The following is a 922,746-nucleotide window of genomic DNA, read 5'->3' on the forward strand; positions in this document are numbered from 1 at the left end:
GATGGGACGATTAACCCTTAATCCTATCCATCATATTGATCCTGTTGGCACTCTATTAATTCCTGGAATTTCGTTATTACTTGGAGGTGTTATTTTTGGCTGGGCAAAACCAGTCCCTGTATCTTGGGGAAGACTCCGTCGCCCAAAAAGGGATATGGCGATTGTAGCTTTAGCAGGACCTATTGCTAATTTAATGATGGCTATTCTCTGGGGGTTTATATCCCGGTTAGGGATTATTTTAGCACCGGATCTTACTGTAATTGGTATCCCTTTATTTTATATGGGAATTGCTGGGATATTTATTAATGTTATTTTAATGATGCTAAATCTAATTCCATTACCTCCGCTTGATGGAGGTAGAGTATTAGTGGGGCTGCTTCCTGAATCTATTGCTTCTAAAGTAAGCTACATTGAGCCTTTTGGTTTGATTATACTGTTATTATTACTCTTCTCTGGTGCCTTGTGGTATCTCCTATGGCCTTTAGTCAACTTACTCTTAGCCGGATTAGTGCATTTTGCTGGGATACCGAAGCAGGATTTTATTAGGGCATTATTAGCGTTGATGGGAGCTCAATAACAATGTATAACCAAGGAGAGTATTATTGAGTCCCCTTCAATCTCAGCGGGTACTTTCCGGAATGCGCCCAACTGGACAGCTGCATCTTGGCCACTATCATGGTGTGCTAAAAAATTGGGCTCAGCTGCAGCATGAATATCAATGTTTTTTCTTCGTGGCTGACTGGCATGCTTTAACAACAGAGTATGAAAACCCTCAGGGGATTGTCGCCAGTGTTTGGGATATGGTGATTGATTGGCTTTCCGTAGGGGTTAACCCTTCAATAGCGACTTTATTTATTCAATCTAAAATTCCAGAGCATGCGGAGCTACACCTGCTACTCTCGATGCTTACTCCTTTAAGCTGGTTAGAGCGGGTGCCCACTTATAAAGATCAGCAGGAAAAACTAAAGGAAAAAGATCTTGCTACTTACGGTTTTCTAGGATATCCGCTGCTACAAAGCGCTGATATTCTCATTTATAAGGCAGCTGGAGTTCCAGTAGGTGAAGATCAGGTTCCTCATGTTGAAATTACTCGGGAAGTTGCCCGTCGTTTTAATCATCTTTATGGTTATGAAACGGATTATCAGGCATTGGTAGAAGCCGCTATTAAAAAAATGGGTAAAAAGAATGCCCGGGTGTATCTGGATTTACGCCGATGTTTCCAAGAACAGGGGGATACCGAATCTATAAAAAAAGGTCACTCTTTTTTAGATAGCCAAGAAAATCTTACCCTTGGCGATCGAGAGCGTCTATTTAGCTACTTAGAAGGGGTTGGTAAAGTAATCTTACCGGAACCACAAGCCTTACTGACCTCAGCTGCGCGCATGCCTGGGCTAGATGGGCAAAAGATGTCTAAATCCTATGGTAATACCATCGCCTTGCGTGAATCTCCTGAGCAGGTAGAACATAAGATCCGGACAATGCCTACAGATCCAGCTCGTGTTCGACGCTCAGATCCAGGAGATCCGGATAAGTGCCCTGTTTGGCAATTCCATTTAATTTACTCCGACAATGAGATCAAACAATGGGTTCAAGAGGGGTGTAGGGGAGCGGGAATTGGTTGTTTAGATTGTAAACGGCCAATTATTGATCGGGTTCAAGCCGAGCTAAAAATTATTCGAGAGCGAGCACAAGCATATATTGAGGATCCTAATTTAGTGCAGCAGATTATCAATGAAGGTAATGAGGCTGCCCGTAAGGTTGCCCGGAAAACTTTAGAAGAAGTACGGGAAGTAATGGGATTATCCTATGGATAGATGGTTGCTAGAATTAAGTGGTGAATGATTTACCCGAATCATCTTTAGCTGAGCGGACGCTGGCAGTAGTGCAAGGGCGACCTATTACTGAGCTACCTAAAGATCTTTATATTCCTCCAGATGCCTTAGAAGTTTTTCTTGAAAGCTTTGAAGGACCATTGGATCTATTGCTTTATCTAATTCACAAACAAAATCTAGATATTTTAGATATCCCTATCGCTACGGTGACCCGCCAATATATGGAATATATAGAGATTTTGCGTGATCTACGTTTAGAGCTAGCCGCAGAATATTTAGTCATGTCGGCTTGGCTAGCTGAAATCAAATCGCGAATGTTATTGCCCCGCCCTCAAGAGATTACTGAAGAGGAAGACGATCCTAGAGCCGAATTAGTTCGGCGTCTCCAAGAGTATGAACGTTATAAGCAAGCTGCTGAAGATTTGAGTTCTCTACCTAGAATAGGTCGAGATATCTTCGAAACAAGTGTGTATCTTGCTTCTGAGTATAGGGTTAAACTTGAGCCTAAACTTGAGCTAGCTGATCTCCTGTCTGCTCTTAAGCAGATTATAGCTCGAACAGAGTTATTAACTCATCATCATGTTGTTCAAGAAGCTCTATCAGTACGGGAGCGGATGGTAGAAGTGCTGAGTAAGGTGAATGCTGATACTTTTCGTGAGTTTACGACTTTGATTCATCCTAAAGAAGGGCGTTTAGGGATAGTGGTCACTTTTTTAGCTATATTAGAGCTAGCTAGAAAATCTTTACTAGAGGTAGCCCAAGCTGAGATTTATGGTTCTCTTCATATAAGAGCGATGGTAGAGTGAATGACCTGTGTTCTCTAAAAAATATTATTGAAGCTGCTTTACTTGCAGCGGATCGACCCCTATCTATTGATGAGATTTGGGCTTTATTCGATGAAGAAGCACGACCCTCTCATAATCAAATACAAAATATAATCAAGGAATTGATTGATGATTGGGGGATTAGAGCAATCGAGCTTAAAGAGGTTCATAGTGGTTACCGTTTTCAAGTACGCCAAGAGATAGCTCCTTGGATTTCGAGACTTTGGGAGGAGAAGCCCTCTCGCTATTCTCGGGCATTCTTAGAAACGTTAGCTCTTATTGCGTATCGTCAACCCATTACCCGGGCGGAAGTTGAGGAGATTCGCGGCGTCTCTGTAAGTAGCGGGATCATAAGAACACTACAAGAGCGAGAATGGGTAAGAACTGTAGGGCATAGAGAGACTCCTGGACGGCCAGCCTTGTATGGTACAACCCGAAAATTTCTGGATCAATTTAATCTTAAGAGTTTAAATGAACTACCTTCCTTAGCAGAGTTAAAAATTTTAACCGATCCCAAAATAGGGTTTAAAACTAGTATGGGATTTATAGTTGACGCTACTGAAGAGGCCTATCAAAAAGAGATAACTTCTTCGTAATTAGGATAAGTAAGGCTAGGAAAAGAATTCATTGAGAATGGAGCGCTTGCAAAAAGTATTAGCGCGAGGAGGATTAGGTTCTCGCCGGGAAATTGAGACATGGATTAAGGCAGGTCGAATTCGGATTAATGGTACCTCAGCTCAGCTAGGTGATAAAGTTTCGATGACGGATCGAATTACTATTGATGGTCGGCCTATATCTCCTAAGCGATTACAATTTTCTCCTTCTTCTCAAGTCATTTTATACCATAAACCTACGGGTGAGATTTGTAGCCGTAAAGATCCTCAAGGTCGTCCTACTGTTTTTCAGTCACTACCGCGCCCCCAGCAGGGTCGGTGGATAAGTATTGGTCGCTTGGATATCAATACTTCGGGTCTGTTATTGTTTACTACCGAAGGTGAGATTGCCCACTGTTTAATGCATCCCTCTGCTCAAATAGAGCGAGAATATGCGGTTCGGGTTTTAGGAACGGTACAAGAATCTGCCCTTCAGCGTTTACAAGCAGGTGTACAGTTAGAAGATGGTTTAGCACGCTTTGAGCATATTTTGGATGCAGGTGGCGAAGGGGCTAATCACTGGTATCATGTTAAGCTCCGAGAGGGGAGAAAACGGGAAATTCGCCGACTTTGGGAATCTCAGGGTGCCCAAGTGAGTCGGCTAATACGTATTCGTTTTGGGCCGATTAGGTTACCGCCAAGATTACGGGCTGGCCGCTGGCATTTTTTGGAGTCATCCGAATTAAAAGCATTATTAGAAGTAGCTGGGATAGCACACCAACCTGTTACTAAACTGCAACCAATAGTAGGTAGACGAGTAAGGAGCTGAAATTGAGATTATTAGTTTTTGAAGATTAATGCTTTGGAATAAGACCCCGTTGGGATCGCCGTGAAGTACGCCATGCGATCCAAAGCTTACGTAGCGGGGTTAAGGTAGTTTGTCGCTGTAGTAATAAATAGCCATCTTCTTCAATAGCATCTAAAACACTTAGGCAAAGGGCAGCCTGAATCAGGCCGGCACGTTGTGAGTAGTAATTGTGTTTGTTAAGTAGGGTTAAGGCGTTGTGAAGGTAATGGCGGATTTGGCTTGCATAATGAGCGAATAAGGCGGAGAGGTTTTGGATATTATTGTTTCCGGCCAGAAGATCTTCTATAGAAATGCTGAGGGAATCTAATGTATCTTGAGATAAATAAACACGACCTCTATCAGCATCTTGGCGTACATTACGCAGGATATGAGTTAATTGTAGGGCAATACCTAACTGCTCGGCGTATTTTCGCGTCTTTTGATCTTGGTAGCCATAAATTTTAGCCGCCATTGCGCTGATAGTCCCAGCGATTTGATAACAATAAAGAACAAGATTTTCAAAAGTTGGATAGGTAAATTGCTCTAGATTACGGGTCACTCCTTCAATAACCTTAAGAAACAACTCTTGGGGTAGATTATAGATGCTGATAGGATAAGCTAAAGATTGAGTTATAGGATGTTTAGGATGGCCCGCAAATAACCGGGAGATTTCCTCTTGCCACCATTGAAGCTTAGTTTCAGCAATAATAATCTCTGGGCATTCAATTACAATATCACTAATTTCTTTTTGATATGCATAAAGGGCAGTGACCGCTTGTTTTTGGTGCTCAGGCAGAAATAAAAGACTGTAGTAAAGACTAGTTCCAGGCTGAGCTACTTTGCTTTGGCAATACTCTACTGGATTCATTGTAGTAGTAGTACTTAAATCCGTAAGCGAACAACCGGACGGCCATTGATTAGGTGCTCGCTGATAATTTCATCAATGTCTTTATGGTTGGTATAGCTATACCAAATTCCTTCTGGGTAGACGACTATGGCGGGTCCTTGAGCGCATCGATTAAGGCATCCTGCAATATTAATGCGTACTTGATGGTTTTTTGCTAATCCCAGTGCTTTAATTTTTTCCTTAGCATAACTTCGAAATGCTGAGGAGTTATGATCTTGACAACAGGGGCGGCCGTTATCTCGCTGATTGGTGCAAAAAAATACATGATAACGATAGTAAGACTCGTTCATAGATAATGATCTTGAAATAGACATGTAGAGATAGAGAGCGTTTAAGCAGAGAAGGATGATCCACAGCCACAAGTGGTTGTAGCGTTAGGGTTTCTAATCACAAACTCAGATCCTTCTACACTTTCAGTATAATCAATTTCTGCTCCTATTAGATACTGATAGCTCGTGGGATCGATGAGCAAGGTAACCCCCTGTTTTTCTACCTGAGTATCATCTTCATTAAGAGTGTCGTCAAAGGTAAAACCATATTGAAAGCCTGAGCATCCACCCCCGCTAATAAATACACGTAGCATCAAATTTTTATTACCTTCTTCTTCAATAAGTTCTTTAACTTTAGTAGCGGCGGCATCAGTGAATGTTAATAAAACTGGTGTAGTATCAATTGTGTTCATAGTCGTATTATCCTTAAAATTTAAGCGATTGATTTAAATCTGAAATTTATTAAAAAATTTGTTTTCTTTAACAATTTACTTAAAAGAAGTAGTTTCGACCCCTAATTTATTAGTTAATGCTAACTTAGGAACGGGCTTATCCTCTATAGTGATAAAATTTCCATTAACTTTAGCCCCTACCGCCATTTCGATCAGGTGATAATAAACATCCCCGTGGACTTGCGCCTGATTTGCAAGTTCAAGGCGCTTAGTAGCATGGACATCACCCGTTACAGAGCCACTAAGAATAATATAGGGGACTTTAACTTGTCCTTCAATGATTCCACTTTCACTCACAGTAAGTAATGAATTCTCTTCCTCTGCTACAATATTCCCTTTTACGTATCCTTCTACTCGCAGTCCTCCACTAAAAGTAATACCTCCTTCAATGCGAGTATCTTGCCCAATGAGGGTATTAAGCTTAATACTGTGTTCATATTTTTTGGGACGCCAAAACATTTTAAACCCTCCTCATTAAGAATAATTCATTTTTAACTGTAATTAAGACAATTATTAATTTTTTATCGAGGCCCAATTAAAAGTTTTTTCTGCTAATTTAGAAGAACTTTCGTTAGGATATAAGGTAATTTTAACTTGAGTTGGTTTGAAATTATTTGGTAGCAATAACTCACCTTCAAGAATTTGAAAGTATTTAAATTTAAAGTTAATGGCGTTAGCTTTAGAAAGGCTGTCAAGATTAAATTGTGCAGATCTTCCATTTAACACGCCGTAAATTACGAGCTGTGCTTGGCCTTGGGTGAGCTGGGCTGTTTTACGGCCTTGAGTAAGTACGAGATGGTAATGAAATAATCTCGCTGTTACTGTCTTACTGATGCTGAAATCCTGAATATGGAACCCTTGATCCTCAAGGGACTTAATTAATCCTTTATAAGCGGAAAGCTGACGATTAAGCTCATAAATTTTGTTCTGTAAAGCTTCTAAATCAGTACTTAGATCCATACGGGCGTGCTGCTCTATCTTTAGCTCCCGCTGGGTTTGAGCCAAGGATTTTCGTAGACGAGCATTTTCCTGATCTAAATAAGAAATCTTTTCTTGAGCGCTAAGATGAGCTGGTGAGGAAGAGGTATCGGCTATTAAGTCTAGCGATGCGGAAATTAAATGAGGAAGAAACCAGCCTATGGTTCCACTGGCCACTATTAAGAGGGCACTCAAGATCCATATACGCCAAGGGCGATGTTCTGTGATAATAAAGCGAGGGTCTGCGCGTTTTGCCATTTTTACTTATAGGCGTTTATTTAGGAAATAAGTAAACTGAGATTATGGAATAATAGCAATATCATTGAGGCCAGATGTTTCTTTTAAGTTAAACATAAGATTCATGTTCTGTATTGCTTGGCCAGAGGCTCCCCTGACTAAATTGTCAGTAACCGAAAGTATTACAATAGTATTATCCTCGACTGAGGGGCGATGGATAGCAAGGCGGCACATATTAGTGCCTCGGACACTGCGAGTTTCTGGGTGGCTTTTAGGGGGAAGTACATCAACAAACGGACTCTTTGCATAGCGCTGCTCATAAAGGGATTGAAGATCGATCTCTTTCTGGAGCTGGGCGTATAAGGTGGCATGGATTCCGCGAATCATAGGGGTGAGGTGAGGCACAAAGGTTAAATGTATGGCAGATTTACTAATTCGACTAAGCCCTTGGACAATTTCTGGATGATGTCGATGACCACTCACGCTATAGGCTTTAAAGTTTTCACTGGCCTCGCATAGTAGAGTGGCTATAGCCGCTTTACGACCGGCTCCGCTTACCCCTGATTTAGCATCGGCAATAAGGTGATTTGGATCGACTAATCCTTGCTCTAGCAGTGGTAAAAACCCTAATTGGACAGTGGTAGGATAACACCCTGGGCAGGCTATTAGCTGAGCTTGGCGAATGGCTTCTCGGTTAATTTCAGGTAAACCATAAACTGCTTCAGTTAATAGATTAGGAGCAGTGTGAGGATGGCCGTACCAGCGTTCCCATACCGTTGGATCAGAGAGGCGAAAATCAGCAGATAAATCAATGACTCGGGTATTTCGTGCAATTAACTCTGGCACCATTTCCATGGCTACGCCGTGAGGGGTAGCGAAAAGAACAACATCACATTCTTGGGCTAACTGAGCTAGATTAGGTTTAATAAATTGTAGATTGACATGACCTCGAAGATTTGGAAAGAGATCACTCACTGCAGTGCCGGCTTTAGTACGTGAGGTAATAGCTACAATTTCAACATTGGGATGATTGGAAAGTAAGCGGAGTAATTCAATCCCTGTATATCCTGTTCCGCCAATAACTCCCACTTTAATCATGATTTTATCCTTAATCCTAAGAAATTACAGTTAATAATAGAGAGCTTATAGGCAGAGTAAAAGCATTGTTAAAGATAAATTAATAAGCCGTATAATTTAACTTGGTCGTATAGCATGATACGTAAAATAATACCCCATGCCCGCCTAAAAAATAAGAAGGATTGCGTTAGAGAAGAGTGTCTACTATTTCGTCGGCTAGGGTTGAAAGATTATTCAGATTAACCTAATGCTAGAATTAAGCTAAGTAAAATTTTTTAAAAATAAATTAATGGCGAAAATGCCGTACTCCAGTGAAAATCATAGCAATGTTATGTTCATTAGCTGCTGCAATTACCTCATGGTCTCGCCTAGATCCACCAGGCTGAATAATAGCACTGACACCCATTTCTGCTGCTGTATCTAAACCATCTCGAAAAGGAAAAAAAGCATCTGAGGCTAACACTGCACCTGAGACTAAAAATCCTGCCTCTTTAGCTTTAAGTCCTGCAATTTGGCTACTCATGACCCGGCTTGTTTGTCCAGCACCAATACCTATTGTTTGCTCATTTTTAGCATAGACAATAGCGTTGGATTTGACAAATTTCACTACTCGCCAAGCAAATAAGAGATCTTTAGCTTCTTGAGAAGTCGGTGATCGCGTTGTAACTGCCTGCGGTAGTTCTGAAGGTGCTAATCTTTGATCCTGTTCTTGAATTAATAAACCCCCGGCAACTCGTTTATAGTCCAAATTAGGTATTGGCTGGGATGGCCATTCACCACAAGTTAGCACCCGTATATTGGGCTTAGCCGCTAATACGGCTTGAGCGGTTATGTCTATTGTTGGGGTAATAATAACTTCAGCAAATTGGCGTTCAATGATAATTTTTGCTGTCAATGCATCTAATGGGCAGTTAAAGGCAATAATACCGCCAAAAGCTGAAATAGGATCAGCACTATACGCCCGTTCGTAAGCTTCTTCGAGGGATTTTCCGATGGCTACCCCGCAAGGATTGGCGTGCTTGACTATAACGCAGGTAGGCGTGTTGGGAAATGATTTAACACACTCTAAAGCGGCATCGGTATCAGCTATGTTATTAAAAGAAAGATCCTTGCCTTGTAATTGCTGAGCCGCAGCAACAGTTCCCTTCTGAGGGGTATGATCTACATAGAATGCAGCTTGTTGATGAGGGTTTTCGCCATATCGTAATTCCTGTTTTTTAATACATTGAATACTATAGTCGTGCGGAAAATTTATTTTTTTATCTTTTAAAGAGAGTTTTTCTAGATAATTAGCAATAACTGTGTCATAAGCTGCAGTATGCTTAAAGCTTTTAACTGCAAGCTCAAAGCGAGTAGCAGGTGAAATAAATCCATTGTTTATTTTTATCTCAGCGAGGATAAGTTCGTAATCAGTTGGATCAGTTACCACCACGACAGATTCATAATTTTTAGCGGCTGCTCGTAGTAGCGCTGGCCCACCAATATCAATATTCTCAATGATAGTGGGCAGGCTAGACTTTGGGTTTGCTATTGTTTGTTCAAACGGATAGAGATTAACAACAACTAGATCAATAGGTTTGATACCATATTCAGCCATAATAGGGGCATCAGCCTCTCTCCGCCCTAGAATACCTCCGTGAATCTTAGGGTGAAGACTTTTGATACGCCCTCCCATCATTTCTGGGAATTGGGTATAGTCTGATACCTCTATCACCTTAATATGATGTTCTTGAAGTAATGCAGCAGTACCTCCGGTAGATAGTATTTCAACGCCATAGGTCGTTTGCAGCTGACGTGCAAATTCTGTCACTTTGCTCTTATCGGAAACGCTAATAAGCGCACGTTTTATAGATTCCATAAATTTCCTTAGCGGTACCTTAAGTTTCAGGTAAATTAGCGACGACGAGGTTAACTTCTAGATAATGTTTTAAGATTATATTAATTAATTGAGCTAATATTATACTGCTTTAGCTTTTTACGAAGAGTACTACGGTTCATACCAAGAAACTTAGCAGCTTTTGTTTGATTACCGCCAGCGTATTTTAATGTGATCTCTAGTAATGGAGGTTCTATCTCCCTAATTACAATCCCGTAGAGGTCATTGGGATTATGTCCATCAAGGTGTTCAAAATACTCATTTAACATCTGTCTAAGGCATTCTTTAATGGATGAGTGTTGCTGTTCTTCATTGAAGCTAGTTTTATAGGATTCAATCTGGGTAAGTTTGTTACTCATGAAACTATTATCACTCTTAGCTTGTAACAAGGATTATTAATTCGTATTTTAATAGAAAATTGGGAAATTCGATTTCACATTGAAAGGAGTTATTTGAGGGCTAGCCATAATACTCCCAACAATAAATTAGAAAAAGATTTTAACCATAGATTAACAATATTTATTAATGACGATGGCCGATAAGTAATCCCCAATTTTCCTTGATCATTGGGGTCTCAAAGATAAACCAATTGCTATAAACTTCAATAAGTTGTGGGATTTGATCCTGAGTAATACCTGACAAAGCGAGATAACCACTAGAGCAAACTAATTTAGCGAAATGAGGGGCTAGCTCTAATAAGGGGTTTGCCAGAATATTAGATATCAAAAAATCAATTTTTATTGCTGTTAACTCAGAGGGTAATAAGGTTTGAAGGCGAGAAGTTATAGCATTGCGAGCAGCATTTTCTTGAGTAGCTACTAAAGCTTGAGGATCATGATCAATAGCAATCACACTGCTGGCTCCAAGTTTAAGCGCGGCAATTGCTAGAATGCCAGAACCGCAACCATAATCAATGAGTCGCGCTTGATCGAGGCGGGCGTTTGCTAGCCATTCTAGGCATAAGGCAGTAGTAGGGTGGGTGCCTGTGCCGAAAGCAAGCCCAGGATCGAGTAAAATATTAATTGCATTAGGATCAGGAACAGGAAGCCAACTTGGACAAACCCAAAGTCGTGAGCCAAAATATAAAGGTTTAAAATGCTCCATCCCTATTCGTTCCCAGTTTTGATCCGCTAAAATCCTATATTGATGAGTCAGAGGATCTGTAGGAGACCAAGTGCTACTGAGCTTGCTTAGAAGAGCATTTAAATCGATCTCAACTGGAAACAGTGCGCTAACACATGTTTTAGGCCATAGAGGGGTATCTCCTAGCGGTGGTTCATAGAGAGGTTGGTCAGCAGCATCTAGCAAAGTAACTGCTGCTGCTCCTAGCTCACTTAAATGATTTGACAGCTGATCAACTTCATTAGCGTTTATTTCAAATTGAATCTCGATCCATGCCATAAAAAGGCTAACAAAAATTTATAGCCCTAGCATGCGTTCTAGATAGTGGATGTTAGTGCCGCCCGCTTGGAAGTTAGTATCTTTAAGAATGCTTTGATGTAATGAGGCGTTGCTTTTGATACCTTCTATGACGAGTTCTGTGAGCGCAGTTTGCATGCGAGTGAATGCTGATTCTCGTGTTTCTCCATAGGCAATAAGTTTACCAATTAGAGAATCATAATAAGGAGGTACTTTGTAGCCAGTGTATAAATGAGAGTCTACTCTGATACCAGGCCCACCGGGGGCATGATACATAGTGACAACGCCAGGGCTAGGTATAAAGTTTTTTGGATCTTCGGCATTAATTCGGCATTCTATAGCGTGACCATGAATTTTAATATCTTCTTGGCAATAACTAAGTTTCTCTCCAGCTGAAATACGGAATTGTTCTTTAACAATATCTACTCCGGTGATCATTTCAGTAACTGGATGCTCTACTTGGACTCGGGTATTCATTTCAATAAAGTAGAACTGACCTTCTTGGTAGAGGAATTCAAAGGTACCCGCTCCTCGATAATTAATTTTACGGCAGGCTTCAACGCAGATTTCACCCATTCCTTTCCGTTGCGCTTCAGTAATTCCAGGGGCGGGGGCTTCTTCAATGACTTTTTGATGGCGGCGTTGCATGGAACAGTCCCGCTCACCCAGATAAATAGCATGTCCATGGCTATCAGCTAGGACTTGAAATTCTACATGGCGAGGGTTTTCTAGGTATTTTTCCATATACACCATGTCATTGTTGAAAGCAGCACCTGCCTCAGCACGTGTTAAGGAAATTGCATTTAGTAAATGCGCTTCTGCATGAACAACCCGCATTCCTCGGCCACCGCCGCCGCCTGAAGCTTTAATAATGACAGGGTAACCAATTTCTTGGGCAAGCGCTAGGTTTTCCTTGCCATCTTCTTTAAGTGGACTCTCCGATCCCGGTACGCAAGGTACGCCAGAGGACTTCATAGCTTTAATGGCAGAGACTTTATCTCCCATGAGGCGGATAGTTTCCGGGCGAGGGCCGATAAATATAAAACCACTTTGCTCAACCCGTTCGGCAAAATCAGCATTTTCGGATAAAAATCCATATCCAGGATGAATAGCAGTAGCGTCAGTGATTTCAGCAGCACTGATGACAGCTGGGATATTTAAGTAGCTTTGAGTTGAGGGTGCAGGACCGATACATACCGTCTCATCTGCAAGCAAAACATGGGTAAGCTCTCGATCTACATCAGAATGAACAGCTACTGTTCTAATCCCTAGCTCTCGACATGCACGTAGAATACGTAAAGCAATCTCACCCCGATTAGCAATAACAACTTTATCCAACATAAAATTATTTTATGACAAATAAAGACTGGCCGTATTCTACCGGCTGTCCGCTTTCGGTGAGGATAGCGGCAACAGTTCCGGCTTTATCGGTTTCAATCTGATTAAACATTTTCATAGCCTCGATGATACATAACACATCACCTATTGCAACTTGATGCCCTATTTCTACGAATGGTTTTGCTCCTGGGGTTGGGGATCGATATAGAGTACCTACCATAGGCGATTTTACTATATGACCAGGAGGTATTTCTTCCTCTTTTTTGGTGGTTATCTCTTTTAGTAGAGGGGAAGGTATAGTTGGTGCTGCTATAGGCGTAGAGGGGATGGCTATAGGTAAGTTGTAACGATTAATGCGAACAGACTCTTCTCCTTCGTGGATCTCTAGCTCAGTAATATCGGAGGACTCTAGTAATTCAATCAGTTTCTTGATCTTTCGTATATCCATAATGTTTTGTCTGATCAGCAGAAATGTGGACTGTAGGGTTTGAGAATCGGGCTATTGCCGTTTGTAAAGCAAGTTCATAACCTATTGACCCTAAACCACTGATAACTCCTTCAGCAATATCGGAAAAATAGGAATGATGGCGAAATGTTTCTCGTTTATAGATATTTGATAAATGTACTTCAATAAAAGGTATAGCTATAGCGGCTAGGGCATCTCGTAGAGCAATGCTAGTATGTGTAAAAGCCGCTGGATTAATAATAATAAAATCTATATTTTCCTTTACTGCCGTATGAATACAGTCTACAAGTAGGTGTTCTGCATTGGATTGAAAAAACTTTATATCATGCCCTGCTTTGGCCGCTTGATGCTCTAATCGGGAGTTAATCCTCTCTAGAGTAGTAGAGCCATAATATTTTGGCTCTCGAGTACCCAGTAGATTAAGATTAGGCCCATGAATAATTAATAAGCTTGCCATAATGTTGAGGCGATAAACCACATGGCTTCTTTTGAAATTAATTTATCATAGATTGTGCGCTTCTTACTGAAAAATGTCTAGATACTAATAAGTATGGCGTATTAAGAGGTTAACTAAAAACTTCTAAGGAAAAATCCGAAAAATCCTACTAGATAGCGCACACTATTATAGTAGTGGTGAGATAATACTCTCTGTAGTTTTTTTATCCAATTCTCCAGCATGGGTATAGACAATTCGACCTTCGCGGTTAACGATAGCGGTATAGGGTACTACATCTAAAGTGTTACCATAATCAGCTGCTATTAGGGTAGCTTTTTCTTCATCTACTAAAATAGGATAGTTAATACCATGTTCTTGAATAAATGCTTTGACGGCATCTGTTTTATCGATAGCCACTCCAATGAACTGAAGACCTTTTGCTCCTAATGAATTTTGTAATGTGATAAATTCAGGTATCTCCCGTAGGCAAGGTGGGCACCAAGTAGCCCAAAAATTTATCACTAATACCTTCCCATCCCATTCGTTAATATTATGTTCGACTCCATTAACATCTGGAAGCTGGAAATTAGGTCGAGTTAACCCAACCGTGGGCGATTGATTATTTTGTCGCATTTGTTGTAGTGTGTAGCCTCCGATACCAGCAAGTAGAGCAATAATAAAGATTAGAGGCCAGCGGATAATGTCATTCAAGAGGGTATTCCTTTTAGCGCTTGCTTAGTTAGTAGGGTATTTACTCGTTGTAAGTGTGCCAAAAATTCCTGTGGTGAAGTAATGCCAATAAGCCGTGTTCCTTTAAGCTCAGTGCCATCTAAGCCGAAGAAGAGTATTGAAGGGGGGCCATATAGAGAAAATTGATTAAGCAGTGCTTTATCTTTATCATCGTAAGCAGTAACATCGGTTTGTAGCAATACAATATTACTAAGCTCACTTATCACGTTAGGATCACGAAAGGTGGTGGCCTCCATCCGTTTACAATCTACGCACCAATCAGCGTAAAAGTCTAACATAATTAATCGATCTTTATTCTGCTCTAGCGCGTTCTGTAAACCTTCAAGCCCTTTCACAGATCGAAAGCTCAGCGTTTCCGTAATTGGATTATTCGCTGATCTTGTGGCTACTAACCCTTGGAGAGGCTGCCACTCAGTACCACTGCCGCTTGCTGCACCTATGATAAGCAAAATGCCATAGACTAAGGAAATTAATCCAACGCCTTTCCATAATTTACCCCAGCCCGTAGTATTGGGTCTTATTACCTCTAATGCTCCAAGATAGACAGCGCTGATAAGAAATAGGGCACCCCAAAGAAGCATAATTACCGGATGGGGTAGAATACGCGAGAGTAACCAAATAGCAACGGCAAGTAATAAAACGCCAAAGAAATATTTTACAGGCTGCATCCAGCTTCCTGTACGAGGGAGCCATTTACCTGCTGAGGTGCCAATAAGTAATAAAGGTGCCCCCATTCCCATACTTAATGCAAATAGCGCTGCTCCTCCTAAAAAAGCATTCCCAGTTTCTCCAATATAGATTAAAGCTCCAGCTAATGGTGGAGCAACGCAGGGGCCTACAATAAGGGCTGAGAATAAACCCATAAGTCCTGTGCCTAGGAGAGTACCGCCTTTTTGTTTCTGATTAAGGTTAAAAAGCCGATTTTGTAAATAAGCAGGTAACTGCAGTTGATATAGGTCAAACATAGAAAGGGCTAGTAATACAAAAATTATGCTAGCCCCAATTAAAATAGCTGGGTGTTGAAAAGTAGCTTGTAGGTTACTTCCCACTAAGCCTGCAATAATGCCCGCTACAGTATAAGTAAGCGCCATTGCTAGAACATATACTAAAGAGAGTATAAAGCTGCGCTGTGTAGTTATCTCGCCTTGACCAATAATAATCCCAGATAAGATAGGGATCATTGGAAAGACGCAAGGGGTAAAAGCTAATAATAGCCCAAAACCGAAGAAGGCCACAAGGGTAAGCCAGCTTTGATCCTGAAAGAGGATTTGCGCTATATAATCTTGGGCTGGAAGAGCTATATCCGCTCTTTCCTCTGTAGTTGAAATAGGGTTTATCGCAGTTGATGAATCTCCTCCAGCGTTTACAGAAGATGCCGGTAATTCTAGGCTAATTTCTTGGGTAGCAGGTGGGTAACAGATTCCGTGAATTGCGGAGCAACCCTGAAAAGATGCTTTTAAAGTAACCGTTTCAGGGTCTGTATCTTGGCGGTTTAGTGTAATTGGAATGTTAACTGTAGTTTTACCTGGGTAAATTTCTGTAGCCCCCATAAATGGATCGTCTGTAGTTTTACCAGGAGGTAACTGTACTGCTAAAATGCTTGTTTTTGACGCATTGATTATTTGAAAGGTAAATTTATCCCGATAGAGATAATAGCCATCGACAATATCTACCTGAGCCATAAGGGTATGGCTATCTGTGACAACAGTCTTATATATAAAGGCTTCATCAACCTTTAATAAAGGAGGTTTTTCAGCGTCCTTTAGACCAAGCCGCTCCAGTAGCCCCGCTGTAGCTGAGAGGGAGACTAATAAAATTGAAATAAAAGCAAGAAAACGCATTTTCATTAGCGGGATAACCTTTTGTCTATCCAACGTAAATAATCACTTAGGCCATTGCTGATAGTGACAGCGATAACCTCAGGAAGTTCATAAGGGTGTTGCTCCCGTATCGTTTGCTCTATTACTGAGTAAGTATCAACTCGTGATTTAATTAATAGCAAGCTCTCACTATCAGTCTGAATTTTTTCTTTCCAGTAGTATACCGAAGCTAATCTTGGAATAATGTTAACACAAGCTGCATACTGCTTCTCTACCAATAAAGTAGCAAGTTTTCTTGCTACTTCTTCATCAGGGCAAGTACAGAAAATAAGCAGGTAATCATTATTATTAGGATTAAGCACGATAACTTTTAGCTAGTACGCCTTAGCTTTCGTTATGGCTGGAAGGATTTGACGTTGATTGTCCTAATCCTGTGGGCATTTTCTCTGGCTTTGGCCAGTCAGAGTAAGGGAAAGGTCGATCATCTGTATTGTAAGTTAAATACAGTAATATGTGATAAATATAGGCTGATGTTTGTCTAGCAAATGTAGCCGCCCGCTCATTGCTGCCGCCAGTAAATAGGTTGTAAAAGATAAGAAATATTATCATCACCCAAACTGTAGCTTCAGTAAGAATATAGACAAAAGTAAATAATATGATAAGCAGAAAGCGCTTCCAAAAGACGGGATTCTTTAGGTGCTGAACAATATCTTGGCCAATGTTATTCATCTTATTATCTTCGTTAGTCATAAAAAACTCCCTAATTTAGTCATTTTTTAGATCCTTTACAGTTACTATTATAGCAATAGCTTTTCTTTAACGGATAAGAAATAATTTAATTATAGTTAACCTTGATTAACCCTTATGAGTTAGGTAAACATCAAATCGAGTGTTTTTACCCTCAAGCATAAAATCGGGTTTAGGTCCTTCTATTGCCGGCGCTAGTCGAGGACGTTTAACGACTACTCGTTGCTGCGCACAGTCTAGTGCAATCTTCAGCAATAAAGGCGTATTCTTATCATTGCCTATTAACGTGCGCAATAGGCGCATTTCTTTTTTAACTAAGGCGCTTTTAGTGCGCTCAGGATACATAGGGTCAAGATAAACCACCTCAGGGAGATCTTGAGCACTAAGTTTCATCATAACATCTATGGAGTTGGCTTGAATCAAAGTTATTCGATCAGCTGCAAGAGCTGTTTTAGATGCTTGACTAGCTCGTGCTAGGCCATCTTCAAGTAATGCGCTTATGATAGGGGACTGTTCTATCAGCAATACTCGGCAGCCCAATGAGGCTAAAACAAAGCCATCTCGTCCTAAACCAGCAGTCGCATCTAATACGTTTAGATGTAAGTTATTCTTCAGGCCAATAGCTCTAGCCAGTAACTCTTTATGTCCGCTATGCTGGCAACGATAGCCCATGGCTCCATTGACAAAATCTATATAAATAGAAGATTTGAGGTTAGGATAACGCAGCTCTAGGCGCTGAGCAACGAATACTAGCTCTGTAACAGGTTGTTGGCTAGCAGCTATTTGTTCACAGATACGGATAGCCTCTACAGGGAGGATAGTAGCCAATTTTTTCATTACTCATTTTCAATTAAACCTTGAATGCTATCAAGCGTAGCATTACTAAGATTAGCTCCACGGAAATTAGTTTGATGAAGATTAGTATCGGATAAATCGCTCCACTCCAAATTGGCACCCGAGAAGTTAGCGCCTTGGAGGTTTGCCGTCTGTAATTTAGCGCTATTAAGGTTAGCCCCTTGAAGTTTAGCATTGAGAAGACTAGCTTCTTTAAGACTAGCTAGAATTAAGGTACATTCTTGAAGATTAGCATTTTCTAAATTAGCCCCCTCTAAGCAGGCAAGGGTGAGATTAGCTCGTCGTAGATCTACCCCTACTAAATGAGCACCACGCAGAATAATGCCCTCTAAATTAGCTTGCTGTCCTTCTTTTCCTTCCGATTGTAACCATCTTTGATGAGCTATAAGAATATTCTCAAGCTTATTTTCATCAATAGAAAGCGATTCTTGGCTAGGTGATGTGATCATAATCTAGTGTCTATTAGTTCATTTGAAATACTTAGCTTAACGCTTTAGGTTAAGTAGGCAATATTTAGAATCAGTGTATCTTTGCTCAGGGATTAAAAAATATAGTATTATCTTAAAATAACAGAAGAAAGCTTAAAGAAAACGCGCCAAGCTATGGTTAGTATCTCAGTGTCTATTACTGGTTTTTATTTCAGTAGCTGAAAGAGATTAGACTACAATAATAGCTAAAGAAAGGACGATAATCAGCAACGTTCGGGTCATCATTACCACGAATCAGGGGCAGAGTAATTTGGTGGCAGTAATCAAGACTAGGAATGATTGTATTTAGTTTTATCGATTAAGGAATAAATGGGCGTATCAAATAGTCTCTAATTTTCCAAAGCAATAATAGGTTCGCGTATCGCTCTTGCCAGTCAAAGGTCATCCGAAAATCTATTCTATTAATATTGCTTATTCTAGGCATTCATGAGTAGAAAGAGAGGGGTGGCTTGCTGCTAGGGTTGATATTCTCATCCTTGTAAGACTCGTAGATTAATAAGACCACACTTTTTTACCTAGTGCTGTAATAAAAATATGCAGTTTATTTTAAAGCGGATACATCAAAGACAGGTATTTTTCGCCTCGATCACATAATAATGTCAGAACAGTTTTAATTGAGGGATTATCTCGTTTAATTTTATGAGCCGCCCAGAAATTAGCGCCGCTGCTGGGACCGACGAATAGGCCGCGTTCGTATGCTATCTTACGAGCTTCTTCAATGGCTACATCACTATCGACGGAAATGATCTCATCAATTTCATTACGGTGGCGTTGATAAATTGTGGGTACGAAACCGTCGGAAATCCCTTCTATTTTGTGGTCGGCAACAATACAACACTCAAGGGTTTGCGATTCTGTCGGCTCCATGGCAAAGACCTTTATATTAGGATTATGCCATTCCCTCAATGCTTGTGAAACGCCGATGAGTGTACCGCCAGTGCCAACGCCTTGAACAATGGCATCGAACTTAAAGCCTTCAGGAATTTGGCTGATGATTTCTCGGCCCAGCTCTTCACGGTTTTCCTCAACATTCCATTCATTATCGAATTGGGCTGGACAATAAAATCCGTTCTGTTGGCCAAGCGCTATAGCAGCGGCTCTTGCGTCATTAACTTGAAAATGACCGACAAAACGAATTTCTGCGCCGTATCCCTTGGAAATCTGCACCCGTTCACTACTATAGCCTTCAGGGATCATAACGATAATCTTGTAGCCCTTGATTGCTGCAATCATGCTTAGTGCATTACCAGTATTACCGCTGGTCGCTTCGACGATGGTATCGCTGGGCTTAAGGAGCCTTTTCTCTTCAGCACGTTCAATCATATAATTTGCCATGCGAGCTTTGATCGATCCTGATGGATTCATAAACTCTGCTTTGGCAAAAATACCGTCGCCAAGATTAAGAAGGGGTGTATTCCCGATTGCAGACAGAAGTGTGGTATTGAATCCACAGGCTGGTTTTTCTACCTTTTTAAGGGTTTCTCTATTTCTATTCATGTTGTATTTAGGATTAATCAGAAATTTCTTCAATTTAAATAGCCTAGAAAGGATTATATAGAATTTAGATCTAAAAAGCCCCTTGGTCTCATATCAAGAGGCTTTATAATCCTTAGAGATTTAAATATATAGATGATACTCAGCTCAGCGCTTGCGCCTAAAACAGATATTGCTCATGGTATTACACAACGAGGGCAATTTTTTGGCGGCTGCGGTGGTTGAATTGGATTGACTCTATTTGCTATTTCAGTATTTGTAGCCCATACAGCTTTAGGAGCATAGATAACCAAATTCCCATCATTTTGCATTATAAGAAAGGCCCCAGGGTCTCCTGCCATATTTGAGTCCTAAGCAGATTGTCCGTCTGAACGATATAACACTAAATTTCCATCACCTTGCATGACACAAAATTCAACGTCTTGACCGTTGGTGCCTGTAGACCAGAGAACCTGATTATCCCCACAACCAAAAACGTTAGCATTGCAATATAGGACGAAATTCCCATCGTTCTGCATTACCAATCTAAATTGCCCATTATTGGAGGATAAGGAGTCGCTGCGATAGAGAATATAAGCGTTCGCTGTTTTCTAAGGTATTATTAGCCAAAGCTGTTATTGCCGAACAAATCATGGTTATAATTGCTAGGGTGAAAAACTCTTGTTTTAGTAGCTTGTACATGTTCTTGTCCTGTCTACGCTAGTTATAGCTGTAGTCCTGCTCAATCAAATCATTGATAAAAATACTAACAAAGAACGAGAACGGTTTGTGCTGTACCCTCTAGATCTATACAGCTCCAATGTACTTCTGGGCCTGAAGTAGTTATCGGCCCTCCCACATTTTTGTACACACCAATGGTGTTGAACTTCACGCTTTTATCTAAAGGTACACAGATATCTGGAAGGAACACGGAAAAGGTTCTTCCCCAATCATCCCAATCCGATTGTTCTGCTACATTAGCAGCTTTTTCTGCTAAGGGTTCTATCGTTGAGATAAGTACGGTGATCATGCTCCCTAGCGGGGTTTTGACCTTCTCAATCTGGGTAGGTCTAAAGACTTCTCGAGTATTGGGTGTCTTATAGATGAGGGAGATAAAACTAGGATTGCCTCCTATTCTATAGGTAATGTCTAAATCTTTTCCTTTGAGAGAGAAAAAATTCGCCATTGTCTACTCTCCTAAAAATAGCTATAGCTGCTTAAGAATAGATATTAAAATCCTAAAGTCAAGGTGGCTTAGGGGAACTTCGAGCGTTATTATGGAAAAGATAAAATAGCGTCTAAAGCCTTATATCTAAATAAGCTTTCAGCGCCCTAACGCTTTGCCTAATCGCACCAAAGAGAGTACAGCAGATTTAGAAAAAATAGCCTTTAGGATACGGGCAACAGCTCTTAAGTACGCTGTTGCTCTTCGCATTTTAAGAAGAATACAGCAGAAATATCTAAATAAATACGGTCTTTGCGTCAAATACAGGGCCATCTACACAGACCCGCTTCATCGCGGGTCCTTGCGCAGTTTGAATCTTTACTACGCAGCCAGCACAGCCGCCAACAGCACAGGCCATAAATTCTTCCAGAGAGATTTGACAAGGAAGATCAAATTCTCGCGCCAATTTTGTGGTGGCCTGTAGCATTGGGTGAGGGCCACAAGCATAGAGGGCGATTTCCTGCCGTTGAGCTGGAGATAAAGTGAGTAGCCAATGTCGGGCTAGATCGGTGATAAAGCCTTCAAAACAGCCAGGGTAGCCTTGAAGACTGGCTAATCGGCTTGGGATTTTCCAATTCTCCAGTAAGGGCATAGCCCCAATCACCCCATCAGGTAAACCTGGTATCAGAAATTGAGAAGGCTTTTGTTGGAAAGGGAAAGGAACTTCCGATCCCATGAGGACTAAGGGTTTGAAATGGCTATCCTGGCGTAGGGTATCTGCTAAAAATATCATGGGAGGAATCCCTACGCCGCCACCGATGAGTAGGGGTCGAGGATAGGCAGGATCTAATTTAAAGGGCTGGCCGATAGGGCCGATAATACTGATGATTTCCCCAGCTGTTTTTTGGCTTAATAACTGCAGGCCATGGCCTGTGGCTTTATAGAGGAACTCTATCCACCCTTGTTTAGCATTAGCTCGCATGATAGAAAGAGGTCGACGCATGGGGAGGTTGGGATCGCATTGAAGATGAGCAAAGCTTCCGGGGGTAGCGCGGGCGGCAATATTTGGAGCTGCGAGCCATAATATATACTGATTGCCAAGATAAGAATCATGGGTTAAGACTTTACCGTCTTCCACTAGAATAGTATCTCGATGAGATTTTGGTTTCATGGCGTTTCAGCTTTAAAAATCACTTGACCTGCCAGCAATGTATGAGTCACTCGCCCTTGAAATTCCCAGCCGCTAAAGGGGGTATTTTTTCCATAGCTGATCATCTCTTCAGGCTTAAGAGTCCAGCAGCAATTCGGATCAAAAATACAAATATCAGCGGGTTGCCCAGGGGCTAAATGGCCACTATCAATACCCAGTACTTGAGCGGGACGATAAGTTAAATAAGCAATAGCCTCAGTAAGTGTGAGAATATCATCCTGTACTAGCCGCAGACAGAGGGGTAGCAAGGATTCTAATCCAGAAATCCCCGGTTCAGTAATAGCAAACGGGCCTAGCTTGGCATTGATATCATGAGGTTGGTGATCAGAGCAAATAGCACTGAAGATACCCTCTCGTAAACCTTCATGGAGAGCCTCTCGATCTTGTCGGGATCGTAGGGGAGGAATAACGTGGCATTGGCTATCAAACTCCCCAATATCATTCTCAGTAAGATGGAGATGGTAGGCAGTGACATCCGCTGTAACCAACAGTCCCCCAGCTTGGGCTTCTTTCACCATTTGTACGGCTCGGCCACTTGAAAGATGACAAAAATGAGCACGAACCCCCGTTTGTTCGATAAGGAGTAAATCCCGGGCTAGTGGAATTGTTTCAGCGGTTTCTGGAATTCCTGCTAATCCTAGTCGGGCGCTGATAACTCCTTCATGGCAGCAACCATCAATACCCAGCCAAGGGTCGCGGGGGTGGAGAAAAACGGTGATCCCAAGGGTTGCCGCATACTCCATGGCGTGGCGCATAACACGGCTGTCAGCAATAGGGACTGAAGAGTTACTCACTCCTACATAGCCTGATTTTTTTAGGGTAGCCATCTCTGCAAGTTGTAGCCCTTTGAGATCTTGCGTGAGGGCACCCAAGGGTAGAATTTTGCTCCGCTGACGCGGTGTTGTCTGGTGAGGAGTCAGATCGGTGGTAACTGAGCTATTAACTGAAATACTATCTGGCGGGCAGCATAGGGTCGTAATTCCGCCCTTAGCTGCTGCTAGTATTTCAGTAGTGATATCCCCTCTCCACTTCCGTCCTGATTCTTGTAACCTTGCTCGTAAGTCAATTAATCCAGGGCATATGATTTGATTTTGAGCATTAATTTCTTGTTCAGCTAGGAAACCTTCAGGAGCTTTATCGATGGAGACTATCCGGCCATTAGCGAGATAGAGATCATGAAGTGCATCTACTTGGTTATAGGGATCAATGAGATGCCCCCCTCGAATCACGATATGCATTAGCGGGTCTCTTTAGCTTCGGGAACGGGTATCTGCATGGTCATGGCCATGATTGCCATGCGGGTAGCAATTCCATGACTGACTTGTTCTAAAATTACAGAGTGAGGTCCATCGGCAACGTCTGACGCAATCTCTATTCCTCGATTGATGGGGCCTGGGTGCATCACAATGGCATCTGGTTGAGCGAGATTAAGTTTTTCCTCAGTTAAACCGTAGAGCTGAAAATATTCTCGCTGACTAGGTAGGAGTGCGCCTTGCATGCGCTCCCGCTGAAGTCGTAGCATGATGATCACGTCTATATCTTTTAGGCCCTCTTTTATATCATGGAAGACGCGAACACCTAGAGAATTTATACTATGAGGGAGTAGGGTCCGTGGCGCAATGGCACGAATCTCTCCGGCTCCCAGGAGCGTTAGGGCGTGAATTTCTGATCGGGCCACTCGAGAGTGAAGAATATCACCGATAATTGCTACTCGAAGATCAGGGAATGAGGGTTTATGGCGGCGGATAGTAAACATATCCAATATGGCTTGAGAAGGATGGGCATGACAGCCATCTCCTGCATTGATAACGCTGACGTGACGAGAGGCATGGTGGGCGATAAAATGAGCAGCTCCACTGTCAGGGTGGCGTACGATGAACATATCGCAGTGCATGGCCTCTAGACTGCGAAGGGTATCTAATAAACTCTCACCTTTTTGCGTTGAGGAAGTACGAACATTGAGATTCATAACATCTGCTGAAAGACGTTTGGCGGCTAATTCAAAAGTACTTAAAGTTCGGGTGCTGTTTTCAAAGAAAAGATTGACAATAGTTTTTCCCCTAAGTAGCGGGACTTTTTTAACTTGCTGACCGCTAATACTAGAAAAATTCTCAGCGGTATCTAAGATAAGCGTGAGGAGATCCTTATTTAATCCCTGAATACTGAGAAGATGGCGTAACCGGCCTTGGTTATCTAGCTGAATATTACTCATTTAATGTTATTCATCTTATAAGATCAGTACGCTGGAGGTTAAATTGCAATGGTTCTGGCCCGATTAATTTAATTTGCTCATTAGGTGTTAATTCTAAATGATGGCCAACTACATTGGCTTGTATTGGGAGTTCACGGCCAGCGCGCTCTACTAAGACCGCTAAGGTGACACTGGCTGGGCGACCATAGTCAAAAATTTCATTGAGCGCCCCCCTTATGGTTCGCCCAGTATAGAGTACATCGTCTACCAAAATAACATGCCGATCAGCAGTAGAAAAAGGAAGTTGGGATGGCTGAACTTGGGGATGTACTCCAGTACGGGTAAAGTCATCCCGATAGTAGGCAATATTAAGTACCCCTAGAGGATCATGAATAATAGTGTTTAGTTGTGCTAATAAATGTTCTGCAACCCATACTCCGCCTGTGCGGATACCAATCATGACTGGATTTTCCCGTTGCTGCTGGGTAATAAGCTGGCTTAAATCCATTGCTAGCTTACGGAGTAGGGCATCTATATTTAAAAGGCTTTGCGGGATATTCATTGCTCTCTCAGCCATGTTTGCAGAATACACTGGGCGGCTAGCTGATCAATGTCTCGACGACTAAGAAAATTAGGTTTAAGCATTAATTGCTCCCAAGCCTCAACAGTAGATAAGCGCTCATCTACCCATTCTACGGGTAATCCATAACGGCCATGTAAACGATTACCAAAGCGACGAGCTGCGTGCGTTAAAGGTTGTTCAGATTGATCCATATTAAGTGGTAGTCCCACGATTAATAGGTCAGGATGCCATTGCTCAATCAGCTGAGTCACCTGATCCCAATTGGGTTTTCCATCATGGGCTTTGAGGGTGATTAAAGGATTAGCGGTGTAGGTGATTTCTTGGCCTACAGCAACACCAATGTAGCTCAGTCCAAAATCAAAACCTAGCACGACTCGAGGCTTAGCTGGCGCTTTGTTGTCAGCAGTTTCGTTCACGTATTGCTAATCCCTGTTCTAGTATTGATTATAAGAAGCATCAATTATAATTTGTCTGCTATTTTCCAGCCCTGGTTGCGTAAGGATTACCTTGTTAACTTGAGCTAAAATCTGTATTGCTATGAAATTGCCATGTGCGCACAATGGAAAGCATGTCATATCCTTGTAGCACGGTCTCAGGCACTTTGGCAAAAGGGGCGGCTAAACGTACGATGTGGATAGCTGCTTTATCTAGGACTTTATAGCCAGAAGATCGGCGAACTATAATATCGGCAACCGTACCGTCGGGATTAAGATCAACGGCTAAAACTAAGCTTCCTGATAACTCCTGTTGTTTAGCTTTTTCTGGATAGCTCATTTTTCCTATCCGTTCTATTTTTTTACACCAAGCATTTAAGTAAGCCACAGCAGCATATCTCTTAGTATGAGAATCAATATATTGCTTTCGAGGTTGATGGCTATGGCCTTGAATTTCTCGAATAAGTTGCTGATCTAAGCCTGCAATAAGCTCTCGAGCTGAGGGCTGAGGGCTAGGAGAATTTAGCTTTGGCGTAGTCTTTGCTATTGGTATGGGTTTTTTATCTTGCTGCTGATAATGAGCAGCGTGAAGTAATAATTGCTGACCTAAAATCTTGGAAGCCTCTATGCGTGTAGAAATTGTCTCTTGAATTTTAGCTGGAGTATTAATTTTCGCTGGGACTGAAGATATTGTTTCTTCCTTGGCTATAGTTTTATTTTGCGTAGGAAAATCGGGTGGCTGAGCAACTAAATTAACCTCTAACATGGGGAGAGGCGTTTTAACTGGAGGAAGTAAGCGAGTATTAGATCGGCTGATATTAAAAATAATCGTCCCATGAATCAAAACTGAAAGGAGTAGTGCTAAATTTAAGCGATAGTTATGTATCGCTTGAGAAATGAAAGCAGAAAGATACATCATCTCAACCCTATATTGACCTATTTTTTACAAAATAAGATTTCCGAGCGCTATAGAGAATACTGTTACATAGCTTCGTAAAGCGCTATTACTAAGGCTAAGGTATAAAATAAGCTAAGTTATCTTTAAGGCTCGGTAAATTTTGAAGAGATTGGATCAACGATGATCAAGGTAAATGGGCATCTTAAAGATAGCGGTATCATTAGCGTTATTAATAACATAGCGGCTTCGTCAAGTTTTCTCTCGCACCAACGGTATAGGAATATAGTCGATTTCCCCATCTCTTCTTAAATACTCAGGAAGATAAACGTATTATCCTTAATATATCAGGTAACTATCAATAATATTTTATATTGAGTATGGCATTTAAAATAGGATTCTTAGTAAATTTATTTGGAGGATCAAACTGTGAATACCTATAAAACTGATTATAAAGCTTACGTACTTGCCGTATTACAAGCGGCGCGAGAAATCAATTTAGCCAAAAGTATTTTTCTTCCTACCTTTGACCAAACAGGCTGGGGTTTAGGACAAGTGCTAGATGAGGAGCTTTATCCAGATTAGATCCCCACCTTTAACGGGGCAGTAGAAGACTGGCTCCTTCAAGAGATTGGAGCAATCGTCAACCATCAGACTGAGTTGCCGCACATTGCAAAAGATACAGCTCTTATTGCCAAAATTGAGCGAACATTGCCTCTCATTCCAACGCGGCATAACCTCTATAACACCGATGCCAGAGATCTTGATTTTCTTGATCTGGGGAGTGTCCATCTTGTTCTAACCTCCCCGCCCTACTGGACTTTAAAAAAATACCACGATCATCCTTCTCAATTGGGTGCTGTAGTAGATTACACAGAGTTTCTGGATCAGCTTGATAAAGTCTGGCATGGATGCTATCGAGTGCTTGTGCCCGGTGGCCGCCTAGTGTGTGTAGTAGGCGATGTTTGCCTATCACGGCGTAAGAATGATGGTGAGCACACGGTTGTACCTTTGCATGCCTCTATTCAGGACCGTTGTCGAAAGCTTGGTTATTCTAATTTGACTCCGATTATCTGGCATAAGATTACCAATGCTAAATACGAGGCTATAGGAAGCGGAGGGGGTTTTTTAGGAAAGCCTTATGAACCGAACGCCATTATCAAAAACGATATCGAATTCATTCTAATGGAGCGTAAACCAGGTGGATATCGTAGTCCATCTGTTGCCGCACGTGTGCTGAGCGTGATTCTAGCGGATCAACACAAAAGCAGACCTTATTGAGTACAGGGAGAATCTCGTTGCTATCGGTGAGGCTATTGTAAAATTGTTAGAAGAGCATTTGGAAAATATCAAAGCGCTTTGAAGATTAGGATATGTTCTTGAGGAAAAACTAGGGTGGCTCAGCACACTAACACTAGGTAAATATCTCTTATCGTGCCTTTATATTGGTTATAGTATTCAGGTGCTTGAATGGTTTAATGTCTTCTATTCGCTATAAGCTAAATCAACACTAGGCTCTACAGGCTGAGATTAGCCTCGAATCTGAGGCTGATCTATTTTATGATCTAGAGAGATAATCTAAGTAAATTATATTTTGGCCTATCTATAATAGATAATAAAAATGACTATCAATGGATTAAAGCAGGGATTAGTAGCAACAATGCCTGCAACTTTTCAGGATCTTATCCTACGGCTACAGCAATACTGGGCTGAGCAAGGCTGTGTACTTCTCCAACCCTATGATTTGGAGGTGGGGGCTGGAACTTTCCATCCTAGCACTTTTCTGCGTGCTATTGGGCCTGAGCCTTGGCGTGCTGCCTATGTGCAGCCTTCACGCCGCCCCACGGATGGGCGTTATGGAGATAACCCCAACCGACTCCAGCATTATTACCAGTATCAGGTGATGCTTAAGCCTTCACCTTTAGAGATTCAAGATCTTTATTTAGGTTCATTGCGCATGTTAGGGATATCTCCATTAATCCATGATATTCGCTTTGTAGAAGATAACTGGGAATCCCCTACCCTTGGCGCTTGGGGATTAGGCTGGGAAGTGTGGCTCAATGGTATGGAGATCACCCAATTTACCTACTTCCAACAGGTGGGAGGATTAGAGTGCCGACCCGTCACGGGTGAGATTACCTATGGTTTGGAGCGAATAGCGATGTACTTACAAGGGGTCAATAGTGTCTTTGATTTAGTTTGGGCGGAAGGTCCCCGAGAGTGTATTACCTATAAAGATGTTTTCCATCAAAATGAGGTGGAGATGTCTAAGTATAATTTTGAGCAGGCTCATATAGATCATTTATTTGCTTGGTTTAATAGCTATGAGAGTGAAAGCCAACGCCTGATTGAAGCCGAGTTACCTTTACCGGCCTATGAGATGGTATTAAAAGCTTCTCATGTTTTTAATTTACTGGATGCGCGTCATGCTATTTCTGTCACTGAGCGGCAGCGCTATATTTTGCGCGTCCGTACCCTTGCCCGTGCGGTCGCTGAATCCTATTTAGCCCGTCGAGAGTCTTTGGGATTTCCGATGCTAGCTACCCGTAGTCAGGGGGCAGCCAATGGATAAAACCCGAGATCTTTTGGTTGAGATTGGCACTGAAGAGTTACCTCCCAAAGCATTGAATGCGCTATCTAAAAATTTTGCTCAGGAATTGAGTCAAAGAATAGAATCATCAGGGCTTACCTATACCGATCTAAAAAGCTATGGATCGCCACGACGTTTAGGCGTATGGGTTCAGGATCTGGCAATTTCTCAACTAGATCGAGTAGTGGAGCGCCGAGGCCCCGCTTTAGCAGTCGCTTTTACCAAAGAGGGGCAACCTACTGCTGCTGCTCAGGGCTTTGCCCATAGTTGTGGTGTGCTGGTGGATGCCTTAGATCGCATTGAAAATGATAAAGGGATTTGGTTAGTCTATCGACAGCGTCAAGAGGGCGTACTCACCCAAGAGCTATTGCCAGCAATACTGGCTCAGGCAATACAAGCCCTTCTTATTCCGAAACGTATGCGCTGGAGTAATCTTCAAGCAGAGTTTATACGGCCAGTCCACTGGCTGATTCTGCTGTTTGGGGATGAGATCATTCCTGCAACCCTGCTAGGGGTTCAAGCCGATCGTAAGACTTGGGGGCATCGTTTTCATTGTCTAGCCCCGCTTTATTTGTCTAAACCTGCTGACTATGTATCTTTATTAGAAACCCAAGGTAAGGTATTAGTTGATTTTTCTGTTCGCCGTGAGACTATTAATACGCAGGTCATGGCGGCTGCCCAATCTTTAGGTGGAAAAGCCCTGATTGATGAAGCCCTACTAGATGAGGTGACGGGTTTAGTTGAGTGGCCGGTGACGTTAGCCGGCGAATTTGACAAAGCTTTTTTAACGCTGCCAACAGAAGCGCTCATTGCCACGATGCAAAGTCACCAGAAATATTTTCCGGTGCAGGATGAGCAAGGGCGTTTAATGCCTTATTTCATTACGGTGTGTAATATTGAAAGTGAGAATCCGGCTACTGTAGTAGCTGGTAATGAGCGGGTGATTCGGCCTCGTCTTACGGATGCTGCCTTTTTCTACGCCACGGATTGTAAAACGCCATTAATAGGCTATAACGATAGACTTAAAAGAATTACTTTTCAGGAAAAATTAGGCAGTATATTTGATAAAACGACGCGAATTGCGCAACTTGCCCGCTATATTGCGAGAGATATTGGGGGTAATGAAAATTGGGCAGAGCGTGCTGGGTTTTTATCTAAATGTGATTTAGCTACTGCGATGGTGGCGGAATTTCCTGAATTACAAGGCGTAATGGGTCGTTATTATGCACTTCATAGTCATGAACCTGCAGAGGTAGCAGAAGCCCTTAGAGAGCAATATTTACCCCGCTTTGCAGGGGATATCCTACCCCGTACAGCTACAGGCCAAGCGCTAAGCTTAGCTGATCGCCTTGATACTTTAATTGGGTTATTTGGTATTGGCCAAGCGCCTAGTGGTGATAAGGATCCTTATGGTTTACGGCGCGCGGCTTTAGGCGTGTTACGTATTATGATTGAATCTAAGCTAGCTTTAGATTTACTTCATTTACTTACGTTAAGCTGTGAAAACTATGGTCATCATTTACTTGAGAAAAATATCGTAGCCCAACACGTATATGATTACTTGCTGGAGCGTCTTCGCAGCTATTATTTAGAAGCCGGTTTTCGGGTCGATGAAATTGAAGCGGTTTTAGTTTTAAGACCTAGACAACCTTGGGATTTTGATCGGCGATTAAAAGCGGTTTCTGCTTTCCTTACCCTTCCAGAGGCCACATCTTTAGCAGCGGCTAATAAGCGGATTCAAAATATTCTACGTAAACATGAAGAAGCGATTCCAGCGCAAATTCAGCCTGAATTATTGCAAGCGCCCGCTGAGCAAAGTTTAGCCGATAAAGTATACACTTTAGAGCAAGAAATAGCCCTATTATTGGAGACAGGAGATTATGGGGCTGCTTTAAAGATTCTAGCAGGGTTACGTGATCCGATTGATCGGTTTTTTGATGAGGTGATGGTGAGAGTAGAGGATCTTGCTTTACGGGCTAATCGTTTAGCTTTGCTCACGCGAGTACAAACATTATTTCTGCAAGTAGCAGATATTTCTCGGCTACAGATCTAAAACAATAATAATGCGCTTAGTTATTTTGGATCGAGATGGGGTAATCAACGAAGATTCTGATGACTATATTAAATCCCCGGATGAATGGGTGCCTATTACTGGAAGTTTAGAAGCTATAGTACGGCTTAATCAAGGGGGGTATCGGGTGATAGTGATTACGAATCAATCTGGGATAGCGCGAGGGTTTTTGGATGTACCTATGTTGAGTCGAATTCATCATAAAATGCATCAGCAATTAGCCCAAATGGGAGGGAACATAGAAGCCATTTTATTTTGCCCTCACTTGCCAGAAGATAATTGTAGCTGCCGTAAGCCTTGCCCAGGCTTGTTTCAAGAGCTCAGCAAGCGCTTGCATATTCCATTAAGTGATATACCCGCAGTGGGGGATTCCTTACGTGATCTTCAAGCCGCTGAGGCTGCAGGAGCGATACCCCTACTGGTACGTACTGGCAAAGGTAAAATAACGGAGAAAGCTGCTAATTTACCTGTCGGAATTAAAATTTATGATGATTTAGCGTCAGTTGTAACCACTTTGCTAAGACGTTGCTAGCCAAATGAATCGAGAAAAAACCACTTATGGATAAGCCTAGCCCATCCTTAGCTCGAAATTTATTTATAGTTAACGGGTTATTTTGGCGGTCTTTGGCGTTTAGTCTAGGACAAGTATTGTCTACTTTTATTTTTGCCTTAGGGGCCTTGTCCTTATTTTTTCTACCATTCCCTCAGCGTTATCGCTTTATTACGCAATGGAGCTATTTCAATTTTTGGTGGCTTGAAAAAACCTGTAAGCTAAGCTTTCAGGCACAGGGAATAGAATATATTAGCTCGGGTCCCGCCATTATACTGTGCAAGCACCAATCTGCTTGGGAGACGATAGCGTTACAGCATATCTTTCCATTCCAGAGCTGGGTACTGAAGCGAGATTTGCTATGGATTCCTTTTTTTGGCTGGGGATTAGCGTTACTTGAGCCTATTGCGATTGATCGCAAAGCTGGACGTCAGGCGCTTAATCAAATCTTATTACAAGGCCGGCAGCGCCTTGAGGCGGGTCGTTGGGTGGTGATATTTCCAGAGGGTACTCGAATACCTATCGGCAGGATGGGTCGTTTTGCCATTGGGGGGGCTGTCTTAGCTCAAGCGACTGGATATCCGGTCGTACCCGTTGCCCATAATGCTGGGCGTTATTGGCCAAAAGGTGGATTTATCAAATATCCAGGGGTGATTAAGGTTGTGATTGGCCCACCGATTGAAACTAAATCAAAGACTGTAATGGAGATAAACGAAGCGGCATATACTTGGATAGCAGAAGTCATGAAGCGTATTGATCCCCCTAGAGCTTAGTATGATTGGATCTAAAGCGTATGGAAGAAGAGCAGCAGGCTTGGGTTAATCATTTTTTTACTCATCTTCAGTATGAGCGGGGTCTATCAGCGCGGACAATTGCAAGTTATTGTTATGATTTAGCAAAAGTAGTTGCATTTTGCTGCAAAAATAAAATTTGTAGCTGGAAGGAATTAGATGCTCAAAAAGTACGGGCAATAGTAGTTGCCTGCCACCAGATAGGATTATCTGGGCGTAGTATTCAACGTCTATTATCCGCCTTGCGTAGCTTTTATACCTACCTACAACGAGAAGGGTTAGTGGAAGATAACCCAGCACAAAGGCTTTACGCCCCCAAGGGAAAATATGAGCTGCCTCATGTTCTTGATGTAGATCAAGTCGCTCAACTATTGGATAAAACAAATTTAAGTAGTGATTTACTCCTTCGGGATCAGGCCATATTAGAGCTGTTTTATTCTTCTGGACTTCGGCTATCTGAGCTGGTGAGCTTAAATATGCGAGCCTTAGATTTAAATGCTGCTTTGGTACGTGTTGTTGGCAAAGGAGCCAAAATTCGTGAAGTTCCCATTGGGCGGCGAGCTAAAGAGGCCCTAGCCCGTTGGTTTTTAATACGATTAACATGGGTTGAACCGCAAGAAGAAGCGGTTTTTATTAGCCAACAAGGTCGCCGTTTATCTTCTCGGGCAATTCAAAAGCGGCTGCATCTTTGGGGTTTACGTCAAGGTCTTGATGTGGCCCTACATCCCCATCGTTTACGGCATGCGTTTGCTACTCATTTACTGGAATCTAGTGGTGATCTGCGAGCTGTGCAAGAGTTGTTAGGTCACGCGGATATTAGTACCACACAAGTGTATACTCATTTGGATTTTCAGCACTTGGCTAAAATATATGATCAAGCCCACCCAAGGGCTAGGAAAAAATACTAGCTATAAAATTGTGCTTTTAGCTTTAAGGATAAGATTGGGTTTTGATGTTTTTTATTTACCGGTCTAAGATTATAGAGAGTTGTTTTAAAGCTAGATTAAGGATAGGCTTATTTTATTAGATTTTTGTTGAACTTAGGGTGGGGAGCATCCGAAGTTAAAGCGCGAAGAGTGGTAATCAATACTAGCTCATAAGGAATCGCAGCTTTATTGGCTGATGGAATATGACTGATATAGCATTGAAGTCAGCCATGAGAAAACTCCAAAAATATGCCAATAGTAACAGGAGAAAAAAAATGGAGAAGAAAATGCTAAAACATACCCTATTAATTATGGCCAGCGCTGCAATGGCTTCCGCTTCAATCTCTGCTTTAGCAGAGGGTGATGCTGCAGCAGGCAAGGCGGATTTTACGAAAAATGGATGTGTCGCTTGCCATGGAGCTGAAGGTCAGAGCGTTAACCCAGCTATGTTCCCAGTACTTAAAGGCAAAGATGCCGATTATATTAGTAAGCAGCTTCATGCCTTTAAAAGCGGTGAACGCAAAGGACAAGGCCCTGGGATGATCATGAATCAAAATACTAAAAAACTGAGCGATAATGATATTGCCAATATTGCAGCCTTTATAGAAAGCTTGAAATAAATAGCTATTTAACGGAAGCTTAAGGAGGAAAGCGCCAGTATCCTGCTGGCGTTTTCTTATCCTTTAAAGCTTTGAAAAAAATCAATCAGCGCTTCAAGAGGCGCTTGCTGATTAAAAAGTCGCCCGCAACGGGCTGAAATATAATTCCGCAGTCGTTGATTTTCCAATTTATCCCCACCATAGTAGAGTGCTTTAGCAACATAATCCTGAGTATTATGGGCAATAAGCTCAGGTAGTTCCAGCAAAGTAAGCATAGCAGCTGTTTGTCGTCCCCGCATATACCCGCTGGGTAATGAGATAATGGGTAGCCCGGAGCTAAGCGCGTCCAAAGCCGTATTTCCCCCTGACCAATGGGGTGGATCAAGCATAAGATTACAGCAGCGGTTAATTTGTAAGTAACGAGTACGAGATGTGACTGGAAGTAGCAGCATTTGCATTTTAGGGTTTGCGCCAGTGTTAGCTAGGGCAGCTTCTAAGCGTTTCCATAACCGGTCAGTTACACGGCGATCTTGACCCATAAATAATACCAGTGTACCCATACTGTCTTCAGCCAATATCTGAGCGAGTAAAGTATCCATATCGGGGTGAATCTTAAACGGCGACTGAGGTAATAGATATAAGGTGCGGTTTTCAGGTAGACCGAGATCTTGACGGTTCGCAGCGGGAGGGGTTAAGGGCGCAGGGTAGCTAGTGCCAATTCCGGGGAGCAATATCAGTTGCTCCCGGTAATGATCTTGAGCGATATTAGGCTCCATAGTCCCACAGGAAAAATAAATATCTATAGTAGGTAGACCGCTGGTAATTGGGTGACCCCAAGCGCAACACTGAAGCGGGGCTAGTCTAAGGGCAGCAAGCACCAATACTTGAGCGTCCATACCCAGCTCTGGGTAGATAAGCCCATCAAGTTTATCTTCTAAGATTTTGGCAGCACATTGAGAAAGATTGCCAGTCAAATAATAAAATTTACTGGTTGAACTTGCGATAGTGTGAGTGTAATGATCTCCTTTGGTACTTAGTTGGTAAACTATCACTTCAAATCCCGCTTTACGCAGGGTCTCAGGCCAATGACCGAAGTAATGACCCACAGTACAATCGCGGAAAAAGCTTGAAACAAATCCGATACGACGCAGTGTTGCAGCGCAGGTATGCTGAACTTGATAAGGCGTATCTTGTGCGTGGCTTGCCCACTGATGTAGCCAGTTACCGTACTCAGTTTGCAGCTGAAGATCATTAAATCCTTGGTAAGCTAGAAAAAAATTAGACCAAACTAAGTCTGCTAGCTGGGGTAAATATTTTGGTTGCCAGGTCTTAAGTGCGTTAAGTCCATCGGTAAAGCGGTTCCGCGCCACGGTAAGCTGTTGATGGTTATCATAGATAATAGGTAGGGTAAGCATTGAACCTAGCTTTGCTTGCCAAGAGTTTGGGTTGACGGCTAGGGCTTGTTGATAAAGGCTCATTGCCTGATGGGATTCCCCGGCGTGGGCAAATGCTTGCGCCAGATCTAAATACTGTTTTTCACTCACATTCGGCTCTTGTCTAAGCCTTTGTTGTAGCCATTGAGCCGCTTGCCAGTTTTCTCCGTAGCGGCGAGCTAAGGTCATAATGTGAGGGGTTAAAGTATTTAAATGGGTACATTGTTGCTGTAGCAAAGCCCATGCCTGATGGGATTGATGACAGCGTAGCCATTGTTCAGCAACAGCTATAAGGGTTTCATTAGATAAAGGGATATTTGATAAACTATGCAATAAGTCAATGGCCGCCAAAGGTTGATTATCGGTAATCAATGACCGTGCTAACAATAATTGAGCTTCCTGATTATGGGGATCTAAAGCAGCGGTTTGACGAGCGCTGATGACGGCAGCTTGGCTTAGTCCAAGTTGAAGCTGGCTTAGCGTTAAATTGCGCCAAGCCAGTTTATTATTAGGATTAAGGGCAACTGCCCGTTGAAAATGGGTGATGGCGGGTGATAGATCAGCTACTTCAAATAACCGTGAGCCCTGGTTATTGTGAGCCATGCTTAGGGCATTTAAGAGAGGTGCTTGAGGCGTTATTACCGTGAGTAGACGCTCTAAATGAGCAATAGCAGCGGTAAAGTCTTTGTTCTGGATAGCGATATTGCCCAGCCCAAGTAACGCTTCTGGATGATTTGGGTAGTTATCAAGAATTTGCTGATAAAGTTGAGCGCTTTGATAAAGATGACGATGCATCTGTAGTTTACGCGCCTGTAAGATAATCTCCTCTATATTCATATTAAATTATGCTACCAATATGGTTCTTATCTTGTTTTAGCTTTAACAGCCGATAATAACAACTATATGATTAATTTAAGGTTGAAAATAATACCTTGACAGTTAATTTATCACGGTATGGCTTAAAAAAAATAAAACGCTCACATGGCGGATTTACCTTGGTAGAACTGCTCATTGCCATTACCTTAGTAGGGATAATTTTGGTGATCTTATTTAGTAGTTTACGGCTATCAACCCGCAGTTGGGAGGCGGCTGAGCAAAAGACTCAGTCGATTGAAAAATTCAGAGTCATCGATAGTCTATTTCGTCGTCAACTTAGAGAGCTTAAGCTGTTGTTTTACCATGATCCTGAGCAAGGATCTGTAATTACTTTTTGGGGTAGCTCTAATAGCATGAGGTTTGTGGCCCCCTTACTCACTCATTTAGGCTTAGGTGGACTGTATTGGATCACCTATAAGGTGGTGAAAAAAGGGAAGACATCACAATTAATCATGAATTGGCAGCCTTACCGACCTAATGAGCCACTGACAGATCAACCTGAGCAGGAAGTGTTATTAGATGCCATCGATAGTGTAAGATTTTCTTACTTCGGTGGAAATATGGCGATGGGCGAAGGATTTCAGTGGCGTGAAGGTTGGGAAAATTTACAGCAGGCACCACAACTTGTACGTTTAAAAATCAGCACTGAGGGTATTCAATGGCCCCAGTTGGTCGCTCGTATTCAGGTTGATCCCCGAGATAGCAGTCAAGCGCCAGGGGGAGGAGGTATTGGCTTTGGCCCTTAAGCACCAAACTCTGGGCAGTCAGGCTACCCATCGAGGTATTGCTCTGGTATTAGTATTATGGGCAATTACTTTAGTAGCTGTTATTGCGGCCAGCTTTGCTTACACTGTGGGTATTGAGGCTACGCTTGCTGCAAACTTGGTAGGGCAGGCGAAAGCGCGAGCTTTGGCAGAAGCCGGTATTCATTATGCTATTTTTGATCTTCTCGGCTCCGTGCAATTACATCGTTTTACTGCTGATGGTACCCCTTACCCTATAGAGATTGGCTCGGAAACCGTGACTATTTCAGTTCGGGATGTTACGGGGCTAATTGATTTAAACACGGCCAGCCGAGAGCTTTTAGGGGGATTATTCATGGCGGCTGGTGTACCACAAGATCAGCTAGATTCTTTACTTGATGTGATTGAAGATTGGCGAGATCCCGATGATATACCTCACCCACAGGGCGCAGAAGATCAAGACTATATTGCTGCTGGATTACCTTATGGCGCTAAGGATGCCCCTTTTGAAGAGGTCACAGAGCTGCAGCAAGTTTTTGGCGTATCGTTAGAGTTATATCGACGGGTTGAGAAATCATTGACCGTATTTTCTGGGCAGGCGGGTATTAATCCTGCAGCCGCATCTAGAGAGACTTTATTAGCCATCCCAGGAATTGATCCCGGATCGGTTGAAGCTTATGTTCAAGCGCGTGCAGAAAGCCAAGCCGCGGGAGGGACACCGCCTCCCCCGCCTGCTATGGGTGCTGGATATTTGGCTCAGACGGGGGGGGTAGCGTATAGTTTGCACGCTGAGGCCAAGATAACAGGAGGGGGAGTTGCCATTATAGAAGCTACAGTATCCCCAGGGGCTTTGAATACGGGAGGCATCATCCCCAATTCATCGGTATTTGAGTGGAGGAGTTTATAGCGACTATAGTGTATTGCTATATTTATACTGATAAATGTCATGAAATATCAATCAAAACGAAAACAGCAAAAAAGTAGTGCTAAGGTTGCTTCTTCCCATTCTCTGAATATTGATGTCAATATAGATCTAAGCCGTTTTTTAGCTTGGTGGGGGCAAGGGCTTATGTATTATCTTCCTCCGTCGGTACGGCAGTTATTTTGGCATCAGGCGGCAACGGTAGTCTTGGAGCCACAGGGCGATGGAGTGCGGATACAGCGACTGCGGAGAGAAAGTAATGAGGTGCTTGGCTTTTATGATGGAGTGAGGCGTTGGGATACCAGTTTGCTTCATGAAGGTGAGGTCTTGATATTTCGCCTGCCAGCAGCGCAAGTACTCTCAAAATCCATTGAACTGCCCTTTGCAGCGGAAGAGAATTTACGTCAAGTCCTTGCTTTTGAGATGGAGCGACACACCCCCTTTACGGTCAATCAGGTGTATTACGATTTTGAGGTAATCAGCCGTAATGCAACTACACGTCAAATAACAATCCGCTTAGTAGTAGCACCGCAGCGGATTTTGAATGAATGGCTGGAGCGGCTGTCTGATTGGGGACTGCAGCCGGCTGTAGTCAGTGTAGTGGGTCTTGAAAAGATGCGGATCAATCTACTGCCCCAGGAATCTCGTCCTGTTAAATCTAGTATTCTGCCCCGGATTAATATTGGGCTAGGGGTATTGCTGCTGGTTTTGGTTGCAACGGCTACTTTACTCCCGTTGTGGCAAGAACGGAATGTGGTTATTCAGTTAATGCCAAAAGTGGCGGCGGCTCAGCAGCAAGCTGAGGCGGTTGTGGCTATTCGCCAGCAACTGGAGAAAGCGGTTAAGGCTTCAGAGTTTTTAATTAAAGAAAAACGACAATATCCTTCAGCGGTAGAGTTTCTCTATGAGCTTACTCATATTCTGCCCGATAGTATTTGGCTGCAGCAGCTTGATTTTACCCGAGGTGAGCTTAATATTCGGGGAGAGGCCGTTGAGGCATCCGCACTAATAGCCCTTTTACAGTCCTCTACGTATATGAAAAACGCCCAATTTCGCTCACCGATTACCACTGATTCTCAGACGGGTCGAGATCGTTTCCATATCACGGCTCAGATCCCTAAGGTGGAGATACCTCTTTCATGAATTTTCATCTACCAGAAAAGTGGCACGGTGCTGCCGCTATAGGTTTATTGTTATTGATTTTACTAATGATTTATATTGTGGCTATCCAGCCGATTATCGCAAAGCATAGATTTTATCAAGAGAATATTGCCTCAATGCAGCAACGGTTGGAGAAATATCAGCAAATTATTGCTAGTCGACCGACGCTGGAGATTCAGTTAAAGCAGTTATATCGAGAGCAGGCCACTAATGCTTATTATCTAGCCCAGCAATCTGCGCCACTAGCGGCCACCGAACTGCAAAGATGGGTTAAAGCTGCATTGGAGGCCAGCGGCGGTGGCGGCACTTTAATGAGTATGCAAAATTTACCCGTCGTTGAAACTGAACTTTTCCCCCGGGTAGGAATCAATGTTCGGATGAACGGTAGTACCGAAGTCTTAGAGAAAGTGCTCTATGATTTAGAATCTAGGCATCCTTTGTTATTTATTGATCACCTTCAAGTCATGAGCCGCCAAATCCGGCAGCGTAGCTTGCAAGATCGAAAAAAAATCATTGAAAAAACCCTACTGACGATTAGCTTTGAGCTTTACGGGTATATGCGAGATCCTAATGCACCACCCGTTGGCGCTTAATCATCGGATGCTGGCTAATTTGCTGGCAGGTTTATGTTTATTGGCGCTGATAATCATTGTTTTAAAGGCGCTATATCCCGTAAGGCTTTCACCGGATGCAGGTAAAACGCAGGCCAAAACAGACTCGGTAAACACTCATCCCCCTGCGCGGAAACCACCAGAGCAAATTGCGTTAATTCCTTTCACTCGCTATGGGGAGATTGCTACTCGTCCACTTTTTCGACCCAATCGCCAGCCCCCTGATCCTGATGAAATGGAGACAGGTGAGACTAATGAGACTAAAGAACAAAGAGCTATCCGGGAAAGGGAGGAGCAACAGCTCAATAGTCATGTGGAGGATTTATTTGTCATTAGCGGGATTGTGGTTACTGACCATAAAGCTATAGCTCTTTTGCACGATATTAAAAATGACAAACTGCTACGAGCGATTGAGGGAGAGGAGCTAGAGGGTTGGAAAATCAAGCAGATTTTTCCTGATAATGTATTATTTAGGAATACGGAACGAGTAGAGACCTTGAATTTAATTCGGCGCTTTGAGCCGGTTAAAGCAAGTACATCGCCGAAAAACTCACCCTCAGCTCGATAAGCAACGATCCAATCTCTTAGATAGATAAAGTAATCTTCAACCTCAGATATCCATCATGGTCATGTTTTTGCCTCTAGGGGAATTTTGATTGCAAGAGAAGCATAAAAATATACGCTATATGAACTGGCTCGTAGCTGTTTGTTTTCTTACCTTAAGCGCTTGTATAAATCAGACTCCCCGTACTGAAGATCAGCAGCAATCAGAACCCCTTGAGACTTCCTCTTCTGATTCGGATCAGCAATCTTTGGCACCGCAGCAAGAGCAAGAGCAAGAGCAAGATAAGGATAAAGCCATAGCCACTGAAGTAAAGCTTAAAGATAAAGAGAAGAAAAAAGCCAAACCGCCAGAGCTTTACCCCGGAAGTAATCACTTCATTGATCTTAAGGCCGCCGGCAAATCGCCTGCTTTTGAGGTAGTAAAAGGCGCTATTTTATTGAACTTTGAAAATACTAATCTTCGCGAGGTAGTTAAAACTATTCTTGGGGATATCTTAGGGGAGAATTATCTCATTGATCCGGCGGTTCAAGGAACAGTGACGGTACAAACGGGTCGACCACTGCCCAAGGAGGTGTTAGTCCCCACCCTTGAAAACTTGCTGCGGATGAATAACGCGGCTTTAGTACAGTCCAAAGGGCTATATAAGGTTGTTCTGACGAGCCAGGCGCTCCAAGGAAATCTATCCCCCCATTTAAAGGCGGCTCAGGCGACCCCGGGGTATGGCGTGCGGATTATCCCGTTACACTACATTGGGGCAGCTGAGATGGAGAAAATCCTCACTCCCTTTGTCCCCAAGGAAGCTTTTATTCTAGTGGATCCTAATCGAAACTTGATCATGCTAGCGGGTATCGCCCAAGAACTGGATCAATGGCAGGAGACCGTAGATGTTTTTGATGTGAACTGGCTTAAAGGCATGTCGGTGGGATTATATCGGTTGCAAAACACCGAGGCTGGAACGGTGGCTACTGAATTGGATGGGATTTTTGGCGCTGAATCGGATACCCCGTTAGCGGGAATGTTTCGCTTTGTGCCGGTTGAGCGGCTTAACGGTATTTTGGTGATTACTTCTCAGTCCAAATATCTGGATGAGGTGAAAACGTGGATAGATCGCCTGGATCTAGATGAAGATATCGAATCAGAGCATTTTTACGTCTACCAAGTGCAAAATGGCAAGGCCGAGTATCTGGCTGATCTATTACAAAGCGCTTTTGGTCAAGAAAGTAGCGCTTCCTCATCGGGTAAGGTTGCGCCAGGGCAACGATCCAGTCAGCTGTTCTCATCTCCTGGGGGGAGAGGAGGCATGGGTTCTATGTCCGGATCAGGCGGGTTCGGTTCTTCTTCGTTTGGTTCCGGCGGTTTTGGTTCCTCCTCTGGTGGTATGGGGGGAAGCATGGGCGGAAGTATGGGTGGACGTACGGGAGGTGGGTTTTTAGCCTCTCAGGAGGTAGATCCTAATGCAGCTACTCAAGAATCGGCTACAGCACCTGATAAATCTACCCAGAAAACAGATCCCAATCAGCCTGCGCAAGCCTTAAATCTGCAAATTTCTCAAGCAGAAAGTAAAGGCAATAAAGGGAAAGAAAAATCTGGCGTAGGTAAAAAGATAAAATCTCTATTGGGTGGCACTAAAAGCAGTGATAGCGAAGAACCCGAGGTACGTATTATTCCCGATGAAGCTAATAACTCATTGCTGATTGCCACCACGCCTCCGACTTACGATAAGATCAGAGCCATTCTTCGCCATCTGGATATAGCCCCTCGCCAAGTGCTGATAGAGGCTACTATTGCTGAAGTGACCTTAACCGGTGCGCTTCAATATGGGGTGCAATGGTTTTTCAAAAATGGGATCGGAAAAGCCGGTAATAATAATTTTAGCGGTACCGGTACGATCAATACGGGCGGGGCATCGCCCTTGACCGCTGCTGCAGCTTCTGCGGCTAAAGCCCTGGGAAGCAGTAATTTCTCCTATGCGCTGACGAGTGGAGGAGCCATTAACGCGCTCCTTACTGCGGCGGCCTCTGAGAGCAAGCTTAACGTGCTTTCCTCTCCCCAGCTGATGGTGCTGGATAACCAGATGGCCGAGATTCAAGTGGGAGATCAGGTACCTATTCTATCTGGCCAGACAGCAGGCGTAGGGGGGATTGGGACGGGCGTACTCACCTCGCAAGTTCAGTATAAAAATACCGGTGTTATGTTAACCGTTATTCCCCGCGTTAATGCGGGAGGGCGGGTGACGTTAGAGCTTAAGCAAGAGGTGACTGATCAAGGCAGTGCAGTGACGGTAGGGAATATTTCAAATTTTACTTTTCTACAGCGCGCTTTCCAGAGCGTGGTGACGGTGCAAAGCGGCAATACAATTATCTTAGGGGGCTTAATTCGCACTAATGATACGTTTAACAGTAACGGGGTTCCTTTTTTATATAAATTGCCCCTCGTAGGCTCTCTGTTTGGTTCTCGGAACACCACTAAGAACCGCACTGAGTTGATTGTACTGATGACTCCGCGCGTAGTGCGGGATCAAACTGAAGCCAGGTTGGTGACCGAAGAATTTCGTCAAAAGCTGAATAACGCTTCTAATATTGCTAACCAAGAGGCGACAATGGAAGATGAAGGGGGAGATCCTTATTATTCTAATATAGAAAGTCAACCCCTAAAATGAGACCTAATTCTCAATTTGGAGATCAACAAGTATTTGACCTAATAAGGCCTATGTTATAATTTAGGCAACAATAAGTATTTCTGGGTTTTTGTCTTAATTTTATTCATGAATAGGTATTGAAGTTATTGGCTAATGGGGTTATTCTCCGGCCTGTTAATTAAGTTTTTAGGATAGAAATCTAATATAACTTTTTGTATCTAAAAAACAACATTGAGCGGGACAATCAAAATCAATCAAAGGAGGCGCTTATTCTTCCGAAGACTACTGTTGTTAACAAAGAGCTGTTTTCATCCTACCTAACCTCCACTCTTACCCTAATTATTATCACTCTCATGATTAAGCTGAGCGGCTGTACTACCGCCCCGACCACCGAGGAGATCGTAAAGCAACGGGCACTTGAACGGTGGCAGGCTTTAGTTCATGGGGATTTTGATAAGGCGTATGATTATTTAAGCCCGGGTTATCGGGCGGTAAACCCGTTAAATTTGTATCGGGGTCGCTTTGGTCATGCCGTAGTGTGGGAACAGGCGGGGATCAAACAGATTGCTTGCACGGCTAAGGCTTGTGAAGTAACCGTGAGTATCCACTATCGCTACCCAGCAAGAAATTACCAAGGGGAAAGCACAGTGGAAGAGCGATGGATAGGGGAGGATAACCACTGGTGGCTATTGCCAAAAGATTAATTTTATCTCTGTTTATGTTAAGGCGTGTTGTTTAGGTACTATTTAAATTTAGTTTAACTCTCTAGCGGAAAGGAGACATTTTAATGAGAAAAACAAAACTGGCTATGGCAGTTTCCCTAGCCCTTGCTGGCACCAGCGGAACGTTTGTAGCGAATGCCCAGGTTCCCAATGCGGGCATCAACGTCAACCCGGATGGATTAGGACAAGTACTGTTGTTTCCCTACTACACGGTGAGAAATAACAACAACACCTTAATTGCCATTGGCAACAGTCATCCTAACGAAGTCAAAGCGGTGAAAATCCGTTTCCATGAAGGTAAGAACAGTAAAGATACCCTAGATTTTCACATCTACCTGTCCCCCAACGACATGTGGACGGGGTCGTTAGTCCAAAGTCAAAACGGTGTGATGCTCACCACGGCGGATAAATCCTGTACCGTGCCGCCTATTCCAGCCAATGGGGTTGAATTTCGGAACACCGTCTACGCCATTCAGCAGCCCGACGGGGAAGACATGACCTTAGATCGGACGCGGGAAGGGTATATCGAAATCATCGAAATGGGGGTGGTGACTTCTGCTGCTGGCCCAATTACCAGTACTAACACCAATGTCACTAACTTGGCACAAGCCGCTACCCACGTCAATGGTGTGCCCCAAGATTGTGCGGCGCTGAACAATGCGTGGGGCTCGGGTGGTCTGTGGGCTAACACGAACCCTCAGGGAAGCACCGGAGTGACCTCCCCTACAGGTGGCTTATTTGGGGATTTAGCTATTGTTAATGTGCCGCGGGGGACGGATTACACCGTCGCCGCCACCGCGTTGCAGAACTTTGCCCTTGGCACGCCTGGTCAATTGGTTGGAACCTTGGGTAATGAGGATCTCCACGCGGCCCCTGGGTCTGATTTCCCCAACCTAGGCTTTGATGCGGGCGCTACCAGTGGTGCGCCGGTACCAATCCTCCCAGCCGATGTGATGACCTTCAGCAATGTCTTTGTGGATGGAGGAATGGTGAGTTCCCAATGGGGTAATCGAATTGATGCCGTCAGTGCGGTGTTAATGCACGCCTCGGTGATCAACGAATACACCACTGAGCCAGGCTTAAACGCCAACACCGACTGGGTGTTGACCTTCCCCACCAAAAACTTCTATGTCTGTGCGGTGAATCCCGCTCCCACTGCCAACAGTCCCACCCCTAACACAGGCAATAGCGACTGCGCCCCTGGGGTAGTCGGTTCTGGCGTGCTCGCTGGTGCAACCTTTGGCCCGCCCTTTAGCCTACCGCAAGGCACAGGCTTTTGGACCGGAGGAGCGCCACAAAATGTAAATATGAACATCTTTGATCGGGAAGAAACCACCACCGTTCAGCCTATTGACTTCTCTCCCCCTTCTCCTACGGGTGCCAATACCCTACCGTGGGAAGTCAATACCATTACCTTCAACCAGCCTTCAGGCATGACCACCAGCACCGTACTGGGATCAGCGCTGGTGTCCAATGTATCCACGGGCAGTGTTGGGGTGAATGGTTGGATGAATTTAGATCTGACCCCCGGTCATAGTATGTCTACTAATGGTTTGGTTGTTAACAACGCTGGTGGTGGAGCTGCAACGACTACCTATATCGGTTTACCGGTCATTGGTTTTGGGGTGGAGGAGTATGTCAATGGAAGCATCAATGGTGTGCTAGCCAACTTCGCTTCTGTCTTCTCCCATAGACTCTGCGCAGCCACCACATCAGGCGGTGAGGGTAACACCGATTGCGGCGGTAATATCACGCTTCCTCCGCCAGCGACAGGTACTGGCACTAGCACTAGCACAAGTACCAGCACTGACACAGGTACAGGCACAGGTACAGGCACAGGTACAGGTACAGGCACAGGTACAGGCACAGGTACAGGCACAGGTACAGGTACAGGTACTGACACAGGTACAGGTACTGACACAGGTACAGGTACTGACACAGGTACAGGTACTGACACAGGTACAGGTACTGACACAGGTACAGGTACTGACACAGGTACAGGTACTGACACAGGTACAGGTACTGGTCCATAATAACCCAGTCGCTAAATCAACTAGCTTTAGCCGACAGGCAACCAGAGCAGATCGCTTCGGCGGTCTGCTCTTTTCTTTCTCACTCACCTAGTTTTAAAGCAAATCGTTTAATTTGAATATGATGATGAAATATTTTGGCATAGGGGTATTCGTAGGATTTTATGCCAGCTTAGCTTTAGCTGCAGATAATCCGCCTAATACCCCGTTAATTGAATACCAAGACGTTACCGTAACCCAGCAAGACTATGCGGCAGAGCTGGCCACCTTGCCCCCCCAGTTTCAAGCTGAAGTTGGCACCAGTGGTAAGCAGGTGCATAAACTGTTAGACAAGGTTTTTGTGTATCGGGTACTGGCTAAGGAGGCACGTACTGAAGGCTTAGATCAAGATCCTCAGTTACAAGCCCAGGTGCAGTTGGCGCAGGAGCGAACCTTGGGGTTAGCCCGCTTAGATCAACTCCGAGCGCAAGCGTTAGCCACTCATCCGGATTTTGCGGCGCTGGCTAAGGAGAAATACCAAGCGAATCCGCAAGAATACACCACGCCTGAGCAGGTGAAAGTAGCCCATATTCTCATTAAGCCGGAAGAGAGTTCCCCAGCGGCGGAAGAGAAAGCGCAACAATTGGCAGAACAGATACGCCAGCAAGCCTCAGCGGGGGAGAAATCCTTTTCCGATCTCGCCCTTGAGTATTCCCAAGATCCTTCCGTGAAGCGAAATCATGGCGATCTGGGGTTTATCACGGCTGGGAAAACCGTAAAGCCCTTTGAAGAGGCCGCCTTTGCTTTACAAAAGCCAGGGGAGATTAGTCCGGTCGTTAAAACTCAGTACGGTTTTTATATTATTCAACTAGAAGCCCGTCAACCAGCGCAGCTTCAGCCGTTTACTGAGATACAAGCCCAGCTAGTGAAGGGGATTAAGGAGAAATATTTACAGGATATAGTGAGTCACCACCTACACCAGATTCGCAACGCGGAAGGGATTAATATGAATGGAGAGGCGTTGAAAAACCTGATTAAACCCAATCCGTATAAAGCGGCGGGAGCAACGAAGGGGGTTATTATTAGCCCAGCCCCAGCTGATTCAGCTCAATAAACATTGATAACCTCATCCCTCAACTGCTTCTGCTATGCTTAAGGAGCGTATTTCTTGAGCAGACAGAAAGGTGATGGTAAAAATAATGGAGGTGATCCTCGTAGCTTGGGTATTAGTAAGTACCCACGGGATCTTCACTCTGGCTGGCGCGGTTAATTTAGCGCCTGATGGTTTAGGGGAAGTATTGCTGTTTCCGTATTATACGGTGAGAAATGGGAATATGACCTTACTGTCTATTATCAATACTCGCCAGCGGGTAAAAGCCGTAAAGCTACGGTTTTTGGAAGGGAAAAATGGCCAGCCGGTGCTGGACTTTAATCTTTATTTATCGCCGCAAGATGTCTGGACGGGATCTTTAGCCCAAAGCGCAACCGGTACAGTATTAACCACTACTGATAAATCCTGCACCGTACCGGCTATTCCCCCTGCGGGCGTTGAGTTTTCTAATACGGCCTACGCCATGACTTCCCCTGATGGGGAAGATACGAGCTTAGATCGAACACGAGAAGGTTATTTTGCAGCCTTTGACATGGGCGTTGTCACCGACTCTGCTTTAGCAGCCGCCGCCACTCATATCGATGGCTTACCGCAAAATTGCGCTGCCCTACAACAAGCCTGGACTACGGGAGTGTGGGCGTTAACGCCCAGCATGGGTATGGGTTTTGATCCGGGTGGGCTATGGGGTAGCCTGCAGTTAGTCAATGTTAATCAAGGCACGGATTATGGAGCTTCAGCCATCGCCCTTGGGGGTTTTTTTAGTACTGCTATTCATACCGCAGCGAGTGCCCCGTTGCCGAATTTATCCTCAGCGAATCCTGAAACCGATATTCTGACTCAGGCCAATCCTGCTGGAGGTGTGCCGAGCGTAGTGCATTCCACTTGGCCACAGAATAGTCAAGGAGGTGTGGATGCGGTAAGTGCGGTTTTAATGCGCCGCGCAGTGATCAATGAATATACCATTGATCCCGCCTTAGCGGCGCGTACTGATTGGGTGGTTAATTTTCCAACGAAACGATTCTATGTGCCGATACACAATAGCACCAATGGGGGCATACCAATTGTCGCTACCCCACCGTTTACCCAGAGCTTCTGGACGGGAGGCGCGCCCGAGGCGGTAGCGTTAAGCCTGCGGGATCGGGAAGAGCAGGTAAACAAAGGGAGCGCTGCAATGTTACCTTGGGCAGTGAATGTGATGACCTTTAGGGATATTTCTGTCTTAGGGTCGGCGCTGACGCTTGCTATAGATACGGCCAATATGGGGAACAATGGCTGGATGAAGCTGAAATTTCCAGTCACTCCAAATCCCATCAGCAGCAGGCAGAACATCCATGAGCTGATAGATAATGAGGGCAGTGCTTACTTGGGTTTGCCGGTGATGGGTTTTGCGGTGGAAGCCTATGGAAATAAAGATGCCCATTATAGAGAGCTATTGCCCCATAAATTTAGTCGGGATATAGCTATGAGTCTAGATGAGGTGATCGCTAAAACAATACCCCCTAAGGTGGCGATGCCTAAAACATCAGCATCTAAGTTGTCAATGGAGAAAGCTGCTTGCCAGACGGCTATTGAGATGGAGATTGAATTGCAAACGGCTAGGGGATCGGCAACCGTTAATGGGGCACTGGCCATGATAGCTTGTCAGGCAGCAGCTGCAATCATCGCCGCATCACCGCAGGTGCCCATTGGGGCGGCGGCAATAGAGGCGGCGGTTAAGGCAGCAGCCATAGCGGCGATTACCCATCAGTGATTATTGTAGGATTAAGCCACTGATGCTAAAGGAGCTATGAGGCAGTATCGAGCACTTTTTCAGCAATTACTGCTACGGGAAATTAACAGTCGTTATCTGGGGAGCCTCAGTGGTTATTTTTGGGTTTTGGTGCAACCCCTTGCCCAACTCGCCCTCTATGCTCTAGTGTTTACTACTATTTTTCGGGTGCGTTTTCCAGAGCTGGCTCAGCATAACTTTATCACTTTTGTAGCCATTGCGCTGTGGCCTTGGTTGGCCTTTCAGGAAGCTATTCAGCGGGCGCTAGGGGCTATTACCAGCAACGCGGGGCTGATTAAAAAAATTGCCTTGCCCCATGAAATACTTATCTATGCCGCCGTGGGGAGTAGCTATGTCGTCCACGGGGCGGGATTTTTGTTGGTGCTAGCGGTATTAACCATTTTAGGATCGGATCTTTATCTGAGTACCTTACCTTGGGTGCTGATATTACTGGGCATGTTATTTTTATTGACCTTAGGGTTGGCGTTGGTATTGGCCACCTTACAGGTATTTTTACGGGATATTGAGCATGGACTGGTGTCAGTGCTGATGCTCTGGTTTTACGCTTCCCCTATCTTATATCCGGTGTCTTTAGTGCCAGCGCCTTTCCATACTTTGATTCTAGCCAATCCCTTAAGTTATTTTTTTGATCGGTTGCGGGCGTTATTGATGTTTGGTCAAGGAGAGTTTACTGGAGTAGATCTAATAGCAGCAGGGAGCAGCGTACTGGTGTTTATGTTTGGGCTGGCTTTTTTCCGCCGCTGTGCCGGTCGGTTTGAGGAGTTTTTGTAAGGATGGTGCCTAAATTACTGGTGAAGTTAGATCAAGTGAGTAAAGTGTACCCAAAGCTGAGTACCTCTAGGGATCGGTTACAGGCGTTTTGGGCCATACTCAAGAATCGGCAAGATTATTCAGGTTATTCGGTGCTACAGGAGATTTCTTTACATCTATATCAAGGGGAATCCTTAGGGATTATCGGCGAAAATGGAGCTGGCAAATCCACTTTACTTAAGCATATTGCCGGTGTGGTGAAACCCTCTAGGGGAACCGTAGAGGTCTTTGGCCGCATAGGCGCGTTGTTAGAGTTAGGGGCTGGTTTTCATCCTGAGTACAGTGGTAGAGAGAATCTTCGGCTCTCAGCGGCACTGATGGGAATGAGCGATTCAGAGCTTATTGAAAAACTAGACGCGATTATTGAATTTGCGGATATTGGTGCTTATATTGATGAGCCAATTAAGCATTACTCTTCGGGGATGGTGGTACGGCTTGGGTTTGCCTTGGTAAGCGCTTTGCGGCCAGAGTTATTGATTACCGATGAAGTATTAGCGGTAGGCGATGAATCTTTTCAAAAAAAATGTATTCGCTGGATAGAAAATTACTTGAACCAAGGCGGTACTTTGCTTCTGTGCTCCCATAGCATGTTCCATGTTCAGAAATTGTGCCAAAAAGCGGCTTGGATTAAAGGTGGGCGGTTGGTGTCTTGTGGGGAAGTTTTTCAAGTTACCCAAGATTATTTGGCCTATCATGAGGGTAAATCTCAGCAGGAAGCTGTTGATAGCCTTAAAAAAGAGCAGATATCGACAGCCCTCTATCGAGTATCGGCGTTAAGGATTTCTGGAGCAGCAGGCGAAGAGCTTGCTCTAATTGCCATGGGGGAAGATTTAATTGTTAACGGGGAACTATACTCTCCAGATGATCGGCCTCCCGTGGTTGCCATTGGAGTTGTGCGTACCGATGGAGCGGCGATTTATGGGTTAATCTCTGATGTAGATGGTTTTACCTTAAATAAGTTAGCCCCCCATCAGTTTGGATTTCGGTTGACATTTTTTCAATTGCCTTTACTTCCTGGAAAATATACCCTTCGCGCTCATGCCATGGACCCAGAAGGCTTAAGGTTGTTTGATACCATAGAACAAGCCTTTCAGGTGACAGGGCAGACCCGAGAGCTTGGGTTATGTTGTTTAGCTCACGCGTGGGCATCTCCCTAGGATAAACAGGTAGAGGACAGTAGATTAATGGCATTTGATAGTTACAGTCATTTTTGGGATCAGCAGGCTAGCACTACCGACGGAGCGATTGCTGCGGTGGATGGTAGTGCTAATGAAAGTATTGTTCAGCTGACCGGCCAATGGAGCGCAAATTTAGTTCGAGCAGCACTTACTCTTAAAGGGAGTGAACGGGTGCTAGAGTTGGGCTGTGGTGTGGGTCGCATTGGTCGAGAGTTAGCCCCTTATTGTGGTTATTGGCAAGGAGTTGATATCTCTCACAATATGCTTAAGGTCGCCCAAGCGCGATTAGCTGGCCAGACAAATACGGGATTTTGTCAATTACACCGTACCAGTTTAGAGATGCTAGAGAATGAGAGTTTTGATCGGGCCTATTCTATCGCGGTATTTTGTCATTTAGATAAGGAGGATTTATTCCTTTATTTAAAAGAACTTTATCGGGTTTTAAATCCCCATGGCCTGATTTATGTAGAAACATGGAATTTAGCCCATCCTGTAGGCTGGAAACGCTGGGAGCTGGAGGTAAATCACTGGGCGAGATCGGATCATCGTCAGCGTAAAGATGTAGCACGTAATCAATTTTGTACTCCGGATGAATTTAATCTCTATCTCCAAGGAGCGGGTTTTAAAACTCTAGCGTGTTATACCGATTCGCCTTGGATTCAAGCCATTGCTACTAAGAGCGCCCTAGAATCTGAACAGGAATCTATTAAAATAGTACTCAGGGCTAAGGAGCATAAAATTGCTTATTCACCATTATTTTCTACACTTTTTGATAGGCTGCTGGATGTTGTCAGCGGTTTAACTCACCCTAAAGAGTATTTAGCGTTTTTAGATGCTCAAGAAGCGTCCGAGGAGAACAGTATGTATCGGCGTTACTTATTGGCGCTATGGTCATCTAAGGAAGATCTTTGGGGGGCTACTGTTATAAATGGTGTTTGATCTGGGTTTTCCCGATCCAGTCACCAGTTTCCTAGGCATTGATCGGTTGGGCAAAGACTGTCGAATTAGCCCGAGCGTCAGCGTGATGAGGCGGGGAGTCGCTCACTCTGGGCAAGGGATATTTCTTGGGGACCAGGTCATCTTATTTGATAATACCCGGCTCGTATTAGGAGATGTGAGCCTATCATCAGTAGCACGACTGGATCTGGGTAATCAGGTGATTATTAATGTGGGGAGCTATATTTCGGGAGAAGGCGGATTGATCATTGAAGAGGAAGTGCTCATTGGGGCTCATGTGCGTATTTTATCTGCAGGCCATGAGATTCATCGGGGTGAGTCTTCCGTTGCTCGTAACCCCATTACTTATGGGGCTATCCATATTGGTCAAGGGGCTTGGGTTGGCGCAGGCAGTACCCTATTGCAAGGCGTTACCTTAGGCGCAGGGAGTGTAGTAGGGGCCGGTAGTGTGGTCACTAAAGAGATACCGCCCTATGCCGTAGCTGTAGGCAATCCTGCTAGGATCTCCCATTATCGACGGGGATATGGGCCTAAAAAGCAATGGGCTTTTTGGTATAAGAGCCCAGATCGCTAAAATGAGCAAGGATACCTCGTCGGAGAAGCTTGGAGTCATTCCAGCAGCAGAAGCCTATATTTATCAACGAAACTTTGATCCTCAAGGAGAGGACTCCTTAGCCAAGATTGCACGCTTAATACGCCCTCATAGCCGAGTACTTGATCTAGGTACAGGTCCTGGGATTTTAGGTCAATATTTATCTACTATCCTAGGGTGTACTGTGGATGGGGTGGAATTAAGCCTAGAACAAGTTCAGATTGCGGCTCCCTTTTATCGCAATCTTCTGCAGGCTGATTTAGAACAGGTAGATTTAGCGGCCCTTTTTCCTGAGTCCTATGATTATGTTGTTGCTGCCGATATCTTTGAGCACTTAAGAAATCCAGAAGCTATTGTTTCTCAGTTGCCAGCGTTGTTGGGCACTGAAGGTCGAGCTATGCTCTCTGTTCCCAATATTGCCCATGCCGGTGTAATTGCTGAACTGTTAGCAGGGGAATTTCGCTATCGCCCAGAAGGGTTATTGGATACTACCCACGTACGCTTTTTTACCCGTCAATCGTTATTAACACTGTTAACAGCATCAGGTCTAGCCGTGCTTTCAATAGATACGGTGCGTTACGATTTACGAGAAAGTGAGTTTAAGCACTATTATTTAGATACCTTACCCCCCGCTATTTATCGTCTACTAGCAGCTTATCCAGATAGTTTAACCTATCAGTTTATTGTGGAAGTGACCCCAGAGCAGCAGGCGGCAAATTTAAATGCTATTCATCAGGGCGTGAATAAATTTTATTTTTCCACGCAGATGTATTGGCGTTTTGAGGGGGAAGAATATCAAGAGGAAAACAGTATTCAAGCTTTGGGTGTTATTGGCGATAAGCGGCAGGTTATCCAATTTTCTTTTCCGCTCACCAAGCAATTACTTAGCGGAATACGGATAGATTTAGCTGATCGCCCCGGTTTTTTGCGGTTATATGAAATAGCGCTTTATGATAGTGATAAAAATTGTCTTTGGAGATGGGAAGAAAATATTACTACGTTATTAACCAAAGAAACTCATCAGGTTGAGTTTGCAAGTGGGTTAGTGACCTCTTTTGGAACCAATATGCTCTTAACAGGGGAGGATCCTTATATTGAATTACCCCTGAGTGAATCTGATTTAAAACCGTTAAAGGGTGGAGGTACGTTAGCATTAATACTCTCATGGCCAATATCGGCAGATTTTATGGCACTCACTCAATGTTTAGGACAAAGAGATAGAGCGCTTATCCAGCAGCAGCAGCTCATCGCGCTCCAAAACCAGCAAGCCCATGAAAAAGATAAATTACTAGCGCTTAAAGATAGACAGCAACAGGAGAATGAGCAACTACTGGCACACATCACTGAGCAGCTAAACGAGAAAGAGCGATTAATTGTGCACCATCATTTTCAACTGCGGGAAATCAGCCGGACGGTGGAGCGGCAAAATAACCAGATGTCATACTATGAAACGTTGATTAAGTCGCTAGAGTTTCAGTTGAGATACCGAGATAGCTGGCGGAGTTGGATCCGTAGGCCACTGAGACCGTTAAAGCGCTGGTGGTTAAAGATCATTGAGATTGTAGGTCGATGAACGCCCAAACTATCGATATTATTATTCCTATCTATAATGCCTATGAGCATCTTATCGCTTGTTTAGCGAGCGTTGATCAGCACACCGAGAGGAAATATCAGCTTATTTTAATAGATGATGCCTCAACCGATTTAAGAATCGAATCGTTATTTGAAACGCTTAAGGAAAAAAATAATCCCAATATTCTCTTGCTGAAAAATAAACTTAATCAAGGGTTTGTTGCGACGGCTAATCGTGGGATGAAGGTTAGCAAAAATGATGTGGTGCTTTTAAATTCTGATACGTTAGTCACTCAAAACTGGTTAGGTAAACTTAAACGCTGCGCTGATTCTGATCCAAAGATAGGCACTATAACCCCTTTTTCTAATAATGCTGAAATTTGCTCCTTTCCTGAGTTTTGCCGTGAAAATCCAATGCCTGAAGACCTAGCATTGATCAATCGCGCCATAGAAGCAGCATCAGTGCCTATTGATTTGGATATTCCAACAGGCGTGGGATTTTGCCTATATATACGTCGTAGTTTAATTAACAAAATTGGGGTATTTGATGTAGAAACCTTTGGTAAAGGTTATGGGGAAGAAAACGATTTTTGCCTACGGGCGAGGCAAGTTGGTTATCGTAATGTACTCTGTAGCAACGCTTATGTGGCTCATGTGGGAAGCGGCTCTTTTGGTCAAGAAAAAAAAGAGTTGGCAGAAAAGCAAATGGCTGCATTGTTAAAGAAACACCCCAGTTATTTAACTCAGGTCGCGCGATTTATAGCACAGGATCCTATCAGGCCCATTCGGCATATGATTCAAACCCATTTGCAGATAGTATCCAATCCTCAGAAACTTGGGATTTTGCATATACTCCATGGTCATGGGGGCGGCACGGAGAAGTATGCTCGAAATATCGCCGAGTTAATGGCAGGACAATTTCGACATTACTTATTGATTGCTTTAGAAAGAGAATGGATAGTCAAGGTGATTGATCCAAGCTGCTATCAGGAGCAAAGCTATCATTTTCCCTATCGCGCAGATGAGCTGTGGGTAGTGTTTTTGGAATCTATTTGCGCTTGGCTAGATATTCGCTTATGCCATATTCATCAGCTTTCAGGCTGTCGAGATGGATTGCTGTCAGCATTTAGTCAAACCCATATTCCTTATGGGTTTAGTATCCATGATTTTTTTCTAGCGTGCCCGAGCGTTAATTTTTTAGATGGCAACGGTCATTATTGTGGAGGGGTGACGGAGGTAACTCAGTGTCAAAAGTGCCTTGATGAACAGGTCTCTTTTGCCGGTATGCGTATTAAACAGTGGCGGCTCCAGCATAAAGTATTTCTTGCTAAAGCCGCATTTATCTTTGCTCCCTCTCTATGGGCTAAAAATACTTTTAGCCAGTATTTCCCTGAGATTAAAGTTGAAGAAATGCCTAATGTTCATAGCTTAGAATCCAAAAAATCTTTAACGGGGGGGATTCAGTGTTTCTTACTTCCTCAGGATGGGGTGAAACATATTGGCGTGATGGGTGCCATTGGGCCAGTTAAAGGAGCAAGAAATCTGGAGCAGCTGGTTACTAAAACGCGGGATAGAAAGTTGCCTATTCGCTGGGTGGTGATTGGTTATACGGATCGCCAATATAAACCGTATCAGAGTAAGGACTACGTCTTAACAGTACACGGCCCTTATGCACAAGAAAATCTTGCCAGCTTACTGGATCATTATCATATTTGTCTTGTGGTTTTCCCTTCCATAGGGCCTGAAACGTTCAGCTATACCCTTTCAGAGGCATGGGCAGCGGGTAAACCAGTTTTAGTGCCTCCGATAGGGGCTTTAAAAGAGAGGGTTGAGCAAACGGGCGTAGGCTGGCTCATGGAAGATTGGACAAATGTAGATAAAATCTTGGATCAGATTGTGGATTTGACCTACCAGATGGATCAAAAATCCCCTATCACTGAAATGAAAAAGCATAAATATAACAATAATGAGCAGGTCGCGCTTAATAAGATAGAAAGCTTATATAGTCAGTTCTTGGCCTTAGCTCCAATTCCCTTACAAAAAAGAATATCTCCACTGCGGGTATATGAGGGGGCTTGTTATGGGACAGGGGTGGATAATATTAAAAATAAATTACCTCGTATAAAGAAGGTGATAGGCGCAATGATAAGGTATGGTCTACGGTTCCGTTATACGGTTTTTGGCACGTGGATAGAGCGTAAGTTACCTGCAAGTTGGCACTATCGGTTAAGACGCTTATTGCTTCAGGGTTAGTGATTATTTAGCCATCACCCTACAGTTAGAACTACTCATTAGGCATGGCTATATGCGATGATCTTTTTTAGAATTTTACCTAAAGTATGGATGAATAATAGCGCAAAGGTAATCGCTAGCTTAGTATCACTCGCTTATTTTTTAGCGTTGATGACGATAGTTTTTATCGTTGGGTATTATTTTTTTCTTGTTTATCAAAATAGTGTCAATATCCCATATTGGGATGATTATACTCACTTAAAAGTAATTACTCATATTATTGATGCCGATTCTCTAGTTGAGAAAATTAAATTACTATTTTCCTTCCATAATGAGCATCGTGTTGTCTTCGCCCGTTTAATTACTTTGGCCAGCGTACTATTAACGGGGGAGGTTAATTTTTTTACCCTGATTATACTGGGTAATCTTAGCTTAGTAGGTATCGCGATAATTTTATTTTTAAGTTTTTTTACAGATCAATGCCAAGATTTTAGATGGCGGATACTCTATTTTTTACCTGCCATATGTTTAATATTTAATTTATCCTATTTTGAAGCCTCGCTTTGGGCGTTGGCAGCATTGTCTAGCTTGCCCGTCATTTTACTGTCCTTTTTATCTATTTTTATTTTAACTCGCTCCTCAGACCCTGACTCTTGGTGGGCTTTAGTTGCATTTTTTGTTGGGGTTTTAGCCGTTTTTACCCAAGGTAATGGGCTATTAGTGCTCTATGTAGGGGCTTTTCTTCTTATCCTTCAAAATAGATTGACCACCGGGATGTATTGGGGGATCGGAACCGCAATTATCAGTATTCTATATTTTTATCATTATGTAAGTTTAGATTTCAGCCCCCATGAATCTGGCGTGCTTTCCACTATTGATCCAATTTTAAATTACTTAGTTTTATTTTTTGGATCATGGTCAAGCACACCATTTACTGTGGGTTTATTTTGCTTAGGGTTATTTAGTTGGCTAATATCTTCGGGGTTATATCGAAAAAATATTACCTTTTTTGGGCTTCTAGTTTTTATTTTTTTGAGTGCGGCAGCAGTAGCCAATGGTCGTTACCAGCTAGGGATGGAGCAGGCGCTATCTTCTCGTTATAAAATCTATTCATTATTGTTTTGTGCCATCATTTATTTATCTATCTTTGAATTTTTAAGAAAACCATGGGTAATTAAATGTTTTTTCTTTCTTTTTTTTGCTGCGATGCTGAAGATTAATATAAATATAACGGCTGAGGTTTATGATGCCATCGAGGCTAGAAAATTAATGTTAATAAATGGGCTAGTGTCATGGCAGCAGCAAGGTAAAGGGCTGACTCATTGGGATAACGAGGTTGCCAATGACCTGATCATTGAGGCTATTGACCATCATATTTATTATCCTCCTAAATTTCCCTAATTATAGTAAATCTAGTTTAATTATAATAAGTTAAAGAAAATGATATGAGCAAATCTACTTATGAAAACTGTAGGTGAGGTATATGGACTAGATGCTAATGAGGCTAAAGATCATCCTTTAGTCTCAGTGGTTATTGTAAATTTTAATGGAGGATGGTTACTAAGCGAGGCAGTATCCTCAGTACTAAAAACGAATATTCCTATAGAGGTGATCATTGTAGATAACGGCTCCCAAGATGACAGTATTGCCTGTTTACGTGGGGTCGTGGGTAAAAATCCTCAAGTTCGATTTATTGAGAATGGCTATAACTTAGGTTTTGCGCGAGCTAATAATATCGCTTTAAGGCAGGCAAGGGGGGATTATGTATTGCTCCTTAATCCAGATTGTATTATTCGTCCTAATACCCTTTCAAGTCTTATCGAGTCTATGATGACCTATCCCAAAGTAGGTATGGTGGGATGTTTAATTAGAAATCCTGATGGAACTGAGCAAGCTGGGTGTCGTCGCCGAGTGCCGACGCCATGGCGATCTTTGATTCGCGTGTTGCATTTAAATAAAATTTTGCCTCATCATCCAAAATTTCGTGGGTTTGTTTTGGCCCATGAACCTTTACCGACTCATCCAATATTAATAGAAGCCATCTCTGGTGCTTTTATGCTAGTTCGAAAAGAAGGATTACAGCAAGTCGGATTATTGGATGAGAATTATTTTCTCCATTGCGAGGATTTGGACTGGTGTATGCGATTTCAGCAAGCAGGCTGGGGAATTTTATTTGTTCCTAGTGTAGAAATTGTTCATTATAAGGGTACTTGTAGTAAGTATCAGCCTATTCGGGTATTGTGGCATAAACATAAGGGGATGGTGTATTTTTACCAGAAATTTTTTCGCCAGCAATACTCCCTGCTGTTTATGAGTTTAGTAATTAGTACGGTTTGGGGTCGTTTTTGTGTATTAGCTGGATTAACCCTACTAGAGCAATTAGTAGTTGAATGTAAGAAGAAGCCAGCGGTTGCTAGATCTTCCGGTATCTCATCACATAGAGTTCCCTTGGAAAGAGTCGATCCCCCATCGGATATCGTAACAAAACAGGCGCATAGCCGCTAATTAATAGGGTATCTAACCTGAATGAAGCTACTTATTACTGGGGCAACGGGTTTTATTGGCCAACGCCTGGTGGCTACATTACTTTCAAGATCGGTATCAATTCGTGTATTGGTAAGAAGTACCGATAAAGCTAAAGCGATATGGAGTGATTCTTCGTTAGAAATGTTTCAAGGGGATTTAGCGATACCCCAGCTACCTGAGGATGTATGCGAGGGAGTAGATACTATTTTTCATTTAGCGAGTGGCAGCTTTGCTGAGGATGATAAAACAGGTGAGGCGGAACGGCTACACCAAAAATTAATAGTAGAAGGTACCAGAGAATTACTTCGACTAGCCATAAAAACAGGTGTTAAGCGATTTATTTTTATAAGTAGTGTAAAAGCTATGGGTGAGGGGACAGAGAGCTGTCTGAATGAGTTAAGTTTAGCTGCCCCTAAGACAGCTTACGGTCGGGCGAAATTAAGCGCTGAGCAGATTGTATTAGAATCTGGCCGTGCCTATAACATGCATGTTTGTAATTTACGACTCCCTATGGTGTATGGGGGTGATAGTAAAGGAAATCTTCCTCGGATGGCGATGGCTGTTGCTCGGGGCTGGTTCCCGCCGCTGTCTGAAGCGGGGAATCGACGCTCAATGGTTCATGTAGAGGACGTAGTGCAGGCCATGTTACTTGCCGTTGAAAACCATCAGGCTCATGGCCAAACTTATATTGTTACTGATGATTATATTTACTCTTCTCGTCAGATGTACCTATTGATTTGCCAAGCTTTGGATCGATCCATTCCTCCATGGGTTTTTCCTATTTGGATCCTGCGGGTAAGTGCCAAAATAGGTGATCTTGCTGGGTCGATATTGAAAAGGAAGATGCCTTTAGACTCTAAGGTTTTATACAAAATAACCGGATCTGCATGGTATAGCTGCGCCAAAATAAAAAAAGAGCTCGGTTATAATCCTCAGTATTCGTTAGTAACAGCTCTACCTGAGATTTTAGAAATTTTAGGATTACCGAACTCCTCTAGAAAATCGCAAACATCTTCTTAAAGTAATATGCGGGAGCAAAGCAGACATAAAAATCTATAAATTATTATAAGTAACAATGATTTTCTACTAGATTAATCTTATGCCCTCAAGTATGTGGTTTTCTGGTAAAGCGTACAAACCTGCCGCTATTTCTATAGAGATCCTCTAATCAATCATTGATTGAGTAAAAAGATCTCAGCTCAATAAAGCCGTAATACCACAAGATTGACAGTCATCTATTACCTGCATTTTAGCAGTGCTTTCTGTGATGCTATAGATAATATGCCAAATATTTGGCGGGTTAGGTGCTATAAAGTCAAAATCCCGTCATATTATTTATATACTAGCTTAGATTAATAATAAAATATTTATTTATTATCAATGGGTTAATAAATAATTAATATTATTTTGGTGATTTGGAACAGTTATTGCTTATTCTTTATTTAAACGTGAATGAGTGGCTGTAAAAGCAGGCTATTGGGGATATAGGAATATTAATAGTGATTTTTTATATGTTTAGTTTGGATCTACTTCGAGTAGAGATATATAAATATAAAAAAATAGAACTAAGGTAATTTTTAGTAGAGAGATAACTGATGAAAATTAAAAATAACTTACAATCTTGGTTAAAGGTGTATTTCCTAGAAGGATTAATGAACAGCTATGTTAGGGCAAGTGATAAGGAAGGATTAGTATGAATGCTGTTATTGCCCATTATACTGCTGCGTGCACCCAAAAAGATATCGATAATGTCATTATTGAGTATACATCGTTAGTTAAGCGTATTGCCTATCATGTATCGATTAAGCTACCGCCTAGCGTGCGCTTAGATGATCTTATTCAAGCTGGGATGATTGGTTTATTGGAAGCAGCTCGAAATTATGATGTTTCCCAGGGTGCAAGCTTTGAAACCTATGCTGGAATCCGTATCCGTGGTGCCATATTAGATGAAATCCGCCGCAATGATTGGGCTCCACGCTCTGTCCACCGTAAAGCAAGACAAGTTACTGAGGCAATACGAAAGGTTGAGAATCGGGAGGGACGGGAGGCGAGGGATCATGAAGTGGCAAAAGAGCTAGGATTATCTCTTGATAAATATCATCGACTCTTGCAGGATGCTGGGAGCTATCAAGTACTTAGCCTTGATGAGTTCAGAGAAAATGAAGATGTTAACCTGCCTACTACCTCTTTAAAAGATCCTAGCGGAATATTACAGAACGAAAACTTTCAATCTGCATTAGTGGAAACTATTGAAAATCTACCAGAACGGGAGCGACTGATCATGTCGCTTTACTATGTCGAAGATTTAAATCTTTTAGAGATAGGTAAAGTATTGGGGGTTAGTGAGTCGCGAGTGAGCCAGATTCATGGCCAAGCCGTACTACGCCTTCGTGCGCGCCTGCGCCAGTGGTTAAGCTAAAGTATTTAGCCGGTCTTACTTCCTATGAAGTACCGCCTTATAATTTAATTAAATCAAGAAAAATAATCTAGATTTGGCTTTAAAAAGCTATGAGATGGAGGTAGCTAAAGTTTAATGGCATAAAATTTGCTTAACTTATGCGCTTCTTTGCCGCTGAAATATTGGTATGATATATCTTGCATAGAAAAAATACAGGCATTCCGAAAAATAAAAGGCCCTCACAATAGAGCCAAACCACCGGTGTATGCTCTGAGTGTGGTGTAATAGGTGAGAAACTGCCGCTAAATATACGAGAATGGGAGTGTAAAGATTGCAATTAAAGTAATCTTACAGATGCGGTTGTGACACGCTAGCCGTTAGCTCCGATCACCGGGTAATACCTAGTGTTGTCTAGTAATAGATCTAGTCTATAGATTTAAATTATTATAATTCTAAGAGTTTTTGTTTATGCTAAGTACTGAAAGCTTACAGTTAAGTTTTATGCTATCTAAGTATAGTAAAGAAGCTGTAAAATCTTCCATCCTAGCTTACTATGAATCTAAGTATCTTTGGCGGGATCGTCGCTCAGGGTTCGATCGTCGCAAACCTAAGAAGCTAGGTCTGTCATTTGAGCGACGTATTATTAGAGATCGGCGTAATATTGAATCTCCTAAGGTGATTCAGCATCGTCGAGCTAGAACTCAGCTTAGGAGACGATTAAGAGAATATCAAGTTAGCCACTCTCTTAATCGTCTTTTCATTGGAGCTGCTGCGTTATTAATGGTTATAGTATTAGTGTGCATAATGATTTTCTTAAAATTAACAAAATGCAAAGAAATTTTTATATGCGCTTTATCAATATAAATAAAGCTTAATTGTTTTTATAGGCAAGCACTGGGCTATTAATGTTAATTTTAATAAAAATCAAAAATCAAGTGGAGGTTAGCGGCAATCTTTAGGTGTAGATTTAGGGATAATTAAGTAATGGAGTCCTTAGTTTGGATTGGATCTATTGGGATCATTATTGGGTTATCCATTTTAGATTTTTTTCTTCCTAGCCTTAGACGGACGCGCACAATACCTGCTAAAGAATCCTTGTCTTGGGTAATTATTTGGGGAGTACCCGCCCTTTGTTTTAATATTTTTATATATTTTTTGTATGAAAATAACTGGTTTGGGTGGGCTGATCTACCATCCCATACGGCTAATGGACAACAGGCTGTTATTCAATTCTTTACTGGATTTCTCTTAGAGAAATCCCTATCTGTAGATAATATCTTTGCGGTTACTACGATCTTTTTATACTTAAAAGTGCCCTTGGTGGAGCAAGATCGTATGTTGCAATGGAGTACCCTAAGTGTACTAGGATTACGGGCGGGTATGATTGCACTAGGTGTTGTATTGATATACCGCTTCCATTGGATGAATTATCTATTTGGATGGGTACTCATCATGATAGCTATAAAAACGCTTATCATCCACCAAGATAAAGTCATCATAGGGCATAATCCATTAATCTTATTGGCAATGAGATTTTATCCAATTACAGATAATTTTAAAGGGGAAAATTTCTTTAGCCCTATATGGGGGAATCAGACTATAACTCCCTTTATACTTGCGTGGGGATTAATTGCGAGCAGTCATTTAATCTTTGCTTTTAGTTCTACCCTAGCGGCTTTTGTAGTGAGTCAAGATCCTTTTTTGGTATTTACCAGTAACGCGTTCTCCCTACTCGGTTTTAGAGCACTTTACCTTACCCTTAAAGACTATATAGATCGGTTGCGTTATATTAAGCTGGGTTTGGTTTTTATTTTTGCTTATCTAGCAATCAAAATAATATTCATTCAATCTTATCCTATTCCAAATATTACTTCTTTAGCTGTTATCAGCACTATTCTTACGTTTAGTATCCTTGCCTCAATAGCTGTATTACCTACAGATTCTCATAATAAGAAGCCTCTTTTTAATGATGTAGCTATCTTAGCCGTTCTTAGCTATCGGCAAGCACGGAAAATTGTGGTATTGGTTTCAGGCACTTTGGTACTTTTAGTTGGGATTGCAATGATTGTATTACCTGGCCCGGCTGTTGTTGTCATCCCAATTGGATTGGGTATTTTAGCTATTGAGTTTGCTTGGGCGAGACGGTGGCTACAAAAAATACGTCAAACAGCTGGGAAAATTAAGCAACGGATACAGGGCTAGTTTTGCTGAGTATTAGCAATAATTAACTCATCGGTTGTTATGAAGCAAACGATAAGTTTAAGTAATATCAGCATATGGCTATTAAAATTATTTTTTATGCTTATTTTATGGCAAGAAGCTATTGGAGTTTCTTTAGCAACGCCGGCGATTGAGATTACCCATCTAGATTCTGGTGCGGTACTAGCGCAAGTTCAAGGTAAAATTAAGGAGATAGAAGAGGATCAAGGATTAGATAGTGTACAGAAGAAAAAATTATTAGATCTATACCGATTAGCAAAGGAACGTTTACAGGCGGTTAAGACTTATAAAGATAATGTTAGTGCTTATAGGCAGGCTATTGAGCTGATACCGGCTCAGATAGAGAAAATAAACAAAGATCTTGCGTCCACAAGTACAGATAGGGTTATTACTCCTTTAAATCAATCGGGCGATAGTACTTCTCTTCTTGATCTAGAGCAATACCTAACGCAAAGAGAGGCAAAATTAACCGCCTTAGAGGGGGTCTTAGCGGGGTTAGATAAACAGCTACAGGAGCAGCAACCTCGGATTAGACAGGCACGGGATCAGTTAGCAGAAGCAAAGCAGCGGCAAGAGCAGATAGAAATTGAGCTTAAAGTACCCCCTCGGGAAGGGGAAATTTCTTTTATTTCTGAAGCCAGTCAACTAGCATCTCAAGCCAAATTAGAAGCTTGTCTTAGTGAAATTGAGATGCTTGAACAGGAGTTATTAAGCTACAATCCACGGCTCCAGTTATTGAAAGCGCAACGCGACCTTACTGCCCAACAGATTGCGCAAGCTCAAGTACAGGTTAAATTTCTACGACAATTAATTAATCAGCGGCGGCAGACCGAGGTAGGGCAGGTTCAGAGAGTGACCGCCCTAGCTGAACAAGAATCAGCGGGTAAAGATCCAGCTATCCAAAGATTGGCCGAGCAAAATGCACGGCTGGGGGAAGAACTTGCTTCCATGGTTGCCAAGTTAAGTCAAATTCCTGCTAAGGGTGAGATTGCTGAAACCCAACTAAAACTGATAGAACAAGAATCTAAAAGTGCACGGCAAAGATTAGAGATTGCAGGATTGAATGAAGCGTTACAGCAGATTTTACAAAAACAACGCCGTAGCTTACCTGAGCTAAGCTATTATCGGATTGAAATTAGGAAGAATCGTCAAGAAATGGCTGAAGTCGGCCTCAGTCAGCTGCGCATTGACGATCAACGTCAACAGCTTAGCAAGATTAATGATGCTGTAAACCAAGAACTAGCTGGACCAGTTAGCTTACAGCTACCTCTATCTAAGCAGGGGGAGATAAAAATAGAGGTACGTAAGCTGTTAGAAAGCCAGCGCTCTTTGCTCGATAAACTCAGCGCAACCCAAACCCAGTATCTCTTATCGATAGGAGATTTGGACTTTACCCAACAGCAGCTGATCAGTAAGGTTGAGCAATATACAAAGTTTCTAGATGAGCATTTACTCTGGATTCCAAGTACCTCCCCTTTAGATGTTAGGACTTGGCATGGCTTGCTGATTAGCATCACTTGGTTATTCTCTCCAAGTAATTGGCTAGAAACTACCCATGTGTTGAGAGTAGCTGTGATGGATGAGATTCTATTAATTACTACCGTAATACTCGTTTTTATCGGGCTAACCCTGATGCGCCATCGCTTACCTAAGATTCTGGAATCGATTGCAGAGCGAGTAGCGATGATTTATGTGGATCGTTTTAATTTTACCCTTCGAGCTTTAACCGTAACGTTACTGGCGGCATTACCATGGCCATTATTATCTGGGTTTACTGGTTGGCTGTTACAGATTTCCCCTGAAGCCTCTGAATTTAGTAAAGCGGTAGGGGCTGGATTAACTGCTATTACGCTGCCCTTATTTTCAATGCACGGGCTTCAGCTCTTATGTTACAAAGATAATGGGGTAGCCCAAGCTCATTTTCGCTGGGGATCCCAAGCGGTAGAGGTTTGGCGGCGAAATATTACTTGGGCTATCCCAGTTGGTTTGTCCGCTTTATTTATCACAGCGATGGCAAATGCTCAAACCAGAGAAGTATATGCTGAAAGTCTAGGACGAATAAGTTTTATCATCGGCATGGGAGTATTTGCGATCTTTTTTCAACGAGTGTTAAAACCTAAAGGAGGTATTGTTGAGTGGTATTTAACTGATCAGCCTTCAGGCTGGCTATCCCGTTTTCGCTATCTTTGGTATTCGGGAATAGTTATCTTTCCTACGGCTTTGATGGGGCTAGCGATAATGGGTTATTTTTATACAGCATTGCATCTTAATTATGAAATTGTTGCTACATTTCGGTTGATTATTGCAATCGTGTTGGTTCGTGATTTGGTGATACGCTGGTTAGTCGTCGCTCAACGTAAGCTGGCTTTAGTTAAAATGCGGGAAAGACGTGAAGCTGAACGAGTAACCCTTTCTACTAGAGAGGCCGCAAGCCAATCTGGAGAAGGAATGCCGCCTAAGCTCGATATTGATCAAGTAGATATTCAGACAATTAATGCTCAGACGCGTCAGCTACTACACACTATTATAGGGTTGTCACTGGTCATTGGACTTTGGCTAATTTGGTCATCTACGGTTCCAGCCCTTGGGATTCTGAATGATGTCACTCTTTGGTATCACGCTGTCGTTATTGAAGGGCAAGAGGTTCAAAAGCCTTTTACGCTGGCCAATCTTGCTGTGGCTCTAGCCTTAGCTTTAGTAGCCTTTGGGGCAACGAGAAATCTTCCTGGCGTTTTAGAAATAATGATACTACGGCGGCTGCCGCTGGAGCCAGGCAGTCGTTATGCAATTACTGCCCTATGCCGTTATGCCCTTGGAATTATTGGGATCGTCGTGGTATTTGAAGCTATTGGGGGCAGCTGGTTTCAAATTCAATGGCTGGTAGCTGCCCTTACGGTGGGATTAGGTGTTGGCCTGCAGGAAATATTTGCTAATTTTGTTTCAGGATTAATTATTTTATTTGAGCGACCGATTCGAGTAGGGGATGTGATCACCATTGGAGATGTTTCGGGAACAGTTTCCAGAATTAGAATTCGGGCAACTACGGTGACAGATTTTGATCGTAAAGAACTCATTGTTCCCAATAAAACGTTTATTACTGATAAACTGGTGAATTGGACTCTCTCTGATTCAACGACTCGGATAACGATTAAAGTGGGTATTGCTTATGGATCGGATACTATACTTGCTCACCAAGTCATTTTAGGAGTAGTCAAAGCAAATCCCTTAGTGTTAGAGGATCCAAAGCCTAGTGTTTATTTTATGGGTTTTAGGGAGGGCTTATTGGATTTTGTGGTGTGGGCTTTTGTAAGAGAGTTAGGTAATCGCAATCCTTTAATACATGAGCTAAATATTGCCATTAATCAAGTGCTGGGTGAGCAGGGGATTAAGATCCCTTCTCCTCAGTTAGACATTCATGTGCGGTCTGTTACGCCAACCCCCACGGAAATTCAGCTCTTAAAAGATATAAAAGCAGGCTAAAGACTGGCTACTTATTTTCCTAAGAGTTTTTTAACGCGCTTATATCCGCTTTCTATTTCTTCAGCAGCTAAGGTTAAAGAGGTAAAAATATTTTTAGAGCTGGCAATGGATTCATCTCGAATTGCGTTTAATGTGGGCTTCAATTTTTCCCATTTCTCTTCTATTTGTTCCCATTCTTCTTGAGCTTCAAGCTTTCCTAGATGTATTTGTACCCGTAGCTCATCACGCTGCTGTTCTAAATAATCTAAAAACTCTTGAAGGGAATCTCTATCATGGCTCATAGCGTTTTTCCTTATATAGATATTAAAAATTTAGGATCTCAGCATAATTCATTTAGCTATTTTTGCCAATCTTTATAAGTAGATCCTATTTTAGTGGGTTATCAGTCTTTTGCCTTTTGCCCTTTAGACTACGCGCTTTGTAGATTCTATTGGATTACATTGCACTAACGTAGAGGAATTTATTTATGGCCTTAAAGAGTTTCTCGAATCGATCCAAAGCCTCGGCTACTGCCAGATCGTCCTGTTGTAGGCACTCCGGATTACGTAGAAGCCAATTGGCAGGAATAAAATGGTTAAAGCTGGGAGCATCTGGGGGAAGGCAACGCTCAACCTGCTTTACGATCCTTTGTGTATTCGGGTCGGCCTTGGCTGCCTTGTCAGGTGTGATCTGCTGTATACCCTTTAAGCCAAGTGCTTGGTTGACCAGATCGCAGTATAGTTTCGCCCCGAATAGATCTTCCACGTCCGACTTGTCTTTTCCAGAGAAATTGGTCGCAATAAGGATGCGGGATGACTCCAGAATCTGGCTTTGTCGCAGGCGTTCGATCTTGGATCTGTCGCCCTTTCCGAAGTCGCAGAACACTACGATGTTTAGTCGGTTTCCAGCAAACAGCGACGCAAAAGATGCGACTTTATCTAGTCCTCCCATGGGGCAGATAGTCCAGCGAGTCATATCTAGATATTCCCGCTGCCTAGATTGAAGTGCATTGGACATCATTTGCAGATAGATAATATCAGATGGACCTTCTACTAGTAAGCAATTTGGGCCGATAAAGAGAGATTGAGTAATTTCATAACCGAGGCAGGCTTGCAAAGGGAAGATGGTATCGCGATCTACTGAAAGCACATTGGCCGACACTTTGGTTCCTTTGATCACTGGACGATTAGCATTAGATCGATCTACAAGATCTTCAACTACGCGTACGTCAGTTAAATGCTGCACAGGCACCATAAAGGGTGAATGGGTTGAGTAGATCACTTGATGTTCTGGCAAGATCCGATCATTAATATATCGCAGCAAGTCAGACTGTGCTTTGCCATGGAGCGTTAGCCCCGGCTCATCGAGAAGAATGATAGACTCCCCGGAGTGTTTCTTCAACTGCTTGAATTGGGCAATGAACGAGAAGAACCAAATAAAACCAGCGCTTCGTTCTGAAAGGGGTAGGCTTACTCGGTGATTTTTGTTCTTAATCCGAATCTTGGCTACTCGGCCAGTGTTAAATGGTGGAGGGTCGTCTTTTAACCCATCGCCGATATCGATCTCCACCTCCAGTGCATCGTTTTGACTCCAGAATTCAAAGATTTCATCTGTAATATTGTTGGAGGCTGCCTCGCACTTGGCCTTGAGTTCTTCGAGCTTAGTTGCATTTTGAAGTTCCTCAATGGATGTTCCAGCGTACTCCAAGAAGTCTAGGAAGATCTGATCCCTAGGTTCAACTTTTCCTTGCTGCCTGTCTCGCAAAAGCTTGTCTAGTGATATTTCACCCGCCATACGCTGAAAAAAAGAAGTATAAAAGAAGCGGGGTAGTCGCTTCGAGAGAATGTTAGCTGCGGCCTCGGTCGCAGACTTACTGTTCAGTGTAATCAGGGTATCTAATAAGGCTTTCTGTCCATTAGATGGTTCGGATAACCCCTGCAGTGCAACCCGTGCCTCGTGAATGGTAGTGCTCTCTTTTATTGCGGTTTTCTCATCGGCGGTTAGTGAACATCGACCGATCAAATTTTGAAGGCATTTTTTTTCATCGACAGGTACAACCCATGCCAAGGTATCACGCCCAATATAACTGGTGATCATCACGATATCGCCAGAAAGTGCGCCGTCACCTAGTTTATCTTCTATCGCCCGCACATCTTCGGTATCCAAAGACCACTCTGTGATGGTAACTTTCGACTGTCCATCGGGGTGGCGCTCATCATAATGATTAAGGTAGCGACGTGGGTAGTCTCGTGTCCGATCATAAGTGAAACTGGGGGTTGATTTTATCCCGTGAAGTGCTTCAAGAATGGCAGTCTTGCCAGATTCATTTTTCCCAACGAGGCATGTAAGGTCACCGATTTCAAATTCGGTGCTATCTTCCACTGACCGAAAATTGAGCACTTGGGTTTTGATTAGTTTCATAAGATCTTCCTCATCACGCTACAATACTAGCCTGGTCTATATCGGGATGGCTTCCATAGTTAAGATGGAAGCCCAATGCAGCTCATAGCGCCTGTGATTGTATTGCATGTGTTTTTGAATCTCCTTTTTCTTTACCCAATGTTTCTTATTGGCGTACTTTGTAGTTCGATAGCAGTACCTCGGCAGTGCTAGGCTTGTAATCGGCCTCTTGCTTGGTGATCTCTAACAGATTCTTTGTGATGAGATATATCCGCTACGCATGATGCCAATGATATATAGGTTATATAATAATAATATTATTGCATAACAGAGCCGATATATCTTAATAACCCCTCCTATTACATAGAGAGGGTGATAGGGTGATAAAGAGCGTTTTAGTATTTTAACTTCATAGTATTTTATTTTTCTAATCCTTTAATTATGGCGAATTTTAATATCCATATGCTGGGTGCAGCGGCAGTAAGCGGCATTGGAGTTACGACTCTACTGATAACCCGTGCTTTTCCGCCCTCTATGCTGATGGCTTATTTTATCCTAGGGATACTTGGTGGAATGCTGCCTGATATTGACTCTAAAAGTTCTATTGCTATTCGTTGGGTATTTAGTGTTTTGGGTGTAGGGATTGGGTTTTTTTTAGTTTTATATTTTGGGACTCATTATTCACTTATTGAGCTGGTTATTTTGTGGGGCACCTGCTTTATCATAGTTCGTTATGGAGTGTCTTCTTTGCTCACTAAGTTAACTGTCCATCGGGGTCTTATTCACTCCATTCCGGCTGGACTCTCTTTTTCCTTGGGTGCTGTTATCTTAGCGGTACAGATATTTGGTATCTCCCTATTGAATGCTTGGCTTTGTGGATTATTTTTATTCTCAGGGTTTATTACCCACTTAGTCTTGGATGAGCTTTATAGCGTCGATCTAAGGGGGATACGGGTAAAAAAATCTTTTGGTAGCGCCCTAAGCTTGGGGAGTTTCCGCACCCCATTCGGAACCCTGTTACTTTATCTATTGACCGGCATTTTAGTATACCTAGCCCCACCTATAGATAAATTTCTAGCCTTTATCTACAGTTCTAAATTACATCAATTATTACTTAAACGGCTGCTACCCGCAGAAGATTGGTTTCATCATCTAGTTACTGCAATTCATCGGTTTTTGCTGCCATAATAAAATCATTTTTATGGAGTCCTTTGATTTTATGGGACCACCAAGTAATAGTGACCTGTCCATAGGCGGTGAGAATATCTGGGTGGTGCCCGTTCTCCTCTGCCAATGCTCCGGCTTTATTAGTAAAGGTTAGCGCTTCAGCAAAATTATTAAACTTAAATACACGCTGTAAGCGATTGATATTATTTTCTTGGATGATGTTCCAATGAGGAATTTGGGCGTGTAGCACTTTGATTTCTGCCTCAGTGACTAAGGGTGCACCTACCCGGCAGGCTTCGCAGTGCATTGTGGTTAATTTCTCCATTAGAATATCCTCATATGTAGAAAAATACTAAGCAGATAATCGATCTAAAATACCTGTCATTGCTGTTTTTATGGTGAGGAAATTATCTTCTGTAACAACAAGCATCTCTTCCGGAGTTTGGATATATTTACCCGCTTTAAGTTCATTTCTACCATGATGAATTAATTGCTGTACATTTTCTAACAGCACTTCCAAATGAAACTGGAATGCAATCACATGCTCGTGATATATGAATCCTTGATGGGCGCAGGCTTTGCTTTGAGCTAGTGGGATAGCACCAGCAGGCAGATCAAAGGTATCTCCATGCCAATGAAAAACATTGAGAGTCTGAGGTAGAAAATTAAATAGGGGAGATTCCTGAGCTTGTGCTGTAAACTCAATGGGAAACCAACCAATTTCTCGATACTGATTCGGGAATACTTTTGTGCCTAATACATCGGCAATTAACTGAGCGCCTAAACAAATACCTATGACAGGTTTTTTTGCTTTAATCGCTTGTTCAATAAATTTTTTCTCTTGTGCTAGCCAAGGATATCGATCTTCCTCGTAAATATTCATAGGCCCACCCATGACAACGAGCCAATCAATGGTGGCTAGCTCAGGTAATGGATCGCCCTGATAAAATTTAGTCGCGAATAGGGGATGACTATGGGATCTTGCCCATGATTCAATACTCCCTAGCTTTTCAAAAGCCACATGCTGAAGATAATGGATTTTCATAGGGTATTAGGGTGAGGTAAGTTTAAGCCCAACGATACCAGTTATGATCAAAGCGATACAAGATAAACGCGAAAGGGCAGCGGATTCTGAGAACAGAATGATTCCTAAAATAGCTGTACCCGAGACACCAATTCCCGTCCAAATAGCGTACCCAGTGCCGATAGGGATCGTTTTGAGTGCCTGAGATAGGAAATATAAACTAATGCTCATGGTTGAAATAGTGAAAATACTAGGCCATAGTTTGGTAAACCCTTCGGTGTATTTTAAACCGATTGCCCAGCTGATCTCGAACAATCCTGCGATTACAAGATTAACCCATGCCATATTTGGTTTCCTTCAAGTTGTATAGTTTAGTTGTTAGGCTAATCATAGGCTATTTATCTGCCTAAGTTAGCTTTAGATAGCGGTCTAAGATCATTTAAATTTAGCGCGAAATAGATGACTGATGTGGGTTGGAGTACCTTAATTGATAATTTAATATACTGCTTTATATAGTTAGCGCCAAATGCATCAAAGACGGTAGCGTAAGATGCTGGCGGTTAGATTCTTTATTTTTAAACACTGATAATAGAAGGAATATACGATGGATTTTGGAAATCTTGTGGGACAACTGCTACAGGGAGTTACCGATCAGAGTAGCTCCAGATTAGAACATGTGACTAGCTCTAATGTGCTTGGTAACCTAATGGACGTTGCTCAAGACTTTCTCAGTAAAAAACAAGCAGGAGAGATGACAGGCGGGCAGCTTGGCAGTCTTGGTGCTCTTGCTGGTGCGTTACTGGGTGGAGGTGGTGAAGCTGCAAAAGGGGCGATTGGGGGCAGCGCCATGGCAATTCTGGGAGCATTAGCCGCTAGTGCATTGCAAAAAAGAGAAAGCATGCAATCTACACAGCCACCTTCTTTACCTCAAGATCACGTTGAGGCCTTAACTGCCCCAGAAACTGAGCAGTTGATTATTCGCGCCATGATAGGGGCTGCTAAAGCAGATGGGCAGATTGATCAGAAAGAACTAGATAAGATCTTTGGCCGAATAAATGCCGATCATCTTACGGATAAGGAGCGTCAATTTTTGATGGAAGAGCTTAGCCGTCCAACGGATTTACAGGCTTTAGTTGCTGCGGTACCCAATCAAGCTGTAGCAGCGCAAGTTTATGCAGCTTCTTTGTTTGCGATTGATATTGATACAGAGGCTGAGCGAATCTATCTACAGCAGTTAGCTGAGGTGTTAAAGCTTGATTTAGAAACCGTAAACCATCTTCATGAGCTGACTGGGTTAAATAAACCCGCATAATTGCTCAATAGGGCGGCGGCTCTATGGAGTCAGTCGCCCTTCTAAAGCAGCAATACGATTTTCAATACTGGGATGGGTGGCAAAAAAAGAATCCCCTTTATGATAAATATAAGCTGCGCTGCGATAGGCTTGCCCGGTATCGGTGTGATCGTATTGATAGGTTTCGTGTTCGCTGGAGATTTTACGCAAGGCGCTAATCATGGCCTGATTATCTTGTGTTAACTCAACTGATGCAGCATCCGCCATATATTCTCGGGTACGGGATAAATAAAAATAGAGCACTTGGGTGATTAGGGGCAGCACCATATTTAGTATGATGAGCAATAACCGCGCTTTATTGGCCGCTTCATTACGCCGATTATCTTGTGCGCTGGAAAGATAAAATAATTGGCTAAAAATATTGGTGATGGTCAAAATGACGTTGGCTAAAATACCGACGTATAAAGTCAGTTTTGAATCCCCATGAACAATATGCCCCACTTCATGGGCAAGTACGGCTTGTATTTCTTGCCGATTAAGTCGATCTAATAATCCTTGAGTAACCCCTACCAGAGCGTTTTCTGCTGACCATCCGGCAGCAAAGGCGTTAGGCTCTGGGGTATTTAAAATATACAGCTTGGGAATATAGCCTAAGGTAGCGCCAAGGCTAAGTTCTTCAATAATATTCAGTAATTGGCGCTCAATATTGGAATTTTCTCCCTCTGGGGTGATTTCTCGGGCTTCCATGCCAGTGAGCATCATTTTAGGGCCAAAATGATGAATGACTCCTAACCCAAGCACGGTTAAAGCTAAAATCCCCAATGTAGCGTAAGGGGTGCGCTGAAATTGGATAAATAATAATAGGTTTTGAGTGAAATCAAGCTGAGGATCGGCGTTGAACAGGATATCTACCAATAACCCCACAAGGCACATAATGGCGATATAAGTGAGCACGACCCACCGCGTGCGAGAATTATTTCTACGGATAATTTCTCTAAAATCCATGATGAACTCCCCAAGAGGCTATATTTTGACCATTTAATCAAAGCTAATCCGACGCTGTTCCTCTGCCTTGATAGTTGCTTCATCTAAGCGCCAATAATCTTTATTCAAATTTAATTGCGGGAAAAATTTCACAATAAATAAAGCAGGCATAGAACCAATATAGGCTTGAAATTTTTCTAAGGTATTGTTATAGCCCCGCTTGGCAAAAGAGAGTTTATTTTCCGTAGAGACAATCTCCTCTTGTAAATTAGCCATGATCTGATCAGATTTTAGATCGGGATAATTTTCCACCGCCATTTGAATAGCGCCGCTGGAAACTACCCGAGAAAGTTCTTCTTCTGCGGCTTTCGATTCCACTGGATGAGCCTGTTGCGCTTGCGTTCGTAATGCCGTGATTTTAGTAAAGACCTCTGACTCATGGGCTAAGTATTTTTTAACGGTGGCTAACAAGCTATCAAAGACCTTCCCACGCCGATCCAGCTGTATGGAAATTTCGGCCTCACTGGAAATAACGGCTTGGCGTAAAGAAACCACTTGATTATAAAAATAAAACACCAGCACCACTAAACCCAGCACAATCAGCAATAATTCCATCATCCTATCCTTCAATAAAGAGTAATTGAGATTTCAATCATATCTTAAATCTTGGGGCTTGCGGCTAAATAATACCCTAATAGATTTTCTGGCCATTCGCCCATGCTTGATAGATGTTCTTAAAATTCCTCGGACGTGATAATGCCTGTGCTAACGCTTACGCTTGTTGGATTAGCTGAGGTGTCATGGGTTTGACAAGTAGATCCCGTAAATTGCGCGCATCATTTTCTGACTGCGGGATATCTTTACTGATTATGCAAATAGCGCTGAGCTTGGCTTAGCTGGGGGAATATCCTTGTTCAGTAGCCTTGTGATACCAATTGCAGCTTGCTTATAATCCAGCGAAATGCCTTGGCTATGCTTGCACAGGGCAGCAAGGCATGATTGGCCTCTAACATCGTTTGTGCTGGCAAGTTGCGAGCAGAGATTATTAAAGGCTTCTTGGTAGTTTTGCTTTTGGAGAGCGGCTTGTGCACGTTCCCAGATAGGTTTCTCAGCAGGAATAGGCTCCTCAGTAGCCGAAGATAATGTTTGACTGCTCTCCTTTAAGAGGGATTTCGCTGATATCAGGTGTTAGCTTTTCTATAGCCTGTTCTTCAAAATACTGTTTATCAGGATCTCGATTCCGTTCACATAGTGATACTGCCCGAGTAATAGCGTCTCCTGATCCAGATAATGAGTAATTAAGGTAGATATCATTTTTCTTCTGTATTTTTGGGAAATTGAGCTTTATTCGTAGTGTATTGCCAATTTTTAGGTCGTTAACAAATTGATTTAGTTCTGGCGTGTCTAGTGCAATAAATCCTGATAAATTGCTATTATTATTGATGACTGCTATCCAATGTCCTTTAATCATTTTTTTACATCTACCCGCGCATAAAATACTCCTCGCTTAATTATTCCATTATAATTTAATTCTTTTGACGTAAAAAAGAATATATGTGGATAGATTTCGCTACAATTATTCAGTAGGTTTATTATAAATTGAGTATTTTTTCTTTTTGTCTCTAAAGCGCTCATCGCCCTATAAGCCTGAGCTCCATCATCAGTATGGGTAATCCCGCTGTACCAAGCCCCATGGGATTGTTGCTGTTCTAATTCTATTGCTTCTGCTGAAGCACTAAGACCTATGATAATACAAATACTTAAAGTTTTAAGTAAAATCATCCGTTTATTCCTTAAACGTTACTCAGCTTGTAATGTACATAAAGATCGAACTTTAGAGACTATTAGTCATTCATTTTATTAGTATTAATAATTTTTGCTACTTTACTTAAGGTGTTGCTATTTTATCAATTAGAGTTTTGTTGTTACTAATTTAACTTCAATAATTGAGTAGTATGTTTACTACTAAGTTTAGTACCTTTTTATCAGAATATAACCCTAATGCAGAGCCAATCTTACCTCCAGCTGCAATTGATAATACAGCAACGCCAACCGCAATATTCCGTGCTGACTTAATTATTCTTGGCGCGTCATTAAAGCCATAGTTAGCTAACTTCTGTATGATTCTACTTATGGCCGGGTTAATAGCTGATAATTCTGGTCGCTTCTTTATTTCTAATTGAGCATTTTTTATCATAGCGGTAATCTCAATTCCATTACTAATTCCTAAATCCTTATTCAAAGACTGGCCTGTTGGATCTTTTTTCAGTAACGCATAAATTTTCTGAATACCTTTATCTTTACTGACCACTTCAGGTAACTGAATACCGGCTTGTAATCCAGCTGCAAGGCTTATGCTATTTTGAGAGTTCAGCAACAATATTCTCTTAGTATCATTTTCTTCAAATATATGGGGGGCAATATTAGGATCTAGTTTAGGTAGTTCAGGTTTAATAGGTGCTGATTGATTTAAAGCAGGATTATCTGATTGAGAAGTGCTAAAAGCGTAATTTTGTCTCTGATCTTCTCGTTTTTGAGCAGGAAGCATAGTTGCCATTTCTTGAGTACTTTCTGTAGTAATGGCTTGCTGTGCCTCACTTTTAATTGGAGAGTTACTAGTAGACAACGCGTATTGTTCCTGTTCCATCTCTATAGCTTCAATGAGCTGGCTAATACTAGCAATAATACAAATACTCGAAATTTTAAGTAAATTCATGCTCTGATTCCTAAGATATAGCAAGATCTGATGCGCTCGTTTATGAGTTTATCGGTAGATCTAGGCCATATCTAAATGGAAAAAAAGAGTATTACCTTGATTTATTAGATCTTCAGGCTTTTTTAATGATTTCCTTATAATTAACTGCTCTCGTGTGAGGAGAAATACCCCATGGCCGCCGTGCTCAAATGCCAGCCAAGTAAAGGGGATTTCAGGTAATGCTTGGATGAGGGCATCTATCGTTGCCTGATGATGCTATGCTGAAGAGTAAGTAGGCTATCACATTTTTATGATTTTTCTTATCTATTTTATTCTTGATAATAAACTAATATATATGAAAGGATTACACTGCAATTATCATCCTTTTTATCAGTACTAATTAAACAAATTCAAGCGAAAAGGAGATTACCGTGAAAAAGATTTTTGCGTTATCGAGAAAGCAGTTGTTGTTTTTTATTGTAGTGTTAGGTTTATTCATTGCAATTTTATCCACCCGTACACTAATTCCAGGAACCGATGCCGATACCGATCGCGGTGCGGCTACAGTTAAGCAAGATTCTGTTTGGTGATAGCTATAAAACGGTTAAATATCTCGATCAAGGTTGGAACGTTTCCGATAGCCTGTGGTTTTACACGATTACGCAGGGTTCTGACCTAATGCCCTACGATTTCTTTATGGTGCTGGAAAAGACGGGAGAAACTAAGCTTTTCCGCTCAAACGAGAACATGAATTTTTATCGCTACCTACCCCAGAAAGCGACTTCCACCAATCCGGATGCATTGCCAGTTGGCTGGGTTAAGGATGATTATAGAGGCAAGGAATACATCGGCCTGACTTGCGCTGCCTGCCATACTGGACAAATCAATTATAATGGTGTTGGTATCCGCATCGATGGCGGTCCGGCCAGCGCGGATATGGAAAAGATCATGGAAGGACTCTCGGCAGCATTGAAATACGTGCGTAAGCATGAAGAAGCCAGAGTCCGGTTTGTCAAGGATGTGTTGGCGCGTGGCAATTACAAATCAGAGGGTGAAGTATTATCTAGAGAAATATGAACTGCGTCTTACCAGCTATACAATCATTAACCACAGTCCAACACCCTACGGTTATGCGCGACTAGATGCTTTTGGACGCATTTATAATCGCGTGCTCGAATATCTCATTAACGAAAGAGAGTTAGACAATTTATTGCGCGACCGCCGCATCGTGGGTGACGACGGTATACCGGATAAAAAACTTAACAAGATTCTGACAGATATGGGGAAGATTGTGACTGGCGATCAGCGTGACCGCGTGATGGAACGTCTGGCGCAGAATTTGACCATGCAGCAATTAGAGCAGTTGCGCAAAGCGTTATTCAATCCAGCGGATGCGCCTGTTAGCTATCCTTTTCTATGGGATATCCCGCAACATGATTATGTGCAATGGAACGGTCTGGCTGCCAACGCTGGGCTAGGGCCGGTCGGACGCAATACCGGTGAAGTGATTGGCGTATTCGGTACACTGGATTGGCATGAGGCGAAAAAGGCAAACCTTTCCACGCTGATTGGCGGACAAAATACCCGTACGAAAATCAGCTTTGATTCTTCGGTAAATGTGCACAATCTGCGCGAAACTGAATTTCATCTGCAAAAATTGCAGTCTCCACAATGGCCGGAAGATATTTTAGGCGCTATTGACAGGGGACGCGCATCGCGAGGTCTATCTTTGTTTAATGAGTACTGCGCTGGCTGTCATGCAAATATTGTTCGCGATGATCTAGGCCGCCGTATTATTGCGAATATGTCTAGGGTCAGCGATGTTGGCACCGATCCGGTGATGGCCGAGAACGGTTTCAGCTATACTGGATACTCTGGAATACTGCGTGACCAATATGTCAATCTCGGTGTTGGTAGCATCTTACTGGATCAGAAAGTACCGGTAGCTGCTTTGTTGACCAAGGCGACTTTGAACGTGGTCGCAACGCCGGATCCTGATAAGCTGTTTTTTCAGCGCTGGTTTGATTGGGTTATCGATATTGTTAAGGCGTATTCCAGCAATGAAATTAAACCATCGATCAAACATGGCAATTATGATCCGGATACGACCGCAAAACCGCTGGCTTCGTTGAATGCCTACAAAGCGCGATCACTGAACGGTATTTGGGCGACGGCTCCGTATTTGCATAACGGCTCAGTACCGACACTGTACGATTTATTATTACCTAAGAAACGTGCAGGCGATCCGGAAGACGGTGAGTACCGTCCGGATCAATTTAAGGTTGGGTCGCGTGAATTTGATTCGGTAAAGGTGGGTTTGAAGAGCAGCGGGTATCAGGGCTATAAATTCGATACTCAGTTAAAAGGTAATAGCAATGCGGGGCATGAATATGCAGCTGGTAAAACGAAGCAGTTGAATGGAGAAACTCTAAAACCGCTGACTAAGGAAGAGCGGCTGGATTTGCTGGAATATCTTAAGACTCTGTAATTTATTATGAGCAATTAGCCATCATTAATGATTAATGAATGAGAGGGGAGTAATGAAATGAGTGCAAGTTATCTTGAACGGTATGATGCGGCCCCCGATGCAGAAAAATTTCCGCTGGTACGGCGCTAGATAGATACGGAACCGTTGCCATTTTTTAAGGAACTGCGTGCCAACCGCCCGATCTTAGTAACGCCGGACTGCACGCTGGTCACCCGCTTTGACGATGTCAGAGAAATCTTAACGATGTATAAGGTATTCACTGTTAAACCGTATTATGAGCCGCCTAATCCTAAGATGGATCCTAGCTATCTGATAGCGAATGATGATAATGCGTTGCATACTCGTGAGAAATCGCTAATGCAATTTATGCTGAATCGCGATGATTTACCAAGGGTACGCAATTTAGTTGCGGAAATTGCCAGTGGAATTCTCGATGATGCTAAAGGCAAGATTGAAATTGTGAACAGTTTTTGCCGGATGGTACCGGCGACGTTAGTTCAAAAATATTTTGGACTGACAGGCGCGAAGCGAGAAGATTTAATTGAATGGTCATACTGGAATCAATATGATACCTTTCATAATCAGCCATTCGACCTAGTCCCGACGGACATTTCGCAGCAGATTATCAATCGCCATAATGAGACTTCCAAGAAACTCGGTGACTATATCGTGATGCTGATTGCAAAGCGCTTGCCGGCGGTAAAACTCGAAAAATTGACGTTCTCGACGATTGTCCGGCTGGATGATGATATTGTCACTCGGATGCTGCGCACCAGTTTTGCTAAAACATTGGATTTTGACATCAAACAGTTAGGTATAAACGCCGGCGGCCTTCTGATCGGTGCAATCGAGACAACGTCGCAAGCTGTCGCTCAAGTGCTACAATATTTATTTCAGCATTCACAATGGTTGGCTATGGCCAAAGCCGCTGCACAAAAGGAGGATACTACCGAGTTCGATGGCATTGTGTGGGAAGCGCTGCGATTTGTACCAATCACGTCGTATTTATTCCGTACCACCGCTAGCGACTATATGGTGGGAGAGGGAACAGAATATAAGACGGTTTTACGCGCCAATACTTATGTATTGTTGGTGACGTTGTCTGCAATGTTCGATGAACGAGCATTCGAATCTCCAGATGAATTTATTCCGCAACGCAACTGGTATAACTACTTCCATTTTGGTTTTGGTGCTCATCAATGCCTAGGTCGTTATGTCGGTATGGTGATGATTCCGGAAATGGTGCGGCAGGTTTTGCTGAAGAAAGATATTGATCCTAAAGGCAATATAAAATATGACAAGAGTCCGTTCCCAGAAGTATATAATTTATCATGGATTGCAGCATAAATCTTAGGCTTTATGCGGTTCGAACAGTAACAAATAGGAAGTGAAATTTAATCTGTTGTATCGATTAATTTATTTTCTTTGTTGCCTGTAGAGTAGGGATGTTAAAGACAGTGTTCTATAGTTCAAGCTGTTTGTGATTACTGACTATAGAACACTGCCTACCTTCTAAAATTTTAGTAATTTGATTTCTCAGTAGCCGATCTGGCTTTATCGCTGCTTTCCTAGTCACCCGCTGATATTTGATGAAATGAAAAAAGAGGGTGCTACTTTGATTTATTAGGTCTTAGGTCTTCAAGGCTTTTTTAATGATTTCCTTATAATGAATTAACTGCTCCCGTGTGAGGAGAAATACCCCATGGCCACCGTGCTCAAATGCCAGCCAAGTAAAAGGGATTTCAGGTAATGTTTGGATAAGGATATCCTCGCTATTGCCTACCTCTACAATGAGGATACCTTGATCATGAAGATATTCAGAGGCTTGATGGAGGATCTGTAGCACGATATCTAGCCCGTTCTTATCAGCTTCTAAAGCTTGTCGAGGTTCATGATGGTATTCTTGAGGTAAGGTTGCCAGCTCTTCTGCACTCACATACGGCGGATTGCTAAGGATAAGATCATAGAATCGATTGTTTAGCCTCTCAAAAAGATTAGAAGGCATGGCTTGAACTCGGGATTCCAAACCATGATGTTGGATATTGATTTGGGCTACGGCGAGTGCGGATTCATGAATATCTACCGCATCTACTTGGGATTCGGGGAAGGCGTAAGCGGCTGCAATAGCAATACAGCCGCTACCGGTACCTAGATCTAGGAGCGTGCGAACTTGTTCAGGATCTATAAGGGAGTCAAAGCGATTTTTAATCAGCTCGGCAATGGGGGAGCGGGGGATTAGCACCCGCTCATCCACATAAAAGCTTAAATCCGCAAACCAAGCTTCATGGGTGAGATAAGGCGCTGGAATTCGTTCCTTAATTCGATGTTCTATTAGCGTTAGTACTTGCCGTTTTTCTACTTCAGTCAGTTGAGATGAGAAAAGTTCAGTCGGTAGATTGTGCTGGGGCAGATGAAGAGTGTGCAAGACTAGAGTCATGGCTTCATCCACAGCGTTATTCGTCCCATGGCCGAAAAAAAGCCCTGCTTCATTAAAGCGGCTAGCTCCCCAGCGAATGAAGTCGCTGAGCGTATGGAGCTGTTGAGTGAGAGTAGCTATATTCAAGGGATTTTAGTGTAAAGTGATTAAGGTTGAAACATCGGTAAAGTGGCCGGCAATTGCCGCTGCTGCTGCCATGGCTGGACTTACCAGATGGGTGCGGCCTCCTTGGCCTTGGCGGCCTTCAAAGTTGCGATTGGAGGTGGAAGCGCAACGCTCTCCGGATTCAAGGCGATCGGCGTTCATAGCTAAGCACATGGAGCAACCAGGTTCCCGCCATTCAAATCCGGCGGCTTTAAAAATTTCATCCAACCCTTCGGCTTCCGCTTGGCGTTTGACTAACCCAGATCCAGGTACAATAAGGGCTTGTTTGATATTTTTAGCGACTTTATGGCCAACGATCACCTTGGCAGCTTCTCGCAGATCTTCTATCCGGGCATTAGTGCAGGAGCCAATAAAAACCACATCGGGATAGATAGCACTGATGGGCGTATTGGCTTTAAGTCCCATGTATTCCAAGGCTCTTTCCATGCTATTTCGCTTGATAGGATCAGTTTCTTGCTGAGGGTCGGGCACTCGCCCATCTACAGCAGCGACCATTTCAGGAGAGGTGCCCCAGCTAACTTGAGGTTTTAGGTGGGCTACGTTGAGGGTAACAGTTTGATCAAAATGAGCGTCTGGATCACTTTTTAAGTTTCGCCAAACATTCACTGCCTGCTTCCAGTATTGAGGAGAAGGGGCAAAAGGTCGACCTTTGAGGTAATTAATGGTCACGTCATCTACTGCTACTAAACCCGATCGAGCTCCCGCTTCAATGGCCATATTACATAAAGTCATTCGTCCCTCCATGGATAAGAATCGGATTGTTTCCCCAGCAAATTCAATAGTATAGCCAGTACCCCCTGCAGTGCCGATCTGAGCAATAATGGCAAGAATTAGATCCTTGCTATAGACCCCAGAAGCTAATTTACCGTCCACCTGAATTAGCATATTCTTTGATTTTTTCTGGAGGAGGCACTGGGTGGCCAGTACATGCTCAACATCTGAAGTGCCGATACCAAAGGCTAGGGCACCAAAAGCCCCATGGGTAGCTGTGTGAGAGTCGCCACAAACCACCGTCATTCCTGGTAAAGTGGCACCTTGTTCTGGGCCGATAATATGGACGATACCTTGGCGAGGATCATTCATTTTAAACTGAGTCAGATCAAATTCTTGGCAATTTTGATCAAGCGTTTCTACTTGAGTACGGGAAATAGGATCTGCAATCCCTTGATCGCGATGGGTAGTAGGTACGTTGTGATCCGACACCGCAAGATTAGCGTCTTTTCGCCAAGGTTTACGGTCCGCAAGCCGTAGCCCTTCAAAAGCTTGGGGTGAGGTGACTTCATGGAGTAGATGCCGATCGATATAGAGTAAAGTGGTACCACTGGAATCGGTATGGATGACATGGGAATTCCAGAGTTTGTCGTATAGAGTATTTCCAGCCATGCTGACCTCTTAGGGGTTAGAGTTATAAGGATATTTTACCTGTTTTTTCTGAATCTAGGAGCGTATGTTTTTAAACTGGTACGATTTATTGATGTTATCGAATCTAACTGTCATTGATAGAATACGCTCCCAATCTATTTGTTGTACCGATCCCGTTACTTGAAATCCAAGCTTGCGATAGACTGCAATGGCGCTAGCATTAGCGAGATAAGGATCAACGGCAATGACAGGAACAGCAATGGCGAAAAGTTCTATATGGAAACAACTGGTTATTCTCAATCTACTCTAGGCGGTTTAAATCGTACCCTCTCCGTAGCACCGATGATGGACTGGACGGATCGTCATTGCCGTTATCTGCTGCGTTTAATTTCCCAGCAGGTATTACTTTATACTGAGATGGTTACTACAGGGGCGCTGATCCATGGAGATCGGGATCGGCTTCTAGCTTACGATAATGCTGAGCATCCTCTAGCTTTACAGCTAGGAGGTAGCGATCCAAAGGAGCTAGATCAATGTGCGCAAATGGCCGTAGACTATGGATTTGATGAGGTCAATCTTAATGTGGGCTGCCCTAGCGATCGAGTGCAGTTTGGCCGTTTTGGCGTTTGCTTGATGAAAACTCCTGGGTTAGTCGCTGAGTGTGTTGCGGCAATGAGTCGAGCTGCTTCAATTCCAGTAACAGTTAAGAGCCGAATTGGGGTTGATGAGCAGGACTCTTATGAGTTGTTATGCCAGTTCATCGATAAGGTAAGGCAGGCAGGCTGTAAGACTTTTATTATCCATGCTCGTAAGGCTTGGCTTCAAGGGTTAAGCCCTAAAGAAAATCGGGAAATCCCGCCTTTACGTTATGAGTTGGTGCGGGCGATTAAACAGGATTTTCCCAACTTAGAGGTGGTGATTAATGGCGGTATTACGACCTTGGAAGAGGTTCAGGGGCATTTAAAATGGGTGGATGGGGTGATGATTGGTCGAGAAGTTTATCATAACCCTTATTTGCTAGCTAACGTAGATCAGTGGTTTTATGGAGATTTTCATCCGCTACCAACCCGCTATGAGATTGTGATGGCTTTTTTATCTTATATAGAACGGCAGCTAATGAGTAATACCCCTTTAAGTGTGATGATTCGTCCTATGCTAGGGTTATTTCAGAGGCAGCCTGGTGCGAAAATTTGGCGTCGTTATTTAAGTGAAAATGCGCATCATTCTGGATCTGGGGTCAAGGTTATTCGCGAGGCTTTGCGGCTAGTATCAGGGGTTTTGTAAGCTAATGCTAACGTTTTAATATGATCTGTATATCAGGTATATTTATTGAATAACACTGTTTAAATATCACTGGGGCTTACCCTAAATGGAGTGCTGTAGTGCTTAGAAGTGAATTAGGATACCAGTCTGAGCTGGTGAATACGATGGTATTAGGTAGTCTGCCGTTATTTCACATAGGGATAGCAATAACGGTCTTGATTACGTTGGCTTTTTTGATTGCACATATAAAAGGATTCATTCTTTTATTAGATGTAGATAATCAGTCGATATTATTTATGTCAGTAATAATAATGGTGCTTGTTGCTTTAGTTTGCCTACCACTGTCTTGGTGGACTGTATTTGTTACCGCATTTTTGCCATTTTTCTTGATAAAATCGATAAAAAAATAACCCATATACAGTGGTATCGAGGGAGGCACGGAAGCCCATGCCCATAAGGTTGCAAAGCAAAATAATGGCGCAACGGGTATAGAATATAAGAGAAAATGACCATATCATCAGAGTAATTAGGCTAGATTTTATTAGCCACAAACTTTCATCTACTCTTTTGATGAAGATTGAGCAAGCTGTAGCCGCTGGCCTTCATAAATTTGATGTTTATCGGTAATTTTATTGGTTTTTAATAAAGCCTGTAAAGCAACGCCAAAGCGATGGGCGATACTAGAAAGGGTATCTCCTCGTTGCACGATATAATCTTTGGCTATAGGCTGAGGTATGGATAGGGGTAGCCGCAGGCGCTGACCTGCCCGGATATTCTGAAGGTTGGATAGCCCATTAAATTCGGCAAGTTCTTGGATTTTAATGCTATAGTGATTAGCAATACCCGATAGTGTTTCTCCTCGTTGGACTTGATGAAACTGATCAGGTACTTGTTTATCAAATTGCTCCCAAGGTGCTAGATAGGCTATGGTTTTGGTGCCACGACAGGTAGGTGTACAGGGGATTCTTAATTTGTAGCCTTGGGGTACATATTTTTTACCCTCCCAGATGGCTGAAAGTAGCGCTGGATTATGCTTTTTTAGCGTAGCATGATCGATCTTTAGCGCTCGCTGTAAAGAATTTATAGAAACAAAACTTTTAAGCTCTATAACCTCATTTTTTTGGGGCGGATTGAGGGGTAAAGATCCAAAATAGTGTTTTGCCTTAGCATCTACTTCTAAGGCAGCAAGAAAAGCTACATAGTAATTACGCGAGGCAAAGCCGAAAATGGGGCTTTTATAACGTTTCCGAATGGCCACAATATCTGAGGTGCCTACTCGTCCTTTAGCTTGGATCATTCCGGATATACCATGATTGTAAGCGGTAATAGCCAAAGGCCAAGTACCTACAATCTCATAATTATGCTTGAGTAGTTGTGCCGCTCCTATTGTGGCTTGGAAGGGGTCTAACCGTTCATCTACTAGGTGATCAACCCGTAGAAATTTCTGCCCAGTGGGGCGGGTAAATTGCCATAATCCTGCCGCTCCAGCATGGGAATAAGCCGCTGGGTTAAATGAAGACTCAACATGGGGTATAGCCACCAGCTCTCGGGGTAGATTGAGAGAATCTAAAGTTTTAAAAATAAAAGGTTTATAGGCACTAGCGCGAATGAGTCCTTCGCGAAATCGGTTGGATTGCCCTCGCTGAAAACGAATCTCGTCAGCTGCAGCCTGCAAATCTTTATTACTGATACCTCGGGGCCAAAGGGCTAATACTCGCTGTTCTTCTTTAGTGAGATTTTTCCTTTTACCATCAGCCAACTGCAGCAATATTTCTTGATAGTGCTGCTTTCGATTCTTAATAGCTTGCTGATCCGATTTGCTGGGCAAATTGAGAGTCTCATAAATTACGTTTAGGTGCTCTTTATCATGGATAAATCCATGGCTATCATCAATCTCAGTATATACTCGGATCCAGAAATGGACATCTTGCTCAATCTCTGGTGGCCGGGGAAATAAATTTTGTGACTGGGATAACACTGGGGTGGCTAAAGAGAACAAGAGGCTAGTGAGGATTACGGTAAAATAGTAGGGCATAATCTCTGCTCAGGTGCTTGTTGATATTCTTGGTTATTATTCGGCTGCACTCGCGATAAATTGAGAGGCAATAGTAAAGAGGGTAAAAAATGGATGAGAAATCAACTCTCTACAGCAAAACATTTTTAGGAAAATATGGATTAATATCATTAATCATGTTTTTGTGATTAAACCCGGCTGAATCCTCGTGGCTAGAGTAAATCTAGTTAACATTTTTATTCTATAAGAGATGCCTTCAAAATAATAGCTATTGCATAAATGGATGGGTAGTGGTGATGGGTACAATCTGTTTTGGTAATAGACACAATGCTGGTAAAAGAAATTTATGCACGTTTCAAGCGTAGATGAAAAATTATCCGTGTTAGATCCTTCCTCAGCTAGTCTACAAAAGCTTCTAGATGAAGTAGGTCAGCGATTAGCTTTGTTTGTAGATACTATAGATTATAGATCAACAGCCAGTTCAAGCCACTGAGATTTTTGATTCTGAAGCTGCTTGGCTGCAAGAGTCAGTGCCAGAGGAGCCAAGTTCGTCTGATGAGTTATTGGATTTTCTCTTCAAAAAAGTGATTCCAGCAGCTTTTAACCCCGCCAGCCCTAGCTATCTGGCTTATATTCCTGGAGGAGGATTATTTTCTTCTGCCCTTGGAGAGCTGATTGCAGCTACTGTTAATCGTTACACGGGTATGTGGGCAGCGGCACCTGCTGCCGTTGAGCTTGAAACCCAAGTTTTACGATGGCTAGCGGAGTTAATGGGGTTACCCCAAGGATCATTAGGGCTTTTAACCTCTGGAGCTTCTATGTCAACCTTGATTGCCTTAGTGGCTGCAAGGGAGAAGTACTTAGGAGATGAGATCCTGAAAGGCACAGTTTATTACTCCAGTGAAGTGCACTATGCGGTGGCTAAGGCTGCTCGGGTAGCGGGTATTCCTGAGCGGAATTTACGCCCAATTCCGGTTGATTCCCAGTTTCGTCTACGGATAGATCTTTTAGCACAAGCTGTGCATCAGGATCGAGACTGTGATCTAGTACCATTTTTTGTTTGCGGTACAGCGGGGACGGTAAGCACGGGCGCTATTGATCCCCTAATTGAAATTGCTGAGGTGGCGATAAATCATGATCTTTGGTTTCATGTCGATGGCGCTTATGGCGCTGCATTTCGATTAGTACCTGAACTGCAGCCTTTATTTACGGGGATGGAGCTAGCAGATTCTTTAGCAATTGATCCCTATAAAGGTTTTTTCTTGGCTTATGGTACTGGAGCTTTGCTGGTACGGGATATGTCAAATTTACGTCGAGCTTTTGGAACTTCCCCAGCTGCTTATTTACCTGAGCTACAAGCTAATGAGGATCAGTTAGATTTTCGGGAATTTTCCCCAGAACTTTCCCGAGAATGGCGTGGTTTACGTCTATGGTTACCCTTTAAGCTTCATGGGGTAACAGCTTTTCGGCAAGCATTAGCCGACTGGAACTGAAATCGATGGCTACTATTTTTTAAGAATTTGTATCCTGCATTTATGCACCCATGAATCCTTGGTAAATGAAGGTCTTGATCTTATTGTGCATGCACTGGCAGAGGCAAGAAGTAGACCTTAAGTTTGCTAGGTTGAGGCTAGGGAATAAGCAGTATATCTCCTTGATTAATACGATCATCTTTAATTCCATTCGCTAACCGTAACTCATTTAAGCTTACGTTATATTGCTGAGCTAGCCCTGATAGGGTGTCTCCAAGGGTAATAATGTGACGACGTTGAGCCAATAGGGTATTGGGTAAGGGATTGCTATAGAAGTAACGGCGAATACCTTCCATCATAGCGGTAGCTAATGCTAGTTGCTGCGCCTGATTGTTGAGTTTTTTCTCTTCATGGGGGTTGGAGATAAAAGCAGTTTCTACTAATACCGAAGGAATATCAGGGGATTTTAGGACGGCGAAGCCGGCGTATTGCACGTTTTGATTGTGAATTTCACCTATTTCTTGCAAATGAGTCAGGATGTTATCGGCAACTTCTAAGCTGGATCTTCGGGTTGAAGTTTGAGATAAATCTAATAAAACTTGGGCTACTTGGTTATCTTTACTACTTAAGCGTACACCACCGATAAGATCTGATTTATTTTCCTTTTCTGCTAGATAGCGTGCTGCCGTACTACTGGCTCCTTTTTCCGAAAGAATATAAACGGAAGCGCCTCGAGCCTTGGGATGAGTGACGGCATCCGCGTGTATAGAGATAAACAAATCTGCTTTATGCTGCCGAGCTTTTTTAATGCGATCCCCTAAGCTGACATAGTAATCACCGCTACGAATCATGACCGGGCGCATCCCCGGCTCCAGTGCTACCAACTGGGCTAATTTTTGTGCGATCGCTAACACTACGTCTTTTTCCCGTGTTTTTTTGGGACCAATAGCCCCTGGATCTTGGCCACCATGACCTGGGTCGATGGCAATAATGACATCTCGTGGCGTATTTTTTACTGCTGTAGCAACAACTATTTTAGCTGGTTTTTTCTGAGGCTCTTTATGATGGGCTTGAGTTAAATTAACGGCTGTTTTAGTCGATTTTTTATGGGTAACTTGGGCTAAGTCAACAGCAGATCTATCCGGTTTTTTTGGGGGCTCTTTACGATTAGCTTGAGCTAGATTAGCAATGGGTTTAGCTGGTTTTTTTTGATTGACCTGGGTTAAATCAACGACTAAACGGTAGCCATAGGTTTTATAGGGGCTAAGCAAAAAACTTTTTGAGTGAGCTGCAGTAGCTAAATCAAGAACTATTCTTAGGATTCCATTATTTTTAGGGGTGCTACGAAGTCCTAAAAGTAGCTCACTATTAAAGCCATTACTAGATAGTGGTTGTTTAAGATGAGTATTTGCTAGATCAATGACCACCCGATCAGGTTGAGTTAGCGTAAAGATCCGGTATTGGGCAGACGTGTTTAAGTCAAAAACTAGTCGTGTTTTCTCTGTAGCAGACCAAACGCGTACGCCCTGTACCCGTGCCGCTGCAAAAGCCAACGTAGGGAGTAGCAGCTGGATTAATAGTAGGTACGCTATTTTGTTCACAGTCGCTTAGAAATCGGTATCTTACGCCAGCCCTTTAGCTAAATTTGATTAGAGCAGGTAATTTATCTGTATTTATTATTTATTAAATAGAGAGTTATTTTTTCCTATTAAAGTTTATTCAGAATCATCTTGATTCTAGAATGCTCTGCAACAGGGTTTCCCCTTTCTTGGTATTAGCTTGGAGGCAAGCGGATCGGCTGTTGTTTACTGCATACTCTAGGCTAATGTAAAGATCAGGGGGCGGCAATAGGCTTTCACCGTGTTCTGGCCATTCCACTAGGCAGATAGAATCTGAGGTAAAGTAATCTTGAAGGCCAATAAATTCTAATTCTTGGGGGGCGGCTAAGCGATAAAAATCAAAATGATATAATTGTTTCTGGTTGAATATGTAGGTTTCCACTAAGGTGTAGGTGGGGCTTTTTACTACTCCTTGATGCCCAAAAGCCCGCAGAAATCCGCGCACTAAGGTCGTTTTCCCCGCTCCCAAGGTGCCTGTAAGGAAAATGATGGTGTTTTCTTGGCTAGCTTGGGCCAAGTGGGTGCCTAGATTAAGGGTGGCACCCTCATTGGCTAAAATGATTTTGTGCATCAGTTCATCTGTAGATTTGCTAAACGTCGAAGATAGGGCATTAAATCTCCAGCTAATAATCCACGCTCTCCATGTTCACGGGCGGCGCGATCACCCGCCATGGCGTGAATCGTAACACCAATATTAGCTGCTTCGCTAAGTGTAAGCCCTTGGGCTAGAAGACCAGCAATCGCTCCAGAAAGAACATCTCCCATACCCCCACTGGCCATTCCTGGGTTACCCGCTGTGCATAAACCTAAAGGCTGATCGCCTGAGCACACCACAGTCCCATTTCCTTTGAGTATAGCTACTCCACCATAGCGCCGTTGCAGGTTATATACGGCAGCAAAGCGATTTAATTGTATTTCGTTAATACTAAGATCCAGCAACCGCGAGGCTTCACCTGGATGGGGGGTGATAATCCAGCGTTCATGTTGTTGAGGGTATTTGGCTAACAGATTAAGCGCATCGGCATCAACCACGAGAGGATGGGGACTATTTAGGGCTTCATTAAACATCATTTGACCCCAATAACCTTGCCCTAACCCTGGGCCAATAACGATAACAGTCGCCCGTTCTAGTAATGGTTTTAGATCCTCAGCATTTTCTACGCCATAACACATAAGTTCAGGACGAACCATATTTAATAGGGAAGCATGAATGCCACGGGTTGCAATACTCACTAGCCCCGTTCCTACTCGATAAGCGGCCTCGCCTGCCATCCGCGCTGCCCCTGGCATTCCTTGCTCGCCTCCTATGATAAGCACATGGCCATAATCCCCTTTATGTCCAGCTCGGGCACGGAGAGGTAATTTGGCAATTCCTTCTTTAAGGATAATCCGATATGCGGAGGGAGTAATATTTTCATAAGCTTCAGAGGGAATTTGCAGCGAGTCAAAGGTAATTTGCCCGCAGTAATCTGGGCCTAAATAAGTAAACATTCCCTGCTTAAGACCTACAAAGGTAGTAGTAACCTGAGCCTTAACGGCAACGCCTGAAACATTTCCCGTGTCAGCATGGAGGCCAGAGGGAATATCTATGGAGAGTACTGGGTGCCCAGAGGCATTAATGGCTTGAATGGCCTCAGCCCAAGGACCAGTAACTTCTCGATTAATCCCAGTGCCAAAAATAGCATCTACCACAACGTCTGTAGACTGAAGTGCCTGCGGTTGAAAGGGGAGAATGGCCACTCCATTGTTTAAAAGACTTTGCTGAGCTGCACGAGAATCAGCGCTCAATTGATCGCCATTGCCTATTTGATAAACGGTTACGTACATTTCCGCTTTACGAGCTAGGCGGGCGAGAACGTAACCGTCACCCCCGTTATTACCAACACCACAAACTACGGCCAGACGTTGCGTTTGAGGCCAGTGTTTGCGTAGTTTCTCTAGCGTGACAGCGCCTGCTCGCTCCATGAGCGTAGCGCTAGAGATCTTAAACTCTTCGATAGTACGTCGATCTAATTCACGTACCTGATCAGCAGTGTATAAAGCAAGGGGTAGAATGGCCATCTAAAGATACCTCTATGATTAGCAATAATTTTCCGGTCAGCAACTGACTGTAACTATAAGGGCTAATATCATTATTCTGTTCTATATTATTGATTTGCCATAGGATTTAATTTAGTAGGTAACAGGTACAGATTATCGTATCTGTGGCGCTAAAAAAATGCTACTAGGCTTAGATATATTTATACTATTACTAAGCGATAGGGCTACTAATATTAGCCTTTAAAGAGAGACAAGGTATTTTTTAATTAGGCTTTGCGAAATGCCTAACAATTATTGATGTTCCCTGAATCAGGTAGGCGAAAGAAATGACTTCGATAATAAATTAGCTCTTGGATGGATTCGCGAATATCAGCTAAAGCGAGGTGGGAATTTTCTTTCTTGAAACCTTTGGCAATATCGGGTGCCCAATGTTTAGCAAGCTCTTTAATCGTGCTGACATCAAGATTTCGGTAATGAAAATAAGCTTCTAACTCCCTCATATGACGAGCTAGGAAACGCCGATCTTGGCAAATACTATTGCCACATATGGGTGAGGTCTGAGGCAGGGTGTGTTTGCATAAAAATTCTAATGTGCGTTGTTCAGCAGTGGCTTCATCAATAGGGCTATTACGTACTCGCTCAATAAGGCCCGATTTTGCGTGCTGACGAGTATTCCACTCGTCCATATTTTCCAAAATTATGTTTTCTTGGTGGATAGCAAATACGGGTCCTTCTTCGATAATGTTAAGGTTGTTATCGGTCACGATAGTAGCAATCTCGAGAATAGCATCTTGAGTTGTATCAAGACCGCTCATTTCCAGATCTAACCAGATTAAATTATTAGGATTTTGAGCCATATTTATTAGAGATTGTCCTATAGAATGATTAGTTCTACTGTATTCTATCAGAGACTATTCTTTTGCATAGGTTTAGATTATGACAATTTATAGCGCTTTGTTTTTAATTCTTTTAAGTATTATGTTGGGGTTAGAAGTGTGGTTAGCTCGCCGTCAATTTCATCACGTATTACTGCACCGGGATCAGGTACCTCAACCTTTTCAAGAGCATATACTACTTGTTGAACACCAGAAAGCAGCTGATTATACAATGGCCAAACTTAAGCTTGGTGTTGTGAGCGGGATTTTAGATATCTTTATTTTATTACTCTGGACTCTGGGAGGTGGTTTAGTATTACTTGATAATTTCTGGCGTGGATTAGGTTGGAGTGATCTCCAAACAGGAGTAGGGGTTATTATCAGCTTTATATTCATTGGAGCTTTGATTGATTTACCCATGAAAGGATACCGAGTCTTTGTTTTGGAGCAAGCATTTGGCTTTAATCGCACTACCGTCCGGTTGTTTTTACAAGATGCGATTAAGCAATGGGGACTGCTATTAATTTTAGGCATCCCCATAGGGGCTGGTGCTCTTTGGCTTATGGAACATGCGGGGATCCATTGGTGGTTATCATTGTGGCTAGCATGGCTGAGTTTTTCCATGTTGATGATGTGGGCTTATCCGGCTTTTATAGCGCCTCTTTTTAATAGATTTACCCCATTGGCAGATGAAGATCTTAGGCAGCGTGTTGAGAATTTATTGGTTCGCTGTGGCTTTAAAAGCCAAGGCATTTTTGTAATGGATGGCTCACGCCGTTCTGGACATGGAAATGCTTATTTTACTGGATTAGGGAGTAATAAGCGGATCGTTTTTTTTGATACACTGCTTGAATCCCTAAATTTTGATCAAATTGAAGCTGTGCTAGCCCATGAGTTGGGGCATTTTAAGCGTCATCATATTTTTAAAAACCTAGCGACTATGGCCTTACTTAGCTTAGGAGGATTGGCTTTGCTTGGATGGCTCAGCGCTCAACCCGTGTTTTATCAAAGTTTGGGGGTAGAGCAACCTTCTAATTATATGGCTTTAGTATTATTTATGCTTATTTCTCCGATATTGACCTTTTTTCTCCATCCAGTACTAGCTTATATTTCACGTCGTTATGAATTTGAAGCCGATGAATTTGCCGCTAAGATGGTGAGTAGCCAAGCTTTAGCCCAAGCATTGGTAAAGCTCTATAAGGAAAATGCCAGTACGCTAACGCCAGATCCCATTCATTCAGCTGTTTATGACTCCCATCCTCCAGCACCAGTACGCATTGCCTATCTTCGCGCTTATGATGAGGCCACTTAAATGCGATCTTACGCTTGTGTGTTCAAAGTATCTTTGACATTTAAATATAGCTAGGGTCTAAGCATGGACTACGACGAGGAGCAAATACGCGATGTTTATGCCCATTACGGCCTCGTAATGTATCTATCGCAGATTCTTGAATACGCTATCGTTACTGTTTTAGTCGCGCTGCGTTCGTCCCAGAAAAATGCTTTGACCCGCCAAGATATTGACGAATTCATGGAAGGGCGGTTTCATGAAACGTTCGGTATCTTGTGTAATCAGCTTCGTTTGGAGGCGCAGGGGCAGATCACTACTGAATTTGATCAACCCTCGCGACAGCGTTAAAACATAGGAATAATTTGCCCCACGGTTACTTTCGTGAGAAAGCCATTTCTTTCCTTACACGGAGCGGCAGAGAACAGATGATTAAAGAACTCCAAGTCGATCAGCGCCTTTTCGATGAAGCGGAGGCGCTGCTAACCGTCTTATTCAAGTAGCTAAGTATTGCGAGCGGGATTACGGATGCTATGATCAAAGCAGAATATAAGCGGATGTGCGATGAGATTGGCATTGTGCCCTAACAAATTGCTGCGGCTGACCGCCATCCCGCTTGTCGAAGGCGGTATCAACTAGGAATCTGCTTGCTGGTAGCACTTCGCCCGAGGATATCGCGGGGGTTGATTCCCGCGCTGTACCGCTAGCTGTATTGTTCTGGGCAATCAGGATTATTATGAGTTAGCTCAAAGGGTGAGCGCGATCCTGTGTATATGGGGTATTCTATAGGAGTATTTTCAATCAATGACGTTTGGTCGGAGGTACCATGCGCACTATTAAATTCAGGCGCTGGAGTTTTCTCCTAATAAACCTTCTAGATATTTTTCTGCATCTAGTGCAGCCATACAGCCAGTACCAGCAGAAGTTACGGCTTGTCGATAGGTAGGATCAATAACATCCCCTGCTGCAAAGATCCCGGGGATGTTGGTCTGAGTAGCAAACCCTTTGATGCCGCCTCGTACCTGAATATAGCCTTGTTCCATTTTTATTTGTCCAGTAAATATATCGGTATTTGGCTTATGGCCGATAGCAATAAATAATCCATGTACAGGAATTTCTAGAGGCTGATGAGTATGGGTTTCTTTGATACGAATACCCGTTACCCCTGCATCGTCTCCAATCACTTCATCTAGAATATAATTCCATTTGATAGTAATCTTACCCTCGTTAGCTTTTTGGAGTAACCGATTAATAAGAATCTTTTCTGCTCGAAATTTATTTCGACGATGAATGACGGTAACATGATCAGTAATATTAGAGAGATAGAGTGCTTCTTCAACTGCGGTATTTCCACCACCAATGACGGCAACGGGTTTACCCCGATAGAAAAAACCATCACAGGTAGCGCACGCGGAAACGCCGCGTCCCATGTAGGCTTCTTCTGAAGGTATACCCAGATATTTGGCTGAGGCACCCGTAGCAATGATTAAACTATCTGTAGTGTAAGATCCATTATCCCCTTTTAAGCGAAAGGGGCGTTGAGAGAAATCGACTTCGGTAATTTGATCAAGGATAATTTCAGCTCCAAAGCGCTCTGCGTGCTTGCGCATCCGCTCCATTAAGTCAGGCCCTTGGACACCTTGATCATCTCCAGGCCAATTATCCACATCGGTAGTAGTTGTTAATTGGCCCCCTTGTTCTAGCCCTGTGATAAGTACTGGATCAAGGGCAGCGCGGGCAGCATAGACTGCAGCAGTATAACCTGCAGGGCCTGAGCCTAGGATAAGAAGGCGACAGTGTTTATTTTTAAGCATAGAGCATCACTCCCATAAGGCTCAGTAAAAATTTATTTAATAAAATGTTACGTGTAGTAGTTAAGAACGTAAAGAAGATGGCGTAGGGGTATTCCCCTAGGAAATGTTTTAAGCATCTAAAGTGATTTAAAACCAATATAGCATAGGGTAGTGAGAAAAATTTTATAATGCCAATAGAGCAGGTGGTTGAGGTTAAGAGATTGTGGATTATTTAAGATTAAAATCTTGGCACTTTGAACATTTACTATTTTCTTTTCCCTATCTAGAATTTGAGCCAAAATTAACGTAGCTTAGAGTTGGAATATATTTAAGAAGAGCTTTTAATTAAGTAAAATTTATTGTTTCAAATGCTATAAAAATAAAATATCTATGATACTGATTTGCTAAAATCTTCAACACTATTGGCATTGGCAAGGATGCAAAAGTGCTCCGTAGAGCTAATAAATCCTTAGTTGTTTAGAAGTGAATATTATGGCCCAAGCTTCAATTATTACTAAACGCTTAAAGCGCACTCCTGTTAGTATTCATATTAGTCATCGGCTTAGAGAGGGAGCATTTATTGTATGCTTAGCCCTAACAGCTTACCTGCTACTGTCTTTATTGAGCTATACGCCTATTGATCCCGGTTGGTCCCATACGAGTAATACTGAAATTATACATAATAAAGGAGGAAGAGTTGGGGCTTGGCTTGCCGATCTTATGCTTTATTTATTAGGTCGATCGGCTTATCTACTACCAATTATGGTGGCTTATAGTGGATTTTTAGCTCGCAGCAGTATTAGACTTGGACCTCAGAGTAATTATCTTATCCAGTTACCTTGGGTATTTAAAATCGTCGGGTTTGTTTTAGCTTTAGGAGCAGCTTGCGGACTTGCTGCTTTTTACTTCCCAGTACCTGCTGGAACCCTGCCGGTAGCAGAGGGAGGCGTTTTCGGTGAAATCATCAAGAACGGCTTGTGGAGTATATTTGGTCCTTTAGGAGCAACTTTACTGTTATTAGCTTTTTTCATTACGGGTATAACCTTATTTACTAGGATGTCTTGGCTAAGGTTAATGGATGTAATTGGCTATTACACTTTAGATTTGTTCCAAACTATTATGAGTTTTGGAAAACCAGTTCGCAATTCACCTACCCATCATAGTTTCTATTCTCGCGCAGCAAAGCTTCTAAAAATAAATAAAAGCACGGCTGATATCGAAAAACGGGAGCATAAGGTACGTATTGATCCTATCTTGGTGGATGAAGGGATGACTGGGGGAATGGAGTCAAATGCTGCTTCTATAGAAGACTCCAATTCAATAGAAGTGAAAGAAAGCTTAGAAGCCATAGAAGCAAAATCGCAAATATCGATAGATAAGGAATCAATAATAGAAAAAAAACTAGAGATGGAATTAAGTGCCCTTGAGAGGGAAAGCCCAGTGGCGGAAAAAAACTTGGAGACAAGGATAAATGCGACAGCGAAAATACATATAGTAGGGGAAGAAATCCACGCAGTAAGAGCTAGACCATCATCACCAATACACTTGCAAGAAAGCCAGAGGTCAGTTGTATTTTTGTCCCCAGAAAGAAATATGCTCCCGCCGTTATCGCTTTTAGATAAACCTTGTCCTTCTCAAGGTGGATATTCAGAAGAATTTCTTGAAGCGTTGTCTCGCCAAGTAGAGGAGAAATTAAAGGACTTTGGTGTTGAGGTACAAGTGGTAGCGGTTCATCCAGGGCCGGTGATTACTCGTTTTGAACTGCAACTAGCCCCTGGCGTTAAGGTAAGCCGTATTTCTGGGTTAGCAAAAGATTTAGCGCGAGCATTATCAGTTTTGAGCGTCAGGGTGGTTGAGGTTATTCCAGGGAAACCGGTGATTGGGCTGGAAATTCCGAATGAAAACAGAGATATTGTTCGTCTCTCTGAAGTTTTATCTTGCCCGGATTATACGGGAGATAAACTATCTTTGGCGCTGGCTTTAGGTAAGGATATCAGTGGTTATCCCGTGATGGTTGATCTTGCTAAGATGCCTCACTTACTGGTAGCTGGCACTACCGGCTCAGGTAAATCGGTGGCAATTCATGCCATGGTTTTGAGCCTTTTATATAAGACGACTCCTCAAATGGTGCGCTTAATCCTTATTGACCCTAAAATGCTAGAGTTATCAGTTTATGAGGGTATACCCCATCTGCTAGCACCTGTAGTTATTGATATGAATGAAGCAGGGCATGCTTTGCGCTGGTGTGTTGCTGAGATGGAGCGCCGTTATCGACTCATGGCGGCATTGGGGGTTCGTAATCTAGTTGGGTTTAATCATAAGGTAAAGGAGGCTATTAGAGCTAATCAACCCTTAACTGATCCATTATATTCCGTTCACGCAGATGGAAAGCCTTCATTGCTTGATCCCCTACCTCTTATTGTTGTGGTGATAGATGAGCTAGCCGATATGATGATGGTTGTGGGTAAGAAAGTAGAGGAGCTGATTGCTCGATTAGCGCAAAAAGCACGAGCTTCTGGTATTCATTTAATTTTGGCTACTCAGCGGCCATCGGTTGATGTTATTACAGGGCTTATTAAAGCTAATATTCCAGCGCGAATAGCCTTTCAAGTTTCATCACGAATTGATTCTAGAACCATTTTAGATCAAATGGGTGCAGAGCAGCTTTTAGGCCAAGGAGATATGCTTTACTTAGCTCCTGGCACATCGATGCCAGAGCGAGTGCATGGTGCATTTGTAGATGATCATGAAGTCCATAATGTAGTGGGGTTCCTAAAGCGGCAAGGTGTACCTGTGTATTTGGAAGAAATTACCCGAGGAGCAGGCGATCTTGGAGATGGAGTTAATCTAGCTACTACTCATAGTGGCGAGGCTGAGGATGATCCTCTCTATGATCAGGCGGTACGGATAGTTACTGAAACCCAGCGAGCTTCAGTTTCTGGAGTTCAGAGACGACTACGAATTGGCTATAATCGAGCTGCTCGAATAGTCGAAGCTATGGAGAGTACTGGGGTAGTAGGTCCGATGCAGGCTAACGGGAGTCGTGAAGTTTTAGCTTCTCCTCCACCAGAGTAATTAAAATGCGAATAAAAAAAAATACTAATTGGATACTGCTACAATGGCTTCAGAAGGCGGTTTGGATTATTGCCTTAAGCGGTATAATGCTTATTTCTGAGGCAAGTGAATCTGGAGCAGCTTTAGAATCTTTCTTGAAAAGAGCCAGTAGTTTTCAAGCCGAGTTTCATCAAGTTTTGCTAAATGAAAGCGGTAATTCTTTAGAGGAAAGTAAAGGGGTTTTTTCTCTTCAGCGTCCAGGGAAATTTCGCTGGGATTACCAAGAACCTTTCTCACAGACGATTGTGGCTGATGGTAGTCGTATCTGGTTTTATGACCCAGATTTAGAGCAGGTAACAGTTAAAAAACAAAGTTTAGCGCTAGGAAGCACACCTGCTTTATTACTCTCTGGTGAACGGTTACCTAAGGAGGATTTTAAAATTAATGATCTTCCTCCTCGCGATAATCTAGTGTGGGTAGAGTTATTACCTCTTGATAAAGATGCTTCTTTTGATCGACTATTGTTAGGCTTTGGTAATGGTAATTTAAGCCAAATGGAATTACATGATAGCTTTGGACAAACTACTCGGCTTTCTTTTTCTAAGATTAAAGTTGATTTATCCTTCGATCCCTCCTTGTTTATTTTTACCCCACCAGAAGGGGCAGATGTTGTTGGAGATACTACTCCCTGAATCTCTACCTGTTCAAAGATAATTTTTCTCTTTATTTGGATTTTCTAGTAACAAGTTAAGCAGTACAGTCTGTGAAGTATGAATCTATTTACTCCTTATAATACGTTGTAAATCAATTAAGCAACTACAATTTAGAGGCTAAGGCTAATGTAAGTTGTGGTTTTCATCGAGTACTTGGTCTGTGGCAGCTTACGGCTATTAATGCTGGGCCGGCGGTAGTACTTAGCTTTGTCATTGCTGGTATTGGTAGCGCCTGTGCAGCCACTGGCTTATGCTGAATTTTCTGGCATGATTTCCGGTAGCCGGAAGTGCTTATACCTATAGCTACGCGACGCTTGGTGAGCTAGCAGCGTGGATTATTGGCTGGGATCTAATACTAGAGTATGCGCTGATGGTAGCTATTGGTTGGTCTGGATATGTACAGGCGCTGATGACACAGCTCACTGGTTTACAATTACCAATATGGCTTCAAAGGGCATGGGATTCGACGCAGCCTGATAGTGGTAAGCGGTTTAATTTAGCAGCTTCACTGATCACTTTAGTAATGACTTGGATATTGACGATGAAAACAGTATGGGGTGCTTGGGTTAATACTAGGATTGTAGTAATCAAGATAGTAGGCATTGTGCTAGTGATTATTGTGGGTGCGTTTCATATTAACCCTGACGGCAGCTATTTATCCCCTTAACAGAAAAAGATGCGGAAGGTATCATCCACTTTGGTTGAGTGGGGGTATTGACCGCATCAAGCATCGTTTTTTTGTCTGTTTTGGCTATGATGCGTTGACCACAGCGGCAGAGGAGTCAAAATATCCTCAGTGGGATCTTCCTCGGGCCGTATTATTGTTACTAGTGATATCAATAGTGCTTTATCTTGTAGTTTCACTGATATTAACGGGTATAGTGCCTTATTTACAGTTGGAGAGCGATGCGCCAGTAGATGCGGCATTCAAAGCATTAGATCTTGATTGGGTACGAAGTGTTATTAATATTACTGCGATTGCTGGTATTACGAGTGTATTGTATGCATTCTTGCTAGGGGCTGCTCGTATCTGGCTTGCACTCTCACGGGATGGTTTACTGCCAAAATGGTTTTCCTATGTGCATCCTCGTTATAATACACCTTATCGACCGACCTTAATGCTTGGCGGATTTATCGCAATTATTACGGGTTTACTATCTCTTGAGGAGATAGCAGAGCTGGTTAATATTGGTACTTTAAGTGCTTTTATCATTATTTGTATAGCGGTAATGTTTCTGCGACTACGCCAGCCAAATCTATCCCGTAGCTTCCGTTTACCGCTACTATGGTTTGTAGCTCCTACGGGTGTATTGTTTTCGTTGTTTTTTAATCATTGGCTGGCCATGGATTGCAGATAACCGATTTATATTGTTGGGGGGCTTACCTATAGTGAGTATTTGGCGTTTTCTAATCTGGATGGGAATTGGGTTATTAGTTTATTTTAGCTACGGTATTCCCCACAGCGTATTGGCGAAAATAGCTAATAACGCTGTGGCTGATATTAAAAGTCCCTAATCCATATCGGTGGTAGATGAGTTAAGTGCATCTGCATTTGCGCTAGCCTGAGTACAAAAACTGACTAACTCTTCAATGACTTGTCCTAAAGCTTGGTTTAAGGCAATTACTCCGCTATAAGGATTATCTTCAGTCATAGGTTGATGAGCTTCAAATGTCTGGCTAGCAATTTCCTGACTCTTAGTAAGCTCAATAAGTCGGGCGTGCAAAACAACTCGACTTTGATTCGGTTTTACTGAATAGTCCTGTAGTAAAGTAACAATCTCCGTATCTAACCTTAGATCAGCGGGTATTAGTGCGTAACTAGGAATAACGTTTTGAAAGCCTTTACTTGCTTCTAAAGCACTGACAAGAATAGATTCTAGCATCCGTCCTGGAGTATCCACCCATTCATTATGGCTAAAATAGCTTAGCTCATAAGGTTTGCGGGTATAGGCTATCTGCTGAGTGTTATAGCCAGCTCCTACTTGAGGTCTTGAAACCAATAAAGCTAATTTGGTATAAGGCGAATCTGCCTGAGTAGGTATCTGGGGAACTGAAAAACGATAAGTATGGGCAGGAGTAGGCTGTGATGACAAGAATCCGCAGCTGGAAAGCATAAGGATTGAAAATGTTACTGCTAAGAGTGTAGGCTGATAAGATACACTGTTAAAGTATGTGGTTTTTAGTTTTGATAGAAAATACATAGGTTATTCTCCCGGTCCATGTTCAGCTGGGGTAGCTCCAAATAATAGAACGCGGGGGTTGTTATCCACCTGTTTGCTAAAATGTTCTAGATTTTGGGTGACTTGGTTAAAGCTACTAAGTAATTGATTAACACGAGGTAAAGTGACTTGGCTAAAGAGCCGGAACTCTTTCTGTGCCTCTTGTAATAGGGCATCCGCTCCTTCGGTTGTTTTGTTTACGCGGCTGACTATAGTAGGGATCTGTTTAGCTCCAGCCTCTAACTGATTTGTGAATCTTTGAGTGTTACGAAGCGCCTCGTTTATCGCATTTTGATTTTCTATATTAGTTAAGTTATTGATAGATTTACTAAATTTTTTTGTGTTTTCTAAAGTTTCAGTAATTGCTTGTTGATTTTTTTCGAGGAGACCCACGTCTACGCTTTGGGCAATATGATCAAGATTTTTAGCGACGCCTGTTAATTCGGTCAATAACTCAGTAAGCGCAGAATCTAGGCGTACTAGAAGAGAAGGCCCCGTGTTAATGACAGGGTAGGGTTGATCTTTTGTCGCCTTAAGATCAGGGGAATCATTGGTTCCTCCGGTGAGCTCAACATAGGTAATGCCTGTTAACCCATTGGAGGCCAGAATAGCAATAGTATCCTCTTTAATAGGGGTATCACTGTCAATACCTAAGGTCAGGCGAACCCTTTCAGGATTTTCTTTATCTAATTCTATAACTTGAACCTTACCTATATTGACTCCTCGATATTTGACATCTGCATTTTTCGCAAGACCAGCTACTGATTCCTTCATATAAGCTAGGTAAATCTTATGAGATTGAGTGGATGGATAAGCGCTGAGCCAAAAAATTATGGCGATCAGAACGGCAGTTAGCAGAACTACAAAAAGGCCAACTACTGCGTAATTTACTTTTGCGCCCATATACTCTCCTCAGCTAGATGACCACGAGGTCCTCCAAAATAAGCTTTAATTAAAGGATTATCCGAATGCGCTAATGCTGCTACGGTGTCTAGGCCAAGAAGTGTTTTCTCTCCTAAAAAGGCTACTCGGTCAGCAACTCGCCATAGAGAGTCTAGATCGTGAGTAACAAGAATTACCGTAAGATTAAGCGATCCTCTAAGATCGAGGATAAGTTTATCTAGGGCAGCAGCGCTTATGGGATCTAAACCTGAGCTGGGCTCATCCAGAAGTAATAGATCCGGATCTAATGCTAACGCTCTGGCTACGGCTGCCCGTTTAATCATTCCTCCAGAGAGTTCACGGGGGTACTTGAAGGCTGCCTCTAAAGGTAAGCCCACTAGCTCAATTTTTTGGAGCGCTAACTCAGTAATAAATTGTGGTGATAATTGAGTATGTTCTTGCAGGGGAAATGTCACGTTTTGTAATACGGTAAAGGAGCTAAAAAGAGCGCCTTGTTGGAACATCATGGCAAAGCGGGTTCGAAGGCGTGATGTTTGAGCTTCATTTATCTCTTGTAAAGATTCACCAAAGATACGGATAGAGCCTGCTGCAGGGAATATTAACATAGCTATCTCCCTTAATAAGGTAGACTTACCGGAGCCACTCCCTCCCACAATAGCAAAAATCTCACTTTTATAGACCTTTAAGTTAATATTTTTGTGGATTAAGGTACTACCAAAACGAGTATCAAGATTTTGGATTTCGACAATTGGTTCTAATGTCTTAAGCATTTTTAGATCCCTATCCAGCTGAAGAAGATAGAAAGCGTGGCATCAACGATGATCACAAAAAAAATAGCTTGTACTACACTTGCGGTAGTTTTTTTACCTACACTCTCTGCGCCTCCGCTAACGTGAAAACCTTGATAGCACCCTACGGTAGCGATGATAGCCGCAAAAATAGGGGCTTTACCGACCCCTATTAAGAAGGAAGTCAGGGTAACTACCTCTGGAATACGTCCTATAAATTCGCGAAACTCAACTTTTAGTAGAGCTTGAGCCATTACCATAGAGCCAAGTACCCCTAGGATATCAGCAAATACAGTAAGCAACGGTAACGTTAATACAAGCGCAAAAATTTTGGGCAAGACTAATTGATCTATAGGAGGTATACCCAGTGTTCTCAAAGCGTCTATCTCTTCAGTAACTTGCATTGTTCCAATCTGTGCGGTGAAGGCAGAGCCAGTTCTTCCAGCTATAATGATAGCGGCCATTAGCGGTGCTAGCTCTCGCACTATACTTAGAGTTGTAAGCTCAACAATTAAGATATTAGCGCCGTAAGCCTGAAGCTGAATTCCTCCTTGATAAGCAACTACAACGCCTACTAGAAAAATCAAAAGGCCAATAATTGGAAGCGCGTTAATACCCGCTGATTGTAGATCACTTAGAAAGGTTTTCCAGCGAATTCGGGATGGGGCAGCTATGGAGCGTAGAAAATAAATAAAAATTTCCCCGATAAAAGCGGATAAAGATAGGGTTTCTGTCATATGATCCCAAGTTAAGCGGCCTATTTTTTCGAGCGCTTTAGGAGATGGTACGCTTGCTATAGGTTGTTTCTGGCCAGTACGAGTACTTTGAAGGAGCTGTAATAGTTGCTGCTGCTCTTTTTTGAGTCCCTCATAGGAAATATCTTGGTTTTTTCGTTGTAAGTCTGTGATTAACCGATTAAATAACCAAGCTCCACCCGTATCCATTCTACTAATACCGCTAGCATCTACTATGCGTACAGGATGATATGACCGTAGCTGGGATAACAAAGTTTGCTCTAACTTGCTAATCTCATATAAGGTCCAAGTACCTAGACAGGATAAGGTAGAGGTGGCTCGATGATATTTAATATGGGCAGGATTGGCGGATATTTTAGGTTTCATAATAAAGTTGCCAATCAAAAAATAATGAAGACCCTTAATAGTACAAGGGGGAGCTATAAAATCGTCTTCAATTAAAATATGAAAAAACTCTCCAACTAGACACTCATCTTATAGCCTAGATATGTTTTTCTGGTCTTAATTGCAATCTTAGGCAGCGCTAAAATACTCACTGCCTCACTAAAATTAGCTTTATTAGATAATATTAATATAGCTTATAGTCTAATATTCAAACAAGTTTTTTCAACGCTTTACCCGTAAAAGCTTCATTATTAGGTTAAGTATTAGAATAGAAACATCGGTAGTAGCTATTTTGATAGGAGATTATGCTTTTAAAGGCAGCATTTTTTGAGGATTAAGGATTCCATTAGGATCAAATTGATCTTTAATGCGCCTCATGAGATCTAGGGTAGTAGGATCAATTTCTTTGTTTATAAAATCTCGTTTTTCTAGTCCTACGCCATGCTCTCCAGAAAGAGTGCCATTGAGACTTAAAACTAAATCAAATACCCGTTCTAGACATTGTTTAGTACGTTTCATTTCCGCGAGGTTATCAGGGTTAGCCAGTAAATTTACATGGATATTCCCGTTACCTGCGTGGCCAAAGTTGACAATAGTAATTGCAAACTCTTGAGCTAAGCGCTCTAATCCTCTAATAAGCGTTGCTAGATGGGAAACAGGAACCACCACATCTTCATTGATTTTTTTAGGCGCTAGGGTACGTAAGGCGGGTGAAAGCGCTTTTCGGACTGACCATAGTTTTTCAGTTTCTTGAATGGTACCTGCCACAGTGATTTCTAATAATCCGGTATTTGTCGCTGCTTTTTTAATTTTAGTAATAGCGTCCTCCATTGCGACCGTTGGGCCATCTACTTCAATCATGAGCAGTGCCCCCACTCCTGAAGGTAAATCTACTCCACCTTGTGCTTGAGCTAGGCTAACGGCTTGATGATCCATAAATTCTAGTGCACAGGGGATAATCGGCTGACTCATGAGAGCTGCCACCGCCTGTCCAGCGCTCTCTGCATCTTTGTAGGCAGCACGAAGAGTACGCTTAGTTTCAGGTAAGGGTGTCAGTTTAAGCGTTGCCTCAGTGATAACCGCTAACGTGCCTTCAGAGCCTATAAGAAGACGAGTAAAATCATAACCCACGACTCCTTTAGTGGTATAAACGCCACAACGGATCTCTTCTCCAGCACCGGTAATGGCTCGAAGGCCCAGTACATTTTCCCGAGGGGTACCATATTTTACTGCCCGTGGACCCGCAGAATTATAAGCTAGATTACCACCGACAGTACAGAAAGCAGCGCTCGTTGGATCAGGGGGCCAAAAAAAGCCCTGTTGACCAGCAGCAATTTGTACTTCTTGGTTAGTGACTCCAGGTTCTACTATCATTGCTCGGTTAGCCGGATCAATAAGGTGGATAGAATTCATTCGTTCTAAAGAAAGGATAAGACCGCCATTGACTGGAACAGTAGCCCCCGTAGTACCAGTGCCTCGCCCCCGAGGAATAACAGGCACCCGCTTCTGATTACACAATTGAATAATATCATGTACTTCCTCATGCTTTAGTGCGAAAACTACGCCACCAGGTAATTCGTGACGGCGGCTATTGTCATAACCATAAGCCCAGCAATCAGCTGGATCGGAATAGACTCGTTGTTTACCTACAATTTGACTAAGTGCGGTGAGAAATCCTGAAGTGATGATAGGCGAGTTATTCAAAGTCAATGTTATTCAGAGATAGGTATATAAATTAGTCATTAATTAGAGCATAAATGATGATCGATTAAATCGCATAAGCAATGAATAATTAATAAATGGATCTCTTGAATGCGTGCAGTATTATGAGCGGGTACCCGTATTTCTACGTCCTGTTTAGTCAATAAAGGTGCTATCTTACCGCCATCATACCCGGTTAGCGCAATAATGCTCATATTACGGCTATAGGCTGTCTTAATCGCTTGGACAATATTAGCTGAATTACCCGTGGTACTAATAGCGAGCAGGATATCACCTGCATTACCAAGGGCTTCAATTTGGCGGGAAAAAATAGCTTCAAAACGATAGTCGTTAGCAATGGAAGTTAAGGCAGAGGTATCAGTAGTTAAGGCAATTGCAGGCAAACTGCGGCGCTCTTGCTCAAAGCGGTTAACAAGCTCTGAGGAAAAATGTTGAGCATCAGCGGCGCTACCTCCATTACCACAGCTTAACACTTTATTAGATCGCTGAAAGCTTTCTAGTAGATGCTGGCTTGCAAGTTCGATACAAGGAGCTAGCGTACTCATGGCGGATAATTTCAGTTGAGCGCTGTTAAAGAAGTTTTGCTCAATGCGTTCCTTGGGATTCATAGGCTAATATTTACAGATACAAGATGGCTTTAGGTAAATTCATTATATTTTATATTAATTAGTTTAACTTTATGTTGTTAATCGGCACGAAACGCATCTTGTAGCCAGATAATATTATAAGTTCCTGCTGGCTCAAGCGTAACCCCCACCACATCAAAGCGGCAAGGCTTATTCTGGCCTACTTTCGCTTGTTGTAGGTAGTGTTGGGCCGTTGTAATTAGGCGAGACCGCTTAGTCGCGGTTATGCTTTCTATCGCATGGCCAAAACGTCCGTTACGGCGATAACGTACCTCTACAAAAATTAGATTTTTGGAATCCTCCATGATCAAATCAATTTCACCAAAGTAACAGCGGTAATTACACTGAGTTAAACGTAAGCCTTGGGTCTGAAGATAGTCCCGTGCTAAATGCTCTGCTTGCCGGCCTTTATTATAGCTAGTTTCTCGTTTCATGGTTTAAGAGTTGAAATCGCCCTCCTTTAAAGCGAGCCCAAATCAGATTACGTTGCAGACGCTGCTCAGCATCCATACGTAACTTACCTGTGGCCCCCTCAAAAGTCATGCCCTGAATCTGATGAAGTGCATTTAGATAAGGAATAACCCGATAAGAATCGTAGCCTAAAGCGTAGAGTCGTTTTAAATGTTTAAAATCTTCTGGATAGCTAGCAGCTAGGCTTTGATAGCCAGGATCACGTTGTGAATTTTGATTTAAAACCCAAGGCATATCACTGAATATTACCCCATCTAGGTCTAAATTCTGATTTGGATCAAGATACCCGTCATAGATATGGGAAGAGCTATAGACCGGCAGATTTTCTGCTCGGTAGAAACGAAGCTGAGGGATTAAGAGCTGTGCCTGTTTAGGAAATGCAGCAAGGAAAATAACATCAGCCCCTAGATGTTGAGGAGGTTCAAGCGTTGCAAGCCGCTGATGGAATTCCTTTGAATCTTGAAATTTACGTTTATCTAGGTTAAGTAGGCGCTGAATTAGAAGAGAATAGTCTTTTTCCTCTGGATCATAGGTTTGAAGCGCTAGCGTTTTACCTCCTAGCTGCTTCCATCGCTGGGTTAACGCATTTTTCATCCGTTGACCCCATAGATTATTGGGGACGAGCGTTAAGGCGTTACTATGACCATCGTACCATGCTCGCTCGGCCATTCCTTTAGCTTCATCTTCTGGCGAAAGGGTAAACTGGTAGAGTTTCTCTACTGGCTGATACGCATTTTCTAGGTAGTTAAGTGCTAAGGTGGGTATTGGTAAATCCTTGGCTTCAACCAGATCTGTGAGTGATTCCTTAGTAAGTGGTCCGACGATAAACTCAGCGCCTTCTTCTTGTGCTCGTTGGTAAATACTACGGATATTGCTTTTATTGGTTGTGGGATCTACCTTAATACTATAGTAACGAATGGTGGGCCTCCAATGACTATTATCCCCGTAATAGGCCGCAAAAAAACCATTTCTGATTGCTTTTACTGCAGCTGTAAATTTTTTCTCTGCAGGTAGCAATAAAGCAATAGTTGCGGGTTGGAAGGGATCTGTTAGCAGGGTAAAGATGCCTGTACGGAGCAATAATAAAAAGGCAGGATGACTAGGGTAACGTACCTGCCATTCATGAATAGCTTGCTGTAAGTCTGATGGCTGTAGCTGATAGCGTTGGAACAGCTGAGCAAGGTCTAACCAGCCACGGAAAGAATTAGACAGGGCTCGCTGATTCTGCCAAGCCTTAAGGGTATCAGGAGATACACTCATGAGGTTATACCAAAGATTCCGCTGGTTTTCTTCTAAAGCTTGGGTATTTTCTAAGAGAGATTCTAGTTGAATCCGATTGCGGATTGCGGCTAATAAATCTCCTTCAAGCTCGTAGGCTTCTACCCGTATACTGTAGAGGGTAGTTTGTTGTCCTAGGTTTAAATCTAGGTTTTTGATATCTTTCACTAAGATGAGCGCTTGCTTCCCATTTCGTTCTGCTAATGCGAGCTGAGCCGCTAGCAGTCGATAGCGCAAGGTTAATGCTGGACTTAGGTTTTCAGGCGCAATACTTTCAAGGATTTCTTGAGTTTTTTGTAATTGCTTATCTTGTAAAAAGGTAGCAGCGGCTTGTAATTGGTAGTCATAATTCTGAGATCCGTTCGCTAGCGAGGTGTTTTTTATAGTATTAAGGCGGCTTTCTCGCTCTATCCATATTTCTGGCTGCTCTGTAGTTAGGCTTCTAGTCGTTCCTTTAGCGAATGGGATATAGGTAAACCCAAGCATAATGGAAAATCCGACTAGTGAGAGAAGATGGGCTGTTCTTTGAGGGAAGGTAGTCATAGGAGTTGTGGAATAAAATTAAAAGTACAATAAATAATATTACCTGCTACCTGCTTGGTAGCCTAGATGGAGCATGATGATGGTAGCCGATAAAACAGGTACTTTGTATATAGTGGCCACTCCCATTGGAAATTTAGGGGATCTCAGCCCTCGTGCCCAAGAAATTCTACACCAAGTAAATTTGATTGCTGCTGAAGATACTCGTCATAGTGCGGGTTTATTGCGTCATTTTGGAATTACTACGGCAATGATTTCATTACATGAGTATAATGAAAAACAACAAGTTGAGGCACTGATTACTCGCTGCAAGGCAGGGGTTTCTATAGCACTTATTAGTGATGCGGGAACCCCATTAATTAGTGATCCAGGCTACCGAATGGTTCGGCAGGGGCGGCAAGCTGGGATACCCATAGTACCGATACCAGGTCCTTGCGCTGCAGTAACTGCTTTATCAGTGGCTGGATTGCCTTCTGATCGATTTGTATTTGAGGGGTTTTTGCCGGTAAAAGCTAATGCAAGATACGCTAGATTACATCAGCTAGCTGATGAGAATCGTACGCTTATTTTCTATGAGGCTCCTCGTCGGTTACTTGAATCTATGCAAGCTATGGTAGAAATATTTGGACCAGAAAGAGAAGGCGTAATAGCAAGGGAGCTGACCAAGTTCTATGAGGCAGTTCATACAGGAGGACTTGCTACCCTTCTCACTTGGGTTGAGCAGTCCCCCGAATCAGATCGTGGGGAGCTTGTTTTGCTTATCCATGGAGCAGATAAAAAGCAGGACTTTATAAAGCAGGAGGCGTTAAAAGTATTAGCGCCTTTATTAAAAATTTTACCTTTAAAACAAGCAGTAGCTGTAGCAGTTGAAATTACTGGGTTTAAGAGGAATGACCTTTATCAGTTAGCTCTAAGATTATAGTTTAGCTATAGTCTTCTAAAGGCTAAGAGCTGGGATATATGATATTTTTAAATACACTAATAAGCTTAAAGGGTAGGTTGTTCTAGGATTATGTATTAATTGTAATTTAAGCTAAATTTTTCTGTGTTTAGAGAGTGTGGTAAATTGTTTGTTCAAAGATAAAATTATAGCTAAAGGTTTGAGACGGCTAGACAGTCGCGTTATCTTTAAAATAGGGTAATGAGGAAAGTCCGGGCTCCATAGGGTAAGGTGCCAGGTAATTCCTGGGGGGCGCGAGCCTATGGAAAGTGCCACAGAAAATAAACCGCCAACGCGCTTAGAAGAGCGCTGGTAAGGGTGAAAAGGTGCGGTAAGAGCGCACCGCGCGAGTGGTAACACTCTGCGGCATGGTAAACCCCACCTGGAGCAAGGCCAAATAAGGGAATTAAGATGCGACCCGCATCATTCCTGGGTAGGCTGCTTGAGGTGCATAGTGATGTGCATCCTAGATGAATGGCTGTCCACGACAGAACCCGGCTTATCGGCCGTCTCATTTTTTTCGCATTATATTGTTTTAACTCCTCTCCTATCTATCTTCATCTTATTTCTCATTACATTTCCATAATCTATTGAACGATATATTTACTCTAATTTACGTAAAAAACTTAAAGAAAATTATTAAGTCTTTATTGACACATTATCAGTACATACCTACCATGTAGTTTTTGATAGAGCAAGGATAGCTTGTTTAGCAGGTGTAATATTTAGGAATGCTTTTTAAGAGTCGGTTGCTTATTCCTACTAGACGTTATCGCTATTCATTCTAAATCCTATAGATGTTTGTTATAAGTGTTCTATAGCAGTATAGGGTAATTTCCGTGAATGAAGAGTCGATATCTACCATCTATCATAAGCCTGTATTACTAAATGAAGCTCTTCAAGCCCTAGCTATTCAGAGAGATGGTTTATATGTGGATGGTACTTTTGGCCGTGGTGGGCATGCTCAAGCAATTTTGGCCGAGTTATCCGATGAAGGCCGGTTATTAGGGGTGGATAAAGATCCAGAAGCGATTGTTGCAGGCCAGATTTTAGCCCAGAGAGATAGACGATTTTCTATTGTGCAAGCCTCAATTAAAGATTTAGCCCGGATAATAGAGCAAAAAGGCTGGCTTGAAAGGGTAAATGGAGTGTTGCTTGATTTGGGTGTTTCATCTCCACAACTTGAGGATACTCAGCGTGGTTTTAGCTTTTTACGAGATGGCCCTTTGGATATGCGAATGAATCCAGATGTAGGAATGAGTGCTGCTAGATGGCTAGCTCATGCAAGGGAGAATGAAATTATAGATGTGCTTAAAAATTATGGGGAGGAACGTTATTATCGACGTATTGCTAGGGCAATAGTGCAGGCTCGCAAAATTAAACCATTAACCCGAACTAAGCAATTGGCTGAGGTGGTAGCTAAAGCTAATCCAAATTGGGAGCCTGGTAAGCATCCTGCTACTCGCTCTTTTCAGGCGATACGTATTTTTATTAATAATGAGCTAGAGGAGTTAGGTGCCGCACTTGAGCAAGCGGTGACAATACTAGCCGTGAAAGGGCGTTTAGCCGTCATCAGCTTTCATTCCTTAGAGGATCGTATCGTAAAGCGGTTTTTTAAGCATAAATCTTATGATAATAATTTTCCATTAGATTTACCAATTATGAGTAATAATCTTCGGCCTAAGTTGGAAGTATTAAGTAAACCGATCAAGCCAAATTCAGATGAGATTATCCATAACCCACGTGCACGTAGTAGTAAATTGCGAGTTGCAAAGAAAATTGCTCATATAGAGTAGCTAATCATGATGATTCGCTGGCTATTATTAGGTGTGTTAGTAGCGTTAGCATTAATTTCGGGCGTAGGAGTTGTGTATACTAAACATGAAAATCGTAAATTATTTATAGAATTACAAAAATTTTATAAGATACGAGATCAATTAGATGATGAATGGGGGCGCTTACTTTTGGAGCAAAGCACGCTTTCTAGACAAGGAAGGGTAGAGCATTTAGCCCGAGAAAAGCTTGGACTGTTAATGCCAGACTCAACTGAAATAGTTATTCTTAAGCTTAAATAAACTATATGAGTCAAAGGCGAGATAAAGGTTATCCAACTCGTTTATGGGTTGTAAGCTTTATTTTCGCTATAACCGTATTAGGCCTTGTGATACGGTTAGTTGAATTACAAGTGTTAGATTGTGGTTTCCTACAAGGAAAAGGCGAAGCACGCCATTTACGCGCTATAACAGTACCTGCTCATCGAGGCATGATCACTGATCGTTATGGCGAGCCTTTAGCCATCAGTACTCCTGTCGCCTCGGTGTGGTTTAACCCTCAGCTATTGCGTAAAGCCCCTGATCGATGGCCTGAGCTAGCACGCGCCATTGGGGTTTCAACTACTTATTTGGAACATCGAATTGAGCAAGGCGATAAACAGGAATTTGTTTATTTAAAGCGCTGGGTAGAACCTGAGGTCGCCTTACAAGTACAAGCCTTAGATATACTAGGTGTTAATCTTCAATCAGAATATCGGCGCTATTATCCTACAGGTTCCATAGCAGCCCATATCATCGGTTTTACCAATATTGATGATTTAGGCCAAGAGGGTTTGGAATTGGCTTTTGGTGAAGTATTACAAGGAATCCCAGGTAAAAAACGAGTAGTTCAAGATAGCCACGGGCGGATAGTAAGAGATGTGGAAAATATCAGAATGCCGAGGCCGGGGCAAGATTTACGTTTAAGTATTGATTTACGGCTTCAGTATTTAGCTTACCGAGAGCTTAGAGCAGCCGTCCAGGGGCATAATGCTCGCGCTGGCTCACTGGTGGTTTTAGATGTGAATACTGGTGAAGTATTAGCTATGGTTAATCACCCAGCTTATAACCCGAATGATCGTTCTCAGCTGCAAGGCCGTTTATATCGCAATCGTGCTGTCACTGATTTATTTGAGCCTGGATCAACGATTAAACCTTTCACTATAGGGATAGCGTTGGAATCAGGTAAGTTTCAACCCCATACCTTAATTGATACGGCGCCAGGATATTTCCGCGTAGGACGTTATACCATTCATGATATCCATAACTATGGCCGTATTGATGTGAGCACGGTGATTAAAAAATCAAGTAATGTAGGAGCTAGTAAAATTGCCCTAGCGCTTGATCCTCAGCGTTTTTGGCAGGGTTTTTCACAACTAGGGTTGGGATCTTCAACTGTAAGCGGCTTCCCTGGGGAAGCAGAAGGGCATTTACCTGATCCAGCCATTTTTGAGCGGAGCGAGGTCGCGCGAGCTACATTGTCCTTTGGCTATGGTTTATCAGTTACCCCGCTGCAACTAGCCCGTGCTTATGCAGCCATTGGATCTGGAGGTGAACTGAAGCCGGTAAGTTTTCTTTACCAGCAGCAAGCTGTAAGTGGATATCGGGTATGGCCTGAGAGTACTGCATCTGCGGTGTTATCTATGTTAGAGCAAGTAATAAGCGATGGAGGTACGGGAGAGCGGGCCCGTGTTCCCAGTTATCGAGTAGCGGGTAAAACAGGCACAGTTAAAAAAGCGATATCAGGAGGTTATGCTAAGAGTCGATATATCTCACTTTTTGCAGGTCTTATCCCTGCAAGCCACCCCCGTTTAGCAATGGTTGTGTTTATTGATGAACCCCAGGGCGGGGACTATTATGGAGGATTAGTAGCTGCACCGGTTTTCTCTCGAGTAATGACAGGGGCGATGCGGCTATTAAATATTGCCCCCGATAGTCCCCCTCCTCTGCATTTAGCTGAGCGGGTAGGCACTCTTAGGTGAAAGCAGGAATGGAGGTAGGAAAAATGTTAGAGCAGCAAGCGATAGCGATTGATTCTGATGATCGTGTATGTTGTTTAAACGATTTACTGATAGGTTTAGGAGCCCTTACCGAGCAAACTCATAATTGCCAGATTACGGGTTTATCTTTGAATAGTAATTGGATAAACCGTGGATCTGTATTTCTTGCTTGCCGAGGTAGGCGACAGTTAGGCCATAATTACATTGGTGCTGCTATAGATAAAGGTGCTGCAGCTATAATTTATGATCCGGTAGCGCCAGTCCCACCAGAATTTATAGATCGGCTACAAACCCTAAATATACCGTACATTGCTTTACCTGAGTTAAGCACTAAAGTGAGTACTATTGCTAATCGATTTTATCTTCAACCGTCGCAGCGAGTGTATGTAATTGGTGTCACGGGAACTAATGGTAAGACATCAGTAAGCCATTTTTTAGCTCAAGCCTTACACCAAGGGGAAAACTCTTGTGGGCTGATGGGTACGCTGGGGGTAGGATTAGTAGAGGCTATTATCCCCAGCGATCTAACCACGCCAGATGCAGTGACAGTGCAGGAACAGCTAGCGGCCATGTATGATGCAGGCGCTTCTTATGCAGTCATGGAGGTTTCTTCCCATGCCTTGGATCAGGGGCGAGTCAATAGCGTTGTTTTTAATACTGCTATTTTTACTAACCTAAGCCATGAACATCTTGATTATCACGGTGATATGGTTAGTTATCAAACGGCTAAATCTCTATTATTTGCCCAACCCGGATTATGCAATGCAGTGATAAACTGTGATGATGCTGTGGGTCGAGCGTTGATAGTAAAACTTCCTCCTGAAATAACTGTTATTAGCTATGGATTGGAAAACCCCCAAGCCAACCTTCGAGCTAGTAAACTTCACTATGATCGCAGTTGGGTATCCATGAATATCGAAGGATCTTGGGGGAAAGGCGAATTAAGCTGTCCTTTATTAGGTCGATTTAATGCTTATAATCTTCTTGCTACCCTTGGGGGACTAATCGCCTGTGGAATGCCTTTTACTGAGGCTTTAGAACGTCTTTGTCAAATTCAAGCGGTTCCGGGGCGTATGGAATCTATGGGAGGATGGGGAGAACCTCTGTTAGTTGTAGATTATGCTCATACCCCAGATGCTTTGGAGCAGGCGCTACATTCTCTGCGAGACCATCTAGATCCAGGGGGGCGGTTATGGTGTGTATTTGGATGCGGTGGAGAGCGTGATCCAAGTAAACGCCCTTTAATGGGTGCAGTAGCAGAGCGTTTAGCTGATTTTATGATGCTAACAGATGATAACCCTCGAAGTGAGGATCCCATTAAGATTATTATTGATATCCTCTCTGGTATGAAAAACCCTGATAGCGTTTATAAATTTAGAAACCGATCTGAAGCGATTGCGCGTGCTGTGCAGCTTGCTGGGTCTAAAGATATTGTGCTAATTGCAGGAAAAGGTCATGAAAATTATCAACAAATAGGTATTGAGCGGCGCCCTTTTTGCGATCGAGAGCAAGCGCAGCAGGCTTTAAAGCAACGAAGAGGATTGCTTTACTGATGGCATTGGGATTTAAGATGCGTATAGGAGAGTTTGCCCAAGCTGTACAGGGGCGATTGCAAGGACAGGATGCGATAGTGCATGGAATAACTACCGATACCCGTTCTGCTATAGAAATAGCGGGGACTTTATTTATTGCCCTAAAAGGTAAACGGTTTGATGGCCATGCTTTTATTACTCAAGCGCGGGAGCAAGGGGCTGCTGCTGTTTTACTGGAGCAAACAATTAATGATCCCTTACCCCAGATTGAGGTAAGAAATACCCGAATAGCGCTAGGTCAGCTGGGGTCTTATTGGCGTCAACGCTTTGAGTGCCCTGTAGTTGCAGTAACGGGTAGTAATGGCAAGACTACAGTCAAGGAAATGATAGCTGCCATGCTAAATAGGGCAGGGCCTACATTAGTTACCCAAGGGAATCTAAATAATGATATAGGCGTTCCACTGACTTTATTAAAACTGGATACGGCTCATCATTTTGCGGTTATTGAGATGGGGGCTAATCGGCTAGGCGAAATTGGCTATTTAAGCCGGCTAGCTTGCCCACAAGTAGCCGTGATTACTAATGCAGGGCCTGCGCACCTAGATGGGTTTAGGGATCTTAGTGGTGTTGCTCAAGCTAAAGGCGAGATTTTTCAAGGTATTTATCCAGAAGGAGTGGCGGTGCTGAATAGGGATGATCCTAATTTTGCTTATTGGCGTAGCTTAGTCAGTAAATCATCGGTAATGGATTTTGGATTAACCCCATCAGGAGAGATTACTGCGGATAATGTAGTGATTGGTACCGAAGGTAGTCATTTTAGCCTAATTACACCAATAGGTAGGACTGATGTTCAATTACCCTTACTAGGGCGGCATAATATTTTAAATGCTCTTGCTGCAACCGCTGCTGCCATTACACTGGGGTTAAATTTAGATCAAATCAGTATGGCACTAGCTTCTTTAGTTCCAGTCTCAGGTCGATTACAGTTTCGGCGTGGGATTAATGGGATGCGGATACTTGATGATACCTATAATGCTAACCCAGCCTCACTTAAAGCTGCACTAGAGTTATTGAATCAGTTTTCTGGGGAGCGATTTTTAGTACTTGGGGATTTTGCCGAATTAGGAGCAGAGTCTGCCACACTGCATAGAACAATGGGTAGGCAAGCACGGGCGGCGGGTGTAAGTCGACTTTATACTTTAGGACATCTGAGTATCTGTGCGGCAGAGGCTTTTGGTAATCGGGCGCTACATTTTACAGAACAGCAGCAATTATTAGCAGCGCTTCAAAAGGAGCAGCCTGCTGATGTTACTTTGCTTATAAAAGGATCTCGCTGTATGCATATGGAGCAAATTGTAGCGGCTCTTTGCGGCCAAACCTGTAGTTTTGAAAACTGATGCTGCTGTATTTAGCTGATTATTTGGTTCATTTTAATAGCGGATTTAAGGTATTTCAGTACCTTACCTTGCGAGCTATCTTAGGGGTATTAACCGCCTTAGTGATTTCCTTGGCCGTTGGCCCAGTTATGATCCGTCGCCTAAGATCCATTGGCCAACCTATACGTATAGATGGGCCAGTCAGTCACTTTAGTAAAACGGGAACCCCCACCATGGGCGGAGGGCTTATCCTCATAGCCATCTCTGCAGCGACATTACTATGGGCGGATCTGAGTAATCGTTATATATGGGTAGTGTTAATCGTGACTCTTCTATTTGGAGGGGTAGGTTTTGTAGATGATTATAAAAAATTGATTCACCAAAACTCACGTGGACTGCTAAGTAGACATAAATATTTTTGGCAATCGGTCATTGCCCTCAGTGCTGCCCTATTTTTATATTCCACTGCTACGGTTTCAGCTGAGACTACATTGATTGTGCCATTCTTTAAAAATGTTGCAGTGAATCTAGGGTGTTATTATGTTCTGCTAACTTATTTTGTAGTGGTGGGTAGTAGCAATGCCGTTAATCTTACAGATGGTCTGGATGGGTTAGCTGTGTTGCCTACCGTATTGGTCGGCGGGGCTTTAGGAATCTTTGCTTATGTTGCGGGTCACGCTGGCTTTGCTCATTATTTGGGGATTCCCTATATCCCCGGAGTAGGAGAGTTAGTGATATTTTGCGGTGCGCTGGTGGGGTCAGGGCTAGGATTTCTTTGGTTTAATACCTATCCTGCCCAGATATTTATGGGTGATGTGGGTGCACTGGCCTTAGGGGCCGCTTTAGGCATACTAGCGGTATTAGTGCGGCAGGAATTAGTGCTATTTATCATGGGAGGAGTATTTGTAATAGAAACGGTATCCGTGATTTTACAGGTGCTTTCTTATAAACTGACCGGCCGACGTATCTTCCGTATGGCACCTTTGCACCATCATTTTGAGATCAAAGGCTGGCCAGAACCTCGAGTGATTGTTCGATTCTGGATTATTACTGTCATTTTGGTTTTGATTGGATTAGCTACTTTAAAGATTCGTTAGCTATGTACATCAAGGCAGAGCACTTAAAAATAAAATAATAAAATATCGAGTCTCAAAATTCTTTTTGGGTAGTCATAAAATGCTCTATAAATCAGTACGGCCTAGCCCAGTAGCAGATACTGTGGTAGTCGGTCTTGGTAAAACAGGGCTATCTTGTACCAAATTTCTGATAAATCATGGTTTTTCAGTAGCTGTGATAGATAGTCGTGAGAATCCGCCAGCACTTACTGCGCTACAGAATGAGATTCCTGGGGTGTTTATTCGGCTTGGCAGTTTTGATACTGAATTAATTCAGCAGGCTAAACAATTAGTGATAAGCCCAGGGGTGCCCATAAGTGATCCGATAATTCAGGCAGCGCAAGGGATGGGAATACCCATATTAGGTGATATTGAGTTATTTGCTCGCTATGCTAAGGCGCCTATAGTAGCGATTACAGGCTCTAATGGTAAAAGTACAGTGACTTTGCTAGTTGAAGCGATGGCGCGCCAAGCGGGTAAGCAGGTTCTGGCTGGAGGCAACTTAGGGTTACCTGCCTTAGAGTTATTGGAAAAACCAGCCCCAGATCTTTATGTTTTGGAGTTATCCAGCTTTCAGCTGGAGACCACCTATACATTAAATGCGGCTGCGGCCTGCGTGCTTAACATTAGCCCTGATCATATGGATCGCTATTCTACTGTTGAAGCCTATGCCCAATCTAAGTTTCGAATCTATAACGGTACTGGGACTATGATTATCAATGCCGATGACCCTCGTGTCAGCACTCTAGCCCAGTCAGAACGGCGCTGTCTTCAATTTACACTAAATACACCCGCAACAAACGATGAATATGGATTGCAGGAGCAGAATAATGAAATATGGCTGGCTAGAGGCCATGAGTTGTTATTAGCTACTAATAAACTACGCTTTGTAGGACGTCATAATTGGGCGAATGCTTTAGCTGCTTTAGCTGTAGGTGAGGCTATCGGGCTATCTCGTACTGGGATGTTGTCGGCTTTACAGGAGTTTCAAGGCCTACCTCATCGCTGCCAGTTAGTTGTAGAGATAGCTGGGGTACGTTGGTATAACGATTCTAAGGGGACTAACGTAGGTGCTACGTTGGCTGCTATTGAAGGGTTCCCTTGCTTGGGTAAGTTAATATTAATAGCGGGAGGAATGGGTAAGAATGCAGATTTTTCCCCTTTATACAAACCTTTAACCCGGCGAGCAAGAGCTGTGATTTTGATGGGTCAGGATGCCTCTCAGTTAGAGGCGGCGCTTATTAATAGTGCACCGCTTTATCGGGTTAATAATATGGATGAGGCGGTTAATAAAGCCAGTACACTTGCTCAGCCGGGTGACTGTGTCCTGTTATCACCCGCTTGCGCCAGCTTTGATATGTACTCTGGATTTGAGGATCGGGGTCAGGTATTTATGCAGGCTGTTAAAAAAATTTTGATATGAATGACCCTTCTGGTAATACGCCTTCCTTACCTGATCTCTATTTACTAGGAGCCGCGATGACATTGATGGGCCTTGGTTGGGTTATGGTGGGATCGGCCTCTGTAGCAATTGCTGAGAGTCGCTTTGGCGATCCTACTTACTACCTTTGGCGTCAAGGGCTTTTTTTATTAATTGGGCTAATATCAGCATTCGGTGTTTGGCGAGTGCGGCTACTGTTTTGGGAGCGGATATCCCCAATTCTACTACTGCTAGGAATAGGATTGTTGATATTAGTGCTGATTCCAGAGGTTGGCTTAGAAGTTAATGGGGGTCGTCGATGGCTGGCTATAGGTCCGATTAGACTACAGCCCTCTGAGTTAGGAAAGCTATTTATGGTGATTTATCTCTCTGGATATTTAGTTCGCCGTAGCCATGAAGTGCGTACTACGATGAGGGGCTTTCTATTCCCTCTAGGGATATTTATGGTGGTTGGAGTATTGCTACTACTAGAGCCGGATTTCGGATCTATGGTAGTTCTGTTTGCCACTATATTAGGGATGTTATTTTTGGGCGGGACTCGCCTTTGGTATTTTTTGCTGCTTGTTATTTCAGGGGTAATGGGGCTTATGAGCTTAGCTTGGTATTCCCCTTATAGAATGGAGCGGCTAACTTCTTTTCTCGATCCTTGGGCTGACCCTTTAAACAGTGGTTATCAACTCACTCAAGCTTTGATCGCCTTTGGTCGAGGTGAATGGCTAGGTGTAGGATTAGGGGATAGTATTCAGAAGTTATTTTATCTACCGGAAGCACACACAGATTTTCTCTACGCGGTTGTGGCTGAAGAGTTGGGTCTGGTAGGAAGCTTAGCTGTGATTGTCCTGTTTGTTGTGCTAGTTTATCGTTCCCTTATGATTGGCCGCGCGGCAGAGCAGGCGGGTCACGCTTTTGGTGGTTATCTTGCCTATGGCCTTGGGATTTGGATAGGTCTTCAAGCTTTTATTAACTTAGGGGTTAATATGGGGGTATTGCCTACCAAGGGATTGACTTTACCGTTAATGAGTGCTGGTGGTAGCAGTAGTGTCGTCGTCTGTATTGCAGTGGCGCTTATCTTACGGGTCGATTTTGAAACGCGTTTTCCTAAATCTAAATCTAGCCGTAGGCGAAGTTAAGAGATGGCAGTTCGAGTACTTATTATGGCAGGGGGTACTGGAGGGCATATTTTTCCAGCCCTAGCTGTCGCTGAGGTACTTCGAGCTAGAGGGGTGGAAGTTATATGGATGGGAACACGCCATGGGTTAGAAGTTGAATTAGTGCCAAAGGCTGGTTACCCAGTTGAATGGATCTCAGTTAATGGTTTACGGGGTAAGGGATTAGGAGCTTGGTTAGCTGCCCCATTAAGATTATTAACCGCCTTGCTTCAAGCTCTCAATGCGCTGCGTCGTCAGCAACCAGCCGTAATACTCGGCTGGGGGGGATTTGTTTCAGGACCCGGGGGTCTAGGGGCATGGTTATTGCGACGGCCTTTGCTTCTCCATGAACAGAACGCGATAGCAGGCACTACTAATCGGCTATTAGCACGTTTAGCTCATCAAGTTATGGAAGGATTTCCTGGAACTTTTCCCGCTGCTATAGGTGCTGAATGGGTGGGTAATCCGATTCGTGAGGAGATTGAAAAACTTCCCGATCCGGATGATCGCTTCCGGGGACGAAGTGGTTATTTGCGGTTACTTGTGCTTGGCGGATCCCGAGGGGCACAAATATTAAACGAAATTCTTCCCCAAGCCTTAGCTCTACTTATACCGGAGATTCGCCTTGAGATTTGGCATCAATGTGGCGGCGATAGCCAGCGAGAGCAATCTATTGTTGCCGCCTATTGTTCAGTTGGAGTGGTGGACGTTAGGGTTATACCTTTTATTAAAGAGATGGCGGAGGCTTACGCTTGGGCTGATTTAGTACTATGTCGTGCCGGAGCCTTAACAATAGCAGAGCTGATGGCAGCAGGAGTAGGTTCTATATTAGTACCATTTCCTTTTGCTATTGATGATCATCAGCAGGCAAATGCTCGTTATTTGGTGGATAAAAGGGCTGCTTTGTTATTGCCTGAAGGCGAACTTACACCTCATCGACTAGCTGGAGAACTTAAGCGATTAAGAGCAGATCGTGATTCTCTGGTGACTATGGCACGATTAGCTCGAGGACTTCATCAAACAGGGGCCGCCCAACGAGTTGCTGATTGTTGTCTAGCTGCTAGAAGAAGTTGATTTTCAGATGATCCCTATGTTTCCCATGTTTCCCATGATGCGCCGAATTCAGCGCATCCACTTTGTAGGTATTGGTGGGGTAGGTATGGGGGGCATTGCTGAGGTTCTGCTTAATTTGGGTTATCAGATTTCAGGCTCAGATTTACAAAAAAATCAACTCATTGAACGATTAATAAACTTGGGTGCTCGAATCATCATTGGTCATGATCCTAAACATATTGAAGATTGCGACGTAGTGGTAGTTTCAAGCGCTATCAGTAAAAATAACCCCGAATTAATGGCCGCCAGAGAACGATTTATTCCTGTGATACCTAGAGCGCAGATGCTGGCAGAGTTAATGCGCTTCCGTTACGGCATTGCTGTAGCAGGCACTCATGGTAAAACCACAACTACGAGCTTAATTGCAAGTATTCTGGGAGAGGGAAAATTAGATCCTACCTTTGTGATTGGAGGTAGAGTCAATAGTATTGGTGCTAATAGCCGTCTAGGAAGCGGTGAGTATTTAGTCGCTGAAGCAGATGAGAGCGATGCTTCCTTTTTGCATCTACAGCCTATGCTAGCAGTTGTCACTAATATAGACGCTGATCATATGGGCAGTTATGGAGGGAGCTTTACCGCACTTAAAAATACCTTCTTAGCGTTTTTACATCATCTGCCTTTCTACGGTTTAGCCGTAGTATGTTTGGATGATCCAGTGCTGCGAGAATTATTGCTTGATATAGGACGTCCGGTATTGACCTATGGTATTTGTGAAGATGCGGATTATCGGTTATATGGGTTAAAGCAGATCCAAGGCTATATCCAATTTGAAGTTGCTTGCCCTGATAATAGTTGCTTGAAGTTAGGATTGAGTCTGCCTGGGACTCATAATGCTTTGAATGCATTAGCTGCGATAGCTGTTGCCCGTGAGATTGGGGTAAAAGATGATGATATTCAAAGCGCTTTAGGGAAGTTTTCTGGAATTGGGCGTCGGTTTCAGCACTATGGGGAAATGAGTACGCTAGTGGGAAAAGTGCTTCTAGTAGACGATTATGGGCATCACCCTCAGGAAATTGCAGCCACATTAGAGGCAATCCGCGCCGGATGGCCTAACCGACGCTTAGTAGTAATATTTCAGCCTCACCGTTATACCCGAACCCGAGATTTATTTGAAGATTTTGTTCGAGTGTTGTCTCAGGTAAATATGCTGATTTTGCTTGAAGTTTATCCAGCAGGAGAGGAGTCAATTTCGGAAGCTAATGGTTATGCTTTGTGGCGAGCGATTCAAGTGTATAGCCAAAATAACTCTATATTTGTGGAGGATACACACACTATTGAGAAAGTGTTATTAGCGCTTTTGCAAGAAGGTGATGTGCTATTAACGCTAGGAGCTGGTGATATTGGTGCTTTGGCGAAGCGCCTATCAGTTTCCCTAAGAGGAGATCCTTAATGGTAGGGGTAAGGAAGGCTGTTTCACTGCGAGGGCAACTACAGCGGGATGTATCCATGGCAAACTATACTTCTTGGCGTGTAGGCGGATTAGCACAATACTTATATCGACCTGCAGATGCAGAAGACTTACTAACGTTCCTTCATTCATTGCCTGAGAATGAGCCTCTGTTTTGGTTAGGGCTGGGTAGTAACTTGCTGATTCGGGAAGGCGGGCTATTAGGCACCGTGATTGTAACAGCTAAAGCTTTATCTAGAATTAAGCGACGTAGTAAAACTGTAATATGGGTTGAAGCTGGGGTACCTTGTGCTAAATTAGCTAAATTTTGTGCCCGTGAAGGACTAAAGGGAGCAGAGTTTTTAGCTGGAATTCCGGGGACGGTGGGCGGAGCTCTAGCGATGAATGCAGGGGCTTTTGGTAGTGAAATCTGGGATCTGGTCACTGCAGTAGAGGTCGCTACTATAAGAGGTGATCGGCATCAGCGGGTACCTCAGGAATATCAAGTTGGTTATCGGGAAGTGCATAGCCCCCGCCAAGAATGGTTTCTAGCTGCTGAGTTGTGTTTTATGACCGGAGATAGAGAAGTTGCGCAAAGCCAGATTCGAGAATTATTACGATATCGTAGCAATTCTCAACCAATCCAGCAGCCCTGCGCTGGATCTGTTTTTCGTAACCCCTTGAATAATAAAGCTGGGCGGTTAATTGAATCCTGTGGACTAAAAGGAGCCACGATAGGGGGGGCTCAGGTTTCAGAAAAGCACGCTAATTTTATCATTAATAAAGGGAGTGCTTCGGCGACTGATATTGAGTGTTTGATTCAATGGGTAGCTGAAACTGTGAGGCAGGAGAAAGGAGTTACTTTGGTGCCCGAAGTGCACATTGCGGGGCTTCCAGCATGATGCCTGTAGCTGCTGATGGCGACTGGGGCAAAGTTGCAGTGCTTATGGGAGGGAGATCCGCGGAGCGTGAAATTTCCCTTAAAAGTGGGAAGGCAGTAATTCAAGCGCTTCTTAATAAAGATATTGATGTTCATGGAATTGATGTAGCGGAGCAGGTGATAGAGCAGCTATTAACCGGGAAGTTTCATCGGGTTTTTATAGCGCTTCACGGCTGTGGTGGAGAGGATGGGATTATTCAAGGGGCCTTGGAAACTTTAGGCTTACCTTATACGGGTAGTGGAGTGATGGGATCAGCTTTAGCTATGGATAAGCTACGAAGTAAACAGCTTTGGCGAGGAATACAGCTACCCACTGCGGACTTTTATATATTAAATAATGAGACAGATTTTTCTCAGGTCGTATCTCACCTGACACTCCCCCTTATCGTTAAACCATCACGACAGGGATCAAGCCTAGGTATTATTAAGGTGGAAGGTATCAAGGAATTGAAAGCCGCTTATCAGGAGGCTGCAGCTTTTGATACAACAGTATTTGCTGAGCGCTGGCTTCCAGGAGCAGAGTATACAGCAGGTATTCTTGCTGGACAGGCCTTACCGCTTATTCGCTTAGAAACACCCCATCAATTTTATGACTTTGAAGCCAAATATCTTGCTGATACTACCCGTTACCTGTGCCCGTGTGGGCTATCTAAAGAGCGAGAACAGGCTTTACAGACGTTAGCGTTGGAGTCCTTTCATGCATTAGGAGCTAGCGGTTGGGGGCGAGTGGATTTCAGGTGCGATGAACAGGAGCGTCCATATCTATTAGAAGTTAATACCGTTCCAGGTATGACGACTCACAGTTTAGTACCTATGGCAGCTAAGGCTGCGGGTATCAAGTTTGATGATTTGATTTTGCAGATATTAGAGAGCAGTCGAAAATAATAAGGGATAGGGGTACATGAATAGGTTAGGTAATAGGAAACCTCGAAAGATACAACGAGGGCGAGGGGCAAGCCGCTCTCAGCCTTCGCGTCCTATACCGTTACGTGCAATTGAGCAGGGTGTACTCATATTGCTCCTAATTAGTATAGCCACTTGGGGTACAGAATGGTTGACTGATCCACAGAATCTACCTCTGCGTGAAGTGAGTATTGAAGGGCAATTTCAGCATACTACCAAACAAAAAATACGCGAGACGGTAACAAGCCATATAACGGGTGGTTTTTTCAGCGTAGACCTAGAGAAAATACAAATAGCAGTCGGGGAATTACCTTGGATATCTCAGGTAAAGGTGCGCCGTATTTGGCCGGATGGATTGCAGGTTCAGGCTAAGGAACAGGTGCCATTAGCCCGTTGGGGTGAAAATGCTTTAGTAAGTGTAGAAGGTAAGATTTTTACTCCTCCACAGGAGAGTTTTCCTAAGGGTTTACCCAAACTAGAAGGCCCTTTAGGTGGTGAACACCTCTTAGTGAAGCGTTTTAGAGAAATACAGAAGCAAGTTAACCCCTTTAAGCTGCGAGCAGTTCAGCTGATTATTGGTGAACGACGAGATTGCCGCATCGTTTTTGATAATAGTATAGAACTCATTTTAGGACGAACATACAACAAGCAGCGTTTAGCCCAGTTTCTACGGGTTTATATGCATTTACTACAGTTACATCAAGAGGATATAAAGCAGATAGATATGCGCTATACGAATGGTTTTGCAGTGACTTGGCGTGGGGGTGCCACGCCAGCATGGATTCGTGAGGCAGTATTAGATGCCTAGGCGTACAGATAAGAATTTAATTGTTGGCTTGGATATTGGCACTTCCAAAGTAGCGGCTATTGTTGCTGAAGCACATTCTCAGGGTGAGGTTGAGGTCATTGGGATGGGTTTTCATGCTTCCCATGGGCTGAAAAAGGGGGTTGTAGTTAATATTGACTCTACAGTTCAATCGATTCAGATCGCAGTGGAAGAAGCTGAATTAATGGCAGGTTGCAGGATTCATTCGGTATTTACGGGTATTTCTGGTAATCATATCCGTAGCCTAAATTCTCATGGGATTGTCGCTATTCGGGATAAAGAGGTAAGTTCTGAAGATATAGCGCGAGTCGTTGATGCTGCTCGAGCAGTGGCCATCCCCGCTGATCGGAAGATTTTACACGTGCTGCCTCAGGAGTTCATTATTGATAACCAAGAAGGTATCCGAGATCCCGTAGGAATGTCAGGTGTTAGGCTAGAGGCTAAGGTACATATTGTATCTGGGGCTATGAGTGCAGTTCAAAATATTATTAAGTGTGTGCGCCACTGCGGCCTTGAGGTGGATGATATTGTTTTACAACAGCTCGCTTCCAGTTACTCAGTGCTGATGGATGACGAGAAGGAATTGGGTGTATGTTTAGTGGATATTGGTGGAGGAACTACGGATATTGCGGTCTTTACTGATGGTGCTATTCGTCATACTGCGGTCATTCCTATTGCAGGTGACCAGATTACCAATGATATCGCTGTAGCTTTGCGTACACCAACGCAGCATGCTGAGGATATTAAACTCAGGTACGCCTGTGCCTTGACTCAGTTAACCAGCTCTGATGAGGGTATTGAGGTTCCTAGCGTAGGTGAACGGCCTTCAAGGCGATTGTCACGCCAGACGCTAGCTGGAGTAGTTGAACCCCGTTATGATGAATTACTTAAATTAGTTTTACAAGAGTTACAACGTAGTGGATATGAAGAATTGCTAGGAGCGGGTGTAGTATTGACAGGGGGTAGCGCTAAAATGGAGGGGGCTATTGATTTAGCGGAAGAGATCTTTAATATGCCGGTACGACTCGGTATACCTCAGCATATAACAGGATTAGCTGATGTGGCTAGAAACCCTGTTCATGCTACTGGTGTAGGACTTTTGCTTTTTGGTCATCATCGCTATATCCCAGGTTTAGAAATTCGACCACTACAGAGTGCTCGAAGTATATGGGATCGGATGCGAGGATGGTTTCAGGGGAATTTTTAAGCCGCAATAAGATTAGCGTAATGAGGAGAGTATTACTATGTTTGAGCTAATGGATTCATATACCCAAAGTGCAGTAATTAAAGTTATTGGTGTCGGTGGAGGAGGAGGTAATGCTATCCGGCATATGGTTGAGGCTAAAATAGAAGGGGTTGACTTCATTGTTGCTAATACGGATGCACAGGCTCTGAAAGATTGCGCCGCTCATACGGTGCTGCAACTGGGTAGTAATATTACTAAAGGGTTAGGAGCTGGAGCCGATCCCGAAATTGGTCGCCAAGCTGCCTTGGAAGATCGAGATCGAATTATGGAGGTTGTGAGCGGTGCCGATATGGTTTTTATCACTGCTGGTATGGGAGGAGGAACTGGAACTGGGGGTGTTCCTGTAGTTGCTCAAGTCACTAAAGAATTAGGAGTTTTAACTGTCGCTGTTGTCACGCGGCCTTTTGCCTTTGAGGGTCGTAAGCGCGCTGCTATTGCCGATCAAGGAATAAAGGAATTAACTCAATACGTTGATTCATTAATTACCATACCTAATGAGAAATTGATGCCAGTGCTAGGTAAAAGTATTAGCCTGTTAAATGCTTTTAAAGCAGCGAATGATGTTTTGCTAGGCGCAGTTCAAGGGATTGCAGAATTAATTACCCGCCCTGGCCTTATTAATGTGGATTTTGCGGATGTGCGTACGGTAATGTCTGAGATGGGAATGGCCATGATGGGGTCTGGCAGTGCAAAAGGAGAAGAGCGCGCCCGCCTAGCGGCTGAAGCCGCTGTAGCAAGTCCTCTCTTAGAGGATATTAGTTTGAAAGGCGCTCGCGGTGTTTTGGTTAATATTACCGGTGGATCCAATATGTCTATTGGTGAGTTTGAGGAGGTGGGAAATACTGTAAAAGAATATGCTGCTGATAATGCTACTGTGGTAGTAGGTACTGTTATTGATCCAGATCTAGAAGATGAGCTACGAGTCACTGTAGTCGCTACAGGGTTAGGGCAATCGGAGGCAAAGGCGCCGGTTAGCCTTGTTCACCACACTTTCTCTCAGGCGACTGATATGGATGAATCTATAGATTATGATAAGCCTACCGTGATTCGCCATGGCAATACGCCAAGGGATCGAAAAGTAACAAATAGTGATAACAATATGGATTATTTAGATATTCCGGCATTTTTACGTCGCCAAGCTGATTAATTTGATTAATTAAAGCTATCTGAGGCAGATTCCCGCTACCTCAAAAATAAAAATATTTATAATTAGCTAGTTATTACGAGAAGGAAATGTTTTGTAATGATAAAACAGCGCACGCTTAAAAATGTTATACGTGCTACCGGGGTAGGGCTGCATACAGGTGATATTGTATATCTTACTTTGCGGCCTGCAGCAGTGGATACGGGTATCATATTTCGTCGAATCGACTTAGATCCTCCTGTTGAGATTAAGGCATGTGAGGGGAATGTAGGTGATACAACGTTGTCTTCCACTCTTGTTAAGGGGAATGTGCGAATTGCAACTGTTGAGCACTTATTATCTGCTTTTGCTGGTCTTGGTATTGATAATGCCTACGTGGATCTTAGTGCATCGGAGATTCCTATCATGGATGGTAGCGCAGGCCCATTTGTTTTTCTAATTCAATCCGCCGGTATTGCTTATCAAGAGGCACCTAAGCGTTTCATTCGGATTAAAAAATCATTAATTATGCAGGAAGAAGATAAGTGGGCTCGTTTTGATCCTTTTGATGGTTTTAAGATCTCATTTGTCATTGATTTTAATCATCCAGCCTTTAAGAGTCGTCCTCAGGGGGTTGAACTAGATTTCTCTTCTACCTCCTTTGTAAAAGAGGTAAGCCGAGCGCGAACCTTTGGTTTTATGAAAGATATTGAGCGTCTGCGAGAGGCTAATTTAGCTTTAGGAGGTAGTTTAAATAATGCAGTAGTTATTGACGATTACCGAGTTATTAATGAGGATGGTTTGCGTTATGAAGATGAATTTGCGCGTCATAAGGTTTTAGATGCTATCGGCGATCTTTATCTTCTTGGCTATGCTTTAATTGGTGCGTTTAGTGGTTATAAATCGGGTCATGCACTAAATAATAAATTACTTTGTGCATTAATGGCTGATAAATCTGCTTGGGAAGTGGTTACTTTTGAAGATGAGGCGGTGGTGCCTATTCTTTTTTCCTATCCTTTAGCTGCAGTATAACATGAACTATAGTCGTTAAATTTAGGAATAGGGATTAGCACGGCGAGCTAAGCGTAAGAAAGCTGACTGTAGAGATGCATCCTTAAATCCACTTGCTACATTTCGGAGTAGGGCTGCATTTTTCTGAGAGATGAGCGTGCGCTGTTGTTGCGGAAGATCTGATAGGAAAGGCAAGGATCGTACGTGTATTGTTGCTTTATGAAGGTTAGATAATTCTGGGTGTTTTTGTAAATGTTTAATAATATTTGGCCCGTGATAGCGTAGAAGACTAGCGCGAGCCGTAGTGTTAGTATGCAGAATAAGTAATTGATTATTTCTAATATTTGCAACTAGGCAATAAGGGGCTAGGATATCAGGAAGTTGGTGGCAAACTTCAATGGTTAATTGCTGCAAAAACTTGGCTCTAGTAATTAAGCAGCGAAAGTTATTTTTAGTATTATTAAGTAGGATAAGTTGAATAGCTTGCATAATTATATATTTTATTCTTAGGTTGACAGTCAAAATTAAGATAATGAACATTATCATTCTTCCTAAAGTATCAGAAGGCCAAAATTGTATCCACCTCAATACCTATACGCTATCTGTATATCTATTTTTAGTGTTGATACTAATTTTATTAATAGCTTGTGGAGCTTATTATTTAGGTTTAACAGCGCAATCTACAACACAACGGCAGTATCTAGATCAAATTAAGATCTCAGCTAAAGATTGGCAAACAACGTTAGGTCGGCAGCAATCAATGTTGGTAGAAGGATTAAATGGCCTTGCTAAACGCGTTGGACATCTGCAGGCAGAGATGGATCGTGTTAATGTGCTTGGACAGCGCCTAATTACTCATGCAGGGTTAGAGAAAGGGGAGTTTAATTTTCGTAATCCCCCTGCTATAGGGGGACCGGCGTTATCTCAATCAGGATCTGTAGTGCCGAAGGTAAATAGTTTTTTAGCAACTATAGGCCGGTTAGAGCAGACAGTCTTTGATCGCCAGCAACAATTAAGTTTACTAGAGGTTGTGCTGGCAGAACGAAATAGGCAACAAACAACACTACCGGAAGGACGCCCACTGCGCCGTGGTTGGCTCTCTTCTAAATATGGTTATCGTACTGATCCTTTTAGTGGTTTAGTAGCGTTCCACCATGGGGTTGATTTTGCCGCTAAAGCGGGTACAAAAATTTTAGCTACTGCAGCGGGTATTGTGACTTGGTCAGGAGGGCGTGCGGGTTATGGAAATATGGTAGAAATCGATCATGGTAATGGCTATGTAACTCGCTACGCTCATAACCAAAAAAATCTAGTACGGGTAGGTGATAATGTGGCTAAAGGCCGGCCTATTGCTTTAGTAGGATCTACTGGCCGTTCAACGGGTCCTCATGTTCATCTTGAAATTCTACATAATGGACGTACCATTGATCCGCTACTTCTATTTGCTGGAGCAGAAAAAAAGGGTTAAAAAGCAGTAGCAGTACGCTTATCCTCTTCATCTTATCTGTTATAATTGCAAACTATTCTCAAAAATAAGGCCAGCTCTCTTGAATCTTCCTCCCTAGTGATTATTGTTTAGCCTTACCGTTAAGTGATATTGGATTTAACTATTATATTTTCAATCTTAAGATTAACCCAGCAGTTATGGTAACTAATTTACTCAGTAAGGTGTTTGGTTCTCGAAATGACCGCTTATTGCGAGGTATGAATAAGACCGTAGCGCAGATTAATGCTTTAGAGCAAGATATTGCTACGCTTAGCGATGAGCAGCTACAGGCTAAAACTAATGAATTCCGAAATCGGCTTACTGCAGGTGAAGATTTAGATGATCTTCTTCCTGAAGCTTTTGCCGTAGTACGGGAGGCAGGTAAACGTGTTTTGGGTATGCGCCACTTTAATGCGCAGCTTGTAGGTGCCGTGGTGCTCCATGATAGTAAGATTGCAGAGATGCGTACGGGTGAGGGTAAAACTTTGGTGGCTACGCTAGCTGCCTATCTTAACGCGCTTCCGGGTAAAGGAGTTCACGTAGTCACCGTCAATGATTATTTAGCTCAGCGTGATGCCCATTGGATGGGTTCTTTATATCAGTTTCTAGGGTTATCTACCGGAGTTATTATTTCTAATATGGACTCTGCTACTAGGAGAGCCGCTTATGCAGCAGATATTACTTACGGTACAAATAATGAATTTGGCTTTGATTATCTGCGGGATAATATGGCGTTTAGTTTGGAGGACAAAGTACAGCGCGAACTTCATTACGCTATCATAGATGAAGTTGATTCAATTCTTATTGATGAAGCGCGTACCCCATTAATTATCTCCGGAGCCGCAGAGCAGAGCTCTGATCTTTATCAGCAAGTTAATATGCTTATCCCTCAACTAAGTAAACAGGAAAATGAAGAAGGGGCAGGGGATTACACAGTAGATGAAAAAGCAAGGCAAGTATATTTAACTGAATTAGGGCATGAGAAGGTTGAGCAAATCATGCTTGATCTCGGTTTAATGAAAGAAGGAGAGAGTCTTTATGACGCAGCTAATATTAGCTTGATGTATCATTTAAATGCCGCTTTGCGGGCGCATGTACTCTTTCATAAAAACGTAGATTATATGGTTAAGGATGATCAGGTAGTCATTGTAGATGAATTTACGGGCCGTACTATGCCTGGCCGGAGATGGTCAGAAGGCCTACATCAAGCAATAGAAGCTAAAGAAAGTGTATCTATTCAAAGCGAGAATCAAACGCTAGCCTCTATTACTTTTCAAAATTATTTTCGCCTCTATGACAAGCTATCAGGGATGACCGGCACAGCAGATACTGAGGCTTATGAATTTCAACAAATTTATGGCCTAGAAGTTGTAGTTATTCCTACTCACGTTCCGATGATTCGTGTAGATCATGGAGATAAAGTGTATTTAACTGCAGAAGAGAAATTTCAGGCGATTACTAAAGATATTAAAGATTGCCGTTCCCGTAATCAGCCGATATTAGTAGGGACAGCCTCTATTGAAAGTTCTGAATATCTTTCGAAATTGCTTGCAAAAGAGAATATTGAGCATCAAGTGCTTAATGCTAAGTTTCATGAAAAAGAAGCCCATATTATTGCGCAAGCGGGTAAGCCGGGTACAGTTACCATTGCAACGAATATGGCAGGTCGCGGTACTGATATTGTACTTGGCGGTAGTTTAGAGGCAGAGCTAGCTACTCTGAGCGAAGAAGCTGATGAGGGCAAAAAAAAGGAAATACGCCGTGCTTGGCAAGAGCGCCATGATCAAGTCATAGCCATTGGAGGTCTGCATATTATTGGTACTGAGCGCCATGAATCTCGTCGTATTGATAATCAGCTTCGAGGGCGTTCTGGCCGCCAAGGAGATCCGGGATCAAGCCGCTTCTATTTATCACTAGAAGATAATCTAATGCGTATTTTTGCTTCAGAACGAATCTCCGGTCTGATGCACAAGCTTGGTATGGAGCGTGGGGAAGCTATTGAGCATCCGTGGGTAACTCGCGCTATAGAAAATGCGCAGCGTAAAGTAGAAGGGCATAACTTTGATATTCGTAAACAGCTGCTAGAGTTTGATGATGTAGCTAATGATCAGCGTAAGATTATCTATGATCAACGTAATGAGCTGATGCTAGCGAGCGATATTTCAGAGATGATACAAAGTATTCGCCAGAGCGTAATAAGTGCTGTAGTGAGTCAATACATCCCTCCTAGAAGTATTGATGAGCAATGGGATGTTCCTGGGTTACAGGAAGCATTAGCAAGTGAGTTTAATCTTTACCCTGATATTACTGGCTGGCTAGAAGCCGATGATTCGCTTCATGAAGAGACTCTACGAGAACGCGTTATTGAGGCTGCAGAGGCTACCTATAAGGAAAAAGAAGGATTAGTGAATGTAGAGGTAATACGTCACTTTGAGAAGGCAGCAATGCTCCAAGTTTTTGACTTTCAATGGAAAGAACATTTAGCAACAATGGATCATCTACGTCAAGGTATCCATTTACGAGGTTACGCTCAGCAAAACCCAAAACAAGAATTTAAACGTGAAGCGTTTGAGCTGTTTCAGGAGATGCTAGGGCGGATTAGACAGAATGTTATTGCTCTTCTGTCCAAGGTACAAGTACATGCTGAATCTGATGTAGAGGCTGTGGAACATCAACGCCGTACTACTGGCGCAGTGCAGTATCAGCATGCAGATTCAAGCGCAATGGTAGTTGAAGAGCCGGATAATTCGAATTCGACAGATTTACCTGATACCACTGAATCGACGAAGGTTCCCTATGTTAGGGGTAGTCGAAAGGTTGGTCGAAATGAACCTTGCCCTTGTGGATCAGAGAAGAAGTATAAACACTGCCATGGTAAACTAAATTAAGTATAAAAAAGCTAAAGAGGAGATCAAAAGTTTGAAGTAATCCCTATGATTTTAGAGGTAATAGTCGATGGGTAAAACTGCCACTGATATTCGTGAGATAACGCTACTTATTATCCAATATCCCATTATAGTGGCTTTAACTGCTGGGATTACCGGGATTTTTGCGCTTTTTTTCCCACTATTAGCCTATGTAAGCGGGGCTATCATCGGGTTAGTTGCATTGGAGCGAAGGATCGCTGAGTCTTTTATCATTACTATAGGTGCTATTTTACCTGGGGTTATTATTACATTTTTTGGTACTGATTTCCTTGGAATTAACAGGGCAGATATCGTTTTACCGCTACTGTTAGTGCTTGGGTTGCCAAATTGTATTTGTGCTACATTGCTACGCGTAAGCCGATCGCAAAGTGTTGCTTTATTAGCTGTTGGTTTTTTCGCATCTCTTTTTGTAATAGGTACTCACCTATTTATAGATGATGTAACTCTTTGGTGGAAGCAGTGGCTAGAGCAGCATGTTACTCTAGTGCCAGGGGCTACAGTTCAAGAATTTATAGATGAAGGATCTCTAGCTTTTATGAACGGGATAGTGTCCCTATTCTTCAGCGCAAGCTTGATGTTTACATTGCTCTTAGCAAGAAAATGGCAGTCATTTTTACATCATTCAACAGAGTTTCAAGCCGAATTTCGTGCTTTGAGATTACCACGATCCCTGGCCTTGTTGGTAATAGGCTTAGCTATTATGGTAACCCTGAAAGTTATTCCAGGCGCTGGTAGTCTTTGGGTTGATTTATTAATAGTGGCGATAATGATGTATTTATTTCAAGGAATAGCTGTTTTATACGCGTTGGTTACTGGAAAAGGATTGTCGGCATGGTGGTTAACTCCCCTTTATATCGGGTTGTTATTTCTCCCCTCTCTAATCATTGGGGGATTAGCGTTAGCGGGAATGGCAGATAGTTTAGTAAGCTTTAAAAGCTCTAACTCTTCTCGATCCTAATTGCCAACAATTTAGGTTCTCTCCTGATTAAAAAGCTCTATGACAACTGATCTTAAGCCTTTACCAAAGTTATTACCTGTAAAAGGGATTAACATAGGCACTGTCGCGGCAGGTATTCGTTACCGAAATCGTCCTGATTTAGTAGTGATTGAAGCAGCTAAAGGGAGTAACTGTGCGGCTGTTTTTACCCGTAATGCTTTTTGTGCGGCGCCTATTGTAGTGGCTCGTCGTCATTTATCCGAAGGTTCTCCTTATTTGCTATTAATTAATGCAGGTAATGCCAATGCGGGTACTGGGGATCAAGGACTAATGGATGCTCAGGCATGCTGTACTACGTTAGCCGATCTGAGTGGCGTAGATTCTAACGCAGTGCTTCCTTTCTCTACCGGAGTTATTGGCGAGCGATTACCGGTATCAATTATTCAGGCTGCTCTACCGCTAGCATGGGAAGCTCGCTCATCTACTGGATGGCTTACTGCAGCTCAAGCTATTATGACGACCGATACGGTACTTAAAGGACTCTCTAGAGAGCTTATCTTTCAAGGTCGTCTAGTAACAATTACTGGAATTGCTAAAGGATCGGGCATGATTTGGCCAGATATGGCAACAATGCTTGCTTTTCTGGCTACAGATGCCCAGATACCTAAAGCGCTATTACAGCGCTGCCTCACCAAAGCAGTGGAAGAAAGCTTTAATTGTATTACGGTTGACGGTGATACCTCAACTAATGATGCTTGCGTGCTGCTGGCTACTGGGAAAAGTGGCATCTCTATTGAAAATACTGATAGTGTAGATTTCATAACTTTTCAGCAGACTGTCACTGAAATTTGCCAATATTTAGCGCAAGCCATTATTCGAGATGGGGAAGGAGCAACCAAGTTTATTACGGTTAGAGTGACGGGCGGCGCAAATATCCAAGAATGCAAGCAGGTAGCTTATAATATTGCCCATTCTCCTTTAGTGAAAACTGCATTTTTTGCCAGCGATCCTAATTGGGGTCGGATTTTAGCAGCTGTAGGCCGGAGTAATATCTTGGGTCTCACTTTAGATCGTATTTCTCTTTATTTAAGTGAGGTTTGTGTCGTTTCTAATGGGGTTATTCATCCAGATTACTCCGAAGATCGTGGCCATGCGGTAATGCAGCGAGGGGAAATTACCGTAGAAGTAAACCTAGGCCGTGGTGAGGCGGAGATTCAAATTTGGACCTGTGATTTTTCTTATGATTACGTGAAAATTAATGCGGAATATCGCAGCTAATTATCTAATTTTAGGATCTAAATTAGTGATGAGCTTTGATTTTAATAGAGCGTAGTATGGCTAGCGGCAAACGAAAGCAAATTGAGGCTAAGAGCCTCTATTATATTACGCATAAGGACAATATCCCTTCTATACTCCGTTATGGAGTGCTTTCACACGCTAAGATCGAAGAGAGAGGAATCAAACACCAGTCTATTTACGATACTGAGATCGTCAGTAATAGACGAGGCAAAGAAACACCTGATGGCCGAAGTTTATGGGGGTTTGCGAACGTCTATTTCCAGCCTCGCAATCCCATGATGTATCGAGTAATCCATGAGAGAGGGCGAGATCACTTAGCTGTGGTAGCGCTAAAAAAAGATATACTTGACTGTGCTGGATTGTTCATTACGGACGGGAATGCAGCGAACGATGCGACAACTTTCTACGATGGGCAGCGGGGTGTCGAGGTTCTCGTGGAAACTTGGGGTATCATTACAGGTGAGTGGTGGAATTCCACCGATGGCTCAAAGCGGAAGATCATGGCGGAATGTCTAGTTCCAGATACTATCCCACCTGAATATATCCATTCTGTCTACGTTGCGAATCATAAGATCGCTGACGAGTTACGTGAAAAAACTATTGGCCTAACTATACTGATTGTTCCTGAACCTAACTTATTTTTCTGCCCTACTAGTCATTATAAGATGACTGAAAAGCTTTCTTTGGTAGCAGGAGATATGTTTTTTTCTACTGCGCAAACACTAACTATAAGTGTTAATACGGTAGGTGTGATGGGCAAAGGGTTAGCCTCTAGAACTAAATACCAGTTCCCGGATGTTTATGTTGTCTATCAGGATACATGTCGGCAAAAATTGCTTCGCATGGGGAAACCATACCTATATAAACGTGAGGCTTCGTTTGACGAAGAGCTTATGGATGAGCCTAGCCTGATCTCTACCCCCAATAACGTTAAGTGGTTTTTACTCTTTGCTACAAAAAATCATTGGCGTCGAAATTCTGATCTTCTGGGAATTATACAAGGCCTTGAATGGATACAGGAAAATGCTAATTCTTTGGGTATTCAGTCACTAGCAATACCAGCGCTTGGATGTGGCCTTGGTAACCTTAATTGGAAAGATGTTGGCCCCATTATGTGTCAACATCTACACAAACTAAACATGCGAATAATAATCTACTTACCGCGGGAAGGCACTATCCCAGAGGAGTATCTTAAGCCGGATTATCTATTGGCAAAATGATATCAATTTTATTATCGATTAACTTATATGATATAGGTTTTAGATATTGTCCAATACAAGGACCGGCGATACAGAGGCCGTCTTCAAACCTGAATAAAGCCCCATGATTAGCACATTGAATATATTGGCCTGACGTATCAAGGAACTGATCTACAACCCAGTTAAGGGTGATACCCATATGGGGACAATAATTTAGGTAAGCCCAGATTTGATCGTTTTGGCGAAGCATGAATAGATCTTGGCGATTTAAAGTAAACTCACGGGTGCCATGTTTGGGGAGATCATCTAAGTCGCATAAGAACATAAAGATTATCTTTAGCTTATTAAACCTTCAAATCCGTACTGACCACATTTACGTCCGGCGAGCTGGCAAGCAAAGGTAAGAGATTTGGCAAATGGGTAATGGTGGAGGTGAGCGTGGATAAATCCGGCATTAAAAGTATCACCAGCCCCTAGTGTATCTATTACTTGCAAAGGGGAAAAGGCGGGGACATGATGGCTTTTTCCTTTCTGATCTAAGCCATAAGCCCCTTCTTCACCCCAGGGGCAGATTTTTTCAATATTGGGTAGGCTTGGATGTAGCTGCTGTAAGAACCCTTCCGCATTCGAGTAGCCCAGATGAGTTACATAATGGCGGGAGAAAAACAAAACCGCTGCCCCCTTAAAAAGATTTTCAATCCCCGACCTTAGCTTTTCAATTTCCACTGAGTAAGGTAAGGGGGGAAATCGTTCATGAATAAAACTTAGCATAGAGGTCGTCTCGATAACATTACGGCCTTCAGCATGAATCCAGTCGAAAGTAGAAAGGTCGATTTTTTCAAAATCAGCTAGGCTAAACTCGGGTAGATCTCGATAATGGACGATGGTTCGAGTACCCGTATCGTGGCTTAAGAGAATGTAAGAGGTAGGAGATTCCCCGCTTACTCTATGACAATAATCTATATTGATCCCCTGTTGTTGTAGCCCTAAAGCAATTTCATCCCCATCGGTATCGGTGGCTAAAGTGCCAGCAAAGACACAATCATGGCCAAGTTGCTGCAAGACCGTCAACGTATTAGCACAGTTGCCACCGATACAGCGCCGCTGAGATAAAGCTCTAACTTCATCATCTTCTACAGGATAACATTCAACGGTATTAATAATATCGAGGGTTGCATTTCCAATACCCAATATTCTTGCCATAGAGAATGACTATAAAGTAACTTCTAGGATCTGGCTGAGGTTATTAGCTATATCTACTACGTTATCGGTGCCATTGACCTTATATAGCTTGCCCTGAGCAGCATAATAATCAATAAGAGGCGCTGTTTGGGTTTCATAAGTTTGTAGGCGGTTGTGGATGGTTTGCTCATTATCATCTGATCGCTGGATGAGTTGATGGCTACCACATTGATCGCAACGCGATGAATCTTTAGGGGGTGAAAAATAAAGATTATAGATGGTACCGCAAGCTTGACAGGTACGACGTCCTGTCAGTCGCTTCATTAGCACTTCAAAATCTACATCCAGCAGAATGACGGCTTGTAGCGGCTGATTCTGAGAGCTAAGCATTGTATCGAGAGATCTAGCTTGAGTTAGGTTTCGAGGAAATCCATCAAGAATGTAACCTTGGGTCGCATCGGCTTGAACGAGTCGCTCACCTACAATGCGAGTTACGATATCATCGGAGACTAATTCTCCCGCTTCCATGGCGGCTTTAGCTTGTTTTCCTAGCGGGCTACCTGCGGCAACAGCGTCACGTAATAAGTCTCCAGTGGAGATTTGAGGAATATTATATTTTTGGGATAGTAATTTACCTTGAGTTCCTTTTCCAGATCCTGGGGCGCCAAGTAACGCTATTCTCATCATGAATTTTCCTTAAAAAATAACTAATATTGAACTATATCAAATATTAAAGTGTTTTTTCCTAATTTTATAGGATTGCTACGCTCGAAATAAGTATGAAAGGCTACAGTGCTATCTGAGTAGCTTATAGAAGTGTTAATTTTTATTATTAAAAACGTAATATTTGGATTAGGAAATTAGTTCAATTGTAATAGAGCTATTTTTAGTATCTAGATCTAATTAGCTCATCCTAATTTTAGAGATATTCTTGTTAGCTTGATTAAGGAGAACAATATGGTTAAAAAAAATGCATTTTACGCTCAGTCAGGGGGTGTTTCCGCCGTTATTAATGCTTCTGCTTGCGGGCTTATTGAGACTGCTCGGCAATACTCGTCTAGCATCGGTAAGGTTTATGCGGGGCGTAATGGCATTATTGGTGCTTTAATGGAAAATCTGATTGATACTAGCCAAGAAAGCGATGACGCTATTAGGGCTTTACGGCACACTCCAGGGGGAGCATTCGGATCTTGCCGCTATAAACTCAAGAGACTTGAAGGGAACAAAGACGAATATGAGCGTTTAATTAGAGTGTTTAAAGCCCATGATATAGGGTATTTTTTTTATAATGGGGGCGGTGACTCCCAAGATACTGCTTATAAGGTATCTCAAATTGGAGATCGGCTAGGATACCCTGTGGTTTGTATTGGCATTCCTAAAACCATAGATAATGATTTGGCGGTGACGGATAACAGTCCAGGATTTGGATCGGTTGCAAAATATGTGGCCGTCTCAGTGCGAGAGGCTGCTTTAGATGTGCTCTCTATGGCCTTAACTTCAACAAAAGTTTTCATTTTAGAGGTTATGGGTCGCCATGCAGGTTGGATTGCTGCTGCAAGCGGTTTAGCTGCAATGCAAGCGGGGGATGCGCCTCATATTATCTTGTTTCCTGAAATTCCTTTTAATGAAGATCAATTTCTCCGTAAAGTGAATAGCAGCGTTAAGGATTATGGGTATTGCGTGATTGTGGCCTCAGAAGGCGTACGTAATGAGGTAGGCCAGTTTTTATCTGCTATGAGCGCTCAGCAAGATGCCTTTGGTCATGCCCAGCTTGGCGGCTTAGCGCCTTTTTTAGCTCAGATAGTAAAGGAGAAGCTAGGTTATAAATACCATTGGGCGGTATCAGATTATCTACAGCGATCGGCTCGGCATATTGCCTCCCAAGTAGATGTTGAACAAGCCTATCAAGTTGGTAAAGCTGCTGTGGAGTTGGCGGTTAAGGGTGAGAATGCGGTGATGCCTATCATTATACGTACATCCCAGGATCCCTATCGCTGGGAGATTGGATCAACTGCGCTGAAAAATGTAGCTAATGTGGAAAAGAAATTGCCTCAAAATTTTATTACCCAAGAAGGCTTTGGGATTACGCAAGCAGCTCATTCTTATTTAGCGCCCTTAATTGATGGGGAAGACTACCCTCCTTATAAGCATGGATTACCTGTCTATGTACAACTTAAAAATATTCCAGTTGAGAAGAAGCTTAAGGAAACATTTATCTTAACTTAAGCTAGAGTAATTAGAAGTAGCGCGAATAAATTAGGCTACCGTAGGATGCTTTAGCCCATAGCTTCAGGGTAGCCTAAATATGAAAGTTTACAGTATTAAGTAAGCGTCGAAGAAGAAGCTAGGATTCCTAATGTTATTAACATTATCTAATCTGACTAGAGATAAAGCTGGATAACGCACTGCTTAATGTGGCTCCAAGCTGATTGGCAAACCGTTCTAACAATCTAGGCTTAGAAGTGTAGTCAACGATTTTTTCTGTCTTTAAGATCTCGTGGGCCACATAGTCGCTACTTCCTAAACCGTCTATTAGCCCGAGGGTAAGAGCTTCTTCTCCTGTCCATACTAGGCCGCTGAAAAGAGAGGGATCATCTTTAAGTCGATCTCCTCGGCCTTCTTTTACTTTCTGAATGAATTGCTCATGGATATTAGTTAACATTTTCTGGATATGCTGGCGGTCAGATTCTGCTGTTGGTGAGAATGGGTCAAGAAAACCTTTGTGATCTCCTGCCGTGAATAAACGCCGCTCTATCCCTAATTTTTCCATAGCCTCGACAAATCCGAAGCTGTTAAGCAATACGCCAATAGAGCCTACGAGGCTTGCTTTATCCGCATAAATTTTATCTGCTGCCACTGCAATATAGTATCCGCCAGAGGCACAGATGTCGGTGATAACCGCATAGATGGGGATTTTGGAGTGCTTTTGATGTAGACGGTGAATTTCATCGTTAATATAGCCTGCTTGAACTGGGCTGCCACCAGGGCTGTTAATACGCAGGATAACTCCAGTAGTGTGCTCATTTTCAAAGGCCGCTTGTAGCCCTTTTTTAATATTCTCTGCGCTAGCAGGTAGGTCAGCAGTAATTACCCCATCTATATCTATCAATGCAGTATGAGGTGTTGAGATTCCTGGGGCGCTAGCTCTATCAAGAGAATATAACCATAAGACCGTGATCAGGTAAGCGAAAAATAATATTTTAAAAAAAATGCTCCAACGACGCGCTCGCTGTTGTTCTTTGAGGGCACTGAAAGCTAGGCGTTGTAAAGTCTCTTGTTCCCAAGATAACTGTTCTTTTGCTTTTTTTGGGGAGAGCGGGATAGAAGGATTTTGTTCAGACATGAAGCCTCCATACATAGGGATCTGGTTAAGTTTTGCTCTTAGTAGAACGTTGAATAGGATATATTTTTAGGATAGTCTCTAATTCTGTAGGCAACGGCGCTGTTATTTCTATTGGCTTTACCTCTTTAGGGAAGGTGAAGGCCAATTGATGGGCGTGAAGAAATAACCGGTGTAGTCCTAGGCTTCGTAATTTCTTATTAAAATCAGGATCGCCATATTTTTTATCACCGCCTACTGGGTGGCCGAGATAAGCAGCATGTACCCGAATTTGATGGGTACGACCGGTTTCAAGAGTAACTGCCATCAGAGTCGCTTCGCTATAAAATTGCTTTGAGCGAAAATAACTGGAAGCAGATTTTCCTGCGGCACTTACTTTAACGGTTCGTTCACCGGATTGGGGCACATTTTTTAATAAAGGTAAGTCTACTTTTTGAGTATTTCTTTGCCAATGCCCTTTTACAAAGGCAAGGTAGTGCTTATGAATAAGCTGGTTTTTTTGCATCGCCTGTAGTGTCAGTAAAATATTTCTATTTTTTGCAATCATAAGGCAACCTGAAGTTTCTCGATCTAAACGATGTACTAGCTCTAGAAAAGCGGCTGTTGGGCGTAAGATCCGCAGCGCTTCAATAATTCCATAATCTATGCCACTACCACTATGAACTGGGATACCTGCCGGCTTATTAATAACGAGTAGCTTATCATTCTCATACAGTAAGCTGGCTTCAATTTGGCTGAGAAGATCTTGTCTTATTGGTTTTTTGGTAGAAGGATTGGGTATTCGTAGGGGTGGAATCCTAACCTGATCCCCTTGTTGTAAGCGGTAGCTACTGGTGATACGGGATTTATTAACTCGAACTTCCCCTTTACGTAAGCAGCGATAGATTCGGCTTTTTGGAACCCCTTTAAGGTGAGAGAGTAAAAAATTATCGATCCGTTGACCTGTTTGTTCTGGTTGTATTTCTAAGATACGAACTAGAGTAGGGGATTTTTCCTCGGTGCTCATGAATCTAATTATTATGTTAAATAGCGAGCTTGTTTGATGCTAGAGAGAGAGCCTGATATATTGCAGGAAGTGAATCTATTATTCCAGTATTGTAAGCTGGTTTCGTGGACACTAACTTAGGGGTACTGTTTTTAGAAAAATATGCCTGAAGCATAGAACAAGGGTAGACATTACTTGTCTATAATTAAGAGGTTATTTCCATAGTGGTACAATTGGCTGAGGTAAAATTAAATCTTTGAGCTTAATAACACTGGGTAGACTTCAGATAATTAACTTGTTTAATAGAACATACTAAGAAATTTTTAAAGATTGTGACGATAAATAAGGTTTTGTGAAGAGTAACGAGTAACCCTGAGGTTTTATGATTATAAAGAATTTTAGCAATTTTGGTTACAATAGAGTTTAAAAATAATAGATCAATTGCGTGAGTGACAAAGGCTATCGCCTGTTGTATATGAAATATCGTGCCCAAGCATTTATCAACTTCAGTGATATAAAAAACTCTCTGGAGCGCCTTTAGCTGTATGGCTATTTTTCTTCAGCTGAAGGAGGTTTATGCGGGTGAGAAGTGTTTATGTATTTTATTGACAGGCTATCCTGCGCTTTTTCTTTATTCTATTGTTGAGGTTTTCACGTTTGAAATCATATACCTCATCCTAAACGGTTTATACATATATTCTCGTTATTCTCGCAAATACTTACAGTTTATAGCCATTACCGCTAGAGATTTGGTATATGTAGCTAGCTGTAGGTGTGGACATGTGTAGGAATTAAGGAACGAGATTCATGAAAAGAATGCTTATTAATGCAACTCATCCGGAAGAGTTAAGAGTGGCCATGGTTGATGGTCAGCGTTTGCAAGATCTAGATATTGAGAATCCGGCACGAGAACAGAAAAAAGCCAACATTTATAAAGGAAAAATTACACGGATTGAACCAAGCTTAGAGGCTGCTTTTATTGATTATGGCGCTGATCGTCAAGGGTTTTTACCCTTAAAAGACATAGCTGGTAGCTATTTTCAGCCTTATCAGAGAGGGCCTGATGATCAACGGCCTAAAATTCAAGAAGTACTTAAAGAAGGCCAAGAGCTGGTAGTTCAAGTAGAGAAAGAAGAACGAGGAAATAAGGGAGCAGCCCTTTCTACCTTTATTAGCTTAGCTGGCCGATATTTGGTATTAATGCCTAATAACCCTAGAGCAGGTGGGGTTTCACGCCGCATTGAAGGGGAGGAGCGAACTGCGCTTGTAGAGGCAATACGTGCTTTAGAAGTACCAGAGGGGATGGGATTAATTGCTCGAACCGCTGCAGTCAGCAAAAATACAGAAGAGCTGCAGTGGGATTTTAATTACTTACTCCATCTTTGGCAGGCCATTAGATTGGCTGCTGAATCACGTTCTGGCGCTTTCCTGATTTATCAGGAAAGTGACGTTATTATTCGAGCACTACGGGATTATCTGCGTTTAGATGTGGGTGAAATTCTTATTGATACCCCCGATACATATCAGCGGGCATATGATTTTATGTGCCAAGTGATGCCTCATGAGCTGCACAAGCTTAAACTCTATCAAGATAAAGTTTCTCTTTTTACCCGATTTCAAATTGAGAGAAAAATTGAGACGGCATTTCAGCATGAGGTGAAATTGCCTTCTGGCGGAGCAATTGTCATTGATTATACGGAAGCTTTAACCACGATTGATATTAATTCGGCGCGGGCAAATAAGGGTGAGGATATTGAAGAGACCGCGCTGTCAACTAATCTTGAGGCTGCTGAGGAGATAGCGCGTCAGCTAAGACTACGTGATTTGGGGGGATTAATAGCTATTGATTTTATTGATATGTCGCCATTACGTAATCAGCGAGCAGTAGAGAGCCGGTTGCGTGAGTGTTTGCGCGAAGATCGAGCACGGGTACAAGTGGGTCGCATTTCTCGTTTTGGTATTTTGGAGATGTCACGGCAGCGGTTACGGCCCTCCTTAGGGGATGCCCATCAAGTGGTGTGCCCGCGTTGTGTTGGCCGAGGCTATGTCCGAGGAGTGGAGTCTTTAGGACTATCGGTTTTACGGCTTATTGAAGAAGGCGCAGCGAAGGAAAAGATCGCCCAAGTGGTGGTTCAGCTTCCTGTCTCAGTAGCCTCCTTTTTACTCAATGAGAAGCGGGCCAGCTTAGCGACTCTTGAAAAGCGATATGGCACCCAGCTATCCTTGATCCCTAATGCTCAACTGGAAACCCCCGCTTTTGAAATTGAATATATTAAAAATAAAGAAGAAGATGAGTCAGCTAATCCCCCTGAGATACGAAGCTACCAAGCGGCTCATGAGGCTATCCCTAGAAATGTAGCTTCTAATATTGCTGTGGATAAATCCCGAGTTAAGGCGGAGATATCTAGGGCAGCAAAATATCCAGAGCCAAAGAATCAAGCAGGTTTTCTGACCCGTTTTTGGGAAGTACTCATGGATAAAGAAGATCAAACCGGGAAGGGATTAGATAAAAAAATAGAATCAGTTAACGAAGAGGTAAATAGCTCTACTCAAGGGGGGATACGTCGGGATAGATCCCAGTCTCAAAATCGGGGGCGATATAACTCCAGTCGCCAGCAAAACTTCAGAAAAACTGAGAATCATGATGATCTTTCCGCAGAAATAAAAGTAGAGCCTACTAAAGCGATAGTAGAAACTTTAGAGAGTCAAGATAGGCCAGTAACCGTTGAAGGTACTGCTGTAATACCATTAAGGACTATCCGTAGTCGGCGTGGTGGCCGTCGTCGCCGTTCCAATGGAGCGAACAATAGATATAGAGTCAGTAATAATGGCCGAAACGAGCTTTCGGAGCAATCAGAGGGAAGTAAAGTTACTGAGGGCGACATTGAATCTTCATTAACAGTGACTAGGAATTCCCCAGAATCATCTACAGAAATAAATGGATCCAATGGAAAAATCTCGCTACCCATAGAGGAAAGGGAATTAGTCTCTAAAGAGACTGCTCCTGTTAGCTCAGCTATGATTGCTCCTACGAATGAGTAAGCTATAAGCGTGGTAGGCAGTAAAATTTCTTATTTAAAAGGCCGTTAAATATTTTATAGCGGGTAACCGTCTCTCTTTGAGGAGGCTTATTTTGATAGCCTCCTCAATAAAATTTACCTTATTCTTCTAAGCTATCGTCTTCCTAAGCTTTTCTGTTTTGCACCAAGATATTTCTAACCCGCTCTAAATCAGTCGGAGTATCAATCCCTGGGATAGGAATCTCCTGAGCAATAGCCACATGAATATACCCCCCATGATACAGAATCCGTAGCTGTTCTAACTGTTCAGTTTGTTCTAGTTTACAAATAGAAAGGGTGGAGTAGTGGCGTAAAAACTGGGCACGATAGGCATAAAGGCCAATATGACGATAGCAAGGCCATAGTATAGATTTAGTAGGGCTATCATTTTCAGAGGTAAAATTCTCCCTATCCCAAGGAATGGGGGCCCGGCTAAAGTAGAGGGCATAACCTGCAGCATTACAGACCACTTTAACGATATTCGGATTAAATAATTCTTCTTGATTAGAGATAGGGACTCTTAGAGTGGCAGCATCCGCTTTAGGATGGGCTGCTAAATCGGCAGCTACCTGAGCAATAAGCTGAGCAGGTAATAATGGCTCATCCCCCTGAACATTAACGATAATAGTTTGATCCGGATAACCTCGTTGAGATATCACTTCAGCGATTCGATCTGTTCCTGATGTATGCTCAATGGAGGTCATACAGGCTTCAATGCCAAAATTTTTAGCAGCGGCTTGTATACGACTATCATCCGTTGCCACTAAAATCTCTTCAGCGCCGCTTACTTGAGCTTTTGCTATCACGTGGGCTAACATGGGTTTACCTGCTAGATCTAATAGAGGCTTCCCCGGCAGACGGCTAGAGTTATAGCGGGCGGGAATAATCACTTTATAAGCCATTAGGCAATTGCGCTCCATTTCCTCGCGGGAGGTCGGCTTAGATAACCAGAATATTCAGATAATATAAGCTAATTGATATTGAGTCATTTTTTGTTAATGATTAAAGAATGTTAAGAGTTTTTACAAATTTTATGAGGTTTGTTTTTAGCTGAAACCCTGTGGTCATTGGTTTTGGACGGATAGGTTTGCTGAGTGAAATCGAGGATATCAAAATGTCTATTTTTTACATTTGTATTGCCTATGAAAATGGTATTAATAAGCCCATGCCCTCATCCTTGAGCGGCCAGATGTTAAAACCTTTTACACCTTAAAGTGAATACTATGAAAAAAGAAAAATTGTTGACAATAGCGATATGGACAGTTAGTGCGTTCTTTATGTCTAATACTGTAAACGCTACGCTGATAACAGGTATTAGCTCAGCCTACGGCCTGCAAGCTCACTTCAGTGCAGCAGGAAATACTATTGGCATTAATATAGATCCAGAACCCATAGCTTCAGGAAGTAGCCCAAATCCTTATATCGTCAATAAACAATTACTCAATGTCCAAGCGGACATTCCTCAGGTGCTCTCATTAGATACAGGTACTCTAGCCAGTAAGTGCAATATTTAATATTGCTGGGCAAACGTATTCGGCTCAAGCTACTTCAATGGTCTCCGGCTTTAATTTTAAAATGCTGGGGCAATCATTAGCAGATGTACTTGATTTCAGTACTATGACTTTGAATGCATCCGCTATTAATATCAATGGCCATCTAGCACTTAACGGAAACACGGCTATAGAGAATGTGAATGTACTGGGTCATGCACTCATCAATTCCATGGCTCCTATAGCGCCCAATACAATAATAGATCTAAGTACCTTCGGTATCACAAACGCTAGTTTAATCCTTAATGAACAATTTCAAACTGCAGACAGCATTACTGTCAATGCACTGGATTTAAAGCTCAATGGATCAAGTATTATGGGGCTTCCAACGTTGATTAGCGGCGACCTTATTCTAGGACACAGTATGGCTCAGCTTGTTAACAGTCTGGCCTCTACTACTATCGATAACCCTTCAGTACTCTTACTATTCTCTACGGGTCTCATTATTCTCGGTATCGTTACCAATAGCAATAGACGAAACCAAAAATAGGATTTTTTACTAGGATAAAAATCTTCCCACACTACTATCTGTAGTAACCAAGCATAAACAAACGCTCAATAATAGAGGATTATTGAGCATTTATTTTAGAATGCTCTAGTAGGCCATAAATTGAACAATAAGCGTGCTTTCATGACTGTAAAGAAAGGCCCAGGCTTTGTAAGCTAAATTTTATGTAAATATTTATTTAAGGGTACGCTTAATGTAAAGCTATTGCACTTGCAGTAGCATCTATCTTAATTCTTAAACCCAAAGCTGCTGTATTAAAATACTGCTGGAGTATGAGTGTAACGCTCCATTTTTTACTTACGCTGAGTTTGGTGCCTTAAATCTAAACATGACCTTTTAATCGCTAAAATTTGCTGTGCTTCACAAAAAAGCATTACCTTAATATGTTATGATATAACATATACTATAAAAATAAGGGAAAGCTATACGAGTCATGCATAACGTACTTATTTTTTTTTTGCGCTTGCTACCAGCATTATTTTTCTGCCGGCGTACGCAGAACAGCAGCCAGCGAAGGAATTAGAACCCGTAACAGTAACGGCTCCTATACAAGAAGAAAGTTTAAAAATTAGAGTGCCAACGACTGTACTAAAAGGTGATGATTTGCGCCTGAAGATAGGAGATACCATCGGTAAGACTTTAGAGCAGGAGCTAGGTGTTGCTAATCAATCTTTTGGTCCTGGTGTGGGTAGACCCATGATCCGAGGCCAGAGCGGGCCGCGGGTGAGGGTGCTAGATGATGATATTGGTAGTAACGATGCCTCTTCGATCAGCCCTGATCATGCTGTAAGTACTGAGCCTTTATTGGCTGATCGGATCGAAGTATTACGAGGGCCAGAAGCTACTTTACTTTATGGTAGCGGTGCCATGGGTGGCGCAGTGAACGTTATCAGTAACCGTATTCCAGAGGATATGCTGAAACACCGATTGGGAGGGGCTATAGAGCAGCGCTATGATAGTACCACTAATGAGACTGCAACCGTGGCGAAAATAGAGGGTGGGCAGGGGCCAATAGCGATTCACTTGGATGGATTTTATCGAGATCATGGCAATATGGTGATTGGAGGCCAAGCGATTGATGAGGCTGCTGCTCGTTTTAGCGATCCTACACTGCCGGCACAGTTAGAAAATTCTAAAGGCGTACTGCCTAATTCGCGAGGAACCGCTATCAGCGGATCGGCTGGATTTTCTTGGATAGGCGATATAGGTTTTGCTGGGGCTTCTGTGAATCATTTGTTTAATGATTACGGTATTCCGATCAATGGCACAGGTGATGATATTACCCGTATTCATTTACAGCAAAATAGATATGATTTTAAAAGTAAGCTAGACAATCCTGTTAGCTTTGCCCAATCTCTAGTCATGCGTTTAGGTTATACCGATTACCAGCATGCCGAAATTACTAATAACATTGTCAGCGATTTTTTTGCTAATAAAACTTATGAAGGTCGGGTAGAGCTGACCCATCAGCCTATTGGACTGCTGCATGGAGTAGTGGGTTTTCACGGTATTGCCAGTGATTTTAGCGCTATTGATAAATCAGATGGCGATATTCTTATTCCCCATTCTCAAATTAACAACTTTGGCTTATTTGTGGTAGAGAATTTTGATCTAGGAGCGCTGAGCTATCAGCTAGGTCTGCGAGTGGAAAATGATAGGATTGCCCCTGATGCTAAAGGCTCATCTAGCTTTAATTATACGCCAGTGAGTTTTTCGGCCTCTGGGCTATGGGAAATTAATGATCAGCACAACTTGAGTTTAGCATTCACGCGTTCACAACGATCACCTCAAGTACAAGAATTATTATTTAATGGCTTTCATGATGCTACCCGTAGTTTTGAGTTAGGGAATCCTAACCTTACGACTGAGACCTTTCACAATTTAGATCTGGGCTATCATTTTCAATCGGATTGGATGCAAGCTGAGATTGATCTCTTTCAGAATTGGGCTAGTGATTATATTACCCAGCAGCGTAATGGCCAGTTTGTAACTGAAGAAGGAGATCCCTGTCCTATGGACACCCTTTGTCCTCCCGTGGTGGTTACTAGCCAAGCCAATGCCGTATTTAAAGGCTTTGAAGGTAAGCTGATTTTCCCAGTGATGGAAAATCATCAGGGGGCAATTAAGCTGACTTTATTTAGCGACTATACCCGAGGCCAATTTACCCATGGTGCTGATATACCCCGAATGCCGCCGCTGCGTTATGGATTACAATTAGATTATGCTAAGGCTAAATTTTCTAGTAATGTGCGATTAACTCGTGCCGAAACGCAGAAACATGCCGGCCAGTTTGAAGCGCCAACCCCCGGTTATATACTGTTAAATCTTGGCGCGCAGTATCAAGTGAAAGCTGGCCAGGATATCCAGCTATTAGCGTTCGCTAGAGGAACCAACCTGCTTAATCAAAATATCCGTAATTCTACTTCCTATCTACGTAACTTTGCACCCGAAGCAGGACGAGGAGCAGAAATTGGGATTCGTGTCAATTATTAGTGCTCGTGCTTGTTAACGAGATTTTCTTATCACCAGTTGATCTTGGCCTATTATTTTTTGGTAATAGATTTTTTTTATGCCTAATATAAAATTGTCAAGATTATTGACAATATTTAATAGCTTCTTGGCCGATTGTAGCTGGAGGTAGGGAGGTTTACTATGAAGTGTAAAGAATATGGATATGATTATCTTTGTTTTTTGTTAATTTTTTTTACAGCAACTGCTTGGTATAGAATCATAATATATTGATTTTTATAAAATAAAATATAAGGGCATAAAAATTGCATATCTATCTGTATTAGATAAGTAAAATTATAAATAGGAGTATACAGATGCGTTTAGCAATGATGTACGCTGTGATGCCCTTAGCCGTAGTTTCTATCGGTACTGCTCAGGCAACACCAGCAAATTTACTAGTAAATGGTGATTTTTCGCAAGTCACTCAGAATATTACCGGCTCTGCTCAATATGGTACTCAGACCAATGCTTATGGAGATTTCATTAAGGGATGGCAGGGGGGCTGGGGAGATGGCATCTGGTATCCAAATGCCGCTCAAGCTACAAGTGAAACTCCGGCGGGTCGAGTAGGTTTAGATCCACTGTCTGCAGTTACGGCGCCGCCAAATACAGATAGTGGCGCTTTTGTGGGTCTTAGCGGCGGTTCTTCAGTATATACCGACACCCTAATGGGTGGAGCGACTATTTACCAGCACTTTACGAATTTAACCCCTGGTGCCACTTATCAAGTAAGTTTTGACTGGGGGCTTACGCAGACTCAGAAGAGCAGCGCACCTACTCAGAGTAGTACACCTACTCAGAGTAGTATACCCGCTCAGAGTAGTACACCCACTCAGAGTAGTACACCCACTCAGAGTAGTACACCCACTCAGAGTAGCGGATCATCAGCTGATGCCTCAAGTTTTCTGAAAGTCTCGTTAGGTAAGAACACTCAAAATACTCAAACGCTAACGACTTCTAATGGAGAGTTTACCGGTTGGCAGCATACGACAGTCCAGATTACAGCTGGATCAAACCAAGCCTATCTGAATTTACAAGCCATGAGTGATACCTATAAAGCGCACCCAATGGCTGTATTGGCAAACGTATCAATGAGTCGGCTTACCTCGATTCCAGAGCCTTCTGCGTTTGCGCTTTTTGGGGTTGGTTTAATTGGATTAATGATTCCAAGCTTTTTTATGCCTAGCCGATGCAGGGTAGGCAATGAGATGTGAATATATTTTGAGTCGCTGTAACAGCATAGCGCAGCGGGAATAAGGCACGAGATCTAGAATGTTGACTCGTGCCTTTTATGCTTGGATTATTTAAAATTTAACAATTTACCCATAATTTAGCGTTTCTCAACTAAAGGCCCATAGGTTTTAGGAATACGATTAGCGAACATATGTACATTACTCATTAGGTTTTTTTGCCTTGTAGCCGCCAGCTCAACCACATCAAACACTACCTTATGCATTTCGGTAAAGAACTCAGTAACAGCTTCAACATCCCATGTTGGGAATTGTGAAGGGGGAACTACCAGACTTCCAGCGCTATAAGGGGCATCAATACGATTAGCAAGAATGAGTGCACATCGGTTATCTACCGCTAGCGTTAGGGCAAGATATCGGCGCTCATTGCGATTTTGTAATCGTGCCGGCCATAAGATGACATCAGCGCCATTGACCCCTAAGCAGCGGGCGGCTTCTGAGAACATAGAATCATATCCCATGATTATCCCAATTCGACCAAATGGAGTATTAGCCACGGGATATTCACTACCAGCTGTGGCCCATTTTCGCTCATCGGCGAATAGATGCACCTTGCGATAGGATAGGATGGTTTTACCCTCGGGGCCAATTAAAAAGGAAGTTGGATAGAGCTTTCCATCTATCTTTTCCACATTGGGCACCAATACGGCACACTTATTTTCTTTGCATAGGATAGAAAATGTCCTGACTAACTCAGCATTGAGATCCGCAAGCCTTTGAGCTTCTGCAGCATCAATACGCCAATTAGGTGAGGCAACATATTCAGGTAATACGATGAGCCGAATTCCAAATTGGGCGGCGTACATGGTTTGGGTTGCCACCTGATCTAAGGTAGTTGGCTGTGTTTCGCAGACATGGCTTTGTACGGCGGCCATATTAAACACGGCCTTACTGGGAATGATGGCTTCTTCATTAATGTTAGCGACTGCCGTTTCCTTATAGGGCTTAGTTAAGACGGTATAAGTATCGGGGCGGCGATCGGCAAATCTATCCGCCCCAAGACCTAAGTGTTTATTATCCGCTAGCGTAGGATCAATCTCGCTCACTGCTAACCCATGAGTATCCCATGGAATCTGAGCATGTAAATTTCCCTTAGGGTCAATGATCATGCTACCCCCAGGGTAGTGGATAGAGCGTTCTTGGCCAGATTTTGAGGCTGCACAAATCCAGACACCGTTCTCATAAGCCCGCGCGGGTCGCCATGTCTCAGCTTGGTCAATGAGGAAGAAATTTGCCATATCAACAATAACCTGTGCTCCATTAAGGGCTGTACAACGGGGGATTTCCGGTATGCGGCCATCAAAACAGATCATCATGCCTAATTTACCCAGTTCCGTGGCCACTACTGGAAATCCCCGTTCCCCAAAGGTAAACCAATTCTGATCATGCGTAGTTAAAAATTGCTTATGGTAGTGAAGGATTAAATCCCCTTTTTTGTCTAATAATATGCCCGTATTGAATATTTTTTGCCGCTCAGGATCCCATTCAATCATGCCACTGGCGATAAACATATCGTTATCCCGCGCCATTTTGGCTAATCCTTTAACGAATCGGCTATCCATCTGCCCGGCAACCTTGCGAGCGTGCTCTGGAGAATTATAGAGATAACCCGCATTCATGCATTCGGGAAATACCAACAACTTTACTCCTTGCATAGTGGCTTGCTTAACGTAATAATTACAGATCTCTAAATTAGCTTCTTCATCACCTAGCTTTGCAAGGGTTTGAACCACCCCAGCGCGGTATTCATACGATTTCATAGCGGTTCCTCATCTAGTTTTTAGGAATTGAGTTTACAGAAACCCTGATAGAGTTTAAGGGATTAATCTGTTTAAAAATAAACTAGATAATCCATAAATTTAGTTTAGATGAGGAGAAAGCCATTAGAAAGATTAAAAGAAGTAAATTATGGTTATCTATGAACTAGAAGCAGGCGCTTAAAGCGATGGTATTATTTGATGATAAAAAATCTAAATATGGAGTACTGAGCTATGATAGTAACTTGCTATGTTTGCGTAATAGCTCTGTTTGTACAGCAATTATGGAAAGCGGGGGAAAATAATGCCTGGATTAACACTGCGTGATGGGCTCCGGGGTAAATGCCTCAAAGGGACAGCTATTGAACTTTCCAATGATTCAAGCACGGGGGCAACACAGATCCTAGCTGAGAAATTCTTTCAGATTACCTATCCTATCCACAATCTACTGAAGGGTATCGAAGCCATTGGGCCCAACCGAGGCGGGCCAGTAGCTGTAATTGGCGAACGTGGTTTGGGTAAGTCCCACTTGAGCCGCACTCTACCTCTATCACGCTGTCAATGATGCCGCATCTGTTCGCTGCTGGAAGTGCTGTCGCCGTTTGTTGAAATTTCAAAAAATTGAGACTGAGTAATGAATAAAATTCCCACCCGCTTAAATAAAGAACCTTTAATCGAAGCAATATGGCAAGCGCAATTTGAATCCAAGGAAGGTTTACGTGTTATTGATCTGCTACCCGGTATCTTGTACACAGCCTTTAAGACTGAGCACCAGGATTTGCAGTTACATCGGCTACCGACAGCAGATATTCCAGCACCAGTTGCACAAATTGATCCTAATCTACGCTTTTCTGCCAAGTACCGTATGGAAGAGCCAGATAGCCCATTCTTGTTTCAAGTAGGTGATCGCGTTGTTACCGTAAATTGTAGGAAGCCTTATGCCGGCTGGGCTGCCTTCAAGAAGAAAATACAGAAGCTTGTGGAGGTAATCGAACGCAGTGGTTTAGTGCCATTACCTATACGCCATTCGTTGCGCTATATTGATTTATTAAGCCTTGATCCAGCAGCCCCAAATCTCGATGCATTACAGGTCAATTTCAAGATTGGGCAGTGGTGTCTGAATAACCATCCAATACAAATGCGTGTTGAGATTCCTGATGGTGATTGCAATCACATTATACAAATTGCCACACCTGTAGAAGCCAGTTTACCTGAAGGCAAATTTCAAGGCTCTGTAATCGATTTGGAAACTTTTTCCAACACACCGCTTCGTGGTTGGTCGGACATATGCAGCCAAATAGATCAGATACATGACCGTTCAAAGGTAGTATTTTACCAACAACTGCTAACACCAGAAGCTATCCATCTCATGGAACCGGAGTACTGATATGCTAGCAACCACGATAGATACACCGAACATCCCACCGCTGCAGTATCCGGTTGTTCAACAAATTCAAGCAACAGCTGAGTCGCCAATACCAACCTACATAGAACGGCCAAACAAAGGGTTTCATTACATATCGAGCAACTCCAGCACTGTCACTACACGTATAACTAATCTTCTCAAAATTGAGCAATTGGGCTGGAGCGAGCTAGAAGCTCTGGAAACCTATCTGCGCTTACGCAACTTTGCAGATGATTGGGATGCCCCCGGTATGGAGGCATACGATGACTTGTAAGCGCGGCGATGTAATTTTGGTGAGGTTTCCACACTCTGATTTAAAAACCTATAAAAAACGGCCAGCTTTGGTCGTGCAAGCAGATGGGTTAGCTACTGACTTACCACAAAAAATTATTGCTTTGATCACCTCTAACATAAAGCGTGTAGGCGCTACTCGTGTGCATTTCCAGCAACAAAGCCAAGAAGTCCAAACCATGGGCTTGTGCAAGTATTCCGTTGTTGTGACCGACAATCTTGCCACCGTTCTGGATCGTGAAATTGATAAAATCATCGGTTATTGCCCTGTCATGCCTGTGGTGGATGAAGCGTTGAAACAAACGCTAGGGTTGATGTAATGTCCACCGAAAAACAACTGCTCGCTCAGAAAGTCGCCACGGTCGTCGACATAGGCAAGGCTGTTGCGCTAGAAACGATGGACTTTAACGACCCTAACTGCCCCAAGACCTGTTTGGAGGTGGATTTCCTCATCCTGCCAGTCAATCAGATGGCGATCATCGAGAGCAACGCAGGCAAGCCGATCTACCAGATGTCGAAATGATGGGCATGGAGACATTCCATCGTGTTCTGCTCGATCCTGATCACAGCGGCCACCAAAGCTCCAGACAATCCGTCTCACGCGGCTAAACTAGTGTAGGGCAACTACTAAACCACCACGCGGCGCGTTCAAACACCTGAAGATAGCCAGTATCTTCATGGGTGGGACACCACGCTGGTGGAAGGCTCGTGCCTCGGTATGTAGATGGTCGGCAACGACCTCAACCCGGCGGCGTAGTTTGTGGTCAAGCAGGAACTGGCTAAGGTCGATTTGGAAGATGTGGTCGCGGCTACGCGTTGGGATCAGCTCGCGCTGAGAAGATTTGCTTCGGGTGCTATGGTCAGCGTGATACGGCGCAAGTCTATGGGCATGGTGCAGCTGATTGCAGTCAAGCAGGATGGGACACGGGCACCGACGATTGAGCAGCAATGTGAGTGGTATCTATGAGCAACAGTGACATCACCGAGCTTTACACCAGAGCGACGGTTAGAGCTATTTACCCACCCAGACTGTGGAACCCACCTTACAGAGGGAGCTGAAACACAAAGGCGCAGCGAATGGCGATGGCAGCTATTCATCGGAGTTGATTGGGTATGTAGAGATATCAGCTAAATATCCTTGAAAGCTCTGATAGATGTTGAATATGGAAATTATCACCCACCGTGGCTACTTGTCTGCTCTCACTTAAGCCATCGAGGCTTATTTCGATTATTTGACAGCCAATAGTAGTGTAAATCTAGTATCTACTTAAGGGCTAAGTGGCGGAGAGGGCGGGATTCGAACCCGCGTGGACTGCAATAGCCCCAACCGATTTCGAGTCGGTGCCGTTGTGGCCGCTTCGGTACCTCTCCTAGAAAAATAGGGTCAGAAATATTTTCTGGCCCTAGATATATTACATGGAAAGCTATGTGAACTCTCCGGAAATCACTAAGCTAAGCTTAGGCTTTCTATTTTTTTGAGGTTTGGGCTACTAAATAATCAACGACCTCAAGCATACGTTGAAAGCTGCCTGCTAAATCAGCATCAGTGCGATATTTGCCATTCACGATCATGGCGGGAACCCCAGTAATACCAGAGGATCGGGTTGTCGCTACGGCCTGTTGAGCCTTACCTTGCACTGCAAAAGAATCAAACGTGGATAAGAACTCCTCTTTTGCAATGCCTTGAGTGGCAAAAAAATCAGCCAACGCTGCTTTAGTGTTAAGGTTAAGTTTTTTAAGATGTATGGCATCAAATAGAGGTCGATGAATTTTATCTGCTACTCCCAATGCTTGAGCTGTGTAAAAAGCTTGGGCACCGGGCAGCCAAGAATCACGAAATACTGCTGGGATTCGTATAAAAGTGATTTGATTCGATTTATTTTTTATCCACTTTTCTAGTAAAGGCTCAAAATGGTAGCAGTGAGGACACCCATACCAAAACATCTCAATAACTTCGGCTTGATTAGTCTTTGGAGCGGGGAGCGGTGGATCAATGAGCTTGTAATGTACTCCCTCGGTAAAAGCAGGTGGCCCTGCTGTTACTGGCAGCGAGAGAGTAAGCAGCAAAGAAAATAAAAGCAGTGGCCATGAAGTAGATCGCAGCATGTTTTATGCCTCTAGCAGTAGAATAGAAAGCTAAATTAAATGGATGTCAATGCGCTATCTGTAAGCCTGAGAGATAGTGAGAAATTGCTGTAATGTCCTTATCACTCATTTTTCTAGTGACTCCCTGCATCATCATATTAGGATCATTAGCTCGTTCGTTATTGCGGTAGGCTTGTAGCTGGCTTGTCATATATTCGGCATTTTGACCAGATAGGCGAGGCCAAGCTGCTGCCGGATTACCACTGCCGGATGGGCCATGACAAGACATACAAGCGGGTGTACCGCTTTCCTTATCACCTTGTTGGAACAGTTTTTTTCCTAGTTCAACGTATTCTTCGGGTGTTTTTCCAGTGTTCATTTTTTGGCTTGCGTAGTAGACAGCAATGTTATTGATATCTTGGTCGCTAAGCCCTACTGCCATAGGAGACATAATGGGGCTGTTACGGGCTCCAGATCTAAAATCCTGTAGCTGCTTTTTTAAATAGGTTGCATTTTGACCAGCGAGGTTAGGCCATTCTGGGTTAGGGCTATTGCCATTAGGGCCATGGCAGTTTTGGCAAGGAACGGTTATAGCTTCACCTGCTTTTGCATTGCCCTCTACGAGAGCAGCATTAGAAGCGGTGGTAAATAAGACACAAGCAGTAATCGTGGCGAAATGTTTTAGCATCATTAAAACCCTCAGTATCTAGAAGTATTTTTATGAAAAACGCCTATGCTAAGGCATCCCAAGGTTTGTATGCATGCTACACTGCTTGGGAGTATTTTTCTAGCCTGCTATGGGGTCTAAAAATAGTTTCTGTATCAATATTACGAAGCAAGGACGGTTTAAGAATGAGATGGTAAATTCTTTTTATCATAAAGCCTCTTATCAAGGCAGTGCTTATACTTTATCCCAGCTACCTCCAGATAAGGGGATAGAAGTTGCTTTCGCCGGTCGCTCTAACGTAGGCAAATCAAGTGCTATTAATGCGATTACTAACATTAAGGGGCTAGCTCGAATTAGTAAAACGCCGGGGCGCACCCAGATGATTAATTTTTTCCAACTGGATGCCAGCCGTTATCTAGTGGATTTGCCAGGCTATGGGTATGCCAAGGTACCGGAATCAGTAAAACAGCAGTGGCGGTTGCTCTTAAGCAGCTATTTAGAACAGCGTTATTCTTTACGTGGTATTGTGCTGGTGATGGATATCCGTCATTTATTACAACCCTTTGATGTTCAAATGTTAGAATGGTGTCAAAGTAGAGGTTTACCGGTCAGGGTGTTGTTAACTAAGAGTGATAAACTAAAACAAGGGGCCGCAAAACAGGCTTGCCAAAAAGTAACTACGTACCTGCAAGAGTTTTTTCCTTTTGCTCAGACGCAGTTATTCTCTGCCCATACTCGGGTGGGTATTGAGGAAATTCAAGCTCAGTTGGATATCTGGTTCAATCTTACGTAGCTAAAAGTGCCCATAAAAAAAGCCTCGGTTTAAGGGGAAAAACCGAGGCAACAATTAGTCCAGATTAGGGGAACCTGGACTATAAATTCGTTTTACTCAAAAAGAAGGCGAGAACATAAAATTAGACTACGATAAATTCCCTTAGTTTCAGCTTTATATCAATACCTATTGATTCATATTATATGAATCTTATTAAAAATATAGCCTAATTTTAGTATTAAAACAATATTTTCTTATTATTTCTCTACCCTCAATGGGTCTGATCCCAATTAGTACCACTACCCATAGTAACAATTAAAGGTACCTTTAATTGAGCGGCCTCCATCATGCTTTTTTGGATAGCTGCGGCAGCAGCCTCTAATTCATGCTCAGCAACCTCTAATACCAGTTCATCATGAACCTGCATAATCATGCGAGCACTGGTTTTTTTCTGCTGTAACCAGTTATCAACCTGAATCATGGCTCGTTTAATAATATCTGCGGCGCTGCCTTGCATGGGTGCATTAATAGCAATACGTTCTGCTTGGCTACGGACTTGAGGCTGTCGGGAATTAATATCAGGTAGATAGAGACGTCGGCCAAATAGGGTTTCTACGTAGCCTGCTTGGCGTGCTTGTTGGCGTGTATCGTCCATATAAGCTTTAACACCAGGGTAACGGTGAAAGTAACGTTCAATATAATGCTGGGCATCAGGGCGGCTGATACCCAGTTGTCGAGCGAGACCATGGGCAGACATGCCATAAATAAGGCCAAAGTTAATGGCTTTAGCGCTACGTCGCTGATCTGATGTGACCTTTGCTAGTGAAGTATTGAAAATTTCGGCGGCGGTGCGTTGATGAATATCTTCTCCAGCACTGAAAGCAGCGAGCAGCCCTTTGTCATCGGAAAGGTGGGCCATAATGCGTAATTCTATCTGGGAGTAATCAGCTGCGAGCAGACAATAGCCTGGTGGAGCAATAAAGGCTTGACGAATTCGCCGGCCTTCAGCGCTACGAATGGGGATGTTTTGCAGATTAGGGTTTGAAGAGGAAAGCCGTCCAGTGGTAGTCATGGTTTGATGGTAAAAAGTATGGATTTTTCCTGTGCGCGGGTTGACTTGTAAGGGTAAGCGATCAGTATAAGTGGATTTAAGCTTGCTTAAGGTACGATGTTTAAGAATTAATCGTGGCAGTGGATAGTTGAGGGCTAATTCTTGTAATACAGTTTCTGCTGTTGAGGGTTGGCCGGTGGAGGTTTTGCGAGTGATTGGTAATTTTAGTTTCTCGTAGAGAAGCGTTTGAATTTGCTTAGGGGAGGCAAGATTAAAGGTTTCTCCAGCAATATCAAAGGCTGCTTGCTCAAGCGCCTTAAGTTGTGTTGCTAGCTCATCGCTCTGGATTTTTAACTGGACGGTATCTACCTGAACGCCATGGCGCTCCATGCGTGATAGTACCGGAATCAGGGGAATTTCTATTTCTTGATAGAGGCGACAAAGGCGATCATGTTGTTGTAAACGGGGCCAGAGGCAATGGTGAAGCTGGAGGTTGATATCGACTGCTTCCGCTGCATAGGGTGCTGCCTTTTCAATAGCTACCTGATTGAAGGGTACTTTTGAAGTACTTTTACTGGCATTATCTTCATAGCGGGCAGGAGTATGTTGAAGGTACTTAAGTGCTAGGGAATCCCTGTCATGATGAGCAGCTGTGCTATCAAGGATATAGGATTCCAGCATCGAATCATGGCAAATACCCGTTAAATCGATGCCGTAATTGGCAAGTACATTACAATCAAATTTGAGGTTTTGCCCTATTTTTCTCAAACGGGCATTTTGTAATAGGGGTTTAATTCGGGTCAAAACTTGTGTGCGAGATAGCTGAGGGGGAACGTCTGCGTAATCATGGCCTATAGGGATATAGGCAGCCTCATTAGGCTTAATAGCAAAAGAGAGACCTACAATCTCAGCTTCTATGTAATCTGGGCAATTAGTTTCTAAGTTAAAGGCAAATAATTCGCTAGCTTCTAGATGTTTTATCCAGCGCTCAAGGGCTTCAAAGGACAGTATAGTTTCATAAGTAGATGAGGAGGGTGTGGATGCTATAGGTGTTAAGTCATGGGCTGGAAGCTCATGTAACCATGTTTTGAATTCCAGCAGACCATACAGCCTATGTAAAGCAGGTATATCCAATGGCTGGCGTTGTAGATCTTTAGGGTTTAGATCTAGCGGTATATTTCGACGAATAGTGGCTAATTGCTTAGTTAAAGGAAATTGATCTTGATGGAAGCGTAGATTCTCTCCTATTCGGCCTTTAATTTCATGGGCGTGGGCGATTATTTGATCTAGCGTTTGGTATTGCTGGAGTAATTTAACGGCTGTTTTGGGGCCTATCCCCAGTACTCCCGGAATATTATCCACCGTATCGCCCACTAGGGCTAAATAATCCACGATTTGCTCAGGAGAAACGCCAAATTTAGCTTTTACTCCTGCTGAATTTAACTTTGCTTGATTCATGGTATTAATCAAGCTGACTTGATTATTGACTAACTGGGCCAAATCTTTATCACTACTGGAGATGATCGTTGTTATGCCTTGAGCAGTCGCTTGTTGGGCTAAAGTGCCAATCACATCATCGGCTTCAACCCCTTCAATGCAAATAAGCGGTAGGCCAAGAGCGCGGATAAGATCGTGTAAAGGTTGAATTTGGCAAGCCAGATCATCGGGTATTGAAGGGCGATGGGCTTTATATGGGCTAAATAATTCATGACGGAATGTTTTCCCTTTAGCGTCAAAAATTACGCCAATATATTGGGGTTGGTGCTCATCGAGTAGTTTGCGCAGCATATTAATCACCCCGTAGATGGCCCCCGTAGGCTGTCCAGTAGCAGTGGTTAAGGGAGGTAGAGCGTGAAAGGCGCGGAAGAGATAAGAAGAGCCATCAACTAGGGTAAGTATTGAGTTTTTTGCTATATTCACATTTAGATACGCGTATTTGAGTAATAATTATCAAACCAATATTAATAAAGATATTCTCTGGGTTAGATTTTTAAGCATTTGAAATAGTGCACAGATCTTATTGAGTCTATGGGCTACACTATAATAAAAACCCTTTTGGAGAACAGCTATGACTATATTTCGTGATCTGCGCTCCCTTTATCTCTGCTGTGGATTATTGTTTCTGCTATCTAAGCCCATTTTTGCAGCAGATCCTGAAGATCGTATTCCTGATCCCGCTCCTCCTCCTTTGTCTGAAGAGCCTGATACCCTTGGGCCAGAAATTAGGATTATTCAAGAAGGAAAGGTCAGGATTGAAGAATATCGTCTTAATGGAAAGCTCTATAAAATCAAGGTGACTCCTGAAGTTGGCCCTGATTATTACCTTGTAGATATTAATGGAAGTGGCAGCTTTGATAGGCGTTTTGATGGACCGGGGATCGTTGATACAGATGCGCTATTTCCCAGCTGGGTCTTATTTCGTTTTTAAAATCTACTCAGGGTATAAAATAAAAACCCTATTACTAGAGACAATTCTAATCTTCTAGATAAGTATAGCCATTCAATCCTGCTTCAAGTTCCTGAAGATAAAGTTGGTGGTGGTTATCGCTCAGGGTTGTTTGGTTTAGCTTAGTCAGTAGGCTGTTCCTTATCTCATCAGCTTCAAAGCGCACTTGGCGCAAGACCGATGCTACGGTATCCCCTTTAAGGGCATGAAGTAGGCGAAAGCCTTTTTGTGTATCAGCCTCTATATGAACCGAATCTGGGGTACCAAATAAGTTATGAATATCTCCAAGAATTTCTTGGTAAGCGCCCACTAGGAAAAACCCCAGTAAATAAGGTTTATCAGAAGTAAGGGAGTGGAGCGGCAAGTGAGTTTCAATACCTTCTCCATTTACATACAAATCAACGCGCCCATCAGAATCACAGGTGAGATCTTCTATCCATGCTTGCTCGGTTGGAATCTGTTCTAATCGATGCAAAGGCACGATAGGGAAGATCTGATTAATGGCCCAAGAGTCGGGTAAAGATTGAAATAAGGAGAAATTACAAAATACCTTTGTGGTAAGCTTACCTTCTAATTCATCCAGAATCTCCCGATGGGCTCGGATTTTGGGGTCTAAATGAGTATGGACTTGGCGACACAGGGCAAAATAGAGCTGTTCGGCTTGCGCCCGTTGCTGCAAGCTAATCATTCCATAGCTAAACATTTTTAAGGCATCAGCGATGCTTTGGCTAGCATTATAATAGGATTCAATGGCTGATCGGCGGGTAATATTTTGATAACTATGCCATAGTTGTTGAATAATAAGAGGGTCGTCAGGAGCTGGAGTAGAAGGTGTTTTTATACCGGGAGCAGATTCGGTATCAATCACGTTGCTAATAAGGACTGCATGATGAGCGGTCATCATTCGTCCTGCTTCGGTAATAATCTCAGGGTGAGGTAGTTGATGTGATTCGCAGATTTCCCATAGCGCTTGTACTACTTTATGGGCGTATTCCAGCAGAGTGTAATTAGTAGAGCAAAAGCTGCGGGTATGGGTGCCATCATAATTAACCCCTAATCCCCCGCCTATATCAACGCTGCTTAAGGGGACTCCAAGTTTATGTAGCGCCGCATAATAGCGGCCTGCTTCCTGAATACCTTGCTGAATATCGCTAATATGGGGAAGCTGCGATCCCATGTGAAAATGGAGTAGAGTGAGGCAATCTAGCATTCCAGCTTCACGTAGTTGATGAACTACAGTTAGTACCTGATCAGAGGATAAGCCGAATTTTCCTTTCTCACCGCCCGTATTTTGCCATTTACCTTTTCCAATAGAGGCTAGACGAACCCGTACTCCTAGTAGTGGTCTGACCCCTAACGATTGCGCTTCATTAATAACGTGATGCAGCTCTGAAGGTTTTTCTATGATTAAGTAGATGCGTAAGCCAAGCTGACGAGCTATTAAAGCGAGGCGAATATATTCACGATCTTTATAGCCATTGCAAATCACTAGAGATCCGGCTTGGGATAGGGCGATTACCGCTAGTAGCTCAGGTTTACTTCCAGCTTCTAACCCTATGCGTTGAGGGTCTGAGGCTAAAATCTCTTTAATGACTTGTCGTTGCTGATTTACTTTAATCGGGTAGACGGGGGTAAAGCTACCTTGATAGTGAGTAGCCGCCATGGCCTGAGTAAAAGCAGCGCGTAAACTCTTAGCCCGATGATGTAGTATTCCCGAAAAACGTACTAAAACGGGCAAAGAAAGCCCCGCTTCTGGTAGTGCTTGACTGACGTGATACAGATCAATGGCGGTTTGACTTTCTGGTCCTTCAGGGCGAGCAATTAAATGACCTTGATCATTGATATCGAAGTATCCTTCGCTCCATTGGGCGGTATTATATAGCTCTTGAGAATGCTGGATGGTCCAAGCCATCGGTGTAGTCGTATGGATGTTTTTAGAATGGAGTTTGGTCATTGACTTGTCAGGGTAATGTAGGGTAGCTATTATTTTCTGATTTTAGTTATTTAATACAACTATATTTGAGAGGTCATCATGGGGTTAGCGCCAAAGAGTTGGTTTACTGAAGTGCAGGCAGAGGAGGGCTTGGCTTTTTCTCTTGCAATTCAGGAAAAGCTTCACGCAGAGACAACTCCTTATCAGCATATTGAAATTTATCAGACGAAGACTTTTGGTCGGTTAATGGTCATTGATGGTTGTATTATGCTTTCAGAGCGAGATAATTTTCTTTATCATGAAATGATGTCTCACATCGCCTTATTTACTCACCCTCATCCTGAGCGTGTACTCATTATTGGAGGAGGAGATTGCGGTACTTTGCGAGAAGTCCTTAAGCATAACACGGTTAGAGAAGTTCAGCAGGTGGAAATTGATGAGCGAGTGACTCGATTGGCAGAAAAATATTTCCCCCAGTTATGTGAAAATAACCATGATTCACGTGCTCGTTTTCATTTTGATGATGGTATTCATTTTGTAGCTGAAGCGCCAGCAAATAGCGTTGATATTATTATTATTGATAGTACAGATCCCGTAGGTCCTGCAGAGGGCTTATTTCAAGCATCATTTTATACGAATTGTCGCCGATTATTAGGGGAATCAGGTATTCTTGTTCAGCAAAGCGAATCTCCATTACTTCATTTTCATTTACTTAAAAAAATCCATACTGAGATGAAAAATGGAGGATTCCCAGAAATTCGGACACTGACCTATCCCCAATGTGTCTACCCTTCTGGTTGGTGGAGCGCGACTTTGGCTGGGCGTTCTTTGTCTCAGTTTCGAGAGCAAGATGCAGCTGCTAAAACTTTTCCTACCATTTATTATAATGCGGATATACATCGCTCCTCTCTAGCTATCCCAGAGTTTTTACGCCAGCTTGAGAGGTAAGCTGACATAAGCACTCGGTATCCATCTTAGATAGCGCTTGTCTGCGTAATGAGAATAGCTCAACGACCATTGACAGTATTACAAGTGCTGCCCGCGTTAGAATCTGGCGGAGTAGAGCGCGGGACTTTGGAAGTCGCGGCAGAATTAGTGAAACAAGGGCATCGCTCTATGGTGATCTCTGGGGGTGGGCGTTTGGTGGAAGATCTCAGGCAGCAAGGAAGTGAACATCAGCAATGGTCTATTGGGGTTAAATCTCCTTGGACTTTAGCTCTAGTTCTAAAGTTACGACGCTTACTTCTTCAGCAGCAAGTAGATATTCTTCATGTTCGATCACGACTACCCGCTTGGATAGCATGGTTAGCTTGGCGAAGTATATCTGAGAGAGCTAGACCTCATTTCGTAACGACTGTACATGGCCTCTATTCAGTGAATCGCTATAGTCAAATCATGACTCAAGGAGAGCGGATTATTGCCGTCTCTGAGACGGTGCGCCGTTATGTGCTTAAATATTACCCTCAGGTATCTGCTAAGAAGATAGCGGTTATCCCTCGCGGGGTGAGTCCAGAAATTTATTCCTATGGTTATCGACCTGATAGACATTGGCTGACGGACTGGAATACTACCTATCCGCAGCTTCAAGGGAAAATAATCTTGACTTTACCCGGCCGCTTAACCCGTCTTAAAGGGCATGGGGACTTTATTGTACTAATTGAGCGGTTAATCATGGAAGGGTATGAGGTACATGGCCTGATTGTAGGCGAAGAAGATCCTAAACGTCGACGCTATATTGATGAGATAAAACGGGAAGTTATCCACAAGACATTACAGGAAGTAGTCACCTTTATCGGACATCGTAGTGATATGCGGGAAATATATGCGATGTCTGATTTAGTGATGTCGCTTTCAAAAAAACCTGAATCTTTTGGCCGCACGGTACTTGAAGCATTAAGCTTAGGTGTTCCTGTGATAGGGTATGATCATGGAGGAGTGGGGGAGATTTTAGCGAATTTATTTCCACAGGGGCGAGTTCCTTTAGGAGATCAACGAGCTTTATCCAATCGCGTGATTGAATTTATTAAGGAAAAACCGATAGTACCGAAAAAGCAGTACTACACGCTGGAATGTATGTTAGAGAAAACGCTGCAATGTTATAGCGAGCTGCGTTATTCCCCCTCGTAAATTTACTTTATTATGAGTAGAAGACTGTGGCTGTGAATCCCTCACTCTCATCTTTGGGGGGTATTTTGATTATTCAGCCTTTACCGGGTATTGGTGATATGGTTTGGCATCTGCCAATTATTCATGCTATTGCGGCTCATTCCCCAGAAGGTTGTGTGACCGTGCTGACTAAACCGCGCAGCCAGGCCGATCGCTTACTAAAGGCAGATCCCGCTATAGGTCAGGTACTTTGGTTAGAGCGTAACCCCGGTCAGCATGATGGTTTATTGGGGATCATGCGCTTGGTAAAGCTTTTACGCCAGCAGCATTTTCGCCAAGTATGGGTACTACATGGAAGTTCACGCTATGGGTTTATCTGTTGGCTAGCAGGGATTCCTGAACGAGTGGGTTATGGGCGGGGGTTGCAGAAATATTTTTTAAACCACCCAATAAGGTTGCCGCCAAATGAAACCCATGGTCACCCGTTAGATCTCATGAATCGTTTATTAGCATTAAGTCCTATTTCTCCAGTGGAAAAAGAGCCGAAACTAGTCATTGATCCAGCAGCCCAGCGAGCCGTCATGACTCGTTACCAAAGATTGCCCCAACCATGGATTGCGATAGGCATTGGCAGTAGTGAGGTTTACAAGCAATGGGGCGAGCTGAATTTTATCCAATTGGCTCATTACTTACGTAAGGATGCAGGGACTATATTGATCATAGGCGGATCGGGAGAGCAGGCAATGGGGCAACGTATCAGTACTGAGCTAAACAAAGCGGGGATAGTAACGGGAGAGGCGCTAGGGTTATCTTTAGAGCAGGTAGCGGCATTGCTTGCCCTATGTGCTGCTTATATAGGCAATGATACGGGGGTATTAAATATGGCAGCTGCCGTAGAGACCCCTGCTTGGGGGCTATTTGGAGCATCGCCTCCATTACGCCATTCTCAATATATTCACTGTCTTATCCCGCCGTCAGGTAGTTCCAATATGGAAGGGATTACACCTGAGTATGTAATAACTGAATTACATAACAGCAAGATATGGCGTGGCTGTATGATGTAATACGTTATGAGCTGTTTTTTCTCTAAAAATTTATCAATGACTAGTTGTGCAATTAGCGCTATTAATTATAAGGGTACTAAATGGCAATCTCTAATCTAAGGATATGGTTAACCGCTAATTATGGGTGGTTGTTAATTTTTGCGTTTATATTGCTCTTGCCGACCAATGCGGCATCAATGGTGCCGATGACAGCAATGGCGATTATTGGCTTGTATCAGTTAGTACAAAAGCCGCAGGAAGTGTGGGATGACCCAATTCAGCGCCTATTTGTGCTGTTATTTCTCTGTATTTGGCTACCCATGATCTTGTCTTTAATTGGGGCCGTCTATTTTCCCCGTAGCTTATATACTGTTTTTTCTTTTTTGTTATATTTTCCTGCCGCTATTTTTATAATCAGGGAAGGACGAAAAAAATATGTTCAGAACAAACTACTAGTGGCCACTACTATCATCGTGGCTATTTGGTGCATAGATGCAATAATTCAGCTGTTTTTCAGCTATGATTTGTTAGGCTATCCGTTGATTGAAGGGCATATTACTGGCCTTTTTTATTCTAAATTTCGCCTTGGGCATGTGCTAGCGGTGTTATCTCCCCTGTTTTTTGAAGGACTACGGCGCTATGTTATCCATTATGGCTGGATTTGGCTGTTAGTAGTTTTGCTGGTATTTGCGGTACTGTTTACCGGTCGTAGGATAGCCTGGATGATGTTTGCTATTGCAGCCGTTACCTATGCTATTTATTTGTATAAAATGGGATTTTGGCAGTATTGGAAGAAATCGATTCTAGTTGTAGGGATAAGTATGATCCTGCTTATTCCTACAACGTTATCCTATGCGCCTTTTTTACATCGGGTAGAGCAAGCGTTAGGGTTATTTTCTGGTAATTATCAGATAGCTAACACAGCGACCTCTTATCGGTTAGCTCTATGGGAAACCGCATTAGCTATAACAACAGATCATTGGTTAAATGGTGTGGGCGTGCGGGGTTTTCGTTATATATGCCAAGATTATGCTGTTCAGGAAGAGAGTACTGCAGATTTTGAGCCTAACAACGGGTGCTCAACCCATCCTCATTTGATGTTGCTGGAGATAGGGGCAGAGACAGGTCTTCTAGGCATAATGGGCTATATTTTATTTGGATGGTTTTTCTGGTGCTATATTCGTAGACTGTTAGCTGAAAAAATCTATTATGCAGTACCCTACAGCCTTTGTGTATTAGTGGCTGTGTTCCCATTTAATGCTCACTTAGCTTTTTATGGTAGCTATTGGTCTTCTATTTCTTGGTGGTTAATTGCTTTAACTTTGGCCATAGGCGATAAGTATTCACCCAGTAGATGAGCTAATACGGGTAGGATACAGCTATGACTACAGTAAAGTAATAAAGCGAGCGCCCCATAGCTAATGGTTCGAAAATCAAATAATTTAGATATCCAGTTATCGTATAAACGCTGCTTATGGCGCTGAATATTGAAGTATTTAGTAATACCAAGGGAGGCCAGAGTTTATTTAAAGCCCTTGGCCATCCATTGATAGTCACTAAGGCTCATGCTCTTTTAGATCGGCTTGCGGATCGAGGCCCAGTAGCAATTTATGATCCATTAAATCAGATCGAAAGTTTTGCAGCTTTATACAATTTATCCAGATTGAATGTGGTCGCTGTGTTTGTTCAGGAAGCTAATACCATTGGTGAGATTGTTTTAGGGCAAGAGGCTAAACCTGTTACTGAGCTTCAGAATTATAAGGTAGCCGCTGTATTTTTAGTTGCGTTTGATGCTGGACAATATCATCAGCAAATTAAGCACTTGATTCCTGCCGGCGCTGAAGTATTTACTTTGGATGCCTTACGTCTACCTGATGACATGCTCACTAACCGTAGCCGTTATCTTGATCCCTTAAATTTTGCGACTAATTTTGCTTTATTCCGTGATATGGCAGGACAGCATACTCGGTTGGTAACGGCTAATTATTGGGCCGGTTATGGCGCTCGGGATAGCGCTTTATGGCTCTGTTTATATAATGAGGTGGGTGAAATCTTAGCTCAGTGGCAAATACCCTTATCACCTGCCGTTCACAGTATTGTTATTGATAGCCGCCAAATTAGGGAACGCTTTGGTCTAGATGATTTCGTAGGCACACTTTTTTTACATGGTCTTCGAATTGCTGGGCATGATGTAGTGAAATATGCGTTAGATATATATGGTGAGAATGAACAGGTACTCTCCTGTACCCATGATGCTAATGCTTGGCCCGCAGAGCTATATGCTGGACTCCCAGCCCCTGCTGTTGGTGAGAAAGTAATACTTTGGGTACAAAATAGCCATCCTTGTCCTATTCCTGCCGGTAAAATTGGGCTAAATCTTTTAGGATCGTCTCAAACTGCTTGGCTTAATCATGAGATTCCTCCTTTTGGAACCTATGCTTTGAATGTTGCTGAATTGATACCAGAGGCTATTTGGCCTCAGCAGTTAGAGGTACAAGCAGGAAAGTATTTTGTTCGTCCACGTTATGAAGTAATTACGGCTAATAACCACCAACGCATCGCTCATGCGAATGTAGAGCGGGTCGATCTTAAGCCCGATGTCCAAATTTCTAAATTAAAAACTTGGCTCGGAAAAGGGTATTTATTGCCTGCGCCTGTTTTACCTCAAGGGCGTTGGCAAAGTCTGATTCTCCCTACCCCTATGGCCACCAGTCAGCAAGAATTGCCTGTTAAGCTCTTAATTTATGATGCCTCTGGCCAAGAGATAACGAGTCATACTTTCGGTATTATTGCTCGCAGCCATAGTGTGTGCCTAGATATTGATGCTGTGCTGGAGAGAAAAAAACTCCCAGGGGGTTATGGCCATATGGAGCTAATGTATGATTTTAAAGTTGCCACAGAGGTGGATGGCTGGCTTCATGGGCTATTTCGTTATCGAGATCGGGTAAATAACTATAGCGCAGAAACAAGTTTTGGTAGTCATATCTTTAATACGATACTTACCTATAAAGACGAACCCCAGTCCTACACAGGACGGCCACCGGGGCTTTCTACCCGACTATTCTTACGCCTTGGGTCGACATCAGTAGATACTTTCTGCCATCTTATTTACCCAGTTTCTTCTCCTTGGCATCCAAGATCGGATACTCAGCTTGTTCTCTGTAGTAGCAAAGGTGCCGAAGTAGCTCATCGACGCGTAGCCATCCCCTGTAGCGGCTCATTACTTTGGTATTATCAAGATCTATTCAATAAGTATGAGCGAGCGCGAGCCGGGCAAAACGCCTATATATTGATCCGAGATCTTAGTTGTCGTCTGTTTGGCTATCACGGGTTGATCTATGGGGATGAGACTTTTAGCTTAGATCATATGTTTGGATTTTAAGTGAGCATTTTACTAACTATGAGCTGAAATAAGTTAAGTTAACAAGTAAATAGGCTATACGGTTAGCTGTCTTTTAAGATCTAAAATCCATTATAAAAGCCAGTGGTATAATAATTTTTACCAAAACTTCGCCCAAAGCCGCTTTCTTTAGGTAGGGGATGTAGGGCGGTTTTGTTGTTCAATGTCGCGCTTAATCAAATCCTTGATGTACTCGGCAAGCGGAATGCCTTTTTTCTTGGCTTCCCGTTCTGCTGCATCTTTCAGCCATTGTGGGATGACCATTTGATACCTGACTTGTGGCATAAATAACCTTATTGTAACACACAATATATTGTGTAATATTATCAATTATGAGTACAACAATCAAAACTCTAAAGGTTAGAGTTAAGGATAAGCATAAACCAGTCCTTGAGCGTATGGTGTTTGAAGCCAATCAAGTTTGGAACGCAGCTAACGAAATCACAGCGGAATATTCTTATATGCCTATTCCTGGGGTAGGCTATATCCGTAACAACTTCACGGCCTACGACCTGCAAAAGCTATTAAAGGGCATTAAGTCAGAACAAGGATTTATTGTTCACTCTACCACTGTTCAGGAAGTAATTGCGGTTCACGCCAAATCCAGAAAGCAGTTTAAAACTGATAAATTGCGCTGGAGAGTATCTGATGGCTCGCGTCGCTCTCTAGGATGGGTGCCCTTTAAAAAAGGTGCAGCCGAATGGGAAAGCGGGCAAGTTTATTTTGCTGGTCACTATTTCAAGGTCTGGGATAGCTATGGTCTATCTCAATACGATCTCCGCTCCGGTTCTTTCTCACAAGATACTAGAGGGCGCTGATATTTCAATATTGTCGTTAGCGTCCCCGTGGAGAAAACAACGGCGACTAAAGCAATGGGTATCGACCTAGGCTTAAAGGATGTAGCCACTTGCAGTAAGGGTTTAAAACTGGAAGCGCATTGTTTCTACCGTAATGAGGAAGGACAGCTGGCAAAAGCACAACGCGCTAACAATAAGAATCGGGTGAAAGCTATTCACGCCAAGATTAAAAATAGGCGTTTAGACACCATACATAAATTCACCACCCAAATAGCTAAAAATAACGCATTAATAGTCGTTGGTTGTTGGTAATGTCAGCAGTTCTGCTCTTGCTAAAACCAAAATGGTAAAGTCTGTTTTGGATGCAGGCTGGTTCATGCTGAAAACTCAGCTTGATTATAAATCGAAAGCGATGCAAGCTGAGTTCTTGGAAGTCAACGAAGCCTACACTACCCAGTCCTGTTCGTGCTGTGGCTGTATCAGCGACAGCAGTCCGAGAGGACAGGACTTGGAATAAGAGAATGGTCATGCGCTAAGTGTGGAGCGCATCACAAGAGAGACATGAATGCAGCCATGAATATTCTTGCGTTGGGGCATCAGCGTCTCGCAGAAGGAATCTCCGTCCTTTAGGGCGGGGAGGATGTCAATCATTGCTTGAGCTTAAAGTGATGCTATACACTCGTGTTAATTAAGTGTGATACCAAGAATAAACATATGGAGGTAAATGTAATGAGAAAATTACCAATTCTAGTATTGAGCATATTATCGGCCTTTGCGCTAGCAGCTGAGGATAGCGCCCATCATGGCCATCATGATATAGAAGATCATCATCACCATGGTATGGAGGATATGCATGAACACGCACATTCTTCAACAGCAGGAAAGCCCGGCAATCCTGATAAAGTGAGCCAAACTATTGAAATTACTATGAATGATCAGATGCGATTTATCCCGGATCAAATCAGCGTTAAATCTGGTGAGATCGTTAAATTCAGCATGAAAAATGCGGGAAAAATTCCTCATGAGATGGTGATTGGTACTATGGATGAACTAAAGGAGCATGCAGAGATGATGCACCGAATGCCTGATATGAAGCATGATGAGCCCAATGCGATTTCATTGGCTGGAGGAGAAAGTGGTTCATTGGTGTGGCAGTTTGGTAAACCGGGTACTGTTGATTTTGCTTGCCTTATTCCTGGGCATATGGAAGCAGGTATGGTAGGTAAAATTGAAGTGAAATAACCTCGTTGAGCTAGGATGTGATCTCTCATTATAAGATATTAAGATAAGTGATGAGGCAGCAATTAATTCCTTTAGCGGCTGATGAGAAGGGGAAACTAAAAGTTTCTGAAGACTCTAGGTTAGCGCTTAGGCATCAACAGTATCTTGAAGCGGCTACTGCTGAGAATACCCGACGTGCCTATCAATCCGCTATTCGTCATTTTGAACAATGGGGAGGATATCTGCCGGCTTCAGCAAATATGGTACAGGCTTATCTATTGGCCCATGCCCAGACTCTTAATCCTCGGACATTGTCATTACGTTTAACAGCATTACGCCACTGGCACCAGCTCCAAGGATTTCCTGATCCTACCGCGTCGCCTCAGATACGAAAAACCCTTCAGGGAATTATCCGGGTACATGGAAGGCCAAAGCGTCAAGCCAAGGTCTTTCAATTAGAGCACTTAGAGATGATGATTAATCAATTATCAGAATCGTCTACTTTGAAGGATTTGCGGGATAAGGCTTTGCTCCTCATAGGTTTTTTTGGCGCTTTTCGGCGTAATGAGTTGGTAGCCATAAAAGTAGAGGAAATACATTGGGAGCCTGAGGGGATGGTTATTGTGCTCCCTCGATCAAAAACGGATCCAAATGGTGAAGGGAAATTTAAGGCTTTACCTGTAGGAGAGGGCGTATTGTGCCCGATAACCGCACTTAAGCAGTGGTTACAAGCAGCAAAGATTAATTCTGGCTCGATATTTCGCCGAATAAACCGATGGGAAGCCCTTCTTGATACTCCCTTGCACCCCGCCAGTGTCACTTTTATTCTAAAGCGAGTGGCTGAGCAAGTAGGGTTTGGATTTGTACCCGAACTTAGCAGCCATAGCCTACGTCGTAGCTTAGCCACTTCTGCTTATCGCGCGGGGGCTTCCTTCGAATCTATTAAGCGCCAAGGAGGATGGTCTCATGATAGAACGGTGTGGAGCTATATTGAGGCCGCTCAGTATTTTGAGGACAATGCGGCCAGTGCCCTACTAACTAAGTCTCGATGAATCAACACGGTTTAGTAACCTAAGATTAACAATAGCCGATTTTAATAAGTTCTGTATTATCTATTTTCTATACCTAGCTCAAAGCCTATTCTCTGTCTATATTAAGGATAAGGCTTGTGTCTATCAGGCGCTTTGTAAGCCTAAACTACCGCTAGAATCACTCCTAAAGGAGGACCGGAAATGTATGATGATTTTGATCCAGAAGGGAAACGGTTGCCTATAAAAATAGATGGATCCTCTAATGGGGAATTTACTCCTCGGCAAATTACAGAGACTGAAAGACAGATTAACTTAGAAGCAAGTAAAAAAGCTTCAGATCTATCAAAATATCTAAATCAGACGAGACGGGAGTTTTTAAAGTCGGCCTGCGGGGCTGCGGCAACCTTACTTGTGATGAATAATATCTATACTCGTTTAGGGGTAACAGGCGGATTCTTCAATATTGCCCAAGCAGCAGAGGTTGAGCCGGAATTGGCAGAAAAAGCGGTAGTGGGAGCGGATTTAATCGTTGATATGCAAACTCACTGTGTACAACCTTATGGTAGCTGGGTGGCTGGTAAAGATGGAGAGCTTTGGGTTGAAAACCTCACTAAAGTGTTTGAACAAGCCCCTAAATGCTCGGGGGAATCAGCAAATAAGGATCGGTTTGATTGCTACTCCGCCCAGCAGCTAATTAAAGAAGTTTTTCTCGATAGTAACACTGATATTGCAGTGGTCTCTGCCCTATGGGGTGCTAAAGGGCATAATCCAACGCCTACTTCTTATGCCGCAGAAGTAAGAAATCTGGTTGAAGTTCTCGGTGATCGTAATCGAGCGCTCATTCATGGTGGCGTTCTTCCAAATGAGGAAGGCGCGATTGATTTTATGGATGAGCAAGTAGAAAAATATCAGATTGATGCTTGGAAACTCTATCCGCAATGGGGGCCTCAAGGCGTTGGTTTTTTTCTTGATGATCCAAAGTTTGGAATCCCGGTAATTGAAAAGGCGCGTAAATTAGGGAAAAAAGTTATTTGTATTCACAAAGGCTTACCGTTACCTGGGCTTGAATATAAATATTCCTCTCCTGAGGATATGGGGAGGATCGCAAAAATGTTCCCCGATGTAACTTTTATTGTTTTTCATTCTGGTTTTGAGAATGAAATAGTAGAAGGGCCTTATAACCCAAATAATCCAAAAGGGGTAGATCGGTTAATAAAATCCCATCAAGAAAATGGGTTTAAGGCGAATCAGGGAAATCTCTATGCTGAACTGGGAAGTGTATGGCGTCAAAAGATGCGCTATCCCGATCAGGCAGCACATTTGATGGGTAAATTACTTAAATATTTTGGGGAGGAGCGGATTTGTTGGGGTACTGATAGTCTTTGGTATGGTAGTCCGCAGGATCAAATTCAAGCGTTTTCTAGTTTTGAGATCTCAGAAAAATTCCAAGAAGCCTACAGATATCCCGCGCTAAGCAAAGAGGCAAAAGCAAAAATCTTCGCGGGTAACGCGATACGTATCCATGATATTAAGCTTAATCGGCTGAGGCACCTTCAGCATGATAAAATCAAAAAATTTCGAGAAACCTACGCTTTATCACCTAACCCTAGTTTTGAAACATTTGGCCCTAAAACTGCTGCCCAATATGAGTCTCTATGGAAACATCGAGGAGGATATCCAATTTAGAATGCCAAATATCTTAATAGGTAAGGTAGTGACTATTCTGTAGTCTATTGTTTTATTAACATCAGTTAAAGGGTAAGCAAGCTGCTATATCAATGTTGTTAATGAATATTACTAACAGTTATTTTACGCTTTAAAGGTGAAATTTTATTTCACAGGCTATACTTTAAGGGTTGAGATAAAATTAGCGAAAATATATAAGTTTTTTAATATAATACAATCTTTATTTAATTTTATTCTTGTACTTACTTATAGAAGTATTTTTAATATTGTATTTTAGCCTTTTGGGTGAGTTACTGATTTCTTAATAATAAGAATTAATGTCGTAGAGATTATTTATGGTAAAGAGCAATCATTGCACGGGGCATAAAAATAAACTGGAGAAAGATCATGGCTAATATATATGGGCAGTTGCAAGCTTGTCATTTAGGATCAGGAACAGCCAATCCCAGTGTCTATATTTGCCCTATGCACCCTGATGTTCAGCAGGAAGGCTCGGGGAATTGCCCAAAATGTGGTATGAATTTGGAGCAGAAAATCGATACAAGCGCGAGAGAAAAAACTCAATATACTTGCCCAATGCATCCTGGGGTGATGAAAGATAAACCGGGAGATTGTCCTATCTGCGGTATGGCGCTGGAGCCGCGTACAGTTGTTACTTTAGAGGAAGAAAAAAACCCAGAGCTAGTAGATATGCTGAAGCGTTTTTGGATAAGCGTTGCTTTAGTTATACCTCTAGTGCTTATTGCAATGAGAGATATGTTCTTTTGGGAATTTCCAGAGAATATAGCCTCACCGCAAATGCTTAATTTTGTTGAGTTTGGACTAGCTACGCCTATTGTGCTTTGGGGCGGCCGGCCTTTTTTGATTCGGGGTTGGCGTTCTGTGATTAGCGATGAAATTGGTGTACTTGCATTATTACGACGCTTTATTTCTTGGGCTAGTATATTATTTATTACCCCACTTATTATCATTTTCGTGGGAGATGTGATTCCTGGCTCCTTTTCAAAACACTTAATCTCCAACTCTTATCTTGTAACCATTGAATTATGGTTAGGTAGTATTTTTATACTCTGGAGCAGTTGGCCTTATCTGGTTCATAGTTGGCGACCTGTTTTTAACTTAAATCTCAATATGTTTACCCTAATTAGCTTAGGGGTAGTTTTTGCCTATGCTTATAGTATCGTAGCCACTTTGTTTCCAAATTTATTTCCGCCTTCATTTCGGCAAGAAAGTGGGGAAGTGGATGTATATTTTGAGGCAGCCGGGGTCATTATTACCTTAGTGTTATTGGGGCAGGTGTTAGAGATCAAAGCGCGTGCTCAAACTCGAAGTGCGATTAAATCTTTACTAGGGTTAGCCCCTAGAACTGCCCGCCGAGTCCGGGCTAGGGGTATTGAGGAGGATATTCCTTTACATTTCATCCGCCCTGGCGATCGTCTTCGCGTTCGGCCAGGAGAAAAAATCCCTGTAGACGGGATTGTTATAGAAGGAGTAAGTTCAGTAGATGAGTCCATGATCACGGGTGAGTCTATCCCAGTGCAGAAAACCGTAGATGATCAGGTGATTGGAGCGACTATTAATAATACGGGTGGGCTAGAAATTAAAGTTACCCGAGTGGGTGCTGAAACTGTATTGGCGCAAATTGTACGCATGGTGAGCGAAGCTCAACATAGCCGAGCACCTATCCAAAGACTTGCCGATCAGGTAGCTGCCTATCTGGTTCCGGCTGTGGTGTTGATTGCTATCATTACTTTTATTATTTGGGCTATGTTTGGCCCAGAGCCAAGAATGGTTCATGCCTTAATCAACTGCGTTGCTGTTCTTATTATTGCTTGCCCTTGTGCGCTAGGATTAGCAACGCCTATGTCTATTATGGTCGCTACTGGAAAAGGAGCTAACGCAGGGGTATTGTTCAAGAACGCAGAGGTTATTGAGGTGATGCGTAAAATTGATACTTTAGTAATCGATAAAACCGGCACTTTAACTGAAGGTAAGCCTGTAGTCAGCCAAATTATTGTAATTAACGGATTTAATGGAAATGATATACTACGTCTAGGCGGTAGCCTTGAGTTAGTGAGTGAACATCCGCTAGCTGCGGCTGTTGTGAGTAAGGCTAAGGAGAAAAAAATTAAATTAACACCTGTTCGTGATTTTCAATCTTTAACGGGTAAAGGCGTGATTGGTCAAGTTAAGGGTCGGCAGGTAGCTATTGGAAATGAGAAATTATTGGAAGAGCTGGGTTTAAGTCCAGGCCCTTTATCTCATCATGCTGAAGCTTTGCGGGTTGAAGGTCAGACAGCTATGTTTGTAATTATTGATGGTAGGTTAGCGGGTATTATTGGTATTACTGATCCTATTAAAGCCACAACACCAAAAGCGATTGCCATGCTACACCAAGAAGGTGTTCGAATAATAATGCTGACGGGTGATAATCAAGCAACTGCAGAATCAGTTGCGAGGGAATTGGGAATTACACAAGTTGAGGCTGGAGTTTTGCCTGAGAGGAAAGTCGAGGTTATTAAGCAGCTACAAAAAGAAGGCCATTTGGTGGCCATGGCTGGGGATGGGATTAATGATGCTCCAGCGCTTGCTCAAGCTCAGGTTGGCATTGCCATGGGTAATGGGACTGATATTGCTATTGAAAGTGCCAGCATCACCTTAGTAAGGGGGGATCTTAGCGGGATTGTTCGAGCACGGCGTCTAAGCCATAGTACCATGCAAAATATCAAACAAAATCTATTTTTCGCCTTTATCTATAATCTTTTGGGGATTCCGGTAGCTGCAGGATTACTATATCCATTCTTTGGAATATTATTATCACCTATGGTTGCAGCAGCTGCCATGAGCTTTAGCTCAATTTCAATAATTATTAACGCCTTGCGCTTACGCCTTATTCGGCTGTAGATGCTGAGATAATCTAGGTTATTGCTGATATCTAAATTCTAAATTTGAGAAAAAAATATTTATGTTACCTTGCTAGGTAAAGGTAAGGATATCTGTACTCTTAGGCCGCCTTCCGGCTTATCATCTAATAATAATTCACCTTCGTAAACCTCTACCATATCGCTGACTATATCTAGACCTAATCCTTGGCCAGGTACCCGCTGATCTAGACGCTGACCTCGTACTAGCATGGCTTGTCGGTGATCCGGTGCGATTCCTGGACCATCATCCGTCACAATAATAATTAATGCTGTTGTTTGACGTTGTAGGGATAGAACAACTGTTTTATGGGCCCATTTACAGGCGTTATCTAGTAGATTGCCAAGAATCTCTAGCATATCTTCCCGATCAAAGGGGGCTATCGACGGTAAATCACCTTCAACCTTTAAATTTAGATCGCGATTATGAGCTTGCTGTAATGTACGTAGTAATAGAGGTATATCCTCAGCAGGAGCAAAGCAACTTGTAGCTGTTGCTCCAATAGCAGCGATGCGAGCACGTCCCAGTGCCCGTTTAATGCTATTTTCCATCTGCAAGAGTTGATCATTAATATTATGGGCTAGTTCTGGAGAAATTGAAAATAACTGCATACGGCATTGATTTTTTATGACTGCCAGCGGAGTTTTGAGTCCATGGCCGAGATCCCCGACCGCATGCCGAGAGCGGCGCAATTGTCGCTCAGTATAATCTTGTAGCCGATTGACTTCATCAACTAGAGGCTTAAGCTCGCGAGCTACATTGGTATCCAGCATAGTACGTTGGCCATCACGGAGTTGTTTTAGTTGCTGGCGTACCTGATGAAGCGGGCGAAGCCCCCGCCGAATTAGCCATTGCTGTATCGCTGCCAGTATTGCGAGTACTAGAATCCAAATTAATAGGCCGCCTGTTTTAGCATGAGTAAAATTATTAAGCTGTGGTGCGTAATTTAAAGCAACAATTATTATTACGGGTTGATCAGCTATTTGATAATGCGCTCGGTAGCGGAGTAACTTTTGTCCTTGAGGTCCATCAATTAGATGAGAATTAAGTCCTTCTTGTGTAGGTGCTTGCAGCTGAAAATCCCATAAGGATCGGGAACGTAAATGAGCATTGGGGAGGATGATTAAAAAATAGCGACCAGATAAGGGTCGTCGATAAACTGGGTCAAGTGCCCGTTTACTCAAGCGTATTCCATTTGTACTATGATTTAATGCGGCTAAAATACTAATTGTTTCATCATGTAGGCTGACAGCTAATGTAACCCGCTGGCGTTGATCTAGCCACCAAATGGCTATCTGCCCTATTAATAAACCAGGTAGCAGCAGGCTAATAAATAAGCTAATACCTAGCTGACGCCCGATAGATCTCATCCTAGGAAGAGATAGCCTTGACCTCGACGAGTTTCGATAACTTGTTCTCCTAGTTTGCGGCGTATACGGCTAATATGTACTTCAAGTACATTACTGTCTCGCTCACTTTCACCGTCATAGAGGTGTTCACTTAGCTGCATACGGCTCAGTAGTTTACCTGGATTGAGCATAAAACAGCGTAGTAAGCGAAATTCGCCACGGGTAAGTTCGTATTCTTGATTATTTCGCCAGATGCTTTGGCGATTTTCATCTAGGGCTAAATTTCCAACTTCTAGCCGTGGTGTGTTAACCGCACCGTGGCTGCGTCGTAATACTGCTTGTACTCGTAATAGTAGCTCATCTGGATGGAATGGTTTGCATAGATAATCGTCAGCGCCAGCGCGTAAACCTTCTAGTCGCTCTGCCCAGCTATCTCGGGCTGTAAGAATTAATACGGGTAGTGTGCACCCTTCAGCACGCCATTGCTGTAGTACTTGGAGACCGCTTAATCCTGGTAGACCTAAGTCAAGGATCGCCAGATCATAGGGGTTGTCATGAACAGCTGGTAGTGCATCCCGGCCATCAACTAGCCAATCGACTGCATAACCATAGTTTTTAAATAAGGGCAGTAGCTGATCGGCGAGGGCTATACTATCTTCTATGAGTAATAAGCGCATTAGTCATCCAATTCATCTTTAATCAGCTCACTATTACCGGCATTAATCTTAAGCTCCCGTACTATGCCAGAAGAAGTGAGTAGTTCTAACTTGTAGACATAGATACCTTTTTTTCGCTCTAGTTCCGACTCTAGTAGCAATGCTCCTGGATAGCGATTAAGCGCAAATGTCAATATATGCTCAAATGGGAGCACTGTGCCTGCTTGTCGCAAATGTAATGCTTCTTCATGGCTTAATTCCGCTTTTAAAATCCATGATGCTAATAAAAGGAAGGCGGCTAAAGCCGCCCTCCATGAGGGATTAACTGTCTTGTTTATCACTGATGATTTGGCCGGTGACTGCGTCTATCTTAACTTCCCATTTTATGCCTTTAGTATCCTTTAGTTTTATTTTGTAATAGTTATTATTAGCTTTATTTTTCCGTTTAACTTCTTCTACATCAGCACCCGGATGCTTAGCGAGGGTGGCTACGTTATCAAAGAGTTTATTAAGGGATTGAATTTCATTTGACTTTGTAGTTTGAGTTGAGCTAGTTGCATCATTAGCATTGACTACTCCTACCCCAATTAATCCTAAAATACTCATAGTTAAGAGGAATTTTTTTACCTTCATGAATAACTCCTTAGTGTTGGTTGTTTGATATTAAGTCGTTATTTTATTGTTTATCTCTTAATTATTTATGAATATCCCCGTCATGATAAATGGGGCAGTTAGCTGAGTGTAAGGATTATTTCATTACTTGTAGATATCTTGAAAGGTAAAAATGTACTGTTTCTTTTACAATAACGGCAGAATTTTTAGTATGGGTAGTTTCATCTAGTTTATTTTTATTTTCTTTTTTCAGTTTTGTAGTTTGATCTGAGATAGCATCATTGGCATGGATTGTTCCTGTGCTCATTAATCCTAAAATACCCATAATTAGTATCCATTTTTTTACGTTCATTAGCAGCTCCTTAAATTAATAAAATTATTAACAATTATCATTTATATTATAATTTACCAAATATCATTCTTTAACCTAGATGAGTCATCTCTAATACTTGTCTCTTAATTATTTATGAATACCCTCGTAGTGGTGTGGTAGGGCAGTTGTCTAAACCGAATGCTAAAAGTGGTTTAAAAGGTAAAGACAAACCGCATAGCTGAGTAGCCAAAATTATGATTCATGGTCCGTTGCACACCTGCTCCAAGCTGTAAAGTGATGTGTTCTGTTAATCCTAAATGTACTTGAGGTACAATTAAAATATTATCAGGAAGATTGGGTCTATATACCCAATTAGTTTCTATTCCAAGAACTACGCGATGCGATAGGTTATAAAAAATGGCACTATTGAATATCCCTTTAAAACGACTCTTTGAATCGTTAAATGCAGTGCGGCGTACACCTGCCATATTAAACGTGCTCCAGCGCTTATTAAAGCGATATCCAACTAAATATAGAGCGGTATTTGAATAGCCTGCTCCTCTATTAAATATTTGATCAGTATAATATTCTCCTGTAAATTGCCATCCATGAATAAAGTGTTGACCATAGCCAAATGTTCCCTGTAGCGAAGGCTTATAATCCGCAATGATTGGAGTAGCCTGAGATGAATCAGTAGTGGAAACAAGAGTATCTACTTCAAGTTCTACCGCATACCCATCCCAAAAAGAGTACTCAATTTCAGGATTAGGCTCTATTTCACCACGTTGAGCGCTGTACTCGAGTAGGGTATTTATTTCAAGCTCCCCTCTGGGAGCTCCAAGTGAGCGAACTAAATCGTATACCATGGGTTCGGGGATATGAGGTGGAATGTCCGCTGATGAGTAACTGATATTGGGGAGCAACGATAAAAAACCGGCAATAATAATAACACATTTAAAAATTTTAGCAACTTTATATTTTTTATTAGATACAGGCTTTATCGGCAGCACTACGCAATTCTCCAGCCTTGGTAATCATATTAATTAAAAACCAATTGCAGCCTGTATTAGCGTATTAGTTTAAGCTGAAGATAAGATGAATATTTGCTGAATATTAGATGAATATCAAAGGCACGCCCTAGGCTTTTTTAGAATTATAAAAATAGCCTGTTATCAAATAAATCATGATAGCTAATTGTTGATTAATCAGCTGGTTTTTGGGGGGTATATGGACAAATTCCTACCTGCTTACCGGTATAATCAATATCTATTGTGATTGCGCGACCTGTGGTGTTAAATGTAGTGTGGGTTGTTCCGGTGAAATCAGCTCCTCCAGTAAGATGGAACACGCCGCGGCTGGTGGCAGCCTCAGGCTTGGTGCAGGCTATATCGAAGGTTACGACTTTGCCCTCCTTTTGGTAATGCTCAATCTTGCAACTATTACGAGATTCAGCTTTAGCGAACGCTTGTGGATCAAAGTTTCCGGGTTGCATGCAGATCTTCTTCTGCAAGGTACGAGCAGGGAGGGCTGATGCTCCAGCTATGGTCTGTTTTATATGGATAGTCAAATCCATTAAATTCCCATTACTAGATATTGCCCAGGTCGGGAGCATTGTCGTCGCTAAGATACCTAACATCCCTAATGTGGCAGTGATTGCCTTCATATTCATTAAAAATTTACCTTAGCTTATATTTTTTGGGTAGATTGAGTATCTGCGAAAGCGCTAGATGTAGGATAAAACACGCTATTATTTCTTATATTACGTTTACCACGGAATTTCTTTACCGTCATAGTTATAAAATTTCCCACTATCAGCAAGTGTTAATCCCTCGATTACCTGACGCATTCCGGTTACGCTTTGTTGAACTGTAATGAGGGCATTAGGGCCGCCCATATCAGTTTGCACCCAGCCTGGGTGGAGAACTGCTGTAGTAATTTTTCGTGACATTAGATCAATAGATAGATTTTTTACTATCATATTTAGTGCTGTCTTACTTGATCGATAAAGATAAGAACCGCCACTGGTATTATCTGCAATACTGCCCATTTTACTGGTAATATTAATCACTTTCTTTTGCTGGCTATTAGCCACTTGATTAATAAATGCTTCGGTTATTTTAAGCGGTGCCATACTGTTAACCATAAAGGCTTTTATCCATGCTTCATAATCAATAGTGCCAAAACCAATATTTCCAGTATCTGAGTAGATACCTGCATTGTTCAATAGCAAATCAATTTTTTGATTAGCAAGCTTTATAGCTAATTTTTCAATCTGATCAAATTTAGTAATATCTAATGCGTATATATTAAATAAGCCGGTATGCTGTGATGCTAATTTATTAAGTGTCTCAGCTTTATCTGGATGACGACAGCAAGCAAGTACTTGCCAGCCTGTTTCAGCATACTGTTTTGCAAATTCTAAACCAATCCCTCGATTAGCGCCGGTAATGAGTAAAGTTGGCATGTATAGATACCTCATGGATTAAGGTTAAGATCCTAATTCAATTAAGAGTAATTACCTCTTTATATATTAACGTTGATACTGCTTATACTGTTCTTCAAGATAAACCTTTTCTTGGATTAGCATTTGATTTTCAGCTTGTAACTGCACGTTATGATCTTTAATTTTTTCTAGCATCGTATTTAGAGTTTTAAGCCTATCTTGAGCTATGGCTAAAGCTCTTTCCTGTTTAATCAGATCTTGCTCTCGTTCTCGTAATACGATAGTAGCTTGCTGGTGAGCTTGGGTTAATATTTCGTATCGACCTTCTCCTATGTTTAATTGTTGGTAGAGTTGCTTAATTTGTTGATTTAAATTCTTGATTTCTTCAGCCAGCGCTGTTTTTTCAGTATTTTGCTGTTCGTATTGGCTTTGCCATTGAATAGCTGCTTTTTCTAATTGAATATTAGCTGCTTGCAATATTTGATTTTCTTCTTGCATTTTTTTCAAGCTATACGCTTTATAGCTTAATTGTTGCTCAAAATCGGAGCGTTCTTGGCTTCGTTGTTGGCGTACTGATTCTTGATAGTGTTCCAGATTTTTCTGAGTCTGAGAAAGATGATGTTTAAGATCTTGCACTCTATGGCTTTGTGCTTCTAAGCGCTGAGTAAGCACTTCTGTTTGTAGCAATAATTTCCCTTGAATCTGCTGAGATTCTTCCCAAGTTTTTTTTAATGCAGTGTAATCTGCTTCTAATTGACCATTAATCTGTTGTTGCTGCGCTGAAATTATTTCTATTTCTCGTTGGCGCTCTTCAGCGGCTTTCTGGGCTTGATAAGCCGTGTTTACCTTTTGATAGTTTTCCTCTTGAGCCGATTCAATAAGGGTTTGCGCTTGCTGTTGCATTCCCTCGTAGAGTCCTTTAACGACGGCTATTAACCCTTGGGGTAAACCTGTTTCGGCCTCCGAAATCGTTTCTTCTTGCTGCATTTTCCACTGCTTAAGTAGTGGAGCAAGGGTACTTTTACTACCAGTACCCAGAATATTTCGCACCTTATCAATGGTAGGAATTTGCCCAACTTCAGCCAGCTGTGCAGCCGCTTTAGCGACTTGGTGGTAAGTTACACCATTGCGTGCCATGGGTTTTTCATAAGGGGTATAGATATTATATGCTGAGTAGACGCTCTTTAAATTATCTCTATTGTTACCATCAAGCTGCCTCGAATTAAAAGCCTAAGATTTTTCTTCTTCTACCTGTTCTGTATCAGGTATGGAGGTATCAGCGTTACAACGAGGGGGAGGCAGGGTATAGGTACTGGTAACATCAATCAGCCCTAAATGCTTAATAGTGCGTCGGCCAAGCAACATAGGGTAGAGGAGTTTACTGCGATCGTTTAAACTAAACTGCTCTTCATAAGTTTCACCCCCTAAGCATAACTTTATAAGCACTATAGGGCGGCGACGACTAATACCATTTGAGCTTCTGACTTCTTCAAAACGGTAGACGGGCAGTTTGAAGATTTTGCCAGCTTCTTCTTTTTTGTTGTTTTGATCTTGAATCTCTACTTTGAAGCGCACCCATTGGGTACCTTTTCGTTGAAAATATTTAATATCAGTTGCGTGTAAAGATGAAGTGAGTGCACCCGTATCCATCTTGGCTTTTATAACGGCATCCCAGTCTACAATTTGAGCAAGCTCAATCCAGCCAAGTATAGTTTTATTCTTTTCTTGGGCTAGCCCATTGATACTGAATAAAGTCAGGGAAAGAGCGAATACGGTCCAGATAAGTTGACGAAAATTCACCAATGCCTCCTGATGTTTTACTGTATTTAAATGACAATAAAGGATAACAAGGATACTATTAGCCCTCAAATTTAACTGCTGAGAATCCAGATTTAAGGGTTTTTATTTAAACCCATACTCAAGATAAATTAAATAATTTGGAGCTTAGCATAGGTTAAAGATAGCCATTTAGGGCCTATTTGATTAAAATTTACTTGTATTTTTATCGCATCTCCCTCTCCTTCAAGGTCTAATATTGTTCCCTCGCCAAATTTATGATGCCTAACTCGTTGGCCAAATTGGAAATCAGTGTTATTAGCAACAAGATTCCATTCAGGTTTATGCGTGATAGGGCTATTAATGGGGGTATATGTTTGTGGTCTAAGTTCACAGATTAGTTTGGCTGGAATCTCACGGATAAATCGAGAGGGTTTAGGGCAGCTGTTTGATCCATAAAGTCGACGCTGATCGGCGTGTATGAGATACAGATGATTACGGGCACGGGTCATACCGACGTAACAGAGGCGGCGTTCTTCCTCAAGTCCTGTGGGTTCATCAAGAGATTTAGGGCTTGGAAATAAGCCTTCTTCCATGCCGGTTATAAATACTAATGGAAACTCTAGCCCCTTTGCTGCATGCAAAGTCATGAGCTGTACGCAATCCTCCCAGCCCTCTGATGAGGTATTATCGTCCGACTCCAATGTAGTATGGGCTAGGAATGCAGATAATAGATTAAGGTGAGGTTCTTCAGGTTTAAATTGAGCTGCTGCGTTCATAAGCTCCTTTAGGTTCTCAAGACGGGATTGGCCCCGTTCGCTGGAATCTTTTTGATAGTGGCTCAGTAAGCCACTGCGATTAAGTGTAAGCTCAATTTTCTGAGGAAGAGAGAACTCCTCGATGGCTATCGTAATGTTCTCGATCAGCTGTTGAAATTCATAAAGGGCATGCATAGCCCGTTGGGGAAGGTATCGTGTGATAATAAGCTGAGTTGTCGCTTGCCATAAAGAAATTTGCGCCTGCTGGGCTTTTTCTCTAATTTGGGCTAAGGTTCGATCCCCAATTCCGCGAGGAGGCGTATTTACGATGCGGGCGAAAGCGGGATCATTATCTCGATGGATCATTAAGCGTAGATAAGCAAAGGTATCTTTAATTTCAGCCCGCTCAAAAAATCTCAGCCCTCCATGGATTCGATAAGGGATACGGGCTTGGAGAAGCATTTCTTCAAGTACACGAGATTGGGCGTTTGATCGATAGAGTACAGCAATATCAGCTCGTGCTCTACCTTGCGCTTGCCAAGCTAGGCTACGCTCAACGATAAAGCGAGCTTCATCCCGTTCATCAAAGGCGCGATAAATTTGGATAAGCTCACCACCTTGATCTTGAGTCCAGAGATTTTTCCCTAGCCTTTCCGCGTTATGCGCAATAACCGCATTGGCTGCTGCAAGGATAATCTGAGTTGAGCGATAATTTTGCTCTAAGCGGGTGATGCCTATGGTCGGAAAATCCTGCGTCAGTTGTTGAATGTTTTCAACCCTAGCGCCACGCCAGCCATAGATAGCTTGATCATCATCACCGACAATAAAAAGCGCGCCTTTATCTCCTGCAAGCAACTGTAGCCAAGCATATTGAATGGCATTCGTATCTTGAAATTCATCTATCAAAATATGGGTAAAGCGATTTTGATAGTGGGACAACAGGGGGGCGTGGTTTCGCCATAGCTCATAAGCGCGTAATAAAAGCTCGGCAAAATCTACCAAGCCATTGCGATTACAGTAATCTTGATAGTTATGATAGATCCGGATCATTTGCCAAGTGTTAGCGTTATCCCCATCTTCAATATGTTGAGGCCGTAGCCCTTTGTCTTTATGACTGTTGATAAACCACTGAATTTTACGAGGTGACCATCGATCTTCATCTAAATTGAGATTTTGTAACACTTGACGAATCAAGCGATATTGATCTTCAGAATCCAAAACTTGGAAGGCTTGAGGCAATTGGGCTTCTTGCCAGTGGATTCGTAGCAGGCGGTGGGTAAGCCCATGAAAAGTACCTACCCACATAGCATTTATAGGAGTTGCTAGTAGATTTTCGATTCTCTCTTTCATTTCTCCAGCGCCTTTATTAGTAAAGGTCACTGCTAGCAGGTTAGAAGGAGAGATCCCTTGGCTTTGAATAAGCCAAGCAATTCGATGAGTCAATACCCGGGTTTTACCGCTGCCGGCACCGGCAAGCACTAAATGGTGCCCTAATGGGGCAGCGACTGCCTTACGCTGGGCTTGATTCAGCGGGGCAAGTAGAGAAGAAATATCCATTGATATAGTATTAATACGGGTTAATAAGATTGAGCTGGCCTAATGATTCCGATTTGATCATAGCTCAGCCAATACCCGTTTTGCCGCTTGTAGGGTTGCTTCTATATGCTGATCTTCATGGGCGCTGGAAACAAAACCTGCTTCAAAGGCTGAGGGGGCTAGATAAATCCCTTGTTTTAGCATTTCATGGAAAAAGCGCCTAAAGCGATCTAGGTGGCAAGTTGTCGCTTGATGATAGTGAGTAATTTCTTTCTCTTCAGTAAAGAACAGGCCAAACATTCCCCCAATCTGGTTTGCCGCCATGGGGATTCCGGTTGTTTGTGCTAGAGCAAGTAAGCCATTGACCAATTTTTGAGTTTGCTTTTCTAGGCGCTGATGAAATCCGGGGGCTTGAATGAGCTTAAGAGTCGCCAGTCCAGCGGCCATAGCGACGGGATTACCAGAAAGGGTACCCGCTTGATACACAGGGCCTAGAGGGGCAATCATCTCCATAATTTCCCGACGACCTCCAAAAGCGGCTACGGGCAACCCTCCGCCCACGATCTTACCTAACGTGGTGAGATCCGGCTTAATGCCATACAATGCCTGCGCTCCTCCTAAAGCCACTCGAAAGCCCGTCATGACCTCATCAAAAATCAGTACGCTTTCATATTGATCGCAAATATTACGCAATCCTTGTAAAAAACCAGGCACCGGAAGAATACAGTTCATATTCCCCGCTACAGGTTCAACAATAATGGCAGCAATTTCTTGACCAAAGTGGGTAAACGCTTCTTCAACGGCCCCTAAATTATTGTAGCTGACCACCAAGGTTTGCTCTGCTAAGGCTAGAGGGATGCCCCCTGAAGTAGGGACTCCTAGCGTTAAAGCCCCCGATCCAGCCTTCACCAACAAAGAATCCCCATGGCCATGATAACAGCCTTCAAATTTCAAAATCTTATCTCGACCGGTAAACCCCCGAGCTAGCCGAATAGCGCTCATGGTAGCTTCGGTGCCAGAGCTGACCATCCGCACCAGATTCATGCTGGGCACTAAACGGCAGAGGGTTTCCGCCATTTCTACCTCAATGGCGGTGGGTGCCCCAAAACCTAGCCCTTGGGCGGCTTTTTCTTGTACTGCGGCTACCACGTCAGGATGGGCGTGACCCACGATCATCGGCCCCCAAGAACCCACATAATCAATATAAGCATTACCTTCAGTATCATATAAATAAGGCCCTTTCCCGTGGGAGAAAAATACCGGCTCACCTCCCACCCCTTTAAAGGCCCGTACGGGAGAATTCACTCCACCGGGAATATGGACTTGTGCGCGTTGAAATAAGGTATGTGAATGAGCCATATTAAAACCTCAATGATTTAGGTGGTATTAAGTGAAGCAAGCAGTAAGCTTAACTTGTTGTATCATTATTTTAACCAAAATACCCTAGGAGGCTAGTTTCTTTAGCAGTTTATGAGTGACATCAATAGATAATAGGGTTTAATGGATAACTATATCATCGAGGAAATAGGCCATGAGTACCTATAAAGCTGATTTTTATGCGTGGACGCAAGAGACAGCAGCCCTTCTTAAGCAGGGTCGATTTAGTGAGGTAGATATGGAGGCATTGATTGAAGAGGTGGAGGATATGGGAGCAAGCAAGGAGCGCGAGCTTGAAAGTCGTCTGATGGCATTACTGATTCACCTACTTAAATGGCAGTATCAGCCGACTCATCAAGGCTTTAGCTGGCGACAAACCATTGAGAACCAGCGCGGAAGAATAAAGCGTAGACTTAATAAAACCCCTAGTCTTAAACCGAAGTTAATTGAGATCATGGAAGAGGCTTATTTGGATGCAATTGGGGAGGCGGCGCTTGAAACCGGCCTTGCTAAGAAGACTTTTCCCGCTAACTTTGAGCAAACCGGCTGGAGTATAGCGCAGGTGCTGAATGAGGCGTTTTATCCAGAATCATGACTAATCCGCACAACCCAAAGAGGGCCTTAACACCCCGCCTACGTTTTCCAGAGTTTCGGGAGGCGGGGGCGTGGGAAATAAAACCGCTAAATCAAGTATCACCATCTATCTTTGATGGAACTCATCAAACCCCGAAATATACGGAAAGGGGAGTCCCGTTTTTTAGTGTGGAAAACATCGTTAGCGGAAACAAGAACAAGTTTATTTCGGAGCAGGACCATATTGCTGCGACCCGAAAAAATAAACCGAAATTAGGAGATATCCTTATCACCCGTATTGGAATAATTGGATATTCGACTATTGTTGACTGGGATTATGAATTTAGTATTTACGTAACCTTAGCAGTAATTAAAAAATCACTAATTGCCGATTCATACTTTCTACATTGTTATTTCCAGTCAGAGCGATATCAAAAAGAAATTCTTAGCAAGTCTCTATTGAATGCGGCTCCATGTAAAATCAATATGGATGAGCTTCGTAAAACTGAGGTATTGTTTCCAAAACTTCCAGAGCAACAAAAAATTGCCGCCTGCCTTTCCTCTCTCGACGAACTCATCACGGCAGAAACCCAAAAACTAGAAGCCCTCAAAATTCATAAAAAAGGCTTAATGCAACAACTGTTCCCCCGTGAAGGGGAAACTGTGCCCCGCCTACGCTTTCCTGAATTTCGGGAGGCGGGGGAGTGGGAAGAAAAGCAGCTAGGGCAGTTTGGTGATGTATTGATGTGCAAAAGGATTTTTGCACACGAAACAAGTGATGCTGGCGGTGTTCCATTTTTCAAAATCGGTACGTTAGACGGCAAACCAGATGCTTTTATAAGTAAAGAGCTTTTTGAGATCTATAAGGCCAAGTACAACTTTCCTCGAACAGGCGAGGTATTGATTACATGCAGTGGAACGGTTGGTAAATGTCTTCCATACGATGGGAAAGATGCATACTACCAAGATTCAAACATTGTTTGGATTGACAACCCAACGCTTAAGGTGAGTAATGAATTTTTGTATGCCATTCTCTTAAGTGTTGATTGGGGAAGTTTGAACTCCACAACGATTACACGAATATATGGGGCAGATTTACGAGGATTGCTTATTAAATTCCCCTCTGAAAAGAAAGAACAACACCGCATTGCCGCCTGCCTCTCTTCCCTCGATGATCTCATCACCGCCCAACGCCAAAAAATCGACACCCTTAAACGCCATAAAAAAGGCTTGATGCAGCAGTTGTTTCCTAAGCCTGAATAATTAACAAGGTACTAGGAGCTTTTTTGTTGAAAGCTTAACCCGTTCATATCCTAAGCGGTGGTTTATTTCTGTGCGTTAGACTCTTACGGTCACGCGCTGATTCCGCTGGTAAGTCGGGGGCTAAAGTTGATTGTCCGGGGGTAAATTAAAGTTCTCTTATATACAGATACAGGATCAGGACTTAAAAACAGTTAAAATTACAATAACTTACAAAGATAAAGGTTATCTTATAAGATACTATTCCAGTAATATATATTCGTGCTGGAATTAGGATAATGACTGAAAAACACATTGAAGGAATACGGGGATGTTATGACCCCTAGCTAGAGTGCGAAGCGTGGCGGCGCACAGAGCGCGAGGGCAGCTTAAGGTGATTTGAGGCGGCTAGAATTCGCGGTATAATCGAGTGCGCAGGTAGCTGATGTTAGCGCACCAACTACCCACTTGCCACAGACCTAATAGCCTTAAATATTGAGGCCATGACTGAATCTAATTCTACTAAAATCCAACGAAGCTACAAGTTTCGCTGCTATCCCAATAGCATTCAACGCCAGCAATTATCCATTGAATTTGGTCATGCTCGTTGGGTATGGAATAGTTGTTTAGCTTGGCGTACGAATATCTATAAAGTCTATGGTGAGAAAGTCACAGCGATAGATTTTAGTCGTGAACTCACTTTTCTTAAGCAACTAGATACTTATAGTTGGTTAAAAGAAGCAAGTGCTACAGTTCTTAACCAAAAACTCAGAGACCAAGATATAGCCTTTAGGAATTTCTTTGCTGGTCGTGCAAAGTATCCTAAGTTTAAAAAGAAGTTACATGCCCAAAGCATCCGCTATCAGCTAGACCAACGAATAATCACTAACCTGTATCGAGCTGGTGAATTTATCAAGCTTCCTAAATTAGGCGTACTTAAACTTAAGTGGTCTCGTAAGCCCATAGATATTCCTAAAGTGGTTACAGTTATTAAAGACTGTACAGATCACTACTTTGTCTCCTTTATGTGTGAAGAAAGTATTCAACCTCTACCGCGAAAGCCAAACGGTATTGGTATAGATTTAGGTGTTAGGGATGTTGTAGTTACTTCTGAGGGTTGGAAATCAGGCAATCCAAAACATCTACGCTTACATGCTCGCACATTAAAGAAAGCTCAGAGACGATTTTCTAGGAAGATAAAGGGTAGTAAACGATGGCATAAACAACGAGTTATCGTTGCTAACGTGCATGCCAAAGTAAGAAATACCCGCCAAGACTGGATACACAAGCTCAGCACTACCCTTATTTACCAAGCAGGTTTTATTGCTATGGAAGATTTAAACGTTAAGGGTATGATGGCTAATCGACGATTGTCTAAAGCTATTGGGGATGTAGGCATGCACGATCTTAACCGACAATTGGAATATAAGGCCAAGTGGGCTGGTACTGAGTTTGTGCAGGTAAACCGCTGGGCACCTACTAGTAAGACGTGTTCTGAGTGCAGCAGCGTACAAGAGACCATGCCGTTATCGGTGCGCAATTGGACATGTCCAGACTGTAATATATCTCATGATAGAGATGTTAATGCAGCTAAGAATATTTTAGCGTTAGCTACGGTTGGGAGAATCGAAAGTTATGCGCGTGGAGGGGTACACAAACTGGAGGTAGTTGTATGACTGCTAAAAGACTCCTGCGAAACGCGAATTGTAGCCAATCGAATGAGGCTGCCGGGAACAGCCAAATGAAATTTAGCCGCAAACTCCAAATACAAATAGATGCTAATACGGGGGAATTCTTGAAAAGGGTTTTGTGGCCTATATTGTTCCTAAGCGACAAAATGGATTTGAAAAGGAGTGGCTAGCGATGTCTCAAGAAGCACTTAAAGCCCTTGCAACCAGCGGGTTGAATGGGGAAGATTTTAGGGTGCTGATGGCCTTATTAGCGCGGCTTGATTTTGAAAACCTGCTCATCGTCAATCAAGCGGAAATCGCCCGTGAAATTAATATAAAGCGCCCTAATATAAATAGAGCTATTAAGAATCTCATTGCTATCGATGCGCTTTTAGAAGGGCCTAAAGTGGGTACAAACCGCTCTTATCGGCTTAATCCTTACTTTGGCTGGAAGGGGAGCGCTAAAAATCACCGTAAAGCTTTAGATAAGAGGATGCAGGCGACAGGGCTAAAGGTATTTGAGGGGAATAAAGATCTTAAGTCTTGAGAGGTATATTCGCTATATATTTTATTTACTATATATTTATGTATATATAAGAAAGGAAGAGGAGGGCGAGCGGTAAAACTGTATTTTACGTACAAAGGAGAGGGAAAGATGAAAAAGCAGACTTTATATAGGTATCAACAAATACGGAATACGCTATTCGTACTTATCTCAAAACACGCTGAAACATTAGCGATGATTGTCCTTTATTTACTAGCGTTAGCCGTAACAATCCAGGCAGAAAGCTAACTCACTGTACAAGCCATTAGTGGCCTGATTAAAACGAAATTAATTCGCATATGCTATTTAATACCATAGCCGATTAACCGCCCACAGCCTACGGTATACAGTAGTAGGGCTGATGGGCGGCTCTAGTCTGCAAGCGGCGAGGCAACTTGCCCGCCATTCCAAAATGACTACCATTAAGATTTATACTCACAGCCTAGAAGCCTTTAATAACTCACGCCCTTTCATCATTAACAGCGTCATTTTTCGACATAGGAGATCAACGGGCATGGGTGAGGAGCGTAAAATAATGAACGCCATGGGCTTAAAAATAAATTAGCTGTGCTGTTACTTCATTTACTCAAAAAGAATGTATTAACATTTTGGTTATGCTTGCCTGAATTTTAGGAAGCGGGGGTGTGGGAGATAAAAAAGCTGGGTTTGTTAGGTGCCTGACTTATAGGATTGTTAGGCTAGCTGTAGTGTAGCTGTAAGCCATAGGAGGGAGTGTAAAAATAATTGACAGAAGCGAGCATGAGGGTTAGAAGGCATAGAGAACAGCCTAGTAAAGCAAAGACTAGGCTGTTCTGTTCCATCAATAAGTTATCAGTTAAATAATATTAAACAGCAAGATGGGGGTTCAGTGAGATCAGTTGACTACGATGTAGTCTAGGTATTAAGCCCATCATCAGCAGCCCAAGGCCAAAAATACTTAACATACTAGGTTCGGGCGTTGGGTGAACGGATTCTATTAAATAGACCCCCCCCGTTGTATAGTTGGAGTTGGGAGTGTTCCCCGGACCTTGGGTATTCCACCCTAAAATGAATTCACCTGATGAGAACTTCGCATAAGGATTATTACCTATCTTAAGATAGGTCTTATTATTTCCTTGAAGGGTAACCATTTGGAGATCACCACCATTTAATGTGGGATCAGAGTAAAAAGTACCATTGGAGCCGGAAATGTAATAACCAAATTGATCCGTCGGATCATTAGTAAAAGGTACTGGAACTCCATTATTTACAGAGAACTCATTACCGTTCTCAGTCAATGAGACCGCCGAATTTTCGCTTGTCGCATCGGCACTAAATATTTGTAATGTAGTATTTATATTATTAGGGTCATAGATACCAAAGGAGTAACCATTATTACTTGTGGCTTGGAAGACGACTCTATTTTCGCTACCCCCACTTGAGTCCATAACCCAGTGACTGCTTGGAAATACCTGATCGGTAGTGGTATTAATCGGCGTCGGCGGAGTTGTAGGCTTAGTAATGTTGTTTAGGTCATCCTGTAGGGCATCGTTCATCATAATGGTAGCCGTGGCAGGCATTGTAAAAAAGGTTGTGACTAATCCAGCAAGACCTAAATACGTATATTTATTCATAAATATTGCCTCTACTTTAGTTGTTATTGAGTAATTATACTTATAATAAATAAAGCAATTATAAGATTAGCAATAACCATGCCTAAAGGTTAATAATTGAATGTTTATAAGTAGATAGGATTTTTCTTGGGCATCTAGCGCTGTGGGGATTGTAAAAAATAATGACAGTAGCCATATAAAAATCCTGAGGGTATCAAGGCTTAAGGGTGTCTTTCTTAGGGGAGTTTAGTACTAATATTTCTATTAGTTTCAAATATTTATGAGTTGTGGAGCCATAACATATTTAATATCTATTTTCAAGATCCAAAAATGTTAAAAATATTGACAGATTAGATGTCATTTTATTTTACAGATTGTTTTAGCGGTGGATGATGAAGCAGGCTACTTAAGTTTTATGACATTTCAATTCAGGAAGGCAATGTTATTCTAGATAGAGGCTTAGTTTTTATTGATAAGAGCTGTCCTGCTAATCTTTTTTAGCAAAGATCAAAAAACTAATTAAGCTATATTAGAGCTGAAACGATGACCAGAAAATGAATTATACAAATGGATGCTGATACGGGGAGAAATTCTGGAAGGGAGCTGTATGGTTTATAAGGAAAAGATTTTAGATTTGGCTATCAAGCAAATCAACAAGCATACAGACATCGAAGTCAGCTACTAGTAACAGAAACAGGGTCGTAAGGTATCAGGGTTCTTCTTTAGCTTTAAGCAAGAGGGGTCTGAAGCTGAAAAGAACCATTTTATACCTTTTCAGCAGCAATTCATCCCTCATACAACAGGATAACTTTATGAGCACCTATGAGACAGATTTTTATGCTTGGACACAGGAGACGGCGGCAAAGCTACGACAAGGGAAACTGGCCGAGGTGGATTTAGAACAGATTGCTGAGGAACTGGAGGAAATGGGCAGAAGTGAGTTGAGGGAGCTGGATAGTCGGCTAGGTAAACTTTTGGCACACTTACTCAAATGGCAGTATCAGCCAACACACCGAGGCAAAAGCTGGCTGTTTACGATTACCGACCAGCGCGCTCGAATTCAAAAACTTATACGGAAAAATCTTGGACTGCAACCTAAGATAGCTGAGGCTTTGGCGGATGCTTACCCCGATGCGGTCCGCTTGGCTGCTTTTGAGACAAATTCTGAGTTATCAGATTTTCCCTTAACATGCCCATGGACTTGGGGGCAGGTGATTGATGAGGCTTTTTATCCTGAGTAAATAAGGCTCCACTCTTAGTTTCCAAAACTCTAAATTTCGTGGGTCGCCATCGCCAGCAGGCTTGTGGAGGGTCAGGAGTAGAGTAGAGCAGGCATGGAGGATCTCTAGGATGTTCTAAGTAGGGATCTACTGGTGAACCCAGTCATCTCCGCCGCTTGCGTAAAGGTAATAAGCTGTAGGTTATTCGTATTGAGCGCATTTGTTGCGGCTGTAATTCTTGAAAACCGGTGGATCGTTATTGAAAGCTCAGTTCTGCAATTTCATCCGCCCAAGCCTTCTTTCCATCACCACGTAGGTATTCAATAGCTGCCTTTTTGGATGGAGAGATATAGTCAACCGTATTTTGCCCAAAAGTGCTATATTTCTATAGAAGAAGTGAATAGAGTCAACCTCTACCATTATGTTTACTCAGTAAAGCTATAGCAGTATTTCTGATTTCATCAAGCAGCATAGAAAAATGCTGAATTTCGATTAAATGATTCATAAACACCACACGTAAAGCGGCTACTCCATCTATATCCACCTTTGAAATAAAAAATTTCCCCTCTTCGCAGATGCGATTTCTGATGGCTACCTGAAATTCTGACAGTGTTAAATCTTTCGGTATGATGGCTGGACAGTAGCGGAAACAGAGGATGTTTAATTCAGGCTCATGAATTATTTCAAACTCTTTCTGCTCGCTCAGTATTTGAAAGGCCTCTCTGGCTAGGCTGCATAGATATTCTATTTTTTCAACAAATAATTTTTCGCCATATAGACTCCATGTAGTCCATAAATTCATAATTAACGGCCTTTTTGTACACTCGAAATTCTGCTTAGCGCTATCGAATTGAGTATAAATGCTCGGCTGTTTTTCAAATACATAACTTGCATCTTGGCTTTCAGTCTGCTGAAAAGCACTGAAGCTTTTATGTTTATCCTTATAAAAAAGGAGTGTACACACTGCTGGCATGAACATCGTTTTATGTGCATCCCAACAGAAAGAATCACATTTTTCGATCCCTTTTAATTTATGACGAAGTAGACTGGAAACTAACAAGCCGCCACCATGCGCGGCATCGACGTGTAACCAGCAATCTCGTTCCTGTGCAATATCGGCCAGTTCGTCGAGTGGATCGAAGGCACCAACTGACGTTGTGCCTGACGACGCGACAATACAGAATACTTTGCATCCGCGCTGCTCAGCGTCATCAAGTATAGGGCGTACTTTGTCAATATGAATTCGATATTTTTTGTCAAGTGGCAAACGCACAACCTGCTGTTCACCAATGCCGAGTATTCCCGCGGCTCGCAATACGCTGTAATGCACATCTTCACTAACTGCGAGTACGGGTCGAGTTTGCTGGCCGACTCCAGTTATGCCTGCACGCCAGAACTGTGGAAATTTATCATTGCGCGCAGCAAGAATTGCGGTCAGATTGGCTAAAGAGCCTCCAGAGGTGGTTATCATCGCAAATTTTTCTGGCGAGTACCCGATAAAACGATTTAACACATCAGCCATGATCTGTTCAGCGACATTAGGTAATTGTCCCGCTTCATAAAAGGATGATGGCTGGCTTACGATCGAGCTAACTAAATCGATTACTCCAGCCAAGAAAGGGGCACCTGAAAATTGTCGCCCCATATAGCCAGGGGAATGTACCTGAATTCCAGTGCTTATATACAAATCAATAATTTTTGCTAGATTTTCTTCGATTGCTACCGGTGAAGTTTGCACAAGAGGGGCCATAAATAATTCCTTCGCCAACCGTAACAAATCGTTCGGATCGCGCAAAGAAAGCCCCCTGATGGATGAGTCTGAAAGGTAATGCTCCAATTTGGACACAGCAATTTCAACACCTTTTCGTAATGAGGCAGGGTCGAAAGCCGCCATCTGCAAGCCCTTTTTTACAGCAATTTTTTGGGTCATTTCCATTCTAGCCTAGGTTATTTATTCTGCGTTTTATCGAACAGAGATGTCACAAAATATCTTGAAGGGTCACTAAGGATACGCGCGTTGATAAGGCAAACAACGCAATATTATGTAATATTTCACTAACGGTACTGCAGCAATCAGTCAAAACCGATATTTCATATTTTTCTGCCGATTTAGAGATTGCAGTATGCGTCACGCAGTTCTGGGTCATCATGCCGCAGATAAACAGCTTCCTCACTTGGAACTTGCTTAATAAATCTGCAAGCGTGGTTTTTTCAAAGCCATCTGTAAATTCTTTTACTACAACTAGGGCATTTGGAGCTGCAGCTAGGATGTGTGGGTGAATTTCAGCACCCCATGTATTTTTATTAAAAAAAGGCGAAATCCCGAGTTCGCTGTTGGCGACGTGTTGAATAAGAATGACCGGAATACTTTGCTCCCTAGCCCGAGTGATCGCCTGTACAATGTTTGCGAGCACAACATTCGCATTCCAAATTGGAAATAATCCACCTGGAAAATAATCATTTTGTAAATCGATGACTAATAGTGCTTTATTCATTAGATCGGCCTGCCTTGATTAATTGTCGGAAGCGCCCCCTCTATAGGGGGCTACACATGATCGACCTGCTTTTCAAAAAAATAGATTCAATAAAGATTGATTAACTCTTCTTCAGGATATTGGTAACACCTTCAAGGAAGGTTTTTCCACTGTGTTTAGATAAACTTTCTCTTTTTTTTCTTCCTGCTCGAGTTCAAGTATGAATCGATAAGGGTATACCCCAGGAGGCAAATCACTTAATACGATTCCAGCCCAATAATAATAGACTGGGGTATAGGGCGAGCGTATGAGATCAACTCCACCGTAATATTTAAGCTCAATCATGATCTTGCGCTCGGCATAACAATCTTCGTCGCCTCGCTCGGTATCAAGAAATACGATATTGTTGATTTTTGGCATTGGCGGCCAGTTTCCGTCGGGTCGTTTTTCCATTTCCATAGGGTAAATGATCCAATTGATCACTTGGCCTTGCTTACAATGGGTTTGTAGATGAGCTGTTCCTTGGCCATCCCCGCCGACACTATTATCCACCATATATAAGCAGTCTTTCAGGCTCTTGCTTTGGACAGCTCGGTGTAGATCGATCACAGTGACCACATTAAGTTGTACGGAGTTTAGTTGTCCTGGATTGCGTTTCTTTATTTCTGGTTGGTTTAGCATAGTATTCTCCTCTGATTAATCCTAATCGGAGTAGTCATTAATTGATCGGAATAAAGATAATTAGGTTAAAAAGCTGACTTATCGCCGAACTTCAATTGGCTTGGATTGGGTTCAAATCTTCTTACCTACTAGTGCAAGATTCGATGTTGTTGTTATCGGCTCATGGCGTGTACCCGCTTTAAATTTGATACTGTAAGGTACCTCTACGTCTACAATGGGCTTTTTAACCGTCCCAACCCAATAACTGATGTCTGTTCCTGGATATATCTTCTTTTCTGGCTCGCAGAATTCCTTATTGATGTCGACACTATCAATTGCGCTATAGGCCTCACATTCCAAACATATGACAGTCCAAACCAAACGATCGCCTTGCTCGACGACAGTGCGTAAATTTTCAGTTCCTTGCCCGATCGAACCACCAGCTTTATTGTTATCCATAAAATAGACAGAGCCGCTTATATCATCGTTCGCAAGACTACCCACCACATCAATTACAGAGGATATAGTTATTGTTTTCATAATCTAATCTTCCAAAAGGTCGAAATTATTTATAACATTGGTAGAAACCCGATGCCGGCTCCAGTAAATCCATTGATTTTCGGTTCGTCGGAGACCCGGATATAGGCATCGTGAGTTAAGTTAATCGGAGTCCAAGTATGCTGCTCTTTATCAAAATCATGCAATTGAATATGCATCGTATAGGCGTATATTCCCTGTTTAGACGAATCAACTGAAGCCGCCCAATACCAACCGTCCGTAACCGTGTCTGGAGAGCCGTAGGCCGCCGGATAGATAACGTTTTTTTCCACTGCCTCCCCCGTAATATCCGTGATAATTGGGGTCATTGAGCTGATCTTAGCCGTTTGATCCGATAAGTCAGTAATCAGCTCACCGGTTATATCCATTAGCTTGATTTTGCCAAACCGGCTGTTAGTCTTGTGCCCCTTGGTCGATATGCCGAATATTTTTTTTGCTTTTTCTAGTTTTTCGCTTGTACTCTCTGTACCGTTGACTTTTCCATTATTAATGATCAAGTTCTGTAATTTTTCGATTCCTTGGGCATCAGTATGTTTGGCTCGATCTGATAAATAAGATTTCGGGACACTTGGGGGAAGTGAGTCTAGGCCGTAGGCCAACCAATTCAATATTTGCTCGTCGGCTTGAGAGCCATCGCAAAAATGAGTGCCATTAATTGCTGAAACCAATTTTCCGGTACCTTGGCCTTCAGAACCCTGTAATTTCATGTTGTCGAAAAAATAGATATTGCCCTGCAGAGACTTCTCTTTTATGGCGCATTCGATATCAACCATTGCAATAATGCCAAGCTGCTGACTCATAACTTTTCCTCTTTAATAGTTATTAATCTAATTGAAAACCATGGACCAAACATGACGAGTACTGATTCGGTTGGGCTTACATGAGGATTAAACGCATCGCAAGGCCGGGGTATCGATATGTAGCAGAGAGTTTTTTCCCTCATACATCTGAAGCTCTAATCGATATTTGTATTCAACTCCGTAATCTATGCAATACGGTACAATTCCTTCCCATACATTCAAATATAATTTGGTACTACTCGGATTGGTTTGATTAATTGGCGCATTATCATCCGGATTAGGTTTCAAAAAAGTGATACTGCGGATTTCCACTGGAGTTTGTAAATCCACAGCCACGATGTGCCAGTGAATCGTTTGTCCAGGTTGGCACAAGGTAATCAAATTAAGGGTGCCCTGATTCAGGCTTCCGAAAGGGCTATTATCCATCATGCATATCATGCCTTTGTCGGCATCGCTACTGCTAGGTGCGCCGATTGAAAGCAGTTCAATCACATCCACCATACAAAATATGTTGATTTTCGATTTCATACTCCGCTCCTGTTCGTTTTAAAGGCCATTTCAACAAGCACTATAAATAGATGCGCTCCCGATAGGCTTATTCTCGTGCCGAGAAAATAGGTAGAATCACGTCGCGTAATTAGGCTGCCGATCTTTGTCTAGTTTTATCCAAAAACCCTTGAATACGCGCTAACGCAATTTGCAGATTCTTATAATGATTGGTGTAAGAAACACGAATGTGCTTGCTGTCCCATGGCACTACTGCGACGCGTGTGTGCTCCAACAATTCCTCTGCCAATTGATAGGCGCTTTCAGAAATATTCGAGACATCGACATACACATACAGGGCACCCTGCGGGTAAATAAAGGAAATTTCGGGAATTTCTTGCAGGAGATTAACCACTAATCTGCGACGTTGATCAAATTCCGAGACCATGCATGCGACGTTGGTCTGTGGGCCATCCAATGCTGCAACAGCGCCCCATTGTGCAACTGAGTTTGCGCAAACTACTGAATACTGATGGACCCTAACTATTGCCTGAATCAGTTCGGCAGGGGCAGCGACATAACCCAAGCGCCATCCAGTCATCGCATAGCTTTTTGAAAATCCGTTTAGGATCACAGTTCGATCACGCATGCCGGGCAAGCTCGCGATGCTGATGTGTGAGTAATCTTCGTAGACTAGTTTTTCGTAAATTTCATCAGACATCACGATCAAATCGTGTTTGATTGAGAAACTGGCCAATTCTTGCAATTGAGTTTTACTTAGAATCGCTCCGGTTGGATTAGTCGGTGTTGTAATTACTAACATACGCGTTTTCGCATTTAACAGCGGCTCTAAATCAGATTGAAGCGGCTGATAAGCGTTTTCAAGGAGAGTGGGTACCGTAACTGGGATTGCGCCAGCCATACGAGCCGCCATCACATAGCTTGGAAACAATGGCTCTGAAATCAATACTTCATCTCCTGGATTGAGTAAAGCCATCATAGTGGTCATGATACCGCTGGAAACACCAGCAGTTACAATTATTTCATTTACAGGATCGAAGGTTAGCCGATTTTCGCGCTCAAGCTTTTGTGCAATCGCTTGGCGCAGCGGAATAATGCCGTAATTCGACGTGTAATGATTTTTTCCATCATACATGGCGTTACGCGCTGCTTCCTTGATATGGTTGGGCGTATCAAAATCCGGTTGTCCAACATCAAGATGAATCACTGATTCACCTTGCCGCTCCAAACTATTGGCTCGTTCGAAAATCCGTCTAACACTAGAAAACGGAATTTCATTCATGCGCTGAGCAATTTTATGTGTTGCTATCATAATGTGTCTCTCTAAAAAGTATCCCGCAATAAAGGGGTTTTTCCGAGTGAGGTGCGATAAATCTCTGGTGACAGATGGTTAACAAGGCGAATTTCGAATTGATAGCCAGTTTTTTCTAAGTAATGAACGTTAGCTTCGCCACGGTTAAACATTGATAATGAACTGATTAACGCCTCCATAAACAAACGTTTGACTCCTTCGGTGCCAAGCCGGTATTCGATTTGGGTGCGTAAATCTGAAATCTCATCAACCACAGCGATAAATGTTAGACGTTGAGCGCGACGATCATTGAAGAATTGGATTTCATGGGCAGCAGCCTCTAAATCGAAAATCCCGAATTTATTCAGCTCTCGGCATAGCGACTCATAGGCTCGTATCGCCATATATTGTGTGTCGCCTAGATGGATTATGTCGCCGGAGCGGCCAGAAAATTCGAACTGCTGAGTCTTCAATCTAGGCTCATCTAAATTTGGCCGGCGAATCATCCGATCGCCAAGCTTAAATCGCAGAACAGGTGCTTCGTGCGCATGCAATCGAGTAACTACAAGCTCGCCTTCTTGGCCTTCGTCAACCCATTTACCATTATCGTCAACGATTTCAATGAAATGTAACCCAGGAACGGCAGCCAAATACGAAACTGGGCTTAATTGCACCCCAATAGTTTCAGCCTCTGTTGCGGCGAAATAACTCATAATGGCTAAGTTTGGGTAAAGAGACTTGAGCTCTTCGCGTTTACGTTGCGGTAATACTCCACTGCCGTACAGCGCAACACGGAAAGTGTTTCTGGCTTCATCGCTCATATCAAAACCCAAATCGGTCAATATCGCAATTCCACGCGATATCCCCATGAAAGCCTTTGGCCCGCGATAAGACATCACATGCTGAAAGACTTCCTTCATGATCGGGCCGGCAGCGATGTAGTTAATACCCGGAATATGCTGCAATACGCCTCCAACCATGGTTCCGCTACTCCACATCTGGTAATCAGCCAAACTCGTGATCATCCATTTTGGCTCAATTCCTTTCAGGTAATCGGTCAGTACATAGCGACCCATGAAATCACCAGCGATTTTGTAGGTATCCCATAACTCCCGGAGCGAATAAACCGTTTCAGCAGGTGTACCGCTGCTGGTTCCACCGCTCGCAATGATTTCAAAACCACCGTGACTCAAAGGTACAATCATCCCCGGCCGCTGACCTGTGAAATAATTGCTGACCAAGGTTTTATCGGAAAGCGGCAATTGTTGCCATTCCTCGAAATTACGCGGGGCTTTATCAAGCCCCGATTGACCGATTCGGTCCTTCCAAGACGAATTCAGTGTTAAAGTATTAACTATTTGCTGTAAACGACGCATGATCAGCGTGTCTCTAGATTCTTGGGCGATCTCTCCGAATGGAGTTTCAAGAATCTTTTCGAATGCCAATATTTTTTCATAAAAAGAGGGCAGATTTATAACCTCTGTGACAGAGGTGGGTCGCAACTCCGACTCAGGAATTAATTGGGTCGCAATATTTTCAGCATTTTTTTTATTTATTTTATCTATGTCCATTTTCCTACAGTAACCTTTTTGTAAGACACAATAAGCGCTAAAGGTGATTTTGTTTTATTTTATAAAGAAATAGGGCTCACGTTACTATGGAAAGGAAAAAAGATCCGTGATCCGCTTCACATAATTATGTAATAGAATCAACTGTTAGCTGGTAACTTCTATTTTCACCTTCACTACTGAGCATTAGGCGTAGTTGTCATTGCAACTAAATATCTAAAGCAATTATAAAAATAATATATTTATATACTAAATACAATAAGTATTTACTTATAATTACAAATAGATATGATTTTCCTTGAGTATTCAGTGCGGTGGGAATTGTAAAAAATAATGACAGTAGCAATATAAAAACCCTGAGGATATCAGGGCTTAAGGGTGTCTTTCTTAAGGGAGTTTAGTACTAATATTTCTATTAGTTTCAAATATTTATGAGTTGTGGAGCCATAACAGATTTAATATCTATTTTCAAGATCCAGAAATGTTAAAAATATTGACAGATTAGATGTCATTTTATTTTACAGATTGTTTTAGCGGTGGGTGATGAAGCAGGCTACTTAAGTTTTATGACATTTCAATATTCAGTTCTTCGAAACGATTTTTCACTCGCCGTCGATATTCCCGCGCTACTATCCATTGCTTATGGGAAGCGGTTTTAAAGCGACAGCGGATAATAATTTCTGATTTTTTAAGGCTCTCTACCCCAAGTATTTCAAAGCTCTTAATGAATCGCTCATATTTGGGTACTTGCCGCATTTCTTTCATGATTTCTTCCATCACTTCCATGACCTGATCGATGTTCTCTTTGAAGGGTACCCCAATATCCACCATAGCGCGTCCATACCCTTTAGTGAAATTAATGACGGTTTTAATTTCCCCATTAGGGATATAGATAGCTCGGCCTTGAACATCACGTAATTGAGTACGGCGTAAATTGATGCTTTCTACGAATCCGGAAAAATCGCCAATCTGAATGACATCATTAATGTTGTATTGCCCTTCTATGAGAATAAAAACGCCATTGATGATATCTCGAATGAGATACTGACCGCCAAAACTTAGGGCAAGACCTGCAATTCCTAAGCTGGCAAAAACAGGGGCCATATTAATGCCAAACTCAGCAAGCATAAGATAAAAAGCGGTCATCACAATTAAAATAGTGCCCAGCCAATTGAGCAATAGCACTAAGGTTCTGAGCCGAGAACTTCCTTCTTCTACTTCATCCTTTTCCGCTGTGGTGCGCTCAAATTTCTTGACTGCCATCCGTTTCAGAAACCAAACAATGAAGCCAGCTAAAATAATCCAAGTGATATCAGTAAGCTTTTCAATAAGCGTGCGTTTCTCAGCCCTTCGTTTTTTTAGCTCAGACAGCTCTTTTCGAAGTGCTTCAATTTCAGCTTTATTAGTAACAGATCTTTTTTGTGCTTCTTGCTCCCTTTTTTCAGCAGCTTCTAGGTTTTTTCTTTCTGTAGCCACGGATTCTTCAAGCTGTTTGGCTTTATTGGCTAATTTTTGGGCCTTTTCTTCAGCAGATTTATCGCCCGTGGTTTGAGCCACGGCTTTGGCAACTTCTACCTGTATTTTAGCGGCCTTGGCTTCTTGCTCTTTCTTTTCTATTTCTTTTTGGGCTGTTGTTTTTTCATTAGCGGCTTTTTCTGCTTCTAGTTTTGATTCTTCGGCGATTTTTTGAGCTTGGGTTATTTTTTCATTGGTCTCCTCTGCTTTTTTATCTAGGATCGCTGCTTCAGTTTTTCGTTCTTGCTCCTTTAGTTTTTCCTGTTGTTCTTTTTTTTCCGTCTCTCGTTTTGATCCTTCAGCAGTGGCTTGGGTTATGTGTTCATTAACCTCCGCCACTTTTTTATCTAAGATTACTACTTCAGTTTTGCGATCCTGTTCTTGTGGTTTTTCTTGGTTTTGTTGAATGTTTGCCTCTAAATCTGGAGAGATCACCTTAAAGCTAAATTTTTTGGAAGCCTGTTCTCTGTGGTTAATGACCTGTGCTGTCCATGTAGAAGACCTCACAGAGACATTAGCGTAGATGCTAAGCTCTTTATTGCTTATAAATTGAGTACGTTCGGTAGGTATTGGAAAAGTACGCGATTTAAGATAAAGAATAACGCTAGAATCAGGCGCAAAGTTTGACCCTAGGATTGCTATCCACTGCCGTTCACGTGCACCTATAATGGGATGAGGTTTAATCTCGGTAATTTCTGGGGTAGTAGACTCTTTAGCTGTAGTTTCTTGTAGATCTGCGCTCTCTTTTGCCTGGCCATTTCCAGCCATTAAAGTAGTGGTCAGCAATAATAGGATGTACGATTTTTTCATAGGCCGTAGCTGATTAAAAAAATGCTAACTTGACTCAGTGCAGATAGCGAAACATTTGCCGGCGGTAGCGAGTAACTAGCTCGTGTTCAGCGCCGAGCAGGTTGAAAATGGCTAGCAATGCTTTACGGGCGCTATCATCTTTATATTTTCGGTCGCGCTTAAGTAGCTCGATAAACTGATCTAACGCATTTGGGTAGTCTTCAGACAGAACTTGTAAGGCGCCAAGCAGGTAACGGGTCTCTGAGTCTTCAGGATTTATCTCAATACGCTGTGTTAACTGAGGGATGCTTGGAGCGTTTTCGGTAATGGTAATAAATTTAATTTTTGCCAACATACCATTAGCAAGTGCTGTTTCTCGCACTTCTAAGGGCAATGCCTTTAGAATTTGTTCAGCTTCAAGGGTTTTTTCTTGTTTAATGAAAGTTTCGGCTAATGCTAACGAGGCGCGATAATTCCCTGATTCTATTTTTATGGCTTGATGCAATAAATCGAGGCTTTGCTCTTGTTGCCCAGATTCCCAAGCGACTTGGGCTTGCGCTATGAGTAGATCGGATTTGTGAATGATATATCGATCGATAACCGCGCGAAGTACGGACTGTGGCTGTAAACCTACAAGTTCTTCAGCAATTTTGCCTTTATGAAATAATTTTAAGGTGGGTAAGCTACGTACTTTATATTGTAGGGCTAAGGTCTGCTCCTTATCGGTATTAACTTTAGCGAGCCAAAATTTTCCTTGGTATATCTCAGCTAATTGTTGTAGGAGTGGCATCAGCATTTGGCAAGGCTGGCACCAAGCTGCCCAGAAATCCACTAAAACAGGGATTTGATGGGATTTTTCTAAAACTTTATCAATGAAATTGGGTTCAGTAACCTCAATAATATAACTATTCTCGTTCATGGTATGGCTAAAGATGAAGCTGTTATCTAGGTAAGTATTGGCTTGAGAATAATCGCTTGTAGGCTGTAGCTGCCGCCCGAATATTTGGACTTCTAAAGAGGCCACCAATAACAGCAATAGCATCGGCTCCAGCCTCAATAATAGGAAGGGCGTTCTGCGGTGTAATGCCGCCAATAGCTACAATAGGTGTATGTAAAATTTTACGCGCTTGTTGTAGTAAATCAATGGAAGCGTAAATGGGCTCTGGCTTGGTTTTAGAAGGAAAAAATCGACCAAAAGCGATATAGTCAGCGCCTTTTTGCTCAGCTATAATTGCCCGTGATAGCTCATTATAACAAGATACGCCAATAATAGCCTTGTCCCCTAATATCTGTCGAGCTAAAACAAGCGAAGGGTCGTCTGCTCCCAGATGGATACCATCGGCACCAATCTTGGCTGCTAGAGTGATATCATCATTAATAATTAAGGGGACACCGTGTTGACGGCAGATCTGTTGTAAGGAGGTAGCCTCTTGGTAGCGTCGATGAGTTTCTTGGCTTTTATCTCGATATTGAATTAGATTAGCACCGCCGAGTAGAGCCAAGGAAACGGCACTGCCTAAATCCTTAGAAGATAAGAGGGTAGTGTCAGCAATAGCATAAAGACCAGATATTGAATACTTCATAATCTTTGGCAGATTATATAATAGGTTAGTTTCAAAATTAACCAATACCTTTGGCTAGGATCTGATTTTCAAATATTAAAAACCGTACAATAAGTTTATATTTTTCAAGAATTACAGAGAATAATCTATGAAACGTTATATGTGTATTATTTGTGGCTTTATTTATGATGAAGCTGAGGGTTGGCCTGAAGATGGTATTGCTCCAGGTACTAAATGGGAAGATGTTCCTGAAACTTGGATTTGCCCCGAGTGTGGTACTAGAAAGGATGATTTTGAGATGATTGAGATGTAAAGTGCAGGCGAGCGTTTGAATAGTAGGGGTACGTATGGGTTTTATTAGAAAAGATGAAAGTCTAAGGCGAAAATGAGGGAGTTATTCTGTTTACTGGTGAAAAAAGTTATTTAAATAGCTTTAATACGAGGTTTATCATTTATTTACTGGATAAGGCTTAAGGCGGCTTTAATCCTTATCTACTCTTCTGCCTAGATTTACGACTTCTTTTAAATGGATTTTAAATTTTGAGATAAGGAGTCACAATAAAATTATACTAGGATTATTAGGTTTTATTTTTTCTATTAATAACGCTGCTTATGGCTTAACATCGGAAAATGGTTAGTAGTGAGATCCTCAAAACTCAGGTAATGTATTAAGTATTGAAACTTAAAATGGCACGGTATTCATGGGTACGTTTACCCATGATGAGCAAGGCAAACCCATTTGGTACTTTGGTTCGTGCCAACTTGAGAAGTTTACGGGCTATGGAGTAAGCAGCTAGATCTCTCTACCTTACTAACTGCTTTAGGTAGAGAGTAGGCCATATAGCTAAGTTTTTTGTATAAAGTTAATAGGGACTAACATAGTGATTGCGAATTATTAATATTTACATTAGACTGATAAGAATGTTGATTACTAAGCCATACTTATCCCATCTATATATTTTATTTTAGTAATGGCAACGATAATGTTAGCTTCCATCTTTTAGATAGGGTAGAGAAAATGCATTTTAAGTTGAGAGGTTAAAAAAGAAGGCTTATGCCTCATGAGATAGTGAAGATAAGCTTTTATGTATTGTTAGCCTTCAGCGCTGGGGTTGCTGTTAGGGTCGTGGGGGCACCCTTAGATGAAGCTATCAATATTCAGATTAAAACCGATCAGGCCGCAACCAAATCGCAGCATAAGATTGATATCCTATCTGGAGAGACCACTAAGCTTTTGGGAGAATACCGCCAGGTCACGGCTCAGCTTGATAGTCTCCAAACCTATAACCGGCAGCTTGAGAAGTTAATTCGCTCTCAAAAAGAAGAGTTTACTTCCCTTCAGCAACAGCTTACCGATGTTGAAATCACTCAGCGAGAGATTGTGCCGTTAATGCTGCGCATGGTTTCCTCTTTGGACCAGTTTGTGGCATTAGATATCCCTTTCCTCCCAAAAGAGCGACAAGATCGCATTGAGCAGCTTAAATTGCTCATGGATCGCGCTGATGTACCTCTCTCGGAGAAATATCGACGTCTTATAGAAGCCTATCAAGTGGAAGTAGAATATGGACAGACTATTGAAGCGTACCCAGGTACGTTAACAATGAATGAAGAGCCTAGAACAGTGGATTTTCTTCGAATTGGGCGAGCCGCTCTGTTCTTTCATACTCTTGATGATAAGGCTTGTGGTAGCTGGGATGCCCATACTCGGGGTTGGATAGTTTTACCAGATCGCTATCGAGCAACCATAGCCAAGGGGCTTCTGATTGCACGTAAGCAGACCCCGCCAGATCTGCTGCTATTGCCTATACAGGGACCGACTGTGAGAGAGCAATGACAAAGAAGAACAGGAATATGTTTTGGTGGGTCTTATCAACCTTCGGAGTTACCCTATTCCTATTAGGGACTCCAGTAAGCTCTTGGGGAATTGGATCGCCAGAAACTTTAGATCAGCTTTTAGAGCAGGTTCGTCAGGATAGTGTTCAAGAGCAGCGTTTGAATGCTGATCGAGAAGCTAATTTTCTTGCGGCTAGAGATAAGCAGAAGGAGCTATTGAGAAAGGCAAATGCAGATCTCCAAGCAGAAGAGCAGCGCTCAAAGGTACTAAAAGGAACCTTTGAGAAAAATGAAAAGGTGTTAGCAGAAAAGCAAACAGAGCTTAAAGATCTATCTGGATCCTTAGGAGAGCTTTTTAGCGTAGCTCGGCAAACAGCTCACGATTTACTGCCTACGGTGAGTAACTCTTTGGTATTGGCAGAGTTCCCAGATCGGGTTGCTGTACTTTCTACCATTGCAGAAAGTAATAAACTACCTAATATCGAAGATCTACAGCGCTTATGGTTAAGTTTACAGGAGCAAATGACAGAATCGGGAAAAATAGAGACTTTTTCAGCCTCTGTAATTACGGTAGGAGGGGAAGTTAAAAAACAGCAGGTTTCCCGAGTCGGTACTTTTACGGCCATTTCTGAAGGAAAGTATTTACGTTATCTTTCTGAGCCTGTTGCTGGGCTAGTGGAGCTTAATCGACAGCCTGCTTCTCGGTTTCTAAAAGCAGCAGCTGAATTCGAAAAAGCGGGGAGTGGGGCAATTGTCTCCATGGCAATAGATCCAAGCCGTGGCGCTATTCTTTCTTTACTGGTACAAAGTCCTAGTTTACGAGAGCGAATTGACCAGGGAGGATGGATAGGCTATTTCACTATAGCCTTGGGGGTGGTTGCGCTACTGATTGCATTGCAGCGGTTTATCTATCTCTTTACTATAGGTCGACGTATTGATGCCCAGCGCCATGAGGAGATTCCAAACGAAGATAACCCACTAGGTCGAGTATTAAGCGTCTATACAGGTAATAAGGAAGAGGACATAGAGGCTTTAAATCTTAAGCTAGATGAGGCGATTTTAAAGGAAATGCCTCAGCTTGAGCGAGGATTACCCACTTTGGCAATCTTAGCGGATGTTGCACCATTACTCGGTCTTTTGGGAACAGTAACTGGTATGATCAAGACTTTCCAAGCGATCACAATGTTTGGAACGAGTGATCCTAAGCTGATGTCTGCAGGTATTTCTGAGGCTTTAGTCACCACAGTAATAGGATTAATGGTCGCTATTCCTATCCTGCTAATTCATAGCGCCCTTTCTGGTAAGAGTAATCGTTTAATTCAAATACTGGATGAGGAGAGCGCGGCTATCGTAGCTTGGTTAGCGGAAAAGAAACAAGGACTGTTAGAGAAGCGAGAAGCGGATGTTTTCTGATGGGTTATTTCGCATTGAATGGTTATTAGAGCAAGGGGGAGAAATTCTCTGGTTTATTCTCATTGCCTCTTTTTTCATGTGGATGCTAATTATTGAACGGTATTATTTTTTATTTGTACTTCATCCTATTCGTATGCAGCAATTGATAGCGATGTGGCAGCAACGAACAGAGCATCGATCTTGGTATGCTCATCGTATTCGAGAAGGGATGATAGCAGAGATTTCTAGCCATTTGCGCCAATTTTTATTACTAATCAAAGCCTTAACCGCCACACTTCCTATGCTGGGTTTACTCGGTACGGTTATTGGAATGATTCAAGTATTTGATTCAATGTCAGTATCTGGTGCTGGTAATACTCGTGGTTTTGCTGGAGGTATTTCTGTTGCGTTAATTACCACTATGGCTGGGTTAGTAACGGCTCTATCTGGACTTTATTTTAGCGCTAACTTGGATCATCAGGTGAAGCGAGCTATTGAGCAAGCCATGGATTTATTACGGTAAGTGAGTAGAGCTAATGAGACGGCGACGACATAGTCAGCATCAAAGTGGAGTAAGTATTAATCTTACTCCTATGATTGATATGGTGTTTATTCTATTAATTTTTTTTATTGCTACAACTTCCTTTACTAAGGAATCTGGGGTTGAAGTTAATCGCCCCTCGGCAAAAACAGCCGTAAGCAAGGAGCGAAGCAATACTTTTATTGTTGTCCGCGCCAATAACGAAATTTGGATAGATAAACGTCAGGTTGATATTCGTACGATACGAGCTAATGTGGAACGTATAGAAGCTGAGAACCCGGAAGGATCAGTTGTTATTGTGGCTGATAAGGATTCGAAAACGGGGTTAGTCATTGAAATTATGGATCAAGTGCGATTAGCAGGAGTGAGTGATGTCTCTATTGCTGCAACTCCACAGCAGTAGGTATGCAGTTGCTTTTATTGCGGCTGGGCTGGTTAATCTAGGGCTATTTTTGCTGATGGCGTTTATGGTAGCTGGACAGCAAGGTGGAGCAAAGAAAATTAGGCCTATTACAGTAGTGGATTTTGTACGCTTAAAACATGAACAGGATCCACCCCGCTTGAAAGAGCGTCAGCTACCTAAAAAAATTATTCCACCGAAGCAGCCCCCCTCTATGGTAGCAAATCAGATCCAGCCTTCTCCGCCTAAATCATTAAATCCATCTCCTAAGATGATGCCTAACATTGATCTTCCTCTCGATTTTAAGAGCACGGGGCCTTATTTAGGGAATTATGGGGAGATGGCCGGAGTTAATTCAGGATCTAATATAATCTCAGTAGGAGAAGGAGATTTGATACCTTTGATGCGCGTTCCTCCCCAATACCCAAGCCAAGCTGCGCACCGTGGTCTTGAAGGAGTAGTGACAGTAGCGTTTATTGTTACTAAAGAGGGTTCAGTTCGCGATCCAGAGATAATTGATTCCCGTCCTCTAGGAGTTTTTGATGCAGCTGCATTGCAAGCTGTTAGGCGCTGGAAGTTTAAATCTAAACAGGTGGATGGGCAAATGGTAGAGCAGCGAGCAACGCAGAAGATTGAATTTAAGCTAGAGAGGTGAGGAAGTTGCAAATGGTATATTATATGATAACCCATCAGCTAGGGCGGTTTAAAAATTCTTCGGTAGCACAGGACAATTTCTTTTTTACCGCTGTATTGAGAAGTGCGTTTCTCTTAATTTTAGGAGGAGCACTAGCGGTAAATGCTAAAGCTAGCGATCAATATCTGTTAACTCCCTCTACGTATAAAACTTTAAGCGCAGTCCATGAGCTTTTAGATAAGCAACAGTATGTTTCTGCTATTGTACAGCTTAAAGCGCTACAAGAGCGAGTTAAAGGAACGAGTAAAACTAAAATTTATGAGCAGGCGGTAGTCCTACAGAATTCGGGATACGTTTATGCTTCTATGGAAGATTATCCAAAAGCAATTCAGGCTTTTGAGGCTAGTCTTAATTTGAACTCTTTACCTGCACAGGTTATCCGTGATGTACGCTATAGTTTAGCGCAGCTTTACATGGCTACAGAGCAGTATGCTAAAGCTGCTCGACTTTTAGAAGTCTGGCTTAAGGAAGTAGAAACTCCTCGGGCGGAGGCTCATGTATTGGCAGCCAGTGCTTATTACTATTTAGAGCAATATAATCAAACTGTACCTCACATTATAGCTGCTATTGATCTTGCTAAGGATCCTCAAGAATCTTGGTACCAACTGCATTTGGCTGCCCGTTTAGAGCTAAAGCAATATAATGATGCAGCTCAAGTGCTTGGGACTCTAATTGGTCTGTTTCCAGAAAAGGAGCAATACTGGCAGCAGCTAGCAACGATTTATATGGAAATGAGTAAAGAACAGCAAGCTTTAGCAGTGCAGGCATTAACAGCGCATGTGAAGCAACTTAAAGATAAAGAGTTAATTCGTTTAGCTGATTTTTACCGCTATCTTGATGTTCCCTATAAAGCAGCACAAATTTTGGATCAAGGTTTAAAGGCTCATACTATTGAAGTTAGCGCTAAAAACTGGGAGAACTTGGCTAATGCGTGGCTTTCTGCTCGCGAATGGAAGAAAGCAGCCGATGCTTTTAGTGAATCGGGGAAATTACGCAAGGATGGGACAATGGATATAAGGCGTGGGCAACTTTTCATTCAATTGCAGCAATGGGATAAAGCGGGTGCAGCTTTTGAGCAAGCTTTAAGCAAAGGAGGATTAGATGATCTGGCACAGGCGCGCCTTCTTTTAGGGCAAATAAGATATGAGCAAGGGCGGTTTACTGATGCGGTTAAGGCGCTAGAGTTGGCTAAAGAATCACCGAACTATAGTAAACAAGCCGCACAATGGTTAAAGCACTTGCAAATGGTACAAAAACAGAAAGCTATCGATAAAGGTTAATTTAGCAGCAAGCTCCAATATAAGGCTGGTTCGCTTGACATTTTTGGTTTTCTAGCAAAATTTTCTCTTTATTTTACCAATTGCCTAAAGCCTCTTTCTTTAGGTGGGAGATGTAGGGTAGTTTTGTAGTTCAATATCGTGCTTGATTAAGTCTTTGATGTACTCGGAAGCGAAATATCTTTTTTCTTGGCTTCTTGCTCTGTAGCATCTTTCAGCCATTGCAGGATAACCATTTGGTATCTGACTTGCATTAATATAATAAATAGCCTTGTTGTCAATACACGTTATATTGTGTAGTTATATCAGTCATGACATTGAAAGTCAGAGTCAAGGATAAACACCAACCAATCCTTGAGCCTATAGCTTTTGAAGTCAATCAGGTTTGGAACGCGGAATGATTATCCATGTCTGCCACTGCTCAAGAAGTGATTACCATTTTATTTTACCGGATACTACTTTCAGGTGTGGGATTCCTACGACTTATCAAACTACAAGTTCAGATCTGGATCTTTCTCTCAAAATATCCGTGATTGATAGTATTTCAATATGGTGGTTGAGGCCTCTATAAACTCTTCGCTTGCTACTGGACAAATTGGTATTGATTTAGGATATTGCAGTAATGGCGATAAATAAGCGCAAGGATGCTATTCACAAATTCGCCACCAAAATAGTTAAAAATAATACTTTAATTGTTATCGGCAATGTCAGCAGTTCTCACCTTATGAAAACTAAAATAGCGTAGTCTGTTTTGGATTCAGGTTGGTTATGCAGCTTGATTATAAATTGAAAGTGATGCAAGCCGCGTTTGTAGAGGTCAACGAAGCCTATACTACTCAGTCCTGTCCGCGCTGTGGTTGTATTAACGACGGTAATAGGGCTCGGAATACTCGGAATAAGAGAATGCGCATGCGCTGAGTGTGGCGCGCATCACGACAGAGACCTTGCCGCTATGAACATTCTTACGGTGGGAAGGATGTCAACTTAGCTTGAGTCTAGTAACCTGTATAATGACCTCGCTCTGACCAAGCTAATTTCCTAGCTGTAAATATAAATTAGTATTACTCGGCTAATACTAACTTAGAGTTTATAATTTTTTTTGCTAATCTTTATTAGATAGCTAGATTAGTGTTTACTTTAAGGGGTTTTGTAGGTTTTTGCTAATTAATAATTAATAAATTAAGAGGCAATATTTATAGTAATTATTAAGTTAAACTATGAAACTTCAGGGGAGTGCATTAGAATGTTCTCCTGCTTTTGTTGACAAAGAATTATTTAAAATATATGTTTTAAGTTCTATACTTTTAGTAAGTCTATGAGAAAAGGATAAATACAATGCAGTCAGCCGCGTGGTATATAACACTCATTAGCGTAATATCACTCATTGGGGTGTTTTATTTTGTTATCAGCAACTCTAAGGTAAAGGAGGAATATTCATCTTTTAGTAAAGCATGGTATGGGGTTCGTGGTAAGTGGTTTATTTTCCTAATAATTTTATGGGTTACATTACTCATAATAACGTTAAAGCCATTTCCTCTTCCTTCCCAGACTGAAAATTATAGCGATAAGGGCGATCAGATAATCGATGTTAGTGGCCATCAGTGGTACTGGGTCATGAGTTCTGATACCGTTGTTATAGATAAGCCTGTAGTGTTTCAAGTAACTACCGGCGATGTCAACCATGGCTTTGGTGTCTATAATGAGAAGCTGGAGCTAGTTGCTCAAGTTCAAGCGATGCCAGGTTACACTAATAAATTGGTTTATACATTTACTCAACCGGGTAAATACCGCATTCTCTGCTTGGAGTATTGCGGAGTAGCACACCATGGCATGATAGGCGAGTTGAACGTAAAAGAGAGCTAAGCTTATGGAGTATAAGGAGAGAACAGTGAGGCAGTTATGAGTAAAGCAACAGTGGACAAAATTCATTATAGTGACGCAGAGAATCGGGGTGCTTTGATCGCAGTAAAAGCTCATTTAATTACTGGTTTTCTGGTTTTTTTATTAATGATGTTAGGGGGTGCCGTGATGCGCGCCGCTCAGGGTGCCCTAATGCCATCGGTAGGAGCAGATTTGTTCTACCAGATTATGACAGTACATGGAGTTGGTGTAGTTGGTACATCAGCGATTGCTTCAACAGGCATACTATGGTATTTCCTACGTCAATATGTACAATTAAGCACTAAGATATTTTGGCTTAATTTTTTTATTTTCCTGACTGGCGTAGTCATAATTTTAGGATCTATTTTCCTTGGAGGATATGCGGGCGCTTGGACTTTTCTATATCCCTTACCAGGTATTTCTCTTGGTGTTTGGTCTACAGGGGCTGCTGCGGGATTTCTAATTGGCTTGCTCCTTATTGGTACTGGATTTCTAATTCTCTATTTGGACTGGGGTCGTGCTATTCTTTCTCGTTATGGAAGTTTTGGGCAAGCATTAGGATTACCACAGTTATTTGGTAAGGAGCCTTTAAACCCTTATCATCCAACAACCGTAGTCGTTGGGACTATGGTACTTATCGTTGATTTCCTTGGCATTGCCGCTGGGGCTGTAGCGTTGGTGATAATGCTAATAAATCTTTACAACCCAGAATTCAAGCCTGATGCGTTACTAGTCAAAAATCTAATTTATTTCTTTGGCCACGTAATTATCAATGCAGCTATGTACGCTTCGGTATCAGCAGTTTATGAGCTATTACCCCAGTACACGGGTCGACCCTATAAAACTTCAAAGGTCTTCTATGCTGCTTGGTTTGCTATCGTTTTTATGGTGATGGCAGTTTACCCGCATCATCTATATATGGATTTCCCCTTGCCTAAATGGATAATGATCGTTGGTCAAGTACTTTCCTATGGTAGTGGTATTCCGTTGATGGTAGTTACGGGTTATGGTGCTTTAATGCTTGTGTACCGTTCTGGGATTCAATGGAATACTTCTGCTAAATTATTGATACTTTCTATGTTTGGCTGGGCAGCAGGGGGTATCCCAGCAGTTCTTGATTCCATGATAACGTTCAACAAGGTTTTACATAATACCTTATGGGTACCTGGCCATTTCCATTTTTATCTACTGCTAGGTTTATTACCCATGATTTTAGGATTTACTCTCTATCTCTTTAACATCCCGCAGGAAAAAGAGCCTCCTTTAGTTGAAAAACTTGGTTTTTATAGCTATGCAGGAGGTGCTTTACTGTTATCCCTAGTTTTCTTGAATAGTGGATCTAATGGTATTCCTCGTCGTTGGGCTGTTCATTTGGATGAGTGGATTCCCTATGCTCAGCTGGGTGCTGTAGCTGCAGTATTAGTAGTATTTGGATTTTTACTATTTACTGTACGCGTTCTTATCGTACTACCAAAAGCAGCAGAACCTGTACCTGCAGCTGTTCATTAATTAAGGTTAGGAAAATCCAAGCCTCGTTCTTAATTAGTTAAGAGCGAGTGCTTGGAGAATCTTCAAGTATTAAAATGATTTTCTTCCTATGTAGCATAGGTTATTTTGAGGTAGATTAGAGATAAATATTATTTAGAATTGCGAAATAGACTCAATAGGCTCAATTAAGAGGGTTAAGCGATGAAGACCTTGTTTTTGAGTACTTTCTTAGGAATATCAGGTTTAATGATATTGTGGGTAGGCACGGATGGTGGCCGTGCCTTCACTGCAGAGACGGCACGCCGTTTAGAAGTGCAGGAACGTCCAAAGCTAGTTCCAATTTGGCACCTAGAGGATCAAAATTCTAAAATATTGACATTAAGCGATTGGGCCAATCATTATACAGTAGTAGACTTTATTTATACTAGCTGCACCAGTGCCTGCTTAGTGTTAGGTAGTGAATTGCAAAGCCTTCAGAAAAAATTTGAATTGGCGCTTAATGATAACAAACTGCGTCTATTAAGTATTAGCTTTGATCCAGAGCATGATACTCCAGAGCGGCTTCGTACCCATCTCTCCCATTTCTCAGGTGATGGTGAACATTGGGTTGCTGCACGCCCAACTAGTCTCGCTGAAAGGAAAGAAATTCTAGATTTTTTTAAGGTGACAGTAATACCGGATAAAATGGGGGGTTATACACACTCTGCAGGCTATCATGTTATTAATCCCCATGGCCAGCTAGTGGCCATTTTTGGAGTAGAGGAGTACTCCATGCTACAAGATTACTTATCTCTAGCGCTTTCAAAGGAGGGGATTGATGAAAGTTAAATACCAGCGGTATTTTCCTTCTTTTGCTTGGGGACTATTAGCTCTACCACCTTTAAGGCACATTTTAGAGTCCAGTATGGTAACCCATATGCTAATACAGCTACCGGCCTTAGCGTTTGTGGGATGGTGGTTTGGTCAAGGTTTTTCCAAAGATCTTACGCGTAAAATCGCACTTTGGAATCAGTGGGGTATTACCGGCATGGTTTTAGTAGTTATAACTATGTTTTATTGGATGTTACCTCGAGCATTGGATGCTGCTATTTCAGAGCCAGTTTTTGAAGCTGCTAAGTTTTTTGTTATCCCGTTATTTATTGGTACTGCATTTAATCTAAGCTGGTCTTCGCTTCCTCCTATAGCCCAAGGCGTATTGAAATTAGAGTTCTGGGCTACATTTATGCGTCTGGGCTGGCTTTATATAGTACTTCCAGATCGTTTGTGCGCAAACTATTTATTAGGGGATCAAAGGATCCTCGGTTATATCTTATTAATTTTAGGTAGTGTTTGGGCAGTTAGTTGGGCTCTCAAGATTTTATTTGGAATAAGATGGCGTTGGGCATAATGCCTCTTATTATTAGATTAATATTTGTTAGGCCATATACATTTTATAGCTAGCTGTTCGCAGCTCGTGATGGAAACCACGCAATCCGCAGGGAAGAATAGAGATCATCTTTATTTTTAGTGATGTCAGCTAGCGTATAACGATCTAATACTGCAATAAATGCACGTTGGGCTTCCCAGAAAACGTTTTTTAATTGACAACAAGACGCAGTAGGACAGGTATTATGGCTATTATTAAAACACTCAGCAAGTTCAAACCGTCCTTCTGTATTGCGTACTACCTCTCCTAGGTTAATTTTCTCTGGCGGCAACGCTAAGCATATACCCCCTCCTTTACCACGAGTGGTGCTAATATACTTTAGATTTGCTAGATTATGCACTATCTTTCCAAGATGGTTTCGAGAGATACCATAACTATTTGCTATCTCATTAATTGTAGTGAGTTGTTTATCATGAAGGCTAACGTAAATTAAAACTCGGAGTGAATAGTCTGTATATTGTGTAAGCTGCATTGTATCCCCCTAAAAATAATGGATTTCAGTTGTTCTAATTAAATAATAGATAAAAATATAGTTTTGTGCTTGTATATTTTAAACCGCAATCGATCCATGATTTACCTAAGTAATATTATTGATATTCTATAATTTTACGGTGCACTTTCGTAGAGGTATATTTCAAAGGAGGTGGATAAGTATTATTGTCAGTAGATTAAAATTAGAGTCTATTATATCGCTAACATAGCTAGACTTCTTATTTATTGCCTATGTAGATGATATTTGAGGTACTCTGTTAAAAACGGAAGATATTATTTTAAAAGCAGCTCAGGGTTGGAGAAGGTTAGCTTTACCCTTAAAAATAATATATAAGCAAATTTATTTTAGCGTTGACCGATCTCGTATTCACAATTTTCTGGAAAATAAGCACTATTAAATCGCTAGGAGCGCATCCTTTATGAATAAGACAGAGCTAGTTAATTTTGTTGTTTCAGGGGCTAATCTCACCCAAGCTGATGCTCAGCACGCTGTAAACGCATTACTTCAAACAATTACAGAGACCTTAAAGAAAAAAGGAACAGTTAATCTAATAGGATTCGGTTCTTTTTCTGTACAAAAGCGGGCATCTCGTTCAGGCCGGCACCCTCGAACTGGAGAAGCAATTACTATACCAGCAACGAATATGCCTGTCTTCAAACCGGGTAAGACTCTTAAAGAGGCCGTACAGCAGCAAAAGCGATAATAATAATTACTTGGGTGTGGTTTAAAAAGTGCTTTTATTTTTTTATGCCCTCAGTTTAGAACCACACCCTTAGTTTTACGATTGCTTGATTTATCATTATGTATTCAGTATCTGATAAGAACATCAATTACTTAATGCGAAATTGGTCGGATTCTCAGTCGGGCAGGATTCAACTGGGATCTGATGCTCATAAGCAAATGTTCTGCCGTTTCCTTTTGGAAACCCATCATCCCTATAAACCGGAAGAGATCAAGTGGCCTAAGCTGTCTCCTGAGGTTATGGAGCAGGTAGCTAAAATTCCAATTTGGGATATTGCTATACAGACTGAAGGACGTGCCTCAATTCGAGTAGCCACTTATGCTAAGACTATAACTGATAAGCTGTTACGGGCGGCGCTAGATATGGACGCTAGCGAGGAGGCTCGGCATAAGATAGCGTTAGGGCAGCTGGTTGTAGCTTATAATATTCTTATAGCGCCTGAGCCTGATTATCTTGCGCCAAAGGATGCTGAATGGGCTTGGTTGGTTACGGGTTATAGTGAGTGCATTGATAGCTTCTTTGCCTTTGGTTTATTCGAATCTGCTAAGCGTTTTGGCTTTTTCCCAGCCGAGCTAGTGGAGATTTTTGAGCCAGTGGTGCAAGAAGAAGCGCGTCATATTCTATTCTTCGTTAACTGGGTTGCTTGGCATCGGCATAACTTGCGGTGGTGGAAACGCCCTTTATTTTTTATCCGAACTTTCGCGGTATGGGTATTTTTAATTTGGGAGCGAATTAGTATTGTCCGTGGCCTAGATGATCAAGGTGAGATGCAAGATGCTAATTTTGCTGTCACTGGCAGCAAACAGATGGGTATCAATATCCAACCAAAGGAGCTATTTGAGCTGTGCCTAATAGAGAATAAGCGGCGCATGGAAGGTTATGATTATCGGCTGCTGAGACCAGCAATAGTGCCATTTATTGTGCAGCTAGCCTGTAAATTTATGAAGGGCACATAAAAGCCATAATAAATGCTGAATTAACCGCTAGAAAGTATTTGATTATAAAATTTTATTTATCTATATTTTTTAAATAAAGCCTATCAAAGAGGATAGATTTATTAACTGCTCGCATGTCGCAATTACCGGCTTATATGCATTCACCAACTTGGCTTCTGTCAAGTATGCTTATTGCGCTTTTCCTGCTTCATCAGAGCCTCTATTGATTGCTTGGACTTATCAAGCTATCGTTGAGTAGCAAGGCTGTCTTGTTGTGGCTACATCCTAGCTTGATAGAAACGATACCCAATGTTAACAATCTATCTTCTCCGCCCTCATGCTCCGTGCACCATTACATTGCGCATCGTCGGGAGTGTCGCGTGGGCCTTTGTATTTCTTCAATGCTGATTGTTTCTAGGGTTAACTTGCTTTAATTACTCGTTAAGATGGTATGCAAGTACTAATTTAGGCTAATTATAGATATTTTCGTGGGACTTATTCTTAAAAGGCGGGCAATAAGTCAGTGATATTGTTTTGTTGCACCAGAATCTATTCTTGGTTAAGATAATTTTTGGTGCCGAGGGGAAGCCCTAAACTATTCTTTCAATCCTTCCCATATCCTTCCAAGACCCCTTAATATTCCGAGCTTCTCCAGCTTCACAGTTCCCAAGCGTTCCCATATACTTCCATTATTGCCCTTAATTTTGGGGTATAGAGGTATTTAAACGGGAGGCATTTACTAACGTAAAGCCCAGGAGAAAGCGCAATGGCTCACCTTTAAAACAGTAGCTGAACGCTGGTATCGAGGCCGTGCAGAATTAGCTAAAAAGCCTTGGGCAGTATCCACCGCTAAAAATGAATGCAAACAATATAACCATATTCAGTAAACAGTATAGCAATGGATACATCTAACACAACTAAAAAATGATGTGTTTCGGCATGATGCTCGATGAATATTGGCTTGTACACCTGAAACACCTGAAACACCAAAGAATAAACAGAAAATAAAAGAGTAGATAACAAGCAAAGTGAGAATTGAAACGAATGAGGAAGATGAAGAAGCCGAAAACTATTAACTGGGCAATACCTATAGAAATGCTGATGGATGATAGGAAATTGCAGCGAGCAAAGGAAAGCAAAGATGCTATCGATACAGCGTTATTAGAACTTGGACTACCGAGGGTTGGAACTGGAGCATTAGAGAATAATAGATCGATATTCAAGGGTATCGAACATCTTCTAGATGAACCCCCCATGAATTTCGGTACTGGCTTCCCCGATCGAGCAAGGAGAAAAAAATATAAAGATGCTGATTAAAAGGATTAACACCATAATTAGCCGTGAGCTAATGGCCTTAACATCTCAACTGGAAGAAACAGGCGATGAGGAGCCTAGGCAGGTGCTCAATAGCTTAGTTGATTTTATTGATAAGCATGAAGTTAGCCGGTTAGTAGCCATAGGTAATTCAGCCTCACAAATCCCTGTAAAGAACTTAGCAGGTTACACCAGAATAGATCCTGAAGGTGCCAAGCAGTATCTATTTAGCTCCCCTGGACTAAGAGAGGCATTAAAGGGCTTGGATTTTAAGCGGGCTATTGAGGTGCTGATTGAGAAGGGGATATTACCACCTGCTAGAGCTGATGGGAAAACATCCAGACTAGAACGAATAAACGGCAAGATGACTAGAGTTTATATCATCAACTATGATGCCTTGATAGAAAATATTTAATTTTTATCTGGAGTATATTAAAAACAGGTGTATCAGGTGTGTTAAGTGCACAAGTCAATATTCATCGAGCATCATGCCGAAGCACATCATTTTTTTAAGGTGCTTCAGGTATTTAAGTAGGAAATAACCATGAATATACAAACAAAAGAGGTATTAACCCATGAGTACCTATGAAACTGATTTTTATGGCTGGACACAGGAAACCGCTGAGTTGCTTAAGCAAGGCCGATTTAGTGAGGTAGATATGGAGGCACTGATTGAAGAAGTTGAAGATATGGGAACCAATAAAATTGGACAGCTAGAAAATAGATTGATCGTGCTGATAGCTCACCTACTTAAATGGCAATATCAGCCTGAACATCGTAGTAATAGCTGGAGGGCAACTATTGAAGACCAGCGGATTAGAATACATCGGTTAATTATGAAAAACCCAAGCCTTAAGCCTCGTTTTATAGAATCAATTTTAGAGGCTTATCCGATTGCCGTATTGCGAGCGGTACAAGAAACCAACTTAGCCAAGAGTACGTTCCCCGCTAGCTTTGAACGAACCGGTTGGCGTATAGAGCAAGTATTGGATGAGGGGTTTTACCCTGGTTAAGATCGGGCTTATTTTTCTTTTGGTTTAAATAAAGAGGCTTTACCTATTACCGAAAAGATAAAGGGCTTAACGCGTAGTTACAATGTTATTTAAACAACGTATACTGCTGGACATTGGTTATTGAATACAATTAGGGAACAAAAAATAATTTAGGGGTATATCTGGGGGTATTTTTTTACATTAAGTATGAAAAACCTAGTTAATATCAAATATTTAATGATAATTTTTGGTGCCGAGGAGAGGACTTGAACCTCCACAGGGTTTCCCCTACATGGACCTGAACCATGCGCGTCTACCAATTCCGCCACCTCGGCATGTATTTATAGATGTCAATATTTAAAATATAGATATCCTTGAGAGAGCAGAAACTTTACCGGCCTGAAAATTACTTGTCAATGCATAATTGGAAAAAAAAGGATCCCTACTTTACTCGTGAAGCCCAGAAGTATGGGCAGGCTATCCCAAGCCGAGAGTACATTATGCAATGCCTAGAGCAGTGGGGCAAGCCAATGACTCGTAAAGAGTTATTAAAGGAGTTGGAGCTTAGTGATGAGCTGCGAGTGGCTTTCTATCGACGCTTACGGGCTATGGAGCGTGAGGGGCAATTAATGTGTAATCGCCGCCACGCATATGGGTTAATTCATAAAATGGATTTAGTGCGCGGCCGGGTAATAGGTCATCGAGAAGGGTATGGTTTCCTCGTCCCTGACTCAGGAGGAGAAGATCTTTACCTTTCTGCTCGAGAAATGCGCCCTGTGTTACATGGCGATCGGGTTGTAGCTCGAATTATTGGTGTTGATCGGCGTGGACGTCGGGAAGGTGCTATTGTTGAGATTTTAGAGCGTAATAATCATCGGGTTGTCGGTCGTTTTATTGTTGAGGATAATTTAGGGTTTCTAGTACCAAGCAATCGGCGTCTTAACCAAGATATCCTCATTTCACTGGAGCATCAGCAGGGCGCTAAAGATAATCAAATCATTATAGCTGAGATTATAGAACAGCCTACTTCTAGGCACCAGCCGGTGGGTAGGGTTGTAGAGTTACTAGGTGATAATATGGCTCCAGGGATGGAGGTAGATATTGCTATCCAGACCTATGAGCTACCTTATATCTGGCCTGAGGAAGTGTTGGCTGAAGCTAAAACTTTCAATCAGAAAGTGACTAAAGAAGCTAGGGTAGGGCGATTAGATTTGCGGGAGTTACCTTTAGTCACGATTGATGGTGAAGATGCGCAGGATTTTGATGATGCTGTATATGCGGAGCGCAATGGCCAAGGTTGGCGTTTGTGGGTAGCTATTGCGGATGTTTCTTGGTATGTACGGCCTTACTCTGCTTTAGATGTTGAGGCGCAAAAGCGAGGTAACTCAGTGTATTTTCCTAACCGAGTGATACCTATGCTGCCGGAGGTGCTTTCTAATGAACTATGTTCGCTTAACCCTAAAGTAGATCGCTTGTGTTTGGTCTGTGAGATGGAGATCGGCTCACGAGGTGGATTGAATAGTTTTCGCTTTTATCCTGGGGTGATGCGATCAGCTGCTCGATTAACTTATAATCAGGTTGCAGCTATGCTCTTAGATAGGGATCAAAAGCTACAAAAGTGTTATCAAGCAGTACTTCCAGGGCTTGAGAGCATGTATAGCCTATATCAGTTGCTGCGCAAAGGACGATCTCGGCGAGGCGCTATTGATTTTGAGGTCGCTGAGACCAAAATTATTTTTGATAAACTTCAAAAAATTAAAGATATTCAGCTTGCGGTACGTAATGATATTCATCGGCTGATTGAAGAGTTTATGATTTTAGCTAATGTTGCTGCTGCTCGCTTCTTGGCCAAACGCAAGATTCTAAGTCTTTTTCGTGTTCATGAGCAGCCAGCAGAAGATAAGCTGGTTGATTTACGGAGCTTTTTGGCGGAGCTAGGATTAGAATTACGAGGGGGAGATTCCCCTAAATCTAAGGATTTTTCACACCTTCTGCAGCAGATTCAAGGGCGATCAGATGCTCACCTTATTCAGACCATTATGCTGCGTAGTCTTAAACAAGCCATCTATAGCCCAGAAAACAATGGACATTTTGGGTTGGCATTAACTGCCTATACCCATTTTACTTCCCCTATACGGCGCTATCCTGATTTATTGGTTCATCGGGCTATTTATCACATACTAGCGCAGCAGCCCGCAAAAATCTTAAATTACACTCAAGATGAAATGGTAAGTTTAGGAGAGCATTGCTCTATGACGGAACGTCGCGCTGATGAGTCCACTAGAGATGCTGTAGATTGGCTTAAATGCGAGTACATGATGGATAAGATAGGAGAGTGTTTTGATGGCCTAATTACCGGAGTGACTGCCTTTGGGTTATTTGTAGAGCTATGCAATGTTTATGTTGAAGGGTTAATTCATGTTACTGCCTTAGGTAGTGATTATTTTCATTTTGATCCAGTGAAGCATCGTCTTACAGGGGAGCGTACCCATAAAACTTACCGTTTAGCTGATAAGATTCGGGTCGCGGTTGTCCGCGTAGATCTGGATGAGAAAAAGATTGATTTAGAGCTAAGCAAGTAACGGTTAGATAACCAAAAATAGCGAGAAGCTATTATAAAGCGCGTTACTAACTCAGCTGTCGCCTAATGAAGATTAGGCGAAAAAACACTACAATTAACCCCATGTTATTTACCCTTGTGTTCTGTGCTTTCCACTACGCCGCGCAACATCGCTGGGGGGCCGTTATGCGTCCTTGTGCTCTTTCAATGTAATCATTATGGTTTTTTAGCCGCCCTAAATGCTTATTACTTTACTTAAGATATTTTTGATTCTTATTGAGTTGTATTTATCCACTGACCTATAGTTTGCCCCATAATGACCCGAGATCTAGGCTGCAAACTAGGCTGCCAGCTAATTGTGTTGGAGGGAAAAATTAAAATTACGGTAGAACCCATATTAAAACGCCCCATTTCTTGGCCTTTATCTAGCTTAGGTATTTTATCTCCTTTGTATGACCAACGGCGTGGGTGGCGCTGATAAGGAGGAGTAATCTGGCCAGCCCATGCCATTTCAATACTACCTACAAAGATAGCCCCCACTAATACCACGGCTAGAGGGCCTATTTCAGTTTCAAACAAATTAACGACTCGTTCATTACGCGCAAAGAGATTGGGAACTCCATTAACAGTTTTAGGACTCACTGAAAATAATCGGCCAGGTAAATAGATCATCTCCTGTAAGTAGCCTGTTAATGGCATATGAACACGATGATAATCTTGTGGGGAAAGATAAATGGTTGCAAATTGGCCCTGATAAAGCGCGGTTACATAGGTTTCGGAGCCACCTAGTAAGCTAGCCAGATCATAACTCCAACCCTTAGCTTGTATTAGCCGCCCATGGGTAAACGATCCTATTTGACTGACATATCCGTCCACTGGGCAGGCCAATTCATGGGCTATTTTTGTGACCGGCCTTGCACTTTTACGCAGCGCTCGGGCAAAGAAGGTATTAAAATTAGGATAATCTTTAACACTAGTACTTTCTGCCTCCTCCATGTTTACCTTAAAGATTGAGATAAACAAGCGAATTTGTAGCCGTGTTAGCCAAGAAATCCGATGTCGAGTTAAGCGATACATCAACCGAGATAGAAGATGTTGAGGTAGTAGATATTGATATAAACTAAAAAACCAGTCTCTGAGTCGGTGTTGATGAGCATTACTCGCCATGATTAATCCTTATAAATGAGGCTATTTATTTGTTAAATCTTAATATTTCGGTGCTTTGAGGGAAAAAGTTAGCTAATTGTAAAAGGGATAAGTATAGTATTTTATGATTATTTACTAAAGTAATAGAGAAGTATTAATTATTATTAAGTATCATTATCAATAGAGAATAAATTGTATTTTGATGACTCAATTAGCAGTTGATCGTGTTTTTGCTATGATTCCACATCCAGAAGAAGTTACTCCTCAAAGCTTAGATAAGCGGTTTGGTCAGTATTTAGTTGAGCACGGTAAGTTACGGGCAGCGGAATTCCAGCACGCACAACGCTTAGCAACAGAAGAAGGTATACGGCTTTCAATTATGCTAATAAGATTGGGGTTAGTCTCTGAGCGGGATATTGCCGATTCTTTCTCCGCTCTACTTAGTGTACCCCTATGGGTAGGGAGTGAGTATGATGAGATAGCAAATAATCAAGTCTCCCTGCGTTTTCTTAAAGAATCGCGGGCAATACCCATATTAGAAGAAGAAGATTCGGTAGTGCTTGCTGTAGCTGATCCAGGTGATAGCTATGTGCAAGATGCCATTGCGCTAGCTTATGGTAAATCTGTACGCCTTAAAATTGCTTTACCTTCAGAGATTGAAGCAGCCCTTGAACGCTTGGCTGGGGGTAACAAGTCCGCCATGGGGCAGATCGTAGAGCATCTGGGGTCAGAAGAAGATACTGAAGCGGATGTTCAGCATCTGAAAGATATGGCCAGTGAGGCACCGGTAGTCCGCTTAGTGAATCTATTGATTCAGCGGGCGGTGGAATCTCGGGCTTCAGATATTCATATCGAGCCTTTTGAGAGCCGTCTTCGGGTTCGTTATCGAATTGATGGAGTACTACAAGACGTGGAAGCTCCTCCAGCCCGATCCACAGCAGCTGTAATTTCTCGCTTTAAGATTATGGCAAAGCTTAATATTGCTGAACGGCGGCTACCTCAGGATGGGCGAATTCAGCTACGTATTCAAGGCCGAGAGCTTGATTTGCGAGTTTCGACAGTGCCCACCCTGTATGGCGAAAGTGTGGTGCTTCGACTGTTGGATAAAGGGAATGTAGTTTTAAATTTTGAAGCGCTAGGCTTCCAAGATAGCACTTTAGAGCGATTTCTGCGCATACTAGAGCTACCCCATGGCATCATTGTAGTAACAGGTCCTACGGGTAGTGGTAAGAGTACTACTCTTTATACGGCATTAAATAAGCTCAATACTCCAGACCGGAAGATTGTAACGGTGGAAGATCCGGTAGAATATCAGCTTGAGGGGATTAACCAGATTCAAGTGAAAGCTCAGATTGGGCTAACGTTTGCCAGTGCATTGCGATCTATTGTTCGCCAAGATCCAGACGTGATTATGATTGGTGAGATGCGAGATCGGGAAACTGCAGGTATTGCAGTTCAATCAGCGTTAACGGGTCATTTAGTGCTTTCTACCCTCCATACGAATGATGCTGCTGGTGGTGTAACTCGGCTATTAGATATGGGTGTTGAGGATTATTTGCTCACCTCTACAGTCAGCGGTATTTTAGCGCAGCGTTTAGTACGTACCCTCTGTAAACACTGCGCTGAGTCTTATGAGGCGATGCCCGAGCTAGTGGAAGAAATGGGATTACATCGGTTTAGCCAAGATAAACCCATTACTCTCTATCGCCCTGTGGGTTGCGAGCAATGTAATGGCATTGGCTATTATGGTCGAGCTGCTATTATGGAATTTTTGGTAATGAGTGAACCTATTCGTCGCCTTGTGCTCCAACATGCTGATTCTGGCAATATCCAAGCACAAGCCCAGAAAGAAGGTATGCGTATTATGTACGAAGATGGCCTGATTAAAGCCTTATCTGGATTTACTACCCTAGAGGAAGTAATCCGCGTGAGTCAGGAAAGTTAAGGAGCTAAGCGAGCTATTAGCTATGGGGGCTTTTCATTACAAGGCGGCTAATTCAGCTGGAGAGATTATAGAGGGAGAGCATAGAGCAGATCACGAAGCTGGAGTGGTTGAGTGGCTGCATTCTCAGAACTATATTCCAATTCGGATTGAAGAGGCTAAACTTGGAGCGAGAGGCCGATCAAGGCAGCCTCTTAGCAAAAGTTTATTTAGAGATAAAAAAAGAGTTCGCCAGAACGAAGTGGCAATATTGACCGGAGAATTGGCTGCTTTACTGCGAGCAGGGTTACCTTTAGATAGAGCTTTTAGCATTTTAATGGAGATTGCAGACGAAGGACCTGTGAGCCAGCTTTTATCCCGTATCCAAGAGCAAGTGCGAGGAGGATCTTCGTTAGCAGAGGCAATGGAGTCCCAAGGAGAAACCTTTTCTCCACTTTATATCAGCATGATTAGAGCAGGTGAAGCGGGGGGTGCTGTAGATGTCATTCTCGGTCGACTGGCTGAGTTTATGGAACGATCCAAGGCTTTAAAAGATTTAGTTACCTCTGCCTTAATCTATCCTACTATTTTAGTAGGCGTTGCTGGGCTTTCAGTGATTATTCTATTAGCGTTTGTCGTTCCTCAATTTGAGCAACTATTTGAAAGTGCAGGTAAGGCGTTACCCGTAGCAACGCAAATCGTAATTGCTGCTGGTGAGCTTCTGCAAAATTATTGGTGGGCGTTATTACTAGGTTTTTTAGGAATTGTATCACTGGCACGCCATCAGCTACAGATTCCAGAGCGTCGGTACTGGTGGGATGGTTGGCTCTTACAACTCCCCCTAGCAGGGGATTTAATCGCTAAATTAGAGACGGCAAGATTTTCTCGAACTCTAAGTACTTTATTGCTTAATGGAGTGCCTTTGCTTTCGGCGTTGGAGATTGTAAAAGATACCTTGAGCAATATGGTCATGGCGGAATCTCTTGCTGAGGTTGCTGATGATTTACGCCATGGTCATGGAATGTCTGGCCCTTTGCTAGAAACTGGGCTATTTCCAAAAATGGCGGTACAAATGATTAAAGTGGGTGAGGAGACAGGCCAATTGGAGGAGATGTTAGCTCAGGTGGCTACGACTTATGATGTAGAAGTAGAGTCCGCTATTAAGCGTTTATTGGCTTTGTTAGAGCCTGTACTGATACTTAGCTTAGGCGTAGTGATTGCTGGGATTATTATGTCTATATTGGTCGCTATTTTAAGTGTTAATGAATTAGCATTTTAGAAGAGGAAATATAATGCAGCTAATCAGATTAAAGAAATTAAGATATACAAGCAGCTTTGGTTTTACTTTAATTGAGCTGCTAGTAGTATTAGTTATTCTAGGTTTACTTGCTGGATTAGTAGGTCCTCAGGTGATGAAATATTTAGGAGGGGCGAAGACGGATTCAGCTCGGCTTCAGATTGAAAATATAGCCTCTAGCCTTGAGCTTTATCGCCTAGATGTGGGACATTACCCTAACAGTAGTGAAGGACTACAGGCGTTAATCGAAGCACCTCCCGGAGCCTCTAGCTGGAATGGTCCCTATTTCAAGAAAAAACAAGTGCCTAAAGATCCTTGGGGAAATGACTACCATTACCGTTCACCAGGGGAGTATGGCCCTTTTGATATCTATACCTTGGGTGCGGATAATGCTGATGGGGGCGAAAGTGAAAACCGAGATGTTGTAAGCTGGCAATAGCTATAAATACTTCAATTGCTAGAAATGAGAGGAAGCAGTTTAACAGTGGTATGAGTTGGCCATGTTGGAGATTCTGCTTTCTCCTGCTCTTTTAGTAAGAAAAAGAGCTTCTTTGAGGATCGCTCTAGGTAAATCTCAAACAGGGTTTACGTTAGTGGAGCTACTTGTTGTTTTAGCCCTAGCTGGGCTGCTAATGTCATTAATCCCTCCACTGTTAGAAAGGGGTGCCTCTAGCGCTGAGATGAAAGGAGCGGCTCGGCGAGTAGTGGCGGGGCTAAAATATGCCCGCAGCCAAGCTATTACCGGGCACAAAGAAGCTGTTTTAACCCTAGATTTAGAACGTCATCAATTTATGGTGACCGGAAAAAAACACCAGTATCCACTGCCAAGTAATATGGAAATCGGGCTTATGACTGCAAGCTCTCAGGTTGATTCAAAGACTATAGGTAAAATCCGGTTTTTTCCTGATGGTACATCCACCGGAGGGCAGATTACCTTGAGTCGAGGAGATCGTAAATACCTGATTGATATTAATTGGTTAACCGGCCGAGTAGCTATTCTTGACGAGGAATGAGCAAGGTTTTTCCTTGCTAGAGGTATTAGTTGCGTTTGCTATCCTTAGTATTTCCCTCGGGGTTTTGCTGAGAATTTTCTCAACGGGAATGGAAGCCAGTATTTTATCGGAAGAATACACCTATGCCACTTCATTAGCTGAATCCAAGCTTGCAGTGGTAGGGGTGGAAACACCTTATGTAACAGGAACTGAAGAAGGAAAGTTCGGAAAATATAATTGGCGTACGAGTGTTTCCCCTGACCAAGCCTTTAATAATGAGGGCTTAGGCCAAGGGCTTGATAATCCCGCCAGTCGAGCTGTCATGCTTTATAACGTTAAGGTTGAAGTGTTTTGGCGATCGGCAGGTAAGCTACGAACTGTTACCCTTGAAACATTACGTTTAGCTCCGCAATGAAAAACTCATGCATAAATTGCGTAAATCAATATTTTCCCCTTTTCTCAGTTTAAGCGGGAGAAGGTTTGCACCACTTCAACCTCATTACCCATGATTTTATCCACGTATAGTATTATAGGGCGCAGGGCGAAGGCAGTACGTAAATCAGCGTTTGGCAAGCCTTCATACATGTTAGCTCTAGTAAATTCCCACGCTTCATCTATATTAAACACCTTGCCACTGGAATACTGCCATCCTCTTCATGGCGGATTTACTGGCTGGTGAGTTTTCCTGAAAAAGCCATCAATACCCGATAATCACTGTATTCTGGGTTATCATCTTTAACGTATTGTTCCAACGCCAGTTTATAGCGGGCTGCTGCGGGGCACGAGCTAGTCACGATCATAGCCTTAGTCCGTCCATTAAGCAGCTTGGCCTTTATCATCACAATTAATAATCGCGATTAATCCCTGTTGATGGTCAAGCTGTTGCACCGCTTCCTAGAGTTGTGTACCCAGTTGGAGATCAGCCAAATATAAGTGCTAATTCCGGTACGGAAATATCGATGGAGAGTGATAATAGCTTCCAGTAAACCGGGTTCTAAAATAAAGCACTTAATTTCAGACTTACCCCAACTGGTCGGTATCACTATTAAATAAAAGGGATCTGGATAACATAATGACTCCCCATTCGCTGCCTTACTCAAGGCGTTCTAAAATTCAGTCTGATATTTGCGCTATCGACTATTGAAGCAACGCCTTTAGCTATACAGTTATTATTAGTTTTTCTCTTAGTAGCCTAGGATTAGAGTTTTAGGGTAATAAATACTGTATTATCTCTTCGTCATTATTGGAAGCTGAATTATGTGGACCTGGTTAATTATTGCTGGGGTACTGATAGTACTGGAAATGTTGACCGGTACTTTTGCGATGTTGTTTGCTGGCGGTGGAGCATTACTAGCGGCCTTATTGGTTTTTTTAGGAATTGATAGCCTTACCCTTGAAGTGGGAGTATTTGCCATGGGTAGCTTGCTGGGGATGGCAGTAGCGGCAAAGCATCTTGGAAAGAAAAATAAATTACCTCCTGCTTTAGCACCAGAAAGCCAAGGACAAACAGTGGTGGTCGTAGGGTTGCCTAATATTCATGGAGATCTACGAGTGAGATATCGAGGCTCTGAATGGTCGGGGCGGCTGTTACATCGAGATATACCGGTAAAGGAGGGCGATCTATTGGTGATCGTAGGACAGGAAGGATCAATCTTAATACTAGATCAAGTAGACTGATTTATTTTAAAAAAGAGAGGAATAATTAATGATCATAACTGGCGGGCTTATATTTTCTGCTGTATTGGCGGTGTTTGTGATTATCCTGTTAGTCCTTTCTATACGGGTGGTGCCCCAACAGGCCGTATTTGTAGTGGAACGTTTAGGACGTTATCGTGATAGCTTGTTGGCCGGCTTGCATATTTTGATTCCGTTTGTTGATCGGATTGCTTATCGACATACGTTAAAAGAAATCCCCTATGACGTGAGGCCGCAGACGTGTATTACCCAGGACAATACTCAGGTAAAGATTGACGGCATTTTATATTTTCAGGTAACAGATCCTAGGCAAGCCTCTTATGGCACTTCTAATTTAGAGCAAGCTATTGAGCAGCTAGCAAAAACTACTTTACGCTCTGAGGTAGGAAAACGAGCATTGGATCGGTTACTAGAAGATCGAGAGACGATCAATCGATCTGTAGTAGCGGTGTTGGATGAGGCGTGCGTGACTTGGGGGGTCAAGGTACTTCGTTATGAAATTAAAGATATTCTGCCTCCTGAATCGGTGTTACGTTCTATGCAATTGCAGATTACAGCTGAACGAGAGAAACGGGCGAAAATCGCTGAGTCGGAAGGAGAGCGCCAGAAGGAAATTAATCTAGCAGAAGGCGGAAAACAGGCCGCTATCGCAGCCTCTGAAGGATCTATGACCGCAGCGATTAATCAGGCAAAAGGACAAGCTGAGTCTATGCGAATGGTGGCTCAGGCGACTGCTCAAGCTATTGAGATGGTGGCTAAGGCAATTTCGGCTCCTGGCGGGATAGAAGCGGTCAATCTAAAAGTTGCTGAGCAGTATGTAGCCGCTTTTGCTAATATGGCTAAACAAGGGAATACCCTAATCGTACCGGGAAATATGGCCGATATATCTTCTTTAGTAGCCTCTGCCTTAAAAGTAGTACAGGCGACTAACCCTAAAAATTAGTAATATAGGTAACGAATTTTAGGCTCTATTCATAGATTGTATCCCAAAGTATAATCCTCGCACTTTAATTTATTCATTTTAAAACCAGAAATGAAAACTTTTATCCGTATTTTAGCTGTAATGGGTGTTATTGCGGGTTTAGCCGGTTGCCCTCAAATTGATAGCTATAAATATATGGCTTTTGATGAGAAAGGCGAGGCAGCACCTCGGACAATAGAAGCTGCAAAAGCTCGATTTAAAGATAAAACACTGGTAGTTGGACAAACTACAAAGGATGATTTGCGCAAATTACTAGGTACTCCAGAGACGCTAAGAGCAGACGAAAAAGGCCGCCAAATATACGTCTACGTTAAAAATGTTAGGACTAAGGGATTTAGTGAACAGATGGGGACAACTTACATCGCCCGCTATACCCTTGATGCAGAAGGTATACTTTTTGATAAGCAATACTGGGCACAACCTATGGCTGTTGACGATTAATAAAAACCTAGATTAGTTATGGCTGGGATCACTAAGATTCCCATTAGTGGGTTGAGCAATTGATTGCGTTATATTTTGTTTCTATAGTTTAGAAAGAGGCTAGATGAACGCTAGGGAGTAAAAAATAGAGGTCTTCATGCAGAAAACGCCATTAATGCACAACCAAACGATCATTGATCAGTTTTCACAGCAAGCTATCCCTTTTGCTGAATTACCTGGGCATTCTCAGGCTATGCAAATACTGATTGAAATGTCGGATGTATCAGGTGCGGATACTGTTCTTGACGTTGCCTGTGGTCCTGGGCTTGTTGCCTGCGAATTTGCCCTCTATGCAGATCATGTTACGGGTATTGACATTACCTCGCAAATGATCGAGCAGGCTAAAAAACGCCAGCAAGAAAAAAGTCTAACCAATCTTACATGGCAGATTGGGGATGTTTTACCGTTGCCGTTTCCAGATTCGCAATTCTCTATTGTGTTAACGCGCTATACGTTCCATCATTTTCTTAACCCAAGAGCCGTTCTAAATGAAATGATTCGGGTATGCCAGCCGGGTGGTAGGGTTATTATTGTTGATGTGGTGCAGCGCCCGGAAAATGTTGAGGCTTTTGATCAACTAGAGAAACTTCGAGATCCTTCCCATGTCCATGCCCTCACATTCCATGAGATAAATGCTATTATCGCCGATTCTGGGCTTGTAAATATTAAAACTACTCGATATAAATTTGAAGAAGGGCTTGAACAGCTATTAAAAGCTTCGTTTCCAAATCTAGGCGACGAGGAAAAAATTCGTGAAATATTCAGGTTAGATCTTGAGCTTAATCGCAGGGGAATTAATGCGCATCTGCGAGGTAGTGAAATCCATTTTGCTTTTCCTATTTTAGCCATAGCCGGTAGCAAAACTGTAAGAGATGGCTAAGGTTTTCAGGGCGTAGTGTTTTTAGTAACGGTTGATCCATTGGGTAACGGTATCAACCGTAAAAGGCCAATCTAGCACTGATCCTAAATCTGGTTGCATGAGCACTGGAATGCGAGTCCCGTAATGCTTGATAAGTTCAGAATCGTCCCCAATTTCCACCTCTTCAACAGTAATTTTAGGAACTTGGGCTATAATTTCCCGCGCCTCATCACATAAATGACAACCGGCAGTGTGGTAGAGAATAAGCTGCAGATTAGTATCCATATAATAAAATAATTTATTTGTGAATTTTTTATTCTATCGGTATTGAGCAGCTGGCGCTATTCTGATTCTGGATGAGTAGTCATAAATTATTGATAAATTTATGATTTATTTTTAAAAAACTGGATGTAGCGATCAACAGAGAGAGTAATGAGTAAACAATTAAACTATTGCAATTCTCACCCTTGGAATCTTTCTCCCAGTGAGGCTATAGCTTTGCAGCGGAAACTGTCAGCTCAAGTCATTACAGAAGATCGTTTGGATCCCGTACAAACTGTTGCTGGGGTTGATGTTGGTTTTGAGGATCGAGATAGTATCACCCGAGCTGCGGTAGTAGTGTTACGTTTTGATGATCTAAGCTTCATTGAACAGACGGTTGCCAGACAGCCTACGTGTTCTCGTTATATTCCCGGTTTGTTATCTTTTCGTGAGTGCCCAGCGATATTAGCAGCTTTGGCGCAATTAACGGTGACTCCAGATCTCATATTCTGCGATGGGCAGGGAATAGCCCATCCTCGTCGCTTTGGTATTGCTTGCCATCTGGGAGTATTGACTAATTTACCCAGTATTGGCGTAGGTAAGTCTCGTTTGGTGGGTCGACATGAGCCAGTGCCAGAGATGAGGGGAAGTTGGGTACCGTTAATCGATAAGGAGGAAACTATTGGTGCAGTATTACGGACTCGATCTGGAGTAAGTCCAATTTTTGTCTCACCAGGTCATAGGATTAGTTTGACTACCGCCATTGATTATGTGATGGCTTGTACCACCCGCTATCGGTTGCCGGAAACTACCCGTAACGCTGATAAATTAGCCAGTAGTAAATAAAAATATCTTACTCTCCAACGCTGACGTAACATATTCTCGCCTAGTAGATGGATATCGCCATGGCTGGGCAATAATAATCCTAGCATCATAGCCAGCGTTGTAGTTTTCCCTGCACCATTACCGCCTAACAAAGCCGCTATAGATCCAGCGCGGATCGGGAAACTGAGATCCTTAACTGCCTCTATTTTGCCAAAATATTTGCTAAGATGGGTCACCTGAATAGAAAAGGAGTCTATATGAAATAAATTGATACTGGGATATAAGTAGACAGTAATATGAATTATTATAAGGGTTTAATAAATGGATATTCACTCTCGGGTAGTTAGCGGTGCGCAGGAAACGTAAATTTGAAAATCCTCAGCAATTTTCTCCTCATGTAGATGAAGATCAGTTTGATGGTGAACTACGATATGGGCTACATGTAGTTCGTGCTGTTTTGGAACAACCCGCAACCCAGATTATAGCCCTTTGGCTAGATAAAAGCCGAATAAATAAGGGGCTACAAGAGATTGCTGATCTTGCCCATAAACGGGATCTTGCTCCGCTGCTAGTAAATCGAGAGGATTTAGATATTTTAGCCCCTGGTGCTTGCCATCAAGGTGTGATTATCCGCTGCTTAATGCAGCCAGCGTTTACCGAAAGAGGATTATTTACCCTTTTAGCTAACCTGAAAGCGCCTCCTTTTTTACTTATCTTAGATGGGGTTGAAGATCCTCACAACTTGGGGGCTTGTTTACGTACGGCAGAAGCAGCCGGGGTCCATGCAGTAATTGCACCTAAAGATCGAGCAGTAGGTTTAACCCCTGTAGTGCGTAAAGTGTCCAGCGGCGCTGCAGAGCGAATCCCTTTTATAGAGGTTACTAATTTAGCTCGATTAATAGATCAGTTACGTACTCAGGGATTATGGCTAGTAGGGGCAGTGATTGATGAAGGAGAAAGCCTCTATAAGATAGATCTTCATGGCCCGTTAGGTTTGGTGTTAGGTGCTGAAGATCGGGGTCTGCGACGACTAACACGAGAATATTGCGATCATTTAGCCCATATCCCCATGTATGGAACAGTAGGTAGCTTAAATGTTTCCGTTGCCGCTGGTGTATGCCTTTTTGAAGCACAGCGTCAACGCATTTTTAGCCTTAGCTAGAGATTTAATTTTTGTGATTTATAGATAGGTAGCATATAATTTCATACCCTTAATTAAGTTATTGATTTTAGTTAGGGATATTGATTATATATTTTATTAACCTCCTTGTCGCCTTTAATTAGGGTGACTGCCCAAACCATGAGGAGTTATGATTAGTGCGACATTATGAAGTTGTATTTTTAGTTCACCCAGATCAAAGCGAGCAGCTCCCTGCAATGATAGAGCGCTACCGGCAAATGATTGAGGGTGATGGCGGCCATATTCACCGATTGGAAGACTGGGGGCGGCGCCAACTGGCTTACCCAATACAAAAGATTCACAAAGCCCATTATGTCTTGATGAATATCGAGTGTACATCAGCCGCACTTGAGGAGCTTACTAGCGCTTTCCGCTTCAATGACGCGGTACTGCGAGATATGGTCATTCGACGAGAGGAGGCTATTACTGAACTTTCTCTAATCAAAAAAGATGAGTCAGGGGGGCGTCCTTATGATAGCTCACGATCCGATCGTCATAGGTATAGAGATGAGACAGATTCAGCGGCTGAGGAAGAAGGTGATAATCAGGATAGAGGTACTCATGTAGCGTAAATGTTCCCTAGTTCTCTAATTAAAGAGATTTAGAATAAATTTTATGATCATCTATTGTTGGTAGACTAGCGTATCAGAATGGCTATACCTTGGCTGCTAGTTAAATCCTAATTATTAATTATTAATTATTGAAGGTGAATTATGGCGCAATATTTTCGGCGTAAAAAGTTTTGTCGCTTTACTGCCGATGGAGTTAAAGAAATTGATTATAAAGATCTTGTCACTCTTAGAGAGTATATTACTGAGACAGGTAGGATTGTTCCAAGCCGAATTATTGGTACTAAAGCTAAATATCAGCGGCAGTTATCTCGGGCGATCAAGCGAGCTCGCTATTTAGCATTACTCCCTTATTGTGATCGTCATTAATAAATGGCTTTAGAGATTATTGATTGAAAGTGATTATCTTAATAGGAAAGCTACTATATTTAAATTAAGCGACTGATCCTGTCTGATAATAAATGTGGGAATATAGAAAATGGAAGTAATATTATTAGAGCAAATGCCAAATCTGGGAAAATTAGGGGAGAAGGTAGCAGTAAAAGCTGGCTACGCTCGGAATTACCTTATACCGCGTAGGAAAGCAGTGATCGCCACTAAGGATAATGATCTTTATTTTGAGTCCCGTAGGGCGGAGCTGGAAAAAGCAGCAGCAGAATCAGTCATGGCAGCAGAAAAACGCAAGCAGGCGCTGATAGCCCTAGGTAGTGTGACGATTACGGCAAAGGTTGGTGTTGAAGGAAAACTGTTTGGATCAGTTGGGGCAGCAGATATTACAAACGCTTTAACTAGGGCTGGATTTGAAATAGATAAAAAGGAAATACGATTGCCCTATGGATCTTTACGGCAAATTGGTGAGTATGAGCTAGAGGTTCATTTGTACTCGGGTATAATAGCCCCTATTAAAGTGGTAGTGGCAGGCGAAGAATAATTCCTGCTCTTAGCGTTTTACCGGGTATAAAACTTGGAAATTAAGCTATCGGGAGAGGAGAGATGCCAGAGTTCTCCTATCGGGAGAAGGAAGCTGAGTTTAGCGAGCTGAAGGTTCCTCCTCACTCAGTAGAAGCCGAGCAGTCAGTATTAGGTGGGTTATTATTAGATAATAAGGCGTGGGATCAGATTGGTGATCTTCTCAGGCCCGATGATTTTTACCGCCAAGATCACCGCCTTTTATTTCAATCCATTAGTGAGCTGATTGAACAATCGCAGCCCTGTGATGTCATCACTCTCTCAGAGCAGCTTAAGAATAAGCAATTATTGGAAGGGGCGGGTAACTTAGCTTATATCACAAGCTTAGCTCGCAATACTCCTACAGCAGCCAATATCAAAGCCTATGCAGATGTGGTACGCGAGCGTTCTATATTACGTCAATTGATTCGTGTAGGTACTGATATTGCTAATAGTGCTTACCAGCCAGAAGGGCGAAATAGCCGCGAACTGCTAGATGAGGCTGAGAAACGGGTATTTGAAATTGCTGATCAAGGGACTCGCAGTCAACGGAATTTCGTTGATATGAAAAATCTGCTAAGCAAAGTAGTGGATCGGATTGACCAGCTATTTGAAAAAGACAGCCCAATTACCGGGCTTTCATCTGGGTTTGCTGATTTTGATGAGCTTACTTCAGGTTTACAACAAGCCGATTTGGTGATAGCCGCAGGTAGACCATCAATGGGTAAAACCGCCTTTGCAATGAATATCGCTGAGCACGTGGCTATTAAGCGTCGGATACCGGTGGCTGTATTTAGTATGGAAATGCCTGGGGAACAATTGGCGATGCGTATGATGTCCTCTCTGGGGCATATTGATCAGCATCGGGTAAGAACGGGACGCTTAGAGGAAGATGATTGGCCACGGCTAACGTCGGCAGTAAGCTTGTTAAGCGAAGCGCCTATTTTTATCGACGATACTCCGGCCCTTTCACCCACTGAGCTTCGAGCGCGGGCACGGAGATTGATGCGAGAGCAAGGGGGGTTAGGTTTGATCCTAATTGATTATCTACAGCTAATGCAGGTTCCTGGTCATCGAGAAAATCGGGTTACTGAGATTTCTGAAATCTCACGTAATCTTAAAACGCTTGCTAAAGAACTTAATATACCGGTACTAGCCCTATCTCAATTAAACCGCAGTCTAGAGCAGCGACCTAACAAGCGTCCAGTAATGTCGGATTTACGGGAATCAGGGGCTATTGAGCAGGATGCAGATGTTATCGTATTTATTTATCGAGACGAAGTATACCATGAAGATAGCCCTGATAAAGGGACGGCTGAGATTATCGTTAGTAAGCAGCGTAATGGTCCTATTGGGACTGTGCGTTTAACTTTCCGAGGTCAATACACCCGCTTTGAAAATTATGCCCGAGATATTTATGAAACGAGATAATTATTGGTAAATTGAATAATCAACCCACAGCCTTCTTGAACTATCCTCAAGCTATTATTGATATTGGTGGGCTACGGCATAATTTGCAGCAAGTTCGTAAATTAGCACCCTATAGTCAGATAATGGCGGTTGTTAAAGCAGATGGCTATGCCCATGGATTAGAAGGCGTAGTGAGATCACTGTCAACAGAGGCGGATGCTTTCGCTGTATCCAGATTAGAGGAAGCGTTGATGCTACGCCAAGCTGGGCATCGATACCCCATTGTATTGCTTACAGGCGTTGGTAATAAAGAAGAATTACAGCTTGCGGCCGCGTATCATCTTACGCCCGTTATCCATGACGTTATCCAATTAGATTTACTGAGACAATCCCTCGTTACAACACCACTTGCAGTCTGGATTAAAGTAGATACGGGCATGCATCGCTTAGGTTTTCCGCCAGAAAGAGTGACTGAGGTAATCGCTAGTTTGCGTTGTTGCCAACCGGTAGCTTCTATTATGGGTCTAATGAGTCATTTAGCCAATGCCGATCAAGTTGAAGATTCTTATACTAGGCAACAATTAGAAGTTTTTAATAATATATCCGCACCGGGGCTAGCCCGTAGTATCGCCAACTCTGCGGCTATTATGACTTACCCTCAAGCTCATCTTAACTGGGTACGACCCGGTATTATGCTCTATGGTGTTTCACCTTTTACTCATTGCACGGGTATGGATATGGGACTTAAGCCTGTAATGACTCTAAAAAGCTGCCTGATTGCTATTCACCGCTTGTGCGCAGGAGATAAAGTCGGTTATGGCATAACTTGGACTTGTTCCAAGCCAACGATTGTTGGTGTAGCTGCAATTGGTTATGGTGATGGTTATCCTCGTCATGCTGTTTCAGGAACCCCGGTTTTAGTTAATGGTTATCCTGTACCTCTAATAGGGCGGGTTTCTATGGATATGATTACCTTGGATTTGGATCATCAGCCAACGGCTAAAGTAGGGGATCCAGTGGTTGTTTGGGGAGAGAGACTACCAGTAGAGGAAATTGCCCATCATGCAGCGACTATCCCTTATGAGCTGCTATGTCAGGTAACTGCACGGGTTCCTAGGATATGGAACAAATAAATCACTCATGGGAAAAACTATCACTGCCTTTCAGTGTAACCAATGCGGTACTGAGGCTGCTCGTTGGGTGGGACAATGTCCAGGCTGTGGTGCTTGGAATACCTTAGAAGAGTTAGTTAAACGCTCATTAGATAAAAAGGCGGATAGATATGCTAACTATGCGGGTGTATTAAGCCTAGTACAATCTTTAGCGGCAGTTAAGATCGGAGGAGAAGTACGTCTATCCTCAGGATTATCTGAGCTGGATCGAGTCTTAGGCGGTGGTTTAGTGGCTGGTTCTGTGGTACTGATTGGAGGTAATCCGGGGATTGGCAAATCTACCTTGCTTTTGCAAGCTTTGGCGGCTATGGGAGCAGCGCAGCAAGGACGGGTATTATATGTTACAGGTGAGGAGTCCTTAGAACAGATTAGCTTAAGGGCACAGCGTTTAGATTTAAAGGCCGCCCAAGTGCGCTTACTAGCCGACACTTTAGTAGAAAGAGCCTTAGCTGTTGCGCAGCAAGAGCGGCCTCAAGTGATGGTTGTTGACTCCATTCAAACGCTTTACTCAGAACAATTACAATCTGCACCGGGAACGGTCACTCAAGTGCGAGAAAGTGCTGCACAATTACTACGCTATGCTAAACAAAGCGGTGTTGCAGTTATTCTAGTGGGTCACGTAACCAAGGAAGGAGCTTTAGCGGGACCTAGAGTTCTTGAGCATATGGTAGATACAGTGCTGTATTTTGAAGGAGATGGCGGAGAGCGGTTACGGGTGTTACGGGCAGTCAAAAATCGTTTTGGGGCGGTCAATGAGCTGGGTGTATTTGCCATGACAGAGCGAGGGTTACGAGAAGTCAGCAACCCTTCAGCCATCTTCCTTTCCCGAGGTAAAGAAGCCGTTCCAGGCAGTGCTGTGACTGTGATTCGGGAAGGTAGCCGTCCCTTATTAGTAGAAGTTCAGGCGCTTGTGGATGATAGTCATTTGACTAACCCTCGTCGTGTTACCGTAGGCTTAGAGCCAAACCGGCTTGCCATGCTCTTAGCTATTCTCCATCGCCATGGAGCGGTAATGCCAGGGGCGCAAGATGTTTTTGTCAACGTGGTAGGAGGGGTGCGAGTCAATGAAACGGGGGCTGATCTAGCCATCTTAGCCGCCATAGTTTCCAGTTTACGGGATCGCCCTTTAGACCAAGATTTAGTGTTATTTGGTGAGGTAGGTTTAACAGGGGAGATTCGTCCAGTGCCTAGTGGCGAAGAACGTCTTGCTGCTGCGGTAAAACATGGGTTTAAAAAAGCGATTCTGCCTGAAGCCAATAGACCTAGGCGTTCGTTGAAAGAGCTTAATATTATTCCGGTAAACCGCTTAACTGAGGTATTAGCAGCGCTTAAGGGATGAGGCTTTTCTAACTAGTAAAAACTTTTACCATAAAATTAATTTAGGTATTCATAAAATTTAAAAATATCTCAACTCAGAATGATCCGATTTTCCCCATTAATTTCAGCTATCAGCGAGATTTAAGGGTTGTTAAAATTTATAAATCTCAAGGAAGAACTCTTTACCATCCATTCTATTATTTTTTCTGTAAATACTAGGGATCTAAAGAGTATTATTACTAATAATGAATAAGATTATTCTAGGAGGGGATGATTGTTAGTTGCTAAGTTCAGTTATTATTGAATAATCATAGTTTTACTTGGAGTTATTGATAAAATGCTTTGGATTAAAGCTTTTCATATTATTTCGGCAGTAGCTTGGTTTGCTGGACTGTTTTATTTACCTCGCTTATTTGTTTATCATGCTCAATGTGAAGACACCTTAGGGCGAGAGCGCTTTAAAGTCATGGAGCGTAAATTATACCGGGGTATCATGCATCCAAGCGCTACTTTAACCGTGATCTTAGGGCTGATTCTAGTGTATTTAACCCCAATATGGCTCAGCGCCGGGTGGTTTCATACTAAGATTTTCTTAGTTTTATTGTTGATTGGCTATCATCTTTATTGTGGACGGTTACTTGTCGCTTTTCGTGAGGATCGAAATCGTTACAGTCATGTGTTTTATCGCTGGTTTAATGAGCTTCCAGTTTTAATCTTGGTTGGCGTAGTTATTTTGGTGGTGGTAAAGCCGTTTTAAGTTTGAGCTAAGCAAGCAAAAGCGCATCGTTATAGCTAGATTTGGAAATAAGTAGATAGCAGGGAAACATGGTAGAAATTCGCCTTTTGGAAATTGCTCAGTTTTTAGGTTGCACGGTTGAGGGTAATAAGGAGGCGTTAATCCGGGGAGTTGCTCCGTTAGATCAAGCCCAAGTAGATGATTTAAGTTTTTATACAAATTCTAAATACGCTACTAGAGCTAAATTATCAAAGGCTGCCGCCCTTGTAGTAGGGCTTCATGATCGGGAACGATTTGCTGGACGTTCTCTTCTGATCTCGGATAATCCATACCGTGATTTTGCTAGAGTAGTAGCCAAGTGGTTTAATTGTGCTTTTCTCCCCAAAGCAGGTGTTCATCCAACCGCTATCATAGGAGAAAATGTACAAATTGCCGAAGGTTGTAGTGTGGGAGCTTACTGTGTGATTGAAAGAGGGGCTGAAATTCGTGCCCATACTACTTTATTCCCCTTTTGCTATATTGGCTCTAAAGTGACTCTGGGGGAGCATTGCCTACTTTATCCGCAGGTTACGTTATTAGATCGGGTGATTATAGGTAATCGAGTAATACTTCATTCTGGCGTGGTTATAGGGGGAGATGGCTTTGGTTTTGCGCCTGATCCCAATCGAGGCCATATTGATAAAGTACCTCAGGTGGGATGGGTAGAAATTGCTGATGATGTAGAAATACAGTGTAATACTACTATTGATCGAGGAGCATTGGGGGCTACTAAAATTGGCCGAGGGACTAAAATCGATAATTTAGTGCAAGTCGGCCATAATGTAGAGATTGGAGAGCACAGTATTATTGTTAGCCAAGCGGGTATTTCCGGAAGCACTAAAATTGGCAATTGGGTGACTTTAGCAGGTCAAGTAGGGCTAGTGGGTCACATTCAAGTAGGTAATGGTGCCATTGTAACAGCTCAGTCGGGAGTGGCAAAAGATGTACCTCCTAAGTCTGTTGTAACGGGTAGCCCTGCTCAACCAATGATTGAAAATCGACGAGCACTAGCGGGGATGAGTCGACTCTCAGAGCTACGGAAAAAGGTTCGCGATCTAGAGTATCGTCTTCGGGAATTAGAGCAAGGTAAGATTGATAGTGGATGAAATTTAGCGGCAATCCCTAAATATTGAAAGGAAGGGGCTAAAAAAATGGAAATTGAAGCAAAAAATTTTTTTTACTTATTACCATTATTGGTTATTAATATTTGGGCAATCTTAGATATTGCTAAAAGTACTATGTCTACCGGTGGAAAAATAGCGTGGGTTGTGCTGATATGTATACTACCATTATTTGGTTTTATATTATGGTTTACTTTAGGCTCACGCTCATCTTCTGCTAACTCAAGATCGTAAACTGGGATAGGAGTTGGTTGAAGAGATATCGGAGTATCGCAATTTGAATTATAAATTCTGTATTAAGAATTTTTCTTACCAGTGGCTTCTGTTTGTAGCTGACGCAAACGGGCTTCAATTTTGGATCGTTCATAAAAGTTGCTGCCTACTGCCTTATTTGCCAACTGTAATTGTTTAATTGCCATACCGATTTGTCCGATGTAATAGTAGTATTCAGCTAGCCAACGATGGGATTCTGCTCGGTTACCCATCTCTTCCTCCGCTTTCGCGAGTAAATGATAAATTCGTACTGTTCCTCTTCCAGGCTGAGCTTGTTTTTTTAGCAAATCACGGGCTTTATGAGGCTGATGGCCTTGCAGCAAAGCACTAGCGTAGTTGATAATCACAGTATAATTGTTTGGATATAGCGCTAGCGTTTTTTGATAAATTTCAAATGCGGTTTCAAAATATCCAGCCGCTGTTTCTATTTGAGCAAGTACTAATAGATAGGCAAGGTTATCGGTATCTTTTTTAAGCAATTGTAAAATTTGCTGCCGTGCCTCATTTTGATTACCTGCTCTCGTAAGTGCCAAAGCATAACCGTAGCGAGCGGATTCTTCATTTAAATAACGCCCCGTTTTTAGTGCTTGGCTGAACTGTTCGACTGTTTGTTTTTTATCATCGCTAGTCAGCACTTGGAGTTTAGACCGCATTAGATAGAATTGAAGTTGATTTCTAGCGGTCAGTTGTGGAGTAGTCACCAAGGCTTCAGCGCGACCTGTGGCATCAGCAATACGATTCCTAGTGACTGGATGCGTACTTAGAAACTCTGGTGGTTCAGGTCCATAATAGCGGCTTACTTGTTCGAGCCGCTCGAAAAAAGCAGGCATGGCAAAAGGATCAAAACCGGCTCGGATTAGAGTTTGCATACCAATCCGATCTGCTTCTTCTTCGTTAGATCGGGTAAAATTGATTTGAAGTTGTGCAGCGCCAGCTTGAGCGGCCATCATTCCGGCAAATCCTGCATCAGGGTTTTGAGTGCCCATTCCTAAGAGAATGGCAGCTACTATAGCAGCTGCCATGGGTAAACTTAAGCGGCTACCTTGTTCAAAAGCGCGTGCTAGGTGATGCTGTGTTACATGCGCAATTTCATGGGCCATGACTGCCGCTAGCTCACTCTCAGTACGGGTATTTTTTATAAGCTCTGAATGGACTCCAACATATCCTCCTGGGGCGGCAAAAGCGTTGATGGTGGAATCTTGAACAATAAAAAAAGTAAACTCTTGGCCTCGATTATCGCTATTTGCTACTAATTGATATCCTAGCGATTGGAGGTAGGTTGCTATTTCTGGATCATCGATAATAGTTACCGAATTATGTAACTGGCGCATAAACTCCCGCCCAATATCACGTTCCTGTTCTGGTGATATGGTAGCTCCTGAGCGATCTCCGATCTCAGGGAGCTCAATTTCATTTGCCTTTATGAGTGAAATTGCGAATAGGGCGATGCCTCCAGCTAGGATACTGATTAATTGTGCTCGCAAGTTCCGCATATTTAGATGCCGTTATTAAGTATTAAGCTTGCTTAATAATAATTAACTAAATTTAACTGTCCTTAGTTCAATTAAAGTGCTAATTTTTTAAACGTAATCTTATTGCATTAATTTAGAATTTAAGAGTAAATTACTTTAAATATTAGCTTATAATTTAAACTAATAGTTGATTTGGATTTCTGTTTTCTTTATGCTGCTGGCGACTAGAGGTATAGCTAACTTAATAGTGTTCGTTGGTATTACTTTAGAGGCAAGCTATTATGCCTAGTAATTATGATGCCGAGCTTGATGCAATGGGTCTTGCTTGTCCTCTGCCTGTGTTACGTATCCGTAAGGCGCTAGCGGTTTTGAGCGAGAATCAGATTTTATATGTAATAGCAACAGATCCTGGATCTTTAAAGGATATTCAAGCTTTTTCTAGGATAACTAAAAATGAGCTTTTAGAAGCTTATGAAACAGAAGGTAAATACCATTTTATTATCCGTAAACGAGTTAGTACTAACTGAATTAGTTAATGTTTATTAATTATAATAGCAAAAATTTTTATTTTAACTAATTTTATGTTAGCCGATATAATAGGACACAATTGGGATAATTGTCGGTGTGGGTGCGATGTTGAAAGGTACAAGCGGTAAGTTTGTATAGGTTGCAAAGACTCCATTACTTAGGTTAGTGGTGGGTGTCAATTCTTTTATAGTTAGAAATTGAGGCACTAATGAGTCTAGAACAAGCACGTTCTAATATGATAAAACGGCAAATTCGGCCTTGGGAGGTATTCGATCAGCGTGTATTAGATCGGCTTACTGAAATCTCTAGGGAAGATTTTACTCCGCCAGAGTTTAGAAATTTAGCTTATGCTGATATTCAGATACCTATTGGACATGGGCAAGTTATGTTATCGCCTGGCATTGAAGGCCGTTTATTGCAAGCATTAGCCCTTAGAGGGGAAGAATCTGTTTTGGAAATAGGTACGGGAACAGGTTACTTAACCACGGTGCTAGCGGGTTTGGCTAATCGTATCGTTAGTGTTGATATTTTTCCTGATTTGCAGCGATTTAACGAGCATCGGCCAGAGAATATATTTTTACAAGTAGGTGATGCCGCTTATGGTTGGTCTAAAGATAGCTGCTTTGATGCGATTGTAATATCGGGTTCTCTTCCAAGTCTACCCAAGATATTTTTAGAGACACTTAACTTAAATGGACGTTTATTTGCAGTGCTGGGGCAGGCCCCAGTGATGAAAGCGGTGCTTATTACACGGATAACAGAACAAGAATGGTCTCGTGAAAAATTATTTGAGACTGTAATCCCGCCTCTTCTAAATAGTGAACTAAAACCTAAATTTATCTTCTAACGAATTTAAACAACGTAAGAAATTAAATTTCTTCACTTATAGCTTTTTTTTGTAATGGCGATATCAAATGGCTGGACAGGTTAGTTTTTTTTATGTAACATACATTCACGTATGTATATTTATATAGATATACTGTACATTACGTATTTAGGTAAAAATTTCGGCTCTAATCAAAGCGCAATTTTTTTATTAGCTCTTAACCTGATTATTTTCCTTCCTGCTCAGGGAGCAGATTTATTAGAGGTCTATCAATTAGCTAGAGATAGTAATCCTCAGGTACAAGGGCAAATAGCTGCACTGCAAGCAGCCTATGAAGCCAAGCCCCAAGCTAGAGCTTTATTTCTTCCTACTATTGGGATATCTTCTAACTTCAACTGGAATCGGCAAACTATTAGCTTATTTGAGCACTCAGTTGTTCCGGGTTTTAGTGGATCATTTGAAACCTATGGTTATACGCTGAATTTAACTCAGCCAATATATCATCGAGATAGTTTTATTCAGCTCAAACAAGCGGATGCGACTATCGCTCAGGCTCAGGCGAATTTAGTCGTTCAAGAGCAAGCACTACTAGTGCAGGTGGCGCAGGTGTATTTCACAGTTCTGGCGGCTCAGAATGACCTAAAGTTCGCACGGGCAGAGAAAAAATCTATCGGTGAGCAGCTTGAACAGGCAAAGGAGCGTTTTAAAGTAGGATTAGCCACCATTGTGGACGCGAATGAAGCTCAAGCCGCTTATGATTTAGCAGTTTCAAGGGAAATTGTTGCTGAGACTGCCCTTGCCAGCGCTCATGAAGGGCTACGGGAGGTTATTGGGGAGTATGTGGATAGCTTAGCCGCTTTAGAGAAAGACCCCCCTTTGCTTCAACCTGAGCCGGTAGATATTAATAAATGGACTGAAACCGCACTCCTACAAAACCCACAAATTGATGCTTCAGAGGCGGCAGTGGATAACGCTCGGCAAGAGATAAAATTACAGAAATCTGGGCATTATCCTACCTTAGATATTGTAGGTTCTAACTCGCAGGCGATAACCGGAGGAGGCCGTTTTGGTGGTTTTGACACCTCTCAAGATATTATCGGATTGCAGCTTAACGTGCCAATCTTCCAGGGAGGTGCTGTAGTTTCTCGAACTCGCCAAGCTCGCCACCAGCTAGATCAGGCTTTACAGCAACTAGAACAGGTGCGAAGGGCGGTTTCCCGTCAAACCCGCGAAGCTTACCTAGGTGTTATGTCCCAGCTAAATCAAATCAAAGCCTTAGAGCAGGCTATAGTTTCTAATAAAACCTCTTTAGAATCAGCTCAGGCTGGGAGTCAAGTGGGAACTCGTATCACAGTGGACGTACTAAACTCACGGAGCCTCTTGTTTAGTGCCTTTCGTACTCATGCTAGGGCCCAATATGATTATATTCTTAGTACCCTACAGCTCAAGCAAGGCGCGGGGATTATTACCCCAGAGGATTTAGTCCAAGTCAACAAATGGCTACACTAACAGCGGGGTAATGAGCTGCATTAATTTTTTAGAGGCTCCTTGGTTTTGGGCTATGACCTGCTGCCCAGCTTCACCTGATTTGGTAAGGAGAGAGGGATTATTTAAGTAATGTAGGATAGCTTGGGTTAGATCTCGGTGAGTCTGGATTTGGATAGCTGCCCCTGCTTGTAACAGTTGCTTGATAATCTCAGTAAAATTGAACATATGAGGCCCTAGGATAATAGCACGGCCTAGGGCTGCTGGCTCTAGGGGATTATGCCCGCCGACTGGAATTAGGCTACCACCGATAAAAGCCACATCCGATGCAGCAAAAAATAGCGGAAGTTCGCCCATACTATCTCCAATAAAAACCTCAGCTGCTGAGTTAAAAGCTTTCAATTCACTACGACGATGGATAATAAAACCTCGTTGTTGACATAAATGATAGACTGAGTTGAAGCGTTCTGGATGCCGTGGTACTAGAACGAGTAGGGCATTAGGATAGGATTGTTGTAGCTGTTTAAAGCTGAAGAGTATGTATTTTTCTTCCCCTTCATGGGTACTAGCCGCAATCCAAGTCGGACGTTGTTTTCCCCATTGATCTCTTAAGGTAGCCCCTTGAGTTTTTAAATCAGCTGGAAGTTTAATTTCAAACTTGAGATTACCGGTGATATGAACTCGTTCAGGTAAAGCTCCGAGGGCAATAAACCGTTCAGCATCAGCGGCTCCTTGGGCAGCAATAAGTGTGAAGCTAGAGATCATATTACGAGAGAGCGTTCCTAAATATGAATAGCCTCGAGCTGATCGTGCTGAAAGACGAGCATTGGCGAGTATCACTGGGATTCCCCGGTATTGACATTGATATAGGAGGTTAGGCCAAAGCTCTGTTTCTAGAATAATGCCAAGCTGGGGCTGAGTTTGTTGTAAAAAGTGGTAAATAGCGTGAGGTAAATCGTAGGGTAAATAGCAGTGAATCACCTGATTTCCTAGGTTCTTCTGTGCTTGCGTTGATCCTGTCGGAGTCATAGTGGTCAGTAATATCGTATGATCTGGGTAGTAAGCAGATAGCTCTTTTATCAGTGGTAGGCTGGCCTGCACCTCACCTACAGAAACAGCATGAACCCAGATGATTGCTTTTTCAGCTAAAAAAGGGGTAAAACCAAACCGCTCTGACCAGCGATGAAGATAAGCTGGATTATGGTAGCCTCGCCATAGTAGGCGGATCACTATTAGGGGGATAAATAGATAAAATAAGAAGCTATAAAATTTCCGCAAGATTAAAAGCCAGATGAATATTAAAAATGGGTATAATCAGTTGCTAATCTGCAGATTTATGTTTACTTAACCAGTGCATATAAGCCGTTACTCCTTCTTTAACCGAAATAAAAGGCTTAATGTACCCCTTTTCCCGAAGAGCGGTGATGTCAGCTTGAGTAAAACTCTGATAATGCCCTCGTAGGTGATCGGGAAAGGGGATGTACTCAATTTCTCCACTCCCGTGATGAGTAATCACTGCTTTGGCTATAGCATTAAAAGTTTGAGTTTTACCGGTGCCTACATTAAAAATCCCTGAGCAATGCGGGCGTTCTAAAAACCAAAGATTAACAGCGACGACATCATCAATATAGATAAAATCACGTTGCTGTTCTCCATGAAGGTAGCCATCGCAGCCTTCAAACAGTTTGATTTTCCCTGTTTTTTGAAGCTGGTGGCAGGCATGATAAGCAACACTGGCCATAGCGCCCTTATGAGTTTCCCGAGGGCCATACACATTGAAATAGCGAAAGCCTGCAATTTGACTAGATGCTGTGGGTAAGTAACGCCGAACATATTGATCGAATAAAAACTTAGAGTAACCGTATATATTACATGGTCTTTCAAACTCACGGCGTTCGTTAAATTTAACTCCATTGCCATAGACCGCAGCGCTTGAGGCATAAAGAAAAGGGATGCAGTGTTTCAGGCAATTGTGCAGAAGAGATTTAGAATACTGGAAATTATTCTCCATCATATAACGTCCATTCCATTCCGTAGTCGAACTACAAGCGCCTTGATGTATAACTGATTCGGTAGATCTCGGAAATCCTTTTCCAGTTTGTAACGCTTGCAAGAATTGATGCTTATCCCAATAGTCTAGAATCTCGCAATCAACTAAGTTATTAAATTTTTCTCCCCGTGTTAAATTATCAACCACCAGAATATCTTCTCGTCCACGCTGATTAAGCCCTTTGACAATATTACTGCCAATAAAACCAGCGCCACCAGTGACGATAATCACGAAAAAATCTCCTTGCTGTTGCGAATAGTGTCAATAATTCGGGTGGTGGAATGCCCCTCTAGGTAATTTAGTACTACCACTTCTCCGCCGTTAGCCATGACCGTTTCAGCACCTGCGATTTGCGCTAATGTGTAGTCTCCACCCTTGACTAAAATATCAGGTAAAATTTTCTCAATTAATCGTGTTGGAGTATCTTCTGAGAAAGGAATCACCCAGTCAACATCATAGAGAGAGGCAAGTACAGCCATACGTTGAATGAGGTTATTAATGGGTCGATCTTTACCTTTGAGATGTTTGACTGAGTTGTCATCATTCACGGCAACAATTAAACGATCCCCTAATTTGCGTGCCTCAGCTAGATAGCGTACATGGCCAGCATGAAGAATATCAAAACAACCATTAGTCATTACGATGCGCTCACCACGATCCCGGGCTAGAGTCATCAGGTGCCGTAGATCTTCTTCTTTAACTATCCCTCGGTGATCGGTAGCCGGAGGGTGCAGAGTCATTTGCAGCTCATCGATAGTTACATGCGTTGTGCCTAGTTTGCCGACCACGATCCCTGCCGCCAGATTAGCAAGAATTGTTGCCTCTTTAATGGTATTACCTGCGGCTAAAGCAGTAGCTAGTACTGAGATAACAGTATCTCCAGCTCCGGTCACATCAAATACTTCTCGTGCTTTTGCAGGTAGATGTAAGGATGGAGATTCCTTTTGTAATAAAGTCATGCCTTGCTCGCCACGCGTAATGAGTAGAGATTCAAGAGCTAGTGTCTGTCTTAGTTTTTCTCCTTTTCTAATTAAAATATCCTCATCAGAGCAACGTCCTACTACGGCTTCAAACTCTGCTAAATTAGGTGTAAGGATACTAGCTCCATAATAGCGAGAAAAATCGCTACCTTTAGGATCAATAAGAATAGGTATATTAGCTTTACGACCAAGGGCTATTAAAGATCTAGGATCGGATACTGTGCCTTTACCATAATCAGAGATGATCACCACTGGCTTATTTTTTAGAATTGATTTATACGTAGACAGTAATTCTTCGCTATGAGAGGAGGTAAAATCGTCTTCAGAGTCTAAACGAATTAATTGTTGGTGTTGGCTGATGATTCGTAATTTAGTAATGGTAGCAGTGTTAGCGACAGGTATTAAATGGCAGTTAATCTTATAGTTAGTCAGGAGAGACTCCAATATAGTAGCTGCTTCATCATTGCCGGTTAACCCTAATAGAGTTACCGTTGCTCCTAATGATGCTGCATTTATCGCTACATTACCTGCCCCACCAGGCCGATCATCTCGATGAGTCACATGCACTATAGGTACGGGTGCTTCTGGTGAAATACGTGAGGTGCGGCCGTACCAATACCGATCTAGCATTACATCTCCGACTACCATTATTTGAGCAGCGGTAAAGTCAGGTAAACTATAAGTCATATTATAGGGTTTTTTTAAAATCTATCCATAATATCATAGCGCTAGGAGTGTAGGCTTTAAATTTCCTAGGTTCATATTTGCAGTATCTTTATATATTTGGTAAATTTAATACGAACTGTTTGCATTATTATAATAATAAAGGAAATAAAATGTTATTTATAACAAGGGGATTAAAACAAGTCTTTTCGATTATTCTATTATTAGGCGCATCATCTGCTAGTAGTAACAATAATGATGCGCAATTTAGCGGATCGACTGCCTCTACCGCCCCTATAACTGGGGTTATCCGGTACTATTATATTGCAGCAGAAGATACTACTTGGGATTTTGCGCCTAGTGGCCAGAGTCTTGTCCATTGCATGGATCATCAGCCAGCTCCCTGTGCTATACCAGAACCATATGGCCATATCTTCTCTGCTGTACGCTACGTAGAATATACGGATGAAACTTTTACCAAACCTAAGCCACAGCTTAAATGGTTGGGTGTTCTGGGGCCTATTATTCGCGCTGAAGTGGGGGATACAGTTAAGGTTCATTTTTGTAATCATACGATGACAGGTAGTGCTTATAGCATGCATCCTCATGGTTTGCGATATACTAAAGATAATGAGGGCGCTTTCTACTATGGGGTAAATTCATCCTCCCCCCCAGGTGCTGGCGCTGAGGTTCACCCAGGCCAGTGCTTTGATTATACTTGGCTTGCGGATAAAGTGAGCGGGCCTGCAAGAGGCGATCCTTCTTCCAAGGTGTGGTGGTATCATTCCCACGTGGATTCAGCTAATGATATAAATTCAGGTCTTTTAGGGCCTATTATTATTACGCGCAAAGGTATGGCTAATGCAGATGGTAGTCCTAAAGACGTAGACCGTGAATTTGTTACCGCTTTCTTCATTTTCAATAGGTTATCAGATGCGGAAGCGGGGCTAATGCATAGCATCAATGGCTATATTTTTGGCAATTTAAAGGGATTAGTCGCAAAAAGGGGTGAACGGGTACGTTGGCATGTGCTTGGCATGGGTAATGAAAATGATCTCCATACACCGCATTGGCATGGTAAGACGGTACTGGTAGGGGCACCTCCAGCGCGCCGGCGGACGGATGTGCTGGAATTATTACCTGCTTCTATGGTTACGGCTGATATGAACGCCGATAATATAGGAGAATGGCAATATCATTGCCATGTTGCAGATCATATGAATGCTGGAATGGTTACGACTTATCAAATATTACCTTAATTAGTTATATTGCCGCGGACTTAATGCGGTCGAGTCTGCGGCACTACTATCCTTAGATTCTGAATATACTCTCTTTATCTTAAATACTAGGAACGGAGAGATGATTGTTCTTGCCCTTATTGAGAGAGAGCGTATGATAGTTTTTCTGTTTTTTCATTGTTTTCTGGTATGGTTTTTTTTGTTTGATTTCTTCCCTTTTCACAGATTTTAATGGTGCTAATTTTTTACGCTTTGTAGGCGGCGAGCTACGAGTTACCTCATTATGGATAGCTGGCCGAGTTACCTGATGTTCTGGCAATAGACGTTCACCTTGCATAGAATAAGTTAATGCTACTGCTATATCTAGAGCGGAGATATTATCTTCTTGAATCCATTGCTGAATTAAATTTCGGAGAGCTACAAGATTCTCCTTTTCTAAGGTAGCCATAATTTGCTGTTTAAACTGTTTAGTACGCCGATCTCTAACCTGTTGAAGGCTAGGTAACTGCGTTTCATGAATAGGATACCCAGTTACTTTTTTAATAGCATTTAATATGCGTCGCTCCTGTGGAGAGACAAAGAGCGTTGCGGTACCGGGGCGGCCTGCGCGGCCAGTACGGCCAATACGATGAATGTAAGTTTCAATATCATAGGGGATATCGTAATTTACTACGTGGCTAATACGTTTTACATCCAATCCACGGGCGGCTACATCAGTCGCTACAATGATATCCAACAAATTTTTCTTTAATTGATCTACTACTTTTTCTCGAAATGACTGAGACATATCACCGTTAAGCGCCGCTGCAGCATACCCTCGTGTTTCCAGTTTTCTCGCTAATTCTTCTGTTGCTATTTTGGTACGAACGAAAATGATAGTAGCATCAAAATCCTCAACCTCTAATATTCGGGTGAGAGCATCCAATTTGTGTAATCCGGATACAAGCCAATAGCGTTGGTTAATAGGAGGGAGAGTGGCGGTCTTCTCTTTGATTTTGATATCGTGAGGAGTATTTAGATGACGGCTCGCAATGCTACGTACAGAATCCGGCATAGTCGCGGAAAAGAGGGCAGTTTGGCGTTGAGCAGGTGCTTGTTTTAAAATCCACTCTACGTCTTCGATGAACCCCATTTTTAACATCTCGTCGGCCTCATCTAAAACTATAGTTGTGAGCTTATCTATTTGTAGACTTTTACGCCGTAGATGATCCATTATTCTGCCTGGAGTACCTACGATGACATGGGCGCCGTGTTTAAGTTGACGTAGCTGATTCCCCATAGGTTGGCCGCCATAGAGAGGTAGGGAATAAAAACCTTCTAAATACTGCGCATAGTTTTGGAATGCCTCTGAAACTTGGATCGCAAGCTCACGTGTTGGAACGAGTACTAGCGCCTGCGGCTCTCTCCGCGATAAATTTAGGTGGTGTAGGATTGGGACTGCAAAGGCTGCGGTTTTACCTGTTCCAGTTTGTGCCTGCCCAATTAAGTCATATCCTTTTAAAAAATAGGGGATTGTCTTAGCTTGAATCAGCGTAGGGGTCTGATAGCCGAGCTGCTTAATTGCTTGCAGAATAGGAGTATTAATAGCAAAATTATCAAAGGATAGAGCTTCTGTAGAGGACAGCATATAATAATAAAATCCTAGCAGTTTAAATATTCAATAGAAAAAACACCACCTAGATTGCCGATGGTTTTGCTAAAATCCATTTAGGCTTTATAGCTATTACTTTAATGGCGTCGTTTGCCGCCGCGAAAACGTCGTTTTTCCTCTTTAGCTTGGCTTACGTAGAGGATATGGCCTTGGAATTGAGAGCCATCTAGGCCAGTAATAGCGGCGCGTGCCTCATGGCCTTCCATGTTGATTAAAGCAGTGCCACGTGCTTGGCTAGTGAATAAATCTTTGTGTAAGGTTAAAGAGCGCACAGTACCGTAATCAGAAAATAAAGCGGTAAGGCTCTCCTCGGTTGTGCTTGCTGGCAAACCGCGTACAAAAAGTGTGATCATTGAGCCTCTCTGGGAAAAAGGAAAAGCAAAAACCAGAGGGGATACAAGCTTTTAAGGGCTCTCCCCTCCTCGTAGGGGTTATTTAATTACTACAAAATGATAACATTATCGGCCTGTGGCCCTTTCTGGCCCTGAACCTCAATAAAGCTGACCTGCTGGCCTTCTTTAAGGGTTTTATGGCCGTTACCGGTAATAGATCGGTAGTGCACAAAGAGATCGCTGCCATTTTCGCGCTGTATAAATCCATAACCCTTTGAATCGTTGAACCATTTTACGGTTCCTGTCTGTTGTTCTGACATAAAAAACTCTCAAAAAAAAATAATATAACCACCTGGCACCTTATATTAAGTGTAACCGAGTATTGGGGAGCGAACGAGTTGAAGCAGAAATAAATTTAGAAGGAGAAGCAGACATTACCACGCTAACGCGAAAACGCAATCCTTAATACTCTAGCGTTCTATATCATAGGAGATTCGATATATAATTGCAAGCTTTAGAGGAGTTTAGATTTCAGGATAAACTAGTTACGTATTGTAATCATTGGCTTATTTGCATTCACCGCCTCAGCACTTGATAAATTACTTATTGCATTTTTTCTGCTTCAACGGAGCTTCTCTGTTGCTGCTTGGATTCACCAAGCTATCCTATCGTTAAGCGGTTTTACTTTTCTACAGCCTACAGGTCTTATTTTACGCACTCTTTGCGGTAGCTAAAATGAAGGTGCCAGTCGAGTTTTACCTCATAGCCGGTTTTCTGATCACAACCCCAAGACTACCTTATTGTGGCCATATCTTAGCCTGACGAGAGCTAGAAAATATTATCATTAACAATATATTACTAGCCCCTATATTTAATGAGCTACCATGTTTTGTGCTCTTGCTAGGGGATGTCGTATATCCTTTAATATAAAAACCTCTTGACAGGCATGCTACGATTTTTTTTCGTGGTAAGATTTTAATAAATTCAGTCGTTTATTTTAGGAAGATATAAGCTTGATTAGATTTATCTTATGATAGCACATTGAATTTTTCTGGATATCAAGAGATAAAATAACTAATTTTTATAGGAGTTTTCCAGTAGCTTGCCCTAAAACCGTAATGTAGTAGGCGGATCTTGGTAAATTAAACATGCTTAGATCCCAGATCTAGCTCAGGGGTAATATTTCCTTACTACCTATCTGGAAGGATCAGATGTGGCCGCCAGTATTTTTGTTTCCAGTATTGCTACCTTTCTACAAAATCATAGCTTATAGCTGTGCGATTATATTTCTTGGCTGGGGGACTAGGATTCGAACCTAGGTTAGCGGAGTCAGAGTCCGCTGTCCTACCGCTAGACGATCCCCCAAAAAGAGCCGTTAGCGCTTCGAGTATTGTGGCGCTTTACGGGCTTTGTGAAGGCCAACTTTTTTACGTTCTACAGACCTTGCGTCTCGAGTAATGAAACCCGCTTTGCGTAGGATAGGCTTAAGTGTTTCATCATAAGCAACGAGAGCCCGAGCGATACCGTGGCGGATAGCCCCTGCTTGGCCACTACTGCCGCCACCTCTAACAAAGATTTGTGCGTTGAGCTGATGGTTTAGATCCACAAGCTCTAGAGGTTGACGGACAATCATTCGTGCAGTTTCCCTACCGAAGTATTCCTCTACGCTGCGATTATTAATAACAATATTGCCATTACCACTATTTAAGTAAACTCTAGCCGCGGCAGTTTTACGGCGGCCAGTAGCGTAATATTTATCTGACATAATTAGTAATTAAATTAATGTAATCAATTTAAAATTTCTAGAGGATGAGGTTGCTGCGCAGTATGAGGATGATCAACTCCCGCGTATATCTTAAGTTTTCGAAACATCGCTCGACCTAGAGGATTTTTGGGTAGCATTCCTTTAACCGCAATCTCAAGCACTCGTTCCGGTGTTTTTGCAAGAAGTTGTTCTAGGGTAAGAGATCTTATTCCCCCTGGATAGCCTGTATGCCGGTAGTAGCGTTTCTGAACTAATTTTCTGCCTGTAGTACGGACTTTTTCTGCATTTACTACAATAATATAATCCCCGGTATCAATATGGGGCGTATAGATAGCTTTATGTTTACCGCGTAGACGGCGGGCAATTTCGCTAGCTAAGCGCCCTAAGGTTTTGCCATCAGCATCTATAAGATACCAGTCGCGCCGTACTTCTTTAGGCTTGGCACTGAAGGTTTTCATCCGTTATTGCTCCCGCAATTAGCTGGGTATCTAAAAAACCGTTAATATTATGGGTTATTGTATAAACTGTCAATATGACAGGTGAAATCCTGAGGATTTAGGGCATTTTATAAAAACCAGAGAAATAAAAAACTGCCTAATACTAATCGATATATCACAAAGGGAAGCATGCCGATATACTGAAGAAACTTAAGAAGATAATGAATACATATATAGGCGCAAAGCGCAGAAACTAAAACGCCTAAAATCAATGCTTTCCAATCTACAGGATCAATTCTACCAAAAAGATTAAAGGTCTCTAGTCCGCCAGCAAGAATAATAACTGGGATAGCCAATAAAAAGGAAAACCTAGCAGCACTTTCACGGGTTAATCCTATCATTAAACCCGCTGTCATCGTAATACCAGAGCGAGAAGTTCCAGGAATCAGTGCTATAGCTTGAGCAAGGCCAATGAAAAGCACATCTCGCCAAGTTAAAGTATGCTCATCTCGGTGTTGTTTCCCCCTTATATCTGCATAACCTAGAAGTAGACCAAAAACAATAGTACTCCAAGCGATAATTAAGGGTGAGCGTAGTGCCTCTTCTGCCATCTCTTTTAGCGCTAGTCCAGCTAATCCTACCGGTATAGTACCAAAAAGAACTGCCCAAGCTAGGCGGCTTTCTCCTACAAGTTGCCGTGATATAATTGATTGTAGCCAATCCCGTATCATTTTTACTAGTGTTATTCGAAAATAGGCTATAACTGCTATTAGGGTGCCTAGATGTAACGCTACATCAAAGGCAATTCCTTGATCAGGCCAACCTGCAAGGGTAGGCAGCAAAATAAGATGGGCAGAGCTAGAAATAGGGAGAAATTCAGTAAGCCCTTGGAGAATAGCGAGCGCTAGAATATGAATAGATTCCACTAGAGAGGCCTTTTATCTATAATTTAAGATTTAATGAGTATTAGGTAGGGGTAGAAGAAAAAAATTATTCAGGCTTAGACTCCCCAACGGGGCTTATGAGCTAAGCCTAATGACTGATAATATCATAGAAAGGGATTATAAACCGTAAGTTATGTCACGTTGGGTCGACTTATGAATATAGCTCTAGGCCCTGATCCCAACTCCTTTATTTAGTAGATAAAGGGCGATTCCAGTCATTCCTATTAAAAATATCAAGATAATTGCGAAAGCCATTCGGATGTCAATATCCGATATCCCTAGAGTGCCATAGCGAAAGGCATTAACCATATAGAAAATCGGATTAAAAAGAGAAGCCGTTTGAGCAACTTCTGGTATTAAGTTGATGGAGTAGAAAACGCCTCCTAAGTAAGTGAGAGGAGTGAGTATGAAATTGGGAACAATAGAAATATCATCAAAGTCATTGGCAAAAATAGCATTAATAAACCCTCCTAGTGCAAATACGCAGGCGGTGAGTATTGCTACCATACAAGTCATTAAAGGGTGTTCTATTTTTAAATGGGTAAAAAAAATCGATATTATCAAAACGATTAATCCGGCCATTAGCCCCCGAATGACTCCTCCAGCTACGTAGCCCGCTAAGATAATGCCATTAGGAGTGGGGGAAACTAATAGCTCTTCTATATAGTGCTGGAATTTTGCACTAAAAAATGAGGCTACTACATTAGAGTAGGCGTGGGTAATAATAGCCATCATAATCAGCCCTGGGGCAATATAATCCATATAGCTAAACCCTTCCATAGGACCGATACGGGTACCAATAAGACTGCCGAAGATAACAAAATACAAAGTCATCGTAACTGCTGGGGGTAGTAAAGTCTGTATCCAGATACGAATGAAGCGCCGGATTTCTTTATGGGCTAGGGTTTTAAAAGCGATGTAGTAGCATTGTAAGTGACTCATACAGTAGTTGCGCTATCAGCGGTGGTAAGCGTTATAAAAAGTTCCTCCAGTCGATTAGCCTTATTTTTCATACTCAGTACTTGAATCCCTTCTTTAGAAAGGGCAATAAATAGCGCATTAAGGTCATCCTCTTTACGTATTTCCGCCTCTAGAGTCATATCGTCTATTCGATAAAGGGAATAACCCGGAATGGTTGGGGCAAAACTAAGGGGTTCTTTAAGATAGAGAATGAAGGTTTCCCGGTTAAGTTTGGCGAGCAAGCTTTTCATAGAGCTATGCTCAACAATAGCGCCTCGATCAATAATGGCAATATTTCGACAGAGCTGCTCAGCCTCTTCAAGGTAATGGGTCGTTAAAATTATAGTAGTCCCTAAAATATTAGTTTCTCGAAGAAATTGCCACATTGATCGGCGCAGCTCAATATCAACACCTGCAGTAGGTTCATCTAGAATCAGCAGCTGAGGATCATGGATTAAAGCCCGTGCAATCATCAGTCGACGTTTCATGCCTCCAGAAAGTCTGTATGCACACTCGTTACGTTTCTCCCATAAGCCTAATTGTTTTAATCGTCGCTCGGCATTAACACGAGCAACCTTAGCTTTGATGCCATAATATCCAGCTTGAATCACTAGGATATTAAATACCTTTTCAAAGCTGTTACAGTTAAACTCTTGAGGAACTAAGCCAATAGCGCTTTTAGCGTTTCTAGGATCTTGATCTAGATCAATACCAAACACCAAGACTCTTCCTGAGCTTTTAGTTATCAAGGAGCAAATAATTCCAATAGTAGTGGATTTTCCCGCGCCATTAGGGCCCAGTAAGGCAAAGAAATCTCCCTGTTCTACCTCCAGATTGATTCCTTTCAGAGCAGTAAAATGATTATTATAAGTTTTTTGTAGATTTTCTATAATCAGCGCTTTCATTGATTATTTAGGGGCAGATTTTTATATAGATATAGTAAATATCCTATCATGCATGGAGAATTAATACCGCTCATTTCTGTTCTATGTATACTTTATCACTTTTTATTTCGCCCCCTATCAGTGAGGATGAAATTTTAACCCGCGCTCAGAAGTTGGCAGGATTAACTTTAGGGCAGATCGCAGCTCGCTTTGATCAGTCAATCCCTCGGGATCTACACCATGCGAAAGGCTGGGTGGGTAAATTATTAGAGCTGGCACTTGGGGCTACTGCAGGTACGCAAGCAGTCCATGATTTTCCGGATTTAGGGGTAGAGATGAAAACGATTCCGCTACGGAAAGATGGTCGACCTAAAGAGGCTACCTATGTATGTACTGTGCCGTTAACAGATTTTGAATCTTACTGGGAAATAAGCTGGGTTCGCCGTAAACTAAGCCGGGTATTATGGCTACCAGTAGAGGCTGAAAACTGTGTGCCGTTGCCAAAACGTCGGCTAGGAATGGCATTGCTTTGGAGTCCGAATCTTAAACAAGAGGCTATCTTAAGAGCTGACTGGGAGGAATTAATGGATATGGTTTGTTTAGGAAAGCTAGAGAGCATTACCGCTTACCAAGGTGTTTATTTACAAATACGCCCTAAAGCGGCTAATAGTCGCTCTCTATGTGAGGGTATTGGAGAAAGCGGCGAGCGGATTTTGACCTCTCCTCGCGGCTTTTATTTACGTCCTACCTTTACTGCTACTATTTTAGCTCATTGTTATATGTTGTAGGGCTAAGGTAAAGTATAGTTGTTAATCAGACTATATTAATTAGTCTTCCTTGTTGTTATTTACCCAGTTAGGGGGCGTTGATAACCCCTAGGCATAAATCTAGATGTCAGCACCGCCCCCTAGTAAAAAATTATCTAAATTGGATAACAACTAACTTTATTTTTAAAAATTTATGGCGTGGAGAAAGCGGCCAAGAAATGATCATCAAAGATGACGCTTGGCGATTCAATTAGGAACGGCAATAAGTCATCATTTGCTTTCACTTGGGTGCCCCAAATCGCATCACCCCAATTCCATCCTTTATTGGCATCGAAAGATACAGAACGCTTATTTACACCGGTAAAGTCAATTAAGCCACCAGGACTATAAGATTTATAAACCACCGTTCCAGTCATAACATTATTGGTAGCAAACATCACCAGCACTTTTTCAACTGGCGCCATAACGTTTATACGTTCTCCATATTTATCAATTCACGTCCCTCCTTTTTTGCTACTAAAAAATAGTTATTAAATCGCAGCTTATCGGCAATTTTTCTCTTTTAAGATCTTTTAAATACTTTTAAGCGGCTTAGAGGTTCGATGAATAAAGTAATATAAATCTTACCTTATATATATAGGATTTTTTACCATAATAGTAATATGTATAGCATAAAAAAATCAAAAACCCAGATTTTCCTACTATTATGTTGATAAAATATAGGAATATAGAATGAAAAATTAGTGGTTACCTTAATTAAGGCTGGCTACCATCTGGATTTAATAGAACACAGGCTTGTTCTCTTGGCGTTTGTAAGCTTGTTGAAACCTAAGATAAATAATGAAACCTTTATTACGATTTTTAAAGTTTTGGCGCTTATTGGGGTGGCTAGCAGTTGGTGGCGTAATTTATCTAAGTCTTACACCTGCTCTTCCTGACTTTAAATTAGATGCTCTGTCGCTAGATAAGCTTGAGCATTTTATGGCTTACGCTTTGCTAAGTGGGTGGTTTAGCCAAATTTATCCTTTACGATTTCATGGATTTTTAGGGCTTTTTTTAGCTGCTCTGGGGGCGGTTTTAGAAATCATGCAAGGTCTAACTGGATATCGGGATTTTGAGTATATGGATATGGTTGCCAACACGTTAGGGGTAGCGGGAGGATACTTATTAGCACATATTACCTCTGCTGGGATCGCCTTAAGTCGTCTAGAGTATTATTGGGAAAGCTATAATAGGTTACAGAATAGGAGATAGATGCTGTGCTTCGGTTGGGTATCGATCTTGGGGGCACTAAAATTGAGCTAATTGCCTTAGATAGTATAGGACGAGAGTTGCTAAGAAAGAGAAAGCCTACCCCCCAAGGGAAGTACCAAGGGATACTACAAACTATCAAAATGTTGATTGTAGAGGCGGAGCAAGCACTCGGACAACAAGGCGCTGTAGGTGTTGGTACTCCGGGGGCTTTATCCTTGGCGACAGGAAAAATAAAAAATGCTAACTCAACATGCCTAAATGGGCAGCCACTACAACAGGATTTAGAAAACTTACTTCATAGACCTATTCGACTTGAAAATGATGCTAATTGTCTTGCCCTTTCTGAAGCCACTGACGGCGCTGCTGTTAGTGTGCCTATTGTCTTTGGGGTGATTATTGGTACGGGTACTGGGGGCGGGATCGTTGTTGACGGCAAGATATTAACTGGAGCCAATGCGATTGCAGGAGAATGGGGGCATAATCCACTCCCATGGCCTCAAATAGCAGAGTGGAATCATCCTCCTAATTGTTATTGTGGTAAGCAAGGGTGTATTGAGACTTGGCTCTCTGGCCCCGGTTTAATGAGAGATTATCAAAAAACCAGCGGAAGTATTTTAGAGCCTAAAGAAATCGCCTTAAAGGCGAGCCAGGGGGATCAAATGTGTGAAGCAGTATTACAACACTATGAAGATCGACTAGCTCGCGCTTTAGCCCATATTATAAATATTTTAGATCCAAATATTATTGTGCTCGGAGGCGGCTTGTCTAACCTTCAACGGTTCTATCATAATGTCCCTAAGCGGTGGGGGGCTTATGTATTTTCTGATCAAATCAACACTCAACTCGTATCTCCTCGTTATGGGGATTCTAGTGGGGTACGGGGTGCGGCTTGGTTGTGGGATGTTAAGTAGATACGAGTAATATGTATATCCGTTATAATAAAAATTTAGATTAATTTATACGGATGTTTGATTTTATTGAAAGCCTATTAAAGGATTTTGGTCTAGAGCGTGGGTTGTTTGTAGTATTTTTCTTCGGAGCCCATTGGTATATATATATAGGCTTTATCAAGGAAGATTAGAAGATAGACAAAAAGAAATTAATCGCCTAATACAAGAGAATAAGGAATATAGAGATCGATTCTTTGCGCTTATGGATAAAAGCTTTAATAGGAAAGAGGAATAAGATGAGGTCATATCATTATGTTTTACTTAGTAATGGTACCTATATGTATTTTTCTCTTATTTTAGATTTATGAAATGAGAAAAATGAAAAAACACGATAAATATCTTTATATATTTTACGGACTGCAAAGAAACGCTATTCGCTATTTAGTTAATAAGCATACAGAATTACCTAAATCAGATTATAAAATCTTGAGGGAATTAATAAATTCCCTTGATTTAATTATTCGGCAATATGAACAAGATAAAGCACCCTTTAATATAAGAAAACTCAAAAAACACATATCTTGCCTTAAGAAAGCTTCAGATATTCAGGTTCTTCCTAACACTGAAAATGATGATATAAGAAAATTAGCTACAAGAATTAGTATTGGCGTTATTGATGCGTTTATTGCATATGCGCCGCTCTTTAAGTATGAATTTATACTAAAGGCGTGCCTGTTTATTCTAAAGGCTACTGCTATTATGGGCTTGAAGAGAGCGGGTATTTTTCTTGAAGAAATGAAAGAGGTTAAAAATATTATAGCGCGGAGAGAGGCGCTGCTTTGTAGTAATAGGTAACTAGCTAACCACTGAAAATACAGAGGATCTTAAGAGATCCTCTGTTTATACGTTTTATATATTTCTAGGCTTCGTGATAAATTTTTGCTCCTTGCTGACGAAATTCCTCTGCTTTTTCTGCCATTCCTTGCGTTAAAGCAGTACTGTTTTCTATTCCTTTTTCCCTAGCATATTCACGTACATCTTGAGAAATCTTCATGGAACAAAACTGAGGACCACACATAGAGCAGAAATGGGCTGTTTTTGCTGATTCTTTAGGCAAGGTTTCGTCGTGGTATTCTCGGGCTCGATCAGGATCTAGACCGATATTGAACTGATCTTCCCAGCGAAATTCAAACCGGGCTTTGGACATGGCATTGTCCCGAATCTGTGCCCCTGGATATCCTTTAGCTAGATCAGCAGCATGAGCTGCAATCTTATAAGTAATGATACCTTCCTTAACATCTTTTTTATTAGGCAGTCCTAGGTGTTCCTTTGGAGTGACGTAACAAAGCATGGCGGTGCCATACCAGCCTATAAGCGCTGCACCGATTCCAGAGGTAATATGATCATAGCCAGGCGCAATATCGGTCGTTAAAGGGCCGAGGGTATAGAAAGGAGCTTCACCACAACAAGCGAGCTGTTTATCCATATTCTCTTTAATAAGATGCATAGGCACATGCCCAGGCCCTTCAATCATAGTCTGAACATCATGTTTCCAAGCAATTTGAGTTAACTCTCCCAAGGTTTCAAGCTCAGCAAATTGAGCTGCATCGTTGGCATCAGCAAGGGAACCAGGTCGTAAGCCATCGCCTAATGAAAAAGAAATATCGTAAGCTTTCATAATCTCGCAAATTTCCTCAAAATGGGTATAGAGGAAACTTTCTTTATGGTGAGCAAGGCACCATTTAGCCATGATAGAGCCGCCACGGGAAACAATGCCTGTGAGTCGGTTAGCTGTTAGTGGAACATAGGCAAGGCGTACTCCCGCGTGAATAGTGAAGTAATCTACGCCTTGTTCTGCTTGCTCAATCAGCGTATCGCAGAATATCTCCCAATTAAGCTCCTCAGCTTTACCTCCTACCTTTTCTAAAGCTTGATAGATAGGTACAGTACCGATGGGTACTGGTGAATTACGAATAATCCACTCTCGAGTCTCATGAATATTTTTGCCAGTGGAAAGATCCATAACCGTATCAGCCCCCCAGCGAATAGCCCACGTCATCTTATCGATTTCTTCGGCAATATTTGAGGTGATAGCTGAATTACCAATATTTGCATTGATTTTCACTAAAAAATTACGCCCAATAATCATGGGTTCTAGTTCAGTGTGATTGATATTTGCTGGAATAATAGCTCGGCCTCGGGCTACTTCGGAGCGCACAAACTCAGGAGTAATTTGTAGGGGTAAGCTCGCTCCAAATGATTGTCCAGGATGCTGTTGAGTCAGCTGATCACGATATTGTTCTAAGCGTTGGTTTTCGCGGATTGCAATAAACTCCATTTCTGGAGTGATAACACCTTGCCGAGCATAATGCATCTGAGTAACATTACGCCCGCGCTGAGCTTGATGAGGTAAACGAAGATTGGGAAAACGTAGTCGATCCAGTTGGGTATCAGCTAGCCGTTGACGGCCATATTCTGAGGAAAAACCAGATAATTGCTCAGTATCTGCTCGTTCTTCAATCCAGATTCGACGAATCTCTGGTAAACCTTTACGAATATTAATCTGGACTTCTGGATCTGTATAAGGACCAGAAGTATCATAAACAGTTAGGGAGAGATTTTTCTCTTGTCGGTTGTAATGCTGAGTATCTGATAGCTTTATCTCTCGCATAGGTACCTGAATATCAGGACGGCTTCCGATAACATAAATTTTATGTGAGTTAGGAAAGGGCTGAATAGCTTGCTCATCTACATGGGCTTGAGCGGATAGAAATTCTTCCGGAATAGCGCTCATATATATCATCTCCTTAAAGACTGCATAGGTAAAACGCTGTCAGTATAAAAGCGTAGATGCTAACGGCTTTTAGCCTCCCTACGCCGGTGCTATCTTGATCATGCCTGAGAGGATTTTTCTGCTAAGTGATCATGAAGCATCCCTAGATACGCTAACTTAATGGTAAAACGATAAAGGATCGCGCCACTCCTTGCAACGATTAGCGGGTAACTTTATGGGTATTAGTAGAAAATCGTTATTTATATTTATAAGAGACTGACAATAGCTTATAGTGATTTTTAAAGCCATTTTGAAGGCCATAACTATTTAGATATAACTATAATGAAAGCTTTGGTAGTTGGAGGAGGGGGACGCGAGCACGCACTTGCTTGGAAGCTTGCAAAATCACCTCAAGTCGATTTGATCTATGTAGCACCGGGTAATGCGGGAACCGCAGCAGAGCCTAAGTTAAAAAATATTGCTATTAAACCTGATGATATATCAGCGCTCTTGGCCTTTGCGCTAGCAGAGGGTATCGGATTAACTATAGTTGGGCCGGAAATTTCTTTAATTTTAGGTATTGTGGATGTTTTTGAAAAGGCAGGCTTGCGTTGTTTAGGCCCTCATCGTGCTGCTGCTCGTTTAGAGGGATCTAAATCTTTTGCTAAAGATTTTTTAACCCGTCAAAATATTCCGACGGCTCGCTATCAGGTTTTTGATGATCCAGATGAAGCCATTACCTATATTAAAACCCAGGTTACCCCGATTGTAGTAAAAGCTGATGGCTTAGCTGCAGGTAAAGGTGTTGTTATAGCCCAGACTGAATGGGAAGCTATTGAGGCTATCCATGAAATACAAGTTAGTGGCGTATTTGGTGAGGCCGGGAACCGCGTGGTGATTGAGGAGTTTCTAGCGGGAGAGGAAGCTAGCTTTATTGTGATAACTGATGGCGAGCATATTTTGCCTTTAGTAAGCACGCAAGATCATAAGGCTCGTGATAACGGAGATAGGGGCCCCAATACAGGGGGTATGGGAGCCTACTCTCCAGCACCAGTGATAACAGAGCGTGTTTATAACCGCATTATGGAAGAGGTGATTGTCCCCACTGTGCGGGGTATGGCTGAAGAAGGGTATCCTTATAGAGGATTTTTATACGCTGGGCTGATGATTGATAAAAATGGATCGCCTAAGGTACTGGAATATAATTGCCGTTTTGGAGATCCAGAAGCTCAGCCTATTATGATGCGTCTACGCTCAGATTTGATGACGTTATTCTTAGCAACTGTTGAGAGACGGTTACATGAAATAAGTGTGGAGTGGGACCCTCGTGCAGCCGTAGGCGTAGTAATGGTAGCAAAGGGCTACCCTGGATCTTATGCTATAAATGATCCTATTTATGGACTACCTGTCCCTGAACGCGAAGATTGTAAAGTGTTTCATGCGGGCACGATTGAAAAAGGAGGACAAATCCTAACTGCAGGAGGACGTGTCCTTTGTGCTTGCGGCCTTGGGAGTTCTGTAACTCAGGCGCAAGCTATAGCTTATAGCTTGGTGCAGCAGATTACTTGGAAAGAAGCCTATTATCGTACTGATATTGGCTATCGTGCTATCACTAGAGAGGCAGATCGGGATAATAATTAGAAATTTAGCTATATATTAAATAGCTACTGGTTGAGTCTCTACAGGTATAGATTTTCGGTTATTTCCACTAAATAAAACTATTTTCAGTAAATAATTAAGGAGAGATAGATGTCTATAGCGCATCCTATTATTGCTGTGACTGGCTCATCTGGGGCGGGCACATCTACAATAAAACACGCCTTTAATGATATGTTTCGGCGTGAAGGTATTAAACCGGTAGTGATAGAAGGGGATAGTTTTCACCGCTACGATCGTAAGGCTATGAAAGAAAAAGTAGCGGAATATGAGGTGAAAGGAAAAATTTTGACTCATTTTGGCCCAGAAGCTAACGAGCTAGAGAAATTAGAGGCTTTATTTCGAGAGTATTCGCAGCAGGGTAGCGGGAAAAAGCGGTTTTATATCCATAGTGAAGAAGAGGGAAAGCCTTACGGTTTAGCCTCAGGGACGTTTACTCCGTGGGAGCCTATTGAATCAGATAATCATTTGCTTTTTTATGAAGGTCTTCATGGAGGCGTGGTCACCAATCAGGTGAATGTAGCCCGGTATGTGGATTTACTTGTGGGTGTAGTGCCTGTAGTAAATTTAGAGTGGATTCAAAAAATTCACCGGGATTGCCTTAATCGCGGCTACTCTTCGGAGGCTGTAGTTCAAATCATTCTAAAACGCATGCCAGATTATGTGCACTATATCTGCCCGCAATTTTCTCATACCCATATTAACTTTCAGCGAGTACCTTTAGTAGATACCTCTAATCCTTTTATTGCCCGAGATATTCCAGCACCGGATGAGAGTAGTGTGGTAATTCGTTTCCGTGATCTTCATATGGCCAATTTTCCTTACTATTTAGGTATGCTCAAGGGATCTTTCATGTCCCGGGCAAATACTCTAGTAGTGCCTGGAGGTAAAATGGGACTTGCGATGGAGATTGTGCTAACACCCATTATTCATGATTTAATGGAGAAAAAACGTGCTCGCGGTTAAGGTTTACAGTGATATACGCTAGCTGGCAGGTACGATTAGCAGCTCGTATTATTCATGAGGGTGGCGTTATCGCTTATCCCACAGAAGGAGTTTTTGGATTAGGCTGTAATCCGCTAGAAAAGGCGGCTATTGAACGTATTCTTAAGTTTAAGAGACGCTCTATGGCCAAAGGTCTTATTTTGATTGCTGCTGATTTTACTCAATTACAGCCTTATTTATTACCGTTAACAACTCAGATGCGATCTAATATCGAATCAACTTGGCCAGGTCCGGTGACGTGGTTGCTGCCTGCTCGATCTAATACGCCGCATTGGCTAAGAGGATCTCATGATACGCTTGCAGTTCGCATTACTGCCCATTCTATGGCGGCCTCTCTCTGTAAAAGAGTAGGCTATGCTATTGTATCTACGAGCGCTAATCGGACTGGACATTCTCCTGCGTGTACGGTTTTGCAGGCACGAAGATCAGTAGGGCCTTGGGTTGATTATATTCTTCCGGGTAAAACTGACGGGTGTCTTGGTCCTAGTAAGATTTTTGATGGCAGGTCTGGCCAACAGATTCGATAGGCAATGGTAGATTCCTTATGAGCAATTTGAATTTAAATGATGATCTTAATGTTGCGGTAGTTAAAGATTATCTACTTCGCCTGCAAGATCGAATTTGTTTGGCGCTGGAGCGGGAAGATGGTGCCGTAAGTTTTATGGAAGATAGCTGGCAGCGTACAGGAGGAGGTGGTGGGCGAACACGGGTGTGTTCTAATGGAATAGTTTTAGAGCAGGGAGGGGTAAATTTTTCTCACGTTTTTGGCGAGAATCTTCCAGCCTCAGCAACGGTTCAGCGGCCAGAATTAGCTGGGCGACGATTTGAAGCTTTAGGTCTTTCCTTAGTTATTCATCCCCGTAATCCTTATGTTCCTACCTCCCATGCTAATATTCGTTTTTTTTTAGCAACCAAAGAACACGCATCGCCTATTTGGTGGTTTGGTGGCGGCTTTGATCTAACTCCTTACTACCCTTTTGCAGAAGATGCTGTGCATTGGCATCGTACAGCCCATAGTGCTTGTGCTCCATTTGGAGATCATGTTTATCCACGTTATAAAAAGTGGTGTGATGAGTATTTTTACCTTAAACATCGGGGTGAAGCCCGTGGGGTTGGCGGGCTATTTTTTGATGATTTAAATGAGTGGGGTTTTAATCGCTGCTTTGATTTTATGCAAAGTGTGGGAGATCATTATTTATTAGCCTATTTACCATTGATACAGCGGCGTAAAGATCTTGTATACAGTGAGCGTGAGCGGAGCTTTCAGCTCTACCGGCGAGGGCGCTATGTGGAATTTAACCTTCTCTATGATCGAGGGACTCTATTTGGTCTGCAATCTGGAGGGCGGACTGAATCAATTTTAATGTCGCTGCCCCCTTTAGTTGAATGGCGCTATAATTGGCAGCCAGAGATTGGAACACCAGAAGCATTACTCTATGAGAAATTTTTGCAGCCCCATGACTGGTTAAGAGAGGGCGGGGAATAAATTATGATTAAGATCTAATCTTAGATTTTGATCAGCTCATAAGGCGCTGATTTCCTCTTAATTAGGATTATCCACCGTTATGAAAGTCCTGTTGTCGCCAAGCTTCATAGAGTACTATGGCAACAGCATTGGATAAATTAAGGCTACGGCTAAAAGGTAGCATAGGGATTCGTAAAACCTGCGCTACAGGAAGGGTACTGAGGATTTTTTGTGGGAGACCTCGGGTTTCCGGGCCAAATAATAGCGCATCATCGGGATGAAATTTAACTTCATGATAGTATTGCTGACCACGAGTGGAGCAGGCCCATAATTGTGTAGGGTGAACCATGGCTGAGAAATGCTCTATACTTGAATACACTTTGATGTTTGCCCATTCGTGGTAATCTAAGCCTGCGCGGCGTAGCTGTTTATCTTCAAGATGAAATCCTAGTGGTTCTATCAAATGGAGGGTAGCCCCTGTATTAGCGCAAAGGCGGATAATGTTCCCTGTATTGGGCGGGATCTCTGGTTCAAATAAAACAATGTGGAACATAGCAATTTAGCTTGCAGCAAATGGTTGAAGTGTTAAATACAAGTATAAGCGATCTTGATCGAGCAAAGCTGGAGGTTGATTTTTGTGGGCTTAAATTACAAAGTCCCTTAGTATTACTCTCAGGCTGTGTTGGTTTTGGAGAAGAATATACTCGTATAGCTGGATTTTCCAACCGAGAGATTGGTGCAGTATGCTTGAAAGGGACAACAAAATCCCCTCGTCTGGGTAATTTACCTCATAGAGTTTATGAGACCCCAATGGGAATGTTAAATTCCATTGGCTTGCAAAATCCTGGTGTAGATCATGTGGTTGACCATATTTTACCAGGGCTGGATTTTAACGAAACTCGATATATCGCGAATGTCTCTGGATCTACTATTGAAGAGTATATAGAAGTAAGTCGTCGCTTTGAAGATTCTCCTATTGATGCCATTGAAATTAATATTTCTTGCCCTAATGTAAAAGAAGGAGGCGTTGCTTTTGGTAATGATCCAGACATGTCAGCACGAGTGGTAGCGGCTTGCCGTAAAGTGACTTCTAAGCCTTTGATCACTAAACTTTCTCCGAATCAAACTTCGATTGAAGAAAATGCTCGCCGTTGTATTGAGGCTGGAACAGATGCATTTGCAGTGATTAATACACTCATGGGGATGGCTATTGATATAGAACAGCGATCTCCAATTTTAGGGAATATTCAAGGAGGGCTATCTGGGCCAGCGATAAAGCCTATTGCTTTACTTAAAGTATATCAGGTTTATCAGATATGCCGAGAATACAACATACCTATTATTGGCCAAGGGGGGATAAGTTCAAGCGAAGATGCTTTAGAGTTTTTAATTGCGGGCGCTACTACTGTGGGGGTAGGGACAGCTTTGTTTTACGATCCATTACTTTGTTCTAAAATTAACTCTGGAATCATTGATTATCTAAATCGACATAATTTGGCAGAAATAAGGGGATTAACGGGTAGTTTATGCCTCAGTGAGAAAATTATGAGCTGTGGTGATTATAATTAAAAGATTAGACTCTAAGAGATGAAATATTAGGTTAAAGCATGGATCTTGAAGTAATTACGCTAAATTTAAACTTAGAACTACTATTAGTGTAGTAAATAATATTATGTATAGCTTAGGATCAATACAACTGTAATCTGCTCTTTTATTTATTTTTTGATAATCATGTAGTAATTACATGAAGAGAGAGGGGGAGTTTCATGGGATGAAATTAAAGCGACGTTTTTTTGAATTAGATCTAGCGTAATGAATACATCCTACCTACTCCGTCGAGATTTTTGTACATGGCTAGAGAAACCATTAGGGCAGCGCTTACTCAAGATTGAGCAGGCAGAATTAGAAGGTATTTTACCCAATTTATTTGGTTATCATTTAATTCAATTAGGGGCAGTATCTAAAGAAGTAGATTTATTATCTTCCAGCTGTATTTGGCATCAAGTGGTTTTAGAAGTAGATATTTGGTCAGAAGCTCAGTCTCCTGGATTACTATCTCGTGTTGATGCTTTACCATTTGCTAGTGCAACAGTAGATGTCATAGTGTTACCCCATGTGTTGGAATATGAACCTAATCCATATCAGATACTACGGGAGGTTCAGCGGGTACTAGTTCCTGAGGGTACATTAATTATTTTAGGGCTAAATCCTTGGAGTTTTTGGGGACTCTGGCGGTTTTTTTTATATCGACACAAACAAATGCCTTGGTACGGGCGCTTCTATAGCCTTGCTTGTATTCGGAGCTGGTTAACGCTATTGGGTCTTGAAGCAGTGAAATCAAGCCGCTTTTTATTCTGCCCGCCCTTAGGGCAGTCTATTAGACTAGAGCAAAAGCCGCATTTTCTGGAAGATATTGGCCGTCGTTGGTGTCCTTTTTTTGCGGGAGGTTATTTGATAGTAGCTAAAAAGCAAGTGGTGCGCCTAAGCCCTGTGGATGCTAGGTGGTGTGACAATAGTAGTTTAGAAATATCTAGTCTTGCGGAGCCTGTAGCTTGAGAATATTTCTATGAATGATATCGTACAAATTTTCACTGATGGAGCTTGTAGTGGGAATCCAGGGGCCGGTGGTTGGGGGGTTTTATTACGCTATCGAGGGAAGGAAAAGACCTTATCAGGTAGCGAGCTAAGAACAACTAATAATCGTATGGAGCTTATGGCAGCTATTCAGGCCTTAGAGTCGCTTAAAAAACCATGCCAAGTGCAGTTAGTTACAGACTCTCAATATTTGTGCCAGGGGATTACCAGCTGGGTATCTAACTGGGAGCGATGTGGTTGGAGAACAGCGGGTCGCCATCCAGTTAAAAATATGGATTTATGGCAGCGCTTAACTCAAGCGGCAGCCAAACATCAGGTGGAATGGTTATGGGTTCGTGGGCATGATGGACATCTAGAGAATGAGCAGGTTGATTTCTTAGCCCGGAAAGCTATTACTAGATTGGGAAATAATTGATGCAACAAATTATATTGGATACTGAAACTACAGGACTGGAAGTTAAAGAAGGACATCGAGTAATTGAAATTGGTTGTGTTGAGTTAGTCAATCGACGTCTTACGGGTAGAGTCTTTCATAAGAAATTAAACCCTGAACGGGCGATTGATGAAAGCGCTCTAAAGATTCACGGCTTAAGTAATGAGGATTTATCTAATCAGCCTCGCTTTGTTGATATTGCAAATGAATTTAAGGCTTTTATTGAAGGCGCAGAGTTGATAATCCATAATGCGCCTTTCGATGTTGGTTTTTTAGATTACGAGTTCTGTTTACTGGATACTAGCTGGGGCGGAATACGCGCCTGCTGTCTTGGGATTGTGGATACCTTAGTATTAGCGCGGCGACACCACCCTGGCCAGAGAAATAGCTTAGATGCCCTGTGTAAGCGCTATGGTATTGATAATTCTCAACGAGATTTACATGGCGCTCTTCTTGATGCTGAGCTTCTCTGTGAAGTGTATTTAGCGATGACAAGGGAACAGACTAGTATTTTTAGAAATACTGACAGTAACACCCAGACTCAATTAGGAATAGAAAAATATCGACCAGTGGCTGCTGGGCGATCAGCACTGAAGGTAATACAAGCAAGTAATGAAGAAAAATCAGCCCATGAAGAATGCCTTACTGCTAGTGAGAAGGTTAGCGGTAGTATTTGTTTATGGCGTAGCCAGTAGCTAATTGTTTAATAGAAAATGGATGGTAATAAAGGTATTTTTCAATCTAGAGTGCGATCTAGCAATTCATTATTATTAAATGAGCGTTCTCAGCATCTGCTCAAGACCATGGTGGAATGTTATATCCGTGATGGGGAACCCATTGGATCGAGAACTCTTTCTCGGGAAAGCTCATTAGAACTTAGCCCGGCTACTATTCGCAATGTGATGGCTGATCTGGAAGATTTGGGGTTAGTGTTTTCCCCTCACACCTCTGCGGGGCGAGTGCCTACGGTTAAGGGGTATCGTTTTTTTATTGATTCATTATTAGAGCCTAGGGAATTAAGTATAGATGCCATACATGAGCTGGAATCCCAGCTTGGCGCTGAAGTAGAACCCCAGGCATTGTTAACCATGGCCTCTCAGCTATTATCTGAAATTAGCCGTTTTGCTGGGGTAGTGATGATGCCTCGGCGAGAATGCCGTGCTTTACGGCAGGTGGAGTTTTTGCAGCTATCTGAGAATCGAATACTTGCTATCTTAGTGATTAATGAACAGGAAGTGCAAAATCGTATTATTTACTCTTCCTGTCAATACTCATCTTCAGAGTTACAGCAAGCAGCTAACTATCTAAATGCTATTTTTAAAGGTAAAGATCTTTACGCAGTACGTTGGTATCTCCTTGCTGAAATGAGTGAGGTACGAGAGGATATGGATAGAATTATGCGTGCTGCGGTAGAGGTGGCTAAGCAAGCCTTTTTTCCTGAAGAAGGTAAAGTTGAAGATTGTGTAGTGGCCGGGCAGACAAACCTGCTGGATTATATTGATTTGTCAGATAAAGAGCGCTTGCGCTTGCTGTTTAATGCTTTTAATGAGAAGCAAGATATTTTGCATCTACTAGATCAGTGCTTAAATGCTGGAGGAATCCAAGTTTTTATTGGTGAGGAAGCCGGTTACCAAGTATTTAACGGCTGTAGTGTAGTGACTGCCTGTTATGGTTTTTCTGAAGGAGCATTAGGGGTGCTTGGTGTCATTGGCCCCACTCGAATGGACTATGAGCGAGTTGTTCCTTTAGTTGATATGACTGCACGATTGTTAGGGGCTGCCCTGAATTCAAAATGAACCATTTTTTTCCAGCGTAGTTTTAATTAAAAACCCCGAATAGTTTAGAGAGTAGAGTATTGGTATGACCCACGAAGAGAAAATTACTTCAGAATCTGATATTGCGGCTGAACAATCTCAGATTGCCATCGATCCTCAGATACAAACGGAAGATGGAGAGACTCAGGATAAAGAGTCCAAAGTTGCTGAAATAGAGAATATGCAACAGCTCTTGGAGGAGGCGCGCAGTAAAATAGATGAACACTGGAATGAGCTGCTTCGATCAAGGGCTGAGCTGGAGAATCAGCGCCGACGCTATGATCGAGAATTAGAAAAAGCCCGAAAATATGCTTTGGAGAAATTTGCTCAAGAATTATTGCCAGTTAAAGATAGCCTTGAGATGGGATTAATAGAGGCTCAGGTTGAAAATGTTAGTGTAGCTACGTTACGTGAGGGAACTGAGCTAATTTTGAAGGAGTTCAATAAAGTCACAGATCAATTTGGTATTAGAGCTATAGATCCTCAAGAAGAGCTTTTTAATCCCGAACTTCATCAAGCGATATCTGCTCAAGAGAATGATGAAATTGCCCCTAATACAATACTCACTGTTATTCGTAAAGGTTATGTATTAAATGATCGGTTATTACGACCCGCTATGGTAATTGTTTCTAAACCAAGCACGCGATCCTTATCTGAAGAGGATGCCTAAGCTTGAAATTAGTTAACATACCCCAATAATTAGAATAATTTCAAACATAGAAGAAGATATTGGCTTGATCTATCAATATCAGTAAGTACTCAATTTTATGGAGTAGATGAATAATGGGAAAGATAATCGGCATTGATTTAGGAACTACTAACTCTTGTGTGGCGCTTATGGAAGGGGGCAAACCCCGAGTGATTGAAAACTCTGAAGGTGACCGTACAACCCCTTCTGTAGTGGCTTTTACCAAAGAAGGGGAAACATTGGTAGGGCAGTCTGCTAAGCGCCAAGCAATTACTAACCCCCAGAATACCCTTTATGCGATTAAACGCTTGATTGGGCGCCGATTTGATGAGGATGTAGTGCAGCAAGATGTCAAAATGGTGCCCTATAAGATTGTTAAAGCGGACAATGGCGATGCTTGGGTAGATGTTATAAATAAAAAAATGGCACCGCCAGAGATCTCCGCTAATATACTCCGTAAGATGAAAAAAACAGCGGAGGATTATCTGGGAGAGGAGGTAAAAGAGGCTGTTATTACGGTACCAGCTTATTTTAATGATTCTCAGCGCCAGGCAACAAAAGACGCAGGCCGGATTGCTGGATTAGAAGTCAAACGGATTATAAATGAACCTACAGCAGCAGCTTTGGCTTATGGTTTAGATAAAAAGCGTGGTGATCAAAAGATTGTTGTCTATGATCTTGGCGGTGGAACTTTTGATGTCTCGATCATTGAAATTGCTGAGATAGATGGAGAGCATCAATTTGAGGTGTTATCAACTAACGGTGATACTTTCCTCGGCGGGGAAGACTTCGATAAGCGTATTATTGATTATATTGCTGATGAGTTTAAAAAAGATCAAGGTGTGGATTTACGAGGTGATCCGTTAGCAATGCAGCGTTTTAAGGATGCGGCAGAAAAGGCTAAGATTGAGCTTTCCTCTAGCCAGCAAACAGATGTCAATTTACCCTATATTACAGCTGATGCTACCGGACCTAAACACCTTAATATTCGAGTTACCCGAGCTAAGTTAGAATCTTTAGTAGAAGATTTAGTTGCTCGTACCCTAGAGCCTTGTAAAATTGCTCTTCGAGATGCTGGGCTGAGTGCCTCTGAAATTGATGAGGTTATCTTGGTAGGGGGACAGACCCGTATGCCTAAGGTTCAGGAAGTAGCTAAGGAGTTCTTTGGCAAAGAACCGCGTAAAGATGTGAATCCAGATGAAGCGGTTGCTGTTGGAGCTGCGATCCAGGCTGGAGTATTGGCAGGTGATGTTAAAGAAGTGCTATTGCTAGATGTAACTCCCCTATCTCTGGGTATTGAGACTTTAGGCGGTGTTATGACTAAGCTGATAGAGAAAAATACCACTATTCCCACCCGAAAAGCGCAGGTATTTTCCACCGCCGATGATAATCAAACGGCTGTTACTGTTCATGTGCTTCAAGGTGAGCGAGAGCGGGCTATAGATAATAAATCCTTAGGCCGTTTCGATTTAGTAGGTATTCCACCTGCCCCTCGTGGTATGCCCCAAGTAGAAGTAACATTTGATATCGATGCTAATGGTATTCTAAATGTTTCTGCTAAAGATAAAGCAACAGGTAAGGAGCAATCCATTATTATTAAAGCCTCTAGCGGATTAGCAGAAGATGAAATTGATCGTATGGTTAATGACGGTAAAGCCCATGTAGAGGAAGATCGTAAGTTTCGGGAATTAGTTGACGTTCGCAACCAAGGTGATAATTTAATTCATGGGGCAGAAAAATCCATGAATGAGCTAGGTGATAAGCTTCAGGGGGATGAAAAAAATAGGGTTGAGGGTGCTATTAGAGATCTAAAAACTGCTATGAAGAGTGATGATAAAGCAGCTATTGAAGCCAAAATTAAGGATTTAACTGAAGCTTCTGCTAAAATGGCTGAGCATCTTTACGCACAGGCACAGCATACTGAGACACCTAGTGGCCAAAGCACAGCAAGATCAAACGAAGAGAGCGTTGTGGATGCTGAATTTGAGGAAATAAAAGAAGATAAGAAATAAAGTAAAGTAGTGTGAAAAAACATAGTATAAGGTCGTAGTTAAGGTAAGATTTTGTATTTAACTGAATTATAAAAACAATGAAACCAGTGGCTTTAGCCATCGCTTAGATGGTAGCCATTGGTAATTTATAAAATATTGATATCTAAAAGACAAATAGCTGATAGTTTGAAGAATGGCAAAGCGAGATTACTATGAGATTCTAGGAGTTGCTCGGAATGCTTCTGGCTCGGAGATTAAAAAAGCATACCGGCAATTAGCGATGAAGTATCACCCAGATCGTAATCCTGATAACAAATCAGCTGAGGAGAAATTTAAAGATGTCCAAGAGGCGTATGATGTACTCTCTGATGCTAAGAAACGTACAGCCTATGATCAGTTTGGGCACGCTGGGGTAAGCGGCGATCCTAGATCTGGAGGATTTGGAGCTGAGGGTGGGCCAAACTTTAGTGATATTTTTGGCGATGTCTTTAGTGATATTTTTGGTGCTGCTACGGGCCGTAGTGGCAGTCAAAAAACCTATCGAGGCGCTGATCTTCGTTATAACCTAGATCTCACTTTAGAAGAGGCAGTAGCTGGGACTACTGCGAAGATTCGTATTCCTACCTATATAGTATGCAAGATCTGCAATGGTAGTGGTGCTGAAAAGGGAACCTCTCCAATTACCTGCCCTACTTGTGGTGGGCATGGGCAGGTGCGAATGCAGCAAGGATTTTTTTCTTTACAGCAAACTTGCCCACGCTGCCATGGTAGTGGCCAAATCATTAATACACCGTGTTTAACCTGCCATGGTGAGGGTCGAGTACGAGATCATAAGACGCTTTCGGTTAAAATACCTCCAGGTGTGAATACGGGCGATCGGATACGCTTATCTGGAGAAGGGGAAGCAGGAGAGAGTGGTGGATCACCGGGTGATTTATACGTTCAGGTACAGATTAAAGAACATCCAATTTTCTCTCGAGAGGGAGATACTTTACATTGTGAAGTGCCAGTGGGTATCGTGACTGCCGCTTTAGGCGGGGAATTAGATGTTCCAACTTTAACCGGTCGAGCGCGGTTAAAGATTCCCGCAGGGGCTCAATCTGGACAGGTTTTTCGTTTAAAAGGTAAAGGCGTAGCTCCTGTTCGTGGTGGAGCAACTGGAGATCTCCTTTGTCGGATTTTTGTAGAAACACCTGTGAATTTAAATGCAGAACAAAGAGAGTTACTAGAAAAATTCGAATCCTCTATGAATCAGAATAAAAAGCATAGTCCTAAACATCATTCTTGGCTAGAAGGAGTCAAGAATTTTTTTGAAGAAATGAAATTTTAGTACCCCTTAGATTTATAGCATAAGTCTTATTTATAGAAAGATTTAAATTACTCTCAGATTGTTACTGTCCGACTAACTAATTTAGGAGCTAGGATCATGATCAGAGTAGCTATCAGCGGCGCCGCTGGACGTATGGGGCGTTGTCTAATTCAAGCTATCTGCCAGCAGGAAGGAGTTATGCTAGGAGCTGTCAGTGAGGATCCTAATAGCGTTTCTATTGGTATTGATGCAGGAGAGTTAGTAGGTGTCGGCTCATTACAGATTCCAATAGTGAGTAATTTAAATGAGAGCAAAGAAAATTTTGACTTACTTATTGATTTTACCCAACCTGAGGCATCATTAGCTAATTTAGCTCTCTGCAGAGAGTATGGTAAGGCAATGGTGATTGGTACTACTGGGTTCACGCCAACTCAGTATCAGCAGATTGTCACGGCAGCTAATAATATCCCGATTGTATTGGCACCCAATATGAGTATAGGGGTTAATCTTTGTTTGAATCTTTTAGAGATAGCTGCTCGGGTTTTAGGAGATACAGCTGATGTTGAGATTATTGAAGCGCATCATCGCCATAAGCTTGATGCTCCTTCAGGGACAGCTTTGCGTATGGGAGAGGTAGTAGCTCAAACCTTGGGATGGGAGTTTAAGCAGTCTTCAGTTTGTGAGCAACAGAAATTAAATGGCGAGCGGTCTAAGAAAAGTATTGGTTTTTCTTCTCTTCGAGCAGGCGATATTATAGGTGAGCATACGGTGATGTTTGTAGTAGAAGGAGAGCGGGTAGAGATTAGCCATAAAGCATCAAATCGTATGATTTTTGCGTTAGGCGCTCTGCGGGCATCTCAGTGGGTGATTCGTAAATCCCCTGGACTGTATGATATGCAGGACGTACTCGGCCTTTCTTAAGAGGTGAATACAGGGTTCTTTATCTTTTTAGCGTTTCCTACTAAGGTATCGGGATATTATTATTAGTAAGCATCTTATGCTATCTCTGCAAATTTCCTTGGGGTTATTTTTAACGAGATAAGTATAGATTAGGTAGGCTATACGCCAAGGCAAGGTTTAAGGCAAAATAAATTAATTAACATAATTTAGGAGATAAATAATGCCTTCTCGCAGAGAATTGGCTAATGCCATCCGCGCGCTTAGTATGGATGCAGTACAAAAAGCAAAATCGGGACACCCTGGGGCACCTATGGGTATGGCAGATATTGCTGAGGTATTGTGGAATGATTTTCTTCAGCATAATCCAAGTAACCCTCATTGGGCGAATAGAGATCGCTTTATACTCTCTAATGGCCATGCTTCTATGTTGCTCTACTCCTTACTCCATCTAAGTGGTTACGATTTGAGTATGGAAGATATTAAACAATTTCGCCAGCTTCATTCAAAGACGGCTGGGCACCCGGAGTATGGTTATGCTCCTGGTATAGAGACTACAACTGGACCTTTAGGTATGGGTATTAGTAATGCTGTGGGTATGGCCTTGGCTGAAAAAATACTAGCAGCTCAATTTAACCGTGATGGCCATGAAATTGTTGATCATTATACCTATGTTTTCCTTGGAGATGGCTGCTTAATGGAAGGAATCTCTCATGAATCCTGCTCTCTAGCAGGGACTTGGGGATTAGGAAAATTGATTGCATTTTATGATGATAACAGCATCTCAATTGATGGGAATGTAAAAGGATGGTTTACTGATAATACTCCAAAGCGCTTTGAATCTTACGGTTGGCATGTAATCCGTAATGTAGATGGGCATAATTCAGAGGAGATACGTCAGGCTACGATTGAAGCGCGATCAGTAAATGATAAACCTTCTTTAATTTGCTGCAAGACCATTATTGGTTATGGTGCGCCTCAGGCTGGAAGTCATGACTGTCATGGATCGCCCCTTGGCGAAGCTGGGATAACAGCTGCTCGTGCAAAACTAGGCTGGGGCTATCCTCCTTTTGAGATACCAAATGAAATTTATAGTGGCTGGAATGCTGTTAAAAAAGGTGCAGCGGCAGAGACTGCCTGGGAGCAAAAGTTTGCTGCTTATAAAGCAGCATACCCAGAATTAGCAGTAGAGTTTGAACGTCGACTTCAAAAAAAGCTTCCTCAGGGTTGGAAGGCTAAAGTTGCAGCTGCTATTCAGGATGCCGATATTAAGGCAGAAAAGATTGCTACTCGCAAAGCCTCTCAAAATGCTATTGAAGCTTATGCATCGATCTTACCGGAGTTACTAGGTGGATCGGCAGATTTAACCGGATCTAATCTCACCAATTGGTCAAGTTCAAAAGATATCACTAAAAGCTTTCTAGAGGGTAATTACATCCACTATGGAGTGCGGGAGTTTGGTATGTCCGCTATTATCAACGGAATTACCCTGCATGGTGGATTTATCCCTTACGGCGGTACTTTTTTTATGTTCTCTGACTATGCGCGCAATGCGGTGCGAATGGCAGCACTGATGGGTGTGCAAAGTATTTTTGTCTACACGCATGACTCCATTGGGTTAGGTGAAGACGGCCCTACTCACCAGGCAGTGGAGCAGGCGGCTACTATGCGCTATATTCCGCGTATGTCAGTGTGGCGCCCCTGTGATACGGTGGAAAGTTTAGTGGCTTGGAAAGCAGCTATTGAACGTACTCATGGACCAACCTCTTTAGTATTTAGTCGCCAAGGGGTGCCTCATCAGAAGCGAACTGCTGAGCAAATTGAAAATATTAGCCGCGGTGGTTATGTGCTTCACGACACTGCTGATAATAAGATTGATCTTATTATTATCTCTACTGGTACTGAGATAGATTTAGCAATAAAGGCTGCTGAGATTTTAACAGATAAAAATGTCAAGGTAAGAGTAGTCTCCATGCCTTCTACTGATGTTTTTGATGCCCAAGATGAAGCCTATCGTAAATCTGTTTTACCTCCGGAAGTAAAAGCTAGAGTGGCTGTAGAAGCGGCGGTAACGGATTATTGGCGGAAATATGTTGGGCTTGAAGGTACAGTGTTAGGTATTGATACTTTTGGGGAATCGGGTCCAGCTGAGGATGTGTATAGGCACTTTGGCCTTACTGTAGAGAATTTAGTTAAAGTTGCTGAAAATTTAATTTTTTGAGCAAGTAAATTTTTCAGACTTATAGGAAACGTTAAGCTATTTTATTCGGCATTTAAATAATTTTGCAAAAACGGAGAAAACTATGACAATTAAGGTCGCAATCAACGGTTACGGTCGCATTGGCCGCAATGTTTTGCGTGCTGTGTACGAGCACAATCGTACTAATGAGATTCAGATCGTAGCTATTAATGATCTAGGAGATGCCAATACTAATGCTTATTTAACTCAGTACGATACTGTACATGGCAAGTTTCCTGGTAAAATTTCTGTTGATGGCGACTACCTAATTGTCGATGGGGATAAAATTCACGTCCTAGCTGAAAGAGATCCTACTAAATTGCCTTGGGGATCACTAGGAGTGGATGTAGTACATGAGTGTACAGGGTTATTCACCAGCAAGAAAAAGGCCTCTGCTCATATCCAAGCAGGAGCAAAGAAGGTGATTATTTCAGCTCCAGGAGGTGGAGATGTAGATGCTACCATTGTTTATGGAGTTAATCATCATGATTTAAAATCCTCTGATACAGTCATTTCTAATGCATCTTGTACCACTAACTGTTTAGCACCTTTAGTGAAAGTACTGCAGGATAATATAGGCGTTGAGCATGGTTTAATGACAACTATTCACTCCTATACAAACGATCAAGTGCTTACTGATGTGTATCATCAAGATCTCCGCCGGGCGCGATCAGCTACCCATTCTATGATTCCTACTAAAACTGGTGCGGCAGCAGCAGTTGGTTTTGTCTTGCCAGCCCTTGATGGGAAGTTAGATGGTTTTGCGGTACGTGTGCCAACGATTAATGTTTCGTTAGTTGATCTTACTTTTGTGGCTTCTCGTAATACGAGTAAAAATCAAATTGATGAAATGATGCGAAAGGCTGCAGAAGGAAGCCTAAAAGGAGTATTGACATATAATGATAAGCCGCTTGTGTCTATTGATTTTAATCATGACCCTTCTTCCTCGGTTTATGAAGCCACTTTGACTAAGGTAATGCAAGGTAGTTTAGTCAAAGTGCTAGCATGGTATGACAATGAATGGGGTTTCTCGAATCGTATGCTGGATACTACGATTGCCTTAATGGGCGCTAAATAAATTAGTGTTTAGTGAAGAGGTTAAAATTCGGCTTTAAATCATTAAATTGAGTAGTATTATTTATTGGTTTAAGCCTGAGAAATATCCAATAAATTAATCTAATTTGAGGAAGGTTATCCTTCCCTTTAGATAAATGCCCTATTTAAGGAGAGTAGGCTCCATGTCAGTTTTAAAAATGAGCGATCTGGATCTCGCTAGGAAGCGAGTTTTAATCCGTGAAGACTTTAATGTACCTCTAAAAAATGGTGAGGTTGCTGATGATACTCGTATCATGGCTTCACTACCTACAATTCGGCAGGCAATACAGGCAGGTAGTAAGATAATGTTAATGTCCCATTTAGGGCGGCCTGTGGAAGGAGAATTTAATCCTGATTTTTCCTTAGCTCCAGTTGCTACTCGTTTATCTTTTTTATTGGGTAAAGAAGTTCGTTTAGTACGAGATTGGCTGGAGGGTATAGCGCTTGATGACGATCAAATAGTTCTTTGTGAAAATGTTCGGTTTAACCGAGGAGAGAAGAAGAACGATGAGGTTTTAGCAAAAAAGATGGCAAACCTCTGCGATATCTATGTGATGGACGCTTTTGGTAGTGCTCATCGAGCACAGGCTTCTACTCATGGAGTTGCTAAGTACGCACCCATTGCTTGCGCAGGACCTTTATTGTCAGGGGAATTAGAAGCCTTAGGTAAGGCATTAAATAATCCTGCTGGACCTATGATTGCTATTGTAGGGGGCTCTAAAGTTTCTACTAAGTTAACAGTATTAGAGTCCTTATCGAAAATAGTAGATCAGCTCATTGTAGGGGGCGGTATTGCAAATACTTTTATCGCCGCTGCAGGCTACAATGTAGGAAAATCCCTATATGAACCAGATCTAGTCAAAACTGCTGCAAAGCTAAAAGCTGCAGCTCAAGATCGAGGCGGGGATATCCCAATACCTATTGATGTGGTTTGTGGTAAGAAATTTTCAGAGGATGAAAAAGCCACCCTTAAGCCTGTCGCTGAGGTTACAGATGATGATATGATTTTTGATATTGGCCCGGAGACTTCAAAGCACTTTGCGGAAATACTAAAGAAGGCTGGGACTATTGTCTGGAATGGCCCTGTTGGCGTGTTTGAGTTTGATCAATTTGGTGGGGGAACTAAGTCTTTAGCGCTATCGGTTGCTGAAAGCTCTGCTTTTTCTATTGCGGGTGGCGGTGATACGCTAGCAGCTGTAGCAAAGTATGGTGTGGGTGATCGAGTATCTTATATTTCTACTGGTGGGGGTGCCTTTTTAGAGTTTTTAGAAGGGAAAAAGCTACCAACAGTTGCCATTCTCGAAGAACGGGCTGCTCGCTAATCTGAGTAACACTTTAATATAGGTTTCTAGCTATTATTTGGCTGCAAATAGTACAGGAGCAGGCTTTGGAAAAATCATGCTAAGGCGGACTAAAATCGTCGCAACTTTGGGTCCAGCTACTGATGATCCTAAAGTTTTAGATCAGATTATTGAAGCTGGAGTAGATGTAGTGCGCTTAAATTTTTCTCATGGCCATCATGAATTACATCGTGAGAGGGCAGAAACTATAAGAAGACGCGCACAAGCCTATGGACGGCAGATTGGGGTGTTAGCTGATTTACAAGGGCCGAAGATTCGCATCGCTAAATTTAAGAAGGGTAAAGCAAATTTAGAAGATAAAGCTTATTTTACTTTAGATACTAGTTTAGCGGAAGATGAAGGTGATGAAACCCAAGTAGGTGTTGACTATAAAGCTCTAGCCGATGATGTTGTTCGGGGTGATACCTTACTTTTAGATGATGGTCGTATAGTTTTACAAGTAGAGGAAGTCGTAGGATCACGAATCGACTGTCAGGTGGTGATTGGCGGTATTTTATTAAATAACAAAGGTATCAATCGACAAGGTGGTGGTTTATCTGCTAAAGCGCTAACAATGAAAGACCGTGAGGATATTCAATATGCGGCTGAAATTCAGGCTGATTATTTAGCGGTATCCTTTCCCCGTAGTGCTGCTGATCTTAATGAGGCTCGAGAGCTATTTCGGGTAGCCGGAGGTAAGGGTGGGATTGTAGCAAAGATAGAACGTGCGGAAGCGTTGGAGATGCTTGAGGAGATGATTGCTGTTTCCGAGGCAGTGATGGTAGCCCGAGGAGATCTTGGGGTGGAGATTGGAGATGCTGCATTACCGCCAGTACAAAAAGAGATTATCAATTTAGCCCGAAAGTTAAACCGAGTGGTAATCACGGCAACTCAGATGATGGAAACCATGATAAAAAACCCCATTCCAACTCGGGCTGAAGTTTTTGATGTGGCTAATGCGGTTTTTGACGGTACTGATGCAGTCATGCTATCTGCTGAAACGGCATCAGGTGATTTTCCAGGCAAAGCAGTTGCAGCGATGGATCGCATTTGCCGTGAAGCTGAAAAGCAGTACCAAGTGACTGTTTCTACCCATCGTATTAGTACTCGATTTAGCCGGGTGGATGAAGGTATTGCGATGTCTGCTATGTATTTAGCTAATCATTTTAATATTAAAGCGATCATAGCACTCACCGAGTCCGGAACCACGCCGCTATGGATGTCTAGAATAAGTTCCGCTATACCCATTTATGCGTTGACTCAACATGTAGAGACGCGTAGAAAAGTAACCCTATATCGTGGTGTTTGCCCGGTAAGCTTTAATGTGAATTCTTCTGATCATGCCCTTATTAATCGTGAGGCAGTCAGTGAGTTACAACGCCGAGGGGCTATTCATGGTGGAGATTGGGTGATTATTACTCAGGGTGATTTTACAGGTGTGCCAGGGGGTACTAATGCATTAAAGGTTGTTCGCGTTGGCGATATGGCTGAACCCTCTGAGCTATAATCGAAAAGCTATTATCTAAAAAATGTATGGCTAATAACTTAATTGTATGAGGATAAAAAAATGGCTTTAATAACGTTGCGTCAATTGCTTGATTATGCTGCAGAACATAGTTTTGGTATTCCTGCATTTAATGTCAATAATATGGAACAAGTTCACGCTATCATGCAGGCTGCTGAAGCTGTTGATAGCCCAGTAATCATGCAGGCGTCTGCTGGGGCTCGTTCATATGCTGGTGAGCCATTTCTGCGCCACTTAATTGAGGCAGCGGTAGAACAATATCCTTATATTCCAATCTGCATGCATCAAGATCATGGGGCAGAGCCTGCAGTTTGCTTGAGATCTATCCAGTCTGATTTTACCTCGGTGATGATGGATGGTTCTTTAATGCCAGATATGAAAACCCCATCTAGCTATGAATATAATGTGGATGTCACTAAACAAGTTGTCCAAATGGCTCATAGCGGTGGTGTTTCTGTAGAAGGAGAATTAGGCTGTTTAGGTTCCTTAGAAACAGGAATGGCGGGTGAAGAAGATGGTTCTGGGGCAGAAGGTAAACTTGATCATAGCCAGCTGCTTACCGATCCTGAGGAAGCAGCAGATTTTGTTAAAAAAACCAAAGTAGACGCATTAGCTATAGCGATTGGTACTAGTCACGGAGCTTATAAATTTACTCGCCCTCCTACTGGGGATACCTTATCTATTAAGCGAGTGAAGGAAATTCACGCCCGTATTCCTGATACCCACTTAGTGATGCATGGCTCTAGCTCGGTACCTCAAGAGTGGCTGAAAATTATCCATGAATTTGGTGGTGATATTGGTGAGACTTACGGCGTGCCAGTAAAGGAAATTCAAGAAGGGATTCGGCACGGCGTGCGTAAAGTGAATATAGATACCGATCTACGCCTTGCCGTAACGGGTGCTATTCGTAAAAACTTAGCTGAGAATCCGAAAAATTTTGATCCTCGTAAATACCTTAAAGTAACAACAAAGGCAATGAAGGATATTTGCCAAGCTAGGTATGAAGCTTTTGGATCAGCAGGCCATGCTTCAAAGATCAAGCCTGTTTCTCTTGAAGAAATGACTAAGCGTTATGCGAGTGGCAAGCTAGATCCACGGGTTAATTAACTCGTTCTTAAGCTAAAAACCATAATAAAAACTCCTAGTAAATTATTTATTGCCAGCTAGATTTGGGTGACGAGAGGCAAGTTAGCCTCTTGTTTCCTAATTGTTTAATTGTCTATCTTATTTCTAAAAAGATTTCTCATATTATTACCATTAATCCAGCGTTGCTATAGCTTTTTATAGGGTAATAAAATGATTTTCTCAACAGTAATTTTAGCGATTATTGTTGTGAGCCTGTTATGGTTTTTAATCCTTCAGAAATTGAACCATCCCGGGTTTAGTTATTTTATTGTAATTGCTGTAGGGGTTGCCTTGCTCTACCATGGCTCGGTTCATTCCATTTACATTGGCATTGAAGTAATGGGTTTGGGCTGTTTAGTAGTTTGGGCTAAACATCAATCGTAGCTTTCCCAAGTATATTCGTTTTGCATTAATCGCTAAAGATATTTTGCTTCTATGAGAATTACTACCCCGCCCTTAGATATTCAGGAATCCCATGGTTTTAAAAATGATTTACTTCAAAGAAAGCAGCTGGGTGAATCCCTAACCAATTTGGTTATTAATTCTACAGAAGCACTTGTTATTTCCCTCAACAGCCAGTGGGGTGAGGGAAAAACAACTTTTGTTAAGATGTGGCAAGGATTACTAAAAGAACAGAATATTCACAGTATCTATATTGATGCATTCCAGAATGATCATACAGATGATGCATTTATTTTGATTGTCAGTGCGATTAGCTCATATGCGGATCGGCATGCTGGAAAAAATAAAATTAAAAAATTTAAAAAAATCGCAATAGAAACAGGAAAACATTTAATTCCGTGGGCAGCTAAAACTGTTACTAAAGCGTTCACCTTTAACCTGATTGATAATGAGGGCATGGAGCGTTTGTTGGCGCAAAAAAATATTGTACAAGATACTTCTGAAGCAGTTGGAGGGTATGTTAAAGAACGGTTAGAAACCCACACCAAGAAAGTTGAATTAATAGAGGCTTTTAAAAAATCTTTATCCGAGCTACCCAGTAAATTAGAAAATAATACAAGCGCTAAGCTGGTTATCATTATTGATGAACTAGATAGGTGTAGGCTCTCATTTGCTATTGAAATTATCGAAAAGATAAAGCATTTCTTTTCAATTGAACATATTATCTTTGTGCTTGCGATGCATAGAAATCAGCTAGAAGGATCTATTAAACATATATACGGAAAAGATATTGATGCCTATACGTATCTGCAAAAATTTATTAGTGTTGAAGCCACTCTTCCGCCGAAATTTTACTCCAACTACGATCATGGTAGCTACATTCAGCGATTAATAAAGTTACATGAGATTCCAAATTATAATAATACTCATGAGGGTATTGTTTCTTATTTGATCCCGTTAGTTAGGCATTTTGAATTTTCTCTAAGGCAGATTGAAAAAGTATTTACTAATTTAGCTATTATTTATGGTATTTCTAATGCTAAACAGGATAAATCTCTATTAGATTCCCCTGCGCTTATAGTCTTTATTTCAGCGGTTAGGGTGAAAAATTCAAATTTATTTGAAAGGCTTCAAAAGCAAAACATTACATTTAAGGATTTATGGGAAGGGCTTAAAATAGCCCAAGTAGATTTCTCCTTAGAGAATTTGCGTAATTGGGTGCGCTTTGGGGTACTATCGGAAGAAGAATTTTGTACCCTTAGTGTAGATGATCCTGCTAGAAAAGTAATCAATCACTATAACATTAGAGAGAAGATAATTCCACTGCTTTGCCAGAGGCTTAGCATGTTTCAGTAGAGTGGTAGTTTTTATTTTTCTTCAATATTGAATCCCCCCCGAGCAAGGGAAGGCAAATCCCCTGTTAATCCTGAAGCTTGGCGCATGATTAGATGTTTAATAGGCGTAATTTTATCCGTTGCGGTAAGGCCGAGGTTACGAATCACTTGGATGGGTAGTAAGGTGCTGCTAAAAAGACGCTTAAGAGCATCAATAGCAAGCTGAGTAGTAAAGTTATCTCCCTTCCTCCAGCGCTCAAAACGTCGTAAAGTAAGAAAATCCCCAGGATCTTTAATCTTTTTAGCGGTGGTTAATACTTCTGCTAAAACGGCGGCATCCAGTAACCCTAAATTTACCCCTTGACCCGCAAGGGGGTGAATGATATGAGCCGCATCTCCAACTAATGCTAGACGAGGCTGAACATAGGTTTTTACGTGGTGTGTACTGAGGGGAAAAGCAGCTCTAGGACTCATCACTTGGGTAGCCCCTAGGCGGTACTCAAAGGCAGTACTCAGGGCGGTGGAAAATGCAGGGTTATCTAATGCGCATAACCGCTCAGCCTCTTCTGAGCGTGTACTCCAGACAATAGAGCATTGATGGGGATCTTGTAGCGGTAAAAAAGCAAGCACACCCTCAAGGAGAAAACGTTGCCAAGCGGTTTCTTCGTGGGATTTTTCAGTGTGAATGGTAGCAACCAAACCTTTTTGTTGATAATCTTGGCAATAATTACTAATACCAACTAATTCTCTAACTTTAGACTGTGCTCCATCAGCACCTACTAATAAACTACTATTTAAGCAAGAACCTTCCTCTAATCGTATGCTTATATTCTGATCTTTTTGAATAATTCCATTGAGGTGCCCCGGTAAATAGAGATCAATATTATTCTGTTTTTTACAGGCTTCAAGGAGAACGCTTTGAATAATTTTGTTTTCAATGATATGCCCTAGGTGAGATTCTCCGATGGTAGCGCTATCAAAGTGAATTTCCCCAATTCTCGCTGTATCCCATACGTGCATTTTTCGAAAGATGCTGACTCGTTTTGCTTCTATATCCTGCCAAATACCTATATTTTTAAAAATATTTTCAGAAGCACGAGTAATAGCACTGACTCGTAGATCATAAGCATTTTCAGATATATCGTTTGCATTTGGTACAGGTAAGTTTGCTTCTACGAGCGCAATTTGAAATTTGGATGACTGACTTAGCGTTAGTGCTAAACAGGAACCCACCATGCCAGCGCCAACAATAATGATGTCATAAGAAGAGGGGCTTAGAGTCACAATGCCAGTCCTCGAGTTAGGCGGGGTTGTTGTCCTAGAAGTCCAGTGGCTTGACGAATAAGCAATTGCTTAAGTGGAGGAATTAAATCTAAAGCAGTTAAGCCTAATCCTCGACTTTGACTAAGTACTGGATAATCATTTGAAAAGAGATAGATTAAAGAATCTGTAAATTTTGTCACTAAGCATTGATCTCGATAACGCCATTTTGTATAAGTTGATAGGGCATCGAGGCTTCCATAATCTTGGCCAACTTTATGGGCATCAGCAATCATTTCAGCTAAAGCAGCAACATCTCGTAATCCTAAATTAAACCCTTGGCCAGCAACGGGATGGAGGTTATGGGCAGCGTTGCCTATTAGTACAGCTCGGTGCGTAATCTGCTGCTGCGCCCAAAGTAGCTGAAGTGGATAAGCATAGCGTTTACTGGTGCGAATGAGCCGGCCTAAGCGTCTTCCAAAACGCTGCTGTAATAGAGAGAGAAAAATTTTATCATTTACTGCGGTAAGATAAGGCGCTTGGGCATTTTTTACGGTCCAAACTACATTGGAGTATCCCTCGTTTAAAGGTAGTAATGCCAATGGTCCAGTATCAGTAAATCGTTCAAAAGCCGTATATTGATGAGACCGTTCTGTAGCTACATTAGTAGTAATAACTGTTTGACCATAGTCTTTTTGATAAACGGGGATCTGTAATAACTGTCGTGTTAGGGAATGCCCCCCCTCGGCCACTACTAACAATTGAGTAGAAAGCGTTTGGATATGGGTTTGAGAGGTGATTTGTACCTGTATTTTTTCAGCATTATTAATAATATTAATAATTTTAGCTGGGCGAATAAATTCAATTTGGGCAAATTTTTTAAGCTGTTGATAGATCGCCTGAGTAAGTACCTCCATTCTTACCACATAACCTAATGCAGGTAGAGAAGCTTGAGTGGTATCTAAGCGTGTTACTCCAAAATGGCCACGATTAGAAATGTGAATATGATGAATAGGTATTGCTTTAGGCGCGATGGTGGACCAGCAACCTATACTTTCAAGGATACGACGAGAGCTAAAAGCCAGTGCAATTGCGCGAGAGTCAGTATCTGCATTTGGTGGTTCGCTGGTACCCGTAGGAGGGGTGGCCTCTATAATGCCAATACGTAAGGATCGAGGCGCTAAAGCTAAAGCAAGACTGCCGCCAACAAGGCCGCCGCCAGCAATGAGGAGATCATAATCAAGAGAAGAAGACATTATTGCTGTTTAGGTATTTGCGTTTATGAAGAAGCCATTAAGCTTTGAATTTCATCTACGGTCTTGGGAGCTGCTGCACTTAAAATTTCATAGCCATTTTTAGTTACTAAGATATCATCTTCAATTCTAACTCCAATGTTCCACCATTTTTTAGCGATATCGGGGCTGGCGGGGATATATAATCCTGGTTCTATCGTTAGCACCATGCCAGCCTCAAAAACTCGCCATTCGTCATTGATCTTGTAATCTCCCACATCATGGACATCCATACCTAACCAATGTCCGGTACGGTGCATAAAAAACTGACGATAATACCCTTTTTTAATTAAGGTATTTACCTGCCCTTTAAGCAAACCAAGAGATACTAAGCCTTCTGTTAATATGTGTACTGCGGCCTCATGGGGATCATTCCAATGGTTTCCTAGTTTTACTTTATTGATTGCAGCCACCTGTGCTTCTAGGACAAGCTCATAAATAGCTTTTTGCGCTGGGGAGAAGCAACCATTTACTGGAAACGTACGGGTAATATCCCCAGCATAATAATCGTACTCAGCACCTGCATCAATAAGTAGTAGTTCATTTTTTTTTAGGCGAGTATTGTTATCAGTATAGTGAAGAATACAAGCATTACTACCCCCTCCTATAATAGGAGGGTAGGCGTGGGATCGAGCACCTTGATTACAGAAATGATGAGAGATTTCTGCTTCTATTTGGTACTCCATTATGTCAGGACGACAGAATTGCATTGCTCGGATGTGAGCTTCGGCTGAAATCCGTGCCGCCTCACGCATAGCTTTAATTTCTTGTGCGCTTTTAATCAGGCGCATTTCATGGAGTAAGTGATCAAGGGCTACAAGCTCCCCTGGGGCGCGCTTACCTGCGCGGGAGGCTCGTCGGATCTGGTTAATCCAATTTACCAGCCGCCGATCAAACTCTAAATAATAACCGATAGCGTAGTAAATACGATCTTTTCCCTCTAAAAGACCGGGAAGAATGCTATCAATATCCGTAATAGGAAAAGCATCATCTGCCCCATAATTTTCACAAGCTCCTTTAATTCCAGCGCGTTGGCCTTCCCATCTCTCTTTTTCTGGATCTTCTTCTCGGCAAAATAAAAGGTATTCTCCATGATCACGGCTAGGGATGAATACAGCGACTGCTTCATGTTCAGGAAAGCCTGTTAAATAATAGAAATTACTATCGGCACGAAATGGGAATGCAACATCGCGGTTGCGATAATAAGTGCTTGCTGTAGGTAATATAGCAATGCTATCTTCTCCCATCGTTTCCATTAAATATTTACGGCGGAGCTGAAATTCTTTAGATTCCATAATAATAAATAACTATATTTTAAAGCTGATTTATGGTGATTATCTATTGATAATGAAATATTTTATTACTGATCTGAGAACTTTACTGTTAGCAAATTTTATTCTTAAGTTAGGAGTATGCTGTTTTTAATTTTGTGACATTTATCACAAAATTAAAGATTAGTTATGCTGAATATAATGGTAGTGTTTTAGTGCAGGGATAAGTTTACGCACAGGATTAGTAATTTATAATTCTTTTATATAAATTACAGCTTAATATAGATTTTTAATTATTAATCCATGTTATATTTTACAGCATAAATCATAAGTAATTAATTATAATAATTCTAAAATATTCTTGGCGTTAAAGTTAGTTAAATTACCGTTGTGGTTCGGATTTGCTCTCGAGCTACATTGGGTAAGAATAAGAGCCTATAAAACATGACAATTGAGCAATTAGAGCAGCGTATTAATGAGTTAATTAAGCTTTGTGATCATCTAAAGGCAGAAAACCAAGCCTTACGCAATCAGATTACGGAACTCGATTCTGAGCAAACTAGGCTGATTAGATTAACCGAGCTTGCACGAAACCGGATCGAAGATATGATCATGCGCCTAAAATCTATGGAGCAGGCCTGATGAATAATGAGGCTCCGCCAATGGTATTGCATATATTAGGTAAAGAATATCGGGTAGGTTGCCCACTTGGTAATGAAGAGTCATTGCTAACAGCCGCTCGATATGTAAATAAAAAAATGGAAGAGGTTAAAGGCTGCGGTAAAGTTATTGGTGTAGAACGAGTAGCTATAATGACAGCCCTAAATATCGCTCATGAATTATTGGAGGAGTATAGCAGAAAAAAGGAAGAACATGAGCTAAATGAGCGTATTCAAGCCCTTCGGTATAAAGTTGAAATGGTATTAGAGGAATACCGTCAGATTGAGGCTTCATAAAAGGATCGGAGTTAACTGTTTACGTATTGCAATTATCGGCTTATGTGCGCCGATCCTGTTGGGCTACTCACTGCGTTTTTCTTGATCCATCGGAACCTCTCCTCTATACAGCACATGTTATTAGCCCTTGCGCCCTGTGCTTCACTACGCTGCGCAACATCGCTGGAGGTCGTCTTGTATTCTGCATTTTTCTATGCTGGACTTTCTTATAGATTCGAGGGAAAATAAGGCCTCCTGTAGTGTACGCCAGTGGGCTAGATATTACTTGAGGCTATATCTAAGGCGCTAGGGGGCAGGATTTGTAATACTAATGCGCATGTCTGCCTAGACTGTAGCAGAAAGCCTCCGGTATTACACGGAGCTCCCACTTGGACTTTTTGGTCTCAAGAGCGATGCCCACAGCGGCACTACGGGATCTTTATTCCCCTATAGTAAGTAAGCGATCTCTTTGTTTTAATCTTAGTTGTGTAATGATGGGTGCAGTGTTAGGTCTTATCTTACGCCAAATGAAGAATGATTCTGCTGCCTGTTCTACTAGCATTCCTAGGCCATCTAAACAGTGCTCTGCCCCTTGTATTTGCCCCCATTTAATAAAAGCTGTAGATTCGTTTCCATACATCATATCGTAAACCCAGCTATTAGGATTTAATATTCTTGGGGGGAGTTGAGGAACTTCTCCGTGAAGGCTGCTTGCTGTAGCATTAATAATAAGATCGAAGGAGTTATTTTCAAGCAGCTCGTGCCCACCCCCTATAATCGTACCAAAAGGGCTAAATCGTGCTGCTAGCTCAATGGCTTTAGCGGAGGTGCGGTTAATTACAGCTAGATGTGATGGTTTTTCTGATAATAATGCCTCTATGACCCCAGAGGCTGCACCGCCAGCCCCCAGTAGCAGAAGCCGCTGACCACTGATCCGTTTTCCATGATTCTGGGTTAGATCTCGTACTAATCCTATGCCGTCAGTATTATAGCCAAACAATGATCCATCTTCTTTAATAGCAATAGTATTAACTGCTTTTGCTCTTTGAGCTTCAGAGCTGCATTTATCCATTAAACTCCAAGCTTGGTTTTTAAATGGGATAGTAATGTTTAACCCTTTACCTCCTTGGTTATGAAAAACAGTTATTGCTTCTTCAAATTTTCCTACCTCCACCAATATGGGTGTATAGATTAGATTTTGGTTCGTCTGATAAGCAAACATAGTATGAATCTGGGGAGATTTACTATGGGCAATAGGATTACCCATAACAGCGTAATGATCAGGTATTACCATTAGGTTATTATCGATTTTTCAACCAATAAGCGACTTCTTTTGCAAAATAGCTCAAAATTGCATCGGCTCCTGCTCTTTTTATGGAGACTAAAGATTCCATAATTACAGCTTGCCGATCTAGCCACCCGTTCTGGAAGGCAGCAGTTAACATAGTATATTCACCGCTTACTTGGTAAACAAAGGTTGGAACACCGAAAGTTGTTTTAACTCGATGCACGATATCAAGATAAGGTATCCCTGGCTTAACCATGATCATATCTGCGCCTTCTTTCAAATCTAAGGCGGCTTCCTGTAATGCTTCATCACTGTTGGCAGGATCCATTTGATAGCTGTATTTATCTCCACTACCTAGATTGTTCGCTGATCCTACTGCGTCTCGGAAGGGGCCATAAAAACTAGAGGCATATTTAGCTGAGTAGGCTAAAATCCGAGTATTGACGTGTCCAGCCGCTTCTAGAGCGTTGCGAATAGCGCCGATACGGCCATCCATCATGTCAGATGGTGCAACAATATCAGCTCCAGCCTCTGCATGAGAAAGGGCCTGTTTTACTAGAATCTCTACAGTTTTATCATTTGTAACATAACCATGGGTATCTACAATGCCATCTTGGCCATGGTGAGTAAACGGGTCTAAGGCAATATCAGTAATTATGCCTAGCGTGGGGAAATTTTTCTTTAAAGCTCGAACTGATCGCTGAGTTAAGCCATTGGGGTTATAGGCTTCACGGGCATCATCTGATTTTCGATCTGATGATGTGACTGGAAACAGAGCGATAGCTGGAATTCCAAGCGCTAATAATTCTTCAGACTCGCTTAATAAGATATCAATAGTAATTCTCTCAATACCCGGCATAGAGGGAATTGCTTCTCGTCGATTATCACCCTCAACAATAAATATGGGATAAATAAGATCATCACAACTTAGTCGATGTTCCCGCATCAGCCTTCGAGAAAATTCATCTCTTCGCATCCGGCGAGTACGGGTTAAGGGAAAACGTCTACCGCTCCAAAAGGGTGTAGGCAAATCTTAGATCCTCCTAGCTGTTTTAAATTAAAAATAAACCATGCCATATTAAGCTACAAAAGACATAATACTGCACTCACCCATGGATAAGGTCAATGAATGCAGGAATACGTGAAGCTAGGCTAATACTTGTTTCAGTATAGAATTCTCGCTATTATTCTTTCATAATTAGAAGTGAAACCTGCAGAGAGACACCACCATTTTTTAAGCATAGCTTGACAAGTTTGAGCAACGGTGTAGAGGGTTCGATGAAGCAGGAAAAATGCAGTAAGCAGCTTGGCAGAAGCCAAGTTGGCAAATGCGGATAAGCCGATAATCGTAACATGTAAGCAGTTGATTCCGATGCTAGGTTAAATCACCTTATAGATTTAGAGTTAGCTGCGATAAAAGCCTTAAACTAAAACAAATTGAGTAAATTAAATTTTAATTAAGTTAATGGCTCAATGAGTAAAATCAGGGCTACTTACAATGTTCTGCTTTTTTTCATATAGCGGAGGTTTTTTTGCGCCTTAATGCCTTATTTGCGCTTGAGGATGGTACTGTATTTAGAGGTACTAGTATTGGTTACGAGGGGCAAACAGTTGGTGAAGTAGTATTTAACACTGCTATGACTGGATATCAAGAGATTCTAACTGATCCCTCTTATTATCAGCAGATTGTTACGCTAACCTATCCACATATTGGAAATGTGGGCATCAACAAAGAAGATTGGGAATCAAATCAAGTTTATGCTCGTGGTTTAATCATTCGTGATTATCCTTCTATATATAGTAACTGGCGAGGAAAAGAATCGCTTGCTTCCTTTTTAGCCCAAAATAAAGTCGTTGCTATTACAGATATTGATACTCGAAAATTAACACGATATCTACGTGAACACGGCGCGCTTAATGGTTGTATCATGACGGGTAAAGCCATTGATGAGGTGGAGGCAATAACAAGAGCACAGGCTTTCTCTGGTATTAAAGGTGTAGATCTTGCTCAGATCGTAACTACTAGCGCCTCGTATGATTGGGCTGAAGGAACTTGGGGTCTAAGGAAAGCTTTCAGATCTAATAGAAAGGGATTAGAAAATCATTTTCATGTAGTTGCCTATGATTTTGGTGTGAAACGTAATATTTTGCGTATGCTCGTTGACCGAGGCTGTCGAGTAACGGTTATCCCCGCTAAAACTTCAGCTAAAGAAGTATTGGCTTTATCTCCTGACGGAGTATTACTTTCTAATGGACCTGGGGATCCAGAGCCGTGTAATTATGCAATTGAAGCGATTCAAGAATTTTTAACTCACCCTATCCCCTTATTTGGCATTTGTTTAGGCTATCAGCTGCTTGCTCTTGCTAGTGGGGCAGCTACAGTGAAGATGAAGTTTGGTCATCACGGAGCTAATCATCCAGTACGGAATTTAGCCACTGGGGAGGTAATGATTACTAGTCAAAATCATAATTTTGCAGTGGATGAGAGTACGCTGCCAAGATGTTTACGGGCAACTCATCGCTCTTTATTTGATAATACCTTACAGGGTATTAAACATATGGATAAACCAGCTTTTGGTTTTCAGGGGCACCCAGAGGCTAGCCCCGGCCCCCACGATATAGCCCCCTTGTTTGATTATTTTATCAGCTTGATGCAAGGGGCTAATTCTCGTTATTAATTTAATTAGTTATTTGTTGGTGTAAAGGCCAATATCAGTCCTGGAAATATTACTAATGCCAAAACGAAATGACATTAACAGCGTACTTATTCTGGGTGCTGGACCGATTATTATTGGCCAAGCTTGTGAATTTGATTACTCCGGTGCTCAAGCCTGTAAGGCTCTTAGAGAGGAAGGCTACAAGGTCATCTTGGTGAACTCTAATCCAGCCACTATTATGACTGATCCGGATATGGCTGATAGCACTTATATTGAGCCAATTACTTGGGAGACGATTACTAAAATCATTGAGAAAGAGCGTCCCGATGCTTTATTACCCACTATGGGGGGGCAAACAGCTTTAAATTGTGCTCTGGATCTTGCTCGCCAAGGGGTTCTAGATCGCTATGAAGTAGAACTGATTGGGGCTAGTCGGGAAGCAATTAATAAAGCTGAAGATCGGGATTTATTCCGACAGGCAATGAAGAAGATTGGTTTAGACATGCCCCGTTCAGCTATTGCCCATAACCTCCAAGAAGCACAACAGGTTCAGTTAGATTTTGGCTTTCCAATTATTATTCGGCCTTCGTTTACATTAGGTGGATCTGGGGGGGGCATTGCTTATAACCGGAAAGAATTTATTGAAATCTGTGAACATGGTTTAGATCTTAGTCCAAATTCGGAAATTCTTATCGAAGCATCAGTGCTTGGTTGGAAAGAATTTGAGATGGAAGTGGTTCGAGATCATAAGGATAATTGTATTATCGTCTGCGCTATTGAAAACTTTGATCCCATGGGTGTACATACAGGAGACTCTATTACCGTAGCACCCGCTCAAACGCTTACAGATAAAGAATATCAGCTTATGCGCAATGCATCTATTGCAGTATTGCGTGAAATTGGGGTGGATACTGGGGGCTCTAATGTACAGTTTGCGATTAATCCAGAAGATGGGCAGTTAATTATTATCGAGATGAATCCTCGAGTATCACGTTCTTCAGCCTTAGCATCTAAAGCCACTGGATTCCCAATTGCTAAGGTCGCCGCAAAATTAGCGATTGGTTACACTTTGGATGAGCTTCAAAATGAAATTACTAGCGGTCATATCCCCATTTCTTTTGAACCTAGTCTTGATTATGTAGTAACAAAAATACCTCGCTTTGCCTTTGAGAAATTTCCTCAAGCAGATGCCCGTTTGACTACTCAGATGAAATCAGTAGGGGAGGTTATGGCAATTGGTCGTAACTTCCAAGAATCTTTACAGAAAGCGCTTCGTAGCTTAGAGACAGGAGCTGATGGTTTCAGTGAAAAATTATCTCTAGGAGCAGAAGATTCAGCAGAGGAGATCTTGCGATATCAATTGCGAGTCCCATCGGCAGATCGAATATATTATATTGGAGATGCTTTCCGTGCTGGGTTTTCTGTGGCGGAAGTCTATGGATTAAGTCGTATTGATCCTTGGTTTTTAACTCAAATTCAAGAATTAATTCAAATTGAACACCAGCTACTAGGCATATCCTTGGATCAGATCGATAAGGATCAGTTCTATTGGTTAAAGCGTAAAGGTTTTTCAGACAGCCGGCTAGCAACTCTTCTAAAGATTAAAGAGGAGGATGTACGTCGACAGCGACATATCCTTGGGGTGCGGCCAGTTTACAAACGAGTGGATACCTGTAGCGCTGAGTTTGTAACTACTACTGCCTATCTTTATTCTACTTATGATGAGGAATGCGAAGCAGCACCTTCAAAGCGCGATAAGATTGTCGTATTAGGTGGAGGGCCTAATCGCATTGGCCAGGGAATTGAGTTTGATTATTGTTGCGTACATGCCGCATTGGCTCTACGAGAAGATGGCTATGAAACAATTATGGTCAACTGCAATCCTGAAACTGTCTCCACTGATTATGATATTTCTGATAGGTTATATTTTGAGCCGTTAACCCTTGAAGATGTTTTAGAAATTATTGCACTAGAACAGCCTAAGGGCGTGATTATTCAATATGGGGGGCAGACTCCACTTAAATTAGCTCGTCCCTTGGAAGCAGCTGGGGTGTCTATTATTGGTACTACACCAGATTCTATTGATTTAGCCGAGGATAGGGAGCGTTTTCAGCAGTTTATTATAAAGCTTGGTCTTAGACAGCCCCCTAATCGTATTGCCAGAACTCAGCAGGGGGCAATCCAGCTAGCTAATGAAATTGGCTACCCTTTAGTAGTAAGACCTTCTTATGTGCTTGGAGGCCGAGCCATGGAGATTGTTTATAATGAGGACGAGCTAGATCGATATATGGAAAAGGCGGTTAGCGCCTCTAATGATTCTCCGGTGCTCTTAGATCGATTTTTGGATGATGCTATTGAAGTAGACGTAGATACCCTCAGTGATGGAGAGCGGGTGTTGGTTGGTGGTATTATGGAGCATATTGAACAAGCGGGTGTTCACTCTGGCGACTCTGCTTGTGCCTTACCGCCTTTTAGCCTAAGTACCGAAATTCAAGATAAGTTGCGATATCAAGTATATAAAATAGCCCAAGGACTTAAGGTGATTGGCCTTATGAATACACAGTTTGCAATTAAAGGGGATGAAATCTATCTGCTTGAGGTAAATCCTCGAGCTTCTCGTACGATCCCTTTTGTTTCTAAAGTAACCGGTATACCCTTAGCGAAAGTAGCGGCTCGTTGCATGATAGGGCTGAGTTTAGTAAATCAAGGTATTACTAAGGAACTAATACCTACCTATTATTCGGTAAAAGAAGCTGTTTTTCCTTTTATTAAGTTCTCTGGTGCTGATCCTATTTTAGGTCCAGAGATGAAGTCAACAGGCGAAGTAATGGGTACAGGGTATTCTTTTGGCGAGGCCTTTTATAAAGCGCTTCTTGGGGCAGGGGTAATGTTGCCCAAAAGAGGTAAAATTTTTATTAGCGTACGAGATGCAGATAAACAGAGGATTGTTCCGATTGCCCGAGAATTTATTAAACTGGGATTTGAGTTGCTAGCTACCTTAGGAACAAGTATTGCGTTAAATCAGGCGGGGGTAGCTTGTGCTCGGGTAAACAAGGTGTTTGAAGGTCAGCCACATATTGTAGATATGATAAAAAACGATGAGATTGATCTTATTATCAACACCACGGAGGGGCGAAAGGCAGTTTCCGATTCTTACGCTATCCGTCGTTCAGCTTTACAGTATAAGGTAGCATATACTACTACCCTCACAGGCGCTTGGGCTACCTGTGAGGCTATGCGTGTAGATACAGATAGTTCTGTCTATCGATTGCAGGATTTACAGCGGGAGGTACGAGGTGAATAAGATACCTTTAACAGAAAAAGGAGCACAGCAATTGCGAGGAGAGTTACAGGAGCTAAAGAGTGTAGTTAGACCGAAGATAGTAGCAGCTATTGCTGAAGCTCGGGCGCATGGTGATCTTAAGGAGAATGCAGAATATCATGCTGCGCGAGAAGAACAAGGATTCATAGAAGCTCGTATTAGAGATCTAGAACAACAGCTTGCTTATGCCCAGATAATTGATATAAGTAAGCTCAAACAGGATGGCAGAGTTGTATTTGGTGTAGCTGTTGATCTAATCAATATAGATACTGATGATGCGGTCAGATATCAAATTGTAGGTGATTTAGAGGCAAATATTAAAAAAAATAAGATTTCTATTAATTCTCCAATTGCTCGCGCACTCATTGGTAAAAAAAAAGGAGATGAAGCTCAGGTACAAGCCCCAAATGGAATAACTACCTACGAAATTACTGCTATATATTATGAATCAGCTGATAAATAACAGATTAAAGATGCCTCAGAGAAGCATAGGCTATAGCTATTACTTTTAATAAATAGTAGGGTTAACTCTTCGCTCGAGGCTAACGGTTTGCACATTGCAATTACAAGAGCTGGCTCACCCTGCTAACAATATCTCTATCGTTTTGCTCGCTGCGTTTTTTCTCTTTTATTCCAGCACTTAAGTCTGGTTTGATTAAGTCAAGCAGATTTCATGTGTCTGCGTCAGCCCTGTAGGATAAGAGAGTAACCTCTCGGTTATTCTCTCCCCTAAGAACTATACATATGTGATGTGAGTTTCCCCGCATATGGCTCAAGCCTCAATAAGCCTTCTCTTGTGCGAGAGGCCGATAGTACTCTTAGGCTGCTTATACGGTGTTATCTATGGCAATTTGAGTGTAGCAGAACTAAGTTATCTAGCGTATCTTTTTGGCAACCCACCTCAATCATTTTGTTAGATATCCCTAATATCCCATCTCCATATAGCTTTCCATATTTAGTTATCTACTTTCTAGCCAGAAACTACTTTACATTTAATAATTTTTATTTTGCTTTAGCGTATTATGCTCCGCTAGGCTGGAGAGTGTTGCATATCCTTGTACTCTTTCAAGGTAGCTGACTCTATGATCTCTTTCTTAATTTTTTCCTTAATTTTATTTTTTATGCCAATTTAACCATATATAAATGGTTTTTTAATGTTTAGTTTTTTGCTATCTACATCTAAACTAATGGTATAGTAGCTATTACATTAATAGTTAGTTACTAAGAATTAGGTGAGGAATAAAGCTAGTAGCGATCGCTGGTTACGGGAACGCTCACGAGATCCTTATGTCGCAAGAGCTAAAAGACAAGGGTACCGATCCCGGGCTGTTTTTAAGCTACAGGAGATTAATTCTCGAGAGCATCTACTACGTCCAGGGATGATAGTGGTTGATCTTGGATCAGCCCCTGGAGGCTGGTCACAATGGGCTGCAGAGCAAAGTGGGCAGAAAGGGCAAGTGATTGCTCTAGATATTCTTCCTATGGTTCCATCACCAAGGGTTCAGTTTATACAAGGAGATTTTTGCGAGGATGATATTTTGATAGAACTAAAAAATATACTTGCAGATCGAAAAATAGATCTTGTAATGTCAGATATGGCCCCCAATATGAGTGGTATACTGGCGATAGATCAGCCTCGGGCTATTTATCTTGGAGAGCTAGCAGTTGCTTTCGCCCAAGAAAATCTAAGTCCTAGAGGCTCATTTCTCCTTAAGAGTTTTTATGGTGAAGGGTTTGAAGGGCTTTATAAATTAATATCTCAAAGCTTTTCTCAAGTTCGGCTTAATAAACCACCTGCTTCCCGGGATCGTAGCCGTGAGGTTTATATTGTCGCTAGGCAGCTACGGAAGATCCGTGGGGCAGCAGGCTGATAAGGGTAGATGTGCAAATACTATCAGTAGTTGAAAACTAACTTGCGAGGCATAATAGATTGAACGATATGGCAAAAAATATTATTTTATGGGTTGTTATCGCCCTAGTGCTGATGTCAGTTTTTAATAGCTTCGGTCCTCGTCAGGTGAGTGGCCATCAGCTTGACTATTCAAGATTTATTGCTGATGTTAAAAGCGGTCAAGTAAATAAGGTGATAATTGACGGGCGTAGTATTAGTGGCGAGACTAAAGAAGGAAAACGTTTTGTAACCTATAGTCCGGGTAATGATCCAGGTTTAATTGGCGATCTTCTTGATAATGGAGTAATTATTGAGGCAAGAGCAGAGGAGGGCAATGGACTTTTAATGCAAGTATTTATCTCTTGGTTTCCTATGTTACTGCTTATTGCAGTTTGGATCTTTTTTATGCGCCAAATGCAAGGTGGTGCAGGAGGACGAGGGGCCTTATCATTTGGTAAAAGTAGAGCTAGAATGCTGAGCGAAGAGCAGGTAAAGATTACCTTTGGAGATGTAGCGGGATGTGATGAAGCAAAGGAAGAAGTTAAGGAGTTAGTTGAATTTTTACGCGATCCTGGTCGTTTTCAAAAGCTAGGAGGAAAGATCCCTCGTGGGGTACTTATGGTAGGCTCTCCAGGGACTGGTAAAACACTACTAGCTAAGGCTATTGCTGGAGAAGCTAAAGTACCTTTCTTCACCATCTCTGGCTCTGATTTCGTTGAAATGTTCGTAGGTGTAGGGGCTTCGCGCGTGCGAGATATGTTTGAGAACGCGAAAAAACATGCCCCCTGTATCATATTTATTGATGAGATTGATGCTGTTGGGCGTCAACGAGGTGCTGGGCTTGGGGGTGGGCATGATGAGCGAGAGCAGACTCTTAATCAATTATTAGTAGAAATGGATGGGTTCGAAGGTAATGAGGGTGTTATTGTTATTGCTGCAACGAACCGCCCTGATGTACTAGATCCAGCCTTGTTACGGCCTGGCCGTTTTGATCGGCAGGTTGTTGTCTCTCTTCCTGATATTAGAGGAAGGGAACAAATCCTCAAGGTTCATCTTCGAAAGGTGCCTGTTGCAAAAGATGTAGAGCCTGCGCTTATTGCTCGTGGTACTCCAGGTTTTTCAGGTGCTGATCTTGCTAACTTAGTTAATGAAGCTGCTTTATTTGCTGCCCGTGCTAATCAACGTCTCGTTCATATGCATGATATGGAAAAGGCTAAAGATAAGATTCTAATGGGTGTTGAGCGGCGATCAGCGGTGATGAGTGAAAATGATAAAAAGCTCACTGCTTACCATGAAGCAGGACATGCTATTGTAGGCCGTCTTGTGCCGAGTCATGATCCAGTTTACAAAGTGAGCATCATTCCTAGGGGTAGAGCATTAGGGGTCACTATGTTTCTTCCGGAGGAGGATCGTTATAGCTACAGTAAATTGCAAATAGAGAGCCAGATCTCTAGTCTTTTTGGTGGCCGATTAGCTGAAGAGCTGATTTTCGGCTTTGAGTCGGTAACCACAGGGGCTTCTAACGATATTAAGCGAGCAACAGAGCTTGCCCGAAATATGGTAACTAAATGGGGTTTATCGGAAATGGGACCCTTGGCTTATGGTGAGGAACAAGGAGAAGTCTTCTTAGGGCACTCTGTAACGCAGCACAAAAATATTGCTGATACCACAGCTTCAGAGATAGATGCTGAAATTCGGGCTATTGTCGATCGTAATTATCAGCGAGCAAGGAAGCTTTTAGAAGAAAATATGGATAAGTTGCACATAATGTCTGAAGCCCTTATAAAGTATGAGACTATTGATAAGGAACAAATTGATGACATTATGGCAGGCAAGGAGCCAAGACCACCTAAAGCGAGCGGATCAGATATGGATCCTCCTAGTGGTGGTACTGAATCTCCCAAGGATCATCCATCTGTTGGTGGCTCTATCCCAGCTAGCTTGCATTAGTTAAAACCTTCTCTTCTAGTTATTATTTATTAAGAGAAGCGGTAAATCAGCAGCGCTTAGTGTGAGATTATTATTCTTGCGCTAAGCGTTGTTGCCTTAACTAGATTTATATTCAACCATATAATAACAGCGAGTCGCCCTTTGTCTCTGTCACAATATCTTGATTGTGGGGGGAGGATTATTAGCTTAAATCATCCTCAGATTATGGGAGTGCTCAATGTTACCCCTGATTCTTTCTCTGATGGTGGTAAATACCTAATTTTAGAGCAAGCTATTCAACATGCGCGCCGGATGGCAGAAGAAGGGGCTACTATTATAGATATTGGTGGTGAATCAACCCGTCCTGGCTCAGTTCCTATTTCTGTCGAGGAAGAGATACGGCGAGTAGTTCCAGTTATTAAAGTGCTTAATCAAGAGCTTTCCGTCCCGATTTCTATCGATACGAGCAAACCTGAAGTTATGCAGGCAGCAGTTATGGCAGGTGCTGGTTTGATTAATGATGTTAATGCTCTGCGAGGAGATGGAGCACTAAAAGTGGCGAGCGAACTGGACGTGCCCATTTGCTTAGCGCACATGCAGGGTGATCCTCAGACTATGCAACAAAATCCTCTTTATATTAATGTAGTGAACGAAGTACAAGATTTCTTATTAGACCGGGTAAATGCTTGTGAACAGCATGGTATCTCTCGAGATCGTCTTATTCTTGATCCAGGCTTTGGTTTTGGTAAACAGGTTATACATAATTTGTTATTATTGAAGCATTTAAGTTGTATTTGTAAAATTGGGCTTCCTGTGCTTGTAGGATTTTCACGTAAGTCTTTTATAGGGACCTTATTGAAAACGTCGATAGAGGATCGGCTTTATGGTAGCGTGGCTTTGGCTGCAATCGCTGTTTGGGAAGGGGCAGTAATAGTGAGAACCCATGATGTTCGGGCTACAATGCAAGCATTAATTCTCTGTAATAGCGCTAAGAGAGTTAAGAATGAGGAAGAGTATTAGTATGGGAAAGAAGTATTTTGGTACAGATGGGATACGGGGTAAGGTAGGGGAATATCCTATTGCGGCTGATCTTATGCTTCATTTAGGGTGGGCGGTTGGAAAGGTATTGGCTCGGAGGCGCCATAGCAAAGTTTTAATTGGTAAAGATACCCGGATTTCAGGCTATATGTTTGAATCAGCGCTTCAAGCAGGTCTCTCAGCAGCGGGTGTAGATATTAAATTATTAGGTCCTATGCCAACACCAGCAATCGCTTATCTTACTCGTACACTTCATGCTGAAGCCGGAATCGTCATCAGTGCCTCTCATAATCCATATTATGATAATGGGGTTAAATTTTTTTCAAGCACTGGTACTAAACTAGCTGATGAGGTGGAGCTAGCTATTGAAAGAAAACTTGAATCGCCCATGCAGACTGTTGATTCTTCTCTACTTGGTAAAGTAGAACGCGTAGTAGATGCCTCTGGTCGTTATATTGAGTTTTGTAAGAGCACTGGACCAGCAAGCGTTGATCTCTCAGGGCTAAAATTAGTTGTAGATTGCGCTCATGGGGCAACCTACCATGTAGCCCCAGACGTATTCTCTGAAATGGGGGCTGATGTTACTGCTATCGGTATCTCTCCTAATGGTTTAAATATTAATGATAATTGCGGATCCACTGCTCCTGAGTCTCTTCAACGAAAAGTCCTTGAATGCCAAGCGGATGTAGGTATCGCTTTAGATGGAGATGGAGATCGCGTCATAATGGTTGATCATAGAGGGGAGATTGTAGATGGAGATGAGATACTCTATATTATTGCTCGGGCACGCCAACGATCTGGTATGCTAGCCGGTGCTGGGGTAGTGGGCACTTTAATGAGTAACTTAGGGCTAGAAAGGGCGTTATCAGCTTTAGGTATTGTCTTGATGCGTGCTCAAGTTGGAGATCGCTATGTCTTAGAAATGCTGCAGCATAACAACTATTCTATTGGTGGAGAGTCGTCAGGGCATATTATTTGCCTAGATCGTACTACTACAGGAGATGGTATTATATCGGCACTCCAGGTTTTAGTGGAGATGGTAAATGTAGGCAAATCCTTGTATGAGCTTAAGTCTACAATGGAGAAATATCCTCAGCGAGTTGTTAATGTTCCTGTAGGGCAATGTTTGGATCTTAACGATAATAGAATAATTACTAATGCTGTGCAGGAAGTAGAGAGTCAGCTTGGAGAGGAAGGGCGGGTATTATTACGATCTTCTGGAACTGAGCCAGTGGTAAGGATTATGGTTGAAGGACGAGATGAATCTCAAGTTAACGTATTAGCACAGCAGCTTGCTCAAGCTGTGGCTTCTAATATAAGTAGTGTCTAGAATTGCTTTTCATTGCTGGCTGAAGTAGACTATCTAGCCAATTCTAAGAAAATTATATATATGAGGTGTTAGGTGCGTAAACCTCTGGTTGTTGGCAATTGGAAGATGAATGGTTCACAGGCCACCAACTGCTCCCTGATAGAAGCACTGTGCAAGGAGGGGGCGAAGATGGAAGCTGATGTAGACATAGTAGTTTGTCCACCTTTTGTTTATCTTGCTGATATTAAATCTTGGCTACAAGGATCGGCTATTAGTTGGGGAGCTCAGAACTTATCTCAACATAAAGACGGTGCTTATACAGGCGAAGTAGCTTCATCTATGCTATCGGATTTTGGTTGCCGCTATGTCATCGTTGGCCATTCCGAGCGACGCTTATTATATGGAGAAACGAATAATATTATAGCTGAAAAATTTGCTGCTGCCCAACAAGAAAATTTAATCCCTATTGTTTGTATTGGCGAGACCTTAGAAGAGCGTAAACAAGGTGTTACCGAACAGGTACTAAAGCACCAGCTAGATGCTGTTGTACAGCGCACCGGAATTGATACTTGGGCTAAAGCCGTTATTGCTTATGAGCCGGTGTGGGCTATTGGTACTGGTCATACTGCTACTCCAGATCAAGCTCAAGATGTTCACGCTCTTATTCGTGCTTATTTTACTACTCAAAATCCTAGTATAGCGAAACGATTGCTTATCCTTTATGGCGGTAGTGTTAAAGGTAATAATGCTGCGCAACTATTGGCAATGCCAGATATTGATGGTGGTTTGATTGGCGGAGCGTCATTGAATGCTGAAGAGTTCCTAATAATCTGCCGAGCAGCAGTAAATTAAGAGAAATTATCTATGCATAGTGTATTATTAGTTTTGCATATTACAGTTGCCATAGGGCTAGCTGGCTTAGTGCTTATTCAACATGGTAAAGGAGCTGATGCAGGCGCTGCTTTTGGTAGTGGTGCTTCTGCAACTGTATTTGGTGCAAGCGGTTCAGCTAATTTTCTTACTCGAGCTAGCGCTATACTAGCAACTCTATTTTTTATTACAAGTTTATCTTTAGCCTATTTCTCCGAACGAGGGCCACAAAAAAATAGCGTTACTCAGGCTGTAAAGCCGAGGATTATAGCCGATGAGAATATGGTCATTCCTCCTTTAGCATCGCCGCCAAACGATGATCTATCAAAGGATAAAGATCTATCGAATAGAAATACTGAACAGATTCAGTCCGATCCTAGTGCTGAGGCTAAAACTTCTAAAACTTCTAAGACTCTAATGGATGAACCAGTACCGCCTAAGTAATAAAGAAGATCATGCATGGCCGATGTGGTGGAATTGGTAGACACGCTGTCTTGAGGGGGCAGTGAGGAAACTCGTGCCGGTTCGACTCCGGCCATCGGCACCAGCCTTAAGGGCTTTAAAGCAATAGTAGTTTTAATAGCGGGTAACATTCTATACTAATATGCTTGAGAATTATATTCCTATTTTGGTATTTATTATTGTTAGCCTACTGATAGGCGGCGTTATGATAGTACTTGGATTTAGCTTAGCGCCATATCGTCCTAATCGTGAGAAAATTTCTCCCTATGAGTGCGGGTTTGAGGCATTTGAAGATGCTCGTATGAAATTTGATGTTCGCTATTATTTAATAGCTATCTTATTTATCATTTTTGATCTTGAAATTGCTTTCCTTTTCCCGTGGGCCATTGTTTTAGATGATATTGGTATATTTGGCTTTTTCTCAATGGTTATTTTTCTAGGTATTTTGGTAGTTGGGTTTATCTATGAATGGAAAAGAGGGGCCTTAGAATGGGAATAGAGGGATTACTAGAACAAGGAGTTGTGACTACCACTGCTGATAAGCTTATCAACTGGGCTCGAACCGGATCTCTTTGGCCGATGACCTTCGGTCTTGCTTGTTGTGCAGTGGAAATGATGCATGCTGGGGCTTCCCGTTATGACCTAGATCGTTTCGGTGTTGTCTTTCGCCCTAGTCCACGCCAATCAGATGTAATGATTGTTGCAGGTACATTAGTTAATAAAATGGCTCCTGCGCTGAGGAAAGTATATGATCAAATGTCGGAGCCTCGTTGGGTAATTTCAATGGGTTCGTGCGCCAATGGTGGTGGTTATTACCATTACTCTTATTCTGTTGTCCGCGGGTGCGATCGCATTGTGCCGGTTGATATTTATGTTCCAGGCTGTCCTCCTACTGCTGAGGCACTACTCTATGGCATCATTCAGCTACAGGAAAAAATAAAACGTAGCTATACTATTGCTCGATAAATACAGGATTTAGTACTTATGGATACAAGCGTAACAGAGTTACGGGATCTTATTGAGCGCTACTTAAGCAATCAAGTAAGTTCTTATCATCTTGACAGAGGTGAACTTACGATCCAAGTTTCCTGTGAACACTATTTTGCCGCTTGTGAAGTGTTACGCGACGAAAAGACTCTTTTTTTTGAGCAATTGACTGATTTATGCGGTGTGGATTATTTAGATTACGGTGTTGCTGATTGGTCAACAAAGAGTGCTACCTCGCGGGGATTTGGCCGGGCTGTGGAGAAAAGCCAATATAAGGATCATATTTGGGCTGAAGCCCGCTTTGCCGTGGTTGCTCACCTTCTTTCAGTTCGGCATAATTCGCGTTTACGGATACGCACCTTTGTTAGTGAGAAAATGCCGGTAGTTCCCTCGGTGACTGCTCTTTGGGCTTCTGCCAACTGGTTTGAGCGTGAAGCGTTTGATCTTTTTGGTATTCTTTTTGATGGCCATCCAGATCTACGCCGTATTTTAACGGACTACGGTTTTATTGGCCATCCTTTTCGCAAAGATTTTCCGCTGAGTGGCAATATAGAAATGCGCTATGACCCAGTGCAAGGTCGAGTTATCTATGAGCCTGTAAGCATTGAACCTCGAACGCTGGTACCTCGAGTTATTCGAGATGATCACCGCTACCAAGTTAAGATTTATAGCGATAAGGATAGACATGGCTGAAATTCGAAACTTTACCCTTAACTTTGGCCCACAGCATCCAGCAGCTCACGGAGTATTAAGGCTGGTATTGGAGATGGACGGGGAGGTTATTCGACGTGCCGATCCTCATGTGGGGTTACTGCATCGAGCTACTGAAAAACTAGCTGAAAGTAAACCATATAACCACAATATTGGTTATATGGATCGGCTAGATTATGTATCTATGATGTGTAATGAGCATGGGTATGTTCGAGCTATTGAAAAGCTTCTTAATATTGAGTTGCCGTTACGCGCTCAATATATTCGAGTAATGTTTGATGAGATTACCCGTATTCTTAATCACCTCATGTGGCTGGGATCCCATGGGCTGGATATTGGGGCTATGACAGTATTTTTGTACTGCTTTCGTGAGCGCGAGGATCTTATGGACTGCTATGAGGCTGTTTCTGGAACCCGTATGCATGCAACTTATTATCGCCCAGGTGGTGTTTACCGCGATTTACCAGAGGCGATGCCTCAATATCAGCCTTCTAAATGGCATAATAAAAAGGAAGTAGCGGTACTTAATCAAAACCGTGCAGGATCGCTGCTTGATTTCATAGAAGATTTTACTACTCGCTTCCCTAGGTGTGTTGACGAGTATGAAACACTACTAACAGATAATCGGATTTGGAAACAGCGTACTGTTGGGATTGGGGTTGTAGAGCCAGATCGCGCATTACAACTTGGCTTTACTGGCCCTATGTTACGCGGCTCGGGGGTAGAGTGGGATTTAAGAAAAAAACAACCTTATGCTGTATATGATCGGTTAGATTTTGATATTCCAGTGGGGGTTAACGGGGATTGTTATGATCGTTACCTAGTACGAATAGAAGAGATGCGCCAATCCAATCATATTATTAAACAATGTGTAGATTGGCTGCAAAAAAACCATGGGCCGGTGATGGTGGACAACAATAAAGTTGCCCCCCCTAAGCGAGCAGTAATGAAAGAGGGCATGGAATCACTGATTCACCACTTTAAGTTGTTTACTGAAGGGTACTGTGTTCCAGAAGGGGAGGTTTATGTAGCGGTAGAGGCACCTAAAGGTGAATTTGGCGTTTATCTCATTTCAGATGGAGCTAATAAGCCTTACCGTCTTAAGATTAGGGCGCCTGGTTTTGCTCATCTAGCAGCTATGGATGAAATGGTAAATGGTCATATGCTGGCCGATGTGGTTGCTATTATCGGGACTATGGATATTGTTTTTGGAGAGATTGACCGATGAAAATACTTCAATGTTATATCGTAAGTATTAAGGAAAGAGAGATTTAGTAAAGATGGAAGAGGAGAAAAATATTCTCTCCGCTGAAACGCGTAGCCAAATTGATCATTGGGTTAGTAAATATCCGCAGGATCATAAGCAATCAGCAGTTATCCCAGCGCTGCATATTGTACAAGCTGCTAATGGGGGTCACTTAACTGATGAATTGATGGATGCGGTAGCTGGATATTTAGGGATGCCTTCTATCACTGTCTATGAGGTAGCAACGTTCTATTCTATGTTTGAATTAAAGCCAATAGGACAGCATAAAATTAGTGTTTGTACCAATATTTCTTGCCAACTATGCGGCTCTGATCAGATTGTAACTCATTTGCAAAAGCGATTGGGAATTAGTTTTGGTGAGACAACAGAAGATTATCGATTCACACTTAAAGAAGTTGAATGTTTAGCTGCCTGCGGCGGTGCTCCCGTAATGATAGTAGGAAATACATGCCATGAGAGCCTAACCACAGAGAAAATAGATCAAATTCTTGAGGCTTTGAAATGATTGCTCAAAATCAAGTTTGCTTTCGCACCCTAGATCTTGACCCTCCATGGAGCTTGGATAGCTATTTGAAAGTAGGAGGATATACATCTTGGAAGCGGATATTGAATGAGAAAACAGAGCCTTCTAGTATTGTTGATGAAATTAAAGCCTCTGGGCTTCGAGGTCGAGGGGGGGCAGGCTTTCCAACGGGATTAAAGTGGAGCTTCATGCCTAAAAATGTGCCTGGTGCTAAATATATCGTATGTAACTCAGATGAGGGAGAGCCGGGGACGTTTAAGGATCGCGATATTCTTCGCTATAACCCTCATCAATTAATTGAAGGAATGGCTATTGCTGGCTATACTATTGGTGCAGCAGTAGGCTATAACTATATTCGAGGTGAATTTTTTGAGCCTATTGAACGTTTTGAATTGGCTTTGAAAGAAGCTTATGAAGCTGGGTTGTTAGGTAAAAATATCTTTGAATCAGGAGTTGATTTTGATCTCTACTCTCATCCGGGCGCAGGTGCTTATATTTGCGGTGAAGAAACCGCCTTACTCGAATCTCTTGAAGGGAAGAAAGGATTACCTCGCTATAAACCTCCTTTTCCCGCAGGTTATGGTCTTTATGGTAAACCTACTACCATTAATAATACTGAGAGCTTAGCTTCAGTTCCCGTTATTCTAGAGAAAGGAAGCCAGTGGTTTTTGGAATTAGGAACTCCTACTAGCGGCGGTACTAAGATTTTTAGCATTTCTGGTCATGTTAATCGTCCTGGTAATTATGAGATTTCCATGGGAACGCCTTTTAAGGATTTACTTGAGCTAGCAGGAGGTATGCGTAATGGTTATACCTTAAAAGCAGTTATTCCTGGAGGGAGTTCTGTACCGGTTATGCCAGCAGAGGTTATTATGTCGGTTAATATGGACTATGAATCTCTATCTAAAGCAGGATCTATGCTAGGTGCGGGTTCAGTTATTGTTATGGATGAAACTACCTGTATGGTACGGGCGTTAGAGAGGATTTCGGCTTTTTATTATGAAGAGTCTTGCGGTCAATGTACTCCTTGCCGGGAAGGGACTGGCTGGATGTATCGAGTTGTTCGTCGTATTGAGCATGGCCAAGGGACGCAGGAAGATTTAGATAAATTAATTAGTATAGCTAACAATATCGATGGCCATACAATTTGTGCGCTAGGAGATGCTGCTGCCGCACCCGTAATTAGCTTTATAAAATATTTTCGAGATGAGTTTCAATATCATATCGAACATAAGCAGTGTCTGGTTAGAAGCGGCTTATAGAGGATAGACCAGCGATGATTAATATTGAGATCGATAACATTAAGCTGTGTGTAGAACCGGGAAAGATGGTTATCCAAGCTGCCGATGAGGCTGATATTTATATTCCTAGGTTCTGTTATCATAAAAAATTATCGGTCGCTGCTAATTGCCGAATGTGCTTAGTGGAGGTTGAGAAGGCTAGGAAGCCTCTGCCTGCCTGCGCTACTCCTGTGATAGAAGGAATGAAGGTGTTCACAAATTCACCTCGTGCTATCTTAGCCCAGAAAGGGGTGATGGAATTTTTACTTATTAATCATCCTTTAGATTGTCCTATTTGCGATCAAGGAGGGGAGTGTGAGCTACAGGATCTCGCTATGGGCTATGGCAATGATATTTCCCGATTTACCGAGCGTAAGCGGGTTATAAAGCACAAAAATATTGGCCCGCTAATTCAAACCGATTTAACACGGTGTATTCATTGTACTCGTTGTATTCGTTTTGGCGAAGAAATTGCTGGTATTAAAGAGTTAGGTGCAACAGGCCGTGGCGAGCACATGGAGATTGGTACCTATATTGAGCACAGCTTAATATCAGAGGTATCAGGTAATGTGATTGACCTTTGTCCAGTAGGAGCGCTTACAGATAAACCTTTCCGTTATCGTGCTCGTGCTTGGGAAATGATTGGGCATCCTACGATTTCTCCCCATGATTGTGTTGGCACTAATATTGAGTTGCATGTTCTATATAATGAGGTAATGCGTGTTGTCCCGCGAGACAATGAATCTATTAATGAGACTTGGATTGCTGATCGGGATCGTTATAGCTGTCTAGGGTTAGCCCATGAGGATCGGTTACATCGACCTATGGTTAAGCGAGATGGTACGTGGCATGAAGTAAATTGGGAAGAGGCATTAGAGGCAGCTACTAATGGTCTTAGAGCAGTAGCTGAAGAGGCAGGTAGTACTAAATTAGGCGGACTTGCTTCTCCCTATGCAACTGTTGAAGAGCTTTATTTATTTCAAAAGCTTCTGCGAGGCTTGCACTGCAATAATATTGATCATCGTTTACGTCGGCAAGATTTTCGTAATCAGGAGATTTGGCCACAGGAACTAGCTTTAAGCTGTGCTATTGAAGAGATAGAACAATCAGATTGTATTTTATTGATTGGAGCTAATGTTCATAAAGAACAACCTTTGTTAGGCATACGATTCCGCAAAGCGGCTCTTCGAGGTGCAGCGCTTATGTTTATTAATCCAGTAGATTATTTAGTTCGGTTTCCCGTGGCCGAGAAAATAATTACTGGGCATGGGATGATTCATGCACTTGCAGGTATATCTAAGGGTTTAGCTGAGTATAGCGGAAGGGAGCTGGAAGGTAATTGGATTCACCTTTTAGCTGATATTCAGCCTAGTGAAATAGAGTACGCTATAGCTAATCGACTGATTAATGCCTCGCACGGGAGATTATTTTTAGGAGGAATAGCTGATGGGCATCCGGATTTTTCTATATTACGTACTTTAGCAGATTTAATTTGCCAGTTAAGTGGGTGCCAGCTAGGATTCCTCCCATCTGGAGGTAATGCTATAGGGGCAGCTACAGCTGGTGCTCTCCCTCACTATGGACCTGGGGGATCTTTTATTCCGGTACGAGGGCTTCATGTACAGGCAATGCTTGAAGAACAGATTCGGGGTTATCTATTGTTAGCAGTTGAGCCTGAGCTTGACTGTGCAAACCCTGCTCTTGCACATAAAGCATTACAAAATGCGGATTTCGTTGTTTCTTTAACGGCATTTCGTAGCCAAATTATGCTCGAATACGCTAATGTATTATTACCTATTGGGGTTTTCGCTGAGACATCGGGGACTTTTATTAATGCTGAAGGCTGCTGGCAGAGTTTTGCTGCAGCTATCCGTCCCCCAGCAGATACACGCCCCGCTTGGAAAGTACTACGTGTACTAGGGAATTTATTGCAAATCCCTGGGTTCGAATATCTCTCTTCTGAAGAGGTACGTGATGAGCTGCACCATAAAGCAGAAACTGTTTCTAGACCTCAAAAAGTAAATAAATGGTACCCAGATTCCTTGAACAGCCATCAAGATAATAGCTTCTTAGTACGGGTTGCTGAGGCATTTGTTTATGGTACAGATGGATTAGTACGACGTAGTAAGGCATTACAAGAAAGTGCTGATAGTCAGTTAGCTCGACAAGTCTATATGAATAGTATTGATGTTAATCGACTAGGATTAAGTAGCGCTAAATTTGTTGAGGTTAACCAAGGGGGCGAAAAGATTATTTTACCTCTTGTGGTTGATAATACTGTAGCGGAAGGATGTTTACGATTAGCTTCAGGGCTTGAAGAGACGGCAGTTTTAGGTGCTTCATTTACGCCTGTCCAAGTTGCTGCTGTAGGGAGGTAAAGAGAATATGTTTAGCTCCTTGCTTTCCATTCTAATCAAGATCATTGCTATTGTTTTACCGCTAATCTTAACAGTAGCGTGGCTGACTTTTGCTGAACGGAAGATCATCGGCTATATGCAAGGTCGGATAGGCCCAAATCGGGTTGGGCCTCGTGGTTGGCTGCAACCTATTGCGGACGTAGTTAAGCTTCTGCTTAAAGAGATTATTATCCCTTCGAGCGCTAATCGGTTCTTATTTTTATTGGCTCCTATACTTGCTATTGCTCCGGCTCTTGCTACTTGGGCGGTTATCCCGTTTGATGCTCACTTAGTACTAGCAGATATTGATGCTGGACTACTTTATATTCTAGCTATTGGTTCTATGAGCGTATATGGTGTAATTTTAGCAGGCTGGGCCTCTAATTCTAAGTATGCTTTTTTAGGGGCAATGCGCTCTGCTGCTCAAGTGGTATCTTATGAAATTGCAATGGGATTTGCATTGGTAGGAGTGTTAATTGCAGCCGGAAGCCTTAATCTTGGAAAAATAGTAGGTGCCCAAGAAGGTGGTATTTGGCATTGGTTTTGGCTGCCGTTATTCCCGCTGTTTATAATTTATTTTATTTCTGGGGTAGCAGAAACTAATCGTTTACCTTTTGATGTAGCAGAAGGAGAATCGGAAATTGTTGCTGGGTTTCATGTAGAGTATTCTGGCATGGCTTTTGCTCTTTTCTTCCTTGCTGAGTATATTGAGATGATTATGGTATCGGCTTTAGCTTCTCTGATGTTTTTGGGGGGATGGTTATCTCCATTTCAGGGAACAGCGTTAGAAGCCATGTTTAAAGGTATACCAGGAATAGCATGGCTTCTAATTAAAATAGCTGTATTTTTGTTTTTGTATCTTTGGTTTCGAGCTACTTTTCCTCGGTATCGGTATGATCAAATTATGCGCCTTGGTTGGAAAATATTTATCCCTATTACTATTATTTGGCTATTATTAGTAGGGGGGGCTAGAATTGCTCACATAGGCCCTTGGTTTGTATAAAGGATAATATAGATAGCCATGAATACTTTGCGCGCTTATATTAAAAGTTTTTTACTTTGGGAATTGCTGCTCGGTCTTAAGCTGACTGGACGCTATTTATTTACAAAAAAGATTACAGTTCAATTTCCGGAGGAACGGACACCTCAATCACCTCGCTTTCGAGGTCTTCATGCTTTACGACGTTATCCTAATGGTGAGGAGCGTTGTATTGCCTGTAAACTGTGCGAAGCTGTTTGCCCAGCTTTAGCTATTACTATTGATTCTGAGCAACGGGATGATGGGACTCGGCGTACGACTCGTTATGACATTGATCTTTTTAAGTGTATTTATTGCGGCTTTTGTGAGGAGTCGTGCCCAGTTGACTCAATTGTACTTACTCGGGTTATGGATTATCACTTTGAAGAGCGAGGTGAACATATCCTTCATAAAGAGCAGTTATTAGCGCTTGGTGATAAATACGAATCTCAGGTTGCTGCTGATAGGATTGCTGATGCCTCCTATCGTTAATCAGTAGAGTCTAACTGTTTATGGAAAAAGCTTTATTTTATATTTTCTCTATTATTTTACTATCTGCAGCAATTATGGTTATTACTGTACGTAATCCTGTGCGTGCGGTGCTATTTCTAATCTTGGCTTTTTTTACCAGTGCCGCTATTTGGCTTTTATTAGAAGCTGAATTTTTAGCTATTGTGTTAATATTAGTTTATATTGGCGCGGTAATGGTTCTATTTCTATTTGTAGTAATGATGCTGGATATTAATTTTACCTCATTACGGGAGGGATTTACCCAATACTTACCAGTAGGAATTTTAGTATCGGCATTGATTATTTTCGAAATGATCGCAGTACTTAGACCAAAGAACCTTGATCTCAAACAATTTGTTGCGCCAATTCCTCATCAAGCTGATTACAGCAATACAAAAGAATTGGGAAGGCTGCTTTATACTGTTTATGTTTACCCTTTTGAGCTAGCTTCTGTAATTCTTCTTGTGGCTATCGTAGCAGCTATTGCCTTAACTTTGCGACGCCGTGCTAATAAATCCCAAGATCCAGCGCAACAGGTGCGAGTGCAGCGCCGAGATCGGGTTAAATTGATAAAGATGACTGCTGAGAAAATCCAAAAATAAGTTAAACTATTAATAATGATCACATTATCGGATTGCCTGATTCTAGGAGCATTATTGTTTTGCCTTTCTGTTGCAGGAATTTTTCTCAACCGAAAGAATATTATCATTATCCTGATGTCTATTGAGCTTATGCTATTGGCTGTTAATATGAACTTTATAGCCTTTTCTCATTTTCTTGGAGATATTGAAGGTCAGGTTTTTGTTTTCTTTATACTCACAGTAGCTGCAGCGGAAAGTGCGATAGGGCTGGCGATTCTTGTAACTTTATTCCGTAATCGACAGGTGATTAATGTGAGTGATTGGGATAAGTTGAAGGGCTAGACTAAGATGGAAGCCCAAACTCTTGGAATTGTGCTTGCACCTCTAATCGGTAGCATTATGGCTGGCCTATTTGGGCAGCGTATTGGCCGCATATGGTCTCATCGTATTACTATTGCCGGTGTAGCGGCTGCGTTTTTACTATCTCTTATTATTTTTACTCAAGTGATAATGGAGGGGGCTACTTATAATGAGGCTGTTTATACTTGGGCGGCTGTTGGTAATTTACGCTTAGAGATTGGATTTCTTGTTGATCCATTAAGCGCGTTAATGGTGGTAATTGTGACTTTCGTCTCCTTAATGGTTCATATTTATACTATTGGCTATATGGCAGAGGATCCGGGATATCAGCGGTTTTTTAGCTATATTGCGCTTTTTACTTTTTCTATGCTGATGCTAGTGCTGGCCAATAATTTTCTTCAGATATTCTTTGGCTGGGAGGCTGTAGGTTTAGTATCTTACTTGTTGATAGGTTTTTGGTATAAGAGAGAATCAGCCGTTTATGCTAATTTAAAAGCTTTTCTTGTAAATCGGGTAGGGGATATTGGGTTCTTACTTGGGATCGCTTGTGTGTTGATGTATACGGGTAGCTTGGATTATGTAGAGGTGTTCGCAGCTGCACCCGAATTGCAGGAAAAAACGATTTCTATTTGGCCGAATACCGCTTGGTCAGTACCTACAGTAATAGGTATTTTACTATTTATTGGGGCGATGGGTAAATCAGCTCAGATGCCATTGCATGTTTGGTTACCTGATTCGATGGAAGGTCCAACGCCTATATCAGCTCTTATCCATGCAGCTACTATGGTGACCGCAGGTATCTTTATGGTAGCTCGTATGTCACCTATCTACGAGATGTCAGAAACTGCTTTAAGCGTTGTTTTAATTATCGGATCGGCTACCGCCTTTTTTATGGGGGCTGTAGGCGTTGTACAGAATGATATTAAGCGAGTGATAGCCTACTCCACCTTATCCCAGCTAGGGTATATGACTGTTGCGCTTGGTATTTCTGCTTATGCAGCAAGTATTTTTCATCTTATGACTCATGCTTTTTTTAAAGCACTTCTTTTCTTAGGAGCAGGCTCGGTTATCATTGCTATGCACCACGAGCAAGATATGCGCAAAATGGGCGGATTAAAGAAATACATGCCATTTACTTACTGGACTATGATGATTGGTGCTTTAGCTTTAATAGGGTTTCCAGGATTTTCTGGCTACTTCTCTAAAGATTCTATTATCGAGGCTGTTCATCTTTCTAATCTTCCTGGTGCGGGTTTTGCTTACGTAATGGTTATTTCTGGAGTATTTATTACAGCCTTTTATACTTTTCGGATGCTATTTCTTACTTTCCATGGTGAAGAGCGAGCGGATGAGCATACTCGAGAGCATCTTAAAGAATCCCCTGCAGTAGTTATTATTCCACTAATTTTATTAGCTATACCCTCTATGGTAGCTGGTATCTATATTGAGGAGATTTTGTTTAATAATTTTTTCGGAAAAGCAATTCTAGTCTTACCAAATCATAATGTACTAGAAAGGCTGAGCCCCGAACTTCACAGTGGGACTATGGCATTTATTTTGGATGGTTTTAAAGGTATTCCTTTTATTTTAGCGATATCTGGGGTTGTTACAGCGTGGTATTTATATCTTATTCGCCCCAAGTTGCCTGATCGGATTCGCGCGCACTTTAGTTTTATCTACTGGGCTTTAAGTAATAAATATGGCTTTGATCGTTTTAATGAAATTGTTTTTGCTAGCGGGTCTCGCCGTATTGGCCAGCTGCTTTCGCACTTTGGAGATCAAATATTGATTGATGGCTTAATTGTTAATGGAGTGGCAAGAATAATAAATATTGTTGCTCAATCGATGCGCTATTTACAATCAGGTTATCTATTTCATTATGCCTTTGCTATGATTTTGGGGTTACTTCTCCTGATCGGTGGTTTCGTGATTTATGGGGAATAGGTGAATGGTTACTGGATTGCCGCTTCTATCTTTAGTTATCTGGGTGCCCATTATAGGAGGCATCCTAGTATTAACTGTTAGCAATCGTAAAGATTATATTCGTTGGCTTTCTTTATTGTTTTCAGTGCTGACTTTTATAGTAAGCTGGCTGCTTTATATTGATTTTGATACCAGCACCGCTGCAATGCAATTTCAAGAAAAAGCTACGTGGATAACAGCTTTTAAAGTTTATTACCATCTAGGAATTGATGGCATCTCCATGCCTTTAATTATTCTTACTACGTTTTCTACGGTGCTTGTTGTTATAGCTGGCTGGAAGTTTACTAAGTACAAATTAGCTCAATATATGGCGAGCTTTCTAATCATGGAAGGATTAATGAATGGTACTTTTGCAGCACTAGATGCAGTTTTATTCTATGTTTTTTTTGAGAGTACGCTCATTCCTCTATTCCTAATTATTGGTATCTGGGGAGGACCAAACAGAATTTACGCTACACTTAAATTCTTCCTGTATACCTTTTTAGGTTCGGTTTTTTTACTGATCTCAATTCTTTATTTACGTAGTGTTACTGGCAGTTTCTCTATATTAGAATTTCACCTAGTACCCTTAGATATGCAGGCGCAAATAGCAATATTCTTAGCTTTTTTACTTGCTTTTGGTATTAAGATTCCTATGTGGCCAGTACATACTTGGCTACCAGATGCCCATGTTGAAGCGCCGACCGGGGGGTCAGTTATCTTAGCCGCAATTGCTTTAAAGCTAGGTGCCTATGGTTTAGTACGGTTTAGTTTGCCTATTGCTCCTGACGCTAGCTTAGCTTTGAATTGGTTTATTATTACGTTATCGCTGATTGCCATAATATATATTGGCTTAGTAGCTATAGTACAGCCAGATCTTAAAAAATTAATTGCTTACTCTAGTGTTGCTCATATGGGGTTTGTAACTTTAGGATTGTTTATTGCATTTGCTTTGGCTAGAGATGGCGCTGTAGGAGAGGGATCGGCTTTAGGTTTAGCAGGTGCATTAGTACAAATGATTTCCCATGGATTAATTTCAGCTGCTCTATTTTTATGTGTTGGAGTTTTATATGACCGAATGCATACTCGGATAATTGGAGATTATGGCGGTGTAGTTAATACAATGCCAATATTTGCTTCCTTTTGGGTTTTATTTGCTATGGCAAACACGGGTCTACCAGGTACTTCAGGGTTTGTTGGGGAGTTTTTGGTAATCTTAGCGAGTTTTCAAGCAAGTTTTTGGTATGCTTTCTTTGCGTCGATCACCTTAATTTTGAGCGCTGCATATTCTCTTTGGATGATCAAACGAGTGATTTTTGGTGAGGTCGCTAATGATAATGTAGCTGCTTTGAAAGATCTGAATTCACGGGAATTTCTAGTTTTAGGGTTTTTAGCTATAGCAGTATTATTACTTGGTATATGGCCTCAACCCCTATTGGAAGTGATGCATGCTTCTATAGAGCATTTATTATCCCAGATGGTATTATCAAAATTAACATAAATTATAAACTGCAGAATTCTGTATTTTTTGCGTTTTGAAAAAAATAACACAATGAGCTTCGATATACCCAATTTCCTACCCGCGTTGCCAGAGATTTTAATTCTAGGGATGGGATGTATACTCTTACTAGCAGTTGCATATAGTCGTACGCAAGACGGCAAAGTCGCATATGGAATTACTCAAATCACATTAGTTCTTGCAGCATTGGTGACTTGTTATTATTTTGACTTTGATTCTCAAAACACTACTTTTAATAATAGTTACATTAGAGATTCCCTAAGTGATACTTTGAAATTGTTTATTTATTTAATTGTCTTCATGGTATTTTTGTATTCTCGGGAATATTTACAAGTTCGAAACCTAAGTAGAGGTGAATATTATGTTCTTGGCCTTTTTGGGATGCTAGGGATGATAGTGATGGCATCAGCTCATCATTTTCTAATTCTTTACTTAGGACTAGAACTACTTTCTCTTAGCCAATACGCTATGGTTGCCCTGCACCGGAATGATAGCCAAGCCACTGAGGCGGGGATGAAGTTTTTTGTACTTGGATCTCTAGCTTCAGGGATGCTGTTATATGGCATGTCGATGATTTATGGAGTAACAGGTAGCCTTCAAATTTCAGATATAGCAGCATCGATACAGGAAAGTACTAGTACTAGCCAAGTTTTGGTGTTTGGGGTTGTTTTTATTGTAGTAGCGCTGGCATTTAAATTTGGTGCTGTGCCTTTTCATATGTGGTTACCTGATGTTTATCATGGCGCCCCTACTGCGGTTACTCTCTATATTGGTACAGCCTCCAAAATTGCTGCGTTTGCTATGCTTATGCGTCTATTGATAGATGCGCTAGGAGGAGTACAGGCACAATGGCAGGGTATGTTGGTAATCCTTGCCGTACTTTCTATGGGGCTTGGGAATATTGTTGCTATTGCCCAGAGTAATCTTAAGCGGATGCTAGCTTATTCTGCTATAACTCACATGGGATTTCTTTTCTTAGGAGTTTTATCTGGCACTGGTGCAGGTTATGCTTCTGCTATGTTTTATATTATTGTGTACGCTTTGATGAGTCTTGGGAGCTTTGGTATGATTATCCTTCTTTCTCGAGCTGGTTTTGAGGCCGATCGCTTGGAAGATTTTAAAGGGCTGAATGAGCGTAGCCCTTGGTTTGCGTTCATGATGTTAATTCTTATGTTCGCTATGGCGGGCGTTCCTCCTACTGTAGGCTTTTATGCAAAATGGGCGGTGATTATGGCGGTTGTAGATAAAGGATTAGTTTGGTTAGCTATAATTGCAGTCATATCCTCTGTTATAGGTGCCTTTTATTACCTTCGTGTTATTAAGTTCATGTATTTTGATAAGCCTGCAGAAATAGTGTCTCTTCCTATTAGTGCTAGAGCTGATTTCCGTTGGTGTATAAGCGCTAATGGTCTCGTTATGCTAGGATTAGGTATTTTTCCAGATAGTTTAATGGAATTATGTATGACTGTGCTAAATTAATACCCTATAGATTAATTAAGGTAATCTAAGCGTGTGATTTTTGCTGTTGATCTTCTTCAAGCAAAATAAGTAAATCCGCTATATCTCTGGGAAGAGGTACCTCCCAGCTAATCTTCTGATTCGTGATTGGGTGAGTAAGTGTTAGGTGAATGGCATGTAACGCTTGACGCTTAAAATTACGCAAGGCAGTAATGACTTTTTCACTGCTTCCTATAGGGGTATGTAAACGTTTTCCATATAGTGGATCTCCTAATAAAGGGTAATTAATATGGGCTAAATGAACCCGAATCTGATGAGTTCGCCCTGTTTCAAGAATGCAAGCCACATAAGTATGAGCGCAAAAGCGAGTTAATATCCGATAGTGAGTAACTGCAGGTTTTCCTAGGGAAGCTATTGCCATTTTCTTACGATTAATTGAATGACGGGCGATAGGTGCGTTTATAGATCCTCCTCCTGTCATGACACCTGCAGTAATAGCGCGATATTCGCGATTGATCTGCTGTGTTTGTAATTGTCGTACTAAAATATGATGAGCTGAAAGAGTTCTGGCCACCACTAAAAGACCTGTTGTGTCTTTATCTAGGCGATGAATAATGCCAGCACGCGGAATAACCTCTAGCTCAGGGGCATGATTTAGTAGTGCATTTACTAGGGTACCATCATGATTACCTGCCCCCGGGTGCACCACAAGACCAGCGGGTTTATTAACCACAATAATGGCTTCATCCTCATAAACAATATTTAAGGGTAGTGGCTGGGCCCGCCAAATTACTTCAGCCTCAGTTTCAGCAATTAATACTATATGTTCTCCACCTAAGACAGGATATCGAGGGTACGCTAGAGTGTTATTGACTCTTATTTTCCCTTGTTTAATCCATTGCTGAAGTCGTGTACGGGAATAGGTAGGAAATACGCAAGCTAGTGCTTGATCTAATCGTTTTCCAGCTAGCCCAGAAGGGAGAATTGCGCTTAATTCTATTGTTTCTTGCATATAGTTTTAAGCACTATTGATTGGTTCATTTATTATGTATTAATGTGCAGAATTAGATTTTACCCGTGTAGGTAAAATAAGTCTTTGCTTGATTTTACCAGTGATCCTACAGTGAAAGAAGAATAGCTTGTGGTGCCTTACTAATAGATATTAAAGCTATCTATGTTTGGTAACTTCTTGCTTCTATAAAGTCATTGGTTCTTTAATACCTAGTTAAGATGCCTCTTTATATTTAGCTAAAAAATTATTATGCCCGCCTTATTAGTGAAAAACCATCTACAAAAAGAAACCAGTCCGTATTTACTACAACATATGGATAATCCAGTGGAGTGGTACCCTTGGGGTGAGAAAGCGTTAGCACGCGCCCGTAGAGAAGATAAACCTATTTTGCTCTCTATTGGCTATTCTGCTTGCCATTGGTGTCATGTGATGGCTCATGAGTCATTTGAGAATGCGGATACCGCAGCTATGATGAATGATTATTTTATCAATATCAAGGTAGATCGAGAGGAGCGACCTGATCTTGATCAAATCTATCAGCTAGCTCAGCAAATGCTAACAGCTCGCCCAGGGGGATGGCCCCTGACTATGTTTCTAGAGCCAACGAATCAAGCTCCATTTTTTGGTGGTACTTATTTTCCCCCGGAAGGGCGCTATGGTTTACCTGGGTTTAAGGATTTATTGCAGCGGATAGCTGAGTATTTCCGTACCCATAGGACTGAAATTCATTCACAAAATAGCCAACTATTAGCTGCTTTTAGAGACAGCCATAGACAAGATTCAGCAAAGGTACTGAACATTACCCCATTAAAGCTGGCTCAGCAGCAATTGACCCAGTCCTTCGATTCCGATTATGGGGGTCTTAAGGGTGCACCGAAATTTCCCAACCCAACTATCATTGAACGGTATTTACGTGATGTAAAAGGAGAGTATCTAGGAGATGAATCCCAACAGCAAGCGCTAGCTAAGATGAAATTAACTCTAGATCATATAGCTCAAGGGGGAATTTATGATCAGCTTGGTGGTGGATTTTATCGCTACTCAGTGGATACAAAGTGGCAAATCCCTCATTTTGAGAAAATGCTATACGATAATGGACAGTTATTAACCCTGTATGCCGATGCTTATCGCCTTTGTAAGGATAAACTTTATCATCAAGTGTTGATAGAAATGGGACACTGGATTAAGCGAGAGATGCAATCTTCTAAAGGAGGGTATTATTCTTCACTGGATGCCGACTCTGAAGGTCATGAGGGTAAATTCTATGTCTGGACGCAAGATCAGGTGCGATTAATCCTAGATAAGGATGAATATTTTTTAGCAGCTCGCTATTTTGGTTTTGATCAGTCGGCAAATTTCGAAGGTCAATGGCATTTATGCCTTAATACTACTATAAAAATTTTGGCCCAAGAGCAGGATTTACCTATTGATAAGGTACAAGAAAAACTGGAAGTAGTGAGGCAAAAGCTATTTATAGCTCGAGAAAGCCGCGTACGCCCCAGTAGAGATGATAAAATTTTAACGGCATGGAATGCCTTAGTGATTAAGGGGATGGCAACGGCAGGCCAGGTATTAAATCAGGGGAATTTTATTACTTCAGCTGAGCAGGCGCTAAATTTTATCCGTAACCATTTGTGGCAAGATGGCCGTTTATTGGTAAGCTATAAGGACGGTCGAGCGCAGCATCGAGGCTATTTAGATGATTATGCGTTTCTGATTGATGCTTTATTAACACTGTTACAAACGCGCTGGCAGGATGAGGATTTAATTTTTGCAGTACAACTTACTGATGTAGTACTGAATCACTTTGAAGATAAAAGCCAAGGTGCTTTTTACTTTACCGCCGATGATCATGAAACTTTAATCCATCGTCCTATCCCTTTGATGGATAACGCTACCCCAGCTGGGAATGGGGTGATGGCTTTAAATTTGATCCGACTGGGGCATTTACTAGGTGAGATGCGTTATTTAGAAGCGGCTGAGCGATCTTTAAAGGCAAGTTGGTCTAGTATTCAACGTACCCCTCATGCTCATTGTAGTTTGCTTAAGGCTTTAGAAGAGTGGTGTTATCCTCCTCAGATTATTATTCTGAGGGGATCTCAGGAGGCTTTGAAATCATGGCAGGATATAGCTACAGCTAGTTATGACCCAAAGCGAATAACTTTAGCAATTCCTATTGAGGCACAAGGTTTATTGGGGCAACTGAAAAAATATAATCCCATAGGAAAATCAGTAACTGCTTATATCTGTAGTGGACAAACCTGCTCAGCCCCCATAACCCATATTGAATCTTTTAAGAAGCAGTTGGTTTACTAAGGCCGGTAATTGAAATTTTCCTCAAATCGATCCCAAAATGCGGTGAGTTCAAAATAGTGGTTCTGGGTTCCATGATGTTCTATTTTAATGGCGCCTAGAAGAGAGGCAATCCGACCCGTAGTCTCCCAGTCCATTTTATGAGAAAGCCCATAGAGTAGGCCGGCTCGGTAAGCATCTCCGCAACCTGTTGGATCAGCAAGGGTAGTTGCTTTAGCTGCTGGGATTTTAAGGCATTTTCCTTGGGTGTAAATGTCAGATCCTTCTGCTCCGCGGGTAATAATTAAAGCTTCCACTTGTTTAGTAAGCTGCTGGATGGATAAATCTGTGCGCTCTTGGAATAGCTGCGCTTCATAATCATTAAGGGCAACCCAAGTAGCCTGTTTGCTGAATTCTAATAACTCATCTTTATTAAACATAGGCAATCCTTGCCCTGGATCAAAAATAAACGGAATCTTAGCTTCATGGAATTGCTGGGCGTGTTCAATCATACCTGCTCGCCCATCAGGAGCTACAATGCCAATATTGACTCCTTCAGCTGTGGCTATTTGGTTTTCATGGGCATAGTTCATAGCTCCAGGATGAAAAACCGTGATCTGATTATTATCTCTATCCGTGGTGATAAAAGCCTGAGCTGTATAGGTATTTTCAATTAAGCGTATATGTTGGCAAGGAATTTTCCATCGATCTAACCATTCTTGATAAGGGTCAAAATCATTGCCTACAGTGCCCATTGGCAAAGGGTTGCCTTTGAGTAAATTTAGATTATAGGCAATATTACCTGCACAGCCTCCGAATTCTCGTCGTAATTCAGGGACTAGAAAGGAAATATTAAGGATATGCACCTTGTTAGGGAGAATATGGTTTTTAAACTGATCATGGAATACCATAATCGTGTCATAGGCAAAAGATCCGCAAATTAAAGCAGTCATGGTTTTTCCTGAGTGATTTTATTGATCTGGGTACGCTTTAATTATGGCGCCGGTTTCCAAGCCAGATCTAACTCTCGTGCTGCCCTAACTTCATCAAGACGGCGCACAGGTAAAGTATAGGGGGCTAGCTTAAGTTGCTCTGGGCTTTCTTGGGCTTCTTTTGTAATTTGCTTCATAGCCTCTACAAAAAAATCAAGCGTTTGCTTACTTTCTGTTTCTGCAGGCTCAATGAGTAGGCATTCTGGTACTAACAAGGGGAAATAAATTGTAGGGGCATGAAAACCTAGATCTAATAAGCGTTTAGCAAAATCAGTGGCAGTAACACCTAGCTCTTTTGCTTGGCGTTTAAGTGTGATTACAAATTCATGGCTAGCGCGGCGGCTTGGGTAGGCTAGATCAAAACCGGCTTTGGTAAGACATTTAGATAAATAATTAGCATTAAGCGCAGAGAAATCAGCAACCCGTTTCATCCCCTCACGGCCAAGCAAGCGTATATAAATATAAGCGCGAAGGAGCACTCCGGCGTTACCCATCCAAGCAGAGAGGCGACCGATGCTCTGGGGGCAGTCCTCTTCAGTGAACCAGCGATAGGTTCCATCCTCGGTTTTTCCGACCCGAGGTATAGGAAGAAAGGGCAGTAATTTTTTACCTACCCCTACGGGGCCTGCGCCAGGGCCACCGCTACCATGGGGCGTGGCAAAGGTTTTATGGAGATTGAGGTGTATCACATCAAAGCCCATATCTCCTGGTTTTACCTTACCTAAAATCGCATTTAAGTTCGCTCCATCATAATAGAGTAGCCCACCCACGTTATGAACACTTTCAGCGACCGCTTTAATATTACGGTCAAATATCCCTAGCGTTGAAGGATTGGTCAGCATAATGCCCGCTGTCTTAGGGCCTAGGGTTTTGCGTAGCGCCTCTAGATCTATATCACCTTGCTGGTTAGTAGGGATTTCTCGTACTTGAAAACCGCACATTGTAGCAGTGGCTGGGTTGGTTCCATGGGCAGCATCTGGGACTAACATCTCAGTTCTTTCCTTATCACCACGAGCTTCGTGATAGGCGCGAATCATGGCTACACCACTAAACTCTCCTTGAGCCCCTGCCATAGGCGCAAGACTCATCTCCTGCATTCCTGTCGCTGCTGCTAGAATTTCCTGTAATTCATAAAGACACGCTAGAAATCCTTGGCTGAAAAGCTCAGGGGTAGCGGGGTGTCGTTCCGAGAAACCCGGTAAGCTAGCTAATGTATGGCAGGCTCGCGGATTGTATTTCATGGTGCAGGAGCCTAATGGGTAAAAGTGAGTGTCAATAGAAAAGTTTTTTTGAGATAGCTGGGTGTAGTGGCGTACTACGTCCAGCTCGGAGACCTCAGGTAATGCGGGTGGTTTTGTGCGTAGAAATTGTGCCGGTAAATCGTCTATAGGGGCAATTTCTTTAGGGGCCTGAGTACGAGGATAGCGGCCTGGGCGGGAGGATTCAAAAATTAACATGGTGAATTAAAATCCAAAGGTTAGAGTTAAAAATGGGTTTTCTATATTCTAAATTATGCCAGCCTTGATGAAGATACTCTACTAGTAGGAAGGACTTAATAGGAGGTAAAGTAAAATTACCTTTTAATTAAATCGAAACTGCTAAAGTAGTAGATTATAGGATAGGTCAGCGATATTTTAATTATCCCTACTTAATAATTAGGCGTGCGCCTCTAAACTATTAGGAAAGGATTATTTCTAGAAAATAAGAAAGGGGGGCATAAGTCTTGCTATAGATAGCTGATAGTTATCCATTCATTTAACATAGCTGAATTTACCCTTGAAGGCTTTATAAATGGATAGATAATAGAGCAACACCTTTTGAATATAATCAATTGACTAGAATTTTTTATCAGTCTTACAAGAGGTTTTCTCATTTAGAGAGACTAAGATAAGAAATAAGAAAAGCTAGATTAGTTGTTAAATCTAGATCTAGCTTTTCTTATAGATAATTTAAGGAGTCTTATAGTATTGTTTTTACCATATTAAGCCACAAGGGGTAAGTTAAGAGTAACCAAAGAGCTCTCACGTTGGAATTGGCCATTTGTGTAGGGCACGAACACGCCAAGATTTGGTTCGTACTTAAGGGTAATATTATTAACTCCATTACCAAAGCGAGCTATAGTATATTTTCCTATAATTCTGCTAATAATAGTTTCACTAGAAAATACAGCTTGTAACCAAACGTAGATGTTAGTAAAGGGGGTCATCTCTATAGACTGATTTGCCAGTACCGATGCTGCAGAAAGCGGTTTCCTGTTTATAGGCTTTTGATTAACTAATGCGCTCTGACTCAATCCAAATGTCAAAGATTGGTACTGGCTGTATGGCACGCTATTCTGTGCTGCCCAAGTGCCCGCGGGAACACTTTCGTTAAAGTATGGGCCAGTAAACACCGCACTTGCACTTAAAGTATAGTAAGCACCGTCTTGGGCTGGAATGCCAGTTTCTGATAACTTTGTGATAGTGGCGCCTTGCTGAACTGCAGTTGTAGAGGCATATATGCCATATTGTTCTTGCCAAGAAACTTCAGTACTAGAGAATGGATCAACAGAGAGCCAGATAACATTAGGGGAATTACTGTTTACTGGTTTGGCCAATGTGATGTATTGCCCCGCTCCTTTAATAACAGGCAGATCTTTTTCATCAATCAGCAATTGCAAACTATAATCAGGCATGGTAATTACTTACTCCTTAAATTGGATAAGTTAATTTAGTCTCTACAGCCAGGACCTTTGAGACATGGGCTAGTGGCGTGGATGTAAGGGCCGCAGGATGGGTATTGAGCTAGTAAATTAGCTTTTGCTTTATTTTTGGCAGTAGTACAGACACTATGACCACAACCCTGTTCCCGAGCTGTTGCGGAAGCACCAACTGGGCAGTTTTTTTGATCCTTATTATTGCCTATAGTAGCAGTACCCTCCTCCCATTTATCTTTGGCGTAAGAAGATTGACTGAAAATGAGAGAAAAAGAGGCTGTTGCTACCAGAATAATTGAGAGAGAACCGCTTATTTTCCTTATACTCATTTTATCGCTATCCTTTAAAGTTAGAATGCATCTGTAGTTTAGAATTAATTAACTTTTAATTAATAGTCCCTGCTGCTAGAAATGTGACCTATATCACTTTTTAAGTCTATAAAAGAGTTATGGGGAGTGTTTCTTATTTGTCTTTAAATAGCTCAAATCCTACTAGAGCGTTACAGCGCTATATTTAAATTACCTTAAAAGTTTAGATTTGTAATAACCTTAAATGGATATAGCTATAAAATCGTAAGAGGGAACGAATAGAATCAAGAATATATACGGATTTTTATGAAAGGTAATGAGGTTAGCAGGACAGTATGTATTTATAATTTTATAAAAAAATCAGTATCTTATATGATAAAATTATTGATAGAGCGCTTATCGACTCTTAATTACCTTCCTCTGGGTCTGTTTCCCCTAGGAGAAATACCAGCGTTTAATGCTGAAGGAGGGGTCGCCTTGGATTCTGCGATAGGTAAGACTCTAATCTCTGATACTTTGGGTATGGCATCTTGCCCGTATTCCTCGTAGGCGAGAATATAGTTTTCTCCTCTTAAGATTGACTTTAGGCCCTGTACTAAAGGGAAATCGTTAAAGGAGATAGATATTTTTTCGTTAGCAGCAGACTCAGAGACATAAACTTTAATTTTAGCTTGTCGTCCTAATTCTTTTAACACTTCACCTAAAAGGGCATCATATCCTTTAAAGCTTAATGAATTATCCTTTATAGATAGGATGAAAGGGGGATTGTCGGGGCTTGCGATTACCATCGCTGGATCTAAAAATAAGATTAAAAATCCGATAAAAGAAATGAAAGCGTATTTTTTCTTCATAAAACTTCTATTAATAGCCTTTATTTTAAAAGCTGTTTTTTGCGCTCACATAAATTGGATATGGGTCTATGCCCATCAATTCTGGAGGATAGGGTAAGTATATTATCGGCATAATACGCTAGCGGTTTATGGGGATTCTTTAAACCGTGATTCATGTTAAGAAAAATATGAAATAATAGACATTCCATTAAGATCGGTACCGTAACGCGGCTAGACTCAGGATCGTTAAGCTTGTAAGGATAAGCAACATGCCTACCATTTCTCCGAGTGTGGGTATTTCGTCTAAGATGAGCCAAGCAAGCGCCATACTGATAACAGGCACCGCTAACGAGCTTAAGCCCGTTACGCTAGCGGATAGTTTCTGCAATACATAAAGCCAAAGTAACCAACCAAGGGCGCTAGTTAGAATAGCGGCATAAGCTAATGCCCAGAGAAAAGGTGCGTTCCAGGTGATAGGTTTGCTGGGTATAAAATAGGCGAGTACTTCAAGTAAGATACCCCCCAATAGCATTTGCCAAGCAGTAACATTAAGTAGCTCTAGGGTATTATTAAGTTTTAGCCGCTTAGAGACCACTACGCTGATACCCCACCATAGCCCCGCTGCTAGCGCAAATAAAGTGCTCGCTAGGGTGAAATTAGCTTCCCAAGGGTTGATAATACCTATCAAACCTAAGCTTGCTAGCCCAAGGGCAAGCCATTGTAAATGGTATAAGCGTTCGCCTAAAAACCAAGCGGCAAAAATGACGGCCCATAGCGGCATGGTATAAGCCAGTACTATACTTCTACCCACCGCCCCTTCAGCTAAAGCGAGTGCAGAGCAGCCTAAAAAGCCAACAGTCTGCAATAGAGCAAGCCAGAGCATAGATTTGATATAGAGGGGTTGCAATGATCCACCTTGCCAGATAATCACGGGTAACAGGCATAAACCCCCGAATATTGAGCGTAGTGCAGCAAAATCCAGTGGCGCACTCCAGAACAGTGCCTGTTTTGTGACTATCCAGCTATAACCCCAGATCAACACCAATACAACCAATGCTAGGACAGGTTTATTATTTGTCATGGATGGATAATCCATTATATCACCTATGGTTATCTAAATAATCGTTATTGGTTTAGCTAGGCGCTTTTTTTGCTCATCCTAGTGGATAAAAAGCACGCGCGAGTAGCCCCACCAGTAGCCCCAAGACTGTGGGGGCTTTGATGTATCGCTTATTTAACTCTAAGGCCGGTCATATCTACATGATTTCTTAATGCATCCTGTATCATTTTTTTAAGCGCGTCAGCATTTGTTGGATCAGAGGTAGCAGTTATGTTCCCTCCTATCCCCTGTACGGTATCTTGACCGGTGAGATTAAAAGCAGCGACTGTGGCGGGCGATATAATGGCAACGTAGTTATATCCTTCAGTAAAGTCAGAAGCTATCACTATCACCGCTTGCCCGGTATCTAGTATAGTTCCATTAATCGCACCGTTGAGAGGTCTAGAGAGGCTGAGGGTGCTAGATGTTTGTATTTTAAGTGATGGTCCTGTAGGAACAAAAATATACCATTGACCTGCTAGGCTATCTAACCCTTGCCCATAGGCAAAATTAAACCGCTCGATGTTAAATGTCTCAGACTTCCAAGTCACCTGAGCATGGCTTCTATCTATCCTTAAAGGTGATATGTAGGTTTTCTATGGTGTTGCCGCCTTGCTCTGCCATGGCTATATCTTGTGCTTTGTTGTATGCACCAAATGTGGTTGAGCTTGAATACCAGCCTTCTGTATCAAATCTAGCAATAAATAAAGTGCCTTGTTGATTTTCTATATTAAAACCGGTGAGGGTTCCACCACCATCCACTTTCTGGATCTGCATAGGCGACCGTGGTGATAAGGGCTAAAATTAGTGCTATGATCTTTTTCATTTTTCTCCTGTTTTTTAACGATGGAAAATGATTTGTCGGTTAGGAGAAAAAAAATTAAGTGGAAGAAAATCCTCTTAACTAAATTTAATTTAAGTTAAATATAAAAACGGGTTATATAACTATTTAACGTGGGTAAGCGGCACCTAGTTACAGGATTATTTACCCGAAAAAATATTGAAAAGCTTCATGAATGGCCGCACCGCCAGTAGCGATAAGCGCCGTAAAATAGATGATGGTGGCCAAATTAGCCAAGTGCCCAAAAAGAATGCTGATACCATCCTGCTGCAACAAACCAATGGCGAGGAAAAGTAAAGCTAAGGCTGGAAAAGTGTTACTAAAGGGAATAAATCCAAAGGGAGCTATGAGCAGGATAGCGCCTAAGATTAAAGCACCGTTATTAACGATCTCCATTAAGCCTTGAGAGGTTAGCCAGCGAAGGCGATGAGGACGGCTAATGCGCTCTAAGCGGTCAATCCATATTAGGCTACGGTTTAGGGTAGCACGAAGCGCTTGGGTGGATATTACTCGTTTTTCAATGGCGCTAGGCAACCATAACTTGCGATCAAAGAGACGACTAATTCCAATCAGCAGGATGGCGGTGCCAAACACAGTGCTCACCCCAGGGATGGATACCGGCACCATGAAAATTAAGGTCAGAAAAGCGGTAAAGAGCATCAGGCCATCTTGCCCAATCAGATCTCTAATTTCAGCCAGCGTTACGCTCTCTGGGGGTAAGCTGTCTATTATCATTTTGAACCTTTTCCCTAGAGAGTCTTGCGATAAAGGTATTTTTTTTTCAGTTACCAAAGGATCAGTATTCATGTTAATTAATTTTTATTAATCTGACTTCTTATACCGCTAGACTTTAGGCTCGATTGGAGAACCTTTGTCAGGATATAGGGATGGAATAAGGCAGTGGGTGATTTAAGAAAGTGTATCACCTCGTAGAAAGTAGTGGCAACTTTTGGGTCATAGGCCGATAGTTGAAAGATCTGAGTGTTGTACCAACCTATTAGGAGATGTCCCCATGGCCGTTTACCTTCTGTTTTAGGGTAGAAAAAATCCGCAATGGTGGCCATTTCCCAAGCATGATCAATGATATAAGCGGCTTTTTTAAAATATTTTTGGGATAATTGACTGAGATCTTCGTTAGCCTGCTGTAAGCAGGTGTTTAGCGCATTTGCTTCAAGGGCGCAAACAGTTATCCCTTGGCCGTAAAGGGGGTTAAAGTTACATATAGCATCCCCTATCACTAGGAAGTTCTCAGGAAATTCTCTTAGCTGTTCGTAATAGCGACGAGTATAGGTAGGGAGTCGGTATTTCGCTACGGGAGTTAAAGGGGTGGCATTTTGAATAGCCTGATAAATACTCGGATGATCTAAAGCTTGAGCAAATTGGAGAAATCCTTGCTCATCTTCTGGTGGATAATCTCGTAATACGCCTCCTAAGGTTACTAGCCAGCGATCTTTCTCAACAGGAAAGATAACACCAAACTTAGTACTTAGCGGGGCTTGAGGATAAATGGCTAGGAGTTTCCAGTTAGGCTTAAAGTTTAGCGGGGGCTGATAGAGGCGACTGCCATAACCTAAATAAATCCCTACCTTAGCTTCTTTCAGCCTAGGGTAGCCTAATTTTTCTAGCCAGAAGGGGCTTTTGCTCCCGTGGCCGCTAGCATCAATAACCAGATCGGCTGCAATGTTTTTTATACCTCCATCATCTTTCGATCGAACTTGAACCCCAATGATGCGCTGTTTGTCAGGGGTAGTCTGTAGGTTGATGACAGAGCTAGTGCTGAGGAATTGAATAGCATACTGAGATGCTAGAGAATGTTTTAGGCACCATTCAAGCAGCGGTCTGGTCTGTGAATATACTTCGATTTTACGGCCGGAAGATAATTTCCAGCAACCATGCTGAAACCACTGCACTTGAGTAGAAGCATCTACTAAAACACTACCGTGGTTTTTTAAATCGGTTAATAAATCAGGAAATAGTTGAACCAACGCAGAAATACCTCCGGCTAATAGCAGATGGCTGTGTTGACCCTGAGGAACCCCTTTTCTTGGGGTGGGGGTATGGGTTTCAATGTCCTTATCAACAATAGTGACGCGTTTGAAATAGTCTGCCAAGACTCGCGCCGCCAGCAGGCCGGCGATACCAGCTCCAATCACAATGGCGTGACTGCGAGAGTCTGTGCTATCTACTGTCGGCATGTTCTCCTCCTATAAGTCATTTTGATTTATTAAAGAGAGCAGTAAACTTTTTATATTTGCCAAAGTAGCACTATCTAGGAAAGGATCGATTTTAGATGCAAGATCGGCTAACGATATATTAAGAGGGCCTAGTATCAATTTACTTATAACATTACTACTTCGAAATGCCGTTGATATAAGTACCTGACTAGGGTCAGGGGAAGTAAAACTCTCCTTAGCGATAAGGGTAAGCTGATTTGCAATCCCTTGAGGGTTATCGGCAGCATTAGCTAGGGTATATACACCGATAAGGGCATTTAGTCCTGTTAAAATATAAATACCTACACGGCATTGATTTGATGAGAACCCTGGCTGAGTGGTAATTAAATACATATCCGGATCAGCAGTTTGATGGATCAAGTAGATACTAGAAGACACTTCACCGATTACAGTGTCTGATCCACCGATTAAATTGCCACTACTATCAAAGCTAATAGGAGAGAAATTAGTGCCAATTTTATTGAATCCCTCTATTAACGTTGAGGCAAGCTGGTAGTTAATCTCCCAAGCACTCTCTAACCTAGCAATGCCTTGGCCATAATTAAAATTAAATAGTTCTATGGGGGCTTGCTTGTCGTCTGTAGTGAGCTGCCCATGGCTTGGATCAGAGAAGCTTAATATAATCTGTTTTCCACTATTACGGGTTTGCGGTGCCTTATGAGAGCAACCTGAACAAGAACCTCCAGTTGATTCCATCAGATCAATTGTCAATGGATTACTCCCATCCGATTCTGATGAGAAAACCGGAATCTGAACAGATCCCGTAAACCAAGTAGGATTACCGTTTTCATCATAGGTATTTTCAACCATAAACAACAGACTGTTTTGTATGGTAATACTGTAGCTAGTACCTGAATCTTGTCGACTCCACCATAAGCCATTTTCAGGGATAGTACTGGGGAAGGTAGGAGGTGGAGGGGTGGTGGTTTGTGCTTGGAGTAAGAGGGTGAATAAAAGTACTACCAAAGTAAGCACTTTAGGGGTTATTGTTTTCATCTTTTTACCCTCTCAGGTGATATATTTTCTTAGAACTCTGAAATAGGCTATTAGGAATCTATCCAATTCACACCAGAGAAATTGGCTCTACCTTAAGCCAAGGTACTTTAGGTAGAGCCGTTTATCTTAATCTGTATATTTGTAATTAAATTGAAACTCTAACTCCCGTTACAGCAGCAATAATAATGGCTGCAATAGCTAAGCTTACAACGGTAGAGATTATCCACAAACGGTTTGCAAAGCTTGGCTCAGTACCCTGATGGAGCAGAACTACCCGTGTTCCTGAAGCAAGGTGAGTGAGGGCAAAGAATACACTAAGCAGATAATAGGGGAGCAGTCGAATATTCCAAGGATCATGAATGATTCCTGCCTTACCTCCAGTGGCCCAAATCCAATCAGGGGTAATATCTAGATAGGTTCTGGCAAGAATAAATACAGCAGTCATATGACTCATCAAGAAAACAAATAGAAAAGCGCCAGCGGCTAACTGGAAGGTGCGATAAAAATCCTGCCTTGCGGCGCTCCAGTGCCAAATGAGCCGCAACCCGGAGCCGGCCATAAACAGAAACAGCGCAACAAGAATCGGTTCACCGAAAGTCGACTGATAGACGATCTCTCCTGCTTTTCGGATCTGATCATGTAAGTGAGCGCCAAAAAGGCCAAAAAAATGATTCGTTAAATGAAAAAAGATAAAAATTACAGCTATAGTCGCCCCGATACCATGTATCGTCCGCCAGCGAGTGATACGGGGGCGATGTGGGACATTTTCGATCTCGCTCGTTTCAAGATTAGCTTTGGTAAGTGCTAACCAAGAAAACCCAATCCATAGGAGAGTCCAGATCCACTCATCGGGTATTGGGCTATGGAGCATATAAGCGGTTGTGCCAAGAAGGGTATAGAGGGCGGGTGAAAGGACACTGGCATAGGCTAGTCTACGGGTGCTTGCAGTGCTAGAGAATTTCCAAGCAAAGATAATGCCGGTTACCGGAACCATAATTGTGGCCAGTAGCGATAATATCGCCAGTGGAAACATGATTGGTGTACTAGAATCGGCTGCCCCTACAGCGTGGTGAAAAACGTGTAGGAAATGAGGATATATGATTACCGTAAATGCTGGCGTAAGCTCAAGTAAGCCGCTGGGTATGCTCAGTTCTTTTTTGGATAGAGAGGCTAATACTCGCTCATTCATTAATTTTTCCATCCTTCTGTAAAAATAAAACTTAACCTGATGCTTATAGAATCAGGCTAGAATCTTGATGTGCTACTTGCTATTCTGCTACGGTAATTCCCGATCCCCCCATCTCTTTTGGCATATCCTTGATCTTGGGCAATCCATCTTTAATTTTTAATTTTGCCTCCTGATAATGAACATGGAGGCTAGGTTGATAGGGGAGTTCTGGAATAGCGGCTGCATATATATCGACAAGCTCCATCTCAGGATGTTCGGTAAACACATGACCGCCACATACCTTACACCACTTACGGTAGCTCTTTGGGGTCTTATGATAAGTGCCAATATGCTCTATTCCTTGAGTAATTTGCACGGCCTCGGGGTTCCATAAAGTAAAGGCATTTACAGGACCTGCTGACCATTTTCGGCAAGATTCGCAATGACAATATCCCATTGCCTCGGGTTCACCAGTGGCAGTGAATTGAATTGCGCCACAAAAACAGCTACCGTTATAAACTTTTTTATTGCTCACTATGCACCTCCTTGGGTGATTTGCATAATGATAAGATAGTACAGATTAAGGTAAAGATCTGAGAGAAAAACTAGAGGATCAGATATCGATCCTTTTACGATAAGTACAGCATATACCGAAGGAACGGGAAAGATTCCCAGATCCTTTGGTTAGATTACCCGCTACTTAGAAGATGCTTGCATAGACAATCTATAGGCAACGGCATAATAGGGCAGTGCCTATTAAAATAAATATAGGATTGTTACTGACTGCTTACTGCCCTAATTGCTAAGATTAAATGTATCAGCCCTTTCACCACTGTATTGTTGCGGCTTTTTGGCCATTAACGAAAACAGTGCACCGTACATAGTCACTATAGGTGCCTCCTCTACGGCGGCAGTGGGCAGAGGCTTCTTCGCCTTGATACTCACCATTCATAATCGCTGTATCGCCAAAAAACGATAACCTGCCAGAGATAGCTTTGTAGCCATTAATGTATATCTTTAAGCTATTGCTGCCTTCGTTAAAATCCCCATCAACATTCCATACTGAACCTTTATGATTACCCTTAGCGTAAGTGCGTGCTGGTCCAGATGAACAGGCCGCTATAAGTAGGCTGGCTATAGTCAATAAAAAATATAAACGCTTAAGCATAAAAGTATCTTCCTTCCTTTCTAAACCATTCTCTATTATTTGTACTGTTATATCCTGCTATATCAAGCTATTCATCTATATATAGGATTGATAAATCGCAGTGGTTTCCTTTATATCTTCAAAAATGCGACCCATTATAAGGTGTTTACAAAATTTTTTTCTGTATTTTTATGGGATCAGGCCGTGTGATTATCGTCGTTTTCTTAACTTTAAGGATTCCATTACTGCTATATTTTGAGTGGAATAACTTTAAATTTTCATGTTCTAACGTATTCAGAGTAGAAAATTATATTCGAAGGCGCTTGATAAAGCAGGAGGGAGATTTGGGAGGCTTATTTAATAAGAGGAATTAAATGGTGTCATTTAATTCCTCTCAACTCTGTTAGTGTATTGCGTGATTTTTACTACGGTATAACAAAATAGCACGAAATGTAAGAACAATTATTGCTCCACATCCACTTCCCGAACACCTTGGGTTTTAGCCCGACAAGCCTCAACTGCTTCTCGAATTTTCCCTTGTAACTCCTCGCCATTTTTAACGGCTCGAATAATAACTACTGGGTCTGTTCTATCAGATGTCTGTAATATAATATTTTCAAGGCCAAACCACCGCAATAAAAGCGGCTGCTCTAGGCTATAGTCCCGAACCCGGTAAAGCTCTAGATCATCCATTTTTTTATTGATAACGCCTTGGCGGATCTTTAGCCGATGAGTGGTCAATTCATATTGTGTGTTTTTAACCACAAGCCATTGCCACAAGATGATGAAAAGTGGAATGATCAGCCAAAAAAATAAACCGCAGATAATGAATGTGGAAAGATTAACGATTTGTGATGGGGTACCGCTCCAAATTTCTTTTTCTTCAGTTATTTCGGTCATCTTTGCTTCCTTTGGGTTATCCCCGTAACGCTTAAGTTTGGATTCCCATATTAGCATGCTCATTATAAGGAGTTGTTAGGTTTTTTTGAGTTATTTTTTTAGCGCTAGCGGAAAGTATATTTTAAGAAAAAAGATAAATAGGGCGATAAATAAAATAATATGATGATTCCCTTTCTTATAGCTGATTGAGATAAAAAAAGCCTAAATTATGAGCGCTTACAATTTCTATTAAGTTCCTTGGATTCAGCTATGGGTAGCTCACTATCGCTGGAAAGCAGATACTCATGGATCTGTTTAATTTTAATTAGGATGTTTATTTAGGTGTGTTGTTATGTGGAGGGCTACTAACATTAACTCTGCTGTTCGATCTGCTGTTCGTATAACTCTACTTCTTCTCGTTGGATAATTGGTTTTGACTTACTAAGCTCATCTTTATCAATAATTTTGGGGGTATCATCCATGATTTTTTTCAACTCATCATTTTGAATCCAGCAATCTTCCCATAAACTAGCGGGTTTCCCATCGACAATTTGACAGATAGGCTCATTACTTTCAAATTCAAGCTCATTTGGCTTTGCAATTCGTTGTAGCCAAATTTCCATATACCCATTATGGGGTATACGTTTAATTTTCTTTTGTATCTTTTCCCAAATGGGTTGTTTTTGATCATCGGGTACTAGAGGTAGCCACCGATTTAAGATTCGGGCAACCCTTGGAAAAGTACTCGGTGAGGTAAATGCTATATCGGTAGTGATTGCAATGAGCACTTCTACTGCTGGGCGGTGTAAATTTTCTGTGAATAGATTGTTTTGATCATTATCAAATTCACTATCAAACGCACTGACTAGGCGCTGTAATGCTCCGCTATTGGTAAACTGCTGCCCAAAGGCATGGATCTGTAATAACTGCATTTGAACATTAGCTGTTTTCTCTCTTTTTTCTCTGAAATATTGAGATGTAATGGCAGCTAGTTTATCTGGTTTAATTGAACTTTCGACTATATTGCTAGAGGCTACTGTTTTTGCAGTATTAAGGGTCATGCCCACTTCTCGCAAGCAATCACTAATCGTTTTGAGAATTTTCTCCGCCTGTCCACGGCTATTGGTAAAGATGCGATAATCATCTCTATATCGAAGTATTCGAGCATTCTCTTTTTCTTTTTCTTCTAATTTTTCATCGATTTTTTCATCCACATAGCCAAGCATCAGTTCCGCAATAAAATCCATTAATATTGAACCTTGGCTGATCCCGTTAGTTTGCCCATAGCGGCCTGCTCGAATATGCTTATCAATTTTATTTCCAAGCAGATCATCATTCTTATTTTTAGGTTTTTTATGTTCTTTTGCTTCATCTCTACCATGAATAGCCCAAGCAATGCTATGGGTATAAAGAGAGCCATAGCAATTTGCGACATCAGTATGCAATAAATAGCTAAATTCTAAGGAATAGATAAGGGATTGTTGCTCAATTTTTTCCCACCAATTTGTAATCAGCACTGCCCTACCAGTTTTGCGATCCGTAGAGATGACGGGCAGGCTATGGCATTCAATAAAGCTCTCTTTAAGTTTATTAAAACGTTTTTTTAAGCGATCCCAATTGTCTTTTGCACAAATAGTATTGACTAGAGAGACGTACAGTACCGGGTGAATCAGCTCAATGGGTCGCCAAGAAAGCCGCCCATATTTACTCATTAACAACGTATAATTTACGTTTGGAATAGAAGGTGCTGGTTTATCTTTGAATTGGAATTTACAGTAGTCCTGGCCGTTTAATATAGAATCAACCTCGTTCAAGATGGGTTCAAAGGTTAGATGAGGGGGTAAGTCGCAGGTGAGATAGCTAGTGTTCTTTAAAAAATGAGTTTTTGCTTCCTCATTTGACAGATCAAGTAATTGCTTCATTAGATAAAAAATAGATCGCCTTACTTTTTAAGCGGACTTTGCCAGTGAATCGTCACTTGGCGCTTACCCCATTTACGGGTAGCGGCCACATCATTACCCATAAAAATATCAATTTTTTTCTTCCAGCGTTTATTCATTTTATCCCGCACAATATAAACGCTGGGTAGCCCTTCAATCCTTACCTGAGTGCCGTGATCTAAGCCAAGGCGAATTAAATCCCGAGAGACGGAGAGGGATTTCATCCCAGGTTTGAGTTGATCTCCCCAAGCAGTAAGACCCACATGGCCTTTTTTTGTCTCTTCGACTCTCATGGTGTAAGCCGTTGAGGTCACTACCAAGGTGTGCTGTTTGTATTTACGTTTGTGCTTATGCTTGTTTTTTTGGCTTTGGCTTTGGCTTTGATTTGTAGCGGCTGAGCTATTATTAGCGACTAGTAAAACAGCCAGAAGTAAAATACCTAGAATAGCGCTATGTTTTTTTGTCATTATTAAAACGGTTTCCTTTTTGAATAGCCCCTACTGAGGCCAGCTCTAGCTATTGGGTATAGTCTGAAAGTTAGTCTTAATTGGGTTGCTCGTCATAGAGTCCATTTTCTATTCTGTATTTTTCTCGTAAATCACCAAGGCTGATTAAGTTATCATTTTTCTGCAAAAACCAATGTTCCCAGCCATTACAGGGGGCACCTTTCATATAGTGGCTTCCTGCCTGATGGATACTGCCTTCAAAACCATCTGCGGTTCGAAGTCTGGCATCAGGTTTGATGGTGGCAGAACGAGACTGATCTTTTGAGAAAAATAAAGTTTGCCCAGCCTGTAATAATCCATTTTCAACTAGTGCCGAAAACGCTACTTTTGGCGCGGATTTATTTTTGCTTTTTACGTTAAAGGTTTGGGAGTCAAACTTTTCTGGCTGAATTGCGTCTATTCGTGTTTGCGCTACTTTTATATATTTTTCTTCTCTTTCTAAGCCAATCCAATGCCTGTGAAGACGTTTTGCCACTGCGCCCGTGGTACCACTGCCAAAGAATGGATCAAGTACTACATCCCCGGGGTTGCTTGAGGCAAGAATAATACGATAAAGCAAAGATTCAGGCTTTTGTGTGGAATGGGCTTTATTGCCATCCTTATCTTTGATTCTCTCAGATCCAGTTGCCAACGATAATAGCCACCAATCAGAGCGCATTTGTTTCTCTTCATTTAATCCTTTCATGGCTTGGTGATGAAACGTGTATTTTGCGCCTTGCCCGGTGCTTGCCCAAATGAGGGTCTCATGGGCATTGGTAAATCGAACCCCACGAAAATTAGGCATAGGATTGGTTTTGATCCAAATTACGTCATTTAATAACCAAAACCCTAAATTTTGCATGAGGGTGCCCACCCGAAAAATATTATGATAAGCGCCAATCACCCAAATTGATCCGGTTGGCTTTAGAACACGTTTGCAGGCAGTCAGCCATTTTTTAGTAAACTGGTCATAAGTTTGAAACGAATCGAATTTATCCCAATCATCATTAACAGCGTCGACCCTGCTCATATTAGGACGATGCAATTCATGCTGTAGCTGTAAATTGTACGGAGGATCGGCAAAAATCAAGTCAATGGATTGTTCAGGCAAAGCATTTAAGCTTTCAACACAATTACCGTGAAGGATTTGATTCAGGGGTAATTTCATTTTTATATTTGCAGTTAAGGCGTTAACTTTCATCGTAGGGCAGATCTTTTGGGTTAACGCCAATGTAATCTGGATTGGGTAGCTTAGGCAGGCGGTAAGCCCATATCACGTTGTGCCCCTCCAAGAGCGCTTTCACCACTCGGTGCATGCCATCCATGATCCTGCCTTCTGGGTAGAGGATGATTGGATAAGCAAGATTTGACACTTGAACTAAGCGCATGTGATCTGCTATGGATCTACAAGTAGATATATCCCCCTCAGAATCGTACCAGTAGGGAGCATCAAGCTCATGGATAGCACTGAGCTGGATTTCATCAGCTTGTAGATCTTTCGTAAGCTGGATAAGCTTATGAACATCCCAAGCTAGCAGGCCGTTACTGCTATTACGGAAATAGTATTGTTTTCTCATGAGCGATATATATACCGTTTCATATATAGCACTTAGCACGCCCCTGAAGACAGGGCAGAGAGCACTGAGCGGGTTACTTTTATTTTCTGAGGGGATAGGGTGAAATTAGTGATGAGCGCTTCAATCATTGGGTTTCTGTTCTCTTCTTTTCCGCCAACATGATAAAAGTGCTCTTTAGTAAATATGGAGAAATTTGCCCATAGGGATTTTATGTATTCATTTTCTCGATAGTCATTATGGTGCCAAGTGGATAAGATGAATTTGCCGTGAAAAGCGCTTAGGAATTTAAACAGGGAGTTTTCATGATCCCCATCCCAGCCGTTGTAGTAGTCAACATGTCTATCGATGTACGGAGGATCGCAGTAAATAATGTCGTCTTTGGTGGTTTGCGATATTGTTTCCTCAAAGCTCTGGCATTTAAACGAAAAATCCTTAGCTTTAATTATGTTTGTAACCCATGTAACTTGGTTGGTGATTTTTGTCACATAGGCCCGAGCAAACCGGTTAGGTTTTCTGCAAAAGGGGATATTAAACTCCCCTTTACGGTTAAAACGAATCATGCCATTAAAACCGGCTCGATTCACAAACAAAAAATCTAACGGAGAGTGATGAGCATTAAACCGGTCACGGATGAAATAATAGTGATCTTCCCCTTTCTCCAACAGGGTCGCGCCCTCCTTAGTAAGATAGGCGTTAATAATCTCCGGTGTAATCTCGCCCTTTGCAATTGCAGTGTAGAAATTTACTAGGTGTAGATTAGTGTCGCAAAGTACTGCGTGATAGGGCGCAACGTTGAAAGCAACGGCACCTGTCCCCATGAATGGCTCAACCCAAGCGCCCTTGAAATCTGAGGGGATAAGGCTGTTTATCCAAGGGATGAGCTTGGTTTTTATCCCTTGGGATTTGATGGGAGGCACGCCGACTTTGAAACTCATTCTTCACCGTTCCTTTTTTGGACGATGAGCGAACCATCTCCGTGCTTATATTCCACAAACTCCCGTAGCGTAGCAATTTTCTTCGTGCCTCCTTTCCCGTCTTGTACTATTATTTTTTTATAACTCATCCAATATTTGTCAAACCAATCCTCGCCTAATTTGGAAAATATGCCTCGACCCGCCATAATATCGGCGATGTTGTTGATGCTACCAATGTTCGCGGTATTTCCACTACCGCTTTTATCGCTTGCGATCTTCCATTTTTCTGTAACAAAAAATTTTCAATTTTTTGCCACCGAGGCAATGGCTTGTAGCTCATCAATGCTGTGTGATTTTGTTTCGTCAATAGTTGCACCATTGGCTCTGTCATAGATGATGCCAAGGCAAAAATGACCTAAGTATGAGCCATAAGGGAATTGAATATTTTTTGTGCTTGTTCTATTTTCGAAGTATTCGCCATGTGAACCCAGCGTGAAGCCATTGCATAAATGAGGTTTTTTGGGGTTACGATATGTTGTTTTGAAATCAATGGCAAAACGTACAGTCTCATCAATAGCTTTGACAAATGAAATATCAGGATAGTAATTTTGATGTTCTGCAAGCACGACTTTATAGCCATAGCCATTCTCTTGGGCAAACTTTAGGATTTTTGGAAAGAGGTGTAGTTCAAGAATTTTTGACACAATTTTTGTATCTGAAGATAGCGTGTAGATATTTTTGAAGATATCAATGAAGCCCTTAACCGTCCATTGGCCGTCTTCCGTGCTGATGTGATCTTTAAGGATTTTAACAAAACTTTCTAATTTGGTAGCAAAAATGGTTTTTTCAGAGGTCATTGAGTTGATTTTGAGCAGGCTGAGCTTGTATTTCGCTAGGTAAATTCCGATGAGTGTACGGCAGCGCAGCGCTGTTCAGCCGCCGCTCGATACGTAGCCGGATGTAGTCGGCTGAATTATCAGTTATTAATTAAAGATATCGGACAATACTAAAGCCATTGCCAACTTATCTTATTATTTAGGTTGAATAAAAGTTGTCCATTCATCCATGGTAGTGACTGGATGAATAGCCCCTTTTTGGGTAGGGATAAGGGGTTCAAAAAACTCAAGCATGCTCTGATAATCTTTAGCTTGTACGATAATATAGTAGATATGCTCCGTTGCGGCGACATAAGCTCCAAGGATTTTGATTCCTTTCTTTTCAGCCGTCTTGCGATTCGCCCAAAAGTCGATGAGCATTTGCGCACCTTCTTGACTTCTCCCTGGGCAATTGTCCGGGTTATGAGTCCAGTGGGCCACGAAAAGCATCCCATCATTTATTTTTTTATCCATGTGCTTCTCCTTTTGATACTGTAGTCTTATTTCATAACCTTCTAATGCTTAAGTTTTTAAGCTAGGCAGCGGGCGCTTGAAAACTTATTATGTATAATTTGGCTTATTTATAGAAAACTGCTAGCCAAATAGTGATTTTATTTGGATCTGTCCATGCAACCTTGTGTTTGACGCGTGCCGGTATGTTGATGTAATCACCTGTTGACAGCACACAGCTTGGAGCGTCCTCAAATTCTAAGGATGCTTTGCCTTTAACAACCATCACCCATTCATTTTCATCTTGATCATACCACCCGATTTTAGGCGAGATATGACCTTTGGAAACGATCCGTTCAATTCGTACGTTCTGAGAATGAATGATATCTTCAAAGAGCTCTATTTCAAGGTTTTGGGGTAGGGAAGCAAATATGTTGGATGGATTCATATTGAGAAATTTATATAGAGTTGAAATTAAGGTGGCGCTGAAGATGTTCGTTTGAATGAGCAGTTAGAGCTAATTGACAATGATCTTTCCTTATTGTCATGGTTAAGCTAAATAGCTAAAAAATAAGTTTTCACTGTTGACTGTTACCTATAGATCAGGACATGATACATAGATTTTATTGCAATTTTTTAACTATACTGCAATATAAGCTAGATTATTAAATTTAAGAAAATCAAAAAATTAGAGAGTATAATTTTGGACGTTGAAACGAGAATTTTGCGCATTTTCAAGGAAGTAGTGCAGCGCAATCCAGGTGAATCTGATTTTCATCAGGCGGTTAAGGAAGTGGTTGAGACCCTCGGCCCAGTGTTACATAAGCATCCAGAATATGCTGAGCATAAGATTATAGAGCGTATCTGTGAGCCAGAGCGGCAAATCATCTTTCGGGTTCCATGGCAGGATGATAATGGGGAAGTGCATATTAATCGTGGTTTTCGAGTAGGTTTCAACAGTGCGCTTGGGCCTTATAAAGGTGGATTACGCTTCCATCCATCAGTATACCTAGGAACTATTAAGTTTCTTGGTTTTGAGCAAGTATTCAAAAATGCTATTACAGGTATGCCGCTTGGTGGGGCTAAAGGAGGAGCGGACTTCGATCCTAAAGGCCGAAGTGATAGTGAAGTGATGCGATTCTGTCAGAGCTTTATGACAGAGCTTTATCGCCATTTAGGTGAATATACCGATGTCCCAGCAGGTGATATTGGTGTAGGTGGGCGCGAGATTGGCTACCTATTTGGCCAATATAAACGTATTACTAATCGCTATGAGTCTGGAGTAATTACGGGTAAGAATCCGCATTGGAGCGGTTCTTTAGTACGGCGTGAGGCTACTGGTTATGGTTGTGCATTTTTTGTTGATGAAATGCTAAAGGTGCGTCATGACACAATTGAGGGTAAGATTTGTATAGTTTCTGGCTCTGGTAATGTAGCCATCTATGCGATGGAAAAACTATTAGCGTTGGGGGCAAAGGTGGTTGCTTGTTCTGATTCTGATGGCGTTATTCATCATCCAAAGGGTATTCATCTGGATACAGTAAAACGGCTTAAAGAGATCGAGCGACATCGAATCTGTGACTATGCTAGTGAGCATAAAGATGCCCAATATATTGCGGGTGGTAATATTTGGGATATCCCATGCCAGATAGCAATGCCTTGCGCTACACAAAATGAGCTTGATGAACGCTCAGCACGCCAATTGATAGCAAATGGCTGTATTGCTGTGGGTGAGGGAGCTAATATGCCAACTACCCCTGGGGGAGTAAAGGCATTTCATGAAGCAAAGATAGCCTACGGTCCTGGTAAAGCAGCGAATGCGGGCGGGGTAGCTACTTCAGCACTAGAGATGCAACAAAATGCTAGCCGTGATGCTTGGAGCTTTGAATTTACAGAAAAACGTTTACAGGAGATTATGCGTAATATTCATCATGAATGTTATGAGACTGCTGCGGAATATGGTGATTCTAGTAATTATGTGATTGGTTCTAATATTTCTGGATTTCATCGAGTGGCAGAGGCAATGTTAGCGTTTGGCGTAATTTAGTTGAGCATAAGAATAAAGGTATAATAGTCGTTTTCTGTTATCTCCCGTTTATACTTAGCCTATCTCATTGATGTACTGAGTAAAGTATGCATCATTCCATTTATCAGCGATAGTGAGGCCATGCCATGAGTTTGAATAACTGGGGTGGTTATACCTAATACCTAAGAATAAGGATGGGGCAGGAATACGCCGGTTAGCGCCAATCCATGGCTATTTACCGGTATTGAGCTTTCTTGCAGTGATTTCGGGGTTTCCTTAGTGATTATTTTAGCTGGATTTAACCAACTGTTATTCTGAGACAACCATGTTTTGATCTACAATCTCCTTAGCGATAGCTTTTGCATCAGTGATTTCATTGGCGTAAACGTTCGTTGCATATTCATGGCTAGAATTAGTTACCAGTGAGCTGCTGACTGGATGCCCTGGGTTACCCACATTAATATGGGTGATAGTTGATAATCCTGGGCGTATAGGATGTTTTAAGAGCTCTTCTTTCGGTAAACCAATACGTACGGGTACACGTTGAACAATATGAATAAAGTTACCTACGGCGTTATCTGGGGGGAGCAGAGCAAATACACTTCCGGTCCCAGGCACTATTCCTTCTACTGTTCCATGAAATGTGTAAGTATCCCCAAAGACATCGACATATACTAATGCGGGTTGGCCAGGCCGTACTTGGCGTAGTTCAGTTTCTCGTACATTCACTTCTACCCACAAGTGATCTAAGGGCACAATTGTCATGAGCAGATTACCCGGCATGACCCGATCCCCTACTTGCGCTTTGCGTTTAGCTACATAACCCGTGGCGGGTGATGGAATATTTTGCCGTACATATTCTATATAGGCACTAATAAGCTCGTTTGTAGCAGCTATAATAGCAGGGTGCTCTCGTACAGTAGTTCCTCCTACCTGTGATTGGACGGCCTCGAGCGCCTGGTCGGTTTCTTGGACATCGGCCTCAAGTGAATTCATACGATCAATAGCATTCTGCAGGGTCTGTTTAGATACTGCACCGCTCGGTAGGGCTTTTTTGTAGCGAGCTACGTCATGGCGGACTACATCGAGTAAAGCTAAACGAGATTTAAGGGTTCGTTCTACCTGTCGTCTGTTAGCATATAGGGCACCGATTCTACGTACTTCTAACCCTAGCTGACCTTCAGTTCGGCCTAAATTAGCTTGTGCAACGTGGGCATCAAGGCGAACTAGGATATCTCCTTTATTAACTTGCTGCGTTTCTTCAGCCAAAACATCAGTAATAATTCCTGTTGCCTGAGCTTCTAATGGAACAAGATTGCCTGTTACAAAGGCATTGTCTGTCCATATCCAAAAACGAGCATTACTCCACCAATAGCTAGCATAAGCTAATGCGGCTATTACCAAAATTAGCGTAAAGAGCCAAAGGCGGCGATTGCGACGTGCGCGGATTGCTTTAGGGTGAATTTTAGTAGGTGTATTCATGGTTTAAACTTTTAACCAGCTGCCTGTTGAGCGCGTTGATCTTCTTGTTGAGTATGTTGAGTGTCTTTGGTTTTTTCTTGAGTTTGTTGCTCTGTCGGGCTAGGGTTTGCCGCGGCCTCTATGGCTCCGCCCCCTAGCGCTTCAATTAACTCTATCATTGCTGCCAATTCATCTGCTTCAATAGCCCTTAATGCAAATTTTTGATCTAATACTGCAAACTGCCGTGTTAGCATCTCTCGACGATCATCTAACCCAGTTCGAACCCGTACTTTAGTCAGGCGCCACTCTCCTCTGGCTGAACCTAACAAACGATGATGGGCTTCAAGTATTTTTCGGGTTTGGTGCCAGGCACTTAGACTTTCTGCTACCTCTTTCATCGCCTCCAGCAAGGTCCCATTGTAGAGATTAACCGCATTATCATAAGCCGCCCGCTCTGCTTGCAGCTCACCCCGCAAACGACCCCCTTCAAAATAAGGCACACTAAAACTCGGCCCACCCCCATAAGCAAGGCTAGCGTGGGAGAAGAGCAAAGCCGGTAGGTTGATACTATCTCCTCTGAGGGTTAACGCATTAAAGCCGGCGAAGGCATTTAAATTGATAGTGGGATAAAATTGAGCTTTAGCCGCCTTAATCAGCTTAGCAGCTGCCTGAGCACGATACATCGCCGCCGTGAGATCAGGTCGATGAGCTAGAAGCCCAATAGGTAAATTCTCAGGTAATGGAATCCCCCGAGGGATAGTCACCGAGTCTTTAAATAACTCTTCTCCTACATCAGGCCCATGGCCGCTTAATCGAGCCAGCGTATATTGATAAAATTCCAATAGATCTTTAGTGCCAGCAATTCGCTTGTTAGTGGTCTCTAATGATTCGGTAGCCTCCATGACTCTTCTCGCATCATCTAGTCCAGATTGGACTCGAACCTGAGATAGGTTTAATAGATCTTCACGAATGGCTAGCATTGTTTCTAGCAAACTAAGTTGCTGATAAGTGGCTAATCCGTGAAAATAAGATTTAGCAATACTGGTAGTCAGTTGCAGCCATACCTCAGCTCTTTCGGCTTTTTCAGCCATAGATCGGCCTAGGGCCGCTTCCATCAAGGAACGATTCCTTCCCCAGAAGTCTAAGTTGTAGCGAAAACTCAGGGGGTTGATTTGTGCAATACTAAGGTTTAATCCAGCTACCTGAGGGTTTAAGGCGGCAAATACACCATTTTCTGAAAGACGCTCTACGCTAAGCTCGCCTTCTGCCTCTAGGAAGGGAAGGAGTCCGGCACCTTGGATTTTGATGATAGAGTCTGCTTCTTTTAATCGGGCGCCGGCGGCTTTAAGGCCTGGATTATCGGCAAGGGCTACCTCGATTAAATGGTTAAGTTCAGCGCTTTCGAACTGCTCCCACCAACGATCCTTGGGCCAGTCAGGGAGAGTGAATTCGTGCTCATGAGCTTCCCCAAGAGTGTGTTCCATTTCCATGGAGGCGGGGTCTAAGTACTCAGCCCGTTTTCCGCCATGAGGGAGCCAAGCGCATCCGCTAATAAAAAGAATACACCCTATAACGATGAACCTTAAACTATATTGGCTTCTTGAAGTAGATTGAACTGTCATGTTAATTACTCATGGGTATTTCTAGCCTATACTTCTCGTATTTTTTCTGTTTTTTAAAGAGAAGAACTGGTAAATTACAATGGGTGTAGATTGCTTTAGGGTGAATTTTAGTAGGTGTATTCATGGTTTAAACTTTTAACCAGCTGCCTGTTGAGCGCGTTGATCTTCTTGTTGAGTATGTTGAGTGTCTTTGGTTTTTTCTTGAGTTTGTTGCTCTGTCGGGCTAGGGTTTGCCGCGGCCTCTATGGCTCCGCCCCCTAGCGCTTCAATTAACTCTATCATTGCTGCCAATTCATCTGCTTCAATAGCCCTTAATGCAAATTTTTGATCTAATACTGCAAACTGCCGTGTTAGCATCTCTCGACGATCATCTAACCCAGTTCGAACCCGTACTTTAGTCAGGCGCCACTCTCCTCTGGCTGAACCTAACAAACGATGATGGGCTTCAAGTATTTTTCGGGTTTGGTGCCAGGCACTTAGACTTTCTGCTACCTCTTTCATCGCCTCCAGCAAGGTCCCATTGTAGAGATTAACCGCATTATCATAAGCCGCCCGCTCTGCTTGCAGCTCACCCCGCAAACGACCCCCTTCAAAATAAGGCACACTAAAACTCGGCCCACCCCCATAAGCAACACTACCATGAGAGAATAAAATATCAGAAAAAGCCCCAGCACTTAATATACTCATAGCATTAAAGCCGGCGAAGGCATTTAAATTGATAGTGGGATAAAATTGAGCTTTAGCCGCCTTAATCAGCTTAGCAGCTGCCTGAGCACGATACATCGCCGCCGTGAGATCAGGTCGATGAGCTAGAAGCCCAATAGGTAAATTCTCAGGTAATGGAATCCCCCGAGGGATAGTCACCGAGTCTTTAAATAACTCTTCTCCTACATCAGGCCCATGGCCGCTTAATCGAGCCAGCGTATATTGATAAAATTCCAATAGATCTTTAGTGCCAGCAATTCGCTTGTTAGTGGTCTCTAATGATTCGGTAGCCTCCATGACTCTTCTCGCATCATCTAGTCCAGATTGGACTCGAACCTGAGATAGGTTTAATAGATCTTCACGAATGGCTAGCATTGTTTCTAGCAAACTAAGTTGCTGATAAGTGGCTAATCCGTGAAAATAAGATTTAGCAATACTGGTAGTCAGTTGCAGCCATACCTCAGCTCTTTCGGCTTTTTCAGCCATAGATCGGCCTAGGGCCGCTTCCATCAAGGAACGATTCCTTCCCCAGAAGTCTAAGTTGTAGCGAAAACTCAGGGGGTTGATAATCCCTAGACTGATAGTTTTTCCAGATATTCCTAGACTAAAATCAGCTAGGCCATGCCCAGGTAGCCCTGCTCCAAGGTCAGGAAATGGGTTTTCCGCATCTATGCTTAGGGCACCTATTCCATGGGATGAAATACGTTCCGTACTAAAGCTGCCTTCTGCCTCTAGGAAGGGAAGGAGTCCGGCACCTTGGATTTTGATGATAGAGTCTGCTTCTTTTAATCGGGCGCCGGCGGCTTTAAGGCCTGGATTATCGGCAAGGGCTACCTCGATTAAATGGTTAAGTTCAGCGCTTTCGAACTGCTCCCACCAACGATCCTTGGGCCAGTCAGGGAGAGTGAATTCGTGCTCATGAGCTTCCCCAAGAGTGTGTTCCATTTCCATGGAGGCGGGGTCTAAGTACTCAGCCCGTTTTCCGCCATGAGGGAGCCAAGCACATGCAGCAATAAGCGGCAGACACCCTACTACAAACCCTAAGCGATACTGATCCTTTAAAGTAAACTGAGCTATCATGGTTAATCTAGGGTGCTTTAACTTCCTTAGCTTCCCTTATTCCTAACTTTTTAGGGCTTGGGGGTATAGGTGAATGGGTTGGATAAGCAAACCAGACAAGTATGGCAAGCCCTAGAAATATACAAGCACCTAATATAAAAGCATCAGCCACAGCTAAAATATTGGAGGCTCGGTGAATAAGTCTTCCAAGATAAGCTTTTATCATGCCATCATTGTAACCAATACCCGTTAGCTTGGAGGAGAGTTGGCCAAGGGAATCAAAGGATGGGAAGAATCGGCCGCCAAAATAATTTGATAAATGAAGTTGATGGTAGGGGGCGCGTCGGTAGATGACGATATTTTGAAAGGAAATTCCAAGGCCACCTGCAGTCACCCGTAGCATATTGACTATTTCAGCCGCTCGTAATACTTGGGCACCTGATAATCCATGCAAGGTAACTGCGGTAAGTGGGGCAACAAATGATCCTAAGAAAAATCCTTCAAATAGTAGTGGCCAGCGAATCTGATCAAATGAAGCTGGATCGTCATATAATCCTATCCAGTAAGAAGCTGTAGCGAGTCCAAGCAGGCTGAGACAAGCAAGTAGGCGGGCATCCATACGCTTACTGAGTATATGCATGATGGCAACTGCGGGGGCGCTTAATAAAAGGATAGGTACAAATTCTAGACCTGCAAGGGTAGATGAATAGCCTAGTAGTACCTGAATTTGAACAGTAAGCAGTGAGATTAACCCTTGGAGTGAGAAAAATCCGACAACTAGGCAAATTATACCAATAGCAAAATTACGGTGCGCAAACAGTTTCAAATCTACTAATGGCCGGCGTTTGTCTATTTCCCAAATAATAAAACAAGGAAAAGCCACGAGCGTGAAGAGCAGCACTTTACGGAGAAAAGGTGAATTTAGCCAATCAAAATCATTGCCCATATTTAGAAGTGTCTGAATGCCGTACATGGTACAAGCAAAGAGGAGAAAGCCAATAAAATCAAATTGGCGATATCGATATTTGAATCCACGAGCATATAGCAGCGATCCAACAATGCCGGCGATAATCAAAGAAAGAATAATACTCAGGTAGAAAAAGTAGCGCCAATTAAGCTCATCAGCAAACCATCCGCCTATTGATCCAGCAAGCGTAAAGGGAGTAATAGTGAGTACCCCCCATATGGATACTCCTAATACCTTAAGACGTGCTGGGTACTCATTGAGTAGTATTTCTTGGCCTAGAAGGAGTGTAAGACCACCAGAGAAACCAAGTAGAATACGAGCCCATAAAAATCGTAGATAACTGTCGCTGATAGCACATAAGTATGAGGCGGCAGCAAATAGGATAAATGCGGTTACATATACTCGATAATTACCATATCGCTCTGCTAGCGTACGACCAATAGGGAAACCTAGCGCCATCGCAAGCATGAGATTTGTCTGTGACCAGCCCATAAAACTGACAAAGGTTCCTTCTAGGTCTCCAGCAGCATGGGGCTCAAGGGCCAAATAACTTCCTCCATTGAACATGACTAGTATGTGTCCAAGGCCAAGGGTAATGTTAAGGAGACCGAAGTGCCATCCGCGTAGACGCTTGGAGAAAATAACTGGTTTTTTCATTGCTATACTTTAAATAAATTGAATGTAGGTTTTTTTAAGGTAGAAAGATTTAACGATCTTCCTCTATATTCAATTGTCTTTAATGCTTTGGTAACTTTTACGACTCTTCTATCGTCATCTAACCTTGATTGGACTCGAGTCTCAAATAAGTTTAATAAACTATTCATGAATAGCCAGCATTGCCTCTAGCAGACTAAGTTATTTTTAATCGAGCGCAAGTAGCTTTCCTTCTTAAGGCTTGGGTTATCGACAAACGCTACTTCAATTAAATGGTTAAATTCAGCTTGGTTTCCACCGTGGGGGAGCCAAGCGCATGCAGCAATAAGCGATATACACTCTACAGCAAGTTCCAAACGACACAGATTTCTTAAAGTAACTTGGGTAATCATGATTAATTTATGATACTTCTGCTTCTTCTATTTCTAGTTCTTTAGGGCTTGGAGGTATAGGTAAATGGGTTGGATAAGCAAACCAGACAAGTATGGCAAGCCCTAGAAATGTGTAGGCACCCAATATAAAAGCATCATCCACCGCTAAAATACCTGAAAGTTGGCGAATGAGCCTTCCCCCTTGGCTTACTATCGCGTTAGCATTGAATTCAATACCCATTAGCTTAGAGGAAAATTGATCAAAGACATCAACGGATGGAAAGAATCGGCCCCCAAAATAATCTGCTAAATGGAGTTGGTGGTAGGGAGCGCGTCGGTAGACGACGATGGTTTGGGAGGCGATGCCGAATCCACCGCCAGCAAAGCGTAGTACATTGATTATTTCTGCTGCACTTGCTACCCGAGTGGCTGCTAGCCCGTGAAGAGCAATTGCAGTGGGCGGAGCAAAAAATGCTCCAATGAAGATACCTTCAAATAATAGGGGCCAGCGAATCTGATCGAATGAGGCTGGATCGTCATAGAATCCTATCCAGTAAAAAGCTATGGCAAGCCCAAGAAAGCTGAAACAAGCGAGTATACGGGCATCCATGCGCTTAGTAAGTATATGCATTATCGCGATTGTTGGCGCGCTTAGTGTAAATAGGGTTGCGAGTTCTTGCGCTGCAAGAGTAGACGAGTAGTCTAGCAGTACCTGAAGCTGGACGGTGAGCAACGCGGCTAATCCTTGGATTGCAAAGAATCCAAGAAATAAACAGAGTACACCAATAGTAAAGTTACGGTGCATAAATAGCTTTAAATCTATTAATGGATGGCGTCTCTCTATTTCCCAAATGATAAAGCATACTAAGGATATAAAAGTGAGAATTACCACCTTACGAAGAAAAGGTGATTCAAGCCAATCAAAATCACTACCCAGCGTGAGGAGAATTGCGATACCTCCCATAAAGAGGGCATAGAGAATAAACCCGATGAAATCAAATCGACGATATTTATACTTAAATCCACGCTGGTATAGCAATGAGCCGACGGTACCGGCAACGATTAGGGAGACGACGGTATTTAGGTAAAATAAATAGCGCCAATTCATCTCATCAGCAAACCATCCCCCGATTGGGCCAGCGACTGAAAGAGGAGCAACCGTTAATATTCCCCATATTGCTAGCCCTAATACTTTAAGACGGTTGGGATACTCGTTTATTAATAGTTCTTGACCCAGAAAAAACGCAAGGCCGCCAAAGAAGCCAAGCAAAAGACGCGCCCATAAAAATCGTATAAAGCTATCGCTGATAGCACAGAGACAAGAAGCAATGGCAAATAGGATAAACGCGGCTACATATACCCGATAGTTTCCGTATCGTTCTGCTAGGGTGCGACCGATGGGGAAGCTGAGTGCTAATGAGACTATAAAATCTGTCTGTGACCAAGTTGCAAAACTTACCAGTACCCCTTCCAGATCTCCAGCCACATGGGGCTGGATAGTGACATAACTGCCTATGCTAAACAGGATTGATATATTTCCAAGGCAAAGGGCAATATTGAGAAGAAAAAAACGCCAACCCCGTAGACGCCTAGAGAAAATGACTGATGCTTTCTTTGCCATACTTTTAGTAAACCAAATGTAGGTTTTTTAGAATTAGTATTTTATTTTTTCGTTAACAAGGGAAGTTGAGTGAATGCTTAGATTTTTGATAATCAAAGATATTCCCATTAAAGATAAAAACTATAGCTAAATTATAAAGATAGAAATAATAAGTACTCTTCCTAATAACTATATATTGATGAGATATAAGCTTATCAATTATAGAAATTAATGTTTAAGTATTAGCGATCCCCTTCTGCTTTTACATTAATCTGCTCTTTCTGGTTCAGGGGTTTTTTTGCTGCATTAGGTGAAATCAAATAGTGCCAATGTTATTTTAAGGAAATTAGCCTAGGTTCTTGAGTATGTAAGATTTACTATCAGCAAATAAACCGTATTAGTAATCTGCAAAATTTGTTCCATTAGCCTGCGCTGGTGAATAAAAATATATAACTTATTGATTTAAAATTGAAATAAAATTAATTAATAGTAACTAAGTCAATAAAAAACATTTAATCATAGCCACTCATATGGGTGATTTCAACTAGTATTTTAACTACTATAGAAGCTTGTTGAGCTAATAACCCTAACTATAGTGTAAAGTTTGTCAGGATGAATAATATATTTAGAAAAGCTATAACAAAAATATTTCTTTAAATCTATTGAATTTTAATATTGGCATGGCACTTAAATTTTATATCAATATCCAACTACTAAAGCAGCGTCTGATTTTAAATGAGGGACAGAAAGTAATATTTGAAACTTCTGTATCGCTAGCAAAAAATGGATTTGGTGAACAAATGGGCAGCCAATGTACTCCACGTGGTTGGCATCAGATTCGGGCTAAGATTGGTGCAGACTATCCTATAAATACGGTATTTAAGGGTCGTCGGCCAACAGGGGAGGTTTATACGCCCGATTTGGGAAAAATTTACCCGAATCGGGATTGGATATTAACCCGAATTCTATGGCTAAGTGGGTTAGAACCGGGGAAGAATCGTTTTGGTAATGTAGATACTATGCGTCGTTATATTTATATTCACGGATCGCCAGATGAAGTTCCTATGGGGGTTTATGGATCTCGGGGTTGTATCCGTGTGCATAATGAGCCATTGCTTGAGTTATTTAAGCGTGTTAATCCGGGAACTTCAGTGCTATTAGCTGAGGAGTAACACTTTAAGTCCTTTAGTAGGGTGGATGAATGCCCTATTTAGATTGGCTATAGGATCAGCTAAATGTTAATAAGTAGCAAGAAGAAGTTAGTGGGACAGAAAATAACTGTTGGCCCACTCATGGTAGGTTTAAAGGGAAAGGTACTCGACTCAAAGGAGCGGAAACTGTTAAAGCACCCTCTTGTGGGTGGAGTGATTCTTTTTACCCGTAATTATGAATCTCTTAACCAAATTAAGGTACTTATCAGTAGCATCCATACCCTTAAGAAGCCAAGACTATTAATAGCTGTAGACCATGAAGGAGGGCGTGTACAGCGTTTTCGGGAGGGTTTTACTGCACTACCTCCAGTGAGAACCTTGGGCAAGATTTACGATCGTGATCCTCGCTTTGCCTGCCATCTAGCAACCATAACTGGCTGGCTTATGGCAGCAGAATTACAAGCAATCGGTGTTGACTTTAGCTTTGCACCAGTACTAGATTTAGATCAAGGTATCAGCGTAGTGATAGGTGATCGAGCTTTTCATTCGGAGCCTAACGCGGTAATAGCTTTAGCTGAGGCTTATATTCTGGGTATGGCAAAGGCTGGAATGGCGGCTATAGGTAAGCATTTCCCTGGCCATGGATCAGTATCAGCTGATTCTCACATTGTACTTCCAGTAGATGATCGATCTTGGCCTCAGATTCAAGCTAAAGATCTCTTACCTTTTAAAAATATGATTGCCATCGGTTTGTCTGGAGTGATGCCATCCCATGTTCTTTATTCTGCTGTAGATTCTCTTCCTGCCGGATTTTCTCGTTTCTGGCTACAAGAAGTATTACGCAAGCAGCTAGGTTTTCAGGGGGCTATTATTAGTGATGACTTAAGTATGGCTGGAGCCGCCACAGTAGGGGAAGTTAGCGAGCGGGTACTCGTAGCCTTGGAGGCTGGGTGCGATATGGTATTAGTTTGTAATGATTTTGAAAGTTATGTTTCTGTGCTAGATAGACTCCATAGTATTTATAGTAGCAATGATGATTCCTCTACACGCCTACTTCATCTTTACGGGCGTTATTCCTTAAGATTTCCCAAACTGCATCAGCATTTAGTTTGGAAAAGATCAGCCCAAATGGTTGCTACCTATGCTAATGCCTAAGATTTAGCAGAAAGACTACCGCGAAGATTAATCAGACTGTCAACAATGCCAATGGTAGCTAGGCCAATAATAAAATTGGGCGTAAAGAAGAAAAGCCCTAGGTAAACAGGTAGGAGCCATAGCTGGGGTAATTTACGAGCTGTAACTATTTCATGGATAGCGGCTAAGCCTTGGAATAAGTACATCATAATTGAAATAATGAGTATATCAATTAAGATATGAGCCTTATTATCAAAAACCCCAATAAACACAATTATAGCAAGAAGAAGAATGAAAAAAGTAAGGTTGCGAGGTAAGCGTAAGGCATAGAATTCTTTTACAAACCCACCTGGGTTATAGAGAAGTCCTTGCCACCAGCGGGCTAATAATATAGTTACCATAAGATTAAGACCAAAGAGCATAGAAACTAGCCCGTTCATCAAGATTAGCGCGTTCACTTGGGTAAGCTGCTCTGCGGTGATGCCTTCAATATTCGCTTGATGAATAACTTGTTCTATTAATTGTTGCCACCATGCAGTAACATCGCCAGTTATCAGATACATACTTGCAGCAAATAAAGCCGCGAATCCTCCGATAGCTAGTAGAGTTAAAGCCTGAGACTGAGTAATTCGTAATATCCAACAGCCTAATACATTGGGTAGCCATAATCCTACTAGAAGAGGAAAGGTTAAATCTGCTCTTCCGGTTACGACTAGGAAAGTTGTTGCTACAATTAATGCAGCACCGGCAGTAACTATGAGGCCCTCTTTGATTCCATGCCGTAGGGTTACGAGACCTACCGTAGCGCCACTAAATAAAGAGAACGGCGGCAGGGCAACAGCAAGTGTACCTAATAACCCAGCTATAGCTATTGCGTAGTGGCGACCTTTCATAATAAATTGGGCAAACTCACGCATCTTTTATTACCTTTATTGCTAATTTTAAGAAACTTATACTACTTTGGATGGTTATTTTGCCCTAATTATTAAGCTAATTTAATAATATAATTGAAGAATCAATTTATTTTATGGTTTTTACCATTAACTAATGAGAGATTAAACCAGTATTGATGATACCTAGCTAGGCCAAATTATCTCTAAGCTGGGTATAGCTAAATAGTTATGGCTATTACTTATATTATTAAAATTTTAGATTAAGAGACTTGTTTTTAAAATAAGAATAGTTGATTTTGTTAAGCGTGCCTTTAAAAATTATGAAACTTTAAGCTAAAAATAGGGAATATTATTTTTATGTATTTTAATACGCTATATTAATTAATGGTTTATTAAGCACTAATTTAAATAGTATAAATTTTTATCGTGGTAGAAAAATTAGCAATATTAATTAGTTTTAATAATTTCTCAGCAAGAAAGGGGTATTGATGGGAGATATTTTACAGGAAATTGAATCTGTCTATAAAAAAGCAGACTGTCTTTATACGCGCCCCCAAGTAGAGGCAGCGTTAGATCGATTGGCTCAGGAGATTACCATAAAACTAAGTACTTATAACCCGTTGCTGTTGTGCTGTATGATAGGCGGTATTATTCCTTGCGGGGGCCTTTTACCGCGCCTTAATTTTCCACTACAGCTTGATTATATCCATGCTACTCGCTATCAAGGAGAGATTGAGGGTGGGGTATTACGCTGGCTATATAAACCATTAACTCCACTTCGAGGTCGAACTGTACTTGTGATTGATGATATCTTTGATGAAGGGCATACCCTAGCTGCTATCTTAGAATATTGCCGAGAGGAAGGGGCAACTGCTTACAGTGCCGTATTAGTAGATAAACTACATGATCGTAAGCGTGATGGTTTATCTGCAGATTTTATAGGGCTTAGGGCAGAGGATTATTATCTATTTGGTTATGGCTTAGATTATAAAGGATATCTTCGTAATGCGCCTGGAGTTTACGCCTTAAGGAGATCGTAAAGTAACTAATGGCAAATCTAGCAATTATTGGCGGCACGGGGTTAACCGCGTTAAAGCATCTGGAGATTACTCAGCAAGAGACAATAGGCACTCCTTTTGGAGAGCCTTCCTCTTCACTAGTATATGGCCGGTTTTATGGTAAAGAAATTGTATTTTTACCTCGGCATGGTTTTCATCATAGTATTCCGCCCCATAAGATTAATTATCGAGCTAACCTGTGGGCTTTAAAAGAAATTGGAATTACTCAGGTGGTAGCTATAGCAGCGGTAGGGGGTATTAATTCTGAGTATGCTATAGCTGATCTTATTATTCCTGATCAGATTATTGATTATACATGGGGTCGCGCCCATACTTTTTACGAGCAAGATCAAGATCCAGTGGTTCATATTGATTTTACTCATCCTTATTCTGAGGGTCTGCGCAACCTGCTCCTTAAAGCCGCCTTAATTGCGGGTTTAAATATCAAGGATAGAGGGATTTACGGTGCCGTTCAGGGACCTCGTTTAGAAGCAGCAGCAGAGATTAACCGTCTTGAGCGGGATGGCTGCCATATGGTAGGAATGACGGGTATGCCTGAAGCTGCGCTGGCGAGAGAATTAGGGCTAAACTATGCTGCGGTTGCAGTGATTGCTAATCCAGCAGCAGGCCGTGGTGAAGGGATTATTGAGATGAGTAGTATTGAACAAAATCTTAAACTGGGTATGGGAAAAGTTCTTCTGTTGCTAGAGCAGCTTATTTCTTTAATCTGATTTTAAAAAATAGCTATCTATGCCGGTACGCACAGTATTACGGATGGGACATCCCTTTTTAAATAAAATTGCCGATCCAGTTATTACATTTGATATTCCTGAGCTTAATGAGCTTGTTATTGATATGTTTGATACGATGGCTGCCTATAATGGTGCTGGCCTCGCTGCCCCTCAGATTGGGGTAGGATTACGAGTGGTAATCTTTGGTGCTAAAACTAATCCACGCTATCCTCAGATGGAACCAGTCCCAGTGACTATCTTAATTAACCCCGTTATTGATCCTGTAGAAGAAGTTATGGAGGAAGGTTGGGAGGGCTGCTTGAGTGTTCCCGGTTTACGAGGGCTAGTGCCGCGTTATAGTCATATCCGTTATTGCGGGTACGATCAAACAGGTAACCCTATCGCCCGAGAGGTTGAAGGATTTCATGCTAGGGTCGTACAGCATGAGTGTGATCATTTAGACGGCATTCTTTTCCCTCGCCGGATTAAAGATTTTTCCCATTTTGGGTTTGAGGAAGAGCTTTTTATGGATCTAGATAAAGAGGATAGGTCTGTAGATTAGAATTTATACATAAATGGGTACTTTATAAGGATCCGGAAACGTCTTCTAGGGATTTTCCCTCGGCATCAAAGCCAAAAAATAGCCCGATGATACCCGCTATTATCATAACGCAAGCAGCTAATAAATAACCAAGCGTTAATGAACCGCGATAAATTCCTTGACTAATGAGTATTCCAAAAACTGCTGGGGCAATAGCCCCGGTAATCTGGGCAATAGCAAAAAAGTAGGAAATGGCCTGATTTCGTAATGCCAAAGGAAATATTTCACTGATGGTGAGATAAGCTGAAGAGGCACCAGCAGAGGCAAAGAAAAATGAGATGCTCCAGAGAAGGGTTTGGGTTGTGGGAGACAAAATTCCTTGATAAAAGAGTACTGCCGAGCTAGCAAGTACTACGCCAGCGGTGCTGTAAGTTGCAAAAATCATTTTTCGTCGGCCAATGGTGTCAAAAAGAGGCCCGAGAATAAGTGGCCCAGCAAGATTGCCAATAGCAAAGGGGAGAAAAAAATCTTGGGTTGAATCTAAAGGAATATAGTAAAAATTTTTTAACACGAGCACGTAAGCAAAGAAAATCGCGTTATAAAAAAATGACTGCGCAACCATCAGGGAAAAACTGAGCAATGTTTGCCGAGGGTATTTCGTTAAGAGAATCTTAATGAGTTCAGTGGGGTGAAGATTTTTATAGGGCACGATGGGTATACGCTTGCTTTTAGGTACTTCACTTAGATTATAGCCCTGACCTTGGATTTGAACTTCAATATCGTTAACGACTTGTTCCGCTTCGTTTACATGGCCATGGCTTAGCAGCCATCGCGGACTCTCAGGTAGATGGCGGCGTAGAAAAATAATGATAAAACCCAAAGCGGGTCCCAAGAAAAAGCCAATTCGCCAACCTATTTCTGTTGGAATAATACTGGGATCTAGCAGAAATGAGTTGATAGTAGCGCCTAATGCAGCACCTCCCCAATAAGTCCCGTATATTGCGATACTAGCATGTCCTCGATACTTTGGCGGGATAATTTCATCGATTGCAGCATTAATAGCCGCATGTTCTCCACCTATGCCAAGGCCAGAAATGAATCGAAATATTAATAGAAACCATAAAGAGAAAGAAAATCCGGCCATGCCGCCACTAAAGAGATAGATCCCTAGGGTAGCGATGAAGATTTTTTTACGCCCTAGCTGATCTGATAGTCGAGCAAAAATTAAGGCACCAATTACTTGACCCGCAAGATATATACTTGCAGTAAACCCTACCTCTGTTGCTGTCATTTGTAAGGTTTCTTGGAATCCGGCTGAGGCGGCAATCTGCGCTTCCAAGCCATCTAAAATCCAAGCAGCCCCTAGGCCAATGACGACCATCCAATGGAATTTTGTCCATGGTAGTCGATCCATGCGGGCTGGCACTAAGCTCATTTTAGTGGATGACATTTTAGTAGTGATTATCCTGTTATCCGGTATAGACCCCATAGTAAGGGGTGTTATCCCAGTAAAGGTAGTAAAACTCTTGTGAATTTAGATTTTTTGGATAATAAGGTAGGGGTGATGCAAGGGATTGTTGGTTAGAATATTTAATTACGGATCATCAATTTTATCTCATGGTTTTTGCCCTATTTCAATACTGCTTTTTAATTAATTAGTCTTACTTAGAATATAAAGTATAAGAAATTAAGCTGAAGATATTCTGAACAGGCATTAATAGATTAATTACTATGCGTTTGATCTCTGTCATACTTTAATTGGGTAGCTGCGTAGCCGCTACCTATTTTTTACGGTGTCGTTTGAGCGAGTGAGGAATTATCATGAACAATATGAAAGAAACTACTGAGATAACAGTAACTCCATTGAGCAACGGTTGGCAGATTGCATGGGGTGTTCTATTGATTATCTCTGGTTTTCTAGCGATGCTAGTGCCAGAAATTGCTGCATTGGCTACCACTCTATTTTTTGCTTGGTTGCTAGTTTTTTGTGGTGTATTTGAAATTGCTTATGCTATTCAAACGCGTACCAATGGCGGTTTTGGCTGGAAGCTAGCCTCTGGTATTTTAACTTTGCTGCTTGGAGTGGCGATCATAGTGGCTCCAGATGTTGGGATTAAGTCGCTGGCATTATTGGTAGGTGCCTTTTTGCTTATAAGCGGCATCACGCGAATGATGCTAGCTTTCCAATTAAAGCCATATCGGGGTTGGAGCTGGCTATTGTTTGATGGGTTATTATCGACGGTGCTGGCGATTCTGATTGTAATCGGTTGGCCGCAAAGCTCATTTGAAATTATTGGTTTACTAACCGGATTTACGTTGGTATCAGCCGGTATATGGCGAATCGTGTTAGGTCAACTGCTGCCAGAGCACCGATTCCGCATTAAAGTATTTATAAAAAGATAAACAATAGGTTGTTTGGGCCATCTGTGTTTTCTCCATTGTAAGGGGTTTATTAAAATCTATTTTTATAGCAATCAATTTTAGTTGTTACTTGGCTTGTTACCCTCGTGATTTTCGCTAGGATTAGTGCTGATTTGGGCGGTGTGCTGTGGTAACTGAGGTGAAGCCGGCTCTAGCTGATCTCCAAGTAAACGACGTACAACCACATAGAACACTGGAATGAGTAATACCCCAAAAAAGGTGGCAAATAGCATACCGCCAGTAACCCCTGTTCCAATGGCCTGGCGGGCACTAGCCCCAGCGCCCGTGGAGATAACGAGCGGGAATACACCACCAATAAACGCAATTGAGGTCATGATAATAGGTCGCAAGCGTAGCCTAGCGGCCGTAATAACTGCCTCGCCTAGGCTACGCCCAGCCTTCTGCTCGTCCACTGCAAATTCAATAATTAGGATTGCATTTTTTGCCGCTAAACCCACGACGGCGACTACCCCAATATTAAAGTAGATATCATTGGGCAGATTGCGCAGGAATGAGAATAACACTATGCCCAGTAAGCCTAAAGGGACTACCAATATCACTGCAACCGGAATTGACCAGCTTTCATAGAGCGCTGCAAGGGCTAAGAACACAATGACAATGGATAAACCTATCAAAAACATACCGGCATCACCCGCAAGTACTTCTTGGTAGGATAAACCTGTCCAGTCGAAACCAAAACCTTTGGGTAAGTCATTACGGACGATTTTTTCTATTTCTTTCATGGCTTCACCAGAGGCATGCCCAGGGGCAGCTGCGCCAACAATTTCAATGGCTGGATAGCCATTATAGCGGGATAAGGTTGGAGGGATGACCTCCCAGGTGGCATCGATCACATTGCTTATAGAGATCATCTGAGGCAGACCATTACTCTCCATCTGAGTACTGGGAGTGTAAAAATGATGTAGCGCATCTAGTCCCATTCGGTAGGGGATATCCGCCTGAGTAAAGACGCGTTTTACCCGTCCCCCATAGTAAAAATCATTAATATAGACGGGGGCTAGCATCATACTGAGGGCATTATAGATATCACTGACTGATAAACCCATGGACTCCGCCTGTACCCGATCCACTTTGAACTGTAGCTGTGGTGAAGGTGCTAGGGTATTAGGGCGTACTGCAGTCATCACTGGGTTTCGATTGGCTGTGGCAGTCACTATGTTTTGGGCTTCGAGTAATTCGCTAGTAGCTTGACCAAGCTGGGCTTGTAGATACATATCAATGCCACCGAACTGACTTAGGCCGCGAATAGTGGGAAGATTAATGACAAAAATCTGCGCTTCAGGAATGGCGGCATATAGCTTAGGATTGACTCTGTTGATGAATTCTGCGGCTGTGACCTTGCGTGTGGACCAGTCCGTCAGATGGACAAAATCCATGCCCACATTCTCGCCAGAACCCACGAAGCTAAATCCGGATATCTGAAATACGCCCTCATATCCTTCTTCTTGTTCGAGAATTTTGAGGATCCTTTCATTGACTTTCTTGGTACGCTGTATGGAAGCCCCCGGAGGTAGGGAGACCACGGCTAGGACAAAGCCTTGATCTTCATCAGGTACAAAACTCGTGGGCAGGCGGGGGTACAAAAACCCAACTAGCAGAACGAGTATTGTAAAAGCTATCATCCACCGCGGTGTATGCCTAATAGCGCTATTGACGCGGTTAATGTAGATTTTAGTAATTTTATCAAAACCCGTGTTAAACCCGCGAAAGATAAAATTTTTCTTTTCCTCATGTACGGGCTCGAGAAAACTGGCGCATAGGGCTGGAGTGAATGACAAGGCTAAGACAGCAGACAGACCCATTGATACAGCGATGGTCAGCGCGAATTGCTTATAGATGATACCAGAGGCGCCAGGCTGAAAAGTTGAAGGAACAAAAACCGCTATTAATACGACTGTGATCGCAATAATGGCTCCAGTGATCTGCCCCATAGCCTTACGGCTGGCATCTTTTGGGGATAAACCTTCCTCGGTCATGATACGTTCAACATTCTCGATCACCACAATAGCATCATCCACTACGATACCAATAGCCAGCACCATGCCAAATAAGCTTAATTGATTAATACTGAAGCCTAGTGCCAGCAGACCGATGAAAGTACCTAATAAGGCTACCGGGATGATTAAAGTGGGGATAATCGTGGCTCGTATATTTTGCAGAAAGATGAATACTACAATAAAGACCAGAGCGGTTGCCTCAACTAGGGTATGGAGAACTTCTTTGATTGAACGCTTGACGAAAGGAGTCGTATTGTAAGGGATAACCCAAGTGACGCCCTCAGGGAAATTTTTCTCCAGTTCCTGCATTTTAGCAAGCACTACTTTTTCCACGTCCAAAGCGTTAGCCCCAGGGAGCAGTTGTATTCCAAACGCGCCAGTAGGGATACCGCTCCAACGGGTGGAGGTACCATAGGTTTGAGGGCCAAATGACATTTTGGCTACATCCTTGAGCTTGACCGTAGTGCCATTAGGATCAGCGCGCAAAATGATGTTTTCAAACTGATCTGGGGTATTAAATCGGCCCTCAGCAGAGGCGATAATACTTAACCCTTGACCATTAATTGCTGGATCAGAGCCTATTGCACCGGCTGCAAACTGTACATTTTGTGTGGCTATGGCATTTCGTACTTGGGTTGCTGATAGGCCGTAGCCTCGAAGCTTATCCGGATTAAGCCAGATACGCATCGCGTATTCTGAGCCAAGATGACGGATATGACCTACGCCAGAAATACGGCCCATAGGCTCAAGCAGCTGGGAGGCGATAATATCGTCAAGACGATGGGCGTCAATTTCTGGATTACTCGAAAGTAGCGCAATGAATAACAGAAAATCAGGGTTGTTTTTAACTACTTCTACCCCTTGTTTATTGACCTCGTCAGGTAGTCGTGGGGTAGCTAGGGGGAGCTTGTTTTGTACTTGTACTTGGGCAATATCTGGATCTGTGCCGACTTCAAAGGTTAAGGTAATTTGGGCGGTGCCATTAGCGCTTGATTGAGAAGTGAAATAGAGCAAGTGATCGATACCGGTGAGCTGTGGCTCAATGACCTGCGTCACTGTTTTTTCAACAGTATCGGCACTAGCGCCAGGATAGGTCGCGCTTATTACTACTTGGGGAGGGGCAATGGTGGGATATGCAGCTATACCCATTCTAAATATGGACAGCACACCCAGCATACTAATTAGGATGGCGATTACCCAAGCGAAAATCGGACGGTCGATAAAGAAACTTGCCATAATTTAGTAGTCGCTATTTACTTTTTTCAGGGAGAAATGGGGTTATCTATCACTCATCATCTGGCAATTCCTGTGGAATGGCGTTAACTGGCATTCCTTCTCTAACTCTCTGTAATCCTGACACAATAACTTGTTCTCCAGCTTTAAGACCACCAGTGATTATCCAATTACCCTCACGCATATCTTGGGTGATTACGTTACGATGAATAGCTTTGCTATCTTGACTCACAATCATGACATAGGTACCACCAGTGTCTCGCTGCACAGCCTCTTGGGAGATAAGGAACACATTATGGGATCTACCTAACTTGGCTTTTATGGCTACGAATGTACCTGGCAATAGATAATATTCTGGGTTAGGGACTACAGCCCGTAGATCTACTGATCCAGTCTCTGGATGAACTATACTGGCGGAGAAGTCTACTACCCCCAATTCAGGATAAGGACTACCATCGGGAAGGGTAAGCTGTACCGTAGTTTGATTTCGTTTAGCTAAGGTGACATTACCCTTACGCTGCGCATGGCGCATTTGCTCCATTTCCCTGATGCTCATCGTGAAGTTGACATAGAGGGGATCGATTTGATCGACAGTGGTCAGTAAGGTAGATTCATCTACTCCTTGATCGCCTTTACCAACTAAGGCTCCTTCTGTCACTTGCTGTTTATCAGCTCGACCACTGATGGGTGAAATAACGTCAGTGTAGCTTAAATTAATACGGGCTGTTTGTACGTTAGCCTGAGCTTGCTGTACTGCAGCAGCGGCAGTACGTTCAGCAGCTTCAGCATTATTTAGGTCAGTTTGAGTAATGAAACCTTTAACGATTAACTTGCGGGCACGATCTGCATTAATTTTATTATTAGTATAAGTTGCTTGGGTCTGTGCCAGTATCGCTAAGTTGGCGTCCAATACAGCTTTAAAGGGTAATGGATCAATTTGGAACAGTAGCTGGCCTTTTTTAACCTCAGTGCCTTCATCATAAGCACGTTTGAGTAATATTCCTGCTACCCTGGCGCGTACATCAGCACTACGGTAGGGGGATAACCGGCCAACTTGCTCTTTAGTGAGAGGTAAATCCTGTGGCTGAGCTTGAATTATTCCAACTTTAGGGGCGGGCGGTGCTAATGTTCCTTGCGGTCCATTTTTATCACTGCAACCAGCAATTGCCAGTAAACTGATGCATAATATCAAGACGTTCAGTACTAGAGGTTGCATGAGGACTCCAAAATTTATACACACAAAAAGCTGTAGCTAATATAGAGCAGCTGTGAAGCACATTTATCAGAGCTACCCGATTATTGCGAACAAATAACACACTGAAGTTATCATCAGTGAGGGGTAGGAAATATGCTTAATAATTAATAATCAGTGAAGATTGTAATTCATTTAGGGATAACCTTCAGGAATTAGGAAGATAGTACATCAATTTAATGAAGGATAAAAACGCTACTATTGAGCCTAATATTATTATATTGCCTAATAAGTGCAGTTCTGTAATGAAAAACGACTATGTTTTGCAAAATTATTTCAGCATTTACTTAAGGATTTAATTGGTATAGACAATTATTATTAAGAGGAATTAGAGGCTATAAATAAAATAGCGTAATTTTAGTAGATTTTAGACTGATATTTAGAGACTCAATAATGGATTTTAAAGGTCATTTAGATTATCGCCATGATAGATCATCATTTTCTAGCAGCACTGGCATTTTAGTAACGAGCTTGGGGACGCCTGAAGCACCAACGGCATTTGCAGTGCGACGCTTTCTAGCAGAGTTTTTATCCGATCCTCGGGTTGTGGAAATGTCACGGCCGTTATGGTGGTTTATTCTTCATAGTATTGTGCTACCTATCCGTCCATTTCCTGTAGCGCGCCTTTATCAGAGTATTTGGCAACCAGAGGGTTCTCCCCTATTAATTTTTGCGCGGCGAGTAGGGCAAAGTTTACAGAATGAGCTTAATCATCGGGGTCAACCTATGAAGGTGAGTTTAGGAATGCGCTATGGATCGCCTTCAATTACACAAGCACTGGAGGAATTGCGCCAAGCTGGAGTTGAGCGTTTACTAGTGTTCCCTCTGTATCCTCAGTACTCTGGAAGTACCACTGGCTCTACTTTTGATGCGATAGCAAAGGTGCTTTCTACTTGGCGCTGGATACCGGAGCTACGAATGATAACCCACTACCATGATCACCCTGGTTACCTGCAAGCGCTTGCTGAAAGCATTAGGCGTAGTTGGCAAGATATAGGACGCGGGGAACGCTTGCTTTTCTCTTTTCATGGTCTGCCAAAGCGTTATTTATTAGCGGGTGATCCCTATCATTGTTTTTGCCATAAAACTGCCCGCCTTGTAGCTGATCAATTAGGGTTAGAGGAGGGGAGCTGGCAAGTGGCTTTCCAATCTCGTTTTGGCCGTGAAGAGTGGCTTAAGCCTTATGCTGATCATCTTTTACGTGAGTGGGCTAAGACGGGAGTAAAGCGAGTAGATGTAGTGTGCCCTGGTTTTGCCGTTGATTGTTTGGAGACTTTAGAGGAGATGGCGCAACGGAATAGAGAATTATTTTTGCGAGCAGGTGGAGAAGAATACCGCTATATTTCTGCGCTTAATGATAACCCCTCCCATATCTGTGCTTTAGCTGATTTAATTGAGCAGCATACTCAAGGATGGGCTAATGCAGATTCGAAGGAATCAATAATGGAAGCTGCTAAAATGAGCTATCAGCGAGCCATAGCTTTTGGCGCTAACAATTAATAGAAACCTAAATCCTTATTGACACTATGGTTGAATAAAGCGCTACAAAAGTAAAGCGTCTAGCAACAGCATTTAAGGAATTTTATCTATATGGCAGGTGAGTTACGGCGTATCTCCTCTCTGCTTCTTGGCATCAGTATTGTGTTATTGGGTGCTGGACTGCTGGGCACATTAATCGGTGTACGGGCTAGTCAGGAGCAGTTTGGCCCAGCTATGATTGGAGCTATTCAGGCGCTTTATTTTCTAGGTTATGTACTTGGAACTTATTTTTGTCTATTCCTAATTAAACGGGTGGGCTATATTCGGGTTTTTGCAACCATGACAGCGCTGGGAGCTGCTGCTGCTATAGGCTATGGAATGTGGGTTCAGCCATGGTTTTGGGCGATATTAAGATTGATTTCAGGTATATCAATGGTGGGTCTTTATATAGTTATCGAAAGCTGGCTAAATACTCAATCTCCTCATCATAGTCGAGGTAAAATCTTTGCTATCTATATGAGTATTACCCTTATCGCTTTAGGGTTAAGCCAGTTTTTGCTTTTAATTGAGAGTAAGGAAGGTATTCGTTTTGCCCTTGCCGCTATGTTATTTTCACTGGCTTTGATTCCTGTTGCATTGACTCAGGTAGTGGAACCTGAATTAGTGGCTACACCTCAAATAAGACTTAAAGATCTTTATTTTATCTCGCCACTAGGTATTACAGCAGCCTTGGTTGCTGGCCTTATCAGTAGTGCTTTTTGGGGTATGGGCGCTGTATTTGCGCATGATATTGGTCTTTCAGTAACAGAAATACCCGCCTTTATGAGTGCCGTTATTTTTGGTGGTGCCCTGTTGTTGTGGCCGGTAGGGCAATTATCAGATCGTTGGGATCGTCGTAAGATACTGGTCTTAGTTAGCTTTACAAGTGCTTTTGCTGCTTTTGGGGTTTTTATGTCTGTAGATGGCTCATTGGGTGTCTTGTTATTGCTATCCTTTTTTTATGGAGGGGTGTCTTTTTCTATTTATGCTTTAGCCGTAGCTTATCTAAATGATCATCTTAAAGCTGGAGAAGTACTTGAGGCTACCCGGGGGATTTTGCTCGTTTATGGTATAGGATCTATTTTAGGGCCAATTATCGTAGGTTTCTGTATGGCCCTATGGGGCCCTGTCGCTTTACCGGGTTATCTAGCTATAGTTCTAGCTTTACTTGGATTGTTTGGTATTTATCGCGCTCTATATAGCGATCCGGTTCCGGCTGAAGAGCAAGGGGAATTTATTCCAATGGTACGTACCTCCGAAGCCGCTTTTGAAATGTATCCAGAGGCGGATTTAGAGCTAGAATTGCCTTTAGCCCCCCCTGTTAATTCTAGAGAAGAAAAAACTAGAGATGCTTGAAATGGAAAAAGGAGATATTCATTTTATTGTGTTTTTAGATAACTAAATCAATTTAATATGATAATCGTAAATTGAATGGTGTTTAAGCTGCTAAGCTATATTTAGCTGCATATTGGATTGAAGAGCAATGAACCAAGATCATGGGAAAGATAAAGATAAAAATATAATTTACCCTAGGCTAGCAGCCTTAGCAGCTACACCTATAAGTCTCTATACCTTAGATTCCCTTAGCCGTATTGTTCAGAAAGTAAGCCTTGCTGCTAATCTTGAGGAAGCATTGCAGGTTATTGTAGTGCAGACATGTAAAATTATGGCAGTGGATGTGTGTTCTGTTTATCTTACAGAAAGTGATGGTAGTCATGTTTTAATGGCAACTCAAGGGTTACACCTTGATTCAGTAGGGCAGGTTAGATTGGCTCAAGGAGAAGGGTTAGTAGGTTTAGTAGCAGAGCGTGTCGAACCAATCAATCTGGAGAATGCGTCTGCTCATCGCTGCTTCAAATTTATTCCTCGTTCTGGGGAAGAATCATTTCGGGCATTTTTAGGGGTGCCAGTGCTCCATCAACGGAAATTATTAGGTGTACTGGTAATACAGCACAGTGCGGAGCGTCAATTTAACGAAAACGATGTATCTTTTTTATTTACATTAGCTGCACAGCTTGCTGGTGTTATTGCCCATGCGAGGGTTAGCGGGGCCTTACAAAGACCTAAAAATAATCTAAGCACTAGATCGGTATCACAATCGATTATTGGTATTGCTGGGGCTCCAGGAGTGGCTCTTGGCAAAGGAGTAGTTATTTATTCTGCGGCTGATTTAGATACAGTGCCTGAGCGTCAGAGCTCAGATCCTGATGAGGAAGAGAGGGTATTTCGATCAGCAGTAGAACATATTTCCCAAGAAATGCAGTCATTAGCAAATCACTTAGAACGACCATTAGCTGATGAATACCAAGCTTTGCTTAAAGCTTATGCTATGCTCGCAGAGAGCCAGAGTTTGGTAGAGGCTACGGTGGAACGTATTCAGGCGGGTGAGTGGGCGCCAAGCGCATTTAGGGCTGTTATCAAAGAGCAAGCTAAGCGCTTTGAAGCTATAGAAGATCCTTATTTACGTGAACGTGCTAATGATCTTCAGGAAATTGGTCGGCATATCCTAAGTTATTTGCAAAATACTGCTGCTGTGAATGTGGAATATCCAGAAAATACGATACTAATAGGGGAAAATTTAAGCGCTATGGATCTTGCTGAAGTTCCAGCTGGACGCCTTGTGGGCGTGATTTCAGCGCATGGATCAGGTTTTTCTCATGCCGCTATTCTTGCTCGTGCTATGGGAATTCCGGCAGTAATGGGAATTAATAAGGGAAGTATTGGTCAGCTCGATCAGCGAAAATTAATACTTGATGGGTATCAAGGCCGAGTACATTTGGAACCGAGCGCACCTATGCGCCGGGAATTTGCCCGCCTTGCTCGGGAAGAGCGGCAGCTTACAGAAGAACTTAGATGTTTGCGGGATTTACCCGCCAATACCTTGGATGGTTTTCAGGTTAATTTATATACCAATGTGGGTTTATTAGCAGATATTGAACCCTCTCTTGCTGTTGGCGCTGAAGGAGTAGGTCTTTATCGAACTGAGCTACCGTTTATGGTGAGAGATCGTTTTCCCACTGAGGAAGAACAATATAGTATGTATCGTAAGCTTCTTCAGTCTTTTGCTCCATGCCCAGTGGTTTTAAGGATGCTTGATGTGGGAGGAGATAAACCTTTACCTTATTTTTCCATTCAAGAGGCCAATCCGTTTCTCGGCTGGCGCGGGATTCGAGTTATTTTAGATCATCCTGAGATATTTTTAACTCAGGTGAAGGCAGCGCTGCGAGCTGCTGAAGGTTTGAATAATCTTAACCTATTATTGCCTATGATTAGTAGAGTGTCTGAGATAGAGGAGGCCGCCTGCTTAGTACAGCAAGCTTATCATGAGCTGAAGATCGAGGGTATTCAAGTGGCGTGGCCTCGTATGGGGGCTATGATTGAGGTTCCTGCAGCTGTTTATCAGATTGATTCTTTAGCTCGGCGAGTGGATTTTTTCTCTGTTGGCACGAATGATTTGACTCAATATCTATTGGCGGTGGATCGTAACAATGAGCGAGTAGTGAGATTATATAATTCTTTGCATCCTGCTGTTTTGGCTGCGATACAGAGTGTTATTAAGATAGGTTATCAATACCATAAGCCGGTGAGCATTTGTGGTGAGATGGCTAGCGAACCGACGGCGGTGGTACTATTGCTTGGTATGGGAGTGAATAGCCTGAGTGTTAGTATTGGTGCTCTGCCAAGGGTTAAATGGGTTATTAGAAACTTTAGCCAGCAACAGGCAAAAGAGTTGCTTACTCGTTCGTTACAGGAAGAAAAACCTGAGCCAATTTATGAGCTATTATGTCAGGCGCTTGATAATTCTGGGTTGGGAGGGCTGATACGTACAGGAAAGTAAGGTTGTTTATGGGCAATAAGCGCTTAAATTGGCGCTCCCAAGGGGAATTGAACCCCTGTTACCGCCTTGAGAGGGCGGTGTCCTAACCCCTAGACGATGGGAGCAATAAATAAATGTTACCCATAGAAAGCTGATATTATACATACTTTTTATTGACTTAGAAAACTCAATATTTACTTTATTAAGGCTATTAACGAGCTAATATTATTTACTTACCTATTATTATCCCTCGTTCTGGGCACATAATTTCACGAGCAAATATCAGCGAATCTGCGCTTAAGGTTTTATATCGTTTAAAGAAAGCAGGTTTTAGCGCGTATTTGGTAGGAGGTTGCGTGCGAGATTTGCTGCTTGGTCGTGAGCCAAAAGATTTTGACGTGACCACGGATGCTAAACCGGAGCAGATTCGAGATATGTTTCGTAACTGTCGGCTCATTGGGCGTAGATTTCGCTTAGCTCATGTACGTTTTGGGGAAAATCTTATAGAGGTCTCTACTTTTCGTAGCCATCCAGGAAAAGGATTAGATGAGAATGGACGTATTGTAAATGATAATGTGTATGGAACCTTGGAGCAGGATGTTTGGAGGCGAGACTTCTCCATTAATGCTTTGTACTACAATATTAGAGATTTTTCGGTAGTTGACTATACAGGAGGTATAGAAGATCTTAAAACTGGCCAGCTTCGCTTAATTGGCGATCCAGTTACCCGTTACCGAGAGGATCCGGTACGAATGTTACGAGCAGTGAGATTTGCGGCTAAGCTAGGATTTAGGCTTCACCCCGATAGTGAAGCCCCTATTTGGGAGTTAGCACCCTCTTTACAAGAGATACCACCAGCAAGGTTATTTGAAGAGGTACTTAAATTATTCTTAGGAGGCTATGCAATACAGAGTTTTGAGTTGCTTCGTCATTTTAGGTTATTTGAATGGTTGTTTCCCCAAACTGAGGCCTGTTTAGCTGTAGAGGAGAATCATTTCCCTCAAACTTTCTTAATTCGAGCATTAAGTAATACAGATGCCCGAATTGTAGAGGGTAAGCCAGTAACGGTAGCATTTCTATTTGCAGCTTTATTATGGGAGCCTATAAGACGACAACTAGCTGAACACTATCAACAAGAGAATGTGCTGGAAATACAAGCTATGCAAGAGGCAGTAGAGACTGTATTAGCCAAACAAACTACCTATATTATTTTACCTCGACGATTCTTATTACCTATGCGTGAGATCTGGTATTTACAGCCGCGCTTTGCCTATCGATACGGTAGGCACCCTTTACACTTACTTCAGCACCCACGTTTTCGGGCTGCTTATGATTTTCTTCTATTACGAATGCAGTCCGGCGAGCAGCCAAAGGAATATGAGTTGGAAGAGCTTTGTCAGTGGTGGACTGGGATCCAAGAAATGGAAGAAAAAGAACGTTTACGCTATGTTAAAACTTTAGCAAGTTCACGCTATCGCTATAAGTCAAGAAAGCGTAAGAATAAACTAAGAGTTTCAGCAGAAATTTAGAGCAAAATTATGGCTCGAGTCTATATTGGATTAGGGAGTAATCTTCATCAACCCTGTTGGCAAGTAGGCCAAGCCCTATCTGAATTAGGTGCTTTACCCCAAACCCGACAGGTAGCACGCTCTAAGCTTTATCGGAGTGCACCCATGGGACCGCCCGATCAACCTGATTATATTAACGCTGTTGCGGCTTTAGATACAGAATTAAATCCCTATGATCTACTGACTAATTTACAACGCGTGGAGCAGTATCATCACCGAATTAGAAACCGTCGTTGGGGTGAGCGTACCTTAGATCTTGATCTGCTTTTGTATGACGATCTAGAGCTCTCTACTGAAGAGTTGATAATACCGCATCCTGGTGCGCATGAGCGCGCATTTGTACTTTATCCGTTAGCAGAGATTACCCCTAGTATGATTATACCCGGGAGGGGGCGGGTTACCGATCTTATTCTTTGTTTACCTTACTCAAGTATACAGCCGCTGAAAGATGATGATATTTACTATAAATGTTGAATATCAGCAGAGGCTAAGTTTAATAATGTAATAATTTAATGAGCCGTTTGACTTTAACTAAATTGCGAAGCGCAAAGCAGCGGGGCGAAAAGGTTGCCATGCTAACGGTTTATGATGCGACCTTTGCTGGGTTATTAGAAGCAGCAAATGTAGATGTACTACTTGTAGGGGATTCCTTAGGTATGGTAATTCAAGGGCAAGAAAGTACCTTGCCCGTTACTATGGATGATATGGTATATCATTGTCGAAATGTCCTTAGAGGCAGCCGTCATGCGTTTATCCTAGTGGATATGCCATTTATGAGCTATGCTGTGCCCGCTCAAGCTATTGATAATGCTGCTCGGCTTATGCGTGAAGGGGGAGCGCAGATGGTCAAGCTTGAAGGAGGGCAAATGCTAAGCGAGACTATACTACAGCTCACTATGCGAGGTATTCCTGTATGCGCTCATTTAGGGCTATTACCCCAATCAGTGCATCGAGTTGGTGGTTATCGGGTACAGGGACGAGAAGAAAGGGTGGCGGATCAAATTTATGAGGATGCTGTAGTTTTGCAGCAAGCAGGGGCGGATATGCTAATTCTAGAGTGTATTCCTGCGCATCTTGGTCGAAAAATTACCAAAGCATTAGAAATTCCAGTAATCAGCTGCGGAGCGGGTCCTTATTGCGATGGTCAAGTTTTGGTACTTTATGACATGTTAGGTATTAGTCTGAGTAGGTTGCCGAGATTTAGTCATAATTTTTTGGAAAAAACGGATAGTATCCTCAATGCGGTTCAATCTTACGTTAGTGCAGTAAAAAGAGGAGAATTCCCTACACTTGAGCAGAGTTACTAGTTAGTGGAAACCTTACAAACTATTACTGCAATGCGTAGTGCGGTGGAGTACTGGCGTACATCCTATGGGCGAATAGCATTGGTACCTACTATGGGCAATCTTCATGAAGGCCATCTGGCTTTAGTTGATCGGGCTGCTCAATTATCAGACTATGTAGTAGTAAGTATTTTTGTTAACCCTCTTCAATTTAATGATCAGCATGATTATGCTAATTATCCTCGGACTTTTAAGAAAGACCAGCAATATTTAGCAGCTCATCGTAAAGCTGCCGCTATTTTCGCTCCGGTACTAGAAGATATATATCCGCAGCCATTGAAGAACATAACTCGGGTTGAGGTTCCTAGTCTTTCAAATATTCTTGAAGGAGCCTACCGATTAGGGCATTTTAGTGGTGTTGGTACTATTGTTATGACACTATTTAATGTAGTGCAGCCTCATGTAGCGGTGTTTGGGGAAAAAGACTATCAGCAGTTACTTATTATTCGGTATATGGTTGCAGATCTTGCTGTATCTATAGATATTGAGAGCGTTGCAACGGTAAGGGACGAAAGTGGTTTAGCACTAAGCTCGCGTAATTGTTATCTCTCAGAGGAGGAACGGGCGCAAGCTCCAGTATTGTTTAATACGCTTAGCATTGCTGCTGAGGCTATTGAGGGTGGACGACGAGACTTCTCTTCTTTAGAGGAAGAGGGGTATCGAATATTAAAGAATAAAGGTTTTTACCCTGATTATTTTTGTATTCGAAACCCTGAAGATTTAGCTAAACCGAAGGGAGGCGAGGAGAAATTAATAATTTTAACAGCTGCTTATTTAGGGAAAGCCCGTCTTATTGATAATATATTAGTTAAATTAACCTGAAATGGCATGGCCAAAGGATAAATAAGGTAGCTAGGTATTTACCGTTGGGAGATTATTAGTTTTATGTATTTGACCCTATTGAAATCTAAGTTACATCGCGCTCGTGTTACCCATGCAGAGCTAGAGTATGAGGGTTCTTGTGCTATTGATGGTTCTTTACTGGATGTGGCTAGAATTCAGGAGTATGAGCAGATTCATATCTATAATTTAAATAATGGTGAGCGTTTTGTGACCTATGCAATACGGGCTGAATGCGGATCTAGCATTGTTTCCGTAAATGGTGCTGCAGCTCGCAAAGCTTGCCCTAATGATCGGCTTATTATATGCGTCTACGCAATGTTTGATCATTCTAAAGTGGGTTCATTTAAGCCATATTTAGTCTACTTGAATAGCCAAAATAGCATTACCCATACTCAGAATATCCCCTCTTAAGAGAATATTTCTACTTAATTTAATTTAGTAGATAATGCTTCAGGTAGCTAGAAAAAGGGGATAAAGGTTACCTATCCCCTCTTTTTAGCTTAGCAGGTCTTTAGCTATTAGCTATATTGATAGCTACTTAGCAGACGAAGTCGATTGCTGTGGCTTTGTAGTGCGGAGATTTGGATAGTATTGAGTAAACACCCAGTCATCCTTAGCGTTTTTTTCATGACAAGAATTACACTCACTAGTGGGTTTAGCAGCAACTTTATCAAGCAAAGGATATTTCATTCCATACATGAAATAGGCCCAATTCCCAGGTTCCTTAGGGAAACGTTTTGAATCTTTAACAGCCGCTTCTAAGCCAGTAAACTCGCCCATAAAATAACCATTGCCTGTTAATGCTTTTTTATCGCCTACGCTCATAAGTTCTTTAACTATCATGGTTCCATCTCGAAACTCGCCGGTTTTTTTCCAATGGTTAAAACTTTTGTGATCAATGTAGACGTTGTGAAATTCAGGAACAATAGCTTTGCCATTATTCATATCGTTAGGCGTTACCTGTGTACCTATATGAACCCATCCTCTATAGCCTTCTGGCTGGAGAAGTTCGTTATTATCGTTAAAATGAGCGGGAGATGAATGGGTGACATATCCTATAGTGTTATCAAATGTTGATCGGATTTTTGATGTAATTGATGACTCTTCTGCTAATGCAGCCATACTGCTAATTGTAGCGTATGCAATAAAAACGAAGGTAATAATTTTTTCTGAGTTTTTTGTTTTACGAAATATGGATCTAAATTGTTTCATAGAACACCTTTATGTATATAAAAATTACTTATCGGAGTTAACTACTTACGTGTTGCAATTATCGGCTTATGTGCTTTTCTTCTGATCACATCCTCAAGGCCACCTTATTGTGACCACATCCTAGCCTGATGAAACGATACCGAAGAACGCCGCCGTTAACAACCTATTATCTGCCCTCGTACCTTTACGCTATTACATTGCGCATCGTTGCTAGGGGGCGCGTGTTCTGCACTTCTTCAAAGTTACTTAGATATATTGTTTCAGGTTATTTTTTTAAATTACCTATCCATTGCTTTTGCCACCCGAGCAATTGCTTCGCATATCTGAATCTCAGGAACAGATGAATAGCCAAGGATAAGGGTACGCTCGCTATGTTCTGTATATCCATAGTCATAAGCCCCTCCTCTTTCTAAAGTATAAATTCCAACCCCTACTTCTTGGGCAAGAGTTTGCATTTCAATAGCTGTAGGAAAATTAGATGGAAGATGCCAAACAATATGCATACCTCCATCCAAACCTGATAGCTGAACATCTCCGAAATGTAGTTTTAATGCTGCTATTAGGCAATCACGACGATGAAGATAGATGCGACGAATTTGCCGCAAATGCTTGGCGTAATTACCACTGGAGATAAAATCCGCTAGAACTGCTTGATCCAGCCAAGGGTTTCCGCTATCTAGCAAAGCTTTAACTGTTCTAGCGGGTTCTACTAATTCTGTTGGGACTACCACGTAGCCTAGGCGAAGCCCGGCACCAATTGATTTTGATACTGTTCCCATATAAATTACACAGCCATAAGGATCTAAACCTGCTAGAGCCGTTAATGGTGATCCATTATGACGAAAATCGCTATCGTAGTCATCCTCAATTAGATAAGCGCCTACTCGTCCCGCCCAATCTAGGAGCTGAACTCGACGCTTTAGAGATAAAGTCGATCCCATTGGATATTGGTGAGATGGAGTAACATAGGCCAAGCTTGCAGGAGTAGAAGGGAGCTTTAAGACTTGAAGTCCATATTGATCTACGGGTACAGGATGAAGCTGAGCACCATAGCTTTCAAATACATAAGCTGCTCCTTGATAGCAAGGGCATTCGGTAACTACTCGTGTTCCTTGGTTTATTAGTAAGCGAGAAACAATATTTAAAGCCTGTTGACTGCCGCTAACTACAATGACCTGATCTGGTGTGACGGCAATACCTCGTGCGGGTCCTAAATGATTAACTATTGCCTTTCGTAGTGCCTCCATACCAGAAGGATTGCGATATTCTGTTAAATTAGCTCCGCCGGAACTTAAATGGCGTAAAAGCAAGCGTCGCCAAATTTTAACCGGAAAAGAGTGCGGATCTAAGCGCCCGACGCGAAAGTCTACTGTAAATTGATTTTGCTGGGGGTTTATTAATTTTTGAGCGCGACCTTGAAATAATACTGGATGCCGTTTAATAGGGGGTTTTTTAGAAAATACGGGTGATTGTATTGAAGTCTTTAGAACTAACGAATCTGTAGGAAGATGAAAATTAACATAGGTTCCTATTGCTTCTTGAGTTTGTAGATAATCTTCAGCAATCAAGCGTTCATAGGCTAGGAGCACTGTATTACGAGATACGCCAAGCTGCTCACTTAAAGAGCGGGTAGCAGGTATGGGCATGCCAGGTCTTAATTTCCCGCTCAGGATTAAGCTACGAATTTGCTCGAAAATCTGGCTTTGTAAAGTTTGGCTACTCTGGCGTTCTAATTTTAGAGGTAATTGCATAAATCTCAGACAAAAACTCCGAGCCTCTTTTGAGTAAATGAATTGTAAAATGATACTATAACAGAGAATTTTTTTATTATGGCACTATTTCCAATAGATATAGGTATTGTAATAACTGCGATGTGCCATGGGTCATGAATACATTATTTTTTTGGCTGTAGTTTTGTTGCAATGCGTTTTTTTATTGTTATACTCACGGCAGTTGTGGGTATGGTACTAGTGTTTTATGATTCTAAGAATTATCTATAGGATTAAAATTGTTCGGATTTATTTTGCGCTTAATTGCTTAGGTTATGATTTCAGTAATATTGGTACCATACAATAATGCTAATTTGGCTCTAATGGACTTCTTATTTTTTTGCTAGGCGGTACTTTTCATTGAAGCCAGTAAGCCATATAACCACAAAATAAGAGAGCGTTTTATGCCTCAAAGCCAAGGTGTAAGGGAGATTGATATGAGTGACAGTGTAATTAGAGGTCAATTATGAGTGACAGTACAATAATTAAAAGGCTTTTACGTACTACTGCCGCAATAGCTAGCATAGCTTTGTTATTTGCGGGTAGTGCAAATGCTGATATTCCAAAAGAGCTTTATGACGCTCTAGGGGTGAGCAAAGGAGCTTCACCTAAGGAGTTATATGAAGCTATAACAAAGCGTTATTATGATCCAGCTCAAGGTCACGGGGAAGGCAAATACGCCGAATATTGGTCCCCTGTCCCGTTCAGCCAATATTTAGATCCTGATACATACTACACACCTCCAAGTGCACCGGCTAAGGTTGCTACTCGAGAGGAATGTATAAAGTGCCATAAAGATGAGACTAAAGGCTGGGTGCATTCATGGGAGCAAAGCGTACATGCGAACTTAGATGAGATTCGCAAATTAACCAAGGATGATCCGCGCTTCTATAAGAAGGAGCTTATACAGGAAGTTGAGAATAATCTTCGCTCTATGGGTAAGCTTAAAGAAGGTCAGAATCTCAAAGAAGTCTCCTGTATCGATTGTCATGTGGGTATTGGTGCTGAAAAAGGTAGCCATAAAGAAGATCTTCGTCTCCCTGACGCTGCCGCTTGTGGAGTTTGCCATCTACAGCAGTTTGCGGAGCGAGAATCAGAACGCGATACGCTTACTTGGCCGAGTACAGATGTTCATGGCAAAAAAATAGATCCCGTTTGGCCTCCAGGCCGCCCCTCTCATGCTCTTGATTATCAAGCTAATGTAGAGCTTGCAACTTGGGCTGCAATGGAGGATCGGTCAATCGCAGATGGCTGTACCATGTGTCATATCAACCAAAATCGCTGTGATACTTGCCATACCCGCCATCAGTTCTCGGCTACAGAAGCACGCAAGCCGGAGGCGTGTGGCTACTGTCATAATGGTGCCGATCATAATGAATATGAAAACTATATGATGTCAAAACATGGCACTGTTTATGAGACCCATAGTGATGAGTGGGACTGGAATTTACCGCTTAAAGATGCGGTTTCTAAAGGAAAGCAAACTGCGCCTACCTGTGCTTTCTGTCATATGGAGTATGAGGGTGAATTTAGTCATAACGTAGTGCGTAAGGTGCGTTGGGCTTTTAATCCTCAAGAAAAAATTGCAGATAACCTTGAACAAGGATGGTATACAGATCGCAGTAAGTCTTGGGTAAAGACCTGTAGAAATTGCCATTCAGGAAAATTTGCTAAGAGCTATCTAGAGTTTTCAGATAGTGGAACTATTTCTGGCCTTAAGAAGCAGATTGAAGTGAAAGGGATTATGGAGGCACTTTATAAGGATAAATTGCTACCTGGCCAAACCACCAATCGCCCTCTTCCAGCTAAGCCAGAGCAGGATGGTCCAGGAGAATTCTTCCAGCTATTTATGGCTAAGGATAATAATCCCACTACGGTTGAGCTAGCGTACTCTAAGCTGTGGGAGCAGGATTTACTCCAGAACTATAAGGGTCTTTTCCACGTATTCCCAGGTGGTTTTACCTATACATGGGGTTGGGCGCCTCTGATTCAACACTATGTTGAGATTCAAACTGAAAATACTAAGCTTCGAGATTTTGCTAAGTTGAAATCTCAAGTTGCTACGCTTGAATCTACGGTAGGGAGGCTAAAAACTGCGAGCGTGCTAGATCTGGATAGTAAAATGAAGCAAGCTGTTATTGGAAGTCTTGGAAGTGGTATGGTACTTGTTGGTGTAGGCTTAGTAGCTTGGCGCCGTAAGCAGCAGACAAAAGGCTAACAATTCGTGTCTGTAGCTAAAGAAGAAGCTGTGCTACCCTCCTCAACTGGAGTAGGTAAAGCTCCCCTGCTTATCGGTTTAGTTTTGATAGCGGGGGGGCTTCTCCTCTTAAGCTGGCTTGGTTGGGCGTTATTTAACTCAACTGATGGCCAGAAAGCTCCATACCATTATAAGAAAATAGCAGAGGGTGGATTAGGAGAATTCTCAGACCTAGTAGATCTTAAGGTTTACGAGGACGAGGGGATTACTATCCGTAAGTATGAATTAATCGATGAGAAAGTACAGAAAGGTCCTCTAGTAGAGCTTTATGCTGGATCTAAGGATGGCCGAACTCCTGTATTACTGGAGTGGAAGAATAATCTAAGAGAGCCGCTGTTAGCTATTAGTGGTGATGTTAAAGATTTAGCTAACCTAGCTCAGGCAGTTAGTCAGCACGTGTCCTCTAAGGCAGTGCTGCTAGGCTGGTGGGATATATCTCGTCGTCTTGAGTTGCTTACAGGGGTAAATACCTTATTTCATGAGAATTTAGTTCAACCTTTGCTAATACCTGCTCCATGGGTTAGTCAACAAAAGGCAATTGAAGAGCTAGAAAGTAAATTTTGGCAGGCTACTAAATCAACTGAGGAAAAAGATCGCTTAAAGCGTGTTGTAGACGCGCTGCTAGCCGATGAAGTAACCGGAACCTCGATGCTAAGGGAACTTGCTGAAGGCCGTGAAGCATATGTTGTTATTCATTCCTCTGATGCTTATAAATTAGGTGTAATGGAGCCTGATCGCTTTGGTATTGGTTATAGAGATTTTCCTAACCAAGGTGATAGTCATGCGCTGATACCTCATGTTAAAGAGTGGGTAAAGGGGCAGGGCTATAAAGCTTATCTAGTTGAACGAGTAGATAAAGATGTGGTTCGCGCTTATTTTTTGAGCGATGATGCTTCTAAAAGCTCTTTAATAGCTAAAATGTTGCCATTTAACTCTTCAAACCCAATGAAGCTTAAAGCACTTCGTCTTCTTGCTCAATATGGAGGTTATTGGGTCTATTCCCTATCACCCACTGATAATAGTACTGGTTAATTTTATTTTTAATAGAAAAATAACGCTATGTGCCGGATAGTAAAACATTCAGTTTTCTATAGTCTATTTTCAGCTGTTATGAAGGCAGTAACTTTCTTTCGAGCGCAAAGTAGATCACCCTATAATAGATTTAAGGGTAGAAGTTTGCTGTATAAATTGTGGTTTAAGGTAACTTATGGACAAGCTATAAAAGTCTTGGTCGGTAAAGAGACAGGGGCAAAAGGAAAAATAAGATTAAGCCCTAATAATGCCAACAAAGCTGCAACTAAGGAGCTTAATAATTCTTGGGGCTTTATTCTTTGGGGAATTTTGCAGAGCTGGAGCAGGTGTTAATGGATAGAAAGCATGTGGAGTATTGCAGCGCGTACTATTTAAACCAGCTGACTTTCCTACAGTTTCATGTTGAAGAGCTTTACGTATCTTTTATTACTACCCTTAAAGTAGATTGGAAATTCCAGTTTAAATTTAAAGAATCAGCGCGTAATGAAGGGGCAATGCATGAGGCATTATAAGCTAAGTAAGGTCTACTTTTTCTTGCAGCCCTGTATTCTAAAAGCACGCTACACCGCCTGAGGAGTAAAAAGTATTATGTTGTTGTCTAAGTTAAAACAATGGTGTCAAACCATTTGTGAGTATTTTAAGGTTAACTGGCGCCCTATATCGATTGGAGCAGGAGGGTTTTTTGCTTTAATTGTTATCGTTTTTGGTGGCGAAGCTGCATTGTCAACAACCACGTTTTGTACCAGCTGCCATTCTATGTCCTATCCCTACAAGGAATTAAAGACATCTGCACATTATGGATCCTATGGAATAGAGCCTCAATGTAAAGATTGTCATATCCCTCAAGGGTTAGCCAATTTTCATTTAGCAGTAGCAACCCACGTGGTAGATGGCGCTCGAGAACTTTATCTTGAAACGATGCATGATTACTCAACACTTGAGAAATTTAATGAGCGTCGACAAGAGATGGCTCATCACGCTCGCTTAAATTTAAAAGGCTGGGATAGCATGACTTGTCGGCGTTGTCATGAGAATCCGCAGCCTGTCGCTAAATCTGGCCAGAAGGCGCATAAAAAGCTTGCCCAAGGATGGACATGCATTGATTGTCATCAAAATCTTGTGCATGCAAAAGTGGAGTTTACTGATCTCAATGCCAGCCTTAAGAAAGGTAAGATGGTGATTACTAAGGAAATAGATTGGACGGATAAGTATCCACTGGCAAACCGTTGATAGAAGAAAGAGATACTTAAAAATAAGTAAATTTATTATTAAGAACCCCGACAGCTTGCCGGGGTTCTTAGTTTCTAACTTTAAACTTCCATCTGAGATTTAAGTTGAAGTATTAGGTTATCATCTAATTTGATCTGAATGGTTTTAGCATCTCGACGCCGTTTATACTCCACAGTATTCGTTTCTAACCCTCGATCGCTAATAATTAAACGATGGGGAATACCAATCAGATCCATGTCAGCGAAGATAACTCCAGAGCGAAGCTGACGGTCATCTAATAAAATTTCATATCCAGCTACTTGTAGTTTAGTGTAGAGCATCTCTGTTATTTCTTTAACTTGTGCTGATTTATGTGAATTAATAGGGATAAGTGCTAGTTGGAAAGGAGCGATAGAATCAGGCCAGATAATGCCGTGCTCATCATAATTTTGTTCAATAGCAGCAGCTACTATCCTAGATACACCAATACCATAACAGCCCATAGTTAAAATAGTGCTGCGCCCTGTTTTGTCTAATACAGTGGTATTCATGGCTCGACTATATTTTTCGCCTAACTGAAAAATATGGCCAACTTCAATGCCTCGGGCGATAGATAAAATACCTTCCCCATGAGGATTTGGATCTTTATTGATTACATTACGAATATCAGCGGTTATTGGTTCCGGTAAATCGCGCCCCCAGTTGGCTCCTATAAAGTGTTTACCCTCTATATTGGCGCCACAAACGAAATCCACTGATTGAGCCGCACTATAATCTGCAATGATCGGAATTTGAAGACCCATAGGACCTAGGAAACCAATACTAGCACCACAAATTTTTTCTATTTGCTCAGGGGTAGCAAATTGAAGAGGATTGGCTACTTGAGGAAGTTTTTGTGCTTTTATCGCATTGAGATCGTGATCCCCTCGAAGTACAAGGGCAATTAACCCTTCCTCACCGCCTTGTACTAACAAGGTTTTAAGACAACGTTGAGGGGAAATATTAAGAAATTGGCTAATTTCTGTAATAGTACGCTGTTCTGGCGTCGCTATTAAAGATAAATTTTCTTTTGGAGATTCAGGTTTATCTAGAGAGGGGAGGGCTGGCGCTAGCTCTACATTAGCTGCGTAATGGCCCTTGTCTGAGACCGCAATAGCATCCTCACCCGAGGCGGCAAGTACATGAAATTCATGGGAAACTTTACCGCCAATTGCGCCCGTATCGGCTTGCACCGCCCTAAAATCTAGGCCAATTCGCTCAAAAATATGACAATAAGCTGCATACATTTGTTCATAGGTTTGTTCTAATGATTCTTGATCCAGATGAAAAGAGTAAGCATCCTTCATTAAGAATTCTCTGGCTCTCATAATTCCAAATCGAGGCCGAATTTCATCCCGGAATTTAGTTTGAATTTGGTAAAAGGTAGCCGGTAGCTGTTTATAACTTTGTATCTCATGGCGAATCAAATCGGTAATAATTTCCTCATGGGTAGGGCCAAAGCAGAATGAGCGCTGGTGGCGATCAGTAAATCGCAGTAACTCTGGCCCGAACTGTTCCCACCTTCCTGTTTCCTGCCAAAGTTCAGCAGGTTGTATGGCTGGCATTAATATCTCCTGCGCTCCCGTTTTATCCATTTCTTCACGGATAATATTTTCGACCTTACGAAGAACCCGTAAACCAAGGGGCAGCCACGTATAAAGTCCCCCAGCAAGGCGGCGAATGAATCCACCTCTAAGCATAAGCTGATGGCTAATGATTTCAGTATCAGCCGGAATTTCGCGGGTAGTTGCAAGCAAGTATTGAGAAGTACGCATAATTTGTATTGTGAGTGGCTGTATTAGCTAAAAATTAGCTATTTTACATTGGTTTAGGCAACAAGTCGCCTGCTAGCATCAGGGCGCTTTACCTTTAAGTCTATAATCTATTTTTCGTTTTGATCATACTATCCAGTTTTAGGTGGTATATGGTTTTTTGAAACGATATGCTCAGTCCGCACACCGTGAAAACAAACGATGTCCTCAAAGGTTTTTTTGAATAAATTGTTAGGGTTTATGCCGTCTATATTGATTTCCTGTCTTGCTACTAGTGAGCAGCACCTAGGCTTGTTTTTTGATGAGAGCTTCCAGAACGGCTGCGGGCATCCACATGAGCAGACGGCATAAGTGCCGTAATAAAGATACTATATATGATTCTAGCGATATGTTTATATTTCTATTCTATATTCTTTAACATCTGAGTTTAGTAGCGCGCGTAGCGTATCCGCTGGGATAAGTAGTTAGATTATTGGTTCCGCTTTCTCCCATAGTTCCTCATAAATCTTCAATGTTTTAGGAACTATGTCAGCAGAAATGGGGTCAAGATATGTTGGATTCTTTACTGCGGCATCTTTAATCGAAGTGCCAAATACCCAGCATTGTTTTGAGTCTATAAAGATAACTCTATCGTGTATTGTTTTGCTCTGTCGAATGCTGATTTTAACGTTGTGCTGTGTGCTGAAGGCAGCTGCTGCCTCCTTTACCTTTGCATGCTCGGAAACTAGGAGTTGCACAGCTATGGATGAGCTAATATTGCCGGAAAGATATCGATCAAAGATAGCATCATCCATGTACGGGTCTACAATGAATACCGTTCTTGTCGCCTTACCCAAGATCTTGTTGAGATCTTTGAAGAAGTCGTATACAGCGCCAGGGCCAAAAACTTGGCCAGCATCTTGCGGGAGCGTACTTTCAAGCGATGCAATTGCTTCACGGATCGTTGTGAGAACGATGCCATAGCACATCTGGCGCTGAAGATTACCTATCATTGCCTTGGTAACTGTTTGAAATTTATTAGCCCGTGTTTGATCCCACTTACTGATAAGAGACAATGCCTCTCCAAGCCATTTATATTGTGCATCTCCATACTTTACATCACCTTCCAATGGAGGTTGTTCCCGGAGTAGGCATTGAAGAAATTCTAATAAGATTTGTGGAATCATAGACAAAAAATTTAATTTACAATTAGATAGCACCGATCATACCATGGAAGGATTACGCCTACAGGTGATAGATATTGAATTTACAGGTTGTAGAATTATTGCGCGGGTAGGCAAGAGAGATGAGGATCGGGTGACGAATACTTTAGGGTATAAGACTATCGTTAAACTCAAGTTGAGGGACTGTCTGAACCGCATTACCGGCAATGCCCCGAATAGCGCCGTACATATGAGTAGTACTTTGCAGTACGCGTTCGATCTCCTTTTCCCGTTTCTTCCACAGAGTTTCCATTTGCCGCTTCTCGTTTGCTAAACCTGATTGCAGTTGGCTAAATCCTTCTACAATGGCTTCAATCTGTAGGCGAAATTCAGTGCTGGTAATGTAATCATAAATCATACTCATTTTATCGCCCTTATTTTCTTGGAAGGCGAACGCAGTATGTAATTGGATGACTGATTCTCGAAGGACGCGGGACAGTCCTTTAAATTCCTCATAGGTGCAAATCCAAATCCCTTCTTTTTGCCCTAATCTTTCCATATCTTTGGGCATGGTTTCAGTGACAATAACGCCAAATGTAGCCCCGTTAGCCCGTAAATCATCTTTAAACTTGGCGATCCAGCTGGGTTGAAACTCTTTAGTCCGTTTACTTTCATAATAAATAGCGCCTACGTTTTGGCATCGCTGAGTATTGACTCTGTGAATGCAGTCAGCCCCTCGGGCACCTTTTTTGACTTCTTCAACCGTATCAAAAGGAAATTCTTCACTCAGCCACTTTTCAATGGCAATTTCTTGAGCTTCTCCTTGAGCTTGTACTGATCCTTGTTCGGCTTTTCTATGGGCCTCTTTGAGCTGATCGGTGAGTTGGGTGATGAGTTTTTCTTTCTCTAGGAGCTTTAACTCTATGTTTGATTCTAGGGCTTTCTGGATCTTCTCTCGTTCATTTTGGAGCGCTTCGGTAAGTTTTCTCTCAGCCTCAGATTCAATCTCGCTTCTTAATTCGTCTTTTTCTCGCATCAGTTTGGAAATATCCGCCTTTGCTTTATTAAGTTCCTTTACCTGCTCGGTCTTTTTAGTCAGCTCTTCTTGAAGGCTTCTAGTTGAATCTGCGGTTTCATCAGCCATTGTCTTTCTTAGTTCAGTTTCAATCTTTTGTTTTTCTAGCTGGAGCTGTTTACTGACATTTGCCTGAATAGTGGTGTCTAGCTGCTGTTTTTGCGCTTCAAGCTCAGTTCGGGTTTGATTTAGATCAGCTACTTTTTTTTCATACGCTTGGCGTTCTTGATCCCATTGCGCTTTATAAGTGTTGGAAATCTCCCTTTCCAATTGATGGCGGAGCATGGTATCCACATTAATCTCAGTGCTGCACTTAGGGCAGTTGATAGTTCCTTTTTCAAGACTCATGATGTTTCTAAAAGTGTTAACTAAGATTGATACTAATTGCAAACGCTACCCACATGGCCGTGAGTAATAAGAATCCCAGCATAAAGAGCAGAAAGCGATGCATGACGTTATTATAAGTACAGTGAATAAGGCTATGAACTACCCGCAAAATAACAAAGAGCCATGCCAGTGATGGGAGCCAATTTGGAATGTGACTAGTTGCAAGGGCTATGGCACAAAGCGCATAAAAGAGCACCGGTACCTCAAACAAGTTGGAAAAATTATCCAATGCTCGGGTATCTTTTAGATGTTCTGAGGCTTGATGCCGATGGGCAAGATTTTGCAGCGGTACGCCCGTTCTAGCCATTTCTGACATACGTAACTGTAATAGGCGCATCCCTACGGCAAAGGTGAGTATGACCATAGCCGTACAGGCAAAAATAAGATATTCACTTGGATTCATTTTAGGATCTATCCAATATCATTAGGTTAAATATTCTTAATTTAACAGATCTCATAAAATCCTCCACCTATAGCCTTTAAGCTTAGGTGGAGTAAGTTGTCTCATGTCGTGAAAGTACCGAGGTGGAAAGTCAGGCGTAAGCCTTATCAATTGCTAAGTTTTGCTTCTCAGGAGATTCTATAGCGCTGGTTTATTGCGTGAGCAAATAAACACTTAGAATACATGGCTTAAAATTTCAGTAGCTGAGCAATATTTGAGTAAGCATATTGACTTCGAACTGGGTAGTGGACACCGGTGGTGGTAGTGATGTTCACATTGGATTGGCGCTGAAATACCATCACGATATCGGAGCCACCGAAAAGGAACGCTGAGATCATCTCACCCTTAGAAACTGTTTTTCCTACCACTTCTTTACGCGCTTTCTGGTTGATTAGCGCTACCTGTTCGTCGTAGGATTTTCCTTTCCGTTCTTCTTCGGTCAGGCGAATAAGCTCTTGAGTACCCGGTTTTACAAACACAACAGACGATACCTGCGCCATGCCTATAGGAAGGATAGCAATTTTTCCGATGGCCGTTTCCAGAACGAACAGCCCACGGCATTGTACGAACTGATAGCCCGTAGCATCTTGGGCATCTAAGTACCGGCACGGGTTTACTACGCTAGCTAGATTTGAATTTACGTTAGCCCGTTCCTCAGCAGTATCGAGTACTTCAAGTTTAACATCCAGATAGACTTGTCCCGGAATGAACTTAGCTTCCAGTATTTTGCCTGAGGCAGGTGCATGTTGCCGATGATAATCGTAGACATTGAGAAAACTATGGACAAAAATCCCACCCTCAAAATCGCGCGCATAGGCTGAATCTTTCAGTAACTCCGGAATAGGCCATTCGATGTGTTTTACTACGATGGATGACTCCGCCGGCATGGGTTCACCGGCTGGCGTGGTGATGGCCCATTGACCGACAAAGGTCGACTCAGCGGGGAAAGCAATTATTCGAGGATCGTCTGGCTGAGCGACTGGTCGTTGCCGGTCGATATCCTTGAACGTTCGTGAAAACCACTCGTTAAAAGTCTTATAGTTTTTGATTCCATTTTCACCGCCGTTATAGTCTTGATAGGCATACTCTGGGCCAAATTTGTAGCTTTCAAGGTATTTAGCCGACTCTGGGGTATCGAGGAACTGGCCCCATTCGACGGCAAATTCCCTAAGCCAGAGGGATAGGGGGGTTAAATTCGCGCCTGTAGCGGGATCAACCGGGCTTTGCAGCGCAACGAGTTCGGGCTGATTAAAATAGTAGTAAAACTGTGTAAGGCGAAGGTAATCGGTACGCTCATGGTAGATATTATCTTGCCACTCCCAGACTCGAAGCCCAGGCATCCATGTCGCTAACGTGTCGATGTAGTAATAAAATTGATAGAGGTTGTGTATTCGATCAAGTTCGGGTATCCGTTGTTGGCATACCGTCGAGATTGTACTTTGAAAAGCTCCTCCGTAAGCGTAATTGTTGATAAGATCCTTGAGTTTTTTCGTGATCGGCTGTTTAGGATCGTACACTGTACTTGGTAGGGGTAGATTCTGAAGAAACTTCGACTCTTGCAATGCCGGTGATGAAGCGCCTTGCTTGTCTAAATGCTGGGCTTCCCGTGCTGATACTGGATTCCATCTTAAGCGGCCATAACTTTTATGTGTCTCCATAGTATGCTCCTTGTATTTTTATGCGTATGGTTTCGTAGTAGAGGTGGAGAGTAAAGTAGATATCCCAAAATTGCTTTGGACTTTAAAATAGATAAGCCTTGTTATAGTACTTTAGATAGTAGATCACAAGGAAAAGGGGAGATTATTAGGTTGAATTTGTGATTGAATTGGCAGTTTTTACTGCAATCTGCTTAGCTTGTTAAGCGCTTTATCTAGCGGTAGTTTTCTATTCAATAATTTCTTTTAGGATTTTACACGGATTGCCTACAGCGATTACATTGTTAGGAATATCTTTAGTGACAACACTTCCAGCGCCTATTACCGTATTGTCTCCAATAGTCACCCCCGGCAGAACGGTCACATTTCCGCCCAACCAAACATTATTACCGATGGTAATGGGTTGTGCGTATTCAAGCCCTGCGTTTCTCTGTTTTATATTGATGGGATGATTTGCTGTATAAAAACTACAATTAGGTCCTATAAATACGTTATCGCCAAATTTCACCTCGGCGCAGTCTAAAATGACTAAATTATGGTTTGAGTAAAAATTTTCCCCTATCTCTATGTTATAACCGTAATCACACCAAAAAGACTGTTCAATCAGAAAGTTATTTTTCGTTTTGTTTAATATTTTCTTAATGAGCTGAACTCTTTCCTCTGATTCCGAGTATTGAGTTTGATTAAACTGCTGGCATAAACTTTTGCAAGTTTTACGTTCATTGATTAATTCTTCGTCATGGCTGGCGTTATATAAAAGTCCTTGTTTGCACTTTTCTTTTGCTGTCATGCTCTTTAATTTAGGTAAATTTAAAAAATACCGTTGAAATTTCTTAATTAACATCCCCCCGAATTGGGTGTGCAACAGCCTGCGGGTTTTTCAGCATAAACCGTTATACTTCTGATGACTGTTTCGTTTGATGTATAGGCGGCTATTTCTTCATTACTTAGGTAATTTTTCAAAATATCGTCTGGAATAATGATGGGCTTATCTTTCTGAATAGCCATATTGGTAAAGCCTGATTTTGTAATGTAGCTTAAATATTTATCCTTATCTATCGCACTGGTAACACAACCAACATACATTTCAGCAGCGTTTTTAATTTTTTCGGGTAATTCACCGGTTAATACAATATCTGAAATACTAAAATGCCCGCCCGGTTTTAATACTCTAAAAATTTCTGCAAAAACCGCTGGTTTGTTGGGAACAAGATTTAACACACAGTTGCTTACAATGACATCAGCCGTATTAGCTGTTATCGGCATGTTTTCAATATCACCCTGACGAAATTCAACATTGTTGAAGCCTAATTTCTCCACATTAGCACGCGCCTTAGCAATCATGGCTTCTGTAAAGTCGATCCCAATGATCTTTCCCGTTTCACCTGCTTCGGCTCTGGCTACAAAACAATCGTTGCCAGCCCCGCTTCCCAAATCAATGACAGTATCGCCTTTCTTAATTTTTGCAAATTGAGTGGGCAAACCACAGCCTAAACCCAAATCTGCATCGGGATTGTAGCCATTTAAATTATTATAGTCTTCGCTCATAATGGTATAGACTTCGGTACTGCAACTACCCGCCCCGCAGCAAGAGACAGCGTTAGTTTCTTTGTCTTGTAAGGCGATTTCACTGTATTTTTGCCTGACCATTGCTTTGGTTTCTTGTTCTGATTTCATTTTTTATCCTTTATCAAAGTGTTTAAACATTAACAGCACTGTTTTTGCTGAGTAACGGCTGTGATGATGTTAGAAAAATAGTTTTTGAGGATTTTGAAAGTTGTTTCATCAATACAATAGCAAATTGCATTTCCTTCGATATTCCCTTTAATCAAACCTGCGTTTTTCAACTCTTTCAGATGTTGTGAAATGGTAGGCTGGGCCAGTGGGAGTTCATCTACAATATCACTACAAATACAAGCATTTACTTTCAATAAATATTCAATAATGGCAACTCTTGCTGGATGTCCTAAAGCTTTTGCAATGGTCGCAATTTGATTTTGTCGGTCTGTATAGTGATCTGTTTTTGTTGCTCCCATTTTCAATCTCTATTATCTAATATTGCAATATTACTATATAATTTTAAATAGGGAAGATATTTTTTGATATTTGGTTAGCTCAAGTTTTTTGGAGAAATCTTTTTTTATTGAGTGATTTCGGATTAGGTAGGGCGATATAATGATTAGTATATTAGTAAATAAAATTAGTTTTAAAAAGTCAAAATTAATATTGGGTTGAATAAAAACCATGTGCATTTTCATCTGTAATGTGAGTTAAACCGCAATTATTTTTTTGTTTTATAGCTGTCATCAATGTGGTAGCTGTTTGGCGCAGACAGGGATTTATTGCACTAACACTGAACCGGAGAACCAGCCTTCAGGTTTACGGAAAATTCAACCGATTCCGTTTACTGATGCTCTTACAAAAATACTTGTTATCTGCCATTCGTTCATTTATTTTGCCACTTCAAAAGTTTGTGCTAAATTTGTAACCCTTGTATAAGGTTGTATAGCCTAGTTATGGATAAATATTTAACATTGTCAGAAACGGCTGAACTGCTTGGCAAGAACAAAGAAACGCTAAGACGTTGGGACAGGGACGGAAAATTGTCTGCCGTTCGTGAACCGATAAGTAACTATCGTGTTTACCGTAAATCAGAAGTGTTAGAGTTGTTTTCTGATTTTGTTCAGGTTGATACAAAAGAGCCTATTTCAAATGCTGTCGAGCCAAATTATGAATACAAAGTTTTAGAATTATTTGCAGGTGCGGGTGGTTTGGCTATTGGTATGGAAAAAGCAGGTTTGAAGTGTGTTGCTTTGAACGAAATTGACAAATTCGCTTGTCAAACTTTGCGTAAAAACCGACCACATTGGAATATTTTGGAAGGTGATATTAAGAATTTTAACTTTTCAAAATACAAAGGAAAAGCCGATGTTGTTACAGGTGGTTTTCCTTGCCAAGCGTTCAGTTATGCCGGTAAAAAATTAGGGTTGGCAGATACAAGAGGAACATTTTTTTACGAATTTGCAAGAGTTGTAAAGGAAGTCAATCCGCCTATTTGTATTGGCGAAAATGTGCGTGGTTTGTTAAGCCATGACAATGGAAAAACTTTACAAGGAATGATTTCAGTTTTGGATGAAATCGGTTATGGCGTAGTGCCTATTCAAGTTCTGAAAGCCATAAATTATAAGGTTCCTCAAAAAAGAGAACGATTGATTTTGGTTGGCATTGGAAAAGATGTTACTGCAAAATTCGAATACCCGAAACCTTACAAGAAAATTTATAATCTGAAAGATGCTTTAAAAAAAGGCGAATTGTTTGATTGTAATGTACCCAAATCAAACGGAGCAAAATATCCTCAAAGCAAAAAAGAAGTGTTGGATTTAGTACCACCAAAAGGATATTGGCGAGATTTACCTTTGGAAATTCAAAAAGAATTTATGGGCGGAAGTTTTCATTTGGGTGGTGGAAAAACGGGAATTGCCCGAAGAATTGGTTGGGACGAGCCTTGCCTGACTTTAACTTGCAGTCCTGCTCAAAAACAAACTGAAAGATGTCATCCTGATGAAACCAGACCCTTTACCGTTAGAGAATATGCAAGAATACAAACCTTTCCCGATGAATGGGAGTTTGCAGGTTCGTTGGCTCAACAATATAAGCAGATTGGCAATGCTGTTCCAGTAAATTTAGCACGAGAAGTTGGCTATTCGATTGTGAAATTTTTGAATGATTATTACAATTTATCAAATCCTAAATAATAGCTGTAATTTTCGAAAGTTATTTGGTCGAGGATAGAACGATTAGTTTTTTCGGTTTCGGAAATGATTTCTTCCAAAGCCGAATTTTCTTTTACACTATCGTCTTTCTCAACTGATTTCAAATAGTCGTTAATGGCTTTTGGTAATGCTTTATATAATTGAAAAAGTGCATTATCCTGCCCAGAAAGCAAAGCATAAAATTGGTCACCTGAAATTTTATAAACTCTTGAATGACTGTATTCTTTTCCATTAATTTCACCTTTCCATAGCTTGTTAAAACTTCCTTTTGCTAAAATCTGAACCCAATAACATTTAGCTTTTTTATAGTCATCTGCATAACGGGCTAATTTTTGAAACAGAGCTTCAGCCGAACTGCTGTTCATCGTGTTATGCTTGTTTTTGATGTCAGCAAAAAGCGTGTTGTCTTTTGCTTTTATATCAAAACCACTCAAATTCCCAGCTTCGTAATCTTTAATTCCGCCTAAAATTTGTTCGTGAAACGTTCCAATAGAGTTATTAATAGATTTGTCAATTTGTCGAAGAATTTCAGATTGAATTAAATCATCTTCGTTGAGGCCATTGAATTTAGCGTCAAAAGTTAGCTTGATCGTATCAACCTTATTGGTGTAGAAACTCTTTTTTGAGATGTTGTTTTTGGCTCGTAAATAGGCTTTGTGTAAATTTTCAATACAGTTTAATAGATGTTCGTCTGAAATAAAGTTTACATATTTGTTTGTCATTACAATTAGTTGTTAGATTTTGGTTGTTAAACTACAAAATTTTTAGCTCAATTTCTTATACGAACGTTCAAAAAGAATGATAGGTAATGGTTCGGGGCTTTGCGTCTAGGCGGGTTTTGGAGTACAAAACTTCAATTTATTACTAAAGCTCAATAGTAACATTTAGATCCAAGCTTGCATGTCAGCTCGCTTGACGCAAAACTGTTTGTTATGCACTAGCTATTTCATCAGTATATTTTATGGTTAATTTATCTTTTAATCCAAAAATTGTTAAGGCTTCTTTCAATAAAATAGGACTTATTTTCTTACCAGCCTTTAATTAGAGATGCGTTAGCTTTAGGTTGTAGGATATTAGCATCTTATAGATTACCCTCAAATATAAATTGCTCAATTTTACGCCATAGAGCAATGGAATAATGAGGCGATGTAAAGTGAGATGAAAGGCGGGCGCATTGGATAGCAATAGGCTCTGAGGTGCAAAGGGTATGCAGTTCTTGGGCTAGGTTTTGGGGTCGTAGCTTTTTGACGGGAATCACTCTACCGGCACCGAGTGAAGTAACGCGAGTGCCATTGTCGAATTGATCCCAAGCGAATGGAGTAATCAATTGAGGGGTTCCAGAGCGTAGCGCTTCAGCGGTGGTGCCAACGCCCCCATGATGAACCAGTGCTGCGGTATGTTTCAGAAGAGCTGATAGGGGTACGTAGGGTTGCCAGAGCACCGACTGTGGAAGGGGCGAAGGAATCTGGGCTTGGTTTTTAGTGAGAAAAATAGCACGTCGCCCAATTTTATTGATAGCGGCAAGGGCGCAGGCGAAAAATTTGGCTGCGTGGAAATTTCCGGTACCTGGGGTGAACACAATAGGTTTTTCGCCTGCTTCAAGGAAGTCAGAGAGTTCCTTAGAGAAGCTTTGTTGCCCAGTGGTGTCAAATAGCTGAAAATCCCCTTCAATTAAAGAGCGTGGCCAGTCCGGTGCCGTAGGTGCAAACCACGAGGGAAAGAGAGTCACCGTAAGGTCTGGGGCTTGGGCGATATGGGTAAGAAAGGAATGAATCTTAGGAAGCCCTAGAGGTATTCTCGCTGCATTAACTTGAGTGACGGCAAAGGGATCAATACGTTGTTTTTCTATAAACCACCAAAGACCACGTCGCCAACTCATGGGTACCCAGCGAGGTACGGACAATGAGCTCATACCAATGGTTAGGGGATCATAGCAGGTTTTAAGATTCGAGGGCGCCAGATAAGCGCTTACCACTGATTTTACAAGGTTAAGCTCACGGGCGATGATTGCGCCTGATATAACGAGCGGATGGGCAATGATAACTTGTGGCGTGGGTATAGAGGCGGACTCAATGGCATCGAGATATTGCTTTAGCTGATTACTATAGTGGGCAAAAAGCGTGGAGAGTCCTTTCTTGGGGTCCCATATATTTGGATTATTAAGGGTATGGAAAAATTCTTCCTCTGTCCCTGCACCGGCAAAAGGAATTCCAGCATCGCGAATAAGATTTTCATAGTGGAAATTAGTGATGAATGTGACCTTGCGTCCGAGAGTTTGTAGTGTTTTTGCAATACGCAAAAATGGATACATATCGCCAGTAGTACCGATAGTAACAATGAAATAGTGGGGAGAAGTATTAGACATAGCGGCTAAGTTTCAGTTGAAGAAAACTATATTTTTCTGCCCTTAGCAAGAAGAATTTTATCTTCTGCCAAAACCCCTTTTTATTCATAGATTACAGTGTAGGAATGAAATAGGTTCTTTTCTAGTGCCTTTAAAGATATCTATCTTTACCCCATGCTAAAATTAAAATTAAACTTTATTTTATGAAAGCATAGAGAGAAGATGACTGATTTGTTGCCCCGGGATTTCTATGCTCGGGACTCCCTTGAAGTGGCAGCCGATTTATTAGGGGCTTTGCTATACCAAGATCAAATCCTACTGAAGATCACGGAAACAGAAGCCTATCGCTGGCCAGAGGATACAGCTAATCACGGTTGTGTTCATGGCCGCACCCAAAGAAATGAGGCCCTCTGGGGGCCACCGGGTTTAGCGTATGTCTATTTATGCTATGGGATTCATTATTTGTTTAATGTGGCTACGGGAGAAGCAGGGCAATCAGCCGCCGTATTAATTCGAGCCTGTGAGCCAGTTGCCGGTTTTGAATTGATTCAAAGCCGCCGAAGAGGCCAGTTACTTAAGCCCAACCTTTTAGCGGGCCCTGGCAAGATAGGGGCGGCTTTAGGGTTGAATTTAAGCTGGAATCATCATCCGGTTTATGAAGCAGGAGGGCTTGAGATTCGAGCGGGAGATCAAATCACGGATTATCTTATCGGCCCTCGGGTAGGGATTGATTCGGCTAAGCCTGAACATCGAGATGCCCCGTGGCGATTTGCGATTGCCGATAACCCTTGGGTCAGCTGCCGATCTAAATTGCGTTCTAGGGCTAAAAATTAGGTAAATAGCTCATGGTTCGTTTTTATATTTTAAATTAAGTTTAAAAAACAATCTAAAAATAAAGGAGAGTTATGGGAAGGTGCAGGTATGCGTGCTGATTTTTATCCATAGGAATCTCCATGTTGGAATGATGGCTAGGAAGTAGATTTATGCGGAAGTAAATGATTTGCATAGCAACCATCTTAATCTAAGTAAAACTTTAATTTTTGCGATAAATAATTTAAATAACCGAAAACCCAATCCTTGCGGAAAATTGTACTAGATACTTGCTTACGCTTATGCTCTATTGAGGATCACTTCTTGCCTCTGGAAGCAGTTTTATCGAATTATGGCTTAGAGATTCTGAGAAACTATGGGTTCGCTTTATTCGATATGAAGCTATATTGCCTAGCTTCACAGACTCCCTGAAATGAAAGTCCATACATTTCGCTGAAAGGGAAAACTATCAGCAGCTTGCTGCCTGTATTACTGAAATGCTAAGCGATCTGGACAAACTTAAGGCATTTTACCCCTATCTTAAGAAATAGCTTTTATTGATTAGTGAAGTCATTAGTGTGATCTAAATCACAATTCTGTTAATTATAGCTATTTTTCTATAGTGAAGTGGTTTAAAAATATAGCTGCGAGACCATACTTTTAGGAGAATTTACATATGGCAGCTTCAACTTTCTAGTGGGCACTAAGAGCTTTTCAACAACATGGTAATCTTTGGATTGAATGGAGCACAACCGCTCCATTTAGAGCACAACAAGGGCAAATTTCTGTCTATAAAGGCACTACTTTTCCGCCCAATCCACAAAATGATAGGGTAGCATGGTCGTGGGATAATGAGCATAAACCATTATGGGATACAGGTCAGCGTTGGGGATCAGACTGGTGTATTGCATGGATAGCACAAGCAAGCCCCAATGGCCCATATGTGTACGTTACCTCACTAATAACAGCCGGTATGTCTAATCCGAGCCTTAACGTTTGCGAATAAGGCAAATTCTTCTACGGGGTAAGCCCGTATAGCTAAAAGTGCAGCCAGTAGGTTGGGGCTAGTAAGCTCACCAAAACTTACTGGCTGCGTCCTATCTAGCAATAGGGTACCTAAACCGTATTGGATTGTAAGGTAAGAGGAAAAACACTTTCTTAATAATCTCTATAATAAAAAAGCGAGCTTTTAGAATATAACATGAAGATATCAACGCTTATTTTCACCATATTCATATTTACAGTGGTTGCTATTGTCGCGCAGGCTTATACTACTCCAGACCCTAGCACCGTAATCGTCTCTGTTCCAGCACGGGCAGGAACTGTCGATGGTACTACCAAGAATTCCGATGAGTTTATCTGGAATCTATTCACTCAGTTCACAGCACCAGTACCCAAATTATCCTTGCCTCGGGTGGTATTCGAGACTTGGGCTTCCGACGCAGATGTTTTTTCTACCTCACCCCTTTGGCCTAAACCGGATGCGCCCAGAAAATTCCATGGAAGCCTTCTTGCTTCTATAACGACCTCTTTTCATAGCTCAATCGATGTTCCTTGTGCGACTCCTGGAAATGCTGCAGTAGGTGGATTCCCCATCGAGGGTACACCAACGCCCTGCATCTCCGAAGAGACAAAGCGTAATCGCCCGCAATTCGACTATATTATTAATAATAACCTGAATACCAAGGTTGGATTAACAGCCGCCTTCAAGAAAGATTTTAAAGTGACTATGCCTACGTCAGCCATCTCTGTGAAGGGTGACTGGATTCCAGTGCAGACTATCCTTCAATGGATCCCTGAGCTGAATAGTATTAAAAACATTAGGAAACTCTACTACACTACCATTTCTAATTCTGTGGAGTATGGTCTCGTAGCGCTTCACGTGAGCAGTCGACAGACCCCTAACTGGGTTTGGGGAACCTTTGAACACCAGATGAATCCGGGTCGCTGCGACTATATTGGATGTTTCGATACCTTTGGCAGCACGGTTCCCACAGTCTATCCCAACAAGGTTACGCCTAATACCCAATATGGCACCTGCCTGAAGACGGAACAATTGAAAGCCTTGATGGCTAAGATGAACCTATCACCAGTATGGGAGAATTACTGCCTAAAATCCACCCAAGTAGATTATAGCGCCCCTGATGGTACACCCTATGTACTTGGCAACTCAGTTATTGAGGGGATTACCGGCAACGGAACTGTTGCTGCTTCGTCCTGTATTGCCTGTCACGTTTACGCCTCATTTGGGCCTAGCGGCGTACCAAAATCTACTGTAAAGGCTATGCTTCCCTTTAACCCCATAGGAGCTCCTACCCCTGGCGTGCTCGATGGGTCATTGCAATTTGATTTCATGTGGGGAGTCTTGCTAGCACCATAACCTCCTGCTCCTGTGAAATCGATTACCAAGAAGGTTGGAAGCTCCGCTATTCTAGGCATTGCAAGAAGATAGCTTACGTTAAAGTTTTAACTGGATGACAGTTTACCCTTTATAAATAATAAAGATAAAGACAAAAAGCCCCTTATCTTAGGGGCTTTTTATTAACCTTCATAAATCTAGGGGTGATAGCAGCCAAAAAGAGAGATTTGGTCGAATTCCTTAAGTCCTTGTAGACGAAATGTCTATTGTAATGGGTGTATTATTCAGCTCAGATAAAGAAAGGTAAGGTAGATATGAAAGAGTCTGTAAAGTTAGTATAGGCTCTTTCTATTAAGGGGATGCTACATTTGGGTTATAGAGGAGCTTCTATGGTGGATAGATATATTTTAATTGAAGGGGCTCGCCAGAATAATCTAAAAAATCTTAACCTACAGCTACCCCTTAATGAGCTGATTGTAATTACTGGGGTGAGCGGTTCTGGGAAGTCTTCCTTAGCTTTTGACACCATTTATGCCGAAGGTCAGCGGCGCTATGTAGAGACCTTTTCCCCTTACGCTCGGCAGTTTCTAGATCGTATGGATAAGCCCCAAGTAGATCGCATCGAAGGGATTCCGCCAGCTATTGCTATTGATCAAGTCAACCCCGTGCGTACTTCTCGCTCCACCGTGGGCACTATGACGGAGCTTAATGATCATCTAAAATTGCTTTTTGCTCGGGCCGCTCAGCTTTATTGTCGTAACTGTGGTCAACCGGTTCAGAAAGATACGCCTAATAGTATTTACCAACAGTTATTAGCGCAATATCAGGATCGCCCTAATAAAACTCGGGTTTTAATTACCTTTGAGGTAGTTATTCCCGATAATTTTTCTGCACAAGAAATCAAAGGCTTATTGTTTAAGCAAGGCTATACCCGTATCCATTATCAGACGGATCAAATTTTAGAAATTATTCAAGATCGAGTACCCATCGTTGTTGATCAACAGGCTCGCATTATCGAAGCTCTGGAAATTGCTTTAAAGCATGGTCGAGATCGCCTTACAGTGTATCCTTTGGATGAAGAGCGTAAACCTCACTCGCCTCAGCGTTTTTCTGCTAACTTTCATTGTCCCCATTGCGATATTCCTTACCAAGAACCTGTTCCCCATCAGTTTTCCTTTAACTCTCCCCTAGGCGCTTGTGAGACTTGCCGAGGGTTTGGCCGAATTATCGGCATTGATGAGGGCTTAGTTATTCCTGATACCCAGAAAACCTTAGCGGAGGGGGCGATTAAACCTTGGCAGACTGCCAGCTATCAGGAATGTCAGGAAGATTTAATCCGCTTTGCTAATGGGTGTGGCATGCCCATTGATCGGCCTTGGCAGGATTTAACCCCCGATCAGCAGCGTTGGGTGTTGGAGGGAGAGGGCGCGTGGGAAGATAACCAATGGTACGGAGTGAAGCGGTTCTTTAGCTGGTTGGAAAGTAAAAGCTATAAGATGCATATTCGGGTGCTGTTGTCTAAATATCGAGCTTACCATCCTTGTCCGGTTTGCCAAGGAGCGCGGCTTAAACCTGAAGCTTTGCTGTGGCGGTTAGGCACAAAAGCTGATGCAGATTGGGTATTACCAGAGACAAAGCACTTCAAACCTGAATGGGAAGCTCTGCCGGGGCTGACCCTTCAGGATGTGGTGTTGTTACCTATTGCCCGTTGCCAGCAATTTTTCCAGCAGCTTAAATTACCTGCTCCTTTAGATGAGGCGACTGAGCTGTTATTAAGTGAAATTCGGACGCGCTTGGATTATCTCGTAGAAGTGGGGCTAGGTTATCTCACCTTAGATCGGCAATCCCGTACTTTAAGTGGTGGTGAGGTGCAGCGGATTAATTTAACGACTGCGCTGGGGACTTCCCTCGTCAATACCCTATTTGTCTTGGATGAGCCAAGTATTGGCCTTCACCCTCGAGATATGGCACGAATTATTCGGATTTTACAGCGACTGCGGGATGCGGGGAATTCTTTGCTGGTGGTTGAGCATGATCCTCAAGTCATGCTGGCTGCTGATCGGATCTTAGATTTAGGCCTAGGCCCAGGGGAACACGGTGGAAATTTGGTGTTTTTTGGCTCCCCTCATGAATTACCGACCCATCATTCCCTGACAGCCCAGTATTTAACAGGGAAAAAACAGATTATCAATTCATCTGTTATGGTGGCAAAGTCGGTAGCCAGTGCTTACTTTGAGATTCTTGGCGCCAGTGCCCATAATCTTAAGCAGATTAATGTTCGTTTTCCTTTAAATCGCTTGGTGTGTGTTACGGGCGTGAGCGGCTCTGGTAAATCTACCTTAGTGCAAGAAGTGCTTTATAAAGGTTGGTGCAAATTAAAAGGCAAGCCCACAGAAACCCCTGGTGCTTATCAGGCGTTGAAGGGTCACGAGCTTATTCAAGATGTGGTGCTGGTGGATCAATCTCCTATTGGGAAAACCACCCGTTCTAATCCGGCGAGCTATGTCGGTGCCCTTGAGTCATTCCGTAAGGCGTTTGCCAATGAGCCGTTAGCCCGAGAAAGGGGTTATACAGCAGGGACTTTTAGCTTTAATAATGGTGCGGGGCGTTGCCCTACTTGCAATGGTAATGGCTTTGAGCAGGTGGAGATGCAGTTTTTAAGTGATGTGTATCTTCGTTGCCCGGACTGTAATGGCCAGCGTTATCGACTAGAGATACTGGAGGTTAAGCTGCGCCCTTCTGGGGATAATCTCGGTAAATCCATCGCTGAAGTATTAGATTTGACTGTGACTGAAGCAGCGACTTTTTTTACTGATTACCCTGAAATATTACGGAAAATCGAGCCGCTTCAGGCAGTAGGGCTAGGTTACATGAAATTGGGGCAGCCAGTGCCTACTTTAAGTGGTGGCGAGGCCCAGCGGCTTAAATTGGCGGGGTATTTAAGGAAAGCGCAAGCCTATAAAAAAGAAAAGACCGGGATTTTATTTTTATTTGATGAGCCGACTACCGGCCTGCATTTTGAGGATATTACCGTTTTACTTCAGGCTTTCCGTCAATTGTTGGCCGCGGGTCATTCTTTGGTAGTGATTGAACATCATTTGGATTTGATCCAGGGGGCAGATTGGATTATTGATTTAGGGTCTGAAGGGGGTGAGGCTGGGGGGGAGGTAATTTGTAGCGGCTCTCCTGATGAGGTGATGCAATGTGAGCGCAGTCATACGGGTTTGGCACTACGAAATCATCAACAGTCTACCTTTGCTGGGGTGGCTGAACCGGTTTTAGCCTATAGGGAGGAGGTAAAGGGAGAAAACTTAGTGATTAGTATCCATAATGCCAGGGAGCATAATTTAAAAGGCATTGATCTGGAGATTCCCCGCGAGAAAATGACCGTAATTACCGGAGTTTCCGGTTCCGGTAAAAGCACGGTGGCGTTTGATATTCTCTTTGCAGAAGGTCAGCGGCGCTATTTAGAATCGCTAAATGCCTATGCTCGGCAGTTTGTGCAGCCAGCAGCTCGCCCTGACATCGACGCTGTTTTTGGGATTCCTCCCACGGTGGCTATTGAGCAGCGTATCAGCCGTGGAGGTCTGAAAAGTACCGTAGCTACGCTGACTGAGATTTACCATTTCCTACGATTGTTATTTGTAAAGCTGGGCCAGCAGTATTGCCCCGATTGCCAAATTCCCATTGAAGCGCAAACCTTGGAAATGATCCAAGCGCAACTGTTGCGAGATCATCGAGGTCGTCGCTTGCGGGTATTGGCTCCTTTAGTGGTAGCTCGTAAAGGTTATTATACTGATCTTGTTCAATGGGCTAGCAGGAAAGGATTTACCCATTTGCGAGTGGATGGTGATCTGGTAGCTACTAATAATTGGCCGCGTCTTGATCGGTTTAAGGAGCATTCTATTGAGTTGCCAGTAGGGGAGATCGTCGTGTCCTCTAAAGCAGAAAAAGCAATATATACTTTGTTGGCGCAAGCTTTAGATTTAGGCCAAGGTAGGGTTGAGCTACTACCAGTAAACCCAAGATCTTTACCCGATCAAGAAAAAATGATCTATTCTACCAAACGCGTTTGCCTAAATTGCCATCGTAACTTTATCGATCTTGATCCCCGTTTGTTTTCTTTTAATTCTAAGCATGGTTGGTGTCTTCATTGTTATGGTACGGGTCAGCAATTGCCTAATGCTGATGATATTTCTGATGAGGAGGGGCAAGCGCAGGTCAGACAGCTAGAAAATACTGATCCCTGCCCCGTTTGCCATGGCCAACGATTACGCCCTGAAGCTTTAGCGGTACGGTTCCAAAATCGAGGTATTACTGAATTTACCCGGATGTCGGTCATGGAAGCAGAGATGGTATTTCATTCATTAAAGCTACTGGGACGTGAGGCTGAAATTGCCCGAGATATCTTGCCTGAGTTGCGGTCACGGCTGAAATTCTTAAAAGAAGTAGGCTTATCTTACCTAGCTCTAGATCGGGCTGCCTCTACCCTAAGTGGGGGTGAATCCCAGCGTATTCGTTTAGCCGCCCAGCTCGGATCTAACCTGCGAGGGGTGTGCTATATCTTGGATGAGCCGACCATTGGCCTTCATCCTCGGGATAATCAAATGCTGCTGAAGACATTAACACAGCTAGGACACAAGGGAAATACCATTATTGTGGTCGAGCACGATGAGGAAACTATTCGCCGTGCTGACTATGTCATTGATCTAGGGCCAGGGGCGGGGATAAATGGGGGGCAGGTGGTCGCGGTAGGAGATGTAGCTACATTACTCAACCATCCAGAGTCAGTCACAGGTCATTGCCTAGCTCATCCTCTAGTCCATCCAGTTAGAAAAAGACGACGATCCCATTTTTCTGAACATCTGCTTGAGATTCAGGGAGCTTTTCTTCATAACTTAAAGCATTTTAATGTGAGTTTCCCGTTAGGATGCTTAATTGGGGTCACGGGCGTAAGCGGTAGTGGTAAGAGTACTTTAGTACGGCAGATACTATATAGAAATTTACGGCAATTATTGGCAGCAAGACCCAACGAGCAAGGTAAGCCTGATTTCAAGCTTGAAGGCTGTAAAAATCTTCGAGGCTGGGAAGTGATTAAGCGGGTGCTTGAGGTCGATCAAACTCCTATTGGTAAAACCCCCCGTTCTTGTCCTGCCACTTATGTTGGCTTTTGGGACGAGATCCGGCATCTTTTTTCCGAGACACCATCAGCTAAGATACGGGGTTATAAGCCTAGCCGGTTTTCCTTTAATGTTAAGGAAGGCCGCTGTCCAGCCTGTGAAGGGCAAGGGGTAAAGAAAATTGAAATGAGTTTTCTGCCCAATGTGATTATTCCCTGCGAGCTTTGTCATGGGAGTCGTTTTACGCCTGAGACATTAATGATTCACTATAAGGAGAAAAACATTGGTGAAGTCTTGGCGATGAGCGTTGAGCAAGCCGCTGAATTTTTCTCTGCCCATAAAAAGATTTATCGGCCCTTGCAGCTACTCCAGGCCGTAGGTTTGAATTATCTAAGCTTAGGTCAACCTAGCCCCACTTTAAGTGGCGGAGAGGCGCAAAGGATTCGGCTAGTTGCCGAGCTGGCTAAAATAGGGACTACTGCCCATTATCATACCTTGTATATTTTAGATGAACCCACGATTGGGCTACATATGGCCGATGTGGCCAAGCTTATCCACGTGATCCAGCAGTTGGTGGAGGGCGGTAATACCGTCATTGTGATTGAGCACAACCTAGATGTGATTGCCGAGGTGGATTGGTTAATTGATCTAGGCTCAGAAGGGGGCGAAGGGGGCGGGGAGATTGTAGCGCAAGGCTCCCCTGAAGCCGTGGCTAAAACCCGATCCGGTTCCCATACCGCCAGATTTTTGGCACGATTTTTGAGGCGATCGGGTAAGCTATCTATCTATAGCCTCTAGTGAAATATAGCGTTGTAGGGGTTAAATTTTGATACTTACAATAAGCTTATGGCTAGAATCTTTGAGCCTTTGTAATCAATATAAATGGATCAATTACTGTAACTATCTAAAACAGTAAGCTACCGCAGTATCATACCAATTGCATTTATCTACATGGAATGGATTAAGCCTCAATACAGCAAAGGAGCTATTCGCAAAGCAGGAAAAGTTCTTGCTAGCGACCATCCCGACGATAAAAAAAGTATCGAATCGTTTGATGCGCTGTCTAATTGGCGATCCGCTCATGCCTACCCTATGCAAGCGATCCTTATCCTGCTAAGAAAGACAGCGGAAAAGATACTTGGTAACGAAGCGGAAAAAATAAACAAAAATGTACTTGTTGCTCAACGATTAAAACGTGCGCCATCAATCGTACAAAAATTAAAGCGCGAATGTGGTATGCAATTAGACCGAATGGAAGATATTGGTGGCTGCCGGGCAATCGTATCAACTCTAAGCCAAGTAAAGCAGTTATCAAGTGCATTAAGGCTGAGCAAAACTGTATATATTCTACATAGAGAACGAAATTATATTGAAGAACCAAAACCATCTGGCTATCGCGGCATACATCTCATATACAAGTACGATGGTACAAAGACAGAATACAAAAATATTCCTATTGAAATACAAATACGTAGCAAAATCCAACATGCATGGGCTACAGCAGTTGAAGTAGCTGGAGTATTCACCAAGTCGGCACTAAAGGCCAGTCAAGGCTCCGATGAGTGGCTTAAGTACTTCCAATACGCAAGTGCAGAGCTCGCTAGACTTGAAGGATGCTCACCAGATCCATGTTTCAACAGCATCGACATACGCAGTGAGCTTGAGTTGCTATCCACTACACTCAATGTGTATCATCAATTCGCTGCTTTCACCATAACCACAGAACGGATAACAAAAGAGACCAAAACCAAAAATAAAAACAGCTTTTACCTGCTCACCCTAGATGTGCAAGCCAGCTAGGTAGCTATTAGAGAATTCAAAGAACCCCAAGAGGCATCGGACGAATATGCAAAGTTAGAAAAAAAATTCCACGAGGATAGCCTACATAATGTTGTGTTAGTCTCCACGTCGTCAATTAAGGCTCTAAAAAAGAGTTATCCCAACTATTTTGCAGACACCGCGCGATTCATCGCATATCTAAATCAGGCGAAAAACACCCTCACAAAATAGACAAAAGTGGTAATAAACAGCGTCTTGTTTTGAATTTCCAGATTAAACCCAGTACCTGATGCTTGTGGATTCCACCACTAGCCGCTCTCCGGAGTCAGGGCGTAAGCGGGTTGAAGGAATAAGGGGGCGATAAAAATAAATATTTTGCATGTAGTTTTCATTGCTTTTTCTCGTATTATTGGCTATAAACAATTTATTTATCGGCTATGAAAAAACGTACTTAATTAAATATGGCCTCAAAAATAACCTCTGTCCTGTGAGCCCCTCCAAGTTTTAATGAGTACCCAATAAGCCATGGGGCTTGATAGGCATCCCCAGCTCTCCCTTACGGATCTTTATTTAAGCTGCAATACGCTGCATTCTGCGCTAGATCTTATCTTTACCATCGAAATTTTTTCACTAGATAAAGACTTAGGGACGGTTCCCTGTGGATTTTTAGTTACAGTTGTATGGGGTGTATACACAATACCTCCCTCCCTACCCTTGATGTAGTTTATCTTCCTGCCTGTTTCATAGATGAATTGGGCGTTAGCGGCTAGAAAGTAAAGTACCTTTTAGCTTTGATATTGGGTTAAGAGATTGGATCTTAAATTAAATGAAAATATATAGTAATGTTAATAATTTAGATTATTTTAATCATTAAATTTATAGATAATTATGAGTTAGATTTGGAACGCTTGATGGAGTTACTAAAAATGATCAAAAAGAATAACTGGGGTATTGGGTTATTGTTAGGGGTTTTATTGGCATTAAGTATCTCGACTCCGTCTAGAGGGGCAGGGTCAGCGATCGTTATAGACAATGTAATGAGTCAATTTTCAGGGAGTCAAACGAATGTTCCAGTAACTTTTGGCCAGATCTTCAAAGCCGGTGATGTGCCCAAAGGTACTACTGTAGCGGCAATGATTAACAATCAAGCGGTTCCATTACAAGTAGATGTAAAAGCGAGCTATCCGGATGGAAGTCTCAGGCATGCCGTATTGACTGCTCAAATTCCATCTCTAGCGGGTAATAGTCAACAATCTTTACAGCTGTCGACGACAGCCTCATCATCAGGGGCGCCGCTCCCCACGCCACCTCAGAGTACGCCACCACTAACGGGCAATGATCAAGAATCCTTGCAGCAGCTGACAGCAGATCTATCAGCCCTTGGTACACCCCCCGCTACAATAGCGAAAATCACTGCATTACTAGCGAATAATCCTCAAGAAGTTTCAGTGCTGTTGGCGCAAAATTTATCAGCCCCTGGGATGTCACCTACCACGATATCACAACTGGTTGCATCCCTATCAAGTAATACCCAAGGAGCTTCACAATCCTCGACGGCAACTTCGCCAGCACCCTCGACGACAGCTTCATCCGCGGGGGCTACGTCCATCACCTTATCACAACTGTTGGCGACCTCTTACGATGCCATTGCGTCAGTGACGCTCAACGGCGCTGTCTATACAGTGGCTGCCCGTACATTACTAGAAGCAGCAGAATCTGCGGGTCAGTGTGCAGCATGGGGAACCTCCTGCAATATCTGGCTTGAGGGGTCGCTGGTGAGCGAATGGGTAGTCAACGGATCAGTGCAATCATCAGATGGGACGAGTAACCCAAATCTTAGAGTATATTTTGCGATACGGGCCTATGGCGGAGCCAATCCAGGTGAAATTGCCTATGTCAGTACTGATATTATCTTTGAGAATACTTGGGCCTATACCCTCCCGGCTTTGCTAGAATACAGCGCTACTGTGACTTCGGGCAGCGCCAGCTTTAGCAGCGAAACCCTTAGTCAATACCCTTATACCCGTTGGCATAAGGTTTTATGGTGGAATGAGCAGCAACCACAGGTCTACGTGCAGCAGAACACCCAGTATATTCAAGAGACGGGGGCTATCTCGCGCTATATGGCGCTAAGCCCAGCTGAGAGTTATCTGGCAAATCTACCCCAATCATGCCCACCACTGCAGATCTGCGATCAGGAGAAGGCGATGGGTGAAGAGGGCGCGCAAGACGGTATTGGGCCTTTACCCCTTTGGACTACGGTGTACATCGAAAACCCTGATATACGGGCCTATAACAATATGCTCGCTAATACCGATGGTATTGGGCCCTATAGCGTCCATTATCGCGATCAAGCCACGGGCTGGCCTGTGAGTATCCAGCGACATCCCTATATTACGATTACCAACTGGGGTTATGCTAATCACGCTGGGTATAACGGAAGTAGCGCTATAGATAAGAGCTATCTTGCCGATCTACTACCGCCAAATTGTACTAATTGCAATAACCCAGATAGTTATGATACGGCCCATCAGCCATCAGTAGCGTACGTGCCGTATATGGTGACTGGATCCTACTATTACATGTCCGAGCTGGCCCTTGATGCGTCGTATAATGAAATTTGGTCTGATCCGCCGGCGAGAAAGTACGCGACAGGATTGATAGGTAATTATGCTCAACCTCAGCCCCGAGGGATTGCGTGGACTATTCGCAATGTGGCCGATGCGGCCTATCTTTTACCCGATAACTACCCCCTGAAAGCAGAGTTTAATGAAGATATCAATAATAATCTTACCTTCTTCAATACCACCTACAGCAATAATCCAAGTGCCAATATCTTCGGTGTTCCGCAACCCTTTCGTGACGATGGCAGTCAACCGTGGCAGATGTCGCCATTTATGCATGCCTTTCTTGTCTGGTCATTTCAGCATCTAGCAGATCTTGGGTTTTCAGAAGCAGCGGCTTTCGTCAAGTGGTTAGGTCAGTATGAGATCCATGTCATGACCGCTTGGCAGCAAGAGCCCACGGGATTTTGTTGGACCTTAGCGGAGACCTATAATTTACCTGTCCAAACCCCGAGCGGTGATTGGTTAACCTACGATGAAGCCTACGCGCAAAAGTGGCCTACCCTTAAAGGTCTGACGTGTAACTCGCCGCAAATGGCGCAAGCACTGACCGCTGTAGGACTTCCAGATAAAGGCTATGGCCCGTATCAAGTCGGGCAGATGTTTGATCACGCCTACGCTAATGATGGTTTTCCCGCTAACTTACAAATTGCACTGGCGGCCTTAGTCGATGCGGGGGTGGCGAATGCTCAGAGTGCATGGAATATTTTTCAGTCCCGTAGTGTGCAGCCCTCTGGTGAGGATACCTATAATGATTATCCAAACTTTGCGCTGCTGCCGCGTTCAGCTACGAACGAACCGATTGTCAATATCTTTGCGAAGCCAAACCCCATGGTTTCGGGTAAAGCGTCGATTATTTACTGGGATGCGAGCGCGGCAACGAGTTGCTCAGCGCCTTGGATGTCAAATACTGAGACGGATGGGTCATTACAGGTGGTCACATCAGGGGGAAATAAAACTTACTCAGTTGGCTGTACCGGTTCTAACGGTAGTAGTGAAGCGTCATTTACCCTGTATGCAGTTGGAAATGAGCCTCCCTCTTCAAGCGCTTTATCCTCATCGTCGGGAAGTGGTAGTAAGGGTAACGAAGGGGGTAGTTCCTCTTCCTCAAGCGGCAGTGGCAGTGGAGATCCGCCATCGGTACCCCCAAATAATGGCGATCCATCCTCATCAAATGATCCTCCACCCCTTGGCGTATTACCACCACCCAGTGGTGCGCTCGGCTCAATTGCTGCCGATTGTGCCAACCTTCAAACTTGTACATTAACAGTAGAAACCAAGGGGCCATTTCCCGATCTGGATGCCGATGGTATGGGTTGGAGTAGCGGCGAATACGCACAGTTAAGCGATGGGCGTAGCTGTATCTTATTTTTGCTAGGCCATACGACTGATGGCAATCAAAACAACTCCGTACGCTGTTTTAACGCTGCAACCGATCAGTTTTCCTACCTATTGCCTAACACTGAGAATGATCAGTTTGCCATTAGCGGCAATGGTATCGCGGTACGAGATAACATGACGATGCTTAATGTGCCTAATGTAGGTTTGCTGGTTTTTGGAGGCGCTTATGGCAACATCATGCCGTCGGGCACTCCTTGGGATGGTTTTCTCGATTATAATCTTGGTCAGTGGACCTTTATTAATAATATTTATAAGTTATTTATCCCGCCGAGTAACTTCTTTACGTTAGATGGCAGTGTAGAGGTTGCTAGCTGGAGCTCAATGAATCCCGCCACGGCTTGGAGTCAGGCACGGAACGTTGGATTTGTTTATGGCGGTGATAATCATGCTGGCGATCCAAGCAATGCGCTGACTTTGGTGCAGCCAAATTCAAACGGAGACGGTCTATTTAGCCTTGAGTCGATAACACCTCCGCCGTTGGGAACCATGCCTTGTACGTTCGTTCGCAACAATGCGGTGGCAGTGGGTAATTGGGCCTATGTAGTGGGGGGTCGCTGTGACCATGCTACGGGCGGCGTCTATGATGAGAATGCCTTTAGGCGGTTTAATTTGCAAAACCAGACTTGGCAGACGCTGGCCCCTTTACCCCATCCACGGCGGATGCCCGTAGTCACCTATGACTCCCATTCAGGTTATATCGTAGTGTATGGCGGGAATGGTCTAGATCAACCGACCCCTAACGATCAAAATCAACCAGGGTATTGGCCGGCGCATAATTCAGTGTATCTCTGGAATGTGGCTACTCAAGGGCCGTGGCTTGATATCACCGAGCAAGCCAATATGCCCTATATTCGTAACGGGGCGGGGGCTTATGATCCAACAACGGGGTGGCATTGTTATCGCCCAGGTAATGTATACGATGCCAATGGAAATGTCATTAGCCCTACCTCAGCGACTCGGTCAGTCTCCTGTATGCAGCTGGAGTTTACGTCAAGTAAGTGATGAGATGGCTGTAATATTTTGTAGAGGAGAGTAGAAGGGAAGAATTGCTCTCCTTTACATTACATTGAGCAAAAAATTATAGAATAGCGCAAGAATCCACGTGATGATTTTCTGTCTGCTTTTTTATTGCCTATGAAAAAATATTCTTGAATATAGCTTTAAGAATAACTTGTATTTTATTAGCCCTTCCAAGTTTTAATTAATAAATACCTAATAAACCATGGGGCATGATCGTAATGCCTCAACCGTCCTTAGTAATCTTTATTTTAGCTGTGATGTACCGCATTTTGTGCGCTACGTCATAATTTTGTTATCAAAATATTTTCAGCAAACTAGAGTTAAGCGATAGTTGTTGCTGTTTTTTTAGCTGCAGCTACGTAGTTATATTTATGAATTTAAAATCTTATCTTTATACTGGGACAAATACTTTTATTAACATAAATTTAAAAAATATCTTTAATCTTAATAATTTATATTCAAAAAATGTCTTTGCTAAAAGCTAGATTAGATCATTAGATGAGGCTATGAATGAGATGATCAAAAAGAATAACTGGGGTATTGGGTTATTGTTAGGGGTTTTATTGGCATTAAGTATCTCGACTCCGTCTAGAGGGGCAGGGTCAGCGATCGTTATAGATAATGTAATGAGTCAATTTTCAGGGAGTCAAACGAATGTTCCAGTAACTTTTGGTCAGATCTTCAAAGTCGGTGATGTGCCCAAAGGTACTACTGTAGCGGCAATGATTAACAATCAAGCGATTCCATTACAAGTAGATGTAAAAGCGAGCTATCCGGATGGAAGTCTCAGGCATGCCGTATTGACTGCTCAAATTCCATCTCTAGCGGGTAATAGTCAACAATCTTTACAGCTGTCGACGACAGCTTCATCCGCGGGGGCTACGTCCATCACCTTATCACAACTGTTGGCGACCTCTTACGATGCCATTGCGTCAGTGACGCTCAACGGCGCTGTCTATACAGTGGCTGCCCGTACATTACTAGAAGCAGCAGAATCTGCGGGTCAGTGTGCAGCATGGGGAACCTCCTGCAATATCTGGCTTGAGGGGTCGCTGGTGAGCGAATGGGTAGTCAACGGATCAGTGCAATCATCAGATGGGACGAGTAACCCAAATCTTAGAGTATATTTTGCGATACGGGCCTATGGCGGAGCCAATCCAGGTGAAATTGCCTATGTCAGTACTGATATTATCTTTGAGAATACTTGGGCCTATACCCTCCCGGCTTTGCTAGAATACAGCGCTACTGTGACTTCGGGCAGCGCCAGCTTTAGCAGCGAAACCCTTAGTCAATACCCTTATACCCGTTGGCATAAGGTTTTATGGTGGAATGAGCAGCAACCACAGGTCTACGTGCAGCAGAACACCCAGTATATTCAAGAGACGGGGGCTATCTCGCGCTATATGGCGCTAAGCCCAGCTGAGAGTTATCTGGCAAATCTACCCCAATCATGCCCACCACTGCAGATCTGCGATCAGGAGAAGGCGATGGGTGAAGAGGGCGCGCAAGACGGTATTGGGCCTTTACCCCTTTGGACTACGGTGTACATCGAAAACCCTGATATACGGGCCTATAACAATATGCTCGCTAATACCGATGGTATTGGGCCCTATAGCGTCCATTATCGCGATCAAGCCACGGGCTGGCCTGTGAGTATCCAGCGACATCCCTATATTACGATTACCAACTGGGGTTATGCTAATCACGCTGGGTATAACGGAAGTAGCGCTATAGATAAGAGCTATCTTGCCGATCTACTACCGCCAAATTGTACTAATTGCAATAACCCAGATAGTTATGATACGGCCCATCAGCCATCAGTAGCGTACGTGCCGTATATGGTGACTGGATCCTACTATTACATGTCCGAGCTGGCCCTTGATGCGTCGTATAATGAAATTTGGTCTGATCCGCCGGCGAGAAAGTACGCGACAGGATTGATAGGTAATTATGCTCAACCTCAGCCCCGAGGGATTGCGTGGACTATTCGCAATGTGGCCGATGCGGCCTATCTTTTACCCGATAACTACCCCCTGAAAGCAGAGTTTAATGAAGATATCAATAATAATCTTACCTTCTTCAATACCACCTACAGCAATAATCCAAGTGCCAATATCTTCGGTGTTCCGCAACCCTTTCGTGACGATGGCAGTCAACCGTGGCAGATGTCGCCATTTATGCATGCCTTTCTTGTCTGGTCATTTCAGCATCTAGCAGATCTTGGGTTTTCAGAAGCAGCGGCTTTCGTCAAGTGGTTAGGTCAGTATGAGATCCATGTCATGACCGCTTGGCAGCAAGAGCCCACGGGATTTTGTTGGACCTTAGCGGAGACCTATAATTTACCTGTCCAAACCCCGAGCGGTGATTGGTTAACCTACGATGAAGCCTACGCGCAAAAGTGGCCTACCCTTAAAGGTCTGACGTGTAACTCGCCGCAAATGGCGCAAGCACTGACCGCTGTAGGACTTCCAGATAAAGGCTATGGCCCGTATCAAGTCGGGCAGATGTTTGATCACGCCTACGCTAATGATGGTTTTCCCGCTAACTTACAAATTGCACTGGCGGCCTTAGTCGATGCGGGGGTGGCGAATGCTCAGAGTGCATGGAATATTTTTCAGTCCCGTAGTGTGCAGCCCTCTGGTGAGGATACCTATAATGATTATCCAAACTTTGCGCTGCTGCCGCGTTCAGCTACGAACGAACCGATTGTCAATATCTTTGCGAAGCCAAACCCCATGGTTTCGGGTAAAGCGTCGATTATTTACTGGGATGCGAGCGCGGCAACGAGTTGCTCAGCGCCTTGGATGTCAAATACTGAGACGGATGGGTCATTACAGGTGGTCACATCAGGGGGAAATAAAACTTACTCAGTTGGCTGTACCGGTTCTAACGGTAGTAGTGAAGCGTCATTTACCCTGTATGCAGTTGGAAATGAGCCTCCCTCTTCAAGCGCTTTATCCTCATCGTCGGGAAGTGGTAGTAAGGGTAACGAAGGGGGTAGTTCCTCTTCCTCAAGCGGCAGTGGCAGTGGAGATCCGCCATCGGTACCCCCAAATAATGGCGATCCATCCTCATCAAATGATCCTCCACCCCTTGGCGTATTACCACCACCCAGTGGTGCGCTCGGCTCAATTGCTGCCGATTGTGCCAACCTTCAAACTTGTACATTAACAGTAGAAACCAAGGGGCCATTTCCCGATCTGGATGCCGATGGTATGGGTTGGAGTAGCGGCGAATACGCACAGTTAAGCGATGGGCGTAGCTGTATCTTATTTTTGCTAGGCCATACGACTGATGGCAATCAAAACAACTCCGTACGCTGTTTTAACGCTGCAACCGATCAGTTTTCCTACCTATTGCCTAACACTGAGAATGATCAGTTTGCCATTAGCGGCAATGGTATCGCGGTACGAGATAACATGACGATGCTTAATGTGCCTAATGTAGGTTTGCTGGTTTTTGGAGGCGCTTATGGCAACATCATGCCGTCGGGCACTCCTTGGGATGGTTTTCTCGATTATAATCTTGGTCAGTGGACCTTTATTAATAATATTTATAAGTTATTTATCCCGCCGAGTAACTTCTTTACGTTAGATGGCAGTGTAGAGGTTGCTAGCTGGAGCTCAATGAATCCCGCCACGGCTTGGAGTCAGGCACGGAACGTTGGATTTGTTTATGGCGGTGATAATCATGCTGGCGATCCAAGCAATGCGCTGACTTTGGTGCAGCCAAATTCAAACGGAGACGGTCTATTTAGCCTTGAGTCGATAACACCTCCGCCGTTGGGAACCATGCCTTGTACGCTCGTTCGCAACAATGCGGTGGCAGTGGGTAATTGGGCCTATGTAGTGGGGGGTCGCTGTGACCATGCTACGGGCGGCGTCTATGATGAGAATGCCTTTAGGCGGTTTAATTTGCAAAACCAGACTTGGCAGACGCTGGCCCCTTTACCCCATCCACGGCGGATGCCCGTAGTCACCTATGACTCCCATTCAGGTTATATCGTAGTGTATGGCGGGAATGGTCTAGATCAACCGACCCCTAACGATCAAAATCAACCAGGGTATTGGCCGGCGCATAATTCAGTGTATCTCTGGAATGTGGCTACTCAAGGGCCGTGGCTTGATATCACCGAGCAAGCCAATATGCCCTATATTCGTAACGGGGCGGGGGCTTATGATCCAACAACGGGGTGGCATTGTTATCGCCCAGGTAATGTATACGATGCTAATGGAAATGTCATTAGCTTTACCTCAGCGACTCGGTCAGTCTCCTGTATGCAGCTGGAGTTTACGTCAAGTAAGTAATGAGATGGCTGTAATATTTCGTAGAGAGGCGAGGGCTACCAGCCTCTCTTGCGAATTATGCCTGCTTAGCTAAACTAAAGAGTACGTGATTAGTAGATCGGAGAAATAAAGAATATGATAGGCGTTTGAGGATGGATTTTGAGGATAGCTCCAAATTTTCCATACAATTACTATCAACACTACCGAGTACTTCAGCCATGGATATCCCAACCCTAAGTGTAAAAGACATGGAAGAGATGAAGACAGATCCTCATAGTGTGTATCGGAAATACCGAAATATGTACCCCGTTGTTTTTAATGAGAAAGGAAGCTATGCTGTGCTGCGTCACGCTGATGTCCAATGTTTGAGCAAAGATCCAAGATTGTGCGCTATTGAGACCATTTACCCAGAGATGTTCGGGGTCACTTCCGGGGCTTTATTCAGCTTTTTTGAACAAGGTATGCTGACTACTAATGGCGAATCCCATCGCCGCCGCCGATCTCCTTTTACAAAATTATCTTTACGCCAGACGGTGGAGGATATGCGCCCAGTTGTGCGTCAGACTGCCAATGATCTCATTGATTCTTGGTATGAAAACGGGCAGGTGGAATTTATTGAAGGATTTTCGGCTCAGCTCCCATCATGCATCATCGGCGATTTTCTTGGTTTACCCAGAGCGGATACTTCCTATTTTTCTAAGCTGACCCATGAGATGGGGAAATTTCTTAATATTGGTGTCAGCTCGGATGAGGTTTCCAATGCCAAGTCGGCAGCCTCAGATTTAAAGGACTATATTGAGCAGAAAATTATAGAGCGGCGTAAGAATCCGCGCGATGATTATCTTTCTGTTTTTTTGAAAGCTAACGATGAATCAAGCCAGCTCTCCCAGCTTGAATTCGTATTTCAGATAATGGTGCTTATTATTGGGGGTACGGATACAACTCGCACTACTATTGCTATAACAATTGCCTTATTACTACAGTATCCAGAGCAATGGAAGGCAGTCTGTCAAGATCCAAGATTAATTCCTAACGCAGTAGCAGAATCAATGCGCTATGAGCCAGTTGTTTCTGCTATTGCTCGCAAGACCTTAGAGGTTATCAATATTGATGGTGCGATTATCCCGGCTAATGCGCTGGTGAGTCTTTCAACTATGTCAGCGATGCGAGATAAACAGGTATATGATCGTCCAGATATTTTTGATATTTACCGAGAAAAGCGGGATCGGGTGCATCCGATTTTTGGAGCAGGTGTTCACCGATGTCTTGGAGAGGCTCTTGCACGTATCGAGCTAGAAGAGGCGTTGGCAGTATTTTCGGTACGGATACCCCATGTTCAGCTAAATTATCAGCCAATGATTAGTGGTAATACAGGGGCTCTTCGTCGAATTGATAGCATGGAACTTTCTTGGTCTAACCAGAATAGCCTTTAGAGATCGCTGCTTATAATATATGTATGATAGGAGTTTAAGAATGAATTTTGAAGATAGCTCTAAACTTTCCATACAATCACCGCCGAGTACCTCAGCCATAGGTATCCCAACCGTAAGTATAGAAGACAAGGAAGAGATGAAGACAGATCCCCATGGCGTGCTGCGGAAATACCGAAATATGTACCCCGTTGTGTTTGATGAGAAAGGAGGATATATCGTATTGCGTCACGCTGATGTCCAATATTTGGGCAAAGATCCAAGGCTGTGCTCTACTGAGACCGATTTCCCAGAGGCGCGCGGGGTTACCTCTGGAGCTTTATTTCAGGGCTATGAACAAGGTATGCTGACTGCCAACGGTGAAACCCACCGCCGTCGCCGATCTCCTTTTACAAAATTATCTTTACGCCAGACGGTGGAGGATATGCGCCCAGTTGTGCGTCAGACTGCCAATGATCTCATTGATTCTTGGTATGAAAACGGGCAGGTGGAATTTATTGAAGGATTTTCGGCCCAGCTCCCGCCGCGAATCATCGGTGATTTTATTGGGTTGCCCAGATCTGATGTTCCTTATTTTTCTAAGCTAGCCCATGAGATAGGGAAATTTCTTAATTTTGATGTCAGTTCAGATGAAATTTCCAATGCCAAGTCGGCAGCTTCAGATTTAAAGGACTATATTGAGCAGAAAATCATAGAGCGGCGTAAGAATCCGCGTGATGACTTTCTGTCTACTTTTTTAGCAGCTAATGACGAATCAGGTCAGCTCTCTGAGCTTGAGCTTGAGAATCAGATAAGACAGCTTATTATCGGTGGCACGGATACAACTCGGGCTGCCATTGCCATAGAAATTGCTTTATTACTCCAACACCCAGAGCAGTGGAAGGCAGTCTGTCAAGATCCGGAGCTTATTCCTAATGCAGTAGCAGAGTCGATGCGCTATGAGCCGATGGCTGCTGGTATTCTTCGTAGAACTTTAGAAGATATTAACGTTGACGGTGCAATCATCCCAGCTAATGTGCCAGTTATTCTTTCGATTATGTCAGCGATGCGGGATGAGCGAGTATATGATCACCCAGATATATTTGATATTTATCGAGAGAAGCAGGATCGGGTTCACCCTGGTTTTGGTGCGGGCGTTCACCGATGTCTTGGAGAAGCCCTTGCGCGACTTGAGTTAGAAGAGGCGCTTGCAGCACTTTCAGCACGGATACCCCATGTTCAGCTAAACTGTCAGCCAATGATTATTAATCATGCCGGTATTCGTCGAATTGATAGTATGGAACTTTCTTGGGCAAACTAATCTTTTGGTATTTTGGATAAATTATTTAAAAAACATGAAGCTTAACTGAAAGTAAACAATCTAAAGAACGCACCATTATACAGTTGCATGAGACTTAGCTGCTTGGCGATTGATTTAGCTTGTTTATTTATTAGTTTTCTCGATCAGGAAGGCGCTGCAAACTAACAGCAATACGATTCCACATATTCATCATTGAGATTATTAAGGTGAGGTCTACTATTTGTTGCTCTGAATAGTGCTGTTGTAGTGTTTTGTAGACGTTATCAGGCGCTCGGGTAGCAGAGATATGGCTGAGTGACTCTGCCCACGCAAGGGCAGCGCATTCGGCTTCATTGAAAAATGATGATTCCCGCCATACGGTTAAACAATCCAGGCGTTGTTGATCTTCTCCCGCTTCACGTGCTTGCCGTGAATGTATATTAACACAGTAGGCACAGCCGTTGATTTGAGAGATCCGAAGCTCAATGAGTGCCCACAATTTTTTATCAATCGAAGTGATGTATTGATTGGCAGAGGACAGCGCTTTGATAGCATCAGGGTTAAGCTGGTGATAATTGATTCTTTTAATCACCATAGATTATTTTATTTTTCCATAATGGTGAGCTGTTTTTCATCTTTTTTAGTAAAGAGCATGGCGAGGAATTTGACGGGTTTATCAGTACTCCCATTTCCAGAAACTAAATGGATGCCGCCTGCAGGTTCAAAAAAACTTTCTCCTTGATGATAGATCTTGAGGGGTTGGCCTGTAACTTCAGATTTGAGTGCACCTTCAAGCACATAGACAAAAACAGCGCCTGTATGGTGATGAGGCGGGGTGCTATTACCGGGTGGGTAGGTAAGTTCGAGCACGGTTATCTGGGATTCTCTGCCTTCAATTTTCGCGGCTAATGCTTGGGTGAGTAAAGTTTTTTTTATGATTTCATGGTGGGTATTGGCATCAATGGTCTTTTCTTCTCCGTAAGCTATAGAGGCAATCCCAAAGGTCGCGTAAATAATTCCTAGGATAAATATTTTCATATATTTCTCTGTTGTTTAAATTTGGTGACTATTTTTAGACCTTAGCGTAAAAATTGAAGGTTAGTCAAATCTGCCTATATCAGCATAGATTAAATCTATATAGGCTAAGTTTAATGGTAATACTATAGGCTATACTAATGGATAATTATGAACGATTATTTCATTACTAAAGCTTATTTTTAATTGATCCTTAGAGATAAACATGGAGGGTAATAATAGGTATATCTACAGGGTTAAAATAAGTTTATTGAGTATCTCACTGTAATTGATGGACTCTTAACAGAGAGGCTATAGCGATGAAAATACTTATTTCAATTACGTTAATGATTTTTTCCTCTGCCCTTATAGCTGAAACGGCTATTCCAAGCGGTAAACCTATAAAAAATTTTAGCGGTAGCGGCTTTGATCCTAGCTCCAGCATGAACGCTTATAAGCGTTACGGGACTCCTTATAGTGATGATTTACCAAAAGATCCCTATGGGCGGTTTGGTACTCCTTATAGCCAGGATTTGATTAATAAGCCCTATGGGCGATATGGCAGTCCTTATAACTCTGGCTCGAGTAGTCCTTATCAAAGATACAGTCCCGAAAGGTAGCAGTAGGCAATATTATAAACCGAGGATCTTAATCACCCGTATGATTGAGGAAATTTATACAGCATTTAAAGAAGCAGGGATCAGTGATGAGAGGGCTAAAAGTGTTGCTAAGGCGCTTACAAACTCTGGAGATGAGTTTGATGACCCAGATTTAGAGTGGGAAATAGCCTATCGTCGTTTTAATGAAATCAATAAATGGGTGAAAAAAATTAAAGATACCCAAACGTTACTACAGTGGCTGGTGGGATTTAATTTGGTATTAACTATGGTTACGCTATTCTTGTTATTACGAGGCGGTTAGTACATTGAGCAAAAATACTCCAGTATAAAACGGTGAATCTTAGAGCAGCTTAATCTTAATTTTAATAATTAATAACTAAATGATTAGGCTGGAGGTTTATGGACAGGGGCTAGGGTGTGCTCTTTGCTGGCTGCTTCTGTTATTTTTGCTCTCAGGTTGCTCGACAGTACCTTTTTTTTCGCCTCCCTACCCGCAACAAGCACAGGTATGGAGAGAGGCGCTATATCAAAGCCAGGATAAACGGGTGCTAGAGAAGATTAGCCGGCAAACTAGGAAGAAGGATCGGCTCCTCTACACGTTAGAGGCTGGGCGTGTAGCCCAAATTATGGGTTATTATGGCGATAGCGAGAAGTGGTTCCAGCAGGCCGCTGACCTTTATGAAAAAAATGATGAAGCTGCGCGTATCCGTGTTTCTAGCTTGAGCCAATCAGTAACTGCAATAGCGATAAATGATAATTTTATCCATTATCAAGCTCAGCCTTATGAGCGAATCTTAAGCTATACTTTTCAGGCATTAAATTATCTTGCCCAAGGTGATATTGTAGGTGCCGCTGTAGAGTTTCGCCGCGTAGACTATACTCAACGCCAGCAAGAATTAGATCACCAAAAACAAATTACTAAAGCAGAAGAAAAAAACAAAGGTAAGGATAGTGTTGGTATTAATGAATATGAGGGTTATTTCTCTGGTCTCAACAGCGCTGCCGCTTTAGTACGTTCCGGCATTCAGAATGCGTATAGTTATTATCTGGCTGCTGCTTTTTGGGAAGGACAGGGGCTATATAATGATGCACTGGTGGATTATAAACAGGCACTACAGATTTTGCCTGATTCCGATTTTATTAAAGCCGATGTTCAGCGAGCATCGCATAAACTAAATGGCCAAGTTAATAAAAATGGCCTGCTGATTATAGCGCTGGAGCAAGGTTTTGTCCCCACCAAAGAACCGGTAAGGATTCCAATACCTACCGATCAAGGGATTGTGATCATTAATTTCCCTGTCTACCAAATAAACCGTTTATCTGATCCGCTGCCTATGCAGGTAAAAGTCAATAAGGATGAGATCACTACTCAACCATTGATAAATGTGGGTGCTATTGCTGCCCATGCACTGAAAGAACAACTATCAAGTATCATAGCCCGCCAGATTGCTAGGACAGCAGCTAAATATACTATTCAGAGAGAAGTTAATGAGAGTCTAGGGTTACTGGGTAGCTATGCAATACAATTATACAATTTTGTCTCTGAGCAGGCTGATCTACGCAGTTGGATGACATTACCGGCTAATAGCCAAGTAGCCCGCCTTGAGCTGGCTGCCGGTACCTATGAGGTTGGATTGTCGTTATCGGGTAGCCATGCCAATTTGGTAGTGCCGATATCAGTACAAGGGGTTACTTTGTTGAGAGTGATTGACCTAGGGGGACGTCTGATCACCCAGACTATGCCCATTAATGGAGGAAGCTAAGATGAAACAGATATGGGCGGTATTATTAGCGCTAGTATTATTGGCAGGTTGTTCAGCCAGCAATATGGCGCGGCTGGAATCGCAGAATGGTGAGATAAAGACAGTGGTACACTCTAACAATCTCTTACTATCATCCCGGTTAGCTATTAAAAACATTATTATCAGCCAAGTGGGCGATTTGATGAAAGCCCAAGCTACGCTGGAAAATCGTTGGAAATTTCGGCTAGATTTTCAATACCAATTTAAATGGTTTGATAAGAACGGTTTTGAGATAGCCCCTGAGAGGTCGCCTTGGCAGCAACTGGTCATGCCTGGACGTACCCAAGCAAACGTACAGGCATTAGCGCCGAACTCCAGCGCTATGCGCTTTGAAATCTGGGCTCAGGAATAATAAGGGGAGGAAATAGATGATACGCCTGATAAGTGTTGCCCTTCTGATAGCTAATATGGTGTTGACAAGCTGTACTCACGTAGATTACGGCAATGCTCAGGAGCGGGAAACGGTCAATACAGATTTTGGCTCTAGTGATTTACAGATGATTTCCACCAAAATGGTTGATGATCTATTGAGCTTCCCCCCGATTGTGAAAATTACTAGTGATCGCCGCCCGGTAGTATTTGTGGACAATATAAAAAATAAGACAATGCAGCATATTGATACTGAGTCCATTACCGATACTATCCAGAGCAAGTTGATCAATTCGGGTAAATTCCGTTTTGTGGATATGACGGTAGTAGATAATGTACGTAAGCAATTTGATTATCAAATGAGTAGCAGTATAGTAAATCCAGCGACTGCGGTACAAATGGGTCATCAAATTGGAGCTGAGTTTATGCTTTATGGAAACCTGTCTGAGATTGCTAAATCTTCAGGTTCTACCAAGGATGTATACTATAAATTCACGTTAAAATTCATGAATTTGCAGAGCGGTATTATTGAGTGGAGTAATGAGAAAGAGATCCGTAAGACGAAAACACGCTCTCTATTTGGTCTGTAAGTAGATAGAAAAATCAGCGCTAACAATAATATTAGTTATTATAAAATGTCCATAAAGCAAGGGGTAGGGTTATTGGTGTTATTGCTGGGTATCTGGATAGATTATGCACCGGCTGTCTCTAATAGCGTAACGGAAATAGCCCAAGGTTTTGGCGCTACGCCTCAAGAGGCTACTAGTGATGGACTGGTGAATGCTGCCCGTCAAGCTATAGGGGTAGCATTAGAGGTGAACCCTGATTTCCGCCAGCAGACTATGGATTGGGTGATCCAGCAGAATTATAACGGTAATGTGATTACTCAGCGTTGGAATAACCTGCCGCAGCCTCGTTTGCCTACTTTGGCGGGTATCGAAAGCTATCGTGTACTGAGTCTAAAACAAACCAATAAGCTTTGGCAGGTAGAAATAGAGGCTAGGATCGCTAAGAATCGCGCTCTACGTCCTCAGCAGAGTGCCCTTTTTAGCTTGGTAGTGTTGCCATTTACCACTCGGACGACCAGTTACGAGCTGCACCAGCCAGTGAGCGCTATAGAGATAAGCGAGCGGCTACGCAATGCCCTTGTGCAAAGTTTTACTTTGAGTGGCCAAGTACGGGTACTGGATCGCATTGAGCAGCAGGCGCGTATTGCAGAGCAAATGCAGTCCATGGGGTCGCTTGATGCCACTGAGCGGGCTAAACTTGGGCATCAACTAGGGGCAGATCTACTACTTGCGGGTCAGATTGATCGTTTCCAGCTAGGGTATAGCGGCGCTAGTTATTATGGTAGTGAGAACACTTCGCTAATGCTCAATATTTACCTTCATTATCGGCTTATTGACGCAACTACAGGTGATATCCTATTGGCTGATATCTTAAATTATAATCCTCCCGCTAATCGGCTAGTTTTTGCTTTGCGGCAACAGATGGGCGTTGGAATCAGTATGTTAGGTGATCCAGAGCGGTTAAGTGAGATCATCTATCCCGATGTGGCGCGAGCTATAGCTAATCCGGTGCTTAATCAGATTTTTCCCTTGCAGGTGCTGAAGATAGATGGCGCTGATAGTATCTTTGTAAGCCAAGGTAAGGGGCGTCTTACTATAGGTGATACCTTAATGGCTGTGAACACCAGCCAGATTAAGGATCCGCAGACCAATGCTAATATTAATGCTCAACAAGTTACTGGTTTGCGCCTGAATGTAACTCAAGTGGCCCCAGGCTATGCTATTACTCAGCTTAGCCAAGGAGAAGTAAACGCTATTAAACTAGGCATGGAGCTCGTTGTTATCCAACCTACAATGATGGGAGTTTTTAGTTTTCCTATCCGTCCAATGACTCCTGGATCCTCTGAAACTCCTATTAACTGGGATTAAAATAACAAAATCTAGCTTTGTTTGCGCTCATGATTTCAAAGGAAAAACTGATTTTTAAGAGATGAAACAGCTAAAAATTACTACCTGGAATATTAATTCTTTACGTGTGCGGTTACCTCAAGTATTAGACTGGCTTAAGGTTCATCAGCCAGATGTTTTAGCGCTTCAGGAAACAAAGGTAGTTAATGATAAATTTCCTCAAGAAGCGTTTGCAAAGATAGGTTATCATGCATGGTATTCGGGTCAAAAGACTTATAATGGAGTGGCTATCCTTAGTCGAGAAGAGCTTCAGAATATCATTACTGATCTTCCTAATTTGGAAGATCCTCAGCGACGTATTTTAGGCGCTACTTTAGGGGATATCAGGCTACTTAATCTATATGTTCCTAATGGGGGAGATCTGGAATCAGAGAAATATAGTTATAAATTAAATTGGCTAGAAAGGGTAAAGGATTATCTACAGAAATCCTTAGTTAAGTATCCTCGGTTTATCGTTCTAGGGGATTTTAATATCGCTCCGGAAGATCAAGACGTCTATGATCCAGAAATATGGTACGAAAATATACTTTGTAGTACCCGAGAGCGAAAGGCATTAAAAAATATTCTTAATTTAGGATTTTATGATAGTTTTCGCTTATTTGATCAAGAACAAATGTCTTTTAGTTGGTGGAATTATCGACAGGGTGCTTTTCGCCGTAATCATGGGTTACGTATTGATCTTATTCTAATTAGTAAGGATTTGATATCTAATTGCAAGAAAGCTGTTATTGACAAAGAACCGCGCCGCTTAAAGCAGCCTTCTGATCACGCTCCTATGACGAGCTTTTTTACCTAAATTTAAAGCTTTATATATATCTATCTTTAAGGTGGGAAATGAATTAACTAACGGATCTAGATTACTGTGGACTTAATAAAGTTAGAACCATGTAAATAGGAAACGGCGGGTGAAAAACAGCCCACCGTTTTTTAATTAACTAGTATAATAATCTTATCGGGCTGCGTTTAAGTGTTTTAAAGCTTCTAGGGCAGATCCTTTTGCTACTTCAGCATGCCCCTCTTGACCATGCTTAATAGCATCTTCTAAGTTCTTAATAGCAGCTTCAATATGCGCTCTAGCTTCTTCTGCATACACCTTTGCCGTTTGCGCCTTAGCAACAGTTTCTATTGCGCTTTTAGCTTTGGCTGCAGCTTGGGCATTTTGTATGGCTGTTCCTAGCTGTTGATTTGAAGCAGCGAATGTATAAAAAGAGGTAAAGGTTAGGATGATACCCGCCACTAAGCTCGTTAGTTTTATATTCATTATTTAATATCCTCTATTGTTATTTTACTACCTTAAAACTTGCAGCTAAAACTGGTTGAAGTTTTAACTTTAGCTGATTTACTATAACTATAATACTTTATGCAATATCTATATCATTAAGAATTCCTAACTATATATTAAAATTATTTCTTTATGTCAATAAAAACTTAGATTATATATTTTTTCATTGATTTAGCATTATATTTTATTTCTAAGTCTTTGGATAAATTAAATAATGACTCTATTATAATTTATTTAGTGCTCCTTTTTTGCGAACAAGAGTATCCTTACTACCAAATTATATTTGGTGTTTCTGATCCATTAGACCTCTCTGTACCCATTATACAGCGCTTCTTATTATACTGTAGTTGGAGCAAGGTATTTTGCTGTAATTGAAGCAAGGCGCGGTACTCAATGGATATGAATAAGGGCGATCACAGCGAGATAGGAGAGTTTATACCTATTGAAACTAGCCGCTATCAGCAAAACTTTGAGGCAACGGGGGATCTCCTCAATGAAGCTGCTGATGAAAAAGCAAAAAAACTTGATAAGATACGCAAGGATGTGGAGAAACTTACAGAGGAAACTATCAACAGTTTTCGGCTTGCAGGTGATGTTTATAGTAATAATTGTTTTTTTGATCGCGCTTTAGCTGCTTATAAACGCGCCTTAGAGTATACCTCGGAAAAGTTAGATCCTCATTTGTGGGCAGCGATAATCACCCAAATTGGAAAAGCATACTATGAGCTAGGTATCCGTAGTGAAGAACCTGAATTGAGCTATTATTTATCAGCAGCCGTAGACTCGTATCAGCAGGCATTAAAGATACAGGAACGCGAAGAATTGCTTCAAGACTGGGCGCGAACATGGTCTCAGTTAGGGGGGATTTTACGCGAGCAGGGAATTCGATTAGGCGGGGAAGAAGGACGGCAACTGCTAACTAAGGCTGTTGCTGCTTGTCAGCAAGTATTGGAAGTACAAACACTTAAGGCTTTCCCTTGGATCTGGACTCAAGCGCAACAAAATTTGGCCTATGCTTATTTAGCGCTTGGAGAATGGCTTAAGGCGGCTACCTATCTTTCCCAATTACTTCAAATATATCCTGATAATGAAGAAGCCTATTATACGGCTATCCTTCTCTACCATGAGCGGTTATTTGCGTTTGAAGAAGCGTTTCTCCTGAGCCAGAAATGGCTAGATTTACATCCTGATGATTTAGAATCTCAAAGTCAGTTTGTCGAACAAAACTTTACTACAAGCCGTTTTGCCGAGAGTATTGAATATCTTACCGTGCTGTTGATGAATCCAGTGCTTGAAATTCAGGTGAGAGTTCCTTTACAAGCTTTTGAGGTGGCCGCTTTGTTAATTCTGGATTTAAATAAAAGTGCTACAGAGAAATTCAGATCTTTATATAGAACTATTGCTAGTCAGTCAGAAAATTTTTCGCTTGAATGGACATTTATAGGTACCAAGCATTTTATTGCTCAGAGTAAACAGTTGTTATCCTATCGTTCTTGGCTGTTAAATTTATTTACGGCTTTAGAAGAAAAAAATCGGGAAGCTATCCTAATACACCTTAAGGAAGATATACCTGCTCATTTTTGAGCTTAAAGTTAAAGAAAGATCCTCACCCTCATGAGTGTTTGATGCCTATTAATTGTAATTATACATGGATGCGTAATTTACTATGAAATATAAAGATTTACGTGATTTTATCAGCCAACTAGAAGTAGAGGGAGAGCTAAAACGAATTACTATAGAGGTAGATCCCCACCTAGAGATGACTGAGATCTGTGATCGGGTACTCCGCTCTGAAGGACCGGCTTTATTATTTGAACACCCTAAGGGATCCTCAATGCCAGTGCTGGGTAACTTATTTGGTACTCCACGGCGAGTAGCTCTAGGTATGGGAGAGGAGTCGGTATCAGCCTTACGGGAGGTGGGTAAATTATTAGCTTTTCTTAAAGAACCTAATCCGCCTAAAGGTATAAAAGATGCATGGAAAACCCTGCCTATTTTTAGAAAAGTGCTGGATATGGCACCTAAAATAGTACATTCCGCGCCTTGCCAGGAAATAGTGCTTGAAAACTTTCAGGTGGATCTTGGCCAGTTTCCTATTCAGACTTGTTGGCCTGAGGATGTCGCCCCTTTAATTACTTGGGGCTTAGTGGTGACTAAGGGCCCCTATAAGGATCGGCAAAATATGGGCATCTATCGACAGCAAGTATTAGGTTCTAATCAAGTGATTATGCGTTGGTTAGCTCATCGAGGGGGGGCACTCGATTTCCAATCTTGGCAGCAAGCCTACCCAGGTAAGCCATTTCCAATAGCGGTGGTTTTAGGTGCCGATCCAGCGACTATTCTTGGCGCAGTAACGCCCATCCCTGATACGCTATCTGAGTATGCCTTTGCTGGGCTACTACGGGGATCAAAAACTGAGCTAGTTCGTTGCCTTGGTAGTGAGTTGCAAGTTCCAGCGAGCGCTGAGATTGTATTGGAGGGTTACTTAAAATCAGGGGAGGAGGCTGCTGAAGGTCCTTTTGGGGATCATACGGGATATTATAATGAGATAGAGCGTTTTCCTGTATTTACCATTGAACGTCTGACTCATCGGCGTAATCCTATTTATCATAGCACTTATACAGGGCGACCACCGGATGAGCCCGCTATTCTAGGGGTAGCGCTTAATGAGGTTTTTGTTCCTATTCTACAGAAGCAATTCCCAGAGGTAAGCGATTTTTATTTACCTCCCGAAGGGTGTTCTTACCGTATGGCGGTAGTGACGATAAAAAAGCAATACCCAGGGCATGCTAAACGAGTAATGCTGGGAGTATGGTCATTTCTGCGTCAGTTTATGTATACCAAATTTGTGATTGTCACTGATGATGACATAAATGCTAGGGATTGGAAGGATGTCATTTGGGCTATGACTACCCGCATGGATCCGGCCCGAGACTGCGTAATAATCGAGAATACGCCCATTGACTACTTGGATTTTGCTTCTCCAATACCGGGTTTAGGATCTAAGATCGGTTTTGACGCCACTCATAAATGGAAAGGTGAAACCCAACGTGAATGGGGGCGACCGATTACTATGGATAAGGCAATTAAGCAAAAGGTTGATGAGATATGGGATCATTTAGGATTGTAAATAGTATTCTTTCGGCTATGTTATAGCTGTTTCTGTAGCTTAATTAATAGCACAATCTATCGGTATTACTTTTGACAGAGTATTTTTTAGCCGCTTTCGTAGCTACCGAACTAGAAGTTAGCCGCTCTAGATGAGGTTATTTTCTATTAAATATGTAAAAATTTTTTACAAAACTGTTAAGATAATTTACAGATGCAGGTTATAATTGGGGGTTATTTATAAAGTAACTATTTGAAAAATATATAAATAATTATAGTGGCCTATTATTTGCTTAATATTTTTATAGAGTAGTAGATGTTTTATAATTATTTAAGCAATTAATTATTTTGGGGGTAACCTAACAATGTCATGCCTTCTTAATAGAAAAATAGAACGCCGCCGCAACCCACGGAGGCAAGCGGAAGGGGCTACAGTGTATTTATCTTGGCTAGGGCAAAAACGATGCCACTGTCAAGTTATAGATCTAAGTGTAACTGGGGTGCTGGTTAAAGTAGGATCGCTAGGTATTCCTGATGGCGAGCTTATAAAATTAGTGTTTGCACTGCCGTTTAATTCCTTAATTAAAGTTCATTATTTATCAGCTGTTGTAGTGCATCGGTCCGAAATGGGAATCGGATTGAAATTTCAATAAGAATTAGCGCTCTCCTAGAAAGATAAATTATAGTAATTTAGAGCTAAAGAACAGGTTGTGTACTTATTCTTGGTAAGGTTGCCCGTCAACTTTAATCAGCATATCTAAGCGGGTACTTTTACCTGAATCTAGTAACACAAACTCTTCTTTATTTTTAGTATAAATATCTACGATAGTGTCTAAAATTTCGACAACCTCGCTATGGGTTGTTCGATAAGCGATTTGACATGGTTTACGAAATGTGGCTAGTATTTCGAGATGATCATGAAGATCGCAGCTTATGGGTATATAATCAGTCATGGCTATAGATCCTTGATTAAGAAATTTGAAGTAGCTATTTGGTTATTTCTCTAAGAATTTTATGACTTACGTAAGTTCGTGCATTATTGAAATTGGTGCCCCGAACACGATTTGAACGTGTGACCTTCCCCTTAGGAGGGGGATGCTCTATCCAGCTGAGCTACCGGGGCTGATATTTCTTAAAGAAAAGTTTTTATAATAGTTATTTTTAAGCCTTGCTTCGTTTGCTTAGGTAAAATCTTCTGCCTCTGCAGTAGTTGTTTATCCTTAGATACCTTGCTAAGGATAGCATTGCCCTCTATTTATAGAAATAAATAATAATTGATGCAAGATTAAGGCTGATTTAAGAGTTCCTCAGCCAATCTAAAATATTTACTGATGAGTTGAACTAAGCGTTATTTTTAGCCAACTTCATTTATTCAGGCTGGTGGAGCCGAGGAGGATCGAACTCCTGACCTTCGCATTGCGAACGCGACGCTCTCCCAACTGAGCTACGACCCCATTTATTTTAAACTTCAGATTCTACTCTGAAAAATATGAAGAGTCACGTATGCTAGGCTAAAACGAGTAGCTTATGAAAGTTAACGCAGTCTTTCCTAGAATGCCCTTTCGATTATCTTAGATAGCTATTTAGTCAGATCAAGTTCTAGGGCAATAAATTTATCAGCAATACGCTTAGAATCAATTTCATATTTGCCTTCTAGGAGTAGCTGTTTAATGTATTCAATTTTTTGGTTATTTATCGCAAGCGCATCCATTGAGGATAAACCTTCCGTTTTTTTAATCTGTATAGTTCCCTTAACTAGGTTCATAGCTTTCTCGGCTGAGCTAGTGGGGTTATTAGGATTAATTCTTTCTAATTGTTCTCCAGTAGTGATATTAACATAGTTAGATGAATTAGCGACTTTTGTAAGCATTATAGAGCTCTCCGGTTGATATAGTTATGATCATCTATAATCCTTAGAATTAATTATTACCTATAATAGTAGCAGTAATTATTTTTTTGGCTATAAATTACTTGAATAAGTATTTTTAATATGAATGTATTTTGTCGGTGATATTTTTATTATAAGCTGATAGAACGTAGACTAAGCTAAGGATCTTTTTAGGTTATCGGCAAAAGGCTAGATTTTTTGAATAAATATTATCAAGAGCGTGGTAGATATACGTTATTGACATCCTTCCGACTCTATAAGGATGAGAATTCCCGCTTCATGGGACCCAGCCTGTAGCTCAAAGAGTTACTATGCCGTAGTTTTGCTAGTACTTCTAACCTTGGCAGCTTTAGGAATTTGCCTAGACCAACGTATATTATAAGAACGCCGACGTTTCATAGATGAAATATTTGTAACACCTGCACCTTATATTATCGCCTAATTTACTTAATACTAATTAACGAATTGGGCTAGGTTTTATAGCGGGTTGGATAATTTTAACTATAGTCTAAAAACTATTTCTAGTTATCTTCGTTCAATAAGCTCAATTTTATAGCCATCCGGATCCTCTACAAATGCAATTACCGTAGTGCCGTGTTTCATAGGTCCAGCCTCCCGTACTATCTTGCCTCCGTATTTTTTTATTTCAGCACAGGCAATTGCAGCATTCTCTACAGCAATTGCAATATGGCCAAATCCGTTCCCTAGATCATAGCTGTTTATATCCCAATTATGAGTTAGCTCTAAAACGGTGTGATTTTCTTCATTACCGTAACCCACGAAGGCGAGCGTAAACCGACCTTCGGGATAATCATGCTGCCGTAGCAGCCGCATACCTAATATCTCAGTATAAAATTTAATTGAATGTTCTAGATTCCCAACTCGCAGCATAGTATGTAAGATTCTCATAATATATCTACCTTGTAGTCACAGTGGATAAATAAGAGTATTTGGCTTCTAAGCCAAGATTATCCCAGATAGCTAAAGTAGGACTGGCTCGGTTTAAAGTATAGAAATGTAGTCCTGGGGCCTCAGCTTCCAGTAATCGGCGACAAAGATCGCTGACTACGTCAGTTGTAAAAGCACTCATAGCAACTGGATCATCGCTAAATTCATCTAGGCGTTTACGTAGCCAGCGCGGGATTTCAGCGCCACTGATATCGGAGAATCTAGCTAATTGTACATAGTTATGGATTGGCATGATTCCAGGAATAATAGGTATATCAATGGCAGTACTTCGGCAACGATCCACGAATCGATAATAAGCATCGCTATTGTAGAAATATTGAGTAATTGCACTATTAGCCCCAGATTCCACTTTACGCTTGAAATTCATTAGATCAGCTCGCGCTGATTTAGCTTGAGGATGGACTTCAGGATAAGCCGCCACTTCAATATGAAAATGATTGCCAGTTTGAGTGCGAATAAACTCCACTAGTTGATTAGCATGGCTAAAATCTCCAGGATCAACAACTCCTGAAGGTAGATCGCCTCGTAGCGCTACTAAACGTTTAATTCCGCGCTGCTGATACTGGTAAAGAATATCTCGAATATTCCCCTGAGTAGAGCCAATACAAGACAGGTGAGGGGCAGCTTCAATGTTACTGCTTTTTGCTTCTGCTTGAATATCAATAATAGTCTCAAAAGTTCGATCCTGAGTAGAACCACCGGCCCCAAACGTTACCGAATAATAACGAGGAGAAATTAAGGCTAATTTTCTTCGGGTATTACGTAGCTTGGATGCCCCTTGTTCACCTTTTGGCGGGAAAAACTCACAGCTAAAAATTAAAGAAGATTTCTGCTGAGATTGCATAATATATTTATATGAAATAAGGAGATGGTTATCTAGTGGATAGCTATAAAATTTAGAAATAGAGTAGCTTTTTAGCTACTCTTTATTTCTGTATTCTACTCTGATTATTTCAGCTACCCATAACATCTGATGCCTTGGCTAAAAATAATTTTTAGTAGCGATAATGATCCGGTTTATAGGGGCCATTTACGGGAATGCCAATATATTTAGCTTGCTCTTCTGTAAGTGAAGTAAGTTTGATTCCGATCTTCTGTAGATGCAAGCGAGCGACTTGTTCGTCCAGTTTTTTGGGTAGCACATAAACCTGCTTTTTGTATTTTCCTAGATTGCTCCATAACTCGATCTGAGCTAAAATTTGGTTGGTAAATGAATTTGACATCACAAAACTTGGGTGCCCTGTTGCGCAGCCCAGATTAACGAGTCGGCCTTCAGCTAGAAGAATGATGCGTTTCCCGTTGGGAAAGATAATATGATCAACTTGAGGTTTGATATTTTCCCAAGGATATTGCTGCAAGCTTGCAACATCAATTTCATTATCAAAATGGCCAATGTTGCAGACAATAGCCTGATTTTTCATCACCTGCATATGATCATGGGTGATAACATGATAATTACCGGTTGCTGCGACAAAAATATCTCCTTTACTAGCGGCTTTTTCCATCGTTACAACTCGATACCCTTCCATAGCCGCTTGAAGAGCGCAAATGGGATCAATTTCAGTCACCCATACGGTTGCTCCTTGTCCACGTAGTGATTGGGCACATCCTTTACCTACATCACCATAGCCCAATATCACTGCAATTTTGCCTGCAATCATAACATCAGTGGCTCGCTTAATACCATCTAAGAGCGATTCACGACAGCCATAGAGATTATCAAATTTAGATTTAGTCACTGAATCATTGACATTAAAGGCTGGCACCTTAAGAGATCCCTGTTTCATCATCTCATATAGACGATGTACCCCCGTAGTAGTTTCTTCCGAAAGGCCGCGAACATTATTTAATAGCTCAGGATATTTGCTGTGCATAATATTGGTTAAATCTCCGCCATCATCCAGTAGCATATTAGGTCGCCAGCCGTTTGATCCATAGATGGTTTGATCAATGCACCACCAATATTCCTCTTCAGTTTCCCCCTTCCATGCAAATACAGGAATTCCCTTAGCAGCAACGGCAGCAGCAGCGTGATCCTGAGTAGAGAAAATATTGCAGGAGGACCAGCGCACCTCAGCCCCAAGGGCTACAAGAGTGTCAATAAGCACAGCAGTTTGAATAGTCATATGAAGGCAGCCCGCAATACGGGCGCCAGCTAAGGGCTTTTGTTGCCGATATTCCTCTCTTAAGGCCATTAAGCCCGGCATTTCGGTTTCAGCAATTGCAATTTCTTTATGGCCCCAGTCGGCTAAATTAATATCAGCAACCTTGTAGTCGTTGGATAAGGCGTTTACGGCCTGTATAGTCATAAAGATCTCCTAAATAAGGTTCTTAAGCTTAGAATAAAGGCGTTCAGCATATTAAAGCCTATAATATTTAAGTCAAATGTCTTTGAGAACAAGCGTTAATTACTTCAATATTTTAGCTTAAACCGGCTGCATCCCGGAGTATCTCAGCTTTATCAGTTTGCTCCCAAGTGAATTCAGGTTCTTTTCGACCAAAATGGCCATAGGATGCGCTTTTTTGGTAAATGGGTCGAATGAGATCCAACATACGCAGAAGACCTACTGGTCTTAAATCAAAGTGCGATCGGACTAACTCAACTAAGCGGGCTTCAGAAATCTTCCCAGTGCCAAAGGTATTCACATTAACTGAGGTAGGTTCAGCCACGCCAATCGCATAAGAAACCTGTACCTCACAGCGTTTAGCTAGGCCAGCAGCAACAAGATTTTTAGCCACATATCGACCGGCATAAGCAGCAGATCGATCCACTTTAGAGGGGTCTTTTCCTGAAAAAGCACCTCCGCCATGGCGCGCCATTCCGCCATAGGTATCTACAATAATTTTACGCCCTGTAAGGCCGCAGTCTCCCATGGGGCCACCAATGATGAAGTTGCCTGTGGGATTAACATGGATATTTTCTGATTTACAATGGTTAAGCCATTCTGGGGGTAAGACTGGCTTAATAATAGTCTCAATTACTGCTTCGCGTAAGGTTGCCTGATTGATCTCAGGACTGTGTTGAGTAGATAACACAATAGCGCTAATTCCTACCGGGATGTCATCCTCATATAATAGAGTCACTTGGCTCTTAGCATCCGGGCGTAGCCAAGGTAACTCACCACTATGGCGCATCTTAGCTTGGCGCTGCACTAAGCGATGGGCATAAGTAATAGGGGCGGGCATTAAAACATCCGTTTCGTCGCTAGCATAGCCAAACATCATCCCTTGATCGCCTGCGCCTTGTTCTTCTTCTAGATCCCGATCTACGCCCTGAGCAATATCGGGTGATTGCTTCCCAATAGCATTTAAAATTGCGCAACTTGCCCCGTCAAACCCCATTTCTGAGCTATTGTAGCCAATAGTGTTAATAGTCTTACGGATAATGTGCTCGTAATCTATATTAGCCTGAGTTGTAATTTCCCCAGCTATGATGACCATGCCGGTTTTAACCAGCGTTTCACAAGCTACCCGTGCTTTTTTATCCTGAGCTAGAATTGCATCTAAAATAGCATCAGAAATCTGATCGGCAATTTTATCTGGATGACCTTCAGAGACTGATTCTGAGGTAAATTGTCTCGTTTCCTTCATGATATGTGTTTATCCCCTTTTTGGATTTTGGCAAAATTTATTGATATTACGGTGAGTACGTAAGGGAAATTAGGTAGAACCGTACGGTTTAAGATTAAATTATAAGTCAAAAATAGTGGCAGGTTTTAACAATATTTATCCTTGATAAAGGATAGAGAAAAATAATATTTGTTGTCTTTAGGTTATAGAATTAGAGATGAACTTTCAAAGTGAGTACCAAGTCCAAAAACTTTAAGTATAAGTATTTGAGAAGAGTGGATTTAGCTAATTCATACCAGATGGAATATAGAAAATAATATTAAAATCTTGAAGAAAATCCAAGATATTTAACTTGGTTATCTTGGTGGTATACGTAGGTCTAAGTATCGCTAATTGGTTCTTTAATCTTAAAAGATGGAGAAAATGAAAGCGCTACTACCCGATGGCAGTAAACTCTTAGGGGCGAGAATAAAACTAGCCACGATAATATTCAAGGGTTTATTCGCCTTAGTCTTAGTACCTGTCATCTCGGTGGCTGAAGAAATCTCAGTACTGTTTACTGCTGCCGGTGATGTTCAAGGCTATGTTGTGCCAATCAGCGGAGTTTATGCGATCCGAGTTGCAGGAGCCCAAGGCGGTGGGGGCTTTGAAAGTAGCGGTGGTTTTGGGGCTGAAGTAGGCGGCGAGGTGATGCTGCGCGCTGGAACAACGCTAATTATCACGGTGGGTGAGCTAGGGGGCATCTTCTTATTCGACTTTGAAGGCGGTGGCGGAGGGGGGGGCAGTTTTTTATTTGATGCTAGTGACAATATACTGCTAGCGGCTGCCGGCGGAGGAGGCGGTGGTGGCAATTATAGCAATGGAGGTGGTGGCAGTGATTTAAGCGGTGACGGTTATGGGGGTAGTAGCGGTACTAATGGTAACGGCGCTGGCGGCGGTGGTGGCTTTTTTAGTAGCGGTGATGCAGCTCTTATGAGCGGCAGTGGTGGGGGTGGTTTTCATGGTCTTGGAGGCATTGGTGGCGGTGATGGTGGCGGCTTTGGTGGCTTTGGTGGCGGAGGTGGGGGTGGCAACGGTGGCGGCGGCGGTGGCGGCGGTTATAGCGGTGGAAACGGTGGAAACGGATTTGGAGGGATTGGCGATGGGGGTAGTGGCGGCGGCTCATTTTTAGCAGATGTTGTGGCCAATCCATATCTTAATAGCAGTGTTAACCGCGGTAATGGTTTTGTTATTCTTAAGCTGATTTTACCCGCATCTCAAATGTGATTTTTCAAAGCTTTAAGGGTGGAATATAAGAGAAAATAAATAATTAATTATTGAATATCAGAATGTTATCGTAAGTAAGAGTATAAATCTTCAGCGGGAGTAATGAAATCTTTTATTTTTGCCAAATTAGTACTATCTAGCAAAGGTGAGATTTTAGAGGAAAAATTGCTTAATGATTCAGCAATAGGGCCTAGGGTTACAGATAAATAACCATCTACACTGCTTATTCGAGCCCCTGTTGATATGGATATTGGGGCTATTTGGCCATCCACAACATCCTGTGGGTTATCAAAAAGATTCGCTAGAGCATATACCCCAATAAGGTGATTTAATTTCTTCAGAACATAAACGCCTACGAGAATTTGATTTGATTGGAAACCTTGTTGTTGATTAATGATTAAATACATATCTGGATCAGAGGTTTGATGGATCAAGCTAATATTATTATTAAGGAAAGGGAGGAGGATATTACTAATAAGTATTGTTGAGCCGGCTAAGCTGCCATTGCTACTATCTATAGCTAGTACCTGAATCTTGCGGGCTCTAGGGCTCCACCACAGGCTACTTTCAGGGATAGTACTAGGGAAGGTGGGAGGCGGGGTGTGAGTTGATGGAGATGAAGCCGGAGGGGGGCTAGGTGATGGATTAGGTTGGGGAGTGGTGGTAGTAAGGGAGTAAATAAAAGCGCCGCAGCAAAAAGTACTTTAGGAATTAGTTCTTTTACTTCTTTCATCACTATACGTCTATAAGTTTCATAGAACATTTAGTTATAAGACAAGCATTAGGGATTATGCTTATATTTTATTACTCGTGATAATACAGGGGATAAAAAATTAAGCTTTTTCATTTTTGGTATTTAATTTATAGGAGAAGAACGAAGGCACTCCTAGCGCAAGATCTTTAGGATGGCTTATGAGTAGAGTAGTTTTAGCGAAAAACATTAGCCTAAGATTTAGAATTGAATTAGGTATTTCTATAGCGATCTGCCCATAGCCGCTATCAGCGAAGCCTAATATAAGCTATTTTTCACTATAAAAGTTTATGAGCTCCTTCTTTTCATCTGGAGAAAGAAGGAGCTCAGATACTTTACCCATGTAATTAAGCAGGAACCCTTTGTTGATGCCAGCAAATCAGTAACTAAAACGCTGCTACCATCCGATTCTCCTGATTTAATCGGAAGCTTGATTGATCTGGTACACTAAGCATACGTAAGTAAGATTGTTATTTTCGTCATAAATACTTGTAATCATTACTTCATCACCACAGGCTATTCTCAGGAAATGATGCTTTAAGGCTTAGGTAAAGATGGAGGAGCAGGTAAAGGTCCACCACTAGGTGAAGGTATAGGTGGAGGCGCGACTGCAACTTCAGGTGTAAAAGTCGTACTGGATTGTGCATGAAGTAAGGGGGCGAATAAAAGCACTGTTAAAACAAGCGCTTTAGCAGGTAATTTTTTCATCACTATAGCCCTCATAAAAGAGTTATTAGATTTAATTAAATTATTTAATACTGGCTATTTAAGCACATCTTCTTTATTTGACCTCTTGTCTGTTTTCAATAGATTAAATTATTTTTATTACCCTAACCCCAAGACTTTAACGGCTAACAAGGTTCTACCGTTATTAGTTAGATTAGACTATATATGGGAAAGATCAAGCACTAGGGGTTGCGCTTATGTTATCCATAGCAATGAGATAAGAGAAAAGCATTAAGATAAAAAATCAAACTTTTTCATCTGGGGAAAGAAGTCTTGCTTTTTCCTCTAGCATCACTGGAATATCATCTCGAATAGGATAAGCAAGACGGCAAGCTTTGCAAATCAATTCCTGAGCTGTTTTTTTATAGACCAATCCGCTTTTACATATGGGGCAGGCCAGTATTTCAAGTAATTTTTTGTCCATAGGTTATCCTATTATTTCTGTATGTTGTTTAGAAGCCCGCTGTAATAAGCTTAATACTTGCTCGCCAAAGGATATAGGCAGAGAAGTGTTAATAGGTACATACCAATAGTTATCGCGAGCAAAACGTTCACATTTTACTGCATCTTTCTCCGTCATGAGAATTGGCTGATTATCGCCAAAGACAAGATCCTTAGGTTCAAAGCAGTGATGATCAGGAAAAAAATGTTGGCAAACGCTGATACCTAGTTTTTGTAGCTGAGTAAAAAATCGCTGTGGATTTCCAATTCCTGCCACACCATGTATTTCAGTACGCTTAAATTTTTTTAGAGCGCGTACCGTACGGCTTTTAAGGCAATGGGCTTTTTGAATATGTAACTCCATAGCAAATTCATTTTTTTGAGCATCACCGCTGTTAATTACGACTAAATCTACAGTTTGGATGCGACTTAAAGGCTCTCTTAAAGGCCCAGCGGGTAAGCAGTATCCGTTGCCGAAACGTCGCACTCCATCCACAACTAAGATTTCTATATCTCGACCTAGAGCGTAATGTTGTAGCCCATCATCTGAGAGCAAGACATTACAATCTGAGTGGGCTAAAAGCGCTCTGGCAGCAGCCACTCGATCGGGCCCTACCACGATGGGGCATGTAGTGCGTCGAGACAAGATAACGGCTTCATCACCAACAAGATTAGGATCGCTACTAGGATAGACACGCTGAGGATAATTTTGAGCTTTACCTCCATAGCCGCGGCTAATAATTCCTGGGTAATAGCCATGGTGTTGGAGAAATTGAGCTAACCAAATAACTAGCGGCGTTTTTCCTGTGCCTCCTAGAGTAAGGTTACCAACTACTAAAACCGGTATGGGGAGTCTCTGGACAGACAATAATTCTCGAACATAAGCCCATCGGCGTAAGATGACTACGAGTCGAAATAGAGTACTGAGAGGTGTGAGTAACCAACGACTAAAATGATAACTGTACCAATAGTTAAGGATAATTTTTTTATAATCAAACATTGACAACAGGAGCTAGGGGATATGGATTACTATTACGAAACTGTAAGCGGTAGAGTTCAGCATAGTGGCTATTTTGGGCAAGAAGCTGACTATGGGGGCCCATTTCTATAATTTGGCCTCGATGAAGAACCACAATGTTATCAGCCCTTTCTACGGTAGAAAGGCGATGGGCAATGACTAGGGTGGTTCGTTGCTCCATTAAGGTCTCTAACGCTGCTTGGATATGTCGCTCAGCTTCAGTATCCAACGAGGCGGTGGCTTCATCTAAGATGAGAACGGGTGCATCTTTAAGTAAGGCGCGGGCAATGGCTAGTCGTTGCCGTTGTCCTCCAGAAAGCAATACCCCGTTTTCTCCAATAATAGTATCCAGCCCTTTAGGTAGACGTTCAATAAACTCCATGGCATGAGCGGCTTTAGCGGCATGGATAATGTCCGTTCTGCTAATTTGCGTATCATCGCCTCCGTAAGCGATGTTATGGGCAATAGTATCATTGAATAAAACGATTTGCTGATTCACTAAGGCAATCTGTCTACGCAGCTCAGTAAGACGAAAATCTCGAATATCAGCACCATCCAAAGTGATTCGCCCGGAGCCAGTTTCATAAAAGCGCGCTAATAAGCTAACTAAAGTGGATTTACCACTACCGGAGTGCCCTACTAACGCTACAGTTTGGCCAGCGGCTATATTGAGATTAATATTAGTAAGCACCCAACTACTGTTAGGCGTATAGCGAAAAGATAATTGTTCAATATTGATTGCCCCTTGAGCTCTATCGATACTTTTCTGGCCTCGATCTAATTCTGGTGCTTCTTCCAGTAAACTAAAGATACTCTGGGCAGCCGCAATCCCTCTCTGCAAAGTACCATTAATCTTAGTGAGGCGCTTAATGGGGGCGAGCAGCATCATCATCGCTGTAATAAAAGAGATAAAAGTGCCAATACTAATCTGGGTAAGTACCGATTCGCGGGTGGCTAAATAAATTACGCCGGCTAGCCCTAAAACAGCAACAAGCTGAATAGTAGGCTGGCTGATAGAGTCAATAGCAACCATTTTCATGGCTTGCTGGCGATTTCGAGCATTAGCTCGGCTAAAACGCTGGGTTTCGTAAGTTTGTCCTCCAAATATTTTGATTTCTCGATAACCTTCAATACCCTCTTGGGCAACGTGGCTAACTTCTCCTATGGAGGTTTGAATTTTTTGGCTAATACGGCGAAAACGATAGCTGACAAATCTAACGATAAGGCCAATTATCGGGGTTGTCACTAAAACCACAAGAGTGAATAGCCCATTGAGGTACACCATCCAAATAAGTAGCCCGATAATGGTGAGGAAGTCGCGAATTATAGTTAGTACGGCATCAGTGGCCGCATTAGAGACCTGTTCTACATCATAGATAAGCTTAGCAAGGAGCTGTCCAGAAGGATTTTGATCATAAAAGCGTGCTGGTAAGTTTAGAAGATGAGAAAACATGCCTTCTCGTAAATCCTCTACTACCCGACGGGCTATCCAGCGTAAGCCGTAATTGGTGATAAAACTGGCTACCCCGCGGACTAAGAATAAACCGATCAATAGAAGCGGAATAGATTGAATAGTGGTCTGATCCCGTTCAACAAAGCTTCCATCCATGAGCGGTTTCATCAGCGCGGCTAGCCCGGTTTCGGTACTGGCATAGACCACCATCATGACCACTGAGAGCATAAAAATCCATCGGTACGGGTGGGCGTGACTGAGGAGGCGACGATAGATGGTAAATCCAGATTCTGAATGAGGGGCGGGCATGATGGTGTATGGTTAGATGAATAGGTAGATTAAAAATTTTTCTGTGTCAAATAACTACAGTAAAGATTTTAAATTTTAAGCACTAAAAAACTACTTAAGTAGCTCTGTTAATTTTTCAGTCAATAATATTTTTCTTTTAGTATAAAATTCATCAAAATTATGAATTGAAAAATCTGTCATATCTGTGGGTAATAGGTGAGCCTCTAGGAAAGCCGTTCTATCTCTGGATGCGGGTTCCTGATCAATCCATTCAGCGAGGGAGATCTCCTGCTTTGCGCTGTTTTCATTAGCATTTAACATTTGTAAATTAACAATAGAGTGATAGTCTTTCTCGTTGTATTGACCTTGAGTGGCTTGAGATATTGCTTCAAATTGTTTTACTGGATGCAAATGATCTTTATGGAATGCATTGTTCTCATAATCTAAATGAGGAAATAACAGGGATAATAGGGAGAATGAGCGTTCATGTTTATGTTTATATTGAGTGATCAGTAGTTCAGCTATAAATTCTTCACCCACACTAGCCTCTTTCCTGATATGTGAAAAAATCTTTTCGGAGGGAAAAAAATCAATACCTGAAGTAATTTTCGTATCTCTAATATTCCCAGTGAAAGCTTGTCTAATTTGAGATAAGGTATTATTTGATACCCCTCCAAAAACTTGTTTTAACAAGCTGATATGCAACCATGTTTTTATATGAACCCGATCTTCTTTATATTTTATTTTAGTGCTGTAATCCTCATAAATATCTTTATGATATAAATAATAAGCGATGGGCAGAATAGAGTTTTTTGAGATTAATGTGGAATCATTAAACCCAAATACTTTCATCAAATCAAAGGTAGACAGTAAGCAATCTCTAATTTTATCCCACTCTTTTTCAAAGGATTGACTATTTTCTTTGGAAAAATTCTTAGCTGTAAACGTAATATCTGCACTATACAAATAAAGATATGCTCTTAATATTAAATCTTTACTTATGGTAAATCCTTTGTCTTGAATATTATCTACTAATTGATGAATTTCCTTCCGTGCATCTCTAGTTACCCAGTTTGCAATGACCATAGACATGACTAAATCAGAAAAATCTAAGGGTTTACCACCACTATTGATGCGTATAAAAATATTTAAAGCGGTATCTATCTCTTGATCCGATTTTAATAAAAAGAAATTAATGGGGGTATCTCGGGTAATTACCCGTCTTAATTGGCGTATCGTATTTTTTGAAAACGCGCTAAATGATTCTATAAAGCTATCAAGATCCTCATCGCTAGGGAAATTTAATATTTCCCCTACTTTAAACCATGAGATATTACGAGAATCCTTATATATTCTTTGGCTATGCGTGTTGGAGTCTATTAAAAACTTGAATTCATAAACCCGCCCATCTTCTTGATCAGAGAGCTTTTCATCTATATTTAAATACAATCGTCTTGTAGGAATATTCCGCTCAGTATCTTCCCATCTCTTCCCAGTAACTTTATAAGCATAATTTCCCTTTAAGCCGATATATAAAGCGGTTAAGCGCTGCTGGCCGTCTAAAATAGCAATGAAAGACGATAGGCCATTTGTTGAAATCTCTTCATTATGTGTTTTATATCTTTCTCTGAATTCAGAAATAAATTTATAAAATTTATATTTTTTTGCATTTTCTTTTACCTCCCAAAATAAAAACGAACTAATGGGGTAGCTTTTCATAATGGAGTCAAAGAGCCATTCAATTTTATCGTGAGACCACACAAATTCTCGTTGAATCGCCGGTAATAGGTAGCTATTTTCCGTAATTTTATGAACCGCTTCTGCAATGGTGATTGGGGTTTGAAAGGACATTTTTTCTTCTTTCTTTTTAAATTGATAATGCTTGATCTAAATTCCTCAGTTTATTAATTCGTCTATTGGCTGCTATCCTTTAGCGTTGTTATTTTATTTTGGTGATGTTGCCACGGGCTTTTAAAAGGTAAAAGTATTTATTGCTATCTATTACTCAATCATGCTAATCCCCGGTCCAATAGTGGCGATTACGCTGCCTGAAAGTCTCTGGATCATTGAGGGTATTTTGATCTAAATGGAATGTAATCGCTCCATGGCGGGCGGTATCCCATGTTTTTGCTCCATGCTGAAGATAGCGCTGAACAATCGAAGGTTGAGGAAAGTGCCATTGATTCCGATAGCCTACAGCAAAAAGGACGTGCTTAGGATTAACAGCAGTGATAAAGGCAGGGCTTGAAGAGGTCAAGCTACCATGATGAGGGGCTACTAAAATAGTCGCTGAGAGATTAGAGGAATTAGCGGTCACTAGTGCATGCTCTGCTTGGCGCTGAATATCCGCGGCAATAAGAATGTGCTGCTCTCCTCTAGTGATACGCAGTACACAGGAATGATTGTTACCTTGGCCAGAATCTGATGAAGGGTGAAGTATTTGAAAATCGATTCCATCCCAATGCCAGCGTTGGCCGCGAATACATTGCTGTGCTTCAATCTTATTGAGTTGATTAGGCGTGCTGGTAAGTATTTGGGTGGCGGGTATTTGATGTAGGAGTCCTGTTGCCCCCCCAGCATGGTCATTATCACTATGGCTGATAATTAAAGTATCCATATGATGGATGCCTTGACTACGGAGAAAGGGAGCGATTACGGCTTCACCTGCATTAAATTGGGAACTGTAGCGAGGGCCCGTATCAAACACTAAGGTATGGTGGCGAGTACGAGCAACTGCCGCTAGACCTTGTCCCACATCAAGCAGGGTAAACCATAGAGATCCATCAGCTGGGCGTGCTTGTGGTAGCAAAAACAAAGGGAGTAGCGCAATCGATCCTAGCCAGCGTCCGGGTAATCCTCGTGGAGCGAGGATAAGCAAGCTTCCAAGCGTGGCTGAAATGAGCACCCATAAGGGAGGGGCTTGGTGATCCCACTGAGCTAGAGGAAGGGTCGCACACCAAGTAAGGAATTTCCAGAGTATAGCGAGCAGGTGATCGGCAAAACGAATAATAGGGATTCCTACAGTAGGAAAAGGTATAAGCAATAATGTTCCCAGAAGTAATATTGGAACGATAAGCAGTTCTACCCAAGGAATAGCGATTATATTTGTAAGAGGAGCCACTAAGGAAAGGCGCTGGAATTGGTACAGGAGTATTGGAGCTAACCCAATAGCCACTACCCATTGAGCTTTACCCCACTGCCGCCAAAGACGCTCAAAATGATAAAAAATAGCACTAGGGTAAGCAGTTTCAGTGGAAGAAGATGGCCGAAATCCTGCCATTCCAATTATCAGTATTGCAACTGATCCAAAGGAAAGCCAAAATCCTGCGGTAAGAACGGAAAGCGGGTCCCAAATAAGCACTAATAATAGGGCCAGCGCAAGGGTACGGGAGACGTGAATGGGGCGTTTTAGTAATATCGCAAGCATGACGAGACCTACCATAATCAGCGCCCGTTGAGTGGGAACGGAGAAGCCAGCCAAACCTGCGTAACACAAAGCACTCATGAGAGCACCAATAGCAGCCGCTTGATGAGCGGGTAAGATTAAAATATTAGCCGCCCGCAAAGACCAGAGCCGTCGTCCTAGAAAATAAACCCATCCAGCTAATAAACTAATATGTAGCCCTGAGATTGAGACTAGATGAATGGTTCCTGTACGTTCCAGAACTTGCCATTGTTGAGGGAGAATATTATGCTCTTTACCTAAGGTAAGTGCCTCTACTAGCCCTCGTTGGGGGCTACCAGAAAGTACGACATTAATCTGCTCAAGTAGATACTGACGAATTCGATCAATAGGGTAGTAATACCGATGGGATTCGATAAGATGATTGGCGGCTGATTCCCGAACGTAGCCGGTAGCTCGAAAACCTTGTTGGAAGAGCCAACCTTCATAATCAAATCCTCCTAGATTCATAAACCCTCGTGGTCGCTTAAGTCGGGCTATTAATTGCCAATGATCCCCTACTTTGAGCTTAGAAGGTGGTTTTTGATACCAGTTTAAACGTATCCATTGGGGTGTATCCCAAACTTGATCTTTAAATAGTAAGCGTTTAGAGGCAAATGTAAAATGTAGGCTATGATTTTGATCATCAGGAATAGAGGCTATAATACCATCTAGGAGCACATCCTGCCCTTCTAATGTTAGAGGTAATTCTTGGGAAAGTAATAGATCTGCGCGGAAAAGCGCCCAAAGAAACCCAGCAATGATCAGTAATAGTGGTCTTAGGTGTTTATAAAGAAGGATGAATGGAATACACCCCAATAGGAGCCAAGACCATTTAGGGTCTGGTAACTGGGGTAATTGTTGCAGAAGCGTCACTCCTGCAAGAAAAGCAAGGGAGTTTAATACCATACTTTGCGATAAATCAGATTCCGGTGATAAAATTTAATGTATTGTTATACCCATAAGAGCGTAACTTAGAGATAATAAACAATGTGAATTTATAGGGTATCGTTATGTCACGGAGAATTCTTAAACGCTATCTACCAAAACCTCAATATATTAAGGAACATAAACATCTACGTCACTTTGGGGAGTGGTTATCCACCCCTAATCTGTGGTATCTCAACCGTCGATCGGTAGCTTGGGCAGTAAGTATCAGCTTATTTATTGCTTTTATCCCGGTACCCGGTCATACGCTGCTGGCAGTGATTGCTGCCATATGGGCGCGAGTTAATCTGCCAGTGTGTATCTCAGTCGTTTGGTTTAATAACCCTTTTACGATGGGGCCAATATATTTTTTTAACTATAAGGTTGGGGCTTGGTTACTAGGAAGCCCGATTGAAATGATAGAATTTGAAGCTACTTGGCAATGGCTAAAAACAGGGTTTCTTACTATTTGGCAGCCGTTTCTACTGGGATCTGTAGTGGTAGGTTTAGTAGCGAGTATTCTCGGTGGTTTAGGTATGAATTATTCATGGCGATTAGGGGTATATCGACATTGGAAAGAACGAGTGCGTAAAAGGATAGTACCGCAGACGTAGGTAAGAGGTGAGTTATTTTAGGGTAATAATCCTTGCACTAACTGGCCGTCTACTAAAGTAAGAACCCGATTCATTTGCATGGCTAAATGAGGATCATGAGTAACTACTATCAGTGCTGTATTTAAATCTCGATTAAGATCCAGCATTAAGTTAAAAATTTGTTCAGCATTTGCCCGATCTAAGTTACCGGTGGGTTCATCTGCTAGTACACAATTAGGATCGGTAACAAGTGCTCGTGCTACTGCAGCCCGCTGACGCTCACCCCCTGATAATTTTCCTGGTTTGTGATGAAGGCGCGCCTCTAATCCAACCCGCTCTAGGAGTGTTTTTGCTTTTTTTCGTGCTTTTGCTGCTTTAGCGCCTGCAATAAGTAAAGGTAGAGCAACATTCTCTAGGGCAGTGAATTCTGGTAGTAAGTGGTGAAATTGGTAGACAAATCCTAGGGTACGGTTACGTAGCTGTCCGCGCTTTACATCGCTAAGCTGAGCCATATTCTGGTTAGCAACCCAGACTTCGCCTCGAGTTGGGTGATCTAGCCCTCCCAATAAGTGGAGTAAGGTACTTTTGCCAGATCCAGAGGTTCCTACAATAGCTATTCGTTCTCCTTGGGTTACAGACAAATTTATCTCTCGCAGCACTTCTATCAAGAGATAACCATCAGCGAAGCTTCGGCCTAATTTGTGGCAACTTAAGATTATCTCTGTAGGTGAACTAGAACTCACGGGAGAGCAATTACTTCCTGATTATCTAGTATGAATATAAATAAGACACATTTCCCTTTTTTGCCTAGAAGCAAGAAGGATAATTTTTTATGGAAAATCGTAAAAATTATATTTGATTATATATACAATGCTTCTTTATTAAATCTTTTAATAAGCAAGGCATAGAATAAGGTTCTGTATTTTTTTCGATTGGCGCTGCCTAATTTTTCTATTACTTCTTTTATGGCTTGGTCTAATTCAGGATCCTCTTTAAGCCCCAACTTACCAATTAAAAAATTTTTCCTGACAGTTCCTAACTCATCTTGGCTAGTAGAAGAAACAAGCTCCGAATTGGCATTATAAATAGAGGGTCCTAGGCTTTTGGCGACTGAAACTAGAAAGTCATGAGAGATATCTAAATTTAATCTTTTAACTTCTGCGGAATATTTATCGATAGCTTCATCAAATTTGCTCATAGGGGAAAATTAAAATTTAATATAGGTAGAAATTTATAATTAAACGCTATTAGTTCAGCACTCTACCCCTATAAAACTGTAAAATCAATCAATTAATGTAGTCATTTCATTTACAGATATCATACATAGCGTAGCGCTTCTGCGGGTTGAGTTCGGGCTGCTCGCCAAGCAGGATATAGGGTAACTAGAACACAGAGTACAAAAGAGGCACCGCAAATAGTAGTGACATCGTTCCAGCTTAGCTCTGAAGGTAACTCGCTAATATAATAAATTTCTGGAGGTAGGAATTGCACACCAAAAAGGGATTCGATATGGGGCACTACGGTTTCTACGTTAGAGGCAAGCGCAACTCCGCCTATCATGCCTAAGAATGTGCCAATAAGACCAATAATTGTCCCCTGAACCATAAAGACTCCCATGATGCTTGCCGGAGTCGCTCCCAAAGTGCGTAGGATAGCGATATCTGCTTGTTTATCAGTGACGACCATGACTAAGGTAGAGACGATGTTAAAAGCGGCCACAGCAACAATGAGAAACAGGATGACAAACATAACTGTTTTCTCAGTTTTTAAGGCGCGGAAAAAATTGGCGTGTTGGTAAGCCCAGTCTGCTGTTTGGTAGTTATCGGGAAGTGTTTCCCGTAATTCGTAAGCAATTTCAGGGGCTCTAAATAGATCGTGGAGCTTAAGGCGAAGCCCGCTGATTTTTCCTTGGAGGCGAAACAGTGTTGCCGCATCTTCTATATTCATGATTGCAAGGGCACTATCATATTCATACATCCCTACTTGGAAAATTCCGCTTACTGTTACCTGCTTAATTCGTGGGATAATTCCCGCTGGGGTAGCTGTTGCTTGAGGGGTTACCACGATAATTTTATCGCCAACAAAAACACCTAAGGAGCGAGCTAAGTCTATACCTAATACTATCTGGAAGCTTTTTGGGCGTAAGCTATCTAAGTTACCTATCTTTATTTTGCTACGGATATCATCGACTTGATCTTCTTGATCTAACTGAATTCCTCGAATTAACGTGCCTTGTACCCGACTACTGTGAGTAACCATGGCTTGCCCCTCTACAAAGGGAGCAATACCGGCTATTCTGGGATCCGCTTTTACTTTAGCTTTTAGCTCCTGCCAGTTTTTCAGTGTTCCATCATGACCTGTGATAGTGACATGAGCAATCGTACCTAAAATACGAGTACGTAGCTCTTTCTCAAAACCGTTCATCACTGAGAGCACGGTAATTAAAGCTGCTACACCTAAGGCTACTCCCAGCATAGAAGTAAGAGAGATAAAAGAAATAAAATAATTATTCTGCTTAGCTCGAGTGTAGCGTAGACCTATATAAAGGGATAAAGGTTTAAACATGATAGGCTAAAGATCGTAGCGTTTATTAAGTACCTTTAGGATAAACTGTCTTTGCCCCTGATGCAGTACCAAGAATGAGCATATCTGCTGGACTGATAGCAAAAAGGCCGTTAGTCACTACTCCCGTGATATTATTTAATTGCGTTTCCAATTTAGCAGGCTCCATAATTGACAATCCATGAATATCAAGAATCTGATTGCCATTATCAGTAGTAAAACCCTCACGATAGACGGGCTGGCCACCAAGTTTAATAACTTGTCGGGCAACATAGCTACGAGCCATTGGAATCACTTCAACAGGAAGTGGAAATTTGCCTAGTATATCAACCAGTTTTGACTGCTCAGCAATACAGATAAATTTTTTGCTGGCAGCAGCAATAACTTTCTCACGGGTGAGTGCGCCACCACCACCTTTAATCAGTTGTAGATAGTGATTAGATTCATCGGCACCATCAATATAAATTGGAATTTCACCCACGGAGTTCAGATCATAAACTGGGATATTCAAGGCTTTAAGCTGCGTTGTAGAGGATTCAGAGCTAGATACGGCGCCCTCAATTTTGCCTTTAACTGTCTTTAGCAGATCAATGAAATGGTTAACCGTAGAGCCAGTACCAACACCGATAATAGTACCTACCTCTATATACTCAAGGGCGGCTTTAGCCACTAGCTTTTTCATTTCATCAGGACTCATCACTCTACTCCAAAAGTTATATTATCTGTTACTTTAATAAATTATATGTAAAACAAGAAGCTGCTAACACTATTATTTATTATTGTTAATGTATGGCCATACTATACTCTTATGTTGAGCGTATTCTTAAGTCCCGAGTTTATGAGCTTGCCAGAGAGACTCCACTGGATTCAATGCGGCGTCTTTCACTGCGGTTACAAAATAGTATCTTGCTAAAACGAGAAGATCTGCAATCAACTTTCTGTTTTAAGCTTCGAGGCGCTCATAACAAACTTACCTATCTATCAGAAGAGGCGTGTCGTCGTGGGGTGATTGCCGCCTCAGCAGGCAATCATGCCCAAGGGGTTGCGCTTTCCGCGCGTAAATTAGGCATTCATGCACGGATTGTGATGCCAAGAACTACCCCGTCCATTAAAGTTGAATCGGTTCAGGATCTAGGTGCTGAGATTGTACTGATCGGAGATACCTATGATGAAGCTTATCAGCACGCCTTAACTTTGGCTAAAAACGAGGGACGTACTTTCATTCACGCTTATGATGATCCGGATGTGATTGCTGGCCAAGGGACTATTGGGATGGAAATCTTACGTCAGCACTCAAGGCCGCTACGGGCCATATTTGTACCTGTTGGTGGGGGTGGTCTTATTGCAGGAATTTCTGCTTATGTGAAAGCTTTATTTCCTGAGATTCGAATTATCGGCGTAGAGCCTGAGGATGCTCCAACCCTTTATCGTTCTTTGGAAATGGGAAAGCCGATTCGATTAGATCATGTGGGTATTTTTGCCGATGGTGTTGCTGTACGTCAAATGGGGGAGGAGTCTTTTCGTATCGCTCAAGAAACTGTTGATGAGGTCATTTTGGTGGATAGTGATGCAATTTGCGCAGCGGTTATGGATATTTTTGAGGATACTCGCTCTATTGCCGAACCCGCAGGCGCTTTGGCTATTGCTGGGTTAAAGCGCTATGTAGCCCGTGAAGGGCTTCGGGGTCAACATCTGGTGGCTATTAATAGCGGTGCTAATACCAATTTTGATCGGTTGCGTTATATCACTGAGCAGGCCGAGTTAGGGGGGCAGCGCGAAGCTTTATTTTGTGTCACGATACCGGAAAAACAAGGTAGTTTTTTGAAGTTTTGTGAAGCAATTGGTGATTATGGGATTACAGAGTTTAATTACCGCTATGCAGATCCAAGTGATGCCCATATATTTGTAGGAGTTCAGATGCGTAATGGCAGCCAGATTAAAAATCAATTGCTCCAGCAACTCCAAGCTCAAGGCTATCCGGTAGTAGATATGACTGCTAATGAAATGGCTAAACTCCATATACGTTATATGGTAGGTGGACATGCTCCAGAGCTGAAGAATGAGGTGCTCTATCGGTTTGAGTTTCCTGAGCGCCCTGGCGCTTTATTAAGTTTTTTAGCCCATATGGGGAATCGCTGGAATATTAGTTTATTCCATTATCGTAATCATGGAGCTGCGTATGGTCGAGTTTTGATAGGGATTCAGGTGCCTAGTGCTGAAAGAAAAGAGTTTCAGACTTTCTTGGATGAGCTCACTTATGTTTATCAAGAAGAGAGTGACAATCCAGCTTATCAGTTATTTTTAGGTTCACCTCCATTTCATACCTAAGTAGTTAGCATAAGTATTAGGGTATTTTAATTTTTTAATTATTTGAGCTTATAAATTTTAATGGACGAGCATTACCAGCCAGAGCAGATTGAAGCTGAGGCTCAAGCGTACTGGGAGCAACAGCAAAGTTTTTGCGTTACTGAAGATCCAAGCAAGGAAAAATTTTATTGTTTATCCATGTTTCCCTACCCCAGTGGACGGCTACATATGGGACATGTACGCAATTATACCATTGGTGATGTGATTGCCCGCTATCAGCATATGAAAGGTAAAAATGTACTCCAACCTATGGGCTGGGATGCTTTCGGCCTGCCTGCAGAAAATGCAGCTATTCAAAACCGAGTACCCCCAGATGAGTGGACGTATAAAAATATTGATTATATGCGCAGGCAGCTAAAGCGACTAGGTTTTGCGTATGATTGGTCTCGTGAATTAGCCACTTGTCGCGCTGACTATTATCGCTGGGAACAATGGTTATTTACTAAACTATTGGCTAAGGGGTTGGTATATAAAAAAACGGCTTCAGTAAATTGGGATCCGGTCGATCAAACTGTGTTAGCCAATGAACAGGTTGTGGACGGGCGGGGTTGGCGTTCAGGTGCAATTGTAGAGCGGCGTGAAATACCTCAATGGTTCTTGAAAATTACGGCTTATGGGGAGGAGTTACTTAACGGTTTGGATCAGCTTACAGGCTGGCCAGAGCAAGTGCGTACGATGCAACGTAATTGGATTGGTCGCTCTGAGGGGGTTGAAATTCAGTTTCAGGTAGATGGAAATCAACCCTTATCCGTATTTACTACCCGCCCGGATACTTTAATGGGGGTAACCTTTATTTCAGTAGCTGCTGAGCACCCCCTGTCTTTGGAGGCAGTAAAAACTAAGCCTGAGTTGGCACTATTTATTGAAGAATGCCAACGTACTACGACTTCGGAGGCGGTCGTAGAGACTCTAGTCAAAAAAGGTATGGATACTGGCCGTAAAGCTATTCATCCGCTGACTGGAGAAGCAGTGCCTATTTGGATCGCTAATTTTGTGTTGATGGGTTATGGTACTGGGGCGGTGATGGCTGTTCCAGCCCATGATCAGCGAGATTATGAGTTTGCTAAAACCTACGGGCTACCAATTAAACAAGTCATTACCCCTCAAGATGATGATAAGGTTTGGGATTTAAGCCAATCTGCTTTTGTTGAGAAAGGGGTACTCATCAATTCTGGTCAATTTACTGGTCTTAATTTTGATCAAGCATTTGTAGCTATTGCCCAGCATTTGGAGCAGATAGGCAGAGGGCAGCGTATGATTAATTACCGGCTGCGAGATTGGGGAGTATCACGCCAGCGTTACTGGGGTACCCCTATTCCTATTATTAATTGTACTCAATGTGGTGCAGTACCGGTATCAGAGAAAGAATTACCTGTAGTGCTCCCTGAAGGGGTGCAATTTGATGGGGTTTGTTCGCCACTTAAGCAGATGCCTGAGTTTTATCAGACGATTTGTCCTCAATGTGGTAATCAGGCTGAACGAGAAACAGATACCTTTGATACTTTCTTTGAGTCCTCTTGGTATTATGTTCGCTACTGTTGCCCAGATAATAATACAGCCATGACTGATAAACGAGGACATTATTGGCTCTCTGTAGATCAATATATTGGCGGCATTGAGCACGCGGTATTACATTTACTCTACGCTCGTTTTTTTTATAAAGTGCTACGAGATATGGGTTTGGTCAATGGACATGAGCCTTTTACCAACCTACTTACTCAAGGAATGGTACTTAAAGATGGGGCAAAGATGTCTAAATCTAAAGGAAATACGGTAGATCCTCAAGCGCTCATTGATCGGTATGGAGCTGATACGGCTCGTTTATTTATCATGTTTGCTGCTCCTCCGGAGCAATCATTAGAGTGGTCCGAAAGTGGTGTGGAAGGATCGTATCGGTTTCTTAAGCGACTTTGGCGTACAGTTGCTGCCCATGTAGCTCAAGGCAAAGTGGCTAAGTTAGATTTTGATCTTAAAACCTTAACCACTGAGCAGAAAAATCTTCATCGGAAGGTTCATGAAACTATTGCTAAAGTCGGTGATGACATTGGGCGACGTTATACGTTTAATACTGCAATTGCGGCAGTTATGGAGCTGATGAATACGTTAGCAAAGTTTGATGATAATTCTCCTCAGGGATACTCTGGGCGTCAGGAAGCCTTAGAAGCTGTTGTATTATTACTTTCACCTATTACCCCTCATATTTGCCATCGATTATGGCTGGCGTTGGGTCATAAAGAAGCTATCATTGATGTTTCTTGGCCAGAGGCTAACCCAGAGGCTTTAATCAAAGCAGAAATTGAGCTTATTATTCAGGTGAATGGTAAACGGCGAGGGCAGATTGTAGTAGGGGTGGATGCAACAAGAGAGATGATTGAAGCTCAAGCGCAGAATATGCTTAATGTACAGCGATTTATTCAGGGTAAGGAAATAGCTGAGGTGGTTATTGTTCCTAATCGCCTTGTCAATCTAGTGGTAAGGTAATGTACTGAGAACAACTATGATAATCAATCGGTGGCGAGTGAGTTCTTTTCTGTTGTCCCTATTGTTACTGGGGGGGTGTGGTTTCCAGCTACACGGTAATGTCAAATATTCTCCTTTACTTAGCAGAACTTATCTACAAGGCGTTCCGTCTTATAGTGAGCTAGCAGTACAAATTAAACGTGGTCTTGAGGCGGGTGGTGCCACTGTAGTATCAGAAGCAAAGGATTCTAGCGCAATATTAAATATTACCTATAATCAAGTAGGGCGAGAAATACTCTCTGTAGGGGGAGCTGCTACTAAAGTGCAAGAGTATGCGCTTAGGTATGTGCTCCAGTTTGAGGTCACGGATTCTAAGGGTAATAAGATATTGTTACCCTTGCACCGCTTGGAAGCGGTGCGAGAATATCGATATGATCCCCTTAATCTGCTTTCAACGGGAGATCAAGAAAACCTGTTACGCGAAGCAATGCAGAAGGATATAGTAGAACAAATTCTTTGGCGTTTGGAGGCGCTGCAATCTGCCCCAGATAAGCCTCAAGCAAATGAAGATTAAGTTAGGGCAGTTAGATACTTATCTAAGGCGAGGATTATCTCCAGTTTACCTATTATTTGGAGATGAATTACTACTTATAGAAGAGACGGCGGAGCTTATCCGTGCTCAAGCTTCGGCGCAAGGCTTTAATGAGCGGGAAGTGATGTATGCTGATAAGGGATTTAACTGGGAGCAGTTACAGCAAGCCATTGAGGGGTTTTCTTTATTTTCCTCTCGTCGCCTTATTGAGTTACGGATATCAGGAGGATCTCTTGGTGAGTCGGGGGCTAAAATCCTACAGGATTATGCAAAAAATATAAGGCAGGATACGCTCTTGCTGATCATTGGTAATAGGTTTGATCGTCGACTTCAAGAGAGCAAATGGTTCTCTGCGCTTGAGCAAGCAGGGGTTATGATTTCGATACCTAAGCTTGATTATGAGGTATTGCCACAGTGGATCGAGAACCGTATGCGCACTAAGGGGTTACGTCCAACGCCTGAGGCTATATTGGCATTAGCTAGGCGTTTAGAAGGTAATTTGCTTGCTTGTGCTCAAGAGATTGATAATTTAGTGTTGCTACACCCTAAGGGTGTTATAGATATCAACATAATTGAAGAGGCTATTGCTAATAATGCCCGTTATGATGCGTTTCGCCTTGTAGAGTGCGCGTTAGCAGGTAAGATAGTTCAGGTATTGCAGGTTTTGCGTGGATTACGTAGTGAAGGAGTAGAGCCTACAATTATTTTAGGTGCTTTAGCTTGGGAGTTGAGACGATTAGTACGCATTACTAGTGCTCATGCTCAAGGTCTATCTTTAGATCAAGCTTTAAGAGAGCAGCGCGTTTGGGAGCAGCATAAATCATTGATTAAGCAAGCTTTACGCCGCCATTGTGCACGTCATTGGCTGATATTTCTGCGACAGCTCAGTGAAATTGATTATATGATTAAGGGAGTAACGCTGGGATATCCTTGGGAGGAGCTACTGCAGTTATGCCTTATGATTGCAGGAGCCGCCGTGCCTTTAGATCGAAGCAAGGTTTAATTTAAAGATAGTGAGCAGCTTTAAAATTAAGAAACTACAAGTTGATGAATATTAAAGATTATATACAGAATTTAGGCCGCCAAGCCCGGGGAGCAAGCCGTATATTAGCCCAGAGTAACACCAAAGCCAGAAATCGTGCGCTAGAGATAGCGGCTTCTATCATAGAATCAGATGAGAAAATTCTGGTAAATGCTAATCAAAAAGACTTAGTCGCAGGTCAAGCTAAAGGGCTAGATAGGGCTTTATTAGATCGATTGGAGTTAACAAAAGCACGGATTGCTACAATGGCAGAGGGGTTGCGGCAGATTGTATCTTTACCTGATCCAATAGGCGTAATAGATGACCTTAGTTATCAGCCTTCGGGTATTCAGGTAGGGAAGATGCGAGTGCCTATTGGTGTCATTGGAATGATTTATGAATCCCGCCCCAATGTAACTGCTGATGCCGCCGGTTTATGTATAAAATCAGGTAACGCTGTTATCCTCCGTGGAGGCTCTGAAGCTATCCATTCTAACCAAGCGATCGCTTATTGTATTCATCAAGGATTAGAACAGGCTGGATTACCACAGGTAGCCGTACAAATAGTTGAGACTACAGATCGGGCAGCAGTCAGTGAACTGATTACCCAAGAGAAATATATAGATGTTATTATCCCTCGGGGGGGGAAAGGCTTAATTGAGCGTATTAGCCATGAATCAAAGTTGCCAGTGATTAAGCACTTGGATGGGGTTTGTCATGTCTATATTGATGATCGGGCTGATGTAAATAAGGCAGTGGCAGTAGCGGTGAACGCTAAATGCCAGCGCTATGGGGTTTGTAATGCGATGGAGACTTTGTTAGTTGCTCGTGGAATTGCCCCTGAAATACTTCCGATATTAGGAAAACACTATCAAGCAGATGGGGTAGAATTACGAGGCTGCTTGGAGACACAAAATTTGCTGCTTGGCGTTAAATCTGCAATTGAAGAGGATTGGTACACTGAATATTTAGCGCCCATTTTAGCTATCCGAATAGTGTCTGGTCTTGATGAGGCAATTGCCCATATTACCCATTATGGCTCCCATCATACTGATACTATTGTAACTGAGGATTTAACACGGGCTAAGCGTTTTCTGATCGAGGTAGACTCCAGTTCCGTTATGGTAAACGCATCAACCCGCTTTGCGGATGGTTTTGAATATGGCCTAGGGGCTGAAATTGGTATTTCTACTGATAAACTTCATGCTCGAGGACCTGTTGGCCTTGAAGGATTGACCTCACAGAAGTGGATTGTGCTTGGGGATGGCCATATCAGGCAATAAGATTTTCTGGTTTTGAGTTTAAAAAGGCTGGCCTCTAAATCTAGTAATTCTACGGTGCCTATTGGTATCTTTGGAGGTACTTTTGATCCTGTCCATTTTGGCCATTTACGTCCTGCTTTAGAGTTACTTGAACGGCTATTTTTAGCTGAAATACGGTTTATTCCTTGTCGGTGTCCTCCTCACCGCCCGCTGCCAGTTGCCGACCCTGAGCAGCGTTTAGCTATGTTACAGCTAGGGATCGCTGGAGAGTCTAGGTTTAAGGTTGATGATCGTGAGTTTTATCGTTCAGGCCCATCCTATATGGTGGATACCTTAATTTCTCTAAGAGCAGAAAAAGGACAGGCACCTCTATGCTTAATATTAGGTACAGATGCTTTTTTAGGACTTCCTAAATGGTATCGGTGGCTGGAATTGATTGAGTTAGCACATTTATTAGTGATAAAGCGCCCCGGTGAGATCCTTCCTCAACAAGGGGTGTTAAAAGATCTTTTAGATGAAAGGAAAATTTCTAACCCAAAACAGCTAAAAGCGCAATCTATAGGTTGTATTTTACCGATGGAAACTACTCAGCTTGGCATATCAGCTACTCAGATTCGAGTTTTATTAAAGGCAGGACAAAGCGTGCGCTATCTCCTGCCCGATGCAGTTTGGAATTATATTCAAACAAGCGGGTTGTATTCTTCCTCTGTTATATTGGAGAAATAATGTCTGCAGTAAATCATGTTAAAGAAATAATTATTTCAGCTTTAGAATCTATAAAAGGCCAAGATATTCAGATCTTAGATGTGGGTAATTTAACGGATATGACGGATTATATGGTAATTACCAGCGGCACTTCTAATCGTCAAGTTAAGGCTTTAGCTAATGAGGTTATTGAACAATGTAAGGCAGCGGGATATCGCCCTTTAGGGGTAGAAGGCGAGTTGCATGGAGAGTGGATATTGGTGGATATGGGGGATGTAGTGACCCATATTATGCTGCCCCAAGTACGCGCTTTTTATAATTTGGAAAAACTCTGGAATGCGCCCCATCTTCAGATAGCTAAAAATAATAACTAGCATGCGTATTTATATGATAGCAGTAGGCCACCGTATGCCACATTGGGTTGCTGAAGGCTATCATCATTATGCCCGCCGCTTGCCTCAGCACTGCTCTCTTCATCTAGTAGAAACTGCTACTGCTAGACGTGGCAAGAGCGGGAATTTAATCAAATGGCAGCAAGAAGAGAGCGATCGCTTGCTAGAGGCTATTCCTGCTAATAGTAAAATAATTGCGTGCGATCAGCGAGGAGAGGCTTGGACGACAGATACGGTGGCTAAATACTTTCAAGTATGGATGGGTGAAGGGCAGAATATAGCGTTATTAATCGGCGGTCCTGATGGATTAGCGCCAGCTTGTTTGGAGCGGGCTACACGTAAATGGTCATTATCTGCCCTTACTTTACCCCATAATTTAGTACGCGTAATATTAGCAGAACAGATTTATCGTGCTTTTAGCCTGCTTAGCTATCATCCATATCATCGGGGAAGCTAATTTCATATTTCCTGATGGCAGCTATAAATTTTTTACTCATAAACAGATTACTAATGCCCATTTAGTAATCTAAAAGTATTTAAGTTTTAAATATTGAAGAATAATAAACCCTTTTGTTGTATTTTTCCTTTTATTGCCCTTGCTTCTTCTTCGCTACAGCGGCAGGTTTTGTTGGCTCAGATCGGGGTTAAATTTAGAGTCCTCAATATTAAGGTCAATGAATGCCCTATACTAAACGAGGGCCCTGCCCATTATGTTTGCCAGCTAGCTTTGGCTAAAGCTAGGGCAGGTTGGACGCAGCAGCTGCCTATAGATCGCTTACCTGTTTTGGGGGCTGATACTACTGTTGTGGTAGAAGGTGAAATTCTAGGTAAACCTGAAGATTCAGCCCATGCTGATCTTATCTTGGCACGGCTTTCTGGCCGTAGTTATCAGGTGATGACCGCTGTCGCTTTAGTTGATGATAGAGAGCAATATCGATTAAGTATGAGTACTGTAACTTTTAAGCAGCTGACTGAAACTGAACGCCAGCAATATCTTGCCTCTGGTGAAGGGATTGATAAGGCAGGGGCTTATGAGATCCAAGACCGAGCTGCTTTATTTATTTCTGATCTTAAGGGCAGCTATTCCGGGGTAATGGGGCTACCTTTATATGAAACAGGAGAATTACTTCAAAGTCTGCTAAAAAAAAATGGAATGACTGGTGAGTGAGGAAATCCTCATCAATGTCATGCCCAATGAGACTCGGGTTGCTGTAGTTGAAAATGGAATAATGCAGGAATTATATATTGAACGCGGTAGTCGTCGAGGTTTGGTGGGCAATATTTATAAAGGGCGAGTAAGCCGGGTGTTACCTGGTATGCAAGCCGCTTTTGTAGATATAGGTTTGGATCGAGCTGCTTTTCTCCATGCTTCTGATATTCGATTGCCTACTGGCCAGCTAGGAAATTTAGAGAGCAAAATGGGAGCGGAAGTACCTCCTACTATTACCTCTCTGCTCACAGAAGGGCAGGAAGTATTAGTGCAAGTGATCAAGGATCCAATTGGGGCTAAGGGGGCGCGATTAACTACCCAGATTTCTATAGCTTCCCGTTATTTAGTTTATATGCCAGAAATGTCTGGTGTTGGAGTTTCATTAAAAATTGATAATGAGGCGGATCGCCAACGGCTCAAAGATTTATTAGCTTCTATATGGCCTGAAGATGATCAAGGAGGTTATATCATTCGCACGGTAGCGGAAGGGGCAGTTGAAGCCGATCTTCGTGCGGATATAGAGTTTCTGCGTAAGCTTTGGCATCTTATTAAAGAGCGCGCTCGAATGACTAAAGCAGGCAGTATTATTCATGAAGATCTTTCTTTAGTAATACGAACCATGCGTGATCTTGTGCGTGAAAAGGTAGAGCGAGTTCGCGTTGATTCTCGTGAGACTTATTTCAAGTTAGTTGATTTCTCTAATCGTTTTATCTCAGATCTTTTTACCACTATTGAGCACTATCAAGGGGAGCGGCCTATTTTTGATCTCTATGGTATTGAGGATGAAATTCAAAAATCTTTAAGCCGGAAGGTACAGCTTAAATCCGGTGGCTATTTGATTATCGATCAAACAGAGGCGATGGCCACAATTGATGTTAATACAGGGGCTTTTGTAGGTCATCGTAATCTGGAGGAGACTATTTTTAAAACTAATTTGGAGGCAGTACAGGCTATCTGTAGGCAGCTGAGGTTACGTAATCTTGGGGGTATTATCATTATTGACTTTATTGATATGGAGGAAGAGGATCATAAGCGGCAGGTATTACGCGCGTTGGAACATGGATTAGAAAAGGATCATGCTAAAACGTATATTAGTGAGGTCTCCTCTTTGGGGTTAGTGGAAATGACCCGCAAACGTACTCGCGAAAGCCTAGAGCAGATACTTTGTGAGCCTTGCCCTACTTGCAGTGGCAGAGGTACGGTGAAGACTGTAGAAACCGTATGTTATGAAATCCTGCGGGAGGTTTTACGTGAAGCCAAGCAGTTTGAAGCTAGCCGGTATTTAGTGATTGCTGCTCAAGAAATAGTGGATCGGTTAATGGATGAGGAATCGACCCATGTTGCTGAGCTAGAAGCCTTTATAGGTAAGCCTATAAAATTTCAGCCTGAATTACTCTATATGCGAGAGCAATTTGATGTTGTAATGATGTAACCATTTAATCATTATTGTCAGGCATCATGTCTATGGTCTCTATTTGCCGCCGCTATTTTTTTATAATTTTAGGGATATTAACCGGTTGTATCCTACTTGCGGGAGGCGCACTATGGGCAGTCATAGACAATAACCCAGTGATGGCATCCCGCTGGTTGAGCACTTTTCTAAACCAAGAAGCCCATATTGATGCTATTGATCTACGATGGGAGGGATTTAGACCTCAATTAAAATTAACAAATATACGTATAACAGATTTAAAAACAAGACGGCAGCTACTAGCGTTTAAAGAAATTTCCTTTGCTGCCGGATCTGCTGCTAAGGATAAATCACAGCACGTTATTATCACCGGAGGGCAGCTTATAATAGAACAAAAACCAGAAGGATGTTTTCGTATCCTTGGTTTGCAGAACTTGAACACCCCTTGCTCCCATCATTCTTATCCCCCTTGGTGGTTATCTAAATTTGATCAATTAGCTTTAGTAGATATTATTATTCTCTGGAACGCTCTAGGCTTAGAGGGAAAGCCTATGGGTCTAAAGATAGAGAGCCTGCGTTTGGTTAATAACGAAGATATTTATCGAATTGAAGGATCAGCAATCTTATCTAAGGGGCTTGGTAAGAGAATTAAGATCAAAGCAAAATTCGATGGTAAAGAGATCCAAGATCCTAAAAGTGGCCTCCTATATGTTAAAGGGGAAGGCTTACAATTGGAACCATGGCAAGCCTATAGCTTCTTTAATGGACTACATTTTACTCGAGGTACGGGTGATTTGGAGTTAACACTACGTTGGGATAAAGCTGCTTTGCGTCAATCGTTAGTTAAGTTTGACTGGAAGGAGCTAGGTATTTCTGGAAATAGTCAAGCTGTTGGTATTGCTAATAAAATCTCTTTTCAGCAGTTGACAGGCGTTGCTCATTACCAGCAGCTCACAAAAGGATGGTCGATTACAGTCCCTCGCCTTTCAGTAATCCGAGGTAATCAAGCTTGGCCACCGACCTCATTGCAAATTAAGGTAGAAAAAGATCCAATCCTGAAGTTACAGGGTCAGTTTAAATTTCTACGTCTCCAAGATATTATTCCTATATACCAACTGGGTGCCCAGACAGATTCTCGATTAAGCTTATTACTAGCAAAAATTCAACCAGCAGGAGATCTACGGGATATCAAAATAATTCTACCGTTTGGAGAGACACAAGCAAAAGATTGGGAGATTTTTGCTACGGCAGAGAATTTTGGGACTCAGCCTTGGCAGCATTGGTTAGGTTGTCAAGGCTTATCGTTTAAGCTGCAGCTGGCAGGTGGTTCAGGACAGTTGCATATGGATAGTCATAATGCTCGATTGTTCAGTAATTATTTAGAGCAACCCGTAGCGTTGAATACTTTTCAAGGGAAAGTGATTTGGCGGCTAAAGAACGGGGGTTGGCAGATCTTAGGAGATAATATTCAGCTGCAAAATCAAGATTTAGCCTTAGCTGGATCGTTACAGCTTAATAAAGGTTCAGGGGAAAATACCCCTTATTTAGATCTATCTTTGATACTACAAGAGATGAATCTAACTACTTTATCTAAGTATCTTCCGGCAAGTATCATGAAGCCTCACTTAGTGCAGTGGCTGGATCAGGCATTTCTTAGTGGCCAGATAAAAACAGGCAGTCTTCTATTTCAAGGGCCTGTAGATTATTTTTCTTCCGATAGAACTCAGGGGCAATTTACAGCAGATTTAGATTTATCTGGGGTGACGTTACATTATAGTGATCAGTGGCCGGTGTTTAAGCAGATAGATGGCCATTTTCATAGTGATGGTCAAAAGATTATCGTTAATGTAGCTAGAGGTAAGTTATTTAATGCCAACATAATGGGCATTACTGCGGAGATTACTGATCTAAGTGGGAACGTTGTCCCTTTAAAGGCGGTAGGCCAAGCTCTAGGAGATTCAAGGGATGTCCGTGATTTTATCCAGCAAAGTCCTTTAAAGGAAGAATATGGTGGGTTTATTGAACGCGTAGAAGTGCATGGGAATACCCATATAAATTTAAGCCTAGGATTAGCTATAAGAGGGGATGCAAGACATCCTAAGGTAGATGGAGAATTGGTTTTTACTGATGCTTATTTACGTCAGCTAGAAAATCTTCGCTTAGAATTTACAGCAATTCGGGGTGGATTACACTTTACTGAGAAAAAACTAGTCTCAAAAAACTTGACTGGTCAGCTTCTTGGCCGGCCAGTTAAAGCAGATCTTTCCAGTTTGCCTGGAAAATCTGGGAGCGATGGTAGGGTTGAGCTAAGTCTTAGTGGCCGTATGGAAGCGCAAGCGCTAGCAAAAAAATGGTTTTCATCTTGGTCACCTTGGTTACAAGGCAGCGCTAATTTTACTACAAAAATGATATTACAGAATGGTAAAAAATTTGCGGTTACGATGGCGCAGGTGAGCTCTGATTTAAAGGGGATTAAAGTAACGTTACCCCCACCGCTGGAAAAGCCGGCTGATCAGGTACAAAAGCTATTTTTAGAGATTTATGAGCCTATTGAAGATAAAAGAAGATTTGAAATAGCCTATGGAGAAAAGCTGCAGGGGATATTTGAAGCTGAAGATGGAGAGCTGCTTGATCCCATAAGAGGGGAGATACGGGTTGGCGGAGATCCCCCTCTACTGCCTGATCAAGGCGTTCAGCTTGTAGGCGTATTGCCTAATCTTTTGGTAGATGCTTGGCAGCAAGTGCTAATAAAAGTTGCTCAGGCAGGTTCTATGGGAAATAAGCTCAAGGCTATTATTCTACAGGCAGATCAGGCTGAGCTATTTGGGTGGCATTTTAAGAAGATCATCATAAAGGCAAATAGATCCTTGGCTCACCACTGGCAGGCTCAGGTTACTGCTCCTAATTTGAGGGGAGTTATAACTATACCTGATACTGGATCAAATCAGCCTTTAGCAATAAATTTGGATTATTTACGCTTACGTCCAAAATCATCATCTAATGAGCGCCTAGGTACGGACTCTAATTTGCAACCTGCTCTTAATCAGGATAGCGATCCTAATCAATGGCCTTCTATTGATCTGGTATGCCGCCAATGCTGGTATGATGACTATAATTTAGGTTTAGTACAGGCCCATACCAGTACCTATGAAGGAGGGTTATATTTAAGGCAATTGGAAATTATATCGGCAGCTGCACAGATTAAAGCTAGTGGAGATTGGATACTTAATGGAAGAACTCAGCGCTCTTCTTTAGAGTTTAAAGTATATAGCCCAGAGCTTGGGCAATTATTGACGAGTTTTGGCTACCGAGCCAATATTATTGGCGGGGAAACGGAAATTGATGTTGCGGCTGATTGGCCGGGTTCGCCTACATCACTAACCTCTGAGCTATCCTCTGAACGGTTAAATGGTACTGTGCAGCTGAAAGTAGGTAAAGGGCGTCTGCTAAGTGTAGAGTCTGGGCCAGGCCAATCGCCTAATATATTGAACGTTTCGGCTTTTCACCGGCGATTACCACTAGATTTTAGCGATGTTTTTGGTGAAGGTCTTCCTTTCGATCAGATTGAAGGCGGTTTATCTTTTAACCAAGGGGATCTTTATTTTAACAAATTTATTATAGAAGGCCCGATGGCTCAGGTTCGAGCAAATGGAAAGATCGGTTTTGGATCTCAAAATTATAATTCTAAGCAAACTATAAGGGTAGCTCCGAGCCTACCTTTAGTTGGTTCGATGGTTGGTGGGCCTATAGGTCTAGGTGTGGGTACTATTCTAATGCTAACTGATAAATTAATCGATAAGATATTTGGAGCTCAGTTTGGACAGTTGATGGCTTATTATTATCAGGTCTCAGGTTCTTTACCTAAACCGGCAAAGCAGTGAATTTAAAAAGATTGGGATATAAAGCAAAAATTATGTCTTTATATACACATAAAATTAAGAGAATAGGGGAGGCTGCGTGAGTATTGTTGCCGCTATTCAAATGGCATCTGGCCCTAATGTAGGGGCTAATTTATTAGAGGCAGAACGGCTTATCACTCAAGCGGCTGCTGAAGGAGCGAATTTAGTTGTACTTCCAGAAAATTTTGCTTTAATGGGAGAAAAAGATGGATCTTTGCTAAGTATTGTAGAAGAGGAAGGTACTGGCCCTCTTCAGAGTTTTTTAGCGCAGCAAGCAGCAAGAAATAAACTTTGGTTGGTAGGTGGTACTATTCCATTACGGGCTATTGCAACGAGTAAGGTTCGTGCTGCATGTTTGCTTTTTGATGCCAATGGCAAGTGTGTAGCCCGTTATGATAAATTTCATTTATTTGATGTTGTTCTTCCTGGGGGAGAGGAAAGATACTGCGAATCTTTAACTATAGAGCCTGGGCAAAATATAGTAGTTGCTGATACTCCTTTTGGGCAGATAGGGCTTGCAATCTGCTATGATTTACGTTTTCCGGAGCTGTTTCGCGCTTTAGTGGAGCAAGGAATGGAAGTTCTAGTTTTACCGTCAGCGTTTACTGCAATTACAGGTAAGGCGCATTGGGAGCCTTTAGTACGAGCACGTGCTATTGAAAATCTCTGCTATGTTGTGGCTGCGGGTCAAGGTGGCTTTCATATTAGTGGGCGTACAACTTATGGAGATAGCATGATTGTTGATCCTTGGGGTGTGGTATTAGCCCGACTTCCTCGAGGCTCTGGGGTGATCACCGCTGAATTGGATTCTGATCGATTGCATAATACTCGCCGTAATTTTCCTGCCATCGAACATCGACGTTTTACTTGTAAATTAGTCGGATAGACTGAGGCTAAAGTAATTTATAAATCATTATGTAAATCAGGCAGATCTAATTATTCTTTAGTAGATGATGCAGAAAAATTATGAAGAAACAGCGTAAAGCCGTAGCCCTGATTTCAGGAGGATTGGATTCCATGCTTGCTGCTAAGGTTATGCTGGCGCAAGGTATCCATATAGAAGGAATCAATTTTTTCACTGGGTTTTGTGTGGAAGGGCATACACACGCTATTCGTAATAAAGATAAAAGCCGAACTAAGCGTAATAATGCATTATGGGTGGCCGAGCAACTAGGTATTAAGCTGCATATAGTTGATGTGATTACTGAATATAAAAAAGTAGTTCTCAATCCAAAACATGGCTACGGGGCTAACCTTAATCCTTGTTTGGATTGTAAATCTTTCATGGTAGCTAAAGCGCTGACGTGGATGAGAGAGCAAAATTTTGATTTTATCGTAACGGGTGAGGTTGTAGGTCAGCGGCCTAAATCACAGCGATCAGATACCATGAAAATTGTAACCCAAGAGTCTGGTGCAGGTGATTTATTATTACGGCCGCTTTGTGCTAGAAATTTATCTCCTACTGTTCCAGAACGTGAAGGATGGGTTAACCGGGATAAACTTTATGATTTTAGCGGTCGTTCGCGTAAACCACAAATGGCGCTTGCTGCGTATTTTGGAATTGAAAACTACGCGCAACCTGCGGGAGGCTGTTGTTTTCTAACAGATGCTAGTTATACAGCTAAGCTGAATGATTTATGGCGAGCACGTCATACTCGGGACTACGATTTGGATGATATTATGTTGCTTAAGGTGGGGCGGCACCTTCGACCACAGCCTCATTTTAAACTTATTATCGCTCGTGATGAGGGGGAGAGTAATTATCTGGAGGGATACGCTAAAGAGTTTATTCATTTGCGAACTCTCAGTCATAGCGGCCCACTAGCATTAATTGATGGAGATCCAAAAGAGGAGGATCTTATCTTAGCCAGTCAATTAGTAGCACGCTTTAGTCAAGGACGGGAAGCATTACAAGTGCAGATAACTGTAGCCCATCCAAATAAAGCAGTGCGGATGCTGGAAGTCACCCCTCTTGCTAGTGAATCTATACCCCAAGAGTGGTACGTTTAAATTTTCCCTATTATGCATACTTTAGATGCACGGAATTTACTATGCCCGCTACCTGTCATCCGAACTCAGCAGAAAGTGAGCGAGCTAATGCCAGGGGATATACTGGAAGTCATCTGTACCGATCCTGGAGTGTTAAACGATATCCCTGCTTGGTGTCGGATTAATGGCCATCATGTGCTTGAAGCTACTGAATGGGGTCGAGAAGTACGGATACGTTTAGAGGTGAATAAACTAACTACATAAGTTTTGATCATAGAATATTTCGAATAAATTGCTCTAGAAGCTGGAGAGATCTTGATGGCCATTGATGATATTTTAAAAATGATTAAAGAAGAGGAGGTAAAATTTGTTGATTTCCGCTTTACGGATACTAGAGGGAAAGAACAGCATCTCTCTACGCCTGCTTATAGATTAGATAAGGAAATATTTAGGGACGGTAAGATGTTTGATGGTTCCTCTATTGCGGGGTGGAGGGTAGTTCATGATTCAGATATGATTTTAATGCCAGATCCTGAGACAGCGGTTATTGATCCTTTTATGGAAGATAAAACCTTAGTGTTACGCTGCGATATTATGGAGCCCGCTACTCTCCAAGGCTATAGCCGTGATCCTCGCTCTATTGCAAAGCGAGCTGAAATTTATTTGAAATCTACCGGTATTGCAGATACTGCTTACTTTGGCCCAGAGCCTGAGTTTTTTGTATTAGATGATGTCCGTTGGGGCGTTGATATGTCTGGGGCTTTTTATAAGATTGACGCTGAAGAATCCCACTGGAATTCTCAACGGGTTTATGAGAGGGGAAATATTGGGCATCGGCCTAGCATTAAAGGGGGTTATTTTCCAGTACCTCCGGTAGATTCCTTACAGGATCTTCGCTCTACTATGTGCCTTATTATGGAGCAAATGGGTTTACCTGTAGAAGTACATCATCACGAATCAGCTACAGCGGGACAATGTGAGATTGGAACTCAGTTTAATACGCTTGTACGCCGAGCGGATGAATTACAGATTCTAAAATACGTTGTGTTAAATGTAGCCCACTCTTTTGGTAAAACGGCTACTTTTATGCCTAAGCCTTTAGTAGGAGATAATGGTAGTGGTATGCATGTCCATCAATCTTTAGAGAAAAATGGGGAAAATCTTTTCTCTGGGAGTAAGTATGGTGGTTTATCTGAAATTGCTTTGTACTACATAGGGGGTATTATTAAGCATGCCCGAGCGTTAAATGCTTTTACCAATGCTTCAACTAACTCGTATAAACGCTTAGTACCTGGTTTTGAAGCACCAGTATTATTAGCTTATTCGGCCCGCAATCGATCCGCCTCAATTCGGATACCCTATGTTACCAGCCCCAAAGCGCGACGTATTGAGGTTCGATTTCCTGACGCAACTGCTAATCCTTATTTTGCCTTTGCTGCTATGCTTATGGCCGGACTTGATGGTATTCAAAATCAAATCCATCCTGGGGATCCTATGGACAAAAATCTTTATGACTTACCCCCAGAAGAGATGAAGGATATTCCTACGGTTTGTTTATCTCTTGAGCACGCTTTGGAAGCGCTAGATCGAGATCGGGGATTCCTCAAGGAAGGAGAAGTATTTACGAATGATGCTATTGATGCTTATATCTCACTCAAGATGGAAGATGTGACTCGCCTGCGAATGACGACGCACCCTATTGAATTTGATATGTATTATAGTAGTTAACGGTTAAGGTTTTACTATTAAGCTATTAATATGGTTTTTATGTAACGTCTTTAGCTTGAATAGCTCTAGTTTTTAGTAGACAATACTTACTTAAAAAAGGAGGAAATAATAATGAAATTACCGTATTTATCAATAGCATTAGCTGCGTTAGTATCATTTTCTTTGGCATCATTTTCTGTATCTGCAGAAGAAACCGTTGCTGAAAAAGCTGAAGCGAAAATAAAGGATACAAAAAGAGCGGCTGAACAAGCAGCTGACCGTGCAGAAGAGGCAAAATGCACAGATGGTACTATTAAATGTTTAGGTGAAAAAATTAAGCACCGGACAGGCGAAGCCTATGACTCGGTTAAGGATAAGAGCGTTGAGCTCAAGCATAAGATGGATTAACTAGGTAATCATAAAAATTTTTATAAAATTGATCGCGCGTAGATTTCTTTTTAATCTTTTTATCCTATAGATATTAGGTGAGTTAGTTTTTTTCGGCTACACATAGGGGCTTATGTTCGGCCCCTTTTTTATGAGTATTGCCATAAAAAACTTGTTCTTAACATATTTTATGTTGCAACACAGATATTAGGGTAAGCCATAAGTAAAGAAAGGTTTTATGCCTATAATTTTTCTTTTACTTAGTTTGATATCGCTTGTTACAACAGGGGATATCTATAAGTATACCCATCCAGATGGAACAGTTGAATATTCCGATCAACCAAAAAGAGGTGCTATAGAAACGGAGTTAAGATTACCTCGGGTCTATGCCCCATTACAACCTAAAGATAAAGACAAAGCTGCTCATGAAGAAACGCCGCCCTTACCACCTCAAGCCGTACCTTCTTATCGGGTTAGTATTGTGACTCCTCATAACGAAGTTACTATAAGAGAGAATAGGGGTAATGTAGAGGTAGTACTTCAGGTGCAACCGCCCCCTGAAGCTGATTCTGGCTATACGCTCCAGCTTTTATTAGATGGGAGAGCGGTAAGTAAGCCGCAGAATCGTCTTAGATATCCATTAACAGATATAGATCGCGGGGTTCATACGTTACAAGCTGGGTTATTTGATCCATCAAGAATACTAGTAGCAAAATCTGATTTAATTACCTTTTATATGCAGCGTATGTCCATATTATTTCATAATACTGGCACTAACAATCCTGGAGGTGTACAGATGGCACCCAGAGCACCTCAAATGCCAAAAATGCCGGGGCCTCCTAACTCTGGCGGCGCTGTTCCTCCATAGATTACCTTTAGTTAGCAGGTTATTTTATTATCCACTAAAGGGTTGGTATTTTTTTTTAATTAAGTATAAGGCTGAGCAGATAAGAGGGAGCCATAGTATTTTTGAGTAGATTTATAGTGATCAGGCTTAGTTAGCCAACCAATAAAATTAATCAATATAATTAAAAGGACAATAATAATAAAACTTTTAGGTAATTTCATAAGTTTGTATTTTTAAAATAATGCTGGACTTATTGATTAAGTATCAGTGTGTACTTTTTACGCTTACTTGAATTTTGCAGTTGCTAAAAAACGAGTTCCTATAGGTTAATAATATAGTACGATTAAAGAGAATAGGCTTATATAAAATATCTTACTATATCATAAAAGGAATACCCTATTTAGGCGACTGTTGCGAGAAGATGGCTATTGAATCGATGCTGAATATTTCCCAGTAGTTAGGCTAAGAGCCTATTTTAGAGTTCTTTATAGCCTCTCGTATATAGTGGTTAAATTTTCTTGCCGGATACGGATCTATTGGTGTTGGCCGTAGCATCTTGCTTATTCTGGGAGCCTTTACAATCATGGTGCTCTAATATTGACATTGGCTACAATAGTAGCTTGATCGTTGACCAATACGGTCTAAGCGGATAGGGCTACCACAAATAAAGCACGGATGGGTTGCACGACCGTAGACTTTCAGTTGGTGGGAAAAATAACCCGGATTACCATCGCTATTTAAAAAATCTCGTAAGGTTGTTCCACCAGCTTGAATGGCTTTAGATAATATTGTTTTAATAGCTTCAGCCAAAATCTGGTAACGGGCCAAGCTAATTTGGCTTACTATTCGCTGAGGATGGATATTAGCTTGAAATAATGCTTCATTAGCATAAATGTTTCCAACTCCTACCACTATTTGATTATTCATAATAAAGGTTTTGATTGTACTACGCTTGCCATTAGATTTCTGGGATAGATAATAGCCATTAAATGAAGGATCCATAGGTTCTAATCCTAAGGATTTTAGTAATGGGTGGTATAAAGGATTTTCTTCGGTCCAGAGTATTGCCCCAAAACGGCGAGGATCATGAAAGCGTAAGCAATTATCATTATTTAAGATGATATCGACGTGATCATGTCTTTTCGGTGGTGTATTAGTCGGTACAATACGTAAATTACCAGACATACCTAAGTGGAGAATAATAGTGCCTTGAGAGCAATTTAATAGGAGATATTTACCTCGTCGCTGTACAGATAGGATATATTGACCCACTAAACGTTGAGGTAAAAACGCAGGAACTGTCCAGCGTAAGCGTGGCTCTCGAATTAGAATGGTGCGTATTTGGTATTTTACTATATGCGGTTCGATGCCACTACGGGTGGTTTCAACCTCTGGTAGTTCGGGCACTTTAGCTGCTTATTTAATAATAGCTTATTTTTTATTATCACTAGATAATTTATTGTTACCACTATCGCCTTGCGGCAGCTCGAATAGCGTTTTCCATGCAGGGGCGGGGAGATTATATTGAACACCGAAATCTGATCGCACTAGTACTAATTGCGGCAAATCTGAAAGAAGATCAAGATGAATTGGAGAGGCCCCTTTTTGTTCTATTTCGATAGTAGCCAATACTGTTTTATCTCCTTTAAGGCCTATTTGTTGTACTGTATACTGCTGCCATGCGTTTATTAAGGTAGCAATTGTTTCACTAGAGGGTGGATTATCTATACCTATACCCTCAGCAACCCATTGACCTTCTTTTTGGTATAGAGTAATAACGTTTTTAGGGTTGACATTTGGATTACCATTACTGATGGTAACCTGAGGGATCTGCAGTCTGCTAATAGGGTGATGATCTGGTAGTAATGCTGGATCGAGAAATTTAGGAGCTGCTGAAGTAATGGTATGAAAAGCAGTATTATCAATGAGGTGGACGGTATCTGCTAGTAAAACATAGCGATTTTGGTTTAGAGGTGCAGTTACGCCAAAATCAATAGCCAAATCATTTAGGTATAAACGGTTTTTAGGAGAACTTAAACCCAATTTAGTTAGATCTAGGTTTTGCACAGGATAATGGCTATAGCTTTTAGTTTTAGCCACGTCTAACAGGGTTTTAACCACTAACATATTAGCTGGACCGTGGATAGGGGCAGTAAGGAGCCATTTTCCTTCTTTGCGCTCTAAGTGAATTTCCTCATGTGATTCATTATGGATAACCCGAATAGCTTCAATCTTATCGGAGCTTATTGAAGTAAGCGGGGGCGAATCTGCCTTAGAGCCAGGCTCATAGAAAAATACCAGCCCTAAGACGATAACAATAGCTGTCAGAGCCAGATTAAGTAAGGTACGCGTATGCATAATAAAATAATACTTAACTTAACGTTGACGTCGTCGCCACCAGATCAATATTCCAGCCCCTAATAGCGCTGCGGGGAGGATAAAAAGAAATATGATGCCTATCGCTGATGAGGCGGCAGGCGAAAGCTGGAGTGTTGTATCTGGGCGTATTCGTGCTGGAACAGTAATAAGACGATCTTCATGAGTTAGCCAGTTGATAAGGCTAAGACCCAAATCTAGATTGGAGCCATTGCCAAGATGGCTGTTAGAAATGAAATCTCCGTCACCAATGATAACTACCCGCTGCTGATCATTATTTTTAGACCGATTGTTACCTTGATGGTTGGATTTGTCTTTATCAGCGACTTCTTTTTCCAAGAGAGATCGTTCTCGGTTTAAGGCTAACCCAATAGTAAGTGGCCCTAATATATCCTGCTCCTTATCATACTCAATTTTCTTTCCCAGCTCGGAGGTCTCTACCCAAGATCGAGATAGTGTGGTTAATATAGGTACCGACTGCCATTGACTACCTTTAATGACCTCTAATGCAGCTGACTGAGGAAATAAGGTGATAGATGTTAGAGAATCAGTAATAGGATGGTTCCCGTATTTTGGAACTAAAGCGAAGGTAGCATTACCGCGACCAAGCAAAATTTGAGCGCTAGGGTCAATAATTACTCCAGGTAGAACCTTGATGCTAAGATCTTCTGCTAGGGTCTCAAGATTATGCAGAGAGCCGGGATCAATAAGCCAAAGTAAATGACCCCCATTTTTAATATAGTCACGAATTAGATCTACCTCCCCAGGCAGAAAATTGGTCTGCGGGCTGGCTATAATTAAAACTTGATTATGATTATTTGGAATCTGAGATTGAGCTGATAGATTTAGAGTTTGAATATGAAACCCCTTGGTTTCTAGCTGCTTGGTAAAATTCTCTAAAGCAAAGTTAGCATTCCCGCGAGGATCTCGTTCACCATGCCCCTCAAGGAAAATAACCCAAGCATTCTCACTACGAGCAACCCGATTGAAGGCATTGGTTAGATCTTTTTCAGATAAATCTTGCAGTTTTTCCTGCCGCCCATCTTTTTTAATAACAAGCTCTGTTTGGAACCTAACTCCTAGCTCACGAACTTTATCGGGATCTGTTTCTGGGTTGATAAATTCAAGCTTTAGATCAGGCTTATAATGCTGATAGCGATTAATAAGCTTTGTGATTTTCTCCTTAGTGTTAGGATCTTGAGCAAAGCTTATAACGGTAATTTGGCCTTCAAGTTGTTTCAAAAGTACTTGGCTCGCCTTGGAAAGGGTATTACGGCCGCTAGCTGTCCAGTCAGCTTGGTAATTGTAACGCATGCTGAGTACAGCAATGAGACCAATAGCTGTTAAAAACAACAGAATAAAAAGAAGATTTTGTAATCGTATATACCAATGGGTTTTTCGAGTAACACGCATATGCTGCCCCGCCTCACTTTTTAATGCTTATATATCAATGGGGTAGCCGGTCAGCATCGAGCCGACGGATACTAAATGCTAGAAAAGCGACCACAATAAGTAGATAATAAACAATATCACTACTATTGAATTGGCCTTCTAGCAAAGCTTGGTAGTGCCGAAGCAGGGAGAGATAAGTAAACAGCTCACTTCCTTGATTTAAAACACCACTGCTACCTACCCAATCAATAATCCAAAGTAGCAATAATATACCAAAGGTGCTTATAGCAGCTACTGTAGCCTGCTGAGTTAGGGAAGAGAAAAACAATCCAATTGCAGTAAAGCTCGCAAGTAGTAAGCATAATCCAAGCAATCCTGCTGCTAAGAGTCCTAAATCAAGAGATCCTCCAGCTAGCAGGGAAAGAGGCATTAAGGCAATCAGGATCGTCATAATTACAAAGAATATTAATGTTCCTAAATATTTACCTAGGACAATCTCAGTCATGGAGAGAGGAGCCGAAAATAATAAGGTTAAGGTGCGGCTGCGCCTTTCGTCAGCTATTAGGCGCATTGTCATGAGCGGAACTATAAGTAGCATAACTACAGCAGCATTTTGAAATAATGGGATAGCGACAATCTCTGTGACCCCAGGTGCTTCAGGAAGACCCATTAATTGGGATTGAATCTGTGCAAAATAGGCAACTTGAGTTAAGAACATATAGCCAAGTAAGAGCTGGGTAACTGCTAGAGTGGCCCAAGCTAAGGGGGAGAGAAATAAGCGACGTAGCTCATGTAGCGCTAAGGTGAGAATCATTAGCTCACAATCTCCTGCGAATCTTGAGTCTGAGTAATAGCAACGAATATCTCTTCTAACGTATGCCGTTCCGGGGTAAGTTCCCGTAAACGCCAGCCTTCATTAACCGACCTATAGACTAGTTCATCTACTGGATCTTGTTCAGGCCCGTAACAAAGACGAATCCGCCCATCCCTTTCAATATCTATACTATCTATACCTTTTAGAGACATTAGCATCTCTTTCGTGGGAGGATTATCCAGCTTTATTAGAATACTTGTGGTTTGCATGCGCTGACTTAAACCTACAATAGTATCCGTGAGCACTAGCTTGCCTTGGTTGATAATCTGCACTCGATCACAAATGGCTTGTACTTCGGGCAGAATATGAGTAGAAAGAATGACACTATGCTCTTGGGCTAGCTGGCGAATGAGATCCCGAATCTCCCGAATTTGTATGGGATCTAAGCCTACTGTAGGTTCATCTAGAATAATGACAGCAGGTGAATGAATGATTGCTTGGGCGATGCCCACCCGTTGCTGATATCCTTTAGAGAGATTACCAATTAAACGGTAGGTTACATCCTTTAAACCGCAGCGTTCTATCACCATTTCAACTGCACTAGCCTGTTGGTTTTGCGGTATACGATTAAGGCGAGCGCAGAGAGAAAGATACTCTTTAACCGCAAGCTCTCGATAAAGCGGAGGATCTTCAGGCAAATAGCCTAATCCATGTTTGGCTTGCTTTGGTTTATCAAGTAAATCAATGCCATTAATCCAAACTTGACCGGAGCTTGGTGCTAAATTACCCGTTAATATTTGCATTGTTGTTGATTTACCAGCGCCATTAGGGCCAAGTAAACCAAGAACCTCACCTCGCCGAACGTCAAAACTTACGTCCTTAACAGCACAATGCTCGCCGTAATATCGGTAAAGTTGTTCTGCACGTACTAATACATCCTGATTCATAGGGGCAGTATTATATTCATTATGGGTTATCTTGCTACTAATGTTAGCTGGTAAAATTATAATTTTGACGGGTTGTGCTTGTAGCTTAATTTAGAATAGGCGTAATTCATCGGAACTCTATATATAAATATAAGGAGAAAACACAACCTAATAAAATACGGTAAGCATTGGGCTAATGCAACCTTTGGGTAAATAGGTATTAGTAATACAAACTAGATTAAATAATAGCGCTGCAGTAATTTAGACTAGATATTCCCCTGCCACCCTCATTTTCGTCCCCCTATAGGGAGAGCGCGGTGTAATTGCTATGATAGATTGATTTTTATTAAAATCAAGCGACTAATAGTTATTTAATTTTAGCCTCTTTATAGATTACATGCTGGCGCACTACGGGATCGTATTTTTTCTTCTCTAATTTCTCTGGTGTGGTACGTTTATTTTTTGTTGTTGTGTAATAATGGCCTGTGCCTGCGCTAGATACCAGCTTAATTTTATCACGCATAAATTTTTCTCCTTACCTTATATTTTTTCCCCACGAGCTCGGATATCCACCAGAACCTGATCGATACCAAGTTTATCTATCACTCGGAGTCCTTTACTGCTTATTCTAAGTTTTATCCAGCGTTTTTCACTTTCCACCCAAAGTCGATGAGTATGGAGGTTGGGTAAGAACCGTCGTCGGGTTTTATTGTTAGCATGAGAGACGTTGTTGCCGCTCATCGGGCGTTTACCCGTTACTTGGCATATTTTAGACACGAATGACTACTCCTAAGACAATGATCCTAAAGACACACCTATTTTATGCTAAATATATAGGTTAGATCCAGAGCTGTTTTTATAGCTGTGGTTTAAAAAATTTTGAATCGGAAATCGGGGTGTTTGTGATACCTAGGTTAGAGGGTTGATTATCCCATAATCCTATTTCTACCGGGATCATAATTTCTGCAGCAACTGGCAGATGATCAGAGATAGCATATTCTAAAGTATAGGTTTGCGTGACTTCTAGGGAAGGGCTTACCAAAATATGATCAATATGTCGTTTTGGTCGCCAGCTAGGATAGGTTGCAGTTTTAACAGCGGATAGCTTTAGCCCTGTTTCTCGTAATAAAGCACTGAGTTCTGGGCTATTAGGCTGGCAGTTCAAATCACCCATCACTACGACATAGGGATACCTGTAGATCAATTTACTGATAAGGGCTAATTGTTGAATTCTTGAGCGACGACCTAAAGCAAGATGCATTATAATCACGATTAATGGATTATTGGGGTTGCCAAAGTGGGCTAAAATAGCGCCTCGGCCAGGAATTAAACCTGGTAGTCTGTAGGTACGGATATAATTTGGTTGCACTCTACTTAGCAGAGCGTTGCTTTGTTGAGCAATATTACCAAAGCGGCGAGTCACTTGCTGATGCCAATGAGGAAAATTGCAGAGCTTAGCTAATAACCCTGCTTGATTAATAAAACCAGTTCGCAAGCTCCCAATATCAGCTTCTTGTAGCCCAACGATATCAAAATCAAATATCATTTGAGCAATATTTTTCATAGTTTCATAGCAATTTAAATCTGGAATCACGTGTTTCCAGCTACGGGTGAGATAGTGATGATAGCTGGTAGTCACAACGCCCGCCTGAATGTTATAGCTTAACAGGCGTAAGCGATGACTCCTTTGCGCCAATGGGAGTAGAGGCCCACATGGAGCTAAAGCTGGCATATTGCCTTTATGCTTAATAGCTAACTGGTTACCTTATAATAATCTTTATACCAAATAACGAATCGAATAATTCCCTCTTCAATGGGAGTATTAGGACGAAACCCAGTATCTTTCATTAAATCATCTACATCGGCATAGGTTGCTGGTACATCACCTGCTTGCATAGGTAGAAAATTCTTTTTTGCTTCGCAGCCAAGGCATCCCTCTAGTGCTTTAATAAATTGAAGAAGCTGTATAGGTTGGTGATTGCCAATATTGTAGATTCGATAGGGTGCAGTGCTTGTGCTCGGATCAGGGCTTATTCCATCCCAATTAGGATTAGGCATAGGCAGCCGATCTAGTGTACGAATAACCCCTTCGACGATATCATCAATATAAGTGAAATCTCGTTGATGGTGACCGTGATTATAGACATCGATAGGTTTGCCTGCGAGGATATTACGGGTAAATTTAAATAACGCCATATCTGGCCGTCCCCAAGGGCCATAGACGGTAAAAAAGCGTAATCCAGTTGTGGAGAGTTGATAAAGATGGCTATAGGTATGAGCCATAAGCTCATTGGCTTTTTTCGAAGCAGCATAGAGGCTTAAAGGGTGATCTACGTTATCATGGGTTGTGTAGGGCATTTTAGTGTTAGCCCCGTAAACAGAGCTACTTGAAGCAAATACCAGATGTTCTATCTGATGGTGGCGGCAGTTTTCTAAAATATTTATAAATCCGTAGAGATTACTATCTACATAAGCGTAGGGATTTTCTAATGAATAACGGACTCCAGCTTGGGCAGCTAAATTCACTACTCGTTGGGGTCGGTGCTGAGCAAATAGATTATCGAGTGATTTCCTATCCTCCAAACCAATCCGCGCCTCAGTAAAAGCTGGGTGTTTTTGAAATTGGGCAAGGCGAGCAATCTTAAGATTAACGTCATAATAGTCATTAAGATTATCTACCCCGATGACTTCATCACCTCGGTTTAATAATTTCTTAGTTAGGGCAGCACCAATGAAACCAGCGCTTCCAGTTACCATAATTTTCATTATAACGTTTCCTAGAATTTGCTTTGCTTAATGAGTATTATTATTCTCTTTGAGTATTTAGAGGCGACCGTCCACCGCATTCCTAGGTAGAAGATGCTTAACATCGTAAAGAATGCTCTCTGGCTTCCCTAAAGCGCGTATATTTTCAATTCCTAATTTTGTAAACTGCTGATGGGCAACAGCGATAATAATAGCATCGTAATAGCCATTATTTAAGTTAGTGATTAGTGGAAACCCGTATTCCTCTAGAGCCTCTTTAGTCTCTACCCAAGGATCATAAACATCGATTTGAGCATGGTAGTTTTTTAGTTCAGTAACGATATCGATTACCCGGGTATTGCGAAGATCAGGGCAATTTTCTTTAAAGGTGAGTCCTAGAATCAGTATTCGGCTATCTACTACATGGATTCGACGCTGAGTCATAAGCTTTACTACTTGATTAGCGACGTAGCTACCCATACCATCATTAACTCGGCGCCCAGCAAGGATCATCTCTGGTAGATAGCCAATGGCTTGAGCTTTATGGGTAAGATAATAAGGATCAACCCCTATGCAATGACCGCCTACAAGGCCGGGTCGAAAAGGTAGAAAATTCCATTTGGTAGCCGCTGCTTCTAAGACTTCTTGAGTATCAATACCTAGGCGATTAAACAGCATGGCTAACTCGTTAATCAGGGCAATATTGACATCTCTCTGCGTATTTTCGATAACTTTTGCTGCTTCTGCCACTCGGATACTACTAGCTTTATAGGTTCCTGCGGTGATAATACTGGCATAGAGTTGGTCAACTAACGCCGCCGCTTCAGCTGTGGAGGCTGAGGTAACTTTACGGATAGAGGTAACCCGATGTTGTTTATCCCCTGGGTTGATTCGCTCAGGGCTATAACCGACAAAAAAATCTTGATTGTATTTTAGGCCTGACTTGTGTTCTAGAATGGGAACACAAACCTCTTCGGTAGCTCCTGGATAGACGGTAGATTCAAAAATAATAATATCATCTGGTTTAAGTACACTGCCTACGGTAAGGCTTGCGGATTCCAACGGGCGAAAATCAGGACGTTTATGTTCATCAATGGGCGTGGGGACAGTGACTATATAAACATTACAATTAGTCATATCTTGCACGTGGTGAGTATATTGCAGCTGATTGGCTTGGGCAAGTAACTCGGGTTCTACTTCCAATGTACGGTCATGCCCCTTTTTTAACTCGGCAATGCGGGTTGAATTAATATCAAATCCTAGGGTGGGGAGTTTTTTTCCAAATTCTACTGCTAGGGGTAGCCCTACATAACCTAGACCAACAATACCGATTTTTACTTGTTCAAACGTTAGCATTGCAAGTTCCTCATTTGATTTTTAGTGGGCTGCTTTACAGGTTAAATGTATTTAATTTTCCAAAGATTTAGAGTAGCCAGCTAAATTGTTTAGCTTTTTCTGTTCTTTTTCTATAGCTATATATCTGCTAATTGAGCTAAAACTTAATACCCTACAGGTGTCTTATTGTGCCAGTCTGTGATTTGTTGATAGCGGTGCGCCATATTAAGCAGCTTTGCTTCACAGAAATAATTACCAATAATTTGTAAGCCTATAGGCAATTTATCGGTAAATCCTGTAGGTATTGAAATCGCAGGCAGTCCAGCCAGATTAACACCAATGGTGTAAATATCGGCTAAGTACATAGAAACAGGATCATTGGCTTTTTCTCCAATCCGAAAAGCAGGCGTTGGTGAAGTGGGACTCATAATTACATCCACTTCTGTAAAGGCTTGCTTAAAATCATTGCTGATAAGACGGCGTAATTTTTGGGCTTTGAGATAATAAGCATCATAGTAGCCTGCTGAGAGCACATAAGTGCCTATTAGAATCCGGCGCTTAACCTCAGATCCAAAGCCTTCACCACGAGAGCGACAATAGAGATCTAGGATATCTTTAGGATTTTTACAGCGATAACCAAAGCGGGCACCATCATAACGGGAAAGATTGGAAGAGCACTCTGCAGGGGCAACTACGTAATAAGTGGGAACGGCCAGCGCAGTATTGGGTAGACTAATTTCCCTGATCTGAGCGCCAAGGTGTTCAAATTCTTTAATGGCATTTTCAATGACAGCAGCAATATTAGGGGACAGCGTTTCGTTGAAATACTCTTTGGGTAGCCCGATCTTAATCCCCGTTATATCCTTCTCAAGCAAGGCTGTATAATCAGGAACTGTTTGTTCTACAGAAGTGGAATCTTGTTTGTCAAAGCCTGCCATGGTGTTAAGTAGTAAGGCTACATCTGCGGCAGTGTGGGCCATTGGCCCTGCTTGATCGAGACTGGAAGCAAAAGCGATCATCCCATAACGAGAAACTCGGCCATAAGTAGGCTTTAACCCAGTAATCCCACATAAGGCTGCTGGTTGGCGAATAGATCCGCCAGTATCGGTACCGGTAGCAACTGGAGCAAGTTTTGCGGCGACTGCTGCTGCCGATCCTCCTGAGGATCCACCCGGCACTCGATCATGATCCCAAGGGTTTTTTACTGGACCATAGAAACTCGTTTCATTACTGGATCCCATAGCAAATTCATCCATATTTGTTTTTCCAAGGATCACTGCCCCAGCAGTCTTGAAGCGAGTTACCACCGTAGCATCATAGGGTGCCGTAAAATTATCAAGCATTTTTGAGCCACAGCTGGTTTTAATGCCTGCAGTGCAGAAAATATCCTTATGAGCTATAGGGATACCGGTTATAGGCCCGCCTTTACCGGATTGCAGCATAGCATCGGCGGCTTTTGCTTGTTTCAGGGCTTCTTCAGAGGATACGGTAATAAAGCTATTGAGGTGCTTATCATATTGTTTGATGCGTTGTAGATAATGCTGCGTGAGTTCCTCACTTGAAAACTCACCAGATCTAAGGGCATTGGCTAATTCGGTTAAAGATTTATGATGCATATATTGTATTTTCCACAGCGCTATATTGGCCTATTTAATCAATAACTTTAGGGACTAGATAAATGCCTGCTTCAACTTCAGGAGCACCAGATTGAAAAATCTCTCGCTGATTAACTTCGGTAATTTCATCGGGACGTAATCGTTGGCTAGTCTCTAAGGGATGAGCCATTGGCTCAATTCCGATGGTATCAACTCTATTCATTTGTATTACGAGATCTAGGATGTCGCTTAAATCCTGTACGTAGTTAGGTATGGTTTCCGGATTAATAGCGAGACGAGATAGATAGGTGATATGTTTAACATCAGCTGTTGTTAACGTCATGGTTTTTTTCCTGTATCTCCTAATGTTATGGTATTTGAAATTTTAATGTAACTCTTTGTTAGGTTAAAAAACTAGGTTATGGGGACTCTATTTTTTAGAGTTATAATCTATAAGTTATTATGTTTTATATCCTATTGTATTAATTAACATCTAGGGAGATGTTAGCTTCTTGTTTTTTAGAAACTAAAGGCAATAAGCCTATCATTTCTCCGTCTTTCAAGGGAGCAGTGGTGAGACTTAATAATAATCTTACTTCCTTCACCACTTTCGGTATGTTTAATCCTCAAGTAGCTAATATTGTGGAATAAATAATGAGAAGAATATTTGTTTTTTTGATATCGCTCGCCTGTGTACCAGTAATCACTATTGCTAATGCTGATTTACCTGGCGTTGATAATTTTATTAATGAGATGACTACCCGATATGGTTTTGATAAAACTGAGCTTTATCAGTTATTTGCAGAAGTTGAAGTAAAGCCAGACATATTACGAGTAATTTCACGGCCAGCAGAGAAGGGTAAACCTTGGCATGAGTACCGTCGTATCTTTTTGACTCCTCAGCATATTCAAGGGGGAGTTGCTTTTTGGAAGGCTAATCAAGCTAGCCTTACTAAGGCGAAAAAGGTATTTGGAGTAGCTCCCGAGATAATTGTGGCTATTATTGGTGTAGAATCCCGTTATGGCGGCCATACTGGCGGTTATCGCGTGATGGATTCTTTGTCTACCTTGGCTTTTCGGTATCCTCCGCGCGGTCGTTTTTTTCGCCAGCAATTAATGGAGCTTTTACTGTTGGCTAGAGAAGAGAAACAAGATCCCCTTTATTTTACGGGATCTTATGCTGGGGCAATGGGATTGATTCAATTTATGCCCGATAGCTTTCGAAGTTATGCTATAGATTTTGATAAAGATGGTCGACGAGATATTTGGCAAGATCCCACAGATGCAATTGGTAGTGTGGCTAATTTCTTAAAGCGAAAAGGGGACTGGCAAGCCGATGCTCCGGTAGCTACCTTTGTTAAGGTTGAGGGTACGGATTACCAACGTTGGCTTAATAAAGGATCTAAGCCTTCAATCCCTTTGCAACAGTTAGCCCAAGCGGGAATTCAGATTCCTGCTTCAGTTTCTAAAAATATGTTAGCGTCTGTATTTACATTAGAGCAGGTAGAAGGTCCACAAGTTCTGATAGGGTTTCGCAACTTTTACGCCCTTATGCGCTATAATCCCAGTCCTCTTTATGCAATGGCGGTCTATGAGCTAGCTGAAGCAATCAAATTACAATTGAAGGGCCGTAGCTCATGAAGCCAATAATTTCAGTTCCGATTCTCTCTTTTCTGGCACTGTTTAATACTTCCTGTACACCTAATTCAAAAGACTCTATTTCCTTAACAGAGCCGCCTAGTAAGTACGGAAATCCACCTTCCTATGAAGTAAATGGTAAGCGCTACTATACTCTTCGCAATTGCCAAGGGTATAAGGAAACAGGCATTGCCTCTTGGTATGGGTCTGAGTTCCAAGGCCGCCGTACATCTAGCGGTGAGATTTATGATATGCACGCTATGACGGCAGCGCATCGTAGTTTACCCTTGCCTTGTTATGTTATGGTGACTAATTTAAATAATGGGCGTCAGGTCATTGTACGTATTAACGATCGAGGGCCATTTAAGTCTAATCGGATTATTGATCTCTCCTATGCCGCTGCTGAGAAGCTGTATTTAGTTAAAGCGGGTACGGGGTTAGTGGAAGTACGGGCTGTTGAGCCAAAAGATATTTCCAATCAGAAAAATATTTCTTTGAAAAAAGATCTCTATATCCAAGTGGCTTCTTTCCAGAATCGTAGCAATGCTGAACAACTACAAAAACAATTACAATCCATGGTTGATACAGCGGTGAAAATAAATCCGGTGTCACGGCAGCTAGTATCTTTTTATCAGGTGCGTATAGGCCCATTATCAAATGCTGAGAATCTTGATAGTCTTACAAAGCATCTTGCAGGTATAGGTTTTTCGGATTATATGATTATTCACTAAACTAATAATTATCGCTATGCTATTGCAGTGAATTATTTATCTTCTATCTCTATGTTTTCCGTATATTCTAAAAGAATCAGATGAAGTCATATCGTTATTTTTCTATTGGGTGTTGGATCCTATTGCTGTTTGTAGGTAATCCTGCTTTAGGGCAGGTATCCCTTCTTACGCCATCCGCGCCTACACTTAGCGCTAAAACCTATATTCTTGAGGATTTCACAACAGGTCAGGTACTTGTTGAGTCCCAGTCTAACAGTCGGATTGAGCCGGCTAGTATCACTAAACTCATGACTTCCTATGTAGTGTTTAGTGAGCTTAAACGGGGTAATATCCACCTTGAGGATGAAGTTTTAATTAGTGAAAATGCTTGGCGCACGGGAGGATCACGGACCTTTATTGAAGTAAATACTCGGGTTCCGGTAGAAATCCTAGTAAAGGGAATGATTATTCAATCGGGTAATGATGCTAGTGTAGCCTTAGCGGAGCAGATAGGGGGTACTGAAGAAGTATTTGTTGCTTTAATGAATCAGCAAGCTCAGCGATTAGGTATGTTAGATTCTCATTTTGAGAATAGCACTGGTCTGCCCAGTCAAAATCATTATATGACGGCTCGAGATATTGCTGTTTTAGCTAGGGCTATTATTCAAGACTTTCCAGAGTATTACCCTTGGTATTCTGAGCAGAAATTTACTTATAACAATATTAATCAATATAATCGCGATACTTTGTTAAAACGCGACCCAAGCGTTGATGGCCTTAAGACAGGTTATACAAAAGCTGCGGGTTATTGTTTAGTTTCTTCGGCTAAGCGAAATGGAATGCGGCTAATTTCTGTAGTCATGGGTGCGGCAAGCCCTAATATTCGAGAGAATGAGGCGTTGACTTTACTTAATTATGGCTTCCGTTTTTATGATACACGTGGCCTTTATACGGCTAAAGCGCCTGTAATCGATGTACGGGTTTGGCAGGGAGTAGAGAAGAAATTATCACTGGGATTAGCAAATGATCTTTCGATGACACTGCCACGAGGGCAATGGAAGGAATTGTCATCAACAATTCAAGTAGAAGATCCTATTACAGCGCCTATTGCTAAAGGGGCGAAATTAGGGGCTGTAGTCATTAAGCTTGGGGAAAAAGCCGTGCTTAAAGAACCTTTAATAGCTTTAACTACAATTCCAGAAGGATCGTGGTGGCAGCGGATGAATGACTGGGTTTTGTCTTTTTTTAATAAAGAATCGCCTTGAGTATAGTTTATCTTAATGGCAAGTTTTTGCCGCTAGTGGAAGCAAAGATTTCAGTATTAGATCGGGGTTTTTTATTTGGCGATGGCGTTTATGAAGTCATTCCGGTTTATGGAAAGTATTTTTTTCGTTTAATTCCCCATTTGCAACGGCTTGAATATAGTCTGCAGGCTATTAAGCTAAAAAATCCATTATCACTAAGTCAATGGCAAAGCACTCTTCAGCAGCTAATTAGGTTTAATAATGGGCTAGATCAAGCGGTTTATTTACAGATAACCCGAGGATCTGCCCCTCGAGATCATGCTTTCCCACAGAAAATTGAACCAACCATTTTTGCTATGAGTAACCCTATTAAGCCGGTGCCAGAGAAATGGCGTATAGAAGGGGTAACTGCTGTCCTCCGTGAGGATATCCGCTGGAAATACTGTCATATTAAATCTGTTGCTTTGCTATCTAATGTGCTATTACGGCAAGAAGCTGTTGAATCTGGGGCGCAAGAGGCCATCTTGCTACGAGATGGGCAGCTTACTGAGGGGGCAGCAAGTAATATATTTATTGTTCAAAAGGGCGTGCTTGTTACCCCGGTTGAAGACTCTTCTTTGTTATCTGGAATTACCCGTGATTTAGTACTGGAGTTGGCAACAGAGGCTGGTATTCTTTGTGAAGAAAGGATTATCTCTACTAAGGATTTACTCCAAGCTGATGAGATTTGGCTCACTAGCTCTACTCGGGAAATCCTACCTGTTACTCGCCTTGATGATGTTCAAGTAGGGAGCGGATTTCCTGGTGTTATATGGCAGCAGGTAGATAAACTTTATCAAGAATACAAAGAGCAAGTGCGATCAGGTCTTTACGGAAACTAAAGCTCGAAATAAAAGCGCTATAATGCCAACCGATACGCTGCAGATAAGGCAGCTTAATCTTCAGGATTATAATGTTGTATGGCGAGCAATGCAGGATTTTACGACCCATCGTAATCAGGATACGACCGATGAATTATGGGTAGTGGAGCATCCGCCAGTATTTACTTTGGGGCTAAATGGTAAGGAGAGCCATTTACGGGATGTTAGAGATATTCCGGTTATACATAGTGATCGTGGTGGGCAAGTTACTTATCACGGGTTAGGACAGCTGATTGTTTATGTGCTTATCGATTTACGGCGCCGAAATTTAGGTATACGACAATTAGTAGATATTCTAGAGCTATCTGTTATTGATTTATTGCAATCATTTCATATTTATGGTAAGCGTCAGGCTCATGCTCCTGGGGTGTATGTTTTGAGTAGAAAAATTGCTTCAATTGGATTGCGAGTCCGAAGAGGTTGCTCTTATCATGGATTAAGTTTGAATGTCGCTATGGATTTGTCCCCTTTTTATCGTATTAATCCATGCGGTTATCCAGGGATGGAGGTGATTGATTTAAGAAGCTTGGGGGTTACCGTTTCCTTAGCGGCTATTTGGCCGCTTTTTTTTCGGTATCTGAAGCAGCGATTAGAGTGTTTAGTATAGTAATGTCCGTTTCTCTGACAGCAAGCAGGGTAGCTCAATGAAGCAAAAAATGCCGCCTTCAGGTGAATTAAAGCAGAATATTCGAGATTTAAAAGGTGCTTCTAAAGTGGCTCGGATTCCGATTAAAGTTGAACCGACCACGGAACGCCAGCGTAAACCTCATTGGATTCGCGCTAAAGCCCCTATAAGCCCTGAGGTATCTCGGCTTAAAGCTTTATTGCGGGAACATCGTTTACACACCGTATGTGAGGAGGCCTCATGCCCTAATCTTGGAGAGTGTTTTGGGCATGGTACCGCTACTTTTTTAATTATGGGTGATATCTGTACCCGTCGTTGTCCTTTTTGTGATGTAGCTCATGGTCGCCCAAACCCTCTTGATACTGAAGAACCAGAGCATTTAGCTCAGGCTGTTCGATCAATGGGGTTACGCCATGTAGTAGTAACTTCTGTTGATCGGGATGACCTACGGGATGGTGGTGCTGCTCATTTTGCAGCTTGTATTCAAGCATTACGTATCCAAACCCCCCGTACTCGGATTGAAGTCTTGGTGCCGGATTTTAGGGGACGTATGGATCGGGCTTTGCAGGCATTTATTACCACGCCTCCTGATATTTTTAACCATAATTTAGAAACAGTACCCCGTCTCTATAAGGCGGTTCGCCCGGGAGCGGATTATCTATGGTCACTGCGTTTATTAGAGCAATTTAAAGGAGGACACCCAACTGTACCCACTAAATCAGGGTTAATGCTGGGATTAGGGGAAGAGCTGGAGGAAGTTGAACAGGTTATGAAAGATTTACGTGAACATGGGTGCAATATGCTGACTTTAGGGCAGTATTTACAACCTAGCCTTTATCATTTACCGGTGCAACGTTTTGTGACTCCAATTGAATTTAATGTACTGGGAGATAAAGCGCGAGCGATGGGATTTTCTCATGTAGCAAGTGGCCCTATGGTGCGATCTTCATACCATGCTGATCGCCAAGCCGCTGGTGAAACGGTAGCATAAGATAATAGCGCTTGCTTTAGAAACGACCTGTTTTACCTAGCGGTATCGAGGACAGATTATAATATAGGGATTGATAATGAGTGATTATTTACCGGGTCTTGAGGGTGTTCCCGCAACCCGTTCCAATATTTCGGATATAGATGGTGAACGAGGCATACTTTCCTATCGCGGTTATTCCATTGAAGACCTAGCTGAACATAGCACTTTTGAAGAGACAGCCCTGCTACTACTGGATGGGGAATTACCCACAGCCGAGCGTTTGGAGGAGTTTACGCAGGAGCTACGACAGAATTATCGAGTAAAATATAATATTCGAACGCTAATGGCGGCGCTACCTAGTAACGGATCTCCCATGGAAATGTTACAAGCAGGGGTGGCTGCCCTTGGTATGTTTTATCCTGGCAATGAGTGCTTAACGGGCTCTGCAGCCTGCACCGATCTTAATTATATTGATAATATGACCGTTAAGATTATTGCTCGTATGCCAGCTTTAGTGGCTATGTGGGAACATATCCGTAATGGCTATGATCCTATTCCTCCTCGATCCGATCTATCTATTGCCCAGAATTTACTATACATGCTCCATGGTAAAGATCCTGATCCGTTAATGGTGAAGATCATGGACACTTGTTTGATATTACATGCTGAGCACACAATTAATGCCTCTACGTTTGCCACTTTAGTGGCCGGTTCTACCTTAGCGAGTCCTTATGCGGTCATTGCCGCTGCTATTGGTACTTTATCAGGCCCTTTACATGGCGGAGCTAATGAGCGCGTGATAGAGATGTTACGCCAGATTGGCCGGCCTGAGAACGTAAAACTATGGCTTGATGAAATCTTGGCTAGCAAGCAAAAAGTTTGGGGATTTGGTCATCGAGTCTATAAAGTTAAAGATCCTCGGGCTAGGATTTTACAAAAACTGATGACTCAACTATCAGCTAAAAGAGAAGGTAAGCCTAGCCAGCTGTTAGGGACAGCCTTAGCTTTGGAAGAGGCAGTGATGGAGCGGCTAGGCCATAAGGGTATTTATCCAAATGTAGATTTTTACTCAGGTATTCTTTATATGGAATTGGGAATCCCAGCGGATCAATTCACTCCTCTATTTGCGATTTCCCGTTCAGCAGGTTGGTTAGCCCATTGGCGGGAGCAGCTTTCTGACAATCGTATTTTTCGCCCCACCCAAGTTTATGTAGGTAAATCTTTACGGCAATATATTCTATTAGCAGCCCGGGATTAGCTTTGCTTATACAGGCAGCTTACTGAGAGCACCTGCTTGCTCCTGTACTAATAAGGGGACTAAATAACCAGGTAAACGTGTACGCAGTGCTTGATATAGATTCCGGGCAGTGGCTATATCTACTTCAAAGTGAGCAGCGCCTTGGACTTTATCTAATACGTGGAGATAATAGGGGATTACGCCTAGATCAAATAGACGTTCACTTAAATCACATAAGGTATCTATATTGTCATTGATTCCTCGTAATAGCACCGCCTGATTAAAGAGCTTACATCCTGCTTGAGTCAACGCATTAAGCGCTACCTCTACTGTATTATCAAGCTCATTGGCGTGATTAGTGTGAATAACCACTACTTTTTGTAGTGGCGTATCTTTAAGCCATTGGAGCAGATGAATATCTATTCGCTCTGGGAGCACAATAGGTAGGCGCGTGTGAATCCGTAGACGTTTAAGGTGAGGGATGCAAGCTAAAGCTTGAGCGAGCGAGGCTAAGCGGTTATCAGTGAGGGTTAAGGGGTCGCCACCGCTGAGAATTACCTCTCGAATACTAGGGTTCTGAGCAATATAGCTGAGTGTCTGTTCCCAATGATCTTTAGTCGGATTATGATCGACATAAGGAAAATGGCGACGAAAACAATAACGACAATGAATAGCGCAGGCACCAGTGATAACTAGCAGTACCCTACCAGTATATTTTTGGATAACTCCAGAAGAGCGCACAGCGGCTAAATCACCTACAGGATCTAGGCTAAAATTAGGCGATATCTGATCCTCGGCAATTAAAGGAAATACTTGCCGGAAAAGGGGATCATTCGGATCACCTTTTTGCATCCGGGCAATATAGCTATGAGGTACTCGAAGAGGAAATTGCTTGCGGGTAGTTTCGCTAGCAATTTCAGGATGATCGTTTAATTCTATTAAAGTTAATAATTCTTGTAGGCTACGTACTGCGCGAGCAAGCTCCCTTTGCCAGATGGGTCTCTGCCGAGCAGCTAGAAGTTGCGTTATCATAATGGCTTTTTGTGTCCAAAAATCTAATTAATTTTAACCGAAATTTTTTGAGGAAAGATATTATGGCAGTCTATAGTACGAATGAGTTTAAATCTGGCCTTAAGGTAATGATGGAAGGAGATCCTTATAGTATTCTAGAGAATGAATTTGTTAAGCCAGGCAAGGGGCAAGCCTTTAATCGGGTGAAGCTACGTAATTTGAAAACAGGTCGAGTGATTGATCGTACTTTCAAATCTGGAGATACCCTTGAAGGTGCAGATGTCATGGAAACTCAGCTTCAATATCTGTATTCCGATGGAGAGTTTTGGTATTTCATGTCACCAGAAACCTATGAGCAGTACTCAGTGGATGCGGCAGCTGTTGAGAGTGCAGTTAAGTGGTTTAAAGAGCAAGATAGTTGTACTGTTACTTTGTGGAATGGGGTACCGCTTTCAGTATCACCGCCTAATTTTGTGACGCTTAAAGTGATTGAAACCGATCCAGGTGTTCGTGGAGATACCTCTGGGGGTGGAAGTAAACCAGCTACAGTGGAAACAGGAGCGGTGATTCGGGTTCCTTTGTTTATTAACGTTGATGATATGCTCAAGATTGATACCCGTACAGGCGAGTATGTGGAGCGGGCTAAAGGCTAATTAGAGCTAGATTTTATTTAAGATAGCCTAGTGGATGGCTAACATAGGTGAGTTTCAGTGGCAGCCTACGGCCAGTAGGGAGACTTTAGTAGCTCGGGCACAAATTCTCGCTGATATTCGTCTTTTTTTTGCAGAACGTGGGGTTCTGGAAGTAGAAACGCCGATACTCTCAACAGCTGCAGCAACTGCGCCCCACCTACATAGCTTAACTGCTTTTTACCAGGGGCCTTGTTTTCCCAAAGGCCAACAGCTCTTTTTACACACTTCTCCTGAGCATGGGATGAAACGTCTTTTGGCTGCAGGCAGTGGCTCAATTTATCAAATTGCGCGGGTTTTTCGTAACGGGGAAGCTGGGCAGCGGCATAATCCAGAGTTTAGCCTGCTAGAGTGGTATCGACTTGGTTTTGATCACCTTGCTCTTATGGAAGAAGTTGATGCCCTTCTTACCTTACTATTAGCCACCTCCGAAGGGGAATATCTAACCTATCAGGAGGTTTTCTTCCACTATCTGGCACTAGATGTTTTTACTGTAACCACCTGCTTACTAGGCCAAATTGCACAATCCTATGGGCTTCAGATCTATACAGCTGCTGGCGAATCTCAACGGCAAATGTACTTGGATTTTTTAATGACCACTATTGTTGAGCCTCAGCTTGGGCATGAGCGTCCTTGTTTTATTTATGATTATCCTATTGCTGAGGCGCAATTAGCTCAGATTCGCCCGGCTACAAAATCATCCCCAGTGCCGGTAGCAGAGCGCTTTGAGGTGTACGTTAAAGGTATGGAATTAGCAAATGGCTATCATGAGCTTAGAGACTTTAGTGAGCAGTGCCAGCGTTTTAAGGCTGATTTAGCTTGCCGTAAACAATTAGGGCTAGCAGAAGTACCCATAGATGAGTATTTACTTGCAGCTTTGGATCAAGGGTTACCTGATTGTGCTGGGGTAGCTCTTGGGATAGATCGGTTGCTTATGTTGCGCCTAGGAAGCACACATATTGAAGAAGTTCTAGCTTTCCCTATTGATCGAATTTAAGCAATCAGCGCGCCCATAATCTTAGTTTATTTTTCTCTTCAAATCATGAAAGTTACAGAAAAGTTTGCTTGGTAAGTTGGCTATAGTTTCTATTATTGAGTGCTTAAGCAATAACGCGTATTTATTTAAGGAGTGATAATCTTCTTATTGGGTGGGACTCGTAAGGTAAAGGTGACGGGGCCATCATTAGTAAGGCTGACTTGCATGTGAGCACCAAACTGACCCACAGCTACTTTAGGATAGAGAGCGGTAGCTTGAGTAAATAAATAATTGAATAGTGACTCACTAAGTTCTAGGGGTGCTGCTGAGGTAAAACTAGGGCGAGCGCCTTTCTGGGTATCAGCGGCTAAGGTAAATTGAGGCACCAGTAGTAAACCGCCTTGAGTGTCAATTAAGCTAAGATTCATCCGCCCGTTAGTATCAGCAAAGAGACGATAATTAAGTAGACGTTCTAATAATCGGTTGGCTTGATTGTTCCCATCCTCCCGTTCTATCCCTACTAAGACCAATAACCCTGGGCCAATTTTAGCAATAACTTTTTCAGCAACCATAACTTGAGCATGAGTGACTCGTTGTAGTAATCCAATCATCAGTGGAATATTTATTGAAGTTCTCTGGCCATAATCTGAGTGGCGCGAACTAAAGCGTCGGCATTGGCGAGATCGCTAGATCGATGGCCGGCAGCAGGTACAATGTGTAGTTGAGCTACTGGCCAAGCTTGATATAATTCCCAAGCGTTGCGCAAAGGGCAGATCATATCGTAGCGACCATGGGTAATTACCCCAGGAATAGTGGCTAATTGATGAGCATTGGCGAGTATTTGGTTAGGTGCGATAAAATAATGGTGCTTAGCGTAGTGGGTTTGAATATGGGCCTGAGCCAATATGGCCGTCTGGTTATCGTAGGGGACTACCTTCTCATAGGTAAACCCGGCGCAACTAGATTTCCAGGTACCTAAAGCCTTAGCTGCAGCCATTTGGGCAAGTTCATCAGTGCCACTCAGCAGATCAGCAAAAGCAGTGAGTAGGTCGTTTTGTTTTTCAGGCGGAATATTTTTTACTAAACAGGCCCAGGCGTCAGGGAAGATTTGAGGAGCACCTTCTTGCAGAAACCAGCGGGTATCTTGTGCTCGGGCCAGAAAAATACCATGTAAGATAAGGCCAAGGATCTGATCGGGATAAGTTTCCGCGTAAAGCAGCGCTAACGCCGATCCCCAAGAGGTACCAAAAATCAACCAGCGCTTAATGCCTAGGTGATCTTGGATTTGGGCTATATCCGCCAGCAGGGCTGAGGTAGTGTTTTCTTGTAGCTCGCCTCGGGGAGTAGAACGACCGCAACCTCGCTGATCAAAAAGGATGATCCGATAAATATCCGGATCAAAAAAGCAGCGGTGGTGGGGATGACAACCCGCCCCAGGTCCTCCATGAAGAAAAAGTGCTGGTAACCCGTTAGGGTTACCACATTCCTCAACATAGAGTTGATGGATTGAGTCAACAGCTAAGGTATGACATATATACGGTTTAATATCAGGATAAAGGGTAAGCATGAAATTGTTTTGCCTATTATTTATTTTATGGACACAATATTAGTATCCTATTTAAGTAGATTCAAAATATGATTTTGCATGAATTTCAAGCTAAGCAGCTGTTTACCAATTATGGCATACCTGTACCTCAAGGGGGGCCAGCCACCTCTGCTCAAGAGGCTTGCGCCTTGGGGCAGAAATTTGAAGGAAATTCTTGGGTAGCTAAGGCACAAATTCACGCTGGTGGGCGTGGTAAGGCTGGAGGTGTGTGTATTGGCACTACCTTAGAGGCGTTATCCGATTTTTCTACTCATTTACTGGGCACATGCTTAGTCACTGCGCAAACGACGGCGAAAGGATTACCAGTTCATACTATCTTGGTAGAAAGATCAGCAGACGTGGTTCAGGAATTTTATCTAGCAATGACTATAGATCGCCAGCTAAAGCAGATTGTTATTATGGCCTCAAATCAAGGGGGGGTAGAGATTGAGCAGGTTGCAAAGGAACATCCAAAGAGGATCCAGCAGCTAGCCATTCACCCAATAGGGGGTCTGCAGCCCTATCAATGCCGGCAAGTGGGTTTTGCTTTTGGCTTAGGTGGAGAGCAGCGGCAGCAATTAGCTCAGATGATGAAATCAATGTATCGGCTATTTATAGAGCAAGATGCCGCGTTGGTAGAGATAAACCCTTTGGTTGTGACTGCCCAAGGGGGGGTGTTGGCTTTGGATGCCAAGGTGATACTGGATGATAATGCTGCTTTTCGCCATCCCCATTGGGAAGAGCTGCGAGATACTACACAAGAGGATCGAAAAGAAGTTCAAGCCCGTACTCACGGATTAAATTATATTTCTTTGGAAGGCGATATTGCTTGTATGGTCAATGGTGCTGGGCTGGCCATGGCTACTATGGATTTAATTAAGCTTCATGGAGGAGCACCGGCAAATTTCCTTGATGTGGGAGGTACGGCTACAGCCGATCGGGTAGCAGAAGCGTTTAAATTGATTGTCGCTGATGGCAAAGTTCAATCGATTTTAGTGAACATTTTTGGAGGAATTGTGCGCTGCGATCTGATTGCAACAGGCATTATGCAAGCGGTACAAGAGGTAGGGATTAAGCTGCCCGTGATTGCCCGTTTGGAAGGTACCCATGCTGAACAAGGTCGTACGCTTTTACGAGATAGCAAGATGAATATTACCCCAGCAACGGATCTTACGGATGCTGCGCAAAAAGCGGTGGCTGCTGCTAGGAGATCGAGATGAGTATTTTAGTGGATGCTCAGACTCGCGTGATTTGCCAGGGATTTACGGGTAAGCAGGGCACTTTTCACTCCCAGCAGGCCTTGGCTTATGGTACCCAATTGGTAGGCGGAGTAACGCCAGGTAAAGGAGGACAGACTCATCTGGAGCAGCCAATATTTAATAGTGTAGCAGAAGCAGTAGCCGCTACTGGAGCTGATGCCACAATGATTTATGTTCCGGCTACTCTGGCAACAGATGCTATTTTTGAAGCGATGGATGCGGGAATAAAGCTTATTGTCTGTATCACTGAAGGAATCCCAGCGCTAGAAATGCTTAAAGTTAAAGCAGCTTTAGCGGATACTCAATCCAATCTGATAGGGCCTAACTGCCCAGGTATTATTACGCCTGGTGCCTGTAAAATTGGCATTATGCCGGGGAATATTCACCAACCGGGGCGGGTAGGGATTATCTCCCGTTCAGGTACTTTAACTTATGAAGCAGTTTACCAAACAAGCCAGCAGGGGCTGGGTCAGAGTACTTGCGTGGGTATTGGTGGGGATCCTATCCAGGGAATGAGTTTTATTGATTGTTTACTGCTCTTTGAGCAAGATCCCCAAACGGAAGGGATTGTTTTAGTAGGTGAAATAGGCGGTAGCGCTGAAGAGGAGGCCGCTGAATATATTCAGCAATATGTTACTAAGCCAGTGGTGGCTTATATTGCCGGGGTGACCGCTCCTAAAGGTAGACGGATGGGTCATGCGGGGGCTATTATCAGCGGCGGCAAGGGAAGCGCTGAAGGTAAAATAAAAGCATTATTAGCGGCGGGGGTTTCTGTAGTACACTCACCAGCACAGATAGGGGAATATATGGCTAAAGCGCTCAATGGAAGTAAGGGCGAGTAATCAGGTGAGGTTAGGAGTTGACGATATTCATCATAGAGGATAATAAATGAAAAAAATTGAGGCGATTATCAAACCATTTAAGCTTGATGATGTGCGTGAAGCTTTATCAGAGGCAGGAGTCTCGGGGATGACAGCTATTGAGGTGAAAGGATTTGGTCGCCAGAAAGGTCATACGGAATTGTACCGAGGCGCTGAGTATGTGGTGGATTTTCTACCTAAAATTATGCTGCAGATTGTGGTCGGTGATGAGCTAGTGGATGCTTGTATTGAAGCGATTACTAAGTCAGCTCGATCAGGTCGGATTGGAGATGGTAAGATATTTGTCACCAATGTTGAGCGTACTATCCGTATTCGTACCGGTGAGGAAGGGGTAGATGCTATTTAGTTATAGGGTTTAAGAAACCTAACTCAAACTATCTTTATTTAGTAATTTTTAATTTCTTTAATTTTTTAATGTCGGGGTAAGTTGGGAAATTAGATTCCAACACCCGCAAATTTTCCTGCGCTAATTCCTGTAGGCCCAAGATTTTATACCCTCGTACAATAATGCTTAAAGCTTCAGGAATTGCGAGCGTACGCTGATAGTTCTCAATAACGTATTTGGCTCGATTAATAGCCCCAATATAAACGCCTCGGCGCATGTAGTATTGAGCTATATTAACTTCATGCTGAGCTAGGCGATTGCGTAGATAGACAATGCGTTGAGCGCTATCCTGGGCATATTGGCTCTTTGGGAAGCGTTTAACAAGGGTTTTGAAATCTTTTAACGCTTCCTCAGCAGAGGCTGGATCTCGCTGGGTTTCATCTTGAGGAACATATTTTTGGATAACCCCAACCCCTCGCTCAAAGTTAACTAACCCTTTAAGATACAGGGCGTAGTCCATATGATCATTTAAGGGATAGAGGTGAATAAACCGATCCAATGCCGCTAGAGCCGATTCTGGCTCATTAGACTTATAATAAGCATAAGCAGATTCTAGTAATGCTTGTTGAGCGTAAGCCCCAAAGGGATAGCGAGATTCTAGCTGCTCATAGAGCTTAGCTGCTTTTTGATAATCCCCTACATCTAACGCCGATTTAGCTTCGGCATAGTATCGTTCTACTGTCCAATCATTTTCTTTTTTCTCTTTTGAAGCCTGTTTTTTATCTGATGTATGCTTTTTATCTCCACCAAATAACGAAGAGCAGCCAGCTAAAGAGAGTATTAACAATAAAAGAAGAAAACTAAGCGTTCGCATATAATTAGACTATCTCAACTGAATAAGCAGAGGAAGTTTATACTTAAATTAGGAATGAAGCCTATTGTTATCATACCTCGCTGTCATAACGGTTAATGTTTCTCCCGTATTAGCAGTATGTTTTACGTTGACACTGGCAGGGGAGTCGGTGGTGGGGCAGAATTTATCTGTGCCGGCAAAAGCCTCTGAAACGCTGCTAGATATTGCCCATCGCTATGATATTGGCTATAGCGAAATTAAAGCGGCTAACCCAAATATTGGCCTATGGTTACCAATTCCCTCCCGATATGTATTGCTTTAAGCGCCATGGAAAGGGATTGTGATTAGTCTAGCTGAGATGCGATTATATTATTTTCTCCAACCCTCATCGGAGCAGCCAAGGATAGTGATTACCCATCCGATTGGGATTGGGCAAGAAGGCTAGTCTACGCCACTGGGGGTGACTTCTGTGGTAGGTAAAAAAAGGATCCGGTATGGACTCGCCAGAATCGATACGATTAGCTCGTGAGGCTGACGGAGCTTCCCTGCCTAGGCGAGTTCTGCCCAGCCCGGGTAATAACCCGCTTAGGAAATTTGCCTTGCGCCTAGGAATGCCCGGTTATTTGATTCATGGGACTAATCGTCCTTGGGGTGTAGGGATGCGGGTAAGTCATGGTTGCGTTCGATTTTATCCAGAGGATATAGAAAAGAGTTGGAACCCCAGTCAATATCGTTTATCAGCCATTTAAAGCTGGAATCAAGAACAATAGCCTGTATCTTGAGGCCCATGCCCCTATCCCTGCTTTAAAGCGAGGAAACCTAATGGATAGGGTTGTGGCTATCATTGCTATAACTGAAAAACCTATTTCCAAGCTTAATTGGAAGTTAGTCCATCAGATCGCTAGCCAGCATACTGGGATGGCGACTCCAAATAATTACTTTGGATGATTAGAAATTTTCGGGGTTAGCTGCTTACGTGTCGCAATTATCGGTTTATTTACATTCACCGGCTTAGCTCCTGCCAGGTGGCTCACTGCGTTTTTCCTGCTTCATCGGAGCCTTCATGGTCACTTGGGCTTGCCAAAAAGCTATCGTCGAGTTGTTGTGCTCCTCCATAGGCCTTACTTCCCGCGCTCCTCGCGGTAACCCTAGATGGAAAAGCATCCTATAACAGAAAAACACCACAATCAATACGCTTTATTGTGCCCTCACGCCCGGTGCTCCAATACATTGCTGGGGGGCGTTGCGCACCTTTGCGCTTCTTCAAAATCTTTATTTTTTCATCGCTTTTTCAAACATGCGATCTGCTTTAGCGCAGCACTGGGTGACGGCGTTAAGTGCCTTATCGGCAGTTTGTTGAGCAGTATCGGTCTTGGAGGAGATCTCCTCAATAGAGTCTGAGGCAAATTTAGCCGATCTTTGCGCCTCTTGGGCGGTCTCTTGCGCTTGATCAGCGCTCTTTTGTGCTGCCTGAACAAGGGTTTCTAGCCGTTTTATTTCGCTGGTTTTACCCGTAAACCAGCTAGTACAAGCGCCAAGCGGTAGTAAAAGAATGGTGATAGTGCTGAGTTTTAGAGTGCTATAAAAATTTTTTCTTATCATATATCTCTTTAGGTTAAGAAGATAAGCTTTAAAAATTTTTCTAGCTTGCCTTAACAGCGTATTTTAAAAGCTAGCAGGAAAAATGAAAAAAATCCAATTTTTAGTCATTGCCTTGGATAGAGACTTTAACCAGCGTATCATATAGCAATATTTACTAAGGTTACCTACCCGGTAATAGCCTCGGCTATTTTATTTTATCTGATGAAAGGCTCTATTTTATGCATCCCCTCCTTAATATTGCAGTGCGCGCAGCACGAAGTGCTGGTAATTTAATTGTTCGTTCCCTAGATCGAGTCGATCACCTAGAAGTTACGGTAAAGGGGCGTAATGATTTTGTCAGCGATGTTGATCGCCGTGCTGAGCAAGAAATTATAAATATTATCCATAAAGCTTACCCAGATCATCAGATTCTAGCTGAGGAGGGAACTGGGCAAGCGGGGAAAAAAGAAGAGGATATTGTCTGGATTATTGACCCGCTAGATGGCACCACTAACTTTCTCCATAGTTTTCCTCAGTTTTCTATCTCCATTGGCATCAAGCATAGAGACTGGCTGCAGCATGCAGTGGTCTATGATCCTTTACGGCAAGAGCTATTTACTGCTTCTCGGGGAAATGGTGCTCACCTGAATGATCGGCGGATAAGAGTCAGCCGGCAAAAAGGATTGGAGGGCGCTTTACTAGGAACGGGCTTTCCCTTTAAAAAACATCAATATCTGGACTGTTATCTTACGACCTTTAGAGCCTTATTTCAGTACGCGAGCGATATCCGACGACCCGGATCTGCTGCTTTAGATCTGGCCTATGTAGCTGCAGGTCGTTTAGATGGTTTTTGGGAGCTTGATCTGGCCCAGTGGGATATTGCCGCTGGAGTACTACTCATCCAAGAATCGGGGGGAATTGTTACTGATTTTGCGGGAGGCCATGATTTTTTAACTACGGGTCATGTGATCGCAGGAAACCCAGCAGTTCATAAGGCTATCCTCCAGACTATCCAGCCGTTGATAATCGATGATCTACGTTAGTTAACACACACTTATTCTTAAATTACCTAGGGATTTAATTACATTGGTTGCCTTATATGCTCAATAAACTTCGTAATATTGCCATTATTGCCCATGTAGATCATGGTAAAACCACTTTAGTGGATCAGCTCCTGAAACAGTCCGGTACTTTTGGGGAGTGGGAAACAGTAGCAGAGCGAGTGCTTGATTCTAATGATATTGAGCGGGAACGCGGTATTACCATTTTGGCTAAAAATACGGCCATTGAGTGGAATGATTACCGGATTAATATTGTGGATACTCCCGGTCATGCAGATTTTGGCGGCGAGGTAGAACGGGTACTTTCCATGGTGGATTCAGTGCTGTTGTTGGTGGATGCGGTGGATGGTCCTATGCCTCAAACCCGTTTTGTCACCCAGAAAGCGTTTGCCATGGGTCTACATCCTATTGTGGTCATCAATAAAATTGATCGACCCGGTAGTCGCCCAAGCTGGGTATTGGATCAAACCTTTGATCTGTTTGACCGTTTAGGCGCTACCGAGAAGCAACTGGATTTTCCCGTAATTTATACCTCAGCCCTACATGGCTATGCGGGGCTTGATCCCCAGGTACGATCTGGGGATATGACTCCGTTGTTTCAGGCCATTATCCACTATGTTTCCCCGCCTGATGTGGATCTAGAAGGTCCGTTTCAGATGCAGATTAGTAGCTTGGATTATAGTAGCTACGTAGGCGCCATTGGCATTGGCCGTATCCAGCGAGGGGTGATAAAAACTAATCTTCCGGTGGAAATTATCGATCGGGAGGGAATCCGGCGTAAAGGGCGGGTATTGCAAGTGATGGGATTTATTGGTCTTAAGCGCACGGAGATCCCAGAAGCGAGGGCTGGCGATATTATTGCAATTTCAGGGATCGATAATTTACGTATTTCTGATACTCTTTGCGATCCTAGTCAAGTGCAAGGGCTACCCCCCCTAACGGTAGATGAACCGACGGTCAGTATGACCTTTCAGGTCAATAATTCCCCGTTTGCAGGCCGAGAAGGTAAATATATTACCAGTCGCCAGCTACGGGATCGTTTATTCCGAGAGCTTATTCATAATGTCGCTTTACGGGTTGAAGAGGGCGAAGATCCAGATAAATTCAAAGTGTCAGGCCGAGGTGAGCTGCATTTATCTATCTTGATTGAGAATATGCGGCGGGAGGGTTACGAGCTGGGGGTATCGCGACCCGAGGTGATTGTTAAAGAAATTGATGGAGAATTGTGTGAACCTTATGAATTATTTGTTGCCGATGTAGAAGAGGAGACTCAAGGGGCAGTGATGGAAAAGCTGGGAGAGCGTAAAGGCGATCTCAGTAATATGGTGCCTGATGGTAAAGGGCGGGTGCGTTTGGAGTATATGATCCCTTCCCGAGGCTTAATTGGGTTTCAGACGGAGTTTATGACTGCGACCTCCGGTACTGGGCTGATGTACCACGTGTTTGATCATTACGGCCCCATTAAAAAAGGCGCGATGGTGTATCGTAACAATGGGGTTTTGATAGCAACGGGGGTGGGTAAAGCCTTGGGCTATGCGTTGTTTAAGCTGCAAGAACGGGGGCGGCTTTTTATCAGCCCAGGGGCTGAAGTCTATGAGGGCATGATTATTGGTATTCACTGTCGGGAAAATGATCTAGTCGTTAATCCTTTAAAGGCTAAGCAGCTGACCAATATCCGCGCGGCGGGGAGTGATGAAAATATTTTGCTCACCCCACCGATACAACTGAGTTTAGAGCAAGCGCTAGAGTTTATTAGCGAAGATGAGTTGGTTGAGGTCACGCCTAAGCATATCCGGTTACGTAAGAAGTTTTTGTTAGAGAATGATAGAAAACGGGCAGCGCGGAGCAAGCTAGCAGCGGGGGAGTGAGTGGATGCAGTTTTTGTTATTGGGGCTGATGCTGTTTTTAGTTTACACGTTGTTAAAAAAACAGCTAAAGAATTACCAAATTGGCCGAAAAAATAAGGAGGAAAAGATCGCCCAATCCATGGTGCGTTGTGCCTATTGTGATGTTTTTTTACCTGAGAATGAGGCACTAACAGCGGGCAAACATTATTTTTGTTGCCGCGAGCACTGGGAATTGGGGTCAAAGCATAAAAAAACATAAATCTAAGGGAGTTTATGGTAAAGGTAAGCAACAATGTAGCAATAGATGCGGATATCGCTTGGCGGCTGTTAATTATTTTCTGCGCTTATCGCTTGCTAATGGTTTCTGCATTTTGGTGTGCTATCGTTATTGAGGTAGCGCCCCCCCTGCTGGGTCAGCTTTATCCTAGTCTATTCTTTGTGACCAGTTTGATCTATGGCGCGGTGGCGATTGTTTTTATGCTGCTGGCCGCTACGCGCGTCAGTGGCTTTTATTTTCAGGTACTACTCCAGCTAGGGATCGATATTGGCGTGATTACCCTACTAATGCACGCTAGTGATGGGGTATCCAGTGGCTTAGGGATGCTGTTAATCATGGTGATTGCGGCTGGAGGAATTTTAATCTCTGGTTATATTGCCACCGCGCTAGCAGCTATAGCCGCCTTAGCCGTGCTGTTTGAGCATTCTTATCTGGTTTTTTTCCAAGGGATTGATACCGATAGCCATTATACCCAAGCGGGTTTATTAGGCATGGCTTTTTTCGCTACCGCATTACTCTCCCAAGTATTGATGGCTAGAGCGCGTAAAAGCGAAAAGCTAGTGGTGCAACGAGAGCGGGATCTAGCCAATTTAGATCAGCTCAATGAATATATTGTGCAGCAGTTGAAAGTAGGGGTTTTAGTGGTGGCTCATAATGGCGCTATCCGGCTTATCAACCAGATGGGACGAGAATTATTAGCCTTACCAGCGAAAGAATCTCTTAAGCATTTATCCATAAAATTAATCCCCTCCTTGGCGGATCGGTTCACCGAATGGCAACAAAATCCTACGTGGTATCAACCTAAAACGATTTATGTCGATTTAAACCAACCTGAGATCCAAGTTAAATTCATTAGCTTAGGTGCTTCTTATGGAACTTTGATCTTTTTAGAGGATACCTCAGTCATTGCTCGCCAAGCCCAGCAGCTTAAGCTGGCTTCTTTAGGCCGGTTAACCGCCAGTATTGCCCATGAAATCCGTAATCCTTTAGGCGCTATTAGCCACGCCGCTCAACTGCTGGATGAATCTGCTGCTTTGCACCATACCGATGAACGTCAGCTGTTAAAGATTATCTTAAGTCATTGTGATCGGGTTAACAGTATTATTAAAAACGTGTTACAACTTGGCTATCAAGGCCCAAGTTTATTGGATTCCATCGCCTTAAAGCCATGGTTAACGAGTTTTCTGGAAGAATTTTGTGCCACTAAGGAAATTCACCTAGAGCAAGTGGCTCTGCAGGTAGATCCAGAGCACGCGCAAGCCTATGCCAATCCCTCTCAGCTTTATCAGATTGTCTGGAACCTTTGCGATAATGCGTGGCGGCATGCCCAAGGTTCTGGCTATCCGCCTTATTTCCAAATTATAGCCGGCATAGAAGAGCATAGCCGTCAGGTGTTTTTAGAGGTGATTGATACCGGTTCGGGGGTTCCCAATGAGATTGCTGAGAAAATATTCGAGCCTTTTTTCTCCACTCAAGGTACCGGATTAGGGCTGTATCTAGTACAAGAGTTGTGCGAGCGCAATGGTGCTACCATCCAGTATTTCCCCGGACCCAAGGGCGGAAGCTGTTTTCGGATTTGCTTTATTTCCGGGGCTGAAATTAATGCCCCATGAGGACTTCACCCCTAGCCCTCATTGTTGATGATGAGCCAGATATCCTAGCTCTGCTGGAGCTAACCCTCGCCCCCATGGGGATCCGCTGCCAAAAAGCCGCCAATCTTGAACAGGCGCAGCAATGCCTCCAGCAGCAAGGGTTTAATTTGTGCCTGACGGATATGCGCTTACCCGATGGAGATGGGATTACGCTGGTGAAACACATTAATCAGGCGTATCCCCAACTGCCTGTTGCCGTCATCACCGCCCACGGCAATGTGGAAGCGGCGGTCACGGCGTTAAAATCTGGGGCGTTTGATTTTATTTCCAAACCAGTGGATCTGGGCACTCTCCGTAATTTGGTCAACACCGCCCTGAAATTGCCCTCCACCTATCCGCAAAAAGAGCGCCGGACTCGCCACCAACTACTAGGGGAATCCCCTCCCATGCGGGTCGTGCGCGCCCAGATTGCTAAATTAGCCCGCAGCCAAGCGCCAGTTTATATTAGTGGTGAATCTGGCACCGGCAAAGAGCTAGTGGCGCGGCTCATCCACGCCCAAAGCCCACGTTCGGCAGGGCCGTTTGTACCTGTCAACTGTGGCGCTATCCCGGATTCTTTGCTGGAAAGTGAATTTTTTGGCTATGAAAAAGGCAGTTTTACCGGCGCTCATCGAGACAAGGCGGGATTATTTCAGAGTTCTGAAGGGGGTACGCTGTTTTTAGATGAAGTGGGGGATTTATCCTTAGCTATGCAGGTGAAACTATTGCGCGCCATTCAAGAGCGAGCGGTACGGCCTTTGGGAAGTGCGAGTGAAATCTCAGTAGATGTTCGCATTCTCTCCGCCACTCATCAAGATCTGGCGTTATTAGTTAAGCGGGGAGAATTTCGTCAAGATCTGTTCTATCGGCTGAATATTATTGAGCTGCCTCTGCCGCCCTTAAGAGCGCGATCAACGGATATCCCCGCCTTGGCAGATCATATCCTTACGCGGCTAGCGGCCACGAATCAAATGATCTGTCCCCAACTCACCCCCGAAGCGCTGGCAAAACTCCAAGCCTATCATTTTCCTGGGAATGTGCGGGAGCTAGAAAATATCTTGGAACGGGCGCTGATTTTGCGGGAAGAGGAATTGATTCAGGTGGAGGATCTCCAGTTACCGGTAACTAGCCATGGCCTTAGTTCAACTCTTACGGTTGATTCCTTAGAAAACCGGCTTGAATCTGTGGAAAAACAAGCCATCCTCCACGCTTTAGCCCAGACCGGCTATAACAAAACCGCGGCGGCTAAATTGTTGGGGATCACGTTTCGCGCCCTGCGCTATCGGCTGAAAAAATTGGATCTGGAATAATTGGGGCGGCAACCGCTGCTTTGTTTAAAACCCTCAAATCGGCTTTCCTCAGTCCCGCCTAGGGTGGGGGCTTGCCCTGATTATTGCTTGATTTCCGGTGGGTAAGCGTTATTGGTCTCTAGCTATGGATTCCGCTGTTTTTCTTTATTTATACCCATCCCTATCAATTTCAGTGACGTACTACGTCACTATGGCCCTTGAAGGTCACTGCAAACAAATTTTAGTTCGCTGTTAACGTCTCCCCTTTGTTTCATCGTTGTTAATTGCTTGACGTTTTGCCCTCAATACTGTGATCAAATTCACAAAATAACCCCATTTCTGCTCGTTCATCTCAATGATGGCATTGGGATTGCTTTATATAAAAGCATAGGCAGTTGAGCAAAAACATTCACTGTCTGTTGAAAATTAAATTTTTATCCACGTTATATTTATGATGTAAACGGAGTGAACAATAATGATGAAACAACAAGGTTTTACTTTAATTGAATTAATGATTGCCGTGGCCATTGTGGGCGTGTTAGCGGCGGTGGCTATTCCCCAATACCAGACTTATGTTGCCAAAACTCAGGTGACTCGCGCTATTTCCGAGTCTAGCGCCCTGAAAACTGTGGTTGAGGATTGTCTTAACAATGGTATTCCTGACGGGCAATGCGATCCAGCTGGAAGCCCTTCTGATATTCTTAAAGGCTCTACCCAAGGATCTGAGGTCGCGGTTCAGGGTTCTGGATTTCCACAAGTTACAATAGGAGCTAAAGGAGCTGATAGCACTATTATAGCCACGCTCAGTGCCCAGGACGGTGGCCATGCAGCAACGGCTATCGACGGGGATACAGTGACTTTAACTCGTGATGGTACTACTGGTGCTTGGAAATGTATTTATAGTGGAGCTGCTAAATACAGCCCAGCTAGCTGCCCTGGCACTGCTGCTGGTGGTTAATACCTAAAGGGTATCTTTCATTCAAAGCCATGCTCTATTTACTGGAGCGTGGCTTTTTAGGTTTTACCGTCTTCAGTACGCTGGAGTTTACATACAACATGAACCATATCCAACAGGGTTTTACCTTAATTGAACTGCTGGTAGGGGTCGCTATTTTAGGGGTGATTACCGCCACGGCTGTCCCTTGGTATCGTACTTATCTTCCCCGAACCCAAGTGGCAAGGGCGATTGTGGAGCTGAGCGAGCAGAAGGGGGTAGTAGAACAGTGTTTAGGGGCGGGTTTGCTGAATGTGGGCGCTGGTCTAGGCGCTTGTGATCCCACGGCCATGATTTCCGATATCTTGGCTGGTAATCCTCCTCAAGGATCAACCGTGGCCCCACAAGGAGCGGTGGGCGGGTTTCCCATTATTTCCAGCCCTTTGCAAGAAAATGGCACCACTATTCAAGCTGAATTTGGCAACCAAGCTTCCCCATTTATTCAAGGTAAAACCCTCACTTTCACTCGATCTCAAGGGGGTACATGGCGCTGTCGCTTTAGCGGAGATTCTACATACGCGCCGACTAATTGCCCAGCGGAGCCGTAATCTAGGGTGGCTATAGCGCTAGCTCTCAGGATAAAATTCCTCATCTAGGATTTGTTCTAAACTCCAACCGGTGTGCTCAAAGGCAGGAGGGAAAGCGCTTTTAGCTAAATGCGTCGTCTCCCATGCCGCTTGAGGTACAGCAGCTAAATAAGCCTCTAGTATCGTCTCACCTAATTTTGGCTTAAGGCTTGGATTAGCTTTGAGAACTTGGCTAGCCCTAATCCGCTGCTCATCAATGGTTAACCGCCAACTATTGCTCCGCCGTTTGGGTTGGTATTGCCATTTGAGTAGGTGAGATAGAGTAATAATCAAACGGTTTTTTAGCTCATGGCGTTCACTTCTGCCCATCTCTTCCAATTCCTCGGCAATTTGATTCATATCCACCTCGTGAAATTTTCCTTGCCGTAGTTTTTCTGCGGTTTCGTGAGTCCAAGCGTAGTAATCGGTGTCATGGGTGCTCATGGTGTCATCTCCCAATGTCAGATTTGGGTAGGCGGGGTTAGTCTTGAGGATAAAACGCCTTATCTAATACTTGTTCCACTGTCCAGCCGGTGTGTTCAAAGGCGGCTAGGAATCTGTTTAGATCTAAATTTGTTTCAGCATAAGATTCCAATATAGTCGCTTCTAATTCTGGCTTAAGGCTTGGATTTTTCTTTATCAGCTTTCGGATTCGTGATCTCTGCTCAACGATGGTTCCACGCCAACTATTGCTACGGAAATCAGGCCGATATTGCCACTTAAGCAAGTGAGCGATGAGTACAATTAATCGTAATCGGTTCTCCAATTGCTCTAATTGGTTTTTCCCCATATCTTCAATTTCTTCAATAATCACCCCCATATCTACCTCAGTAAATCGACCTTGTCTTAGAAGCTTAGCAGTTTCTTGAGTCCAACCGTAAAAATCAGTCTTATAGGTGCTCATGATTTCTTCTCTCAAGGGTTTAGGGGTCGGCGGGGGTTAATCTTCAGGGTAAAAGATCTCATCTAACACCTGTTCTATCATCCAGTTTGTTTGCTCAAAGGCAGCAGGAAAGGTTTCTTCAGTGAGATTAGTTTCTCGGGCAGCCTGCATCAAGGCTGGGATATAGGCTTCTAAAACAGCCTCGCTTAGTTTAGGTTTAAGACTTGGATTTTTTCTAAGTACCCGTTTAACCCGAAATCGCTGCTCTTTAATGGTTAATCGCCAGCTATTGCCTCTGCGATCAGGTTGATATTGCCATTTGAGTAGGTGGGCTAAAATAATAATCAAACGGTTTTCAAGCTCACCTAGTTCACTTCTGCCCATCTCTTCCAGCTCCTCAGCAATTTGATTCATATCCACCTCGTTAAATTTCTCTTGGCGTAGTTTGGCTGCGGTTTCATAGGTCCAGGCGTAGTAGTCCGTGTTATAAGTGCTCATGGGTTAACCTCTCAGGGGCTGAAGAATAAAAATCCAATGTAATGGGGCGTTAGCTTTCAGGATAAAACTCATCATCTAGCACTTGTTCTACCATCCAGTTTGTTTGTTCAAAAGTAGGGGGGAAAGTATTTTTAGCTAAATGAGTTTCTCTAGCAGCTTGTGGTATGGCAATAAGGTAAGCTTCTGATGCTGACTCAGCCAATTTAGGCTTAAGACTTGGGTTTTGTTTAAGTACCCGCCTAATTCTAACTCTCTGTTCGTCAATAGTCAGTCTCCAGCTATTGCCTCTGCGATCAGGTTGGTATTGCCATTTGAGCAGATGAGCCAATAATACGGCGAGGCGGTTTTCAAGTTCATGGCGTTCACTTCTGCCCATCTCTTCCAGCTCCTCAGCAATTTGATTCATATCCACCTCGTTAAATTTCCCTTGCCGTAGTTTAGCTGCGGTTTCATAGGTCCAGGCGTAGTAATCCGTGTCGTGAGTGCTCATTAATCTATTCTCCTTAGAATTAAAATCTGCGCTTGATAACCCCACTAATTATTATGGCATGCTTAATATTTTTAGATGATTATCTTAAAGTGCGGGGTAAAACTTAAGCTTAATCGGCTAAAGCAATCTATGAGTACCTATAAAACTGATTGTTATGCGTAGCCCTAAGAGATGGCCATGAAGCCCCGCCAAGGTCGATTTGAGGAAGTGGAGAATATAGGAAAAAGCGAGCTGAGGGTCGATTAATAAAGCATTAAAATCAACCCCAGCCTAAAACCTAAACTAAGGAGGTCTATAAGGTTATCCTTGAGACTGATTTAGATGAATCGGTATTTCCTGCTGCTTTTGATCACACAGGTAGGTTGGACGTGAGATCAGGTACTGGATATAGCATGGCTACCAGACTAGGGTTGGCCAGTTGATTAATAACTACATTGCACTGGAGTGATTAAAAATTCTCCAATCAGCTGGTGATCACTGCCGTAAAAAACATAGTGAGCGTTAATCCCATTTTCAAAATATAGCGCCATATCTGGGCTATTGCAGGCTAAATCCACCGCTCTGGGTTTCATCTTATTCACAAATTCACGGCTATTAAAGCTGCTGGCGACTCGGTTTATTTTGTCGTAGTTATATTTTAACTCTCCTTCAAGGGCTTCAACTTTGCTCAGTTTAGTCTCATGATCCACCATTCTTGGGAGATTTTTATTAATTTGATCTGCGATAATGGCTAAAACGGCTTGGGTATGTAATTCTTCTGCCGTGACTTTTTTGCCGGTAGGCAACACAATACCCCCTGCATCTAGCCAGTAGGTTTTCACTGCAAATAGTCCTACCAAGATAAGAGGAAAGAAAAGCAGCGCATATTTTTTAATTTTGTTCATAATTTAACCTCTAATAAACAAGTGATAGTCTTAATTTCTAAGCGTAAAATTAGACTGGAATCAGTATATCAGAATCATTTATTCATATCGCAAGGCTTCAATGGGATCTAGTCTTGCCGCTTTCTTAGCCGGGAAATAGCCAAAAACAACCCCCACAGCGGCTGAAAACAAAAAAGCTAAGATCACAATGCTGGGCTTGAGTATAAAGGGAACTTGTAAGACACTGCTTAACCCTAGAGAGGCGATAAGCGCTAGTAAAATACCCATTAAGCCTCCGAAAGAAGACAAAACCACCGCCTCAATTAAAAACTGAAGCAAAACCTCCCGCTCAAGGGCACCAATGGCCAGACGAATACCGATCTCTCGGGTACGTTCAGTCACTGATACCAGCATAATATTCATGATCCCAATCCCACCTACTAACAGACTCACAGCGGCTACCGCCCCCAATAAGGTGGTCATCACTTGCGTGGTACCGGTGAGCATTTTGGTGATCTCCTTCATGTCTCGAACGGAAAAATTATTCTCTTTTGAAGGAGTAATATGACGGCGTTTGCGCAGCAATTGTTCAATATCCCGTTGGGCTTTTAAAGTTGAAACCTTCTCTTGAACTGATACTTGGATTAAAGGAATATCTTGATTGCCGGCAATACGGCGCTGGAGAGTACGTAAAGGAATCAAAATAATATCATCCTGATCTGAGCCCATCATGGACTGACCTTTGGCTTCTAAAAGCCCCATGACTTGGCAGGAGATCTTTTGCAGGCGGATATGACTACCAATTGGATTTTGATCCCCAAATAGCTTTTCTTTCACCGTGGCACCTAGAATGCAGAGCGCTTTCCCCGCCCGCAGTTCACTGTCAAGAAAAGCTCTTCCTATCTCAATGGTTTGATTGCGAACCGTAAAATAATGGCTATCAATACCGGTGACGGTGGTGGACCAGTTGGTGTTACCGAAAATGGCTGTTAAGGGATAGGAGGCAGAGGGCGCCACTGCGGCGATAGTGTCAATCTCCCGGGCAATAGCCTCAGAATCTCGGAGACTAAAAGGCGGGGCTACGGAAGACAGTCCCGGTCCCATTCTCTGGCCCGGGCGAATGATTAATAAATTACTCCCGAGACTGGCAATTTGTTCAGTAATGCGGGCGGTGGCACCGCTGCCTAGGGTGACCATGGTAATCACCGCTGCTACGCCGATGACAATACCTAAAATAGTCAGAAAGGAACGCATCAGATTACGGCGAATTTCGCGCCAAGCTAGTAGAAAGGCATTCCACCACATGGAGCTATTTTAGCTGAAGTTGATCGGATTCGATGCGGCCATCCATAAAATAAATAATACGCTTAGCATAGGCGGCGATATCGGCTTCATGGGTTACCATCACAATGGTGATGCCTTGATCATGATTCAAAGATACCAGTAATTCCATAATTTCATGGCTGCGGGCTGTATCCAGATTACCCGTCGGCTCATCAGCAAATAACACTTGCGGTTGGGTCACAATGGCCCTAGCAATGGCAACGCGCTGCTGCTGGCCGCCGGAAAGCTCACTGGGGGTATGGTGCTCCCAACCGCTTAAACCCACGGTAGCTAAAGCGGCTTTGGCTTGCTCGTGACGTTCTGTGGTGGAGATACCGCGATAGATCAGGGGTAGTTCTACGTTCTCAAGGGCTGAAGTGCGGGCTAAGAGATTAAAGCCTTGGAATACAAATCCTAAATAATGGCGGCGTAATCGGGCGAGCTGATCACGGGATAATCGGTTCAGCTCAACTCCTTTAAAGAGATAGGTTCCGGAAGTGGGCGTATCTAGGCAGCCTAGAATATTTAAGCAGGTGGATTTTCCCGATCCACTATGGCCCATGACGGCGATAAAATCCCCAGTCTCTATCTGCAGATCGACTTTCCGCAAAGCTTGCATGGCTACTCGGCCTGTACCATACGTTTTGGTGACTTTTTGTAGGGCAATAAGCGGTTGGGGCATCTGCTTGTCCGTGAGATTATGAAGGGTGACTCATGGCTTCAACAATGATATCCATACTGGGTTTAATTTCACCGTCTAATACCTGCGTTAAAGTGCCATCTGTAGCCCCTAGAGTCACGGGAATTGGGAGTGGTTGCCCATCTTCCATAATCCAGACTGGTTGCTGTTTTGGATTATTGTTATGGTCCTCCAGCTGATGTTTACGGACGGTAGCCCGGGAAGAGAAGGGAAATAGATAGCTAATTAACCCTTGGCGCGCACGAGTAGGCTGATTTTGTATCGGCGGGGTAAAACGTAACGCTTTATTGGGAATGAGGAGCGCATTTTCTATTTTTTTTACCACAATATCTGCGGTGGCCGTCATTCCCGGTCGTAGCAATAAACCTGAGTTATCCACGCTCAACAAAGTCTCATAGGTAATTACGCCTTCAATCTCCAGTGCGCCATAGCGAACTTGGGTAATTTGAGCGGGAAAAATTCGATCTGGATAGGCATCAACGGTGAAAGTAGCCTGTTGTCCTTGATTAACTTGACCTATATCAGCTTCATCTACATTGACGTACAGTACCATCTGGGTCAGGCTTTCAGCTAAAGTGAAGAGTACGGGAGTTTGAAAAGAGGCGGCTACTGTTTGCCCTGGCTCCACCCCGCGCGTTAAGACGATACCGTCGATAGGAGAGCGGATAATCATTTTTTTCAGATCGGTTTCTTGGGTACTGAGGGTAGCGCGAGCCATAGCGATTTGCGCCCGCATGCTAGTTTCTATTGCCTGTCCACGGGCGTAAGCGGCTTGATAGGTGTCTAGATCTTCTAGGGAGCATAATTGTCGTTTTGCCAATTTTTGGCAGCGCTCAAAACGTAACCGCGTTTCTAAAACGGTAGCTTGGGCTTCTTGCAGGCTTGCTTTTGCGGCATCGAGGGAAGCCTGAGCTTGAATAACTTGAGTCTGTAGGCGATCCGTATTAAGCCGTGCCAATATCTGTCCTTGTTTAATGTGATCATTGTAATCTACCACTACAGTTTCAATAGTGCCGGAAAGCTCGCTGCCCACATCTACCTGATTGACGGGCTTTAAGGTTCCTGTGGCAGTGACCGTCACAATTAAGTTCCCTTGCTGTACTGAGCTGGTATTAAACTGAGTCCCGGTATTATTATGGGCCGTTTGGCGGGCAATAATCGTTCCAGCTAATGTTAGGGCGAGGGCAATGATAACCCATATTCTCCAGCGTTTTCGGTGACTGGTTTGTTGTGTTAAGCCTAAAACTTGGTTGATCTCATCAATGTTAGGGCTATGGGTTGCTATAGACGAAAGCGTAGAGGAGCGAGGTGGGGAGGGTAGCGCGTTTTCCATTGGGTTTTTGATCGCTATTTTCAAATGAAAACAAGTTTAACACTAGATTAAAATGGCCTTGACGGAAATAATTTTAGGATAATTTAGAAGTTTAATAATTAGAGGTTAAGAAGAAGGCATTATCCTTTGTTATTGGATAAAATGATGGCCTAATTAAGCCGACAGTATGGGGTAAAATGAGTTTCCCTAAGAGCGCAGTAGTAAGGATAAATTTGAAAAATGTTTAATGGATAGCAATCAATGAAAAAATTTAAACAATGGCTAGCAAAAATAGTCTTTACCCAAGGAAGAATTGAGGCAAGTAAAATAAAAAAAGCGGAGCCGGCTAAAATAGATGATTTATTTAGAGCAGCCTATAAGAAATTTTCCTCAGCCGCCTCATTTGATGCCGATAACGCCGAAGTTCTTCACTACTGGGGATCGGTGCTTTATGAACAATCCCAATATAAAGAGGGCAAAGAAGTTAAAGAACTTTGCCAAGGTGCCTGTGAGAAATTTGGAGCAGCCCTTAAACTTGATCCCAATAATGCTGAAATCATGAATGATTGGGGAGCAGCCTTAATTAGCCGAGCGAGAAATCGACCTGATAAGCACGCAGTTCCTTTTTATAGGGAGGCATGGGAGAAGATTAATGCTGCCGAGGCTTTGAAGCCTGGAGTAGGGGCTTATAATTTAGCCTGTATTTATAGTTTGCAGGGGGATCTACGTCAATCCAAGATGTATATAGAACAAGCCAGAGCTGCTGATAATCTCCCTCCTGTAGCGTACCTTAAAATGGACAGAGATTTGGATAATATAAGGGATGAGGAATGGTTTAAGCATATTATCCAAAGCTTAATTAAGGAGGAAGAAATCCAATCTCAGGTCCGGGAAGCTGAAAAAAAACAGCAAAATAAACCTTGGTGGCGCCGCTTGAAGCGACAAAAGTCGTTATCATAAAGTAGGTAAATAAGTAGAGCCATATGTCTCCTAGCAGAGAAGGCTTTTTGCTGATGATATTTTCTTATTAACTTTAGGCGATGATTGGAGATAGTTCATGGTTTACAGCATGACGGCATTTACCCGTCAAGAAGCACAGGGGGATTTTGGAACTTTTACTTGGGAGCTACGTTCGGTTAATCATCGTTATCTGGAAATAGGGGCACGACTACCCGAGGATCTGCGTTTTATTGAGATACAGGTACGGGAACAAATCAGCCGTCATCTTAGACGAGGGAAGATAGAATGCTCCCTGCGCTATAAAGCTCCCATAGAGGAGGCCGCTAGGTTTTCCCTAGATGAATCCATAGCTCGATCATTGATTCGACTTTGTGAGGAGGTCAATAATTTAACTCATGGTTCTGCGCCTTTAAACAGCTTAGAGTTATTACGTTGGCCTGGGATATTAAAGACCTCAGCCCCTGATACGGAAAAATTGAAAACTGAGGCCTTGGCTACCTTGGAAAAAGCTATCAATGAGATATTGATCACCCGGGCTAGGGAAGGAGAACGTTTAGGTGCTTTTATTCTTCAACGCTGTGAAGAAATTGAATCTATCTTGAGGCGGATACAAACCCATTTACCACAGATAATGAATCGCTTTCAAGAACGGTTACGTACCCGTTTGGAGACAATTCAAGCCCCTTTAGATCCGGGGCGACTGGAGCAAGAGTTGGTATTTTTTGCCCAAAAAAGCGATGTTGCAGAGGAGTTAGATCGTCTACAAACCCATATTGTTGAAATTCGGCAAGTATTTAAGCGAAAGGAGCCTGTGGGTCGACGGTTAGATTTTTTAATGCAGGAGCTTAATCGAGAGGCGAATACTTTAGGAGCTAAATCGGCTGATGTAGGCATTAATCAGGATGCAGTTGAGCTTAAAGTGCTGATTGAGCAAATGCGGGAGCAAATCCAGAATATTGAATAATTTAACGAGAGTAGGGTTTTTTAAGATTAGCTATATTTTTTTATCTTCACGTAAATCATGTTTGGCAATTTATTTATCATTGCAGCACCCTCTGGGGCTGGAAAAACTAGTTTGGTTAAAGCGTTGGTCAGTTCTGTAACTGGGGTTTATTTTTCGGTTTCTCATACCACTCGGTTACCTCGACTCGGGGAGCAGGATGGGGTGGATTATCATTTCGTTGATGAAGAAGTCTTTAAAGTAATGGCGCAAGCGGGCGCTTTTCTGGAGCACGCTCGAGTTTTTGACCATTACTATGGTACGGCTTACCAAAGCGTGAGTGAGCTTTTGGAGCAAGGACTAGATGTTATCCTTGAAATTGATTGGCAGGGGGGCCGTCAGGTGCGGACACGGTTTCCAAATTCAACCAGTATTTTTATTTTGCCACCTTCTCAGCAGGCTTTGGAAGGTAGGCTTAATCTTCGGGGGCAAGATAAAGGAACCGTCATTGCTCGGAGGATGCGGGATGCTCGTGCTGAAATCTCTCACTATAGTGAGTTTGATTATTTGATAGTCAATGAGGAGTTTAGAACGGCATTAGAGGATTTAAGCGCTATTATTCGGAGTCAGCGCTTATTGCGCCAGAGGCAGGAAGAAAAACTAAAGAGTCTGCTGTATGAGTTATTAGCGTAGGCATTTATAGCCTATGGTGCTGACTTTAGCGTATGATATTCTGAAAGTAGGCGAATTCTGTGCTAAGTCTTAGTTCTATCCATTCAAGGTATGAAAAGGAGGTATTATGGCGCGTTTGACCGTCGAAGATTGTATTAAACATATTGATAACCGGTTTTTGTTAATATTGGCCGCAGCTAAAAGAGCGCGACAGCTGGCTCTTGGAGCGGAACCCTCTGTGCCTTGGGATAAGGATAAACCTACTGTGGTAGCCTTACGTGAGATTGCCGAGGGTCATATCAGTCCTGATATTATGAATGAGATCAACGTGCCTAGATATCTCTAAAAAGGGCATATCGCAAATGAAAATGTCCCCCCGGAGGAAGCCTGAATATCCCGTCACAAGCAACCATTAAAACCTATCCAGTAGCATCTCAATCCTTCCATAAACAAGAGATACCGGCTGGGAGTATTGATATTTTATGTGCTACCGTTAGTTATCTTGAACCTAAATTACAGGACGAGATTCAGCGAGCCTATCATTTTGCAGTAGCGGCTCATGGCCAACAAAAACGTCGCTCTGGCGAACCCTATATTACTCATCCTTTAGCAGTAGCGCAGATCGTAGCGGAAATGCACATAGATCATCAGTGCATTATGGCTGCTTTACTACACGATGTCTTAGAGGATACTGGGGTCTCAAAAGCAGATCTATTATGCGCCTTTGGGGAAGATGTTGCTGAGTTAGTAGATGGGGTTAGCAAGCTTGCTCAGATTAATGCTATCTCCCGTGAGCATGCTCAGGCTGATAATCTACGAAAAATGCTTTTAGCTATGACTCGAGATATTCGAGTTATTTTGCTGAAGTTAGCCGATCGACTACACAATATGCGTACCCTGCATCACATTGCGCGGGAAAAACAGCGTCGCATAGCCCGAGAAACCTTAGAAATCTACGCACCTATTGCTAACCGTTTAGGGATGAGTAATGTCCGTAGGGAGCTACAAAATTTAGGGTTTCAGGCGCTTTATCCTTTGCGATATCGGGTTTTGGATGCGGCCATCAAGCAGGCTCGGGGTAATCGTAAAGAGGTTATTTCCACTATTCAGAACGCTATCATTCAGCGATTAACGCAAGAAGGATTAGAGGGGCGCATTGAAGGTCGGGAGAAGATTCTCTATAGCCTTTATACTAAGATGTGCGGTAAACATTGCTCCCTTTCTGAGGTAATGGATATTTATGCCTTTCGAATTATTGTTAATTCTGTAGATTCCTGCTATCGGGTACTGGGAGCCGTGCATAGTCTTTATAAACCCGTTCCCGGAAAATTTAAGGATTATATTGCTATCCCTAAAGCAAATGGCTATCAGTCATTACATACGGTTTTATTTGGTCCATATGAGGTGCCTATTGAGGTACAGATTAGAACCCATGATATGGATCAGGTAGCAGAATCTGGAATTGCTGCCCATTGGCTGTATAAGGTAGGAGATGAACGGGGGAGTGGACGTGCTCAACGACGGGCAAGAAAATGGCTTAAAGGTTTACTGGAGATCCAACAAGGTGCTGGAGATTCTTTAGAATTTCTTGAAAACATTAAAATTGATTTATTCCCAGATGAAGTGTATGTTTTCACGCCCCAAGGTAAGATCATGATATTGGCTAGGGGCGCTACAGCGGTGGATTTTGCCTATGCTGTTCATACGGATGTGGGAAACCACTGTGTGGCTGCTAAAATTGATCGACACTTGGCCCCCTTATCCACGCCCTTGGAGAATGGGCAAAAAATAGAGATTATTACTTCGCCTACCGTGCGGCCTAATCCTTCTTGGCTTAATTTTGTAGTTACGGGTAAAGCTCGAGCGAATATTCGCCATTATCTTAAAAACTTAAAGCAAGAGGAGTCAGTGCAGTTAGGGGAGCGCTTGTTAAACCAGCATCTTCAGAGTTATTCCTTAACTTTGAAGGATATTCCCCTAGAACGCATACAATCTCTTCTTCGAGAATTTGAACTAGAAAAGGTAGAGCAGCTTTTAGAGGCTATTGGGCTAGGTAATCGTCCAGGATTACTTGTTGCCCGACGTTTAGCGCCAGATGGTATGGAGGAGAAAGAAGAAAATCAAGGCTCTGAAAATAATTCTCGCCAACCATTGAAGATTAAAGGTACTGAAGGGATGGTGGTGACCTTTGCCAAATGCTGCCGACCTATTCCTGGTGATGCTATTCGTGGTTTTATAACAGCAGGCCGTGGTGTTGTTATTCATACTGAGCGATGTAAAAACTTAGCAGAATTCCGAGAGCGACCTGATCGATGGACGGAAGTAGATTGGGCCGATGATACCCAGGCTGATTTTCCAGTTGAAGTACGAGTGGATGTGAAGAATCGCCGGGGGGTTCTGGCGACAGTGGCTGCTGCTATTGCGGATACGGATACCAATATTGATAATGTGAGTATTCATGATCGGGACGGTATGATCTGTAGCATTACATTTACCCTTGAAGTTCGCAATCGCTACCAGTTGGCGCGGGTTATGCGACGGATTAAAAGGCTTGATATGGTGTTACGCATTAGCCGTGATAAGTAGTGAGCATGATTTTAAAATTAATTGAACTAAAGCTAGCATAAAGGAGCAGGTTGCTATGTCTCACCAAGTAATTCAAACAGATCGAGCCCCCCTTGCCATTGGGACTTATTCTCAAGCAATTAAAGCGGGGAATATGGTCTATCTTTCTGGACAAATACCTCTGGTACCTGAGACGATGAAGCTAGCAGAGGGAGGTATGGAGGTACAAATTCGACAAGTGCTGGAGAATCTCAAAGCAGTCGCTGAGGCAGCTGGGGGGAATTTGTCCCAGATAGTAAAATTAAATGTCTACTTAACTGATCTAACTCATTTTTCCCTAATAAATACTGCTATGACGAAGTATTTCCACCCGCCTTACCCAGCGCGAGCGGTCATTGGGGTTGCATCCCTCCCTAAGGATTCTGCAGTAGAAATGGATGCTATTATCCACCTTAATCACTAAAGATCGTTAAGAAAGCAGATAAACCTCTAACCTTAGATACCCTCATTGCTGAGATCAAGGGGGTAGGGTCTAATTTAGTTAAACGATTAGAGAAATTGGGTCTCTATAGCGTTCAAGATCTACTGTTCCACTTACCGCAGCGCTATCAAGATCGAACTCAGATAACGCCTATTGGCGCCTTACAAGCAGGCGATAAGGTGCTAATTGAAGGAAGAATTAAATTAAGCGAGATTCAGGTGGGACGTCGTCGATCTTTATTATGCTATGTAACTGATGGGACCGGGGGTATTTTTCTACGATTTTTTCATTTTTCTGCTTGGCAGAAAAATTTATTGGCATCGGATGTTCAGTTACGCTGTTTTGGTGAAGTACGGCGAGGATTTAGAAGCTTGGAGATGGTTCACCCTGAATATTCTTGTCTTTCAGGAAATGATCTAGAAGCAGGAGAAACTTGCTTAACCCCTATTTATCCTACAACCAGTGGGTTACAGCAATCTCGCTTGAGATCTCTTATTTTAAGAGTCCTGAGGGAGCTTGACGATAATGAAATAATCGATTATTTACCACAAACGTTCTTAGAATCGCTGCATCTACCGGTATTAAATGAGGCAATTACCTATATTCATCAACCCCCACCAGAAGCTCCGTTAGAGTTACTGGCAGCAGGTAGGCACCCTACTCAACAGCGCTTAGCTTTTGAAGAACTGTTGGCTTATTATCTTGGGTTGCGACAGCTACGTTTACGAGCGGCTCAGCTACAATCACCATCGCTGTGCAGTGAGGGTATATGGGTACAACATTTCTTGGAGAGGCTGCCGTTCCCGTTAACGACGGCTCAGCAGCAGGTTAGCCAAGAAATTTTAAATGATATGACCCGAAGCTCTCCTATGCAGCGCTTACTTCAAGGAGACGTGGGCTCAGGTAAAACAGTCGTTGCTGCTTTAGCTATTTTACAGGCAGTTGAGGCAGGCTACCAAGCCGCATTGATGGTGCCTACTGAGTTGTTGGCAGAACAGCATTTATATTCCTTGCAGCAATGGTTTTCTCCCTTTGAAATTAAGGTAGAGCGGCTAGTTGCTAAAGAAAATGCAAAAACAAAGCAGGAGATCTTAACCCAGCTTAATGAAGGCTGCTTGCAGGTTGTGGTAGGCACGCACGCTCTATTTCAGGAAGGTGTGGCCTTTCATCGGCTAGGATTAATAGTGGTGGATGAGCAGCATCGCTTTGGGGTTGAGCAGCGCTTAGCTTTGCTAGAGAAAGGTCGCCACGGTGACTATTATCCTCATCAGTTGATTATGACTGCAACGCCTATTCCCCGGACGTTAGCTATGACCGCTTATGCTGATCTTGATATCTCAGTGATTGATCAGCTACCTCCAGGGCGTATTCCCGTGGCAACGGTGGCAATTTCAGATTACCGCCGATCTGAGGTAGCGGCTAGAGTGCGCCAAGCTTGTCATCAAGGGAGACAGGTTTATTGGGTCTGTACTCTCATTGAGGAATCGGAGAGTTTACAGGCACAAGCGGCAGAAAAGGCTGCTGTAGAACTTGCCCAAGCGTTACCAGAGGTGCGAATAGGGCTTATTCACGGTCGGTTGAAATCTGAAGAAAAAGAGACGGTAATGACTGCTTTTAAAGCTGGGGTTATTCAAGCGCTAGTCGCCACCACCGTGATTGAGGTAGGGGTTGATGTTCCTAATGCCAGTTTAATGATTATTGAAAATGCTGAACGTTTAGGCTTATCTCAATTGCATCAGTTGCGGGGACGAGTAGGTCGTGGGGCGACGGATAGTTATTGCATATTACTGTATCATGGACCGTTGTCTGAACTGGGTCGGGCACGGCTGGATTGCTTACGAGTCACGAACGATGGTTTTGAGATTGCTCGCCGCGATCTTGAACTTCGAGGCCCTGGTGAGATATTGGGTACTCGTCAGACAGGGCTTCCTCAATATCGATTAGCTGATCTGGTGCGAGATCAAAATCTGCTAGGGTGGGTAGCACAGGTAGCAGAGAAATTACAACAACAGTACCCAGCTAAAGCTGCCGCCATAGTTCACCGCTGGTTAGGAAGAGGAAATCGTTATGGGGAAGTATAAAAATTGGGTTTAATACTGGATTTTTTTAAATAATATTGTGATAACACAACGATTAATCATATATGCTAGATTAATGCGGTTGGATCGGCCTATAGGTATTTTTCTACTTTTATGGCCAACACTATGGGCATTATGGATTGCAGGCGAAGGACAACCTGACCTTAAAATACTATTGATATTTCTAATGGGCGTGGTCATTATGCGCTCTGCAGGTTGTGCTATTAATGATTTTGCTGATCGTGATTTTGATCCTCATGTTCAACGCACCCGTCACCGTCCCCTTGCTATGAAGGAAATATATCCTAGAGAGGCCATAGCTTTATTTGTTGGATTAAGTTTATTGGCTTTTGGGTTGGTGTTATTGCTAAATCCGTTGACTATTGCCCTTTCCGTTATCGGGGCTTTTCTTGCAGGTACTTATCCTTTTATGAAGCGTTATACACGTTGGCCTCAAATGTATCTTGGCGCTGCTTTTAGCTGGGGCGTACCCATGGCTTTTGCAGCTCAGATAGGGTCGGTACCTACTACCGGATGGCTATTGTTTGCGGCTGCTGTGCTTTGGACGACAGTATATGATACTTTCTATGCCATGGTGGATCGGGAAGATGATTTACGCATCGGTATTAAATCTACGGCTGTTTTATTTGATGATCAGGATCGACTGATCACCGGTTTGATGCAGGGACTGGTATTATTATTACTATTGTGGGCGGGGTATAGAGAAGAACTGGGGCTATATTATTACTTAGGGCTTGGTATGGCAACTGGGTTTGCTAGTTATCAGCAATATTTAATTCGGAGTCGAGAACCGGCTAACTGTTTCAAAGCTTTTTTGAATAATAATGCCTTTGGGGCGGTTATTTTTAGCGGGATCGTGCTCCACTACCTAGCAATGTAAGTTGTGGCTCTAGGCTAAGGTTCTAAATAAAAAGAAAAGATGAAGACTGCTATCAGTAATCTAGCCATTAAAGGATTAATAGGGTTAGTATTATTAGGATTGCCGCTGGCTGGAATCTCGTTAGAGTCCGCTATTTTTCGCTGGATAGATTCTGAGGGCACCCCGCACTATAGCGATCGCCCTCATCCTAATGCTCAAGTAATCCAGCTCAAGCCTGAAGTTACTTATTACGATATCCAGCGTGTGTATGATGGTGATACTATTCGACTCAAGGGAGGGGATCGGGTTCGCTTATTGGGAATTAATGCGCCTGAGATCGAGGGTCGTTATAAATCTGCAGAACCAGGCGGAGAAGCGGCTCGGGATTGGCTACGGAAGGAGCTTGAAGGGAAGCGAGTACGATTAGAGTTTGATAAGGAACGCTCTGATCACTATAGTCGACTATTAGCCCATATTTTTACGGCAAATGGGGAGCACCTTAACCTTCGTTTGGTGGAGGAAGGGCTAGCTATAGTTAGCTTTATTCCCCCTAACTTTAAGTACAGCGATCAATTGGCTCAAGCCCAGACACAGGCTGAGGTAGCTAAACGGGGACTATGGAGCTTACCCCATTATGCTCCGAGGTCAATTATAGATTTAGAAAAAGGGGCAAATCATCAGGGTTGGCAGCGTTATCGGGGGACTCCTATAGAAATTCGAGCTGGGCGTAAATATACCCGCTTACTGTTTAGTCCACATGTTGATGTCCGTATTGCAAAAGATCAGCTACCGTTTTTTGGAAAACTGGAGCGCTATTTAGGAAATCAGGTAGAGGTTCGAGGCTGGGTTTTCCGCCGCCAGAACGATTATTCAATTCCAGTTTATCATCCTAGCGGGCTTAAACAATTACCTATAAAGATAGGGTTCGGGCACAGACCCATACTTCAATTGTATGTGCTCCAGCGTGGCGTAGAATCTTAGCAATCTCGGCTACGGTATGACCTGTAGTCAGTACATCATCCATAATAGCCACATGTCGGGCCGTCAAAGGTTTATGAAGAGCAAAAGCATCGCGGATATTACGCTTACGCTCCTGTTGAGATAGCCCTGATTGAGGGGCGGTATTGTGTTTTCGGTATATTATTTGATGGTTAATGGGGATTTTTAACTGGGTAGCTATAGGTTTTGCAATCTCCGATGCTTGGTTAAAGCCTCGTTCCCGTAATCGGCTGGGGTGCAATGGGACTGGGATGATACACTCGGGTAGTGGATGGCTGTGCTGGATTAAATATTGAGCAGTTAGTTGACTGAGTAGCAGCGCAAGATGGAGCTTACCATGAAATTTTAGCTGCAAGATTAAGTGATCCAGAGGCGGCTCATAACGATAAGCACTCAGGGTTCTATCTTGGGGAGGCGCTTGTTGCTGGCAGGTGCCACAAATTTTTGGATCTACAGCGGATAGGGGCTGAGCACAGCGCAGACAGGTGACTCCAAGCAGTGGTAAATCAGCTTGGCAAGCAGTACAAAGATCTAATCCGGTATCAGTTGATGCTCCACATAGAGCACACACAAAAGGATAGAGTCTTTGTGGTAAAGTCTTTAGCCGCATTAAGATTTGATTAATAATAGTAGTTTCCCTGCTAAGTATTTGGCAGCTATTTAATAAGTATAATGAATCATTATGACCTATTATTCACCTGTTAATATAGTTAATAACCTACGTCATGATTGGTCGGTAGAAGAGGTACTTGCTCTATTTTCGTTACCGTTTATAGAGCTTATTTATCAAGCCCAAGCAATACACCGGCAGCATTTTAATTCTAATCAAGTTCAGGCGAGTACTTTACTCAGTATTAAGACGGGGGGATGCCCAGAGGACTGTAGCTATTGTCCCCAAAGTGTAAGGTATAGCACTTCTGTAAACTCTGAACCTTTACTCCCTTTAACTGAGGTAATAGCTGCTGCTCAAAAGGCGAAAGCGCGGGGGGCAAGCCGTTTCTGTATGGGAGCGGCTTGGCGCGGTCTTAAGGATCGAGATCTGGAGAAGATTGCGGAAATGATATCCGAGGTTAAAGCCCTTGGTTTAGAGACCTGCGTAACTCTAGGTATGCTTGCCCCTGGCCAAGCAATACGGCTTAAGGCTGCAGGGCTAGATTACTATAATCATAACTTGGATACTTCCCCAGAATTTTATAGCGAGATCATTACTACCCGTACTTATCAGGATCGGCTAGATACCTTAGCGCAAGTCCGGGAAGCGGGTATTCATGTCTGCTGTGGCGGTATTGTAGGTATGGGGGAGGATCAGCTTCATCGAGCTGGATTGTTAGCAACCTTGGCGAATTTACCCTCCCATCCTGAGAGTGTCCCCATTAATCGGCTGGTTAAAGTGGAGGGAACGCCCTTATCTCAAGTCCCCGATCTTGATCCGTTTGAATTTGTACGTACTATCGCTTGCGCCAGAATTATAATGCCTCGCTCTTTTGTGCGCCTGTCTGCAGGTCGAGAAGCTATGAGTGATGAGCTGCAAGCCCTGTGTTTTTTAGCGGGGGCAAATTCTATTTTTTACGGTGATAAGCTCCTGACAACTAGCAACCCAACCATTGATCGGGATCAGCAGCTATTCGCACGATTAGGGCTCGATTTATTACCTGTTGAAGATCGAATCCAAAATACTATGGCTAGTGTTGACGATAGGCATTCTATTTCTAGCTGAAACTAAGCCGTGTCGGATTTAAAGACAACCCTGAAACCAGCGCTTGATCGACGTAAGCGCCAATCTCTTTATCGGTATCGACGGATCTTAGAAAGCCCACAAGGGCCAGAGATACAAATAGACGGTCGTCAAGTTTTAACTTTTTGTAGTAATGATTATTTAGGGTTGGCTAATCATCCCCAAGTACGGGTGGCTTTTGAGCAAGGCGTTCAAGCGTATGGAGTAGGTAGTGGTGCTGCTCACTTAGTAAGCGGTCATAGTCGCGCCCATCATGCGCTAGAAGAGGCTTTAGCGGAATTTGTAAAGCGACCTTGTGCCTTATTATTTTCCACGGGCTACATGGCTAATCTTGGTCTGATAAGTACTTTGTTAAACCGCCAAGATATGATTTTTGAAGATCGACTAAATCATGCCTCTTTGCTCGATGGAGGTAAATTCGCTGGGGCTGGTTTTATACGGTATCGGCATCGGAACTATAGCGATTTGGCAGCGGCTTTGGTCACTAGCCGTGCTCGGCGTAAGCTCATAGCCACAGATGGTGTATTTAGTATGGACGGCGATTTGGCTCCTCTTACTGATCTAAGTATCATAGCCCACCGCTTTAATGCTTGGCTGATGGTAGATGATGCCCATGGTTTAGGTGTTTTGGGAGAAATGGGGCGAGGCAGCTTAGAGCACTTTGGGTTGGGTATAGATCAAGTGCCCATTTTAGTAGGTACTTTGGGTAAGGCTCTAGGAACTTTTGGGGCTTTTGTGGCGGGTGAGGAAGCCTTAATTGAAACCTTGATTCAGCAGGCTCGGACGTATATTTACACTACTGCCCCTCCCGCTGCAGTGGCGGCAGCTACCTTGGCGAGCTTAAGGTTAGCTCAAACTGAGTCTTGGCGCAGAGACAAACTAGCCCAATTAATTGCTCAATTTCGCCAAGGTGCTGCCGATTTGGGTCTTCAGTTATTGGATTCCCATACTCCGATTCAGCCCCTTGTAATAGGAGATTCAGAGAAAACCCTTAAGATTAGCGAAGCGCTGTTAACTAAAGGGATTTTGATAACGCCCATTCGCCCCCCTACAGTACCTACGGGATCTGCTCGTTTACGCATTACCCTAACCGCTGCTCATGCTCCAGCTCAGGTGGAACGACTGCTTGAAGCGTTAGCTGATATCGTATGAGGCTACATATAACGCACCTAGGCTTAGGCCCTGATCTGGTCTTGCTACATGGGTGGGGGAGTCATAGCGGAGTTTGGGGTTCGCTTATGGTTCATCTATCAGCTCACTTTCGGTTAATACTCATAGATCTGCCCGGCCATGGCCGAAGTATGCCACTATATCAAGGGGAACAACTAAAAGGGCTAGCAGAGAGAGTGGCAGCGCTAGCACCCTCTCCGGCTTTCTGGCTAGGTTGGTCGCTGGGAGGATTAATTGCCCTGCAAATAGCGATGGATTATCCAGCTCAGGTGCGTAAACTGGTATTGGTAGCCAGTACGCCACGTTTTACTACAGCACCTGATTGGCCGCAGGCAGTTGTGCCTGAACTATTGTCTAGTTTTTCTCAGGCATTAAAAATTGATATACCCGGAACTTTAAAGCGATTTACCCTGTTGCAAACTCAAGGTAGTGAGTGGGCTAAAGAAGTAGCCAGAACCTTGTTTGCCCAAATGAATATTTGTTACCCAAGCGCTACAGGTTTACAGGAGAGTCTGTCTATACTTCAAAATAGCGATTTGCGATCAGCTTTAGCAGCAGTATATTGCCCTACTTTGATGATTATGGGACAGCAGGATATTCTAATCCCAGCTAGTGTAGGTGAGTGGATGGCTAACCAACTATTCCAAGGTCAAATATGCGCCGTTGCCGGTGCTGGACATGCCCCGTTTCTTTCCCATCCTCAAGTATTTTTGGATGCATTAAAGGCTTTTTTGGAAGTATAGCTCAGGTGGGTCACTCTGGTTACGATAGCGATAAACAGCGAATAGCTCGGGCGTTTAATCGAGCGGCTAAGCATTATGATGAGGCAGCAGTACTGCAGCAAAGAGTAGGCGATCAATTACTAGAACGCTTAGATTTGGTGAAATTATCCCCAACTGTAGTGCTAGAGGTAGGCGCGGGTACAGGTCTGCAAACCAAAGGTCTTCTACGCCGTTATGGAAAAGCGCAGATAATTGCCTTAGATTTAGCCCCAGAGATGCTAAACCAAGCACGGCAGCGGGTTAAAGGAAAACTGCCCTCGATGTTTACCCGTATCTTAAAAGGCCATATGAGCCGCTTTATATGTGGTGATGCAGAATATTTACCTTTTGCCGATCAGAGTGTAGATCTGATTTTTTCTAACTTGACCTTACAATGGTGCTGGAGTCTGGATGCTATTTTTACTGAGTTTCAACGGGTGTTGAAGTTAGGCGGACTATTAACCTTTACCACTTTTGGCCCCGATACATTAAAGGAGCTACGAGCCGCTTGGTCTGGGGTGGATAACTATCAGCATGTTAATCCTTTTATGGATATGCATGATATTGGGGATGGATTACTTCGCGCTGGTTTAGTGCAGCCAGTTATGGATGTGGAACATTATACTTTAACTTATCCAGACGTTTATAAATTAATGCGTGATTTAAAAACCCTTGGCGCGCAGACGGTAGGATCGGGGCGGCAAGGAGGGCTCATGGGAAAAGGTCGGCAGCAAAAAATGCAGCAAGCCTATGAGCGCTTTCGAGGTGGGGCGGGTTTGCCGGCGAGCTTTGAGGTGGTCTATGGTCATGCGTGGGGGAGATCTTGGATTCCAATACAGCGCCGTTAAATCTTCATGGGTAAGGGTATTTTTGTAACCGGCACGGATACAGAAATCGGTAAAACCTGCTGTAGTTTAGGGCTAATGGTTTGCTTGCAACAGGCGGGCTATCAAGTTGCAGCTATGAAGCCTGTGGCCAGTGGATGTACACAAACCTATTATGGATTGTGTAATGAGGATGCTTTATTACTAGGGCAATATGCCAGCTTTCTATTGACTTACCCCCAAATCAACCCTTATGGATTGGCTTTACCGATTGCTCCCCATATCGCTGCTGAAATCCAAGGAATTGAGATTCAACCAACCGTAATTAAAGACCACTTTGATGCGTTGGCTAGGGAATTTGATGCAGTAGTGGTGGAGGGCATCGGGGGGTGGGCCGTGCCGATTAATACTAATCAAACTATGGCCGATGTGGCGGTTTTATTGAGGCTGCCTGTGGTATTAGTGGTGGGCATACGCTTAGGTTGTCTTAATCATGCTTTATTGACAGCAGCAGCTATTCAACACACCAATCTGCCTTTGCTCGGCTGGATCGCTAACCAGATTAGCCCTAATTTAGATTGGGCGCAGGAGAATATACAAGCCCTTTGTGAGCGCCTGCCCGCACCCCTATTAGGCACAATACCTTATCTTTCACCACCCACACCCGAGGTGATTGCTGGGTTTCTTGATATTAACCCTTATGTGAGGTTGTAATTACCTATAAAACCATGGCGGCGATAGAACATAAACAATATAGAAAAGAGTTAGATGGATTAAGGGCATTAGCTGTCATCTCCGTCATCATTTATCATGCCGAATTGTCTTGGAAAGGCTTCTCATTACTTCCGGGGGGATTTTTAGGGGTAGATATATTTTTTGTGCTATCGGGTTTTCTAATTACGGGAATATTAATAGAGAGACAGCCCTCGTTATTTAAGTTTTACCAGAACAGGATAGATAGAATTTATCCTGCACTCCTCCTTTTGTTACTGGTTACGTGCTTTGCTGCCTATAGGATTTTACAGCCCAGTGATCTCTTATCCTTTGCTAAGACTCTTAAGGGCGCATTAGGGTTTTACTCAAATTATGTGTTTATGAATGAAGAGGCGTATGTTGCTGATGCCAGTAAATATAAAGCCCTTTTACATACGTGGAGTCTAGGGGTTGAATGGCAATATTACCTGCTATTTCCATTCGTAATCTACGGGATAAAACACTTTTTATCATCTCAGTTTGAGCAAATAATCATATTTTTATCCGCAGCGTCATTTTTTTACTGCTTATATCTGTTACAGATGGATAGTGCTCAAGCGTTTTACTCAACCCCAGCAAGAATCTGGCAGCTTTTCATGGGAGGTCTTACTTTTTTAATCTATGGAAAAATAAAGAACAACCCCTATAGTAGTTATTTGTCTGCTTTTGGATTGGTGATAATTTTTTATTCCCTATTCTTTTTTAAGGATACCGATAATCATCCAGGGTTTATTAGTTTTCCGGTAGTATTAGGTACCGCACTATTTATACTTTATACAAAATCTGGGGATTTTGTATATAAAATGGCTACCCTGAGAGTTTCTAGTTTCATAGGGATTCTCTCTTATTCTCTATATTTATATCATCAGCCAATACTTGTTTTTTATAGATTGAATTTTTCTGAGGTAGAAACAACAGATTTTCTTATTTTGCTGCCGATGATGATAGGGGTAGCCTATCTATCCTATCGGTTCTTTGAACAGCCTATGCGGCGCAGCAAGAATAACCAGAAGTATATTTTAATTTTTATTTTAATCACTCTGATTTTTAGTTTTGTAACCGGTGCAAAAAATACGGGCGGATATCCTGAAAGACAGCCTGAGAAAGTCAAAAATGCGCTGGCTCATTTTGAAAAAGTCGAGTTTAAAAGACTGGCATTAGCGCCTGCAGGTCTGGATTTTGCCGGCAATGAATGGCTTGAGTGCAATATGAGAATGCCTAGCACCGCTTGTAGAATAGATAATCGAAAGCTTGATTTAATGATAGTGGGGGATTCTTTTGCTAGCGTGTTTTTATATAGCTTCTATGAGTTAAGAGATAAAATTAATTTTGCTGCTTATGATTATGAGGAATGCCCGCTATTATCAGATCCTATCTGGTTTGGTGGTCATCCTGAGTGTTGGGAAATTAACAAAGAGCGCTGGAAGGTCCTTGAAGGCTCTGAGCCAACAAATGTGTTGATAGGCACTAAGTTCCAGTTTTTTTATAGGGGTAAAAAGTCTCTAGATGTTTTTTCCAAAGGGGTAGCAAATTTACAAGACCGTGTATCGAGTGAATTTATTTATAGTAGCTTTAGAAAATCAATTTCAAAACTGATAGATCTTGGTTATAACGTTATTATTTTGCTTCATACGCCGTGGCCTAATATTGATGTTAATCAAGAAATGAAGAGAAGAATTTCATCTGGAATGTGGCATTTTGAGGATGAATATCTAGGAACTTCTACTTATAGAATGGATATGGATGTTAAAAAAGCGCTAGAGGGCATTGAAGGGATTAAGTTTATTGATATGAATAAAAGGATGTGTAATGGTATCGGGAAATGTCTTGTGTTTAATAGAGATGGAGGACTTTATAATAATTTTGATCATCTATCCTATTATGGTGCTCAGCTTTTTATAGGCGATATTTTAGCTTTAATGAAATAGTTATAGTGATTTACACGTAATACCAGTCTAGTCGTTATTTTTTGCCAAACGAAGAGTCTTCCTCAGACTCAGGAATGTGCTCTAATTGGGTGAGCCAGGCCATGGCTTCGCTATCGCTAGGAGCGCGGTAATCCCCTCTGGGTGATAAGCCAATGGCTACTTTAGGTCCATTGGGCATGGCGCTGCGCTTAAACTGACTGAGTTTAAAGAATCGGAAAAGAAAAACCCGTAGCCAGCTTTTGATTTCTTGTAAGCTGTATTGGTGGCGTTCCTCCTTAATCCCTTTAGGCCAAGATCCTTGGTTTTTATCATGCCAAGCAGACCAGGCAAGAAAAGCAATTTTAGTGGGTAAGTAGCCAAAGCGCAGGGTGTAATAAAGATGGAAATCCTGAAGTTCATAGGGGCCAACCACATCCTCAGAGTTTTGATCTTCATCGGGGATAAGCTCTGGGCTGATTTTATTTTGTAGTATTTCATTTAAGACTGCTTCCATCTTTGGCCCTAGCTGCTGAGTATCGGCGATCCATTTTATAAGATGCTGAACCAGTGTCTTGGGGATGCCAGCATTGACATGGTAATGAGCCATGTGATCGCCTACCCCATAGGTAGACCAACCTAGGGCAATTTCGCTTAAATCCCCTGTTCCTATAACCAGCGCTTGGTGAAAATTGGCCAACCGGAATAGATGATTAGCGCGCTCACCCGCCTGTACATTTTCAAAGGTAAGATCGTAAACGGGTTTGCCTTGACTATAGGGATGAGCAAGATCCTGTAATACTTGGAGACAGCTTGGGCGGATATCAATTTCATGGGCTTGACAGCCACTTGCAGCCATAAGCTGGTGAGCTTGTTTTAGGGTTTGGGTGCTGGTAGCAAATCCAGGGAGGGTATAGGCCAAGATATGGCTGGAAGGTAGATTCATGATGGCCATCGCTCGGAGGCAAACCATCAGCGCTAGGGTGGAATCTAGCCCGCCTGAGATACCAATCACTACTTTAGTGAGACCCGTAGTCTGGAGGCGTTTCACCAATCCCTGTACTTGGATTTCATAAGCGTCTTGGCAGTGCTGATCTCGGGTGATTGGGTGGCTAGAGACATAGGGGAAACGTTCATAAATACGTTTAAGAGGTATGGATCCTTGACGGGGGAGCGGGGCTGAAAAATGGATAGTACGAAAAGGGATGAGTTTATCTTGATGATGATGGCGGGCTTGGCCAAAACTATGCTGACGCATCCGATCCTGTTGCAAGCACTCTAAATCAATATCGCCGATAGCAAGTTGGGGTTGATAAGCAAAGCGTCTTGTCTCAGCAATACAGCGACCGCTTTCATAGATCATTCCGTGCCCATCCCAGGCTAAATCTGTAGTCGACTCACCAAACCCAGCCCCAGCATAGAGATATGCTGCTAAACAACGGTTTGATTGACTCTCCGCAAGTAAGCGCCGGTCATCAGCTTTTCCAGTAGCGCTACTGGAGGCGGAAAGATTAATCAGTACCGTAGCGCCAGCTAAAGCACCATAGGAAGAAGGCGGAATAGGCGCGCCTAGATCTTCACCTAGCTCAATATGGAAAGTTAAAAGGGGCTGTTCTTTGACTTGAAATAAAAAATGATGGCCAAAGGGCACCTGATTTTGCCCGCAAAGGTAGATATTTTCGCTTAAGGCGTAGCTGGCAGGGCTAAATTGGCGCAGCTCATAGGATTCCCAGCTATTCGGTAGATAGGTTTTAGGGACTACGCCTAAGATTTGGCCGCGGTAAAATACCACAGCGCAGTTAAAAAGCAGACTGTCTATCTGTAGGGGTAAGCCCACAATGCCAATAATGGGTTGGTTTTGGGCACTTCTGAGGATCTGATGCAGGGCTTGCTGGCATTCTGCAAGTAGCGCCTGTTGCTGAAAAAGATCGTCGCAGCTATACCCAGAAAGTCCTAATTCTGGAAAAGCAACCAGTAAACTTTGTTCCTCCGCGGCTTGATTTAGGAGCGCTATTGATTCTTCAGCATTAAAAATCGGATCAGCAACTTTTAGGCTAGGTACAGCTACTGCTGCCCGGATAAAATGATGCCGGTATAGGTTAAAGAAGGAAGATTTGTTGTCCGTTATCATGTTAGGAAAAATAGCTAGCGTTTAAAAATATTATGTTCAAGAATTAAAAAATAGTGCCTAACTGATTGAATGAATTGACTGAGAGGATAAAAAGCAAGTAGATCATATTAGTTTTTGGAGCTTAAGATCTTTAATAACAACCAGACTTAATCTTTTGATACTCCCTGATCTTTAAGCCGTTCGATACCCATGAGGTTAATGCTGGTCATAGCCTGCTTGATGTGGTTAATGTCGTTACCAATGCCAACACTAGTAATCTTTACCATGAAGCGGTTCCCCAGCATAACGCTGTATTCACCGTACTTATCTAGGTTGTCCCACTCCTCGTGGATCAGCCGGTTACCTTGGCGATAGGTCTTCTCATAGCTGTTCTCGGTTAGGCGTTCTTGACCTAAGCTTGCTAGCCAAGTGATAGCAAGGGGTCCTTTAGCATCCCCCGTATCAATGATTTCAAGAATCAGCTCGGGCCCGTTGCCATAGCAGAAAGAGCCTTTATTGGCGAGCACTGAGAGGGTTAGCCCTCCCATGGGGATATTGTCGGTGCAATAAACTCCTTGGGCAGTAGAGATTTGAGTGCCCAAGGAGTTATTCCGCTCGGCAAGAAAATCAGTGCGAGGGATTCCGGCCAGATTCTTTGGTACAAAGGGCTTTAATACGCTTGGCGCTAGCGTTTCAACCTTAATTCTTTTAGGTAGTACAATGCCGATAACCGGATTGGGTATTTCGCCTTGTGGATGAATGACCGCTAGCTGTTCGTTAAGCTCAGCGCTATTGACTGTGGTGGTGATCAGAATCCACCCTAATGCTGTAAGAGTGGCTGAAATAGCAGTTTGTCTAATCTCTTTGGTGAATTTGTGGTTTATCATCAGCAGCACACCGATATGGGCAGTTAAAGAAAATATAGCGTTAATGCGACTCTAAAACTATATGCCATCTGAGCGTTGGCTTTTTTAAGTTCTATCCGATGTTTGTTGGTGTGTCTATTTGTAACTGGCAATCAATAACTAGCTTAATAACATTGTATCAGCCTGTCCACCATGAAAAATTATCCGATATTATGATTTCGTTTTTCTGCAAATGATGCGTGGTTTTCATTGGAATTGTTCTGAAGTCAAGTCCGTATTTATCTGCAAGTATCCGTATTTCTTTTGTATCATCGTAAGTCAGCATGAACTTACCCTTTAATTGTGCGGCTAATAAAAAAAGTCGTTCATGGTCTATGTCGAAGTGAGTATAAAGTCGTTTCCCCGCTACTGTGTATGGTGGGTCAATAAAAAAATACGCCTTATGATTATTAAGGTTTTGTTCCAGGACTTCAAATGCATCTCCCCTAATGAAGCCAATTCTGTCTTTAACGTAATTAATGGCAATTATCCTGTCATGTAAAGTTTTAGGATACCAACGCGAAGCGATACCTTTTCCGTTTTCTCCGTTTTTAATCATGCCTGACCCCTTGGCAAGGATGCCACCATGAAAAATTCTATTTTTTAGAATTGTACAAAAAGCGAGGTCATTAAGTTTTTTATCAGGTTTTTCCAATTCTGATTTCACATTGGCAATTGTCAGGTCGTAAAAGAAAATTTTGTCGGCAAGCCATTTGTTTTCCCCACTAAGAATCACTTCCCACACGGCTGCAATTTCTTCATCCATTTCTACCATGGTGATGTGGTCGGCTAACCGCTCGAATGCAGCAGTCAAACTCACGATTCCACCACCTGCAAACGGCTCAATTAATTCTGAAACAGATTTTTGCCCTTGTTTCAGCCATTGCCTGACTGTGGGTATCAGCCATGTTTTTCCACCCGGATAGCGGAATGGGCTACGTTGTGGAACTGATGCAACGTTTATAGCTGCTGTTCCGGTATTTTTTTCACCCAAGTCAAACATGGTTAGCTGATTATTCATTCCACTACAACATTTTCAAGGTTATCAATATCTGATGCTCCTGAATGTTTGGCATCAAGTTTCTTTTGCAGCAGTTGAGTGAAATAGGCTATTGAACCGGCTTCAAACTTGGCAACCCGTTCTAATGCAATGGCAAACCTGGTATAAATCACTTTGGAAAGTTTAAGTTCCAAACGTTTTTCTTTCTTAACAGGAACTAAATCATAAAGGAAAAAAGCAAAATCTGATTCCGCTTTGTCAACTTCGGGTAAAGGTGGCAACGTGTTATAAAAGGCTGTTTGTAAAGCAACCGCCTGTTTTTTGCCCCATTGATTAAGTATGGAGCCTTTGGCAATGATTTGCGGAACAAGCCGTTTCCTTGAAGACGAAAGATAATCGGGTTTTGGGTATTTGAGAGCGTGTGTCCAATTAAATTCGGGGATGGGGTTTTCTAAAAAGGCTGAAAACGGTCCAGTTAAATTTCCGGAAATATAAACCGATTGAACTTCAAGCGAACCAAAGTCAAGCACCTGTCCCTTGTCGTCATAGGCAACTAAAACATAATCAATATTTCCTGCTGATTTTCCAAATTTGTCTTTTAATCTTACTTCACCAACATGTGTCCATGTCGTTTTCGCATCAAATATAAATGCTGCCACATCGCTAATAATTCTCCAATCTTCCCTAAAGCGAATAGGGCAGATAATTATTGGTTTGCCTTTGTGGTTAAGGCTGCAAACGCCTAAGGGAAATTCAATGCTGTTTTTGGTGCAGTTTGAAACAATGTTATTGAACGGACAAAGCTTGTTTTCACGATAACGAACGGCTCTTTTCGATTGATTGTCAATTGGAAAACCGAAAACTTCTGCTAAAGGTTGATTGTTATTTTTATCTATACTCATTACTTGTCAAAAATAGCTAAAGTTTTTCGTAACTAGCCCTTTTATGTTCTATATCGAGATGCTGAGTAATAGATTTCTAGCATTAATTAGATACTTTGTGGATAGAATATAAAGAGAAATAATGCGCTGTTGTTTCTGCTATAGAAGCTAAAATAAAGTAAAGCGTATACTACAATGGGTTAATGAAAAAATTTTTATTATGTTTAATCGGTTTTTACCGCTATATAGTGAGTCCGGTATTAGGTAATCATTGTCGTTATTATCCTTCCTGTTCAGCCTATACGCAGGAAGCTATTCAGCGTTATGGTGGGATTCGGGGCGGATGGCTAGGACTAAAGCGTATTTTACGCTGTCATCCTTTTCATCCCGGAGGATTGGATCCTGTACCGGATATCTCTAAGTGGCACTCTAAATAGTTTCATTCACTAACTTATGAACAAGATAAATATCTCTACGTTAATATTAAAGAGCCATAGGCGTTATTGGTTTGGATTGCTCCTGATCTGGGGGGTATCCTGTAATACAGCATGGGGGAGGGATATAGCTTTAAAATTAGAAGGACCCTTAACACAAGGGGGGTTGGTGAAAGGAAAAACCGATCCTAGATCCAAGGTGTTTTTTGATGACCAGTCGGTACGGGTTTCTAAGCAAGGTGTATTTCTAATTGGGTTTGGTCGTGATGCAAAGCCTCAAGCTAGGCTTAAAGTCATGCTTCCCAATGGCGCTGAGCAAACTAGAGAACTTAAAATTACCCAGCGTCAATATCATATTCAGCATATTAAAGGATTACCTGCTCGCCAAGTAAGCCCTTCAGGCGCGGATCTAGCCCGTATCCATCAAGAGGCAGCTATGGTAAAGGAGACCCGATCGCTGGATGATGTGCGTACTGATTTTCTAAAGGGATTTATCTGGCCGGTACACGGGCCGATTACGGGTATTTATGGCAGCCAGAGAATTTTAAACGGCCAACCCCGCACTCCCCATTATGGGGTTGATATTGCAGCGCCCGTAGGAACATTAGTCCACGCTCCTGCGGATGGGGTGGTAACTTTAGCCCATTCCAATATGCTGTTATCGGGAGGAACCCTTATTATTGATCATGGCCATGGGTTATCCTCTACGTTTATACATTTGAGTCGAATCTTGGTTAAAAAAGGGGATCGGGTGCTACAAGGAAAACCCATCGCTAAGGTAGGGGCTACCGGAAGAGTCACGGGTGCTCATCTAGATTGGCGAATTAACCTATTTCAAACGCGCCTTGATCCTCAGCTATTGGTTCCACCCATGCCTACCGCTAGCAAATAAAGGGATAAGTTAAGCGGTTAATCTATTATTTTGTAATTAGATAGCGTGATGAATCAAAAACGTATTAAGCCGGAAATTATAGCCACTGAGATGATCGTCAAGACGCGGTTATTTCAGGTAGAAAATGTCAATCTACGTTTTTCTAATGGCGTTGAAACTCAGTATGAGCGAATTAAAACTAGAGAATATGGGGCAGTTTTAGTAGTACCTCTTCTTGATCGAGATACGGTACTACTGATTCGAGAGTACACTGTAGGAACTGAACGCTATGAACTTGCGCTGCCTAAAGGAAAAATAGAATCAGGAGAAGATATGCTAGTAGCCGCTAACCGGGAGTTGATGGAAGAGGTAGGCTATGGCGCCAAGCATCTGACTTATTTGACTTCTCTGACCATAGCACCCGGTCATATCAGCCATTATACCCATGTGATCATTGCTCAAGATCTTTATGAACAGCGCCTTTTAGGGGATGAGCCAGAGGAAATTGAGGTGGTGCCGTGGCCTTTGGAGAAGCTTTCAGCCTTGTTTGCTCGAGAAGACTGCACTGAAGCCCGCAGTATTGCTGCTTTATTGATGGTGAAAGAAAAATTAAACCAAGGAGTGACATAATTAATGCTGGTAACAGCTTCTCTAGAGGCGTTACTGAATCCAGTAATCGCTATCGCATTAGCAGCGGGGAAAAGAATCTTAGCGTTTTATCGTACAGATTTTCCTGTGACCCATAAGGAGGATTATTCCCCCTTAACAGAGGCTGATCTGGCGGCTCATAATACTATCCAACAAGGGTTGGAGTCTTTGAATCCTGAAATCCCGATATTATCGGAGGAATCGAAAGCGCTTCCCTTTGAAAAACGCTATGCTTGGCAGCGATATTGGCTCGTGGATCCGTTAGATGGTACTAAAGAATTTATCAAAGGCAATCAAGAATTTACGGTTAATATCGCCCTTATTAAAGAGTATAAACCTGTTTTAGGCGTAGTTTATGCTCCCGCGATGGGTTTGTTATATTTTGCGGTTAAAGCTCAGGGAGCCTATCGGCAAGCGATCGATCAAGCCCCTGTAAGAATTAAGGGTAAGCCTTGGGCTGGAGGTGTTGCCCGGGTGGTCGGCAGCCGTTCCCATGGCGATGGGTATCTAGGGGTTTTTCTCGATAAGGTAAAAAGCTATGAATTAGCTACTGTAGGAAGCTCTTTAAAGTTTTGCTGGGTTGCTGAAGGTAAGGCAGATATTTATCCACGTTTTGGTTTGACCTCTGAATGGGATACAGCCGCCGCCCAGTGCATCGTGGAAGAAGCAGGAGGTAGGGTCGTTGATCTTAAGGGCGTACCACTGGACTATAATACTAGAGAGACCCTGATTAACCCCTATTTTCTCACGATGGCTGACTCTACAGGTAATTGGGAGCGGTTTATTCCTGAAGGGTTAAAGTGAGATTAACCAAGATACAAGACTTGTAACATAGTATAATGGGTTGCTGCTGTTACCAATCGGCCTGCATTCGGAACTCTAGGATACTTGGGTTAAGCCCGTTAAATCTGGCAATAACCGGATTAGTTTTCCGGGCGCTTTCATGGATGACAACCCCGTAGTCAGCCATGAGGCGAAGATGACGATTTAAATACCAATTGAATGCTATTACGGCGGTCTGGGTGTTACCACCATTGACATCTTGGGTGTTCATGGCTAATTGATCCCAACGTATCGCGATTTCCCACGCGCCCCAACCCCCGTTAAGATCGAAATTATGTTTAGGTTTTACCCGGGTAAATGCCCCACTTTTGTTATCATAGGCGCGGGATTCTCCGGTTAAGAAATAGCTGATAAGGGCATAAGAACCCTCTAGTACATCTTTGCCTGAATAACCCACTCCTGCTAAGGCAGTTTGCATGTATTCAGTTTGGAATGAAAAAGGTCCCTCTACTAAGGCTAATTCAGCTCCAAACCGGGTATAACTTTCTAGGGCTTTATGGCCAGGCCCTAAGTTAGTCGTTAAAAGGCCGGTGTTTGCAAAAGGGGTACGATCCACGTTAGCGAATGGCTGAGAAGAAAAGAATAAAGGGGCGGATTCTAGCTTACCCGTAGTCGGATTAAATACATTCCTCATCCAGGTTCTACCCCCTGATACCCCAATATGAAGAAACTGGGTTAGGCCGTTATAGTAGGGAAGAAAAGTGCCACGACCTACTGCTTGATAGGCCGTATTATCAAGAATAGCCGTACCGAGCGCAGTATTTTGCGTTTGCAGCGCAGCGCGTACACTCCACCGGGTACCATAGGATTCGGCACTCACGCCTAGTTTGTAGGGGTTAGGATTCTCTACAAATGCATTCAGGAAAAGCGAACGTTCAATAAAAGCTAGATAACGATCACTGGTAGAGCTTGCTAAGGTAAGGGGTTCTTTTATTTGCCCGATTTTAATCGTCAGTGGTTTAAGAGGAAAATTAGCGTAGCCAAGCCAAGCCTCAGTGATGCCCCCAACAGCAATAGGGCTGCCCACCACACGGGCAAAATCATATTCAATTTTGTAGTTGATATTCTTAAATACAAAACCATCTAAACGAATACGGGTACGACGAGGAATTATTCCGTCTTGAAGCCCGGTATTATCTGCGTTAAAGTTGACTTGGGAATCTCCTTGTTCAAACCCCCCAATTCCCAGCTTAAAGTTGCCGTTGTCGGATTTTATTTCCAGCCCAGTTTCACCTAGCCTAATATTTTTAGTTAGCTCAATGTTTTCCATGTTTCCTAGCGTAAAGCCGGGGCTATCTTTTTTATTGGCTTCATTTTTAAGATTAGCATTTGTTATCGTTAATAATTTAGCCTCTCTTTCTTGTCGTTCTTTTTTTGAGATTTCCTGTTCCTTCCGTGGTTTAGATTTGGAAGATTCTGATAGGGCTTTAGCGCTTGCGTATATCGGGAAGCCAAGTAAATTTATGCTCCCTAAAATAATACTATAAGTGATTAAGGTTTTAGTTTTATGGGGTTTCATATCGCTATGTCCTCTTAATTTCAAAATTTATTTAAATTAGAAGAAAAAAATAACAGGACTGAATGATGGAGCTGTGCAAGTAAAGCAATTAAAGAGGCTGTTGTTAAAGCCTTGGACGTTTGGAGGTTTATCTGATGGTGTTGAATAAATACCTTGAGTAAGGTATTTCTAAGAAATATCCCGTTGGCTAGAGTTAAGGGATATTGATTTTGTATGCAGAAGAGGCTTTCCTCCTAAAAATTAAAATCGCTGCAAAAGCATAATTCAAAAGACGAGCTGAAGTCGAGTCATAAAGATATTAGTGTTTTTATTTTCACCTCCAAGCTGTGCGCGACTAGTATCGGAATCGACCATAGCATGGACATAATTAGCCCTAATCATAAAATTCTGCGTTGCCCACCAATTGATGCCGAGGGTAATATTTTTTTCTACCCCTCCGAGAATGTTTTTATTTTCCAGATCGAGGACGCTGTAACGAGCAGCAATTTCCCAAGCTCCCCAACCTCCTTTGCCTACCATTCTACGAGGGGTAATTCGGCTGTAGCGACCCGTGCTTGCTTGGTAGTTGCGCGATTCCCCAGTTAGGAAATATCCTGTTTGAGCATACCAGCCATCAAAATTTAAATTAGGTATTCCTTTTTTACGTGCTATTTCAGAGTGGATATATTCGCTCTGAGCGTGAAATGGGCCCCAGACAGTAGAAATTTCTCCTCCAAGTAGTAAGTTTTGTTTAACATCTGGAATTACGCCTGTACCGATAAGACTGGGCGCAAGCTGAGATTCAGGGCGAGTGGATAACACCAGCCCAGAGTTGTCATTAAAATTTCGATAGTCAATAGATCCTCCTAGGTGAAATACGCGGGTGGCTTCAGCGATGGGGGCAATTGTAGCTCGGCTAACGGCTTCCCAATTGCCGTTGCTAAATGCCCCTGGGTTTACAATCCCTTCACTATAAAAACCCGCCGCAACTGTCCAATCTGGCCAGCCTTTTCCATAAGTATCCATACTTAAACCTAAGCTGCGGCGACCAATTTCATCGTTGTTAAGAAAATTATCCACAAAATTGCTAATAAAATTCTCACTTGGATGATTATTGCTAATACCCGCATTGTTAATCAGGGTATTTACCATGGCGCGTTCCTGAAAAACTGTCCAGTTGTTGCTGGTCACCGACTCAAGGCTAAAAGGTACTTTCTGGTAGCCTAAAGTTAAGTTAATGGGGTCAAATCCTCTAAATCTAAAATAAGCGTTGGTGATTCTTGGATTATATCCACCAAAAGCACCCTCAACCCGATACATCCAGTTTTTATACAGCGTCCCAATAAAATTAATACGGGCACGACGAAGCTCCAGATCAATTTTGCTGCTATCCAACAATGCACTATCACCCTGAATTCTGCCTCCGAGGTTAAATGTATAGTTACCGCTAGCTGATTTTATGGTTAATCCTGTATAGTCCGCTTTAACCGTAATTGATTTTTGTTTTGTTGACTCTTTATGATTTTGCTCGGTAACTTTATTTTCTGTTTTTACTTGAGCGTTATGGGTGAGATCTTTAGGCTTTTCTTGATTTAATATCTCGGTATTTGCGTAAGCGGAGGAATTTAGTAGACTCCCATGACTTAAAATAATAGATACAAGTATTTTTTTAACGTTAGATCCCAAAACTCTATCCTTTAAGCTGGCGGAGTGTAGATGTTAAAAATGGTTACAGCTGTAATAAGATCATGAAGAGGTTTTAGCTTAGATATGATGTTGGTAATCTAAATCTCACCTTACGCCACTATAGTGAATATATAAGAGGGTTTTTAACTTAGAATAAAATTGGATTTATAGTTGTTGTTAAATAGTAATATCGGTTAAAAATACGATTATTTAAAATGGATTATTGTTATGGCAAGGTTCTGTAAGAGTTACAATATTTATTGTATGTTAAGGCTTAAGAAAAATATGCGCAGATTAACGATGACTGCTTTAGTATTAGAGCTAGTCTCATGTATGTTATTTGTTAGTAGTAGAGCAGTGGCTGATCAAATTGACCCTGCTCTTAAGGAGTATGTGAAAGTCAGTGGGGTTGCGGGTAATTTATCCAGTGTGGGTTCTGATACTTTAGCCAGCCTTATGGTGCTTTGGGCAGAGAAATTTAAAAATCTCTATCCTAATGTGAATATTCAAGTTCAAGCCCCTGGATCTTCAGCAGCCCCTACTGCACTTACTGAAAATACGGCCAATCTTGGCCCTATGAGTCGAAAAATGAAGGATAATGAGGTAGAAGCCTTTGAGGGTAAATATGGCTATAAACCCCTCGCTATCCGCGTCGCCGTGGATGTAGTGGCGATTTATGTGAACAAGGACAATCCCATTAAAGGAATGACTCTCCCTCAAGTAGATGCAGTTTTCTCAGTGACTCGTAAGTGTGATTATCTTAAAAATATTATTCTTTGGGGAGAATTAGGCTTAAAGGGAGGATGGGTTAATCGAAAGATTCAGCTTTTTGGGCGTAACGCAGTTTCCGGTACTTACGGTTATTTTAAGGAAAAGGTTCTTTGTGAAGGGGACTTTAAGAATACGGTGAATGAACAGCCAGGATCAGCTTCTGTCGTTCAAGGGATTGCTAAATCGCTGAATGGTATGGGTTATTCGAGTATGGGTTATCGAGCTTCCGGCGTGCGTGCAGTTCCTCTAGCAGCAAAAGCAGGATCTCCTTATGTAGAAGCCACTTCGGTCAATGCAATCACTGGTAAATACCCCCTAGCGCGCTTTCTTTACCTCTATATTAATAAACATCCTAATAAGCCTTTGCCACCATTAGAGCGAGAGTTTATCAAAATGATACTCTCTAAACTTGGCCAAAAAATGGTCATTAAAGACGGTTATATTCCCTTGTCCGCTCAAGCTGTGGAAAAAGAGTTAGCTAAAATTAATGGAGATGGACTCGCCAGTACTCACTAAGATACTTAAATTCTTTTATCAAGAACGCTTTTGCTAATAAAAGTGTTTTTTTCTTATTCCTTATTATTTTATATAAGCCAAGATGGTTGCTAGTGCCCCAGAGCCTGAAAATCGTATTATCCCTCCTATCACTAAACGCTATCGCCGCTGGCGTAAGATTAAGGATTATGCGGCACGCTATTATATCATTTTTGGGGGTGTGAGTGTCATTATTACTATTACTTTGGTTTTTTTCTACCTCTTATATGTAGTTATTCCTCTATTTCATTCAGCGCAGATAACGCCTACTGCTCAGTATGTAACCCCTGGCGGTAGTATGGATGCGACTGTGTATCTAGCCTTAAATGAATATAATGATACCGGTTTTCGTCTCACTGATCAGGGGCGAGCAATCTTCTTCTCTACCCAAGATGGCAAAGTGGTTTTGAATTCAAAGCTGCCTATACCTGAGGGGGTGGCTATTACTAGTTTTACGGCCAGTCATTCCTCTAGAGAGGTAATTGCTTATGGTCTTTCTAATGGTCGCGGAGTGTTTTTGCGCCCTATTTATCAAACTGCCTACACTAGTGATAATGTCCGTACTGTTACTCCAAGGTTAGAATATCCTTTAGGTAATCAACCTCTAGTTATAGACTCCAAAGGACAGCCGCTACATTTGATTAGCGCTCAATCTAATAAAGAACAAACAACTATTGCAGCAGTGACTGCAGATAACCGTTTGATTTTAGTTAATTTTATCAAACTGCGTTCTTTTGCCGATGAAAAAACTATTATTACGCAAACAGATGCCTCCTTAGATTTATCCCCGCTTAAAATTACCCATATAATAATCGGTGGGCAGCAAGAAGAATTATATCTGATTGATACGGAAGGCTATATTAATTACTATCGGCTGATAGGTGACGAGAAAACCCCCAACTTAATACAGCGGGTGAGGGTAGTCCCACTAGGCACTCAGGTTACTGCTTTATCCTCTCTAACCGGAGGAATTTCTCTTTTAGTAGGAGATTCCTCCGGTCAGATTGCCCAATGGTTTCCAGTACGAGATGAAAATAACCACTATAGCTTAGTACAAATTCGCACCTTTAATGCCCAAAAAGGGCCTATTAAGGCTATTGCTCCTGAACATGCTCGTAAAGGTTTCTTAGCAGCTGACTCCTTAGGCTATATTGGCCTTTACCATGCTACTGCACATCGAATATTACGGATAAAGCGCTTAAGTAAAGCACCTTTATCAGTTATTGGTATTGCACCTAGAGCTAATGGTATGTTAGCTGGTGATCTTCGAGGAAAAATACGCTTTTTAAGAATAGACAATAAGCACCCAGAGGTTTCTTGGCAGGCGTTATGGGGGAAGGTTTGGTATGAAAGTTCACAGAGGCCGAAGTTTGTCTGGCAGTCTTCAGCCTCTAGCAATAAGCTTGAGCCTAAATTTAGCCTCACGCCCTTGATCTTTGGGACGTTCAAGGGAGCCTTTTATGCGATGCTGTTCGCCATTCCTATAGCGATTATGGGTGCAGTTTATACAGCTTACTTTATGGGACCAAAAATGCGGGGCATAATCAAGCCCATTATTGAGATTATGGCCGCACTTCCTACGGTTATTCTTGGTTTTTTAGCCGGACTCTGGCTAGCCCCCTTAGTAGAAAAAAATCTTCTAGGAATCTTAATCTTACTGTTATTATTACCTTTGAGTATTTTTATACTATCTTATTTTTGGTACCGGCTACCTAGTAAGGTGCGCCACTGGGTTTCAGATGGCTATGAGGTGATACTCCTTACTTTTGTAGTGATAGGGGTAAGCGCTCTGATATTGACCCTCAGTAAGTCGCTAGGTACAACATTTTTTAATAATGATATCTCTCTGTGGATCACTACCCACTTAGACATAATCTACGATCAGCGTAACGCCCTTGTAGTGGGGTTTGCCATGGGATTTGCTGCAATTCCCCTTATCTTTTCTATTTCTGAGGATGCCATATTTAGTGTTCCCAAGCACTTAACCGTTGGTTCCTTAGCTTTAGGGGCAACTCCTTGGCAAACATTAGTACGCGTAGTGCTTTTAACAGCTAGCTCAGGTATTTTCTCTGCGATAGCGATCGGTTTTGGGCGAGCAGTTGGTGAGACCATGATTATATTGATGGCCACTGGCAATACCCCAGTGATGGATTTTAGCCCTTTTCAAGGGCTTCGATCTCTTTCTGCAAATATTGCGGTAGAGATGCCGGAAGCTGAGGTGAATGGTACTCATTACCGTATTTTATTTCTTACCGCTCTTGTATTATTTATAGTGACTTTTATCATTAATACCTTTGCTGAAATTGTACGCCAGCGGCTACGCGCAAAATATAATAGTTTATAGGGTTTAAAAATAGCAAATTAGCTCATAACAATAAAATTTAAGTGTAAATGAGAGCGTGGCTTAAATCGGGTACTCCTTGGATTTGGTTGACTGCTAGCGCAGTGAGTATCTGTCTTATTATGGTAGCTGGCTTATTGATACTAATTGCTGCTAATGGATTAGGACATTTTTGGCCAAAGTCGGCTGTGGAGATGGGCTATACCCAGCAGGATGGAAAAGTAGTACGTTTAATTGGCGAGATAGTAGGCCAAGAGCAAGTTAATCGTCAGCGGCTTCTTGATGTAGGCTATAGGTTACTAACTGACTCTAAACTGATTACTCGAAGCTTACTTAAAATAGGCAATCGGGATTTAGTTGATTCTGATTTCCTTTGGATTGTAGAGCCATTGATTAGCTATCAGCACTACCCGAAGGATTTGCTAGTGATTGAGCGTCGAGAATGGGGACAAGCTTATGGCTATCTGAAGTCCATTAAAGATCAGGGTAAAATAATTGCTGAGGGCAGGAAGGCTTGGGAGATTCTTCGGAAGAAGGTGCGTAAAGCCAATAGGGTGTATGCTCAAATTAAGACTATTCAGAGGCACGATATTGGTGCTATCAATTACCAGCTAGAGAAATTGCGTTTGCATCATCGAAGATTAGAGCTTGAAGCTGTATCTGATCTTCAAGCTTATGCTGAGATTAAGGCTGAAGAGGAGAAGCTGCGAGCGGATTATACTCGTATTAAGAAAAAGCTTCCTAAACTTTACCAGCAACTTGAGCAAAGTAGTTTGGCTATTGAGATTGCTGATGGTCGGATAGTTGAAATCCCGTTAGCAACAGTAGTGCGAGCTTATCATCCTAATGAGATGGGGGTAGGGGAGAAAATAGGATTTTATGGGCAAAAACTCGCTGAATTTATAGCCTCAGATCCTCGTGAAGCTAATACGGAAGGAGGGGTTTTTCCTGCTATTTTTGGCACTGTCATGATGGTTCTGATTATGTCAGTGATAGTGACCCCCTTTGGAGTGGTAGCTGCTATCTATTTACGGGAGTACGCAAAGCAAGGCTGGTTAGTGCGGATTGTTCGGATTGCAGTCAATAACTTAGCGGGTGTACCTTCTATTGTTTACGGGGTATTTGGCCTTGGGTTTTTTGTATATTTCTTGGGAGGTAATATCGATCATTTGTTCTTCCCAGAGGCATTACCAGCACCAACCTTTGGTACCCCAGGCTTACTGTGGGCTTCTTTGACCTTAGCTATTCTTACCGTGCCCGTGGTGATTATTTCTACAGAAGAGGGGCTTTCTCGTATTCCCCGCTCTATCCGAGAGGGGAGCTTGGCATTAGGTGCAACTCAGGCTGAAACCCTATGGCGTACTGTATTACCTATGGCTGCTCCAGCTATGATAACTGGACTTATTTTAGCAGTGGCAAGAGCAGCTGGAGAAGTGGCTCCGCTAATGATGGTTGGGGTGGTAAAGCTTGCGCCTGCGCTACCTTTAGATGAAAATTTCCCCTTTTTACACCTAGATCGCAAGTTTATGCATTTAGGTTTTCATATCTATGATGTAGGCTTTCAAAGTCCTAATGTGGAGGCAGCTCGCCCTTTAGTATACGCAACAGCTTTACTTCTCATTTTAGTGATTGTAGTGCTTAATTTAGTAGCAATTATGATTCGTAATCGACTTCGAGAAAAGTACCGTGCAGTAGAAAATTAATATGAGTCGAGAGATTAAAAATAGAGGATTTCAGACCTATGGTATTGCTTGATCGCAGTGTTCAAAAACTTAGGCTGAAAGATGAAACTCCCTGCCTATATACCAAAAATTTTAATCTATATTACAACCAAAATACCCAAGCACTTACAGATATTAATCTAACTATCCCGGAACGGCGAGTAACTGCGTTTATTGGTCCTAGTGGTTGTGGGAAATCTACCTTATTACGTTGCTTTAACCGGATGAATGATCTAATTGATAATCTCCGAATTGAGGGAGAAATTTTTCTACGGAAGCAGAATATTTATGATAAAGACATTAATGTTGCCGATTTACGGCGCCGGATAGGGATGGTATTCCAAAAGCCTAATCCTTTTCCAAAATCTATTTATGAGAATGTGGCTTATGGGTTACGTCTACAGGGGATTAAAGACCGTCGTATTTTGGATCAGGCGATAGAGAAATCCCTTAAAAGTGCAGCTTTATGGGATGAGGTTAAAGATCGCTTGAATGATAACGCAATAGGTCTTTCTGGTGGCCAACAGCAGCGGCTAGTGATTGCTAGAGCGATTGCTATCGAACCAGAAGTATTGCTTTTGGATGAACCTGCATCAGCTTTAGATCCTATCTCTACACTCAAGATTGAAGAGCTGATATATAAATTAAAGAGTGAGTATACTATTATAATAGTTACCCATAACATGCAGCAGGCAGCTCGGGTATCGGACTATACAGCGTTTATGTATTTGGGAAAATTAATTGAATTTGGTGATACCAGTACTTTATTTACTAATCCGAAGAAAAAGCAGACTGAGGATTACATTACTGGGCGTTATGGTTAATGATTCCTTATTATTTCAAGGAGCGGATTATGTCTCATAGTATTACCCCCCATACCTCGCGGCAGTACGATTGGGAGCTAGAAGATATCCGAACTCGAGTTCTTGTCATGGGAAGGTTAGTAGAGCAGCAGATTGTTGAGGCTGTGGATGCCTTGGTAAACAAGGATGTAGAGAAGGCTAAAAGCGTGATTAATGAAGATTACGAAGTTGATGCTATGGATGTTTCCATTGATGAAGAATGTACCCAGATTTTAGCGTGTCGTCAGCCTGCTGCCGGAGATTTACGGTTAGTCATAGCTGTAATTAAAATTGTGGCTGACTTAGAGCGTATTGGTGATGGAGCTGAGCGTATCGCTCGGGCTGCCATCAGTTTGTCAGATCGGGAAAAGCCAGCAAATGTTTTTGAGTCGATAAAATCCATGGCTAATTGTGCTGCAGGGATGCTAAGGGACTCTTTAGATGCTTTTGCGCATATGGATACCGAAGCTGCATTTAGCGTAGTAATGCAAGATACTCAAGTAGATGCTCAGCATGAAAATATATTGCGCCAACTTATCACTTATATGATGGAGGATCCTCGAAATATCTCTTGGGCAGTAGAGCTTACGCTAGTAGTTAGAATTTTGGAGCGGATTGGAGATCACGCTTGTAATATCTGTGAACATGTCATTTATTTAGTGAAGGGGCGGGATGTACGCCATATTGGCTTAGAAGGTATGGAACAGATTGTGCGTGAGAAGTAATTGCCTCCCTGCCAATTCAAAGGTTATTTTAGCATTATGGATATTCGCGAGGGGTATAAGCTTTGATATTAAGAGCATGAATTTCTTTACCAATCGCTTCATTAACTGCTTGATACACCATTCGATGACGCTCTAATAGAGATTTTCCAGAAAAGGCCTCAGATACAATAGTTACACAATAGTGTCCGCCTCCCCCATGGCCGCTATGGTTTTTATGACGTTCGCTGTCATCTTGAATTATGATAGATTTTGGAGAAAGGGCAGCTTCTAAGCGTTTCTGGATAAAAACAAGTCGCTCTTCTGGCCTCATGGTAGTACCTGCTTAAAAGGTTTAACAGTAACTTGAGTATACACCCCAGCTACAAGATAAGGATCTGTTTCAGCCCATTGCTGGGCTGCCTCTAGGGAGGAAAATTGAGCCACTATCAAGCTGCCTGTAAACCCCATTTCTCCAGGGTCTTCGGTGTCAATAGCCGGAAAAGGCCCGGCCAATATCAAATGCCCGTTTTCTTGTAGTGTTTGAATTCGAGCCAAGTGGGCAGTGCGAGTTTGGCGACGGCGCTCTAGACTATGTTCGCTATCTTGACCAATAATGGCATAGAGCATAATTAATCCTCAGATGGATTGAGATATCGGGTAAGATAAAAAGCTTGGCCAATAACAAATAATAGAGTTAGACCTAGCATACCGAAGAGTTTGAAATTGACCCAAGCTGCCTCTGTGAATTGGTAGGCTACATAGAGATTGGCTGTGCCTGAGATAAAGAAAAATACCACCCAAGCCAGATTAAGACGATTCCATATAGGCGTGGGTAGGGTAATTGCAGTACTCATCATCCGTTGTACTAAAGGTTTATTAGTAAATAGCTGGCTAGCAAGAAAAGCAATACCAAAGAGCCAATTCACTACTGTTGGCTTCCATTTAATAAAGGTAGGATCACGAAAAACTAGAGTAGCTCCCCCTAGTATAACTACTAATCCTAGGGTGACTAGATGCATCGGTTCGAAACGATGGTATTTAAGAAAGTAGAGGCTAACTTGCAATACTGAAGCAACAATCATAACTGCTGTTGCTAGTAACAGGGCGTTTCCAGAATCACCGGAAGATAGAGGTAAGCCGAGGATATAATTAAGTTTATCTATGATTTCTGGAGGTAGTTTATCGTAAAGTTTATAGGCACCAAAAAACAAGAGAATAGGGAAAAAATCAAAAAATAGCTTCATAGCCTAATCCTATCATTTAAAAATATCTTACTGTATTTGTCCCATGAGGTACACTGTAACAGATGTCAACAACAATTTACGACTTGCATACCCACTCGACAGCCTCCGATGGCACACTTCATCCTGCGGTTCTCGTACAACAGGCAGCCGATCAAGGTGTAGATGTTCTCGCCTTAACCGATCATGATTGTACAGCAGGTTTAGCTGAGGCCAGTGTTGCCTCTGCAAACCTTGCTTTAAGACTGATTCATGGAGTGGAGATATCAGTGACTTGGAATCAGGGTACCATTCATATTCTAGGGTTAAAGATTGATCAAGGGAATTTAGCTCTACAATTAGGGCTTCAAATGTTACAGGCCTATCGAAATGAACGCGCTCTTGAGATAGCCCATCAGCTGCAAAAAATAGGTATTGAAGGCGCTTTTGAAGGTGCGCTATGTTACGCACAAGGCAATATTCTTAGCCGTACTCACTTTGCTCGTTTTTTAGTTGAAAAAGGCTACGCTAAGGATATTCAGAGTGTTTTTAAACATTATCTAGTGCCGAGTAAACCAGGCTATGTTGCTAGTTGCTGGGCTACATTAGAACAAGCGTTGGCTTGGATTCATAATGCTGGAGGGATATCTGTAATAGCTCATCCAGCGCGTTATAAATTAACCCGCAAGAGATTAATCCAATTATTTGGAGAATTTAAAGAATGCGGCGGAATTGCTTTGGAGGTGATCTCGGGTCATCAGCAGCCGGAGGAAACTGCCCAATTAGTGGGCTTGGCTAGGGAGCTAGATCTTTTTGGATCTTGCGGCTCTGACTATCATGGAACTCAAAATGATCGGGCTCACTTAGGCCAGATTTCTTCTTTTCCTGTTGACTGTAAGCCTGTATGGAATCTATGGCAGTAATCATGGGGGATATTTATGGGTCAGTATTTCCAAATTCATCCAGTTAACCCGCAACAGCGTCTTCTGAATCAAGCGGTTTCGATTCTTCAACAAGGAGGATTAATTGTCTATCCGACTGATTCTGGCTATGCGCTAGGCTGTCGGGTTGGAGATAAGGCGGCGGCAGATCGCATTCGTTATCTTAGAGGGTTAAATGATCATCACGAATTTAGCCTAGTACTTTGCGATCTTTCAGCTTTTTCCCTGTATGCCAAGGTAGATAATAGGATTTTTCGATTACTAAAAACCTTAACGCCAGGAGCTTATACATTTATTCTCAAGGCTACTCGAGAGGTTCCTCGGCGCTTGCAAAACCCCAAACGGCGTACTATCGGCATTCGAGTTCCAGATAATACAATTAGCAAGGCATTATTAGCGACTTTGAGTGAGCCGCTAATAAGCTCTACTTTAATTTTACCTGGTGGAGAAATGCCCCTTACTGATCCAGAGGAGATCTACAATCGTATTGGCAATCAAGTAGAGCTCGTCATTAATGGAGGTTACTGTGGTTTTGAGCCTACTACTGTTGTTGATCTGGTTGAGGATATGCCAAAAATTATCCGTGCGGGGAGAGGTGATCTAACCCCTTTTAAGGCACGTGATCAAAGCTCATACCAAGAAACCTAAGTTAGTGGCTTATGAAAAAGGAAACTATTAAACATCTTAGGTGATTTTAGTGATATTAACTGGAATGGGAGGGTGGTTTTTTCTTGCCCTAGTGGTAGCTATTGCTGGCTGGAGATGGATTCAATGGCTTGAGGCTTGTAAAGCAGCTAATAAAGCGGACTGGGGAAGAAGTTATCTTAATTATTTAGACGGTTTAAATCGTCTCTACTGTCATCGGTTTCATCGACTTGATTCTAAGCTGCTGCCTTTGCCTGTTCAGGGTGGGGCATTAGTAGTTGCTAACCATATCTCAGGGTTAGATCCTCAGCTTTTAGTTGCTATAAGCCCCCGCCCATTACGGTTTTTAATTGCTCGCGAACAATATCAGCGAATAGGATTTAGATGGTTATTCCGTGCTATGGGCTGTATTCCGGTTGATCGGGATAAGCGACCAGAAAAAGCTCTTCGAGCGGCTTTATTAGCTTTACGTGCTGGAGAAGTGATTGCCCTCTTTCCTCAAGGGGGGATCCATTTGGATACGGATCCTCCTCGTCCGCTTAAACGAGGAGTTGCTTGGCTCGCATTGCAATCTGGGGTGCCTATTTATGCTCTACATATTGAAGGTGTTAAGGGGCAGGGGCAGATATTGGGCGCTTTGCTACAACGAAGCCGGATTTCCCTTCACTATCACCCGCCAATTTCCTGCGTGTCTCTTTCAAAAGAGGAGTGTTTATTCCAAGTCGCTCAAATCGTAAGAGGAGGGTAAGAGTAAAAGATAAAGACCTTTAAGATATTGCCTAGGGTTTAATTTTAATGGTGATGCCTCCATCTTTTATTTAAGAATAAGATTTTAAATACTGGGGAGCTGCTAATGCGACAGGATAGATTCACGACTAAATTTCAGGAGGCTTTGGCCGATGCCCAAAGCTTGGCTTTAAGACATGATCATCAGTTCCTAGAACCGTTGCACGTGATGCTTACTTTGCTAGATCAGCAAGGTGGAACTGTACTACCGTTGCTGATGCGAGCTGGCGTTGATGGAAACTATCTTCACGCTCAGCTCAATAACGCCCTTAAACAGCTTCCCCAAATTCAAGGTACTCCGGGAGAAATTCATCTCTCTCAAGAGTTAGCAAGATTACTAAATATCACGGATAAACTAGCGCATCAGCGGCAGGATCAATATATTTCTAGCGAGCTATTTTTACTGGCTGCAGTGGAGGATAAGGGTCAGCTTGGTGAGTTACTACGAAAAAATAAGGTCAGTAAGGCGAATATAGAAGCGGCTATCAATGCTATGCGTGGTGGGCAACAAATAAACGATCCGGGCGCTGAAGATCAGCGTCAAGCCTTAGAGCGTTATACAGTTGACCTAACACAACGGGCCGAGCAAGGTAAATTAGATCCTGTCATTGGCCGAGACGATGAGATTCGTCGTACTATTCAGGTATTGCAGCGTCGTACTAAAAATAACCCGGTGCTTATTGGGGAGCCTGGCGTGGGGAAGACCGCCATTGCCGAAGGATTAGCTCAGCGAATTATTAATGGTGAAGTACCCGAGGGACTAAAACATAGGCGTTTATTGGCACTGGATATGGGGGCACTGATTGCTGGCGCTAAATTCCGGGGTGAGTTTGAGGAGCGTCTTAAGGCTGTACTTAAGGATGTAAGTAAAGCAGAAGGAAATATTATTTTATTTATTGATGAACTTCACACTATGGTAGGGGCTGGTAAGGCTGAGGGAGCTATGGATGCGGGTAATATGCTTAAGCCCGCCTTAGCTCGGGGTGAGCTCCATTGTATTGGCGCAACGACCTTGGATGAGTATCGCCAGTATATAGAAAAAGATGCTGCCCTTGAGCGGCGATTCCAGAAAGTATTGGTAGATGAGCCTAACGTAGAAGATACTATTGCTATCCTTCGAGGGTTAAATGAGCGCTATGAAGTTCATCACGGAGTAGAGATCACTGATCCGGCCATTGTGGCAGCAGTAAGCCTATCTCACCGCTATATTACGGATCGTAAGTTACCCGATAAAGCCATTGATCTGATTGATGAGGCAGCTAGTCATATTCGTATGGAAATTGACTCTAAACCGGAGCCTATGGATCGACTAGAGCGGCGTATTATTCAGCTAAAAATTGAGCGTGAAGCGCTGCGAAAAGAAACAGATGAAGCTTCTAAAAAGCGGCTGGAGATTTTAGAAACTGAGCTAAATACCTTGGAGAAAGAATACGCGGATTTAGAGGAGATCTGGAAAGCGGAAAAAGCAACGCTGAGTGGTGCCCAAGGGATTAAAGAGAAATTGGAACAGGCTCGGCTAGATCTTGACTCTGCGCGCCGTGCGGGGGATTTAGCACGCATGTCAGAATTGCAGTATGGCCGTATTCCAGAGCTACAAAAGCAGCTTGATGCTGCAGCTGCCATTGAATCCCATGATTTTAAATTGTTACGTAATAAAGTGACTGAGGAGGAGATTGCTGGGGTTGTTTCCAAATGGACGGGTATTCCAGTCTCTAAGATGTTGGAAGGAGAGCGGGATAAATTATTGAAGATGGAAGAAGCATTGCAACAGCGAGTGGTGGGGCAAATGGAAGCCATTACCACCGTAAGCAATGCCATTCGTCGCTCTCGCGCTGGACTTTCTGATCCTTATCGACCAAATGGTTCTTTTTTATTTCTGGGGCCAACCGGTGTAGGTAAAACCGAACTTTGTAAGGCATTAGCTGTTTTTTTGTTTGATACCCAAGAGGCGATGATTCGGATTGATATGTCCGAGTTTATGGAAAAACATGCCGTAGCTCGACTTATTGGTGCACCGCCTGGTTATGTGGGTTTTGAGGAAGGAGGTTATCTGACCGAAGCTGTACGACGTAAACCTTATTCGGTAATTTTACTAGATGAAGTAGAAAAAGCTCATCCAGATGTTTTTAATCTTCTTCTCCAAGTGTTAGATGATGGGCGGCTTACAGATAGCCACGGGCGTACGGTGGATTTTCGCAATACCATTGTCGTGATGACCTCCAATTTAGGCTCTCAAATTATTCAAGAGATGATCGGAGAAGATGATTATCCGAGGATGAAAAAAGCAGTGATGGAGATTGTGAGTCAACATTTTCGTCCAGAATTTATTAACCGGGTGGATGATGTAGTAGTTTTCCATCCATTGTTAAAAGAGCAGCTTCATGCGATTGCTAAAATCCAGATAGCTTACCTCCAGCGACGATTAGCAGCGCAGGATATGCAGCTATCCGTTACTGATATAGCCTTAGATAAGATAACAGAGGTAGGATTTGATCCCGTTTATGGCGCTAGACCCTTAAAGCGAGCTATTCAGCAGCAGCTTGAAAACCCTATTGCACAGGAAATTTTAAAAGGAACCTTTAAGTCTGGGCATTTAATTAAAGTTGGGTTTAAAGAGGATCGCTTTGTTTTCGAGCGTTAGCCTAGGTTAGATTGGTTTGTGGCAGCTTGTGAGCGCCCTGTCAAGGAAAATGACAGGGCGCTCTTTCTAAATCAAGATAATTAATCATTATCCTTATCCTTGTCAGGAGATAGCAATTTCTGCTTTACCCACTGCTGGGCGCTTGTATAGTCAATTTTGCCACTAGCAAGTAGCGGGATTTTCTCTACAATTAAGATTCGGCGAGGAACATGGATCTCACTTAACCCCTCAGTTTTTGCTTGAGCTAATAAGGGGCGACGTTCTGCATCTGTCTGCTCGGTGAGCAGTACTGGCTCTTCCCCTCTTTTGGGGTCGGGTAAGATAATTACGGCGTGACTAGCGTTAGGCCAAGTTTTACTAGCTAATTCTTCAATAACAGCTAAGGAGATCATCTCGCCGGCGATTTTAGCAAAGCGTTTAGCGCGCCCATAAATAATAAGATAGCCATCCTTATCGATATCAACGATATCCCCAGTATCATACCAACCTTCTCCGCGGGATGTTCGCGGAGGTTGAAGTTGCCTTTGTGTTTGAGCCAATAAGTAACCGAGCATGATATTAGGCCCACGGACTATCAAGCGGCCTCCAGATTTAATACCCGGAACGGGTTCAATATAATACGCAATCTGAGGTAGTAAGCGCCCTACGGTACCAGGACGATTTTCCAGTGGGGTATTATAAGCTAGTACAGGACCGGTTTCAGTAACGCCATAGCCTTCAAAAATACGGATACCGAATTTTTCAGCCCAGATTGAGCGGGTGGATTCTTGTAGTTTTTCTGCGCCAGCAATTACATAACGCATACGATAGAAATCATAACAGTGAGCTTGCTGAGCGTAGCCTGTTAGGAAGGTGTTAGTGCCAAATAAAATGGTTGCATTGGTACGATAGATAAGCTCAGGGATGACGCGATAGTGAAGAGGAGAGGGGTATAAAAATAACCGAATACCAGAGAGCAAGGGAAGTATCATTCCCATAGTCAGCCCAAAAGCATGAAAGAGCGGTAGGGCATTAAAGAGTAGATCTTCTTGAGTAAACTCTATTCGGCTAGTTACCTGTTGAATGTTAGCTAGCAGATTAGCGTGAGAGAGCACTACCCCCTTTGGAGTTCCTTCTGAGCCGGAAGTAAATAATACTACTGCTGGATCATCCGCTGTGACTTTGGGGGCAAGGCGCTGATAAGTCACTCGGGCAAAATAAGATTGCACCATTGCCCGTAGCAGTTGTAAGGGTTTTATGCGCTGGCGTAAATCTTCTAAGTAAATTAATTGAACTTTGTCGACCAAGGCTTCTGCTACAGCCTGTAACTCAGCGGCTTTAATAAAGCGCTGGGAAGTATAGACAATGCGAATACTACTGGTTTCAATAGCCGCAAAGAGTCCTGCAGTGCCCATAGTAAAATTTAACATGGCGGGCACTCGATTATGGCTATGTAAAGCGAAAAATAACACGGTAGTGCTTAAGGCGGTGGGCAATAAAACCCCGATAAACTCCCTTGGCTGAGTATCTTTGGCAATCAACGCACCTAATAAAAAAGCCCGTTGTATGAGCTGATCATAAGTGATGGGTTGGCGATCTACATCTTCCATAATTTGGAAACGGCGGCCATAAATGCTACGAGCATCCAATAAGGATTGGAAGAGTGGGCGACGATAGCGATCGTTTGTAAAACTTATTTCTGTCATGGCTTCAAGCAGCAAGGATTCTGTTTGCTCATGCAGTTCACGGCTGGAAAGGGAGGTCGGTAGAATAAATTGCCGGGGAGGTAATAAGGTCATTGTGATGATAGGAAACCATCTACGATGTTTTTTCTGTACGGAGAAAAATAGAGTATCTTCAGCTCCTTCAATTCGCACCGGTAATACCATAGCCCCAGATTTGTAGGCAGCCCATCCTATCCTTGGGTAAATTTTCATCATGATACGGGTAGTACGTATCCGGCCCTCAGGAAAAATGACTACTCTATGGTATTGATTAAGATATTCAAGTAGGGTTTCCGCGGCATCAGGTGCTGTAGGATCTAGGGGAAAAATATGCAGATGCTGAAGCCAAGGATTTTTGGCCGTCTGAGGAGGAATGATATAAACCGTATCCCTAGGTAAAAATTCAGCTAACAATAGAGGATCAAGTGAAGAGATGTGATTAGCAATGATTAATATGCGCTCGCCCGCTTGTTGATAATATTCAAAATCTTTAATTTGAATTCGATAGCAGATTTTAAACAGAAACCGTAGTAATGCAGCGATTATCTTGGCGTATTTGTCCATTTTATTCATAGGAATTAGGCTGGTTTAGGTAATTTTGCTACAGTTTGAAATATTCGGTGAAAAGGGGTAGCTAATATAATGAATTTATACCTAGTTCTAAAATATGTACATATTACAACTGTAGTAGTGACGTTAGTATTATTCGTTGGTAGAGGCTTATGGATGGTATTTTCTTCGCAACGCTTAGCACAACGCTGGGTAAGGATTATCCCTCCTATTGTTGATACTGTGCTCCTAGCAAGCGCTATCGGTATGACCTTAATTCTGCATCAATATCCTTTTGTAAACAGTTGGTTGACTGCTAAGGTTGTGGCACTCATTGGTTATATCTTGATAGGGAGTCTTGCACTTACCTATGGCCGTACCCGTGGCTTGCGGATTAGCGCCCTATGGGTAGCTTTAGTTTTATTTGGTTATATCGTGGCTGTGGCTATTACTAAAACCCCTGTGCCGTGGGCGACTTAATAATTTATAGCGCGGAGTTTCTTGATTATTGGGTCGGTGTGTTTAATTTTTCTAATTTTATTGTAAATAAAGATGACAAGATTTAAGGTAGATATACATTATATTCTAATGTGATACCTAAAAAGAGGGCTTACTTTGTCTGCCGATGTGGTGCTAATTTTAGAGAGTAATCAGGAGCGCGGTCGCTCTCTTCAAACTATCATTGAGTTTGCAGGCTATCATTCTGCCCTTGTAGGGCAAAGCGGGCAATGGCAAGAAATTATAACTAATCCTCAAAGTATTGCCGCCGTTTTGCTCAGTAGTTATGAGCGAGATCTAGATAAAGCGGCAGCTATGATAAAAGAGTTAAATAATGAGGAAATCCAGCTACCGGTGTTTATTTTGGTACCTAAAGAGGATATTCATGCTAAAGAAACTTGGTTCTTACCTGGAAGTTTGGGGATAATTCGCTACCCTTTTTTTCACGCAGAATTAACCAGTATTTTGCAGAATGCAGAAATTTTTCGAGAAAGCCAGCGGCAAAAAGAAGGTGTTGGGCATCGACCAGTAGATCTGTTTCGAAGCTTAGTAGGCAGTAGCCGTGCTATCCGAACTATTCGTCATTTAATAGATCAGGTTGCCGATTCTAATGCCACTGTGCTGATTTTAGGAGAATCGGGTACAGGTAAGGAAGTCGTAGCTCGTAATCTCCACTACTACTCCTCACGTCGAGGTAAGCCTTTTATTCCAGTAAACTGCGGGGCTATTCCGGGTGAGTTATTGGAAAGTGAGCTTTTTGGCCATGAAAGAGGGGCATTTACTGGGGCGATTACTGCACGCCAGGGCAGATTTGAGCTTGCTCAGGAAGGGACTTTATTTTTAGATGAAATTGGCGATATGCCTATGGCGATGCAGGTGAAGCTGCTACGGGTGTTACAAGAGCGGACCTTTGAGCGCGTGGGGAGTAATAAATTAGTGAATGTAGATGTCCGGATTATTGCAGCAACCCATCGAGATTTGGAAGAGCAGATTCGAGAAGGAAATTTCCGCGAAGATTTGTATTATCGCCTTAATGTTTTCCCGATTGAAATGCCACCTCTAAGGGATCGTGCTGAAGATATCTCGCCGCTCATTAACGAAATTATTACCCGAATTAAGCACGAAAAACGAGGATTTATTCGCTTAACTCCAGCTGCAGTGATAGCTATTTGCCAGTATCCATGGCCTGGCAATGTACGGGAGTTAGCTAATTTAATTGAGCGTCTAACTATTTTATACCCTTACAGTGTCGTGGATTATTGCGATCTACCAGAAAAATATAAGACAGGTATCGTGGAGAGGCCCCTGTCCTCTTTAGAGAGAAGATCTTTAGCGTTAGAGCAGACGGTGGATATTTTAGAAATTCCTCGACTACCACAAGAAGGCTTAGATCTTAAGAAACACCTTAATCGTGTTGAGTATTCACTTATTAAGCAGGCATTAGACGAAGCTAATGGGGTGGTTTCTCAGGCAGCTAATCGGTTACGGATGCGACGTACTACTTTAGTCGATAAGCTTCGTCGATATGGTATTCAACGGGAAGAAGATATGCTGTCGTCGGAGGTTTGATTATATTTTATGGTAACCCGTAAGTAGTAGTTAGGAAGCTAGCTTAATTTCTGTTTCAATAGCTTCTAACGCTGCCACCGGATCGGCAGCCGCTGTGATAGGTCGACCAATGACAAGATAATCAATACCTAGAGAAATGGCTTTACTTGGTGTTAATACTCGTTGTTGGTCTTCTATTAAAGTACCCATTGGCCGGATTCCAGGCGTAACTAATAAAAACTCTCCTCCCCAAGTTTGGCGAAGCATTGAAGCTTCTAAGCCTGAGCAGACAACGCCGTTAAATCCAGCTCGACGAGTAAGTTGTGCTAGTTGCAGTACATTGTCTTCTAAGGTTCCAGATAATCCTATTTGCTTTAATTGGTCAGAGTTAATACTGGTTAAAATCGTGACTGCAATCAGTAATGGGGGAGAAGTCATTTTAGCTAAGGCTTCTTGTGCTGCTACCATCATGGGTAGTCCACCTAAAGCATGAACATTCATCATCCATACACCAAGATCAGCTGCTGCAAGGCAGGCTCGTGCTACCGTGTTAGGAATATCATGGAATTTCAAATCTAGAAAGACCTTAAAGCCTTGAGTAGTCAGGTGTTCCACTAATTGTGGACCCGAGCGAGTAAATAACTCCTTACCTACTTTAACTTGGCATTGGGCTGGGTTGAGTTTGCTGGTAAACGCTAAAGCTTGATTGGCATCTGGGTAATCCAAGGCAATGATAATGCGGGATGTCTCTTGGCTGCGCTTAGTCATAATAAAACGTTCGAGTTATCTTTTTATTACCTATTATTTTTCTGCTATCGTTTTTTCACTTTCTAAATTTTAATAATTTGCTGATATTATCATAATATTTACAATTTTTATGGCAACTAAACGATGAAATTTGAATTGCTGGCTAAATCAAGGGCAGCTCGACGGGGACGGCTTAGTTTTCCTCGAGGGACTATAGAAACGCCAGCCTTTATGCCTGTTGGAACTTGTGGAACAGTTAAAGCTATGACTCCCGAAGAGCTGATTGCGGGAGGCGCTGAAATTGTGCTTGGAAATACTTTCCATCTTATGCTTCGCCCTGGCGTAGATGTGATTATGGAACATGGTGGGCTGCATGGTTTTATGCATTGGGATCGCCCCATCCTGACAGACTCAGGAGGGTTTCAGGTCTGGAGTTTAGGTAAGATGCGGAATATCACTGAGCACGGGGTTAGCTTTCGCTCACCTATTGATGGTCGTTTAGTATTCCTTGGGCCTGAGGAATCAATGGCTATACAACGAGGCTTAGGGGCGGATATTGTCATGATATTTGATGATTGCACTGCCTATCCTGTCGATGAGAAAGTAGCACGTTATTCTATGGATCTTTCTCTTCGTTGGGCAGCCCGATCTCAAGAAGCTCATGGAGATTGCCAAGCGGCATTATTTGGCATTATTCAAGGCGGTATGTATGAACACCTCAGAGATCAGTCATTACAGGGGCTAATTACCTTTGGGTTTGATGGCTATGCTATTGGTGGTTTATCCGTAGGGGAACCTAAAGAGGATATGCTAAGAATTTTAACCCATATTACGCCGCAGATGCCGGTAGATAAGCCCCGTTATTTAATGGGAGTAGGGAGACCTGAAGATATTGTTGAGGCGGTATGGCGAGGAATTGATATGTTTGACTGCGTTATGCCAACGCGTAACGCTCGTAATGGGCATCTATTTGTTCAAGAAGGGATAGTTCGCATTCGTAATAGTCGCTACCGTAATGATGTTCGTCCATTAGATGATTCGTGTACTTGTTATACTTGTCGTCACTATAGCCGGGCTTATCTGCATCATTTAGATAAAAGCCGTGAGATTCTTGGCGCACGTCTTAATACGATACATAATTTATATTATTATCAGCAGTTAATGAATCAGCTAGGTAAAGCAATTGAAGAAAACAGATTAGAAGAATTTGTCACTGAATTTTATGCTATGCGTGTACCTAGCTTGCTTCCTGTGACATAATTATTAAAAATTTAATTCGACTTAGGAGGCCGTAACATGTCTAGCATGCTAGATTTTTTTGTTTCATCAGCTTGGGCGCAAGGACAACCAGGGCCTCAGCCTCCAGGAGTGCTATTTAATGTCATTTTTTTCGCATCTCTGCTCCTTATATTTTATTTCTTATTAATTAGACCGCAGCAGAAGCGAGTTAAAGAACATCGTAAGTTAGTAGATGGATTACAAGCGGGTGATGAGGTAATGATTGAAGGGGGCATTATGGGGCGGCTTATGGAGCTGTCAGATACCACAGCGGTAGTGGAAATTAGTGAGGATGTGAATATTAAAGTACGACGCCAATCTGTGGCTTCAGTTTTACCCAAGGGCACTCTTGAAAGACTTTAAAAATATTAAGCTATCCTCGATGAATCATTATCCTCTATGGAAAAACCTACTGGTATTAATAATAGTACTTGTAGGTACACTCTATGCCGTACCTAACTTATTTGGTGATATCCCAGCCCTACAAATCTCAGCAACTCGAGGTGCTAGCCTTGATGCAGGGATTGAGAGTCACGTGAAACAGATATTTAAAGATCGAAATTTAGATTATCAATCCATACGCTTAGAAGATCAGCGTTTATTGATACTACTGCGTAATGCTGATACTCAGCTTAAGGCTCAAGATATCCTTCGCGAAGGGTTAGGTTCAGATTACTCAGTAGCACTGTATTTAGCCTCCGCTACTCCTAGTTGGTTAAAGGCTATTGGGGCTTTGCCTATGAGCTTGGGACTAGATCTACGAGGTGGGGTTCATTTTCTCATGGAAGTAGATATGAATGCAGCTGTTCAGCAGGCTGAGGAGCGTTATGTAGAGGATCTACGAGCTTTACTAAGAGAGAAGAAAGTACGTTATCTTGGTATTGGCCGGCTTGGTGCAGAGGGGATAGAAATTAAGTTCCGCGATACAGATCAGCGAGATCAGGCTGAAAAGCTTATCCGTGATGAATATTTTAAATTGCAATTACAGTCTGTAAATGGAGAAAAATCCTTTCGTTTAAAAATTATCTTAGATGAAAAAGAAAAACGCGAGATTGGGCGCTTAGCTGTGCAACAAAACATTACTACATTACGTAATCGCATTAATGAACTAGGGGTTACAGAGCCTACAATCCAACAGCAAGGCCAAAATCACATCGTAGTAGAACTACCAGGAGTACAGGATCCAGCACGAGCTAAAGAGATTTTAGGAGCTACAGCAACGCTAGAGTTTCGTCTAGTTGATACGACTCATGCAGCAGTCAAAGGAAGAGTGCCTGCAGGATCCCGATTGTATTATGAGCGCGGTGGTACACCTGTATTGCTCAAGAAACGGGTAATTTTAACGGGTAGCCATATTACTGATGCGGCTTCGGGTATTGATTCACAAAGTGGCACCCCAGCGGTATATGTCACCCTAGATGGCTCAGGGGCTCGTTCTTTTAGCCGAGTAACGGGTGAGAATATTGGCAAGCCTATGGCCGTAGTTTTTATAGAAACTAAAGCTGAGACCCAATCAGATAGCGAGGGTAATCTTACTAAAACTCATAGACAAATATCAGAAGTTATCAATGTAGCGACCATTCGGGATCAGCTGAGTAAGCGTTTCCAGATTACGGGGCTTGATTCTACTGAGGAAGCGCGTAATTTAGCTCTTTTATTGCGGGCAGGCGCTTTGGCGGCACCTACTGATATTGTTGAGGAGCGGACAATAGGTCCAAGTTTGGGTCAGGATAATATTGAGAAAGGTTTCCGGTCAGTATTAGTAGCCTTTCTTGTTGTTTTTGTTTTTATGGCAGTCTACTATCGGGTTTTTGGGCTTATTGCCGATCTAGCGCTAGCAACTAATGTTGTTTTGTTAGTTTCACTGCTCTCATTGTTACAGGCTACACTTACTATGCCAGGCATTGCTGGTATTGTGCTTACCGTAGGTATGGCAGTCGATGCTAATGTTTTGATATTTGAACGCATTCGCGAGGAGATTCGTAATGGCAATAATCCTCAAGGTAGCATTGATGCTGGCTATCGAAATGCTTTAGCTTCTATCGCTGACTCTAACCTTACTACATTGATCGCTGCTATTGTATTATTCGGGGTTGGGAGCGGGCCTATTAAAGGATTCGCGGTAACCTTATCACTAGGTATTTTGACATCTATGTTTACTGCTATTATCGGGACTCGATCTGTTGTTAATCTTATTTATGGCGGCCGACGTAAAGTAAAGCTACTTATATAATATAAAACTAAGGTAGATGTTCTGTTCACTTGAAATAATAATTATTCCATCTGTTTTGATATCCTTTCTTATTTATAGCTACATGGTTTTGCTTTAAACTTTGAGTAACCTGCTGGTGGCATGAAAAATGCTATACGTAGCATAATTTCCTAGATGCTGAAATTCTTTATATTTTTATGCCTATTACATTCCGGGCCTGCGGGTGCCCCACCTTCATCGGGTTTATTAGCCCAGACCTTATTAGCTTATCTAAGTGTAGAGTGGTTAGTATCTATGCTCCATATGGAGCTTGCTGAAGGATTATTATTAACTTTGATAGATACTAAATAGGTATGACGGAAATTTTACTGATAGTATGAGGTTTCAGGTCTCGCTTACAGCAGACTTTAATATCATTAATGGGTGCTGGAATGTTGATTGAAATCTTAGCTTTCTCTATATTATTCGGGCTAAAAATAGTAGCAGAACAAAAAGGATTTTTGCTTGGATTGGGATCTTTGTTATTAATTGGGCTTATGATTTGGAATACAGTCATAACAGCGCATATTATGTGTGAGGCATTATCATTCTCCTTCACAATAGGGGCGCTTGTAGCAGTGATTTATGCTTTGATTTCTATTCAAGTAATGGATTTTATTTTTCCTACAGCTTAGGCAGAGATGCCAATACATCACATTCATATTTTAGGGATTTGCGGTACGTTTATGGCTGGATTAGCGTTATTAGCGCGAGAATCTGGCTTTCATGTAAGTGGTTCTGATATCAAAGCTTATCCTCCTATGAGTGAACAGTTGGAAGCTGCAGGTATTTATGTTTATGAGGGATATGATCCAGCTGTTTTAAAGCCAGCCCCGGATCTAGTGATAATAGGTAACGCTATCTCTCGCGGTAATCCCGCAGTGGAATATATATTAGCTCAGAGACTACCTTATACCTCAGGGCCTCAATGGCTAGCTGATCATATTCTACGGGGGCGATGGGTATTAGCAGTAGCCGGCACTCATGGTAAGACTACGACAAGTAGCCTTTTGACATGGATATTAGAATATACGGGTCGTATGCCTGGATATCTTATTGGTGGAATTGCTAAAGATCTGGGTGTTTCAGCGCGACTTGGTCAAAATCCTTATTTTGTTGTTGAAGCGGATGAATATGATACTGCGTTTTTTGATAAACGATCTAAGTTCATTCATTATCATCCTCAAACTTTAGTGCTTAATAATCTAGAATATGATCACGCTGATATTTTTCCTAATTTAGAAGCAATCCAACAACAATTTCACTATTTAATCCGCACGGTAGCGAATAATGGACTTATTCTTGCGCCTCAAGGAGATAGGGCTTTAGAGGTAGTGATTGCGATGGGTTGTTGGACTCCTATTATTTATTTTGGAATAGATTCGAAAAATAGAGTATTGGCAGCTAATACTATAGCTGAGGATGGTAGTTATTTTGAGGTATGGTATGAGGGTAGTTATCAAAGTAAGGTAGAGTGGTCACTCCTTGGGCATCATAATGTTAGCAATGCTTTAGCAGCTATTGGTGCGGCGCGGCATATTGGAGTACCAATAGATCAAGCTTGTCAGGCATTAATGCAATTTCAAGGTGTACGGCGACGCCTAGAAATATGTGGTAAAGTAAATGGAATAACTGTTTATGATGATTTTGCTCACCACCCAACCGCTATTATTAAGACTCTAGCTGGATTGCGAGCACGAGTGGGTAAGGATCGTATTATTGTCGTATTAGAGCTTGGTTCTAATACTATGAAGCTTGGAATCCATCAACATATTTTGGCTCCAGCGCTAAATTTAGCGGATTGGATACTTATTTATCAGCCTATAAATCTTACTTGGTTAAATTCAGTCACCGATCATCTTAGGGATAAAGCTTTAGTATTGGCTGATATTCAGGCTATAGTAGATAGCCTATGTACTTATACTCGAATAGGCGATCATGTAGTCATTATGAGTAATAGCGGGTTTGGTAGTATTCATCAGCGGTTAGTAAAAGCCTTACAGGTAAGTAGTGAGTGAATCCTTGCGAAATAGCTGTGGCTATGACGGGCGCTTCCGGCATTGTTTATGGGCTAAGATTATTAGAATGCCTACTTAAAGCAGATATCTCTGTACACTTGATGGTATCGAGCGCGGCTCAAACAGTTGTAGCGATGGAAACTGATTTACGGTTTCCTACTCGCTCTCGGGATTTACAGAAATACTTAGCCGCTTATTTTTCAGTAGCGCCTGAATTACTCTATTGTTATAGTGGGATTCAGTGGACTGCGCCACTGGCAAGTGGCTCGCATCGCATCCAGACTATGGTAGTTTGCCCCTGTACAGTAGGAGCAATTTCAGCTATTGCTCGGGGTGCTAATGATAATCTTATTGAGCGAGCTGCTGATGTAATGCTTAAGGAACAGCGAAAGCTAATTTTAGTGCCTAGAGAAGCCCCATTTTCAGTTATTCATTTAGAAAATATGCTCACTTTAGCTCGGCTTGGCGCAGTTATTCTTCCAGCTAACCCAGGGTTTTATCACCGGCCGCGTCGAGTTGAGGATTTAGTAGATTTTATAGTAGCCAGAATCCTTGATCATGCGGGAGTGAAACATCATATAGTGGCTCGCTGGGGTGAGGTTATTTTATAGCCTATAAGATTTAAAAGATTATTTGCTACATACATATGTTCTGTTGCTCTGCTAGGAAAAATAAAAAATTTATTATAAAAGTGAGGCCTGAACCGTAATAGTGGTACCTCCTTTAGTGGGCAATTGAATAAGTTGTTTTTGATGGTTATCTAATGCTGCTTTAGCAATCTTCTTCTATGTAAGGAATCATAATAATGTAACTGATATCCTTAGTTAGAAAGATTACCAGCAGCTATAACAGTGAGTAAAATTGGAATCGTAGCTAGATGAATATATGAGTGCATTGTGCCACATCTTTTTATTACATAGGTAATAATCTTGATTCTTTAGGTTTATGGTTGCTCTATAAAATGCCTCTTGTCTATTTGCGCTGTAATTTCTATCGCAACTTGTGTTATAGATATTGCCTGCTGCTTGCTTTGAGGCAGCGCAGAGTCGAACTGCAGTTTAAATAAAATTTTGCAGAAATATTGTTTAAGTTATCGTCCCATGAGCAAAGCATATCTTTCCTGAAAAAGCAGTTGTCTAGCTAATTTTTCCTAAACGCCAAGCTACCATGATAAGCCCAAATCCTAGGCCAGCTAATGACCAGCTGAGTAGAGGAATTCCAGCCCATATAATTGGAGTGTAGCCAATCCCGCTATAAATAGTAGCTGAGCCTACTAGAAGCGCAGCTCCTGCTATAGCTGCAGCGGTACGCAAGCTAGCTCGGCGTATTTCTTGGTTTAGTTTTTTGAGATCATCAGCAGCAATGCGTATTTGTAAATGACCTTTACTGGCTTGTTTTGTAACCTCGTGAATGAGTAATGGAATCTCTGGCAGAGTAGTGGCCCATCGGGGAACATTGGATTTTAAGGTATTATAAGCTCCATAAGGCCCTGCTTGTTCGCTCATCCAGCGTTCTAAGATCGGCTTGGCCGTCTGCCATAAATCCAAATCTGGATAAAGATTACGACCTAGGCTCTCAATGTTAAGTAGGGTTTTTTGCAGTAATACAAGCTGAGGTTGAACTTCCATATGGAAGCGGCGAGCGGTTTGAAATAGCCGTATTAATAATAGGCCGAAGGAAATCTCTTTTAGCGGCCGATCAAAAATAGGCTCGCAGACACTGCGAATAGCGGATTCAAATTCATCAACCCGAGTATTGGCAGGTACCCAGCCTGCATCCACATGTAATTCTGCAACACGCCGATAATCGTGATTAAAGAAAGCAAGAAAATTTTCTGCTAGGTAACGCTGATCTTCAGGCCCTAGTGTTCCCATGATGCCAAAGTCGATAGCGATATAAGCTGGGTTTTCTGGATTTTTAGTTGAGACTAGGATATTACCTGGATGCATATCAGCGTGAAAAAAACTGTGCCGAAAAACTTGAGTGAAGAAAATTTCAACGCCAACTTCAGCTAGCCGTTTAAAATTGATGTGATGCCGTCGAAGTTCGCTGATAAGGCCGATAGGAATACCGTGAACTTGCTCCATAACCAGTACATTGGGGCGAGTGTAATCCCAATAAATGCTGGGAACATAGAGATTAGCATAACCGGTAAAATTACGCCGTAATTGAGAAGCTGAGGATCCCTCTCGAAGCATATCAAGCTCATCATATAAGCTTTTTTCCAGCTCTGCCACGATTTCGCGAGGATGTAGCCGCGGTCCTTCTGACCAATATCGCTCAGCAAGACCTGCTAGTAGATAAAGGAGGGCTACATCTCCTTGAATAACTCGTTTAATCCCTGGGCGTACGACTTTAACGACTACTTTAGAACCATCATATAATTGAGCTGTATAAACTTGGGCGATAGAAGCTGATGCTAGTGGTTTCTCATTAAAAGCCGCAAATATTTTTGACAGTGGCTGATTATAGGCTGATTCAATAATTTCTCTTGCTTGTTCGCATGGGAAAGGAGCAACACGATCTTGTAAGAAAGCAAGCTCTTTTGTAATATCAGTAGGTAGTAAGTCATAGCGAGTGGAGAGTAATTGACCGAATTTAACAAAGATAGGTCCAAGATCCTCTAAAGCACGGCGAATTCGAACGCCTCGTGGGGCAGTAGAGGTTGTTTTGCGCCAGTGCCCAGGGGCTATATATATTAAAAACCGCAGAGGACGAAATAGACGGGTTGCAAGAATAATTTCATCTAGCCCGTGACGCAGTAGGGTCCAGTTAATATATATTAGGCGTAAAAATTGGCGTAAAGTCATGATTGTTGGCGTAATCGTTGGATTCGTACCTCTATTCGATCTAAGTCGGCTCGAAGATAGTCAACTGTGTTAAGAAAGCCAGTTACTTCACCATGATCAGGTAGTAGTTTAATCTCTTCATGTAGATATTCGGTCAGACTTTGCCCGAGGGCTTTTATCGTATGTTGGCTCCAAGCCTTAAAGCTACGTACGCTATTTCCGAGCTGATGAGCTGGAATATCGCTAATATAGCGAGATAATAATTCTTCCCAATCCAAATTAAGCTCTTGTATAAGCACTTTAATTTGTTGGCTAAGCTCTATATCGCCGTGGATCTGGATACCGCTTGTAGGAAAAATGTTAGGCGAGTCGGATCTAGCAGTGGCAATCTTTAAAAGATCTAAAGGTGTACCTGATAAGGTAACAACTGGTGGTACATGGGAAGTAGTGCTTAATGTAATAGCATTAGGGTTAAGTTTAATAAAAATTTTAAGCTCTAAGCCCTGTAATTCAATAGCAATACACTTTCCGGACATAGCTATCAGTCTTTTAAAGCTATTAGGATCAGCCCGTAAAATAGTGTTAATTGATGCTGCAATAAAGATTAATAGGATAGGGGGTACGTACACGGTATTGTGTTCTATTGATTGTAGCTAATTAGGTTTATGAAAAACCTTTAGTTATTAATTTTATATCAATATTTATAACCTTTATGTAAAGCAACGATACCATGGCTTAGATTGTAAAAATCACAATGGTCAAATCCAGTAGATTGTATTAACCTTTGCAAGGATTCTTGATCTGGGTGTCGGCGAATAGACTCTACCAAGTAGCGATAACTATCGGCATCCCCTGTGACTAATTTCCCAAGCCGAGGTAAGAGCTGAAAAGAGTATACATCATAGAGAGGTGTTAACCATGATGCAGGTTTGGAAAATTCTAGTATAAGCAACTGACCGCCCGGTTTTAAAACTTGATACATAGAACGTAAGGCTACTTCCTTTCGGGTTACGTTACGTAGACCAAAAGCGATAGTGACTCGATCAAAGTAGTTAGCTGGAAAAGGTAGACACTCTGCATTAGCTTGCACATAGCTTGGATTTTCAACTTTGCCAAGATTGATAAGCCGTTCTCGGCCTTGTGTCAACATGCTTGAATTAATATCTGCTAGGATAATATGGCCATTATTACCAATAAGATCAGAAAATGATCTGGCAAGATCTCCGGTACCACTAGCCACATCTAGGATCTTCATCCCTGGACGAATGCCGCCTAGCTCAATAAGAAAGCGTTTCCAAAGACGATGCATCCCAAATGACATTAGATCATTCATAAGATCATAGCGACTAGCTACTGAGTGGAAAACCTCAGCGACTTTATGAGCTTTTTCTTCTATAGGGATTTCTTGAAAGCCAAAATGGGTTGTTTCTTTTCGGTTCATTATCTATTTCTGCTAAAAACGCTAGTCTTTGGTTTTAAGATCTTTGCGAACGTAACCCACTTGTTGTAAACGATCTAAGTACTTTTTCCATAGGTGAGCCTGTTCTTTGCCTAGCTTATAAAGATATTTCCAAGAGTAAAGGCCAGTATTATGCCCGTCATCAAAGTATAGCTTGATAGCATAGTTACCTATAGGTTCAATATTAGTTACATTAACTGCGTCTTTATCAACAAGTAAAATTTCTTGACCGGGGCCATGCCCTTGTACCTCTGCTGAAGGAGAGAATATCCTTAAAAATTCGCAAGAAAATGCGAATTTAGCACCATTATCGAAGCTCAGTTCAAGCATACGAGATTGGCGGTGAAGTTTAATTTCAGTAGGCTGAGGGGATTGCGTCATTTGAGGCTTTAGGATTAAAAAACAGCTAATTTTTATAGAATATAGCGCGATAAATCTTCATCCTGAGCTAAATCAGCCAACTGCACGTCTACATAGCCTGAATCAATAACAACCTCTTTGCTAGCATGATCTTCAGCTTCAAAAGAAAGGCCCTCTAGTAAGCGCTCCATAACAGTGTGTAGGCGTCGAGCGCCAATATTTTCAGTGCGCTCATTGACTTGCCAAGCAACTTCGGCGATACGGGCGATACCATCTTCAGTAAAACGTAAAAATATTCCTTCGGTTTTTAAGAGAGCAATATATTGTTCGGTAAGGGAAGCTCTTGGTTCAGTGAGAATACGTACAAAGTCATTAACATCCAGTGCGTTTAGTTCGACTCGAATAGGTAAACGCCCTTGCATTTCTGGAATAAGATCTGAAGGTTTAGCAAGATGGAAAGCCCCTGATGCAATAAACAGGATATGGTCAGTTTTTACCATGCCGTACTTAGTAGAAACCGTATTTCCTTCTACTAGAGGAAGTAGATCCCTCTGTACGCCCTCACGGGAGACATCAGTGCCAGAGAACTCAGAGCGTTTGGCAATCTTATCTATTTCATCGAGAAATATAATACCATTTTGTTCTACGTTATTGAGAGCTCTAGCTTTTAAATCCTCATCATTAATGAGCTTCCCCGCTTCCTCTTCAGTGAGTAATTTAAATGCTTCACGTATTCGCAGTCGACGAATCCGTGTGCGCGTACTCCCTAAATTTTGAAATAAACTTTGAAGCTGATTTGTCAACTCTTCCATACCGGGAGGAGCCATAATTTCAACGCCCATAGATGTAATAGGTAGTTCAATCTCAATTTCGCGGTCGCCCAATTTTCCTTCTCGCAACATTTTGCGAAATTTTTGTCGGGCGCTTGATTCTTCCTCTACTATCTCATTAGTTGCAGTTCTAGCGGAAGGCAATAGGGTATTAAGAATTCTCTCTTCAGCTATATCTTGGGCTTGATTACGGACTTTAGACATCTCTTGCTCACGGGTCATTTTGATGGCTATATCCATTAAATCTCGGATAATAGATTCTACATCTCGACCTACATAACCTACTTCAGTAAATTTAGTTGCTTCGATTTTAATGAAAGGGGCATTGGCTAATTTAGCAAGACGTCGTGCAATTTCAGTTTTGCCTACTCCGGTTGGCCCGATCATAAGAATATTTTTAGGAGTAATTTCATTGCGTAGCTCCTCACTTACTTGGCACCGGCGCCAGCGGTTACGAAGAGCAACAGCTACGGCTCGCTTAGCAGCCGATTGACCGATGATATGCTTATCTAGTTCCTGAACGATTTGTCGAGGGGTAAGTTCGGGCATGGTCGATTTAGCCTGAGAGTTCTTCAATAGTTAGGTAAGTGTTAGTATATATACAAATATCCGCAGCAATAGTCAGCGCTTTTTCAACGATAGCATGAGCATTAAGATCGGTATTTTCTAATAGAGCGCGGGCCGCTGCTTGAGCATAGGAGCCCCCTGAACCAATAGCCATTATGCCATGCTCTGGCTCGATAACATCGCCATTGCCTGAGATAATATAGGATACTTTACGATCTGCAACTGCTAGGAGCGCTTCAAGCCGCCTAAGAGAGCGATCAGATCGCCAATCTTTAGCTAATTCCACAGCAGCGCGTACTAAATTACCTTGATGTTTTTCCAATTTAGCTTCAAAGCGCTCAAAGAGTGTAAAGGCGTCGGCAGTACCGCCAGCAAAGCCAGCAACTACTTGATCGTGAAATAGTCGCCGTACTTTACGTGCGTTACCTTTCATAACAATATTATTCATACTAACTTGGCCATCGCCTCCAATAACCACCTGTTCTTGGCGTCGTACTGAAAGAATGGTTGTGCCGTGAAAATACTCCAAAAGCCCCTGCTCCTTTTAGTTAAATTATGACTGAAGTGCTAATTTTACACCAATTCTAGCTTTATAAACTTAATATTTAAATGTTTTTTAAAGAGCTTCTGCCTAGTAATTAGCAGGTCTCATATTTATTTGGCATAGAATAGATTATAATGTTAGTATCTTGTGTATATTAGGTAATGATTTACAATAGCTTCTTTTAATTTGAACACTAATTAATTTAAGTAAAAATCCTTACTAAACCCTTCGTTGTATTTAGCAGCTATATATTTCCATGGTCAATTTTAATATTAATAACTGTCAAGGTAATTTGGATAAGCATTAAAATACTTATTCATAAGAAGATTATTTAGAAATAGCAGCTATATATGTAACTAGCTAATTTAGCTGAGAGCTTAGAGGTTATTTGCTTAATTACTAGATAGTAGTGCGTTAGCTTGTATAATTTAAGCTTTAAACCATTAATATGGTATAAGGCTATCCCTTTGCTCATTGTTAAATTTTATAGATATTGACAATTTATTGTAAACAGGTAATAATATTGGGATTCGATTTTGGAGGGGTTCCCGAGTGGCTAAAGGGATCAGACTGTAAATCTGACGGCACTGCCTTCGGAGGTTCGAATCCTCCCCCCTCCACCAGCTAGTTGTTACTATATAAACTATAGCTAGGAAGTTATTTTTTTCAAAGATGTGTCGGCGGGCGTAGTTCAATGGTAGAACCTCAGCCTTCCAAGCTGATGACGTGGGTTCGATTCCCATCGCCCGCTCCATATTATTAATTATAAGTTTATCAAGAGTACTTGAGTTAATTTATTGTGATACTGCGCCCATATAGCTCAGCTGGTAGAGCACTTCCTTGGTAAGGAAGAGGTCACCGGTTCAAGTCCGGTTATGGGCTCCAAAGTTATTAGCAGTCTAAATTTTATTAGTGATGTTTGTTTTTTTAATGAATGATAGCTGTACCCATAATATAGTCGTTGCATCGTCAAATAGTTTACGTGATCTAAAGATAAGGAGATTTTATTATGTCCAAGGCGAAATTTGAGAGAAAGAAGCCACATATTAATGTAGGGACGATTGGCCATGTAGATCATGGTAAGACGACGCTAACGGCGGCATTAACGAAGGTATTATCGGCACAATATGGTGGGGAGTTTAGAGCCTATGATCAGATTGATAATGCGCCGGAGGAGCGAGAGCGAGGGATTACGATAGCTACATCCCATGTAGAATACGAGACCAAAGATAGACACTACGCGCATGTGGATTGCCCGGGTCATGCGGATTATGTAAAGAACATGATTACGGGTGCGGCACAGATGGATGGAGCGATACTAGTAGTATCGGCGGCGGATGGGCCGATGCCACAGACTCGGGAGCACATACTGCTAGCGAGACAAGTAGGAGTGCCATATATTCTAGTATATTTAAATAAAGCGGACATGGTAGATGATCCAGAGCTGCTAGAATTGGTGGAGATGGAAGTACGGGAGTTACTAGATAGTTATCAATTTCCTGGGGATGAGACGCCGATTGTAGTAGGGAGCGCTTTAAAGGCTTTAGAAGGGGATGAGACCGAGATAGGGGTAGCGTCGATTATGAAGCTAGTGGAAGCGATGGATGCTTATGTTCCAGAGCCGCAGCGGGCGATAGATCAACCGTTTTTGATGCCGATAGAGGATGTATTTTCTATATCTGGTCGTGGTACGGTAGTTACGGGGAGAGCGGAACGAGGGATTATCAAGGTAGGTGATGAGATAGAGATTGTAGGGATACAGGAGACGCAGAAGACCATCTGCACGGGTGTTGAGATGTTTCGTAAGCTGTTGGATGAAGGTCGTGCGGGAGATAACATAGGGGTATTGCTGCGAGGAACCAAGCGAGAGGATGTAGAGCGTGGTCAAGTGTTGGCTAAGCCGGGGTCGATTACACCGCATACGAAATTTCAAGCAGAAATTTATGTGCTTTCTAAGGAGGAGGGTGGGCGTCATACTCCGTTTTTCAAAGGTTATCGGCCACAGTTTTATTTTCGGACTACGGATGTGACGGGCGCTGTTGATTTACCTGAGGGAGTAGAGATGGTGATGCCTGGTGATAATGTTCAGGTGACGGTGAGTTTAATAGCTCCTATTGCGATGGAAGAGGGTTTACGTTTTGCAGTTCGGGAAGGGGGACGTACTGTAGGCGCTGGTGTCGTTAGCAAAATTATTGAATAACAGTAATAATATGGTTAAACAACAGGTAATTAGAATCAGTAAGAATAATAAATTAAATATAGCTAACTATGCCTCCCTTGTTGTTTACTATTGTGCTATTAATTAGGCCAGTAGCTCAATTGGCAGAGCGGCGGTCTCCAAAACCGCAGGTTGGGGGTTCGATTCCCTCCTGGCCTGCCATTTTATTACGCTTAATTAAGCTATTTTTAGCCCTAGGAATACTATGGCAGATATTATCAAATTTACAGTAGCCTTACTGTTGCTGGGTACGGCGACTGGTTTATTCTATTATTTTGGAGATCACTCTACACCTTTGCGTGTATTTGGATTACTTATAGCACTGGGTATTTCGCTAGCAATTTTAGCAAAAACAGTACGTGGCCAAGCAATATTAAATTTTACAAGCGAAACCCAAGCAGAGTTTCGTAAAATAGCTTGGCCAGCGCAACAAGAGACAACTCGAACTACATTAATAGTACTACTTATGGTCGTGGCTGTAGCAAGTATATTATGGCTATTTGATATGTTATTGATGTGGGTTGTCCGTCTATTGACTGGGCAAGGAGTTTAAAATGGCTAAGCGCTGGTATGTAATACAAGCGTTTTCAGGGTTTGAGCAGCGGGTAAAACGATCTCTTGAGGAAAGGATTAGCCAGTATAATTTACAGGGGAAATTCGGAGATATCTTAGTACCTACTGAGGAGGTTATTGAGATGCGCGAAGGCCAGAAACGTAAGAGCGAGCGTAAGTTTTTTCCTGGCTATGTTTTAATCCAAATGGAAATGGATGATGAGACTTGGCACTTGGTTAAGGATATACCTCGGGTGCTTGGTTTTATCGGTGGCGCTAGTGATAAACCAGCCCCAGTTGCAGATAGTGAAGCCGAAAAAATATTGGAGCGGATTCGGGAAGGAGCGACGCAGCCAAAGCCTAAAATCCCATTTGAGCCCGGTGAAATGGTACGTGTCACTGAAGGGCCTTTTACTGACTTTAATGGTGTAATTGAGGAAGTTAGCTATGAGAAAAATAAACTCCGAGTAGCAGTATTAATTTTCGGGCGATCAACTCCAGTTGAGCTTGATTTTGGACAAGTTGAAAAAAAATAAAAGAAATATTGTAGCCTTTATGCTCTAGGCTTAATTGGATATGAGTTCTCTGGGAAGTAATAGTCCTTTTTTATACGCAAGGAGTGATTGTGGCAAAGAAAATAGAAGCTTACATTAAGTTACAAGTGCCCGCAGGGCAAGCTAATCCAAGTCCTCCGGTGGGGCCAGCGTTAGGGCAGCGTGGTGTTAATATTATGGAGTTTTGCAAGGCATTTAATGCTCAAACTCAGGGGTTAGAGCAAGGGGTGCCTACGCCTGTAGTAATCACTGTATATTCTGACCGTAGTTTTACTTTTGTAACCAAAACTCCACCAGTTTCAGTCTTACTTAAAAAAGCAGCAGGAATAAGTTCTGGGAGTAAGCGACCAAATAGCGATAAGGTCGGTAAGGTAGATCACGCCCAGTTAGAAGAGATTGTAAAAATAAAGATGCCTGATTTAACAGCGGCGGATAAGGAAGCGGCTATTCGTACTATTGTTGGTAGCGCACGTAGTATGGGATTAGAAACGGAGGGTATCTAAATTATGGCTAAGCTTAGTAATCGTTTAATAAAGATTCGAGAAAAATTAAAGCCAGGGAAACTTTATTCGGTAGAAGAAGCATTAAACTTACTTCTTAAGGAGATTCCTAGTGCCAAGTTTGAGGAGTCAGTAGATGTAGCTGTTAATCTTGGAGTGGATCCTCGTAAATCTGATCAGGTAGTGCGAGGTTCAACGGTATTACCTAATGGTACTGGTAAACCAGTAAAGATAGGAGTGTTTACGCAAGGAGTTAATGCCGAAGCTGCAAAAGAAGCTGGAGCTGATGCAGTCGGTTTAGAAGATCTAGCTGAAATAGTGAAAGCTGGGCAGGTTGCTTTTAATGTAATTATTGCTTCGCCAGATGCTATGCGGGTAGTAGGGCAGTTAGGGCCTATTTTAGGGCCTCGTGGGTTAATGCCTAATCCTAAAGTGGGCACTGTTACTACTGATGTTGCAGGAGCTGTAGCAAAGGCTAAGGCAGGCCAAATTCGTTATCGAACTGATAAAGCCGGTATCATTCATTGCTCAATTGGTAAGGCATCATTTAGTGTAGATGCTCTTAAGCGTAATCTTTTAGCTTTGGTTGAGGATTTAATAAGGCTTAAGCCTGCTTCGGCAAAAGGTATATATTTAAAAAAATTAACTTTATCTACTACGATGGGTCCCGGTATAGCTGTAGATCAGGCTAATTTTTCAGCCTAAACGTGTAGATAATGGATTAGGCTTTAAATCTAAATATATTATAATTATATATTTATTTAAATTTGAGATCGCTTACCAATTATGGTGAGTTGTCTAAGACCGCAGGTGTACCAATTTAATTGATTAATACAATAAATAATCGGCCTGCGCAGACGGTAGATTTCTTGCTACTGCTACAAAAAATGCAAAATGTTGTTGTGGCAACAACTGCCGTAATCATGGAGAGGTTGGATGTTTATCAACCTTTAACTGGCACTTGCTGGATATAAGGTGAATTATAGGAGGCGGTTAAGATTGAGTCTTAGTTTAGAAATGAAAAAAGCCGTCGTTGCTGATGTGGCAGCGGTTGCTTCTCGGGCTTGTTCTGCTGTTGCTGCTGAATATTGTGGTTTGACGGTTGCTGAGATGACAAAGATCAGAATAGCCGCACGCCAAGAAAACGTTTATCTACGAGTAGTACCTAATACGCTAGCATCTCGTGCCCTAGAAGGTACTGATTTTGAATGCATGAAATCTGGGCTAGTAGGCCCTTTGATATTAGCATTTTCTTGTGATGAACCCAGCGCTGCAGCACGGATAATTCAGGGTTTTAGCAAAGAGTATAGCAAGCTTGTGGTTAAGATGGGCTGTGTTGGGGGTAAGCTGATTCCACCGGAATCTCTAGATTCCCTAGCAAAAATGCCTACAAAAGAACAGGCAATTAGTATGTTTATGGGAGTGTTACAAGCACCAATTAGTAAACTTATTCGTGTTTTAACTGGGCCAACGACGAAATTAATACGTGTTATTGCTGCTGTGCGCGATCAAAAACAAGCAGCTTAACTTGATTGCTAAAAATAGATACTTAAATTAAAAATATTTTGCAGAAAGATTTACGAGGTTAACAATGGCTGTAGCAAAAGAAGAAATTTTAGATGCAATTGCAAATATGACCGTCATGGATGTGGTTGAATTGATTGAGGCTATGGAAGAAAAATTTGGTGTTAGTGCTGCAGTGCCGGTTGCTGCAGTAGCAGCGCCTACGGTTGGATCAGAAACTGTAGCTGAAGAGAAAACTGAATTTGATATAATATTAACAGGTTTTGGATCTAACAAAGTGCAAGTTATTAAAGTCGTACGTGCTATTACTGGTCTTGGCCTTAAGGAGGCTAAGGATCTAGTAGAAGCTGTACCTTCATCTATTAAGGAAGGTGTAGCTAAAGGTGAAGTAGAGGGGATTAAAAAGCAGCTAGAAGAAGCAGGCGCTAGCGTTGAGATTAAGTAATTATATTGTTCTATATATTCATATATAAAAGGCTGGTGATAGTAGCCACCAGCCTTTTTCCATTTTTTACATGCAAGAAGCGATAACTTATAAGAGTACTAGCAATAGAGTAGTCCCTATTGCTTAGTGTTTACTAGCAAGCGCTCAATGAGGTGATAAGATGTCTTACTCGTTGACCGAGAAGAAGCGTATTCGTAAGGATTTTGGTAAGCTTCATAGTATATTAAAAATCCCTTTCTTATTAGCTATACAAATTGATTCTTTCTTAGATTTTTTACAAACAGATGTACCACCTGACAAGAGAACGAATAAGGGGTTACATGCAGCATTTAAGAGTGTATTTCCTATTAAGAGCTATACAGAGTATGCTGAGCTGCAATATGTTAGTTATTATCTAGGCGATCCCTTATTTGATGTAAAGGAATGCCAAATTCGAGGTTTGACTTATGCCGCTCCGTTGAGAGTTAAGTTACGTCTTATCATCTATGATAGAGAGTCCCCAGCTAGTGAGCAAATAATCAAAGATGTGAAAGAGCAAGAAGTATATATGGGTGAAATTCCCTTGATGACGCCAAAAGGCAATTTTGTTATCAATGGAACAGAACGAGTTATTGTTTCCCAACTGCACCGCTCTCCAGGGGTAATCTTTGAGCATGACAAGGGAAAAGCTCATTCTTCAGGAAAAGTCCTTTTTTCTGCAAAAATAATTCCTTATCGGGGATCTTGGTTAGATTTCGAATTCGATCCTAAGGATTGCGTATATGCCCGTATCGATCGTCGACGTAAGCTACTCGCAACTGTTTTATTACGTGCCCTTGGTTATAGTACTGAGGAAATTTTGACGATATTCTTTGAGACTAATGCTGTTTGTCGCCAAGACTCAGGGTATTTATTTAGTTTCACCCCGCAACAGCTTCGTGGCGAGTCTTTACCTTTTGATATTAAGAATCCTAATGGCGGTGAGTTAATTGTTGAAGCTGAGCGGCGAGTAACAGCACGGCATATTAAGCAAATGGAAAAAGCGGGGATTAAGAATTTATTTGTACCTAATGAGTTTTTAATAGGAAAAATCTTAGCCCAAGATCTAGTTGATGCTGATACAGGAGAAATATTAGCTAAAGCTAATGATGAGATTACAGCAGGATTGATAGCAACCATAGAAAGCACCGGGATTCAAAATTTTGATCTTATTTATATTAATGATCTAGACCGTGGATCTTTTATCTCAGATACCTTACGGCTGGATCATACTACCACATCCTTAGAAGCTCAAATAGAAATCTATCGTGTCATGCGCCCTGGGGAACCACCAACTAAAGAGGCTGCGCAGAATTTATTTCAGAATTTATTCTTTAGCCCGGATCGCTACGATCTCTCTGCAGTAGGACGAATGAAATTTAATCGTCGGCTTAGGAGAAATGAAATTGATGGCTCAGGCACGTTATCTAAAGAAGATATAGTTGATGTTATAAAGACTTTAGTGAATATCCGTAATGGATACGGTAGCGTAGATGATGTTGATCATTTAGGTAACCGTCGGGTACGCAGTGTTGGTGAGATGGCGGAAAATCAGTTTCATGTAGGATTGATTCGAGTTGAGCGAGCAGTGAGAGAGCGTTTGGGTTTAGCTGAGTCAGAGGGGTTAATGCCTCAAGAGTTGATTAATGCGAAGCCTATATCGGCGGCGATTAAGGAGTTCTTTGGCTCCAGCCAATTATCACAATTTATGGATCAAAATAACCCTTTGTCAGAAGTGACTCATAAACGCCGAGTATCAGCGCTAGGGCCAGGAGGATTAACTCGAGAAAGAGCTGGGTTTGAGGTGCGAGATGTACACCCTACCCATTATGGGCGTGTTTGCCCTATTGAGACACCCGAAGGCCCAAATATTGGACTCATCAATTCTTTAGCAATCTACGCTAGGACTAATCAATATGGTTTTATTGAAACACCGTATCGAAAGGTTGTCGAAGGTAAAGTTACCGATCAGGTTGAATATCTATCAGCCATTGAGGAAGGGCAGTACGTAATTTCTCAGGCAAATGCAGCTATTGATGAAAAAAGCTATTTAGCTGATATGCTGGTTTCATGCCGTTATAAGAATGAATTTACACTTTTACCGCCAGAGAAAGTGCAGTATATAGATGTGTCTCCTAAACAAATCGTATCAGTAGCTGCATCTTTGATCCCTTTTTTAGAACATGACGATGCCAATCGGGCATTAATGGGGTCGAATATGCAGCGTCAAGCAGTTCCTACCTTAAGGGCTGAAGCTCCTCTAGTGGGTACTGGTATAGAACAGGCTGTAGCCCGTGATTCAGGAGTAATGGTTGTTGCTCGTCGAGGCGGAGTTGTACACTCTGTAGATGCAGCTAGAATTGTAGTACGTGTTAATGATGAGGAAACTGTCCCTGATAAGCAGGGTGTTGATATTTATAATCTTACTAAATATGCTCGGTCAAATCAAAATACATGTATTAATCAACGACCTTTAGTAAAGTTGGGGGATGTGGTAGTAGCAGGAGATGTGTTAGCTGATGGCCCCTCTACAGATATGGGTGAATTAGCTTTAGGCCAAAATCTCCTCGTAGCTTTCATGCCTTGGAATGGTTATAACTTCGAGGATTCGATCCTGATTTCTGAGCGAGTGGTGGAAAAGGATCGCTTCACGTCAATCCATATTGAAGAACTTATTTGCTTGGCTCGAGATACTAAGCTGGGATCAGAAGAAATTAGCAGCGATATCCCAAATGTAAGCGAGGCAGCTTTATCTAAACTAGATGAATCAGGCGTTGTATATATTGGAGCTGAGGTAAAGCCTGGAGATATTTTAGTAGGTAAGGTAACTCCTAAAGGTGAAACCCAGTTAACTCCAGAGGAGAAGCTACTACGGGCAATCTTTGGGGAGAAAGCTTCTGATGTAAAAGATACCTCTCTACGTGTACCTTCAGGAATGCATGGTACAGTTATAGATGTTCAGGTTTTTACCCGGGATGGTATAGAGAAAGGATTGCGAGCTTTACAGATAGAGGAGATGGAGTTAGCTAAGATTAAAAAAGACCTATGGGATGAGTTTCGCATTGTAGAGGCTGATATTTATCAGCGCCTAGAGAAAATGCTATTAGGTGAAATTGTTGAGGGAGGTCCAGCAGAATTAAGAACAGGGAATCAGATTACAAAAAACTATCTTATGAGTTTATCTAGAGAGCGTTGGTTTGATATTCGGCTACGTAGTGAGGGAGCTAATAAGCAGCTAGAGCTTGCTGCAGGGCAGCTTAAAGAGCAACGAGTCTTAATGGATGAGAAATTTGAGCAGCAGAAAATTAAATTTACTTCTGGGCATGATTTAGCCCCTGGTGTTCAAAAAATGATTAAAGTCTACCTAGCTGTAAAGCGCCGTACTCAACCGGGGGATAAGATGGCAGGTCGACATGGAAATAAGGGTGTGATTTCTGCTATTGTCCCTATTGAAGATATGCCCTATATGGAGGATGGAACCCCTATTGATATGGTGCTGAATCCTTTAGGTGTACCTTCTAGAATGAATATTGGGCAGATTTTAGAAGCTCATTTAGGGTGGGCTGCAAAAGAAATTGGTCATAAAATTGGCTCTCTTCTTGATTCAGGAGAAGCGTATGTATCTAAGCTACGTGTTTTTCTGGAGCAAATCTACAATACAAGTGGTAAAAAAGAAAACTTAGATTCTTTAAGCGATGAAGAGATACGAGAGCTTGCGCACAATCTACGTGATGGTGTTCCTATGGCAACACCGGTATTTGATGGTGCTTCTGAAGAGGAAATAAAAGCTATGCTGAGATTAGCTGATTTACCAACCAATGGCCAAACAACCCTCTATGACGGTAGAACAGGGCAGGCTTTTTCTCGTCCGATAACAGTAGGATATATGCATATGCTTAAGTTAAATCATTTGGTTGATGATAAGATGCACGCTCGATCAACTGGCCCTTATAGCTTAGTTACCCAGCAGCCTCTAGGTGGAAAAGCTCAATTTGGTGGGCAGCGTTTTGGTGAGATGGAGGTATGGGCATTGGAATCTTATGGCGCTGCATATACTTTACAGGAAATGCTTACGGTGAAATCTGATGATGTAAGCGGGCGGGCTAAGATGTACAAGAGTATTGTAGATGATGATTATCGAATGGAAGCAAATATGCCTGAATCCTTTAATGTGTTAACCAAAGAAATCCGCGCCTTAGGAATCGATATTGAATTAGAATGTGATTAATACAGGTATGAAAAAACGGGTGAGTGGTCATAATAGACAAATTTGCTAGCATAGCTGTGGAGGATCACACAATGAAAGATTTGCTGAATTTACTTAACCAGCAAAACCAGGTAGATGAGTTTGACTCCATACGTATTGGTCTAGCATCTCCAGATATGATTCGATCTTGGTCATATGGAGAGGTTAAGAAGGCTGAAACTATTAATTACCGAACTTTTAAGGCTGAGAGGGATGGGCTCTTTTGTGCCAAAATTTTTGGCCCTGTGAAAGATTATGAGTGTTTATGCGGAAAATATAAACGTCTTAAACATCGAGGTGTTGTTTGCGAGAAGTGTGGAGTTGAGGTTACTTTAGCTAAAGTTCGCAGAGAACGTATGGGGCATATTGAGTTAGCAAGCCCTATTGCTCATATTTGGTTTTTAAAATCTTTGCCTTCGAGGATCAGCTTACTGTTAGATATGACTCTCCGTGATATTGAGCGAGTCCTCTACTTGGAGTCTTCCGTAGTTATCGATCCAGGTATGACCCCTTTAGAGAGAGGACAGATTTTATCTGACGAATCTTATCTTCAAGCGATTGAAGAGTATGGTGACGAATTTGATGCTCGTATGGGCGCTGAAGCAGTCCAAAAAATGCTAAAGACCCTCGATCTCAAGAAAGAAGCTAATAAATTACATGAGGAGATCGCGGGAACTAACTCCGACAATAAAATTAAGAAGCTTAGTAAGCGGCTGAAGCTTATTGAAGCTTTTATTGATTCAGGTAATAAACCAGAGTGGATGATTTTGGAAATTCTCCCAGTATTACCACCAGATTTACGGCCTTTAGTACCTTTAGAAGGAGGGCGGTTTGCTACCTCTGATCTTAATGATTTATACCGGCGAGTAATTAATCGAAATAATCGGCTTAAACGATTACTAGATTTAAATGCACCAGATATTATCGTACGCAACGAGAAGCGTATGTTACAAGAATCTGTAGATGCTCTTTTGGATAATGGTCGCCGTGGTCGGGCTATTACTGGCACCAATAAACTGCCTTTAAAATCATTAGCAGATATGATTAAAGGTAAACAAGGGCGATTTCGCCAGAATCTTTTAGGTAAACGAGTAGATTACTCCGGCCGATCTGTGATTGTAGTTGGCCCGACTCTTAAGCTACATCAATGCGGTTTGCCTAAGAAAATGGCGTTAGAGTTATTTAAGCCTTTTATCTTCGGTAAGCTAGAACGATCTGGGCTTGCCACTACAATCAAGGCAGCAAAAAAATTGGTGGAGCGAGAAGTTCCCGAGGTTTGGGATATATTAGAGGAAGTTATCCGTGAACATCCCGTGATGCTTAATCGTGCCCCAACTTTGCATCGGCTTGGTATCCAAGCGTTTGAACCAGTGCTAGTTGAGGGTAAGGCGATCCAGCTACATCCTTTAGTGTGTGTAGCTTTTAATGCTGATTTTGATGGTGATCAGATGGCGGTTCACGTGCCACTCTCTTTAGAGGCTCAGCTAGAGGCTCGTGCGCTTATGATGTCTACAAATAACATTCTATCCCCCGCTAATGGGGAGCCTATTATCGTACCTACTCAGGATGTAGTTTTAGGGCTTTATTATATGACCTGTGAGCGGGTGAACGCTAAAGGTGAAGGGATGATTTTTGCTGATATTAGTGAGGTACAGCGAGCCTATGAAACAGGGGTAGTCGATCTACATGCAAAAATTTCAGTGCGTATTACTGAGACAGACCTTTCTAAATGCAATGCTGAGCGTAAAACTATCCGTCTTGTTAACACTACAGTAGGGCGAGCATTACTTTCAGAGTTATTGCCGCCGGGGTTACCTTTTGAGTTAGTCAATAAAAGTATGACTAAGAAGGAAATTTCTAAGCTGGTAAATACCTGTTATCGTCGTCTCGATCTTAAAACTTCAGTAGTGTTCGCTGATCGTTTAATGTATCTTGGTTTTCGCCAATCTACCCTTAGCGGTATTTCTATTGGTATTGATGATATGGTAGTGCCAGCAGAGAAGCAAGGTATCCTTGCTAAGGCAGAAAAGGAAGTTAAGGAAATTGAGGAGCAGTATGCCTCAGGTTTAGTAACTAATGGCGAGCGATACAATAAAGTAGTAGATATTTGGTCTCATACTAATGATCAAGTCGCTAAAGCAATGATGGAGCGATTGGGGAGCGAGAATGTACAGGATGCAGAGGGTAATATAGTTAAGCAGCAAACATTCAATTCTATTTATATGATGGCTGACTCTGGGGCACGAGGATCAGCTGCTCAGATTCGTCAGCTTGCTGGTATGCGTGGCTTAATGGCAAAGCCAGATGGTTCCATTATTGAAACCCCAATTACTGCTAACTTTCGTGAGGGGCTTGATGTTCTACAGTATTTTATTTCTACCCATGGAGCTCGTAAGGGTCTAGCTGATACAGCATTAAAAACAGCTAATTCAGGATATCTGACTCGGCGTTTAGTGGATGTAGCCCAAGATTTAGTGGTTACAGAGCGTGATTGTGGTACTACAAAAGGAATTAATATGTCCCCTCTTGTAGAGGGCGGCGACATTGTAGAGCCGTTACAAGAGCGAGTCCTTGGGCGAGTGTTATCACAAGATGTTTGTATACCTGGGGGTAATGAAGTAGCTATACCGGCCGGTACGTTATTGGACGAGTCGTGGATTGATCGCTTTGAGGATTTGGGTATAGATACCGTGAAGGTACGCTCGCCTATTACCTGTGAAACACGCTATGGGGTTTGTGCTGCTTGCTATGGTCGGGATTTAGGCCGTGGACATCTTGTGAATATTGGTGAAGCGGTTGGTGTAATTGCAGCTCAATCTATTGGTGAGCCAGGCACGCAGCTTACAATGCGTACTTTTCATATCGGAGGGGCGGCATCCCGAGCAGTTACAACTAGCAGCATTGCAATTAAGTATAAAGGTAATATTCGGCTACACAATGTTAAGGTTATTCAACATATAAGTGGCAAATATGTCGCCGTCTCTCGCTCTGGTGAAGTCCACGTAGTAGATGAACAGGGACGAGAACGAGAGCGTTATAAAATTCCTTATGGTGCCGAACTGTCTGTAGGGGATGGTGATTCGGTAGAGGCAGGTCAAAGCGTCGCTACTTGGGATCCACATACTCATCCTGTTATTACAGAAGTAGAAGGTAAAGTTCAACTTCATGGTTTTATAGAAGGCACCACAGTAGAGAGGCAGGCTGATGAAGTGACCGGTTTATCAAGTCTTACTGTGCTTGATCCTAAACAACGAGGTGCGGCTGCTAAAGAACTACGCCCGATGGTCAAGCTGATCGATGATTTAGGAAATGATCTATGCCTTGCTGGAACAGATATTCCTGCTCATTATTATTTGCCAGCAGGAGCTATTGTTTCAGTAGAAGATGGAGCTATAGTTGGGGTTGGAGATGTATTGGCAAGATTACCTCAAGAGTCAAGTAAAACTCGCGATATTACTGGTGGTCTACCAAGAGTAGCGGATTTATTTGAGGCCCGTAAGCCAAAAGATACAGCTGTGCTTGCTGAGATTTCAGGGATAGTGAGTTTTGGTAAGGAAACTAAGGGTAAGCAGCGATTGATTATTACTAGCAGCGATGGAGATCGCCGTCATGAAGAGTTAATTCCAAAATGGCGACAAGTTAACGTATTTGAGGGTGAGCATGTTGAAAAGGGTGAAATAATTGTGGATGGATCACCAACACCTCATGATATTTTACGTTTAAGAGGGGTAGAGGAATTAGCTCATTATATTGTTACTGAAGTTCAGGATGTTTATCGTCTTCAGGGGGTGAAAATTAATGATAAACATATTGAGGTTATTATTTGCCAGATGCTTCGTAAAGTGGAAATAGTAGATTCTGGGGATACTAATTTTCTTAGAGGAGAGCAGGTTGATAGATCAAGGCTGTTGGAAGAAAATGAAAGAGTAGAGAAAGAAAATAAAATTCCAGCGAGATTTGAACCTATACTCCTTGGTATTACTAAGGCTTCTTTAGCAACCGAATCTTTTATTTCGGCAGCCTCTTTCCAAGAAACTACACGTGTACTTACAGAAGCGGCAATAACGGGTAAACGTGATGAGCTACGTGGGTTGAAAGAAAACGTTATTGTAGGGCGTTTAATTCCTGCTGGAACAGGACTAGCTTATCACACTAGGCGATGTCATAAGCGGCAGGTATTAGCTTCATCAGAAGCTTTAATTACTGCTGCAGATCCATTTCCCCAAAATCATGAAAATGAAACTTCTGATTCGGGAGCAGCTACTACTTGACATCAGTTTTAATTACGAATACAATTTATCTTTTATAAATATTCTCCTTTTAAGGCTATAATAAGAAAATAAGGAGAACAATTTAAACTCGTAAACAATATTTTAGCGTAACCATACTATAGTGTTACGCTAGACTGTGAATATTATTCGTTCTGGAGCATCGAGATCCATGGCTACTATTAACCAGCTGGTTCGTAAACCACGGGTACAGCAGAAGAATAAAAATAATGTGCCTGCACTACAAGCTTGCCCTCAAAAGCGAGGAGTATGTACCCGAGTTTATACCACTACTCCAAAGAAACCCAACTCTGCCCTACGTAAGGTAGCGCGTGTACGGTTAACTAACAGTATGGAAGTGACCTCCTATATTGGGGGTGAGGGGCATAATCTACAAGAGCACTCTGTAGTTTTGATTCGTGGAGGCAGGGTAAAGGATTTACCGGGTGTACGTTATCATATTGTGAGAGGCGCTCTAGATACAGCGGGTGTTGGAGACAGGCGGCGAGGTCGATCCAAGTACGGAGCAAAGCGGCCAAAGAGCTAAAGATTTAGACTCGGGTATACGAATAAAGTGGAACCTAAAAATGCCAAGAAAACGGGTTATTGCTAAACGAGAAATCCTGCCAGATCCTAAATACGGGAAGGTGCAGCTAGCAAAGTTTATTACTATCCTTATGTTGAGCGGAAAAAAATCTCTAGCAGAGAGGATAATCTATAGGGCTTTGGATTTTGTAGCGGAAAAAATAAAACATAATCCGACTGATATCTTAGAAAAAGCATTAGAGAATGTTCGACCCTTAGTTGAAGTTAAGTCACGTCGAGTAGGTGGGGCGACTTACCAAGTTCCAGTGGAGGTTCGGCCTGATCGACGATCTACACTCGCTATGCGTTGGGTAGTAGAAGCAGCTCGTAAGCGTAATGAAAAATCTATGGATTTAAGGCTGGCTGGGGAGCTTCTTGATGCGTATGAAGGTAAAGGGTCTGCAGTTAAAAAACGGGAAGACACTCATCGTATGGCAGAGGCTAATAAAGCTTTTGCGCATTATCGATGGTAGAAGTTATTTTATTATTATAATATGATTTTTAGATTAAAGGTTTATTGCTGTGCCTCGTAAGACTTCTATTGAGCGATATCGTAATATTGGCATCATGGCTCATATTGATGCTGGTAAAACTACTACCACTGAACGTATTTTATACTACACTGGGGTTTCTCATAAGATTGGTGAGGTTCATGAAGGTGCTGCTACCATGGATTGGATGGAGCAGGAGCAGGAACGAGGAATTACGATTAGTTCTGCGGCAACAACCTGTTTTTGGAGAGGGATGGGAAAGCAACTTCCTGAGCATCGAATTAATATTATTGATACCCCGGGGCATGTAGATTTTACGATTGAGGTAGAACGCTCTTTGAGAGTGCTAGACGGCGCTGTTGCCGTGTTTTGTGCTGTAGGTGGGGTAGAGCCTCAATCTGAAACAGTATGGCGACAGGCAAATAGATATAAGGTACCTCGTTTAGTATTTGTTAATAAAATGGATCGGCAGGGGGCTAATTTTTTTCGTGTGATTAGGCAGATCCATGCTAGGTTAGGCGCTAATCCAATTCCTATTCAGATTCCGATCGGTTCCGAAGAGAATTTTAAAGGGGTAGTAGATCTCATTAAAATGAGGGCTATATACTGGGATGATGCCACTAAAGGCATGACGTTTGAGGAAAGGGATATTCCTGAAGAACTAGAGGTTGTTTGCACTGAGTATCGAGATAAGATGTTAGAAGTTGCTGCTGAGGCTTCTGAGGCGCTTATGGATAAATATCTAGAAGAGGGTAATTTATTACCAGATGATATTATTGAAGGGCTTCGTAGTCGAGTATTAAATGGTGAAATTGTTCCAGCTTTATGTGGATCTGCCTTTAAAAATAAGGGAGTTCAAGCGGTTTTGGATGCAGTGCTTTATTATATGCCATCTCCGGCTGATATTCCCCCCGTTAAAGGTATGAGGTTGAATAATGAGGCTGAAGATCAGCGGCATGCCTCCGATGAAGAACCGTTTGCAGCTTTAGCTTTTAAGGTTGCCTCTGATCCTTATGTTGGGAATCTTACTTTTTTCCGTGTTTATTCGGGGGTTTTGAATTCAGGAGATGTCGTCTATAATGCCGCTCTAGAGAGTCGGGAGCGTGTTGGTCGATTACTTCAGATGCATGCTAATAGCCGGGAAGAAATTAAAGAGGTAAGGGCTGGTGATATCGCTGCAGCTGTTGGGTTAAAAAATGTTACAACCGGCGATACTTTGTGCGATACGAATCATGTGATTTTGTTAGAGCGTATGGAGTTTCCTGAACCAGTGATTTCCGTTGCTATCGAGCCTAAAACTAAGGCAGATCAAGAAAAGATGTCTCTAGCGCTTGGAAAGCTAGCCAAGGAAGATCCTTCTTTTAGAGTTCATACTGATGAAGAATCTGGGCAGACTATCATTGCAGGAATGGGTGAGCTACATCTCGATATTATTGTTGATAGAATGCGAAGAGAATTTAAAGTCGAGGCTAATGTGGGCGCACCTCAAGTGGCCTATCGCGAAACGATTCGAAAAAAGGTGGAGCAAGAAGGAAAGTTCGTGCGACAGAGTGGTGGCCGGGGTCAATATGGTCATGTATGGCTGCGAGTTGAGCCTCATGAACGCGGAAAAGGGTATGAATTTGTTAACCAAATTGTTGGTGGTACTGTACCAAAGGAATTTATCCCAGCTGTTGGTAAGGGAGTAAAAGAGCAGGTAGAAAACGGAGTAATTGCAGGATATCCTGTAGTTGATATTAAAGTAAGCTTATATGATGGCTCATATCATGATGTAGATTCTAGTGAAATGGCTTTCAAAATTGCTGGATCTATAGCATTTAAGGAAGCAGTACAAAAAGCAGATCCTGTGTTATTGGAGCCTATTATGAAGGTTGAAGTTGTAACACCTGAAGAATATATGGGGGATGTAATGGGCGATCTTAATCGTCGCCGCGGTATAGTACAAGGGATGGATGAATCTAATAGTGGAAAGATTGTTCGAGCAGAAGTACCGCTAGCAGAAATGTTTGGATATGCTACTGATCTTCGTTCAGCTACTCAGGGGCGAGCTACTTATACAATGGAATTCGGAAAGTATAGCGAGGCGCCATCTAATATTTCTGGGGCAATTATTAAAAAATCTCAATAATCTAGAGTCTATCTGAGCGGGGTGAATATCTGTGTCCAAGGCGAAATTTGAGAGAAAGAAGCCACATATTAATGTAGGGACGATTGGCCATGTAGATCATGGTAAGACGACGCTAACGGCGGCATTAACGAAGGTATTATCGGCACAATATGGTGGGGAGTTTAGAGCCTATGATCAGATTGATAATGCGCCGGAGGAGCGAGAGCGAGGGATTACGATAGCTACATCCCATGTAGAATACGAGACCAAAGATAGACACTACGCGCATGTGGATTGCCCGGGTCATGCGGATTATGTAAAGAACATGATTACGGGTGCGGCACAGATGGATGGAGCGATACTAGTAGTATCGGCGGCGGATGGGCCGATGCCACAGACTCGGGAGCACATACTGCTAGCGAGACAAGTAGGAGTGCCATATATTCTAGTATATTTAAATAAAGCGGACATGGTAGATGATCCAGAGCTGCTAGAATTGGTGGAGATGGAAGTACGGGAGTTACTAGATAGTTATCAATTTCCTGGGGATGAGACGCCGATTGTAGTAGGGAGCGCTTTAAAGGCTTTAGAAGGGGATGAGACCGAGATAGGGGTAGCGTCGATTATGAAGCTAGTGGAAGCGATGGATGCTTATGTTCCAGAGCCGCAGCGGGCGATAGATCAACCGTTTTTGATGCCGATAGAGGATGTATTTTCTATATCTGGTCGTGGTACGGTAGTTACGGGGAGAGCGGAACGAGGGATTATCAAGGTAGGTGATGAGATAGAGATTGTAGGGATACAGGAGACGCAGAAGACCATCTGCACGGGTGTTGAGATGTTTCGTAAGCTGTTGGATGAAGGTCGTGCGGGAGATAACATAGGGGTATTGCTGCGAGGAACCAAGCGAGAGGATGTAGAGCGTGGTCAAGTGTTGGCTAAGCCGGGGTCGATTACACCGCATACGAAATTTCAAGCAGAAATTTATGTGCTTTCTAAGGAGGAGGGTGGGCGTCATACTCCGTTTTTCAAAGGTTATCGGCCACAGTTTTATTTTCGGACTACGGATGTGACGGGCGCTGTTGATTTACCTGAGGGAGTAGAGATGGTGATGCCTGGTGATAATGTTCAGGTGACGGTGAGTTTAATAGCTCCTATTGCGATGGAAGAGGGTTTACGTTTTGCAGTTCGGGAAGGGGGACGTACTGTAGGCGCTGGTGTCGTTAGCAAAATTATTGAATAACAGTAATAATATGGTTAAACAACAGGTAATTAGAATCAGATTGAAAGCATTTGATCATCGATTGATAGATCAATCAGCGCGAGAAATCGTAGATACTGCTAAACGTACAGGTGCATATATACGAGGACCAATTCCGCTACCTACTCATAAAGAACGGTTTACAATACTGATATCGCCCCATGTAAACAAAGACGCACGAGATCAATATGAGATTAGGACACATAAGCGGTTAATGGATATTATTGACCCAACAGAAAAAACTGTTGATGCCTTGATGAAGCTCGATTTAGCCGCTGGTGTTGATGTCCAGATTAAGCTAAATTAATAAAGTATTCGATCGTAGATACGAGGGTAAATAAATGGCAATGGGGCTAGTTGGCAGAAAGGTTGGGATGACGAGGATATTTACTGATGATGGGGAATCAATATCGGTAACTGTCATTGAGGTCATTAGAAGCCAAGTCTCGCAGATAAAAACTATGGAACGAGATGGGTATCGAGCAGCACAAGTAGCAGTAACCATAGATGAGAGGTATTACTCTCGTGTTACAAAACCTCTTAGAGGGCATTTTGCTAAAGGCGGAGTCGAACCTGGGAAAAAACTATATGAGTTCCGGCTCAGAGATGGAGAAGGAGAGGATATTAGAGTTTCTGAGAGTTTAAATGTAGGGTTTGAAGCTGGCCAGAAGGTCGATGTTACTGGTACTACAAAAGGGCGCGGTTTTGCTGGTGTAATTAAACGACATCATTTTGGTGGTGGTAGTGCTAGCCATGGTAACTCGCTATCCCATCGAGCTCCTGGATCTATTGGGCAATGTCAGACTCCAGGGCGAGTGTTTAAAGGAAAAAAAATGGCTGGACATATGGGTAATGTTAGAAGGACTGTTCAAAATCTTGAGCTAGTACGAATGGATCAAGATCGTCAATTCCTTTTGATAAAAGGAGCTGTGCCAGGTTCTATGGGGAGTGATGTGATAGTTAAGCTAGCAAATAAAGCTAAGCTTAAGGCGGCAGCAAAATAAAGGAGAACAAGAATGGCAGATATCGTTATGCAACAGTTTGTAGAAAACACTAAAGCAGGTGTTATACAAGCATCAGATGCCATATTTTCTCAACGCTTTAATGATCCTCTTGTTCACCAGGTAGTGGTTGCTTATCTAGCTAGATCTCGTGCAGGTACGCAGGCCCAAAAGACGAGATCAGAAGTGCGAGGCGGTGGTATTAAGCCTTTTCGCCAGAAAGGAACGGGGCGAGCTAGAGCAGGCTCAATCCGTAGCCCGCTATGGAAAGGCGGTGGCAAGGTATTTGCGGCTAAACCGAGAGATTATTCACAGAAAGTAAATAAAAAAATGTACCGGGCTGCTATGTGCTCTATTTTTTCAGAGCTTGTACGCCAGGATCGGTTACGAGTGATAGATAGTAATGTCATCTTTTTCTCTGAGCCTAAGACGAGAGAATTAATAAGATTATTGAAGCCTATTAATTGGCGTACGGTGATGATAATTACTAATGAAAGTAATAGGAATTTTGAGCTATCAGCTCGGAATATCCCAACAGTTACAGTATGTACAATAAGAACTATTAACCCGGTCGATTTAGTTAAATTTGATGGGATTTTAGTGGTGGATAGTGTAATTCGTAGTATTGAGGAGAGCTTTATATGAGTGAGGAGCGCTTAGCTAAAATTATCTTAGCACCTCTACTTTCTGAAAAGAGTTCTTTAGTAGGGGAAAAATATAAGCAAGCAGTATTTAAAGTTCTCTCCAGTGCAAATAAAAAAGAAATAAAGCAGGCGGTTGAATTTTTATTTAACGTCAAAGTTGATAAAGTAAATACAGTATCTACTAAAGGTAAGCATAAACGTTTTGGCCGCTATATAGGTCGCCGTAGTGACTGGAAAAAAGCTTATGTAGTACTACATTCGGGTTACGATATTAATTTTATGAATATTGAATGAGCATGGATTGTCTGCTTTGGATAATAAACTAGAGACTTAGTTATGCCAATTATAAAAACTAAACCTACATCTGCTGGTCGCCGGTTTTTAGTAAAAATAATAAGCTCTCCTAGTTTATATAGAGATAGGCCATATGCGGCATTAACTAGGAAATTGAGCAAGACTGGGGGTCGAAATAACCAAGGTAGAATAACAGTTCGCCATCGCGGTGGTGGACATAAGCGACTGTATAGAGTTATTGATTTTAATCGTGATAAAATAGACATTTCTGGATATGTAGAAAGATTAGAATACGATCCTAATCGTAGTGCTCATATTGCACTAATTAGTTATTCTGATGGAGAGAAGCGCTATATCATCGCACCGAAAACTATTAAAATGGGAGATATTGTAGTTTCAGGGCAAGAGGTTCCAATACGTGATGGAAACTGTCTTCCTCTGAGAAATATCCCTATAGGCGCGCTTATTCATTGTATTGAGCTAAAACCAGGTAAAGGCGCCCAACTAGCGAGAAGCGCAGGAGCTTCATGCCAACTGGTAGCGCGCGAGGATAGGTATGTAACATTACGTTTACGATCAGGGGAGATGCGAAAAGTATTACCTGAATGCCGAGCCACAATTGGAGAGGTTGGAAATGATGAGCATGGATTATGCTCTTTAGGTAAAGCTGGGGTTAAGCGTTGGCAAGGAAAACGACCTACAGTGCGTGGCGTTGCAATGAATCCTGTTGATCATCCCCATGGTGGTGGTGAAGGTCGGACATCTGGTGGTCGTCACCCAGTTAGTCCTTGGGGGATTCCAACTAAGGGATATAAAACCCGTAATAATAAGCGTACTGAGAATCTCATTGCTCGTCGACGTAAGAATAAATAAGTGACAGGATAGTAGACTATGCCGCGTTCGATTAAAAAAGGCCCATTTGTTGATCCCCATTTACAAAAAAAAATAGGGAGTGCAGTTGAATCTCAGAGTCGTAGGCCAATCAAGACTTGGTCTCGTCGATCAATGATAGTTCCAGAAATGATTGGATTAACGATCGCTATTCATAACGGGCGACAACACATTCCTGTTCTAGTTACAGAAAATATGGTTGGCCATAAATTGGGTGAGTTTGCTCCAACACGGACTTTTAAAGGCCATGCGGCCGACCGAAAGACAAAGTAGTGGAGCGGAGTAGAAAATGACAACAGCTACAGCAATATTAAAATATGTACGATTATCAGCGCAAAAAGGGCGGTTAGTGGCTGATCAAATTCGAGGGCTTCCCGTAGATAAGGCTTTAGATATTTTGAATTTTAGCCATAAGAAATCGGCTGAAATTATTAAAAAGGTGCTAGAGTCAGCAATTGCTAATGCTGAGTCTAATGATGGAGCCGATATTGATGACTTAAAGATTGATACGATTATAATTGATGAGGGATCTACTATAAAGCGAACCTATGCAAGAGCTAGAGGCCGTGCAAATAGAGTTTTTAAGCGTTCTTGTCATATCAAGATAGTGGTTGCAGAGAATTAGGAGGGTATAGTAATGGGGCAAAAAGTACATCCTATTGGTATCCGTCTTGGTATTGTTAAAGACTGGAACTCTAAGTGGTACGCAAATAGTAGTCAATTTAGCGAATTACTAAATAATGATTTAGCAGTGCGTAGCTATTTGACTAAGAGATTGTCTCAGGCATTGGTGAGTAATATCCAAATTGATAGACCTGCGCGTAATGCGAGAATTACTATCTATACAGCGCGGCCGGGTATTGTAATTGGAAAGAAAGGTGAGGATATTAATAATTTACGGCAAACGATTGCTGATATGATGGGTATACCCGTTCATATCAATATTCAGGAGATACGGAAACCTGAGTTAGATGCTACCCTTGTTGCAGTAAGTGTAGCGCAACAGCTTGAACGTCGAATTATGTTCCGCCGAGCGATGAAGCGTGCCGTTACTAATGCTATGCGTGTAGGTGCTCAAGGTATCAGAATAAAAATTTCTGGACGCTTAAATGGAGCGGAAATTGCCCGTAGCGAATGGTACCGAGAAGGGAGAGTGCCTTTGCATACCTTACGTGCTAATATCGATTATAGCTTTGCTGAAGCGAAAACTACTTATGGGGTTCTTGGTGTTAAGGTGTGGATATTTAAAGGGGAAGTGTTTGAGCAGCTAGATCAGCAAGTTAATATAGGGGAATCGGCGATAGGTAATTTAAGGTGATATAAAATGTTGCAGCCGAAAAGAACTAAATTCCGTAAACAGCAAAAAGGTAGGAATCGCGGGCAGGCGCTTAGAGGTAGTTATGTAGATTTTGGTGAGTATGGATTGAAGGCTATTGGTAGAGGGCAGATTACAGCGCGGCAAATTGAATCTGCTAGACGCGCTATGACAAGATATATTAAACGAGGTGGAAAAATCTGGATTAGAATTTTTCCAGACAAACCAATTACCCAGAAACCACTCGAAGTACGCCAAGGAAAAGGCAAAGGTAATGTAGAATACTGGGCTATTAATATACAGCCAGGCTGCATTCTTTATGAAATGGAAGGTGTGGCAGAGGAAGTAGCAAGAAGGGCTTTTGAGCTAGCTGCAGCTAAGCTACCTATTAAAACAGTATTTGTTACACGGACGGTCATGTAATGAAAGGTCAAGAGCTAAGGATGAAGACAACCGAGGATCTACAAAGAGAGCTCTTAGATCTTTCTAGAGAGCAATTTAAATTGCGGATGCAGAGAAGCGGGGATCAGTTAGCTAAAAATAGCGAACTAAACCGAGTTCGGCGGGATATTGCACGGATCAAAACTATACTGACTGAAAAACAGGGAGGGTAATAAAAGTATGAATGACCAAGATAAACCTCTACGTAGAATTATTGGGCGTGTAATAAGTAATAAAATGAATAAAACTATTACAGTGCTTGTGGAGCGTAGAGTAGCCCATCCTATTTATAAGAAATATATAAAACGTTCTACGAAATTACATGCTCATGATGAAAATAATGAGTGCCAAGCAGGAGATGTTGTTGCGGTTACATCGACGCGCCCTTTATCAAAAACTAAAGCTTGGAAGTTAGTTAGTATCGTTGAGCATGCTCGCTGATTACCACACTTTTTATTTTTTATAGAATATAGTAAGTATTTAATTGGAGAGTAGCAAATGATTCAAATGCAGACTAGCCTAGATGCAGCAGATAATAGTGGTGCCCGGCGACTTGTTTGCATCAAAGTATTGGGTGGATCGAAACGCCGTTACGCAGAAATTGGCGATATTATTAAAGTTGCAGTAAAAGAAGCTACTCCTAGAAGCAGAGTTAGAAAAGGCGAAGTATATAATGCGGTAATTGTACGGACTAGAAAAGGTGTTCGCCGTGCTGATGGATCGTTAATTCGGTTTGATAATAACGCAGCAGTATTATTGAATAATCAATTACAACCTATAGGTACTAGAATATTTGGGCCTGTAACTCGAGAGCTGCGCAGTGAGAGTTTTATGCGGATTGTGTCTTTGGCGCCGGAAGTATTGTAGGAGTATTCAGTAATGCGTAGAGTACGAGCAGGAGATCAGGTTATTGTTATTACTGGAAGAGATAAGGGAAAACAGGGAAAAATTTTACGCGTACTGTCGAATAATCGTGTAATTATAGAAAATATTAATATGCTGAAACATCATGATCGTCCTAATCCAGCTGCGGGAAAACCAGGAGGGATCATTGAAAAAGAAGGGTCGATTCATATTTCTAATATTATGCTCTATAATTCCGCTAAAGATAAAGGTGATAGAATAGGGTTTAAGAGACTAGAAGATACCCGTAAGGTGCGTTATTTTAAGTCAGATGGCGAAATTATCGATATTTAGTTAGTAATCTAGTAGAGAATTATTTAATTTAAAGGTTAGATTATGCTTGTTTTTAAGCATGAGCGGTAAATTTAATATGGCAAGATTACAAAAATATTATCAGGATGTTGTTATTAATCGGCTACGGGATCGATCAAGTTATTGCTCTATTATGGCAGTGCCCCGCATTGAAAAGCTTACTCTAAATATGGGGGTAGGAGAGGCAACTGGGGATAAGAAAATTTTAGAGCGGGCGGTAGATGACATGGCTAAAATTTCTGGGCAGAAACCAATGATTACACGGGCAAGGAAATCGATAGCTGGATTTAAGATTCGCGAAGATTGGCCTATTGGCTGTAAAGTTACTCTGCGCCGTAAGCGAATGTACGAGTTTTTGGATCGGTTAATTAATGTTGCTATTCCTAGGATTAGAGATTTCCGAGGATTTAGCCCTAACTCTTTTGATGGAAGAGGTAATTATAATATGGGGATTCGTGAGCAAATTATATTCCCAGAGATTGATTACGATCAAATCGATGCTATACGAGGAATGAATATTACTATAACAACTACGGCAAAAACGGATGATGAAGGTCGAGCGTTACTAAAAGAATTTAATTTTCCGTTTAGGTCTTAAAGATTAAAGGGCTGTAATGTCAAAAAAATGCATGATTAATCGTGAGCTAAAACGAGTTCAAGTAGCTCGTAAGTATGCGATGAAACGTACAGAGCTAAAATCACGGATCTTTGACCCTAGCCTTAGTTTAGCTGAGCAACAGAAAGCCATATATGAGTTTCGTAGCTTACCGAGAGATTCTTCAGTTATACGTCAGCGAAGACGCTGCTGTATAACTGGTAGGCCTCGTGGATATATGCGTAAGTTTGGCTTATCTCGTAATAAATTACGCGAGGCAGCGATGCAAGGGGATGTCCCTGGGATAACTAAAGCTAGCTGGTAAGTATATGTTAAAAGATATTTAATTGTAAATGTAAAGAGGCTGAAAATAATACTGTGAGTATGACAGATCCCATCTCAGATATGCTGACACGGATACGTAATAGCCAAAGCGCGAGTAAGCGGGAAGTTAGTATGCCTTCATCAAAGCTAAAACAGGGTATTGCCTGCGTTTTAAAAGAGGAGGGTTATATCGAAGATTATAGGGTGGTGAATGGTACAAAACCCATATTAGTAATATGCTTGAAATACTATAATGGTAAGGCGGTGATTGAAGAGATACAGAGAGTAAGCCGCCCAGGGTTACGCGTGTATAGAGGTAAAGATAAATTACCTAGAATTCGCAACGGACTAGGTATTACTGTCGTTTCTACATCTCGTGGTGTTATGACTGATAAGACTGCAAGATCTATCAGGGAAGGCGGTGAGGTACTATGTTATGTTGCTTAGAGGAGCAAAATAGTATGTCGAGGGTTGCTAATAATCCTGTACTGATCCCAGAAGGTGTTGAGGTCTCAGTATCTGAAAACGATATTAAGGTGAAAGGGGTAAAAGGATCTCTTTCTCTCCCCATCCATAAATTAGTGCAAATTACCCAAAAAGAACGTACATTAAATTTCTTGCCTAAGAAGTTGGGAAAGCATGCCGAAGCGTTAAGTGGAACATTTCGATCTTTAGTAAATAATATGGTTCGAGGAGTAAATCAAGGGTTTGAGGAGCGTTTACAGTTAGTTGGCGTTGGATATCGAGCACAAATTCAAGGAAAAAAGCTCTTACTTAACCTAGGCTATTCTCATCCTATTGAATTTATTGTACCTATAGGTCTTACCGTTGAGACACCAAGCCCGACTGATGTAATAGTTAAGGGAGCAGATAAGCGGCAGGTTGGCCAAGCTGCAGCGAATATTCGTAATTTTAGGGTACCTGAGCCTTATAAGGGAAAAGGTATTCGTTATACAAGCGAAATAATTGTACGCAAAGAAGCTAAGAAGAAGTAATGGCGATTAAAGGCAATAAATGGCATGGATAAAAAAATAGCAAGGTTGCGGCGAGCAATTAAAACAAGATGCAGACTCCACAGTCTGGGAGTAGTAAGATTAGCGGTTCATCGTACTTCTAAACATATTTATGCGCAGATCATTAAACCAATAAGCGGGGACATTATTGTTAGTGCATCAACAGTAGAGTTGAGCTTAAGGCAGGAGCTAAAGAATAATACTGGTAATAAGGAGGCAGCGATGGTCATTGGCAAAAGAATTGCTGAACGAGCTAAAGCAAAAGGTATTCATAGTATCGCTTTTGATCGTTCTGGTTATAGATATCATGGTCGAGTAAAAGCGTTAGCAGACGCGGCTCGTGAAGGCGGATTACAGTTTTAAAGGTTAGTTTGATGGCACAACAAATAGATCGCCGGGCAATGGGAGATGGGTTACTAGAAAAGTTAGTTGGTGTAAGGCGTGTTGCAAAAGTTGTGAAAGGCGGGCGTCAGTTTGGCTTTTCAGCTTTAACAGTAGTAGGTGATGGTAAAGGGCGTATTGGGTTTGGGCGAGGGAAGGCTCGAGAAGTTCCTTCTGCTATTCAAAAAGCTATGGAAAACGCAAGAAAGAACATGATTTCTATCCCTCTAAAAGGGGATACGTTACAGTATCCAATTATTGCTCGTTATGGCGCAGCTAAAATCTATATGCAGCCTGCTTCTGAAGGGACGGGGATTATTGCTGGGGGCGCAATGAGATCTGTTTTTGAAGTTATAGGTATACATAATGTTTTAGCGAAATGTGTTGGTTCAGCAAACGCTGTGAACGTTGTGAGAGCTACTGTTAGAGGGCTCGCACAAATGTCGGACCCAGATAGCATTGCTGCTAAGCGTGGCAAGAGCCTCAAGGAAATTGCTGGTGAATAATAGAGATGCAAAAGGTAATTAAGGTAACATTATTGAAGAGCCCGATAGGGCGATTGGTAAAGCATAAAGCATGTATTATCGGGCTGGGTCTTCGGCGAATTGGTCAAACAGTTGAAGTTATTGATACCCCAGAGAATCGAGGGATGATTAGGAAAACCTCTTATCTTCTTAGAGTGGGGGAAAGTTAAAATGCGGTTAAATACGATTTCCCCAAATGAAGGCAGTAGGCAGATAAAAAAGCGCGTAGGGCGAGGTATAGGCAGCGGTCTTGGAAAAACTTGTGGCCGTGGCCATAAAGGTCAAAAAGCTCGATCGGGGGGCTTTCATAAAATTGGATTTGAGGGTGGTCAGCTACCTTTACAAAGGCGAGTTCCTAAAATTGGCTTTAATTCTCGTAAATCGCGTTTCTCAGCTCAAGTGCACCTTAGCCAGCTTAGCAATATTGAAAGCGATACTATAAATATACTTACCCTTGTTAAGGAGGGTTTAATTCCTTTCAGAGTTAAACAAGTTAAAGTAATTGTATCGGGTGGAGTTATTAATCGAGCGATAAATCTGCAAGGTATTAAAGTATCTGCGAATGCACGCCGAGCTATTGAAGCAGCAGGTGGTCGAATCGAGGAGTAAATTGTGGCTAATAAGGGCACCTATAAAAAATCGTTTGATCGAGATAATTTTAATAACCTAATAGAGTTACGGCACAGGCTATATTTTGTCATAGGTGCGCTGCTAGTCTATAGAATTGGTACATTTATTCCTGTTCCCGGAATTGATCCTATTGCATTAGCTGCCTTATTTGAACAGCAACGGGGCACTATTCTGGATATGTTTAATATGTTTTCTGGGGGTGCCCTACAGCGTTTATCTGTTTTTGCATTAGGTATTATGCCTTATATCTCGGCATCTATTATTATACAATTGCTAACGACAGTTCATCCAAAACTGGAACAATTACGAAAGGAAGGGGCGTCAGGGCGGCGAAAAATTACTCAATATACACGTTATAGCACGCTAATCTTAGCTGCTGTGCAATCAGTTGGGGTAGCTATTGCATTAGAATCACAACAAGTAGGAGGAGCTTCTGTTGTTATTGAAATAGGGTTAGTTTTTAGGATAACAGCAGTAGTGACACTCGTAAGCGGAACTCTATTCTTAATGTGGTTAGGAGAGCAGATCACTGAGCGTGGCATAGGGAATGGGATTTCACTAATTATTTTTGCAGGTATAGTTGCAGGGTTACCATCAGCATTAGGCGGAACGTTAGAACTAGCTAGGACTGGAGAACTACATATTTTTACAGTATTGACACTTTTAGTATTAATCGTATTAGTAACCGCATTTGTAGTGTTTATGGAGCGAGCTCAACGACGTATACCGGTACATTATGCTAAGCAGCAACATGGAAGAAGAACATATGGGGGGCAGATTAGCCATTTGCCACTAAAAATAAATATGTCTGGAGTTATTCCTCCCATTTTTGCGTCAAGTATTATCCTTTTCCCAGCAACTGTAGCGAATTGGTTTGGCGCTGGTGAAGGGATGGGCTGGCTTAGGAACTTATCAGCCATCCTTTCTCCTGGGCAGCCTATCTATGTATTTTTATATGCTATAGCTATTGTTTTCTTCTGTTTTTTTTATACGGCACTTGTTTTTAATCCAAAAGAGACAGCGGATAATTTAAAAAAATCAGGAGCATTCATTCCGGGTATACGGCCAGGGATGCAAACAGCTAGATATATCGATAATGTTATGGGTCACCTTACCTTAGGTGGTGCAATTTATATTACCGGTGTATGCCTTTTACCAGAATTTTTAATATTATATTGGAATGTGCCTTTTTATTTTGGAGGTACTTCTTTATTGATTATTGTAGTTGTTGTTATGGATTTTGTAGCTCAAATACAAGCGCATTTGATGTCTCATCAATATGAGAGCTTATTAAAAAAATCTCAGCTAAAAGGAGGCGCTGGGGCTGCTGGAGGAGGGAGAGGGAGTAGCTTGCTATATTAATTAAATTAAATTAGGCTAGGCGGCTAGGAAAATTAGGAGTATAAGATAATAATGAAGGTTCGCGCCTCGGTAAAGAAGGTTTGCCGTTATTGTAAAATTGTACGGCGGAAAAATGTGGTTCGTATTATATGTAAGGATGCCCGTCATAAGCAACGCCAAGGATAGATTATCCGCAGCATGCAGCATATATATATAGGTAATTGATGAGCTAGTGGCAAAAATATACACGACCTACGATAATAATAAGCTTACCCCTGCGTAAGGGTTTATGGAGATAAAGTAATGGCACGTATTGCTGGAGTTAATATCCCTGTACATAAGCACACAGTAATTGCGCTTACATCTATTTATGGAATAGGCTTAGCGCGTGCTAGGAAAATATGTGAAGCAGCTGGGGTAGCTTTTGATAAAAAAGTTAGGGATCTCTCCGATACCGATCTAGATGAATTGAGGGCTAGGATTGCTAAGTTTTCAGTAGAAGGGGATTTACGGCGTGAGGTAAGCATGGATATTAAACGATTAATGGATATAAGTTGTTATCGGGGGATTCGTCATAGAAGAGGTCTTCCAGTGCGAGGTCAACGTACTCAAACCAATGCAAGGACGCGCAAGGGACCGAGAAGATTAGCAAAATAGATAGTTGGATAAGCACCATGGTAAAGGTAAAAACAAGTGTAAAAAAACGAATTAAAAAAATTGTAATTGATGGCGTTGCACATATTCACGCTTCTTTTAATAATACAATTATTACGATTAGCGATCGCCAAGGAAATACATTGGCATGGGCAACATCGGGCGGCAGTGGATTCCGCGGCTCTCGCAAGAGTACGCCATTTGCTGCACAGGTGGCTGCAGAGAAAGCTGGAAGAGTAGCACAAGAAATGGGAATGAAAAATTTAGAAGTACGGGTTAAAGGACCAGGTCCGGGGCGTGAATCTGCTGCTCGTGCTCTAAATAATGTAGGATTTAAAATCACAAATATTATAGATATAACCCCTATTCCTCATAATGGGTGCCGTCCTCCCAAGAAGCGAAGAGTTTAAAAAGGAGATCTTATATTGGCTAAGTATACAGGCCCCAAGCTTAAGCAGGCGCGACGCGAAGGTACGGATCTATTTCTAAAAAGCGGTATTCGGCCTATTGATTCTAAATGTAAAATCGATCAAGTACCTGGCCAACATGGAACAGGGTCTAAGCGCGCCCGCATATCAGATTATGCATTGCAGCTACGCGAGAAGCAGAAACTGCGCCGCATGTATGGTATATTGGAAAATCAGTTTCGATGCTACTATAAGAAGGCTGTTCGACATAAAGGATCTACGGGTGAGAATCTACTTAAATTACTTGAATCGCGTCTTGATAATGTAGTTTATAGGATGGGTTTTAGTAGTACTCGCGCAGAGGCTAGACAGCTTGTCAACCATAGAGGGGTTCTTGTTAATGGTAGGGGTATAAATATTCCTTCTTATCAAGTGCAAACTGAAGATCTGATATCTATTAGAGAGAGATCTAAGAAGCAGGATCGGATAAAGTTTGCACTTGAGTTAGCCCAAGGGCGTGCAGAGCTTAGCTGGATAGAAGTTGATATTAATAAGCTGGAAGGTGTATTTAAAAGGATTCCAGATCGTAGTGAGCTTGCTTCTGATATCCAAGAAAACCTAGTTGTTGAACTTTACTCAAAGTAAGAGAATATTAGTCCCAATAAGAAAAGCCCTGCTTTCTAATATACTCCAACGTAATATTAACCCTCCCTAAAGGGGAAATACAGTATCTATGTCAGTATCTGAGTTTCTTAAACCTAGGATAGTAAATGTTGAGCAAATCAATAGCTATATAGCTAAAGTTACGCTAGAACCGCTAGAGCGTGGATTTGGGCATACACTTGGGAATGCTCTACGCCGAATTTTGCTGTCATCAATGCCAGGTTGTGCTATTATCGAAGCACAAATTAATCAAGTACTGCATGAATATACTGCTAAGGATGGAGTACAGGAAGATATAACAGAAATTTTGCTTAACCTGAAAGGGGTTGCAGTTAAGCTACATGGGCGTAATGAGGTTACTTTAATATTAAATAGTAAAGGTCCCGGAAAGATAACAGCGGGAGATATAGAACTTGAGCATGATGTAGAGATTGTTAATCCAGATCACGTGGTGGCTCATCTTACACATTCTGGTGAGATTAATATTATTATGAAAGCTGCCCGTGGCCGAGGTTATCAGCCGGCTTCAACGCGGCTTACAGAAGAAGATCAGTCTATTGGGCGATTAGTTCTTGATGCCTCCTTTAGTCCTATTCGTAGAGTAGCCTATGAAGTGGATAGCGCTCGTGTTGAGCAACGAACTGATTTAGATAAGTTAATTATAGAGATTGAAACAAACGGTACAATATCCCCGGATGAAGCAATACGAAAAGCGGCAACAATCCTACAAGATCAATTGACGGCTTTTGTTGAACTAGAAAATAAAGTAAAAGGATCTAAAGAGGAAAAAATGCTCCAGGTTGATCCTATACTGTTACAACCAATAGATGATTTAGAGCTGACAGTGCGATCAGTAAATTGTCTAAAAGCAGAAAATATTTATTATGTTGGAGATCTTATTCAACGAACAGAAGTTGGATTGTTAAAGACGCCAAATTTAGGAAAGAAGTCGCTGACAGAGATTAAAGATGTGCTAGCTTCGCGAGGACTCTCTTTAGGGACACGTCTAGATAACTGGCCACCTACAGAGATACAAAGTGATACTAGGGCATCTTCTGTTTAATAAATAAGGAAAGGAGAAAAATTATGCGCCACCGCTGTAGCGGAAGGAAGCTCAACCGAACTGGTGCTCATCGTAGATTAATGTTCCGCAATATGGCTGTTTCTTTGATTAACCATGAGATAATTAATACAACTCTACCTAAAGCAAAAGAATTTAGACGTATTGTTGAACCATTAATTACTTTGGCTAAGGAAGATTCGGTACCTAATCGACGATTAGCATTTTCGCGATTAAGAGATAGGAAAGCAGTAATTAAGCTGTTTAATGAATTAGGCCCTCATTATCAAGGGCGTCCCGGTGGCTATCTACGAATCTTAAAAAATGGGTTTCGGGCAGGAGATAAGGCACCAATGGCATTTGTAGAGCTAGTTGAACGTTCACGCCCTAATGCATAAACTTTAACTTTTTACTCTATAAATCTAAGATTTTGTTTTGTAGCGAGATCTTCTTTATGGCAGGCAGTAGTGAGGCTGAATATAGGCTTTATAGGTTTAGAGAGAATCAGATTATTTTTGTTCCATAGCTAAGATAATTAACGTTAATATCATTGCCGAGCCAGTAGCGTCTAGTTATAGGATTGTAATGAAGACCTGTCAGATTGTTAATTGTTAGATTCGATGCTCGACACCAACTTTCTAGCTCAGAAGGACGGATAAATCGCCGATAGTCATGAGTACCCTTAGGTAATAATCTTAGGGTGTACTCAGCGCCAATAATGCCGAATAAATAAGCTTTTGGAGTCCGATTAATCGTAGAAAAAAATGCTTTCCCATCAGGCTTAAGTAGCTGCGAACAGGAGGCGATAACACTGCTAGGCTTTGGCACATGTTCTAGCATTTCTAGACTGATAACTATATCAAAGAATTCAGCTTTTTTTTCTGCAAACTGCTCCACGCTGATTTGCTGATAATCAATTTCTAGGCCATTTTCTAAAGCATGTAAGCGTGCTACAGATAAAGGGGTGCTACCCAAATCGATTCCTGTTACTTTAGCACCGAGTCTAGCTAGCGCTTCTGTTAAGATACCACCACCACAGCCTACATCTAATACTTGCTTACCGTCTAAAGCGCAATAGCTACGAATGTATTCTAAGCGAAGCGGATTAATATCATGGAGGGGTTTAAATTCGCTTTCATAATCCCACCACTTGTGGGCTAGTTGCTCGAATTTAGTTATCTCCCTAGGGTCAACATTAGCTAATTTTTCTTTCATATGGATTTTTTGCTTCCTTTATCTTTTTTTCCCAGGTCTTAGTATTAGATAAAATGAATGATTCATCTAAGGTTATAAATTGATATTTTTTTATGACTTGTTGACCCGCTATCCACACATCACTAACTTTATCTCGACTTGCTGCATAAACTATTTGAGAAGCTGGGTTATAGATAGGTTGAGTTTCTAGCTTGCCAAGATCAATTGCGATTATATCAGCAGCTTTACCTATCTCTAAAGAACCAATCTCTTGTTCTAATCCTAAAGCTTTTGCCCCATTCAAAGTAGCCATACGGAGCGCTTGATTAACGGTAATAACTTTGGCATCGTGAGCTACTGTTTTCGCTAATAAGGTTGCAAGCCGCATTTCTGTAAACATATCTAAATCATTATTACTCGCTGCACTATCAGTGCCCAATGCGATATTTACTCCTGCTTGATATAGCTTTGCTATCGGGCAGAAACCATTAGCAAGCTTCAGGTTAGACTCGGGGCAGTGGACAATATGAGCACCCTTAGCTGCAATTATTTGAATTTCTTCATTAGTAAGTTGTGTCATATGAACCGCGAGGAGCTGGGGCGAAAGTAATTCTAATCGTTGCAGTCGTTCTAAGGGCCTAATACCATACTGGGTTAAACTTTGGTTTATTTCATCTTCTGTTTCATGGATGTGCATATGCACTGGAAGATGGAGTTCTTTAGCCAGAATAGCGATTTGCATTAAGGATTTATCGCTAACAGTATAAGGGGCATGAGGGGCAAGAGCAGTTTTGATAAGAGGATGATTCTGGTATTTATTATTTAACTCTAACCCTTTACGAATATAGTCTTGGGGGTTTTTAGCCCAAACGCTAGGGAAATCGATAGTAATCATACCAATAACTGCGCGTATACCAGTTTCAGCTGCTACTTGAGCTACTACCTCAGGAAAAAAGTACATATCATTAAAGCAGGTTATTCCTCCACGAAGCATTTCAGCAATTGCTAAAAGAGCCCCATCACGAATAAAAGTCTCGCTTATCCATTTCGCTTCAGCCGGCCAAATATGATCATTAAGCCACTCCATGAGAGGTAGATCATCTGCGAGCCCACGTAGAAGAGACATAGGACTGTGGGTATGGGCATTAATAAAGCCGGGCATTAGGGCATGTTGTGAGAATTCGATTTGATTCTGTCCTTGGTAGTAGGTTTTAATTTTTTCTGTTGGAGCACAGTCTATAATCCGTCCTTGATGGATAGCGAGGCTATAGCCCTCTAATACTTGATCGTCTGGGGTAATGGGAATAATCCAAGGAGCCTGAATTATAGTATCAATATTTTGCATAATAGAGGGTTGAGGGTTATAGATGAATAAAATAACTGCAGAAGTATAACCTTATTATATTTGATATTATAACAATAGGTGTATTAGCAAGAGGATAGTTAGGGTTTTTAATAATTAATATTAAGTGATATTTTTTATTTTGCTTGCTAGCTATTTGGCAGTAAAGAAATGGATATAGATTATAGGGTTATTTGAGTATAAAAAAGCGGTAAGCACTATTGCCTTGATGAGCGTAGTGAGAGAATAAGTAACTCAACACTATATTTTGGGCTTTTTAATCTTTTAAACTGGATATAACATAAAGTGTTAAGCACTAAATATGACGCAATTCGCGCTGTGATTTGGGCTGAAATGGGTGTGCAATTTTTGGATCAGCGTCGTCTTCCAGAGGAAGAAACTTATCAGGTTGCAACCCGCGCCTCTGAGGTGGCTGAGGCTATTACTAAAATGGTAGTACGAGGCGCGCCTGCAATTGGGATTGCTGCGGCCTATGGGGTAGTGCTTGCAGCAAGAGCTCGTTTTTCTGAATCCAGTTTAAGCTGGAGACAGCTTATTGAAGCCGATTTATGCGCATTAGCAGCGGCTCGACCTACTGCAGTTAATCTTTTTTGGGCTTTAGCTAGAATGCGTTCTCGCATCAAGGATCTTCCGGATAATGTTGATCCGGAGGCTGTTTTGCTTGCTGAGGCTCAGTCTATTCACTTAGAAGATATCGAAGCTAATTATCAAATGAGTAAGCTAGGAGCCGCTCTGATTGAAGGGTCAGCAAATGTATTGACTCATTGTAATACAGGCTCTTTAGCAACCGGTGGTTTTGGTACTGCGCTTGGAGTTATTCGTCATGCTTATAGTAAGGGGCAAATTAAAAAAGTGTTTGCGGATGAAACTCGCCCTTGGCTGCAAGGAGCGCGGCTTACTGCATGGGAGTTGATGCGTGATCAAATACCAACCGTACTTATTGCCGATAGTGTTGCTCCTTATTTGCTAGGGCAAGGTCAGATTCAATGGGTAATTATTGGTGCAGATCGGATTGCAGCTAATGGGGATACCGCTAATAAAATAGGATCTTATAGCTTAGCTTTGGCTGCCCGTCACCATGGAGTGCGTTTTATGGTAGTAGCTCCAACTTCAACAATCGATTGGAGCTTATCTAGTGGTAGTGAGATTCCTATAGAGCAACGTCCCCAGGAAGAAATTCTGACTTTGGCTGGCAAGGCTGTCGCCATGCCAGGTACTGAAGTCTATAATCCTGCTTTTGATGTCACGCCTGCTGATCTGATTGATGCTCTTGTTACTGAGAAGGGAGTAATTCTTCAGCCTAATAGTAATCGTATGAAAACCCTTTTAGCTTAACTATGAATAGCTGCATCTATCACTTCTCGAGTAAGCTGTGGTGTGAATAACTTGATAAAGGCATAAATATACCCCCGTAGATAAACACCGCGACGAATCCCGATATGGGTTGTGCTAGGTTCAAATAGGTGACTGGCATCGATAGCTTTAAGCGGGGCATCTTGAATTGGATCAAACGCCATGCTGGCTATAATTCCAATACCTAGCCCTAAGTGGAGATAAGTCTTAATAACATCGGCATCCGTAGCAGTTAGAACGACATTTGGTATTAATCCTTTACTCGTAAAAGCCTTATCAAGCTTAGATCGGCCCGTAAAACCAAATACATAGGTCACAATAGGGTATTGTGCTACCGCTTCTAAAGTTAGAGGCTGGCATGTAAGTAGAGGGTGCTCTGGTGGAACGATTACACTTCGATTCCAATTATAGCAAGGCAACAGAATTAGCTCTTCAAATGATTCAATAGCTTCGGTAGCAATTGCTAAATCTACAACACCGGTAGCCGCCATTTCAGCGATTTGAGGAGGAGTGCCTTGGAACATCTTTAAACGAACATTAGGGTAACAATCTCTGAATGTTTTGATTACTAATGGGAGGATATAACGGGCTTGAGTGTGAGTGGTAGCAATAGAAAGTATTCCTTGACGATCATCAGTAGCTTCTGCGCTTACTTCTTTAATATTATTTACTTCCTGTAAGATACGTTCAATCATCCTTAAGATTACAACCCCAATTGGGGTTATCCCTGTAAGTCTTTTTCCGTGACGCTCAAATATAAGTATACCCAGTTCTTGTTCTAAGAGATGGATTTGATTGCTCACCCCTGGCTGAGTGGTGTGAAGTGCTTGTGCAGCAGCAGATATATTATATTTTCGTCGTGCTACTTCGCGTACAAGCTGTAATTGTCGTAGTTTCATAGTTATTTAGTATAATTAAAAATTATATCTATAAAGAATAATATATTTTGATATGATATTTGTTAAGCATTACAATTTCCATGAGCTTCCTGTTTTTTAAAAAGGAAATAATAATAGGATTAAGATAAATGGGATTGGGATATGTTATTGCTGGGTTAGTTGTTGGTTTTATGGTTGGGTTAACGGGCGTTGGTGGTGGATCGTTAATGACTCCGTTACTAATTTTTGGTTTTGGGCTTCCACCGCTAACGGCGGTAGGAACGGACTTATTATTTGCAGCACTCACTAAAATTGGGGGTATTGGGGCTCATTGGCGGCACCATACCATTCAGTGGCGAGTAGTCGGATTTCTAGCTCTAGGGAGTATTCCGGCAACGCTGATAACGTTACAAATACTAAAGTTATTTCAGAATCACGATCAGAAATTAGAAAACTTGATCAATACAGCTTTAGGGGTGGCTTTAGTTTTAACGGCTCTATCATTGCCTCTGAAGAGTTGGTTACAAAGCATAAGCATAAAAGGTAGGTTGCCTAGATTGTTGCAGATATTTATCTTGCTGCGATGGAATCCGCGTTTCACTGCGATAAGTACTGTTGTGATGGGAGGAGTATTAGGTTTTTTGGTTACCTTATCCTCTGTTGGAGCTGGGGCGTTAGGTGCAGTAATATTATTATATCTTTACCCTAGATTGCGAATGGCTCAGATTGTAGCTACAGATATTGCCCATGCTGTACCTTTAACCGCTATCGCAGGTATTGGGCACTGGTATTTAGGATCAGTGGATATAATGCTTTTGGGTAATTTACTTTTGGGTTCTTTACCTGGAGTTTATTTAGGTAGCCAAGCAGGCGTATATGTTTCGGAAAAGATTACGCGAGTAGCTTTATCTGCTTTACTCATGTTTATAGGTATTAAATTTATTTTTTAAAAAGGAAGAATACAATAGTGGATAGCCTAACAAGAGAGGATTTATTAGCAAGTAAAGTTGAGATGGTATCTTCGCTATTGATCTCAATTGAAGGCAATTATATTCCTACTTGTTTTGCCTGTAGTTTTGGAGTTGAGGATATAGTGCTTGCAGATCTTATTTGTAAGCATGCACCGAGGATAGAGATATTTACTTTGGATACGGGTCGTTTGCCCCAAGAGACTTACGATGTAATGCAAAAAATTAAAGATCGCTATGATCGGGAAATAATTCTCTATTTTCCAGAACCCCAAGCCGTAGAGGCTTATGCGAGAGAATACGGGCCAAACGGCTTTTACAAATCGACTATGTTGCGTAAAGAGTGTTGTTATATTCGTAAGGTAGAGCCTTTAAGGCGAGCGTTATCTGGAAAAAAAGCTTGGATTAGCGGGGTACGGCGAGAGCAATCAATAACTCGTAAAGAGCTATCACTCTCTGAGTGGGATAAAGAATATGGGTTACAGAAATTTAACCCCTTGATTGATTGGAGTGAAGATGATGTTTGGAGCTATATACGCCAATTTGGGCTACCTTATAATGCTTTGCACGATAAAGGTTATGCCAGTATCGGCTGTGCGCCGTGTACCCGTGCTATTACTGTAGGTGAAGATATTCGTGCCGGAAGATGGTGGTGGGAAGATGCTATCACGAAAGAATGTGGCCTACATACAAAGAATTATTCTCAAGGTAGATTAAAGGCTAAATCGGCAGTATAGCTTGTAGTAAATATTTATCGGCAAATGGGAAGTTATGAAATCGTATCATCTGACTCATCTAAAACAGCTTGAAGCAGAATCAATATTTATTATGCGTGAGGTAGCAGCCACGTTTGAACAGCCAGCGCTGCTGTTCTCCGGAGGTAAGGATTCTATAGTTATGGTGTGGCTGGCCAAAAAAGCTTTTTGGCCTGCTAAGCTACCATTTCCTTTGTTGCATATTGATACTGGGCATAATTTCCCGGAAACTTTAGCGTTTAGGGACGATTTTGTAGCGAAAATGGAGGCGAAACTGATTATTAGGTTAGTGCAGGATTCTATTGATAAAGGGCGCGCTGTCGAGGAGAAGGGATTAAATGCTAGCCGTAATAAACTGCAGACGGTCACTTTATTAGATGCTATTGAAGAGCTTAAGATTGACGCCGCTTTTGGAGGTGGACGCCGTGATGAAGAAAAAGCACGGGCTAAAGAAAGAATTTTTTCTCACCGAGATGAGTTTGGCCAATGGGATCCTAAGAATCAGAGACCTGAATTATGGGGGCTTTTCAATGACCGCAAACATATAGGTGAACATTTCCGGGTATTTCCACTTAGTAATTGGACTGAAATGGATATTTGGCAATATATTGCTCAAGAGCATATAACTATTCCTAGCATCTACTTTAGCCATGAAAGAGAAATTACTAAGCGAGATGGAATGTTGCTATCTAATTCTCCTTATATTGTTTTAGCTAGGGGAGAGATTCTAGAGCGACGGCGTGTTCGCTGCCGAACAGTAGGGGATATGACTTGTACTGGGGTGGTAGAATCTGAGGCGACTACCATTGAGGATATTATTCAGGAAGTAGCAGCAGCTAGAGTAACTGAGCGCGGAGGGAGAGCTGACGATAAGCGTTCAGAAGCTGCAATGGAAGATCGTAAAAGGCAGGGTTATTTTTAAAGTTATGAATGGATCCTTACAATCACAATATCTATCCATGGATTTATTAAGGCTTACTACTGCCGGTAGTGTGGATGATGGTAAAAGTACTTTAATTGGTCGTCTACTTTATGATTCAAAATCTATTTTTGAAGATCAGTTAGAGGCGATTCAAAAAAGTAGCCAGCAGCAGAGTAATGGTCAGATTAATTTAGCATTATTAACAGACGGTTTACGGGCAGAGCGTGAGCAAGGTATTACGATTGATGTCGCCTATCGTTATTTTGCTACCCCTAAACGTAAGTTTATTATTGCTGATACCCCAGGTCATATACAATATACCCGAAATATGGTCACTGGAGCTTCAACTGCTAATTTAGCTATTGTATTAGTAGATGCGCGTCATGGAATAATTGAGCAAACTCGTCGTCATGCCTCAATTACTTCTCTGTTAGAGCTTCCTCATCTTGTATTGTGTATTAATAAGATGGACCTAGTAGAATATAAGGAAGAAGTTTTTGATCGTATCAAAAATGAGTTTGAGGATTTTGCAGCTAAGCTAGACATTCCTGATATTCACTATATTCCTATAAGTGCATTTTATGGGGATAACGTGGTTGAGAAATCTGAGCGTATGCCGTGGTATCAGGGGGGTACGCTACTTTATATACTGGAAAATGTACATATTGGCAGTGACTATAATCATATTGATAGCCGTTTTCCAGTACAATACGTTATTCGTCCTCACTCCGATAGCTATCATGATTATCGCGGCTATGCTGGGCGCGTGGAAGGCGGTATTTTTCGACTGGGAGATGAAATTATAGCGCTTCCTTCAGGATTATCTACCCGTATTAAATCTATTAATACTATGGATGGCGTAATAGATGAGGCATTTGCGCCTATGTCGGTAACTCTTACCTTAGAGGATGATATTGATATCAGCCGAGGGGATATGATTGTTAAACCTACTAACCAACCTCAATCTACTCAAGATATTGAGTTAATGGTCTGCTGGTTGCATGAAACACCTTTAATCCCGGGAGGTAAATATGCTATCAAGCATACTACTAAAGATGCCCGCTGCGTAGTTAAAGAGGTGCGTTATAAATTGGATATTACCACCTTAAGCCGAGTTGAGGATAAAGTAGCACTAGAGCTTAACGATATTGGCCGAGTTAAAATTCGAACAACAAGCCCGCTGTTTTTTGATAGTTATCGTAAGAATAGGGGAACAGGTAGCTTAATTCTTATTAATGAATTTACTAATGAGACTGTAGGCGCGGGGATGATTATTTAGCTTATAAATAGAATGTCTTTATTTAGACAGTTGAGCTGTAAAACTAGCTCGAGAGCTACTAGTCAAGGTGTATTGTTTTGGTGCTTAACAGTTTAATTTAGGGGTAGGGGCCTACATACGGATATCAGTATGGGTGATGCAATGTGGGTATGGTTAGCTCTACCAAGTACCGTAATATGGTTAGCTGTCCTTATTGTGCCATGGCTGCCGTGGCTGAATCGAGAGTATCTTGAACCAGATTCAGTAACCACTGTTAGCAAAGATGATATGGATCTTTCAGAAGTTACAGTGTTAGTGCCAGCGCGTAATGAGGTAGGAACTATTGCCGCCACTGTTGAAGCTTTATATACCCAAGGGGTTGGCTTGCGAATCTTGGTGATTGATGATCAATCGGAAGATAGAACAGCAGACTTAGCGCGCACTGCAGGCGCAACTGTGTTACAGGGCGCACCGCTTCTCCAAGGCTGGACAGGCAAATTATGGGCTTTAGAGCAGGGGTTAGCTCATGTTCAAACGCCCCTTACATTGTTATTAGATGGTGATATTGTACTTAAGCCTAACCTATTAGCTGCACTTTTACATCATAAACGTGAGTCTGGGGCACAGCTTGTTTCTTTAATGGCAGATTTACGCCGTATTAGCTTCTGGGATTGCCTGTTGTTGCCTGCTTTTGTGTATTATTTCAAATTGTTATATCCGTTTGCTATTTCTAATTCACGTAGCCCATGGGTGGCTGCAGCGGCAGGCGGTTGTATATTGGTAGAGACTGAAGTGCTTCGTACTATTGGAGCTTTCAGCTCAATGCGAGATGCGCTAATTGATGATTGTACACTAGCACGACAAGTAAAGGAGGCGGGCGGTCGTATTTGGATTGGCCTTAGCCGGGGGGTTGTGAGCTATCGGCTCTATACCAGTTTTAATGCTATATATCAAATGATAGCACGTTCTGCATATACTCAGCTTCGTTACTCACTATGGTTATTATGGGCGGTAACTGTAGTTTTTATTGTTGCATATTGGTTACCGTTAGTAGTATTGCTGATAGGTACCGGTATTAGCCGTATGGTAGCTTTTACGGCATTTATTGCGATGCTGATAAGCTATATACCAACATTGTATTATTATCGTGTCTCGCCATATTTTGCCTTACTGCTACCTGTGACGGGTACCTTGTATCTTGCGATGACTTGGGGTTCAGCGCTACGTTACTGGCGTGGTGTACGCTCTAGCTGGAAAGGTCGAAACTATACACGCTGAAATAGATAGTAGAGTAGGTATCTTAAGCAAAATCCATAGAGATGACGGATAGGGGGTTTTATAAACTAAGGATACTAAAAACACTTGCTTTATTGATATCCCTTAATTTGAGTTAATTATAGATATACCTATAAATTCTGGGATTGTATAAAGGCTGCTATGGAAATTTGCTAAGAAAATGCCCTTAGAGCATTTTAATATTGAATAAAATTCTTCTATGTGTTGTTGATAGATAGATTAGAATTTGCTTAGAACTGTATAAATCTATCATAAATATTTTATTGTTAGTTGATCTGCATATTATTTATCTTATAGATAAGCTATAAGAGTAATGAAGTTTGTAGTGTTATTATATTAATAGAGATCATCAGCTATTGGTATTACTTCTTTATGATTGGGAAGTGGGGTTTATTATTTTTTAAGCCTTAAACTCTATAGGGAAAAAAGGAGCTGGCGTGGTTATGCTTTGTCACGGAGCTTTCAGGGTATGAAGTGAATGAGCTCTGTAGCATAATTCTACTTCTCCTAGGAAGGCGGGAAGTTATTAGGCAATGCTGAATAGTAAAGTAAGCTCTTTTTTGAAGTCACAGAGGCTGCGGGCAGTAGTTATTATTCATGATATTATTGCTGTTTGCTTAGCTTGGGTATTTAGTTATCTTACTCGCTATAACCTATCACCCTATTCGGTAGATTGGGAGTCATGTCTCAATACTTTACCTGTTATTGTCATAGTCCAAAGTATTATTTTAATTTGGACTGGGCTTTACCGAGGGCTATGGCGTTTTGCAAGTATTCCTGATTTATTGAATATTATCCGTGCGATTGGTTATGGGGCTCTTTTTGTCGCATTAGTACTTTTTTTGATTAACCGTCTAGATAGCGTGCCCCGAAGTACACTACTACTTTATCCTATTTTTTCATTGCTTTTACTTGCAATTCCTCGGCTTGCTTATCGGATATGGAAGGATCGTCGATTTACTTTAACTGCAAATCCTTATCGAGAGCGGGTTCTTATTCTAGGGGCTGGTCGTGCTGGTGATTTACTGGCGCGTGATATGCTAGGTGAAGGTAATTATTTACCAGTTGCTTTTTTAGATGATCGACGTGAATTAATAGGACGGCAAGTACGAGGAATTCCAGTAGTAGGAGTATTAGAACAGCTACCTACTAAAGTAGATGAAATGTCCGTGGATATTGTTGTTATTGCGATGCCTTCAGCCAATAGTGGGCAGATGTGTCGAGTTGTTTCATTCTGTGAGCAAGTAAAAATTCCTTACCGTACTTTACCCCGGTTGCAGGATTTAGTTTCAGGACAAGCTAGTATTAGAGAGCTGCGCGAGGTGGCAATTGATGATTTGCTAGGGCGGGATGAAGTGCTTTTAGATGAGGCTCATATTTACCAAGGTTTTGCAAATAAATCTCTACTGGTCAGTGGAGGGGGAGGATCTATTGGATCTGAGCTTTGTCGGCAGTTGGCTCGTTTTGAGCCTGCCGATCTCATCATAATGGATAATAATGAATATCGACTCTATTCCATTGAGCAGGAGTTACGTCAAAAATTCTCTAAAATTAATCTTCATATATATTTGTGTGATATATGTGATAGAGCTGAGATCAAGGAAATTTTAATACGCCACCTTCCAGAGGTAGTATTTCATGCAGCAGCTTATAAACATGTGCCTCTCCTTGAAAGACAGGCACGACAGGCTGTGCGAAATAATGTATTTGGAACTCGTTGTTTGGCTGAGGCAGTAGAGCAGGCCGGATGTGGAGTTTTTGTCCTAATTTCCACTGATAAGGCGGTTAATCCAATGAGTATCATGGGTGCAAGTAAGCGAATAGCAGAGCTTCTCTGTCAGAATCTTAGCCGAGGTAGCCAGACACGGTTCATTGTAGTGCGTTTCGGTAATGTACTTGGGTCAGCAGGAAGTGTGGTGCCCTTATTTCAGGCACAGATTGCGGCAGGCGGGCCAGTTACAGTCACTCATCCGGAAATGAGTCGCTACTTTATGACTATCTCTGAGGCTTGCCATCTGATTACTCAAGCAGCAATGATAGGTGAAGGAGGAGAAATATTTGTCCTTGATATGGGTGAATCAATTAAGATTACTGAGCTTGCTGAGCAAATGATTCGCCTCTCTGGTCAAGTACTAGGCGCAGGGGTAGAAATTGTTTATACAGGATCTCGGCCAGGGGAGAAGCTTCATGAAGAATTGTTTTATAAGCATGAGGCCCCTTTAGCTACTAAGTCACCAAAGATTCTATTAGCACGCCATGGCGCTATTAACTGGGAAAACTTAGAACAAGGGCTGCGAGAGTTAGAAGCAGCTTGTAATTTAGGAGATGAAGAGCAGGTGAAACAAGTATTGTATCGATTAGTACCAAAGATTGATGCAGAGACTGAGTTTCAGCAAATAAGTACTGAGGCGATAGCGGTCAGAGGAAAATAAGGGTGAAATCAATTACTAAGGCTGTATTTCCTGTAGCTGGACTAGGCACTCGTTTCCTTCCTGCAACTAAAGCAAGCCCAAAAGAGATGCTTCCCATTGTGGATAAGCCTTTGCTTCAATATGCTGTTGAGGAAGCCGTTGAGGCAGGTATTAAAGTAATGATCTTTGTAACTGGGCGTAATAAATGGCCAATTCCTGATCATTTCGATAAAGCCTATGAATTGGAAGCTGAGCTGGAAAAGCGGGGTAATAATAAATTATTAACATTAGTGCGGAATATTATTCCTAAGGATATTACTTGTGTTTATATTCGCCAAGAAGAAACCTTAGGATTAGGTCATGCAGTGCTCTGCGCTGCCCCTGTTGTAGATGATCAGCCTTTTGCTGTGATTCTCGCCGATGATTTAATCCATACAAGTGATGAAGGCTGTCTTTTGCAGATGGTCAAGCAATTTAGTAAGCATCGCTGTAGTTTAGTGGGTGTTGAAGAGATAGATCTTGGAAACGCGGAACAATATGGCATTATCCAGCCTGGCTTAACTGAAGGTCGAGAGTATAAGGTAGAAGGAATTGTTGAGAAGCCTACACCAGCGGCTGCCCCTTCTTCATTGGCAGTAGTGGGTCGCTATATTTTAACGCCTCGTATCTTTGATTTATTACGAACTACTACTAGCGGTGTTGGTGGTGAGATTCAGCTGACAGATGCACTAGCAGCTTTATTGAAGCAGGAATATATGTTTGCTTACCGTTTTAGTGGCAAGCGCTATGATTGCGGCAGTAAATTAGGTTATCTTCAAGCTACAGTAGAGTATGGGCTTAAGCACTCTGAGTTAGGCCAACCTTTTAGAGATTATCTGTATACCCTACTGGATTATCATCAAGACGTTTAAAACTTATAATTTTATTTTTGAAATTTGAGAGGTGATAGGAAAACTGATTTTATTTGGATATTGTTTAGTATTTTTTGATAATTACAGTGTATCTTTATGCTTTAAGAAAAAAATCTTATATCTATCTAGGTAATTCTTTAATTAATTAAAGAATTACCTACCTTAGACGTAATTATAGTTAATAAAAATAGCCAATTTATTTTTAATTTTGTAGATTGAGTATAAAAAATTTACTTCCTTTCTAGAAAGAAGATGTTTTACCTATCAGTTTAGGTAATAGTAAAATTCTATGAGAGTAGCAGAATAAAAATAGAAGATTCAGAATGAGAATTCTTGTAAGTAATGATGATGGCTATTTAGCACGTGGTATTCGTGTGCTTGCAGATTGCTTAACCGAGATTGCTGAAGTTACCGTAATAGCACCCGATCGAGATCGCAGTGGCGCTAGCCACTCTTTAACTTTAGATAGACCTTTGCGCGTAAGTTTCGGAGAGAATGGATTTTATTGTGTAGAGAGTACCCCAACTGATTGTGTACATTTAGGGATTACAGGTTTGCTAAAAGAAGAACCTAATATGGTGGTTTCAGGAATTAACGCAGGCGCAAACTTAGGTGACGATGTTATTTATTCAGGCACAGTAGCTGCTGCTATGGAAGGGCGGTTTTTAGGTTTACCAGCTATTGCTGTGTCTTTAGCGTCTGCTAAACCTGATCACTTTGACACTGCAGCTTGGGTAGCTCGTCGATTTGTAATGAGGCTTATAGAAGATCCATTGCCAGCTAATACAATTCTTAATATTAATGTACCTGACTTGCCTCGCGCAAAAATTACCGGTTTTGAAGCTACTCGCCTAGGTTATCGGCATCGATCAGAGGCTATAATTAAAGATATTGATCCTAGAGGGCGCCCTATTTATTGGGTGGGCCCAGCAGGTAAGAGCCAAGACGCAGGCCCGGGCACTGATTTTTATGCTATAGCCCGGGGAGTGGTTTCCATTACTCCTATTCAAGTGGATCTAACTCGTTATGAGGCTCTGGATAAAATAGCTGGATGGTTACGCAGAATTCCTATTTGATGAAAAAAAGATCCTCTGGTACTAGGGTCGCCTCTCAACGTAGTCGAGATTGGCTTATTCAGCAATTGTATGAGGAGGGTATTATAAATTCCGAGGTACTTAAGGTAATGGGAAGGACACCTCGGGATATTTTTGTTGACGAAGCGCTTTCAAGTCGTGCTTATGAAAATACCGCTTTACCTATTGGTTTTGGGCAGACTCTCTCTCAACCTTATATAGTAGCCCGTATGACTGAATCGCTACTAGTGGGAGGGCCACTTCAGAAAGTCTTGGAGGTTGGTACGGGCTCTGGGTATCAGACCACAGTTTTAGCCCGTTTAGCAGGGTTAGTTTACACGATAGAGAGAATCAAACCTCTGCTTATTCAGGCTCAGATGCGCTTTAGTCAGCTTGGCATTACTAATATTCGCGCTAAATATGCAGATGGTTTTGAGGGCTGGCCCGCTTGCGGTCCCTATCAGGGTATATTAGTGACGGCTGCCCCTACAGAGATACCTCAACAATTGCTTAAGCAGTTAGCTGTAGGGGGAAGAATGGTTATTCCGGTAGGCACTACCAAAGTACAATCTTTAATAACTGTCACTAAAACTGTAGATGGCTTTGAGATGAAAACCTTAGAGAGGGTTAGTTTTGTACCTCTAGTAGGAGACAAAATTTGAAAAAACTTAGTGGGATCTTATACTTATTTTATAACACGATTATAGGGATCAATGCGTGGTAATTTTTGCTTACAGAGAGATGTTTATAATTAGAAGTGGGATATTTTAGCTATATCGGTAATTAGATCATTAAAAACTCCTATCTGGAAGTTCGCTTGTGGTTTTAATAGTACAGGAAAGTAAACCTTGTATATGATCAGCGTAACTTCTACCCCTTTAGTATGGTTTACCTCTTTTTTTTTAGTTTTAAATTAATAGATAATATGTAAGCCGTATTTTATATTTTAAATCATTTGGTTTTAGTGCGTTTTTTATTAGTTATTGTTATTTTTTTTACGGGCTGCGGTATTTTTGGGTCAGGACCTCATGTGTCTTATTACACTGTTAAGCCGGGAGATACTTTATATACTATTGGTTGGGCATATGGTTTGGACTATAAGAACTTGGCTAGCTGGAATGAAATAGATTCTCCTTACACTATCTATGTAGGACAGAAATTACGCTTAACCTCTCTCTCAGAGGATCCTCTTAAACACCAAGGTGCTCCTAAACTAAAGCAAAGAATTGATAATAATAACGTAGAGATCCAGCCTAAATTAGCAACTCGGCCTCCACTAAATAAAATTCAACCTACTTCGTCTAAGAAACATCTTATATCTTGGCGCTGGCCTACTGAAGGAAAAATTATTCAGAGTTTCTCTAATACTACTCTTGATCGGAAAGGAATAGATATTGTTGGGCAGTTAGGACAACCCGTAGTTGCGGCTGCTGATGGTGAGGTGGTTTATAGTGGGATGGGGCTACCACGTTATGGTAAGTTGATTATTATTAAGCATAATAATAGTTTTCTTAGCGCCTATGCTCATAATCGATTATTAGTAACTGAGGAAGGTAGCCTAGTGAAAGGGGGGCAAAAGATTGCTGAAATGGGGCGTAGTGGGACTGATCAGGTCAAGCTTCATTTTGAAATTCGTTATAATGGCCAGCCAGTAGATCCTTTAAATTACCTTCCTAAGCTATAAATGGATTAATAGCTTTTTCTCATATATTAAATGAATTATAGAGAGGGATTAATGATAGAAAAAAATACGGTAATACAGCGAATTAATAGCCTTATGGAGCGATTAAAGGCTTTACGGGGGTATCTTTGACTTTGCAGGAAAGCAAGAGCAATTACTGGAAGTTGAACGGGAGCTAATGGAGTCCTCTATCTGGAGTCAGCCAGAGCGGGCGCAAAAACTGGGTCAAGAGCGGGCACAGTTAAAAGCTATAGTAGATTCATTGACAGAACTAAGAGAGGAAATTACCCAAGCAAAGGAATTATTTGAACTTGCAGTGGCTGAAGATGATCAGAGTATTGCTTGGGAGGTAACGACTGAATTAGATGCGATAGAACAACACTTAACAAAGCTAGAGTTTCGCCGTATGTTTTCAGGTGAAATGGATTCCAGCTCTGCTTACTTGGATATTCAGTCAGGATCTGGGGGTACAGAGGCTCAAGATTGGGCAAATATGCTATTAAGAATGTATCTGCGCTGGGGCGAGAAACATGGTTTTAAAACTGAGCTTAGCGAAGTCTCTGAAGGAGAAGTGGCTGGAATTAAAAGTGCAACTATTCATTTTGAAGGGGAATGGGCTTTTGGTTGGCTAAGAACTGAAACAGGGATTCATCGTTTAGTGCGCAAATCGCCATTTGATTCAGGGAATCGGCGCCATACTTCTTTTGCCTCGGTATTTGTTTATCCTGAGATAGATGAGAGGATAGATATTGAGATAAATTCCGCAGATTTACGTATTGATACCTACCGAGCTAGTGGCGCGGGGGGGCAGCATGTTAATCGAACTGATTCGGCAGTCAGAATTACTCACCTGCCTACTAATACCGTTGCTCAATGCCAAAGTGAGCGATCACAGCATCAAAACAAAGCTCATGCCATGGCACAACTTCGGGCTAAATTATATGAATTAGAAATGCGTGCACGGCAAGCACAAAAGCAGGCGGCAGAGGAGGCCAAAGCGGATATTGGTTGGGGTAGTCAGATTCGTAGCTATGTCTTAGATCAATCTCGGATTAAGGATTTGCGTACTAATGTTGAAGTGGGTAATACTCAAGCAGTATTAGACGGAGATTTGGATTTATTTATTGAAGCAAGCCTTAAGAATGGACTTTAGGTTTATTGAGTAACTCATTTTATTAAAGCGCACATAATTAATAGTGGGGCTGGGATAATGAAATTAAAGATAACGCAAAATGGCTGAACAGGAAGAAAGTGATCTAATTGCTCAGAGACGAGCAAAGTTGGCTGATCTTCGTCAGCAGGGAAATCCCTTTCCCAATGATTTTCAACGTAACGCAATAGCCAATAAGTTGCATGCGGAGTACAGTCATAAAAGTGCTGATGAGTTAGAATCTAAACCTTTGCGGGTTAAGGTGGCAGGTCGGATGATGACCCGACGGATCATGGGTAAGGCGAGCTTTGTCCATATTCAAGATATGTCAGGTCAGATGCAGCTTTATATTCGTAGTGATAGTTTAATTATAGGGGATTATCAGGAATTTAAGCGCTGGGATATTGGAGATATTGTAGGAGCTGAAGGTTTGTTGATGAAAACCCAGAGTGGTGAGCTTTCGGTTCGAGTCGATCATTTGCAGCTGATTACGAAATCTTTGCGCCCGTTACCTGAAAAATTTCATGGTTTAGCAGATCAAGAAACCCGCTATCGCCAGCGTTATCTAGATCTTATCATGAACGAAGCAACTCGAGAGACCTTTCGTCGGCGTAGTCGTATTATTAATCATATTCGCCATTATCTGGTAGATCGGGGGTTTTTAGAAGTGGAAACGCCCATGATGCAGGCTATCCCCGGAGGTGCATTAGCTCGGCCTTTTATTACCTATCACAATGCGTTAGATATGGAGTTATTCCTGCGCATTGCCCCAGAGCTCTATCTTAAGCGTCTTGTGGTTGGTGGCTTTGAAAAGGTCTTTGAAATTAACCGTAATTTCCGTAATGAAGGGCTTTCTACTCGCCATAATCCTGAATTCACTATGCTGGAATTTTACCAAGCGTATGCTACTTATGAGGATTTGATGAATGTTACTGAATCCATGATGAGGGAGCTGGCACAGACAATATTAGGAACAACTACAATCACTTACCAAGGTGAAGAATATGATTTTGGCAGTCCCTTTGCTTGTATGACTCTCAAAGAGTCTATTCTTCATTATCACTCCAATATAAGGCCAGAGGATTTAGAAACGCTTTCTACAGCGCGTAAAGTTGCTGATTATTTAAAAATTCCGCTTCAGAAAAATTATGGCCTAGGTAAGATTCAGCTTGAAATTTTTGAAAAAACAATAGAGCCTAAGCTTAAAAACCCTACCTTTATTACTGCTTACCCAACTGAAGTTTCCCCTTTAGCTCGACGTAATAGTGCTGATCCGTTTATTACTGATCGATTTGAGTTTTTTGTGGGGGGACGAGAGATTGCAAATGGTTTTTCTGAGCTCAATGATGCTGAAGATCAAGCTGAACGTTTTCGATTACAGCTACAGGATAAAGAGGCTGGGGATCTGGAAGCAATGCCTTTTGATATGGACTATATTTGTGCACTTGAGTATGGTATGCCTCCTACGGCAGGAGAAGGGATAGGTATCGATCGAGTGGTAATGTTATTTACTGACGCTTCGTCGATCCGGGATGTATTATTGTTTCCCCATATGCGGCCGCAAGAGAGGCCAGTGGAATCCTAGATCCAAGATGAAGGTTAATCTCCAGCCTGCATATATCCTGAGCTTACGCCCTTATCGAGAAACAAGCGCCTTAGTAGAGGTTTTTACTCAAAACTATGGTCGAGTAGGTCTAGTCGCTAAGGGCGTAAGACAGCAGCGTTCTAAGATTGCCGGTTTATTGCAGCCATTTCGCTCTTTACTGCTCTCTTGGGTTGGGCGGGGAGATTTAGTTACTTTAGTCAGCGCTGAGATTACCGATGGAGATCTTACCCTAGTGGGAGAAGGGCTGGTATGTGCTTTTTATCTAAATGAGCTACTGCTGCGCTTATTATCCCGTTATGATCCATTTGAAGCACTATTTTTAGTCTATACACGCTCATTACTATCACTAACTAATCTGCAGCAGCGCCAGCAGGCTTTACGTTTATTTGAGCGGGATCTACTCGCTCATTTAGGATACGGGCCTCTGCTGCAATATGAAGCGGATACCTATCAACCTATAGAGGCGGAACAATGGTATAACTATAAGGCGGAAAAAGGCCCGCAGCGCTTTCATACAGAAGATTTAGAGGGGATGAGGATCCAAGGGCGTACGCTGTTAAATTTAGCTCAAGGTCAATTAACAGATCCTGTTAGCCTACGTGAATCTAAGTATTTACTGCGATGGTTACTGTCCTTTTACTTAGGTAGTAAGCCGCTAAAAAGCCAGTATTTACTAAAAGAACTTCGTCAGTTTTCTAATAATGATAAAAAAAGAGCCGCCCATGATCACAAATAACACTATTTTGTTAGGGATTAACATTGATCATGTAGCTACGTTACGTCAAGCTCGGGGGACTCGATACCCTGATCCAGTACAGGCAGCAATTGAGGCTGAACAAGCTGGAGCTGATGGTATTACCTTACATCTTCGAGAAGATCGTCGTCATATTCAAGAGCGAGATGTAGCCTTATTAAAAGATATTTTACTTAGTAAGATGAATCTAGAAATGGCAGTTACTGAGGACATGTTAGTGATTGCTGAGAAGTATCGCCCCGAAGATTGTTGCTTAGTACCAGAACGACGGGAAGAGCTTACCACTGAAGGGGGATTAGATGTAGTGAATCAATTTGATCGTATCTTTGAGGCTTGCACTCGTCTCCGAGAAGCTGGAATTAAAGTTTCCTTATTTATTGATCCTGACCCTTATCAAGTTGAAGCGGCAACTCGGGCTTTAGCGCCTGTCATTGAGATTCATACCGGTCATTTTGCTAATGCTACTAATAAAGTAAGTTACCAGCAGGAACTTCAGCGAATTACCAAAGCGATAGCGGCGGGGCGGGAGGCTGGGCTACAAATTAATGCTGGGCATGGATTAAACTACTATAATGTGAGTACCATTGCCGCAATCCCTGATGTTGTTGAGCTTAATATTGGTCATGCTATTGTTGCTCGTGCTTTATTTATAGGGATACAGCCAGCTGTTAGAGAAATGAAGCGCCTAATGAGAGAGGCTCGGAGGTGATTTTTGGAATTGGTACTGATATTGTACAGATTTCTAGGATGATGATGTTGCTTGAGCGCTATGGTGAGCGTTTCCCTCAGCGTATTCTCACTAGTGATGAATTTAAAGAGTTTTTACTGGATAAGCGACCTGCCCATTTTCTTGCTAAGCGTTTTGCTGCTAAGGAAGCCGCTGCTAAAGCCCTTGGCACAGGTTTTAGAAGTGGCTTACAGCTTCGCCATATTGGTGTTAGCCATACTAAGATGGGGCAGCCATTTTTAAAATGGCTGGGGCAGGCTGACGAGTTAATTCAATTTTTAGGTATTGATCGAGCATTACTTAGCCTTGCTGATGAAAAAGATTATGCGGTAGCCTTTGTTACTTTGCTTATAGGAGATAGCAAAAAAACCAAATCGCTAAACTTAAATCCAGTAGAGCAAATATAATGATAGTACTGATAGCGATGAGGTATTTTGGCGCGCTCTTTTGCATTAGCAATGCTGAAGTGGGTCATCAGATTTTAAGGAGCGCTTACGGCTAGTATGAATTATCCTTCGATTGAAAATTTCGTTGGCCATACCCCGTTAGTCAAACTCCAACGTCTATCCTGTGGGACGAATAATACTATATTAGTAAAACTAGAGGGTAATAACCCTGCTGGTTCAGTTAAGGATCGGTCTGCGATAAGTATGATTCATCGCGCAGAGCGGAGAGGGGAAATTAAATCTGGAGATACATTAATAGAGGCCACTAGCGGCAATACCGGGATTGCGCTTGCTATGGCTGCTGCTATTAAAAACTACCAAATGGTATTAATTATGCCAGAGAGTATGAGTGTAGAGCGGAGAGCAGTCATGAAGTCCTTTGGTGCCAAAATTATTTTAGTATCTCAAGATGAGGGAATGGAAGGAGCGCGTGACTTAGCCTTAGAGATGCAGGTACAAGGAAAGGGTCGGGTACTGGATCAATTTTCTAATCCAGATAACCCTCAGGCTCATTATGAAGGAACAGCCCCTGAGATTTGGCATGATACAGGGGGTACTGTAACCCATTTTGTGAGTGCAATGGGAACTACTGGCACAATTATGGGAGTTTCTCGTTATCTTAAGGCTCAAAACCCAAATATTAAAATTATTGGTGTTCAGCCTATGGAGGGCGCTAGCATTCCCGGAATTCGTCGCTGGCCAGAAGCCTATTTACCTAAAATTTACGATCCAACTAGGGTAGATAGAATTATTGATATTTCTCAGCAAGAAGCAGAAGAGATTACCCAGCAACTTGCGGCGCAAGAGGGGATATTTGCGGGGATTTCCTCTGGAGGAGCAGTTGCAGCATCATTACGCCTAGCTCAAGAGATAAAGGATAGCACGATTGTAACTATCATCTGTGATCGCGGCGATCGTTATCTTTCAACTTCAGCTTTTCTTAGCTAAAAATTTGCCTAAGATTGGATTTTATGAGCTATTGAGTAAGAATAGCCACCTAAAAGCTGTTAAAATTATATTTACATATCGTCTTAGTGCCTTTTCCATAAGGTATTTTCATATTTTTATCAGCTTATTGGCGCTTAGCGGCAAAGATAGTTGTGAATGTTTTTGTCCTTTGTTTCGGGTAGTTCTGCTATTCTTATTTTAATTATTGAAAGAAGAATGTAAGTATTTTTTACTCACCATAGAGTTTGTACTGATAAAGATCAGAAATACGCTACCCCAATTACTACCTAAAAGTAAAGGAAGGCATGAAAGATAAAATTAAAACGATTACTGGTAGCTATTATTCTACGCAAAATTTGCGGATAGGCGTTGTTGCAGCTCAATTTAATGAATTTATTGTCGTTAGCTTATTAGATGGTGCCATAGATACTTTACTTCGGCATGGAGTAGCGGCTAAGAATATTGAAATCGTTCGAGTTCCAGGGGCATATGAATTGCCATTGGCGGTGCAAGCTATGGCTCGACGAGGTGGATTTGACGGTTTAGTAGCTTTAGGCGTAGTTATTCGAGGGGTCACACCACATTTTGAGTATGTTGCTGGTGAGTGTAGCAAAGGTCTTGGGATTGTTTCATTACAGCATAATTTACCTGTTGGTTTTGGAGTGCTAACTGTCGATACTATTGAACAGGCTATAGAGCGAGCAGGCACTAAATCTGGAAATAAAGGAGTAGATGCGGCACTTTCTGTGATTGAAATGGTCGATGTATTGCGGCAAATTCATAAGCTAGAGGGTCTGGAAGCATGAGTAATAGTCGTTCTAAGGCTCGCGCAGCAGCTTTGCAAGGCCTTTATCAATGGCAATTAACTGGGCAGGATATTAGCAGTATTGATACTGAATTTATCATAGATCAAAATTTAATTAATGTTGACAAAGCTTATTTTCAAAAATTGCTCAGCGGAGTGATTCAGCATCAGCGCGAGTTAGATAGTTGCATTGAGCCATTCTTAGATCGACCCATTAATGAAGTGAATCTAGTTGAATATGCTATTTTAAGGATAGGGGCTTTTGAGTTTCTTTTTTGTGCTGATATTCCCTACCGAGTAGTATTAAATGAGGCGATTGAACTTGCTAAGTGTTTTGGTGCCGAACATGGTCATCGTTATATTAACGGTATTCTTGATAAGGTAGCTCGTAAGGTTCGGGCTGCAGAGTTTCAAGCTAGATCCCAGTGATGATAATTGCCTTTTTTCAGTAGATATTAATTCAACGGTTATTAGATTAGCTGATATTTTTCGTGATCATCCGTGACTATAGATGAGTTTTCTTTAATTAATGAGTTTTTTACCAATTGTACTCATAAACGAGATGATGTAAGCCTTGCTATAGGTGATGATTGCGCTTTAGCTACTGTCCCACTAGGTTATGAGCTTGCTATTTCTATAGATACCCTAATTGAAGGAATACACTTTACTGCGGCAATTAATCCTGCTGCTTTAGGGCATAAAGCCCTAGCAGTGGGGCTAAGTGATTTAGCGGCCATGGGTGCTACTCCAGCTTGGGCGACTTTAGCACTAACTCTTCCTAGAGTTGATCGGATTTGGTTAGCACAATTTACCCAAGGGTTAAGTGAGCTTGCAGTAAATCATGGCGTGCAGCTAATAGGAGGGGATACTACCCGAGGTTCACTAGCGGTCACTATGCAATTACATGGATTTGTACCTAAAGGAAAGGCTTTGAGGCGTGATAAGGCTTGCGTAGGCGATGGGATTTATGTAACGGGTACTTTAGGCGACGCTGGACTCGCGCTTCAGGCACGTTTGAAGGGCAGGGAACTAATGCCAGAAAATTTGTTTTATGCCGAGAATCGTCTAGATTGGCCACGGCCCCGTGTGCCTGAAGCTCAGGCTATACGCTCTTTAGCCCATGCTGCCATTGATATCTCTGATGGTCTTGCTGCGGATCTGAGACATATCCTGAATCGTAGTGGTGTTGGGGCAGTAATTGAAATGGAATCTCTACCTCTTTCGCAGCCGCTGCAATCCTCTCTTGAGAGAATAGAAGCTTTGACATTAGCACTGACTGCAGGTGATGACTATGAGTTATGCATTACGGCTCCCCTTCAAGCTTACCAGCAGATGCAAGTATTATTGTCAAATTTTGGTTGTTCCCTGACATTCATTGGGGTAATTACAGAAGGATCAGATTTACGTTGTTGCCTGAAAGATGGGACAATATTTACTCCTCAATATGAAGGTTATCGTCACTTTTAATTTTTATGGCTGAGTTTACTGTAAAGAGCAACTTACGTCGTATATTAACTAACCCTATCTATTTCTTGGCTTTTGGTTTTGGTTTTGGCCTTGCCCCTAGAGCTCCAGGTACTTTTGGTACGTTGCCTGCATTACCTATTTATTTATGGATTCAAGACTGGCCTTTGTTATGGTACATCTTATTAGTATTTATCTTATTTTTAGCGGGTATTTGGATTTGCCAAGTGACGGCGAGAGATCTAGAAATTAAAGATCCTCCATGTATTGTTTGGGATGAGTTTGTAGGTTTTTTAGTGACTATGATAGTAGCCCCTAGTGGTGGAGGTTGGGTATGGTTGCTAGGCGGGTTTATTTTTTTTCGCCTATTTGATATTTGGAAACCTTGGCCTATTTATATACTGGATCGTCGCTTATCAGGGGGGTTAGGGATTATGCTTGATGATGTTGTAGCAGGTATTTTTGCTGCCTCTATGCTTGTTTGTTTTCAATGGATGATAGAGAGACTGTGTTAAAAATTATGGCCTATTGGAGGAGTTGCCCCTTTTTCTATTTTTTAGAGCTAATGTTTGCAGCGGCATGTTTTAAATAAGCATAAATCATTTCCGCTAACTGTTTTTGTTGTTCTTGGGTTAGAGGTTGATTTTCATCATTGCGAATAAAAAAAACATCGACAACTTGAGTACCTAGCGTGGTAATTTTAGCGTTAGTGAGTTGTATTTGGCAGTTGACTAGCGCTTGGCTAATCTGTGAAAGGAGACCTGGCCAGTTATTGGTGATTAATTCCATGATAGTACAGTGATTACGATGATCCTCACTAAAACTAATTTTAGTAGGGAATTGAAATAGCTTCAGTTTCCGTGAAATAAACCTAGGACGGTAAGGTTGAGTATGATCAGGATCAATTAAATGTTGAGTTAATGTTTCTTGTATTTCTCGCAAACGCAACTCCAGATCGGCCCCGGCATTGACAGCTGCTACTTCACGAACGATGAAGCTTTCTAGAATAAAGCCATGGCGAGTAGTTAGGATTCGAGCATCCAAAACATCTAAATCAAGCTGAGTCATAGTGCTGGTAGTTACAGTAAAAATAAGCCTATGAGCTTTAGCATAGATAAATACTTCTACCGTACTAGGTTCTAGATTATGGATACGTACTAAAGATCTAGGCATTTCGTTATGATAGCTTCCTTGAGCAAGTGCCTCTGCATGCCAGCATATTTCATCAGGTGTATGCCGTAGAAAATAATCGATATCAATTTCGCTCCATAGAGAGTTAAGCGCTTGCTTAGTCCAACCTTTTCCTAGCAATATTTCTTGAGCCTTGTGTTGAACATCATGGATATGATCAAATTTATCAATCGAATGATCTAAACCTCGTCGTAATGTTTGTTGAGTTGCGATATAGAGCTTGCTTAGTAAAGCATCTTTCCAGCTATTCCAAAGACTAGGGTTAGTAGCGCGAATATCTGCAACAGTGAGTAAGTAGAGATGGTTTAAATGGGTTTCATCTCCAACTTTTATAGCAAATTCTTTAATTATTTCTGGATCATTAATATCACGCCGTTGAGCTGTCATGGACATGATCAAGTGATGGGTAACTAACCAAGCAACTAAGCGAGAGTCGTGGAGACTAAACCCATGGAAGAGACAAAACTCCAAAGCATCCTTAGCGCCAAGCTCACTATGATCGCCGCCGCGTCCTTTGGCAATATCATGGAAGAGACCTGCAAGATAGAGTAGTTCAGGCTTAGGGATATACCGAAATACTTCTGAGCATAGAGGGAATTCATGGGCATATTTCGGAAGAGTGAATCGTCGTAGATTACGGATTAGGAATAAAGTATGCTCATCAACAGTATAAACATGGAACATATCGTATTGCATTTGGCCAACAATTTTGCCAAAGACGGGTAGATAGACCCCAAGTATACTGTATTTGTTCATACGCTGGAGCGTGCGTGCAACTCCATAAGGCTGGCGGATGATCTTGATAAATAATTTACGATTAGCAAGTTTGGCACGAAAGCGATCATCAATAATCGAGTAATTCTCCCGAATAAGCCGAGCAGTTGAAGCTCGTATACCTTTAATGTATTGAGGATATTTTTGGAGTAAAAGGAAAATTTCTAATAAGGCGGAAGGAACACGGTTAAATACTTTAGAATCAGTGGCCTCGATAAATCCATTACGAATCTGAAAGCGCTTGTTAATAGAGCGAATGTTGGTTTTTTCATTAATGAGAAAAAATTCTTCTTCAAATAATTGTAATAATATTTCATTAAGACTCTCTATACTCCTAGCAGTTCGATAATAATCCTTCATGAGCTGCTCGACCGCTAAATGCGATCCTTGATCGTGGTAGCCTAGTTGCTTAGCAATGGCTATTTGATAATCAAACAAAAGCCGATCTTCACTACGATTAGCTAAGGTATGGAGGCTATAACGGATCTGCCAAAGAAAAGCTTGGTTTTCTAATAGTTCCTTTTGCTCTGATGATGTTAAAAACCCACGCTGTAAGAGGTTGAGACTATCGATAGATCCAGTATTAAAATGGCGTTTTAGTACCCACTGAATAGTTTGTAGATCCCGTAGCCCGCTAGGGCCTTCCTTGATGTTAGGCTCTAGATTATAGGCAGTATCGTGATATTTATGATGGCGTACCGTCTGTTCAGTCCGCTTAGCGAGAAAAAATTGGCGGCTATCCCAAGTGATTTTTGGAGAAATAGCTTTCTGTAAAGTTTTGAATAAATGCTTTGGCCCAAAGATCAGGCGAGCTTCCATAAGGCTAGTAATAAATGAGAGATCAGCGCGGGCAGCCTCTTGGCACTGCTCCACTGTACGTACACTATGCCCTATATCTAGACCAATATCCCATAAGAAAGTAATAAAGCGACTGATACTATCTTGTAAGATAGGGTCAGGCTCTTTTTCTAATAATAGAAGAATATCGATATCGGAGTAAGGATGCAGCGTACCTCTTCCATATCCGCCAACGGCAATTAGTGTAGTGTGATCAGCAGATTTCATATAAAGGGGGTAGGCTTGGATAAGAATTTGATCTACTAACCAAGCGTGGAGTGATAACAGATCAGCGGCTGGCGTTCCCGTAAGAAAGGACTGTTTTAGTGATTTTATCCCTTCCTGCAGAAAGGATCGAAATAGGGGTAGTGGGTTTTTATTTGTATTAATTTGATTAGAGAGAGTAATAGGGGCAAATAGTTTTTGAAAAATAAGGTGAGACACATTTAAATAAAGTAGAGAGATGATTTAAAGGTTGTCTCCGGGTCTAATTGTAAGTACCTCGAAACTGTTTTCAGTAACTAGTACTGTATGTTCCCATTGGGCTGAAAGGCTATGATCTTTGGTTACGGCGGTCCACTGATCTGGCAAGATTTTTATATGACGCTTGCCCACATTTACCATAGGCTCAATAGTGAAAATCATACCTGTCTCTAGCCTAAGACCGGTATTTGGAGTGCCATAATGGAGTATTTGCGGGTCTTCGTGAAAAACACGACCAATGCCATGCCCACAGAACTCTCTAACAATAGAGAAATGATTAGCCTCAGCATGAGTTTGAATGGCATAGCCAATATCCCCTAGATGAACACCGGGTTTTACCATTTTGATCCCAATGCACATACATTCATAGCTGATCTGTGATACTCGTTTAGCAATAATACTAGGTTCTCCAACAAAGAACATTTTGCTAGTATCCCCATGGTAGCCATCTTTAATTACTGTGATATCAATATTAATAATATCACCTTTTTTGAGCTGTTTATTGCTAGGAATCCCATGGCAAACTACGTGATTTACAGAGGTGCAAATAGATTTAGGGAAGCCCCGATAGTTAAGGGGAGCGGGGATAGCTTTTTGGACATTAGTAATGTAATCGTGGCAAAGAGTATTTAGTTCTTCAGTTGTCACTCCAGGTTTTACATAGGGTCGGATCATATCTAGCACGTCGGCAGCAAGACGGCCCGCAATCCTCATTTTCTCAATTTCCTCTGGGGTTTTGATAGTCACCGGCATGAGCTGTGATATATTATAGTCATTCTGAAAAATTTAAATTTTTACCCTGTAAGTAAAGATTAAGTACTACAATTTAACTATTGTAGTACTATGGAGCTTTATGGTATAAAGCCCGCGCTTTAAAAGCAAATAAAATCACACGTACATCGGCACATATACTAGGGTGCCTTTAGTAAGGTTAGTATCTGGGATGTACGGAGGAAGAACCCTAACATGAGGTAAAATGTACCATGGCAAATGTTACTATGCGTCAAATGCTAGAGGCTGGAGTTCATTTTGGCCACCAAGCCCGCTACTGGAATCCAAGAATGGCTCCTTATATTTTTGGTAAGCGTAATAATATCCATATTATTAATTTAGAAGAAACGCTTCCATTATATATTGAAGCCACAAATTTTTTAGGAAAATTAGCTGCAAATAGAGGTACAGTTTTATTTGTAGGCACTAAACGAGCTGCTCAAGAAGCTATTCATGAGGAGGCGCAGCGGTGCGGTATGCCTTATGTCAATCGGCGCTGGCTAGGAGGTATGCTAACTAATTTTCAAACAGTTAGACAGTCAGTTAAACGTTTACACGATGTAGAAGCTATGCTTCAGGATGGTAGCCTAGATCGGCTGAAAAAAAGAGAATCATTGATGATAAGACGTGATCGAGATAAGCTTGAGCGTAGTCTTGGGGGTATTAAGAATATGGCTCATCTTCCTGATGCTTTGTTTATTATCGATGTGGAGCATGAGCGTATTGCAGTGGATGAGGCGGAGAAATTAGGTATCCCAGTGGTAGCAGTAGTAGATACTAATAGTAATCCTAAAAAAATAGATTATATTATTCCAGGCAATGACGATGCTATTCGCGCTATTCGTCTTTATGCTTGTGGGGTTGCTGATGCAATTATTGATGGCCGTACGACAGCAATCGCTAATAGTGCTAGCAAGGCTAATAGGGATGAGTTCGTAGAGATGGATGAAACTAACGAAAGGGAGATACCACTACCTGAACTATCAGCCGATGGATCTGTGGCAGTAGATAATAGTAATTCTGCACGGCAATAACTAAGTGGTTTAGAACTGCAAGGCTCTGGCTTTGAAAGCTATCCTTGCATTTAACTTTGCCTCAGCTATCAAAAGGAACAGAATAATGACGGTTACAGCAGCCCAAGTCAAAGAATTACGTGAGCGTACTGGCTCTGGAATGATGGAATGTAAGAAAGCTTTGATAGAAACAGGGGGCGATATTGAGTCTGCTATAGAATGGATGCGCAAGCAGGGATTAGCTAAAGCAGATAGGAAGGCAGGTCGAGTAGCTGCCGAAGGTATTATCACTACTGCTATGAGCGATGATGGCTCTAGAGCAGCAATGGTAGAGATTAATTCTGAGACCGACTTTGTCTCTAAGAATGATGATTTTCGTCGATTTGCTATAGCTATAGCGGAAAAAATATTAGCTGCCCATCCTACGACTTTGGATGAACTTCTTTCTATGCCATTAGATCCGGATAAGAAGAGTATTAATGAGGTACGTCAAATACTAATTGCTAAAATTGGTGAAAATATTAATGTGCGTCGTTTTACATGTGTTGAAGCGAAAAATGGTCGTATTGGTTGTTATATTCACGGCGATAGGATAGGAGTGTTGGTAGCAATAGAAGGCGGAAGCGATGAATTGGCCAAAGACTTAGCAATGCATATTACTGCTAGTAAACCGCAGGCGATCACATCAGAGGGTATTTCAACAGAAGTATTGGATAAGGAGCGAGAGATTTTAATTGCCCAAGCTAAAGATAGTGGTAAGTCTGCTGAGATTATAGAAAAGATGGTTGAAGGACGATTACAAAAATTTTTAAGCGAAGTGACTCTATTGGGTCAATCCTTTGTTAAGGATCCTGATACTAAAGTAAGTGAATTACTTAAAATTGCAGGTGCTAACGTTAGTCGTTTTGAACGTTTTGAAGTAGGTGAAGGGGTTGAGAAAAAAATAGGTAATTTTGCTGAAGAGGTAAGATTACAGCTCCAAGGAGGCTGATCAAATGCCTAAATACCGGCGTATCTTACTGAAATTTAGTGGTGAGGCGCTAATGGGGAAAGTAAGCTATGGTATTGATCCTGAAATGGCGCAACAAATTGCCCAAGAACTACAAGAATTAAATAGTATGGGCATTGAAATCGGTTTAGTGATTGGTGGGGGTAATATTTTTCGTGGCGCTGGACTAGCTGCTGCAGGCATGGATCGAGTAACTGCCGATCATATGGGTATGTTGGCAACAGTAATGAATGCTTTGGCACTACAAGATGCCTTAGAAAGATTTAATGTATTCTGTCGAGTAATGTCAGCTATTCGTATTAATGAGGTCTGTGAGGATTATATCCGTCGTCGTGCTATCCGTCACTTAGAAAAAGGACGCCTAGTCATTTTTGCTGCAGGTACTGGCAATCCTTTTTTTACCACTGATACAGCTGCCAGTCTTCGCGCAATCGAGATTGGAGCAGAATTACTTATTAAAGCAACTAAAGTAGATGGTATTTACTCAGCTGATCCACTGATAAATCCTAACGCGCAGTTTTTCCCTAAATTAAATTATGATCAAGTTATAGAGCATAAACTTGCAGTTATGGATGCAACTGCAATTATAATGTGTAGAGATCATTCTCTACCATTGCGTATCTTTGATATGTATAAGGCTGGAGCCTTAACTCGTATTATTAAAGGTGAGGATGTAGGAACATTAGTTGCTTAGAGAGTAATCATAATGATTAATGAGATCTGTGAAGATACAGCCGATCGAATGCGCAAGAGTATTGATGCGCTTAAACAAGCTTTTGCCAAGTTACGAGCTAATCGAGCACATACCAGCCTCCTTGATCACATTACCGTCCTATACTATGGTGTTAACACACCATTGAGTCAAGTTGCTAGCGTCTCTGTAGAGGATGCTCGAACTTTAGTGGTATCTCCTTGGGAAAAGCAAATTGTCCCTGTGATTGAAAAGGCTATCATGGCATCTGAGCTAGGGCTTAATCCAGTTACGGCTGGGACAGTTATTCGAGTACCTTTACCGCCCTTAACAGAAGAGCGACGTAAGGAGATGGTTCGTATTGTCAGGCAAGAAGCGGAAGGGGCTCGGGTTGCTATGCGAAATATTCGGCGTGATAGTAATCATATCGTAAAAGAACTGGTTAAGGAAAAAGAGATTAGTGAAGATGATCAACGGCATGCTGAAGAGACTATACAGGGAATCACAGATAACTATATTGCTCAGGTTGATAACCTTTTAGCAGCAAAAGAGCAGGATTTAATGGAAATTTGATATATCCTACTATATTTAGAATATAAATAGGATCTAATGAATAGCGGACAGGCTAGTAGCTTACCATTAAAAATACCTCGCCATGTTGCCATTATCATGGATGGTAATGGTCGTTGGGCAAAGCAGCGAAAAAAACCGCGTTTTTATGGGCATAGAGCTGGAGTTGAATCCGTAGAGGTAGTTTTAAAAGCCTGCGCAAAGGTAGGTATAGAAGTGCTCACTTTGTTTGCTTTTAGCAGCGAGAATTGGCATCGCCCAGCCCAAGAGGTTCAGATTTTGATGAACTTGTTTAAGGCTGCTCTTTCGAGCCGATTGAATCAATTTCAGAGTCAAAATATCCGCTTCCGTGTTATTGGTGATCGGAGCGGATTTTCTAAATCACTGCAGATAGAAATAGCAAAAGCTGAGGTACTAACAGCAAAGAATGAGGGGATTACGCTGATTATAGCAGCTAATTATGGAGGGCGATGGGATATTGCCCAAGCTGCAAGGAAAATTGCTGTTGAAGCAAAAAATGGCCAGCTAACAGTAGATTCTATTACCACTGAAGTTTTTGCAGATCATCTGTCTTTAGCTGATTTACCAGAACCTGATTTGTTTATCCGCACTGGCGGTGAGCAACGGATCAGTAATTTTCTACTGTGGCAGCTAGCTTATACTGAATTTTATTTTACTGATACATTGTGGCCAGATTTTGATGAGGCTGCTTTTATCTTAGCAATTAATAGCTTCTCCCAACGAGAACGCCGTTTTGGAAGGACATCAGAGCAAATGAAGTCTTTATATCGTGCTTAAGCAGAGGTTAATTACCGCTGCTATTTTAATACCCTCGATAATATCAGCTGTGCTTTTTCTCCCTACAAAGGTATTCTCTTGGCTATTAGTATTTGTAATTGCTATAGGGGCTTGGGAATGGGCAGGTTTAATCCGAATCCAGACGATAAGAGGACGATTATTCTATGCTATAGCAGTCTTATTGTTACTATGGGTAAGCTGTTTTTTACCTTTAGTATTCATACTTGTAACAAGTGTAATTTGGTGGAGTATCTGTGCGTTGTTGTTAATGAGATGGTCAAAGAAAAGACCTTATCATCCAATAATAGCAACGTTTACAATCGGGATTATCGCGGGAGTTTTAGTTCTTATACCTACATGGCAAGCTATTATAAGCCTGCATTCATTACCTGTAATTGGCCCAAAATGGGTGTTGTTCCTTTTTATTTTAGTATGGCTAGCGGATAGTGCTGCCTATATAGTGGGGCGTAAGTTTGGACATACCCGTCTGGCTCCGGCGCTCAGCCCCGGAAAAACTTGGGAGGGAGTCTATGGGGCTATTATAGCGAGCTTACTGTTTTCATTTATAGGATCAGAAGTTTTTGAGCTTTCTGGGGACATATGGTGGGTTTTTTGGGGATTGGGATTGTTAACAATTTTATTTTCTATAATAGGCGATCTACTGGAAAGTTTGTTCAAACGTATAAGTGCTGTTAAGGATAGTGGTTATCTACTACCAGGGCATGGCGGGGTGTTAGATCGGGTAGATAGTCTAACTGCGGCATCGCCAGTGTTTGCGCTAGGCATTTGGGTGTTGGAGCGGTTGCAATGATAGGGGTTAGCATACTAGGCTCAACGGGCTCTATTGGGGTGAGTACCCTTGATGTGTTATCGCGTTACCCAGAACGCTATCGAGTCGAGGCTTTATCGGCAAATAATTCAGTAGAAAAGCTATATCAGCAATGTCTTAAATTTCGACCGATCCATGCGGTTATGGTTGACCCTAATGCAGCCGAACTACTGTACCAACGATTACAACCTATTGCTCCTGGAATTAAAGTAAGTAGCGGTAGTAGCGCTTTAGAAGCTATAGCTTCATCTTCTAATACTGATTACGTTATGGCTGCTATTGTAGGTGCCGCTGGTTTATTGCCCACATTAGCTGCAGCAAAAGCAGGTAAGCGAATTTTGCTAGCCAATAAAGAAGCGCTTGTTATGAGCGGCCAGCTATTTATGGATGCAGTTTTTGAGAGAGGTGCTGAGTTGCTTCCAATTGATAGTGAACATAATGCTCTTTGGCAGTGTATGCCTACAGGGAAGCATAATATCCCTTTAGATAATAAAGGAGTGCGACGTATTCTATTAACTGCATCAGGTGGTCCTTTTAGAGATAAAGAGTTTCATGAGCTGGAAAATGTGACTCCGGATGAAGCTTGTGCTCACCCTAACTGGGATATGGGGCGTAAAATATCGGTGGACTCGGCCTCTATGATGAATAAGGGGCTAGAAGTCATTGAAGCATATTGGCTATTTGGAGCTACTATTCAGCAAATTGAAGTGGTATTACATCCTCAAAGCATTATTCACTCAATGATAGAGTATATTGATGGCTCTGTTTTAGCGCAATTGGGTAATCCAGATATGCGAATACCTATCGCTTACGGATTGGCTTGGCCAGATCGTTTAGAATCGGGGGTAGCTTCTTTAGATCTGTTTACAGTAGGCCAATTAACTTTTCGTCAACCTGATCAGCAGCGCTTTCCTTGCTTAAAGCTTGCCTATGCAGCATTAGAGCGTGGGGGTACCTGTAGCACTATTCTAAATGCAGCTAATGAGGTTGCAGTACAAGCATTTCTTGAGCAGCGTATTCGATTTACTCAAATCCCAGCTCTTATCGAATGGGTGCTGGGTATGGTAACACCTACTGCAGCTGATTCTCTTGTTGCTGTCTTACAAAGCGATGCAGTAGCTCGGTATGTAGCTGAAGAACAAGTACAGCGGTGGGAATCATGTTTATTGCATTAAGTATACTTGCTTTTACTATAGCTATTGGGTTACTGGTTGCTGTACACGAATATGGACATTTTTGGGTGGCGAGGCGATCAGGGATTAAAGTTCTTCGCTTTGCAATAGGTTTTGGTTGGCCTTTGTGGCGCTGGCATGGCAAAGATCAGGTTGAATATGTAATTGGATCGATTCCGCTTGGAGGCTATGTAAAAATGCTTGACGAGCGTGAAGGAGACGTAGCTAAAGAGGATCTTGCTCGCGCTTTTAATCGACAATCTTTGAAGATTAGAAGTACTGTTGCTGCTGCTGGGCCGGCAGCAAATATTTTATTTGCCATTGTTGCCTATTGGCTGGTATTTGTTTTTGGTATTTCCGGAATTAAACCTATTATTGGTGAAATAATTACTAATACTCCTGCAGATAAAGCTGGATTCCGATCTGGTGAGGAGATTATTGCTGTAGGGGAAGAATCTACCCCTACATGGGCATCGGTGGGTAATGCAATATTTATAGCCTCCCAGCGCAGATCTCAGGTTTTGGTAACTGCCTCTGGTGTTGATGGGAATCGAGTCTTAAATTTAAGCTTATATCAGGTAGATAACGATCCTGAAAAAGCTAAGGATATGCTACGACAGTTAGGAATACAGCCGAAGCAGCCATTACTTCCTGCTGTGATTGGAAAAATTTTACCTGGAGAGCCGGCAAGCCAAGCAGGCTTTCAGCCTGGAGATCGAATTTTATTAGCCGAAGGCCAGCCTATTCATACTTGGGATGAATGGGTGAAATTTGTACGAGATCACCCTAATATATCTTTTAATGTAGAAGTTGAGCGTGGATCGGAACGTTTAATCTTGATCTTGCAGCCGGCAGCGGTAAAAGGAGAGAATGGGGATTCTGTGGGTCGTATTGGGGCAGCGCCAAGTTCTTTAGGCGAACTACCAGAGGAGCTACGAGCTACTTTGAGGTATTCTCCTTTAGCGGCAGTACCTCAGGCTATTAAGAAGGTTTGGGAAATTGGATCCTTAACCGTTATGATGATCGGGAAGATGCTGTTGGGGGAAACATCGACTAAATCTATTAGTGGTCCCATTACAATAGCGGAGTATGCTGGGTATAGTGCTCAGATTGGTTTTACTTCCTTTCTTAATTTTCTTGCTGTGGTAAGTATCAGCTTAGGGGTGCTCAATTTACTGCCTGTGCCCGTATTGGATGGTGGGCATTTATTATATAATTTTATTGAGCTGCTGCGGGGTAAACCGCTTTCAGAGAGATCTCAAATATTAGGCCATCAAATGGGTGTTGTAATATTAATTGGTTTAATGTGTGTAGCTTTCTACAATGATTTAGCTCGTTTATTTGCTCAGTAAAAAAATGCTACATAGTAGAGCTATTAAAGAACAGTTAAATGGGGGGGATTTTTGGGCTTTATTATAAGAAGCGAATTGTCATTGCTGCTGTTGTAGGATTAACGTTAATTAATAAAGTGTTAGCGGCAGAGTTTCAGCCATTTGTGGTTAAGGATATACGAATTGAAGGATTGCAGCGTATATCAGCAGGTACAGTTTTCAATTATCTCCCAATTAAAATAGGCGATACAGTTGATAGCCAGCGAGTTAGGGATATTATTCATGAATTATTTAAGACTCGGTTTTTTAAAGATATTCAGGTAGGGCATGATGGTAATATCTTAACTATAATAGCTGTTGAACGACCAACAATTACGAGTATCAAATTTATAGGTAATAAGGAGATAAAAGGTGATCAGCTAGCAAAGGCACTTAAACAAGTGGGGTTTACAGAAGGCCGAGTGTTTGATCGATCGTTACTGGAAAAAGTAGAGTTAGAACTACAACGACAATACTTTAGTCGAGGTAAATATGGAGTTAAGATTAATACTACAGTTACCCCCTTAACGCGTAATCGAGTTGCTATTACGGTAGATGTTAAAGAAGGTGCCATAGCTAAAATTGGTAGGATTAATATTGTTGGTAATCATGCTTTTAAAGAAAAAGACATTTTAAGCGTATTTCAGTTACATACTCCCAATTTATTGTCTTTTTTTACCCACGCTGATCAATATTCTCGGCAAAAATTGGCAGCTGATCTTGAATCTTTACGATCTTATTATTTAGATCGAGGCTATATCAATCTTAGCATTGACTCTACCCAAGTTTCAATTACTCCTGATAAAAAGCGAGTATTTATTACAATCAATATTACGGAAGGTGATCGTTATTGGATTGGTGAGGTTAAGCTAGCAGGAGATCTCATTCTACCGTTAGAGAAACTATTTAGCGCGTTAACTGTAAACTCAGGGGATATTTTCTCACGTAAAGCGGTATCAGAAAGTACAGCGCATATCACTGATCTGTTAGGGAATAAAGGGTATGCATTTGCCAATGTGAATGCAATGCCAGAGATAAGTGAGAGTGAGAAGAAAGTAAATTTAACTTTTTTTATTGATCCGGGTAAACGGGCTTATGTTCGACGAGTAAATATCTCTGGAAATACTAAAACCCGAGATGAAGTGATTCGTCGAGAAATGCGCCAACAAGAAGGAGGTTGGGTATCTACTGAGCTTATTAATCGCTCGAAATTGCGCATCCAGCGCCTAGGTTACTTTAAGGATGTTAATATAGAGACACAACCGGTTCCCGGGTCGCCTGATCAAGTTGATGTAAACCTTAGTGTGGTAGAGCACCCATCTGGATCTATTTCGGCAGGGTTAGGTTTCTCTCAAGCTCAAGGTTTTATCTTCAATACGAGTATTTCTCAGCAAAATTTTCTTGGAAGCGGTAAGCACGTTAATCTTAGCTTCAATAATAGTCAGATTTATACTATTTATAGCCTTGGTTACACTGATCCTTACTTTACTATTGATGGTGTAAGTCGCGGATTTAATTTTTACTACCGCAAAACTAATCCAGTTTTTGGTAATATTGCTAGTTATACAACCAATGTCTATGGTGGAGATATGACTTTTGGTATCCCAATTACTGAAACTGATATGTTAAACCTTGGGGTAGGCTATCAAAATATACAAGTTGGTCTAAGCGATATCTCTCCGGTAGAGTTTGAAAATTTTGTAAATAGTGAAGGAAACCGTTTTAATATTTTTAATGTTAATTTTGGTTGGGCGCATGATGGACGGGATAGTGCTCTTTTTCCAACAAGAGGTAGCTACCAAAATGTTTTTGGTAAGATTACTGCGCCGATAGGCGGTCGTAGCTTAGAATTTTATGAGGTTGGGTATCAACAAAGTTGGTATCATCCCCTGAGTAAATCCTTAATTTTTATGCTCCATGGTGATATGGCTTATGGGGGGGTTTATGGTAGTACGAGCGTATTTCCATTCTTTGAAAACTTTTATGCCGGCGGTATAAATAGTGTACGTGGATTCCGGCCTAATACGCTTGGCCCAAAGACAGCAGAGGGGGCCGCATTAGGAGGAAATCTCAAAATTATAGGTAATGCTGAGGTATTTTTCCCAGTTCCCTTTGTGGAAAAATTTAAGTCTGTACGTTTAAGCACTTTTATTGATGCGGGTAATGTCTATGGTGAATATCAAAGCATTAATCTTGGAGATCTACGTTATTCGGCTGGAGTCTCAGCTATTTGGCTTTCACCATTCGGAACGCTGCGATTTAGCATGGCAAAAGCACTTAATGTTCAGCCAGGTGACCAGCCGCAAATATTTCAGTTCTCTATGGGCACCCAATTTTAGTTTATCTTAAAAGGATTACGGATGTAGTTCGTAAAACAAGGGTGCATGATATTCCTTAGCGATGTTGCGTAGTGGAACACGGAGATTGAGGGCTGATAATATTCTGTATAATCTATAATCTATAATCTTTATCGGGCTAGAGTGTGGTCACAATAAGGCGACCTTAAGGGTATGATTAAGATACCAGCGATGCGATGGATGGGGTTAAACCTGACCGATGCCTCCATTTTGGCTACCGCGAGGTGAAGCTTGCAGAGGCGGCCACTTAACGATAGCTTGATAACTTGGTAAGTCTAAGCAACCATAGAGGCTCCGATGAAGCAGGAAAAACGCAGTGAGCAGCTTGGTAAAAATCAAGCCGATGAATGTACATAAGCTGATAATTGCAATACGTAACTTGTAACTGTAACAAATATTTTTTAAGTGTTAGAGGTAGCCTTATGGTAAGGGTAGGCAAATTATTTAAATTAATAACATTAGTGAGTGTTTTGTCGCTGAACTGGGGGATGATTGCCACTGCAGAGTCGCTTGATCTGAAAATTGGCGCGGTGAACGCTGTTAAATTATTGGATGAAGCCCCTCAGAAAGATGTAGCATTGGAGAGATTAAAAAAGGAATTTGAAGGGCGTAATAGAGAACTAATTGCGCAACAAAAAGAAGCCCAGGCTTTAGAAGATAAGCTTAATCGCGATGGGGCTATTATGCGTGAGTCTGATCGTGAAGAGCTAAAACGAAAGGTTATGGGTAAAAACCGTGATCTTAAGCGGCTCCAAGATACATTCCAAGAAGACTATAATATACGTCGTAATGAAGAGTTTAGAAAACTACAAGAAGATATTGCTAAGGCAATTATTAGTTTAGCTGAAAAAAGAAAATACGATCTTGTAGTTTATGAAGGGGTTATCTACGCTAGTAATAGAGTAGATATCACTGCTGATGTGCTTAAATTGCTAAAAGCTCAGCACAGCCGCTAGTTTAATATTTTATTAGCATTATTAGCATGATGTTTCTTAGCTAATTTTAAAATTTGCCCCTATAAAGCCTACAGGAAGACTTTATTATTTTCCCATAAATTTTAATTTTTAATATAAGGTTTTTTCATTGGATATACGCGAAATACTTAAACATCTCCCTCATCGCTATCCCTTTCTACTAGTGGATAGGGTAATAGAATATATACCTGGGAAGTTCCTTATAGCGGTTAAAAACGTAAGCTATAATGAGCCTTACTTTCAAGGTCATTTTCCGGATTTACCTATTATGCCAGGAGTACTAATTCTTGAGTCTCTAGCTCAAGCTACAGGGATACTAGCTTTTAAAACAACAGAAGCTCTACCTTCTACTAATGAAGCGATCTACTATTTTGCCGGTATAGATAAAGCTCGATTTAAACGTCCCGTTGTTCCAGGGGATCAAATGCGCTTAGAAGTAGAGTTTGTACGCAGTTTACGTCATTTATGGAAATTTACTGGTAAGGTAACAGTAGAAGGGAACTTGGTCGCATCAGCCGATATAATGTGTTCCTATAAGGAAACTAATTAGTGATCGATCCTAGAGCGATTATCGATCCAAGCGCGCAGATTCATGAGACTGTTACTATAGGACCCTACTCGATTATTGGAGCAAATGTGCAGATTGGTGCTCAGACGTGGATTGGCCCTCATGTAGTGATTAAAGGCCCCACTCGTATTGGGGAGAGAAATAAAATATATCAATTTGCCTCTATTGGAGATATTCCTCAAGACAAAAAATATGATGGTGAAGATACACTGCTTGAAATTGGAATTGAAAATGTTATAAGAGAATACACAACGATTAACCGAGGTACTGTTCAAGGGGGTGGTGTTACAAGAATTGGGGATAATAATTGGATAATGGCGTATGTCCATATTGCCCATGATTGTATTGTAGGGAATCATACAACATTTGCTAACAATGCTTCTTTAGCGGGGCATGTGACTATTGAGGATTACGCAACTTTGGGAGGATATGTACTAGTTGCTCAATTTTGTAATATAGGTGCCTATAGCTTTTGTTCTATTGCTAGTGTGGTTCATAAAGATGTGCCTCCTTATGTATTAGTTGCTGGGCATATGGCAAAGCCTGTGAGTATCAATCTTATAGGTTTAAGGCGCGCTAATTTTAGTGAGGAGACAATACGTAATTTACGTAACGCTTATAAGTTACTTTATCGTTATGGATTACGTTTTGAGGATTCAATTAAGGAGCTAAAAAAAATTGCAGAGATAAATCCTGATGTTCAGGTATTTCTAAGTTTTCTTGAAAGGTCTAATCGAGGAATTATTCGGTAGGTAAATGTTTAAGCACTTAGGGTTATAAAATGACATTAGATATTTACGCATCAGATCAAGAAAAAGGCGAGGCTATAAAGCAGTGGTGGCGAGAAAGCGCTCGATGGATATTGTTAGGAATTATCATTGGATTATTAGCGCTTTTTGCTATCCGTAGCTGGACAAAATATAAGCATAACCGTGTTGTAGAGGCTTCGTCTCTCTATCAGCTTGTGCTGACTCAAAAGGATAATAACGAGATTTATAACAGTGCGAAACGAGTTATTGAAGCTTATAGTGATACGCCTTATGGATTATTTAGCATATTGGCACTAGCCAAGGAAGAGCAGTCTCGAGGTGATCTTAAAGCTGCTAGTTCCCATTTAGAGCAAGCATTAGAGCGTACGAAAAACCTAGAGCTTCAGCAAATTATATCTCTACGTGCTGCTCGTCTACTATTAGCAGAAGGTAACCCAGAGAAGTCCATAGCTACATTAGATAGGATTGATTCAGGGAATTTTGCTGCAGCTTACGCTGAGGTGCGCGGGGATTCTTATACAAAGCTTGGACGGCTACCAAAAGCAAGAATAGCTTACCAAGAGGCATTAGAGGGTTTTAAATTGCCAGATGAAAGATATCGGCAAATACTACAAATGAAGCTTGATAATATTGGCCAACCTTAATAAGGATATACTTCCTTAAAATTCTAAGCATAATTGTGATCATACGGATTTGATGTGGAAATACCCTCAAGTAAGTGGTACATGGATTAGACAGCTTTTTTTTACCCTACCTCTATTTTTAGGCTTAGGTGGGATTGGGTGCGATATGCTGCGCGAATATCTACCAGAATCTGATACTAGTGAGCCACCAATGGAGTTGGTGAAATTCTCTCCTGAGATTGCCGTTGAAGTTTTATGGTCTGCCAAGGTAGGAAAGGGGGGTAAGGATCACTATTTACAGCTCTCTCCTTTTGTTATTGATGATCGAATCATCATTGCTGATTATAGTGGCCAAGTAAGCGCTTTTAATGCTTCTACTGGAGAGCAGTTTTGGAAGCTCAAGCTAGATTTGGCTATTACGAGCGCTGGGGGTGGCGATGGTCTTATCATTCTAGGAACAGAAAATGGATTGGTTGAGGCACTAAATGGTGAGGAGGGATCAAAAGTTTGGCAGACTGATTTATCCAGCGAAATATTATCAACCCCTAGTGTTGATGATGGGGTTGTAGTTATTCGTTCTGTGGATGGTCTGGTTTATGGATTAGACGCCAGTAATGGCTCTCGATTATGGGTTTATCAATATAGTATTCCTACATTAACGCTTCGAGGAACCGCTGATCCTACAATTGCGGATGATAAGGTGATTGTTGGATTACCCGGTGGTAAGTTGGTTGCTCTATCTTTGAAAGACGGCCAACTGTTATGGGAACGAACGATTGTCGCTCCTCGCGGTAGAACTGAACTGGATCGGCTAGTGGATATTGATTCTAAGCCAATAGTAGATGGAGGGTATATTTATACCGTTACCTATAATGGCCGGATTGCCGCAGTATGGTTAGCAGACGGTGATATTTTCTGGACGAGAGAAATGTCATCCTATGCAGGCCTTAATGTAGAGGGAAATACTATTTATGTAACAGACACAGAAGATTATGTATGGGCATTAGAGAGTCGTACTGGTGCATCTCTTTGGCGCCAGTCTAAGCTGCTTAGGAGACGACTCACGGCTCCCATTCCCTATCAAAATTATATAGTTGTCGGTGATCTTGCGGGTTATCTTCATTGGCTGGCTAAAGATGATGGTCGTTTTGTAGCTCGCCTGCAAATAGGGAAGGCAGGAATTATTAATACTCCTTTAGTAGTAAATGATGTTTTATACGCTAATAGTGAAGAGGGTGTGTTGAAAGCTATTAAGATAGCCTCTGGATCAAAGGTGGACTCATAGACTCTTAATCCTCTTAAGGTAGGGAAGCCATCCTTAGTTTCTTGACATTACTCAGTCGATTTATAGGTTACGGTGTTTCTTTTAGATTCTATGTGACATATCCATATGAAAGCTGTTATTGCCTTAATTGGGCGCCCAAATGTTGGTAAATCCACTCTTTTTAACCGTCTTACCCGAAGTCGTGATGCTCTTGTTGCCGATCAACCTGGTGTGACTCGTGATCGGAAATATGGCATTGCCCATTGCGGAGAGCAAACATTTTTTGTAGTTGATACTGGAGGTATTACCGATCAAGGCTCCGAGATTGCGGGATTAATGTATGCGCAGACGCAGTTAGCGATAGAGGAAGCAGATATTATTTTATTTTTAGTGGATGGTCGTGAGGGGTTATCTGCATTAGATGAGACTATTGCCGATGAGCTACGCCATAGCCATAATAAATTACTGAAGCTAGTGGTCAACAAAGCTGAAAGGCAAGACAGAGAACTTATAGCCTCTGAATTTTATCGTTTAGGGCTAGGAGAACCCGCCATTATCTCAGCGCAGCAAGGCCAAGGGGTTGAGAGGATGGTACAAGATTTGTTAACCGCTTTACCTGCAATGGGAGGAAAAACAGATGAAATCCCCGCTAAAGGACTCCAATTTGCTGTTATTGGCCGCCCTAATGTAGGGAAATCAACGCTTGTTAATCGTCTTCTTGGTGAGGAGCGAGTTATTGCTTCTGAAGTGCCTGGTACTACAAGAGATAGCATCGCTATTCCTTTTTGCCGCCATGATAAGCCCTATACGTTAGTGGATACAGCTGGAATACGCCGTCGGTCAAAGGTCTTGGATGTACTAGAAAAATTCAGTATTGTTAAGGCTTTACAGGCCATAGCTGCGGCCCAAGTTGTGATCCTAGTGATTGATGCACGAGATAGCCTAGTAGATCAGGATTTGCATTTGGCTAGCTTAGCATTGGAAAGCGGGAAAGCAATAATTATTACCGTTAATAAATGGGATGGTTTATCACCCAATCAACGACAAGTGGTCACTTCAGATTTAGATAGACGGCTATCTTTTCTTGATTTTGCAAAAATACATTTTATTTCTGCTCTTCATGGCAGTGGTGTAGGCAATCTTTTCTCATCTATTGATGAAGCCTATCAATCAGCTAGCCGGCATCTTTCAACAGGTGAGCTTAATCAGGTTTTATCTGCTGCAATAGAGAGGCATCCTCTACCTGCAGTAAGAGGGAGACGGATTAAGCTTCGCTATGCTCATCAGGGAGGGCAGAATCCGCCTAAGATTATCATTCATGGTAATCAAACAGAATCAGTGCCTATCAGCTATAAGCGTTATCTTATTAGTTATTTTCGATCTGCTTTTTCACTAATAGGTACGCCGATAGCACTAGAATTTAGAACGGTAGAAAATCCTTTTAAAGGGCAAGCCAATCCCCTGACTCAACGCCAGCTACAAAAACGTAGGCGGCTTGTTCGTTTCCGTAAACATAAGGATAAATAGCGTAGCGGTGTATATAGGTGCTAAGATTTTCAAGATTTAATTGACGTGGAGTTGCTTATCTTGCTCAATTATGGCGTAGGCAGAGTGATTATGTATGGATTCAAAGTTCTCTGACTCTACTCTATACGCTAAGATCCGATCATCCGGATTTAAGCGCGCAGCGATATCACGTACCATATCCTCCACAAATTTTGGATTATCGTAAGCTTGTTCAGTGACGTATTTTTCATCTGGACGCTTAAGTAAGCTGTAGATCTCACAAGAAGCTTCTTCTTCCACTAGATCAATAATGTCCTCAATCCAGATAAAACCTTTTACTCGGGCTGTAACGGTGATATGAGATCTTTGATTGTGCGCTCCATAATCTGAGATTTTTTTTGAGCAGGGACAGAGACTGGTCACAGGGACTATAATTTTAATAACTACTTGCTGCTTATTTTGATTAGCTTCACCAATAAACGTGACTTGATAGTCCATTAAACTTTTAATTTTAGAAACAGGCGCTTGTTTGGCAATAAAGTAGGGAAAATCCATCTCTATATAGCCAGAATCAGCTTGAAGATAATAAGTCATTTCTTGAAGCATTTTTTTAAAAGATTGTATTGTAATCTCCCATTCTTGCTGGTTTAAAATTTCTATAAAACGAGACATATGCGTACCTTTTAAGTGATGAGGTAAGCCGACATACATATTAAAGTTAGCTACTGTATGCTGCCTCTCTCCACTACGGTCGCTAATACGTACTGGATGACGAATACCCTTAATCCCCACTTTATTAATAGCGATTTTTCGTTTATCAGCCTTTGCTTGCACATCTTCCATGGGCTGATCTCCTACTGCGACAATTTGACTTATCAAGGTTGATTCTCTTCTGTATAGCGTACACAAGCCCGTTCTGTTTCCCATAAGGTAATGGCACTTACCCGTACTTGCCCATTATTAATTTTTTTACTAAGGCTATGATAAAAAAAAGCGGCTAAATTTTCGGCAGTAGGATTAATTCGATCAAAGGGTGGAATCTCATTAAGATAGCGATGATCCAGCTGGGCACATAACGCTCGCGCGTGTCCCTTGACCGTCTTGAAATCCATCGCCATCCCTTGCTGATCTAGCACTTGGGCGGTAACCTCTACTTCTAGCTTCCAATTATGCCCATGCATACGTTGGCATTCTCCTGGATAGTTTCTTAAAGAATGGGCTGAAGCAAAATCAGTAAGGATTTTAAGTGTGTAAATTGCTGCCATTTTAATGCTGGAAGGTTAAGGATTAATAGTTGCGTGCCACGATAAAGTTAGCTAACCAGGCTAAACGTTCTGTCGGAGCCTCTATAGCTTGTAAGATCTGGTGCGCTTCTTCGAGTAAACCTTTGGCTCTTATTTTAGCCTGATCTAAGCCAAGTAAAGATGGATAAGTGGGTTTATCTCGGGCTAAATCAGATCCTTGAGGCTTGCCTAAAATAGCCGTATTACTTTCTACATCTAGAACATCATCCTGAATCTGAAAAGCTAGGCCAATGCATTGGGCAAATCGATCAAGATTTTCTAAGATACTTTGGCTGGCATTTGGACAGCATAAGGCTCCAAGTAAAACGCTAGCGCGGATCAACGCCCCTGTTTTAAGTTTATGCATGGCCTCCAATTCAGGGAGATTTAAGTATTTTCCCACCGACTCCAAATCAATAGCTTGGCCACCCGCCATTCCCCTAGATCCTGCGGCTTCTGCTAACAGGGCAAGCATTCTAATTTGGTTTTTTTCAGGAATGCCTAGAGCAGGATCTGAAAGTATCTGAAAAGCCAGCGATTGAAGTGCATCTCCTGTAAGAAGCGCAGTCGTCTCCCCAAATACTTTGTGACAGGTGGGATGTCCGCGTCGTAAATCGTCGTTATCCATGCTAGGTAGATCATCATGAACCAAAGAGTAAGCATGGATTAGTTCCACTGCAATAGCGGGTTTATCTAGGATTATTTCAGCCGCGCCTAAGGTAGCTCCAGTACTATAAACTAATAACGGACGCACCCGTTTGCCTTTACCTAAAACCGCATAGCGCATAGCTTCATGTAAATGCTTTGGTGGCAGAGTTGCTGAGGGAAGCGCCCGCTCTAGGGCTTGTTCAATACGATTTTGTAAATTCTTGAGCCAATTATCAGTGGATGATACGCTACTGTTCTTTGGGAAAGTCATTGATTTGGTCTTTTCCTTGCTTTTCCTGCAATATCTGGATTTTCTGCTCTGCATTACTAAGTGCTTCTTGGCAGAGACTCGCGAGTTTAATTCCCCGTTCGTATAATCGAAGAGATTCTTCTAGGTTGATACCCCCTTGCTCCATCTGTGAAACCAGTGTTTCTAATTCAGCAAGAGCAGCTTCAAAGTCAAGTTTATTGCGCTTAGTTACCATCTCACTTTAATCTTAAACCGATCGGGTAAACTAATTTAGGCCCTATTATTATCGTTAAGTGGTAAATTCTATGTTATATCACTAGAGCTGATCCTAGGCAAAGGCTAGGCTATACATATTTTGAAAATAAAAATTGTGTTATGGGTAAACTTATTAGAGGTTTATATAATCTGCGATCAGAGCATTTAGGTAGCGTGGCAACCATTGGTAATTTTGATGGGGTTCATTTAGGTCATGAAGCTGTGCTCAAGCAATTAGTTACTAAAGCAGCAGAGCTTCAAAGTCCATCGCTATTGATTACTTTTGAGCCTACACCTGATGAGTTTTTTATCTCAGAAGAAGCTCCTGCAAGATTAACTCGATTTCGAGAAAAGATTCAAAACCTCTGCCTATATTCAGTAAATTGGATCCTTTGTCTTCAGTTTAATCGCTCCTTAGCCGCAATGGAAGCTAAGGATTTTATTCGATCCGTATTAGTAGATCGATTGAGAATTCGTTACTTAGTTGCAGGAGATGATTTTCGTTTTGGCCGTGGCCGTCAAGGTAATTTTGCTTTACTGCAAGAGGCAGGGAGATATTATGGCTTTGAAGTGGCATATATGAATACTTTTTATCTAGAGAGTGAGCGAGTAAGCAGCACCCGTATTCGTAGCGTTTTAGCTCGTGGTGATTTTGCTGGAGCAGAAAAGCTTCTTGGGCGGCCTTATAGTATAAGTGGGCGTATTATTCAAGGAGATAAACGAGGACGAACACTGGGGTTTCCTACTGCTAATATAAGTTTACGTCGGCTTAAAATACCTTTTTACGGAGTTTTTGCTGTCGAAGTCTATGGGTTAGGAAAATTACCTTTACCTGGGGTTGCTAATCTAGGTATGCGGCCTACAGTTGAGGGGCGACGGCCTTTATTAGAAGTTCATCTCTTAAACTTTAAGGGAAATATCTACTATCATTATGTCCAAGTAGTTTTCCTTTATCAATTACGGCAAGAAGAGCGTTTTAATTCTTTATCTGCCTTATGTCAGCAAATTGAGAAGGATTGCGTAGCAGCAAAAAATTTCTTTGCTACCCGTTGAAACCTAATCTTAAGAGACATGAGTAAAATTGAGATCGTTTCATAGCGCTAAGATTTAATCGGGCTAGATCACTAAGTTACAGGGCTTGCTTGCAAGAAAACTATGGATGTTTTTAGCCACTTGTAGGACAAGATATTGGCGTGCCTCGTGGCTGCTCCAAGCGACATGAGGGGTAAGGATTAGGTTAGGGATATTGGGTGCAAATAAAGGATTACCTTGGTGAGGCGGTTCTTGGCTTAAAACATCTATTCCAGCGCCGCCAAGCTGACCTGCACATAAGGCATCAGCCAATGCCTGCTCATCTACAATTCCGCCTCTTGCGGTGTTGATAAGCAGCGCATTTGGGCGCATTAGCGCAAGTTCTTCACGGCCAATTAATCCAGTCGTCTCTTGTGTTAGCGGGCAGTGCACACTGAGTACATCCACCAGTGAGAGAAGATCTTTAAGCGGAATCCGCCCTGGTCTGCTGGGTGTATTTGCGCGCTGAGACACCAATATAGTCATACCGAAAGCAGTAGCAATTCGGGCTACTGCTCGACCTAGATCCCCATAACCGATAATACCGATCGTTTTCCCAGAAAGCTCTCGGCAAGGAAAATCAGGTACTGTAAAATAAGGACTGCGTTGCCAAATACCAGTGGTTATTGCTTGAGTAGTGGCGGTAAGATTTCGAGTTAGGCTCAGGATTAATGCAAACACATGTTCCACCACGGAAGCAGTACAGTAGCCTCGAACATTACATACGGCAATGCCGAGGCGATGTGCAGTTTCCAGATCTACATTATTGGTTCCAGTTGCAGCAATACAGATTAACTGTAGCTGAGAGGCTTGTTGTATAACTGATCCCGTCAGAATAGCTTTGTTAGTGACAACGACAGTAGCGTTCTGGATTCTATCAAGTATCTCACTGTCAGAGGAGCTATTTCCATAGTAAACCCATGGATGGATAGCCGCCTCTAGTGGTAAAAAATCTATATCATTTGGATGTAAAGTATCACGATCAAGGAATACAGCTAGCATACGTTTTTAATATTTGCTTTATATGATGGAATTATAGTTGTTATATTGACTTTTTAACTAAAAATTTAAAGGGCTAATTTAATTAATTATGCGCAATTACGCTTGTTTTGAGTATAAATCTTGCTTATATAGCAGTAGCGTTAGCTTATAATTTTCGATAGTGATAATAATATTGCGCTGTATGATTTATCTATGTTCTATAATAGGATGAAATAGGTACGGATAATAAGGCGATAGGATTAAGTTTGTTTATAAGGATACTAAGGTAAGTGACTAAAAAGCGGGTTTATAGGATTAAATTTATTAGCCAAGGAAAACTTTATGAGCTTTTTGCTCGGGAAGTAGGACAAAGTACTATGTATGGGTTTGTTGAGCTTGGAGAGATTATTTTTGGAGAAAAATCAGCAATGGTAGTTGATCCCTCTGAGGAGCACTTGAAAGCAGAGTTTGCAGGGGTAAAGCGAACTTATATTCCCATGCATTCAATCTTACGTATTGATGAAGTTAATAAGGAAGGGATCAACAAAATCACGGAGGTTACCAACACTGAAGGCAATATAGCCGTATTTCCTTCACCTTTGTATACCCCAGGAAAAGATAAAAAATAGAGAATAAAAAGTATAGTTAAACTTAGCCAGCGTTATAGAGAATTACGTTTCTCTTTCCTATGTTAGGCTGTGAGTAAATTCAATTTCATATAAGCTATGATTAAAGTTTATAGAACCTTAGAATTGTAGTCCTATCTCTGTTATTTTAACGGGAATAAGTCGATTATTTTTGCGACCATAGTGTGCTATAGGTTACACTGTTAAATAATCGTAACTGAATAGATCAGGGGGAACGATATGCTGGGTTTAGATACAGCTGATCTAAAAAAAGCAGAAAAAGGGATTAATAAAAACTATTTACCCTTGATGCTTCGTTATCAACAGGTACGTCAATTGAGCGAAAGACTGTGCCAACCCTTAGCTAGCGAAGATTATGTCATTCAGACTGTACCAGATGTTAGCCCGCCTAAATGGCATTTAGCCCATACCAGCTGGTTTTTTGAACAATTTATTTTAATCCCGAACCTAAAAGGTTACTCACCTTTCCACCCAATGTACGGCTATCTATTTAATTCTTATTATGAATCTGCTGGTCAATTTTGGCCTCGCTTCCAGCGAGGCCTTTTATCTCGGCCAACAGTGGCTGAGATTTATGAATATCGTCAGCATATAGATGAGAACATGGCCTCTTTAGCAATACAAATGGAGGCAAAGGAAGAATGGGAAACGCTAATAACTCCTTTGATTGAATTGGGAGTTAATCATGAGCAACAGCACCAAGAGTTACTACTGGCTGATCTTAAACATATTTTTGCTACTAACCCTTTACGCCCAGCCTACCAAAAGTTAGCTCGATCTGATCTAAAAGAAGGAGCGGAGATTAAAGGGCTAGATTGGTGTAAATTTAAAGGTGGCTTATTCTTTATAGGTCATGTTGGCAAGGATTTTGCTTACGATAATGAAGGACCCAGCCATCAAGTTTATCTACAACCTTTTCGTTTAGCTAGGCGGCTAATTACTAATGGTGAGTATTTAGCATTTATGGAAGCAGGCGGATATCAAGAACCTCGCTATTGGCTCTCTGATGGCTGGAGTTTTGCGCGTCAGCAGAACTGGCAAGCACCATTGTATTGGGAGCAACAGCATGAAAATTGGTGGTATATGACTTTAAATGGAATGCGGCCAGTGTGGAAAGAGGCTCCGGTATGCCATTTAAGCTATTATGAAGCTGATGCCTATGCGCGTTGGGTAGGTTATCGGCTGCCTACAGAAGCTGAGTGGGAGATGGCAGCTCAGACTCTGCCCTGTCAAGGAAATTTTTTGGATTCAGGGATGCTACAGCCATTGCCCGCGTCTATAATAGCAGGAGATACCTTGGATCAAGTTTTTGGAGATGTTTGGGAATGGACTGGAAGTCCTTACATACCTTATCCGGGTTATCAGCCACTATCAGGGGCTATGAGTGAGTATAATGGTAAGTTTATGTGTAACCAAATGATCTTGCGAGGGGGATCCTGTCTAAGTACTCGTGATCATTTACGCGCTTCTTATCGTAATTTCTTCCCTCCTCATAGCCGTTGGCAGTTTACAGGTCTTCGATTGGCGACAGATGCGTGAGCTTTACCCTTGCTAAGCGGCGGCGGAATGAACCCGCTTTCTATGATTACCACCCAGAACCTAGTCGATTTCGAGAAGATGTGCTATCAGGGCTGACAGGAAAGCAGCGACAGATCCCGCCTAAGTATTTTTATGATGAGCGAGGCTCTCGCCTATTTGATGCGATTTGCCAGTTACCTGAATATTATCCTACTCGTACTGAAATCAAGCTGTTGGAACGTTACGGGGCGGAAATGGCTCAGTGCATGGGTGAAGGTAGCATATTGGTAGAGTTTGGTAGTGGGAGTAGCCTGAAAATTCGTCTGCTTTTAGATGCATTACAGCCAGCTGCTTACTTGCCTATTGATATTTCAAGAAAACATTTATTGAATGCTGCTAGACGTTTGTCCCATGATTATCCAATGGTAGCTGTTCATGCTATTTGCGCTGATTATACGTGTCCTTTAGCTCTGCCTACATGCTTTATTAGCGGAGCTAAAACAGGTTTTTTTCCTGGATCGAGCATCGGTAATTTTGAGCCCTTGGAAGCGCTTCAGTTTCTTAAGCAAGTAGCCGCTTTACTAGGAAGGGGTAGTGGTTTACTTATAGGCGTAGATTTAAAAAAAGAGATAGCATTGCTTAATGCTGCTTATAATGATAGCCAAGGTATTACGGCTGCCTTTAGTTTAAATCTGTTGCAACGGATTAATCGAGAGTTAGAGGCTGATTTTGATCTGAGTGCCTTTGAACATCGTGCTTTTTACAATACGATTAAAGGGCGGGTGGAAATGCACCTCGTGAGCTGTAGAAGACAGATAGTAACGGTAAGTAATCAGCGCTTTGAATTTCAAGCAGAAGAAACCCTTCACATTGAAAATTCCTATAAATATAGTATCGAGGAATTTCAGCAACTGGCAAAAGTGGCAGGGTTTAAGCCTCAGCGAGTTTGGATAGATAAGGAATCTTTATTTAGCGTCCATTACTTATACCTTTAGCGCTGCTCTCTATTTCCTTTAAAAAATAAGCTAGAATAAACGCTTTTAACATTATCTTACTAGGACAGGCCATGTATAGCAAAGAAATGCGTATTGCCAATTATGATGAAGAGCTTGGGACTGCGTTGGCTGGCGAATTACGGCGACAGGAGGAGCATATTGAACTGATTGCTTCAGAGAACTACGTAAGCCCTCGGGTTTTAGAGGCTCAAGGTTCTGTGCTTACTAATAAATACGCTGAAGGTTACCCCAGAAAGCGGTATTACGGGGGGTGCGGATTCGTTGATATAGTAGAGCAATTAGCGATTGACCGAGCTAAAGCTTTGTTTGGAGCTGATTATGCTAATGTTCAGCCTCATTCTGGATCTCAAGCTAATGCTGCCGCTATGCTTGCGCTCTTGGATCCACATGATACGCTCATGGGAATGAGTCTTGCCCATGGTGGGCATTTAACTCATGGGGCTAAGGTTAATTTTTCTGGCAAGGTATTTAATGCTATTCAGTTTGGTATTAACCCAAATACGGGGTTTATTGATTATGATGAAGTAGAGCAGCTTGCAAAAGCCCATCGGCCTAAAATGATTATCGCTGGATTTACTGCTTATTCCCGGGTAGTCAATTGGCAACGGTTTCGAGAAATTGCCGATCAGGTAGGAGCTTATTTGTTAGCTGATATTGCGCATACGGCGGGGATGATCGCCGCTGGAATTTATCCCAGCCCGGTTCAGATTGCCGATATTACTACCAGTACTACCCATAAGACTTTGCGTGGCCCTCGATCTGGGTTGATTTTAGCCAAGGCAAACCCTGAAATTGAGAAAAAACTGAGCTCTATGGTGTTTCCAGGGATTCAGGGTGGGCCTTTAATGCATATTATTGCCGCTAAAGCAGTTGCATTTAAGGAGGCTATGGATCCGGTATTTAAAGATTATCAACAGCAGATAATACGTAATGCTCGTACTATGGCTGAGACTATTCAATCTCGTGGCTACAAGATTGTCTCTGGTGGAACAGACAGTCATTTGTTTTTAGTAGACCTTATTGATAAGGGTTTAACGGGTAAGGCCGCAGATGCAGCGCTAGGTCGAGCAAATATTACCGTGAATAAAAATGCAGTGCCTAATGATCCTCAGTCTCCCTTTGTAACAAGTGGAATTCGTATTGGAAGTCCCGCTATTACTACTCGCGGTTTTAAAGAACCCGAGGCTCGGGAGTTAGCGGGGTGGATCTGTAATGTGCTGGATAATATTGAAAATGAGGCTGTGATTGTGAGCACTAAGGAAAAAGTACTGGCGCTTTGCGCCCGTTTTCCGGTTTATAGTTAAAGAAGAGAAGTCCTGTAAAGCTGGAAATGCCAGCGTATAAGTATAAATTGTTGCAGGAGGAAAAGTTCCGAAGCAATATTTTTGCTTCTATGAAGGATAAACGATCCTCGAAGTAGGGCGCGATTGCTAGTCTATAAGTTAGGTCGATTGGCACTAATTTGTGAACGATAGTGTATATATGGCTCGGGCGCTCAAATTAGCTCGGCAGGGTTTATATACCACAGATCCTAATCCAAGGGTGGGCTGCGTGTTGGTGCGATCTGGCCAATGTGTAGGGGAAGGGTGGCATCAACAGACGGGTAATGCCCATGCGGAAATCAATGCCCTGCATCAAGCAGGCGCTCAGGCTCAAGGGGCTACTTGTTATGTCACTTTAGAGCCTTGTTGTCATCAGGGACGAACCCCCCCATGTACGGAGGCGCTGCTTAAAGCAGGTGTCAAACGTGTAGTGGCTGCTATGGAGGATCCTAATCCAAAAGTAGCCGGCCAAGGATTAGCACAGCTTAAGGCAGCTGGGATTCAAGTGGAGTGCGGGTTGCTACAGGAGGAAGCTCAGGCGCTTAATCGTGGCTTTATACAGCGGTTGCTTCAAGGTCGCCCTTGGGTTCGTTGTAAGTTAGCGATGAGCTTAGATGGGGCTACAGCGCTAGCTTCTGGTGAAAGCCAGTGGATTACTTCTCCGCCTGCTCGTCGTGATGTTCAGCGTTGGCGCGCTCAAAGTTCCGCTATTTTAACTGGAATTGGCACGGTACTTCGAGATAATCCCGCGCTTAATGTACGTTATGAAGAGTTGCCGAATGAGCTACTATCAGCCCCTGATCGCCAACCTTTGCGCATTATTTTAGATCGTAAGTTAGCTATTCCGGAAAGCGCTCGATTATTCTCGCTACCAGGGAAGATATTAATTGTTTGTGCTGATTCCTCTTTAGTAAAAGCAGAGCGATTGCGTCGTATGGGAGTAGAAGTGATAGCAATTCCAGCCACCCAGCAAGGCTTAGATCTTAAGGCTCTGATGGGAGTCCTAGCCCATCGAGAAATTAATGAGCTTCAAATAGAATGCGGTGCTCGATTGGCAGGGTCATTCCTTCAAGCTGGATTAATCGATGAATTGCTACTCTATATAGCCCCTAAAATTATGGGAGATGCTGCTTTGGGTTTATTCCGGTTACCTGGTATTCAGACTATGGATAATTGTATTGAGGTAGAAATAAAAGAAATCCGGGCAGTGGGGCGGGATTTGCGGCTATTAGCTAAAGTTAAATAAAACATAAACATGTTTACCGGAATTATAAAAGCTATCGGAGCCATGTTGGCGCTTCAAACCCAAGATAATGGGGTTAAGCTTCGAATTAGCAGTGGTAAATTAGATTTAGAAAAAATGGCTATCGGGGATAGTGTTGCTGTGAGCGGAGTTTGCTTAACAGTGGTTTATTTAACAGAAAATGCTTTTGAGTGTGATCTTTCTCAAGAAACCTTATCCCGCACTACTTTAGGAGATCTACAATTATGTAGCCAAGTTAACCTAGAGCCCGCCTTGACTCTAAAAGATCCTCTTGGTGGGCATTTGATCAGTGGGCACTGTGATGGTGTGGGTACGGTGCTTGAGCGCGTACCTGAGGGAGAGAGCGTACGTTTTTCTATCGCTGCTCCCGTAGCGCTTGCCCGATATATTGCTGAGAAAGGATCTATTGCTGTGGATGGGGTAAGCCTTACTGTAAATGCAGTACAGGATAATATATTTGAGGTCAATATTATTCCTCATACCTTACGGGCAACTACCTTAAATGAATACCAGCCAGGCCGAAAGATAAATCTAGAAGCCGATCTTTTAGCCCGTTATTTGGAGCGACTGCTACTTCATGATTCAATAGCGTCATCGCGGCGAAACATTGGGAAAATCCTCTTTGATCATCACAGTTCTGATTGCTAGCTTATTATGCCTTTAAGCAAGATAAAAGCTATTATCCAAGATATCCGCCAAGGAAAAATGGTGATTTTAATGGACGATGAAGGTCGAGAAAATGAAGGCGACCTGATGATGGCAGCCTCCAAGGTAACGGCCCAGGATATTAATTTTATGGCTCGTTATGGGCGCGGTCTTATTTGCCTTACCTTGACTGAGGAACGCTGTCGCCAGCTTCGGTTACCCTTGATGGTAGTAGATAATAATACTAAGCATAATACTAACTTTACCGTATCTATCGAAGCGGCAACAGGTATAACTACTGGAATTTCAGCCGTAGATCGAGCCCGTACTGTGCAGGCGGCAGTAGCGCCCGGGGCTAGGCCGGAAGATCTGGTTCAACCTGGGCATATTTTCCCTCTGATGGCGCGGCCGGGTGGAGTGCTAACTCGAACGGGTCATACTGAAGCTGGTTGTGATTTAGCACGGCTAGCGGGTCTGGAATCGGCAGCGGTTATTGTAGAAATCCTCAATGAAGATGGGACGATGGCTCGCCGGCCAGATTTAGAGGTTTTTGCTGAGCGTCACGGCCTGAAACTAGGCACGATAGCGGATCTGATTCATTATCGCTTGGAGCATGAACAATCAATAGCTAAAATAACAGAATGCAGCCTTCCTACAGCACAAGGAATATTTCGCCTTTTGGCTTACCAAGATCTAGTAGATCAGCAACTCCATTTTGCCTTGATCAGAGGGGAAATCGATCCTGAAGAGGCCATTTTAGTGCGAGTGCATATGGCTGATACTTTAGGTGATATCCTTCAGGTGCAGCGTAGTGATTGTGGTTGGCCGTTGCGAGATACCATGACTCGTATTGCTCAGGCTGGTACGGGGGTAGTGGTGATTTTGCGTAGACAGGAACCTGCTCATGAACTCATTGAGCGAATCCAAAACTATCGGCTAGAAGATCAGGGGGTTTCTTTGCCCCAGCAAGCCCCGGCGAATGATTTACGCACCTATGGTGTAGGTGCTCAGATCTTAAGGGATCTGGGTATACGCAGGATGCGGATTATGGGAGCACCAAAACGGATGCACGGGCTACCCGGATTTGATCTGGAAGTCGTGGAGTATGTTAGCTAGTTCTTCTACGGAAGCTACAGATCAAGCATTGAAGCAACGGCAATGGATTGCGGGAGTGGATGAAGTAGGACGAGGTCCGTTAGCTGGGCCTGTAGTTGCCGGAGCGGTTATTCTTGATCCAGAAAAACCCATCCTAGGGGTGCGAGATTCCAAGCAGCTCACCGCATCTGCTCGGGAACGTTTAGCGCCTATGATCCAAGAACAGGCGATTGCTTGGGCATTAGGTCGAGCTGAAGTTGAAGAAATTGATATCCTAAATATTTTTCAAGCCAGTCTCTTAGCCATGGCACGCGCTATTGCAGGTCTTGCCATTGTGCCTTCCCTCGTATTAGTGGATGGTAAACACTGCCCGCCTACGCCTTATCCTGTTCGTGCCATTATTAAAGGAGATCAAAAAATTATAGCTATTAGTGCGGCTGCTATCGTGGCCAAAGTGGCTCGCGATGAAGAAATGATTGCTTTGGATCAACACTACCCCGGCTATGGCTTTAAAGCCCATAAAGGCTATCCCACCCGCGCCCATTTAGCTGCTTTGGAACGGTTAGGGCCTTGCCCGCTCCATCGGCGATCTTTTCGCCCCATAAAACAATATCTTTAATCAAATACCATGAGTCGCCTCTCTCAGGTGCAAAGGATTGCTCAATGGCTTATGGCTCATCCACAAGAACGGTTTACGGCGCGGCAGCTGGCAGAAAATATTGTTTCCCGCTATCCAGAGGATTATGAAGATAAACGGATAAATTCTAGGTTTATTAACAATAATGCTTTTATTAGCCAAATCGTAGCCGAGATCGGTAGTCAAAAGAATGGAATTGCCCGTTGTCATCAAGGTATCCGTTGGCAAGATAAACCTAGGCCCCGAGTGTATTGGTTTGATCCTGATCCAAATTTATCCCCGATGTCCATTACTGAGATTGAAGATGAGGACAGCGGGGAAGATGCACCGATTATTCGAGAGAGTGCAAGTTTAACCGAACGGGATTTATATCCGTTGCTTATGCAATATCTTAAAGCTCAACAGCTCTATTGTATGCGTATTGATGAAAAGCGCTCTAAAAATCAACGAGGTAACGGAGGTAATCATTGGCTTCATCCTGATATGGTAGCGATGCAGCCGGTAGCTAAAAATTGGCATGAGCTGGTGCGTACCTGCGTATTGAAGGGGGGAGGGCAAAGCGTGCGCTTATGGGCATTTGAGGTAAAAAAAGAGTTGAATCGAAGTACGGTGCGCCAATATTTCTTCCAAGCAGTGAGTAATTCTAGCTGGGCGAATGAAGGTTATCTGGTAGGTACGGAAATAAGTGGCGACGGTACGGAGGAGGAGCTGCGGATTCTGTCTGCGTTACACGGTATTGGGGTAATGATTCTTGATACAAAAAATCCTACTGAAAGTGAAATTATGCTTCCAGCAAGGGCTAAGCTTGAAATTGATTGGCATTCCGTAAATCGCTTAGTAGCAGAAAATGAAGATATGAAAGAGTTCGTTGACTTGGTATCTACTTATTATGAAACTGGGCGGCTTAGATCTAAGGATTGGAACAGAATTAACTAAAGTGTTTATCCATCGCCTTTCTGGCGTTTTGTATGCTTATCCTTATTTTTATTATTTGTGAAGATTTAACCCATGTCATTAGCAGAATTTACCCGAGAGATTGAGAAAAGAAGAACTTTCGCTATTATTTCCCACCCGGATGCGGGTAAAACCACTTTAACCGAAAAGTTACTGCTGTTTGGCGGCGCTATTCAGCTTGCCGGTACAGTAAAGGCCCGTAAGTCAGCTCGCCATGCGACTTCTGACTGGATGGAGCTGGAAAAGCAGCGAGGAATTTCGGTGACTTCATCGGTGATGCAGTTTCCTTATCAGCACTGCATTATCAATTTACTGGATACCCCGGGCCATGCTGATTTTTCAGAGGATACCTATCGGACGTTAACGGCGGTAGATTCAGCGTTAATGGTCATTGATAGCGCTAAAGGGGTGGAGGAGCGGACCATTAAGCTGATGGAAGTTTGTCGCCTGCGTAATACGCCTATTTTAACGTTTATTAACAAACTCGATCGAGAGGGACGAGATCCTATTGATCTCTTAGATGAAATTGAGCAAGTGTTAGATATCCAGTGCGCCCCCGTGACTTGGCCGATTGGTATGGGAAAGCGTTTTAAGGGGATTTTTCATTTAATTCATAATCACATTCATCTATTTAGCCCGACTCATAGTGGCAAGATTAAAACCGGAGAGCAGATCCAAGGGTTAGTTAATCCCCGTCTTGACGAGCTATTAGGCAGCCAGGCGGAAGAGCTGCGGGAAGAAATTGGACTGGTACAAGGGGCTAGCCATACGTTTAATCAAGAATCCTTTCTGGCAGGTGAGCTTACGCCTGTATTTTTTGGCTCCGCTATGAATAATTTTGGAGTTGAAGAGTTACTGAATGCTTACGTGGAGTATGCGCCAGCGCCGCAAGATCGGAAAACAACAACACGTAAAGTTGCTCCTAATGAGTCAAAATTTAGTGGCTTCGTCTTTAAAATTCAGGCCAATATGGATCCTCAGCACCGAGATCGGATTGCTTTTCTGCGGGTTTGCTCTGGTAGTTATCAGAAAGGAATGCGATTGCGCCATGTACGCTTGGAGCGAGAAATACAGATAGCTAACGCCTTAACGTTTATGGCAGGAGAGCGAGAGCAGGCAGAGGAGGCTTACCCTGGGGATATTATTGGCCTTCATAACCATGGAACAATTCAAATCGGCGATACTTTTAGCCAAGGGGAGGCGTTGCAATTTACCGGAATTCCTCATTTTGCGCCAGAGCTTTTTCGTCGAGTGCGACTGAAAGATCCTTTGCGAATGAAAGCGTTGCTTAAAGGGCTACAGCAACTTAGTGAGGAGGGGGCAACTCAATTATTTCGGCCCCTCATGGGTAATGATCTGATTTTAGGTGCAGTGGGCGTACTACAGTTTGATGTGGTCGCTCATCGGCTCAAGCATGAATACAATGTGGATTGTGGTTATGAGAATGTAAATGTCATTACTGCCCGTTGGATCAGTAGTAATGATTCAAAGCGGCTTGGTGAATTTCGTACTAAAGCGGCTATTAATTTAGCTTTAGATGGTGCTGGAGATCTGACTTACCTAGCTCCTACGCGGGTTAATTTAGATCTCACCATGGAACGTTGGCCGGAGATTACTTTTCATGCTATTCGTGAGCATAGCCATGGAGTTGAAGGAGCAGATATAGCCGCTGTTGGCGTAGGTTTTTGATACGTTAATCTTCCCCAAATTTCAACGTTTTATGGCATTGCGATCTCACTAGGCTGAATTCATCATGATAAAGCAGAAGGCAGTTTTTTTTATTTTAGGGCTGGTATTTTTGGGAATACCCCCCCTCTGGGCTGAAGAAATTCACCATCAATTACAGGTTCATCTTGATCCAGAAACCCATTACCTAAAAGTGACAGATACCATTACTTTACCAAAGAGCTACACTTCTCCGGTGGCTTTTCGGCTTCACGCCCATCTTAATCCGCGTATTACAAGTTCTGGAATACGGCTTCAACTGTTGAAGCAAAGTGAATTTATAGAGGATTATACTCTTGAATTCCCAGCCCAAACTCATCAGCTTACTTTAGCGTATGAAGGGGAAATCTTTCATCCTATTGCCCCAATTAGTGAGGAGTACGCCCATAGCTTCAGCGCCTCACCGGGGCTGATAAGCCCAGAAGGGGTTTTTCTTGCGGGAGGAAGTTTCTGGTATCCCCACTTTGCGACGGATGATCTGATAGATTTTTCTTTAACGGTTCAGTTACCCTCAGAATGGCGCTCGGTAAGTCAAGGAATGCGAGCTAAACGGGCGACAGATGGAGAGGGTACTGAGGAAATATGGAAAATAGATCACCCTCAGGAGGAAATTTATCTGTTAGCAGGGCGCTTTACGGAATATCAGGATAAAACCGGTCAAGTGGAGGCTATGGTATTTCTACGCCAACCGGATTCTGCCCTCGCTCATAAATATTTAGCCGCTACCGGTCAATATATTGATATGTATCGCCAGCTGATCGGCCCTTACCCCTATGGTAAATTTGCCTTAGTAGAAAATTTCTGGGAAACCGGCTATGGCATGCCTTCTTTTACCTTGCTGGGGCCACAGGTTATTCGCTTTCCTTTTATCCTCCAATCTTCCTACCCTCATGAGATTCTTCATAATTGGTGGGGAAATGGAGTCTATGTGGATTATGCCCATGGCAATTGGTCTGAGGGGCTTACCAGTTATTTAGCGGATCATTTGCTCAAAGAACAGCAGCATCAGGGCATAGAGTATCGACGGGAAACCCTGCAAAAATATACCGACTATGTACAGGGCGAGCGGGATTTCCCTTTAACTGAATTTCGCGGCCGGCATAGTGCCGTTACCCAGGCCGTGGGTTATGGTAAAACCTTGATGCTGTTCCATATGCTTCGCCAGCAGTTAGGTGACTCAGCTTTTATTAAAGGACTACAGCAGCTGTATCGCCAAAACCTATTCCAAGTCACTAGCTTTGATGGGGTGGAGCAAGTCTTTAATCAAGTGAGTAACCAATCATTAGCGCCTTTTTTTAAGCAATGGGTAGATCGTACCGGAGCGCCTTTTTTACAGGTGCATGAGGCGCAAGTTAAGCCAGTGGAGGGAAAATATCTTTTAACTGCTACGATTGAGCAGCTCCAATCGGGTGAAGCTTATCAATTGGAATTGCCTCTAGTGATTTATCTGGAAGGGGTCAGTGAAGCTTACCAAACCTGGGTGTCTATGACGGAGAAAACCTATTCGCTTAAACTAACCTTACCCGCCCGCCCGTTACGCTTAGAGGTAGACCCTCAATTTGATTTATTTCGGCGATTACATCGTAATGAAATTCCTCCAGCCCTGAGTCAGGCTTTTGGAGCCGATCGGGCTTTGGCGATATTGCCTTCCCAAGCGCCTGCTCCAATTCAGGAAGGCTATGGAAAACTCATTCGCCAATGGCAGCGTGAGGGAAGGAATATTAAGATCATGAAGGATGATTCTTTGGCTAAATTACCCACTGAGCAGACGGTATGGCTATTTGGATGGGAGAATCGATTTCGTTCAGTATTTAACGAATCTCTTGCAGGTTATAGTTATAAAGCCGCTGAAGATAGCATAGATATTGAAGGAAATACGCTTCGTCGGGATGAGCACTCAGTAGTAGTGACTACCCGTCATCGAGATAATCCCGATCATGCCTTTGCTTGGGTGGCTACGGATAAGGTAGCAGCCATGCCTGGGTTAGCCCGTAAGCTTCCTCACTATGGTAAGTACAGCTATTTGGGCTTTACGGGTACCGATCCTGAAAATGTGATAAAAGGCCAATGGCCAGTGATTAACTCACCGATGTCAATAGAGCTGATTAAGGATCATGCGCCTATAAAAGCTAAGCTTCCTGTAAGCAAACCTTTGATAGCACTTCCACCGCTTTTTAACGCCCAGCGGATGGTACAGGATATTGCTTATCTCTCTGATCCCAAATTAGCAGGTCGCGGGCTGGGTACACCAGAACTAGAGCAAGCGGCTGATTATATTGCAAGAGAGTTTCAAGCTGCAGGACTGAAGCCAGCTGTAGGTGGAAATTATGCTCAGATTTGGACGCAAAAAATTAACGGACTAGCACAACCCGTTGCGATTCGTAATGTGGTGGGCGTGTTTCTTGGCACCGATTTTACTTTGCCTGCAGTAGTAATAGGCGCGCATTACGATCATTTGGGCCGAGGATGGCCAGATGTTCATCAAGAAGATGAAGGTAAGATTCATCCTGGCGCGGATGATAATGCCAGTGGTATTGGGGTCATGCTTGAATTAGCGCGAATTATGGGACCTCATTGGCAATCTAAACGCAGTGTCATCTTTGTTGCTTTTACCGCCGAAGAGGCTGGAAGATTGGGATCTATTCATTATGTACAAGAATTAGGCGATCATCCTGAAAAATCTATTATGACTATGATTAATTTGGATACGGTAGGCCGTCTGGGATCAGGTCATTTGCTGGTGCTTGCTGCTAACTCTGCTCGGGAATGGGGGGCTATCTTTCAAGGAGCAGGTTTTGTTACAGGCATTCCGGTCGATATTGCTGTTAATAACATTGCCTCAACAAGCGATCAGGCCAGTTTTCTCGAGGTAGGAATTCCAGCGGTACAACTTTTTACCGGTGCCCATGAAGATTACCATCGCCCTACCGATACGGTGGATAAGATTGATTCTACAGGGTTGATTAAAGTAGCTTCCGTATTAAAAGAGGCGGTGGAGTATCTGACTACTCGTGTTGAGCCATTAACTTCTAAAAAAATTTTAGCGCAGCAGGAAGACTTAAATAATAAACCGCAATTATTAGGACGAAAGATAACGCTAGGCACAATACCCGATTTTACTTGGGCTAGAAAAGGGGTTCGTCTTTCGGGGGTGACTCCAGGTACGCCGGCAGATAAAGCGGGATTACAGAAGAACGATATTATTGTTGGGATTAATAATAAGGCCATTAATACTTTAACAGATCTGGCTAATGTGCTTCGTACCTTAAAGGAAGGGGATTCTGTAGTTATTAGCTTTTTGCGCGGCCCGCAAGAGCAGATGGTCGCGACCCATGTGATTGCACGATAATTTTGGAGATAAAGTAATGGAGAAAATAAAAGGTATCGCCCTAGGATTTTTGGTAATAACCCTAGGAATAAATGCTGGGACTACCTTAGCAGACTCTATGGATAGCCAAAGTAAGGATCTACGTTATTCGGGGGAAAACCATCTCACCCATCTTCGTCAGCTCACTTTCGGGGGTGAAAATGCGGAGGCTTATTTTTCTTTTGATGGTAGTGAGCTGATTTTTCAATCAACCCGTGATGATTTAAAATGCGATGCCATTTTTCGTATGAATACTGATGGTAGCCATGTACGTATGGTTTCTTCAGGCAAGGGAACGACGACCTGCTCATTTATTGCTCCAGATAATAAATCCATTATTTACGCTTCTACCCATCTGGCGAGTGATCAGTGCCCTCCTAAACCAGATTATTCGCAGGGTTATGTGTGGCCGGTACATAAAGGTTATGATATTTTTCGAGCCGATCCTGATGGCAGCCATCTAGTACGCTTAACCAATACCCTAGGATATGATGCTGAGGATGTTTATTCACCTTTAGGGGATAAGATTGTTTTTACCTCAGTACGCTCAGGCGATTTAGAGCTTTTTATGATGAACCCAGATGGCGGTGATGTAGAACAGCTTACCCATGAGCTTGGCTATGATGGCGGTGCTTTCTTCTCTTATGATGGACAATGGATTGTTTGGCGGGCTTCTCGTCCTAAGGGCGAGGCGCTGAAAGATTACCAAAAACTACTTAGCCAAGGATTGGTTCGCCCCGGTAATTTAGAAATTTATATTATGAACTTAAAGGATCGTAAGCCCATTCAACTGACGAATAATGGCGCTGCTAATTTTGGCCCGTATTGGCATCCAGATGGTAAGCATATTATTTTTTCCTCTAATTTACGGGATCCCACAGGTCGTAATTTTGATTTATTTCTGATCAATGTGGATACTAAGAAAGTTGAACAGGTGACTCATTACCTTGGGTTTGATGGTTTTCCCATGTTCTCCCATGACGGGAAAAAACTTGTATTCTCTTCAAATCGTAACGGTAAAGTACAAGGGGAAACCAACGTGTTTATAGCCGATTGGCAGCCGTAATTGTAGATAGAAGATATTTAATGTATAAAAAAAACCCCCGCAAATACCGGGGGTTATAAAAGAAAGGAGAGGCATATAACTAAAACTGTAACGATCTTCTAAGGGGTACACTTGGGGAAGTTGATGATCTTAGAAGTTATCGTATTAAGGCTAGAATATCATTTTTATGGACTCAATAAAGAGCCACAATAACTATTTTGTATGAGTCCATAAAATTCTATATCTAAAAAACCCTTAATATAAAAACCTTTTAAAAGAGCATGATAGTAACTAAAAGAACTATTAATAGGTTAGCCTTGATTCTTAAATCGGCATCTATAGCGTATTCTTTAGCAAATAGTTTATTTAGGAGAGCGCTTTAATTTGCTTAATAGTCTCTAAAGGGCTGTTATAGTCGATATGAAGCGGGTAACAATGTTGTAATTGCTTTAAAATTAAGCTTGGAAATCCAGTCGCGCCTAGTGTTTGACTAAGCTGAATTTCCCAAGTAAGCGCTGCGTGTGTTTCAGGGGAATTTAAATCATTTATGAACTGTATTCTGTCCAGCCCTAAATCAACTGCTAGAGAGATAAGAGTAGCATCATCAGAAGGATTACGAGCCTGAAGATAATAAGCCCGTTGGATCTGCAGAATCATGGCCTCTTCAAATACTTTTCCTTGTTTGATAGCAGCAATTACAGCTCGACAAGCGGGATAAGTAGAGCGGCGAGGGTGGCATTTATCCCAGAAATCAAAATTAAATTCAGTGCGAGGGACTTCTTTTTGGATTTTCTTCCAAATACCTTGAATTTTTTGCTGTAAAGTAAGCGGCATAGGTTCTTCTGTATCAGGCGCAAGACCTCCTAGCACATACTGAATGGAGATATTAGCAGGAAGCCTTATTTTGATCCCCTGCCAGGTTGGGCGAAACGCCCAACACCAGCTACACATGGGATCATGGATGTAATAAAGGATGCTATCCATAGCTAATAAATACTCTGCTAGGTTACTTCCTATTACTCTTTTTTAATGGGTAATCCATTCGGGTAGTAATACGATACAGTTAGGGTTAAAACCTTGGTTTTTTAGGGTATTAATTTGCTTAATAGCTTTACCTTCTTTTAAGTCAATCACGGTAATTGAACCATCACGCATCTGGGGTAAATTAATAAAACTATTTTGTACAAAAGCATAATGTCCATCTGGAGAAAAACCTACATGATGGGCACCCGCCGCAGTAGGAATAGCTTTTATTAATTTAGGTGCTTGGGGATCTTTAATATCAAAAATATTGAAATAACCTGGGTTTGCAGTAGTAATAACTAACTGGTTTTCCTTAGGATTAGGATATATTTCTAAAGGTACTTTTTGCTTTAAAGGAGCAAAATCTATGACCTGCTGGAAATTAAACTCTTTTTTACTAGGTTCCCAAACCGCTGACCATGTTGTTCCCTCTAACCAGTTGTTTATATAAGCAAGGGGTGGGTTACTGTTGGGAACAAAAATAGCTTCTACGGGTGCAGCTCCTGCTGGAGAAGGTTTATGAGAGACCTTATGGGTAGAGAGTATTTTGCCTGTACTGGCTTCAATGACAGTCACTACTTCTCCTGGCTCTTTTCCATCTGGACGGATCGTATTTGTCGCTAAGATACGATCAATTTTCTCATTTAAATCTAATCCGTGGGGATAACGGAGATAAGGTGTTCCAGAAGCAGGGGTTTCAATGGTTTTAATAGATTTATCTGTTGTAGCATCTCCAACTACAATCGTGCTAGAACCCATACAACTTAAATACCAAGTTTTATTATCTTCCGTAAAAACCATATCTTCCTGTACTTGACAGGTGGGTGTTTCCACCGTTTTCATCCGATAGGGAAATTGAGCCATATCTAGAATATGCAGCGTACTTTTTCCAAGGGCAGTAATATAGGCTTTACTTAAGTCTTGGTTATAGAAAATATGGTGTGCAACCAGATCATGGGGTAAAGGAATATCCATAATCATCTTACCGAAATTGGCAGATTGGGGATCTACATCGATAATTGCTAATCCTTCTTTACGCACTGGATTATCTGGTTTTGATTCATAGTTAAGCATCGCTAAAATTTCCCCATGGGCGAGAGGAATTAGAGAAATTAAAGCCACTAAGCTACAAGCCAGCATATGAAAAGAGAGAAAGGAATGTCTTTTCTGCATAGGAAATCTCCTTAGGTTTTACTCAATATACATTTTTACTAGCTAAAATTAAATTGTTCCTATATTTTTAAAAATATATAGGGTTGTAAAGGGTCGTTTTTAATTATAAATAGACTAAATTATTCGTTTTAGCATAGTTTTCGTTTTCGTGAGTTCAAACTATGAAAGCCTATCAACTCAGATTTTATCCGACATCTCGCCAAAGAAAACAGCTGGCTAAAGAGTTTAATGCCTGCTGGTATGTGTGGAACTGGGCATTAAGAACTCGTAGCGATGCTTACAAAGCGTGTAAAGAGTCCTTAACCGTGAGGCGCATGGGAATTAAAGCTTGTGGACTAGCAGACAAACCGGAAGCTTGTTTAGTATAAGCTAAATGAGAATACGGGCTAGGATGAAGCAAGAAAAACGCAGCAAGGGAAGTAGCAGGGAGGCTGTTAGCAGGGCGCATCTAGCCCTTGTGATCGTGAAGCGTCAGCCGTCGGCTTCGAAGAATTTATGGTTAAATTTTAAAGACATATGCTCTATTTAGTGAATTTAAGCTGTATTATTTAATATGTATTATAAATACATCTAATGAAAAAATTTACTTTAAACCGGATCCGAAATGAAATTATTATTGCACTGCATGAGGTTGTTGAGCCTGTCGTTGGGGTTAATATTGTTGATTTAGGTCTTATTTACAATGTGCAAATACGAGAATGCTGCATTATTGTTAGGATGACGATGACAAAATCTGCCTGTGCTTTACAGACTTCTATTAGCACTGAAGTTAAAGCAGTGATTCAGCGCCGTTTGCCTGAGATTACAGAGGTATGTGTAGAATTAGTATGGGATCCTCCTTGGCATCCAGAAAAGATGTCTGAACGAGCTAAACGCCAGCTAGGTTGGTTTGGTCGATAGTAATCATTGATTTTGTGCTTAATTACGCATCATTAAGATCTGTGATTTACCGGATGCTAGAACCGCGAAAAGATAAAACCGTATCTGCGGATGTGCTGTTCTTTCCTGTTGCTGCGGCCTTTTCGGCAGTTATCGTGCCGCTGTGGATGATGACTTTGCAAGGTTGGATTCCTATTCCTAGTCCGTATTGGCATGGTCATGAGATGTTATTTGGTTATGGATTTGCCGTAGTGTCTGGATACCTTATCACTCGGGTATCTCTTGTAATGCTAAGCGGGCTTTTTCTGAGCTGGTTTGCAGCTCGTTTAGCAGCGCTAGGTTTAATAGGAGATAATTTGGTTGCGTCTTTGCCAGGATTAATTTTTGTTGGATTAGTGGTTTATTTAATTGCGCCCCCCTTCCTGCGGGCGGCTAAGAAAGCTGAAAACCGAGTTTTTGGGCCTTTGTTTATGGCTATGGGGGCGTGTGAGCTGATTTATCAGTTAGGGGCAATCGAAATATTCTCAGGAGTAAGGTTTTATGCCCTGTTAATTACGGTAGATTTATTTAGCTTATTATTATTGTTAATGGGGGGACGTATGATTGCCTCTGCTATGGCGGGTCATTTTTATCGAACTGGGCAATTTCTCATTGCTAGGGTGCAGCCCCGCTTGGAGCGGATAGCCATTATATTGATGATCTCCATGATCCTATTGGATTTCATCCCAAAAGCAGCGCCACTGGCCGGTGTATTTGCTCTTGGGGCAGCGGTGATTACTATCGTTCGTATTGGGCGCTGGCAGGTCTGGCGTATCATTAATTACCCCCATCTATGGGGACTTATTCTTGGCTACACTTGGTTGGCTTTAGGTCTTGCCCTTAAGGGATTCATGCAAATATTTGGGAACTCATTGAGCTTAGTTGAAGCATTGCACGGCATTACGATTGGGGCCATTGGGACGCTCACCTTGGTTGTAATGGCTCGCACCCGTTTACAGCGAAACCGTCAAGGGCTAGAGCATTTTGAAGATATTGGTATGGCGGCGCTGCTGGTGAGCTTGGCTGCCTTGCTGCGCCTGAGTGCGTCACTTGCTGGAAGCGACTATACACTATCACTCTTATGGGCCTCAGCTATTGCTTGGTTTTTTGCCTTTAGTCAATTACTGTATTGCCTCATTATCAATTATCCTAAAAAACCTAGCACGATGGATAGTGTCTAGCAACTTTAATTTTACTGCGTCTGTTTTAGTGGATTGTTGCTCAATAAAATGCGGATAAGTAGCGTTTGGGTCATGACAGATGGTAATGCAGGTATGGAAAATCAGGCCTGCGGTTTTGCAGAGGCCATGGGAGTTCCGTACACCATAAAACGAGTGCAAATGAAATTTCCATGGAAATATGTCAGTCCATTTATTCGGCTTGGAAAAAATTTTTGTTTAAATAAAAAGCAGATGAAACTTATTCCTCCTTGGCCTGATCTGATTATTGCCTCTGGGAGAAAATCGATTTTGCCTGCCTTAATGGTGAGAGATAAAAACAAATCTAAAACGAAAATTGCTTACCTACAAACCCCAGTGATAGCCCCTAAGCACTTTGATGTTGTGATTTCACCTGCTCATGATGGTTGCTCTGGGGAGAATGTACTTCAAAGTATGGGCGCGCCTCATCAAGTGACTCAGGAAAGACTGAATCAAGCCTATACTGATTTTTCTTATTTATTTTCTAGCTATAGACAACCGCGCCTTGGGGTTTTACTAGGGGGGAGCAATAAAACTTATACTTTCGATGAAACTATAGCGAGGGATTTAGCGCAGCAGCTAAAAGTACTGATAAGACAAGGATTATCGATCATGATAACCCCTTCACGGCGTACTGATGGGGCTGTCATAGAGATATTACGTGAGTCACTTGGGCGCGATGAGGTTTATATTTGGGAGGGTAGGGGTGAAAATCCTTATTTTGGAATTCTTGCTTGGTCTGATGTGATTCTTGTGAGCTGTGATAGCGTATCTATGATCAGTGAGGCTTGTGCAACCGATAGGCCAGTTTATTTGCTTAAGCTTCCGGGAAAGGGCAGGAAGTTTCAAACGTTTTATCAATATCTTACGGATCTAGGTCGGATACAGTGGTGGAATGGCAACATAAATGGCTCTGAAATTCCCAAGATTGAGGCGTTTAATGAAACGAAAGATCTTGCCGTTAAAGCGCTAATGTATTTACAACAGGGGTGAGAAAGGTATGTTTAATTATCATAAATTAGCGGAAGTGACTATCCATGATACTCCGTTCCCTTACTTTATTCTTCCCCATGTCATTCATAAGGAGCAATTAGCAGAAATACATCAGGATTATCCCCGCATTGATTATAGCGGCAGTTTTCCAGTGCAAGAACTTAAGTACGGTAAACAATTTGATGTGTTAGTACAGGCGCTTAATAGCCCAGCATTTCAGCAGGTTATCGAGGAGAAGTTTCATCTTACTTTAAAGGGGCTTCCCACGATGACTACAGTACGAGGAAAGTGTTCTTTGAAGGATGGCTCGATTCATACCGATAGCGTCACTAAGATCATTACTATCCTACTCTATATGAATCCCACTTGGGAAAACCCCGGCGGGCAGCTACGGTTACTGAGAAATGGATCAGATATAGAAAATTATTTTGCTGAAATTCCGCCTGAAGAAGGGACAATGTTAGCGTTTAAGGTGACTGAAAACTCATGGCATGGCCACCTTCCTTTTGCGGGCCAGCGACGAGTTGTTCAGTTTAATTGGTTAACCAGTCAATTCGTGGCTAAAAAAGAACTGATAAGACATAGAATTTCAGCCAAGATTAAAAAAATCAAGCATATAGGCAGAGTAAAATCCATTGGCCTATAGGTTTCTCCTGCCCTTAGGGCAGATTAATATTTTTACGAGGAGGTTACGCATGACCCATACTGCTGCTGCATACGCTACCCACGCTGCTGATAAACCTTTAGAGCTATATGCCATTAAGCGACGAGAGCTGGGCGATCAAGATATAGCCATTGATATTCTTTACTGCGGTGTATGCCACTCTGACTTGCACACGGCGCGTAATGAATGGGGCAATACGTTATATCCCTGTATCCCTGGGCATGAAATTATTGGCACTGTCACCGCTGTTGGCAGGGATGTGAAAAGTTTCAAAGTAGGGGATACCGTGGGTGTTGGCTGTATGGTGGATAGCTGTGGGCATTGTAGTGCCTGTAAAACTGGAGAGGAAAATTATTGTGAGCACGGCTTTATTATGACCTATAACAGCGCCCTGTCTGAGAATACTCATACTTTTGGCGGGTATTCCACGAAGATTGTGGTCGCTGAGAAATTTGTCTTTCATATTCCCCATCAGACTAACCTTGCTGCAGTTGCCCCCCTATTGTGCGCTGGTATCACCATGTATTCCCCTTTACGCCATTGGAAGATTGATTCAGGCAAAAAAGTTGGCATTGTGGGGTTAGGCGGACTTGGGCACATGGGCGTTAAACTTGCCCATGCCATGGGTGCTTATGTAGTGTTATTCACCACTTCCGCTAGTAAAATCGCAGATGGAAAAAGTCTTGGGGCTGATGAGGTAGTGATTTCAAAAGATCCAGATCAAATGGCAACACAGGTGAATAGCCTTGATTTTATCCTCAATACCGTTGCCGTACCCCATAATCTTGATACTTACCTTAATCTTTTAAAGCGTGACGGCACTATGTGTTTAGTAGGCGCTCCAGCCACGCCACATCCATCCCCTGAAGCATTTAACCTGATTGCTAAACGTCGTTCATTGGCCGGTTCATTGATTGGGGGTCTCCGTGAGACTCAGGAGATGCTGAATTTCTGTGCTGATCATGATATCACCTGCGATATTGAGATGATCGCTATGGAGGATATCAATCAAGCTTATGAGCGGATGCTTAAGAACGATGTTAAATATCGTTTTGTGATTGATATGCAGACTCTAAGGGACAAGGAAAAATAAAGTAAAGCCCATTGCAGCCAGAGGGTTACGGATAAGCAATCTCTAGCGTTTCTAATTTTTCTCTCAAGGTTTTAAAAACTTATCCGAAGTTAAGTAGGATAGTTTAAAAGCCTGTTTTTATTGTAAATGACTATAACTAAATTGATATTGACAAATCCCACATATACGTAAGTGGATCTATCAGAACGACACGCCCGCACGCATATTGATCAGGCGCTTATGGCTGCCGGTTGGGTGGTGCAAGATCGCGTCACCTTTAACCGTAATGCTGCACTTGGCGTGGCCGTGCGTGAGTTCTCCTTACCAGAAGGGATTTGCGATTACTTGCTGTTTATCGACGGTAAAGCTGCCGGTGTCATTGAGGCCAAAAGGGTGGGTATCACCTTGAGCGGCATCGCTGAGCAGTCCGCCAAATACGTGACCCGCCTGCCAGATCATCTAGCCCGCTGGGATGATCCGTTACCCTATAGCTACGAGAGCACCGGCGAGGAAACATTTTTCACCCATCAGCGGGACCCCAAACCGCGCCAGCGCCGTGTATTTGCCTTTCATCGTCCAGAAACTCTGCACGACTGGCTCAAACAGCCCAACACCTTGCGCCATCGTCTGCAACAACTGCCACCGCGGGACTCTAACGGTCTGCGAGATTGCCAGATCGACGCTCTCCGTGGGCTAGAGTACTCCTTGGCTGCTGATAAACCTCGCGCGCTGATTCAATTAGCTACCGGCGCAGGTAAGACGTTTACTGCTTGTTCATTCAGCTATCGCCTCATTAAATATGCCAGTGCTAAGCGCATCCTGTTTCTAGTAGATCGCAATAACTTAGGGGATCAAACCCTAAAAGAATTCCAGAACTTCCATCCGCCAGGCGCTGCCAACCGGTTTACCGATACCTACATTGTTCAGCACCTCCACAGCCACCGCATCGATCCAGATGCCAAGGTCGTCATTACCACTATCCAACGGTTGTACTCGCTGTTGCAGGGCAAAGAGATTGACCCCATGGACGAGGAAGGCTCTGCCTTTGAAACTTGGGCAGGTAGGCACAAGGAAATTCCTACCCTCACTTATAATCCCGCTATCCCCATCGAAACCTTTGATTTTATTGTCACTGATGAATGTCATCGCTCTATCTATGGGTTGTGGCGACAAGTGCTGGAGTATTTTGATGCCTATCTCATTGGCCTTACTGCCACGCCTTCCAAGCACACGCTGGGCTTTTTCAATCAAAACTTAGTCGCTGAATATCCCTACGAGCGCTCCGTGACTGATGGCGTGAACGTCGGCTATGAGATTTACCGCATTCGTACCCGTGTGACGGAAGAGGGTGGCAAAGTCGAAACCGATGCCGCCGGTTTTCAGGTGCCAGTGCGGGACAAACGCACTCGCAAGGTGCGCTATGAAAACCTCGATGGAGATCTAGAATACAGCGGGCAAGAGCTGGATCGCTCAGTAGTGAATCCAAATCAGATCCGCACCGTGCTACAAACCTACAAAGATCGGGTATTTACCGAACTGTTTCCCGAGCGCAGCGGCCAATGGCTGCCTAAAACTTTGATCTTTGCCAAAGACGATAACCACGCCGAGGAAATTGTCCACGCGGTGCGGGAAGTGTTTGGCGAAGGCAATGACTTTGCTAAAAAAATCACCTACCAGACGGGCAGCGAAGATCCCAAGGCGCTCATTAAAGCCTTTCGTGTTGATCCCTTTCCCCGCATAGCCGTCACCGTGGATATGATTGCCACTGGCACCGATATTAAACCGGTAGAAGTGCTGATCTTCATGCGGGATGTGAAATCTGAGGGTTATTACGAACAAATGAAAGGCCGGGGCGTGCGTACCATTCCCGATGCCGATTTACGCCAAGTCACCCCTGATGCCCACACCAAAACCCGCTTTGTATTGATTGATGCCGTAGGGGTAACAGAGACCAAAAAAAATACGAGCCAGCCCCTGGAGCGTAAAAGAAACCTTAGCTTTGAAAAATTGCTAGATCAAATCGCCATGGGACGACGGGATGAAGACGCGCTTTCATCCCTTGCCGCTCGCTTTGCAGCGCTGGATCGTAAGCTAAATGACGATGACCGCCAACGCATCACCCAAGCTAGCGGCGGCCACACCCTACGCCAGCTCGCCAATACATTGCTCGATGCTATCGATCCCGACGGGCAACAAGCCGCTATTCACACCCAATTGGGCACCATAGCCACGCCCGAACAAGCACAACAAATCATCTCTGCCCTGATGGATACCGCTTGTGCGCCGTTCAATGACCCCATCCTGCGCCAAACACTGCGGGATCTTAAGCAGAAAACCGACATTATCATTGACGAAACTACGCCTGATGAAGTGATTCACACCGGATTCGACCTGAAAAAAGCCGAAGCAACCATCACCAATTTTAAAGCCTTCATCGCCCAGCACCGCGACCAACTCACGGCGCTACAAATCCTCTACAACCAGCCCTACGGCCAGCAAAAACTCACCTACGTCGCCATTCGTGAACTGGTGCAGGCGCTCACCGAACGCCCGCCCCATCTCTCACCGGCCACCGTTTGGCAAGCTTATAAACGATTGGATAACGCTAAGGTGCGTGGCGTGCCGGTGGATGAACAACTCACTGAAGTGGTGAGCCTCGTACGCTTTGCCCTAGGGCAAGTTGAAACCCTAGAACCCTTTGGCACTGTGGTACAACAGCGTTTTAATCTCTGGCTCGGGCGAGAAAAGAAAGCGGGGCGGGAATACAGCGAAGCGCAGCAAGATTGGCTGCACGCGATTGCCAAATGTATTGCTGCTAATGCTGAAATCACGCCCCGCGATTTTAGGGAAGCGCCAATTTTGGCAGATAAGGGCGGTATTCTGGAGGCGCGGCAGGTGTTAGGGGAGGGGTTAAACGGATTATTAAGTGAAATGCAAATAGCATTGGTGGCGTGATGAGTTGGAGCTTTGTCAAACTGAGAGATGTAGTTGCACATTTTGAAAGCGGAAAGCGACCTAAAGGAGGAGTTTCTAAGTATACAGATGGTATTCTTAGCCTTGGTGGTGAACACCTAGATTACAATGGAGGGTTTTTTCTAGAAAATCCAAAATTTGTCCCTGAGAAATTTGCTGAGAGTCTTCATAAAGTTCAAATAGAAGAAGGAGATATTCTCATAGTTAAAGATGGAGCAACAACAGGGAAAATAAGCTTTGCTACGGCTGAAGTAAAAAACTCTGTCATCAATGAGCATCTATTTCAACTTAGGCCAACAGAGGCGGTTAATTCCAAGTTTCTTTTCTATTTCTTGTGGTCTTCATCTGGAAACAAAGAAATATTGAAAGATTTTCGAGGATCAGCTCAAGGTGGAATCACAAAATCAGTTCTTAATGTTTGTGAGGTGCCAGTTGCATCCCTCAATGAACAACGCCGCATTGTCGAGAAAATCGAAACGTTGTTTGCACGGTTGGATGCAGGCGAGGCGGCGCTGAAAAAGGTGCAAACCCTACTGGCGCGCTATCGCCAATCAGTGCTCAAGGCCGCCGTTACTGGCGATCTTACCCAAGATTGGCAGGTGCAAAACGCTGGATGCGTTGAATCCGGCCACGATTTGCTGCAACGTATTCTTAAAACCCGCCGCGATAATTGGCAAGGTCGGGGCAAATATAAAGAACCTATCGCGCCGGATACCACGAGTTTGCCCAAATTGCCGGAAGGGTGGGTGTGGGCTTCGCTTGATGCGTTAATAGTTGATGGCCCAACAAATGGGTTATCACCGAAAGTGTCTACTGACGGTACAGGTGTGCCATCTTTCAAGCTCACCGCAACTACATCAGGCACGTTCGTGATTAATGGTGAGACGGTCAAGTATGTTAATGCTCATATTGAAGCTGATTCCAAATATTGGCTCCAAAAAGACGATGTACTGATTCAACGAGGAAATACTATTGAATATGTCGGCACTGCAGCAATTTTTCCGGGGCCAAATAATGCTTTCATTTACCCTGACTTGATGATGCGTATCAGGTTTGAGGATGAACTACTAGCGCGATGGGTCGTGACTTGGATTAATTTTGAGTACGCGAAAAAGTATTTTCGTCGACTGGCCACAGGCACAGCAGGCAACATGCCTAAGATAAATAGCACAACTTTGAATACGCTGCCGGTTCCGATGCCATCGTTTGAAGAGATGCAACAAACACTTGAAATTACTGAGAGTATTGAACATCGATGTAGAGGTTTAGAGGATGCAGCGCGTGCCGAACTTGCCCGATCCAAAGCACTACGCCAATCTATTCTGAAACAAGCCTTTGCTGGTCGCTTGGTGCCCCAAGATCCTAATGACGAACCGGCCAGCGAGCTGCTGGCCCGTATTCGTGCTGAGTGCCAAAGCATCTCTAACAGCAAACGCCGTCGATCCACAATGTTAAAGAAACAAGCATGAGTAACGAACAACTGGTCTCGAAGGTCTGGAACTATGCCCATGTATTGCGTGATCAGGGCATTTCTTACGGCGATTACGTCGAGCAAATTACCTATCTGCTGTTTTTGAAGATGGATCAGGAGCGAGTGGAATTATTGGGTGAGGAATCCAGCATTCCGCCCCAGTGGAATTGGCAGCAGTTGATCAGCAAGGAAGGGGATGATCTAGAGTTGCAATATCGCCACACGCTAGAGGCGCTGGCACGGGAATCGGGACTGATAGGCACCATTTTTCGTAAATCACAAAATAAGCTCTCTGATCCCGCTAAGCTTAAGCGGGTGGTGAGTTTGATTGATACCGAAGGGCCGTGGATAGGTCTTAAAGTGGATATAAAGGGGGAGATTTACGAAGGACTGCTGGAGCGCAACGCTAGCGAGGTGAAATCGGGGGCGGGGCAGTATTTCACGCCGCGGCCAGTCATTGAGGCGATTGTGGCCTGTATTCAGCCGAAAATTCATGAAACGGTCTGCGATCCGGCGTGTGGTACCGGTGGATTTTTATTGGCTGCTTTTGAGTATATGAAAACCCAAAGCCAAGATCGGGAAACGCTACGCCGCTTGCGTACCGAAGGACTGCACGGCACTGATATTGTGGATGAAGTAGTGCGGTTGTGCGCGATGAATTTGTATTTACATGGTATTGGCAACGGGGATAGCTCCGTCGTACAGGCTGATGCGCTGGCAGTGGCACCGGCGCAGCGTTATGGCGTGGTGCTCACCAATCCGCCTTTTGGCAAAAAATCCAGCTATAAGGTAGTGGGGGAGGATGGCAGAGGCACCAGCGAGCGGGAACACTATGAACGGGAAGATTTTAAATTCACAACCTCCAATAAGCAGTTTAATTTTTTACAGCATATTATGACTATCTTGGATACCTATGGCCGTGGGGGGGTGGTGTTGCCGGATAACATACTGTTTGAAGCCGGGCGCGCGGGTGAGGGTATTCGCAAGCGGCTGCTGGAGGGTTTCAACTTCCATACCCTGCTACGCCTGCCCACGGGTATTTGGTACCGCCCCGGTGTCAAGGCCAATGTGCTGTTTTTTGATAAGCGCCCCGCCTCCCGGGAGGCTCAGACTCAAGGGCTATGGGTTTACGATTACCGTACTAATATACATAAGACGCTGAAAACTAAACGGCTGGTGCGCAGTGATTTTGATGATTTTGTGCATTGTTATCATGAACGGAAGGAAACCGAACGCTTTCGCTATTTCAGTTATCAAGCGCTGATGGCGCGCGATAAGCTGAATCTGGATATTTTCTGGCTCAAGGATAATAGCTTAGAGGATATAGACAGCCTGCCAGAGCCGGAGGTGTTGGCAGCTGAGATCGTGGAGAATTTAGAAGCTGCCCTAGAGCAGTTTCGCAGTGTGAGCGCCGAGCTGGCAACCGAATAAAGCCTATAACTCACGGTTTTTATGAGATAATTTATAAATCTACTATTAAATTAAATGATGGGGAAGAGTAAATGAGCAAACGGATTGAGGATTATGGCCTGATTGGCAATATGGTTTCCTGTGCCTTGGTTGGCCGTGATGGTTCCATGGATTGGCTCTGCTTGCCCCATTTTGACTCCGATGCCTGTTTTGCCGCGTTGCTCGGCACCCCAGAGCATGGCCGTTGGCTGATTGCCCCGAAAACTGCAGTTAAAAGCATAACACGGCGTTATCTGCCGAATACGGTTGTTTTAGAAACTACTTTTGAGACTGAGAGCGGAGTCGCTCAAATCATAGATTTTATGCCCCTGAGTAAAAACGAGACCATGGTGGAGGTGGTGCGAATCGTTCGGGGTATAAAAGGTCAGGTTGACATGCGGATGGAGCTTGTGCTGCGTTTTGGTTATGGGAAAACGGTTCCTTGGGTGCATCGGTGTGATTATGGCATTAATGCTGTTGCCGGGCCGGATGCTGTAGAGTTACTGACTCCAGTGCGTTTATATGGTGAAAACCTCACAACATGCGCTAATTTTACCATCGAGGCAGGGCAAAACATACCGTTTACACTGGTTTATCATCCCTCTCAGACTGAGCCTAGTTTTATTGGTGATCGTCAGGTAGCCCTTTCCCAGACCGTGGATTGGTGGGGTGAATGGTCTAGTTACTTTCGTTTTGATCCTTCAGCGCCCATCGCATGGAAAGAGGCGGTGATTCGGTCGTTAATTACCCTTAAAGCCTTGACTTTTCAGCCCAGCGGTGGCCTTGTGGCGGCCCCTACGACTTCATTACCCGAACAGATTGGCGGGATTCGCAACTGGGATTATCGTTTTTGTTGGATTCGCGATGCCACCATGACCCTCTATACATTCCTGAACTCTGGATATCTTGAAGAGGCCAAAGCTTTCCGTGAATGGCTATTGCGGGCTGCGGCTGGGAATCCAGAGCAGATGCAAATTATGTATGGGCTGAGAGGTGAGCGGCGGCTGACGGAAGTGGAACTGCCTTGGTTGCTTGGCTATGAACATAGCCTCCCCGTACGTATTGGGAATGGCGCTTATGGGCAAACCCAGCTTGATGCCTATGGCAATCTCATGGATATGGCCCATGCCGCCCGACATTCTAATCTAGGGCCTTCCCATTCTGCATGGCGGCTTCAATGGGCATTATTGAAAAATCTGGAACGTATTTGGTGTGAGCCGGATGAAGGAATCTGGGAAATACGCGGTGAGCCCCGCCATTTTACTTACTCAAAGATCATGAGCTGGGTAGCGTTTGATCGGGCGGTAAAAGGGGTAGAGGAGTTTAACTTAGACGGCCCCGTTGATAAGTGGCGGCAAATACGAGATCAAATCCGAGCCGATATTCTTGCCAATGGCTATGATCAAAAGCGTAATACTTTTGTTCAGGCCTATGGCTATAGCAATCTCGATGCCTCGTTATTATTGATAGGTAAGACTGGATTTTTGGAACGAGGCGATCCCCGTTTTCAGGGTACCGTGGAGGCCATTGAGCGGGAATTAATGGAAGAAGGGTTTGTACTACGCTACCGATCTGAGCAAACGGATGATGGATTAATAGGAGAGGAGGGGACTTTTCTTATCTGCAGCTTCTGGCTCGTTGATGCCTATATGCTATTAAATCGCTATGATGATGCAGCTGCTCTATTTGAGCGACTGTTATCGGTGCGGAATGATTTAGGGCTTTTGGCTGAGGAATATGATCCACAAGCACGCCGGCAGCTTGGAAATTTCCCGCAAGCCTTCTCCCATCTTGGTTTGATTAATGCCGCCCGTAGCTTATTGGGAATTTCTACTTTGAGTGCGCCTAAAAAATAAGCTTTGTTTTATGTATGGTATGGTCTATAGGGCTACTCGTCGTGATTGAAGTAGTAGCTAGTGAAGTGATACGACTGCTTATTTTATCCCTGTATTATTACTTAAGTGTGAGGAGGGCTAATTTGGGCATCATCGATCATCCCAAGCGCGTCCGGTACCAATACTGCCACCGAGAAGTAGGTACTCACCAAGTACGAGAGGATCGCCTTTTCATTGATATCCATGAAACGCACGCTGAGTCCGGGTTGATATTCATTAGGAATGCCGGTCTGGTGTAACCCGACAACACCTTCGTGTTCCTCGCCCGTACGCAGCACAAGAATGGGGCTGGTTTGCTCGCGGGTGATTGGAAGCTTGTTACAGGGCAAAATAGGCACACCTCGCCAAGCCATTACTGGCGTTCCTTCGATTTCAGTGGTCGCGGGGTAGATACCGCGGTGAGTACACTCCCTTCCGAAGGCAGCGATGATTCGAGGGTGTGTGAGGAAGAAACGGGAGCGCCTACGGCGACTAAGTACCTCGTCGAGATCTTCTGGTGTCGGTGGACCGTTGCGGGTGTGTACGCGCTGGTTTGGTGCTACATTGTGCAGCAGGCCAAAATCGTTGTTATTGATCATCTCGTGCTCTTGGCGTTCCCGCAAAGCCTCAATAGTCAATCGCAGCTGCTGTTCGGTCTGATTCATGGGGTTGTTAAATAGGTCAGCGACACGGGTATGTACCCGCAGTATGGTTTGCGCGACCTCGAGTTGATATTCACGGGGCTTTTGCTCATAGTCAACGAATGTGCTGGTAAGCAACTGTTCCCCGTGGTGACCGGAGGAGATCTCGATTGAGGCCTCGCCATGTTCATTCTGTGCTTTACGGAGCTGCGCCTTAAACTGATTTACTCGGGTTCGCAGAGCATCCGATCGTTGCGCCATATTTTCGAGGGTGCTTTGCTCTAGCGTCAGCACGGTGCAGCGGGTAACGGTTTTTACGGTGAACTGCCAGGTGTCCGAATCTTCGACAAGCGTACGATCGCCAAAATAGTCGCCGTCTGTGAGCATGCCGAGTGTGGTTGAGGTGTCGTATTTACCCTGACCGATCTTCTTAACTTTGCCGTGCACGATGAGCACAAGCTGATCGGCAGGTTGTCCGGCCTCTACTAACACCTCGCCCGAAGAGATTTCTTGCTGCACAAACTGATCAGCGATCTCGCTGAGCACTTCATCATCGGTCAGTCCCCGAAAAAGTGGAATTTCGCGCAACTCTTGCTCGAGTATTGGTTCCGACACTGGTAAATGTTAGCCTACCATCGCCGACTGTATAGTTGAGTCGCCGGTTGACGCGGTAGGTTCCACCGACTACCTCCACCCCACCCAAGGAAGCACGCGTAGCAACCACCGTGAGGTGATGCCCTGCATCTGTGGAACAGTTTTAGTTGTGGTTGCCAGATTTTGGGCGGCTTTCGTTCCTAAGCTCTGGGGCACTTGGCTGTTTTGAGCGTTATCGCCGCCCTTTGGATCGATTGGTTGGTTCAATGATGCTAAATAAATTACTAGTGATTGAGGTAATTTCAACAGTAGACAGATTTTTTTAAAGGGATCTTTGGGTGCCAGCTATATTATTTATAAGGAGTAAGGCATTAGAGGCTTGAACAAGGTTGGTTGGCGAGAATTTAATTAAGATCCCGTGATATAAGGATTAATCATTAAAAGATGAGTCTAAAAGGGATAGAAATAGCAGTAGGTTATAAAGTGGAGATTTACAGCCATCCTTTACGTTTAAAATAAAGATAAGGTGCAAAACTGGAGATAACCATAATAATCAGCGCCATGGGATAGCCTAAGTGCCAATGTAGCTCGGGCATGATATCGAAATTCATTCCATAGATGCTCGCAATCAGGGTGGGGGGCAAAAAAACGACTGCTACGACTGAAAAAATCTTAATTGTTCGATTTTGTTCAATATTGATAAAGCTTAGGGCGGCATCCATAAGAAAATTGATTTTATCAAATAAAAAGGCGCTATGAGGTAGGAGGGAGTCCACGTCGCGTAAAATTTCTCGTACTTTTTTAATTTGCTCATCCTCTAAGTGCCCTCGGCGTAACAGAAAGGTTAAGGCCCGCTGAGTGTCCATTAAGCATAGACGCACCTTTCCATTGTGATTTTCTTGGCGGGCTAATTCATCTAATGCATCTTCAAATGCCCCATTACCTTCCTCATTTTCTTCTAAAATAAGTTTACCGACCTGATCTAACCCTTTATGGGTTTCTTCTAACAGATCGGCCAGCTCTTCGAGCTTAGTTTCAAATAATGCGAGTAGGATCGAAGTTGCATCGGTAATTAAACTTGGTTCCCGTCGTATCCGTAACCGTAGCATCCGAAAAGCCGGCAGATCATGGTCGTGTAAGGTAAAGAGGCGAGTACCGCTCAGGGTAAAGACTACAGTTGAGTAATCAATTCGTCCTTCTTCACGGTGAGAGAAATAGGAGTGTAAATGAATGCCAACTTCATCTTCGTAAAAGCGGGCAGTGGCTTCAATTTCCTCAATTTCATTTGGGTCAGGTAAATTTTGGCGATAAATCAATTCAACTCGCCGGCGTTCTTCCTCAGTAGGACGCAATAGATCAATCCAGATGGCTTGAGCTAAGCCATCGTTTTCTTCTAAAGGAAGCTGCTTAAAACGATGATCATGTAGGGAAAATCCATATAACATAACGTTAATATGAAATAAATTGAAAATTTTAAGAAAATCATTAATAGCATAGCTTTTTAGGGAGGGCTATACTGAAATTTAGAACCTATTTTATGATAAACAGCCCAAATTAATAAAACCCTTAAGAGTACGCGTTAGAGATAAATACCTAAGCGTTCTTAAGCAATAGGGCTTTGAGGTTAGTCAGGTCTGGAGTCATGCTAATGCCATTACGGCTAATCTAAGTTAGTTTTTTCAAAAAATTACTGCTTATGCTTTAGCTAAAGCACAAGCAAGATACGTTAAATTACGCGAATTTAATTTACATTCACAAAAATTCACAATTCAAGAAGTCACTGAGGCACATGCTAAGGTAAGAAAGCAGTTTAAGAAAGATAAACTAAGAGGGCGTATCTTTAGCGGTTCTCATAAGTCTCTTGGTTGGATTCCGTTTAAAACGGGAACAGTTATTAAATACAAAAATGGTGCAATTTATTTTAACAAGCACTACCTCAAGATAGGGGGAGGATTCTTTTTGGCATTTTATGCCATTTTTCTACAGTAATTTGATCAGGTAATGGGATTTTTAATATGCAATATAAAGCGGGTAGAAAACGCGTAGTTATTGAAGGGGTAACCCCTGAAATTGACGGTGGTGATTTCGCAATTAAACGAACTGTGAATGAAACTGTGATAGTAGAGGCCGATGTGTTTACGGATGGCCACGATGCGGTGAGTGCTGTTTTACAGTATCGTAAAGCAGGGGCAACCACTTGGGATGAGGTGCCAATGCAGCCTTTAGGTAACGATAGATGGCAAGGTTGCTTTAAGGTCACTGAAATAGGACGCTATCAGTATACCCTTGCGACTTGGGTGGATCATTTTAAATCTTGGCGTCAAGCGTTAGCTAAGCGGACTCAGTTAACGGATATTGTGCTTCAGCTTCAAGTGGGAGCTCAGCTGATAGAGGCAGTGGCTGAGCGCGCCGATGAAGAGGACGCTAAACGGCTTAGGGAGCAGGCTAAGATTCTAGCCGATAAAGGAGATCTTCATAAAAGATTGACGATTGCCCTTGAAGATGAGATAGCCCTATTAATGGATCGTTATCCAGATCAACAGTTGGTAACCCGCTATGATAAAAATTTATCCGTCATTGTAGAGAGGGTACGGGGTCGGTTTAGTACTTGGTATGAAATGTTTCCCCGTTCTTGTACCTTAGTATCCGGCCAGCCGGGTAATTTTAATACCTGTGAGGATCGTCTGCCTTATATTGCAGCTATGGGGTTTGATGTACTTTACTTACCTCCTATCCATCCCATTGGTCATATCCATCGTAAAGGTAAAAATAATACCTTGGTTGCTGGTGCTGAAGATCCAGGGAGTCCTTGGGCCATTGGGGCGGAGGAAGGCGGGCATAAGAAAATTCACCCCCAATTAGGTACCTTTAAAGATTTTCAGCGTTTTATAGCCAAAGCACGGGAATATGGAATTGAGGTGGCGTTAGATATTGCTTTTCAGTGCGCTCCTGATCACCCTTATGTTAAAGCGCACCCAGAATGGTTTCGTTGGCGACCTGATAATACGGTGCAATATGCTGAGAATCCTCCCAAGAAATATGAAGATATCTATCCATTTTATTTTGAAACTGATCAATGGGAGCCTTTGTGGGATGAGCTGAAAAGTATATTTTTATTCTGGATTGAGCAGGGGATACATATTTTTCGGGTAGATAACCCTCATACTAAACCTTTTCCCCTATGGGAGTGGCTGATTGCTGAGGTGAAGAAAGTCGCCCCTGATACCCTGTTTTTAGCGGAGGCGTTTACCCGCCCTAAGGTGATGCACCGCTTGGCTAAGCTAGGGTTTAGTCAGTCCTATAATTATTTTCCTTGGCGAAATACTAAGCAAGAACTCATCGCCTATTTTACTGAGCTTACCCAGTCAGAATCTAGAGAATACTTTCGCCCTAATCTTTGGCCAAATACCCCGGATATTTTACCGGAATACCTCCAGTTTGGCGGGCGACCTGCTTTTATGATCCGGTTGTTGCTTGCGGCCACTTTAGGGGCTAGCTATGGTATTTATGGCCCGGCCTATGAATTGATGGAAAATACACCCCGAGATTTAGGGGGCGAAGAATATCTTGATTCGGAGAAATATCAACTACGTCACTGGAATATTACCCGTACCGATAGCCTTAAGGATTTCATTGCTCAGGTAAATCAAATTCGTAAAGATAACCTTGCCCTCCAATCAGATTGGAGTTTGCGTTTTTACCCCATAGATAACGATCAGATGATTTGCTATAGCAAGTGGACGGAAGATCTGAGCAACATTATTTTAGTTGTTATTAATTTAGATGCTCATCATACCCAGTCTGGGTGGGTTGAATTACCCTTAGAGCGTTTAGGGCTTAAGGAAAATCTTCCTTATCAGGTACATGATTTGCTCAGCGGTACTCGCTACTTATGGCAGGGGTATCGTAATTACGTAGAGCTTAATCCTCAGATCGCTCCAGCCTATATTTTCTCAGTGAGGCGCCGAGTACGGACTGAGCACGATTTTGATTATTATTTGTAACAGCTTATGAATCAACTAGAAGAAACCTTTGTTTGGCCAGATGATCCCCTCTGGTATAAAGACGCTATTATCTATCAGCTTCATGTTAGAGCCTTTTTTGATAGTAATAATGATGGTACGGGAGATTTTCGGGGTCTGACCCAGAAGCTGGATTATATCCAGAATTTAGGGGTTAATACGATTTGGTTGCTGCCATTTTATCCTTCTCCTTTGCGGGATGATGGGTATGATATTGCGGATTATCATAATATTTATGCAGAGTATGGTACTCGTCGAGATTTTAGGAATTTTGTGCGTGAGGCCCATAGCCGCGGGCTAAAAGTGATTATTGAGCTAGTTATTAACCATACTTCAGATCAGCATCCTTGGTTCCAAGCCGCCCGTAAAGCCCCTTCAGGATCGGCCAAACGAAATTTTTACGTTTGGAGCGATACTGATCACAAGTTTCCTGAAACTCGAATTATTTTTACGGACACGGAAACCTCTAATTGGGCTTGGGATCCGGTAGCTAAGGCTTATTATTGGCATCGGTTTTTCTCTCATCAACCTGATCTCAATCATAATAATCCGGCGGTGGTTAAGGCGGTCACTCAGGTGATGCGTTTTTGGCTAGACATGGGCGTAGATGGTCTGCGTTTAGATGCTATCCCTTATCTTTGCGTGCGGGAAGGAACCAATAATGAGAATCTACCTGAAACCCATGCCGTGATTAAACAGATGCGATCGGTGGTAGATACCTATTACCAAAACCGAGTATTTTTAGCCGAAGCCAATCAATGGCCGGAAGATGTCAGCGAGTACTTTGGGGAGGGAGATGAATGCCATATGGCCTACCATTTTCCATTAATGCCCCGTATCTATATGGCGGTTGCTCAGGAAGATCGGCATCCTATCACCGAAATTATGAATCAGACGCCCGATATCCCTGAGAATTGTCAATGGGCTGTTTTTCTACGTAATCATGATGAGCTTACTTTGGAGATGGTCACCGATAAGGAGCGTGATTACATGTACCAGACCTATGCGGCTAATGCTCGGATGCGGGTTAATGTGGGCATACGGAGACGTTTGGCACCATTGATGGATAACGATCCAGCCAAGATCCAGCTTATGAATAGTCTACTGCTTTCTATGCCTGGATCTCCGGTAATTTACTATGGCGATGAAATTGGCATGGGGGATAATATTTACTTGGGGGATCGTAATGGTGTACGCACCCCGATGCAGTGGAGCCCAGATCGTAATGCGGGGTTTTCTAAAGCTGATCCCCAGCGTTTGTATTTACCACCGATCATGGACCCCGTTTACGGTTATGAAGCCGTCAATATAGAAGCCCAGAATCGGGATCTTTTTTCTTTTCTAAACTGGATGAAACGTCTACTTGCAGTACGTAAGAGCGTTAAAGCATTTGGTCGGGGTACGCTGAAGTTTCTTCGTCCTGGAAATCGTAAAATTTTAGCCTATGTGCGGGAATATGGGGATGAGATTGTTTTATGCGTGGCTAATTTGTCTCGCCATGCCCAGCCGGTAGAGCTGGATCTCTCTCGCTTTCAGGGGAAGATGCCTATAGAGATGATGGGGCAGACTACGTTTCCGCTTATCGGCGAGTTGCCCTACTTATTAACGCTCCCTAGCTATGGTTTCTACTGGTTTAAGCTAACAACAAGTGAGGATTCTTATTGGAGCGAAAGGCAGCAACCCTTATTGGAATCACCCGTATTAGTATTCTTTGATGGCTGGAGCAGCTTATTTCCTGATCGAGTCAACCCTTCTCGTAAACGCATGGCTGAGACTCTCCGCAAACAGCTAGAGCAGGCATTGAGAGATTTCTTGGCTTCACGTCGTTGGTTTGGGGCTAAGGGAGAAATCATAGAGCGAGTGGTTTTACAGCAGGCGCAAGAGTGGAAGGCGGAGGGTAGCTGGCTGCTTGCTTGGGTAAGGGTAGATAGTCATTCTAAATCCCAGCGCTATTTTGTACCTTTAGCGATTGCTTGGGGAGAGGGTGATGAAGAGCCTATACGCCGATTACTGCCCTTTACTGTTGCTAAAATTCGACGACGATCCCGTCTGGGTATTTTGTATGATGCCTTAGAGGATATTGTTTTTGTTCGATCGCTGGTGATGGCAATAAAACAGCGTCAGGAGATTCCTTTTGGGGCTGGAAAATTAAAATGTTTTCCTACTGCTGCCTTTGAGAAACTGACAAGTGAAGTATCGGTACAGCAGCTAGAGCGCCCTGGCACGGAAGGCACAAACAGTGCCTTGATTTTGGATGAGCAATTATTTTTTAAAGTTTACCGTCGCTTACAAGAAGGGATAAATCCTGAGCTGGAAATGGGACGTTTTTTAACTGAATCGTCTCCATTTTCTAATATTGTGCCTTTAGCTGGTGCTTTAGAATACTCAGGATCTGAGGGAGAATCCGTTACTCTAGCCTTGTTACAAGGCTTTGCCGTTAATCAGGGAGATTGCTGGAATTACACCATTGATTATTTAAAACGTTTCTTAGCCTATGGAGTGGCTAGACCCTCAGATGAGGCGGTCATTGAGATTGAAGAATCTGCGGCCAATTACATGAGGATCATAAAGATCCTTGGGCAACGTACTGGAGAGATGCATCAAGCCTTAGCTAAGGTTACGGGAGATCCAGATTTTGATCCAGAGCCTATTACTGCTTCTGATTTATCCGCTTGGCGCAAAGATATTGAACAAGAGATCTTACAGACGCTGCAGAAAATAGCGCAGGGTAGTGGGGGTTTTTCTGAGTCGCTGCAAATTGATTTGGATCGTTTATTAGCTTCTAAAGAGGATTTGCTACAGCGGCTTGATGGTTTGATACTTACTCAAGTGCAAGCGGTTAAAACTCGGCATCATGGGGATTATCATTTGGGCCAAGTTTTAGTAGCAGAAGATGATTTTATCATTATCGATTTTGAAGGCGAGCCGATCCGTCCGCTGGCTGAGCGTCGCATAAAGCATTCACCCTTACGGGATGTAGCAGGTATATTACGATCCTTTAGTTACGCTGCTGCTGTTGCCTTACATCATTGTACGGTAGATCGTCCCGAGGATCAGAGCTTACTTGATCCCTTGGTTTCTGCTTGGGAAAAAGAGGTCATAGAGAGTTTCTTAGCAGGGTACAGTGAGGCAGTCGAAAGTTGTCCCGCTTATCCTCAAGACTCTAGGCATTTTTGGCAGCTTATTGAGTTGTTTGTTTTAGAAAAGGTACTTTATGAGCTGCGTTATGAGCTTGATAATCGGCCAGAATGGGTGGGTGTACCTTTAGGGGGGTTATTGCGATTTTTGGCGGAAGGGGGTATGAGGGGACAGCCCGTCTAAAAGTGGTTTATTAGAAAGATATAGTGGCTAAAATCACCGTTATCTTTTTTAGATTCATTTTTCAGATGCAAGGAAGGTTCAGAGGCGAGCGAATCACGTTTCAGGTTCTGTAAAATTTACAGAACCTGAAATTATTGGAATGTATTATTTATTACTAAAGATTTAATATTAAATACGATTTGTAAAACAAAGTTGAGCGCCTTTAATAATTAACTCTTTAAGTACCTGTAAAGGTTTATCTCCGGTGTAACTAAATTTAAATGTATTATTACCCAAGGTTCCTTGAACACTAAATGCAACCCCACCAAGGGCAAGGAAGGCAAAGCTCGCCGCAAGCGCGGTTTTAACAGTTATCGTTCCAGAAAGATAAGTTAGCGAAGTATCGCCGAAGATACTGCTCTGTTGAGTGTCATAGGTAACACTCACGAGTTCATCCATAGTACAATTATCACCTGTTATATCTGTTATTGTGAGGGTCGAGCTAACCGTCTCTATGAGCTTTCCATGCGCATTGCAAAGTAATAAATGGCTCTGGATCAAGCTTGAATATAGGTTTGTACTAGTTTCAAGCAAGGTTGATTCGGGTTTACCCTTTTTGACTTCAAAACCACCAGTTGGCGTATAGGTCACAGTGCAGTTATTATCAGCATCAAAGCTGTCTGGAACAAAAATTGTTGCCGCATTCCTACCCACGTCAGTCCATTTCGCTAAATTGTTACTTCCGAAGCTTCCAGTGTTCACAAAAAAGGTTGATTTTGGTTGCAGTTTCCTAATATCTCCAAGATCCGGAGACCAAGTCATACCCGTGAAACCTGATTCGGTTTTAATTCCAAAACTTTGGTTACTAAACTATCCCTTAGCCTCGCTGCTGTCTCTAGCAAATTCGAGGGTGTCTATGGAAATAAGGGTCTTTCCTGCTTTGTCGCCTGTTTTTTCAAAACCAAGACCTTGCCGGGGGGGCATTGTGATAGACTGCTTGCCATTCATCGCCTAAATTAGCGTCTTCTAGAATACTCGATTCAATCTTGGTATTTAGACCAACTACCTTAGTGCTTGCTCCAGCTCCTACAACGTATTGCAGGGGAACCGTAAATTTACTTTCACCTCTATAATTGCCCGTGATGTGAAGCTATACGCTGGAATTGGCGAAAACCTTCTCATCTGCTGCCAACTCTTCAGGTCGTTCTAAGAATAACCAGAAGTTTTTACCCGAACTATTTTTGTTAACGAGGTAAATAGTGTACTCAGTAAGACTATTAGCCATCTTTGCTGATTCCTTAAATTGAATGAATTTAAGAACGACTAGCACTAGATTATATTATCTAGCTAATAAAATATAATTTATTATTTAACATAAATCTATAAGAAATAACTAATATTTAAGTTAGCTACCCTTGGGAGGATGGGCTTAAGCGGAAGTGATGTGTGAGGAGGAGTACACTTATTAGAAGTAAGTTACGCTTGCCCCTAAGTCTGGTTGATTTGCGAACTGCAACTAATCAAGTAAGTTTGTTAGGAGCAAGCGAGTGAGATTACTAATGTATGACTAAAATTGTAAAAGAGAAAAACAAATACTAGCCATTTTGGCCACCATTAAAGCTAAACAGACTTTGTTATGAATTAATCATCGCGATTTGCTGCTATACCGTCGATAAATTCACTATCCTGCACTTCACCGTTATCATCAAGAGTTAAGCGCAGCTTGCCATAGCAGGGAACCCTGCCAGCGACGCACCCTGAGCCTTCCATGAGTACCTCATCGAAGGTAACATTAACTACCGCTTGGTGATGACCTTGCTCTATAAGCTCATAGCTTAAAGTCTCGTTATCTATCCATCCATTTTGACTACACAGATGTGTGAGTTCGCGGCTGCTTTTTAAGTATTGATCAATGTTCATGAGACATCTCCTATAATCTTTGAGCTTTTAGGGTTTCATTATGGCTGATTTTGATGTTGCGCTAGCAATACCTCATCAGCCCACTAAATTAATGGGCCCCCGTGTTTTAATTTATTCCCCCTCGATGTAGGTTCAGTAGTAAAGTAAGTTTAGCGCTAATTTAACATTGAAACAACAATAGCCGTTTACAGTAAGCACTAAGCTTAGATATTAATTAAGATGTTGGTTTTTTCTCCGCTTAGAGGGAGAAAGCGCAAAAAGATGGCAGATATTGATTATGGTAGGTAGTGGCTACTAAAAAAACGTCTATTACTTAAAAAATTCCCTATTTTTCACCTGAACTTATTAGAAGGATAACTAATCGAAATATAGAGCAGGCGCTAAATAAAAGGAGAAAGCAATGAAAAAAATGGTAATTATCTCCCTAGCGCTTATGGGCATCGGAGCGCTGAATGTAGGGCAAGCTGTAAATTTAGATTCTAACGGCTTAGGGGAGGTATTGATCTATCCTTACTATACCGTCAGGAATGGAAGCGATACTTTGTTATCCATAGGCAATACAACAAATAATGTTAAGGCAATAAAAATACGGTTTTTAGAGGCTGAAAATAGCCGTGAAGTTCTCGATTTTAATCTATATTTGCCTGCTTATAGTGTCTGGGTATCTTCTCTTACAAGCTCAGAAACAGGCACTGTGCTGACTACCTCTAGTGCTCTTTGTACGGTTCCAGCGATTCCATCCACAGGCGTAGCGTTTAGTAACACTGCCTATTCAGAGCAACAGGCAGATGGAGGAGATACCTCGCTAGATCGTACCCGTGAAGGATATATTGAAATTATCGAAATGGGAGTAGTTACTGATTCAGGTAGCTTTACGCCAGCAACGGCAGCCACTCCGGTAAATAGTATGCCGCAAGATTGCGCTACCCTGACGGCGGCATGGTCTGCGGGGGGGCAATGGGCGAGTAACCCCAATGATGGGATCACTTTTAGCCCTGGGGGGTTAAAAGGCAATGGAGTTTTAATTAACCTTAATAAAAATAGTAATTACAATTATGTTGCTGCAGCTATTGTTAATTTTGCTTCTGCTGCTAACCATACACCTCCCGGTGCTCTAAGCCCAAGCTTAGCAGATAATAGCGGTACCAGTGACGTGCTTACCCCTACCGGGGAGATAGTGACTTCCACTTGGAGCAATAAGATTGATGCAGTCAGCGCGGTGCTGATGAGTAAGTCCATAGTCAATGAATATAATACGGATGCTAGCTTAAATGCTGCAACTAATTGGGTAGTGACCTTCCCTACTAAGCATTTCTATGTGCAGTCAGGATCCCCTAATGCTAATGGGGTAGTCTCAACAACGCCCATACCGGCTACCGCACCCTTTACGAGTTTTTTTACTCAGGGCGGCGCTTGTGAAGAGGTAAAGCTAGCTATTTCAACTTCCCCGAAAAATAAGAGTAGCCTGTGTTGGGAGACCAATGTAATTACATTTAATAATGCCGTTGTACTTGAATCATTACTATTACTTAACGTGGATGCCCCGACAGATCAGGAAAGTGGCATAGCCCATTTATTTTTCCCAAGCGTAAATGGCGATCATAGTATTACTGATAGTAGTGGCGTTATTTACCAAGGATTGCCTGTAGTTGGGTTTTCTGCAGAGGAATTTGTGAACGGTACGTTAATTTATGGCATTACGCTTAACCATGGCTTTGCTCGTAAGATTAAAGCACCTACGGATAATGATCCTACTCTTAGTTCTACAGGTCTCTTAACTAATCTGCTGAGTGGCAATCTACCTGTAGAGGGATCGGGAGTAGGTGTTGTAGGTGCGGGTAGACTTGGGAATGTAGGCAATCCAATTACTGGAAACGGAAGATTAGGCAGCAAGCTAGGCGATGTAGGCGATCCATTAGGCGGCCTAGGAGGCGATGGGATTATTGGTGGAGGTGGGTTTGGATTTATATTCTAAATCCCTGAGGCAAAATCTGCGAGCCGAGATCGCTCTCCTCGCAATAACGTAATATGGCCACTGTGATCCCAGGTTTTAAAGTGATCCACCACGTAGGTTAAACCTGAGGTAGTTTCCGTTAAGTAGGGGGTATCAATTTGGGCAATATTTCCAAGACAGACGATTTTAGTGCCTGGGCCGGCACGGGTAATGAGCGTTTTCATTTGCTTGGAGGTTAAATTTTGTGCCTCATCAATAATAATGAAGCGGTTAAGAAAAGTACGCCCACGCATGAAGTTCAAGGATCGAATCTTAATACGGTGTTGAAGCAGATCGTTGGTTGCAGCCCGAGCCCATTCACCGCCGTTCTCAGGATTTGCCAATACTTCCAGATTATCCATAAGTGCGCCCATCCATGGGGTCATTTTTTCCTCTTCAGTACCCGGTAGAAAGCCAATATCCTCACCCACAGGAATAGTTACGCGGGTCATGATAATTTCTCGATAGAGCTTAGTCTCTAAAGTGAGAGTAAGACCCGCGGCAAGGGCAAGTAAAGTTTTCCCCGTACCCGCAGCCCCCAGCAAGGTGACAAAATCTACTTCTGGGTCTAAAAGAAGATTAAGGGCAAAGTTTTGCTCCCGATTACGGGCGGAGATTCCCCAGACAGTGTGGCTAGATGTGCGATAATTTTGGACTAACTCGATGATTGCTGTCTCATTTTCTCGGTTACGAACTATAGCCTCAAAATTATTTTCTCCTTCAATATAAAGACATTGATTAGGGTACCAGTCCCTTACTAAAGCGCTGGTAATTCGATAAAAAGTACGCCCTGACTCACTCCAAGAATCCATGGTTTTTCCCTGAGTCACCCAGAAATCGCAGGGCAGCGCTGAATGACCGGTATAGAGTAGATCAACGTCATCTAAAACTTTATCGTTATAATAATCTTCAGCCAGAATCCCAAGTACAGTGGCCTTGATACGAAGATTAATATCTTTAGATACTAAGATAACCGTGCATTCTGGATGGATTTCCTGTAACGCAATGGTGGTTCTCAGAATATTATTATCTGGCTTTTGACTTGGCAAGGTAGTTGGTAAAGCAGAATCGAGTTCATGAGTCTGGAAAAAAAGTCGTCCATAAGTATTCTCCATTTCTAAATTTTTAGCAGATAAGCGGAGTCCTTGATTAATGTCCTCATGATGATTAATTTGTGTTAATAGATCATTTAAAAAACGGGTGGCTTGCCGAACATTACGGGCAACTTCCGATGAACCTTTTTTAGCCGCGTCCAGCTCTTCCAGCACAATCATAGGTAAATAAATATCATGTTCATGGAAGCGAAAAATAGCTGCTGGATCGTGCATCAATACATTAGTGTCGAGGACAAAAATACGTTTATCAGTAAGAGATTGATTACTCATAGATAGCTAAAGGTACAAATAAAGGTAAGATGGGAGCTGGTTTTTTGATTTAGCTGTAATTGTACAAATGAATCTAGTGAGTATTTTTAAGTTTTTTTATCTTTTAATCAATCTATTGTTATTACCCCTTAATAGCGTACATCAGTTTAGCAATAACTAAATTGGATTTATTAATGTAATTAATACGAAAATGAGATCTCTAATAATATTCACGTTAATGATTGGAAATATCTATGGGGCTGATATACCCTTGGTACCCCCCGGTATCCAGTATGGTATTGAGCCAGAAAATGGTTGGTGGTGGGACCCAAACCGTTCTGGGCAAGGAATGAGTATTGAGAATCAGAATGGGGTACTATTTTTTGCAATCTATACCTATGATCAGTCGGGTAATCCTATTTGGTATTCAGCGAGCGGCCAGCTGATAAAAAATACTGTTCGTATTAATTTAAGTAGCTATAGCGGGGGGGCATGTCCTGATTGTCCTTATCATCCTCCAGAATTCAATCCTGCGGCCTTAGGTTCTATTGAAATTACTTTTACCTCTCCTGAAAAGGCTGAAATTACGTGGGCGGATGGCAGTACAACGACGATAGTTCGATATCAATATAATCTGGGTTTTGGTCTTGATCCCCTAGTAGGAGAGTGGGCGCTGATCTCAAAACAGCCTATTAATAATAATTATCAAAGCACCCGAATTTCCCTTAATAAATATCAATGCACGAGCGTGCTTGCGAATGATCCTCCGAATAATACGGTTGTGCTGGGAGGGACAGTTACCGCTATGCCTGCTGATGCGGTTAAAGTAAAGCAGCTTAAGCCTAATAATGATTTTATGTTCCTCATGAAAGTGAGTACCCCGGAGGGGCCTGATACCTTTTACGCTTTCAATATGAAAGGAGTCAATAAAATAGCAGGCTTAGCATTAGTCACCTCTGAGGAAAATTTTAGCTTGGAAAATCTGAGTACTGAAGGTAATCAATTTCAAGGCTATCGAGCGAAGTACTATAATTTCAGCCCCTTTGCTCCAGGGCCCGGTCGGCCAATATGTCCATAAAGTAGATGCAGAAAGATAGCGGTGAGTGGGTATAGGTTAAGCGGCTACTCATTATTATCTAGTGGCTACTGAAAACTTTATAAAATAAAATACAAAACAACTTATTTTCTAATTAAAAGGAATCTCTATGGTCTATGACCGAATTTCTCCTCCTGCTAAGGGTGAACCCATAACAGTTAATAAAGATTTAACCCTTGATATTCCTGCTCATCCAATTATTCCTTTCATAGAGGGCGATGGTATTGGCGTGGATATTACCCCAGTGATGCGTCAGGTGATTGATAGTGCTGTGGAGAAAGCTTATGGAAAAACCCGCTCTATTGCTTGGATGGAGGTCTATGCAGGGGAAAAAGCGATTCAGGTGTATGGTGAAGATCAATGGCTTCCAGAGGAGACTTTAGCGGCTTTGCGTCAGTTTGTAGTCTCTATTAAAGGACCGTTAACGACCCCCGTAGGGAAGGGTATTCGTTCCCTGAATGTCTCTATCCGTCAGGTGTTGGATTTATATGCCTGTATTCGACCGGTACGTTATTTTTCGGGTACCCCCAGTCCTTTGGCAGACCCTTCTCGTACCAATATGGTGATCTTTCGGGAGAATACTGAAGATATCTATGCGGGAATAGAATGGCCAGCGAAATCGGTAGAAGCGCAAAAGATAATTCGTTTTTTGCAGCAGGAGATGGGGGTAAAGAAAATTCGCTTCCCTGAAAGCTCGGGTATTGGCATTAAACCCATATCTCAAGAAGGATCTCAGCGTCTAATTCGCAAAGCTATTCAGTACGCTATTGATAATCATCGGCGCTCTGTCACCTTAGTGCATAAAGGCAACATTATGAAATTTACTGAAGGGGCCTTTCGTGATTGGGGTTATGAATTAGCACGGGAAGAATTTGGGGCTCAGCTGCTTGATGGAGGGCCGTGGTGTGAGTTAGTGAGTCCTAAAGATGGCAGTAAGATTATGATTAAAGATGCGATTGCAGATAATTTCTTGCAGCAAATTTTATTGCGCCCTGAAGAGTATGAGGTCATCGCTACCCCTAATCTTAATGGTGACTATCTTTCTGATGCCTTAGCCGCCCAAGTCGGAGGGATTGGCATGGCACCAGGGGCGAATATTGGGGATGCCATAGCAGTATTTGAAGCCACTCACGGGACAGCACCTAAATATACAGGCCAAAATCGGGTTAACCCTAGTAGTCTGTTACTCTCAGGAGAAATGATGTTACGGTATTTAGTATGGCATGAGGCGGCGGATTTAGTCATAAAAGGGCTATCTAAGGCGATAGCTGCAAGAACAGTCACCTATGATTTAGCGCGGTTGGTAGCGGGAGCTACCCAAGTATCCTGCTCTGGTTTTGGGAAGGCCATTATTGAAGGGATGTAGCTTTCTTTAGGTTGAGTTGCTAGAGGCCGTCCTTGCAAGGGTATATCCGATGAGTGTGACTACTTTCCTCTGGCATGATTATGAGACGTTTGGCTCTCAGACACGCCAAGATTGGCCCGCTCAGTTTGCTGGGATTAGGACTGATGCTGATTTAAATGAAATTGGCGATCCAATGGTGTGGTATTGTCAGCCACCCTTGGATCGACTCCCCAATCCCGAATCTTGCTTAATAACTGGGATTACACCCCAAAAAAGCTTGGATCAAGGATTACCTGAATACCGCTTTGCGGATGCCATTAATACGGCTTTGAGTACACCTGGGACGATTGGTGTGGGGTATAACTCTATTCGTTTTGATGATGAGGTTACGCGCTTTTTGTTATGGCGTAATCTAATAGATCCCTATGCCCGAGAGTGGCAAAATAATTGCAGCCGCTGGGATCTTTTCAATGTAGTACTCTGTGCCTATGCATTGCGACCAAACGGTATTGAGTGGCCCCTAAATGATGATGGCCAGCCTAGTTTTAAACTGGAAAAGCTCAGCGCTGCTAATCATCTGATACATCTACAGGCTCATGACGCGCTTGCAGATACCCGGGCTAGCCTTGCGTTAGCACGGTTAATTCGCAATCAGCAGCCTAAGCTGTTTGATTTTTGTTTATCTCTACGTAATAAGGATAGGGTAGCTCAGGAGCTGGGATTGCCCATAACGCCTAATCTGCGTCCTTTTTTGCATATCAGCAGTAAATTTAGCGCTGCCCGGGGTTGTCTAGCCGTGATGGCTCCCTTGGCTATGCACCCATACAATAAAAATGAGTTACTGGCTTGGGATTTAGCAGCTGATCCTTCAGAATTGATTGTATTAACAGCCGATGAGGTGCGGGAGCGTTTATTTACCGCTACATCCGATCTGCCTAAAGATGTTGTACGATTGCCTATTAAGGGGGTTCATCTTAATAAATCCCCGATTGTTATCCGTAATTTAAAAACCTTAATTCCTGAACGTGCCGAACGCTGGGGTGTGGATTGGAACGTCGTGGAGCGTAATCTTAAGCGCTTGCGTCAGCTGCCAGATTTGGGTTCATTGTGGAGAGCTGTTTATTCTAGGCCCGAGAAAAGTAGTCTTACTGATGTGGATGAGGATTTATACAGTGGCTTTTTAAGCGCCTCAGATCGCCATCATTTGGATCGATTGCGTACCTTGCCTCCACAGGAATTGGTAGGACTATCCCCTAGTTTTGATGATAAGCGTCTACCCGAGCTGCTATTTCGGTACCGTGCCCGCAATTTTCCCGAGACATTGAATGCTGTTGAATCTAAACGCTGGCACCAGTACTGCCAAGAACGATTACGCAATAGTCCAAATCGAATGGATACACTACAACCATTGGCGCAAGATCAACATAGTCAGTTGGTACTGGAAGCATTATATCAATGGGAACAGCAGCTTATGCTAGATACTTAAAGGCGGCTGGGTGGCGGCCCCCTCTTTAAAAACATCACGGCTGCTACTTCGACAATGGCATGATAAGGATTTACCTCTATTTGCTACCATGAATGCCGATCCGCAGGTGATGGAATTTTTTCCTGCGCCGCTGGATAAGCGAGCCAGTGATGAACTTGTTTTTACTATCCAAGCCAATCTTAAAACAAGCTTATTTGGTCTATGGGCAGTAGAAATTCTAGATGTAGCTCGCTTTGCAGGCTTTATCGGTTTGTCGGTGCCAAGATTAGAGGCTCCCTTTATGCCGGCGATTGAAATAGCTTGGCGACTTGCTCTGGAATACTGGGGCGAAGGTTATGCCACTGAAGGAGCGCAAGCGGTCTTAAAATATGGCTTTGAGGTATTGAAACTACCAGAAATTATAGCGTTCACCGCTGCAATAAATCTCCGCTCTATACGCGTCATGCAGCGAATCTAGTGCCAGCGATGATTTTAATCATCCAAGAATGCCTAGCGGCCATTTATTATCACCCCATGTGCTTTATCGAGCAAAATTTTTCAGTTATAGATCTAGAAGTGCTGAGTATAGTCGTTCAAGGGTTTAAGTAAGCCTAAAAGCAATGTATCTACCTCTCAAGGATGGGTTTTTTTTCAGCTTCGAAGTTGATAATGAGGGTAGTACGTTTCTCAGGAGGTATTGCTAATTGCCAAACTGCAGCATTAGCAGTTTTTTGTTGGTGGGGGTAGTTTTCAGCGAGAACATGGCAGTTATCTGGAATCAACTCAGTGATTTTAACTACAACAGGAATCTTGGTAATGTTTTGGATCTTTATTTCGAAAGTAGATTCAAAGGTATTGTAGGATAATTTCTGGTACCTTGTTCGCTGTTTTATTGCAGTGACATCAAAAGCTTGCCCAATCTTAAATTCAGCATAATCATCTTTATGAATCATGATATCTTCCCCCACAAATTGAAAATCATGAGCTAAATTTTGTTTATAAAAACGGACAATACCTGGGGGTAAGGGGAGTCCTAATTTATTTTCTTTACTGTTATCAAAGCGAAGAAAAATGGCTACCGGAAGGTTAAAAACAGTAGGGTAAGTGGGATTATCTTGGGTACAGGAAATATGGTCATGAATTTCATAGCTTTTCTGGATCGGGATATTACGCGCATTAAATAGCGTAATCTGTTTTGTCTGGTTATTATTAATCGTTGTTGCCTGCGCTAATGAGTAGAGATGATAATCCAGTAGCGCTTCTTCTTGGACAGTGGGGGCTTCGTTAGCAAGGGTGATAGCTTCTCGGGCTTGTGGTCTGGCATATTTAGCGAAGGGGGTAACTTGGTGGATATTACCCGCCATAAATTGCAGATGAGCCCCTTTGTAAGCAATGCCGGATTGATTCGTGAGGGTAATCCAGCTATTGAGATCAAAGTGATTCTCAGCCTCATTAAGCTGGGCGATATAATCCGCTTTCCAGCTAAGACCCCGGGTAAGATAGTTAAGTTCTAGTGTCTGCGGGCCAGTGAAGGTCGTATTAATCTGTGAGACTAAAGCGGGGTTCGTTCGTAGATTTTGGGGGGTCTGTGGATAGGTAATCCGATTTAAGGGAATTCCAGCTTCAATATGATCTTTAAATTGCAGTATGATTTCTGGATTAGCAGCCAGCAAAATGGCTTCTTTAATGGTTTGTTCACCGGTGGTTGGATGGTGATAGCGCACGCCAACTTTCTGTCCTACATATTTTTCTAGCAAATTCTGAGCGGTCAGTAAATCAAATTCATAATTTTGCTCAATAACGAAGAAATTTTTGGGCCGAGATAAGTTACGCAGCAAAGCTGTTTCGGGCTGAATTTCAGTACTTACATCTGTAAAAGCTAACGTATTATTGCCTTTTTTTAAGACGATTCGGCGCTGATCCCTTACTAAGGCGAGATTATTGTTATAGATGGTAATTGACACTGCTTTCTGATCGGCTTGGGTGGTTTGTATTTCTTCATTGCCCCAGGCGATAGTACTTGACAACAGCATACTCAGAATGAGTGCTTTTATAAGGAGAGTTTGCTGGCAGGTGGTGAGCAATATAGGGTTATAATACTGATCCATCTCTACTTTATCTCCTGTATTTTAGATTTCTTGTGAATATGAAGAATGGAATATAGACAATTTTTATTAATCGGATAATCGAGGTCAATCGCCTTATGAGATGTTTATAATAGAATCAATTTAGGTATTTTTTATACATGATTTATGAGATGAAATAAACGATGAATATGATAGCGACTAGAAAAAGATTGGCGCTTCCTGAAGGGCATTGTAAAGTGTTACTTCACTCTTGCTGTGCGCCCTGTTCTGGCGAGGTGATGGAGTCAATGTTAGCCTCTGGGATTGAGTTTAGTATTTTTTTCTATAATCCTAATATTCATCCAGTTAAAGAATATGAGATTCGTAAAAATGAAAATATTCGTTTTGCCGAGCAACATAATATTACGTTTATAGATGCTGATTATGATGTGGATAATTGGTTTGCGCGGGTAAAAGGTATGGAATGGGCACCCGAAAGGGGTATCCGCTGTACGGCCTGTTTTGATATGCGCTTTGAGCGCACTGCATTATATGCCTATGAGCATGGGTTTGATACGATTACCAGCTCCCTTGGCCTCTCTCGTTGGAAAGATATGGATCAAATTAATAGTTGTGGCGAGCGAGCCGCCACCCGTTATTCAAATCTGATTTACTGGACCTATAACTGGCGAAAGGCAGGGGGTTCTAGTCGTATGATTGAAATTAGTAAGCGGGAGGGATTTTACCAGCAAGAGTATTGCGGCTGTGTATTTTCCTTGCGTGATACTAATCGCCATCGCCTTGCTCAAGGTCGTGAACGGATAAAAATAGGGGTAAAGTTCTATGGTAAATAAACGTTTATCTGTTAGGGGCAGCTTAGAGTAACCCTAAGCCGCCAGAGGGCTGAAATAAAGCAATTATTAGGCAATAATTTATACTGCCGCTGGCGATGCGTAAGCAGCTGATGCTGCTGCGCTTCTTATTTTCGGTTGGCCTAGATAAAAGCCAAGGATCAATAAGCTAAATGCCATTAACAATAAGGAGTTAGGCTCGGGTATAGTTGTAGATGAGGTAGGGGGAGGGGGTATATGAGGATCGTTAGGAAGCGGGGTCCCTGCTATTTGTAGACCACTGCCTAGCGCGAAAAACCCATCAGGGGCAATAAAATTACCTTGCAGATTGCTACCTGCGCCTGCGGTAATTCCCCCGCTACCTAAATTAAACAGCACATCATTAGCCGATATCCCATCAAGAATAATAGAAGCTCCGGAGCCGAATATTAAGCCCCAGCTGCCAATGTTGATGATAAATTGATCCCAGCCTCACCTGTAAGCGTTAGGCTACTGCCAGCGCCTAGACTTAAGCCTGAAATATCAAATACTGATAGAGTCCCTTGGCTCTCAAAGGTCTATGAAGTACCAATATAGCCCTTATCTATACCGGTATAACTATAGGCTTGATCGGAGATAGATCTTAAATCGCTATGGAGGTTATCCCAAAATGATGCTCCCTCCTGAGTTGAAGATCCATTAATTGAAGCATTGGCACCCAATGATAAATTACCGTAACTAGCATCCCCACTTACTGTTGCCGAAGCGCCTAGCTCAAGAGAGTTATGAGCCCCTACGTTACCTTCAATATTAGCCCCGCTCCCTAGATTTAAATCACCGTACCAGCCTCCTGATCCTGTAGCGAGTAGTGTGTAATTTCCAGCTGTGCCTAGATCAATGGATATAGCCAATGAAGTATTTGATATTACTAGTAAAGTAATTGCTGTAAGCAAGTATTTCATTAATCTTGTCCCTTATTATTGTTGAGCTAATAAACTATTTTACCTAAAATTAATTACGCAAAAAATGTACCATTTTATTTATATGATATAAATCAATATATTATAATTAAATATATTTGTTAGCTGTTAAATTAACCGTCAAATATATGGCAATTGGATGATAGAAAATTACTATTATATTCATAGCTTTAGTGATTACTAAGCGTACATATACATTTATATTCTGGTTGTAATGTTTTATGACACTGGATTTGAGAGAGTGTAGTTAGTAAACAAAATTACAAATGAGGATAGATGAGCACTTAATGTAGCGGTGAGTGGTTGTTATTTTTTATCCTTTTACTATTTTTATGTCAGATAAAAATGGGAGACATAGAATAATTTTTCTGAGTTTTTAGCCTAGAGTTATAGCTGAAACCATTTTGTAAATAAAAAATAAAGAGATTAGCTAATATGAAAGAAAAAGCTAAATTAATAGTTGGAAAGGATGTTATCGCTGAAGAGCATGAGAAGTATGTTAAACCAAGGCGCGCATACGCAAAAATTGATGCGGGAGATCCTGAAAAAGATGCAGTGGGGTTAGGTCTATCAGGAGGCGGGATTCGCTCCGCCACCTTCAATCTAGGGATATTACAGGCCGTGGAGCTTTATGGCTTTTTAAAGCGAGTAGATTATCTTTCCACAGTCTCAGGAGGCGGGTACATTGGTAGTGCACTGACTTGGTTTATGTCTTTTCATCGTTCTGCTTTTCCTTTTCCAACAGAACGATGGTACGGGGAGCAATACAAAGCTGCGCAGAAGGCCGATACTATTGGTACCCTACATGAACATGCTTCTTACCTCACCCCTAGCCAAGGTTTGAACTTATGGTCATTGATTGCATTTATCCTAGGGGGCACGCTCATCAATCTGTTAGTGATTATTCCGCTTTTTTCGTAATTGTTGTCACCCTAAGCCTGCCTCATACTATAGATTTAACCAATAGTAAGCTCTTATCTTCGGTTACAACTCAGGGGTGGGGAGAATTTCATTTTGACACCGCTCTATTGTGGCTATCGTGGTATTTCTAATGATGATTCAGGTTATGTACCAACGTGTAAATATTTGGGCGGAAGCATGGATTTAGCCACGGCCTTTAGTATTTCAGGGGCAGCAGTAGACCCTAATACCAATGAAACCCGTTCCAAAGCGCTTTCTTTTCTGATGAGTCTATTCAATCTACGCATTGGCTATTGGGCATGTAATCCAAAAAAATGGACTGATAAGGTAGCAAAACACTGGGCGCAACCTTACTGGCTTACGTATACGCTACGGCAAATGCTAGGTATGGGGCTCAATGAAGAGCATAACCATGTCTATTTAACTGATGGAGGGCACTTTGAAAATCTTGGGCTTTATGAATTGATTAGAAGAAAATGTCGCTACATCATTGTTGTTGATGCAGGCCAAGATGATGAACGAAAATTTGAAGATTTAGGTAATGCAATGGAGAAGGTACGAGCTGATTTTGGAGCGAGAATTACGATCGATACCCAGAATTTGATGCCCAATCCTGATTTAGATTGCCTTGGTTTAAAGGGGCTTTTGCGATTCTCTTGGGTGCTAGGAGATATTAGCTATCTTCACAATAACGAAAAAGGCAAGCTGCTTTACATTAAAGCTTTAGTTGTTCCTGATCTTTCAGAGGAACTCTACACTTATCTGCGCGCCCATCCTACATTTCCCCATCAAAGTACAGCGGATCAGTTTTTTAATGAACTCCAGTTTGAAGCCTACCGAGAATTGGGATATCAAGTAGGGAAGCAGATCTTTAATCATTTCCGAGATAAGACCCACAAACCATACAAGGATAGAACACTTGATGATTTTTTTGATAGTCTCCGTAAGCTGCAGCCGAAGGAAAAAGATAGGAATGTGGCAATCATTTCCGATTAGCAATATGTTGTAATTTTTAAACCCCATTATTAAATGAATATGAGGCTTTAAAAGCCTCATATTCATTACAAACGTCTCTAGTACTTGGGGTACTACTTTATAGCTATACTTTTAGCCTTCGACCGTAATCTTACGGGTCTGGGATTGCTGGTTTTTAGGAATGACCAATTCCAAAACCCCGCTTTGAGAGCGAGCACTTACCTTAGCGGCATCCACAGAGCTAGGTAAAGTGAAGCGTCGTAAAAAAGTACCACTGACTCGTTCTACGCGCTTATAGCCTTGCCGTTCTTCAGATTTGCTGGATTCTCGATGGCCTTTTAGAGTCAAGATACTATTATCTAGGGTAATCTCAATATCTTTACCTTCAACCCCAGGTAAGTCAGCGTAGATAATAAAACGGTCAGTATCTTCTTTTATATCAACCGCGGGTACCCAGTCACTAGTCGCCAAATCAGCCTCATCAGCATGTCGCACTGGACTGGTATCAAAAAGGCGATTAACTTCTCTTTGTAATTGGCCTAGAGTATGTAAAGGTTCGTAATATTTTGTCATTTTTACTTTCCTCCATATAGATAAATTTGGGAGCGTAGCTTGTAATCCCGTTCTTACTCAGAATATGGAGGTATTTTTGCATCTTTCAAGGGCATAGAAAATTAATCTCCTTGCGTAGCGACTTCAAGGGCTTCGCTGGCAATTAGCCAATGTTCTTCTGTTTCCCGGAGATTTTGCTCTAGGTGCGCCTGTTTCATCAGTAAGGTTTTAAGGTATTCTTTTTGCGTAGGATCTTGGTATAAATCGGGATTGATCAAGGTTTGATTAAGATTTAATTTCTCAGCTGCTAATTTTTCTAGCGTTGTTTCAATTTCTTTAAGTTTTTTTTGTAGAGGCTGTAGCGTTTGGCGCCGTTCTGCTTCTTGTCGTCGGCGATCTTTACGAGTGTTAGTAGAAACATTCTCACTATAGCCTTCTTCAGTACTGCGGCGCTTACTGAGCCACTGCTGATAATCATCCAAATCACCATTAAAAAGTAAAGCAGTGCTTTCAGCAACGAGCCATAAAATATCAACTGTACTGCGTAGGAGGTGGCGATCATGAGAAACCATTACCATAGCGCCTTCGAAGTCCTGAAGAGCCGTAGTGAGCGCATAGCGCATTTCTAAATCAAGATGGTTAGTGGGTTCATCTAATAGTAGTAAATTAGGGCGCTGATATATCAATAGAGCTAGCGCTAAACGAGCCTTCTCTCCTCCAGAGAATAGCTCTGTTGGTGTTAGAGCTTGATCTCCTTGAAAGTTAAAGCCACCAAGAAAATTCCTAAGATCTTTTTCTGCAGCTTTGGGAGCAAGTCGCTGTAGATGTTGAAGCGGACTCTCATGGAAGTAAAGCTGTTCTATTTGATGTTGAGCAAAATAACCGATACGTAAATCCGGCGCTCGATCTAGCGTGCCTGATCGGGCTGAAAGCACTCCGGCAAGCAGCTTAACTAGCGTTGATTTCCCCGATCCATTAGGCCCAAGTAGGCCAATACGATCTCTAGGGGCTAAATTAAGATTAATCTGGGTTAATATATTTTGTTGCCCATAGCCAATAGCGACTTGATTCAGGCGTAGGAGGGAGATAGGCAGTTTATCCGGTTGGAGTAGGGAAAAACGAAAGGGAGAATCAATATGGATCGGCGCCACTCGTTCCATCTGCTCTAGTGCTTTTAGCCGACTCTGAGCTTGGCGTGCCTTGGTTGCCTTGGCGCGAAAACGATCTATAAATCGTTGAATATGGGCAATTTCCAGTTGCTGCTTTTGGTAACTTGCCTGTTGTTGGGCGTGCTGCTCGCTTCGCTGTCTTTCAAAATCGGCATAATTCCCCCGGTAATACCCTATGTTTCCGTTTTCAATCTGGGCAATATAATGTACTGTTCGATCTAGTAACTCTCGATCATGGGAGATGAGCAATAAGGTACCTGGATAATGATTCAGCCAATCTTCTAACCATAGGACAGCCTCTAAATCTAGATGGTTAGTCGGTTCATCTAGCAGTAATAAATCAGAGCGGCACATGAGAGCTTGAGCAAGATTAAGACGCATTCGCCAGCCACCGGAGAAAGTATTTACCGGCTGTGTTTCTTGGGCAGTGGTGAAGCCTAAACCATGCATAAGCTTAGCAGCGCGAGTGGGGGCAGCGTAGCCGCCAATGGCTGCAATGCGCCCATGAAGATTACCTTGACGGGTGCCATCGTTCTGTTGTTCAGCGCTTAACAGCTCAGACTGGAGGAAACGAAGTTCCGTATCTCCATCAAGCACATATTCAAGCGCTGGGATATCTACAGCGGGAGTTTCTTGAGAGACATGCGCCAGTACCCAGTGGGTAGGCCGCTTTATTTCTCCCTGATCCGATTGCAGTTGCCCAAGAATGAGTTTAAATAAGCTAGATTTGCCACAGCCATTGGCACCGATGAGGCCAACTCGTTGGCCTGGATGAATAGCAAGGCTAAAATGCTCAAATAATAATCGGCTACCTTGCCTTAGGGAGATGTTTTGGAAACTTAACATAGAATCTTAATTTAGGAAGGAGAAATTGAGTTGATGAAAAATAAGATTTATAAATCCAAAGAAGAATGGAAAGCTCAACTAACCTCAGCCCAATATCATGTTACCCGAGAGGGAGGGACTGAGCCTGCTTTTAGTGGTCAATATTACCATTATCAGGAAAAGGGAATATATCATTGTATTTGCTGTCATCAGCCGTTATTTAGTTCGGCGCAAAAATATGAATCTGGAACCGGTTGGCCAAGTTTTTGGAGTCCAATTAATGAACAAGCAGTGGACACGGGCCCAGATAATAGCCATGCTATGCATCGGATTGAGGTTTTATGCCCCCGCTGTGATGCTCATTTAGGTCATGTCTTTAATGATGGCCCTGAACCTACGGGGCAGCGTTATTGTATTAATACGTGCGCGTTAAGTTTTGAAAAAAGCTCCAAATAAATTGAAGTTAATTTTAATTTTAAGCCTCTTATCTTCTTTAGGAGGATTAACCAGTTGCTCGGATCCTGCTGAAAATCGTTTAACATGGTTGACGGGAACGACGATGGGTACCGGTTATTCAATTAAGATCGTGGGTCTTCCCGCTGGAATCGATTCTAAAGCCCTAGAGCATAGTATTATTAAATTGTTGGTAAATATTAACAGTGTGATGTCCACCTATCAGCAAGATTCTGAGCTTTCTCGTTTTAATCGTAATCATAGCACTCAATGGGTGGCTGTATCATCCGCGCTGGCCACAGTGGTCACAGAAGCCCAAAAAATTAGCCAGCTTAGTCAGGGGGCTTTTGATGTCACCGTAGGATCTTTAGTCAATCTATGGGGTTTTGGGCCAGTTCACCTTACGAGTGAAATACCTTCATTGCATCAGATAGAGCAAGCAAAAGAGCAGGTTAACTTTAACCTGCTAAAGATACGAAGTTTGCCACCTGCTTTAAAAAAAGAACGAGGGGATCTTTATGTAGATCTCTCCGCTATTGCAAAGGGTTATGGGGTCGATCAGGTAGCAACGCTACTGGAATCCCAGGGGATTAATAATTATTTGGTGGATATTGGGGGAGAGGAGCGACTTAAAGGATATGGTCCTAAAGGAACTGCATGGAGAGTTGCTATTGAGCAACCGCTAGCGGGAGAGCGTAAGGTGGCCCATATCCTTGATCTGACAGTGGGCGCTGTGGCAACTTCAGGAGATTATCGTAATTATTTTGATCAGAATGGTAAACGTTATTCCCATATTATTAATCCGAGTACAGGTTGGCCAATCACTCATAATCTTGCCTCAGTGACAGTATTCAGTGCTACGGCGATGGAGGCAGATGGTTTAGCCACTGCGATTTTGGTACTGGGTCCAGAACAGGGGTTTCAACTGGCTGAACGAGAGCAGATAGCGGCCTTATTGCTGATAAAAACGCCAGCAGGATTTAGGGAGGAAGTAACGACTCACTTTATGAGCAATTTTTTACTGGGAAAGTCTGCAGAATAGTAATTAACCAGAAGCTAGCCTGTTTTGATAGGCTTGAGATCTATTGCCTCCCATAAAGCCTTATTATCATTTAAGGATGTTACTCTTTTCCTTTTAAAAACAGGTTATTTAATCAAGCCCCCGTGAGCTAGTTTCAACAACGTTCGTTAATTATAAACGGCAAGCTAAATGTGTCGCTATTATCCGTGGTGACATGGCCAGTTATTATAAATAAATACTTATGTTTTTTCCTTTACAAAAAAAAAATAATAAATATATTTAATAATGAAGTACTTCATATGGCCATAAATGAGAATGAGTTTTTAATGAGGTAAAAAGTGTGAGCAAGCTACATTTTTATAGAAAAATTAACAAACACATTACTTGGTTTGCAGATGGAGAGGGTACTATAAGTGAATCTAGTGAATTTACAGTGGTTATTACTGATGGGAGTGTCATAAAGGGCATTGTCTATCAAATCATCCAAGGTCAATCACATTCCGGAGACTTGTATCACTGCCTAGCGGGCGCGAATAGGGGCGAAACGGCGAGATTCAAAAAGGTAGCAGATCTTAGCAGCATATATACAAATGAAGAATATCTTGGTGCGGCGAGCGCCCTAAATGCGGCCTTAAAGGCAACAGAAAAGAGAGTTAACATCGAAATCGCCCCTGAGGATTTTAAGACTCTTAAAGCTGGTAATTATAAGTTATGTTTCGCCAAGAAAATTGGTAACTTTGAGTACAACGTGGTATGGCAATCTTATGACAAATATTTCGAAATTAATGATTTTTCGTGGACCCCTCAGTTTCAAATCTTTGGGAGCAATATATTTCAGGAGGGTGTGAAAGTAAAAACTAGCACGAGATTAGTTAACATCGGCCTAGGGGAAACGATTACGCTCAGTAGTGCAGGTCAGTTTGGAGATCCAACAACAAAAGGTCGAGAGACTAGCATCACGATGATCAACGATTATGGCCTCATACATCCAGGTTTGAGTCAATTGTCCACTGGAGTTGAGGGTGAAGAAATAAGTACAGCAATTTACGTTGCACCGTCACAAGCTGTGCTTGGCATAACTGAACTAACGCCGGTTGAGAAGGTATTGGTCTGGTTTGAGCAAAACATCGAGACCAGTACAATGTTCAGTAACGCTAGATCGAGGGAAGTGGAGGTTGATCTCACATTCGTAGATTCTGTAACACGAATCTACAAAAATGGGCTTTGGCTTAAGTAAGTCACTTACGTTAATCACCGTAGATTAAGGGTATAAGCAATCGGTTCTGAAATTTTTTCAGAACCGATTTGCTCGAACGCTATCAATAAATAATAGATTATGTATTGGAAGCCCAACGCAAGGAGAACAAGAAGTTGCCGAAGAGTTACGCTGTACACTTGAACTAAGCTCAAGTACTCCTCGGAGGGCCAATAGGTATAGGGCGGAAACCCTTGGAGTTCAGTACAAAACAGTGCAAAAGCCGAAATGGATAGGATAATAACCGTAAAGTAGGGCGATCCCTTAATCTAGTAAAAATAAAAGAGTAATATAAAATCCCTAATACACATCCAGCACTATTATCTCTATCTCTCGTATTGGATCAGATTAATAATTTCGATACTCACTAAAAGTTTTAATGTTACCTTCCTTATCAAACTGAAGAACGTGGAAAGGATCTTTTTTGCCACCCATCTCCATTCCCGGAGTTCCTTTTGGCATTGCTGGAACAGTTAAGCCTACTACCTTAGGCTGCTTAATGAGTAGTTGTTTGATATCATCTGCGGGAACATGGCCTTCAATAGCATAACCGTTGATAATGGCAGTGTGGCAAGAGGCCAGTTTAGGAGGAATCCCATACTGTTGTTTAATAGATTGGACATTATTTGTGGGGATATCTTCAATAGTAAAATGATGCTTCTCTAGATGCTTAATCCATTGCTTACAGCAACCACAGCTAGGGTCATGATATACAGTGATGTTAGAAGGGCCAAAATAGGAGATTTGAACTTTATCCCATACACTTTCTCTGGCTTGGGAAGAAGCAGCAAATAAAGCCAGCAGAAAACCTAGGCTAAACTGAAGTATTAATCTCATTATTTACTCCAAAAGATAAGCTGATAAAACCTAATTTTATCATTTTTAGTCTTTAAAGAAGACAAGATTATAAGGATAGGTACCTTAACTTTAGTGGGTGAATAATAAAACATGGAATTTATACTTTGGCTATTTATGCTTGGATGGCATATTTTTGTAGCCGATAACATAAAGTATCTCGGCTAATACCTAGTAGCTTCGCGGCTCTAGAACGATTTCCCTTAGCTCTCGTAATAGCTTGGTGAATGAGTTCTATTTCTACCTGTTCTAATTCAAGGCCGGCTTCTGGCAAATGAATCAGCGGTTTTGCTTCTGTTGCTGTAGGTGAACCAAGCTCGCCACGAACATCAAATGGCAAGTTTTGAGACTCAATGGTTTTTCCAGGCAGTAGTACTACCATGCGCTCGCAAAAATTACGAATCTCCCGAACATTACCCAGCCAATGGTAGCTATTTAGGATTTGTAACGCAGTTCCGCTAAACTGCGGGGGGGTAAGCCCATGTTGCTGTGAAAAATAGGCGCAAAAATGTTTCAAAAATAAATTTATATCTTCTTTTCGCTCTCGTAATGGCGGGATTTTTAAGGGTACTACATGAAGGCGATAATAAAGATCCTGTCGAAAACGATTTTCTTGTATACGCTGATTTAGATCGCAATTAGTAGCAGCAATAATACGTACATCACAGCGATGAGTAGTGGTATCACCAACAGCTTGGCATTCTCCAGATTCTAAAAAACGAAGCAATTTAGCTTGAATAGCTGGAGAGAGCTCATTGATTTCATCTAGGAGTACAGTACCGCTCTCAGCGGCTCGAAATCGTCCTAAATGATCATGAGTGGCTCCAGAGAAAGCACCTCGTCGGTGGCCAAAAAGCTCTGATTCAGCTAAGCCTTCAGGGAGAGCAGCGCAATTAATAGCCATAAATGGCTTATTCACTCGGCGGCCTTCAGTATGAATAGCCTTGGCCATTAACTCCTTGCCAGTACCTGTTTCCCCGATAATCAATGTGGTAACCTCTGTTGCTGCTACCATCCGGGCGCTACGTAGGAGGGACTCAAAACTTGGGGCTTTACCAATAAGGGCATCAAACCTATTCATCTTATCACCTGAATACCAGCTTAACTATTGGCTATCTTTAAAGTATATATTAACTTATTTTTATGGCTATTATGAGTCTCTTAAGAGGAAAAAATAGCAAATAAGTTAATGAGCGCTATAGTTATGATTAATAAACCAGCGATATGGCGTAAGCCCTTTAATTTGGCTAAATGAGTCATCCAAATAGTAAAAATGCCTGCGCTCATCACTGCGGGTAAGGTACCGATACCAAAGACAAGCATGGTTAAAGCACTTCGAGTTCCACTACCCGTGGTAGCTGCAACGGCAACGGCATTATAAACTAAGCCGCAGGGCAACCAACCCCAAATAGTACCAAATATAAATGCGTGCTTTAAGGTACGAACGGGTATTAATTGTCGCCCTAGTGGCTCTAGCTTGCGCCACAAAGGTACACCTAACCGATCTACTCTGGCAAAGCGAGGAAACCAATTGGCAATATACAGTCCTGTTCCCAGCATAATAAAGGATGAAATAGCCTGTAATACGCTATGTCCTGAAATTCCAATTAACACTACTACAGGATGGCTAATGGTGCCTAGGAGTTTTACTAGCACTCCCATGATTAATCCCATAGTGATATAGCTTACAATGCGGCCAATGTTATAAGCAAAAATAAAAGGTACTAGCCGTTTTTTATGGTTTCGTACTTCCCGTGGCAGACTTAGGGTTAGTGTGCCGATGATGGCACCACACATAGCAACACAGTGTAAAGCGCTTAATAAACCGAGCAGAAATGCAAAGGTGAAAGAGGTCGTAAAAAGAGGATCAAAATGAGTCACAGATAGAAGGATAAATGAAGAGGTTAGCTACTGATTAGTCAAGCACTAATTTTGATTGAATTGATACGTTATCTATGATAAAAACCACTCATTTTTAAAACGCAGCAATCCATACCGAATAAAAGATCCTAGTATCTTTCGCACAATTTCTCCTTTATGGTGAGGCTGTAAGCTTTGTGAGATACCCTGCTGCTATAGAGTGAATGATCTAAGAGTTACAATATACCTTAAGGAGAGTGGTAATTAAATGTACAGAGTAGGGTACTGCCTTTTGGCAGAAGAAGTCACAGCTTCCTATCCTTATAATAATAAATAATGTCCATTGAGCATTCTTTTGCATGGAATGCTCACCTTGAGCTTGATTATCAATGGATAAAAGGACGTACTGTACCGGTCTTGCGGCGCCATAAAGGTCCGTTGCGAGTACAAAAGCATCTCTACCCGGAAGGGGCAGAAATTTGCCAGCATATTCTTTTGCATCCCCCTGGTGGGGTTGCAGGGGGTGATATGTTAAATATCAAGATAAACGCTGGACCCCATACCATGGTGCAGTTAGTTAATCCAGGGGCAGGAAAATGGTATCGTTCTGATTTACCATCCTATCAAAATATTAAGCTGCGCGTAGAGTCTGGCGCTACTTTAGAGTGGCTCCCTCAAGAATCTATTTTTTTTTCAGGCTGTCAGGCTAACTTAGATACCACTGTTGAATTAGCTGCTAATGCCAAGTTTATTACTTGGGATATTATTGCCCTTGGGCGGCCTGCCAGTAGTGAACTTTTTAATAGCGGGTCTGTGCGTCAACGATTTCGCTTATGGTGTAATGGCCGCCTCCTTTGGAGTGAGCGGATGCAATTGTTTGGAGGTGGACAGCTGCTTAAATCACCCATAGGTCTAGCTGGATATCCTGTAGCCGGTACGCTCATTGCGAGCGGAAAGATAAGTGATCATTTGTTAGCGGTTTGTCGTAATCTTCCTGTTGAAGGACGGGGCGGCATTACGCAGCTACCTGGGCTTATTATTGTTCGGTTTATCGGTTTAGAGGCAGAAGCTGCACGCCACTGGTTTACTGCCTTGTGGCGACAGTTACGCCCCGCTTTAGTAGGGCGTTCAGTTCATTTTCCCCGTATCTGGAGTACTTAAGAAATTAAGGAGAGTCTATGGAGCTTACGCCTAGAGAGAAAGATAAGCTACTCATTTTTACTGCAGGCCTTGTTGCCGAGCGACGGCGCGCCCGAGGCTTGAAGCTCAATTACCCAGAAACAGTGGCTTACATCTCTGCTGCTCTATTAGAAAAAGCCAGAGAGGGTGCCAGTGTTGCTGAGCTTATGCACTACGGTACAACCCTGCTAACGCGAGATGAGGTCATGGAAGGAGTACCAGAAATGATTCCTGATATTCAAGTAGAGGCGCTTTTTCCAGATGGCACTAAACTCATTACCGTTCATCAGCCTATTGTTTAGAGCGGTAACTGATAAATAACTAAGGAGCTATATAAATGATACCTGGAGAAATGCAATTAAGAGATGAGGAAATTGAGCTTAATGCAGGCCGCAATACACTTACCATTAAAGTGGCGAATACGGGCGATCGACCTATTCAGGTAGGCTCTCATTACCACTTTTATGAAGCCAATAACCATTTAGCTTTTGATCGAGCGCAAGCTCGAGGGATGCGCCTAAATATCCCAGCGGGAAATGCAGTGCGTTTTGAGCCTGGGCAGAGTCGTACTGTGGAACTAGTAGCACTCGCTGGCCGTCGCCATGTTTATGGTTTTAGCGGCCAAATTATGGGGGCACTATGAAAATTTCCCGTCAAAATTATGTTGATCTCTATGGTCCAACGGTAGGGGATCGGGTGCGTTTAGCGGATACTGACCTATGGATTGAAGTAGAACGTGATTTTACTACCTATGGAGAGGAAGTTAAATTTGGTGGAGGTAAGGTCATTCGCGATGGGATGGGTCAGAGTCAGCTGCTCGCTGCTGAAGTGATGGATACCGTAATCGTTAACGCCTTAATTCTTGATCACTGGGGAATTGTCAAGGCGGATGTAGGTATTAAGAATGGTAGAATTGCGGCTATTGGCAAGTCGGGTAATCCTGACATTCAGCCCAATGTGGATATCTTTATTGGGGCAGCCACTGAAGTGATTGCTGGGGCGGGTATGATTCTCACCGCTGGAGGAATTGATACTCATGTTCATCTTATTTCCCCGCAGCAGATAAATGAAGCACTGAACTCGGGTATCACTACTATGATTGGCGGGGGTACGGGTCCTGCTGCGGGTACCTGCGCGACTACCTGTACCCCTGGCCCTTGGCACCTCGGGCGTATGCTGCAGGCCGTGGATGTTTTTCCGATGAATTTCGGTTTAACGGGTAAAGGTAATGTGAGCTTACCTCTGCCCATTGAGGAGCAAATACGGGCTGGGGCATTGGGTCTTAAGCTTCATGAAGACTGGGGGGCAACACCGGCGGCTATTGATAATTGTCTAAGCGTAGCCGAACGGTTTGATGTCCAAGTAGCTATTCATACAGATACCCTCAATGAGTCAGGATTTTTTGAGGATACCCTAGCTGCTTTTAAGAATCGTACTATTCATACATATCACACGGAAGGTGCTGGAGGAGGGCATGCCCCAGATATCATTAAAGCCTGTAGCCAGCAAAATGTACTTCCTAGCTCTACCAACCCCACTGTTCCTTTTACCGTAAATACTATTGATGAGCACCTCGACATGCTTATGGTGTGCCATCATCTAGATCCAGCTATTGCTGAAGATGTGGCTTTTGCAGAAAGCCGGATTCGGCGTGAGACGATTGCCGCTGAAGGCATTCTCCATGATCTGGGGGCTTTGAGTATGTATTCCTCTGATTCCCAAGCCATGGGGCGAGTGGGAGAGGTGATTATCCGTACTTGGCAGAATGCGGCAGTCATGAAGCACGAGCGTGGCTATTTACCGGAAGATAGCCCAAGGAATGATAATTTTCGGGCTAAACGCTATATTGCTAAATATACCATTAACCCAGCCATTACCCATGGGATTGCCCATGAAGTGGGTTCAGTAGAGAAAGGAAAATGGGCCGATCTGGTATTGTGGAGGCGCGCTTTCTTTGGGGTTAAACCTAGTCTCATACTCAAAGGGGGCGTAGTTGTTTCTAGCCCTATGGGGGATCCTAATGCAGCTATTCCCACTCCGCAGCCAGTGCACTATCGTCCTATGTTTGGTAGTTTCGGAGGTAGCTGTGCTGCAAGTTGCTTGACTTTTGTTTCCAAAGCAGCACTGGATGAAGGTATTGGAGAGCAGCTAGGTTTAAAAAAACACTTGGTAGCGGTTGCTAATACCCGTAGCTTACGTAAACGCGATATGGTGCATAATGGCGCTACGCCGCATATTGAAGTAGATCCACAAAACTATCAGGTACGCGCTGATGGGGAATTGCTATGGTATGAGCCGGCAAAGATTTTGCCTATGACCCAGCGCTATTTCCTATTTTAGGAGGTAGAACATGTCTATATTACTGTTTGATCAACGTTTATCACCCAAGACTCCGGCAGCGCTGGAAATGGCGTTTACTTTTGAGCAGCGAGAGCGTAGCCGATTGCGATTTGTTTTGCTAGATGGGCGTGAGGCTGCTTTTCACATTGAGCGAGGTACCCCTTTAGTTGAAGGAGATCGTTTAGTTACAGCCGAGGGACTAGTGTTGGCTATACGGGCTAAGCCCGAATCATTAATGGAGGTACGTACTGAAGATCCACTTATTCTTGCCCAGGCCGCCTATCATTTAGGTAATCGCCATGTACGCTTGCAAATTGGGAAGCATTGGCTACGGTTGCCTCTCGATGAGGTCTTACGAGATATGCTAGTGCGCCTTGGGGTAGAAGTGTTTGATATTATGGCACCTTATCAGCCAGAGGCAGGCGCTTATGGAGGTGGACATCATCATAGCCATCGTGATGAGGGGGAATTTCATTATGAGTCGCGGCTGCATCATTTTAATCAGGATACATGAATAGAGTCTGGGCTTTGCTACGTCTGGCTAGCCCGCAATTACCTATTGGTACCTATAGCTATTCTCAAGGACTGGAAAGCGCCATTGATCGAGGAGATGTGTGCGATAGTGAGAGCGCTCGCGTTTGGTTAGCTGATCAACTTTCTTTAAATATTGCCTGCTTTGAAGCCCCCTTATTGGTGCGTATGTTAACAGCAGCTGCCCAAGGAGAATGGAAAAATCTGCTGTATTGGGAAGCGGAATATACGGCAGGCCGCGAAACTCGGGAATTTTATGCAGAAAGTCGGCAAATGGGGTTTTCTCTAGCCCAGCTTATCAGTAATTTGCCTGAGCTAGAGGAGTCCATGCGGGGGCAATTTTTAAGCATAGATACCCCTAGCCTATTTTTAGCTTGGGCTGTTGCTGCCCATACTTGGAAACTCAGTATGCCTGATGCTTTGGCGGCTTGGTTATGGGGTTGGTTAGAGAATCAATTATCTGTGCTAATGAAAGCATTGCCATTGGGTCAACAGGCGGCTCAATGTTTGCTTTCTCAACTATTACCTAATGTAGATAGAGCATTTGAGGCGGCTTTGGTTTGTCCCGATGAACATCTTGCCAATGGCACTTTAGGACTGTCCATTACTTCCATGATTCATGAAACCCAGTATAGTCGTTTATTCCGATCTTAGGAGGTTCTTATAAATGATGAAGCATCAATCACCGCTACGCGTGGGTATAGGAGGTCCGGTAGGCTCAGGTAAGACGGCGTTAACCCTTTCTCTGTGCCGTGCCCTGCGTAATCGCTATAATTTAGCGGTCATTACCAATGATATTTATACTAAGGAAGATGCTCAGTTTTTAGTGCACCATGAAGCGCTTACCCCAGATCGGATTATGGGGGTAGAAACGGGAGGGTGCCCTCACACAGCGATTCGTGAGGATGCTTCGGCTAATTTAGAAGCTGTTGCCCAGCTTAGTCAGCGTTTTCTAGATCTCGATCTGATTTTGGTGGAATCAGGCGGTGATAATCTCGCGGCTACCTTTAGCCCCGAGCTTTCTGATTTAACTCTCTATGTGATTGATGTGGCAGCAGGTGAGAAAATCCCGCGTAAGGGTGGCCCTGGGATTTGTAAATCTGATTTACTGGTCATCAATAAAATTGATCTAGCCCCGATGGTAGGGGCTTCCCTAGAGGTGATGGAGCGTGATGCCAGTAAAATGCGCGGCGATCGGCCTTTTGTATTTAGTAATCTAAAAACGGAGCAAGGACTTGGCCAAATTATTGATTTTATTGAAAACCAAGGCTTATTGAAAGCGAATTAAGGAGGATTATGATGGGTGCAAAAAAACTTCTATATATTACGGCATTACTACTGTTCTCTGGCGTAGCTTTAGCTCATCCAGGCCATTTTGGTCATGAGAGTTTTGGTTTTGTCAGTGGTCTATTACACCCACTCACTGGTTTTGATCACCTTATTGCTATGTTTGCGGTGGGTTTATGGGCGGCTCAACAACAAGGAGCAGCACGTTTAATTGTACCGGCTACTTTTGTTATCGCTATGCTAATGGGCGGTCTATTAAGTGCGTATTTGAATATTCCGCTGCTTTTTATAGAGAATGGGATTGCTGTTTCTGTGCTTGCACTGGGTTTATTAGTGGCGTTAGCGGTACATCTACCATTGAGGATCTCAGTGCTTATGATAGCTTTATTTGCTATTAATCATGGCTATGCCCATGGGATAGAAATTCCCGATCTAGCTAATCCAGCTGGGTTTATTGTTGGCTTTGTATTATCTACTATCGGGCTACATGGCACCGGTTTTGGGCTAGCAAATATTTTACCTGATCGCTTTTTTTCTCTTATCCGCGCCTTAGGGGTTTTCTTTGCTGGGGCTGGCTTATGGATGCTGACCGCTTAGTGTAATTCTCTAGTTATTTTTTATCTCGATGATTAACGAGCTTGAGTTACCAAAAGGAAAAAGGTTATCCATTAGGTATTACCTGCTTTCTTTTAAGTATTTTATGCTTTTCTAGTTTAGCTCAAGCGGCTTTTGAGTATAAGGGTTTACACCATAAATTTGATGATACTCGCTGGATCAGCCTTGGAGGAGGGATACAATCAAGCTTTGAGGAAGTGGAGAACGGCAGTTTAAGAAAAAAAGGCGATCACTGGTCTATCAACCCGAGTAAGGTTAATAATTTTCGTATTTATGTCAATGGCCAGCTGCACCGATATATTAAATTTGAATTTAACACTGAATGTGCTAACTGCGATCAGACAGGAGATACTGAGGTCTTAGATGGTATTCTTAAGTTTGAAGTTAAGGATTATTTTAATGTTTGGCTAGGACGTATGTTAACCCCAGCAGACCGGGGAGAACTCAGCGGTCCTTTTTTTCAGGATATTTTTACCTTTAACCGAACTCCTTTCTACCCCTCTGATTTTTCGGGTGAGAATCGTGAAGCGGGAAGATTTGGCCGTGATGAAGGTATGAACATTTGGGGTCACTTAGGTTCAGAAAAAAGATTTACCTATATAGCTGGTTTATTTCGCGGGCTTCGTGGTCGGGATAATTTAGGGATCAGCCCGCTTTTTGCAAGTCGGGTAAGTTATAATTTTTGGAATGTAGAGCAAAATCCAGGCTATTATTTAAGCAGCACCTATTATGGTACGGCAGGAGATATTTTAACGATGGGTGCTTCTGTTCAATACCAAGAAAATGGAGCAGGAACCACTGAAAATCCAGCCGATTTTTTAGGTATGGATACCGATCTGCTGCTGGAAAAACTCCTGCCTAATAAAGATGTACTAACTTTAAATGGCGAGTATAAATATTTTGCCCCCGGCTTAAATCAAGCGGCTTTGTCCAATTCAAGTTGCTTTTGTATCTTTGAAGGAAACGCCTATATGGCGGCGGCTCTCTATCTTTTTTCTCAAAAAATATTGATTGGTCAATTTCAGCCTTATGTACGTTGGACAGATGATAAGCCGGTGAATAGCTCAAACCGGGATGAGGTTGAAGTAGGCCTTAATTACATTATTCATGGGTACGATGCTAGGATTTCTCTGTTTTATCAGTATGGAGATATTAATAGCAAGGGAAGGGTTTGGACTCCGGGTGTTACCGGAAATAAAGTGAGCGCAGTGGGGATTGGTGTTCAATTTCAGCTGCGTTAGCATGGCATGGTGATCGCATTTAAATTGATGGTATTTGCTCACTAGGGATAGGATATTGGCTGCTATTCAGTTAACGATTCTTATAATTTTTTATGATTGCTCTATTTAAAGCGCATCGCGCAGGTTTGTTCCATCGGCGGCATTGGTTGCCTAATATCATCTCAGGTGTTGTTGTAGGTATCGTAGCTCTACCACTTGCCATGGCTTTCGCAATTGCTTCAGGTGTTAAACCTGAACAGGGTTTATATACAGCTATTATTGCGGGTTTTCTGGTCTCGGCTTTTGGGGGCAGTTCATTGCAGATCGCAGGCCCAACGGGTGCTTTTATCGTTATTCTCTCTGAGATCACGGCTAAATACGGCATTAGTGGCTTGCAAATTGCTACCCTTATGGCAGGCATTATATTGTTACTATTGGGATTCGCTCGCTTAGGTGGGATTATTAAGTTTATTCCTGATCCAGTCATTGTCGGTTTTACTTCTGGAATTGGAGTCGTTATTTGGGTGGGACAATGGCAGGATTTTTTTGGGTTGCCTCAGATGACAATGGGAAAGTATTTCCATCAAAAATTATGGCAATTGTTACAGAACCTACCCCATTTGCACCTAACTACAACAGTACTTGCAGTATTATCGATATTGCTGGTTATTTTTACACCTAAGATCCCAGGTTTGCGGCGAGTACCCGGATTCCTACCCGCCTTAATAGTTGTAACTACGTTGCAAGCAATATTCAATTTTGAGGGAGTAGCCACAATTGGTAGCGTCTTTGGAGGTATCCCACAAGATCTACCCTCATTTCATATACCTGAGATTACAGCAGCACGTCTCATTGAGCTGATCGGGCCGGCTTTCACGATAGCGATGCTAGGAGCTATCGAATCGCTACTTTCGGCCGTAGTTGCTGATGGTATGGCTGGAACGCGCCATGACTCTAATCAAGAACTTATTGGCCAAGGAATTGCTAATATTGCTGCTCCTTTGTTTGGTGGGTTTGCGGCAACAGGTGCAATTGCCCGCACCGCAACGAATATCCGTAACGGAGGGACTAGTCCGTTGGCTGGAATCGTGCACGCGCTAACTTTAATGTTAATTGTACTGTTTCTTGCGCCGTTGGCGGTTCATATTCCGCTTGCAGTCTTAGCTGCCATTTTGTTTATTGTTGCTTGGAATATGAGTGAAGCTAAGCGTTTTATCAAAATAGTGAAGCGTGCCCCACCGGCAGATGTGGTCATCTTATTAATCACCTTTGGATTGACGGTATTTGCTGATTTAATTGTAGCTGTCAATGTTGGAGTCATCCTAGCTACGCTTCATTTTCTACGCCGTATGGCGATGAGTGTTGATGTGCGGGAGGCGACAGAGCAGGAGTTACGTCGAGAATTTGCCCACAATGGTTTAGCAACCGTGTTACCTCTTGGGGTATTGGCCTATACAGTAGATGGCCCTTTTTTCTTTGGTGCGGTTGAGAACTTCGAGCGCGCCCTAGCAAATACGCATACTGAGCCACAGGTGCTGATTATTCGCCTTCGTTGGGTGCCTTTTATCGATATTACTGGACTTCAAAGCTTGGAGGAGGTCGTTGGCGATTTACAAAAACGTCAAGTGCGGGTCATGCTCACAGGTGCAAACAGCCGAGTGGAGGCTAAGCTTGAGAAGGCGGGAATTATTGAGCTTATAGGGCGGCATAATATCTTCAAAGAATTTAGTGAGGCAATTGCCGTATGCCAAAGTTTATCAAATCAAGAAAATAGCCAAAGTAATCCATAGAATGGAGAGTTGGCACGAAATCCTCTTTTCTGCGTTGGCCAAAGCCTTATTTATGGAGATGGAGTCAAGAAATTATCGGGTGTAGTTTCCTCTTAGATTTTTAAATTTAAGGTAAGTGTTTAGATATAAGTATTGCGTAGGGTTTGAGAGGGTGAGATTTGCAGCACTGAACGTGTGCCTAAAACTCCAGCAATACTGACCCCAAGGCTACCCGCTAACAGGCCAAATACTAATAGCCAACCATTAAAATGAAAGTCCATATGCAGTACGTGATGGGTCAGTAGATAGCCAATGGCCATTGCCCCTATTGCCGCTACTGCTCCAGCTATTGCCCCCAAGGAAATAAACTCTGCTACCAAAGCGCGTAAAATAGTGCCTTTGTTGGCGCCCAAAGTGCGAAATACGGCGCTTTCATAGAGTCGCTCATCATTCGTAGATTGAATAGCCGCTAACAGTACGGTTAATCCTGCTGCCACAGTAAAAATGAAGATAAATTCAACGGCTAAAGTGACTCGGTCAATGACGGTTCTGATCTGTTGCATCAACGCCGCAACGTCTAGGATAGTAATGCTGGGAAATGCTTGTACTAAAGTAGTGAGAAGAGGTTTTTTCTCCTCTGGTAAATAAAAGCTAGTCAAGTAAGTGCTAGGCTGATCACCCAGTAGCTGAGGAGATCCAATAACAAAAAAATTGGGATTAAATGAGCTCCATTCAACGGCACGTAGGCTCGTTACTTTTGCGATAATTCTTTTGCTAACCGTTTGAAAGGTAAGAAAATCACCAAGATGGATCCCTAATGTTTGTGCAAGGCCCAATTCTACTGAGAATTGCTCGGTACTTGTTTCTTGGGTAGACCACCAATGGCCGGCGATGATTCGGTTATCAGCTTGGAGATCATGAGACCAGGTTAGGTGAAATTCGTGTTTTACTAAATTCTGTGCTCGGCGATCGCTATAGTGTATAGCCTCTATAGGGGTATGGTTAATGGCAATTAAGCGGCCATTAATATTAGGATAAAGCTGAGAGGTGACTTGGTGATGCTGAGTGAAAAAAGCTTCAACAGCTTTGACTTGGCTAGGTTGAATGTTCACTGCAAAATGATTAGGAGCGTTTTGAGGTAGGCTAGCCTGCCAGCGGGCTAATAGATCGGATCGTACTGTAGTTAATAGCAGCATGACCATGATTCCAAGCCCTAAGGCAATGGTTTGTACGATACTGTTTCCTGCTCGGCGGGCCACACTGGCGAAACCGTAACGCCAAGCTATCCCGACTTGGGATCGTAGTAATTTTAATCCCTTGATAAGTAACCATGAACAGGTAGCCAAAATTAAAGCAGTAAAAACACTACCGCCAAGTACGTATAGGGTTAATGAAGTTTCCCCAGATTGCCAAGGCATCAGAGTAACCGCTGCAATAAGTGCACCTAAATAGATAATATAGGTGCGCTGGTGAGAGATCTCTCTATCATGGCGTAGTACCCGAGCAGGCGGGACTTCTTTAAGCTGTATTAAGGGAGGTAAGGCAAAGCCAAGCAACGCAACCAAGCCCGTTAAGATACCTACGAAGAACGGCCATAGGGACGCAGGCGGGAGGTTTCCAAAAAATTGACTGCCCAGATAAGCAAGGAGGGATTGTGCGAGCCAAGCTACTAAACAGCCCATTAAGCTGGTTATTAATCCCAGCCAAAGCATGATTAACGTATAGGTTTGAAGGATAAATCTTTGGGTTGCGCCTAAACAGCGCATGATTGCACTGTTATCTTGATGTCGTGTGGCATATCTCCGCGCAGCAATGGCAATCGCAATACCGGCCAAAAAAACGCTTGTCAACGCGGCTAAGGTAAGAAACTGGTTAGCCTGCCGGAGTGTCGCCTGTAATTCGGGTCGATTATCCCCCACACTTACCATCTGAGCATTTTCTGGAATATGGTCTTTGGCCCATTCCTTATAGCGTAAAAGTTCTTGATGAGTGCCGGCTAACAAAAGGCGATAATAAATTTGGCTGCCGGGTAGTAATAAACCGGTACGCTCTACATCTTCCAAATTCATCAGTAACCGGGGTGCAATAGTGAATAACTGGTTTCCTCGATCCGGCTCTTGTAGCAATATTTTGCCTACCATTAAGGATAATTGTCCTAGCTCAATTTTACTGCCTACCGCTTGATTAAGGGTTTGGGCGAGCTGAGAATCGATCCACGCTGTTCCAGGTGCTGGAATTTCCCTCGTTGTGGCCGGAGGTACAAGCGGAGTTTCTCCTACCATTAAATCTCCCCGTAGGGGATAATGCCCTTCAACAGCTTTGACTTCTGCAAGTTGTAGTCTATCACCAGCCGGAATCATGCTGCGAAAAGACAGGGTTCGGGCTGTTTCTAGCCCTAGGGTTTGGGCTTTATGCTTAAGATTTTCTGGAATTGGGCTGCGGGATTCTATAACTAAATCAGCCCCTAAGACTGTTCCAGCTTCTATCTCCATAGCTTGGTGTAACCGATTAACAAAAAAATTAACCGTGGTTACGGCGCTAACAGCAATTATAAGAGCGGCTGCAATTAATCTAATTTCGCCAGAGCGCCAATCCCGCTTTAAAGCAGCAAGAGAAAATATGAGTGCCTTCATACTAGTTTTCTCTAAGGGCGGGTAATTGACTGAATCTATTCCAAGATAAAAACCGTCGGCTAAAGGTTATTAAGCGGCCATTTTCTAGGGTTAAGGTGCGATCACAATATTGAGTTAGGGTTTTGTCATGGGTGACGAGTATTAAGGTAGTTTTATGTTCTCGTTTCATGGCAAAAAGTAAGTCTTTGATTTTAGCGCCCGTTTTACCATCTAAATTTCCGGTAGGTTCATCAGCAAAGAGGATTTGAGGGCGAGAAGCAAAAGCCCGAGCAATAGCCACCCGCTGCTGTTCCCCTCCTGAGAGTTGGTTGGGATAGTGATCTGATCGATGTTTAAGACCCACAGCTTTAATCTCAGCAAGGGCGGTTTTTCTGGGTTGGGAATAATTTCCTAATTCTAGGGGTAGCATAACGTTTTCTAAAGCGGTGAGGTTAGGCAAGAGGTGAAAATTTTGAAAGATGAAACTGACCCGATTACTGCGTAGCTTAGCCCGTTCATCTTCATTTAGGGTTTGAAGATCGACACCGTCTAGGATAACCCGCCCAGTTGTTGGGATATCTAGACCTGCCAATAATCCAAGTAGCGTTGATTTGCCTGAGCCGGAAGTGCCGATAATGGCCAGCGCTTGAGCTGAGGCAAGAGAAAAACTAATATTATCTAATATAGTGAGTAAGCCACCTTCTGGGCTTGTTACGCATTTAGTGAGGTATTCCGCACGAATGATGAAATCATTGTCTGCCATATTTAAATTAGGATTGTTTGTTGGTTTGTTGCTTCAAACTCCAGCCATTGGGGCCGCAATGGAGCCAGTTATTTTAATTCTGGGAGATAGCCTAAGCGCTGGTTATGGCCTTGAGCAGGTAGATCAAGGTTGGGTAGCTCAGCTCCAGAATCGCCTTATAGATAAAGGCTACGCTTATCACGTCATTAATGCCAGTATTAGTGGAGAAACTACCCGCGGTGCCCTGACTCGTCTTGATTCTCTTCTGGATAGGTATCAACCAAAGATTGTGGTCGTTGAATTGGGGGGGAATGACGGATTACGGGGAATTTCATTGACAGAGATGGCGCAGAATTTCTCTCAGATTATAGAACAATCTCAGGGAAATAATGCTAAGGTATTGTTAGTCCGTATGTATCTGCCTCCTAACTATGGGCCTAGGTATACTGAGCAGTTTCAGCAGTTATTTGTAGATCTCGCACATCAATATCAGATTACAACGGCTGCTTTTATCTTGCGTGGAATTGCTACCCGACCTGAATTGATGCAGCCCGATGGTCTGCACCCTCGGGCTGAAGCGCAGTCTCTTATGCTGGATAATATCTGGCCAGCACTGAAAGCGTGTATGGCTACGGAACAACCTTCTAGCCGGCCTGTAAAGTGAGCGGTATCTTATCCGAAGTAAGTATCTCGCGCCGTTGCCGATACAACATCGGATCTACAGATGGGATCATAGCATCTAGTTTTAAATTTACGCCGACAAAAGCTTTGACTGCTGTTGCAGTGGCAGCGGGGTCTTGCAATACACCCCCATAGTCAATGAATAAGATCCGGATATTCAACTGCTCCACCAGCCATAGCTCAATCTGGCGAAGCTGCTGCTGAAATACTGCCCGTAACTGTTCAGGTGGTATGGAGGCAGCTTTGTGGCTGAGGTGCTCCAGCATAATCCTTTGCGAATCGAGTACCTCATCGAGATTGCGACGCATGAATATTACCCGGTATTGATATTCTGAGGGTAAAAACGGCAGTAATTGCACGACAATCTTGATGCTGTGACCCATGGCGTCTTTAATCCAGCTATGCTCAGTGCGTAAAAGAGTCGTTGGCGCGTATTCATAATAACCCCGTGGATTATCCATATCTGCAGCTCGTTGACCATCAGTGAGCATCGGCAGCCCGCCCGCAGCGAGCATCTGCATCATCATTGAGGTGCCCGTCCGCGGTAGCCCAGTCACTACAGTGATAAAGGGTTGATTATCCTCGCCCGCTGGGCGATGTATGGCCAGATGGGTGGTAGGCGGAGCAGAAGATATGACGGGTACTGCTGGTGTAACGGCATCTTGTGGAGTTGTGCGGCGACGGCGAGTGGCTTGGCGGATTGCCTGCATGAGGCGTTGGTGCTCAGCGGCCCTTTCTGGTTTATTCAGTCGCTGGGTATAGAGTCGCGCTAGGCGTAGGTGGGCCTGATGGAAGTTAGGGTTAATCGCAACGGCTACCTCCAATGCCTCAGCTGCCTTGTCATAGTGCTTGAGACGCACCAATGCGAGCCCGAGCACGTAGTGGGCTAGGGGAAAGTGATAAGTCAGGCTAATTGCCCGGATAGCTTCCTCAGCTGCCTGATTCGTTCGATTACGGCCAAGATAGCTACGCGCTAGGCCCAGATGCACGTGAGCGTTTTCTGAGTCAATGGCTGCCGCTTTCTTGAATGCACGCTCAGCGTCAGTATAGCGCCTGAGTCTGAGATAGGCCTCGCCAATCTGAAGGTGCAGGCCAGGATGGTGTGGCTCTGCTTTTTCTGCGGTACTCAGATGCACCAGTGCACTGCGGTAATCGCCCTCAGCCATCTTGACATAACCGCGCAAGTACTCAACATCATAGACTGAAATTAAGGCCTCGCCGCGTAGGCGCAGCCACTCATAGCGCTCGTTCTCCTCAAGCAGCTCTATTGCTGGCTTGTTGATGTTGCCTAACTCAGCTTTACGCTCAGCAAGCCTTGTATTCCATTCCTTAAGTTTTTCCTGCGCTGTGTGCGCTTGCTCGATACGCCGCTGGTACAGTTTTTCTACCAGCACGCCGAGGGAGCGGATTGAGTTCATTGCCCGATAACATAAAGCAAGATGCACGCCAAAGCGGTGATTATCCGGCGCACTGGTATAAAGTTCTTTTAAGATTACGGCTGCTTCGGCGTGACGATCACCGTCCATATAAGCGCGGGCCAGATTATAGCGCAGCTCCTGTACTGTGCTAGCGATCGCCTGTTCATGGTTGTCATCAAGTTTATCGATATAGCCCAGCGCTATGAGCTGTTGTAGTGCTGCCTGTTCGGCCAGTGGATCGCTCTGGATCTCAGCTGGATGCATCGCCGCATCCCCTTCGACTGCGTCCCAGCTTGGGATTCTGTCAATTTCAGGCATAGTTATAAATGCCTGCACAAGCGGTTTGCCGTCCATATCTTCTCCAATCGGCAGCCCAAACAGGGTTAGCACCGTTGGTGCCACATCCAGCAGGCTCGCACCATGGATCAGCTCATCACGCTTAATGCTGGAGCCAGCCATAGCAAAAATGCCAAAATCTCGGTGCTCAATGGCCGGTCCAGCTGGCTCATTAGGAATCTCTGCTGGCCGGTTATGATCAGGGTGAAAACCGTGATCCGATACCAAGATAACGGTCGTATCTTCACCTGCCAGTTCTAGTAACCGCGCCAGCATCATATCGTGATAGCGGTAGCCGTTCTGGACTACGTCTTTGTAGATCTCGAAGTCATGCTCCGGGATGTAGGCTTGCCGTGGTGGATGGTACTTCATGAAACCGTGGCAGAAGTGGTCAATAGCATCGTAATAGACGGCCATTAGATCCCATGGCTGGTTTTCCATTGCCCAAGTTGCTGCGGCGTGGACGCTTGACGCCTCGGCGAAGGTTTTCATGGCCATGCCAAGGCGCTTATCCTTGTCCTGATCGATCTCAGTGGCGCGAGGTATAAAGGGGAGAATTTCCTCCGCCGTCAGCTCTAGGTATAAAGGGGAGAATTTCCTCCGCCGTCAGCTCTAAGGGATGAAAACGCAGATCGGCAAAGGTCTCTGCCAGATGCGCTGGGTGTACCGTGCCGGGAGGGAGTGGCCACGGCTGATCAAGCGGGCCGATCGCTTGATGGTAATGGTTGGAGATCATGACCCCGTCAATGGGCTCGACGGGTGCGCTGGGCCACTAGGCAATCACGTGGGATTTAAGCCCATTTTGATGCAAAATATTCCACAGTGCCTTGGTTTTACGGGAAAGGTTGGAAACTGGGCGTACCCTGGTTCCATCCGGAATTGGCTCGGAGAAGCCTAAAATCCCATGCTTGTAAGGTCGCTTACCAGTTGCAATGGAGGTCCACAGCATGGGGGAGAGTACCGGGTGTAGGGTTGCAAGATTGCCCATTACCCCGCGTTCGATAACACTTTGTAATGCTGGCATTTTACCGGCATCCAGCAGCGGGTTAATCACCCGCCAGTCCGCCGCGTCCCAGCCGATGAGTAGCACTTTTTTTGCAAGCCGTTCGCCCATAGGTTCTCTCCCTTTGTATTTGCTTTTATCCTAAAATTTATGACTGAATTTGGCTTGAGTGGCTTTCCTGTGGTCGCCGCCGCCGCAGCGCTGCAATGCCGACTGCACCCAAGGCCATCAGGCTGAGGCTGGAAGGTTCAGGCATTGATGATAGGGTGCCGGTATCGCCAGCGCGGATACTTTCCCCTGGGACTGACTGATAGGCCCAATCCACCAAGGTTAGGGAATTGATACTCCCTAATGAATCTCTTGGCGTAAGTTTGAACTGTAGCCAACCAAGATTATCATTTGCCGTGCGAAAACCCACAAAGCTATTTGTAATGCCTAGACCCCAGAGACCATAATGGCTATTGACTCTTTTAGTGCTGGTAGCTTTTTTAGTATTATAAATAAAAACATTTTGTGAAAACGGCAGCTGGCCTTTCACCCACGTAGCTGACCCGCCATACCTCGTTGCGTTGACGTTGTTGCTTATGATTGTTCCCTTACCAAAGTTAATGTCCTAGCATGCCCTAGGTAGCTACTCTTTCAATAATGTTCTAAGGAGTGTTAAAGAATCTGACATCTCAAAGGGCAAAAAATCAGAATAACGCTGCTTGAGTCGCTGCCAGACACGTCCGGAGCTGGGTTTACATAGCGGATTTATTGTAAAAAATTATGACATCTAATTAAGGGATGGCGGACTAACCGTTTCCTATGGACGGTTTCTGGCTGAGCTGTAGCGCTGCACTCCACCGATGGGTGGGTTAATCTTTATCTCTGAATCTTTTATGTTAGCTTGTCCATTGCGCTAGGTGCAATCCCTGTGGAAGTACACCTCTACAGGGATAGACCGGCTTATTCGGCGTTAATTGCTTATGTGTCGTAATTATCGGCTTATTTGCATTCACCGATTTGGCCGCTAAAGTAAATACGCAATCTCGCTGGGGGGCGTTATACCTCCTGTACTCCTTCTAGGGTAGCAAAGCCTACAGCCCTTTGTTGATTGGAACATTATTTAATGTTAAGCAACTCAATATTAAAAAGCAGGGTTTCATTGGGGCCGATGACATGACCTGCACCCTGTTCGCCATAAGCGAGCTTAGGCGGGATAGCAAGCTCCCATTTAGAGCCTACCGGCATGAGTTTTAACGCTTCCTGCCAGCCAGGAATAACATTACTGACTTTGAAGGTAATAGGTTTGCCCCGTTTATATGAGCTATCAAACTCAGTGCCGTTAATGAGCGTACCTTGATAATTAACCTCAACGGTATCATCAGCAGTAGGTATTTTACCGTTGCCCGGCTGAATAATTTTATATTGTAGCCCGCTAGGCAGTTCAACGACTCCTTCTTTTGCTTTATTTGCTTTAAGGTAGGATTCTCCAGCGACTTTATTATTGTCCGCTTGTTGAGTGTGTTGTTGCTGCTCTTTTTGTTGCATCGCCTGCATAACCTCTTTGGCTTGTTCTGGGGAGAGTCGGGCTAATTTTTTGTTTGATACATCATCGAGGGCAAGCATCAATGCTTTTTTATCTAGCTCTATGCCCTGCTGCTGCATAGTTTGGCCAAATTGATAGCCAATAATATAGCTCAGTTTCTGAGCATTTGTTTCAAGTTCATCGGCGGTAGCAAGATTTCCAGCGAGAAAAGGGATAAAAATGGCAGTTAGAAATGAAGCTCCTTTTGGCATATTGATTCCTTAAACTAATAAGAATTAGAGGATCCTATCAACATATTGAAAGGATCAGTATATTTTTGCCGAAAAGCAAAAATTTTCTAAAAATAGCACTTTTTTAGGCTTCAACTCAAACTGAATCAGTTCATCCTGCAAAATAGGAAACTCAAAACCTCAGTGATGCTATTTTTCTGCTGTAGTATTTAGTGATATGTGTTGATGATAAGAAGAGTGATTTTTAAATAATATGTCATTTAAAGCACTGTTAATCACAAATTACGTCAAATCATGTAAATATTTTATAATTTTTAATTAAATTATATCTAATTTATTGTTTTTATTATAAAAATAAAAATGGAATGATTATTGCTGGGTTATAAGCTGTAATTTAGTGAAATTTTACTCTTAATATATAAAGATAAGGAGAAGTTGTTTTGATAAAAAAAATAATTACGCTAGCGTTTATGCTCTCTGTTTTATATAGTGCAAGCCCGTTAGTGTTGGCCCATACCACGATTAAAGATCGGGCACAGGAAGGGGTGGATTTGTATACGGCTGATGTCATCGCCCATGGCTGTTCGGGGGGTACTAAAGAAATGCTTAATGTTATCGGCCAATCGGTAGTATTTCCTAACGGCCCTAATGACATTGTCACGCGCTCTGATACAGGGGGAACGCTTAGCTTAGGGAGTGTGATAGTTGGCGGTAAGTATTCACATGGTGTGATTAACCCTGTACCTATTCAAAACAAAAATGTTTTTGACACGATGGTACCGATAGCAGATCAAACTCAAGTAGTAAGGGCACTTCATTATACTGATGGCGATCTGCCAGAAACCCCAGTGCTGGTAAATGGAATTATCCCTTTCAAGTTTAGTGGGGTGACTTTTGTGCCAAGCTCTTGTGCCACTCAGCTTAATGTACAGATTGCAATAGCAGACTGGTGCACACAAGGGACAGGATCACGGCGAGCCAATGTGTGGATAGGGAAAGCAACCCCGATGTTTCCTGCAAGCGGTCCAGCAGGAGAAGCCATAGCCGCAAATTTTTGGCCGGTTTTGATTGTGAATCGGAATTTAACCACTAACCCTCTGCCCCCAAATTGTGGCAAGGGTTATCAAGTCACAGTAGAGCCTTCGGCTGATGCGATAGATGAATATCTGCCGCTTCCAGGCTTTAATCCTTAATAGGTAATATGCTGCCTAAGGCTCATTTAATGAGCTTTGGGCTGTATCTAAATAAGGGATAGTAAAAGTAGTCTCTAATTTAATACGTCATTTGGCGTATTTTTAATAATAAATTACGCCAAATGACATAAATATTTTATGATTTTTAATCTAATTACATTTAATCTATTGTTTTTATTATTAAAATAAAGATGGAATGATTATTGCTTAATAATCTTAGTAAGATTTTACTCTTATGGACAGCAGATAGGAGGGAAGAGCTGTGATGAAAATAATTACGCTAGCGTTTATGCTCACTGCTTTATATAGTGCAAGCCCGTTAGTATTAGCCCATACCACGATTAAAGATCAGGCGCAGGAGGGGGTGGATTTGTATACGGCTGATGTGATTGCCCATGGCTGTGTGAGTGGGGTTAAACCTTTCCTTCCTGTGATTGCTGAGTCACTGGCTTTCCCTAATGGTCCTAATGATATCTATACCCGTGCTGATACGGGTGCGGCAATTAGCTTAGGGGATGTGCTTGTGGGTGCTGACATTTCCCATGGCGTAATCGATCCAACAGCGCTTCAATATCGGGATGTTTTTGATAAAACTGCGCTAATGACAGATAATTCAATGAGTAATGAATTAGCAGATGATGCGCCTATCAGTGGAGTGATTCGGGGGATTCATTACACTAACAGCGACAATGACCGTCAGGGCACTAACGAGCAGCTACAGGTAGATCTACAGGGCGTGATACCCTTTAAGTTTCCTGGCGTGGAATTTGTGTCAAGCTCTTGTGCCACTCAGCTTAATGTACAGATTGCAATAGCGGATTGGTGTACACAAGAGGGAGGATCACGGCGAGCCAATGTGTGGATAGGGAAAGCAACCCCGATGTTTCCTGCAAGCGGTCCAGCAGGAGAAGCCATAGCCGCAAATTTTTGGCCGGTTTTGATTGTGAATCGGAATTTAACCACTAACCCTCTGCCCTCAAATTGTGGCAAGGGTTTTACAGCTATAGCAGAACCTTCAGCTGATACGATTGATCAATTTTTGCCTATTCCAGGTTTTCAGCCTTAATGCGTTATTTTAAAAAATGAAGATTAGGCTAGGCTAGCAACGATAAGATTTGTAGGAACTTTGATTTTTCTAATCATTGGAGATTGATATGTCTTCAGGTCGATTTTCGTTACTGACTGGAATATTTTTGATCTATTCGATGGTCTGTTTTGGCGAGATTTCTAATAACTCGGAAAAACAAGGAAACGCAGCGCCCGCAAATAATGGTAATTTGCACCTAGAAGTCAAGGAAGCGCCGATAGATCAGGTCTTTAAAATTATTGAAAGTCAAGCAGGAATCCAATTACATGTTTCATCGGTGCCGCAAAAGCTAGTCACCGCAACCTGCACCGGTACCGCCTTAGAGGTGCTTAAGTGTGCGTTGGGCAACGATGTTAATCTAATCTATCAGTATTCGGATAATGCCACGGATAACTCGCTGCCACAACTGGCAACCGTGTGGGTACTAGGTGCAAGCTCATCGAATCCACAGCAACTTTCGAAGGATAGCTCTCACGCTTCATCTGTTTGTAGTCCAATGGATCAGAATGAACAGCGAAAAACACCTCCACTGGGTAAATTAGCCCTATCGGCCAAGGAAATTGAAGGTCTTTTTAAGCTTTCCCAATCGGATAAGCCAGCAGATCGGAAAGAAGCTTTATCTCGCCTCGCCCTAGTAGATCAAGCGGATGATGGTGATATCAGAGAAATTATGAAAGGAGCTTTACAGGATCAAAGCGTCAGGGTAAGGGAGCAGGCAATTTCTGGGTTAGCACGGCGCAATAGTCCGGATATTGAATCTGTATTAAATACTGCTTTGCAGGATAGGGATTCGAATGTACGCTTGATGGCGGTGAGTAATGCCGGGGAAAATGTTTATGTGTTGCAATCAGCCCTTAACGATAGGAATTCAGATGTACGTGCTTTAGCAAGGATGAAGCTTAATCAAATTTCAGCAATGAGTGCAGATCAGTGACGGTATAAAATTTCTTAACAAAGCCTTCAAAAGAGGAGGTTATCATGAATGAGATAGCACTAAAGGGTAAGCAAAGAGTTGTATTAATAGTCATAGCATTGGGATGGAGCATTAACGTATTCGCCCATAATCAAATTGGTACTTTAGGTGATCCGGCCAGTGCCACTGACTTTTACATGGTCCAGTGTTCTACTGATTCAGGGGGTGTAACGGGTCGATTGTATACTCAGATACTGGATGGGACTACAACTGCAGGAGGCGGTAAGATAAGTGTGGTTTCGGAATTCAATGGTGACAATATTATTGATGCCACGACCGCTTCTGCTCCGGTAAGAGATGGCCAAAATGGCCCCGCCTCTATCTTGCCCGGTGCAGATGGGATTTTTCTGATGTTTGTCCATAAGCTTAAGGAGGGGGTGAAAGATTATAATGTAACTTATCATTGCCAGTCCAGCGAGGGCGTCCATACGGGTACCTCAATACAAACCATACAAGATCAATAGCGATCACCTATTTTAAGTTAGCTAATTAATATTTTTTATAATGAGAAATAAGCAAATAATTGTATTCATAATAGCGGCACTGAAATTCAATGCTAATGCAGTAGCTCATGATCAAGTGGGATCTTTAGGCGAGGATGCTAGTGCAACTGATTATTATTTAGTCATGTGCTCTACCAGCCCTGGCGGGGAAACTGGCCTGCTGAGAACGCAGATACTCGATGCGACCACGACTGCGGGGGGCGGTAAAATAAGCGTAGTTTCCCAGTTCCAAAATGAAACTATGATTAAGGCAGCTACCGCTTCTGATCCAAATAGATTAGATGATCAACCGGGGCCAGCAGCTATTTTGCCTGGCGCTAATGGGGCTTTTAACGTGTTTGTGCATAAGCTGAAAGAAGGGCCTAAAAACTATCAGCTTACCTATCATTGTATGACGAGCGAAGGCAGCCATACGGGCACCTCATTGACTACCATACAGGATCAGTAAGTATTCAGTATAGGGATGATAAAACTAAATTTTGGCGTAATCGTATCTCGTTATTATTTAGGGAAATATCATGAATAAATTAAGATTAATTGTTATTAGCGGCTTGTTAATGATTTCGCAAGGAGTTTTTGCGGCTGGGGTTAATCAGGAAGATCTTGATTGTGTATTAACTAAATTTGATACCTCGGATCAGATAATACTCAGCCAATTACGAGGGAAAGTAGTTTATGTAGATTTTTGGGCCTCTTGGTGTTCTCCTTGCGCTAAATCATTTCCGTTTTTAAATGAGCTACAGCACGAATTTGGCGATCGTGGATTACAGATCGTTGGGGTTAATTTGGATGAAAAACGGGGAGATGCACAAGAATTTTTAGGTAAAATCCCGGCTCATTTTCAGATAGCAGCCGATCCGGGTCAGAAATGCGCTAAATCGTTTGGTCTTAAAGGCATGCCTTCTTGTTTTTTGGTGGATAAAAACGGGGCGATTCATCATGCTCATTTAGGATTTAGATCTTCAGATGCTAAGGAGTTGCGAGCAAAAATAGAACAGATGTTAGAAGAGGAAGCTTCTGAGAGCTAGGTTGATGGATTCTAATCTGTATAGATAGACATATTAATCAGTTCTGTATTAATAAAGTACAAGGATGTACTTCATTCGAAAAGCTGAGGGATTGAAAAACGCAGTAGTGCGTTGAGCACCAGCAGCTAAATCTAGGATCGTTCCATAGAAAGATTTGCCTTTGCTGTAGGAGATTTGCTATTGCCCTAAATATTGATAGCAATCATTGCCCTATAGCGCTCAATATAGTTGAAAATATTTTGTTATGTATAGCTAGCTCGGTATGAGCAGAAATTAAAGTTATGGATATGGTAAAACACGGCCGAGTGATACAAATAGCACGAGTAAAAATAGCATTATTATTTGCTTTACTGGTATGGGTATCGGGTTGTACGGTGGCTCCATGGGAGCGAGGTAATCTTGCTAAGCCCGAAATGGTATCAAATCCCTATCCCACCCAGAATGTTCTGCGCGGCCATGTAACTAGTGCCCGTGAGGCGGCTGGAGCGCCTAGCGCGAGTACTATGGGAGGAGCCTGTGGCTGTTATTAAACCGATTTCTGTAGTCAAACGGTTTAATCGCCAGGGGAGTTCCTCTTTATTAGCGTTAACCTCGGCGGCGCTGGCTTTACCTGGGTTAATCATACCCTCAGCGCAGGCTGAGCCTGATATTGATGAAGGACCATTTGATCTTGCTCAGGATAATAGTATCTTCTCCAGCGTTGAGGGGGGGCGATTTGGCTTTCAATATGGCCGTTATCAGGAAGGCGGAGGTAATCTGAATGCGTTTAGACCGCAAGCAAATACTGTTCGAGCAGATACCTTGCACGCTTTTGGGGAAATCGACCTTACGGATCGGCTCACATTCCGCGGTAATTTTATCCAAGATACTTGGTCAGGAGCGACTTCCATTTCAACTGCACCCGCAGCGTTGACCCGATTTAATCCAAATGCCGAAACGGGTGCCTCAGCTTTTACCAATCTTCGGGGCGGGGTGGTTAATTTTAATACAGAAACTGGCCAAGGCCTAGCACTTATTCCTGGCACTGATAAGACGATATTGACTAACCAAGTCGTACATATGATGGCGGTAGCTTCACCTGAAACCCGTAAACAGGGGGATTTTGGGCTTACCCATGAATGGGATGATTCTACTTTAGAGTTTGGAGGCGGTATTTCCCAAGAAAGAGACTTTGATTCCATGTATTTTCGCCTGCGTGGAACTGCGGATTTTAATCAGAAGCTCACTACCCTAACTTGGGGGGTAAACTATGCGAACAATGCTATCACCGTGCAGCGCTATCCATTTAGGTTGAACTCAGCAGCAGTTGATTTAGTAACGTTATCTAATCCAGATTTTCCAGATTGGTCGCCCACAGTCAATACTACCCGAAATGATTATTCTATCAATCTTGGTGTTAATCAGGTTTTAGATAAAGATTCGATATTCACGGCACAATTTATTTATACGAATAATTCTGGCTATCAGTCAGATCCTTATAAGGAAGCGGTATTTGTAGTTCCGTTGGATACGCCCGGGCAAGCATGGTCTTATGATCGTTATGATAAACGGCCTAATGAACGTAATCAGTTTACTTGGGCGTTGGGCTATTCTCGTTATTTTGACAAGGTCAATGGTGCCTTAAAGCTTAACTATAATTTCTTTCATGATACTTGGGAGATTGATGCTCATACTTTTGGTGCTTCTTGGGCACAATCATTAGGCCATGGCTGGACCTTAACCCCGAATATTAGGTATTACAGCCAAAGTGCTGCCAGTTTTTATAAACCCTTTTTTATTGGCAGCCAAACTCCTATCTCGCTAGCACAGGCGCTTAATAATCAAAGTACGCTACCAACGCCTCAGTTTTTTAGTAGCGATTATCGATTATCAGCTTTTGGTACTCTAAGCGGTGGATTAACCGTCAATAAGGAATTTAGTAGAGGAATAGATATCGGCGCAAATTTTGAATATTTTGATCATGCCAATGCCTTAACTCTAGGCGGCGGGGGCAGTGGTAGCTTTGGCGACTTCCATTATTATGTCGCCAGTGCTTTTATGAATGTAAATTTATCATCAGCCTTTAATAGCATCAGCTCTGGCGGCAAACACGCTCATCAAGATCATAATAATCATGGTGAGCATACACTGGCTCCGGCGGGTGTCCTATTTAGCCATATGATGGATACTCCAGGCCAGTTTATGGTAGGTCTACGGTATTTTTATAACCATCAAGGGGGCGATACCATACACGGTACTCAGCCGGTTGATAATACTGCTATTATTAATAATGCGTGTAATGGCAGCCAAGGATTTACCTGCCAGATGAAGGCGACCTACATGAATATGGCTATGGAAATGCTTGATATCATGTATGCACCCACTTCTTGGTTAAATCTGATGGTGATGCCCATGTTCATGGATATGCATATGGATATGCCAGATATGCCGGGCGCACCTCAAGCGGTTCAAGGGCAAACTATGATTATGTCAAATGGCCCAAAGAAAATGAGCACAGGAGGCGTAGCTGATACCCGATTAGTGGCTTTAGTTAAATTATTTGACTCTCCGTTTGATATTACTTCTTCTGCCCCTAGACATCATTTCCATATCGGTTTAGGCGTGAGCGCTCCAACAGGTGATTCTGGGCTGAGATCACCTACCCAAGAAACAGATCCTAATAGCCCATTTTTTGGTAAGCCCTTATTTAAAGAATATGATATGCAGTTGGGTAGCGGCACTTGGGATTTTATTCCAAGCCTGACTTATACTGGAGTATTAGATCGTTGGTCTTGGGGGGGGCAGCTTAATGGGACTGTACGGACGCAAAGAAATTCATCAGGCTATGCCTTGGGTGACATATTTCAGGCGACAGCTTGGGGGGGATATAACGTGTTACATTGGCTCTCATTTACCCTGCGTGGGCTTTATACCACTGAAGGAAAAATTAGAGGCCAATTTAAGCAAACCCTGCCAGCGATAGGCACGATGCCAAGTGATTGGCCTCAGAATTATGGTAGCCGTACTTGGGACGTGGGTTTTGGTGTTAATGCTGTTGTCCCAAGCGGTAAGCTTCAGGGTAATCGGTTTGGTGTTGAGTGGTTACAGCCTACGTATAATGATGTCAACGGTTATCAGCTAGAGCAAAAAGGGGAGCTTATCGCGTGGTGGAATTATACGTTTTAAATTTAATCGGTATGGATTACTGATTTGTTGGCATACTATGAAACTTTACCATAGGGCTTTTAAAGCGATGGGTACTCCATGCGATATTCAGGTTTATGCTAAAACTCAAGATAAAGCTGAGCAAGTTATAGGGCTGATTATTGCCGATCTGCAGCGTTTAGAAGCCCGTTATTCTCGCTACCGTTCTGATAGTTTTCTTTCTGCTATTAATCGGGTAGCAATGACAGGCGGTCATATAACAGTAGATAAGGAAACTACAGAATTATTAAATTATGCGGCCACCTGCTATGCCCAAAGCGATGGGCTGTTTGATATTACTTCGGGTATTTTGCGACAAGCATGGGATTTTAAGTCTGGTAAATTACCAAATGAGGAACAAGTTCAAGCGTTACTGGGAAAAATAGGCTGGGAAAAACTGCACTGGAAACCTCCAGTACTTGAGTTTCCTTTCCCAGGGATAGAAATTGATTTTGGCGGTATTGTGAAGGAATATGCGGCTGATAGAGCCGTTTCGCTGGGTTTACAGGCAGGAATCTGCCATGGTTTAGTCAATTTAGGCGGAGATATTAAGATTGTTGGTCCGCGCCCAGATGGAGATCTTTGGCGAATTGGTATTCGCCATCCTGATCATAAAGGGGTTGCGATAGAGATGCTGCAATTATATGAAGGAGCCATTGCCAGTAGCGGTGATTATGAACGCTGCATTGTGTTAGAAGATATACGCTATGGCCATGTACTTAATCCAAAAACGGGTTGGCCAGTACGGCATCTAGCATCAGTAACGGTGGTGAGTGATTGGTGCGTGGTGGCTGGAAGCGCTTCTACCATTGCTATGCTTAAAGAGACAGAGGGTCAGGTTTGGTTACAGAATTTAGATTTACCTCATTTTTGGGTCGATATCCAAGGAAAAACAGGAGGTTCACTTGGAAGGCTATCTGTTGAGTCCTTATCTACAACCGAAACTCAGTATTCAGTAGCTGCGGCCATACTGTAACAAACACCTCCCCATAGGATTAAGGAATATTATCTATCCCAGCCCAAATCAACTCTGTCAGGATAAGAAACGATGCATCATCTTTCGGTAAATAGCTTAGAGCGGGCAGGATTATATTTTACTGTTTTTTTGACCGGGGCTGCAGTAATGATAGTGGAGCTTTTAGGAACCCGTATTATTGCCCCTTTTTATGGTGCCAGCCTTTACGTCTGGTCGTCTTTGATCTCAGTAACGATGATTGCTTTGGCCTTAGGCTATTTTATAGGCGGGTACTGGGCTGATCGAGTTAAGCAAACTAGGTTAGCATTTATTATTGCCAGTGCTGCTTTATGTATCCTGATAATCCCTTGGTTAACCCGTTTTGTTTTGTTAGCTACCGATCCGCTGGGTTTGCGTGTAGGGGCTTTTATGAGTGCCTTGGTGCTATTTTCACCAAGCTTGACTCTGTTAGGGATGGTGGGGCCATTTGCCATTAAATTATCAACCTTAACGCTAGAGGGGGTAGGTACTAGCGTGGGTTCGATCTACGCTGCCAGTACCCTTGGTGGCGTAGCTGGAACATTATTCTTGGGGTTCTATTTGTTTCCTAGGATAGGGTCTTATGAAATTCTTATGGATCTGAGTATGGCCTTATTACTATTAGCGATAGCAGTCGCTTTCTACGAAAGAAAACGCCTAAGATTCGCCCTTATTTTCTTGCCAATTATATTGGGGATTCTAGGGATAAATTTATCACTACAGACGATTAGATCGGATAGACATGTGTCTGAAATTTACTCCGGCGGTGAGTTTTTCAAAATTTTATCTGAGCGTGAAAGCCTATATGGTTGGGTGCGCGTTATGGATCAACCCGCGCGGGATCTTCGTTTACTGACTGTGGATGCTTCAGTGATTGGGGCAGCTAGCATTAGTCATGGTGAAAATCGACTTGCTTACCAGGACATCGTGCAGCTAATCCCAGCTTTAGTACCTCATATGAAGCGCGCCTTGCTACTGGGTCAAGGGGCCGGTCATATGGCAATCACTTTAAAAGATCGCTATCAGATAAATACCGATACCTTAGAAATCAATCCAGCGGTGGCTGAAGTGGCCACTCGCTACTTTGGCTTTATGCCTACGGGGAAGCGTATTGTTGGCGATGCCCGCTATGAGATTCGGCGTTTGAAAGGATCTTATGATCTGATTATCCATGATTGCTTTACGGGAGGTTCAGAACCCGCTTATTTATTGACCGTTGAGGCTCTAGAAGAACTACGATCACTGCTCTCTGATCAAGGTATTCTACTATTGAACTTTGTGGCTTTCTCAGATGAGGGCAAGAATACCGCGTTGGCCTCTGTAGCTAAAACCATTGCACAGGTGTTTCCACAGCAGCTGGTTTTTATTTCTGAACCGGGTAAGGACTTTAATGATTTCGTTTTCCTTGCAGCGAATCATTCCATCAATCTTAATACAAGCGCACTTAGACTTAAGCAAGTAGCTTGGTTGGAACGAAGACAGCTAGCCGTGGATAAAGGGCAAGGCATGCTTTTAACCGACGATTTTTACCCACTGGAGCAGCTACAGCTTCGTAAAGCTCAATACTATAGACACACGTTAATAAGCTGGTTAGGTGCCAATATTTTAGTGCGATAAGCCATTTATTATTTAAATTATGCCTACATTTATTATTTCTCCTATGACAGCAGTTTGGCAATTGATCAAGAGTCGAGAGCTTATTATTCAGCTCATCTGGAGTGAAGTAGCCGGTCGTTATCGTGGATCTTTTGCTGGATTGATGTGGTCTTTCCTTAATCCGTTGTTTTCCCTAGCCATGTATACTTTTGTATTTGGTGTCGTGCTTAAAGCCCGTTGGGGATTATCAGCAGAAAGTATTTTTGATTTTTCTTTGGTGTTATTTGCCGGTTTAATTATTCATGGATTGTTATCTGAGTGCATTACGCGGGCTCCTCAGCTCATTATTGGTAATCCTAGCTATGTCAAGCAGGTTATTTTTCCCCTTGAAATACTCCCGATTGTGACACTGGGATCGAGCTTATTTCATACCACTATCGGTTTTTTATTACTGATTATGATCTGGGGTATTACTCATGGAGGTGTGGCATTGGAGGTTATTTTTGTCCCCTTATTGATATTACCATTAAGTCTGATTGCGGTCGGGTTAGGGTGGCTTATTGCAGCAACAACCGTATACTTTAGGGATTTGAGCCAGTTGGTAGCCTTTACCAGTAGTGGTTTGCTCTTTTTTTCACCTATTTTTTATCCGGCAAGCTCAGTGCCTGATCCCTTTCGGTATATTTTAAATGTTAATCCGCTTACTTATGTAATTGAGCAGGTACGAGCTACATTTGTCAGTGGAGAAATTCCAGAACTAAAGAGCTACCTAATCTATTTATTGATTTCTTTTTTCATAGCTTGGCTAGGTTATGTTTGGTTTCAGAAAACCCGAGCGGGCTTTGCTGATGTGATATGACCTTGCCTTTAATAGAGGCTGCATCAGAAGAAATTTTAATTGATGTGGCCAACGTCAGTAAGTGCTATCACTTATACCAGCGCCCTCAAGATCGCCTACTGCAATCTTTTCTTGGGCGAAAGAAAAAGTTACATCGTGAATTTTGGGCGCTATTACCTCTTTCCTTACAGGTTTACCGAGGTGAGTCAGTCGCTATTATTGGTCGTAATGGCGCTGGAAAAAGTACCTTATTACAGCTTATTGCGGGTACCTTAACGCCTACTGCTGGGGAAATTACAGTGCGAGGCAGGGTTGCTGCACTGCTTCAGTTAGGGAGTGGATTTAATCCTGAGTTTACTGGACGGGAAAATGTATTTCTAAATGGGGTTATTCTGGGGTTTAGCCGCGCTGAGATTGAGCGTCGCTTTGATGAGATTGCGGCCTTTGCTGAGATTGGTGATTTTATCGAGCAACCCGTCAAGACTTATTCTTCAGGAATGACCATGCGGCTTGCATTTGCTGTTTCCACTTGCCTTGAACCTGAAGTGCTGATTATTGATGAGGCTTTAGCGGTAGGTGATGCGGTATTTCAGTTTAAATGCCGAAATCGATTACAGGAATTAATCACTCAAGGGACAACGCTGTTATTTGTCTCCCATGATATGAGTGCAGTGAAATCATTTTGTAAGCGCGCTATTTATCTAGAAAATGGGCAAAAAAAAGCAGAAGGGGAATCAGAGCATGTGGCTGAGCTTTATTTTATGGATGTGCGATCTGAGCAGAATCGCAATACGCTAGAAAAAAATAAAAATTTTAATACTGCGGTTGAAAAAAAAAATGATGGAGGTTATGGCACCAGCGAAGGGGAAATTTTATCTGCTAGATTTTTAACAACCCAGCATCATTATGCCTTATTCAATTATGGCGATATCATTGAGCTAGAGATTATCTGTAAGTTTGCGCCTCATATAACACTTCCTTCCCTTTCCGCAGTGATTCAAGCCAGTAATTTGGTGGGCATTGGGGGGCAATGGTTTTCTATCTATCCGATATCTTCGGATAATAAAATTATCACGTTAAAAATTAAGTTTCCGGCAAAATTTAATGAAGGAAAATATTTCATTACACTGAGATTAGAAGATCGAGAAGATAAAAAACAGTTCTTTATTTTACATAAAATCCCAGGGGCATTAATGTTTGATGTGCTGCCCCAGCCAAATAGCTGTTTATTAGGATTTTATGATGTGGATCTTAGCTGTGAGCAGTAAATCATGGTTATCTCACACCAGCATAAGTTTATATTTATAAAAAATGGCAAAACAGCAGGAACCAGTATTGAGGTATTTTTATCCCAAATCTGTGCTGATACCGATATTGTGACTCCCATTTATCCGCCTATACCCTCCCATATTCCCCGTAACTATGAAGGCTTTTACAATCGTATGACCAGCGCGGAGATTCGTCATCAAATAGGGGAGAAAACTTGGCGGGATTATTTTAAGTTCTGCGTAGAGCGTAATCCTTGGGATAAGACATTGTCTTATTACCATATGGCTAACTTTAGGGCTGAAGGAAATCTTTCTTTAGATAAATTTTTATCTGGAGAGGAGTTCCCAGTGAATTTTTCTCGTTATACAGAGCCAGATGATAGCGCAAAAATTATTGTGGATCGGGTACTTTATTTTGAAAATCTTATAGGGGATTTAGGTGAGGTATTTCAGCAATTAGGGGTATTTTTTAAGGGCTCTCTTGGGGTTTATGCTAAATCAGAATATCGAACCGATAGGCGTCCTTATCAAGAAGTGTTAACACCGTCTCAAGCAGATAAAATCCGTGATGTTTTTGCAGTTGAGATTGGCTTGCATGGTTACCGTTTTTATGGGGCAAGACAGGTAGTGTGATTGGGATAAAACATCAATTTATCTTTGTCCATATCCCAAAAACAGCGGGGAATACGCTACAAAGTATTTTAAGTCCTTACTCCGAAGATAGTATCGTCGCTAGCTCTAACAAGGATGGTATTCATCGGTTTGGTTTATCAAGCGCGTATGGTACGACTAAGCATGCTACTTTATCTGAGTATTTTTCTGCTCTTGGCGCTCAACTATTTTGGTCGATGAAAAAATTTACCTGCATTCGTAATCCTTGGGAACGGGCTATTTCTTTTTATTTTTCTCCTCATCGAGGCCATCGTATTTGGGATCGAAATACCTTCGTTCAGGAGCTGGATAAAATACAATCTATGGTTTCTTTCTTACAATTATCTAATGAAGGCAACCCAGATAAGAATCTTAATTTTATTATTCGCTATGAACAGTTAAACCAAGATTTTTGTAGATTATGTAATGATCTTGGATTTGAAAAGAAAAATCTCCCTATCCTTAATAAAGGAAATCGACAACCTTATGTGAGCTATTATGATTCAGGACTTATACAAATGGTGGCTGACCGCTTTGCAGCGGATATTAAACTATTTGGCTATGAGTTTAGTTCACAATGAAAATTGTGATGCTGCATATCCCTAAAGCGGCAGGTACCTCATTAAAAAAAGCGCTAATAGATAAAGTAGGCGTTGATAATATTTATTTTGACTACCATCGACCTATGGCGAAAGGGGATTTGGTACGTAAGGTGGATTGCTTGGTATCGAGTATTATCTCTATGCCTAGATCAGAATCCCTCATATTTGGCCATTTTCTGGCGGGGAAATACGCTCAATTTAATGGAGTTTATTTTAGAAAACGGCAAAGAACTGCTTATATTACTTTCCTACGTCATCCGTTACAAAGAGCCTTATCTCATTTTTTTTTCTGGAAGAGAACCGCAGTGACGGGGCATCGTATTTGGGAGAAATTTCACCGTGACAACTGGAGTTTAGAGCGGTTTTTGCTCTCTAAAGAACATACTAACCTACAGGCTAAATTTCTTTGGCGTTTTCCATTAACTCAATTTGATTTTATCGGTTTAACAGAATATTTCGACGACAGTGTAAAAATGCTAGGTCATCTTTTCCCGGTACTAAAAGACTTATCTATTGAAACTGAGAACAGTAACCCTGAAAACACTGTTGGATTAAATTATACGATTGATTCGGATTTAGAATCTGAGTTCGTGCGCCGTAATCAATTGGATTATGTGTTATATCATCAGGCGATGGATATTTTCCTGACGAAAAAAATTCAGATTTTTGAAAATGGATTATTCTAATGGCTAATGATCCATCGGTCGTATTTTTACTAGGAGTGCCTCGCTCAGGGACGACTTTATTATCTTGCCTGCTTAATCAGCATCATAGACTGTACTGCCCACCTGAACCTTGGTTGTTATTGGGCTTAGATGCCCTTGGTCGAGTGCCCACTGAGCATATGGCCGATCCGCCGCTACTAGCCGCGGCCATTACAGAATTCTTAGAAAATAAGCGACTGCTCACCCTTAAACAGGCTGCTTTAGCTATCTATCAGCAGGCATTAAAAAAATCAGGAAAAACTATTTTTGTCGATAAAACCCCCCGCTACTATCAGGTGCTTAGCCTTATTCAGTCTTTTTTACCCGAAAATAAGGCCATTCTCCTAGTACGTAATCCGCTTGATGTGGCTGCTTCTTTTAAAACGGCTTGGTCAGTTAATCTTCCAGAAATTATTGCTAGCCGAGGCAATACGCCTTTTTTATTTGATTATGTTTTAGGCTTTAGATATTTATTAGCTTTTGCGGCGGATCATCAGGTAGTTAAGGTTCATTACGAAAATTTGGTCGCTAACCCAGCAATAGAAATGAACCGTATTTTTAATTATTTGACACTTTCACCTCTGATATTAGATAAACAGCTAGATATTCAAAAGTCGTATACCAAAAGTTCTTTTGGCGATAAGAAGATTATGGCCACTCCTTACGTACATACCAATGCAATTGATACTTATAAGAATGTTTTTAGCAGAAATGAAATTGCCATTCTTATTAATGCGTTAGGTAAGGAGGTGTTTTTTCGCTTAGGTTATGAGGATCAGTGTACTGAGATTTGTGAAAAATTAAACATTACGCCTTCAAATAAAGCTTCCTTGCAACTATTTAAAATAGCTGAGCGGTATGCTAAAAGGCGACGGCAACGCTGTGCAATGCCTAAATCTAAAGGCGTGCTAGAGCAAAAGATTAAATATTTAAAACAACATACTGAGTATCTAAAGCAGCAATTTGAATCTATTCAAATTCAAAATGAGGGTTTGAATAAAGAGAATATGGCACTTAGTGAGCAGTTACAGCAGCAGCTTGAAGCTACTCAAGCTCAAAACGATAGCTTGAGTAAGGAAAATATAGTGCTTAGTGAGCAATTGCAATCGGTTCAAAGAGAAAATGAAACCCTTCAGCAGCAGCTTTATTTACACCGAAATATGAGGCTTAAGGCGCGCCTACAGGAAAATTTGGAATATATTGACAAGCGTTTGCGGCACGTTATTCAAAAGGGACTGTGGCGTATCGCCCAAGGGCCACCTTTACCGCCCTTGCCGAAGATAACAATAGTGACTCCGGTACTTAACAGTGCTCAATTTATTGAGTCGACCCTAGGTTCGGTATTAACCCAACAGTATTCTGCCCTAGAATTTATTATTGTGGATGGAGGATCAACAGATGATACCCTCGCTATTATTGAGCGGCTGCAAAAAGAATCTACCTTTTCTCATAGAATCAATCAGGTAATCTCAGAGCCTGATCAAGGTATGTATGATGCGATTGCTAAAGGTTTTTCTCGGGCAACAGGGGAAATATTGGCTTACCTAAATGCAGATGATTTACTTGAAGGTGGGGCTTTAATGGCCGTAGGTAGCTATTTTGCTCGCCATCCGAAAGTATCCGTTATCTATCATGAAGATACGGTTTTAGTAAATGGTTGGAAATACCCTAATATTCGGCAGCCTAAACATATTGGCACTGGAGATTTGCTTAATAAACATATTTTGTTTCAAGATGGGGTTTTTTTTAGACGTAATGCCTATCAAGCGATTGGTGGCTTGCGTCGAGAACTGAAACTAGCGGGGGATTATGCCCTATGGCTGCGATTATCAGCACGGTTTAAGTTTACCCGTAGACTCCATCATGTCAGTTGTTTTCGTATTCGTTCAGGGCAGCTTAGCGAAAATACCCCAGGCTACTATCAGGAGGTTGATCAAGTTCGCAGTGATTTCCTTATGAAAGCTTCAGGATGGCAAAAATTATCTTGGCAGCTGTGGATAAAGTACCGCTTCTTAAGTCGGAAACTCGCTGTATTTTTTACCCAAGATCGATTATTTTTCCCTATTGATTTTGGCAATATGCCGCCACCGTCAGTAGTATGTACGGGCACGGAATACGGTCAAGCCGTGAGTCCTATCGATGACAAGCCAGCAGGGCGATTTTTATTTAGTACTCCAGATACTCGTTTTGGCGATCAGACCATTAATTATATTTATTTAGATACCCAGCATAAGATTGCGATTGCTTACCCGCCAGTTCCACGCTTTAAGTTAGATGAGTTATATCAGCAGTACTATTCAGCGCCCCCCTTAGTCGTTAAAAACCCGGAGGGCACTTCTCCCTATCGTTACTTTAATGGTAAACGGTGGTGGGAAAAAGCACTATTGCGATTACCAGTGGAAAAGCTCGCTCGTTTTTTACCCAATGGTTGGTTGAATAATACATTAACTGAACTGACGTTTATCCTCCAAGCGGCAAGCATAGATACTCATGCTGCACTGAAACTGCTTGATATCGGCTGTTTTGAAGGCCATTTATTGGATGAGATTGCTATCCAAAAACCTTGGCGAGCCTATGGATTGGAGCCGAATACTCAAGCAGTGGCCGTAGCCCAAGGAAAAGGCCATTGTGTTTGGCAAGGAGCTGCTGAAGATGCAGTAAAGATAGTGCCTCACGCTCTACAATTTAATGTGATTTTTATGGGGCAGAGCATTGAGCACGTGGACAATCCAGTACAAGTTTTACGTAAGCTTCGCTTATTGCTTGCCCCAGGTGGGGTGTTAGTTTTAAGTACACCTAACCTAGATTCTCGACAGATAGATTGGTTTGGTCCTACCTGGGCTCATTGGCATACGCCCTATCACCGCTATATTTTTTCTCGTAAAGGCTTATTTGCCCTCGCGAAGCAAGCAGGCTTACAGCTCCTCTACTTTAAAACATTTTCTCATTGCTACTGGACCGCCATGTCTATAGTGCAGAATGCACTTGGGCTAGGTGGTAGTGTTTCCCATGCGGTTAATTTTGATCCAATTGTATGTAAGCAGGCGCAAAGGATACATGTTTGGTGTCAGCTTTTCTGGAATCACTTTGATAAAGGCGATTATAGCTTTCTAGTGATGGGAGAAGGGACAGGTGAGTAATACTAAAAAGCTACCTACCATCAGTATGGTGACTCCCTCTTTTAATCAGGGTGATTTTGTAGAGTGGACAGTGCAATCGGTGCTGAGTCAACGCTATCCGAAATTAGAGTATATCTTTATGGATGGGGGGTCTACCGATCAAACATTAACGCGGATTGCGCCTTATCGTCATCAGTTCTCCCACTTTGTATCAGCGACGGATGAGGGGCAAAGTGCGGCTATTGCTGAAGGATTTAATTGCTCTACTGGTGAGATTATGGCTTATTTAAATAGTGATGATGTGCTCTTACCCGGGGCACTTAACTTTGTTGCCGATTATTTTCATCGCCATCCTGATGTGGACTGTATTTATAGCCACCGCTGTATCATCAATGAGATCAACCAGATAGTAGGGCATTGGATTTTACCTCAGCATAGTGATTTTTTAATGCGACCCTGGGATCTCATCCCTCAAGAGACTTGTTTTTGGCGGCGGCGATTATTTACCGAAGCAGGTAACCTAGATTCTAGTTATCATTTTGCTATGGATTATGATTTGTTTGTTCGCTATATGGATATTGGAAAATTTAAGCGGGTAAACCGATTTCTTGCTGCCTTTCGGGTTCATCAGCGGGCTAAAACTGCAACCCAGCTAGCTACTGTGGGGAAGCGGGAAATAGAACGGGTACGGCAAAATCATCATATTCAATTATTACCCTTGGTAGGTCAATTTTTTTCTCTGTGGGTACAATTGCGCTCCGCTTTTTTTATCCGTACCGGACAATCTTTGCCTGGCCTTCCTCCAGGATTAAGTTTTGATTTAAATACGCTTTGGGGAAATTTAGATCTACAAGAACGGTCTATGGGTAAAAAAAGCGTGGGCGACAATGGATAAAGCTAAAAAAATCTATGTAGCCGGGCATCAAGGAATGGTGGGATCTGCCATTGTTCGGAGCCTGCAAACAAAAGATTACCGCAAGATTATTACCCGTACTCGTCAAGAACTTAATTTATTGGATCAAAGCCAAGTATTTGCTTTTTTAAAGCAAGCGCAGCCCGATTATATATTTCTTGCAGCGGCTAAGGTAGGGGGCATTTATGCCAATAATACTTACCCAGCTGAGTTTATTTATGAGAATCTCATTATTCAGTCTAATTGTATTCATGGTGCCTATCTCGCTGGGGTGAAAGATTTATGCTTTTTAGGATCCAGTTGCATCTATCCTAGAGATTGTCCACAGCCCATTCGGGAGGATTATCTGTTAACCGGATCTTTAGAGGCGACAAATGCGCCTTACGCGATAGCTAAAATTGCCGGTATAAAAATGTGTCAGAGCTATAATCAACAATATGGAACCCGCTATGTTTCAGTGATGCCCACTAATTTATATGGCCCTAATGATAACTATGATCTTAATCATAGCCATGTACTGCCAGCCTTAATTCGTAAAACCCATGAAGCAAAGTTAAGGGGAGATAAAGAACTGGTGGTATGGGGGAGCGGTGTGCCCATGCGAGAATTTCTCCATGTAGATGATATGGCAGCGGCTTGCATTTTTCTGATGGAGCAAGGTATTTCTGAGGGTTTGTTTAATGTAGGCACTGGGGTTGATATTAGGATCAAGGAACTTGCCGCCATAATTATGGAAGTGATTGAGTTTCAAGGGACCATTGTTTTTGACTCAGCTAAGCCTGATGGGACTCCGCGTAAATTATTAGATATCAGTCGCATGCAATCACTGGGATGGCAGGCACGAGTTGATTTAAAAGTCGGTATAAGCAGCGTTTATCAAGATTTTTTACACCGTTATTATAATAATCGCTAGCAATGGCACCAAAGCCGTTAATTACCTTTGCGGTGCCTTCCTACAATCAAGGCTGCTATCTTGATCAAGCTTTAGCCTCTATTTTCAATCAGCAATTACCCGTTGAGGTATTTGTCATGGATGGGGGCTCCAATGATAACTCGCTTACGGTAATCAACAAATGGGCGCATCGGCTAGCGGGTTGGCGCAGCTATCCTGACCAAGGCCAAGCCGCTGCTATTAATGAAGGCATTGCCCAAGGAACAGCCCCTTTAGTAGGCTGGCTGAATAGTGATGATTGGTTACTGCCCCATGGCCTCACCTATTTATGGCAAACATTACAGCAATTTCCAAAAATCCCAGCAGTGTATGGCCGTTCATGGAATTATATTGAAAAGAGGCAAATTCTACGGGCTGCTTGGGTTGAGCCTTTTAATGAAAGCCGCCTAGCGCAACGCTGTATTATCTCTCAACCGGCAACCCTCATTCGTCGTTCAGCCTGGGAAGCCATCGGGGGGGTGAATAAAAATTTTCAGCTCGCCATGGATTATGATCTATGGTGGCGGTTATTTAAAAACTTTGGTCCACTACATTTTGCCAATAGCTTTATTGCGGTAAATCGAGATCATATAGCCACTAAAACTAGGAATCAGCGCCGTCTACACTATCGGGAAGCTATTGATATTGTCCGCCAGCATTATGGGCGTGTTCCTTTGAAATGGTGGTTTTTTCAGCCCTATGCCGTCTGGTTTAAAGCACTTCGTCAATATTTTTAATACGGATTTTCTCCAGAATATCAGCCTGATGCTCATATGCGGGTTTTGCATTTTTATAAAACCTATTTTCCAGAAACTATGGGAGGTGTTGAGCAGGTTATTTACCAGATTGCGCGAAGTGTTGCGGTTTATGGTATTGAAACTGAGATACTTACTTTAACTCAAGCCCCTGAAAAAGAGGGCACCTTAGTCTTTGAAAATCATCTCGTTCATCGAGTATCGCTTGATTTTCAAATAGCCTCAACAGGCTTTTCCAAATCAGCCTTACTACGGTTTATTGAATTAGCTAAGCAGGTGGATCTCATTCATTATCATTTTCCTTGGCCATTTATGGATGTGGTTCATTTTCTCTCACGGGTTAAGAAACCCACTGTGGTGACGTATCATTCGGATATTATTCGCCAGCAGTTTTTACTTAAATTTTATCGACCCCTAATGCACAGTTTTTTACGCCATGTAGATTGCATTGTGGCCACCTCTCCCAATTATTTTGCCACTAGCCAAATACTAAATTGCTATCGAAGTAAAACCCGAGTGATTCCTATTGGATTAGATAAAGCTTCTTATCCTGAAATAAACTCATCATTACTGCAGTATTGGCAGGGGCGAGTAGGCCGTGGCTTTTTCTTATTTGTGGGTATGATTCGCTATTATAAAGGTTTACATATCCTACTAGATGCTATTCAGGGTACCCGTTTTCCTGTAGTTATTTTAGGCTCTGGCCCGACAGAAAAAGAGTTAAAGAAACACGCTAATCGTTTAGGGCTAAATCATGTTTATTTTTTGGGGGCTTTAAGTAATGAGGATAAGGTCGCATTAATTAGCCTAAGCTTGGCTATGGTATTTCCTTCTCACCTTCGATCTGAGGCTTTTGGTATTTCTTTACTCGAAGGGGCTATGCTCGGTAAGCCTATGATATCCAGCGAGATTGGTACGGGTACTAGCTATATTAATATCCACGGAAAGACGGGATTAGTTGTGCCTCCGAGCAATCCGTTAGCCTTTAAAGAGGCGATGATTTTTCTTTGGAATCATCCCGAGATTGCTGTAACTATGGGGAGCAATGCGCAAGCTCGTTATCAGCGCCTGTTTACTTCAGAGCGGATGGCCATAGCGTATGCTCATCTTTACCAAGAATTGCTCGCAGGAAAATCGGGCTAATAACTTATAACTTAATATAGATCGTTATAAGTGCACCGGTAGAGGGTGCTGAAGGTGAATTCCGGTAACAGAAAGCTGGCAGCTGTAGGCTATAGCTTCAAGTCCTTGTGTTGTCGCTAATCGGAGTTTCTTGCCATAGATCGGATCAATGTCATCGGCTGGAGAAAAATACTCACAATCCTCTCGCTGTACCAGATAAAGCATCATAGCGCGGCAGTGATGGCTGCGTATTGTATTGACTAGATCATCAAGATGTTTTGCCCCACGAATAGTCACTGCATCAGGGAATAGAGCCGCTTTAGATTCTTTGAGCGTAACGCTTTTGATTTCTACATAGCAACGTTCCTGAGGGGGGTGATTTTCCAGCAGCAAATCGATGCGTGAGTTTTGACCATAGGGTACTTCCTGTCTTATTTTTTCATAGCCTAGGAGTTCAGTGATTTTTCCCTGAATAATAGATTCTTTGACTATTCCATTGGCTCGACCTGTATGGACACCTACTAAACTGGTGCCTATATCTACCAGTTCTAAAGTATAGGCCAGTTTACGCTGAGGATTGGCGGATCGGGAAACATAAACCTTAAGCCCCGATTCGACCAAACCTCGCATGGATCCAGTGTTGGGGCAATGGGCGGTAATGCGTTCACCTGTATCCAGATCAATGTCAGCTAAAAAACGCTGATAACGACGATATAATCTACCTGAGAGTAATTTTTGGTTAAAATTCATAGTATTATTTTTCTTACTAGGCATGGATTTGAGGTTTTTATTGAAGGGCAGAAAGGGAGATAACTATCACTAGATTTAATGATTAGATTGAGCAGATTTGATAAATTGATTTACAGCTGCAGTGGTATAGTCGTAAAGATAAAATATATCAGAGGCTCTGAGGAACCCAGATTGTCCTGCAGACCAAGTGGCTACCGAAGTTAATTTATCTTGAGAATTCGCGAGTTTTAATTTTTTTATCAATTTTACTGAGATGGCATAAGAGACCCCGATATAGGCAGAGGTAAGATTAAGATCTATTTGCAATATAGCCGCAGTAGGAGTGGATTGTGCCCTCTCAGGAGGGATGACTTTAAATCCAGCTTGATTTAATTGTTGCATCACCTCTAGGGTGAGTTTTGTGGTATCTAAGCTATAGCTTGTTGGATAACCTTGTTGAGTTTTATTGATGGTTACCCCTAGGGTATGAATCCCACGAGGGATTGCGGGTAAGCTAGAAATTTCAGTACCGATACATCCAACAAGTGAGCTTAAGATCAGAGATAAAAATAACCATAATAGGCATTTAGATCCTACAAAAAGGGATTTTCTCTTTGTATTAGGTGAAACAGACAAGATAAACTCTCATTTCATGGGTGATAATGGATAACACCAGTATAATCATCAAAGTGAGAATAACCAATTAGGGATTAACCGTGGCGAAATATAAAGAGACCTTGAATCTTCCTAAAACTGTCTTTCCTATGAAAGCCAACCTTTCCCAGCGTGAACCGGAGATTCTGAAGCGTTGGCAGGAAATGGATCTTTATGGAAAATTACGTGAGACAGCGTGTAATCGCCCTCGGTTTATCCTTCACGATGGTCCTCCCTATGCCAATGGCGCGATTCATATTGGTCATGCAGTCAATAAGATACTTAAAGATATGATTATTAAATCAAAATCTTTGAGTGGATTTGATACTCCTTATGTACCAGGCTGGGATTGCCATGGTTTGCCTATTGAGCTGAATGTGGAGAAAAAAATAGGAAAGCCGGGGATGAAAATTGATGCCGCAGGTTTTCGTCAAGCGTGCCGAGATTATGCTCAGAATCAGGTGAAGATTCAGCGCCAAGACTTTCAGCGGCTAGGAATTTTAGGGGATTGGAATCATCCTTATCTCACCATGGCTTACCCGTTTGAAGCCAACATTATCCGTGCTTTAGGTAAGATTATTGACAATGGCCACCTCTATAAGGGCGTAAAACCTATTCACTGGTGCATTGATTGCGGTTCTGCGCTGGCTGAGGCGGAAGTGGAGTATCAAGAGAAAACCTCACCGGCAATTGATGTTCGCTTTCGAGTGATAGATGAACAAGCACTGATTTCTCGTTGCCAAGTAGAAAATCCTATTAGAGGCGCTATCAGTGTTGTTATTTGGACTACGACCCCTTGGACTCTTCCTGCTAATCAGGCGGTGGCTTTGCATCCAAAGCTAAAGTATCTACTGGTGGAGTGCAGTTTAAGGCAAGATCTTGAATATTTGCTACTGGCAGAAGGGTTATATCAGGAAGCCTTGGCGCGCTATGGGGTAGATAATTTCAGAATTATTGCCACCTGTAGTGGTAAGGATCTAGAAGGGTTAAAATTGCATCATCCTTTCTATGAGCGGGTAGTGCCGATTATTCTTGGGGATCATGTGAATTTAGAAGCCGGTACCGGTGCGGTTCATATTGCCCCAGGTCATGGTCAGGATGATTATGTGGTGGGTAGTCGTTATCAACTACCTATCGATAATCCAGTAGGTAATGATGGTCGCTTTTTACCAGAGACAGCCTTGTTTGCCGGTGAGCCTGTATTTAAAGCAAACGATCATATTATTCAAGTGCTCGAAGAAAGAGGAGTGCTTCTCTGCCATCAACGTCTCCGGCATAGTTACCCCCACTGTTGGCGGCATAAGACTCCTATCATTTTTCGCGCAACCCCTCAGTGGTTTATCAGCATGGATCGGCAAGGGTTGCGTAGCGCTGCTATGACAGAGATTAAAAAAACTCATTGGCTTCCTAGCTGGGGTCAGCAGCGGATTGAAGGTATGGTGGAAAATCGGCCAGACTGGTGTATTTCTCGCCAGCGTTCTTGGGGAACCCCTATCCCTTTATTTATTCATCGCCAAAGTGGTGAACTACACCCAGATACTACGCGCTTGATTGAAGAGGTTGCCCAGCGGGTAGAGGAGAGTGGCGTGGACGCTTGGTTTAATCTAGAAACCCGTGATTTACTGGGCGATGACGCTCAGGAGTATGAGAAAGTAAGTGATACCTTAGATGTTTGGTTTGATTCTGGGGTTACTCATGCCTGTGTACTGGCCTCAAGGACAGATCTTAATTTACCTGCGGATATTTATTTGGAAGGCTCTGATCAGCATCGAGGCTGGTTTCAATCCTCGTTATTGACAGCAGTGGCGATGCGGGGTACTGCGCCTTACCGAGCCGTACTTACTCACGGATTTACCGTAGATGCTGAAGGTAAAAAGATGTCCAAATCTAAAGGCAATGTAGTCGCCCCACAGCAAGTTGTTGGCAGTTTAGGGGCGGATATACTTCGGCTATGGGTTGCGGCTACCGATTATCGGGCTGAGGTGAGTGTTTCTGATGAGATTTTGAGACGCATTGCGGATTCTTATCGGCGGATACGCAATACGGCCCGTTATCTCTTAGCAAACTTAGATGGTTTTAATCCGGCCACTGATAAAGTACCCGCTGAAAAGATGCTTACTTTAGATTGCTGGGTCATGGATCGGGCTTTCCTACTTCAGGAAGAGGTTCTTAAAGCCTATGAGGATTATAATTTCCATCTGATCTATCAGCGGATACATAATTTTTGTGCGGTAGATATGGGGGCGATTTATCTTGATATTATCAAAGATCGTCAATATACGGCTAAAACCGAAAGCCGTGCCCGACGATCAGCCCAAACAGCTATGTATCATATCGCTGAGGCACTGGTGCGCTGGCTTGCGCCAGTGTTAAGTTTTACCGCAGATGAGATTTGGCATTATCTTCCAGGAGATCGATGTGAATCGGTGTTTTTAACGACTTGGTATCAGGATCTCACCCCACTAGCCAATGAGGCTACTATGGGGCGAGTTTTTTGGAATACTGTTTTAGCAGCGCGAGAAGCTGTCATTAAGGAGCTGGAACAGATTCGAGTGGCCGGTAAAATTGGTTCCTCTCTGGATGCGGAAGTAGATCTTTATGCGGATGAGTCTTGGTATCACCCCTTAAAACAGCTGGATGATGAGCTTTGTTTTATTTTAATGACCTCTTATGCGCGGTTGTATCCAGCATCACAGCGACCGGAACAGGCCTTGGAAACTGATCTATCTGGCCTGTGGGTAGCGGTGACCCCATCGAGTTATTCTAAGTGCGTGCGTTGTTGGCATCATCGGCAGGAGGTAGGAGTTCACTTAGATCATCCTGAGTTGTGTAGCCGCTGTGTAGAAAATATTGATGGTTCAGGAGAGCAGCGAAATTTTGCTTAATGTTTTTACCGAAAAGCAAAAACGGTTCGGTGAGTAAGCAAAAATAGAGAAAGGAGATTTTCAGCTTTGGTGGTGCCCTTAAGTGTTCATTTTAGGCGCTTGGGTAAATTTATAATCTAATTTAAAGCTATTTATAGCTAATAGTGAGTGAGTTGATGTTGAGATGGTTATGGCTCTCAGTATTCGTTGTTTTTCTTGATCAAGGGACTAAATACTTGGCGGAGAGTCAAGTACAGCTCTATCATCCAGTTCCGGTACTACCTTTTTTTAGTTTTACCTTAGCCCATAATACAGGGGCTGCTTTTAGCTTCCTTGCCGATGCTGGGGGATGGCAGCGATGGTTTTTTCTGAGCATTGCCTTAATCATAAGCTTTGGGTTGATACTTTGGCTACATCGACTACAGGCTGATGACTTTTGGGAGGCTTTTGCCCTAGCTTTAATTCTAGGCGGTGCTTTAGGAAATATGATTGACCGGATTTTTTATGGTTATGTAATTGATTTTATTGATATATATTACCAAAGTTGGCACTGGCCTGCATTTAATATTGCTGATTCAGCCATCACGATAGGGGCAACGCTACTTATACTATTGAGTGTATTCGGTCAGCCCCCCATAAACAGCAAGACTAATACGTAAAAAATGACCCTTTATTACCAGCAAGCAGTAGGCGTTTTGGCTCCATTTTGATCTAGATTCAGGGATGAACAGGTAATACTACCTGCTGTATCGTTAATCTGATCAGTGCCTGCTTTAGCAGTTGCCTGCAATGTGTATGTGGTTGCGCTGATATTTACAGCAGAAAAATTGTAATAATCATTGGAGGTTGTCCCTCCTACAGCTTGCAGTGATCCATACTGTGGCTGATTAGCGCGCCATTTTTCTTCCTGTAATTGAATCCCAAGTAAAGCCATGGTGGCTTCAGATCGCCTGCTTTTGCGTACTGTTCCTTGATAGGTAGGTAAAGCAATAGCGGCTAGAATGGCGATGATAGCCATAGTAATCATCATTTCAATCAAAGTAAAACCTGCTTTTCTATTCATTTATTAATATCCATTTTAGTTGTTTTTAGTAAAGATCGGTTAAAGATTATTTTTCTAAAGACACTCACAATATTTTATTTTTGGGATGGAGTTCTTATTTAAAGTTCTTGATTTTTTAACCGCTAATAATAAGGTGTTCTACCCAGAGGTGGATTGAGTGTTCCAGAAAAGCTTTGGTTTTACCCTAATTGAGATGATGGTAACGGTAGCAATAGCGGCTATATTACTTGCTGTTGCTATTCCCTCTTTTACCCAAATGATGGATAAGAAGCGATTAGAAGGGGCGGCAGAAAGCCTATATGCTGATTTACAGCTTGCTCAATCGGAGGCCATTAAGGCGAATAAAACTATCAAAATCTCTTTTTATACTAATAGCACCGTTTGGTGTTACGGTCTAACGGATAATACAGCAGGCTGTAATTGCCAAGCTCTGAATTCCTGCATGATAGGCGGCATTCAGAGAACTGTAAGTAGTGATGAATTTCAGAACATTACGATTTCTAGTAGCCTACCTACTTTTTCATTTTCACCGCCGCGGGGTACGGCAAATACCAGCAAGATTGAATTTCAATCGGCGAGTAACCAAACGTTACAGGTGAAAGTCAGTGGCTTTGGAAGGGTAAAGTTATGTTCTCCAGCAGGAGCGGGGAATCTGGGGGGCTATCCAGTATGCTGAGTCGCTGCTTACCCCATCAGCGGGGATTTAATTTAATAGAGTTAATGGTTTCATTGGCGGTGGGTTTGATGGTGATGGGGGGGGCTTTATCTGTAGTAATTTCTATTATCGCAACGAATACGGCAACGCTCAAAATAACGCGGCTAAATGATGAGTTGCGGGATGTCATGATGATGATAACCCGAGATCTACGGCGGGCGGGGTACTGGGGAAGGGCGCTTAATCAGGTAGGAAGCAATAACCCCGCTTCTAATCCATTTGCTCTAATCACTCTGAGTGCGGACGGTAGCTGTGTTTTGTTTAGTTATGATAGCAATAATGATGGGGAATTAAATCCTCTTCCTAATAAGCTCCCTAACGAGCGGTATGGCTATCGATTAGATACTAGCGATAATGCCATCGAAGTGCGCCAGGCGGGGGCGGGTTGCACAGATTCGGGTTGGCAGAATCTCACTGATGAAAAGTCCATTAATATCACCGCGTTTAATATTCAGCCGCAGCTAGTGAATACGGGTCAGGTGACCGTACGCCAATATCAGATTACCTTAACCGGCCAGCTCAATAGCGATCCAACCGTTCAACGCACCGTACAAAGCACCGTTAAAGTGCGGAATAACCAAATCAATTAGCTAAAAAAATTATCGTGACTAAGCAAAGATATGGCGCTTCTGCTTTTTATCAACAGGGAGTAGCCACCCTTACGGTGTCCTTAATCCTTTCTTTTTTAGCCACTTTAATGACCTTTTATACCACTAAAGTCCAAGTGATGGAGCAACGGATTGCAGGCAATGAGTTTCGGGCGGATCAGGCATTTGCAGCCGCTGAAGCGGGAATAGCAGAAGGGATTGCTTACTTACAGGCCAACGCTAATCAGGTGAGTGCTTGGTCTTGGATTCCTTGTAATAGTAGCGTTAATTATCCTTGCGGTAATGGCACCCAGAATATTACTTGGTCTTTTATCCCACAGCTAGAAAACAGCGCCGATTATACGATGATGCTTGATCAAGCCAATGGTCGCTATTCGTTAGCGTTGCTTCAAAGCGCTAATCCATCAGGTGTATTTCTACTGTTGGCGCAAGGACAATCAGCTGATGGATCAGGGCAGGCAATTGTTAAACAAGGGATATATTTATCCGCCAATATCCCGCAGGCGGCTTTAATGGTGAAGGGCAATGTTACCTTTAATGGTAATTCCACAGTAGATGCTAATGCTGGGCAAGCCATTTCTATCTGGGCGAATAAGGATGTGAAGATGAATGGAGGTAGTACAACTGGCTCTATTTGGGCCGGAGGTGATATTATCATGAACGGATCTTACACAGTTACTGGTTCTATTTTGGCCCAAGGCAATATTTCTCTACCAAATGGAAATACCACAGCCACCGGCGCTATTACCTCTAAAGCAGCTATCCCTGATTTCCCTACTGATTTATTTAATTATGTTTTTGGCGTACCCCAAAGTCAGTCTAGTACTATCCAAGCAAAGGCAACTTCACTCACGAACTGTGATAGCCTGAATCAGAACTCATCGGGACTGTACTGGATCACAGGAAATTGTAATAAAAACGGTAGTGGTGTGATTGGTAGCGCGGATAAGCCGGTGCTGCTGGTAGTAAATGGGAATATAACTATGAATGGAGATTCGCAGATCTACGGGCTTGTTTTTTCCCTTTCGGGAAACGTGACCTTTAATGGAAAATCTACTGTAACAGGTTCTCTGATTACAAGTCAAGATACTACAATTAATGGTAGTTTTAACTATGATAGCCAAGTATTAAAAAAGGTAAGTATTGGTCAGAGCTTAGCTCTTATTACCGGTAGTTGGGCAGATTTTTGATAACAGCTGTATGAAAATCCTAAAGCCGATTTCGCTCCAAAAAGGATTTGGCTTGATTGAAGTGCTGATTACCCTTTTGGTGCTGGGGGTGAGTATGACGGCGCTGGCTAAACTTCAGGGCTTGCTATTACGGGGCAGCAGCGCGGCTCAAGCCCAATCGGTCGCGCTAAATTTAGCTCAAGGAAAGCTGGAGGATTTACACAGTTTTATTCAGTTGGCCACAGGCAATGGGGTATTTGCTTACGCAGATATTGGTAATAATATTGGAGGAAATATCCCCAGTGGCCAAGTGATTGTAGCTAATGTTATTTATAACCGAACTTGGACAGTAGCCTCTTACTATTACTGTTCTCAGGGCGGTGGATCTGTACCGACACCCACGTCCAGCAACTGTAATAAACCCTATCCAGATGTTAAAGTCGTTACCGTAACCGTGACTTGGAGCGATCTTGATGGTCCTCAGTCGATAGGACTGGAAAGCACCCTTAATGCTAACAATCCAGCCAATGGAGTATAGGGTTATCAAGGGTTTTCTTCTTTATTAGCAGAATTTATCCATCATTAGTTAATCACTAGCTTAGTTTGTCACAGGCTTTTTTCTGCCCGTTAGCTACACTTAGTTACTGCGGTTAATACTCGTGTGTAACTTGATGATAATAGTATTCCGGTAAGTAATTTATATAAATTAATACTTATTGATACAAAGATTTTTGTAGATATTATTTATATTTTCCCATAAGATTCTCTTGGTTATTTTTTCATGGCATGAGTGAAAAGCAAGTTAGTATATAAAATAAAAGATGACGCAAGATGTAATTGTGATTGGGGGCGGACTCATCGGTATGTTGACCGCGCGAGAACTGTGCCTGAGCGGATTAAAAGTAACTCTATTGGAGCAAGGTGGGCAAGTAGGGCAGGAATCATCATGGGCAGGGGGTGGTATTATTTCCCCAACTTACCCTTGGCATTATCTGGATGAAATTAATGCCCTTACCGTATGGAGCCATCCTCGATATCGAGATCTTTGTCAGCAGCTAAAGGATGAGAGCGGAGTAGATTCTGAGTGGACTTTAAGCGGGCTGTTAATTCTGGATATACACAATATGTCTGAAGCTCAGCGTTGGGCGCAACGGTGGCAGATGGCATTGGAGATTTTGGATCAGTCTGGGCTAAGTCAGCTAGAAAAAGATTTGAAAGCGGATTTTAGTGCGTGGCTACCTGAGATAGCCCAAGTACGTAACCCACGGCTGGTACGGGCGCTGGGGATAAGCTTGAGAAAATTAGGCGTAGAAATTAAGGAAAAGACCAAGGTCACCGGGCTATTAGTTCGTGATCAGGCGATTACTGCAGTTGTGACTCAAGTAGAATCAATAACTACGGATAAAGTAGTGATAGCTGGGGGGGCTTGGAGTGGGCAAATATTAGCAAATATTGATGTCCATTTACCGGTAGAGCCAGCACGGGGGCAGATGATAGTATTTTCGGGGCCACCTGGATTGTTATCAAAGATTATTGTATGGCGGGGATATTATCTCATTCCACGCCAAGATGGACATATTCTTGCTGGAAGTACGGTAGAGTATGTAGGTTTTGATAAATCGACTACCAAAGAAGCCTTAGCGGAGCTTTTTAACGTTGCTTACACTTTAGTTCCTGCCTTAAAATCGCTACCAATAAAATATCAGTGGGCAGGGTTACGCCCTGGATCACCTCAAGGTGTTCCTTGTATTAGCAAGCATCCGTGGATAAAGGGACTTTATATTAATGCGGGCCATTTCCGTAATGGAATTGTGGCTGGACCCGCATCGGCTCGACTATTAGCAGATATTTTATTGAAACGAGATCCTATTTTAAATCCGGCCCCTTATGCGTTAACTGCCTTTATGTAGGGGGTATGAATTCTTTTGGCGGCGCTGATCCTTCCCCAAAGAAAAATTTTTCCATTTCCTGCTGTAAGAATTTTTTAGCCTTTGGTTCGATGAGGGTGAGGCGATATTCATTGATAAGTATCGTTTGATGCTGTATCCATAGCTGCCAGGCTTCTTTGGAGATTTGCTGATAGATCCGTTGCCCCAGATCTCCAGGATAAGGGGGAAACTCTAAACCCTCAGCTTCTCTAGCAAGTTTAATGCAGTACACAGTACGATTCATATTATTGTTATTTTATTCTTTATAAAGTTGCTCCAGCAGCCGTAAAATAGGGGCTGGGAGACCTAATTGATTCATTACTTCTACTCCTTTATACCAGATCCGGCCTTCAGATTCCATAATTTGCTCTCTTTTTTGGTCAATTTGAGCCACGATAGGGTGGATTTCCAAAGTGAAGTGGGTAAAGGAGTGACGTACTAACGGCCACATCTGAATATTTTCAATGGTGCAATTGAACGTTTCTTGACACCATGAAGTGGGCTCCGTTTGAGTTGGGCATTCAGGAAAGCTCCATAATCCCCCCCAAATGCCAGTTGGTGGACGGCGCTCCAATAGCACTTCTTTTTGGCTGTTAAGTAACATGAGCATCACAGTGGTTCGCAAAGGTAAAGATTTACGGGGGCGAGGTTGAGGATAATTATTAGGACTGCCTTGAATATAGGCTTGACAGGTTTCTTTAACTGGACAGTAGAGGCAGCTTGGCCGGTGTCGAGTACAAATAATAGCCCCTAGATCCATGATAGCTTGGGTATAATCAGCGATACGAGTTACGGGTAGGAGATCTTCAGCCTGTTGCCAGAGCTGTTTTTTTATCTGGGGATGCCCAGGCCAGATGTTAATAGCCTGCTGTCGGACGAGGACTCGTTTAACATTACCATCCAAAATAGGATGACGCTGACCCAGTGCCAAGGCAAGGATAGCCCCTGCGGTAGAGCGGCCAATGCCCGGAAGCTCAATGAACGCCTCCAGCGTATGAGGTAATTCATTGCCATAATTCCTCCACGCTAACTGAGCTGCCCGGTGTAAGTTTCTGGCTCTGGCATAATAGCCAAGCCCCGTCCATAGTCCTAACACTTCATCTACTGAGGCATTGGCTAGACTAGGTAAATTAGGAAATCGGTGGATAAATCGCTGGTAATAAGGGATAACTGTAGCTACTTGGGTTTGCTGTAACATGATCTCTGAAACCCATATTCGATAGAGGGTAGGGTTTTGTTTCCATGGTAAATTTTTGCGCCCATAGGTATCAAACCAAGCGAGTAAAGATTGGCTGAAAGAAGTTTTGCTTTCAGCTGCTGGGTTTTCTGGATTTTGCACTACTTCATCAGTGTATTCGTAAGCCTGTATTAAAAAATGAGGAATGATAGGAGCGTGGGATCTTCTTTATAACTTTTATGATGGGAATCTAGAAAAGGCAGCTAGCTTAGCTGCCTTATCCATAGATTTAGCGGTTTTTATCAATCTACCGTTTACCGCAATACTGTTACATCACAGACTATTTCTAGTTAAAAAGCCCTTTTAGCTTGTTTTTAATTCCTTTTTCTATACCTTCTTTTAGCTGTTTTTCAGGAGAGAGCGCTTCTCCCCCTTCCCCCCCTGGCTGGGTTCCTAAAAGATCGTTTAGCCCTTTTTGTACCCCCTCTTTGATAAGTTTTTCACCTTTCGCTTTAATCAGATTTGCGACATCAAATGAATATTTGGGATCAGATAACGTACCCCCAATTTTCATGGGAATGGTAATCCCTTTTAGATCAGTTAACGGATCTCCTCCTTGGCCTTCAATAGTTTTGACAATAGCCACCCCCAATTGATAGTTGAGGGCTTCTGTCACTAGGTTGGCACTACCTTTGCCACCGACTCGAAGAAAAGGCGATTGAATATCAAGATCTGAATTTTGAAGTAGGCCATTAGTGGCGGTGATAGTTCCTTTTAGCGCAGAGAAATCTGTTTTCTCTGAGCTTTTGCCGTTGTTAGGCGATAGTTTGGAAAGCAAAGCTCCGCCTACGCCCCCTACAGCCGCTAAAGCCTGTCGAATACGGCCGGCAATATCAAAGCCTTTGATAGCCCCATCGGTAAACGAGAATCCGGCAGTACCGTTAAGGGTGCTTTTAATAGCTTCTGGGGTAGCTCCATTAGCGGTTAGCTTGGCGTTAAGATTAGCCAGCCCTTGGAGTTTATCATCTCCCATAAAGTCTTTAAGCAGAGGACCGGCTTGGATATTAGCGAGTTTTTCATCAATAGCCAGTTGTGGGGTCTGGCCACGCGCGTCTAGGCGCATATTACCCGCATAGGTACCTTGATAGAGTTTAGCAGACAGAGGATTGAGCGCTATGAGGCCATCTTTAGCATTTAATGGAACGCTTATATCCTGAGTGTGGAGATTATTGATTATAAGCTGGCCTATCTTTACCAAACCGTTGATATTAAGCGCTCGTAGCTCTTCGACCGGAAGGCTGCTCGCACTCGCTGCCGCACCAGCCCCAGGAGAGACGGGGGGAGCTGATGCAGGCGCTGCTGTAGAGGAGGGCGGGAGATAACGATCTGCATTAATTGTATCCAGTGCTAAATTGTAGCGGATAGCGGGTTGTTGGAAATTATCTATTGCGGCTGTGCCTTGCAGGGTACTTTGATCTAATTTGACAGTGAGCTGTTTAGCATCAAAGCTATTGGGTGTACCCGAGAATTTTAACCCGAGCTGAGCTTTACTGAGGGCAGTTTTATCCGTAGTGGTTGGAATTTCGATGGCAAGTGCTTTAGCCACTTGACGTGGATTGAATGAATTACTATCGATCTGACCACTAAAGTTGGGGTTGGTTTGTAAATCCGTACCGTTTATTTGTCCGTTAAGTTTTACCCCTAAGGCGGCTAGATATAAATCAGGTAAAGAGAGGGTTCCTTTCTTTAGATCTGCAGTGGCTCCTGTGGTTAGGGTAGCAATTAATGGATCTGGAAATTGAGATGATTTTACGTTAGCGTTTAACTGAAGCCCGCTCACCTGATATTGCTGAGTCTCAAGATTGCCCTTCACCGCGCCTTGCACCGTGCTGTCATCAAGCTTAACTATAAAGTGTTGAGCATCAAAGCTTTTAGCTGATCCAGAAAATTTTAACCCTAGCTCAGCTTTCTCTAGAGGCATCTGATCAGCAGCGGCAGGTAATGTAATGGCCAGCGCTTTAGCCACTTGGCGTGGGTTAAATTGATTACTATTAATCTGGCCACTGAAGTTGGGAGTGGTGAGTAAGCTGGTTCCATTAATTTGACTATTTAGTTTAACCCCTAGAGTTGCTAAGACCAGATTCGGTAACGAGATCGTACCTTTGTTTAGATCCACATCAGCCCCTGTAGTAAGTGTGGCGTTTAAGGGTTTAGGGAACTGCGGGGATTTCACCTTAGCATTTAATTTTAAGCCGTTAACGTGATATTGTTTGGCTTCAGGATCTCCCTTCACTGCGCCTTGCAAGATGTTTTCATCAAGTTTGACGATAAAGCGTTGTAGATTAAAATCTTTAGGTGAGCCAGAGAACTTTAATCCGAGCTGTGCTTTATTTAACGGAGTCTCATCGATAGCTGGAAGCGCAATAGCTAGGCTTTTAGCTACCTTGCGCGGGTTAAACTGATTGCTGGCAATGCGGCCACTAAAATTAGGGTTAGTCAATAAATCTGCCCCTTCTACCTGAGCTTTTAATTTAACCCCGAAGGCCGTTAAATATAAATTGGGCAAGCTAAGCGTGCCTTTATTCAAATCTACTTTAGCTGCCGTAGCAAGGGTAGCTTCTACAGGTTTTGGAAACTGAGTAGATTTAACTTGGCTAATGAGTTTAAGGTTATTCACTGCTATTTGCTGATCAGCCATAGCGGCATCGATATCAGCGCCTAGCTGTAATGCAAGTTGCTCAACAGGCAAATCTGAACCTGTGGCGGTAAGCTTGATATCAGTATTTTGAAGTTGGTAGCGATTTGCTTCTAAATCGGCAGCAACGCTACCACTGAAGCCTAAATTCCCATTCATTTTTGGCTGAGTTGAGCTAAAATCAGAGGTAAGTTTTATTTGAGTAGGCTCCCCAAGTACTAGGGGATCGGTCTCTAAGTTTAGATGATCGATAGTATAGTTGACATGTTGGGTTTCATCCTGCCAGCTAATCCGAGCTTCCTCAATTTTGAGGCCGCCAATGGCAAGGCCAGCAATAGGAGGGGCTTCTGGTTCAGTTCCTTCTGAAGGTTTAGTTTCTAGTGGCTGCTCTTGTGTTTTCGCTGTGGTTAGATCTTCCCAGTTGGTTTCCCCATTAGCATTACGGATCAGATTCAGGTCAAGGCCGCTGAGTATGACGGTATCCATTTCAACCTCTTTTCTAAGCAGCGGTAAAAGTTTTACCCGAACCTCCATATCGTCCACTTTAACAAAAGGAATATCCCCAAAATTGGGTGGGTTGCTTAGGCTAACTTTTTGAATAGTTGCTCCTAACCAAGGAAAGAGGCTGAGATCGATATCTCCGTCCAAGGTAAGCTCTCGGCCCGTTATTTTTTTGACTTGAGCTACAATCTGTGGCTTGAAATCATTAGGGTTAATGATAAAAGGTAGCACGACCGCTGCAATAACAACGAGCAAAATAATAACTGCAAAGGTTGAAAAAAGGATTTTTAAGAATTTCTTCATGGGATTGAATTCCTCATAAAATTATTAGCTTGTTCATGCCTCTCTAGGAGATATACACTGCAGAAAGCATTAGTAATTAGATAAGCAATTAGTTACCTCTTTATTTAGTTTAATGATTACCTGCATACCAGCTTTATTTCGGCCTATAACTCAAGTTTTTAAGGTAAATACATGAAAGGCTGCTTAGTTTTCGAGTTATGAGGGAAAACCCTGAGGCTAAACTGAAAAGTATTGGTTAGATTTTAAATATGAGTCTGTAGAAACTACTTGTAGCATAGTAAATACAATTATTTTATAGCTTGAAGCTGTTTAAATAAAAGATTTTGATGGAAATTATTATTTAAACACGGTGTAATATAATTTCTAATACTAATTTACTGCCAAAATAAGCTAGCATTAGAAAGAAAAAACCGCTAAGAGTCCAGTAAATTGCAGTTTGCCCCCTCCAACCGAAACGCCAGCGCCCCCACAGTAGGATTCCAAATACAAGCCAAGCGACGATTGAAAATACAGTTTTATGGGCTAGATGTTGGGCAAATATGTCTTCTAGAAAAATAATGCCACTGAGTAAGCTAAAGGAGAGCAGCACAAATCCAGCAATAAGAATCCGAAATAGCAGAGTTTCCATTGTTTGCAATGGAGGTAGAGTCCTAATAAAACCGCCTGGGCGTTTATTACGGATGTAACGATCTTGGATGGCTAATAAAATAGCGTGCATAGCAGCTAAAGCGCATAAACTATAGGCTATAAAAGAGATAAGAATATGAATCTCTAATGGTTTAGAAGCTAAACTAGATTCAGCGCTGAAAGCAATGATGATATGCTGAGATGGAAATAGGTATTGTAGTTCTAGCGTGATAGCAGCAAAAGGATAGACACCTATACCCATATTTTCTACCGGATTTTTAAGGCTAGTAATTAATAGGAGTAGTGCCATTAACCAAGCTGCAGTAGATAAGGCATCGGTAAAACTTAGATTAATCCCCAATGCTGTGAACAGGCGGCTTGCAAGCACAAAGGCATGAAAAGCTACACCTGCAAACCCAAACCAGCGACTCAGCTGCTTGCTGATACCATGGGTATCTCCGCTTAATAAGCGCTGTAATAGGGCGGCGCTTGCAATGCAATAGCAGATAATTCCAAGCAGACTCTTAATAGGTATAAGCAACATATTAATTAGTATAGTCTTAGTTGGTAGAAGTATCTCATCATTAAATAATATTTTAGCACTCTTGATGAGGGCTATACTGTATATAAAAATTATTGAGGATTTATTTAAATAAAATTATGAGTTTAGTTTATGTATAAAGAGGTCGCGTAATGTTTAATAATTTAACAGGGCGGTTTGGCCAAATCTTGAAACAGCTACGAGGCCAAGCCCGTCTAACTGATGAGAATATTAAAGATACTCTAAGGGAAGTACGTGTTGCTTTGCTGGAGGCCGATGTTGCGTTGCCGGTAGTACGGGATTTTACTGCTAAAATCCAACAACGCGCGATTGGGCAGGAAGTAATGGGCAGCCTAACTCCAGGTCAAGCGCTTATTAAGATAGTACATGATGAGCTGATGATCGTAATGGGAGAAGCAGCACAAGATCTAAAGCTTGATGTTCGCCCTCCTGCAGTTATTTTAGTGGCGGGCTTACAAGGATCTGGTAAAACCACTACGGTAGCTAAACTTGCTCGCTGGCTAACTGAGAGGCAAAAAAAATCAGTGCTGGTAACAAGTACGGATATTTATCGACCTGCAGCCATTGATCAACTTGAGACACTAGCCAATGAGGTAGGGGTTGCTTTTTATCCTAGCAGTACTGACCAAGATCCCGTTTTTATTGCTAAGAAAGCCGTTGAACAAGCTAGGTCCCGGTTATTTGATGTGCTTATTATTGATACTGCCGGTCGACTGCATGTCGATGAACAGATGATGGCAGAAATTAAGAATTTGCACGAGGCCATTACACCGACTGAGACGCTATTTGTAGTAGATAGTATGACTGGACAGGATGCTGCAAATACGGCTCGCGTTTTTAATGACTCTTTGGCGCTTACAGGGATTATCTTAACTAAAGTAGATGGTGATGCTCGAGGGGGAGCGGCTTTATCTATTAGGCAAATTACGGGTAAGCCGATTAAATTTATTGGTATGGGTGAGAAAACAGTGGCCTTTGAGCTTTTTCATCCTGATCGTTTGGCTTCTCGTATTCTGGGTATGGGTGATATCCTTAGCTTGGTGGAGGAGCTAGAGCAGAAGTTTGACAAAGATGAAGCGGAAAAACTTGCGAAAAAACTTAAGAAAGGTAAGAGTTTTGGTTTAGAAGATTTTCGCCAACAGTTACAGCAAATGAGCAAAATGGGCGGGATCTCAAGTTTAATTGATAAGCTTCCCGGGATAAGCTTACCTGCAGGTGCAGCAGAGCAGGTTAATGATCGAGAACTGGCTCGGTTGGAGGCAATTATTAACTCTATGACTCATCAGGAACGTCGACGGCCAGAGATTATTAAAAGTTCTCGCAAAAAGCGTATTTCAGCTGGATCTGGTACTCAGGTACAGGAGGTTAACCGGCTGCTGAAGCAGTTTAGCCAGATGCAAAAAATGATGAAACAAATGTCTCATAAAGGGGGGCTGGATAAGTTAATGCGGGGGATAAAAGGTGGATTGCCACCAAGAATGCCATTTTAAGTCTATGATTGTGCTTCTCAATAAGGGTGATTTCACGTAAAATCTAGCCGGTTTTGGTATTTCAGCGAGGTAGGAAATATAATGGTGGTTATTCGTTTAGCAAGAGGTGGGGCGAAAAAGCGTCCTTTTTATACTATTGTTGTAGCAGATAAACGTAATAGACGTGATGGACGTTACATTGAGCGGCTAGGATTCTTTAACCCTATTGCAAGCGGTGGAGAAATCCCCGTGCACATGGATATGGATCGGGTTAATTATTGGTTATCTCAGGGTGCCCAACCCTCTGATCGAGTTGCTCAGCTGGTTAAATCCTGCTCATCTACAGCAAAATAGCTAGTTAGTAACGTTGGAGCAAAATACAGAAGACAATAATAACCGTTATGTCCTTATTGGGCATATTTCAGGGTTATATGGTGTCCAGGGGTGGGTTCGAGTGCACTCCTATACGGAACCTCAAAATAATATTTTGCACTATATGCCTTGGTATTTGCGGCAAGATAGCGGTTGGTTGGAACGAAAGCTGATAAATGGGCGTGTGCATGGTAAGAGTATTGTGGTGGCTCTAGAAGGTATTAATAACCGAGATTTAGCTACATCATGGGTTAATCATGAAATTGCTGTTCATTGTAGACAGTTACTTCCCTTAGGTAGGGATGAATACTATTGGGCCGATCTAATCGGGTTGCAGGTAGTTACTGAATATGGTGTTGTGCTTGGTCAGGTTAATCAACTACTTGAGACCGGGGCTAATGATGTGCTTGTTGTTCAAGGAGAACGAGAACGATTGATTCCCTTTTTAATTGGATTAACCATAAAACAAATAGATTGTACACAAAAATTAATGACAGTTAGCTGGGATCCGGATTTTTAGTAGATATTTTTCCTGAAAAAGATTAAGCGTGTATTTTGGCGTAGTTACCTTGTTTCCGAGCATGTTCAACGCGTTGACGGATTATGGAGTGATAGGACGCGCTATAAAACGAGGAATAGCTAAGTTAAGCTTATGGAACCCTAGGGATTTTTCTTATGATCGGCACCGTACTGTAGACGATCGACCCTATGGAGGGGGTCCGGGTATGGTGATGGGGTTTCAACCTCTGCGGGATGCCATTCGTGCTGGACGAGATCAACTAGGAGAGAGATCCCGTGTATTGTATCTTTCTCCTCAGGGGAAGCGGTTAGATCAGGCAAGATTAAAGACGTTAGTGGCCAAAGAGGCACTACTTTTAGTTGCTGGGCGTTATGAGGGAGTGGATGAGCGCCTTATTGAACAGGAAGTGGATGAAGAGTGGTCTATTGGAGACTACGTTTTAAGCGGGGGAGAGCTAGCTGCGATGGTGCTGATTGATGGGGTGGTACGCCTACTACCAGAGGTATTGGGTGCAGAGGATTCTGCACAGCAGGATTCCTTTGTAAATGGCTTGTTAGATTACCCCCATTACACTCGACCTGAGATCATTGAAGGACATCGGGTGCCCTCAGTATTACTTAGCGGTGATCATAAAGCAATTTACCGTTGGCGACTAAAACAGGCTTTGGGGCGTACTTGGGTTAAGCGGCCAGATTTGTTAAATAAGCGAGTATTAGATCGAGAGCAGCAACATTTACTTATGGAATTTATTCAAGAATATTATGGGAAATAGAGGAAAAGGATATGAGCAACGGTACTAATATTATTAAAGCCATTGAAGCTGAACAATTAAAACAGGATCTACCAGAATTTAATCCAGGAGATACGGTTCAGGTACAAGTTCGGGTAAAAGAAGGTAGCCGGGAGCGTCTGCAGGCTTTTGAAGGGGTGGTCATCGCTAAGCGTAATCGCGGCCTGAATTCTTCTTTTACCGTACGAAAAGTCTCCCATGGAGAAGGTGTTGAACGGGTTTTTCAAACCCATAGCCCTGTACTAGCGAGTATTCAGGTGAAACGCCAAGGTAATGTGCGTCGCGCTAAGCTTTATTATTTACGTGATCGAACAGGTAAAGCAGCTCGCATTAAAGAAAAAATTTAAACACTTACCATAAATGAGGATGTTTTTTATCGGGTAAGTCTATGCCTATGGTAAATCCCAATTATGATGCCGTTATAGCAACTTCTTTAGGAAGATTGGGGTTATCTACTTTTAAGAAAGGGCTAGCTGGGTTGGATTTTTTAGCCCCAGAAACGCCAGAGCGTCTTCCCGTTTCTCCAGTTGCCTGTGAAGCTGTTGCTCAGCTTCAGGCTTATTTTTCTGATCCTAGAATAATGTTTACGTTACCGCTTTTTCCTCAAGGTACCGTATTTCAAAAACGGATTTGGGAGACTCTAAATACTATACCCATGGGTTTAACTGTCACCTATGGTACGCTTGCTAGCCAGCTAAAGACAAGCGCAAGAGCAATAGGGGGAGCGTGCCGTGCTAACCCTTTGCCGATCTTTATTCCCTGTCATCGGGTAGTATCTAAGCAAGGTTTAGGTGGCTATAGCGGTGCTATAACAGGACCTCATTTGGATACTAAGATATGGTTATTACGCCATGAGGCAGGGAGTGCCAGTAGTAAGTTTTAAAAGTGGGATTTTAAAAATCGATCAAGAATACTTGGCACATTTTCTGGAGTCTCTTTGGTTAGAAAAGGGATTGGCAGAAAACACTGTAGCCGCTTATCGTTCCGATCTGAAAGCTTTCTCTAAGTGGCTATATCCTCAAGGGCGAGTATTAATTGAGGCACAGCGGGAGGATTTATTAACCTATCTTACCCATCAGCTGGATAGGGGTAAAAAAGCTGGAAGTATAGCGCGATCCCTTGCTAGTTTACGCTGTTTTTATGGATATTTAGTACGGGAGAAAATTTGTGTTAATGATCCTAGCACTCGTATTGAATCGCCTAAACTTGGAAGATCTCTACCTAATTCATTAACTGAAAAGGAAGTAGAAGTACTCCTTGTGACTCCAGATCCTAGTTGTGTCCTAGGCTTACGGGATCGGGCAATGCTAGAAGCCTTATATGCAACAGGGCTACGGGTTTCTGAATTAGTAAGTTTAACTTTATCCCAGATCAATATTCGGCAGGGTGTGGTACGCTTAAGTGGTAAAGGGAATAAAGAGCGCTTAGTGCCTTTAGGGGAGATAGCACTCAGTTGGCTAGACCGTTACTACTGTGAAGTGCGCCCAGAGCTACTTAAAGGGCAAGTAAGTGACATACTATTTCTTACTCGGCGTAAAACTGCTATGACTCGGCAAGCTTTCTGGTATTTAATTAAACGTTATGCCCGCCAAGCTGGGATCCAAAAGACGCTTTCACCTCATACTTTACGCCATGCCTTTGCTACCCATCTCCTAAATCACGGAGCAGATCTACGGGTAGTGCAGATGTTGCTTGGGCACAGGGATCTTTCAACGACGCAAATCTATACTCATGTGGCGATGGATCGGTTGCAGCAACTCCATCAGCAACATCATCCCCGCGGATAACCATTATTATCAGGATGGGTTTAGTTCCTAATCAGCTTACCTGATAATATACTTTAAACCATTGAAATAAACTTCATCTATTTTAGGAAAGTAGCTTAAATGCCCTCATTTGATGCGGTCTCTGAGATTGATAAGCATGAATTGCAAAATGCTATCGATCAGGTTAATCGAGAAGTGAGCACTCGTTTTGATTTTCGCGGGACAGAAGCACGTATTGAAGAATCCCAAGGAGAATTAACTTTAATTGCTGAAAGTGATTTTCAACTTCAACAGATACGAGCCATACTAGATATCAAAATAGCTAAACGAGGCTTAGACATAGGCTGCTTAGAGGCTAAAGAGCCAGAGATCTTGGGTAAAAGAGCACGCCAATCCGTTCAGGTTCGGCAAGGTATCGATAAGGAGACCGCGCGTAAAATTATTAAAATTGTGAAGGAGAGTAAACTTAAGGTTCAAGCAGCAATCCAAGGAGAGCAGGTGAGAATTTCAGGTAACAAGAGAGATGATTTACAGCAAGTGATCGCTTTACTTAAAGAGGCTGAGTTAAGTCTACCATTACAGTATATTAATTTTCGCGATTAATATGGAATAAAATTATGGAAAAAAAGATATCGGGCTTATTATTTGCTGGGACACTGGCAGTGTTCTCCGTATTAGTAGTTGCGGATGAGAAGATCACCTCTGTACAAACTGCTTTGAAAAAATTCATGCCAGGCGTTCAGCTACAAAGTATTAAACCTACTCCTATCCCCGGTCTCTATGAAATAGTTATAGAAGGACAGGTACTTTATTTCAGTGAAGATGGTCGCTATGCAGTTCAAGGACAGTTGGTAGATTTAGCCACTCGGACTAACTTGACTGAAGAGCGAATGAACGCGGTACGCGCTAAAGCAATCAATGCTTTGGATAAACGAGATATGATTGTATTTGGCCCTAAAGAGGCTAAATATACAGTTAATATCTTTACTGATATTGACTGTCCTTATTGCCGTCAGATGCACCAGCATGTAGATGAATACAATAAACTAGGAATTAAAATTCGCTATCTCTCTTTCCCTCGAGCGGGTATTGGCTCTGCTTCTTATGATAAAGCTGTAGCCGTGTGGTGCGCTAAAGATCGTCAACAAGCATTAACTCAGGCTAAGGCAGATAAACCGATAGAGAATACTGCTAATAAATGCAAGAATCCAGTCGCTGATCAATTTAATCTAGGTCAATCTCTAGGCGTAAATGCAACGCCTACTTTGATTTTGGATGATGGGACGATGTTGCCTGGATTTATTCGCCCACAAGCACTTGTAAGTTTTTTAGAACAGCACTATGAAAAAACTAAATAAAAATAAAAGGGAAGTCTGGTAAATCAAGAAAGCGATAATCCTTCCTTAGTATAAGTTAATACGCTTTTACCCTGACTCCAATCACCAAGAACAATACGCTGCTTAGGGCAGTTATCAATTGAAAATCGGTGTATCGCTGGGCGATGGGTATGACCATGAATAATTTGATCAACGCTATAAGCTTGAATCGTAGCTTCAACCGTAGTTTGATTAACATCCATAAGTGTAAGTGGTTGGTACTGGGTGTGCTGCTGGCTTTGGCGGCGTAAATGTTTAGCAATAGCACGGCGCCATAATTGAGGTAATGCTAAATAAGTCCGAAGGATAATAGGCCGTCGTAGCCGAGCTCGGGCGTGTTGATAGACTTTATCATCGGTACAGAGAGTATCTCCATGCATTAATAAGGTAGGCGTACCGTAGAGATCTATAAAGGTAGGATCAGGCAAAATTTGACAACCGCTTGCTTGAGAAAAACGCTGACCCACAAGAAAATCACGATTCCCAGGCATGAAGTATACTGAGACACCTACCTTAGATAGATGGCGGAGGGCAGTAATAATCGCTAAACCCTCCGCAGTGGGCGCATCATCCCCGATCCAGTAATCAAATAGATCGCCGAGGATATAAAGTGCTTTTCCAAAAAGAGCTTCTTGGGAAAGGAATTGTAGTGCTTCTACTTGGGTTTCAGGACTCTTTGATCCAAGATGAAGATCTGAAATGAAAAATATAGCCACAGAAATCTACTATCTATTAATCTGTGATAACACTTGCTTTCTCTATAATCACAGGTTTTAAGGGTACATCGGTATATTGTCCTTGGCGGCCTGTTTTTACTTGTTGAATAGTGTCAACAATACTCATACCTTCGATAACATGGCCAAAAACGGCATATCCCCAACCTTGGCGGGTTTTACTCTGGAAGTCTAGAAAATCATTATTAGACGTGTTGATAAAAAATTGGGAAGTCGCCGAGTCTGGATCCGGAGTGCGAGCCATAGCAACAGTCCCTACTTCGTTTTTAATCCCATTGCTGGCTTCGTTTTTAATCGGGGCGTGGGTAGGTTTAGGATTAAGTTTTTGATCAAATCCTCCCCCTTGGATCATGAAATTACTAATGATCCGATGAAATAAAGTACCATTATAGAAGCCTTCATTTACATAACGAAGAAAGTTTTCTACAGAAAGTGGGGCTTTTTCTGGGTTAAGTTCGATTACAATATCCCCCAGAGTAGTTTGCAATTTGACTTTAGGTGGACTTTTAGTTGCTACACCACCATCAGCTTCAGCTGTTAATCCAAATATACCAAGTAGTAAGAAAATGAATGTTTTTTGAAAAACTCGCATATCAGTAGGCCTATAGTTAATATTTATTTCGTTGAAAAGGGATTATATTACTTAAATCATCCCTGATGAGTAGGCAAAACTTTAAGGTAGAGGATTTTGTTCTAAATAAACTTTTCCATTATTATGTTATTTCATGATGAAAACTGCAGTTAAAACTCGTTTTGCCCCTAGTCCCAGTGGGTTATTACATCTGGGAAATATGCGTACTGCTTTATTTAATGCTTTGTTAGCTCGCCGCACTCAGGGTTTATTTCTACTACGGATTGAGGATACAGATCAAGAACGAAGCACTGAAGACTATATAGAAGCACTGTTAAAAGATTTATGCTGGTTAGGTCTAGAGTGGCAAGAGGGGCCGGGAATTAAAGGAGAATTTAGCCCCTACCGACAATCTCAGCGGGATGCCATCTATCAAGATTATTTCCAGCAATTAGAAGCTAAGGGCTTAGCCTACCCTTGTTTTTGTTCTCAAGAAGAGCTTGAGCGGATTCGTAAGCAACAGTTAGCTGCCGGCCAACCTCCTCGTTATTTAGGTACTTGCGCTCGGCTTACTTTTGAGGAGGTAGAAAATAAGCTCGCTGGAGGATTAAAGCCAGCCTTGCGTTTTCGTATTCCATCCATTGCCGTTGTTGAATTTGAAGATTTGGTACGCGGTTCTCAGCATTTTACTGCCCGTGATATTGGAGACTTTATCATTCGGCGAGCAGATGAAACCCCTGCTTTTTTCTTCAGCAATGCTATTGATGATGCTTTAATGGGTATTACCCATGTCCTACGTGGTGAAGATCATTTAACAAATACGCCCCGTCAAATTTTATTACTTCAATCTTTAGGATTGCCAGTACCCTGTTATGGCCATATTGCAATGATTGTGGGCAGTGATGGGACTCCTCTATCAAAACGGCATGGTAGCCGTAGTATCTCGGAATTACGAGAAGCGGGATATTTGCCAAGTGCGATATATAATTATTTGGCGCGCTTAGGTCATCATTATGAGAACACAAGTTTTTTAGATCTAGATGGGTTAGCAGCTCAGTTTAATTTAGATCGTTTAGGAAAAGCGCCGGCTCGGTTTGATAGCCAGCAACTATATTATTGGCAGCGAGAGGCGTTAGCTCATAGCGATTTTGAGACTTTAAGACAGTGGCTAGGATCGGCAGTAGCCGATCAAGTTCCCACTGATAAATATCTAGAGTTTATTGAAATTATACGCCCCAATGTAGTGTTACCTGAAGATGCTCTGCGCTGGGCAGAAGCACTTTTCGGCGAAAATCTTGCGTTTAAAGATGAAGCCTTGGGTGTTATTTCCCAGGCTGGATCAGATTTTTTTGCGGCAGCACTTGCTGCAGTTGGCCATCATGGGGTTGATTTTAAAGTTGTAATAACCCAATTAAAGCAAACGACCAATGCTAAAGGTAAGTCGCTCTTTCTTCCCCTACGAGCTGCTTTAACGGGCAATTTAGATGGCCCAGAGTTAGCTCTGTTGTTCTCACTCATGGGCGTAACCCGGGTGCGGCAAAGGTTGCAGCGCTGCTTAGATTTATAAGTCGCTACACAATAATACATTATATTTTAACGTAACTATGTTTAAGCATTTGAAATTAAGGTTATGTTGTATATCTATAACAGTTTGACCGGAGAAAAAGAACAATTTATTCCCATTGAGCCGGGCAAGGTGCGTATATATGTGTGCGGCATGACAGTTTATGATTTATCTCATGTAGGCCATGCTCGGGTAATGGTAGTTTTTGATGTGGTCACGCGCTACTTGCGGGTTTGTGGGTTTGAGGTGACTTATGTCAGAAATATTACTGATATTGACGATAAGATTATTCGCCGTGCCTATGAGCGGGGTGAACGTATTCAAGAATTAACTGCTCGTTATATTCAAGCATTACATGAGGATTCTGCAAGTCTTCAAATTCTTCCCCCTGATCGGGAGCCTCGAGCTACTGAGTATATAGAATCTATTATTACCCTAGTACAGCAGTTATTAGATAAAAATTATGCCTACCAGGCTGAGAATGGGGATATTTATTTTGATGTTAGTCATTTTAAATCCTATGGCAATCTTTCTGGAAAGCGATTGGAAGATTTACGAGCGGGCGAGCGGGTTGAAATTAATGAGGCTAAGACAGATCCGTTAGACTTCGTACTCTGGAAGGCGGCTAAGCCCAATGAGCCAGCTTGGGATTCTCCTTGGGGTGCTGGCCGTCCTGGTTGGCATATTGAATGTTCTGCGATGTCTATGGAAGCATTAGGCGTTCATTTTGATATTCATGGAGGTGGCCAAGATTTACAATTCCCCCACCATGAAAATGAAATTGCCCAAAGTGAGGCGGCAACGGGCAGTAAATTTGTTAACTACTGGATGCACAATGGTTTTGTGCGTGTTGATGATGAAAAAATGTCTAAATCTTTAGGCAATTTTTTCACCATACGGGAGGTGTTACATCGTTATCATCCTGAGATACTGCGCTATTTTATTCTCTCCAGCCACTATCGTAGTCCGTTAAACTATACAGAATTACAACTCGATGCCGCTAAAGCGGCAGTTACCCGCTTGTATACTGCTTTGCGCGAAACGGCTAAAGAAGAAGATTCAGTACCAGTATTAATGGATTGGAGCGATCCTTTAGCTATTCGATTCCGAGAAATCATGGATGATGATTTTAATACGCCAGAAGCGTTGGCATTGTTAAATGAAATTAAGCACGAACTTAATCGTGCTCGGGAGGAGGGTAATACTAAATGGGTAAATCATTTGGCAAAATTACTACGATCATTAGGCGGTATTCTGGGGCTTCTAAACTATAATCCTGAGCAATTTCTTCGAGATCCAAGACAGGCTGATGGGAAAAGTGATAATGATTTCTCCTCTCAAGCAATTGAGCAGCTGATTGCCCAACGGGTGGCGGCTCGAAAAAATAAAGATTGGGCAGAGGCAGATCGTATTCGTCAGATTCTTAAAGACCAAGGTATTGCAATAGAAGATACTCAAACAGGAACTTTGTGGCGGCGTGGCTAGAGGTTAACTACTGTCTATAAGGTGTGCTGGTCATTATTTATGATGTAGCTGTTCAGCAGCATAGAGAGTATTTTGTAGCAAGGTTGCGATAGTCATGGGGCCTACCCCGCCAGGCACAGGAGTAATCCAGGCGGCTCGCTTTTGAGCTGACTCAAAATCTACATCACCCACTAAAGTGCCATCAGGTTGTCGATTAAACCCCACATCAATCACGATTGCACCCAGTTTGATCCACTTTCCTTGAATTAAATGAGGCTTCCCAGCGGCGGTCACTAAAATATCTGCTTTTGAGATATGTTGGGCTAAGTCATTACTCCAGCGATGGCATATAGTGACTGTGCAGCCAGCGAGCAATAACTCTAGCGCCATTGGTCGCCCAACAATGTTAGAAGCGCCTATCACTACTGCTTCTAAACCTTTAAGATCCCGTCCTATGGTTTGTAATAAAGTGATGACTCCATAGGGAGTACAGGGTCTAAGGCTAGGTAATCGTAAAGCCAGCCGTCCAATATTATAAGGATGAAAACCATCTACATCTTTATTAGGGTGGATGCGCTCGGTGATCTGATCGGGGCAAATATGTTTTCCAAGAGGTAATTGAACTAGGATACCATCTATTGTTGGATCAGCGTTAAGCTGATCAATTAGTGTTAGCAGATCTGATTGAGTCGTATCTGCTGGCAGATCATAGGCTAAGGATTTAAAACCTACATCTTCGCAAGCTCGCCGTTTACTGCGCACATAAGCTTGAGAGGCGGGATCAGTACCAAGAAGTATTACCGATAATCCTGGGGGCCTTATTCCTACGGCAATCCACTCTTGAACTTGCTGTTTAATATTTTGCCGAATAGTAGCAGCGATGGCTTTACCATCAAGGATTTTAGCAACCATGAAAGTCCTTATGTTTGGAATATAAACTATAGGCTGTCATTATAATTATATAAGATATAAAACTGAAATTAGCATAGGTTTATTGACGATTGAGTTAACCCATCGTAATATGTTTGCTTTCGGGGTATAGCGCAGTCTGGTAGCGCATCTGCTTTGGGAGCAGAGGGTCGGGGGTTCAAATCCCTCTACCCCGACCAGCCTATTGAAAAAGATAATGCCTGCTCTCCAGTTTATGGACTGCAAGGAAGCTGCCTATGCGCCCGTAGCTCACACGGATAGAGCATCGGCCTTCTAAGCCGAGGGTAGCAGGTTCGAATCCTGCCGGGCGCGCCAATTTTATTATAAGTACACACCTATACGAGCTATAAAAAACCCCCGTCTTGGGAGTTTCTATACCTCGTTATTCGGTATCTCTATACATTTTTCTTAAAAAACATAACTATAAAGATAAAAAATTCTGATCAGCTAAGGGGTGCGCCGTTTTTATATGTACCCTTCAGAGTATTAATTTTTAGCAGATTACCTTAATTGTACTGGAGCGCCAATAAGCCCATTAGCATCTAGGTTTATATTATCTATAGTGCCTAATTTGGGGTCGTAGCGGTTATTAGATAAATAAGCTGGGTCAGCATTGTAGTGATTGTCAGGTAGAGGAAATGGGATATAGGGATCATAGCCTATATTAGAATTATAGTCGTTATTGGTTAGATTATTACCTGTAGTAAAGCTGTCACATGGGATCATTGGGCCATTTGGTGTATTTAGGCAGTTTGGGTTATGGAAAAAATCAGCTCCAAAAAAAATGTAGTAGTTGTTAGGTAAAGGTGATGATGTGTAGGGATCATAGCCTATATCAGGATCATAGTGGTTACTGGGCAGTTTGCCGTCCGTTATAAAGTTATTACATATACCAGCTGGGTCGCTATTGCCTAGTATATTTAGGCAGTTAGAAAAATCAGCTGCGAAAATACTAATGGGTAACGCAGTCGCAAGAGCGGCCAATAAGATGATATGTTTAGTGTTCATAACACCCTCCTTCTTGCTTCTCTACAGTGAGATAAGTTTAGGCTACAGTAGCTGATTTCGCCACCTAAATAATAAGGATTAGCTTGAAATAAATAATAAAGACTACCGTTATTTGCTATGCTAACAAGGAGGCACTTTCTAGTTGGTTGAGGGGTACATTACTCCTGCACCCCTCAAGAGTATTAATTCTTAAGCAGATTATCGTGATCGTATAGGGGTTCCAATAAGCCCCTCTATATTTATATTCGTATTACCCATAGCACCTGACCTAGGATTATAGTGGTTATTCGATAAATAATATGAGTTACCATTGTAATAATTATTAGGTACAGTTGCAGTTGTGTAGGGATTATAGTGTGTATCAGGATCGTAGTGATTATTAGGTAGGATACCTCCTCCCGAAAAGCTGCTACAGGTGCTGATTGCGCTGGGGGGTGTATTTAAACACCCAGGGTTATAAGGGTAATCAGCTGTAAAAGCAGCGATGGGTAATGTAGTTGCAAGAATGGTCGATGAAATGATTGGCTTAATATTCATAACATCCTCCTTTTTGCTTCCCTAGCGAAGAATAAGTCTAGACTATAATCAATGAATTCGCTACCCAAGCGAAGGTATTCATTCAAATATAGCTATTAACCTATTAAAAGTTATACAAAAAAATTAAAAGTCAAAGAAAGTGACTTCACCAGTTTCCAGCGAATACTCAGCCCCAACAATCATAATTTCATTATTTTTAACCATATTTTCTAATACTTCTGTGCTGTAGCGGAGCTGATTGACAGAGGCAGCTACATTTGCTCGTATGCATTCCTGCCATAAGGATTCAAGGTTATTCTTTAGAGTAGTATGATATAAAGGCTCAATGGATGAGCGCACTCGATTTACAATCGACATTAAGTTACGCGAAGGCAGTCGATCGGGTTGTTCTAGGGTATCAATCGTTGATTTGACTGCACCACAACGACTATGCCCAAGTACTACGACTAATGGGCAATCAAAGTATTCCACTGCAAATTCAACGCTACCTACAATAGAGGGAGCAACAATATTTCCAGCGATACGAATAACGAATAAATCTCCCAGTCCTTGATCGAAAACTATCTCTACTGGGACTCGCGAATCGGAGCATCCTAGAATTGTGGCAAAAGGATTTTGCCCTTGGGTAAGCTTAGCTCGCTTGGCACTATGTTTATCCCCTGAAGTTTGGCCATTAATAAAATTTTGATTACCTTGTTTTAATCGATGTAAAGCTTGTTGGGCAGAAATCACGTTGTTTTCCTAGGTTATTTAAAAATAAATAATAAAATTTCTTATTTTAAAAATTTTAATGATAGTTGTTATTTAAGGAATGAATGTTGTTTCAATACTAGATTCGCAATAAAATAACGTTGATTTTAGCAGTACGGTTTATCCTTGGAAGGAAGGGGGCTGCTGTCTATAAAGGTTTGGATTTGGATACTAAGCGGTCACTGGCCAAAGTAGCCTATGAAACGAAAATTTATCAGATTGGTAAAATTTCAAATAATTAGGCTATAATAGCAACCTTTAATGGTGGGCGTAGCTCAGTTGGTAGAGCGCAGGATTGTGGCTCCTGTGGTCGTGGGTTCAAGTCCCATCGCTCACCCCAAATTAGAGACAAGGTTAATTATTGGGGCCATTAGCTCAATTGGTAGAGCAGCTGACTCTTAATCAGTAGGTTCAAGGTTCGAGTCCTTGATGGCCCACCAAAATCTGACCTATAGAGTATTTTACCCACCAATTTAGCCCCATGGGGTGTTATTCCCCAAATGGAGTATTTTTTCCTCCAGCTCCCTCTTTTTGGACAGTAAAATGGATTCTTGCCTAGGATACACCTTTCGCGCTATTTAATTTTGCGCTTACCAATTATCATCATAGGGAAAAATTGCTGGCAGAAAAACCAAAGCCGTTTATAAAATGGGTCGGCGGAAAAAGACAGCTACTTAAGCAATTTCGAGATCTTAAATTATACCCACCAGAAGGGTTTAATCCCCTCACAAATACTTACTTTGAGCCGTTTGTGGGCGGCGGCGCTGTTTTTTTTGATTTGCTCCCGCAAAAGGCAGCATTATCCGATCTCAACCAAGAATTGGTCATCACTTACAACGTGATAAAAAATGAGGTGGATGGGCTGATTAAATCCCTCAAAAAACATCCCTACCACAAGGAATATTATTTAAACATTCGCGCAAAGAAAGTTGAGGATTTATCTCATATTGAGATTGCTTCGCGCTTCATTTATCTCAATCGCACCGGTTTTAACGGTCTGTATCGCGTCAATAAGCGTGGCGAATTTAATGTGCCTTTGGGTCGTTACACTCATCCTCTCATTTGTGATGAAGAAAACCTACACTGTGTTTCTAAAGTGCTACAAAATACTACAATAAAATGCCAAGACTACAAAGAAGTATTAAAGCAAGCAAAGAAGGGAGATTTTATCTACTTCGATCCCCCCTATTTTCCTATGAGCAAAACGGCCTCGTTCACTGCCTATACCGCGGCGGGCTTTTTAGAAAAAGAACAGCTAGCACTACGAGATACTTTCGTAGCGTTATCCAAAAGAGGCTGTTTTGTCATGTTATCCAACTCAGATACGCCTTTTATCAATGAAATATATTCAGGTATTCAAGGCGTAAAAATTAATCAAATGATGGCCGCTCGGGCAATCAATTCAAATGCCGCTAGGCGGGGAAAGATAACAGAGCTGTTAATAACCAACTACCAGATGCTAAAGAAAGATTTCAACTATTTAGTTTCAACATTTAAAAGCTCAATCAAAACTTGGGATTACTTTGTAAATTGGAGCAAGGTATTTTCTAACAGCTCCGAATTGGAAATAGTATTAAACAAATTGAACTACCTACTTGGAAAAGAAAACCTCAAAGAGGAATTTACTAAGCTTTACAACACTAATCCCGACATCGTTGGAGCATTGCCCGTATTGTTAGCGGTGCGCGAGAACACGCTTGAAGTTTTTGATAAAGAAACCAAAAATTCAGAATTTTTTGATTTTTCTGGCCAAGAAAAAGGGGCAGAAAAGTATTTTGAGTTTTTAGATAAATCGGGTCTTGTGCGGCTGTTCCAAAAGGGCGGAATTAAAAATCTCGTTGATTATGTTTTGGGTGTTGAGGTTGGGCTAGATAGTAATGGTCGGAAAAATCGCGGCGGTTCATTGATGGAAAAAACTGTGGGGGTATTTCTCGCTGATTTTTGTAAACAAAACAGCTTTGAATATCTACCACAGGCACGGGCAAGTACAATCAAAGCAAAGTGGAGCTTTGATGTCAAAGTAGATAAATCAGAAAGAAGTTTTGACTTTGCTATTTATAACCCAAAGACCAATAAGCTAAAATTATTTGAAGCCAACTTTTATAATGGCGGTGGCTCAAAACTAAAAACGGTGTGCGGAGAATTCAGAAGTCTTTACGATGAGCTTAGAGCACAAAACATAGATTTTATTTGGATTACCGACGGACTAGGTTGGCGTACGGCAAAACGCCCGCTTGAGGAAACCTATAACCATAACGAATATATTTTTAATCTCAAGATGCTAGAAACAGGAATTTTAAGTGAGCTGGTATGGTAGCAATCTCAAGAAACAAGGCTTTCAATTACTTGCCAGATGGCACCATGATGCGTAAACTTATGTAGGTTGCGGGTGTAGTTCAATGGTAGAACTTCAGCTTCCCAAGCTGATAGCGTGGGTTCGATTCCCATCACCCGCTCCAATCATTTCAATCGGCACGCTATAGCCATACCTTAAGTATGGATTCACCTCTCAAATACACTTCTGAATTTTTAGCAAATAATACCTAACTTTGCTTGGATCGGGGTAAACCTATGTTCAAAAGACAATAGTTTTTTGTGTGTAGAGATGTGTTTTAATATCATATCAGTAATTTTGAGCTTAAAATCATGGATAACAGAGGTGGGTATTTGGGGCTATTTATCAGCTTTATTGTGATCAGCCAGCTGATACTGGGATATCTCAATAGAGCCTATGGGGCTGTTAATAATTTCGATGAAACACTACAGGATGAGTTAAAAGCGATAGCTACGAAGCATGATATCCTCATCAAGGGGCTAGATAAAACCCGTGAGATTTCAGCCCGCCCTTTAATACAAGGCTCTTTACAGGAACAGCTACAGGGTCTTTTAATTAATTTTAATTACGTCTTTATTCATGCCGCTGATAGCGGTATTAAAGAAGTGCTTATTTTAAGTCAGAAAAAAGCTGCTCCTGAGATACCCGATCAGATCATTTTAAATACTACCCGAAAGGGTAATCATCACCTTGTTCAAGTGGCGGTTCAAGGCCCTAATTATGCCAGCGTAGGGGTTTCCCTATTAGTGGATACGGGGGCCTCTCTAGTCGTTCTCCCTGCCTCTATAATTCCTAGGTTGGGGTTTTCTTCAGGTCAGCTGGAAAATCAGAAAATACAGACTGCCAATGGCTTACTTGATGCCAGTATCGGCCAGTTAAATTCCTTGAAAATTGGCGCTGCGATTATCTACGGTGTTAACGCAGCTTTTATCGCTGATAATTTATTAGGCGCTAATGGACTGTTGGGTATGAATGTATTAGGACGGTATTTGGTCACCATTAATGATCAGCAAAACCTGATTACTCTAAGTAGGCAACGTTAAGGTTTGCCTAACGCTACAAATAACAGCTCTTATATAAGGATTGGGAGGCAATATGTCCGCGTCTTTAGAAAAACCTTATGGATCTTGGGAATCGCCTATTACGGCTGATCTAACCGCATCAGCAACCGTTAGTTTAGGACAAATAGCCCTTAATGGAAAAATTATTTACTGGACGGAAACCCGCCCTCATGAAGGCGGTCGATGCGTAATTGTGTGCCAAACTGAGGACGGAAAAATAAAGGATATTAACCCCGCGCCTTATAGTGCTAAAAGCCGAGTCCATGAATATGGGGGCGGGGCTTTTTTAGCTACAGCAGATTCAGTGTTCTTTTCCAACTTTGAAGATCAAAGAATATACCGGCAAAAGTTAGAAGCCGATCCTAAGCCGATTACCCCAGAGGGCAATTATCGCTATGCGGATGCGGTTTTTGATCAGCAGCGGAATCGGCTTATTTGTGTTCGGGAAGATCATAGCCAGAAAGGGGCAGAGGCTATCAATACCTTGGTCGCTATCTCGCTGGAGGATCAGGGATCAATCTCAGTATTGGCTTCAGGAGCTGATTTTTATGCCTCACCTCGTCTTAGCCCTGATGGGAATGCTTTAGCTTGGTTGTCTTGGAATCACCCCAATATGCCTTGGGATGGTACAGAGCTTTGGCTAGCGCAGGTAGATAAAGCGGGTAATTTAGCGCAGGAGCAGTCCGTAGCCGGCTCAAGAGAGGAATCTATTTTTCAGCCAGAGTGGTCGCCAGGAGGGGTTTTATATTTTATCTCTGATCGAAATGGATGGTGGAATCTGTATCGGTGGTATCAAGGAAGTGTAGCGGCGGTTATACAGATGGAAGCTGAATTTGGTTTACCTCAATGGATTTTTGGCCAATCGACCTATGCTTTTACGGCAGCAGATCGAATTATCTGTACTTACAGTAGTCATGGCATCAGCCATTTAGCGGTCATTGATCCGGCCAGTTGCAGCTTAAAAGAGATTAAAACCCCCTATATTGCTATGAGTGCTTTACGGGCTAATTCTGAGCAGGTGGTATTTATTGCTGCTTCACCAACAGAATTTTCGGCAATTGTGCAATTAGATCTGGCTACCGAAGGGTTAAAAGTATTGCAGCGATCTAGCGAGATGACTCTTGATCCAGGTTATCTTTCCATTGCGCAAGCCCTTGAATTTCCAGTAGCCGATGGGGTGAGCGCCTATGGTTTCTTTTATCCGCCCAAGAATAAGGATTTCAGCGCCCCAGCAGAGGATGAACGACCCCCTTTATTGGTTATCAGTCACGGGGGGCCCACTGGGGCGGCTCATAATGCCCTTGAGCTAAAAATTCAATATTGGACTAGCCGAGGTATAGCCGTGCTGGATGTGAATTATCGAGGCAGTTCTCATTATGGAAGAGCATACCGGCAGCAGCTAAAAGGACAATGGGGGATTGTCGATGTGGATGATTGTATCAGTGGTGCTTTGTATTTGGTGCAGCAAGGAGGCGCTGATCCTAAGCGTTTAGCTATTCGAGGTAGCAGCGCGGGTGGTTTTACTACCCTTGCCGCGTTAACATTTCGGGGGGTATTTAAGGCGGGGGCTAGCTACTATGGCGTGAGTGATTTAGAAGCGTTAGCCAAGGAGACTCATAAATTTGAATCCCGTTACTTAGATTGGCTCATTGGCCCTTATCCAGCACAAGCGGATTTGTACATTGCCCGTTCACCTATCCACGCGGTGGATAAGCTTTCTTGTCCTACTATTTTCTTTCAAGGTTTAGAAGATAAGGTGGTTCCTCCTGATCAAGCCAAGGCGATGGTTAACGCCTTAAGAAAAAAGAAATTGCCCGTGGCTTGTATTTTCTTTGAAGATGAGCAGCATGGTTTTTGCAAAGCAGAAAATATCAGCCGAGCACTAACAGCTGAACTTTATTTTTATGCCCAGGTGTTTGGTTTTAGCTTGGCTGATGAAGTTGAACCCATCGTAATTGAGAATCTTTAGGTTTGGCGAATACCTCTTATCACACCACACTAGATAAGTAAGTCAGACCAGTAAAATATTCTGCTGTAGTTGAAGGTGCGCTGCGTAAAAAAGATGTGAGTTATTCTTATTTAAAGTTTATTCTTAAAGCTCGAACTATTTATAGCATGATTAAAAAATGAGCGCTGATATTTTTCCCTAGCAATTGTTCACCTGGAAATATATTTAAATTCTGCGCCAAAATAAGCTCTTTTTCTAAGAAAATAGAAGATAGAGCCGCTAAATTAGCCAAAATATTATCACAGCAAGAAAATGGTAATTTGGTTGATGCTTTAACATTCTTTATTAGAGAAGTTATAAGAAATGTTTTTGAGCATAGTCGCTCAGAGGCTGTTGAGTATTGTGCTCAATACTGGCCATCTTATGATAGTGTGGAGATATTTATCTCTGATAACGGCATTGGTTTGAGAAAGTCTCTCTCAATGAACCCATACCTTAGAATAGAAAACCACTCAGACGCTATACGGTTATCCCTTACACCATCTATATCAAGTAAAAATTATAAGGGAATTAAGGTAGATAGAAATAATCCATGGCATAACTCAGGTTTTGGTCTTTATATGATTAGTCGAATTTGTAAATTAGGTGGTAGCTTTCTTATTTGTAGTGGTGATCATGCAATTATTTTAGACAAGCAAGGAAAACAGCATTTGAATACAGGGCATACTTTTTCAGGAACAATAGTAAGTATGATATTAGATACTAGCAGATTAGAAGCCTTATCTAAGATGCTAGCAAAATTTACACGCGATGGACATCGAATAGCCTCTGAAATTAAAAAAAACGGTGTATATACAGCATCCGCTGCTTCCCAAATGTTATATCGAGATTTTTCATGAAGCTAAAACAAGCCTACTTTTAGAGGGGCTTCTTTACCTAGACTTATCACAATGAGGTCCTTCACAGGCGGAAGATTCTATTTGCAGAGTGATATGCTGAATACCAAATTGTGTTTTCAGTAGTTCCATGAGTTGTCCTTGTAGTTGGGTAGCATTTTCATGCTCTGGCACGACAATATGGGCGGCTATGGCGGGTTGAGAGCTACTCAGCGCCCATATATGGAGATCATGCACAGAATCTACCCCAGGTGTTGCCGACAATGCTGCCCGAATTTCATGGGTATCTATCCCTTTAGGAGCACTTTCCATAAGCACATTGCCAGCCTCATGCATTAGTGCCCAGATGCGAGGTAGCATCCATAAGCCAATCAATATACTTAAGATCGAATCGATAATATTCCAGCCAGTAAACAGAATAAGAACAGTTCCTATCAGTACAGCCATTGAGCTGAATAGATCTCCCCAAGCTTCAAGATAAGCCCCCTTAATGCTTAGATTTTCCCTGCTACTAACCCTAAGTAGATACACTGCAATAATATTCACTATTAAACCTATTCCAGCGATCACTAAAATACTAGAGGCTGCTATTTCTGGTGGGTGTCTAAATCTATGAGCCGCCTCCCATAGAATATAACCGGCGACAGCAAATAATATGATTCCGTTGATCATGGCTCCGATGGCCTCTACCCGTATATAACCAAAAGTACGCTTGGCATCAGGGGGACGACGACCCAAGCGCACGGCGATTAGGGCGATAATTAGCGTGGAAATATCACTAGCGATATGGGTGGCATCCGATAATAGGGCTAAGCTGTTAGTGAGGAATGCGCCAATAATTTCGGTGATTAAAAAACCTCCATTTAGCAGCAACACCCATTGCAACGATTTTTCGTGGCTAAGTCCATCAATGCCGTGATGATGTTTCGCGCTTATTTTAGCTACTCCTGGTGGTTACATAGTGAGTTTGATTTCAAACAAGCTCGGCCAATATTTTCCAGTCACAAATAACCGATCTTGCTGTTCATCATAAGCAATACCATTGAGCACATCGGCAGCACGATTATAGCTCCCTTGGTTTAATAACCCAGCAAGGTTTATCCAGCCTAATATCTGCCCAGTTTCGGGTGAAATCCTAGCGATGTAATGGGTGAGCCAGACATTGGCATAGATTTCACCCTTCACATATTCTAGCTCATTCAGCTGAGTCACCAGAGTAGTACCGTCATGGATCGGTAACCGCTTGATCAATTGGAAGCTTTTTGGGTCTAAGAAATAAAGAGTAGAGCTACCATCGCTCATAATAAGGTGCTGGCTATCATGGGTAATGCCCCAGCCTTCTGTGGGATAAAAGAATTCATGAAGCGGGCTAAAGGTGGTTTGATCATATACAAACCCTACTTTTTCCTGCCAAGTTAATTGGATCAATTTATCCTGCCAGAGGGTGAGTCCTTCGCCAAAATAGCGGCTGGGTAATGTATATTGCTGCAATACTATCCCAGTCTCTAGCGCTACCTTTCTTACAGTGGATTGGCCATATTGGCCGGTACTTTCATAGAGAAAACCTGCGTTAAAAATTAATCCTTGGGTAAAAGCCCTAGGGTCGTGGGGGTAGTGATGGATAATTTGATAGCCATAGATAGGTGCGCTGGAATTTACTGATATGGTTGCATGATATAAGCGAGGCAAAAAATCCTTCTGTACTAAAGCACCTAGCCCTTTAGCTTCTCCATATCCAAATACTAAAATAATGCCTAAAATTATAGTGGGTAAAAGCAAAAAAATAGATTGTTTAACAATGGGAGTCATATGAAATTTTACTACTGTTATAACTATAACGTCTAAAAGGGCTTATTTACCTATGCAGCCTATTATAGTTATCGACTAACCTAATTGAATATATGATTTTAAACCCCTCCCTGAGTTAAAAATGATTAATCAGGAGGCTATTTGTTTGGCTAAAGTCAAGAGTTTATTTTAAATACTCACAAACTTATCCCGTGGGTGATGAATTGGATTTAATCCCTAGACGATAGGGTATTTATTTTTGCTATAGTTTATAACTATTTGATTTTATTTAATTTATTATAACTGTATATTTTATCACCAAATTGTTATGAAGCTTGTTGCTGCATGGCTTACAACCATTAAATTTTGTGTTATCCACAGAGTTATCCACAATTTTTGTGGATAACTCCCTTAACCCTAGTATCCTCGCGCTGTATCCAGCTAAAGGTATTAAAATAAGCCTAGCGTTACGCTTTAAAAACTTAGTGGGTAATGTTTAACCAAGAGATCCACTCATGAAACAGGGCTTTTTCTAGCGCTGCGGCCACTGATCGAGGCTGAAGGGTAGGCTGGAATACCCGCTCTCCCGCTAAAGTGAGGGCATGGCCTCCCGCCTCACTCAGTATTAAACTACCGGCGGCATAATCCCAGAGTTTTTGCCGGCCATGAAGATAAACATGGCCACGACCAGCGGCTATCCAACACCAATCTAAGGCCACGGATCCTAAACTGCGTTGAGAACTGTAAGGGGGATTTGTGGCTAAGCGGGCAGCTAGATCAGAAGGCAAGCGTTTAAGATCCACCAGTCCAATACCGCTTTGCAATGAAGAAATAGGGCGGTGCTGTCCTAGGGGTTTTCCATTAAGCTGTACCCCTTGGCCTTTTTGGGCGCTAAAACATTCGTTGCGTAGCGGATCATACACGATTCCTAATACTACTTGCTGCTTTAAAATCAAGGCCAAGGAAACGCTGAAACAAGGTATCCCAGCAGCAAAGTTACGGGTGCCATCTAGGGGATCTAGACACCAGACTCCTTGATCCGTATTTTCTAATAGCCGGTGTTGGGCTTCTTGTTCCATCTCCTCACTGAGAAACGCAAACTGAGGCCAATGGGTGGTAAGGGCTTGCTCGATCTGATTTTGCATCGCTAAATCCGCCTCGGTAAGTAGGCTGCCGTCTGCTTTCCATTGGCTTTTAACGGTAGCAAACCGAGGTAAGAGTTGCTCTTGAGCAATGCCCACAATCATCTGGCTGAGTTGTTCTAAATTAGGATACATAAGCATTGATTTACTCCTAGGATAGTTAAGAAAATAAGCCCTTTCTCATATTGTTGTCATTATGTATTCTACGAGGTAGCCTTTGATTTAAAAGCTTTTAAAGGAGAGATTATGACGGGGATTATAATTGCCGTGGCGATACATGTGCTGGCTGTTATCTGGTGGATTGGGGGCTTAGCGTTTGTATCGTGTTCATTTTTGCCCGCCTTGCGCCAGGGTGCGTTTGGCTCGCAGCAGGACGCATTCCGTGCGGTTGAACGCCGCTTTGGATTACAGGCCCGCGTTGCCATATTGCTGGTGGGGGCTTCCGGCTTGTATATGGTGGCGATACAGCACTGGTGGCCTTTATTCGGGATGGCAAAATTCTGGTGGCTAAGCGGAATGTTTGCCTACTGGCTATTATTCATGGTGATGCTATTTATCCTCGGTCCCAGCGGGGTGCTAAAAAAGATCATGAAGGGTTCCGGCGGGGACGAAGCGCGAGCATGGCAACGAATGCATCATATGCATCTTGTGCTGCTGCTGATCGGTATTGTGATTATTATCGGGGGATTGATGGGTAATCATAGCCTCTAGGAGTTCTCATTAAGATAATGATTGGGAGTTATATGTATGCACCCCATTATAGCCGCCGTGGGTTTGCTCTGTTTAAGCAACCTATTTATGACCTTTGCATGGTATGCTCACCTTAAAACGTTAAATCACCAGCCGTGGATTATTGCAGCCCTTGTCAGCTGGGGCATTGCCTTCTTTGAATATTTATTACAAGTCCCCGCCAATCGGCTGGGGTATACAGTTTTAAGTGTTAGCCAGCTTAAAATTTTACAAGAAGTCATTACCCTATCTGTCTTTGTTCCTTTTGCCTTATTTTATCTCCATGAACCGTTAAAACGGGATTACCTATGGGCAGCGTTATGTATGCTGGGAGCCGTGTATTTCATGTTTAGAGAATCTAGCTAAGTTTTCATTTAGGCTTTCCACCGTGTCAAAAAACTTAACACCTGCCTAATCGTAAGATCCAAGCTTCATTCAAACTGATGATAAATTTATAAATTATTGATTTTAGGTTAAATATTTAAAAGACGAGCCTTTTATCCCCCTCATCAAGAGAATCAAACCCCTTGAGATAGAACCCATTAAGTGTCATTAATTTTTACATTTTTGAAGATAAAAGATAAAAGATAAAAGATAAATTTTAATTTATCTCATTGAATTTAAAGCTAAAATAAATAAAGGCACGAATATTGCTAGAAACCTTAATGATGGGAATAGCTTTCTCCCTGATATAGGGCTATTCCCATCAAAACACTTAAAAACTAAGAACAGAGGTTTTATATCGTGCTAATTTTTAAAATTAAGAACGAGAATGTAAAGAATATTGATGTAATGACTAAAGTGAGCTTTCAGCTTAAGGGGCTTTTAACTGCCAGTATAATTTTACTAGGGTTCATCACTACCCCCAATGCTTACGCGGTGCCTTCTTATGTGGCGGAGATTATGTTCTTCAATTCGGTTGGATTTAACGGTGCTATTGGGATTACGGATAAGAACAAAGTGATAGGTAATGGACATCACAATAGCTACGTTGGCCCTCTATATTATCCTGGAGGTGATAGTTCGCCAACTATAGGTGTGGAGAATATCTACCATGATGAGGGTCTAACGATCAATGGTAGTGGTTACGTTAAAGGTGAAATATATGAGCTTGGCCTTCCCGTTATTTTCTATGGTGGCGAGGATATCTTCTATGGCAAAAACAGTGCAGGCCAGTATCATGAATACATCCTTAATTACAGTAACCTCAATCCCGCTCAGGGCATCAGCGGTAGCGAACTAATAGAAGCAGATACGGGAGAATTGGTGCCTTTTAAGGAGATCACTGATTTTAGCTATGCCCCTTCAATCCATTTTAGTCCGGATGAAAATGATCAAGGGCAGCGGATAGCCACAGTAGATGGTGTCGCTACCCTGTATGATAAGGGTATTGCCTATAATATTACGGATCTGATTAGTAATAAACTGGATACAGGAGCGGCTCCTTATTATGACGGTCTCAGCTATAGCATTACACGCTTTTATGATCCTATTTACATCAATAATAATGGCTGGATATTAGGCCAAGTAGATCTAAAATTGAGTGACGGAACACCATATTCAGATGCAAATCGGTTTGTAATACTCAAGCCAGTAGATGTGCCCCTACCCTCAAGCCTAGCGCTGTTAGGGTTAGGGGTGGGGCTATTGGGGGTGATGGGTCGACGCGCGGCCAGTCAATCTCTTTAATCTACTTCAATGATATTTTGAAGTGGCTATTCCCGATTGATCGTCACGCGATCAGTCGGGATTTTATACAGTTTACTAAACGTATGAAGTATTTCTCTCAAGCTTGCGAAAATAATAAGCAGCCTATTTTGGAAATTCTTAAAAGAGTGCTTAAAGGTTGCCATCAGGTGCTGGAAATAGGGAGCGGATCAGGTCAGCATGCGGTGTATTTTGGTAAGCAGTTACCCCATCTAACATGGCAGCCTACGGAGACTCTGGAAGGGATAGCGATACTAAAAGAAAATTTAGTAAGCCTTTCTGCTCCAAGCAATGTGTTAACGCCTCTAGTGTTAGATGTAAATCAGCCGCTATGGCCGCTGGACTCGGTGGCAAATATATTCAGCGCCAATACGTTACATATCTTAGCTTGGGAAGAGGTGGAGTTGTTTTTTAAGGGGGTAGGTGCGCTGCTAAAACCCAAGGGCTTACTGTGTGTATATGGGCCGTTTCGTTATCAGGGAAACTATACGAGCTTGAGTAATGCTGAATTTGATTCTTGGTTAAAAGCCCAAGACGTTGAGCGGGGTATTCGTGATTTTGAAGCGGTAAACACGTTAGCAGAGGAACAGGGGTTAGAGCTAAAAGAGGATTATGCTATGCCCGCCAACAATCAGTTTTTGATTTGGCAGCGATCCGAAAAGATAAATTCCTAACCCCAATTTTTGGGTAGATTAAAAATACTTATTGCTGAGATAACCGCCGTTTCTGGACAGCATCTGCAAATTGATAGAGTAATTCCTCGCTTTCTTCCCAACCCATACAAGAATCGGTAATACTTTGTCCATAAATTAGGGGGGTATCAGGAACAATATCTTGACGGCCAGCTACTAAATGACTTTCTAGCATAATCCCAATAATGCGTTTATCGCCGACTGCAATCTGCCCCACAATATTTTCGGCCACTAAAATTTGCCGCTTAGGGTCTTTACCGCTATTACCATGACTACAGTCAATCATCACTTGGGGGAGAAGCCCAGCCTGAATGAGCTTAGTAGCGGCTTCATCTATGCTTTCTGGATCATAATTGGGTTGCTTACCGCCCCGTAGGATGAGATGGCAATCCGGATTTCCTGTAGTGGAGAAGATAGCAGAATGCCCAGCTTTAGTGACCGAGAGAAAATGATGAGGTCGTGAGGCTGAGATAATCGCGGCGGTGGCTACATCCAGATTACCGTTAGTAGCGTTTTTAAACCCAACGGGACAGGATAGGCCAGAGGCTAGCTCTCGATGTACTTGGCTTTCAATGGTACGTGCCCCTATGGCTCCCCATGAAATCAGATCAGTCATGTATTGGGGGCTAATTAAGTCTAAATATTCAGTACCGGCTGGGATTCCAGCGGTGGCTAAATCCAATAACAGCTTACGAGCTAGGTGTAGTCCTTCATTGATCTGAAAGCTACCATCTAAATAAGGATCGTTGATAAATCCTTTCCATCCCACGGTAGAGCGCGGTTTTTCAAAATAAACCCGCATCACAATGAGCAAGTCATTGGTAAGTTTATTAATCAGTATTTTCAGCCTTTTGGCGTACTCCCATGCAGCTTTAGGATCGTGAATAGAACAAGGACCCACTATCACTAACAGACGGTCATCGTTTCCATTGAGTATTTCCTGAATGGATCGTCGCGTTTGATAGACTGTCTCTGAAGCCTTCTGGCTAATAGGTAACGCTTCTTGGAGCTGGGCGGGTGGAATCACCTCTTTTAGGTCTTTAATTCGGAGATTTTCAGTAGGAAAATTCATTGGCATTTACGTCTACTAGTTACTATAAATTTTGATATTATGAAATGGTTAGAGCAAATACGCCTGCTTTAATAATATTATGAGTACATAATCAGGAATTAAAAACTTAGGCTTTATTCGTATCTCAATTTTGGTCAATTTTAAATGCTCTTCATTTTAATACATCGCTAACTGTAAAAAATTCAGACTTGCTGGAAGGTAACACGGCAGTATTACCAGTATTCTGTATACTTTTTAGGTTAGCATCCGCTAATTCTAAGATCATCTTAGCCTTATCGTCTATGACAGATATTAATCGTTATCCTTTAGAATCGCTGTTTAATCGCATTTTATCTCCCATCAAAGTTTTTCTTCAGCAGCCTACTGCTGGAGGAATCATGTTAATGATGGCCACTGTTTTAGCTCTTGTATTGGCCACTGGGTTAGGAGCGGAGACTACCCGCCATTTTTGGGAGCAGCAGCTTATGTTCTCGGTTGAGAATCATTTTACCCTGAAGCTTTCTTGGCGTGATTGGATTAATGATGGTCTCATGGCTGTTTTCTTTTTGTTTATGGGGCTGGAAATTAAGTATGAAATTTTGATGGGGGAGCTGGCTTCGATAAAAAATGCCGCCTTACCTATTGTAGCCGCCATCGGTGGAATGGTAGTTCCTGCTGTGATTTACACTGTTTTTAACCTGAATACTGAGGCTGCCTCCGGGTGGGGGATTCCCATGGCGACTGATATTGCTTTTGCGGTTGGGGTCTTAACGTTGTTAGGACAGCGGATTCCAAAGAGCTTGGTGACTTTTTTAGCCGCTTTGGCCATTATTGATGATCTGGGTGCGGTGTTAGTGATCGCCATTTTTTATACTTCCACTTTGAGTATTATTGCCTTGGTTGCTGCGGGTATATTATTTATCTTGTTATTGCTATTTAATCGAGGGGGTATTCGTCATCCATTGCCTTATCTGTTGGTTGGCACAGCGCTTTGGTATGCCGTGCTTATCTCAGGGGTGCATGCCACAATTGCGGGAATTCTATTAGCGATAACTATTCCTTCTTGGGCGGTTCACAAGCCAGAATATTTTCGTCAGCAGCTCGTAAAATTTTTTGCTCAAGCGCAAAAAGATAGCTCTTTTTCGGTGGCAGTAGAAGCTACGGCTATTGCTGCTCAAAGCCCACTACAGCGGATGGAGCGAATCTTAGATCCGTGGGTTACGTTTGTGATTGTGCCCATTTTTGCCCTTGCAAATGCGGGGATTGATTTATCTCATATTATCTGGATAGAAACCTTATCAGAAAAAGTCACTTTGGGCGTTATGCTTGGCCTTGCGGTAGGGAAATTTATGGGTATCAGTCTGTTTAGTTGGTTAGCCGTGTATTTTAGATTAGGGCAGCTGCCTACAGGCGTGGATTGGCAGTATTTACTTGGCGCTGCGTGGCTTGGGGGGATTGGTTTTACTATGTCGATCTTTATCAATCAACTTGCTTTTTTAGACCCACTATATATAGAGCAAGCAAAAATTGGTATTTTGCTTGCCTCTGGGATTTCAGCGGCTATTGGCTTGGTTTGGCTATATAGGGCTGCTGCCAGAACGTAAGATAGTAATAATCGCCTTGAGCTTGAATAAGAGAATCAATAATGTCGGCCATTCACTACACTATTTTTCCTAAAAACCCTCAAGCCCATCTGTTTCAGGTAACGTTAGCTATTTCAGATCCAGATCCTAAGGGGCAGTGTTTGTCTCTACCCGCTTGGATTCCGGGGAGCTATTTAATCCGTGATTTTGCTAAGCATGTGGTGCAACTAAGGGCAGAATCTGAAGGTCATCTGCTTATAGTGCAAAAGCTCAATAAATCTACGTGGTATTGCGCCCCAAGTCAGGGGTCAATTGTCATTAATTATGAGGTTTATGCTTGGGATAGTTCAGTACGTGGAGCGCGTTTGGATACAACCCATAGTTTTTTTAATGGCTCCTGTATGTTTCTTACAGTAGAGGGTCAAGCAGATCGGCTTTGTACGGTGACTATTTTACCACCGGAAGGGGAAATTTATCGTGATTGGCGAGTAGCGACGGCTTTGCCTCGGGCAGGGGCTGAACCTTATGGTTTTGGTGATTATCAGGCGGTAAATTATGATGAGCTTATTGATCATCCGGTAGTCATGGGTCGGTTTAGTTTAGCTACTTTTAAGGCCTGCGATGTGCCTCATGATATTGTGATTATGGGTCGCCATCGAGCTGATATGGATCGTCTTTGCCAAGATCTGAAAACCCTTTGTGAATGGCATATTCACTTCTTTGGCGTGCCTGCTCCCATGGATCGTTATCTGTTTTTGATAACAGCTACTGGGGAAGGATATGGCGGTTTAGAACACCGGGCTTCAACGGCTCTAATTTGTAGCCGCGATGATTTGCCCCGTGCTGGAGAGGTTAAAACTCGGGAAAGTTATCGAAATTTTCTGGGCCTCTGTAGCCATGAGTATTTTCATACTTGGAATATTAAACGCATCAAACCTGCTGTTTTTACTCCCTATAAGCTAGGCTGTGAGAATTATACCCACTTACTTTGGGCTTTTGAGGGCATTACCTCTTATTACGATGAGCTTGGATTGGTACGTTCAGGCTTAATTAGTCAGGAGAACTTTTTAGAAGTTTTAGGGCAAACCATCACCCGAGTGCTAAGAACCCCAGGGCGGTTTAAGCAAAGTTTAGCTGAGTCTAGCTTCGATACTTGGATTAAATTTTATCAACCCAATGAGAATACCCCTAATGCGGTTGTGAGTTATTACGCTAAAGGATCCTTGGTAGCCTTAGCATTGGATTTAACCCTACGACGGGAAACTCAAGGCAAGTATTCTTTAGATAAAGTGATGAAAATACTTTGGGATAGTTATGGAAAAACTGAGATGGGAGTGCCTGAATCTGGGATAGAACAATTGGTTGGAGAGATCTCTAGGCTTGATCTAAGTGATTTTTTTGATTCCGCTTTACGCGGAACTGAGGATATTAACTTAGCCCCTTTATTTGCCGATGTTGGGATTATCTATCAATTACGGTGCTCAGAATCCAGTGAAGATAAGGGAGGTACTTTGGGCAAAGGGGGCAGCCCTCGAACTGTGCTGGGCGTTCGGTTAGTTTCCAATAAAAGAGAGGCTAAGCTGAGTCAGGTTTTTGAGGGTGGCGCTGCTCAGCTAGCGGGGCTAGCTGCTGGGGATATTGTGGTTGCGGTTGAGGGTATTAGGGCGACAGCAAGTAATTTGGAAAAGATCATAGAAAGTTACCCTTCAGAGATCACCATTCAAATCCATGCTTTTCGTCAGGATGAGCTTAGAAAGTTTGCAGTAACCTTAAAGCTAGCGCCACAAGATACCTGCGTGTTGACCTTCAATCCAACTGCTAGCGCTGAAATGATAGCAGCACGGCAAGCTTGGCTTTTAGGCATTTTCTAAAGCTTCTGGAGTTAATAGGATGACTAGGATTAATAATGCAACAGTGAATGTATTACATAATTAGAAAGCTGTTCCCTGCCTTTTAATGAGTCTAACTCGATCACAAAAGCGCAGGCAGTAACCGTTGCACCTAGACGTTCAATAAGATTACACGCTGCTTTGGCGCTACCCCCAGTGGCTAGTAAATCATCCACAAGTAGGACATTATCTTCAGAGCTGAAGGCATCGGTATGTACCTCCAAATTGGTAGATCCATACTCTAAATTATAGGAGATGCTTTCAACAATATAGGGAAGTTTGCCCGGTTTGCGTAACGGAACAAATCCAACCCCTAGCTCCCAAGCTACTAATGACCCAAATATAAATCCTCGAGCCTCTATTCCAGCAACTACCGTAATGTTTCGACTAAGAAATGGGTGTAAAATTTCACGTACAGCTAAACGCAGGGCAGCAGGGTCTTTAATAAGTGGCGTAATATCTCTAAATAAAATCCCCGGCTGAGGAAAATTAGGAATATCACGAATTTTAGCTCTGAATAGCTCCATATTTACTTCATGTTTAAAGGGATTAGCGATTAATTACTAATAGTTACTAAGATTAAATGATTAAAAATAAAGGAGCAATTGAAAAAGCAGCAGGATTATAAACGCACTACCAAATTAGAGATAGGGTATATATCTTTAATGAGGTCTACTAGAAGTATTGCTGGTTAAGGTAAACAGTAAAAAATTTTTCTATAATGTTACCCGCTCTTTCTTGTATTTCTTTATTATTTCCCATTTTTAAAGACATTTTTAGCTGCCATGATGAGTGCTCGCCTAAATTATTTAGTTTGTTTATTTGCTTTGACGTTTGCAGGATGTTCCTTGTTTGGCAGTCAGAAAGAAGTGGTGGAAAATCATTACACGTTGGAAGTAAAACGGGTATTAGATCAGCCGTCGCCTAAAGCCCGAGAACGGGTATTAGAGGTAAGCCAATTTCGAATAAGCCCTCGTTATCAAAGCCAAACTTTGGTTTACCAGAAAGGTGATTCTTGGTACCACACCGAAAAAAATCAAGCATTTATGCTCCCTCCCCAAGTGCTCGTAACCGATCAAGTTACTCGGTATCTTGGAAATTCTGGGCTATTTGGCGCGATAGTTGAAGGGGAAAGCCGCTTAAAGGTGACTCACCTGTTAGAAGGGGCCATCACTGCCCTATACGGTGATTTTACTGATCCTAAAGGATTACAAGCGGTTATGGAAATCCAGTTCTTTCTACTTGATCCATTAGCAACTAACCCTCCTAAAATCGTATTTCAAACTGGCTTTCGGATTGAGGCAGAGATTCCAAGTTCAACGCCGCAAGCGTTGATTCAAGGCTGGAATAAGGGTCTAGAGACTATATTGCAAAATTTTGAAAACGATTTACGTCGGCTTTTTAAAGAATCATCCCTAGAGTAGGAATAAGCTCAATCATTTTTGCCGCCCCCTTATAGAGGTATTACGATTACGACGCATAAGCTGTTAACTCCGAAGAGTATGGTAAAATATTAAATATCTAATGTTTTTTACCTACTCAGATTGATTGAGTTAACGCTCATAGAGGCCAAAAGCTAATAATATAATATGGATGCAATAGCCCAAGAAATTCTTCCGGTTAATATTGAAGATGAGATGAGGCAATCTTACCTTGATTATGCGATGAGCGTTATCGTAGGTAGAGCGTTACCCGATGCTCGTGATGGTTTAAAACCCGTGCATCGCCGGGTGCTGTACGCCATGGAGCAGTTAGGTAATGATTGGAATAAACCTTATAAGAAATCAGCCCGAGTTGTAGGGGATGTGATCGGTAAATATCATCCTCACGGTGATACTTCGGTTTATGATGCCATTGTACGTATGGCTCAGCCTTTTTCAATGCGCTATCCACTCGTAGATGGCCAGGGGAATTTCGGCTCTGTAGATGGAGATCCTCCTGCTGCAATGCGTTATACCGAGGTTCGGATGGCAAAAATTGCCCATGAACTGCTGGCTGATCTCCATAAAGAAACCGTTGATTTCATCCCTAATTATGATGAAGCCGAGCAGGAACCCGTTGTACTCCCAACCCGAATTCCGAGCCTACTGGTAAATGGATCTTCGGGGATTGCGGTGGGTATGGCTACAAATATCCCACCTCATAATCTGGGTGAGGTACTGAGCGCTTGTATTGCTCTGATTGATAATCCCGCTTTGGAGGTGGATGCGTTAATAACCCATATCCCTGGGCCTGATTTTCCTACCGCTGGAATTATAATGGGTACTGAAGGTATTCAGGAGGCTTACCGTACTGGGCGAGGGCGAATTCTCCTGCGTGCCCGTACTCACATAGAGACTGATGATAGAAATGGCAAGGAAAGTATTGTTGTTACCGAGTTACCTTATACAGTTAATAAGGCTCGGCTACTAGAGAAAATTAGTGATCTTGTTAAGGAGAAAAAAATCGAAGGTATTGTGGGTCTTCGAGACGAGTCAGATAAAGATGGTATGCGTATGGTGGTAGAGCTAAGGCGAGGTGAATTAGCAGAGGTAATATTAAATCACCTGTATTTTCATACCCAGCTGCAGACCGTTTTTGGCATTAATATCGTAGCGTTAGTGGATAATCGACCCCAAATACTTAACCTGAAACAAGTTCTGGAGTCTTTTTTGCGGCACCGCCAAGAGGTTGTCACTCGACGTACTGAGTTTGAATTACGGAAAGCTAGAGAGCGAGCTCATATTTTAGAAGGGTTAGCGGTCGCTTTAATGAATATCGATCCAGTGATTGCTTTGATTAAAGCCTCCTCAAGTCCAGCTGAAGCTCGAGATGCTCTGATGGCGCGTACTTGGCCATCAGATACTGTAATTAATATGCTACAGCGCGCAGGGGCTGACTCTTCTCGACCTGAAGATTTAGAAGCAAAATACGGATTACAAACAGCAGGTTACCAGTTATCTCCTAATCAAGCTCAAGCTATTCTTGATATGCGCCTCCATCGTTTAACTGGCTTAGAGCAGAATAAGATTATTGATGAATATCAGCAGATTATAGATTTAATTTTATCGTTACTGGAGATTTTAACCTATTTTGAGCGGTTGATGGTGGTTATTCGGGAAGAGTTAATAGAGATACAAGATCAATACAACAGCCCTCGCTGCACTGAAATTCAGAATAATCGTGTCGATTTTTGCCTAGAGGATCTAGTCCAAGAAGAAAACGTGGTCGTTACTTTATCTCATACTGGCTACGTTAAAACTCAGGCCTTGGATACTTATCGTTCTCAGAAACGAGGCGGTAGAGGTAAATCAGCGACTACGATGAAGGAAGAGGATTTCATCGATAAGCTGTTTATTGCAAATACCCACGATACTCTGTTGTGTTTTTCAAGCCAAGGAAAGGTGTATTGGAAGAAAGTTTATGAGCTACCCCAGGGAGCGCGGATGGCTAGAGGTAAGCCTATTGTTAATCTTCTACCTTTGGAGGAGGGAGAACGGATAAATGCAATACTCTCTACCCGAGAATTTGAAGAGGGTAAATATGTTTTTATGGTGACTTCTTTGGGGGTAGTCAAAAAAACTTCTCTAGCAGAATTTTCTCGTCCACGCCCAAGTGGAATTATCGCGTTGGATTTATATGAAGGTGATCAGCTGGTAGATGTAGCGCTTACCGATGGTAAGCAGGAAATTATGCTGTTTAGCTCAGGGGGTAAAGTAATTCATTTTTCAGAAAGAGATGTTCGGTCAGTGGGTCGCACTGCTCATGGGGTTAAGGGTATAGAGCTTTCATCAGATCAGCGCGTAATTGCACTTATTATTGCTGAAAGTGGTGCTATTTTAACAGTCACTGAATTAGGTTACGGTAAGCGTACCTCGATTAATGAGTATCGCCTTCAAGGCCGTGGGGGACAAGGAATTATTGCTATTCGCACAACCTCACGAAATGGTCGGGTCATTGGTGCGGTACAAGTAGAAGAAGAGGATGACATAGTACTGATTACTGATGGCGGGACGTTAATCCGCACTCCAGTACGTGATATTCCACTTATGGGGCGTAATACTCAAGGGGTTAAGCTCATTAATCTCTCAGGAGGTGAACGTTTGGTAGGTATTGATCGGATTGTTGAAGATGAAGAGGCTGCAGTATAGAAATCTGGGTGTTATTAAAGAGTAAAGAGATCAAAGGAGGTAAAACTATGGCACGTGTCTACAATTTTAGCCCTGGGCCAGCTATGTTGCCCGTTGAAGTGATGGAACAAGCTCGTGATGAAATGCTTGATTGGCGCGGTACTGGGATGTCAGTCATGGAAATGTCTCACCGAGGTAAGCAATTTATGTCTATCGCTGAACAGGCTGAGGCAGATTTTCGAGAATTGCTGGCTATTTCTGATGACTACAAAGTCTTATTTCTTCAAGGAGGTGCCGCTAGTCAATTTGCTATGGCTCCCATGAATTTACTTCGAGGAAAAAAAGAAGCGGATTATCTTTGTACAGGGCACTGGTCTAAGAAGGCGATTGATGAAGGGCGTAAATTCTGCAAAGTCAATGTAGTCGCTAGTACTGAAAAAACGGGATTTAAAACTATTCCACCTCAACGGGATTGGAATCTAAACCCGCAGGCCGCTTATTTCCATTACACGCCTAATGAGACTATTGCTGGGGTGGAGTTTCATTGGATTCCAAAGATGGGAGAAATACCGCTTGTAGTAGATATGTCCTCTACCTTGTTATCGCGCCCAGTAGATGTTAGCTGCTTTGGTGCCATTTATGCCGGAGCGCAGAAAAATATTGGTTGTGCGGGGTTAACTATTGTGATTGTACGCCGCGATCTGATGGGGCAAACCTTGGAAGGTACGCCCACCATGTTTAATTATCAGGTGCAGGCTGATAATGACTCAATGTATAACACGCCGCCTACTTATGCTTGGTATATATCGGGCTTAGTTTTTAGCTGGCTGAAAAAAAAGGGAGGGCTTGCGGCTATGGCACAAATAAATCGCACTAAGGCAGATACCCTTTATAATTTCATTGACAGCAGTAGTTTCTATCATAACCCAGTAGAGCCGGCTTCTCGTTCATGGATGAATATACCTTTTACCTTATCTGACCCTAGTTTAGATGAACGCTTCCTAGAACAGGCAAAAAAATCCAGCTTAACGAATCTTAAAGGACATCGATCGGTGGGTGGGATGAGGGCTAGTATCTACAATGCAATGCCTCAGAAGGGGATTGATACTTTGGTAGAATTTATGAAGGAGTTTGAGCGTACCCAAGCATAAAATAAAGCTGATATTGAGGTAGGTACTAGCTGTTTGCTGAGTTAATCTTAATCGGGTCTATATCATTAAATGGGTGGTGGGTAACCATATGTATAAGATATTGACGTTAAATAATATTTCTGTGAAGGGGCTGGATCGTTTACCACGAGATAAATACGAAGTGGCTTCTGAAACTCAAAATCCAGATGCCATTTTGGTACGATCTCAGAATATGCATGAGATGGCTCTTCCAGCTACATTAAAGGCGGTAGGTCGGGCGGGAGCTGGAGTTAATAATATCCCTGTAACAAGTTTGAGTGAGCGGGGTGTAGTAGTGTTTAATACCCCAGGTGCAAACGCTAATGCGGTCAAAGAGCTCGTATTGGTTAGCTTATTTCTGGCGGCTCGTAACATCTGCCAGGCTTGGAGTGCTGCCTCTAATTTAATAGGAACTGATGATGAGATTCATCGAGAAGTTGAGGCAAAGAAAAAACACTTTGTTGGCATTGAGCTTCCGGGAAAAGTGCTAGGGGTTGTTGGTTTGGGCGCTATTGGAGTGCAGGTAGCTAATGCCGCACTAGCATTGGGTATGCGAGTCATTGGATATGATCCACAAATTACTGTAAAACGAGCTTGGGCCTTATCTGCGGAGGTTGAGCAGGCTAGTAGTCTAGATCACTTGCTATCTCAGGTTGATTTTTTATCTTTACATGTCCCTCTGGTGGATGCCACTCGAAAGTTAATTAATCAGGAAAAAATAAAGATTATGAAGCTAGGGATGAGGCTTCTTAATTTTTCCCGGGCTGAAATTGTCGATGAAGATGCAGTTATTAATGCAATAAAAGAAGGTAAAATTGCCGCCTATATTTGTGATTTTCCTAGTAACCGATTGAAAGGGCATCCGCAAGTAATTGCGCTACCTCACATTGGGGCTTCTACCAATGAGGCTGAGGAAAATTGCGCTGTGATGGTGGCCGATCAGATTCGGGAGTTCCTACAAGACGGGAATATTAGAAATTCGGTAAATTTCCCAGATGTAATGCTGCCTCGCACAGAAGGTTGGCGGATCGCCATTGTTAATGCCAATGTTCCTACTATGGTTGCTAAAATTTCTACCCATCTAGCTGAAGAGGGGTTAAATATTATTGATATGCTTAATAGATCTCGAGGTGATCTAGCCTATACCCTAGTAGATGTGGATGGTACTGCTTCGGAGCGTTTAATTACTGAGATTAAAAATATCCATGGAGTCCTCTCTGTACGGATGCTATGACCGGTAGGCGTGGTATATAAGTAGGATCTATTTCTAAGGAATCTGTTATCAGTTTTATATGCCGATAATTGACAGTAACCAGCAACTACAACATGTTCGTGCGCGTATAGATATTTTAGATGAACAGATTCAGCAATTGATTAATGAACGTGCTGGGCTTGCTTGTGAAATAGCGCAGATAAAGCAGGCACTTGGTTTAGGAGAGAGTTACTTTCGTCCAGAGCGCGAAGCTGAGGTTTTGCGGCGTGTTCTTGCCCGTAATCATGGACCGATTAGCGGGCAAGAAATGGCACGCTTGTTTCGGGAAATTATGTCAGCTTGTCTAGCATTAGAGGCACCTTTGACCGTGGCCTATTTGGGGCCGGAAGGAACATTTACTGAGGATGCTACGCTTAAGCACTTTGGTCGTTCGGTTAAAACGCGGTCAGTGATTACAATTAGTGAGATTTTTCGTGAGGTGGAAGCGGATATTGCTGATTATGGGGTAGTTCCGGTGGAAAATTCTACAGAGGGTGCAGTTACCTCTACGTTAGATCAATTTTTAATTTCTCCATTGCAAATTTGTGGCGAGGTTGAGCTGCGTATTCATCATCATCTTTTAAGTAAAAATGAGATGATTTCTGAGATAAAGCGCTTATATGCGCATCAGCAAACCTTAGCTCAGTGCCAAGGGTGGTTAAATACTCACATGTTAGGATGTGAGCATATTGCGGTGAGTAGCAACGCAGAAGCGGCACGTCGAGTCAGAAATGAACTTGATGGTTGTGCGGCAATCGCCAGTAGCCGCGCTCAGGAGATTTATGGGCTTCAGCTTTTAGCTGCTAATATTGAAGATGAACCTAGAAATACTACTCGGTTTTTAGTTATTGGTTCTCAATCTGTTGTTTCAAGCGGAAACGATAAAACTTCATTGCTGATCTCAGGGCCTAACCGCCCGGGTTTGCTATACAATCTATTACGTCCTTTAGTAGATAACGGTATTAGTATGACTCGATTAGAGTCCCGTCCCTCACGGCGTGGACTCTGGGAGTATGTGTTTTTTATTGATATCGAAGGGCATCAGAATGATTCTAAAGTAGCTATTGCCCTTGCTGCCCTTAAAGAACAAGCTTCCTTTCTCAAGCTATTAGGCTCCTATCCGCGAGCTGTCATATAAACTTTAAAGGTATAAAGTTAGTGGCTAAAAATTTATTTTATCCGCTTGCGTTGGCGGGGGTACGCGAGTTAGCGCCTTATCAGCCGGGTAAGCCTATTGAAGAATTAGAGCGGGAGTATGGAGTAGAAAATGCGATTAAACTTGCTTCTAACGAAAATCCTTTGGGGGCAAGCCCTCTGGTAACGGAGGCGGCGTATAGAGCACTTAAGGATATTTCCCGTTATCCTGATGGGAGCGGGTATGCACTGAAAGCTGCCCTTTCTTCCTATCTTGGTATATCAGCAGATCAGATTACCCTGGGTAATGGATCTAGCGATCTCTTAGAATTTGTTGCCCGAGTTTTCGTTTCCCATGAGCACGAAGTTGTTTATTCCCAGTACTGCTTTGCCATGTATCCTTTATTTACCAAAATTTTAGGAGCCCAGGGTCAGGTTGTGCCTGCAAAAAACTTTGGTCATGATTTAGAAGCTATGGCTAGGGCAATTAATAAGCAGACGCGATTGGTATATATCGCTAATCCTAATAATCCAACCGGAACTTGGTTATCTGCTGATGAATTAGAAGCTTTCTTAAGCCATATTCCAACCCATGTTTTAGTTGTGTTGGATGAAGCTTATTATGAGTATGTAGGTAATCATATTAATTACCCTAACTCATTGGCTTGGCTAAAAATTTATCCTAATCTAATCATTACACGCACTTTCTCTAAGGCTTATGGTTTAGCAAGTTTACGCGTTGGCTATGGATTATCTCATCGGGATTTAGCGGACTTGATGAATAGGGTTCGTCCACCGTTCAATGTGAATAGTTTGGCTTTGGTAGCAGCCACTGTAGCACTACAGGATCAGGATCATATTCAACGTAGCCAGATAATAAACCGTGACGGAATGGCTCAGTTAGCGTTAGCCTTTACTACCATGAACTTAGACTATATTCCTTCAGCGGGTAATTTCGTAGCCGTTGATGTGGGAGAAGGTGGAAAAGTATATGAAGCCTTACTGCGGCACGGCATTATCGTTAGACCTATGGTGAGTTATGATTTACCAAGGCATTTACGGGTAACTGTGGGGCAAAAAGATGAAAATACCCGGTTTATTCAGGCCTTAGCAGCAGTGCTTGAGGAGTTAAGGTGATTCGCCGCCTTTGTATTCTTGGTATAGGGTTGATTGGAGGCTCTTTGGCACTGGCGCTTAAACAATCAGGAGGGGTAGGTGAGATTGTAGGCTATGAGCAAGATTCAGTTCGTAGGAGTAAAGCGCTTGCTTTAGGTATTGTTGATCGTATTGAGTCTAGCCTTGAAGAAGCATTAAAAGATGCAGATGTAGTCGTACTAGCTGTCCCCTTAAGTGCAATGGAGGTATTGTTTCAGGAAATGGCCTCTAGCTTGAAGTTAGGGACGGTAGTCACCGATGTGGGCAGTGTCAAAGATAGTGTTGTTACTGCTGCTCGTGCTAGGCTAGGGGATAATATTACCTATTTTGTACCTGGGCATCCCATTGCAGGTGCAGAAAAAAACGGCCCTGAGGCAGCAACTGCCGATTTGTTTTTTCTCCATAAAGTTATTCTTACCCCCTTATCAGAAAATTGTGCCAGCGCAGTAAAAGTAGTAAGGGCTATGTGGCGCCAGGTGGGTGCCGAAGTAATAGAAACCAGTGCTTCCTACCACGATAAAATGCTGGCAGGTACTAGCCATCTTCCCCATGTGCTTGCATATGCATTAGTAGATTTATTAACTAATCTTGGAGAAACACAGGAGATTTTTCAATTTGCTGCAGGAGGATTTCGGGATTTCTCTCGTACTGCTTCTAGCGATCCTATTGTGTGGAGGGATATTTGTTTGGCTAATCGAGAACCTTTACTAGATTTACTTGAACAATTTAGAGCTGAGCTTCATAGAATAAGCGAGGCCATTTTATATAGCGATGAAGCAAAGCTTGTGGAGATATTCACTCGAGCTAAAGCTGCGCGAGATGCGCATTATAAGGTATAAAGATAATATATGGTGTCTACGTGTATACTGAGATATTAAGCAGCCCCGCTACTTTTGTAATTGAGCCAAGGGGCTTTCTTACCGGTCAATTACGAGTTCCTGGAGATAAATCCATTTCTCATCGAGCAATTATGCTCGGGGCTTTAGCAGAAGGAATTACTTACATTAAAGGTTTTTTAGAGGGAGAAGATACCCTAGCAACCTTAGAGGCATTTCGAATGCTGGGAGTAACGATCCAAGGCCCCGAAAAAGGGGGCGATATCAGGATACATGGAGTAGGTTTGCAAGGCTTACAGGCACCAAGGGTACCTATTTACCTAGGAAATTCTGGAACCTCCATGAGGTTGCTCGCGGGTCTTTTTGCAGGTCAAGCCTTTAATGTTGAACTTGTAGGGGATACGTCTCTTTCTCGTCGTCCTATGAGGCGAGTTTGTGATCCGTTGACTCAGATGGGTGCTTTTATTGAAACCACGTATCAGGGTACACCTCCTTTATTTATTCATGGTGGCCGGTTCCTCCATGGTATGGAATATATTATGCCGATAGCCAGCGCCCAAGTTAAGTCTAGCTTACTGCTGGCAGGTCTTTATGCTACTGGAGAGACTCGAATAATAGAATCTACACCGACTCGAGATCATACTGAGCGGATGTTAATTGGCTTTGGTTATCCAATAGAACAGAGCGGAGCTAGCATTAGTGTACAGGGAGGGGGTAAATTATATGGTACTGCGATCGAGGTGCCCGCGGATATTTCTTCAGCAGCCTTTTTTATAGTAGGTGCCCTCATTAGCACAGGTTCAGATATTTTGTTGGAGCATGTGGGTATAAACCCAACTCGTACTGGAGTGATTGATATTCTTCGGCGTATGGGAGCAGAAATTGAGGTAGAAGAATCGGGAATTGTTGGTGGTGAGCCAGTGGCGGCAATACGGGTTAAGGCCAGCAAGCTATATGGGATTGAAATTCCTAAGGAGCTGGTTTCACTTGCAATTGATGAATTTCCAGCTATTTTTATTGCTGCAGCTTGCGCTGAAGGTCAGACTACGCTAACTGGAGCTGAGGAGCTACGAATCAAGGAAAGTGATCGTATCCAAGTAATGGCTGATGGTTTACAAGCTTTGGGTATTTCAGTAAAACCTACTCCGGATGGAATTATAATTCAAGGAGGCCAGCTACAGGGAGGGGAAGTAAATAGCCACGGTGATCACCGATGCGCTATGGCTTTTGCTATAGCAGGATTGGCGGCTAAAAATACTATTATTGTTCATGATTGTGCTAACGTTGCGACTTCTTTCCCCGGGTTTATCGGGCTGGCTTCAGCTGCTGGTTTAGCAATTAACCATGCTTGAATATATCATCTCTATCTACTATATAAAATATAATACTATTAGGTATTTAATAAATAATTTTTATGTCACGTTATAAGTTAATAGTTTTTGATTGGGATGGGACTTTAATGGATTCTGAAGCTCGTATCGTGACTAGCATGAGCGCTGCAATTGATGATCTTAATCTTCCGTATCGCCAAGATAAAGAGTTACGTAATGTAATTGGTTTAGGTTTAAAAGAAGCATTACATACGCTTTATCCTGATGGTGATATTTCAACACAAGCTGCCTTAGCTGAACGCTATCGGCACTATTATTTAAATGCTAATTCTATCCCTAGTCAGCTTTTTGCTGGGGTGAAGGTTTTATTAGCCAAATTATATGAGTATGGTTATTTAATGGCTATTGCCACAGGCAAAGGACGTGCTGGTTTAGATCAAGCGCTACTAGAAATTAATATCGCTCATTATTTTTGTGTTAGCCGTTGTGCGGATGAATCAACATCAAAACCTAGCCCCAGAATGTTACTGGAGATTATGGAAAAAACTCAGATAGCTGCTGAAGATACACTCATGGTTGGCGATACTGAGTATGATATGTTAATGGCTAAATATGCTGGAACTGATGCTTTAGCTGTAAGTTATGGGGTTCATGAGAAAGCACGCCTACAATGCTATAGCCCAGTGGGCTGCGTTGATTCAATTGCAGCATTGCAAGATTGGTTATTGGGAATAAATGTGAGTAGGCAAGCAGTAATCAATTAATCTAGTCTAAGGAAATATATGCAAGAAAGTGATAAAGCCCCTGTCATTACAGTAGATGGGCCTAGCGGATCAGGCAAAGGAACTTTAGCACAGCTGCTCGCTCAGCACCTTGGATGGCACTATCTAGATAGTGGTGCCTTGTATCGAGTCTTAGCTTTAGCTGCTAATCATCAGGGTATTACACTTAGTAATCAGGAAGATTTAGGATCTTTGGTTCAAAATTTGGATGTTCAGTTTGCTTCTGATTCGGCAAGGGCATTAATAAGAGTATTTTTAGATGGGGTAGATGTAAGTGATATTATTCGTAGCGAAGACTGTGGCAATATAGCCTCAAAAATTGCTGTTTTACCTAAGATTCGAGAGATTTTGCTGGTATGGCAGCGAGACTTTCATAAAGCTCCAGGATTAGTTACAGATGGTCGGGATATGGGAACAGTTGTTTTTCCTGAAGCAGTTTTGAAAATTTTTCTTACAGCCAATTCCCAAGAGCGAGCAAAAAGGCGCTATAAGCAATTAAAAGAAAAAGGTATAGAAGCTAATTTATGTTTACTTGAGAGAGAAATTGCTGAGCGAGATGAGCGCGACTATAAGCGCGATAATGCCCCCCTTAAGCAAGCTAATGATGCTATAATATTAGACTCAACAAAGCTTGCTATTGAAGATATATTCCAGCAGGTATTGTTGTGGTTACCTGATAAATTGCAGGTATATAAAGGGCAGCCCAAGGCATTTAATACTGAGGGCTAAGATGAAAACTATATTGCAAGTTGTAGGATATTAACCGGTTAACGTATATATCCTGTTAACTGAGGATTTTGGTGAAGCAATGGGCGAAAGCTTTGCAGAGTTATTTGAGAAAAGCCAGGTGGGTGCACCGATGGCTCCAGGTTCTATTGTTACAGGGACTGTTATAGAAATTAATGCTGATGTTGTAGTTGTTAATGCAGGATTTAAATCTGAGGGAATTATCCCTATCGAGCAATTTCGAGACGATAAGGGGAATTTAAGTATTTCTAAAGGCGATTTGATAGAAGTTGCCTTAGAATCGATTGAAGATGGTTTTGGTGAAACGCGACTCTCACATGAAAAGGCTAAGGTAGCTCGGGTCTGGAGCGAGCTTGAATCTGCTTTTGAATCAGGAAAAACTGTTACTGGCGTATTAACAGGTAAAGTTAAGGGGGGGTTTACGGTAGATTTAAACAGTGTTCGCGCATTTTTACCAGGATCATTGGTTGATGTACGGCCAGTGCGGGATTCCGTATATTTTGAGAGTAAAGAACTTGAATTTAAACTGATTAAACTAGATCGGAAACGAAGCAATATTGTGGTTTCACGCCGGGCGGTTATGGAGACTGAGCACAACGTAGAAAGAGAAGAGCTTCTTGCTAGCTTGGAGGAGGGTAAGACGGCTAAAGGAGTCATCAAGAACTTAACTGACTACGGTGCTTTTGTGGATCTAGGAGGCTTGGATGGGCTACTTCATATTACCGATATGTCATGGAAACGCATCAAGCACCCCTCCGAGGTAGTTAATATTGGTGATGAGGTTATTGTTCAAGTGCTTAAATTTGATAAAGAGCGCCAACGCGTATCTCTTGGACTTAAGCAGATAGGAGCAGATCCTTGGAAGGATCTAACGCAGCGTTATGCTAGTGATGCTTGTCTTCCAGGTAAGGTAACCAATGTCACCGACTATGGTTGTTTTGTAGAGATAGAGGAAGGTGTAGAAGGTTTAGTTCATATGTCAGAAATGGATTGGACTAATAAAAATATTCATCCTTCGAAAATAGTGCAGGTAGGCGATGAAGTTGAGGTAATGATACTTGATATTGATGAGGAGCGTCGCCGCATTTCTTTGGGGATGAAGCAATGCCGTCCTAATCCATGGGAAGAATTTTCCCGTAAATATAATAAAGGCGATCATGTAACAGGTGAGATTAAATCTATTACTGACTTTGGTATTTTTGTTGGTTTAGAAGGCAGTATTGACGGTTTAGTTCATTTATCAGATATTTCGTGGTCGGCTACAAATGAAGAGGAAATACGTAATTATAAAAAAGGTGACCAAGTTGAAGCTGTTGTTCTTGCAATTGATCCTGAGAGAGAGCGTATTTCTTTAGGAATAAAACAGCTCGAAGAAGATCCTTTCTCTAGTTATATTGTTACCTATTCTAAAGGCGCTGTAGTCAAGGGAGTTATTAAATCAGTTGATGCTAAAGGTGCGATTGTTGAATTAGCTAAAGGGGTAGAAGGACACCTACGAGCTGCTGATATTTCTCGTGAGCGAGTTGACGATGCTCGCAATTTCCTAAGTATTGGGGATCAAATAGAGGCAAAATTTACAGGTATTGATCGTAAAAATCGGATTATTACTGTTTCTATCCGAGCTAAGGATGAAGAAGAAGAGGCAGAAGTTATTAAAGAATACTCAGGTATGGGAGCTGCAGCTTCAACTACATTAGGGGATATTCTTAAAGAGCAGATGGGAAAACAAGAAGAATAAAACTAAGGCATAATTTTCTTCTGCTATGTTATATGGGCGCCTAGTTCTAGTATGGTTTTATAGGAGATATGTATCTATGATCAAGTCGGATCTGATTGAAAGACTTGCTCAGCACCAAACATTATTAACCTATCGAGATATAGAGCTAGCAGTTAAGATGATGCTAGATTTGATGGGTCAGTCTTTAGCGCGAGGCGAACGTATCGAGATACGTGGGTTTGGAAGTTTTTCATTACACTATCGGCCATCGCGGACTGGGCGCAATCCTAAAACTGGTGAGACAGTAGGCTTATCTTCTAAATATGTTCCACATTTTAAGCCAGGAAAGAATCTACGAGAGCGAGTTGATTGGGATAAGGATAGTTACAATGATTCCATTTAGCTTAATGGGAGTAGTTCCCCGCTAAAAAATTACTGTAATAGGCTATGAAATTCAGCTTAGATGAAAGAGCAGATGTTTATACGGTAAAATCCTATGGTTCTGGGTATATAGAATTTAATATTCCTATTTATTCTGAGGAGGTCATTGAGCCAGCAGGAGCAAGGATAAAACAGGAATTTAATCAGAAAAAGATATATCAGAGTGTGATAGTTACACCAAGCCGGCTGCATAAATGGCCTCCTAATTCCTTGCTAGAATTAAAAGAGATCCACATCAAATTCCTTCTAAAACTAGCGCCAGAAGTAGTGCTTATAGGCACTGGAAATTATCTGCAATTTCCAGCCTCTTACTTGATAGAGTCTTTATGGAGAAACCAGATAGGAGTAGAATTTATGGATACTGCTGCCGCATGCCGGACTTATAATATCCTTGTTGGTGAAGGGCGCAGGATAGCCGCGGCCTTGATTGTAACCACGCCGTCTGATTCCTAAAATTATCTAACCTATCTATTTGAATAAGATCTCTACTGAAATTCCTTCTTTTGCTAGGATTTGACGCAGTCGTTTTAAAGACTCAAGTTGAATTTGGCGAACTCGCTCTCTAGTTACGCCAATAGCGTGGCCAATCTGCTCTAAAGTTTGAGATTCATACCCTTGGAGACCAAAGCGGCGAACAATGACTTCTCTTTGTTTGTTGTTAAGTTGGCTCAACCACAGATCAAGTCGAGATTGTACGTCCTGATTTTGCAGAAAAACAGTAGGATCCAGAGCATCCTCGTCAGGAAAGGTATCTAGTAGTGCTTTTTCTTGATCATTTCGATGGCCGGTATCCATGGAAGCAATATTATCTTTAAGGCTCCATATACGCCTGATTTTCCTAATGGGTTTATCGACTTGCTGAGCGAGCTCCTCAAAGCTTGGATCATGTTCTAGTTCCTGTGCTAGCTTATTTGCTGTTCGTTGGTAATTTTTAAGCTCCTTAACTATATGAACAGGTAGCCGTACAGTACGCGCCTGATTAATAAGTGCTCGCTCAATAGTTTGTCGAATCCACCAAGTGGAATAAGTAGAAAACCGAAATCCTAGCTCTGGGTCAAATTTTTCCACAGCATGAATTAAGCCTAAATTTCCTTCTTCGATTAAATCAAGTAGTGCCAGCCCCTGATTGATATAACGTTTTGCAATTTTAACAACAAGCCTAAGATTACTTTCAATCATTTTCCTACGCCCAATGGGGTTCCCTTCTTGAGCAAGGCGTGCATAATAGATTTCTTCTTCTGCCGTTAGTAAAGGTGCGGTACCAATTTCGCTTAAATAAAGATAGGTAGCATCAAGTTTGTGATCGTCTGCAGCTTGGTTTTTCTGCATTTCTTCAGCATTGACAGCTAATTGCTCAGGTACTACCTCCGTCTCTGATAGCTCTGTCTCAGATTTTGTTATCAACAAGAGACTTCCTCCTTAATAAATGCTGTATGAATGTATTTGATACTCCTTGTACTACTAGATTTATTGTAAATAAGGAATTCAATTGCATTCTTACCATGATTGCAGTGAGATAATTTAATTCATGTCTTTTTCTTTAGCCATAGTAGCAGTGGCATTTACTATATTACTATAGAGAAAAGCATTTAACTGGTATCTATTTTATTTCTTTAGATATTGAAGTTTATCTTCAACATCTTTATTTTTGACTCGATCCCATTGTTCTGCGTCCTCCGGTGGCGTTTTACATTCGGTAATAACTGGCCAGATCTTTGTTAAGCTAGCATTTAATTCTAGATATTTTCTGTGTTCTTTAGGCAAGTCATCTTCAGAAAAAATAGCCTCAGCTGGGCACTCTGATTCGCATAAAGTGCAATCAATACATTCATCAGGATCGATTACTAGAAAATTAGGGCCCTCATGAAAGCAGTCGACTGGGCATACTTCAACACAATCAGTATATTTACATTTGATACAGTTTTCAGTGACTACAAATGTCATAGGGATTCTCTCTTTAATTAGAATTAGGTGTTTATAGGTGTTGATTGATTTTAAAGATAATCTGGCGATAGCTAAATTTAATTATATTTTCTATTTTAACTTTAATTCCTGATTCTGACGAGGATTGAAAGACTACATAATTTATTAGCGTATTCAGGTATGATGTAACTATTAGACTAAGCAGTTTAGGTAGGTATCGTATGCGAAATTTTTTTAATTTTTTAATTTTTATAGTTGTTTTTATATTAGGAGTTACTTTTGCTGGGCGTCACGCTGAGTCAGTTGTAATTGATTATCATTTTGGGAAGCTACCTATTCCATTATCGTTACTCTTAGCTTTAATCCTATTGATGGGGACAATATTAGGGATACTCGCAAGTCTTAGTACAATTATGAAGCTTAAGCGCGAGAATAGGAGGCTACGTAAGTCAGTTAAATGGATTGAGAGAGAAAATACCGATTTACGGGCACTGCCTGCTAAACATGAATAGAAAATATGATTGAGTGGTTGTTGCTATTATTACCTATAGCAGCAGCTTCAGGGTGGATGGCGGGTAAACGTAGCACTGAATCAATAAAAATAGAAAATAGATCTCGGTTAAACGCTGCTTATTTTTCTAATTTACGTTATCTACTGAATGAGCAGCCTGAGAAAGCTATTGACTCCTTGTTGAATACCTTAGAAGTAGACAACGAAGCGATAGAGCCTTACTTAAGTCTAGGGAATTTGTTTCGTCATCGAGGAGAGATAGATCGGGCAATTCGGATTCATCAAGATCTTATCGATAAATCGTATTTAAGCCAATCGCAGAAGAGGCGAGTTTCTTTAGAGCTAGGTCTAGATTATATGCAGGCTGGAATGTTAGATCGGGCTGAAAGCTTGTTTCTTGATATCATTAAGCAAGAGAGTCATACAGATATTGCCATATATCAGCTACTTGATATATATCAACAGAAAAAAGATTGGTATCAGGCAATTACTATCGCTCAAAAATTGGGCGAGGGAAGCAGCGAGATTATAGGGACTATCCTCGCTCATTTTTACTGCGAACTTGCTGAGCAACAGTATACTCAGAAGCGAAAAACTGAAGCGGAAAAACTTATTAAGCAAGCCTTGATCTCTGATTGGCGTTGTGTTCGTGCTACCTTGATGCAAGCGCGTTTAGCAATAGATGATAGTAATTATAGGGCAGCTGTTCATCTACTGCATCAAGTTGAGCAGCAGGATCCAAATTATCTATCAGAGATATTAAAGCCTCTCTTGGAGTGTTACCAACACCTTGGTGATGCGGATAGATTTTCTTATTGGTTGGCTGAGGTATTAGGCCGCTATCCAGGATATACCCCCCTAGTTTTAGCTAGGGTAAAATATTTACAACAACAGGGAGAGCTGAGAGAGGCGCGACAATTCTTGGCTGATCAGCTTAGAAAGCAGTATTCTATTGAAGGGCTTCAGTATTTGTTAAACTTAGGTATGCCAAAGAGTATTGATTCTATTTCAGAGCTATGGAAATTAATGGAGGAGATAGTTAATGATTTACTAAAAGCTAAATCAAAATATATATGTGGTTTTTGTGGGTTCAGTGGCAAATATTGTCATTGGCAGTGTCCCAGTTGTAAACGGTGGGGAGTTATTAAACCCTTTACTATGAGTATTCGATTTTAGCTATGATTTATCAATAAAATTCAGAGTTAACTACTTACGTGTTGGAATTATTGTCTTACGTGCATTCACCGACTTGGTTTCTGGCAAGCTGCTCACTGTGTTTTTCCTGTTTCATCGGAACCTCTATGGTTGCTTGGACTTGCTAAGTTATCGTTAAATGGCTGTGCGCCTCTACACGCTTCATTTTCCGCGTAACCAAAATGGAAGCGCATACCCCTTCTGATCACACCCTCAAGGCCACCTTATTGCGACCCCACCCTAGCCTAATGAAGATTAGGCAGAAAAGCACTACAATTAATCCATGTTATTTACCCTTGCGCTCTATGTTCGCTATGCTATGTAATAACGCTGGGGTTGTCGTGCATCCTGCACTTCTTCAATGATAGGAGGATATAGTGTCTGAGGTGATGATTTATCATAATCCTAAATGCAGTAAGTCTCGTCAAGCATTACAATTACTTTTTGATCAAGGTATTACCCCTAAGGTTATTGAATATCTTAAAACTCCTCCAACAGCAGAGCAGTTGCTAGAAATTCTTCAGTTATTAAATAAGGAACCCAGAGACTTAATGCGTCAGCAAGAGCCTGAGTACCAGCATAATAAGCTTGATAATCCGGAGCTTTCTCAGGGGCAGCTGATTGCTGGGATGCACGCTCACCCAATACTTATTGAGAGACCCATCGTACTAGCTAAGGGTAAAGCAATAATTGGGAGACCTCCAGAGAAAGTGCTTGAAATTCTTTAAAATGAGGTAGTAAATGGCAGAAATTCTTATCCTTTATTATAGTCGTTACGGTAGTGTAGCGGCGATGGCTGAGCGAATAGCGAGGGGAGTAGAAGAGGGGGGTATGGAGGCGCGACTACGAACTGTACCCACAGTATCTACAGTCTGTGAGGCAGTAGAGGATACGATACCTATCAGCGGCCATCCTTATGTATCCTTAGACGATTTACGTGAATGTGCAGGGTTGGCTTTAGGAAGCCCAACTCGGTTTGGAAATATGGCATCTCCTTTGAAGTATTTTATTGACGGTACTAGCTCGCTATGGCTTTCAGGCGCTTTGGTAGGTAAGCCGGCTGCTGTATTTACCTCAACCTCTAGTTTTCATGGCGGGCAAGAGGCTACTTTATTATCTATGATGATTCCTTTGTTTCACCATGGTATGGTTTTAGTAGGCTTGCCTTATACTGAACCAGCACTCATGAATACGACTGATGGTGGAACTCCTTACGGTGCTAGCCATATTGCTGGTATAGATAACAAGCTACCTTTAAGTGAAACAGAGGCTATCTTGTGTAGAGCATTAGGACGGCGGTTGGCAGAGATGGCAGGATTACTAATGGCAACAAAAACATTGGATTGATGAAATACGTTTAAGTTATCAGTAAATAGTTGTTGCCTAAGGAGTAGTTCTTTTGCAAGCAGGTATTACGCTTCTTAAATCTCGGCTCATAAGAGCTGCAATGGAAGAAGATAGCTTAAAATGGCTATCACGATTAGAGATTTATACAGAACTGGATTCTACTAATCGTTATCTCTTGGATCGAGTAAAAGCAGGTAGCGCAAGCAAAGGGGAAGTTTGTTTAGCTGAAACTCAGCTATCAGGTAGAGGACGGTGTGAGCGGCTTTGGCTATCACCCCCAACGGGTAATCTTTACCTTTCGCTATTATGGTATTTCTCTACGGGTTCGCAGCTTTTATCTAGCTTAAGCTTAGCTGCTGGGGTGGCTGTATTACGCACCTTACAAGAGCAAGGAGTAACTAGCGCCGGTCTTAAATGGCCTAATGATATTGTGCTCTGGGATTATCGTAAATTAGGTGGTATTCTGGTGGAATTAGTATCCAGAGGGGATATTATAGGAGCCATAATAGGAATAGGGCTTAATGTTAATATGCCGATCTCCTATAGACAGCAGCTAAATCAGCCTTGCGCTGATCTATCAGAAGTAATGAATAATCGGTGGATCTCCCGTAGCCAGTTAGCTGGACGTTTAATCCATCATCTTTTATTAATTATGCGTAGATTTGAAAAACAAGGATTAAAAGACGATATTCTTAATGATTGGCGTAAATGGGATATCTGTTATCAACGGGAAGTCTATTTACATTCAGATGATCAAATAATTAGCGGTACTGCCTATGGTATCGATAATAATGGCCGTTTATTATTATGGAGAAATGATGGAATATCTTGTTATTCCTATGGTGAGGTCAGTTTGAGGCCAGTTAAGTGATTCTATTAGTAGATATTGGTAATAGCCGGATTAAATGGGCTCAATTACATGGTGGTAAGCCCGTAGAGATCAAGGCTATGATACGAGGTAAGACGGGTATCAAGCGAGATCTATCTAAAGCTTGGAAGGGACTTGAGAGTATAAGCCAAGTTATTGTTGCCAATGTGGGAGGATCCAAGGTTGCAGAGCAATTGAGAGAATGGTCACAAAGTAATTGGCAGATAACCCCTGAGTTTTTGATTGCCCGTAGCAATGGCTATGGAGTACGAAATGCTTACTCTATACCTGAGGATTTAGGGATAGATCGATGGCTAGGTTTGATTGCAGTGCGCCAGCGCTATCGAAATGTTGATCATAATAGCGCTATATGTATTATCGATTGTGGTACGGCTATTACCGTTGATGTACTTGCAGCTGGTGGTAAGCATCTAGGAGGATTGATTGTTCCTGGTTTGGTTAGCATGTCTAAATTATTAGTAGATAATACTGCAGGTGTTAATGAAATTAATGGAAAAATGGAGCACTCTCTCCTTGCTAGCACCACCAGCGCAGCGGTAAATGCTGGTGCATTATATGCGACTATTTCTTTTATCGATCGAATAAATAGTGATGTAGCCGCTGAAGTTAAAGGAGAGTTTAAGCGTATTATCACTGGTGGTGATGCTCTTAGAATATTACCTTTACTACGGGATAAATATGAACATCTTCCCGATTTAGTTTTATGGGGCTTAGCCCAAGTGGCTAGAAACACTGTATCTAAAGCTAAGCAAACAACAAGTGTAGATTATGCCACCCCATAGACAGCAAATAGTGTAAACTGCTAGGTTAATTTTAATAATTAAGTATAGCCGGGTTAGCACAGTGGTAGTGCAGCGGTTTTGTAAACCGAAGGTCGGGGGTTCAAATCCCTCACTCGGCACCAATCGTAATTTACTCCTAACCATTAAACCATAATAACTATGCACCTTGTTCGCGATTGGTTACAGCGATATTTTTCCGATCCCCAAGTAGTAGGCTTAGCGATCCTACTTGTTGCAGGCTTTATCACCGTTGTCCTAATGGGGCATATGTTAGCACCTGCGCTTGCAAGCTTGGTGATAGCTTACCTGTTAGAAGGGAGTGTAGGCTGTATAGAGCGGTGGCGTTGTCCTCGATGGTTAGCGGTAACCTTAGTATTTGTTGTCTTCTTGGCTGTTCTATTTTCAGTAATATTTGGGCTGCTGCCTTTGCTTTCGCAGCAACTGACCCAGTTTTTTAAGCAGCTGCCTACCATGATAATTCGAGGGCAGGAGTTATTATTGGGTTTGCATGAACATTACCCTTATCTATTTTCTGAGGCGCAAGTTAAGGAGTTAATAAGCGCAATGCGCTCAGAGTTAGCTCAATTAGGACAAAAGGCCTTATCTCTTTCTTTAGCCTCGGTAGTGAGTCTTATTACCCTTGCGATGTATCTTATTATTATGCCTATTTTGGTGTTTTTCTTTCTTAAGGATAAGAATCGCCTTATTAATTGGTTTAAGAAATATCTTCCTCAAGAACGGAAATTAGCTACTCAGGTTTGGCACGATGTAGATTTTCAGATTAGCAACTATGTTCGAGGTAAGTTTCTTGAGTTCCTGATTGTGTGGATGGTGACTTTTATTACTTTTTATTTTATGAATCTACAATTTTCTATGCTCCTGAGTGTATTAGTGGGGGCATCGGTTATTGTTCCCTATGTGGGCGCGTTAGTAGTGACTTTTCCTGTAACGTTTGTAGCTTATTCTCAATGGGGATTTACTTCTGATTTTGCTTATTTATTAACTGTTTACGGAATTATCCATGCCTTGGATGGTAATGTCTTGGTACCGTTATTATTTTCAGAAGTGGTAGATTTGCACCCAGTGGCAATCATTATAGCTATCCTAGTTTTTGGTGGTTTTTGGGGGTTCTGGGGGATTTTCTTTGCTATTCCCTTGGCTACTTTAGTGCAGGCAGTACTTAAGACTTGGCCTAATTTGCCTCCTTAATAAACATAGCAGTAAAAATAGGGTTGGGGAAACTTAACTTTTATAAGGGAGGAGTACTGGGTTTTTTATGCTTTTACAGCCAAATGAACTAAAACAGCAACTAGATGATCCTAATCTGCTGGTTGTTGATCTTTCCAATAAAGAATCCTATCTCTCCGGCCACATACCTAAGGCTGTGCACTTGGATTATATGGATATTGTGGCTGCTCGTCCTCCAGTCATGGGGCTTTTGCCAGATGCGCATAATTTAAGCCTAACCCTCTCTCATATAGGTTTTACCCCTGAGCGTCATGTGGTTGCTTATGATAATGAGAGTAATGCTCGGGCTTCTCGCTTTCTTTGGACTTTAGAAGAACTGGGGCATGAACGGTCATCTCTACTGGATGGCGGTTTAAAGTCTTGGCTAGAGGAAGAACATTTGGTAAGTCAAGGGTCAGAAGAGACTAAGGTACCTAGCGATTTTCATGGTCATTATCAAGGTAATAAAGCAGCAGATAGGGAATATATTTTAGCTCGTTTATTTGATCCTAATGTAGTGATATTGGACGTTCGCTCTTCAGCAGAATACCATGGTAAGGATGTTCGTGCTAAACGGGGTGGCCATATTCTGGGAGCAGTAAATTTTGAATGGATTCAAGCCATTGATCAGGAGCATGGTTTTCGCTTTAAGCCTGAGTCTGAATTACGATTGAGCTTAGAATCTTTAGGAATAACCCCAGAGAAAGAGGTGATTTGTTACTGCCAGACTCATCAGCGATCAGCCCATACTTTTATGGTATTAAAGTATTTAGATTATCCTCACATTAAAGGCTATCCAGGCGCGTGGTCAGAGTGGGGAAATGATCCAGATACTCCCATTGAAGTGTAAATGAGAAATAGGGATTGTTTATATATTGATTGAGTTAATTTAGTTAGCTACGGCGAACAGTTATTACTGAAGGGTTAATCTGGCTCATACAGGTTAATACTACGCGATCAAAGCAATCTGTAAGGGATAATGCTATTTCAGCTGTTATTATGCCTTGTTTCTCCCATATTGGATTATCTATCATATTAATAAGTGGGATTATTTTCGCGGTATGACTCTTTTTTAGACTGTTTTGGGCGCTAGCCAGTAATCTTGCGAGGTGTAATGGTCTTAGAGTTTCACCTTCTTTAATCTTAATAATAGATTCAATCTGCCTTACTTGATAGGCAATTTTCTCTGTGAGAGGTTGCCCGATAGCCAACACGGAGAGTATGGGTATGATAATAGTAGCTTCTTCTGGAATTATGGTTTCTTCGACTATGGGTGCTTTAATCCAATGATTATAAGATTCATCGGCCTTAACTAGACTAATGTCAAATTTAGCTTGTTGATGGATTCTTGCTACTAAAGTAGGCGGTACTCCTGCAAGATACCCTTTTCTTGCTGAAGGTTGAGCGTAAGCGATTAAACGGCGGGTGTTGGCTGCGGTTTTTATTAGCATAGGTAGCTGCTTCTCATGGGTAATCACTTGATAAGCAGAGATTTGATCTGGAAAAGGAGTAATATGCGCAGAAGTTGAAGTGATACCTACTCGACCGGGATAGAGTGTAGCTAAACGATATAGTGTAGTTTTTTTCCCCCCTGCCCCTGCTAAACAGACAATACCTATGCTAGGCTTAATCTCTAAAGCGTCTAGTAATGGACTAGGCTTGTTCACTATCATATTAAGGATAAGGTAGTTATTTTGTAAGCGGAGGTAGATCTTTAGGAAAAATTCTACTCTATACTAGCTATAAAGTTAGCCAAAATAGTAGAGGAGAATAGGTTTAGATGGAAGCGGTAAATACTTGGGAGGCAATCTTATTGGGTCTTCTCGTTCTTTTTGTCATTTTATGGTCTCGGCCAGGGATCAAAGCCGCATTTCAGCATGCAGAAAAAATAGAGCAAAAGGACTGGAGGGGATTTTTACTCCCAATCATACTAGTAATCTTATTTGTAGTATTTTTAGTTGTTATTTCAATGACGTTGAATAATAACCCTGATTATAGTCAAGGGCTGTCTTTATAGAAGGAATATTACCATTACCAATATTTCTCTACAGATATTTGCCCGGGATGTCGTCGGCGATTTTCAGTAAGGCCTTTTTCCTTGAGTAGGGCGGTAGTATCTCGGACCATATCTGGATTTCCGCAGATCATAACTTGAGATAATTTCTCGTCAATGGTAAGCCCAGTGTATTGAGCCATACGGCCATCGGTAATTGACGTAGTAATTCGCCCATAAATGGCACCTTCGCATTCTTCTCGGCTGACTAAGGGAACCATAATAAACTGATCTGGGTACTGCTTGTAGAGGATTTGAATGAGATCTTGGTAAACGAGCTCCTCACTCGTGCGCACTGAGTGGGCTAAAACAATTTTAGAGTATCGCTGCCAAGGTTCCTGAGTTTGAAGGATAGAGAGGAAGGGACCGATTGCTGTTCCTGTAGATAACATCCAAAGAGTATCAGTGGTTTGAATCTGGGAAAGAACAAGAAACCCCGCAGCTTTTCGGAAAAGCCAAACTTTATCTCCTGATTTTAATTCTGCAAGGCGAGGTGATAGAGATCCTTCCGAGACTATAATTGAATAAAATTCCAAATGAGGCTTATTAGGAGGATTAACAAAAGAATAGGATCGGGTGACAAATTCACCATTAATAATCAAACCTAAGCGGCCAAATTGACCGGCCTCAAAGGTAACCTCGGTGGCTTCCACCTGAAGTGAGTAAAGCCATCGAGTCCAATGATGATTAGCAATGACTTGCCCTTCTACCCACTTGCTGGTATCCACCAATGATTCGGTGTTTTCAATTTCTAGTGTTGATATAGTCGCCATAAAATTTATTTTACCTGAAGTATTATCTAGCGCAATCATTCAAAATAGCTATTTTTTGCTAGCAGTGTTCCCAAAACTCCTCATTCCATGGACGAAGATCTAGTTCACTAGTCCACGCTGTTTTAGGCTGTTTATGTAAAAATACAATAGATTCTACTATATCGTTTGCGTCAGCATACGGGGAATCACGATGTTCATCAGTCTCTTCTCTAATATCAGCATCAATCATAACGTGGCACACATGAATTCCCTTAGGCCGTAGTTCTCTGGATAAGACTTGTGCCAATGCTCGCTGCCCAAATTTACCTACGGCTAAATTGAGATGCGTTGATCTCCCTACCATTGATGATGTTGAGCCAACTAAAATGATTGTTCCTCTTGTTTGAAGTAACATGGCTTTAGCAGCCACATGAGAAACTAAGAACGCGCCTAAACAATTATGTCTCCAGCTATTTTCAAATGCTGGAACCTCTACGTTTATACTGTTGCCGGGGCCAAAGCTTTGAAGACCGTAAACCACGAGATCAGGGGTTCCATGGTGCTCAACTATTTTCTTAAAAAGTGCGTTAACAGAAACTTCCATTGTAACATCACATGCATAAGCAGAGGCTGATTTACCTTGCTGCGTAATATCTGCTATCAGAGAATCTAGCTTACTGATATTCCTTGAAATGAGAATAATTTGGAATGATTCTTGCGCAAGACGATAGGCAAGCGCATAGCCAAATCCTGGGCCAACACCCACTATTACGGCAAGTTTTGAATGAGCTATATTATTAGTCTGATTTATAAATTCAAGATCGGTATCAGATTTGTAATAGCTTCCACTGCGTAACTTTGTCCGCCTTAGAAAACTAAATTCTAAACAAATTGGTCCTAGCGGGAGTCGGCGCCGTATTTTTAATTGCCGCCAGAATTTTTCTATATTCATATTCGCTGTAAGTAGTACGCTATATTATTTATAAAAAGCCATATCGTTTACTCCTCAGAAAACTTAAGAGTAGCTTCAGAAATTTATTTTTATTTAAAGCCGGTAAAATTATTGAATCGAATAGCGATTAGCAATGATTTATTGTTTACTGGTATTTCATAGATAATTCTATTTTTTGGATTTTTATTGCTAATGTAGCCATAGTAGCTACATTTTACCTGAAGGGGTATTAGGCCTAATCTCTATCTATAAAGAGCTTATACAAGCGACTTAGATTCTTAAAATTCTAATCTATTAGGAAGAAGTTCTTATGAATAATATTTTATATTTTGATGATGGTGGAACCATGCCTCAGCTTGGCCTAGGTACTTGGAAATCAAAACCAGGTGAAGTCTATGACGCAGTGCGTGAGGCGATTCGTGTAGGGTATCGTCATATTGATTGTGCGCATCTTTACGGTAACGAAGCAGAAATAGGTCAAGCGCTGAAAGATGCTATGAATGAAGAAGGTATAAAGCGCGAAGCGCTATGGATAACCTCTAAGCTTTGGAATAATGCCCATCATCCTAAAAATGTCAAACCGGCATTAAGGGTTACTTTAGAGAATTTACGTTTAGATTATCTTGATTTGTATCTCATGCACTGGCCGGTCGCCCAGCAAGAAGATTCAATTTTTCCAGAAAATGCTATGGATCTAATCTCTCTTGAAAAATTGCCCCTTACCGAAACTTGGAGTGCTATGGAGGAGTGTGTAGATAATGGCTTAACAAGATATATAGGCGTTTCTAACTTCAGTGCTCATAAATTATCACTGATTTTAGAAGAAGGGCGAATGAAACCCGTTATGAATCAGATAGAGCTACATCCTTATTTGCAGCAAAGTGCTCTATTAAATTTTTGTAAAGAGAATCATATTCACGTGACTGCCTATTCTCCGCTGGGATCAGTAGATCGGCCAGCAATTATGAAGGCAAAAAATGAGCCGTTGTTGCTAGAAGATCCAGTCATTAAAACAATTGCCAAGCAGCATCATGCTAGTCCGGCACAGATTTTAATTGCTTGGGCATTGCATCTCGGTGTAGCGGTCGTTCCAAAATCAGTGAACCCGCAGCGTATTCGGCAAAACTTTGAATCTTCAAAGCTGGTACTGAGTGAATCGGAGATGGAGGAGATTACTGGCTTGGATCTGCATCGTCGCTACCTAGACGGGAATATATGGGCTATTCCTGGCAGTGGTTATACTTTAGAAAATCTCTGGGATGAATAGTTTAAACTTAGTATTTCACAAGAGAGAATAGCCTCCTTAAATGCCTATTATTATTCTTTTCTACTAGGGCGTAGGGCAGTTATCTGTAGCTATTGAGCTTATTTTATGGGAGTTTTCTATGAATTTTTTAAGGCGTACTATTGATCTTGCAATGAAGAATGTAGAAGAAGGGGGGCGGCCTTTTGCTACCGTTATCGTGTGTAACGGGGAGGTGATTGCTGAAAGTCCCAATAGGGTAGCTCAAACCCAAGATCCAACAGCCCATGCAGAGATTTTGGCTATCCGGGACGCTTGCACCAAACTAGGTACCGAACATCTAACTGACTGCGATATTTATATCTTAGCTAGCCCTTGCCCCATGTGCCTTGGTGCCTTGTATTACTGTAGTCCTCGTCAAGTGATCTACATTGTCACGCGAGAGGATTACGCTCAATTCTATCATGATGATCGCAAGTATTTTGAGCTTAATACTTTTTATACTGAGTTTAGCAAGCCAATGAGTGAGCATCGGCTACCCATAATTCAGCAGCAAGATGATAGAGCACTGAGAGTCTATCAACGCTGGCAGGCGCTTAATAGCTAACTAGCCCAAGCGTGCTATTAATTTTACTCATTAAAACCTAGGATCAAATAGAGTGATCCAGTGTTTGACCGGCAATGAGGATTGGCTTTGAAGATGGGTTAAGCAGCCAATATTAGCAGTGGCAATGATTTGAGGAGATCCGGCTTCCAGTGCTACAAGTTTGTTGGCTAGCAAGCGTTGGGAGAGATCTTGCTGTAAAATAGAATAAGTTCCCGCTGAGCCGCAGCAAAGATGAGCATTCTCCACCTCAGTTAGGTCAAACCCCGCCTCTTGAAGTAGCTTCTCCACGACACCATTGAGCTGTTGGCCATGCTGAAGCGTGCAAGGCGATTGGAAGGTAATGCGGCGAGGGATTTGGGGAGAGGGTATCAGGGCAGATCGATCCTCTTGAGTCAGAATTTCACTAATATCTTTTGTGATTGCCGCAACTTTGGCGGCTTTGGTCGCATAAAGCGGATCTTCCTTAAGTAAAATTCCGTACTCTTTAATCATAGCCCCACAGCCGCTGGCAGTAATTACAATAGCTTCAGCCCCCGCTTCTATATAAGGCCACCAAGCATCAATATTTCGGCGCATAAAGACTAGTGCTGGCTTAGGATCTGAGAGATGATGGTTAATTGCCCCGCAGCAGCCGCTATTAGGGGCTTTTAATAAGCTGATATTGAGTCGATCTAATACCCAAGCGGTACTCGCATTAATTTCAGGAGCAAGGGTGGGTTGGACGCAGCCTTCTAAAATTAACATTTTACGGCTATGGGGGGTAGTAGGCCAGGGTGTTGGTTGCCCTAGAGAGGGGAGATGTCGCTTCATGGCAGCGGGTAAAACAGGCGATAACATTCGCCCTAATCGTAATAATGGGGTAAAGCGTCGTGGATAAGGTAATACGGCTCGTAATGATGCTCGGATCAGACGCTCCCAAAGTGGCCTAGATACTTGAGCTTCAACGACTTCACGACCAATATCCAGCAGGCGGGCATAACGGACTCCAGATGGGCAAGTCGTTTCGCAGGCGCGGCAGGTAAGGCACCGATCTAAATGTTGCTGTGTTTTACTACTAGGTGTTTTTCCTTCAAGTACCTGTTTGATTAAATAGATACGGCCACGGGGTCCATCTAATTCATCTCCTAGTAATTGATAAGTGGGGCAGGTCGCTGTACAAAACCCGCAATGTACGCAAGCGCGTAAGATACTATCAGCTTCCTGTCCTTCAGGTGTTTTTTTAATAAAGCTAGCTAAATCGGTTTGCATGTTATTCGGTGTCTTAGGTGGCTTTTGATAGCTTAAGTGTATAGCTTTACCTTTGAGATAGGTAGCTGTTAAATAACATTGAGATGATGATTTACATGAGTGTGCAGGAATAGGTATTTAAAAATAACTAAAGTCATGGATTGGCTATGAAAGAAGCACCGCTAAGAGATAGTCAGCAATTACTCTCAGTTTAATCGTCAAAATATCTTACATTAATAAGATATTGATTTATATAAAATAATTTCTATATTTGTGATTAAGTGTTATTTATTTTACAGTAGCAAGCATAATCTTAAAAAATATCCATTCATTATATAACTATTTGATTTATAGGCTTTTTATAAATCATGTATTTAGCATTCAACATATTAGCAGGGCCTTCTATTGCCAAAATAATTTACATTACTAGGCCGATGATGGATTGAAAAGCTCTATTTTTAGCTAGATCCCTTAGGCGAGCAAAATAATCACTAACATTGAAAAATCCTGTTGGCACCTTCACGTTCTCTCGTTTAAATCACTAGAAGCCCGGAATTATATATCTTCTTTAACCCCAGAGATTTTTCTAACCGTTCAAATATTACCCCTTCTAGTTATTGTCAATTAATATTTGGCATGATTATTGCTAAATTACTTATTGTATAATTATAATTATTATTTCTGGAGTGTTAGATGAAACTTAAGAAGATAGTCTCGATTGCATTAACAGGCAGTGTGATGGCTTTATCGGCAGGGGCGTATGCAATACCGACAGTAGTTGGCGGGGATGGCAAGTGTAGTTCGGCAGGTATTTTTAACGATGCATCAGAGTGCGCTGGTGGATATAGCAAAAATGCTATAAATAACAGCAGTAGCGGTGTAAGCACTCAGGTAGCCGCTCTTACATCACTCGGCTTTGATTTTGGTACTGGTGGTTCTAGTAGTTTCGATTTTAATAATTTCACCGTGATTAATGCTAATGGTAGCAACGTTTCCGGTAGCAGTATATCGGTAGGCCAGATGATGACAGGTATCACTATTTTTGGTGCCCACTTTGGGAATGGGAGTCCTCTTGGAAATGAGACGGCATTCTACAAATATGACGCTGGAACAGTAGGGACATCGACTATTACCTTTAATAACATTAAGGGTATTTCAAATCTTGTGGTCTACTCGACGGGTGGGACTCCGACAACACCAAGTGTGCCTGAACCGGCAACTTGGACAATGTTGCTCACTGGTTTTGCTTTGATGAGTGTTGTTATGCGTCGCCGTCAAACGGCTCCGATCGTTTCCTAACTTTATTTAAAGACATGACGCTGTCACTCTCTACAGCGTCATGTCACCTTCATATGCGCTGAATATATATTTCTGAGCTCTATACAACATTAGTTAGTTTTAACGCCCCCTAGGCTAACTTACCTCCCAGTAATTGATAAGCAGATCAGATCGCTCTACAAAATTGACAGTGCACCCAAGTACGTAAGATAAGCTGCTATCAGAATTTCTGCTCTATTTTTTTAATAAAACCGGTGTCTTTGGGATAGGTAGCGTTTAAAAAGCGTAGCAATATAGATATCTAAAATGTCAGTATTATTTACATGTATTAAAAATACATGATTTTCCTTGGATGACCGATGAAAGGAGGTATTACTAGGAGACAGTCAGAGGTGATCTTAAATTTGATTGTAAAAATATTTTACATTAAATAAGCTATTGATTTATAAATAATAATTTATATTGCCGCTATTGAATGTCAGTTATTTTTACAATAAAAAAACTTACTTCAATACTTAAAACTTAAAAATATCTACCTCTATATTAATAAATATTTGATTTATAACGTTTTTATAAAATGTGCATATTTATTGCATGTTTTGTAGTAAGCGGAGAGCGCAATAAACTGTGCCTCAGCTTTCATACTATTTATTTATGTGCTCTTAGGAGGTAGATATAGAGATGAAACCTGTCAGTCAAAAAGCTTTAAGATGGCTTCTATCTTTAATTTTCATGGCAGTTGGATTTTTGCCACTGTTAGCTCAGGCAAATCCAATACAGTCGTTTAATATCAGCGGACAAGCGCAGTACTTCTTAAGTAATACCAATGATAATAATCCCGTTTCTGTAAGTTTTATGGGTACCATGGGGGTAGATCCTAGTGGTCAGGATCAGAATTTTGGCTCTATTGGTCAGGTCACTTCAATATCGTTTGAATTTCCAGATTTATCATCCATTCCTACCTTCAATACCATAGTGACTCAAGGCCCGCTAGTAGCGCAGATTGATCAACCCCTTGCGTATAGTATCGGGCTTCAAAACACAAATGGTGAAACCGCCACATTTAGTTTTATCACACCTCACTCATCTGCGACTTTTTTTGGTACTGAACCGATTGGTTCGTTGGTTGATTTTAATGGCGGTAGTATCTTTCAGGGGCAAACTGGATCAGTGAGTACAGCAGGTGGCTCTATTTTTTTGCAAAACTTTAGCGGTAGTATCGATAGTATCACTCCAAGCCCTATAACGAGTATGCCGGAGCCGGCCACGCTGGAAATGTTTAGCCTAGGCTTATTGTTAATCAGCACATTCATAGGGTTACGTCCAAGCGCTAAAGCAAATTACTTAAGCGATCGAAAGGGGGAATAATGAAAGCAAAACTTTTTTCAGCGCTAACAGGTGGGGCATTATTAGCTATATCTGGAGTGATAAGTTACAGTGTGGCGCAGCAAAGTAATGATTCAACGCCGCAAGATCAGAACGAGGCGCTCATTGCGCAGGGCCAGCAAGTTTTTCGCTTCAATACATTTGGGGATGAGATTACTTGGACAGATAAGCTGCAATTAAATACTGTTATCAGTCAAGCGGTAGATCCCTTAACTGCCTTAGCTGTTGGTTTAAAAGTAGATGTGGATGCGTTACCTGAGGCGGTGCAGAAAGGGATCACCGGTGGAAGTATTGATTTATCAAGCCCGGCAACTACCGTTGCCTTATTAAAACTAGATGCCGTCGTGGGTGTTAAAGGTACGGTTGAAACAGTAAATGGCACGGATACGTTGACTCAAGTGGGGGTTACTTGTGCGCTTTGCCATTCAACTGTTGATAATTCATTTATACCCGGTATTGGTCATCGGCTGGATGGTTGGCCTAATCATGATCTAGATCCAGGGAAGATCATCGCTTTATCCCCAGCTTTTTCCCAAGCAGATAAAGATAAATTAAATTCTTGGGGGCCTGGCATGTACGATCCTCGCTTTAATATTGATGGATTGAGCGATCCGGTTGTAATCCCACCTGCGTACGGTTTGGAGGGTGTACATAGCGTTGTTTATACAGGTGATGGTCCTTCACTTTCTTATTGGAATCGCTATGTTGCTGTTACTCAGATGGGCGGACAAGGGTTGTTTTCGGATCCAAGAATTGGCACTCATATTAATCCGGATCAGCCTGGCTTGAAGCCTGGTTGGCATCCTGGCGTATTTGTGGTGAATGGTAAGCAGGATCTGGTCACCAGCAATCTAGCTGCATTGCAGGCTTATCAGCTGTCCATATCGGCCCCCTTACCGCCAGAAGGCAGCTTTGATCCTGATGCAGCTGCTCGTGGCGAAGGGCTATTTGATGGATCGGCAGGTTGTGCCCGCTGTCATAGTGGTCCGAAATTTACGGATGCTAATCAGCGACTCCATCCACCTGCTGATACGGTAGCTGAAGATAAGCTCTATGTAACTCGTTCAGCCACTGGCATGTGGCGTACTACTCCATTGCGTGGCTTGTGGCAACACCCGCCTTATTTACATGATGGCTCAGCACAAACCCTTAGTGATGTGGTGCAGATATACAATGATAAAATGAATCTTGGGCTTACCAGTGCGCAGATGAGTGATCTTGCAGAGTATCTGAAGACGCTCTGAAACAAGATTGATTAAAGTGGGTTATAGATAATCCTCAAAAAGGGGTAGCAAAAAGGCTACCCTTTTTTTCATTGAAATTTCTAGTGTTCCTTTGCAACAATGCCTGAGAAATCAGCAGGCCGCCTTCAAAAACTTCCCCCAAGCGAACCTACGCTGCTGCCGGTTACCGATAAAAAGGTCGGCATCGATGTAGGCATTAAGAATTTATTCGTCACCAGTGATGGCTTCAAATCCGGAAATCCACGCCATAGGATGAAGTACGTCGCCAAGCTTGCCAAATACCAACGCCGCCTTGCCAAGAAAAAACTTGGCGGCAAGAACCGGCAAAAGGCAAAGCTCAAGGTGGCCCGTATTCACGCCAAAATCTCCGATTGCCGGATGGATAACTTTCCCGCAAAAACCTTGCGGTGAAGAACATGATTAAAAACCCGAAACTGGCAAAGCCCATCGCCGATGCAAGCTGGGGAGAATTTACTCGGCAGTTGGAATACAAGGCCAAGTGGGCCGGTAGAGTGTATATCGAAATTGACCGATTCCTCCCTTCGTCAAAACGCTGCCACTGCTGCGGGTTTGTTTCTGAATCGATGCTGCTTGATGTCTGCTCGTGGATCTGTCTAGAATGCGAGAGAAAACACGACCGCGATGTTAATGCGGCGTGTAATATAAAAGCCGCCGGACTGGCGGTGTTAGCCTTTGGAGACTGAGTAAGCGGCGGTAGCATTTCGCTGTTGTCGTTCCGCGATCGATGAATTAGGAATCCCCTTCCTTTGGGGAGGGGGATGTCAATGAGAGCTTTCTTATGATTGGCAGCATAGCTGATGCGATTAAGGCACAGCCAAGACCCGCAATACCCAGCCAGTTAAACAGGTAAGTATAGATGGGCAAGGTCATGATCGGGTCAGTCATCTCTTTAGGAACTGCAGCTAAGGTGGCGATCCAGCCCCCGAAATATTGGGATATTCCCGTGGCGATAAAATAAGTACCCATCATAAATCCACCTACTCGTGCTGGCCCATAGCGCGCAATCATCGCTAACCCTAGGCCGCTTATTAATAGCTCTCCTAAGGCGCCAAAGCCGTAACCCCAGACTATGACCCAAGAAGAAGTTTTGCCGGCTATGTTAGTAAAGTGCGCCGCAGCGCCATAAATAAAAAAACTGATGGCCATCATCATAAAGCCAATTGCAAATTTTCCGGCAACAGGGAGATCTTTTCCTTGATTGCCCGCATGGGTATAAATCCAAGCTAAGATTGGACTGAGAATAAAGATCCAAATAGGGTTTAGGGCTTGAAATTGGGCCGGTGCCCATGTGAATACATGAAAGCCAAAGACATTAAAATTCCAGTCTACGTTACGTAAAATAAATAGCGCCAGTGAGCTGGAGGTTTGTTGATAAAAAATAAAGAAAAAAATCACTTGAATCGTGAGTATTAAAGCGATAAGTAGCCCGGATCGTTCATGAGGACGGGCAGTATAAATAAAAAAGGTAAAAAAGAAAAATATAGCCGCCGTTGCCATATAGATAAACAGACGAGCTATGGTTTCATGCTTAAGTATAAAGGCTGCAAGGAAGGCCATAAGGATGCTTAAGCCAATAACTAGCCCTAGCTTACCTATTTTCAAGGGATGGGTATCAGGTTCAGAACCGGTATAGGCGAGAGTGCGGCGCATTAAGAAATAACCACCAAGCCCGATGGCAAGGCCAAAGCCACTGACTGTAAAAGCAACATGCCAGCCAAGATCATAGCCATATTGGATATTAATATAATCCTTCACCCATGGAGTCAGGAGCATGGAAATCATGGAACCCATATTCACGCCCATATAATAGAGGGTAAAGGCGCTATCCATCTTGGAAGGGCTACCCTCATATATTTTACGTACCATGTTGCCTGCGTTTGCTTTAAATAGCCCGTTACCTACTATGATCACTCCAAGGGCAAAAAATATGAATTCTACTGGCTGATGGGGCACCCCTAGCAACCCATAGCCTAAGGTCAGCACGATAGCTCCTAATAACATGGTACGTCGAGTACCTAGGATCTTATCGCCAATCCATCCTCCTATCGCAGGTGTGGTATAGATGAGGGCTACACAGGTACTCCAAGTAAGATTGGCATGTCTATCACTAAACCCAAGCTGCTCTATCAAGTAATAAACAATGAGTACTTGCATGCCGTAGAAGCCAAAACGCTCCCACATCTCCAACAATAAGATCGTGCTAAAGGAGCGAGCTTGGGATATAGGATGATTAACCCTTAAGGTTACATTTCCCCTAATCGGTGTTGTCATCTTGCTTTTAGGGACATTATTTTAGGGAGGAGGGGTCAATAGACTACTAAACTAGCAGCAGCTCATTTTACCTTTGCCGCCATAGCGAGCTTCTTGGCGCTCTCGGAAAAATTCTGCATAGGACATTACCGGCTGATCTGGATGGGTATTTTTCATATGAGTCAGATAGATATCGTATTCAGGTACACCAACCATCAGCCGCATACCTTGACTAAAATAGCGCTTTATTTGCTTGATTTTATTTAACATGGCTCAGGGTATCTACGCAGGTGAGTATCTCCGTTTCAAGGCGGGTTTCTTGAGTGCTGGGGTTGTCTATAGCGCGGGCACGTAAAATAGTTTTAATTCCGAATACCATGATGCTAATGACCACCAGTATAAATATACTGGCTAGAGCTGCATTCAGATAATCATTAAAAATAACTTGCTCCATTTGCCCAGTGGATTTGGCTGGTGGGAGTAATCGACCTTCAGCTACGGCAATTTTATAACTCTCCGCATGGGCTAAAAATCCAATACGGGGATCAGAGTGAAATATTTTTTGCCAACCAGCAGTGAGCGTGCAAATTAAAATCCAGACAGTAGGCACAATGGTGACCCAAGTAAATCGATCCTGCTTCATCTTAAATAAGACGCAGGTGGCAAAAATCAAAGCAATACCCGCCAGCATCTGGTTGGAAATTCCAAATAACGGCCATAACGTATTAATTCCCCCAAGGGGATCGACCACGCCCTGATAAAGAAAATAGCCCCAGCCGGCAACACAAATACCCGTGGCAATCAGGCTAGCGCCTATTGAATCGATGCGTTTCATTGCGGGGATAAATGCCCCAAGTAAATCCTGTAGCATAAAACGTCCAGCACGAGTACCCGCATCAACCGCAGTTAAGATAAAAAGTGCTTCAAATAAAATGGCAAAATGATACCAGAAAGCCGTCATCGTGTTACCGCCTGTAAGATCTGACAGGATACGCGCCATACCCACGGCCAAGGTGGGGGCACCGCCGGCTCTAGAGATAATCGTATGTTCACCCACATCTTGAGCAGTCTGGGTGATCATCTCCGGGGTAAGATAAAAACCCCATTGGGAAATAGTTTGCGCGGCTGATTCCGCTGTACTGCCAATGAGCGCTACTGGGCTGTTCATGGCGAAATATATCCCAGGTTCGAGGATAGAAGCCGCTACTAAAGCCATAATCGCGACAAAAGATTCCATTAACATTGCCCCATAACCGATAAAGGGGGCATGGCTTTCATTTTCGATCATTTTAGGCGTAGTGCCAGAAGAAATCAGAGCATGGAAGCCTGAGACAGCGCCACAGGCGATGGTAATAAATAAAAAAGGAAAGAGACTGCCGGACCACACTGGGCCAGAGCCATCTATGAACTGGGTAAAAGCGGGCATTTTAAGCTGGGGAGAAATGATAATAATGCCAATCGCTAGGCTGACAATGGTGCCAATTTTTAAAAAAGTAGACAAGTAATCCCGAGGGGCTAATAGCAGCCAAACAGGTAGTATTGAAGCTACAAAGCCATAGGCAATCAATATCCAAGTTAATTGGATACTCGTTAAGGTAAATAGGGCAGCTAAAGCAGGAATTTCCTGTATATATTGCCCGCTCACGATAGATAGGATGAGTAACGTAAAACCAATAAGGGAGACTTCGCCAATACGCCCTGGGCGAAGATAGCGACTATAGATACCCATAAACAGAGCAATAGGAATAGTCGCTGCGACAGTAAAAGTGCCCCAAGGGGATGCAGTCAGCGCTTTAACTACAATGAGCGCCAATACGGCTAAGAGGATTACCATGATAAAAAAGGTGCCCAATAGAGCAATCATGCCAGGTATTAGCCCCATCTCGGATTTAATCAGATCTCCAAGTGAGCGACCATCCCGCCGTATAGAGATAAAGAGAATAATAAAATCCTGTACGGCTCCAGCAAAGACAACCCCAACCAGTAGCCACAAAAACCCTGGCATATACCCCATCTGTACAGCCAATATTGGGCCTACTAAAGGGCCGGCACCCGCAATAGCCGCAAAATGATGCCCAAATAAGACATATTGATTAGTGGGGACGTAATCTAGGCCATCGCAATGGGTATATGCAGGAGTTTGGCGGGCTGGGTTTAATCTGAGTACTTGTTTAGCAATGAATAAACTATAAAAACGATAAGCGATGAGGTAAAGACATAGGGTGGCAATGACAATCCAAATTGCCCCGATAGACTCCCCATGGTTTAAAGCGATAAAGCTAAATGCTACTGCGCCAGTGAGGGCAAGGATAGTCCAGCCAAGCTTATTGATAGTGCGACTCACTATTGTCCTCCTAAAGCGAAAATTAAGATAGTTATATAGTTATCAGCAATCTCGATCTAGGTAGCGCCCTAGTAGTAAAGTAATACCATAATAACGAAGTCACAAGCGCAGATAGCAACCGAGGGTAAATAAAACGGGCGTTAAGGTGAATCATCTTTTATCATAATTCTGGTATAGCTTTGACAAGCAAAAGCAATCGCAGTTTTTCCACCAATCTCTCCCTGCATTACAGTACAGGGCTTTGTTCTTCTAATTCTATGGTTTTCATCACGGAGCTTTATGATCTCCTTTATTTTTTCATCAATGGTATCCTTTAATAATGGATTAAACTTATTACCGTCTTTATCAACAGTATATTGTGTAAAACCTGTCTGCTCTGAAGCAATCTCAAAGAACCGGCCAGCTAGAGTCCCGTCTTTTTTGATACGAACATACGAATTGTAAATATATCTTACAATAGCGAGTTGCTCATATTTACCCTCAATAATGGCCTCTATATCAAATGTCGTATCATCTTTACCTTTTAAAATAAAACCTCCTTCATTTTCTGGATCTGGATGACAATAGGTCTCCCTCCAAGCACCATCGAGAGCCGTGGATCGGGCATCTTTCTTGAGAGTTTCAATAAAAAGATAACTTTGATACAACGAATAGTTTCCTAATAACTTTTTGCATACGCTCTCACCATCAGGCATTAACTCTTTTAAAAATGAGCGGGCTAGAGGTGTAGATATGAGTACTAAAAAGCCAGACACTACTAATAGTATAAGTAATCGTAAGAGCTTCTTATGATTATTCAATTTTTCTTTCAAGACTGGCAATAGCGTCCCCGCTGTCCCCATTGATGATACGAGCTGCGGGTCGAGGTATATTAATAAGTGTGTAAAGATGGTGAAGAAGACGATATACAAGATATACTCATAATAAATAAAATTCATCACTGTTTTCCCCTAAAGAAGTTAAAATTAAGGTGGTTATACGGTTATTATTAGTAATCCTGATCTAAATAACATCTGATCTATCGGGTTTTTTGCAGCCGGTCATCTCGGGAGGAGTCTTATGACGCTTCCTATATTCAGTAGCAATGTTTATCGCTTGAGGATGGCTTTTAATCTTAAGTTTTCGCCAGATACTCGCCCGGTGGCCTTCTATGGTGCGTGGCTCAATGTTAAGTATCCGCGCAATTTCCTTAGTTGACTTAATGTCACCCATGTTCCATAGCACTTGTAATTCCCGATTAGTGAGTAATTGCTCAGGAATGGATGGAGGCTCAGGTGGAATCAGCGATGAAGGTTCGAGAAAATCAATTTCTTTATCTATGATATTCTCAATTGTGGATACAATTTCTGGCCAAGGAGTCTCTTTCAGTATATAGCCCCGGGCGCCGGCTAGTTTTGCTTCTCTGATGTATTCTTTCCTATCTTCGTTAGTGAGTATTAGGACGACTACGTGTGGGAATCGAGATCGAATGAGTTCAGCTAATCTAATACCATTGATCCCGCGCATACAAAGATCCACTATGGCTAGGTTAATCTCTAAGTTATTTTGTAGATGTTGTAAGGCATCTTCTGCTTTATTGGCTTCAGCTACTAACTTAAATCTAGGGACAGATTCCAACATAAGGCGCAATGTAGGGCGCACCCAAGGATCATCATCGACAAGCAGTATTTTGATAAGGGGTAAAGTAGACATAGGATAGGAATAAATTAATGATAAACCTTAATGATGACTATGGTCCCTTGCAGTGAAGAGGTAATAGTTAATTCCCCACCCACAGATTCCACTCGTTCTTTCATATTGTGTAAGCCAAATCCATGCTTTGGATCGCATTTGATATGATCTACATTAAAGCCGATACCATCATCTTGGATGGTAAGCTGGACGCAGGCAGAATCCTCTTCCAATTTCACAGTTACATGGCGAGCATGCGCATGCCGTTTAATGTTATGTAACGATTCTTGGGTAGCTCGGTACAAGGCCCTATTAGTCGTAATAGATAGGCTATCTACTTCACCATAGGTACTGAACTTAGCCGCTATACCTACATCATGTATGTTAAGCACAAGCTGCTCTATGGCTACCTTCAGGCCAAGGTCAAGGGCGAGAGGGTGTAAGTCACGAACAATCCGGCGAAGCTCGGTTAGCGTATCTTTTAGTTTTACTGCGATATCCTCTAACCTAACCCGGACTGAATCAGATTGCTCATTCTCTAGTAATTCAATAATCCTGCCTTCGATTCTAAATTTAATACCTACTAGCATATTCATGACGCTATCATGTAATTCTCTTGCTACCCGAGTACGTTCTTCCTCCTGTGTATTTATAATCCGCTGGGCTAATATTTTAAGTTTGGCATCGGCTACACTAAGTTTTGTATCTACCCTGATATTGAGCACCAAGCTTAAAATTATTATCAAAACTACAACAAAGGTAGCGATAATAATTATCGAGAATGTAGTACTGTGGATGTTATCCCGTAGCTGAGAATTTACTTTTATTAACGCTCGATCAATATCATCAAGATAAACCCCCGTGCCTAATATCCATCCCCATTTGGGCAGCGTTATAACATACGTTCGTTTAGGGGCAATACTATGGCTAGAAGGTTTTTCCCAGTCATAATTTTCGAATCCACCTTTATCGTTTGTCCGTGCGCGGTTAATGAGATCTTGGATAACTAATTTGCCCTGATCATCCTTAAGATTCCACTGATTGGTTCCTACCAGATTCCACTGGCGTGAGTGAACAAGGGAATTTCCTTGATAATCGTAGACAAAAAAATAGCCATCTTTCCCATATTCCAATTTAGCTAAAATTGCTTTCGCTTCTTCCATTACAGCCGTATCTACTCGACCTGAATCATAGAGATGAGTAATTGAACGCTTTGCCAGCGTGATATAGCTTTTCAGCTCTAAATCCTTACTATTAAGGTAGGTTGTTTTAATGACTTCCTGCTGTTGTTTCTCAAGGGCAATAGCTTGATAGCGTACCGTGTACACAATAACGAAAGTTGAGGCGATAAGTGGCACAATGGCAAGTAGGATAATTTTCCATCGTGACTTTATTGTTAGCCATAACTGGCTCATATTTTTACTCCTACCCTAATTTCAACTGCTAGTTTACTAAGCTATCGGAGGCATGTTTAGACGTATCACTACGTACGTAGTGATACGTCTAGTCTGTAGATGATTGCTACTGGATACTCTGTAAAACCTTTGTAACAAGATCGGAAAAATAAATGAGAATAAAAACTTACTTATGGATTTTTTGTATCTTTTTCAGCATGATTTTAACTATAGCGATTGCTCAAGACTCCCAGCCAGCACCTGTTGTTGCAGTAGGGGTTATCGTTCGCTTTAAATCCCCTGAAATCCAAGCTTTAGCCCAAGATAATCTCCCACCCCCGCCAGAGGTGGTAGCTGAACTGGAAGCTGCTCTAGGAGAAAAACTGGTATTTGAGCGAGCAACAGTGAATGAAGCTTATGTTTTTAGTTTTTTAGTCCCGAAAGAGGGAGAAAATACTATTGCCGATTTTCTCCAGCCGGCTAAAACATTGCCTTCCATTGATTGGATTGAAGCGGATAAGCTAATGAAACTACAGTCCTCACCTGTACAAACCCAGCCGTCAATGATGTACGCCCAGTCATTCTCTAATGACCCTGATTTTAGTGATCAATGGAATATGATGGATTCCCCCGGTGGAATCGATGCGACCCACGCTTGGGATATTACCCATGGCTCCTCTAATACTGTTGTAGCGGTAGTGGATTCAGGTGTATTTTCTCATCCGGAATTTGCCGATCGCTTGCTGGGAAATTATGATTTTACCTCTCGATCTTCTACTTCAAACGGCCCTGATTGTATAGATCCTCATGGTACTGGTGTGACTGGAATCATTGCTGCAAGTGGTGATAATGGTATCGGTATCGCTGGGGTCAATTGGCGAACCCGTATTCTCTCTGTACGGGTGATGGATTGTAATGGTGTAGGGCAAAACAGTATAACAGCGGAGGGTATTCAATGGGCCGCTGGAGTTAGAGTCCCTGGCGTTCTAGCTAACCCCTACCCAGCTAAGGTCATCAATCTAAGCCTTGGCTCAGATTCTAGAGAACAATGTCCATCTTACACGCAACGCGCGATTAGTGCCGCTTCAGCCGCGGGGGCATTGGTTGTGGTAGCTGCAGGTAATAGCACTGATAATGTTCAGGATTATTCACCTAATGATTGTAGAGATACCCTATCAGTAATTGCTACTGATCTGAACGGCGGATTAGCCTCTTATTCTAATTTTACCGATCCTGTGAATAAGAATGGCGCGACTGCTGCCCCTGGTGGAGATAAAGGCAATGGAATCTTATCCACTAGTATCGTACCCGATGCTAATGGGAAGTCTGCCTATGGCTATGCATATATAACGGGAACGAGTATAGCGGCTCCCCATGTATCTGGCATCGCTGCTTTGATGCTTGGAGTCAATCCAAATTTATCGCAGGAACAACTGCTTTTATATTTAAAGGCTACCAGCCGGTCTTTTCCCACCACAAGTTCTTATTGCATTGTAGGATTCTGCGGCGCGGGCATAGCAGATGCTTATCGAGCGGTAATGGCATCTTTTTACGCTAAGAATTATCAGTTTGTATATGAATTTTATAATACCGGAACGAACCATTACATGCTGACCGCTTCGGATGATCAGGCAACTGTTTTATATAACGGCGGGGCGGGGCTAGAGAACTGGGAGGGTACTTTAAAATATTTCTATGCCTGGCCTAGACCCGAAGAAGGCGCAGTGCCTGTTTATCGATTTTACACCCTTGGGGCAAATTCCCATTTCTATACGGCAAGCACGGAAGATCGCAACCTGCTCATCAAGCTCAATCCTTCTAATATATATAGCGAGGATCAATGGACTTATGAGGGTATTGCCTTCTATGCCAAGTTGCCCACGGGGGGTCTTTGCCCTGCAGGTTCTGTTTCCATTTACCGACTTTATAATAATCGGGCAATATATAACGATTCTAATCATCGTTTTGTAAGCTCATTTAAAGCGTACATGAACATGATCTCAAAAGGCTGGGTTGGGGAAAACATAGTTTTCTGTGCTGCTGCCGATGATAATTAGAGCTGTGGCCAATGAGGTAATGATTCCGATTGAGATACCTTTAGGAAATTCAGGCTATATTCAGCTTAAATAACAAAGCTTCATCTATAATCATTTATGGTAACGCATCCATATCCACTGATAGAGTACCTATAAAGAGGGTTGATCACCATGAAAGGGCAAAAGCTTTTATTGTTTGTGACTGCTTTATCCTCTTTTATTCATCGCCGATTTATTTGGTTACTGCTCGGTTCTTATAGTGTAGCGGCCTTATGGCCAGGGTGGGGATTGTGGATGCAGAATTTTTCCTTAGGGAATCTTAGCTTCATGGAGGAGGAAATACCCTTCAAACTTCCGCTGTTGATGTTAGCATGGCTGCTATTAGATGCAGGCTTGGAAGCAAAGTTATCAGAATTGAAGTACTTACCCCAGAATCTAGCAATATTAGCGGCTGGGTTTATGGTTAAACTATTGATCCCGGCTGCATTTGTCATCGGTTTATCGTTACTGATGATGCAATGGTGGCACAATCCAGATGAAGTACAGAGTATTTTAGTAGGATTGGCATTGGTAGTGGCAATGCCCATTGCCGGGTCGTCAACGACTTGGTCGCTAAATGCGAATGGTAACGTGGTCACTAGCCTAGGATTAGTCCTGATAACAACGTTCCTCAGTCCAGTAACTGCGCCACTACTGCTTCATGCTGTAGGATTAGTCACCACAGGCGATTATGCTAAAGAATTAAACGCAATGGCCAGCCATGGGATAGGGCTGCTGTTAATTTTAAGCATAGTGATACCCTCGATGGTAGGAATTTTAATCCGCTTTTTTTATGGAGAGAACTGGATTATACAAGCTAAACCCTATTTAAAATTTACCCGCTCGGTAGTTCTACTATTGCTGGTTTATTCCAATGCAGCAATTTCACTACCCCAAGCCATTGCTCATCCTGATTATGATTTTTTAGCAGTGATTATTGTAATCACTTTTGGGCTATGCGCCTTTGCCTTTGCCGCCGGCTGGTGGATAGCTCAGTTATTTCGAGCTACTGTGGCTCAGCGAATATCACTCATGTTTGGCTTAGGGATGAGTAACAATGGAACGGGGCTGGTGCTAGCGTCTATCACCTTAGCCAATCATCCCCAAGTAATGTTGCCCCTTATTTCCTATAATTTAATCCAGCAGCTGATAGCGGGAGGCGTAGGTCGGATGTCGTTGCAAAAAGCATCTACTGCTTTACTAAAATAATGGGTTCTATCATTAGATTAATTAGGAGGTAGTAACTTGATTAACGGGGGAGCAATGAACGAATGCTGATGACAATAGCAGATTGCTCTTAATACATTTGATATCGGTGGGTTAAAAAACCATGAAATATATTAATATTATTTTTTATAGTTCTATGGCGAGTTTGTTTATCTTAGGTTTTATTGCTGTAGTTGAACCTGGAAAATCAACGACTAGTGCTACACCAACAAATTTATTAGGGACTATTTCTGATGAAAACGGCTTTATAAAAGATGCTGAACTAAGTGTTACTGATAGTACGGGTATGGTGCGCGCAACTGCAAGTCTTAACGGGGAGCAGGGTTATGATTTAGAATTACCTGTAAAAACCGTCTACCCAGTCATTATTTCAGCCACCTACCACGTCTACCAGCACGCGGCCAAGGCTGTTGGGGCCAAAGAAGATGTGCCAGTGGGAGAGAAGGATGAGGCAGAACTAAGAACTGCTATTTTAGAGTCTGGCAGCACCATCGTTGGTGTTAGCCTTAGCCCAATATCCACTCAAATCGTCGACATAGCCCGTGCTCGGGGAGGGATTACTCCTGAAAATATTGCCCATGCTTCTGCTGCTGTACTTAATCTAGATAGTGGCGAAGAGCCAGAGGAGCCCAGGAGCCGTGGCCATGAAGGTTATTAATATTTATTAATTATTATCTGCTTTAAGAGAAAATCGGGCGAGGTAGATCAGCAGAAAATGTTGATTTCCCTCGCCAGTCATTTGGTTAACGGCACCTGATCCAGCAACTGATAGCGGGGGGCGGATGTCGTTGCGAAAAGCCGCTTTTTAGCACAGTAGATATTAGAAAGGGTTAAAGGTTTTGCTCATTGCCAACTGAGCACGGGATAGAAATTTTTCACTCAGGGTTTTTTTAATACTGTAGTTTATCTCATAGAGATCGGCTGTTTGACTGGCCGCAAACAGATAATCATCGCTTGTTTTAAGATCATCCACCAGATTCAAATCCTTAGCTTGAGTAGCGTGCCAATATTGACCTGTCCCTGCTTGGGTGATATCTACTTGGGGGCGGTAGTGAGTAATACATTCTTTGAATAACCGGTGAATATCGTCTACCTGCGCTTGTGCTCGCTGACGATCAGCATCGGTATTATTCCCAAATATGGTCAGCGTACGCTTTAATTCACCGGCTTTAATTTGCTCAAAATCTACCCCGTGTTTATCTAATAAGCGGTGAAAATTAGGCAATTGCACTAACGCCCCAATAGAGCCAATAATGGCAAATGGAGCGGCAATAATGCGGTTTCCAACGCAGGCCATCATGTAACCCCCGCTTGCCGCTATTTTATCCACTAAGATAGTCAAAGGAATATGCCTTTCCCTAATGCGGCTAAGTTGGGAAGTGGCTAATCCATGTTCGTGGACTAAACCGCCCGCATTTTCTAGTCGCAGCAACACCTCATCCTCAGCAGTGGCTACGCTCAGTACCGCCGTAATTTCTTCTCGTAATGATTCAACCGCTGTGGCTCTGATATCGCCCTGAAAATTAAGAATAAAAATCCGTTTACGCTGTTTTTCTTGTTTTTTCTTTTGGGCTTTTTCTGCTTTCAGTTTTTTTATAAATGCTTTTTTAGCCATTAGCTGCATATTCAGTATTTGGCTCAGCTGCTCATAATAGCTGTTAAGGTGCTTAACCTCTAATTTATCCGTAGCCCGGATTTTAGATTTTAACAAAACGATTAACCCTATCGTGATCAATCCTAACAGCAGGATAGTCAGGGTTTTGGCTAAAAAAAGTCCATATTCAAGCAGGAATTCATTCATAAGCGAGTGGGTATTTATTTATATTCATATTGGCTGTTTATCTTATAACTAATTCTATCATTGACTGAGGGGAGTGACTTGATTTTTATTCACTCTCAAACGATGACGATGCTGAGCTAGATAAGGCTGATGTTGGGGTTCGATCCAGCGTAACTCCATGCCTGGCATAATACCCAGTGGGAATAAATCTACTTCTGCTAAGGCTGGGGCAATGAGCATCCTACCCTGTTCATCAAAGCTTATTAAAAAACGATCAAATAATGCATCCAGATTAGCCATCAGCAACAAACCATTAAATACATCTAATCGTTCAGCATCCGTGACACACTCCGCCCATGGTTTGGCATGGTTGGCACGTAATACCTCTGGGATATTTACACCGGTGACGGCGCAAGCACCGCCCCAATACTCAAGCATCGCCTCACAAAATTTATCTTGCCCCACTCGCTGAGATACCCAGCGCTCCACTGCTATACCCTGCAACGTATCAGACTTCATCCGACATACGCAGCGCCTGAGAGTGAGCCGCAGCGCGGCGCAAAAACCGATGCGGATGGCTTCATCATCGCACATAAAATGCTCTGCTGTATCCTGAGCAAATTCACGCTGTAACGCTGGCAACACACCAGCCGGTGCCCGTACCAACTCAGCACAATATTGTAGCCGGTGAAAGTGTTCGCTTTCGAGAATAGTAAGGTGTCGTAAATCAGAAGAGTTGATATAAAAACAGGAAATGTAATCGCTTTGATATGAAAATTTGTGCGTGAAATATTATCGTGACAGGTTGTAAAAGGCTATTTACATTAAAGCTCACGATACATTCGCCTTGGATTTAAGATGCCGTGGGGATCAAAGGCTTGTTTTAGTCGTTGATGTAAGATCATTAAATGATGAGGCAAAGGATGAAAGACTTCACCAGCTCGATCTCCGCCCCGAAAGAGGGTGGCATGGCCATTAAGCTTTTCGGCAGTCGCGTATATTAATTCAGCGGTTAACTCATCAGGGTAAAACCAGCGTTGCGCTCCGCCCCAATCAATCATCCATTTTCCTGGCAGATTAATAGGGGGTGTTGCGGCAGGGACGGACCAGCGCCACAGGGGTTTTGTATTTTGCTGGAAAAACTTATGAGTGAGATCTCTTATCTGTTCCCAAAAACTAGGTTCGCTGTTAATTTCATCCCCTCCAATGTTTCGGCGCGCAGATTGAATAGCTTCCTCAGACCCTGATAGACGTACATAAAGCCGCTTTCCATCAAAGGTACAAGCTGAAAGCGGAAGACGCTGAGTCATCCAAGTATTAAATAGCTTGATAGCGTTATCCTCACTCTGTTCTTGGGAGAGGGTGATTTCTCCAGTTGAGTGGGGTAGAACCTTCAGCGAAATCTCTAATAAAACACCTAGCGTACCTAGGCTGCCTGCCATGAGGCGGGAAACATCATAGCCCGCTACATTTTTCATAACCTGCCCACCGAAATGCAATTTTTGTCCTTTACCGTTAATTATCTGTACCCCTAATATCGTATCGCGTATCGCGCCAGCATAGGGTCGTCGTGGGCCGGAAATTCCGCTGGCTACTGCACCGCCTAAGGTGGCGTTAGTGCCAAAATAAGGAGGTTCAAAAGCAAGCATTTGCCCCTGATCGGCCAATAGCGGTTCAATGATGGCTAAAGGGGTGCCCGCTCGGGCAGTGAGAACAAGCTCCGCAGGCTCATAGTCAATGATACCTTGGTGTTTACTTATGTCTAGGGCGGTAGCATTGAGCTGGCGGCCATAGAAAGCTTTAGTATTGCCTCCTACAATACATAGAGGAGTTTTTTTGTCACTGGCAGTGAAAATGGCCTCTTGAATAACCTGGCTATAGTCAGTATTCATACTAATGCTACCTGTTCAATAATAATCGGAGCCGACGGTTTACGCTTCGTGACCGGCTAACCTGTATCGGTTAGCCTGAATTCATCCCTGAATTCTCGCTTGCTATGTTTTTCTTGCTTCATCCTAGCTCTTATTCCCATTTAGCTTATACTTCTGGTTTATGTGCCAATCCACAAGTTTCAATTCCCGTGCTCCTCATGCCTAGAACGGACCACAGCTAATTCGTCTTGCCTTGAGTGGCTTCAGCGAATCCCAATCGTGCTTTTTAATGATAAGGCCATAGGCGAGAGAGTTCGGTTTCTTACTATTTCATTCTTCAGGCAAGGTATTCTTCATCTGTTACCTTCTCAAGCCAATCGGCAAAATTGCCGTCTAATCCTTCTGTAATTGCAATATGGCTCATGCCGGTAGTCGGCGTTGCGCCGTGCCAATGCTTTTTCCTACATTGGCAGGAAACAACGTCACCGGGGCGAATTTCAACTTTTGGATCACCTTCGCATTGTGTCCATCCCATGCCAGACATCACAATGAGATTCTGCCCAAACGGGTGCGTGTGCCATGCTGACCTTGCGCTTGGCTCGAAAGTCACCAGTGCACCACTAACGCGGCTATTTTCAAGGGGCGGAAAGTACGTTTCAATCCAGACATTTCCAGTGAAATACTCTTCAGGCCCTTTCGTGTAAGGGCGGGAACCGGCTTTACGAATAATTTGCATGTATATTTCTCCATTGAGTTTTATGAATGTAAATATTTGATTTAATTAACATTATACAATTTTGTCTGCACCATAGATTGGTGAAGTACTTCAGTTCTAGTCTACTAGGCCCTCATCCTCAAACCTCTTCGAACACCTTCCGCGTGATCGTGAGTGCGGTCATCGCAGGCGGCCAGCCTGCGTAGAAGGCGAGATGCGTAATCGTGGCAATGATTTCTTCGCGAGTAATGCCATTCTCAAGGGCCTTTTTCAGGTGGAATGGCAGCTCGTTGACGCGATAGAGAGAGATTAGGCTCGTGATCGTGACGAGGCTACGGTCACGGGGAGACAAGGCTGAATTTTCCCAGACATCTCTAAAAAGTACTTTATCGGTGATTTCTGCTAGATGTGGCGCGATATCACCAAAGCTGTTTCGGGCATTTTGCGGCTCTTCTTTCATTTCGTTTTCCTCTTTTGGCGTACACTGTTCGGATTTTAAGTTAAAAGTACCAAACGCTATTAATTGAGCATAATGCTGTGTCTTGATAAAGAGGTAGAAAATTGCTTAAATTTCGTTACTAAAGTAGTACTTCCTGTCATATGAGAGGGTAGTCATTTGGTTAACGGGCGAGCAACGAATGCTGATAATAGCAGATTGCTTAATCTATAATTTAATAATAGCGATGAGTTAAAAATCCATGAAACATATTATGCATTGCTCTACGGTGAGGTTACGTTTGTTCATCTTAGGTTTTATTGCTGTAGTTGCCTGTACCGCCTGTAGTGAATCCGGAAAATCAACGAGTAGCCCTACACCGACAAAATTATCAGGGGCTATTTCTGATGAAAATGGCCCTATTAGAGTTGCTAAGCTTAGTGCTACCGATAGTCAAGGGGTGGTGCGCGCAACTGCAAGTCTTAACGGAGAGCAGCGTTATAATCTAGAGTTACCTGTAGAAACCGTCTACCCAGTCATTATTTCAGCCACTTACCTGCACGCTGCTAAAGCGGCTGAGTCCAAAGAAGGGGCACCCGCTGCAGAAGAGTCCCATGAGGCAGAACTAAGAACTGTCGTTTTAGAACCCGGTAGCTCTATTGTTGATATTAGCTTGAGATCCACTCAAATCGTCGATATAGCCCGTGCTCGGGGTGGGTTTACTCCCGAAAATCTTGCTCATGCCTCTGCTGCTGCGCTTAACTTAGGCGCTGGTGGAGGGTCCGGAGGCGGCCATGAAGGTCATTAATGTTCGGCAAGTTTTACTAATAACGGGTATTGAGTACTACTCACTTTAAAAGGAAATTGGGCGAGGTAGGCTAGCAAAAAATGTTGACTCTCCTCGCCAAACTTAAATGCCAATCTCTCATTTTTTCTATCTTCAGCTTTATAGCTAGATATTATTAGGTCTTGTAGCCAGATCGGCCATCATCCGCTAGATTAACAGCTGTTAATCTATAACAATTAGATTATTTATGGATCCATCCTTCGTTCATCTTCGCTTGCATACTGAGTACTCTATAGTCGATAGCTTGGTGCGTATTCGACCTTTAGTTCAGGCTGTAAAAGAGGCTGGGATGCCAGCCGTAGCCATCACTGATCAGAGCAATGTGTTTGCAATGATTAAATTTTACCGAGCTGCTCAGGCTGCCGGTATTAAACCTATTATTGGGGCTGATGTGCTATTAGCGGATTCAATGGGGGGTAATCAAGTGAGCCGCTGCACATTCCTCTGCCAAAATGAGGTAGGTTATCGTAATTTATCCTGCTTGCTTTCCCGTGCCTATAGTGAAGGTCAAATTAAGGATTCTCCCCGGCTACAATGGGATTGGCTGCTGGATCAGAGTGATGGGTTGATTGTTTTATCGGGAGGTCGAGAAGGTAATGTAGGCCAAGCTTTACTCGCAGGTAAAAATGTTCAAGCTAGACAATTAGTGGATCGTTGGCAAGCGCTTTTTCCAAGCCGTTATTACTTAGAATTACAACGTACGGGTAGAGAAGATGAGGATACCTACCTGCACTTAGCAATAAAACTGGCAGCAACAGATATACCTGTCATTGCGACGAACGATGTTCGTTTTCTTCATTTGCAAGATTTCGAAGCCCATGAGGCCCGAGTCTGCATCCATGAAGGGCGAAATTTGAATGACCCAAATCGCATACGTCGCTATAGTGAGCAGCAATATCTACGAACCCCATCAGAAATGGCTGCGTTATTTGCAGATCTACCTGAGGCATTAGAAAATACGGTAGAAGTTGCTAAGCGCTGTAATCTTAATCTTACTTTGGGAGCGTGCCATCTTCCAGATTTTCCAGTGCCAGAAGGTGTGGATATTGGAGAATTTCTGAAGGCTGAAGCGCTTCGGGGATTGGAACAGCGGCTAGTAAAACTTTACCCCAATGAAATAGAACGAGAAACTCAGCGGCAAACCTATACTGATCGGCTTTCAGAGGAGTTGACTGTTATTAATCAGATGGGTTTCCCTGGGTATTTTCTGATTGTGGCTGATTTTATTCGCTGGGCTAAAGAAAACAAAATTCCAGTAGGCCCAGGGCGTGGTTCAGGCGCTGGTTCCCTAGCAGCCTATGCCTTGCAAATTACAGACTTGGATCCATTAGCGTTTGATCTGATCTTTGAACGGTTTTTAAATCCTGAGCGGGTGTCTTTACCTGATTTTGATGTTGATTTTTGTATGGAGCGTCGGGATCAGGTAATTGACTATGTCAGTCAGCGCTACGGTCGAGATCGAGTCTCTCAAATTATTACTTACGGTAGTATGGCTGCCAAAGCTGTGGTACGAGATATAGGCCGAGTCTTAGGGCATCCCTATAACTTTGTAGATCAGATTGCCAAACTGATTCCCTTTGATCTTAAGATGACCTTAGATAAGGCTTTAGCAGAATCTGAGGGATTACGCCTTCGTTATGAACAAGAGGAAGAAGTTCGCTTTCTGATTGATCTAGCGAGGAAACTTGAAGGGTTAACACGAAATCCAGGGAAACATGCTGGTGGTGTGGTCATTGCTCCTGATCAGCTGACTAAATACGTACCTTATTATTGTGAGCAAGGGGCCAGCGGGGTAGTGACCCAATTTGACAAGGACGACCTAGAAACTGTTGGTTTGGTTAAATTTGATTTCTTAGGCCTACGTACGCTGACGATTATTGATTGGACCTTACAGGCCATTAATCCACAGAGAATTCAGGTAGGTGATACACCGCTAGATTTGACTTGTTTACCGACAGATGATCTAGGGACTTATGCATTGCTAAAACGTTGTGCGACTACGGCAGTGTTTCAATTAGAATCTAGAGGTATGAAGGATTTGATCAAAAGACTTCAGCCTGATTGTTTCGAGGATATTATTGCGCTAGTAGCATTGTTTCGGCCTGGCCCCTTACAGTCGGGTATGGTGGATGACTACATTAACCGAAAACATGGCCGTGCCAAAGTAGATTACCCCCATCCTGAGTTAGCGCCTATTCTCAAGTCAACCTATGGCGTTATCGTTTATCAAGAGCAAGTGATGCAGATTGCCCGGATTTTAGCCGGATATACGTTGGGAGGCGCTGATTTGCTGCGCCGAGCCATGGGTAAGAAAAAACCTGAAGAGATGGCAAAACAGCGGGCTATTTTTATTGAAGGAGCAAGGGTACGAGGGGTTGAGGAAAAGCTATCGGGATCTATCTTTGATTTGATGGAAAAATTTGCTGAATATGGGTTTAATAAATCCCATTCAGCGGCCTATGCTTTAGTAGCTTATCAAACGGCTTATCTAAAAACCCATTATCCAGCTGCTTATATGGCGGCTACGCTTTCTGCGGATATGGATAATACAGAGAAAGTCGTCACCCTTATTGAGGAGTGCCGAAATATGGGCTTAGAGATACTACCCCCGGATGTGAATGAAAGCAGTTATCATTTCTCAGCCCAAGGTAAGCGCGCTATCCGTTATGGCTTAGGCGCAATTAAGGGAGTAGGCTCTGCGGCTTTAGAAGGGATGATCAAGGAGCGAAAATGCCACGGCCCTTATCAAGATCTGTTTGAATTCTGTCGTCGTATTGATTTAAGAAAAATTAACCGACGAGTATTAGAAGCCTTAATTCGAGCAGGTGCTTTAGATTCTCTACAGGCAAATCGGGCCACCCTAGAAGGCTCTTTAGAGGTGGCGCTAGCGGTAGCTGAACAGCATTCTCATAATGCATCTTTGGGGCAAAACGATCTATTTGGTTTTGGGTTAATGCCACAAGATGATCAAATAGGAAGTTACTTGGAAACTGAGGAGTGGAGTGAAGATCATCGATTGGCGTTGGAGAAAGAAATCTTAGGACACTATCTAAGTGGTCATCCTATTGACTGTTATGAGCAAACCCTTAGACAAATTATTCCGTATCGAATAGCTGAGATCCTTGAGCAGGTCAGTGGTGAGAAAAATTATAGCCAACAAGTGATTATAGCGGGTTTAATAGAAGCTGTACGTACCAGCAAAGCTCGCCAAGGAGGATATAATGGCTTTATTACTGTGGCTGATCAGAGCGCTCGTTTTGAAGTTAAGGTGTTTGCCGAAGTTTTTAATCGCTATCAGGAATTATTACGGCCGGATTGTATTGTGGTGATTGAGGGTACCTTGGGGTGGGATTTCTACACAGATAGTGTGGTGGTAACAGCAGAAAAAATATATAGTTTGGCTGAGGCGTTTGAGATTTTTGCAAAAATACTAGAAATTGAGTTTGATGGTACCTATGGGGGAGAGGAGGCAGTTAGAGAATTAGCGCAGATTTTAGCTTTTTTCCGGCAGAAAGATGGATGCCCAGTGGCTATTCATTATCGTAATAAAATGGCGAGTGCTCACTTTATGGTAGGTGAAGAATGGCGTATCAAACCTAATGAAGAATTACTATCCCGCCTACAGTCTTTACTAGGAACAGAACATGTGTGTATAAAATATTAACCTATGCCTGTACTCGATAGCTGAGATGGGGAGTGGTTTTCTATTTTTCCTAATGAACTTAATGATACCTAATACGATGAAAATGAAAACAAGCTTTCTAGATTTTGAGCAACCTATTGCCGAGCTTGAGGCTAAGATTGAGGAATTACGCTTTATAGGTGATGATGCCAAGGTAAATATATCTGAGGAAATTCAGAAACTTAAATCTAAAAGCAAAGCACTAACTGAATCTATTTTTAGTTCTCTTACTGATTGGCAGATCGTACAGCTTGCCCGACACCCCCAGCGTCCATACATTTTAGATTATATTGATAGGATATTTACTGATTTTGAGGAACTCCATGGTGATCGCGCTTTTGCGGATGACAAGGCTATTGTGGGTGGCGTTGCCCGTTTGGAGGGTAAACCAATCGTTGTAATTGGGCATCAAAAGGGGCGGGATACTAAGGAAAAAGTAGCGCGTAACTTCGGTATGCCTCGGCCTGAGGGTTATCGTAAGGCATTACGACTTATGCAGTTAGCAGAGCGTTTTAAATTACCCGTACTGACTTTTATTGATACCCCCGGAGCCTATCCGGGTATTGATGCTGAAGAGCGAGGCCAAAGTGAGGCTATTGCCCGTAATCTATATGTGATGGCTGAGCTGAAAACACCGATTATCGCTACGATAATTGGGGAAGGAGGATCGGGTGGAGCGCTTGCGATTGGAGTTAGCGACCGATTATTTATGCTTGAATACAGCATCTACTCAGTAATTTCTCCAGAAGGTTGCGCCTCTATTCTCTGGAAGAGCGCGGATAAAGCCCCTGATGCGGCAGAAACCTTAGGTATTACTTCAAAACGATTGAAAGAGTTAGATCTTATTGATCGTATTATAGCTGAGCCTCTAGGCGGCGCTCATCGAGATTTAGGGGTAATGGCAGAGAAGCTTAAGCGGGATCTAAACGAGCAACTAGGGTATTTAAGCGAGCTGCCTATTGATAAATTATTGGAGCAACGGCAACAAAGATTGCGTAATTATGGGCGGTTTCAACAGTAAATTCCTATTATGGGCTTTTCAGCCAATCGCTTGTTTCAGTTTCTTCAGCAATTATCTTCTTGTCGTAGCTATCAGATTGCCTATAGTGGTGGCCTTGATTCCCATGTATTACTTTATAGTTTGGTGCAGCTTCGGCTTCAATTTCCGGAGATTACTCTTAGAGCGGTTCATATAGATCATGGATTAAATCCCGACTCTACCCGCTGGTCAGGTCGTTGCCATGAAGTTTGTACTGCACTTAAGGTTGAGTGTAAAGTGATTAAGGTAAATGCGCACCCAGCTAAGGGAGAAAGTCCTGAGGCTGCTGCTCGCCAAGCGCGTTATAGTGCGCTTCGTAAGCATATTAGCGTAGGGGAATGCTTATTAATGGCGCAGCACCAAGATGATCAAGTTGAAACGGTATTACTACAGTTATTACGAGGATCAGGCCCTCACGGGTTAGCAGCTATGGCTAAAACCATGGTTTTTGGTGATAGCTATTTATTACGCCCACTGCTCTCTTTTTCTCGATCTGAACTTCAAGACTACGCCAAGAAAGAGGGATTGGTTTGGATTAATGATCCGAGTAATCAAGATCTTAGTTTTGACCGTAATTATCTACGCCATGAAATCTTACCGCTACTGAGGTGTCGCTGGCCTGGATTAGGCCAAACTGTATCTCGGGCTGCACGTCATCAGGCAGAGGTCATGCAGTTGCTCGATCAGCAGGCTCATCAGGATTTAAACACGATAAACGCTGATGAGAATTGGCTTTCAGTGTCAGCATTACGAGCATTACCTCCTCATCGCTGTCGCAATTTGTTGCGCTATTGGCTGAAAAATCAGGGATTACCACTTCCTGATAGTTTCCATTTACGGCGCATCTTAACTGAAGTATTACCTGCTTTAGAGGATAGACAGCCTGTAATTACATGGTTTGGTGCAGAAGTACGCCGTTACCGAGATCGGTTATATGCTCAGCTACCTTTGCCGCCCCATAATCCAGCAATAGTCATTATCTGGGAGGCCATTAACCCCTTAACATTACCCGCTAGTGTCGGCGGGATGTTGGTACTTAGGTTGACTCAAGGGTCTGGTTTGAGTGTACAGCAGCTACAGCAAGGGTGTGTCACGGTTCGTTTTCGACAGGGTGGAGAACGTATTCAGCTCGTGGATCGAGGCCATAGCCATACTATAAAAAAATACTTTCAGGAGCAGGGTATTCCCCCTTGGCAGCGAGATCGTATTCCAATGGTTTATATTGGGGATACGCTTGTTTTTGTAGCTGGGATAGGGATAGCACAAAGCGCTACTGCTAAGCCCAAAGAGCCAAGTATTATGATTGAATGGATGAGAGGCTAACATTGAGGAAGCGCTCTGATTCTGTTACGTTATACAATTCTGCAGCTAGTATTCTCACCATATTGATTTCTTCAAAAGATTGATGAACAGATTAATTTTTGTTACTGGGGGTGTGGTTTCCTCTTTAGGGAAGGGGGTGGCTTCTGCCGCTTTAGGGGCACTACTTGAATCCCGAGGGCTTAAGGTGACTCTAATTAAATTGGATCCTTATATCAATGTAGATCCGGGTACTATGAGCCCTTACCAGCACGGTGAGGTATTTGTGACCGAGGATGGCGCTGAGACAGATCTAGATTTGGGTCATTATGAGCGTTTTGTACGCACTAAAATGACTCGGCGTAATAATTATACTACTGGACGAATTTATCAAAATGTAATTGCTAAAGAGCGTAAGGGAGGGTATTTAGGTAGCACAGTTCAGGTAATTCCTCATATCACCGATGAAATTAAGCGCTGTATTCAAGAAGGTGCCGCAGGTGCTGATGTGGCCTTAGTGGAGATTGGGGGTACCGTAGGAGATATTGAATCTCTTCCCTTTTTAGAGGCTATTCGTCAGATAGGGATTGAGCTAGGCCATGGATATACACTTTATATACATTTAACTTTAGTGCCCTTTATTCGCCATGCAGGTGAGCTGAAAACTAAACCTACTCAATATTCTGTTAGGGAATTAAGATCGATTGGTATTCAGCCCGATATTTTGATTTGCCGCTCAGAGCATCCTTTGCCCGAATCAGAACGACGTAAGATTGCTTTATTTACTAGTGTACCTAATAAAGCGGTAATTTCAGCCGTAGATGTAGATACTATTTATAAGATTCCGCTAGAGCTACACGCTCAAGGATTGGATGAGATTGTAGCTAATCACTTACAGCTAAAGCCCAATCCAGCTAAGCTTATGGAGTGGGAGCAGGTAATTTTTAACTTAAAGCACCCTAATAAAACTGTGACCGTAGCTTTAGTCGGTAAGTATGTTGATCATACAGAGGCTTATAAGTCACTTTCTGAAGCCTTAATTCATGCGGGAATACATACCCGCACTCAGGTGAACATTATCTACCTAGACTCTGAGGAAATTGAGCATAAAGGTATTGATAATCTCTTAATGACTGCTAATGCTATTTTGGTTCCTGGAGGGTTTGGGGAGCGGGGTATTGAAGGTAAGATAGCAGCAGCTCAATATGCCCGAGAGAATAATATTCCTTATCTTGGTATCTGCCTTGGTATGCAGGTAGCTGTTATCGAATTTGCTCGCCATAAGGCCGCAATAAAAAATGCCCATAGCACTGAGTTTGATAAGAATACGTCAGATCCAGTGATTGCCATGGTTACAGAATGGCAGCAAGCTGATGGAAGTATCGAGAGGCGCGATGAGTATATGGATCTTGGAGGTACGATGCGCCTAGGGGGGTATCAATGCCAATTATTGCGAGGAAGTCTGGCAGCTGCTTTATACGGTAAAGAAGTCATTACTGAGCGCCATCGACACCGCTATGAATTTAATAATAGCTATCGAGAACGGCTAGAGGCTGTAGGTTTAATGGTATCTGGTATTTCCCTTGATGGTCACTTAGTGGAGATCATAGAAATCCCTAGTCACCCTTGGTTTGTAGCTTGTCAATTTCATCCTGAGTTTACCTCAACACCTCGAGATGGCCACCCTCTTTTTAATGGTTTTATTTCTGCTACGGTTAAATATCATCAGGCAACGTTAAACTAAATTATGGAACTATGTACGTTTAAGGTTGGGTTAAAACAACCTTTATTTTTAATCGCCGGCCCTTGTGTGATTGAGAGCGAGCAGTTAGCACTAGATACAGCAGGCAAATTAAAAGAAATCACGGAGCGTCTTGAGATCCCTTTTATCTATAAATCCTCTTTTGATAAAGCTAACCGCACTGCTACAGAGAGTTTTCGTGGTCTTGGCATTGAACGAGGACTCTATATTTTAGAGAAGGTTAAAAATACTTTTAATATCCCAGTGCTGACCGATGTCCATGAGGATACATCCTTATCAGAAGTTGCAGCTGTAGTTGATGTACTGCAAACCCCTGCCTTTCTTTGTCGTCAGACTAATTTTATTCAAAAAGTGGCTCGCCAAGGCCGCCCCATTAATATTAAAAAAGGGCAATTTTTAGCCCCTTGGGATATGAAATATGTAGTGGAAAAAGCTAGAGGAGTAGGCAATGAACAGATTATGGTGTGCGAGCGAGGAGTGTCGTTTGGTTACAATACTTTAATCTCCGATATGCGCAGTCTAGCCATCATGCGTGATACGGGCTGTCCCGTAATTTTTGATGCGACTCATTCAGTTCAGCAGCCAGGTGGACAGGGGGGATGCTCTGGCGGGCAACGAGAATTTGTGCCAATACTTGCTCGAGCTGCTGTGGCAGTGGGAGTAGCAGGCTTGTTTATGGAAACCCACCCCAATCCAGATCGTGCTTTAAGCGATGGCCCGAATGCTTGGCCTTTAGGCGTTATGGAAAGATTATTAGAATCATTAAAAGCTATTGACCTAGCGGTAAAAATGCGCGGCTTTTCAGAGGAAGTAAAGGAGTTTTATTAGATGAGCAAAATTGCTGACATAAGGGGGCGAGAAATTCTGGACTCTCGTGGTAACCCCACGGTAGAGGCAGAAGTAATCCTTGAAACTGGAGTGATGGGGCGAGCTGCAGTCCCCTCTGGAGCCTCAACCGGTATTCGTGAAGCAATAGAGTTACGGGATCAAGATTCTCATCGCTATAGGGGCAAGGGGGTACTTAAGGCTGTAGGGTATATCAATGGTGAAATCCGTCAAAAGCTTTTAGGACAAGAAGTAAGAGATCAAAAAGGGATCGATCAGATGATGATCAATTTAGATGGTACTCCAAACAAAAGTCGCTTAGGCGCTAATGCCATCTTAGCTGTTTCATTGGCTACAGCTCGGGCAGCAGCGGGGGAAGCGAAAAAACCGCTTTATCGCTATCTTGGTGGAGAGGGGCCTTTTCAGATGCCAGTACCCATGATGAATATTATCAATGGGGGAGTGCATGCAGATAATAATATAGATTTACAGGAATTTATGATTGTGCCTGTGGGGGCAAAAAATATAGCTGAAGCAGTGCGTTATGGTGCTGAGGTATTTCATCAGCTAAAAAAAATCCTGCATAAACGAGGTTTAAATACCTCTGCTGGTGATGAGGGGGGATTTGCTCCTGATTTGCCATCTAATGTAGCCGCCATCGAAATAATTCTAGAGGCTATTGTTCAAGCGGGTTTTAAGCCTGGCTATGATATAGATTTAGCGCTGGATCTTGCAAGCTCTGAATTTTATCAACAGGGATATTACGTACTAGCGAGTGAAGGTAAGCGGTTTACCAAGGAGGCGTTTATTAATATTCTGGCTTCTTGGATAAATCGTTATCCGATTATCTCTATTGAAGATGGCATGGCAGAAGATGATTGGGAAGGATGGGCTTTACTGACTCAGCAGCTTGGGCAGCAAGTACAGCTTGTTGGGGATGATTTATTTGTTACTAATACGGCTATTTTAAAAGAAGGGATTGATAAAGGTATCGCCAATTCTATTTTAATTAAGCTTAACCAAATCGGAACCTTAACTGAGACTTTAGCCGCTATTCAGATGGCTAAAGATGCAAGCTATACCACCATAATTTCCCATCGCTCTGGAGAAACTGAGGATACTACAATTGCTGATTTAGCAGTAGCGACTTGTAGTGGCCAGATTAAAACAGGTTCCCTATCTCGTACGGATCGGGTAGCAAAATATAATCAGCTATTACGTATTGAAGCAGAGTTAGGAGATAAAGCCATTTATCCGGGGCGCAGTGCCTTTACCATTTTATAGCAATGCTGTTGCCTTGCGTATATGAGGTTCTGGCTCGTTTTTGGATTGCTGCTAGTGTTGTTTTTATTGCTCCAACATACCTTATGGATAAGTAAAGACGGCTTGAAAGAATTATGGCGTTTAAGCCAAGCTATAGAGCAGCAAGAACAAGAGAATTATATACTTGTTGAACGTAATCAAGTACTAAGCGCGGAAGTTTTGGATCTAAAAAGCGGTCTTGATGCTTTGGAGGAGCGGGCTCGAAACGAACTGGGAATGATAAAAAAGAGCGAGACTTTTTTTCAGGTGATTGAGGAGAAATGAGTCTTAAGTATTGGGCGGTAGTACCGGCAGCAGGTATGGGGAAGCGTATGGAATCAAATATCCCTAAGCAGTATCTTCCTCTTGCGGGTAAGACGGTGATTGAGCATACTTTGATAAGTCTGTCACAATATCGCTATATTCAAGCCATTGTTATTGCGCTTTCTAGTGAAGATAGTGGGTGGCCAGAGGGTATTTCAATAGATAATAAGAAAATTATCCGGGTAACCGGGGGTGAAGAACGCTGCCACTCAGTAGCTAATGGATTGAAATATCTAATGACGCTGGCCTCACCTGATGACTGGGTTCTAGTGCATGATGCGGCTCGGCCTTGCTTGCGAGAGGAGGATCTAAATCGGCTGATTGAAACGCTTCACGATCATCCTGTAGGAGGTTTATTAGCATTACCAGTTAGTGATACGCTCAAGCGGGACAATGGGAAGAGGGAGGTGCTGGAGACGGTTAATCGGGAAGGTTTGTGGCGCGCTATGACGCCGCAGATGTTTCGACTGGGAAAACTCTATCAAGCCTTAATGGAGGCTATTGCTGCAAGTATTTATGTGACTGATGAGGCTCATGCTATGGAGCGGGCAGGGTATAAGCCTTGTTTGATAGCTGGGCATCCAGATAATATTAAAATTACTCATCCCCAAGATCTTATCCAGGCTGAAGTTTTTTTAAGGCAACGGGAGCAGAAAAGATGAGGATTGGCCACGGTTTTGATGTTCATCGTTTTGGTTCAGAGCGACAGTTAATACTGGGCGGGGTAGTGATTCCTCACGAACAAGGCTTAATTGCTCATTCTGATGGGGATGTGGTGATTCATGCCCTATGTGATGCTTTATTGGGTGCCGCAGCTTTAGGGGACATTGGGCATCATTTTCCGGATACCAGTGCTGAGTTTGAAAATGTGGATAGTCGAAAGTTGCTTCGTCATGTGATGGGTTTACTCAATGAGTATGAGTTTAAAGTCAGTAATGCAGATATTACGGTGGTGGCTCAGAGGCCAAAATTGGCACCTTATATTTCTTCTATGCGGGAGTTATTGGCTCCTGAGCTTGGATTGCTCCATCAACGCTTTAATATTAAGGCTACGACAACTGAAAAAATGGGTTATATTGGTCGAGGAGAAGGCATTGCAGCCCATGCAGTAGTGCTCCTTGAAGAAAAGTAATAAATTCAATGTTCCCTAAAGAACAGATTCTTCCTTAATTTAAGTGGAAAAAAAGAACCTGATTGAGTAACAACGCTCAATAGCGAGACGATCTAGGTGGTTAAAAGGATTCGTCATCATCGAAAACTACAACGAGGGGTGCTTAAGGGTAACTGGTTTCTACTCACGTTACGTCAATTTTGTGGTAGCCATGAAAGGGTAAGCGCAGGTCTTGAGCGGATTAAGGCGGAAGGCGTTCCGAATTATTTTGGAAGCCAGCGTTTTGGTCGAGAAAACCAAAATTTAATGCAAGTTGGTCGAGAAAACCAAAATTTAATGCAAGCTTATCAATGGTTTACCAATAGTAAACCTCCTAAAGATCGTCATCTACGGGGTTTGCCGCTTTCAGCCTGAGCGGGTACGGGTAGCTACTTGGAATCAGCCTATTTCTGGAGATGCCTTAATTCTTAACGGCAGTCGAGGATTTTTCACCACTGAGGATATAGATAAATCTGTACAGGATCGCGTTAAATGCTTTGATTGCCATCCGAGTGGGCCTTTATGGGGACAGGGGAAATCTTTTACAATAGGTTTTATCCGTACTTTTGAGGAGCAGGCGCTGTTAGATTTTGCCCTATGGCGAGAAGGTTTAAAGCAGGAGCGTCGTAGCTTGAGGTTGATGATCACTGATTTAAAGTGGTCTTTTCCTACAAAGGATAGTCTACAATTACAGTTCTTCTTACCTGCAGGATCTTATGCAACTACAGTGTTGCGTGAATTTGTAAGCATTTAAGGATGATAAAAATTTTCTGATTTTATCCATGGATTATCTGCCCCTATTTTTAAATGTGCGAGAGCGGCTTTGTTTAGTCGTTGGCGGGGGCGCTGTAGCTGCTAGAAAAGTGATCTTACTTCACCGAGCTGGGGCTATTGTCAAAATAGTCGCCTTGAAACTGCATGAGCAATTACAAGAATTAGCTCAGAGAGGAGTAATTACTGTTCAGCAGACTGCTTTCAGTGACATTGAAATAAAGGACTATTATTTAGTGATTGCTGCAACGGATGATAAAATTCTAAATACGCAGGTCTATCAAATGGCTAAAGTCCATGGAGTGCTGGTCAATGTAGTTGATCAGCCTTCGCTCTGTAATTTCATTTTACCCGCTATTATAGATAGATCTCCTATAATAATAGCTGTTTCAAGTGGTGGAGCTTCTCCAGTATTAGCTCGCTTGTTACGAGCTCGCTTAGAGACATTAATTCCTCACGCTTATGCTCGTCTTGCTCAATTTGCTGCTCGTTATCGTAACAGAGTTAAGCAACAGATTAAGGCAGTAAGAGCGCGGCGTATTTTTTGGGAACAGGTATTGCAGGGTAGCATTGCTGAGCGGGTACTCGCAGGTCAGGAGATGGAAGCTGAAAAGGCGCTAGAAGAGGCTTTAAGCGTTAATAGCGCTCCGAGTCAGGGGGAGGTATATTTAGTAGGCGCTGGACCAGGAGATCCAGATTTGCTAACTTTTCGAGCTTTGCGTCTAATGCAGCAAGTTGATGTGGTGCTCTATGATCGTTTAGTCAGCGCAGAGATTCTTGATTTAGTCCGACGGGAGGCTGAGCGAATTTATGTGGGTAAAAAACGCGCTTGGCATGTGGTAAGACAAGAGCAAATCAGTACTATGCTGGTAGAGTATGCTAAAGAGGGCAAACGGGTATTACGGCTTAAGGGGGGGGATCCTTTTATCTTTGGCCGGGGAGGAGAGGAGATTGCTTCGCTGGCTGCGGAAAAGATTCCTTTCCAGGTAGTTCCAGGGATTACCGCAGCTTCTGGTTGTGCCTGCTATGGAGGAATTCCCCTTACTCACCGAGACTATGCTCATACGTGTATCTTTGTTACCGGGCAGCTTAAGGAAGGGCAGCTAAATCTTAATTGGCAATCCTTGATTCAACCACAACAAACTGTTGTCGTTTATATGGGGTTGGCTGGGCTTGGGCTATTATGTCAACAACTTATTGCTCATGGTATGTCTTCCAGTATGCCAGCGGCTTTGGTGCAGCAAGGAACAACCCCCCAGCAACGGATATTTACGGGTACGTTAGCTACCCTGCCGAGGATGGTGATGAATGAGAAAATTCATGCCCCTACGCTGATTATTATCGGTAAGGTGGTTGCTCTTCATTCACAGCTGGCTTGGTTTCATACTTCCCAAGAGAGTAGCTGTAAATAATGAGTATTTGAGCTAAGAAGTTAGTGGCTAAAACGCATTGACATATCTATCGCCTGAATATCCTTGGTAAGGGCCCCTACTGAAATATAATCCACGCCCGTTTCAGCGATCTGACGAATATTTTTTAAAGTAATACCTCCTGATGCTTCTAACTTAGTCCGTTTTTGATTGAGAGATACGGCTTCAGAAATGGTTGGCAGATCAAAATTATCCAACATGATGATATCAGGGCTCGCAGCCAGCGCTTGTTGCAGTTCATCTAAGTTTTCTACTTCTATCTCTATTGGAAGATTAAAGCTATAAGCACGTGCTTGTTCTATTGCTTTTGTGATTGAGCCGGCTGCTAAAATATGATTTTCTTTGATTAATACGCCATCGTAGAGACCTTGTCGATGATTGTAACCACCGCCACAACGAACTGCATATTTTTGGGCTTGACGTAATCCTGGCAGGGTTTTGCGGGTATCTAATACTTTTGTGGGTAAATCAGCGATAGCAGAAGCATAATGATGAACTGTTGTTGCAGTTCCAGATAGGGTCTGAAGAAAATTTAAAGCAGTACGTTCACCCCTTAAAATGGGGCGCGAGGGTCCTTCTAGCGTGCATATGATATGGTTGGTAGGAATAAAACCTCCATCTGTGTAGGTCCAATGAATTTTAATTTTAGGATCTAGCTGTTGAAATACTTCATTAAACCAAGAAACACCGCATAGTATTGCGGCTTCTCGGCATATTACAGTAGCCATTGAATTAGAGGCTTCTGGAATAAGCGTTACAGTCACATCGCCGGTACCAATATCTTCAGCAAGAGCGTAACGAACGTTCTCTTCAATATAGGCAGCAACCATAAAATAAAATGCCTCTATGATAATGCTTAACTACTAGATTATAGCGATAAATATTAGAAAATTTTGATACTTTTAAAATATTGCTACTGTATCAGGAATTCGTTTTTGTTAGATGAATTTTTTATAAATAGGGAGAGTGGCTGGCTAATAAATGCCCGCCATGTAATTTCTCCTAATCAGGATGATAGGCCATTAAATATGGCAGCAGAATGGTTGGTGATACATAGTATCAGTTTACCCCCGGGGCAGTATGGTGGATCGTGGATTGATGAATTATTTACTAATTGCCTTGATCCCAATGTTCATCCTTATTTTCGTGAAATTTACAGTCTACGGGTTTCTGCCCATGTTTTAATTTCCCGTGAGGGTACGGTAACCCAGTATGTACCTTTTCATCGACGAGCATGGCATGCGGGGGTTTCGTATCTTGATGGACGTTCTAGGTGTAACGATTTCACAATTGGGATCGAGCTTGAGGGCACTGATTCTGATTTCTATGAGAAGATGCAGTATCAAATGCTAGCAAAGCTTATCAATGTTTTGGTTTGTACTTATCTTACCTTGGCGAAAGAGCGGATTGTGGGTCATAGTGATATAGCCCCAGGCCGTAAAACCGATCCAGGATCAGGTTTTGATTGGGATTATCTTAGATTCTTGTTAGATCAGTGACCTTATTCTTGTAGCTTAGCCTGCTCCCAAAGCTTGTTCATCTCCTCTAAGCTGGCTTCTTTCAGCGAAGACCCTTGTTGATGGAGCGTTTGTTCAATATAGCGGAAACGTTGCTCAAACCTGTTATTACAACTATGAATTGCTGTCTCAGGGTCAACGCCTGTATGTCGAGCGAGGTTAATACAGGCAAAGATGAGATCACCGATTTCTTCCTGAAGTTTGTTGGGGCTTGAAAACTCAGCTCGAACTTCTTCTAGCTCTTCAGCTATTTTTTCGAACACTGATTCAATATCAACCCAATCAAACCCCACCTCAGCCGCTCGATTTTGTAGCTTAAGAGCACGGATTAACGCAGACTGGCTTTGGGAGATATCAGTGAATATTCCTACTGTCTCTATACTGATAGTTTTATCAACATTTGATTTAGTGTTCATAAGGGTTCGAGTTATCTTTTGTACTAATTGGGGATAAAGTAATGCTAGGGAAAGGAGCTGGTATTGTTAAGTAACAACTTCTATTGCCATAGCTTTTATCTTAATGGTTTTTCTCATGGAGTTTGAGTAGCTGATCCACATCTTCGTCGATGAAGCTTAATCTTTACGGGTAAAGCGTATGATTTGACGGCGATCTCGTTTAGAGGGGCGAGCTTGTGGGACTAAGCCTAAATGTTTTCGCTCCTCTCTTAATTTCGTAGCGAGTATTTGTCTTTTTAATTGGCTTGCTTCGGTTTCTTGGTATAATAATGCGGCTTCTGATGCCGATCGACGTTGCTTAGATAGTCCTTCAATTGTAATGCTATACTCAAACTGGCTCCGGTGAATAACGAGGCTATCGTTAATACCTATTCTATGGCTAGGTTTAGCTCGTTGGCCATTAAGATGAACTTTACCCCCATTAACTGCTTCAGCGGCAAGATTTCGAGTCTTAAAAAATCGAGCTGCCCATAACCACTTATCAATGCGAATCTTTTCGGTTTCAGCTGTCATATTGTTAAGTAGCCAGTTTTGTTCCTAGGTGTTGGTTGAAAAATGTGATAATTCTCTGCTCTAGCCAGTATTCTGGTTGCCAAGGCCAGTGGCCACTAATAAATCCTACATGCCCTCCTGCTGTGCTAAGCTCAAGTTGTGTTGTGGGTGAAAGTTCTGAGGCTAAGGGGATAGCATCCTTAGGTAAAAATGGGTCATCTGTACTATGTAGGATAAGGGTTGGGACTTGAATATTACTTAAAAATTGCCGACAGCTTGAGCGCTGCCAATAGTCGTTAGCATCGATGAATCCATGCAGGGGTGCTGTGACTAAATCATCAAATTGCTTAAACGTTTTAGTTTTTTTCAAGGTATTAAGATTAAATGGGCAGTCACGATGACGAAATTTGCGCTTAAGTGACCGTTGTAGCGATTTTATTAAAGACCATTGGTAGATTTGGGAAAAGCCCTGCTCTAATCGCCACGAAGCTCGGGAGAGATCAAATGGCACAGAGACACCCACTGCAGCAATGAGCCCTGTTTGTTTGCCTTGATTCCCAAGCCATTTAAATAATACATTGCCTCCTAATGAATAGCCTATAGCCGCTAAAGGGGTATCAGGCTCCCTTCGGTGCAGGATTTTAAGCACAGTTTGCAAATCGCCAGTATCGCCGGAATGATAACTTCGATCGAGTCGGTTAGGCTCACCACTGCAGCTCCGAAAGTGCAGTAGCACACCGCGCCAGCCTCGCTGAGCAATAGCTTTAAGGATTCCTGATGCATAGCGAGAGCGATAAGAGCCTTCAAGACCATGAAGAATAATAATAATAGGCCCCTTATTACCTTGGCCACTCCAAACAAGATCTAAAAAATCTCCGTCGAGTAGTTCCAGTCGTTCCCATAAGATCCTCACTGAAGGGAGGGGGCGAAAGCGCGCCCCCCATAGCGTTTGAGCATGAGGATTAGGGAGCCACCAAGCCGGTTGAAAGCTGCTGGGGATAATCATTGTCAATTTTTTTCTTGAAGCTGAGTGAGGATAGTTTCGCTTTCTAAAGTAGAGGTATCTTGGGTAATTGTTTCACCTCGACTAATCGATCGCAGCAAGCGGCGCATAATTTTTCCAGATCGCGTTTTAGGTAGGTTGTCTACGAATCGAATTTCATCCGGTTTAGCAATAGCTCCGATTTGATCAGCTACCCAGTCTCGGAGTTCTATAATCAGTGCTTTATCGCCAATTGAGCAGGTTTCTTTCAAAGTAACGTAGGCGAGGATAGCTTCTCCCTTTATATCATCGGGACGGCCTATCACTGCGGCTTCTGCAACTTTAGGATGGGCGAGTAAGGCCGACTCAATCTCCATAGTTCCTAGACGGTGGCCAGCAACATTTAAGATATCGTCAGTACGCCCCATAATCCAGAAATAGCCCTCTTCATCGCGGCGGGCACTGTCTCCTGAAAGATAGTATTTACCATCAAATTTACGCCAATAGGTATCGTAATAGCGCTGCTTATCTTGCCAGATAGTGCGAATCATGGAAGGCCAAGGTTTCGTAATGACCAGGTATCCGCCCTGATCGGGGGCGGTTATCGGTTGCCCTTGTGCATTGACTACCGCAATGTCGATTCCAGGTAGGGGAAAAGTACAGGATCCAGGTTTGGCAGTCGTTACCCCAGGGATAGGCGCAATCATGTGGACTCCAGTTTCAGTTTGCCACCAAGTATCTACAATGGGGCAATGTCCACCCCCAATGACTCGATGATACCACATCCAAGCTTCAGGGTTGATAGGCTCACCTACTGTTCCTAATAGCCTGAGTTGGGATAAATTATAGGCGGCTGGGATATTATCTCCGGCTTTCATGAGCGCCCTAATGGCTGTAGGTGCCGTATAGAAGACAGTCACTCCGTGATCTTGGCAGATTTTCCAAAAACGGCCGCTGTCAGGAAAAGTAGGGGCACCTTCATAGATGACTATTGTCGCGCCCACGGCAAGTGGTCCATAGGTGACATAACTATGGCCTGTAACCCAACCTATATCTGCGGTACACCAGAAGATATCCTCATCCCGAATATCGAACACCCATTTCATAGTAGTGATGGTACCCAACAGGTAGCCAGCGCTAGCGTGTTGGATTCCCTTGGGCTTACCCGTAGAGCCAGAGGTATACAGCAAAAATAAGGGATGCTCAGCATTGAGCCATACGGGATCACAGTGGCTAGAAATGCCAGTTTCAGCCTCATGCCACCATAAATCCCGTTCTGTGATCATAGAGATACTATGACCGGTGCGCCGTAGGACAATGACTCCTTGGATGCTTTTACACCCTGATTTTAGCGCCCGATCAGCCGCTGCTTTAAGCGCTATGATACGCCCGCCTCGGTAACCACCATCGGCTGTGATGAGGAATTTTGCCTCGGTGTCCTCGATTCGATCTTTAAGGGATTCAGCAGAGAACCCTCCAAACACTACGGAATGAATAGCCCCAATCCTAGCGCAAGCCTGCATGGCAATAACGGCTTCAGGTACCATAGGCAGGTAAATGACAACCCGATCACCTTGAGTAATCCCTTGAGCTTTAAGTACATTAGCAAAGCGGCAAACTCGCTGATGTAATTGCTGATAAGTAAGTGTAGTTCTATCTCCTGATTCTCCTTCAAAGATAATCGCTATCTTGTCTCCTTTATCCTTAAGGTGACGGTCTAAACAGTTAAATGAGACATTCAGTTCGCCATCATTAAACCATTGGTAATAAGGCGCGTTTGTGCTATCTAGGGTAATTTCAAAGGGTTGATGCCAGCTTAGTTCAGCTCTTGCTTGCTTAGCCCAAAATCCTACATAATCTTTGTTTGCTACTTGAATGAGGGAGTCAAGCGCAGCGCGGTTAGGAATGCGCGCTTTGGTAGAAAATTCAGCAGAGGGAGGAAAAAGTCGCTCTTCATGTAAGATAGATTCAACATTATTTTCATTCATGATTTTTTCTTCCCTCACCTTATAGAGATAGGGTACCTATAGGCTTAATTGTCTGGTAGTTGAAAGCTAATCTGCAATAATATATTTGCTTTTATTAAGAAGCTATAATTTAAGTGAGTGGTATGAATCAATACACCTTGATACCCTAGTAGTGAAGATAGATAATTAATGCTGGTTGATATCTTAAATCTAATAGCTAAAAATTTATTTAAAGTTTACTAAATGTAACTTTTAACTGTGTAGTTAAAGTAAGGAGAATATTGTGAGTGTATTAGTGACGCAAGCTGCCCCTGATTTTACAGCACCTGCCGTAATGCCTGATGGTGCGATTAAGGATAATTTCCGCCTTTCTGATCTGCGCGGTAAATATATAGTGCTATTTTTTTACCCACTTGATTTTACTTTTGTATGTCCTTCAGAAATTTTAGCTCATAATAATCGTTTGAAAGAATTTAAAGCGCGCCAGGTCGAGGTGATTGGTGTTTCTATTGACTCCCAATATAGCCATTATGCTTGGCGTAATACCCCAGTAGCAGAGGGAGGAATTGGCGCTATAGGGTTTCCTCTAGTTGCTGATATTAGCCATGACATAACCCGTGCTTATGGGGTAGAGCATCCTAATGGAGTTGCCTTAAGAGGCTCCTTTTTGATTGATAAAAATGGAGTAGTTCAGCATCAGGTGGTAAATAACCTTCCATTAGGCCGCGATGTGGATGAAATATTACGGGTAGTAGATGCTTTGCAGTTTACGGAAGAACATGGTGAAGTATGCCCGGCTGGGTGGCAGAAAGGAGAGGAGGCGATTAAGCCTAACGCTGAAGGAGTGGCGCAATATCTAGCGAAGCACGCGAGCGCTTTATAATAAATAGATTATCATTATAAACAGACGCCTAATTTATTTATAGGGCGTCTGTTCTTTTTAGGATATTTATACTAATAATTTTTTTGATTACAAAAGATATTTTATTAAGATTGTTGCCTCTCTTTAATCTCATCAAGGGTTTTACAGTCAATGCATAAGGTAGCAGTGGGGCGGGCTTCTAGGCGTTTGATACCAATCTCAGCCCCGCAGGCCTCGCAATAGCCATAATCACCATTATCAAGGGTTCTTAGGCACTCATTGATTTTTCCAATCAGCTTACGCTCTCGATCTCTAGCCCGTAGTGCTAATGTAAACTCTTCTTCTTGGGATGCTCGATCGCTTGGATCAGGAAAATTTGCCGCCTCATCTTGCATATGATGAACTGTTCGTGTGACCTCTTCCATAAGACGTTGCTTCCAGCTTAGTAAGATTCCACGAAAATGCTTGCTCTGCAGCTCGTTCATATATTCTTCTCCCAATCTTTGTTTGTAGGGAGTAAACTCTTGGGGAGATCGCATTAGATTCTCGTCATTAACAGCCATGTTTTGGCTCCTCAAGTTAGTTATAGAACAATCGGGGTATATACCAGAATCTCCTTAAAATCGCAATAATAGTACACCTTTAACGCTAGTGATAATCATAAAAAATGGCTGAACTTCAAACATTAATTTTTGATTTAGATGGAACCTTAGCTGAAACCGAACGAGATGGGCATCGATTGGCTTTTAATCAAGCTTTTGCTACTGCGGGGTTAAATTGGTATTGGGATATTGCCCTTTATGGTAAGTTACTAAAGATAACCGGGGGTAAAGAACGTATTAATTATTATTTAAGTAAATATCAACAAAATTTTCATCCTCCAATTGCGATAGATAAATTTATTGTCGAATTACATCAGGCTAAAACTCAGTACTATGTAGAATTACTTGAGAGAGAAAAAATACCTCTTCGCCTTGGTATGGCGCGTTTGATAAACTCAGCGCGTGAACAGGGGCTGCAATTAGCTATTGCCACAACAACTACCCTAGAAAATGTATTGGCTTTACTACGTACTAGCTTTGATCCCAGAGCCGTTGATTGGTTTGATTGTATTGCGGCAGGCGACGTAGTTGAACATAAAAAACCAGCATCGGATATTTATGATTATTGCTTGAGACAGCTACAAATACAGCCTGATCAGTGTATTGCTTTTGAGGATTCAGCAAATGGTGTTCGCTCTGCAGTGGGGGCTGGGATTAAAACAATAGTGACTGTTAATGAGTATACTTGTAACGAAAATTTTACCGGAGCGGCGCTAGTATTAGATCATTTAGGAGAGCCTGAAACGCCTTGTAAGGTGTTAAGTGGAGAGAAGGTAGATTACTTTACCTATGTAGATATCGATCTTTTACAGAAATTGCAAAGAAATTCTGAAGTATGATTGAGCAGGTGGCGTATCGGGTGGGGGAGATTAAGCCATTTTACGCGATGGCGCTATTAGCGCGAGCAAAGGAGTTGGAAGCTCAGGGACGCCGGATTATCCATATGGAAATAGGTGAACCTGATTTTGTAACGCCACAGCCCATCATAGAGGCTGGGATAGCTGCTTTACGTTCTGGCCAAGTTTATTATACCCCTTCATCAGGGTTGCCAGCGTTACGTGAAGCCATCGCAAATTGGTATAGTATGAGTGCAGGGATTCAGATCTCACCAGATCGTATTATAGTTACGCCAGGTGCCTCTGGGGCTTCGCTGCTTGCTATGGCAGCTTTGCTTAACCCTAGGGATACTATTCTTATGGCAGATCCAGGTTACCCGTGCAATCGCTACCTTGCCCGTATTTTAGAGGGAAATCCGGTTGGGATTCCAATGACGGCTAAAAATGCTTATCAGTTTACTGCAGATCATATTGAATCCTATTGGAGTTCAATCACTAAAGCGGTATTAGTGGCCTCACCTGCTAACCCAACGGGGGCTATCCTTTGTCAAGCTACCCTGGATGCTTTAATTAATAGCGTTGAATCTCGAGGGGGAGCGCTTGTTGTTGATGAGACTTATGGGGGGCTAGTTTATGAGAGTGAGAGTATCACTGCCCTAACACTCTCAGATCAAGTATTTGTTATTAATAGCTTTTCCAAGTATTTTGGTATGACTGGATGGCGATTAGGCTGGCTGGTGGTGCCTGATAATTTTATTCAAGTTGCCGATAAATTGGCTCAAAATCTATTTTTAGCCGCTTCTACCCCAGCTCAGTACGCTGCCCTTGCTGCCTTTAGGCCAGAAACTATTCAAATTTTAGAGGAACGCCGGATGGCATTTCAGCAGCGACGAGATTTTCTTTTATCTAAGTTACAGGTGCTTGGTTTTTATGTGCCTGCTATCCCTCAAGGCGCATTTTATATCTATGCGGATTGCTCTAAATTTTCGGTAAATAGTATGGCTTTCTCTCAGAATTTATTAGAGAACGTGGGAGTAGCGGTAACTCCAGGGTTGGATTTTGGTTGCAATGATCCCCATCGATATATACGTTTTGCCTATACAACATCAATGGAGCGATTACAGGAAGGGATTGAACGATTGCAAACGTACCTTAGTTAAGGTTATTTTTAACATTGATAAGTAGATTTACCGTAATTAAGTTTTTTTTCGGGGTTCTAAAGATAATTCTTAACGCCTTTGACGTATAGGTGAAAAAATAATTACAGAGTTATTTATTTTTATCTTGTACTACAAAATACTAGCCCTTAATTTTTGCTAAAATAGCTCAGCGCAAGTACTGAAATATTAAATAAATAGCTTTTAATCTCATTTTTTAGCTAGCTTTTTTGCTGGAAAACCAAATTTGAAGAATCTTCATGTAAAGCTTTTAGCGTTTTCTCTAATTATAATTGGCCTGAGCCTAGCTTATTACAAAGCAACGATTCTGGGGTTACCATTATTTCCGGCTGAGAAAACTAAAGTGTGGATGGTAGAGGCACGCTTGGAGTTTAAATCCAAGGGTGGTCCAGCAAAAATACAATTTCAAATACCCCAAGTATCTGCTGGGTTTACTGCGATAGGTGAGGACTTTATCTCCAGTAAATATGGATTGAGCGTAGAGGAAGACGGCACTAACCGCATAGCTCAGTGGGCTGTGCGCCGAGCTCAAGGAGATCAGGTGTTATATTATCGAGTGGAATTAGCCCCTGAACTAACCGCCCCAATACAGTCTCGAGGGGGAGCTACGCCGCCATTTCCAGAGATTCCTAAATATCCTGAACCGATGGGATCGGTGATACTAGCACTGCTAGATGAAGTACATAGTAAATCTGCTGATGTTGCCTCTTTTTCCGGAGAACTTCTGAGCCGCTTAAATTCTTCTAACCCAGATGAAAATGCGCTAGTGCTACGTAAAGGCGTTGAAGATCCAGAAGCTTGGGTAAAACGCGTGATCTACATTTTGGCCGGAGCTAGAATCCCTGCTCGCCCAGTCTATATCCTACTGCTAAAACATAGGGTGAAACATGGCTCTTTGATTCCTTGGCTGGAAGTTCACAATGGACAAGAGTGGATAGCCTTTGATCCGAAAACCGGGGAGCGAGGTTTTCCTGAAAATGCTTTGATCTGGTATGCGGGAGGTCAACCACTAGTTAAGTTAGAGGGTGGAGAATCGCTTAAAATTGGATACTCTGTGTCTAGCCGTTTTCAGGATTTAGTTTTGGTAGCAGAGCGGCGAGCACGGAAGATGAATTCTCTAATTATGGATTTTTCTCTATTTAGCCTTCCGGTTCAAATGCAAAATGTTTATCGTGTACTGTTGATGATTCCCATTGGGACATTTTTAATTGTGGTGTTACGGAATGTAATTGGAGTCAAAACATTTGGGACTTTTATGCCCATCTTAATAGCGTTAGCATTCCGAGAAACTGAACTTTTTTGGGGAGTTGCTCTGTTTACTGGGATTGTAGCCCTTGGGTTAATGCTTCGTTTTTATTTGGAATACCTTAAATTACTGCTGGTACCCCGATTAGCTTCAGTACTGGTGATGGTTATTTTGTTAATGGCAATTATCAGCGTTTTGACTCATAAGATAGGATTAGAACGAGGACTATCGGTAGCTCTTTTCCCAATGGTTATTTTAACGATGACTATTGAGCGTATGTCCCTAGCTTGGGAGGAGCATGGACCGGCGGAGGCGCTACAGCAAGGGTTTGGGAGTTTGATGGTGGCTGTATTAGGGTATCTATTGATTACTAATAAACTTCTAGAGCACCTAGTTTTTGTTTTCCCTGAGCTACTATTAATGATATTGGCTATGACCTTACTATTAGGGCGCTATACGGGTTATCGATTAACAGAACTCTGGCGATTTAAAGAATTTTTGATGAAAGCGGATAAGGGATGATATTTCCTTGGTGGCATCTACGGCGGCTTGGGGTTTTAGGGATGAATCAGCGCAATGCTGATTATATCTTACCTTATAACCAGCGGCGTTATTACCCTCTCGTTGATGATAAAAGACAAACTAAGCACTTAGCCTTAGCAGCGGGAATTGCAGTACCGGAGCTTTATGGTGTGATAGAGATCATTCATCAAATTAAGGCGCTGAACACATTACTAAGCCCCTATGAGGATTTTGTCATTAAACCCGCTCATGGAAGCGGCGGGGAAGGTATTTTAGTGATTACAGGCCGTTATCAAGATCGCTACCGTAAAGCCAGTGGCATCATCCTGACCGAGGAGGAAATTGGCCACCATATCGCTAATATTTTAAGCGGAATGTATAGCTTAGGGGGACTGCCTGATACGGCACTTGTGGAATATCGGGTTAAATTTAATCCCTTATTTGATGCTGTGAGCTATCTTGGGGTTCCAGATATTCGTACTATTGTTTTTCGAGGTGTCCCCACATTAGCAATGATAAGGTTACCCACTCGCCTTTCGGATGGCCGCGCTAATTTACACCAAGGTGCCATTGGTGTAGGGATTAATTTGGTGACCGGGCATACTAACTCTGGGGTATGGAAAGAGCAAGTCATTGAGTATCATCCAGACACTGGAGGGAGAATAAAAAGTTTAAAAATACCTCACTGGGATAATATTCTTGAACTCACCGCTCGTTGCTTTGATTTAGTGGGCTTAGGATATATTGGTGTTGATATCGTGTTAGATCGGGATCTTGGTCCTCTAGTTTTAGAGTTAAATGCTCGTCCTGGGCTCAGTATTCAACTGGCAAATAAGATTGGGTTGTTACCGCGACTGCAACGAATTGAAAATTTTAACCAGATCCCATCCTCTGTTCCAGATCGGGTAGCGCTGGCAAAAGAGCTGGCTCAGGTTTCAGAAAGCCTAACTAGCGGAGAGTGAAGGACCGCTGTGCTAGCGAGCGTAAAATAGGGATGAATAAAATAGAGGGTTTAACCTCAGCTATTTTACTTGAAGCCGATGGCTTTCTAAGCCATTCCTGTCCAGTAATGGCGAGTTTAATCCGTCAATATGCTCCCTGTACTTTGATTAATGGTGCATTTTTCCCGTTTAAAACCTTAGTAAACGCTATCATCAGCCAGCAATTAGCCACTAAGGTAGCTGATAGGATAAAGTGCCAAGTACAAATTATCGTATCAGATTTTACTCCTGCTGATTTTTTAGCTACTTCTCCAGAATTGCTACGATCGGCTGGGCTATCAGCCGCTAAGATTCGCTATATTACTGTGTTAGCGCAGCATGTTAATGATGGAAAGCTGGACTTAGAGACCTTACAGTATCTATCGGATAAGGAGATTATTACTATCTTGGTGGCGCTGCCTGGTATTGGTCAATGGACGGCAGAAATGTTTTTAATCTTCGGTCTACATAGGCCAGATGTGCTACCTATAGGAGATGTAGGTTTACAGCGGGCGATACGGCTATTATTTGGGGATGATGCCAGGATAGAGGATGTTGGGCAAAGATGGCGGCCTTTTTGCTCTGTAGCTTCTTGGTATCTTTGGCGATCTTTAAGCTAATCTGATGGCGCTTTAATCGGTTGGTTTTGAGTTTGTGGCGGCTATAATGGATAGCGGTAATAATCAGTGAGAGTTTAAATGGATAAAAAATTAACTAAGCCGTTAAGTAAAGATCCTTATATGGATAGCTTGGAAATGGAATCCGATGAACCTTATAATGAGGAGCTTGAAGCCAGTATTAGGAAAATGTTGATTCAATTGGGCGAAGATCCCTCCCGAGAGGGACTTAGGCGAACCCCGCAACGGGTAGCTAAAGCTATGGATTTTCTCACCAGCGGGTATACCATGACTGTAGAGGAAGCCGTTAAAGATGCCCTCTTTGAAGATGAGTGCGAGGAAATGGTGATTGTGAAGGATGTAGAATTTTACTCTCTCTGTGAGCATCATATGTTACCTTTTTTTGGTCGTGCCCACGTGGGTTATCTGCCTAAGAATCGTATTGTTGGCCTGAGTAAAATTGCCCGCGTTATTGATGTTTTTGCTCGACGGCTTCAGGTACAGGAGAGATTAACGACCCAGATTGCAAATGGATTGATGTCCGTACTAAATGCGCGAGGAGTGGGGGTTGTATTAGAAGCGTGCCATTTTTGTATGGTGATGCGAGGGGTGCAAAAACAAAATAGCCAAACAGTAACTAGTGCTATGCTGGGGACATTCCGGCAAGATCCTAGAACACGGGCTGAATTTATGGACTTAATACGCCGTTCCCCCTATTGAAACTTTAGAGAGAAAGGCGCGACTCTAATCACTAAGAGTAATAGAAGCCGCGCTATCGAAGTTGACTGCTTACGTGTCGCAATTGACTTAGCTCCTACCCCAAGTAGGCTTACTGCGTTATAACAGAAAAACGTCGCAATATTGTACCCTTGCGCTCGATGCTAAAGTATCCAATCCCGCTGGGGAGCGTTGCGTATCTTTGCGCTTCTTTAATTTCAATGTTTTCGCGCTAAAGTGAGGCCATCCGCAATAGGTACCATACTTAGGCTAACTTGTTTATCGTGAGTGCGTGCTGAATTAAAAGCACGAATAGCACCGGTGTCTTCGTCAGTAAAGCTTGGATCAATCACCCGGCCATCGCGTAATACGTTATCTATGGCGATAAGCCCCCCTGGGCGTACTAACTCTAGTGTTCGCTGATAATAATCTTCATATTCTGTTTTTTCAGCATCAATAAAAGCAAAATCAAAGCTATTTGACTCTCCAGCTTCTATGAGCTGATCTAGGGTTTGAATCGCAGGGCCTAGCCGTAAATCAATTTTATTTGCTACCCCAGCGCGCTGCCAATAGCGTTGAGCTACAGCGGTCCATTCCGGACTAATATCACAAGCAATTAATTTGCCTTCCGCAGGTAAGGTAAGGGCGGCCCAAAGGGAGCTATAGCCGGTAAAAACCCCTATTTCTAAAATTCTTTTCGCCCCTAATAACTCAATGAGTAGCGCCATGAATTGTCCTTGTTCAGGCGAGATCTGCATGTTAGCCCTAGGCATGGTAGAGGTCTCTTGCCGAAGCTCTCGTAAGATATCAGGCTCCCGTAGGGAAACTGAAAGCAGGTAATCGTAAAGGGGATCGGTAATTTGGGTTGGTTTGTTAGACATATTAACTGTTCTCCTGATTTTGTTATAAAAGAAAGATTATAGTTATGTACAATAAATACTTATTTAACATATATTATGTATGAACCTAGATCTCAAAGGTATTTACAGTGTGAGTATGGTTGAGAGGTCCTTGGCCTGTTCCATAACCTTTAGCGGTTCGGATGGCCTCTTGGACATAAACTTGGGCGCGACGCACTGAATCGATTAGCGTGCGACCTTGGGCGATACCGGTTGCAATAGCGGAGGCTAAGGTGCATCCGGTTCCATGGGTATGAGGGCTAATGATGCGTTGAGATTTAAAACTTTCTGTGTAACTTTGAGTGACTAAAAGATCCCATAAATGGTTACCTGTAAGGTGCCCTCCTTTAACGAGTATTGATGTAGCGCCTTGCTCTAATAAAGTAACGGCTGCTTGCTCCATGTCTTTAAGATCATTGATTTCAAGACCGGTTAAAACCTCAGCCTCCGGAAGATTAGGGGTAATAAGATAAGCTCTGGGAAGTAGTCGTTGTTTTAAAAGCTTAATAGCTTTAGGCTCAAGTAGCGAAGTGCCATCTTTGGCGTTCATAACTGGATCGAGGATTAAGGGGGTTGCTGCGGCTAAGTCTTCTAGCATATCAGCCACTACTTGAATAGTTGTTGCCGAGTAGAGCATGCCAATTTTAATACAGTCGGCACCAATATCTGTGAGTACCGATCGTATCTGTTGAGCAATGAAATCAGGATCTACTGGCAGCACAGCGAGGATTCCTTGGGTATTTTGTGCTGTTAATGCAGTAATGGCTGTGGCGGCATAGCCGCCGAGGGTAGTAACCGTTTTAATATCGGCTTGAATCCCTGCCCCACCGCCAGAATCTGAACCAGCGATGATTAATACCCGAGCGTACATAGAAATAGCTAAAACTGTATTGCCATCATAATGGAATTATAACGCTCAATACTACTGTTAAGCCAGTGTAAATCTTTAATATGATTAATGCTCTTTAGGAAAAGAATAGCAATGTGAACTTTTAATTAAAATTGTGATGAAAGTCTAAAGATAGAGAGAAAAAGGGCGCTATATACGCATAAATATAAGCTTAAAAATTTAAGGTGTGCTATGGCGGTAATAAATCAATTTGCTGATATCCCTCAAGAAGGGAAATTTCAAAGACCACTGGAAGTAGGCGATCTATTAATAGATTATCTGGCTCAATTATCTGTAGATTATGTTTTTGGGGTGCCTGGCGGAGCTATAGAGCCTTTATATAATGCTTTAGCCCGTAGTGCTCGTCGTGGAGGCCTAAAATCAGTAGTCGCTCGCCATGAGACGGGGGCGGCTTTCATGGCGGATGGTTATGCACGTCAGACAGGAAAATTAGCTGTTTGCTGCGCTACTACCGGACCGGGCGCTACCAATCTGATTACGGGAGTAGCTTCTGCTTATGAGAATCACATCCCTATGTTGGTGATTACTGCCCAGGCTGCATTAAGTAATTTTGGGCGAGGTGCCATGCAAGATTCTTCTTGTACTGGAGTCAATACGGTTAGTTTATTTCGTCATTGCACCCGCTATAGCACCTTAGTCTCTCATGTAGATCAGTTTGAATATAAGCTCAGTACTGCCATTATGACTGCTTATCAAAGCCCTAATGGCCCTGTTCATTTAAGTATCCCGATAGATATTTTGCGTAGCCCGGTTAATGTTCAAGCACCTTCCTTTAACTTAGCTAATCTTTTAACTCGCTCTTCTCTAGTAGATGATGAGGCGATAAAAAAATTATGTCGACTACTCGGGCAGGCGCGAAAAGTGGTCTTTGTGGCTGGAGAAGAGTGTGGTGAAGCGATTAATACGCTGCTAGATCTTGCACTTTTAATGCAAGCGGAGGTAGTGACCACCCCTCAGGGTAAAGGATTAGTGAGTTCCTATCATCCGCTGTTTCGAGGGGTCATTGGTTTTGCTGGACACTGTAGTGCTAAAGAGACACTTCTTGATCCAGAAGTAGATCTAGTAATTGTAACAGGTACCGGCCTTGGGGAATGGGCCAGTAACGGCTGGGATACAAAGTCATTGCTTAATCACCGGCTCGTTCATATTGAGGCGACAGAAGGAAACTTAACCGGATCCCCGATGGCGCAGCTCCATGTACGAGGGAACATTAAGACCGTTTTTGAGCATTTACTGGCGTATGTACGTACTCAGGAGAACCTACAAGGTTCTGCTGTTATACCCCCCTCGTCTCGGTATTTGCTGGAGCGGCGTTTCCAGTTGGATGAAGAGGAAAAATATAACAGTGATTCTACCCCGATTAAACCTCAGCGGCTAATGAAATCCTTGACTGATCTGTTTCCAGTCAATACTTACTTTTTAGCTGATATTGGCAATAGTATGGCTTGGGCAGTTCATTATCTACAGCCTTTAGATCGGCGTATCTCGGGTCGGCGTAGTGGGCGTAATGGGATATTTCGGAGTTGTTTAGAATTTGCCTCTATGGGGTGGGCTATCGGCGCTGCAGTGGGTACTGCTTTAGGTGCCTCTGGCCATCCAGTAGTGTGTATCACTGGGGATGGTAGTTTTCTGATGAGTGGTCAAGAGATCACGGTAGCAATCCAAGAAAAATTACCAGTAATTTTTGTTATTTTAAATGATTCCGCGCTGGGTATGATCAAGCATGGTCAGCGATTAGCCCAGGCTGAGTCAATTGGCTTTGAGCTACCTGAGATAAATTATAGCGACTACGCTAAGGCACTAGGGATCCCAGGCTACATTATCCGTTCTCCTCAAGATTTTCTGGCGCTTGATATTGAGGCTATTTGCCAACGACAAGGACCTACTATTCTAGATGTACGGATTGATCCGGAGGAAATACCCCCTATAAAGGTGCGGATAGGCGTATTGGGAAAAGGAGAGAATGATGAGTGAGAATCAAGAAATTAATCATAGCCAGATTAAGGAAAAGGTTAGTCATAAACAAGAGGTTATTCACAGTCAGATTTGGGAGGAGATTCCAGAGAAAAATAATCCTTTTGCAGCTGCAGGCTGCTATTGTTGTGGCTATGATGTTTATGGTGATCTGTTAGATAAAGTGAGCTGGATTGAGTATTTATATCTGCTTTTTAAACAGGATCGACCCACCGCTGAGGAGGCAAAATTATTAGAGGGATTAGCCATCGCGATTGCTAATCCAGGTCCTAGAGATTACAGTGTCCGCGCTGCCATGTGCGCGGGGGTAGGCGGATCTACGTATGCCTCTGCTTTAATAGCTGCCCTTGGAGTGGGGGCAGGACAGTATAGTGGCTCTCGGGAAGTCGGGATTGCTATGGCCTATTGGCAGGAATGTGGAACATCCTTAGTGGCTTGGCAGGAACGATTAAAGCATTTGCCCCAGGAAGAGCGGGCTGATGTGTGGTTGCCGATAGAACATCCGCCAGGCTTTGATCTTCATGGGGTAAGCTGCGCCACGCCGGTGCAGCAAACCCTTACTTTTCTGGTGAAATTCAGCTCATCAGGCGCCCTTGCTTGGCTGCAAACTAATCAATTACAACTTGAGAACGCTGCTGATTGCCCTTTAGCGATGACTGGTGTAATAGCGGCTGCCATGATTGATCTGGGTTTTAGTATTCCCCAGGGGGAAATGCTCTATCTTTTGCTCCGACTCCCAGGCGCTGCAGTCCATGCCTTAGAGCAGGAAAAATACGGTTGGCGGCGCTATCCGTTTTTTGCTGCTGGCTTAGAATTAGAAAACGCTTCTGCGGTAACAAATTAGGCTATTTTACCTTCTACCAATTTAAGGAAGCATGCTATGAAGGGTTATAAATCTCTGATAGAAAGCGAACATCGTTGGATCTCCCGTATGGGAGCGTGGTTTCCAGAAGAAGGACGCGTTGTCTTTCGAGGTAAAGATCTGTTTCATGAACTTAAAGATCTCTCCTGGATGGCGCTGCTTTTTTATGGTATGACCGGTCGGATTTTTAATGAAAAGCAAATGCGCCTGTTTGAAGGTATTTGGACTTTGTGCACTAGTTATCCTGAGCCAAGAATATGGAATAATCGTATTGCAGCTTTGGCAGGGACTACTAGAAGTACAGCTACACTGGCAATTAGTGCAGCTACTGCGGTTTCAGAGGCCACTATTTATGGTCATCGACCCATTGTCCAAGCGATTGATTTTTTATTTAGGGCTCAGGAAAAGCTAGAAACAGGGGTTAATCTTGAAGAATTCATTCGGCTAGAGCTGAAACAATATAGAGTGATCCCTGGCTATGGCCGTCCTGGTCCGCGCAAAGACGAGCGGATAGAACCGGCTATGGCGTTGGCCTCAGAATTAGGGTTTGCCAGTGGCCCGTACGTTAAGTTAGCTTTTGATATTCAAAAAATTTTATCCCAAGGGCGCTGGCGTTTGGATATGAGTATTGCGGCGCTTTCTGCAGCATTACACGCCGATCAAGGCATATCTACCCAAGAATATCGTCTTTTTGCCGTTTTAAATTTTTCCGCTGGAATGTTTCCTTGTTATCTCGAAGCTTCAGAGAAAACAGTAGGTACTTTTTTTCCACTGTCCTGTCATCGTATTCAATATGAAGGTAAACTTCACCGCGTTTGGTAGCTAAAGTAAGGTCAGAGTTTATCATTCTATTTTTTTACATGGGGTCAATTGCTCGCGTTATATTGTGTTTATGGGTGGCATCTATAGGGAATGTAATGGCACAAAGTTTGGGAAAAGAAGAAGAAGCGCTTTTAGGCATCTATGGGGATGAGGAGATGATTAGTCTGGCTACGGGCAGTAAAAAACCCATATCCCAAGCCCCGTCAGCTGCTACGGTGATTACGGCAAGAGAAATTAAAGAAATGGGGGCGACTGAGCTGGATCAGGTACTGGAAACAGTGCCTGGACTCCAAGTATCAGTCAATGCTTTAGGTTACGATCCGATTTATACTTTCCGAGGAATGTATTCTCAATATAATCCTCAAGTGTTGATGTTGGTTAATGGTATTCCGATTACCAGCGTTTATTTAGGCAATCGAGGTCAAGCATGGCCCGGGATGCCGGTGCAGTCCATCGCTCGAATTGAGGTGATTCGAGGGCCAGGTTCAGCCCTTTATGGTGCCAATGCTTTTGCTGGGGTGATTAATGTAATTACAAAAACTAAAGAGGATATTGACGGCACTGAACTTGGGGGTCGTGCTGGGAGTTTTAATACTTGGGATGGCTGGGCCCTTCATGGAGGCACTTGGGGAGGCTTTGATGTTGCGTTTATGGCGCAGTACCATAATACTGGGGGTTCGGGGCAAATCATTAATGCGGATGCCCAAACGCTTTTTGACCAAGCCTTTGGTACTCATGCCTCTCTGGCCCCGGGTCCAGTAAATTTACAGCGACAAAATATTGATGTCCGCTTGGATATCTCTCGACAATACTGGCGCTTTCGCGCCGGTCTGCAGCGGTTACAAAATGCTGGGGACGGAGTAGGTTTAGCCCAAGCCTTGGATCCCGTAGGTCAGTTTGGTAATAATCAGGTCAATGCGGATCTCACCTATCATAATCCGGAATTTAGTAAAAACTGGGATATGACTGCTCAGTTAAGCTATTTTAGGACTGACGTACTGGCTGATCAATTGGCTCAAGTTTATCCCCCAGGAGCATTTAATAATACTTTTCCCGCAGGAGTGTTTGATGGCCCCGAGACCTTTGAAAATCATGTTCGCTTAGGTGTGGAAGGGGCTTATACAGGATTTGATAGCCACCGGATTCATGGGGGTACGGGAGTTCGCTATGCCGAACTTAATGCTCAAGAAACCAAAAATTATAGCATTAATGGGATAACTGGATTACCTCAGCCTCTTCCTACTGGACTAACTAATGTAAGCAATAATCCTGGCCAAGTTTTTATGCCCTCAGGGAAATTCCGTATTAATTATTATGCTTTTTTGCAAGATACTTGGAATCTTGCCCGAGACTGGGAGTTTACGGCAGGATTACGCTATGATGAGTTTTCAGATTTTGGCTCCACCCTCAACCCTCGAGTAGCTTTAGTTTGGCTCACTCGGTATAATCTGACGACTAAGCTGCTCTATGGCCGCGCCTTTCGTGCCCCTTCCTTTGCTGAGCTATATGGTATTAATAATCCAGCGATTTTGGGTAATCCCCATCTTCAGCCAGAGACAGTTAATACCGTGGAGTTGGCTTTTAATTATCGGCCTGTGGAGAAGCTGAGTGTGGATCTCAGTTTATTTCATTATATCTGGAATAGTATGATTCAATTTGTTCCAGATTCTAGTAATCTGAATTCAATTATCAATATTGCTCGAAATGTGGGTGGGCAAACCGGATCGGGGTTTGAGCTGGGGGCGGAGTGGAAAATTAGGTCGAATCTTCGATTACTGGGGAATTACTCTTTTCAATATTCCACCAACGATCAAACTGGTGGGTTGGCAGCTAATGCCCCCCAAAATCATATCTATGCCCGTCTAAACTGGGAATTTTTACCTAATTGGCATTTCAACCCACAGGTTAATTGGGTTGGATTTCGACCCCGTGCAGCTGGCGATCCTCGCCCATCGTTAGGCGGTTACACTATTTTTGATTTTACTCTACGCCGGATGATGGCTGGAAATCGTTGGGAAGCGGCCTTTTCCGTACGGAATCTATTTAATGACAATGCTCGGGAGCCTAGTCTATTGAGTGGTTCAAATGTGTTGGTTCCCAATGATTTGCCCCTACTGGGAAGAAATTTTTATGGGGAGATTAGACTGCACTTTTAAATATGCTACAAATTACAGAAAACAGGATAATTGATTCAGCGTATAAAAAATTAATCGTTAAATTAGGAAATTAATAGAGGGTTCCTAGTTATTTCTATGGATCTCTTATTAAACCCGCTAAAAGTGTCAAACTAAAAATACAAGATTATTTTTAGAAACTAGCGCGCTTTATAGGTCTTAATAAGAGCTACTCAATTGTGTATTAAAATTACAAGGGGCGCAATTGTCTATTTTCTTTTATGGCTCACTTTAATTGGACTAGGCATAGGGGAGGACGCCATATCATCTCCATTAACTGTAGCAGTGCTCTATCCGGATATTCGAGAGCCTTATCGAAGTATTTTTCGTACTATCATGAACGGTATTGAAGAGAGATTAGGGGAATCGGTCAAAAAATATGCGCTGGAGGAGAACGATAATAGCCAAAAAATCAGTATTTGGCTTAAAAAAGAGCAGATTAAGGCGGCTATTTTTCTTGGAAGCCGTGGATTATTATTAGCAAAGAAATTAGAGGCTGAATTTGAGATAGTTGTAGGATCAGTATTAACTGCTCCAGATGAGAATAATCTTACCGGTATTTCATTGACACCGGATCCAGAAGCGCTTTTTCAAACCCTTAAGGAGATCGCTCCCCAAACTAGGAGAATTACGGTAATTTATAACCAAGAATATAGTCGTTGGCTTATCGATAGGGCTCGGATCAGCGCTAAAATTTATGATTTTGAGCTTAATGAATTTCCAACCCAAGATGTGCGTGAGGCGGCTATTTTGTATCGGGATATCTTAAGTAGAATGGAAAGTGGAGTAGATTCAATTTGGATACCCCAAGATCCCTCCTTTGATGAGAAAACGGTTCTACCTCCCACTTTAAAGGAGGCTTGGGATCGAAACCTACTGATATTTTCCAGTAATCTTGCTTATATAAAAAATGGGGTTTTGTTTGCGCTTTACCCGGATAATAAAAGTATGGGTCGTAGCCTTGCTGAGCTTACCTTAAATAAAATTCATAATGATAAAAATCTGGGTATTCTCCCGTTACATGATCTTTTAATGGCGGTTAATATACGTACCGCTGATCATTTAGGGCTTAAATTGACAAGTTCGATGAGACGGAAGATTAATTTAATTTTTCCGCCTAAGTAGGAGCGTATAGTGAAAAGGTGGTTACAGATTTTTTATCGCCCAGTAGGATTTCGGCAGCAATTAGTGCTTACGTTTACTATTGGAATTATCTCCTTAGCATTAATCTCCTCGCTTGCCATTTCCACCCTATCGAGCAGTACGGCTCGTAAAATGTTGCTTGATCAAGGACGAAATATTACCGCAAACTTTGCTGCCCAAAGTACTCTCACTTTACTCTATCAAAGCGCAGATAATGCGCAGGATATTGCCCAAGCCGCTTTAAATTTTCCTGATATTAAAGGAGTGGTCATTTATGATCAAGCCTATCAGGTGCTGTTTTCAAAAGGTAAAAATATCCTTTTGCCCGAGGCGTTTTTACGACAACAGCCAGAATCCCTCGCATTAGTGCGAGAAACTAAGGACTCTTGGTATTTTATTGCCCCTGCTTATACTCACCGAGATGGCGCTGAGTTGGAGGATTCACCGTTTGTAGTAGAGCCTCCTAAATCTGAACTTATTGGTTTTGTGCAAGTAGCCATGAGTAAAGATACGTTAAAAACGTTAAGAGAAGGTATTTGGAAGGGAAACCTATTGATCTCTGGTACCTTAGCTGGAGTATTGCTCTTGCTTTTACTCATTATTACTGCGCGCATGACAACGCCACTCAGAAATTTGGCAAAAAAAATGCAGCAGGCAGAGCTTAGCGGCAGGAAAGTGCGGGCTGAAATTGGCGGTCCTAAAGATATTCGGGATATGGGGATCGCTTTTAATACCATGATGTTAATGTTGGAAACCCGGGAGCAAGAGCTGAAAAGAGCTTGTGATGCAGCTCTAGAGTCTGCCCGTATTCAAGGGGAATTTGCAGCGAATGTAAGCCATGAGATTCGTACTCCGCTTAATGGAATGATAGGCATGTTAGAGCTACTACGTAATATGGAATTAACAGTTAAGCAGCGGGAGTATGTAAAAGCAGCGTGTAGCTCAGGGGAAATTTTACTAGAACTTATCAGTAATATTTTGGATTTTTCCCGTATTGGATCGGGAAAACTCAGACTTGATCCCACTGATTTTAATTTACGGGAGGTTTTGGACGATATCATAGGTTTATTGGCAGGTCAAGCACGCCGGAGAAACTTGGATTTAGGCTATGTAGTGGCTAAAAATACGCCTGAGTTTTTACAAGGTGATGCAGCTAGGATTCGGCAAATCCTGATAAATTTAGCCGGCAATGCGCTTAAATTTACAGAGCAAGGGGAAATCTCTATAGAAATTCAAGCTGATGAGAGATTAGCTGATAAAGTAGTACTCCGCTTTGAAGTCACAGATACGGGTATTGGGATTCCAGTAGAGGCGCAACAGCGTATTTTTGAAGCATTTTCTCAGGCGGATAATTCCACTACCCGTAAATATGGAGGCACTGGTTTAGGTTTGGCCATCTGTCGCCAGTTGGTTGAGTTAATGGGGGGAGAGATTGGGGTAAATAGCGAGAGTGGTAAAGGCAGTATATTCTGGTTTACGGTGCCGCTAGCAGAATCAGTAGCCCAGCAAAATCAGGATAACACTATTAACAAAGCGGGTATAGAAGGATTACGTGTATTGATTGCGGATGATAGTAGCATTAATCGTCGTTTTTTAGCACAGACTTTTAGTGCTTGGAATATGGATTATAGCAGCGCTGAGAGCGGAGCAGAAGCTATACAGATGTTACATACTGCTGTAACCCCTTATGATTTTGTCCTGATAGACGAGCATTTACCGGGCATGGAGGGGAATGGGCTGGTCGATAAGATTATTAAAGATCCGGTAATACAGGTAAAAATTATAGTGATGGGTTATCAGCGCGAACCTGAATCTGAACATGGCAGGATCTATCGTATTAGTAAACCCGTGCGTCAATCTATCCTATATGACAGTATCATGACAACGATGAGTCAAGATGAGAGACTAGAAATAAAGGCTACGCTGGATGATCAGGCTGAACAATTAAATCGGTTTTTAGGCTATCAGATTTTAGCTGTAGAAGATAATGCAGTTAATCAGCAAGTCGTTACTGGAATGTTAGAGCGACTTGGTTGCCAGATTGAGATAGCAGCTAATGGAATAGAAGCGTTAGCGGCGATAACACATAAACACTATGATTTGATATTAATGGACTGTCACATGCCACAGATGGATGGTTATGAAGCAACTCGCCGGATCCGAGCCTTGGAAGTGGTTGAAAAAAGAGAAATACCTATTATCGCCATGACGGCTAATGCGAGTGAAGGAGAGGTAGATAAATGCCTCGCTGCCGGTATGGATGATTATTTACCTAAACCGCTACGATTAGCTTTGTTGCAGGGTAAGTTACAACATTGGCTGGACTCCTCAAATCCGCTAGAGGCTAAATTAGAAGCTGAAATACCTATAAAGATGCAGAAAGAGATAGAAAAATTAGAAAACCATAATACGCCAGTAGATAGAGAAATACTGAAGAGGCTTCAAGCTAATGTGGGTAGCGCCTTCTTTAAAATGATTGAAATCTTTCTTGAGGATACACCGACCTATCTCGATTTACTGCCAAAAGCAATTGCAGAGGGCGATACTAAAGAATTACGAGAAATAGCCCATAGTATTAAAGGAAGCGCGAAAAATTTTGGAGCTACTCGATTTGCTTTTATTGCTAAGGAGTTGGAGGATTTAGGGTGTGCTTACTCTGTTGAGGGCGCTAATGATTTGTTGACTGCATTAACTGCAGAATATGCTTTGGTTAAAGAGGCGCTACAGCAGGAAAAACGGTGGGATAAAGGATCATCCTGTATTCCTATGGAAAAGAGACGCTCGAGAATTTTAATTGTAGATGATGATCGGGCTATGCGTATGGCACTGCGTAACGTCTTAGAAGCAGGTAATTATCAGATTGAAGAGGGCGTAAATGGTGATCAGGCGCTAGCCGTTTGTGAGCGGCAAATGCCAGATTTGGTTTTGATGGATGCTATGATGCCTATTTTGGATGGCTTTGAGGCTTGTGCTCAAATACGGAATTTGCCAAGTGGCCAGCACACGCCAGTGTTGATTATTACCGCATTGGATGATGAACATTCAATTGAGCGTGCGTTTGCTGTAGGTGCTACTGATTATATCTCCAAACCGGTAAATTTTGCTGTACTGCGGCAGCGAGTTGCCCGTTTACTAGACGCTAGTCACGCTGAGAAGAATATTTATCAGCTTGCCTATTATGATCCGCTTACGGGTTTGGCAAATCGGACGCTATTTAAAAAATATCTTGAGGAATTAATGGCTAATCCTCTCTCCGAAGATGAGCTATCAGCCGTCCTGTTTCTCGATCTGGATCGTTTTAAATTAGTGAATGATACTTTAGGTCATGATATAGGGGATTTGCTACTTAAAGCCGCTGCTGATCGTATTGTTCATTGTCTTCGATCGGGAGATAAAGTTGCTCGGCTGGGAGGGGATGAATTTACCATTATTTTGGAAGGTATTCGCTCCCGTGAGATTATAGCAAATATAGCTACTAAGATTTGTAATGTGCTTTCTAAACCTTTCTCATTTATGGGACAGGAAATATATATTGGTGTCAGTATTGGAATCTCGTTATACCCGGGGGATGGTGAGGACGTAAGTACATTGATTAAACATGCAGATACGGCCATGTTTAGAGCTAAGGAACGGGGTAGTGATTACCAGTTCTATGAAAAAGGTATGGGTATGGCAGCGGCTAATCAACTGGCGTTGGAAGCTGATCTACGTAAAGGTTTTGATCGGGGTGAGTTCCTTCTTTACTATCAACCTCAAGTGGATCTTTACACTGAAAAACTGGCGGGTATGGAGGTGTTGATACGGTGGCAGCACCCAGAGCGCGGTCTTATTTTACCTTCAGAATTTATTCCCCAGGCAGAAGAGACAGGGCTTATTCTTCCTATCAGTGAGTGGGTACTACATGAGGCTTGTAGTCAGATGCAGGCTTGGTTACAAGGAGGAATAGATCCTTTTTATATCTCGGTCAACGTATCAGGTCGAGAGCTAGAGGAAAGAGGTTTTGTGGATAAAATTCTCGCCGTATTAGAGAAAACTGGCTTACCTCCCGAGTGGTTAGAGCTTGAAATTACGGAGAGCTTGGCGATGAAATCTGCAGAAAAGGTTATCCCCAAGCTACAAAAGCTAAGAGAGAAAGGGGTTAATCTAGCGATTGATGATTTTGGTACAGGGTATTCATCATTAAATTATTTGAAAAATCTGCCTATCCACACGTTAAAAATTGATCGCTGTTTTGTGCAGGATATTATTAATAATCCAGGGGATGCTACGGTCATTACGGGTATTATTGCGCTGGCTCATAGTTTAGGATTAAAAGTAGTTGCTGAAGGGGTAGAAACTTATGAGCAGAAAGTTTTTCTTAAAGACCATCGATGCGACTTGATTCAGGGCTTTTATTTAAGCCAGCCTTTGCCGGTAAGTATTATTGAGCAAACTATTATCCGTGATCATAAGGAAGGGCGTTTATTTTCGCCAAAAATTTATCCATTTCGTATCAAGGGATAGCCTAAGTTTTGTAAGTTATTCACTCCTTAATCCGGTAGCTGGAGCAGTTTGCGCCATACCCCAAGCAGGATAAAGACCCGCTAGTATCGCTGCAATTAAAGCAAGAGCAATTCCTTGGAGTAGATCTAGCGAAGAGATGGAAAGTGCCATGCTCCAGCCAAAGGAGCGATAGTTGATGACATAAATTAAACCTGCGGCGGAAGCTAGCCCTAAGGGGAGAGAGAGCAGACCGCAGACTAATCCCATCAATCCAGTTTGCCCTACCATCAGATACCATAGCTGCCGAGGGGTTAGCCCAATAGCACGTAATATTCCAAACTCTTGGCTCCGTTCTAGCTGAAGCGCCATCAAAGCACTAAAGATGCCGATAAAAGCCACTAATCCTGCTAATGTACGCACTACTTCAGTAATTGCGAAGGTGCGATCAAAAATTTGTAGCGATAGTTCCCGAATAGCTCGATTAGTGTTAATTTGGATGGGGTGATCGGGCTGTATTTTTTGCCATAAAGTTTGGCGGATTAGCTCAATATCTGCATCGGATCGAGCGTAAATACCTATACCCGAGATCTTAGTATCAAGCCAATAATGGGCATAAGTATGGCGATGAATAGTGACCACTCCTCGATCTGATCCATAGCTTTGATAAACTCCGGCTACAGTAAAAGTATGATCTCCATGATCGGTACGCAGCGTTAGGTTTGAGCCTGGGGATAGATGATGGTGATAGGCGTAAGGCTCAGAGATAAGTACTGCCTCATCATGGATGAAGGCTTGCCATACCTGTTTCGGATCGCCAGCGATAAACCGAAAGCTAGCAAGGCTTTGTAGGGCTGGCTGGAAAATAACCATATCGATAAAGCCTTTTTTATCCTCAAGCCGTATCCAGTGGGTAGTACTAATAGCGGCTACTTCGGGCATGGAAGTGATAGTCTCAATTAAACTTAAATCCAGAGAGCTATGAGCCGGGCCGGTGTGGGCACCGGGGACAGAGACGTAAAGATCGGCTTGTAAGGTCATTGATAGCCATTGGCTTACGGAGAGCCGAAAACTGTTTATCATGATACCAATACCTACAGTTGCTGCAATTGCTAAGGTTAATGCCGCCATAGCTATACCGGTGCGACTCAGGCTAGCGATGATACCCCGAACCGCCAATTGGCCTAAAATCCCAAAGCAATAACGTAGGGAGGGTTGGATAAGGATAAGGAAAAAGGTGCCTAGAACCGGTGCCAGTAAAGCTCCCCCTATCTGAAGGCCAGTTAAGCCCACAAAACCTAAGATAATGCTTTTATTTGCTATGAGTAAGATTAGAAACCCAGTAATTAATAAGCTTCCGCCGATGAAAGTAGCCCATTTCAACCAGTAACGCGCTTGGGTCTCCAGCGGAGATCGCCGCAAATTAACACTTGGAGATACATAAGTAAGTTCCAGTGCTGGGACTATAGTAGCCACTAATGTAGCGCCTAAGCCTAGTAGGATACCTTTTACTAAAGAGCCTGGGGAGATAAATAAAGCTTGGATTTGGGCTGAGAAATAAAGATCGTTAAAAGTTTGACTCACTAATCCAATAAATCCTTGTCCAAGCATAATTCCAAGGAACACGCCGCCTATCGAGCCTAGTACTCCAAGGGCTACCGCTTCTGTGACTAGTAGTAAAAATATTTGCTTTTGTGTAACGCCTAGTACCCGTAACAAACCCATGAGGCGGCGACGTTGTAGCCATAGAAAGGCCACGGTATTAAAAACAATAAAGCTGCCTACTAATAACGCTAATAAACTTAAGGCGGTCAGATTAAGCTGAAAGGCGTGGGTCATCTCAGTGATTGCTTGACTACGAGTACCGGCTGGAATGAGGGTTGCTTCAGGGGGTAATTCTTTTTGCAGTTGATTTTGTAGGGCAGTACCTGCCTTACCTGTAGGTAAGATCAGATCAATCCGGCTTATTCTGCCTACTTGATCTAGTACTTCTTGAGCAGTAGCAATATCAGCAATCAATAGATTAGCTAGACCGTGTTGCGCTAGCTCATTTCCTTGAAAAATACCTATGATAGTTAATTGGGTAATATGAGATCCTATATAGACGGCAATCTGATCATTTAATTTAAGTCCAAGCTGCTGCGCGGTTCTATACTCGATGATAACGGTGTTAGGCTGGGTTAATAGGGCAGCTATATTTATAGTTGATTCTGTATCTATGTTGCTGAAGTAGTCACGAAATGGGCTTTCAGCAAAGGGATCAATACCTAATAATCGTAATTGTTTGCCCTTATCATGGGGCAGATAAACTTGGCCTTCTATAATTGGGGCAGAAGGGTATAAAGGGTAATCTAAGCGTAGTTGAGTATAGAATGCTTCAGGTAAACCATTAGGACCGCTAATAATTTCGTGAGTTGTTCGACCTGCTAAAGTTTTGGCAGCAAGGTTAAAAGATCGATAAGCACTTGTATTGGCCAGATCAATGGCAATGACTATAGCAACGCCCAAAGCAATACCTAAGAGGGTCAAGGCAACTTGCCAGGGGTGTTGTTTTAAACCTCTCCAATTAGCCCGCCATAGGATTGGAATCATTTATCGGGATTCCTCAGCGACTAATCCACCAGATTCTACGCGAAGAATTCGATCAGCTTGTCCAACAACTTCTAGACTATGGGTAACCATGATGAGAGTTTTTCCAGCCTGTTTAGTAAGACGATCTAGTAGGGTTAAAACTCGGCGACCAGTTTCCAGATCTAGGTTTCCCGTAGGCTCATCAGCCAATATGAGTGATGGAGCATGGACTAAGGCTCGCGCAATGGCCACTCGTTGCTGTTCTCCGCCTGGGGCACTATGGGATCGCGCTAATAAACCCACTTCCTGAAGTAAGTTTCGGACATATTCTCGATTCACTGAGTTATTCTGACCGTTAAGTTCCAATGGTAGTAATAGGTTCTCTTCTACCGTCAAGGTTGGGATAAGGTTAAAGGATTGAAAGATAAAGCCGATATAACGGCGACGGAGTAAAGTTCGAGTCTCCTCTGAGAGTTGGGTGATCTCTATCCCGTTAATGTTAATTTTACCGCTATCCGGAAAGTCAATACCCGCTATTAGATTAAGTAAGGTAGATTTACCTGAGCCGCTACGCCCAAGTAATACAACACATTCGCCTTGCTGTATAGTGGCTGTAAGATCGTAAAGTACCCGATGTTTTTTCCCTCCCTCCCAATAGGATTTGCTAAGCTTGATCAGCTCTAGTGCGGGTGTCATTTCTATAAATACCCTCTGAGGTTAAATTTTTTATATTAACAGTTCCTGATATTTATTAGCCATGATGTTTTTTTATATAACTATTATTGATATGGGTTTTGATACATGATAAGTCGGCAACAAGCTTGGATTGATATCGCGCTTGCTCTACTTTTGGTAGGCATTAGTACAATTGCAGTTAGATTGGTAAGTAGAGCTATCATTGAGAATCGATTCTCTTTTTTATTGGTATTACAGGGGGTTATTATTCTTCTTGGACTGCGATTTTTACTCGTTATACGCGGGCAAAGCTGGCGACATTTAGGGTTAGGAGTCTTTTTTTTAAAGGATTTTGGTCGGATATTGCTTGTATTTTTTAGCTGTATAGGGGCTAATATAGTACTCACTACAGGAGTATCTGCTATAGATCCACAATTACTTAAACAGCATCTTAATCAGCTTCAATTTATTGCTGATCAATTTAGTGATGAGATATCGTTTATTGGAATTGCAGCAATGATGTTCTTTGTCGGAGTTTATGAGGAAATAATGGCGCGAGGCTTTCTGTTGAATCGATGCCAAATAGCCTTAGGCAGTAGATGGAAATCCATACTATTATCGTCATTTCTGTTTGGTTTAGGTCACCTATACCAAGGATGGATAGGGGTAGTACAAACTACCCTTTTTGGTATTGTGCTTGCCCTCTTTACCAGCTATTGGGGTACGCTATGGCCAGGGATTTTTGCTCATGCTCTTATGAATACACTTTCATTGGCAGTACTGGCATATTTCACCAATGGCTACCTGTGAGATCTAGAGTTAAAGGCTGAATTTATTTTATGCTGAGCCCTCATTTCCTTCAGAGAGGTACTGAATAAGTATCTGTGTCTCTTGTGAGAGTTGACGGCTATAAAGTAATAGGTGAAGCCGGCTGCCTCCCGTTTGTCGCCAAAGTACGGCTGATCGGATACTGGCTAACAATAACGCTCGCACGCGTTCAATATTTTCTGGTTGCTTCAGATGAGTTTCTTCTCCCCTGATTTGAATTCTTGGAGTCATGGTGCTGATGGTGTTTAAGTATATATCTGCAAGTTGAGCAATTGTATCAGGCTGAATAGAGCGGATATCTTCAGTTTGTTGTTCAAGTAGCTGAATTTTATACGTGATCTCCCCTAATAGTTTAGGGTGATTTCTGAGTTTTTGCTCTAGATACATGATATTAATCAGATAACGTAGCAGTTCAGGATCAGCCCGGTAGCGCTTTTTATTAAGCTGTTGATTTAGGATCTGCAGGCCAGTAGAGAGTTTACCTATACCCCCATAGACATCTTCTGCACTTTCTGGGTTGAGTTTAAAAATGCTGGCTAAACTTGCAGTAATTGCATCCGTCGGAGCGTTGCCATAACGGGCAATCTGCTGAACTGAGTGTAATGCTTGAAGTATACCAGCTAGAGCTAATGCTCTATTTTGCCAAATGTTTTTCATAGTAATAATCCTAGTGCATTCGTGGTTATGATAGTGCCCCCACCTAGGCATTCATCGTTTTGGTAGAAAACAATGGCTTGCCCTGGAGTAGCTGCGTATTGAGTTAAGTCAAAAGTCACTTGTATGCTGTCATGAGTGATTTCGGTAAGCGTGCAAGCTTGATCGGCTTGGCGATAGCGAATTTTAGCGGCGCAACGATAAGGAAAAGCAGGTGATTTTCCAGCGATCCAGTGTAGCTGATTTGCCTGAAGAGTTTGGCTTCTTAGCCAGTAATGGGGGTTATCTTCGGCTACATATAAGGCGTTTTGCATTAAATTTTTGCCAACTACGAACCAAGGATTGCCGCTACTGTTTTTACGACCACCAATTCCTAACCCTTGTCGCTGTCCTAAAGTGTAATACATAAGCCCATCGTGTTTTCCGATAAATTCTCCTTCTGGAGTGAGAATATCCCCAGGCTGTGCGGGGAGATAGCGGCTGAGAAACTCTTTAAAGCGGCGCTCACCGATAAAGCAAATACCAGTACTATCTTTTTTATTATAATTGGGAAATTGTGCTGTAGCTGCAATATGGCGAACTTCAGGTTTTTTCAGATCTCCAAGTGGAAATAAGGTATGGGAAAGTTGTTTTTGATTCAATGTGTACAAGAAATAACTTTGATCTTTATTCTTATCTTGTCCTTTAAGGAGATGGTAACGTTCTTTTGAATGCTCAATTCGGGCGTAGTGTCCAGTGGCAATGAGGTCATATCCAAGTGCTAGGGCGTAATTAAGGAACACCTTAAATTTAATTTCCCGGTTACACAGAATATCTGGATTGGGGGTATGTCCTCTACGATATTCATCCAGAAAATGCTCAAATACTTGATTCCAATATTCGGTTGAAAAATTCGCTTCATAAAAAGGAATCCCAAGTAAATGGGTAATAGCTTGGGCATCTTGGCTATCTTGGATGGCCGTACATTCCGATTCATCAGCAAAATCTATCCAGTTTTTCATAAAAAGGCCGCTAACTGGATAGCCCTGCTGCTGTAGCCGTAAAGCCGCTACAGAGGAATCAACTCCTCCGGATAAACCAACAACAATTTTGAGCCTGCTCATGTAAGTTTATTTTGCCCAATCTGTGTTTTAGTAGATAAAAATAAGTACTAAGATCATAATCATAGAAGATTATCAAGTAGTTAGGTCTTATATCAATATCTTGTAGGTAATAATGCCTGACGGGCTAATAAGGCGCTACCATAAGCGGCTTCAGTTTCTGTGGCGATAGTGACTTGGGTTTTAATGATTTGTTCTCGGATTTTAATCCAAGGAAGATTCTTTGCTCCGCCTCCGGTGGTTCTTATCAAGTTAGGGAATGGAGCGCCAAGGGTTTGAAGTAACCGGTATCCTTGCGCTTCAATACGGGCAATACCCTCAAGCATAGCTTGGAAAAAAACAAGATTATTATTAGGGCGCGGATTAAGGTAGCTAAGATAATAAGGATCAGAAATGGGGAAACGTTCTCCTATGCTTGGTAAGGGGTAATAATTAAGACCAGTGGGTTGATCAGGTTTTAAGTGAGGAGTCATTTCGTCAAGCTGGGCTTGGGTAAAATACTGTCTTAATACTGCACCGCCACTATTAGAAGCGCCTCCAACAAGCCAGAGAGAGCCTAATCGATGGCTGTAGATTCCGAGCTTAGAATTAAATAAAGGGCGATCAGAAGCCACCTTAAGCACTAGGGTAGAACCTAAAGAGGTCACTGCATCGCCGGGTTTCCCAGCACTAGTGGCGATAAAGGCTGCAACACTGTCTGTGGTTCCAGCCACTATAAGCGTTTCAGGTGAGAGGCCAAAAATTTCACTAGCTATTGGGTTAACGGTACCAATAGGGGTTCCAGGAGAGACTACTTTTTTAGGGAGTAGTGGCCGTTGCACTCCTACCTGATCAAGCCAAGGCGGCCATTCTCCCTTGTTGGGATCATATCCGCTTTTAAGGCAATTATTTTCATCACTGACCCCCAGGGGGGCGCCTAGGCGAGAGGCAATCCAATCTGCTTGATGTACTAAATGAGCCGCTTGGCCAGCTTCTTGATAGGTCTGTAAATGAAGAAGTTTAGCTAAGCCAGAAGTAGGACCAGAAGCGCCATTGGTGAGTGATCCGTATTTGGCAATGATTTGAGCTTCAGTATGGCTGCGACTATCATTATATAGGAAGGCGGGAGTGAGGGGATGGCCTTGAGTATCTACTAATAGCACAGTTCCAGAAGTACCATCAATAGCAAGAGATTTAACTAGATGAGGAGGGGCTATATGAAATAAATTGCTAAGCGCTTGCGTGACCGCCTGCCACCAGTGTTTGGGATTTTGTTCGATAGCTTCCCCATGACGAGAGGGGGAAGGTAAGGGAGCGTTACCCCAACCAGCAATCTTGCCAGTTTTGGTGATGGCAACCGCTCGGCACCCGGAGGTACCCAGATCAATCCCAACAAATAGATCTTCGGCCATTTAAGGTAATTGGACAATTTTAGGGGTATTCCAGTTAGGCTGGCGGTATTCAGCAATGACTGTGGTATAGATGCCACCACGAACACTGAATTCTGCAGTTAGGCGTATGAATCTAGGGTTACAGACGGCTATTAAATCGTCCAAGATCTGATTAGTTACGGCTTCATGAAAAGCGCCTTGGTTTCGATAAGACCAAATATAAAGCTTGAGCGCTTTTAATTCCACACAGTTATGATCAGGCACATACTCTAGATGTAAGGTGGCAAAGTCGGGTTGCCCCGTTTTAGGACATAAACAAGTAAACTCCGGAATCTTGATTCGAATAGTATAATCCCGATTGGGAAAGGGATTACTAAAGGTTTCAAGCTCTCGACTCGGTTGACTAGGCATCTTGTTATCCCTATGTTAGCGTGCGCACTTCAAATTGATTTTTCAATTTTTTATTATCGCCTAAATTTACGTTATGCGTCTAAAAAAAATTAAGCTTGCAGGCTTTAAATCCTTTGTGGATCCCATTTATCTACCTTTGCTGAGTAATCGTATGGTGATTGTGGGGCCTAATGGTTGTGGTAAATCTAATATTATTGACGCAGTTCGATGGGTGATGGGGGAGAGTTCTGCTAGGCATTTACGCGGTGATTCAATGACCGATGTCATTTTTAATGGTTCCTCTACCCGTAAACCTGTAGGGCAATGTTCCGTAGAGCTTGTATTTGATAATAGCGAGCAGAGTTTAGGTGGGCAGTATGCGGTCTATAATGAGATTGCTATTAGACGGCAGGTCAATAGAGAAGGGCAATCCCATTATTTTCTTAACGGTACTCGCTGTCGTCGTCGTGATGTAACCGACATCTTTCTGGGTACCGGTCTTGGGCCTCGAAGCTATGCCATTATTGAACAAGGGATGATCTCTCGTCTCATTGAAGCTAAGCCGGAGGAGTTACGCATTTTTCTGGAAGAGGCGGCGGGTATATCAAAATATAAGGAACGGAGACGGGAAGCCGAAGCTCGCATGCAAAATACAACAGAAAACCTTAACCGTATTTGTGATTTAAAAGATGAAGTTGAAAGACAGCTCAACACATTAAAACGTCAAGCTAAAAGTGCTGAGAAATATCGAGAGCTTAGGCAGCTGGAGCGGAAAATTAAAGCAAAAATCCAAGCACTACGGTGGCAGCGGCTAGATAAAGAGGCACAGCAGCGGAAGCAGGAAATTACCCAGAAAGAGCTTACGTTAGAAGCTTTAATGGCTGAGTTGCGGCAACTGGAGGCGGCGCTAACCCAGCAGCAGGAAGCTTTTCATCTAGCGAGGGATAAAACAGATGAAATACAAGTCCTTTATTATAGCCAAGGCATTGAAATTGCCCGAGTGGAACAGGAGATTCGTCACGAACAAGAACAGTATACGCGCTATCAACAAGAACAAGGGCAGATAAAACAGCGTTTAATACAAATACAGCAAACCCAAGATGAGAAAGGGACAGTGATTAGCCAAACGGAGCAAGTACTTGCTGATCAGAGGCAGCGCCAGGAGCAAGTACAACAACTACTCCAAGAGGCGTTAGGATTTATGAGAACTGCTGAGATGGCCATCCGAGATTGGCAGCTTACTTGGGAGGACTTTAATCAACGGGCGGCAAAACCTATTCAGAATGCCCAAATAGAACGAGCCTATCAGCAACAGCTAGCACGGCAACGGCAGCAACTTCAGCAACGAAGCGTACGCTTAGAAGAGGAATCTAGACGATTAGCTGAGAAAGAAGAAACGGCATCCCTTGAGGTTTTACGAGAAGAGATGCTCAACTTGGAGCAACACATTGCTGAGCGGCAACTATCCCTTACTGCTGGTGCTACGGAGATTTCCAGCTATAGAGAGCAAGAAAAACAGATCTCTCAGGATCTTCATAACCAGCAAGAGCATTGGCATCATTTACAGGGGCGTTTAAGTTCTTTACAAGAGTTACAACAGGATATCAGCGCTAACCCGAAGATAGATGCTTGGTTAGAACAGCATGGATTAACAGATAATTTACGGCTGAATGAAGGGTTGAAGGTTGAATCAGGATGGGAGCTCGCAGTAGAGCGTATTTTGGGGGATCGATTAAAGGCTATTTGTGTAGCAGATTTGGAAGAATTAGCTCATCAGCTTCCCAATTTAGAAGAAGGATCTCTGATCTTGTTTGATACGGCCTCCCCCCCTGTAAACCTATCTAAAGTGGAGGTTTCCTTGTTGAATAAAGTGCATGCTCCTTGGTCTCTAGATTCCTTACTAGGAGGAGTCTATGCGGTAGAGACTTTAGCTGAAGCGTTCGCTTTGCGTGGCCAACTTTCTTTGAGAGAGTCGGTCATTACCCGTGACGGTATCTGGTTGAATTCATGTTGCCTGATCCTTGCCGACCATCTTGATGCAAGCTTGGGGATTCTTGCTCGAAAACGAGAGATAGAACGGTTGCAACAAGAGAGCACCCAGTGCCAACAACAGATTGATAAATTTAATCAGCAGCTAAAAGAGATCTATAGCTATCTTCAGTCTTTAGAAGATAAACACGCTCATTATCAAAGCACTATGGGAGAGTTGCAGCAAAAGCAGCAGCAGCAGCAGTCTACGTTAGTGCGCACTGAGGCCGAACAAGCGCAATATCGTTTCCGTCGGCAGCAAATCAGTAGCGATCTGGATGAGATTAAAATCCAAGATGCTGAAAACGCCCAAGAGCAGGAAGGAGCTGAAGATCGGCTTCAAGCGGCCTTAATGGCTATGGAAAGTGTTGAGCAGGAACGGAAGCAACTTATGGCAGAGAAAGATCGATTATGGAAAGCGGTTGATCAGGCCCGTAATGAAGCGGATAAAGTAAAGGATAGAGGACATCAATTAGAGATGGCGCGCCAAGCTTCTCAGGTTGCTCAGAAAGCTGCAGAAGAAGCCATTGCCCAAGCCCAACGTGAATATAGCGCCCTGATCTGGCGCCGAGAAATTGTAGAAACAGCCTTAACTGATGGACGAGGGCCTTTGCAAGCACTTCAGAATCAACTGGATACTCAACTCCAACAGCGATTAGTTACTGAGCGCCAGCTCAATGAGGCTCGTGAGCAAATGGCTACTTTGGAAGAACAGTTACGTACTTATGAGCAGGAGCGGCATCGGATTGAAAAAATGGCTCTGGATCAACGTGATACCTTGGGGCAACTCCGAGTGGATGGACAAGCTGTTTGGGTGCGGGTTCAGGAGCTGCGCGAGCAATTGGCTGAAGAAGATCTTAGCCCTGAAGAAATATTACAGGATAATACATCGGGCTTAAGTGATGAGTTATCTGTTTTGGAAATAGAAAGAGAGGAAATAGCTAATAGTATTCAGCGTCTTGGCCTGGTTAATTTAGCAGCTATCGAGGAGTGCCAGATTCAGATGGAGCGTAAACAATATCTAGATTCTCAATATAACGATCTCACGGAGGCGATGAAAACGTTAACCCATGCTATCCAACGCATTGATCGTGAGACTCGTAATCGTTTTCGTGAAACGTTTGATAGTGTCAATGAAAGTTTACAAGCGCTATTTCCTAAATTATTTGGCGGGGGTAAAGCTTATTTAGAGCTTAATAATGATGATTTATTGAATACAGGCGTTAAAATTATGGCGCGCCCTCCGGGTAAACGGAATAGTACTATTCATTTGCTATCCGGGGGAGAAAAAGCGCTGATCGCAATAGCACTGGTATTTGCCATTTTCCAGCTTAATCCAGCGCCTTTTTGCATGCTTGATGAGGTGGATGCCCCGCTTGATGAGGCCAATGTAGGACGTTTTTGTCAATTAGTGCACGAGATGTCAGAAAAAATACAGTTTATTATTGTGACCCATAATAAAACAACCATGGAAATCGGGCATCAGTTGGCCGGGGTAACTATGCATGAACCAGGCGTTTCACGCTTAGTTGCGGTAGATATAGATAAAGCAGTGCAATTGATTGCTGTTTAGAGTTAGAGGGAGAATATATGGATAGTTTACGCTTAGCATTGCTTGTGGTGGGCGTTTTAATTTTTATTGCGATTTATTTTTATAGCCAATGGGAGGCTAAACGAAAAGGAATTCGCGATCAGGAGCTAGAGCGTAGACGGAAGCAAACATTGGATGCTTATGATAAGGATTTAATCTCTTCAAAAAAACCAGATCCTGTTAATGAAGAAGTGGCTAAAGAGACCACAGTGCTATTAGAATCTGGTCTGAGAGCCACACCTCAGCATATTGAAGAGGCTCAAGGGCTAAGAATGCAAGAAGAGCCTCTGTCAGCAAATCTGGGTGACTTCTCTGTATTGTTAGAGGAAGCTGAAAAGCGCCAATCTGAGAAAAAACCAGAGCAGCATTATTCTGAAAGCCTCTCGGTGGATGAATCCGAGAAAAATCATTTTGTTCGTCCTAAAAAATGGTTTAAAACAAAACCTAAGCCTGATGTTCCAGCGCCCCCTAAAGAATCCTCAGGGTCGAATCTGATCATTGCACTTACAGTGATTGCGCGAGGAAAAGGGGTATTTCGAGGTAGAGAGGTTGTCCAAATTTTAGAAGATAAAGGTTTGCAATTTGGAGAGATGGATATCTTTCATGCTTATTCATCTGGGGGGCGACCTATATTCAGTGTTGCCAATATAGTGGAGCCTGGATCATTTAATTTAGGGCAGATAGATCAGTTTTCTACGCCTGGACTGGCTTTATTTTTGTGTTTACCCGGTCCTGCTGGAGGATTTGCCGCCTTTGATGGAATGCTAGAGGTTGCTAGATTGTTGGCGGGTAAATTAAGTGGAGATATTCGCGATGATCGGCGTAATGTGCTTACAACTCAAGCGATTCAACAGATTCGAGAGCGTATTCTTACCTTTAATCGTGCTTGTCGCTCCTTAGGGGGTTAAGCCGGTTTATGATCGGCGCTAGTAGGGATTATGCCCGTTGTTTTATGGAAAATATTCATTAAGGTATAGATGGTTGCCCCCATTGAAGCTCAGCAACGTGCTCAAGCGTTACGTATATCTATTAACGAGCATAATTATGCTTATTATGTGTTGGATGATCCTATTATTCCAGATGTTGAATATGATCGTTTGTTCCAAGAGTTACAGGATTTAGAGCGAACATATCCAGATCTTATCATCTTAGAATCCCCTACTCAGCGCGTGGGATCTCAACCGCTTAAAGCTTTAGGTGAAGTTAAGCATAGTGCCCCGATGCTATCGCTAAGTAATGGGTTTAGCAAGGAAGCGTTGGTAGATTTTGATCGGCGGGTGAGAGCGCGTTTAAACGCTGATCCAATCAGTTATGTCGCTGAGCCTAAGTTCGATGGTCTTGCGGTGAATTTACTCTATCAGGAAGGGGTGCTGGTACAGGGGGCCACTCGAGGAGATGGTTTCACTGGAGAGAATGTCACCCACAATATCCGTACTATCTCTACGGTACCTTTATGGTTACGGGGCGACAAAATACCTGCTTTATTGGAAGTGCGAGGTGAAGTATATATGCCTAAGGCGCAATTTACCCGTTTTAATCAGGAACAGGCAGTCAAGGGTAACAGGACTTTTATTAATCCTCGCAATGCAGCTGCAGGCAGTTTACGCCAATTAGATCCCGCTATTACCGCTCGCCGGCCACTAGTTCTGTGTTGTTATGGAGTAGGCAGTATAGAACCAGAAGAGGTATTACCCATTTGGCATAGTGAAACCCTAATTCAGCTTCAGCAGTGGGGTTTTCCGGTCTCTCCTAATTTTAAGGAAGTCATGGGAATAGAGGGCTGCTGGGAGTATTGCCAGCAATTATTGGAGTTGCGTGAGAGCCTACCTTATGAAATTGATGGTGTGGTGATTAAAGTAAATAATTTAGCACAGCAACGGGATTTAGGGGTTATTACACGGGCACCTCGTTGGGCTATCGCCTATAAATTTCCGGCACAGGAAGCGTTAACGTGTCTTTTGGATATTGAGATTCAAGTAGGTCGGACGGGTGTTTTGACTCCGGTAGCTAAATTATCTCCCATATTTGTAGGTGGGGTGATGGTTAGTAAAGCGACCTTGCATAATGAGCATGAGATACAACGTAAGGATATTCGTGTTGGCGATACTGTGTACGTGCGTCGGGCAGGGGATGTGATCCCAGAGGTGGTTAAAGTCATTTTGGAGCGTCGTCCTACAGGCTCCTATCCCTTTAAGATGCCAAAACAATGTCCGGTATGCAATGCTGAAGTTGTTAAGGATACAGAAAGGGCAGCGGCACGCTGCAGTGGGGGATTATATTGCCCAGCCCAGTGTAAAGGGAGGATTAAGCATTTTGCCTCCCGTCGGGCGATGGATATCCAGGGTTTAGGAGAAAAACTGATAGATCAGCTGATACAGAAAGCGTTAATTAAAGACGTGGCTGATTTATATCAGCTAAGGATGGATCAGCTCTTAATCTTAGAAGGCATAGGGCAAAAATCAGCCACTAATCTAATAAATGCTATTGAGCATAGCAAAGATACTACGTTGCCTAGGTTTCTTTATGCTCTTGGTATTCGTGAGGTAGGAGAGGCGACTGCACAGATATTAGCCAAAGAATTTGGCTGTTTAGAGGCTTTAACTGCGGTGAGTGAGGAACAGCTTCAGCAAGTAAATAGTATTGGTCCCACTATTGCCGCTCATATTGCTACTTTTTTCCGCCAACCCCATAATCGCCAGATTATTTACCGGTTACAGCAAGCCGGCGTTCGTTGGCCAGAAGAACAGCAGCATGGATCATTGTTTCGCGCTCTTCCGCTTTCAGGTAAGACTTTTGTTCTCACTGGATCATTGGAGAGTATGACTAGAAATCAAGCTAAAGCGCAATTACAGCACTTAGGAGGTAAAGTAAATACCAGTGTCTCTTCCAAGGTGGATTATTTAGTAGTGGGTGCTCATCCTGGTTCTAGCTTGGAGAAAGCGGAAAAACTTAAAATTAAACTACTGGATGAGGCGCATTTTCTGAGGTTACTCACTTCTAAAGTTTAAGTAATAGCCTTAATTTTCTTATAAATTAAAAATTACTATTGACAATCATTATCATTTATAATTAGATGAATATTAGTTGAATAAAGGATGGTGTGATTGTTATGTATGTATGTGTATGTAGCGCTGTAACTGATAAGCAATTGCAAACAGCTATTTCTCAGGGAAACTGTAAAATTCGTGATTTAAGACGTCAGCTTGGAGTGGTGAGTGGGTGTGGTAAATGTGGTCGTTGGGTGCAGGAGGCGTTACAGCAGTCGCAACAAGTTGCCGTAGCTAAAGTTGATCATGTTGCCTAATTTTTTGGTCAGTCACCTACGCTATATTTTCTGGTCTAAGTTTATTTGAATCTCGGGTATTTTCTAGGCAAGATATAGGCTATGGTAGTTCAGGAACGATTAGAAATTACTACCCGAAATCGCGAGATGATAGAAATTACCGCGCAAGTACAAGGAATCGTTGCTGCTAGCGGTATCAAAACTGGCTTATGCCATCTTTTTATTCATCATACCAGTGCCTCGTTAATACTTTGCGAGAATGCTGATCCGGATGTACAGCGTGATCTAGCCGCTTATTTGAATCGGCTGGTGCCTGATGGAGATCCATTATTTATCCATACTCAAGAGGGAGTGGATGATATGGCAGCCCATGTGCGTACGGTTCTTACTCATTCAGATCTAAGTTTACCGGTCGCTGATAGCTGTTGTAGCTTGGGTACTTGGCAAGGTATCTACATTTGGGAGCATCGTTATTTAGGGCATCGGCGGCGGGTAACGGTGACGATCTATGGCGAGTAATGCTGGTGGCCTTATCTTGTAAAATAGCCATGACGTAGAAAAGTAATAATACGCTGCACCACTGTTGAGGAAAATGGTAACCCGTTGTGATGGGTATTCACTAAGCAGTGGTCATGCATACCTGATAGTTTTGTTTCTGTAACACGGACTATACCATCGTGGGGCGGGGGCAGATGTACTATTAACCGACCGATACCTAAACCCCGAATCCCAGCAATAACGCCTAGCGCTTGGGTAAACTCCCAAGTGGGCAGACTTTTAATGAGAAGGTCTTCTTTAATACTTTTCCCTAAAAGATAGCGGCCTAGAGGATGGGCATAAAGTCGCTGGGCGACGATACTGCCATTAAATGGGCTTCCGAGAGCAACTACTCGACCCGGTCTTTGCTGAGGGTACAGTGTTAATAAATGTTGCACTAAAAGCCCACCTAAACTATGCCCTACAAAGTGAATAACCTCCGCTTCTAAACCCATTATAAATTGATTTAAACAGGTCACCGTCTCACTAGGGGTATCCTGAAGAGAGCGGTAATTAAAGCAAATGGTTCGATAACCTTGGACTCTAAGGCGTTTAGCAAGCAGATATAAATAGCCCCCTTTCATCCAGAGACCATGGAGGAGGATAATAGTTTCTGGTGTTTTAGTAGTAAAAAAAGAAGGGTTAGCAGTATCTGTGATCATAAAATTTTACCTATTCGCACGTCATATTGTCGCGCGACATCAAACAGCTTAATACATTAAAGTTCGTCCCTGTATATGTTCGATCTACAGGCGACAAGTCCCTTGGACTCGATGAGCTTAGGAAAAAAGGGGCAATACTTTGGCCAAATCCTCAGAACACTGAATCCTTCGAAGATGTTTTTAGCGTGGAAGTACGAGCTTCCATAGCGCCACAACAAGGAGATTTGTTAGCATTACCTGCAACAGATGTGCCGATAGTTAATCCCGCTCAGCAGGCTATCCGCGTAACTTCAACTATGTCAGATGTACATGGTGGTGCCGAAGTGAAACAGCTTCCTGCGGATGAATTGTTCATGGTGGCACGAAAATTGATATTACAGTTGCTTACAGATACACCGAAAAAGGATAAGGAAATTGCAAGGGAACTCGGCATAAATTCTGCCCAAACTAAGGCATGGCTGGAGCGTCTCGTTAACGAAAAAAAGATCGAGAAGCGCACTTGTCCGGTAAGTTATACTTTGAGGAGCGTGCACGATTACAAGTGAATTTACAATCGAGTGGGCTTATTAATTGTATGATTAAATTACTAGGGAATCATTAAAAATTAATTCTTCAGCTATTGGAGTATATAAGATGAAAACGCCTACACTTGAAAAAATAAATTACCTTGAACGTCGCAATAACAGTGATCGGCGTGTAAACTCCATCCCTAATTTTAAGTACTGGGGTCAACGGGGTCGACGATGCCAAGTAAGGCGGCAAGGGGAGCGGGTAGGTATTTATTTGGATAGGTACCCTAACTCTCTTTTATGGGTAGCTTCACTGATTTTATGCCTATGTTTTATGGATGCTGTTTTTACTTTATCTTTAATTCAGCAGGGAGCGGTAGAAATCAATCCTTTTATGGCTATATTGGTTGATACGAATACTTCGTTATTTATGGGGGTAAAAATAGCGTTGACTACCTTAAGTTTGGCTTGGTTAATTGTTCATTATAATTTTACAGCTCTACGTTTATTTCGTGTACAGAGGTTAATTTATAGTTTTTTATTGTTTTATGTAGGGCTGATTATCTATGAGCGTTTTTTACTCTCGTTTTAATTCAATGCAAGTGATTGCTTTGTGGCCATATAGGGTTATCTATTTTGCTTCTATACTATGCAGATAGGGAATATCTTCAAAAAGACCATGATTAACTTTTGGAATAAAAAATAACATATGAGAAGGTTACGGTTATGTTATGGAAAATAAGTTTTATTATCGCTATTTTCATTCTCGAAGGTTGTGCAAGCCAAGTACCATCAACCATCCGTGAATCTTTACCAAAAAATCCGAGTCTGGGCGCTGTTCAGAATAATATTTCCCATTACCAAGGAACCCGTGTTCGCTGGGGAGGGGCAATTGCCGGTATTCAGAATAAAGAGAAAAGTACCATCATAGAAGTCGTGGCTCTGAACCTAGGAGATGAGGGCCGACCTAAAGAAGAGGATAGTAGTCCTGGTCGTTTTTGGGCGGAGGTGGATGGATTCTTAGATTCAACGATTTACCGTAATAACCGGAAAATTACAATTTACGGTACGGTCAAGGGAGTGGAAGGAGGGCATATTGGAGAGCATGCTTATTTATTTCCTGTTATCCAAGTAGATACTTACTATCTGTGGGAGACTGTAAAAGCTGCTAGACCGTATTATTATCCACCTTATGGTTTTGGTTATGGTCTCTATAGTCCCTACTATTACGGTGGTTTTTACCCCTTTTGGAATTGGTAAGGAATTTTTTAATTAAAGGGGTTTGCTAGTAGGAGATCAAAATGTTTATTACTTGGCGTTCAATATTGTTACTAATAATGTTTTTAGCCTGCTCTATGATTACGACAGTTCATGCAGCTGGAGGCCAAAATACAATTAAATCTGAAAACAAAAACACAGCTAAGGCTGAAGACCCAAGTGCAGGTGAAGATGTTTACACTAAGAGTGAAATTCTAAATAAGGCGACAGGGTTTTTTGGAGCTACCAGTAAAGGGCTTGCTGATGGGGTAGATAAGATTGTAGAGAAGGCTTTTAAAGAAAAAGGCCGCCCTAATGGTTATATTGCGGGTACAGAAGGCAGTGGCGCTTTTTTTGTGGGCCTTCGTTATGGTAAGGGTGTTTTATACACTAAAAGATGGGGAGCAGAGCAGGTTTATTGGCAGAGTCCTTCGGTGGGGTTTGATTTTGGCGGCAATCTCTCTAAAGTTTTTATTTTAGTTTATCATCTTAAAAATCAAAGTGAGCTTTTTCAGCGAATCCCTGGGATAGGAGGGAGTTTTTATTTTGTAGCGGGGCTGGGGATGACTTACCAGCAAACCGGTGATCTTATCTTAGCCCCTGTTCGTACGGGTGTTGGTCTGCGCGCTGGCGTAAATGTAAGCTATATGCACTTTACCCGTGATAAATCTTGGATTCCTTTTTAATAGGTAAAATAAAATTTACCTAAGATAAAAATAATTAGTTAGAGTTTTTTATTAAAATAAACGAGGCAGTTTAATGGCTCAATATGTCTACAGCATGAATCGGGTGAGCAAAGTGGTGCCCCCAAAGCGGGTTATTTTGCAGGATATCTCTTTATCTTTTTTTCCGGGGGCAAAGATTGGGGTACTGGGGATCAATGGAGCAGGGAAGTCAACGGTGCTCAAGATCATGGCTGGGATTGATAAGGAGATAGAAGGTGAAGCAATCCCGCAAAAAGGGCTTAAAATTGGCTATCTTCCACAGGAGCCTCGGTTAAACCCGACTAAGAATGTGCGAGGTAATGTGGAAGAGGGTGTAGCTGAGACTAAGGCGATGTTGGATCGCTTTAACCAAATCAGCCTCTCATTTGCCGAGCCGATGAGTGATGAGGAGATGAATAGCTTACTTGAGGAACAAGCTCAGCTTCAGGATGCAATTGACGCTGTGGATGCGTGGAATTTAGATTATAAGTTAGATAGCGCTGCTGAAGCGCTACGTCTTCCGCCTTGGGAAGCGGATATTAGCCATCTCTCAGGGGGGGAGCAACGGCGAATTGCCCTTTGTCGGCTGCTTTTATCTGCGCCGGAGATGTTGCTGCTAGATGAGCCTACTAACCACTTAGATGCAGAATCAGTGGCTTGGTTGGAACGCTACTTGGAAAATTACCCCGGTACTGTAGTTGCCGTTACCCATGATCGCTACTTTTTAGATAATGTAGCAGGCTGGATTTTAGAACTCGATCGTGGTCGGGGTATCCCTTGGGAGGGAAACTATTCCTCATGGTTAGCGCAGAAAGAAAAGCGTTTGGCTACTGAAGAGAAACAGGAAAATGCGCGGGCTAAAGCCATGAAAGCTGAGCTTGAATGGATTTCTGCAAACCCAAAGGGGCGGCACGCCAAAAGTAAAGCACGTCTTGCGCGCTTTGATGAATTAACCTCGCAAGAGTACCAGCAGCGCAATGAAACTAATGAGATTTATATTCCTGCAGGGCCGCGCCTTGGTAATCAGGTCATTGAGGCGAAAAACTTATGCAAAAGTTTTGGAGATCGCCTACTGATTGATAACCTAAGCTTTAGTTTACCACTAGGCGGGATTGTCGGCATTATAGGGGCTAATGGCGCTGGAAAAACCACCTTATTTAGAATGATTGTGGGTCAAGAGCAGCCGGATTCTGGTGAAATTACCCTTGGAGAAACGGTTAAGCTTGCTTATGTAGATCAGAGTCGAGATCAGTTGGATCCGGTTAAAACGGTATGGGATGAGATTGCAGAGGGTCAGGATATTATCAAAGTAGGAAACTATGAGACTCCTTCTAGGGCATATGTATCTCGGTTTAATTTCAAAGGATCTGATCAGCAAAAACGTATTGGAGATCTCTCTGGAGGAGAACGTAATCGAGTGCATTTGGCTAAAGTGCTTCGCGCAGGCGGTAATGTACTCTTGTTGGATGAACCTACTAATAATTTGGATGTTGAAACGCTAAGGGCCTTGGAGCAGGCGCTTCTTAATTTTCCTGGATGTGCAGTGATTATTTCTCACGATCGCTGGTTTCTAGATCGAATTGCTACCCATATTATTGCATTTGAAGGGGATAGCCAAGTGATCTGGTTTGAGGGTAATTATGCTGATTATGAAGCTGACCGCCGTCGACGTTTAGGAGAGGCAGCCGATCAGCCCCATCGTATTTGGTATAAGCCTTTATCCTCGTAAAATTAAGGGATATCAAGGATGTTATCGCTGAATGGGTGATTAATCACTCATAATTAGTATTAATCGCTGATATTTTGTGCTTTTTGATTATGAGTTGTCTTCTATGGCTGATCTTTTGGGTGAAGAGGGTCCTCTTGCTACCCATATAAAGGGTTTTGCCCCCCGCCGCCCGCAGCAAGAAATGGCTGAAGCGGTGAGGAAGGCTTTAAAAGAAAAACAAATCTTAGTGACCGAGGCGGGCACTGGAACGGGTAAAACATATGCTTACTTAGTGCCAGCGCTGCTATCAGAAAATAAAATTATTATTTCAACTGGAACTAAACACCTTCAGGATCAGCTCTATCATCGAGATTTACCCTTAGTGAAGGCAGCCTTAGGCGTTTCTGCTCAGACTTGTCTTCTGAAAGGCAGAGCTAATTATCTGTGCCTTCATCGTTTATATCTTTTGGTACAGGAAAGAAGCATAGAAGAAGGTGCGCTAGCGGCAAATTTAGCCAAGATACAACAATGGGCGCGCCGAACGCGTACTGGGGATATCAGCGAATTAAGTAAAATCCCAGAAAATTCACCTCTTTGGCCTCGGGTAACTTCCACGGTAGATAACTGCTTTGGCCAAGATTGCCCAGTTTTCTCTGAATGCTATTTTATGGTCGCTCGCCGGCAAGCTCAGGATGCTGATATCTTGGTGATTAATCATCATCTGCTGTTATCAGATATTGTTCTACAGGAGAAGGGCTATGGTGATGTATTGCCCATGGCTGCAGCCTATATTATCGATGAAGCACATCAGCTCCCTGAGGTAGCTTCCCGTTTTTTTGGACAACAGGTCAATAGCCGCCAATTGTTAGAATTAATTCATGACAGTAGAGCTAAATATTTAGATGACCCTTCTGGGATGGCCAATATCCGTGATATTTGCCATCAGCTAGAGCAAGTCACTGTGGATTTTCAGGCTACTTTAGGCGCTAAAGAGCATCGCTTTGCTTGGCGGGAAGCTATAGATACTCGATCCGTGGCGCTGGCTTTAGAGAATTTAAGCACTACCTTAGCAAATCTGGAGCTAGAACTGAAATTGGTCGCAGATCGGGATAAAGGCTTGGAAAATTGTTATAAACAAGCAGGTAAGTTACAAGCGCAGCTTGCAGTATTTTCTCAACAGCCTAATGATGATTGGGTTTATTGGTTTGAAACACGGAGCCGATCTTTTATCCTCAGCGCTAGCCCGTTAGACATAGGAGAAAATTTTCATGCCTATATGGCGCGCCAACAAGCTAGCTGGATATTTACCTCAGCAACCATCGCAGTGGGTGAGTGCTTTGAGCACTTCAACCAGCAGTTAAATTTGGTTCCTACCGTAACTTACCGCTGGGAAAGTCCTTTTGATTTCCGGCAACAAGCGCTTTTATATCAGCCTGCTGGATTACCTGATCCTCATGATCCTCACTATATTGATGCTGTTATTGAAGCGGTTCTACCCGTCCTTATAGCTAGTCAAGGTCGAGCTTTCCTGCTTTTCACCAGTCATCAAGCGTTAAAGAAAGCTTATGATTTGCTTCGAAATAAAATTCTATTTCCTCTGCTGGTACAGGGCAGTGCGCCCCGTAGTGAATTACTCACCAGTTTCCGTAGCTTAGGGAATGCAATTTTATTGGGCACTAGCAGCTTTTGGGAGGGGGTGGATGTCCGGGGGAGTGCTTTATCTTGCGTGATAATTGATAAACTGCCTTTTGCCTCTCCAAGTGAGCCACTATTACAGGCGAGAATTGATGCTATTCGTCGTCGAGGAGGTAATCCTTTTATGGATTATCAACTTCCCCATGCGATTGTTCAACTCAAGCAGGGGGTAGGGCGACTGATTCGTGATGCCCATGATCGAGGATTATTAATGCTATGTGATCCGCGCCTGCATAATAAATCCTATGGCTGGTTATTCCTAAAAAGCCTTCCAAATATGCCTAGAACTCAAGATATCGCTGATGTTAAAGCATTTTTTGCTAAAGTTTAATATTTTTTAAATGAAAACGGCATTAATTACCGGTATTACAGGTCAAGACGGTATGTATTTGGCTGAGCTCTTGCTTAAAAAAGGCTATAAAGTGCATGGCATTAAGCGGCGCTCTTCCTTGTTTAATACTGATCGTATTGATCATCTCTATCAGGGTCCTCATGAATTGAATCGGCATTTTATCCTTCACTATGGCGATTTAACTGATGCCACTAACTTAATTCGAATCATTCAAGAGGTACAACCGGATGAACTATATAATTTAGCGGCTCAAAGCCATGTAGCAGTTTCCTTTGAGACACCAGAGTATACAGCTAATGCAGATGCGCTGGGAACGTTGAGATTATTAGAGGCAATCCGCATTTCGGGATTAGAAGAAAAAACTCGATTTTATCAAGCTTCTACCTCTGAGCTTTACGGTAAAGTAAAGACGGTTCCTCAAAATGAACAGACCCCTTTTTATCCTCGATCTCCTTACGGCGTAGCTAAGCTCTACGCTTACTGGATTACGGTAAATTATCGAGAAGCTTACGGGATGTACGCTTGTAATGGAATTTTATTCAACCATGAATCTCCAGTACGGGGGGAGACTTTTATTACCCGTAAAGTGACCCGTGGGTTGGCTCGGGTTGCCTCGGGATTACAGGATTGTTTATATGTGGGCAATCTTGAAGCGCGACGAGATTGGGGGCACGCACGGGATTATGCTAAAGCTCAATGGTTAATGCTACAGCAAAAGAACCCGGATGATTATGTTATTGCTACTGGCGAGCAGTACTCTGTACGAGAATTCATTGAGCAGGCCGCGTATGTGCTGGGTTTTTCCTTAAGCTGGAAAGGAAAAGGAGTAGATGAGGTAGGAATAGTGGCCGCAGCTGAAGCAAAATCTCATGAATATGATGGCATTAAAGCTGGAGATATTATTATTCGAGTAGATTCTCGTTATTTTCGTCCTACTGAGGTGGAAACTTTGCTAGGTGATGCCAGTAAGGCGCGGAAAATGCTTGGCTGGACTCCCCAAGTGAGTTTTAATAAGTTAGTGCACGAGATGGTAGTAGAGGATTTAAAATATGCCCAACGGGATGAGCTTTGTCGTCGGGAAGGTTATCGAACCTTTGATTATTATGAGTGATAATTATGGTACTTTTACTATCAGTAGAAAGAGAGGAAGCCTATGAAAAAATCTAATTTTTATCTTTTTATGCTACCTGCTAATTTTGTGAGCATCGGCTTCCATCTGAGTGTCTTGTTAATATTATTAATTATCAGCAGTATCATGACTATTGCCAGAGGAGATGCCCCCATGGAGCTAGTTCTTACCTCTCCTGCATTTAATCATCAGGGAGAAATCCCCGTTGGGTATACCTGTGATGGGGAAGATATTTCCCCTGAATTGTCTTGGTCTTATATCCCCACTGGGACTAAGAGTTTGGCATTGATTATGGAAGATCCAGATGCACCTGATCCAGCAGCGCCCAAAATGACTTGGATTCATTGGATGCTTTATAATATTCCGTTATCAGCTACCGGCTTACGTCGAGATATCAATCCTGTGTATCTGCCTATTGGAACTCGGGAAGGTTTAAATAGCTGGGGTCGAACAGGCTATGGCGGCCCTTGCCCTCCCATAGGACGTCACCGTTATTTTTATAAGCTTTATGCCTTAGATATAGTGCTGCCTGATTTAAACATGCCAACAAAAAATGCCTTGGAGGAAGCTATGACTAGCCATATACTTGCGCAATCAGTACTTATGGGAACTTATCAACGTTAGTTATTTAAATAATTGAATAGCTTGATCCTATTTGCCAAGTCGATAGTTATTCATTATAGGACAGGGTTGATATTGATCTTAGGACGAAAGTGTTCGCACGAACACCATTCCAACATAAAGAGCACCTAGGCCGACCACCACTGAGCCGATAACATACAGCGTGGCATCGATAATCTCCCCTCTAGAGTTTAGCAGTGTGATCTGAAGTATAAAGGTCGAAAAAGTGGTGAAGCCGCCGATGATTCCTGTTGCTATGAATAGCTGTCCCTGTTGCGACATACTGTTCTTGAGCACCCAATACTCGATCATCACACCCATGAGGAAAGAACCTAGCACATTGATACAGAACGTGCTGACTAGATATTGAAATTGAACGCCTAGGAGTCGTAGCGATAAGACATTGATACCGTGCCGCATCGCCGAGCCGATACCACCGCCTACAAACACAAGAAGAAATTCCATCCTACCTATTGCCCTTGTTGATTAAGAACTGTGGGCAACAAGAACCCGTTGGCGGCAGGTTACTGGACATCTATCGCGGACGGGTTAGCGCACCCGTTTCAGTAGGAGCCATCAGCTTTTACGAGCGGTTATTGGGAAGCTCCATTCCCATTACAAGAGCCTATTCTAGCAGTTAATTAATAGGTATATCTACTAAATAGAGCTAGGAATTTGATACTGATTAACTCTTCTGATTCGATGGTATTCAAAGTTATCTAGATTTATTAATTATTTAAATAACTTGCTCTCCCTGCTGAGAGAAATAGCGCTCTAGATATTTTTGGAAAGGAAGATGGTCAGCGGCTTCTATAGCTTGCTGCTGCGTCCAAGACTCCTGCGCTAGATGAGTGAAATATTGGTATTGTTCTTTTTTTAAAGGCAATTGCTTGAAATAATTGGCATGAGCTTGGGAGAGTTCCATAGCAAGATCTTGAAAAGAGATCTGTTTCTCTCGCATCTGGGTAAGCATGCGAGCAGAAGGGGTCAAATCGCTTCTGGAGATAACCTCTAATTGCATGGTAAGCGCTTGGGTATAAGGACGATCAGATTCTTCTTGATCTAATAACTCACATATTCCTCTCATTTCATCGCAGATCTCCTGTGCCCATTCTTGAAGTGGTCTAGCCTGCCCTCCATGCTGCAATTTTAAGTGGGGATCGCGCCCGCAGCAGGCTGCAGTTTTTTGGTTATACTCAACTTCTCGACGCTCATCCGTATTGAGCATTGGGCCGGCTTTTAAAAGACATAAAATCAGTAAAGCTTCCAGAAAATATAGCTGTTGTTCATTTGTACCCAGCGGATCATAGGCGCTGATATCTAAAGCTCTTACCTCTACGTATTGCACTCCTCGACGTTTAAGCGCCAGCGTGGGTTTTTCGCCAGCGTGGGTAGTTTGCTTGGGTCGTATAAAACTATAGTATTCATTCTCAATCTGAAGGATGTTAGTACTAAGCTGGCGATATTCCCCGTTGACAATAACACCGATATCTCGATAGGGCATAAAAGGGGTTTCCATTGCTCGAGTAAGATCGGTAATGTACTCTGAAAGGGTATTATAGGAAATATCCATATTGGCTTGAGTTTTATTTTTATAGCCAATATCACTCATACGTAGTGAGGTAGCGTAAGGCAAAAAATAGGTGCTTTGATCGAAGCTAAGAAACCCTTCTGGTTTTTCTTTCAGGAAAGATTTACAAACTGTAGGAGAGGTACCAAATAGGTAGGGAATTAACCAACCAAGGCGATGGAAGTTACGAAGGAGATGAAAATAGCTGTCGTTAATAAACTCAAATAGGGATCGGCTATCGCTTTCCTGCTCTTTAAATATGGGCCAGAAAGTTTCAGGGAGTGAGTAGTTAAAATGGATACCAGCAATGGCTTGCATCCGCCGTCCATAGCGATAACCTAGCCCTCGCCGGTAAATATGCTTCATTTGTCCAACATTAGAATGGCCATAGTAAGCGATAGGAATATTAAGATCATCTCTTATCGCGCAGGGCATGCTTGTAGCCCAAAGGAGCTCTTGATCCAGTTGCTGGTAGGTAAATTGATGAATAAGCGATAAGAAGGTGAGCATTTCCCGCATCTCAGCGTAGGGAGGGGTTACAAACTCTAGTAAGGATTCTGAATAGTCAGTGGTAATGTAAGGATGGGTGAGAGCCGATCCAAGGGCGCATGGATGAGGCGTTTGAGCTAGATCTCCCTTAAGGGTAATGCGTAAGCTTTCTTTTTCTATGCCTTTCTTACCTCCCTTAAGCAGTTCTTTATAAGAGGAACGGGTGAGCCACCGTAGGCGCTGCTGCAAGATCTTATCCAAAGTTTTGGTTTTCCTAATTAGGGCGTTATTGCGAGAGTGAGCTTTAGGCCTGCAACAAGCGAATAACTAAAGGTTTCCAAGCGGTGATTAAAACGATAATCAGCACTAATTCTAATCCTATAATACGCCAATAACGTGTACGTTCAGTCCCTTCAGTATCGGTCATAAATATACGGCTCATCATGATATCAAGGGCTATAACAAACAGCATAATAATGGTTAGCGCTGGGGCAACGTTACCTACTACAGCGCGCCAACCTCCGAAGGGAGGGGCATCCGTAGCAATGGGGGCTAATCCAACAAGAATAGCTGTGAATACAGCTAATGCAATACGCATAATGCCAAAATAATTAATAAATTTCATAGCTCTCTCCTGATATTAAGATCTTAGGTAAGAAATAAGAGGCCCTATTGTTCTACTATGGGATCCCGTAAAGTAACAAATTCTTCAGCAGCGGTAGGATGAATTCCAATAGTGCTATCAAATATAGATTTGGTAGCTCCGGCTTTAATGGCGATTGCAATGCCTTGAATAATCTCTCCAGCATCAGGCCCGATCATATGGGCACCAATAACTTTTTGAGTAGCTTTTTCTACAATAATTTTGACTATCGTTTGCTCATCGCGACCGCTTAAAGTGTGCTTTAAGGGGCGAAAGTAGGAGCGATAAACTTGGATGTCATGATAGCGTTCTCGTGCTTGATCTTCAGTAAGTCCTACGGTAGCAATACTAGGCTGACTGAAGATACAGGTAGGAATATTGTTGTAGTCTAACCGAGTATGCTGCCCTCCAAAGAGATTACGCGCTAACACCATGGCCTCAGCTATGGCAACTGGTGTTAGATTAAGGCGATGGGTAACATCCCCAATTCCATAGATGGAAGGAACCGTACTTTGATAGTCATCATTGACTACGATAGCGCCATTTTGCTTAAGCGTAACCCCTAATTTTTCTAATCCTAATCCTGCAGTTTGAGGTGCCCGTCCAGTGGCATACATCACTTTATCAACTTTAAGATTCTCTCCATGATGGAGTGTGAGAGTAAATTCTTGTCCTATTTTCTCAATAGAGGCTACTTCTGTATTAAAGCGAAGCGCAATATTTTCTTTGATCATCTGTGTGGCTAAACTTTGCCGCAGATCCGGATCAAACCCTCGAAGAAAAAGCGGTCCCCGATCCAATAGAGTTACCTGACTCCCTAGCCCATTAAAAATGCTAGCAAACTCCACCCCAATATAACCACCCCCCACAATAGCAATTCGTTCTGGAAGCATATCAAGAAAAAAAGCCTCATTTGAGGTAATAACATGCTCATGGCCTAGAATCTTGGGAACAACGGGTTGACCGCCAGTAGCGATTAAAATTCGTTCTGCTGTGTAACGCTGATGGTTAATTAAAAGGCTATAAGGGGTTTCTAGCTGCGCATAACCGCTTACTAGTGTGACGCCTGCTTTTTTTAATAAATCTTCATAGATTTTGTTAAGACGTTTAATTTCTGTATTCTTGTTCTGGATGAGAGTTGTCCAATCAAAATGGTATTGATTTATAGACCAGCCAAAGTTAGTTGCATCCGCAAAATCTTTAGCAAAATGGGCAGCGTAAAAGAGCAATTTTTTAGGAATACAGCCGAGATTGACGCAAGTTCCTCCCAGATCTTGTCCCTCAGCAATGGCTACCCGAGCCCCAAAAGCAGCTGACATTCGCGCGGCCCGCACCCCTCCAGAGCCTGCGCCAATGACAAAAAGATCAAAATCGTAGGAAGCCATGATAAATATAACTCCTTTAGCCTATAAGGTTTTCAAATATTCTAGGATTTGTTGCCTCTCTTCTGTAGTCAAACCATCTCCAAAAGTATGACCGCTATTAGAGTACCCTTGTAATGTTGTGTCATAGAGGCGTTTACGTTGTTCTGGATCAGAGGTGTCAGCTTTACCATAGGCTAGCTTAGTGTAATTCCAACCTAAGGTTTGTTCGTTATAGTCTTTAGAATTGTCAAAATTACGAGTCCAGTACTGAGGCCGCGCTGCACTATTTAACAGCGCTTCAATCGTAGGAATAGAGCCGTTATGCAGGTAAGGTGCAGTTGCCCAGATACCGTCTAAGGGAGGTGCTAGATAGCCTGGAACCCATTCTAAGTGTGAGTGTTCCCCATAAAAAGATTGTGCCAACCAAGAGCCAAATTGTTTGAGTTGTTTTCCTAATGCTGCGGTGATGTACTCAGGATCAGTACCAATCTCCTTAAATGGAATAACTAAATTGGGATAATGCCCGTTATTACCATAAGTGCCATGGCAACGGGCGCAATAGTTGTCAAATACCTGCTTACCTTGGCTAGCAAGTTCTTGGTTAATAGAAAATGGATAGACGGGGGGTGCTATAGAGGCAATATAAGCGCGAATATCGGGCGCGTAAGAGTCAATGGATTGCGCCTCCTCTACGGTGTCCGTACAAAGCGTAGAAGCCAAGATTTCAAGCCGAGCATGATCACCGCGACCAGAAGCTGAGTAAAACATAGCGTTTACTTTTTGCATTCGCCACCAAGGGGGCACGCTTACAGGTAGAGGTTTTTTAGAGGGAGGATCTATAAGCGGTTTGTTAGACCAATTCAGTGTTTTTGGATCTCGATGGGCAAAGAGCGCCCAAGTCATGTTAACGGCCGAGTTGACCCCTATAGTATCTGTTCTAATATAAGGGCTAATGGCGCTCACCCGATCGGCCCATCTACGCCATTCAGCTGTTTCTTGTTCTCCTTCCACATAAACCCCTATGCTTTCCACGTTCGCTGCAAAGTCTTGGGTAAGATCCAAAGATTCATTGCCAAGGCCGATAATTAACTGATCATTAAAGGGGCTAGCGTGACAAAATAAGCAATTATTGACAACCAGATCAACGTTCTCTTTTTGGTAATACGTTTGATAGTAGGGTAATTGAGTATTTAGCTTATTTCTTCCAGCTAGCGTGTATTTAGGGGGATGGTAAAGCCCACTTTTCTTATAAGCAGAGTAAGGTATGCCACAGGTTACGTAGGCCTTGTTAATGAGTGCATCATAACCAGTTTTAGGGTCTCCGGATCGCTGAGGGCTGCTAGGGATAAATCCAGTTGGAGATTTCGCTATTGTTAGCGTTTTACCTGCTTGAGGTGTTTCATCTGATCCGCAGGCAGTTAATAAAAGAATAAGACTGGCCATGGCCGCTATCCATTGTTTAGGCTGCTGCATCTCTTTCTCCTATTATTTAATGGAACGACTTAGAATTTAAACACATATTGAACTTTAAATGAAACCAAGTGCTGATAAGCTATGGCTTTTCTTGGTTATTTTAAGCGCTGAAATATTCATCTCATGGGTCATAACCGATTAGCTCGATATAGCCTTGCCCCTCTACTGTTTCTCCATAGTCTTTACCAGTAGCTTTTACTATTCCTCCCCAGTAACGAAGCGTAAGGTTAAGTTCCTGATTGTTTACATAAGGAATTAAGCTCAAATCAAGCCCTTGATCAGGTACTCTAAGTTGCCAGCGGGAAGGGTAGTTAATTTTACTGCTAGGACTTTGCCAGTAGTTTAGTACTTCGATAGTAAAATTATCCCGATCCAAGATCTGGATTTTACCGTTCTGATCTATGAGAAAGCCACTATTGATAGGAACGCCACTACCATCTCGTCGACGAAGTCGAAAACCCAGTAAATCTCGGCCATCTTCAAGCTGTAACAGGAAACGATCCCAAACTACAGGTCCAGTAGGTATGGGTATTGCCCCCCAGGCGTGATCCAGCCAAGCTAGACCTTCCACTGGATAAGTGTTTTGATTAATTTGGACTTTTCCTTGGGCACGTAAGCGGGGGAGCTGGTAGGCATAAAAAGTACTTCTCTGTTTAGCCGGATCCTGACCGGAGAGAAACGGAGGTTTAAGGTTATGTAGCGTAAGATCAATACGCATATTGTGAGCGGTTGCCTGTAGATGAAAGCTGTTGGAATTTTCTCCCTCTAACGCTTGGAAATACCAGTTTTCCAGCCATATTTTGGGCGGATATAGAGAGGATCCACTGAGTTTTAGGGCTGATCGACTAAAGCGTTCAGAGACTTGGAAATGACTTTGATTAATATCAGTTAAGGAGAAATGCCCGCGATATACTTCTCTAGTGTCCCATAAAGAAGGCCGATGGGCAGTTTTTGGAGGTTTGAGGCCAACACGAAAAAAACTGAGCTGAAAACCAAAGCGTTTTCCCTGTTTTGAGTCTAAGCTACCGGTGAAATACCATGATTCAGTTTGATAATGAGGGTGGGCACTATGATCTCTGGGGAAGGAAAATTGCCAAGGAGCCTCTACCTGAGTAAATGCCTCTGCGCTCGTTTTTAGTAGCCCCATAAGGGGGAAATCAGCTTGTAGTTTTAAGTTAGGCTTGTCTTTCTGTAGCCAGAGAGCGCTGCCAATTCCTATGGCCGTGATCACCAGTAGCCCCGTGATCATAGTTTTTCTTGGACGCATGAGTTTTTCCTGCATGTTGTTGTCTACATAATATTATGCATAAGGCTTATTCCTTGTTTTAGTTTATAGGTATTGCCGAAATAAAGAACGGCAAGAAAAGTTAGGGGAGGATAGAAATGGCGAATAATATATTCAAGATAATAGGTTTTATGGCGTTGTTAGTCATCAGGCCGGTATTTGCAGTCGATCCGGAAAATGGTTGGTGGTGGAATCCTAGTCAGGCTGGAGTAGGTTATAACCTTGAAGTACAAAACAATACCGTATTTGTAGCCGTATTTATCTATGACAATAACGGCAACCCAACTTGGTATTCGGGATCGGGGAATATCAATCAAAACTTAAATCAAAATAACGATAATGTCACCATCAATTTACAACAGTCCACTGGCGGGCCTTGCTTAGGGTGTACTTATACCGCCCCTCAGACCAGTACTACGGATAAACAGCTTGCGCTAACCTTTGATCAAAGTGGCTCAACAGGTACGGCTGTTTTAGATGGCGTAACGACTCAAATCAAGCGGTTTAATTTTAATTTAGGCAGTGGCGCACAAAAGCTTGTAGGGGCGTGGACTATTGTGAGTTTACCGGTAGCTAGTGCATCAGGCCAGGCGGCTACGGGGGCGGGCACCAGTAACTATATTGTTTGTAGTAGTGTGAGCGATCAGGGCGTAGTGAGCTGCACTGATGCGGCTAATAACCCCATTACTTTTTCCTCTAATGGAAGCACTAGCTTCCCCAGCTACCAAGGGGTGATTCCAACCTCTGGAGGAGAGAGTATCGCCTATCTTCTTAGGTTCCAAGGGCTTAATCATTTAGTGGGGGTTTCCGCGATGGTAGATCCAAATGCCTCTGTTGATGAGGTTGGTAATGTATTAAAAAATAGTACTAACTTAGCCTTAGCTCGGGGTTTTAGAGATGAAAGTGCAACCAGCTCTGCGCCAGCCTTTACTACAAACCCTCAGCCATCTCAAGATAATAACAATGGTTCTACTGGAACCATTAATGGCTTTACCTCTAATGCGGATGCAGCGTTGTCGAAAGCTTTCCAAGATGCCAATCAATTTTAAAAACCCTAGATTTAAATTATGAGCAGGAGGGTTAGATTTTGTAACTTAAAAAGAGCCAATTCACATTTCCGCATAGTGATCCCAGTAGATTGTGCTTAAAAGGCGCTTTCTGTGCTCCGCCACGCAACATCCTTGTTGCTCTTTCAAAGTTGATTTAGGGGTAATTTAAGATAAGAGATACCGTTATCTTCTGGTAGGGGTAATTCTCCGCCTTGAATATTAATTTGTAGTGAGTGCAAAATTAACGGCGGTGGAGACGATATACGATCTCTTTCCGTCCTTTTTTGAATAAATGTTTCCTTGCTTATTCGGCTATTAATTAAGAGATTGCAAGCTTTTTGCTCAGCTACCGTACTTTCCCATCGAGGTTGCCGTCCACTAAGCAGGTAGTCATGGCCGGTAAATAGCCGAGTCTCTTCTGGGAGTTTGTAAATACGCTGAATTGAATTATACATTGCTTCTGCGCTCCCGCCAGGAAAATCTGCCCTAGCGGTGCCATAATCTGGCATCAGTAAGGTGTCTCCAACAAAAGCTACATTGGCTATAACGTAGGTAACACAAGCTGGGGTATGTCCTGGGGTGTGGAGGACCTGAGCTTCAAGAGAGCCAATTTGGAAATGCTCTTCATCAGCAAAAAGGTGATCAAATTGAGATCCATCTGTTTTAAACCCTGCGCCTAAGTTGAATAATTGATTAAATCTTTTCTGAACTTGAATAATGCAATTACCAATACCAGTGCGGCCTCCTAGTTGTTTTTTTAAATAGCCGGCAGCGCTTAGATGATCAGAATGAGCATGAGTTTCAAGAATCCACTCAACACTTAAATTATTTTTATCAATATAGTCAATCATTCGATTAACTATTATTGTGCTTGTTCTAGCTATTGCTGGATCATAGTCAAGAATAGGATCAATAATAGCGCAATTATTATTAGGTTCGCAGATGATATAAGAAATAGCGGAGGTGTTGGGATCGAAAAAAGCCTGTATATTGGGTTTCATAAGCGGTTTTTATCCTAACTTTTAGCTGTCAGCTTTCAATATTAAGATTAATATCATTATTAACAATTTTTTTCTACCTTTTTATATATGAGATATTTTATATCTCTTTCATTTTCATTAATAAATAAAAAAACAAGAAGAGGCAGCCCCATAAAGGCAAGCTGCCAGCATAAACACCTTATTTCTTCATTTCTTCTTATTACTAATCCCAGCCAAAAGCGTATTATACGCATCAATAAATTTCTGAACCCCTTCCTTTTCGAGCTGAGCCGTCACTTGCTTAAAATCAACTCCTACTTGCGCAAGATCTGCAATAGTTCTTCCAGCCGCCTCTAAATCTTTCTCTATGGTTTCAGCAGCAACTCCATGATCAGCAAAAGCAGCAATAGTTTCTTCAGGCATCGTATTAATGGTATGGGGACCAATAAGAGGCTCGACATACATAACATCCCGATAGTTCGGATTTTTAGTACTGGTACTCGCCCAAAGCATTCTTTGCGCTTGGGCACCCTTAGCTTGTAGTTTTTTCCAACGATCGCTTTGAATAATAGATTGAAAACTTTGGTAAGCAAGCTTAGCATTTGCAATAGCCATTTTTCCTTGTAGGGATTTTAGTTTGGCTATCAAAGCACTCTCTTTTTCATGGGAAATTCGCTGATCAAGCAGCTGATCAACCAATACATCAATTCGACTGATAAAAAAACTCGCTACTGAAGTAATATTATTTACAGATCGACCCGACTCAATGCGCCGTTCCAGTGCTCTAAGGTAAGCTTGAGCCACTGCTTCATAACGTTCAACAGAAAACAACAGGGTAACGTTAATACTAATACCTTCAAATAATAATTCCTCAATAGCAGGGATACCCTCAGCTGTACCTGGGATTTTAATCAGTAAATTAGGACGAGAAACTTCTTGCCAAAGCCGGCGAGCTTCCTTAATAGATCCCTGAGTATCGTGAGCCAAATGAGGAGACACCTCAAGACTAATAAAACCATCTTGACCCGATACCTTATCATAAAGGGGCTGGAGAAGAGTGCAGGCATCATGAACATCAGTGGTCACTAGTGCCTCATAAATTTCAGTAGGTGAGCGACCCTCTTGAATCAACGGATAAATCTGATCATCATAATCATGACTACCTGTAATTGCCTTATTAAAAATACTGGGGTTAGAAGTTACTCCTCGTAAGCCTTGTTTTTCAACACGCTGCTTCAGTTCTCCATTTTTAATCATGCTACGCGTAAGATCATCAATCCAATAGCTTTGTCCAAATTCAAGCAATTTTAGCATTACTCTTCTCCTCGTCTATTCTGATACTTAAGCTTAAATATTACCTGAATAAGGGTATCAAGACTAAAGACCCATATCAAGGCAACTAAAAAACCTCCCAAGACATCAGAAGGATAATGGGCTTGAAGATAAAGTCTTGAGCTAGCAACCAAAATGACTAGGGCACTCAAAAATATCGTTACTGGCCATCGCCAATGGGGCCAAGGCCAAATACGGCTGATGATTAGAAAGAGGCAGAGTGCAAAAGCTGTAATCTCAGAAGTATGCCCACTGGGAAAAGAGAAACCCGTATACTTTTGTAAAGGAGGAAATAAATCGGGGCGTTCTCTGTGTATAAAAAACTTTATTTTATGGTTGATAAAGCCAGCTCCACTAAAACCTACACTTAGGAGTATAGCTTCCAGATAGTAAGCATAGCGAAGCAGAAACCCAAAGATTACAATGCCCAGCGGAAAAAGAACAATATCAGATCCTAATGAAGTGACTATAAGAAAAAAATAAGTAAAAACGTCCGTTTGATGAGCAGCAAAAAAGGAAAGAATAGGTACATCAAACCAAAAATTTTCATGCTGATACACCGCGTAAGCGAGAATAACAAAAACCCCTATCCCTAAACTAACAGCAGCGCCATGGACAAGATTAGGGATAATACGGTAAGAAGGTGGTTGCTTATGATATCTTTTTCTCATGTTACAGCTACCTAGTATTGAATTAACAACAATTAATGACTGGAGGGAAGTGTGAAAAAAACAGAAAAATATCTAAATTTAGCTATTGTTACCGTATTAGCATTATCCTTAACGGTAGGTTGTACTCGGGTTAGGAGAGAGAAACCAGAGAACTATGTCTCCGATTCTTGGATTACCGCTAAAGTTAGAGGTGCTTTAATGAAAAATACACTGATTAACACAGCGAATATTCAAGTACTCACCTATAGACGGGTAGTACGACTAGGAGGTTCTGTAGATGATCAAGCGCAAGCTGATGAAACTATAAAAATAGCTAAAGGTATTTTAGGGGTAAAAAGTATTAAAAATAAGATGGTTATAAAAAGTAAAGATAACAATAAAAATAGTAGTAAAGAAAACAATAATAAAGAGCATAGTAAAAAATAAGAACCCTAGCTAAGGAAGAAAGAAGGAAGAAAGGAAGAAGAGAAGCAGATAAGTTATTAAACCCCTAACTGCTTCTCTAAATTATAAAATTTAACCTACTAACGCTCAAAAACCAAAAAACCCTTCTAAAGCATTCTTTACGGTAAGATAACCATTTGATATAGCTGTGCCTGCATCATCCGCTACGTTACCAACAGTTACACCGGTATTACCCTGATTATTCTGAGGTGATTGAGGATTCGTAGTAGAAGTGGGTGCAGAGTTGGTTGCACTTTCATCTCTAAAGCCCCGGGCTAAGCTGGTGCTACTTGCTAATGCGCTAGTGATCTCACTGGTAGAGGCATTTGAATTTACCATCGCGGAAACCCCACTTAAATGATTAAGTCCTTGAAATACAAAAAGATAAGCGATACTCTCTCCTCCAGGGGTTGGAATCACTCCTTGGTAGCCGGTGGTTCCATTACTTGTAGAGGAGGAAAAAGTAATGGGGTTATTAGCCGCATCAGTGCAGCTTACTACGCCCTGATCGCTCACACTACTGCAAACAATATAGTTACTGGTGCCCGCCCCCGTAGCTGTCTGTCCCGATGCGCTAGCTACCGGCAAACTCACAATAGTCCACGCCCCTACAAGCTTTTGTGCACCACTGCCTAAATTAAAATTAAACCGCTTGATTTGAGTCGTTACGCCATCTAAAACAGCCGTACCTGTTGAGCCACTTTGATCAAAGGTTAGCGCAAGCTGTTTATCCGTAGTACTGGTCTGAGGGGCGGTATAAGTACACCCTAAGCAAGGCCCGCCAGTGGACTGTTGTAAATTGATGGTGACATTATCGTTATTTTGATTTAAGTTTTGATTGATATTCCCCGATCCCGAATACCAAGTTGGGTTGCCGTTATTGTCATAGATAAATACGGCTACAAATACGGTATTGTTTTGTACTTCAAGGTTATAACCTACTCCAGCCTGACTAGGATTCCACCACCAACCATTTTCCGGATCTGCAGCAAAAACTGGTCTGATAACTAACAACGCCATAAAACCTATTATTTTGAACATATTATTTGCCATTTTTCCCCTCCTAATATATTAAAATTTAGAATTTTGGTCTCTTTTATTAATAACTTACCTGTTTAGTGAGCTATCTAAATCTCCTCAAATTCTTACTTAGATTTAGTGTTTATAAGTTATTAAAAAATGACTTAAACTTTTTATCAATAAATACCTTTATATTTTTGAAAATATTCAACAACGCTGTATCAGTATTAAGGGTTACAGAAGTATTGACTCCGCTTGTATCTCTAAAACCAAGCGCTACGACAGAGCTACTTTTTATGGCACGATTAATCTCAAACGGAGTTGCACTAGGGCTTACCTTTGCAGAAAAACCTACTAAGGCATTTAACCCTTGGAAACTAAGAAAATAAGCTATACTTTCTGTTCCAGACACTGAAATATTTCCTTGGAAACCAGTCGCCCCGTCAATGGAAGAAAAAGTAATCTGGTGATTTCCTATATCTGTGCAGCTCACTCCTTCATTTACCCCCCCCTATAGTTTTATTAATAGTGCTACAGACGATATAATTACTCATCTCTGCCCCAGTATCAATATTCCCCGATGAGTCATCAGGGACAGGTAAGCTAACGATAGTCCAAGCGCCTAGTAATCTTTGAGCCCTAGTACCTAAGTTAAAATTAAACCGCTGTATCCGAGTAGCTACGCCATCTATAGTAGCCGTAGCCGTTGATTCCTGACGATCAAATGTCAATACTAGTTGTTTACCAATATCGCTTGTTTGGGGAGTTATATAACTACAGCCTAGACAAGGCCCACCTATAGATCGTTGTAAATTAATGGTGGCATTACTGCTATTTTGATGAGCTATAAAGCTCATAACTTTGAATACATTATTCATTGTTTTTCTCTCTTACAGTAACTTACTATGATGGTAACAACACCTAATATATTAAAGCGATGAGAGTTATATCATCTTTTCCGTTAATTAACCAAGCTAATACCTTCTCTGCATTAGAATTTGGGGCTCTTTTGCTAACCGTAAACAATCGCTTATCTCGAGAGTTTCATCAATACTATGATCTTGCTCAGCAGGCAAAAGGGTTAACTGTCTGGGAAACACCTCAGATTTTCCCTTGGCAAGTTTGGTTACAACGTTACTATCATCAAGTTTTAACACTCACTCATCCAGATGATAATCCTTCCACTCTGCTTAATTTTCCGCAAGAGCAGAGTTTATGGGAGCAGATTATCTATG

At 42.4% G+C, this 922,746-nt stretch carries 885 protein-coding genes, 17 tRNA genes, 2 other RNA genes, 3 pseudogenes and 1 riboswitch (2 of these 908 only partly in view); of the genes and pseudogenes, 581 read left to right on the forward strand and 326 right to left on the reverse strand.

Features of this window, described 5'->3' with window-relative positions:
* The 5 genes in view from TAO_RS00590 to rluB are tightly spaced (at most 37 nt apart) and all read left to right on the forward strand, a layout consistent with a single transcriptional unit that may run on beyond the window.
* A protein-coding gene (locus TAO_RS00590; protein WP_096526148.1) for a site-2 protease family protein crosses the window boundary here: on the forward strand, positions 1-577 show its 3' portion. 125 nt of this gene lie to the left of the window's left edge; 577 of the gene's 702 nt are visible here — the last part of the coding sequence; the start codon falls outside the window, past its left edge; it ends in the stop codon at positions 575-577.
* Positions 578-602: 25 nt separating this feature from the next.
* Positions 603-1,814, forward strand: a complete 1,212-nt coding sequence (locus TAO_RS00595) for a tryptophan--tRNA ligase (protein ID WP_172419024.1) — start codon at positions 603-605, stop codon at positions 1,812-1,814.
* 20 nt (positions 1,815-1,834) lie between these two features.
* On the forward strand, positions 1,835-2,638 hold the full coding sequence (locus TAO_RS00600; protein ID WP_408607614.1) for a segregation and condensation protein A: 804 nt from the start codon (positions 1,835-1,837) through the stop codon (positions 2,636-2,638).
* Positions 2,635-3,252, forward strand: a complete 618-nt coding sequence (gene scpB / locus TAO_RS00605) for an SMC-Scp complex subunit ScpB (protein ID WP_096526150.1) — start codon at positions 2,635-2,637, stop codon at positions 3,250-3,252. The genes TAO_RS00600 and scpB overlap by 4 nt, the downstream gene beginning before the upstream one ends.
* Positions 3,253-3,289: 37 nt before the next feature.
* Positions 3,290-4,078 carry a 23S rRNA pseudouridine(2605) synthase RluB gene (gene rluB, locus TAO_RS00610; protein ID WP_096526151.1) on the forward strand — a complete coding sequence of 263 codons (789 nt, stop codon included), beginning with the start codon at positions 3,290-3,292 and terminating at the stop codon, positions 4,076-4,078.
* Between the two features lie 25 nt (positions 4,079-4,103).
* Here rluB and hpnD read toward each other — a convergent pair whose 3' ends face one another.
* The 26 genes from hpnD to TAO_RS00745 all read right to left on the reverse strand — a co-directional run bounded on the left by hpnD (position 4,104) and on the right by TAO_RS00745 (position 26,186).
* Positions 4,104-4,964, reverse strand: a complete 861-nt coding sequence (hpnD, locus tag TAO_RS00615) for a presqualene diphosphate synthase HpnD (protein ID WP_096526152.1) — start codon at positions 4,962-4,964, stop codon at positions 4,104-4,106.
* A gap of 14 nt (positions 4,965-4,978) precedes the next feature.
* The gene (locus TAO_RS00620) at positions 4,979-5,293 is read right to left on the reverse strand and encodes a (2Fe-2S) ferredoxin domain-containing protein (RefSeq protein ID WP_096526153.1); all 315 of its coding nucleotides are present in this window, start codon (positions 5,291-5,293) and stop codon (positions 4,979-4,981) included.
* A 41-nt stretch (positions 5,294-5,334) separates the two neighbouring features.
* Positions 5,335-5,685: an iron-sulfur cluster insertion protein ErpA gene (gene erpA, locus TAO_RS00625; protein WP_096526154.1), complete on the reverse strand. Its 351-nt coding sequence runs from the start codon at positions 5,683-5,685 to the stop codon at positions 5,335-5,337.
* 75 nt (positions 5,686-5,760) lie between these two features.
* Positions 5,761-6,183, reverse strand: a complete 423-nt coding sequence (locus TAO_RS00630) for a bactofilin family protein (protein ID WP_096526155.1) — start codon at positions 6,181-6,183, stop codon at positions 5,761-5,763.
* 54 nt (positions 6,184-6,237) lie between these two features.
* On the reverse strand, positions 6,238-6,960 hold the full coding sequence (locus TAO_RS00635) for a DUF6776 family protein (RefSeq protein WP_096526156.1): 723 nt from the start codon (positions 6,958-6,960) through the stop codon (positions 6,238-6,240).
* Between the two features lie 42 nt (positions 6,961-7,002).
* Positions 7,003-8,037: an N-acetyl-gamma-glutamyl-phosphate reductase gene (argC, locus tag TAO_RS00640; RefSeq protein WP_096526157.1), complete on the reverse strand. Its 1,035-nt coding sequence runs from the start codon at positions 8,035-8,037 to the stop codon at positions 7,003-7,005.
* A 265-nt stretch (positions 8,038-8,302) separates the two neighbouring features.
* Positions 8,303-9,874, reverse strand: a complete 1,572-nt coding sequence (gene purH / locus TAO_RS00645; RefSeq protein WP_096526158.1) for a bifunctional phosphoribosylaminoimidazolecarboxamide formyltransferase/IMP cyclohydrolase — start codon at positions 9,872-9,874, stop codon at positions 8,303-8,305.
* An 80-nt stretch (positions 9,875-9,954) separates the two neighbouring features.
* On the reverse strand, positions 9,955-10,251 hold the full coding sequence (gene fis / locus TAO_RS00650; protein WP_096526159.1) for a DNA-binding transcriptional regulator Fis: 297 nt from the start codon (positions 10,249-10,251) through the stop codon (positions 9,955-9,957).
* 163 nt (positions 10,252-10,414) lie between these two features.
* Positions 10,415-11,293 (reverse strand): 50S ribosomal protein L11 methyltransferase, encoded by an 879-nt coding sequence (gene prmA / locus TAO_RS00655; protein ID WP_096526160.1) that lies wholly within the window; start codon positions 11,291-11,293, stop codon positions 10,415-10,417.
* An 18-nt stretch (positions 11,294-11,311) separates the two neighbouring features.
* Complete coding sequence (accC, locus tag TAO_RS00660) at positions 11,312-12,652, reverse strand: acetyl-CoA carboxylase biotin carboxylase subunit (RefSeq protein ID WP_096526161.1); 1,341 nt, start codon at positions 12,650-12,652, stop codon at positions 11,312-11,314.
* A 4-nt stretch (positions 12,653-12,656) separates the two neighbouring features.
* The gene (gene accB / locus TAO_RS00665; protein WP_096526162.1) at positions 12,657-13,097 is read right to left on the reverse strand and encodes an acetyl-CoA carboxylase biotin carboxyl carrier protein; all 441 of its coding nucleotides are present in this window, start codon (positions 13,095-13,097) and stop codon (positions 12,657-12,659) included.
* Positions 13,066-13,572, reverse strand: a complete 507-nt coding sequence (aroQ, locus tag TAO_RS00670) for a type II 3-dehydroquinate dehydratase (RefSeq protein WP_096526163.1) — start codon at positions 13,570-13,572, stop codon at positions 13,066-13,068. The genes accB and aroQ overlap by 32 nt, the downstream gene beginning before the upstream one ends.
* A 165-nt stretch (positions 13,573-13,737) precedes the next feature.
* Entirely contained in the window at positions 13,738-14,262 is a 525-nt protein-coding gene (locus TAO_RS00675) for a TlpA family protein disulfide reductase (protein WP_096526164.1), read from the reverse strand.
* Complete coding sequence (dsbD, locus tag TAO_RS00680) at positions 14,259-16,148, reverse strand: protein-disulfide reductase DsbD (protein WP_231910518.1); 1,890 nt, start codon at positions 16,146-16,148, stop codon at positions 14,259-14,261. Before dsbD ends, TAO_RS00675 begins: the two co-directional genes overlap by 4 nt.
* Positions 16,148-16,483: a divalent-cation tolerance protein CutA gene (cutA, locus tag TAO_RS00685; protein ID WP_096526165.1), complete on the reverse strand. Its 336-nt coding sequence runs from the start codon at positions 16,481-16,483 to the stop codon at positions 16,148-16,150. Before cutA ends, dsbD begins: the two co-directional genes overlap by 1 nt.
* A gap of 22 nt (positions 16,484-16,505) precedes the next feature.
* A complete protein-coding gene (locus tag TAO_RS00690) occupies positions 16,506-16,871 on the reverse strand; it encodes a DUF4389 domain-containing protein (protein WP_096526166.1) in 366 nt (121 codons plus the stop codon).
* Positions 16,872-16,976: 105 nt separating this feature from the next.
* Positions 16,977-17,705: a class I SAM-dependent methyltransferase gene (locus TAO_RS00695; protein ID WP_096526167.1), complete on the reverse strand. Its 729-nt coding sequence runs from the start codon at positions 17,703-17,705 to the stop codon at positions 16,977-16,979.
* On the reverse strand, positions 17,705-18,172 hold the full coding sequence (locus TAO_RS00700) for a pentapeptide repeat-containing protein (protein ID WP_096526168.1): 468 nt from the start codon (positions 18,170-18,172) through the stop codon (positions 17,705-17,707). Before TAO_RS00700 ends, TAO_RS00695 begins: the two co-directional genes overlap by 1 nt.
* 585 nt (positions 18,173-18,757) lie before the next feature.
* Positions 18,758-19,741, reverse strand: a complete 984-nt coding sequence (locus tag TAO_RS00705; RefSeq protein WP_231910519.1) for a PLP-dependent cysteine synthase family protein — start codon at positions 19,739-19,741, stop codon at positions 18,758-18,760.
* 709 nt (positions 19,742-20,450) lie between these two features.
* On the reverse strand, positions 20,451-20,870 hold the full coding sequence (locus TAO_RS00715) for a hypothetical protein (RefSeq protein WP_096526170.1): 420 nt from the start codon (positions 20,868-20,870) through the stop codon (positions 20,451-20,453).
* A gap of 274 nt (positions 20,871-21,144) precedes the next feature.
* Positions 21,145-22,020: a dihydroorotate dehydrogenase electron transfer subunit gene (locus TAO_RS00720; RefSeq protein WP_096526171.1), complete on the reverse strand. Its 876-nt coding sequence runs from the start codon at positions 22,018-22,020 to the stop codon at positions 21,145-21,147.
* A complete protein-coding gene (locus tag TAO_RS00725) occupies positions 22,017-23,297 on the reverse strand; it encodes a dihydroorotase (protein WP_096526172.1) in 1,281 nt (426 codons plus the stop codon). Before TAO_RS00725 ends, TAO_RS00720 begins: the two co-directional genes overlap by 4 nt.
* Positions 23,297-24,271: an aspartate carbamoyltransferase catalytic subunit gene (locus tag TAO_RS00730; protein ID WP_096526173.1), complete on the reverse strand. Its 975-nt coding sequence runs from the start codon at positions 24,269-24,271 to the stop codon at positions 23,297-23,299. The genes TAO_RS00725 and TAO_RS00730 overlap by 1 nt, the downstream gene beginning before the upstream one ends.
* A 10-nt stretch (positions 24,272-24,281) precedes the next feature.
* Positions 24,282-24,812, reverse strand: coding sequence for a bifunctional pyr operon transcriptional regulator/uracil phosphoribosyltransferase PyrR (gene pyrR, locus TAO_RS00735; protein ID WP_096526174.1), 531 nt, complete (start codon positions 24,810-24,812; stop codon positions 24,282-24,284).
* Entirely contained in the window at positions 24,809-25,249 is a 441-nt protein-coding gene (gene ruvX, locus TAO_RS00740; RefSeq protein WP_096526175.1) for a Holliday junction resolvase RuvX, read from the reverse strand. Before ruvX ends, pyrR begins: the two co-directional genes overlap by 4 nt.
* Positions 25,250-25,343: 94 nt before the next feature.
* Entirely contained in the window at positions 25,344-26,186 is an 843-nt protein-coding gene (locus TAO_RS00745) for an energy transducer TonB (RefSeq protein WP_231910520.1), read from the reverse strand.
* Positions 26,187-26,591: 405 nt separating this feature from the next.
* Between TAO_RS00745 and TAO_RS09585 the strand changes: the two genes are divergently transcribed.
* The 8 genes from TAO_RS09585 (at position 26,592) to TAO_RS00780 (ending at position 33,710) form a co-directional block, all read left to right on the forward strand.
* Positions 26,592-26,747 carry a hypothetical protein gene (locus TAO_RS09585; RefSeq protein WP_172419025.1) on the forward strand — a complete coding sequence of 52 codons (156 nt, stop codon included), beginning with the start codon at positions 26,592-26,594 and terminating at the stop codon, positions 26,745-26,747.
* 75 nt (positions 26,748-26,822) lie between these two features.
* The gene (locus TAO_RS00750; protein WP_231910521.1) at positions 26,823-27,443 is read left to right on the forward strand and encodes a DNA methyltransferase; all 621 of its coding nucleotides are present in this window, start codon (positions 26,823-26,825) and stop codon (positions 27,441-27,443) included.
* 340 nt (positions 27,444-27,783) lie between these two features.
* Positions 27,784-28,734: a glycine--tRNA ligase subunit alpha gene (glyQ, locus tag TAO_RS00755; RefSeq protein WP_096526178.1), complete on the forward strand. Its 951-nt coding sequence runs from the start codon at positions 27,784-27,786 to the stop codon at positions 28,732-28,734.
* A complete protein-coding gene (glyS, locus tag TAO_RS00760; RefSeq protein ID WP_096526179.1) occupies positions 28,727-30,805 on the forward strand; it encodes a glycine--tRNA ligase subunit beta in 2,079 nt (692 codons plus the stop codon). The genes glyQ and glyS overlap by 8 nt, the downstream gene beginning before the upstream one ends.
* Positions 30,806-30,815: 10 nt before the next feature.
* Positions 30,816-31,355, forward strand: a complete 540-nt coding sequence (gene gmhB / locus TAO_RS00765) for a D-glycero-beta-D-manno-heptose 1,7-bisphosphate 7-phosphatase (RefSeq protein ID WP_096526180.1) — start codon at positions 30,816-30,818, stop codon at positions 31,353-31,355.
* Positions 31,356-31,381: 26 nt separating this feature from the next.
* Complete coding sequence (locus TAO_RS00770; protein ID WP_096526181.1) at positions 31,382-32,146, forward strand: lysophospholipid acyltransferase family protein; 765 nt, start codon at positions 31,382-31,384, stop codon at positions 32,144-32,146.
* A 20-nt stretch (positions 32,147-32,166) separates the two neighbouring features.
* Positions 32,167-33,072, forward strand: coding sequence for a tyrosine recombinase XerC (gene xerC / locus TAO_RS00775; protein WP_096527688.1), 906 nt, complete (start codon positions 32,167-32,169; stop codon positions 33,070-33,072).
* A gap of 293 nt (positions 33,073-33,365) precedes the next feature.
* Entirely contained in the window at positions 33,366-33,710 is a 345-nt protein-coding gene (locus TAO_RS00780; RefSeq protein ID WP_231910522.1) for a c-type cytochrome, read from the forward strand.
* 56 nt (positions 33,711-33,766) lie between these two features.
* Here TAO_RS00780 and TAO_RS00785 read toward each other — a convergent pair whose 3' ends face one another.
* Positions 33,767-35,959, reverse strand: a complete 2,193-nt coding sequence (locus TAO_RS00785) for an O-linked N-acetylglucosamine transferase family protein (RefSeq protein WP_096526182.1) — start codon at positions 35,957-35,959, stop codon at positions 33,767-33,769.
* Positions 35,960-36,054: 95 nt separating this feature from the next.
* Here TAO_RS00785 and TAO_RS00790 point away from each other — a divergent pair, with 95 nt between their 5' ends.
* From TAO_RS00790 to TAO_RS00900, 23 genes are all read left to right on the forward strand, one after another.
* Positions 36,055-36,744, forward strand: coding sequence for a prepilin-type N-terminal cleavage/methylation domain-containing protein (locus TAO_RS00790; RefSeq protein ID WP_096526183.1), 690 nt, complete (start codon positions 36,055-36,057; stop codon positions 36,742-36,744).
* A complete protein-coding gene (locus tag TAO_RS00795) occupies positions 36,728-37,648 on the forward strand; it encodes a type II secretion system minor pseudopilin (protein WP_231910523.1) in 921 nt (306 codons plus the stop codon). The genes TAO_RS00790 and TAO_RS00795 overlap by 17 nt, the downstream gene beginning before the upstream one ends.
* A 39-nt stretch (positions 37,649-37,687) precedes the next feature.
* Positions 37,688-38,806: a PilN domain-containing protein gene (locus tag TAO_RS00800; protein ID WP_096526184.1), complete on the forward strand. Its 1,119-nt coding sequence runs from the start codon at positions 37,688-37,690 to the stop codon at positions 38,804-38,806.
* Entirely contained in the window at positions 38,803-39,417 is a 615-nt protein-coding gene (gene gspM / locus TAO_RS00805) for a type II secretion system protein GspM (RefSeq protein ID WP_096526185.1), read from the forward strand. Before TAO_RS00800 ends, gspM begins: the two co-directional genes overlap by 4 nt.
* Positions 39,395-40,003 carry a pilus assembly protein PilZ gene (locus TAO_RS00810; protein ID WP_096526186.1) on the forward strand — a complete coding sequence of 203 codons (609 nt, stop codon included), beginning with the start codon at positions 39,395-39,397 and terminating at the stop codon, positions 40,001-40,003. The genes gspM and TAO_RS00810 overlap by 23 nt, the downstream gene beginning before the upstream one ends.
* A 118-nt stretch (positions 40,004-40,121) precedes the next feature.
* On the forward strand, positions 40,122-42,659 hold the full coding sequence (gene gspD, locus TAO_RS00815; RefSeq protein WP_096527691.1) for a type II secretion system secretin GspD: 2,538 nt from the start codon (positions 40,122-40,124) through the stop codon (positions 42,657-42,659).
* Positions 42,660-42,991: 332 nt separating this feature from the next.
* Entirely contained in the window at positions 42,992-43,342 is a 351-nt protein-coding gene (locus TAO_RS00820; RefSeq protein ID WP_231910524.1) for a hypothetical protein, read from the forward strand.
* Positions 43,343-43,425: 83 nt separating this feature from the next.
* On the forward strand, positions 43,426-45,393 hold the full coding sequence (locus TAO_RS00825) for a hypothetical protein (protein ID WP_197702487.1): 1,968 nt from the start codon (positions 43,426-43,428) through the stop codon (positions 45,391-45,393).
* Between the two features lie 118 nt (positions 45,394-45,511).
* Entirely contained in the window at positions 45,512-46,483 is a 972-nt protein-coding gene (locus tag TAO_RS00835) for a peptidylprolyl isomerase (RefSeq protein WP_096526187.1), read from the forward strand.
* A 70-nt stretch (positions 46,484-46,553) separates the two neighbouring features.
* Positions 46,554-48,230 carry a hypothetical protein gene (locus tag TAO_RS00840; RefSeq protein WP_145955132.1) on the forward strand — a complete coding sequence of 559 codons (1,677 nt, stop codon included), beginning with the start codon at positions 46,554-46,556 and terminating at the stop codon, positions 48,228-48,230.
* A 36-nt stretch (positions 48,231-48,266) separates the two neighbouring features.
* Positions 48,267-49,040, forward strand: a complete 774-nt coding sequence (locus TAO_RS00845) for an ABC transporter permease (protein WP_096526189.1) — start codon at positions 48,267-48,269, stop codon at positions 49,038-49,040.
* 2 nt (positions 49,041-49,042) lie between these two features.
* The gene (locus TAO_RS00850) at positions 49,043-50,236 is read left to right on the forward strand and encodes an ABC transporter ATP-binding protein (protein ID WP_096526190.1); all 1,194 of its coding nucleotides are present in this window, start codon (positions 49,043-49,045) and stop codon (positions 50,234-50,236) included.
* A 27-nt stretch (positions 50,237-50,263) separates the two neighbouring features.
* Positions 50,264-51,196 (forward strand): class I SAM-dependent methyltransferase, encoded by a 933-nt coding sequence (locus TAO_RS00855; protein WP_096526191.1) that lies wholly within the window; start codon positions 50,264-50,266, stop codon positions 51,194-51,196.
* Positions 51,186-51,788, forward strand: coding sequence for an acyltransferase (locus tag TAO_RS00860; RefSeq protein WP_096526192.1), 603 nt, complete (start codon positions 51,186-51,188; stop codon positions 51,786-51,788). The genes TAO_RS00855 and TAO_RS00860 overlap by 11 nt, the downstream gene beginning before the upstream one ends.
* 1 nt (position 51,789) lies before the next feature.
* Positions 51,790-53,379 (forward strand): class I SAM-dependent methyltransferase, encoded by a 1,590-nt coding sequence (locus TAO_RS09810; RefSeq protein ID WP_231910525.1) that lies wholly within the window; start codon positions 51,790-51,792, stop codon positions 53,377-53,379.
* On the forward strand, positions 53,376-55,631 hold the full coding sequence (locus TAO_RS09815; RefSeq protein ID WP_231910526.1) for a glycosyltransferase: 2,256 nt from the start codon (positions 53,376-53,378) through the stop codon (positions 55,629-55,631). Before TAO_RS09810 ends, TAO_RS09815 begins: the two co-directional genes overlap by 4 nt.
* 90 nt (positions 55,632-55,721) lie before the next feature.
* On the forward strand, positions 55,722-57,011 hold the full coding sequence (locus TAO_RS00870; protein ID WP_172419026.1) for a hypothetical protein: 1,290 nt from the start codon (positions 55,722-55,724) through the stop codon (positions 57,009-57,011).
* 60 nt (positions 57,012-57,071) lie between these two features.
* On the forward strand, positions 57,072-58,115 hold the full coding sequence (locus TAO_RS00875) for a glycosyltransferase family 2 protein (RefSeq protein WP_096526194.1): 1,044 nt from the start codon (positions 57,072-57,074) through the stop codon (positions 58,113-58,115).
* Positions 58,116-58,136: 21 nt separating this feature from the next.
* Positions 58,137-59,156, forward strand: a complete 1,020-nt coding sequence (locus TAO_RS00880) for an NAD-dependent epimerase/dehydratase family protein (protein WP_096526195.1) — start codon at positions 58,137-58,139, stop codon at positions 59,154-59,156.
* A 673-nt stretch (positions 59,157-59,829) separates the two neighbouring features.
* The gene (locus tag TAO_RS00885; RefSeq protein ID WP_096526196.1) at positions 59,830-60,555 is read left to right on the forward strand and encodes an RNA polymerase sigma factor FliA; all 726 of its coding nucleotides are present in this window, start codon (positions 59,830-59,832) and stop codon (positions 60,553-60,555) included.
* 447 nt (positions 60,556-61,002) lie between these two features.
* Positions 61,003-61,398, forward strand: coding sequence for a hypothetical protein (locus TAO_RS00890; RefSeq protein ID WP_096526197.1), 396 nt, complete (start codon positions 61,003-61,005; stop codon positions 61,396-61,398).
* Between the two features lie 120 nt (positions 61,399-61,518).
* On the forward strand, positions 61,519-62,736 hold the full coding sequence (locus TAO_RS00895; protein WP_096526198.1) for a TerC/Alx family metal homeostasis membrane protein: 1,218 nt from the start codon (positions 61,519-61,521) through the stop codon (positions 62,734-62,736).
* A gap of 96 nt (positions 62,737-62,832) precedes the next feature.
* Positions 62,833-66,234: a mechanosensitive ion channel domain-containing protein gene (locus TAO_RS00900; protein ID WP_231910527.1), complete on the forward strand. Its 3,402-nt coding sequence runs from the start codon at positions 62,833-62,835 to the stop codon at positions 66,232-66,234.
* Between the two features lie 11 nt (positions 66,235-66,245).
* Here TAO_RS00900 and TAO_RS00905 read toward each other — a convergent pair whose 3' ends face one another.
* Complete coding sequence (locus TAO_RS00905) at positions 66,246-66,515, reverse strand: hypothetical protein (RefSeq protein WP_096526200.1); 270 nt, start codon at positions 66,513-66,515, stop codon at positions 66,246-66,248.
* 154 nt (positions 66,516-66,669) lie between these two features.
* Positions 66,670-68,634: an ATP-dependent nuclease gene (locus TAO_RS00910; protein ID WP_096526201.1), complete on the reverse strand. Its 1,965-nt coding sequence runs from the start codon at positions 68,632-68,634 to the stop codon at positions 66,670-66,672.
* Positions 68,635-69,054: 420 nt separating this feature from the next.
* Here TAO_RS00910 and TAO_RS00915 point away from each other — a divergent pair, with 420 nt between their 5' ends.
* On the forward strand, positions 69,055-69,801 hold the full coding sequence (locus TAO_RS00915) for a metal-dependent hydrolase (protein WP_096526202.1): 747 nt from the start codon (positions 69,055-69,057) through the stop codon (positions 69,799-69,801).
* On the opposite strand, the gene TAO_RS00920 is transcribed toward TAO_RS00915, so the two are convergent.
* From TAO_RS00920 to sugE, 3 genes are read right to left on the reverse strand one after another with little or no spacing between them, the layout of a single operon-like run.
* The gene (locus tag TAO_RS00920) at positions 69,770-70,105 is read right to left on the reverse strand and encodes a 4a-hydroxytetrahydrobiopterin dehydratase (RefSeq protein ID WP_096526203.1); all 336 of its coding nucleotides are present in this window, start codon (positions 70,103-70,105) and stop codon (positions 69,770-69,772) included. The genes TAO_RS00915 and TAO_RS00920 overlap by 32 nt on opposite strands.
* A gap of 27 nt (positions 70,106-70,132) precedes the next feature.
* Positions 70,133-70,825, reverse strand: a complete 693-nt coding sequence (locus TAO_RS00925; RefSeq protein ID WP_096526204.1) for a type 1 glutamine amidotransferase — start codon at positions 70,823-70,825, stop codon at positions 70,133-70,135.
* A gap of 6 nt (positions 70,826-70,831) precedes the next feature.
* On the reverse strand, positions 70,832-71,149 hold the full coding sequence (sugE, locus tag TAO_RS00930; protein WP_096526205.1) for a quaternary ammonium compound efflux SMR transporter SugE: 318 nt from the start codon (positions 71,147-71,149) through the stop codon (positions 70,832-70,834).
* 259 nt (positions 71,150-71,408) lie between these two features.
* On the opposite strand from sugE, the gene TAO_RS00935 reads away from it, so the two are divergent.
* Complete coding sequence (locus tag TAO_RS00935) at positions 71,409-72,116, forward strand: tellurite resistance TerB family protein (RefSeq protein WP_096526206.1); 708 nt, start codon at positions 71,409-71,411, stop codon at positions 72,114-72,116.
* Positions 72,117-72,137: 21 nt separating this feature from the next.
* On the opposite strand, the gene htpX is transcribed toward TAO_RS00935, so the two are convergent.
* From htpX to TAO_RS00960, 5 genes are all read right to left on the reverse strand, one after another.
* Positions 72,138-73,100 (reverse strand): zinc metalloprotease HtpX, encoded by a 963-nt coding sequence (gene htpX / locus TAO_RS00940; protein WP_096526207.1) that lies wholly within the window; start codon positions 73,098-73,100, stop codon positions 72,138-72,140.
* Positions 73,101-73,133: 33 nt separating this feature from the next.
* Positions 73,134-73,697, reverse strand: coding sequence for a LemA family protein (locus TAO_RS00945; protein ID WP_197702488.1), 564 nt, complete (start codon positions 73,695-73,697; stop codon positions 73,134-73,136).
* A gap of 508 nt (positions 73,698-74,205) precedes the next feature.
* Positions 74,206-74,550, reverse strand: a complete 345-nt coding sequence (locus TAO_RS00950) for a hypothetical protein (protein ID WP_096526209.1) — start codon at positions 74,548-74,550, stop codon at positions 74,206-74,208.
* Positions 74,547-74,861, reverse strand: a complete 315-nt coding sequence (locus tag TAO_RS00955; RefSeq protein ID WP_096526210.1) for a hypothetical protein — start codon at positions 74,859-74,861, stop codon at positions 74,547-74,549. The genes TAO_RS00950 and TAO_RS00955 overlap by 4 nt, the downstream gene beginning before the upstream one ends.
* Before the next feature lie 157 nt (positions 74,862-75,018).
* Positions 75,019-75,795: a hypothetical protein gene (locus TAO_RS00960; RefSeq protein ID WP_096526211.1), complete on the reverse strand. Its 777-nt coding sequence runs from the start codon at positions 75,793-75,795 to the stop codon at positions 75,019-75,021.
* 657 nt (positions 75,796-76,452) lie between these two features.
* Between TAO_RS00960 and TAO_RS00970 the strand changes: the two are divergent.
* Together TAO_RS00970 and TAO_RS00975 are read left to right on the forward strand one after the other, a co-directional pair.
* Positions 76,453-78,262: pseudogene (locus TAO_RS00970) on the forward strand (di-heme-cytochrome C peroxidase).
* 144 nt (positions 78,263-78,406) lie between these two features.
* Entirely contained in the window at positions 78,407-79,609 is a 1,203-nt protein-coding gene (locus tag TAO_RS00975; RefSeq protein WP_197702491.1) for a cytochrome P450, read from the forward strand.
* Positions 79,610-79,892: 283 nt separating this feature from the next.
* Here the strand turns inward: TAO_RS00975 and prmB are convergent, their stop codons facing one another.
* The 3 genes from prmB to TAO_RS09590 are packed head-to-tail and all read right to left on the reverse strand — an operon-like array spanning position 79,893 to position 82,526.
* A complete protein-coding gene (gene prmB, locus TAO_RS00980) occupies positions 79,893-80,825 on the reverse strand; it encodes a 50S ribosomal protein L3 N(5)-glutamine methyltransferase (RefSeq protein WP_096526212.1) in 933 nt (310 codons plus the stop codon).
* A 6-nt stretch (positions 80,826-80,831) separates the two neighbouring features.
* The gene (gene leuC, locus TAO_RS00985; protein WP_096526213.1) at positions 80,832-82,247 is read right to left on the reverse strand and encodes a 3-isopropylmalate dehydratase large subunit; all 1,416 of its coding nucleotides are present in this window, start codon (positions 82,245-82,247) and stop codon (positions 80,832-80,834) included.
* A gap of 54 nt (positions 82,248-82,301) precedes the next feature.
* Positions 82,302-82,526, reverse strand: coding sequence for an N-acetyltransferase (locus TAO_RS09590; protein WP_172419027.1), 225 nt, complete (start codon positions 82,524-82,526; stop codon positions 82,302-82,304).
* Here TAO_RS09590 and dusA point away from each other — a divergent pair.
* Together dusA and TAO_RS09595 are read left to right on the forward strand one after the other, a co-directional pair.
* A complete protein-coding gene (dusA, locus tag TAO_RS00990; RefSeq protein ID WP_096526214.1) occupies positions 82,503-83,510 on the forward strand; it encodes a tRNA dihydrouridine(20/20a) synthase DusA in 1,008 nt (335 codons plus the stop codon). The two genes, TAO_RS09590 and dusA, sit on opposite strands and share 24 nt — an antisense overlap.
* Before the next feature lie 98 nt (positions 83,511-83,608).
* Positions 83,609-83,899: a hypothetical protein gene (locus TAO_RS09595; RefSeq protein WP_172419028.1), complete on the forward strand. Its 291-nt coding sequence runs from the start codon at positions 83,609-83,611 to the stop codon at positions 83,897-83,899.
* A 149-nt stretch (positions 83,900-84,048) separates the two neighbouring features.
* Here TAO_RS09595 and TAO_RS01000 read toward each other — a convergent pair whose 3' ends face one another.
* The gene (locus TAO_RS01000; RefSeq protein ID WP_096526216.1) at positions 84,049-85,524 is read right to left on the reverse strand and encodes a lytic transglycosylase domain-containing protein; all 1,476 of its coding nucleotides are present in this window, start codon (positions 85,522-85,524) and stop codon (positions 84,049-84,051) included.
* Between the two features lie 509 nt (positions 85,525-86,033).
* On the opposite strand from TAO_RS01000, the gene TAO_RS01005 reads away from it, so the two are divergent.
* Positions 86,034-86,996, forward strand: a complete 963-nt coding sequence (locus TAO_RS01005) for a pyridoxal phosphate-dependent decarboxylase family protein (protein ID WP_231910528.1) — start codon at positions 86,034-86,036, stop codon at positions 86,994-86,996.
* 137 nt (positions 86,997-87,133) lie between these two features.
* On the opposite strand, the gene TAO_RS01010 is transcribed toward TAO_RS01005, so the two are convergent.
* The 4 genes from TAO_RS01010 to orn form a co-directional block, all read right to left on the reverse strand.
* Entirely contained in the window at positions 87,134-88,576 is a 1,443-nt protein-coding gene (locus TAO_RS01010; RefSeq protein ID WP_096526217.1) for an N-acetylmuramoyl-L-alanine amidase, read from the reverse strand.
* A 124-nt stretch (positions 88,577-88,700) separates the two neighbouring features.
* Positions 88,701-89,165 (reverse strand): tRNA (adenosine(37)-N6)-threonylcarbamoyltransferase complex ATPase subunit type 1 TsaE, encoded by a 465-nt coding sequence (tsaE, locus tag TAO_RS01015; RefSeq protein WP_096526218.1) that lies wholly within the window; start codon positions 89,163-89,165, stop codon positions 88,701-88,703.
* Entirely contained in the window at positions 89,165-90,655 is a 1,491-nt protein-coding gene (locus TAO_RS01020) for an NAD(P)H-hydrate dehydratase (RefSeq protein ID WP_096526219.1), read from the reverse strand. Before TAO_RS01020 ends, tsaE begins: the two co-directional genes overlap by 1 nt.
* A 263-nt stretch (positions 90,656-90,918) precedes the next feature.
* Entirely contained in the window at positions 90,919-91,491 is a 573-nt protein-coding gene (orn, locus tag TAO_RS01025) for an oligoribonuclease (protein ID WP_096526220.1), read from the reverse strand.
* 79 nt (positions 91,492-91,570) lie between these two features.
* Between orn and TAO_RS01030 the strand changes: the two genes are divergently transcribed.
* The 3 genes from TAO_RS01030 to TAO_RS09600 all read left to right on the forward strand — a co-directional run bounded on the left by TAO_RS01030 (position 91,571) and on the right by TAO_RS09600 (position 93,300).
* Entirely contained in the window at positions 91,571-92,821 is a 1,251-nt protein-coding gene (locus TAO_RS01030) for a M48 family metallopeptidase (RefSeq protein ID WP_096526221.1), read from the forward strand.
* A gap of 63 nt (positions 92,822-92,884) precedes the next feature.
* The gene (locus TAO_RS01035; protein WP_096526222.1) at positions 92,885-93,148 is read left to right on the forward strand and encodes a hypothetical protein; all 264 of its coding nucleotides are present in this window, start codon (positions 92,885-92,887) and stop codon (positions 93,146-93,148) included.
* Positions 93,149-93,162: 14 nt separating this feature from the next.
* Complete coding sequence (locus tag TAO_RS09600; RefSeq protein WP_172419029.1) at positions 93,163-93,300, forward strand: hypothetical protein; 138 nt, start codon at positions 93,163-93,165, stop codon at positions 93,298-93,300.
* A 339-nt stretch (positions 93,301-93,639) separates the two neighbouring features.
* Here the strand turns inward: TAO_RS09600 and trxB are convergent, their stop codons facing one another.
* Entirely contained in the window at positions 93,640-94,611 is a 972-nt protein-coding gene (trxB, locus tag TAO_RS01040) for a thioredoxin-disulfide reductase (protein WP_096526223.1), read from the reverse strand.
* Between the two features lie 471 nt (positions 94,612-95,082).
* Here trxB and TAO_RS01045 point away from each other — a divergent pair, with 471 nt between their 5' ends.
* The 5 genes and pseudogenes from TAO_RS01045 (at position 95,083) to TAO_RS10135 (ending at position 99,872) form a co-directional block, all read left to right on the forward strand.
* A complete protein-coding gene (locus tag TAO_RS01045) occupies positions 95,083-97,665 on the forward strand; it encodes a DNA translocase FtsK (protein WP_096526224.1) in 2,583 nt (860 codons plus the stop codon).
* A gap of 5 nt (positions 97,666-97,670) precedes the next feature.
* Positions 97,671-98,336 (forward strand): outer membrane lipoprotein chaperone LolA, encoded by a 666-nt coding sequence (lolA, locus tag TAO_RS01050; RefSeq protein WP_096526225.1) that lies wholly within the window; start codon positions 97,671-97,673, stop codon positions 98,334-98,336.
* 304 nt (positions 98,337-98,640) lie between these two features.
* Positions 98,641-99,024 (forward strand): annotated as a pseudogene (locus tag TAO_RS10035) (amino acid permease); the annotation flags it as partial.
* 34 nt (positions 99,025-99,058) lie between these two features.
* Positions 99,059-99,715: an amino acid permease gene (locus tag TAO_RS10040; protein ID WP_197702492.1), complete on the forward strand. Its 657-nt coding sequence runs from the start codon at positions 99,059-99,061 to the stop codon at positions 99,713-99,715.
* On the forward strand, positions 99,663-99,872 hold the full coding sequence (locus TAO_RS10135; protein ID WP_408607615.1) for an amino acid permease C-terminal domain-containing protein: 210 nt from the start codon (positions 99,663-99,665) through the stop codon (positions 99,870-99,872). The genes TAO_RS10040 and TAO_RS10135 overlap by 53 nt, the downstream gene beginning before the upstream one ends.
* Here the strand turns inward: TAO_RS10135 and TAO_RS01060 are convergent.
* From TAO_RS01060 to TAO_RS01095, 8 genes are all read right to left on the reverse strand, one after another.
* A complete protein-coding gene (locus TAO_RS01060; RefSeq protein WP_172419030.1) occupies positions 99,869-100,450 on the reverse strand; it encodes an ABC-type transport auxiliary lipoprotein family protein in 582 nt (193 codons plus the stop codon). The genes TAO_RS10135 and TAO_RS01060 overlap by 4 nt on opposite strands.
* Positions 100,451-100,561: 111 nt before the next feature.
* On the reverse strand, positions 100,562-101,479 hold the full coding sequence (locus TAO_RS01065; RefSeq protein ID WP_096526227.1) for an MlaD family protein: 918 nt from the start codon (positions 101,477-101,479) through the stop codon (positions 100,562-100,564).
* The gene (locus TAO_RS01070) at positions 101,464-102,249 is read right to left on the reverse strand and encodes an ABC transporter ATP-binding protein (protein ID WP_096526228.1); all 786 of its coding nucleotides are present in this window, start codon (positions 102,247-102,249) and stop codon (positions 101,464-101,466) included. Before TAO_RS01070 ends, TAO_RS01065 begins: the two co-directional genes overlap by 16 nt.
* A 2-nt stretch (positions 102,250-102,251) precedes the next feature.
* Positions 102,252-103,388, reverse strand: coding sequence for an ABC transporter permease (locus tag TAO_RS01075; RefSeq protein ID WP_231910529.1), 1,137 nt, complete (start codon positions 103,386-103,388; stop codon positions 102,252-102,254).
* A gap of 321 nt (positions 103,389-103,709) precedes the next feature.
* A complete protein-coding gene (locus TAO_RS01080; protein ID WP_096526229.1) occupies positions 103,710-105,110 on the reverse strand; it encodes an FAD-binding oxidoreductase in 1,401 nt (466 codons plus the stop codon).
* Between the two features lie 38 nt (positions 105,111-105,148).
* Positions 105,149-105,736, reverse strand: coding sequence for a phosphoheptose isomerase (locus TAO_RS01085; protein WP_096526230.1), 588 nt, complete (start codon positions 105,734-105,736; stop codon positions 105,149-105,151).
* A 77-nt stretch (positions 105,737-105,813) separates the two neighbouring features.
* Complete coding sequence (locus TAO_RS01090; RefSeq protein ID WP_096526231.1) at positions 105,814-106,188, reverse strand: YraN family protein; 375 nt, start codon at positions 106,186-106,188, stop codon at positions 105,814-105,816.
* Positions 106,172-108,046 carry a penicillin-binding protein activator gene (locus tag TAO_RS01095; protein ID WP_096526232.1) on the reverse strand — a complete coding sequence of 625 codons (1,875 nt, stop codon included), beginning with the start codon at positions 108,044-108,046 and terminating at the stop codon, positions 106,172-106,174. The genes TAO_RS01090 and TAO_RS01095 overlap by 17 nt, the downstream gene beginning before the upstream one ends.
* 79 nt (positions 108,047-108,125) lie before the next feature.
* On the opposite strand from TAO_RS01095, the gene rsmI reads away from it, so the two are divergent.
* From rsmI to lpxC, 18 genes are all read left to right on the forward strand, one after another.
* The gene (gene rsmI / locus TAO_RS01100; RefSeq protein ID WP_096527694.1) at positions 108,126-108,965 is read left to right on the forward strand and encodes a 16S rRNA (cytidine(1402)-2'-O)-methyltransferase; all 840 of its coding nucleotides are present in this window, start codon (positions 108,126-108,128) and stop codon (positions 108,963-108,965) included.
* Between the two features lie 179 nt (positions 108,966-109,144).
* Positions 109,145-109,501, forward strand: an RNA gene (gene rnpB / locus TAO_RS01105) — RNase P RNA component class A.
* A gap of 336 nt (positions 109,502-109,837) precedes the next feature.
* Entirely contained in the window at positions 109,838-110,779 is a 942-nt protein-coding gene (gene rsmH, locus TAO_RS01110; protein ID WP_408607629.1) for a 16S rRNA (cytosine(1402)-N(4))-methyltransferase RsmH, read from the forward strand.
* Between the two features lie 6 nt (positions 110,780-110,785).
* Positions 110,786-111,058 (forward strand): cell division protein FtsL, encoded by a 273-nt coding sequence (ftsL, locus tag TAO_RS01115; RefSeq protein WP_231910530.1) that lies wholly within the window; start codon positions 110,786-110,788, stop codon positions 111,056-111,058.
* A gap of 5 nt (positions 111,059-111,063) precedes the next feature.
* Positions 111,064-112,776 (forward strand): peptidoglycan D,D-transpeptidase FtsI family protein, encoded by a 1,713-nt coding sequence (locus TAO_RS01120; RefSeq protein ID WP_096526235.1) that lies wholly within the window; start codon positions 111,064-111,066, stop codon positions 112,774-112,776.
* Positions 112,773-114,347 (forward strand): UDP-N-acetylmuramoyl-L-alanyl-D-glutamate--2,6-diaminopimelate ligase, encoded by a 1,575-nt coding sequence (locus TAO_RS01125; protein ID WP_231910531.1) that lies wholly within the window; start codon positions 112,773-112,775, stop codon positions 114,345-114,347. The genes TAO_RS01120 and TAO_RS01125 overlap by 4 nt, the downstream gene beginning before the upstream one ends.
* Positions 114,347-115,723 (forward strand): UDP-N-acetylmuramoyl-tripeptide--D-alanyl-D-alanine ligase, encoded by a 1,377-nt coding sequence (locus TAO_RS01130; RefSeq protein WP_096526236.1) that lies wholly within the window; start codon positions 114,347-114,349, stop codon positions 115,721-115,723. Before TAO_RS01125 ends, TAO_RS01130 begins: the two co-directional genes overlap by 1 nt.
* Complete coding sequence (gene mraY / locus TAO_RS01135) at positions 115,723-116,799, forward strand: phospho-N-acetylmuramoyl-pentapeptide-transferase (RefSeq protein WP_096526237.1); 1,077 nt, start codon at positions 115,723-115,725, stop codon at positions 116,797-116,799. The genes TAO_RS01130 and mraY overlap by 1 nt, the downstream gene beginning before the upstream one ends.
* Positions 116,800-116,878: 79 nt before the next feature.
* Entirely contained in the window at positions 116,879-118,240 is a 1,362-nt protein-coding gene (gene murD / locus TAO_RS01140) for a UDP-N-acetylmuramoyl-L-alanine--D-glutamate ligase (RefSeq protein ID WP_096526238.1), read from the forward strand.
* Positions 118,237-119,388, forward strand: a complete 1,152-nt coding sequence (ftsW, locus tag TAO_RS01145) for a putative lipid II flippase FtsW (protein WP_096526239.1) — start codon at positions 118,237-118,239, stop codon at positions 119,386-119,388. The genes murD and ftsW overlap by 4 nt, the downstream gene beginning before the upstream one ends.
* A gap of 3 nt (positions 119,389-119,391) precedes the next feature.
* Positions 119,392-120,480, forward strand: a complete 1,089-nt coding sequence (gene murG / locus TAO_RS01150; protein WP_096526240.1) for an undecaprenyldiphospho-muramoylpentapeptide beta-N-acetylglucosaminyltransferase — start codon at positions 119,392-119,394, stop codon at positions 120,478-120,480.
* A gap of 16 nt (positions 120,481-120,496) precedes the next feature.
* Positions 120,497-121,909: a UDP-N-acetylmuramate--L-alanine ligase gene (gene murC / locus TAO_RS01155; RefSeq protein WP_231910532.1), complete on the forward strand. Its 1,413-nt coding sequence runs from the start codon at positions 120,497-120,499 to the stop codon at positions 121,907-121,909.
* Positions 121,909-122,808, forward strand: a complete 900-nt coding sequence (murB, locus tag TAO_RS01160; RefSeq protein WP_096526241.1) for a UDP-N-acetylmuramate dehydrogenase — start codon at positions 121,909-121,911, stop codon at positions 122,806-122,808. Before murC ends, murB begins: the two co-directional genes overlap by 1 nt.
* On the forward strand, positions 122,805-123,731 hold the full coding sequence (locus tag TAO_RS01165) for a D-alanine--D-alanine ligase (RefSeq protein WP_172419031.1): 927 nt from the start codon (positions 122,805-122,807) through the stop codon (positions 123,729-123,731). Before murB ends, TAO_RS01165 begins: the two co-directional genes overlap by 4 nt.
* A gap of 16 nt (positions 123,732-123,747) precedes the next feature.
* Positions 123,748-124,557 (forward strand): cell division protein FtsQ/DivIB, encoded by an 810-nt coding sequence (locus tag TAO_RS01170; protein ID WP_096526243.1) that lies wholly within the window; start codon positions 123,748-123,750, stop codon positions 124,555-124,557.
* Entirely contained in the window at positions 124,550-125,782 is a 1,233-nt protein-coding gene (gene ftsA / locus TAO_RS01175) for a cell division protein FtsA (RefSeq protein WP_096526244.1), read from the forward strand. The genes TAO_RS01170 and ftsA overlap by 8 nt, the downstream gene beginning before the upstream one ends.
* 37 nt (positions 125,783-125,819) lie before the next feature.
* Entirely contained in the window at positions 125,820-126,968 is a 1,149-nt protein-coding gene (gene ftsZ, locus TAO_RS01180; RefSeq protein ID WP_096526245.1) for a cell division protein FtsZ, read from the forward strand.
* A gap of 96 nt (positions 126,969-127,064) precedes the next feature.
* Positions 127,065-127,976, forward strand: coding sequence for a UDP-3-O-acyl-N-acetylglucosamine deacetylase (lpxC, locus tag TAO_RS01185; RefSeq protein WP_096526246.1), 912 nt, complete (start codon positions 127,065-127,067; stop codon positions 127,974-127,976).
* Positions 127,977-127,997: 21 nt separating this feature from the next.
* Here the strand turns inward: lpxC and TAO_RS01190 are convergent, their stop codons facing one another.
* Positions 127,998-128,444 (reverse strand): DciA family protein, encoded by a 447-nt coding sequence (locus TAO_RS01190; RefSeq protein ID WP_096527697.1) that lies wholly within the window; start codon positions 128,442-128,444, stop codon positions 127,998-128,000.
* A gap of 43 nt (positions 128,445-128,487) precedes the next feature.
* Between TAO_RS01190 and TAO_RS01195 the strand changes: the two genes are divergently transcribed.
* The 5 genes from TAO_RS01195 (at position 128,488) to TAO_RS01215 (ending at position 135,824) form a co-directional block, all read left to right on the forward strand.
* Positions 128,488-129,423, forward strand: coding sequence for a M23 family metallopeptidase (locus tag TAO_RS01195; protein ID WP_096526247.1), 936 nt, complete (start codon positions 128,488-128,490; stop codon positions 129,421-129,423).
* Positions 129,424-129,599: 176 nt separating this feature from the next.
* Positions 129,600-132,329 carry a preprotein translocase subunit SecA gene (secA, locus tag TAO_RS01200; RefSeq protein ID WP_096526248.1) on the forward strand — a complete coding sequence of 910 codons (2,730 nt, stop codon included), beginning with the start codon at positions 129,600-129,602 and terminating at the stop codon, positions 132,327-132,329.
* A 67-nt stretch (positions 132,330-132,396) separates the two neighbouring features.
* The gene (locus tag TAO_RS01205) at positions 132,397-133,326 is read left to right on the forward strand and encodes a YybS family protein (protein WP_096526249.1); all 930 of its coding nucleotides are present in this window, start codon (positions 132,397-132,399) and stop codon (positions 133,324-133,326) included.
* Positions 133,327-133,365: 39 nt separating this feature from the next.
* A complete protein-coding gene (argJ, locus tag TAO_RS01210) occupies positions 133,366-134,583 on the forward strand; it encodes a bifunctional glutamate N-acetyltransferase/amino-acid acetyltransferase ArgJ (RefSeq protein ID WP_096526250.1) in 1,218 nt (405 codons plus the stop codon).
* A gap of 56 nt (positions 134,584-134,639) precedes the next feature.
* Positions 134,640-135,824: a DarT ssDNA thymidine ADP-ribosyltransferase family protein gene (locus tag TAO_RS01215; RefSeq protein WP_096526251.1), complete on the forward strand. Its 1,185-nt coding sequence runs from the start codon at positions 134,640-134,642 to the stop codon at positions 135,822-135,824.
* Here the strand turns inward: TAO_RS01215 and TAO_RS01220 are convergent.
* Genes TAO_RS01220 through TAO_RS01230 form a run of 3 tightly spaced genes read right to left on the reverse strand, consistent with a single transcriptional unit; the run spans position 135,796 to position 137,669 of the window.
* Complete coding sequence (locus tag TAO_RS01220) at positions 135,796-136,128, reverse strand: Rieske (2Fe-2S) protein (protein ID WP_096526252.1); 333 nt, start codon at positions 136,126-136,128, stop codon at positions 135,796-135,798. The genes TAO_RS01215 and TAO_RS01220 overlap by 29 nt on opposite strands.
* An 11-nt stretch (positions 136,129-136,139) precedes the next feature.
* Positions 136,140-137,006 (reverse strand): PfkB family carbohydrate kinase, encoded by an 867-nt coding sequence (locus TAO_RS01225; RefSeq protein WP_096526253.1) that lies wholly within the window; start codon positions 137,004-137,006, stop codon positions 136,140-136,142.
* 9 nt (positions 137,007-137,015) lie between these two features.
* Positions 137,016-137,669: an adenylate kinase gene (locus TAO_RS01230; RefSeq protein WP_096526254.1), complete on the reverse strand. Its 654-nt coding sequence runs from the start codon at positions 137,667-137,669 to the stop codon at positions 137,016-137,018.
* A gap of 273 nt (positions 137,670-137,942) precedes the next feature.
* On the opposite strand from TAO_RS01230, the gene TAO_RS01235 reads away from it, so the two are divergent.
* Positions 137,943-139,211: a 6-phosphofructokinase gene (locus tag TAO_RS01235; RefSeq protein ID WP_096526255.1), complete on the forward strand. Its 1,269-nt coding sequence runs from the start codon at positions 137,943-137,945 to the stop codon at positions 139,209-139,211.
* Between the two features lie 142 nt (positions 139,212-139,353).
* On the opposite strand, the gene sppA is transcribed toward TAO_RS01235, so the two are convergent.
* Both sppA and TAO_RS01245 read right to left on the reverse strand, forming a co-directional pair.
* Positions 139,354-140,328, reverse strand: a complete 975-nt coding sequence (gene sppA, locus TAO_RS01240; protein ID WP_096526256.1) for a signal peptide peptidase SppA — start codon at positions 140,326-140,328, stop codon at positions 139,354-139,356.
* Between the two features lie 25 nt (positions 140,329-140,353).
* Positions 140,354-141,331: an RluA family pseudouridine synthase gene (locus tag TAO_RS01245; protein ID WP_096526257.1), complete on the reverse strand. Its 978-nt coding sequence runs from the start codon at positions 141,329-141,331 to the stop codon at positions 140,354-140,356.
* A gap of 786 nt (positions 141,332-142,117) precedes the next feature.
* Between TAO_RS01245 and TAO_RS01250 the strand changes: the two genes are divergently transcribed.
* Entirely contained in the window at positions 142,118-144,352 is a 2,235-nt protein-coding gene (locus tag TAO_RS01250; protein ID WP_096526258.1) for an Rne/Rng family ribonuclease, read from the forward strand.
* Positions 144,353-144,494: 142 nt separating this feature from the next.
* On the opposite strand, the gene kdsB is transcribed toward TAO_RS01250, so the two are convergent.
* Complete coding sequence (gene kdsB, locus TAO_RS01255; RefSeq protein ID WP_096526259.1) at positions 144,495-145,271, reverse strand: 3-deoxy-manno-octulosonate cytidylyltransferase; 777 nt, start codon at positions 145,269-145,271, stop codon at positions 144,495-144,497.
* A gap of 375 nt (positions 145,272-145,646) precedes the next feature.
* Between kdsB and TAO_RS01260 the strand changes: the two genes are divergently transcribed.
* The 4 genes from TAO_RS01260 to TAO_RS09540 all read left to right on the forward strand — a co-directional run bounded on the left by TAO_RS01260 (position 145,647) and on the right by TAO_RS09540 (position 150,152).
* Positions 145,647-145,883, forward strand: coding sequence for a hypothetical protein (locus tag TAO_RS01260; protein WP_096526260.1), 237 nt, complete (start codon positions 145,647-145,649; stop codon positions 145,881-145,883).
* A gap of 1 nt (position 145,884) precedes the next feature.
* A complete protein-coding gene (locus tag TAO_RS01265) occupies positions 145,885-146,409 on the forward strand; it encodes a choice-of-anchor P family protein (protein WP_331712988.1) in 525 nt (174 codons plus the stop codon).
* Between the two features lie 591 nt (positions 146,410-147,000).
* A complete protein-coding gene (locus tag TAO_RS01270) occupies positions 147,001-148,920 on the forward strand; it encodes a TonB-dependent receptor (RefSeq protein WP_197702494.1) in 1,920 nt (639 codons plus the stop codon).
* Positions 148,921-149,252: 332 nt separating this feature from the next.
* Positions 149,253-150,152, forward strand: coding sequence for a PEP-CTERM sorting domain-containing protein (locus TAO_RS09540; protein ID WP_145955134.1), 900 nt, complete (start codon positions 149,253-149,255; stop codon positions 150,150-150,152).
* A gap of 116 nt (positions 150,153-150,268) precedes the next feature.
* On the opposite strand, the gene TAO_RS01280 is transcribed toward TAO_RS09540, so the two are convergent.
* A complete protein-coding gene (locus TAO_RS01280) occupies positions 150,269-151,948 on the reverse strand; it encodes a carbon-nitrogen hydrolase family protein (protein ID WP_096526263.1) in 1,680 nt (559 codons plus the stop codon).
* Between the two features lie 301 nt (positions 151,949-152,249).
* Here TAO_RS01280 and TAO_RS01285 point away from each other — a divergent pair, with 301 nt between their 5' ends.
* The 4 genes from TAO_RS01285 (at position 152,250) to TAO_RS01300 (ending at position 153,961) form a co-directional block, all read left to right on the forward strand.
* Entirely contained in the window at positions 152,250-152,510 is a 261-nt protein-coding gene (locus TAO_RS01285) for a hypothetical protein (protein ID WP_197702495.1), read from the forward strand.
* A gap of 69 nt (positions 152,511-152,579) precedes the next feature.
* Positions 152,580-153,332, forward strand: a complete 753-nt coding sequence (locus TAO_RS01290; RefSeq protein WP_096526264.1) for a TIGR04255 family protein — start codon at positions 152,580-152,582, stop codon at positions 153,330-153,332.
* A 1-nt stretch (position 153,333) separates the two neighbouring features.
* Positions 153,334-153,624, forward strand: a complete 291-nt coding sequence (locus tag TAO_RS01295; RefSeq protein WP_096526265.1) for a hypothetical protein — start codon at positions 153,334-153,336, stop codon at positions 153,622-153,624.
* Complete coding sequence (locus tag TAO_RS01300; protein ID WP_096526266.1) at positions 153,614-153,961, forward strand: type II toxin-antitoxin system PemK/MazF family toxin; 348 nt, start codon at positions 153,614-153,616, stop codon at positions 153,959-153,961. The genes TAO_RS01295 and TAO_RS01300 overlap by 11 nt, the downstream gene beginning before the upstream one ends.
* 68 nt (positions 153,962-154,029) lie before the next feature.
* On the opposite strand, the gene TAO_RS09605 is transcribed toward TAO_RS01300, so the two are convergent.
* Positions 154,030-154,242, reverse strand: a complete 213-nt coding sequence (locus TAO_RS09605; RefSeq protein WP_172419032.1) for a hypothetical protein — start codon at positions 154,240-154,242, stop codon at positions 154,030-154,032.
* 198 nt (positions 154,243-154,440) lie between these two features.
* On the opposite strand from TAO_RS09605, the gene TAO_RS09720 reads away from it, so the two are divergent.
* On the forward strand, positions 154,441-154,608 hold the full coding sequence (locus TAO_RS09720) for a hypothetical protein (protein ID WP_197702496.1): 168 nt from the start codon (positions 154,441-154,443) through the stop codon (positions 154,606-154,608).
* Between the two features lie 6 nt (positions 154,609-154,614).
* The gene (locus TAO_RS09725) at positions 154,615-154,773 is read left to right on the forward strand and encodes a hypothetical protein (protein WP_197702497.1); all 159 of its coding nucleotides are present in this window, start codon (positions 154,615-154,617) and stop codon (positions 154,771-154,773) included.
* A 147-nt stretch (positions 154,774-154,920) separates the two neighbouring features.
* On the opposite strand, the gene TAO_RS01315 is transcribed toward TAO_RS09725, so the two are convergent.
* From TAO_RS01315 to TAO_RS01325, 3 genes are all read right to left on the reverse strand, one after another.
* Positions 154,921-155,012, reverse strand: a tRNA-Ser gene (locus tag TAO_RS01315).
* Positions 155,013-155,108: 96 nt separating this feature from the next.
* Entirely contained in the window at positions 155,109-155,747 is a 639-nt protein-coding gene (locus TAO_RS01320) for a thiol:disulfide interchange protein DsbA/DsbL (RefSeq protein ID WP_096526267.1), read from the reverse strand.
* Positions 155,748-155,793: 46 nt separating this feature from the next.
* Positions 155,794-156,417, reverse strand: a complete 624-nt coding sequence (locus TAO_RS01325; protein ID WP_096526268.1) for a c-type cytochrome — start codon at positions 156,415-156,417, stop codon at positions 155,794-155,796.
* 166 nt (positions 156,418-156,583) lie between these two features.
* Between TAO_RS01325 and yihA the strand changes: the two genes are divergently transcribed.
* A complete protein-coding gene (gene yihA / locus TAO_RS01330) occupies positions 156,584-157,186 on the forward strand; it encodes a ribosome biogenesis GTP-binding protein YihA/YsxC (RefSeq protein WP_096527698.1) in 603 nt (200 codons plus the stop codon).
* A gap of 250 nt (positions 157,187-157,436) precedes the next feature.
* Here yihA and polA read toward each other — a convergent pair whose 3' ends face one another.
* Positions 157,437-160,130 (reverse strand): DNA polymerase I, encoded by a 2,694-nt coding sequence (gene polA, locus TAO_RS01335; protein WP_172419095.1) that lies wholly within the window; start codon positions 160,128-160,130, stop codon positions 157,437-157,439.
* A 154-nt stretch (positions 160,131-160,284) separates the two neighbouring features.
* On the opposite strand from polA, the gene TAO_RS01340 reads away from it, so the two are divergent.
* Positions 160,285-160,644 carry a DUF2782 domain-containing protein gene (locus TAO_RS01340; RefSeq protein ID WP_096526270.1) on the forward strand — a complete coding sequence of 120 codons (360 nt, stop codon included), beginning with the start codon at positions 160,285-160,287 and terminating at the stop codon, positions 160,642-160,644.
* A gap of 46 nt (positions 160,645-160,690) precedes the next feature.
* Here the strand turns inward: TAO_RS01340 and speA are convergent, their stop codons facing one another.
* Complete coding sequence (gene speA / locus TAO_RS01345; protein ID WP_408607616.1) at positions 160,691-162,616, reverse strand: biosynthetic arginine decarboxylase; 1,926 nt, start codon at positions 162,614-162,616, stop codon at positions 160,691-160,693.
* A gap of 78 nt (positions 162,617-162,694) precedes the next feature.
* Between speA and speE the strand changes: the two genes are divergently transcribed.
* From speE to TAO_RS01370, 5 genes are all read left to right on the forward strand, one after another.
* A complete protein-coding gene (speE, locus tag TAO_RS01350) occupies positions 162,695-163,543 on the forward strand; it encodes a polyamine aminopropyltransferase (RefSeq protein ID WP_096526271.1) in 849 nt (282 codons plus the stop codon).
* A gap of 54 nt (positions 163,544-163,597) precedes the next feature.
* Positions 163,598-164,722: a glycosyltransferase family 4 protein gene (locus TAO_RS01355; protein WP_096527700.1), complete on the forward strand. Its 1,125-nt coding sequence runs from the start codon at positions 163,598-163,600 to the stop codon at positions 164,720-164,722.
* Between the two features lie 32 nt (positions 164,723-164,754).
* Positions 164,755-165,765 (forward strand): glycosyltransferase family 9 protein, encoded by a 1,011-nt coding sequence (locus TAO_RS01360; RefSeq protein WP_231910534.1) that lies wholly within the window; start codon positions 164,755-164,757, stop codon positions 165,763-165,765.
* Between the two features lie 80 nt (positions 165,766-165,845).
* Entirely contained in the window at positions 165,846-167,102 is a 1,257-nt protein-coding gene (locus tag TAO_RS01365; protein ID WP_096526272.1) for an O-antigen ligase family protein, read from the forward strand.
* Positions 167,103-167,218: 116 nt separating this feature from the next.
* Positions 167,219-169,126, forward strand: coding sequence for a hypothetical protein (locus TAO_RS01370; protein WP_096526273.1), 1,908 nt, complete (start codon positions 167,219-167,221; stop codon positions 169,124-169,126).
* A 147-nt stretch (positions 169,127-169,273) separates the two neighbouring features.
* On the opposite strand, the gene TAO_RS09610 is transcribed toward TAO_RS01370, so the two are convergent.
* A complete protein-coding gene (locus TAO_RS09610) occupies positions 169,274-169,429 on the reverse strand; it encodes a hypothetical protein (RefSeq protein WP_172419033.1) in 156 nt (51 codons plus the stop codon).
* Between the two features lie 47 nt (positions 169,430-169,476).
* Here TAO_RS09610 and TAO_RS09825 point away from each other — a divergent pair, with 47 nt between their 5' ends.
* The 8 genes from TAO_RS09825 (at position 169,477) to TAO_RS01395 (ending at position 176,783) form a co-directional block, all read left to right on the forward strand.
* Positions 169,477-169,962, forward strand: a complete 486-nt coding sequence (locus tag TAO_RS09825) for a hypothetical protein (RefSeq protein WP_231910535.1) — start codon at positions 169,477-169,479, stop codon at positions 169,960-169,962.
* 27 nt (positions 169,963-169,989) lie between these two features.
* On the forward strand, positions 169,990-170,253 hold the full coding sequence (locus TAO_RS09830; RefSeq protein WP_231910536.1) for a transposase: 264 nt from the start codon (positions 169,990-169,992) through the stop codon (positions 170,251-170,253).
* A gap of 64 nt (positions 170,254-170,317) precedes the next feature.
* On the forward strand, positions 170,318-170,458 hold the full coding sequence (locus TAO_RS10045; protein WP_331712989.1) for a zinc ribbon domain-containing protein: 141 nt from the start codon (positions 170,318-170,320) through the stop codon (positions 170,456-170,458).
* Positions 170,407-170,571 carry a zinc ribbon domain-containing protein gene (locus TAO_RS10050; RefSeq protein WP_331712981.1) on the forward strand — a complete coding sequence of 55 codons (165 nt, stop codon included), beginning with the start codon at positions 170,407-170,409 and terminating at the stop codon, positions 170,569-170,571. The genes TAO_RS10045 and TAO_RS10050 overlap by 52 nt, the downstream gene beginning before the upstream one ends.
* A 99-nt stretch (positions 170,572-170,670) precedes the next feature.
* Positions 170,671-171,183, forward strand: a complete 513-nt coding sequence (locus TAO_RS01380; RefSeq protein WP_096526274.1) for a cupredoxin domain-containing protein — start codon at positions 170,671-170,673, stop codon at positions 171,181-171,183.
* 50 nt (positions 171,184-171,233) lie between these two features.
* Entirely contained in the window at positions 171,234-172,214 is a 981-nt protein-coding gene (locus tag TAO_RS01385; RefSeq protein ID WP_096526275.1) for a site-specific integrase, read from the forward strand.
* A 180-nt stretch (positions 172,215-172,394) separates the two neighbouring features.
* Positions 172,395-173,879, forward strand: coding sequence for an amidohydrolase family protein (locus TAO_RS01390; RefSeq protein WP_096526276.1), 1,485 nt, complete (start codon positions 172,395-172,397; stop codon positions 173,877-173,879).
* A 387-nt stretch (positions 173,880-174,266) separates the two neighbouring features.
* Entirely contained in the window at positions 174,267-176,783 is a 2,517-nt protein-coding gene (locus TAO_RS01395) for a copper-transporting P-type ATPase (protein WP_197702498.1), read from the forward strand.
* A 59-nt stretch (positions 176,784-176,842) separates the two neighbouring features.
* On the opposite strand, the gene TAO_RS01400 is transcribed toward TAO_RS01395, so the two are convergent.
* The 12 genes from TAO_RS01400 to hemL form a co-directional block, all read right to left on the reverse strand.
* Positions 176,843-178,171: an ATP-binding protein gene (locus TAO_RS01400; RefSeq protein ID WP_096526277.1), complete on the reverse strand. Its 1,329-nt coding sequence runs from the start codon at positions 178,169-178,171 to the stop codon at positions 176,843-176,845.
* Positions 178,168-178,827, reverse strand: coding sequence for a response regulator transcription factor (locus TAO_RS01405; protein ID WP_096526278.1), 660 nt, complete (start codon positions 178,825-178,827; stop codon positions 178,168-178,170). Before TAO_RS01405 ends, TAO_RS01400 begins: the two co-directional genes overlap by 4 nt.
* Positions 178,827-179,147, reverse strand: a complete 321-nt coding sequence (locus tag TAO_RS01410; protein WP_096526279.1) for a PepSY domain-containing protein — start codon at positions 179,145-179,147, stop codon at positions 178,827-178,829. Before TAO_RS01410 ends, TAO_RS01405 begins: the two co-directional genes overlap by 1 nt.
* The gene (locus TAO_RS01415) at positions 179,128-179,439 is read right to left on the reverse strand and encodes a PepSY domain-containing protein (RefSeq protein WP_096526280.1); all 312 of its coding nucleotides are present in this window, start codon (positions 179,437-179,439) and stop codon (positions 179,128-179,130) included. The genes TAO_RS01410 and TAO_RS01415 overlap by 20 nt, the downstream gene beginning before the upstream one ends.
* 115 nt (positions 179,440-179,554) lie before the next feature.
* On the reverse strand, positions 179,555-179,770 hold the full coding sequence (locus TAO_RS01420; protein WP_096526281.1) for a hypothetical protein: 216 nt from the start codon (positions 179,768-179,770) through the stop codon (positions 179,555-179,557).
* Between the two features lie 173 nt (positions 179,771-179,943).
* Positions 179,944-180,741 carry a hypothetical protein gene (locus TAO_RS01425; protein WP_231910537.1) on the reverse strand — a complete coding sequence of 266 codons (798 nt, stop codon included), beginning with the start codon at positions 180,739-180,741 and terminating at the stop codon, positions 179,944-179,946.
* A gap of 191 nt (positions 180,742-180,932) precedes the next feature.
* Complete coding sequence (locus TAO_RS01430; RefSeq protein WP_172419034.1) at positions 180,933-181,394, reverse strand: DUF3617 domain-containing protein; 462 nt, start codon at positions 181,392-181,394, stop codon at positions 180,933-180,935.
* Between the two features lie 102 nt (positions 181,395-181,496).
* A complete protein-coding gene (locus TAO_RS01435) occupies positions 181,497-182,195 on the reverse strand; it encodes an SDR family oxidoreductase (protein WP_096526283.1) in 699 nt (232 codons plus the stop codon).
* 66 nt (positions 182,196-182,261) lie between these two features.
* Positions 182,262-183,311 carry a DNA-binding protein gene (locus TAO_RS01440; RefSeq protein WP_096526284.1) on the reverse strand — a complete coding sequence of 350 codons (1,050 nt, stop codon included), beginning with the start codon at positions 183,309-183,311 and terminating at the stop codon, positions 182,262-182,264.
* Positions 183,312-183,404: 93 nt separating this feature from the next.
* Positions 183,405-183,974 (reverse strand): ATP-dependent zinc protease family protein, encoded by a 570-nt coding sequence (locus TAO_RS01445; protein WP_172419035.1) that lies wholly within the window; start codon positions 183,972-183,974, stop codon positions 183,405-183,407.
* Positions 183,975-184,102: 128 nt separating this feature from the next.
* Complete coding sequence (uvrD, locus tag TAO_RS01450; RefSeq protein WP_096526285.1) at positions 184,103-186,265, reverse strand: DNA helicase II; 2,163 nt, start codon at positions 186,263-186,265, stop codon at positions 184,103-184,105.
* A gap of 57 nt (positions 186,266-186,322) precedes the next feature.
* On the reverse strand, positions 186,323-187,603 hold the full coding sequence (gene hemL / locus TAO_RS01455) for a glutamate-1-semialdehyde 2,1-aminomutase (protein WP_096526286.1): 1,281 nt from the start codon (positions 187,601-187,603) through the stop codon (positions 186,323-186,325).
* Positions 187,604-187,775: 172 nt separating this feature from the next.
* Between hemL and TAO_RS01460 the strand changes: the two genes are divergently transcribed.
* The 6 genes from TAO_RS01460 to TAO_RS09545 all read left to right on the forward strand — a co-directional run bounded on the left by TAO_RS01460 (position 187,776) and on the right by TAO_RS09545 (position 192,212).
* Entirely contained in the window at positions 187,776-188,216 is a 441-nt protein-coding gene (locus TAO_RS01460) for a DUF29 domain-containing protein (RefSeq protein WP_096526287.1), read from the forward strand.
* Positions 188,213-189,457, forward strand: a complete 1,245-nt coding sequence (locus TAO_RS01465) for a restriction endonuclease subunit S (protein ID WP_096526288.1) — start codon at positions 188,213-188,215, stop codon at positions 189,455-189,457. The genes TAO_RS01460 and TAO_RS01465 overlap by 4 nt, the downstream gene beginning before the upstream one ends.
* Positions 189,458-189,936: 479 nt before the next feature.
* The gene (locus TAO_RS01470; RefSeq protein WP_172419036.1) at positions 189,937-191,109 is read left to right on the forward strand and encodes an RNA-guided endonuclease InsQ/TnpB family protein; all 1,173 of its coding nucleotides are present in this window, start codon (positions 189,937-189,939) and stop codon (positions 191,107-191,109) included.
* A gap of 133 nt (positions 191,110-191,242) precedes the next feature.
* On the forward strand, positions 191,243-191,650 hold the full coding sequence (locus tag TAO_RS01480; RefSeq protein ID WP_197702499.1) for a MarR family transcriptional regulator: 408 nt from the start codon (positions 191,243-191,245) through the stop codon (positions 191,648-191,650).
* 108 nt (positions 191,651-191,758) lie between these two features.
* Positions 191,759-191,896 carry a hypothetical protein gene (locus TAO_RS09615; protein ID WP_172419037.1) on the forward strand — a complete coding sequence of 46 codons (138 nt, stop codon included), beginning with the start codon at positions 191,759-191,761 and terminating at the stop codon, positions 191,894-191,896.
* 112 nt (positions 191,897-192,008) lie between these two features.
* Complete coding sequence (locus tag TAO_RS09545) at positions 192,009-192,212, forward strand: hypothetical protein (RefSeq protein WP_145955135.1); 204 nt, start codon at positions 192,009-192,011, stop codon at positions 192,210-192,212.
* Positions 192,213-192,492: 280 nt separating this feature from the next.
* Here TAO_RS09545 and TAO_RS01485 read toward each other — a convergent pair whose 3' ends face one another.
* A complete protein-coding gene (locus TAO_RS01485) occupies positions 192,493-193,260 on the reverse strand; it encodes a hypothetical protein (RefSeq protein WP_096526291.1) in 768 nt (255 codons plus the stop codon).
* Between the two features lie 586 nt (positions 193,261-193,846).
* On the opposite strand from TAO_RS01485, the gene TAO_RS10115 reads away from it, so the two are divergent.
* The gene (locus TAO_RS10115; RefSeq protein WP_331712990.1) at positions 193,847-193,924 is read left to right on the forward strand and encodes a hypothetical protein; all 78 of its coding nucleotides are present in this window, start codon (positions 193,847-193,849) and stop codon (positions 193,922-193,924) included.
* A 127-nt stretch (positions 193,925-194,051) separates the two neighbouring features.
* Positions 194,052-194,480 (forward strand): DUF29 domain-containing protein, encoded by a 429-nt coding sequence (locus tag TAO_RS01490; RefSeq protein ID WP_096526292.1) that lies wholly within the window; start codon positions 194,052-194,054, stop codon positions 194,478-194,480.
* 385 nt (positions 194,481-194,865) lie between these two features.
* On the opposite strand, the gene TAO_RS01495 is transcribed toward TAO_RS01490, so the two are convergent.
* The 11 genes from TAO_RS01495 to thiE all read right to left on the reverse strand — a co-directional run bounded on the left by TAO_RS01495 (position 194,866) and on the right by thiE (position 206,204).
* A complete protein-coding gene (locus tag TAO_RS01495) occupies positions 194,866-196,395 on the reverse strand; it encodes a pyridoxal phosphate-dependent decarboxylase family protein (protein ID WP_096526293.1) in 1,530 nt (509 codons plus the stop codon).
* Positions 196,396-196,438: 43 nt separating this feature from the next.
* The gene (locus tag TAO_RS01500; protein ID WP_096526294.1) at positions 196,439-196,954 is read right to left on the reverse strand and encodes a cysteine hydrolase family protein; all 516 of its coding nucleotides are present in this window, start codon (positions 196,952-196,954) and stop codon (positions 196,439-196,441) included.
* 111 nt (positions 196,955-197,065) lie between these two features.
* Complete coding sequence (locus TAO_RS01505) at positions 197,066-197,614, reverse strand: hypothetical protein (protein WP_096526295.1); 549 nt, start codon at positions 197,612-197,614, stop codon at positions 197,066-197,068.
* Between the two features lie 111 nt (positions 197,615-197,725).
* A complete protein-coding gene (locus TAO_RS01510; RefSeq protein ID WP_096526296.1) occupies positions 197,726-198,133 on the reverse strand; it encodes a hypothetical protein in 408 nt (135 codons plus the stop codon).
* Positions 198,134-198,162: 29 nt separating this feature from the next.
* A complete protein-coding gene (locus tag TAO_RS01515; RefSeq protein ID WP_172419038.1) occupies positions 198,163-198,858 on the reverse strand; it encodes a hypothetical protein in 696 nt (231 codons plus the stop codon).
* A gap of 180 nt (positions 198,859-199,038) precedes the next feature.
* Positions 199,039-199,479: a hypothetical protein gene (locus tag TAO_RS01520; protein WP_096526298.1), complete on the reverse strand. Its 441-nt coding sequence runs from the start codon at positions 199,477-199,479 to the stop codon at positions 199,039-199,041.
* A gap of 109 nt (positions 199,480-199,588) precedes the next feature.
* The gene (locus tag TAO_RS01525) at positions 199,589-200,770 is read right to left on the reverse strand and encodes a pyridoxal phosphate-dependent aminotransferase (protein ID WP_096526299.1); all 1,182 of its coding nucleotides are present in this window, start codon (positions 200,768-200,770) and stop codon (positions 199,589-199,591) included.
* Positions 200,771-200,781: 11 nt separating this feature from the next.
* Entirely contained in the window at positions 200,782-202,320 is a 1,539-nt protein-coding gene (locus TAO_RS01530) for a phenylacetate--CoA ligase family protein (protein ID WP_096526300.1), read from the reverse strand.
* Positions 202,321-202,881: 561 nt separating this feature from the next.
* Positions 202,882-204,642 (reverse strand): mechanosensitive ion channel family protein, encoded by a 1,761-nt coding sequence (locus tag TAO_RS01535; protein ID WP_096526301.1) that lies wholly within the window; start codon positions 204,640-204,642, stop codon positions 202,882-202,884.
* A gap of 34 nt (positions 204,643-204,676) precedes the next feature.
* Complete coding sequence (trxA, locus tag TAO_RS01540; RefSeq protein WP_231910538.1) at positions 204,677-205,663, reverse strand: thioredoxin; 987 nt, start codon at positions 205,661-205,663, stop codon at positions 204,677-204,679.
* The gene (thiE, locus tag TAO_RS01545) at positions 205,563-206,204 is read right to left on the reverse strand and encodes a thiamine phosphate synthase (protein WP_096527705.1); all 642 of its coding nucleotides are present in this window, start codon (positions 206,202-206,204) and stop codon (positions 205,563-205,565) included. The genes trxA and thiE overlap by 101 nt, the downstream gene beginning before the upstream one ends.
* A 127-nt stretch (positions 206,205-206,331) precedes the next feature.
* On the opposite strand from thiE, the gene TAO_RS01550 reads away from it, so the two are divergent.
* From TAO_RS01550 to TAO_RS01605, 12 genes are all read left to right on the forward strand, one after another.
* The gene (locus TAO_RS01550) at positions 206,332-206,496 is read left to right on the forward strand and encodes a rubredoxin (protein ID WP_096526303.1); all 165 of its coding nucleotides are present in this window, start codon (positions 206,332-206,334) and stop codon (positions 206,494-206,496) included.
* Positions 206,497-207,237: 741 nt separating this feature from the next.
* Entirely contained in the window at positions 207,238-208,017 is a 780-nt protein-coding gene (locus tag TAO_RS01555; RefSeq protein ID WP_096526304.1) for a DUF3450 domain-containing protein, read from the forward strand.
* A 17-nt stretch (positions 208,018-208,034) separates the two neighbouring features.
* A complete protein-coding gene (locus TAO_RS01560; protein WP_231910539.1) occupies positions 208,035-209,429 on the forward strand; it encodes a MotA/TolQ/ExbB proton channel family protein in 1,395 nt (464 codons plus the stop codon).
* A complete protein-coding gene (locus tag TAO_RS01565) occupies positions 209,419-209,931 on the forward strand; it encodes a MotA/TolQ/ExbB proton channel family protein (protein ID WP_096526306.1) in 513 nt (170 codons plus the stop codon). Before TAO_RS01560 ends, TAO_RS01565 begins: the two co-directional genes overlap by 11 nt.
* A 13-nt stretch (positions 209,932-209,944) precedes the next feature.
* Positions 209,945-210,352, forward strand: a complete 408-nt coding sequence (locus TAO_RS01570; RefSeq protein WP_096526307.1) for an ExbD/TolR family protein — start codon at positions 209,945-209,947, stop codon at positions 210,350-210,352.
* Positions 210,321-211,004 carry an energy transducer TonB gene (locus TAO_RS01575; protein ID WP_096526308.1) on the forward strand — a complete coding sequence of 228 codons (684 nt, stop codon included), beginning with the start codon at positions 210,321-210,323 and terminating at the stop codon, positions 211,002-211,004. Before TAO_RS01570 ends, TAO_RS01575 begins: the two co-directional genes overlap by 32 nt.
* Before the next feature lie 11 nt (positions 211,005-211,015).
* The gene (locus TAO_RS01580) at positions 211,016-212,323 is read left to right on the forward strand and encodes a tetratricopeptide repeat protein (protein WP_231910540.1); all 1,308 of its coding nucleotides are present in this window, start codon (positions 211,016-211,018) and stop codon (positions 212,321-212,323) included.
* Positions 212,324-213,115: 792 nt separating this feature from the next.
* Positions 213,116-213,238 carry a transposase gene (locus TAO_RS09840; RefSeq protein ID WP_231910541.1) on the forward strand — a complete coding sequence of 41 codons (123 nt, stop codon included), beginning with the start codon at positions 213,116-213,118 and terminating at the stop codon, positions 213,236-213,238.
* Positions 213,239-213,655: 417 nt separating this feature from the next.
* Positions 213,656-214,183, forward strand: a complete 528-nt coding sequence (locus tag TAO_RS01590; protein WP_096526309.1) for a cupredoxin domain-containing protein — start codon at positions 213,656-213,658, stop codon at positions 214,181-214,183.
* Between the two features lie 36 nt (positions 214,184-214,219).
* Positions 214,220-215,710: a cbb3-type cytochrome c oxidase subunit I gene (locus TAO_RS01595; RefSeq protein WP_096526310.1), complete on the forward strand. Its 1,491-nt coding sequence runs from the start codon at positions 214,220-214,222 to the stop codon at positions 215,708-215,710.
* A gap of 180 nt (positions 215,711-215,890) precedes the next feature.
* On the forward strand, positions 215,891-216,517 hold the full coding sequence (locus TAO_RS01600) for an SCO family protein (protein ID WP_096526311.1): 627 nt from the start codon (positions 215,891-215,893) through the stop codon (positions 216,515-216,517).
* Positions 216,507-217,076, forward strand: coding sequence for a hypothetical protein (locus tag TAO_RS01605; protein ID WP_096526312.1), 570 nt, complete (start codon positions 216,507-216,509; stop codon positions 217,074-217,076). Before TAO_RS01600 ends, TAO_RS01605 begins: the two co-directional genes overlap by 11 nt.
* A 49-nt stretch (positions 217,077-217,125) precedes the next feature.
* Here the strand turns inward: TAO_RS01605 and TAO_RS01610 are convergent, their stop codons facing one another.
* Positions 217,126-217,587 carry an RrF2 family transcriptional regulator gene (locus tag TAO_RS01610; protein ID WP_096526313.1) on the reverse strand — a complete coding sequence of 154 codons (462 nt, stop codon included), beginning with the start codon at positions 217,585-217,587 and terminating at the stop codon, positions 217,126-217,128.
* Positions 217,588-218,026: 439 nt separating this feature from the next.
* On the opposite strand from TAO_RS01610, the gene TAO_RS01615 reads away from it, so the two are divergent.
* The 5 genes from TAO_RS01615 (at position 218,027) to TAO_RS01635 (ending at position 221,612) form a co-directional block, all read left to right on the forward strand.
* Positions 218,027-218,311: an HU family DNA-binding protein gene (locus TAO_RS01615; RefSeq protein ID WP_096526314.1), complete on the forward strand. Its 285-nt coding sequence runs from the start codon at positions 218,027-218,029 to the stop codon at positions 218,309-218,311.
* Positions 218,312-218,445: 134 nt separating this feature from the next.
* Positions 218,446-219,306: a hypothetical protein gene (locus TAO_RS01620; RefSeq protein WP_197702500.1), complete on the forward strand. Its 861-nt coding sequence runs from the start codon at positions 218,446-218,448 to the stop codon at positions 219,304-219,306.
* A 1,032-nt stretch (positions 219,307-220,338) separates the two neighbouring features.
* Entirely contained in the window at positions 220,339-220,602 is a 264-nt protein-coding gene (locus TAO_RS01625) for a hypothetical protein (protein ID WP_145955137.1), read from the forward strand.
* Positions 220,603-220,633: 31 nt separating this feature from the next.
* On the forward strand, positions 220,634-221,014 hold the full coding sequence (locus TAO_RS01630; protein WP_172419039.1) for a hypothetical protein: 381 nt from the start codon (positions 220,634-220,636) through the stop codon (positions 221,012-221,014).
* Between the two features lie 160 nt (positions 221,015-221,174).
* Positions 221,175-221,612 (forward strand): DUF29 domain-containing protein, encoded by a 438-nt coding sequence (locus TAO_RS01635; protein ID WP_096526318.1) that lies wholly within the window; start codon positions 221,175-221,177, stop codon positions 221,610-221,612.
* A gap of 227 nt (positions 221,613-221,839) precedes the next feature.
* Here TAO_RS01635 and TAO_RS01640 read toward each other — a convergent pair.
* Positions 221,840-221,926, reverse strand: a tRNA-Leu gene (locus TAO_RS01640).
* A gap of 81 nt (positions 221,927-222,007) precedes the next feature.
* On the opposite strand from TAO_RS01640, the gene rnr reads away from it, so the two are divergent.
* Entirely contained in the window at positions 222,008-224,173 is a 2,166-nt protein-coding gene (gene rnr, locus TAO_RS01645) for a ribonuclease R (protein WP_096526319.1), read from the forward strand.
* A gap of 251 nt (positions 224,174-224,424) precedes the next feature.
* On the opposite strand, the gene asd is transcribed toward rnr, so the two are convergent.
* Positions 224,425-225,318 carry an archaetidylserine decarboxylase gene (gene asd, locus TAO_RS01650; RefSeq protein ID WP_096526320.1) on the reverse strand — a complete coding sequence of 298 codons (894 nt, stop codon included), beginning with the start codon at positions 225,316-225,318 and terminating at the stop codon, positions 224,425-224,427.
* 181 nt (positions 225,319-225,499) lie between these two features.
* Between asd and gspE the strand changes: the two genes are divergently transcribed.
* From gspE to TAO_RS01675, 5 genes are all read left to right on the forward strand, one after another.
* Positions 225,500-227,242 carry a type II secretion system ATPase GspE gene (gene gspE / locus TAO_RS01655; protein ID WP_096526321.1) on the forward strand — a complete coding sequence of 581 codons (1,743 nt, stop codon included), beginning with the start codon at positions 225,500-225,502 and terminating at the stop codon, positions 227,240-227,242.
* A gap of 22 nt (positions 227,243-227,264) precedes the next feature.
* Complete coding sequence (locus TAO_RS01660) at positions 227,265-228,497, forward strand: type II secretion system F family protein (RefSeq protein WP_096526322.1); 1,233 nt, start codon at positions 227,265-227,267, stop codon at positions 228,495-228,497.
* A 13-nt stretch (positions 228,498-228,510) separates the two neighbouring features.
* Positions 228,511-228,954 carry a type II secretion system major pseudopilin GspG gene (gene gspG / locus TAO_RS01665; protein ID WP_172419040.1) on the forward strand — a complete coding sequence of 148 codons (444 nt, stop codon included), beginning with the start codon at positions 228,511-228,513 and terminating at the stop codon, positions 228,952-228,954.
* Between the two features lie 61 nt (positions 228,955-229,015).
* The gene (locus TAO_RS01670) at positions 229,016-229,528 is read left to right on the forward strand and encodes a GspH/FimT family protein (RefSeq protein WP_096526323.1); all 513 of its coding nucleotides are present in this window, start codon (positions 229,016-229,018) and stop codon (positions 229,526-229,528) included.
* Positions 229,515-229,922 (forward strand): prepilin-type N-terminal cleavage/methylation domain-containing protein, encoded by a 408-nt coding sequence (locus TAO_RS01675; protein WP_096526324.1) that lies wholly within the window; start codon positions 229,515-229,517, stop codon positions 229,920-229,922. Before TAO_RS01670 ends, TAO_RS01675 begins: the two co-directional genes overlap by 14 nt.
* A 250-nt stretch (positions 229,923-230,172) precedes the next feature.
* Here TAO_RS01675 and TAO_RS09620 read toward each other — a convergent pair whose 3' ends face one another.
* Positions 230,173-230,346, reverse strand: a complete 174-nt coding sequence (locus TAO_RS09620) for a hypothetical protein (RefSeq protein WP_172419041.1) — start codon at positions 230,344-230,346, stop codon at positions 230,173-230,175.
* Positions 230,347-230,764: 418 nt separating this feature from the next.
* Here TAO_RS09620 and TAO_RS01680 point away from each other — a divergent pair, with 418 nt between their 5' ends.
* The 4 genes from TAO_RS01680 to TAO_RS01695 all read left to right on the forward strand — a co-directional run bounded on the left by TAO_RS01680 (position 230,765) and on the right by TAO_RS01695 (position 233,544).
* Positions 230,765-231,184: an NfeD family protein gene (locus TAO_RS01680; RefSeq protein WP_096526325.1), complete on the forward strand. Its 420-nt coding sequence runs from the start codon at positions 230,765-230,767 to the stop codon at positions 231,182-231,184.
* Between the two features lie 28 nt (positions 231,185-231,212).
* Positions 231,213-232,145 (forward strand): SPFH domain-containing protein, encoded by a 933-nt coding sequence (locus tag TAO_RS01685; RefSeq protein WP_096526326.1) that lies wholly within the window; start codon positions 231,213-231,215, stop codon positions 232,143-232,145.
* Between the two features lie 90 nt (positions 232,146-232,235).
* On the forward strand, positions 232,236-232,625 hold the full coding sequence (locus TAO_RS01690) for a hypothetical protein (RefSeq protein WP_096526327.1): 390 nt from the start codon (positions 232,236-232,238) through the stop codon (positions 232,623-232,625).
* Positions 232,626-232,761: 136 nt separating this feature from the next.
* Positions 232,762-233,544: a class I SAM-dependent methyltransferase gene (locus tag TAO_RS01695; protein ID WP_096526328.1), complete on the forward strand. Its 783-nt coding sequence runs from the start codon at positions 232,762-232,764 to the stop codon at positions 233,542-233,544.
* A gap of 21 nt (positions 233,545-233,565) precedes the next feature.
* Here TAO_RS01695 and TAO_RS01700 read toward each other — a convergent pair whose 3' ends face one another.
* Positions 233,566-233,808 (reverse strand): glutaredoxin family protein, encoded by a 243-nt coding sequence (locus tag TAO_RS01700; protein ID WP_096526329.1) that lies wholly within the window; start codon positions 233,806-233,808, stop codon positions 233,566-233,568.
* A gap of 147 nt (positions 233,809-233,955) precedes the next feature.
* Between TAO_RS01700 and nfi the strand changes: the two genes are divergently transcribed.
* Entirely contained in the window at positions 233,956-234,630 is a 675-nt protein-coding gene (gene nfi / locus TAO_RS01705; protein ID WP_096526330.1) for a deoxyribonuclease V, read from the forward strand.
* Here the strand turns inward: nfi and TAO_RS01710 are convergent.
* A complete protein-coding gene (locus TAO_RS01710; protein ID WP_231910542.1) occupies positions 234,576-234,845 on the reverse strand; it encodes an ATP-binding cassette domain-containing protein in 270 nt (89 codons plus the stop codon). The genes nfi and TAO_RS01710 overlap by 55 nt on opposite strands.
* Before the next feature lie 113 nt (positions 234,846-234,958).
* Here TAO_RS01710 and rlmB point away from each other — a divergent pair, with 113 nt between their 5' ends.
* The 10 genes from rlmB to TAO_RS01760 all read left to right on the forward strand — a co-directional run bounded on the left by rlmB (position 234,959) and on the right by TAO_RS01760 (position 243,335).
* A complete protein-coding gene (rlmB, locus tag TAO_RS01715; protein WP_096526332.1) occupies positions 234,959-235,771 on the forward strand; it encodes a 23S rRNA (guanosine(2251)-2'-O)-methyltransferase RlmB in 813 nt (270 codons plus the stop codon).
* 155 nt (positions 235,772-235,926) lie between these two features.
* Positions 235,927-236,361 carry a 30S ribosomal protein S6 gene (gene rpsF / locus TAO_RS01720; RefSeq protein WP_096526333.1) on the forward strand — a complete coding sequence of 145 codons (435 nt, stop codon included), beginning with the start codon at positions 235,927-235,929 and terminating at the stop codon, positions 236,359-236,361.
* 141 nt (positions 236,362-236,502) lie between these two features.
* Complete coding sequence (rpsR, locus tag TAO_RS01725) at positions 236,503-236,727, forward strand: 30S ribosomal protein S18 (RefSeq protein WP_096526334.1); 225 nt, start codon at positions 236,503-236,505, stop codon at positions 236,725-236,727.
* A 109-nt stretch (positions 236,728-236,836) separates the two neighbouring features.
* On the forward strand, positions 236,837-237,289 hold the full coding sequence (gene rplI / locus TAO_RS01730; protein WP_096526335.1) for a 50S ribosomal protein L9: 453 nt from the start codon (positions 236,837-236,839) through the stop codon (positions 237,287-237,289).
* Positions 237,290-237,351: 62 nt separating this feature from the next.
* A complete protein-coding gene (gene dnaB / locus TAO_RS01735) occupies positions 237,352-238,737 on the forward strand; it encodes a replicative DNA helicase (protein WP_096526336.1) in 1,386 nt (461 codons plus the stop codon).
* Positions 238,738-238,772: 35 nt separating this feature from the next.
* Positions 238,773-239,849 (forward strand): alanine racemase, encoded by a 1,077-nt coding sequence (gene alr / locus TAO_RS01740; protein WP_096527708.1) that lies wholly within the window; start codon positions 238,773-238,775, stop codon positions 239,847-239,849.
* 7 nt (positions 239,850-239,856) lie between these two features.
* Complete coding sequence (gene radA / locus TAO_RS01745) at positions 239,857-241,227, forward strand: DNA repair protein RadA (protein WP_096526337.1); 1,371 nt, start codon at positions 239,857-239,859, stop codon at positions 241,225-241,227.
* A 315-nt stretch (positions 241,228-241,542) separates the two neighbouring features.
* Positions 241,543-241,962 (forward strand): protoporphyrinogen oxidase HemJ, encoded by a 420-nt coding sequence (hemJ, locus tag TAO_RS01750; protein WP_096526338.1) that lies wholly within the window; start codon positions 241,543-241,545, stop codon positions 241,960-241,962.
* Between the two features lie 68 nt (positions 241,963-242,030).
* A complete protein-coding gene (gene lpxD / locus TAO_RS01755) occupies positions 242,031-243,086 on the forward strand; it encodes a UDP-3-O-(3-hydroxymyristoyl)glucosamine N-acyltransferase (RefSeq protein ID WP_096526339.1) in 1,056 nt (351 codons plus the stop codon).
* Positions 243,087-243,131: 45 nt separating this feature from the next.
* Positions 243,132-243,335, forward strand: a complete 204-nt coding sequence (locus TAO_RS01760) for a PLDc N-terminal domain-containing protein (protein ID WP_096526340.1) — start codon at positions 243,132-243,134, stop codon at positions 243,333-243,335.
* Between the two features lie 62 nt (positions 243,336-243,397).
* Here the strand turns inward: TAO_RS01760 and TAO_RS01765 are convergent, their stop codons facing one another.
* Complete coding sequence (locus TAO_RS01765; RefSeq protein WP_096526341.1) at positions 243,398-244,867, reverse strand: beta-barrel assembly-enhancing protease; 1,470 nt, start codon at positions 244,865-244,867, stop codon at positions 243,398-243,400.
* Between the two features lie 260 nt (positions 244,868-245,127).
* Between TAO_RS01765 and TAO_RS01770 the strand changes: the two genes are divergently transcribed.
* From TAO_RS01770 to TAO_RS01780, 3 genes are all read left to right on the forward strand, one after another.
* Positions 245,128-245,373: a sulfurtransferase TusA family protein gene (locus TAO_RS01770; RefSeq protein WP_096526342.1), complete on the forward strand. Its 246-nt coding sequence runs from the start codon at positions 245,128-245,130 to the stop codon at positions 245,371-245,373.
* Positions 245,374-245,582: 209 nt separating this feature from the next.
* Positions 245,583-246,221, forward strand: a complete 639-nt coding sequence (locus TAO_RS01775) for a protein-L-isoaspartate O-methyltransferase family protein (RefSeq protein ID WP_096526343.1) — start codon at positions 245,583-245,585, stop codon at positions 246,219-246,221.
* Positions 246,222-246,332: 111 nt separating this feature from the next.
* On the forward strand, positions 246,333-247,709 hold the full coding sequence (locus TAO_RS01780; RefSeq protein WP_096526344.1) for a TolC family outer membrane protein: 1,377 nt from the start codon (positions 246,333-246,335) through the stop codon (positions 247,707-247,709).
* Here the strand turns inward: TAO_RS01780 and waaA are convergent.
* From waaA to hldE, 3 genes are read right to left on the reverse strand one after another with little or no spacing between them, the layout of a single operon-like run.
* Complete coding sequence (waaA, locus tag TAO_RS01785) at positions 247,701-248,963, reverse strand: lipid IV(A) 3-deoxy-D-manno-octulosonic acid transferase (RefSeq protein WP_096526345.1); 1,263 nt, start codon at positions 248,961-248,963, stop codon at positions 247,701-247,703. The two genes, TAO_RS01780 and waaA, sit on opposite strands and share 9 nt — an antisense overlap.
* A 43-nt stretch (positions 248,964-249,006) precedes the next feature.
* On the reverse strand, positions 249,007-249,966 hold the full coding sequence (rfaD, locus tag TAO_RS01790) for an ADP-glyceromanno-heptose 6-epimerase (protein ID WP_096526346.1): 960 nt from the start codon (positions 249,964-249,966) through the stop codon (positions 249,007-249,009).
* The gene (gene hldE / locus TAO_RS01795; protein ID WP_096526347.1) at positions 249,963-251,402 is read right to left on the reverse strand and encodes a bifunctional D-glycero-beta-D-manno-heptose-7-phosphate kinase/D-glycero-beta-D-manno-heptose 1-phosphate adenylyltransferase HldE; all 1,440 of its coding nucleotides are present in this window, start codon (positions 251,400-251,402) and stop codon (positions 249,963-249,965) included. Before hldE ends, rfaD begins: the two co-directional genes overlap by 4 nt.
* A 149-nt stretch (positions 251,403-251,551) precedes the next feature.
* Here hldE and TAO_RS01800 point away from each other — a divergent pair, with 149 nt between their 5' ends.
* Positions 251,552-252,637 carry a multicopper oxidase domain-containing protein gene (locus TAO_RS01800; protein ID WP_096526348.1) on the forward strand — a complete coding sequence of 362 codons (1,086 nt, stop codon included), beginning with the start codon at positions 251,552-251,554 and terminating at the stop codon, positions 252,635-252,637.
* A gap of 79 nt (positions 252,638-252,716) precedes the next feature.
* Here TAO_RS01800 and TAO_RS01805 read toward each other — a convergent pair whose 3' ends face one another.
* The 9 genes from TAO_RS01805 to TAO_RS01845 all read right to left on the reverse strand — a co-directional run bounded on the left by TAO_RS01805 (position 252,717) and on the right by TAO_RS01845 (position 259,610).
* Positions 252,717-254,243: a DEAD/DEAH box helicase gene (locus tag TAO_RS01805; protein ID WP_172419042.1), complete on the reverse strand. Its 1,527-nt coding sequence runs from the start codon at positions 254,241-254,243 to the stop codon at positions 252,717-252,719.
* 101 nt (positions 254,244-254,344) lie between these two features.
* A complete protein-coding gene (locus tag TAO_RS01810; RefSeq protein ID WP_096526349.1) occupies positions 254,345-254,620 on the reverse strand; it encodes an RNA recognition motif domain-containing protein in 276 nt (91 codons plus the stop codon).
* Between the two features lie 89 nt (positions 254,621-254,709).
* Positions 254,710-254,919 (reverse strand): cold-shock protein, encoded by a 210-nt coding sequence (locus tag TAO_RS01815; RefSeq protein WP_096526350.1) that lies wholly within the window; start codon positions 254,917-254,919, stop codon positions 254,710-254,712.
* A 971-nt stretch (positions 254,920-255,890) separates the two neighbouring features.
* Positions 255,891-255,964, reverse strand: a tRNA-Gln gene (locus TAO_RS01820).
* Between the two features lie 10 nt (positions 255,965-255,974).
* On the reverse strand, positions 255,975-256,364 hold the full coding sequence (gene rpsI / locus TAO_RS01825) for a 30S ribosomal protein S9 (RefSeq protein WP_096526351.1): 390 nt from the start codon (positions 256,362-256,364) through the stop codon (positions 255,975-255,977).
* A gap of 23 nt (positions 256,365-256,387) precedes the next feature.
* A complete protein-coding gene (rplM, locus tag TAO_RS01830; RefSeq protein ID WP_096526352.1) occupies positions 256,388-256,822 on the reverse strand; it encodes a 50S ribosomal protein L13 in 435 nt (144 codons plus the stop codon).
* A 107-nt stretch (positions 256,823-256,929) separates the two neighbouring features.
* Positions 256,930-257,727 carry an undecaprenyl-diphosphate phosphatase gene (locus TAO_RS01835; protein WP_096526353.1) on the reverse strand — a complete coding sequence of 266 codons (798 nt, stop codon included), beginning with the start codon at positions 257,725-257,727 and terminating at the stop codon, positions 256,930-256,932.
* A gap of 183 nt (positions 257,728-257,910) precedes the next feature.
* On the reverse strand, positions 257,911-258,687 hold the full coding sequence (locus tag TAO_RS01840) for an ABC transporter permease (RefSeq protein WP_096526354.1): 777 nt from the start codon (positions 258,685-258,687) through the stop codon (positions 257,911-257,913).
* Entirely contained in the window at positions 258,684-259,610 is a 927-nt protein-coding gene (locus TAO_RS01845) for an ABC transporter ATP-binding protein (protein ID WP_096526355.1), read from the reverse strand. The genes TAO_RS01840 and TAO_RS01845 overlap by 4 nt, the downstream gene beginning before the upstream one ends.
* A gap of 83 nt (positions 259,611-259,693) precedes the next feature.
* On the opposite strand from TAO_RS01845, the gene mutH reads away from it, so the two are divergent.
* On the forward strand, positions 259,694-260,377 hold the full coding sequence (gene mutH / locus TAO_RS01850) for a DNA mismatch repair endonuclease MutH (RefSeq protein ID WP_096526356.1): 684 nt from the start codon (positions 259,694-259,696) through the stop codon (positions 260,375-260,377).
* A gap of 170 nt (positions 260,378-260,547) precedes the next feature.
* Here the strand turns inward: mutH and TAO_RS01855 are convergent, their stop codons facing one another.
* Positions 260,548-260,820, reverse strand: a complete 273-nt coding sequence (locus TAO_RS01855) for a hypothetical protein (RefSeq protein WP_096526357.1) — start codon at positions 260,818-260,820, stop codon at positions 260,548-260,550.
* A 376-nt stretch (positions 260,821-261,196) separates the two neighbouring features.
* Between TAO_RS01855 and TAO_RS01860 the strand changes: the two genes are divergently transcribed.
* The 3 genes from TAO_RS01860 (at position 261,197) to TAO_RS01870 (ending at position 263,355) form a co-directional block, all read left to right on the forward strand.
* Positions 261,197-261,610: a VanZ family protein gene (locus tag TAO_RS01860; protein WP_096526358.1), complete on the forward strand. Its 414-nt coding sequence runs from the start codon at positions 261,197-261,199 to the stop codon at positions 261,608-261,610.
* A gap of 5 nt (positions 261,611-261,615) precedes the next feature.
* Positions 261,616-262,521: an ROK family protein gene (locus TAO_RS01865; protein ID WP_096526359.1), complete on the forward strand. Its 906-nt coding sequence runs from the start codon at positions 261,616-261,618 to the stop codon at positions 262,519-262,521.
* A 357-nt stretch (positions 262,522-262,878) separates the two neighbouring features.
* A complete protein-coding gene (locus TAO_RS01870; protein ID WP_145955138.1) occupies positions 262,879-263,355 on the forward strand; it encodes a hypothetical protein in 477 nt (158 codons plus the stop codon).
* Positions 263,356-263,419: 64 nt separating this feature from the next.
* Here TAO_RS01870 and thiC read toward each other — a convergent pair whose 3' ends face one another.
* Entirely contained in the window at positions 263,420-265,294 is a 1,875-nt protein-coding gene (gene thiC / locus TAO_RS01875; RefSeq protein ID WP_096526361.1) for a phosphomethylpyrimidine synthase ThiC, read from the reverse strand.
* Between the two features lie 321 nt (positions 265,295-265,615).
* Between thiC and purD the strand changes: the two genes are divergently transcribed.
* The 4 genes from purD (at position 265,616) to hemF (ending at position 269,420) form a co-directional block, all read left to right on the forward strand.
* Positions 265,616-266,914, forward strand: a complete 1,299-nt coding sequence (gene purD, locus TAO_RS01880) for a phosphoribosylamine--glycine ligase (protein ID WP_096526362.1) — start codon at positions 265,616-265,618, stop codon at positions 266,912-266,914.
* Between the two features lie 108 nt (positions 266,915-267,022).
* The gene (locus TAO_RS01885) at positions 267,023-267,895 is read left to right on the forward strand and encodes a phosphoribulokinase (RefSeq protein ID WP_096526363.1); all 873 of its coding nucleotides are present in this window, start codon (positions 267,023-267,025) and stop codon (positions 267,893-267,895) included.
* 8 nt (positions 267,896-267,903) lie between these two features.
* Positions 267,904-268,461 (forward strand): L-threonylcarbamoyladenylate synthase, encoded by a 558-nt coding sequence (locus TAO_RS01890; protein ID WP_096526364.1) that lies wholly within the window; start codon positions 267,904-267,906, stop codon positions 268,459-268,461.
* 17 nt (positions 268,462-268,478) lie between these two features.
* Positions 268,479-269,420, forward strand: coding sequence for an oxygen-dependent coproporphyrinogen oxidase (hemF, locus tag TAO_RS01895; protein WP_096526365.1), 942 nt, complete (start codon positions 268,479-268,481; stop codon positions 269,418-269,420).
* Positions 269,421-269,487: 67 nt separating this feature from the next.
* Here the strand turns inward: hemF and trmL are convergent, their stop codons facing one another.
* A complete protein-coding gene (trmL, locus tag TAO_RS01900) occupies positions 269,488-269,952 on the reverse strand; it encodes a tRNA (uridine(34)/cytosine(34)/5-carboxymethylaminomethyluridine(34)-2'-O)-methyltransferase TrmL (RefSeq protein ID WP_096526366.1) in 465 nt (154 codons plus the stop codon).
* 20 nt (positions 269,953-269,972) lie between these two features.
* Between trmL and TAO_RS01905 the strand changes: the two genes are divergently transcribed.
* From TAO_RS01905 to TAO_RS01980, 16 genes are all read left to right on the forward strand, one after another.
* On the forward strand, positions 269,973-270,968 hold the full coding sequence (locus tag TAO_RS01905; RefSeq protein ID WP_096527710.1) for a dihydroorotate dehydrogenase: 996 nt from the start codon (positions 269,973-269,975) through the stop codon (positions 270,966-270,968).
* A 243-nt stretch (positions 270,969-271,211) separates the two neighbouring features.
* Positions 271,212-271,955 (forward strand): class I SAM-dependent methyltransferase, encoded by a 744-nt coding sequence (locus TAO_RS01910; protein ID WP_096526367.1) that lies wholly within the window; start codon positions 271,212-271,214, stop codon positions 271,953-271,955.
* 10 nt (positions 271,956-271,965) lie between these two features.
* Positions 271,966-272,409, forward strand: a complete 444-nt coding sequence (rnhA, locus tag TAO_RS01915; RefSeq protein WP_096526368.1) for a ribonuclease HI — start codon at positions 271,966-271,968, stop codon at positions 272,407-272,409.
* The gene (gene dnaQ / locus TAO_RS01920) at positions 272,409-273,122 is read left to right on the forward strand and encodes a DNA polymerase III subunit epsilon (RefSeq protein WP_096526369.1); all 714 of its coding nucleotides are present in this window, start codon (positions 272,409-272,411) and stop codon (positions 273,120-273,122) included. The genes rnhA and dnaQ overlap by 1 nt, the downstream gene beginning before the upstream one ends.
* A gap of 18 nt (positions 273,123-273,140) precedes the next feature.
* Positions 273,141-274,223 carry a heat-inducible transcriptional repressor HrcA gene (gene hrcA / locus TAO_RS01925; RefSeq protein WP_096526370.1) on the forward strand — a complete coding sequence of 361 codons (1,083 nt, stop codon included), beginning with the start codon at positions 273,141-273,143 and terminating at the stop codon, positions 274,221-274,223.
* A gap of 64 nt (positions 274,224-274,287) precedes the next feature.
* Positions 274,288-274,911, forward strand: coding sequence for a nucleotide exchange factor GrpE (grpE, locus tag TAO_RS01930; RefSeq protein ID WP_096526371.1), 624 nt, complete (start codon positions 274,288-274,290; stop codon positions 274,909-274,911).
* Positions 274,912-275,024: 113 nt separating this feature from the next.
* Positions 275,025-276,941, forward strand: coding sequence for a molecular chaperone DnaK (gene dnaK / locus TAO_RS01935; RefSeq protein WP_096526372.1), 1,917 nt, complete (start codon positions 275,025-275,027; stop codon positions 276,939-276,941).
* 172 nt (positions 276,942-277,113) lie between these two features.
* Complete coding sequence (dnaJ, locus tag TAO_RS01940; RefSeq protein WP_096526373.1) at positions 277,114-278,250, forward strand: molecular chaperone DnaJ; 1,137 nt, start codon at positions 277,114-277,116, stop codon at positions 278,248-278,250.
* Between the two features lie 96 nt (positions 278,251-278,346).
* Positions 278,347-279,150: a 4-hydroxy-tetrahydrodipicolinate reductase gene (gene dapB / locus TAO_RS01945; protein WP_096526374.1), complete on the forward strand. Its 804-nt coding sequence runs from the start codon at positions 278,347-278,349 to the stop codon at positions 279,148-279,150.
* 199 nt (positions 279,151-279,349) lie between these two features.
* Positions 279,350-281,347, forward strand: a complete 1,998-nt coding sequence (tkt, locus tag TAO_RS01950) for a transketolase (protein ID WP_096526375.1) — start codon at positions 279,350-279,352, stop codon at positions 281,345-281,347.
* An 82-nt stretch (positions 281,348-281,429) separates the two neighbouring features.
* Complete coding sequence (gene gap, locus TAO_RS01955) at positions 281,430-282,443, forward strand: type I glyceraldehyde-3-phosphate dehydrogenase (protein ID WP_096526376.1); 1,014 nt, start codon at positions 281,430-281,432, stop codon at positions 282,441-282,443.
* Between the two features lie 160 nt (positions 282,444-282,603).
* Positions 282,604-283,782 (forward strand): phosphoglycerate kinase, encoded by a 1,179-nt coding sequence (locus tag TAO_RS01960; RefSeq protein WP_096526377.1) that lies wholly within the window; start codon positions 282,604-282,606, stop codon positions 283,780-283,782.
* A gap of 76 nt (positions 283,783-283,858) precedes the next feature.
* Complete coding sequence (pyk, locus tag TAO_RS01965; protein ID WP_096527711.1) at positions 283,859-285,307, forward strand: pyruvate kinase; 1,449 nt, start codon at positions 283,859-283,861, stop codon at positions 285,305-285,307.
* A 60-nt stretch (positions 285,308-285,367) separates the two neighbouring features.
* Complete coding sequence (gene fba / locus TAO_RS01970; RefSeq protein WP_096526378.1) at positions 285,368-286,432, forward strand: class II fructose-bisphosphate aldolase; 1,065 nt, start codon at positions 285,368-285,370, stop codon at positions 286,430-286,432.
* Between the two features lie 189 nt (positions 286,433-286,621).
* Entirely contained in the window at positions 286,622-286,834 is a 213-nt protein-coding gene (locus TAO_RS01975) for a hypothetical protein (protein ID WP_096526379.1), read from the forward strand.
* A 51-nt stretch (positions 286,835-286,885) separates the two neighbouring features.
* A complete protein-coding gene (locus TAO_RS01980) occupies positions 286,886-288,208 on the forward strand; it encodes a KAP family P-loop NTPase fold protein (RefSeq protein ID WP_096526380.1) in 1,323 nt (440 codons plus the stop codon).
* A gap of 11 nt (positions 288,209-288,219) precedes the next feature.
* Here the strand turns inward: TAO_RS01980 and TAO_RS01985 are convergent, their stop codons facing one another.
* From TAO_RS01985 to pepP, 3 genes are read right to left on the reverse strand one after another with little or no spacing between them, the layout of a single operon-like run.
* The gene (locus TAO_RS01985; protein WP_231910544.1) at positions 288,220-289,470 is read right to left on the reverse strand and encodes a UbiH/UbiF/VisC/COQ6 family ubiquinone biosynthesis hydroxylase; all 1,251 of its coding nucleotides are present in this window, start codon (positions 289,468-289,470) and stop codon (positions 288,220-288,222) included.
* Entirely contained in the window at positions 289,467-290,702 is a 1,236-nt protein-coding gene (gene ubiH, locus TAO_RS01990; protein ID WP_096526381.1) for a 2-octaprenyl-6-methoxyphenyl hydroxylase, read from the reverse strand. Before ubiH ends, TAO_RS01985 begins: the two co-directional genes overlap by 4 nt.
* A 23-nt stretch (positions 290,703-290,725) precedes the next feature.
* Positions 290,726-292,033: a Xaa-Pro aminopeptidase gene (pepP, locus tag TAO_RS01995; RefSeq protein ID WP_096526382.1), complete on the reverse strand. Its 1,308-nt coding sequence runs from the start codon at positions 292,031-292,033 to the stop codon at positions 290,726-290,728.
* Between the two features lie 420 nt (positions 292,034-292,453).
* Here pepP and TAO_RS02000 point away from each other — a divergent pair, with 420 nt between their 5' ends.
* The 3 genes from TAO_RS02000 to ssrS all read left to right on the forward strand — a co-directional run bounded on the left by TAO_RS02000 (position 292,454) and on the right by ssrS (position 293,385).
* Positions 292,454-292,651: a TIGR02449 family protein gene (locus TAO_RS02000; protein WP_096526383.1), complete on the forward strand. Its 198-nt coding sequence runs from the start codon at positions 292,454-292,456 to the stop codon at positions 292,649-292,651.
* Positions 292,651-292,965, forward strand: coding sequence for a cell division protein ZapA (locus TAO_RS02005; protein ID WP_096526384.1), 315 nt, complete (start codon positions 292,651-292,653; stop codon positions 292,963-292,965). The genes TAO_RS02000 and TAO_RS02005 overlap by 1 nt, the downstream gene beginning before the upstream one ends.
* A gap of 228 nt (positions 292,966-293,193) precedes the next feature.
* Positions 293,194-293,385, forward strand: a non-coding RNA gene (gene ssrS / locus TAO_RS02010) — 6S RNA.
* On the opposite strand, the gene aroE is transcribed toward ssrS, so the two are convergent.
* Complete coding sequence (gene aroE, locus TAO_RS02015; RefSeq protein ID WP_096527713.1) at positions 293,384-294,232, reverse strand: shikimate dehydrogenase; 849 nt, start codon at positions 294,230-294,232, stop codon at positions 293,384-293,386. The two genes, ssrS and aroE, sit on opposite strands and share 2 nt — an antisense overlap.
* Before the next feature lie 13 nt (positions 294,233-294,245).
* Positions 294,246-295,262, reverse strand: coding sequence for a porphobilinogen synthase (gene hemB / locus TAO_RS02020; RefSeq protein ID WP_269459377.1), 1,017 nt, complete (start codon positions 295,260-295,262; stop codon positions 294,246-294,248).
* Positions 295,263-295,764: 502 nt separating this feature from the next.
* Here hemB and carA point away from each other — a divergent pair.
* The 24 genes from carA (at position 295,765) to nuoN (ending at position 322,303) form a co-directional block, all read left to right on the forward strand.
* Positions 295,765-296,910: a glutamine-hydrolyzing carbamoyl-phosphate synthase small subunit gene (carA, locus tag TAO_RS02025; protein ID WP_096526386.1), complete on the forward strand. Its 1,146-nt coding sequence runs from the start codon at positions 295,765-295,767 to the stop codon at positions 296,908-296,910.
* A gap of 55 nt (positions 296,911-296,965) precedes the next feature.
* On the forward strand, positions 296,966-300,193 hold the full coding sequence (gene carB, locus TAO_RS02030) for a carbamoyl-phosphate synthase large subunit (RefSeq protein WP_096526387.1): 3,228 nt from the start codon (positions 296,966-296,968) through the stop codon (positions 300,191-300,193).
* Positions 300,186-300,674: a transcription elongation factor GreA gene (gene greA, locus TAO_RS02035; RefSeq protein WP_096526388.1), complete on the forward strand. Its 489-nt coding sequence runs from the start codon at positions 300,186-300,188 to the stop codon at positions 300,672-300,674. The genes carB and greA overlap by 8 nt, the downstream gene beginning before the upstream one ends.
* A gap of 769 nt (positions 300,675-301,443) precedes the next feature.
* The gene (locus tag TAO_RS02040; protein ID WP_096526389.1) at positions 301,444-302,082 is read left to right on the forward strand and encodes an RlmE family RNA methyltransferase; all 639 of its coding nucleotides are present in this window, start codon (positions 301,444-301,446) and stop codon (positions 302,080-302,082) included.
* Between the two features lie 68 nt (positions 302,083-302,150).
* On the forward strand, positions 302,151-304,052 hold the full coding sequence (gene ftsH / locus TAO_RS02045; RefSeq protein WP_096526390.1) for an ATP-dependent zinc metalloprotease FtsH: 1,902 nt from the start codon (positions 302,151-302,153) through the stop codon (positions 304,050-304,052).
* A 204-nt stretch (positions 304,053-304,256) separates the two neighbouring features.
* Positions 304,257-305,051: a dihydropteroate synthase gene (folP, locus tag TAO_RS02050; protein WP_096526391.1), complete on the forward strand. Its 795-nt coding sequence runs from the start codon at positions 304,257-304,259 to the stop codon at positions 305,049-305,051.
* Position 305,052: 1 nt separating this feature from the next.
* Positions 305,053-306,399, forward strand: a complete 1,347-nt coding sequence (glmM, locus tag TAO_RS02055; protein ID WP_096526392.1) for a phosphoglucosamine mutase — start codon at positions 305,053-305,055, stop codon at positions 306,397-306,399.
* Positions 306,400-306,471: 72 nt separating this feature from the next.
* Positions 306,472-307,230 (forward strand): triose-phosphate isomerase, encoded by a 759-nt coding sequence (gene tpiA, locus TAO_RS02060; RefSeq protein WP_096526393.1) that lies wholly within the window; start codon positions 306,472-306,474, stop codon positions 307,228-307,230.
* Positions 307,231-307,242: 12 nt separating this feature from the next.
* Positions 307,243-307,692, forward strand: coding sequence for a preprotein translocase subunit SecG (secG, locus tag TAO_RS02065; protein WP_096526394.1), 450 nt, complete (start codon positions 307,243-307,245; stop codon positions 307,690-307,692).
* 18 nt (positions 307,693-307,710) lie between these two features.
* Positions 307,711-307,795, forward strand: a tRNA-Leu gene (locus tag TAO_RS02070).
* A 57-nt stretch (positions 307,796-307,852) separates the two neighbouring features.
* Positions 307,853-308,209: an NADH-quinone oxidoreductase subunit A gene (locus tag TAO_RS02075; protein WP_096526395.1), complete on the forward strand. Its 357-nt coding sequence runs from the start codon at positions 307,853-307,855 to the stop codon at positions 308,207-308,209.
* Positions 308,200-308,676 carry a NuoB/complex I 20 kDa subunit family protein gene (locus tag TAO_RS02080; RefSeq protein WP_096526396.1) on the forward strand — a complete coding sequence of 159 codons (477 nt, stop codon included), beginning with the start codon at positions 308,200-308,202 and terminating at the stop codon, positions 308,674-308,676. Before TAO_RS02075 ends, TAO_RS02080 begins: the two co-directional genes overlap by 10 nt.
* Positions 308,677-308,694: 18 nt before the next feature.
* Positions 308,695-309,390: an NADH-quinone oxidoreductase subunit C gene (locus TAO_RS02085; RefSeq protein WP_096526397.1), complete on the forward strand. Its 696-nt coding sequence runs from the start codon at positions 308,695-308,697 to the stop codon at positions 309,388-309,390.
* Positions 309,383-310,636, forward strand: coding sequence for an NADH-quinone oxidoreductase subunit D (locus TAO_RS02090; protein WP_096526398.1), 1,254 nt, complete (start codon positions 309,383-309,385; stop codon positions 310,634-310,636). The genes TAO_RS02085 and TAO_RS02090 overlap by 8 nt, the downstream gene beginning before the upstream one ends.
* 52 nt (positions 310,637-310,688) lie before the next feature.
* The gene (nuoE, locus tag TAO_RS02095; RefSeq protein WP_096526399.1) at positions 310,689-311,180 is read left to right on the forward strand and encodes an NADH-quinone oxidoreductase subunit NuoE; all 492 of its coding nucleotides are present in this window, start codon (positions 310,689-310,691) and stop codon (positions 311,178-311,180) included.
* Positions 311,177-312,460 (forward strand): NADH-quinone oxidoreductase subunit NuoF, encoded by a 1,284-nt coding sequence (gene nuoF, locus TAO_RS02100; RefSeq protein WP_096526400.1) that lies wholly within the window; start codon positions 311,177-311,179, stop codon positions 312,458-312,460. The genes nuoE and nuoF overlap by 4 nt, the downstream gene beginning before the upstream one ends.
* Positions 312,461-312,474: 14 nt before the next feature.
* Positions 312,475-314,856 carry an NADH-quinone oxidoreductase subunit NuoG gene (gene nuoG, locus TAO_RS02105; RefSeq protein ID WP_096526401.1) on the forward strand — a complete coding sequence of 794 codons (2,382 nt, stop codon included), beginning with the start codon at positions 312,475-312,477 and terminating at the stop codon, positions 314,854-314,856.
* 7 nt (positions 314,857-314,863) lie between these two features.
* Complete coding sequence (gene nuoH / locus TAO_RS02110) at positions 314,864-315,877, forward strand: NADH-quinone oxidoreductase subunit NuoH (RefSeq protein ID WP_096526402.1); 1,014 nt, start codon at positions 314,864-314,866, stop codon at positions 315,875-315,877.
* A gap of 18 nt (positions 315,878-315,895) precedes the next feature.
* Positions 315,896-316,384, forward strand: coding sequence for an NADH-quinone oxidoreductase subunit NuoI (gene nuoI, locus TAO_RS02115; protein WP_096526403.1), 489 nt, complete (start codon positions 315,896-315,898; stop codon positions 316,382-316,384).
* 20 nt (positions 316,385-316,404) lie between these two features.
* Positions 316,405-317,004, forward strand: coding sequence for an NADH-quinone oxidoreductase subunit J (locus tag TAO_RS02120; protein ID WP_096526404.1), 600 nt, complete (start codon positions 316,405-316,407; stop codon positions 317,002-317,004).
* Positions 317,005-317,019: 15 nt separating this feature from the next.
* A complete protein-coding gene (gene nuoK / locus TAO_RS02125) occupies positions 317,020-317,325 on the forward strand; it encodes an NADH-quinone oxidoreductase subunit NuoK (RefSeq protein ID WP_096526405.1) in 306 nt (101 codons plus the stop codon).
* A 6-nt stretch (positions 317,326-317,331) separates the two neighbouring features.
* Positions 317,332-319,287 (forward strand): NADH-quinone oxidoreductase subunit L, encoded by a 1,956-nt coding sequence (gene nuoL, locus TAO_RS02130; RefSeq protein ID WP_096526406.1) that lies wholly within the window; start codon positions 317,332-317,334, stop codon positions 319,285-319,287.
* A gap of 4 nt (positions 319,288-319,291) precedes the next feature.
* Positions 319,292-320,806 (forward strand): NADH-quinone oxidoreductase subunit M, encoded by a 1,515-nt coding sequence (locus TAO_RS02135; protein WP_096526407.1) that lies wholly within the window; start codon positions 319,292-319,294, stop codon positions 320,804-320,806.
* A gap of 51 nt (positions 320,807-320,857) precedes the next feature.
* A complete protein-coding gene (gene nuoN / locus TAO_RS02140) occupies positions 320,858-322,303 on the forward strand; it encodes an NADH-quinone oxidoreductase subunit NuoN (RefSeq protein ID WP_096526408.1) in 1,446 nt (481 codons plus the stop codon).
* A gap of 25 nt (positions 322,304-322,328) precedes the next feature.
* On the opposite strand, the gene rluD is transcribed toward nuoN, so the two are convergent.
* Positions 322,329-323,294 carry a 23S rRNA pseudouridine(1911/1915/1917) synthase RluD gene (gene rluD / locus TAO_RS02145; protein ID WP_096526409.1) on the reverse strand — a complete coding sequence of 322 codons (966 nt, stop codon included), beginning with the start codon at positions 323,292-323,294 and terminating at the stop codon, positions 322,329-322,331.
* 249 nt (positions 323,295-323,543) lie between these two features.
* Between rluD and TAO_RS02150 the strand changes: the two genes are divergently transcribed.
* Positions 323,544-325,610, forward strand: a complete 2,067-nt coding sequence (locus tag TAO_RS02150) for a thioredoxin domain-containing protein (RefSeq protein WP_096526410.1) — start codon at positions 323,544-323,546, stop codon at positions 325,608-325,610.
* Here TAO_RS02150 and TAO_RS02155 read toward each other — a convergent pair.
* The 23 genes and pseudogenes from TAO_RS02155 to TAO_RS02265 form a co-directional block, all read right to left on the reverse strand.
* Positions 325,607-326,539 carry a carbohydrate kinase family protein gene (locus tag TAO_RS02155; RefSeq protein WP_096526411.1) on the reverse strand — a complete coding sequence of 311 codons (933 nt, stop codon included), beginning with the start codon at positions 326,537-326,539 and terminating at the stop codon, positions 325,607-325,609. The genes TAO_RS02150 and TAO_RS02155 overlap by 4 nt on opposite strands.
* Positions 326,540-326,580: 41 nt before the next feature.
* On the reverse strand, positions 326,581-328,035 hold the full coding sequence (gene gcvPB, locus TAO_RS02160; RefSeq protein WP_096526412.1) for an aminomethyl-transferring glycine dehydrogenase subunit GcvPB: 1,455 nt from the start codon (positions 328,033-328,035) through the stop codon (positions 326,581-326,583).
* A 524-nt stretch (positions 328,036-328,559) separates the two neighbouring features.
* Positions 328,560-329,252, reverse strand: coding sequence for a hypothetical protein (locus tag TAO_RS02165; RefSeq protein ID WP_197702501.1), 693 nt, complete (start codon positions 329,250-329,252; stop codon positions 328,560-328,562).
* 35 nt (positions 329,253-329,287) lie between these two features.
* The gene (locus tag TAO_RS02170; RefSeq protein ID WP_096526413.1) at positions 329,288-329,602 is read right to left on the reverse strand and encodes a hypothetical protein; all 315 of its coding nucleotides are present in this window, start codon (positions 329,600-329,602) and stop codon (positions 329,288-329,290) included.
* 389 nt (positions 329,603-329,991) lie between these two features.
* Entirely contained in the window at positions 329,992-330,432 is a 441-nt protein-coding gene (locus tag TAO_RS02175) for a hypothetical protein (protein WP_096526414.1), read from the reverse strand.
* 187 nt (positions 330,433-330,619) lie between these two features.
* Positions 330,620-331,492, reverse strand: a complete 873-nt coding sequence (locus TAO_RS02180) for a DMT family transporter (RefSeq protein WP_172419044.1) — start codon at positions 331,490-331,492, stop codon at positions 330,620-330,622.
* A 149-nt stretch (positions 331,493-331,641) separates the two neighbouring features.
* The gene (locus TAO_RS02185; RefSeq protein ID WP_096526416.1) at positions 331,642-332,061 is read right to left on the reverse strand and encodes a hypothetical protein; all 420 of its coding nucleotides are present in this window, start codon (positions 332,059-332,061) and stop codon (positions 331,642-331,644) included.
* Positions 332,062-332,074: 13 nt separating this feature from the next.
* The gene (locus tag TAO_RS02190; RefSeq protein WP_096526417.1) at positions 332,075-332,287 is read right to left on the reverse strand and encodes a hypothetical protein; all 213 of its coding nucleotides are present in this window, start codon (positions 332,285-332,287) and stop codon (positions 332,075-332,077) included.
* A 208-nt stretch (positions 332,288-332,495) separates the two neighbouring features.
* Positions 332,496-333,086, reverse strand: coding sequence for an exopolysaccharide biosynthesis protein (locus tag TAO_RS02195; RefSeq protein ID WP_197702502.1), 591 nt, complete (start codon positions 333,084-333,086; stop codon positions 332,496-332,498).
* A 77-nt stretch (positions 333,087-333,163) separates the two neighbouring features.
* Positions 333,164-334,546, reverse strand: coding sequence for an FAD-dependent oxidoreductase (locus TAO_RS02200; RefSeq protein ID WP_096526419.1), 1,383 nt, complete (start codon positions 334,544-334,546; stop codon positions 333,164-333,166).
* 9 nt (positions 334,547-334,555) lie between these two features.
* A complete protein-coding gene (locus TAO_RS02205; RefSeq protein WP_096526420.1) occupies positions 334,556-335,581 on the reverse strand; it encodes a hypothetical protein in 1,026 nt (341 codons plus the stop codon).
* Positions 335,582-335,726: 145 nt separating this feature from the next.
* Positions 335,727-336,770: a hypothetical protein gene (locus tag TAO_RS02210; RefSeq protein WP_096526421.1), complete on the reverse strand. Its 1,044-nt coding sequence runs from the start codon at positions 336,768-336,770 to the stop codon at positions 335,727-335,729.
* A gap of 79 nt (positions 336,771-336,849) precedes the next feature.
* Positions 336,850-337,284 carry a GFA family protein gene (locus TAO_RS02215; protein WP_096526422.1) on the reverse strand — a complete coding sequence of 145 codons (435 nt, stop codon included), beginning with the start codon at positions 337,282-337,284 and terminating at the stop codon, positions 336,850-336,852.
* Between the two features lie 291 nt (positions 337,285-337,575).
* Complete coding sequence (locus TAO_RS02220) at positions 337,576-337,917, reverse strand: hypothetical protein (RefSeq protein ID WP_096526423.1); 342 nt, start codon at positions 337,915-337,917, stop codon at positions 337,576-337,578.
* Between the two features lie 441 nt (positions 337,918-338,358).
* Positions 338,359-338,796 carry a PH domain-containing protein gene (locus TAO_RS02225; RefSeq protein ID WP_096526424.1) on the reverse strand — a complete coding sequence of 146 codons (438 nt, stop codon included), beginning with the start codon at positions 338,794-338,796 and terminating at the stop codon, positions 338,359-338,361.
* A gap of 350 nt (positions 338,797-339,146) precedes the next feature.
* Positions 339,147-340,697, reverse strand: coding sequence for an RNA-directed DNA polymerase (locus tag TAO_RS02230; RefSeq protein ID WP_096526425.1), 1,551 nt, complete (start codon positions 340,695-340,697; stop codon positions 339,147-339,149).
* Positions 340,698-340,717: 20 nt separating this feature from the next.
* Complete coding sequence (locus tag TAO_RS02235; protein WP_096526426.1) at positions 340,718-341,182, reverse strand: 3D domain-containing protein; 465 nt, start codon at positions 341,180-341,182, stop codon at positions 340,718-340,720.
* A 76-nt stretch (positions 341,183-341,258) separates the two neighbouring features.
* Positions 341,259-342,401: a site-specific DNA-methyltransferase gene (locus TAO_RS02240; protein WP_197702503.1), complete on the reverse strand. Its 1,143-nt coding sequence runs from the start codon at positions 342,399-342,401 to the stop codon at positions 341,259-341,261.
* Positions 342,391-342,777 (reverse strand): hypothetical protein, encoded by a 387-nt coding sequence (locus TAO_RS02245; RefSeq protein ID WP_096527715.1) that lies wholly within the window; start codon positions 342,775-342,777, stop codon positions 342,391-342,393. Before TAO_RS02245 ends, TAO_RS02240 begins: the two co-directional genes overlap by 11 nt.
* Before the next feature lie 32 nt (positions 342,778-342,809).
* Positions 342,810-343,712 (reverse strand): DNA adenine methylase, encoded by a 903-nt coding sequence (locus TAO_RS02250; RefSeq protein WP_096526427.1) that lies wholly within the window; start codon positions 343,710-343,712, stop codon positions 342,810-342,812.
* A pseudogene (locus TAO_RS02255) lies at positions 343,709-344,548 on the reverse strand (type II restriction endonuclease). Before TAO_RS02255 ends, TAO_RS02250 begins: the two are co-directional and overlap by 4 nt.
* 174 nt (positions 344,549-344,722) lie before the next feature.
* A complete protein-coding gene (locus TAO_RS02260; protein ID WP_172419045.1) occupies positions 344,723-345,007 on the reverse strand; it encodes a DUF3303 family protein in 285 nt (94 codons plus the stop codon).
* Positions 345,008-345,143: 136 nt separating this feature from the next.
* A complete protein-coding gene (locus TAO_RS02265) occupies positions 345,144-345,464 on the reverse strand; it encodes a cupin domain-containing protein (RefSeq protein ID WP_096526429.1) in 321 nt (106 codons plus the stop codon).
* A gap of 249 nt (positions 345,465-345,713) precedes the next feature.
* Here TAO_RS02265 and gdhA point away from each other — a divergent pair, with 249 nt between their 5' ends.
* A complete protein-coding gene (gene gdhA, locus TAO_RS02270; RefSeq protein ID WP_172419098.1) occupies positions 345,714-347,063 on the forward strand; it encodes an NADP-specific glutamate dehydrogenase in 1,350 nt (449 codons plus the stop codon).
* Between the two features lie 288 nt (positions 347,064-347,351).
* Here the strand turns inward: gdhA and TAO_RS02275 are convergent, their stop codons facing one another.
* The 5 genes from TAO_RS02275 to TAO_RS02300 form a co-directional block, all read right to left on the reverse strand.
* Positions 347,352-348,524, reverse strand: coding sequence for an HlyD family secretion protein (locus TAO_RS02275; protein WP_096526431.1), 1,173 nt, complete (start codon positions 348,522-348,524; stop codon positions 347,352-347,354).
* 11 nt (positions 348,525-348,535) lie between these two features.
* On the reverse strand, positions 348,536-350,125 hold the full coding sequence (locus TAO_RS02280) for an efflux transporter outer membrane subunit (protein ID WP_096526432.1): 1,590 nt from the start codon (positions 350,123-350,125) through the stop codon (positions 348,536-348,538).
* A gap of 135 nt (positions 350,126-350,260) precedes the next feature.
* A complete protein-coding gene (locus TAO_RS02285; RefSeq protein WP_231910545.1) occupies positions 350,261-351,910 on the reverse strand; it encodes an efflux transporter outer membrane subunit in 1,650 nt (549 codons plus the stop codon).
* 7 nt (positions 351,911-351,917) lie between these two features.
* Complete coding sequence (locus TAO_RS02290) at positions 351,918-353,513, reverse strand: MFS transporter (RefSeq protein ID WP_096526433.1); 1,596 nt, start codon at positions 353,511-353,513, stop codon at positions 351,918-351,920.
* A 396-nt stretch (positions 353,514-353,909) separates the two neighbouring features.
* Entirely contained in the window at positions 353,910-355,502 is a 1,593-nt protein-coding gene (locus TAO_RS02300) for a DHA2 family efflux MFS transporter permease subunit (RefSeq protein WP_096526435.1), read from the reverse strand.
* Positions 355,503-356,161: 659 nt separating this feature from the next.
* Between TAO_RS02300 and TAO_RS02305 the strand changes: the two genes are divergently transcribed.
* Both TAO_RS02305 and nagZ read left to right on the forward strand, forming a co-directional pair.
* Positions 356,162-356,653 (forward strand): L,D-transpeptidase, encoded by a 492-nt coding sequence (locus TAO_RS02305; RefSeq protein WP_096527717.1) that lies wholly within the window; start codon positions 356,162-356,164, stop codon positions 356,651-356,653.
* Between the two features lie 102 nt (positions 356,654-356,755).
* Complete coding sequence (gene nagZ / locus TAO_RS02310; RefSeq protein ID WP_096527718.1) at positions 356,756-357,787, forward strand: beta-N-acetylhexosaminidase; 1,032 nt, start codon at positions 356,756-356,758, stop codon at positions 357,785-357,787.
* Here nagZ and TAO_RS02315 read toward each other — a convergent pair.
* A complete protein-coding gene (locus TAO_RS02315; RefSeq protein WP_096526436.1) occupies positions 357,784-358,683 on the reverse strand; it encodes a YybS family protein in 900 nt (299 codons plus the stop codon). The two genes, nagZ and TAO_RS02315, sit on opposite strands and share 4 nt — an antisense overlap.
* Positions 358,684-359,147: 464 nt before the next feature.
* Between TAO_RS02315 and TAO_RS02320 the strand changes: the two genes are divergently transcribed.
* The 3 genes from TAO_RS02320 to def are packed head-to-tail and all read left to right on the forward strand — an operon-like array spanning position 359,148 to position 361,010.
* On the forward strand, positions 359,148-359,699 hold the full coding sequence (locus TAO_RS02320) for a hypoxanthine-guanine phosphoribosyltransferase (RefSeq protein ID WP_096526437.1): 552 nt from the start codon (positions 359,148-359,150) through the stop codon (positions 359,697-359,699).
* Between the two features lie 8 nt (positions 359,700-359,707).
* Positions 359,708-360,448 (forward strand): S-methyl-5'-thioinosine phosphorylase, encoded by a 741-nt coding sequence (locus TAO_RS02325; RefSeq protein WP_096526438.1) that lies wholly within the window; start codon positions 359,708-359,710, stop codon positions 360,446-360,448.
* A 19-nt stretch (positions 360,449-360,467) separates the two neighbouring features.
* Entirely contained in the window at positions 360,468-361,010 is a 543-nt protein-coding gene (gene def / locus TAO_RS02330) for a peptide deformylase (RefSeq protein WP_096526439.1), read from the forward strand.
* A 22-nt stretch (positions 361,011-361,032) separates the two neighbouring features.
* Here the strand turns inward: def and TAO_RS02335 are convergent, their stop codons facing one another.
* Positions 361,033-362,439, reverse strand: a complete 1,407-nt coding sequence (locus TAO_RS02335; RefSeq protein WP_197702505.1) for an MFS transporter — start codon at positions 362,437-362,439, stop codon at positions 361,033-361,035.
* Positions 362,440-362,810: 371 nt separating this feature from the next.
* Here TAO_RS02335 and TAO_RS02340 point away from each other — a divergent pair, with 371 nt between their 5' ends.
* Positions 362,811-363,392, forward strand: a complete 582-nt coding sequence (locus tag TAO_RS02340) for an HdeD family acid-resistance protein (RefSeq protein WP_096526440.1) — start codon at positions 362,811-362,813, stop codon at positions 363,390-363,392.
* Between the two features lie 77 nt (positions 363,393-363,469).
* On the opposite strand, the gene TAO_RS02345 is transcribed toward TAO_RS02340, so the two are convergent.
* The gene (locus TAO_RS02345; RefSeq protein WP_096526441.1) at positions 363,470-366,664 is read right to left on the reverse strand and encodes a multidrug efflux RND transporter permease subunit; all 3,195 of its coding nucleotides are present in this window, start codon (positions 366,662-366,664) and stop codon (positions 363,470-363,472) included.
* A gap of 49 nt (positions 366,665-366,713) precedes the next feature.
* Entirely contained in the window at positions 366,714-367,877 is a 1,164-nt protein-coding gene (locus TAO_RS02350) for an efflux RND transporter periplasmic adaptor subunit (RefSeq protein WP_096526442.1), read from the reverse strand.
* A 429-nt stretch (positions 367,878-368,306) separates the two neighbouring features.
* Between TAO_RS02350 and hemH the strand changes: the two genes are divergently transcribed.
* From hemH to ptsP, 3 genes are all read left to right on the forward strand, one after another.
* Positions 368,307-369,413 (forward strand): ferrochelatase, encoded by a 1,107-nt coding sequence (gene hemH / locus TAO_RS02355; protein WP_096526443.1) that lies wholly within the window; start codon positions 368,307-368,309, stop codon positions 369,411-369,413.
* 90 nt (positions 369,414-369,503) lie between these two features.
* Complete coding sequence (locus TAO_RS02360) at positions 369,504-370,787, forward strand: MFS transporter (RefSeq protein ID WP_096526444.1); 1,284 nt, start codon at positions 369,504-369,506, stop codon at positions 370,785-370,787.
* 127 nt (positions 370,788-370,914) lie between these two features.
* A complete protein-coding gene (ptsP, locus tag TAO_RS02365; protein WP_096526445.1) occupies positions 370,915-373,269 on the forward strand; it encodes a phosphoenolpyruvate--protein phosphotransferase in 2,355 nt (784 codons plus the stop codon).
* A gap of 29 nt (positions 373,270-373,298) precedes the next feature.
* On the opposite strand, the gene TAO_RS02370 is transcribed toward ptsP, so the two are convergent.
* Positions 373,299-373,373, reverse strand: a tRNA-Glu gene (locus TAO_RS02370).
* 117 nt (positions 373,374-373,490) lie between these two features.
* On the opposite strand from TAO_RS02370, the gene pcnB reads away from it, so the two are divergent.
* The 5 genes from pcnB to panD all read left to right on the forward strand — a co-directional run bounded on the left by pcnB (position 373,491) and on the right by panD (position 377,413).
* Entirely contained in the window at positions 373,491-374,777 is a 1,287-nt protein-coding gene (gene pcnB / locus TAO_RS02375) for a polynucleotide adenylyltransferase PcnB (RefSeq protein ID WP_331712991.1), read from the forward strand.
* A 9-nt stretch (positions 374,778-374,786) separates the two neighbouring features.
* Positions 374,787-375,290 carry a 2-amino-4-hydroxy-6-hydroxymethyldihydropteridine diphosphokinase gene (gene folK / locus TAO_RS02380; protein WP_096526447.1) on the forward strand — a complete coding sequence of 168 codons (504 nt, stop codon included), beginning with the start codon at positions 374,787-374,789 and terminating at the stop codon, positions 375,288-375,290.
* Between the two features lie 38 nt (positions 375,291-375,328).
* Positions 375,329-376,123 (forward strand): 3-methyl-2-oxobutanoate hydroxymethyltransferase, encoded by a 795-nt coding sequence (gene panB / locus TAO_RS02385; RefSeq protein ID WP_096526448.1) that lies wholly within the window; start codon positions 375,329-375,331, stop codon positions 376,121-376,123.
* Positions 376,124-376,126: 3 nt separating this feature from the next.
* Positions 376,127-376,981: a pantoate--beta-alanine ligase gene (gene panC / locus TAO_RS02390; protein ID WP_096526449.1), complete on the forward strand. Its 855-nt coding sequence runs from the start codon at positions 376,127-376,129 to the stop codon at positions 376,979-376,981.
* A 63-nt stretch (positions 376,982-377,044) separates the two neighbouring features.
* Complete coding sequence (panD, locus tag TAO_RS02395; RefSeq protein ID WP_096526450.1) at positions 377,045-377,413, forward strand: aspartate 1-decarboxylase; 369 nt, start codon at positions 377,045-377,047, stop codon at positions 377,411-377,413.
* Positions 377,414-377,536: 123 nt separating this feature from the next.
* On the opposite strand, the gene TAO_RS02400 is transcribed toward panD, so the two are convergent.
* Positions 377,537-378,214 (reverse strand): cytochrome P460 family protein, encoded by a 678-nt coding sequence (locus tag TAO_RS02400; RefSeq protein WP_231910547.1) that lies wholly within the window; start codon positions 378,212-378,214, stop codon positions 377,537-377,539.
* Between the two features lie 278 nt (positions 378,215-378,492).
* Complete coding sequence (gene pdxR / locus TAO_RS02405; RefSeq protein WP_096526451.1) at positions 378,493-379,965, reverse strand: MocR-like pyridoxine biosynthesis transcription factor PdxR; 1,473 nt, start codon at positions 379,963-379,965, stop codon at positions 378,493-378,495.
* Between the two features lie 484 nt (positions 379,966-380,449).
* On the opposite strand from pdxR, the gene TAO_RS02410 reads away from it, so the two are divergent.
* From TAO_RS02410 to TAO_RS02430, 5 genes are all read left to right on the forward strand, one after another.
* Entirely contained in the window at positions 380,450-382,201 is a 1,752-nt protein-coding gene (locus TAO_RS02410; RefSeq protein ID WP_096526452.1) for a multiheme c-type cytochrome, read from the forward strand.
* Between the two features lie 6 nt (positions 382,202-382,207).
* Positions 382,208-383,272 (forward strand): hydroxylamine oxidation protein HaoB, encoded by a 1,065-nt coding sequence (haoB, locus tag TAO_RS02415; protein WP_096526453.1) that lies wholly within the window; start codon positions 382,208-382,210, stop codon positions 383,270-383,272.
* Between the two features lie 78 nt (positions 383,273-383,350).
* A complete protein-coding gene (locus tag TAO_RS09625; RefSeq protein WP_172419046.1) occupies positions 383,351-383,605 on the forward strand; it encodes a hypothetical protein in 255 nt (84 codons plus the stop codon).
* On the forward strand, positions 383,605-383,784 hold the full coding sequence (locus TAO_RS02425) for a hypothetical protein (RefSeq protein ID WP_096526455.1): 180 nt from the start codon (positions 383,605-383,607) through the stop codon (positions 383,782-383,784). The genes TAO_RS09625 and TAO_RS02425 overlap by 1 nt, the downstream gene beginning before the upstream one ends.
* A gap of 76 nt (positions 383,785-383,860) precedes the next feature.
* The gene (locus TAO_RS02430) at positions 383,861-384,502 is read left to right on the forward strand and encodes a NapC/NirT family cytochrome c (RefSeq protein ID WP_231910548.1); all 642 of its coding nucleotides are present in this window, start codon (positions 383,861-383,863) and stop codon (positions 384,500-384,502) included.
* An 80-nt stretch (positions 384,503-384,582) separates the two neighbouring features.
* Here the strand turns inward: TAO_RS02430 and TAO_RS02435 are convergent, their stop codons facing one another.
* The 8 genes from TAO_RS02435 to TAO_RS02470 form a co-directional block, all read right to left on the reverse strand.
* Positions 384,583-386,295, reverse strand: coding sequence for a proline--tRNA ligase (locus tag TAO_RS02435; protein ID WP_096526456.1), 1,713 nt, complete (start codon positions 386,293-386,295; stop codon positions 384,583-384,585).
* Positions 386,296-386,756: 461 nt separating this feature from the next.
* Entirely contained in the window at positions 386,757-387,458 is a 702-nt protein-coding gene (locus TAO_RS02440) for a hypothetical protein (protein WP_172419047.1), read from the reverse strand.
* A gap of 142 nt (positions 387,459-387,600) precedes the next feature.
* Positions 387,601-388,857 (reverse strand): DUF2130 domain-containing protein, encoded by a 1,257-nt coding sequence (locus TAO_RS02445; protein WP_096526458.1) that lies wholly within the window; start codon positions 388,855-388,857, stop codon positions 387,601-387,603.
* Positions 388,858-388,873: 16 nt separating this feature from the next.
* Entirely contained in the window at positions 388,874-389,299 is a 426-nt protein-coding gene (locus tag TAO_RS02450; RefSeq protein ID WP_096526459.1) for an MAPEG family protein, read from the reverse strand.
* Positions 389,300-389,526: 227 nt separating this feature from the next.
* Positions 389,527-390,996 (reverse strand): phosphatidylserine decarboxylase, encoded by a 1,470-nt coding sequence (locus TAO_RS02455; protein WP_096526460.1) that lies wholly within the window; start codon positions 390,994-390,996, stop codon positions 389,527-389,529.
* Between the two features lie 226 nt (positions 390,997-391,222).
* The gene (locus tag TAO_RS02460) at positions 391,223-391,783 is read right to left on the reverse strand and encodes a sugar O-acetyltransferase (RefSeq protein ID WP_096527722.1); all 561 of its coding nucleotides are present in this window, start codon (positions 391,781-391,783) and stop codon (positions 391,223-391,225) included.
* 47 nt (positions 391,784-391,830) lie between these two features.
* Positions 391,831-392,670, reverse strand: a complete 840-nt coding sequence (locus tag TAO_RS02465; RefSeq protein WP_096526461.1) for an arsenite methyltransferase — start codon at positions 392,668-392,670, stop codon at positions 391,831-391,833.
* Between the two features lie 29 nt (positions 392,671-392,699).
* Complete coding sequence (locus TAO_RS02470; RefSeq protein WP_096526462.1) at positions 392,700-393,029, reverse strand: ArsR/SmtB family transcription factor; 330 nt, start codon at positions 393,027-393,029, stop codon at positions 392,700-392,702.
* Between the two features lie 480 nt (positions 393,030-393,509).
* Here TAO_RS02470 and dcm point away from each other — a divergent pair, with 480 nt between their 5' ends.
* Complete coding sequence (dcm, locus tag TAO_RS02475; protein ID WP_096526463.1) at positions 393,510-394,748, forward strand: DNA (cytosine-5-)-methyltransferase; 1,239 nt, start codon at positions 393,510-393,512, stop codon at positions 394,746-394,748.
* On the opposite strand, the gene TAO_RS02480 is transcribed toward dcm, so the two are convergent.
* Both TAO_RS02480 and TAO_RS02485 read right to left on the reverse strand, forming a co-directional pair.
* The gene (locus TAO_RS02480) at positions 394,724-395,488 is read right to left on the reverse strand and encodes an Eco47II family restriction endonuclease (RefSeq protein ID WP_096526464.1); all 765 of its coding nucleotides are present in this window, start codon (positions 395,486-395,488) and stop codon (positions 394,724-394,726) included. The two genes, dcm and TAO_RS02480, sit on opposite strands and share 25 nt — an antisense overlap.
* A gap of 359 nt (positions 395,489-395,847) precedes the next feature.
* Positions 395,848-397,131: a glycosyltransferase gene (locus TAO_RS02485; protein WP_096526465.1), complete on the reverse strand. Its 1,284-nt coding sequence runs from the start codon at positions 397,129-397,131 to the stop codon at positions 395,848-395,850.
* Positions 397,132-397,332: 201 nt separating this feature from the next.
* Between TAO_RS02485 and TAO_RS02490 the strand changes: the two genes are divergently transcribed.
* From TAO_RS02490 to TAO_RS02530, 8 genes are all read left to right on the forward strand, one after another.
* On the forward strand, positions 397,333-397,944 hold the full coding sequence (locus TAO_RS02490; RefSeq protein ID WP_096526466.1) for a DNA-3-methyladenine glycosylase: 612 nt from the start codon (positions 397,333-397,335) through the stop codon (positions 397,942-397,944).
* A 1,177-nt stretch (positions 397,945-399,121) separates the two neighbouring features.
* Entirely contained in the window at positions 399,122-400,300 is a 1,179-nt protein-coding gene (locus TAO_RS02500; RefSeq protein ID WP_096526467.1) for a hypothetical protein, read from the forward strand.
* Positions 400,301-400,668: 368 nt separating this feature from the next.
* Positions 400,669-406,197 (forward strand): excinuclease ABC subunit UvrA, encoded by a 5,529-nt coding sequence (gene uvrA / locus TAO_RS02505; RefSeq protein WP_096526468.1) that lies wholly within the window; start codon positions 400,669-400,671, stop codon positions 406,195-406,197.
* A 153-nt stretch (positions 406,198-406,350) separates the two neighbouring features.
* Positions 406,351-407,199, forward strand: a complete 849-nt coding sequence (locus tag TAO_RS02510; RefSeq protein ID WP_096526469.1) for a RelA/SpoT domain-containing protein — start codon at positions 406,351-406,353, stop codon at positions 407,197-407,199.
* A 905-nt stretch (positions 407,200-408,104) separates the two neighbouring features.
* Positions 408,105-412,205, forward strand: a complete 4,101-nt coding sequence (locus tag TAO_RS09735; protein ID WP_197702506.1) for an RIFT barrel domain-containing protein — start codon at positions 408,105-408,107, stop codon at positions 412,203-412,205.
* Between the two features lie 533 nt (positions 412,206-412,738).
* Positions 412,739-416,530, forward strand: a complete 3,792-nt coding sequence (locus tag TAO_RS09740; RefSeq protein WP_197702507.1) for an RIFT barrel domain-containing protein — start codon at positions 412,739-412,741, stop codon at positions 416,528-416,530.
* A gap of 131 nt (positions 416,531-416,661) precedes the next feature.
* Entirely contained in the window at positions 416,662-417,942 is a 1,281-nt protein-coding gene (locus TAO_RS02525) for a cytochrome P450 (protein WP_096526470.1), read from the forward strand.
* 40 nt (positions 417,943-417,982) lie between these two features.
* Positions 417,983-419,239 (forward strand): cytochrome P450, encoded by a 1,257-nt coding sequence (locus TAO_RS02530; protein WP_172419048.1) that lies wholly within the window; start codon positions 417,983-417,985, stop codon positions 419,237-419,239.
* Positions 419,240-419,369: 130 nt separating this feature from the next.
* Here the strand turns inward: TAO_RS02530 and TAO_RS02535 are convergent, their stop codons facing one another.
* Entirely contained in the window at positions 419,370-419,813 is a 444-nt protein-coding gene (locus TAO_RS02535) for a carboxymuconolactone decarboxylase family protein (protein ID WP_197702508.1), read from the reverse strand.
* Between the two features lie 8 nt (positions 419,814-419,821).
* A complete protein-coding gene (locus TAO_RS02540) occupies positions 419,822-420,256 on the reverse strand; it encodes a cupin domain-containing protein (RefSeq protein WP_096526472.1) in 435 nt (144 codons plus the stop codon).
* Between the two features lie 296 nt (positions 420,257-420,552).
* Here TAO_RS02540 and TAO_RS09555 point away from each other — a divergent pair, with 296 nt between their 5' ends.
* The 7 genes from TAO_RS09555 to xth all read left to right on the forward strand — a co-directional run bounded on the left by TAO_RS09555 (position 420,553) and on the right by xth (position 425,795).
* Positions 420,553-420,852, forward strand: a complete 300-nt coding sequence (locus TAO_RS09555; protein ID WP_145955140.1) for a hypothetical protein — start codon at positions 420,553-420,555, stop codon at positions 420,850-420,852.
* A 40-nt stretch (positions 420,853-420,892) separates the two neighbouring features.
* Positions 420,893-421,153, forward strand: coding sequence for a hypothetical protein (locus TAO_RS02545; RefSeq protein ID WP_231910549.1), 261 nt, complete (start codon positions 420,893-420,895; stop codon positions 421,151-421,153).
* A gap of 79 nt (positions 421,154-421,232) precedes the next feature.
* Positions 421,233-422,615 (forward strand): COG3014 family protein, encoded by a 1,383-nt coding sequence (locus tag TAO_RS02550; RefSeq protein ID WP_096526473.1) that lies wholly within the window; start codon positions 421,233-421,235, stop codon positions 422,613-422,615.
* Between the two features lies 1 nt (position 422,616).
* Entirely contained in the window at positions 422,617-423,006 is a 390-nt protein-coding gene (locus tag TAO_RS02555) for a YcfL family protein (protein ID WP_197702509.1), read from the forward strand.
* A gap of 16 nt (positions 423,007-423,022) precedes the next feature.
* Positions 423,023-423,613, forward strand: coding sequence for a penicillin-binding protein activator LpoB (lpoB, locus tag TAO_RS02560; protein ID WP_096526475.1), 591 nt, complete (start codon positions 423,023-423,025; stop codon positions 423,611-423,613).
* Between the two features lie 45 nt (positions 423,614-423,658).
* The gene (locus TAO_RS02565; RefSeq protein ID WP_096526476.1) at positions 423,659-424,960 is read left to right on the forward strand and encodes a CsgG/HfaB family protein; all 1,302 of its coding nucleotides are present in this window, start codon (positions 423,659-423,661) and stop codon (positions 424,958-424,960) included.
* Between the two features lie 61 nt (positions 424,961-425,021).
* The gene (gene xth / locus TAO_RS02570; protein WP_096526477.1) at positions 425,022-425,795 is read left to right on the forward strand and encodes an exodeoxyribonuclease III; all 774 of its coding nucleotides are present in this window, start codon (positions 425,022-425,024) and stop codon (positions 425,793-425,795) included.
* Between the two features lie 153 nt (positions 425,796-425,948).
* Here the strand turns inward: xth and smbP are convergent, their stop codons facing one another.
* On the reverse strand, positions 425,949-426,260 hold the full coding sequence (smbP, locus tag TAO_RS02575) for a small metal-binding protein SmbP (protein ID WP_096526478.1): 312 nt from the start codon (positions 426,258-426,260) through the stop codon (positions 425,949-425,951).
* Between the two features lie 414 nt (positions 426,261-426,674).
* Between smbP and TAO_RS02580 the strand changes: the two genes are divergently transcribed.
* The 3 genes from TAO_RS02580 (at position 426,675) to TAO_RS02590 (ending at position 430,042) form a co-directional block, all read left to right on the forward strand.
* Positions 426,675-427,865 carry a tetratricopeptide repeat protein gene (locus tag TAO_RS02580; RefSeq protein WP_231910550.1) on the forward strand — a complete coding sequence of 397 codons (1,191 nt, stop codon included), beginning with the start codon at positions 426,675-426,677 and terminating at the stop codon, positions 427,863-427,865.
* Between the two features lie 82 nt (positions 427,866-427,947).
* Positions 427,948-429,411 (forward strand): 4-hydroxy-3-polyprenylbenzoate decarboxylase, encoded by a 1,464-nt coding sequence (gene ubiD / locus TAO_RS02585; protein WP_096526479.1) that lies wholly within the window; start codon positions 427,948-427,950, stop codon positions 429,409-429,411.
* A 343-nt stretch (positions 429,412-429,754) separates the two neighbouring features.
* Positions 429,755-430,042 (forward strand): PilZ domain-containing protein, encoded by a 288-nt coding sequence (locus tag TAO_RS02590; protein ID WP_096526480.1) that lies wholly within the window; start codon positions 429,755-429,757, stop codon positions 430,040-430,042.
* A gap of 63 nt (positions 430,043-430,105) precedes the next feature.
* Here TAO_RS02590 and TAO_RS02595 read toward each other — a convergent pair whose 3' ends face one another.
* The 8 genes from TAO_RS02595 to metK form a co-directional block, all read right to left on the reverse strand.
* On the reverse strand, positions 430,106-430,342 hold the full coding sequence (locus tag TAO_RS02595; RefSeq protein ID WP_096526481.1) for a hypothetical protein: 237 nt from the start codon (positions 430,340-430,342) through the stop codon (positions 430,106-430,108).
* A gap of 93 nt (positions 430,343-430,435) precedes the next feature.
* A tRNA-Arg gene (locus TAO_RS02600) sits at positions 430,436-430,512 on the reverse strand.
* A 255-nt stretch (positions 430,513-430,767) separates the two neighbouring features.
* A tRNA-Ala gene (locus tag TAO_RS02605) sits at positions 430,768-430,843 on the reverse strand.
* A 125-nt stretch (positions 430,844-430,968) separates the two neighbouring features.
* Positions 430,969-431,259: a flagellar biosynthesis anti-sigma factor FlgM gene (locus TAO_RS02610; protein WP_096526482.1), complete on the reverse strand. Its 291-nt coding sequence runs from the start codon at positions 431,257-431,259 to the stop codon at positions 430,969-430,971.
* Between the two features lie 543 nt (positions 431,260-431,802).
* Positions 431,803-432,186 carry a lactoylglutathione lyase gene (gloA, locus tag TAO_RS02615; RefSeq protein ID WP_096526483.1) on the reverse strand — a complete coding sequence of 128 codons (384 nt, stop codon included), beginning with the start codon at positions 432,184-432,186 and terminating at the stop codon, positions 431,803-431,805.
* A 7-nt stretch (positions 432,187-432,193) separates the two neighbouring features.
* A complete protein-coding gene (gene metF, locus TAO_RS02620) occupies positions 432,194-433,090 on the reverse strand; it encodes a methylenetetrahydrofolate reductase [NAD(P)H] (protein WP_096526484.1) in 897 nt (298 codons plus the stop codon).
* 151 nt (positions 433,091-433,241) lie between these two features.
* The gene (gene ahcY, locus TAO_RS02625; protein ID WP_096526485.1) at positions 433,242-434,555 is read right to left on the reverse strand and encodes an adenosylhomocysteinase; all 1,314 of its coding nucleotides are present in this window, start codon (positions 434,553-434,555) and stop codon (positions 433,242-433,244) included.
* Between the two features lie 112 nt (positions 434,556-434,667).
* Positions 434,668-435,837: a methionine adenosyltransferase gene (metK, locus tag TAO_RS02630; RefSeq protein WP_096526486.1), complete on the reverse strand. Its 1,170-nt coding sequence runs from the start codon at positions 435,835-435,837 to the stop codon at positions 434,668-434,670.
* A gap of 402 nt (positions 435,838-436,239) precedes the next feature.
* Here metK and TAO_RS09745 point away from each other — a divergent pair, with 402 nt between their 5' ends.
* Positions 436,240-437,082, forward strand: coding sequence for a hypothetical protein (locus tag TAO_RS09745; RefSeq protein WP_197702510.1), 843 nt, complete (start codon positions 436,240-436,242; stop codon positions 437,080-437,082).
* A 65-nt stretch (positions 437,083-437,147) separates the two neighbouring features.
* Here TAO_RS09745 and TAO_RS02640 read toward each other — a convergent pair whose 3' ends face one another.
* From TAO_RS02640 to TAO_RS02670, 7 genes are all read right to left on the reverse strand, one after another.
* The gene (locus tag TAO_RS02640) at positions 437,148-437,516 is read right to left on the reverse strand and encodes a hypothetical protein (RefSeq protein ID WP_145955141.1); all 369 of its coding nucleotides are present in this window, start codon (positions 437,514-437,516) and stop codon (positions 437,148-437,150) included.
* An 854-nt stretch (positions 437,517-438,370) separates the two neighbouring features.
* Positions 438,371-438,541 (reverse strand): hypothetical protein, encoded by a 171-nt coding sequence (locus tag TAO_RS09630; RefSeq protein WP_172419049.1) that lies wholly within the window; start codon positions 438,539-438,541, stop codon positions 438,371-438,373.
* Positions 438,542-438,803: 262 nt separating this feature from the next.
* Complete coding sequence (locus TAO_RS02650) at positions 438,804-438,983, reverse strand: Trm112 family protein (protein WP_096526489.1); 180 nt, start codon at positions 438,981-438,983, stop codon at positions 438,804-438,806.
* A gap of 3 nt (positions 438,984-438,986) precedes the next feature.
* Positions 438,987-440,000 (reverse strand): tetraacyldisaccharide 4'-kinase, encoded by a 1,014-nt coding sequence (gene lpxK, locus TAO_RS02655; RefSeq protein WP_096526490.1) that lies wholly within the window; start codon positions 439,998-440,000, stop codon positions 438,987-438,989.
* Complete coding sequence (msbA, locus tag TAO_RS02660; RefSeq protein WP_096526491.1) at positions 439,993-441,780, reverse strand: lipid A export permease/ATP-binding protein MsbA; 1,788 nt, start codon at positions 441,778-441,780, stop codon at positions 439,993-439,995. Before msbA ends, lpxK begins: the two co-directional genes overlap by 8 nt.
* A 90-nt stretch (positions 441,781-441,870) precedes the next feature.
* Entirely contained in the window at positions 441,871-443,610 is a 1,740-nt protein-coding gene (locus TAO_RS02665) for a DUF262 domain-containing protein (RefSeq protein ID WP_096526492.1), read from the reverse strand.
* A gap of 163 nt (positions 443,611-443,773) precedes the next feature.
* Positions 443,774-446,110, reverse strand: coding sequence for a DNA internalization-related competence protein ComEC/Rec2 (locus TAO_RS02670; protein WP_096526493.1), 2,337 nt, complete (start codon positions 446,108-446,110; stop codon positions 443,774-443,776).
* A 104-nt stretch (positions 446,111-446,214) separates the two neighbouring features.
* Here TAO_RS02670 and TAO_RS02675 point away from each other — a divergent pair, with 104 nt between their 5' ends.
* The gene (locus TAO_RS02675; RefSeq protein ID WP_096526494.1) at positions 446,215-446,742 is read left to right on the forward strand and encodes a DUF2062 domain-containing protein; all 528 of its coding nucleotides are present in this window, start codon (positions 446,215-446,217) and stop codon (positions 446,740-446,742) included.
* A gap of 17 nt (positions 446,743-446,759) precedes the next feature.
* Here the strand turns inward: TAO_RS02675 and lolD are convergent, their stop codons facing one another.
* From lolD to rpiA, 4 genes are all read right to left on the reverse strand, one after another.
* Positions 446,760-447,464: a lipoprotein-releasing ABC transporter ATP-binding protein LolD gene (gene lolD / locus TAO_RS02680; protein WP_096526495.1), complete on the reverse strand. Its 705-nt coding sequence runs from the start codon at positions 447,462-447,464 to the stop codon at positions 446,760-446,762.
* A 116-nt stretch (positions 447,465-447,580) separates the two neighbouring features.
* A complete protein-coding gene (locus TAO_RS02685) occupies positions 447,581-447,919 on the reverse strand; it encodes a DUF2853 family protein (RefSeq protein ID WP_096526496.1) in 339 nt (112 codons plus the stop codon).
* Between the two features lie 119 nt (positions 447,920-448,038).
* The gene (locus TAO_RS02690) at positions 448,039-449,286 is read right to left on the reverse strand and encodes a lipoprotein-releasing ABC transporter permease subunit (RefSeq protein WP_096526497.1); all 1,248 of its coding nucleotides are present in this window, start codon (positions 449,284-449,286) and stop codon (positions 448,039-448,041) included.
* A 25-nt stretch (positions 449,287-449,311) separates the two neighbouring features.
* Positions 449,312-449,980 carry a ribose-5-phosphate isomerase RpiA gene (gene rpiA / locus TAO_RS02695; RefSeq protein WP_096526498.1) on the reverse strand — a complete coding sequence of 223 codons (669 nt, stop codon included), beginning with the start codon at positions 449,978-449,980 and terminating at the stop codon, positions 449,312-449,314.
* A gap of 92 nt (positions 449,981-450,072) precedes the next feature.
* Between rpiA and ilvA the strand changes: the two genes are divergently transcribed.
* From ilvA to TAO_RS02780, 17 genes are all read left to right on the forward strand, one after another.
* A complete protein-coding gene (ilvA, locus tag TAO_RS02700; protein WP_172419050.1) occupies positions 450,073-451,611 on the forward strand; it encodes a threonine ammonia-lyase, biosynthetic in 1,539 nt (512 codons plus the stop codon).
* Positions 451,612-451,671: 60 nt separating this feature from the next.
* Positions 451,672-454,131: a leucine--tRNA ligase gene (gene leuS, locus TAO_RS02705; RefSeq protein WP_096526499.1), complete on the forward strand. Its 2,460-nt coding sequence runs from the start codon at positions 451,672-451,674 to the stop codon at positions 454,129-454,131.
* Between the two features lie 16 nt (positions 454,132-454,147).
* Positions 454,148-454,684 carry an LPS-assembly lipoprotein LptE gene (locus TAO_RS02710; protein WP_096526500.1) on the forward strand — a complete coding sequence of 179 codons (537 nt, stop codon included), beginning with the start codon at positions 454,148-454,150 and terminating at the stop codon, positions 454,682-454,684.
* Positions 454,674-455,705 carry a DNA polymerase III subunit delta gene (gene holA / locus TAO_RS02715; RefSeq protein WP_096526501.1) on the forward strand — a complete coding sequence of 344 codons (1,032 nt, stop codon included), beginning with the start codon at positions 454,674-454,676 and terminating at the stop codon, positions 455,703-455,705. The genes TAO_RS02710 and holA overlap by 11 nt, the downstream gene beginning before the upstream one ends.
* 44 nt (positions 455,706-455,749) lie before the next feature.
* The gene (locus TAO_RS02720) at positions 455,750-457,006 is read left to right on the forward strand and encodes a glutamate-5-semialdehyde dehydrogenase (RefSeq protein WP_096526502.1); all 1,257 of its coding nucleotides are present in this window, start codon (positions 455,750-455,752) and stop codon (positions 457,004-457,006) included.
* A gap of 6 nt (positions 457,007-457,012) precedes the next feature.
* Positions 457,013-457,711 (forward strand): nicotinate-nucleotide adenylyltransferase, encoded by a 699-nt coding sequence (nadD, locus tag TAO_RS02725; RefSeq protein WP_096526503.1) that lies wholly within the window; start codon positions 457,013-457,015, stop codon positions 457,709-457,711.
* Positions 457,711-458,064 carry a ribosome silencing factor gene (gene rsfS, locus TAO_RS02730; protein WP_096526504.1) on the forward strand — a complete coding sequence of 118 codons (354 nt, stop codon included), beginning with the start codon at positions 457,711-457,713 and terminating at the stop codon, positions 458,062-458,064. The genes nadD and rsfS overlap by 1 nt, the downstream gene beginning before the upstream one ends.
* Position 458,065: 1 nt before the next feature.
* Positions 458,066-458,539: a 23S rRNA (pseudouridine(1915)-N(3))-methyltransferase RlmH gene (rlmH, locus tag TAO_RS02735; protein WP_096526505.1), complete on the forward strand. Its 474-nt coding sequence runs from the start codon at positions 458,066-458,068 to the stop codon at positions 458,537-458,539.
* A gap of 93 nt (positions 458,540-458,632) precedes the next feature.
* On the forward strand, positions 458,633-459,250 hold the full coding sequence (locus tag TAO_RS02740) for a Maf family protein (RefSeq protein WP_231910551.1): 618 nt from the start codon (positions 458,633-458,635) through the stop codon (positions 459,248-459,250).
* Positions 459,243-460,724, forward strand: a complete 1,482-nt coding sequence (gene rng / locus TAO_RS02745; protein WP_096526506.1) for a ribonuclease G — start codon at positions 459,243-459,245, stop codon at positions 460,722-460,724. Before TAO_RS02740 ends, rng begins: the two co-directional genes overlap by 8 nt.
* 26 nt (positions 460,725-460,750) lie before the next feature.
* Positions 460,751-464,584, forward strand: coding sequence for a YhdP family protein (locus TAO_RS02750; RefSeq protein WP_096526507.1), 3,834 nt, complete (start codon positions 460,751-460,753; stop codon positions 464,582-464,584).
* A gap of 76 nt (positions 464,585-464,660) precedes the next feature.
* Positions 464,661-465,488: a carbon-nitrogen hydrolase family protein gene (locus tag TAO_RS02755; protein ID WP_096526508.1), complete on the forward strand. Its 828-nt coding sequence runs from the start codon at positions 464,661-464,663 to the stop codon at positions 465,486-465,488.
* 80 nt (positions 465,489-465,568) lie between these two features.
* Entirely contained in the window at positions 465,569-466,612 is a 1,044-nt protein-coding gene (locus tag TAO_RS02760) for a tRNA (5-methylaminomethyl-2-thiouridylate)-methyltransferase (RefSeq protein ID WP_096526509.1), read from the forward strand.
* A 12-nt stretch (positions 466,613-466,624) separates the two neighbouring features.
* The gene (locus TAO_RS02765) at positions 466,625-466,855 is read left to right on the forward strand and encodes a sulfurtransferase TusA family protein (RefSeq protein ID WP_096526510.1); all 231 of its coding nucleotides are present in this window, start codon (positions 466,625-466,627) and stop codon (positions 466,853-466,855) included.
* Between the two features lie 54 nt (positions 466,856-466,909).
* Complete coding sequence (gene glnA / locus TAO_RS02770; protein ID WP_096526511.1) at positions 466,910-468,319, forward strand: glutamate--ammonia ligase; 1,410 nt, start codon at positions 466,910-466,912, stop codon at positions 468,317-468,319.
* Between the two features lie 111 nt (positions 468,320-468,430).
* The gene (locus TAO_RS02775; protein WP_096526512.1) at positions 468,431-468,706 is read left to right on the forward strand and encodes a hypothetical protein; all 276 of its coding nucleotides are present in this window, start codon (positions 468,431-468,433) and stop codon (positions 468,704-468,706) included.
* 217 nt (positions 468,707-468,923) lie between these two features.
* Positions 468,924-469,553 carry a DUF4124 domain-containing protein gene (locus TAO_RS02780; protein ID WP_096526513.1) on the forward strand — a complete coding sequence of 210 codons (630 nt, stop codon included), beginning with the start codon at positions 468,924-468,926 and terminating at the stop codon, positions 469,551-469,553.
* 570 nt (positions 469,554-470,123) lie between these two features.
* Here TAO_RS02780 and mutM read toward each other — a convergent pair.
* From mutM to gatC, 12 genes are all read right to left on the reverse strand, one after another.
* Complete coding sequence (gene mutM, locus TAO_RS02785; RefSeq protein WP_096526514.1) at positions 470,124-470,939, reverse strand: bifunctional DNA-formamidopyrimidine glycosylase/DNA-(apurinic or apyrimidinic site) lyase; 816 nt, start codon at positions 470,937-470,939, stop codon at positions 470,124-470,126.
* A 24-nt stretch (positions 470,940-470,963) separates the two neighbouring features.
* Positions 470,964-471,890 (reverse strand): DUF4340 domain-containing protein, encoded by a 927-nt coding sequence (locus tag TAO_RS02790; protein WP_096526515.1) that lies wholly within the window; start codon positions 471,888-471,890, stop codon positions 470,964-470,966.
* Positions 471,891-471,908: 18 nt separating this feature from the next.
* On the reverse strand, positions 471,909-473,321 hold the full coding sequence (locus tag TAO_RS02795) for a GldG family protein (protein WP_096526516.1): 1,413 nt from the start codon (positions 473,319-473,321) through the stop codon (positions 471,909-471,911).
* A 34-nt stretch (positions 473,322-473,355) separates the two neighbouring features.
* The gene (locus TAO_RS02800) at positions 473,356-474,114 is read right to left on the reverse strand and encodes an ABC transporter permease subunit (protein WP_096526517.1); all 759 of its coding nucleotides are present in this window, start codon (positions 474,112-474,114) and stop codon (positions 473,356-473,358) included.
* On the reverse strand, positions 474,114-475,061 hold the full coding sequence (locus tag TAO_RS02805) for an ABC transporter ATP-binding protein (protein ID WP_096526518.1): 948 nt from the start codon (positions 475,059-475,061) through the stop codon (positions 474,114-474,116). The genes TAO_RS02800 and TAO_RS02805 overlap by 1 nt, the downstream gene beginning before the upstream one ends.
* Before the next feature lie 346 nt (positions 475,062-475,407).
* A complete protein-coding gene (gene rpmG, locus TAO_RS02810; RefSeq protein WP_096526519.1) occupies positions 475,408-475,563 on the reverse strand; it encodes a 50S ribosomal protein L33 in 156 nt (51 codons plus the stop codon).
* 17 nt (positions 475,564-475,580) lie between these two features.
* Entirely contained in the window at positions 475,581-475,817 is a 237-nt protein-coding gene (rpmB, locus tag TAO_RS02815) for a 50S ribosomal protein L28 (protein ID WP_096526520.1), read from the reverse strand.
* A gap of 79 nt (positions 475,818-475,896) precedes the next feature.
* A complete protein-coding gene (locus TAO_RS02820) occupies positions 475,897-476,772 on the reverse strand; it encodes an endonuclease/exonuclease/phosphatase family protein (protein ID WP_096526521.1) in 876 nt (291 codons plus the stop codon).
* 20 nt (positions 476,773-476,792) lie between these two features.
* Complete coding sequence (locus tag TAO_RS02825) at positions 476,793-477,806, reverse strand: NAD-dependent epimerase (protein ID WP_096526522.1); 1,014 nt, start codon at positions 477,804-477,806, stop codon at positions 476,793-476,795.
* A 57-nt stretch (positions 477,807-477,863) separates the two neighbouring features.
* A complete protein-coding gene (gene tviB, locus TAO_RS02830; protein ID WP_096526523.1) occupies positions 477,864-479,141 on the reverse strand; it encodes a Vi polysaccharide biosynthesis UDP-N-acetylglucosamine C-6 dehydrogenase TviB in 1,278 nt (425 codons plus the stop codon).
* 143 nt (positions 479,142-479,284) lie between these two features.
* A complete protein-coding gene (gene gatA, locus TAO_RS02835; protein WP_096526524.1) occupies positions 479,285-480,736 on the reverse strand; it encodes an Asp-tRNA(Asn)/Glu-tRNA(Gln) amidotransferase subunit GatA in 1,452 nt (483 codons plus the stop codon).
* A 34-nt stretch (positions 480,737-480,770) separates the two neighbouring features.
* A complete protein-coding gene (gene gatC, locus TAO_RS02840; RefSeq protein WP_096526525.1) occupies positions 480,771-481,058 on the reverse strand; it encodes an Asp-tRNA(Asn)/Glu-tRNA(Gln) amidotransferase subunit GatC in 288 nt (95 codons plus the stop codon).
* A 311-nt stretch (positions 481,059-481,369) separates the two neighbouring features.
* Between gatC and mltB the strand changes: the two genes are divergently transcribed.
* The 7 genes from mltB to TAO_RS02875 all read left to right on the forward strand — a co-directional run bounded on the left by mltB (position 481,370) and on the right by TAO_RS02875 (position 488,080).
* Complete coding sequence (gene mltB / locus TAO_RS02845; RefSeq protein ID WP_096526526.1) at positions 481,370-482,356, forward strand: lytic murein transglycosylase B; 987 nt, start codon at positions 481,370-481,372, stop codon at positions 482,354-482,356.
* Positions 482,353-483,084 (forward strand): septal ring lytic transglycosylase RlpA family protein, encoded by a 732-nt coding sequence (locus TAO_RS02850; RefSeq protein WP_096526527.1) that lies wholly within the window; start codon positions 482,353-482,355, stop codon positions 483,082-483,084. Before mltB ends, TAO_RS02850 begins: the two co-directional genes overlap by 4 nt.
* An 80-nt stretch (positions 483,085-483,164) precedes the next feature.
* The gene (locus tag TAO_RS02855) at positions 483,165-484,328 is read left to right on the forward strand and encodes a D-alanyl-D-alanine carboxypeptidase family protein (RefSeq protein ID WP_096526528.1); all 1,164 of its coding nucleotides are present in this window, start codon (positions 483,165-483,167) and stop codon (positions 484,326-484,328) included.
* A gap of 35 nt (positions 484,329-484,363) precedes the next feature.
* The gene (locus tag TAO_RS02860) at positions 484,364-485,188 is read left to right on the forward strand and encodes a D-amino acid aminotransferase (RefSeq protein ID WP_231910552.1); all 825 of its coding nucleotides are present in this window, start codon (positions 484,364-484,366) and stop codon (positions 485,186-485,188) included.
* A 22-nt stretch (positions 485,189-485,210) separates the two neighbouring features.
* The gene (lipB, locus tag TAO_RS02865) at positions 485,211-485,834 is read left to right on the forward strand and encodes a lipoyl(octanoyl) transferase LipB (RefSeq protein WP_096526530.1); all 624 of its coding nucleotides are present in this window, start codon (positions 485,211-485,213) and stop codon (positions 485,832-485,834) included.
* 37 nt (positions 485,835-485,871) lie between these two features.
* Positions 485,872-486,843 carry a lipoyl synthase gene (lipA, locus tag TAO_RS02870; protein WP_096526531.1) on the forward strand — a complete coding sequence of 324 codons (972 nt, stop codon included), beginning with the start codon at positions 485,872-485,874 and terminating at the stop codon, positions 486,841-486,843.
* Between the two features lie 76 nt (positions 486,844-486,919).
* Entirely contained in the window at positions 486,920-488,080 is a 1,161-nt protein-coding gene (locus tag TAO_RS02875; protein ID WP_096526532.1) for a citrate synthase, read from the forward strand.
* 6 nt (positions 488,081-488,086) lie between these two features.
* Here TAO_RS02875 and epmB read toward each other — a convergent pair whose 3' ends face one another.
* A complete protein-coding gene (gene epmB, locus TAO_RS02880) occupies positions 488,087-489,091 on the reverse strand; it encodes an EF-P beta-lysylation protein EpmB (RefSeq protein ID WP_096526533.1) in 1,005 nt (334 codons plus the stop codon).
* A gap of 62 nt (positions 489,092-489,153) precedes the next feature.
* On the opposite strand from epmB, the gene efp reads away from it, so the two are divergent.
* Together efp and epmA are read left to right on the forward strand one after the other, a co-directional pair.
* Positions 489,154-489,723, forward strand: a complete 570-nt coding sequence (gene efp, locus TAO_RS02885) for an elongation factor P (protein WP_096526534.1) — start codon at positions 489,154-489,156, stop codon at positions 489,721-489,723.
* Between the two features lie 34 nt (positions 489,724-489,757).
* Complete coding sequence (epmA, locus tag TAO_RS02890) at positions 489,758-490,756, forward strand: elongation factor P--(R)-beta-lysine ligase (RefSeq protein WP_096526535.1); 999 nt, start codon at positions 489,758-489,760, stop codon at positions 490,754-490,756.
* Between the two features lie 125 nt (positions 490,757-490,881).
* On the opposite strand, the gene dtd is transcribed toward epmA, so the two are convergent.
* Positions 490,882-491,346, reverse strand: a complete 465-nt coding sequence (dtd, locus tag TAO_RS02895) for a D-aminoacyl-tRNA deacylase (protein ID WP_096526536.1) — start codon at positions 491,344-491,346, stop codon at positions 490,882-490,884.
* Positions 491,347-491,357: 11 nt separating this feature from the next.
* Positions 491,358-492,302: a prolyl aminopeptidase gene (gene pip / locus TAO_RS02900; protein WP_096526537.1), complete on the reverse strand. Its 945-nt coding sequence runs from the start codon at positions 492,300-492,302 to the stop codon at positions 491,358-491,360.
* Positions 492,303-492,370: 68 nt separating this feature from the next.
* Here pip and sucC point away from each other — a divergent pair, with 68 nt between their 5' ends.
* Genes sucC through TAO_RS02915 form a run of 3 tightly spaced genes read left to right on the forward strand, consistent with a single transcriptional unit; the run spans position 492,371 to position 494,806 of the window.
* A complete protein-coding gene (gene sucC, locus TAO_RS02905) occupies positions 492,371-493,540 on the forward strand; it encodes an ADP-forming succinate--CoA ligase subunit beta (protein WP_096526538.1) in 1,170 nt (389 codons plus the stop codon).
* Positions 493,537-494,421, forward strand: coding sequence for a succinate--CoA ligase subunit alpha (sucD, locus tag TAO_RS02910; RefSeq protein WP_096526539.1), 885 nt, complete (start codon positions 493,537-493,539; stop codon positions 494,419-494,421). Before sucC ends, sucD begins: the two co-directional genes overlap by 4 nt.
* Before the next feature lie 46 nt (positions 494,422-494,467).
* Entirely contained in the window at positions 494,468-494,806 is a 339-nt protein-coding gene (locus TAO_RS02915) for a P-II family nitrogen regulator (protein ID WP_096526540.1), read from the forward strand.
* A gap of 34 nt (positions 494,807-494,840) precedes the next feature.
* On the opposite strand, the gene TAO_RS02920 is transcribed toward TAO_RS02915, so the two are convergent.
* On the reverse strand, positions 494,841-495,659 hold the full coding sequence (locus tag TAO_RS02920; RefSeq protein WP_096526541.1) for an outer membrane protein assembly factor BamD: 819 nt from the start codon (positions 495,657-495,659) through the stop codon (positions 494,841-494,843).
* Between the two features lie 64 nt (positions 495,660-495,723).
* Between TAO_RS02920 and TAO_RS09845 the strand changes: the two genes are divergently transcribed.
* From TAO_RS09845 to TAO_RS10055, 3 genes are all read left to right on the forward strand, one after another.
* Positions 495,724-495,960, forward strand: coding sequence for a LysM peptidoglycan-binding domain-containing protein (locus TAO_RS09845; RefSeq protein ID WP_231910553.1), 237 nt, complete (start codon positions 495,724-495,726; stop codon positions 495,958-495,960).
* A gap of 172 nt (positions 495,961-496,132) precedes the next feature.
* On the forward strand, positions 496,133-496,387 hold the full coding sequence (locus tag TAO_RS09850) for a L,D-transpeptidase (RefSeq protein WP_231910554.1): 255 nt from the start codon (positions 496,133-496,135) through the stop codon (positions 496,385-496,387).
* Positions 496,388-496,460: 73 nt separating this feature from the next.
* Positions 496,461-496,586, forward strand: a complete 126-nt coding sequence (locus TAO_RS10055; RefSeq protein ID WP_269459378.1) for a hypothetical protein — start codon at positions 496,461-496,463, stop codon at positions 496,584-496,586.
* Between the two features lie 324 nt (positions 496,587-496,910).
* On the opposite strand, the gene TAO_RS02930 is transcribed toward TAO_RS10055, so the two are convergent.
* Positions 496,911-497,240: an Lpp/OprI family alanine-zipper lipoprotein gene (locus TAO_RS02930; RefSeq protein WP_231910555.1), complete on the reverse strand. Its 330-nt coding sequence runs from the start codon at positions 497,238-497,240 to the stop codon at positions 496,911-496,913.
* Between the two features lie 218 nt (positions 497,241-497,458).
* On the opposite strand from TAO_RS02930, the gene suhB reads away from it, so the two are divergent.
* The 7 genes from suhB (at position 497,459) to TAO_RS02965 (ending at position 504,866) form a co-directional block, all read left to right on the forward strand.
* Entirely contained in the window at positions 497,459-498,262 is an 804-nt protein-coding gene (gene suhB / locus TAO_RS02935; protein ID WP_096526542.1) for an inositol-1-monophosphatase, read from the forward strand.
* A gap of 56 nt (positions 498,263-498,318) precedes the next feature.
* A complete protein-coding gene (gene typA, locus TAO_RS02940) occupies positions 498,319-500,148 on the forward strand; it encodes a translational GTPase TypA (RefSeq protein ID WP_096526543.1) in 1,830 nt (609 codons plus the stop codon).
* A gap of 4 nt (positions 500,149-500,152) precedes the next feature.
* Positions 500,153-500,386, forward strand: a complete 234-nt coding sequence (locus tag TAO_RS02945; RefSeq protein ID WP_096526544.1) for a PP0621 family protein — start codon at positions 500,153-500,155, stop codon at positions 500,384-500,386.
* A gap of 14 nt (positions 500,387-500,400) precedes the next feature.
* Positions 500,401-502,017 (forward strand): two-component system sensor histidine kinase NtrB, encoded by a 1,617-nt coding sequence (locus tag TAO_RS02950; protein WP_096526545.1) that lies wholly within the window; start codon positions 500,401-500,403, stop codon positions 502,015-502,017.
* A complete protein-coding gene (locus tag TAO_RS02955; RefSeq protein ID WP_096526546.1) occupies positions 502,014-503,345 on the forward strand; it encodes a sigma-54-dependent transcriptional regulator in 1,332 nt (443 codons plus the stop codon). Before TAO_RS02950 ends, TAO_RS02955 begins: the two co-directional genes overlap by 4 nt.
* 454 nt (positions 503,346-503,799) lie before the next feature.
* Positions 503,800-504,282 (forward strand): pilin, encoded by a 483-nt coding sequence (locus TAO_RS02960; RefSeq protein WP_096526547.1) that lies wholly within the window; start codon positions 503,800-503,802, stop codon positions 504,280-504,282.
* Between the two features lie 98 nt (positions 504,283-504,380).
* The gene (locus TAO_RS02965; protein ID WP_172419052.1) at positions 504,381-504,866 is read left to right on the forward strand and encodes a pilin; all 486 of its coding nucleotides are present in this window, start codon (positions 504,381-504,383) and stop codon (positions 504,864-504,866) included.
* Between the two features lie 18 nt (positions 504,867-504,884).
* Here the strand turns inward: TAO_RS02965 and TAO_RS02970 are convergent, their stop codons facing one another.
* The 8 genes from TAO_RS02970 to TAO_RS03005 all read right to left on the reverse strand — a co-directional run bounded on the left by TAO_RS02970 (position 504,885) and on the right by TAO_RS03005 (position 510,974).
* Entirely contained in the window at positions 504,885-505,328 is a 444-nt protein-coding gene (locus tag TAO_RS02970; RefSeq protein ID WP_096526549.1) for a DUF29 domain-containing protein, read from the reverse strand.
* A 37-nt stretch (positions 505,329-505,365) separates the two neighbouring features.
* Positions 505,366-505,788, reverse strand: coding sequence for a DUF29 domain-containing protein (locus tag TAO_RS02975; protein WP_096526550.1), 423 nt, complete (start codon positions 505,786-505,788; stop codon positions 505,366-505,368).
* 36 nt (positions 505,789-505,824) lie between these two features.
* Positions 505,825-506,265: a DUF29 domain-containing protein gene (locus tag TAO_RS02980; protein ID WP_096526551.1), complete on the reverse strand. Its 441-nt coding sequence runs from the start codon at positions 506,263-506,265 to the stop codon at positions 505,825-505,827.
* A gap of 49 nt (positions 506,266-506,314) precedes the next feature.
* Complete coding sequence (locus TAO_RS02985; protein WP_096526552.1) at positions 506,315-506,755, reverse strand: DUF29 domain-containing protein; 441 nt, start codon at positions 506,753-506,755, stop codon at positions 506,315-506,317.
* Between the two features lie 422 nt (positions 506,756-507,177).
* Complete coding sequence (locus TAO_RS02990; protein WP_096526553.1) at positions 507,178-507,639, reverse strand: hypothetical protein; 462 nt, start codon at positions 507,637-507,639, stop codon at positions 507,178-507,180.
* A 78-nt stretch (positions 507,640-507,717) separates the two neighbouring features.
* Positions 507,718-508,923, reverse strand: a complete 1,206-nt coding sequence (locus TAO_RS02995; protein WP_096526554.1) for an ABC transporter permease — start codon at positions 508,921-508,923, stop codon at positions 507,718-507,720.
* A 4-nt stretch (positions 508,924-508,927) separates the two neighbouring features.
* Positions 508,928-509,623 carry an ABC transporter ATP-binding protein gene (locus TAO_RS03000; RefSeq protein ID WP_096526555.1) on the reverse strand — a complete coding sequence of 232 codons (696 nt, stop codon included), beginning with the start codon at positions 509,621-509,623 and terminating at the stop codon, positions 508,928-508,930.
* Between the two features lie 16 nt (positions 509,624-509,639).
* The gene (locus TAO_RS03005) at positions 509,640-510,974 is read right to left on the reverse strand and encodes an efflux RND transporter periplasmic adaptor subunit (RefSeq protein WP_096526556.1); all 1,335 of its coding nucleotides are present in this window, start codon (positions 510,972-510,974) and stop codon (positions 509,640-509,642) included.
* Positions 510,975-511,214: 240 nt separating this feature from the next.
* Between TAO_RS03005 and TAO_RS03010 the strand changes: the two genes are divergently transcribed.
* The 9 genes from TAO_RS03010 to TAO_RS03050 all read left to right on the forward strand — a co-directional run bounded on the left by TAO_RS03010 (position 511,215) and on the right by TAO_RS03050 (position 520,510).
* Positions 511,215-511,913, forward strand: a complete 699-nt coding sequence (locus TAO_RS03010) for a TPR end-of-group domain-containing protein (protein ID WP_096526557.1) — start codon at positions 511,215-511,217, stop codon at positions 511,911-511,913.
* A 97-nt stretch (positions 511,914-512,010) separates the two neighbouring features.
* The gene (locus TAO_RS03015) at positions 512,011-512,877 is read left to right on the forward strand and encodes a YicC/YloC family endoribonuclease (protein ID WP_096526558.1); all 867 of its coding nucleotides are present in this window, start codon (positions 512,011-512,013) and stop codon (positions 512,875-512,877) included.
* A gap of 57 nt (positions 512,878-512,934) precedes the next feature.
* Complete coding sequence (gmk, locus tag TAO_RS03020) at positions 512,935-513,546, forward strand: guanylate kinase (RefSeq protein WP_096526559.1); 612 nt, start codon at positions 512,935-512,937, stop codon at positions 513,544-513,546.
* Positions 513,547-513,652: 106 nt separating this feature from the next.
* A complete protein-coding gene (gene rpoZ, locus TAO_RS03025; protein WP_096526560.1) occupies positions 513,653-513,871 on the forward strand; it encodes a DNA-directed RNA polymerase subunit omega in 219 nt (72 codons plus the stop codon).
* Between the two features lie 110 nt (positions 513,872-513,981).
* Positions 513,982-516,111, forward strand: a complete 2,130-nt coding sequence (gene spoT, locus TAO_RS03030; protein ID WP_096526561.1) for a bifunctional GTP diphosphokinase/guanosine-3',5'-bis pyrophosphate 3'-pyrophosphohydrolase — start codon at positions 513,982-513,984, stop codon at positions 516,109-516,111.
* Positions 516,112-516,166: 55 nt separating this feature from the next.
* Positions 516,167-516,553, forward strand: a complete 387-nt coding sequence (locus TAO_RS03035) for a RidA family protein (protein ID WP_096526562.1) — start codon at positions 516,167-516,169, stop codon at positions 516,551-516,553.
* 2 nt (positions 516,554-516,555) lie between these two features.
* Positions 516,556-518,652, forward strand: coding sequence for an ATP-dependent DNA helicase RecG (recG, locus tag TAO_RS03040; protein ID WP_096526563.1), 2,097 nt, complete (start codon positions 516,556-516,558; stop codon positions 518,650-518,652).
* A gap of 40 nt (positions 518,653-518,692) precedes the next feature.
* Complete coding sequence (gene ubiA / locus TAO_RS03045) at positions 518,693-519,550, forward strand: 4-hydroxybenzoate octaprenyltransferase (protein ID WP_096527729.1); 858 nt, start codon at positions 518,693-518,695, stop codon at positions 519,548-519,550.
* Positions 519,551-519,589: 39 nt separating this feature from the next.
* The gene (locus TAO_RS03050) at positions 519,590-520,510 is read left to right on the forward strand and encodes a thermonuclease family protein (protein WP_096526564.1); all 921 of its coding nucleotides are present in this window, start codon (positions 519,590-519,592) and stop codon (positions 520,508-520,510) included.
* On the opposite strand, the gene TAO_RS03055 is transcribed toward TAO_RS03050, so the two are convergent.
* On the reverse strand, positions 520,440-521,138 hold the full coding sequence (locus TAO_RS03055) for a ComF family protein (RefSeq protein ID WP_096526565.1): 699 nt from the start codon (positions 521,136-521,138) through the stop codon (positions 520,440-520,442). The genes TAO_RS03050 and TAO_RS03055 overlap by 71 nt on opposite strands.
* Before the next feature lie 72 nt (positions 521,139-521,210).
* On the opposite strand from TAO_RS03055, the gene bioB reads away from it, so the two are divergent.
* Genes bioB through TAO_RS03085 form a run of 6 tightly spaced genes read left to right on the forward strand, consistent with a single transcriptional unit; the run spans position 521,211 to position 527,699 of the window.
* Complete coding sequence (gene bioB, locus TAO_RS03060) at positions 521,211-522,245, forward strand: biotin synthase BioB (protein ID WP_096526566.1); 1,035 nt, start codon at positions 521,211-521,213, stop codon at positions 522,243-522,245.
* Between the two features lie 9 nt (positions 522,246-522,254).
* The gene (gene bioF / locus TAO_RS03065) at positions 522,255-523,415 is read left to right on the forward strand and encodes an 8-amino-7-oxononanoate synthase (protein WP_096526567.1); all 1,161 of its coding nucleotides are present in this window, start codon (positions 522,255-522,257) and stop codon (positions 523,413-523,415) included.
* Positions 523,412-524,176, forward strand: coding sequence for a pimeloyl-ACP methyl ester esterase BioH (bioH, locus tag TAO_RS03070; RefSeq protein WP_096527730.1), 765 nt, complete (start codon positions 523,412-523,414; stop codon positions 524,174-524,176). Before bioF ends, bioH begins: the two co-directional genes overlap by 4 nt.
* A 5-nt stretch (positions 524,177-524,181) precedes the next feature.
* On the forward strand, positions 524,182-525,042 hold the full coding sequence (gene bioC, locus TAO_RS03075; RefSeq protein WP_231910556.1) for a malonyl-ACP O-methyltransferase BioC: 861 nt from the start codon (positions 524,182-524,184) through the stop codon (positions 525,040-525,042).
* A gap of 6 nt (positions 525,043-525,048) precedes the next feature.
* Positions 525,049-525,732: a dethiobiotin synthase gene (gene bioD / locus TAO_RS03080; RefSeq protein WP_096526569.1), complete on the forward strand. Its 684-nt coding sequence runs from the start codon at positions 525,049-525,051 to the stop codon at positions 525,730-525,732.
* Between the two features lie 14 nt (positions 525,733-525,746).
* Complete coding sequence (locus tag TAO_RS03085) at positions 525,747-527,699, forward strand: acyltransferase family protein (RefSeq protein WP_096526570.1); 1,953 nt, start codon at positions 525,747-525,749, stop codon at positions 527,697-527,699.
* Positions 527,700-527,733: 34 nt separating this feature from the next.
* Here TAO_RS03085 and TAO_RS03090 read toward each other — a convergent pair whose 3' ends face one another.
* From TAO_RS03090 to TAO_RS03105, 4 genes are all read right to left on the reverse strand, one after another.
* Entirely contained in the window at positions 527,734-529,806 is a 2,073-nt protein-coding gene (locus TAO_RS03090; RefSeq protein ID WP_096526571.1) for an NAD(+) synthase, read from the reverse strand.
* A gap of 146 nt (positions 529,807-529,952) precedes the next feature.
* Positions 529,953-530,672 carry a hypothetical protein gene (locus tag TAO_RS03095; RefSeq protein ID WP_096526572.1) on the reverse strand — a complete coding sequence of 240 codons (720 nt, stop codon included), beginning with the start codon at positions 530,670-530,672 and terminating at the stop codon, positions 529,953-529,955.
* 157 nt (positions 530,673-530,829) lie between these two features.
* Complete coding sequence (locus TAO_RS03100; protein ID WP_197702511.1) at positions 530,830-531,711, reverse strand: DNA adenine methylase; 882 nt, start codon at positions 531,709-531,711, stop codon at positions 530,830-530,832.
* Complete coding sequence (locus TAO_RS03105; protein ID WP_096526573.1) at positions 531,708-532,592, reverse strand: NotI family restriction endonuclease; 885 nt, start codon at positions 532,590-532,592, stop codon at positions 531,708-531,710. The genes TAO_RS03100 and TAO_RS03105 overlap by 4 nt, the downstream gene beginning before the upstream one ends.
* 182 nt (positions 532,593-532,774) lie before the next feature.
* On the opposite strand from TAO_RS03105, the gene yidD reads away from it, so the two are divergent.
* From yidD to cysQ, 4 genes are read left to right on the forward strand one after another with little or no spacing between them, the layout of a single operon-like run.
* Positions 532,775-533,008, forward strand: coding sequence for a membrane protein insertion efficiency factor YidD (yidD, locus tag TAO_RS03110; protein ID WP_096526574.1), 234 nt, complete (start codon positions 532,775-532,777; stop codon positions 533,006-533,008).
* Between the two features lie 16 nt (positions 533,009-533,024).
* Positions 533,025-533,897, forward strand: coding sequence for a M23 family metallopeptidase (locus TAO_RS03115; protein WP_096526575.1), 873 nt, complete (start codon positions 533,025-533,027; stop codon positions 533,895-533,897).
* 48 nt (positions 533,898-533,945) lie between these two features.
* The gene (gene nudE / locus TAO_RS03120) at positions 533,946-534,506 is read left to right on the forward strand and encodes an ADP compounds hydrolase NudE (protein WP_096526576.1); all 561 of its coding nucleotides are present in this window, start codon (positions 533,946-533,948) and stop codon (positions 534,504-534,506) included.
* Between the two features lie 3 nt (positions 534,507-534,509).
* Entirely contained in the window at positions 534,510-535,328 is an 819-nt protein-coding gene (gene cysQ, locus TAO_RS03125) for a 3'(2'),5'-bisphosphate nucleotidase CysQ (protein WP_096526577.1), read from the forward strand.
* 49 nt (positions 535,329-535,377) lie between these two features.
* On the opposite strand, the gene TAO_RS03130 is transcribed toward cysQ, so the two are convergent.
* Positions 535,378-536,886 carry an OprO/OprP family phosphate-selective porin gene (locus tag TAO_RS03130; RefSeq protein WP_096526578.1) on the reverse strand — a complete coding sequence of 503 codons (1,509 nt, stop codon included), beginning with the start codon at positions 536,884-536,886 and terminating at the stop codon, positions 535,378-535,380.
* A 264-nt stretch (positions 536,887-537,150) separates the two neighbouring features.
* Entirely contained in the window at positions 537,151-538,551 is a 1,401-nt protein-coding gene (locus TAO_RS03135) for an OprO/OprP family phosphate-selective porin (protein ID WP_096526579.1), read from the reverse strand.
* Between the two features lie 285 nt (positions 538,552-538,836).
* Here TAO_RS03135 and TAO_RS03140 point away from each other — a divergent pair, with 285 nt between their 5' ends.
* From TAO_RS03140 to phoU, 5 genes are all read left to right on the forward strand, one after another.
* Positions 538,837-539,838 (forward strand): PstS family phosphate ABC transporter substrate-binding protein, encoded by a 1,002-nt coding sequence (locus TAO_RS03140; protein ID WP_408607617.1) that lies wholly within the window; start codon positions 538,837-538,839, stop codon positions 539,836-539,838.
* Between the two features lie 82 nt (positions 539,839-539,920).
* Positions 539,921-542,200 carry an ABC transporter permease subunit gene (locus TAO_RS03145; RefSeq protein WP_096526581.1) on the forward strand — a complete coding sequence of 760 codons (2,280 nt, stop codon included), beginning with the start codon at positions 539,921-539,923 and terminating at the stop codon, positions 542,198-542,200.
* Between the two features lie 47 nt (positions 542,201-542,247).
* The gene (pstA, locus tag TAO_RS03150; RefSeq protein ID WP_096526582.1) at positions 542,248-543,900 is read left to right on the forward strand and encodes a phosphate ABC transporter permease PstA; all 1,653 of its coding nucleotides are present in this window, start codon (positions 542,248-542,250) and stop codon (positions 543,898-543,900) included.
* Positions 543,901-543,938: 38 nt separating this feature from the next.
* Positions 543,939-544,742, forward strand: coding sequence for a phosphate ABC transporter ATP-binding protein PstB (gene pstB / locus TAO_RS03155; protein ID WP_096526583.1), 804 nt, complete (start codon positions 543,939-543,941; stop codon positions 544,740-544,742).
* Between the two features lie 29 nt (positions 544,743-544,771).
* The gene (gene phoU / locus TAO_RS03160) at positions 544,772-545,485 is read left to right on the forward strand and encodes a phosphate signaling complex protein PhoU (RefSeq protein WP_096527732.1); all 714 of its coding nucleotides are present in this window, start codon (positions 544,772-544,774) and stop codon (positions 545,483-545,485) included.
* A gap of 34 nt (positions 545,486-545,519) precedes the next feature.
* Here the strand turns inward: phoU and TAO_RS03165 are convergent, their stop codons facing one another.
* Genes TAO_RS03165 through TAO_RS03175 form a run of 3 tightly spaced genes read right to left on the reverse strand, consistent with a single transcriptional unit; the run spans position 545,520 to position 546,708 of the window.
* Positions 545,520-545,795 (reverse strand): BolA family protein, encoded by a 276-nt coding sequence (locus TAO_RS03165; protein WP_096526584.1) that lies wholly within the window; start codon positions 545,793-545,795, stop codon positions 545,520-545,522.
* Positions 545,792-546,091, reverse strand: a complete 300-nt coding sequence (locus TAO_RS03170; protein WP_096526585.1) for a YciI family protein — start codon at positions 546,089-546,091, stop codon at positions 545,792-545,794. The genes TAO_RS03165 and TAO_RS03170 overlap by 4 nt, the downstream gene beginning before the upstream one ends.
* A gap of 2 nt (positions 546,092-546,093) precedes the next feature.
* Positions 546,094-546,708, reverse strand: coding sequence for a septation protein A (locus TAO_RS03175; protein WP_096526586.1), 615 nt, complete (start codon positions 546,706-546,708; stop codon positions 546,094-546,096).
* 62 nt (positions 546,709-546,770) lie between these two features.
* Here TAO_RS03175 and TAO_RS03180 point away from each other — a divergent pair, with 62 nt between their 5' ends.
* The 4 genes from TAO_RS03180 to clpB all read left to right on the forward strand — a co-directional run bounded on the left by TAO_RS03180 (position 546,771) and on the right by clpB (position 551,697).
* Positions 546,771-547,607 carry a PHP domain-containing protein gene (locus tag TAO_RS03180; RefSeq protein WP_096526587.1) on the forward strand — a complete coding sequence of 279 codons (837 nt, stop codon included), beginning with the start codon at positions 546,771-546,773 and terminating at the stop codon, positions 547,605-547,607.
* 15 nt (positions 547,608-547,622) lie between these two features.
* Positions 547,623-548,273 carry an L-threonylcarbamoyladenylate synthase gene (locus TAO_RS03185; RefSeq protein WP_096526588.1) on the forward strand — a complete coding sequence of 217 codons (651 nt, stop codon included), beginning with the start codon at positions 547,623-547,625 and terminating at the stop codon, positions 548,271-548,273.
* Between the two features lie 49 nt (positions 548,274-548,322).
* Entirely contained in the window at positions 548,323-549,018 is a 696-nt protein-coding gene (locus TAO_RS03190) for a lysophospholipid acyltransferase family protein (RefSeq protein ID WP_231910557.1), read from the forward strand.
* Between the two features lie 105 nt (positions 549,019-549,123).
* The gene (gene clpB / locus TAO_RS03195; RefSeq protein WP_096526589.1) at positions 549,124-551,697 is read left to right on the forward strand and encodes an ATP-dependent chaperone ClpB; all 2,574 of its coding nucleotides are present in this window, start codon (positions 549,124-549,126) and stop codon (positions 551,695-551,697) included.
* A gap of 80 nt (positions 551,698-551,777) precedes the next feature.
* On the opposite strand, the gene TAO_RS03200 is transcribed toward clpB, so the two are convergent.
* Positions 551,778-553,973 carry an AMP-binding protein gene (locus TAO_RS03200; RefSeq protein ID WP_096526590.1) on the reverse strand — a complete coding sequence of 732 codons (2,196 nt, stop codon included), beginning with the start codon at positions 553,971-553,973 and terminating at the stop codon, positions 551,778-551,780.
* A 69-nt stretch (positions 553,974-554,042) separates the two neighbouring features.
* Between TAO_RS03200 and TAO_RS03205 the strand changes: the two genes are divergently transcribed.
* Positions 554,043-554,429 (forward strand): SirB2 family protein, encoded by a 387-nt coding sequence (locus TAO_RS03205; RefSeq protein ID WP_096526591.1) that lies wholly within the window; start codon positions 554,043-554,045, stop codon positions 554,427-554,429.
* 135 nt (positions 554,430-554,564) lie between these two features.
* Positions 554,565-556,016 carry a sigma-54 dependent transcriptional regulator gene (locus tag TAO_RS03210; protein WP_096526592.1) on the forward strand — a complete coding sequence of 484 codons (1,452 nt, stop codon included), beginning with the start codon at positions 554,565-554,567 and terminating at the stop codon, positions 556,014-556,016.
* Between the two features lie 30 nt (positions 556,017-556,046).
* On the opposite strand, the gene pyrF is transcribed toward TAO_RS03210, so the two are convergent.
* Positions 556,047-556,763, reverse strand: a complete 717-nt coding sequence (pyrF, locus tag TAO_RS03215; RefSeq protein WP_096526593.1) for an orotidine-5'-phosphate decarboxylase — start codon at positions 556,761-556,763, stop codon at positions 556,047-556,049.
* A 123-nt stretch (positions 556,764-556,886) separates the two neighbouring features.
* Between pyrF and tgt the strand changes: the two genes are divergently transcribed.
* From tgt to TAO_RS03245, 7 genes are all read left to right on the forward strand, one after another.
* Complete coding sequence (gene tgt, locus TAO_RS03220) at positions 556,887-558,002, forward strand: tRNA guanosine(34) transglycosylase Tgt (protein ID WP_096526594.1); 1,116 nt, start codon at positions 556,887-556,889, stop codon at positions 558,000-558,002.
* Positions 558,003-558,038: 36 nt separating this feature from the next.
* A complete protein-coding gene (yajC, locus tag TAO_RS03225) occupies positions 558,039-558,383 on the forward strand; it encodes a preprotein translocase subunit YajC (RefSeq protein ID WP_231910558.1) in 345 nt (114 codons plus the stop codon).
* A gap of 19 nt (positions 558,384-558,402) precedes the next feature.
* A complete protein-coding gene (gene secD, locus TAO_RS03230) occupies positions 558,403-560,253 on the forward strand; it encodes a protein translocase subunit SecD (RefSeq protein ID WP_096526595.1) in 1,851 nt (616 codons plus the stop codon).
* 153 nt (positions 560,254-560,406) lie between these two features.
* The gene (locus tag TAO_RS09855) at positions 560,407-560,583 is read left to right on the forward strand and encodes a hypothetical protein (RefSeq protein ID WP_231910559.1); all 177 of its coding nucleotides are present in this window, start codon (positions 560,407-560,409) and stop codon (positions 560,581-560,583) included.
* A gap of 68 nt (positions 560,584-560,651) precedes the next feature.
* On the forward strand, positions 560,652-560,906 hold the full coding sequence (locus TAO_RS09860; protein ID WP_231910560.1) for a hypothetical protein: 255 nt from the start codon (positions 560,652-560,654) through the stop codon (positions 560,904-560,906).
* A 6-nt stretch (positions 560,907-560,912) separates the two neighbouring features.
* Complete coding sequence (mpl, locus tag TAO_RS03240) at positions 560,913-562,289, forward strand: UDP-N-acetylmuramate:L-alanyl-gamma-D-glutamyl-meso-diaminopimelate ligase (protein WP_096526596.1); 1,377 nt, start codon at positions 560,913-560,915, stop codon at positions 562,287-562,289.
* 23 nt (positions 562,290-562,312) lie between these two features.
* Positions 562,313-562,900 carry a flavin prenyltransferase UbiX gene (locus tag TAO_RS03245; protein ID WP_172419101.1) on the forward strand — a complete coding sequence of 196 codons (588 nt, stop codon included), beginning with the start codon at positions 562,313-562,315 and terminating at the stop codon, positions 562,898-562,900.
* A 525-nt stretch (positions 562,901-563,425) separates the two neighbouring features.
* Here the strand turns inward: TAO_RS03245 and ubiB are convergent.
* From ubiB to hslV, 6 genes are all read right to left on the reverse strand, one after another.
* The gene (ubiB, locus tag TAO_RS03250) at positions 563,426-565,099 is read right to left on the reverse strand and encodes a ubiquinone biosynthesis regulatory protein kinase UbiB (protein ID WP_408607618.1); all 1,674 of its coding nucleotides are present in this window, start codon (positions 565,097-565,099) and stop codon (positions 563,426-563,428) included.
* A complete protein-coding gene (locus tag TAO_RS03255) occupies positions 565,096-565,707 on the reverse strand; it encodes a ubiquinone biosynthesis accessory factor UbiJ (protein ID WP_096526599.1) in 612 nt (203 codons plus the stop codon). Before TAO_RS03255 ends, ubiB begins: the two co-directional genes overlap by 4 nt.
* Before the next feature lie 65 nt (positions 565,708-565,772).
* A complete protein-coding gene (ubiE, locus tag TAO_RS03260) occupies positions 565,773-566,519 on the reverse strand; it encodes a bifunctional demethylmenaquinone methyltransferase/2-methoxy-6-polyprenyl-1,4-benzoquinol methylase UbiE (RefSeq protein WP_096526600.1) in 747 nt (248 codons plus the stop codon).
* A 21-nt stretch (positions 566,520-566,540) separates the two neighbouring features.
* On the reverse strand, positions 566,541-566,918 hold the full coding sequence (locus tag TAO_RS03265; protein ID WP_096526601.1) for a gamma-butyrobetaine hydroxylase-like domain-containing protein: 378 nt from the start codon (positions 566,916-566,918) through the stop codon (positions 566,541-566,543).
* A 32-nt stretch (positions 566,919-566,950) separates the two neighbouring features.
* Complete coding sequence (gene hslU, locus TAO_RS03270) at positions 566,951-568,276, reverse strand: ATP-dependent protease ATPase subunit HslU (protein WP_096526602.1); 1,326 nt, start codon at positions 568,274-568,276, stop codon at positions 566,951-566,953.
* Positions 568,277-568,283: 7 nt separating this feature from the next.
* Positions 568,284-568,823 (reverse strand): ATP-dependent protease subunit HslV, encoded by a 540-nt coding sequence (gene hslV / locus TAO_RS03275; protein ID WP_096526603.1) that lies wholly within the window; start codon positions 568,821-568,823, stop codon positions 568,284-568,286.
* 553 nt (positions 568,824-569,376) lie between these two features.
* On the opposite strand from hslV, the gene TAO_RS03280 reads away from it, so the two are divergent.
* The 46 genes from TAO_RS03280 (at position 569,377) to rplQ (ending at position 601,398) form a co-directional block, all read left to right on the forward strand.
* Positions 569,377-569,461: transfer RNA gene (locus TAO_RS03280), tRNA-Tyr, on the forward strand.
* Between the two features lie 57 nt (positions 569,462-569,518).
* Positions 569,519-569,592 (forward strand) — tRNA-Gly (locus TAO_RS03285).
* Positions 569,593-569,647: 55 nt separating this feature from the next.
* Positions 569,648-569,723, forward strand: a tRNA-Thr gene (locus tag TAO_RS03290).
* Between the two features lie 124 nt (positions 569,724-569,847).
* Positions 569,848-571,038 (forward strand): elongation factor Tu, encoded by a 1,191-nt coding sequence (gene tuf / locus TAO_RS03295; protein ID WP_096526604.1) that lies wholly within the window; start codon positions 569,848-569,850, stop codon positions 571,036-571,038.
* A 104-nt stretch (positions 571,039-571,142) separates the two neighbouring features.
* Positions 571,143-571,218: transfer RNA gene (locus tag TAO_RS03300), tRNA-Trp, on the forward strand.
* 43 nt (positions 571,219-571,261) lie between these two features.
* Positions 571,262-571,609 (forward strand): preprotein translocase subunit SecE, encoded by a 348-nt coding sequence (secE, locus tag TAO_RS03305; RefSeq protein WP_096526605.1) that lies wholly within the window; start codon positions 571,262-571,264, stop codon positions 571,607-571,609.
* Position 571,610: 1 nt separating this feature from the next.
* Positions 571,611-572,144, forward strand: coding sequence for a transcription termination/antitermination protein NusG (gene nusG, locus TAO_RS03310; RefSeq protein WP_096526606.1), 534 nt, complete (start codon positions 571,611-571,613; stop codon positions 572,142-572,144).
* A gap of 89 nt (positions 572,145-572,233) precedes the next feature.
* Complete coding sequence (rplK, locus tag TAO_RS03315; RefSeq protein ID WP_096526607.1) at positions 572,234-572,665, forward strand: 50S ribosomal protein L11; 432 nt, start codon at positions 572,234-572,236, stop codon at positions 572,663-572,665.
* A gap of 3 nt (positions 572,666-572,668) precedes the next feature.
* Entirely contained in the window at positions 572,669-573,367 is a 699-nt protein-coding gene (rplA, locus tag TAO_RS03320) for a 50S ribosomal protein L1 (protein WP_096526608.1), read from the forward strand.
* A gap of 119 nt (positions 573,368-573,486) precedes the next feature.
* A complete protein-coding gene (locus tag TAO_RS09635) occupies positions 573,487-573,636 on the forward strand; it encodes a hypothetical protein (RefSeq protein WP_172419053.1) in 150 nt (49 codons plus the stop codon).
* 25 nt (positions 573,637-573,661) lie between these two features.
* Complete coding sequence (rplJ, locus tag TAO_RS03325; RefSeq protein WP_096526609.1) at positions 573,662-574,189, forward strand: 50S ribosomal protein L10; 528 nt, start codon at positions 573,662-573,664, stop codon at positions 574,187-574,189.
* Between the two features lie 64 nt (positions 574,190-574,253).
* A complete protein-coding gene (gene rplL, locus TAO_RS03330; RefSeq protein ID WP_096526610.1) occupies positions 574,254-574,631 on the forward strand; it encodes a 50S ribosomal protein L7/L12 in 378 nt (125 codons plus the stop codon).
* A gap of 160 nt (positions 574,632-574,791) precedes the next feature.
* Positions 574,792-578,877: a DNA-directed RNA polymerase subunit beta gene (rpoB, locus tag TAO_RS03335; protein ID WP_096526611.1), complete on the forward strand. Its 4,086-nt coding sequence runs from the start codon at positions 574,792-574,794 to the stop codon at positions 578,875-578,877.
* A gap of 71 nt (positions 578,878-578,948) precedes the next feature.
* Positions 578,949-583,166: a DNA-directed RNA polymerase subunit beta' gene (gene rpoC, locus TAO_RS03340; protein ID WP_096526612.1), complete on the forward strand. Its 4,218-nt coding sequence runs from the start codon at positions 578,949-578,951 to the stop codon at positions 583,164-583,166.
* A gap of 169 nt (positions 583,167-583,335) precedes the next feature.
* A complete protein-coding gene (gene rpsL, locus TAO_RS03345) occupies positions 583,336-583,710 on the forward strand; it encodes a 30S ribosomal protein S12 (protein WP_096526613.1) in 375 nt (124 codons plus the stop codon).
* 40 nt (positions 583,711-583,750) lie between these two features.
* Positions 583,751-584,221, forward strand: a complete 471-nt coding sequence (gene rpsG / locus TAO_RS03350; RefSeq protein ID WP_096526614.1) for a 30S ribosomal protein S7 — start codon at positions 583,751-583,753, stop codon at positions 584,219-584,221.
* A 49-nt stretch (positions 584,222-584,270) separates the two neighbouring features.
* Positions 584,271-586,367 carry an elongation factor G gene (gene fusA, locus TAO_RS03355; RefSeq protein WP_096526615.1) on the forward strand — a complete coding sequence of 699 codons (2,097 nt, stop codon included), beginning with the start codon at positions 584,271-584,273 and terminating at the stop codon, positions 586,365-586,367.
* 31 nt (positions 586,368-586,398) lie between these two features.
* Positions 586,399-587,589: an elongation factor Tu gene (gene tuf, locus TAO_RS03360; RefSeq protein WP_096526604.1), complete on the forward strand. Its 1,191-nt coding sequence runs from the start codon at positions 586,399-586,401 to the stop codon at positions 587,587-587,589.
* Positions 587,590-587,599: 10 nt separating this feature from the next.
* Positions 587,600-587,914: a 30S ribosomal protein S10 gene (rpsJ, locus tag TAO_RS03365; protein WP_096527735.1), complete on the forward strand. Its 315-nt coding sequence runs from the start codon at positions 587,600-587,602 to the stop codon at positions 587,912-587,914.
* A 34-nt stretch (positions 587,915-587,948) separates the two neighbouring features.
* Entirely contained in the window at positions 587,949-588,611 is a 663-nt protein-coding gene (rplC, locus tag TAO_RS03370) for a 50S ribosomal protein L3 (RefSeq protein ID WP_096526616.1), read from the forward strand.
* 27 nt (positions 588,612-588,638) lie between these two features.
* Positions 588,639-589,253, forward strand: a complete 615-nt coding sequence (gene rplD, locus TAO_RS03375; protein ID WP_096527736.1) for a 50S ribosomal protein L4 — start codon at positions 588,639-588,641, stop codon at positions 589,251-589,253.
* Positions 589,250-589,546, forward strand: coding sequence for a 50S ribosomal protein L23 (gene rplW / locus TAO_RS03380; RefSeq protein WP_096526617.1), 297 nt, complete (start codon positions 589,250-589,252; stop codon positions 589,544-589,546). The genes rplD and rplW overlap by 4 nt, the downstream gene beginning before the upstream one ends.
* 42 nt (positions 589,547-589,588) lie before the next feature.
* The gene (gene rplB, locus TAO_RS03385) at positions 589,589-590,419 is read left to right on the forward strand and encodes a 50S ribosomal protein L2 (protein WP_096526618.1); all 831 of its coding nucleotides are present in this window, start codon (positions 589,589-589,591) and stop codon (positions 590,417-590,419) included.
* 18 nt (positions 590,420-590,437) lie between these two features.
* Positions 590,438-590,710 (forward strand): 30S ribosomal protein S19, encoded by a 273-nt coding sequence (gene rpsS / locus TAO_RS03390; protein WP_096526619.1) that lies wholly within the window; start codon positions 590,438-590,440, stop codon positions 590,708-590,710.
* 16 nt (positions 590,711-590,726) lie between these two features.
* Positions 590,727-591,062 (forward strand): 50S ribosomal protein L22, encoded by a 336-nt coding sequence (gene rplV / locus TAO_RS03395; protein WP_096526620.1) that lies wholly within the window; start codon positions 590,727-590,729, stop codon positions 591,060-591,062.
* A 12-nt stretch (positions 591,063-591,074) separates the two neighbouring features.
* A complete protein-coding gene (gene rpsC / locus TAO_RS03400) occupies positions 591,075-591,755 on the forward strand; it encodes a 30S ribosomal protein S3 (RefSeq protein WP_096526621.1) in 681 nt (226 codons plus the stop codon).
* 6 nt (positions 591,756-591,761) lie between these two features.
* On the forward strand, positions 591,762-592,175 hold the full coding sequence (rplP, locus tag TAO_RS03405) for a 50S ribosomal protein L16 (protein ID WP_096526622.1): 414 nt from the start codon (positions 591,762-591,764) through the stop codon (positions 592,173-592,175).
* A complete protein-coding gene (gene rpmC / locus TAO_RS03410) occupies positions 592,175-592,366 on the forward strand; it encodes a 50S ribosomal protein L29 (protein WP_096526623.1) in 192 nt (63 codons plus the stop codon). The genes rplP and rpmC overlap by 1 nt, the downstream gene beginning before the upstream one ends.
* 7 nt (positions 592,367-592,373) lie before the next feature.
* Positions 592,374-592,634 carry a 30S ribosomal protein S17 gene (gene rpsQ, locus TAO_RS03415; protein WP_096526624.1) on the forward strand — a complete coding sequence of 87 codons (261 nt, stop codon included), beginning with the start codon at positions 592,374-592,376 and terminating at the stop codon, positions 592,632-592,634.
* A 57-nt stretch (positions 592,635-592,691) separates the two neighbouring features.
* Entirely contained in the window at positions 592,692-593,060 is a 369-nt protein-coding gene (gene rplN, locus TAO_RS03420; RefSeq protein WP_096526625.1) for a 50S ribosomal protein L14, read from the forward strand.
* A 12-nt stretch (positions 593,061-593,072) separates the two neighbouring features.
* Positions 593,073-593,390, forward strand: a complete 318-nt coding sequence (rplX, locus tag TAO_RS03425) for a 50S ribosomal protein L24 (RefSeq protein WP_096526626.1) — start codon at positions 593,073-593,075, stop codon at positions 593,388-593,390.
* Between the two features lie 76 nt (positions 593,391-593,466).
* On the forward strand, positions 593,467-594,006 hold the full coding sequence (gene rplE, locus TAO_RS03430) for a 50S ribosomal protein L5 (RefSeq protein WP_096527737.1): 540 nt from the start codon (positions 593,467-593,469) through the stop codon (positions 594,004-594,006).
* 16 nt (positions 594,007-594,022) lie between these two features.
* Complete coding sequence (rpsN, locus tag TAO_RS03435; RefSeq protein ID WP_096526627.1) at positions 594,023-594,328, forward strand: 30S ribosomal protein S14; 306 nt, start codon at positions 594,023-594,025, stop codon at positions 594,326-594,328.
* A 53-nt stretch (positions 594,329-594,381) separates the two neighbouring features.
* Positions 594,382-594,774 (forward strand): 30S ribosomal protein S8, encoded by a 393-nt coding sequence (gene rpsH, locus TAO_RS03440; protein ID WP_096526628.1) that lies wholly within the window; start codon positions 594,382-594,384, stop codon positions 594,772-594,774.
* A 14-nt stretch (positions 594,775-594,788) separates the two neighbouring features.
* On the forward strand, positions 594,789-595,322 hold the full coding sequence (gene rplF / locus TAO_RS03445) for a 50S ribosomal protein L6 (protein ID WP_096527738.1): 534 nt from the start codon (positions 594,789-594,791) through the stop codon (positions 595,320-595,322).
* A gap of 24 nt (positions 595,323-595,346) precedes the next feature.
* The gene (gene rplR / locus TAO_RS03450; RefSeq protein ID WP_096526629.1) at positions 595,347-595,703 is read left to right on the forward strand and encodes a 50S ribosomal protein L18; all 357 of its coding nucleotides are present in this window, start codon (positions 595,347-595,349) and stop codon (positions 595,701-595,703) included.
* 11 nt (positions 595,704-595,714) lie between these two features.
* Positions 595,715-596,227 carry a 30S ribosomal protein S5 gene (gene rpsE, locus TAO_RS03455; RefSeq protein ID WP_096526630.1) on the forward strand — a complete coding sequence of 171 codons (513 nt, stop codon included), beginning with the start codon at positions 595,715-595,717 and terminating at the stop codon, positions 596,225-596,227.
* A gap of 5 nt (positions 596,228-596,232) precedes the next feature.
* Positions 596,233-596,415 carry a 50S ribosomal protein L30 gene (gene rpmD, locus TAO_RS03460; RefSeq protein WP_096526631.1) on the forward strand — a complete coding sequence of 61 codons (183 nt, stop codon included), beginning with the start codon at positions 596,233-596,235 and terminating at the stop codon, positions 596,413-596,415.
* Between the two features lies 1 nt (position 596,416).
* Positions 596,417-596,854, forward strand: a complete 438-nt coding sequence (gene rplO, locus TAO_RS03465; protein WP_096526632.1) for a 50S ribosomal protein L15 — start codon at positions 596,417-596,419, stop codon at positions 596,852-596,854.
* Between the two features lie 3 nt (positions 596,855-596,857).
* Positions 596,858-598,237, forward strand: coding sequence for a preprotein translocase subunit SecY (secY, locus tag TAO_RS03470; RefSeq protein WP_096526633.1), 1,380 nt, complete (start codon positions 596,858-596,860; stop codon positions 598,235-598,237).
* 51 nt (positions 598,238-598,288) lie between these two features.
* On the forward strand, positions 598,289-598,402 hold the full coding sequence (gene rpmJ / locus TAO_RS03475; RefSeq protein WP_096526634.1) for a 50S ribosomal protein L36: 114 nt from the start codon (positions 598,289-598,291) through the stop codon (positions 598,400-598,402).
* A 117-nt stretch (positions 598,403-598,519) separates the two neighbouring features.
* The gene (gene rpsM / locus TAO_RS03480) at positions 598,520-598,873 is read left to right on the forward strand and encodes a 30S ribosomal protein S13 (RefSeq protein ID WP_096526635.1); all 354 of its coding nucleotides are present in this window, start codon (positions 598,520-598,522) and stop codon (positions 598,871-598,873) included.
* Between the two features lie 17 nt (positions 598,874-598,890).
* Positions 598,891-599,280 carry a 30S ribosomal protein S11 gene (rpsK, locus tag TAO_RS03485; protein ID WP_096526636.1) on the forward strand — a complete coding sequence of 130 codons (390 nt, stop codon included), beginning with the start codon at positions 598,891-598,893 and terminating at the stop codon, positions 599,278-599,280.
* A gap of 15 nt (positions 599,281-599,295) precedes the next feature.
* A complete protein-coding gene (rpsD, locus tag TAO_RS03490; RefSeq protein ID WP_096526637.1) occupies positions 599,296-599,922 on the forward strand; it encodes a 30S ribosomal protein S4 in 627 nt (208 codons plus the stop codon).
* A gap of 88 nt (positions 599,923-600,010) precedes the next feature.
* Positions 600,011-601,003 (forward strand): DNA-directed RNA polymerase subunit alpha, encoded by a 993-nt coding sequence (locus TAO_RS03495; RefSeq protein ID WP_096526638.1) that lies wholly within the window; start codon positions 600,011-600,013, stop codon positions 601,001-601,003.
* Between the two features lie 23 nt (positions 601,004-601,026).
* Complete coding sequence (gene rplQ / locus TAO_RS03500; protein WP_096526639.1) at positions 601,027-601,398, forward strand: 50S ribosomal protein L17; 372 nt, start codon at positions 601,027-601,029, stop codon at positions 601,396-601,398.
* Between the two features lie 106 nt (positions 601,399-601,504).
* Here the strand turns inward: rplQ and ubiG are convergent, their stop codons facing one another.
* Together ubiG and TAO_RS03510 are read right to left on the reverse strand one after the other, a co-directional pair.
* Positions 601,505-602,215, reverse strand: coding sequence for a bifunctional 2-polyprenyl-6-hydroxyphenol methylase/3-demethylubiquinol 3-O-methyltransferase UbiG (gene ubiG, locus TAO_RS03505; RefSeq protein ID WP_096526640.1), 711 nt, complete (start codon positions 602,213-602,215; stop codon positions 601,505-601,507).
* Positions 602,196-603,539 (reverse strand): TRZ/ATZ family hydrolase, encoded by a 1,344-nt coding sequence (locus tag TAO_RS03510; RefSeq protein WP_096526641.1) that lies wholly within the window; start codon positions 603,537-603,539, stop codon positions 602,196-602,198. The genes ubiG and TAO_RS03510 overlap by 20 nt, the downstream gene beginning before the upstream one ends.
* 303 nt (positions 603,540-603,842) lie before the next feature.
* Here TAO_RS03510 and mtnA point away from each other — a divergent pair, with 303 nt between their 5' ends.
* Positions 603,843-604,892 (forward strand): S-methyl-5-thioribose-1-phosphate isomerase, encoded by a 1,050-nt coding sequence (gene mtnA, locus TAO_RS03515; RefSeq protein WP_096526642.1) that lies wholly within the window; start codon positions 603,843-603,845, stop codon positions 604,890-604,892.
* Here the strand turns inward: mtnA and cysB are convergent.
* Positions 604,889-605,809 carry an HTH-type transcriptional regulator CysB gene (gene cysB, locus TAO_RS03520; protein WP_096526643.1) on the reverse strand — a complete coding sequence of 307 codons (921 nt, stop codon included), beginning with the start codon at positions 605,807-605,809 and terminating at the stop codon, positions 604,889-604,891. The two genes, mtnA and cysB, sit on opposite strands and share 4 nt — an antisense overlap.
* A gap of 128 nt (positions 605,810-605,937) precedes the next feature.
* On the opposite strand from cysB, the gene TAO_RS03525 reads away from it, so the two are divergent.
* The 20 genes from TAO_RS03525 (at position 605,938) to TAO_RS03620 (ending at position 625,478) form a co-directional block, all read left to right on the forward strand.
* Positions 605,938-606,738, forward strand: a complete 801-nt coding sequence (locus TAO_RS03525) for a sulfite exporter TauE/SafE family protein (RefSeq protein ID WP_096526644.1) — start codon at positions 605,938-605,940, stop codon at positions 606,736-606,738.
* 17 nt (positions 606,739-606,755) lie between these two features.
* Positions 606,756-607,493 (forward strand): phosphoadenylyl-sulfate reductase, encoded by a 738-nt coding sequence (locus tag TAO_RS03530; RefSeq protein WP_096526645.1) that lies wholly within the window; start codon positions 606,756-606,758, stop codon positions 607,491-607,493.
* A gap of 34 nt (positions 607,494-607,527) precedes the next feature.
* Positions 607,528-608,433 (forward strand): sulfate adenylyltransferase subunit CysD, encoded by a 906-nt coding sequence (cysD, locus tag TAO_RS03535; protein WP_096526646.1) that lies wholly within the window; start codon positions 607,528-607,530, stop codon positions 608,431-608,433.
* A 4-nt stretch (positions 608,434-608,437) separates the two neighbouring features.
* Positions 608,438-609,712 (forward strand): sulfate adenylyltransferase subunit CysN, encoded by a 1,275-nt coding sequence (gene cysN / locus TAO_RS03540; RefSeq protein ID WP_096526647.1) that lies wholly within the window; start codon positions 608,438-608,440, stop codon positions 609,710-609,712.
* A 129-nt stretch (positions 609,713-609,841) separates the two neighbouring features.
* Entirely contained in the window at positions 609,842-610,969 is a 1,128-nt protein-coding gene (locus TAO_RS03545) for a glycosyltransferase (protein WP_231910562.1), read from the forward strand.
* Positions 610,970-611,520: 551 nt separating this feature from the next.
* Entirely contained in the window at positions 611,521-613,419 is a 1,899-nt protein-coding gene (locus TAO_RS03550) for a polysaccharide biosynthesis protein (RefSeq protein WP_096526648.1), read from the forward strand.
* Positions 613,420-613,421: 2 nt separating this feature from the next.
* The gene (galU, locus tag TAO_RS03555) at positions 613,422-614,309 is read left to right on the forward strand and encodes a UTP--glucose-1-phosphate uridylyltransferase GalU (protein ID WP_096526649.1); all 888 of its coding nucleotides are present in this window, start codon (positions 613,422-613,424) and stop codon (positions 614,307-614,309) included.
* A 323-nt stretch (positions 614,310-614,632) separates the two neighbouring features.
* Positions 614,633-615,385: a 5'/3'-nucleotidase SurE gene (gene surE / locus TAO_RS03560; RefSeq protein WP_096526650.1), complete on the forward strand. Its 753-nt coding sequence runs from the start codon at positions 614,633-614,635 to the stop codon at positions 615,383-615,385.
* Positions 615,385-616,044 (forward strand): protein-L-isoaspartate(D-aspartate) O-methyltransferase, encoded by a 660-nt coding sequence (locus TAO_RS03565; RefSeq protein ID WP_096526651.1) that lies wholly within the window; start codon positions 615,385-615,387, stop codon positions 616,042-616,044. The genes surE and TAO_RS03565 overlap by 1 nt, the downstream gene beginning before the upstream one ends.
* Positions 616,045-616,346: 302 nt before the next feature.
* Positions 616,347-617,066: a peptidoglycan DD-metalloendopeptidase family protein gene (locus TAO_RS10060; protein ID WP_269459379.1), complete on the forward strand. Its 720-nt coding sequence runs from the start codon at positions 616,347-616,349 to the stop codon at positions 617,064-617,066.
* A gap of 51 nt (positions 617,067-617,117) precedes the next feature.
* Positions 617,118-618,216 (forward strand): peptide chain release factor 2 gene (gene prfB, locus TAO_RS03575; RefSeq protein WP_096526653.1). Its coding sequence is split into 2 segments (ribosomal slippage): positions 617,118-617,192 and positions 617,194-618,216, totalling 1,098 coding nucleotides; the frame shifts between segments, so codons are not numbered across the junction.
* Positions 618,217-618,295: 79 nt separating this feature from the next.
* Complete coding sequence (gene lysS / locus TAO_RS03580; RefSeq protein ID WP_096526654.1) at positions 618,296-619,798, forward strand: lysine--tRNA ligase; 1,503 nt, start codon at positions 618,296-618,298, stop codon at positions 619,796-619,798.
* A gap of 7 nt (positions 619,799-619,805) precedes the next feature.
* Positions 619,806-620,555: a DNA repair protein RecO gene (gene recO / locus TAO_RS03585; protein ID WP_096526655.1), complete on the forward strand. Its 750-nt coding sequence runs from the start codon at positions 619,806-619,808 to the stop codon at positions 620,553-620,555.
* Positions 620,542-621,282 (forward strand): pyridoxine 5'-phosphate synthase, encoded by a 741-nt coding sequence (pdxJ, locus tag TAO_RS03590; protein ID WP_096526656.1) that lies wholly within the window; start codon positions 620,542-620,544, stop codon positions 621,280-621,282. Before recO ends, pdxJ begins: the two co-directional genes overlap by 14 nt.
* Positions 621,279-621,707 carry a holo-ACP synthase gene (gene acpS, locus TAO_RS03595; protein WP_096526657.1) on the forward strand — a complete coding sequence of 143 codons (429 nt, stop codon included), beginning with the start codon at positions 621,279-621,281 and terminating at the stop codon, positions 621,705-621,707. Before pdxJ ends, acpS begins: the two co-directional genes overlap by 4 nt.
* A gap of 96 nt (positions 621,708-621,803) precedes the next feature.
* Entirely contained in the window at positions 621,804-622,694 is an 891-nt protein-coding gene (gene cysM / locus TAO_RS03600; RefSeq protein WP_096526658.1) for a cysteine synthase CysM, read from the forward strand.
* 305 nt (positions 622,695-622,999) lie between these two features.
* Positions 623,000-623,500: a 6,7-dimethyl-8-ribityllumazine synthase gene (gene ribH / locus TAO_RS03605; RefSeq protein ID WP_096526659.1), complete on the forward strand. Its 501-nt coding sequence runs from the start codon at positions 623,000-623,002 to the stop codon at positions 623,498-623,500.
* Entirely contained in the window at positions 623,497-623,928 is a 432-nt protein-coding gene (gene nusB / locus TAO_RS03610) for a transcription antitermination factor NusB (RefSeq protein ID WP_096526660.1), read from the forward strand. Before ribH ends, nusB begins: the two co-directional genes overlap by 4 nt.
* Before the next feature lie 72 nt (positions 623,929-624,000).
* Entirely contained in the window at positions 624,001-624,966 is a 966-nt protein-coding gene (gene thiL, locus TAO_RS03615; protein ID WP_231910563.1) for a thiamine-phosphate kinase, read from the forward strand.
* Between the two features lie 5 nt (positions 624,967-624,971).
* Positions 624,972-625,478, forward strand: a complete 507-nt coding sequence (locus TAO_RS03620) for a phosphatidylglycerophosphatase A family protein (protein ID WP_096526661.1) — start codon at positions 624,972-624,974, stop codon at positions 625,476-625,478.
* A 34-nt stretch (positions 625,479-625,512) separates the two neighbouring features.
* On the opposite strand, the gene glnD is transcribed toward TAO_RS03620, so the two are convergent.
* Both glnD and map read right to left on the reverse strand, forming a co-directional pair.
* Positions 625,513-628,209 carry a [protein-PII] uridylyltransferase gene (gene glnD / locus TAO_RS03625; RefSeq protein ID WP_096526662.1) on the reverse strand — a complete coding sequence of 899 codons (2,697 nt, stop codon included), beginning with the start codon at positions 628,207-628,209 and terminating at the stop codon, positions 625,513-625,515.
* A gap of 24 nt (positions 628,210-628,233) precedes the next feature.
* Positions 628,234-629,001, reverse strand: a complete 768-nt coding sequence (map, locus tag TAO_RS03630; RefSeq protein ID WP_096526663.1) for a type I methionyl aminopeptidase — start codon at positions 628,999-629,001, stop codon at positions 628,234-628,236.
* A gap of 230 nt (positions 629,002-629,231) precedes the next feature.
* Here map and rpsB point away from each other — a divergent pair, with 230 nt between their 5' ends.
* The 15 genes from rpsB (at position 629,232) to der (ending at position 644,554) form a co-directional block, all read left to right on the forward strand.
* A complete protein-coding gene (gene rpsB / locus TAO_RS03635; RefSeq protein ID WP_096526664.1) occupies positions 629,232-630,053 on the forward strand; it encodes a 30S ribosomal protein S2 in 822 nt (273 codons plus the stop codon).
* A gap of 85 nt (positions 630,054-630,138) precedes the next feature.
* The gene (tsf, locus tag TAO_RS03640; RefSeq protein WP_096526665.1) at positions 630,139-631,023 is read left to right on the forward strand and encodes a translation elongation factor Ts; all 885 of its coding nucleotides are present in this window, start codon (positions 630,139-630,141) and stop codon (positions 631,021-631,023) included.
* Positions 631,024-631,027: 4 nt separating this feature from the next.
* Positions 631,028-631,735, forward strand: coding sequence for a UMP kinase (gene pyrH, locus TAO_RS03645; RefSeq protein ID WP_096526666.1), 708 nt, complete (start codon positions 631,028-631,030; stop codon positions 631,733-631,735).
* A gap of 12 nt (positions 631,736-631,747) precedes the next feature.
* Positions 631,748-632,305 (forward strand): ribosome recycling factor, encoded by a 558-nt coding sequence (gene frr, locus TAO_RS03650; RefSeq protein ID WP_197702512.1) that lies wholly within the window; start codon positions 631,748-631,750, stop codon positions 632,303-632,305.
* 36 nt (positions 632,306-632,341) lie between these two features.
* Entirely contained in the window at positions 632,342-633,100 is a 759-nt protein-coding gene (locus TAO_RS03655; protein ID WP_096526668.1) for an isoprenyl transferase, read from the forward strand.
* Between the two features lie 49 nt (positions 633,101-633,149).
* Positions 633,150-633,911 carry a phosphatidate cytidylyltransferase gene (locus TAO_RS03660; RefSeq protein ID WP_231910564.1) on the forward strand — a complete coding sequence of 254 codons (762 nt, stop codon included), beginning with the start codon at positions 633,150-633,152 and terminating at the stop codon, positions 633,909-633,911.
* Positions 633,908-635,104, forward strand: coding sequence for a 1-deoxy-D-xylulose-5-phosphate reductoisomerase (gene ispC, locus TAO_RS03665; RefSeq protein WP_096526670.1), 1,197 nt, complete (start codon positions 633,908-633,910; stop codon positions 635,102-635,104). The genes TAO_RS03660 and ispC overlap by 4 nt, the downstream gene beginning before the upstream one ends.
* Positions 635,089-636,453 carry an RIP metalloprotease RseP gene (rseP, locus tag TAO_RS03670; protein ID WP_096526671.1) on the forward strand — a complete coding sequence of 455 codons (1,365 nt, stop codon included), beginning with the start codon at positions 635,089-635,091 and terminating at the stop codon, positions 636,451-636,453. The genes ispC and rseP overlap by 16 nt, the downstream gene beginning before the upstream one ends.
* A gap of 38 nt (positions 636,454-636,491) precedes the next feature.
* Complete coding sequence (gene bamA / locus TAO_RS03675; protein ID WP_096526672.1) at positions 636,492-638,810, forward strand: outer membrane protein assembly factor BamA; 2,319 nt, start codon at positions 636,492-636,494, stop codon at positions 638,808-638,810.
* A gap of 479 nt (positions 638,811-639,289) precedes the next feature.
* Positions 639,290-639,784, forward strand: coding sequence for an OmpH family outer membrane protein (locus TAO_RS03680; protein ID WP_231910565.1), 495 nt, complete (start codon positions 639,290-639,292; stop codon positions 639,782-639,784).
* 127 nt (positions 639,785-639,911) lie between these two features.
* On the forward strand, positions 639,912-640,352 hold the full coding sequence (gene fabZ / locus TAO_RS03685; protein WP_096526674.1) for a 3-hydroxyacyl-ACP dehydratase FabZ: 441 nt from the start codon (positions 639,912-639,914) through the stop codon (positions 640,350-640,352).
* Complete coding sequence (gene lpxA, locus TAO_RS03690; RefSeq protein ID WP_096526675.1) at positions 640,352-641,122, forward strand: acyl-ACP--UDP-N-acetylglucosamine O-acyltransferase; 771 nt, start codon at positions 640,352-640,354, stop codon at positions 641,120-641,122. The genes fabZ and lpxA overlap by 1 nt, the downstream gene beginning before the upstream one ends.
* Before the next feature lie 29 nt (positions 641,123-641,151).
* Positions 641,152-641,784, forward strand: coding sequence for a YfgM family protein (locus TAO_RS03695; protein ID WP_096526676.1), 633 nt, complete (start codon positions 641,152-641,154; stop codon positions 641,782-641,784).
* Between the two features lie 52 nt (positions 641,785-641,836).
* Entirely contained in the window at positions 641,837-643,048 is a 1,212-nt protein-coding gene (gene bamB / locus TAO_RS03700; protein ID WP_096526677.1) for an outer membrane protein assembly factor BamB, read from the forward strand.
* Positions 643,049-643,153: 105 nt separating this feature from the next.
* A complete protein-coding gene (gene der, locus TAO_RS03705) occupies positions 643,154-644,554 on the forward strand; it encodes a ribosome biogenesis GTPase Der (protein WP_096526678.1) in 1,401 nt (466 codons plus the stop codon).
* A gap of 36 nt (positions 644,555-644,590) precedes the next feature.
* Here der and folE2 read toward each other — a convergent pair whose 3' ends face one another.
* Genes folE2 through TAO_RS03725 form a run of 4 tightly spaced genes read right to left on the reverse strand, consistent with a single transcriptional unit; the run spans position 644,591 to position 646,949 of the window.
* Complete coding sequence (gene folE2 / locus TAO_RS03710; protein WP_408607630.1) at positions 644,591-645,376, reverse strand: GTP cyclohydrolase FolE2; 786 nt, start codon at positions 645,374-645,376, stop codon at positions 644,591-644,593.
* A 32-nt stretch (positions 645,377-645,408) separates the two neighbouring features.
* On the reverse strand, positions 645,409-645,798 hold the full coding sequence (gene queD, locus TAO_RS03715; protein WP_096526679.1) for a 6-carboxytetrahydropterin synthase QueD: 390 nt from the start codon (positions 645,796-645,798) through the stop codon (positions 645,409-645,411).
* A gap of 22 nt (positions 645,799-645,820) precedes the next feature.
* A complete protein-coding gene (gene ispA, locus TAO_RS03720; protein WP_096526680.1) occupies positions 645,821-646,735 on the reverse strand; it encodes a (2E,6E)-farnesyl diphosphate synthase in 915 nt (304 codons plus the stop codon).
* A complete protein-coding gene (locus tag TAO_RS03725; protein WP_096526681.1) occupies positions 646,713-646,949 on the reverse strand; it encodes an exodeoxyribonuclease VII small subunit in 237 nt (78 codons plus the stop codon). The genes ispA and TAO_RS03725 overlap by 23 nt, the downstream gene beginning before the upstream one ends.
* A 140-nt stretch (positions 646,950-647,089) precedes the next feature.
* Between TAO_RS03725 and ribF the strand changes: the two genes are divergently transcribed.
* The gene (gene ribF, locus TAO_RS03730; protein WP_096526682.1) at positions 647,090-648,022 is read left to right on the forward strand and encodes a bifunctional riboflavin kinase/FAD synthetase; all 933 of its coding nucleotides are present in this window, start codon (positions 647,090-647,092) and stop codon (positions 648,020-648,022) included.
* Positions 648,023-648,085: 63 nt separating this feature from the next.
* Here the strand turns inward: ribF and TAO_RS03735 are convergent, their stop codons facing one another.
* A complete protein-coding gene (locus TAO_RS03735) occupies positions 648,086-649,042 on the reverse strand; it encodes a 2-hydroxyacid dehydrogenase (protein WP_096526683.1) in 957 nt (318 codons plus the stop codon).
* 269 nt (positions 649,043-649,311) lie between these two features.
* Between TAO_RS03735 and TAO_RS03740 the strand changes: the two genes are divergently transcribed.
* From TAO_RS03740 to TAO_RS03795, 12 genes are all read left to right on the forward strand, one after another.
* Positions 649,312-649,650, forward strand: coding sequence for a DUF1820 family protein (locus TAO_RS03740; protein WP_096526684.1), 339 nt, complete (start codon positions 649,312-649,314; stop codon positions 649,648-649,650).
* A 306-nt stretch (positions 649,651-649,956) separates the two neighbouring features.
* Positions 649,957-651,207, forward strand: coding sequence for an ergothioneine biosynthesis protein EgtB (gene egtB / locus TAO_RS03745; RefSeq protein WP_408607631.1), 1,251 nt, complete (start codon positions 649,957-649,959; stop codon positions 651,205-651,207).
* The gene (gene egtD, locus TAO_RS03750) at positions 651,204-652,181 is read left to right on the forward strand and encodes an L-histidine N(alpha)-methyltransferase (RefSeq protein WP_096526686.1); all 978 of its coding nucleotides are present in this window, start codon (positions 651,204-651,206) and stop codon (positions 652,179-652,181) included. The genes egtB and egtD overlap by 4 nt, the downstream gene beginning before the upstream one ends.
* A 71-nt stretch (positions 652,182-652,252) precedes the next feature.
* Positions 652,253-653,506: a serine hydroxymethyltransferase gene (glyA, locus tag TAO_RS03755; protein WP_096526687.1), complete on the forward strand. Its 1,254-nt coding sequence runs from the start codon at positions 652,253-652,255 to the stop codon at positions 653,504-653,506.
* Between the two features lie 160 nt (positions 653,507-653,666).
* The gene (ribD, locus tag TAO_RS03760; protein ID WP_408607619.1) at positions 653,667-654,770 is read left to right on the forward strand and encodes a bifunctional diaminohydroxyphosphoribosylaminopyrimidine deaminase/5-amino-6-(5-phosphoribosylamino)uracil reductase RibD; all 1,104 of its coding nucleotides are present in this window, start codon (positions 653,667-653,669) and stop codon (positions 654,768-654,770) included.
* Between the two features lie 9 nt (positions 654,771-654,779).
* Positions 654,780-655,436 (forward strand): riboflavin synthase, encoded by a 657-nt coding sequence (locus TAO_RS03765; RefSeq protein ID WP_096526689.1) that lies wholly within the window; start codon positions 654,780-654,782, stop codon positions 655,434-655,436.
* 6 nt (positions 655,437-655,442) lie between these two features.
* Positions 655,443-656,549, forward strand: coding sequence for a bifunctional 3,4-dihydroxy-2-butanone-4-phosphate synthase/GTP cyclohydrolase II (gene ribBA, locus TAO_RS03770; RefSeq protein WP_096526690.1), 1,107 nt, complete (start codon positions 655,443-655,445; stop codon positions 656,547-656,549).
* The gene (rnhB, locus tag TAO_RS03775; protein WP_096526691.1) at positions 656,539-657,147 is read left to right on the forward strand and encodes a ribonuclease HII; all 609 of its coding nucleotides are present in this window, start codon (positions 656,539-656,541) and stop codon (positions 657,145-657,147) included. Before ribBA ends, rnhB begins: the two co-directional genes overlap by 11 nt.
* A 9-nt stretch (positions 657,148-657,156) precedes the next feature.
* The gene (locus TAO_RS03780; RefSeq protein WP_096526692.1) at positions 657,157-658,101 is read left to right on the forward strand and encodes a COG2958 family protein; all 945 of its coding nucleotides are present in this window, start codon (positions 657,157-657,159) and stop codon (positions 658,099-658,101) included.
* Positions 658,102-658,173: 72 nt separating this feature from the next.
* Positions 658,174-659,808 (forward strand): peptide chain release factor 3, encoded by a 1,635-nt coding sequence (locus TAO_RS03785; RefSeq protein ID WP_096526693.1) that lies wholly within the window; start codon positions 658,174-658,176, stop codon positions 659,806-659,808.
* Positions 659,809-659,872: 64 nt separating this feature from the next.
* Complete coding sequence (locus TAO_RS03790) at positions 659,873-663,193, forward strand: M20/M25/M40 family metallo-hydrolase (protein WP_096526694.1); 3,321 nt, start codon at positions 659,873-659,875, stop codon at positions 663,191-663,193.
* 16 nt (positions 663,194-663,209) lie between these two features.
* Positions 663,210-664,277, forward strand: a complete 1,068-nt coding sequence (locus TAO_RS03795; protein WP_096527742.1) for a TolB family protein — start codon at positions 663,210-663,212, stop codon at positions 664,275-664,277.
* Between the two features lie 345 nt (positions 664,278-664,622).
* On the opposite strand, the gene TAO_RS03800 is transcribed toward TAO_RS03795, so the two are convergent.
* The gene (locus TAO_RS03800; RefSeq protein ID WP_096526695.1) at positions 664,623-665,240 is read right to left on the reverse strand and encodes a DsbA family protein; all 618 of its coding nucleotides are present in this window, start codon (positions 665,238-665,240) and stop codon (positions 664,623-664,625) included.
* A gap of 42 nt (positions 665,241-665,282) precedes the next feature.
* A complete protein-coding gene (locus TAO_RS03805; RefSeq protein WP_096526696.1) occupies positions 665,283-666,452 on the reverse strand; it encodes a YncE family protein in 1,170 nt (389 codons plus the stop codon).
* Positions 666,453-666,613: 161 nt separating this feature from the next.
* Between TAO_RS03805 and TAO_RS03810 the strand changes: the two genes are divergently transcribed.
* The 10 genes from TAO_RS03810 to TAO_RS03855 all read left to right on the forward strand — a co-directional run bounded on the left by TAO_RS03810 (position 666,614) and on the right by TAO_RS03855 (position 679,047).
* Complete coding sequence (locus TAO_RS03810; protein ID WP_096526697.1) at positions 666,614-666,820, forward strand: helix-turn-helix domain-containing protein; 207 nt, start codon at positions 666,614-666,616, stop codon at positions 666,818-666,820.
* 205 nt (positions 666,821-667,025) lie between these two features.
* Positions 667,026-667,352 carry a metal-sulfur cluster assembly factor gene (locus TAO_RS03815; RefSeq protein WP_096526698.1) on the forward strand — a complete coding sequence of 109 codons (327 nt, stop codon included), beginning with the start codon at positions 667,026-667,028 and terminating at the stop codon, positions 667,350-667,352.
* A gap of 53 nt (positions 667,353-667,405) precedes the next feature.
* Positions 667,406-668,551: an NnrS family protein gene (locus TAO_RS03820; RefSeq protein WP_096526699.1), complete on the forward strand. Its 1,146-nt coding sequence runs from the start codon at positions 667,406-667,408 to the stop codon at positions 668,549-668,551.
* A gap of 48 nt (positions 668,552-668,599) precedes the next feature.
* Positions 668,600-669,562, forward strand: coding sequence for a mitochondrial fission ELM1 family protein (locus TAO_RS03825; RefSeq protein WP_096526700.1), 963 nt, complete (start codon positions 668,600-668,602; stop codon positions 669,560-669,562).
* A gap of 7 nt (positions 669,563-669,569) precedes the next feature.
* Positions 669,570-670,208 carry a 2OG-Fe(II) oxygenase family protein gene (locus TAO_RS03830; protein ID WP_096526701.1) on the forward strand — a complete coding sequence of 213 codons (639 nt, stop codon included), beginning with the start codon at positions 669,570-669,572 and terminating at the stop codon, positions 670,206-670,208.
* A gap of 49 nt (positions 670,209-670,257) precedes the next feature.
* Positions 670,258-671,319, forward strand: a complete 1,062-nt coding sequence (locus tag TAO_RS03835) for an NAD(P)-dependent alcohol dehydrogenase (RefSeq protein WP_096526702.1) — start codon at positions 670,258-670,260, stop codon at positions 671,317-671,319.
* Positions 671,320-671,538: 219 nt separating this feature from the next.
* Positions 671,539-674,253 (forward strand): type I restriction endonuclease subunit R, encoded by a 2,715-nt coding sequence (locus tag TAO_RS03840; RefSeq protein WP_231910566.1) that lies wholly within the window; start codon positions 671,539-671,541, stop codon positions 674,251-674,253.
* A complete protein-coding gene (locus TAO_RS03845) occupies positions 674,253-675,740 on the forward strand; it encodes a restriction endonuclease subunit S (protein ID WP_096526704.1) in 1,488 nt (495 codons plus the stop codon). The genes TAO_RS03840 and TAO_RS03845 overlap by 1 nt, the downstream gene beginning before the upstream one ends.
* Complete coding sequence (locus TAO_RS03850) at positions 675,737-677,173, forward strand: type I restriction-modification system subunit M (RefSeq protein ID WP_096526705.1); 1,437 nt, start codon at positions 675,737-675,739, stop codon at positions 677,171-677,173. The genes TAO_RS03845 and TAO_RS03850 overlap by 4 nt, the downstream gene beginning before the upstream one ends.
* A 71-nt stretch (positions 677,174-677,244) precedes the next feature.
* Entirely contained in the window at positions 677,245-679,047 is a 1,803-nt protein-coding gene (locus TAO_RS03855; RefSeq protein ID WP_096526706.1) for a glycoside hydrolase family 15 protein, read from the forward strand.
* Between the two features lie 101 nt (positions 679,048-679,148).
* Here the strand turns inward: TAO_RS03855 and TAO_RS03860 are convergent, their stop codons facing one another.
* From TAO_RS03860 to corA, 3 genes are all read right to left on the reverse strand, one after another.
* Complete coding sequence (locus tag TAO_RS03860) at positions 679,149-680,321, reverse strand: family 2B encapsulin nanocompartment shell protein (RefSeq protein ID WP_231910567.1); 1,173 nt, start codon at positions 680,319-680,321, stop codon at positions 679,149-679,151.
* Positions 680,322-680,390: 69 nt separating this feature from the next.
* On the reverse strand, positions 680,391-680,567 hold the full coding sequence (locus TAO_RS09875; RefSeq protein ID WP_231910568.1) for a hypothetical protein: 177 nt from the start codon (positions 680,565-680,567) through the stop codon (positions 680,391-680,393).
* Positions 680,568-680,791: 224 nt separating this feature from the next.
* Positions 680,792-681,745 carry a magnesium/cobalt transporter CorA gene (gene corA, locus TAO_RS03865; protein ID WP_096526707.1) on the reverse strand — a complete coding sequence of 318 codons (954 nt, stop codon included), beginning with the start codon at positions 681,743-681,745 and terminating at the stop codon, positions 680,792-680,794.
* 570 nt (positions 681,746-682,315) lie between these two features.
* Between corA and TAO_RS03870 the strand changes: the two genes are divergently transcribed.
* Positions 682,316-684,304, forward strand: a complete 1,989-nt coding sequence (locus tag TAO_RS03870) for an alpha-1,4-glucan--maltose-1-phosphate maltosyltransferase (RefSeq protein ID WP_096526708.1) — start codon at positions 682,316-682,318, stop codon at positions 684,302-684,304.
* 6 nt (positions 684,305-684,310) lie between these two features.
* Complete coding sequence (treS, locus tag TAO_RS03875; RefSeq protein ID WP_096526709.1) at positions 684,311-687,643, forward strand: maltose alpha-D-glucosyltransferase; 3,333 nt, start codon at positions 684,311-684,313, stop codon at positions 687,641-687,643.
* Between the two features lie 168 nt (positions 687,644-687,811).
* On the opposite strand, the gene TAO_RS03880 is transcribed toward treS, so the two are convergent.
* The 3 genes from TAO_RS03880 to TAO_RS03890 all read right to left on the reverse strand — a co-directional run bounded on the left by TAO_RS03880 (position 687,812) and on the right by TAO_RS03890 (position 689,542).
* The gene (locus TAO_RS03880; RefSeq protein WP_096526710.1) at positions 687,812-688,444 is read right to left on the reverse strand and encodes a hypothetical protein; all 633 of its coding nucleotides are present in this window, start codon (positions 688,442-688,444) and stop codon (positions 687,812-687,814) included.
* Between the two features lie 328 nt (positions 688,445-688,772).
* On the reverse strand, positions 688,773-688,907 hold the full coding sequence (locus TAO_RS10065) for a hypothetical protein (protein ID WP_269459380.1): 135 nt from the start codon (positions 688,905-688,907) through the stop codon (positions 688,773-688,775).
* Between the two features lie 356 nt (positions 688,908-689,263).
* Positions 689,264-689,542, reverse strand: a complete 279-nt coding sequence (locus TAO_RS03890; protein WP_096526712.1) for a hypothetical protein — start codon at positions 689,540-689,542, stop codon at positions 689,264-689,266.
* Between the two features lie 400 nt (positions 689,543-689,942).
* Here TAO_RS03890 and TAO_RS03895 point away from each other — a divergent pair, with 400 nt between their 5' ends.
* Complete coding sequence (locus TAO_RS03895) at positions 689,943-691,517, forward strand: hypothetical protein (RefSeq protein ID WP_096526713.1); 1,575 nt, start codon at positions 689,943-689,945, stop codon at positions 691,515-691,517.
* On the opposite strand, the gene TAO_RS03900 is transcribed toward TAO_RS03895, so the two are convergent.
* Positions 691,514-692,920 carry a PhoH family protein gene (locus TAO_RS03900; protein ID WP_096526714.1) on the reverse strand — a complete coding sequence of 469 codons (1,407 nt, stop codon included), beginning with the start codon at positions 692,918-692,920 and terminating at the stop codon, positions 691,514-691,516. The genes TAO_RS03895 and TAO_RS03900 overlap by 4 nt on opposite strands.
* 217 nt (positions 692,921-693,137) lie before the next feature.
* On the opposite strand from TAO_RS03900, the gene TAO_RS03905 reads away from it, so the two are divergent.
* From TAO_RS03905 to TAO_RS03920, 4 genes are all read left to right on the forward strand, one after another.
* Positions 693,138-693,977: a hypothetical protein gene (locus TAO_RS03905; protein ID WP_096526715.1), complete on the forward strand. Its 840-nt coding sequence runs from the start codon at positions 693,138-693,140 to the stop codon at positions 693,975-693,977.
* A 127-nt stretch (positions 693,978-694,104) separates the two neighbouring features.
* Positions 694,105-695,361 (forward strand): NADP-dependent isocitrate dehydrogenase, encoded by a 1,257-nt coding sequence (icd, locus tag TAO_RS03910; protein WP_096526716.1) that lies wholly within the window; start codon positions 694,105-694,107, stop codon positions 695,359-695,361.
* Positions 695,362-695,410: 49 nt separating this feature from the next.
* Complete coding sequence (sbcB, locus tag TAO_RS03915) at positions 695,411-696,826, forward strand: exodeoxyribonuclease I (RefSeq protein ID WP_096526717.1); 1,416 nt, start codon at positions 695,411-695,413, stop codon at positions 696,824-696,826.
* 10 nt (positions 696,827-696,836) lie between these two features.
* Positions 696,837-697,283 (forward strand): GNAT family N-acetyltransferase, encoded by a 447-nt coding sequence (locus TAO_RS03920; protein ID WP_197702513.1) that lies wholly within the window; start codon positions 696,837-696,839, stop codon positions 697,281-697,283.
* A gap of 148 nt (positions 697,284-697,431) precedes the next feature.
* On the opposite strand, the gene TAO_RS03925 is transcribed toward TAO_RS03920, so the two are convergent.
* Positions 697,432-698,913 (reverse strand): DUF4139 domain-containing protein, encoded by a 1,482-nt coding sequence (locus TAO_RS03925; RefSeq protein WP_096526718.1) that lies wholly within the window; start codon positions 698,911-698,913, stop codon positions 697,432-697,434.
* Between the two features lie 161 nt (positions 698,914-699,074).
* On the opposite strand from TAO_RS03925, the gene TAO_RS03930 reads away from it, so the two are divergent.
* Positions 699,075-699,725 carry an epoxyqueuosine reductase QueH gene (locus tag TAO_RS03930; RefSeq protein WP_172419055.1) on the forward strand — a complete coding sequence of 217 codons (651 nt, stop codon included), beginning with the start codon at positions 699,075-699,077 and terminating at the stop codon, positions 699,723-699,725.
* 78 nt (positions 699,726-699,803) lie between these two features.
* On the opposite strand, the gene TAO_RS03935 is transcribed toward TAO_RS03930, so the two are convergent.
* Complete coding sequence (locus tag TAO_RS03935) at positions 699,804-700,100, reverse strand: hypothetical protein (protein ID WP_096526719.1); 297 nt, start codon at positions 700,098-700,100, stop codon at positions 699,804-699,806.
* 179 nt (positions 700,101-700,279) lie between these two features.
* On the reverse strand, positions 700,280-700,663 hold the full coding sequence (locus tag TAO_RS03940; RefSeq protein ID WP_096526720.1) for a polymer-forming cytoskeletal protein: 384 nt from the start codon (positions 700,661-700,663) through the stop codon (positions 700,280-700,282).
* A gap of 453 nt (positions 700,664-701,116) precedes the next feature.
* Here TAO_RS03940 and TAO_RS09880 point away from each other — a divergent pair, with 453 nt between their 5' ends.
* Positions 701,117-701,602: a patatin-like phospholipase family protein gene (locus tag TAO_RS09880; RefSeq protein WP_231910569.1), complete on the forward strand. Its 486-nt coding sequence runs from the start codon at positions 701,117-701,119 to the stop codon at positions 701,600-701,602.
* A gap of 93 nt (positions 701,603-701,695) precedes the next feature.
* Positions 701,696-702,598 carry a hypothetical protein gene (locus TAO_RS09885; RefSeq protein WP_231910570.1) on the forward strand — a complete coding sequence of 301 codons (903 nt, stop codon included), beginning with the start codon at positions 701,696-701,698 and terminating at the stop codon, positions 702,596-702,598.
* A 111-nt stretch (positions 702,599-702,709) separates the two neighbouring features.
* On the opposite strand, the gene TAO_RS03950 is transcribed toward TAO_RS09885, so the two are convergent.
* Positions 702,710-703,150: an Hsp20/alpha crystallin family protein gene (locus TAO_RS03950; RefSeq protein WP_096526721.1), complete on the reverse strand. Its 441-nt coding sequence runs from the start codon at positions 703,148-703,150 to the stop codon at positions 702,710-702,712.
* 101 nt (positions 703,151-703,251) lie between these two features.
* Positions 703,252-705,144 carry an ATP-binding cassette domain-containing protein gene (locus tag TAO_RS03955; RefSeq protein WP_096526722.1) on the reverse strand — a complete coding sequence of 631 codons (1,893 nt, stop codon included), beginning with the start codon at positions 705,142-705,144 and terminating at the stop codon, positions 703,252-703,254.
* Between the two features lie 33 nt (positions 705,145-705,177).
* Between TAO_RS03955 and msrB the strand changes: the two genes are divergently transcribed.
* The 3 genes from msrB (at position 705,178) to TAO_RS03970 (ending at position 707,834) form a co-directional block, all read left to right on the forward strand.
* On the forward strand, positions 705,178-705,579 hold the full coding sequence (msrB, locus tag TAO_RS03960) for a peptide-methionine (R)-S-oxide reductase MsrB (RefSeq protein WP_096526723.1): 402 nt from the start codon (positions 705,178-705,180) through the stop codon (positions 705,577-705,579).
* A gap of 1 nt (position 705,580) precedes the next feature.
* Positions 705,581-706,618 (forward strand): FAD:protein FMN transferase, encoded by a 1,038-nt coding sequence (locus TAO_RS03965; protein ID WP_231910571.1) that lies wholly within the window; start codon positions 705,581-705,583, stop codon positions 706,616-706,618.
* 319 nt (positions 706,619-706,937) lie between these two features.
* Positions 706,938-707,834: a hypothetical protein gene (locus tag TAO_RS03970; protein ID WP_197702514.1), complete on the forward strand. Its 897-nt coding sequence runs from the start codon at positions 706,938-706,940 to the stop codon at positions 707,832-707,834.
* A gap of 366 nt (positions 707,835-708,200) precedes the next feature.
* On the opposite strand, the gene TAO_RS03975 is transcribed toward TAO_RS03970, so the two are convergent.
* The 3 genes from TAO_RS03975 to TAO_RS03985 form a co-directional block, all read right to left on the reverse strand.
* The gene (locus TAO_RS03975; RefSeq protein WP_096526724.1) at positions 708,201-708,689 is read right to left on the reverse strand and encodes a DUF411 domain-containing protein; all 489 of its coding nucleotides are present in this window, start codon (positions 708,687-708,689) and stop codon (positions 708,201-708,203) included.
* 133 nt (positions 708,690-708,822) lie between these two features.
* On the reverse strand, positions 708,823-709,788 hold the full coding sequence (locus TAO_RS03980) for a sigma-54 interaction domain-containing protein (RefSeq protein ID WP_096526725.1): 966 nt from the start codon (positions 709,786-709,788) through the stop codon (positions 708,823-708,825).
* An 80-nt stretch (positions 709,789-709,868) separates the two neighbouring features.
* A complete protein-coding gene (locus TAO_RS03985; RefSeq protein ID WP_096526726.1) occupies positions 709,869-710,588 on the reverse strand; it encodes a sulfite exporter TauE/SafE family protein in 720 nt (239 codons plus the stop codon).
* Between the two features lie 315 nt (positions 710,589-710,903).
* Here TAO_RS03985 and TAO_RS03990 point away from each other — a divergent pair, with 315 nt between their 5' ends.
* From TAO_RS03990 to TAO_RS04035, 10 genes are all read left to right on the forward strand, one after another.
* Entirely contained in the window at positions 710,904-711,728 is an 825-nt protein-coding gene (locus tag TAO_RS03990) for an urease accessory protein UreD (protein WP_096526727.1), read from the forward strand.
* Positions 711,729-711,745: 17 nt separating this feature from the next.
* Positions 711,746-712,048, forward strand: coding sequence for an urease subunit gamma (gene ureA / locus TAO_RS03995; RefSeq protein WP_096526728.1), 303 nt, complete (start codon positions 711,746-711,748; stop codon positions 712,046-712,048).
* A gap of 35 nt (positions 712,049-712,083) precedes the next feature.
* Positions 712,084-712,389, forward strand: a complete 306-nt coding sequence (locus tag TAO_RS04000) for an urease subunit beta (protein ID WP_096526729.1) — start codon at positions 712,084-712,086, stop codon at positions 712,387-712,389.
* The gene (ureC, locus tag TAO_RS04005; protein WP_096526730.1) at positions 712,386-714,086 is read left to right on the forward strand and encodes an urease subunit alpha; all 1,701 of its coding nucleotides are present in this window, start codon (positions 712,386-712,388) and stop codon (positions 714,084-714,086) included. The genes TAO_RS04000 and ureC overlap by 4 nt, the downstream gene beginning before the upstream one ends.
* A 16-nt stretch (positions 714,087-714,102) precedes the next feature.
* Positions 714,103-714,600 (forward strand): urease accessory protein UreE, encoded by a 498-nt coding sequence (gene ureE / locus TAO_RS04010; protein ID WP_096527746.1) that lies wholly within the window; start codon positions 714,103-714,105, stop codon positions 714,598-714,600.
* The gene (locus TAO_RS04015; protein ID WP_096526731.1) at positions 714,597-715,271 is read left to right on the forward strand and encodes an urease accessory protein UreF; all 675 of its coding nucleotides are present in this window, start codon (positions 714,597-714,599) and stop codon (positions 715,269-715,271) included. The genes ureE and TAO_RS04015 overlap by 4 nt, the downstream gene beginning before the upstream one ends.
* A 16-nt stretch (positions 715,272-715,287) precedes the next feature.
* A complete protein-coding gene (gene ureG / locus TAO_RS04020) occupies positions 715,288-715,905 on the forward strand; it encodes an urease accessory protein UreG (protein WP_096527747.1) in 618 nt (205 codons plus the stop codon).
* 8 nt (positions 715,906-715,913) lie between these two features.
* The gene (locus TAO_RS04025) at positions 715,914-716,501 is read left to right on the forward strand and encodes a HupE/UreJ family protein (protein WP_231910572.1); all 588 of its coding nucleotides are present in this window, start codon (positions 715,914-715,916) and stop codon (positions 716,499-716,501) included.
* A 41-nt stretch (positions 716,502-716,542) separates the two neighbouring features.
* Complete coding sequence (locus TAO_RS04030) at positions 716,543-717,760, forward strand: hypothetical protein (RefSeq protein ID WP_096526733.1); 1,218 nt, start codon at positions 716,543-716,545, stop codon at positions 717,758-717,760.
* A 92-nt stretch (positions 717,761-717,852) separates the two neighbouring features.
* The gene (locus TAO_RS04035) at positions 717,853-719,529 is read left to right on the forward strand and encodes a SulP family inorganic anion transporter (RefSeq protein ID WP_096526734.1); all 1,677 of its coding nucleotides are present in this window, start codon (positions 717,853-717,855) and stop codon (positions 719,527-719,529) included.
* A gap of 119 nt (positions 719,530-719,648) precedes the next feature.
* Here TAO_RS04035 and TAO_RS04040 read toward each other — a convergent pair whose 3' ends face one another.
* Both TAO_RS04040 and TAO_RS04045 read right to left on the reverse strand, forming a co-directional pair.
* Positions 719,649-722,141, reverse strand: coding sequence for an ABC transporter permease (locus TAO_RS04040; RefSeq protein WP_096526735.1), 2,493 nt, complete (start codon positions 722,139-722,141; stop codon positions 719,649-719,651).
* A gap of 1 nt (position 722,142) precedes the next feature.
* Entirely contained in the window at positions 722,143-722,883 is a 741-nt protein-coding gene (locus tag TAO_RS04045; RefSeq protein WP_096526736.1) for an ABC transporter ATP-binding protein, read from the reverse strand.
* On the opposite strand from TAO_RS04045, the gene TAO_RS04050 reads away from it, so the two are divergent.
* Positions 722,861-723,526, forward strand: coding sequence for an arylesterase (locus TAO_RS04050; protein ID WP_331712983.1), 666 nt, complete (start codon positions 722,861-722,863; stop codon positions 723,524-723,526). The two genes, TAO_RS04045 and TAO_RS04050, sit on opposite strands and share 23 nt — an antisense overlap.
* Here the strand turns inward: TAO_RS04050 and TAO_RS04055 are convergent.
* The gene (locus tag TAO_RS04055) at positions 723,507-725,738 is read right to left on the reverse strand and encodes a tetratricopeptide repeat protein (RefSeq protein WP_408607620.1); all 2,232 of its coding nucleotides are present in this window, start codon (positions 725,736-725,738) and stop codon (positions 723,507-723,509) included. The genes TAO_RS04050 and TAO_RS04055 overlap by 20 nt on opposite strands.
* On the opposite strand from TAO_RS04055, the gene TAO_RS10140 reads away from it, so the two are divergent.
* Complete coding sequence (locus TAO_RS10140) at positions 725,723-725,845, forward strand: hypothetical protein (RefSeq protein ID WP_408607621.1); 123 nt, start codon at positions 725,723-725,725, stop codon at positions 725,843-725,845. The genes TAO_RS04055 and TAO_RS10140 overlap by 16 nt on opposite strands.
* A 224-nt stretch (positions 725,846-726,069) precedes the next feature.
* On the opposite strand, the gene TAO_RS04065 is transcribed toward TAO_RS10140, so the two are convergent.
* The 3 genes from TAO_RS04065 to TAO_RS04075 form a co-directional block, all read right to left on the reverse strand.
* Complete coding sequence (locus TAO_RS04065) at positions 726,070-726,411, reverse strand: alkaline phosphatase family protein (RefSeq protein ID WP_096526739.1); 342 nt, start codon at positions 726,409-726,411, stop codon at positions 726,070-726,072.
* 37 nt (positions 726,412-726,448) lie between these two features.
* Positions 726,449-726,838: a PEP-CTERM sorting domain-containing protein gene (locus tag TAO_RS04070; RefSeq protein ID WP_096526740.1), complete on the reverse strand. Its 390-nt coding sequence runs from the start codon at positions 726,836-726,838 to the stop codon at positions 726,449-726,451.
* A gap of 566 nt (positions 726,839-727,404) precedes the next feature.
* The gene (locus TAO_RS04075) at positions 727,405-728,082 is read right to left on the reverse strand and encodes an FKBP-type peptidyl-prolyl cis-trans isomerase (protein ID WP_096526741.1); all 678 of its coding nucleotides are present in this window, start codon (positions 728,080-728,082) and stop codon (positions 727,405-727,407) included.
* Between the two features lie 419 nt (positions 728,083-728,501).
* Between TAO_RS04075 and TAO_RS04080 the strand changes: the two genes are divergently transcribed.
* The 20 genes from TAO_RS04080 (at position 728,502) to TAO_RS04175 (ending at position 749,542) form a co-directional block, all read left to right on the forward strand.
* On the forward strand, positions 728,502-729,254 hold the full coding sequence (locus TAO_RS04080) for a hypothetical protein (protein WP_231910573.1): 753 nt from the start codon (positions 728,502-728,504) through the stop codon (positions 729,252-729,254).
* Positions 729,255-729,519: 265 nt separating this feature from the next.
* Positions 729,520-730,320 (forward strand): hypothetical protein, encoded by an 801-nt coding sequence (locus TAO_RS04085; RefSeq protein ID WP_231910657.1) that lies wholly within the window; start codon positions 729,520-729,522, stop codon positions 730,318-730,320.
* Positions 730,321-730,408: 88 nt separating this feature from the next.
* Entirely contained in the window at positions 730,409-731,275 is an 867-nt protein-coding gene (locus TAO_RS04090) for a HEAT repeat domain-containing protein (protein ID WP_096526743.1), read from the forward strand.
* A gap of 44 nt (positions 731,276-731,319) precedes the next feature.
* Positions 731,320-731,778: a hypothetical protein gene (locus TAO_RS04095; RefSeq protein ID WP_096526744.1), complete on the forward strand. Its 459-nt coding sequence runs from the start codon at positions 731,320-731,322 to the stop codon at positions 731,776-731,778.
* A 40-nt stretch (positions 731,779-731,818) separates the two neighbouring features.
* Positions 731,819-732,265 (forward strand): hypothetical protein, encoded by a 447-nt coding sequence (locus tag TAO_RS04100; protein WP_096526745.1) that lies wholly within the window; start codon positions 731,819-731,821, stop codon positions 732,263-732,265.
* Between the two features lie 70 nt (positions 732,266-732,335).
* Positions 732,336-732,845, forward strand: coding sequence for a TlpA family protein disulfide reductase (locus TAO_RS04105; RefSeq protein ID WP_096526746.1), 510 nt, complete (start codon positions 732,336-732,338; stop codon positions 732,843-732,845).
* A 281-nt stretch (positions 732,846-733,126) separates the two neighbouring features.
* Positions 733,127-733,375 carry a DUF4266 domain-containing protein gene (locus TAO_RS04110; protein ID WP_231910574.1) on the forward strand — a complete coding sequence of 83 codons (249 nt, stop codon included), beginning with the start codon at positions 733,127-733,129 and terminating at the stop codon, positions 733,373-733,375.
* Positions 733,362-736,010, forward strand: a complete 2,649-nt coding sequence (locus tag TAO_RS04115; protein ID WP_231910575.1) for a DUF3570 domain-containing protein — start codon at positions 733,362-733,364, stop codon at positions 736,008-736,010. The genes TAO_RS04110 and TAO_RS04115 overlap by 14 nt, the downstream gene beginning before the upstream one ends.
* A gap of 37 nt (positions 736,011-736,047) precedes the next feature.
* Entirely contained in the window at positions 736,048-737,004 is a 957-nt protein-coding gene (locus TAO_RS04120; protein WP_096526748.1) for an FAD:protein FMN transferase, read from the forward strand.
* Between the two features lie 72 nt (positions 737,005-737,076).
* On the forward strand, positions 737,077-738,639 hold the full coding sequence (locus tag TAO_RS04125) for a fused MFS/spermidine synthase (protein ID WP_096526749.1): 1,563 nt from the start codon (positions 737,077-737,079) through the stop codon (positions 738,637-738,639).
* 19 nt (positions 738,640-738,658) lie between these two features.
* Positions 738,659-739,477 carry an ABC transporter permease gene (locus TAO_RS04130; RefSeq protein WP_096526750.1) on the forward strand — a complete coding sequence of 273 codons (819 nt, stop codon included), beginning with the start codon at positions 738,659-738,661 and terminating at the stop codon, positions 739,475-739,477.
* The gene (locus TAO_RS04135; protein ID WP_096526751.1) at positions 739,474-740,724 is read left to right on the forward strand and encodes an ABC transporter ATP-binding protein; all 1,251 of its coding nucleotides are present in this window, start codon (positions 739,474-739,476) and stop codon (positions 740,722-740,724) included. The genes TAO_RS04130 and TAO_RS04135 overlap by 4 nt, the downstream gene beginning before the upstream one ends.
* A 3-nt stretch (positions 740,725-740,727) precedes the next feature.
* The gene (locus TAO_RS04140) at positions 740,728-741,357 is read left to right on the forward strand and encodes a hypothetical protein (RefSeq protein WP_096526752.1); all 630 of its coding nucleotides are present in this window, start codon (positions 740,728-740,730) and stop codon (positions 741,355-741,357) included.
* Positions 741,354-741,956: a sulfotransferase family 2 domain-containing protein gene (locus TAO_RS04145; RefSeq protein WP_096526753.1), complete on the forward strand. Its 603-nt coding sequence runs from the start codon at positions 741,354-741,356 to the stop codon at positions 741,954-741,956. The genes TAO_RS04140 and TAO_RS04145 overlap by 4 nt, the downstream gene beginning before the upstream one ends.
* Positions 741,953-742,663, forward strand: a complete 711-nt coding sequence (locus TAO_RS04150) for a sulfotransferase family 2 domain-containing protein (protein ID WP_096526754.1) — start codon at positions 741,953-741,955, stop codon at positions 742,661-742,663. Before TAO_RS04145 ends, TAO_RS04150 begins: the two co-directional genes overlap by 4 nt.
* Positions 742,663-745,821 carry a sulfotransferase gene (locus TAO_RS04155; protein ID WP_096526755.1) on the forward strand — a complete coding sequence of 1,053 codons (3,159 nt, stop codon included), beginning with the start codon at positions 742,663-742,665 and terminating at the stop codon, positions 745,819-745,821. The genes TAO_RS04150 and TAO_RS04155 overlap by 1 nt, the downstream gene beginning before the upstream one ends.
* On the forward strand, positions 745,814-746,695 hold the full coding sequence (locus tag TAO_RS04160; RefSeq protein ID WP_231910576.1) for a glycosyltransferase family 2 protein: 882 nt from the start codon (positions 745,814-745,816) through the stop codon (positions 746,693-746,695). Before TAO_RS04155 ends, TAO_RS04160 begins: the two co-directional genes overlap by 8 nt.
* On the forward strand, positions 746,688-747,626 hold the full coding sequence (locus TAO_RS04165) for a GDP-L-fucose synthase family protein (protein WP_096526756.1): 939 nt from the start codon (positions 746,688-746,690) through the stop codon (positions 747,624-747,626). Before TAO_RS04160 ends, TAO_RS04165 begins: the two co-directional genes overlap by 8 nt.
* Positions 747,627-747,628: 2 nt before the next feature.
* Entirely contained in the window at positions 747,629-748,381 is a 753-nt protein-coding gene (locus tag TAO_RS04170; protein ID WP_096526757.1) for a glycosyltransferase, read from the forward strand.
* Between the two features lie 36 nt (positions 748,382-748,417).
* A complete protein-coding gene (locus TAO_RS04175) occupies positions 748,418-749,542 on the forward strand; it encodes a glycosyltransferase family 4 protein (RefSeq protein ID WP_096526758.1) in 1,125 nt (374 codons plus the stop codon).
* Positions 749,543-749,566: 24 nt separating this feature from the next.
* Here the strand turns inward: TAO_RS04175 and sfsA are convergent, their stop codons facing one another.
* Positions 749,567-750,271: a DNA/RNA nuclease SfsA gene (sfsA, locus tag TAO_RS04180; RefSeq protein WP_096526759.1), complete on the reverse strand. Its 705-nt coding sequence runs from the start codon at positions 750,269-750,271 to the stop codon at positions 749,567-749,569.
* 75 nt (positions 750,272-750,346) lie between these two features.
* A complete protein-coding gene (locus TAO_RS04185) occupies positions 750,347-750,886 on the reverse strand; it encodes a hypothetical protein (RefSeq protein WP_096526760.1) in 540 nt (179 codons plus the stop codon).
* Between the two features lie 80 nt (positions 750,887-750,966).
* Here TAO_RS04185 and ileS point away from each other — a divergent pair, with 80 nt between their 5' ends.
* Both ileS and lspA read left to right on the forward strand, forming a co-directional pair.
* Entirely contained in the window at positions 750,967-753,789 is a 2,823-nt protein-coding gene (gene ileS / locus TAO_RS04190) for an isoleucine--tRNA ligase (protein ID WP_096526761.1), read from the forward strand.
* Between the two features lie 155 nt (positions 753,790-753,944).
* Positions 753,945-754,427, forward strand: a complete 483-nt coding sequence (gene lspA, locus TAO_RS04195) for a signal peptidase II (protein ID WP_096526762.1) — start codon at positions 753,945-753,947, stop codon at positions 754,425-754,427.
* Positions 754,428-754,441: 14 nt separating this feature from the next.
* Here the strand turns inward: lspA and TAO_RS04200 are convergent, their stop codons facing one another.
* Positions 754,442-754,831 carry a type IV pilin protein gene (locus TAO_RS04200; RefSeq protein WP_096526763.1) on the reverse strand — a complete coding sequence of 130 codons (390 nt, stop codon included), beginning with the start codon at positions 754,829-754,831 and terminating at the stop codon, positions 754,442-754,444.
* A gap of 157 nt (positions 754,832-754,988) precedes the next feature.
* On the opposite strand from TAO_RS04200, the gene TAO_RS04205 reads away from it, so the two are divergent.
* The 5 genes from TAO_RS04205 (at position 754,989) to thiO (ending at position 759,233) form a co-directional block, all read left to right on the forward strand.
* Positions 754,989-755,507 carry a GspH/FimT family pseudopilin gene (locus TAO_RS04205; protein ID WP_096526764.1) on the forward strand — a complete coding sequence of 173 codons (519 nt, stop codon included), beginning with the start codon at positions 754,989-754,991 and terminating at the stop codon, positions 755,505-755,507.
* Complete coding sequence (locus tag TAO_RS04210) at positions 755,501-756,136, forward strand: prepilin-type N-terminal cleavage/methylation domain-containing protein (RefSeq protein WP_172419057.1); 636 nt, start codon at positions 755,501-755,503, stop codon at positions 756,134-756,136. Before TAO_RS04205 ends, TAO_RS04210 begins: the two co-directional genes overlap by 7 nt.
* A gap of 14 nt (positions 756,137-756,150) precedes the next feature.
* Positions 756,151-757,344, forward strand: coding sequence for a PilX N-terminal domain-containing pilus assembly protein (locus TAO_RS04215; RefSeq protein WP_172419058.1), 1,194 nt, complete (start codon positions 756,151-756,153; stop codon positions 757,342-757,344).
* 10 nt (positions 757,345-757,354) lie between these two features.
* Entirely contained in the window at positions 757,355-757,861 is a 507-nt protein-coding gene (locus tag TAO_RS04220; protein ID WP_096526767.1) for a type IV pilus modification PilV family protein, read from the forward strand.
* A gap of 283 nt (positions 757,862-758,144) precedes the next feature.
* Positions 758,145-759,233 carry a glycine oxidase ThiO gene (gene thiO, locus TAO_RS04225; RefSeq protein ID WP_096526768.1) on the forward strand — a complete coding sequence of 363 codons (1,089 nt, stop codon included), beginning with the start codon at positions 758,145-758,147 and terminating at the stop codon, positions 759,231-759,233.
* On the opposite strand, the gene TAO_RS04230 is transcribed toward thiO, so the two are convergent.
* The 4 genes from TAO_RS04230 to TAO_RS04250 form a co-directional block, all read right to left on the reverse strand.
* A complete protein-coding gene (locus tag TAO_RS04230; protein ID WP_096526769.1) occupies positions 759,226-759,495 on the reverse strand; it encodes an oxidative damage protection protein in 270 nt (89 codons plus the stop codon). The genes thiO and TAO_RS04230 overlap by 8 nt on opposite strands.
* A gap of 12 nt (positions 759,496-759,507) precedes the next feature.
* Entirely contained in the window at positions 759,508-760,590 is a 1,083-nt protein-coding gene (gene mutY / locus TAO_RS04235; protein ID WP_096526770.1) for an A/G-specific adenine glycosylase, read from the reverse strand.
* A gap of 184 nt (positions 760,591-760,774) precedes the next feature.
* Positions 760,775-763,927 carry an AsmA family protein gene (locus TAO_RS09895; RefSeq protein ID WP_231910577.1) on the reverse strand — a complete coding sequence of 1,051 codons (3,153 nt, stop codon included), beginning with the start codon at positions 763,925-763,927 and terminating at the stop codon, positions 760,775-760,777.
* A 340-nt stretch (positions 763,928-764,267) separates the two neighbouring features.
* Positions 764,268-765,098 carry a cytochrome C assembly family protein gene (locus tag TAO_RS04250; protein WP_096526771.1) on the reverse strand — a complete coding sequence of 277 codons (831 nt, stop codon included), beginning with the start codon at positions 765,096-765,098 and terminating at the stop codon, positions 764,268-764,270.
* Between the two features lie 149 nt (positions 765,099-765,247).
* Here TAO_RS04250 and ffh point away from each other — a divergent pair, with 149 nt between their 5' ends.
* The 9 genes from ffh (at position 765,248) to TAO_RS04295 (ending at position 771,391) form a co-directional block, all read left to right on the forward strand.
* Complete coding sequence (ffh, locus tag TAO_RS04255; RefSeq protein WP_096526772.1) at positions 765,248-766,606, forward strand: signal recognition particle protein; 1,359 nt, start codon at positions 765,248-765,250, stop codon at positions 766,604-766,606.
* A gap of 81 nt (positions 766,607-766,687) precedes the next feature.
* A complete protein-coding gene (rpsP, locus tag TAO_RS04260) occupies positions 766,688-766,939 on the forward strand; it encodes a 30S ribosomal protein S16 (protein ID WP_096526773.1) in 252 nt (83 codons plus the stop codon).
* 13 nt (positions 766,940-766,952) lie between these two features.
* Positions 766,953-767,477, forward strand: coding sequence for a ribosome maturation factor RimM (rimM, locus tag TAO_RS04265; RefSeq protein ID WP_096526774.1), 525 nt, complete (start codon positions 766,953-766,955; stop codon positions 767,475-767,477).
* Positions 767,478-767,505: 28 nt separating this feature from the next.
* Positions 767,506-768,249, forward strand: a complete 744-nt coding sequence (gene trmD / locus TAO_RS04270) for a tRNA (guanosine(37)-N1)-methyltransferase TrmD (RefSeq protein ID WP_096526775.1) — start codon at positions 767,506-767,508, stop codon at positions 768,247-768,249.
* An 11-nt stretch (positions 768,250-768,260) separates the two neighbouring features.
* A complete protein-coding gene (rplS, locus tag TAO_RS04275; RefSeq protein WP_096526776.1) occupies positions 768,261-768,614 on the forward strand; it encodes a 50S ribosomal protein L19 in 354 nt (117 codons plus the stop codon).
* A 41-nt stretch (positions 768,615-768,655) separates the two neighbouring features.
* Positions 768,656-769,150: a methylated-DNA--[protein]-cysteine S-methyltransferase gene (locus tag TAO_RS04280; RefSeq protein ID WP_231910578.1), complete on the forward strand. Its 495-nt coding sequence runs from the start codon at positions 768,656-768,658 to the stop codon at positions 769,148-769,150.
* The gene (gene xerD / locus TAO_RS04285; protein WP_096526777.1) at positions 769,119-770,054 is read left to right on the forward strand and encodes a site-specific tyrosine recombinase XerD; all 936 of its coding nucleotides are present in this window, start codon (positions 769,119-769,121) and stop codon (positions 770,052-770,054) included. The genes TAO_RS04280 and xerD overlap by 32 nt, the downstream gene beginning before the upstream one ends.
* 99 nt (positions 770,055-770,153) lie before the next feature.
* On the forward strand, positions 770,154-770,636 hold the full coding sequence (locus TAO_RS04290) for a YajQ family cyclic di-GMP-binding protein (RefSeq protein WP_096526778.1): 483 nt from the start codon (positions 770,154-770,156) through the stop codon (positions 770,634-770,636).
* 14 nt (positions 770,637-770,650) lie between these two features.
* Positions 770,651-771,391, forward strand: a complete 741-nt coding sequence (locus TAO_RS04295; RefSeq protein WP_096526779.1) for a DsbC family protein — start codon at positions 770,651-770,653, stop codon at positions 771,389-771,391.
* A gap of 23 nt (positions 771,392-771,414) precedes the next feature.
* Here TAO_RS04295 and lpxH read toward each other — a convergent pair whose 3' ends face one another.
* Positions 771,415-772,125: a UDP-2,3-diacylglucosamine diphosphatase gene (gene lpxH, locus TAO_RS04300; protein ID WP_096526780.1), complete on the reverse strand. Its 711-nt coding sequence runs from the start codon at positions 772,123-772,125 to the stop codon at positions 771,415-771,417.
* A 16-nt stretch (positions 772,126-772,141) separates the two neighbouring features.
* Positions 772,142-772,735 (reverse strand): peptidylprolyl isomerase, encoded by a 594-nt coding sequence (locus tag TAO_RS04305; protein ID WP_096526781.1) that lies wholly within the window; start codon positions 772,733-772,735, stop codon positions 772,142-772,144.
* Between the two features lie 133 nt (positions 772,736-772,868).
* Here TAO_RS04305 and gltX point away from each other — a divergent pair, with 133 nt between their 5' ends.
* Together gltX and cysS are read left to right on the forward strand one after the other, a co-directional pair.
* Positions 772,869-774,281, forward strand: coding sequence for a glutamate--tRNA ligase (gene gltX / locus TAO_RS04310; protein ID WP_096526782.1), 1,413 nt, complete (start codon positions 772,869-772,871; stop codon positions 774,279-774,281).
* 63 nt (positions 774,282-774,344) lie between these two features.
* The gene (gene cysS / locus TAO_RS04315) at positions 774,345-775,763 is read left to right on the forward strand and encodes a cysteine--tRNA ligase (protein WP_096526783.1); all 1,419 of its coding nucleotides are present in this window, start codon (positions 774,345-774,347) and stop codon (positions 775,761-775,763) included.
* A 33-nt stretch (positions 775,764-775,796) separates the two neighbouring features.
* Here cysS and folD read toward each other — a convergent pair whose 3' ends face one another.
* A complete protein-coding gene (folD, locus tag TAO_RS04320) occupies positions 775,797-776,654 on the reverse strand; it encodes a bifunctional methylenetetrahydrofolate dehydrogenase/methenyltetrahydrofolate cyclohydrolase FolD (RefSeq protein ID WP_096526784.1) in 858 nt (285 codons plus the stop codon).
* 120 nt (positions 776,655-776,774) lie between these two features.
* Here folD and TAO_RS04325 point away from each other — a divergent pair.
* Both TAO_RS04325 and TAO_RS04330 read left to right on the forward strand, forming a co-directional pair.
* Positions 776,775-776,851, forward strand: a tRNA-Pro gene (locus TAO_RS04325).
* Positions 776,852-776,910: 59 nt separating this feature from the next.
* Positions 776,911-776,987 (forward strand) — tRNA-Arg (locus TAO_RS04330).
* Positions 776,988-777,173: 186 nt separating this feature from the next.
* Here the strand turns inward: TAO_RS04330 and TAO_RS04335 are convergent.
* From TAO_RS04335 to TAO_RS04345, 3 genes are all read right to left on the reverse strand, one after another.
* Positions 777,174-777,680: a hypothetical protein gene (locus tag TAO_RS04335; RefSeq protein ID WP_096526785.1), complete on the reverse strand. Its 507-nt coding sequence runs from the start codon at positions 777,678-777,680 to the stop codon at positions 777,174-777,176.
* Positions 777,681-777,878: 198 nt separating this feature from the next.
* Positions 777,879-778,217 (reverse strand): hypothetical protein, encoded by a 339-nt coding sequence (locus TAO_RS04340; protein WP_096526786.1) that lies wholly within the window; start codon positions 778,215-778,217, stop codon positions 777,879-777,881.
* 123 nt (positions 778,218-778,340) lie between these two features.
* Positions 778,341-778,949 (reverse strand): carbonic anhydrase, encoded by a 609-nt coding sequence (locus TAO_RS04345; RefSeq protein WP_096526787.1) that lies wholly within the window; start codon positions 778,947-778,949, stop codon positions 778,341-778,343.
* Positions 778,950-779,231: 282 nt separating this feature from the next.
* Between TAO_RS04345 and TAO_RS04350 the strand changes: the two genes are divergently transcribed.
* From TAO_RS04350 to TAO_RS04385, 7 genes are all read left to right on the forward strand, one after another.
* Positions 779,232-779,307: transfer RNA gene (locus TAO_RS04350), tRNA-His, on the forward strand.
* A 24-nt stretch (positions 779,308-779,331) separates the two neighbouring features.
* Positions 779,332-779,407 (forward strand) — tRNA-Lys (locus TAO_RS04355).
* Between the two features lie 176 nt (positions 779,408-779,583).
* A complete protein-coding gene (locus tag TAO_RS09750) occupies positions 779,584-781,284 on the forward strand; it encodes a DpnII family type II restriction endonuclease (RefSeq protein WP_197702516.1) in 1,701 nt (566 codons plus the stop codon).
* 68 nt (positions 781,285-781,352) lie between these two features.
* Positions 781,353-781,426 (forward strand) — tRNA-Gly (locus TAO_RS04370).
* 187 nt (positions 781,427-781,613) lie between these two features.
* Positions 781,614-782,345, forward strand: coding sequence for a retropepsin-like aspartic protease family protein (locus TAO_RS04375; protein ID WP_096526788.1), 732 nt, complete (start codon positions 781,614-781,616; stop codon positions 782,343-782,345).
* 52 nt (positions 782,346-782,397) lie between these two features.
* Positions 782,398-784,332, forward strand: a complete 1,935-nt coding sequence (locus TAO_RS04380; RefSeq protein ID WP_096526789.1) for a S9 family peptidase — start codon at positions 782,398-782,400, stop codon at positions 784,330-784,332.
* 299 nt (positions 784,333-784,631) lie between these two features.
* Positions 784,632-785,210: a hypothetical protein gene (locus tag TAO_RS04385; RefSeq protein WP_096526790.1), complete on the forward strand. Its 579-nt coding sequence runs from the start codon at positions 784,632-784,634 to the stop codon at positions 785,208-785,210.
* Positions 785,211-785,243: 33 nt separating this feature from the next.
* Here TAO_RS04385 and TAO_RS04390 read toward each other — a convergent pair whose 3' ends face one another.
* From TAO_RS04390 to TAO_RS04400, 3 genes are all read right to left on the reverse strand, one after another.
* Positions 785,244-786,092, reverse strand: coding sequence for a cation diffusion facilitator family transporter (locus TAO_RS04390; protein ID WP_269459381.1), 849 nt, complete (start codon positions 786,090-786,092; stop codon positions 785,244-785,246).
* A gap of 69 nt (positions 786,093-786,161) precedes the next feature.
* Positions 786,162-787,016 (reverse strand): glutaminyl-peptide cyclotransferase, encoded by an 855-nt coding sequence (locus tag TAO_RS04395; RefSeq protein WP_096526792.1) that lies wholly within the window; start codon positions 787,014-787,016, stop codon positions 786,162-786,164.
* Between the two features lie 461 nt (positions 787,017-787,477).
* Positions 787,478-788,272, reverse strand: a complete 795-nt coding sequence (locus TAO_RS04400; protein ID WP_096527755.1) for an inositol monophosphatase family protein — start codon at positions 788,270-788,272, stop codon at positions 787,478-787,480.
* A 111-nt stretch (positions 788,273-788,383) separates the two neighbouring features.
* Here TAO_RS04400 and TAO_RS04405 point away from each other — a divergent pair, with 111 nt between their 5' ends.
* From TAO_RS04405 to TAO_RS04420, 4 genes are all read left to right on the forward strand, one after another.
* On the forward strand, positions 788,384-788,848 hold the full coding sequence (locus TAO_RS04405; protein ID WP_096526793.1) for a hypothetical protein: 465 nt from the start codon (positions 788,384-788,386) through the stop codon (positions 788,846-788,848).
* Positions 788,849-788,884: 36 nt separating this feature from the next.
* On the forward strand, positions 788,885-789,232 hold the full coding sequence (locus tag TAO_RS04410; protein ID WP_096526794.1) for a DMT family protein: 348 nt from the start codon (positions 788,885-788,887) through the stop codon (positions 789,230-789,232).
* Positions 789,233-789,610: 378 nt separating this feature from the next.
* Positions 789,611-790,555, forward strand: a complete 945-nt coding sequence (locus TAO_RS04415) for a PEP-CTERM sorting domain-containing protein (protein WP_096526795.1) — start codon at positions 789,611-789,613, stop codon at positions 790,553-790,555.
* A gap of 17 nt (positions 790,556-790,572) precedes the next feature.
* Complete coding sequence (locus tag TAO_RS04420; protein WP_331712984.1) at positions 790,573-791,247, forward strand: DUF938 domain-containing protein; 675 nt, start codon at positions 790,573-790,575, stop codon at positions 791,245-791,247.
* 28 nt (positions 791,248-791,275) lie between these two features.
* On the opposite strand, the gene TAO_RS04425 is transcribed toward TAO_RS04420, so the two are convergent.
* Positions 791,276-792,337 carry a 3-deoxy-7-phosphoheptulonate synthase gene (locus tag TAO_RS04425; protein WP_096526797.1) on the reverse strand — a complete coding sequence of 354 codons (1,062 nt, stop codon included), beginning with the start codon at positions 792,335-792,337 and terminating at the stop codon, positions 791,276-791,278.
* Between the two features lie 281 nt (positions 792,338-792,618).
* On the opposite strand from TAO_RS04425, the gene nhaA reads away from it, so the two are divergent.
* Together nhaA and TAO_RS04435 are read left to right on the forward strand one after the other, a co-directional pair.
* On the forward strand, positions 792,619-793,920 hold the full coding sequence (gene nhaA, locus TAO_RS04430; protein ID WP_096526798.1) for a Na+/H+ antiporter NhaA: 1,302 nt from the start codon (positions 792,619-792,621) through the stop codon (positions 793,918-793,920).
* Between the two features lie 41 nt (positions 793,921-793,961).
* Positions 793,962-795,770: a M61 family metallopeptidase gene (locus TAO_RS04435; RefSeq protein WP_096526799.1), complete on the forward strand. Its 1,809-nt coding sequence runs from the start codon at positions 793,962-793,964 to the stop codon at positions 795,768-795,770.
* Positions 795,771-795,799: 29 nt separating this feature from the next.
* On the opposite strand, the gene TAO_RS04440 is transcribed toward TAO_RS04435, so the two are convergent.
* Complete coding sequence (locus TAO_RS04440; RefSeq protein ID WP_096526800.1) at positions 795,800-796,315, reverse strand: adenine phosphoribosyltransferase; 516 nt, start codon at positions 796,313-796,315, stop codon at positions 795,800-795,802.
* A gap of 258 nt (positions 796,316-796,573) precedes the next feature.
* On the opposite strand from TAO_RS04440, the gene TAO_RS04445 reads away from it, so the two are divergent.
* The 13 genes from TAO_RS04445 to TAO_RS04505 all read left to right on the forward strand — a co-directional run bounded on the left by TAO_RS04445 (position 796,574) and on the right by TAO_RS04505 (position 810,914).
* Complete coding sequence (locus TAO_RS04445) at positions 796,574-797,212, forward strand: ABC-type transport auxiliary lipoprotein family protein (protein ID WP_096526801.1); 639 nt, start codon at positions 796,574-796,576, stop codon at positions 797,210-797,212.
* Positions 797,213-797,377: 165 nt separating this feature from the next.
* Positions 797,378-799,918, forward strand: a complete 2,541-nt coding sequence (gene gyrA, locus TAO_RS04450; RefSeq protein ID WP_096526802.1) for a DNA gyrase subunit A — start codon at positions 797,378-797,380, stop codon at positions 799,916-799,918.
* Between the two features lie 47 nt (positions 799,919-799,965).
* Complete coding sequence (gene serC / locus TAO_RS04455; RefSeq protein ID WP_096527756.1) at positions 799,966-801,048, forward strand: 3-phosphoserine/phosphohydroxythreonine transaminase; 1,083 nt, start codon at positions 799,966-799,968, stop codon at positions 801,046-801,048.
* Positions 801,049-801,136: 88 nt separating this feature from the next.
* Positions 801,137-802,300, forward strand: coding sequence for a phosphoglycerate dehydrogenase (locus TAO_RS04460; RefSeq protein WP_096526803.1), 1,164 nt, complete (start codon positions 801,137-801,139; stop codon positions 802,298-802,300).
* Positions 802,301-802,367: 67 nt separating this feature from the next.
* Positions 802,368-803,456 (forward strand): prephenate dehydratase, encoded by a 1,089-nt coding sequence (gene pheA / locus TAO_RS04465; protein WP_096527757.1) that lies wholly within the window; start codon positions 802,368-802,370, stop codon positions 803,454-803,456.
* A gap of 20 nt (positions 803,457-803,476) precedes the next feature.
* Positions 803,477-804,589, forward strand: coding sequence for a histidinol-phosphate transaminase (hisC, locus tag TAO_RS04470; RefSeq protein ID WP_096526804.1), 1,113 nt, complete (start codon positions 803,477-803,479; stop codon positions 804,587-804,589).
* On the forward strand, positions 804,586-805,446 hold the full coding sequence (locus tag TAO_RS04475; RefSeq protein ID WP_096526805.1) for a prephenate dehydrogenase: 861 nt from the start codon (positions 804,586-804,588) through the stop codon (positions 805,444-805,446). Before hisC ends, TAO_RS04475 begins: the two co-directional genes overlap by 4 nt.
* Before the next feature lie 20 nt (positions 805,447-805,466).
* Positions 805,467-806,795, forward strand: coding sequence for a 3-phosphoshikimate 1-carboxyvinyltransferase (gene aroA, locus TAO_RS04480; RefSeq protein ID WP_096526806.1), 1,329 nt, complete (start codon positions 805,467-805,469; stop codon positions 806,793-806,795).
* Positions 806,796-806,857: 62 nt separating this feature from the next.
* The gene (locus tag TAO_RS04485; RefSeq protein WP_096526807.1) at positions 806,858-807,538 is read left to right on the forward strand and encodes an HAD family hydrolase; all 681 of its coding nucleotides are present in this window, start codon (positions 806,858-806,860) and stop codon (positions 807,536-807,538) included.
* Positions 807,539-807,556: 18 nt separating this feature from the next.
* A complete protein-coding gene (gene cmk, locus TAO_RS04490; RefSeq protein WP_096526808.1) occupies positions 807,557-808,285 on the forward strand; it encodes a (d)CMP kinase in 729 nt (242 codons plus the stop codon).
* 79 nt (positions 808,286-808,364) lie between these two features.
* Positions 808,365-810,041, forward strand: coding sequence for a 30S ribosomal protein S1 (rpsA, locus tag TAO_RS04495; RefSeq protein WP_096526809.1), 1,677 nt, complete (start codon positions 808,365-808,367; stop codon positions 810,039-810,041).
* 76 nt (positions 810,042-810,117) lie between these two features.
* Positions 810,118-810,423, forward strand: coding sequence for an integration host factor subunit beta (locus TAO_RS04500; protein WP_096526810.1), 306 nt, complete (start codon positions 810,118-810,120; stop codon positions 810,421-810,423).
* A gap of 44 nt (positions 810,424-810,467) precedes the next feature.
* Positions 810,468-810,914, forward strand: a complete 447-nt coding sequence (locus TAO_RS04505) for an Mth938-like domain-containing protein (protein WP_096526811.1) — start codon at positions 810,468-810,470, stop codon at positions 810,912-810,914.
* 15 nt (positions 810,915-810,929) lie between these two features.
* On the opposite strand, the gene rpoS is transcribed toward TAO_RS04505, so the two are convergent.
* On the reverse strand, positions 810,930-811,868 hold the full coding sequence (rpoS, locus tag TAO_RS04510; RefSeq protein WP_231910580.1) for an RNA polymerase sigma factor RpoS: 939 nt from the start codon (positions 811,866-811,868) through the stop codon (positions 810,930-810,932).
* Positions 811,869-812,066: 198 nt separating this feature from the next.
* Positions 812,067-812,405, reverse strand: coding sequence for a ferredoxin FdxA (fdxA, locus tag TAO_RS04515; RefSeq protein ID WP_096526812.1), 339 nt, complete (start codon positions 812,403-812,405; stop codon positions 812,067-812,069).
* Between the two features lie 200 nt (positions 812,406-812,605).
* On the opposite strand from fdxA, the gene TAO_RS04520 reads away from it, so the two are divergent.
* From TAO_RS04520 to TAO_RS04560, 10 genes are all read left to right on the forward strand, one after another.
* Positions 812,606-812,896 carry a LapA family protein gene (locus tag TAO_RS04520; RefSeq protein ID WP_096526813.1) on the forward strand — a complete coding sequence of 97 codons (291 nt, stop codon included), beginning with the start codon at positions 812,606-812,608 and terminating at the stop codon, positions 812,894-812,896.
* A 5-nt stretch (positions 812,897-812,901) separates the two neighbouring features.
* On the forward strand, positions 812,902-814,071 hold the full coding sequence (lapB, locus tag TAO_RS04525) for a lipopolysaccharide assembly protein LapB (RefSeq protein ID WP_096526814.1): 1,170 nt from the start codon (positions 812,902-812,904) through the stop codon (positions 814,069-814,071).
* Positions 814,072-814,271: 200 nt separating this feature from the next.
* Positions 814,272-814,454, forward strand: a complete 183-nt coding sequence (locus tag TAO_RS09640; RefSeq protein ID WP_172419059.1) for a hypothetical protein — start codon at positions 814,272-814,274, stop codon at positions 814,452-814,454.
* A gap of 24 nt (positions 814,455-814,478) precedes the next feature.
* Positions 814,479-814,817 carry an arsenate reductase (glutaredoxin) gene (gene arsC / locus TAO_RS04530; RefSeq protein WP_172419105.1) on the forward strand — a complete coding sequence of 113 codons (339 nt, stop codon included), beginning with the start codon at positions 814,479-814,481 and terminating at the stop codon, positions 814,815-814,817.
* A 13-nt stretch (positions 814,818-814,830) separates the two neighbouring features.
* The gene (gene wrbA / locus TAO_RS04535; RefSeq protein ID WP_096526816.1) at positions 814,831-815,436 is read left to right on the forward strand and encodes an NAD(P)H:quinone oxidoreductase; all 606 of its coding nucleotides are present in this window, start codon (positions 814,831-814,833) and stop codon (positions 815,434-815,436) included.
* A gap of 52 nt (positions 815,437-815,488) precedes the next feature.
* Positions 815,489-816,307, forward strand: coding sequence for a biotin--[acetyl-CoA-carboxylase] ligase (locus TAO_RS04540; RefSeq protein WP_231910581.1), 819 nt, complete (start codon positions 815,489-815,491; stop codon positions 816,305-816,307).
* A complete protein-coding gene (locus TAO_RS04545; protein ID WP_096526817.1) occupies positions 816,304-817,107 on the forward strand; it encodes a type III pantothenate kinase in 804 nt (267 codons plus the stop codon). The genes TAO_RS04540 and TAO_RS04545 overlap by 4 nt, the downstream gene beginning before the upstream one ends.
* A 47-nt stretch (positions 817,108-817,154) precedes the next feature.
* Positions 817,155-817,229 (forward strand) — tRNA-Thr (locus TAO_RS04550).
* A gap of 37 nt (positions 817,230-817,266) precedes the next feature.
* Entirely contained in the window at positions 817,267-818,316 is a 1,050-nt protein-coding gene (locus TAO_RS04555; protein WP_096526818.1) for an AI-2E family transporter, read from the forward strand.
* Positions 818,317-818,383: 67 nt separating this feature from the next.
* Complete coding sequence (locus tag TAO_RS04560; protein WP_096526819.1) at positions 818,384-819,184, forward strand: sulfurtransferase; 801 nt, start codon at positions 818,384-818,386, stop codon at positions 819,182-819,184.
* A gap of 43 nt (positions 819,185-819,227) precedes the next feature.
* Here TAO_RS04560 and yqeC read toward each other — a convergent pair whose 3' ends face one another.
* Positions 819,228-820,007 carry a selenium cofactor biosynthesis protein YqeC gene (yqeC, locus tag TAO_RS04565; RefSeq protein ID WP_096526820.1) on the reverse strand — a complete coding sequence of 260 codons (780 nt, stop codon included), beginning with the start codon at positions 820,005-820,007 and terminating at the stop codon, positions 819,228-819,230.
* A gap of 107 nt (positions 820,008-820,114) precedes the next feature.
* Between yqeC and TAO_RS04570 the strand changes: the two genes are divergently transcribed.
* The gene (locus TAO_RS04570; protein WP_096526821.1) at positions 820,115-820,351 is read left to right on the forward strand and encodes a hypothetical protein; all 237 of its coding nucleotides are present in this window, start codon (positions 820,115-820,117) and stop codon (positions 820,349-820,351) included.
* A 14-nt stretch (positions 820,352-820,365) separates the two neighbouring features.
* Here the strand turns inward: TAO_RS04570 and TAO_RS04575 are convergent, their stop codons facing one another.
* A complete protein-coding gene (locus tag TAO_RS04575; RefSeq protein ID WP_096527760.1) occupies positions 820,366-821,160 on the reverse strand; it encodes a ferredoxin--NADP reductase in 795 nt (264 codons plus the stop codon).
* A gap of 58 nt (positions 821,161-821,218) precedes the next feature.
* Positions 821,219-822,091 carry an SDR family NAD(P)-dependent oxidoreductase gene (locus tag TAO_RS04580; protein ID WP_096526822.1) on the reverse strand — a complete coding sequence of 291 codons (873 nt, stop codon included), beginning with the start codon at positions 822,089-822,091 and terminating at the stop codon, positions 821,219-821,221.
* A gap of 310 nt (positions 822,092-822,401) precedes the next feature.
* On the opposite strand from TAO_RS04580, the gene TAO_RS04585 reads away from it, so the two are divergent.
* On the forward strand, positions 822,402-823,358 hold the full coding sequence (locus TAO_RS04585) for an aldo/keto reductase (RefSeq protein ID WP_197702518.1): 957 nt from the start codon (positions 822,402-822,404) through the stop codon (positions 823,356-823,358).
* A gap of 118 nt (positions 823,359-823,476) precedes the next feature.
* Positions 823,477-823,941: a nucleoside deaminase gene (locus TAO_RS04590; protein ID WP_096526823.1), complete on the forward strand. Its 465-nt coding sequence runs from the start codon at positions 823,477-823,479 to the stop codon at positions 823,939-823,941.
* Between the two features lie 30 nt (positions 823,942-823,971).
* Here the strand turns inward: TAO_RS04590 and glcF are convergent, their stop codons facing one another.
* Complete coding sequence (gene glcF, locus TAO_RS04595; protein WP_096526824.1) at positions 823,972-825,189, reverse strand: glycolate oxidase subunit GlcF; 1,218 nt, start codon at positions 825,187-825,189, stop codon at positions 823,972-823,974.
* A 672-nt stretch (positions 825,190-825,861) separates the two neighbouring features.
* On the opposite strand from glcF, the gene TAO_RS04600 reads away from it, so the two are divergent.
* The 5 genes from TAO_RS04600 to TAO_RS09515 all read left to right on the forward strand — a co-directional run bounded on the left by TAO_RS04600 (position 825,862) and on the right by TAO_RS09515 (position 829,780).
* Positions 825,862-826,467, forward strand: coding sequence for a PEPxxWA-CTERM sorting domain-containing protein (locus TAO_RS04600; protein ID WP_096526825.1), 606 nt, complete (start codon positions 825,862-825,864; stop codon positions 826,465-826,467).
* A gap of 660 nt (positions 826,468-827,127) precedes the next feature.
* Positions 827,128-827,814 carry a hypothetical protein gene (locus tag TAO_RS04605; RefSeq protein ID WP_096526826.1) on the forward strand — a complete coding sequence of 229 codons (687 nt, stop codon included), beginning with the start codon at positions 827,128-827,130 and terminating at the stop codon, positions 827,812-827,814.
* Positions 827,814-829,076: a c-type cytochrome gene (locus TAO_RS04610; protein ID WP_096526827.1), complete on the forward strand. Its 1,263-nt coding sequence runs from the start codon at positions 827,814-827,816 to the stop codon at positions 829,074-829,076. The genes TAO_RS04605 and TAO_RS04610 overlap by 1 nt, the downstream gene beginning before the upstream one ends.
* Positions 829,077-829,175: 99 nt before the next feature.
* Positions 829,176-829,487, forward strand: a complete 312-nt coding sequence (locus TAO_RS09510) for a transposase (RefSeq protein ID WP_102135942.1) — start codon at positions 829,176-829,178, stop codon at positions 829,485-829,487.
* 5 nt (positions 829,488-829,492) lie between these two features.
* Positions 829,493-829,780, forward strand: a complete 288-nt coding sequence (locus TAO_RS09515) for a zinc ribbon domain-containing protein (RefSeq protein WP_102135943.1) — start codon at positions 829,493-829,495, stop codon at positions 829,778-829,780.
* 46 nt (positions 829,781-829,826) lie between these two features.
* Here TAO_RS09515 and TAO_RS04620 read toward each other — a convergent pair whose 3' ends face one another.
* The 6 genes from TAO_RS04620 to TAO_RS04645 form a co-directional block, all read right to left on the reverse strand.
* On the reverse strand, positions 829,827-831,368 hold the full coding sequence (locus TAO_RS04620; protein WP_096526828.1) for a peptide MFS transporter: 1,542 nt from the start codon (positions 831,366-831,368) through the stop codon (positions 829,827-829,829).
* Positions 831,369-831,419: 51 nt separating this feature from the next.
* Positions 831,420-831,617, reverse strand: coding sequence for a YbdD/YjiX family protein (locus tag TAO_RS04625; RefSeq protein ID WP_096526829.1), 198 nt, complete (start codon positions 831,615-831,617; stop codon positions 831,420-831,422).
* Positions 831,607-833,691, reverse strand: coding sequence for a carbon starvation CstA family protein (locus TAO_RS04630; RefSeq protein ID WP_096526830.1), 2,085 nt, complete (start codon positions 833,689-833,691; stop codon positions 831,607-831,609). Before TAO_RS04630 ends, TAO_RS04625 begins: the two co-directional genes overlap by 11 nt.
* 140 nt (positions 833,692-833,831) lie before the next feature.
* Positions 833,832-834,629, reverse strand: coding sequence for a hypothetical protein (locus TAO_RS04635; RefSeq protein ID WP_096526831.1), 798 nt, complete (start codon positions 834,627-834,629; stop codon positions 833,832-833,834).
* Positions 834,630-834,693: 64 nt separating this feature from the next.
* Positions 834,694-835,383: a response regulator transcription factor gene (locus TAO_RS04640; protein ID WP_096526832.1), complete on the reverse strand. Its 690-nt coding sequence runs from the start codon at positions 835,381-835,383 to the stop codon at positions 834,694-834,696.
* A gap of 14 nt (positions 835,384-835,397) precedes the next feature.
* Positions 835,398-836,777, reverse strand: a complete 1,380-nt coding sequence (locus tag TAO_RS04645; protein ID WP_096526833.1) for a cache domain-containing protein — start codon at positions 836,775-836,777, stop codon at positions 835,398-835,400.
* A gap of 197 nt (positions 836,778-836,974) precedes the next feature.
* Between TAO_RS04645 and TAO_RS04650 the strand changes: the two genes are divergently transcribed.
* The 3 genes from TAO_RS04650 to TAO_RS04660 all read left to right on the forward strand — a co-directional run bounded on the left by TAO_RS04650 (position 836,975) and on the right by TAO_RS04660 (position 840,716).
* Entirely contained in the window at positions 836,975-838,813 is a 1,839-nt protein-coding gene (locus TAO_RS04650) for a S8 family serine peptidase (RefSeq protein WP_172419060.1), read from the forward strand.
* 150 nt (positions 838,814-838,963) lie between these two features.
* The gene (locus tag TAO_RS04655) at positions 838,964-840,040 is read left to right on the forward strand and encodes a bile acid:sodium symporter family protein (protein ID WP_096526835.1); all 1,077 of its coding nucleotides are present in this window, start codon (positions 838,964-838,966) and stop codon (positions 840,038-840,040) included.
* A 154-nt stretch (positions 840,041-840,194) separates the two neighbouring features.
* Positions 840,195-840,716: a hypothetical protein gene (locus TAO_RS04660; protein ID WP_172419061.1), complete on the forward strand. Its 522-nt coding sequence runs from the start codon at positions 840,195-840,197 to the stop codon at positions 840,714-840,716.
* A 162-nt stretch (positions 840,717-840,878) separates the two neighbouring features.
* Here the strand turns inward: TAO_RS04660 and sohB are convergent, their stop codons facing one another.
* The 5 genes from sohB to TAO_RS04685 form a co-directional block, all read right to left on the reverse strand.
* Positions 840,879-841,859 carry a protease SohB gene (gene sohB, locus TAO_RS04665; protein ID WP_096526837.1) on the reverse strand — a complete coding sequence of 327 codons (981 nt, stop codon included), beginning with the start codon at positions 841,857-841,859 and terminating at the stop codon, positions 840,879-840,881.
* Positions 841,860-841,916: 57 nt separating this feature from the next.
* Complete coding sequence (locus TAO_RS04670; RefSeq protein WP_197702519.1) at positions 841,917-842,483, reverse strand: HNH endonuclease; 567 nt, start codon at positions 842,481-842,483, stop codon at positions 841,917-841,919.
* 179 nt (positions 842,484-842,662) lie between these two features.
* The gene (gene glcE / locus TAO_RS04675) at positions 842,663-843,730 is read right to left on the reverse strand and encodes a glycolate oxidase subunit GlcE (RefSeq protein WP_096526838.1); all 1,068 of its coding nucleotides are present in this window, start codon (positions 843,728-843,730) and stop codon (positions 842,663-842,665) included.
* Between the two features lie 316 nt (positions 843,731-844,046).
* Complete coding sequence (locus TAO_RS04680) at positions 844,047-844,445, reverse strand: (R)-mandelonitrile lyase (RefSeq protein ID WP_096526839.1); 399 nt, start codon at positions 844,443-844,445, stop codon at positions 844,047-844,049.
* 118 nt (positions 844,446-844,563) lie between these two features.
* Positions 844,564-844,884: a carboxymuconolactone decarboxylase family protein gene (locus TAO_RS04685; RefSeq protein WP_096526840.1), complete on the reverse strand. Its 321-nt coding sequence runs from the start codon at positions 844,882-844,884 to the stop codon at positions 844,564-844,566.
* 238 nt (positions 844,885-845,122) lie between these two features.
* On the opposite strand from TAO_RS04685, the gene TAO_RS04690 reads away from it, so the two are divergent.
* The 13 genes from TAO_RS04690 to cysG all read left to right on the forward strand — a co-directional run bounded on the left by TAO_RS04690 (position 845,123) and on the right by cysG (position 859,273).
* Entirely contained in the window at positions 845,123-845,668 is a 546-nt protein-coding gene (locus tag TAO_RS04690; protein ID WP_096526841.1) for a hypothetical protein, read from the forward strand.
* 226 nt (positions 845,669-845,894) lie between these two features.
* Positions 845,895-849,371 (forward strand): DNA polymerase III subunit alpha, encoded by a 3,477-nt coding sequence (gene dnaE, locus TAO_RS04695; RefSeq protein ID WP_096526842.1) that lies wholly within the window; start codon positions 845,895-845,897, stop codon positions 849,369-849,371.
* A gap of 82 nt (positions 849,372-849,453) precedes the next feature.
* Complete coding sequence (locus TAO_RS04700; RefSeq protein ID WP_096527763.1) at positions 849,454-850,410, forward strand: acetyl-CoA carboxylase carboxyltransferase subunit alpha; 957 nt, start codon at positions 849,454-849,456, stop codon at positions 850,408-850,410.
* A gap of 9 nt (positions 850,411-850,419) precedes the next feature.
* Positions 850,420-851,751: a tRNA lysidine(34) synthetase TilS gene (tilS, locus tag TAO_RS04705; RefSeq protein ID WP_096526843.1), complete on the forward strand. Its 1,332-nt coding sequence runs from the start codon at positions 850,420-850,422 to the stop codon at positions 851,749-851,751.
* Between the two features lie 82 nt (positions 851,752-851,833).
* Positions 851,834-853,471 (forward strand): CTP synthase, encoded by a 1,638-nt coding sequence (locus TAO_RS04710; RefSeq protein ID WP_096526844.1) that lies wholly within the window; start codon positions 851,834-851,836, stop codon positions 853,469-853,471.
* Between the two features lie 3 nt (positions 853,472-853,474).
* Positions 853,475-854,317: a 3-deoxy-8-phosphooctulonate synthase gene (kdsA, locus tag TAO_RS04715; RefSeq protein WP_096526845.1), complete on the forward strand. Its 843-nt coding sequence runs from the start codon at positions 853,475-853,477 to the stop codon at positions 854,315-854,317.
* Positions 854,318-855,598, forward strand: coding sequence for a phosphopyruvate hydratase (gene eno, locus TAO_RS04720; RefSeq protein ID WP_096526846.1), 1,281 nt, complete (start codon positions 854,318-854,320; stop codon positions 855,596-855,598).
* Positions 855,599-855,619: 21 nt separating this feature from the next.
* On the forward strand, positions 855,620-855,901 hold the full coding sequence (gene ftsB / locus TAO_RS04725) for a cell division protein FtsB (protein WP_096526847.1): 282 nt from the start codon (positions 855,620-855,622) through the stop codon (positions 855,899-855,901).
* The gene (gene ispD / locus TAO_RS04730; RefSeq protein WP_096526848.1) at positions 855,898-856,602 is read left to right on the forward strand and encodes a 2-C-methyl-D-erythritol 4-phosphate cytidylyltransferase; all 705 of its coding nucleotides are present in this window, start codon (positions 855,898-855,900) and stop codon (positions 856,600-856,602) included. The genes ftsB and ispD overlap by 4 nt, the downstream gene beginning before the upstream one ends.
* Positions 856,599-857,072 (forward strand): 2-C-methyl-D-erythritol 2,4-cyclodiphosphate synthase, encoded by a 474-nt coding sequence (ispF, locus tag TAO_RS04735; RefSeq protein WP_096526849.1) that lies wholly within the window; start codon positions 856,599-856,601, stop codon positions 857,070-857,072. The genes ispD and ispF overlap by 4 nt, the downstream gene beginning before the upstream one ends.
* A 96-nt stretch (positions 857,073-857,168) precedes the next feature.
* Complete coding sequence (gene truD / locus TAO_RS09900) at positions 857,169-857,465, forward strand: tRNA pseudouridine(13) synthase TruD (protein ID WP_231910582.1); 297 nt, start codon at positions 857,169-857,171, stop codon at positions 857,463-857,465.
* Positions 857,466-857,514: 49 nt separating this feature from the next.
* Positions 857,515-857,844: a tRNA pseudouridine(13) synthase TruD gene (gene truD, locus TAO_RS09905; protein WP_231910659.1), complete on the forward strand. Its 330-nt coding sequence runs from the start codon at positions 857,515-857,517 to the stop codon at positions 857,842-857,844.
* Between the two features lie 28 nt (positions 857,845-857,872).
* On the forward strand, positions 857,873-859,273 hold the full coding sequence (cysG, locus tag TAO_RS04745; RefSeq protein ID WP_096526850.1) for a siroheme synthase CysG: 1,401 nt from the start codon (positions 857,873-857,875) through the stop codon (positions 859,271-859,273).
* 20 nt (positions 859,274-859,293) lie between these two features.
* On the opposite strand, the gene nadC is transcribed toward cysG, so the two are convergent.
* A complete protein-coding gene (nadC, locus tag TAO_RS04750) occupies positions 859,294-860,121 on the reverse strand; it encodes a carboxylating nicotinate-nucleotide diphosphorylase (protein WP_096526851.1) in 828 nt (275 codons plus the stop codon).
* 105 nt (positions 860,122-860,226) lie between these two features.
* On the opposite strand from nadC, the gene ampD reads away from it, so the two are divergent.
* A complete protein-coding gene (gene ampD, locus TAO_RS04755) occupies positions 860,227-860,790 on the forward strand; it encodes a 1,6-anhydro-N-acetylmuramyl-L-alanine amidase AmpD (RefSeq protein WP_231910583.1) in 564 nt (187 codons plus the stop codon).
* Positions 860,791-860,792: 2 nt separating this feature from the next.
* On the opposite strand, the gene TAO_RS04760 is transcribed toward ampD, so the two are convergent.
* The 4 genes from TAO_RS04760 to acs form a co-directional block, all read right to left on the reverse strand.
* Positions 860,793-861,224, reverse strand: a complete 432-nt coding sequence (locus tag TAO_RS04760) for a MazG nucleotide pyrophosphohydrolase domain-containing protein (protein ID WP_096526852.1) — start codon at positions 861,222-861,224, stop codon at positions 860,793-860,795.
* A gap of 156 nt (positions 861,225-861,380) precedes the next feature.
* Entirely contained in the window at positions 861,381-861,776 is a 396-nt protein-coding gene (locus TAO_RS04765; protein ID WP_096526853.1) for an RNA-binding S4 domain-containing protein, read from the reverse strand.
* A 4-nt stretch (positions 861,777-861,780) separates the two neighbouring features.
* A complete protein-coding gene (locus tag TAO_RS04770) occupies positions 861,781-862,761 on the reverse strand; it encodes a hydrolase (protein WP_096526854.1) in 981 nt (326 codons plus the stop codon).
* A gap of 2 nt (positions 862,762-862,763) precedes the next feature.
* Positions 862,764-864,725, reverse strand: a complete 1,962-nt coding sequence (gene acs, locus TAO_RS04775; RefSeq protein WP_096526855.1) for an acetate--CoA ligase — start codon at positions 864,723-864,725, stop codon at positions 862,764-862,766.
* 262 nt (positions 864,726-864,987) lie between these two features.
* On the opposite strand from acs, the gene TAO_RS04780 reads away from it, so the two are divergent.
* Positions 864,988-865,587, forward strand: a complete 600-nt coding sequence (locus tag TAO_RS04780; protein ID WP_096526856.1) for a peroxiredoxin — start codon at positions 864,988-864,990, stop codon at positions 865,585-865,587.
* 104 nt (positions 865,588-865,691) lie between these two features.
* Here the strand turns inward: TAO_RS04780 and dksA are convergent, their stop codons facing one another.
* Positions 865,692-866,129, reverse strand: coding sequence for an RNA polymerase-binding protein DksA (dksA, locus tag TAO_RS04785; protein ID WP_096526857.1), 438 nt, complete (start codon positions 866,127-866,129; stop codon positions 865,692-865,694).
* 104 nt (positions 866,130-866,233) lie between these two features.
* Here dksA and TAO_RS04790 point away from each other — a divergent pair, with 104 nt between their 5' ends.
* The 6 genes from TAO_RS04790 to folE all read left to right on the forward strand — a co-directional run bounded on the left by TAO_RS04790 (position 866,234) and on the right by folE (position 872,267).
* The gene (locus tag TAO_RS04790) at positions 866,234-867,007 is read left to right on the forward strand and encodes an HAD family hydrolase (protein ID WP_096526858.1); all 774 of its coding nucleotides are present in this window, start codon (positions 866,234-866,236) and stop codon (positions 867,005-867,007) included.
* Complete coding sequence (locus tag TAO_RS04795; protein WP_096526859.1) at positions 867,004-868,164, forward strand: pyridoxal phosphate-dependent aminotransferase; 1,161 nt, start codon at positions 867,004-867,006, stop codon at positions 868,162-868,164. Before TAO_RS04790 ends, TAO_RS04795 begins: the two co-directional genes overlap by 4 nt.
* Positions 868,165-868,408: 244 nt before the next feature.
* Complete coding sequence (locus tag TAO_RS04800) at positions 868,409-869,950, forward strand: inactive transglutaminase family protein (protein ID WP_096526860.1); 1,542 nt, start codon at positions 868,409-868,411, stop codon at positions 869,948-869,950.
* Positions 869,947-870,912, forward strand: coding sequence for an alpha-L-glutamate ligase-like protein (locus TAO_RS04805; protein WP_096526861.1), 966 nt, complete (start codon positions 869,947-869,949; stop codon positions 870,910-870,912). Before TAO_RS04800 ends, TAO_RS04805 begins: the two co-directional genes overlap by 4 nt.
* Positions 870,913-870,944: 32 nt before the next feature.
* Positions 870,945-871,550, forward strand: a complete 606-nt coding sequence (locus TAO_RS04810; protein WP_145955142.1) for a DNA-3-methyladenine glycosylase family protein — start codon at positions 870,945-870,947, stop codon at positions 871,548-871,550.
* A 78-nt stretch (positions 871,551-871,628) separates the two neighbouring features.
* Positions 871,629-872,267, forward strand: coding sequence for a GTP cyclohydrolase I FolE (gene folE / locus TAO_RS04815; protein WP_096526863.1), 639 nt, complete (start codon positions 871,629-871,631; stop codon positions 872,265-872,267).
* A gap of 215 nt (positions 872,268-872,482) precedes the next feature.
* Here the strand turns inward: folE and TAO_RS04820 are convergent, their stop codons facing one another.
* Together TAO_RS04820 and thiD are read right to left on the reverse strand one after the other, a co-directional pair.
* Positions 872,483-873,145: a class I SAM-dependent methyltransferase gene (locus TAO_RS04820; RefSeq protein WP_096526864.1), complete on the reverse strand. Its 663-nt coding sequence runs from the start codon at positions 873,143-873,145 to the stop codon at positions 872,483-872,485.
* Positions 873,146-873,230: 85 nt separating this feature from the next.
* Positions 873,231-874,034 carry a bifunctional hydroxymethylpyrimidine kinase/phosphomethylpyrimidine kinase gene (gene thiD, locus TAO_RS04825; RefSeq protein WP_096526865.1) on the reverse strand — a complete coding sequence of 268 codons (804 nt, stop codon included), beginning with the start codon at positions 874,032-874,034 and terminating at the stop codon, positions 873,231-873,233.
* Positions 874,035-874,244: 210 nt separating this feature from the next.
* Here thiD and TAO_RS04830 point away from each other — a divergent pair, with 210 nt between their 5' ends.
* The 6 genes from TAO_RS04830 (at position 874,245) to TAO_RS04855 (ending at position 885,551) form a co-directional block, all read left to right on the forward strand.
* Positions 874,245-876,047, forward strand: a complete 1,803-nt coding sequence (locus TAO_RS04830) for a thiamine pyrophosphate-binding protein (RefSeq protein ID WP_096526866.1) — start codon at positions 874,245-874,247, stop codon at positions 876,045-876,047.
* Positions 876,037-876,891: a citryl-CoA lyase gene (locus TAO_RS04835; protein ID WP_231910584.1), complete on the forward strand. Its 855-nt coding sequence runs from the start codon at positions 876,037-876,039 to the stop codon at positions 876,889-876,891. Before TAO_RS04830 ends, TAO_RS04835 begins: the two co-directional genes overlap by 11 nt.
* Before the next feature lie 36 nt (positions 876,892-876,927).
* Positions 876,928-877,731 carry a hypothetical protein gene (locus TAO_RS04840; RefSeq protein ID WP_096526868.1) on the forward strand — a complete coding sequence of 268 codons (804 nt, stop codon included), beginning with the start codon at positions 876,928-876,930 and terminating at the stop codon, positions 877,729-877,731.
* A gap of 95 nt (positions 877,732-877,826) precedes the next feature.
* Positions 877,827-879,887, forward strand: a complete 2,061-nt coding sequence (locus tag TAO_RS04845) for a TonB-dependent receptor plug domain-containing protein (protein ID WP_231910585.1) — start codon at positions 877,827-877,829, stop codon at positions 879,885-879,887.
* A 195-nt stretch (positions 879,888-880,082) separates the two neighbouring features.
* On the forward strand, positions 880,083-881,030 hold the full coding sequence (locus tag TAO_RS04850; protein ID WP_231910586.1) for an ABC transporter substrate binding protein: 948 nt from the start codon (positions 880,083-880,085) through the stop codon (positions 881,028-881,030).
* A 9-nt stretch (positions 881,031-881,039) separates the two neighbouring features.
* The gene (locus tag TAO_RS04855; protein ID WP_096526869.1) at positions 881,040-885,551 is read left to right on the forward strand and encodes an EAL domain-containing protein; all 4,512 of its coding nucleotides are present in this window, start codon (positions 881,040-881,042) and stop codon (positions 885,549-885,551) included.
* A gap of 15 nt (positions 885,552-885,566) precedes the next feature.
* On the opposite strand, the gene TAO_RS04860 is transcribed toward TAO_RS04855, so the two are convergent.
* Together TAO_RS04860 and TAO_RS04865 are read right to left on the reverse strand one after the other, a co-directional pair.
* Positions 885,567-888,119, reverse strand: coding sequence for an FtsX-like permease family protein (locus tag TAO_RS04860; protein WP_096526870.1), 2,553 nt, complete (start codon positions 888,117-888,119; stop codon positions 885,567-885,569).
* Positions 888,120-888,794: an ABC transporter ATP-binding protein gene (locus TAO_RS04865; protein WP_096526871.1), complete on the reverse strand. Its 675-nt coding sequence runs from the start codon at positions 888,792-888,794 to the stop codon at positions 888,120-888,122.
* Between the two features lie 105 nt (positions 888,795-888,899).
* Here TAO_RS04865 and TAO_RS04870 point away from each other — a divergent pair, with 105 nt between their 5' ends.
* On the forward strand, positions 888,900-889,583 hold the full coding sequence (locus TAO_RS04870) for a CPBP family intramembrane glutamic endopeptidase (protein ID WP_231910587.1): 684 nt from the start codon (positions 888,900-888,902) through the stop codon (positions 889,581-889,583).
* Positions 889,584-889,610: 27 nt separating this feature from the next.
* Here TAO_RS04870 and hflD read toward each other — a convergent pair whose 3' ends face one another.
* The 4 genes from hflD to queF all read right to left on the reverse strand — a co-directional run bounded on the left by hflD (position 889,611) and on the right by queF (position 893,136).
* Positions 889,611-890,258: a high frequency lysogenization protein HflD gene (hflD, locus tag TAO_RS04875; protein ID WP_096526872.1), complete on the reverse strand. Its 648-nt coding sequence runs from the start codon at positions 890,256-890,258 to the stop codon at positions 889,611-889,613.
* Complete coding sequence (gene mnmA / locus TAO_RS04880) at positions 890,255-891,358, reverse strand: tRNA 2-thiouridine(34) synthase MnmA (RefSeq protein ID WP_096526873.1); 1,104 nt, start codon at positions 891,356-891,358, stop codon at positions 890,255-890,257. The genes hflD and mnmA overlap by 4 nt, the downstream gene beginning before the upstream one ends.
* Positions 891,359-891,450: 92 nt before the next feature.
* Complete coding sequence (locus tag TAO_RS04885; RefSeq protein WP_096526874.1) at positions 891,451-892,746, reverse strand: FGGY-family carbohydrate kinase; 1,296 nt, start codon at positions 892,744-892,746, stop codon at positions 891,451-891,453.
* On the reverse strand, positions 892,747-893,136 hold the full coding sequence (gene queF / locus TAO_RS04890; RefSeq protein ID WP_096526875.1) for a preQ(1) synthase: 390 nt from the start codon (positions 893,134-893,136) through the stop codon (positions 892,747-892,749). It lies immediately after the preceding gene.
* Positions 893,137-893,209: 73 nt separating this feature from the next.
* Between queF and smc the strand changes: the two genes are divergently transcribed.
* From smc to TAO_RS04915, 5 genes are all read left to right on the forward strand, one after another.
* Complete coding sequence (gene smc / locus TAO_RS04895; RefSeq protein WP_096526876.1) at positions 893,210-896,716, forward strand: chromosome segregation protein SMC; 3,507 nt, start codon at positions 893,210-893,212, stop codon at positions 896,714-896,716.
* Positions 896,717-896,733: 17 nt separating this feature from the next.
* Positions 896,734-897,642 (forward strand): cell division protein ZipA, encoded by a 909-nt coding sequence (gene zipA, locus TAO_RS04900; protein ID WP_096526877.1) that lies wholly within the window; start codon positions 896,734-896,736, stop codon positions 897,640-897,642.
* Positions 897,643-897,711: 69 nt separating this feature from the next.
* Positions 897,712-899,742 (forward strand): NAD-dependent DNA ligase LigA, encoded by a 2,031-nt coding sequence (ligA, locus tag TAO_RS04905; protein WP_096526878.1) that lies wholly within the window; start codon positions 897,712-897,714, stop codon positions 899,740-899,742.
* Between the two features lie 101 nt (positions 899,743-899,843).
* Complete coding sequence (locus TAO_RS04910; RefSeq protein ID WP_096526879.1) at positions 899,844-900,038, forward strand: (2Fe-2S)-binding protein; 195 nt, start codon at positions 899,844-899,846, stop codon at positions 900,036-900,038.
* Between the two features lie 81 nt (positions 900,039-900,119).
* Positions 900,120-900,536, forward strand: a complete 417-nt coding sequence (locus TAO_RS04915) for a secondary thiamine-phosphate synthase enzyme YjbQ (RefSeq protein WP_096526880.1) — start codon at positions 900,120-900,122, stop codon at positions 900,534-900,536.
* Between the two features lie 11 nt (positions 900,537-900,547).
* Here TAO_RS04915 and TAO_RS04920 read toward each other — a convergent pair whose 3' ends face one another.
* A complete protein-coding gene (locus TAO_RS04920; protein ID WP_096526881.1) occupies positions 900,548-901,216 on the reverse strand; it encodes an alpha/beta fold hydrolase in 669 nt (222 codons plus the stop codon).
* A 26-nt stretch (positions 901,217-901,242) separates the two neighbouring features.
* Here TAO_RS04920 and TAO_RS04925 point away from each other — a divergent pair, with 26 nt between their 5' ends.
* The 8 genes from TAO_RS04925 (at position 901,243) to TAO_RS04960 (ending at position 909,194) form a co-directional block, all read left to right on the forward strand.
* Positions 901,243-901,761 carry a hypothetical protein gene (locus TAO_RS04925; RefSeq protein ID WP_096526882.1) on the forward strand — a complete coding sequence of 173 codons (519 nt, stop codon included), beginning with the start codon at positions 901,243-901,245 and terminating at the stop codon, positions 901,759-901,761.
* 88 nt (positions 901,762-901,849) lie between these two features.
* The gene (locus TAO_RS04930; protein WP_096526883.1) at positions 901,850-902,317 is read left to right on the forward strand and encodes a DUF5658 family protein; all 468 of its coding nucleotides are present in this window, start codon (positions 901,850-901,852) and stop codon (positions 902,315-902,317) included.
* A gap of 134 nt (positions 902,318-902,451) precedes the next feature.
* A complete protein-coding gene (locus TAO_RS04935; protein ID WP_096526884.1) occupies positions 902,452-902,985 on the forward strand; it encodes a Slp family lipoprotein in 534 nt (177 codons plus the stop codon).
* A gap of 41 nt (positions 902,986-903,026) precedes the next feature.
* Positions 903,027-903,668 (forward strand): DUF1134 domain-containing protein, encoded by a 642-nt coding sequence (locus tag TAO_RS04940; protein ID WP_231910588.1) that lies wholly within the window; start codon positions 903,027-903,029, stop codon positions 903,666-903,668.
* Positions 903,669-903,741: 73 nt separating this feature from the next.
* Positions 903,742-905,415: an energy-dependent translational throttle protein EttA gene (gene ettA / locus TAO_RS04945; RefSeq protein WP_096526885.1), complete on the forward strand. Its 1,674-nt coding sequence runs from the start codon at positions 903,742-903,744 to the stop codon at positions 905,413-905,415.
* 103 nt (positions 905,416-905,518) lie between these two features.
* A complete protein-coding gene (locus TAO_RS04950; protein ID WP_096526886.1) occupies positions 905,519-907,420 on the forward strand; it encodes an ATP-dependent DNA helicase in 1,902 nt (633 codons plus the stop codon).
* A gap of 10 nt (positions 907,421-907,430) precedes the next feature.
* Positions 907,431-908,552, forward strand: a complete 1,122-nt coding sequence (gmd, locus tag TAO_RS04955; protein WP_096526887.1) for a GDP-mannose 4,6-dehydratase — start codon at positions 907,431-907,433, stop codon at positions 908,550-908,552.
* Between the two features lie 42 nt (positions 908,553-908,594).
* The gene (locus TAO_RS04960; RefSeq protein ID WP_408607622.1) at positions 908,595-909,194 is read left to right on the forward strand and encodes a YbhB/YbcL family Raf kinase inhibitor-like protein; all 600 of its coding nucleotides are present in this window, start codon (positions 908,595-908,597) and stop codon (positions 909,192-909,194) included.
* A 78-nt stretch (positions 909,195-909,272) separates the two neighbouring features.
* Here TAO_RS04960 and crcB read toward each other — a convergent pair whose 3' ends face one another.
* From crcB to TAO_RS04990, 6 genes are all read right to left on the reverse strand, one after another.
* A complete protein-coding gene (crcB, locus tag TAO_RS04965; protein WP_172419062.1) occupies positions 909,273-909,656 on the reverse strand; it encodes a fluoride efflux transporter CrcB in 384 nt (127 codons plus the stop codon).
* Between the two features lie 95 nt (positions 909,657-909,751).
* Positions 909,752-909,814: riboswitch (Fluoride riboswitch) on the reverse strand.
* Between the two features lie 113 nt (positions 909,815-909,927).
* Positions 909,928-911,511 (reverse strand): glutamate--cysteine ligase, encoded by a 1,584-nt coding sequence (gene gshA / locus TAO_RS04970; RefSeq protein ID WP_096526889.1) that lies wholly within the window; start codon positions 911,509-911,511, stop codon positions 909,928-909,930.
* A gap of 43 nt (positions 911,512-911,554) precedes the next feature.
* Positions 911,555-911,875, reverse strand: coding sequence for a hypothetical protein (locus tag TAO_RS04975; RefSeq protein WP_096526890.1), 321 nt, complete (start codon positions 911,873-911,875; stop codon positions 911,555-911,557).
* Between the two features lie 44 nt (positions 911,876-911,919).
* Entirely contained in the window at positions 911,920-913,278 is a 1,359-nt protein-coding gene (gene gorA, locus TAO_RS04980; RefSeq protein ID WP_096526891.1) for a glutathione-disulfide reductase, read from the reverse strand.
* Between the two features lie 21 nt (positions 913,279-913,299).
* Entirely contained in the window at positions 913,300-914,730 is a 1,431-nt protein-coding gene (locus tag TAO_RS04985) for a c-type cytochrome (protein ID WP_096526892.1), read from the reverse strand.
* A gap of 121 nt (positions 914,731-914,851) precedes the next feature.
* The gene (locus TAO_RS04990) at positions 914,852-915,997 is read right to left on the reverse strand and encodes a lipocalin-like domain-containing protein (RefSeq protein ID WP_096526893.1); all 1,146 of its coding nucleotides are present in this window, start codon (positions 915,995-915,997) and stop codon (positions 914,852-914,854) included.
* Positions 915,998-916,113: 116 nt separating this feature from the next.
* Here TAO_RS04990 and TAO_RS04995 point away from each other — a divergent pair, with 116 nt between their 5' ends.
* Entirely contained in the window at positions 916,114-917,064 is a 951-nt protein-coding gene (locus TAO_RS04995) for a hypothetical protein (protein WP_096526894.1), read from the forward strand.
* A gap of 143 nt (positions 917,065-917,207) precedes the next feature.
* Here TAO_RS04995 and TAO_RS05000 read toward each other — a convergent pair whose 3' ends face one another.
* From TAO_RS05000 to TAO_RS05010, 3 genes are all read right to left on the reverse strand, one after another.
* Positions 917,208-918,065 (reverse strand): MBL fold metallo-hydrolase, encoded by an 858-nt coding sequence (locus TAO_RS05000; protein ID WP_096526895.1) that lies wholly within the window; start codon positions 918,063-918,065, stop codon positions 917,208-917,210.
* A 186-nt stretch (positions 918,066-918,251) separates the two neighbouring features.
* Positions 918,252-919,358, reverse strand: coding sequence for a transaldolase (gene tal / locus TAO_RS05005; protein ID WP_096526896.1), 1,107 nt, complete (start codon positions 919,356-919,358; stop codon positions 918,252-918,254).
* The gene (locus TAO_RS05010) at positions 919,358-920,047 is read right to left on the reverse strand and encodes a phosphatase PAP2 family protein (protein ID WP_096526897.1); all 690 of its coding nucleotides are present in this window, start codon (positions 920,045-920,047) and stop codon (positions 919,358-919,360) included. The genes tal and TAO_RS05010 overlap by 1 nt, the downstream gene beginning before the upstream one ends.
* A 51-nt stretch (positions 920,048-920,098) precedes the next feature.
* Here TAO_RS05010 and TAO_RS05015 point away from each other — a divergent pair, with 51 nt between their 5' ends.
* Positions 920,099-920,473, forward strand: a complete 375-nt coding sequence (locus TAO_RS05015; RefSeq protein WP_096526898.1) for a BON domain-containing protein — start codon at positions 920,099-920,101, stop codon at positions 920,471-920,473.
* A gap of 105 nt (positions 920,474-920,578) precedes the next feature.
* On the opposite strand, the gene TAO_RS09755 is transcribed toward TAO_RS05015, so the two are convergent.
* The 3 genes from TAO_RS09755 to TAO_RS05030 form a co-directional block, all read right to left on the reverse strand.
* On the reverse strand, positions 920,579-921,544 hold the full coding sequence (locus TAO_RS09755) for a hypothetical protein (protein WP_197702520.1): 966 nt from the start codon (positions 921,542-921,544) through the stop codon (positions 920,579-920,581).
* A gap of 109 nt (positions 921,545-921,653) precedes the next feature.
* Complete coding sequence (locus tag TAO_RS05025) at positions 921,654-921,923, reverse strand: hypothetical protein (RefSeq protein ID WP_145955144.1); 270 nt, start codon at positions 921,921-921,923, stop codon at positions 921,654-921,656.
* A gap of 85 nt (positions 921,924-922,008) precedes the next feature.
* Entirely contained in the window at positions 922,009-922,389 is a 381-nt protein-coding gene (locus TAO_RS05030) for a hypothetical protein (protein WP_096526900.1), read from the reverse strand.
* A 59-nt stretch (positions 922,390-922,448) separates the two neighbouring features.
* Between TAO_RS05030 and TAO_RS05035 the strand changes: the two genes are divergently transcribed.
* Positions 922,449-922,746 carry the 5' portion of a PD-(D/E)XK nuclease family protein gene (locus tag TAO_RS05035; RefSeq protein WP_096526901.1) on the forward strand. The gene runs 2,423 nt beyond the window's last position, so the window shows 298 of its 2,721 coding nt (coding positions 1-298); the start codon lies at positions 922,449-922,451; its stop codon lies beyond the right edge, outside the window.

The sequence above is a fragment of the Candidatus Nitrosoglobus terrae genome (assembly GCF_002356115.1).
GTDB classification, from domain to species: Bacteria; Pseudomonadota; Gammaproteobacteria; order Nitrosococcales; family Nitrosococcaceae; genus Nitrosoglobus; species Nitrosoglobus terrae.

Excerpts from the sequence above, each read along its gene's own strand:
- rluB (WP_096526151.1), top strand. The coding sequence starts at position 3,290 with ATGGAGCGCTTGCAAAAAGTATTAGCGCGAGGAGGATTAGGTTCTCGC.
- hpnD (WP_096526152.1), bottom strand. The coding sequence starts at position 4,964 with ATGAATCCAGTAGAGTATTGCCAAAGCAAAGTAGCTCAGCCTGGAACT.
- TAO_RS00620 (WP_096526153.1), bottom strand. The coding sequence starts at position 5,293 with ATGAACGAGTCTTACTATCGTTATCATGTATTTTTTTGCACCAATCAG.
- erpA (WP_096526154.1), bottom strand. The coding sequence starts at position 5,685 with ATGAACACAATTGATACTACACCAGTTTTATTAACATTCACTGATGCC.
- TAO_RS00630 (WP_096526155.1), bottom strand. The coding sequence starts at position 6,183 with ATGTTTTGGCGTCCCAAAAAATATGAACACAGTATTAAGCTTAATACC.
- TAO_RS00635 (WP_096526156.1), bottom strand. The coding sequence starts at position 6,960 with ATGGCAAAACGCGCAGACCCTCGCTTTATTATCACAGAACATCGCCCT.
- argC (WP_096526157.1), bottom strand. The coding sequence starts at position 8,037 with ATGATTAAAGTGGGAGTTATTGGCGGAACAGGATATACAGGGATTGAA.
- purH (WP_096526158.1), bottom strand. The coding sequence starts at position 9,874 with ATGGAATCTATAAAACGTGCGCTTATTAGCGTTTCCGATAAGAGCAAA.
- fis (WP_096526159.1), bottom strand. The coding sequence starts at position 10,251 with ATGAGTAACAAACTTACCCAGATTGAATCCTATAAAACTAGCTTCAAT.
- prmA (WP_096526160.1), bottom strand. The coding sequence starts at position 11,293 with ATGGCATGGATCGAGATTCAATTTGAAATAAACGCTAATGAAGTTGAT.
- accC (WP_096526161.1), bottom strand. The coding sequence starts at position 12,652 with ATGTTGGATAAAGTTGTTATTGCTAATCGGGGTGAGATTGCTTTACGT.
- accB (WP_096526162.1), bottom strand. The coding sequence starts at position 13,097 with ATGGATATACGAAAGATCAAGAAACTGATTGAATTACTAGAGTCCTCC.
- aroQ (WP_096526163.1), bottom strand. The coding sequence starts at position 13,572 with ATGGCAAGCTTATTAATTATTCATGGGCCTAATCTTAATCTACTGGGT.
- dsbD (WP_231910518.1), bottom strand. The coding sequence starts at position 16,148 with ATGAAAATGCGTTTTCTTGCTTTTATTTCAATTTTATTAGTCTCCCTC.
- TAO_RS00690 (WP_096526166.1), bottom strand. The coding sequence starts at position 16,871 with ATGACTAACGAAGATAATAAGATGAATAACATTGGCCAAGATATTGTT.
- TAO_RS00695 (WP_096526167.1), bottom strand. The coding sequence starts at position 17,705 with ATGAAAAAATTGGCTACTATCCTCCCTGTAGAGGCTATCCGTATCTGT.
- TAO_RS00700 (WP_096526168.1), bottom strand. The coding sequence starts at position 18,172 with ATGATCACATCACCTAGCCAAGAATCGCTTTCTATTGATGAAAATAAG.
- TAO_RS00715 (WP_096526170.1), bottom strand. The coding sequence starts at position 20,870 with ATGGCGAATTTTTTCTCTCTCAAAGGAAAAGATTTAGACATTACCTAT.
- TAO_RS00720 (WP_096526171.1), bottom strand. The coding sequence starts at position 22,020 with ATGAAACCAAAATCTCATCGAGATACTATTCTAGTGGAAGACGGTAAA.
- TAO_RS00725 (WP_096526172.1), bottom strand. The coding sequence starts at position 23,297 with ATGCATATCGTGATTCGAGGGGGGCATCTCATTGATCCCTATAACCAA.
- TAO_RS00730 (WP_096526173.1), bottom strand. The coding sequence starts at position 24,271 with ATGAGTAATATTCAGCTAGATAACCAAGGCCGGTTACGCCATCTTCTC.
- pyrR (WP_096526174.1), bottom strand. The coding sequence starts at position 24,812 with ATGAATATCCCGCAAAGCCTTTTAAATATAGATGCCCTACTCCGTAAG.
- TAO_RS00745 (WP_231910520.1), bottom strand. The coding sequence starts at position 26,186 with ATGATGTATCTTTCTGCTTTCATTTCTCAAGCGATACATAACTATCGC.
- glyQ (WP_096526178.1), top strand. The coding sequence starts at position 27,784 with ATGACTATCAATGGATTAAAGCAGGGATTAGTAGCAACAATGCCTGCA.
- glyS (WP_096526179.1), top strand. The coding sequence starts at position 28,727 with ATGGATAAAACCCGAGATCTTTTGGTTGAGATTGGCACTGAAGAGTTA.
- gmhB (WP_096526180.1), top strand. The coding sequence starts at position 30,816 with ATGCGCTTAGTTATTTTGGATCGAGATGGGGTAATCAACGAAGATTCT.
- TAO_RS00770 (WP_096526181.1), top strand. The coding sequence starts at position 31,382 with ATGGATAAGCCTAGCCCATCCTTAGCTCGAAATTTATTTATAGTTAAC.
- xerC (WP_096527688.1), top strand. The coding sequence starts at position 32,167 with ATGGAAGAAGAGCAGCAGGCTTGGGTTAATCATTTTTTTACTCATCTT.
- TAO_RS00780 (WP_231910522.1), top strand. The coding sequence starts at position 33,366 with ATGGAGAAGAAAATGCTAAAACATACCCTATTAATTATGGCCAGCGCT.
- TAO_RS00785 (WP_096526182.1), bottom strand. The coding sequence starts at position 35,959 with ATGAATATAGAGGAGATTATCTTACAGGCGCGTAAACTACAGATGCAT.
- TAO_RS00800 (WP_096526184.1), top strand. The coding sequence starts at position 37,688 with ATGAAATATCAATCAAAACGAAAACAGCAAAAAAGTAGTGCTAAGGTT.
- gspM (WP_096526185.1), top strand. The coding sequence starts at position 38,803 with ATGAATTTTCATCTACCAGAAAAGTGGCACGGTGCTGCCGCTATAGGT.
- TAO_RS00810 (WP_096526186.1), top strand. The coding sequence starts at position 39,395 with ATGCACCACCCGTTGGCGCTTAATCATCGGATGCTGGCTAATTTGCTG.
- gspD (WP_096527691.1), top strand. The coding sequence starts at position 40,122 with ATGAACTGGCTCGTAGCTGTTTGTTTTCTTACCTTAAGCGCTTGTATA.
- TAO_RS00820 (WP_231910524.1), top strand. The coding sequence starts at position 42,992 with ATGATTAAGCTGAGCGGCTGTACTACCGCCCCGACCACCGAGGAGATC.
- TAO_RS00825 (WP_197702487.1), top strand. The coding sequence starts at position 43,426 with ATGAGAAAAACAAAACTGGCTATGGCAGTTTCCCTAGCCCTTGCTGGC.
- TAO_RS00835 (WP_096526187.1), top strand. The coding sequence starts at position 45,512 with ATGATGATGAAATATTTTGGCATAGGGGTATTCGTAGGATTTTATGCC.
- TAO_RS00845 (WP_096526189.1), top strand. The coding sequence starts at position 48,267 with ATGAGGCAGTATCGAGCACTTTTTCAGCAATTACTGCTACGGGAAATT.
- TAO_RS00850 (WP_096526190.1), top strand. The coding sequence starts at position 49,043 with ATGGTGCCTAAATTACTGGTGAAGTTAGATCAAGTGAGTAAAGTGTAC.
- TAO_RS00855 (WP_096526191.1), top strand. The coding sequence starts at position 50,264 with ATGGCATTTGATAGTTACAGTCATTTTTGGGATCAGCAGGCTAGCACT.
- TAO_RS00860 (WP_096526192.1), top strand. The coding sequence starts at position 51,186 with ATGGTGTTTGATCTGGGTTTTCCCGATCCAGTCACCAGTTTCCTAGGC.
- TAO_RS09810 (WP_231910525.1), top strand. The coding sequence starts at position 51,790 with ATGAGCAAGGATACCTCGTCGGAGAAGCTTGGAGTCATTCCAGCAGCA.
- TAO_RS09815 (WP_231910526.1), top strand. The coding sequence starts at position 53,376 with ATGAACGCCCAAACTATCGATATTATTATTCCTATCTATAATGCCTAT.
- TAO_RS00870 (WP_172419026.1), top strand. The coding sequence starts at position 55,722 with ATGAATAATAGCGCAAAGGTAATCGCTAGCTTAGTATCACTCGCTTAT.
- TAO_RS00875 (WP_096526194.1), top strand. The coding sequence starts at position 57,072 with ATGAAAACTGTAGGTGAGGTATATGGACTAGATGCTAATGAGGCTAAA.
- TAO_RS00880 (WP_096526195.1), top strand. The coding sequence starts at position 58,137 with ATGAAGCTACTTATTACTGGGGCAACGGGTTTTATTGGCCAACGCCTG.
- TAO_RS00885 (WP_096526196.1), top strand. The coding sequence starts at position 59,830 with ATGAATGCTGTTATTGCCCATTATACTGCTGCGTGCACCCAAAAAGAT.
- TAO_RS00890 (WP_096526197.1), top strand. The coding sequence starts at position 61,003 with ATGCTAAGTACTGAAAGCTTACAGTTAAGTTTTATGCTATCTAAGTAT.
- TAO_RS00895 (WP_096526198.1), top strand. The coding sequence starts at position 61,519 with ATGGAGTCCTTAGTTTGGATTGGATCTATTGGGATCATTATTGGGTTA.
- TAO_RS00900 (WP_231910527.1), top strand. The coding sequence starts at position 62,833 with ATGCTTATTTTATGGCAAGAAGCTATTGGAGTTTCTTTAGCAACGCCG.
- TAO_RS00905 (WP_096526200.1), bottom strand. The coding sequence starts at position 66,515 with ATGAGCCATGATAGAGATTCCCTTCAAGAGTTTTTAGATTATTTAGAA.
- TAO_RS00910 (WP_096526201.1), bottom strand. The coding sequence starts at position 68,634 with ATGAAACTAATCAAAACCCAAGTGCTCAATTTTCGGTCAGTGGAAGAT.
- TAO_RS00915 (WP_096526202.1), top strand. The coding sequence starts at position 69,055 with ATGGCGAATTTTAATATCCATATGCTGGGTGCAGCGGCAGTAAGCGGC.
- TAO_RS00920 (WP_096526203.1), bottom strand. The coding sequence starts at position 70,105 with ATGGAGAAATTAACCACAATGCACTGCGAAGCCTGCCGGGTAGGTGCA.
- TAO_RS00925 (WP_096526204.1), bottom strand. The coding sequence starts at position 70,825 with ATGAAAATCCATTATCTTCAGCATGTGGCTTTTGAAAAGCTAGGGAGT.
- sugE (WP_096526205.1), bottom strand. The coding sequence starts at position 71,149 with ATGGCATGGGTTAATCTTGTAATCGCAGGATTGTTCGAGATCAGCTGG.
- TAO_RS00935 (WP_096526206.1), top strand. The coding sequence starts at position 71,409 with ATGGATTTTGGAAATCTTGTGGGACAACTGCTACAGGGAGTTACCGAT.
- htpX (WP_096526207.1), bottom strand. The coding sequence starts at position 73,100 with ATGGATTTTAGAGAAATTATCCGTAGAAATAATTCTCGCACGCGGTGG.
- TAO_RS00945 (WP_197702488.1), bottom strand. The coding sequence starts at position 73,697 with ATGATGGAATTATTGCTGATTGTGCTGGGTTTAGTGGTGCTGGTGTTT.
- TAO_RS00950 (WP_096526209.1), bottom strand. The coding sequence starts at position 74,550 with ATGATTAAAGGACATTGGATAGCAGTCATCAATAATAATAGCAATTTA.
- TAO_RS00955 (WP_096526210.1), bottom strand. The coding sequence starts at position 74,861 with ATGATTTTACTTAAAACTTTAAGTATTTGTATTATCATAGGTCTTAGT.
- TAO_RS00960 (WP_096526211.1), bottom strand. The coding sequence starts at position 75,795 with ATGAATTTACTTAAAATTTCGAGTATTTGTATTATTGCTAGTATTAGC.
- leuC (WP_096526213.1), bottom strand. The coding sequence starts at position 82,247 with ATGGCTGGAAATACTCTATACGACAAACTCTGGAATTCCCATGTCATC.
- dusA (WP_096526214.1), top strand. The coding sequence starts at position 82,503 with ATGGAAACAACTGGTTATTCTCAATCTACTCTAGGCGGTTTAAATCGT.
- TAO_RS01000 (WP_096526216.1), bottom strand. The coding sequence starts at position 85,524 with ATGCCCTACTATTTTACCGTAATCCTCACTAGCCTCTTGTTCTCTTTA.
- tsaE (WP_096526218.1), bottom strand. The coding sequence starts at position 89,165 with ATGCACAAAATCATTTTAGCCAATGAGGGTGCCACCCTTAATCTAGGC.
- TAO_RS01020 (WP_096526219.1), bottom strand. The coding sequence starts at position 90,655 with ATGGCCATTCTACCCCTTGCTTTATACACTGCTGATCAGGTACGTGAA.
- orn (WP_096526220.1), bottom strand. The coding sequence starts at position 91,491 with ATGGCTCAAAATCCTAATAATTTAATCTGGTTAGATCTGGAAATGAGC.
- TAO_RS01030 (WP_096526221.1), top strand. The coding sequence starts at position 91,571 with ATGACAATTTATAGCGCTTTGTTTTTAATTCTTTTAAGTATTATGTTG.
- TAO_RS01035 (WP_096526222.1), top strand. The coding sequence starts at position 92,885 with ATGGACTACGACGAGGAGCAAATACGCGATGTTTATGCCCATTACGGC.
- trxB (WP_096526223.1), bottom strand. The coding sequence starts at position 94,611 with ATGCTTAAAAATAAACACTGTCGCCTTCTTATCCTAGGCTCAGGCCCT.
- TAO_RS01045 (WP_096526224.1), top strand. The coding sequence starts at position 95,083 with ATGGCCCAAGCTTCAATTATTACTAAACGCTTAAAGCGCACTCCTGTT.
- lolA (WP_096526225.1), top strand. The coding sequence starts at position 97,671 with ATGCGAATAAAAAAAAATACTAATTGGATACTGCTACAATGGCTTCAG.
- TAO_RS01065 (WP_096526227.1), bottom strand. The coding sequence starts at position 101,479 with ATGGGCGCAAAAGTAAATTACGCAGTAGTTGGCCTTTTTGTAGTTCTG.
- TAO_RS01070 (WP_096526228.1), bottom strand. The coding sequence starts at position 102,249 with ATGCTTAAGACATTAGAACCAATTGTCGAAATCCAAAATCTTGATACT.
- TAO_RS01075 (WP_231910529.1), bottom strand. The coding sequence starts at position 103,388 with ATGAAACCTAAAATATCCGCCAATCCTGCCCATATTAAATATCATCGA.
- TAO_RS01085 (WP_096526230.1), bottom strand. The coding sequence starts at position 105,736 with ATGAATCCCAAGGAACGCATTGAGCAAAACTTCTTTAACAGCGCTCAA.
- TAO_RS01090 (WP_096526231.1), bottom strand. The coding sequence starts at position 106,188 with ATGAAACGAGAAACTAGCTATAATAAAGGCCGGCAAGCAGAGCATTTA.
- TAO_RS01095 (WP_096526232.1), bottom strand. The coding sequence starts at position 108,046 with ATGACTACCTTCCCTCAAAGAACAGCCCATCTTCTCTCACTAGTCGGA.
- rsmI (WP_096527694.1), top strand. The coding sequence starts at position 108,126 with ATGGTAGCCGATAAAACAGGTACTTTGTATATAGTGGCCACTCCCATT.
- ftsL (WP_231910530.1), top strand. The coding sequence starts at position 110,786 with ATGATGATTCGCTGGCTATTATTAGGTGTGTTAGTAGCGTTAGCATTA.
- TAO_RS01120 (WP_096526235.1), top strand. The coding sequence starts at position 111,064 with ATGAGTCAAAGGCGAGATAAAGGTTATCCAACTCGTTTATGGGTTGTA.
- TAO_RS01130 (WP_096526236.1), top strand. The coding sequence starts at position 114,347 with ATGGCATTGGGATTTAAGATGCGTATAGGAGAGTTTGCCCAAGCTGTA.
- mraY (WP_096526237.1), top strand. The coding sequence starts at position 115,723 with ATGCTGCTGTATTTAGCTGATTATTTGGTTCATTTTAATAGCGGATTT.
- murD (WP_096526238.1), top strand. The coding sequence starts at position 116,879 with ATGCTCTATAAATCAGTACGGCCTAGCCCAGTAGCAGATACTGTGGTA.
- ftsW (WP_096526239.1), top strand. The coding sequence starts at position 118,237 with ATGAATGACCCTTCTGGTAATACGCCTTCCTTACCTGATCTCTATTTA.
- murG (WP_096526240.1), top strand. The coding sequence starts at position 119,392 with ATGGCAGTTCGAGTACTTATTATGGCAGGGGGTACTGGAGGGCATATT.
- murC (WP_231910532.1), top strand. The coding sequence starts at position 120,497 with ATGTTTCCCATGTTTCCCATGATGCGCCGAATTCAGCGCATCCACTTT.
- murB (WP_096526241.1), top strand. The coding sequence starts at position 121,909 with ATGGTAGGGGTAAGGAAGGCTGTTTCACTGCGAGGGCAACTACAGCGG.
- TAO_RS01165 (WP_172419031.1), top strand. The coding sequence starts at position 122,805 with ATGATGCCTGTAGCTGCTGATGGCGACTGGGGCAAAGTTGCAGTGCTT.
- TAO_RS01170 (WP_096526243.1), top strand. The coding sequence starts at position 123,748 with ATGAATAGGTTAGGTAATAGGAAACCTCGAAAGATACAACGAGGGCGA.
- ftsA (WP_096526244.1), top strand. The coding sequence starts at position 124,550 with ATGCCTAGGCGTACAGATAAGAATTTAATTGTTGGCTTGGATATTGGC.
- ftsZ (WP_096526245.1), top strand. The coding sequence starts at position 125,820 with ATGTTTGAGCTAATGGATTCATATACCCAAAGTGCAGTAATTAAAGTT.
- lpxC (WP_096526246.1), top strand. The coding sequence starts at position 127,065 with ATGATAAAACAGCGCACGCTTAAAAATGTTATACGTGCTACCGGGGTA.
- TAO_RS01190 (WP_096527697.1), bottom strand. The coding sequence starts at position 128,444 with ATGCAAGCTATTCAACTTATCCTACTTAATAATACTAAAAATAACTTT.
- TAO_RS01195 (WP_096526247.1), top strand. The coding sequence starts at position 128,488 with ATGAACATTATCATTCTTCCTAAAGTATCAGAAGGCCAAAATTGTATC.
- secA (WP_096526248.1), top strand. The coding sequence starts at position 129,600 with ATGGTAACTAATTTACTCAGTAAGGTGTTTGGTTCTCGAAATGACCGC.
- TAO_RS01205 (WP_096526249.1), top strand. The coding sequence starts at position 132,397 with ATGGGTAAAACTGCCACTGATATTCGTGAGATAACGCTACTTATTATC.
- argJ (WP_096526250.1), top strand. The coding sequence starts at position 133,366 with ATGACAACTGATCTTAAGCCTTTACCAAAGTTATTACCTGTAAAAGGG.
- TAO_RS01215 (WP_096526251.1), top strand. The coding sequence starts at position 134,640 with ATGGCTAGCGGCAAACGAAAGCAAATTGAGGCTAAGAGCCTCTATTAT.
- TAO_RS01220 (WP_096526252.1), bottom strand. The coding sequence starts at position 136,128 with ATGTTCTTATGCGACTTAGATGATCTCCCCAAACATGGCACCCGTGAG.
- TAO_RS01225 (WP_096526253.1), bottom strand. The coding sequence starts at position 137,006 with ATGGCAAGAATATTGGGTATTGGAAATGCAACCCTCGATATTATTAAT.
- TAO_RS01230 (WP_096526254.1), bottom strand. The coding sequence starts at position 137,669 with ATGAGAATAGCGTTACTTGGCGCCCCAGGATCTGGAAAAGGAACTCAA.
- TAO_RS01235 (WP_096526255.1), top strand. The coding sequence starts at position 137,943 with ATGGTTAAAAAAAATGCATTTTACGCTCAGTCAGGGGGTGTTTCCGCC.
- sppA (WP_096526256.1), bottom strand. The coding sequence starts at position 140,328 with ATGTCTGAACAAAATCCTTCTATCCCGCTCTCCCCAAAAAAAGCAAAA.
- TAO_RS01245 (WP_096526257.1), bottom strand. The coding sequence starts at position 141,331 with ATGAGCACCGAGGAAAAATCCCCTACTCTAGTTCGTATCTTAGAAATA.
- TAO_RS01250 (WP_096526258.1), top strand. The coding sequence starts at position 142,118 with ATGAAAAGAATGCTTATTAATGCAACTCATCCGGAAGAGTTAAGAGTG.
- kdsB (WP_096526259.1), bottom strand. The coding sequence starts at position 145,271 with ATGGCTTATAAAGTGATTATTCCCGCCCGCTATAACTCTAGCCGTCTG.
- TAO_RS01260 (WP_096526260.1), top strand. The coding sequence starts at position 145,647 with ATGTCTAATACTGTAAACGCTACGCTGATAACAGGTATTAGCTCAGCC.
- TAO_RS09540 (WP_145955134.1), top strand. The coding sequence starts at position 149,253 with ATGCGTTTAGCAATGATGTACGCTGTGATGCCCTTAGCCGTAGTTTCT.
- TAO_RS01280 (WP_096526263.1), bottom strand. The coding sequence starts at position 151,948 with ATGAAATCGTATGAATACCGCGCTGGGGTGGTTCAAACCCTTGCAAAG.
- TAO_RS01285 (WP_197702495.1), top strand. The coding sequence starts at position 152,250 with ATGCCTGGATTAACACTGCGTGATGGGCTCCGGGGTAAATGCCTCAAA.
- TAO_RS01290 (WP_096526264.1), top strand. The coding sequence starts at position 152,580 with ATGAATAAAATTCCCACCCGCTTAAATAAAGAACCTTTAATCGAAGCA.
- TAO_RS01295 (WP_096526265.1), top strand. The coding sequence starts at position 153,334 with ATGCTAGCAACCACGATAGATACACCGAACATCCCACCGCTGCAGTAT.
- TAO_RS01300 (WP_096526266.1), top strand. The coding sequence starts at position 153,614 with ATGACTTGTAAGCGCGGCGATGTAATTTTGGTGAGGTTTCCACACTCT.
- TAO_RS01320 (WP_096526267.1), bottom strand. The coding sequence starts at position 155,747 with ATGCTGCGATCTACTTCATGGCCACTGCTTTTATTTTCTTTGCTGCTT.
- TAO_RS01325 (WP_096526268.1), bottom strand. The coding sequence starts at position 156,417 with ATGATGCTAAAACATTTCGCCACGATTACTGCTTGTGTCTTATTTACC.
- yihA (WP_096527698.1), top strand. The coding sequence starts at position 156,584 with ATGGTAAATTCTTTTTATCATAAAGCCTCTTATCAAGGCAGTGCTTAT.
- TAO_RS01340 (WP_096526270.1), top strand. The coding sequence starts at position 160,285 with ATGACTATATTTCGTGATCTGCGCTCCCTTTATCTCTGCTGTGGATTA.
- speA (WP_408607616.1), bottom strand. The coding sequence starts at position 162,616 with ATGACCAAACTCCATTCTAAAAACATCCATACGACTACACCGATGGCT.
- speE (WP_096526271.1), top strand. The coding sequence starts at position 162,695 with ATGGGGTTAGCGCCAAAGAGTTGGTTTACTGAAGTGCAGGCAGAGGAG.
- TAO_RS01365 (WP_096526272.1), top strand. The coding sequence starts at position 165,846 with ATGGCAATCTCTAATCTAAGGATATGGTTAACCGCTAATTATGGGTGG.
- TAO_RS01370 (WP_096526273.1), top strand. The coding sequence starts at position 167,219 with ATGGCGCTGAATATTGAAGTATTTAGTAATACCAAGGGAGGCCAGAGT.
- TAO_RS09610 (WP_172419033.1), bottom strand. The coding sequence starts at position 169,429 with ATGCCACAAGTCAGGTATCAAATGGTCATCCCACAATGGCTGAAAGAT.
- TAO_RS09825 (WP_231910535.1), top strand. The coding sequence starts at position 169,477 with ATGAGTACAACAATCAAAACTCTAAAGGTTAGAGTTAAGGATAAGCAT.
- TAO_RS10045 (WP_331712989.1), top strand. The coding sequence starts at position 170,318 with ATGCTGAAAACTCAGCTTGATTATAAATCGAAAGCGATGCAAGCTGAG.
- TAO_RS01380 (WP_096526274.1), top strand. The coding sequence starts at position 170,671 with ATGAGAAAATTACCAATTCTAGTATTGAGCATATTATCGGCCTTTGCG.
- TAO_RS01385 (WP_096526275.1), top strand. The coding sequence starts at position 171,234 with ATGAGGCAGCAATTAATTCCTTTAGCGGCTGATGAGAAGGGGAAACTA.
- TAO_RS01390 (WP_096526276.1), top strand. The coding sequence starts at position 172,395 with ATGTATGATGATTTTGATCCAGAAGGGAAACGGTTGCCTATAAAAATA.
- TAO_RS01395 (WP_197702498.1), top strand. The coding sequence starts at position 174,267 with ATGGCTAATATATATGGGCAGTTGCAAGCTTGTCATTTAGGATCAGGA.
- TAO_RS01400 (WP_096526277.1), bottom strand. The coding sequence starts at position 178,171 with ATGAGATCTATCGGGCGTCAGCTAGGTATTAGCTTATTTATTAGCCTG.
- TAO_RS01405 (WP_096526278.1), bottom strand. The coding sequence starts at position 178,827 with ATGCGCTTATTACTCATAGAAGATAGTATAGCCCTCGCCGATCAGCTA.
- TAO_RS01415 (WP_096526280.1), bottom strand. The coding sequence starts at position 179,439 with ATGAAGGTAAAAAAATTCCTCTTAACTATGAGTATTTTAGGATTAATT.
- TAO_RS01420 (WP_096526281.1), bottom strand. The coding sequence starts at position 179,770 with ATGAACGTAAAAAAATGGATACTAATTATGGGTATTTTAGGATTAATG.
- TAO_RS01430 (WP_172419034.1), bottom strand. The coding sequence starts at position 181,394 with ATGAAGGCAATCACTGCCACATTAGGGATGTTAGGTATCTTAGCGACG.
- TAO_RS01435 (WP_096526283.1), bottom strand. The coding sequence starts at position 182,195 with ATGCCAACTTTACTCATTACCGGCGCTAATCGAGGGATTGGTTTAGAA.
- TAO_RS01440 (WP_096526284.1), bottom strand. The coding sequence starts at position 183,311 with ATGGCACGCAATGGTGTAACTTACCACCAAGTCGCTAAAGCGGCTGCA.
- uvrD (WP_096526285.1), bottom strand. The coding sequence starts at position 186,265 with ATGGATATTTCTTCTCTACTTGCCCCGCTGAATCAAGCCCAGCGTAAG.
- hemL (WP_096526286.1), bottom strand. The coding sequence starts at position 187,603 with ATGGCTCATTCACATACCTTATTTCAACGCGCACAAGTCCATATTCCC.
- TAO_RS01460 (WP_096526287.1), top strand. The coding sequence starts at position 187,776 with ATGAGTACCTATAAAGCTGATTTTTATGCGTGGACGCAAGAGACAGCA.
- TAO_RS01465 (WP_096526288.1), top strand. The coding sequence starts at position 188,213 with ATGACTAATCCGCACAACCCAAAGAGGGCCTTAACACCCCGCCTACGT.
- TAO_RS01470 (WP_172419036.1), top strand. The coding sequence starts at position 189,937 with ATGACTGAATCTAATTCTACTAAAATCCAACGAAGCTACAAGTTTCGC.
- TAO_RS09615 (WP_172419037.1), top strand. The coding sequence starts at position 191,759 with ATGAAAAAGCAGACTTTATATAGGTATCAACAAATACGGAATACGCTA.
- TAO_RS09545 (WP_145955135.1), top strand. The coding sequence starts at position 192,009 with ATGGGCGGCTCTAGTCTGCAAGCGGCGAGGCAACTTGCCCGCCATTCC.
- TAO_RS01485 (WP_096526291.1), bottom strand. The coding sequence starts at position 193,260 with ATGAATAAATATACGTATTTAGGTCTTGCTGGATTAGTCACAACCTTT.
- TAO_RS10115 (WP_331712990.1), top strand. The coding sequence starts at position 193,847 with ATGGTTTATAAGGAAAAGATTTTAGATTTGGCTATCAAGCAAATCAAC.
- TAO_RS01490 (WP_096526292.1), top strand. The coding sequence starts at position 194,052 with ATGAGCACCTATGAGACAGATTTTTATGCTTGGACACAGGAGACGGCG.
- TAO_RS01495 (WP_096526293.1), bottom strand. The coding sequence starts at position 196,395 with ATGGAAATGACCCAAAAAATTGCTGTAAAAAAGGGCTTGCAGATGGCG.
- TAO_RS01500 (WP_096526294.1), bottom strand. The coding sequence starts at position 196,954 with ATGAATAAAGCACTATTAGTCATCGATTTACAAAATGATTATTTTCCA.
- TAO_RS01505 (WP_096526295.1), bottom strand. The coding sequence starts at position 197,614 with ATGCTAAACCAACCAGAAATAAAGAAACGCAATCCAGGACAACTAAAC.
- TAO_RS01510 (WP_096526296.1), bottom strand. The coding sequence starts at position 198,133 with ATGAAAACAATAACTATATCCTCTGTAATTGATGTGGTGGGTAGTCTT.
- TAO_RS01515 (WP_172419038.1), bottom strand. The coding sequence starts at position 198,858 with ATGAAATTACAGGGTTCTGAAGGCCAAGGTACCGGAAAATTGGTTTCA.
- TAO_RS01520 (WP_096526298.1), bottom strand. The coding sequence starts at position 199,479 with ATGAAATCGAAAATCAACATATTTTGTATGGTGGATGTGATTGAACTG.
- TAO_RS01525 (WP_096526299.1), bottom strand. The coding sequence starts at position 200,770 with ATGATAGCAACACATAAAATTGCTCAGCGCATGAATGAAATTCCGTTT.
- TAO_RS01530 (WP_096526300.1), bottom strand. The coding sequence starts at position 202,320 with ATGGACATAGATAAAATAAATAAAAAAAATGCTGAAAATATTGCGACC.
- TAO_RS01535 (WP_096526301.1), bottom strand. The coding sequence starts at position 204,642 with ATGAAAAAATCGTACATCCTATTATTGCTGACCACTACTTTAATGGCT.
- trxA (WP_231910538.1), bottom strand. The coding sequence starts at position 205,663 with ATGCTATTGCTGTTATTGGTGGCCTCTTTAGAAGTCCAAATATTCGGG.
- thiE (WP_096527705.1), bottom strand. The coding sequence starts at position 206,204 with ATGAAGTATTCAATATCTGGTCTTTATGCTATTGCTGACACTACCCTC.
- TAO_RS01550 (WP_096526303.1), top strand. The coding sequence starts at position 206,332 with ATGAAACGTTATATGTGTATTATTTGTGGCTTTATTTATGATGAAGCT.
- TAO_RS01555 (WP_096526304.1), top strand. The coding sequence starts at position 207,238 with ATGCCTCATGAGATAGTGAAGATAAGCTTTTATGTATTGTTAGCCTTC.
- TAO_RS01560 (WP_231910539.1), top strand. The coding sequence starts at position 208,035 with ATGTTTTGGTGGGTCTTATCAACCTTCGGAGTTACCCTATTCCTATTA.
- TAO_RS01565 (WP_096526306.1), top strand. The coding sequence starts at position 209,419 with ATGTTTTCTGATGGGTTATTTCGCATTGAATGGTTATTAGAGCAAGGG.
- TAO_RS01570 (WP_096526307.1), top strand. The coding sequence starts at position 209,945 with ATGAGACGGCGACGACATAGTCAGCATCAAAGTGGAGTAAGTATTAAT.
- TAO_RS01575 (WP_096526308.1), top strand. The coding sequence starts at position 210,321 with ATGTCTCTATTGCTGCAACTCCACAGCAGTAGGTATGCAGTTGCTTTT.
- TAO_RS01580 (WP_231910540.1), top strand. The coding sequence starts at position 211,016 with ATGGTATATTATATGATAACCCATCAGCTAGGGCGGTTTAAAAATTCT.
- TAO_RS09840 (WP_231910541.1), top strand. The coding sequence starts at position 213,116 with ATGCAAGCCGCGTTTGTAGAGGTCAACGAAGCCTATACTACTCAGTCC.
- TAO_RS01590 (WP_096526309.1), top strand. The coding sequence starts at position 213,656 with ATGCAGTCAGCCGCGTGGTATATAACACTCATTAGCGTAATATCACTC.
- TAO_RS01595 (WP_096526310.1), top strand. The coding sequence starts at position 214,220 with ATGAGTAAAGCAACAGTGGACAAAATTCATTATAGTGACGCAGAGAAT.
- TAO_RS01600 (WP_096526311.1), top strand. The coding sequence starts at position 215,891 with ATGAAGACCTTGTTTTTGAGTACTTTCTTAGGAATATCAGGTTTAATG.
- TAO_RS01605 (WP_096526312.1), top strand. The coding sequence starts at position 216,507 with ATGAAAGTTAAATACCAGCGGTATTTTCCTTCTTTTGCTTGGGGACTA.
- TAO_RS01610 (WP_096526313.1), bottom strand. The coding sequence starts at position 217,587 with ATGCAGCTTACACAATATACAGACTATTCACTCCGAGTTTTAATTTAC.
- TAO_RS01615 (WP_096526314.1), top strand. The coding sequence starts at position 218,027 with ATGAATAAGACAGAGCTAGTTAATTTTGTTGTTTCAGGGGCTAATCTC.
- TAO_RS01620 (WP_197702500.1), top strand. The coding sequence starts at position 218,446 with ATGCGAAATTGGTCGGATTCTCAGTCGGGCAGGATTCAACTGGGATCT.
- TAO_RS01625 (WP_145955137.1), top strand. The coding sequence starts at position 220,339 with ATGAAGAAGCCGAAAACTATTAACTGGGCAATACCTATAGAAATGCTG.
- TAO_RS01630 (WP_172419039.1), top strand. The coding sequence starts at position 220,634 with ATGGCCTTAACATCTCAACTGGAAGAAACAGGCGATGAGGAGCCTAGG.
- TAO_RS01635 (WP_096526318.1), top strand. The coding sequence starts at position 221,175 with ATGAGTACCTATGAAACTGATTTTTATGGCTGGACACAGGAAACCGCT.
- rnr (WP_096526319.1), top strand. The coding sequence starts at position 222,008 with ATGCATAATTGGAAAAAAAAGGATCCCTACTTTACTCGTGAAGCCCAG.
- asd (WP_096526320.1), bottom strand. The coding sequence starts at position 225,318 with ATGGCGAGTAATGCTCATCAACACCGACTCAGAGACTGGTTTTTTAGT.
- gspE (WP_096526321.1), top strand. The coding sequence starts at position 225,500 with ATGACTCAATTAGCAGTTGATCGTGTTTTTGCTATGATTCCACATCCA.
- TAO_RS01660 (WP_096526322.1), top strand. The coding sequence starts at position 227,265 with ATGGGGGCTTTTCATTACAAGGCGGCTAATTCAGCTGGAGAGATTATA.
- gspG (WP_172419040.1), top strand. The coding sequence starts at position 228,511 with ATGCAGCTAATCAGATTAAAGAAATTAAGATATACAAGCAGCTTTGGT.
- TAO_RS01670 (WP_096526323.1), top strand. The coding sequence starts at position 229,016 with ATGTTGGAGATTCTGCTTTCTCCTGCTCTTTTAGTAAGAAAAAGAGCT.
- TAO_RS09620 (WP_172419041.1), bottom strand. The coding sequence starts at position 230,346 with ATGATAAAGGCCAAGCTGCTTAATGGACGGACTAAGGCTATGATCGTG.
- TAO_RS01680 (WP_096526325.1), top strand. The coding sequence starts at position 230,765 with ATGTGGACCTGGTTAATTATTGCTGGGGTACTGATAGTACTGGAAATG.
- TAO_RS01685 (WP_096526326.1), top strand. The coding sequence starts at position 231,213 with ATGATCATAACTGGCGGGCTTATATTTTCTGCTGTATTGGCGGTGTTT.
- TAO_RS01690 (WP_096526327.1), top strand. The coding sequence starts at position 232,236 with ATGAAAACTTTTATCCGTATTTTAGCTGTAATGGGTGTTATTGCGGGT.
- TAO_RS01695 (WP_096526328.1), top strand. The coding sequence starts at position 232,762 with ATGCAGAAAACGCCATTAATGCACAACCAAACGATCATTGATCAGTTT.
- TAO_RS01700 (WP_096526329.1), bottom strand. The coding sequence starts at position 233,808 with ATGGATACTAATCTGCAGCTTATTCTCTACCACACTGCCGGTTGTCAT.
- nfi (WP_096526330.1), top strand. The coding sequence starts at position 233,956 with ATGAGTAAACAATTAAACTATTGCAATTCTCACCCTTGGAATCTTTCT.
- rpsR (WP_096526334.1), top strand. The coding sequence starts at position 236,503 with ATGGCGCAATATTTTCGGCGTAAAAAGTTTTGTCGCTTTACTGCCGAT.
- rplI (WP_096526335.1), top strand. The coding sequence starts at position 236,837 with ATGGAAGTAATATTATTAGAGCAAATGCCAAATCTGGGAAAATTAGGG.
- dnaB (WP_096526336.1), top strand. The coding sequence starts at position 237,352 with ATGCCAGAGTTCTCCTATCGGGAGAAGGAAGCTGAGTTTAGCGAGCTG.
- radA (WP_096526337.1), top strand. The coding sequence starts at position 239,857 with ATGGGAAAAACTATCACTGCCTTTCAGTGTAACCAATGCGGTACTGAG.
- hemJ (WP_096526338.1), top strand. The coding sequence starts at position 241,543 with ATGCTTTGGATTAAAGCTTTTCATATTATTTCGGCAGTAGCTTGGTTT.
- lpxD (WP_096526339.1), top strand. The coding sequence starts at position 242,031 with ATGGTAGAAATTCGCCTTTTGGAAATTGCTCAGTTTTTAGGTTGCACG.
- TAO_RS01760 (WP_096526340.1), top strand. The coding sequence starts at position 243,132 with ATGGAAATTGAAGCAAAAAATTTTTTTTACTTATTACCATTATTGGTT.
- TAO_RS01765 (WP_096526341.1), bottom strand. The coding sequence starts at position 244,867 with ATGCGGAACTTGCGAGCACAATTAATCAGTATCCTAGCTGGAGGCATC.
- TAO_RS01770 (WP_096526342.1), top strand. The coding sequence starts at position 245,128 with ATGCCTAGTAATTATGATGCCGAGCTTGATGCAATGGGTCTTGCTTGT.
- TAO_RS01775 (WP_096526343.1), top strand. The coding sequence starts at position 245,583 with ATGAGTCTAGAACAAGCACGTTCTAATATGATAAAACGGCAAATTCGG.
- TAO_RS01780 (WP_096526344.1), top strand. The coding sequence starts at position 246,333 with ATGTATATTTATATAGATATACTGTACATTACGTATTTAGGTAAAAAT.
- hldE (WP_096526347.1), bottom strand. The coding sequence starts at position 251,402 with ATGACTTATAGTTTACCTGACTTTACCGCTGCTCAAATAATGGTAGTC.
- TAO_RS01800 (WP_096526348.1), top strand. The coding sequence starts at position 251,552 with ATGTTATTTATAACAAGGGGATTAAAACAAGTCTTTTCGATTATTCTA.
- TAO_RS01805 (WP_172419042.1), bottom strand. The coding sequence starts at position 254,243 with ATGCTGTCCTCTACAGAAGCTCTATCCTTTGATAATTTTGCTATTAAT.
- TAO_RS01810 (WP_096526349.1), bottom strand. The coding sequence starts at position 254,620 with ATGATCACACTTTTTGTACGCGGTTTGCCAGCAAGCACAACCGAGGAG.
- TAO_RS01815 (WP_096526350.1), bottom strand. The coding sequence starts at position 254,919 with ATGTCAGAACAACAGACAGGAACCGTAAAATGGTTCAACGATTCAAAG.
- rpsI (WP_096526351.1), bottom strand. The coding sequence starts at position 256,364 with ATGTCAGATAAATATTACGCTACTGGCCGCCGTAAAACTGCCGCGGCT.
- rplM (WP_096526352.1), bottom strand. The coding sequence starts at position 256,822 with ATGAAAACCTTCAGTGCCAAGCCTAAAGAAGTACGGCGCGACTGGTAT.
- TAO_RS01840 (WP_096526354.1), bottom strand. The coding sequence starts at position 258,687 with ATGAGTCACTTACAATGCTACTACATCGCTTTTAAAACCCTAGCCCAT.
- TAO_RS01845 (WP_096526355.1), bottom strand. The coding sequence starts at position 259,610 with ATGAAAGCGCTGATTATAGAAAATCTACAAAAAACTTATAATAATCAT.
- mutH (WP_096526356.1), top strand. The coding sequence starts at position 259,694 with ATGTATACTTTATCACTTTTTATTTCGCCCCCTATCAGTGAGGATGAA.
- TAO_RS01855 (WP_096526357.1), bottom strand. The coding sequence starts at position 260,820 with ATGGCGCCAGTTGAAAAAGTGCTGGTGATGTTTGCTACCAATAATGTT.
- TAO_RS01860 (WP_096526358.1), top strand. The coding sequence starts at position 261,197 with ATGAAACCTTTATTACGATTTTTAAAGTTTTGGCGCTTATTGGGGTGG.
- TAO_RS01870 (WP_145955138.1), top strand. The coding sequence starts at position 262,879 with ATGAAAAAACACGATAAATATCTTTATATATTTTACGGACTGCAAAGA.
- thiC (WP_096526361.1), bottom strand. The coding sequence starts at position 265,294 with ATGAGCGCTATTCCGGAAGAATTTCTATCCGCTCAAGCCCATGTAGAT.
- purD (WP_096526362.1), top strand. The coding sequence starts at position 265,616 with ATGAAAGCTTTGGTAGTTGGAGGAGGGGGACGCGAGCACGCACTTGCT.
- TAO_RS01885 (WP_096526363.1), top strand. The coding sequence starts at position 267,023 with ATGTCTATAGCGCATCCTATTATTGCTGTGACTGGCTCATCTGGGGCG.
- hemF (WP_096526365.1), top strand. The coding sequence starts at position 268,479 with ATGAGCAATTTGAATTTAAATGATGATCTTAATGTTGCGGTAGTTAAA.
- trmL (WP_096526366.1), bottom strand. The coding sequence starts at position 269,952 with ATGTTCCACATTGTTTTATTTGAACCAGAGATCCCGCCCAATACAGGG.
- TAO_RS01905 (WP_096527710.1), top strand. The coding sequence starts at position 269,973 with ATGGTTGAAGTGTTAAATACAAGTATAAGCGATCTTGATCGAGCAAAG.
- TAO_RS01910 (WP_096526367.1), top strand. The coding sequence starts at position 271,212 with ATGAATACATCCTACCTACTCCGTCGAGATTTTTGTACATGGCTAGAG.
- rnhA (WP_096526368.1), top strand. The coding sequence starts at position 271,966 with ATGAATGATATCGTACAAATTTTCACTGATGGAGCTTGTAGTGGGAAT.
- dnaQ (WP_096526369.1), top strand. The coding sequence starts at position 272,409 with ATGCAACAAATTATATTGGATACTGAAACTACAGGACTGGAAGTTAAA.
- hrcA (WP_096526370.1), top strand. The coding sequence starts at position 273,141 with ATGGATGGTAATAAAGGTATTTTTCAATCTAGAGTGCGATCTAGCAAT.
- grpE (WP_096526371.1), top strand. The coding sequence starts at position 274,288 with ATGACCCACGAAGAGAAAATTACTTCAGAATCTGATATTGCGGCTGAA.
- dnaK (WP_096526372.1), top strand. The coding sequence starts at position 275,025 with ATGGGAAAGATAATCGGCATTGATTTAGGAACTACTAACTCTTGTGTG.
- dnaJ (WP_096526373.1), top strand. The coding sequence starts at position 277,114 with ATGGCAAAGCGAGATTACTATGAGATTCTAGGAGTTGCTCGGAATGCT.
- dapB (WP_096526374.1), top strand. The coding sequence starts at position 278,347 with ATGATCAGAGTAGCTATCAGCGGCGCCGCTGGACGTATGGGGCGTTGT.
- tkt (WP_096526375.1), top strand. The coding sequence starts at position 279,350 with ATGCCTTCTCGCAGAGAATTGGCTAATGCCATCCGCGCGCTTAGTATG.
- gap (WP_096526376.1), top strand. The coding sequence starts at position 281,430 with ATGACAATTAAGGTCGCAATCAACGGTTACGGTCGCATTGGCCGCAAT.
- TAO_RS01960 (WP_096526377.1), top strand. The coding sequence starts at position 282,604 with ATGTCAGTTTTAAAAATGAGCGATCTGGATCTCGCTAGGAAGCGAGTT.
- pyk (WP_096527711.1), top strand. The coding sequence starts at position 283,859 with ATGCTAAGGCGGACTAAAATCGTCGCAACTTTGGGTCCAGCTACTGAT.
- fba (WP_096526378.1), top strand. The coding sequence starts at position 285,368 with ATGGCTTTAATAACGTTGCGTCAATTGCTTGATTATGCTGCAGAACAT.
- TAO_RS01975 (WP_096526379.1), top strand. The coding sequence starts at position 286,622 with ATGATTTTCTCAACAGTAATTTTAGCGATTATTGTTGTGAGCCTGTTA.
- TAO_RS01980 (WP_096526380.1), top strand. The coding sequence starts at position 286,886 with ATGAGAATTACTACCCCGCCCTTAGATATTCAGGAATCCCATGGTTTT.
- ubiH (WP_096526381.1), bottom strand. The coding sequence starts at position 290,702 with ATGTCTTCTTCTCTTGATTATGATCTCCTCATTGCTGGCGGCGGCCTT.
- pepP (WP_096526382.1), bottom strand. The coding sequence starts at position 292,033 with ATGGAATCTAAAGAATTTCAGCTCCGCCGTAAATATTTAATGGAAACG.
- TAO_RS02000 (WP_096526383.1), top strand. The coding sequence starts at position 292,454 with ATGACAATTGAGCAATTAGAGCAGCGTATTAATGAGTTAATTAAGCTT.
- TAO_RS02005 (WP_096526384.1), top strand. The coding sequence starts at position 292,651 with ATGAATAATGAGGCTCCGCCAATGGTATTGCATATATTAGGTAAAGAA.
- carB (WP_096526387.1), top strand. The coding sequence starts at position 296,966 with ATGCCAAAACGAAATGACATTAACAGCGTACTTATTCTGGGTGCTGGA.
- ftsH (WP_096526390.1), top strand. The coding sequence starts at position 302,151 with ATGGCAAAAAATATTATTTTATGGGTTGTTATCGCCCTAGTGCTGATG.
- folP (WP_096526391.1), top strand. The coding sequence starts at position 304,257 with ATGGGAGTGCTCAATGTTACCCCTGATTCTTTCTCTGATGGTGGTAAA.
- glmM (WP_096526392.1), top strand. The coding sequence starts at position 305,053 with ATGGGAAAGAAGTATTTTGGTACAGATGGGATACGGGGTAAGGTAGGG.
- secG (WP_096526394.1), top strand. The coding sequence starts at position 307,243 with ATGCATAGTGTATTATTAGTTTTGCATATTACAGTTGCCATAGGGCTA.
- TAO_RS02075 (WP_096526395.1), top strand. The coding sequence starts at position 307,853 with ATGCTTGAGAATTATATTCCTATTTTGGTATTTATTATTGTTAGCCTA.
- TAO_RS02080 (WP_096526396.1), top strand. The coding sequence starts at position 308,200 with ATGGGAATAGAGGGATTACTAGAACAAGGAGTTGTGACTACCACTGCT.
- TAO_RS02085 (WP_096526397.1), top strand. The coding sequence starts at position 308,695 with ATGGATACAAGCGTAACAGAGTTACGGGATCTTATTGAGCGCTACTTA.
- TAO_RS02090 (WP_096526398.1), top strand. The coding sequence starts at position 309,383 with ATGGCTGAAATTCGAAACTTTACCCTTAACTTTGGCCCACAGCATCCA.
- nuoE (WP_096526399.1), top strand. The coding sequence starts at position 310,689 with ATGGAAGAGGAGAAAAATATTCTCTCCGCTGAAACGCGTAGCCAAATT.
- nuoF (WP_096526400.1), top strand. The coding sequence starts at position 311,177 with ATGATTGCTCAAAATCAAGTTTGCTTTCGCACCCTAGATCTTGACCCT.
- nuoG (WP_096526401.1), top strand. The coding sequence starts at position 312,475 with ATGATTAATATTGAGATCGATAACATTAAGCTGTGTGTAGAACCGGGA.
- nuoH (WP_096526402.1), top strand. The coding sequence starts at position 314,864 with ATGTTTAGCTCCTTGCTTTCCATTCTAATCAAGATCATTGCTATTGTT.
- nuoI (WP_096526403.1), top strand. The coding sequence starts at position 315,896 with ATGAATACTTTGCGCGCTTATATTAAAAGTTTTTTACTTTGGGAATTG.
- TAO_RS02120 (WP_096526404.1), top strand. The coding sequence starts at position 316,405 with ATGGAAAAAGCTTTATTTTATATTTTCTCTATTATTTTACTATCTGCA.
- nuoK (WP_096526405.1), top strand. The coding sequence starts at position 317,020 with ATGATCACATTATCGGATTGCCTGATTCTAGGAGCATTATTGTTTTGC.
- nuoL (WP_096526406.1), top strand. The coding sequence starts at position 317,332 with ATGGAAGCCCAAACTCTTGGAATTGTGCTTGCACCTCTAATCGGTAGC.
- TAO_RS02135 (WP_096526407.1), top strand. The coding sequence starts at position 319,292 with ATGGTTACTGGATTGCCGCTTCTATCTTTAGTTATCTGGGTGCCCATT.
- nuoN (WP_096526408.1), top strand. The coding sequence starts at position 320,858 with ATGAGCTTCGATATACCCAATTTCCTACCCGCGTTGCCAGAGATTTTA.
- rluD (WP_096526409.1), bottom strand. The coding sequence starts at position 323,294 with ATGCAAGAAACAATAGAATTAAGCGCAATTCTCCCTTCTGGGCTAGCT.
- TAO_RS02150 (WP_096526410.1), top strand. The coding sequence starts at position 323,544 with ATGCCCGCCTTATTAGTGAAAAACCATCTACAAAAAGAAACCAGTCCG.
- TAO_RS02155 (WP_096526411.1), bottom strand. The coding sequence starts at position 326,539 with ATGACTGCTTTAATTTGCGGATCTTTTGCCTATGACACGATTATGGTA.
- gcvPB (WP_096526412.1), bottom strand. The coding sequence starts at position 328,035 with ATGTTAATTTTTGAATCCTCCCGCCCAGGCCGCTATCCTCGTACTCAG.
- TAO_RS02165 (WP_197702501.1), bottom strand. The coding sequence starts at position 329,252 with ATGCCTGATTATAGTTTGCAATTGCTGATTGATGAAAAAGATCTGCCT.
- TAO_RS02170 (WP_096526413.1), bottom strand. The coding sequence starts at position 329,602 with ATGAGTATAAGGAAAATAAGCGGTTCTCTCTCAATTATTCTGGTAGCA.
- TAO_RS02175 (WP_096526414.1), bottom strand. The coding sequence starts at position 330,432 with ATGAAGAAAAAATACGCTTTCATTTCTTTTATCGGATTTTTAATCTTA.
- TAO_RS02180 (WP_172419044.1), bottom strand. The coding sequence starts at position 331,492 with ATGACAAATAATAAACCTGTCCTAGCATTGGTTGTATTGGTGTTGATC.
- TAO_RS02190 (WP_096526417.1), bottom strand. The coding sequence starts at position 332,287 with ATGCAGATCCAGAAAGTGGATGGTGGTGGAACCCTCACCGGTTTTAAT.
- TAO_RS02195 (WP_197702502.1), bottom strand. The coding sequence starts at position 333,086 with ATGATAATAGACAGCTTACCCCCAGAGAGCGTAACGCTGGCTGAAATT.
- TAO_RS02200 (WP_096526419.1), bottom strand. The coding sequence starts at position 334,546 with ATGCCGACAGTAGATAGCACAGACTCTCGCAGTCACGCCATTGTGATT.
- TAO_RS02205 (WP_096526420.1), bottom strand. The coding sequence starts at position 335,581 with ATGAAAACAATAACCCCTAAAGTGCTTACTTTGGTAGTACTTTTATTC.
- TAO_RS02210 (WP_096526421.1), bottom strand. The coding sequence starts at position 336,770 with ATGAATGAGCGAGTATTAGCCTCTCTATCCAAAAAAGAACTGAGCATA.
- TAO_RS02220 (WP_096526423.1), bottom strand. The coding sequence starts at position 337,917 with ATGCTTAAGCGTTTATATTTTTTATTGACTATAGCCAGCCTACTTATA.
- TAO_RS02225 (WP_096526424.1), bottom strand. The coding sequence starts at position 338,796 with ATGACCGAAATAACTGAAGAAAAAGAAATTTGGAGCGGTACCCCATCA.
- TAO_RS02230 (WP_096526425.1), bottom strand. The coding sequence starts at position 340,697 with ATGAAGCAATTACTTGATCTGTCAAATGAGGAAGCAAAAACTCATTTT.
- TAO_RS02235 (WP_096526426.1), bottom strand. The coding sequence starts at position 341,182 with ATGACAAAAAAACATAGCGCTATTCTAGGTATTTTACTTCTGGCTGTT.
- TAO_RS02240 (WP_197702503.1), bottom strand. The coding sequence starts at position 342,401 with ATGAAAGTTAACGCCTTAACTGCAAATATAAAAATGAAATTACCCCTG.
- TAO_RS02245 (WP_096527715.1), bottom strand. The coding sequence starts at position 342,777 with ATGAGAAAACAATACTATTTCCGTAATAGCAGTAACGGCCTGCTAGCT.
- TAO_RS02250 (WP_096526427.1), bottom strand. The coding sequence starts at position 343,712 with ATGAGTTTCAAAGTCGGCGTGCCTCCCATCAAATCCCAAGGGATAAAA.
- TAO_RS02265 (WP_096526429.1), bottom strand. The coding sequence starts at position 345,464 with ATGAATCCATCCAACATATTTGCTTCCCTACCCCAAAACCTTGAAATA.
- TAO_RS02275 (WP_096526431.1), bottom strand. The coding sequence starts at position 348,524 with ATGAATACACCTACTAAAATTCACCCTAAAGCAATCCGCGCACGTCGC.
- TAO_RS02280 (WP_096526432.1), bottom strand. The coding sequence starts at position 350,125 with ATGACAGTTCAATCTACTTCAAGAAGCCAATATAGTTTAAGGTTCATC.
- TAO_RS02285 (WP_231910545.1), bottom strand. The coding sequence starts at position 351,910 with ATGATAGCTCAGTTTACTTTAAAGGATCAGTATCGCTTAGGGTTTGTA.
- TAO_RS02290 (WP_096526433.1), bottom strand. The coding sequence starts at position 353,513 with ATGAAAAAACCAGTTATTTTCTCCAAGCGTCTACGCGGATGGCACTTC.
- TAO_RS02300 (WP_096526435.1), bottom strand. The coding sequence starts at position 355,502 with ATGGCAAAGAAAGCATCAGTCATTTTCTCTAGGCGTCTACGGGGTTGG.
- TAO_RS02305 (WP_096527717.1), top strand. The coding sequence starts at position 356,162 with ATGGCACTTAAATTTTATATCAATATCCAACTACTAAAGCAGCGTCTG.
- TAO_RS02315 (WP_096526436.1), bottom strand. The coding sequence starts at position 358,683 with ATGCGTGAGTTTGCCCAATTTATTATGAAAGGTCGCCACTACGCAATA.
- TAO_RS02320 (WP_096526437.1), top strand. The coding sequence starts at position 359,148 with ATGGGAGATATTTTACAGGAAATTGAATCTGTCTATAAAAAAGCAGAC.
- TAO_RS02325 (WP_096526438.1), top strand. The coding sequence starts at position 359,708 with ATGGCAAATCTAGCAATTATTGGCGGCACGGGGTTAACCGCGTTAAAG.
- def (WP_096526439.1), top strand. The coding sequence starts at position 360,468 with ATGCCGGTACGCACAGTATTACGGATGGGACATCCCTTTTTAAATAAA.
- TAO_RS02335 (WP_197702505.1), bottom strand. The coding sequence starts at position 362,439 with ATGTCATCCACTAAAATGAGCTTAGTGCCAGCCCGCATGGATCGACTA.
- TAO_RS02340 (WP_096526440.1), top strand. The coding sequence starts at position 362,811 with ATGAACAATATGAAAGAAACTACTGAGATAACAGTAACTCCATTGAGC.
- TAO_RS02345 (WP_096526441.1), bottom strand. The coding sequence starts at position 366,664 with ATGGCAAGTTTCTTTATCGACCGTCCGATTTTCGCTTGGGTAATCGCC.
- TAO_RS02350 (WP_096526442.1), bottom strand. The coding sequence starts at position 367,877 with ATGCAACCTCTAGTACTGAACGTCTTGATATTATGCATCAGTTTACTG.
- hemH (WP_096526443.1), top strand. The coding sequence starts at position 368,307 with ATGGATTTTAAAGGTCATTTAGATTATCGCCATGATAGATCATCATTT.
- TAO_RS02360 (WP_096526444.1), top strand. The coding sequence starts at position 369,504 with ATGGCAGGTGAGTTACGGCGTATCTCCTCTCTGCTTCTTGGCATCAGT.
- ptsP (WP_096526445.1), top strand. The coding sequence starts at position 370,915 with ATGAACCAAGATCATGGGAAAGATAAAGATAAAAATATAATTTACCCT.
- folK (WP_096526447.1), top strand. The coding sequence starts at position 374,787 with ATGGCTCGAGTCTATATTGGATTAGGGAGTAATCTTCATCAACCCTGT.
- panB (WP_096526448.1), top strand. The coding sequence starts at position 375,329 with ATGAGCCGTTTGACTTTAACTAAATTGCGAAGCGCAAAGCAGCGGGGC.
- panD (WP_096526450.1), top strand. The coding sequence starts at position 377,045 with ATGTATTTGACCCTATTGAAATCTAAGTTACATCGCGCTCGTGTTACC.
- TAO_RS02400 (WP_231910547.1), bottom strand. The coding sequence starts at position 378,214 with ATGAAACAATTTAGATCCATATTTCGTAAAACAAAAAACTCAGAAAAA.
- pdxR (WP_096526451.1), bottom strand. The coding sequence starts at position 379,965 with ATGCAATTACCTCTAAAATTAGAACGCCAGAGTAGCCAAACTTTACAA.
- TAO_RS02410 (WP_096526452.1), top strand. The coding sequence starts at position 380,450 with ATGAGTGACAGTACAATAATTAAAAGGCTTTTACGTACTACTGCCGCA.
- TAO_RS09625 (WP_172419046.1), top strand. The coding sequence starts at position 383,351 with ATGAAGGCAGTAACTTTCTTTCGAGCGCAAAGTAGATCACCCTATAAT.
- TAO_RS02425 (WP_096526455.1), top strand. The coding sequence starts at position 383,605 with ATGGATAGAAAGCATGTGGAGTATTGCAGCGCGTACTATTTAAACCAG.
- TAO_RS02430 (WP_231910548.1), top strand. The coding sequence starts at position 383,861 with ATGTTGTTGTCTAAGTTAAAACAATGGTGTCAAACCATTTGTGAGTAT.
- TAO_RS02435 (WP_096526456.1), bottom strand. The coding sequence starts at position 386,295 with ATGCGTACTTCTCAATACTTGCTTGCAACTACCCGCGAAATTCCGGCT.
- TAO_RS02440 (WP_172419047.1), bottom strand. The coding sequence starts at position 387,458 with ATGATTCCACAAATCTTATTAGAATTTCTTCAATGCCTACTCCGGGAA.
- TAO_RS02445 (WP_096526458.1), bottom strand. The coding sequence starts at position 388,857 with ATGAGTCTTGAAAAAGGAACTATCAACTGCCCTAAGTGCAGCACTGAG.
- TAO_RS02450 (WP_096526459.1), bottom strand. The coding sequence starts at position 389,299 with ATGAATCCAAGTGAATATCTTATTTTTGCCTGTACGGCTATGGTCATA.
- TAO_RS02455 (WP_096526460.1), bottom strand. The coding sequence starts at position 390,996 with ATGGAGACACATAAAAGTTATGGCCGCTTAAGATGGAATCCAGTATCA.
- TAO_RS02460 (WP_096527722.1), bottom strand. The coding sequence starts at position 391,783 with ATGACAGCAAAAGAAAAGTGCAAACAAGGACTTTTATATAACGCCAGC.
- TAO_RS02465 (WP_096526461.1), bottom strand. The coding sequence starts at position 392,670 with ATGAAATCAGAACAAGAAACCAAAGCAATGGTCAGGCAAAAATACAGT.
- TAO_RS02470 (WP_096526462.1), bottom strand. The coding sequence starts at position 393,029 with ATGGGAGCAACAAAAACAGATCACTATACAGACCGACAAAATCAAATT.
- dcm (WP_096526463.1), top strand. The coding sequence starts at position 393,510 with ATGGATAAATATTTAACATTGTCAGAAACGGCTGAACTGCTTGGCAAG.
- TAO_RS02480 (WP_096526464.1), bottom strand. The coding sequence starts at position 395,488 with ATGACAAACAAATATGTAAACTTTATTTCAGACGAACATCTATTAAAC.
- TAO_RS02485 (WP_096526465.1), bottom strand. The coding sequence starts at position 397,131 with ATGTCTAATACTTCTCCCCACTATTTCATTGTTACTATCGGTACTACT.
- TAO_RS02490 (WP_096526466.1), top strand. The coding sequence starts at position 397,333 with ATGACTGATTTGTTGCCCCGGGATTTCTATGCTCGGGACTCCCTTGAA.
- TAO_RS02500 (WP_096526467.1), top strand. The coding sequence starts at position 399,122 with ATGAAGATATCAACGCTTATTTTCACCATATTCATATTTACAGTGGTT.
- uvrA (WP_096526468.1), top strand. The coding sequence starts at position 400,669 with ATGGTGGATAGATATATTTTAATTGAAGGGGCTCGCCAGAATAATCTA.
- TAO_RS02510 (WP_096526469.1), top strand. The coding sequence starts at position 406,351 with ATGGAATGGATTAAGCCTCAATACAGCAAAGGAGCTATTCGCAAAGCA.
- TAO_RS09735 (WP_197702506.1), top strand. The coding sequence starts at position 408,105 with ATGATCAAAAAGAATAACTGGGGTATTGGGTTATTGTTAGGGGTTTTA.
- TAO_RS09740 (WP_197702507.1), top strand. The coding sequence starts at position 412,739 with ATGATCAAAAAGAATAACTGGGGTATTGGGTTATTGTTAGGGGTTTTA.
- TAO_RS02525 (WP_096526470.1), top strand. The coding sequence starts at position 416,662 with ATGGATTTTGAGGATAGCTCCAAATTTTCCATACAATTACTATCAACA.
- TAO_RS02530 (WP_172419048.1), top strand. The coding sequence starts at position 417,983 with ATGAATTTTGAAGATAGCTCTAAACTTTCCATACAATCACCGCCGAGT.
- TAO_RS02535 (WP_197702508.1), bottom strand. The coding sequence starts at position 419,813 with ATGGTGATTAAAAGAATCAATTATCACCAGCTTAACCCTGATGCTATC.
- TAO_RS02540 (WP_096526472.1), bottom strand. The coding sequence starts at position 420,256 with ATGAAAATATTTATCCTAGGAATTATTTACGCGACCTTTGGGATTGCC.
- TAO_RS09555 (WP_145955140.1), top strand. The coding sequence starts at position 420,553 with ATGAAAATACTTATTTCAATTACGTTAATGATTTTTTCCTCTGCCCTT.
- TAO_RS02545 (WP_231910549.1), top strand. The coding sequence starts at position 420,893 with ATGATTGAGGAAATTTATACAGCATTTAAAGAAGCAGGGATCAGTGAT.
- TAO_RS02550 (WP_096526473.1), top strand. The coding sequence starts at position 421,233 with ATGATTAGGCTGGAGGTTTATGGACAGGGGCTAGGGTGTGCTCTTTGC.
- TAO_RS02555 (WP_197702509.1), top strand. The coding sequence starts at position 422,617 with ATGAAACAGATATGGGCGGTATTATTAGCGCTAGTATTATTGGCAGGT.
- lpoB (WP_096526475.1), top strand. The coding sequence starts at position 423,023 with ATGATACGCCTGATAAGTGTTGCCCTTCTGATAGCTAATATGGTGTTG.
- TAO_RS02565 (WP_096526476.1), top strand. The coding sequence starts at position 423,659 with ATGTCCATAAAGCAAGGGGTAGGGTTATTGGTGTTATTGCTGGGTATC.
- xth (WP_096526477.1), top strand. The coding sequence starts at position 425,022 with ATGAAACAGCTAAAAATTACTACCTGGAATATTAATTCTTTACGTGTG.
- smbP (WP_096526478.1), bottom strand. The coding sequence starts at position 426,260 with ATGAATATAAAACTAACGAGCTTAGTGGCGGGTATCATCCTAACCTTT.
- TAO_RS02580 (WP_231910550.1), top strand. The coding sequence starts at position 426,675 with ATGGATATGAATAAGGGCGATCACAGCGAGATAGGAGAGTTTATACCT.
- ubiD (WP_096526479.1), top strand. The coding sequence starts at position 427,948 with ATGAAATATAAAGATTTACGTGATTTTATCAGCCAACTAGAAGTAGAG.
- TAO_RS02590 (WP_096526480.1), top strand. The coding sequence starts at position 429,755 with ATGTCATGCCTTCTTAATAGAAAAATAGAACGCCGCCGCAACCCACGG.
- TAO_RS02595 (WP_096526481.1), bottom strand. The coding sequence starts at position 430,342 with ATGACTGATTATATACCCATAAGCTGCGATCTTCATGATCATCTCGAA.
- TAO_RS02610 (WP_096526482.1), bottom strand. The coding sequence starts at position 431,259 with ATGCTTACAAAAGTCGCTAATTCATCTAACTATGTTAATATCACTACT.
- gloA (WP_096526483.1), bottom strand. The coding sequence starts at position 432,186 with ATGAGAATCTTACATACTATGCTGCGAGTTGGGAATCTAGAACATTCA.
- metF (WP_096526484.1), bottom strand. The coding sequence starts at position 433,090 with ATGCAATCTCAGCAGAAATCTTCTTTAATTTTTAGCTGTGAGTTTTTC.
- ahcY (WP_096526485.1), bottom strand. The coding sequence starts at position 434,555 with ATGACTATACAGGCCGTAAACGCCTTATCCAACGACTACAAGGTTGCT.
- metK (WP_096526486.1), bottom strand. The coding sequence starts at position 435,837 with ATGAAGGAAACGAGACAATTTACCTCAGAATCAGTCTCTGAAGGTCAT.
- TAO_RS09745 (WP_197702510.1), top strand. The coding sequence starts at position 436,240 with ATGAAAGCGCTACTACCCGATGGCAGTAAACTCTTAGGGGCGAGAATA.
- TAO_RS09630 (WP_172419049.1), bottom strand. The coding sequence starts at position 438,541 with ATGAAAAAATTACCTGCTAAAGCGCTTGTTTTAACAGTGCTTTTATTC.
- TAO_RS02650 (WP_096526489.1), bottom strand. The coding sequence starts at position 438,983 with ATGGACAAAAAATTACTTGAAATACTGGCCTGCCCCATATGTAAAAGC.
- lpxK (WP_096526490.1), bottom strand. The coding sequence starts at position 440,000 with ATGTTTGATTATAAAAAAATTATCCTTAACTATTGGTACAGTTATCAT.
- msbA (WP_096526491.1), bottom strand. The coding sequence starts at position 441,780 with ATGCCCGCCCCTCATTCAGAATCTGGATTTACCATCTATCGTCGCCTC.
- TAO_RS02665 (WP_096526492.1), bottom strand. The coding sequence starts at position 443,610 with ATGTCCTTTCAAACCCCAATCACCATTGCAGAAGCGGTTCATAAAATT.
- TAO_RS02670 (WP_096526493.1), bottom strand. The coding sequence starts at position 446,110 with ATGGTATTAAACTCCCTTGCTTTTCTTGCAGGAGTGACGCTTCTGCAA.
- TAO_RS02675 (WP_096526494.1), top strand. The coding sequence starts at position 446,215 with ATGTCACGGAGAATTCTTAAACGCTATCTACCAAAACCTCAATATATT.
- TAO_RS02685 (WP_096526496.1), bottom strand. The coding sequence starts at position 447,919 with ATGAGCAAATTTGATGAAGCTATCGATAAATATTCCGCAGAAGTTAAA.
- TAO_RS02690 (WP_096526497.1), bottom strand. The coding sequence starts at position 449,286 with ATGTTTAAACCTTTATCCCTTTATATAGGTCTACGCTACACTCGAGCT.
- rpiA (WP_096526498.1), bottom strand. The coding sequence starts at position 449,980 with ATGAGTCCTGATGAAATGAAAAAGCTAGTGGCTAAAGCCGCCCTTGAG.
- ilvA (WP_172419050.1), top strand. The coding sequence starts at position 450,073 with ATGGCCATACTATACTCTTATGTTGAGCGTATTCTTAAGTCCCGAGTT.
- leuS (WP_096526499.1), top strand. The coding sequence starts at position 451,672 with ATGGACGAGCATTACCAGCCAGAGCAGATTGAAGCTGAGGCTCAAGCG.
- TAO_RS02710 (WP_096526500.1), top strand. The coding sequence starts at position 454,148 with ATGATAATCAATCGGTGGCGAGTGAGTTCTTTTCTGTTGTCCCTATTG.
- holA (WP_096526501.1), top strand. The coding sequence starts at position 454,674 with ATGAAGATTAAGTTAGGGCAGTTAGATACTTATCTAAGGCGAGGATTA.
- TAO_RS02720 (WP_096526502.1), top strand. The coding sequence starts at position 455,750 with ATGAATATTAAAGATTATATACAGAATTTAGGCCGCCAAGCCCGGGGA.
- rsfS (WP_096526504.1), top strand. The coding sequence starts at position 457,711 with ATGTCTGCAGTAAATCATGTTAAAGAAATAATTATTTCAGCTTTAGAA.
- rlmH (WP_096526505.1), top strand. The coding sequence starts at position 458,066 with ATGCGTATTTATATGATAGCAGTAGGCCACCGTATGCCACATTGGGTT.
- TAO_RS02750 (WP_096526507.1), top strand. The coding sequence starts at position 460,751 with ATGTCTATGGTCTCTATTTGCCGCCGCTATTTTTTTATAATTTTAGGG.
- TAO_RS02760 (WP_096526509.1), top strand. The coding sequence starts at position 465,569 with ATGAAGAAACAGCGTAAAGCCGTAGCCCTGATTTCAGGAGGATTGGAT.
- TAO_RS02765 (WP_096526510.1), top strand. The coding sequence starts at position 466,625 with ATGCATACTTTAGATGCACGGAATTTACTATGCCCGCTACCTGTCATC.
- glnA (WP_096526511.1), top strand. The coding sequence starts at position 466,910 with ATGGCCATTGATGATATTTTAAAAATGATTAAAGAAGAGGAGGTAAAA.
- TAO_RS02775 (WP_096526512.1), top strand. The coding sequence starts at position 468,431 with ATGAAATTACCGTATTTATCAATAGCATTAGCTGCGTTAGTATCATTT.
- TAO_RS02780 (WP_096526513.1), top strand. The coding sequence starts at position 468,924 with ATGCCTATAATTTTTCTTTTACTTAGTTTGATATCGCTTGTTACAACA.
- TAO_RS02790 (WP_096526515.1), bottom strand. The coding sequence starts at position 471,890 with ATGCATACGCGTACCTTACTTAATCTGGCTCTGACAGCTATTGTTATC.
- TAO_RS02795 (WP_096526516.1), bottom strand. The coding sequence starts at position 473,321 with ATGCGTGTTACTCGAAAAACCCATTGGTATATACGATTACAAAATCTT.
- TAO_RS02800 (WP_096526517.1), bottom strand. The coding sequence starts at position 474,114 with ATGATTCTCACCTTAGCGCTACATGAGCTACGTCGCTTATTTCTCTCC.
- TAO_RS02805 (WP_096526518.1), bottom strand. The coding sequence starts at position 475,061 with ATGAATCAGGATGTATTAGTACGTGCAGAACAACTTTACCGATATTAC.
- rpmG (WP_096526519.1), bottom strand. The coding sequence starts at position 475,563 with ATGCGTGATAAAATTAAGCTGGTATCTAGCGCAGGCACAGGCCATTAT.
- TAO_RS02820 (WP_096526521.1), bottom strand. The coding sequence starts at position 476,772 with ATGCCAGCTTTAGCTCCATGTGGGCCTCTACTCCCATTGGCGCAAAGG.
- TAO_RS02825 (WP_096526522.1), bottom strand. The coding sequence starts at position 477,806 with ATGAAAATTATGGTAACTGGAAGCGCTGGTTTCATTGGTGCTGCCCTA.
- tviB (WP_096526523.1), bottom strand. The coding sequence starts at position 479,141 with ATGCTAACGTTTGAACAAGTAAAAATCGGTATTGTTGGTCTAGGTTAT.
- gatA (WP_096526524.1), bottom strand. The coding sequence starts at position 480,736 with ATGCATCATAAATCTTTAACCGAATTAGCCAATGCCCTTAGATCTGGT.
- gatC (WP_096526525.1), bottom strand. The coding sequence starts at position 481,058 with ATGACGTTAACAACAGCTGATGTTAAACATATCACCTATCTATCTCGT.
- mltB (WP_096526526.1), top strand. The coding sequence starts at position 481,370 with ATGAGAAGAATATTTGTTTTTTTGATATCGCTCGCCTGTGTACCAGTA.
- TAO_RS02850 (WP_096526527.1), top strand. The coding sequence starts at position 482,353 with ATGAAGCCAATAATTTCAGTTCCGATTCTCTCTTTTCTGGCACTGTTT.
- TAO_RS02855 (WP_096526528.1), top strand. The coding sequence starts at position 483,165 with ATGAAGTCATATCGTTATTTTTCTATTGGGTGTTGGATCCTATTGCTG.
- lipB (WP_096526530.1), top strand. The coding sequence starts at position 485,211 with ATGCCAACCGATACGCTGCAGATAAGGCAGCTTAATCTTCAGGATTAT.
- lipA (WP_096526531.1), top strand. The coding sequence starts at position 485,872 with ATGAAGCAAAAAATGCCGCCTTCAGGTGAATTAAAGCAGAATATTCGA.
- TAO_RS02875 (WP_096526532.1), top strand. The coding sequence starts at position 486,920 with ATGAGTGATTATTTACCGGGTCTTGAGGGTGTTCCCGCAACCCGTTCC.
- epmB (WP_096526533.1), bottom strand. The coding sequence starts at position 489,091 with ATGATAACGCAACTTCTAGCTGCTCGGCAGAGACCCATCTGGCAAAGG.
- efp (WP_096526534.1), top strand. The coding sequence starts at position 489,154 with ATGGCAGTCTATAGTACGAATGAGTTTAAATCTGGCCTTAAGGTAATG.
- epmA (WP_096526535.1), top strand. The coding sequence starts at position 489,758 with ATGGCTAACATAGGTGAGTTTCAGTGGCAGCCTACGGCCAGTAGGGAG.
- dtd (WP_096526536.1), bottom strand. The coding sequence starts at position 491,346 with ATGATTGGATTACTACAACGAGTCACTCATGCTCAAGTTATGGTTGCT.
- pip (WP_096526537.1), bottom strand. The coding sequence starts at position 492,302 with ATGCTTACCCTTTATCCTGATATTAAACCGTATATATGTCATACCTTA.
- sucC (WP_096526538.1), top strand. The coding sequence starts at position 492,371 with ATGATTTTGCATGAATTTCAAGCTAAGCAGCTGTTTACCAATTATGGC.
- sucD (WP_096526539.1), top strand. The coding sequence starts at position 493,537 with ATGAGTATTTTAGTGGATGCTCAGACTCGCGTGATTTGCCAGGGATTT.
- TAO_RS02915 (WP_096526540.1), top strand. The coding sequence starts at position 494,468 with ATGAAAAAAATTGAGGCGATTATCAAACCATTTAAGCTTGATGATGTG.
- TAO_RS02920 (WP_096526541.1), bottom strand. The coding sequence starts at position 495,659 with ATGCGAACGCTTAGTTTTCTTCTTTTATTGTTAATACTCTCTTTAGCT.
- TAO_RS09850 (WP_231910554.1), top strand. The coding sequence starts at position 496,133 with ATGGACTCGCCAGAATCGATACGATTAGCTCGTGAGGCTGACGGAGCT.
- TAO_RS10055 (WP_269459378.1), top strand. The coding sequence starts at position 496,461 with ATGGATAGGGTTGTGGCTATCATTGCTATAACTGAAAAACCTATTTCC.
- TAO_RS02930 (WP_231910555.1), bottom strand. The coding sequence starts at position 497,240 with ATGATAAGAAAAAATTTTTATAGCACTCTAAAACTCAGCACTATCACC.
- suhB (WP_096526542.1), top strand. The coding sequence starts at position 497,459 with ATGCATCCCCTCCTTAATATTGCAGTGCGCGCAGCACGAAGTGCTGGT.
- typA (WP_096526543.1), top strand. The coding sequence starts at position 498,319 with ATGCTCAATAAACTTCGTAATATTGCCATTATTGCCCATGTAGATCAT.
- TAO_RS02945 (WP_096526544.1), top strand. The coding sequence starts at position 500,153 with ATGCAGTTTTTGTTATTGGGGCTGATGCTGTTTTTAGTTTACACGTTG.
- TAO_RS02950 (WP_096526545.1), top strand. The coding sequence starts at position 500,401 with ATGGTAAAGGTAAGCAACAATGTAGCAATAGATGCGGATATCGCTTGG.
- TAO_RS02955 (WP_096526546.1), top strand. The coding sequence starts at position 502,014 with ATGAGGACTTCACCCCTAGCCCTCATTGTTGATGATGAGCCAGATATC.
- TAO_RS02960 (WP_096526547.1), top strand. The coding sequence starts at position 503,800 with ATGATGAAACAACAAGGTTTTACTTTAATTGAATTAATGATTGCCGTG.
- TAO_RS02965 (WP_172419052.1), top strand. The coding sequence starts at position 504,381 with ATGAACCATATCCAACAGGGTTTTACCTTAATTGAACTGCTGGTAGGG.
- TAO_RS02970 (WP_096526549.1), bottom strand. The coding sequence starts at position 505,328 with ATGAGCACCCATGACACCGATTACTACGCTTGGACTCACGAAACCGCA.
- TAO_RS02975 (WP_096526550.1), bottom strand. The coding sequence starts at position 505,788 with ATGAGCACCTATAAGACTGATTTTTACGGTTGGACTCAAGAAACTGCT.
- TAO_RS02980 (WP_096526551.1), bottom strand. The coding sequence starts at position 506,265 with ATGAGCACTTATAACACGGACTACTACGCCTGGACCTATGAAACCGCA.
- TAO_RS02985 (WP_096526552.1), bottom strand. The coding sequence starts at position 506,755 with ATGAGCACTCACGACACGGATTACTACGCCTGGACCTATGAAACCGCA.
- TAO_RS02990 (WP_096526553.1), bottom strand. The coding sequence starts at position 507,639 with ATGAACAAAATTAAAAAATATGCGCTGCTTTTCTTTCCTCTTATCTTG.
- TAO_RS02995 (WP_096526554.1), bottom strand. The coding sequence starts at position 508,923 with ATGTGGTGGAATGCCTTTCTACTAGCTTGGCGCGAAATTCGCCGTAAT.
- TAO_RS03000 (WP_096526555.1), bottom strand. The coding sequence starts at position 509,623 with ATGCCCCAACCGCTTATTGCCCTACAAAAAGTCACCAAAACGTATGGT.
- TAO_RS03005 (WP_096526556.1), bottom strand. The coding sequence starts at position 510,974 with ATGGAAAACGCGCTACCCTCCCCACCTCGCTCCTCTACGCTTTCGTCT.
- TAO_RS03010 (WP_096526557.1), top strand. The coding sequence starts at position 511,215 with ATGAAAAAATTTAAACAATGGCTAGCAAAAATAGTCTTTACCCAAGGA.
- TAO_RS03015 (WP_096526558.1), top strand. The coding sequence starts at position 512,011 with ATGGTTTACAGCATGACGGCATTTACCCGTCAAGAAGCACAGGGGGAT.
- gmk (WP_096526559.1), top strand. The coding sequence starts at position 512,935 with ATGTTTGGCAATTTATTTATCATTGCAGCACCCTCTGGGGCTGGAAAA.
- rpoZ (WP_096526560.1), top strand. The coding sequence starts at position 513,653 with ATGGCGCGTTTGACCGTCGAAGATTGTATTAAACATATTGATAACCGG.
- TAO_RS03035 (WP_096526562.1), top strand. The coding sequence starts at position 516,167 with ATGTCTCACCAAGTAATTCAAACAGATCGAGCCCCCCTTGCCATTGGG.
- TAO_RS03050 (WP_096526564.1), top strand. The coding sequence starts at position 519,590 with ATGAAGACTGCTATCAGTAATCTAGCCATTAAAGGATTAATAGGGTTA.
- TAO_RS03055 (WP_096526565.1), bottom strand. The coding sequence starts at position 521,138 with ATGCGGCTAAAGACTTTACCACAAAGACTCTATCCTTTTGTGTGTGCT.
- bioB (WP_096526566.1), top strand. The coding sequence starts at position 521,211 with ATGACCTATTATTCACCTGTTAATATAGTTAATAACCTACGTCATGAT.
- bioH (WP_096527730.1), top strand. The coding sequence starts at position 523,412 with ATGAGGCTACATATAACGCACCTAGGCTTAGGCCCTGATCTGGTCTTG.
- bioD (WP_096526569.1), top strand. The coding sequence starts at position 525,049 with ATGGGTAAGGGTATTTTTGTAACCGGCACGGATACAGAAATCGGTAAA.
- TAO_RS03085 (WP_096526570.1), top strand. The coding sequence starts at position 525,747 with ATGGCGGCGATAGAACATAAACAATATAGAAAAGAGTTAGATGGATTA.
- TAO_RS03090 (WP_096526571.1), bottom strand. The coding sequence starts at position 529,806 with ATGATAACGGACAACAAATCTTCCTTCTTTAACCTATACCGGCATCAT.
- TAO_RS03095 (WP_096526572.1), bottom strand. The coding sequence starts at position 530,672 with ATGATAAACCACAAATTCACCAAAGAGATTAGACAAACTGCTATTTCA.
- TAO_RS03100 (WP_197702511.1), bottom strand. The coding sequence starts at position 531,711 with ATGAATAATCAGCTAACCATGTTTGACTTGGGTGAAAAAAATACCGGA.
- TAO_RS03105 (WP_096526573.1), bottom strand. The coding sequence starts at position 532,592 with ATGAGTATAGATAAAAATAACAATCAACCTTTAGCAGAAGTTTTCGGT.
- yidD (WP_096526574.1), top strand. The coding sequence starts at position 532,775 with ATGAAAAAATTTTTATTATGTTTAATCGGTTTTTACCGCTATATAGTG.
- TAO_RS03115 (WP_096526575.1), top strand. The coding sequence starts at position 533,025 with ATGAACAAGATAAATATCTCTACGTTAATATTAAAGAGCCATAGGCGT.
- nudE (WP_096526576.1), top strand. The coding sequence starts at position 533,946 with ATGAATCAAAAACGTATTAAGCCGGAAATTATAGCCACTGAGATGATC.
- cysQ (WP_096526577.1), top strand. The coding sequence starts at position 534,510 with ATGCTGGTAACAGCTTCTCTAGAGGCGTTACTGAATCCAGTAATCGCT.
- TAO_RS03130 (WP_096526578.1), bottom strand. The coding sequence starts at position 536,886 with ATGAAACCCCATAAAACTAAAACCTTAATCACTTATAGTATTATTTTA.
- TAO_RS03140 (WP_408607617.1), top strand. The coding sequence starts at position 538,837 with ATGCGCAGATTAACGATGACTGCTTTAGTATTAGAGCTAGTCTCATGT.
- TAO_RS03145 (WP_096526581.1), top strand. The coding sequence starts at position 539,921 with ATGGTTGCTAGTGCCCCAGAGCCTGAAAATCGTATTATCCCTCCTATC.
- pstA (WP_096526582.1), top strand. The coding sequence starts at position 542,248 with ATGAGAGCGTGGCTTAAATCGGGTACTCCTTGGATTTGGTTGACTGCT.
- pstB (WP_096526583.1), top strand. The coding sequence starts at position 543,939 with ATGGTATTGCTTGATCGCAGTGTTCAAAAACTTAGGCTGAAAGATGAA.
- phoU (WP_096527732.1), top strand. The coding sequence starts at position 544,772 with ATGTCTCATAGTATTACCCCCCATACCTCGCGGCAGTACGATTGGGAG.
- TAO_RS03165 (WP_096526584.1), bottom strand. The coding sequence starts at position 545,795 with ATGAGGCCAGAAGAGCGACTTGTTTTTATCCAGAAACGCTTAGAAGCT.
- TAO_RS03170 (WP_096526585.1), bottom strand. The coding sequence starts at position 546,091 with ATGCTCTATGCCATTATTGGTCAAGATAGCGAACATAGTCTAGAGCGC.
- TAO_RS03175 (WP_096526586.1), bottom strand. The coding sequence starts at position 546,708 with ATGAAGCTATTTTTTGATTTTTTCCCTATTCTCTTGTTTTTTGGTGCC.
- TAO_RS03180 (WP_096526587.1), top strand. The coding sequence starts at position 546,771 with ATGTCAACAACAATTTACGACTTGCATACCCACTCGACAGCCTCCGAT.
- TAO_RS03185 (WP_096526588.1), top strand. The coding sequence starts at position 547,623 with ATGGGTCAGTATTTCCAAATTCATCCAGTTAACCCGCAACAGCGTCTT.
- clpB (WP_096526589.1), top strand. The coding sequence starts at position 549,124 with ATGCGACAGGATAGATTCACGACTAAATTTCAGGAGGCTTTGGCCGAT.
- TAO_RS03200 (WP_096526590.1), bottom strand. The coding sequence starts at position 553,973 with ATGAATAAAATGGACAAATACGCCAAGATAATCGCTGCATTACTACGG.
- TAO_RS03205 (WP_096526591.1), top strand. The coding sequence starts at position 554,043 with ATGAATTTATACCTAGTTCTAAAATATGTACATATTACAACTGTAGTA.
- pyrF (WP_096526593.1), bottom strand. The coding sequence starts at position 556,763 with ATGACTAAGCGCAGCCAAGAGACATCCCGCATTATCATTGCCTTGGAT.
- tgt (WP_096526594.1), top strand. The coding sequence starts at position 556,887 with ATGAAATTTGAATTGCTGGCTAAATCAAGGGCAGCTCGACGGGGACGG.
- yajC (WP_231910558.1), top strand. The coding sequence starts at position 558,039 with ATGTCTAGCATGCTAGATTTTTTTGTTTCATCAGCTTGGGCGCAAGGA.
- secD (WP_096526595.1), top strand. The coding sequence starts at position 558,403 with ATGAATCATTATCCTCTATGGAAAAACCTACTGGTATTAATAATAGTA.
- TAO_RS09855 (WP_231910559.1), top strand. The coding sequence starts at position 560,407 with ATGCTGAAATTCTTTATATTTTTATGCCTATTACATTCCGGGCCTGCG.
- TAO_RS09860 (WP_231910560.1), top strand. The coding sequence starts at position 560,652 with ATGGGTGCTGGAATGTTGATTGAAATCTTAGCTTTCTCTATATTATTC.
- mpl (WP_096526596.1), top strand. The coding sequence starts at position 560,913 with ATGCCAATACATCACATTCATATTTTAGGGATTTGCGGTACGTTTATG.
- TAO_RS03245 (WP_172419101.1), top strand. The coding sequence starts at position 562,313 with ATGACGGGCGCTTCCGGCATTGTTTATGGGCTAAGATTATTAGAATGC.
- ubiB (WP_408607618.1), bottom strand. The coding sequence starts at position 565,099 with ATGACTTTACGCCAATTTTTACGCCTAATATATATTAACTGGACCCTA.
- ubiE (WP_096526600.1), bottom strand. The coding sequence starts at position 566,519 with ATGAACCGAAAAGAAACAACCCATTTTGGCTTTCAAGAAATCCCTATA.
- TAO_RS03265 (WP_096526601.1), bottom strand. The coding sequence starts at position 566,918 with ATGACGCAATCCCCTCAGCCTACTGAAATTAAACTTCACCGCCAATCT.
- hslU (WP_096526602.1), bottom strand. The coding sequence starts at position 568,276 with ATGCCCGAACTTACCCCTCGACAAATCGTTCAGGAACTAGATAAGCAT.
- tuf (WP_096526604.1), top strand. The coding sequence starts at position 569,848 with ATGTCCAAGGCGAAATTTGAGAGAAAGAAGCCACATATTAATGTAGGG.
- secE (WP_096526605.1), top strand. The coding sequence starts at position 571,262 with ATGGCAGATATTATCAAATTTACAGTAGCCTTACTGTTGCTGGGTACG.
- nusG (WP_096526606.1), top strand. The coding sequence starts at position 571,611 with ATGGCTAAGCGCTGGTATGTAATACAAGCGTTTTCAGGGTTTGAGCAG.
- rplA (WP_096526608.1), top strand. The coding sequence starts at position 572,669 with ATGGCTAAGCTTAGTAATCGTTTAATAAAGATTCGAGAAAAATTAAAG.
- rplL (WP_096526610.1), top strand. The coding sequence starts at position 574,254 with ATGGCTGTAGCAAAAGAAGAAATTTTAGATGCAATTGCAAATATGACC.
- rpoB (WP_096526611.1), top strand. The coding sequence starts at position 574,792 with ATGTCTTACTCGTTGACCGAGAAGAAGCGTATTCGTAAGGATTTTGGT.
- rpoC (WP_096526612.1), top strand. The coding sequence starts at position 578,949 with ATGAAAGATTTGCTGAATTTACTTAACCAGCAAAACCAGGTAGATGAG.
- rpsL (WP_096526613.1), top strand. The coding sequence starts at position 583,336 with ATGGCTACTATTAACCAGCTGGTTCGTAAACCACGGGTACAGCAGAAG.
- rpsG (WP_096526614.1), top strand. The coding sequence starts at position 583,751 with ATGCCAAGAAAACGGGTTATTGCTAAACGAGAAATCCTGCCAGATCCT.
- rpsJ (WP_096527735.1), top strand. The coding sequence starts at position 587,600 with ATGGTTAAACAACAGGTAATTAGAATCAGATTGAAAGCATTTGATCAT.
- rplC (WP_096526616.1), top strand. The coding sequence starts at position 587,949 with ATGGCAATGGGGCTAGTTGGCAGAAAGGTTGGGATGACGAGGATATTT.
- rplD (WP_096527736.1), top strand. The coding sequence starts at position 588,639 with ATGCAACAGTTTGTAGAAAACACTAAAGCAGGTGTTATACAAGCATCA.
- rplW (WP_096526617.1), top strand. The coding sequence starts at position 589,250 with ATGAGTGAGGAGCGCTTAGCTAAAATTATCTTAGCACCTCTACTTTCT.
- rplB (WP_096526618.1), top strand. The coding sequence starts at position 589,589 with ATGCCAATTATAAAAACTAAACCTACATCTGCTGGTCGCCGGTTTTTA.
- rpsS (WP_096526619.1), top strand. The coding sequence starts at position 590,438 with ATGCCGCGTTCGATTAAAAAAGGCCCATTTGTTGATCCCCATTTACAA.
- rplV (WP_096526620.1), top strand. The coding sequence starts at position 590,727 with ATGACAACAGCTACAGCAATATTAAAATATGTACGATTATCAGCGCAA.
- rpsC (WP_096526621.1), top strand. The coding sequence starts at position 591,075 with ATGGGGCAAAAAGTACATCCTATTGGTATCCGTCTTGGTATTGTTAAA.
- rplP (WP_096526622.1), top strand. The coding sequence starts at position 591,762 with ATGTTGCAGCCGAAAAGAACTAAATTCCGTAAACAGCAAAAAGGTAGG.
- rpmC (WP_096526623.1), top strand. The coding sequence starts at position 592,175 with ATGAAAGGTCAAGAGCTAAGGATGAAGACAACCGAGGATCTACAAAGA.
- rpsQ (WP_096526624.1), top strand. The coding sequence starts at position 592,374 with ATGAATGACCAAGATAAACCTCTACGTAGAATTATTGGGCGTGTAATA.
- rplN (WP_096526625.1), top strand. The coding sequence starts at position 592,692 with ATGATTCAAATGCAGACTAGCCTAGATGCAGCAGATAATAGTGGTGCC.
- rplX (WP_096526626.1), top strand. The coding sequence starts at position 593,073 with ATGCGTAGAGTACGAGCAGGAGATCAGGTTATTGTTATTACTGGAAGA.
- rplE (WP_096527737.1), top strand. The coding sequence starts at position 593,467 with ATGGCAAGATTACAAAAATATTATCAGGATGTTGTTATTAATCGGCTA.
- rpsN (WP_096526627.1), top strand. The coding sequence starts at position 594,023 with ATGTCAAAAAAATGCATGATTAATCGTGAGCTAAAACGAGTTCAAGTA.
- rplF (WP_096527738.1), top strand. The coding sequence starts at position 594,789 with ATGTCGAGGGTTGCTAATAATCCTGTACTGATCCCAGAAGGTGTTGAG.
- rplR (WP_096526629.1), top strand. The coding sequence starts at position 595,347 with ATGGATAAAAAAATAGCAAGGTTGCGGCGAGCAATTAAAACAAGATGC.
- rpsE (WP_096526630.1), top strand. The coding sequence starts at position 595,715 with ATGGCACAACAAATAGATCGCCGGGCAATGGGAGATGGGTTACTAGAA.
- rpmD (WP_096526631.1), top strand. The coding sequence starts at position 596,233 with ATGCAAAAGGTAATTAAGGTAACATTATTGAAGAGCCCGATAGGGCGA.
- rplO (WP_096526632.1), top strand. The coding sequence starts at position 596,417 with ATGCGGTTAAATACGATTTCCCCAAATGAAGGCAGTAGGCAGATAAAA.
- rpmJ (WP_096526634.1), top strand. The coding sequence starts at position 598,289 with ATGAAGGTTCGCGCCTCGGTAAAGAAGGTTTGCCGTTATTGTAAAATT.
- rpsM (WP_096526635.1), top strand. The coding sequence starts at position 598,520 with ATGGCACGTATTGCTGGAGTTAATATCCCTGTACATAAGCACACAGTA.
- rpsK (WP_096526636.1), top strand. The coding sequence starts at position 598,891 with ATGGTAAAGGTAAAAACAAGTGTAAAAAAACGAATTAAAAAAATTGTA.
- TAO_RS03495 (WP_096526638.1), top strand. The coding sequence starts at position 600,011 with ATGTCAGTATCTGAGTTTCTTAAACCTAGGATAGTAAATGTTGAGCAA.
- rplQ (WP_096526639.1), top strand. The coding sequence starts at position 601,027 with ATGCGCCACCGCTGTAGCGGAAGGAAGCTCAACCGAACTGGTGCTCAT.
- ubiG (WP_096526640.1), bottom strand. The coding sequence starts at position 602,215 with ATGAAAGAAAAATTAGCTAATGTTGACCCTAGGGAGATAACTAAATTC.
- TAO_RS03510 (WP_096526641.1), bottom strand. The coding sequence starts at position 603,539 with ATGCAAAATATTGATACTATAATTCAGGCTCCTTGGATTATTCCCATT.
- cysB (WP_096526643.1), bottom strand. The coding sequence starts at position 605,809 with ATGAAACTACGACAATTACAGCTTGTACGCGAAGTAGCACGACGAAAA.
- TAO_RS03525 (WP_096526644.1), top strand. The coding sequence starts at position 605,938 with ATGGGATTGGGATATGTTATTGCTGGGTTAGTTGTTGGTTTTATGGTT.
- cysD (WP_096526646.1), top strand. The coding sequence starts at position 607,528 with ATGAAATCGTATCATCTGACTCATCTAAAACAGCTTGAAGCAGAATCA.
- cysN (WP_096526647.1), top strand. The coding sequence starts at position 608,438 with ATGAATGGATCCTTACAATCACAATATCTATCCATGGATTTATTAAGG.
- TAO_RS03545 (WP_231910562.1), top strand. The coding sequence starts at position 609,842 with ATGGGTGATGCAATGTGGGTATGGTTAGCTCTACCAAGTACCGTAATA.
- TAO_RS03550 (WP_096526648.1), top strand. The coding sequence starts at position 611,521 with ATGCTGAATAGTAAAGTAAGCTCTTTTTTGAAGTCACAGAGGCTGCGG.
- surE (WP_096526650.1), top strand. The coding sequence starts at position 614,633 with ATGAGAATTCTTGTAAGTAATGATGATGGCTATTTAGCACGTGGTATT.
- TAO_RS03565 (WP_096526651.1), top strand. The coding sequence starts at position 615,385 with ATGAAAAAAAGATCCTCTGGTACTAGGGTCGCCTCTCAACGTAGTCGA.
- lysS (WP_096526654.1), top strand. The coding sequence starts at position 618,296 with ATGGCTGAACAGGAAGAAAGTGATCTAATTGCTCAGAGACGAGCAAAG.
- recO (WP_096526655.1), top strand. The coding sequence starts at position 619,806 with ATGAAGGTTAATCTCCAGCCTGCATATATCCTGAGCTTACGCCCTTAT.
- pdxJ (WP_096526656.1), top strand. The coding sequence starts at position 620,542 with ATGATCACAAATAACACTATTTTGTTAGGGATTAACATTGATCATGTA.
- cysM (WP_096526658.1), top strand. The coding sequence starts at position 621,804 with ATGAATTATCCTTCGATTGAAAATTTCGTTGGCCATACCCCGTTAGTC.
- ribH (WP_096526659.1), top strand. The coding sequence starts at position 623,000 with ATGAAAGATAAAATTAAAACGATTACTGGTAGCTATTATTCTACGCAA.
- nusB (WP_096526660.1), top strand. The coding sequence starts at position 623,497 with ATGAGTAATAGTCGTTCTAAGGCTCGCGCAGCAGCTTTGCAAGGCCTT.
- TAO_RS03620 (WP_096526661.1), top strand. The coding sequence starts at position 624,972 with ATGGCTGAGTTTACTGTAAAGAGCAACTTACGTCGTATATTAACTAAC.
- map (WP_096526663.1), bottom strand. The coding sequence starts at position 629,001 with ATGCCGGTGACTATCAAAACCCCAGAGGAAATTGAGAAAATGAGGATT.
- rpsB (WP_096526664.1), top strand. The coding sequence starts at position 629,232 with ATGGCAAATGTTACTATGCGTCAAATGCTAGAGGCTGGAGTTCATTTT.
- tsf (WP_096526665.1), top strand. The coding sequence starts at position 630,139 with ATGACGGTTACAGCAGCCCAAGTCAAAGAATTACGTGAGCGTACTGGC.
- pyrH (WP_096526666.1), top strand. The coding sequence starts at position 631,028 with ATGCCTAAATACCGGCGTATCTTACTGAAATTTAGTGGTGAGGCGCTA.
- frr (WP_197702512.1), top strand. The coding sequence starts at position 631,748 with ATGATTAATGAGATCTGTGAAGATACAGCCGATCGAATGCGCAAGAGT.
- TAO_RS03655 (WP_096526668.1), top strand. The coding sequence starts at position 632,342 with ATGAATAGCGGACAGGCTAGTAGCTTACCATTAAAAATACCTCGCCAT.
- ispC (WP_096526670.1), top strand. The coding sequence starts at position 633,908 with ATGATAGGGGTTAGCATACTAGGCTCAACGGGCTCTATTGGGGTGAGT.
- rseP (WP_096526671.1), top strand. The coding sequence starts at position 635,089 with ATGTTTATTGCATTAAGTATACTTGCTTTTACTATAGCTATTGGGTTA.
- bamA (WP_096526672.1), top strand. The coding sequence starts at position 636,492 with ATGGGGGGGATTTTTGGGCTTTATTATAAGAAGCGAATTGTCATTGCT.
- TAO_RS03695 (WP_096526676.1), top strand. The coding sequence starts at position 641,152 with ATGACATTAGATATTTACGCATCAGATCAAGAAAAAGGCGAGGCTATA.
- bamB (WP_096526677.1), top strand. The coding sequence starts at position 641,837 with ATGTGGAAATACCCTCAAGTAAGTGGTACATGGATTAGACAGCTTTTT.
- der (WP_096526678.1), top strand. The coding sequence starts at position 643,154 with ATGAAAGCTGTTATTGCCTTAATTGGGCGCCCAAATGTTGGTAAATCC.
- folE2 (WP_408607630.1), bottom strand. The coding sequence starts at position 645,376 with ATGGAAGATGTGCAAGCAAAGGCTGATAAACGAAAAATCGCTATTAAT.
- queD (WP_096526679.1), bottom strand. The coding sequence starts at position 645,798 with ATGGCAGCAATTTACACACTTAAAATCCTTACTGATTTTGCTTCAGCC.
- ispA (WP_096526680.1), bottom strand. The coding sequence starts at position 646,735 with ATGACTTTCCCAAAGAACAGTAGCGTATCATCCACTGATAATTGGCTC.
- TAO_RS03725 (WP_096526681.1), bottom strand. The coding sequence starts at position 646,949 with ATGGTAACTAAGCGCAATAAACTTGACTTTGAAGCTGCTCTTGCTGAA.
- ribF (WP_096526682.1), top strand. The coding sequence starts at position 647,090 with ATGGGTAAACTTATTAGAGGTTTATATAATCTGCGATCAGAGCATTTA.
- TAO_RS03735 (WP_096526683.1), bottom strand. The coding sequence starts at position 649,042 with ATGCTAGCTGTATTCCTTGATCGTGATACTTTACATCCAAATGATATA.
- egtB (WP_408607631.1), top strand. The coding sequence starts at position 649,957 with ATGCTTCGTTATCAACAGGTACGTCAATTGAGCGAAAGACTGTGCCAA.
- glyA (WP_096526687.1), top strand. The coding sequence starts at position 652,253 with ATGTATAGCAAAGAAATGCGTATTGCCAATTATGATGAAGAGCTTGGG.
- TAO_RS03765 (WP_096526689.1), top strand. The coding sequence starts at position 654,780 with ATGTTTACCGGAATTATAAAAGCTATCGGAGCCATGTTGGCGCTTCAA.
- ribBA (WP_096526690.1), top strand. The coding sequence starts at position 655,443 with ATGCCTTTAAGCAAGATAAAAGCTATTATCCAAGATATCCGCCAAGGA.
- rnhB (WP_096526691.1), top strand. The coding sequence starts at position 656,539 with ATGTTAGCTAGTTCTTCTACGGAAGCTACAGATCAAGCATTGAAGCAA.
- TAO_RS03780 (WP_096526692.1), top strand. The coding sequence starts at position 657,157 with ATGAGTCGCCTCTCTCAGGTGCAAAGGATTGCTCAATGGCTTATGGCT.
- TAO_RS03785 (WP_096526693.1), top strand. The coding sequence starts at position 658,174 with ATGTCATTAGCAGAATTTACCCGAGAGATTGAGAAAAGAAGAACTTTC.
- TAO_RS03790 (WP_096526694.1), top strand. The coding sequence starts at position 659,873 with ATGATAAAGCAGAAGGCAGTTTTTTTTATTTTAGGGCTGGTATTTTTG.
- TAO_RS03795 (WP_096527742.1), top strand. The coding sequence starts at position 663,210 with ATGGAGAAAATAAAAGGTATCGCCCTAGGATTTTTGGTAATAACCCTA.
- TAO_RS03800 (WP_096526695.1), bottom strand. The coding sequence starts at position 665,240 with ATGGATAGCATCCTTTATTACATCCATGATCCCATGTGTAGCTGGTGT.
- TAO_RS03805 (WP_096526696.1), bottom strand. The coding sequence starts at position 666,452 with ATGCAGAAAAGACATTCCTTTCTCTCTTTTCATATGCTGGCTTGTAGC.
- TAO_RS03810 (WP_096526697.1), top strand. The coding sequence starts at position 666,614 with ATGAAAGCCTATCAACTCAGATTTTATCCGACATCTCGCCAAAGAAAA.
- TAO_RS03815 (WP_096526698.1), top strand. The coding sequence starts at position 667,026 with ATGAAAAAATTTACTTTAAACCGGATCCGAAATGAAATTATTATTGCA.
- TAO_RS03820 (WP_096526699.1), top strand. The coding sequence starts at position 667,406 with ATGCTAGAACCGCGAAAAGATAAAACCGTATCTGCGGATGTGCTGTTC.
- TAO_RS03825 (WP_096526700.1), top strand. The coding sequence starts at position 668,600 with ATGCGGATAAGTAGCGTTTGGGTCATGACAGATGGTAATGCAGGTATG.
- TAO_RS03830 (WP_096526701.1), top strand. The coding sequence starts at position 669,570 with ATGTTTAATTATCATAAATTAGCGGAAGTGACTATCCATGATACTCCG.
- TAO_RS03835 (WP_096526702.1), top strand. The coding sequence starts at position 670,258 with ATGACCCATACTGCTGCTGCATACGCTACCCACGCTGCTGATAAACCT.
- TAO_RS03840 (WP_231910566.1), top strand. The coding sequence starts at position 671,539 with ATGGCTGCCGGTTGGGTGGTGCAAGATCGCGTCACCTTTAACCGTAAT.
- TAO_RS03845 (WP_096526704.1), top strand. The coding sequence starts at position 674,253 with ATGAGTTGGAGCTTTGTCAAACTGAGAGATGTAGTTGCACATTTTGAA.
- TAO_RS03850 (WP_096526705.1), top strand. The coding sequence starts at position 675,737 with ATGAGTAACGAACAACTGGTCTCGAAGGTCTGGAACTATGCCCATGTA.
- TAO_RS03855 (WP_096526706.1), top strand. The coding sequence starts at position 677,245 with ATGAGCAAACGGATTGAGGATTATGGCCTGATTGGCAATATGGTTTCC.
- corA (WP_096526707.1), bottom strand. The coding sequence starts at position 681,745 with ATGTTATATGGATTTTCCCTACATGATCATCGTTTTAAGCAGCTTCCT.
- TAO_RS03870 (WP_096526708.1), top strand. The coding sequence starts at position 682,316 with ATGCAATATAAAGCGGGTAGAAAACGCGTAGTTATTGAAGGGGTAACC.
- treS (WP_096526709.1), top strand. The coding sequence starts at position 684,311 with ATGAATCAACTAGAAGAAACCTTTGTTTGGCCAGATGATCCCCTCTGG.
- TAO_RS03880 (WP_096526710.1), bottom strand. The coding sequence starts at position 688,444 with ATGACTTGGTCTCCGGATCTTGGAGATATTAGGAAACTGCAACCAAAA.
- TAO_RS10065 (WP_269459380.1), bottom strand. The coding sequence starts at position 688,907 with ATGGCTAATAGTCTTACTGAGTACACTATTTACCTCGTTAACAAAAAT.
- TAO_RS03890 (WP_096526712.1), bottom strand. The coding sequence starts at position 689,542 with ATGAACATTGATCAATACTTAAAAAGCAGCCGCGAACTCACACATCTG.
- TAO_RS03895 (WP_096526713.1), top strand. The coding sequence starts at position 689,943 with ATGAAAAAAATGGTAATTATCTCCCTAGCGCTTATGGGCATCGGAGCG.
- TAO_RS03900 (WP_096526714.1), bottom strand. The coding sequence starts at position 692,920 with ATGAGTAATCAATCTCTTACTGATAAACGTATTTTTGTCCTCGACACT.
- TAO_RS03905 (WP_096526715.1), top strand. The coding sequence starts at position 693,138 with ATGATTGGAAATATCTATGGGGCTGATATACCCTTGGTACCCCCCGGT.
- icd (WP_096526716.1), top strand. The coding sequence starts at position 694,105 with ATGGTCTATGACCGAATTTCTCCTCCTGCTAAGGGTGAACCCATAACA.
- sbcB (WP_096526717.1), top strand. The coding sequence starts at position 695,411 with ATGAGTGTGACTACTTTCCTCTGGCATGATTATGAGACGTTTGGCTCT.
- TAO_RS03925 (WP_096526718.1), bottom strand. The coding sequence starts at position 698,913 with ATGGATCAGTATTATAACCCTATATTGCTCACCACCTGCCAGCAAACT.
- TAO_RS03930 (WP_172419055.1), top strand. The coding sequence starts at position 699,075 with ATGAATATGATAGCGACTAGAAAAAGATTGGCGCTTCCTGAAGGGCAT.
- TAO_RS03940 (WP_096526720.1), bottom strand. The coding sequence starts at position 700,663 with ATGAAATACTTGCTTACAGCAATTACTTTACTAGTAATATCAAATACT.
- TAO_RS09880 (WP_231910569.1), top strand. The coding sequence starts at position 701,117 with ATGAAAGAAAAAGCTAAATTAATAGTTGGAAAGGATGTTATCGCTGAA.
- TAO_RS03950 (WP_096526721.1), bottom strand. The coding sequence starts at position 703,150 with ATGACAAAATATTACGAACCTTTACATACTCTAGGCCAATTACAAAGA.
- TAO_RS03955 (WP_096526722.1), bottom strand. The coding sequence starts at position 705,144 with ATGTTAAGTTTCCAAAACATCTCCCTAAGGCAAGGTAGCCGATTATTA.
- msrB (WP_096526723.1), top strand. The coding sequence starts at position 705,178 with ATGAAAAATAAGATTTATAAATCCAAAGAAGAATGGAAAGCTCAACTA.
- TAO_RS03975 (WP_096526724.1), bottom strand. The coding sequence starts at position 708,689 with ATGAGATTAATACTTCAGTTTAGCCTAGGTTTTCTGCTGGCTTTATTT.
- TAO_RS03980 (WP_096526725.1), bottom strand. The coding sequence starts at position 709,788 with ATGAATAGGTTTGATGCCCTTATTGGTAAAGCCCCAAGTTTTGAGTCC.
- TAO_RS03990 (WP_096526727.1), top strand. The coding sequence starts at position 710,904 with ATGTCCATTGAGCATTCTTTTGCATGGAATGCTCACCTTGAGCTTGAT.
- ureA (WP_096526728.1), top strand. The coding sequence starts at position 711,746 with ATGGAGCTTACGCCTAGAGAGAAAGATAAGCTACTCATTTTTACTGCA.
- TAO_RS04000 (WP_096526729.1), top strand. The coding sequence starts at position 712,084 with ATGATACCTGGAGAAATGCAATTAAGAGATGAGGAAATTGAGCTTAAT.
- ureC (WP_096526730.1), top strand. The coding sequence starts at position 712,386 with ATGAAAATTTCCCGTCAAAATTATGTTGATCTCTATGGTCCAACGGTA.
- TAO_RS04015 (WP_096526731.1), top strand. The coding sequence starts at position 714,597 with ATGAATAGAGTCTGGGCTTTGCTACGTCTGGCTAGCCCGCAATTACCT.
- ureG (WP_096527747.1), top strand. The coding sequence starts at position 715,288 with ATGAAGCATCAATCACCGCTACGCGTGGGTATAGGAGGTCCGGTAGGC.
- TAO_RS04025 (WP_231910572.1), top strand. The coding sequence starts at position 715,914 with ATGATGGGTGCAAAAAAACTTCTATATATTACGGCATTACTACTGTTC.
- TAO_RS04035 (WP_096526734.1), top strand. The coding sequence starts at position 717,853 with ATGATTGCTCTATTTAAAGCGCATCGCGCAGGTTTGTTCCATCGGCGG.
- TAO_RS04040 (WP_096526735.1), bottom strand. The coding sequence starts at position 722,141 with ATGAAGGCACTCATATTTTCTCTTGCTGCTTTAAAGCGGGATTGGCGC.
- TAO_RS04050 (WP_331712983.1), top strand. The coding sequence starts at position 722,861 with ATGATGAAATCATTGTCTGCCATATTTAAATTAGGATTGTTTGTTGGT.
- TAO_RS04045 (WP_096526736.1), bottom strand. The coding sequence starts at position 722,883 with ATGGCAGACAATGATTTCATCATTCGTGCGGAATACCTCACTAAATGC.
- TAO_RS10140 (WP_408607621.1), top strand. The coding sequence starts at position 725,723 with ATGGCTGGTTTTCCATTGCCCAAGTTGCTGCGGCGTGGACGCTTGACG.
- TAO_RS04055 (WP_408607620.1), bottom strand. The coding sequence starts at position 725,738 with ATGGAAAACCAGCCATGGGATCTAATGGCCGTCTATTACGATGCTATT.
- TAO_RS04065 (WP_096526739.1), bottom strand. The coding sequence starts at position 726,411 with ATGGGCGAACGGCTTGCAAAAAAAGTGCTACTCATCGGCTGGGACGCG.
- TAO_RS04075 (WP_096526741.1), bottom strand. The coding sequence starts at position 728,082 with ATGCCAAAAGGAGCTTCATTTCTAACTGCCATTTTTATCCCTTTTCTC.
- TAO_RS04085 (WP_231910657.1), top strand. The coding sequence starts at position 729,520 with ATGAAAATAATTACGCTAGCGTTTATGCTCACTGCTTTATATAGTGCA.
- TAO_RS04090 (WP_096526743.1), top strand. The coding sequence starts at position 730,409 with ATGTCTTCAGGTCGATTTTCGTTACTGACTGGAATATTTTTGATCTAT.
- TAO_RS04095 (WP_096526744.1), top strand. The coding sequence starts at position 731,320 with ATGAATGAGATAGCACTAAAGGGTAAGCAAAGAGTTGTATTAATAGTC.
- TAO_RS04100 (WP_096526745.1), top strand. The coding sequence starts at position 731,819 with ATGAGAAATAAGCAAATAATTGTATTCATAATAGCGGCACTGAAATTC.
- TAO_RS04105 (WP_096526746.1), top strand. The coding sequence starts at position 732,336 with ATGAATAAATTAAGATTAATTGTTATTAGCGGCTTGTTAATGATTTCG.
- TAO_RS04110 (WP_231910574.1), top strand. The coding sequence starts at position 733,127 with ATGGATATGGTAAAACACGGCCGAGTGATACAAATAGCACGAGTAAAA.
- TAO_RS04120 (WP_096526748.1), top strand. The coding sequence starts at position 736,048 with ATGAAACTTTACCATAGGGCTTTTAAAGCGATGGGTACTCCATGCGAT.
- TAO_RS04125 (WP_096526749.1), top strand. The coding sequence starts at position 737,077 with ATGCATCATCTTTCGGTAAATAGCTTAGAGCGGGCAGGATTATATTTT.
- TAO_RS04130 (WP_096526750.1), top strand. The coding sequence starts at position 738,659 with ATGCCTACATTTATTATTTCTCCTATGACAGCAGTTTGGCAATTGATC.
- TAO_RS04135 (WP_096526751.1), top strand. The coding sequence starts at position 739,474 with ATGACCTTGCCTTTAATAGAGGCTGCATCAGAAGAAATTTTAATTGAT.
- TAO_RS04140 (WP_096526752.1), top strand. The coding sequence starts at position 740,728 with ATGGTTATCTCACACCAGCATAAGTTTATATTTATAAAAAATGGCAAA.
- TAO_RS04150 (WP_096526754.1), top strand. The coding sequence starts at position 741,953 with ATGAAAATTGTGATGCTGCATATCCCTAAAGCGGCAGGTACCTCATTA.
- TAO_RS04155 (WP_096526755.1), top strand. The coding sequence starts at position 742,663 with ATGGCTAATGATCCATCGGTCGTATTTTTACTAGGAGTGCCTCGCTCA.
- TAO_RS04165 (WP_096526756.1), top strand. The coding sequence starts at position 746,688 with ATGGATAAAGCTAAAAAAATCTATGTAGCCGGGCATCAAGGAATGGTG.
- TAO_RS04170 (WP_096526757.1), top strand. The coding sequence starts at position 747,629 with ATGGCACCAAAGCCGTTAATTACCTTTGCGGTGCCTTCCTACAATCAA.
- TAO_RS04175 (WP_096526758.1), top strand. The coding sequence starts at position 748,418 with ATGCGGGTTTTGCATTTTTATAAAACCTATTTTCCAGAAACTATGGGA.
- sfsA (WP_096526759.1), bottom strand. The coding sequence starts at position 750,271 with ATGAATTTTAACCAAAAATTACTCTCAGGTAGATTATATCGTCGTTAT.
- lspA (WP_096526762.1), top strand. The coding sequence starts at position 753,945 with ATGTTGAGATGGTTATGGCTCTCAGTATTCGTTGTTTTTCTTGATCAA.
- TAO_RS04200 (WP_096526763.1), bottom strand. The coding sequence starts at position 754,831 with ATGAATAGAAAAGCAGGTTTTACTTTGATTGAAATGATGATTACTATG.
- TAO_RS04210 (WP_172419057.1), top strand. The coding sequence starts at position 755,501 with ATGCTGAGTCGCTGCTTACCCCATCAGCGGGGATTTAATTTAATAGAG.
- TAO_RS04220 (WP_096526767.1), top strand. The coding sequence starts at position 757,355 with ATGAAAATCCTAAAGCCGATTTCGCTCCAAAAAGGATTTGGCTTGATT.
- thiO (WP_096526768.1), top strand. The coding sequence starts at position 758,145 with ATGACGCAAGATGTAATTGTGATTGGGGGCGGACTCATCGGTATGTTG.
- TAO_RS04230 (WP_096526769.1), bottom strand. The coding sequence starts at position 759,495 with ATGAATCGTACTGTGTACTGCATTAAACTTGCTAGAGAAGCTGAGGGT.
- TAO_RS09895 (WP_231910577.1), bottom strand. The coding sequence starts at position 763,927 with ATGAAGAAATTCTTAAAAATCCTTTTTTCAACCTTTGCAGTTATTATT.
- TAO_RS04250 (WP_096526771.1), bottom strand. The coding sequence starts at position 765,098 with ATGTTGCTTATACCTATTAAGAGTCTGCTTGGAATTATCTGCTATTGC.
- ffh (WP_096526772.1), top strand. The coding sequence starts at position 765,248 with ATGTTTAATAATTTAACAGGGCGGTTTGGCCAAATCTTGAAACAGCTA.
- rpsP (WP_096526773.1), top strand. The coding sequence starts at position 766,688 with ATGGTGGTTATTCGTTTAGCAAGAGGTGGGGCGAAAAAGCGTCCTTTT.
- rplS (WP_096526776.1), top strand. The coding sequence starts at position 768,261 with ATGAGCAACGGTACTAATATTATTAAAGCCATTGAAGCTGAACAATTA.
- TAO_RS04280 (WP_231910578.1), top strand. The coding sequence starts at position 768,656 with ATGCCTATGGTAAATCCCAATTATGATGCCGTTATAGCAACTTCTTTA.
- xerD (WP_096526777.1), top strand. The coding sequence starts at position 769,119 with ATGAGGCAGGGAGTGCCAGTAGTAAGTTTTAAAAGTGGGATTTTAAAA.
- TAO_RS04290 (WP_096526778.1), top strand. The coding sequence starts at position 770,154 with ATGCCCTCATTTGATGCGGTCTCTGAGATTGATAAGCATGAATTGCAA.
- TAO_RS04295 (WP_096526779.1), top strand. The coding sequence starts at position 770,651 with ATGGAAAAAAAGATATCGGGCTTATTATTTGCTGGGACACTGGCAGTG.
- TAO_RS04305 (WP_096526781.1), bottom strand. The coding sequence starts at position 772,735 with ATGCGAGTTTTTCAAAAAACATTCATTTTCTTACTACTTGGTATATTT.
- gltX (WP_096526782.1), top strand. The coding sequence starts at position 772,869 with ATGATGAAAACTGCAGTTAAAACTCGTTTTGCCCCTAGTCCCAGTGGG.
- cysS (WP_096526783.1), top strand. The coding sequence starts at position 774,345 with ATGTTGTATATCTATAACAGTTTGACCGGAGAAAAAGAACAATTTATT.
- folD (WP_096526784.1), bottom strand. The coding sequence starts at position 776,654 with ATGGTTGCTAAAATCCTTGATGGTAAAGCCATCGCTGCTACTATTCGG.
- TAO_RS04335 (WP_096526785.1), bottom strand. The coding sequence starts at position 777,680 with ATGAACACTAAACATATCATCTTATTGGCCGCTCTTGCGACTGCGTTA.
- TAO_RS04340 (WP_096526786.1), bottom strand. The coding sequence starts at position 778,217 with ATGAATATTAAGCCAATCATTTCATCGACCATTCTTGCAACTACATTA.
- TAO_RS04375 (WP_096526788.1), top strand. The coding sequence starts at position 781,614 with ATGGATAACAGAGGTGGGTATTTGGGGCTATTTATCAGCTTTATTGTG.
- TAO_RS04380 (WP_096526789.1), top strand. The coding sequence starts at position 782,398 with ATGTCCGCGTCTTTAGAAAAACCTTATGGATCTTGGGAATCGCCTATT.
- TAO_RS04395 (WP_096526792.1), bottom strand. The coding sequence starts at position 787,016 with ATGACTCCCATTGTTAAACAATCTATTTTTTTGCTTTTACCCACTATA.
- TAO_RS04400 (WP_096527755.1), bottom strand. The coding sequence starts at position 788,272 with ATGTATCCTAATTTAGAACAACTCAGCCAGATGATTGTGGGCATTGCT.
- TAO_RS04405 (WP_096526793.1), top strand. The coding sequence starts at position 788,384 with ATGACGGGGATTATAATTGCCGTGGCGATACATGTGCTGGCTGTTATC.
- TAO_RS04410 (WP_096526794.1), top strand. The coding sequence starts at position 788,885 with ATGCACCCCATTATAGCCGCCGTGGGTTTGCTCTGTTTAAGCAACCTA.
- TAO_RS04425 (WP_096526797.1), bottom strand. The coding sequence starts at position 792,337 with ATGAATTTTCCTACTGAAAATCTCCGAATTAAAGACCTAAAAGAGGTG.
- nhaA (WP_096526798.1), top strand. The coding sequence starts at position 792,619 with ATGACAGATATTAATCGTTATCCTTTAGAATCGCTGTTTAATCGCATT.
- TAO_RS04435 (WP_096526799.1), top strand. The coding sequence starts at position 793,962 with ATGTCGGCCATTCACTACACTATTTTTCCTAAAAACCCTCAAGCCCAT.
- TAO_RS04440 (WP_096526800.1), bottom strand. The coding sequence starts at position 796,315 with ATGGAGCTATTCAGAGCTAAAATTCGTGATATTCCTAATTTTCCTCAG.
- TAO_RS04445 (WP_096526801.1), top strand. The coding sequence starts at position 796,574 with ATGATGAGTGCTCGCCTAAATTATTTAGTTTGTTTATTTGCTTTGACG.
- gyrA (WP_096526802.1), top strand. The coding sequence starts at position 797,378 with ATGGATGCAATAGCCCAAGAAATTCTTCCGGTTAATATTGAAGATGAG.
- serC (WP_096527756.1), top strand. The coding sequence starts at position 799,966 with ATGGCACGTGTCTACAATTTTAGCCCTGGGCCAGCTATGTTGCCCGTT.
- TAO_RS04460 (WP_096526803.1), top strand. The coding sequence starts at position 801,137 with ATGTATAAGATATTGACGTTAAATAATATTTCTGTGAAGGGGCTGGAT.
- TAO_RS04485 (WP_096526807.1), top strand. The coding sequence starts at position 806,858 with ATGTCACGTTATAAGTTAATAGTTTTTGATTGGGATGGGACTTTAATG.
- cmk (WP_096526808.1), top strand. The coding sequence starts at position 807,557 with ATGCAAGAAAGTGATAAAGCCCCTGTCATTACAGTAGATGGGCCTAGC.
- rpsA (WP_096526809.1), top strand. The coding sequence starts at position 808,365 with ATGGGCGAAAGCTTTGCAGAGTTATTTGAGAAAAGCCAGGTGGGTGCA.
- TAO_RS04500 (WP_096526810.1), top strand. The coding sequence starts at position 810,118 with ATGATCAAGTCGGATCTGATTGAAAGACTTGCTCAGCACCAAACATTA.
- TAO_RS04505 (WP_096526811.1), top strand. The coding sequence starts at position 810,468 with ATGAAATTCAGCTTAGATGAAAGAGCAGATGTTTATACGGTAAAATCC.
- fdxA (WP_096526812.1), bottom strand. The coding sequence starts at position 812,405 with ATGACATTTGTAGTCACTGAAAACTGTATCAAATGTAAATATACTGAT.
- TAO_RS04520 (WP_096526813.1), top strand. The coding sequence starts at position 812,606 with ATGCGAAATTTTTTTAATTTTTTAATTTTTATAGTTGTTTTTATATTA.
- lapB (WP_096526814.1), top strand. The coding sequence starts at position 812,902 with ATGATTGAGTGGTTGTTGCTATTATTACCTATAGCAGCAGCTTCAGGG.
- TAO_RS09640 (WP_172419059.1), top strand. The coding sequence starts at position 814,272 with ATGGAAGCGCATACCCCTTCTGATCACACCCTCAAGGCCACCTTATTG.
- arsC (WP_172419105.1), top strand. The coding sequence starts at position 814,479 with ATGATTTATCATAATCCTAAATGCAGTAAGTCTCGTCAAGCATTACAA.
- wrbA (WP_096526816.1), top strand. The coding sequence starts at position 814,831 with ATGGCAGAAATTCTTATCCTTTATTATAGTCGTTACGGTAGTGTAGCG.
- TAO_RS04555 (WP_096526818.1), top strand. The coding sequence starts at position 817,267 with ATGCACCTTGTTCGCGATTGGTTACAGCGATATTTTTCCGATCCCCAA.
- TAO_RS04560 (WP_096526819.1), top strand. The coding sequence starts at position 818,384 with ATGCTTTTACAGCCAAATGAACTAAAACAGCAACTAGATGATCCTAAT.
- yqeC (WP_096526820.1), bottom strand. The coding sequence starts at position 820,007 with ATGATAGTGAACAAGCCTAGTCCATTACTAGACGCTTTAGAGATTAAG.
- TAO_RS04570 (WP_096526821.1), top strand. The coding sequence starts at position 820,115 with ATGGAAGCGGTAAATACTTGGGAGGCAATCTTATTGGGTCTTCTCGTT.
- TAO_RS04575 (WP_096527760.1), bottom strand. The coding sequence starts at position 821,160 with ATGGCGACTATATCAACACTAGAAATTGAAAACACCGAATCATTGGTG.
- TAO_RS04580 (WP_096526822.1), bottom strand. The coding sequence starts at position 822,091 with ATGAATATAGAAAAATTCTGGCGGCAATTAAAAATACGGCGCCGACTC.
- TAO_RS04585 (WP_197702518.1), top strand. The coding sequence starts at position 822,402 with ATGAATAATATTTTATATTTTGATGATGGTGGAACCATGCCTCAGCTT.
- TAO_RS04590 (WP_096526823.1), top strand. The coding sequence starts at position 823,477 with ATGAATTTTTTAAGGCGTACTATTGATCTTGCAATGAAGAATGTAGAA.
- glcF (WP_096526824.1), bottom strand. The coding sequence starts at position 825,189 with ATGCAAACCGATTTAGCTAGCTTTATTAAAAAAACACCTGAAGGACAG.
- TAO_RS04600 (WP_096526825.1), top strand. The coding sequence starts at position 825,862 with ATGAAACTTAAGAAGATAGTCTCGATTGCATTAACAGGCAGTGTGATG.
- TAO_RS04605 (WP_096526826.1), top strand. The coding sequence starts at position 827,128 with ATGAAACCTGTCAGTCAAAAAGCTTTAAGATGGCTTCTATCTTTAATT.
- TAO_RS04610 (WP_096526827.1), top strand. The coding sequence starts at position 827,814 with ATGAAAGCAAAACTTTTTTCAGCGCTAACAGGTGGGGCATTATTAGCT.
- TAO_RS09510 (WP_102135942.1), top strand. The coding sequence starts at position 829,176 with ATGCCTGAGAAATCAGCAGGCCGCCTTCAAAAACTTCCCCCAAGCGAA.
- TAO_RS09515 (WP_102135943.1), top strand. The coding sequence starts at position 829,493 with ATGATTAAAAACCCGAAACTGGCAAAGCCCATCGCCGATGCAAGCTGG.
- TAO_RS04620 (WP_096526828.1), bottom strand. The coding sequence starts at position 831,368 with ATGACAACACCGATTAGGGGAAATGTAACCTTAAGGGTTAATCATCCT.
- TAO_RS04625 (WP_096526829.1), bottom strand. The coding sequence starts at position 831,617 with ATGTTAAATAAAATCAAGCAAATAAAGCGCTATTTTAGTCAAGGTATG.
- TAO_RS04635 (WP_096526831.1), bottom strand. The coding sequence starts at position 834,629 with ATGAATTTTATTTATTATGAGTATATCTTGTATATCGTCTTCTTCACC.
- TAO_RS04640 (WP_096526832.1), bottom strand. The coding sequence starts at position 835,383 with ATGTCTACTTTACCCCTTATCAAAATACTGCTTGTCGATGATGATCCT.
- TAO_RS04645 (WP_096526833.1), bottom strand. The coding sequence starts at position 836,777 with ATGAGCCAGTTATGGCTAACAATAAAGTCACGATGGAAAATTATCCTA.
- TAO_RS04650 (WP_172419060.1), top strand. The coding sequence starts at position 836,975 with ATGATTTTAACTATAGCGATTGCTCAAGACTCCCAGCCAGCACCTGTT.
- TAO_RS04655 (WP_096526835.1), top strand. The coding sequence starts at position 838,964 with ATGAAAGGGCAAAAGCTTTTATTGTTTGTGACTGCTTTATCCTCTTTT.
- TAO_RS04660 (WP_172419061.1), top strand. The coding sequence starts at position 840,195 with ATGGCGAGTTTGTTTATCTTAGGTTTTATTGCTGTAGTTGAACCTGGA.
- sohB (WP_096526837.1), bottom strand. The coding sequence starts at position 841,859 with ATGAATGAATTCCTGCTTGAATATGGACTTTTTTTAGCCAAAACCCTG.
- glcE (WP_096526838.1), bottom strand. The coding sequence starts at position 843,730 with ATGAATACTGACTATAGCCAGGTTATTCAAGAGGCCATTTTCACTGCC.
- TAO_RS04680 (WP_096526839.1), bottom strand. The coding sequence starts at position 844,445 with ATGCAAATTATTCGTAAAGCCGGTTCCCGCCCTTACACGAAAGGGCCT.
- TAO_RS04685 (WP_096526840.1), bottom strand. The coding sequence starts at position 844,884 with ATGAAAGAAGAGCCGCAAAATGCCCGAAACAGCTTTGGTGATATCGCG.
- TAO_RS04690 (WP_096526841.1), top strand. The coding sequence starts at position 845,123 with ATGAAACATATTATGCATTGCTCTACGGTGAGGTTACGTTTGTTCATC.
- dnaE (WP_096526842.1), top strand. The coding sequence starts at position 845,895 with ATGGATCCATCCTTCGTTCATCTTCGCTTGCATACTGAGTACTCTATA.
- TAO_RS04700 (WP_096527763.1), top strand. The coding sequence starts at position 849,454 with ATGAAAACAAGCTTTCTAGATTTTGAGCAACCTATTGCCGAGCTTGAG.
- tilS (WP_096526843.1), top strand. The coding sequence starts at position 850,420 with ATGGGCTTTTCAGCCAATCGCTTGTTTCAGTTTCTTCAGCAATTATCT.
- TAO_RS04710 (WP_096526844.1), top strand. The coding sequence starts at position 851,834 with ATGAACAGATTAATTTTTGTTACTGGGGGTGTGGTTTCCTCTTTAGGG.
- kdsA (WP_096526845.1), top strand. The coding sequence starts at position 853,475 with ATGGAACTATGTACGTTTAAGGTTGGGTTAAAACAACCTTTATTTTTA.
- eno (WP_096526846.1), top strand. The coding sequence starts at position 854,318 with ATGAGCAAAATTGCTGACATAAGGGGGCGAGAAATTCTGGACTCTCGT.
- ftsB (WP_096526847.1), top strand. The coding sequence starts at position 855,620 with ATGAGGTTCTGGCTCGTTTTTGGATTGCTGCTAGTGTTGTTTTTATTG.
- ispD (WP_096526848.1), top strand. The coding sequence starts at position 855,898 with ATGAGTCTTAAGTATTGGGCGGTAGTACCGGCAGCAGGTATGGGGAAG.
- ispF (WP_096526849.1), top strand. The coding sequence starts at position 856,599 with ATGAGGATTGGCCACGGTTTTGATGTTCATCGTTTTGGTTCAGAGCGA.
- cysG (WP_096526850.1), top strand. The coding sequence starts at position 857,873 with ATGGATTATCTGCCCCTATTTTTAAATGTGCGAGAGCGGCTTTGTTTA.
- nadC (WP_096526851.1), bottom strand. The coding sequence starts at position 860,121 with ATGGTTGCTGCCTATATTGAAGAGAACGTTCGTTACGCTCTTGCTGAA.
- TAO_RS04760 (WP_096526852.1), bottom strand. The coding sequence starts at position 861,224 with ATGAACACTAAATCAAATGTTGATAAAACTATCAGTATAGAGACAGTA.
- TAO_RS04765 (WP_096526853.1), bottom strand. The coding sequence starts at position 861,776 with ATGACAGCTGAAACCGAAAAGATTCGCATTGATAAGTGGTTATGGGCA.
- TAO_RS04770 (WP_096526854.1), bottom strand. The coding sequence starts at position 862,761 with ATGATTATCCCCAGCAGCTTTCAACCGGCTTGGTGGCTCCCTAATCCT.
- acs (WP_096526855.1), bottom strand. The coding sequence starts at position 864,725 with ATGAATGAAAATAATGTTGAATCTATCTTACATGAAGAGCGACTTTTT.
- dksA (WP_096526857.1), bottom strand. The coding sequence starts at position 866,129 with ATGGCTGTTAATGACGAGAATCTAATGCGATCTCCCCAAGAGTTTACT.
- TAO_RS04790 (WP_096526858.1), top strand. The coding sequence starts at position 866,234 with ATGGCTGAACTTCAAACATTAATTTTTGATTTAGATGGAACCTTAGCT.
- TAO_RS04795 (WP_096526859.1), top strand. The coding sequence starts at position 867,004 with ATGATTGAGCAGGTGGCGTATCGGGTGGGGGAGATTAAGCCATTTTAC.
- TAO_RS04805 (WP_096526861.1), top strand. The coding sequence starts at position 869,947 with ATGATATTTCCTTGGTGGCATCTACGGCGGCTTGGGGTTTTAGGGATG.
- TAO_RS04810 (WP_145955142.1), top strand. The coding sequence starts at position 870,945 with ATGAATAAAATAGAGGGTTTAACCTCAGCTATTTTACTTGAAGCCGAT.
- folE (WP_096526863.1), top strand. The coding sequence starts at position 871,629 with ATGGATAAAAAATTAACTAAGCCGTTAAGTAAAGATCCTTATATGGAT.
- TAO_RS04820 (WP_096526864.1), bottom strand. The coding sequence starts at position 873,145 with ATGTCTAACAAACCAACCCAAATTACCGATCCCCTTTACGATTACCTG.
- thiD (WP_096526865.1), bottom strand. The coding sequence starts at position 874,034 with ATGTACGCTCGGGTATTAATCATCGCTGGTTCAGATTCTGGCGGTGGG.
- TAO_RS04830 (WP_096526866.1), top strand. The coding sequence starts at position 874,245 with ATGGCGGTAATAAATCAATTTGCTGATATCCCTCAAGAAGGGAAATTT.
- TAO_RS04835 (WP_231910584.1), top strand. The coding sequence starts at position 876,037 with ATGATGAGTGAGAATCAAGAAATTAATCATAGCCAGATTAAGGAAAAG.
- TAO_RS04840 (WP_096526868.1), top strand. The coding sequence starts at position 876,928 with ATGAAGGGTTATAAATCTCTGATAGAAAGCGAACATCGTTGGATCTCC.
- TAO_RS04845 (WP_231910585.1), top strand. The coding sequence starts at position 877,827 with ATGGCACAAAGTTTGGGAAAAGAAGAAGAAGCGCTTTTAGGCATCTAT.
- TAO_RS04860 (WP_096526870.1), bottom strand. The coding sequence starts at position 888,119 with ATGATTCCAATCCTATGGCGGGCTAATTGGAGAGGTTTAAAACAACAC.
- TAO_RS04865 (WP_096526871.1), bottom strand. The coding sequence starts at position 888,794 with ATGACACCCGCACTAGAGCTGATCAAGCTTAGCAAATCCTATTGGGAG.
- TAO_RS04870 (WP_231910587.1), top strand. The coding sequence starts at position 888,900 with ATGATAAGTCGGCAACAAGCTTGGATTGATATCGCGCTTGCTCTACTT.
- hflD (WP_096526872.1), bottom strand. The coding sequence starts at position 890,258 with ATGAAAAACATTTGGCAAAATAGAGCATTAGCTCTAGCTGGTATACTT.
- mnmA (WP_096526873.1), bottom strand. The coding sequence starts at position 891,358 with ATGAGCAGGCTCAAAATTGTTGTTGGTTTATCCGGAGGAGTTGATTCC.
- TAO_RS04885 (WP_096526874.1), bottom strand. The coding sequence starts at position 892,746 with ATGGCCGAAGATCTATTTGTTGGGATTGATCTGGGTACCTCCGGGTGC.
- queF (WP_096526875.1), bottom strand. The coding sequence starts at position 893,136 with ATGCCTAGTCAACCGAGTCGAGAGCTTGAAACCTTTAGTAATCCCTTT.
- smc (WP_096526876.1), top strand. The coding sequence starts at position 893,210 with ATGCGTCTAAAAAAAATTAAGCTTGCAGGCTTTAAATCCTTTGTGGAT.
- zipA (WP_096526877.1), top strand. The coding sequence starts at position 896,734 with ATGGATAGTTTACGCTTAGCATTGCTTGTGGTGGGCGTTTTAATTTTT.
- ligA (WP_096526878.1), top strand. The coding sequence starts at position 897,712 with ATGGTTGCCCCCATTGAAGCTCAGCAACGTGCTCAAGCGTTACGTATA.
- TAO_RS04910 (WP_096526879.1), top strand. The coding sequence starts at position 899,844 with ATGTATGTATGTGTATGTAGCGCTGTAACTGATAAGCAATTGCAAACA.
- TAO_RS04915 (WP_096526880.1), top strand. The coding sequence starts at position 900,120 with ATGGTAGTTCAGGAACGATTAGAAATTACTACCCGAAATCGCGAGATG.
- TAO_RS04920 (WP_096526881.1), bottom strand. The coding sequence starts at position 901,216 with ATGATCACAGATACTGCTAACCCTTCTTTTTTTACTACTAAAACACCA.
- TAO_RS04930 (WP_096526883.1), top strand. The coding sequence starts at position 901,850 with ATGAAAACGCCTACACTTGAAAAAATAAATTACCTTGAACGTCGCAAT.
- TAO_RS04935 (WP_096526884.1), top strand. The coding sequence starts at position 902,452 with ATGTTATGGAAAATAAGTTTTATTATCGCTATTTTCATTCTCGAAGGT.
- TAO_RS04940 (WP_231910588.1), top strand. The coding sequence starts at position 903,027 with ATGTTTATTACTTGGCGTTCAATATTGTTACTAATAATGTTTTTAGCC.
- ettA (WP_096526885.1), top strand. The coding sequence starts at position 903,742 with ATGGCTCAATATGTCTACAGCATGAATCGGGTGAGCAAAGTGGTGCCC.
- TAO_RS04950 (WP_096526886.1), top strand. The coding sequence starts at position 905,519 with ATGGCTGATCTTTTGGGTGAAGAGGGTCCTCTTGCTACCCATATAAAG.
- gmd (WP_096526887.1), top strand. The coding sequence starts at position 907,431 with ATGAAAACGGCATTAATTACCGGTATTACAGGTCAAGACGGTATGTAT.
- TAO_RS04960 (WP_408607622.1), top strand. The coding sequence starts at position 908,595 with ATGAAAAAATCTAATTTTTATCTTTTTATGCTACCTGCTAATTTTGTG.
- crcB (WP_172419062.1), bottom strand. The coding sequence starts at position 909,656 with ATGGAATTTCTTCTTGTGTTTGTAGGCGGTGGTATCGGCTCGGCGATG.
- TAO_RS04975 (WP_096526890.1), bottom strand. The coding sequence starts at position 911,875 with ATGAAATTTATTAATTATTTTGGCATTATGCGTATTGCATTAGCTGTA.
- gorA (WP_096526891.1), bottom strand. The coding sequence starts at position 913,278 with ATGGCTTCCTACGATTTTGATCTTTTTGTCATTGGCGCAGGCTCTGGA.
- TAO_RS04985 (WP_096526892.1), bottom strand. The coding sequence starts at position 914,730 with ATGCAGCAGCCTAAACAATGGATAGCGGCCATGGCCAGTCTTATTCTT.
- TAO_RS04990 (WP_096526893.1), bottom strand. The coding sequence starts at position 915,997 with ATGCGTCCAAGAAAAACTATGATCACGGGGCTACTGGTGATCACGGCC.
- TAO_RS04995 (WP_096526894.1), top strand. The coding sequence starts at position 916,114 with ATGGCGAATAATATATTCAAGATAATAGGTTTTATGGCGTTGTTAGTC.
- TAO_RS05000 (WP_096526895.1), bottom strand. The coding sequence starts at position 918,065 with ATGAAACCCAATATACAGGCTTTTTTCGATCCCAACACCTCCGCTATT.
- tal (WP_096526896.1), bottom strand. The coding sequence starts at position 919,358 with ATGCTAAAATTGCTTGAATTTGGACAAAGCTATTGGATTGATGATCTT.
- TAO_RS05010 (WP_096526897.1), bottom strand. The coding sequence starts at position 920,047 with ATGAGAAAAAGATATCATAAGCAACCACCTTCTTACCGTATTATCCCT.
- TAO_RS09755 (WP_197702520.1), bottom strand. The coding sequence starts at position 921,544 with ATGGCAAATAATATGTTCAAAATAATAGGTTTTATGGCGTTGTTAGTT.
- TAO_RS05030 (WP_096526900.1), bottom strand. The coding sequence starts at position 922,389 with ATGAATAATGTATTCAAAGTTATGAGCTTTATAGCTCATCAAAATAGC.